Source organism: Pseudomonas sp. LBUM1647, from assembly GCF_059716175.1.
Map to the genome: position 1 here is coordinate 2,864,197 of NZ_CP166809.1, position 922,746 is coordinate 3,786,942.

The 922,746-nt window shown below is 59.1% G+C and carries 827 protein-coding genes, 4 tRNA genes and 18 pseudogenes (2 of these 849 cut by a window edge); 373 read left to right on the forward strand and 476 right to left on the reverse strand.

The window, feature by feature from the left end; translation table 11 throughout:
• Positions 1–62 carry the start of a LysR family transcriptional regulator gene (locus ACA059_RS13020; protein ID WP_497634672.1) on the reverse strand. Its footprint begins 1,147 nt before the window's first position, so 62 of the gene's 1,209 nt are visible here — the first part of the coding sequence; the start codon lies at positions 60–62; its stop codon lies beyond the left edge, outside the window.
• Between the two features lie 157 nt (positions 63–219).
• Here ACA059_RS13020 and galB point away from each other — a divergent pair, with 157 nt between their 5' ends.
• From galB to ACA059_RS13045, 5 genes are all read left to right on the forward strand, one after another.
• Positions 220–954, forward strand: coding sequence for a 4-oxalmesaconate hydratase (gene galB, locus ACA059_RS13025; protein ID WP_497634140.1), 735 nt, complete (start codon positions 220–222; stop codon positions 952–954).
• Positions 951–1,667: a 4-carboxy-4-hydroxy-2-oxoadipate aldolase/oxaloacetate decarboxylase gene (locus tag ACA059_RS13030; RefSeq protein WP_497634141.1), complete on the forward strand. Its 717-nt coding sequence runs from the start codon at positions 951–953 to the stop codon at positions 1,665–1,667. Before galB ends, ACA059_RS13030 begins: the two co-directional genes overlap by 4 nt.
• Before the next feature lie 2 nt (positions 1,668–1,669).
• Complete coding sequence (locus tag ACA059_RS13035) at positions 1,670–2,752, forward strand: 4-oxalomesaconate tautomerase (protein ID WP_497634142.1); 1,083 nt, start codon at positions 1,670–1,672, stop codon at positions 2,750–2,752.
• A 225-nt stretch (positions 2,753–2,977) separates the two neighbouring features.
• Positions 2,978–4,198: a winged helix-turn-helix domain-containing protein gene (locus ACA059_RS13040; protein ID WP_497634144.1), complete on the forward strand. Its 1,221-nt coding sequence runs from the start codon at positions 2,978–2,980 to the stop codon at positions 4,196–4,198.
• A 36-nt stretch (positions 4,199–4,234) separates the two neighbouring features.
• Entirely contained in the window at positions 4,235–4,870 is a 636-nt protein-coding gene (locus tag ACA059_RS13045) for an NHL repeat-containing protein (RefSeq protein ID WP_497634146.1), read from the forward strand.
• A 16-nt stretch (positions 4,871–4,886) separates the two neighbouring features.
• Here ACA059_RS13045 and ACA059_RS13050 read toward each other — a convergent pair whose 3' ends face one another.
• A complete protein-coding gene (locus ACA059_RS13050; protein ID WP_497634148.1) occupies positions 4,887–5,747 on the reverse strand; it encodes a CAP domain-containing protein in 861 nt (286 codons plus the stop codon).
• Between the two features lie 173 nt (positions 5,748–5,920).
• Here ACA059_RS13050 and ACA059_RS13055 point away from each other — a divergent pair, with 173 nt between their 5' ends.
• Positions 5,921–6,328, forward strand: a complete 408-nt coding sequence (locus ACA059_RS13055; protein WP_497634149.1) for a hypothetical protein — start codon at positions 5,921–5,923, stop codon at positions 6,326–6,328.
• On the opposite strand, the gene ACA059_RS13060 is transcribed toward ACA059_RS13055, so the two are convergent.
• The gene (locus ACA059_RS13060) at positions 6,276–7,166 is read right to left on the reverse strand and encodes a DMT family transporter (protein ID WP_497634150.1); all 891 of its coding nucleotides are present in this window, start codon (positions 7,164–7,166) and stop codon (positions 6,276–6,278) included. The two genes, ACA059_RS13055 and ACA059_RS13060, sit on opposite strands and share 53 nt — an antisense overlap.
• A gap of 83 nt (positions 7,167–7,249) precedes the next feature.
• Between ACA059_RS13060 and ACA059_RS13065 the strand changes: the two genes are divergently transcribed.
• From ACA059_RS13065 to ACA059_RS13075, 3 genes are all read left to right on the forward strand, one after another.
• Positions 7,250–8,581, forward strand: a complete 1,332-nt coding sequence (locus ACA059_RS13065; protein WP_497634151.1) for an aminotransferase-like domain-containing protein — start codon at positions 7,250–7,252, stop codon at positions 8,579–8,581.
• Between the two features lie 107 nt (positions 8,582–8,688).
• Positions 8,689–9,105: an organic hydroperoxide resistance protein gene (locus tag ACA059_RS13070; protein WP_282480460.1), complete on the forward strand. Its 417-nt coding sequence runs from the start codon at positions 8,689–8,691 to the stop codon at positions 9,103–9,105.
• Between the two features lie 172 nt (positions 9,106–9,277).
• Entirely contained in the window at positions 9,278–10,549 is a 1,272-nt protein-coding gene (locus ACA059_RS13075) for an epoxide hydrolase family protein (RefSeq protein WP_497634152.1), read from the forward strand.
• A 2-nt stretch (positions 10,550–10,551) separates the two neighbouring features.
• On the opposite strand, the gene ACA059_RS13080 is transcribed toward ACA059_RS13075, so the two are convergent.
• The 3 genes from ACA059_RS13080 to ACA059_RS13090 all read right to left on the reverse strand — a co-directional run bounded on the left by ACA059_RS13080 (position 10,552) and on the right by ACA059_RS13090 (position 13,331).
• Positions 10,552–11,151, reverse strand: coding sequence for an LOG family protein (locus ACA059_RS13080; RefSeq protein WP_497634153.1), 600 nt, complete (start codon positions 11,149–11,151; stop codon positions 10,552–10,554).
• 104 nt (positions 11,152–11,255) lie between these two features.
• Positions 11,256–12,674 carry a MocR-like pyridoxine biosynthesis transcription factor PdxR gene (gene pdxR / locus ACA059_RS13085; protein WP_497634154.1) on the reverse strand — a complete coding sequence of 473 codons (1,419 nt, stop codon included), beginning with the start codon at positions 12,672–12,674 and terminating at the stop codon, positions 11,256–11,258.
• A gap of 27 nt (positions 12,675–12,701) precedes the next feature.
• A complete protein-coding gene (locus ACA059_RS13090) occupies positions 12,702–13,331 on the reverse strand; it encodes an FMN-dependent NADH-azoreductase (protein WP_497634155.1) in 630 nt (209 codons plus the stop codon).
• Between the two features lie 194 nt (positions 13,332–13,525).
• Between ACA059_RS13090 and ACA059_RS13095 the strand changes: the two genes are divergently transcribed.
• The gene (locus ACA059_RS13095; RefSeq protein ID WP_497634156.1) at positions 13,526–13,981 is read left to right on the forward strand and encodes a carboxymuconolactone decarboxylase family protein; all 456 of its coding nucleotides are present in this window, start codon (positions 13,526–13,528) and stop codon (positions 13,979–13,981) included.
• 83 nt (positions 13,982–14,064) lie between these two features.
• The gene (locus tag ACA059_RS13100) at positions 14,065–14,385 is read left to right on the forward strand and encodes a DMT family transporter (protein ID WP_134097527.1); all 321 of its coding nucleotides are present in this window, start codon (positions 14,065–14,067) and stop codon (positions 14,383–14,385) included.
• A gap of 15 nt (positions 14,386–14,400) precedes the next feature.
• Here the strand turns inward: ACA059_RS13100 and ACA059_RS13105 are convergent, their stop codons facing one another.
• Positions 14,401–15,186, reverse strand: coding sequence for an alpha/beta hydrolase (locus ACA059_RS13105; protein WP_497634157.1), 786 nt, complete (start codon positions 15,184–15,186; stop codon positions 14,401–14,403).
• Positions 15,187–15,272: 86 nt separating this feature from the next.
• Here ACA059_RS13105 and ACA059_RS13110 point away from each other — a divergent pair, with 86 nt between their 5' ends.
• Together ACA059_RS13110 and ACA059_RS13115 are read left to right on the forward strand one after the other, a co-directional pair.
• The gene (locus ACA059_RS13110) at positions 15,273–16,559 is read left to right on the forward strand and encodes an NTP/NDP exchange transporter (protein ID WP_497634158.1); all 1,287 of its coding nucleotides are present in this window, start codon (positions 15,273–15,275) and stop codon (positions 16,557–16,559) included.
• Positions 16,546–17,490, forward strand: coding sequence for an aldo/keto reductase (locus ACA059_RS13115; RefSeq protein ID WP_497634159.1), 945 nt, complete (start codon positions 16,546–16,548; stop codon positions 17,488–17,490). Before ACA059_RS13110 ends, ACA059_RS13115 begins: the two co-directional genes overlap by 14 nt.
• 18 nt (positions 17,491–17,508) lie before the next feature.
• On the opposite strand, the gene ACA059_RS13120 is transcribed toward ACA059_RS13115, so the two are convergent.
• Positions 17,509–18,189: a glutathione S-transferase family protein gene (locus tag ACA059_RS13120; RefSeq protein WP_497634160.1), complete on the reverse strand. Its 681-nt coding sequence runs from the start codon at positions 18,187–18,189 to the stop codon at positions 17,509–17,511.
• A 147-nt stretch (positions 18,190–18,336) separates the two neighbouring features.
• On the opposite strand from ACA059_RS13120, the gene ACA059_RS13125 reads away from it, so the two are divergent.
• Positions 18,337–18,708 (forward strand): nuclear transport factor 2 family protein, encoded by a 372-nt coding sequence (locus ACA059_RS13125; RefSeq protein WP_497634673.1) that lies wholly within the window; start codon positions 18,337–18,339, stop codon positions 18,706–18,708.
• A gap of 45 nt (positions 18,709–18,753) precedes the next feature.
• Here the strand turns inward: ACA059_RS13125 and ACA059_RS13130 are convergent, their stop codons facing one another.
• Entirely contained in the window at positions 18,754–20,145 is a 1,392-nt protein-coding gene (locus ACA059_RS13130) for an aldehyde dehydrogenase family protein (protein WP_497634161.1), read from the reverse strand.
• 100 nt (positions 20,146–20,245) lie between these two features.
• Here ACA059_RS13130 and ptrR point away from each other — a divergent pair, with 100 nt between their 5' ends.
• Positions 20,246–21,130, forward strand: coding sequence for a putrescine utilization regulator PtrR (gene ptrR, locus ACA059_RS13135; protein ID WP_497634163.1), 885 nt, complete (start codon positions 20,246–20,248; stop codon positions 21,128–21,130).
• A gap of 35 nt (positions 21,131–21,165) precedes the next feature.
• On the opposite strand, the gene ACA059_RS13140 is transcribed toward ptrR, so the two are convergent.
• The 4 genes from ACA059_RS13140 to ACA059_RS13155 all read right to left on the reverse strand — a co-directional run bounded on the left by ACA059_RS13140 (position 21,166) and on the right by ACA059_RS13155 (position 23,281).
• Positions 21,166–21,627 (reverse strand): MarR family winged helix-turn-helix transcriptional regulator, encoded by a 462-nt coding sequence (locus ACA059_RS13140; RefSeq protein ID WP_497634164.1) that lies wholly within the window; start codon positions 21,625–21,627, stop codon positions 21,166–21,168.
• Positions 21,628–21,761: 134 nt separating this feature from the next.
• Complete coding sequence (locus tag ACA059_RS13145; protein ID WP_056745304.1) at positions 21,762–22,202, reverse strand: Ohr family peroxiredoxin; 441 nt, start codon at positions 22,200–22,202, stop codon at positions 21,762–21,764.
• A gap of 109 nt (positions 22,203–22,311) precedes the next feature.
• A complete protein-coding gene (locus ACA059_RS13150) occupies positions 22,312–22,764 on the reverse strand; it encodes an Ohr family peroxiredoxin (RefSeq protein WP_497634165.1) in 453 nt (150 codons plus the stop codon).
• A gap of 76 nt (positions 22,765–22,840) precedes the next feature.
• A complete protein-coding gene (locus tag ACA059_RS13155) occupies positions 22,841–23,281 on the reverse strand; it encodes an Ohr family peroxiredoxin (RefSeq protein ID WP_497634166.1) in 441 nt (146 codons plus the stop codon).
• A gap of 237 nt (positions 23,282–23,518) precedes the next feature.
• On the opposite strand from ACA059_RS13155, the gene ACA059_RS13160 reads away from it, so the two are divergent.
• Positions 23,519–24,526 carry an Ldh family oxidoreductase gene (locus ACA059_RS13160; protein WP_497634674.1) on the forward strand — a complete coding sequence of 336 codons (1,008 nt, stop codon included), beginning with the start codon at positions 23,519–23,521 and terminating at the stop codon, positions 24,524–24,526.
• 137 nt (positions 24,527–24,663) lie between these two features.
• On the opposite strand, the gene ACA059_RS13165 is transcribed toward ACA059_RS13160, so the two are convergent.
• The 16 genes from ACA059_RS13165 to ACA059_RS13240 form a co-directional block, all read right to left on the reverse strand.
• The gene (locus ACA059_RS13165) at positions 24,664–26,244 is read right to left on the reverse strand and encodes an aldehyde dehydrogenase (NADP(+)) (RefSeq protein ID WP_497634167.1); all 1,581 of its coding nucleotides are present in this window, start codon (positions 26,242–26,244) and stop codon (positions 24,664–24,666) included.
• 165 nt (positions 26,245–26,409) lie between these two features.
• Positions 26,410–27,807: a fosfomycin efflux MFS transporter AbaF gene (gene abaF / locus ACA059_RS13170; RefSeq protein WP_497634169.1), complete on the reverse strand. Its 1,398-nt coding sequence runs from the start codon at positions 27,805–27,807 to the stop codon at positions 26,410–26,412.
• A 71-nt stretch (positions 27,808–27,878) separates the two neighbouring features.
• Positions 27,879–28,796: a dihydrodipicolinate synthase family protein gene (locus ACA059_RS13175; RefSeq protein ID WP_237881750.1), complete on the reverse strand. Its 918-nt coding sequence runs from the start codon at positions 28,794–28,796 to the stop codon at positions 27,879–27,881.
• Between the two features lie 137 nt (positions 28,797–28,933).
• Positions 28,934–29,962: a trans-3-hydroxy-L-proline dehydratase gene (locus ACA059_RS13180; RefSeq protein ID WP_497634171.1), complete on the reverse strand. Its 1,029-nt coding sequence runs from the start codon at positions 29,960–29,962 to the stop codon at positions 28,934–28,936.
• Positions 29,963–30,096: 134 nt separating this feature from the next.
• Positions 30,097–30,819, reverse strand: a complete 723-nt coding sequence (locus ACA059_RS13185) for an amino acid ABC transporter ATP-binding protein (RefSeq protein WP_461970621.1) — start codon at positions 30,817–30,819, stop codon at positions 30,097–30,099.
• Positions 30,812–31,462, reverse strand: coding sequence for an amino acid ABC transporter permease (locus tag ACA059_RS13190; RefSeq protein ID WP_462046335.1), 651 nt, complete (start codon positions 31,460–31,462; stop codon positions 30,812–30,814). Before ACA059_RS13190 ends, ACA059_RS13185 begins: the two co-directional genes overlap by 8 nt.
• 10 nt (positions 31,463–31,472) lie before the next feature.
• Positions 31,473–32,138, reverse strand: coding sequence for an amino acid ABC transporter permease (locus ACA059_RS13195; protein ID WP_008157202.1), 666 nt, complete (start codon positions 32,136–32,138; stop codon positions 31,473–31,475).
• The gene (gene lhpI, locus ACA059_RS13200) at positions 32,131–33,909 is read right to left on the reverse strand and encodes a cis-3-hydroxy-L-proline dehydratase (protein WP_497634172.1); all 1,779 of its coding nucleotides are present in this window, start codon (positions 33,907–33,909) and stop codon (positions 32,131–32,133) included. Before lhpI ends, ACA059_RS13195 begins: the two co-directional genes overlap by 8 nt.
• Before the next feature lie 10 nt (positions 33,910–33,919).
• Positions 33,920–34,738 carry an ABC transporter substrate-binding protein gene (locus ACA059_RS13205; protein ID WP_095132633.1) on the reverse strand — a complete coding sequence of 273 codons (819 nt, stop codon included), beginning with the start codon at positions 34,736–34,738 and terminating at the stop codon, positions 33,920–33,922.
• Between the two features lie 249 nt (positions 34,739–34,987).
• On the reverse strand, positions 34,988–35,737 hold the full coding sequence (locus ACA059_RS13210; protein ID WP_497634173.1) for an AraC family transcriptional regulator: 750 nt from the start codon (positions 35,735–35,737) through the stop codon (positions 34,988–34,990).
• Between the two features lie 74 nt (positions 35,738–35,811).
• Positions 35,812–37,068: an FAD-dependent oxidoreductase gene (locus ACA059_RS13215; protein ID WP_497634174.1), complete on the reverse strand. Its 1,257-nt coding sequence runs from the start codon at positions 37,066–37,068 to the stop codon at positions 35,812–35,814.
• Entirely contained in the window at positions 37,065–37,301 is a 237-nt protein-coding gene (locus ACA059_RS13220; protein ID WP_008157207.1) for a (2Fe-2S)-binding protein, read from the reverse strand. Before ACA059_RS13220 ends, ACA059_RS13215 begins: the two co-directional genes overlap by 4 nt.
• Positions 37,294–38,409 carry an NAD(P)/FAD-dependent oxidoreductase gene (locus tag ACA059_RS13225; protein WP_497634175.1) on the reverse strand — a complete coding sequence of 372 codons (1,116 nt, stop codon included), beginning with the start codon at positions 38,407–38,409 and terminating at the stop codon, positions 37,294–37,296. The genes ACA059_RS13220 and ACA059_RS13225 overlap by 8 nt, the downstream gene beginning before the upstream one ends.
• Positions 38,406–39,338 (reverse strand): 4-hydroxyproline epimerase, encoded by a 933-nt coding sequence (locus ACA059_RS13230; protein WP_497634176.1) that lies wholly within the window; start codon positions 39,336–39,338, stop codon positions 38,406–38,408. The genes ACA059_RS13225 and ACA059_RS13230 overlap by 4 nt, the downstream gene beginning before the upstream one ends.
• A 113-nt stretch (positions 39,339–39,451) precedes the next feature.
• The gene (locus tag ACA059_RS13235) at positions 39,452–40,123 is read right to left on the reverse strand and encodes a GntR family transcriptional regulator (RefSeq protein WP_497634178.1); all 672 of its coding nucleotides are present in this window, start codon (positions 40,121–40,123) and stop codon (positions 39,452–39,454) included.
• Positions 40,124–40,231: 108 nt separating this feature from the next.
• Entirely contained in the window at positions 40,232–41,671 is a 1,440-nt protein-coding gene (locus ACA059_RS13240; protein ID WP_497634180.1) for a M15 family metallopeptidase, read from the reverse strand.
• A gap of 148 nt (positions 41,672–41,819) precedes the next feature.
• Here ACA059_RS13240 and ACA059_RS13245 point away from each other — a divergent pair, with 148 nt between their 5' ends.
• Complete coding sequence (locus ACA059_RS13245; RefSeq protein WP_497634181.1) at positions 41,820–43,721, forward strand: potassium transporter Kup; 1,902 nt, start codon at positions 41,820–41,822, stop codon at positions 43,719–43,721.
• Between the two features lie 35 nt (positions 43,722–43,756).
• Here ACA059_RS13245 and ACA059_RS13250 read toward each other — a convergent pair whose 3' ends face one another.
• The 11 genes from ACA059_RS13250 to ACA059_RS13300 all read right to left on the reverse strand — a co-directional run bounded on the left by ACA059_RS13250 (position 43,757) and on the right by ACA059_RS13300 (position 56,216).
• Positions 43,757–44,446 (reverse strand): response regulator, encoded by a 690-nt coding sequence (locus tag ACA059_RS13250; RefSeq protein ID WP_497634182.1) that lies wholly within the window; start codon positions 44,444–44,446, stop codon positions 43,757–43,759.
• Complete coding sequence (gene kdpD / locus ACA059_RS13255; RefSeq protein WP_497634183.1) at positions 44,443–47,151, reverse strand: two-component system sensor histidine kinase KdpD; 2,709 nt, start codon at positions 47,149–47,151, stop codon at positions 44,443–44,445. The genes ACA059_RS13250 and kdpD overlap by 4 nt, the downstream gene beginning before the upstream one ends.
• Positions 47,152–47,177: 26 nt before the next feature.
• On the reverse strand, positions 47,178–47,750 hold the full coding sequence (gene kdpC / locus ACA059_RS13260; RefSeq protein ID WP_497634184.1) for a potassium-transporting ATPase subunit KdpC: 573 nt from the start codon (positions 47,748–47,750) through the stop codon (positions 47,178–47,180).
• A 12-nt stretch (positions 47,751–47,762) separates the two neighbouring features.
• On the reverse strand, positions 47,763–49,841 hold the full coding sequence (gene kdpB / locus ACA059_RS13265; protein ID WP_497634185.1) for a potassium-transporting ATPase subunit KdpB: 2,079 nt from the start codon (positions 49,839–49,841) through the stop codon (positions 47,763–47,765).
• Positions 49,842–49,851: 10 nt separating this feature from the next.
• Positions 49,852–51,624, reverse strand: coding sequence for a potassium-transporting ATPase subunit KdpA (gene kdpA, locus ACA059_RS13270; RefSeq protein ID WP_497634186.1), 1,773 nt, complete (start codon positions 51,622–51,624; stop codon positions 49,852–49,854).
• Positions 51,621–51,713 (reverse strand): K(+)-transporting ATPase subunit F, encoded by a 93-nt coding sequence (kdpF, locus tag ACA059_RS13275; RefSeq protein WP_103316005.1) that lies wholly within the window; start codon positions 51,711–51,713, stop codon positions 51,621–51,623. The genes kdpA and kdpF overlap by 4 nt, the downstream gene beginning before the upstream one ends.
• A 297-nt stretch (positions 51,714–52,010) precedes the next feature.
• Complete coding sequence (locus ACA059_RS13280; protein WP_497634187.1) at positions 52,011–52,616, reverse strand: hypothetical protein; 606 nt, start codon at positions 52,614–52,616, stop codon at positions 52,011–52,013.
• A 182-nt stretch (positions 52,617–52,798) separates the two neighbouring features.
• Complete coding sequence (locus ACA059_RS13285; protein ID WP_192409656.1) at positions 52,799–52,960, reverse strand: DUF2986 domain-containing protein; 162 nt, start codon at positions 52,958–52,960, stop codon at positions 52,799–52,801.
• Between the two features lie 186 nt (positions 52,961–53,146).
• The gene (locus tag ACA059_RS13290; RefSeq protein WP_497634188.1) at positions 53,147–54,472 is read right to left on the reverse strand and encodes an epoxide hydrolase family protein; all 1,326 of its coding nucleotides are present in this window, start codon (positions 54,470–54,472) and stop codon (positions 53,147–53,149) included.
• Between the two features lie 111 nt (positions 54,473–54,583).
• Complete coding sequence (locus tag ACA059_RS13295) at positions 54,584–55,492, reverse strand: alpha/beta fold hydrolase (protein WP_497634190.1); 909 nt, start codon at positions 55,490–55,492, stop codon at positions 54,584–54,586.
• 10 nt (positions 55,493–55,502) lie between these two features.
• Positions 55,503–56,216, reverse strand: coding sequence for an SDR family oxidoreductase (locus tag ACA059_RS13300; protein WP_497634191.1), 714 nt, complete (start codon positions 56,214–56,216; stop codon positions 55,503–55,505).
• A gap of 195 nt (positions 56,217–56,411) precedes the next feature.
• On the opposite strand from ACA059_RS13300, the gene ACA059_RS13305 reads away from it, so the two are divergent.
• Positions 56,412–57,002 (forward strand): TetR/AcrR family transcriptional regulator, encoded by a 591-nt coding sequence (locus ACA059_RS13305; RefSeq protein WP_497634192.1) that lies wholly within the window; start codon positions 56,412–56,414, stop codon positions 57,000–57,002.
• Between the two features lie 234 nt (positions 57,003–57,236).
• On the opposite strand, the gene ACA059_RS13310 is transcribed toward ACA059_RS13305, so the two are convergent.
• The 4 genes from ACA059_RS13310 to ACA059_RS13325 all read right to left on the reverse strand — a co-directional run bounded on the left by ACA059_RS13310 (position 57,237) and on the right by ACA059_RS13325 (position 62,896).
• Positions 57,237–58,802: an amino acid permease gene (locus ACA059_RS13310; RefSeq protein WP_497634194.1), complete on the reverse strand. Its 1,566-nt coding sequence runs from the start codon at positions 58,800–58,802 to the stop codon at positions 57,237–57,239.
• Between the two features lie 154 nt (positions 58,803–58,956).
• Positions 58,957–60,117: an iron-containing alcohol dehydrogenase gene (locus ACA059_RS13315; RefSeq protein WP_497634196.1), complete on the reverse strand. Its 1,161-nt coding sequence runs from the start codon at positions 60,115–60,117 to the stop codon at positions 58,957–58,959.
• Between the two features lie 3 nt (positions 60,118–60,120).
• Positions 60,121–61,512, reverse strand: coding sequence for an aldehyde dehydrogenase family protein (locus tag ACA059_RS13320; RefSeq protein WP_497634197.1), 1,392 nt, complete (start codon positions 61,510–61,512; stop codon positions 60,121–60,123).
• 10 nt (positions 61,513–61,522) lie between these two features.
• Positions 61,523–62,896: a glutamine synthetase family protein gene (locus ACA059_RS13325; RefSeq protein ID WP_140681359.1), complete on the reverse strand. Its 1,374-nt coding sequence runs from the start codon at positions 62,894–62,896 to the stop codon at positions 61,523–61,525.
• A gap of 212 nt (positions 62,897–63,108) precedes the next feature.
• Here ACA059_RS13325 and ACA059_RS13330 point away from each other — a divergent pair, with 212 nt between their 5' ends.
• Positions 63,109–63,426, forward strand: a complete 318-nt coding sequence (locus tag ACA059_RS13330) for a carboxymuconolactone decarboxylase family protein (RefSeq protein ID WP_056745235.1) — start codon at positions 63,109–63,111, stop codon at positions 63,424–63,426.
• 47 nt (positions 63,427–63,473) lie between these two features.
• On the opposite strand, the gene ACA059_RS13335 is transcribed toward ACA059_RS13330, so the two are convergent.
• Positions 63,474–63,926, reverse strand: coding sequence for a hypothetical protein (locus ACA059_RS13335; protein ID WP_497634200.1), 453 nt, complete (start codon positions 63,924–63,926; stop codon positions 63,474–63,476).
• A 238-nt stretch (positions 63,927–64,164) separates the two neighbouring features.
• Between ACA059_RS13335 and ACA059_RS13340 the strand changes: the two genes are divergently transcribed.
• Positions 64,165–64,437: a DUF2790 domain-containing protein gene (locus ACA059_RS13340; protein ID WP_497634201.1), complete on the forward strand. Its 273-nt coding sequence runs from the start codon at positions 64,165–64,167 to the stop codon at positions 64,435–64,437.
• Between the two features lie 60 nt (positions 64,438–64,497).
• Here the strand turns inward: ACA059_RS13340 and ACA059_RS13345 are convergent, their stop codons facing one another.
• The 5 genes from ACA059_RS13345 to ACA059_RS13365 all read right to left on the reverse strand — a co-directional run bounded on the left by ACA059_RS13345 (position 64,498) and on the right by ACA059_RS13365 (position 70,607).
• Positions 64,498–65,436: a LysR family transcriptional regulator gene (locus tag ACA059_RS13345; RefSeq protein WP_497634203.1), complete on the reverse strand. Its 939-nt coding sequence runs from the start codon at positions 65,434–65,436 to the stop codon at positions 64,498–64,500.
• A 66-nt stretch (positions 65,437–65,502) separates the two neighbouring features.
• The gene (locus ACA059_RS13350) at positions 65,503–66,453 is read right to left on the reverse strand and encodes an aldo/keto reductase (protein ID WP_497634204.1); all 951 of its coding nucleotides are present in this window, start codon (positions 66,451–66,453) and stop codon (positions 65,503–65,505) included.
• Positions 66,454–66,476: 23 nt separating this feature from the next.
• On the reverse strand, positions 66,477–67,967 hold the full coding sequence (locus ACA059_RS13355) for an efflux transporter outer membrane subunit (RefSeq protein WP_497634205.1): 1,491 nt from the start codon (positions 67,965–67,967) through the stop codon (positions 66,477–66,479).
• 19 nt (positions 67,968–67,986) lie between these two features.
• On the reverse strand, positions 67,987–69,471 hold the full coding sequence (locus ACA059_RS13360; protein WP_497634206.1) for a DHA2 family efflux MFS transporter permease subunit: 1,485 nt from the start codon (positions 69,469–69,471) through the stop codon (positions 67,987–67,989).
• Entirely contained in the window at positions 69,471–70,607 is a 1,137-nt protein-coding gene (locus ACA059_RS13365) for an HlyD family secretion protein (RefSeq protein ID WP_497634208.1), read from the reverse strand. The genes ACA059_RS13360 and ACA059_RS13365 overlap by 1 nt, the downstream gene beginning before the upstream one ends.
• A gap of 224 nt (positions 70,608–70,831) precedes the next feature.
• Between ACA059_RS13365 and ACA059_RS13370 the strand changes: the two genes are divergently transcribed.
• Together ACA059_RS13370 and mug are read left to right on the forward strand one after the other, a co-directional pair.
• Entirely contained in the window at positions 70,832–71,458 is a 627-nt protein-coding gene (locus ACA059_RS13370) for a TetR/AcrR family transcriptional regulator (RefSeq protein WP_497634209.1), read from the forward strand.
• Positions 71,459–71,466: 8 nt separating this feature from the next.
• Positions 71,467–71,988 carry a G/U mismatch-specific DNA glycosylase gene (gene mug, locus ACA059_RS13375; RefSeq protein WP_497634211.1) on the forward strand — a complete coding sequence of 174 codons (522 nt, stop codon included), beginning with the start codon at positions 71,467–71,469 and terminating at the stop codon, positions 71,986–71,988.
• Here mug and yghX read toward each other — a convergent pair.
• Complete coding sequence (gene yghX, locus ACA059_RS13380) at positions 71,985–72,872, reverse strand: YghX family hydrolase (RefSeq protein WP_497634213.1); 888 nt, start codon at positions 72,870–72,872, stop codon at positions 71,985–71,987. The two genes, mug and yghX, sit on opposite strands and share 4 nt — an antisense overlap.
• 554 nt (positions 72,873–73,426) lie before the next feature.
• Here yghX and ACA059_RS13385 point away from each other — a divergent pair.
• The 7 genes from ACA059_RS13385 (at position 73,427) to ACA059_RS13415 (ending at position 81,934) form a co-directional block, all read left to right on the forward strand.
• Positions 73,427–74,860, forward strand: coding sequence for an NAD(P)/FAD-dependent oxidoreductase (locus tag ACA059_RS13385; RefSeq protein WP_497634215.1), 1,434 nt, complete (start codon positions 73,427–73,429; stop codon positions 74,858–74,860).
• Entirely contained in the window at positions 74,857–75,708 is an 852-nt protein-coding gene (locus ACA059_RS13390; RefSeq protein WP_497634217.1) for a HemK/PrmC family methyltransferase, read from the forward strand. Before ACA059_RS13385 ends, ACA059_RS13390 begins: the two co-directional genes overlap by 4 nt.
• A 22-nt stretch (positions 75,709–75,730) precedes the next feature.
• Positions 75,731–77,002: an aminotransferase class I/II-fold pyridoxal phosphate-dependent enzyme gene (locus ACA059_RS13395; protein WP_497634218.1), complete on the forward strand. Its 1,272-nt coding sequence runs from the start codon at positions 75,731–75,733 to the stop codon at positions 77,000–77,002.
• Positions 76,983–77,381: a chorismate mutase gene (locus ACA059_RS13400; RefSeq protein ID WP_497634220.1), complete on the forward strand. Its 399-nt coding sequence runs from the start codon at positions 76,983–76,985 to the stop codon at positions 77,379–77,381. The genes ACA059_RS13395 and ACA059_RS13400 overlap by 20 nt, the downstream gene beginning before the upstream one ends.
• Positions 77,378–79,447 (forward strand): aminodeoxychorismate synthase component I, encoded by a 2,070-nt coding sequence (gene pabB, locus ACA059_RS13405; protein WP_497634222.1) that lies wholly within the window; start codon positions 77,378–77,380, stop codon positions 79,445–79,447. The genes ACA059_RS13400 and pabB overlap by 4 nt, the downstream gene beginning before the upstream one ends.
• Positions 79,444–80,316 carry a prephenate dehydrogenase dimerization domain-containing protein gene (locus ACA059_RS13410; RefSeq protein ID WP_497634223.1) on the forward strand — a complete coding sequence of 291 codons (873 nt, stop codon included), beginning with the start codon at positions 79,444–79,446 and terminating at the stop codon, positions 80,314–80,316. The genes pabB and ACA059_RS13410 overlap by 4 nt, the downstream gene beginning before the upstream one ends.
• A 94-nt stretch (positions 80,317–80,410) precedes the next feature.
• The gene (locus ACA059_RS13415) at positions 80,411–81,934 is read left to right on the forward strand and encodes an MFS transporter (protein WP_497634225.1); all 1,524 of its coding nucleotides are present in this window, start codon (positions 80,411–80,413) and stop codon (positions 81,932–81,934) included.
• Between the two features lie 114 nt (positions 81,935–82,048).
• Here the strand turns inward: ACA059_RS13415 and ACA059_RS13420 are convergent, their stop codons facing one another.
• The 5 genes from ACA059_RS13420 to glcD are packed head-to-tail and all read right to left on the reverse strand — an operon-like array spanning position 82,049 to position 88,491.
• A complete protein-coding gene (locus ACA059_RS13420) occupies positions 82,049–84,229 on the reverse strand; it encodes a malate synthase G (RefSeq protein WP_497634227.1) in 2,181 nt (726 codons plus the stop codon).
• Positions 84,230–84,284: 55 nt separating this feature from the next.
• The gene (locus ACA059_RS13425; protein ID WP_134097463.1) at positions 84,285–84,686 is read right to left on the reverse strand and encodes a heme-binding protein; all 402 of its coding nucleotides are present in this window, start codon (positions 84,684–84,686) and stop codon (positions 84,285–84,287) included.
• Between the two features lie 20 nt (positions 84,687–84,706).
• Complete coding sequence (gene glcF, locus ACA059_RS13430; RefSeq protein ID WP_497634228.1) at positions 84,707–85,924, reverse strand: glycolate oxidase subunit GlcF; 1,218 nt, start codon at positions 85,922–85,924, stop codon at positions 84,707–84,709.
• Between the two features lie 3 nt (positions 85,925–85,927).
• Positions 85,928–86,992, reverse strand: coding sequence for a glycolate oxidase subunit GlcE (gene glcE, locus ACA059_RS13435; protein WP_497634229.1), 1,065 nt, complete (start codon positions 86,990–86,992; stop codon positions 85,928–85,930).
• Positions 86,992–88,491 carry a glycolate oxidase subunit GlcD gene (glcD, locus tag ACA059_RS13440; RefSeq protein WP_497634230.1) on the reverse strand — a complete coding sequence of 500 codons (1,500 nt, stop codon included), beginning with the start codon at positions 88,489–88,491 and terminating at the stop codon, positions 86,992–86,994. Before glcD ends, glcE begins: the two co-directional genes overlap by 1 nt.
• Before the next feature lie 234 nt (positions 88,492–88,725).
• Between glcD and glcC the strand changes: the two genes are divergently transcribed.
• From glcC to ACA059_RS13470, 6 genes are all read left to right on the forward strand, one after another.
• On the forward strand, positions 88,726–89,493 hold the full coding sequence (gene glcC / locus ACA059_RS13445; protein ID WP_497634231.1) for a transcriptional regulator GlcC: 768 nt from the start codon (positions 88,726–88,728) through the stop codon (positions 89,491–89,493).
• On the forward strand, positions 89,493–90,404 hold the full coding sequence (locus ACA059_RS13450; RefSeq protein WP_497634232.1) for a LysR family transcriptional regulator: 912 nt from the start codon (positions 89,493–89,495) through the stop codon (positions 90,402–90,404). The genes glcC and ACA059_RS13450 overlap by 1 nt, the downstream gene beginning before the upstream one ends.
• Before the next feature lie 105 nt (positions 90,405–90,509).
• Complete coding sequence (locus ACA059_RS13455; RefSeq protein WP_497634233.1) at positions 90,510–91,439, forward strand: hydroxymethylglutaryl-CoA lyase; 930 nt, start codon at positions 90,510–90,512, stop codon at positions 91,437–91,439.
• 26 nt (positions 91,440–91,465) lie between these two features.
• Entirely contained in the window at positions 91,466–92,656 is a 1,191-nt protein-coding gene (locus tag ACA059_RS13460; RefSeq protein WP_497634235.1) for a CaiB/BaiF CoA transferase family protein, read from the forward strand.
• 12 nt (positions 92,657–92,668) lie between these two features.
• Positions 92,669–93,193: a gamma carbonic anhydrase family protein gene (locus ACA059_RS13465; protein WP_497634237.1), complete on the forward strand. Its 525-nt coding sequence runs from the start codon at positions 92,669–92,671 to the stop codon at positions 93,191–93,193.
• Between the two features lie 65 nt (positions 93,194–93,258).
• Positions 93,259–94,575: an MFS transporter gene (locus tag ACA059_RS13470; RefSeq protein ID WP_497634238.1), complete on the forward strand. Its 1,317-nt coding sequence runs from the start codon at positions 93,259–93,261 to the stop codon at positions 94,573–94,575.
• Positions 94,576–94,624: 49 nt separating this feature from the next.
• Here the strand turns inward: ACA059_RS13470 and ACA059_RS13475 are convergent, their stop codons facing one another.
• Positions 94,625–96,388 (reverse strand): L-lactate permease, encoded by a 1,764-nt coding sequence (locus ACA059_RS13475; protein WP_497634240.1) that lies wholly within the window; start codon positions 96,386–96,388, stop codon positions 94,625–94,627.
• Positions 96,389–96,560: 172 nt separating this feature from the next.
• On the opposite strand from ACA059_RS13475, the gene ACA059_RS13480 reads away from it, so the two are divergent.
• The 3 genes from ACA059_RS13480 (at position 96,561) to ACA059_RS13490 (ending at position 99,301) form a co-directional block, all read left to right on the forward strand.
• Positions 96,561–96,797, forward strand: a complete 237-nt coding sequence (locus ACA059_RS13480; protein WP_497634241.1) for a hypothetical protein — start codon at positions 96,561–96,563, stop codon at positions 96,795–96,797.
• 34 nt (positions 96,798–96,831) lie between these two features.
• Positions 96,832–97,272: a DUF1801 domain-containing protein gene (locus ACA059_RS13485; protein WP_497634243.1), complete on the forward strand. Its 441-nt coding sequence runs from the start codon at positions 96,832–96,834 to the stop codon at positions 97,270–97,272.
• A 625-nt stretch (positions 97,273–97,897) separates the two neighbouring features.
• On the forward strand, positions 97,898–99,301 hold the full coding sequence (locus ACA059_RS13490) for an MFS transporter (protein ID WP_497634244.1): 1,404 nt from the start codon (positions 97,898–97,900) through the stop codon (positions 99,299–99,301).
• A gap of 135 nt (positions 99,302–99,436) precedes the next feature.
• Here ACA059_RS13490 and ACA059_RS13495 read toward each other — a convergent pair whose 3' ends face one another.
• The 8 genes from ACA059_RS13495 to ACA059_RS13530 all read right to left on the reverse strand — a co-directional run bounded on the left by ACA059_RS13495 (position 99,437) and on the right by ACA059_RS13530 (position 108,377).
• The gene (locus tag ACA059_RS13495) at positions 99,437–100,708 is read right to left on the reverse strand and encodes an OprD family porin (RefSeq protein WP_497634245.1); all 1,272 of its coding nucleotides are present in this window, start codon (positions 100,706–100,708) and stop codon (positions 99,437–99,439) included.
• A gap of 73 nt (positions 100,709–100,781) precedes the next feature.
• Complete coding sequence (gene mhpT, locus ACA059_RS13500) at positions 100,782–101,987, reverse strand: 3-(3-hydroxy-phenyl)propionate transporter MhpT (RefSeq protein ID WP_497634246.1); 1,206 nt, start codon at positions 101,985–101,987, stop codon at positions 100,782–100,784.
• An 82-nt stretch (positions 101,988–102,069) separates the two neighbouring features.
• Positions 102,070–103,089, reverse strand: coding sequence for a 4-hydroxy-2-oxovalerate aldolase (gene dmpG / locus ACA059_RS13505; RefSeq protein WP_497634247.1), 1,020 nt, complete (start codon positions 103,087–103,089; stop codon positions 102,070–102,072).
• A 10-nt stretch (positions 103,090–103,099) separates the two neighbouring features.
• Positions 103,100–104,035, reverse strand: coding sequence for an acetaldehyde dehydrogenase (acetylating) (locus ACA059_RS13510; protein ID WP_497634249.1), 936 nt, complete (start codon positions 104,033–104,035; stop codon positions 103,100–103,102).
• Positions 104,036–104,067: 32 nt separating this feature from the next.
• Positions 104,068–104,862, reverse strand: coding sequence for a 2-keto-4-pentenoate hydratase (gene mhpD, locus ACA059_RS13515; RefSeq protein ID WP_497634250.1), 795 nt, complete (start codon positions 104,860–104,862; stop codon positions 104,068–104,070).
• 14 nt (positions 104,863–104,876) lie between these two features.
• Complete coding sequence (locus ACA059_RS13520; protein WP_497634251.1) at positions 104,877–105,746, reverse strand: alpha/beta fold hydrolase; 870 nt, start codon at positions 105,744–105,746, stop codon at positions 104,877–104,879.
• A 17-nt stretch (positions 105,747–105,763) separates the two neighbouring features.
• Positions 105,764–106,717 carry a 3-carboxyethylcatechol 2,3-dioxygenase gene (gene mhpB, locus ACA059_RS13525; protein WP_497634253.1) on the reverse strand — a complete coding sequence of 318 codons (954 nt, stop codon included), beginning with the start codon at positions 106,715–106,717 and terminating at the stop codon, positions 105,764–105,766.
• A 1-nt stretch (position 106,718) separates the two neighbouring features.
• Positions 106,719–108,377, reverse strand: coding sequence for a bifunctional 3-(3-hydroxy-phenyl)propionate/3-hydroxycinnamic acid hydroxylase (locus ACA059_RS13530; protein ID WP_497634255.1), 1,659 nt, complete (start codon positions 108,375–108,377; stop codon positions 106,719–106,721).
• 134 nt (positions 108,378–108,511) lie between these two features.
• On the opposite strand from ACA059_RS13530, the gene ACA059_RS13535 reads away from it, so the two are divergent.
• Positions 108,512–109,312, forward strand: coding sequence for a DNA-binding transcriptional regulator (locus tag ACA059_RS13535; protein WP_497634256.1), 801 nt, complete (start codon positions 108,512–108,514; stop codon positions 109,310–109,312).
• A 487-nt stretch (positions 109,313–109,799) separates the two neighbouring features.
• Positions 109,800–110,240, forward strand: coding sequence for a cupin domain-containing protein (locus tag ACA059_RS13540; RefSeq protein WP_497634258.1), 441 nt, complete (start codon positions 109,800–109,802; stop codon positions 110,238–110,240).
• Between the two features lie 14 nt (positions 110,241–110,254).
• Here ACA059_RS13540 and ACA059_RS13545 read toward each other — a convergent pair whose 3' ends face one another.
• Positions 110,255–111,685: an MFS transporter gene (locus ACA059_RS13545; protein ID WP_497634260.1), complete on the reverse strand. Its 1,431-nt coding sequence runs from the start codon at positions 111,683–111,685 to the stop codon at positions 110,255–110,257.
• Between the two features lie 134 nt (positions 111,686–111,819).
• On the opposite strand from ACA059_RS13545, the gene ACA059_RS13550 reads away from it, so the two are divergent.
• The 6 genes from ACA059_RS13550 (at position 111,820) to ACA059_RS13575 (ending at position 118,860) form a co-directional block, all read left to right on the forward strand.
• A complete protein-coding gene (locus ACA059_RS13550; protein WP_497634262.1) occupies positions 111,820–112,710 on the forward strand; it encodes a LysR family transcriptional regulator in 891 nt (296 codons plus the stop codon).
• Positions 112,711–113,264: 554 nt separating this feature from the next.
• The gene (locus tag ACA059_RS13555; protein ID WP_497634263.1) at positions 113,265–114,602 is read left to right on the forward strand and encodes a TackOD1 domain-containing metal-binding protein; all 1,338 of its coding nucleotides are present in this window, start codon (positions 113,265–113,267) and stop codon (positions 114,600–114,602) included.
• An 18-nt stretch (positions 114,603–114,620) separates the two neighbouring features.
• Entirely contained in the window at positions 114,621–115,937 is a 1,317-nt protein-coding gene (locus tag ACA059_RS13560) for a glycosyltransferase family 2 protein (RefSeq protein ID WP_497634264.1), read from the forward strand.
• Position 115,938: 1 nt separating this feature from the next.
• Complete coding sequence (locus tag ACA059_RS13565; RefSeq protein ID WP_497634265.1) at positions 115,939–116,787, forward strand: hypothetical protein; 849 nt, start codon at positions 115,939–115,941, stop codon at positions 116,785–116,787.
• 6 nt (positions 116,788–116,793) lie between these two features.
• The gene (locus tag ACA059_RS13570; protein WP_497634266.1) at positions 116,794–117,909 is read left to right on the forward strand and encodes an HlyD family secretion protein; all 1,116 of its coding nucleotides are present in this window, start codon (positions 116,794–116,796) and stop codon (positions 117,907–117,909) included.
• Between the two features lie 3 nt (positions 117,910–117,912).
• A complete protein-coding gene (locus ACA059_RS13575; RefSeq protein ID WP_497634268.1) occupies positions 117,913–118,860 on the forward strand; it encodes an NAD-dependent epimerase/dehydratase family protein in 948 nt (315 codons plus the stop codon).
• Here ACA059_RS13575 and ACA059_RS13580 read toward each other — a convergent pair.
• Complete coding sequence (locus ACA059_RS13580; protein WP_497634269.1) at positions 118,832–119,092, reverse strand: hypothetical protein; 261 nt, start codon at positions 119,090–119,092, stop codon at positions 118,832–118,834. The two genes, ACA059_RS13575 and ACA059_RS13580, sit on opposite strands and share 29 nt — an antisense overlap.
• A 296-nt stretch (positions 119,093–119,388) precedes the next feature.
• Between ACA059_RS13580 and ACA059_RS13585 the strand changes: the two genes are divergently transcribed.
• Together ACA059_RS13585 and ACA059_RS13590 are read left to right on the forward strand one after the other, a co-directional pair.
• Positions 119,389–120,456, forward strand: coding sequence for a hypothetical protein (locus tag ACA059_RS13585; protein WP_497634270.1), 1,068 nt, complete (start codon positions 119,389–119,391; stop codon positions 120,454–120,456).
• A gap of 16 nt (positions 120,457–120,472) precedes the next feature.
• Positions 120,473–120,826, forward strand: a complete 354-nt coding sequence (locus ACA059_RS13590) for a DUF1428 domain-containing protein (protein WP_497634271.1) — start codon at positions 120,473–120,475, stop codon at positions 120,824–120,826.
• A 13-nt stretch (positions 120,827–120,839) separates the two neighbouring features.
• On the opposite strand, the gene ACA059_RS13595 is transcribed toward ACA059_RS13590, so the two are convergent.
• Positions 120,840–121,034 carry a hypothetical protein gene (locus ACA059_RS13595; RefSeq protein WP_497634272.1) on the reverse strand — a complete coding sequence of 65 codons (195 nt, stop codon included), beginning with the start codon at positions 121,032–121,034 and terminating at the stop codon, positions 120,840–120,842.
• Between the two features lie 60 nt (positions 121,035–121,094).
• Here ACA059_RS13595 and thpR point away from each other — a divergent pair, with 60 nt between their 5' ends.
• Positions 121,095–121,634: an RNA 2',3'-cyclic phosphodiesterase gene (gene thpR / locus ACA059_RS13600; protein WP_497634274.1), complete on the forward strand. Its 540-nt coding sequence runs from the start codon at positions 121,095–121,097 to the stop codon at positions 121,632–121,634.
• Positions 121,635–121,886: 252 nt separating this feature from the next.
• Here the strand turns inward: thpR and ACA059_RS13605 are convergent, their stop codons facing one another.
• From ACA059_RS13605 to ACA059_RS13625, 5 genes are all read right to left on the reverse strand, one after another.
• Positions 121,887–122,984 carry a polyamine ABC transporter substrate-binding protein gene (locus tag ACA059_RS13605; protein WP_497634275.1) on the reverse strand — a complete coding sequence of 366 codons (1,098 nt, stop codon included), beginning with the start codon at positions 122,982–122,984 and terminating at the stop codon, positions 121,887–121,889.
• Positions 122,985–123,295: 311 nt separating this feature from the next.
• Entirely contained in the window at positions 123,296–124,180 is an 885-nt protein-coding gene (locus tag ACA059_RS13610; protein WP_347804263.1) for an ABC transporter permease subunit, read from the reverse strand.
• Positions 124,177–125,058 carry an ABC transporter permease subunit gene (locus tag ACA059_RS13615; RefSeq protein ID WP_497634675.1) on the reverse strand — a complete coding sequence of 294 codons (882 nt, stop codon included), beginning with the start codon at positions 125,056–125,058 and terminating at the stop codon, positions 124,177–124,179. The genes ACA059_RS13610 and ACA059_RS13615 overlap by 4 nt, the downstream gene beginning before the upstream one ends.
• A 29-nt stretch (positions 125,059–125,087) precedes the next feature.
• Positions 125,088–126,230, reverse strand: a complete 1,143-nt coding sequence (gene potA, locus ACA059_RS13620) for a polyamine ABC transporter ATP-binding protein (RefSeq protein ID WP_497634277.1) — start codon at positions 126,228–126,230, stop codon at positions 125,088–125,090.
• Positions 126,231–126,630: 400 nt separating this feature from the next.
• Positions 126,631–127,392 carry a gamma-glutamyl-gamma-aminobutyrate hydrolase family protein gene (locus ACA059_RS13625; protein ID WP_497634279.1) on the reverse strand — a complete coding sequence of 254 codons (762 nt, stop codon included), beginning with the start codon at positions 127,390–127,392 and terminating at the stop codon, positions 126,631–126,633.
• Between the two features lie 280 nt (positions 127,393–127,672).
• Between ACA059_RS13625 and ACA059_RS13630 the strand changes: the two genes are divergently transcribed.
• The 5 genes from ACA059_RS13630 (at position 127,673) to ACA059_RS13650 (ending at position 133,823) form a co-directional block, all read left to right on the forward strand.
• Complete coding sequence (locus tag ACA059_RS13630) at positions 127,673–129,049, forward strand: glutamine synthetase family protein (RefSeq protein ID WP_497634281.1); 1,377 nt, start codon at positions 127,673–127,675, stop codon at positions 129,047–129,049.
• A gap of 189 nt (positions 129,050–129,238) precedes the next feature.
• On the forward strand, positions 129,239–130,729 hold the full coding sequence (locus tag ACA059_RS13635) for an aldehyde dehydrogenase (RefSeq protein ID WP_497634283.1): 1,491 nt from the start codon (positions 129,239–129,241) through the stop codon (positions 130,727–130,729).
• A gap of 52 nt (positions 130,730–130,781) precedes the next feature.
• On the forward strand, positions 130,782–132,065 hold the full coding sequence (locus ACA059_RS13640) for an NAD(P)/FAD-dependent oxidoreductase (RefSeq protein WP_497634284.1): 1,284 nt from the start codon (positions 130,782–130,784) through the stop codon (positions 132,063–132,065).
• Positions 132,066–132,492: 427 nt separating this feature from the next.
• Positions 132,493–133,041, forward strand: a complete 549-nt coding sequence (locus ACA059_RS13645; protein ID WP_007895886.1) for a cupin domain-containing protein — start codon at positions 132,493–132,495, stop codon at positions 133,039–133,041.
• A 359-nt stretch (positions 133,042–133,400) separates the two neighbouring features.
• Positions 133,401–133,823, forward strand: coding sequence for a hypothetical protein (locus tag ACA059_RS13650; RefSeq protein WP_497634285.1), 423 nt, complete (start codon positions 133,401–133,403; stop codon positions 133,821–133,823).
• Between the two features lie 18 nt (positions 133,824–133,841).
• On the opposite strand, the gene ACA059_RS13655 is transcribed toward ACA059_RS13650, so the two are convergent.
• The gene (locus ACA059_RS13655; protein ID WP_497634286.1) at positions 133,842–134,528 is read right to left on the reverse strand and encodes a DUF4225 domain-containing protein; all 687 of its coding nucleotides are present in this window, start codon (positions 134,526–134,528) and stop codon (positions 133,842–133,844) included.
• On the reverse strand, positions 134,521–135,021 hold the full coding sequence (locus ACA059_RS13660) for an Hcp family type VI secretion system effector (protein WP_497634288.1): 501 nt from the start codon (positions 135,019–135,021) through the stop codon (positions 134,521–134,523). Before ACA059_RS13660 ends, ACA059_RS13655 begins: the two co-directional genes overlap by 8 nt.
• Positions 135,022–135,516: 495 nt before the next feature.
• Here ACA059_RS13660 and ACA059_RS13665 point away from each other — a divergent pair, with 495 nt between their 5' ends.
• Positions 135,517–140,280, forward strand: a complete 4,764-nt coding sequence (locus ACA059_RS13665; protein WP_497634289.1) for a DUF3320 domain-containing protein — start codon at positions 135,517–135,519, stop codon at positions 140,278–140,280.
• A gap of 118 nt (positions 140,281–140,398) precedes the next feature.
• Here ACA059_RS13665 and ACA059_RS13670 read toward each other — a convergent pair whose 3' ends face one another.
• From ACA059_RS13670 to ACA059_RS13705, 8 genes are all read right to left on the reverse strand, one after another.
• Positions 140,399–140,692: a fructose-bisphosphate aldolase gene (locus ACA059_RS13670; protein WP_497634290.1), complete on the reverse strand. Its 294-nt coding sequence runs from the start codon at positions 140,690–140,692 to the stop codon at positions 140,399–140,401.
• Between the two features lie 569 nt (positions 140,693–141,261).
• Positions 141,262–141,480: a PLD nuclease N-terminal domain-containing protein gene (locus ACA059_RS13675; protein WP_282482392.1), complete on the reverse strand. Its 219-nt coding sequence runs from the start codon at positions 141,478–141,480 to the stop codon at positions 141,262–141,264.
• A 224-nt stretch (positions 141,481–141,704) separates the two neighbouring features.
• The gene (locus tag ACA059_RS13680; protein ID WP_497634291.1) at positions 141,705–143,120 is read right to left on the reverse strand and encodes a purine-cytosine permease family protein; all 1,416 of its coding nucleotides are present in this window, start codon (positions 143,118–143,120) and stop codon (positions 141,705–141,707) included.
• A gap of 469 nt (positions 143,121–143,589) precedes the next feature.
• Positions 143,590–144,738 (reverse strand): acetylornithine deacetylase, encoded by a 1,149-nt coding sequence (argE, locus tag ACA059_RS13685; protein WP_497634293.1) that lies wholly within the window; start codon positions 144,736–144,738, stop codon positions 143,590–143,592.
• The gene (locus ACA059_RS13690; RefSeq protein ID WP_497634294.1) at positions 144,735–145,412 is read right to left on the reverse strand and encodes a DUF1028 domain-containing protein; all 678 of its coding nucleotides are present in this window, start codon (positions 145,410–145,412) and stop codon (positions 144,735–144,737) included. Before ACA059_RS13690 ends, argE (ACA059_RS13685) begins: the two co-directional genes overlap by 4 nt.
• Before the next feature lie 166 nt (positions 145,413–145,578).
• The gene (locus ACA059_RS13695) at positions 145,579–145,995 is read right to left on the reverse strand and encodes a RidA family protein (RefSeq protein WP_497634296.1); all 417 of its coding nucleotides are present in this window, start codon (positions 145,993–145,995) and stop codon (positions 145,579–145,581) included.
• 24 nt (positions 145,996–146,019) lie between these two features.
• Complete coding sequence (locus tag ACA059_RS13700) at positions 146,020–147,330, reverse strand: flavin-containing monooxygenase (RefSeq protein ID WP_497634297.1); 1,311 nt, start codon at positions 147,328–147,330, stop codon at positions 146,020–146,022.
• Between the two features lie 160 nt (positions 147,331–147,490).
• Entirely contained in the window at positions 147,491–148,765 is a 1,275-nt protein-coding gene (locus ACA059_RS13705; protein WP_497634299.1) for a peptidase MATCAP family protein, read from the reverse strand.
• 183 nt (positions 148,766–148,948) lie between these two features.
• On the opposite strand from ACA059_RS13705, the gene ACA059_RS13710 reads away from it, so the two are divergent.
• From ACA059_RS13710 to ACA059_RS13720, 3 genes are read left to right on the forward strand one after another with little or no spacing between them, the layout of a single operon-like run.
• The gene (locus ACA059_RS13710; RefSeq protein WP_497634300.1) at positions 148,949–149,611 is read left to right on the forward strand and encodes a hypothetical protein; all 663 of its coding nucleotides are present in this window, start codon (positions 148,949–148,951) and stop codon (positions 149,609–149,611) included.
• Positions 149,612–149,653: 42 nt separating this feature from the next.
• Complete coding sequence (gene ppk2, locus ACA059_RS13715; protein ID WP_497634302.1) at positions 149,654–150,475, forward strand: polyphosphate kinase 2; 822 nt, start codon at positions 149,654–149,656, stop codon at positions 150,473–150,475.
• A gap of 49 nt (positions 150,476–150,524) precedes the next feature.
• A complete protein-coding gene (locus tag ACA059_RS13720) occupies positions 150,525–152,294 on the forward strand; it encodes a SulP family inorganic anion transporter (RefSeq protein ID WP_497634304.1) in 1,770 nt (589 codons plus the stop codon).
• Between the two features lie 16 nt (positions 152,295–152,310).
• Here the strand turns inward: ACA059_RS13720 and ACA059_RS13725 are convergent, their stop codons facing one another.
• From ACA059_RS13725 to ACA059_RS13740, 4 genes and pseudogenes are all read right to left on the reverse strand, one after another.
• On the reverse strand, positions 152,311–152,679 hold the full coding sequence (locus ACA059_RS13725; RefSeq protein ID WP_497634306.1) for a DUF5064 family protein: 369 nt from the start codon (positions 152,677–152,679) through the stop codon (positions 152,311–152,313).
• 213 nt (positions 152,680–152,892) lie between these two features.
• A pseudogene (locus ACA059_RS13730) lies at positions 152,893–153,297 on the reverse strand (DMT family transporter); the annotation flags it as partial.
• A gap of 14 nt (positions 153,298–153,311) precedes the next feature.
• Positions 153,312–154,244: a transporter gene (locus ACA059_RS13735; RefSeq protein WP_497634308.1), complete on the reverse strand. Its 933-nt coding sequence runs from the start codon at positions 154,242–154,244 to the stop codon at positions 153,312–153,314.
• Positions 154,245–154,405: 161 nt separating this feature from the next.
• Positions 154,406–154,732, reverse strand: a pseudogene (locus ACA059_RS13740) (lipid-binding SYLF domain-containing protein); the annotation flags it as partial.
• Positions 154,733–154,970: 238 nt separating this feature from the next.
• Here ACA059_RS13740 and ACA059_RS13745 point away from each other — a divergent pair.
• Complete coding sequence (locus tag ACA059_RS13745; RefSeq protein WP_497634309.1) at positions 154,971–155,903, forward strand: LysR family transcriptional regulator; 933 nt, start codon at positions 154,971–154,973, stop codon at positions 155,901–155,903.
• On the opposite strand, the gene ACA059_RS13750 is transcribed toward ACA059_RS13745, so the two are convergent.
• From ACA059_RS13750 to ACA059_RS13760, 3 genes and pseudogenes are all read right to left on the reverse strand, one after another.
• A complete protein-coding gene (locus tag ACA059_RS13750; RefSeq protein WP_497634676.1) occupies positions 155,861–156,232 on the reverse strand; it encodes a DUF485 domain-containing protein in 372 nt (123 codons plus the stop codon). The two genes, ACA059_RS13745 and ACA059_RS13750, sit on opposite strands and share 43 nt — an antisense overlap.
• 30 nt (positions 156,233–156,262) lie before the next feature.
• Positions 156,263–157,915 (reverse strand): annotated as a pseudogene (locus ACA059_RS13755) (sodium:solute symporter family transporter); the annotation flags it as partial.
• 62 nt (positions 157,916–157,977) lie between these two features.
• Positions 157,978–159,135 (reverse strand): M20 aminoacylase family protein, encoded by a 1,158-nt coding sequence (locus tag ACA059_RS13760; RefSeq protein WP_497634311.1) that lies wholly within the window; start codon positions 159,133–159,135, stop codon positions 157,978–157,980.
• Positions 159,136–159,402: 267 nt separating this feature from the next.
• Here ACA059_RS13760 and ACA059_RS13765 point away from each other — a divergent pair, with 267 nt between their 5' ends.
• Positions 159,403–159,882 carry a VOC family protein gene (locus tag ACA059_RS13765; protein ID WP_497634313.1) on the forward strand — a complete coding sequence of 160 codons (480 nt, stop codon included), beginning with the start codon at positions 159,403–159,405 and terminating at the stop codon, positions 159,880–159,882.
• 220 nt (positions 159,883–160,102) lie between these two features.
• Complete coding sequence (locus ACA059_RS13770; protein ID WP_497634314.1) at positions 160,103–160,576, forward strand: GNAT family N-acetyltransferase; 474 nt, start codon at positions 160,103–160,105, stop codon at positions 160,574–160,576.
• Positions 160,577–160,580: 4 nt separating this feature from the next.
• Here the strand turns inward: ACA059_RS13770 and ACA059_RS13775 are convergent, their stop codons facing one another.
• On the reverse strand, positions 160,581–161,006 hold the full coding sequence (locus tag ACA059_RS13775) for a hypothetical protein (protein WP_497634315.1): 426 nt from the start codon (positions 161,004–161,006) through the stop codon (positions 160,581–160,583).
• 199 nt (positions 161,007–161,205) lie between these two features.
• Between ACA059_RS13775 and ACA059_RS13780 the strand changes: the two genes are divergently transcribed.
• The 3 genes from ACA059_RS13780 to ACA059_RS13790 are packed head-to-tail and all read left to right on the forward strand — an operon-like array spanning position 161,206 to position 162,742.
• The gene (locus ACA059_RS13780) at positions 161,206–161,577 is read left to right on the forward strand and encodes a PH domain-containing protein (protein ID WP_046049313.1); all 372 of its coding nucleotides are present in this window, start codon (positions 161,206–161,208) and stop codon (positions 161,575–161,577) included.
• Between the two features lie 36 nt (positions 161,578–161,613).
• Complete coding sequence (locus ACA059_RS13785) at positions 161,614–162,279, forward strand: DUF2268 domain-containing putative Zn-dependent protease (RefSeq protein ID WP_497634317.1); 666 nt, start codon at positions 161,614–161,616, stop codon at positions 162,277–162,279.
• Positions 162,280–162,319: 40 nt separating this feature from the next.
• Positions 162,320–162,742 carry an HD domain-containing protein gene (locus ACA059_RS13790; protein WP_497634318.1) on the forward strand — a complete coding sequence of 141 codons (423 nt, stop codon included), beginning with the start codon at positions 162,320–162,322 and terminating at the stop codon, positions 162,740–162,742.
• Between the two features lie 301 nt (positions 162,743–163,043).
• On the opposite strand, the gene ACA059_RS13795 is transcribed toward ACA059_RS13790, so the two are convergent.
• From ACA059_RS13795 to ACA059_RS13805, 3 genes are all read right to left on the reverse strand, one after another.
• Positions 163,044–164,720 (reverse strand): MFS transporter, encoded by a 1,677-nt coding sequence (locus ACA059_RS13795; RefSeq protein ID WP_497634320.1) that lies wholly within the window; start codon positions 164,718–164,720, stop codon positions 163,044–163,046.
• A gap of 228 nt (positions 164,721–164,948) precedes the next feature.
• The gene (speF, locus tag ACA059_RS13800) at positions 164,949–167,132 is read right to left on the reverse strand and encodes an ornithine decarboxylase SpeF (RefSeq protein ID WP_497634321.1); all 2,184 of its coding nucleotides are present in this window, start codon (positions 167,130–167,132) and stop codon (positions 164,949–164,951) included.
• 139 nt (positions 167,133–167,271) lie between these two features.
• On the reverse strand, positions 167,272–168,159 hold the full coding sequence (locus ACA059_RS13805; RefSeq protein ID WP_497634322.1) for a serine hydrolase domain-containing protein: 888 nt from the start codon (positions 168,157–168,159) through the stop codon (positions 167,272–167,274).
• Positions 168,160–168,456: 297 nt separating this feature from the next.
• Between ACA059_RS13805 and ACA059_RS13810 the strand changes: the two genes are divergently transcribed.
• Positions 168,457–169,245 (forward strand): DeoR/GlpR family DNA-binding transcription regulator, encoded by a 789-nt coding sequence (locus ACA059_RS13810; RefSeq protein ID WP_497634323.1) that lies wholly within the window; start codon positions 168,457–168,459, stop codon positions 169,243–169,245.
• 6 nt (positions 169,246–169,251) lie between these two features.
• On the opposite strand, the pseudogene ACA059_RS13815 reads toward ACA059_RS13810, so the two are convergent.
• From ACA059_RS13815 to ACA059_RS13830, 4 genes and pseudogenes are all read right to left on the reverse strand, one after another.
• A pseudogene (locus ACA059_RS13815) lies at positions 169,252–169,356 on the reverse strand (molybdopterin synthase sulfur carrier subunit); the annotation flags it as partial.
• Positions 169,353–169,874 carry a cyclic pyranopterin monophosphate synthase MoaC gene (gene moaC, locus ACA059_RS13820; protein WP_497634325.1) on the reverse strand — a complete coding sequence of 174 codons (522 nt, stop codon included), beginning with the start codon at positions 169,872–169,874 and terminating at the stop codon, positions 169,353–169,355. The gene moaC and the pseudogene ACA059_RS13815, both read right to left, overlap by 4 nt.
• Positions 169,816–170,076: pseudogene (locus ACA059_RS13825) on the reverse strand (formate dehydrogenase accessory sulfurtransferase FdhD); the annotation flags it as partial. The gene moaC and the pseudogene ACA059_RS13825, both read right to left, overlap by 59 nt.
• A gap of 183 nt (positions 170,077–170,259) precedes the next feature.
• The gene (locus ACA059_RS13830; RefSeq protein WP_497634327.1) at positions 170,260–171,111 is read right to left on the reverse strand and encodes a CAP domain-containing protein; all 852 of its coding nucleotides are present in this window, start codon (positions 171,109–171,111) and stop codon (positions 170,260–170,262) included.
• Positions 171,112–171,286: 175 nt separating this feature from the next.
• On the opposite strand from ACA059_RS13830, the gene ACA059_RS13835 reads away from it, so the two are divergent.
• A complete protein-coding gene (locus ACA059_RS13835) occupies positions 171,287–171,907 on the forward strand; it encodes a cell wall hydrolase (protein WP_497634328.1) in 621 nt (206 codons plus the stop codon).
• A 166-nt stretch (positions 171,908–172,073) separates the two neighbouring features.
• Positions 172,074–172,874 (forward strand): GNAT family N-acetyltransferase, encoded by an 801-nt coding sequence (locus tag ACA059_RS13840; protein WP_497634329.1) that lies wholly within the window; start codon positions 172,074–172,076, stop codon positions 172,872–172,874.
• Positions 172,875–172,948: 74 nt separating this feature from the next.
• On the opposite strand, the gene ACA059_RS13845 is transcribed toward ACA059_RS13840, so the two are convergent.
• The 5 genes from ACA059_RS13845 to ACA059_RS13865 form a co-directional block, all read right to left on the reverse strand.
• Positions 172,949–174,373, reverse strand: coding sequence for a sensor domain-containing diguanylate cyclase (locus tag ACA059_RS13845; RefSeq protein WP_497634331.1), 1,425 nt, complete (start codon positions 174,371–174,373; stop codon positions 172,949–172,951).
• A 346-nt stretch (positions 174,374–174,719) separates the two neighbouring features.
• Entirely contained in the window at positions 174,720–175,298 is a 579-nt protein-coding gene (gfa, locus tag ACA059_RS13850) for an S-(hydroxymethyl)glutathione synthase (RefSeq protein WP_497634332.1), read from the reverse strand.
• Between the two features lie 682 nt (positions 175,299–175,980).
• Positions 175,981–177,114 carry an aminotransferase class V-fold PLP-dependent enzyme gene (locus ACA059_RS13855; protein WP_201117413.1) on the reverse strand — a complete coding sequence of 378 codons (1,134 nt, stop codon included), beginning with the start codon at positions 177,112–177,114 and terminating at the stop codon, positions 175,981–175,983.
• A gap of 334 nt (positions 177,115–177,448) precedes the next feature.
• Positions 177,449–177,724: a hypothetical protein gene (locus ACA059_RS13860; RefSeq protein ID WP_497634335.1), complete on the reverse strand. Its 276-nt coding sequence runs from the start codon at positions 177,722–177,724 to the stop codon at positions 177,449–177,451.
• 284 nt (positions 177,725–178,008) lie between these two features.
• The gene (locus tag ACA059_RS13865) at positions 178,009–178,932 is read right to left on the reverse strand and encodes a LysR family transcriptional regulator (protein ID WP_192409583.1); all 924 of its coding nucleotides are present in this window, start codon (positions 178,930–178,932) and stop codon (positions 178,009–178,011) included.
• Between the two features lie 137 nt (positions 178,933–179,069).
• Between ACA059_RS13865 and ACA059_RS13870 the strand changes: the two genes are divergently transcribed.
• Entirely contained in the window at positions 179,070–180,125 is a 1,056-nt protein-coding gene (locus ACA059_RS13870) for a tartrate dehydrogenase (RefSeq protein ID WP_497634336.1), read from the forward strand.
• Between the two features lie 87 nt (positions 180,126–180,212).
• The gene (locus ACA059_RS13875) at positions 180,213–181,526 is read left to right on the forward strand and encodes a dicarboxylate/amino acid:cation symporter (RefSeq protein WP_497634337.1); all 1,314 of its coding nucleotides are present in this window, start codon (positions 180,213–180,215) and stop codon (positions 181,524–181,526) included.
• Positions 181,527–181,536: 10 nt separating this feature from the next.
• Here the strand turns inward: ACA059_RS13875 and ACA059_RS13880 are convergent, their stop codons facing one another.
• Entirely contained in the window at positions 181,537–182,022 is a 486-nt protein-coding gene (locus ACA059_RS13880; RefSeq protein WP_497634338.1) for an adenosine-specific kinase, read from the reverse strand.
• Between the two features lie 254 nt (positions 182,023–182,276).
• Positions 182,277–185,765 carry a hypothetical protein gene (locus tag ACA059_RS13885; protein ID WP_497634339.1) on the reverse strand — a complete coding sequence of 1,163 codons (3,489 nt, stop codon included), beginning with the start codon at positions 185,763–185,765 and terminating at the stop codon, positions 182,277–182,279.
• 126 nt (positions 185,766–185,891) lie between these two features.
• Here ACA059_RS13885 and ACA059_RS13890 point away from each other — a divergent pair, with 126 nt between their 5' ends.
• Together ACA059_RS13890 and ACA059_RS13895 are read left to right on the forward strand one after the other, a co-directional pair.
• Positions 185,892–186,824, forward strand: coding sequence for a GlxA family transcriptional regulator (locus tag ACA059_RS13890; RefSeq protein WP_497634340.1), 933 nt, complete (start codon positions 185,892–185,894; stop codon positions 186,822–186,824).
• Positions 186,825–186,927: 103 nt separating this feature from the next.
• A complete protein-coding gene (locus tag ACA059_RS13895; protein WP_497634342.1) occupies positions 186,928–187,902 on the forward strand; it encodes a nitrilase-related carbon-nitrogen hydrolase in 975 nt (324 codons plus the stop codon).
• A gap of 51 nt (positions 187,903–187,953) precedes the next feature.
• Here ACA059_RS13895 and ACA059_RS13900 read toward each other — a convergent pair whose 3' ends face one another.
• The 5 genes from ACA059_RS13900 to ACA059_RS13920 are packed head-to-tail and all read right to left on the reverse strand — an operon-like array spanning position 187,954 to position 190,139.
• On the reverse strand, positions 187,954–188,652 hold the full coding sequence (locus ACA059_RS13900; protein ID WP_497634343.1) for a dienelactone hydrolase family protein: 699 nt from the start codon (positions 188,650–188,652) through the stop codon (positions 187,954–187,956).
• A 36-nt stretch (positions 188,653–188,688) separates the two neighbouring features.
• Positions 188,689–189,210 (reverse strand): glutathione S-transferase family protein, encoded by a 522-nt coding sequence (locus tag ACA059_RS13905; protein ID WP_497634345.1) that lies wholly within the window; start codon positions 189,208–189,210, stop codon positions 188,689–188,691.
• Between the two features lie 6 nt (positions 189,211–189,216).
• Positions 189,217–189,312, reverse strand: coding sequence for a thioredoxin domain-containing protein (locus ACA059_RS13910; RefSeq protein WP_497634346.1), 96 nt, complete (start codon positions 189,310–189,312; stop codon positions 189,217–189,219).
• Positions 189,313–189,362: 50 nt separating this feature from the next.
• Positions 189,363–189,878: an HvfX family Cu-binding RiPP maturation protein gene (locus ACA059_RS13915; RefSeq protein WP_497634347.1), complete on the reverse strand. Its 516-nt coding sequence runs from the start codon at positions 189,876–189,878 to the stop codon at positions 189,363–189,365.
• A 57-nt stretch (positions 189,879–189,935) separates the two neighbouring features.
• The gene (locus tag ACA059_RS13920) at positions 189,936–190,139 is read right to left on the reverse strand and encodes an HvfA family oxazolone/thioamide-modified RiPP metallophore (protein ID WP_059405530.1); all 204 of its coding nucleotides are present in this window, start codon (positions 190,137–190,139) and stop codon (positions 189,936–189,938) included.
• A 456-nt stretch (positions 190,140–190,595) separates the two neighbouring features.
• Between ACA059_RS13920 and glsB the strand changes: the two genes are divergently transcribed.
• Complete coding sequence (gene glsB / locus ACA059_RS13925; RefSeq protein ID WP_497634349.1) at positions 190,596–191,504, forward strand: glutaminase B; 909 nt, start codon at positions 190,596–190,598, stop codon at positions 191,502–191,504.
• 1 nt (position 191,505) lies between these two features.
• Here the strand turns inward: glsB and ACA059_RS13930 are convergent, their stop codons facing one another.
• Positions 191,506–192,297, reverse strand: a complete 792-nt coding sequence (locus ACA059_RS13930) for an N-acetylmuramidase domain-containing protein (RefSeq protein WP_497634350.1) — start codon at positions 192,295–192,297, stop codon at positions 191,506–191,508.
• A gap of 166 nt (positions 192,298–192,463) precedes the next feature.
• Between ACA059_RS13930 and ACA059_RS13935 the strand changes: the two genes are divergently transcribed.
• Both ACA059_RS13935 and ACA059_RS13940 read left to right on the forward strand, forming a co-directional pair.
• Complete coding sequence (locus ACA059_RS13935) at positions 192,464–193,966, forward strand: aldehyde dehydrogenase family protein (RefSeq protein ID WP_497634352.1); 1,503 nt, start codon at positions 192,464–192,466, stop codon at positions 193,964–193,966.
• Positions 193,967–194,135: 169 nt separating this feature from the next.
• Positions 194,136–194,486, forward strand: a complete 351-nt coding sequence (locus tag ACA059_RS13940) for a BON domain-containing protein (protein ID WP_497634354.1) — start codon at positions 194,136–194,138, stop codon at positions 194,484–194,486.
• 80 nt (positions 194,487–194,566) lie between these two features.
• Here the strand turns inward: ACA059_RS13940 and ACA059_RS13945 are convergent, their stop codons facing one another.
• Both ACA059_RS13945 and cynS read right to left on the reverse strand, forming a co-directional pair.
• Positions 194,567–195,229 (reverse strand): carbonic anhydrase, encoded by a 663-nt coding sequence (locus ACA059_RS13945; RefSeq protein ID WP_497634355.1) that lies wholly within the window; start codon positions 195,227–195,229, stop codon positions 194,567–194,569.
• Between the two features lie 237 nt (positions 195,230–195,466).
• Positions 195,467–195,934, reverse strand: a complete 468-nt coding sequence (cynS, locus tag ACA059_RS13950) for a cyanase (RefSeq protein ID WP_497634357.1) — start codon at positions 195,932–195,934, stop codon at positions 195,467–195,469.
• Between the two features lie 124 nt (positions 195,935–196,058).
• Here cynS and cynR point away from each other — a divergent pair, with 124 nt between their 5' ends.
• Positions 196,059–196,964 (forward strand): transcriptional regulator CynR, encoded by a 906-nt coding sequence (gene cynR / locus ACA059_RS13955; protein WP_497634359.1) that lies wholly within the window; start codon positions 196,059–196,061, stop codon positions 196,962–196,964.
• Here cynR and ACA059_RS13960 read toward each other — a convergent pair.
• The 7 genes from ACA059_RS13960 to ACA059_RS13990 form a co-directional block, all read right to left on the reverse strand.
• Positions 196,950–197,252, reverse strand: a complete 303-nt coding sequence (locus ACA059_RS13960; protein WP_497634361.1) for a hypothetical protein — start codon at positions 197,250–197,252, stop codon at positions 196,950–196,952. The two genes, cynR and ACA059_RS13960, sit on opposite strands and share 15 nt — an antisense overlap.
• A gap of 136 nt (positions 197,253–197,388) precedes the next feature.
• Complete coding sequence (locus tag ACA059_RS13965; RefSeq protein ID WP_497634362.1) at positions 197,389–197,718, reverse strand: hypothetical protein; 330 nt, start codon at positions 197,716–197,718, stop codon at positions 197,389–197,391.
• A gap of 520 nt (positions 197,719–198,238) precedes the next feature.
• Positions 198,239–198,742 carry a GNAT family N-acetyltransferase gene (locus tag ACA059_RS13970; protein ID WP_497634363.1) on the reverse strand — a complete coding sequence of 168 codons (504 nt, stop codon included), beginning with the start codon at positions 198,740–198,742 and terminating at the stop codon, positions 198,239–198,241.
• 45 nt (positions 198,743–198,787) lie between these two features.
• The gene (locus ACA059_RS13975) at positions 198,788–199,420 is read right to left on the reverse strand and encodes a glutathione S-transferase family protein (RefSeq protein ID WP_497634365.1); all 633 of its coding nucleotides are present in this window, start codon (positions 199,418–199,420) and stop codon (positions 198,788–198,790) included.
• A 78-nt stretch (positions 199,421–199,498) separates the two neighbouring features.
• Positions 199,499–201,448 (reverse strand): DNA topoisomerase III, encoded by a 1,950-nt coding sequence (locus tag ACA059_RS13980; RefSeq protein ID WP_497634367.1) that lies wholly within the window; start codon positions 201,446–201,448, stop codon positions 199,499–199,501.
• A gap of 118 nt (positions 201,449–201,566) precedes the next feature.
• The gene (locus ACA059_RS13985) at positions 201,567–203,798 is read right to left on the reverse strand and encodes a C1 family peptidase (RefSeq protein ID WP_497634369.1); all 2,232 of its coding nucleotides are present in this window, start codon (positions 203,796–203,798) and stop codon (positions 201,567–201,569) included.
• Between the two features lie 129 nt (positions 203,799–203,927).
• Positions 203,928–204,155, reverse strand: coding sequence for a hypothetical protein (locus ACA059_RS13990; protein ID WP_497634371.1), 228 nt, complete (start codon positions 204,153–204,155; stop codon positions 203,928–203,930).
• Positions 204,156–204,374: 219 nt separating this feature from the next.
• On the opposite strand from ACA059_RS13990, the gene ACA059_RS13995 reads away from it, so the two are divergent.
• A complete protein-coding gene (locus ACA059_RS13995) occupies positions 204,375–204,743 on the forward strand; it encodes a DUF427 domain-containing protein (RefSeq protein ID WP_111452527.1) in 369 nt (122 codons plus the stop codon).
• 780 nt (positions 204,744–205,523) lie between these two features.
• Here the strand turns inward: ACA059_RS13995 and lldD are convergent.
• From lldD to ACA059_RS14010, 3 genes are all read right to left on the reverse strand, one after another.
• Complete coding sequence (gene lldD / locus ACA059_RS14000; RefSeq protein ID WP_497634372.1) at positions 205,524–206,666, reverse strand: FMN-dependent L-lactate dehydrogenase LldD; 1,143 nt, start codon at positions 206,664–206,666, stop codon at positions 205,524–205,526.
• A gap of 197 nt (positions 206,667–206,863) precedes the next feature.
• Entirely contained in the window at positions 206,864–208,486 is a 1,623-nt protein-coding gene (locus ACA059_RS14005) for an MFS transporter (RefSeq protein WP_497634374.1), read from the reverse strand.
• Between the two features lie 193 nt (positions 208,487–208,679).
• The gene (locus ACA059_RS14010) at positions 208,680–210,326 is read right to left on the reverse strand and encodes a GMC family oxidoreductase (RefSeq protein ID WP_497634376.1); all 1,647 of its coding nucleotides are present in this window, start codon (positions 210,324–210,326) and stop codon (positions 208,680–208,682) included.
• Positions 210,327–210,446: 120 nt separating this feature from the next.
• On the opposite strand from ACA059_RS14010, the gene ACA059_RS14015 reads away from it, so the two are divergent.
• Positions 210,447–211,331: a LysR family transcriptional regulator gene (locus tag ACA059_RS14015; RefSeq protein ID WP_497634378.1), complete on the forward strand. Its 885-nt coding sequence runs from the start codon at positions 210,447–210,449 to the stop codon at positions 211,329–211,331.
• Positions 211,332–211,349: 18 nt separating this feature from the next.
• Here the strand turns inward: ACA059_RS14015 and ACA059_RS14020 are convergent, their stop codons facing one another.
• Complete coding sequence (locus ACA059_RS14020; RefSeq protein ID WP_497634380.1) at positions 211,350–211,754, reverse strand: carbohydrate-binding module family 20 domain-containing protein; 405 nt, start codon at positions 211,752–211,754, stop codon at positions 211,350–211,352.
• Positions 211,755–211,981: 227 nt separating this feature from the next.
• Between ACA059_RS14020 and ACA059_RS14025 the strand changes: the two genes are divergently transcribed.
• A complete protein-coding gene (locus ACA059_RS14025) occupies positions 211,982–212,197 on the forward strand; it encodes a DUF4287 domain-containing protein (protein WP_497634381.1) in 216 nt (71 codons plus the stop codon).
• 90 nt (positions 212,198–212,287) lie between these two features.
• Here the strand turns inward: ACA059_RS14025 and ACA059_RS14030 are convergent, their stop codons facing one another.
• The 9 genes from ACA059_RS14030 to ACA059_RS14070 form a co-directional block, all read right to left on the reverse strand.
• Positions 212,288–213,706: an ATP-binding protein gene (locus tag ACA059_RS14030; RefSeq protein WP_497634382.1), complete on the reverse strand. Its 1,419-nt coding sequence runs from the start codon at positions 213,704–213,706 to the stop codon at positions 212,288–212,290.
• Positions 213,703–214,365 carry a response regulator gene (locus tag ACA059_RS14035; RefSeq protein WP_497634383.1) on the reverse strand — a complete coding sequence of 221 codons (663 nt, stop codon included), beginning with the start codon at positions 214,363–214,365 and terminating at the stop codon, positions 213,703–213,705. Before ACA059_RS14035 ends, ACA059_RS14030 begins: the two co-directional genes overlap by 4 nt.
• Before the next feature lie 11 nt (positions 214,366–214,376).
• Positions 214,377–215,021 (reverse strand): tetratricopeptide repeat protein, encoded by a 645-nt coding sequence (locus tag ACA059_RS14040; RefSeq protein ID WP_497634384.1) that lies wholly within the window; start codon positions 215,019–215,021, stop codon positions 214,377–214,379.
• The gene (locus ACA059_RS14045; RefSeq protein ID WP_497634385.1) at positions 215,018–215,827 is read right to left on the reverse strand and encodes an SDR family oxidoreductase; all 810 of its coding nucleotides are present in this window, start codon (positions 215,825–215,827) and stop codon (positions 215,018–215,020) included. The genes ACA059_RS14040 and ACA059_RS14045 overlap by 4 nt, the downstream gene beginning before the upstream one ends.
• Positions 215,814–216,488, reverse strand: a complete 675-nt coding sequence (locus tag ACA059_RS14050) for an iron-containing redox enzyme family protein (protein WP_497634386.1) — start codon at positions 216,486–216,488, stop codon at positions 215,814–215,816. The genes ACA059_RS14045 and ACA059_RS14050 overlap by 14 nt, the downstream gene beginning before the upstream one ends.
• Positions 216,485–217,966, reverse strand: coding sequence for an AMP-binding protein (locus tag ACA059_RS14055; protein ID WP_497634387.1), 1,482 nt, complete (start codon positions 217,964–217,966; stop codon positions 216,485–216,487). The genes ACA059_RS14050 and ACA059_RS14055 overlap by 4 nt, the downstream gene beginning before the upstream one ends.
• Entirely contained in the window at positions 217,956–218,633 is a 678-nt protein-coding gene (locus tag ACA059_RS14060; protein WP_497634388.1) for a thermostable hemolysin, read from the reverse strand. The genes ACA059_RS14055 and ACA059_RS14060 overlap by 11 nt, the downstream gene beginning before the upstream one ends.
• A 110-nt stretch (positions 218,634–218,743) precedes the next feature.
• Complete coding sequence (locus ACA059_RS14065; RefSeq protein WP_497634389.1) at positions 218,744–219,850, reverse strand: DNA alkylation repair protein; 1,107 nt, start codon at positions 219,848–219,850, stop codon at positions 218,744–218,746.
• Between the two features lie 85 nt (positions 219,851–219,935).
• Positions 219,936–221,744: a monovalent cation:proton antiporter-2 (CPA2) family protein gene (locus tag ACA059_RS14070; protein ID WP_497634390.1), complete on the reverse strand. Its 1,809-nt coding sequence runs from the start codon at positions 221,742–221,744 to the stop codon at positions 219,936–219,938.
• 156 nt (positions 221,745–221,900) lie between these two features.
• Between ACA059_RS14070 and ACA059_RS14075 the strand changes: the two genes are divergently transcribed.
• Positions 221,901–222,209 (forward strand): RcnB family protein, encoded by a 309-nt coding sequence (locus tag ACA059_RS14075; protein WP_497634391.1) that lies wholly within the window; start codon positions 221,901–221,903, stop codon positions 222,207–222,209.
• 12 nt (positions 222,210–222,221) lie between these two features.
• On the opposite strand, the gene ACA059_RS14080 is transcribed toward ACA059_RS14075, so the two are convergent.
• From ACA059_RS14080 to ACA059_RS14090, 3 genes are all read right to left on the reverse strand, one after another.
• Positions 222,222–223,295 carry a diguanylate cyclase domain-containing protein gene (locus tag ACA059_RS14080; protein WP_497634392.1) on the reverse strand — a complete coding sequence of 358 codons (1,074 nt, stop codon included), beginning with the start codon at positions 223,293–223,295 and terminating at the stop codon, positions 222,222–222,224.
• A gap of 103 nt (positions 223,296–223,398) precedes the next feature.
• Positions 223,399–223,722, reverse strand: coding sequence for a protealysin inhibitor emfourin (locus tag ACA059_RS14085; RefSeq protein ID WP_461960151.1), 324 nt, complete (start codon positions 223,720–223,722; stop codon positions 223,399–223,401).
• Entirely contained in the window at positions 223,719–224,783 is a 1,065-nt protein-coding gene (locus ACA059_RS14090) for a M4 family metallopeptidase (RefSeq protein WP_497634393.1), read from the reverse strand. Before ACA059_RS14090 ends, ACA059_RS14085 begins: the two co-directional genes overlap by 4 nt.
• A gap of 146 nt (positions 224,784–224,929) precedes the next feature.
• Here ACA059_RS14090 and ACA059_RS14095 point away from each other — a divergent pair, with 146 nt between their 5' ends.
• A complete protein-coding gene (locus ACA059_RS14095; RefSeq protein WP_497634394.1) occupies positions 224,930–225,268 on the forward strand; it encodes an FKBP-type peptidyl-prolyl cis-trans isomerase in 339 nt (112 codons plus the stop codon).
• A 3-nt stretch (positions 225,269–225,271) separates the two neighbouring features.
• On the opposite strand, the gene ACA059_RS14100 is transcribed toward ACA059_RS14095, so the two are convergent.
• Positions 225,272–226,303, reverse strand: a complete 1,032-nt coding sequence (locus ACA059_RS14100; RefSeq protein WP_497634395.1) for a D-cysteine desulfhydrase family protein — start codon at positions 226,301–226,303, stop codon at positions 225,272–225,274.
• 140 nt (positions 226,304–226,443) lie between these two features.
• Here ACA059_RS14100 and ACA059_RS14105 point away from each other — a divergent pair, with 140 nt between their 5' ends.
• The gene (locus ACA059_RS14105; RefSeq protein WP_497634396.1) at positions 226,444–227,325 is read left to right on the forward strand and encodes a LysR substrate-binding domain-containing protein; all 882 of its coding nucleotides are present in this window, start codon (positions 226,444–226,446) and stop codon (positions 227,323–227,325) included.
• A 17-nt stretch (positions 227,326–227,342) separates the two neighbouring features.
• On the opposite strand, the gene ACA059_RS14110 is transcribed toward ACA059_RS14105, so the two are convergent.
• Entirely contained in the window at positions 227,343–228,497 is a 1,155-nt protein-coding gene (locus ACA059_RS14110; RefSeq protein WP_497634397.1) for a cytochrome P450, read from the reverse strand.
• Positions 228,498–228,579: 82 nt separating this feature from the next.
• Between ACA059_RS14110 and ACA059_RS14115 the strand changes: the two genes are divergently transcribed.
• Positions 228,580–229,344, forward strand: a complete 765-nt coding sequence (locus ACA059_RS14115) for an ArsR/SmtB family transcription factor (protein WP_497634398.1) — start codon at positions 228,580–228,582, stop codon at positions 229,342–229,344.
• Here ACA059_RS14115 and ACA059_RS14120 read toward each other — a convergent pair.
• The gene (locus tag ACA059_RS14120) at positions 229,341–229,949 is read right to left on the reverse strand and encodes a LysE family translocator (RefSeq protein WP_008149720.1); all 609 of its coding nucleotides are present in this window, start codon (positions 229,947–229,949) and stop codon (positions 229,341–229,343) included. The two genes, ACA059_RS14115 and ACA059_RS14120, sit on opposite strands and share 4 nt — an antisense overlap.
• Positions 229,950–230,054: 105 nt before the next feature.
• Between ACA059_RS14120 and ACA059_RS14125 the strand changes: the two genes are divergently transcribed.
• The gene (locus tag ACA059_RS14125) at positions 230,055–230,960 is read left to right on the forward strand and encodes a LysR substrate-binding domain-containing protein (protein WP_497634399.1); all 906 of its coding nucleotides are present in this window, start codon (positions 230,055–230,057) and stop codon (positions 230,958–230,960) included.
• 167 nt (positions 230,961–231,127) lie between these two features.
• On the forward strand, positions 231,128–232,120 hold the full coding sequence (locus ACA059_RS14130; RefSeq protein WP_497634400.1) for a WaaS/CpsH family glycosyltransferase: 993 nt from the start codon (positions 231,128–231,130) through the stop codon (positions 232,118–232,120).
• A gap of 72 nt (positions 232,121–232,192) precedes the next feature.
• Here ACA059_RS14130 and ACA059_RS14135 read toward each other — a convergent pair whose 3' ends face one another.
• The 5 genes from ACA059_RS14135 to ACA059_RS14155 all read right to left on the reverse strand — a co-directional run bounded on the left by ACA059_RS14135 (position 232,193) and on the right by ACA059_RS14155 (position 238,356).
• Entirely contained in the window at positions 232,193–233,212 is a 1,020-nt protein-coding gene (locus tag ACA059_RS14135) for a branched-chain amino acid aminotransferase (RefSeq protein ID WP_076031364.1), read from the reverse strand.
• A gap of 190 nt (positions 233,213–233,402) precedes the next feature.
• Positions 233,403–234,785 carry a dihydrolipoyl dehydrogenase gene (gene lpdA, locus ACA059_RS14140; protein ID WP_497634401.1) on the reverse strand — a complete coding sequence of 461 codons (1,383 nt, stop codon included), beginning with the start codon at positions 234,783–234,785 and terminating at the stop codon, positions 233,403–233,405.
• 3 nt (positions 234,786–234,788) lie between these two features.
• Positions 234,789–236,060 carry a dihydrolipoamide acetyltransferase family protein gene (locus tag ACA059_RS14145; protein ID WP_497634402.1) on the reverse strand — a complete coding sequence of 424 codons (1,272 nt, stop codon included), beginning with the start codon at positions 236,058–236,060 and terminating at the stop codon, positions 234,789–234,791.
• Complete coding sequence (locus tag ACA059_RS14150; RefSeq protein ID WP_033054499.1) at positions 236,061–237,119, reverse strand: alpha-ketoacid dehydrogenase subunit beta; 1,059 nt, start codon at positions 237,117–237,119, stop codon at positions 236,061–236,063.
• 1 nt (position 237,120) lies between these two features.
• Positions 237,121–238,356, reverse strand: coding sequence for a 3-methyl-2-oxobutanoate dehydrogenase (2-methylpropanoyl-transferring) subunit alpha (locus ACA059_RS14155; RefSeq protein WP_497634403.1), 1,236 nt, complete (start codon positions 238,354–238,356; stop codon positions 237,121–237,123).
• A 185-nt stretch (positions 238,357–238,541) separates the two neighbouring features.
• Between ACA059_RS14155 and bkdR the strand changes: the two genes are divergently transcribed.
• The gene (gene bkdR, locus ACA059_RS14160) at positions 238,542–239,027 is read left to right on the forward strand and encodes a Bkd operon transcriptional regulator BkdR (RefSeq protein ID WP_008149727.1); all 486 of its coding nucleotides are present in this window, start codon (positions 238,542–238,544) and stop codon (positions 239,025–239,027) included.
• A 115-nt stretch (positions 239,028–239,142) separates the two neighbouring features.
• Here bkdR and ACA059_RS14165 read toward each other — a convergent pair whose 3' ends face one another.
• On the reverse strand, positions 239,143–240,006 hold the full coding sequence (locus tag ACA059_RS14165) for an MBL fold metallo-hydrolase (RefSeq protein WP_497634404.1): 864 nt from the start codon (positions 240,004–240,006) through the stop codon (positions 239,143–239,145).
• Between the two features lie 159 nt (positions 240,007–240,165).
• Between ACA059_RS14165 and ACA059_RS14170 the strand changes: the two genes are divergently transcribed.
• The 4 genes from ACA059_RS14170 (at position 240,166) to nahK (ending at position 246,348) form a co-directional block, all read left to right on the forward strand.
• Positions 240,166–240,972 carry a sulfite exporter TauE/SafE family protein gene (locus ACA059_RS14170; protein WP_497634405.1) on the forward strand — a complete coding sequence of 269 codons (807 nt, stop codon included), beginning with the start codon at positions 240,166–240,168 and terminating at the stop codon, positions 240,970–240,972.
• Positions 240,973–241,181: 209 nt separating this feature from the next.
• Complete coding sequence (locus ACA059_RS14175) at positions 241,182–242,366, forward strand: porin (RefSeq protein ID WP_497634406.1); 1,185 nt, start codon at positions 241,182–241,184, stop codon at positions 242,364–242,366.
• Positions 242,367–242,618: 252 nt separating this feature from the next.
• Positions 242,619–243,782, forward strand: coding sequence for a nitric oxide-sensing protein NosP (nosP, locus tag ACA059_RS14180; RefSeq protein ID WP_497634407.1), 1,164 nt, complete (start codon positions 242,619–242,621; stop codon positions 243,780–243,782).
• Positions 243,751–246,348 carry a hybrid sensor histidine kinase/response regulator NahK/ErcS' gene (gene nahK, locus ACA059_RS14185; RefSeq protein ID WP_497634677.1) on the forward strand — a complete coding sequence of 866 codons (2,598 nt, stop codon included), beginning with the start codon at positions 243,751–243,753 and terminating at the stop codon, positions 246,346–246,348. Before nosP ends, nahK begins: the two co-directional genes overlap by 32 nt.
• Before the next feature lie 151 nt (positions 246,349–246,499).
• On the opposite strand, the gene ACA059_RS14190 is transcribed toward nahK, so the two are convergent.
• The 6 genes from ACA059_RS14190 to ACA059_RS14215 all read right to left on the reverse strand — a co-directional run bounded on the left by ACA059_RS14190 (position 246,500) and on the right by ACA059_RS14215 (position 251,703).
• Positions 246,500–247,162 carry a response regulator transcription factor gene (locus ACA059_RS14190; protein ID WP_282479029.1) on the reverse strand — a complete coding sequence of 221 codons (663 nt, stop codon included), beginning with the start codon at positions 247,160–247,162 and terminating at the stop codon, positions 246,500–246,502.
• 56 nt (positions 247,163–247,218) lie between these two features.
• Positions 247,219–247,776 (reverse strand): PQQ-dependent catabolism-associated CXXCW motif protein, encoded by a 558-nt coding sequence (locus ACA059_RS14195; protein WP_497634408.1) that lies wholly within the window; start codon positions 247,774–247,776, stop codon positions 247,219–247,221.
• A 226-nt stretch (positions 247,777–248,002) separates the two neighbouring features.
• Entirely contained in the window at positions 248,003–248,794 is a 792-nt protein-coding gene (locus ACA059_RS14200; protein ID WP_497634409.1) for an ABC transporter permease, read from the reverse strand.
• A complete protein-coding gene (locus ACA059_RS14205; protein WP_033054523.1) occupies positions 248,791–249,522 on the reverse strand; it encodes an ABC transporter ATP-binding protein in 732 nt (243 codons plus the stop codon). The genes ACA059_RS14200 and ACA059_RS14205 overlap by 4 nt, the downstream gene beginning before the upstream one ends.
• Positions 249,519–250,478, reverse strand: coding sequence for a YVTN family beta-propeller repeat protein (locus ACA059_RS14210; protein WP_497634410.1), 960 nt, complete (start codon positions 250,476–250,478; stop codon positions 249,519–249,521). The genes ACA059_RS14205 and ACA059_RS14210 overlap by 4 nt, the downstream gene beginning before the upstream one ends.
• A gap of 40 nt (positions 250,479–250,518) precedes the next feature.
• Positions 250,519–251,703 carry an ABC transporter substrate-binding protein gene (locus tag ACA059_RS14215; protein WP_497634411.1) on the reverse strand — a complete coding sequence of 395 codons (1,185 nt, stop codon included), beginning with the start codon at positions 251,701–251,703 and terminating at the stop codon, positions 250,519–250,521.
• Positions 251,704–251,861: 158 nt separating this feature from the next.
• On the opposite strand from ACA059_RS14215, the gene ACA059_RS14220 reads away from it, so the two are divergent.
• From ACA059_RS14220 to ACA059_RS14230, 3 genes are read left to right on the forward strand one after another with little or no spacing between them, the layout of a single operon-like run.
• A complete protein-coding gene (locus ACA059_RS14220; RefSeq protein WP_497634412.1) occupies positions 251,862–251,984 on the forward strand; it encodes a hypothetical protein in 123 nt (40 codons plus the stop codon).
• A 2-nt stretch (positions 251,985–251,986) separates the two neighbouring features.
• Positions 251,987–253,249, forward strand: coding sequence for a HAMP domain-containing sensor histidine kinase (locus tag ACA059_RS14225; protein WP_497634413.1), 1,263 nt, complete (start codon positions 251,987–251,989; stop codon positions 253,247–253,249).
• Complete coding sequence (locus ACA059_RS14230) at positions 253,246–253,884, forward strand: response regulator transcription factor (protein WP_497634414.1); 639 nt, start codon at positions 253,246–253,248, stop codon at positions 253,882–253,884. Before ACA059_RS14225 ends, ACA059_RS14230 begins: the two co-directional genes overlap by 4 nt.
• 198 nt (positions 253,885–254,082) lie before the next feature.
• On the opposite strand, the gene ACA059_RS14235 is transcribed toward ACA059_RS14230, so the two are convergent.
• Together ACA059_RS14235 and exaA are read right to left on the reverse strand one after the other, a co-directional pair.
• Positions 254,083–254,733 (reverse strand): pentapeptide repeat-containing protein, encoded by a 651-nt coding sequence (locus ACA059_RS14235; protein ID WP_497634415.1) that lies wholly within the window; start codon positions 254,731–254,733, stop codon positions 254,083–254,085.
• 248 nt (positions 254,734–254,981) lie between these two features.
• Complete coding sequence (exaA, locus tag ACA059_RS14240) at positions 254,982–256,874, reverse strand: quinoprotein ethanol dehydrogenase (RefSeq protein ID WP_497634416.1); 1,893 nt, start codon at positions 256,872–256,874, stop codon at positions 254,982–254,984.
• A gap of 254 nt (positions 256,875–257,128) precedes the next feature.
• Between exaA and pedF the strand changes: the two genes are divergently transcribed.
• The 13 genes from pedF to ACA059_RS14305 all read left to right on the forward strand — a co-directional run bounded on the left by pedF (position 257,129) and on the right by ACA059_RS14305 (position 270,752).
• On the forward strand, positions 257,129–257,590 hold the full coding sequence (gene pedF, locus ACA059_RS14245; protein WP_497634417.1) for a cytochrome c-550 PedF: 462 nt from the start codon (positions 257,129–257,131) through the stop codon (positions 257,588–257,590).
• Positions 257,591–257,593: 3 nt separating this feature from the next.
• The gene (locus ACA059_RS14250; protein ID WP_497634418.1) at positions 257,594–258,469 is read left to right on the forward strand and encodes a substrate-binding periplasmic protein; all 876 of its coding nucleotides are present in this window, start codon (positions 257,594–257,596) and stop codon (positions 258,467–258,469) included.
• Entirely contained in the window at positions 258,469–259,230 is a 762-nt protein-coding gene (locus ACA059_RS14255) for a quinoprotein dehydrogenase-associated SoxYZ-like carrier (RefSeq protein ID WP_497634419.1), read from the forward strand. Before ACA059_RS14250 ends, ACA059_RS14255 begins: the two co-directional genes overlap by 1 nt.
• Before the next feature lie 16 nt (positions 259,231–259,246).
• On the forward strand, positions 259,247–260,185 hold the full coding sequence (locus ACA059_RS14260) for a quinoprotein relay system zinc metallohydrolase 1 (protein ID WP_497634420.1): 939 nt from the start codon (positions 259,247–259,249) through the stop codon (positions 260,183–260,185).
• Between the two features lie 268 nt (positions 260,186–260,453).
• Positions 260,454–262,229, forward strand: a complete 1,776-nt coding sequence (locus ACA059_RS14265; protein ID WP_497634421.1) for a PQQ-dependent methanol/ethanol family dehydrogenase — start codon at positions 260,454–260,456, stop codon at positions 262,227–262,229.
• 263 nt (positions 262,230–262,492) lie between these two features.
• Positions 262,493–264,013: an acetaldehyde dehydrogenase ExaC gene (gene exaC / locus ACA059_RS14270; protein WP_095128184.1), complete on the forward strand. Its 1,521-nt coding sequence runs from the start codon at positions 262,493–262,495 to the stop codon at positions 264,011–264,013.
• 292 nt (positions 264,014–264,305) lie between these two features.
• Positions 264,306–264,377: a pyrroloquinoline quinone precursor peptide PqqA gene (gene pqqA, locus ACA059_RS14275; protein ID WP_003253598.1), complete on the forward strand. Its 72-nt coding sequence runs from the start codon at positions 264,306–264,308 to the stop codon at positions 264,375–264,377.
• 55 nt (positions 264,378–264,432) lie between these two features.
• Positions 264,433–265,347, forward strand: coding sequence for a pyrroloquinoline quinone biosynthesis protein PqqB (gene pqqB, locus ACA059_RS14280; RefSeq protein ID WP_497634422.1), 915 nt, complete (start codon positions 264,433–264,435; stop codon positions 265,345–265,347).
• Positions 265,348–265,502: 155 nt separating this feature from the next.
• Positions 265,503–266,255 (forward strand): pyrroloquinoline-quinone synthase PqqC, encoded by a 753-nt coding sequence (pqqC, locus tag ACA059_RS14285; RefSeq protein WP_497634423.1) that lies wholly within the window; start codon positions 265,503–265,505, stop codon positions 266,253–266,255.
• Positions 266,252–266,524: a pyrroloquinoline quinone biosynthesis peptide chaperone PqqD gene (pqqD, locus tag ACA059_RS14290; RefSeq protein WP_497634424.1), complete on the forward strand. Its 273-nt coding sequence runs from the start codon at positions 266,252–266,254 to the stop codon at positions 266,522–266,524. Before pqqC ends, pqqD begins: the two co-directional genes overlap by 4 nt.
• Positions 266,502–267,644: a pyrroloquinoline quinone biosynthesis protein PqqE gene (gene pqqE, locus ACA059_RS14295; protein WP_497634425.1), complete on the forward strand. Its 1,143-nt coding sequence runs from the start codon at positions 266,502–266,504 to the stop codon at positions 267,642–267,644. The genes pqqD and pqqE overlap by 23 nt, the downstream gene beginning before the upstream one ends.
• Before the next feature lie 233 nt (positions 267,645–267,877).
• Positions 267,878–269,041 carry an alcohol dehydrogenase-like regulatory protein ErcA gene (gene ercA, locus ACA059_RS14300; protein ID WP_283184275.1) on the forward strand — a complete coding sequence of 388 codons (1,164 nt, stop codon included), beginning with the start codon at positions 267,878–267,880 and terminating at the stop codon, positions 269,039–269,041.
• Complete coding sequence (locus ACA059_RS14305) at positions 269,025–270,752, forward strand: hybrid sensor histidine kinase/response regulator (protein ID WP_497634426.1); 1,728 nt, start codon at positions 269,025–269,027, stop codon at positions 270,750–270,752. Before ercA ends, ACA059_RS14305 begins: the two co-directional genes overlap by 17 nt.
• Here ACA059_RS14305 and ACA059_RS14310 read toward each other — a convergent pair.
• The 6 genes from ACA059_RS14310 to copC form a co-directional block, all read right to left on the reverse strand.
• Complete coding sequence (locus tag ACA059_RS14310) at positions 270,737–271,606, reverse strand: aldose 1-epimerase (protein WP_497634427.1); 870 nt, start codon at positions 271,604–271,606, stop codon at positions 270,737–270,739. The genes ACA059_RS14305 and ACA059_RS14310 overlap by 16 nt on opposite strands.
• A gap of 135 nt (positions 271,607–271,741) precedes the next feature.
• On the reverse strand, positions 271,742–272,632 hold the full coding sequence (locus tag ACA059_RS14315; protein WP_497634428.1) for an SMP-30/gluconolactonase/LRE family protein: 891 nt from the start codon (positions 272,630–272,632) through the stop codon (positions 271,742–271,744).
• A gap of 53 nt (positions 272,633–272,685) precedes the next feature.
• Positions 272,686–273,510 carry an NAD-dependent epimerase/dehydratase family protein gene (locus ACA059_RS14320; protein ID WP_497634429.1) on the reverse strand — a complete coding sequence of 275 codons (825 nt, stop codon included), beginning with the start codon at positions 273,508–273,510 and terminating at the stop codon, positions 272,686–272,688.
• 290 nt (positions 273,511–273,800) lie between these two features.
• Positions 273,801–275,099, reverse strand: a complete 1,299-nt coding sequence (locus tag ACA059_RS14325; protein WP_497634430.1) for an OprD family porin — start codon at positions 275,097–275,099, stop codon at positions 273,801–273,803.
• Between the two features lie 230 nt (positions 275,100–275,329).
• A complete protein-coding gene (gene copD / locus ACA059_RS14330) occupies positions 275,330–276,190 on the reverse strand; it encodes a copper homeostasis membrane protein CopD (RefSeq protein WP_497634431.1) in 861 nt (286 codons plus the stop codon).
• 3 nt (positions 276,191–276,193) lie between these two features.
• Complete coding sequence (gene copC / locus ACA059_RS14335; RefSeq protein ID WP_497634432.1) at positions 276,194–276,559, reverse strand: copper homeostasis periplasmic binding protein CopC; 366 nt, start codon at positions 276,557–276,559, stop codon at positions 276,194–276,196.
• Between the two features lie 140 nt (positions 276,560–276,699).
• On the opposite strand from copC, the gene ACA059_RS14340 reads away from it, so the two are divergent.
• Complete coding sequence (locus ACA059_RS14340; RefSeq protein ID WP_008149783.1) at positions 276,700–277,320, forward strand: TetR/AcrR family transcriptional regulator; 621 nt, start codon at positions 276,700–276,702, stop codon at positions 277,318–277,320.
• A gap of 108 nt (positions 277,321–277,428) precedes the next feature.
• On the opposite strand, the gene preA is transcribed toward ACA059_RS14340, so the two are convergent.
• From preA to hydA, 3 genes are all read right to left on the reverse strand, one after another.
• A complete protein-coding gene (gene preA, locus ACA059_RS14345; protein ID WP_140679155.1) occupies positions 277,429–278,703 on the reverse strand; it encodes an NAD-dependent dihydropyrimidine dehydrogenase subunit PreA in 1,275 nt (424 codons plus the stop codon).
• Positions 278,704–280,071, reverse strand: coding sequence for an NAD(P)-dependent oxidoreductase (locus ACA059_RS14350; RefSeq protein ID WP_497634433.1), 1,368 nt, complete (start codon positions 280,069–280,071; stop codon positions 278,704–278,706).
• Positions 280,072–280,226: 155 nt separating this feature from the next.
• The gene (gene hydA, locus ACA059_RS14355; RefSeq protein WP_497634434.1) at positions 280,227–281,666 is read right to left on the reverse strand and encodes a dihydropyrimidinase; all 1,440 of its coding nucleotides are present in this window, start codon (positions 281,664–281,666) and stop codon (positions 280,227–280,229) included.
• A gap of 551 nt (positions 281,667–282,217) precedes the next feature.
• On the opposite strand from hydA, the gene ACA059_RS14360 reads away from it, so the two are divergent.
• The 4 genes from ACA059_RS14360 to sigJ all read left to right on the forward strand — a co-directional run bounded on the left by ACA059_RS14360 (position 282,218) and on the right by sigJ (position 286,619).
• Positions 282,218–283,702, forward strand: a complete 1,485-nt coding sequence (locus ACA059_RS14360) for an NCS1 family nucleobase:cation symporter-1 (protein WP_497634435.1) — start codon at positions 282,218–282,220, stop codon at positions 283,700–283,702.
• 142 nt (positions 283,703–283,844) lie between these two features.
• A complete protein-coding gene (locus tag ACA059_RS14365) occupies positions 283,845–285,128 on the forward strand; it encodes a Zn-dependent hydrolase (RefSeq protein WP_497634436.1) in 1,284 nt (427 codons plus the stop codon).
• 159 nt (positions 285,129–285,287) lie between these two features.
• Positions 285,288–285,722, forward strand: a complete 435-nt coding sequence (locus ACA059_RS14370; RefSeq protein WP_497634437.1) for a carboxymuconolactone decarboxylase family protein — start codon at positions 285,288–285,290, stop codon at positions 285,720–285,722.
• A gap of 3 nt (positions 285,723–285,725) precedes the next feature.
• Positions 285,726–286,619 carry an RNA polymerase sigma factor SigJ gene (sigJ, locus tag ACA059_RS14375; protein WP_497634438.1) on the forward strand — a complete coding sequence of 298 codons (894 nt, stop codon included), beginning with the start codon at positions 285,726–285,728 and terminating at the stop codon, positions 286,617–286,619.
• Between the two features lie 117 nt (positions 286,620–286,736).
• Here sigJ and ACA059_RS14380 read toward each other — a convergent pair whose 3' ends face one another.
• Entirely contained in the window at positions 286,737–287,195 is a 459-nt protein-coding gene (locus ACA059_RS14380) for an REP-associated tyrosine transposase (RefSeq protein ID WP_497634439.1), read from the reverse strand.
• A gap of 372 nt (positions 287,196–287,567) precedes the next feature.
• Between ACA059_RS14380 and ACA059_RS14385 the strand changes: the two genes are divergently transcribed.
• Together ACA059_RS14385 and ACA059_RS14390 are read left to right on the forward strand one after the other, a co-directional pair.
• The gene (locus ACA059_RS14385) at positions 287,568–289,064 is read left to right on the forward strand and encodes a PAS domain S-box protein (protein WP_497634440.1); all 1,497 of its coding nucleotides are present in this window, start codon (positions 287,568–287,570) and stop codon (positions 289,062–289,064) included.
• A gap of 130 nt (positions 289,065–289,194) precedes the next feature.
• Positions 289,195–289,443 carry a DUF1652 domain-containing protein gene (locus tag ACA059_RS14390; protein WP_497634441.1) on the forward strand — a complete coding sequence of 83 codons (249 nt, stop codon included), beginning with the start codon at positions 289,195–289,197 and terminating at the stop codon, positions 289,441–289,443.
• Between the two features lie 415 nt (positions 289,444–289,858).
• Here ACA059_RS14390 and ACA059_RS14395 read toward each other — a convergent pair whose 3' ends face one another.
• From ACA059_RS14395 to ACA059_RS14425, 7 genes are all read right to left on the reverse strand, one after another.
• Positions 289,859–290,974: a Gfo/Idh/MocA family protein gene (locus ACA059_RS14395; protein ID WP_497634442.1), complete on the reverse strand. Its 1,116-nt coding sequence runs from the start codon at positions 290,972–290,974 to the stop codon at positions 289,859–289,861.
• 182 nt (positions 290,975–291,156) lie between these two features.
• Positions 291,157–291,924 (reverse strand): SDR family oxidoreductase, encoded by a 768-nt coding sequence (locus ACA059_RS14400; protein WP_008149805.1) that lies wholly within the window; start codon positions 291,922–291,924, stop codon positions 291,157–291,159.
• Between the two features lie 48 nt (positions 291,925–291,972).
• Entirely contained in the window at positions 291,973–293,040 is a 1,068-nt protein-coding gene (locus ACA059_RS14405; RefSeq protein WP_095128210.1) for a phosphotransferase family protein, read from the reverse strand.
• Between the two features lie 144 nt (positions 293,041–293,184).
• Positions 293,185–294,144: a 2-hydroxyacid dehydrogenase gene (locus ACA059_RS14410; RefSeq protein ID WP_497634443.1), complete on the reverse strand. Its 960-nt coding sequence runs from the start codon at positions 294,142–294,144 to the stop codon at positions 293,185–293,187.
• Positions 294,145–294,304: 160 nt separating this feature from the next.
• On the reverse strand, positions 294,305–294,823 hold the full coding sequence (locus ACA059_RS14415; RefSeq protein ID WP_497634444.1) for a cysteine hydrolase family protein: 519 nt from the start codon (positions 294,821–294,823) through the stop codon (positions 294,305–294,307).
• A gap of 188 nt (positions 294,824–295,011) precedes the next feature.
• Positions 295,012–295,629 (reverse strand): TetR/AcrR family transcriptional regulator, encoded by a 618-nt coding sequence (locus tag ACA059_RS14420; protein WP_497634445.1) that lies wholly within the window; start codon positions 295,627–295,629, stop codon positions 295,012–295,014.
• Positions 295,630–295,660: 31 nt separating this feature from the next.
• On the reverse strand, positions 295,661–296,044 hold the full coding sequence (locus tag ACA059_RS14425; protein WP_497634446.1) for a tautomerase family protein: 384 nt from the start codon (positions 296,042–296,044) through the stop codon (positions 295,661–295,663).
• Positions 296,045–296,313: 269 nt separating this feature from the next.
• On the opposite strand from ACA059_RS14425, the gene ACA059_RS14430 reads away from it, so the two are divergent.
• Together ACA059_RS14430 and ACA059_RS14435 are read left to right on the forward strand one after the other, a co-directional pair.
• Complete coding sequence (locus tag ACA059_RS14430; protein WP_497634447.1) at positions 296,314–297,594, forward strand: serine/threonine transporter; 1,281 nt, start codon at positions 296,314–296,316, stop codon at positions 297,592–297,594.
• Between the two features lie 191 nt (positions 297,595–297,785).
• Positions 297,786–299,447, forward strand: a complete 1,662-nt coding sequence (locus tag ACA059_RS14435; protein WP_497634448.1) for a SulP family inorganic anion transporter — start codon at positions 297,786–297,788, stop codon at positions 299,445–299,447.
• Between the two features lie 171 nt (positions 299,448–299,618).
• Here ACA059_RS14435 and acnB read toward each other — a convergent pair whose 3' ends face one another.
• The gene (gene acnB, locus ACA059_RS14440; protein ID WP_497634678.1) at positions 299,619–302,228 is read right to left on the reverse strand and encodes a bifunctional aconitate hydratase 2/2-methylisocitrate dehydratase; all 2,610 of its coding nucleotides are present in this window, start codon (positions 302,226–302,228) and stop codon (positions 299,619–299,621) included.
• A gap of 408 nt (positions 302,229–302,636) precedes the next feature.
• Between acnB and ACA059_RS14445 the strand changes: the two genes are divergently transcribed.
• Complete coding sequence (locus ACA059_RS14445) at positions 302,637–303,107, forward strand: DUF1289 domain-containing protein (protein WP_123364374.1); 471 nt, start codon at positions 302,637–302,639, stop codon at positions 303,105–303,107.
• Positions 303,108–303,203: 96 nt separating this feature from the next.
• Here the strand turns inward: ACA059_RS14445 and uspL are convergent, their stop codons facing one another.
• Entirely contained in the window at positions 303,204–304,067 is an 864-nt protein-coding gene (gene uspL, locus ACA059_RS14450; protein ID WP_056741759.1) for a universal stress protein UspL, read from the reverse strand.
• A gap of 160 nt (positions 304,068–304,227) precedes the next feature.
• On the opposite strand from uspL, the gene ACA059_RS14455 reads away from it, so the two are divergent.
• The 3 genes from ACA059_RS14455 (at position 304,228) to ACA059_RS14465 (ending at position 306,986) form a co-directional block, all read left to right on the forward strand.
• Entirely contained in the window at positions 304,228–304,836 is a 609-nt protein-coding gene (locus ACA059_RS14455; RefSeq protein ID WP_497634449.1) for a MiaE family protein, read from the forward strand.
• 155 nt (positions 304,837–304,991) lie between these two features.
• Positions 304,992–305,699: a winged helix-turn-helix domain-containing protein gene (locus tag ACA059_RS14460; protein ID WP_497634679.1), complete on the forward strand. Its 708-nt coding sequence runs from the start codon at positions 304,992–304,994 to the stop codon at positions 305,697–305,699.
• Positions 305,700–306,986, forward strand: a complete 1,287-nt coding sequence (locus ACA059_RS14465; RefSeq protein WP_497634450.1) for an ATP-binding protein — start codon at positions 305,700–305,702, stop codon at positions 306,984–306,986.
• A gap of 79 nt (positions 306,987–307,065) precedes the next feature.
• Here the strand turns inward: ACA059_RS14465 and ACA059_RS14470 are convergent.
• The 3 genes and pseudogenes from ACA059_RS14470 to ACA059_RS14480 all read right to left on the reverse strand — a co-directional run bounded on the left by ACA059_RS14470 (position 307,066) and on the right by ACA059_RS14480 (position 308,894).
• Positions 307,066–307,854, reverse strand: a pseudogene (locus ACA059_RS14470) (MipA/OmpV family protein).
• 100 nt (positions 307,855–307,954) lie between these two features.
• Positions 307,955–308,443, reverse strand: a complete 489-nt coding sequence (locus ACA059_RS14475) for a GFA family protein (protein ID WP_497634451.1) — start codon at positions 308,441–308,443, stop codon at positions 307,955–307,957.
• 46 nt (positions 308,444–308,489) lie between these two features.
• Positions 308,490–308,894: a PaaI family thioesterase gene (locus ACA059_RS14480; RefSeq protein WP_497634452.1), complete on the reverse strand. Its 405-nt coding sequence runs from the start codon at positions 308,892–308,894 to the stop codon at positions 308,490–308,492.
• A gap of 267 nt (positions 308,895–309,161) precedes the next feature.
• Here ACA059_RS14480 and ACA059_RS14485 point away from each other — a divergent pair, with 267 nt between their 5' ends.
• From ACA059_RS14485 to ACA059_RS14495, 3 genes are all read left to right on the forward strand, one after another.
• Positions 309,162–310,046, forward strand: coding sequence for a LysR substrate-binding domain-containing protein (locus tag ACA059_RS14485; RefSeq protein WP_497634453.1), 885 nt, complete (start codon positions 309,162–309,164; stop codon positions 310,044–310,046).
• A gap of 100 nt (positions 310,047–310,146) precedes the next feature.
• Positions 310,147–311,271 (forward strand): agmatine deiminase, encoded by a 1,125-nt coding sequence (aguA, locus tag ACA059_RS14490; protein ID WP_497634454.1) that lies wholly within the window; start codon positions 310,147–310,149, stop codon positions 311,269–311,271.
• 2 nt (positions 311,272–311,273) lie between these two features.
• Positions 311,274–312,371 (forward strand): extracellular solute-binding protein, encoded by a 1,098-nt coding sequence (locus ACA059_RS14495; protein ID WP_497634455.1) that lies wholly within the window; start codon positions 311,274–311,276, stop codon positions 312,369–312,371.
• Between the two features lie 140 nt (positions 312,372–312,511).
• Here the strand turns inward: ACA059_RS14495 and ACA059_RS14500 are convergent, their stop codons facing one another.
• The 5 genes from ACA059_RS14500 to ACA059_RS14520 all read right to left on the reverse strand — a co-directional run bounded on the left by ACA059_RS14500 (position 312,512) and on the right by ACA059_RS14520 (position 316,886).
• Positions 312,512–313,129 (reverse strand): DNA-3-methyladenine glycosylase family protein, encoded by a 618-nt coding sequence (locus tag ACA059_RS14500; protein ID WP_497634456.1) that lies wholly within the window; start codon positions 313,127–313,129, stop codon positions 312,512–312,514.
• Between the two features lie 4 nt (positions 313,130–313,133).
• Positions 313,134–313,946: an isocitrate lyase/PEP mutase family protein gene (locus ACA059_RS14505; protein WP_497634457.1), complete on the reverse strand. Its 813-nt coding sequence runs from the start codon at positions 313,944–313,946 to the stop codon at positions 313,134–313,136.
• A 42-nt stretch (positions 313,947–313,988) separates the two neighbouring features.
• Positions 313,989–315,071 (reverse strand): bifunctional transcriptional activator/DNA repair enzyme AdaA, encoded by a 1,083-nt coding sequence (locus ACA059_RS14510; protein WP_497634458.1) that lies wholly within the window; start codon positions 315,069–315,071, stop codon positions 313,989–313,991.
• Positions 315,072–315,151: 80 nt separating this feature from the next.
• The gene (locus ACA059_RS14515; protein ID WP_497634459.1) at positions 315,152–316,192 is read right to left on the reverse strand and encodes a DMT family transporter; all 1,041 of its coding nucleotides are present in this window, start codon (positions 316,190–316,192) and stop codon (positions 315,152–315,154) included.
• 73 nt (positions 316,193–316,265) lie between these two features.
• Positions 316,266–316,886 (reverse strand): LysE family translocator, encoded by a 621-nt coding sequence (locus ACA059_RS14520; protein WP_497634460.1) that lies wholly within the window; start codon positions 316,884–316,886, stop codon positions 316,266–316,268.
• 170 nt (positions 316,887–317,056) lie between these two features.
• Between ACA059_RS14520 and ACA059_RS14525 the strand changes: the two genes are divergently transcribed.
• The gene (locus tag ACA059_RS14525; protein ID WP_497634461.1) at positions 317,057–317,644 is read left to right on the forward strand and encodes a LysE family translocator; all 588 of its coding nucleotides are present in this window, start codon (positions 317,057–317,059) and stop codon (positions 317,642–317,644) included.
• A gap of 57 nt (positions 317,645–317,701) precedes the next feature.
• Here ACA059_RS14525 and ACA059_RS14530 read toward each other — a convergent pair whose 3' ends face one another.
• The 3 genes from ACA059_RS14530 to ACA059_RS14540 all read right to left on the reverse strand — a co-directional run bounded on the left by ACA059_RS14530 (position 317,702) and on the right by ACA059_RS14540 (position 322,978).
• On the reverse strand, positions 317,702–321,370 hold the full coding sequence (locus ACA059_RS14530; RefSeq protein WP_497634462.1) for a hypothetical protein: 3,669 nt from the start codon (positions 321,368–321,370) through the stop codon (positions 317,702–317,704).
• Positions 321,371–321,605: 235 nt separating this feature from the next.
• A complete protein-coding gene (locus tag ACA059_RS14535; protein WP_497634463.1) occupies positions 321,606–322,439 on the reverse strand; it encodes an AraC family ligand binding domain-containing protein in 834 nt (277 codons plus the stop codon).
• Between the two features lie 35 nt (positions 322,440–322,474).
• On the reverse strand, positions 322,475–322,978 hold the full coding sequence (locus ACA059_RS14540) for a VOC family protein (RefSeq protein WP_497634464.1): 504 nt from the start codon (positions 322,976–322,978) through the stop codon (positions 322,475–322,477).
• Positions 322,979–323,160: 182 nt separating this feature from the next.
• Between ACA059_RS14540 and ACA059_RS14545 the strand changes: the two genes are divergently transcribed.
• Both ACA059_RS14545 and ACA059_RS14550 read left to right on the forward strand, forming a co-directional pair.
• Positions 323,161–324,540 carry an XAC2610-related protein gene (locus tag ACA059_RS14545; RefSeq protein ID WP_497634465.1) on the forward strand — a complete coding sequence of 460 codons (1,380 nt, stop codon included), beginning with the start codon at positions 323,161–323,163 and terminating at the stop codon, positions 324,538–324,540.
• A gap of 159 nt (positions 324,541–324,699) precedes the next feature.
• The gene (locus ACA059_RS14550) at positions 324,700–324,948 is read left to right on the forward strand and encodes a transmembrane sensor/regulator PpyR (RefSeq protein WP_497634466.1); all 249 of its coding nucleotides are present in this window, start codon (positions 324,700–324,702) and stop codon (positions 324,946–324,948) included.
• Positions 324,949–324,957: 9 nt separating this feature from the next.
• On the opposite strand, the gene ACA059_RS14555 is transcribed toward ACA059_RS14550, so the two are convergent.
• Positions 324,958–325,878 carry a LysR family transcriptional regulator gene (locus ACA059_RS14555; protein ID WP_497634467.1) on the reverse strand — a complete coding sequence of 307 codons (921 nt, stop codon included), beginning with the start codon at positions 325,876–325,878 and terminating at the stop codon, positions 324,958–324,960.
• 114 nt (positions 325,879–325,992) lie between these two features.
• Here ACA059_RS14555 and ACA059_RS14560 point away from each other — a divergent pair, with 114 nt between their 5' ends.
• From ACA059_RS14560 to ACA059_RS14580, 5 genes are all read left to right on the forward strand, one after another.
• Complete coding sequence (locus ACA059_RS14560; protein ID WP_497634468.1) at positions 325,993–326,838, forward strand: oxidoreductase; 846 nt, start codon at positions 325,993–325,995, stop codon at positions 326,836–326,838.
• Between the two features lie 367 nt (positions 326,839–327,205).
• A complete protein-coding gene (locus ACA059_RS14565) occupies positions 327,206–327,661 on the forward strand; it encodes a (2Fe-2S)-binding protein (RefSeq protein WP_497634469.1) in 456 nt (151 codons plus the stop codon).
• A 25-nt stretch (positions 327,662–327,686) separates the two neighbouring features.
• Positions 327,687–329,876 (forward strand): xanthine dehydrogenase family protein molybdopterin-binding subunit, encoded by a 2,190-nt coding sequence (locus tag ACA059_RS14570; RefSeq protein ID WP_497634470.1) that lies wholly within the window; start codon positions 327,687–327,689, stop codon positions 329,874–329,876.
• Position 329,877: 1 nt separating this feature from the next.
• A complete protein-coding gene (locus tag ACA059_RS14575; protein WP_497634471.1) occupies positions 329,878–330,456 on the forward strand; it encodes a hypothetical protein in 579 nt (192 codons plus the stop codon).
• 74 nt (positions 330,457–330,530) lie between these two features.
• Positions 330,531–331,130 (forward strand): GGDEF domain-containing protein, encoded by a 600-nt coding sequence (locus ACA059_RS14580; RefSeq protein WP_497634472.1) that lies wholly within the window; start codon positions 330,531–330,533, stop codon positions 331,128–331,130.
• Here ACA059_RS14580 and ACA059_RS14585 read toward each other — a convergent pair.
• Positions 331,099–331,524: a VOC family protein gene (locus ACA059_RS14585; RefSeq protein ID WP_497634473.1), complete on the reverse strand. Its 426-nt coding sequence runs from the start codon at positions 331,522–331,524 to the stop codon at positions 331,099–331,101. The two genes, ACA059_RS14580 and ACA059_RS14585, sit on opposite strands and share 32 nt — an antisense overlap.
• A gap of 111 nt (positions 331,525–331,635) precedes the next feature.
• Here ACA059_RS14585 and ACA059_RS14590 point away from each other — a divergent pair, with 111 nt between their 5' ends.
• Positions 331,636–332,499 (forward strand): LysR family transcriptional regulator, encoded by an 864-nt coding sequence (locus ACA059_RS14590; protein WP_497634474.1) that lies wholly within the window; start codon positions 331,636–331,638, stop codon positions 332,497–332,499.
• Between the two features lie 183 nt (positions 332,500–332,682).
• Here the strand turns inward: ACA059_RS14590 and fabI are convergent, their stop codons facing one another.
• The 8 genes from fabI to gloB all read right to left on the reverse strand — a co-directional run bounded on the left by fabI (position 332,683) and on the right by gloB (position 343,521).
• Positions 332,683–333,477 carry an enoyl-ACP reductase FabI gene (gene fabI, locus ACA059_RS14595; RefSeq protein ID WP_008152082.1) on the reverse strand — a complete coding sequence of 265 codons (795 nt, stop codon included), beginning with the start codon at positions 333,475–333,477 and terminating at the stop codon, positions 332,683–332,685.
• A gap of 21 nt (positions 333,478–333,498) precedes the next feature.
• Positions 333,499–335,109 (reverse strand): ABC transporter ATP-binding protein, encoded by a 1,611-nt coding sequence (locus ACA059_RS14600; protein ID WP_497634475.1) that lies wholly within the window; start codon positions 335,107–335,109, stop codon positions 333,499–333,501.
• Position 335,110: 1 nt separating this feature from the next.
• Entirely contained in the window at positions 335,111–336,130 is a 1,020-nt protein-coding gene (locus tag ACA059_RS14605) for an ABC transporter permease (RefSeq protein WP_095128240.1), read from the reverse strand.
• Between the two features lies 1 nt (position 336,131).
• Complete coding sequence (locus ACA059_RS14610) at positions 336,132–337,205, reverse strand: microcin C ABC transporter permease YejB (RefSeq protein ID WP_056741785.1); 1,074 nt, start codon at positions 337,203–337,205, stop codon at positions 336,132–336,134.
• Between the two features lie 4 nt (positions 337,206–337,209).
• Entirely contained in the window at positions 337,210–339,051 is a 1,842-nt protein-coding gene (locus tag ACA059_RS14615) for an extracellular solute-binding protein (protein ID WP_497634476.1), read from the reverse strand.
• Positions 339,048–340,880: an extracellular solute-binding protein gene (locus tag ACA059_RS14620; RefSeq protein WP_497634477.1), complete on the reverse strand. Its 1,833-nt coding sequence runs from the start codon at positions 340,878–340,880 to the stop codon at positions 339,048–339,050. The genes ACA059_RS14615 and ACA059_RS14620 overlap by 4 nt, the downstream gene beginning before the upstream one ends.
• 319 nt (positions 340,881–341,199) lie before the next feature.
• On the reverse strand, positions 341,200–342,654 hold the full coding sequence (locus ACA059_RS14625; RefSeq protein WP_497634478.1) for a transglycosylase SLT domain-containing protein: 1,455 nt from the start codon (positions 342,652–342,654) through the stop codon (positions 341,200–341,202).
• 99 nt (positions 342,655–342,753) lie between these two features.
• Positions 342,754–343,521 (reverse strand): hydroxyacylglutathione hydrolase, encoded by a 768-nt coding sequence (gloB, locus tag ACA059_RS14630; RefSeq protein WP_497634479.1) that lies wholly within the window; start codon positions 343,519–343,521, stop codon positions 342,754–342,756.
• 65 nt (positions 343,522–343,586) lie between these two features.
• On the opposite strand from gloB, the gene ACA059_RS14635 reads away from it, so the two are divergent.
• The 5 genes from ACA059_RS14635 to ACA059_RS14655 all read left to right on the forward strand — a co-directional run bounded on the left by ACA059_RS14635 (position 343,587) and on the right by ACA059_RS14655 (position 349,059).
• Entirely contained in the window at positions 343,587–344,345 is a 759-nt protein-coding gene (locus tag ACA059_RS14635) for a methyltransferase domain-containing protein (RefSeq protein WP_008152097.1), read from the forward strand.
• Between the two features lie 92 nt (positions 344,346–344,437).
• Positions 344,438–344,890: a ribonuclease HI gene (gene rnhA / locus ACA059_RS14640; protein WP_008152099.1), complete on the forward strand. Its 453-nt coding sequence runs from the start codon at positions 344,438–344,440 to the stop codon at positions 344,888–344,890.
• A gap of 231 nt (positions 344,891–345,121) precedes the next feature.
• Positions 345,122–345,880, forward strand: coding sequence for a DNA polymerase III subunit epsilon (gene dnaQ, locus ACA059_RS14645; RefSeq protein ID WP_347805460.1), 759 nt, complete (start codon positions 345,122–345,124; stop codon positions 345,878–345,880).
• 294 nt (positions 345,881–346,174) lie between these two features.
• Positions 346,175–348,430 carry an Orn/Lys/Arg family decarboxylase gene (locus ACA059_RS14650; protein WP_497634480.1) on the forward strand — a complete coding sequence of 752 codons (2,256 nt, stop codon included), beginning with the start codon at positions 346,175–346,177 and terminating at the stop codon, positions 348,428–348,430.
• 14 nt (positions 348,431–348,444) lie between these two features.
• Entirely contained in the window at positions 348,445–349,059 is a 615-nt protein-coding gene (locus ACA059_RS14655; protein WP_497634481.1) for a GNAT family N-acetyltransferase, read from the forward strand.
• Here ACA059_RS14655 and ACA059_RS14660 read toward each other — a convergent pair.
• Positions 349,025–349,918, reverse strand: coding sequence for a LysR family transcriptional regulator (locus ACA059_RS14660; protein WP_497634482.1), 894 nt, complete (start codon positions 349,916–349,918; stop codon positions 349,025–349,027). The genes ACA059_RS14655 and ACA059_RS14660 overlap by 35 nt on opposite strands.
• An 88-nt stretch (positions 349,919–350,006) precedes the next feature.
• Positions 350,007–350,267, reverse strand: a complete 261-nt coding sequence (locus ACA059_RS14665; RefSeq protein WP_046048837.1) for a hypothetical protein — start codon at positions 350,265–350,267, stop codon at positions 350,007–350,009.
• Positions 350,268–350,443: 176 nt separating this feature from the next.
• On the opposite strand from ACA059_RS14665, the gene ACA059_RS14670 reads away from it, so the two are divergent.
• Together ACA059_RS14670 and ACA059_RS14675 are read left to right on the forward strand one after the other, a co-directional pair.
• Positions 350,444–351,004 carry an NADPH-dependent FMN reductase gene (locus ACA059_RS14670; protein WP_458511601.1) on the forward strand — a complete coding sequence of 187 codons (561 nt, stop codon included), beginning with the start codon at positions 350,444–350,446 and terminating at the stop codon, positions 351,002–351,004.
• A 366-nt stretch (positions 351,005–351,370) separates the two neighbouring features.
• The gene (locus ACA059_RS14675; RefSeq protein WP_497634483.1) at positions 351,371–352,654 is read left to right on the forward strand and encodes an arsenic transporter; all 1,284 of its coding nucleotides are present in this window, start codon (positions 351,371–351,373) and stop codon (positions 352,652–352,654) included.
• 113 nt (positions 352,655–352,767) lie between these two features.
• Here the strand turns inward: ACA059_RS14675 and ACA059_RS14680 are convergent, their stop codons facing one another.
• The gene (locus ACA059_RS14680; protein ID WP_497634484.1) at positions 352,768–353,718 is read right to left on the reverse strand and encodes a DUF1853 family protein; all 951 of its coding nucleotides are present in this window, start codon (positions 353,716–353,718) and stop codon (positions 352,768–352,770) included.
• Between the two features lie 112 nt (positions 353,719–353,830).
• Between ACA059_RS14680 and ACA059_RS14685 the strand changes: the two genes are divergently transcribed.
• The 8 genes from ACA059_RS14685 (at position 353,831) to ACA059_RS14720 (ending at position 364,230) form a co-directional block, all read left to right on the forward strand.
• Positions 353,831–354,721, forward strand: coding sequence for an NAD(+) kinase (locus ACA059_RS14685; RefSeq protein WP_030130396.1), 891 nt, complete (start codon positions 353,831–353,833; stop codon positions 354,719–354,721).
• The gene (locus ACA059_RS14690; RefSeq protein ID WP_497634680.1) at positions 354,718–355,692 is read left to right on the forward strand and encodes a metallophosphoesterase; all 975 of its coding nucleotides are present in this window, start codon (positions 354,718–354,720) and stop codon (positions 355,690–355,692) included. Before ACA059_RS14685 ends, ACA059_RS14690 begins: the two co-directional genes overlap by 4 nt.
• Positions 355,689–356,564, forward strand: coding sequence for a rhomboid family intramembrane serine protease (locus ACA059_RS14695; protein ID WP_497634485.1), 876 nt, complete (start codon positions 355,689–355,691; stop codon positions 356,562–356,564). The genes ACA059_RS14690 and ACA059_RS14695 overlap by 4 nt, the downstream gene beginning before the upstream one ends.
• Positions 356,565–356,593: 29 nt before the next feature.
• Complete coding sequence (locus ACA059_RS14700; protein ID WP_008152127.1) at positions 356,594–356,854, forward strand: YeaC family protein; 261 nt, start codon at positions 356,594–356,596, stop codon at positions 356,852–356,854.
• On the forward strand, positions 356,851–357,681 hold the full coding sequence (locus ACA059_RS14705; protein WP_033054639.1) for a DUF2797 domain-containing protein: 831 nt from the start codon (positions 356,851–356,853) through the stop codon (positions 357,679–357,681). The genes ACA059_RS14700 and ACA059_RS14705 overlap by 4 nt, the downstream gene beginning before the upstream one ends.
• A gap of 10 nt (positions 357,682–357,691) precedes the next feature.
• The gene (gene pepN / locus ACA059_RS14710; RefSeq protein ID WP_497634486.1) at positions 357,692–360,349 is read left to right on the forward strand and encodes an aminopeptidase N; all 2,658 of its coding nucleotides are present in this window, start codon (positions 357,692–357,694) and stop codon (positions 360,347–360,349) included.
• 400 nt (positions 360,350–360,749) lie between these two features.
• Positions 360,750–361,817, forward strand: coding sequence for a WD40/YVTN/BNR-like repeat-containing protein (locus tag ACA059_RS14715; protein WP_497634487.1), 1,068 nt, complete (start codon positions 360,750–360,752; stop codon positions 361,815–361,817).
• Between the two features lie 28 nt (positions 361,818–361,845).
• Positions 361,846–364,230 (forward strand): efflux RND transporter permease subunit, encoded by a 2,385-nt coding sequence (locus ACA059_RS14720; protein WP_129444548.1) that lies wholly within the window; start codon positions 361,846–361,848, stop codon positions 364,228–364,230.
• Positions 364,231–364,398: 168 nt separating this feature from the next.
• Here the strand turns inward: ACA059_RS14720 and ACA059_RS14725 are convergent, their stop codons facing one another.
• Together ACA059_RS14725 and ACA059_RS14730 are read right to left on the reverse strand one after the other, a co-directional pair.
• Entirely contained in the window at positions 364,399–365,118 is a 720-nt protein-coding gene (locus tag ACA059_RS14725) for a FadR/GntR family transcriptional regulator (protein WP_497634488.1), read from the reverse strand.
• 179 nt (positions 365,119–365,297) lie between these two features.
• Complete coding sequence (locus ACA059_RS14730) at positions 365,298–367,034, reverse strand: IlvD/Edd family dehydratase (RefSeq protein WP_008157040.1); 1,737 nt, start codon at positions 367,032–367,034, stop codon at positions 365,298–365,300.
• Positions 367,035–367,227: 193 nt separating this feature from the next.
• Here ACA059_RS14730 and ACA059_RS14735 point away from each other — a divergent pair, with 193 nt between their 5' ends.
• From ACA059_RS14735 to ACA059_RS14775, 9 genes are all read left to right on the forward strand, one after another.
• A complete protein-coding gene (locus ACA059_RS14735) occupies positions 367,228–368,550 on the forward strand; it encodes an MFS transporter (protein ID WP_497634489.1) in 1,323 nt (440 codons plus the stop codon).
• Positions 368,551–368,703: 153 nt separating this feature from the next.
• Positions 368,704–369,696 (forward strand): AraD1 family protein, encoded by a 993-nt coding sequence (gene araD1, locus ACA059_RS14740; protein ID WP_497634490.1) that lies wholly within the window; start codon positions 368,704–368,706, stop codon positions 369,694–369,696.
• A 10-nt stretch (positions 369,697–369,706) separates the two neighbouring features.
• Positions 369,707–371,287, forward strand: a complete 1,581-nt coding sequence (locus tag ACA059_RS14745) for an aldehyde dehydrogenase (NADP(+)) (protein WP_497634491.1) — start codon at positions 369,707–369,709, stop codon at positions 371,285–371,287.
• Between the two features lie 163 nt (positions 371,288–371,450).
• Entirely contained in the window at positions 371,451–371,747 is a 297-nt protein-coding gene (locus ACA059_RS14750; protein ID WP_497634492.1) for a DUF5629 family protein, read from the forward strand.
• Complete coding sequence (locus ACA059_RS14755; RefSeq protein WP_497634681.1) at positions 371,740–372,909, forward strand: lactonase family protein; 1,170 nt, start codon at positions 371,740–371,742, stop codon at positions 372,907–372,909. Before ACA059_RS14750 ends, ACA059_RS14755 begins: the two co-directional genes overlap by 8 nt.
• 155 nt (positions 372,910–373,064) lie before the next feature.
• Entirely contained in the window at positions 373,065–373,244 is a 180-nt protein-coding gene (locus ACA059_RS14760; protein WP_008030101.1) for a hypothetical protein, read from the forward strand.
• Between the two features lie 208 nt (positions 373,245–373,452).
• Positions 373,453–373,578 carry a hypothetical protein gene (locus ACA059_RS14765; RefSeq protein ID WP_255141673.1) on the forward strand — a complete coding sequence of 42 codons (126 nt, stop codon included), beginning with the start codon at positions 373,453–373,455 and terminating at the stop codon, positions 373,576–373,578.
• Between the two features lie 115 nt (positions 373,579–373,693).
• The gene (locus tag ACA059_RS14770) at positions 373,694–373,906 is read left to right on the forward strand and encodes a hypothetical protein (protein ID WP_497634493.1); all 213 of its coding nucleotides are present in this window, start codon (positions 373,694–373,696) and stop codon (positions 373,904–373,906) included.
• Positions 373,903–374,160: a hypothetical protein gene (locus tag ACA059_RS14775; protein WP_497634494.1), complete on the forward strand. Its 258-nt coding sequence runs from the start codon at positions 373,903–373,905 to the stop codon at positions 374,158–374,160. The genes ACA059_RS14770 and ACA059_RS14775 overlap by 4 nt, the downstream gene beginning before the upstream one ends.
• Positions 374,161–374,328: 168 nt before the next feature.
• Here ACA059_RS14775 and ACA059_RS14780 read toward each other — a convergent pair whose 3' ends face one another.
• The 10 genes from ACA059_RS14780 to ACA059_RS14825 all read right to left on the reverse strand — a co-directional run bounded on the left by ACA059_RS14780 (position 374,329) and on the right by ACA059_RS14825 (position 387,502).
• Positions 374,329–374,925, reverse strand: coding sequence for a glutathione S-transferase (locus ACA059_RS14780; RefSeq protein ID WP_497634495.1), 597 nt, complete (start codon positions 374,923–374,925; stop codon positions 374,329–374,331).
• Complete coding sequence (locus ACA059_RS14785) at positions 374,922–378,563, reverse strand: AAA family ATPase (RefSeq protein ID WP_497634496.1); 3,642 nt, start codon at positions 378,561–378,563, stop codon at positions 374,922–374,924. Before ACA059_RS14785 ends, ACA059_RS14780 begins: the two co-directional genes overlap by 4 nt.
• A complete protein-coding gene (locus ACA059_RS14790) occupies positions 378,560–379,804 on the reverse strand; it encodes an exonuclease SbcCD subunit D C-terminal domain-containing protein (protein ID WP_497634497.1) in 1,245 nt (414 codons plus the stop codon). The genes ACA059_RS14785 and ACA059_RS14790 overlap by 4 nt, the downstream gene beginning before the upstream one ends.
• 257 nt (positions 379,805–380,061) lie before the next feature.
• Positions 380,062–381,702, reverse strand: a complete 1,641-nt coding sequence (locus ACA059_RS14795) for a BatD family protein (RefSeq protein ID WP_497634498.1) — start codon at positions 381,700–381,702, stop codon at positions 380,062–380,064.
• Positions 381,699–383,438, reverse strand: coding sequence for a tetratricopeptide repeat protein (locus ACA059_RS14800; RefSeq protein ID WP_497634499.1), 1,740 nt, complete (start codon positions 383,436–383,438; stop codon positions 381,699–381,701). The genes ACA059_RS14795 and ACA059_RS14800 overlap by 4 nt, the downstream gene beginning before the upstream one ends.
• Positions 383,435–384,511, reverse strand: a complete 1,077-nt coding sequence (locus ACA059_RS14805) for a vWA domain-containing protein (protein ID WP_497634500.1) — start codon at positions 384,509–384,511, stop codon at positions 383,435–383,437. Before ACA059_RS14805 ends, ACA059_RS14800 begins: the two co-directional genes overlap by 4 nt.
• Complete coding sequence (locus tag ACA059_RS14810; RefSeq protein WP_497634501.1) at positions 384,504–384,998, reverse strand: DUF4381 domain-containing protein; 495 nt, start codon at positions 384,996–384,998, stop codon at positions 384,504–384,506. The genes ACA059_RS14805 and ACA059_RS14810 overlap by 8 nt, the downstream gene beginning before the upstream one ends.
• Positions 384,995–385,939, reverse strand: a complete 945-nt coding sequence (locus ACA059_RS14815) for a DUF58 domain-containing protein (RefSeq protein ID WP_497634502.1) — start codon at positions 385,937–385,939, stop codon at positions 384,995–384,997. Before ACA059_RS14815 ends, ACA059_RS14810 begins: the two co-directional genes overlap by 4 nt.
• A 5-nt stretch (positions 385,940–385,944) precedes the next feature.
• Positions 385,945–386,904: an AAA family ATPase gene (locus ACA059_RS14820; protein WP_497634503.1), complete on the reverse strand. Its 960-nt coding sequence runs from the start codon at positions 386,902–386,904 to the stop codon at positions 385,945–385,947.
• Positions 386,905–387,145: 241 nt separating this feature from the next.
• Positions 387,146–387,502: a hypothetical protein gene (locus tag ACA059_RS14825; RefSeq protein WP_497634504.1), complete on the reverse strand. Its 357-nt coding sequence runs from the start codon at positions 387,500–387,502 to the stop codon at positions 387,146–387,148.
• A gap of 503 nt (positions 387,503–388,005) precedes the next feature.
• Here ACA059_RS14825 and ACA059_RS14830 point away from each other — a divergent pair.
• The gene (locus tag ACA059_RS14830) at positions 388,006–392,913 is read left to right on the forward strand and encodes an NAD-glutamate dehydrogenase (protein ID WP_497634505.1); all 4,908 of its coding nucleotides are present in this window, start codon (positions 388,006–388,008) and stop codon (positions 392,911–392,913) included.
• Positions 392,914–393,101: 188 nt separating this feature from the next.
• Here the strand turns inward: ACA059_RS14830 and ACA059_RS14835 are convergent, their stop codons facing one another.
• The 4 genes from ACA059_RS14835 to pdxR (ACA059_RS14850) all read right to left on the reverse strand — a co-directional run bounded on the left by ACA059_RS14835 (position 393,102) and on the right by pdxR (ACA059_RS14850) (position 396,491).
• Positions 393,102–393,812, reverse strand: coding sequence for an ATPase (locus ACA059_RS14835; protein WP_497634506.1), 711 nt, complete (start codon positions 393,810–393,812; stop codon positions 393,102–393,104).
• 228 nt (positions 393,813–394,040) lie between these two features.
• Positions 394,041–394,451 (reverse strand): cupin domain-containing protein, encoded by a 411-nt coding sequence (locus tag ACA059_RS14840; RefSeq protein WP_497634507.1) that lies wholly within the window; start codon positions 394,449–394,451, stop codon positions 394,041–394,043.
• A 189-nt stretch (positions 394,452–394,640) separates the two neighbouring features.
• Complete coding sequence (locus ACA059_RS14845; protein ID WP_033054681.1) at positions 394,641–394,934, reverse strand: putative quinol monooxygenase; 294 nt, start codon at positions 394,932–394,934, stop codon at positions 394,641–394,643.
• A gap of 123 nt (positions 394,935–395,057) precedes the next feature.
• Positions 395,058–396,491, reverse strand: coding sequence for a MocR-like pyridoxine biosynthesis transcription factor PdxR (gene pdxR / locus ACA059_RS14850; RefSeq protein ID WP_497634508.1), 1,434 nt, complete (start codon positions 396,489–396,491; stop codon positions 395,058–395,060).
• A 207-nt stretch (positions 396,492–396,698) separates the two neighbouring features.
• On the opposite strand from pdxR (ACA059_RS14850), the gene ACA059_RS14855 reads away from it, so the two are divergent.
• The 3 genes from ACA059_RS14855 (at position 396,699) to ACA059_RS14865 (ending at position 398,903) form a co-directional block, all read left to right on the forward strand.
• On the forward strand, positions 396,699–397,139 hold the full coding sequence (locus ACA059_RS14855) for a carboxymuconolactone decarboxylase family protein (RefSeq protein WP_497634509.1): 441 nt from the start codon (positions 396,699–396,701) through the stop codon (positions 397,137–397,139).
• A gap of 87 nt (positions 397,140–397,226) precedes the next feature.
• On the forward strand, positions 397,227–398,207 hold the full coding sequence (locus ACA059_RS14860; protein ID WP_497634510.1) for a LysR substrate-binding domain-containing protein: 981 nt from the start codon (positions 397,227–397,229) through the stop codon (positions 398,205–398,207).
• A gap of 174 nt (positions 398,208–398,381) precedes the next feature.
• The gene (locus ACA059_RS14865; RefSeq protein ID WP_497634511.1) at positions 398,382–398,903 is read left to right on the forward strand and encodes a GNAT family N-acetyltransferase; all 522 of its coding nucleotides are present in this window, start codon (positions 398,382–398,384) and stop codon (positions 398,901–398,903) included.
• A 1-nt stretch (position 398,904) separates the two neighbouring features.
• Here the strand turns inward: ACA059_RS14865 and ACA059_RS14870 are convergent, their stop codons facing one another.
• Positions 398,905–399,597 (reverse strand): aspartate/glutamate racemase family protein, encoded by a 693-nt coding sequence (locus ACA059_RS14870; RefSeq protein ID WP_497634512.1) that lies wholly within the window; start codon positions 399,595–399,597, stop codon positions 398,905–398,907.
• Between the two features lie 93 nt (positions 399,598–399,690).
• On the opposite strand from ACA059_RS14870, the gene ACA059_RS14875 reads away from it, so the two are divergent.
• Together ACA059_RS14875 and ACA059_RS14880 are read left to right on the forward strand one after the other, a co-directional pair.
• Positions 399,691–400,467, forward strand: a complete 777-nt coding sequence (locus tag ACA059_RS14875) for a helix-turn-helix domain-containing protein (protein WP_497634513.1) — start codon at positions 399,691–399,693, stop codon at positions 400,465–400,467.
• Between the two features lie 69 nt (positions 400,468–400,536).
• Positions 400,537–401,031, forward strand: a complete 495-nt coding sequence (locus ACA059_RS14880) for a hypothetical protein (protein WP_497634514.1) — start codon at positions 400,537–400,539, stop codon at positions 401,029–401,031.
• Positions 401,032–401,196: 165 nt separating this feature from the next.
• Here ACA059_RS14880 and ACA059_RS14885 read toward each other — a convergent pair whose 3' ends face one another.
• Both ACA059_RS14885 and ccoN read right to left on the reverse strand, forming a co-directional pair.
• The gene (locus ACA059_RS14885; protein WP_497634515.1) at positions 401,197–401,418 is read right to left on the reverse strand and encodes a cbb3-type cytochrome c oxidase subunit 3; all 222 of its coding nucleotides are present in this window, start codon (positions 401,416–401,418) and stop codon (positions 401,197–401,199) included.
• A 15-nt stretch (positions 401,419–401,433) separates the two neighbouring features.
• Positions 401,434–402,861: a cytochrome-c oxidase, cbb3-type subunit I gene (gene ccoN, locus ACA059_RS14890; RefSeq protein WP_497634516.1), complete on the reverse strand. Its 1,428-nt coding sequence runs from the start codon at positions 402,859–402,861 to the stop codon at positions 401,434–401,436.
• A gap of 459 nt (positions 402,862–403,320) precedes the next feature.
• On the opposite strand from ccoN, the gene nirA reads away from it, so the two are divergent.
• The 3 genes from nirA (at position 403,321) to ACA059_RS14905 (ending at position 406,628) form a co-directional block, all read left to right on the forward strand.
• A complete protein-coding gene (gene nirA / locus ACA059_RS14895) occupies positions 403,321–404,994 on the forward strand; it encodes a nitrite reductase NirA (RefSeq protein WP_497634517.1) in 1,674 nt (557 codons plus the stop codon).
• Positions 404,991–405,470 (forward strand): DUF934 domain-containing protein, encoded by a 480-nt coding sequence (locus tag ACA059_RS14900; protein ID WP_497634518.1) that lies wholly within the window; start codon positions 404,991–404,993, stop codon positions 405,468–405,470. The genes nirA and ACA059_RS14900 overlap by 4 nt, the downstream gene beginning before the upstream one ends.
• Positions 405,471–405,659: 189 nt before the next feature.
• Positions 405,660–406,628, forward strand: a complete 969-nt coding sequence (locus tag ACA059_RS14905) for a hypothetical protein (protein ID WP_497634519.1) — start codon at positions 405,660–405,662, stop codon at positions 406,626–406,628.
• An 85-nt stretch (positions 406,629–406,713) separates the two neighbouring features.
• Here the strand turns inward: ACA059_RS14905 and ACA059_RS14910 are convergent, their stop codons facing one another.
• Complete coding sequence (locus ACA059_RS14910; protein ID WP_497634520.1) at positions 406,714–409,065, reverse strand: tetratricopeptide repeat protein; 2,352 nt, start codon at positions 409,063–409,065, stop codon at positions 406,714–406,716.
• A gap of 214 nt (positions 409,066–409,279) precedes the next feature.
• Between ACA059_RS14910 and ACA059_RS14915 the strand changes: the two genes are divergently transcribed.
• Complete coding sequence (locus tag ACA059_RS14915) at positions 409,280–409,906, forward strand: DUF3313 domain-containing protein (RefSeq protein ID WP_497634521.1); 627 nt, start codon at positions 409,280–409,282, stop codon at positions 409,904–409,906.
• 172 nt (positions 409,907–410,078) lie between these two features.
• Here the strand turns inward: ACA059_RS14915 and ACA059_RS14920 are convergent.
• A pseudogene (locus tag ACA059_RS14920) lies at positions 410,079–410,279 on the reverse strand (IS110 family transposase); the annotation flags it as partial.
• A 19-nt stretch (positions 410,280–410,298) separates the two neighbouring features.
• Here ACA059_RS14920 and ACA059_RS14925 point away from each other — a divergent pair.
• A complete protein-coding gene (locus ACA059_RS14925; protein WP_497634760.1) occupies positions 410,299–410,526 on the forward strand; it encodes a hypothetical protein in 228 nt (75 codons plus the stop codon).
• A gap of 192 nt (positions 410,527–410,718) precedes the next feature.
• On the opposite strand, the gene ACA059_RS14930 is transcribed toward ACA059_RS14925, so the two are convergent.
• Together ACA059_RS14930 and ACA059_RS14935 are read right to left on the reverse strand one after the other, a co-directional pair.
• Positions 410,719–411,747, reverse strand: coding sequence for an HAD family hydrolase (locus ACA059_RS14930; RefSeq protein WP_497634522.1), 1,029 nt, complete (start codon positions 411,745–411,747; stop codon positions 410,719–410,721).
• Positions 411,748–411,872: 125 nt separating this feature from the next.
• Positions 411,873–412,265, reverse strand: a pseudogene (locus ACA059_RS14935) (DUF1254 domain-containing protein); the annotation flags it as partial.
• Between the two features lie 420 nt (positions 412,266–412,685).
• Between ACA059_RS14935 and ACA059_RS14940 the strand changes: the two are divergent.
• The 3 genes from ACA059_RS14940 (at position 412,686) to ACA059_RS14950 (ending at position 417,191) form a co-directional block, all read left to right on the forward strand.
• A complete protein-coding gene (locus ACA059_RS14940; protein WP_497634523.1) occupies positions 412,686–415,271 on the forward strand; it encodes a pyocin-S2/colicin E7-DNase domain-containing protein in 2,586 nt (861 codons plus the stop codon).
• Positions 415,272–415,273: 2 nt separating this feature from the next.
• On the forward strand, positions 415,274–415,549 hold the full coding sequence (locus tag ACA059_RS14945) for a bacteriocin immunity protein (protein ID WP_497634682.1): 276 nt from the start codon (positions 415,274–415,276) through the stop codon (positions 415,547–415,549).
• 97 nt (positions 415,550–415,646) lie between these two features.
• Positions 415,647–417,191: an S-type pyocin domain-containing protein gene (locus tag ACA059_RS14950; RefSeq protein WP_497634524.1), complete on the forward strand. Its 1,545-nt coding sequence runs from the start codon at positions 415,647–415,649 to the stop codon at positions 417,189–417,191.
• A gap of 78 nt (positions 417,192–417,269) precedes the next feature.
• Here ACA059_RS14950 and ACA059_RS14955 read toward each other — a convergent pair whose 3' ends face one another.
• Positions 417,270–417,695, reverse strand: a complete 426-nt coding sequence (locus ACA059_RS14955; protein ID WP_497634525.1) for a YciI family protein — start codon at positions 417,693–417,695, stop codon at positions 417,270–417,272.
• 117 nt (positions 417,696–417,812) lie between these two features.
• Here ACA059_RS14955 and ACA059_RS14960 point away from each other — a divergent pair.
• The 8 genes and pseudogenes from ACA059_RS14960 to ACA059_RS14995 form a co-directional block, all read left to right on the forward strand.
• A pseudogene (locus ACA059_RS14960) lies at positions 417,813–417,905 on the forward strand (polyketide cyclase); the annotation flags it as partial.
• Positions 417,906–418,150: 245 nt separating this feature from the next.
• A complete protein-coding gene (gene tpx / locus ACA059_RS14965; RefSeq protein ID WP_008150862.1) occupies positions 418,151–418,651 on the forward strand; it encodes a thiol peroxidase in 501 nt (166 codons plus the stop codon).
• Between the two features lie 177 nt (positions 418,652–418,828).
• Positions 418,829–420,145 (forward strand): MdtA/MuxA family multidrug efflux RND transporter periplasmic adaptor subunit, encoded by a 1,317-nt coding sequence (locus tag ACA059_RS14970; protein ID WP_497634526.1) that lies wholly within the window; start codon positions 418,829–418,831, stop codon positions 420,143–420,145.
• Positions 420,142–423,246, forward strand: a complete 3,105-nt coding sequence (locus ACA059_RS14975; protein WP_497634527.1) for an MdtB/MuxB family multidrug efflux RND transporter permease subunit — start codon at positions 420,142–420,144, stop codon at positions 423,244–423,246. The genes ACA059_RS14970 and ACA059_RS14975 overlap by 4 nt, the downstream gene beginning before the upstream one ends.
• Positions 423,243–426,350, forward strand: coding sequence for an efflux RND transporter permease subunit (locus ACA059_RS14980; RefSeq protein WP_497634528.1), 3,108 nt, complete (start codon positions 423,243–423,245; stop codon positions 426,348–426,350). The genes ACA059_RS14975 and ACA059_RS14980 overlap by 4 nt, the downstream gene beginning before the upstream one ends.
• On the forward strand, positions 426,347–427,828 hold the full coding sequence (locus ACA059_RS14985; protein ID WP_497634529.1) for an efflux transporter outer membrane subunit: 1,482 nt from the start codon (positions 426,347–426,349) through the stop codon (positions 427,826–427,828). Before ACA059_RS14980 ends, ACA059_RS14985 begins: the two co-directional genes overlap by 4 nt.
• 314 nt (positions 427,829–428,142) lie before the next feature.
• Positions 428,143–430,224, forward strand: a complete 2,082-nt coding sequence (locus ACA059_RS14990; RefSeq protein ID WP_497634530.1) for a bifunctional diguanylate cyclase/phosphodiesterase — start codon at positions 428,143–428,145, stop codon at positions 430,222–430,224.
• Positions 430,225–430,317: 93 nt separating this feature from the next.
• Complete coding sequence (locus ACA059_RS14995) at positions 430,318–431,064, forward strand: SDR family oxidoreductase (protein WP_497634531.1); 747 nt, start codon at positions 430,318–430,320, stop codon at positions 431,062–431,064.
• Between the two features lie 146 nt (positions 431,065–431,210).
• Here the strand turns inward: ACA059_RS14995 and ACA059_RS15000 are convergent, their stop codons facing one another.
• From ACA059_RS15000 to ACA059_RS15015, 4 genes are all read right to left on the reverse strand, one after another.
• Positions 431,211–431,639, reverse strand: coding sequence for a hypothetical protein (locus tag ACA059_RS15000; protein ID WP_497634532.1), 429 nt, complete (start codon positions 431,637–431,639; stop codon positions 431,211–431,213).
• A 292-nt stretch (positions 431,640–431,931) separates the two neighbouring features.
• Positions 431,932–433,341, reverse strand: coding sequence for a GntR family transcriptional regulator MpaR (mapR, locus tag ACA059_RS15005; RefSeq protein WP_497634533.1), 1,410 nt, complete (start codon positions 433,339–433,341; stop codon positions 431,932–431,934).
• 148 nt (positions 433,342–433,489) lie between these two features.
• Complete coding sequence (gene ccoG, locus ACA059_RS15010; RefSeq protein WP_497634534.1) at positions 433,490–434,935, reverse strand: cytochrome c oxidase accessory protein CcoG; 1,446 nt, start codon at positions 434,933–434,935, stop codon at positions 433,490–433,492.
• 195 nt (positions 434,936–435,130) lie between these two features.
• On the reverse strand, positions 435,131–435,364 hold the full coding sequence (locus ACA059_RS15015) for a DUF3203 family protein (RefSeq protein ID WP_347804659.1): 234 nt from the start codon (positions 435,362–435,364) through the stop codon (positions 435,131–435,133).
• A 137-nt stretch (positions 435,365–435,501) separates the two neighbouring features.
• Between ACA059_RS15015 and ACA059_RS15020 the strand changes: the two genes are divergently transcribed.
• Positions 435,502–435,999 (forward strand): MgtC/SapB family protein, encoded by a 498-nt coding sequence (locus tag ACA059_RS15020; RefSeq protein ID WP_497634535.1) that lies wholly within the window; start codon positions 435,502–435,504, stop codon positions 435,997–435,999.
• Positions 436,000–436,068: 69 nt separating this feature from the next.
• Here the strand turns inward: ACA059_RS15020 and ACA059_RS15025 are convergent, their stop codons facing one another.
• The gene (locus ACA059_RS15025; RefSeq protein WP_497634536.1) at positions 436,069–436,233 is read right to left on the reverse strand and encodes a hypothetical protein; all 165 of its coding nucleotides are present in this window, start codon (positions 436,231–436,233) and stop codon (positions 436,069–436,071) included.
• 229 nt (positions 436,234–436,462) lie between these two features.
• Here ACA059_RS15025 and ACA059_RS15030 point away from each other — a divergent pair, with 229 nt between their 5' ends.
• From ACA059_RS15030 to glgB, 3 genes are all read left to right on the forward strand, one after another.
• Positions 436,463–438,460 carry an alpha-1,4-glucan--maltose-1-phosphate maltosyltransferase gene (locus tag ACA059_RS15030; protein ID WP_497634537.1) on the forward strand — a complete coding sequence of 666 codons (1,998 nt, stop codon included), beginning with the start codon at positions 436,463–436,465 and terminating at the stop codon, positions 438,458–438,460.
• Positions 438,461–438,731: 271 nt separating this feature from the next.
• Positions 438,732–442,073 carry a maltose alpha-D-glucosyltransferase gene (gene treS, locus ACA059_RS15035; RefSeq protein ID WP_497634538.1) on the forward strand — a complete coding sequence of 1,114 codons (3,342 nt, stop codon included), beginning with the start codon at positions 438,732–438,734 and terminating at the stop codon, positions 442,071–442,073.
• Between the two features lie 2 nt (positions 442,074–442,075).
• Complete coding sequence (gene glgB / locus ACA059_RS15040; RefSeq protein ID WP_497634539.1) at positions 442,076–444,307, forward strand: 1,4-alpha-glucan branching protein GlgB; 2,232 nt, start codon at positions 442,076–442,078, stop codon at positions 444,305–444,307.
• An 89-nt stretch (positions 444,308–444,396) separates the two neighbouring features.
• Here glgB and ACA059_RS15045 read toward each other — a convergent pair whose 3' ends face one another.
• The 14 genes from ACA059_RS15045 to glgA all read right to left on the reverse strand — a co-directional run bounded on the left by ACA059_RS15045 (position 444,397) and on the right by glgA (position 464,361).
• Positions 444,397–445,470 carry an autotransporter domain-containing protein gene (locus ACA059_RS15045; protein WP_497634540.1) on the reverse strand — a complete coding sequence of 358 codons (1,074 nt, stop codon included), beginning with the start codon at positions 445,468–445,470 and terminating at the stop codon, positions 444,397–444,399.
• A 326-nt stretch (positions 445,471–445,796) separates the two neighbouring features.
• On the reverse strand, positions 445,797–448,364 hold the full coding sequence (locus ACA059_RS15050) for an autotransporter family protein (protein ID WP_497634541.1): 2,568 nt from the start codon (positions 448,362–448,364) through the stop codon (positions 445,797–445,799).
• A gap of 284 nt (positions 448,365–448,648) precedes the next feature.
• Positions 448,649–449,449 carry an endonuclease/exonuclease/phosphatase family protein gene (locus ACA059_RS15055; RefSeq protein WP_497634542.1) on the reverse strand — a complete coding sequence of 267 codons (801 nt, stop codon included), beginning with the start codon at positions 449,447–449,449 and terminating at the stop codon, positions 448,649–448,651.
• 170 nt (positions 449,450–449,619) lie between these two features.
• Positions 449,620–450,378: a PIG-L deacetylase family protein gene (locus ACA059_RS15060; RefSeq protein WP_497634543.1), complete on the reverse strand. Its 759-nt coding sequence runs from the start codon at positions 450,376–450,378 to the stop codon at positions 449,620–449,622.
• Between the two features lie 120 nt (positions 450,379–450,498).
• Positions 450,499–451,158 carry a glycosyltransferase family 2 protein gene (locus ACA059_RS15065; RefSeq protein ID WP_497634544.1) on the reverse strand — a complete coding sequence of 220 codons (660 nt, stop codon included), beginning with the start codon at positions 451,156–451,158 and terminating at the stop codon, positions 450,499–450,501.
• Positions 451,155–451,754, reverse strand: coding sequence for an SAM-dependent methyltransferase (locus ACA059_RS15070; protein WP_497634545.1), 600 nt, complete (start codon positions 451,752–451,754; stop codon positions 451,155–451,157). Before ACA059_RS15070 ends, ACA059_RS15065 begins: the two co-directional genes overlap by 4 nt.
• Complete coding sequence (locus ACA059_RS15075; RefSeq protein ID WP_497634546.1) at positions 451,751–452,509, reverse strand: PIG-L deacetylase family protein; 759 nt, start codon at positions 452,507–452,509, stop codon at positions 451,751–451,753. Before ACA059_RS15075 ends, ACA059_RS15070 begins: the two co-directional genes overlap by 4 nt.
• A complete protein-coding gene (locus ACA059_RS15080; protein WP_497634547.1) occupies positions 452,506–453,495 on the reverse strand; it encodes an acyl-CoA dehydrogenase family protein in 990 nt (329 codons plus the stop codon). Before ACA059_RS15080 ends, ACA059_RS15075 begins: the two co-directional genes overlap by 4 nt.
• 1 nt (position 453,496) lies before the next feature.
• Positions 453,497–455,656, reverse strand: coding sequence for a glycogen debranching protein GlgX (glgX, locus tag ACA059_RS15085; RefSeq protein WP_497634548.1), 2,160 nt, complete (start codon positions 455,654–455,656; stop codon positions 453,497–453,499).
• A 114-nt stretch (positions 455,657–455,770) separates the two neighbouring features.
• On the reverse strand, positions 455,771–456,088 hold the full coding sequence (locus tag ACA059_RS15090) for a DUF2934 domain-containing protein (protein WP_497634549.1): 318 nt from the start codon (positions 456,086–456,088) through the stop codon (positions 455,771–455,773).
• 21 nt (positions 456,089–456,109) lie between these two features.
• Entirely contained in the window at positions 456,110–458,893 is a 2,784-nt protein-coding gene (locus ACA059_RS15095) for a malto-oligosyltrehalose synthase (protein ID WP_497634550.1), read from the reverse strand.
• Positions 458,890–460,968 carry a 4-alpha-glucanotransferase gene (gene malQ, locus ACA059_RS15100; RefSeq protein ID WP_497634551.1) on the reverse strand — a complete coding sequence of 693 codons (2,079 nt, stop codon included), beginning with the start codon at positions 460,966–460,968 and terminating at the stop codon, positions 458,890–458,892. Before malQ ends, ACA059_RS15095 begins: the two co-directional genes overlap by 4 nt.
• Positions 460,965–462,761 carry a malto-oligosyltrehalose trehalohydrolase gene (gene treZ, locus ACA059_RS15105; protein ID WP_497634552.1) on the reverse strand — a complete coding sequence of 599 codons (1,797 nt, stop codon included), beginning with the start codon at positions 462,759–462,761 and terminating at the stop codon, positions 460,965–460,967. Before treZ ends, malQ begins: the two co-directional genes overlap by 4 nt.
• A 13-nt stretch (positions 462,762–462,774) precedes the next feature.
• On the reverse strand, positions 462,775–464,361 hold the full coding sequence (gene glgA / locus ACA059_RS15110; protein ID WP_497634553.1) for a glycogen synthase GlgA: 1,587 nt from the start codon (positions 464,359–464,361) through the stop codon (positions 462,775–462,777).
• A gap of 562 nt (positions 464,362–464,923) precedes the next feature.
• Here glgA and ACA059_RS15115 point away from each other — a divergent pair.
• Together ACA059_RS15115 and nudC are read left to right on the forward strand one after the other, a co-directional pair.
• The gene (locus ACA059_RS15115; RefSeq protein ID WP_497634554.1) at positions 464,924–465,736 is read left to right on the forward strand and encodes a crotonase/enoyl-CoA hydratase family protein; all 813 of its coding nucleotides are present in this window, start codon (positions 464,924–464,926) and stop codon (positions 465,734–465,736) included.
• Between the two features lie 6 nt (positions 465,737–465,742).
• The gene (gene nudC / locus ACA059_RS15120; RefSeq protein WP_497634555.1) at positions 465,743–466,573 is read left to right on the forward strand and encodes an NAD(+) diphosphatase; all 831 of its coding nucleotides are present in this window, start codon (positions 465,743–465,745) and stop codon (positions 466,571–466,573) included.
• Here nudC and ACA059_RS15125 read toward each other — a convergent pair.
• Together ACA059_RS15125 and ACA059_RS15130 are read right to left on the reverse strand one after the other, a co-directional pair.
• Positions 466,541–467,320 (reverse strand): TSUP family transporter, encoded by a 780-nt coding sequence (locus ACA059_RS15125; protein ID WP_497634556.1) that lies wholly within the window; start codon positions 467,318–467,320, stop codon positions 466,541–466,543. The two genes, nudC and ACA059_RS15125, sit on opposite strands and share 33 nt — an antisense overlap.
• 212 nt (positions 467,321–467,532) lie before the next feature.
• Positions 467,533–468,777 (reverse strand): acyl-CoA dehydrogenase family protein, encoded by a 1,245-nt coding sequence (locus tag ACA059_RS15130; RefSeq protein WP_497634557.1) that lies wholly within the window; start codon positions 468,775–468,777, stop codon positions 467,533–467,535.
• A gap of 347 nt (positions 468,778–469,124) precedes the next feature.
• On the opposite strand from ACA059_RS15130, the gene sfnG reads away from it, so the two are divergent.
• Positions 469,125–470,219 (forward strand): dimethylsulfone monooxygenase SfnG, encoded by a 1,095-nt coding sequence (sfnG, locus tag ACA059_RS15135; RefSeq protein WP_497634558.1) that lies wholly within the window; start codon positions 469,125–469,127, stop codon positions 470,217–470,219.
• A gap of 123 nt (positions 470,220–470,342) precedes the next feature.
• Here sfnG and ACA059_RS15140 read toward each other — a convergent pair whose 3' ends face one another.
• Complete coding sequence (locus ACA059_RS15140) at positions 470,343–470,819, reverse strand: nuclear transport factor 2 family protein (RefSeq protein WP_010460010.1); 477 nt, start codon at positions 470,817–470,819, stop codon at positions 470,343–470,345.
• 56 nt (positions 470,820–470,875) lie between these two features.
• A complete protein-coding gene (locus ACA059_RS15145) occupies positions 470,876–471,439 on the reverse strand; it encodes a TetR/AcrR family transcriptional regulator (RefSeq protein ID WP_008152706.1) in 564 nt (187 codons plus the stop codon).
• Between the two features lie 216 nt (positions 471,440–471,655).
• Between ACA059_RS15145 and pssA the strand changes: the two genes are divergently transcribed.
• The gene (gene pssA / locus ACA059_RS15150) at positions 471,656–472,999 is read left to right on the forward strand and encodes a CDP-diacylglycerol--serine O-phosphatidyltransferase (protein ID WP_497634559.1); all 1,344 of its coding nucleotides are present in this window, start codon (positions 471,656–471,658) and stop codon (positions 472,997–472,999) included.
• A gap of 138 nt (positions 473,000–473,137) precedes the next feature.
• On the opposite strand, the gene efeO (ACA059_RS15155) is transcribed toward pssA, so the two are convergent.
• Genes efeO (ACA059_RS15155) through efeU form a run of 4 tightly spaced genes read right to left on the reverse strand, consistent with a single transcriptional unit; the run spans position 473,138 to position 477,362 of the window.
• The gene (gene efeO / locus ACA059_RS15155; RefSeq protein ID WP_497634560.1) at positions 473,138–473,962 is read right to left on the reverse strand and encodes an iron uptake system protein EfeO; all 825 of its coding nucleotides are present in this window, start codon (positions 473,960–473,962) and stop codon (positions 473,138–473,140) included.
• A 25-nt stretch (positions 473,963–473,987) separates the two neighbouring features.
• Positions 473,988–475,298 carry an iron uptake transporter deferrochelatase/peroxidase subunit gene (gene efeB, locus ACA059_RS15160; protein WP_497634561.1) on the reverse strand — a complete coding sequence of 437 codons (1,311 nt, stop codon included), beginning with the start codon at positions 475,296–475,298 and terminating at the stop codon, positions 473,988–473,990.
• Positions 475,299–475,314: 16 nt separating this feature from the next.
• Complete coding sequence (gene efeO, locus ACA059_RS15165; protein ID WP_497634562.1) at positions 475,315–476,514, reverse strand: iron uptake system protein EfeO; 1,200 nt, start codon at positions 476,512–476,514, stop codon at positions 475,315–475,317.
• 8 nt (positions 476,515–476,522) lie between these two features.
• On the reverse strand, positions 476,523–477,362 hold the full coding sequence (efeU, locus tag ACA059_RS15170; protein WP_497634563.1) for an iron uptake transporter permease EfeU: 840 nt from the start codon (positions 477,360–477,362) through the stop codon (positions 476,523–476,525).
• 342 nt (positions 477,363–477,704) lie between these two features.
• Between efeU and ACA059_RS15175 the strand changes: the two genes are divergently transcribed.
• The 6 genes from ACA059_RS15175 (at position 477,705) to ACA059_RS15200 (ending at position 484,665) form a co-directional block, all read left to right on the forward strand.
• A complete protein-coding gene (locus ACA059_RS15175) occupies positions 477,705–478,721 on the forward strand; it encodes an AraC family transcriptional regulator (RefSeq protein WP_497634683.1) in 1,017 nt (338 codons plus the stop codon).
• Between the two features lie 247 nt (positions 478,722–478,968).
• Positions 478,969–480,633 (forward strand): AMP-binding protein, encoded by a 1,665-nt coding sequence (locus tag ACA059_RS15180; RefSeq protein WP_497634564.1) that lies wholly within the window; start codon positions 478,969–478,971, stop codon positions 480,631–480,633.
• Between the two features lie 16 nt (positions 480,634–480,649).
• Positions 480,650–481,411 carry an SDR family NAD(P)-dependent oxidoreductase gene (locus ACA059_RS15185; RefSeq protein ID WP_497634565.1) on the forward strand — a complete coding sequence of 254 codons (762 nt, stop codon included), beginning with the start codon at positions 480,650–480,652 and terminating at the stop codon, positions 481,409–481,411.
• A gap of 12 nt (positions 481,412–481,423) precedes the next feature.
• The gene (locus tag ACA059_RS15190) at positions 481,424–482,617 is read left to right on the forward strand and encodes an acetyl-CoA C-acyltransferase (protein ID WP_497634566.1); all 1,194 of its coding nucleotides are present in this window, start codon (positions 481,424–481,426) and stop codon (positions 482,615–482,617) included.
• Between the two features lie 133 nt (positions 482,618–482,750).
• Positions 482,751–483,878: an acyl-CoA dehydrogenase gene (locus tag ACA059_RS15195; protein ID WP_140678919.1), complete on the forward strand. Its 1,128-nt coding sequence runs from the start codon at positions 482,751–482,753 to the stop codon at positions 483,876–483,878.
• Positions 483,879–483,891: 13 nt separating this feature from the next.
• Positions 483,892–484,665, forward strand: a complete 774-nt coding sequence (locus ACA059_RS15200) for an enoyl-CoA hydratase (protein ID WP_497634567.1) — start codon at positions 483,892–483,894, stop codon at positions 484,663–484,665.
• 233 nt (positions 484,666–484,898) lie between these two features.
• Here ACA059_RS15200 and ACA059_RS15205 read toward each other — a convergent pair whose 3' ends face one another.
• Both ACA059_RS15205 and ACA059_RS15210 read right to left on the reverse strand, forming a co-directional pair.
• A complete protein-coding gene (locus tag ACA059_RS15205; RefSeq protein WP_129443945.1) occupies positions 484,899–486,050 on the reverse strand; it encodes an acyl-CoA dehydrogenase family protein in 1,152 nt (383 codons plus the stop codon).
• Positions 486,051–486,053: 3 nt separating this feature from the next.
• Positions 486,054–487,160 carry an enoyl-CoA hydratase/isomerase family protein gene (locus ACA059_RS15210; RefSeq protein WP_497634568.1) on the reverse strand — a complete coding sequence of 369 codons (1,107 nt, stop codon included), beginning with the start codon at positions 487,158–487,160 and terminating at the stop codon, positions 486,054–486,056.
• Between the two features lie 541 nt (positions 487,161–487,701).
• Between ACA059_RS15210 and ACA059_RS15215 the strand changes: the two genes are divergently transcribed.
• The 7 genes from ACA059_RS15215 (at position 487,702) to astA (ending at position 493,526) form a co-directional block, all read left to right on the forward strand.
• The gene (locus ACA059_RS15215) at positions 487,702–488,484 is read left to right on the forward strand and encodes a transporter substrate-binding domain-containing protein (RefSeq protein WP_046053556.1); all 783 of its coding nucleotides are present in this window, start codon (positions 487,702–487,704) and stop codon (positions 488,482–488,484) included.
• Positions 488,485–488,560: 76 nt separating this feature from the next.
• Positions 488,561–489,286 carry an ABC transporter permease gene (locus ACA059_RS15220; protein ID WP_033054762.1) on the forward strand — a complete coding sequence of 242 codons (726 nt, stop codon included), beginning with the start codon at positions 488,561–488,563 and terminating at the stop codon, positions 489,284–489,286.
• The gene (locus ACA059_RS15225) at positions 489,283–489,993 is read left to right on the forward strand and encodes an ABC transporter permease (RefSeq protein ID WP_497634569.1); all 711 of its coding nucleotides are present in this window, start codon (positions 489,283–489,285) and stop codon (positions 489,991–489,993) included. Before ACA059_RS15220 ends, ACA059_RS15225 begins: the two co-directional genes overlap by 4 nt.
• 56 nt (positions 489,994–490,049) lie before the next feature.
• Positions 490,050–490,811 (forward strand): ABC transporter ATP-binding protein, encoded by a 762-nt coding sequence (locus tag ACA059_RS15230; protein WP_497634570.1) that lies wholly within the window; start codon positions 490,050–490,052, stop codon positions 490,809–490,811.
• A 12-nt stretch (positions 490,812–490,823) separates the two neighbouring features.
• Positions 490,824–491,303, forward strand: coding sequence for an Lrp/AsnC family transcriptional regulator (locus ACA059_RS15235; protein WP_007974731.1), 480 nt, complete (start codon positions 490,824–490,826; stop codon positions 491,301–491,303).
• A gap of 253 nt (positions 491,304–491,556) precedes the next feature.
• On the forward strand, positions 491,557–492,495 hold the full coding sequence (gene ctlX / locus ACA059_RS15240; protein WP_497634571.1) for a citrulline utilization hydrolase CtlX: 939 nt from the start codon (positions 491,557–491,559) through the stop codon (positions 492,493–492,495).
• Positions 492,492–493,526, forward strand: a complete 1,035-nt coding sequence (astA, locus tag ACA059_RS15245; protein WP_497634572.1) for an arginine N-succinyltransferase — start codon at positions 492,492–492,494, stop codon at positions 493,524–493,526. The genes ctlX and astA overlap by 4 nt, the downstream gene beginning before the upstream one ends.
• 102 nt (positions 493,527–493,628) lie before the next feature.
• Here astA and ACA059_RS15250 read toward each other — a convergent pair whose 3' ends face one another.
• From ACA059_RS15250 to argH, 9 genes are all read right to left on the reverse strand, one after another.
• On the reverse strand, positions 493,629–494,336 hold the full coding sequence (locus ACA059_RS15250) for an HPP family protein (RefSeq protein ID WP_497634573.1): 708 nt from the start codon (positions 494,334–494,336) through the stop codon (positions 493,629–493,631).
• A gap of 158 nt (positions 494,337–494,494) precedes the next feature.
• Positions 494,495–495,673, reverse strand: a complete 1,179-nt coding sequence (locus ACA059_RS15255; RefSeq protein WP_497634574.1) for an MFS transporter — start codon at positions 495,671–495,673, stop codon at positions 494,495–494,497.
• Between the two features lie 225 nt (positions 495,674–495,898).
• Positions 495,899–497,263 (reverse strand): MmgE/PrpD family protein, encoded by a 1,365-nt coding sequence (locus ACA059_RS15260; RefSeq protein ID WP_497634575.1) that lies wholly within the window; start codon positions 497,261–497,263, stop codon positions 495,899–495,901.
• Positions 497,260–498,147, reverse strand: a complete 888-nt coding sequence (locus ACA059_RS15265) for a polysaccharide deacetylase family protein (RefSeq protein WP_497634576.1) — start codon at positions 498,145–498,147, stop codon at positions 497,260–497,262. Before ACA059_RS15265 ends, ACA059_RS15260 begins: the two co-directional genes overlap by 4 nt.
• Positions 498,140–498,988: a polysaccharide deacetylase family protein gene (locus ACA059_RS15270; RefSeq protein WP_497634577.1), complete on the reverse strand. Its 849-nt coding sequence runs from the start codon at positions 498,986–498,988 to the stop codon at positions 498,140–498,142. Before ACA059_RS15270 ends, ACA059_RS15265 begins: the two co-directional genes overlap by 8 nt.
• A 261-nt stretch (positions 498,989–499,249) precedes the next feature.
• A complete protein-coding gene (locus ACA059_RS15275; protein ID WP_497634578.1) occupies positions 499,250–500,074 on the reverse strand; it encodes an ABC transporter substrate-binding protein in 825 nt (274 codons plus the stop codon).
• A gap of 38 nt (positions 500,075–500,112) precedes the next feature.
• Positions 500,113–500,877: an amino acid ABC transporter ATP-binding protein gene (locus ACA059_RS15280; RefSeq protein ID WP_497634579.1), complete on the reverse strand. Its 765-nt coding sequence runs from the start codon at positions 500,875–500,877 to the stop codon at positions 500,113–500,115.
• A 10-nt stretch (positions 500,878–500,887) separates the two neighbouring features.
• On the reverse strand, positions 500,888–501,766 hold the full coding sequence (locus tag ACA059_RS15285; protein WP_056745976.1) for an amino acid ABC transporter permease: 879 nt from the start codon (positions 501,764–501,766) through the stop codon (positions 500,888–500,890).
• A 148-nt stretch (positions 501,767–501,914) separates the two neighbouring features.
• Positions 501,915–503,342 (reverse strand): argininosuccinate lyase, encoded by a 1,428-nt coding sequence (gene argH, locus ACA059_RS15290; RefSeq protein WP_497634580.1) that lies wholly within the window; start codon positions 503,340–503,342, stop codon positions 501,915–501,917.
• 322 nt (positions 503,343–503,664) lie between these two features.
• Between argH and ACA059_RS15295 the strand changes: the two genes are divergently transcribed.
• Entirely contained in the window at positions 503,665–504,630 is a 966-nt protein-coding gene (locus tag ACA059_RS15295; RefSeq protein ID WP_497634581.1) for a LysR family transcriptional regulator, read from the forward strand.
• Here the strand turns inward: ACA059_RS15295 and ACA059_RS15300 are convergent.
• The 10 genes from ACA059_RS15300 to arnB all read right to left on the reverse strand — a co-directional run bounded on the left by ACA059_RS15300 (position 504,581) and on the right by arnB (position 515,692).
• Positions 504,581–505,141, reverse strand: coding sequence for a GNAT family N-acetyltransferase (locus tag ACA059_RS15300; RefSeq protein WP_497634582.1), 561 nt, complete (start codon positions 505,139–505,141; stop codon positions 504,581–504,583). The genes ACA059_RS15295 and ACA059_RS15300 overlap by 50 nt on opposite strands.
• Before the next feature lie 143 nt (positions 505,142–505,284).
• Positions 505,285–506,874 (reverse strand): ArnT family glycosyltransferase, encoded by a 1,590-nt coding sequence (locus ACA059_RS15305; protein WP_497634583.1) that lies wholly within the window; start codon positions 506,872–506,874, stop codon positions 505,285–505,287.
• 5 nt (positions 506,875–506,879) lie between these two features.
• Complete coding sequence (locus ACA059_RS15310; RefSeq protein WP_497634584.1) at positions 506,880–508,259, reverse strand: UDP-glucose dehydrogenase family protein; 1,380 nt, start codon at positions 508,257–508,259, stop codon at positions 506,880–506,882.
• Complete coding sequence (gene arnF, locus ACA059_RS15315) at positions 508,256–508,657, reverse strand: 4-amino-4-deoxy-L-arabinose-phosphoundecaprenol flippase subunit ArnF (protein WP_497634585.1); 402 nt, start codon at positions 508,655–508,657, stop codon at positions 508,256–508,258. The genes ACA059_RS15310 and arnF overlap by 4 nt, the downstream gene beginning before the upstream one ends.
• Positions 508,654–508,998 carry a 4-amino-4-deoxy-L-arabinose-phosphoundecaprenol flippase subunit ArnE gene (gene arnE, locus ACA059_RS15320; protein ID WP_497634586.1) on the reverse strand — a complete coding sequence of 115 codons (345 nt, stop codon included), beginning with the start codon at positions 508,996–508,998 and terminating at the stop codon, positions 508,654–508,656. The genes arnF and arnE overlap by 4 nt, the downstream gene beginning before the upstream one ends.
• Positions 508,995–510,644: a lipid IV(A) 4-amino-4-deoxy-L-arabinosyltransferase gene (arnT, locus tag ACA059_RS15325; RefSeq protein WP_497634587.1), complete on the reverse strand. Its 1,650-nt coding sequence runs from the start codon at positions 510,642–510,644 to the stop codon at positions 508,995–508,997. The genes arnE and arnT overlap by 4 nt, the downstream gene beginning before the upstream one ends.
• Complete coding sequence (arnD, locus tag ACA059_RS15330; RefSeq protein ID WP_497634684.1) at positions 510,641–511,525, reverse strand: 4-deoxy-4-formamido-L-arabinose-phosphoundecaprenol deformylase; 885 nt, start codon at positions 511,523–511,525, stop codon at positions 510,641–510,643. Before arnD ends, arnT begins: the two co-directional genes overlap by 4 nt.
• Positions 511,525–513,531: a bifunctional UDP-4-amino-4-deoxy-L-arabinose formyltransferase/UDP-glucuronic acid oxidase ArnA gene (gene arnA / locus ACA059_RS15335; RefSeq protein WP_497634588.1), complete on the reverse strand. Its 2,007-nt coding sequence runs from the start codon at positions 513,529–513,531 to the stop codon at positions 511,525–511,527. The genes arnD and arnA overlap by 1 nt, the downstream gene beginning before the upstream one ends.
• A complete protein-coding gene (gene arnC / locus ACA059_RS15340) occupies positions 513,528–514,547 on the reverse strand; it encodes an undecaprenyl-phosphate 4-deoxy-4-formamido-L-arabinose transferase (protein WP_497634589.1) in 1,020 nt (339 codons plus the stop codon). The genes arnA and arnC overlap by 4 nt, the downstream gene beginning before the upstream one ends.
• Positions 514,544–515,692 (reverse strand): UDP-4-amino-4-deoxy-L-arabinose aminotransferase, encoded by a 1,149-nt coding sequence (gene arnB, locus ACA059_RS15345; RefSeq protein WP_497634590.1) that lies wholly within the window; start codon positions 515,690–515,692, stop codon positions 514,544–514,546. Before arnB ends, arnC begins: the two co-directional genes overlap by 4 nt.
• A gap of 386 nt (positions 515,693–516,078) precedes the next feature.
• Between arnB and ACA059_RS15350 the strand changes: the two genes are divergently transcribed.
• The gene (locus tag ACA059_RS15350; RefSeq protein WP_497634591.1) at positions 516,079–517,017 is read left to right on the forward strand and encodes a site-specific integrase; all 939 of its coding nucleotides are present in this window, start codon (positions 516,079–516,081) and stop codon (positions 517,015–517,017) included.
• A 10-nt stretch (positions 517,018–517,027) separates the two neighbouring features.
• Here the strand turns inward: ACA059_RS15350 and ACA059_RS15355 are convergent, their stop codons facing one another.
• The 10 genes from ACA059_RS15355 to ACA059_RS15400 form a co-directional block, all read right to left on the reverse strand.
• On the reverse strand, positions 517,028–518,098 hold the full coding sequence (locus ACA059_RS15355; protein ID WP_497634592.1) for an ABC transporter ATP-binding protein: 1,071 nt from the start codon (positions 518,096–518,098) through the stop codon (positions 517,028–517,030).
• Positions 518,095–519,693 (reverse strand): ABC transporter permease, encoded by a 1,599-nt coding sequence (locus ACA059_RS15360; protein ID WP_497634593.1) that lies wholly within the window; start codon positions 519,691–519,693, stop codon positions 518,095–518,097. Before ACA059_RS15360 ends, ACA059_RS15355 begins: the two co-directional genes overlap by 4 nt.
• Before the next feature lie 3 nt (positions 519,694–519,696).
• Entirely contained in the window at positions 519,697–520,710 is a 1,014-nt protein-coding gene (locus ACA059_RS15365; RefSeq protein ID WP_497634594.1) for an iron ABC transporter substrate-binding protein, read from the reverse strand.
• A gap of 322 nt (positions 520,711–521,032) precedes the next feature.
• Positions 521,033–521,590, reverse strand: coding sequence for a PqiC family protein (locus ACA059_RS15370; RefSeq protein WP_497634595.1), 558 nt, complete (start codon positions 521,588–521,590; stop codon positions 521,033–521,035).
• 17 nt (positions 521,591–521,607) lie between these two features.
• On the reverse strand, positions 521,608–523,263 hold the full coding sequence (locus ACA059_RS15375) for a PqiB family protein (protein WP_497634596.1): 1,656 nt from the start codon (positions 523,261–523,263) through the stop codon (positions 521,608–521,610).
• Positions 523,244–523,900 (reverse strand): paraquat-inducible protein A, encoded by a 657-nt coding sequence (locus ACA059_RS15380; protein WP_123364063.1) that lies wholly within the window; start codon positions 523,898–523,900, stop codon positions 523,244–523,246. The genes ACA059_RS15375 and ACA059_RS15380 overlap by 20 nt, the downstream gene beginning before the upstream one ends.
• On the reverse strand, positions 523,897–524,493 hold the full coding sequence (locus ACA059_RS15385; protein ID WP_497634597.1) for a paraquat-inducible protein A: 597 nt from the start codon (positions 524,491–524,493) through the stop codon (positions 523,897–523,899). Before ACA059_RS15385 ends, ACA059_RS15380 begins: the two co-directional genes overlap by 4 nt.
• Positions 524,494–524,719: 226 nt before the next feature.
• The gene (locus tag ACA059_RS15390; RefSeq protein ID WP_497634598.1) at positions 524,720–526,021 is read right to left on the reverse strand and encodes an NAD(P)/FAD-dependent oxidoreductase; all 1,302 of its coding nucleotides are present in this window, start codon (positions 526,019–526,021) and stop codon (positions 524,720–524,722) included.
• Positions 526,018–527,106 carry a polyamine ABC transporter substrate-binding protein gene (locus ACA059_RS15395; RefSeq protein WP_497634599.1) on the reverse strand — a complete coding sequence of 363 codons (1,089 nt, stop codon included), beginning with the start codon at positions 527,104–527,106 and terminating at the stop codon, positions 526,018–526,020. The genes ACA059_RS15390 and ACA059_RS15395 overlap by 4 nt, the downstream gene beginning before the upstream one ends.
• 171 nt (positions 527,107–527,277) lie before the next feature.
• Positions 527,278–528,636 (reverse strand): glutamine synthetase family protein, encoded by a 1,359-nt coding sequence (locus ACA059_RS15400; RefSeq protein WP_282378368.1) that lies wholly within the window; start codon positions 528,634–528,636, stop codon positions 527,278–527,280.
• A gap of 161 nt (positions 528,637–528,797) precedes the next feature.
• Between ACA059_RS15400 and ACA059_RS15405 the strand changes: the two genes are divergently transcribed.
• On the forward strand, positions 528,798–529,721 hold the full coding sequence (locus ACA059_RS15405) for a helix-turn-helix domain-containing protein (protein WP_497634600.1): 924 nt from the start codon (positions 528,798–528,800) through the stop codon (positions 529,719–529,721).
• Between the two features lie 12 nt (positions 529,722–529,733).
• Here the strand turns inward: ACA059_RS15405 and ACA059_RS15410 are convergent, their stop codons facing one another.
• From ACA059_RS15410 to ACA059_RS15440, 7 genes are all read right to left on the reverse strand, one after another.
• Entirely contained in the window at positions 529,734–530,654 is a 921-nt protein-coding gene (locus tag ACA059_RS15410; protein ID WP_134421518.1) for a MurR/RpiR family transcriptional regulator, read from the reverse strand.
• Between the two features lie 312 nt (positions 530,655–530,966).
• Entirely contained in the window at positions 530,967–531,731 is a 765-nt protein-coding gene (locus ACA059_RS15415) for an ABC transporter ATP-binding protein (RefSeq protein WP_497634601.1), read from the reverse strand.
• 18 nt (positions 531,732–531,749) lie between these two features.
• Positions 531,750–532,862: a succinylglutamate desuccinylase/aspartoacylase family protein gene (locus ACA059_RS15420; RefSeq protein WP_497634602.1), complete on the reverse strand. Its 1,113-nt coding sequence runs from the start codon at positions 532,860–532,862 to the stop codon at positions 531,750–531,752.
• Between the two features lie 9 nt (positions 532,863–532,871).
• A complete protein-coding gene (locus tag ACA059_RS15425) occupies positions 532,872–533,570 on the reverse strand; it encodes an ABC transporter permease (protein ID WP_056746042.1) in 699 nt (232 codons plus the stop codon).
• A 14-nt stretch (positions 533,571–533,584) separates the two neighbouring features.
• Positions 533,585–534,274: an ABC transporter permease gene (locus ACA059_RS15430; protein WP_123364053.1), complete on the reverse strand. Its 690-nt coding sequence runs from the start codon at positions 534,272–534,274 to the stop codon at positions 533,585–533,587.
• 90 nt (positions 534,275–534,364) lie between these two features.
• Complete coding sequence (locus ACA059_RS15435) at positions 534,365–535,141, reverse strand: ABC transporter substrate-binding protein (protein WP_497634603.1); 777 nt, start codon at positions 535,139–535,141, stop codon at positions 534,365–534,367.
• A 167-nt stretch (positions 535,142–535,308) separates the two neighbouring features.
• Complete coding sequence (locus tag ACA059_RS15440) at positions 535,309–537,696, reverse strand: DUF3772 domain-containing protein (RefSeq protein ID WP_497634604.1); 2,388 nt, start codon at positions 537,694–537,696, stop codon at positions 535,309–535,311.
• 227 nt (positions 537,697–537,923) lie between these two features.
• On the opposite strand from ACA059_RS15440, the gene ACA059_RS15445 reads away from it, so the two are divergent.
• Positions 537,924–538,379: a hypothetical protein gene (locus ACA059_RS15445; protein ID WP_497634605.1), complete on the forward strand. Its 456-nt coding sequence runs from the start codon at positions 537,924–537,926 to the stop codon at positions 538,377–538,379.
• On the opposite strand, the gene ACA059_RS15450 is transcribed toward ACA059_RS15445, so the two are convergent.
• From ACA059_RS15450 to ACA059_RS15460, 3 genes are read right to left on the reverse strand one after another with little or no spacing between them, the layout of a single operon-like run.
• Positions 538,364–539,389, reverse strand: coding sequence for a DUF2955 domain-containing protein (locus ACA059_RS15450; RefSeq protein WP_497634685.1), 1,026 nt, complete (start codon positions 539,387–539,389; stop codon positions 538,364–538,366). The two genes, ACA059_RS15445 and ACA059_RS15450, sit on opposite strands and share 16 nt — an antisense overlap.
• A 4-nt stretch (positions 539,390–539,393) precedes the next feature.
• Entirely contained in the window at positions 539,394–540,533 is a 1,140-nt protein-coding gene (locus ACA059_RS15455; RefSeq protein ID WP_497634606.1) for an HlyD family secretion protein, read from the reverse strand.
• Entirely contained in the window at positions 540,530–542,083 is a 1,554-nt protein-coding gene (locus tag ACA059_RS15460; protein ID WP_497634607.1) for an efflux transporter outer membrane subunit, read from the reverse strand. The genes ACA059_RS15455 and ACA059_RS15460 overlap by 4 nt, the downstream gene beginning before the upstream one ends.
• A 119-nt stretch (positions 542,084–542,202) precedes the next feature.
• On the opposite strand from ACA059_RS15460, the gene ACA059_RS15465 reads away from it, so the two are divergent.
• Together ACA059_RS15465 and ACA059_RS15470 are read left to right on the forward strand one after the other, a co-directional pair.
• On the forward strand, positions 542,203–542,727 hold the full coding sequence (locus tag ACA059_RS15465; protein ID WP_497634608.1) for a transporter suffix domain-containing protein: 525 nt from the start codon (positions 542,203–542,205) through the stop codon (positions 542,725–542,727).
• A gap of 164 nt (positions 542,728–542,891) precedes the next feature.
• Positions 542,892–543,432: pseudogene (locus ACA059_RS15470) on the forward strand (cupin domain-containing protein).
• Positions 543,433–543,666: 234 nt separating this feature from the next.
• Here ACA059_RS15470 and ACA059_RS15475 read toward each other — a convergent pair.
• On the reverse strand, positions 543,667–544,344 hold the full coding sequence (locus ACA059_RS15475; RefSeq protein WP_497634609.1) for a dTMP kinase: 678 nt from the start codon (positions 544,342–544,344) through the stop codon (positions 543,667–543,669).
• A gap of 276 nt (positions 544,345–544,620) precedes the next feature.
• Positions 544,621–545,658, reverse strand: coding sequence for a GGDEF domain-containing protein (locus ACA059_RS15480; RefSeq protein ID WP_497634610.1), 1,038 nt, complete (start codon positions 545,656–545,658; stop codon positions 544,621–544,623).
• Between the two features lie 529 nt (positions 545,659–546,187).
• Between ACA059_RS15480 and ACA059_RS15485 the strand changes: the two genes are divergently transcribed.
• On the forward strand, positions 546,188–546,496 hold the full coding sequence (locus ACA059_RS15485) for a hypothetical protein (protein WP_497634611.1): 309 nt from the start codon (positions 546,188–546,190) through the stop codon (positions 546,494–546,496).
• Between the two features lie 36 nt (positions 546,497–546,532).
• Here ACA059_RS15485 and ACA059_RS15490 read toward each other — a convergent pair.
• Positions 546,533–546,694, reverse strand: a pseudogene (locus ACA059_RS15490) (LysE family translocator); the annotation flags it as partial.
• The gene (locus ACA059_RS15495; protein WP_134100720.1) at positions 546,695–546,910 is read right to left on the reverse strand and encodes a hypothetical protein; all 216 of its coding nucleotides are present in this window, start codon (positions 546,908–546,910) and stop codon (positions 546,695–546,697) included.
• Between the two features lie 565 nt (positions 546,911–547,475).
• Here ACA059_RS15495 and ACA059_RS15500 point away from each other — a divergent pair.
• On the forward strand, positions 547,476–552,302 hold the full coding sequence (locus ACA059_RS15500; RefSeq protein WP_497634612.1) for a M10 family metallopeptidase C-terminal domain-containing protein: 4,827 nt from the start codon (positions 547,476–547,478) through the stop codon (positions 552,300–552,302).
• Between the two features lie 213 nt (positions 552,303–552,515).
• Here ACA059_RS15500 and ACA059_RS15505 read toward each other — a convergent pair whose 3' ends face one another.
• From ACA059_RS15505 to ACA059_RS15540, 8 genes are all read right to left on the reverse strand, one after another.
• A complete protein-coding gene (locus ACA059_RS15505) occupies positions 552,516–553,868 on the reverse strand; it encodes an HlyD family type I secretion periplasmic adaptor subunit (protein ID WP_201181273.1) in 1,353 nt (450 codons plus the stop codon).
• The gene (locus tag ACA059_RS15510) at positions 553,861–555,582 is read right to left on the reverse strand and encodes a type I secretion system permease/ATPase (protein WP_497634613.1); all 1,722 of its coding nucleotides are present in this window, start codon (positions 555,580–555,582) and stop codon (positions 553,861–553,863) included. The genes ACA059_RS15505 and ACA059_RS15510 overlap by 8 nt, the downstream gene beginning before the upstream one ends.
• A 333-nt stretch (positions 555,583–555,915) precedes the next feature.
• The gene (locus tag ACA059_RS15515) at positions 555,916–557,160 is read right to left on the reverse strand and encodes a saccharopine dehydrogenase family protein (protein WP_140894002.1); all 1,245 of its coding nucleotides are present in this window, start codon (positions 557,158–557,160) and stop codon (positions 555,916–555,918) included.
• 27 nt (positions 557,161–557,187) lie between these two features.
• Positions 557,188–558,285, reverse strand: coding sequence for a carboxynorspermidine decarboxylase (locus tag ACA059_RS15520; RefSeq protein WP_140682909.1), 1,098 nt, complete (start codon positions 558,283–558,285; stop codon positions 557,188–557,190).
• A gap of 133 nt (positions 558,286–558,418) precedes the next feature.
• Positions 558,419–558,832 carry an arsenate reductase ArsC gene (locus tag ACA059_RS15525; RefSeq protein WP_497629961.1) on the reverse strand — a complete coding sequence of 138 codons (414 nt, stop codon included), beginning with the start codon at positions 558,830–558,832 and terminating at the stop codon, positions 558,419–558,421.
• A 63-nt stretch (positions 558,833–558,895) separates the two neighbouring features.
• Complete coding sequence (locus ACA059_RS15530; RefSeq protein ID WP_497629962.1) at positions 558,896–559,669, reverse strand: ParA family protein; 774 nt, start codon at positions 559,667–559,669, stop codon at positions 558,896–558,898.
• 126 nt (positions 559,670–559,795) lie between these two features.
• Complete coding sequence (locus ACA059_RS15535; protein WP_497629963.1) at positions 559,796–560,731, reverse strand: Ppx/GppA phosphatase family protein; 936 nt, start codon at positions 560,729–560,731, stop codon at positions 559,796–559,798.
• A gap of 191 nt (positions 560,732–560,922) precedes the next feature.
• Entirely contained in the window at positions 560,923–561,795 is an 873-nt protein-coding gene (locus ACA059_RS15540; protein WP_497629964.1) for a CHAD domain-containing protein, read from the reverse strand.
• 133 nt (positions 561,796–561,928) lie between these two features.
• Between ACA059_RS15540 and ACA059_RS15545 the strand changes: the two genes are divergently transcribed.
• Positions 561,929–562,750, forward strand: a complete 822-nt coding sequence (locus ACA059_RS15545; protein WP_497629965.1) for a DeoR/GlpR family DNA-binding transcription regulator — start codon at positions 561,929–561,931, stop codon at positions 562,748–562,750.
• Between the two features lie 51 nt (positions 562,751–562,801).
• Here ACA059_RS15545 and otnI read toward each other — a convergent pair whose 3' ends face one another.
• The 5 genes from otnI to ltnD all read right to left on the reverse strand — a co-directional run bounded on the left by otnI (position 562,802) and on the right by ltnD (position 568,116).
• Positions 562,802–563,584 (reverse strand): 2-oxo-tetronate isomerase, encoded by a 783-nt coding sequence (otnI, locus tag ACA059_RS15550; RefSeq protein WP_497629966.1) that lies wholly within the window; start codon positions 563,582–563,584, stop codon positions 562,802–562,804.
• 21 nt (positions 563,585–563,605) lie between these two features.
• On the reverse strand, positions 563,606–565,066 hold the full coding sequence (locus ACA059_RS15555; RefSeq protein WP_497629967.1) for a GntT/GntP/DsdX family permease: 1,461 nt from the start codon (positions 565,064–565,066) through the stop codon (positions 563,606–563,608).
• A gap of 189 nt (positions 565,067–565,255) precedes the next feature.
• Positions 565,256–565,894: a 3-oxo-tetronate 4-phosphate decarboxylase gene (gene otnC, locus ACA059_RS15560; protein ID WP_497629968.1), complete on the reverse strand. Its 639-nt coding sequence runs from the start codon at positions 565,892–565,894 to the stop codon at positions 565,256–565,258.
• On the reverse strand, positions 565,891–567,183 hold the full coding sequence (gene otnK / locus ACA059_RS15565) for a 3-oxo-tetronate kinase (RefSeq protein ID WP_497629969.1): 1,293 nt from the start codon (positions 567,181–567,183) through the stop codon (positions 565,891–565,893). Before otnK ends, otnC begins: the two co-directional genes overlap by 4 nt.
• A 27-nt stretch (positions 567,184–567,210) precedes the next feature.
• Entirely contained in the window at positions 567,211–568,116 is a 906-nt protein-coding gene (gene ltnD / locus ACA059_RS15570; RefSeq protein ID WP_095132767.1) for an L-threonate dehydrogenase, read from the reverse strand.
• Positions 568,117–568,629: 513 nt separating this feature from the next.
• Between ltnD and ACA059_RS15575 the strand changes: the two genes are divergently transcribed.
• Positions 568,630–569,277 carry an MliC family protein gene (locus tag ACA059_RS15575; RefSeq protein WP_497629970.1) on the forward strand — a complete coding sequence of 216 codons (648 nt, stop codon included), beginning with the start codon at positions 568,630–568,632 and terminating at the stop codon, positions 569,275–569,277.
• A gap of 260 nt (positions 569,278–569,537) precedes the next feature.
• On the opposite strand, the gene ACA059_RS15580 is transcribed toward ACA059_RS15575, so the two are convergent.
• The 6 genes from ACA059_RS15580 to ACA059_RS15605 form a co-directional block, all read right to left on the reverse strand.
• Entirely contained in the window at positions 569,538–570,722 is a 1,185-nt protein-coding gene (locus tag ACA059_RS15580) for a patatin-like phospholipase family protein (protein ID WP_497629971.1), read from the reverse strand.
• A gap of 100 nt (positions 570,723–570,822) precedes the next feature.
• Positions 570,823–571,287 (reverse strand): MaoC family dehydratase, encoded by a 465-nt coding sequence (locus ACA059_RS15585; RefSeq protein WP_462000845.1) that lies wholly within the window; start codon positions 571,285–571,287, stop codon positions 570,823–570,825.
• 12 nt (positions 571,288–571,299) lie between these two features.
• A complete protein-coding gene (locus ACA059_RS15590) occupies positions 571,300–571,839 on the reverse strand; it encodes a hypothetical protein (protein WP_497629972.1) in 540 nt (179 codons plus the stop codon).
• 66 nt (positions 571,840–571,905) lie between these two features.
• Positions 571,906–573,006 carry an AI-2E family transporter gene (locus ACA059_RS15595; protein ID WP_497629973.1) on the reverse strand — a complete coding sequence of 367 codons (1,101 nt, stop codon included), beginning with the start codon at positions 573,004–573,006 and terminating at the stop codon, positions 571,906–571,908.
• A gap of 336 nt (positions 573,007–573,342) precedes the next feature.
• Positions 573,343–573,978: a response regulator transcription factor gene (locus tag ACA059_RS15600; RefSeq protein WP_497629974.1), complete on the reverse strand. Its 636-nt coding sequence runs from the start codon at positions 573,976–573,978 to the stop codon at positions 573,343–573,345.
• Positions 573,979–573,982: 4 nt separating this feature from the next.
• Entirely contained in the window at positions 573,983–576,259 is a 2,277-nt protein-coding gene (locus ACA059_RS15605) for a PAS domain-containing sensor histidine kinase (RefSeq protein WP_497629975.1), read from the reverse strand.
• A gap of 229 nt (positions 576,260–576,488) precedes the next feature.
• Here ACA059_RS15605 and ACA059_RS15610 point away from each other — a divergent pair, with 229 nt between their 5' ends.
• The 6 genes from ACA059_RS15610 to phaR all read left to right on the forward strand — a co-directional run bounded on the left by ACA059_RS15610 (position 576,489) and on the right by phaR (position 584,159).
• Complete coding sequence (locus ACA059_RS15610) at positions 576,489–578,111, forward strand: acyl-CoA synthetase (protein WP_497629976.1); 1,623 nt, start codon at positions 576,489–576,491, stop codon at positions 578,109–578,111.
• Between the two features lie 123 nt (positions 578,112–578,234).
• A complete protein-coding gene (locus tag ACA059_RS15615; protein WP_008146418.1) occupies positions 578,235–578,561 on the forward strand; it encodes a DUF485 domain-containing protein in 327 nt (108 codons plus the stop codon).
• Entirely contained in the window at positions 578,561–580,231 is a 1,671-nt protein-coding gene (locus ACA059_RS15620; protein ID WP_497629977.1) for a cation acetate symporter, read from the forward strand. The genes ACA059_RS15615 and ACA059_RS15620 overlap by 1 nt, the downstream gene beginning before the upstream one ends.
• A 65-nt stretch (positions 580,232–580,296) precedes the next feature.
• A complete protein-coding gene (locus ACA059_RS15625; RefSeq protein WP_497629978.1) occupies positions 580,297–582,069 on the forward strand; it encodes an acyl-CoA dehydrogenase C-terminal domain-containing protein in 1,773 nt (590 codons plus the stop codon).
• Between the two features lie 127 nt (positions 582,070–582,196).
• A complete protein-coding gene (locus tag ACA059_RS15630; RefSeq protein WP_497629979.1) occupies positions 582,197–583,465 on the forward strand; it encodes an OprD family porin in 1,269 nt (422 codons plus the stop codon).
• A 145-nt stretch (positions 583,466–583,610) separates the two neighbouring features.
• Positions 583,611–584,159 carry a polyhydroxyalkanoate synthesis repressor PhaR gene (phaR, locus tag ACA059_RS15635; RefSeq protein WP_347805055.1) on the forward strand — a complete coding sequence of 183 codons (549 nt, stop codon included), beginning with the start codon at positions 583,611–583,613 and terminating at the stop codon, positions 584,157–584,159.
• A 35-nt stretch (positions 584,160–584,194) separates the two neighbouring features.
• Here the strand turns inward: phaR and phaP are convergent, their stop codons facing one another.
• Positions 584,195–584,764 (reverse strand): TIGR01841 family phasin, encoded by a 570-nt coding sequence (gene phaP, locus ACA059_RS15640; RefSeq protein ID WP_056742252.1) that lies wholly within the window; start codon positions 584,762–584,764, stop codon positions 584,195–584,197.
• A gap of 254 nt (positions 584,765–585,018) precedes the next feature.
• Between phaP and ACA059_RS15645 the strand changes: the two genes are divergently transcribed.
• Positions 585,019–587,487 (forward strand): DUF3141 domain-containing protein, encoded by a 2,469-nt coding sequence (locus ACA059_RS15645; RefSeq protein WP_497629980.1) that lies wholly within the window; start codon positions 585,019–585,021, stop codon positions 587,485–587,487.
• Positions 587,488–587,671: 184 nt separating this feature from the next.
• On the opposite strand, the gene ACA059_RS15650 is transcribed toward ACA059_RS15645, so the two are convergent.
• On the reverse strand, positions 587,672–588,709 hold the full coding sequence (locus ACA059_RS15650; protein ID WP_497629981.1) for an AraC family transcriptional regulator: 1,038 nt from the start codon (positions 588,707–588,709) through the stop codon (positions 587,672–587,674).
• Positions 588,710–589,070: 361 nt separating this feature from the next.
• Between ACA059_RS15650 and phbB the strand changes: the two genes are divergently transcribed.
• The 3 genes from phbB (at position 589,071) to phaC (ending at position 592,854) form a co-directional block, all read left to right on the forward strand.
• Positions 589,071–589,817, forward strand: a complete 747-nt coding sequence (gene phbB / locus ACA059_RS15655) for an acetoacetyl-CoA reductase (RefSeq protein WP_497629982.1) — start codon at positions 589,071–589,073, stop codon at positions 589,815–589,817.
• Positions 589,818–589,874: 57 nt separating this feature from the next.
• On the forward strand, positions 589,875–591,053 hold the full coding sequence (locus ACA059_RS15660) for an acetyl-CoA C-acetyltransferase (protein WP_497629983.1): 1,179 nt from the start codon (positions 589,875–589,877) through the stop codon (positions 591,051–591,053).
• A gap of 97 nt (positions 591,054–591,150) precedes the next feature.
• Positions 591,151–592,854, forward strand: coding sequence for a class I poly(R)-hydroxyalkanoic acid synthase (phaC, locus tag ACA059_RS15665; protein WP_497629984.1), 1,704 nt, complete (start codon positions 591,151–591,153; stop codon positions 592,852–592,854).
• Between the two features lie 249 nt (positions 592,855–593,103).
• Here phaC and ACA059_RS15670 read toward each other — a convergent pair.
• The 7 genes from ACA059_RS15670 to fdnG form a co-directional block, all read right to left on the reverse strand.
• Positions 593,104–593,199 (reverse strand) — tRNA-Sec (locus ACA059_RS15670).
• A 6-nt stretch (positions 593,200–593,205) separates the two neighbouring features.
• Complete coding sequence (selB, locus tag ACA059_RS15675) at positions 593,206–595,113, reverse strand: selenocysteine-specific translation elongation factor (RefSeq protein WP_497629985.1); 1,908 nt, start codon at positions 595,111–595,113, stop codon at positions 593,206–593,208.
• The gene (gene selA, locus ACA059_RS15680; RefSeq protein WP_497629986.1) at positions 595,110–596,534 is read right to left on the reverse strand and encodes an L-seryl-tRNA(Sec) selenium transferase; all 1,425 of its coding nucleotides are present in this window, start codon (positions 596,532–596,534) and stop codon (positions 595,110–595,112) included. The genes selB and selA overlap by 4 nt, the downstream gene beginning before the upstream one ends.
• A gap of 63 nt (positions 596,535–596,597) precedes the next feature.
• The gene (gene fdhE / locus ACA059_RS15685) at positions 596,598–597,524 is read right to left on the reverse strand and encodes a formate dehydrogenase accessory protein FdhE (RefSeq protein WP_497629987.1); all 927 of its coding nucleotides are present in this window, start codon (positions 597,522–597,524) and stop codon (positions 596,598–596,600) included.
• 4 nt (positions 597,525–597,528) lie between these two features.
• Positions 597,529–598,182, reverse strand: coding sequence for a formate dehydrogenase subunit gamma (locus ACA059_RS15690; RefSeq protein WP_497629988.1), 654 nt, complete (start codon positions 598,180–598,182; stop codon positions 597,529–597,531).
• Positions 598,179–599,114 (reverse strand): formate dehydrogenase subunit beta, encoded by a 936-nt coding sequence (gene fdxH / locus ACA059_RS15695; RefSeq protein ID WP_497629989.1) that lies wholly within the window; start codon positions 599,112–599,114, stop codon positions 598,179–598,181. Before fdxH ends, ACA059_RS15690 begins: the two co-directional genes overlap by 4 nt.
• The gene (gene fdnG / locus ACA059_RS15700) at positions 599,115–602,180 is read right to left on the reverse strand and encodes a formate dehydrogenase-N subunit alpha (RefSeq protein WP_497629990.1); all 3,066 of its coding nucleotides are present in this window, start codon (positions 602,178–602,180) and stop codon (positions 599,115–599,117) included.
• Positions 602,181–602,567: 387 nt separating this feature from the next.
• Here fdnG and ACA059_RS15705 point away from each other — a divergent pair, with 387 nt between their 5' ends.
• From ACA059_RS15705 to ACA059_RS15725, 5 genes are all read left to right on the forward strand, one after another.
• Positions 602,568–603,722, forward strand: coding sequence for a MalY/PatB family protein (locus ACA059_RS15705; protein ID WP_497629991.1), 1,155 nt, complete (start codon positions 602,568–602,570; stop codon positions 603,720–603,722).
• A gap of 260 nt (positions 603,723–603,982) precedes the next feature.
• Positions 603,983–604,840 (forward strand): SDR family oxidoreductase, encoded by an 858-nt coding sequence (locus ACA059_RS15710; protein WP_497629993.1) that lies wholly within the window; start codon positions 603,983–603,985, stop codon positions 604,838–604,840.
• Positions 604,841–605,084: 244 nt separating this feature from the next.
• A complete protein-coding gene (locus tag ACA059_RS15715; protein WP_497629994.1) occupies positions 605,085–607,943 on the forward strand; it encodes an Ig-like domain-containing protein in 2,859 nt (952 codons plus the stop codon).
• A 771-nt stretch (positions 607,944–608,714) separates the two neighbouring features.
• Entirely contained in the window at positions 608,715–609,428 is a 714-nt protein-coding gene (locus tag ACA059_RS15720; protein ID WP_497629995.1) for a transposase, read from the forward strand.
• 147 nt (positions 609,429–609,575) lie between these two features.
• Positions 609,576–610,007: an SDR family oxidoreductase gene (locus ACA059_RS15725; RefSeq protein WP_497629996.1), complete on the forward strand. Its 432-nt coding sequence runs from the start codon at positions 609,576–609,578 to the stop codon at positions 610,005–610,007.
• Between the two features lie 364 nt (positions 610,008–610,371).
• Here ACA059_RS15725 and ACA059_RS15730 read toward each other — a convergent pair whose 3' ends face one another.
• The 5 genes from ACA059_RS15730 to ACA059_RS15750 form a co-directional block, all read right to left on the reverse strand.
• Positions 610,372–611,475: an alpha/beta hydrolase fold domain-containing protein gene (locus tag ACA059_RS15730; RefSeq protein WP_497629997.1), complete on the reverse strand. Its 1,104-nt coding sequence runs from the start codon at positions 611,473–611,475 to the stop codon at positions 610,372–610,374.
• Positions 611,476–611,514: 39 nt separating this feature from the next.
• The gene (locus tag ACA059_RS15735) at positions 611,515–611,916 is read right to left on the reverse strand and encodes a nuclear transport factor 2 family protein (RefSeq protein ID WP_497629998.1); all 402 of its coding nucleotides are present in this window, start codon (positions 611,914–611,916) and stop codon (positions 611,515–611,517) included.
• A 115-nt stretch (positions 611,917–612,031) separates the two neighbouring features.
• Positions 612,032–612,481 (reverse strand): DUF421 domain-containing protein, encoded by a 450-nt coding sequence (locus tag ACA059_RS15740; RefSeq protein WP_347805072.1) that lies wholly within the window; start codon positions 612,479–612,481, stop codon positions 612,032–612,034.
• A 7-nt stretch (positions 612,482–612,488) separates the two neighbouring features.
• Positions 612,489–613,007: a hypothetical protein gene (locus ACA059_RS15745; RefSeq protein ID WP_497629999.1), complete on the reverse strand. Its 519-nt coding sequence runs from the start codon at positions 613,005–613,007 to the stop codon at positions 612,489–612,491.
• Positions 612,997–613,518: a CinA family protein gene (locus ACA059_RS15750; protein ID WP_497630000.1), complete on the reverse strand. Its 522-nt coding sequence runs from the start codon at positions 613,516–613,518 to the stop codon at positions 612,997–612,999. The genes ACA059_RS15745 and ACA059_RS15750 overlap by 11 nt, the downstream gene beginning before the upstream one ends.
• 133 nt (positions 613,519–613,651) lie before the next feature.
• Between ACA059_RS15750 and ACA059_RS15755 the strand changes: the two are divergent.
• The 4 genes and pseudogenes from ACA059_RS15755 to ACA059_RS15770 all read left to right on the forward strand — a co-directional run.
• A pseudogene (locus ACA059_RS15755) lies at positions 613,652–613,835 on the forward strand (hypothetical protein); the annotation flags it as partial.
• 46 nt (positions 613,836–613,881) lie between these two features.
• A complete protein-coding gene (locus ACA059_RS15760) occupies positions 613,882–615,225 on the forward strand; it encodes a cation:proton antiporter (protein ID WP_497630001.1) in 1,344 nt (447 codons plus the stop codon).
• A gap of 117 nt (positions 615,226–615,342) precedes the next feature.
• Entirely contained in the window at positions 615,343–615,708 is a 366-nt protein-coding gene (locus ACA059_RS15765; protein ID WP_497630002.1) for a hypothetical protein, read from the forward strand.
• Between the two features lie 255 nt (positions 615,709–615,963).
• The gene (locus ACA059_RS15770; protein ID WP_046055244.1) at positions 615,964–616,440 is read left to right on the forward strand and encodes a PA2171 family ribosome-binding persister protein; all 477 of its coding nucleotides are present in this window, start codon (positions 615,964–615,966) and stop codon (positions 616,438–616,440) included.
• A 58-nt stretch (positions 616,441–616,498) separates the two neighbouring features.
• On the opposite strand, the gene ACA059_RS15775 is transcribed toward ACA059_RS15770, so the two are convergent.
• Complete coding sequence (locus tag ACA059_RS15775; RefSeq protein WP_497630003.1) at positions 616,499–617,035, reverse strand: hypothetical protein; 537 nt, start codon at positions 617,033–617,035, stop codon at positions 616,499–616,501.
• A gap of 79 nt (positions 617,036–617,114) precedes the next feature.
• Between ACA059_RS15775 and ACA059_RS15780 the strand changes: the two genes are divergently transcribed.
• A complete protein-coding gene (locus tag ACA059_RS15780) occupies positions 617,115–617,360 on the forward strand; it encodes a hypothetical protein (protein ID WP_497630004.1) in 246 nt (81 codons plus the stop codon).
• Positions 617,361–617,370: 10 nt separating this feature from the next.
• Here ACA059_RS15780 and ACA059_RS15785 read toward each other — a convergent pair whose 3' ends face one another.
• The 4 genes from ACA059_RS15785 to ACA059_RS15800 form a co-directional block, all read right to left on the reverse strand.
• Entirely contained in the window at positions 617,371–619,290 is a 1,920-nt protein-coding gene (locus tag ACA059_RS15785; RefSeq protein ID WP_497630006.1) for a hybrid sensor histidine kinase/response regulator, read from the reverse strand.
• 85 nt (positions 619,291–619,375) lie between these two features.
• Positions 619,376–620,284 carry a zeta toxin family protein gene (locus ACA059_RS15790; protein ID WP_497630007.1) on the reverse strand — a complete coding sequence of 303 codons (909 nt, stop codon included), beginning with the start codon at positions 620,282–620,284 and terminating at the stop codon, positions 619,376–619,378.
• Positions 620,285–620,411: 127 nt separating this feature from the next.
• Positions 620,412–622,691: an ATP-dependent DNA helicase gene (locus ACA059_RS15795; protein WP_497630008.1), complete on the reverse strand. Its 2,280-nt coding sequence runs from the start codon at positions 622,689–622,691 to the stop codon at positions 620,412–620,414.
• Positions 622,688–624,355, reverse strand: coding sequence for a VRR-NUC domain-containing protein (locus ACA059_RS15800; RefSeq protein ID WP_497634686.1), 1,668 nt, complete (start codon positions 624,353–624,355; stop codon positions 622,688–622,690). Before ACA059_RS15800 ends, ACA059_RS15795 begins: the two co-directional genes overlap by 4 nt.
• 207 nt (positions 624,356–624,562) lie before the next feature.
• Here ACA059_RS15800 and ACA059_RS15805 point away from each other — a divergent pair, with 207 nt between their 5' ends.
• Positions 624,563–624,787 carry a YgdI/YgdR family lipoprotein gene (locus ACA059_RS15805; RefSeq protein ID WP_046055248.1) on the forward strand — a complete coding sequence of 75 codons (225 nt, stop codon included), beginning with the start codon at positions 624,563–624,565 and terminating at the stop codon, positions 624,785–624,787.
• Between the two features lie 100 nt (positions 624,788–624,887).
• Here the strand turns inward: ACA059_RS15805 and ACA059_RS15810 are convergent, their stop codons facing one another.
• From ACA059_RS15810 to ACA059_RS15870, 13 genes are all read right to left on the reverse strand, one after another.
• Positions 624,888–626,741 carry a polyurethane esterase gene (locus ACA059_RS15810; protein ID WP_497630009.1) on the reverse strand — a complete coding sequence of 618 codons (1,854 nt, stop codon included), beginning with the start codon at positions 626,739–626,741 and terminating at the stop codon, positions 624,888–624,890.
• A gap of 184 nt (positions 626,742–626,925) precedes the next feature.
• The gene (locus ACA059_RS15815) at positions 626,926–629,970 is read right to left on the reverse strand and encodes an autotransporter domain-containing protein (protein WP_497630010.1); all 3,045 of its coding nucleotides are present in this window, start codon (positions 629,968–629,970) and stop codon (positions 626,926–626,928) included.
• Between the two features lie 258 nt (positions 629,971–630,228).
• The gene (eprS, locus tag ACA059_RS15820) at positions 630,229–633,186 is read right to left on the reverse strand and encodes an autotransporter serine peptidase EprS (RefSeq protein ID WP_497634687.1); all 2,958 of its coding nucleotides are present in this window, start codon (positions 633,184–633,186) and stop codon (positions 630,229–630,231) included.
• Between the two features lie 142 nt (positions 633,187–633,328).
• The gene (locus ACA059_RS15825; protein ID WP_497630011.1) at positions 633,329–634,702 is read right to left on the reverse strand and encodes a TolC family outer membrane protein; all 1,374 of its coding nucleotides are present in this window, start codon (positions 634,700–634,702) and stop codon (positions 633,329–633,331) included.
• 2 nt (positions 634,703–634,704) lie between these two features.
• The gene (locus ACA059_RS15830) at positions 634,705–636,039 is read right to left on the reverse strand and encodes an HlyD family type I secretion periplasmic adaptor subunit (RefSeq protein WP_497630012.1); all 1,335 of its coding nucleotides are present in this window, start codon (positions 636,037–636,039) and stop codon (positions 634,705–634,707) included.
• Positions 636,036–637,811, reverse strand: coding sequence for a type I secretion system permease/ATPase (locus ACA059_RS15835; protein ID WP_497630013.1), 1,776 nt, complete (start codon positions 637,809–637,811; stop codon positions 636,036–636,038). The genes ACA059_RS15830 and ACA059_RS15835 overlap by 4 nt, the downstream gene beginning before the upstream one ends.
• 187 nt (positions 637,812–637,998) lie before the next feature.
• Positions 637,999–638,424 (reverse strand): AprI/Inh family metalloprotease inhibitor, encoded by a 426-nt coding sequence (locus ACA059_RS15840; protein WP_497630014.1) that lies wholly within the window; start codon positions 638,422–638,424, stop codon positions 637,999–638,001.
• 67 nt (positions 638,425–638,491) lie between these two features.
• The gene (locus tag ACA059_RS15845) at positions 638,492–639,949 is read right to left on the reverse strand and encodes a serralysin family metalloprotease (RefSeq protein ID WP_497630015.1); all 1,458 of its coding nucleotides are present in this window, start codon (positions 639,947–639,949) and stop codon (positions 638,492–638,494) included.
• Between the two features lie 476 nt (positions 639,950–640,425).
• Complete coding sequence (locus ACA059_RS15850; protein WP_497630016.1) at positions 640,426–640,884, reverse strand: REP-associated tyrosine transposase; 459 nt, start codon at positions 640,882–640,884, stop codon at positions 640,426–640,428.
• A 92-nt stretch (positions 640,885–640,976) separates the two neighbouring features.
• Entirely contained in the window at positions 640,977–642,062 is a 1,086-nt protein-coding gene (locus ACA059_RS15855; RefSeq protein ID WP_497630017.1) for a polyamine ABC transporter substrate-binding protein, read from the reverse strand.
• A 47-nt stretch (positions 642,063–642,109) separates the two neighbouring features.
• Positions 642,110–642,451: a cupin domain-containing protein gene (locus ACA059_RS15860; protein ID WP_056743722.1), complete on the reverse strand. Its 342-nt coding sequence runs from the start codon at positions 642,449–642,451 to the stop codon at positions 642,110–642,112.
• A gap of 42 nt (positions 642,452–642,493) precedes the next feature.
• On the reverse strand, positions 642,494–643,897 hold the full coding sequence (locus ACA059_RS15865) for an NAD(P)/FAD-dependent oxidoreductase (protein ID WP_497630018.1): 1,404 nt from the start codon (positions 643,895–643,897) through the stop codon (positions 642,494–642,496).
• Positions 643,898–643,947: 50 nt separating this feature from the next.
• Positions 643,948–644,763, reverse strand: coding sequence for a helix-turn-helix domain-containing protein (locus ACA059_RS15870; protein WP_497630019.1), 816 nt, complete (start codon positions 644,761–644,763; stop codon positions 643,948–643,950).
• 263 nt (positions 644,764–645,026) lie between these two features.
• Here ACA059_RS15870 and ACA059_RS15875 point away from each other — a divergent pair, with 263 nt between their 5' ends.
• Entirely contained in the window at positions 645,027–645,299 is a 273-nt protein-coding gene (locus tag ACA059_RS15875; protein WP_008156356.1) for a DUF1652 domain-containing protein, read from the forward strand.
• Positions 645,300–645,365: 66 nt separating this feature from the next.
• On the opposite strand, the gene ACA059_RS15880 is transcribed toward ACA059_RS15875, so the two are convergent.
• Positions 645,366–647,840, reverse strand: a complete 2,475-nt coding sequence (locus ACA059_RS15880; protein WP_497630020.1) for a UvrD-helicase domain-containing protein — start codon at positions 647,838–647,840, stop codon at positions 645,366–645,368.
• A 280-nt stretch (positions 647,841–648,120) separates the two neighbouring features.
• Here ACA059_RS15880 and ACA059_RS15885 point away from each other — a divergent pair, with 280 nt between their 5' ends.
• Positions 648,121–648,816 carry a pirin family protein gene (locus tag ACA059_RS15885; protein WP_056743751.1) on the forward strand — a complete coding sequence of 232 codons (696 nt, stop codon included), beginning with the start codon at positions 648,121–648,123 and terminating at the stop codon, positions 648,814–648,816.
• 63 nt (positions 648,817–648,879) lie between these two features.
• Here ACA059_RS15885 and pgm read toward each other — a convergent pair whose 3' ends face one another.
• From pgm to ACA059_RS15905, 4 genes are all read right to left on the reverse strand, one after another.
• On the reverse strand, positions 648,880–650,526 hold the full coding sequence (pgm, locus tag ACA059_RS15890; RefSeq protein ID WP_497630021.1) for a phosphoglucomutase (alpha-D-glucose-1,6-bisphosphate-dependent): 1,647 nt from the start codon (positions 650,524–650,526) through the stop codon (positions 648,880–648,882).
• 111 nt (positions 650,527–650,637) lie between these two features.
• Positions 650,638–652,038: an aminotransferase-like domain-containing protein gene (locus ACA059_RS15895; RefSeq protein WP_497630022.1), complete on the reverse strand. Its 1,401-nt coding sequence runs from the start codon at positions 652,036–652,038 to the stop codon at positions 650,638–650,640.
• Positions 652,039–652,105: 67 nt separating this feature from the next.
• The gene (locus ACA059_RS15900; RefSeq protein WP_497630023.1) at positions 652,106–653,596 is read right to left on the reverse strand and encodes a hypothetical protein; all 1,491 of its coding nucleotides are present in this window, start codon (positions 653,594–653,596) and stop codon (positions 652,106–652,108) included.
• 577 nt (positions 653,597–654,173) lie between these two features.
• Complete coding sequence (locus ACA059_RS15905; RefSeq protein WP_497265530.1) at positions 654,174–655,196, reverse strand: zinc-dependent alcohol dehydrogenase family protein; 1,023 nt, start codon at positions 655,194–655,196, stop codon at positions 654,174–654,176.
• A gap of 267 nt (positions 655,197–655,463) precedes the next feature.
• On the opposite strand from ACA059_RS15905, the gene ACA059_RS15910 reads away from it, so the two are divergent.
• The 4 genes from ACA059_RS15910 to ACA059_RS15925 all read left to right on the forward strand — a co-directional run bounded on the left by ACA059_RS15910 (position 655,464) and on the right by ACA059_RS15925 (position 662,568).
• Positions 655,464–656,381, forward strand: a complete 918-nt coding sequence (locus ACA059_RS15910; protein ID WP_008156370.1) for a LysR family transcriptional regulator — start codon at positions 655,464–655,466, stop codon at positions 656,379–656,381.
• A gap of 320 nt (positions 656,382–656,701) precedes the next feature.
• Positions 656,702–657,955 carry a multidrug efflux RND transporter periplasmic adaptor subunit MexE gene (mexE, locus tag ACA059_RS15915; protein ID WP_008156373.1) on the forward strand — a complete coding sequence of 418 codons (1,254 nt, stop codon included), beginning with the start codon at positions 656,702–656,704 and terminating at the stop codon, positions 657,953–657,955.
• Between the two features lie 12 nt (positions 657,956–657,967).
• The gene (locus tag ACA059_RS15920; RefSeq protein WP_201181429.1) at positions 657,968–661,150 is read left to right on the forward strand and encodes an efflux RND transporter permease subunit; all 3,183 of its coding nucleotides are present in this window, start codon (positions 657,968–657,970) and stop codon (positions 661,148–661,150) included.
• Positions 661,147–662,568 (forward strand): efflux transporter outer membrane subunit, encoded by a 1,422-nt coding sequence (locus tag ACA059_RS15925; protein ID WP_140683934.1) that lies wholly within the window; start codon positions 661,147–661,149, stop codon positions 662,566–662,568. Before ACA059_RS15920 ends, ACA059_RS15925 begins: the two co-directional genes overlap by 4 nt.
• 95 nt (positions 662,569–662,663) lie before the next feature.
• On the opposite strand, the gene ACA059_RS15930 is transcribed toward ACA059_RS15925, so the two are convergent.
• From ACA059_RS15930 to ACA059_RS15940, 3 genes are read right to left on the reverse strand one after another with little or no spacing between them, the layout of a single operon-like run.
• Positions 662,664–663,641, reverse strand: a complete 978-nt coding sequence (locus tag ACA059_RS15930; RefSeq protein WP_497630024.1) for an HlyD family secretion protein — start codon at positions 663,639–663,641, stop codon at positions 662,664–662,666.
• A gap of 4 nt (positions 663,642–663,645) precedes the next feature.
• Complete coding sequence (locus ACA059_RS15935; protein WP_008156381.1) at positions 663,646–663,846, reverse strand: DUF1656 domain-containing protein; 201 nt, start codon at positions 663,844–663,846, stop codon at positions 663,646–663,648.
• Positions 663,836–665,983: an FUSC family protein gene (locus ACA059_RS15940; RefSeq protein ID WP_497630025.1), complete on the reverse strand. Its 2,148-nt coding sequence runs from the start codon at positions 665,981–665,983 to the stop codon at positions 663,836–663,838. Before ACA059_RS15940 ends, ACA059_RS15935 begins: the two co-directional genes overlap by 11 nt.
• Positions 665,984–666,187: 204 nt before the next feature.
• Between ACA059_RS15940 and ACA059_RS15945 the strand changes: the two genes are divergently transcribed.
• The 3 genes from ACA059_RS15945 to ACA059_RS15955 all read left to right on the forward strand — a co-directional run bounded on the left by ACA059_RS15945 (position 666,188) and on the right by ACA059_RS15955 (position 670,529).
• Complete coding sequence (locus ACA059_RS15945; protein WP_497630026.1) at positions 666,188–667,243, forward strand: tetratricopeptide repeat protein; 1,056 nt, start codon at positions 666,188–666,190, stop codon at positions 667,241–667,243.
• A 116-nt stretch (positions 667,244–667,359) separates the two neighbouring features.
• Positions 667,360–668,862, forward strand: a complete 1,503-nt coding sequence (locus ACA059_RS15950; RefSeq protein ID WP_497630027.1) for an ATPase domain-containing protein — start codon at positions 667,360–667,362, stop codon at positions 668,860–668,862.
• A gap of 14 nt (positions 668,863–668,876) precedes the next feature.
• On the forward strand, positions 668,877–670,529 hold the full coding sequence (locus tag ACA059_RS15955; protein ID WP_497634688.1) for an ATP-binding protein: 1,653 nt from the start codon (positions 668,877–668,879) through the stop codon (positions 670,527–670,529).
• 105 nt (positions 670,530–670,634) lie between these two features.
• Here the strand turns inward: ACA059_RS15955 and ACA059_RS15960 are convergent, their stop codons facing one another.
• The 5 genes from ACA059_RS15960 to ACA059_RS15980 all read right to left on the reverse strand — a co-directional run bounded on the left by ACA059_RS15960 (position 670,635) and on the right by ACA059_RS15980 (position 677,179).
• The gene (locus ACA059_RS15960) at positions 670,635–671,012 is read right to left on the reverse strand and encodes a response regulator (protein WP_008146959.1); all 378 of its coding nucleotides are present in this window, start codon (positions 671,010–671,012) and stop codon (positions 670,635–670,637) included.
• Between the two features lie 77 nt (positions 671,013–671,089).
• Positions 671,090–672,271: a hybrid sensor histidine kinase/response regulator gene (locus tag ACA059_RS15965; RefSeq protein ID WP_497630028.1), complete on the reverse strand. Its 1,182-nt coding sequence runs from the start codon at positions 672,269–672,271 to the stop codon at positions 671,090–671,092.
• Positions 672,265–672,858 (reverse strand): chemotaxis protein CheB, encoded by a 594-nt coding sequence (locus ACA059_RS15970; protein ID WP_497630029.1) that lies wholly within the window; start codon positions 672,856–672,858, stop codon positions 672,265–672,267. The genes ACA059_RS15965 and ACA059_RS15970 overlap by 7 nt, the downstream gene beginning before the upstream one ends.
• Positions 672,855–673,688: a CheR family methyltransferase gene (locus ACA059_RS15975; protein ID WP_497630030.1), complete on the reverse strand. Its 834-nt coding sequence runs from the start codon at positions 673,686–673,688 to the stop codon at positions 672,855–672,857. The genes ACA059_RS15970 and ACA059_RS15975 overlap by 4 nt, the downstream gene beginning before the upstream one ends.
• Positions 673,688–677,179: a response regulator gene (locus tag ACA059_RS15980; RefSeq protein ID WP_497630031.1), complete on the reverse strand. Its 3,492-nt coding sequence runs from the start codon at positions 677,177–677,179 to the stop codon at positions 673,688–673,690. The genes ACA059_RS15975 and ACA059_RS15980 overlap by 1 nt, the downstream gene beginning before the upstream one ends.
• A 261-nt stretch (positions 677,180–677,440) precedes the next feature.
• On the opposite strand from ACA059_RS15980, the gene ACA059_RS15985 reads away from it, so the two are divergent.
• From ACA059_RS15985 to ACA059_RS16045, 13 genes are all read left to right on the forward strand, one after another.
• Entirely contained in the window at positions 677,441–677,800 is a 360-nt protein-coding gene (locus tag ACA059_RS15985) for a response regulator (RefSeq protein WP_497630032.1), read from the forward strand.
• A gap of 158 nt (positions 677,801–677,958) precedes the next feature.
• Positions 677,959–679,464: a PhoPQ-activated protein PqaA family protein gene (locus tag ACA059_RS15990; RefSeq protein ID WP_497630033.1), complete on the forward strand. Its 1,506-nt coding sequence runs from the start codon at positions 677,959–677,961 to the stop codon at positions 679,462–679,464.
• Between the two features lie 168 nt (positions 679,465–679,632).
• Positions 679,633–680,982 carry a glycosyltransferase gene (locus ACA059_RS15995; RefSeq protein WP_497630034.1) on the forward strand — a complete coding sequence of 450 codons (1,350 nt, stop codon included), beginning with the start codon at positions 679,633–679,635 and terminating at the stop codon, positions 680,980–680,982.
• Positions 680,983–681,077: 95 nt separating this feature from the next.
• A complete protein-coding gene (locus tag ACA059_RS16000; RefSeq protein ID WP_497630035.1) occupies positions 681,078–681,941 on the forward strand; it encodes a phosphatidylinositol-specific phospholipase C domain-containing protein in 864 nt (287 codons plus the stop codon).
• A gap of 191 nt (positions 681,942–682,132) precedes the next feature.
• Complete coding sequence (locus ACA059_RS16005) at positions 682,133–683,014, forward strand: phosphatidylinositol-specific phospholipase C domain-containing protein (protein WP_497630036.1); 882 nt, start codon at positions 682,133–682,135, stop codon at positions 683,012–683,014.
• A 79-nt stretch (positions 683,015–683,093) separates the two neighbouring features.
• Positions 683,094–683,999, forward strand: a complete 906-nt coding sequence (locus ACA059_RS16010) for an AraC family transcriptional regulator (protein WP_497630037.1) — start codon at positions 683,094–683,096, stop codon at positions 683,997–683,999.
• A 320-nt stretch (positions 684,000–684,319) separates the two neighbouring features.
• Complete coding sequence (locus ACA059_RS16015) at positions 684,320–685,630, forward strand: ABC transporter substrate-binding protein (protein WP_095129876.1); 1,311 nt, start codon at positions 684,320–684,322, stop codon at positions 685,628–685,630.
• A 151-nt stretch (positions 685,631–685,781) separates the two neighbouring features.
• Positions 685,782–686,708 (forward strand): carbohydrate ABC transporter permease, encoded by a 927-nt coding sequence (locus ACA059_RS16020; protein WP_046055095.1) that lies wholly within the window; start codon positions 685,782–685,784, stop codon positions 686,706–686,708.
• A gap of 10 nt (positions 686,709–686,718) precedes the next feature.
• Positions 686,719–687,549: a carbohydrate ABC transporter permease gene (locus ACA059_RS16025; RefSeq protein WP_046047128.1), complete on the forward strand. Its 831-nt coding sequence runs from the start codon at positions 686,719–686,721 to the stop codon at positions 687,547–687,549.
• A gap of 130 nt (positions 687,550–687,679) precedes the next feature.
• Positions 687,680–688,783: an ABC transporter ATP-binding protein gene (locus ACA059_RS16030; RefSeq protein WP_497630038.1), complete on the forward strand. Its 1,104-nt coding sequence runs from the start codon at positions 687,680–687,682 to the stop codon at positions 688,781–688,783.
• Positions 688,784–688,798: 15 nt separating this feature from the next.
• Positions 688,799–690,271, forward strand: coding sequence for a mannitol dehydrogenase family protein (locus ACA059_RS16035; RefSeq protein WP_497630039.1), 1,473 nt, complete (start codon positions 688,799–688,801; stop codon positions 690,269–690,271).
• A 184-nt stretch (positions 690,272–690,455) separates the two neighbouring features.
• Positions 690,456–691,952, forward strand: a complete 1,497-nt coding sequence (xylB, locus tag ACA059_RS16040) for a xylulokinase (RefSeq protein ID WP_497630040.1) — start codon at positions 690,456–690,458, stop codon at positions 691,950–691,952.
• Positions 691,953–691,965: 13 nt separating this feature from the next.
• Positions 691,966–692,910, forward strand: coding sequence for a carbohydrate kinase family protein (locus ACA059_RS16045; protein WP_497630041.1), 945 nt, complete (start codon positions 691,966–691,968; stop codon positions 692,908–692,910).
• Positions 692,911–693,018: 108 nt separating this feature from the next.
• Here the strand turns inward: ACA059_RS16045 and ACA059_RS16050 are convergent, their stop codons facing one another.
• On the reverse strand, positions 693,019–694,320 hold the full coding sequence (locus ACA059_RS16050) for an OprD family porin (RefSeq protein WP_497630042.1): 1,302 nt from the start codon (positions 694,318–694,320) through the stop codon (positions 693,019–693,021).
• A gap of 241 nt (positions 694,321–694,561) precedes the next feature.
• Here ACA059_RS16050 and ACA059_RS16055 point away from each other — a divergent pair, with 241 nt between their 5' ends.
• The 6 genes from ACA059_RS16055 to ACA059_RS16080 all read left to right on the forward strand — a co-directional run bounded on the left by ACA059_RS16055 (position 694,562) and on the right by ACA059_RS16080 (position 702,848).
• A complete protein-coding gene (locus ACA059_RS16055; RefSeq protein ID WP_497630043.1) occupies positions 694,562–696,616 on the forward strand; it encodes a type VI secretion system Vgr family protein in 2,055 nt (684 codons plus the stop codon).
• A complete protein-coding gene (locus tag ACA059_RS16060; protein WP_497630044.1) occupies positions 696,607–697,470 on the forward strand; it encodes a DUF4123 domain-containing protein in 864 nt (287 codons plus the stop codon). Before ACA059_RS16055 ends, ACA059_RS16060 begins: the two co-directional genes overlap by 10 nt.
• 36 nt (positions 697,471–697,506) lie before the next feature.
• Complete coding sequence (locus tag ACA059_RS16065) at positions 697,507–700,746, forward strand: hypothetical protein (protein WP_497630045.1); 3,240 nt, start codon at positions 697,507–697,509, stop codon at positions 700,744–700,746.
• A gap of 16 nt (positions 700,747–700,762) precedes the next feature.
• A complete protein-coding gene (locus ACA059_RS16070) occupies positions 700,763–701,743 on the forward strand; it encodes a tetratricopeptide repeat protein (protein WP_497630046.1) in 981 nt (326 codons plus the stop codon).
• A 272-nt stretch (positions 701,744–702,015) separates the two neighbouring features.
• Positions 702,016–702,498: a DUF3304 domain-containing protein gene (locus ACA059_RS16075; RefSeq protein ID WP_497630047.1), complete on the forward strand. Its 483-nt coding sequence runs from the start codon at positions 702,016–702,018 to the stop codon at positions 702,496–702,498.
• On the forward strand, positions 702,495–702,848 hold the full coding sequence (locus tag ACA059_RS16080) for a hypothetical protein (RefSeq protein ID WP_497630048.1): 354 nt from the start codon (positions 702,495–702,497) through the stop codon (positions 702,846–702,848). The genes ACA059_RS16075 and ACA059_RS16080 overlap by 4 nt, the downstream gene beginning before the upstream one ends.
• Positions 702,849–702,913: 65 nt before the next feature.
• Here ACA059_RS16080 and ACA059_RS16085 read toward each other — a convergent pair whose 3' ends face one another.
• Positions 702,914–703,210, reverse strand: a complete 297-nt coding sequence (locus ACA059_RS16085; RefSeq protein WP_497630049.1) for a hypothetical protein — start codon at positions 703,208–703,210, stop codon at positions 702,914–702,916.
• A gap of 505 nt (positions 703,211–703,715) precedes the next feature.
• Here ACA059_RS16085 and ACA059_RS16090 point away from each other — a divergent pair.
• Both ACA059_RS16090 and ACA059_RS16095 read left to right on the forward strand, forming a co-directional pair.
• Positions 703,716–703,985, forward strand: a complete 270-nt coding sequence (locus ACA059_RS16090; RefSeq protein ID WP_497630050.1) for a DUF2790 domain-containing protein — start codon at positions 703,716–703,718, stop codon at positions 703,983–703,985.
• A gap of 92 nt (positions 703,986–704,077) precedes the next feature.
• A complete protein-coding gene (locus tag ACA059_RS16095; protein WP_497630051.1) occupies positions 704,078–704,473 on the forward strand; it encodes a hypothetical protein in 396 nt (131 codons plus the stop codon).
• Here the strand turns inward: ACA059_RS16095 and ACA059_RS16100 are convergent.
• Entirely contained in the window at positions 704,470–704,739 is a 270-nt protein-coding gene (locus tag ACA059_RS16100) for a DUF1652 domain-containing protein (protein ID WP_134419986.1), read from the reverse strand. The two genes, ACA059_RS16095 and ACA059_RS16100, sit on opposite strands and share 4 nt — an antisense overlap.
• A gap of 305 nt (positions 704,740–705,044) precedes the next feature.
• On the opposite strand from ACA059_RS16100, the gene eco reads away from it, so the two are divergent.
• Together eco and ACA059_RS16110 are read left to right on the forward strand one after the other, a co-directional pair.
• Positions 705,045–705,527 (forward strand): serine protease inhibitor ecotin, encoded by a 483-nt coding sequence (eco, locus tag ACA059_RS16105; protein ID WP_497630052.1) that lies wholly within the window; start codon positions 705,045–705,047, stop codon positions 705,525–705,527.
• Between the two features lie 29 nt (positions 705,528–705,556).
• Entirely contained in the window at positions 705,557–705,862 is a 306-nt protein-coding gene (locus ACA059_RS16110) for an NIPSNAP family protein (protein ID WP_033055038.1), read from the forward strand.
• 24 nt (positions 705,863–705,886) lie between these two features.
• Here the strand turns inward: ACA059_RS16110 and ilvA are convergent.
• Positions 705,887–706,879, reverse strand: a pseudogene (gene ilvA, locus ACA059_RS16115) (threonine ammonia-lyase, biosynthetic); the annotation flags it as partial.
• A gap of 353 nt (positions 706,880–707,232) precedes the next feature.
• Here ilvA and ACA059_RS16120 point away from each other — a divergent pair.
• Positions 707,233–707,568 (forward strand): DUF2834 domain-containing protein, encoded by a 336-nt coding sequence (locus ACA059_RS16120; protein ID WP_497630053.1) that lies wholly within the window; start codon positions 707,233–707,235, stop codon positions 707,566–707,568.
• Between the two features lie 142 nt (positions 707,569–707,710).
• Here ACA059_RS16120 and ACA059_RS16125 read toward each other — a convergent pair whose 3' ends face one another.
• The gene (locus ACA059_RS16125; protein ID WP_497630054.1) at positions 707,711–708,634 is read right to left on the reverse strand and encodes a magnesium transporter CorA family protein; all 924 of its coding nucleotides are present in this window, start codon (positions 708,632–708,634) and stop codon (positions 707,711–707,713) included.
• Between the two features lie 7 nt (positions 708,635–708,641).
• Positions 708,642–710,216 carry a RimK family ATP-grasp domain-containing protein gene (locus ACA059_RS16130; protein WP_497630055.1) on the reverse strand — a complete coding sequence of 525 codons (1,575 nt, stop codon included), beginning with the start codon at positions 710,214–710,216 and terminating at the stop codon, positions 708,642–708,644.
• Positions 710,217–710,308: 92 nt separating this feature from the next.
• Between ACA059_RS16130 and rimI the strand changes: the two genes are divergently transcribed.
• Entirely contained in the window at positions 710,309–711,406 is a 1,098-nt protein-coding gene (gene rimI / locus ACA059_RS16135; protein WP_497630056.1) for a ribosomal protein S18-alanine N-acetyltransferase, read from the forward strand.
• A gap of 51 nt (positions 711,407–711,457) precedes the next feature.
• Here the strand turns inward: rimI and ACA059_RS16140 are convergent, their stop codons facing one another.
• Positions 711,458–712,609 (reverse strand): PQQ-dependent sugar dehydrogenase, encoded by a 1,152-nt coding sequence (locus ACA059_RS16140; RefSeq protein WP_497630057.1) that lies wholly within the window; start codon positions 712,607–712,609, stop codon positions 711,458–711,460.
• A gap of 51 nt (positions 712,610–712,660) precedes the next feature.
• Positions 712,661–713,017 carry a hypothetical protein gene (locus tag ACA059_RS16145; protein WP_497630058.1) on the reverse strand — a complete coding sequence of 119 codons (357 nt, stop codon included), beginning with the start codon at positions 713,015–713,017 and terminating at the stop codon, positions 712,661–712,663.
• Between the two features lie 203 nt (positions 713,018–713,220).
• On the opposite strand from ACA059_RS16145, the gene ku reads away from it, so the two are divergent.
• Positions 713,221–714,081 carry a non-homologous end joining protein Ku gene (gene ku, locus ACA059_RS16150; RefSeq protein ID WP_497630059.1) on the forward strand — a complete coding sequence of 287 codons (861 nt, stop codon included), beginning with the start codon at positions 713,221–713,223 and terminating at the stop codon, positions 714,079–714,081.
• Between the two features lie 76 nt (positions 714,082–714,157).
• Here ku and lpxO read toward each other — a convergent pair whose 3' ends face one another.
• On the reverse strand, positions 714,158–715,057 hold the full coding sequence (lpxO, locus tag ACA059_RS16155; protein ID WP_497630060.1) for a lipid A hydroxylase LpxO: 900 nt from the start codon (positions 715,055–715,057) through the stop codon (positions 714,158–714,160).
• A 496-nt stretch (positions 715,058–715,553) separates the two neighbouring features.
• On the opposite strand from lpxO, the gene ACA059_RS16160 reads away from it, so the two are divergent.
• Positions 715,554–717,143 carry an ABC-F family ATPase gene (locus ACA059_RS16160; RefSeq protein WP_149419747.1) on the forward strand — a complete coding sequence of 530 codons (1,590 nt, stop codon included), beginning with the start codon at positions 715,554–715,556 and terminating at the stop codon, positions 717,141–717,143.
• A gap of 218 nt (positions 717,144–717,361) precedes the next feature.
• Positions 717,362–718,549 carry an MFS transporter gene (locus ACA059_RS16165; RefSeq protein ID WP_134420008.1) on the forward strand — a complete coding sequence of 396 codons (1,188 nt, stop codon included), beginning with the start codon at positions 717,362–717,364 and terminating at the stop codon, positions 718,547–718,549.
• Between the two features lie 37 nt (positions 718,550–718,586).
• Here ACA059_RS16165 and ACA059_RS16170 read toward each other — a convergent pair whose 3' ends face one another.
• On the reverse strand, positions 718,587–719,624 hold the full coding sequence (locus ACA059_RS16170; protein WP_497630061.1) for an alpha/beta hydrolase family protein: 1,038 nt from the start codon (positions 719,622–719,624) through the stop codon (positions 718,587–718,589).
• A gap of 178 nt (positions 719,625–719,802) precedes the next feature.
• Complete coding sequence (locus ACA059_RS16175) at positions 719,803–720,414, reverse strand: FMN-dependent NADH-azoreductase (RefSeq protein WP_056740026.1); 612 nt, start codon at positions 720,412–720,414, stop codon at positions 719,803–719,805.
• 129 nt (positions 720,415–720,543) lie between these two features.
• Between ACA059_RS16175 and ACA059_RS16180 the strand changes: the two genes are divergently transcribed.
• Together ACA059_RS16180 and ACA059_RS16185 are read left to right on the forward strand one after the other, a co-directional pair.
• Positions 720,544–721,452, forward strand: coding sequence for a LysR substrate-binding domain-containing protein (locus ACA059_RS16180; RefSeq protein ID WP_282479168.1), 909 nt, complete (start codon positions 720,544–720,546; stop codon positions 721,450–721,452).
• Complete coding sequence (locus ACA059_RS16185; RefSeq protein ID WP_415769175.1) at positions 721,449–721,808, forward strand: MmcQ/YjbR family DNA-binding protein; 360 nt, start codon at positions 721,449–721,451, stop codon at positions 721,806–721,808. Before ACA059_RS16180 ends, ACA059_RS16185 begins: the two co-directional genes overlap by 4 nt.
• Here ACA059_RS16185 and ACA059_RS16190 read toward each other — a convergent pair.
• Both ACA059_RS16190 and ACA059_RS16195 read right to left on the reverse strand, forming a co-directional pair.
• Entirely contained in the window at positions 721,805–722,233 is a 429-nt protein-coding gene (locus ACA059_RS16190) for a DUF1294 domain-containing protein (RefSeq protein WP_497630062.1), read from the reverse strand. The two genes, ACA059_RS16185 and ACA059_RS16190, sit on opposite strands and share 4 nt — an antisense overlap.
• Positions 722,230–723,060, reverse strand: a complete 831-nt coding sequence (locus ACA059_RS16195; protein WP_497630063.1) for an undecaprenyl-diphosphate phosphatase — start codon at positions 723,058–723,060, stop codon at positions 722,230–722,232. The genes ACA059_RS16190 and ACA059_RS16195 overlap by 4 nt, the downstream gene beginning before the upstream one ends.
• Positions 723,061–723,354: 294 nt before the next feature.
• On the opposite strand from ACA059_RS16195, the gene ACA059_RS16200 reads away from it, so the two are divergent.
• The 9 genes from ACA059_RS16200 (at position 723,355) to fapF (ending at position 732,069) form a co-directional block, all read left to right on the forward strand.
• On the forward strand, positions 723,355–724,989 hold the full coding sequence (locus ACA059_RS16200; RefSeq protein WP_497630064.1) for a methyl-accepting chemotaxis protein: 1,635 nt from the start codon (positions 723,355–723,357) through the stop codon (positions 724,987–724,989).
• 237 nt (positions 724,990–725,226) lie between these two features.
• A complete protein-coding gene (pnuC, locus tag ACA059_RS16205) occupies positions 725,227–725,790 on the forward strand; it encodes a nicotinamide riboside transporter PnuC (RefSeq protein ID WP_497630065.1) in 564 nt (187 codons plus the stop codon).
• The gene (locus ACA059_RS16210) at positions 725,787–726,311 is read left to right on the forward strand and encodes an AAA family ATPase (RefSeq protein WP_497634689.1); all 525 of its coding nucleotides are present in this window, start codon (positions 725,787–725,789) and stop codon (positions 726,309–726,311) included. The genes pnuC and ACA059_RS16210 overlap by 4 nt, the downstream gene beginning before the upstream one ends.
• 333 nt (positions 726,312–726,644) lie before the next feature.
• Positions 726,645–727,082 (forward strand): functional amyloid chaperone FapA, encoded by a 438-nt coding sequence (gene fapA / locus ACA059_RS16215; RefSeq protein WP_497630066.1) that lies wholly within the window; start codon positions 726,645–726,647, stop codon positions 727,080–727,082.
• Position 727,083: 1 nt separating this feature from the next.
• Positions 727,084–727,656 (forward strand): fibril amyloid subunit FapB, encoded by a 573-nt coding sequence (fapB, locus tag ACA059_RS16220; protein WP_497630067.1) that lies wholly within the window; start codon positions 727,084–727,086, stop codon positions 727,654–727,656.
• Positions 727,657–727,707: 51 nt separating this feature from the next.
• Positions 727,708–729,225: an amyloid-like fimbrin subunit FapC gene (fapC, locus tag ACA059_RS16225; protein WP_497630068.1), complete on the forward strand. Its 1,518-nt coding sequence runs from the start codon at positions 727,708–727,710 to the stop codon at positions 729,223–729,225.
• Positions 729,226–729,288: 63 nt separating this feature from the next.
• Positions 729,289–729,969, forward strand: a complete 681-nt coding sequence (fapD, locus tag ACA059_RS16230; protein ID WP_497630069.1) for a fibril amyloid maturation endopeptidase FapD — start codon at positions 729,289–729,291, stop codon at positions 729,967–729,969.
• A 34-nt stretch (positions 729,970–730,003) separates the two neighbouring features.
• Entirely contained in the window at positions 730,004–730,744 is a 741-nt protein-coding gene (gene fapE / locus ACA059_RS16235; RefSeq protein WP_497630070.1) for a fibril amyloid subunit FapE, read from the forward strand.
• Between the two features lie 44 nt (positions 730,745–730,788).
• Positions 730,789–732,069: a fibril amyloid transporter FapF gene (gene fapF, locus ACA059_RS16240; protein WP_497630071.1), complete on the forward strand. Its 1,281-nt coding sequence runs from the start codon at positions 730,789–730,791 to the stop codon at positions 732,067–732,069.
• Positions 732,070–732,165: 96 nt separating this feature from the next.
• Here the strand turns inward: fapF and ACA059_RS16245 are convergent, their stop codons facing one another.
• On the reverse strand, positions 732,166–733,491 hold the full coding sequence (locus tag ACA059_RS16245) for a sigma-54 dependent transcriptional regulator (RefSeq protein WP_123365003.1): 1,326 nt from the start codon (positions 733,489–733,491) through the stop codon (positions 732,166–732,168).
• A 342-nt stretch (positions 733,492–733,833) separates the two neighbouring features.
• Here ACA059_RS16245 and ACA059_RS16250 point away from each other — a divergent pair, with 342 nt between their 5' ends.
• The 3 genes from ACA059_RS16250 (at position 733,834) to nhaB (ending at position 737,213) form a co-directional block, all read left to right on the forward strand.
• Positions 733,834–734,103 carry a hypothetical protein gene (locus ACA059_RS16250; RefSeq protein WP_008149930.1) on the forward strand — a complete coding sequence of 90 codons (270 nt, stop codon included), beginning with the start codon at positions 733,834–733,836 and terminating at the stop codon, positions 734,101–734,103.
• Positions 734,104–734,342: 239 nt separating this feature from the next.
• A complete protein-coding gene (locus tag ACA059_RS16255) occupies positions 734,343–735,632 on the forward strand; it encodes an NHL repeat-containing protein (protein ID WP_497630072.1) in 1,290 nt (429 codons plus the stop codon).
• A gap of 78 nt (positions 735,633–735,710) precedes the next feature.
• On the forward strand, positions 735,711–737,213 hold the full coding sequence (nhaB, locus tag ACA059_RS16260; protein WP_497630073.1) for a sodium/proton antiporter NhaB: 1,503 nt from the start codon (positions 735,711–735,713) through the stop codon (positions 737,211–737,213).
• A gap of 119 nt (positions 737,214–737,332) precedes the next feature.
• On the opposite strand, the gene ACA059_RS16265 is transcribed toward nhaB, so the two are convergent.
• Genes ACA059_RS16265 through gnd form a run of 3 tightly spaced genes read right to left on the reverse strand, consistent with a single transcriptional unit; the run spans position 737,333 to position 740,651 of the window.
• On the reverse strand, positions 737,333–738,154 hold the full coding sequence (locus tag ACA059_RS16265) for an HAD family hydrolase (RefSeq protein ID WP_497630074.1): 822 nt from the start codon (positions 738,152–738,154) through the stop codon (positions 737,333–737,335).
• Positions 738,151–739,674 (reverse strand): glucose-6-phosphate dehydrogenase, encoded by a 1,524-nt coding sequence (gene zwf / locus ACA059_RS16270; protein WP_497630075.1) that lies wholly within the window; start codon positions 739,672–739,674, stop codon positions 738,151–738,153. Before zwf ends, ACA059_RS16265 begins: the two co-directional genes overlap by 4 nt.
• The gene (gene gnd / locus ACA059_RS16275) at positions 739,671–740,651 is read right to left on the reverse strand and encodes a phosphogluconate dehydrogenase (NAD(+)-dependent, decarboxylating) (protein WP_497630076.1); all 981 of its coding nucleotides are present in this window, start codon (positions 740,649–740,651) and stop codon (positions 739,671–739,673) included. Before gnd ends, zwf begins: the two co-directional genes overlap by 4 nt.
• Before the next feature lie 272 nt (positions 740,652–740,923).
• Between gnd and ACA059_RS16280 the strand changes: the two genes are divergently transcribed.
• The 4 genes from ACA059_RS16280 (at position 740,924) to ACA059_RS16295 (ending at position 745,761) form a co-directional block, all read left to right on the forward strand.
• On the forward strand, positions 740,924–741,106 hold the full coding sequence (locus ACA059_RS16280; protein ID WP_033055075.1) for a DUF6026 family protein: 183 nt from the start codon (positions 740,924–740,926) through the stop codon (positions 741,104–741,106).
• A gap of 199 nt (positions 741,107–741,305) precedes the next feature.
• Positions 741,306–743,051: a phosphoethanolamine transferase CptA gene (locus ACA059_RS16285; protein ID WP_497630077.1), complete on the forward strand. Its 1,746-nt coding sequence runs from the start codon at positions 741,306–741,308 to the stop codon at positions 743,049–743,051.
• Between the two features lie 169 nt (positions 743,052–743,220).
• Positions 743,221–745,458: a TonB-dependent siderophore receptor gene (locus tag ACA059_RS16290; RefSeq protein WP_497630078.1), complete on the forward strand. Its 2,238-nt coding sequence runs from the start codon at positions 743,221–743,223 to the stop codon at positions 745,456–745,458.
• Between the two features lie 96 nt (positions 745,459–745,554).
• Positions 745,555–745,761, forward strand: a complete 207-nt coding sequence (locus ACA059_RS16295; RefSeq protein WP_497630079.1) for a hypothetical protein — start codon at positions 745,555–745,557, stop codon at positions 745,759–745,761.
• A gap of 48 nt (positions 745,762–745,809) precedes the next feature.
• Here the strand turns inward: ACA059_RS16295 and ACA059_RS16300 are convergent, their stop codons facing one another.
• The 5 genes from ACA059_RS16300 to ACA059_RS16320 form a co-directional block, all read right to left on the reverse strand.
• Positions 745,810–746,301, reverse strand: coding sequence for a GNAT family N-acetyltransferase (locus ACA059_RS16300; protein ID WP_282479147.1), 492 nt, complete (start codon positions 746,299–746,301; stop codon positions 745,810–745,812).
• A gap of 113 nt (positions 746,302–746,414) precedes the next feature.
• Positions 746,415–746,996 (reverse strand): DinB family protein, encoded by a 582-nt coding sequence (locus tag ACA059_RS16305; protein WP_497630080.1) that lies wholly within the window; start codon positions 746,994–746,996, stop codon positions 746,415–746,417.
• A gap of 16 nt (positions 746,997–747,012) precedes the next feature.
• The gene (zapE, locus tag ACA059_RS16310) at positions 747,013–748,131 is read right to left on the reverse strand and encodes a cell division protein ZapE (RefSeq protein WP_497630081.1); all 1,119 of its coding nucleotides are present in this window, start codon (positions 748,129–748,131) and stop codon (positions 747,013–747,015) included.
• 26 nt (positions 748,132–748,157) lie between these two features.
• On the reverse strand, positions 748,158–748,499 hold the full coding sequence (locus ACA059_RS16315; RefSeq protein WP_497630082.1) for a nuclear transport factor 2 family protein: 342 nt from the start codon (positions 748,497–748,499) through the stop codon (positions 748,158–748,160).
• Positions 748,500–748,551: 52 nt separating this feature from the next.
• A complete protein-coding gene (locus ACA059_RS16320; protein ID WP_497630083.1) occupies positions 748,552–749,268 on the reverse strand; it encodes a helix-turn-helix transcriptional regulator in 717 nt (238 codons plus the stop codon).
• A gap of 203 nt (positions 749,269–749,471) precedes the next feature.
• Here ACA059_RS16320 and ACA059_RS16325 point away from each other — a divergent pair, with 203 nt between their 5' ends.
• On the forward strand, positions 749,472–750,524 hold the full coding sequence (locus ACA059_RS16325) for an aldo/keto reductase (RefSeq protein WP_497630084.1): 1,053 nt from the start codon (positions 749,472–749,474) through the stop codon (positions 750,522–750,524).
• A 130-nt stretch (positions 750,525–750,654) separates the two neighbouring features.
• On the opposite strand, the gene speB is transcribed toward ACA059_RS16325, so the two are convergent.
• Positions 750,655–751,614: an agmatinase gene (gene speB, locus ACA059_RS16330; protein ID WP_497630085.1), complete on the reverse strand. Its 960-nt coding sequence runs from the start codon at positions 751,612–751,614 to the stop codon at positions 750,655–750,657.
• Between the two features lie 13 nt (positions 751,615–751,627).
• Complete coding sequence (locus tag ACA059_RS16335; protein ID WP_497630086.1) at positions 751,628–752,719, reverse strand: polyamine ABC transporter substrate-binding protein; 1,092 nt, start codon at positions 752,717–752,719, stop codon at positions 751,628–751,630.
• Positions 752,720–752,821: 102 nt separating this feature from the next.
• Here ACA059_RS16335 and ACA059_RS16340 point away from each other — a divergent pair, with 102 nt between their 5' ends.
• From ACA059_RS16340 to ACA059_RS16350, 3 genes are all read left to right on the forward strand, one after another.
• A complete protein-coding gene (locus ACA059_RS16340) occupies positions 752,822–753,715 on the forward strand; it encodes a LysR family transcriptional regulator (protein WP_497630087.1) in 894 nt (297 codons plus the stop codon).
• A 236-nt stretch (positions 753,716–753,951) separates the two neighbouring features.
• Positions 753,952–755,424: a nucleobase:cation symporter-2 family protein gene (locus tag ACA059_RS16345; RefSeq protein ID WP_497630088.1), complete on the forward strand. Its 1,473-nt coding sequence runs from the start codon at positions 753,952–753,954 to the stop codon at positions 755,422–755,424.
• A 57-nt stretch (positions 755,425–755,481) separates the two neighbouring features.
• Positions 755,482–755,955, forward strand: coding sequence for an LEA/WHy family protein (locus tag ACA059_RS16350; RefSeq protein WP_497630089.1), 474 nt, complete (start codon positions 755,482–755,484; stop codon positions 755,953–755,955).
• Positions 755,956–756,121: 166 nt separating this feature from the next.
• On the opposite strand, the gene ACA059_RS16355 is transcribed toward ACA059_RS16350, so the two are convergent.
• Complete coding sequence (locus ACA059_RS16355) at positions 756,122–757,045, reverse strand: carbon-nitrogen hydrolase family protein (RefSeq protein ID WP_497630090.1); 924 nt, start codon at positions 757,043–757,045, stop codon at positions 756,122–756,124.
• A gap of 85 nt (positions 757,046–757,130) precedes the next feature.
• Here ACA059_RS16355 and ACA059_RS16360 point away from each other — a divergent pair, with 85 nt between their 5' ends.
• Positions 757,131–758,045: a LysR family transcriptional regulator gene (locus ACA059_RS16360; protein ID WP_497630091.1), complete on the forward strand. Its 915-nt coding sequence runs from the start codon at positions 757,131–757,133 to the stop codon at positions 758,043–758,045.
• 118 nt (positions 758,046–758,163) lie between these two features.
• On the opposite strand, the gene ACA059_RS16365 is transcribed toward ACA059_RS16360, so the two are convergent.
• Positions 758,164–758,415 carry a hypothetical protein gene (locus ACA059_RS16365; RefSeq protein WP_010460650.1) on the reverse strand — a complete coding sequence of 84 codons (252 nt, stop codon included), beginning with the start codon at positions 758,413–758,415 and terminating at the stop codon, positions 758,164–758,166.
• 165 nt (positions 758,416–758,580) lie between these two features.
• Here ACA059_RS16365 and ACA059_RS16370 point away from each other — a divergent pair, with 165 nt between their 5' ends.
• On the forward strand, positions 758,581–758,898 hold the full coding sequence (locus ACA059_RS16370; RefSeq protein ID WP_497630092.1) for an ElaB/YgaM/YqjD family protein: 318 nt from the start codon (positions 758,581–758,583) through the stop codon (positions 758,896–758,898).
• A gap of 94 nt (positions 758,899–758,992) precedes the next feature.
• Here the strand turns inward: ACA059_RS16370 and ACA059_RS16375 are convergent, their stop codons facing one another.
• Positions 758,993–760,033 (reverse strand): Ldh family oxidoreductase, encoded by a 1,041-nt coding sequence (locus tag ACA059_RS16375; RefSeq protein ID WP_497630093.1) that lies wholly within the window; start codon positions 760,031–760,033, stop codon positions 758,993–758,995.
• Between the two features lie 232 nt (positions 760,034–760,265).
• Between ACA059_RS16375 and ACA059_RS16380 the strand changes: the two genes are divergently transcribed.
• Complete coding sequence (locus ACA059_RS16380; protein ID WP_497630094.1) at positions 760,266–765,089, forward strand: dermonecrotic toxin domain-containing protein; 4,824 nt, start codon at positions 760,266–760,268, stop codon at positions 765,087–765,089.
• Between the two features lie 98 nt (positions 765,090–765,187).
• Positions 765,188–766,192: a FecR family protein gene (locus ACA059_RS16385; RefSeq protein WP_497630095.1), complete on the forward strand. Its 1,005-nt coding sequence runs from the start codon at positions 765,188–765,190 to the stop codon at positions 766,190–766,192.
• Between the two features lie 57 nt (positions 766,193–766,249).
• Here the strand turns inward: ACA059_RS16385 and pvdQ are convergent, their stop codons facing one another.
• Positions 766,250–768,595, reverse strand: coding sequence for a bifunctional acylase PvdQ (pvdQ, locus tag ACA059_RS16390; RefSeq protein WP_497630096.1), 2,346 nt, complete (start codon positions 768,593–768,595; stop codon positions 766,250–766,252).
• 244 nt (positions 768,596–768,839) lie between these two features.
• On the opposite strand from pvdQ, the gene ACA059_RS16395 reads away from it, so the two are divergent.
• Positions 768,840–769,211, forward strand: a complete 372-nt coding sequence (locus ACA059_RS16395) for a fe2+ zn2+ uptake regulation protein (protein ID WP_497630097.1) — start codon at positions 768,840–768,842, stop codon at positions 769,209–769,211.
• 19 nt (positions 769,212–769,230) lie between these two features.
• Here the strand turns inward: ACA059_RS16395 and ACA059_RS16400 are convergent, their stop codons facing one another.
• Complete coding sequence (locus tag ACA059_RS16400; RefSeq protein WP_123364971.1) at positions 769,231–769,419, reverse strand: hypothetical protein; 189 nt, start codon at positions 769,417–769,419, stop codon at positions 769,231–769,233.
• Between the two features lie 157 nt (positions 769,420–769,576).
• On the opposite strand from ACA059_RS16400, the gene ACA059_RS16405 reads away from it, so the two are divergent.
• The 6 genes from ACA059_RS16405 to ACA059_RS16430 all read left to right on the forward strand — a co-directional run bounded on the left by ACA059_RS16405 (position 769,577) and on the right by ACA059_RS16430 (position 777,093).
• Positions 769,577–769,714 (forward strand): hypothetical protein, encoded by a 138-nt coding sequence (locus tag ACA059_RS16405; protein ID WP_008155215.1) that lies wholly within the window; start codon positions 769,577–769,579, stop codon positions 769,712–769,714.
• A 275-nt stretch (positions 769,715–769,989) separates the two neighbouring features.
• On the forward strand, positions 769,990–771,231 hold the full coding sequence (locus ACA059_RS16410; protein ID WP_497630098.1) for an MFS transporter: 1,242 nt from the start codon (positions 769,990–769,992) through the stop codon (positions 771,229–771,231).
• 21 nt (positions 771,232–771,252) lie between these two features.
• Entirely contained in the window at positions 771,253–772,383 is a 1,131-nt protein-coding gene (locus ACA059_RS16415; protein ID WP_497630099.1) for a LuxE/PaaK family acyltransferase, read from the forward strand.
• A gap of 1 nt (position 772,384) precedes the next feature.
• The gene (locus ACA059_RS16420; protein ID WP_497630100.1) at positions 772,385–774,787 is read left to right on the forward strand and encodes an aldehyde dehydrogenase family protein; all 2,403 of its coding nucleotides are present in this window, start codon (positions 772,385–772,387) and stop codon (positions 774,785–774,787) included.
• A gap of 63 nt (positions 774,788–774,850) precedes the next feature.
• Positions 774,851–776,140 (forward strand): phenylacetate--CoA ligase family protein, encoded by a 1,290-nt coding sequence (locus ACA059_RS16425; protein ID WP_497630101.1) that lies wholly within the window; start codon positions 774,851–774,853, stop codon positions 776,138–776,140.
• Positions 776,140–777,093 carry a GNAT family N-acetyltransferase gene (locus ACA059_RS16430; protein ID WP_497630102.1) on the forward strand — a complete coding sequence of 318 codons (954 nt, stop codon included), beginning with the start codon at positions 776,140–776,142 and terminating at the stop codon, positions 777,091–777,093. Before ACA059_RS16425 ends, ACA059_RS16430 begins: the two co-directional genes overlap by 1 nt.
• On the opposite strand, the gene ACA059_RS16435 is transcribed toward ACA059_RS16430, so the two are convergent.
• The gene (locus tag ACA059_RS16435; protein WP_497630103.1) at positions 777,082–778,008 is read right to left on the reverse strand and encodes a LysR family transcriptional regulator; all 927 of its coding nucleotides are present in this window, start codon (positions 778,006–778,008) and stop codon (positions 777,082–777,084) included. The two genes, ACA059_RS16430 and ACA059_RS16435, sit on opposite strands and share 12 nt — an antisense overlap.
• Positions 778,009–778,126: 118 nt before the next feature.
• Between ACA059_RS16435 and ACA059_RS16440 the strand changes: the two genes are divergently transcribed.
• Complete coding sequence (locus tag ACA059_RS16440) at positions 778,127–779,122, forward strand: aldo/keto reductase (protein WP_497630104.1); 996 nt, start codon at positions 778,127–778,129, stop codon at positions 779,120–779,122.
• Positions 779,123–779,168: 46 nt separating this feature from the next.
• Here ACA059_RS16440 and ACA059_RS16445 read toward each other — a convergent pair whose 3' ends face one another.
• Complete coding sequence (locus ACA059_RS16445) at positions 779,169–779,699, reverse strand: hypothetical protein (protein ID WP_497630105.1); 531 nt, start codon at positions 779,697–779,699, stop codon at positions 779,169–779,171.
• Positions 779,700–780,114: 415 nt separating this feature from the next.
• Here ACA059_RS16445 and ACA059_RS16450 point away from each other — a divergent pair, with 415 nt between their 5' ends.
• From ACA059_RS16450 to ACA059_RS16470, 5 genes are all read left to right on the forward strand, one after another.
• A complete protein-coding gene (locus ACA059_RS16450; RefSeq protein ID WP_497630106.1) occupies positions 780,115–782,106 on the forward strand; it encodes a methyl-accepting chemotaxis protein in 1,992 nt (663 codons plus the stop codon).
• A gap of 241 nt (positions 782,107–782,347) precedes the next feature.
• Positions 782,348–782,794, forward strand: coding sequence for a DUF411 domain-containing protein (locus tag ACA059_RS16455; protein ID WP_008155198.1), 447 nt, complete (start codon positions 782,348–782,350; stop codon positions 782,792–782,794).
• On the forward strand, positions 782,794–783,228 hold the full coding sequence (locus ACA059_RS16460) for a YqaA family protein (RefSeq protein WP_497630107.1): 435 nt from the start codon (positions 782,794–782,796) through the stop codon (positions 783,226–783,228). Before ACA059_RS16455 ends, ACA059_RS16460 begins: the two co-directional genes overlap by 1 nt.
• An 85-nt stretch (positions 783,229–783,313) precedes the next feature.
• On the forward strand, positions 783,314–784,339 hold the full coding sequence (locus ACA059_RS16465) for an alpha/beta fold hydrolase (RefSeq protein ID WP_497630108.1): 1,026 nt from the start codon (positions 783,314–783,316) through the stop codon (positions 784,337–784,339).
• Between the two features lie 13 nt (positions 784,340–784,352).
• The gene (locus tag ACA059_RS16470) at positions 784,353–785,306 is read left to right on the forward strand and encodes a D-2-hydroxyacid dehydrogenase family protein (RefSeq protein ID WP_497630109.1); all 954 of its coding nucleotides are present in this window, start codon (positions 784,353–784,355) and stop codon (positions 785,304–785,306) included.
• On the opposite strand, the gene ACA059_RS16475 is transcribed toward ACA059_RS16470, so the two are convergent.
• The gene (locus tag ACA059_RS16475) at positions 785,303–786,076 is read right to left on the reverse strand and encodes a class I SAM-dependent methyltransferase (protein WP_497630110.1); all 774 of its coding nucleotides are present in this window, start codon (positions 786,074–786,076) and stop codon (positions 785,303–785,305) included. The genes ACA059_RS16470 and ACA059_RS16475 overlap by 4 nt on opposite strands.
• 195 nt (positions 786,077–786,271) lie before the next feature.
• Here ACA059_RS16475 and ACA059_RS16480 point away from each other — a divergent pair, with 195 nt between their 5' ends.
• From ACA059_RS16480 to pncA, 4 genes are read left to right on the forward strand one after another with little or no spacing between them, the layout of a single operon-like run.
• On the forward strand, positions 786,272–786,808 hold the full coding sequence (locus ACA059_RS16480; RefSeq protein WP_497630111.1) for a tetratricopeptide repeat protein: 537 nt from the start codon (positions 786,272–786,274) through the stop codon (positions 786,806–786,808).
• Positions 786,809–786,862: 54 nt separating this feature from the next.
• The gene (locus tag ACA059_RS16485; protein ID WP_497634690.1) at positions 786,863–787,360 is read left to right on the forward strand and encodes an RNA polymerase sigma factor; all 498 of its coding nucleotides are present in this window, start codon (positions 786,863–786,865) and stop codon (positions 787,358–787,360) included.
• Positions 787,357–788,133 carry an anti-sigma factor family protein gene (locus tag ACA059_RS16490; RefSeq protein WP_497630112.1) on the forward strand — a complete coding sequence of 259 codons (777 nt, stop codon included), beginning with the start codon at positions 787,357–787,359 and terminating at the stop codon, positions 788,131–788,133. The genes ACA059_RS16485 and ACA059_RS16490 overlap by 4 nt, the downstream gene beginning before the upstream one ends.
• A gap of 50 nt (positions 788,134–788,183) precedes the next feature.
• Positions 788,184–788,813 (forward strand): bifunctional nicotinamidase/pyrazinamidase, encoded by a 630-nt coding sequence (pncA, locus tag ACA059_RS16495; RefSeq protein ID WP_497630113.1) that lies wholly within the window; start codon positions 788,184–788,186, stop codon positions 788,811–788,813.
• Between the two features lie 224 nt (positions 788,814–789,037).
• On the opposite strand, the gene ACA059_RS16500 is transcribed toward pncA, so the two are convergent.
• The 3 genes from ACA059_RS16500 to ACA059_RS16510 form a co-directional block, all read right to left on the reverse strand.
• Positions 789,038–791,314 (reverse strand): hypothetical protein, encoded by a 2,277-nt coding sequence (locus ACA059_RS16500; protein ID WP_497630114.1) that lies wholly within the window; start codon positions 791,312–791,314, stop codon positions 789,038–789,040.
• Positions 791,315–791,479: 165 nt separating this feature from the next.
• Positions 791,480–792,781, reverse strand: a complete 1,302-nt coding sequence (locus ACA059_RS16505) for an ATP-binding protein (protein WP_497630115.1) — start codon at positions 792,779–792,781, stop codon at positions 791,480–791,482.
• Positions 792,782–792,785: 4 nt separating this feature from the next.
• Positions 792,786–793,487 carry a response regulator gene (locus ACA059_RS16510; RefSeq protein WP_008155184.1) on the reverse strand — a complete coding sequence of 234 codons (702 nt, stop codon included), beginning with the start codon at positions 793,485–793,487 and terminating at the stop codon, positions 792,786–792,788.
• A gap of 267 nt (positions 793,488–793,754) precedes the next feature.
• On the opposite strand from ACA059_RS16510, the gene ACA059_RS16515 reads away from it, so the two are divergent.
• From ACA059_RS16515 to ACA059_RS16535, 5 genes are all read left to right on the forward strand, one after another.
• The gene (locus ACA059_RS16515; RefSeq protein WP_497630116.1) at positions 793,755–794,912 is read left to right on the forward strand and encodes an efflux RND transporter periplasmic adaptor subunit; all 1,158 of its coding nucleotides are present in this window, start codon (positions 793,755–793,757) and stop codon (positions 794,910–794,912) included.
• Between the two features lie 15 nt (positions 794,913–794,927).
• Positions 794,928–798,026 (forward strand): multidrug efflux RND transporter permease subunit, encoded by a 3,099-nt coding sequence (locus ACA059_RS16520; protein WP_497630117.1) that lies wholly within the window; start codon positions 794,928–794,930, stop codon positions 798,024–798,026.
• 163 nt (positions 798,027–798,189) lie between these two features.
• Entirely contained in the window at positions 798,190–798,831 is a 642-nt protein-coding gene (locus ACA059_RS16525) for a DUF1345 domain-containing protein (protein WP_497630118.1), read from the forward strand.
• 76 nt (positions 798,832–798,907) lie between these two features.
• Positions 798,908–799,747, forward strand: coding sequence for an AraC family ligand binding domain-containing protein (locus tag ACA059_RS16530; protein WP_497630119.1), 840 nt, complete (start codon positions 798,908–798,910; stop codon positions 799,745–799,747).
• A gap of 51 nt (positions 799,748–799,798) precedes the next feature.
• Entirely contained in the window at positions 799,799–800,407 is a 609-nt protein-coding gene (locus ACA059_RS16535; RefSeq protein WP_497630120.1) for a LysE family translocator, read from the forward strand.
• A gap of 86 nt (positions 800,408–800,493) precedes the next feature.
• Here the strand turns inward: ACA059_RS16535 and ACA059_RS16540 are convergent.
• Together ACA059_RS16540 and ACA059_RS16545 are read right to left on the reverse strand one after the other, a co-directional pair.
• Positions 800,494–803,171: pseudogene (locus ACA059_RS16540) on the reverse strand (autotransporter outer membrane beta-barrel domain-containing protein).
• Between the two features lie 297 nt (positions 803,172–803,468).
• Positions 803,469–806,333, reverse strand: coding sequence for a hypothetical protein (locus ACA059_RS16545; RefSeq protein WP_497630121.1), 2,865 nt, complete (start codon positions 806,331–806,333; stop codon positions 803,469–803,471).
• A 196-nt stretch (positions 806,334–806,529) separates the two neighbouring features.
• Between ACA059_RS16545 and ACA059_RS16550 the strand changes: the two genes are divergently transcribed.
• The 5 genes from ACA059_RS16550 (at position 806,530) to ACA059_RS16570 (ending at position 811,883) form a co-directional block, all read left to right on the forward strand.
• Positions 806,530–807,555 (forward strand): LacI family DNA-binding transcriptional regulator, encoded by a 1,026-nt coding sequence (locus tag ACA059_RS16550; protein ID WP_497630122.1) that lies wholly within the window; start codon positions 806,530–806,532, stop codon positions 807,553–807,555.
• A 172-nt stretch (positions 807,556–807,727) separates the two neighbouring features.
• Positions 807,728–808,510 carry a sugar phosphate isomerase/epimerase family protein gene (locus ACA059_RS16555; RefSeq protein WP_497630123.1) on the forward strand — a complete coding sequence of 261 codons (783 nt, stop codon included), beginning with the start codon at positions 807,728–807,730 and terminating at the stop codon, positions 808,508–808,510.
• Positions 808,503–809,477, forward strand: coding sequence for a sugar kinase (locus tag ACA059_RS16560; RefSeq protein WP_497630124.1), 975 nt, complete (start codon positions 808,503–808,505; stop codon positions 809,475–809,477). Before ACA059_RS16555 ends, ACA059_RS16560 begins: the two co-directional genes overlap by 8 nt.
• A 108-nt stretch (positions 809,478–809,585) precedes the next feature.
• Positions 809,586–810,884 carry an MFS transporter gene (locus ACA059_RS16565; RefSeq protein WP_415769250.1) on the forward strand — a complete coding sequence of 433 codons (1,299 nt, stop codon included), beginning with the start codon at positions 809,586–809,588 and terminating at the stop codon, positions 810,882–810,884.
• 21 nt (positions 810,885–810,905) lie between these two features.
• On the forward strand, positions 810,906–811,883 hold the full coding sequence (locus tag ACA059_RS16570) for a 2-hydroxyacid dehydrogenase (protein ID WP_497634691.1): 978 nt from the start codon (positions 810,906–810,908) through the stop codon (positions 811,881–811,883).
• A gap of 99 nt (positions 811,884–811,982) precedes the next feature.
• On the opposite strand, the gene ACA059_RS16575 is transcribed toward ACA059_RS16570, so the two are convergent.
• The 4 genes from ACA059_RS16575 to ACA059_RS16590 all read right to left on the reverse strand — a co-directional run bounded on the left by ACA059_RS16575 (position 811,983) and on the right by ACA059_RS16590 (position 817,704).
• The gene (locus ACA059_RS16575; RefSeq protein WP_497630125.1) at positions 811,983–813,170 is read right to left on the reverse strand and encodes a pyridoxal phosphate-dependent aminotransferase; all 1,188 of its coding nucleotides are present in this window, start codon (positions 813,168–813,170) and stop codon (positions 811,983–811,985) included.
• 41 nt (positions 813,171–813,211) lie between these two features.
• Positions 813,212–814,837 carry a methyl-accepting chemotaxis protein gene (locus ACA059_RS16580; protein WP_497630126.1) on the reverse strand — a complete coding sequence of 542 codons (1,626 nt, stop codon included), beginning with the start codon at positions 814,835–814,837 and terminating at the stop codon, positions 813,212–813,214.
• Between the two features lie 373 nt (positions 814,838–815,210).
• Entirely contained in the window at positions 815,211–816,353 is a 1,143-nt protein-coding gene (locus tag ACA059_RS16585) for a glycerate kinase (protein WP_497630127.1), read from the reverse strand.
• Positions 816,354–816,591: 238 nt separating this feature from the next.
• Entirely contained in the window at positions 816,592–817,704 is a 1,113-nt protein-coding gene (locus tag ACA059_RS16590; protein ID WP_497630128.1) for a sugar diacid recognition domain-containing protein, read from the reverse strand.
• Positions 817,705–817,873: 169 nt separating this feature from the next.
• Between ACA059_RS16590 and ACA059_RS16595 the strand changes: the two genes are divergently transcribed.
• The 3 genes from ACA059_RS16595 (at position 817,874) to rarD (ending at position 821,429) form a co-directional block, all read left to right on the forward strand.
• Positions 817,874–819,184, forward strand: a complete 1,311-nt coding sequence (locus tag ACA059_RS16595; protein WP_497630129.1) for an MFS transporter — start codon at positions 817,874–817,876, stop codon at positions 819,182–819,184.
• 197 nt (positions 819,185–819,381) lie between these two features.
• Positions 819,382–820,389, forward strand: a complete 1,008-nt coding sequence (locus ACA059_RS16600) for an aldo/keto reductase (RefSeq protein WP_497630130.1) — start codon at positions 819,382–819,384, stop codon at positions 820,387–820,389.
• A 152-nt stretch (positions 820,390–820,541) separates the two neighbouring features.
• A complete protein-coding gene (rarD, locus tag ACA059_RS16605; protein ID WP_497630131.1) occupies positions 820,542–821,429 on the forward strand; it encodes an EamA family transporter RarD in 888 nt (295 codons plus the stop codon).
• Between the two features lie 64 nt (positions 821,430–821,493).
• On the opposite strand, the gene hppD is transcribed toward rarD, so the two are convergent.
• Both hppD and ACA059_RS16615 read right to left on the reverse strand, forming a co-directional pair.
• Positions 821,494–822,570: a 4-hydroxyphenylpyruvate dioxygenase gene (gene hppD, locus ACA059_RS16610; RefSeq protein WP_046047435.1), complete on the reverse strand. Its 1,077-nt coding sequence runs from the start codon at positions 822,568–822,570 to the stop codon at positions 821,494–821,496.
• Between the two features lie 252 nt (positions 822,571–822,822).
• The gene (locus tag ACA059_RS16615) at positions 822,823–823,767 is read right to left on the reverse strand and encodes a DMT family transporter (protein WP_497630132.1); all 945 of its coding nucleotides are present in this window, start codon (positions 823,765–823,767) and stop codon (positions 822,823–822,825) included.
• Between the two features lie 79 nt (positions 823,768–823,846).
• Between ACA059_RS16615 and ACA059_RS16620 the strand changes: the two genes are divergently transcribed.
• From ACA059_RS16620 to ACA059_RS16630, 3 genes and pseudogenes are all read left to right on the forward strand, one after another.
• Positions 823,847–824,719, forward strand: coding sequence for a LysR family transcriptional regulator (locus ACA059_RS16620; protein WP_497630133.1), 873 nt, complete (start codon positions 823,847–823,849; stop codon positions 824,717–824,719).
• A gap of 22 nt (positions 824,720–824,741) precedes the next feature.
• A pseudogene (locus ACA059_RS16625) lies at positions 824,742–825,144 on the forward strand (EAL domain-containing protein); the annotation flags it as partial.
• Positions 825,145–825,377: 233 nt separating this feature from the next.
• Positions 825,378–825,743: a histone-like nucleoid-structuring protein, MvaT/MvaU family gene (locus ACA059_RS16630; RefSeq protein ID WP_497630134.1), complete on the forward strand. Its 366-nt coding sequence runs from the start codon at positions 825,378–825,380 to the stop codon at positions 825,741–825,743.
• Between the two features lie 173 nt (positions 825,744–825,916).
• Here the strand turns inward: ACA059_RS16630 and ACA059_RS16635 are convergent, their stop codons facing one another.
• Positions 825,917–826,441 carry a DUF4946 domain-containing protein gene (locus tag ACA059_RS16635; protein ID WP_123364936.1) on the reverse strand — a complete coding sequence of 175 codons (525 nt, stop codon included), beginning with the start codon at positions 826,439–826,441 and terminating at the stop codon, positions 825,917–825,919.
• Positions 826,442–826,586: 145 nt separating this feature from the next.
• Here ACA059_RS16635 and gloA point away from each other — a divergent pair, with 145 nt between their 5' ends.
• Positions 826,587–827,108 carry a lactoylglutathione lyase gene (gene gloA / locus ACA059_RS16640; RefSeq protein ID WP_033055156.1) on the forward strand — a complete coding sequence of 174 codons (522 nt, stop codon included), beginning with the start codon at positions 826,587–826,589 and terminating at the stop codon, positions 827,106–827,108.
• A gap of 146 nt (positions 827,109–827,254) precedes the next feature.
• Here gloA and ahpF read toward each other — a convergent pair whose 3' ends face one another.
• The 3 genes from ahpF to ACA059_RS16655 form a co-directional block, all read right to left on the reverse strand.
• The gene (gene ahpF, locus ACA059_RS16645; protein ID WP_497630135.1) at positions 827,255–828,817 is read right to left on the reverse strand and encodes an alkyl hydroperoxide reductase subunit F; all 1,563 of its coding nucleotides are present in this window, start codon (positions 828,815–828,817) and stop codon (positions 827,255–827,257) included.
• A gap of 124 nt (positions 828,818–828,941) precedes the next feature.
• Positions 828,942–829,505 (reverse strand): alkyl hydroperoxide reductase subunit C, encoded by a 564-nt coding sequence (ahpC, locus tag ACA059_RS16650; protein ID WP_007975937.1) that lies wholly within the window; start codon positions 829,503–829,505, stop codon positions 828,942–828,944.
• A 145-nt stretch (positions 829,506–829,650) separates the two neighbouring features.
• Positions 829,651–830,595, reverse strand: a complete 945-nt coding sequence (locus ACA059_RS16655) for a site-specific integrase (RefSeq protein ID WP_497630136.1) — start codon at positions 830,593–830,595, stop codon at positions 829,651–829,653.
• Positions 830,596–830,773: 178 nt separating this feature from the next.
• Here ACA059_RS16655 and ACA059_RS16660 point away from each other — a divergent pair, with 178 nt between their 5' ends.
• Complete coding sequence (locus ACA059_RS16660) at positions 830,774–831,793, forward strand: DNA-binding protein (protein WP_497630137.1); 1,020 nt, start codon at positions 830,774–830,776, stop codon at positions 831,791–831,793.
• On the opposite strand, the gene gorA is transcribed toward ACA059_RS16660, so the two are convergent.
• The gene (gene gorA / locus ACA059_RS16665; RefSeq protein ID WP_111450115.1) at positions 831,790–833,148 is read right to left on the reverse strand and encodes a glutathione-disulfide reductase; all 1,359 of its coding nucleotides are present in this window, start codon (positions 833,146–833,148) and stop codon (positions 831,790–831,792) included. The two genes, ACA059_RS16660 and gorA, sit on opposite strands and share 4 nt — an antisense overlap.
• Positions 833,149–833,280: 132 nt before the next feature.
• Positions 833,281–834,120, reverse strand: coding sequence for a UTP--glucose-1-phosphate uridylyltransferase GalU (gene galU / locus ACA059_RS16670; protein ID WP_497630138.1), 840 nt, complete (start codon positions 834,118–834,120; stop codon positions 833,281–833,283).
• A gap of 266 nt (positions 834,121–834,386) precedes the next feature.
• Between galU and ACA059_RS16675 the strand changes: the two genes are divergently transcribed.
• Together ACA059_RS16675 and ACA059_RS16680 are read left to right on the forward strand one after the other, a co-directional pair.
• Positions 834,387–834,575, forward strand: coding sequence for a hypothetical protein (locus tag ACA059_RS16675; protein ID WP_033055162.1), 189 nt, complete (start codon positions 834,387–834,389; stop codon positions 834,573–834,575).
• Positions 834,576–834,714: 139 nt separating this feature from the next.
• Positions 834,715–834,996: a hypothetical protein gene (locus tag ACA059_RS16680; RefSeq protein ID WP_123365041.1), complete on the forward strand. Its 282-nt coding sequence runs from the start codon at positions 834,715–834,717 to the stop codon at positions 834,994–834,996.
• 11 nt (positions 834,997–835,007) lie between these two features.
• Here ACA059_RS16680 and ACA059_RS16685 read toward each other — a convergent pair whose 3' ends face one another.
• Together ACA059_RS16685 and ACA059_RS16690 are read right to left on the reverse strand one after the other, a co-directional pair.
• On the reverse strand, positions 835,008–835,238 hold the full coding sequence (locus ACA059_RS16685) for a hypothetical protein (protein WP_008155098.1): 231 nt from the start codon (positions 835,236–835,238) through the stop codon (positions 835,008–835,010).
• A gap of 72 nt (positions 835,239–835,310) precedes the next feature.
• A complete protein-coding gene (locus ACA059_RS16690) occupies positions 835,311–835,667 on the reverse strand; it encodes a hypothetical protein (protein ID WP_497630139.1) in 357 nt (118 codons plus the stop codon).
• A 212-nt stretch (positions 835,668–835,879) separates the two neighbouring features.
• Between ACA059_RS16690 and ACA059_RS16695 the strand changes: the two genes are divergently transcribed.
• From ACA059_RS16695 to ada, 6 genes are all read left to right on the forward strand, one after another.
• Positions 835,880–836,182 (forward strand): DUF1883 domain-containing protein, encoded by a 303-nt coding sequence (locus ACA059_RS16695; protein WP_024164534.1) that lies wholly within the window; start codon positions 835,880–835,882, stop codon positions 836,180–836,182.
• A gap of 29 nt (positions 836,183–836,211) precedes the next feature.
• A complete protein-coding gene (locus ACA059_RS16700; RefSeq protein WP_497630140.1) occupies positions 836,212–836,388 on the forward strand; it encodes a hypothetical protein in 177 nt (58 codons plus the stop codon).
• A gap of 126 nt (positions 836,389–836,514) precedes the next feature.
• Positions 836,515–837,021, forward strand: a complete 507-nt coding sequence (locus ACA059_RS16705) for a methylated-DNA--[protein]-cysteine S-methyltransferase (RefSeq protein ID WP_497630141.1) — start codon at positions 836,515–836,517, stop codon at positions 837,019–837,021.
• Positions 837,018–837,722 carry a 2OG-Fe(II) oxygenase gene (locus ACA059_RS16710; RefSeq protein WP_497630142.1) on the forward strand — a complete coding sequence of 235 codons (705 nt, stop codon included), beginning with the start codon at positions 837,018–837,020 and terminating at the stop codon, positions 837,720–837,722. Before ACA059_RS16705 ends, ACA059_RS16710 begins: the two co-directional genes overlap by 4 nt.
• A 4-nt stretch (positions 837,723–837,726) precedes the next feature.
• On the forward strand, positions 837,727–838,392 hold the full coding sequence (gene alkB / locus ACA059_RS16715) for a DNA oxidative demethylase AlkB (protein ID WP_497630143.1): 666 nt from the start codon (positions 837,727–837,729) through the stop codon (positions 838,390–838,392).
• Between the two features lie 85 nt (positions 838,393–838,477).
• Positions 838,478–839,551: a bifunctional DNA-binding transcriptional regulator/O6-methylguanine-DNA methyltransferase Ada gene (gene ada / locus ACA059_RS16720; protein WP_497630144.1), complete on the forward strand. Its 1,074-nt coding sequence runs from the start codon at positions 838,478–838,480 to the stop codon at positions 839,549–839,551.
• Here the strand turns inward: ada and ACA059_RS16725 are convergent.
• Together ACA059_RS16725 and acuI are read right to left on the reverse strand one after the other, a co-directional pair.
• Positions 839,515–840,003, reverse strand: a complete 489-nt coding sequence (locus ACA059_RS16725; protein ID WP_497630145.1) for a GyrI-like domain-containing protein — start codon at positions 840,001–840,003, stop codon at positions 839,515–839,517. The two genes, ada and ACA059_RS16725, sit on opposite strands and share 37 nt — an antisense overlap.
• Before the next feature lie 52 nt (positions 840,004–840,055).
• The gene (acuI, locus tag ACA059_RS16730) at positions 840,056–841,039 is read right to left on the reverse strand and encodes an acrylyl-CoA reductase (NADPH) (protein WP_497630146.1); all 984 of its coding nucleotides are present in this window, start codon (positions 841,037–841,039) and stop codon (positions 840,056–840,058) included.
• A 189-nt stretch (positions 841,040–841,228) separates the two neighbouring features.
• Between acuI and ACA059_RS16735 the strand changes: the two genes are divergently transcribed.
• The 8 genes from ACA059_RS16735 to ACA059_RS16770 all read left to right on the forward strand — a co-directional run bounded on the left by ACA059_RS16735 (position 841,229) and on the right by ACA059_RS16770 (position 847,355).
• Positions 841,229–842,293: an NAD(P)H-dependent flavin oxidoreductase gene (locus ACA059_RS16735; RefSeq protein ID WP_497630147.1), complete on the forward strand. Its 1,065-nt coding sequence runs from the start codon at positions 841,229–841,231 to the stop codon at positions 842,291–842,293.
• 169 nt (positions 842,294–842,462) lie between these two features.
• Positions 842,463–843,230 carry a molybdate ABC transporter substrate-binding protein gene (gene modA / locus ACA059_RS16740; protein WP_497630148.1) on the forward strand — a complete coding sequence of 256 codons (768 nt, stop codon included), beginning with the start codon at positions 842,463–842,465 and terminating at the stop codon, positions 843,228–843,230.
• Positions 843,231–843,911 (forward strand): molybdate ABC transporter permease subunit, encoded by a 681-nt coding sequence (modB, locus tag ACA059_RS16745; RefSeq protein ID WP_497630149.1) that lies wholly within the window; start codon positions 843,231–843,233, stop codon positions 843,909–843,911.
• A 3-nt stretch (positions 843,912–843,914) separates the two neighbouring features.
• A complete protein-coding gene (modC, locus tag ACA059_RS16750; RefSeq protein WP_497630150.1) occupies positions 843,915–844,994 on the forward strand; it encodes a molybdenum ABC transporter ATP-binding protein in 1,080 nt (359 codons plus the stop codon).
• Between the two features lie 75 nt (positions 844,995–845,069).
• Positions 845,070–846,110 carry a DNA topoisomerase IB gene (locus ACA059_RS16755; RefSeq protein WP_497630151.1) on the forward strand — a complete coding sequence of 347 codons (1,041 nt, stop codon included), beginning with the start codon at positions 845,070–845,072 and terminating at the stop codon, positions 846,108–846,110.
• A gap of 73 nt (positions 846,111–846,183) precedes the next feature.
• A complete protein-coding gene (locus ACA059_RS16760; protein WP_149629810.1) occupies positions 846,184–846,405 on the forward strand; it encodes a hypothetical protein in 222 nt (73 codons plus the stop codon).
• Positions 846,406–846,530: 125 nt separating this feature from the next.
• Positions 846,531–846,761, forward strand: a complete 231-nt coding sequence (locus ACA059_RS16765) for a hypothetical protein (RefSeq protein ID WP_010460746.1) — start codon at positions 846,531–846,533, stop codon at positions 846,759–846,761.
• Between the two features lie 309 nt (positions 846,762–847,070).
• The gene (locus ACA059_RS16770; RefSeq protein WP_046047412.1) at positions 847,071–847,355 is read left to right on the forward strand and encodes a hypothetical protein; all 285 of its coding nucleotides are present in this window, start codon (positions 847,071–847,073) and stop codon (positions 847,353–847,355) included.
• Here the strand turns inward: ACA059_RS16770 and ACA059_RS16775 are convergent.
• Both ACA059_RS16775 and ACA059_RS16780 read right to left on the reverse strand, forming a co-directional pair.
• Positions 847,352–847,615 (reverse strand): annotated as a pseudogene (locus tag ACA059_RS16775) (TetR/AcrR family transcriptional regulator); the annotation flags it as partial. The gene ACA059_RS16770 and the pseudogene ACA059_RS16775 sit on opposite strands and share 4 nt — an antisense overlap.
• 238 nt (positions 847,616–847,853) lie before the next feature.
• Entirely contained in the window at positions 847,854–848,249 is a 396-nt protein-coding gene (locus ACA059_RS16780) for a hypothetical protein (protein WP_497630152.1), read from the reverse strand.
• A 226-nt stretch (positions 848,250–848,475) separates the two neighbouring features.
• On the opposite strand from ACA059_RS16780, the gene ACA059_RS16785 reads away from it, so the two are divergent.
• Entirely contained in the window at positions 848,476–848,685 is a 210-nt protein-coding gene (locus ACA059_RS16785; protein ID WP_497630153.1) for a hypothetical protein, read from the forward strand.
• 105 nt (positions 848,686–848,790) lie between these two features.
• On the opposite strand, the gene ACA059_RS16790 is transcribed toward ACA059_RS16785, so the two are convergent.
• The 3 genes from ACA059_RS16790 to ACA059_RS16800 all read right to left on the reverse strand — a co-directional run bounded on the left by ACA059_RS16790 (position 848,791) and on the right by ACA059_RS16800 (position 850,472).
• Positions 848,791–849,006 carry a hypothetical protein gene (locus tag ACA059_RS16790; protein WP_497630154.1) on the reverse strand — a complete coding sequence of 72 codons (216 nt, stop codon included), beginning with the start codon at positions 849,004–849,006 and terminating at the stop codon, positions 848,791–848,793.
• 82 nt (positions 849,007–849,088) lie between these two features.
• A tRNA-OTHER gene (locus tag ACA059_RS16795) sits at positions 849,089–849,192 on the reverse strand.
• 458 nt (positions 849,193–849,650) lie between these two features.
• A complete protein-coding gene (locus ACA059_RS16800; protein WP_497630155.1) occupies positions 849,651–850,472 on the reverse strand; it encodes a MinD/ParA family protein in 822 nt (273 codons plus the stop codon).
• Between the two features lie 160 nt (positions 850,473–850,632).
• Between ACA059_RS16800 and ACA059_RS16805 the strand changes: the two genes are divergently transcribed.
• A complete protein-coding gene (locus ACA059_RS16805) occupies positions 850,633–850,842 on the forward strand; it encodes a hypothetical protein (RefSeq protein WP_497630156.1) in 210 nt (69 codons plus the stop codon).
• A gap of 41 nt (positions 850,843–850,883) precedes the next feature.
• Here the strand turns inward: ACA059_RS16805 and ACA059_RS16810 are convergent, their stop codons facing one another.
• The gene (locus ACA059_RS16810) at positions 850,884–851,120 is read right to left on the reverse strand and encodes a hypothetical protein (protein ID WP_497630157.1); all 237 of its coding nucleotides are present in this window, start codon (positions 851,118–851,120) and stop codon (positions 850,884–850,886) included.
• 184 nt (positions 851,121–851,304) lie between these two features.
• On the opposite strand from ACA059_RS16810, the gene ACA059_RS16815 reads away from it, so the two are divergent.
• From ACA059_RS16815 to ACA059_RS16825, 3 genes are all read left to right on the forward strand, one after another.
• A complete protein-coding gene (locus ACA059_RS16815; RefSeq protein WP_497630158.1) occupies positions 851,305–852,033 on the forward strand; it encodes a hypothetical protein in 729 nt (242 codons plus the stop codon).
• A 23-nt stretch (positions 852,034–852,056) separates the two neighbouring features.
• Positions 852,057–852,749 carry an SOS response-associated peptidase gene (locus ACA059_RS16820; RefSeq protein ID WP_497630159.1) on the forward strand — a complete coding sequence of 231 codons (693 nt, stop codon included), beginning with the start codon at positions 852,057–852,059 and terminating at the stop codon, positions 852,747–852,749.
• A gap of 139 nt (positions 852,750–852,888) precedes the next feature.
• The gene (locus ACA059_RS16825) at positions 852,889–853,152 is read left to right on the forward strand and encodes a hypothetical protein (RefSeq protein WP_497630160.1); all 264 of its coding nucleotides are present in this window, start codon (positions 852,889–852,891) and stop codon (positions 853,150–853,152) included.
• A gap of 22 nt (positions 853,153–853,174) precedes the next feature.
• Here ACA059_RS16825 and ACA059_RS16830 read toward each other — a convergent pair whose 3' ends face one another.
• Positions 853,175–853,600 carry a cell wall hydrolase gene (locus tag ACA059_RS16830; protein ID WP_497630161.1) on the reverse strand — a complete coding sequence of 142 codons (426 nt, stop codon included), beginning with the start codon at positions 853,598–853,600 and terminating at the stop codon, positions 853,175–853,177.
• Between the two features lie 79 nt (positions 853,601–853,679).
• Between ACA059_RS16830 and ACA059_RS16835 the strand changes: the two genes are divergently transcribed.
• Together ACA059_RS16835 and ACA059_RS16840 are read left to right on the forward strand one after the other, a co-directional pair.
• On the forward strand, positions 853,680–853,898 hold the full coding sequence (locus tag ACA059_RS16835; RefSeq protein WP_497630162.1) for a hypothetical protein: 219 nt from the start codon (positions 853,680–853,682) through the stop codon (positions 853,896–853,898).
• A 266-nt stretch (positions 853,899–854,164) separates the two neighbouring features.
• On the forward strand, positions 854,165–855,316 hold the full coding sequence (locus ACA059_RS16840) for an acyltransferase family protein (RefSeq protein WP_497630163.1): 1,152 nt from the start codon (positions 854,165–854,167) through the stop codon (positions 855,314–855,316).
• 374 nt (positions 855,317–855,690) lie between these two features.
• Here the strand turns inward: ACA059_RS16840 and ACA059_RS16845 are convergent, their stop codons facing one another.
• From ACA059_RS16845 to ACA059_RS16950, 22 genes are all read right to left on the reverse strand, one after another.
• Positions 855,691–856,029: a hypothetical protein gene (locus tag ACA059_RS16845; protein WP_497630164.1), complete on the reverse strand. Its 339-nt coding sequence runs from the start codon at positions 856,027–856,029 to the stop codon at positions 855,691–855,693.
• 3 nt (positions 856,030–856,032) lie between these two features.
• Positions 856,033–857,187, reverse strand: coding sequence for a hypothetical protein (locus ACA059_RS16850; protein WP_497630165.1), 1,155 nt, complete (start codon positions 857,185–857,187; stop codon positions 856,033–856,035).
• A gap of 63 nt (positions 857,188–857,250) precedes the next feature.
• Positions 857,251–857,976 (reverse strand): hypothetical protein, encoded by a 726-nt coding sequence (locus ACA059_RS16855; protein WP_497630166.1) that lies wholly within the window; start codon positions 857,974–857,976, stop codon positions 857,251–857,253.
• 9 nt (positions 857,977–857,985) lie between these two features.
• A complete protein-coding gene (locus ACA059_RS16860) occupies positions 857,986–858,282 on the reverse strand; it encodes a hypothetical protein (RefSeq protein ID WP_497630167.1) in 297 nt (98 codons plus the stop codon).
• Complete coding sequence (locus ACA059_RS16865) at positions 858,282–861,896, reverse strand: TipJ family phage tail tip protein (RefSeq protein ID WP_497630168.1); 3,615 nt, start codon at positions 861,894–861,896, stop codon at positions 858,282–858,284. The genes ACA059_RS16860 and ACA059_RS16865 overlap by 1 nt, the downstream gene beginning before the upstream one ends.
• 59 nt (positions 861,897–861,955) lie before the next feature.
• Positions 861,956–862,567, reverse strand: a complete 612-nt coding sequence (locus ACA059_RS16870; RefSeq protein ID WP_497630169.1) for a tail assembly protein — start codon at positions 862,565–862,567, stop codon at positions 861,956–861,958.
• A gap of 55 nt (positions 862,568–862,622) precedes the next feature.
• The gene (locus tag ACA059_RS16875) at positions 862,623–862,973 is read right to left on the reverse strand and encodes a hypothetical protein (RefSeq protein ID WP_497630170.1); all 351 of its coding nucleotides are present in this window, start codon (positions 862,971–862,973) and stop codon (positions 862,623–862,625) included.
• A gap of 33 nt (positions 862,974–863,006) precedes the next feature.
• Positions 863,007–863,762, reverse strand: coding sequence for a C40 family peptidase (locus tag ACA059_RS16880; protein WP_497630171.1), 756 nt, complete (start codon positions 863,760–863,762; stop codon positions 863,007–863,009).
• Positions 863,763–863,764: 2 nt separating this feature from the next.
• The gene (locus tag ACA059_RS16885) at positions 863,765–864,517 is read right to left on the reverse strand and encodes a phage minor tail protein L (protein WP_497630172.1); all 753 of its coding nucleotides are present in this window, start codon (positions 864,515–864,517) and stop codon (positions 863,765–863,767) included.
• An 11-nt stretch (positions 864,518–864,528) separates the two neighbouring features.
• Positions 864,529–864,870: a phage tail protein gene (locus ACA059_RS16890; protein WP_497630173.1), complete on the reverse strand. Its 342-nt coding sequence runs from the start codon at positions 864,868–864,870 to the stop codon at positions 864,529–864,531.
• Between the two features lie 3 nt (positions 864,871–864,873).
• On the reverse strand, positions 864,874–867,888 hold the full coding sequence (locus ACA059_RS16895; RefSeq protein ID WP_497630174.1) for a phage tail tape measure protein: 3,015 nt from the start codon (positions 867,886–867,888) through the stop codon (positions 864,874–864,876).
• A 27-nt stretch (positions 867,889–867,915) separates the two neighbouring features.
• On the reverse strand, positions 867,916–868,188 hold the full coding sequence (locus ACA059_RS16900) for a DUF1799 domain-containing protein (protein WP_497630175.1): 273 nt from the start codon (positions 868,186–868,188) through the stop codon (positions 867,916–867,918).
• 47 nt (positions 868,189–868,235) lie between these two features.
• Positions 868,236–868,619 (reverse strand): phage tail assembly chaperone, encoded by a 384-nt coding sequence (locus ACA059_RS16905; RefSeq protein WP_497630176.1) that lies wholly within the window; start codon positions 868,617–868,619, stop codon positions 868,236–868,238.
• Between the two features lie 9 nt (positions 868,620–868,628).
• Positions 868,629–869,276 (reverse strand): phage tail protein, encoded by a 648-nt coding sequence (locus tag ACA059_RS16910; protein WP_497630177.1) that lies wholly within the window; start codon positions 869,274–869,276, stop codon positions 868,629–868,631.
• A 70-nt stretch (positions 869,277–869,346) separates the two neighbouring features.
• On the reverse strand, positions 869,347–869,763 hold the full coding sequence (locus ACA059_RS16915; protein WP_497630178.1) for a phage tail terminator-like protein: 417 nt from the start codon (positions 869,761–869,763) through the stop codon (positions 869,347–869,349).
• Positions 869,760–870,356 (reverse strand): hypothetical protein, encoded by a 597-nt coding sequence (locus tag ACA059_RS16920; protein ID WP_497630179.1) that lies wholly within the window; start codon positions 870,354–870,356, stop codon positions 869,760–869,762. Before ACA059_RS16920 ends, ACA059_RS16915 begins: the two co-directional genes overlap by 4 nt.
• On the reverse strand, positions 870,353–870,721 hold the full coding sequence (locus ACA059_RS16925; protein ID WP_497630180.1) for a hypothetical protein: 369 nt from the start codon (positions 870,719–870,721) through the stop codon (positions 870,353–870,355). Before ACA059_RS16925 ends, ACA059_RS16920 begins: the two co-directional genes overlap by 4 nt.
• Before the next feature lie 45 nt (positions 870,722–870,766).
• Entirely contained in the window at positions 870,767–870,964 is a 198-nt protein-coding gene (locus ACA059_RS16930) for a hypothetical protein (RefSeq protein ID WP_497630181.1), read from the reverse strand.
• Between the two features lie 34 nt (positions 870,965–870,998).
• On the reverse strand, positions 870,999–871,499 hold the full coding sequence (locus ACA059_RS16935) for a DnaT-like ssDNA-binding protein (RefSeq protein ID WP_497630182.1): 501 nt from the start codon (positions 871,497–871,499) through the stop codon (positions 870,999–871,001).
• Positions 871,500–871,502: 3 nt separating this feature from the next.
• Positions 871,503–871,718, reverse strand: a complete 216-nt coding sequence (locus tag ACA059_RS16940; protein ID WP_046047652.1) for a hypothetical protein — start codon at positions 871,716–871,718, stop codon at positions 871,503–871,505.
• A 53-nt stretch (positions 871,719–871,771) separates the two neighbouring features.
• Positions 871,772–872,740 carry a major capsid protein gene (locus tag ACA059_RS16945; RefSeq protein ID WP_497630183.1) on the reverse strand — a complete coding sequence of 323 codons (969 nt, stop codon included), beginning with the start codon at positions 872,738–872,740 and terminating at the stop codon, positions 871,772–871,774.
• A gap of 11 nt (positions 872,741–872,751) precedes the next feature.
• Positions 872,752–873,459: a hypothetical protein gene (locus tag ACA059_RS16950; RefSeq protein WP_497630184.1), complete on the reverse strand. Its 708-nt coding sequence runs from the start codon at positions 873,457–873,459 to the stop codon at positions 872,752–872,754.
• Positions 873,460–873,549: 90 nt separating this feature from the next.
• Here ACA059_RS16950 and ACA059_RS16955 point away from each other — a divergent pair, with 90 nt between their 5' ends.
• Positions 873,550–874,071 (forward strand): hypothetical protein, encoded by a 522-nt coding sequence (locus ACA059_RS16955; protein ID WP_497630185.1) that lies wholly within the window; start codon positions 873,550–873,552, stop codon positions 874,069–874,071.
• 2 nt (positions 874,072–874,073) lie between these two features.
• Here the strand turns inward: ACA059_RS16955 and ACA059_RS16960 are convergent, their stop codons facing one another.
• From ACA059_RS16960 to ACA059_RS17035, 16 genes are all read right to left on the reverse strand, one after another.
• The gene (locus ACA059_RS16960; protein WP_497630186.1) at positions 874,074–875,159 is read right to left on the reverse strand and encodes a minor capsid protein; all 1,086 of its coding nucleotides are present in this window, start codon (positions 875,157–875,159) and stop codon (positions 874,074–874,076) included.
• Positions 875,134–876,594 carry a DUF4055 domain-containing protein gene (locus ACA059_RS16965; protein ID WP_497630187.1) on the reverse strand — a complete coding sequence of 487 codons (1,461 nt, stop codon included), beginning with the start codon at positions 876,592–876,594 and terminating at the stop codon, positions 875,134–875,136. The genes ACA059_RS16960 and ACA059_RS16965 overlap by 26 nt, the downstream gene beginning before the upstream one ends.
• Positions 876,594–878,081 (reverse strand): terminase, encoded by a 1,488-nt coding sequence (locus ACA059_RS16970; RefSeq protein ID WP_497630188.1) that lies wholly within the window; start codon positions 878,079–878,081, stop codon positions 876,594–876,596. Before ACA059_RS16970 ends, ACA059_RS16965 begins: the two co-directional genes overlap by 1 nt.
• Before the next feature lies 1 nt (position 878,082).
• Positions 878,083–878,691 carry a hypothetical protein gene (locus ACA059_RS16975; RefSeq protein WP_497630189.1) on the reverse strand — a complete coding sequence of 203 codons (609 nt, stop codon included), beginning with the start codon at positions 878,689–878,691 and terminating at the stop codon, positions 878,083–878,085.
• 411 nt (positions 878,692–879,102) lie between these two features.
• Positions 879,103–879,600, reverse strand: coding sequence for a DUF2514 family protein (locus ACA059_RS16980; protein ID WP_497630190.1), 498 nt, complete (start codon positions 879,598–879,600; stop codon positions 879,103–879,105).
• A complete protein-coding gene (locus ACA059_RS16985) occupies positions 879,597–879,941 on the reverse strand; it encodes a hypothetical protein (protein WP_497630191.1) in 345 nt (114 codons plus the stop codon). Before ACA059_RS16985 ends, ACA059_RS16980 begins: the two co-directional genes overlap by 4 nt.
• Complete coding sequence (locus tag ACA059_RS16990; protein WP_008075793.1) at positions 879,938–880,270, reverse strand: hypothetical protein; 333 nt, start codon at positions 880,268–880,270, stop codon at positions 879,938–879,940. The genes ACA059_RS16985 and ACA059_RS16990 overlap by 4 nt, the downstream gene beginning before the upstream one ends.
• A 386-nt stretch (positions 880,271–880,656) precedes the next feature.
• Positions 880,657–880,866, reverse strand: coding sequence for a hypothetical protein (locus ACA059_RS16995; protein WP_497630192.1), 210 nt, complete (start codon positions 880,864–880,866; stop codon positions 880,657–880,659).
• A gap of 315 nt (positions 880,867–881,181) precedes the next feature.
• The gene (locus ACA059_RS17000; protein WP_497630193.1) at positions 881,182–881,523 is read right to left on the reverse strand and encodes a hypothetical protein; all 342 of its coding nucleotides are present in this window, start codon (positions 881,521–881,523) and stop codon (positions 881,182–881,184) included.
• 157 nt (positions 881,524–881,680) lie between these two features.
• Entirely contained in the window at positions 881,681–882,358 is a 678-nt protein-coding gene (locus ACA059_RS17005; RefSeq protein WP_497630194.1) for a bacteriophage antitermination protein Q, read from the reverse strand.
• Entirely contained in the window at positions 882,355–882,930 is a 576-nt protein-coding gene (locus ACA059_RS17010) for a recombination protein NinG (protein WP_497630195.1), read from the reverse strand. Before ACA059_RS17010 ends, ACA059_RS17005 begins: the two co-directional genes overlap by 4 nt.
• A complete protein-coding gene (locus tag ACA059_RS17015; RefSeq protein ID WP_497630196.1) occupies positions 882,927–883,397 on the reverse strand; it encodes a hypothetical protein in 471 nt (156 codons plus the stop codon). Before ACA059_RS17015 ends, ACA059_RS17010 begins: the two co-directional genes overlap by 4 nt.
• 91 nt (positions 883,398–883,488) lie before the next feature.
• On the reverse strand, positions 883,489–884,295 hold the full coding sequence (locus ACA059_RS17020; RefSeq protein WP_497630197.1) for an ATP-binding protein: 807 nt from the start codon (positions 884,293–884,295) through the stop codon (positions 883,489–883,491).
• Entirely contained in the window at positions 884,285–885,148 is an 864-nt protein-coding gene (locus ACA059_RS17025) for a replication protein (protein WP_497630198.1), read from the reverse strand. Before ACA059_RS17025 ends, ACA059_RS17020 begins: the two co-directional genes overlap by 11 nt.
• A 168-nt stretch (positions 885,149–885,316) precedes the next feature.
• The gene (locus tag ACA059_RS17030) at positions 885,317–885,820 is read right to left on the reverse strand and encodes a YmfL family putative regulatory protein (protein WP_497630199.1); all 504 of its coding nucleotides are present in this window, start codon (positions 885,818–885,820) and stop codon (positions 885,317–885,319) included.
• A gap of 587 nt (positions 885,821–886,407) precedes the next feature.
• Positions 886,408–886,623 (reverse strand): transcriptional regulator, encoded by a 216-nt coding sequence (locus ACA059_RS17035; RefSeq protein WP_149629759.1) that lies wholly within the window; start codon positions 886,621–886,623, stop codon positions 886,408–886,410.
• Positions 886,624–886,675: 52 nt separating this feature from the next.
• Here ACA059_RS17035 and ACA059_RS17040 point away from each other — a divergent pair, with 52 nt between their 5' ends.
• From ACA059_RS17040 to ACA059_RS17110, 15 genes and pseudogenes are all read left to right on the forward strand, one after another.
• Positions 886,676–887,368, forward strand: coding sequence for a LexA family protein (locus ACA059_RS17040; RefSeq protein WP_497630200.1), 693 nt, complete (start codon positions 886,676–886,678; stop codon positions 887,366–887,368).
• Between the two features lie 20 nt (positions 887,369–887,388).
• Positions 887,389–887,622, forward strand: coding sequence for a hypothetical protein (locus ACA059_RS17045; protein WP_497630201.1), 234 nt, complete (start codon positions 887,389–887,391; stop codon positions 887,620–887,622).
• Positions 887,623–887,629: 7 nt separating this feature from the next.
• Complete coding sequence (locus ACA059_RS17050; protein WP_497630202.1) at positions 887,630–887,857, forward strand: hypothetical protein; 228 nt, start codon at positions 887,630–887,632, stop codon at positions 887,855–887,857.
• A gap of 43 nt (positions 887,858–887,900) precedes the next feature.
• Positions 887,901–888,692: a hypothetical protein gene (locus ACA059_RS17055; RefSeq protein WP_497630203.1), complete on the forward strand. Its 792-nt coding sequence runs from the start codon at positions 887,901–887,903 to the stop codon at positions 888,690–888,692.
• Between the two features lie 204 nt (positions 888,693–888,896).
• Positions 888,897–889,115, forward strand: a pseudogene (locus ACA059_RS17060) (hypothetical protein).
• Positions 889,116–889,293: 178 nt separating this feature from the next.
• The gene (locus tag ACA059_RS17065) at positions 889,294–889,545 is read left to right on the forward strand and encodes a DUF1654 domain-containing protein (protein ID WP_497630204.1); all 252 of its coding nucleotides are present in this window, start codon (positions 889,294–889,296) and stop codon (positions 889,543–889,545) included.
• Between the two features lie 990 nt (positions 889,546–890,535).
• Positions 890,536–890,784: a hypothetical protein gene (locus tag ACA059_RS17070; RefSeq protein ID WP_497630205.1), complete on the forward strand. Its 249-nt coding sequence runs from the start codon at positions 890,536–890,538 to the stop codon at positions 890,782–890,784.
• Positions 890,781–891,014, forward strand: a complete 234-nt coding sequence (locus tag ACA059_RS17075) for a hypothetical protein (protein ID WP_497630206.1) — start codon at positions 890,781–890,783, stop codon at positions 891,012–891,014. Before ACA059_RS17070 ends, ACA059_RS17075 begins: the two co-directional genes overlap by 4 nt.
• Complete coding sequence (locus ACA059_RS17080) at positions 891,011–891,205, forward strand: hypothetical protein (RefSeq protein WP_497630207.1); 195 nt, start codon at positions 891,011–891,013, stop codon at positions 891,203–891,205. Before ACA059_RS17075 ends, ACA059_RS17080 begins: the two co-directional genes overlap by 4 nt.
• The gene (locus ACA059_RS17085) at positions 891,202–891,444 is read left to right on the forward strand and encodes a hypothetical protein (protein WP_497630208.1); all 243 of its coding nucleotides are present in this window, start codon (positions 891,202–891,204) and stop codon (positions 891,442–891,444) included. The genes ACA059_RS17080 and ACA059_RS17085 overlap by 4 nt, the downstream gene beginning before the upstream one ends.
• 157 nt (positions 891,445–891,601) lie before the next feature.
• Positions 891,602–892,354 carry a recombinase RecT gene (locus ACA059_RS17090; protein ID WP_497630209.1) on the forward strand — a complete coding sequence of 251 codons (753 nt, stop codon included), beginning with the start codon at positions 891,602–891,604 and terminating at the stop codon, positions 892,352–892,354.
• A pseudogene (locus ACA059_RS17095) lies at positions 892,351–894,008 on the forward strand (YqaJ viral recombinase family protein). The gene ACA059_RS17090 and the pseudogene ACA059_RS17095 overlap by 4 nt, the downstream one beginning before the upstream one ends.
• Positions 894,005–894,247, forward strand: coding sequence for a hypothetical protein (locus tag ACA059_RS17100; protein ID WP_497630210.1), 243 nt, complete (start codon positions 894,005–894,007; stop codon positions 894,245–894,247). Before ACA059_RS17095 ends, ACA059_RS17100 begins: the two are co-directional and overlap by 4 nt.
• A complete protein-coding gene (locus tag ACA059_RS17105; RefSeq protein WP_134420190.1) occupies positions 894,244–894,705 on the forward strand; it encodes a hypothetical protein in 462 nt (153 codons plus the stop codon). Before ACA059_RS17100 ends, ACA059_RS17105 begins: the two co-directional genes overlap by 4 nt.
• A 75-nt stretch (positions 894,706–894,780) precedes the next feature.
• Positions 894,781–895,143 (forward strand): hypothetical protein, encoded by a 363-nt coding sequence (locus ACA059_RS17110; RefSeq protein WP_497630211.1) that lies wholly within the window; start codon positions 894,781–894,783, stop codon positions 895,141–895,143.
• Here the strand turns inward: ACA059_RS17110 and ACA059_RS17115 are convergent.
• Positions 895,123–895,545, reverse strand: coding sequence for a hypothetical protein (locus ACA059_RS17115; protein WP_497630212.1), 423 nt, complete (start codon positions 895,543–895,545; stop codon positions 895,123–895,125). The genes ACA059_RS17110 and ACA059_RS17115 overlap by 21 nt on opposite strands.
• A 111-nt stretch (positions 895,546–895,656) precedes the next feature.
• Between ACA059_RS17115 and ACA059_RS17120 the strand changes: the two genes are divergently transcribed.
• Complete coding sequence (locus tag ACA059_RS17120; protein ID WP_497630213.1) at positions 895,657–896,253, forward strand: hypothetical protein; 597 nt, start codon at positions 895,657–895,659, stop codon at positions 896,251–896,253.
• Between the two features lie 32 nt (positions 896,254–896,285).
• On the opposite strand, the gene ACA059_RS17125 is transcribed toward ACA059_RS17120, so the two are convergent.
• A complete protein-coding gene (locus ACA059_RS17125) occupies positions 896,286–896,555 on the reverse strand; it encodes a hypothetical protein (protein WP_497630214.1) in 270 nt (89 codons plus the stop codon).
• 100 nt (positions 896,556–896,655) lie between these two features.
• Here ACA059_RS17125 and ACA059_RS17130 point away from each other — a divergent pair, with 100 nt between their 5' ends.
• Both ACA059_RS17130 and ACA059_RS17135 read left to right on the forward strand, forming a co-directional pair.
• On the forward strand, positions 896,656–896,964 hold the full coding sequence (locus tag ACA059_RS17130) for a hypothetical protein (RefSeq protein ID WP_497630215.1): 309 nt from the start codon (positions 896,656–896,658) through the stop codon (positions 896,962–896,964).
• A gap of 4 nt (positions 896,965–896,968) precedes the next feature.
• Positions 896,969–897,346, forward strand: a complete 378-nt coding sequence (locus tag ACA059_RS17135; RefSeq protein ID WP_497630216.1) for a hypothetical protein — start codon at positions 896,969–896,971, stop codon at positions 897,344–897,346.
• 49 nt (positions 897,347–897,395) lie between these two features.
• Here ACA059_RS17135 and ACA059_RS17140 read toward each other — a convergent pair whose 3' ends face one another.
• Positions 897,396–897,788, reverse strand: a complete 393-nt coding sequence (locus ACA059_RS17140) for a hypothetical protein (RefSeq protein ID WP_497630217.1) — start codon at positions 897,786–897,788, stop codon at positions 897,396–897,398.
• A gap of 58 nt (positions 897,789–897,846) precedes the next feature.
• Between ACA059_RS17140 and ACA059_RS17145 the strand changes: the two genes are divergently transcribed.
• On the forward strand, positions 897,847–899,649 hold the full coding sequence (locus tag ACA059_RS17145) for a DNA cytosine methyltransferase (RefSeq protein WP_497630218.1): 1,803 nt from the start codon (positions 897,847–897,849) through the stop codon (positions 899,647–899,649).
• A 112-nt stretch (positions 899,650–899,761) separates the two neighbouring features.
• Here ACA059_RS17145 and ACA059_RS17150 read toward each other — a convergent pair whose 3' ends face one another.
• Complete coding sequence (locus ACA059_RS17150; RefSeq protein WP_497630219.1) at positions 899,762–900,424, reverse strand: hypothetical protein; 663 nt, start codon at positions 900,422–900,424, stop codon at positions 899,762–899,764.
• Between the two features lie 64 nt (positions 900,425–900,488).
• On the opposite strand from ACA059_RS17150, the gene ACA059_RS17155 reads away from it, so the two are divergent.
• Complete coding sequence (locus tag ACA059_RS17155; RefSeq protein ID WP_497630220.1) at positions 900,489–900,989, forward strand: hypothetical protein; 501 nt, start codon at positions 900,489–900,491, stop codon at positions 900,987–900,989.
• 646 nt (positions 900,990–901,635) lie between these two features.
• On the opposite strand, the gene ACA059_RS17160 is transcribed toward ACA059_RS17155, so the two are convergent.
• Entirely contained in the window at positions 901,636–901,959 is a 324-nt protein-coding gene (locus ACA059_RS17160; protein WP_497630221.1) for a hypothetical protein, read from the reverse strand.
• Between the two features lie 10 nt (positions 901,960–901,969).
• Here ACA059_RS17160 and ACA059_RS17165 point away from each other — a divergent pair, with 10 nt between their 5' ends.
• Both ACA059_RS17165 and ACA059_RS17170 read left to right on the forward strand, forming a co-directional pair.
• Complete coding sequence (locus ACA059_RS17165; protein WP_461986692.1) at positions 901,970–902,176, forward strand: DUF4224 domain-containing protein; 207 nt, start codon at positions 901,970–901,972, stop codon at positions 902,174–902,176.
• A gap of 1 nt (position 902,177) precedes the next feature.
• On the forward strand, positions 902,178–903,209 hold the full coding sequence (locus ACA059_RS17170) for a tyrosine-type recombinase/integrase (RefSeq protein WP_497630222.1): 1,032 nt from the start codon (positions 902,178–902,180) through the stop codon (positions 903,207–903,209).
• An 82-nt stretch (positions 903,210–903,291) separates the two neighbouring features.
• On the opposite strand, the gene ACA059_RS17175 is transcribed toward ACA059_RS17170, so the two are convergent.
• From ACA059_RS17175 to gabT, 12 genes are all read right to left on the reverse strand, one after another.
• Positions 903,292–903,378: transfer RNA gene (locus ACA059_RS17175), tRNA-Leu, on the reverse strand.
• A 195-nt stretch (positions 903,379–903,573) separates the two neighbouring features.
• A tRNA-Cys gene (locus tag ACA059_RS17180) sits at positions 903,574–903,647 on the reverse strand.
• Between the two features lie 338 nt (positions 903,648–903,985).
• Positions 903,986–904,429, reverse strand: coding sequence for a CopD family copper resistance protein (locus ACA059_RS17185; RefSeq protein WP_497630223.1), 444 nt, complete (start codon positions 904,427–904,429; stop codon positions 903,986–903,988).
• 690 nt (positions 904,430–905,119) lie between these two features.
• Positions 905,120–905,560 carry a CBS domain-containing protein gene (locus tag ACA059_RS17190; RefSeq protein ID WP_129444742.1) on the reverse strand — a complete coding sequence of 147 codons (441 nt, stop codon included), beginning with the start codon at positions 905,558–905,560 and terminating at the stop codon, positions 905,120–905,122.
• A 40-nt stretch (positions 905,561–905,600) separates the two neighbouring features.
• Entirely contained in the window at positions 905,601–905,978 is a 378-nt protein-coding gene (gene nirD, locus ACA059_RS17195) for a nitrite reductase small subunit NirD (protein WP_497630224.1), read from the reverse strand.
• On the reverse strand, positions 905,978–908,539 hold the full coding sequence (gene nirB, locus ACA059_RS17200) for a nitrite reductase large subunit NirB (protein ID WP_497630225.1): 2,562 nt from the start codon (positions 908,537–908,539) through the stop codon (positions 905,978–905,980). The genes nirD and nirB overlap by 1 nt, the downstream gene beginning before the upstream one ends.
• Before the next feature lie 360 nt (positions 908,540–908,899).
• Positions 908,900–910,243, reverse strand: coding sequence for an OprD family porin (locus ACA059_RS17205; RefSeq protein ID WP_497630226.1), 1,344 nt, complete (start codon positions 910,241–910,243; stop codon positions 908,900–908,902).
• Positions 910,244–910,309: 66 nt separating this feature from the next.
• On the reverse strand, positions 910,310–911,515 hold the full coding sequence (locus ACA059_RS17210; protein WP_497630227.1) for an acetyltransferase domain-containing protein: 1,206 nt from the start codon (positions 911,513–911,515) through the stop codon (positions 910,310–910,312).
• Positions 911,516–911,543: 28 nt separating this feature from the next.
• Positions 911,544–912,314, reverse strand: a complete 771-nt coding sequence (locus ACA059_RS17215) for a DUF4198 domain-containing protein (protein WP_497630228.1) — start codon at positions 912,312–912,314, stop codon at positions 911,544–911,546.
• Between the two features lie 400 nt (positions 912,315–912,714).
• Positions 912,715–913,203, reverse strand: coding sequence for an Lrp/AsnC family transcriptional regulator (locus ACA059_RS17220; RefSeq protein WP_008055821.1), 489 nt, complete (start codon positions 913,201–913,203; stop codon positions 912,715–912,717).
• Between the two features lie 45 nt (positions 913,204–913,248).
• Positions 913,249–913,905 carry an HAD family hydrolase gene (locus ACA059_RS17225; RefSeq protein ID WP_497630229.1) on the reverse strand — a complete coding sequence of 219 codons (657 nt, stop codon included), beginning with the start codon at positions 913,903–913,905 and terminating at the stop codon, positions 913,249–913,251.
• Positions 913,906–914,000: 95 nt separating this feature from the next.
• Positions 914,001–915,293 carry a 4-aminobutyrate--2-oxoglutarate transaminase gene (gene gabT / locus ACA059_RS17230; protein WP_497630230.1) on the reverse strand — a complete coding sequence of 431 codons (1,293 nt, stop codon included), beginning with the start codon at positions 915,291–915,293 and terminating at the stop codon, positions 914,001–914,003.
• A gap of 272 nt (positions 915,294–915,565) precedes the next feature.
• Here gabT and ACA059_RS17235 point away from each other — a divergent pair, with 272 nt between their 5' ends.
• Positions 915,566–916,492, forward strand: a complete 927-nt coding sequence (locus ACA059_RS17235) for a 2-hydroxyacid dehydrogenase (protein ID WP_497630231.1) — start codon at positions 915,566–915,568, stop codon at positions 916,490–916,492.
• Between the two features lie 224 nt (positions 916,493–916,716).
• Here ACA059_RS17235 and ACA059_RS17240 read toward each other — a convergent pair whose 3' ends face one another.
• From ACA059_RS17240 to ACA059_RS17260, 5 genes are all read right to left on the reverse strand, one after another.
• Positions 916,717–917,796: a tartrate dehydrogenase gene (locus ACA059_RS17240; RefSeq protein ID WP_497630232.1), complete on the reverse strand. Its 1,080-nt coding sequence runs from the start codon at positions 917,794–917,796 to the stop codon at positions 916,717–916,719.
• Between the two features lie 25 nt (positions 917,797–917,821).
• The gene (locus tag ACA059_RS17245) at positions 917,822–919,279 is read right to left on the reverse strand and encodes an NAD-dependent succinate-semialdehyde dehydrogenase (RefSeq protein ID WP_497630233.1); all 1,458 of its coding nucleotides are present in this window, start codon (positions 919,277–919,279) and stop codon (positions 917,822–917,824) included.
• Positions 919,280–919,516: 237 nt separating this feature from the next.
• Entirely contained in the window at positions 919,517–920,674 is a 1,158-nt protein-coding gene (gene argE, locus ACA059_RS17250; RefSeq protein ID WP_497630234.1) for an acetylornithine deacetylase, read from the reverse strand.
• A complete protein-coding gene (locus ACA059_RS17255; RefSeq protein ID WP_497630235.1) occupies positions 920,671–921,825 on the reverse strand; it encodes an NAD(P)/FAD-dependent oxidoreductase in 1,155 nt (384 codons plus the stop codon). The genes argE (ACA059_RS17250) and ACA059_RS17255 overlap by 4 nt, the downstream gene beginning before the upstream one ends.
• A protein-coding gene (locus tag ACA059_RS17260; RefSeq protein ID WP_497630236.1) for an FAD/NAD(P)-dependent oxidoreductase crosses the window boundary here: on the reverse strand, positions 921,822–922,746 show its 3' portion. It continues 467 nt past the right edge of the window; 925 of the gene's 1,392 nt are visible here — the last part of the coding sequence; its start codon lies off the right edge, out of view; its stop codon occupies positions 921,822–921,824. The genes ACA059_RS17255 and ACA059_RS17260 overlap by 4 nt, the downstream gene beginning before the upstream one ends.

Below are 922,746 nucleotides of genomic sequence, written 5' to 3' on the forward strand. Positions count from 1 at the left end.
TGATCGGCCACCCGGACGAAGGCCCGTACGTGCATCAGGCTGGGAAGTTCACTGGGTTCCATGGGGCTCATGCTCTGAAGGTCCGCGTATGAGCCGGACTATGCCGTTGCCCTGATAGGGTGGCAATAAAAAAAACGCATACCTCGAACACTCGAACGCATTACTCCGCTGGCGGGTCGCAGTGCGATGCTCTTTCGAAACGCAGGAGGAGTACCCGCAATGATCGAGTCACCGAAAAACGCGCTGGTCGTCAGCGCACACTCTGCCGATTTCGTCTGGCGTGCGGGCGGTGCCATCGCGCTGCATGCGCAGCAGGGATACGCCGTGCACATCGTCTGTCTGTCCTTCGGCGAGCGTGGCGAGTCCGCCAAGCTGTGGCGCAAGGGCGACATGAGCGAACAGAAAGTCAAAGCCGCACGCCGCGAAGAAGCCCAGGCCGCCGCCGATATTTTGGGCGCCAGCGTCGAGTTCTTCGACATCGGCGACTACCCGATGCGCGCCGATAAAGAAACGCTGTTCCGCCTGGCCGATGTGTTTCGCAAGGTCCAGCCGGAATTCGTCCTCAGCCACTCGCTGAAAGACCCCTACAACTACGATCACCCACTGGCCATGAACCTGACGCAAGAGGCACGCATCATCGCCCAGGCCGAGGGCTACAAACCGGGCGAGAAGATCGTCGGCGCACCGCCGGTGTACAGCTTCGAACCGCACCAGCCCGAGCAATGCGAATGGCGCCCCGACATTTTTTTGGACATCACCGAAGTCTGGGACAAAAAGTACGCTGCCATCCAGTGCATGGCCGGTCAGGAACATCTCTGGGAGTACTACACCCGCGTCGCCCTGCAACGCGGCGTGCAAGCCAAACGCAACGTCGGCATCACCTCCGGCCGCAACATCGTTTATGCCGAGGGCTACCAGAGCATCTTCCCGCGCGTGACGGAGAATCTGGCATGAGCGAACTGATCGGAAAAACCGGCATCGTGGTCCGTAACATCGACAGGGCCGAGGCTGCGCTTGTCGATGAGCTGAGTCGCTACGGTGTCGCCACCATTCATGAGTCGCAGGGGCGCAAAGGGCTGCTGGCATCGTCGATCAGGCCGATTCAACAGGGGACCGTGATCAGTGGTTCGGCGGTCACGGTGCTGGTAGCACCCGGCGATAACTGGATGTTCCATGTGGCCGTCGAGCAATGTCGCCCGGGGGATATCCTGGTGGTTGCCCCGAGCTCGCCGTGTACCGATGGCTACTTCGGCGACCTGCTGGCGACCTCGCTCAAGGCGCACGGTGTGCGCGCATTGGTGATCGACGCCGGCGTGCGGGACACCCACACGCTGCGTGAAATGGGCTTCCCGGTCTGGTCCCGCGCCATCAGTGCCCAGGGCACGATCAAAGAGACACTGGGCTCGGTCAACCTTCCCATCGTTTGCGCCGGTCAGTTGGTTCACCCGGGCGATGTCGTTGTCGCCGATGACGATGGTGTGGTCATCGTGCGTCGCGACGAAGTCCCGCAAGTCGTCGAAGCCAGCCGCGCACGCGCCGATCTGGAAGAGCAGAAAGCCCTGCGCCTGGCCAAGGGTGAGTTGGGGCTCGACATCTACAACATGCGTTTGCGTCTGGCCGAAAAGGGTTTGCGCTACGTCGACAGTCTCGACGACCTCGGAGACTGAACATGGGACAGACACGCATTCCCTGCCTGCTGATGCGCGGGGGGACGTCGAAAGCGGCTTACTTCCTGGCCAGCGATTTGCCGGAACAACCGGTGCTGCGCGACCGTGTGTTGCTGGCGGTGATGGGGTCGCCGGACGGTCGTCAGATCGATGGCATCGGTGGTGGCGACTCGCTGACCAGCAAGGTGGCAATCATCAAGCCGTCCACCCGTGCCGAGGCCGATGTCGATTACCTGTTCGCGCAAGTGCTGGTCGAGGAACCTCGTGTCGATTACGGCCAGAACTGCGGCAACATCCTCGCCGGCGTCGGGCCGTTCGCCATCGAACGTGGGCTGGTGAAGGTCACAGGCGCCATCACCCCGGTGCGGATCTTCATGGAGAACACCGGGCAGATAGCAGTGGCGCATGTGCCCACGCCCAATGGTTTAGTCAGCTATTCAGGTGGGGCGCGGATCGATGGAGCGCCAGGTTATGCCGCACCGTTGATCGTCGAGTTCGAGGATGTCGCCGGCTCCAGTTGCGGAGCGCTGCTGCCGACCGGCAATGTTGTGGATGTGTTCGACGGTGTCGACGTCACCTGCATCGATAACGGCATGCCGGTGGTGCTGATCCGCGCTGAAGATTTGGGTTGCAGCGGTTATGAGCGCCCTGAACAACTGGATGCCGACACGAAACTGAAAGCCCGGCTCGAATCGATCCGCTTGCAGGCCGGACCGCAGATGAGTCTGGGTGACGTGAGCCGGCGCAATGTTCCAAAAATGTGCCTGGTTGCACCCGCCCAAGCGGGCGGGGCGCTGAGCACCCGCACCTTCATTCCTCATCGTTGCCACACCAGCATCGGCGTGTTCGGGGCGGTCAGTGTTGCGGCTGGCTGCTTGATCAAGGGGAGTGTGGCGGCGGGTCTGGCCAGGGTCGATGCGGGGGAAGTGAAGCGGCTCTCGGTCGAGCACCCTACGGGGGAGTTCACCGTGGAGCTGCGCCTGCAGGACGGGCAGTTGGCGGGTTGCGGGTTGATGCGCACCGCGCGGCTGCTGTTCGAGGGTGTCGTGTGCATCCCCGACAGCCTCTGGTCCGCTAATCCTTAACGCGATCTGTAGCAGCTGGCGAAGGCTGCGTCCGGCTGCGCAGCAGTCGTAAACCCGGCTTGCAAGGTCTTCCTGAAACACCGCGAGTTCCGATTTTACGACTGCTTCGCAGCCGGACGCAGGCTTCGGCAGCTGCTACAAGGGGAGCCTTCGTGATAGGTCATCGTGAGATAGACTCAACAGCGAACATCCGACAGTGGGAGTGACAGCTGTGGCGGAACTCAGATGGACTCGCTGATCACAGCCGCAGCGCAGGCGCTGGCGGCGGGTGATCCGCTCGGCGCGCTGAACCGGGTCGCGTTGCGCGACGATGCGCCGGCGCTGGCGTTGCGTGGTATTGCGATGGCGCAACTCGGCGATCTGGTGCGAGCCAAGGCGCTGGTGCAGAGGGCGGCGCGGGCCTTCGGGCCGAAGGAGGCCTTGGCTCGGGCGCGGTGCGTAGTCGCCGAGGCCGAGATCGCGCTGGCCTCCCGGGAGTTGGGCTGGCCGGTGAAGGCACTTGAGTCAGCGCGAGTGACGCTTGAGACGCACGGCGATCGAGTGAACGCCGCTCATGCGCGGTATTTGCAGATTCGGCGTTTGCTGCTGATCGGGCATCTCGAGGAGGCCGACGTACTGCTCGCCGAGCTTGACCCCGCCCCATTACCGCCAGCATTGCGCGCCGCCCACGAACTGGTCGTGGCGGGGATCGCGATGCGACGACTCGAGACGAACAAGGCGCGGTCTGCACTCACAAGAGCCGAGCACGCCGCGCGCGACGCCGATATTCCTGCGCTGACGGCCGAGGTGGAAAACGCTGCCCTTGCCCTGAACACGCCCGTCGCGCGTTTGATTGCCCATGGCGAAGAACGGCCTCTGTTGCTGGATGAGGTTGAAGCGTTGCTTGCGTCCACGTCGCTGGTCGTGGACGCCTGTCGCTACGTGGTGCGTGGCACCGGCATGTCGGTGTCCCTCGCCACACGCCCGGTCTTGTTCGCCCTCGCACGGGCACTGGCCGAAGCGTGGCCGGCCGACGTGTCGAGGGAAACGCTGATTACCCGGGCCTTTCGTTTGAAGCACGCCGATGAGTCACTTCGTGCGCGGTTGCGAGTCGAAGTCGGGCGGTTGCGTGCGGCGCTGAAACCCTTGGCCGGCGTGACTGCAACTAAACGCGGGTTTGCGCTGGTGTCGCTGGTTGCCTCCGACGTTGTGGTGCTGGCGCAACACGTCGAAGAGAAGCACGGGTCGGTGTTCGCTTTCCTCGTCGACGGTGAATCGTGGTCGAGCTCGGCCCTGGCACTGGCCCTCGGTGCCAGCCAGCGCACGGTGCAACGGGCACTCGACGAACTGACCCGCGCGGGCAAGGTGCAGTCGTTCGGTCGCGGCCGGGCACGTCGCTGGATGACCCCGCCGGTGCCGGGTTTCGCGACGACCTTGTTACTCCCGGTGCCGCTGCCGGGTGACTAGGATGAACGCCACCCACCCGTAACGAGGAATGCCAACATGAAACAGTCAGCAGCCAAAATCCTTCGTGAATATGGACCCTTTGCCGGTGTCGACAAGGTGCATGGCGTCACCTGGGACGGCCGGCACGTGTGGTTTGCCACCGGCGATAAACTCAACGTCCTGGACCCTGAAAGTGGCAAGACACTGCGTTCAATCGATGTCGCCGCCCATGCCGGCACCGCCTTCGACGGCCAGCACCTGTTCCAGATCGCCGAGGACCGCATCCAGAAAATTGACCCGCAGACCGGCCGTGTACTCGCGACTATTCCGGCGCCTGGCGACAGTGACTCAGGGCTGACGTGGGCGGAAGGGACGCTGTGGGTCGGCGAGTATCGGGATCGCAAGATTCATCAGATCGATCCCGAGACCGGCGCGATTCTGCGCACCCTTGAATCCAACCGTTTCGTCACCGGGGTGACCTGGGTCGAGGGGCAGCTTTGGCATGGCACCTGGGAAGAAGACGAGAGTGAGTTACGCCATATCGATTCGACCACCGGCGAGGTGTTGGAGAGCGTGAAGCTGCCGGTCGGCGTCGGGGTGTCGGGGCTTGAATCGGACGGCGGCGATCAGTTTTTCTGCGGCGGCGGCGGCGGCGGCAGTGGGAAGGTGAGGGCGGTGCGGCGCCCCAAATGAGGCGCCGCTCAATCACTCACGGCGCGCCAAACAACATCGTCCAATAAACGCCTTCATCGCTACGCGCGTCCGCCGCATAGGCTGCGCCCATCTGGGTAAACATCGGGTTCATCAGGTTGGCGCAATGCCCGGGGCTGGCCAGCCAGCCCGACATTGCCTTGCTCGGTGAACCCTGGCCGGCAGCGATGTTCTCGCCGATCTGCCGGCCACGGAAACCAGCGGCCCTGGCCCTGTCCGCGGGCATGTCACCGTCGGGGTCCTGGTGGGCGAAGTAGTTGCCGTAGGCCATCGCTTTACTGTGCCCTTGCGCCGCTGCGCCCAGGGCTGCGTTCCAGGCCAATGGCCGTGCGGCGGCGAAGCGCTGACGACCGCAAAGGCGCGGCTTTGAGCGTGCCGCATTGACCTGTGCCAGTAACGCTTTACTGACGACTCGCGAATCACCCACGCGACTGTCCAGCACGGGCTGCGCCAGCACCACTTGCCACTCACTCCGGGCGCTACTGACACCAATGTCGGCATATTGGGTATCGAGCAACGCCGCGCAGTAATCGCTCTGGAGCATGTCGAAGGCCTCATCGGCATCCTGCGCACCGACCACGCGAATCGTGCGCACTGTCACCGCCTGATAGCCAGACGCTTTCAATCGATCCCGCACACCGCCGCCATAGCCGATCGGCAAGGCCAGGTTGGACTTCAACGCCAGCGGCGATATTGCTCGACCCGCGCGCCCCGAGCAGCGATCGGGGTGAGCGCGGTAGTCGTTGATGGCTTCCACCAACTGCCTTTCGGCACCGGCGTGGGCGGGGTTGGCGAACAGGGAAAACAGAGGAATGAAACAGAGCGAGGCAACGCGAAAGGACAGGAGGGTTTGGCGCATGGATGGACAGCTCTGAGCGGGCAAGTGGGATTCACGGCTCGGCTATGACTGGCGCTTCAACACAAGGTTCACGGGCGAAATAGACATATTTGCGCTGGGCGCAGTGCGTCTCCCAAAGAGGACATGGAGGTGTCGTATGATGGCTCCTTTTTACCCGTCACAAGGACCCACCCATGCCGCTAAGCAAACGCGATCAGGCGCACATCGACCGTCGCCTGGTGGCCACCCTGACCGAGGCGTGTGAGACGGCCAAAGTGGACATCGTCGGGTTCTGCTGGCTGACCCACGAGATCGATTACGACCTGTTTCCCTCCAGTCTGCGGGTCATCTGGGTCTTCGATACGCAGGCCAGTAAAGATCAGGCGCTGGCCACTGGGCAGGGCGAGCGCATGGTCGAGTTGACGGCCATTGCGTTAAGCGAAGCGGACGTTCTCGTCAGCCCGGTATCGGCCCATGTGCAGTACGATTCTGAAGAAGAATGTCAGCGCGCCAATGGCGGAAACTGGCAACAACGCTTGTCGCGTCCGCTCATTTCGAAAACTTTCTCGCCCCGGCCACGCAAAGGATCACCGCGACGGTAACCCCCAGCATGCCGATGCTCACGTGTTCGTGAAGCAGCGTGGCCGCTAGCGCCAAACCAAAAAACGGCTGCAGCAGTTGCAGCTGGCCGACGGCGGCAATCCCCCCTTGGGCCAGCCCGCGGTACCAGAATACGAAACCGATCAGCATGCTGAAGATCGATACGTAAGCCAGGCTGAGCCACGCGGATGTAGAGATTCCCGAGAACGAAGCCGGGGCCAGAAACCAGGTCAGCGGGACCATGACGGGCAGCGACAGCAGCAATGCCCAAGAGATCACCTGCCAGCCTCCCAGTGTTCTTGAAAGCTTTGCGCCTTCGGCATAACCCAGCCCGCAGGCGAGGATGGCCAGCAGCATGAGCATGTCGCCGGTCGGCGAAGCGGTCAGGCCTTGCGCGACGGCAAATCCCACGACCAAAGCGCTGCCCAACACCGAGAAGAACCAGAACACCGGCCGGGGACGCTCCCCGCCGCGCAACACGCCGAACACCGCAGTGGCGAGCGGCAACAGGCCAACGAAGACGATGGAATGCGCCGATGTCACGTACTGAAGCGCCAGCGCCGTCAGCAGCGGAAACCCTACTACAACGCCCATTGCCACGATCGCCAAGGGCATAAGCTGACGTTGGGCGGGCCGTTTTTCTTTAAACAGCACAAGCATGCAAAGCGCCAGAAGCCCGGCGATCGCCGCTCGGGCAACGGTCAGAAAAACCGGGTCGAACTCCAGCACGGCCAACCGTGTGGCCGGCAGCGAGCCGCTGAAAATCAGCACCCCGATAAACCCGTTGAGCCATCCGCTCGCGGTCTTTTCCGTCATTGGGTTTTGCAGGGTCCGTTCCATTTGAGGGCACTCTGAATTTGCAGAGTTCCATCGTATGATCGAAGATCACTACAATCAAAAAATCGTCATGGATACATCTCGACATGCCTCGTTCACGGTACAAGTCATTAGTGGATGCTTTGGCGGCTGACATCCGGTCAGGCCGATTGTTGCCAGGCACGCGCTTGCCGACGCATCGCCAACTGGCGGCGACAGAAGGGCTGGCGCTGGTGACCGCCAGTCGGGTCTACGCAGAGCTCGAAGCCATGGGGCTGGTCAGCGGCGAGACGGGGCGAGGCACGTTCGTGCGGGAGACGTCGTTGCCGCCGGGCTTGGGTATCGACCAGAAAAACGTTGCCGTGGGAATGACCGACCTCAACTTCAATTATCCCTCGCTGCCAGGGCAGGCAGAACTCTTGCGAAATGCGCTGCGCCAACTCGCGTCGGGCGGTGATCTGGAGTCCCTGTTGCGCTACCAGCCACACGCCGGGCGTCTGCATGAGCGCGCCTCGGTGTCGCGCCATTTGCTCGCCCGAGGGCTGACGGTGGATGCCGAGCAAGTGTTAATGGTCAGTGGTGCCCAGCATGGGCTGGCCGTGACGATGATGGCGCTGCTGCAACCCGGTGATGTGATTGCAGCGGATGCGCTGACCTATTCAGGATTCATCGTACTGGCCGAAGCCTTGCACCTTGAAATCGTGCCCATTCCCGTGACCGAACAGGGACCTGATCTGGAGGCGCTAGACCGTCTGTGCCGGAGTCGCCGCGTGCGGGCGGTGTACACGATGCCGACGCTGCACAATCCGCTGGGATGGGTGATGAGTGCCGATCAACGCGAGTCGATGGTGACGATTGCGCGCAGGCATGACTTGCTCATCATCGAGGACGCCGCGTATGCCTTCCTTGCCGAGGATCCGCCTGCACCGTTGGCGCAACTCGCCCCCGAGCGGACCGTTTACGTTTCAGGGCTCTCCAAGAGTGTGGCCACTGGGCTGCGCGTAGGTTTCGTCGCCGCCCCGGCTGAAAAAGTGCCCGCGCTGGAGCGAACGATCAGGGCGACCACCTGGAATACCCCCGGCGTGCTGACGGCGATCGCGAGCACGTGGCTCGACGATGGCACGGTCATGCAGTTGGAAGCTGAAAAACGCCAGGATGCGCAGGCGAGGCAAACCATGGCCGCGGAAGTGCTGGCGGGCCTTCCGTGTATTCGCCACCCGTCGTCCTATTTTCTTTGGCTGCCTTTGTCTGAGGACGCAAGAGCCGACCAGGTCGCCGCGGCGCTGCTGCGTGAAAAAGTCGCGGTTTCAACCGCTGAGCCTTTTGCCACTTCTGCTCATGTACCGCATGCGATTCGCTTGGCGCTGGGGTCGGCAGAGATGGGCGCACTTCGAGAGGCGCTTGAAAAAGTTAAGTGGGTGATTGGTGCTTACACATAGCCCGAAGTCGCCCACCGCCGTCTATATTGAAAGGTCCAAGAAGGACTGGTCGATACGCTCACGGAGGGCAATCTTTTTCATCCAGCATTTTCAATCAGGAGATCATCATGACCCAGATCGAAAAAGTACTGTACACCGCCAAAGTCCACACCACCGGTGGACGGGACGGCGCCTCACGCAGTGATGATGGACGTCTCGAAGTCAAGCTTTCGTCCCCTGGCACCAAGGGCGACGGCACCAATCCGGAGCAGTTGTTCGCCACGGGTTGGTCAGCCTGCTTCATCGGTGCGATGCAGGTCGCTGCCGGCAAAATGAAGGTCACGCTCCCGCCTGACCTGGCCATTGACGCCGAAGTTGACCTGGGCACCAACACAGGCGGTTACCTCCTGCAGGCGCGCCTCAACATCAGCCTGCCAGGGATGGATCGCGAAACGGCCCGGGCGCTGGTGGATGAAGGGCACAAGCTGTGTCCGTATTCCAAAGCCACGCGGGGCAACATCAACGTCGAAATCAACCTGGTCTGAGCCGGACCTGTTACGCACATCGGCAAGTCATCGCAAGGGTGAAGCTTGGCGTTTCGCCCTTGCGATATGGCTCACGTGCCCAATGTCTTCTCTGACTGGCTGGTAAAGCGTCTTCGGTGACCGATAAGCGCAAACTCATCACTCATCGTGACCCTCAACTGAGGTAATGAAGATGAAGCCCCTATTCGCGGTTGCTATCGCCACCCTCGCGCTTTGCGTCTCGGCCCTCGCCAACGCCGCTCCTGCTGCCGATCCTCAGGCCATTCAACCCTTCCACGTCAATGTTGCGGACAAGGAACTCACCGATCTGCGCAACCGTATCGCGGCGACTCGCTGGCCGGACAAAGAGACGGTTTCCGATCGATCACAGGGCGTACAGCTGGAACAACTGCAGGCGCTGGTTCGCTACTGGGGCACGGACTACGACTGGCGCAAGGCCGAGGCGCAGCTCAGTACTCTGGCGCAGTACGTGACCACCCTCGACGGGGTCGATATCCACTTTATCTGGGTGCGTTCCCCCCACCCGAACGCTTTGCCGATGATCATGACCCACGGGTGGCCTGGCTCCGTGTTCGAGTTCATCAAAGTCGTCGGTCCGCTCACCGATCCGCCCGCGCACGGGGGCAATGCGGCAGATGCCTTCGATGTGGTGATTCCGTCCATTCCTGGCTACGGTTTCTCTGGCAAGCCGACTGGTATCGGTTGGGATCCGGACCACATCGCGCGGGTCTGGGTGCAGCTGATGCAGCGCCTCGAGTACACCCACTACGTCGCCCAGGGTGGCGACTGGGGCGCGCCCATTACCAGCGCGATGGCGCGCCAGGCACCGGCTGGGTTGCGCGGCATTCACCTTAACCTGCCAGCCACGATACCGGCGGAGGCGAGCGCGGCGCTCGCTGTCGGCGGACCGGCGCCAGCGGGATTTTCCGAAGAGGAGCGCGCGACCTATGACGCCGTCGCCACGCTCGTCAAACAGGGGAACCTGGCGTACAGCACGATGATGGCCGCGCGACCGCAGATGATCGGTTACGGCGCGACGGATTCACCGGCCTTCCTCGCTGCGCTCATGCTCGTGCATCCAGGCTTTGCCCGGTGGACATACGGCGCCGACCCCCAACAGTCGCCGACGAAGGATGAAGTGCTGGACGACATCACGCTCTACTGGCTGACGAATAGCGCCGCCTCGGCAGCAAGGCTCTACTGGGAGAACATGGGGCGAAGTCCTCTGTCTTCGGCCGCACAGAAGACCACCGAGATTTCGCTGCCGGTGGCCGTCACCGTGTTTCCAGAGGATGTCTACTGCCCGCCAGAGTCGTGGGCCCGGCGCGCCTATAGCAACCTGATCTACTTCCACCAGGCCGATAAGGGCGGCCACTTCGCGGCTTGGGAACAACCACAACTTTTTACCGAGGAACTTCGCACGGCGTTCCGATCGCTGCGCTAAGTTCAAACAACCTTGGGGCCGATCCATTTTGTGACGGTGGGGGCTTGCCACTGCTCCAGCGCATCAATCAGCGCCGACGGATCGGTGTGGAAGATCAGCATTTCGCTGTGTTCGGTTTTCATGAAACCTTCGTTCACGGCATGGTTGAGCAGGCTGCGAACCGGATTGAAAAAATCGCCGATGTTCAGGCAGGCGACGCCTTTGTGGTGTTCGCCCAGTTGCGTCAGGGTCGCCACTTCAAACAGCTCTTCAAATGTCCCCAGGCCGCCAGGCAGTGCAATGAACGCATCGGCGCATTCACTCATGCGAGTCTTTCGGCTGCGCATGTCTGGGGTCACTTCATGCCGGGTCAGTCCGCCATGAAGATGCCCGAGGTCGAACAGCAGGTGGGTAATGATGCCGATGACTTCACCACCTTCGGCGAGCACCGCATCGGCCATGACGCCCATCAGGCCCTTATCGGTGCCGCCATAGACCAGGCGTATTCCGCGTTTTGCGATTTCCCGACCGAGGGCTTGGGCACCGTCGACATACTCGGGGTTGAAGCCGAAGTTGGAGCCAGAGAACACAGCCAGGCTACGAAGTGGAGGAGGCGTGGGCATCGGATTATTCCCGGTGGAAGGTCAGCCCCCATGATGCTTACACCTGGAGCCGCGAAGAAGATCCAAGAATGGGCTGATGGACTGGGCCATGACCCTCGATGCTTTTACATCAACTCCAGAATGCGTTTCCCAAGCTGTTCGGCGGCGTCCTGCGAGTCGATGTTGGCGAACCCGAGCAGCAGCGCAGAGTCGGTCTGGCCACGGATACTCCAATCGGTCAGTGCTTCTGCATAAATGCCTGCGTGTTGCAGCCGCTCGACCAGCGACTTATCGGATTGCTGGTCCGTCAGACGAAGGATCAGGTGCATCCCGCCCGGTTGGGCATCAATGCGAATGTGATCGCCCAAGGCTTTCTTGAGCCCCCTCGCGGTTGCCTCCCGGCGTTCGCCGTAGAGTTTTCGCATGCGCTGGATGTGGCGAGCAAAATGACCCTCGGTCAAGAACGTCGCGACGATGGCTTGGGTGAGTTCCGGGCAACCGCCGAGGAAGGTCTGGCTGACGTGTTCGAATCGTTCGACTTGCGCTGACGGCACTACCAGGTACGCAAGCCGGATGCCGGGAAACAGCACCTTGCTGAAGGTCCCGGAGTAGAGCACCCGACCCTCGCGATCCAGGCTCTTGAGCGCGGGCAGCGGGCGGCTGATGTAACGGTACTCGCCGTCGTAATCGTCTTCGACAATCCAGGCTTGCTGTTGGCTCGCCCACTCAAGGAGCGCCAGACGTCGCGGCAGCGACAACGACACGCACAACGGGCTCTGATGGGCCGGTGTGACGACCGCCGCACGCGCGCCGGGCGAGCTGTTCACACCTTGTGCGACCAGCATGCCGTCCTGATCGACCGGGACGGGGGCAACGTCCATCTGAAGGTGTTCCAGCAACTGGCGGGTGGGCAGGTATCCGGGGTCTTCAACCAGCACGCGATCTCCCGGTTTCAGCAGCGCATAAGCGATCAACGCCAGGGTATTTCGATAGCCCGAAGTGATGAACACTTGAGCGGGCGAGCAGGTAATTCCTCGTGCAACCTGCAGGTAGGTGGCAATCGCGGTGCGCAACGACTCCAGCCCATATACAGACGGATTGGCCATGTCCGGGATCCGCGTGGCACGCACGCAGCGTGCGCCGATTTGCGACCAGATTTTCCTGGGAAAGGCGTCCAGTGCCGGCAGGGCCATTTGAAAGGGCAGGACCGCTGCCTTTTGCCTGATGGAAGCGCTTCCTGCTGAACCGAAGGGCCGCTCGGTGGCGGCAGAGGACGCTCGGACGTTGATACCCGGCGCCACGACCGTGCCGGCCTGACCACGCGACTGGATGTACCCCTCGGCGGTCAGGAGTGAATACGCGGTATCGATGGTGCCTCTGGCCAGTCCAAGTTCTTTTGCCAGTGCCCGGGCCGCAGGAATCCGCTCTCCCGGTGTGAGCACGCCGTCAGTGATCGCGCCGCGGAATCGCCAGTAGATTTGCCGGTAAATCGGTTCCGTGGAGGTTGGATCGAGGGGTGAAAAGTTATTGATCTGATTGGCCATTAGCCTCGCCCGTGCATGCCTTCGCGCTCAGTCTGCACCAAAAGCGCTGCCGGCATTCGTTAGAAAAAACTCGTGCAGCGCCTGGTCTGTCTTGCTCCGGGCCTGCGCTACCGCCTCCGGGCCAAAGGCGGTTCCTTCAACGGTGAAAAACGTCAGGTCATGCAGCCCGATCATGCCCAGCACGGCTTTCAGATACGGCGTCAGAAAGTCTGGCTGACGTGGGTGCTCCCCGGAAAATCTTCCACCCGATGACACGGCGACAAAGACGGGGCGGTCGCGCAGCAGGCTGGTTTTGCCTTCTGCGCCGACATTGAAGGTGCGACGAACGCGAGCGATATGATCGATCCAGACCTTCAGTGCAGCCGGTACGGTGAAGTTATGCATGGGCGTTCCAATCACCACGACATCGGCACTTTCCAGTTCTTCAATCAGCGCTTCCGAGCGGGCGATAGAACCTTCTTGGGAAACGTCTGCGGACGACTGTTGGGAAGTCGCGTAAGGCTCATCCACCTGCGATAGCGCGTCACCCGCCACCACTCGGTTTATGACAGTCGCCGTTGGATCGTTATTCAGTAAACACCCAATAATGTTTTTAGAAAGTCTGGAGCTCTCGGAAGCGTGCCCGCGAGGACTGCAAGTCACGTGGAGGATTTTCATGATTCACCCGTTTCTGAAATGGCGTGGTTGAGGGGAATCATTCTAGGAAGCCTACGACCCAGGCCAAAGGTCCATGAATGGTGTTTGTCACTGGGCCATCATGGCCCAGAACACAAGACCGATCATGGACCTTATCAAATAGGCCAAGCCGCAGCACGATGGAGTCCTTCAACCCACCACTACAAGGATTCATCATGAGCAATCGTCTCGACTACGCCAAAGCTTCACCCGAAGGTTACAAGGCTTTTGGTGGGGTCTACGTCTACGTTCAAAACAGCGGTCTCTCACACGAGCTGATCGATCTTGTCTACCTTCGGGTGTCGCAAATCAATGGCTGTGCTTACTGCATCGATATGCATTCTCGCGACTTGGTGAAACTCGGCGTGACCGTCGAAAAGCTCGTATTAGTGCCCGTGTGGCGCGATGCCGGTGAGGTGTTCAGTACCCGTGAGCGCATCGCACTCAATTGGGCGGAAACGGTCACTCGCGTCGCTGAAACGGGGGTTCCCGATGCGGACTATCAAGCCGCTGCTGCCGAGTTCAGCGATAAAGAACTGGCGGATCTCACTTATGCGATCGGATTGATGAACGCCTTCAATCGACTCGGCGTTACATTCCGCTCGATCCCTGCGGCGGCCGGCAACGCTTGAAGTACCCCATCAATCGCTAGAACGCTCTCTCCCAGTCTCGCCAGGCCGTAACGCTTGGCGAGTCAACCAACGGAACGATCACTATGGCCTGGGCACTGCTTGGCATCGCTGGCATCCTCGAAATCGCATTCGCCTTCTACATGAAGGGCTCTGACGGTTTCACGCGATTAACCCCTGGACTCTTGGCGGCCGCCACTGGCTTGTCGAGTGTCTTTCTGCTTTCACTTTCGCTGCGAACACTGCCCGTGGGGACGGCCTACGCGGTCTGGACCGGTATCGGCGCGGCGGGCACCGCTATTCTGGGCATGGTGCTGCTGGGCGACGCCACGACGGCGCTGCGGATAGTGTGCATCGTGCTTATTTTGGCCGGTGTCATTGGCCTGCGGTTGGTCTCGGGAAACTGAGGGCAGGCGTTTCACTTACAAACCATCGCCCAACACCTTGAGGTACTCGGGGCTCTCGGATATCGAGTTGTGCCCCGTACCCGGAATGACCTTCAGCGACGCCACTCCCTTGGCGAAATGCGTATAGAGCCGCTCTGTGCTGGAGCGCGGTATCACTTCGTCGTGCTCAGCCGCGATCAACAGCGTCGGCACCGTGATGTGGGCGGCGTACTTCCAGGATTCAAAGGTGTCCTTGAGCAACCACTTCACCGGGAAAATGGGGAACTGCCGGGCGGCGAGTTCTTCAACACTGTTGTAGGGCGTGATCAGCACCAGACCCGCCGCCGGGCGTTGGCTGGCGAGGCGCACGGCGACGCCCGAGCCCAGGCTGCGACCGACCACCGTAATGTGTGGATGGGTGGCGTAGACCAGGTCAAACAAGGTCATGGCGTCGCGCGAGATCATCTCCTCGGAGGGCGACCCGGAACTGCCGCCGTAGCCTCTGTAGTGCAGCAAGTAGACGGCGTGATCGGCAAAGGCTTCGGAAAACGAAGGCAGGCTCCGGGAGACGTCCTCGGCATTTCCACCGAAATAGATCAACGCGTTCGGCCCCTCGTGCGGCCTGACAGACACCAGCACCTGCGCGTCGTCGACTGACAGCGTGTGCAGCGTTGCCGAGGTGCCAGCGCGGGGTTGCGGGAAGTAGATGAGGGCACGCTGAAACACGAACAGCGCAGCGCAGAGCGCCAGATACACAACGGCGACGATGACGACGATTGACACCAGGATTCGTGGCATTCGGCTAACTTTAGTGGGCGGCATTGACGGCTCTGGCCTGAAGACGGCTATCGCTTGATTGCTGTCAGAGTGTAGTAGACCGATAGCGCGACGCACCGGGAGGTGCACCCATGCCCATCGCTGTGAAATGGCTCAACGTTCTGCCGTCGGAAAGAGCGGCGCTGAGGCTGGGTTTCGCCTTCCATTTCTGCGTGCTGGCCAGCTATTACCTGGTTCGACCGCTGCGCGATGCCTTGGGCCTTGAAGGCGGCGCCGACAAATTGCAGTGGCTGTTCACGGCTACCTTCGTGGTGATGCTGTTGATGGTGCCGCTGTTTGGTGCGCTGGTGTCGCGGTTGCCGGCCACCCGTTTCGTGCCGTTGATCTATCGCGTGATCGCCGTGTCGATGCTGGTGTTTGGTGTGTTGATCGCCAATCACGTTGCACCGGTGGCGGTAGGCCGGGTGTTTTTCGTCTGGATCAGCATCTACAACCTGTTCATCGTCTCCATCTTCTGGAGCGTGCTGGTGGACCGTTTTTCCAGCGAACAAGGGCGGCGGCTGTTCGGTTTCGTCGCGGCCGGCGGAACGCTGGGCACGTTCATCGGGCCTTTGTTGGCCGCGACCATGGCCACCCGGTTTGGCCCGGTGGCGTTGACCATCGCCGCGGCGGTGCTGCTGGAAGTTGCGGTGCGCTGCTATCGGGCGCTGCTGTCCCGTACCGAATCGCAATCCGGCCGTCGGTCGCTGGATGACCGGCGCATGGGCGGCAGCATGCTCGCCGGCATCACCCTGATTCTGCGCTCGCCGTATCTGTTGGGACTGGTGCTGTTCATGCTGTTGCACACCAGCGCGGCGACCTTGTTGTATTTCGAACAGGGACGAATTGTCGCTGGTAGCTATGCTGATGTGACCAGCCGGACGCAATTCTTCGCCGTCGTCGATTTGATTGTGTCAGCGCTGACCTTGGTCTTTCAGTTGGTGTTGACGGCGCCGTTGATCCGTTTGATTGGCATCGGCGGGGCGCTGGCGGCCTTGCCGTTGGCGACGATCGTGGCGTTCGCCGCCATGGCCCTGGCGCCCGTGCCGGCAACCGTCGCGCTGGCGCAGGGGCTGCGCCGTGCGGTCGAGTTCGCCATCGTGCGTCCGGCGCGGGAAGTGCTGTGGACCGTGGTCAGCCGGGAAGAAAAGTACAAGGCCAAGAATGTGATCGAAACCCTGGTGTATCGCGGTGGAGATGCCGCCAGCGGCTGGCTGTCCGCCGGGCTGACGGCGCTGGGAGCGGGTTTCGGTCTGGTGGCGCTGGTGATCGTGCCGTTTGCCGGGCTGTGGGGCGGGTTGTGCCTGTGGCTGGCCAGGCAGCAGGCGCAACGGGCTGACCGCAAAAATGTGGAAGGACAATTCCATGAGCCACACTGATGGGTACACGCGTCGAAAAATACTCACACTGGCGGCCGGTGCTTCGGCGGTTTTCACCTTCGATCCGGCTTTTGCAGCATCCACGCCGTCGAGCGAAACAGGAGGCAAGAACATGCTGACCCGGGCCATTCCATCCAGCGCCGAACTCTTACCGATCGTTGGGCTGGGCACGTATCGCGGCTTTGATGTCGAGCCTTCAAGTGCCGCCTACAAGCAGCTGCCAGCCGTCCTCAGTGCGTTGTTCGAGAAGGGCGGGAAGGTGATCGACAGTTCGCCGATGTACGGTCGCGCCGAACAGACGGCCGGTGAATTACTGTCGATTCATGAGCCGCGCTCGCCGGCCTTTCTGGCCACCAAGGTATGGACCCGTGGCCGCGAAGAAGGCATCGCGCAGATGGAACAGTCCTTCAAACTGTTGCAGACCGACCGGATCGACCTGATGCAGATTCACAACCTGCTGGACTGGAAAACCCATTTGCCCACGCTGCGCAAATGGAAGGAAGAAGGGCGCATTCGTTACATCGGCATCACCCATTACACAGCGTCGGCGTATGACGAGGTGGAAGCGGTACTCAAGGCCGAGCCGTTGGACTTTTTGCAGATCAACTATGCCCTGGACGATCGCGGCGTCGAGAAACGCATCCTGCCGCTCTGTCGCGAGCGAGGCGTGGCGGTGATCTGCAATCGGCCATTCGGTGGCGGTGATTTGCTCGCCCGCTTGAAGGGCAAGCCGCTACCGGGATGGGCCGCGCAAGTGGGGATCAACAGTTGGCCGCAACTGGCGCTCAAGTTCCTGCTGACGCATTCGGCGGTGACCTGCGTCATCCCCGGCACCGGCAACCCGCGTTACATGGCGGAAAATGCTGGTGCCGGTTTCGGTCCGATGCTGACGGGGGCGCAGCGCGAGCAGTTGATCGACGTGGTGGGATAGGCGAGCTTTCGAGGCCTGTCAGGTGTTGTCCGGCGCCTGGCGAAATCGCTCCGGGATGGCCTCTTCAAATGGATAAAACGAAAACCAGGGCCTGGCTTCGTCGATGACCCGTTGGACGGACGGTCTGCTCATCAGCCTGTCGAAATAGGCTTTCAAGTGACCGTAGTCGTCGGGGAACGGCTCGAGGGTGCTGGCATAGAAAAGTGCCGGGGCCGCGGCGCAATCGGCCAGGCTGAAATCTGCACTGGCCAACCAGATTCTGGAGGCCAACTGGCGGTCGAGCATGCCGTACGTCGTCCGTAGTGTGGAACGTTCTCTGGTCAAATCGCCGTGAGCGTCGCGCAGGCGATCAAACACAATCTGTTGCAGTGGCGCCTGGAGATAGTGGTCGCAGATACGGTCCCACAGACGCACCTCCAGCGCGGTGTCCCAATCGTTGGGAACGAGTGGATGTGCACCCGGATAAAATCGGTCCAGGTATTCGATGATGATCGTGGTCTCCGCCACGTTGCGCTGGCGAGCGTGGTCGCGGATGACCGGGAATTTGCCGAGCGGCCACAGCGCTTGCAGCTCTGCCCGGTCTGCATCGTTGGCGAGATCGATGATCCGCTTTTCGAATTCGGTAGCGTTTTCGTAGAGCGCAATAAGCACTTTGTGGCAGAACGACGACAGCGGATGGTAGTAAAGCGTCAGCGACATTTCTCAGCTCCTCGAAAGGCAGGTGACCCCCATCATCATAGTCGCCGTCCGGGACGGTTAAGCGCGCGGTGCTAGACTTTCAGGGTGGGATGGATGATCGAACAACCTGATCCGGCGGCGCGAGAACGAGAACGCTGGAGGTATGACATGACGACTCAATCGCTGGCTAAAGAACACATCAACGTGGTGGTCCGCAATTATGTAGAAGGCATGGTGTTCGCCGATGAAGCCTTGCTGCGACAGGCCTTTCATCCTTCTTGCCGCATCATTGGGCATTACGAAGAAAAGCTTGAATGGGCATCTCTGGAGGAATTTATCAGCGCGATCAAGGCCGAGGGGCCGGCAGCCAAAGAGGTCAAACCGTTTTGGGAAGTGCTCAGCATCGATGTCACGGGTGATGCCGCCGCGGTAAAAGTCACTGATGATTATCTCGGCATGCGATTTACCGATTATCTGTCGCTACTGAACATCAATTACCGCTGGATGATTGTGAACAAGCTGTATTACCTGAACGAATAGCGCGTGAGCCCGGGAGCCAAAAAGCTCTCGGGCATCGTTATGCTATCAGCGCCGATCCAGCCACACCGTCTGGGCATTGCAGAATTCGCGCACGCCGAAATGCGACAGCTCACGGCCAAAGCCGCTTTTCTTCACGCCGCCGAAGGTGACACGTGGGTCGGAGGCGCAATAACCATTGATGAACACACCACCGGTTTCCAGTTCACCAGCCATCTGCTCGGCAAGCTCGACGTTGCGTGTGTAAATGGTTGAGGCGAGGCCGAACTCACTGTCATTCGCTAGTGCCAGAGCATGGGCGGCATCTCGTGCGGTGATGATCGAGGCCACCGGGCCAAACAGTTCCTGTTTGAACGAGGTCATCTGGTCGGTGACATCACCGAAGACCGTGGGCTCGTAAAAGTTGCCGGGGCCTTCAGCCTTCTTGCCGCCCATCAACAACGTCGCGCCTTCTTCCAGGGTGTCGCGCACCTGTTGATCCAGTTCATCACGCAGATCAAAGCGGGCCATGGGGCCGATGTAGGTGTCGGAGGCCAGTGGATCGCCGACCACCAGTTTTTGCGTGGCTTCGACGAACTTGCGCGTGAATTCCTCGACGATGCCTTGCTCGACGATCAAGCGTTTGGCCGCCGCGCAAACTTGCCCGGTGTTCTGATAACGGCCAATCACGGCGGCTTTGACCGCTTCGTCGAGGTCGGCATCGTTAAGGACGATGAATGGATCGGAGCCGCCCAGTTCCAGTACACACTTCTTCAACGCCGCGCCGGCCTGCGCGCCAATGGCCATACCGGCTCGCACGCTGCCGGTGAGGGTCACTGCCGCGATGCGGGGATCGGCGATCGCGGTGGAGACGCCGTCCGGCGTGACATTGATCACCTCGAAGACACCTTCGGGGAAATCGGCTTGCTTGAAGGCTTCGCGCAACAGATAAGCGCTGCCCATCACGTTGGGCGCATGTTTGAGCACGTAGGTGTTGCCGGCGATCAACGCTGGGACGGCGCCGCGCAGGACCTGCCAGATCGGGAAGTTCCACGGCATCACCGCGAGAATCGAGCCGAGCGGGCGGTATTCAATGCGCGCTTTTCCACCTTCAACCAGCGTCGGTTCAGCGCTCAACATCGCCGGGCCGTGCTCGGCGTACCACTCGCAGAGTTGCGCGCACTTTTCGATTTCGCCGCGCGCCTGAGTGATCGGCTTGCCCATTTCCAGGGTGATCATGTTCGCCATCGCGGCGGCGTTGTCGCGCAATGCCTGCGCCAGGGCGATCAACAATTGCGAGCGTTGATCAACCGGTTTGCTGCGCCAGGCGCGGAACCCGGCAGCGGCGCGGGACAGGGCGGCGTCCAGTGCCGATGCGGATTCGAAAGGGTAGTGGCCGATCTGCTCGCCGTTGGCGGGGTTGATCGAAATGGCATGGGTGAGGCTGGAAACTTGGGTCATGGCACCGTCCTGCGAGGTGGGGATGCGCTCAGGTTACGGTGGCGTTTGTTTTCTGGAAACTGAATAATACTGAGCATATCGTTCACGTTTGGAGAATGACTTGGATCTGGTTCAGCTGGAAATTTTCAAAGCCGTCGCCGAGCACGGCAGCATCAGCGCGGCGGCTCAGCACATCCATCGGGTACCTTCCAACCTGACGACGCGGATCAAGCAGCTGGAGCTGGATCTGGGCGTGGACCTGTTTATCCGCGAGAAGAGCCGCCTGCGCCTGTCGCCGGCCGGCTGGAGTTTCCTCGACTATGCCCGGCGCATTCTCGATCTGGTTCAGGAAGCTCGCGCCACCGTGGCGGGCGAAGAACCGCAGGGATCGTTTCCCTTGGGATCACTGGAGAGCACTGCTGCGGTGCGTATCCCCGAGCTGTTGGCCGCGTATAACCAGAAGCACGCCAAGGTCGAGCTGGACCTGTCCACCGGACCTTCGGGGACGATGATCGACGGGGTGTTGTCGGGACGATTGGCGGCAGCGTTTGTTGATGGACCGGTGCTGCACCCGGCAATGGAAGGCGTGCCGGCGTTTGAGGAAGAGATGGTGGTGATCGCACCGCTCAACCATTCCCCTATCCATCGCGCGCGGGATGTTAATGGCGAAAACATCTATGCCTTCCGTTCCAATTGTTCCTACCGCCACCACTTCGAAAGCTGGTTCGCCAAGGACGCGGCGGTGCCCGGCAAGATTTTCGAAATGGAGTCCTATCACGGCATGCTGGCGTGCGTCAGCGCCGGTGCAGGCCTGGCGCTGATGCCCCGCAGCATGCTCAACAGCATGCCCGGATGCACCACCGTGAGCGTCTGGCCGTTATCGGAATCGTTCCGCTATTTGCGCACCTGGCTGGTGTGGCGCCGGGGCACGGTGTCGCAAAGTCTGACCATGTTTGTGCGCTTGCTGGAGGAGCGCGGGGTGGTGCGGGATGAGGTGGTGCGCTAGTTCGCGCACGAAAATGTCCAGTTCGACTGGCCGGCTCATTCCCCGGCTTTTGTCGACTTGATCAGATTGCCGCGCAACTTCACGATCGCCTTCTGCAGGATCGTGAACTCGTCGAGCGTCAGGCCCGTCGCGTCGGCGAGGCCCATTTCCGGTTGGCCTTCGCGCAGCTGTCGACCGTTCTTCGTCAGGCTGATCCGTACCTGGCGCTCGTCCTCGGGATCGCGCTGCCTTTGCAAAAAGCCCATCGCTTCCAGTTTCTTCAGGATCGGGGTCAGGGTGTTCGATTCGAGAAACAGCTTCTCGCCCAGACTGCCGACGGTCTGATTGTCTTCCTCCCACAGCGCGACGATGGTGATGTATTGCGTATAGGTCAGCCCAAGCTGCTCGAGTATCGGTTTGTAAGCCTTACCGAAGGCCAGATTGGTGGAATAGACCGCAAAACACAGGAAGTCGGAGAGCTTCAGGTTGTCGGGGGCGGCGTTGTCGGTTGATTTCATGTGCATCCTCGTTGGCCAAAGACGGATGGCTCGCAAAAAAGTGAAATATACCTCGTATGCGATTGTGTCGGAACGACTCTAACTGACGGTGGCGACCGGTTCGACGGCGAAAGTCGAACCGGTCGTACGGTGCATCACGCTGTCAGGGCGTTGATGACCACGTCGATATTGCCGCGCGTCGCCTTCGAGTACGGGCAGATTTGGTCTGCAGCGTGCGCCAGCTCCGTCGCGACGTCTTGCGTCAAGCCTGGCACGCGAAGAGTCAGCCGGGCCTGGAGGAAGTAGGCCGGACCGGTCTGGCCCAGATCGACCTCAATATCAATGGCCAGATTGGGCGGCAGCGTCACCTTCATATTTTTCGCCGCCAGCTCGACGGCAGCGGTGTAGCAGGCCGACCATGCGCCGGCGAAAAACTGCTCTGCTGTTGGGTGCGGCACAATGGCTGCGAACTCGTGTGCCAGTCTAGGGTTTCCAGGCGACGAGAGCTGGATGGAGAGGCCGCGGGAAGAGTTGTCACCGTCGCTGAATGTCGTGTGGGTTTTGCCTGTGGCCAGGACTTTTTCGATCTTGTTCATGGTTGAGTCCTCAACGTTTTGCTGGGTTTGTGATTCGTATGCGCTTAAAGCGCATACGATATATATGGCGTATCGACCATGCCGATCGATAGCAACGCCGCGCGGTGCGTCAAGCCGTGAGGACGTTCAGGGCCACGTCAATGTTACCCCGCGTCGCTTTGGAGTACGGGCAGATTTGATCGGCGGTGTGCGCCAGTGTCGTCGCGATGTCGTGGGACAAACCCGGTACGCGTAGGGTCAATCGAGCCTGAAGGAAATAGGCCGGACCGGTTTGACCCAGATCGACTTCGATGTCGACGGACAGATCAGACGGCAGCACCACGTTCATCTCACCGGCTACCAGCCCGACGGCGGCGGTGTAGCAGGCTGACCAGGCGCCGGCGAACAATTGCTCGGCAGTCGGGTGCGGCTGGGTGGCGGCGAACACGTGGGCGGGCTTGGCGATGCCGGGCGTCGACAGGGTGATGTCGAGGCTGCCGTCATGGCCGCGCGAGGTAGTGCCAGCGTTGCTGACGGTGGTGTGGGTTTTGCCGGTGGCCAGTACTTTTTCGATCTTGCTCATGATGATTTCCTAAGTTTCTATTGTTTTCGTATGCGCTTATATCGCATACGATATATTTAATGGATTAAAACGATCTTCACGCCGTCAGGACGTTCACCGCCACGTCGATGTTGCCCAGCGTCGCTTTCGAGTACGGGCAGAGTTCGTGTGCGGCGTGCGCCAGTGCGGTTGCGACGTCGTGTGCCACGCCCGGCAAGCGGACAAAGAAGCGAGCCTGAAGGAAGTAAGCCTGACCGGTCTGGCCCAGATCGACCTCGATGTCGACAGACACATCGGCCGGCAACACCACTTTTTTCGCCTTGGCTATGTGTTCGATGGCGGAGATGTAGCAGGCCGACCATGCACCGGCGAACAGTTGTTCGGCGGTCGGGTGCGCTTGGGTTGCTGCGAAAACGTGAGCCGGTTTCGCGCTACCTGGCGACGACAGCTCGATGTCGAGGTTGCCGTGGGCACGGGTCGCGTCGCTGAACGTGGTGTGGGTCTTGCCGGTAACCAGTACTTTTTCGATCTTGCTCATGGAATGAATCCTCAACGTTTCAATAGGGGGGGATTAAGTGTCGTATACGTTTGTATCGTATGCGATGTAAATAATAGTCGCGCAGAGCTCAATCGGTGTCAAGGGGTGGCGTGAGGTCCAGCCGACGAATGGTCGGGTTGCCGGGATATGCCGAATTCGTCGCCGACCGGGCCTAAAGCGATCAAGCCGTGGCGTCTGGAATGGGCCAGTCTGGGCGGTCTGTCCAAGGAGTTGATGATGAAACGACTGTCTCTGGCCGAAGCTCGCGAGCTGGCCGAATCGATCTTGCTGCACAACGGTTTCAACCTTGCCCACACTCAGGCGGTGGCCGACACGGTGATTGCCGGCGAGCGCGATGGCTGCGCCTCCCACGGTTTGTATCGGGTATTGGGGTGCGTGAATTCGCTCAGGGCCGGCAAGGTGGTGGCCGATGCCGAGCCACGGGTGATCGATCAGGCACCTTCGGTCGTACGGGTTGATGCGGCGGGTGGTTTCTCCCAGTTGGCGTTCCAGGCGGGTCTGCCATTGCTGGAGGAGAAAACCCGGGCAAACGGGATTGCAGTTTTAGCGATCAATCGCTGTGTGCATTTTTCCGCCCTGTGGGTCGAGATCGAGCAATTGACCGCTGCCGGCCTAGTGGCGCTGGCGTGTAATCCCAGCCATGCCTGGGTCGCGCCGGCGGGGGGCAGTCAGCCGGTGTTCGGGACTAATCCCATCGCATTCGGCTGGCCGCGTTCGGGCAAGGATCCGTTTGTGTTCGACTTTGCCACCAGTGCGATTGCCCGTGGCGAGATCGAGTTGCATCGACGCGCCGGCAAAGCGATTCCCGAAGGCTGGGGTGTGGACGCTGAAGGGCAGCCAAGCACCGATGCGAACGTGGTACTCGATGCCGGCGCGATGCTGACGTTCGGTGGGCACAAGGGCTCGGCGCTGGCCGCCATGGTGGAGTTGATCGCCGGGCCGTTGATTGGTGACCTGACCAGTGCCGAATCGCTGGCGTACGACGCGGGCAGCAAGTCGTCGCCGTACCATGGCGAACTGATCATTGCCCTCGATCCGCGACGCTTTCTCGGCGAGGCCACCGAGCAGCATCTGGCCCGTGCCGAAGTGATGTTCCAGAGCATACAAGGGCAGGGCGCCCGCTTGCCGTCGCAACGGCGTTACGAGGCGCGAGCACGCAGTTTGGTGGAGGGCGTGCAGATTCCCGAAGCCTTGTACAACGACTTGAAGGCACTGCTGGGCTGAGTGAAAGCCGGACCTGTGGGAGCGAGCTTGCTCCGGGCGGCGTTCCGACGATGAGGCCATCAGATTCAACATCTTCGTTGACTGACATGCCGCCATCGCGAGCAAGCTCGCTCCCACAGTAGGTTGCTGAGTGTTTTTTACAGCGGTTGGCGATGGCTGTTGCCGTCGACCAGACGGGCGATGCCCAGCGGATTGGCGTTTTTCAGCGCCTCGGGCAAGAGCGCATCCGGGCAGTTCTGGTAGCACACCGGACGCAGGAAACGCTCGATGGCCAGGCTGCCGACCGAGGTGCCACGGGCATCGGAGGTGGCCGGGTAGGGCCCGCCATGCACCATCGCATCACAGACTTCGACACCGGTCGGGTAGCCGTTGAACAGTACCCGCCCGACTTTTTGTTCGAGCAGCGGCAGCAGTTCGCTATGGGTTTGCAGGTCTCCGGCTTCGGCAATCAGGGTTGCCGTAAGTTGACCGTGCAAACTCTGCAACGCCCGTTGCAGTTCTGCCTTGTCGGCCACTTCCACCAACACGGTAGTCGGGCCGAACACTTCTTCCTGCAGCAGCGGGTCGCCGTTGAGCAGCAGGCTGACGTCGGCCTTGAACAGCTGCGGCTGGGCCTGCTTGCCCTGTTGTTCGCGGCCAGCCAGGTGGGTGATGTGCGGATGCGCGCGCAGCGCCTGCACGCCCTTGGCGTAGCTGGTTAACGTGCCGGTGTTGAGCATGGTTTGCCCCGGCTGGTCGGCCATGACCGCGCTGAGCGATTCAACAAATGCGCTGAACTCGGGGGAGCGAATGCCAATCACCAATCCGGGGTTGGTGCAGAATTGGCCACAGCCGAGCACCACGGACGCGGCAAGTTCGCTGGCGATTTTCTCGCCCCTCAGTTGCAGGGCTTCGGGCAGTACCAGCACCGGATTGATGCTGCTCATTTCAGCGAACACCGGAATCGGCTGAGGCCGTGCGGCGGCCATGTCGCAGAGGGCGCGACCGCCCTTGAGCGAGCCGGTAAAACCCACTGCCTGGATCGCCGGATGCTTGACCAGTGCTTCGCCGACACCCGCGCCGTAGATCATGTTGAACACACCGTTGGGCATGCCGGTTTGCTCGGCGGCGCGGATGATTGCATCGGCCACGAGTTCGGCAGTCGCCATATGCCCGCTGTGGGCTTTGAACACCACCGGGCAACCGGCGGCCAGGGCGGCAGCGGTGTCGCCGCCGGCGGTGGAGAACGCCAGCGGGAAATTGCTCGCACCGAACACCGCGACCGGGCCGACGCCGATCCGGTACTGGCGCAGATCCACACGTGGCAGCGGCTGACGGTCGGGCAAGGCCCGGTCGATGCGCGCGCCATAGAAATCGCCACGGCGCAGGACCTGAGCGAACAGCCGCATCTGGCCGCTGGTGCGACCGCGCTCACCCTGAATGCGCCCGGTCGGCAGCGCCGTCTCGCGGGTGACCAGGGCAACGAACTCGTCGTCCAGCGCCTCCAGTTGCACGGCGATGGCCTCGAGAAACTCAGCACGTCGGTTCGCCGGCAAGTTGCGGAAAACCGGGTAGGCGGCAGCCGCTGCCTGGGCGGCGGCGTCAACTTCCTCAATGGTGGCTTGCATGAACGCGTAGGGCAGCGCTTCACCGGTGCTGGCGTCATGGCTTTGCACGGTGATGTTGCCGCCGGCACTGCGCGCACCGCCGATGTAGTTGTGGCCGATGATGTGGGGCATGAATAACTCCTGTCGGAAAAGGGGCTCAGGCAAGTCTTTTTCTGTTTGCCAGATCGCCAAGATCGCAGCCTGCGGCAGCTCCTACACAAGCTGTGTACACCCAATAACTCGTGGATATACGCGATCCCTGTAGGAGCTGCCGAAGGCTGCGATCTTGTGGCGGCTTCAAGCCAACGAATCGCCCCGGCGAGGGATGGCGGTTTCGGTGTTATCCAGAGCGGCGATGCGCGCGGCGGATTCGCTATCCACCACGTGCAGCGACTTACCACGGGTTTCTCGAGTCAAACCGACGGCGACAATAGAGATCAGCGCGGCGCCGACCAGGTACCAGGCGATCGGTGTCGAGCTGTGGTACTTGTTGAGCAAGGTGAGGGCAATCAGCGGCGCCAACGAGCCGGCGAAGATCGGTGCCACCTGATAGCACAGGGACAACGCGGTGTAGCGCACGTGGGTCGGGAACATTTCGGCCATCAGCGCCGAGTAGGGCGCGTAGGTCATCGACTCGATCGCCAGGCCCAGGGTAATTGCCCCGATGATCAGCCAGTTGTTGCCGGTGTCCATCATCGGGAAGCCGATGAATCCCCAGAACGCGGTGAGGATTGCGCCAGTCAGGTACACCGGTTTGCGCCCGACCAGGTCGGACAGATAGCCCATCAGCGGGATCATGAAGAAATGCAGCAGGTGCGCGCCGAACATCAGAAACAGAATCTCTGAAGTGTCCTTGTGCACGACCAGTTTCAGGTAGGTAATCGAGAAGGTCACGACGGTGTAGTAGAGGATGTTCTCGGCAAACCGTGCGCCGATACCGACCAGCACCGCACGCCAGTGATGACGCAGCACTTCGACCACACCTAGCTGTTGTTGCTTGTTTTGCGCCTGACGGGCCTGGGCTTCCTTGAAGATCGGCGCGTCATCGACGCTGGTGCGAATCCAGTAGCCGATCAGCACCACCACCGCCGAGAACCAGAACGCCACACGCCAGCCCCAGGCGAGGAATTGCTCCTCCGACAGGTTCGACGACAACAGCAGCAACGCGACGGTCGCCACCAGGTTACCGGCCGGCACGCCGGCTTGCGGCCAGCTGGCCCAGAAGCCTCGGCGATTGTCCGGGCAGTGTTCGGACACCAGCAGAATCGCACCGCCCCATTCACCACCGAAGGCGAAACCCTGGATCAGCCGCAGCAGCACCAGTAGCACGGGCGCGGCGTAGCCGATCTGGTCGAAACCGGGCAGGCAACCCATCAGGAACGTGGTGATGCCGACCACCACCAGGCTCAATTGCAGCAGGCGTTTGCGGCCGAACTTGTCACCGTAGTGACCGAACACTAGGCCACCCAACGGACGGGCAAGAAAGCCGACCGCGTACAGGGCGAAGGCGGCGAGGATGCCATCGATCGGGCTGTCGGTCTGGCGGAAGAACAGCTGGCCGAAGACCAGTGCCGAAGCAGTGCCGTAGAGGAAGAATTCATACCATTCGGCGACGGTGCCGGCCATGGCGGCGGCCACGACACGTTTGAGTCCCGAGGGTGTGGTTGCGCGGGCGGTGCTGTGAGGATTGGGCATGCTGACGTTTCCTGTAGAGGCGCAAAGACAGGCAGCCGGGCCGGGTCCTCAAGGACCCGCCCGGCAATCACTCAGAGACCGACGTCCGGCAGTTCCGGACGATTGGCGAGGGCCTTGGCCATGATCTGCTCGACGAAAACCCGATCGGCTTCCGGCAGGGCCAGGCGTGGCGGACGGGTCAGGGCGCTGCCGCGACCGGCGATGGCTTCGCATAGCTTGATGCACTGCACCAGGTCGGCACGGGCGTCGAGGTGCAGGATCGGCATCAGCCATTCGTAGATCGGCATGGCTTCGGCGAAGCGACCGGCCTTGGCCAGGCGGAAGATGGTTTCGCCTTCTTTCGGGAACACGTTGGACATGCCCGAGACCCAGCCTTCGGCACCCACCGCGATGCTTTCCAGCACCACGTCATCAAGGCCGGCGAACAGCACAAAACGATCGCCGACTTCATTGCGCACGTCGATGAAACGACGGGTGTCGCCGGAGGAGTCCTTGAAGCACACCACGTTGTCGCAGTCGGCCAGGGAAATCAGGATGTCCGGGGTCACGTCGTTTTTGTAGATCGGCGGGTTGTTGTAAACCATCAGCGGTACGTCGGCATTCTTCGCCACGTAGCGGTAGTGCTCGGCGGTCTCGAACGGCTTGGAGCCGTAGACCAGCGCCGGCATCAGCATGACCCCGTCGACACCGACCCGGCGCACGGCATTGGCGACCTTGGCCGCTTGCACGCTGGTGAATTCGGCCACACCACAAATGACCGGCACGCGACCACGGGAAGCGTCGACCGCGACTTCGGTCACGGCGATTTTTTCTTCGGCGGACAGCGAGGTGTTTTCCCCCACCGAACCGCACACCACCAGGCCTGACACGCCGTCACGGATCACGTTGGAAATCACCTGGTGGGTTTTTTCCAGGTTGATGGAGAAGTCGTCGTTGAATTGAGTGGTCACCGCGGGGAAGACGCCACTCCAGTTAATGCGCTTGCTCATTGTTGCCTCCGGTTCGTTAATTGTATTTCGTATACGATATTGTAAGTGAAAAGACTCGGCCAGTGCTTTTTTCAGTTACGAGGGGTTTTTTGCTAGCCGTTGGTCAGAGTTTTGGGTGAGGGCTTGTAAGGCTGTGCTCAGCCCCCAGGCCAGGTGTCAGACAGTCGATAGCCTTGTGGCCACGGATCACTCGGATCGAGCAGCAATTGGTGGGTGCCGGTAATCCAGGCCCGGCCGGAAATGCACGGGTAGATCGCCGGGCGTCCAGCCACCTCTGTCAGCGAATCGATGCGGCAATGGAACTCGGAACCGATGATCGAACGGCCGATAAAACGCTCGCCGACCTGCATCAAACCCTTGGCCTGCAGCACCGCCATGCGTGCCGAGCAGCCGGTGCCGGTGGGCGAACGGTCGATCTTGCCGGGCTGAATCACCACCGCATTGGCGCCGGTGGCGATGCAATTTTCATAGGCGAGGGGAGCCGCAATCTGGCAGAAGGAAATGTGCGACCACTCGGGGTTCAGCGGATGGACAAAGCCCAGTTGCTCATTGGCCGCACGGGTAATTTTCAGCCCGACCTCGACCAGCGCGGCCGCTTCATCAGGACGAATGGAAAAGCCCAGTCGCTTGGCATCGGCGATCACAAAACTGTCGCCGCCGTACGCGGTGTCGACCTGCAACGAGCCGACGCCTTCGACTTCGATCCAGGCGTCGAGGCGGTCAGCGAAGGAGGGCACGTTCTTGATTTCCACCCGTTCGACCTTGCCGTCACGGCAGTCGGCCACCGCTTCGATCAGCCCGCCTGGGGCTTCGAGCACCAGTCGGGTTTGCGGTTCGGTCATCGGCAGGATGCCGCTGTCGAGCAACACGGTGGCCACGCACAGCGAGTTGGAGCCGGACATCGGCGGGGTGTCGGCCGGCTCCATGATGATCCAGGCCATCTGCGCCCGAGGATCCTTGGCCGGCACCAGCAGGTTGACGTGGCGGAACACGCCGCCGCGCGGTTCGTTGAGGACGAAGTTGCGCAGGGTTTGGTCCTTGGCAATCCAGCGCGACTGTTCCCACACGGTGGCCCCGGGCGGTGGCGCGACGCCGCCGACGATCACGTCGCCGACTTCGCCTTCGGCGTGGCAGCTGACCACGTGAATCACTTTCGATGAACGCATTGTCTGCTCCTTGTTTTGTCTGTTAGGGCCTCATCGCGAGCAGGCTCGCTCCCACAGGGTTTGGGGCTGTACATAAATTCCGGGCCGGACCCAAGCCAATGTGGGAGCGAGCCTGCTCGCGATGAGGCCATCTGTTACTTCACCGATTTCAGAAAGGCCGCGGTTTCCGCGTGCACCGGGTTGCCGATGACCTGATCAGGCGAGCCGATTTCATGCACCAAACCATTGCGAAAGAACGCCACGCGGTCGGACACATCGCGGGCGAAGCGGATTTCGTGGGTCACCAGGACCATGGTCATACCGTCTTCGGCGAGCATGCGCATGGTGTCCAGCACCTCGCCCACCAGCTGCGGATCGAGGGCCGAAGTGGCTTCGTCGAACAGCATGTAGTCCGGCGACATGGCCAGGGCGCGGGCGATCGCCATGCGCTGTTGCTGGCCGCCGGAGAGCTTGCCGGGAAAGGCCTTGAGCTTGTCGCCCAGACCGACGTGGGTCAGTTGTTTCACCGCCAGTTCCTCGGCGTCGCACTTGCTCTTGCCCAGCACTTTGCGTGGCGCCAGCATCACGTTTTCCAGCACGGTCAGGTGCGGGAACGCATTCCATTGCTGGAACACGATGCCTATCTTTTGCCGCAGACGGTTGAGGTCCGTGGCGCTGTGATGGACCTCGACACCGTCGACGCGGATGTTGCCTTTCTGGATTGGCTCCAGGCCGTTGATGCACATCAGTAGGGTCGATTTTCCCGAGCCGGAGCCGCCGATGATCGACACCACCTCGCCCTTGCTCACCGTCAGATTGACGCCCTTGACCACTTCGAGGTCGCCGAAGGATTTGTGTACGTTGTCGATCTCAATCATTTTCTTGCCACCTTCTTTCCAGACGAGCGCCGAGGCGTGCGACCACCAGGCTCATGACGTAGTAGATGAGGCCCGCGATGCACAGCACCAGCAGTGGTTCCTGAATGCGGGTCACGATGGTTTGCGAAGCGCGCAGCAGTTCGACGATGCCGATCCACATCACCAGCGCGGTGTCTTTCATCACGCTGAGTACCAGGTTTAGCCAACCGGGAAAGGCTACCCGCGTGGCCATCGGCAGGACGATCCAGCGCAGGTCTTGCAGGAAACTCAGACCCAGCGAACGACTGGCCCGACGCAGGGTGAACGGCACCGAAAGCACTCCACTGCGCACGATCTCGGTGAAGTACGCGGCGGCGTAGACCCCAAGCACAATGCAGCCAACGCTAAAGGCGCTGATGTTCAAACCGACGATGCTCTTGAGCGAGTTGAACAAGACAAACTGGATCAGCAGCGGCACGCTGCGAAACACGTCCAGCACCCAGGCCAGTGGCAGGCTGGCACGCGGCAACAGCGCCCGCAGCAAGCCAAACAGCAGCCCGGCGAAGGAGCCGAGGATGATCGACCAGAACGTGAGTTTCAGAGTGACCCAGGCGCCATCAAGCAAGAACAGCAGGTCATTCCAGGAAAAACTGGTGGTCAACATGGTCACCTCCTCAGTAACGGAACAGCCGCCAGGCCATCAGCCGGGCGACGGCGACGATTGCCTTGGCAATCAGGTAATACAACGCCGCGGCGATGGCGAAGTATTCGAAGGTGCGGAACGTCTTGACGTTGTAATCCTGGGTCACGCCGGTCAGATCATTGTTCAGCCCGACGATCACCCCCAGCGACGTCATCAATACCGCCCAGACCATCTGGTTACTCAACGGGTAGAACACGATCCGCAATAGCTGCGGAACGATGATCATCCGGTAGGCCTGGAAGGCACTCATGCCCAGCGAACGCGCGGCGCGCACTTGTGTGCCGGGCACAGCCTTGAGGCCGCCGCGAAAGTTTTCCGCCAGGTAACCAGCGTTGTTGAAGGTGATCCCGGCCAGCAGTGCGAACCATGAGCTGACATGCAAATCGAGTGAGCCGAGGCCGAAGTAGAGGACATAGATCTGGAACAGCGACGGGGTATTGCGGGCGATCGACACCCAGCCATTGCCAATGCCGCGCAACAACGGCTGTTTGGTTTCGCGCATCACCGTCAGGGCCAGGGCGATCAACACGCCGAAAATCATCGACAGTGCAGCGGTCTCGAAGGTGACCCAGGCGCCGGCGAGCATGTCCGGCAGGGCGCGCAGGGTCGCGCGCCATTGGAAGGTGTAATCAAACATGCGCGTGGCTCTCCAGAGAGGCGGCCGATTGCAGCCAGGCCGGCAAACGACCGCTGGCGGTGGCGCTGCAAGCGGCGTCGACACATTCGGCGAGGTTGGCGAAGTGCACCTTGCGGCCCACCAGGCCGGGTGCGTAATGGGCGTACTTGCCCGAGTTGGTCATCAAGGTTTTGGCGGCCAGCGGGATCACCGGTTCGCCGAGCATGCACCAGCAGGTGTCGGTGACCAGGGTCGCGCCGAAGGCTTCGATCACCGCGATATGTCCAGCCTCGCGGGCCTGTTCCAGCACCGCACGACCGCAGGTGATGGCGAGCACCACCTCGGGGTGTTTGTGCCGACCCCGACACAGCCGCGCCAGATGCGCGAATTCGCTGAGGGAGAAATGCGGGTTGCCCAGCGAGACCACATCCACCCGGTTGTCGCGGGCACTATTGAGTTCGCGCCAGCTGAGCAGCAAATCCTTCAGGCGGATTTTTTCCACCGGCACATGGGCATCCGCCTCCAGCACCCGCGTCGGGTCGAGTGCTTCCGGGGTCACCCCGGCGATATGAAACAGCGGCGCGGCGGAGGTGGTGGCGAAAGCGGCGCCGAAGGCTTTCAAATCGTCCAGGCTCGGCTTGCTGTGTTCCAGCCCCAACACCAGCGGAATCCGACTGCCGGCCAGGGCACCGATGTGGTAACCGAGCAGGGGGTAGAAGGCATCATCCAACTCACCCAAGACCGGTAATTCGATTTGCAGGCGAGCCTTGCGTTGGGCGTCCAGATGGCAGCCAATCAACGGCGCGCGGCCGGTCAGGGCGATGCAGATATCCAGGTAGTCGGGGTATTTCAGGGTGCGTGCGCCGAGCACGCTGTTGGCATAAACCACGGCGTTGGATTCGGCCCAGACGATTTGCTCGCCGGCCTTCGGCGCGCTGTCGAGCAAGTAGGGTGCGCAGGTGAAACTGAGCTGCGCGCCCATCGCCATATAGGCATCGCCCAAGGCACTGGCCGGTACGCCGAGTGCCGGATCAATGCCCAACTCGCGCCAACGGCGTTGGTCGACAGAAATGGAATTGAGGGTGGTCGGCACCCGCACGTTTGCTCCCCACTGCACTAACTGCTCAGCAAAGCGCAGGCTCGCAGGTCCGGTATAAATGCAGCCGTCGATGTGTGCCTGGGTGACGTCCACCAAGTGGCGGGCGCCTTGCAGTTCAGCCATGCGCAGGACGATCTGCATGGCCACTTGGGCAGCCTTGCCATGCTCGCCGTCGAGCAACGCCTGATCGTGTTCGGTGAGTTCGATAGCGGTGCTTTTTGCTGCTGTCTGCAACGGACTGTCGAGTGCCTGCCAGGCATCGCCCGGCAGGTGTTCGAACACGGTCACCGTTGAGGCTTCGACCCGAGCAAAGGCTTTGCCGCGCAAGGCGGCGAAGGCCTCCCGGCCGATGCACAGCACCGGCAGGGAACGCTCGAAAATGGTCTGTGCCACGAGCACGCCCAGGGTCAGGATCTCATCGGGTTCAGCCAGCACCAGTGCGGCCGGCGCATGACCGTTGCTGATCAGTTCCATCAGCACGCTGCTGCCGGTGCACGAGCCGCGGCCACTGGGAATGGCCAGCACCCGGCCGGCCAGGTAGTCGCCGCTCAGCGGGTGGTGACGGTCAATGACCTCGCCGCTGTACGGGTCGACCCCGCCCCAGAAACTCAGACCGACATCGGCAAACAGCAGGGCGCCTTGTGCGGCGCCGGCGACCAGGCTGCGACCGGTCAGAGAAGTGGGCCTAGGCATGCCGGACACCTCAGTAATAGACCTTGGGCACGGTCAGGTCGGTGGGTGAAATCTCGGTGCCGACCCATTTGGTGAACAGCTCGTTGTATCGGCCGCTGCGCACCTGCTGATTGACGAACAGATTGAGGTAGTTGAGCAGGCCATACTCGTTACGCTTGGCGCCCAGGGACACGTAGTCGATGGTGTACGGCGCGTTACCGGCGATTTTCAGGTTCTTGTATTTGCCCGACTTGATCGTGGCGGCGGCCACGGTGTTGGTGACCACAGTGGCGTCGATGTGGCCCTGGGCGACCGCCAGCAGCGTGTCGTTCTGCGACTGATAGGCGCGGAAGGTGCCGGTGCCCCAGCTCTTCACGTCTTTTTCCAGAGCGATGGCTTCATAGGTGCCGCTGGTGTTGCCCAAGGCTTTGCCTTTGATATCGGCGAAGCTGTTGATGCCGGTGTTGTCGCGAGTCAGCACCACCATCTGGAAGGCGAAGTACGGCACGGTGAGGCCGACGGTCTTGGCCCGTTCGAGGGTGTCGGACGTGGAGGCAACTATCACGTCCGCACGCCCGGAGACCAGCGCCGGGATTCGATCGGGGAAGGGCGTTTCAACCACTTCCGCGTCGACCCCGAGAATTTTCGCCAGGTCGCGGCAGTAGTCCACGTCGAAACCGGCCGGGTTGTTGCCTTCATCGCGAAAACCCATGGGCGGGAAGTCCAGGGTCACGGCGCAGCGCAGCTTGCCCGAACCGATAATGTCGTCGAGCTTGTCGGCCTGGGCGGTGGCGATGAAGGACGTACTGAGAACAGCGCTGAGGGCTACGGCAAATGCGGGGTTTTTCATAGAGGCCTCGTTGTCGGAAAGTGCTGTTGGATATCGTATTGTGAATTTCGTATACGATATTTGATTAGCAATGAGCGTGCCTGTTTCCGAACCGAGGCGAGAATTAATCGCCAAGCCTTGAGCTAAAGGTCTTACAAGATTGTGGGAGCGCGGCGTAGGAGAAGAACGCCTCGGTAGCTGTATCAGGCGGTGTTACAGAAGGGAGCAGTGGGAACGCCGGGCGCCCCTTAAAGGAACACTCGCCCGGGCTCAGCGACGGCTTTCGCGATACTGACTCGGCGCCAGGCTGGTCAAGGCGCGGAACTGCCGGCTGAAGGCACTGTGATCGGTGTAACCGCAGCGCAGGGCGATCTCGGTAATGGGCAGGTCGGTGTGCAGCAACAGTCGGGAGCCTTCTTCCAGGCGCGCCTTGTGAATCATCTGCCGTGGGGTGAGCTGGAACACCCGTTTGCAATGGCGCTCCAGTTGCGCCACGGAAAACCCGGCGATCGCGGTCAGTTCGGCGAGGCTGATAGGGCGGGCGAAATGGCTGCGGATATGCGCGTCCACCGCCGCGAGTTTCTGGAACGCCGGATGGCTGGACTGTGGCGCTTGCAGGTCGCGGGAGATGCCGGCCAGGCCGACGATCCGACCTTGCAGGTCGCGCAGCGCGAGTTTGTGGGTCAGGCACCAGACCGGCTGGTTGCCGTAATACAGGTGCAGTTCGAGTTGGTCGGCCAGTTCGCGGCCGGTGGACAGCACCCGCCGATCCTGCTCGGTGTACAGCGGGCCGAAGCGCTCGGGAAAGACCATGTCGGCGGTGCGCCCGAGCAGCTCGTCACTGTGTTTGAAGCCACAGCGCCGGGCGAGGGTCTGGTTGACGAAGGCGTAGCGGGCCTCGCTGTCCTTGATGAAAAACACCACGTCCGACAGGGTGTCGAGCAGCGCCGAAATCGGCTGCAGACTGCTCAGCAGGGTGGGCAGGTCGCAGGGTTTGAAGGTAGTGAGCGAGGCATACATGGCGCTGGGCGTCTGGAGGCAATGCCCGGGATCATAAAGACTCGGCGACGGACCCGAAAGCCCCGGGCCGGCATTCACGCCGGTGGGGTGTCGTCCAGGCACAGCAAGGTCTCGATCCGTGCCGGACTGAACGGTGGCCGTGGCGCCGAAGGTTGCCAGCCGAACAGGTGCTGCAACGCGCCGCCACACACCCGGCCCTGGCAAGCGCCCATGCCGCAGCGGCTGGCCAGTTTGGCCTCGCGCCAGTCTGTGTGCCCGGCAAGCACCCCGTAAGGCACGTCTTCGCAACGGCACACCAGCGTGTCTGGTTGCGCCAGCGACTTGAGTTGCGGATCGAGGGTGAATGCTTTGTTGAGGGCGTTGGCGAAACCCTGCCAGCGCGCACGACGCGGCCACAATGCACGGGCTGAATCAACGTCACCGACCGCGGCGTGGCCAGCGATGGCGCCTTCGACCAACGCCAGTTCACTGCCACCGAAACCGGTGCATTCACCTGCCGCATAGTGATCGGCGCGGCGAGTGGTCTGCCAGGCATCGACGGCAATCGACTGGCCATCGAGCTCACAGCCCAGGGCTTGGCCGAGTTGGGTGTTGGGTATCAGACCGAAGCCACAGGCCAGGCGATCACATTCCAGTTCGACGATTTTCCCTTGCTGTTGCAGGCGCACACCTTCCAGTCGCTCACTGCCCAGGGCGGCCAGTACATGGGTTCCGGTACGGTAATGGCGGTCGAACAACGTGACCGACTGCATCAGCTTGTTGGGCCAGCGTGGCAGTTGCGCGGCGAAACCGGCGACGGCGGCCGCACAGGCCTGCTCGGCGATGCGCAGCACCCGGGCGCCGTTGTGTTTTGCGGTGGCGGCGCTGGCCAGCAATAACGGTCCGCTGCCGGCAATCACAATGCGTTCGTCCTGCACCGGCAGCCCGCCCTTGATCAATGCCTGGAGGCCGCCCGCGCCAGTCACGCCGGGCAGCGTCCAGCCGGGGAAGGGCAGCAGCAACTCGCGGGCGCCGGTACACAGAATCAGTTTGTCGTAGCCGATCACCCAGCCTCGATCGGCGTCTTCGACCAGCAGTTGTTTCGGCCCGGCGCAGGCGATCACCCGAGTGCTGGAGTGCCGGTGGATGTTGCTGCACGCCTCGAGTTGCTCGCGCATCTGACGCGCCGGGTTCGGCAGATTGGCCTGAGGTCCGTCACGCCAGATTTGCCCGCCCGGCAGCGGGTTGTCATCGAGCAGGACGATGCGCGCGCCGCTTGGCGCTGCGGCGAGCGCGGCGGCCATGCCGGCGGGACCGGCACCGATGATCAGCAGGTCGGCGTATTCGCTCATGCTTGAGTCTCCACGTGCATGCCGTCACGGCACAGCGTTTGGCAGGCCAGGCGTCGTCGACCGTCGATGGTCACCCGGCATTCCTGGCAAATGCCCATGCCGCATAGCGGGGCGCGGCGTTGGCCACTGACCGAGGTGCGAGTGCAGCCGTCGCCGCTCAGGGCCAGTGCAGCCGCGACGCTGGTGCCTTCGGCAACCCGCAGGGCCCGTCCGTCCAGCATCAATTCAGGCATAAACGGGCTCTCCGAGAAAACGTTGCGGTAGATACGGTTGCGCGGCCAGTGGCGGCGTTTCGTCGAACAGCTGCGCGACCAGCAGGTCGGCGGTGCCGGGGGCGGTCGTCACGCCGAGGCCCTCGTGACCGACCGCCAGCCATAAGCCTTTGCGTTGCGGGTGCTGACCCACCAGCGGTAAACCGTCGGGGCTGGCAGCGCGAAAACCGGTCCAGGCGCGGATACCGTTGAGCTGAGCCAGGCCCGGCATGTAGTCGGTGGCACGCCGGAGCATTTTCGCCAGCATCCAACCCTCGACTTGCGGGTTGGTGGTGCCGAATTGTCGCGAGGCGCCTATGAACAGTTGGCCGGTTGGCCGGGGCTGAATATTGCACGCCGTCGAGGGACCGCTGGCGTTGTGGGCACTGGTGACGTAACCGAGTTCCACCAGGGTGTGAGTGACCTTGCCGGGGTAGCGGTCGGTGATCAGCAAGTGGCCTTTCTTCGGCTCGATCGGCAACTCGGGGCAAAGCGCGTTGGCCTGGATGCCGTTGGCCAGAATCACCGCTTCGGCGCTCAGCCAGTGGCCGTCGTCGAGTCGCACGCGGTTGCCGTCGATTTCGCTGACCCGCGCCCGGCGTTGACTGATGTTCGGTGTGTCGAGCATCCAATTGGCGGTCGCCGGGGCATAAAGAATGCCGTCGCCATTAATCAGCAGTCCGCCTTCCAGGCCCTCGCGCAATTCGGGTTCGCGTTGGTGCAAGGCATTGCTGGAGATCAATTCGCAGGTCACGCCCTGGGCCTGCAAGTTCAGGTATTTACTGTGGGCGACGGCCATTTCTTCGGCATTGGCGGCCAGCCAGAGGGTGCCATTGCAACGGTAGGCGCAGCCGTCGGGCAGGGCCGGCGCGAGTTCGCGCCAGCGTTGCAGGGAATATTGACTGAGGGCCAGTTCGGCCGGGTTGTCGTCGAGGACCAGCAAGTGGCCCATGCCCGCCGCCGTAGCGCCGGGCAGGCCGGCGTCCAGCACCAGCACGCGCAAGCCGCGCCCCGCCAGCGCCTGGGCACAAGCGGCGCCGATGATGCCGGCGCCGATCACGATCACATCGGCCACCCGGCCCTCGTTCACGGGCGAATGCCCCAGGCGAACGGGTCGTCCTGCTCGATGATCAGGCTGGCTTCGGCGCTGATAAAGGCGCGGCCGCGAATGGTCGGCACAATGCGCTCGCCCTGAAGTTCGTAGGAACCCTCGAACTCGCTGCCGATGACGCTGGCCTGACGCCAGATCTGTCCCGGCTGCAACTTGTCGTCGGCCGCCAGGCACGCCAGTTTGGCACTGGTGCCGGTGCCACACGGAGAGCGGTCGTAGGCCTTGCCGGGGCAGAGGACGAAGTTGCGGCTGTCGGCTTGCTCGTCATCGGCGAACAGCTCGACATGGTCGATCAAGCCGCCGTCTTCGCCGCGAATACCCTGTGCCTCCAGCGCTTGCTGCACGGCGAAGGTGTAGGCGGTCAGCGTATCGAGGTTATCGCCGGCAATGCGCAGGCCATGTTCGGCAATCAGGAAGAACCAGTTCCCACCCCAGGCAACATCGCCGGTCACTTGACCGATACCCGGCACCTGCAGCGACAGCGCTTTGCGATAACGGTAGGCCGGCACGTTGCGCACGCTGACCGAATAGTCTTCGTGCAGCGTCGCCTGCACCGTGCCCACCGGGGTTTCGATGCTGTGCACCCCAGGGCCGATTTTGCCCAGATGCGCTAGCGAGGCCACGAGGCCGATGGTGCCGTGGCCACACATGCCGAGGTAACCGCTGTTGTTGAAGAAAATCACGCCGGCACAGGCGCTCGGGTCTACCGGCTCACAGAGCAAGGCGCCGACCAGCACGTCACTGCCCCGTGGTTCCAGCACGCAGGCAGCGCGCCAATGATCATGCTGTTCGGCCAGCCGCTGTCGACGTTCGGCCATGCTGCCACTGCCCAGGTCAGGAAAACCGGCGGTCACCAGGCGGGTCGGTTCGCCGCCGGTGTGGGAGTCGATCACGGTGATGCGTTTCATGGGATGGCACGTCCGTTCAGATGAGTGAACGAAAGAGTGGCCTGTGAGGGGGCTTTCCGGCTTGATGGTTTTATCCAGTGCCGATGACGAAATCGGCACAGTGCGGCGAGGGGTCAGTGGCTGTGAGGCAGGTGCTCGAACAGGGTCTTGCAGACGCCGGCAATGTGCTCGTCAAGCAACTTCACCGCTAGGTCCACGTCACCGGCGCGGCAGGCCGCAAGGATTTCCCGGTGTTCGTGATCGGCGCGTTCCTTGCCGGCCGACAGGCTCATCTGCATGCGCAGGTAGCGCTCAAGCTTGTCGTTGACCGAGCGGATCAGGCCGACCAGAAACGGTCGTTGCGCCGGTTCGTAAAGACAAGAGTGCAGTTCCCAGTTGAGCTCGGCCCAGCGCCCCACGTCATCTTCGCCGATGAACTCCTGGCAGATACGTTCGGCGCGCGCGAAGGTGTCTTCGGTCATGTTCGGAATGGCCAGGCGCAGCACCTTGTCTTCGAGCAGCATGCGCACTTCGAACATCTGCGCCAGTTCTGCATCGGAAACCCGGGTGACCATCGCCCCGCGATTGCGCTGAAACATCACCAGGCCTTCAGCCTCCAGGCGCTTGAGGGCTTCGCGCACCGGAATCTTGCTGACGTTGAACTGGCGGGCAATGTCGTCCTGGCGAATCGGCTCGTCCTCGGCGAAATGCCCGGCGACGATGGCGTCACGCAGATGACGGGTGATGATTTCCGAGGTCGAAGGCGAATTGCCAAGGTCGGGAGCGTTGAGTTTTGTCAGGGCCACGGTCGTGATCGTTAGGATTGAATTGCAGATAGGGTATACGAATTTGCACTGAGTGTTCCTGCGGCAATGGCCAGGACTTCCAGACACCGTCTGCCAATGCTGACGCGATCAACGTTCGGGCAGGTTCCAGCGTTCGCGCAAGTGCTCATATTCCGCCTCAGGCATTTGAACCAGCAGCGGGGACTGGCGAGGATCCAGCCAATCGAACAAGCGAGAAATATCCGCTTGATCCATGGCGGTGCAACCCAGCGTCGGCGAGGTGGCGCCCCGCCAGATGTGGAAGAAAATGCACGAGCCCGAGGCGGGGGATGCCAGCGTATTGTGCTCGATGAAAATGCCTTTTCGATACATGTCGTCATCGCGACGCATACGTTCGGAGCTGTTCCAGTCTTTCGAAACAGTCGCTCCGTCGACCAGCTCGTTATAGCGTGCTGAGTGGCTGTCATCCACGCATTCGATGGTCGGGGTGAGCGCCAGGTAAGGCAGTTTGGTGTCGGCCGTACGGTCGTAGCCAAACGCCGTCCCCAGTTTGAACACCCCGGCAGGCGCCTTTCCATCGCCTTCACGTTTGACTGGACCTTCGCGTTGCTCAACGCTGCTCAGGCCCTTGCCCCACGCCAGCCCGCTCTTCCCGACCACCACCGGAAACGATCCTTCGTATTTACGAAAGGTGTTGCCCTGCCGTTCATAGCGCTGGGCCGTGCCCTGGATGTCAGTCCAGTTTTTTGTGGTGACCACAATCAGCTGATTGGCGGTGTCGAGAACATCGCGTGGACCCAGCGGCGTGACGGGGAAGTCCATGACGTTCTTCGGAGAACCTTCCCCGCTGTAGGTGAAGTGCCACCATTCCTTCGAGTACCCGGTAAACCCTTCTTTCTCCATGGCCCTGCTGAGCTTCTGGCGATTGACCCTGGCGGCAGCGCTGATCGTCGGGTTGTCGGTATGCGCTCGCTCATCGAAACAATCGAAACCGGTGCCCATGTCGAGCGCGCCGTCGCGCCAACGCTGGCCATAGGGGGCCGTGCAATCGACTTGCCCGGCTGAAGGTGTCCAGGTATCGGCGGGCAGGGCATCCGGGCCGGTCAGTGTCAGATCCACGGTTGAGCCTTTGGAGTGGTTCGACACCCGGGCCACGTAACCCAGGCGCCAGAAGTCCTGCTTGTCCACACGCGGATAGAACTCGGCCTTGCGCGGGTCACCCGGCACCAAAGCGAAGCGCCCCATATCGGCAACGGCACGGCTCGGTCGATAACAGTCAAACACCTTCAAACCGTAGCCCTGCGCCCGCAATGCTGTTTGTACCCGGGCGAGGGCCTTGGCGGCGTCCAGCGATAACAGGCACTGTGGCGCGGCGTAACCGTCGAGTGGGTGCCCGGTGAAGTTGTGAGCGCTGGCATAGCGAATGTCTTGCTCGATGCCCGGATCAATCGCACGCAGATACACCATGTTCTCGGGTCGTGTCTCTGCACCGGCCGTGCAGGGCACGACAATGCTCAGGCACAGGATCCATCGCAACCAAGGCCGCGAGAGCCTGTTTTGCTGATCCATTGCGCAACGATGGTGGTTTGATCTGCCCGTCAGGGTTTTGGACGATCGAATGTTCAAGGCTCGCCTCTCGTATGATTTTTTACGCTTTCTTTACAGTGTTCATTTTCGTCCGACACGATACTGGCCGCGTTTTTTCAGAGAGTCTACCGTGAGCGAAACAACGACCGTTGCACATGAAAATTCGCAAGCCAAAACGTCAGGTGCAGGCTTGCTCGTCGCCGCTGTCGGCGTGGTTTACGGGGACATCGGCACCAGCCCCCTCTATACGCTGAAAGAAGTTTTTTCCGGCCACTACGGCGTTCAGGTAAATCACGACGGAGTGCTGGGCATTCTGTCGTTGATCTTCTGGTCACTGATCTGGGTGGTCTCGATCAAGTACGTGCTGTTCATCCTTCGCGCCAACAACCAGGGCGAAGGCGGCATTATGGCGTTGACGGCATTGGCCCGCCGCGCGGCAGCACCTTATCCGCACATGAGCAAGGTACTGGTTCTGCTCGGCCTGTTCGGTGCAGCACTTTTTTACGGGGACAGCATGATCACCCCGGCTATTTCGGTGCTCTCCGCGGTTGAAGGACTTCAGCTGGCCTTTGACGGGATAGAGCACTGGGTTGTGCCCTTGTCAGTGATCGTGCTGGTGGCGCTGTTCTTGATACAGAAACACGGCACGGCTCGCATCGGTATCCTGTTTGGCCCAGTGATGGTGCTGTGGTTTGTAGTGTTAGGTGCGCTGGGGATCTATGGCATTTTGCAGCGCCCGGAAGTATTGCAAGCGCTCAACCCATACTGGGGAGCACATTTTTTTATCGCTCATCCGGGGATCGGTGTGGCCATCCTGGGTGCTGTCGTATTGTCATTGACCGGTGCTGAAGCGCTGTATGCGGACATGGGCCACTTTGGCCGCAAACCGATTTCTCGTGCCTGGTTCATTCTCGTGTTGCCCGGTTTGGTGCTCAACTACTTTGGCCAAGGCGCCTTGATCCTTGGAAACCCGGAGACTGTGCGCAATCCGTTCTATTTGCTGGCGCCTGAGTGGGCACTGTTACCAATGGTCGCGCTCTCCACACTGGCTACGATCATCGCTTCTCAAGCCGTGATTTCCGGTGCTTTCTCCCTGACTCGCCAGGCCATCCAGCTAGGTTACGTCCCACGCATGTTTATCCAGCACACCTCCAGCCAAGAGCAGGGACAGATCTACATCGGCACGGTTAACTGGGCGTTGATGGTCGGTGTCGTGTTGTTGGTGATTGGTTTCGAGTCGTCCAGTGCTTTGGCCGCAGCTTATGGCGTCGCGGTGACGGGGACCATGCTGATCACAACAATCCTGTCCTCGGCTGTCGTCCTGCTCCTGTGGAAAACGCCGCGCTGGTTGGCCATCCCGATGCTGCTCGGATTTTTGCTGGTAGACGGTCTGTATTTCGCGGCCAACGCGCCGAAGATTTTTCAGGGGGGGGCGTTCCCGGTGATTGCCGGCATTGGCCTGTTCATTTTGATGACGACCTGGAAGCGGGGCAGGAGGATTATTGTTGAGCGGCTGGATGAAACCGCGCTTCCTCTACCGCTCTTCATCGGCAGCATCCGTACGCAGCCTCCCCATCGCGTACAAGGCACGGCGGTGTTTCTGACGGCCAGGGCCGATGCTGTTCCTCATGCACTGCTGCACAACCTGCTGCATAACCAGGTTTTGCATGAGCAAGTCGTGTTGCTCACGGTAGTGTCTGAAGACAGCCCTCGCGTGAGTGCCGACAGACGATTTGAGGTTGAAGCCTATGGTGAAGGCTTCTTCCGGGTCAGTCTGCACTTTGGTTTTATCGAGGAGCCGGATGTCCCTCTGGCCTTGAGTCTCTGTCACTTGGCTGAGCTGGATTTCAGTCCTATGCGCACCACCTATTTCCTCAGCCGAGAGACGGTCATTGCGACCAAACGTATCGGTATGGCTCGTTGGCGAGAGAACCTGTTCGCCTTTTTGCTCAAGAACGCCAACAGCAATCTGAAGTACTTCAAGTTGCCACTGAACAGGGTGATAGAGCTGGGCACACAGGTCGAGATGTAGCGATAAACGAAGCTGCTGACTCCAGCACCATAGGCTCAAGGAATAAAGCGGTAGCCAACCCCCGTTTCAGTCACCAGATGACGTGGTTGGGAAGGGTCCGCTTCTACTTTTTTGCGCAATCCGCCCATGAAGACTCGAAGGTAAGGGGTATCAGTGGTGTGCGACGGACCCCATACGGCCTTGAGCAGTTGCAAGTGCGTCAGGACCCGATTTGGATTTGAGCAGAGATGAACCAGCAAGCGGTATTCCAGCGGTGTCAAATGCAAGGGGACGCCGGAACGCTCCACGACGCGTCGTTCTACATCGATTCTCACGTCATCGAAGCACAGTACCGAGTTGTTTTCGGCCTCTTTCGCCTGCCTGCGTAACAGCGCGCGCACGCGGGCGAGCAGTTCGCCAGTGCCAAAGGGCTTCACCAGATAGTCGTCGGCACCGGTGTCCAGTGCCAGGATTTTGTCTGACTCTGCGCCACGTGCAGACAACACAATAATGGGCACCGGCGACCAGCTCCTGACGTCCCGGATCAGGTCAATGCCGTCCCCGTCGGGCAGTCCCAGGTCGAGCACGATCAGATCGGGCCGGCGCGTGCCCGCGTCGATGAGGCCCCGGTGAAAGGTATCGGCTTCGTGAACTTCCAGGCCTTCGGCTTGCAAAGCCATCCGCACGAAGCGGCGTATTTCCTTCTCATCTTCAATGATCAGGACGTGGGGCACTGATTCGGTCATGGTGAATCCTCGTCAGTCTGCTGCTCAATGGGTTCGATGGGCTCGATGATCGGAGGGGTTTCACGGGGCAGACGTAACATGAAGCAAGCACCGCCCTCTGGCCGGGTGACACCCAAAATGGTTCCTCCATGAACCTGGGCAATGGCCCGGCAGATGGCCAGGCCCAGCCCGACGCCGGGTATCGAGCTTTCCTTCTTGCCACGCATGAATTTGCTGAAGATCGCCTCTTCGTGACCGTGGGGTAACCCCGGTCCTTCGTCGGCGACCCACAACTCGATGTTGTCAGGCGTGGCCCTGGCCCCCAGGCGGATGGTGGTGCCTTGGGGCGTGTACTTGACGGCGTTCTCGATCAGGTTGATGAGGACGCGTTCGATCAGCACCGCGTCGATGTGTACGGGCGGTAAATCATCGTCCAGAGCGACTTGCACCAAACGCTTGCCCAGAATCGGCTGGATGGCTCGCAGGGCACTGCCCACCACGTCTTCGATGGGTTGCCACTGCCGATTCACCACCACTTTGCCGGATTCGAGGCGCGCCATGTCCAGCAGGTTATTGACCAGCGTATTCATGCGCAGCGCCGATTCACCCACCGCCGTGGCAATTTCGGCGGCTTCGCCGGTCAGGGGTGGCTTGGTCAGTTTGAGCGCTTCGGCAAGCCCTACCATGACCGACAGCGGGGTTCGCAGGTCGTGGGAGATGGCCGACAGCAGCGAGTTGCGCAACCGTTCGGACTCCATTTGAACCGTCGTGTCCTGGGCCACGTTGATGTAGTGAATCCGTTCGAGCGAGATGGCCAGCAATGAAGCACAGGTGTCGAGCAGACGTCGTTGTTCCGGGACCACCAGCCGGGTGGTGTCTCGCGGTTGCACCGCCAAAATCCCGCGCACCCGCATCGGCGCCGACAAGGGCAGGTAAAGCGTTGAGCTTGAGGGCAGGGTGTCGGTGCCGTAGCCAGCCGGTTCGGTTTTGTCGAACGACCATTGGGCAATGGCAATGTCCACTTGCGGTGCATCTCCCGTCACCATCGGGGCTTGCAGCTTATTGTTATCGTCTGCCACTAGCAGCGCCGACCTTGCACCAAACTCGGCGGACAGAAACCGTGCGCTGATGTCCGCCACCTGTTCGGTCAACAGCGCCGCGGACAGAAGGCGAGACATGTCGTACAGCGCCCGCATGCGGTCTTCGCGCCGTTGCGCTACCCGTGCCTGGTAGGTCAGGCCGGCCGTCATTTGCCCGATGACCAGAGCGACCACGAGCATGACGCTGAAGGTCACCAAGTATTGGGCATCGGCGAAGGCGAACGAAAAACGCGGCGATACAAAGAAGAAGTCAAAGGCACCCACTGACACAAAGGCTGCCAGGACGGCTGGGCCTCGGCCAAAGCGAACCGCCACGGCGACCACCACCAGCAAGAAGATCATGACGATGTTGGCCAGTTCCAGTACGTGCGCCATGGGCATGACCGCCAGGGTCGTCACCGCACAGAGCGCCACGCTCCAGACATAGGATCGCCACACGATCGGGTTCTCGCTCGTGGCAGGCGCCGCCTCGTTCCGGGGCCGTTGATTAGCCGGGAGCGAGACTTGAATCACGTCAAGGTCGACGCCCAGCGCACCAATCCGGTCGGCAAGCTCGCGCCGCCAGAAGCGACGCCGCGGACGTTCGTCACGGCCCAGCACGACTTTTGAAAGGTTGTACTGCCGAGCATACTTGACCAATGCTTCGGCAATGTCCTGACCGGCCAGCGTCGAGATCTGCGCGCCCATGTCCTGGGCCAGTTTCAGGGTCGCCAGAACGCGACGGCGCTTGGCTTCTGGCAGACGCTGCAAGGCTGGAGTTTCGACATACACGGCGTGCCAGGGCACATTGAGCTGAGCGGCCAGACGGACCGTCGAACGTACGGTTTTTTCGGCCTGCTCATGGGGGCCGATGCAGGCGAGCAGAGAGTCGCGAGTCCCCCAGACCGGTTTGACCGCACCGCTTTGGCGGTACTGCAACATGTCGCTGTCGACACGGTCGGCGGTGCGGCGCAGCGCCAGTTCGCGCAGGGCAATCAAGTTGCCTTTGCGAAAGAAATTCTGCACCGCGCGCTCGGCCTGTTGCGCCAGATAGACCTTGCCTTCCTTCAAGCGCTGCAGCAGGTCGTCGGGAGGCAAGTCAACAATGACCACCTCGTCGGCCGTGTCGAACACATGGTCGGGCACGGTCTCCCAGACGCGAATGCCGGTGATGCCACCGACAATGTCGTTCAGGCTCTCCAGGTGCTGGACGTTCATGGTCGACCAGACATCGATACCGGCGCTGAGTAGTTCTTCCACGTCCTGCCAGCGCTTTGGGTGCCGGGAGCCTATAGCGTTGGAGTGAGCCAGTTCGTCAATCAGAATCAAGCCCGGTTGACACGCGAGTGCGGCGTCGAGGTCGAACTCGGTCAGTGTGCGGTTCTTGTCGACGACCTGCTTGAGCGGCAGTGTTTCCAGGCCTGCGGTCAGCGCCAGGGTTTCAGCGCGGCCATGGGTCTCGACCACGCCGATCAGCACGTTTATGTCCTGCAGTTTCGCGGTATGAGCGGCTGCCAGCATCGCGTAGGTCTTGCCGACCCCCGCGCTGGCGCCGAAAAAAATCTTCAGCCGGCCACGTTTGGCCTGCGCTTCTTCTTCGCGAATCTGGGCCAGTAGCTGGTCCGGGTCAGGACGTTGTTCGGCCATCAGGCTCACCGTGTGTGAGTTGGCGCTCAATGGGCGGCGTCGAGTGCCAGGTTCAGGGCCAGGACGTTGACCCGGGGTTCGCCGAGGAACCCGAGCAGCATGCTTTCAGAATGCTCGCTGATCAGTTGGCGGACCTGCTCGACGGGCAGCTTGCGCACCCGCGAAACCCGGTTTGCCTGGTACAGCGCCGCCGCGATGCTGATATGCGGATCAAGACCACTGGCGGAACTGTAGACCAGGTCGGCGGGCACCGTCGCGGTGTTGCCAGGATCGGCCGCGTGCAAGGCGTCGATCCGGGCCTTGATTGCATCCGCCAGCGCCGGGTTCAGCGGGCCCTGGTTCGACCCTGCCGAGGCCTGCGGGTTATAGGGCATGGGACTGGTGGCGGAAGGGCGGCTCCAGAAGTATTTCGGATCACTGAAGCCTTGACCGATCAGCAGGGAACCGACGATTTTGCCGTCTCTTTCGATCAGGCTGCCCGCGGCCTGACGGGGGAAAACCAGGCCGGCGATCCCGGTGGTGAGCAGCGGATAGGCGAGGCCCGTGAGCAGTGAAAATACAATCAGCAGGGTCAACGCCGGACGCAGCAGAATTGCCATGACAGTGCTCCCTCAAGTCAGACCGACAGCGAATAACGCCATGTCGATTACCTTGATGCCAATGAATGGAACGATGACCCCACCCAGCCCGTAGATCAACAGGTTGCGCCGCAGCAGCAGGGCAGCACCGACCGGGCGGTACTTCACGCCTTTAAGCGCCAGGGGAATCAGGAAAATGATAATCAGCGCATTGAAAATCACCGCCGACAGCACCGCCGAGTTCGGGCTCGTCAGCCCCATGATGTTGAGCGCCGCGAGTTGCGGGTAGGTGGTGACAAACGCGGCCGGCACGATCGCGAAATATTTGGCGATGTCGTTGGCAATCGAGAAGGTGGTCAGCGAGCCTCGGGTCATCAGCATCTGTTTGCCGGTTTCCACCACCTCGATCAACTTCGTCGGGTTGCTGTCCAGATCCACCATGTTGCCGGCTTCCTTGGCGGCCTGCGTCCCCGAGTTCATCGCCACGGCGACATCGGCCTGAGCCAGTGCCGGGGCGTCGTTGGTGCCGTCGCCGGTCATGGCCACCAGCCGGCCTTCGGCCTGGTAGCGGCGGATCAGTTCCAGCTTCTGTTCGGGTGTCGCCTCGGCCAGAAAGTCATCGACCCCGGCTTCGGCGGCAATGGCGGCAGCAGTGACCCGGTTGTCGCCCGTCACCATGACCGTCTTGATGCCCATGCGGCGCAGTTCGACGAAACGTTCCTTGATGCCACCTTTTACGATGTCCTTGAGTTCGATGACGCCCAGCACCTTGACCCCGTCGGCGACGACCAGCGGTGTGCTGCCCCGGCGCGCCACCTCCTCAATGCTGGTTTGCACCGCCTCGGGAAAGCTGCCGCCCAGACCTTGAACATGCTTGAGGATCGCTTCGCCGGCGCCCTTGCGTATTTGCCGGTCGCCCAGGTTGACACCGCTCATGCGCGTTTGCGCCGAAAAGTGCACGAAGTGGGCGTCGAGTGCGCCGATTTCTCGTTCCCGCAGATTGAAACGCTGTTTGGCCAGGACCACGATGCTGCGCCCTTCGGGCGTTTCGTCGGCCAGAGACGCCAGCTGCGCCACATCCGCCAGTTCAGCCTCTTTGATGCCAGGCGCCGGTAAGAATGCGGAGGCATGACGATTGCCCAGCGTGATCGTCCCGGTTTTATCGAGCAGCAGAACGTCCACGTCACCGGCGGCTTCCACGGCTCGGCCGGACGTGGCGATCACGTTGGCCTCCATCATGCGACTCATGCCGGCCACGCCGACGGCCGACAGCAAGCCGGCAATGGTCGTGGGGATCAGGCACACCAACAACGAGATGAGGACAGTGATCGAGACGGGCGCTCCGGATTTGGCCACGGCGACCCCGAACAGCGAGAAGGGCAGGAGCGTCACCGTCACGCCCAGGAACACGATCGTCAGCGCGACCAATAAAATCGACAAGGCGATTTCATTCGGGGTCTTTTGCCGCTTCGCGTTCTCGACCATGGCAATCATGCGGTCGACGAAGGTTTCGCCGGGGTTGGTGGTCACGCGCACGACAATCCAGTCCGAGAGCACCCGGGTACCGCCGGTCACGGCCGAGAAGTCGCCGCCAGCTTCGCGAATCACCGGGGCCGACTCGCCGGTGATGGCGGACTCATCCACCGAGGCGGCGCCTTCGATCACTTCGCCGTCGGCGGGGATGACCGAGTCCCCAAGGTCGCCGGCTTCGACCACCACCACGTCGCCTTTGCACAGGTCGCTCGACTGAGCCAACTGCCACTCGGCGCCGTAGTGCGGTTCGCGCAGTTTCTTGGCCCAGGTTTCCTTTTTCAGAGTGCGCAGGGAAGCCGCCTGGGCCTTGCTGCGGCCTTCGGCCAGTGCCTCGGCAAAGTTGGCGAACAGGAGGGTGAACCAAAGCCACAAGCTGATCGCAAGGATAAACCCGGTGGCGGCTTCCCCCTTGCCACTCAGCGCCTGGCCCCATAGGGCAGTGGTGATGATCGCGCCGATGTAGACGACGAACATCACCGGGTTTCGCCACTGGATCCTGGGACTGAGTTTGCGCACTGACTCGACCATGGCTGGTGTGATCAGTTTCGGGTCGAACAAGGAGAACGCTTTGCGAGTCATGTTCGTGATCTCACTTGATCATCAGGAAGTGTTCGACGACGGGCCCCAGCGCGAGCGCGGGGACATAGTTCAGCAAGCCGACCAGCAACACCGTACCGATCAGCAGCACCACGAACAGCATTCCGTGGGTGGGCATCGTGCCGCCGGTTACCGCCAGGCGTTTCTTCGCAGCCAGGCTGCCGGCGACGGCGAGCACCGGCACGATCACGCCGAAGCGGCCAAACCAGGCGACGATCGCCAGCATCGTGTTGTAGAACGGGGTGTTGGCCGACAGACCGGCGAATGCGCTGCCGTTGTTATTGGCGGCCGAGGTGAGGGCGTAGAGGATTTCCGAAAACCCATGGGCACCCGGGTTGGCAATCCCCAGCCTGCCGGCCTCGGCCATGACACCAATAGCGGTACCGAACAGCACCAGCAACGGCGTCATCAGAATCGCAATGGCGACCATTTTCATCTCGTAGGCTTCGATCTTCTTGCCCAGGTATTCCGGTGTCCGCCCGATCATCAGGCCGGCGATAAACACCGCAAGAATGGCGAATACCAGCATGCCGTACAGACCTGAACCCGTGCCGCCGAACACCACTTCACCCAGTTGCATGAGGATCAGCGGCACCGCACCGCCCAAGGGTGTGAACGAGTCATGCATCGCGTTGACCGCACCGCATGAAGCCGCCGTGGTCACGGCCGCGAACAGGCTCGAAGCGCTGATGCCGAAGCGCACCTCCTTGCCTTCCATGTTGCCCGACGCGGTATCGACGCCCAGTGCTGAAAACTGCGGGTTGCCCAGTTGTTCGTAATGGGTGACGGCAACCACGGCGATCACGAAAATGATCGTCATCGCCGCCAACAGCGCCCAGCCTTGTCGGATGTCACCGACGATGTGCCCGAAGACGAAACACAGCGCGGTCGGGATGAGGAAGATCGCAATCAACTGAAAGAAATTGGTGACGGCGGTGGGGTTTTCGTAGGGATGGGCCGAATTGGCATTGAAGAAACCACCGCCATTGGTGCCCAGCATCTTGATCGCTTCTTGCGAGGCGACAGGGCCCATGGCAATGGTTTGTGTTTGCGTGCTGCTGGCCACGGTCGCCGGATTGCCCTGGGCATCGAGCGTCGGCTGGCCGGCATCATTGAGCACCGGGGCCTGATATTGCATGACTTCCAGGGTGGTGACTGCCTGATACGGGGCAAGATTCTGGATCACACCCTGGCTGACGAAGAACAGCGCGAAAATCAGCGACAGCGGCAGCAACACCCACAGCGTGATGCGGGTGAGGTCGGTCCAGGCATTGCCGATGCTGGTCGCACTGTGGCGGGCGAACCCGCGAATCAGGGCAACGGCCACCACAATGCCGGTGGCGGCAGACAGGAAGTTCTGCACCGTCAGCGCAAGCATCTGGGTGAGGTAGCTCATCGTCGACTCACCGCTATAGGCTTGCCAGTTGGTATTGGTGACGAAACTGGCGGCGGTGTTGAACGAAGAGTCGGGCGTCACCGCGCCAAACCCTTGCGGGTTGAACGGCAGAACACCTTGCAACCGTTGCAGCGCGTAGACGACCAGCAATCCCAGCGCGTTGAACAGGATCAGTGCGAGGGCGTATTGCAGCCACCCCATCTGCGTTTCTGGCTTTACCCCAGCGAGGCGATATAGCGGCGACTCGAGGCGCGAGCCGAAGGCAAACCGACCCTCCATCACAGTGGTCAGCCAATGGCCAAGTGGCCAGGCCAACAGAGCCAGCACCAGCAGAAAGGCCCCGAGGAGGACCCAGGCTTGAGTCGTCATAGGAAGTCCTCCGGAAACAGCAGCGCGGCGACCAGGTAAACCAGCAACCCGGCCGCAATGATGCCGCCGAACAGATAGAAACCGGTCATGGCCGTCTCCTGTCGAGCGCCGCACAGCCGCGCGCCATGCCGACCAGGCTGATGAACAACAGGGCACCGAGTACCAAAAAGATGAAGTCCATGGCATTTCCTCCCGCGATGAGGAAAGCCTAAATGGACGCCTGGTAAGTTGGTAAAAGGATTGGGGGCAAGCGCATAAAGATCTTGTAAAGGTGCTGCTCAAGTACGGCTGGCGTCGAACGATGGTCTTGAAGTCAGGCACCAAACGCCCGGTCAACCCCTTCAGTCCGATGTTGCGTTGTGCTTCGAGCCACTTATCGAGGCTGATTATTTTCTGGGGAGCGATGCGATCATTTGATCAAAGGCCGTTACCGAATATCTTCCATCAAGGTTTTCTACGGTGGGAATTTTTGAAGGAAACCCGAATCGCACTCTGCCGGGAAGCACTTCATCCATAGCCGAGTACCAGGTCAGCAGAGCTTGTTGGAGGCGCACGTGTAGCTCGAATCTACTCCGTCGGCGGGTGGTGTCTGCTTTGGCTCGTTCGCGCGCGAGCTGAGGATCGATGCGACCAACAATGTAACAGTCAGCAAAGCCAATACGTCCTTGTGCGATCGTTTCTCTTGTGGCGTCCAACTCTATTCGCCAGTCGTGTTCGCTCGCCTCGCCGATCTGCCAAAGGCTCCAAATGTAGTGGAGCTTGAGAGGGTCACTGTCACACAAAGCCCACGAAGAACTGTCTTCCATGGCTAGAGCCGTTTGCCAGCGATCCACGTTTCGCTCTGCCCAAAAAGTTGCCGCTCCGACTGGATCCTTTATCCGATCCGGCTCGTTTTCAAAACGGCCGTTTTCAGGAATGACATGTTGCCCTCCATGCTTGGCGCACCAAGTGGTTTTCCCGCTGGCGCTGATACCCTCAACAACCAAAATCATCGTTCGCCCTTAAAGCTGGAGTTCTGAAGGTGATGCGCAATGCGGCTGGCTGGCATCAAAAAGCGTTTATGTCGTGTTCTGTGCTCACCCGCTAACCGACACGCAGCGTGCCGTTGTTCGCGCTTACTAAGTCGACTGTGTATGGCTTTTTATAAATTCCGCTGGTGTTTAAGCTAAATAGATCAGCTCTCAGGGGAAATGATCGAGTCTGGACCAGGTTCAGCCGCTAGCTTCAATCGGTCAGCTTTACTAATGTATTTAGACTTACTGGCCGGTGCCAATTTGGCACTGGCCTTTTTTGCGTGAGCCTTTAATAACTGTTGTATTTTTTTACGACGATTCATTTTTTCTACTCGACTTGTAAGTCTTGAATGATGGCAGAGGTTTGCGCACGAAGCCCAGGGAGTGAGATAGGGCTTCGGTTACGACTGCAGACGAACAGAAGGTATGGTAAGCGTGAATCGGGGGCAGTGGCTAGGTTGTTGCGGCCTGCCCATCAGGACAATGGGCAGGTCAACGCAACGTAATACTTAGCGCAAGGTGCGGAAGGCTGCGCGCAGTTCCTTGGCGAACAACTCGGGTTGTTCCCATGCCGCGAAATGCCCGCCCTTATCCACTTCGTTGAAATAGATCAGGTTGGGATAGGCGCGCTCGGTCCAGGTTTTCGGCGCCTGGTAGATTTCGCCCGGAAACACAGTCACGGCGACAGGGATCTTGATATCCCGGGTCTTTTGTTCCACTGCATTGAAGTTGTTAGTGTTGTTTTCCCAATACAGGCGAGCAGACGAGATGGCGCTGTTGGTCAGCCAATAGAGCGAAATACCGTCGAGCATCTCGTCCTTTGTCAGGGAATTTTCCGCGTCGCCGCCGCTGTAGGTCCACTGGTTGAATTTATCGAACATCCACGCGGCCAGACCCGCAGGTGAATCCGACAAGCCGTAGCCGACGGTTTGTGGCCGGGTGCTCATCATGGCGCCGTAAGCCGCATTTTTGCTGAAGAAGGTTTTCAGCGACTCATAGGCCGCTGTCTCCTTGGCCGACAGACCGGCGGGAGACGGGGTGCCGTCGTTGATGGCCTTGGCGACATCGGCAGGCACGGTGGCCGGCATGTTCACGTGGATACCCAGCAAGCCGGGCGGTGCCTGGCGTCCCATGGCGTCGGCAATCACCGATCCCCAGTCACCACCTTGCGACACGTAGCGCTTATAGCCCAAGCGCTTGATCAACACATCCCACGCCACGCCGATGCGGTCAGGACCCCAGCCGCCGTCGGTGGGTCTCTGCGAGAAACCGTAGCCGGGCATCGAGGGAATGATCACGTCAAAGGCATCTTCGGCACGACCGCCGTACGCAGTCGGGTCGGTCAGCGGGCCGATGGCTTTGGTCAGTTCCAGAATCGAACCGGGCCAGCCGTGAGTGAGCAGCAGCGGCAGGGCGTTGGGATGTTTCGATTTGACGTGGATGAACTGGATGTCGAGGCCGTCGATGTTGGTCACGAACATCGGCAAGGCATTGAGTTGGGATTCAACCTTGCGCCAGTCATATTGCGTGCCCCAGTAACCGACGAGGGCTTGCAGCTTGGCCAGTTGCACGCCTTGAGATTGATCGTCGACCGTTTCGCGGTCGGGCCAACGGGTCGCCAGTACGCGTTTGCGCAGATCGGCTACCGCGTCTTCAGGGATGTTGACCTTGAAAGGGCGAATTGCGCTGTCCTTCTCGATGGTGGCGGCGGCCTCCGGCGTTGTACTGGCCCGGGCGTAAGAGAGCGAGACGAGGGCGACCAGTGCGAGGGCACCAGCGGTTGCTGAAACAGCTAACAGGCAGCGCCGGAACGCTGCAAACGATAGTGCTGACATGGTCGTACTCCAGGGGAATTGGGGCGATAAAAATCGACGACGGACTACATTTAATTTCCGTACCGCGACGGTGTGTCGCTCAAAGGGTTTTCGAAAGCGATGGGCTCCGACCTAGTTCAGGAAGGCATTGGCTTGCAGCACGAAATCGTTGGCGTATTGGAACAATGCACCGTGTCCCGAGTTTGGATAGATGAGCAACTTGGCGTTCGGAATATGCTGTTGCAGCGTGTACGAGTTCTCGGTGGGCACCATCACGTCCTTGCTGCCGTTGACCACCAGGGTTGGCTGGGTAATCTTGCTCAATTGCGAAAAAGTGCCGTCACCGGACATGCTCCATTTTCCCAGCGCCGCCCCTTGGGCCGCGATGACCTTCATCGAACTGAGCTTGTCGAGGCCTTCGGTGCGCTGGTGGCGCCTTTCCCAGAATTCCCGGGCCGCCTGCTGGCTTGACGGCGTCGGATCGAAGAACAGGTAAGCGGTCTCTTCCTGCGTGGCGATCGATTCGCGCAACGCGATCCCGGGAACCCGTGGATCATGTCCCGAGACCCCGCCGCGCGGCGACGTTCCCGCCAGGATCAGCCGGCGCACCAGTTGCGGATGACGCAATGCAACTTCCTGCGCCACCATGCCGCCGATTGAAAAGCCAAGTACGTCGACCTGCGTCAACCCGCGGGCACGGGCAAATGCGGCAACGTGGTCGGCCATGGCTTCGAACGAATCGGGTGTTTCGCCGCTGCTAAGGCCCACGCCGGCATTGTCGAACAGGTAGACCGGCCGCTGCTGTGCCAGGCCATCGGTCACTGCCGGGTCCCAGTAATCCATGTTGCCGCGAAAGTGCTGGAGCAAGATGACCGGAACGCCCGTCTGCGCGCCGAAGTGGCGATAGGCATAACGCACGCCGTCAGCTTCGACGAATTGATTGGGTGCGCTGTTATGCGTGGCCGCCGGCGCCGCGATGGCACCGCTGACTGCGATGGCAAAGAATGCAGCTCCGAGGGCTAGCCGTTGGAAGAGGTGCATGGTGTGCTCCTCACGCGACGGTTTCGGGATTCAGATAAGCCGCTTGCTCAGTAGACAGGCTGGCTTTGATGGCGCGTGTCCCTTTGTCTGCGAGCACTTCTTTCAAACCCGCTTCCACGCCGTCTAGCGACTGGATCACGACTTCGGATGGCTGGACTTTTGGCACGTCAAAACCGTGGGTCAGATCGGTGTCGATGAAGCCCACGTGCAGGCCTTGCACGCTGGTGCCCTGGCCGTGGAGTTCGATCCGCAGCGAGTTGGTGAAGCTCCACGCTGCCGCTTTCGATGCCGCATAAGCGGACAGGAAGGGCGCAGCGACCCAGGTCGCATCCGACAGTACGTTGACGATCGCGCCGCCGCCGTTGGCTTTAAGCACAGGGGCGAAGGCAAGGCTGACGTGCATCACGCCGTAGTAATTGGTTTCGAAGATTTCGCGAGCGGCTTCCACCAGGCCAGGGTCAAGCATGGATGGCAGCAGGCGGGCAATGCCTGCATTGTTGACCAGCAGCGTCACGTCACCCGCTTGGGCCACCGCCGCGGCAACCGATGCCGGGTCGCTGACGTCAAGGCGAATGGCGATCACACCCGGGATGTCGACGCCTTCGGGATTGCGCACCCCGGCATACACCTTGCTCGCGCCGCGGGCCACGAGTTCTTTTGCGAACGCCAGGCCGAGACCACGGTTGGCGCCGGTAACGAAGGCAACGGAATTTTTTATTTTCATGATGGTGTGCTCTGGTTGGATGAGCGGCTTTCGCCCTGTAAGATTGCGCTCGCAATCATTGAATCAATAATGGTGGTCGCATTTATTAAAGTCAAGACAAATATTACTGACGTAATAAAGCCTTGTAGGCACGGGGTTGTCGTTCATTGTGAGTGCAATCATAATGTGCGAGAGTGAACGCAGAGGAGCCTCATTATGAAAATCTCGAAAGAAAAATCAGAAGCCAACCGCGCCGCACTGCTGGAGACGGCGAGCCGCCTGTTTCGACAGAAAGGGATCGACGGGGTGGGCGTTGCAGAAATCAGCAAGTCGGCTGGTTTGACCCACGGCGCGCTGTACGCACATTTCCCATCCAAGGAAGCGCTGGCGGCCGAGGCGCTGGCGTGGAGCCTGGAGCAGGGGAATGCCAAGCTCTACACGGGCACGGTCGATGGCGAGCCGGACCTGGAGCGCTTCCTGTCCGACTACCTATCCGTCGACAAGCGCGACGACTACGCCGAGCACTGCGCAATGGCCGCGTCCGCCAGCGAAATCGGCCGCCAGGATATTGCGATCAGCACAACGTTTACCGAAGGTTACATGGTGCTGGTGCGGGCGTTTGAGCGCAGGGTCGCCGCCAACAATCCTGGCGTCGACGCGCTTGGCACCGCCATGGGCATCGTTGCGGCAATGGTGGGCGCCCTCTCGGTTGCGCGCGCCACGGCGAAGGCCAGGCCGGAGGTGTCGGCCCAGGTGCTGCGGGGCGTGCGCCACATGATCGATGCTGCGCTGGGCAAACCGGTCTAGCTGGAGCATTCCGAGACATCGAAGAAATTCAGATGACTGCGGTGTATTGATTACTGTGGGGGATCAAATTGATCCGACTTGGTAGGTGTTGCCTTAAAAGATCGCAGCCTTCGGCAGCTCCTACAGGGGATCGTGTAAACCTGTAGGAGCTGCCGAAGGCTGCGATCTTTTGGGGCCGCTGCGCTGCCCAGCGGGAGCAAGCTCCCTCGCCACAGGTTACTCATCTTTTAGCGATCAACTTCCAGCCCGTTTATTCAATGCCTCTTCAGCCGCCGCAATTTCGGCCTGACGCTTGACGATCATGTCGCCAATCGGCGGACCCTGGAAGCGGCGGGCTTCAAAACCGAACCAGACGATGGCCGTCAGCACCAGAAACCCAATGGTGATGTACAGCGCCCATTCGTTCGGTGGCTGGATGCCGATGACGAAAATAATCACCATCGAGAGGATCGAGAGGAGGGCGAACACCGAGTACCAGAAACGTCCCATGTTCCACGGCCCCATGGTTGGCCACTTCGACGTCCCGAAGGTAAACAGGCCCAGGATGATGGGAATGATGAAGGAGAAGAACAGGAAGATCACCGTGCAGGACACCACGATGGTATAGACCGGTGTTTCGCCGACCGAGATCACCGACGATCCCCAGACGAACAACACCGCGAGGGTGGCACCGGTCCAGATCGCTGCCACCGGGCTGCGAAGGGTCGGCGAGACCGAGGCCAGTGTCTTGGAGAAGGGCAGGCCGCCGTCACGGGAGAACGCGAAGATCATGCGTGAGACCGAGGTCACGGTCGCCAACCCGCAAAGAAATTGCGAGATGAAAATCGCCACGTAAAGCGCCAACTTCACAGTCGGATTGACCTGGGTGTCCATGGCCCAGAAAAACACGGTCCAGCCATGCTTCGCCGCCTCGTCCATGCTTGGCAGCATCAGCACAAACGAACTGAGCATGACCCAACCGAACAGCAGCGACCAGACCACCGACATGACCATGCCGCGAGGCACCGACATGGCCGCATTCCGGGTCTCTTCCGAGGTATGCGCAGAGGCGTCATAGCCCGTGATGGTATAGATCGGCAAGAGCAGGCCGAGCATGAAAATCCAGCCGTTCGACACCTGTGGCCAAACGCTGCCACCAGCCTCGCCGGAATAGTTGCTGAAGGTCCATAACCGGGCGAACTCATAACTGGGTGCAGAGATCAGGCAGACGATGGTCAGCGCGAGCGCCGTGGCGAAGATCAGATAGCCCGAGAAGTCGGTGAGCTTCGCGGTCAGGCCGATACCCAGGTGGTTACACAAGGCCTGGAGACCGGTCAGGATCGCCAGGAAAATCACACGGGTCGTGGTGGTGTCTTCCATTCCCAAGGCCGGCCCGAAGGCGCCGAAAAAGAAGTAATAGGTGCCGACGTTGATCGCGCCGAGCACGGTGACCAGCCCGAGCAAGTTGAACCACGCGGTCAGCCATCCGGTGAAGCGGTTACCGAGAATCGAACCCCAGTGATAGAGGCCGCCAGCGGTGGGGTAGGCCGAGGAAATCTGCGCCATGGCCATGGCGAAAACCCCGGAGATCAGGCAACCGATCGGCCAGCCGATGCCAATTGACGCACCACCCGCACCCGAGGTGCCCTGAGCGAGTGAGTTGATACCACCCGAGAGGATGCAGATGATCGAAAAGGAAATGGCGAAGTTGGAGAAAACGCCCATGCGTCGCGACAGCTGCTGGGCATAGCCCATGCTGTGCAGCACCTTGACGTCATCGTCTTGCGGCGCGCTCGTGCCGGGCTGACTTGCTGGATTCATGTTGTGTGCCCCTTAGGTTTTGATACGCATCCATCCGGGTTTTACGTGCCCGGATGGGCTGGCCTTCAACCCCTTGTCGTACTGCTCCTGTTTCTAACGGATAAACCCCGTCCATGCTGCGCGTTCGCACCTTGGCCATGGACAGGCAACTGCTCTACAGACGGCCGTGGTACGCCGCTTCGAAAATTTCTGCCGCGCCATTTCGGGTCAATGGCAGCGGGTTGCCGCCGGCGCAAGGGTCGACAATCGCCATGTCCGCGATCAGGTCGGCCTGCCGGTCATCCACCCCCAGCTCAACCAGCGTATGGGGCACGCCGATGTCCTTGCGCAACTTGAGGACGAAGGCCAGAAAACTGTCGAAACCGGGCGAGGGTAGACGCAAATAAGCGGCGAGGCGGGTGATGCGTTCCTCGATGGCCGGGCGATTGAATTTCAGGACATAGGGCATGAACGTGGCATTGGTCATGCCGTGATGGGTGTCGTACAGGGCGCCCACCGGATGTGAGAGGGCGTGCATCCCGCCCAGACCTTTCTGGAAAGCGGTAGCGCCCATCGCAGCCGCCGCGAGCATTTCCGCTCGCGCCTCCAGGTCCGAGGGTGTGTGTACGGCTCGCACCAAGGCATTGGCGACCAGGCGCATGCCTTCCACCGCAATACCTTCGGCCATGGGGTGAAAGCCGGGGGCGCAATAGGATTCCAGACAATGCGCAAACGCATCCATGCCGGTGCCAGCGGTGACCTTGGCTGGCATGCCAACGGTGAGGGCCGGGTCGCTGATGACTACGCGCGGCATCATTTTCGGGTGGAAGATGATGCGTTTGGTGTGCGTGCGCTCATCGATGATCACCGCGGCACGGCCCACCTCGGAGCCGGTACCCGCCGTGGTCGGCACCGCAATGATTGGGGCGATACTGCCTTCGTCGGCGCGGGTCCAGTAGTCGCCGATGTCTTCGAAATCCCACACCGGTCGGGTTTGGCCGCTCATGAAGGCGATGAGCTTGCCCATGTCCAGGCCACTGCCACCGCCGAAGGCGACCACGCCATCGTGTTTGCCAGCGCGCCAGGCGTCGAGCCCGCCCGCCAGGTTGGCTTCGACCGGATTGGGTTTAAGGTCGCAAAACAGCGCGACGCCAAGGCCGGCGGCGCGCAAGGCGTCTACTGCTGAGGCGGTGATCGGGGCTCGCGCCAGGCCACTGTCGGTGACCAGCAACGGTCGCTGGATTCCTTGGCTGCGGCAGATCTCGGCGAGCTCGGCGATGCGGCCAACACCGAAGCGGATGCTTGTGGGGTAGTTCCAGTTCGCGGTCAGGCTCATGGCTCAGATCTCGTGGCGCAAATGGAAGGATTTCGCTCGGGTCAGATGTTCATAACCCAGGCGCGACAGCGTGACGCCGCGCCCGCTGTTCTTCACTCCGGTCCAGGCCAGGGCCGGGTCCAGGTAATCGCAGCGGTTCATGAACACGGTGCCGGTGTCGATCTCGTTGCCCAGGCGTTCGGCGGCGGCAAGGTCTTGCGTCCAGATGGACGCGCTGAGCCCGAACTCACTGTCGTTCATCAAGGCAATGGCTTCGTCGTCGCTGGCCACCGGCATGATGCCGACCACGGGACCAAAGCTTTCCTCGCGCATCACCGACATTTGATGGGTGACGTCGACTAATACTTGCGGCGCGAGGTAGGCGCTGCCCGGTGCGTCGGCAGGAAATTCCTTTGGATCGATCAGCGCCCGAGCGCCTTGGGACAGAGCATCGGCGATCTGACCACGAACGAAATCAGCGGCAGTCGGTGTCACCAGCGGACCGAGCGTGGTGGCTTCGTCCAGTGGGTTGCCCAGCACGTATTGGCGGGTCAAAGAAACGAAGCGCTCGACAAAGGCCGGGTAAATTTTGCTATCGACATAGATTCGCTCGACGGCGCAACAGCTTTGCCCGGAGTTGAAGAAGCTGCCGTCCACCAGGTTTTCCACCGCATGTTCGAGGTTGGCGTCTGCCCGGACGTAGGCCGGGTCTTTGCCGCCGAGCTCCAGGCCCACGCCGAGGAAACCTCCGACGGCCGCGTGTTCCATGGATTTACCGGCTTCGACCGAGCCGGTGAAGTTCACTTGCTGCACGCGTCCAGAGGCAATGATCGCTCCGGTATAAACATGACTGAGCAGCAGGTTCTGGAACAGCCCTTCGGGCAGATGGGCGCGGCGAAAGGCCTCGGCGAAACGTTCACCCACCAGCAACGTTTGCGACGCGTGTTTGAGGATGACGCTGTTGCCCGCCATCAGCGCCGGAATGATCGTGTTGACTGCCGTCAGATAGGGGTAATTCCACGGGGCGACTACCAGCACCGTACCCAACGGTTCACGTTTGATATGGCGTCGAAAGCCGGCGACAGGTGTCGGTTCAATCGCTGCCAATGCGTCAGGCGCAATGGCAATCATATGCCGGGCACGTTCTTCGAAACCGCGCAGTTCGCCAGCACCAAAGCGCACCGGGCGGCCCATCTGCCAGGCCAGTTCCGGCACGATGTCGGCCTTCATGGCCAACATCGCGTCCACTGCGGCGCTGCAAAAAGCGGCGCGTTCGCTCAGTGGCCGGCGTTTCCATTGCGTCTGGGCAGCTTCGGCCGCTGCCAGAGCCTGGTCGATTTGCTCCGCATCGGCGCAGCGGCGTTCGGCATAGACCCGGCCATCAACTGGGGAGATGAGTTGAATCGTTGAAGTCATGATGGAAGTCTCAATAGCGCTCAAACCCGCGCTGCAGTTCCCAGTCGGTGATCCGCCGGTCGTACTCTTTCTGCTCCCATTCGGCAGTGTGCACGTAGTGGTCGATCACTTCATCGCCGAACGCCTCGCGCAACATGGTCGAGCCCTGGAGTGCGGCGCAGGCTTCGCGCAGGGTCTTCGATACTTCAGGCAAGTGTTCGTCGACGTAGGCATCGCCCTCGAAGGGCGGCGCGAGGCTGAGCTTCTCGTCGATACCGGCCAGTCCCGCAGCGATCAAGGCGGCGAAGGCCAGATAAGGGTTGAGGTCGGCACCGCCAATGCGACATTCGATGCGGATGGCTTTGCTGCCTTCTGCGCACAAACGGAAACCTGCGGTGCGATTGTCCCGACTCCACACCGCCCTGGTCGGGGCAAAGGTGCCGGCCTGAAAGCGCTTGTACGAATTGATGTAGGGCGCGAGAAAACAGGTGATGTCGTTGGCATATTTAAGCTGCCCGGCCACCCAGGAGCGCATCAGTTTCGACATGCCAAACTCGGCCTTGGTGTCGAAGAACAGCGGCTTTTTACCGTTCTTGTCCCACAGCGAATTGTGGATGTGGCTGCTGGAACCGGCGGCGTCATAACGCCACTTGGCCATGAACGTGATCGCCTTGCCCTGCAGTTGCGCGATCTCTTTGCAGGCGTGCTTGATGATGACGTGGTGGTCGGCCATGGTCAGCGCATCGGCGTAACGGATGTTAATCTCTTCCTGGCCCGGCCCCCATTCACCCTTGGAATTTTCCACGGGAATGCCGCTGGCCTGCAGATGTTTTCGAATCGCCCGCAGCACCGGCTCTTCGCGGGTGGTCTGCAGGATGTTGTAGTCCTCGATGTAGTGACCGGCCGTCTTCGGCTTGTGGTAGTTGCGCTCGTGGATGGCCTCGTAGCTCTCGTCGAACAGATAGAACTCCAGTTCCGAGGCGAACATGCCGGTGTAGCCGCGCTCGCGCAGTCGCTCGACCTGCTTTTTCAGGATCGCCCGCGGGCTGTGCGGCAGGTCGCGCCGATGGTGATGATCGAGCACATCGCAGAGCACCAGCGCCGTGCACTCAAGCCAGGGCACCCGTCGCAACGTGGCCATGTCGGGCTTGAGCACAAAGTCGCCATAGCCTTTGCTCCAGCTGGCCGCGGCGTAACCCGGCACCGGCTCCATGTCGATGTCGTCGGCCAGCAGGTAATTGCAGCAGTGGGTTTCTTCATGGCCGCTGTCGATGAAAAACTCGACCTGGAATCGCTTGCCGACCAGTCGGCCTTGCATGTCGACCATGCAGACAAGAACGGTATCGATCTCGCCGGAGGCGGCGGCACGCTTGAGTTGATCAAAACTGAGGAGGGGCTCGGTCATCACGTAGTCCTGCGTGAATTGTTTGGGCCTGTCTGAAATAGCTGTTGCAGACGCTCTCCAGAAAAAACCAAAACCTGCAGACGCGAGCATCGTGTGCAATAAGCTGCTGTAAGCGTAGCCTACTGCTGCAGTGTGCAAGTTTCGGAAATCGCAGCCTGATGACTCAGGCGCAAAGGCGAGAACTGATCGCCCTCCAACGCGAGGAAACAAACATGGCAAAGAAGAAAGCGCACAACACCTACCAACGTCTCGAACAGCAGTACCCGGATTACTTGGCCGCAGTGGAAGCCTTGGGTACGGCGGTGCGTCACACCGGCCCACTGGAAGAGATCGTTGTCCAACTGATCCAGCTCGGTGCCGCGGCGGCCATCCGTTCTGAGGGCGCGGTGCACAGTCATACCCGACGGGCACTGGAGGCGGGTGCTACACCAGAGCAGATCCGTCACACGCTGATCTCACTGACCAGCACGATCGGTTTTCCCACCGTCGTTGCGGCCATCAGCTGGGCGGATGATGTGATTGAGACATAAACGAGCTTGATCCAGCGCCGAAGCATCGTGGCGCCGATACGCCGAGGCTATTTCCCCGAGCCGTTCTGCCTGATATCTCCGCAAAAAATATCGACGTTGCCACTGTCCGGTGCACTTCGAACGACGATGGAGTACTCACCGGAAAGAAGGACCGGCAATGCGACAGGTGCGCTTCTTGAGAAAGCCCAGCCGCGTATGGCCTGGCGTTCGGTGGTGACATGATCATTCATTGCATAAGCGACTGGCCCGGGTTGCTGGCAGCTGCCTTTATTGATGAAGGTGAAGAGGCGCAAGGGCAGAGACGCTCCGCTTGGAGCACCACTGATGAAGAAACTGAATCCGGTTTCTTTGCCCCAGTCGGCCAACGTTACATTGCCGATCTGACCGGTGTTCTGCCGGGTGGCATCCAAAGGAACGCTCACGCCATGGTTTGATGAAGTGGTACAGCCGAAAAGGCTTGCGGTGACCATTAGCGCTGCAAGTGAGTTTCTGCGCTTCATTGCCAACCTCCTGTGGTTAAGAACTGCAATGGGAGATTAGCGGGTATAGCTCATTAATCGTCTTCCTGGTGTTGCCTGTGCGAAATCCTCCATTCATGCGGAATCTGGCAACAGTGTTTGTCCAGTGGGCTGCTGTTTGAGGGAGGGGTAAACACCTAGCATCGTCTCTACCCAGTGAGCAAGCAGAGTCAGTGTCAACCCGCTCACGAGGTTAACTTTTGACGATACGGTGAATACGATGAAAATCTCAAAACTTGCGATGTTTCTTGCGCTTGGCGTTTTAGGTACACAGGCATTTGCAGGCGAAAGCCATTCAACTGCCGCGGACAGCAAGTTGCCTGTTGAAACGTACACTTACGATACGAAGCTGGATATCCAGAAAGTCATTACGGTGACAGATATTCCTGACCTGTGCGGGCCAGTCCCGGCGCAAATGACGTATGAAGACTCTCACGGTCAACGGCATGTCCTGCAGTATCAAGTCATGGGCACTGGCTGTTCAAATGGTTGAGTCGTGTGTGGAAGATGGAGGGTCGACACTCCATACCTGCAGCACTCATTTCAAATGTTGTTATCGTTTCCTGGTTGAGCCTGTGATTGTTTCATCGGATGCCAACAAGCCTGGAATATAACTTTTAAGAAACTCCACCCATGTCTTGATCTTTGCATCCACGAATTTTCGTGATGGGTAGATTGCAAATAAATTCAACTCTTCAAGATGATACTCGGGTAGTACCCGCACTAACGTACCCGCCCTGAGACCGTCGACTGCCGAAGCAATCGGCTGAATGCCGATGCCCATCCCGATTGTAATAGCGATGGTCATGCCATCGGCGGTGTTGATGTGCAAGGGAGACAACGGGATGTTGACGGTTTCCATGCCTTCGGGTCCCTCAAATGCCCAGTTTTCAGCCGGCATGACGGTATTCACAATTCTCAGACAATCATGTGAGCAAAGTGCACTCGGGGATCCCGGGTGTCCGCGTTTCTTCAGGTACGCAGGCGAGGCGCAGAGGATGCTGTACGTCATGCCGAGCCGCTGAGCGACAAACCCTGAATCGGGTAAATCCCGCGCTAAAACAATCGACATGTCATAGCCTTCTTCCAGCAAGTCAGGGAGCCGGTTGGTCAGGGTCAAATCAAACATCACCGAGGGATGAGTCTCTCTATAGTGGGCGATGGCATCGATCACGTAATGATTGCCAATGGCTGACATCGCGTGAATTTTCAGCCGGCCAACGGGGAGGGTGTGAGCTGTGCCTGCTTCTTCGTCTGCTTCACGCACCTCTTCAAGAATTTTCTCGCAGCGTTGCAAGTAGCGCAGACCGGCTTCGGTCAGCGCCAGGCGTCGGGTTGTCCGGTTAATCAGGCGAGTTTGAAGCCTGGTCTCCAGGCTGGAGACCGCTTTGGAAACGTTGGTTGTTGTGGTGTCCAACACCTCAGCCGCCGCCGTAAAGCTGCCGCTCTGAGCGACCGCCACAAAAAAACGCATGGTTTGGAAAACGTCCATCGTTTCCACCTCAGGGGTATGGATAAAAAGGGCGGCCCCGCAAAAAGACCGCCCCCTCGTGGTGTATTACTTTTTCTGCGGAATAAATCCAGGTACACCCGTTTCCACTACTGAATTGAAGCGTACCCGGGTCGTAATATCTTCCTGGATTTCACGCATGGCCCTGTGCGGCAGGGTAGAAATATCAATGTTTTCCTGAATATGGCTCGGCGTCGCAGACGTGGTCAGGAAAGCGACTCCCCGCTGGACCGACCAGGCCAATGCCACTTGAGCCGGGGTCTTCTGCACGCGCTTGGCGATCCCTGTAATCACCGAGTCTTCCAATACGTTCGGCTCCATGCCATGGCCGAGTGGCGCAAATGCAAGAACGATAATTCCGTGCTGCTGACAATATTCAAGCAGTTCCCATTCAGGCAGATAAGGGTGGGACTCGACCTGCACGACGGCGGGTTTTATCCGGGCCACTGCCACGATCTCTTGTAAACGCTCCAACGTGATATCAGACAAGCCGATGGACTTGCAGCGGCCTTCATCCACCAGACGCTCAAGTGCCCCCCAAGTCTCTATTAACGTCACGCTTGAATCGTAGATAACTCGACCGTGCTCGTCTCTTGGGTCCTGATCATCACCGGGCTGAAAGGCAAACGGCGTATGAATCAGATAGCAATCGATGTAATCAACTTGAAGCCGTCGGCAACTCGCCTCGAAAGCAGGTTCGACGCGTTCGGGACGATGGTTGGTGTTCCACAGTTTCGTGGTGATGAACACGTCCTCGCGCCGAACCTTACCCGTCTCAATCACTTCCTGTAGGGCAACGCCGACCCTCTCTTCATTTCGATAACGCTCCGCACAATCGAAATGGCGAAATCCTGCTTGCAGCGCGTCCTTGACCGCTTGTGTTGTCACGGAGAGATCCCGAAACAACGTGCCAAAGCCAACGGCCGGCATCTCACCGGATCCGTGTATCAGAGGGAATCGGGTATCGCGAAGTGCATCGTGAAAGGATTCGTATGGCATATCTTTGACTCCAATATCTGGCTCTATTGATAGGAAGGTTTCTGGTCTTCGCGACTGGCCACTCGTTGCTCAAACACACCGACGGAATTACCGCCGAGTGCCACGTACAAGCGCACCGTGTCGAGGTACTGCGCGGTCTTCACTCTGATTTGACCCAGTAACGCTTGCTCATAAGCACGTTCCGCCTCCAGCACCTGGAGAATGCTGTTCTCGCCTTGCGCGTAGGCTTGTTGATTCAACCGAAAGCTCGTTTCCGCCGCTCGCAACGCATCCTCCTGCGCCAGGTTTTCCTCGGCGTCATGATTGATCGCCTGCAGCGTGTCAGCGACCTGACCGAACGAATTTATGACGGTCTGCTGGTAGCCGGCGAGGGTTCCCTTGTAGCCGTCGACGGCGGCCTGACGTTCAGCTTTGAGCGTTCCGCCATTGAAGATGGGCGCTGTGAGCCCGGCAGCGAAGCCCCACAGTGCGGCGCCGCCATTGCCTGAAGCCGCCTGTGCGAACGACGCGGACAGCTCGACATGGGGATAAAGGTTGGCTGTCGCCACGCCAACCGCGGCGCTGGCCATGTGCAGTTCTGCCTCTGCTTGCCGTACATCCGGCCGATCGTGGGCCATTTCGGAGGGCAGACTGACGGGCACGTTTGCCGGCAAGGCAAACTCGGCGAGCGTGAAGTCAGGTGCGATCCAGTCAGCCGGGCCTTTGCCCGTCAGAATCGACAGCGCGTGGCGTGCCGAGTCGCGCTGCTGGGCGAGGGGCGGCAACAGCGTGCGGTCCTGAGCGAGCCGCGTCTCGGCCAGCGAAACATCGATCTGCGTGGTGCTGCCATTGGCGTGCGCCATGCGCACCAGTTCGAGGTTCTTTGCGTCATTGGCGAGCAGCTTCTCGACCGCTTCCATCTGCGCGTTGGCCGAGGCCAGCAACAACGCCTGGCTTGCAACATCGCCCGTCAGGGTCAGGTACGCCGCTTCGTAGCGATGCTTCTGCAGATCGGTAAACGCTTGCTGTTGTTCGACCTGGCGCTTGTTACCGCCGAAAACGTCAAGGTCGAAGCCAACCCGTGGCCCGATTGCATAGAAATTGGAGATGGAAGGCTCTTTCGCGTTGTGCACCCGTTGGCGGCCAGCCTGGGCGCCAAAGTCGACCTGCGGATACAGCGCTCCTTCCGCCGCAGCGACGAAGGAAGCCGCTTGCCGGATCGTCGCGTCTGCCGCTACGAGCTCAAGATTGCCGTCAATAGCGCGACGTACAAGCTTGTCGAGCTTCGGCGAACGAAACGCAGACCACCAGTCACCGTTGACCTTCTTGCCCAGGTCAATGTGCTGTTCACCGGGCTTGTTGCCGCCTTGGCCGAGACGCTGCTCAGCCTGTTGATCGTAGTGCTGCGACAGGCTCGGTGGCGGCATTTGATAGTCAGGGCCGACGGTACAGGCGGTCAGGAATGCAAGCGCCGACACCGCACCGAACGTGGTTTTGAACATCTGTCTGTTGATGAAGCGTGCATGGGATTTCATTTGGCAAACTCCACGAAAACTAGTTGGTCGGAACGGGCTTGCGAAGAAAGACAACCAGTGGGCTGACCACCAGCATCGCGAACATCAAAATCTTGAACTGGTCGATCACCGCGATAAAAGCTGCCTGGCCGGTGATCATTTCGTTGAGCCCCGCCAGTGCTTGCAGGGACGTCGGCGCGGAGTGCGCAGCGGCGCGATACGGCGTCAGGTTGCTGACCAGCGCCATGTGCATCGCCTGCGTGTTGTTGAAGAAGAACAGCTGCACAATCGCAACGCCCAGGGTGCTTCCGTACACCCGTGACAGATTGAACAGACCGGTGCCTTCCGGACGTAACGTCGGATCGAGCGTGCTGAACGCGACCTTGGTCAGCGACGGCATCAAGATGCCGATGCCAATCCCCTGGATCGCACCCGCCACCGCCACGGGCGACCAGTCCATCAACGGCGAATAGCCGAGCATCAGCCAGTTGGCATAAATCACCACGGCGACGCCTGCCGCCACGAACAGACGACGGTCGAAACGCTCGGGAACGCGGCCCATCAGCAGGAACGCACCTACAAGCCCGATACCTCTCGGTATCGTCAAGGAGCCCGTGGTGTCAGGCGGGTAGCCGAGAATCTCGTCCAGCATCGGCGAGGTCAGCGCCATGGTCGACAACAGCACGAAACCCACGGCGAAAAAGATGACCGTCGAGAGCACGAAGTTGCGGTCGTTGAACAAGCGCTTGTTGAGGAAATGCACCTTCGTGGTCAGCACATGCACAGCGAACAGGTAGAGCCCCAGTGCACAGCCTATTGCTTCCAGCCAGATCTCGGTCGAGGAAAACCAGTCCAGGCGTTCACCACGGTCGAGCAACATTTGCAGGCTGATCAAACCCAGCGTGAAGCTGCCGAAGCCAAAGAAGTCGAACGACGGACGTTTCTCGGCCTTTTTCTCGGCCAGCAAAAGCGCCATCACCAGGAAGATAAACGCCGACAGCGGAAGGCTGATGTAGAAGATCGGGCGCCATCCGAAATGTTCGCCGAGCCAACCGCCGATGCTCGGGCCGCTGACGATGCCGAAGAGCACGATGGCCGTCCAGGTCGCGCCAAATTTCGCGCGCTTCTCGAGTGGCAATTTCTCCAGCGAAATCGCCATCGACAGCGGTGCCAGCACGCCACTCGCCAGGCCTTGAACAATGCGCGCGCCAACGAATTCCAGCGGCGTCGTTGCCTGCGTCGCGAGCAGCAAGCCAAGGGCGAAGAAGGCCAGCGCGGTTTGGTAAACCCGCTTCAAGCCATAGCGCCCGGCGAGCCATTGCGCAATCGGCATACTGATGGCGCTCGCCGCGAGGTACGACGTGAATATCCAGCCAGCCTGGTCGTCGGTCATCGACAGGCTGCCCTGAATCAACCTGAGAACCGCATTCGGCAAAGGCAGGTTCGCCGACTGCATATAGGTGGCGAGCAACGCGGCGAACCTTAATGTCCCCGCACCTTGAGGTCCCGCAAGTTTGGCGTTCATCAGAAGTTACCTGCGGTTAACAGGGCTTTGAGCGGATGCCACCAAGGCGTGCGATACCCGGTATCGACGTTGACCGTGGCGCTGGTGCCCGAGAAAAGGGGCAGGGCAGGGTCCATCTCATCGAGTTCGAGTCGGACCGGTACCCGCTGCACAACCTTGACCCAGTTACCGGTCGCATTTTCCGGCGGCAGCAGGGCGAAGTCCGATCCGGCACCCGGGCTCATGCTGGTCACGTGGGCCTTGAATATGTGATCAGGATAGGTATCGATACTGATGGTCGCTTCCTGGCCTGGACGCATGTGGGTCACGTCGGTTTCGCGGAAGTTGGCCTCAACCCAGATCTCGCGATCGGACAGCAGCGCAAACGCTGGCGCGCCGTTGTTCACATAGTTGCCAACCTGCAAATCGTCGACCTTGGCCACGATGCCATCGTCGGGCGCATACACCGTCGCGTACGAGAGATACAGCTGCGCCTCGTCGAGCTGAGCCTTGGCCTCGCGAACTGACGGGTGACTATCGGCTTCGATGTTTGGATTACCGTTCAAGGCCACGACCGTGCTGGCGATCTGTTGTTCGACCGACGCGATTCGTTGCCGGGCAACTTTAAGGTCTGTGTCGGCGCGTTCGTAAATTGCGCGCGAGACGAACTCGGTCGCGACCAGCGCCTTCTTGCGGGCAAATTCCCGCTGGTCGAAATCGGCAGACTCTTTGGCCGATTGCAGTTCGGCTTGCTGCTGGCGGTAGCTGGCCTTGAGTCCATCGATTCGCAACCGCGCGACGCTTAACTGCGCTTGTGCACGGTCAACGGCGATCTGGAGCGGTTTCGGGTCGATCCGAAACAGAATCTGGCCCTTGTGAACAGGCTGATTGTCCTCGACGGCGATCTCGACAACTTGCCCGGAAATGCGCGCGTTGATCGATGCCTTCGCCACTCGGGCGTAAGCGTTATCGGTCGAAACAAAGGGCTCGCCTGCCACATAGTGGGCGTATCCAACCGCAGCGAAGAGGACAGGGAAACCCACCATCAGCCATGGCCGTAATTTCTCTTTCAACGGCTTCTTGTTGGGCAAGTCAGCCTGGTTCGGCCCTGGATGCTCGAAGGTCTGTGTTGCTGAGATGTCGAACTGTTTGGTCATGATCGAATACACCTATAACCGGGAAATAGGGCTAACACCCACAAAAACAGCCATATCGTGTGCGGCCAGGAGGATCGCTCCACCGCATCAATTTCGTCGCCGCAACACCCAGTTCGAGCTCCGCTACAACAAACCTCAAAGCTAAGGAATTTCTGGTTCCTTAATTTTGTGCGATGGTGTAAGAATATCCCCGACCCCATCCATCTTCAAGGATTTTGTACAACATGGCACAAAAAAAGATTTCAGAGGGCAAAGGCCGCGGTCGCCCTCGCGCGTATGACCCGCAAACAGCACTGCTGCAGGCGCTTGATGTTTTTTGGAGTACCGGATATTCCGGCGCTTCTCTCGATAGCATCGCCACCGCGGCCGGCATGAATCGCCCAAGCCTCTATGCGGCGTTCGGTGACAAGCACGCGCTCTATATCAAAGCGCTTGAGCAGTATTGGGAGTTTGCCGCTGCCGCCATGCAGGAGGCGCTGACGGACAACGAACTGACCTTGAGCCAGGCGTTGATGCGGTTTTATGAGGGGCAGTTGTCGATCTACTTCTCGGGTGACGGACAGCCGCGTGGGTGCTTTGCGATTGGCACAGCGACGACCGAAGCCGTCGAGGATTCTGAAATACGAGACGTGCTTTCGGACCGGCTCAGCAGGCTCGATGCCGATCTCGAAACGCGTCTGCGAACGGCCATCGGTTCCGGCGAGTTGAAAAGCGATGTCGACCCGGCGGCCCTTGCCGTCCTCGCGTCATCCCTGCTGCATAGCATTTCCATACGTGCGCGGGCGGGCAAATCCCGCGCTGAACTGACCGAGCTTGCGCGCAGTGCGGTCAACGTGATTTGCGGTGGGTGAGGTTTACGGTGAGTGAAGGACTCGACGATATTCTTGCCGAACAGCTAGCCGTGATTTTTTGTGGCATCAACCCAGGCGTGACTGCCGCTGCCCAAGGCCATCATTTTGCGGGCAGGGGCAATCGCTTCTGGCGCACGCTCCATCTCGCCGGGTTTACGCCTGATGAGGTGCGCCCGGAAAACGATCGGACGATTTTGCAGTATCAGTGCGGATTAACGGCCGTGGTTGAACGGCCGACGGCGCGAGCGGATCAGCTGTCTGTACATGAATTCATCGCTGCCGCTGCGGACTTTGAACAAAAGATCGCGCGCTATGCGCCACGCTTTGTGGCGTTTCTCGGTAAAGCGGCGTATTGCGCGCTATCCGGCCAACGAGACATTGCGTGGGGGCGCCAGTCGAAGACCTTTGGCAATGCCTCGGTATGGATCCTGCCCAATCCCAGTGGTCGAAATCGTGCGTTCACGCTTGATCAGCTGGTGGGCGCATACCGCCAACTCTATTTAGCAACAGGCGAGCAACTTCACCATTAAGCCAGGTACCGCCGAAACCACCCCAGCGTCCGGTCCCAGGCCAGCTTGGCCGCGGCCTCGTCGTATCGAGGCGTGGAGTCGTTATGGAAACCATGGTTGGCGCCGGGGTAGATGTACGCCTCATACGTCTTGCCCGCAGCTTTCAGTGCCTTCTCATAGGCGGGCCAGCCTTCGTTGATGCGCGTATCCAATTCGCCGTAGTGAAGCATCACCGGCGCCTTGATTCGGGCGACATCCTTGGACTCTGGCTGCCGGCCATAAAAGGACACGGCGGCCCCCAGTTCCGGGTAGGCGACGGCCGCCGCATTGACGACGCCACCGCCGTAACAGAACCCGGTGATCCCGACTTTTCCGCTGCTCGCGTCATGCTTCATCAGCCACTCGATGGCGGCGAAAAAGTCATTCATGAGCTTTTCCGGGTCGACGGTCGCCTGCAGCTCGCGGCCTTTGTCATCGTTGCCAGGATAGCCGCCCACCGACGTCAGGCCATCAGGGGCGAGGGCGATGAAGCCTGCCTTGGCCACACGCCGCGCGACGTCTTCGATGTACGGGTTGAGCCCGCGATTTTCATGCACGACCACCACCGCCGGCACCTTGCCGGTGGCTTTCGCCGGGCGTACCAGATAGCCACGGACCTGCCCGTTGCCCTTGGGGGATGGATAGGTGATGTACTCGGCAACAATGTCCGGATCGGTAAATTCAACCTGCTCGGCGAGCGCATAATTCGGACTCAGGGCCGCAAGGAGCGCGCTGGCCGTCAACCCCCCTAAGGTGAACAACGCCGCTCGATCCAGAAACTCTCGCCGGTTGATCTTGCCGTGGGCGTAGTAGTCGTACAGTTCGAGCAGTTCCGGAGCGAAGTCTTTCGCAGTGAGACGGGTCATCTGTGCGCTTCCTCTTGGGCGGGTCGATTGCTCTGTCGGTTGGACAGGGTGAGCGATACCTAACGAGCGTAGCCGCTCACAAAAAAAAGAGGCCTCGAAGACTGGGTGAAAACGCGGAGAGGGTGATTCAAGCAAACGCCCGAGATAGTTTGGGGCGCTTGCTTTTGGGTTAGGACGCGGCTGCCTGGAAATTAATGCTATCGATCGCTACAGCTCACCTGCGGCCAAGCTCTAATCGTCAGGCGGGTAGTTAAGTTTTCACACAATCCGTGGTTGTCTATTTTTTTGAAGTATTTGTTTTTACTAATTATGCAGCTCTTAGTAAGTTTTCATAGGTTGCTGTTTTTTAAAAGTCAGCAGGGCAGTCTGTGGCTTTAAGCGCGGAGGTTCAGATTTTTAGCTCTATTTGAATATGTGTAGAATTATTTCAAAGATACAATATGAAACAAATAGTCGGTTGAATCGCAATGTAACGAAATTATAGAAGTGTTCCTGTTTTCCAACGAGAAAAGTTGATTTTTCTTACGTCGCGGGTAATCGTCTGAGGTCAAAACATGGAGTTCGACGTCATTGTCGTAGGTGCAGGAGCTGTTGGTGGGTCAATCGCGTATGAGTTGTCCACGCGTGGTTTAAATGTCTGCCGAGTTGGTGAGACTGATCGTACAAATGCAGCGTCAAGGGCTGCAGGCGCGATGAATGGATGTTTCGGGGAGGTAACAAGCGGCCTACTGGCAAGTGATTTTGGTCGATTGAAATTAGATATGGACCGACAAGCTCAACATCTGTGGTCAAGTTGGGCGGAGCGCTTGGCGATATCTTCAGGTGATTCCAGTTCGTTGTTTACCGCGATTGGGACCCATGTGCTGCTCAACACCGCCGGCATGGATGAGGTGGACAGCGTTAACTACGACACCATCGAGAGAACCCTTCGTGAGTATGGTGAGCCCTTCGAAATTGTTGATCCACGCAAAATGGAGTGGCTGAAACCTAACCATCTGGTTCGCCCTTTGCGTGGGCTGTACATACCAAACGAGCACTCCGTGAATTCTCATCTTTTGCTGGAGAAACTGGATGCTGCATTTGCCTCCGAGGGCGGCACTCTAAAAAATGAGAACGCCCAACGCGTGCTGGTTGAGGGTGGGGTAGTCACCGGCATTGAGTTATGCAATGGAGAGGTTCTATGGGCTAAAAAAGTTGTGATTGCGGCAGGCGTTCAATCTTTAGACCTGCTTAGTGATTTCGACGAGCTCGTAAAGAAAATTCCACCGTTGTTCAGTGGATATGGCGTTTCAATTCTCGTGAAAATGCCAGAAGGGGTTGAATTGCCGAGTTCTGTCATACGGACGCCAAATCGTGCTTTTGCGTGCGGCTTGCACTGTGTCCCTCGTGGGGACGGCGTCCTGTATCTGGGAGCCACTAATATAATTTCCGAGCAGCCTAAACAGCAGGCTCTCATATCGGATGTACAGTTTTTGCTTGACTGTGCTGTTGATCAGTTGAACCTGGACCTTCACGGCGCTGAAATCATTTCCATACAGGTTGGCAACAGACCAATTCCGGCAGATGGTTTTCCATTGATTGGCGAGTGCGGCATCGAAGGTCTTTGGCTTGCAACAGGCACCTACCGAGACGGCCTGCACCAATCACCATTGTTGGCGCGGTATATAGCTAATTGCTTGACCGATATAGAGACTCCCGATCTGGATCTCAGCCCTTTCAAACCTGTACGTGCTCCGTTATCTGGGTTTGCCCGCGAGAATACGGTCAGGGAAACGGTACAGCAGATGTTTGCCACAGGGTATGAGTATCGTTGGGATATAAAACCTTACTGGTTTCCTTTGCTGGATGAAGGGCTGTCGCGCAATTACGAACAACTTATAAATAACTTGCACCCGTCATTTACGCCTCCGCCGGAGTTGGTCGCATTCTCCTATCTGTATGAGTCAATTTTGAAAAGACTTTCGCAGTATTACAAGGAGTGGTCATGAGTCTTACGGATCGTGAGTATCTTGCTATTAGTCAAGCGCGGGCCATGTTGCAAGCGTCTGGTGTCTGGGACTTGGAAGCCGATTTGAGTTGTCTTATAGATCGCTATATCGAACGGCTGGATAAAAGCCGTGCGCTCAATGAGTTTATGTTAGCGGTTAAAGAGCGCTGTAACCGAATTCCTCTCGGGCATATTGTTGGCATGGTGGAGTTTGACGAAATGCCGCTGGTGGTCGGTAGCGGCGTGTTTATCCCCCGCCCTCACAGCCAAATCATTCACAAGTGGCTGGAGACCAGTGCTGCGCTGCGACCGGGAGCAAGTGTTCTCGATTTGTGTGCCGGAAGCGGCGCGATTGGCTTGGCGATCGCACGGCGCAGACCGGATCTGAAAGTGACATGTGTGGAGTTTGATGAGATAGCGATGCAGTACCTCAAACGCAACATCGATCGACTGGCCTGCAAAGGGGGGCAGGTCAATCACTTGCAGGCAGACATTCGCGACAAACAGGCATTTACGCGATTCACAGACCAGGTGGGTTTGATTGTCGCTAATCCTCCGTACGTCCCACAGTCCCAAGAGTTGTTGCCTGAGTGGAGCGATCACCATCCACGGGAGTCGGTCTATTCCGGGGTCGATGGTCTTGAACTGATACGGCAAATCATCTCGCTCGCGAACCAGTTACTTAGTCGTGAAGGTTGGCTAGTCATTGAACATGGCGAGGAACAGGCCAGAGCGGTGCGTGAACTGTTCAAACAGAATCAGCTGACAAATACGCAAACTGTAATCGATAAGGAAGCGTCTGACGCCTCGGGCAGCTCAGTAATGACCATCGGATGTAAATCACATTGATTTTCAGAAAGGAGCTTTAGCTATGGATGTGCAAACCAAACAAGACTGGATGAGCATTCGTCGCGGCAACACCACTGGTGCACTGGCGAAGGCTTATGAGGAAGGTCTTACAGGTTTTACCGTTGCGAGTCGTGTGGGTAAGCACATTACCTTGCAGGACGGAGGTACATTCACAGAGTTTGTTTCCTGTTCGTACTTGGGCTTGGAAACCCACTCTGCATTGATCGATGCCGCACACCAGGCTATGGAAACTTCCGGACTGCACCTGTCGTCTTCTCGAAGTGCAATGCGCCCAAGTTACCTACCTCAACTGGAAGAGTTGCTTGCTCAGATTTACAGAGGTTGCGGCGTTGCGGTGTTTACTTCTACCAGCAGTGTCCATTTAGGTGTTTTACCGTTGCTGGGGAGTGGTTCGTTGAGTGGGTATCCGGTCAAAAAACGAATCCACTGGCTGATGGACAAAACCGCCCATGCTTCAATGCAGGTACTTAGGGGGATTTTGGAGCAGTTCGGACCTGTTTCTAGAGTTGAGTCCACCAGCCAGGAATCAATGACCACAGCGCTGAAAATTTGCACCGACAAAGGTGAAACTCCTGTGCTCTTGATCGATGGAATCGGTTCGATGAGTGGTCTTGTACCCATCGCCGAGCTCTCTCGGCAGCTAGAGTCGGCACAGGGATACCTTTACGTAGACGATGCTCATGGTATTTCGATCGTCGGACGTCATGGTGCGGGATATGCCTTTTCAGCGGTTGATCACTCATTACCTGCAAATATTATTCTGGCAGGGTCTCTCTCCAAGGCATTTGGTGGCGCGGGTGGTTTTGTCGTGGTTTCAGATCCACGGGATGTTGAAGTTATCCGAACCCTGGCCAATCCGCTGATATTTGGTCATTCCATTATGGTGCCCATGTTGGCGGCGAATGTTGCCTCGGCAAAAATCCATCTCAGTGAAGAGATCGATTTGCTGCAACGGCGACTTTGGGAAAATGTCGCCCTTTTAGATTCCCTCACCGACAACCAGTTGCTCAATGCAGGTATCCAGTCACCTGTCAGAGGAGCCTTCTTTGAAACAGAGGAGGCCGGCTTACAGGCTGCGAGAACCCTGCGTGACCAAGGCATGCTGCTCTTTCCGGTGTTTTACCCAATCATTGCCAAAGGCAAAGCGATGCTGCGTTTTGCAATTTCAGCAGACCACAGTGGCAAAGACATTAAGTTATTGGGGGCTGCTCTAGGGGTGATGACGAGCAAGGGGTTATGGACGCCGGCTATCAATGAGCGCGATCACGCCTGACTGGCGACTCTCTTCCAGAAATTGGCTAACGGAGATGCAAAAGATGAAACAACAGGGACAGTTATCACAGACAGGCACGTCTAACATTTTGCAGCCGCAGCGGGAGCGGCTTGACTCGATAAATTTGCAAGTCGTCGACCTGCTTTCTGAGCGAATGAAAGTGTGCATGGACATTGCCGAACTCAAAGCCGTCCATGGTATTGCGATGATGCAGCCCGGACGAATTTCCTACGTGCTCGATATGATTAAGACTAGATCGGTGGCGGTAGGATTGAGGCCGGAATACACCGAGTCGATATTCAAACTGATTATAGAAGAGACGTGTATTCAGGAAGACGTCCTGATCAATCAGTGTCTGGCCCCGGGGCGACCCTCATGAAAATATTGCTGATTGATAACTTTGATTCCTTCACCCAAAACATCGCTCAGTATTTATATGAGGTGACAGGTATTTGCGCGGACGTAGTCAAAAATACCCTTCCGTACAATGAATTGGGCATAGAAAAATATGACGCTGTAGTGCTGTCGCCCGGCCCAGGGCACCCCGGACAGGAGGGAGATTTCGGAGTGTGCGGTGACGTCATTCTCCGTTCTCCTGTCCCGTTGCTTGGTATTTGTCTAGGACATCAAGGCATCGCTCAATTTCTTGGGGGGACGGTGGGATACGCTCCCAACCCTGTGCATGGCTACCGCAGTCGGATTACTCATTCAGGCAAAGGGCTCTTTCGAGATCTGCCGGAACAGTTCGAAGTGGTCAGATACCATTCGTTGATGTGTACAAGCCTACCAGCAGAGCTCCAATGTACGGCCTGGACGTCTGAAGGTGTGGTCATGGCAATCGAACATATCACCAGACCGGTTTGGGGTGTCCAGTTCCACCCCGAATCCATCGATTCAGAATATGGCCATGCGTTATTGAGCAACTTCGTACGCATGGCGCTTGAACATAACGTCAGTGCTAGAGCTCACTTAGAGTCCGATACGGAATGTACGTCATCAAAAGATGCATACGTCGCAGTAGGGGGGATGCTGAACATGCAGCTTACCTACCGCGAGTTTTCCGAATGCACGGATCCACCATCAGTATTTTCAACGCTCTATGCAGATGATCGTTATGCTTTTTGGCTAGACTGCGAGAAGTCGGAAAGACCTAATGCCCGCTACTCGATCATGGGTAGTGGAGAGGCGCAAGGAGCGATCAGGCTTGAGTACGATGTCAACGATGAGTGCCTGAAACTTGAGGGCCCCAAGGGCAAAAAAAGCATCAAAGGAGACTTTTTTACACTGATTGCACAAGTCTTCGAAGCTGTGCAGGTGGCAACCCCTCAGTACTTGCCGTTTGTTTTCAAGGGCGGTTTTGTTGGCTACCTCGGTTACGAATTGAAAGCACTGGCGGGTGGACGCAAAATTTACCGTTCGATTTATCCGGATGCTTCATTCATGTTTGCGCCGCATTTCTTTGTCTTTGATCATCATGAAGACAAGGCCTATGAATGCCTGATGACTGCGACTGGCGATGCTGTGGAGTGGCCACCCTTACCTGATTTTCTCCATCGTAATGATGCGCCAGTTGGTCATTGCAGTTCGTTTATTCCAGGTGCCGTAGATCAGCTGAAGCTCTCGCTTGAGGACGGGCCAGATGAGTACATCAGTAAGATCAATCAATCTCTCCAGTACATCACCGATGGGGAGTCGTACGAGATCTGCCTGACCAATAGGGCAAAAATGGCGTACAGCGGTGCGCCTTTGAGTGCTTATTGGCGAATGCGCCAGGCCAGCCCCGTACCCTACGGTGCCTATCTCTCGTTTGCAGGATTTTCAGTATTAAGCGCTTCGCCCGAAACCTTTCTCAGAATCGATGACAGTGGATTGATCGAGTCCAGACCGATCAAGGGAACCAGGCCACGTAGTGAACAATTCGTAGAGGACCAAATACTGCGAGATGAACTACGTAACTCGGCCAAGGACAGAGCAGAGAACCTAATGATTGTCGATTTGGTGCGCTATGATTTGAATCAAGTGTGCCGTCCAGGGAGCGTTCATGTTCCTGAGATTTTCTCAGTGGAAAGCTTTTCCTCGGTCCACCAACTTGTCTCAACAGTTCGTGGGCACCTTCGCTCGGATATTTCAACGATCGAAGCTATTCGAGCCTGCTTTCCAGGTGGCTCAATGACGGGAGCTCCGAAGAAACGCACGATGGAAATTATTGACGTATTGGAGTCCTCTGCCCGTGGTGTCTACTCAGGCGCATTAGGATGGTTATCTTTCAGTGGTGGAGCGGAGCTGAGTATTGTCATCCGAACAGCAGTGCTCCAGGGTAACGAGGCGAAATTTGGAATTGGTGGCGCGATTGTTGCGCACTCCGATCCACTGCAAGAGCTTGAAGAAACTTTGGTCAAGGCTAGCGTGCCTTTTTACAGTTTTGTCGCAGGGAGCGAATCATGATGAGCGACACGGTTGTCGTGTTGGGGGGAGCGGGTTTGGTTGGCTCATTGATCAGCCGCATTCTTATGCAATATGGATACGATGTCCGGGTGGTGGATCGCAGGCCTTCCGAACAGGAAAGTGACTTCTATGAAGTCGATGTCACAAGTCCGTTCAGCAACACCGGGCACATCTTTCAAGGGGCAGTGGCAGTAGTCTTTGCGTTGCCCGAAAACGTCGCTATCCGGGCAATACCTTGGGTTGTTGGCTCCGTTTCGAACGATGTTGTATTCATACCGACTTGTTCTGTTCAGGAGCCTTTTTACAGAGCATTGAAGAATGCTTCGTCCCAGCAGCCTTTCGTCGGCGTCAATCCGATGTTTTCACCCAAGCTCTCCGTTCAGGGACGCACCGTCGCAGTTTGTCTGGAAGATGGCGACTCGCCTTTGACTTTCATCGAACAGCACCTGATGGGGGCTGGGATGAAGATAAAGCGAATGACGCCGGTGGCCCATGATGAGCTCATGGCGCTATGCCAGGCGCTGCCCCATGCCGCAATTCTCGGGTTCGGTTTGGCGTTGGCAAAGTCTTCACTTGATCTGGAAAGCGCTCTTGAAGTGATGCCACCACCGATGCGGACAATGATGGCGTTGTTGTCCCGGGTTCTGGTCAATCCGCCTGAAGTCTATTGGGACATACAACTAGAAAATGACCAGGCCAACCACCAGCGCGCCGCGCTGGCGGAAGGGATGGAACGCTTGATGGATAATGTCTCTAATCAGGATTTTGACGAGTTCAGACGTGACTTACAGGGCGTTTCAAATGCTTTGGGGAGTCGTTTGAACTCGGGGGCCGTTGATTGTCAGCACGTTTTTTCATTACTGAACTGACCGAGTCCTCGCCATGGAAGTGCGCTGGGTTCGTTTCACGGGTGCATTGCGAAATCTCCCGTGAATACTTTGAGGAAGATAAGGAGCTTGGCTGATGTCGTTAATAAGTGAGACAACGCAACACAGAGCAAAACGATGGTCAGCCCTAAGCGTGCTGATGCTGCCAGTACTACTGGTGACCGTAGACAATACGGTGCTTGGATTCGCGTTACCAAAGATTGCCGAGGCCCTGAGTCCGAGCGCTAGTCAGCAGTTATGGATGATTGATGCCTATTCGCTGGTATTGGCGGGATTACTGGTGTCGATGGGTAGTCTGGGCGATCGAATCGGTCATCGAAAGTTGTTACTGGCTGGGTCTTTGGGTTTTGTCGTTGTGTCGGTGTTGACCGCCTATTCCCAAACGGCCATGCAACTGATTGCCGGTCGAGCTTGCATGGGGATTTTCGGTGCGATGTTGATGCCCTCAACGTTGGCATTGATACGTTCGGTGTTTGTGGATCGAGAGGAACGGAGAATAGCTGTCGCGATCTGGGCAACAACGCTGACGGTAGGATCAGCACTCGGTCCTTTGGTCGGTGGGGTTTTGCTGGAGTTTTTCAGCTGGGGGGCGATTTTCCTATTGGCGATACCCGTATTGGTGCCGTTGTTGGTATTGGGACCGGTGTTGTTGCCCGAGTCCGAGAAAGACTGTTCAGGGTCATTGGATCCGCTAAGCATCCTGCAATCGATGGTTGCCCTTAGTGCCATCGTTTATGGCATTAAACACAGCGCCAGTAATGGTCTCGACGGGATGGCGCTGACAGCATTTGTAATCGGCACGGTTGCTGGGTGGATGTTTGTGCATCGGCAGTTACGTCTGCCTGTGCCGCTGATGGATCTGAGTCTGTTCCGAAGTGGCACCTTTAGCGGCTCCGTACTCATCAATCTGATGAGCCTCGCGTTCCTCGTCGGCTTTGTGTTCTTCACCACTCAGTTCTTACAGATCGTTCTTCAGATGTCACCGTTGAATGCCAGCTTTGCGTTAGTACCTGGTCAGATCATGGCGATCGTAGTGGGAATGGCAGTCGTGCCTGTAGCGCGGCGAGTACAGGTGCATGTACTGATACCGATTCTGATGGCGTTTGCCGGGGCGGCGTTTTTGTTGGTCGCCACCATCGGCAGCAGTCTGATCGTTCTGGTGGTGGCTTTTGCCTTGCTGAACATTGGCGTGGGCGCGATCGCGACGGTATCCAACGATGTGATTTTGTCGGCTGCACCGCCGGAAAAGGCGGGTGCGGCGTCGGCCATTAGTGAAACGGCCTATGAAGTGGGTGTGGTTTTGGGGACGACGGTGCTCGGTGGTCTCGTCACTGCCTACTATCGCGGTGCATTGCAGCTGCCGGGCTTTTTGAGCGAGGTGCAGACGATGCTGGCGAGTGAGACGCTATCGGGTGCTAATCATGTAGCGGTGCAGTTGTCGCAAGATCAAGCACAAGCGCTGATGACGCAGGCGGGAAGTGCATTCGAGGGTGGAATTAATCTGGTTTCGTGGGTGACGTTCGGCTTGGCACTCATGGCGATTTTAATTGCCTGGCGCGCTCTGCGGATACCGAAGACGAAGCTTGCTGAAGGGCAGTGATCGAAAACGAACGTCGGGCCGTTTACCACACGGCCCGACTGTTTCAGTGCTCGCAGTTACCGAACAGATTCCTGGTTTTCACCCAGTCTGCTCAGCCTCTGTTGCTCCCTCTATTTACGCCCTCGACTGCTTGTACGCGCGCCGGAATTTATGCAGCAGCGGTTCGGTATAGCCATTGGGTTGTGCACATCCCTCGAACACCAGTGCGCAGGCCGCTTGAAACGCAACCGACTGCTCGAAGTCCGGCGCCATTGGCGTGTAGATCGGATCGGCAGCGTTTTGCTCATCGACGACCCGCGCCATGCGCTGCAATATCTCGACGGTCTGGTCCTTGGTGATCACTCCGTGTCGCAGCCAGTTGGCCATGTGCTGGCTGGAAATGCGCAAGGTCGCGCGATCTTCCATCAACCCCACGTTATGGATGTCGGGCACCTTCGAGCAGCCGATGCCTTGTTCAACCCAGCGCACCACATACCCCAGCAAACCTTGCGCGTTGTTTTCGACTTCCTGCCGAATCTCATCGGCCGACCAGGATGGGGCGGTGACGACCGGCACGCTGAGCAAGCCGTCCAGAAGTGCCGGGCTGGCGCCACCGAAGTCCGTTGTTTCAAGGGACTTCTGCACCGAGCGCACGTTGACCTTATGGTAATGCAGCGCGTGCAAGGTGGCGGCGGTCGGAGAGGGCACCCACGCGGTATTCGCGCCCGCTTTCGGGTGGGCGATTTTTTGTTTGAGCATATCGGCCATCCGGTCCGGCATGGCCCACATGCCTTTGCCGATCTGCGCCCGCCCACGCAATCCACAGTCCAGACCGACGAGCACGTTGTTGCGCTCGTAGGCCTCGATCCACGAGGTGTTTTTCATGTCGCCCTTGCGCAACATCGCGCCCGCTTCCATGGCGGTGTGCATCTCGTCACCGGTGCGATCCAGAAAACCGGTGTTGATGAACGCGACCCGTGAGGAAGCTGCTGCGATGCAGGCCTTGAGGTTGACGCTGGTGCGCCGCTCCTCGTCCATGATGCCCATTTTCAGGGTATGGCGTTCGAGCTGGAGCAGCTCTTCGATGCGGCTGAACAACTGCTCGGCGAAGGCCACTTCGGCGGGGCCGTGCATTTTCGGTTTGACGATGTAGACGCTACCGGTGCGGGAATTGCCGCGGCGTTGCAGGTCATGCAGGGCAATCAGGCTGGTGATGACGCCGTCGAGAATGCCCTCCGGGATTTCCAGTCCGCCCTTGTCGAGAATCGCCGGGCTGGTCATCAGGTGTCCGACGTTGCGGATGAACAGCAACGACCGCCCGTGCAGCGACAGTGAGCGGCCATCGGCGGCAGTGTACTCGCGGTCCGGGTTCAGCCGTCGTGTGATGGTTTTACCGTTTTTCTCCAGGTCCTCTTTCAGGTCGCCCTTCATCAAACCCAGCCAGTTGCGGTACACCTGCACCTTGTCCTCGGCGTCTACCGCCGCCACCGAGTCTTCACAATCAATGATGGTCGAGAGGGCTGCTTCAATCAGCAGGTCCTTGACCCCAGCGGCGTCAGCCTGACCGATCACGCTCTGGCGATCGATCTGAATCTCTACGTGCAGATCGTTGTTTTTCAGCAGGATGGCCGTGGGGTCGGTGAGCGAACCTTGGTAGCCGATGTACTGCGCGGTGTTCGATAAACCGGTTTGGCTGCCGTCATTCAAAGTGGCTTCCAGTGTGCCGTTGTCGATCCGGTAGCGTGACGCCGCTGCATGGGAGCCGTTGATCAAGGGGAATGCCTGATCCAGAAACGCCCGTGCAAAAGCGATGACTTTCTCCCCGCGCAAGGGATTGTAAGTCCGGCCCGGTTCGGCACCGCCATCATCGGAAATCACATCGGTACCGTACAGCGCGTCGTACAGCGATCCCCAGCGCGCATTCGCGGCATTCAGCGCATAACGCGCGTTGACGGCCGGGACGACCAGTTGTGGTCCGGCCTGCACACTGATCTCTGTATCGACGTTGGCGGTGCTGACCTTGACGTCTGCGGGTTGCGGTTGCAGGTAACCAATACCGCTCAGAAAGCTGCGATAAGCCGGCATGTCCGTCACCGGTCCCGGATGGGCGCGGTGCCAGGTGTCCAGTTCGGTTTGCAGGCGATCACGCTCAGCCAGCAGCGCGCGGTTGATAGGTGCCAGTTCATGCACCAGTGCGGCGAAACCACTCCAGAACGCTTGAGGGTCCAGGCCGGTTCCCGGCAGCACGTCCAGATCAACGAAACGTTGCAAGACAGGCGCGACCGTGAGGCCTTGGCAGTTCACGAAATCGGTCACTTTTTGCATCTCCATCACACAGTGTTATCGAGCGCTAAATCGCGCCCGGCTCAATTCAGTTCAGGCATTGCGCCCCGGCCTTGGCCACCTGCGCGTCCTGCTCGGCTTTGACACCGGAGACCCCGACCGCGCCAATCACCTGGCCGTCGACGATGATGGGCACGCCGCCTTCAAGCGAGGTCAATAGTGGCGCGGACAAAAAGGCGTGGCGCCCGCCATTGACCATCTCTTCATAACCTTTGGATTCACGCCGACCGAGGGCCGAGGTGCGGGCCTTTTCGGTGGCGATGTAGGCGCCAATCGGAGCGCAACCGTCGAGGCGTTCAAGGGCCAGAGGATGGCCGCCGTCATCGACAACCACGATGGTCACGGCCCATTGGTTGTTCTGTGCTTCGGTGCGTGCAGCCGCGAGGATTTGGCTGACTTCGGTCTGGCTCAGTACGGCTTTGCTTTTCATGGGGATTCTCCAGTGTTCGGTTAGGGCAAGGCGGCTTCGACCAGTTCGATCCAGTGCCTGACAGGGGTTCGGCCCGCACCGTCGAGGTGGGACTGACAGCCGATATTGGCCGTGACAATGACTTCGGGATGTCCGCTTTCCAGCGCATTGAGCTTGTTGTCGCGCAGTTGCCGGGACAGTTCGGGTTGGGTCAGCGAATAGGTGCCCGCCGAGCCGCAACACAGGTGACCGTCGGCAACCGGCGTGAGGTTGAAGCCCAGACTCGTCAGAATCGCTTCCACCGCACCCCCCAGTTTCTGCGCGTGCTGCAAGGTGCAGGGGCAATGAAAGGCCAGGCGCTGGTCGCTGTGGATGCCGAGCTTTTCCAGCGGCTCATCGCGCAGCACTTCGACCAGATCCTTTGCGAGCGCACTGACCTTTTTCGCCTTCTCGGCATAGGCCGGGTCGGTGCTGAGCAGGTGACCATAATCTTTGATGAAGGCACCGCAACCGCTGGCGGTTTGCACGATGGCCTCAGCGCCGTTTTCAATGCTCGGCCACCACGCATCGATATTGCGGCGGGCGCGATCCAGGCCGGCCGCCTGAGCGTCGAGGTGATAATCCACGGCGCCGCAACAGCCCGCCTCGCGGGTCGGTGTGACGCTGATCCCCAATCGATCCAGCACTCGGGCGGCAGCCGCGTTGGTATTGGGTGACAGGCTCGGTTGCACGCAGCCTTCGAGCATCAGCACCTGCCGGGCGTGGCGAGTGACCGGGCGCGGCTTGGCCGGATAGACGCGGCGAGGCAACTTTATCTGCAAGGTGTTGGGCAACAACGCCCGGAACATCTGGCCGCTGCTGACCAGCCCTTTGAACAGCGCCGGATTGGGTACGACGCTGCGCAATCCCTCGCGCAACAAGCGCTGACCAAGTGGGCGCGGCACCGCCGCATCGACCACCGCCCGGCCGATGTCCAGCAAGTTGTGATAGTCGACGCCGGAAGGGCAGGTGGTTTCGCAGTTACGGCAGGACAGGCAGCGATCCAGGTGTTGCTGGGTCTTTTGCGTAACTTCGTTGCCTTCCAGAACCTGCTTGATCAGGTAGATGCGGCCCCGCGGTCCATCCAGTTCATCGCCCAGCAATTGATAGGTCGGGCACGTGGCATTGCAGAAACCGCAGTGCACGCAGGTGCGCAGGATGCTTTCGGCTTCTTCGGCGCGGGGCAGCTGGCGGGCTTGTTCGCTCAAGGTGGTCTGCATGGGTCAAAGCTCCGCGTACAGGCGTCCGGGGTTGAAGATGCCCCGGGGATCGAGTTGTTGCTTCAAGTTCCGGTGGTAGCGCATCAATGCGGCAGGCAACGGTTGAAACGGACTGTCGATCAGGCCATGGCTGTAGCAGGTCACATGCCCGCCGACTTCTTCCACGATCGAGCGAATGAACGCTGCCTCCGCGTCGGATTTGAGCCAGCGCTGTGCACCGCCCCAATCGAGCAACTGACGGCCAGGCAGGGAAAGCCGAGGCGTGTTGTGAGGAACGGACAGGCGCCAAAGTGCCTGGTCCTCATCGAAGAAGCTCAATCGATGTTCGTTGAGATCCTCCCAGTACGAGGCGTCGAGCAACTCTCCGCCCAATCGGTCATGTGCCGCCGCCACCGAGCCTTCGCCACCCTCAAGCCGCAGGTGCAGGCGCTGCCCATCGTGGCACGCAGCGCTGATCGGTAGCGGCTGTTGCCCCCATTCTGCGAGGCGCAGCAAGGCGCGATCGCTGTCCATGTCCAGGCTGATGCTCAAGCATTGACGCGGCTTGGGCAGGACCTTGAGCGAGACTTCGGTCACCACACCCAGCGAGCCATAACTGCCGGCCATCAAGCGCGACAGGTCGTAGCCAGCGACGTTTTTCATGACTTCGCCGCCAAAGCGCAAATGCTTGCCGTGGCCGGTGATGACCCGTGTCCCGAGGACGAAGTCCCTGACGGACCCGGACCAGGGACGCCGTGGTCCCGACAGCCCGCTGGCGATCATGCCGCCGACCGTCGCGCCGTCGCCGAAGGAGGGCGGTTCGCAAGGCAACATCTGCTGCGCCGCGTCCAGCACTTCAGCCAGTTCTGCCAACGGGGTGCCGCAGCGGACGGTGATCACCAGCTCGGTCGGGTCGTAGCTGACGATGCCTCGGTGGCTGCGCGTGTCGAGCACTTCGCCCGCCGCGATGCGCCCTAGAAACGCCTTGCTGTTGGAGCCTTGAATGCGTAATGGCGTGGCGTTTTGCAGCGCCTGGTTGACCTGCTCCAGCAGCGAGGCGCTGTCGTCGATATCGTGTTCGCTGCGCATCAGAAACGCTCCAGTTCAGGGAAGGGCATCTGACCCATGTGAACGTGCATGGCGCCGAACTCGGCGCAGCGGTGCAGCGTCGGAATGTTCTTGCCGGGGTTGAGCAAGCCACTCGGATCGAAGGCGGCTTTGACGGCATGGAACACGGTCAACTCATCGCTATTGAACTGCGCACACATCTGATTGATTTTCTCCCGGCCCACGCCGTGTTCACCGGTAATGCTGCCGCCGACCTTCACGCATAATTCGAGGATCTTGCCGCCCAGGGCTTCGGCGCGATCGAGTTCGCCCGGTTGGTTGGCATCGAACAGAATCAGCGGGTGCATGTTGCCGTCACCGGCGTGGAAAACATTGGCCACCCGCAGGTCGTACTCAGCCGACAATGTGGCGATCGCGTGCAGCACGCCGGGCAACTCGCGGCGCGGAATTGTCCCGTCCATGCAGTAATAATCCGGTGAGAGACGGCCCACCGCCGGAAAGGCATTCTTGCGTCCGGCCCAGAAGCGCACGCGTTCGGCTTCATCGCGGGCCTGGCGCACTTCGGTGGCGCCGGCCTGTTCCAGCACCTGGCGCACGCGGTCGCAGTCATCATGAACGTCGGCTTCAACGCCATCGAGCTCGCACAGCAGAATGGCTTCGGCATCGACCGGATAGCCGGCGTGGATAAAGTCTTCGGCGGCGCGAATGGCCAGGTTGTCCATCATCTCCAGGCCGCCGGGGATGATGCCGGCGGCAATAATGTCACCCACCGCGCGGCCAGCCTTCTCGACGGAATCGAACGCCGCCAGCAGCACTTTGGCGGTCTGGGGTTTGGGCAGCAGTTTGACCGTGACCTCGGTGATGACACCGAGCATGCCTTCGGAACCGGTGAACAACGCCAGCAGATCGAAGCCCGGAGAGTCGAGCGCTTGCGAGCCCAGGGTCAGGTGTTCGCCGTCGACGGTGAGGATGTCGACCTTGAGCAGGTTATGCACGGTCAGCCCGTACTTCAGGCAATGCACGCCACCGGCGTTTTCCGCCACATTACCGCCGATAGAACAGGCGATCTGCGAGGAAGGGTCCGGCGCGTAATACAAACCAAACGGCGCTGCAGCCTGGGAAATCGCCAGGTTACGCACCCCAGGCTGAACTCGGGCCGTGCGGGCGGCGGGGTCTATGTGCAGAATGCTGTTGAAGCGCGCCATCACCAGCAGCACGCCTTTTTCCAGCGGCAATGCACCGCCGGACAAACCCGTGCCGGCACCTCGGGCGACCACCGCGACCTGCCGTTCATGGCAGAGCCGAAGCACGCCTTGCACCTCGTCGATGTGGCGCGGCAGCACCACCAGCATGGGCGTTGTGCGGTAAGCAGAAAGTCCGTCGCATTCGTACGGTTTGAGCTCTTCCTGTTGATGCAGAACTTCCAGATCCGGCCACTGTGTTTGCAGGGCCTGTAGCAAGGCAGCTCTGTCGACATCAGGCAGGACGCCGTCGACGCGCTCATCGTAAAGAATGTTCATAGTCGGTTGACGACCCTCAGTTGTTTTTATAGGAGGTCTGTGTCCGTTTACCACTGACTTGCATCATTGGCCTGAGGCGTTCTACTGTCTATGTGTTGTTTGGCTGGTCGAACCAGTTTTTTAATCGATTGGTTTTTATTTTTTCAAAAAAATGTTTTTAAAACATGAGCTTATGTTTGTGCTTGAACATTTGTGTTTTTGGCAGTGAGACTGGTCATACCAGTTGGAGAGTCGATGGAAAGGGCAGAAACGAGCCGTAATCCACAAGTCGCAGACGTGGTCTGTGAACGCATCGAACGGTTGATCGTGGACGGGGTGCTCAAGACCGGGCAGCTGTTGCCCTCGGAGCGTCGTCTGACCGAAAAGCTTGGCGTTTCCCGCACGGCACTTCGCGAGGGCCTCAAGCTGTTGCGCGCTCGCGGGATTATCAAGACAGAGCAGGGCAAAGGTTCATTTGTTGCCGATCTTTCGGGACACGGTGCCGCGTCACCGCTGATGCACTTGTTCAGCTCACAACCCCGCACGCTTTACGATTTGTTCGAAGTCCGCAGCCTGCTCGAAGGCGAGTCCGCACGTCTGGCGGCGTTGCGCGGAACCGACGCCGACTTCGTCCTCATCACCCGCAGCTACGAGGCGTTGCTCAATGCCCACAGCCGTTCGCTGGAGGCGTCCGAACACGCCCGGCTCGATCATGCGTTTCACCTGGCGATTTGCGAGGCCTCGCACAACCCGGTGCTGGTGCAGACCTTGCGCTCGCTGACGGACTTGCTGCTGAACACGGTGTTTGCCTCGGTCAACAACCTTTATCACCGCGAACCTCAAAAACGTCAGATCGACCGTCATCATGCGCGGCTCTACAACGCCGTCACCGGCCGTATGCCGGAACAGGCGCGCAAGGCGGCCATCGCGCACATCCAGAGCATTTGCGAGAACCTCAAGGAAATCGAAAGTGAGGAACAGCGTTTGGTTCGGGCAACGCTGCGACTTGAGGGGTGGGCTTAATGCCGCATCTGGATCAGTTCTCCTTGCACCTGTTCATTCTGGTCTGCGACGAAGGCACCATCGCACGGGCCAGCGAGCGGGCATTCATCGCGCCATCGGCGGTCAGCAAACGGATCTCCGACATTGAGGTGCGCTTCGGTACGCCGTTGCTCAAACGCAGCAAACGCGGGGTCGAGCCCACGCCGGCGGGGCAGGCTTTGCTGCGGCATGCCCGGTCACTGACCCGTGCAATGGAAAGGCTCGACAGTGAGCTCAGCGAATACGCGGAGGGTGCTCGTGGGCATGTCCGGATATTGGCGAACGTCTCCTCAATCATGGAGTTTTTGCCGGAAGAACTGTCCGATTTCATGTTGGCCAACCCGAGAATCCAGGCCGACATCGAAGAGCGTTACAGCCCCGATGTGGTCCGTGGGGTGGCCGAAGGAAATGCCGACCTGGGCATTTGCAGGCGGTCGATGGCCGTGGGCGATCTGGAGTTTCTGCCTTACCGCCAGGACCATCTGGCCGTCGTGGTGGGTGCGCATCATCCCTTGGCCGATCGCACCAGCCTTGCGTTCGAAGAGACGTTGGATTTTGATCACTTGGGATTGTCGGCCTTCGCCACGCTCAATACCTTCATGCGCGAAGATGCGGAAAAGCACGGCCGGGAGCTGCGTTTCCGCTCCTATGTATCGTCATTCGATGCCGCGTTCCGGTTGGTGCAGTTCGGGCTGGGACTGGCGGTGTTCCCGCTGGAAGCCGTGGCGCGCTACAGGCAACTGTTCGACCTGCGCATCATCCCCCTGACCGACGATTGGGCGCTGGGCGAGTTTGTGATCTGCGTGCGGGATCGTGATGCACTGTCGCTTTCAGCCCGTCGGCTGCTGGATCACCTGCTGTTACGGGCACCGCCACGACAAACCATGACCTGAATCCATCCATCGCGGTTGACGATGGATCAGGCCGTGAATCACGTCTTTTCGGCGCCTTGGTGTCTCTCTAGTCTGAGCCTGTGCTTCAGCCTGTGAGAGAACTTCATGACAACAATAACGATCAACGAAGTCGGCATGCGCGATGGATTGCAGAGTCTTCACGCCATCATGCCGACCGCCGCCAAACGCCAATGGATCGATGCCGCCTATGCGGCTGGCGTACGCCATATGGAAGTTGCATCCTTTGTTCCCGCCAAACTGCTGCCGCAAATGGCCGATGCCAAAGAAGTCGTGGCCCACGCCTTGAGTTACCCGGATCTGATTGTCTCTGTACTCGCACCGAACCTGCGCGGCTGTCGGGATGCGCTTGAATCCGGCGCCCACCGGATCATTGCGCCGGTTTCCGTCAGCGCGGCCCATAGCCTGGCCAATGTGCGTCGCACGCCCCTGGAAATGGTCGAGGAGCTGGCGCGGATGTGCCAACTGCGGACCGAAATGGGTTTGCACAACGTTCAAGTAATCGCCGGGATGTCCGTTGCGTTTGGCTGCACCCGCCAGGGCGATGTGCCGTTGAGCGACCTGTGCGAATTGACCGGCCACGTGCTTGAGGCCGGTTGCGATCTGGTTTCGCTCGGCGACACCACGGGTTATGCCAATCCCGGTCAGGTGGCGACCACGTTGCAGGCGGTTCGAGCCATCGCCGGTGAAAAACTCAGGGCTGCGCATTTTCATGACACCCGTGGTCTGGCGCTGGCCAACAGTCTGGTGGCCGTGCAGCAAGGCATCACCGAACTCGATTCGTCCCTCGCCGGGCTGGGTGGTTGCCCGTTCGCACCGGGCGCGTCCGGCAACACCGTGACGGAAGACCTGGTGTTTATGCTGCAAAGCATGGGCCACGACACTGGCATCGATCTGGCCGCACTGATCGAGTCACGGGATGTGCTGCATGCCGCGTTGCCAGACGAAACCCTTTACGGCTGCATTGCCCGCGCCGGTCTGCCACTCAATTACACGCCAGCCGCCAGCCGCGCTTGAGCCCTGTTCGATCGAGGAAACCACTCATGTCCAGACTTCCAATGGACGGCATTCGTGTCGTCGAAATTTCACACATGGTGATGGGGCCGACCTGCGGGATGATCCTCGGTGACCTCGGTGCCGAAGTCATCAAGATCGAGCCGACCCGCGGCGATGGAACGCGGCGTCTGCTGGGGGCCGGTGCCGGATTTTTTCGCACCTTCAACCGCAACAAGCAGTGCATCGCCATCGACGTCAACACCCCGCAAGGGCGCGACGCCGTGCTGGAACTCATCGACACCGCCGACGTGTTCATCGAGAACTTCAAACCCGGGCGCATGCAGGAACTCGGCTTCGGTTACGCAGCGATGCGTGAGCGTAATCCGCGCATCATTTATGCCTCGCACAAAGGCTTTCTGAACGGTCCGTATGACAATCGCCTGGCCCTGGATGAAGTGGTGCAGATGATGGCAGGCCTGGCCTACATGACCGGCCCCGTCGGCAGACCGTTGCGGGCCGGCAGTTCCGTGAACGACATCATGGGCGGGATGTTCGGCGCTATCGGCGTGCTTGCCGCGCTGAATGACCGGCACACCACCGGTATCGGCCGTGAAGTGCAAAGCGCGCTTTACGAAAACTGCGTATTGCTCGCAGCCCAACACATGCAGCAGTACGCCGTGACCGGCCAGGCCGCCGCGCCGATGCCCAACCGTATCAGCGCCTGGGCGATCTACGACGTGTTCGAGTTCGCCAACGGTGAGCAGATGTTCGTGGCGGCCACCGGCGAAGGGCAGTGGAATGCCTTATGCCAGTTGCTCGGTCAGACCGCGTTGCTCGATGACCAGAGCCTTGCCACCAATAACGATCGCGTGTTGCAGCGACCGCGGTTGCTGGCTCACCTGGCCGAAGTCTTTGCCACGATGGATGCTCAGGCGCTGGCTCTGGAGTTGGAGGCTCACAGCATTCCCTTTGCGCCGATCCGTCGTCCGGAGGAGTTGTTCGAAGATCCTCATCTGCTGCAAAGCGGCGGCCTGGCGAATCTCGAGCTCGAAGACGGATCGTTCACCGCCATGCCATTGCTGCCGCTGTCTCTGGATGGCGAACGTCTGCAACCGCGTCAATCGATTCCGCGCATCGGCGAGCATACGCACAAGGTCATGCGTGAACTCGGCTACAGCGACGAGCACATCGCCGAACTGTGTGCAGCCGGTGTGCTTAAAACCGACGCTCAAGCCTGAGGAGGCGCTGCCATGGCTATCTATCAATACGACACGCTGATCCCCGTCATCCACGCTGAAACATTCGTCGCCGAAGACGCCACTGTCATCGGTAATGTCACGCTGGAGCAGGGCGTCAGTGTCTGGCCCCAGGCTGTTCTGCGCGGTGACAACGAGCCCATTCGAATCGGTCAGCACAGCAACGTACAGGAAGGCGCGGTCTTGCATGCAGACCCCGGATTTGCGCTGACGGTGGGCAATGGCGTCACCATTGGCCACCAGGCCATGTTGCATGGCTGCACCATCGGTGATGGTGCGCTGATCGGGATTCAGGCGGTGGTACTCAATGGCGCGGTTATCGGCAAGAACTGCCTGGTCGGTGCCGGCGCGATTGTCACTGAAGGCAAGGTGTTCCCGGATAACTCCCTGATTTTGGGAGCACCGGCCAAAGTGGTGCGAGAGCTGACGCCTGAAGCCATCGCCGGCCTGCAGCGTAGCGCCCAGGACTATGTCGCCAAGGGCCAGGCTTACAAGGACAAACTGATTCGAATCAGCTAAACCCGTTGAGCAAGGTCCTGAAGGACGTTGCCTCTCTCCAATAATTACAACAATGGAGAAACATCATGGTTGCCATGACTGGCGAAATTGCACTGGCGCGCAATGAAGAAACGATCAATGAGCTGCTGCTCTATCGGCGCGTGGCCTGGCGCATCATGCCGCTGGCCATTATCTGCTTTCTGTTCTCTTATTTTGACCGGATCAATATCAGCTTCGCCAAGACCCAGATGCAGCATGAACTGGGCTTGACCGATGCAGCGTATGGTCTGGCCGCGAGCATGTTCTTCATTGGCTACGTGCTGTTCGAAGTGCCCAGCAGCCTGGGCCTCAAGCGCTACGGTGCCCCGGCCTGGATCTGCCGGATCATGGTGTCGTGGGGACTGGCCACCGCCGCAATGATGTTTGCCTACACCCAATACACGCTCTACTTTTTGCGTTTTCTGATTGGGGTAATGGAAGCCGGTTTTGGTCCGGCGATTCTGTTCTATCTGGCGTGCTGGTTCCCGAAAAAGCACTTGGCAAAGATGAACGGCCTCTGGTTCCTGTCGGTCCCTTTGGCGGGGGCATTGGGCGGGCCGGCTGCGGGGATTTTGTTGGGTACGATGGATGGCGTGCTTGGCCTGGCGGGTTGGCACTGGCTGTTCCTGATGTCGGGTTTACCGTGTGTGGTGCTGGGGGCGCTGGTGTTGTGGAAACTCGATCGTGACATCGAGTCGGCCAAGTGGCTGACAAGGGGAGAGAAAGATCTTCTCGCCGCCAATCTGGCGCATGACAAAGCCAGGCAAAAGCCGGTACTGGGGTCGCTGTGGCGAGTGTTACTGACGCGGGAAGTCGCGATCATGGCGTTCATCTACTTCGTGATCAAGACAGCTTCTTATGGTCTTAATTTCTGGATGCCGCACTTGATCAAGTCGTCCGGGGTGCAAAGCGTTTTTTGGATCGGCATGCTGTCATCCCTGCCTTACATCGTTGCGTGCATCGGCATGATCTGGCTGACACGACTCTCGGACCGCACCGGTGAGCGCAAGAAATACCTGGTGATGTGTCTGTTGCTGGCGGCCGTGGGTTACTTGCTGGCCTGCCTGTTTTCCGATTCGTCCTGGGCCATGATGGCTGCCTTGGTCCTGGCCACGGCGGGCACGTTCATCGCCATTCCAATCTTCTGGACGATTCCGCAATCGACCTTCTCAGGGCTGGCGATTGCCAGTGGAACCGCAGCCATCAACTCCATCGGCCAGCTCAGCGGCATGGTCGCTCCGGTGATGGTGGGCAAAATCAACGATGTCTCCGGCACCAGTTACATGGGCATGCTGTCCATCGCGCCGATGATCCTGATCGCGTGTTTTGTGGTCATGCGTTACGTCAAGAATCCCAAGCCTTGACCCCTGCGATACACCAGGGGCCAAGACTTGAGAAAGGCGGGCTAATCGATCAATGCCCGCCCACCACCATATGACTGAACGGCGCCACATACGCCTGCAACGTCACCAAACCACCGACCAGAATGGCCAGGATGATCGAGTGGAAAAACACATAACGCAGGATTTCCCCTTCATGCCCGTACCAACGGGTGGCGGTGGAAGCCACCACGATTGACTGGGCGTCGACCATCTTGCCCATGACCCCGCCAGAGCTGTTGGCGGCAGCCATCAACACCGGGCTGATCCCCAACTGTTCGGCGGTCACCCGTTGCAAGCCGCCGAACAGCACGTTGGACGCCGTGTCCGAGCCGGTCAACGCCACGCCGAGCCAGCCGAGCAGGGTGCCGAACATGGGGTAGAAGATGCCAGTCGCGGCGAAGGCCAGGCCCATGGTGGCGTCCAGGCCTGAATAGCGGGTGAGGAAGCCCAGGGCGAGCATCGCGACGATGGTGATCAGCGAGTAACGCACGACCCAGATCGTTCGTACGTACTGTTTGATCAATTGCGGGATGGAATAACCCATCAGCAGCCCGCCGAGGATCGCCGCCAGCAGGATGCCGCTACCGGTGCTGGTGAGCCAGGTGAACTTGTAGACCGCGTCCTCGGTTTTAGGCGCGGGCACCACGGGCGGGACCTTCTCGATCTGCTGGTGGATCGTGGTGAAAGTCACGACCGGAGCGAAGATCGGGTTCGCTTCGCGCAGCGGTTTGCCCTGGGGGTCGAGCTTGGCAGAATTGGTGGCCGGATCAATCGCCGGGCGGGTATCGAACATGTTTTTGAAGCCCTGGGTGCCCCAGGCGAACACGAACACGGTGAGGATGATCCACGGCATCCACGCGCGCATCACCGCAGGCTTGGCATCACTGGCAAAGGTCGCGCTGGCGACGGGTTTTTCGTCATGCTCTTCGGCAATTTTGGAGTTGTCGACGCGCCCGGTCAGCGCGGCGGAGGTATGCACGGTGGCCGGCTTCCAGACCCTGAGGAAACCAGTAAGGCAGGCCATGGAAATCAGCGCGGCGATCACGTCCACCAGCATCGGCCCGTGGTAGTTGGACACCAGGAACTGCGGCACGGCGAAACTGACCCCGGCCACCAGAATCGCCGGCCAGATTTCCAGCATCTTGCGCCATCCGGCGAAGGCCCAGATCAACCAGAACGGCACGATCACCGAGAAGAACGGCAATTGCCGGCCGACCATCATCGACAGTTCCATTTCATCCAGCCCGGTCACCTTGGCCAGGGTGATGATCGGCGTCCCCAGCGCGCCGAACGCCACAGGCGCGGTGTTAGCGATCAACGCCAGGCCAGACGCGGCCAGAGGCGAGAAGCCCAACCCGATCAGAATCGCCCCGGTCACCGCCACCGGCGTACCGAAACCAGCGGCCCCTTCGAAGAAAGCACCGAAGCAGAAAGCAATCAGCAGCAATTGCAGGCGTCGATCGTCGGTGATGCGCGCCAGGGAATCCTGCAGCACTTTGAACGAGCCGTTCTCGGTGGTCAGCCGATGCAGGAAGATGATGTTGAGCACAATCCAGCCAATGGGCAGCAAGCCGTTGGCGGCGCCGTACAGTGCGGCCGAACCGGCCATGTTCGCCGGCATGCCGAAGGCGAAGATCGCGATCACCAGCGCAGACGCCAGGGCCATCAATGCTGCCAGATGTGCCTTGATATGGAAAAACGCCAGGGCTGCCAGCATCACCACGACCGGCACTGCTGCCATGAGGGTTGAAAGTATCGGGTTGCCGAACGGATCGTAGATTTGCTGCCAGACCATGTTCCACCTCTGCTTTTTATTGTTGGGAGTGCAGACCCCGTGGGGGCGGTGGCTTCTAGTATAGGTGGCATTACGCCGCTGTCCTGGCAGGCCTTTCAGTGGGCCGCACTGAGCTAACATGGCCAATGGGTAAACGCGCTATTCGGCCTTCAACGATGAGAGGAATGCAGCCATGACTGAACGCCATATGCACCACAAGGAAACGCTGTCGAACGGATGCAAGATCGAGGTCAAAGCCGAGATATTGAGGGACGGCTCGCTGAAGATGTTCATCGGTGTTTACCGGCCGGACGGCACGGTCATCGAGGAAGACAACAAGCCATCCCCGCATCTGCTGGACATGGAAGACGCCTTTGACTGGGGAATCAAAAACGCAAGGGACATCGGAAACGGTCAAAGAACCCTGTAAGCCCAGGCTTTTCATGAAAAAGGCGACAACCACCATGAAGAAAGAGCAGGTCGGTGCAAAGGAAGAAGAGGGAGGAGCTTCGGCCTCTCAGCTGATAGACGCGAGAATCAAGGAACTGGGAGATTGGCGGGGCGAGACGCTCGCTCGGGTCCGAACGCTCATCCGGCAGGCCGACCCTGACGTGGTCGAGGAATGGAAGTGGCGGGGGGTTCCAGTGTGGTCGCACGCCGGAATCATCTGCACCGGCGAGACATACAAGCAGGTCGTGAAGATGACGTTTGCCAAGGGCGCCTCGCTGGAAGATCCTTCAGGCCTCTTCAACGCCAGTCTTGAAGGCAATACCCGACGTGCCATTGATTTGCATGAGGGTGACAAGCTTGATGAGACAGCCTTGAAGGCGCTCATTCTCGCCGCCGTGGCGCTCAACACATCGGCACGAGCGGCCGCTCGCACCAAACCGGCTGCGAAATCCTGATTCGTCTTCTCCGACCTGGCAGTCGAAAACCACTCTGACGAGATGACTGCTATCGATGTCTCTTGTCATGAGCTTTGAAGTGCGTTGTCGTACAACAATGTTTGAACTTAAAAACCTCCATATCCTGCTGGCTACACCCGATAAATCCAAACGCTAAGTGGCTCACAGACTAAGTCCTCTGGACGTAATCGGAATACTGGCGGGTAACCTTTGTCGAGACGAACGGCTGTTTTTTCAGATTGACAGCCAGGTAGTGAACTCGATATAAAAGGCGCGGTTGTACGACGACAGACGATTATCGACTGTTAAACACTAAAAATAAAAACGAGTGTCGGCCCCATCATGAATTCAACCCACCTGCGCATTCCCCTGCATGCCGCTTCTTACGGTTCGACCTTGACTGCTTGCCCATTCCTACAGTCAGGCCTGTCGCATACGACTGTCCCACCAAACGCCCGATAGCTCTTGCCAAATGTCCAACTCCAGCCGCTGAGCATGGAGTACCCATTTTCGAGCCCGCAATACAGTGGCGTGGACCCATCGCGTTTTGGCGATGCTCTACGACACACTTGATCTCGCTTGAAACCGAGAGATCATCACCATAATCCAACAATAAAGTGATGCCATGAATCTGAACGAGCCCATCAATCCGCAACGAATCGGCCAGGCCGTCGGCAAGTACCGCTGGACGATTTGCGCACTGTTGTTTTTTGCCACCACCGTCAATTACCTGGATCGCCAGGTACTGAGTCTGTTGGCGCCGGATCTGTCGACGCAATTTGGCTGGAGTAACACCGATTACGCGAACATCGCCTCTGTCTTTCAGTTTGTGTACGCGATTTCCATGCTGTTCGCCGGCCGCTTCGTTGACAAGATCGGCACCAAGACCGCCTATGTGGTAGCGATCGGCATCTGGTCGACCGGCGCGATCATGCACGCCTTTGCGGTGCCGATGGGCGAGGGGATCGGCGCCGTGAGCAGCGCGTTCGGCCTTGCTGCCATCCCGGTCTCGATCGCAGGTTTCATGGTGGCGCGGGCCGTGCTGGCGATAGGCGAGGCGGGTAACTTCCCGATCGCGATCAAGGCTACCGCCGAATACTTCCCGAAAAAAGAACGCTCCTTTGCCACCGGTATTTTCAACTCCGGTGCCAACGTGGGCGCGGTCCTGGCGCCGATCTGCGTGCCGCTGATTGCCGGCCTCTGGGGCTGGGAAGCGGCTTTCATCGTGATCGGTGCGTTGGGCTTCGTTTGGGTAGCGGTATGGATTGCGCTGTACGAAAAACCGGAGCAGCAAAAACGTCTGTCGGTGCAAGAGCTGGCCTACATCCGCAGCGATCAGGGCGCGCAAGCACTCACCGAAACAGACTCGGGTGCGGCTGCCAAAAAAGTATCGTGGTTCAAGCTGCTGACCTACCGCCAGACCTGGGCCTTTGCCTTCGGCAAATTCATGACCGATGGCGTGTGGTGGTTCTTCCTGTTCTGGCTTCCGACCTATCTGTCAGCGCAATACGGCATGAAGGGCCAGGCCATCGTGTTGCCGCTGGCCGTGTTGTACAGCATGACCATGGTGGGCAGCATCGGCGGCGGCTGGTTCCCCAGCTATTTCATGTCACGCGGCGACGCGCCGTATGACGGCCGTATGAAAGCCATGCTGGTGATCGCCTTCTTCCCGCTGCTGGTGTTGTTGGCACAGCCCTTCGGTTACATCAGTTTCTGGGTGCCGGTGCTGCTGATCGGTGTGGGCGCCTCCGCGCACCAGGCGTGGTCGTGCAATATCTTCACCACCGTGTCTGACATGTTTCCGCAAAAATCCATCGCTTCGGTGGTCGGTATTGGTGGTTTGGCAGGCGGCTTGGGCGGCGTAGTCATGACCAAGACCGGCGGTTGGGTGATCGACCATTACAAACTGATTGGCGATATTCATACCGGCTACATGATCATGTTTGCCATCTGTGCGGTGGCCTACCTGGTGGCGTGGAGCGTGATGAAGACGCTGGTACCACGCCATAAGGAAATCACCGATCTGTAAAACGGTTGGCACGACCCAGTGAGCTGAAAAACGGGGGTACACGACGACTATTTTCGGCGTGTCCCCCCCTTTAGTTTCATCCAGCATCGACCCTGGCTGGAACATTTCCTGGGTCACTGATGATGGGCCAAGCGCTCACCATAACTTCCACGTGTAATCGACATTCACCCGCAGCTCATTGTCATCCCGATGGCTGGCCTGGGCGCTGAAGTCGTTGCGGTACCAGGCGTTGCGCAACCGTAGCGCCAAGCCTTTCAGTTGGCCGCTCTGCAGCACGTAGGACACCTCGATATCCTTTTCGCTCTCGGTCAGGTTGGAGCCTCCCAGCTTGGCCAGTTCGATATTGTCGCCACTCACGTAGCGCAGCATGCCATTGAGTCCAGGCACGCCAAGGCCTGCAAAATTGTAGTCATACCGTACCTGCCAACTGCGCTCTTTGGGGTTGAGAAACTCAGAGCTCAGAGTGCCTTCGGTGATCACTAACGGTTCGGTGCCGAACAGGTAGGGCATGGCTGTCTTGCCAGTCAGTTGCATGTAGCCGGCACCGAATTTGTGGGCGCCCAAGGCATACGTCAGCATCAGTGCCGCATTGCGGTTGTCCACCGCGCCGGCTTTGGCCGCGCCATCCTCGCCGGTGACGAACAGACGGAAATCGCTTTTCAGGCTGCCGGGGCCGAGAGGGCGATTGTCGACAAAACCGTAGAAGTCCTTGCGGTACAGGTCAGCGAGTTCTGCGTGGTAGTACTTCAGCGTCAATTGCGGCGACCAGGCATAGTCGCCGCCGACGAAAGAAAAACGGTCTGACTCGGCGGCGCCATTGAAGCGTCCGTTAGGTGAACCGACCGACATTTTCTGGTAATCGGTGGAGTCGCGCAGGTTGATGCGATCCAGCCAGCCAACGTGCAGGGTCAGGTTGTCGATTTCCTGGGACTTGAGGTACGCGCCGCGAAAGGTCTGTGGCAGCAGGCGGGTAGGGCTGGCGAAAGCGATCGGCAGAAACGTGCTGATGGTGCCCAATTGCAGCTCGCTTTTCGATGCCCTGACCTTGGCCGTCAGACCCAGCTCCGAGTATTCATCGGCCGGCTCACGGGTGGTGGCGCTGTACGGCAGCAGGCCGGTACCGGTGCGAGCGCGTGAAGAATCCAGGCGCACACCCAGCAAGCCTTGGGCGTCGAGGCCGAACCCCACAGGCCCTTGCGTATAACCTGAACGCACGTTGAGGATGAAACCCTGGGCCCACTCGCGGGCGGCGGCCTGAGGGGTTGCGTTCACGTAGTTTCGATCGAAGTAAAAGTTGCGCATCGTCAGATCGGCGTGGCTGTCATCGACAAAACCGCTGGCACACGCCTGGCCAAAAGATAAAACGCAGGTGCAGGCGCTGAGCGCCCGAAGAGAAGTCTTGAGCATGCCGGTGTTCACTTTTATTGTTGTTGGGGGTGAACCCGCACCGTTTCCGGCACGGGGTGTTACGCGGGAGTTGTCAGTCAGGCTGAGAGCCGTTGCGGCGCACTGACAGGTAAAACATCGCTACTGCGGCGATGACGATTCCCGGCGCCGAAGCCAGCATCACCCCGGCCGTGCCGGTGCCCAAGGCGAGCATCTTGCCGGCCACCAGCGGGCCGCTCATTGCGCCGAGTCTGCCGATGGCCACCGCGCTGCCCACGCCCGTGGCGCGCACAGACGGGCGATAGAAATGCGGTGCCAAGGCATACAGCACGCATTGCCCGCCGGTGGCGAAAAAGCCCGCAACGAAACCGGCCGCCAGCATGCTTTCCAGGTGGCTGGCCATACCCAGAGCGGTCAGCGAAGCGAGAATGCCGATGTAGATCAGTGCGGACAGGGCCCAGGCCGGCAGTCGGTCCATCACCCAGCCCAGCAGCAAGGTACCGACCGCAGCGCCAAGCTGTAGAGCAAACATCACCCAACTAGCCTGGCGGCCGCTGAAACCCTGGCCGACCAACAAGCTGGGCAGCCAGTTGATCAAGATGTACACGACCATGAGCGTAAAGAAATAACTCACCCAGATCATTGCGGTCGGCAGGGCCGCGCCCTCGCGGAACAGGCCCCGGACCACGCCGATGGGTGCGGCGTCCTGGACGCTGCGAAACTGCGCCGATTCCGGTAGATAAAGCCCCAGCAGAGGCACGATCAACAGCGGTACCAGGCCACCGACGTAGAACACCACCTGCCAGCCACCGGCCAATTGAGCGATGCCAATGCTGGCCGCCATCGCAGCACCCAGCGGCACGCCGCAATACATCAGGCTCACGGCCATGCCACGCAGACGCGGACCAGCCACTTCACTGGTCAGCGCGATCAGGTTGGGCAAGGCGGCGCCCAAACCCACGCCCGTGAGGCAACGGGCAACCAGCAAGCTGTTGAAGTCCCAGGCCATGGCCGTGACCAGCGAGAACAGTCCGAACAGCGCCACCGACGCCATCAGCACGCGCTTGCGACCTATTCGGTCAGCCAGCAGGCCGCCCACGAACGCACCGGGCAGCAGGCCGAAAATTCCGGCACTGAAGACCCAGCCCATGTGTAATTTATCCAGTTCGAAAGCGGCCGCCATGCCTTGGGCAGCGATCCCGGAGGCCTGTAGGTCAAGGCCCTCCATCAGGGCCACGAGGAAACACAGACCGATGGTCCGCGTCATGTGTAGCGGTGTTGTCAGTTTTAGCGCAGTCATGGGTAGTACCCGTTTTATTGTTGTATGGGTAAAACAGGGCCGACTGACCGCTGCGTGGGCGGTCAGCCGGTGTGGTGCTCGGTCAGCGTTTGAGCAGATCCAGCGCGACGTCGACGATCATGTCTTCCTGACCGCCCACCATGCGCCGCTTGCCCAGCTCGACGAGGATGTCGAGGGTCTTGAGGCCGTACTTGGTCGCAGCGATTTCGGCGTGGCGCAGGAAGCTTGAGTAGACGCCGGCATAACCCAGTGCGAGCGTCTCGCGGTCGACTCGCACCGGACGGTCCTGCAGCGGACGCACGATGTCATCGGCGGCGTCCATCAGCGTGTAAAGGTCGGTACCGTGGTTCCAGCCCAGACGCTCGGCCGCGGCGATGAATACTTCCAGCGGCGCGTTGCCTGCACCGGCCCCCATTCCCGCGAGGCTGGCGTCGATGCGGTCGCAACCCTCTTCGACGGCGGTGATGGAGTTGGCCACCCCCAGGCTCAGGTTGTGGTGAGCGTGCATGCCGGTTTCGGTTTCAGGCTTGAGCACCGCCTTGAACGCACGGAAGCGCTCGCGCACATCCTGCATGTTCATCGCCCCGCCGGAGTCGGCCATGTACACGCACGTCGCGCCGTAGCTTTCCATCAGCTTGGCCTGCGCGGCCAGCTGCTCGGCCGGGATCATGTGGCTCATCATCAGGAAGCCGACGGTGTCCATACCCAGCTCGCGGGCATATTCGATGTGCTGTTTCGAGACATCCGCTTCGGTGCAATGGGTGGCGATGCGCACCACCCGTGCTCCGGCGTTATAGGCCGCTTTCAAGTCATGCACCGTGCCGATGCCAGGCAACAACAAGGTGGTGATTTTGGCGTGACTGATGACATCGGCCGCGGCCTCGATCCACTCCAGATCGGTGTGCGAAGCGAAGCCATAGTTGAAGCTCGAGCCTTGCAGGCCATCGCCATGGGCGACTTCGATCGAGTCGACCTTGGCCTTGTCCAGGGCGCGGGCAATGTCCTGCACGTTTTGCAGCGAATACTGATGGCGAACGGCATGGCTGCCGTCGCGCAAGGTCACGTCGGAGATGTAGAGTTTTTTGCCAGGATTAAAGGTCATGTCGGTCTCCTCAGGCGTTCAGCATCGACTGCGCCATGCGCTCGGCGGTGGCCAAGGCAGCGGAGGTCATGATGTCGAGATTACCGGCATAGGCCGGCAGGTAATGGGCGGCGCCTTCAACCTCGAGGAACACCGAGGTCTTGAGCCCGGAGAATGTGCCCAGACCGGGGATGTGCAACGGTGCCTCTTCGGGAATGACGTCGAACTGCACGTGTTGTTTCAGGCGATAACCCGGCACATAGGCCTGTACGGCTACGGCCATCTCGAGAATGGACGCCTCGACCTCAGCCTGATCGGCTGCCTCGGACAACACAAACACCGTGTCGCGCATCATCAGCGGCGGCTCGGCCGGGTTCATCACGATGATCGCCTTGCCCTTGGCCGCACCGCCGATCACTTCGATGGCCTTGGAGGTGGTTTCGGTGAATTCGTCAATGTTGGCGCGGGTGCCGGGGCCGGCCGATTTGCTGGCGATCGAGGCGACGATTTCGGCGTAGTGCACCTTGGCGACGCGCGACACGGCGGCAACCATCGGAATGGTTGCCTGGCCACCGCAAGTGACCATGTTGACGTTGAGCTGGTCGAGGTTCTGCTCCAGATTGACCACCGGCACGCAGTACGGGCCGATGGCCGCGGGCGTCAGGTCAATCAGGCGGATGCCGGGTTTGATCGAGCGCAGGAACGCATCGTTCTTCACATGTGCACCAGCACTGGTGGCATCGAACACGAAGTCGATGTCCTTGAAGACGTCCATGCGAGTCAGGCCTTCGACGCCTTCATGGGTCACGGCTACCCCCATGCGTTCGGCGCGGGCCAGGCCGTCGGAAGCCGGGTCGATACCGACCATGACCGCCATTTGCAGATGCTTGGCGTTGCGCAGGATCTTGATCATCAGGTCGGTGCCGATATTGCCGGATCCAACGATGGCGACTTTGAGTTTGTTCATTGTTGTTGCCTCATTTGCACGCAAGTCGCCGATCACTCGGCGGTGAACCCAATACCAACCCGACCAATGCCTTCGATCTCGGCCTGGAAACGATCACCGGCAGCGACCGGCACCATTGGCCCGAGTGCCCCGGTGAGAATGATGTCGCCCGCACGCAGCGGATCGCCCAAGCGAGCCATGGTGCAAGCCAGCCAGACGGCCGCATTGAGTGGATGACCGAGGCATTCGGCGCCACTGCCGCTGGAGACCTCTTCACCATTGCGGGTCATGCGCATGCTGGCCTGGCGCAGGTCGAGCCCATCGATACGTCGAGCCGGGCCACCCAATACGAAGCAACCACTGGAGGCGTTGTCCGCCACGGTATCGACAAAGCGGATGTTCCAGCCCTGGACCCGACTGCCCACGATTTCCAGTGCCGGGACGACCCAGCCGGTGGCCGCCATCACGTCGGCAAAAGTGGTGTCGGCGCGGGGCAGATCGCGTTCGAGGATCAAGGCTATTTCCGCCTCGATCTTCGGTTGCAGTACGCGACCTACGGGCACGCTTTCGTTGTCGCCGTAGCACATGTCGGCGAACAAGGTGCCGAAGTCCGGCTGGTCGACGCCCAGTTGCGCCTGAACCTTGGGGTTGGTCAGGCCGATTTTGCGTCCGACCACACGACGGCCGTTGGCCACGGCGTGAGCGACGTTGATCCGCTGGACGGCGTAAGCGGCTTCGGCGTTGTCTTCGCCAATCTGTTCGCGCAGAGGGGCGATGGCTTCGCCATCGGCCTCGGCATGGCGCAGGTCAGCGGCCAGTCGTTCCAGCGTGTGTTGAGTCAGGGTCATGTCAGCCTCGGTGATCAGTGGGTCAGGAAGTCCAGGACCATGCGGTTGAAGGTCTCGGCGTGTTCCCACTGGGCCCAGTGGCCGCAGCGATTGAACACATGCAGTTGTGCATGGGGCAGGCCAGCCAGCAGGCGCAGGCCGGTGTCCATGGGCACGAAGCGGTCTTCGCGGCCCCAGACAAGCAACGTCTGGGCGCTGATTTCGTGCAGGCGGTGGCTGAAGTCCGGGAATTGCTTGGGATTGAGGGTGCTGCTCTTGACGAAGTTTTCCAGGTGATCGCGGCGCGCGAGGATGTTGTCCAGGCGGGTCTGGAACAGTTCGTCGGTCAAGCTGCTGGCGTCGAAGACGAAGACGTTCATCATCTTCTTCAGGTTCTCGATGGTCGGTTCGCGGTACAGCGCGCCGATCAGCTTGATGCCTTCGGTGGGTTGCGGCACGAAGGCGCTTGGGCCGCCAGTGCCGCCGCCCATCAGTACCAGTTTGCCGATGCGCTCTGGGTTTTCCAGGGCGAAAGCGACGGTGCTATGGGCACCCATCGAGTTACCAACGATGTGCACACTGTTCAGGTCCAACACATCGAGCAGCCCCTTGAGTGCTCGTGCGTTGAGGTCTGAGCGCGAGCCGTCGCAAACAACCGGGTCGCTTTTACTCCAGCCAGGGCAATCCATCAGAATCACTCGGTAACCGGCGGCCACCAACGGTTCGATGTTGCGATGGAAGTTGGCCCAACCGCTGGCGCCGGGTCCGGAACCGTGGAGCATGACCACGGTTTCGGCTCCCTGACCCACGTCGTTGTAATGCAGTCGCAGCTTCAACTCGCCTTCGCTGATGTCGACAAAACGGCTGGTAGAGGCTTCGGTGAAAGCTGGCGCAGTGGCAGTCATGGCAGTGTTCCTCGGATTCAGTGGTTGTTGTTCAGCGGCTGGGCGCCAAGGGCGGCGAAGCCTGCGATCCATTCGGGAATCGGACGGTAGTAGCGCCCTTCGGTCTGATAAGGGCCGAAGGCGAGAAGGGCAGCGAAGGCGGCGACCCAGGTTTTCACTTCGTGAGTGGACTTGCCGGCCAGTGCCGACAGTTCGTCATTGCCCAGGGCATCGAGGTCGCTCAGGCGGCCCTGTTCGAGGGTGTCGAGAAACTGCTGATCCCATGCGGGATTAAGCGGATGCAGGCTGTTTGGGTCTTCAACGAAATCCCGGGCGGCCTGGATGACGCGTTCCTGGCGTGCCTGTCGCTCATCAGCTGGTAATTGGCGACCGCTGCCCATCAGTCGATCGGCCATGCGCGCATCTACCCTGGCCAGTTCCGGCACCGGAGGTTGATGGGACAGCCCCCCGGAAGCCAGGAACAGCACGCGCTTGTTCAGCGACTGCGCCCACTGGCCAATCGCTTCACCGAGCAGGCGGGCACGCTTGAAGCCGGGCAGGGGCACGGCGACAGAATTGATAAACACCGGAATCACCGGGCAGCCTTGTAAACCGCCCAACAACAGCTCCAGCGGTTGGGCGAACGCGTGGTCGACCTGCATGCGATAGGAAACGGCAGCGTCGACACCGGCATCCAGGACAGCCTGGGCGCAGGATTCGGCCAGCGCTTTGGGCACGTCCAAAGGGCCGGCGGCGGTATCGAAATCACCGATGGCGTGAGCGGCCATGCCGATGCAGAAGGCCGGCATCACGTCGTAGAAAAAACCGTTGTAGTGGTCAGGGCCGAAGAGCACGATCAGCTCCGGCTCGAAGCGGGCGATACGCTCACGGGCCTCGGCGATCATGCCATCGACCTCGGCCAGCACGTCGGGCGTCGGATCGACGTAGCCCACCAATGGCGTGTGGGAAAGGCAATGCAGATAGGCGCTCATGTCAGGCCACCTTGCTGGCAGGGATCGCCACTTCGGGTTGCGGCAGCGCCTTGAGCGCCAGGGCCAAATCATCACAGGCCTGGCCGACGGTTTGCGGAATGGCCAGGCCGGCAAGGAAGCGATCCGGACGCACCAGAGCGATAGAGGCCGAGCCGCGGGCGAACCATTCCTTGAGGCGGCCGGTGCTGTCACCGATGCGGATCACACTTTGGCTGACGTCACTGGGGGCTTTGAGCTGGACGTCCGGCAGTACCTGGATAAAACGCGTGCCGAGTGCTTGCCATTGATCGATCTGTGCAGCCGTCAGGCCCCAGGTCGGGTCGCAGCCCCAGGCGATAATCGCGAAGTTCTCGCCGATCACCTCATCCAGCAACACGGTTTTGCCAGCTTCGGTCAGTACCTGGGGCTGAATGAACATCTTGCCCACGGGTGAGCCTTTTTCGCTGGGTACGATCAAGGCGCCCTGGGCGTATTGCGGCATTGGCTTGAAGCGCATTTCCACGAAGTAGCGTTTGACGGGCGGCACATAGTTGAGCAGCCACGACACACCGTCACGCAAAGTGCCTTGCCAGCGTTTGGGCGGTGCCAACACGTGGCCTGCCAGCACCGAAAGGTCGATCATCGCCTTGGCGTGGTCGCGGCGTTCTTGTTCATAGCTGTCGAGCAGGCTGTCGGCGGCCAGGCCTTTGATCACCAGTGATAGTTTCCAGGCCAGGTTGGAAGCGTCGCGCATGCCGCTGTTGTAACCCTGTCCCTGCCATACCGGCATGATGTGTGCGGCATCGCCGGCCAGCAGCACCCGGCCCTCACGGAACCGACCGGCCAGGCGAGCGTTGTGGGTATAGACGCGGCTGCGGATCAATTCGATGCGATCCGGATTTGGCAGCACCTTGGCCAGCAGCTTGCGCATGTTCTCGGGTTTGCTCAGTTCGGCTTCGGTCTCGCCAGGCATGACCATGAATTCGAAACGGCGAACAGCGTGGGGCAGGGCGGCGGAAACGTAAGGGCGCACAGGATCGCAGCACAGGTAAACATGGGGCGTGCTCAGTGGGTCGTTGGCGATGTCGACGACGATCCACTGATTAGGCGCGGTCTTGCCCTCGAAACTGATGTTCAGGTTGCGTCGCACCAGGCTGTTGCCGCCGTCGCAACCGATCAGATAACGGGCCTGAAGACGTTCGCCGCGACCGTTCTGATCCTTGAGGTTCAGCACCACGGCGCTGTCACTTTGTTCGAAGCCTTCGAGCTCACGGCCGAACAGCACCTTGACGTTGTCAAAACGCTGCAGGCCTTCGAACAGTACGCGATCGGCCAAGGGCTGGATGAAGGCGTTGCGGCGCGACCAGCCGAACTCATCGGTCTTGGGCTGTATATCGGCAAAGCAGCGACCCTTGGGGGTCAGGAAACGCATGGCGTGCCAGGGTGTGGTGTGCGGCAGCACATTGTCGGCCAGACCGACGGCCTGGAAAGTACGCAGGCTTTCGTCGTCCAGACCGATGGCGCGAGGGTAGTCGATCAGGCTGTCGAGCTTTTCCACCAAGGTGACGTTCACACCACATTGGCCCAGGTAATTGGCGATCATCAAGCCGACAGGGCCGGCACCAACGATGGCGACGTCGGTGGTCAGGTCCAATGTGGAAGGAGTGGGTGCAGAACTCATGGTCATCTCCGTACAGCGCTTTTGGATTTCTTGTTGGGCGCAGTATGGAAATCACAAGGCTGGTCGACAACGACAACCCTTGTTAGTGTGCACTGAGTGCACATGATTGATTTAAAACAATAAAGGAACCAGCCATGAGCGAGACCGAATACAAAGCCGTGCGTGGCCTGATGCGCGGTCTGGCACTGATCAATGGCTTGAACCGCTTCGACGGCGGCGCCAGCACCGCGCAACTGGCTGAGCAGAGCGGGCTGCATCGCACCACCGTGCGCAGGCTGTTGGAGACCTTGCAGGCTGAAGGTTATGTACGGCGAAGCGAGTCGGATGACAGCTATCGATTGACGTTGAAAGTTCGCGAACTCAGTGAAGGTTTTCGCGATGAGCAATGGATCTCCTCAATCGCCGCCCCCTTGCTCGGCGAGTTGCTGCAGGAAGTCGTCTGGCCCACCGACCTGTGCACGCTGGACGGTGACGCCATGGTGATTCGCGAGACCACCCATCGTTTCAGTCGCCTGTCTTTTCACCGTTCCATGGTCGGTCGGCGTCTGCCCTTGCTGATGACCGCGACCGGGCGCGCGTACTTTGCGTATTGCCGACCCGCAGAGCGAGAAGAGCTGATTGAGTTGATGATCAGTCGGGAAGATGCGCAATCGGCACTGGCTGCCGACCGCCGATTTGTAGACCGGTTGGTGGAGCACACGCTCAGCAAGGGGTATGGCGAAAATAATGCCCATTGGGGCGAGGAACGCAAAATTGCCGCCATTGCGATCCCGGTGATGCACGCGGACAAGGTGATGGGCTGCCTGAATCTGGTCTACATCGCCAAGGCTATGCCCGTTGAGGAAGCCGCTCGCCGCTACTTGCCAGCGATGCGAGGCATAGTGGAAAAGATCCAGGCTCAACTGGGTAGTTTTGAGGTGCGTCACTGGCGATAGCATTTTTCCCTCCTGCCACGCTTGCTGAAGGACAAAATCGTTCTAAAAAGCCCGCCTTGCGCTTTGGAGTTTGTACTACTCTTGAAGTTGTAGGTGAAGACGCAGACTGATGCGCAAGCGGATGGCAAGGAAACGTGGGGCGCGTTCCGAAGGGTACACGGTTAGAAAGATCTCCGCGCTGAGATCCAGCCCTTATGCCGTGTGAAGCAGGACAGCACAAAACTGTTCTGTGGGAGGCCTGATAAACCTTGTAAGCCGGAGACCAGCGCCGGCCACCTACTCGATTTACAAAGCCCGCCTTGTGCGGGCTTTTTCGTGTCCGCGGGATCCGTTTGTATCGGAACGTATCCAGCGCGCCTGCAGCTACCTTCGCATACAAAACCAAGGCATTGGCGACACTTGCGCGATACACGGCGGCCTCCAAATAGAGCCACCGCATCCGCGGCAAGCTCCGCGCGCATTCCCGCGCACTGATTGGAGAAATGCCATGTCCCGTTTCAACCACCGTATTTCCGCTGGCATGCTCGGCGTCGCCGTTGCCGCGGCACTCACCGCCTTCGCGGGCCTCGCTCAAGCTCAAGAGGCGCCTCCAGCAAAAAGCTGGCAGGCGGGTCTTCACCGCACCGATCTGCTGCGCAAGGACCTCGACGTCGCCGGTCGTGAAGTGATCCAGGTTCTCGTTGATTTCGAGCCGGGTGTGGTGTCCCCCAAGCATTCGCATCCCGGGGTGGAAGTGGCCCACGTCATTGAAGGCACGTTTGAATATCAACTCGAGGGTCAGCCTCCTATAACGCTCAAGGCTGGCGATTCCTTGTACATTCCCGCAGGCACTGCGCACGTCGCGAAGAATATCGGCGCGAACAAAGCGTCTGAGCTGGCGACGTACATTGTGAAGAAAGACACGCCGCTGGTAGTGCTGGAAAAGTAAAACGACCTGTCGGCTTACCGGCGATCACGACGCACTGCCAACGCGCGGCTTCCCAACGCGATGGCCAGTGCGACAGCGATCAGCACCAGCGCCACGGCGAAGGTGATCCGCAGACCGCTGGCAACCGCTTCGGGCCGCGCCGTTGCAAGGTCGGCAGCGGCCGACGCGAGCGCGAACACCGCGCCCAAGGCGGATGCCCCCGTGATGAGCCCCAGATTGCGCGACAGGTTGAGCATGCCGGAGATGACGCCTCGCTGGTCCGGCTGAACATCCGCCATGACCGCCGTGTTGTTGGCTGTCTGGAACAGGGCATAGCCGATGGTCATCACAACCATGGGCCCGATGTAGCCGCCGATGCCGAACGTCTCCGGCAATACCGACAGCGTAAGGCACCCGGTCGCCATTGCCACGAGCCCGGCGAGGGTCATGCGTTGGGCGCCAAAGCGGTCGGCAATACGGCCAGCGGGCACACCCGTCAGTGCCGCGACAAACGGCCCGACCGACAAGACCAGTCCAACCAGAACGGCATCGAGCCCCAGCCCATGCGCGAGGTAGAAGGGGCCGACCACGAGTGTCGCCATCATCACTGTCGCGACGAGCAGGCTCATGGCGAGGCTGCCACTGAGCACGGGATCGCGGAACACCGCCAATCGAATCAACGGTGAGGTGACACGAGCCTCGGTGAACACAAAGAGGCCGACGCCGACGCCCGCCGCCAACAGCAAGGCGATGTTGATCGGCCCGAAGCTGCCTCGCTCAAGGGTCATGGCCAGCGCATAAGCGGCGAGCGTCAACGCCAGCAGCAGCGTGCCCAGCGGGTCGAAGCCGGCACGATCGGTCTTGGGCTTCTGGCGATCGGCGGGCAAGTAGCGATGCGCGAGCACTAACGTCAGCAAGCCCAGCGGGACGGTGATGAGGAAGATCGACTGCCAGCCAAACCCGCCAATCAGCAGGCCACCGAGCGACGGCCCCATCGCGGTGCCAATCGCCGACATCGTCCCGAGCAAGCCCATGGCGCTGCCGGTTTTTGCCTTTGTCACCGTCTCGCCGACAAAGGCCATGGTCAGCGCCATCATGATTGCTGCACCGATTCCCTGCAGCGCCCGGGCGCCAATCAGCAGCCAGAGCGTGGGCGCAAAGCCGCACAGGGCCGACGCCAGGGTGAACACGCCTATGCCGGCCAAGAGCAGCCGTCGACGGCCAGTCATATCACCGAGCCGACCGACGCTGACAATCAGGGTGGTGATGGCCAGAAGGTAGGCGAGGACGATCCACTGCACGTGCTGGAAGGAGGCGTTGAACACCTGCGCCAGGGTCGGCAAACCCACATTGGCGATGCTGGTGCCGAGTGAGGACAGCAGCATCGACAGTGAAAGACTTGCCAGCGCCCACCGAACCGACGGTGTCTGTTGCGCACGCTCTGCGACTGCACTGATTGATTTCATGCTGTTCCTCTTTTCTGGCCACTCCCGAAGCGGAGCTATCAGAAAGCTACGCCCCGGCCTAACATGGCGGAAGGCGCACCGTTTGCACTTGATACGTGCGTTCAACGCCATATCACTCTGCCACGGGGCGCCGTATGTCCACTCCCGATTTCAACTTGCTGATCACTCTTGATGTGCTGCTCGCCGAAGGGAGCGTGGCACGCGCCGCCAAACGCTTGCGCCTGAGCCCGTCGGCGATGAGCCGGGCACTGGCGCGATTGCGTGAAACCACCGGCGATCCGCTGTTGGTCAGGGCCGGGCGCGGTCTGGTTGCCACTCCGCGAGCGCTCGAACTGCGCGAGCGGGTCAGTCAACTGGTGCAGGACGCCGAAGCGGTCCTTCGGCCTGCCGAGCAACCTGACCTGAGCCAGCTGAGCCGCACGTTCACGCTGCGCACCAGTGAAGGCTTTGTCGAGAATTTTGGCGCGCAGCTGATTGCCCGCGTCGCCGAGCAAGCCCCTGGCGTACGGCTGCGCTTCATGCACAAACCCGACAAAGACAGCACGTCACTGCGCGACGGGACGGTCGATCTGGAAACAGGTGTGGTGGGGAAGGCCACTGGGCCGGAGTTGCGTACCCAGGGCTTGTTCCGGGACCGTTTGGTTGGCGTCGTGCGAATGGGGCATCCGCTGAGCGAAGGCGAGATGACCCCCGCGCGTTATGCGGCAGGCAACCACATCAGCGTCTCTCGGCGGGGGCTCGACAAGGGACCCATTGATGAAGCCCTTGAGCTCCAGGAACTGGAGCGGCACATAGCAACAATCGTTGCAGGCTTCTCCACTGCGCTGGCGCTCGCCCGGGCCACTGATCTGATCGCCAGCGTTCCCGAACGCCACACCGCCAGCCTGCGCACCGGCATGCACAGCTTTGCACTGCCGTTGTCTCTGCCGGCGTTCACCGTCGCCATGCTCTGGCATCCGCGGCTGGATGCCGATCCTGTGCATCGCTGGTTGCGGGGTTGCCTTCGGGATGTTTGTTCTGAGTAAAAAATTGTCAGATTTGATCTAATGTTCATTATTGAAAATATGATGTTTCACTTGTGTAATTAGTGCTTGATTACTTTGGTTCTATTGGGTGGTTTTTTTGATATAAAAATACATTGAACTTGTTAATAGAAGTGCGCTATGGGTGGTGGTGCGAAACTATTGCGCAAGCCTTGTCGTAAATGGGAATTAAATACTAATACTATTAAATGGCGCAATGCTATCAATGGTGGCAATTAAATAGTAGTGAGCGTAGTTGTAATGTTTTAATGACTTTGTTTATATAAGACATTGAAAAATAAATAATTATATTTTTATGTTGGTCAAGTGTTTTAGCGAGCCGCCGCGCGGTAGGCAAGGAGGGATCCAATTAAGGGTGATGGCGAAATATTGGCAGTCAATATATCAAAAAATAACTTCATAATAATACTGACGTTTTTCTGATGCGGTGCTAGTGTTTCTAACTCCTTTTAACCGTACTTGTCTGTCTGCAGAGGCCATGCGTCATGCCGACTCCAACTCCACGGATTGCGATACTGGGTAATAGAGTTCCAAGCTTGAATCTTCCGGAGCTTGAGCACTTCGCCGATCTGGGCAGCTTGTTGGCTGCACCCGCATTTGATGTGGTGCTGCTGGACCTGCCAGCGGTTTATTCCGGGCGGGTGCTTCGAAAGTTGCGCACCCTTCACCCTTATCGCTACAGCCTCATTTACTGTTGCCGTGATCAGAACGGCTGGTGTGAAGCCTTGGGTGATGGCGCGTGCCCTGTCGAATCCAGCGAAATAAGAACCCTTTGGGGGGTGTGGCAAGAACGCTACCGGTTGTTCAAACGGGGTTCTGCCCCCGAGCGTTTTGAAAGTCGGGTGCTTTCATGGTTGTGGTTGCGCGACAACGCCCACATCTATGCCCTTAGAGACCCGGAGGTGCCTCAGCATTATCGCTATCCGTTGCTGGATGCCCTGGCTGACAACGAGCAGATCAACTCGTTTGTCTGGCTCAGTTTGATGGTGCAACAGGACTGGCTGGAGGAGGGGGTTCTGGTCGATCGCGTTCGCCTGTGTTCGGAGTGTGGCTCGGGGCGGCTCAATTACATTGATGTGTGTGCCGAATGTCAGGCCCTGGACATTTCACGGCAGCCTTCATTGCACTGCTTTACCTGTGGGCATGTAGGGCCACAGGAATCCTTTCTCAAAGACGGGGTGTTGTTGTGCCCCAACTGCTTGAACCGGTTGCGCCATATCGGCAGTGATTACGACCGCCCAATGGAAAACTATCGCTGTCGGTCATGCCAGGCGTTTTTTGTCGATGCCGACGTGCAGGCGCGCTGCCTGGATTGCGGCCTGTCGCACACGCCTGACAAGTTGCGAGTACGCGAGGTCAGAGATTTCCGCCTGGCCGAGGCCGGCCGTTTCCGCTGCCGCCAGGAGTTCAGCGATCAAACGGTCCATCACTTCGGTCGACTCAATCTGTTAGGCGGCAAGGATTTCTATGACCTGCTGACCTGGCAGATGCAGGTCGTACGCCGCTACCAGTCGCCTGCCTTCTCACTGCTCGGTCTGCGCTTCGTCAACCTGGCCGGTACGTTGACTCGCCTGGGTGAACACCACGGCCATGCCTTCATCGATAGCGTGGCTGATCGGTTGAAGGAAACCGTCAGGGAAACAGACCGCTGCTCTCGAAGCACGGAAGAGTACTTCTGGATCATGCTTCCTCATACCGATGGCAAGGGCCTGGAAACCGTCAAGCAACGCTTGAGCCGGGTCGCCGAGTTGTTTTCAGCACCGGAGGTCAGTGACATTTCCCTGCGTGTCGTCAGCATCACGGCGCCCCACGATCTTCTCGAACAAGAAGATGGCGAACTACTACTGGCCCGTCTGGCCAGTGAGTTGGCGTGACCCGCCATGAGCCCTTTAATGGAGCAACTCCTCAACGCACTCAGCGGGCTCATGGGGCCGGATGGATTGAGCCGATTGTTTTTCATGCTGTTCCCCGCGTTTCTGATCTTTGAATTACCCCTGATGATCATGGTGATGCTGGGTGTATTGCGCTGGTTCACACGTCGGCGCACCCGTGTGCCGAAGATCAGTGTCTATCGGCCCAAGGTCTCTTGCATCATTACCTGCTACAGCGAAGGGATGGATGTTCAGACCACGCTGTTAAGCCTGTGCGAGCAGACGTACCCCGGCCACATCGAGATGATTCCGGTGGTGGACGGGGCCACGGTGAACCAACCGACGCTCAGCGCCGTGCGCAGTTTTAACGTGGATCCGCAGTTGTACCCCAGGCGTCATTTGCGCCCGATCGCCAAATGGCAGAGGGGCGGGCGGGTGTCGTCGTTGAACGCCGGCCTGTCGCTTGCCAGCGGTGAAATCGTGATGGCGCTTGATGGTGACACGTCCTTCGACAACAACATGGTCAGCTCCATCGTGCGCCATTTCGAGGACCCGTCGGTGCCTGCGGTCGCCGGTAGCCTGCGAGTGCGCAATGTCTGGGCTTCCTGGGTGACCGCCATGCAGGCGCTGGAATACCTGTTATCCATCCACATGTCGAAAATCGGTCTGGCCGAATGGAACCTGGTCAATAACGTCTCGGGGGCGTTCGGGGCATTCCGCCGCAGCTTTCTGGTGAAAATCGGTGGCTGGAACACGCACACCGCGGAGGATCTGGACCTGACGTTGCGCATCAAAAGTTACTTCAAGCGACACGACTTGAGGATTCCCTTCGAGCCGGAAGCGATTGGACACACCGATGCACCGTCGACGCTCAGTCAGTTTCTGATGCAGCGCTTGCGCTGGGATGGCGACCTGTTTTTTCTGTACATCAGAAAGCATAACCACAACATCAACCCCAGCTTGTTGGGCTGGCCGACCTTTCTGATGATCCTGCTCAGCGGCTTCTTTTTTCAGCTGGTGCTGCCGTTCCTGATCTTCAGCTACACCTTGCTGGCGTTATTTGTTCTGCCGGGCAAGACGCTGTTGTTTCTGTTTGTACTGATCTATGCGCTGTACCTGACGATCACCGCGCTGTTGTTCGGCGCCATGTTGTTGATGGTGTCCGACCGACCTGGAAAGGACATGACCCTGGGGTTGTTGGTGCCTTTCTTTCCGCTGTTCATGCTACTCCTGCGGTGCTGGAGCGCAGTGGCCATGCTCAACGAGATCTTTCGCCGAGGCCACGAAGAAAGCTCGATGGCGCCGTGGTGGGTGCTTAAACGAGCCACGAGGTTTTGATATGCGATCGATACTTCTGCTGCTGACGCTGTCGTTGCCCCCCATGATACTGGCCGCACAACCACTGCTGGCTCAAGCGGTGGGGGCGCCGTCGAGCCAATGGTCCCAGGCCAGTTATGTCTGGGACAGCGAAGCGTTGCTCGATCCCGATCAACGTAAGGCGGAGCTCGAGCAACTGCGTAAAGCCGGGATGGACAAGATCTACCTTGGCCTCAAGTCCGCCCAGTTGAAAGACCTTGCCACGACGCGCCAACGGCTGGAGCAATTGCTGCGGGACGCGGCCGGCAAGGGGGTGCAAGTCAGCCTGTTGCTCGGCGATCCGGCCTGGATCGAGCCGCAGGAACGCCATCAGCTCACCGACTTACTGGCGAAGCTGAAGGGGCTTTCATTCACCAGCCTGCACCTGGACCTGGAACTCGAACAACTGGGCGTGCCGGTCCCGGATCAGCGCTTGAAGGACTTGCTCGATACCTTGCGCGCAGCCTCCGCAGCCAGCCCATGGCCGGTAGAAATCTCCAGCCATCATCGTTGGTTTGCAGAGGCAAAACCCGGAAAAACCTGCCTGCCGTGCGCGCTTCCCGACGCGGGCGTGCGTCAGGTCAGCCTGATGATCTACACCCGCAACCCGAAAAACAGCGCACGAATGGCAGAGCAGATCGCCCAACGCTGGCCCGATCTGCAGTTTCGCCTGGCGCAAAGCACGGAGCCGCAACTGGATGCCACAGAATCCTGGGCCGGCGCGTCGCCTGAGCAGTTGCAGCACCAGACCAGTGTCTGGCGCGAACAGCTGCAACCACGGGGAATTGCCGGCATTGACTGGCAAGCCTGGCGAGACTTTCCAAAACGGTGAGCCGTCATGAAGATTCGATTCGACAGTCGCAAAGAACTGAACCCCACCCAGGAACAGGGTTTGACTGTGCTCTACGCGCCGGGCAAACGCATGGCGTTTCGCGTGCGTTGGTATTTGATCCTGTTCCTGGTCGCGAGTCCCTTGATCTGGCTGGGAGGGAAGCTGGCTTACGGCATGTTGATGATCGACGCACCGGCGCAATTGCGCCTGCCGATTCTTGAGGTGCGCGCGCGGGATGCCGGTCGGGTCGATCAGCTGTTCGTCATGGCCGGGGAGCAGGTCCAGATCGATCAGCCATTGGTCAGTCTCGACAATCCCGAATGGCGTGCGCGGCTCTCGCAGCTCGCCGCGATGCCGACCAAAACGGTGCCCGCCACCAACATCAAACTGGACGCGAGGGAGCGTCAGTTGCTCAGGACCCGAGTGAGCAGGACGGAGGAGCGCGTGCAGGTGCTTGAAGACCTCGTCACATCAGGCGCCGTCTCTCGTGGAGAAGTGCTGGCCGCCCAGTCCGAACTCGACGCTTTTAAAGCAGACCTGTTGGCGTTCGAGCGCCGCGAACAACTGGCTCGTCAGTCGCCGTTGAGCGTTGAGCGCGAGATTATTCAACAGGCCGCCGAGCAACAGTGGTTGAAGACGCGCCTCGCCGCATTGTCGGTCAAGGCTACGCAGAGCGGTCGAATTGCGGAGGTGTTGGTCACGCCCGGCGAAAACGTCGGTGCGGGTACGTTGTTGATGCGCCTTGAGCGGCTGGAAGAGCCTCTGCTGTGGATTTATCTGGAACCGCTGAACATCAGCTACGCCGCGATTGGCCAGCCGCTGCGCGTTCGCATGCCCGATGGCGAGTGGTTGGCGGCCCATGTTGTCCAGGCCGTCGACAGCGCCGGTCGCACGCCGACCGTGTTGCGTGGGCCGTTCGCTGCCAGCGAGATGGGTTTGCAGGTCGCCGCCCGGTTTGATCGCCCCCTGTCGCCGCGCTGGAGAATCGATCAATTGCCTTTGAATGTTCGCTTTCCGACCGACTGGCAACAAATGCTCAGTGACAGCCGTGAACTCATCGAGCAATTAGGCGACTTCATTGCAATGGATCGAACACCCACCACTGCACCGGGGAGTAAATAAATCATGACTGCTGATCGAATTCTTGTGACGGGCGGTGCCGGTTTTATCGGTTCGCACCTGGTCGAAGCACTGCTTGAAAGCGGTTTTAGCGTTCGGGTTCTGGACGATCTTTCCAGTGGGAAATTGTCGAACTTGCCGATTGATCGCTGCCATTTGACCCTGGTGGTGGGGGATGTCGCCGACGCGCCGACGGTGGAGCGGGCGATGAAAGATTGCAGCGCGGTGGTGCATCTGGCGGCAGTGGCCTCGGTGCAGGCGTCGGTCGATGATCCGGTCGCGACTCACCAAAGCAATTTCGTCGGTACGCTGAATATCTGCGAAGCCATGCGCCAGGCAGGCGTAAGACGAGTGGTTTACGCGTCCAGTGCGGCGATCTATGGCAACAATGGCGAGGGCATGGCGATTACCGAGGACACGCCCAAGAATCCGCTGACACCGTATGCCGCCGACAAGCTGGCCAGCGAACACTTCCTTGATTTCTATCGCCGCCAACACGGTCTCGAACCGGTCATTCTGCGGTTTTTCAATATTTACGGACCCCGTCAGGACCCTTCATCGCCTTATTCCGGCGTCATCAGCATTTTCAGCGAGAGGGCGCAAAAAAAACTCCCCATCACGGTTTACGGTGATGGAGAGCAAACAAGGGATTTTGTTTACGTCGATGACCTCGTAAAGGTCCTGGTACAGGCGGTCGGTGAGTCAGAGCCGATTATCGAACCGGTCAATGTCGGGTTTAACCGATCCACCAGCGTTAACGAACTGGTGGCGACGTTAAGCGAACTCCTGGGACGACCCGTGACGTTGAACCACGACGCGCCGCGTTCCGGTGACATCAAACATTCGCGCGCCGACAACAGTCGCCTGCTTGAGCGTTTTTCCTTGACCTCACCGACCTGTTTTGTCGAGGGCCTGGGGCAGCTGCTCAGAAGTATTGATTCCGGGGGGCGGTAGCGGTGAGCTCAGTCGCCAGCAGGTGCTCCTCCAGCACATCGCTCAGGAACCGGAACTGATCATTGAGCCCGATCACTTCATTGTTGAAATGATTGGCGGCGGACGGCATCAGCAGCGCCTCGAAGTTTTTGTCGAACACCAGTTCGAACGTTTTGCGGGAAACGAATGATTGGGAATAGTAGTTATTGCCGAACACCGCAAAGCTCACGGCCAGGGTCACGGAGTGAATCATGACGAGCGCTCCTCGGACAGGACGTACCAGGAAAAAACGCTCAGTGTGACGGCCGTCAGGGCCAGGCAGGTCAGGAGATGGATAATCATGATTCGCCCCTCCGATGCGGGGTTTTGCGTTGGGTTAAGGCCGATCCTACGCTGACGGTTTTTGAGCGGAAGGCATTCGCGGCGATGGTGAATATCGACATAAGTGATGGTGGGATCATCGCGGACTGTTCCGGCCCCAGGGTGGGCAGCCACCTATACTCAGGCATATAGCCCTTGATCTGATTTCAACCCGAGAGAACCGCGATCTTGAACCTGCGTTCGCTGATCGTCGCCGTGTTGGTGGTGCTGGCGGGATGCGCCACGCCCGCGCGTGCGCCAGTGGAAGTGGTGCCGGTGATTGTTTCCCAGAGCACCTGGCAGATGGTGGATCAGGAGATTGTCGCGGCGTCGCAATCGGCCACCGAGCAGACCAAAATCTACGCGCGCGGTGCCATGGACTACTGGCGAACGCGGGTTTACCAACTGACCGAAGAGAACTTCATTCCCTGGTTCAGTAGTTACTGGACCCAGGAATGGCTGTCGATGAAGGTCAGCTGGTACACGCTCAGCGCCAAGGGCGAGCAGGATGCCTCGGCCAAGCACCTGGCGGCCTATCTGCTGGAGCAATACCAACAGCGCGTGCTGGCGCCGGTAGCGGTGGAAATCGATCCCGACGCGATTCTCGGCCTGGCAACGGCGTTCTACGTGGACATTCTTCAGGAAGAACTGCAGAAAATCTCCCAGCGCCACGGTGTGCCGATGGCTCAGCTTAACGGGCGGATCCAGAAAATCCCCGCCATCGCCCTCGGGCCACCGCCTGCCCGCGACGCCTCGCTTTATCAGGTCGTGCACACCCAGCCTCTGAATACGTTGCCGGCCTATGCGGCACTGATCGAGAAAATCCACAAGGCAGGTGGCGACAAGGGCGTTGATTCGACAGACACCGCCATGGCGCCGGTGGCCAAGCGCGCCAGCCAACGGATGGAAGCCGAAATGGTCCCGCGAGGTGCGGCCAGTGCAGTGGCCGCTGCAGCGGGCAAATTGGCTGGGGGCTTGATTTCCGTGGGTGTGGCGGGGATTCGCGCGATTATCCAGGCCAATGATCGGCCTGACAGCGAGGCACTGATTCGCAGCAGTCTGGGTAACACGTTCGACAAGGCCTGGCTGAAGCTGGTGCAAAACCCGACCACCGGTGTGATGGCCGGTACGTTCTACATGGCGGCGCAGATCGAGGGCAATCTGGCGGGGAGCGCCGAAGTACCGTCGGTCAGTTCGGGCAGCGGATCTGTCGATTGGGGGCCGACGGAATCGACTAACCAGCAGAACGCCCCATAACCCAAGGAGAACGACCATGTCCTACGTTGATGGCTTCATCGCAGCGGTACCCACCACCAACCGCGAAAAATTCAAGAAGCACGCCGAAACCGCCGCTGTCATTTTCAAGGAAAGCGGCGCCCTCAGCGTCGCCGAATGCTGGGGCGACGACGTCCCTGACGGCAAAGTGACCTCGTTTCCAATGGCGGTAAAACTCAAGGAAGACGAAACCGTGGTGTTTTCCTGGATCATCTGGCCCGACAAGACCACCCGCGATGCAGGCATGGAAAAACTCATGAACGATCCGCGCATGCAACCGGACGTCAACCCGATGCCGTTCGATGGTCAGCGGTTGATCTTTGGCGGTTTCGAAATGATCGTCAAAGCCTGAGCCAACGGCAGGATCACTCCGACGCCGGGGTGATCCTGCAACTCTTGCGATTACGAATCTCGCTGTCCGTCGGCCGCTCTTTGACGAACTCGAAGCGTGGCTCACCTTCGTTGTAATGAACCAGCCAGCCCCATTCCAGCTCAGCCTCATTCTGACCGGGTTTCGGTGGCACGGCCCACCATGGTTCCTTGCTGATGATCTCGCGCATGGCCCCCTCCAGTTGAATCGTTTGCATGAACTATAACTTGGATGTCAGGAGGTGCCAGATATGAGCGACGAATCCCATGAGCCGTTAAAACGACTGTTTTTTGCCCTGAACTGCGCACCCGAGCAACGTCGGGCCATTGCCCAATGGCGCAGCGCACTTGAGCTCAGGAGCGGACGCCCGGTGCCGGTGGAGAACTTTCATCTGACGTTGATGTTTTTGGGTGCTGTTGGCGTGGCGCAGATTGGCGATATCTGCACGGCCGCTGCCAGTATTCGAACGCCGGGTGTGCCATTGAGGGTTGCGCTTGATCGGCTGGATGTCTGGCGCAGGGCAGGGGTGTTGGTGCTCGCGCCGGAGCAGGCATCACCGGAGTTGCTGCGGCTGGTTTATGCGCTTGAGCAGGCAATGCTGCCGTTCGGGTTTGAGGATTCTCCCAAGGAATTCCGTCCACATCTGACGCTGATGCGTGATTACCGAGTGCCGGTGCCAGAGTCCGCGACGCCGCCCGAGTTCTATCTGCGGGCCGATCACTTCACCCTGTTCGAGTCCCATAAGGGCCGCTACCGAGCGCTGGCCGAATGGCCGCTCGTTCCATCATAAAAAAAGGCGCCCGAGGAGGGCGCCCAAATTCACCTTAACCGAGGAAGCCAGGTGAGGCCGTTCTGCAGAGAGGAGTGCAGCGGTGGTAAGGCGCTGCGTGAACGGAAATCAGAATTTAGGGTGTCTACAACCCCTGTAGGAGCTGTCGAGTGCAACGAGGTTGCGATCTTTTGATCTTGATCCGGAAAAACAAGATCAAAAGATCGCAGCCTCGTTGCACTCGACAGCTCCTACAGAAGAGGATTTTCGTGGTTACTTACCGAGCTTCACCCGCGTCCAGCCCCGGGTCATCACCCGCTGAACGCCGATCGGCATATCGGGAATGGCATACAGCGTCGCCATCACAGCCTGCGACGGATACGACCCCGGATCATCCCGAATCGCTTCATCCACCAACGGCGTGGCCGCCGCGTTGGCGTTGCTGTAGCCGATGTTGTTGGTGATCTCGGCGATGATGTCCGGGCGCATCAGGAAGTTCATGAACAGGTAGGCGTTTTCAACGTTCGCGGCGTCCCGAGGAATCGCGACCATGTCGTAGAAACTGCCCGCGCCTTCCTTGGGAATGCTGTAGTCGACCTTCACCTTATCGCCAGCTTCTTGGGCGCGCGCCTTGGCTTGCAGCACGTCGCCGGAGTAACCGACCGCCACGCAGATGTTGCCGTTGGCCAGGTCCGAGATGTATTTCGACGAATGGAAGTACGCCACCGACGGCCGAATCTTCATGAACAGCGCTTCAGCTTCAGCGATCTGCTCCTTGTCCTGAGAATTCACCGGGTAACCCAGATAGTGCAGGGCGGCCGGGAGCATCTCGGTCGGCGAATCAAGGAAACTGATGCCGCACGCTTTCAGCTTCGCGGCGTTTTCCGGTTTGAACAGCAAGTCCCAGGAGTTGGTCGGGGCGTTGCTGCCGAGCACTTCCTTGACCTTGTCCGGGTTGAAGCCGATGCCGATCGAGCCCCACATGTACGGGAAGGCGTGACCGTTATCCGGGTCGCTGGCGGCAGCGTTTTTCAGCAGCACCGGATTGAGGTTTTTCCAGTTCGGCAGCTTCGACTTGTCCAGTTCCTGATAGACGCCCGCCTTGATCTGCTTGGCCAGGAAACTGTTGGACGGCACGACGATGTCGTAGCCGGATTTGCCGGCGAGCAGCCGGGCCTCAAGGGTTTCATTGCTGTCGAACACATCGTAGGTCACGCGGATACCGGTCTCGTCTTCGAACTTTTTGACGGTGTCCGGGGCGATGTAATCCGACCAGTTGTAGACGCGCAGTACCTTGTCATTGGCCTGGGCGCCGGTGGCAATCGCGCCCAATAAGGACAGTGTCAGCAGAGTCCTGCCAAACATTTTCATCGGTACAACTCCAATTCTCTTTTTATTCAAAATCACACAGCAAAAATGCAGTGAACACAAAACCTGTGCAGTAAACACAAAACCTGTGGAGTAAACACAGAACATGTGGAGTAAACCCAAAACCTGTGGCGAGGGGATTTATCCCCGTTCGGCTGCGCAGCAGTCGTAAAACCATTGAATGCGGTGTACCTGATACACCGCGGTTGCAGGTTTTGGGGCCGCTTCGCAGCCCAACGGGGATAAATCCCCTCACCACAGGTTTTGTATTCACTGCACAGGTATTGTGTTTACCCAACTGAACAGCATTGACACTAGGCCGTCGCTTCTACCATTTGCTTTTTAGGTTGCTGCCAGGATTCGCTGGCGGTCTGGTCCATGGCTTCCTGGATCGCACGTTTGCGGGTCGCTTCGGCGCGGCGGCTGAAGTACCAGACCATGAAGGTCACGATCGATACGGCGAGCAGAATCAGGCTGGCCACGGCATTGATCTCAGGCTTCACGCCCAGACGCACCGCCGAGAACACTTCCATCGGCAGGGTCGTGGAACCCGGGCCGGACACGAAACTCGCCAGTACCAGGTCATCCAGCGACAGGGCAAATGACATCATGCCGCCGGCCGCCAGTGACGGCGCGATCATCGGAATGGTGATCAGGAAAAACACCTTGAACGGCTTCGCCCCGAGGTCCATGGCGGCTTCTTCGATGGACAGGTCCAGCTCCCGCAAACGCGCCGAGACCACCACCGCCACATACGCCGCACAGAACGTGGTGTGGGCGATCCAGATGGTGACGATGCCACGTTCCTGCGGCCAGCCAATCAACTGCGCCATCGCCACGAACAGCAGCAACAGCGACAGACCGGTGATCACTTCCGGCATCACCAGCGGCGCCGTCACCAAACCACCGAACAACGTGCGGCCCTTGAAGCGCGTGACGCGAGTCAGCACGAATGCGGCCAACGTCCCCAACGCTACGGCAGCAATCGCGGTGTAGCAGGCGATTTCCAGCGAGCGCACCACCGAACCCATCAGTTGCGAGTTATCGAGCAGGCCGGCGTACCACTTGAACGACCAGCCGCCCCATACGGTCACCAGTTTCGAGGCGTTGAACGAGTAGATCACCAGAATCAACATCGGCAGGTAGATAAACGACAGGCCGAAAATCAGCATGAACTTTGAAAATCCGAAGCGTTTCATCCCCGTGCCTCCATCTCTTTGGCCTGGCTGCGGTTGAACAGCAGAATCGGCACAATCAGGATCAACAGCATCACCACTGCCAGGGCAGACGCCACCGGCCAGTCGCGGTTATTGAAGAACTCTTGCCACAGCACGCGACCGATCATCAGGGTCTCCGGGCCGCCCAACAGCTCCGGAATCACGAACTCACCAACCACCGGAATGAACACCAGCATGCAACCGGCAATGATTCCGTTCTTGGCCAGCGGCACGGTAATTTTCCAGAAGTTGTTGAAGTTGCTCGAACCCAGGTCCGAACCCGCTTCCAGCAGGCTTTGATCGTGTTTGACCAGGTTGGCGTACAGCGGCAGCACCATGAATGGCAGATACGCATACACCACGCCGATATACACAGCGGTGTTGGTGTTGAGGATCTCGATCGGGTGCGATGTCAGCCCGGTCCACATCAGGAAGCCGTTGAGCAAACCGTTGTTGCTGAGGATGCCCATCCACGCGTAGACGCGGATCAGGATCGCCGTCCAGGTCGGCATCATGATCAGCAGCAGCAAGACGTTTTGCGATTCCTTGCTGGCCTTGGTGATCGCGTAGGCCATCGGGAAACCGATCGCCAGGCACATCAGCGTGCTTAAAAACGCGACCTTCAACGAGCCGAAGTAGGCCGAGATATACAACTCATCTTCGGTCAGCAGCGAGTAGTTGCCGATGTTCAGCAACAGCTGAAATTTCTGCTCGGCGAAGGTGTAGATCTCTGAGTAAGGAGGAATGGCCAGCGCCGCTTCCGAGAAGCTGATCTTCATCACCAGGAAGAACGGCAGCATGAAGAACAGGAATAGCCACAGGAAAGGAATCCCGATGACGAGCTTTCGACCACTCGGCATCAGCCGCATAAACTGCTGATTGAGTGTTTTCATGAGCGCAGTACCACGCCGCTGTCGTCTTCCCACCACACGTAGACTTGATCGTCCCAGGTCGGTCGCGCGCCACGGCGTTCGGCGTTGGCCATGAACGACTGCACGACCTTGCCGCCAGGCAGTTCCACGTAAAACACCGAGTGACCGCCGAGGTAGGCGATGTCATGCACCTTGCCGCTGGACCAGTTGTAGCGGGTATCCGGTTTGGTGGTGCTGACCAGCAGTTTTTCCGGGCGGATGGCGTAGGTGATCGACTTGTCCTGCACCGAGGTGCTGACGCCGTGGCCGACGTAAATCTTCTGCTCCAGGTCCGGGCTGTGAATGATCGCGTGACCTTCAAGGTCTTCCACAACCGTACCGTCGAAGGCGTTCACATTGCCGATGAACTCGCAGACCATGCGGCTGACCGGCGCCTCATAAATGTCCACCGGGCTGCCAATCTGCGCGATCCAGCCCAGGTGCATGATCGCAATGCGTTGGGCCATGGTCATGGCCTCTTCCTGATCGTGGGTCACCATCACGCAGGTGACGCCGACGCGCTCGATGATCTCAACCAATTCCAGTTGCATCTGCGAGCGCAGCTTTTTATCCAGCGCGCCCATCGGTTCATCGAGCAGCAACAGCTTCGGACGTTTGGCCAGGGAGCGAGCCAAGGCCACACGCTGACGCTGACCGCCGGACAGTTGATGCGGTTTGCGCTTGGCGTATTGGGTCATGTGCACCAGTCGCAGCATCTCTTCAACGCGGGCGTCGATTTCGCTGGAGGACAGGCGATCCTGCTTCAAGCCGAAGGCGATGTTCTGCGCCACCGTCATGTGCGGGAACAGCGCGTAGGACTGGAACATCATGTTGATCGGCCGTTCGTACGGCGGCATGTCGGTGATGTCGACACCGTCGAGCAGAATCCGCCCTTCGGTCGGGCGCTCGAAGCCTGCGAGCATGCGCAGCAGGGTCGATTTACCGGAACCGGAACCGCCGAGCAGGGCGAAGATTTCCCCTTGATGGATCTCAAGCGAGACATCGTCCACCGCGGTGGTTTCGTCGAATTTCTTGGTGACGCGGTCGACTTTCACCAGCACCTTTTTCGGTGACTGGTGACCTTCAAGAGCCTTCCTGTAGATGCTGGAGGCGTTTGCCATGTGAAACTCCCAACAGGTTTCAGTCGTCGGGCCAACGCGGCCTGACTTAATAGTTGATTGCAAGCCTGGGCTGTACGACGCCAGTCAATTCAACGGTGATCCCCTGTGGGAGCGAACTGTGGCGAGGGGATTTATCCCCGTTGGGTGGCGCAGCCGCCCCAAAATCTTGGGCCTGCTTCGCAGTCCAGCGGGGATAAATCCCCTCGCCACAGCCCGCTCCCACCCTGGGATTTGCGTTTGACTCACTGGCATCGCCCGGCCTGGGCTTATTCGGCGCCGCCGTCCTGGCTGCCTGGTGGTACTTGTTGTTATCGCGTTTGTTGTTGTCGTGAGGGACTGGCGCGCAAAGGCACGCCCGCCAGCCTCACGGGGGCAGTAAATTGATTAATCGAGTGTTAAGTCAGCGCTTATTACGTAACGCCGCCCGTCGCCGGCACGCGTCGCCAAACGCCTGGAAAATACTCAAGTAGGGCGGATTCGAAAGCACCTGCCATTCCGGGTGCCATTGCACGCCAACGGCGAAGGTCGGGCTGTGCTCCACCGAGATCGCCTCGATCAAACCGTCCGGCGCAATCGCTTCGGCACGCAGGCCGGGCGCCAGTCGGTCGATGCCTTGGCTGTGAATCGAATTGACCTGGAACACCTGCGGCAAATCCAGCGCCTCGAACACGCCACCCCGTTGCACGTTGACCGCATGAGCCGGTGCGTACTGCACCGCCAGGTCCGGATGATTCGCTTCCCGGTGATCCAGCATTCCGGGGAGTTCGTGGACCTTCTGATGCAGGCTGCCCCCAAACGCCACGTTCATTTCCTGAAAGCCCCGGCAGATGCCGAGCACCGGAACGCCCGCCGCAATGGCCGCACGCAATAAGGGGAGGGTGGTGGCGTCCCGCGCCGGATCGTGATCCGTGCCGGGGGCGCTGTCGGGGCCTTGATAGTGGAAAGGTTCCACATTCGAGGGTGAGCCGGTCAGCAGCAGACCATCGAGCTGCGCGAGCAGGTCATCGATTTCGGTCTGATCGCCTAAGGAAGGAATGACAACCGGCAGCCCCAAAGCCGCGACGCTGACAGCACGCAAGTACTTGTCGCCGCTGACATGGTAGGGGTGCAGGCCAATCTGTTTGACGCACGCAGTAACGCCGATCAATGGCTTGAGTGCCATTTTTATCACCTCGAAGTTTCACACTTGAACGAGCTTTTCCGGAGCTTAGCCTTGTTGATTTTAATTAACAACTCTCATGTAAAAAATTCTAAACGCCGCACGTCCGATCTTCAGGGTTTACACGGTGCGCAAGACTGATCTGGCACTCTCGTGCCCCAAAAAGGCCAGAAAATAAAGGTTGAAAGGCCAAGTGTTCGCTATTGACTTCACTTTGCCGTTCGGGTTGACTGGGCTCGCAACAAGGTAGTGAACATAATAATTAACAGCTAATAGGTGCATCATGTCGGTCCCTCTGCGTACCGTTCAACTCAACGAAGCAAACGCATTCCTTAAGAAATATCCTGAGGTTTTGTACGTCGACCTTCTGATTGCGGATATGAACGGTGTGGTGCGCGGCAAGCGCATCGAGCGCACCAGTCTTCATAAGGTTTACGAAAAAGGCATTAACCTCCCGGCGTCGCTGTTTGCTCTGGACATCAACGGCTCTACGGTGGAAAGCACCGGCCTGGGTCTGGACATCGGCGACTCAGACCGAATCTGCTTCCCCATCCCTGATACGCTCAGCATCGAGCCCTGGCAGAAGCGCCCGACCGCGCAACTGTTAATGACCATGCACGAACTCGAAGGCCAGCCGTTCTTCGCTGACCCTCGTGAAGTGCTGCGTCAAGTCGTGAGCAAGTTCGATGCAATGGGCCTGACCATTTGCGCCGCGTTCGAACTCGAGTTCTACCTGATCGACCAGGACAACGTGAACGGTCGTCCGCAATCGCCACGCTCGCCGGTCTCCGGCAAACGTCCTATGTCGACTCAGGTGTATTTGATCGATGACCTCGACGAATACGTCGATTGCCTGCAAGACATCCTCGAAGGCGCGAAAGAGCAGGGCATTCCTGCCGACGCCATCGTCAAGGAAAGCGCCCCGGCGCAGTTCGAAGTGAACCTGCACCACGTCAACGACCCGATCAAGGCCTGCGACTACGCGGTGTTGCTCAAGCGTCTGGTGAAGAACATCGCCTACGACCACGAGATGGACACCACGTTTATGGCCAAGCCGTATCCGGGCCAGGCGGGCAATGGTTTGCACGTGCACATTTCGATTCTCGACAAAGAAGGCAACAACATCTTTGCCAGCGAGGATCCCGAGCAGAACGCCGCACTGCGTCACGCGATCGGCGGTGTGCTCGAGACCCTGCCGGCGCAGATGGCGTTCCTGTGCCCGAACGTCAACTCGTACCGTCGTTTCGGCGCGCAGTTCTATGTACCGAACTCGCCGAGCTGGGGCATCGACAACCGTACCGTGGCGGTACGTGTGCCGACCGGTTCGCCGGATTCCGTGCGCATCGAACACCGCGTAGCGGGCGCCGACGCTAACCCGTACTTGCTGATGGCGTCGGTCCTGGCCGGTATTCACCACGGCCTGGCCAACGAAATCGAGCCGGGCGCACCGGTCGAAGGCAACAGCTACGAGCAGAACGAGCAGAGCCTGCCGAACAACCTGCGTGATGCACTGCGCGAACTGGACGACAGCGAAGTCATGGCCCGTTACATCGACCCGATGTACATCGACGTGTTCGTGGCGTGCAAGGAAAGCGAGCTGGCCGAGTTCGAAAACTCCATCTCGGACCTTGAGTACAACTGGTACTTGCACACGGTTTGATGGGTATCGACACATCTTTGATGACGGGTGATTAACCCTGTAGGAGCTGCCGAAGGCTGCGATCTTTTGATCTTGATCTTCGGCAGCTTCATGGACGTCAAAAAACAAGATCAAAAGATCGCAGCCTTCGGCAGCTCCTACAGGGCGCCAGGCTGACGATCAATTATTCCTCTGCGTCGAGTCACAACCATGACAAACACTCGCAGCGACTGGGAGCAACGCTTCCAGTCCTTAACACTCGAAGGCCGCGCATTCATCGACGGCCAATACTGCCCGGCACTCAGCGGCGACACCTTTGAATGCATGAGCCCGGTCGACGGTCGCTTCCTGGCCAGCGTCGCCAGCACCGACGAAGCCGATGCCAATGCGGCAGTCGCCGTCGCGCGCCGCACCTTTGAATCCGGCATCTGGGCGCGGTTGGCACCCGCAGAGCGCAAGCGCATTTTGATTCGCTTTGCGGACTTGATCCTGGCCAACCAAGAAGAGCTGGCGTTGCTCGAAACCCTCGACATGGGCAAACCGATCAGCGACTCGATGAACATCGACATCCCGGCGACCGCCAACGCGATCCGCTGGAGCGCCGAAGCCATCGACAAGATCTACGATGAAGTCGCCGCCACACCCCACGACCAACTCGGCCTCATCACTCGCGAACCTGCCGGTGTTGTCGCCGCCATCGTGCCGTGGAACTTCCCGCTGATCATGGCCAGCTGGAAGTTCGCCCCAGCCCTCGCGGCCGGCAACTCGTTCATCCTCAAGCCTTCGGAAAAATCGCCACTGACCGCCATCCGCATCGCCCAACTGGCGCTGGATGCCGGCATCCCGAAAGGCGTGTTCAACGTCCTGCCGGGCTACGGTCACACCGTCGGCAAGGCGCTGGCGTTGCACATGGACGTCGACGTGCTGGCCTTCACCGGCTCGACCGCGATTGCCAAGCAACTGCTGATCTATTCCGGGCAAAGCAACATGAAACGCGTCTGGCTCGAAGCAGGGGGGAAGAGCCCGAACGTGGTGTTCGCCGACGCGCCGGATTTGCGCGCGGCAGCACAAGCGGCGGCCGGTGCCATTGCCTTCAACCAGGGCGAAGTCTGCACCGCCGGTTCGCGCTTGCTGGTGGAGCGTTCGATTCGCGAGCAGTTCATCCCACTGCTGGTGGAAGCGCTGCAAGCCTGGAAACCGGGGCACGCCCTCGATCCAGAAACCACCGTCGGCGCGGTCGTCGATCAGCGTCAACTGGACAACGTGCTGCGCTACATCCAGGTCGGCAAAGACCAGGGCGCGCAACTGATCGCCGGCGGCAGCCGCACCCTCGAAGCCACCGGTGGCCTGTACGTGGAACCGGCGATTTTCGACGGCGTGACCAACGCCATGACCATCGCCCGGGAAGAAATCTTCGGCCCGGTGCTGTCGCTGATCACCTTCGACACCGAGGAAGAAGCGCTGGCCATCGCCAACGACAGCATCTTCGGCCTGGCGGCAGGCGTGTGGACCAGCAATCTGAGCAAGGCCCACACCTTCGCTCGTGGCTTGCGCGCCGGCAGCGTCTGGGTCAACCAGTACGACGGCGGCGACATGACCGCGCCGTTCGGCGGGTACAAGCAGTCGGGTAACGGTCGGGACAAATCGCTGCACGCGTTCGACAAATACACCGAACTCAAAGCGACCTGGATCAAGCTCTAACACCTTTACAACGGCGGCCGCCGGCACATGCCAGCGGCCATCGGAGAAACCTATGAAACAGACACATGTAAACAGCTACTACGCCGCCACCCGCAACTTCACCGGCGACTTCCCGGTGCTTGAAGAACTGGTGGAATGCGACGTCTGCGTGATCGGAGCCGGCTACACCGGTTTGTCCTCGGCCCTGTTCCTCGCCGAAGCCGGCTACAGCGTGACCGTGCTCGAAGCCGCCAAAGTCGGTTTCGGCGCCAGCGGTCGCAACGGCGGCCAACTGGTCAACTCCTACAGCCGCGACGTCGATGTCATCGAAGAACGCTACGGCGACAAAACCGCTGAAGTTCTCGGCAGCATGATTTTCGAAGGCGCCGACATCATCCGTCAGCGTATACAACACTACGACATCCAGTGCGACTACCGTCCTGGCGGCATCTTCGCTGCGCTGAACAAAAAGCAACTCAAAGGCCTGGCCGAGCAGAAAAGCAGCTGGGAACGCTACGGCAACAAGAACCTGAAAATGCTCGACGCGGCGGACATCAAGCGCGAAGTGGGTTGCGACAACTACGTCGGCGGCCTGCTCGACATGCAGGGCGGCCACATCCACCCGCTGAACCTGGCCCTCGGCGAAGCCTCGGCCATCATCGGCCTGGGCGGCAAAATCTACGAACAGTCGGCGGCGGTGGAAATCACCTACGGCGAACCGATCACCGTGCGCACCGCCAAAGGCGTGGTCCGCGCCAAGTACCTGCTGATTGCCGGCAACGCCTACCTGCCGCAAGACCTCGACAACCGCGTCACGCGCAAAAGCATGCCCTGCGGCTCGCAAATCGTCGTCACCGAACCGTTGTCCGAAAAGGTTGCCCGCAGCCTGATCAAAAACAACTACTGCGTCGAAGACTGCAACTACCTGCTCGACTACTACCGCCTCACCGCCGACAACCGCTTGCTGTACGGCGGCGGCGTGGTCTACGGCGCCCGCGAACCAGACGACATCGAGCAACTGATCAAGCCGAAAATCCTCAAAACCTTCCCTCAACTCAAGGACGTGAAAATCGACTACCGCTGGACCGGCAACTTCCTGCTGACCATGTCACGCATGCCGCAATTCGGCCGCATCGAGAAAAACGCCTACTACATGCAAGGCTACAGCGGCCACGGCGTCACCTGCTCGCACCTGGCCGGCAAACTGATCTCGGAAATGATCCGCGGCGACGCCGAACGCTTCGATGCTTTCGCATCGTTGCCGCACATGCCCATGATCGGCGGCCGAACCTTCCAGGCCCCACTCACCGCCATGGGCGCCGCGTATTACGCGTTGCGTGACCGATTCGGCATCTAAGCGACACAATCCCTGTGGGAGCGATTTTGCTCGCGATGACGGCGGCACAGTCAACATTGATGTCGCCTGACACACCGCCATCGCGAGCAAGCTCACCCCCACAGAGATCCATGGCATACACAAAATCTGTGACCAACCAGAACCAAACTGTGGGAGCGAGCCTGCTCGCGATGAGGCCATACCAATCACTATCAATCCCAACTGACACACAGTAATCGCACCTGCATTTCTCATGGCCAAACCACCCGACTTCAGGTCAAAACAACCTTTTTACCCAACCATTTATCGAACCTGCTGAGCAACACCACCAAACGTGATTTAATACCCGCCTTTCAAATTTCCGGGACAGGGAAGCGGTATCTTCGCGGCCAAAAGTCGCCCGCCATCCACCCCCATAACCCTTAAGTATTCTTCGCATAAGGCTGTCATGGACACGGGCTCACGACTCAAATTAGTACGCGAAAGCTACAAACTGTCCCAGCGCGAGCTGGCCCGGCGTAGCGGCGTCACCAATGCCACCATCTCCCTGATCGAACAAAATCGCGTCAGTCCCTCCGTCAGCTCCCTGAAAAAACTGCTCGAAGGCATCCCCATGTCCTTGGCGGACTTCTTTACCTTTGATCAGCCGCCGCGTGAGCACCAATACGTGTTCCGCGCCAATGAACAGCCGGATCTCGGGCGGCATGGGCTGCGGTTGCTGCTGATTGGCGCTTCGGTGCCGAGTCGGCAGATGCGGCTGTTGCGCGAGCAGTACGCGCCTGGGGCGAGCTCGGGGGAAGAGCCGATTGTGCACTCGGAAGGGGAGGAGTGCGGGTTGGTTACTCGGGGGACGGTTGAGTTGACGGTTGATGGGCAGATCAGTGTGTTGAATGCCGGGGATGGGTATTACTTTCCGACGACGCTGCCGCATCGGTTTCGGAATATTGGGGCGGATGAGGCGGAGATTATTAGTGCGAATACGCCGGCTAACTTCTGATAGCGATGAACTCTGGCATCGTTCCAACTTGATTTTCCTCGAATGATAAAAGTCCGATTCCCGTTCAGGTTTCGGACTTTTTATTTTTGCGACGCTCTAAAAACATCTTTATTACTCAGCTAAATCTGCAAGCTTCCCATTCTGAAGACCCTCTATAGGCTGGTTTTTTGGTGAGTTGCTTCTGGATCGTTGGGAAAAATACGTAAGATAAAAAGAAATGGCGTGTAGGGCTCTTCGGATCGTCGCTCGTTTAGGGTGTTTGTTAGAGTGAGCAATAGTAATGACATGGTTATAATTTTGGATGCATGCGCTGATTGTATCGAAGCTCAAAAACTATCAGACTGTCTGAGGGGGTAATAATGCGATTGCGGGTTTTCTTTACCGTTTTAATTTCGGATTTACTAGCTGTTATGCTTTCGATGTTTTATGCGGCATTACTTACGTGGTTAATAGACAGAGTGGTCCCTTTAAGCGGGGTTTATTATTGGTTGGTGCTAGGTGTTTTTTTTATTTTTTTGTTGTTTGTTAACTTTTATTACTGTTCTCCTAGTTATATTGATGTTTCACTTGGGCGGGATCTTAATCCCGAAAGAGACTCTGCTTGGGTTGCGTATTTTGGCGCTTTTATCGGTTCTTTGTTCTGGGCGGCCGTTATCGTTCTACAAATTGATCAAGCATTTTCGCTGCAAGGCAATCTTTCGTTTGTCGTTAGTGCGGCCATTTTTATGTTGGTTTTTGCCTGCTTATGCATTTATATAATGAGACTGCGTCGAAGGAAGTGATGTGCTTGATGATGTGGTTCATTCTAAAGCTGTTTCTTCTGCTATGTTTTTTATTGTGATTGTATCGATCAATGCTTCAAAGGCCAGTGCCAGTTTTCCCATTTGTCTGTACGCTCGTTCATAGTTGATAGGGTCTTTCCTGAAAAGTTCAAGCGTATCAGTTTTACGCACTAAACTCATTACGCCGAAAGCTGATAATCCTAAGTCCACAGAGTAATAGATAGTGTTTCCGGTTTTAGTGTTTTTGGCTAGATGTTGATATGTTCTTCTAACTGGCCCTACTGTGCCGGGTGCGTCAGGTCCGTTGTATATATTTCCTGCGCTTTCATAAATATTATTAGCGCCATGCGCAATGTAGGTTAACCCACTGGCTAATTTAATACCTCTTGAGTTTCCGAGTGATGAAGCTCCGGTTTGAACTTGAATGGCTCCCGCTAAAATACCAACGCCATTTTGAGTGTAAAACAGTGCTTTTGACGATAACTCGGCATACTCCTCTCTGATCTCTTGCAAACCCTGTCGCGCGCTGATCAAGCCTTCATCAACCGCTTGGATAATCTCGTTAGCATAAGATGAAATGATCGAGCTGAATTGAAGCTGCAAAAAACTATCGTACAGCTGCGTAGCACCGATAGTGCACCCGAACGCCACAAGATCGGACGCAGCTTTAGTCACGTCGTGAATGTCACAGGAATCATCATTCATCCTCAATCCCCCACGTACTGTAAGCACACGTTCCCGCCTGAACGTGCGTCCAAGTGATATCGCGATATCGGATGGATACCATCTCTTGAGATTCTGCGTCATTCATATATATGGCATGAGGAACCTGAAGGTTGATATGCGCGATTTTCGCCCCTGTGAGTTGTATTTTATAGTATTTATCTTGGCCGCCCGCCGGGGATGTTCTATAGAAAAAGATAGTGCACTCAATTTCTTCCCTTTCATGGAGCGCACTAGCCAATAATGGTGAAGATTTATCGATATTCTTCGTAATCATGATAGGCAGATGTTTGCCGCGACCACCTGAAACTCCACCGTCATTGCCCGTAATCATGTTGTGCGAATACGCCAAAATCATGATCTCGTCTTTATGAGCGATTTGACATTTATTCCCTATAGATTCCACGCCGGAGCACCCGGCGGAAATTAAACCCTGGCGTTTGCCGGTGATTCTCATGTATCCGTGATTAGCCATGCGGGGTACATCCTGTCTTCTGATTGCTTCATTTCGAGCGTATCAGACGCACTATCGACAGCATTTCGATGTGGCAAATTTTTCAATTAAGTTAAGACTCGTCTTACAGCTCATGAAGAAATTAGTGATGGAAGAAACCTACAGGCGCAATTTTTTACCTTTGATCAGCTCCTGCGTGAAAATCAATATGCTTTCCGAGCATTAGCAGCCCAATGCTGACGTCGTGGGCTGTGATTGCTGCATGAGAGTAAACGCTGGACGAGTCGGAGGAGGTGCCGTTTATGCTTGCGGGTGGGGCACGGCGAGGTTTCGTTTGACGTAATTGGAGGGCATTTTTTCCTTCAGCATTTGTGGGCTTATCGAAAAATAGCTGCATTGGCACATTAGTTCGTTGTGACGGTGATGATCGTCGTTCATGATCAATCTTTTTCCGTGGACCCACGGAAACCCATTTCCCATCGTTTTCAGCCCCGATCACGTTTCAAGAGAGACCTCATGAGTTCAGGGATTAGTCAAAAGCTGCAGGGTAGCCGCAAGGAACTGCTCGATATCGGCCTTCGCAACACCATGCTGAACTTCCGCGCGTCAGCCAAGACGTTGGCTGTGGTGGATGAGCTTTCAGAGTCAGTGTTCCACCTGCTTTATCGGCAGGAGAAGACCATGAGCTTTTCGCCAATGGCACGCCAGAAGTTGGCGGCTTTAGCGAAAACCAGTCAGATCGAGGGGGAAGACGCTCAGGACGCTGCGACTGATGAGTTGCTGTTGCATGAACTCGACGGCTTGGGCGAGTCGGGTTTTGTCGACGATGAGCTGGACGAGTCTGGTCGAGCGCGTCGGCATACGGATACTCGCCTGCAGACAGCAATTGATGAGGAGCGCCTTTTCCTGCAGCTGTTGAGGATTCACAGTGAGGCACGAGCCTTTATCGAGGAGCAAGGCGTTAACACCCTGTTTCTGGCACTGGGCTTCCTTCATTGGTACGAAGCGGACAGCTCAGAGAACCTTCGCAAGGCTCCCCTAATGTTATTGCCGGTGACCCTTGAACGCAGCGGCGCAAAGGATGCCTTCAAGCTGAAGTATTCCGGTGATGAGTTAATGCCTAACTTGTCTTTGATCGCCAAGCTCAAGACCGATTTCGGTCTCGACCTTGCGGCCTGTGAGTTCAGTGAGGACCGCTTCGATGCTACGGAGGGTAGTCTTGACAGCTTTTATGCCGAAGTTACGGACCTGATAAGCAAGCAACCCCGCTGGAAGGTTTCAACCAACGAGGCTGCCCTCGGATTCTTTTCCTTCGGTAAGTTCCTGATGTTCAAGGACCTGGACCCGAAGAGTTGGCCGCAAGACCAGCAGCCTGACGCCCACCCAGTAATCAACCGGCTCCTGGGTCCGGGGTTCGGTGACCATCATCCCGCCTATGCCGAAGATGTGAATATCGACTCGGTGCTCCAACCTGGGGAAGTGCGATTCGTCAAAGATGCAGACAGTAGCCAGACTGAAGCGATTCTCGAAGTGCGAGAGGGCGCCAATCTGGTTATCCAGGGGCCACCGGGTACCGGTAAGTCGCAGACCATCACGAACATCATCGCGGAACTGATTGCCCAGAAAAAAACCGTGTTGTTCGTGGCCGAAAAAATGGCCGCACTTGAAGTGGTTAAACGTCGACTCGATGAATGTCACTTGGGCGATGCAGTACTTGAGTTGCACAGCCATAAGTCGACTAAAACGTCGGTGCTCAAAGAACTCGGACGTACGCTTGAACAAGGCCGGCCACTGACCAAGGTGGGCGAGGATGATTTGGCCAACCTGGCGGAACTGCAAGGCAATTTGAACCGTTATTGCTCCGCAGTGAGTGCGCCTGTGGGTGCCAGCGGCATGGACTTTGTCGAGGTGCTGGGGCGATACCTCAAACTCAAGCGCAGCTACGGTGTGTTGCCTACGATTGCTTTCGCGCCAATGGCGTCATGGACTCAGGCTGATCAGCTGAAGCGCCGCGAACTGGTCGAAGAATTAACACTTCATCTCAAGGAAATGGGCCGCCCGGACCAAAATCCGTTCTGGGGAAGCAAACGAACTTTTTTCTCTCCCATTGAACAGAACAATGCGCACGATGCGTTACAACAAGCAAGTTCGCACTTAGCCGCTTTGGACGCTGCCGCCAAGGCGCTGTCGATTCGACTGATGCTGACTCAGCCCGCCACTCTCGCGGACGTTGCTGTCATCTGCCGCGCCGCAAGGCGGGCGGCCGAAGCGCCTCGTTTGCAAGGTGTAGAGCTGAGTACGGGAGACTGGCAGCTGCGCCGCGATGCCATTCGTGAATTGCTTGATGCTGGCCAGCGCATGAGCATGTGCAAAGCCAACCATGGCGCTCAGTTGATCGAGGCCGCGTGGGAGCAGGATCTGTTGGAAGTTCGGCAGAACCTGCTGGCCTACGGTGACAAATGGTGGAAGGTATTTTCGGGGCGCTATCGTGCGGCCAAAGCTCGTTTGCAAGGGCTTGCACAGGGTGCGCTGCCTGGCAGCAATGCCGAACAACTTAGTTTGGTCGATTCGGTTCTGACCTATCAACAAAGCCAGAAGGTTTATAACCAGCACGAGGGGCTGGGCAGTGCCCTATTCGGTGCTCAATGGCAGCGTCAGCAGTCCGACTGGGCGGTACTCGAGCGCGTTAGTGCCTGGGTTGTCCAGCTCTACGAAGACCTCGGTAATGGCCATGTACCACAAGGAATCATTGCGTTTCTCGCCGGGCACACGGACGCTAGTGGGCTTGGGGAAACGGTCAGTGACATCGAGGAGCACCTCGCTGGCTTTGATCAGGCATTGCTAGCTGGGCTGGAAGTCATCGGCATGCACGATGACAACGCCCAAACGCTGCGCAACTTGGATCTGTCTGCCTTGGGCACACGCTTGCAGCTGTGGCAGGCCAGCCTGAGCGCGCTTTACCAAATGGCTCGGCTCAATGTGCTGTCGGGCGAAATGCATCAGGCCCAACTGGACGAGTTGTTGAACATCGCCCTGCGCAGTGACACGCCCGATCAGATACCCGCCATCCTAGACTTTTCCTGGTATTCGGGGCTTGTGCAAAAGGCCTATGCCGAAAAACCAGCACTACAGCAATTTGACCGCATCAAACACGAACATCAGATCGCCAGGTTCAAAGCACTTGATGCTGCTTCGTTGAATCATGCTCAAACATATTTGGCGCGTCAGGTATGGGAGCACATGCCCAATGTGAACCAACCGGGTGAAATGGCAACGCTGCGTGCAGAGCTGAATAAGAAGCGCCGGCACATTCCGATACGCCAGCTGATCGACAAGGCTGGTCGCGCGATTCAGCAAATCAAGCCGGTATTCATGATGAGCCCTATGTCAATCGCCAACTTTTTGCCTCCAGGCAAGCTGGCATTTGACGTGGTGGTGTTCGACGAAGCTTCTCAAGTCAAGGCTGTCGATGCGTTTGGCGCGATATTGCGCGGCAAACAAGTGGTGGTAGTGGGTGACACTCGGCAGATGCCACCTAGCGATTTGTTCAGCCGCGACATCGCGCCTGATGACGAGAACGACGCCACCGCAGATATCGAAAGCATCCTCAGTCTGTTCAAGGCGGCGGGTAGCCAGGAACGCTACCTGCGCTGGCACTACCGCAGCCGGCACGAATCACTTATCGCTGTCTCCAACGTCGAGTTCTACGACAGCAAGCTGGTGGTATTTCCCTCGGCTGGCCAGCATCTCCATGCCAAGGGTGTGAGCTTCGATTATCTGCCCCACGCACTGTATGACCGTGGTCGCACTCGAACCAACAAGGATGAAGCCAAAGCGGTCGCCCATGCGGTGATGAAACATGCGTTAGAGACGCCGGAACTTTCCTTGGGGGTAGCCGCTTTTAGTGTCCCTCAGCGGGATTTGATCAACGTTGAGGTCGAGTTATTGCGGCGTAAGACACCTCAGGCCGAAGAGTTTTTCACCGCACAGGGCAGCGAGCCGTTCTTCGTAAAAAACCTTGAGAACATTCAAGGAGATGAGCGCGACGTGATCTTCATCAGCATTAGTTATGGCCGAAATGAATCCGGCCGTATCGCCCGTGAATTTGGTCCGCTCAATAAAGATGGCGGGCATCGTCGGCTTAACGTTTTGATCACGCGGGCCAAACTGGCGATGCGGGTATTTTGTAACTTCCGTGGTGATGAGCTGGACATTGATGCCACAGCCAAGCACGGCGTACGGGCCTTGAAAAACTTCCTTAAGTACGCGGAAACGGGTGAACTTGAAGTGGCCAAGGAAACCGGCAAAGCTACGGACTCGCCCTTTGAGGACGAGGTTATCCGGGCCTTGCGTGATCTTGACTACCAGGTAGAGCCGCAAGTCGGCACCGCTGGTTACTTCATTGACCTCGCAGTGAGAGACCCCGAATTCCCAGGCCGTTACGTGCTGGCCGTTGAATGCGATGGCGCCGCCTATCACAGCTCGCGCTCTGCGCGTGATCGCGATCGGTTGCGTCAAGGTGTGCTTGAGGGCCTGGGATGGAATTTCCATCGTATCTGGAGTACCGATTGGTTCCGTAATCCCAAGCAAGAAATTAGCCGCACAGTGGCAGCGATCGAGGCGGCGCGCGAACGCATAGCCAACCGTCGTAACGTCCCGGTTGCAGAGACTTTGATCGAGCCCCTGCATGAAATCCTCCGTGATGAAAGTGTTGATGAAGTCGAGCCGGTCGCCAGTCCGCGTTATGAGAAAGCGCGGCTCGCTGCAGTAACCAACCAAGTGGAACTGCATCAACATCAACCTGAACATCTGCTGCAACTGATCCGAACAGTTGTTGATGTTGAATCTCCAGTGCATTCGGTCGAGGTTACTCGACGTCTCATGGATGCATTCGGGGTGACGCGGCAAGGTTCAAGAATCACCGCCGCTGTTGAGCATGCGATTGGTATGGGCGTTAAACAGAGGCACTTCTTGCGTCGTGGCGAGTTTCTTCACTTGACCGAAGGTCGCCCCGTTGTCATCCGCAGCCGAGCACATTGGGAGTCCACCGAGCGCAAGTTGGAGTGGGTCGCACCTGAAGAGCTCGACCAGGCCCTGATAGAAATCATCATCTCGGGATTTTCCATGAGTCATGACGATTCGATCTCTGGAGCTTTGAGATTACTGGGCTTTGGTCGTTCCACTGCCAAAGTGACAGCGCTACTGGAAGAGAGAATCAAGCAATTAATCAGTGATAGGCGGTTGGAGTTGAGAGAGGGTCGATTGGTGGCGTGCGTCTGATGAGAAATGCTGTTGCGACGGGGCGAGCACTGAAAAATGGACAGGATGGCTTGAATAATCTTTTTTTAAAGAGCGCTCCTGAGTAACTCTGAGCAAACGGAAGTAATAAAAAACCTGGTCACTTCCCCTTGGGCACATCAAACCCTCGCTGCTCAATAACCCGAAACACATCGCTTACATCCTGGACCATGATCCGGGCGATGTTGGTGACGGTGTTGATGTCGTTTTCGGCGTAGTCGGGGAGGCTCTTGCAGGCCATGAGGTGTAGATATTTGAGGACGGCGTTGAGGCGTTCGCTGACGCAGTTGTGGAGTTCGCGTAGTGGGGCGTCGCTGTCGATGAGGAGGACGGGGTAGTCGGTGGCGAATTGGGACATGGGGGTGAAGCGGCGAGGCGGGAGCGGAGCTTTCATGGTGTAAATCCTCACAAGAGAAGAATTGCCACCTTTTCTGCTGCGAAACACATTGGGTGGCAGCTGTGTGCGGGTTCGCAGACCGGGGGATTTACACCAGTTCCGGCAGACCCGTAAGTCTCCCGCACACAACCGCCATAAAACACGATGCAGTCGAAGTCGGCTGCATCATGCCTGACAGTGCTTTGGTGTCAATCTCGAGGGCTGCGAAACCCTATCGCTAACTGCGGTCAGCGACGGGTCGAATATAGGCGGCCATTTTGATGCTCACAACCGGGCTGTAGGACGGTTGGGCGCTTGTTGTGACAAGGCTGAATGCCACTGTTTTCGGGCTTGTCGCGGTGATTCGGGCCGTGTGGAGTGCCTTGGGAAATGGGGTGCAGGTTTTGGGGCCGCTTCGCGACCCAACGGGGATAAATCCCCTCGCCACAAAGGGTAAATTCCTACACGATTTTCGGACGTCAGGTTTATGAAAATCGACTGCTCAGAAACGACAAAGCCCCGAATCTTCGGGGCTTTGTTCTTTGAGATTGTGCAGTTCCAAAATTCTTACCGCACAGCATCCAACGTCATTGTCTGGCCTGCGGTGAATGCGGGTTGGGATCGGTGTGTTTCGGTCCTGCCAGTGCCCACGCTATCAGCCCGAATAGCGGTACAAACACGATTACCACCATCCATACGAGTTTGTTGCTGGATTTGCCTTCGGCTTTTCGCACTTTGTTGATTGCCCATAACTCGACCAGCACAAGTATTGCGGCGAGTACGATCCAGATGGTTTCGGTTTGCATTGGTCACCTCCTGATAGTCATTCAGTTAGGTGAGCGGTGATGGGCGGGGTTCATTAAATTTCGGGGTTTCTTGCGAGCTTAAGATCAAAAGATCGCAGCCTCGTTTCACTCGACAGCTCCTACAAGGGTGATGGCGATGGCAAGGGTGGCTTGCTGGCGATGGCGTTTTTGAGGACGTCTTCGCCGGCAAGCCTGGCTCCTACAGGGTTTGTGGTGCGCTTCGGTTATAGGCTGTTGGCGAGTTTTCCGGTTGAGAGGCGACGCTTGTAGGCGGTGTCGCGGTTGGCTAGCCAGTAGTAGAGCGGGGAGGTGATCAGCAGGCCTACCAGCCAGGACAAGTCTGCCCCATTGATGTGCTCCGAAATCGGCCCGACATACAGCGGCGTGTTCATAAACGGAATCTGCACCACAATCCCGATTGCATAAGCCAACAGCGCCTGCGGGTTGTACCGGCCATAAATCCCGCCATCGACTTTGAAGATCGAACCGATGTCGTACTGACCTTTGTGAATGGCGTAAAAGTCGATCAGGTTGATCGCGGTCCACGGCACCAGCACCACGAGCAGCACCAGCACCATGTCGACGAAGTGGCCGATGAAGTTGGCGGAGGCGCCGACGGCGGCGAAGCAGCAGGCGGCGAGGACGATGATTGAGAGGACGGCGCGGCTTTTGGCGGTCGGGATCCAGCGGTAGGCGAAGGTTTGGATCAGGGTGATCAGCGACAGTACGGCGCCGTAGAGGTTGAGGGCGTTGTGGCTGATGACGCTGAGCAGGAACAGCACGAGCATCAACGGGCCGATGGAGCCGGTGGCGAGTTTGACGGCGTCCATGGTGTCCATGCCCACGGGTGTGGCGAGGACGGCGACGGCGCCGAAGATGAACGAGAGGCTGGAGCCGAGCACGGTGCCCAGGTAAGTGGTCCAGAATGTTGCGGCTACAGGCACGTTGGCCGGCAGGTAACGCGAGTAGTCGGAGACGTAGGGCGCGAAGGCGATCTGCCAGAGGGCGGCGAGGGAGACGGTGGCGAGCCAGCCGGAGATGTTGAAGCTGCCGCGGGTGAGGAAGTCGGCGGTCTGCACGTGGGTGAAGATGTAGCCGAAGCCCAGCACGATACCGGCGCCGAGTACCCAGGTGCCGATGCGGTTGAGCACGTGGATGAAGCGGTAGCCGATGATGCCGATGATGCCCGAACCAAGGGCGCCGATGACGATGCCGACCGGCACCGGCACGCTGTCGATCACGCCGTGCAGGGATTTGCCGGCGAGGACGATGTTGGAGGCGAAGAAGCCGATGTACATGATGCCGGCGATCAGCACCACCAACAGTGCGCCGAGCGAGCCGAACTGGGCGCGGCTCTGGATCATTTGCGGAATGCCCATCTGCGGACCTTGCGCCGAGTGCAGCGCCATCAGCACGCCGCCGACCAGATGGCCAACGAGGATGGCGACGATGCCCCACACCAGGTTCAGGTGGAACATTTGCACGCCGAGGGCGCCGGTGACGATGGGCAACGGCGCGATATTGCCGCCGAACCAGAGGGTGAACAGGTCTCTGGTTTTTCCGTGGCGATCTTCGGGCGGCACGTAGCCGATGGTGTGTTTTTCGATGAGCGGGGCGGAGGTTGTTGCTGCGGTAACCATGACGGACTCCAAGGCAAAAGTGAGTACGTGGACGTACTTCGGTGAGCGCCGCGCGGGGGCGACGCTTTTCTTGTTGGAGTTGATGATGTGCGGTGGGGAGTGAGAGATAAATTAGTAGTTTTGTTGGTATAGACGTTAAAAAAACTAGGTCGGTGGGTAGCCGAAAAACCTGTGGGAGCGAGCTTGCTCGCGATAGCGGTAGGGCAGTCAAAATTGATTTGTCTGACAGAGCGCCATCGCGAGCAAGCTCGCTCCCACAGGGGTTTTGGGGTGTTCGAATTCCTTCGCGATTCAGGTCTTGCAGGAGAGTTAAAACACCACGCAACGTGTAGCAGCTGGCGAAGCCTGCGTTCGGCTGCGAAGCAGTCGCAACATCCGACGACTCGGTACCTCAGGAAAACCGTGGACGCAGGGTTTACGACTGCTGCGCAGCCGAATGCAGGCTTCGCCAGCTGCTATAGGGATTGGGTTAACAGATCGATTGCAGCATTCGTTGCAGCATGGCGTCGCAGGCGGTGAGTTGTTCGAGGCTGACGAATTCGTCGGGTTTATGGCCTTGATCCATGCTGCCGGGGCCGCACACCACTGTGGGAATTCCTGCAGCGTCGAATAGACCGCCCTCGGTTCCGAAGGCGACGGTGCCAAATTCTCGAGAGCCTGAGAATGCAGCAATCAACTCAGCCGCTTCACTCTGCGCATCGGTCGCCAATCCGGGATACGCCGACAACTCGCTGAAGCGAATTTCGCTCTGTTCACTCACAGCACGCATGCGCGGCAAGACCTGCTGTTCGGCATAGGCCTTCAGCTCCTGCGCAACCTCACTCGGATCATGTGAGGGCAGGGCGCGGATTTCGAAGTCGAAACGGCAATCGGCGGGGACGATGTTCAAGGCCTTGCCGCCGGAAATGACGCCGGTTTGCACCGTACTGAAGGGCGGATCGAAACGCGTGTCGTGATGCTCGGGCGTTTTGAGCCGGTTGCCAATCCGCCCCAGTTCACCGATCAGTTCGGCGGCGAATTCAATCGCATTGACCCCAAGCGGCGCGTACGCCGAATGGCACGCTTCACCGTGAATATCACAGCGCATCGCCAGCTTGCCTTTATGGCCGAGCACCGGTTTCAGCTCGGTCGGCTCGCCAATGATGCAGAGCATCGGTTTGACCGGGCGCTTTTCCAATTCCGACAGCAACGAACGCACACCAAGGCAGCCGACTTCCTCATCATAGGAAAGCGCGATGTGCACCGGCAGCCGCAGCGTGGCTTTCACCAGCGACGGGACCAGGGCGAGCACGCAGGCGATGTAGCCTTTCATGTCCGCGGTGCCGCGACCGTACAACTTGCCGTCGCGCTCGGTGAGTTCGAACGGCGCAACGGTCCACGGCTGGCCGTCGACGGGCACCACGTCGGTGTGCCCCGACAGCACGATGCCCGGCCGGTTCGTCGGGCCAATGGTTGCGAACAAATTGGCCTTGCTGCGTGGCTCGTTGTAGACCAGCTCGCAAGGCACATCGAAGTGGGCGAGGTAGTCGCGGACGAACTCGATGAGATGCAGGTTTGATTCGCGGCTCGTGGTGTCGAACGCCACCAACGTTTTCAGCAAATCGCGGCTGTTGCTCATCGGTCGTCTCCGGCGACACCGTAGCCAGGGGATTTGTCGGGGGCCAGGGCGCGGTCGATGTAGTCCTGAACCTGTGGGCGATAGGCGTCCCAGAGTTTCTCAAGCTGACCGATTGGGTCGTGATCCGCCCAATCCACCCGCAGGTTGATGATCGGCCAGGTCAACTCGCCGACGACCACCACCGCCGCCGAATGCACCGGCCCGGCTTCGCCACCCGCCGCGATGGCCGCTTTCATGGCCGCGAGCAAGCGGTCGGTCAGTTGGCCTTCGCCATGCTCGAACGCCTCGACCATGGCCTCGATCACTGATCGGTCCGCCAGCATGTTGCCGGCAGCGACGCATTGATCGCCGGACACGGCGTTGTGGTTGCCCAGGGTTTGCGAGCCGCTGAAATGCGCGGTGCGGCCGAGATGGTCGATTGCTGTGATCTGCCGGTATTGGCTGTAGCCGTTGCGGGTCAGGACTTTGTCCAGTGCCTCGGCCGGTGTAAGGCCTTGTTCCATGAGGGCAAGGACTTCGGGGCCGAGGGAGGGCAGGGTGATGTTTTGTGTGGAGACGGCGCCGACGCCCGGCAGCAGCCAGGGGCAGCGTGCGCCGACGGCGATGCTTGAGGAACTGATCGCAATGCCGAACTGACCGGTTTCGGGGCAACGTGCTGCGATGGAGAAGGTCATGGTTTTTGCTCCTTGTTTTGCCTTGGCGAAGTGGGTGTCTGGGCGGGCGCCTTCGCGAGCAGGCTCGCTCCCACATTTGATCTGTGTCGCTTACACATTTTGTGTTCGCTGAAGATCCCCTGTGGGAGCGAGCCTGCTCGCGAAGGCCGCGACTCGGTCTACTTCCTTACTCAGGAATCACCGCAATCACATCAATCTCCATCAACCACTGCGGCTGCCCCAGCGCCGACACCACCAATCCGGTCGAGATCGGAAACACCCCTTTGAGCCACTTGCCCACTTCCTGATACACCGGCTCGCGATACCGCGGATCGATCAGGTAGGTGGTGGTTTTCACGATGTGGCTGAGGTCGCTGCCGGACTCTTCCAGCAACTGTTTGACGTTGCGCATGGCTTGCTCGGTTTGCGCTCGCGGATCACCGAGGCCCACCAGGTTGCCTTCGAAGTCAGTGCCGACCTGACCGCGAACATACACGGTGTTGCCGGCCCGGACGGCCTGGCACAGATCGTTGTCCAGGCTCTGGTTCGGGTAGGTTTCTTTGGTGTTGAACATGCGAATGCGGGTATGGGTTGGCGTGGACATTTGAAGCTCCTAAAGAAAAATGGCTCAAGCGCTGACGGTTGCTTTATGGGCGGCCGGGACAGATTCAGCCTCGCGTTGCGCGGCGTCGTGGTAGTCGAGGTATGAACGTTGGATGGCGATGTGGTCTGCCACGTACTTGGCGTCATGCCAAACGCCCCAGATGAACGAAGACCCGCGACGGGACTGCCACGGCAGGCCGAGGAAATACACGCCTGGCTCGCTCGACACGCCGCGCTGATGCTGTGGCTTGCCGTTGGCGTCGAAGGCATCAACCTTGAGCCAGCTGTAATCCGTGGCAAAACCGGTGGCCCAGATGATCGAGGTCACGCCGGCCTTCACCAGGTCGAGCTCAAGAATTGGGTTAGTCACGCATTCCGGATCGGAAAAGGTAATACGGGCTTCAGGCTCTTCCGGCAGGTCCAGACCGTTGCGCTCGATGTAGGCGTCAGCCGCGTTGAGCAGCGCCAGATAGTTCTCATCGCCGCGCGCCAGGTTGTCGGCAAGGTTCGGTTGAAAAGTCGCTACGCCGCCGTTGAACGATTGGGTCAAACCCACCAGCGTCATGCCGCGATGGGCCAATCCACGGAAGTCCACGGTGCGGCCGCCATGCGCGCCACTCACCGCGATGGTGACGTGTTCCCGGCCGGGTTTCATGGCCGCCTGATCCCATTCGCCCAGCACACCCAACCACCAGCAGAAATCGCGGTTGCGATAGGCGCGAGGAGGGCGGTCGTGTGCGCCGACCGAGAGGTAAACCTTCTTGCCGGCCCGCTGCAATTCATCGGCGATTTGCACGCCCGACGAACCGGCGCCGACGACCAGAACAGCCCCTTCAGGCAGTTGCGCCGGGTTGCGGTACTCGGCCGAGTGGATCTGCAGAAATTGTTCATCTTTCGGTGCGATCGGCGGGATAACCGGACGCTGGAAAGGCCCGGTGGCAGCCACCACGCGGTTGGCCTCGATCACGCCCTCGGAGGTTTCAATGGTGAAGCCCGGGCGACCGACATTGCGTTCAACCTTCAGCACATCCACGCCAGTGCGGATCGGGGCGTTGAATTTCTTGGCGTAGGCTTCGAAGTAGTCGGCGACCCGCTCTTTCGGGACAAAGTCGTCGGGGCTGAGGTCGTCGAAATCGAGACCGGGAAAACGGTCGTGCCAGGCCGGACCGTTGGCCACCAGGGAATCCCAGCGACCAGTGCGCCAGCGTTCGGCGATACGGTTGCGCTCCAGCACCAGGTGCGGCACGCCGAGTTTGCTCAAGTGTTCACTCATGGCCACGCCAGCCTGACCGGCGCCAACAATCAGCGTATCTGTTTTTATTTTTTCAGTGGTCATCTCTATACCCTTCGAAGTTGGATTTAGGTCGGTAACGGCCTGCCATTTCTTGGGGTCAAGACTAGGGATCACCCTGGTATCGGTAAAATATTATTAAGCTGGCATTTGAGTATAAATAACTGATGCAGAGCGTTTGGTTCGGAGGCTCACCCTTTAAACGCTAGGCGCTGGCATCGGCTTCATGCTCGTCGGCGAAGGCCATGAGCACCTCCAGATCGAGTACATCCAGCTTGATTCGGGAGATAAAAGCGGAGAACGCCAGGTTGGCGGCGAGCAGACGCAGATCGGAGGCCCAGGCCGGGACGTGGACTGGCCCCTGGAGCCAGCCGGACTCGAAGAGCGGGGCCAGGCGGACGGTATCCCCCAGGCTGAGGCGCCCGGCGAACAAATGGCCCACCAGTTCCGGCCGGTTGTCGCGGATCGCGATGCGCAACAGGGTATGCACGCCGAGCAAACCGGTCAGGTAGGCGGCGTCCTTGGTGAACGCCGAGCCGCCGCGCAGGTCGGCGCCACGGAACACCCGCTGGGTCGAGCGGAAGGATTCTTCCTGTGACTGACCGGCGGCGAGAAAACCTTCGAATACCTGGATGAAATCGGCGCCATCCAGCGCCTGCTGGACCGCGAGCACGCGCAGGGCGAGGCGGCGCAGGCGGTTGATGTCCATGCTACCGGTGAACAGCTCGGCCAGGGTGGCGATGCCCTCTTGGGTCTGGGTCGTGCGTGGCGCCCCCAGGCCCAGGCTTTTGAGGTTGGGTTGCAGCGCGCCGTTTTGTGCCGTGGCGACATGCACGAAGGCCTCATGCTGCAACAGCTGGTTCTTGTCCAGTTCCGAGAACAGCGCACTGGCACGCAGGCGGATGCGACTGGCCCCGGCGATGGCCTTGGCGGCCAGGGTCGGATCGAGCACGACGGTGATCCGGCCGGGGCCGAAGAAACGGTCGAGTTCCGGCTGCATCCAGGCGGCGAAGACATCGGCTGGGATTTCTGCCGGGCACGGTGGAATTCGCGCACCGCCCAGAAGGGCGTCGGTGGTCTTGAGGAAGAATTGGGCCGCGTCCAGCATGCTCAGTTTCAGGCGTGTGTAGTAGAAGTCCGGCCGCCGGTACAGCGCTGACGAATACTGAGTAAAGGCGGGTGTGCCGATGGCACCGAGCATGTGCCCTGCCGTGGCATAGCTGCGCGCCGTCATGGCGAGGTGGCGCCCGGCCGGATGGCCCTCATCGCAGCGGCCAATAAAGGCTTCGAGGGCGGCGATGTCGGCGCTGTGGTCGCGCGGGCGCAGCTCGACCTTGGGCAGTTCTGCCTGCCCGGCGCGCCAACGTGTCAGGAATGCTTCTTCGACCCCATCCGGCCAGGCCAGGGCATCCAGCACGCGGATCTTGCGGGCCAGACCGGGCAGGGCGGCATCGAGTTCGGAGAGGGACGCGGCGCTCACAGAGATCTCCTTGGGAAACAAGGTTCAATCGCAAAAGTTTAGTCGTTGTCGTTGCATTGCGTGGTGAGAGGTCAAGTCTGAACTAAGCTTTTCGATGTGCTGGCGGATGCCGGGTCTTGGCCATCCTGGCACGGCTGAAAACCAGGACCACGCTGACACAGCTGCCGTGGCGAGGATGAGCGCATGCAAAGCACTGGAGAGCAAAAGCGGGCCCGTGTACTTGATCCGGTCGATCGTGTCACGGAGGTCATCTTCGGCCTGCTCATGGCAATGACCTTCACTGGGACGATCAGCGTGGCCACGTCTGGCCAGGAGGCGGAACGGACGATGATGATCGCCGCGCTGGGTTGCAACCTCGCCTGGGGACTCGCGGACGCCGTGATGTATTTGCTGCGAACCCTGATCGAGCGGACACGCAACCGTACGCTTCGCACCAACCTGCGCGATGCGACCGATGTAGCTGCCGGGCAAGCGCTCATTGCTGAGGCGTTACCCCCGCGTCTCGCAGCAGCGGCCGGCCCTGAAGAGCTGGAATCGTTGCGTCGCCGCCTGGTCGAGTATTCATCCATGCCGGTACAGCCGCGCCTCGGTTGGGATGATTTCAGGGGCGCGATCGGCGTTTTCCTGTTGGTGGTGTTGTCGACATTCCCGCTTGTCGTGCCGTTTCTGTTGCTCGACCAGACGGCGCTCGCCGTGCGCGTGTCTAACCTGGTCGGACTCGGGGTGCTGTTCATCGCTGGTTGGATACTCTCGAAGTACGCCGGCGCAAAACCGTGGCAAGGCGGTCTTGCGATGGCAGTCACCGGCGCTGTTCTAATCACCGCGATCATCGCGCTCGGTGGATGAGCAGATTGCAACCCTACGCTGTTTATTGGTGAGGTCTCGATCATGGCAAAGGACAAGAAGAAAGCCCCTAAGCGTAATGCTGCTGAAAACCTGAAGCTGAAGAACAAGGATTATCTGGATCAACTGCGCGGCCTGCACGTTGAACTGGTCAAGTTACAGGAGTGGGTTAAAGCCAAGGGCATCAAGCTCTGCATCGTCTTCGAGGGGCGCGATGGCGCTGGCAAGGGCGGGACGATCAAGGCGATCACCGAGCGCGTCAGCCCGCGTGTCTTTCGGGTGGTGGCGCTGACGGCGCCGAGTGATCGAGAGAAAAGCCAGATGTATGTCCAGCGTTACCTGCCGTACCTTCCCGCGGCTGGCGAAGTGGTGATCTTCGATCGCAGTTGGTACAACCGGGCGGGCGTCGAGCGGGTGATGGGGTTCTGCACCAAAGAGCAGGTGGCCAATTTCCTGAAGACAACGCCTCTGGTGGAGCGTGCAATCGTCGACTCGGGCGTGATCCTGCTCAAGTATTGGCTGGAAGTCAGCGAAGACGAGCAGACCCGCCGGCTTCAGGAGCGCATCAAGGATGGGCGCAAAATCTGGAAACTGACCCCCATGGATCTCAAGTCATACAGCCGCTGGTATGACTATTCACGTGCGCGTGACGACATGTTCAAGGCAACCGACACCGATCATGCCCCATGGCTGGTGGCCAACTCGAACGACAAGCGGCGGGCGCGCCTTAACATCATCACCGATTTGCTCAGCCGTATCCCATACAAGGATGTCGCACGCGAGGAGGTGATATTGCCCAAACGGCAGAAGCCAGGCGGCTATCGCGACCCGGATTATCCGCACCGGCGAGTGCCCGAAAAATTCTGACGGACACGTTTAAGCGTATCTGCGCTGTACACCTAAAGGCCACAGTTCTATGAGCGATTCGGACTCTTCGCCTCCCGTCCCGGAACCGGGCCGGATTGCACGCCGGGATACCGGCGACGAAACCGGCTGGAGCCGTTGGCTTCCTGGACTTCGCACGTTGCGCGGGTACCAGGTTGCCTGGTTGCGTCACGACATCATGGCCGGGCTGGTGCTCACCACGATGTTGGTGCCCGTCGGCATCGCCTACGCCGTGGCATCGGGCGTACCCGGCATCTATGGCCTCTACGCGACCATCGTTCCGCTACTCGCTTACGCATTGTTCGGGCCTAGCCGGATTCTGGTGCTGGGCCCGGATTCCTCACTGGCCGCCGTTATCCTGGCTGTGGTCCTGCCCCTGTCGGGCGGCGACCCGCATCGCGCCGTCGCCCTGGCGGGCATGATGGCGATCGTTTCAGGCACCGTGTGCATCTTGGCGGGCATCATGCGTTTGGGCTTCATTACGGAGTTGCTTTCCAAACCGATCCGCTACGGCTACATGAACGGCATCGCGCTGACCGTATTGATCAGCCAACTGCCCAAGTTTTTCGGTTTTTCGATTGAGTCCGACGGCCCGCTGAGAAACCTATGGGCTATCGCCACCGCGGTGATGGAAGGAAAGACCAACTGGACCGCGTTCATGATCGGCGCAGCCACCTTGGTCGTGATCCTGCTGCTTAAGGACTTCAAACGCGTGCCAAGCATTTTGATCGCAGTGGCAGGTGCGACCATCGCCGTCGGTGTGCTGGACCTTGGCACGCGTGCGGGTGTGTCGGTCCTCGGTGCTCTTCCACAAGGTTTACCTGCGTTCGCCATCCCTTGGATCACCCGCGCCGATATTGTCCCTGTGCTCATTGGCGGTTGCGCCGTCGCCCTGGTGTCGTTCGCCGACACCAGCGTGCTCTCGCGTGTCTATGCCGCGCGGACCCGTACCTATGTCGATCCGAACCAGGAGATGGCAGGGCTGGGTTTTGCCAATCTGGCGGCTGGGTTTTTCCAGGGCTTTCCAATCAGTAGCAGTTCTTCACGTACCCCCGTGGCCGAAGCCGCAGGCGCCAAAACCCAGTTGACCGGCGTTGTCGGCGCGTTGGCCGTTGCCCTGCTGCTGATGGTGGCGCCGAACCTGTTGCAGAGTTTACCCAGCAGCGCACTGGCAGCGGTCGTGATCGCGTCGGCCATCGGCCTGATTGAAGTCGCCGACCTGCGACGCATTTATCGCATCCAGCGCTGGGAGTTCTGGTTGTCGATCGTCTGCACCGTCGGCGTGGCCGTATTCGGTGCGATCGAGGGCATCGGGCTGGCCATCGTGATCGCCGTCATCGAATTTCTGTGGGGTGGCTGGCGGCCGTATTCCGCGGTGCTGGGGCAAGCCAAGGGGGTCAAGGGCTACCACGACATCCAGCGCTATCCCGACGCGAGCCTTATCCCCGGCCTGGTGCTGTTTCGCTGGGATGCGCCGTTGTTTTTCGCCAACGCCGAACTGTTCAATGACCGAGTGCTTGCCGCAGTGGCGGCATCGCCTACGCCCGTGCGCTGGTTGGTCGTTGCGGCGGAACCGGTCACCAGTGTGGACGTGACCTCTGCCGACGTGTTGGCTGAACTGGACGACACCTTGCACGCGGCGGGCATCAAGTTGTGCGTGGCCGAGATGAAGGACCCGGTCAAGGACAAACTGAAGCGATTCGGGCTTTTCGCACGGCTTGGCGAAACGGCGTTCTTTCCAACCATCGACGATGCCGTCGACAGCTACCTCGTGATCCATCCGGTGGATGGGGCGCGCTGAGTGGCATTGGCGTCACTCAGCGACGGTCTTTCTCAGCGTTATCCAGATTGACTGGATCGCCCGGTTGGACGCCGAGTTTGTCGCGAATATCCTCGAACATCGCGTCGTATTCCTTGTGCCCGCGCATAATGAGACTGGCATTGGCGGGCACTCCATGCTTGGCCGCAGCCTTTGCCACGCGGCTGGCAAAGTTGAAGGCCGTGTCGCGGTGCATATCGAATTCTTCAGTGAAGCTTTTACCTGAGACCTCTCCGTCCATCTTGAAGTGCATCAGCATGCCTTCCTTGGGGTCGCGGCGAACTTCATAGAAGACATCAATGTTGTATTCCGGGACTCCGGGAGTGCCAGGAGCATAAGTACGGTTTAGGTGACCGGGCTTGAACATGGGTGGCTCCTTTTCGGGTGGGTGGCTACCTTCTTGGCATCGGCTGGATTCGAGGATTCCAATCCATGTAAATCGCATTAATGGAGCGTGTTTCATAGCGTGGTGCTATCAATTTGTAGCCGCGCAAATCTCCCTTAGAGCTTAGGTGATCGCTCGGCGTTTTCTACCTTCAAGGTGCACGAAAGGTTTTGACAGCACGTCCGGCCGACGTATCTACGGGATTGAAAAGGCGTTCTTGTTGGATATCGATTCACTGGAAGCCAGGATGATACGAACAGCCATAACCACACCTACGAGAACGGCAGCAAGACCTGACGCTTCCAGAGGTGTTGGCAGCCGGCTATGAAACAACAAGCCGAGTAGTGTGGCGAACAGCGATTCAAGCGATATCAGTTGCCCGCAAAGCACCATGGGAAGACGACGGGACGCTGCGTTCCACGCCCAGGCCCCGACGAGTGAAGACATCAGCGCAATAACGAGGCCCCAGACGTACAAATGTCCTGCAAGGGAAACACCGAAACCAAGGGTTGGCAGCTTGAGAAGGTCGAGCGCCTGCACAACCGGTAGCAAGCACAAGGTGCCCATTCCGGCGCCCGCCATCATGAGGCCGGATGTAGCGTAAATCCTGAGTTTCAAAGCCCTCCGCCGAAGCGATACTGCCAGATGATGCCAATGGCATCGTATTCACTGCCCGTGCGGGTATGCCCGCCTTTACTCGCATTCAACTTTAGCGAATGGTTCCGGTTCAACGGTAGCGTGAGGGTGCATCCGTAGCGTGAGTTTTCCTGAAAATCGTGGTTGCCGACCCCATCGATTGAGCTACTCCCGCCAGCGAAGTAGGTCGTATCCAGCGCAGCCCAAACACCGTTGCTAAAGGCATAGATAAGATGCCCCTGTACCTGGTAAATCGGGTTCTGGGAAAGTTCATGGTCGCCGAGGAACTCGTCATTGTCGGTGTAAAAGGTTCCCGCGCCGGATAATTCCAGGGTCACTGGCCCCAGACGCTTGGAAATCCCCAGTTCGGGTTTGAATGACCAGCGGTTGTTGCCGAGATTTACCACCTTGCTAGCGTCGTATTGGCCGAGGGGCGCCGTGATCGCCAGGCTGGCGCCGATAATCACATCCTGTTGATAGCTGGGGAATTCAGCCAGGGACAGCGCCGGGGCGCCATATAAATTGACCGAAAACCGGAATCTTGGATCGATCAACCCAGTCACGTTACGCTCCTTGGGTTCACCGGCGAACAGAGCAGAGCCCGTCAATCTTGCCTCAGGCACGATGATGTCGAACTTTCCGGACCGGCCCCAGACGTCCAGAGATCTGGCAAAGGCAAACACGACAGTCTTTATGTTGAGCTTGGCATCCTGGAGCGGGATTGAGGGGTTGGCGGTCACACTGCCATGGAGATCGCTGTAGCCCATGAGCAGGAAATTGATCCCGACCGGCGTATTGGCGTAGGACCTGGGTTCGAGATCCTCTGCGACTGCACCGGGGGCTACGAGGATGAGCGAAGCGGATGCGAACCGAACAAGCCTGACGACGCAGAGTTTGTGTTTCATCCACATTCGCTCGCTTCCTGTGAGGACCCAGAGTTCTCTGTATTGTTGTAGCGCATCTGCATTCGTTTGGCACTTACAGGTGCCACCAGCACTTCACACTGGCCTGGGAACAGAGGAACGATTCCGGCGAGGGAGATCTCGGTCGATGCCCAACCAAACGGCCGGTTTTAGCGTTTGATCAGAGAAATTTTCGTACCTTCGATGCTGACCCCAGCCATTAACCCTTGCTGGTCGAAGATGAACGCGTACGCGTCGTCTTTCAGCGTCGAGCTGGACAGGCTCTTCGCAATCCCTTCATCAACTACAACAACCGTTGGTCCTACACCGATTTCCCAACCCTTGGTTTCAGTGACATATTTCAACGCTTTGTCGGTCATCAGAAAAACCACATAGCCATACGACTGGGCGCCTGCCTGTAGCCCCCACGACCCGCTGACGGAGTTGTAATAATCTTCTACTTTCGTGCCCTTCATTAATACGCCTTCGCCATAGGCCGGGTTCGTCTTCAGAGGTTGTTTTTGGCCGGACAGCGACGGTCTGAGCCAGGCCGTCGCAGAACTGAACCAGACCTCTGTCTGTTCAGCCATCTCCAGGGCATCATCAACCTCAATACCTAGGTACCTGACGGTGCTTTCAAGTTTCGCCCTGCTCAGATCGATATGGACGCAGGTGGGCTTTTGTAGGATTGTCCTGGGCTATGTCTAATAGATTCGACCGCCAAGAAAGAGAAAAATGGATACCCGGAAACTGCGTCACGTTCTAGGGCTGGTAGAGCACCTGACATTCACCCGAGCCAGTATCGAGGTCAACCTGAGTCAGCCGGCCCTGTCTCGGAGCATTCAGTCGATCGAAGCCGAACTTGGGGTTCGGTTGTTCGATCGTGGGCCAACAGGCGTTGAGCTGACACCCTACGGCAAGGTGTTTACTGAGCGGGCGCGCAAGGTGCTGGCCGAACTCAATGAGTTGCGCCGGGACATCGAGTTGGTGCGGCGTGGCGAGTATGGCGAGATTGCCCTGGGTTTCGGGCCGACGGCGGCCGCATTGCTCAAGGTGCCGTTGCTGGAGCATTTTGCCGTGAATGCACCGCAGGTACGGCTGACCGTTAAGGGCGGTACCTATGAAGAGTTGTTGAGGTTGCTGCTAGAGGAGAAGGTCGACATTTTTTTCGGCGATGTGGCGTTGCTGTCCTATCGTCAGGATTTGCAGGTTGATACGTTGCCGTGTTGGCGCAGCGGTTTCTTTTGTGCCGCCAGTCATCCTCTGGCGCAAAGAAGCCTGGTCTCCCCGGCCGAGTTGTTGAATTACCCCGTGGGCTGCATCAATTTGTCAGCCTGGGCCATGGCTGATCTGGATATGTATTTCGAGGGCTCTATCGAGGCAGCCATTCATTTTCAGACTGATGTGCTGGCGGATCTGGAGGCTTTGGCTCTGGCCGGGAACACAGTGATCTTTGGCAGCCGTCCGGCTTTTTGGCAGGCGTTGGGCAGCGGTCGGTTGCAGGAAGTCGCCTTGAGTCCGCCGCTGCAACGAAGCGCGCGTTTCGGCTCGGTCAGTCTTGCGGGACGCACTCTGGCCCCCTCGGTGAAGGGGGCCAAGGTGTTGGCCCATAAAATATTTTCAGGTTACGCCGAACTGCTGGCCGTGGCGCCCGCAGTTGACGATTGATCAACCTGGGGCCGGGTGCCATCAGCGTCGGCCGAGTGCTGCATTTCACGCAACAGCGGATCGATGTAGCGGTTGGCGTACCAGGTGTAGAAGCCGGTGACAGCGACACAGAACCAGAACAGGCCAATTCCCGCCACGATGCCGGTGGTCAGCCGCGACTCTGTTGACAGCGGCAGGGTCAACCAGTGGGGGTCAAATGCCACCAACAGGATAAAGCCGAAGTAGGCGCTCAGAGTCAACAGGGTCAGTCCCAGGCTTAACCTGAGGCGGACCTTTTTCAGGTTGGCCAGAAGCGCGTCGCTGTCTGGGGCAATGAGTCGGGTTGACATGGTAGATACCTCCTTGCAGTTGGGGGGGTAGTGAGCTACTGCATTGCTGGCGTTGATACCGGTCAGTGAGCGGTAATGCTGGGCATCGAACCTGGCGCGCTCGGCTTGGGCCGATGGGCTGCGGTCGGTGACCGAGGCGACCCAAGCGGCGAAAAAGGCCAGGCTCATGGAGAACAGCGCCGGGTTGGAATAGGGGAAAATTGCCGTATCGTGCCCCAGCACACCGACCCAGATTGTCGGCCCCAGTATCAACAGGCCCACTGAGGTGACGAGCCCGCACAGGCAGGCGGCGACCACTCCGCGGGTGGTCAGGCCGCGCCAGAAGATCGACAGGATCAGCATCGGAAAGTTGGTACTTGCGGCAATCGCGAACACCAGGCCGGCGAGGAAGCTGATGTTCAGGTTCTGCACCAGTTGCGAGAGCAGCAGGGCGACGACGATCAGGATGACGCTGGCACTGCGGAAAATTTTCAGCTCCCGTTGGGGATCGTTTTTTTGCTGGTTGAACAGGTGGGTGTAGATATCATGGCTGACCGCCGAAGCACCGGAGATGGTCAGGCCGGCGACTACCGCGAGGATGGTGGCGAAGGCCACGGCGGACATTACCCCCAGGAACAGTTCGCCGCCAAAGAACGTGCCCAGGTGCATGGCCGCCATATTGTTACCACCGATAAGGACCTGGCTGTCGGCGTCGAGAAACGCGGGGTTGCCTATGACGAAGATCGCCGCCCCCGCGCCGATCACCACCAGCAAGGTGTAGAAGTAGGCAATGATGCAGGTGGCGTAGAAGGCCGATTGGCGGGCGGCGGCGCCGTTCTTGACGGTGAAGAAGCGGATCAGGATGTGGGGCAGGCCGACCATGCCGAAGATCAGTGAGACCCCCAGGGAAATGGCATCTACCGGGTCGGCGATCAGCTTGCTGGGGGCCAGCACGGCCAGGCCCTGGGGATAGGCATGGACCACTCTGTCGAGCAACTGGTTGCCACTGAAACCCACACTTTTTAGCACCATGAAACACAGGAAGCTGCCGATCGCCAGAATCAACAGGGCCTTGATGATTTGCACCCAGGTGGTGGCCAGCATGCCCCCGACAAGCACATAAAACAGCACCAGAAGGCCGACCATACCCACCGAGAACAGGTAGGGGGTACCGAACAACAGTTGGATCAGTTTGCCGGCACCGACCATCTGCACCACCAGGTAGAACAGCACGATGACCAGGGAGTTGGCGGCGGTCAGCAGGTGCACCGGGCGCTTTTGCAGGCGGAACGAGACCACGTCCGACAACGTGTAATGGCCAAGATTGCGCAAGGGTTCGGCCACCAGGAACAGCAGGATCGGCCAACCGACCAGGGTGCCGACCCCATAGATCAGGCTGTCATAGCCGTATAGGGCCTGCATGGCCACAGCGCCGAGAAAGGTCGAGGCCGACATATAGTCGCCAGCCAAGGCGAAGCCGTTTTGCAAGGGGGTGATGCCGCCGCCAGCGTTGTAGTAGTCAGCGGCGCTGCCGTTACGACGGCTGGCCCAGCGGGTGATGCCGAGGGTCAGTGTAATCAGCAGGAAAAAGGGCACCAGCGTATGCCAGTTGGCGGTGTAACTACTGCCAGTAGCCGCACTGGCGGGGTTCGAAAGCAGCAAGAGCAGTGGTGAAAGACAAGCAGGCAGAGTTCTGGGTGTCATGCCGGGCTCCAGGCTATTGAGTTGTTGTTGTTGTTGTTGTTGTTGTTGTTGTTGTTGTTGCGTCAGGCGCCGAGTCGCAAGCGCACCAATTGCTCGAACATGGCGACGCCGATGCTCGCCACATCATCATTGAAGTCATAGTGTGGGTGGTGACACATGTGGCCGTCCTGCCCCAGCAGGAAATGGCAACCGGGACGTTCCTGGAGAAACACCGCGACATCATCGCCCGCCATGATCGGGGCAACGTTGTCGATCAGATTGTGGGCCCCGACCACGCTGTGCGCGGCGCTCATCACGTACCCGGTATGATCCGCACTGTTGACCACCGGCGGAGTGCTGTTGGACAGCGTCATATCGATTTGACACTGATAACTCAGTGCCAGTCCCTGGCAGACCTCGCGCATGCGCTCAATGACCTGCTGACGAACGCGGGTAGACAGGGTGCGCACGGTGCCATCGAGCAGGGCGAACTCCGGGATGACGTTATTGGTCTCTCCCGCCTGGAAGCGGCAGACACTAATGACTGAGCTTTCCACCGGATCGACGTTGCGACTGACGATGCTTTGCAGGGCACCCACCAGGTTCGAGCCGATGACGATCGGGTCGACGCTCAGGTGCGGCATACCCCCGTGGCTGCCCACGCCAGTGATGCGGATCGAGAAAAAGTCCACCGAGGCCATGAGGCCACCGGTTCGTACGCCGATGGTGCCCGCAGGCAGGGCAGGGTGGTTGTGCAGGGAATAGACTTCGTCGAAGGGAAAGCGTTGCAGCAAGCCATCCTCAAGCATGGCCAGACTGCCTTGGATAATCTCCTCGGCGGGTTGGAAAATCAGCACCACTTTGCCGCGAAAATTCCGCTTCTCGGCCAGGAGACGGGCCGTGCCCAGCAGGATGGCGGTATGACCATCGTGACCGCAGCCATGGAATATCCCCTGATGCTGGGAGCGATAGGAGGGCTGACCTTCCTCAACGATGGGCAACGCATCCATGTCGGCGCGAAAGGCGATACTCGGCCCAGGGCCAAGGCTGCCGTGGATCACCCCAACGACGCCAGTCTGGCCGATACCGGTATGGGTTTCGATATCCCATGAGCGCAGATGTGTTGCGACGAAGTTGGCGGTCCTGTGTTCCTTGAAGGCAATTTCCGGCTGGCTGTGAATCTGTTGGCGCCAGACGCGCATATCGGTGGCCAGGGCTTGGATTTCAGGGCAAATAGTCATATCAATGGATCCTTGGACTTGGAGGCTGAGAGTAGAGCTGGCCAACTCTTGCCCGGCATCATGCCGCACCGTAAATGCCTTGGACCAATGCAAACTTCAGGCGTAGCTATGCGTACTTTGCATAGCCGATTCCTGTAGTCATCGGCGGTTCAGCTATCTGGGGACGATCGCACAAGCGCACCACCCCAGGGTGACGCCAGGTGCCAAAGTAGTCCCGCTGCCTGCGCTGCTAGAATGCACGTACATTCTCAATTTTGGAGAACCAAGATGATCAGCAAAAACACGATTTGCCTCTGGTACGACGGCACCGCGTCGGACGCTGCGACGTTCTACGCCGAGACGTTTCCCGACAGCGCCGTGGGAGCTGTCCTACGCGCGCCTGGCGACTATCCGGCGGGCAAGCAGGGCGATGTCCTGACGGTCGAGTTCACGGTGATGGGCATCCCTTGCCTCGGATTGAACGGGGGCTCGGCGATCAAGCACAACGAGGCTTTTTCGTTCCAGGTGGCGACCGACGACCAAGCCGAAACGGACCGCTTGTGGAACGCGATTGTCGGAAATGGCGGCCAGGAAAATGTATGCGGCTGGTGCCAGGACAAGTGGGGAGTGTCATGGCAGATCACCCCGCGCGTTCTGACCGCCGCGATAACCAATCCTGATCAAGCAGCGGCCAAGCGCGCGTTCGACGCCATGATGGAGATGGGAAAGATCGACATCGCTGCGATTGAAGCGGCTGTTAAGGGTTAACCAACGCTGCTTGGGGCCGGGCGATTGACAAGCCACTTCTCCAACAACACTATCTGCCCATGACCTACACACCCCGCACGTACATGATGTATTCCTCCATGACCGCTTCCGGCGGGCCATGAGGTCATGCGTGCTTAGAACCTGACGTATTCACCAAGGCCCCGCCAGAAATGGACGGGGCTTTTTAGTTTCCGTCCGCCGATGGCTAACGGAGATTGAAATGTTAGAGATCAAACGAGCCAATCACGGCGATTGCCGGGCGGCATTCGACATTCGCCGTCAAGCGATACGGCATCAATGCATCGGCGCCTATACCCCGCAGCAAATGGACGCCTGGACGGCAGGGGCCGCTGAGGACGGATATTGCGACCTGATGGAAAAACACTTTTATCTGGGGTGTATTCAAGGAGAACCTGTGGCGACAGGCATGCTTGATCTGGAGAGGCGTGAAATCGGCGCGATCTTTGTCCTGCCTGGCTTTATGCAGCGGGGCATTGGCAAGCGCATTCTGGACTACCTTGAGTGCCTGGCGCGGGATCTGGGGCTGGAGGACGTTAATCTGGACGCTACGTTGAACGCCGCTCACTTCTACCGGCAATGCGGTTTCGTCGGTGAGCAGACGGCTATCTACCATTCGCCCTCCGGTCTGCAACTCGCTTGCATTCCGATGGTGAAGAGGCTTTTGCGTTATTGAGCGGTTACTGCGTTTTCCAGTGACCACCACCTGACTCGCAATCAATTTTCGCCTGACTCAAATGCTCAGCGCCGTAGTAATACGTAGTGACCTGAGCCTTGTCCGGAATATTCAGCGACGTGCTGTTCTTGTCCTTACTGGTGGAATGAGGATTGGCCAGCGATTCTTGCGTCAACGTGGCGATGCAAGTGGCCTGAGAATGATCGGCGCACTGTTCGACTTTTTTCTTGGTGGTGGTCAGCATTTCCTTGCTTTCGTTGCTGCAGGACCAATCGATGGCGTTCACTGGCATGCCTTCGTACTCGTAGCAACTATGCGTTTCGACCACCGGAACGGAAGGGCTTTGGGAGCGGGTCAGCACGTCACAGCCTTCAGCCATGACCAGAGTGGGACTCAGGCTGGCAAGCAGAAACAGCAGTCTACTGTTCATCGGGATTTCCTCTCCAATGGCGCCTTGTTTGATCAAAGATCAGCGCTGATAGGGTTTCGAAAGCGCGATGAGGTGCGGGGTTCCATTGGTTTTTTAGATCCGCTGCGGGAGGGGGCGCAAAAAGTGCAGGCCCGATGATATGCTCGCCGCGCCACGCGCTGGCAATCCAGGGAACACTCTTTAAGGAAGGGGATGGCGGATGATCGATTTCAACAACAAAGGCTTTTTCAAACTCAAGCAAAACAACGAGTACGCGGAGCGAGTCACCGCGCTGCTGCTGGACGGCGAGCAGGTCATTGATGCCTATAAATCAATGCGCGACGGCGTGGTGTTTACCAACAAACGAATCATCGCGGTGAACGTGCAAGGCATCACCGGCAGCAAAAAAGACTTCACTTCGTTGCCTTACAAAAACATCGTCGCTTACTCCGTGGAAACCTCGGGCACCTTCGACCTGGACTCTGAGCTGGAAATCTACTTCTCGGCGCTGGGCAGAGTGAAGTTTGAATTCACCGGAAGGACGTCGATGGTCGAGATTTCCAAACTCATCTCACAGCATCTGTTGGGCTGAGTTTTCAGGTTTCGTGACAGTTTTTCAGAGGTAACAATGGACGCATGGACACTGCATTGGCTGGAAGCCTCGGCGAGCCTTGCCGACCTTCGCTCCGATTTGACCGGCGAATTTGATGCTGCTTACAAGACGATCTCCCGTTTGATTCCGCCTCCGCGACTTGATGTGTTGATCCAGCGGCTCCCTGGCGAGACCATTCCTGAAATGGGCCTCGTGGGGCGAGCTTATCGAAGCTCAATGTTCACGATGACCATCGACCCGGACAACCCGAATTTGTTGCCCAGCCTGCGCACGGGCACGCTGCATCGACAAATCGTCCATGAGGTTCATCATTGCTTGCGCATGGCGGGGCCTGGCTACGGTTGGACCTTAGGTGAAGCTTTGGTCAGCGAGGGACTTGCCGGACAGTTTGTCCGACATTTGCTCGGCAACGACCCAGAGCCTTGGGAGTGTGCCGTTACCGACGCTGACCTGCTTCGCTCACCGGTCGACCTGAAGACCCTTGAGTCCACGCACTACAATCACAGCGAGTGGTTTTTCGGATTGGGTGCTCACCCGAAATGGCTTGGTTATACGCTCGGTTATCAGATGGTTGGGCGCTGGCTTGCGTCAGTGGGCGAAATCGATGCTGCAAGCTGGATCAACGTGCCTGCTCAAGATATTGTCGCCTCAGCGCTTGAGGAAGGCATTGTGGTGCTCTGACCCAACGACCGTTAAGGCATTCAAGCCTGGGAGCTGCGAGATGACTCAAACACTGGAACGCGCCATTGCCATCGCCGCCGCTGCGCATGAGGGGCAGGTCGACAAGGGCGGAAACCCTTACATCCTGCATCCGTTGAAAGTCATGTTGCGGGTCACGACGCTGGAAGAGCGCATCGTCGCGGTGCTGCATGACGTGGTCGAGGACTGCGGCATCAGCCTTGATGACCTGCGCAAGGAAGGCTTCAGCGAAGCCGTTCTGACCGCCATCGAGTCGGTCACTAAAGTGCCGGGTGAGTCCTATGAAGCCTTCGTCGAACGCGCGGCGCAGAACCCGATAGGCCGGGTGGTGAAACTGGCGGATCTGGAAGAGAACAGCGACTTGTCGCGGATCGCGCAGCCGTCGTGGGAAGACCTGGAGCGCGTTGAAAAATATCGTCGGGCGATTGGCGTGTTGCGTTCCTGACGAGCCGAACAAATAGATCAATTGCGCCCCGCACCGGGTAGCAGCTGGCGGAGCCTGCGTTCGGCTGCGGAGCAGTCGTGATGTCAGGCAACGCGATGATTCAGGAAAACCGTGTGCACAGGTTTTACGACTGCTCCGCAGCCGAACGCAGGCTTCGCCAGCTGCTACACAGTACGAGTTGCATTACTGCGCAATAACATCAGTGCGCGGGGAAGGAACCCCGAAGCAATGTGGATGAGCGTAGACCGTTTGATCGTCTCTGGATTGCCCTCTCCCACACGGGAGAGGGCAGGTGCCAAGCTTAGGTGTGATGAATTTCCCGATCCTTGGTTTCCGGCAGGAAGAACGTGCCAAGAATCGCCGTCATCACGGCGATGACGATGGGGTACCACAGCCCGTAATAGATATCACCCGTGGCCGCGACCATGGCAAACGCTACCGTGGGCAGAAAGCCGCCGAACCAGCCGTTGCCGATGTGGTAGGGCAGCGACATCGAGGTGTAGCGGATGCGCGCCGGGAACAGTTCCACCAGCCAGGCGGCGATCGGGCCGTAGACCATGGTCACGTAGATCACCAGGATGGTCAGGAGCAGCAGCACCATCGGGTAGTTGGTCTTGGCCGGGTCGGCCTTCTCGGGGTAGCCGGCGTCCTTGAGCGCGGTGCCAAGGGTGGCGGCGAAGGCGTCGTTCTTGGCCTTGAAGTCGGCAGCCGGCATGCCGGTGCCCTCGAAGCTCTGGATCACCTTGTCGCCGATGCGGACCTGCGCGACGGTGCCCGGTTCGGCCTTCTCGTTCTTGTAGGGTATGGCTCTCTTCGCCAGCACGGTCTTGGCGAGGTCGCAGGAGCTGGTGAATTTGGCCTTGCCCACCGGGTCGAACTGGAACGAGCACTGGCCGGGGTCGGCGACGACAGTGACCGGGTTCTTCTCCTGCGCGATGAACACGTCGGGGTTACCGTATTGGGTCAACGCATGGAAGATCGGGAAGTAGGTCGCTGCTGCAAGGATGCAGCCGGCCATGATGATGCCCTTGCGGCCGATACGGTCGGACAGACTGCCGAATATGACGAAGAACGGCGTGCCGATCAGCAGGGAGCCGGCAATCAGCAAGTTGGCGGTCTGCGGGTCGATCTTCAGCGTTTGCAGCAGGAAGAACAGCGCATAGAACTGCCCGGTGTACCAGACGACGGCCTGGCCGGCAGTGCCGCCGAGCAGGGCCATGATCACGATTTTGAGGTTGTCCCAGCGGGCGAAGGATTCGGTCAGCGGCGCCTTGGAGGACTTGCCTTCGGCTTTCATCTTCAAGAACACCGGCGACTCGCTGAGTTGCAAGCGGATGTACACCGAGACGATCAGCAGCAGGATCGACAGCAGGAACGGAATCCGCCAGCCCCAGGCCTCGAAAGCTTCGGTGCCGAGGACCGTGCGGCAGGCGAGGATCACCAGCAGCGAGAGGAACAGCCCAAGGGTTGCAGTGGTTTGAATCCACGAGGTGAAGTAGCCGCGTTTGCCTTTAGGCGCATGTTCCGCCACGTAGGTCGCCGCGCCGCCGTACTCACCGCCCAGGGCCAGGCCTTGTAGCAGGCGCAAGGTGATCAGGATGATCGGCGCCGCCACGCCGATGGTCGCGTAGCCGGGCAAAAAACCCACGACGGCGGTGGAGATACCCATGATCACAATGGTGATGAGGAAGGTGTGCTTGCGCCCGATCATGTCACCCAGTCGGCCGAACACGATGGCGCCGAAGGGGCGTACCGCGAAGCCCGCGGCGAACGCGAGCAGGGCGAAGATGAAGGACGTTGTTTCATTGACGCCGGCGAAGAAGTGCTTCGCAATAATCGCGGCGAGGGAGCCGTAAAGGTAGAAGTCGTACCACTCGAACACGGTGCCCAGGGACGAGGCGAAAATGACCTTGCGTTCCTCCTTGGTGACCCCGTGGTGGGGCGCGCTGCCCGTGGATGTGTTGTCGATTGCGGCCATGAGTCTTCTCCGTCTTGCTTTTGTTGTAGGCCGGAGTACCTCACTACCTTTTTGCCGCACCCAGGCCCTGGGGCTGATGTCGTCGGATGACGAATTGCGCGAAGTCTGCGAACAGGCTGACGGCCTCGCATCGCTGCAAGGTTTCTTGAAGCATAATCACGTTCCGCCAGATATCCACTCGCCATGACGCTCAACCCCAGGCTGACACGCCGCTGGAGGCGTGAAGACTCAAGTCTTGATCACGTACCCATAGGCTCGAATGCGACCCCCTTCCTGTTTCAAGTACACGCCCTGCAGTTCCGGCGTGAAGCCAGGCAGTGAGTTGATACCTTCCTCCAGCGCCAGGAAGTATTTGAGCACCGCACCGCCCCATATTTCCCCGGGCACCACGCAGAGCACGCCGGGAGGATAGGGAAGGGCACCTTCGGCAGCGATGCGACCCTCCGCGTCGGCCAGCGCCACCAGTTCGACGTTGCCACGGATGAATTCGAACTGTGCTGCCTGCGGGTTCATGGCTTTTTTCGGGAAGTGTTCCTTGCGGAACATTGCCTTCTGCAATTGCTGGACATTGTGGGTGCGGTAGAGGTCGTGCATCTCCTGGCAGAGTTGGCGAATGGTGTAGTTGCGATAACGCTCCTCGTGCTGCGCATAGATGGCCGGCAGCACCCGGCTCATCGGCGCGTCATCACTGATGAAGCGTTCAAAGCGCGCGATCTGTGCGGCGAGATGAGTCATCTTCGCCCAGTCTTCGGCCGGGGTGAGCAGGAACAGAATCGAGTTCAGGTCGCACTTTTCCGGAACGATGCCATTCTCGCGCAGGAAGTTGGCGAGGATGCCGGCATGGATGCCAAAGTCGGTGTAACTGCCATCGACCGGGTCGATGCCGGGTGTTGTGAACAGCAACTTGCAGGGGTCGATGAAGTATTGCTTGTCGGCGTAACCGCTGAAGGCATGCCAGCGATCCTTCGGATGGAATTCGAAAAACCGGATGTCGTTGGCGATGTCTTCAGTCGGATGGTCCTGCCAGGGGCGACCGTCAATGGTGTCCGGCACGAAGGGGCGGACCATGGTGCACGCTTCCAGAATCAACTTGCGCGCGTCAATACCGAACTTCACGCAGTCTTCCCACAGGCGCAGGCCACTGCGGCCGGAATGGATGCGCGCATTCACATCCAGTGAGGCGAACAGTGGATAAAACGGGCTGGTAGAGGCCTGGGCCATGAAGGCGTTGTTCAGCCGTGCATGGTTGCAATAGCGGGCCTGCCCCTTGATGTGGCGATCCTTCTTGTGGATCTGCGACGCCTGGGAAAACCCCGCCTGCTGCTTGTGCACCGATTGAGTGACAAAGATGCCGGGGTCGTTTTCATGCAGATCCAGCAGCAGCGGCGAGCAATCCTTCATCATCGGGATGAACTGTTCGTAGCCCACCCACGCCGAGTCAAACAGGATGTAGTCGCACAGTTTGCCGATGCGATCGACGACTTGTCTGGCGTTGTAGATGGTGCCGTCATAGGTGCCCAGCTGAATGATCGCCAGACGAAACGGCCGTGGCAGTTGGGCCTTGTCCGGTGCGACTTCGCTGATGAGTTCGCGCAGGTAATTTTCTTCGAAACAATGGGCGTCAATACCGCCGATGAACCCATAGGGGTTGCGCGCGGTTTCCAGGTAAACCGGGGTCGCCCCTGCCTGGATCAACGCACCTTGATGATTGGATTTGTGGTTATTGCGGTCGAACAGCACCAGATCGCCAGGCGTGAGCAACGCGTTGGTGACCACCTTGTTGGAGGCCGATGTGCCGTTGAGTACGAAGTATGTCTTGTCGGCGTTGAACACCTGCGCCGCGTGTTTTTGCGCCAGAAGTGCCGGGCCTTCGTGGATCAGTAAATCGCCGAGCTTGACGTCGGCGTTGCACATGTCGGCGCGAAACAGGGTCTCGCCGAAGAAGTCGAAGAACTGCCGGCCAGCCGGGTGTTTGCGGAAAAACTGGCCGCCCTGGTGACCCGGGCAGGCGAACGTAGCGTTGGCCGATTCGGTGTAATGCTTGAGCGCATCGAAGAACGGCGGCAGGAGACTTTCTTCATAGGCTTTTGCCGCGGTCTCCAATTGGTTGCCATGGTATTCGGCGTTGTTACGCGAGGGGTCAAAAATGCCATTCACCTGAAGCAGAACATCTTGCAGGTGCTTGTAGACGTCCCGGGCGCGGTTGCCGGAACCGGGAGAGGCGACGAGGAAAATGGGGATATCGAAACCGGTACGCTGCAGGGCGTCCAGGGCGCCCGCCATCACATCCTCCACAGAGAACACCGCCACCGCGACATCGGTGTAGTCGGTTTGATTGAGCGCAATCACTTCTCGGGAGGTCTGGAAACAATCGAACGCGGAATCACTGGCGGCTATTTTCAGGGCTTTCATGCGGGGCGAATCTCCTAGCGGACAGTCACTTGTCGGCTTTTTTTCAAGAGATCAATTTAGCGAGGGAGCCTTCAAGGTTCCCTGATCCAAATCATGTAGCCACTGGTTATAGACCATGTTGGGAGAGGTTATGGCGTTTCTACCGGCTGTTCCCCAAGACTGCCGACAGGCGCTCGACCACCTCTGCTTCGGCAACCCCTTCGTTGCCGCCTTCATGAAAGACCGCGCAACTCGCCGCGTTTTCGCCATCAACGCAGCGATAGACTGCCACTACACTGCCCGGACCGGCGCCGGTGTGTCCGCTCAAAGTAAGGCCGCCTGCCACCGCGCCCTGCATCAGTCCGAGGCCGTAACCCGCAGACATCCATGGGCGACCGGGAATCGGGCCGCCGAGTATGCGTGCCGTTTGCATCGCTTGCAGCAGCGGGTTTGGCAGAAGGTTGCCGGCCAGCAGACCGTCCAGACAAAGGGCGGCTTCCTCAAGTGGGCCAACCAGCAAGCCGTGATAGACCCAACCAGGGTCGTAGGATGGCGCGCTCCCCATGTTCACGCCCTCTAGATCGGCTCGCGTTTTGGCGAGGCGTACGCGGGTTAAACCGAGGGGGGCGAACACACGCTCCGTGAGCGCTGCTTCAAGCGTGCACCCCGTCACGCGTTCAATCAGTCGCACGACAAACAGATAGCCGACGTTTGAATAGCGCCAACCGTCCCCGGGTGCGTAGCGCAACCGGCTGGCATCAAGGCGTTGCAGCATGTCATCGGCCGACCAGGGCGTCTCATGGCGGGTCACGGCGTTGTGGTAGTCGGCGAGTTCGCCATAATCCGCCAGCCCTGCCTCATGCCGCAACAGCTGGCGCAGCGTGAAGGGGCCTTCAGCAACGGCCTCGTCCAGGTTGATCAACCCGTCACGCACCAGTGACAGCGCGGCAGCAGCGAGCACGGTTTTGGTAAAGCTCCACCAGGGCACCGTTGTATCCGGCGTTTCAGGCGTGACGAGAGCGCCGTTCGATACAAGGGAAAACAGCATGTGTTGACTCTGGCTGGAGGAGGGAGCGAATGGCCCTTGGTTTCTGCTGATCAGGCGTGGCCCAACGCAATCGCGAACGAGACCACGATCATGCAGGCAAAGGCAAAGTTTAGATTCATGAAGTTTTCATCCAAAACATTTGTGATGGCGCCATCTTGAACAAGTCACAAACAAATAAAAAATTCGGCTTCATGATTTGAATCATCGAAACAATTGATAGCCGGCTGGTTTGTGTTTATCCCGCAATGTGGCTAGTCTCGCACAAACACGCAATTACACGCAAAAGCGGGCAAAAACATGCACGACTCACACTCAGCCGCCGAACTTCCTCATCTGCGCCGGCAAAAAATCCTGTTGATCCTCGAACGTGACGGCAAGGTCATGGCGGGCGAGCTGAGCCAGCATTTCGCGGTGTCCGAAGACACCATTCGCCGTGATCTGGCGGAGCTGGCCAGCGCCGGGCTGGTGCAGCGGGTGCACGGCGGGGCGCTGCCGCGGCCCAAGGACACCGGCAAGGATTTTTTCACCCGCGTCAATGAAACCGATGAGGTGAAAACCCACCTGGCGCAACTCGCCGCTCGCCAGGTACAGGACGGCCAGATTGTGATTTTCGATTCGGGGAGCACGACGCTGCAGATCGCCCGATCGCTGCCTTCGGACATTGCCATTACGGCCGTCACCGCCTCGCCGATGATCGCAATCACCCTGGCCAAATACAAAGGCATCACGGTGATTCTGGCCGGCGGGCATCTCAATCCCACGACCCTATCGGCCAGCGGACAGGAAACCCTGCGGCTGATCGAGGGCATCAAGGCTGATCTGCTGTTCACCGGCGTCTGCGCGATTCACCCGGAAGTCGGCATCAGCTCCCTGCATTTCGACGAGGTGCCGGTCAAACAGGCAATGCTCGCCAGCGCCTCCCGTGTCGTTGCCGTCACCACCGCCGACAAACTGGGAGCGGTGGAGCCGTTCGTGGTCGCGCCGTGTCAGCGCATTCACACCCTGATCACCGAGCGTCATGTGGCGTCGGGCAATGTCGAGGACTATCAGAAGCTCGGGATTGAAGTGGTGCAGGTGGAGGCGTGAAGCCCGTTGGCGGACGTCGTCGATGCTTTTGAGGGTTGCCGTCAATGGCAGCTTTTCACCGCCAAGGTTCAGCTGCTCGCGATAGCGAGCGAAGTAACTGATCAGAATCATTGTGCGTCCTCCCACTGGAATTTCCCCGACCGGCCACCGTGTTTGCTGAGCAGACGGATCTCGCCGATGACCATGCCGCGATCCACCGCTTTGCACATGTCGTAAAGGGTCAGCGCCGTCACACTGACGGCGGTCAGTGCTTCCAGTTCGACGCCGGTCTGCCCCTCGAGGCGGCACGTACCGACGCTCTTTACGCTGTCGGGCGCACAGGCTTTGAGCTCGACATGAATCGAACTGAGTAGCAAGGCGTGGCAGAGGGGAATCAGCTCGTGGGTCTTTTTTGCCGCCATGATGCCGGCGATCCGGGCGACGGCGAACACATCGCCTTTGGGGTGGCCGTCGTTCTGAATCAGCTTCAAGGTCTCGGGGCGCATGCGCACCCAGGCATGTGCCTGGGCTTCACGCTGGGTCGAAGTTTTTTCACCCACATCGACCATGTTCGCGCGGCCCTGACTGTCGAGGTGGAAGCGCGGCAGGGGCCAGAATGTCCAGTTGCGGCAGCGCCTGCTCCAGCGCATCCACGCCGCACAAGCCGCAACCGCGAGTGCTGGCCATTTGCCGGCGATGATTTTTCAGTGCCCAGAAAGCGCGGCTGGAAATCTGCACATCCGCCTGACAGGCCTGGTCGAAATGCGAGAGACGGACATCGTAGATTTCGCTGAGGTCTTGGACGATGTCGTTACTGACGCTGAACCCCCGAATGAAATCTTCCAGACCTGGTTGCTGGTCAAGACCGAGGGCATGCTGGAATCGCGGATGCGGATGCGGATGCGGGTGTCGTGGCGGGGACATTGCGATTGTTGATGCATGCGGCCGGGATGAGTACCCACTGACGATCGCCGCAAAAAGAATCCCGGAGCCCCATGACAGGGCTCCGGGTTTTTTCTATCGGTCGTCCCGAACTCACTGCGCCCCGAACATCGCTGTCCAGTAAATCCCCGGATCACTCTTTGGATCAACGGCATATGCCGCGCCCAACTCCCGGTACTGTGGGTTCATCAGGTTCGCGCAGTGACCGGCGCTGGACACCCAGCCATCGACCACCTTGCGCACGGTGTCTTGGCCGGCAGCGATGTTCTCGCCGACCTGCCCGCCACTGTAGCCTGCCAGCTCAGCCCGATCACCCGGCATGCGGCCATCGCGGTCCTTGTGATCGAAGTAATTGTTGTTGGCCATTGACCGGGCGTGCTCCTCGGCCGCCGTCGCCAGCGTGGCGTTCCAGGCCAGTGGCGTGGTGGCGGCAAAGGATTGCGTGCCGCATTGGCGCGGCTGGCTGCGTACGATGTTGAGCTCGGCCAGCAGCTTCTGGCCTTCCGCCTGCCAGTCGCCCAGGCGAGCGCTCAACAGTGGACGCGCCAGCACGATGCGCCACTCCCGGTCTTGGCGGCTGACGCCGATATCGACGAATTGCGGGTCCAGCACGATCTGGCAAAAACTTTCCTGAATGGCTTTCATCGCCGACGGCGCATCGCGCGGCCCGGACAGGCTGATCGCCTGTACATTCTTCATCGGATAACCCGCGCTGGCCATTGCCTGCTGCAGATTGCCGACGCTGTTGGCATTCAACGCCAGCCGTGGGTCGCCGGCCAGCGGTGGCAGTTCCTGCGAGACCTGACCTGCGCAGCGCTGCACCTGGCTGCGGTAGAGGTTGATCGAATCAATCAGTTGTTTCTCGTCGGCCGCCAACGCATTCACGGCGAACAACATCCCCAGTGACAACGTGGCAAGACGCATAGCAGATGATTTGAAGCGCATGGAAATCCCCTTGAGCTGACTGCGCCCATGATGCGCGATTTCACCCCCGCGAGCGCAATGACTTTTCACGCCCCAAGACAGTTTTTTTGTCCGTCTGTTGGAATGATTTTTGGCAACTACAATCAAGCAAAGTCGCCAGTGCGGCGTGCTCCCGGTTCCGTCAGAAGGGTCGATCATGCGAGTTATCTGGATAGCCACCTGCTTGGCAATAACCCTTCTCGCCGGCCACGTCATCGCGTCTGAGCAGGAGCAAAAAAAGGAAGTGGCTGAAGACAAGGCTGAGGTCCTTGAGCAGAAAGCCGCGGAGAAGGGCACCGATGTGCCGGTGCCCAGGTCCGAAGCCATCACCACCTCTGAAGTTCAGGCAGTCGATCCTGTCGGTGCGTCGCCGCTGGACGATGCAATCACCTGTCTGGCCCGCTCCATCTATTGGGAAGCCAAAGGCAAATCGTCCGCCGACATGGAAGCCGTCGCCAGCGTCGTCATGAACCGCCTGGGCCATGAGGGCTTTCCGGACACGGTATGCGCCGTGGTCAAGCAGGGTTCTGAAACCAAAAATTGTCAGTTTTCGTGGTGGTGTGATGGACGCTCGGATCAGGTCCAGGAAGAAACCCAATACGCAATTGCCAAGGAAATCGCGCGCAAGGCGCTCAACAAGCAACTCAACGACCGAACTCACGGCGCGATGTATTTCCACGACAGGAAGGTGAAACCCGCTTGGGCCAGGAAATACATCAAGACCACCGAGACCTCGATGTTTCTTTTTTACAAGCCGCGTGGTGGGTCGGCGAAGTAGGGATGTTCGCCGATCGCTCCTCGCCGACTCCGGCCATCCGCGACCAGCTGCAATCGACCCAAAGTTGACGGTGAAGCAGAGCCAGCTACTGGTACGTACTTGGACGCAAGCGTATTGTTCGATGCGCTTTACCTCCCTTGGAAATCTTCAAAAAAGGACGACTTACATGGATGTTGAACTGGCACATCAGATTGAGGCCGCAGAAAGCGAGTATTTGCGTTCGCGTGTTCAGAACTTGGCAGGGGTAAGCGGAAATCCTTATGGCGCACGTGTTTTTTCCAACGGAGACTTTCCGTGTTTTCAGGTGAACGCATCACCTAGCCCAATGTTCAACCGCATCTACGGCGACAGCGCCCGTGATCCCCAGGCAGTGTTGAAGTTGCTCAAAGATTCAGCGGAACATTCGGCCGTAACTCCCCTTATCGGGAAACCTTCCGCGGTGGGGCAGTACTCACTTGTGGGCGAAGCGCAGCTTGAGCGTTTGAGGGGCTGGACTCACTTGCAATTCGCGTGTGCCATCGAGAAGGTGGTCTTGAGTCGCCACTCATTCGAAATCGAGGAAGTCACGTCGAAAACTCTTGCTCAGTTCGCAGATGTGCATGCGGGCGGTTTTCATACCAAACCAGAGTACCGATTGCTGAATCAAGCATCCTTCGCAGAGCAGGCGTCGAGCGGACGTCTGAAAATCTGCGTCCTGAAAGCTGATGGGAAAGTCGTGGCAGGAGCCTCAATGTATTTGGCCAGTAATGGCATTGCCTACCTTGGAACGGCTGCCACACGAAAGGATGCCCGGGGCCTTGGCTACCATGGAGCACTGATATCTCATCGAATTGAGCAAGCGAAGAAGCATGGCTGCCACTTGATCGCCGCGACCGCGCTGGCCAGCTCCCAAAGTCGCCGAAATCTGCAACGTGCCGGGTTGACGACATCTCATGCCCAAGCACTGTACCGCCTCGCAGATAACTAAGATAAACGGCTGAACACGATCAGCCGGTTGCTGCCTGTTGCGATGGGTAAAGCCGGGTATCGGTGCCGACGCTTTCACAGAGATTGGAGGCTGGCTTCGATGGTCGTGACCACACGGTTACGGCCTTCGTGTTTAGCGTGATACAGGCGTTGATCGGCTGTACGCAGAATGGCCTCGATGGTGTCGCCGTCGCGGCCGGATTGCGATACGCCGATGCTCACGGTGACCACGGTTAACCGCTGCAGGCCATGAAAAGAATTATTTGCAACGGTGCTTCGCAGACGCTCAGCAATTACGTGCGCGCCTTCAAGTGAAGTCTGAGGTAGCAGAATCATGAATTCTTCCCCGCCTACTCGGGCTACGCCGTCATACGGCCGGATCGAATCGAGGCATTTATCCACGAAATCCTTCAGGATGTCATCGCCAACCTGATGCCCGAAGCGATCGTTGATGGACTTGAAATTATCCAGATCGAGTGCCAACACAGAGAACGGCTCACCGCCGCGCTTGGTCCGGCCCATTTCGACTTCGACGCGCTCCATGAACCGACGCCGATTATCAGCACCAGTCAGTGGATCGGTCGCCGCAAGGTGCCCGAGTTCTTGATTGGTGCGCTGGAGTTCCTGCAGGGCGCTCTCGGTATACGCCATCGCTTCGGCAAGCCGCACCATCAACTCCTCTTGGCTGTAAATCTTCGAGAACGACCGGGTGGTGAGGAACGCTTGTACGACCCCATAGCTCAACATGAAGAATCCACCGGCGAAGATCGCATGAGCGAGCCACCACATGTGGTTCCACGGACGTGCAAGGATGAAGGCAAGCGATGACAGCGCGAACGCGGTGACCGAGATGACAAAAATCATCATCAGCGGCGAACGGATACGGCGCAGCAGGAGTATTGCCACGGTCAATGCGGAAAGAATGAGGGCACCGCCTTCCATCGAGAGGCGCACCGCGAGGTTGCTGGCGATCGGCGAATTCGCGACGTACGCCACTGCCACATCAACCAGCAGGAACAGTCCTATCCAGGTCAACCACGGGCGGGCCTTCATTCGTTGGTCCGCGGCATCAGGTGGGCGGTGGTACGACAGCATTCCGACTAACAGCAGAATCGACATGACCAGTCGAGAGGCCGGTCCATAAAGCAGGAAGAGCCAGATATTGTGGTGTGCAAGCCCGGTGAACGCACCATGCAACGCGTAGATCAGTACAAAACCGAGAAAACCAAGCGTCATCCATCGCAGCAGCGGATCTCCCGATGACTGATAGCAGCGCCACGTGACGTAAGTCACAAACAAGCCCGCCAAGGTGGCTGCCGTGATCGCAACTATATGGAAGAGGTGGTTCTCGAATATAAGAGTGGGGTCTTGAAAGACGTATAAGTAGCCAATCAGATAGGCCGGAACAAACGCAAATCCTGCGAGCAGCAAATAGGCGTAAACCTTGACCATCAGGCGGACGGCTTCAGGTGGCTCGCCGGTGGCGATGAGATTGCTCATGGTTCCCTCCAGGTTTAAATCTATTTAGCCAACACCGGTCCGGTGTTGGCTCCAAAGCCGCCTGCATGCCAACGGTCCCGCGCCTCATTACGCAGATAGGGGATGGACCGATCTATGGCAATTCAATATTAGACTCCTTCCCGATTTCTGCTGCGCAAGCAGGTAAAAATGTTCACGGGAACGCCATTAATCGATCAGGAATGTCTCATTGTTCTCATCGGCGATTTTCGGTCAGTCGTGAGAGGCAGAAATTGGCCGTTATCTGCCTGATGTAGGTTGCAGTGAGCCATAGCGAAAAGGTGAATCGGAGCCGCGGTCCGGAAAAGAAACCGCGGCGACCGATCAATCAGGCGGCGGGGAGTAGGCCTTTCTGTTTGGCGACATGAGTCGCCAGTGCGTCCATCAAGTCCGGGGACAGGCAGTCATAGGGTTCCAGGCCGATCGAGCGCAGGCGCTCGCGGATAGCCTTCATTTGCGCTGGCGGTGTGCCGGTTTCGATGATGGAGGACACGAACGCCGCGAATCCCGGCGCAGCCCATCCGCTCTGTGGCGAAAGCTCGGTGTGGACGAAGTCCAGGCCATAAAACGCATGGTCCTTGTTCTCGATGCGCCCAAAGAGATGGGCGTGACACTGCTTGCAGGCGTGGCGCTGGATGGTCGCGGTTTCGTCGACAATCGCCAGTTTTTCGCCGTGGGCAATGACGCTGACCTTATCTCGAGGCACCACGGCGATGACGGCGAATGTCGCGTTTTGTGGTTTCCAGCATTTGCTGCAGCCACACGCGTGGTTATGCAGCGTTTGTGCGTCGATCTTGACCTCGACCTTGTCGGTCGCACACAGGCATTGCAGGGTGCCGCCCGCGAAATTCGCGGCGGCGGGTTGGATACCATTGTCCAGTGCAGGGTGAAGTTGCAAGGTGCTCATGCTGGCGTCTCCGTTTCAGGGTGGCAGACAAAAGTGCCTGGGCCGTGCCCCAGACCGGTAGTTCATCGGCACTCGATGACGGCGCGGATCGATTTGCCTTCATGCATCAGATTGAACCGCGGCGGATTTCGAAAAGGACACAGTGCATAAACGAGTGACCTCCTTCGGTGCGACCGGTCGGTTACCCAGATCAAGAATAGTCTGCGATGACGCCTCGAGCGCGGCTCGGGCCAGCGCACGGGCGAGTGTGTTGAATTCAGAACGCTGGCGTGACCCAGGCGCGTTACCCCACTTGACGCATCAATGGTCACGCAGCGGATCGTTTGTAGGGGCCGGACATGAGAAGGCAAAGCGACACGGTTTGTGCACATATTACGGAGTAATCAGCAGCGTGTTCATGGTCTGCTCTTGGCCGATTCAGCCTGTCGCCACAGTCAGCTTTGGGTCGATCCAAGTCATACAGCCGCCAATCATCCGCCCCGTGAAAGGCTTCGTTGGAAACCTTTCTGATAGCGCTGAAGGGCGCACGTGTCAGTAAAACGCGTGCATGGGCTTTCCCTTATGGTTCTAACATGACGTCCGGGCGACCAGCGTCATATTCGTCGAAGATCAGCGCCATGGGCCGGCAGTGTGCCTTCCCAGAATTCACAAGTTCGGTATGTGCTGCGGGCAAGATGAGGGCTTAGTTAACCATCACCTCGTCCAGTGCCTGCTCGAGGGTGCTGACCGTGCGCTCGATATTGTGCAGCTTTTCGAGTCCGAACAGACCGATGCGGAAGGTCTGGAAGTCGGCCGGCTCGTCGCATTGCAACGGCACTCCGGCGGCGATCTGTAGACCGTGGTTTGCAAATTTCTTACCGCTCTTGATGTCGGCATCATCGGTGTAGCTCACCACTACGCCAGGGGCCTGAAAGCCGGCTGCGGCCACGCTTTTGATGCCTTTGCCGGTCAACATTGCGCGCACCCGATCGCCCAGAGCCTGTTGTTCGCCGCGGACCTTGTCGAAACCGTAGGCTTGCGTCTCTTTCATCACTTCGTTAAATCGCGCGAGGGAATCGCTGGGCATGGTCGCATGGTAGGCATGTCCGCCCTGTTCGTAGGCCTGCATGATCTGAAGCCACTTTTTCAGGTCGCAGGCGAAGCTGCTGCTATGCGTCTGTTCGATGCGCTCGAGGGCCAAAGAACTGAGCATCACCAGGGCGCAGCAAGGGGAGGCGCTCCAGCCTTTTTGCGGTGCGCTGATCAGCAGGTCGACTGCGCATTTCTGCATATCAACCCAAAGCGTGCCTGAGGCGATGCAGTCCAGCACGAACAGGCCACCCACCGCATGCACGGCGTCGCCGACGGCCCGCAGGTACTCGTCGGGCAGGATAATCCCTGATGAGGTTTCAACGTGGGGGGCGAAGACAATCTGCGGCTTCTGCGCCTGAATGGCTGCCAGCACTTCGTCCAGAGGGGGTGGGGCGTAGGCAGCCTGGCGACCAGTATCGACCGGTCGGGCTTTCAGCACCGTGGTGGCCGCCGGGATGTTGCCCATCTCAAGGATCTGGCTCCAGCGATAACTGAACCAGCCGTTGCGTATCACCAGGCATTGCTGGTCGGTGGCAAACTGTCGCGCCACCGCTTCCATGCCGAATGTGCCGCTGCCCGGGACCACCGCAACAGCCTGGGCGTTGTAGACCTGTTTCAGGGTCCTGGAAATGTTCTTCATCACGCCTTGAAATGACTGCGACATGTGGTTGAGCGAGCGGTCGGTGTAGACCACTGAGTACTCGACCAGCCCCTCGGGATCGATACTGGGATATAGCTTTGACATGGGGTGACTCCTTTGGCAGAGATCTCAGTGGTATCGACCCTGCCCTAAGCCTTGGCAAATGACAAGATTGCTCGGGATTGATTTGCGACTTCTGTCGAGCGGCTGGCATCATCAGGTCGATTACTGGACGTAGCAATGCTCGCAGGTGGCTGCTGAGTGGTGGGAGGGTGGGCCTTAAAGGTTCCTACCTCCTTACGTTCGGTCGATAACGACCAGTTACGAAGGGCGGCAGCCGGCCAAAACCGGACTGTCACGAACGGCGGCAATCGACCGAAGTTATGTGAAACGCACTTAATAAGTCAAAAGCTGAGTCTGCTGGACCACAACACTTGTTTTATTTCAGTTCCGTTCTTATTTCGGTTCCGGGCACGAAAAATTTGCTGGGATCATCGACCTTCTTCAGGTCAACCAAGGCTCGGCAAATGCAATGCGAGAATTGTTTCTGCAACGCTTCGGGGTCTTTCCATGCCGTTTGCGATAGCTGCGATTGTTGTCCCTCGGACGATTTATAGCAGACACAATTATCAAGCCGGGTGATGCCGTTATCATTTGTGCTCTGACAAGCAGTGGTAAGCAAAGAGATCGCGATGAGCATTACGAAGCGTTTCATTGGCTCCCCTCCGAGGCTGTTGTGAAGCGCTAACTCTAAATAGACCGCAGTGGGGTGATAGCGCCTCCGCGGGGCTGGTGGATAGCACTCCCTGTTCTCGCGCTTGCCTTCTGATCAGACAGGATGTTGTAACGGCATGGTGACCGCTGAAGGCGGTTATACGCCATGGACGCAAAGCCCAATCTGCTCAATAAGCCCGACATTAGAAGAGAGCTTAGCTCTCATTTTCCAACGCTCCATCCACTGGCTGCTTTGAGTCGTGAGTTGACGCCCGCCAACCCTGTTCATTCGCGCGTAGATTCCGGTTCTTCCAGGTGATCGATGTGCTTGAAGCGCTCGACCAGGAAATCGATCAGGCTGCGTACGCGCGCCGACAGGTGCAACTGTTGCGGATACACGGCGTAGACATCGGCGCGGGTGGGGGTCTGATCCTCCAGCACCAGGCGCAAGCGGCCACTGCGCACGTAACGGGCGATGTCCCATTCGGCCCGCAGCAGAATGCCGTAACCTTCCAGCGCCCAGTTCAGGGCCACTTCACCGTCGTTGCAGCCCAACGCTCCGCGCACTTTGATGTTTTGCGTGCGCCCACCGTTGGTGAAACTCCACACGCCATAGGGCGTTTCGTTTTGCCGCAGGAAGATGCAGTTGTGTTGCTGTAAATCCGCCAGGCGTTGGGGCACGCCATGCTGTTCCAGGTACAGCGGCGAGGCGCATAACAGACGGCGATTGGACGCGATCTTTCGGGCATGGAAGGCGGCGTCCGGCAGCGTGCCGAAACGAATACCCAAGTCAAACCCGTGAGTCGTCAGGTCGAGCGGGTGGTCGCTGATTTCCAGCTGGATTTCCACCTCCGGGTACTGCGCGAAGAACGCGCCCAGGGCAGGGCCGATATAGCGCCGACCGAACCCCAGCGAGGCGTTGACGCGAATCAGACCTTTAGGCGTCGCCCGACTGCTGCTGATCAGCTGCTCGACCTCATCGATCTGCGTCAGGATGCGCGCGGCATGGGAAAAATACAGTTCACCTTCCGAGGTCAGGCTCATCGAGCGCGTGGTGCGGTTGACCAGGCGGATGCCCAGCCGTGCTTCCAGCGCGGTCAGGCGTTTGCTCACCGCCGGCGGTGTGACGCCCAACTCGCGAGCCGTCGCCGCCAGGCTGCCTTTGTTGGCCAGCAGGTAGAAAAAAGACAAATCCAGGGTTTGGCTCATTGGTAACTCAAATTCATCTATGTAGTGATTTGGAGTAACTCACGCTCATTTGTTCACTACATATACTCCGCTCACACCCTGATTGAACACCCCCGTTCGACAGGCAAAACAAGAACGTGACGAGAGTGGAGTCAACAATGAGCGCATACAAAATTGCTGCGGTTCCAGGTGATGGTATCGGTGTGGAAGTGATCGCCGCGGGCGTCGAGGTGCTGCAAGCCTTATCGAAGAAATCCGGCTTCGAACTGGATTTCAAACACTTCGACTGGAACTCGGATAACTACCTTAAAAATGGCTACTACATCCCGGAAGGTGGCCTGGAAGAGCTGGAAACCTTCGACGCCATTTTCTTCGGCGCTGTCGGTGCGCTCAACGTACCGGATCACATTTCGCTGTGGGGCCTGCGTCTGCCGATCTGCCAGGGCTTCGACCAGTACGCCAACGTGCGTCCGGCTCGCGTACTGCCAGGGGTTAAAAGCCCGCTGCTCAATGGTGATCAAATCGACTGGGTCGTGGTGCGTGAAAACTCCGAGGGCGAGTACTCCGGCAACGGCGGTCGTGTCCACCGGGGCCTGCCCGAAGAAGTCGCCACCGAAGTGTCGGTGTTCACCCGTGCCGGGGTAGAGCGCATTCACCGTTTCGCCTTCGAACTGGCGCAAAGCCGTCCGCGCAAACACCTGACCATGGTCACTAAATCCAACGCCCAGCGACATGGCATGGTGTTGTGGGACGAGATCTTCTACGAAGTCGCCAAGGACTTTCCGGACGTCAGGATCGACAAAGAACTGGTCGACGCCGTGACCACGCGCATGGTGCTCAAACCGTCGACGCTGGACGTGATCGTCGCCACCAACCTGCACGCCGACATCCTGTCCGATCTGGCCGCCGCGTTGTCCGGCAGCCTGGGCATCGCGCCGACCGCCAACCTGAACCCCTCGCGCAAATTCCCCTCGATGTTCGAACCGATCCACGGCTCGGCCTTCGACATCACCGGCAAGGGTGTTGCCAACCCGATTGCGACGTTCTGGACGGCGGCGATGATGCTCGAACACCTGGGTGAAGCGGCTGCGGCGAAGCACCTGATGTCGGCCATCGAGGCGGTGACCGAGAGCGGTCTGCATACCCCGGATCTGGGCGGTACGGCCACCACCCGCCAGATCACGGATGCGGTCATCGAGTTGATCAAACGCTGATTCAAACTGCGGCACAACGCCAAGGGGCTGATCACCGATCAGACCCCTTGGCATTTCCTGACAACAATAAAAAATCAGGGCCCTGTCATGAAAAGAATATTCGGCAAACTTTACGTACAAGTGCTCATCGCCGTGATCCTCGGCGCCATCGTCGGGGTATTGGTGCCCGAAACCGGAACAGCGCTCAAACTCTTGGGCGACGCGTTCATCAAACTGATCAAAATGCTCCTCGCCCCGGTGATCTTCCTGACGGTGGTTACGGGCATTGCACGCATGGAGAACATGAAAGAGCTGGGGCGCGTCGGCTTCCGTGCACTGATCTATTTCGAAGTGGTGTCCACCCTGGCGCTGGTCGTCGGCCTGGTGGTTGTCGATGTGTTCAAACCCGGCGCCGGCATGAACATCGATGTCGCCACGCTGGATACGTCCAGCCTGGCCACCTACACCAGCGCCGTGAAGCATGCCTCGTTCATGGACTTTGTGATGAACATCATCCCCGACACCATCGTGGATGCCTTCGCCAAGGGCAACGTGCTGCAAATATTGCTGTTCTCCATTCTGTTGGGCATTGCCCTGGCGCATGTCGGACCTCGTGCCAAGGTGTTCGTCGACACGCTGGACAGCCTGATGCAGGGCATGTTTCGCATCGTCAACATGGTCATGCGCCTGGCACCCATCGGCGCCTTCGGAGCGATTGCCTTCACCATCGGCAAATACGGCTTTGGCTCGCTGTTCTCACTCGGCAAGTTGATGGCCTGTGTCTACCTGACCTGTGCTGTGTTCGTGATTTTTGTACTGGGCCCAATCTGCCGCTACAGCGGATTCAGCCTGTGGAAGTTTTTGAAATTCATCAAGGAAGAACTGTTCACCGTCCTGGGCACCAGTTCTTCGGAATCGGTGCTGCCGCAGATGCTTTCCAAGATGGAAAAGGCTGGTGTCTCCAAACCCGTCGCGGGCCTGATCATCCCCTCGGGCTTGACCTTCAACCCGGATGGGCAGGCGATCTACTACACCATCGCCGCCATCTTCATCGCGCAGGCCACGAACACACCGCTGACCCTGACGGATCAGTTGATCGTCCTGGCCGTGCTGATGTTTACCTCCAAGGGCTCTGCCGGTGTCACCGGCTCGGGATTCATCATTCTGGCAGCGACGCTATCGTCCCTTGGCACCATTCCGGTGGCGGGCATGGTGCTGCTGTTGGGCGTCGACCGGTTCATGTCGGAAGCGCGTGCGATCACCAACACCATCGGCAATGGCGTCGGGACAATGGCCATTGCAAAATGGGTCGGGGCTCTGGACACCGTGAAAATGCACAAGGCGTTGAATGGTGAGGTCGAAGGGGAGAAGCCCGCGACGGCTCAGGCAGAGGTTATCGCTGCTCATTCAGCGCCTGCTTAACGGCAGGCGCTCAAAGTTTGTAGCCGATCTGCCGCAACAGGTTCTTGCGCCATAGGATGTCGGCCTCGCCTTCAATGCCACGGGCACAGAAGCCATCCACCACGCCCAGGATCGCTCGCCCTTGATCTGTCTCAGCGAGAATCACTTCAGTCGGATTGGCCGTTGCACAAAAAATGCGGCACACCTCTGGAACCATTTTGACGGCGTTCAACACGTTTACGGGATAGAAGCCGTCGTCGAGGAAAATGATGAAGCTATGGCCAGCACCGATGGCTTGGGCATTGCTCCGGGCCAGTTCGATCATGGCGGTATCGGTGCCAGACCAGCGCACCAGGCATTTGCCGGAAGCTTCGCAAAAGGCCACGCCAAAGCGGATACCTGGCACGGCATTGACCAACGCTTCGTGGATGTCCTCGACGGACTTGATGAAGTGGGTCTGACCCAAAATGAAGTTGGTCGCTTCCGGCTTGTCGATTTTCAACGTGATGAGTTGCATCTCGAACGCCTCCTTTCACGATGACTGATAACACGTTAAGCATAGCTACTCATAAAACGTAGATCTTGAGCCTGGTGGTCACCCTGTGGCGAGGGGGCTTGTCGGAACGCCGCATCGCCCCGTTCGGCTGCGCAGCAGCCGTAAATCCGGACAGCTCGATTTGTCTGAACGAACACTGGGGGCCGCTTCGCGACCCAACGGGGGCAAGCCCCCTCGCCACAGGTTTGTGTTCGTCGCCGCTTTACCCGTTGCTGCTAGAACTTCGCATAGTTCAACGCATCGACAAAGGCCGAGCCTCCGATGCCAGTCAGTGACAGCAGCAGCGCCCGGATCAGCGGGTCTTCAGCGTAGCGTGAGAACGCGCCGGTGCTGAGCGTCGCGACCCGCTCGCGGATCATCTTGAACTTGCCGTAGCAGGGCGTCGTTTCAGGTGTTTGCAGCAGGTAGGCGTCAAGTCGTTGCAGTGCAAGCGTGCGGGATTTTTCTGCGGCACGGCGCAGCGATAGCGCTGAGACCAGCAGTACCAGCGCCGTCAGCAGGTAGGAAATGACCAGGCTGGGCGGTGTCGGCCAGTTATCGAACAGGCTGCTGCGCGATGCGAACAGGATCAACATGACCACCGTCGGCGCATAGATCAGACGGTTTACGGCCGAGGTGCGCTTGGCGATCAGTTGCAAATCCATCCACTCGTCGATGCACGGGTGCCGGAGCATGCCAAAGGTCTTCTTGTGCTCCATCTGCAAGCTGCCTGGCCAGATCGCATGATGTTCGCTGAGATGGCGGATGAATCGCGTCAGCAGCAGGTTGGCATCCATGACCCAGAACACCAGCACCTGGAAAACCAGCGCGGGGATCAGCCAACTCATCATCCACCACATCGATGCGCCGCGTACGGGCATGCCCTCCATGGGCCAGATGACAAACAACACACTGGTGACCACGACGTAAACCCACGTGGCGAGCATGGCCCGCAGCATTCGGGCGCCGAAGGAGCCGCAGACGCAGTGCTCACCCCAGAAGCGTGCAATGACGATCATCTTGCGCCCGTCCGTGCAAGCGGCCTGTGCCGGTGCACAGGACTTTGACCATTCGTCGCTGGCGGTCAGCAACGGGAAGAAAATCTTCAGCAGGCAGTGCCCCAGTTCGTTGCACCAGCGACGCAATGTCCAGCCTTTGCCCCGGCGAATCAAGCGTCGAACCTGTCCCCACAAGGTCATCTCGTATTTGCGCATGTGCAGGCGTAAATGGTACGCGGCTTCGATCTCGGTCCGGTTGATGCGCAGGTTGCGCCAGCCCCATGCCAGTGCCGAAAGGGAGATCAGCACGGCCAGCAATCGCAGTGCGACGGTGGGCCAGGCACTGATGCCTTCAAACAGGAACATCGGCTCACCCAGTCCGTTGTCCGTCAATGTGCTGCGCATCTGGTACGCCAACATCAGCGCGAGGATGAACATGACGAGAGGGACAACGATGTACCACGCCCGGGAGTCGTATAAGCCCGTACCCATGCTGTCTGTCGAGTCCTTGGCCATCGCCAGTTGCCTCGCGGAGCGCCGGGTCAGGTTCGAGGAAATGATCCCCAGCAATATCAGCACGAACGTGAACCAGAGAAACTCCGCATGCCAGAACCGCGTGGCGATGAATGCGCAGGCCGCCGCCACCATAAACAGCGTCATCGGCACGCCGCGAACCCAGGTTAACCGTGCGTCATGCTCATCTTTCGGGCCCTCGATCCGCCACCAGACAATGAACCCGCCGAGTATCAGCAGGGTGACGGTCAGTGGCCCGGCCCAGAAGAATGACTGGGCTTGCTTGAAGCGGTCGCGAATTGATTTGGAGGGTTCAGGGTAGGGCGGTGGTGAGGGATCTTGGAGGCAGCGCAGCGCCATGAGGTCGTGCGGACGTACGCCTCGATCGGACTGCGATTGGGTCGGTGCCTCGCAGCTTGCCGGGCGTGACGCGGTCAGCCGGCTCGCCAGGGGAATGAAGCCGCTGATCCCCACTTCATAGATGCCCGGCGAGAGCAGCTCCGATTTGGAATAGTCGAATTTTGCGCGTTTGGCGTCGAAGGATTGCGGCGCCAGCGCCGCCAGCACCGAGATGAACACCGCGCTTTGCAAGCTGTCGCGAAACGGCGGCACGTCTTGCTGCAGGGCGCGGGTCAGGGTGAGTCCATAGGGGGCGGCGAGTATCAGGTTGCGCGTGGTTTGCGCCTGGCCCCGTTGCAACATGCGGGCATCGAGGTCGGTGGAAAAGTACAGTTTGTACGGCATTCGACTCTTCAGCGCTTGCAGCACCAAGAGCTTGTCGTAGGCATCGACGCCCAGTACTCCAATCGCGCCAATGCCACTTTCGCCGTTGCGTCGATAGGCCGCATCCTCGCTGGCGATATGGTCGGCGAGGCGCCGCAGGTAGTCGAGCTGGGAGTTGCCGTCGGATTTCTCCAGCGGACTGAGATCAAGTTGGGTGGGGTCTTTGTTTTTACCGGGATCGGTACTGGCGCTTTTGTCGTTGCTCGCGGGCTCTTCCGGGAGGCGTCCGTCCAGGCCGCGTAGATAGCTGAAGCGCAAAATCCACTGATCGACCACATCCCTATGGTTTTTTTCGTCGCTGCCCAGGCGGGCATCCCTGGCCACCTGTGACTTGAAGCTTTCGATCAGTGCGCGGCTGTAGAAACTGTCCCACTCGGAAATCAAGGCGATACGGTGACCGCTGCGGCGAAGATCTCGGGTGCACGGTGAGCCGATCCGTCGCAGCTTGTCTTCGCTGCAACGCACCCCCGTGGCCGGGTCCACGCGGCGCAACTTCAGCTCTTCCAGCATCAATTGCGTCATGGTGCCGTCGTCGCTGACGGTGCGCAGCAACTTCATGGGTTGCCTGTTCGCCAGCGGTGGCGACAGCTTTTGGTACCCGCGATCCAGCGTCTCGTTATCGGCCGTGGCCAGCGGTGAGTAGATTTCTACATTCGGTGTGGCTTTGCCGATGTCCTGGTCCTGGAACATGTCGCGCAGGACGGTTGAGGTAGAAGGGCCGATGACCTTCAGGACAGCCGTGTCGGATGGCTCGGAACACGGTTTTGGAGCGCACGCCAACGCCATTTTGTTTTTCAGGGTCTCGCGTAGCGTTTCGAGCATCTGCAGCGGCGTTGAGCCGAGTGCGTCCTGTTTGAACCAGAACACAATAGTTCGGTCAGGCGGTGGTGGCGACCCTTCCAGGGCCGTCGGCGGATCGAAGGGATTGGAGACGAACACTTCATAGGGCGCGTCGACGAAAGCGGTTTTCTGCGGGGTATCCAGCGACAGGTTGGCGGCGAGTCTCAAGCAATGGATGTACTGTTCCTGGTCCGGCACGCGGTGGGAATTCTTGAACCCTGCCAGCAGCGCATAACGAATGCGCCGGCGCCGTTCGACTTCATCGGCATAAGGGCCGCCTTCGACCAGCGCCACCATGATGTCGGGCGCCGGATTTTCGCCGGACAGGGGAGAAATATCCGGGCTGCAAACATGCTCGGCATCCGGGTTCTTGCTGTCCGTGAGCTTCTTGCGATAACGCTCGACCGCGTCGAAAGGGTCTTGCCATAACCGGGCTTCGATGGGCAGTTGCGCCTGGAACTGTGCACCGATCGGCCGCGGTTCAAGGAACGGTTCGCGGTTGAGGGCGAACATCGATACCACCAGACTCAGGATGACCGCACTGCCTGGCAGCCAGAAGGCCAGGTTAGTGCCAGAACCCTTGTTGTCCATGGCCTGTGCCTCTTGTTCTCGGCCAACTGATTACAGTTATGTATAGACCCAATAACAGGGTTCAGCGCAAAGTCAGTGGCGGTAACATCCGTCATGCCACCTTTAAGGTCAAAAGAACCCGCCACTATGTACACAATCGGACTCATCGTTTACCCCGGGTTTCAGGTGCTGGGCCTGGCCATGTGCGCCACGTTCGAGTTGGCCAACATGGCCACCGACGAACCGGCGTACCACATTGCCTTGCTGTCCGAGCGCGGCGGTACGGTGCAGACCTCCGCCGGGTTTGGCGTGGAAACCACGGCGTTCGACCAGCGCTCGTTCGACACGTTGCTGGTGATGGGCGACAACCTGATCCGTCCGGTATCACCGGGCATGGTGGCGTTTTTACGCAACGCCAGCCGGACCACCCGGCGTCTGGGCTCGATTTGCACCGGCGCTATTGCGCTGGCCGAGGCCGGTTTGCTTGATGGCCGGCGCGCGACCACGCACTGGTGCCATGCCCCGGCGCTGCAGAAGGCGTACCCGAAGGTGAAGGTCGAGGAAGACCGGATCTTCATCAATGACGGCAACATCTGGACGGCTGCGGGCATGAGCGCTTGTGTCGATTTGGCACTGGCCCTGGTTGAAAGCGACCTGGGCGCGGAAGTGGCGCGGCGGGTAGCCCGGCAATTGGTGGTGTACCACCGGCGCGCGGGAGGACAGTCGCAGTTTTCGGTGATGCTCGAACTGGAGCCCAAGACCGATCGCATCCAGGCCGCGTTGGCCTATGCCAAGCAGAACCTGAAGTCCGCGCTGTCGGTCGAGGAGCTGGCCAGCGCCGCCAACCTCAGCCCTCGGCAGTTCAGTCGCGTGTTCCATGCCGAAACCGGCCAATCACCGGCCAAGGCCATCGAAAACCTGCGGGTGGAAGCGGCGCGTCTGATGATGGAAACCGGTCGGCACCCCATCGACGTGGTGGCGACCGATACCGGTTTTGGCGATCGAGAGCGGATGCGTCGGGCGTTTATCCGTGCATTTGGCCAGCCACCGCAGGTCATTCAACGCGCCAATCGTGGCTAACGTTCGTGATGTCCTAAAAGGTGGTGTATTCGACATTTCAGTCTAAATATTATTGGCGTAATTTTTATCTCGTTGAAGCCCATTTCTTACTGAGATCACCGCCATGACCCTCGTAAAAGCCGCCGCCGTCCAAATCAGTCCCGTTCTTTACAGCCGTGAAGGCACCGTCGACAAAGTGGTGCAGAAGATTCTCGAACTCGGTGAGCAAGGCGTGGAGTTCGCCGTGTTCCCGGAAACCATCGTGCCTTACTACCCGTACTTCTCGTTCGTTCAGTCGCCCTTCGAAATGGGCGCCGAGCACCTCAAACTGCTGGATCAGGCCGTGACTGTGCCGTCGTCCACCACGGATGCCATCGGCGCCGCCGCCAGACAGGCCGGCATGGTGGTGTCCATCGGTGTCAATGAACGTGACGGCGGTACGCTGTACAACGCGCAGTTGTTGTTCGATGCCGACGGCACCCTGATTCAGCATCGCCGCAAGATTTCCCCGACTTATCACGAACGCATGATCTGGGGCATGGGCGACGGCTCAGGCCTGCGCGCCACCGACAGCGCGGTAGGGCGCATCGGCCAATTGGCTTGCTGGGAACATTACAACCCGCTGGCCCGTTACGCCTTGATGGCCGACGGCGAACAGATTCACGCGTCGATGTACCCGGGGTCGTTTGCCGGCCCGCTGTTTACCTCACAAATGGAAGTCAGCATCCGCCAACACGCGCTGGAATCGGCGTGCTTCGTGGTCAACTCCACCGCTTGGCTGAACCCTGAACAACAGGCGCAAATCATGGCCGACACCGGTTGCCCCATCGGCCCGATTTTCGGTGGTTGCTTTACCGCGATCATCAGCCCGGATGGCGTGGTGCTGGGCTCGCTGACTGAAGGCGAAGGCGAGGTGATCGTCGACCTCGATATGGGCTTGATCGACAAACGCAAACGCATGATGGATTCGCGCGGCCACTACAGCCGTCCGGAACTGCTGAGCCTGCTGATCGACCGCACACCGACGAGCCATGTGCATGAACGCAGTGCACATCCGAAGTTGGCGGTGACCGATACCGTGGAGGAAATCAGTCGTTAAACGGCAGACACAAAAAGGGGACTTTGGAAGTCCCCTTTTGCTCGTCTGGCCTTACAGTTCCTGACCCAAAAAGATCAACGTATTGCCATGGGCCTCAGCTGCTGCGCGTTGGTTGTAGCTGTCGCGATGCGAGCAGTTGAAGCCATGTTCGGCCTCCGGATACACGACAATTTCCACGTTATCGTTGGTATCGAAACGCTCGGCGATTTTCTCCACAGCATCCAGTGGGATGTGGCTGTCCTGTTCACCGAAGTGCATCAGCAGCGGCACTTCGATTTCATCGGCCCGGTCCAGCTGATTCTGGATTCCGCCGCCGTAATAGGCGATGGCCACGTCCACCAGCCCATTGGCGGCGGTGTGGTACGAGAGCAAACCACCGAAGCAGTAACCAATCGAGGCGATCCCGCCGTCCAGGCCCGGCTGGGCTTTCAAGGCGTCAATGGCCAGTTCGATGTCGGCCTGTGCCTTGCCGACGTCAGTGGCGTTCATCAGCTCGACGGCGCGTTTCCAGCCGGCCTCGTCGTAGGTCAGTTCGATGCGGTGGCCGCTGCGCCAGAACAGGTCCGGTGCAATCACCAGGTAACCGTCGGCAGCGTATTGTTCGGCGACCGAGCGGATATGTTCATTCACGCCGAAGATTTCCTGGATCAGCACGATCCCCGGGCCTTTGCGGGTGTGCGGAATCGCTAGGTAAGCGCCGAATTTACCGTCGGCGCTGTCGATCTCGATCCATTGGGTGGTCACGCTCATGGTGGCTCCTGTCTACACAAGTGAGTGGGGTGAAGCTTATTTCGGCTGCGTGGCCTTGAAGCTTGGCAGAGACTGCATACGTTTCCACCATCCGTCGAAACCGTCCACCGAAAACACCTGCGGTGCATCCGGGGTCATGGCGATGTAGGCGCAGCCCGGTGCCAGGTAAAAGTCGCCGATGCTGGGTTCAAGACCTGCGATATAGGGATCGGTGCCTTTTATTTTCATCAGCTCGCGCAGTACCCGTTTCGAGTTCTCGATCCCTTTGCGTCGCGAATCTTCATTCTGCCCGCCAATGAAGTCAGGAAAAAGATGGTAGCCGAACACTTGCACAAGGTTGCCGTAGCCATAGGAATCATAAATGCCCTGGGCCATGTGGGTGCGCGCGCGGTCGTGGGCGTTGTCAGGGGTGATTGACGGACCTGGCAGCACTTCGTCCAGATAGGCCACGATCGCGCCGGTTTCGATCACCCGGAACCCGTCATGGTCAATGACGGGCACCTTGCCGAAAGGGTGACGCACCAAATGCTCTGGCAGGTGCGGCTCGCCTTTGATCACGTTGACCTACACCTGGTCGAAGTCCGCGTCTTTTTCCGCCAGCAGCATCTTCACGGTGCGCACATAAGTACTGCCGTCAAAACCGTAAAGGGTGAGACTCATGACGATTGCTCCACTATTGAACCGAAGGACGTTATCGAGTCCCTGGCGCTTCAGCGGTTATCGCGACGCCAGAAGACTCGAGCCAGCAGCGCATCGAGGCTGAGCTTGCCGGCACCCGAGAGCAACAGCGGCATAAAGGCCGCGAGGTAGATCAGCGGCAGTTTGAAGTTGCCGTGACCCTTGTTGCTGATGGCGTAACCCTGGGCAAGCTCACTCAATGTAGACCAATCGGCCGGCCAGTGAACGGCGGCGGTCGCGACGACCGTGACCACGATCAAAATGATCGCCGAGATCCGCGTTCCCAGGCCGACCAGTATGGCCAGGGCGCAGATCAGTTCGGCCCACATCGACAGTTCCCAGTTCAGCGAGGCTGGCACGTGGTTGAAGGGGAACGGGAAGCTGTCCTGAATATCGGCGAACCAGTTTTCGCCATTGAATTTTTCCAGTCCTGATTCGAAGAAATCCCAGGCGAGGAACACCCGCAGAGTCAGCGGCGCGATCCAGCTGCCGGCACGGTCGAGGTTCAGGTGCAGGCCTTTCACGGCCGATGAGAGTGAGGTGGTCATGGGCTTGATCTCCGTTCAGTCAGGGAGGTGGGGCAACGCAGTGCCCCACGCAAAGGGTTACTCACCGGCGCCGCATTTGCCTTCGCCACATTTACCTTCCGCCGGTTTTTCTGCCGTGTCGGCCTGGACCTGGCTGTAGCCGTGGGCCAGTTGCTTCATGCTGAATGCTTCGGACTCGGAGGCCGAAGCCACATTGGACAGGGCCAGGCCGCCAGCGATGATCAGGCCGAGGGTCAAGGAAGAAGTCGAGAGCTTGAACATGGTGATACTCCGTAGCATTGAGTGAGTTGAGCGCTTTGATCGGCGTGGCCAATCGACAGGCACAGTTCATCAAGCAGGTGTATCTGCGATGTGTCTTTGGTGTGGGGTTTTAGGGGCGGGGTGTGTCGGGAGGGGCGCTGTACACACTGTGATACGTAACCCCTGAAATTGCTCAGCTAGAACGCAACCCTGTAGCAGCTGTCGAGCCCCGGCGAGGCTGCGTTCGGCTGCGAAGCAGTCGTAAACCCTGTGCACGCGATTTACATGGACTACCGAGCCGCTTGGTTTCACGACTGCTGCGTCCGAACGCGGCCCGAGCCGAACGCAGCCTCGCTGGGGCTCGACAGCTGCTACAGGTAGCCAGTGTCTCGGTACAAAACTGTGATCCGGCCACGACCAACGGCGTCTAGCGTCTGTGTCCCCGCAATCCCATGGGGCGAGACTTCGGAACCCGGCATGCAAGCGCTGTTGAACGAGATCCTTGACGCAGTACGTCCCCTGATCGGCCAGGGCAAGGTGGCTGACTACATTCCCGCCCTCGGTACGGTGCCGGCCGATCAGTTGGGCATCGCGGTGTATGGCAATGACGGCGAACTGTATTGCGCCGGCGATGCCCATACGCTGTTCTCGGTGCAGAGCATTTCCAAGGTGTTCAGCCTGGTGCAGGCCATCGAGCACTCCGGCGAAGCCATTTGGACGCGCCTGGGTCACGAGCCTTCCGGCCAACCGTTCAATTCGCTGGTGCAACTGGAATTCGAGCGCGGACGCCCGCGCAATCCCTTTATCAATGCCGGTGCGCTGGTGATCTGCGACATCAACCAGTCACGCTTTGCCGCGCCGGCACTGTCGATGCGCGACTTTGTCCGTCGGCTGTCCGGCAACCCGCAAGTGATGGTGGACGGCAAGGTCGCCGAGTCCGAATACCAGCATCGCGCGCGCAATGCTGCGATGGCTTATCTGATGCAGTCGTTCGGCAATTTTCACAACGACGTCGAAGCGGTGCTGCGCAGTTACTTCAGCCATTGCGCGCTGCGTATGAGCTGTGTGGATCTGGCGCGGGCGTTCTGTTTTCTGGCCAACGACGGTTTCTGCAAGCACAGCGGCGAAAAGATCCTCACCGCCCGCCAGACCCAGCAAGTCAACTCGATCATGGCCACCAGCGGCCTCTACGATGAAGCCGGCAACTTTGCCTATCGCGTCGGTTTGCCCGGCAAGAGCGGCGTGGGCGGGGGGATTGTCGCGGTGGTGCCGGGGCAGTTCACGGTGTGTGTCTGGTCACCGGAGTTGAACACCGCCGGCAACTCCCTCGCGGGCATGGCCGCGCTGGAGTTGCTGAGTCAGCGGATTGGCTGGTCGGTGTTCTAGGTCAGCGCGGCAACGCTTCGACCCGGCTGCGCAAACACGCCAGCGTTTCATCGTCCAGCACCGTGGTGATGTCCAGGTGCTCTTTTGCCTGAAAGAGGTTCATCGCATCCCGGGTCTGTTTGCCGACGATGCCGTCGACGGGGCCGGGATGCCAGCCCAGGTACGTCAAGTAGGTTTGCGCCATACGGATTCTCAGGTCCGGCGTCCCTCCATAGGAGAACTTCTGATACGCCGCGCTGAGCCGCACGTCGTAGTTGTTGATCGCATAGTTGGGGCCGTTGTAGCGGCGTGCAAAGTTGGCCCAGTCCTTGGCCCGTAATGCCGCGACTGACCCGCCTTCGATCAACGTGCCAACGGTGCACAGCAGTTGTTGGTTTTCGGACTCGACCATCCGCTTGATCATCGTCTCGACATCCGCCGAATTTGTCTGCGCAAAATTGAACCCCATGATCTGCCCCAGCCCCCACGATGTACTTTGCAAGGCTGCGTTCCTGTTCAGGCCGACGGCCAGGTTCAGGCGGTCATATTGATGCGGCCCCGATGCGCCATAGTTGCCGGGGGTTTTGCTGCTGATATCCGGGTGTTGCGCATCAAATTTCTGGTGGGTCAGCCGACTGAATACGTGGCGCTCGTAAAGGATTTTCGGGCGGCGATCGGGATAGAACCCATTGCCGGAGGTTTCTACTGCCAAAACAGCCCAGAGTTGCGCGGCACTGACTTTGGCAAGGTCCAGCGCAGCCGCCAGACCTTCATCGTCAAGGGCCGCTCCATGGCTTGTGAATTCATCGCTCATGACGGCCTCCTTGGAAAACAGGAAACGCTGATGTACCTCTTTCAGCGTAGGAGGGCCGGGTGCAGGGCCGCCGGGTTTTCGATCACCGGTCAGGTCTGCGGTTAATGACGCTCCAGGGATTTTCCTATACATTTTCCGGCCGCCCACTGCATGGTGAAACCGCTTCATGTCTCTTGCGCTCGAACGTCTAGTCGCTGGCACGCCAATCCCTTTCGCCGGGAATCGTGTCTCTGTGGTCAGCCCCGAATTGGCCGCGCGCTTTCAGCCCGGGGACCATTTGCTGGTGGAGCAGGTCAGCGGCGAATTGTTGCTGATTCCGGTGGCTGACCAGCAAGCGGCGGCCATTGCAATCGAGCGTGCCGAAGCGGCGTTCAGCGCAATGTCCGCGGTCTCCGATCAAGCCATCAGCGAGTTCTTTGATCGCTTCGCCCAACGCCTGGAAGACCCTGCCTGCTGGGCTTTGATCGAAGCCGCCAACCGGGCCGACATCGAGCGGGCCAAGGCCCGTGGGCGTTCCACCACGCGGCTTCTGGCGGATGAACGCATGCGCCGCGACATGATCGCCGGCCTCAGGGCCTGGCGCGATGCGTCGGCCACGCGCGGCAAAGTGGTCAGTTGCATCGAGCATGACGGCTGGAAAGTCGAGCAAGTAGTCTCGCCGCTGGGCATCGTCGCTTTCGTCTTCGAAGGTCGACCGAACGTCTTCGCCGACGCCGCCGGTGTGTTGCGCACGGGTAACACGGCGGTGCTGCGCATTGGCAGCGATGCGTTGGGCACGGCGCAAGCCATCGTCACCCACGCGCTGAATCCGGCACTGAGCGACGCCGGGTTGCCGAGCGGCGCGGTGTCGCTGGTGGAAAGCGTCAATCATGCCGCCGGTTGGGCGATGTTCGCCGACCGGCGCCTGTCGCTGGCGGTGGCCCGTGGTTCGGGTCGTGCGGTCAGTCAACTGGGCAGCATCGCCCAACAAGCCGGCACGGCCGTCAGCCTGCACGGCACCGGTGGCGCCTGGCTGATCGCCGACAAGGACGCCGATACCCAGCGCTTTGCCGCGGTGGTGCGCAACTCGCTGGATCGCAAAGTCTGCAACACGATGAACGTCTGCCTGATTCACCGTGACCGTGTCGCGCAATTGCTGCCGCTGTTCCTCGACGCGCTGCAACAGGCCGGCACCGTACGCGGACAGGGCTGCAAATTGCACATCGTCGAAGGTAGCGAGCCGTACTTGCCGACCGATTGGCAGACCGCAAGCGTTGAGGTGTACCGCGCCGATGGCTATCAAACCGAAGCGTTGGCCGAACCGCTGCCCGAGGATCAGTTGGGCCGCGAGTGGGAATGGGAAGAAACCCCGGAAGTCAGCCTGAAGATTGTCGATGACCTGGACAGCGCCATCGCGTTGTTCAATCGCTATAGCCCGCAGTTCACCGTGTCGCTGATCAGTGAAGATGCCGCGGCTCAGGAACGCTTCTACAACGCGGTCAACGCACCCTTTGTCGGTAACGGGATTACCCGCTGGGTCGACGGACAGTACGCGCTGAACAAGCCGGAACTGGGTCTTTCGAACTGGGAAAGCGGTCGCCTGTTTGCTCGCAGTGCGATTCTCTCGGGAGATGGGGTGTTCACGATCCGCAGTCGCATGACCCAGACGGATCTGTCGGTCAAACGCTGATCCAGCACCACGACCCCAGTCAACGGCCGCACTATACTTAATGTGCGTCCGTATGGGCGCGGCGAGCACTCCAAAATGAATCAGATGTCCATAACGCTCGCCTGAGAGTCAGAAGGCTGCACAGCCAATGGATGGGCAGTGCATCTGATGACGGAGAGAGGGTTACACCATGAAACTTCATTCCTTTCAACAATACTCTCATGATCTGGAAAGGGGCGTTCACGACACGTGGATTACCGCGAGGGTGAAGTCAGCCCTGGCAATGGCTGAACCAAGCCTTGGCCTGCAAATCCATGTCAAAACCCACGGGGGCACGGTGGCATTGAGCGGTCGTGTCAACACCCATAAACAGTGTGAGCAGGCTGTTGCTCTGACCCGTTCGGTTCAGGGGGTCGTCGACATCGATGCCAAAGACTTGCTGACTCACGTGTTCACGCCCGGCAGTATTCCAGAACCCCCCAACGCCGAAGAGAGCGCTGAAATTCGGCCACAATCTTCAGCAAAGATGGACGATAAATAACCCAGTCGATCGTGTCAGTGCAGCGCTCCCGTGAGCCGGGAGCGCTGCGTCGATCGTCTATCTGCCAATGGATACACGCTTCAGGCTGCTGCTTCTATGGCTCGGGCTTGAAGGGCGCAGGTATCCGGATACTCGGCGAGCGCGACAAAACGGTGGCTGTTGGCATCCAGGGCGTCGACCGAACCGGTCTCGATGTCGTAGACCCAACCATGCAGATTCAACAGGCCTTTCTCCTGAGCCAGGCGCACGCTCGGATGCGTCTGGATATTGGCCAGTTGCGCAATGACATTCTCCCGCACCATTGAACTCACCTTCGCCGCTTCACTGGCGTGAGGGCGGGATTCGTTAATGACTTTCGCTGACTCGGCGTGTTGCAACCAGCCGCTGACGGCGGGCAGGTGGTCCATGCATGTGCACTTGGCGACGGCGGTCATGGCGCCGCAGTCCGAGTGCCCGCAGATCACAATATCGGTGACGCCGAGCACCGCGACCGCATATTCGACCGTGGCCGACACACCGCCGGGGTGAGGGCTGTAGGAGGGCACGATGTTGCCGGCATTGCGGATCACAAACAGTTCACCGGGTTCTTGTTGGGTCAACAGTTCTGGCACGACACGGCTGTCGGAACAGGTGATGAACAGTGTGCCCGGATTCTGGGTGGTAGCCAGGTGTTTGAACAGGTCGGTGCGTTGCGGAAAGGCGTCTTTCTGGAACTTCAAAAAACCTTCGATGAGCGCTTTCATGGCGATGTCCTCATACGTGAATCAAATGATTATTTTGTAGCAGCTGCCGAGCCTGCGAGGCTGTGGCGAGGGGATTTATCCCCGTTCGGCGGCGAAGCCGTCGTAATCCATTGGATGCGGAGTGGTTGGAAAAACAGGGGCCGCTTCGCAGCCCAACGGGGATAAATCCCCTCGCCACAGCCTCGCAGGCTCGGCAGCTGCTACGGATATAGCGTCGTGGTGCGGGCCGGTATCCACTTAGAAAGGACGCAGCGGCAGGAATTTGCCGTCGAGAGTGATCACCGCGCGGGAGCCGCCTTCCGGGTCTTCGACTTTCTTCATATCGAGCTTAAAGTTGATCGCACTGATGATGCCGTCGCCGAATTGCTCATGAACCAGGGCTTTCAAGGTGGTGCCGTAAATCTGGATCATTTCGTAGAAGCGGTAGATGGTCGGGTCGGTCGGGACACCCGAGAGGCTGCCGCGTAGCGGGATGACCTGCAGGCGGGCCACGGTGTCGGCGTCCAGGTCCAGTTTTTCGCCAATCACTTTGGCGGCGCTTTCCGGCAGCGGGTGCTGACCGAGCAGGGCGGCAGTGACGTAGGCCAGACCGAGGCCGGTGCCGTCGGTCAGGTCCTGCCAGGACAGGCTTTTGCGCGCTTTTGCATCGAGGATCGACGTGGTCAGGGCCAGGCTTGGGTCGTTGTAAGCGTGGGACTGTTGCATGGTGTTTCTCCTGTCGGGAGTGATGTTGCTTGGGTGTGGAGCAATCTTCTGCTGATCGATCCATAGCGTCCAAGACCGATATACAATGCGGCGCATAAGCACAGCCTATAGATGGTGATTCCCCATGCTGCTCCGACATTTGCGCTATTTGCTGGCGGTCGCCGATCACGGCGGTTTCACTCGCGCCGCCGAGGCGCTTCACGTCTCGCAGCCGACCCTGTCCCAACAGATCCGGCAACTGGAAGAAACCCTGGGCGTGAGCCTGTTCGACCGAACCTCGCGCACGGTGAAACCCACCGATGCGGGAGAGGCCTACATCGAATGTGCTCGTCGGGTGCTGGTGGAACTGGAGGCCGGCAAACGTGCGCTGCATGACGTAAAGGACTTGTCCCGCGGCACCTTGCGGCTGGCCATGACCCCAACGTTCATGGCGTACCTGGTGGGGCCGTTGGTGCGCGATTACGTGGCGCGGTATCCGAACATCCATCTACAGATTTTCGAGCTGTCGATGGATGACATCGAGGCCGGGCTGGTGGATGACTCACTGGACATCGCCATCGCGTTTACCCAGGTCAGAAATGCCGACATCGAGTCTATCCCGGCGTTTACCGAGACGTTGGGCGTCATGGTGGGGCGCGATCACCCGTTATACGAAAGCCAGGTCGCGTTGTCCGCGCAAGAGGTCGCGCAATTGGAATTTGCGCTACTGGCCCCCGACTTCGTTACCCGCACCCGCATTGATGAGTACTTTGCCCAGGAGCAGATCACGCCGAAGGTGGTGATCGAGGTCAACTCGGTGAGCACCTTGCTGGAAGTCATTCGGCACACCGCCATCGCCACCATCCTTCCGGAGCCCATTGCTACCGAGGGTCGGGCGTTGCGCAAGATCCCGTTGTTGGGGGAGGCACCCAAACGAGGGGCCGCGCTGCTTCGACGCAAAAACAACTATCACAGCGCCGCGTCGGTGGCTTTTATGGAACTGGTGTTGGGTGCAGCTGCAGGTGAGTCGACGACCTCAGTCCTCTATTAATTGGCACACCCCATTGGGTGCCTTGCCAGTGGAGGACACCGTGACCGAGTCGTCATCGGAGAGGAGGATCGAGATGACGACGCCCGAACCCCTGGCTTCGAAACGGCGATCGTCAATGGCTTTGGTCTCGGCTTCCTTGCTGTTGATCAACACCGGTCCGTCCTGATCCGCGTGGACGATGATTTTGCCTGGGCAGTCCGCATCGAATAACGGAACGCCGATGATGCTGTTTGCATGGGCAGCACTGGCCATTACGAGTAACAGCAAGCCTGTCAGTTGTATGTTCATCACAAACCTCCAATGATCCAGTGCACACGGTTAACGATAGCGTTGTTTGGTGAGCACGAGACAAACAAAAAGGCCCCGCTCGATGTGACGAGCGGGGCCTTTTTGATGGGGGGTGGAATGAAACCCCTGGGAGGTATCAGGAGAACCGGTCAATCACCCGAACTTCGTTCTGGTTCTGCATCGAGGCCCATGCCTGTTTCAGCGTTTGCAGAACATTACCGATGAAGTTCTTGTCAGCCGCGGCTTTCTTGCCGACATAGCCTTGGCCGCGACGGTACATCTTCAGTCGGGCGAGCAGGTTCTGGTTGTTCTTGTCGAACTCCGCTTCATGGGCGTGAGGCGACAGGCAGTCGATCTGCACCTGGCCCGACTTGCTGATCCACAGAATATGGCTGTCATGGCTGTCTTTCTGCGCAGCGAACAGATGAGCCAGTTCATCGATAGTAGGTTGATTGTTCAGATTCATAATAAGCCCCTTGACCATTTGGTGATCTTTCAAAGTTGATTCGCTAATACAGGTAGCCCATCGGTTAGTTGATCCCTGGCACCGAAACCAGGACGTCAGCGGTCGGCCGCCAAATTGACGGGGTCCCGCGTCTGTTGCATGTAGTCGTGTTGAATAACTGCTACGCAATAGCGTCACAACGAGGAGAAGCGGCGAAAACCTTCTGGCCACTGCCGACATTTTCAGGGTCGGCCACAAGCTTCATGAGGATTGATCGCCAGCGCTTCTCGTCCTTGTACTGGACGTTCAGGCCAGGTCAGCTTCTTCAATCTGCCTTGTGGGCAGCGTGTATCCGGGAAAAACAGCTCGGCGGTCAGACGAGCTTGCTCAAACGTGTTGCCTGTTCTCCCGATCGGGGAGACGTCTGCATCATGCAAGGGCAAATCGGAGGCGTCAACGGTTTTGTAGTGATTATTTTTGGTCACTACATATTGTCGGACAAAGTCGTTTGGAATTAAAAAGTGGAATTGGAAAGCGCCAGTCAGGACGATGGCAACGATGTCTGGAATCGGTAAACGGTGCAGGGATAACCGTCTACCGGCAGCTGATGCAGGGTGAACTCGCCATGGGTGAGATCAGCCAAGACCCGGGCCCAGAACCGCTGCGCAGGCTGATTCACGTCGAGGTGGAAAATTTGCCATTGACCGGGGAGCCGGCTCAAGAGGGTGGAAACGACAAACTTCGCGACGCCTTGGCCACGAAAGCGTCGACTGACAAAGAAGTAGCCGATGTTGTACTCGGCGCCGTGAAGATGGGTTTCGTCATCCACCGTCACGAAGCCGGCCAATTCTGCGTCGACCTTGATCAGAAACGGCCTGGTTGCGGGGTTGCGCCAGTAACCCGGTTTGGGCTGAGCGTTGAAGAAGCCATGCTCACCGAGCTTCAGCGGCAACCACTCGCTGAAGTCATACAGGTAGAACTGCATCAGGTTTTCAATCGTTTCCAGTTCGTCGCGTTGGGCGGCGTGCAGTTCGATCAAGGGCATGCGGATTGGCTCCTGATGCGCGGGCCATCCTTGGCCCAAGTGCGATCACTCAGTGGGGGCGAAATCGTATTTCCCACCTTTTTTCAGTGCGGCTTGATAGGCCGGGCGAGCCTGAAAGCGATCAATCCAGGCCGCTATATGAGGATAGTTGCCGAGCTTGCCTTGGGCTCTGGCGATCTCGCCGATAAAACTCATCTGGATGTCGGCGGCGCTGAATTCATTGCCCAGCAGGTAATCGGACTGGCTCAGAGCTGTGTCGAGGTAGCTCAGGTAGTTGGCCACCTCCGAATTGATCCGCGGATGCAACGGCGTGCCGGCTTCACCGAGCCGTCTCACGTACAGGTTCAACATCAGCGGCAACATCGCCGAGCCTTCGGCGAAATGCAGCCACTGCACGTATTCGTCATAGGCGGGGGTGGATGGATCGGGTTGCAGGCGACCGTCGCCATGGCGGCGAATCAGGTAGTCGATGATCGCCGAAGACTCGATCAGTTTTTGCGCGCCGTCTTCGATGACCGGTGATTTACCCAGGGCATTGATCGCTTTCAATTCCGGCGGTGCCAGGTTGGTCTTCGGGTCGCGCTGATAGCATTTCAGCTCGTAAGGGATGGCCAGTTCTTCCAGCAACCAGAGAATCCGCTGGGAGCGGGAGTTGTTCAGGTGATGCACGATAATCATGGTCGATGCCTTATCAGAAAATGGGGCTGTTGCTGGGCTTGAAGAACACTAGACCCTTTTGGCTCGCCCGAAGTGCCCTCAAGCCTTGCTCGCCGGTTTTGCCGCGCGTTTGGTGCCCGTCGAGGGCTTGCGTTTGGCGGGCTTGCGTTTGTTTTTCCACGGTGTGGCACCGCGCCCGGCGGGGCTTGCCGGTCCGCTGATGGTCAGGCTCAGGCCGGCGCAACGGGCGACCTGTTTGCTCATCCATGCGGCCTGCTTGGTGACGAACTCTTCCAGACTCATCTCGCCGCTCTGCACCATGTCCAGCGCCTGCTCCCAGATTGCCGTGGTCCCGGGGTCGGCGATGGCACGCGGCACGGCATCGATCAGGCTGAACGCGGCCGGGGTGGCGGCCAGGGCCTTGCCGTTCTTGATCAGATAACCACGGTCGAGCAGGCCCTGGATGATCGAGGCGCGGGTCGCTTCAGTGCCGATGCCGGTGGTGTCCTTGAGTTTCTGCTTGAGCAGAGGATCTTCCACCAGTTTGGCGACGTTCTTCATCGCCTTGATCAGATCGCCTTCGGTGAACGGTTTGGGCGGTTGCGTCCAGAGGTCCTTGAGCTTCACGTCGGCCACCGCGCAGTCACGTCCTTCGGCCAATGCCGGCAGCGTTTGCGGCGCCGGTGCTTCGCGGCCCTTGGCTGGGGCGAGGGCCTCGGGCAGGGCGCGCTTCCAGCCGGGCTCGACGATCTGCTTGCCAACAGCACGCAAGGCTTCACCGGCGCAGTTGAAGTCGGCCTGGGTCCGGTCGTATTCATGGTTGGGCAGAAACTGCGCCAGATAACGTGCGCGGATCAGTGTGTAGACCGCCCGCTGCTTGCCCACCAGCCGCTCGAGGTTCTTCGCCGCAGCGGTGGGGATGATGCCGTGGTGAGCGCTGACCTTGGCGTCGTTCCAGGCCCGTGAGCGGCGCTGAGGCTCCAGGAAATCGTTCAAGGGGTTCAGTGCCGGATCAGCCTGCCTCAGCGCGGCCAGAATGCCCGGTGCTTCGCTGTGCTGACTCACGGGCAGATACCCGCAGTCGCTGCGTGGATAGGTGATGACCTTGTGGGTTTCGTACAGGGCCTGGGCGATGTCGAGGGTTTCCTGGGCGCCGAGCCCGAGCTTCTTCGAGCAGACTTCCTGCAAGGTGCCCAGATCGAAGGGCAGGGGTGCCACTTCGCGCATCCGCTCGGTGCGCAGTTTGATCACCCGGGCACTCGCCGCACTGCCAATTGCCGCCGCTGCATTTTGCGCCAACGCCTGATTCAGGCAGCGATCCTGATCGTCGCAAACCTCGGAGGCAGCACGCCACTGGGCGGTGAACGCGGTGCCGTCGTGCAGTAGTTGCACATCGATGGCCCAATAGGCGACCGGCACGAAATCGGCGATGCTGCGGTCGCGATCCACCACCAGGCGCAGGGTCGGCGTTTGCACCCGACCGACCGGCAATACGCCCTGATAACCGGACTGGCGCCCCAACAGCGTGAACAGCCGACTCATGTTCATCCCGATCAACCAGTCGGCCCGGGAACGCCCGAGTGCCGAATGGTAAAGGCTAAAGGTCTCGGCCCCGGGCTTCAGGGCTGCCAACGCCTTGCGGATCGACGCATCGTCCAGCGCCGACAGCCATAGCCGCTGGATCGGCCCCCGATACCGGCAATGCTCCACCAGTTCCCTGGCGATCATCTCGCCCTCACGGTCGGCGTCGGTGGCGATCACCAGTTCGCTGGCCTCGCCAAGCAGCCGTTTGACCGCTTTGTACTGGCTGGCCGTGCGCGGTTTGACGGTCATCTTCCACTTCTCTGGAATGATCGGCAGATCCGCCAGCACCCAGCGCTTGTAGCGCGCGTCATAGGCGTCCGGCGGCGCGGTTTCCAGCAGATGGCCGATGCACCAGGTCACCGTGACGTCCGTTCCCAGCCAGCAGCCGTCGCCACGACGCCTGGCGCCGAGGACGGCCGCAATGTCTTTGGCCTGGGAAGGTTTTTCACAGAGGTACAGCCGCATAACCACCATCGCTCATCAACTGTCGAGAGGCGGACAGAATGGCGGCTGATGAGCGATGGGGCAATCTTTATCTGTATGGATGTACAGTCGGTGCGTTGCGATTCATTGCACAGGCTCCTCAGTAGTTCAGATTAACCACCGGTTGGTCCAGCTTCGCCCCGGGCTCTCGCCTGAGAAGGGTCAGCAACGCTGCGGTAATGACGTTCACATCATTGTCGAAGCCTCCGTGGGAAGTATCCTTTTTGGTGCCCGCGCCGTAGTTCATTTTTGGATCGTTGAAGATATGCAGGGTTTGCGCGAATGCTTCCGGAAGCCCGCGACCCGTCGCGGCAAACCCGGTCGGAATGGTTTTCCCAAAGTAAAACTGGTTCCACTGTTCGGTCATGTTTTTGGCGGCGATGTTCCACTCCGCCAGATCGGGATTGCTGAAGTCCTGGCACTGCTTGTCCAGGCTTTTGGCCATGCCCAGCAGCGGCATGCGTTGCAGTTCTTCATAGGCACGGGAAACGAGGTACAGCAGGGATTTGTGGTACACGCCGATGACGTTGTCATCCTGTTCACGACTGTCGGACATGAGGTGAATGTGGAAATCTTTGCGCTTGAGGCCTCCACCTTCGATGACTTTGCGGTAGGTCTGGTTGGCGAAATCGAGGGTGCAGGCCGGGGCCATCAGCGTCGACGTTTCGGTGGGCAAACCCCTGGCCCACAGCAGTTGAATCAAGTGGCCATTGATCAGAGAGCCCGCGGAATGGCCGATCAGGTGCAGCTCGACGTTCTTCTTGCCCATGTCGGCGACCAGGTTTTTCAGCGACTCCGCCATTTCCACCAGGCCGCGCGGGGTAAAGCCGACCACTGCGGCGGCTTCGGCGTTCTGTTTCATCTGACTCCACTGGTCGCCGCCGGGTTTTTTGGTCGCCAGTTCCAGCGTGCGATCAAAGCCTTCCACGGCTTTGTCCTTGATGGCCTTCAATGCATCGCTGATGCTGCCGGCTTCGGGAAATAGTCCAGGCAGGGTGTCCTGGACGATATCCGCCAGCGTCTCGAGGGCCCCGGTGCGCCAGGTGACAAACAGCGGATAGATGCCGTTTTCAAGGAAGTAGGGCGCCATCGCACAGATTCGATTGATGGAATCCTGCTCGGAATTGAGCCCGCCGTGGGCAATGACGGCGATACGCAGCACAGGGGGTTTGTTTGCGGCCGGCAGCTTGTCGTACCAGGCGCGAGGCGCCTCGTAGACGATGCGCTTGACGCCCGCCCGGACGTTTTCCACATCGGTAAGGCGAGGGCCGATGCTGCCATTGTTTTCCATCACGATGGTCAGGCCATAAGCCTGATCCTTGGTCAACAGCGGCGGCCCTTTGCGATCGGGCTCGCAGGCGCTGGCCGTGAACAGGGAAAACCCTTCGCGCTTGGCGCTTGAGCTCGACAGCGCGCTACGAAACGGTGATTGAGCACCGTTGCGGGAGCCTGAAGGGCGTGCGTTTTTCGATAGCGCGCCGCGTTCGATCGGCACCCCGAGGGCCACGGTCCAGGCGTCGGTGCCATTGGCCAGCCAGTCCTCGAACGTCAGGATGGCGAAGCCGGAAAATCCCCAGTCGGTTGACCAGGAATTCTGCACGATGAACCCCTGACTGGTGTACCCGATCAAGGCAAAGGCGTGACCGCCCTCACTGGCTGCCGGCCATTTGATGACGGGCAGCTGAGACATGCTCTGGAACTCCACCGCCGGCTGTTTTTTGCCTTTGGGCCGCATCAGTGCCCAGCCCTGATGCACATTGGCAGAGACGAAAAGCGCGCCGGCCTCATACAGCGCCGCCATCATGGCGGTGACATCGTCCTTCTCGACGCGGTAGTAAACCCCCAGCGGCCGCGTCATGGCGTCCATCGCCCAACTCTCCGCCGGTGCTTCAAAGGCCGGAACCGATCCGTCCGGCTTGACGGTATAGGGCCACAGTTCCTGCGCGCAGACGCCGTGTTTGTGCCAACCCTTCAACGCGCCACGACAACTGGAACCCACATAATCCTCGCCTGGCCATTCATCATAGAGTTTGGCCAGATGATAAAGCTGGCGCGGACTCGTTTTGGTGGAGGCCCTGTCTCGCCGCCACAACAGAAAATTGACCACCGCCGCCAGTCCGAACCCGGTGCACGCGCCTTCGCTGCCCTGGTAGAGCACCATGTTTTTGTCCAGGTAGCCCGAGAGTTCGGAGGCAATGTCCTTGTCGGCGGGCCAGGAGGGCGGCAGTGACTGGACGCGAGGGGTAAAAATGCGGTCGCGCAGATCAAGGCGATCCGGACGAGCGTCGAGGGTGATGATCTTTTGATCGAGCGAAAACTGTGTGGCGGGCATGGTGAGGCCCTCAGGTTTCTGAGACTCAAATCCCCACGCCATGCCACGACTGCCTGTCTGAGCAGTAGGGAGGTCAACGGTCCTATTGATCGTAGACGATGTTTCACCGACTTCGAGTGTTTGCCCTGCTTAAAGCGGCATTTCGCTCTTGATCCAGTCCAGAATCGAACCGTGACGCGGCACCCAGCCCAGTTCCGCACGTGCACGCTTGGCGATCACCCGGCTGTTGGTACCGAAGGTGTAATGCACGTGCATCGGGTCCCAGTGCTGTTCTGCTTCTTCCACCGACCACGACTGGACCGGGCCCAGCTCCAAGAATTCCGGGTTATCGGCTCGGCCGCTGGGTACTTTCCGCATGCTCACCGCCGCGTACCTCGCCCGCATGGGCACGCCGCAATCGCCTGAAGATCGCGCTCACACCGGGCCGCGGCCGGCGAGGGGGCTCGTCGGAACGCCGCATCGTCCCGTTCGGCTGCGAAGCCGTCGTGAGTGCAAAATCTGGGTTATACCTGAAAGTCGTGGTCTCAGGTTTTGGGGCTGCAGCGCAGCCCATCAGCATCATGAGGAACGTATTTCATGAAAAGCACCGGTCCTAGTCCTGTCATCACCATCGCAGAGCAGCCGGGCTGCCTGCTTGTAAAGTTTCACGGTATCCAGGTGGCCGCGTCCGCACGGGCGCTGGTGTTGCTTGAGGCCAACTATCCTCCGGTGTATTACGTACCGCGGGAGGATATCGATGAAAAGTACTTTGCCCGCACCGATCACACGAGTTATTGCCCCTACAAAGGCGATGCCAGCTATTTCAGTCTGCAAGTCCCGGGACATGAGGGCGCTAACGCGGTGTGGAGCTATGAAGACCCCAAAGTGTCGGTAGAGCAGATTCGCGGGTACATGGCGTTTTATCCCGATCAAGTCACGTTTGAGGTGCTCAAAGACGTTGAGTGAGGGGCGCTTTCCAGGCACACATGTGTAGCGAGAGGGCGGTGGATCAAGGGCCGACCTGTGTTTTGTTTTTTGTGTGCATATCCGTTTCTGCGGTAACGGCGGCTATTGGTTCCGCCCTTACGGCGGGTCACTTGGAAGAGCCCCAAGTAACCAAGGGCTCTTGCCCCGTTCGTTCGGTGCCTCGCTGTGGCTCGGCATGCCCTCGCTCCGGTCCTGCTCCGTGGGCCCGCCGCCATCGGCCATCCATGGCCGGGGGCGGCTAACCCGGCATCCATGCCGGGTTGCCCACTGCGCAGAACCGGAACGAAGTCTCTCGAGGGGGCGGTGCATCAAGATCAAAAGCTGCAGGCGAGCTAACGCTCGGCCTGTTGAGTGGTGAAGAGCGAAAGTTGGACGCCGATCTGCTTTATGTGGGAGCGGGCTTGCTCGCGAAGCTATTGATCTTGCCGTTGCTGTTGCTGTTGCCGTTGCTTTGGCTTTTGATTTTGATCTGTTGCCCCTTTCCCAGAGGCCGAACGCAGGCGTTGCGCAGGGGGCACCGCGGCAGGGATGCCGCGGTAGCCGCCCCCGGCCATGGATGGCCGATGGCGGCGGGCCCCCGGAGCAATGCCGGAGTGAGGGCATGCCGAGCCTAGGCGAGGCACCGAATGGCGGGGCAGAAGCGCTTTGGTTACTTTCCGCCGGGCCGCGCAGGCTTTTCGAAAGTGACTCGCTGTAAAAGCGAAACCGCCAGCCGCCATCACCGCAGAAACGGATATGTACCCCAACCTTGCGCTCAACTCATCGAACAGCATCCACCAGCGTGGATTCATCAATCTGGCTAATCGAGGTCACCCCGGTCAAGGTCATGGCGACGCGCATTTCCTTGGCGAAGATATCGAGCATATTCTCCACCCCGCGTTGACCATCGGCGGCCAATGCATAGGCCATGGAACGCCCCAGCAATACGCCTTTTGCGCCTAGCGCCAACATCCGTACGACATCAAGTCCCGAGCGGATTCCCGAGTCGACCAGCACCGTCAAATCATTACCGATGGCTTGCATGATGGGCGGCAATGCCCGGGTGGTGGAGAGCACGCCGTCCAACTGTCTCCCACCGTGGTTCGACACGACAATGCCATCCGCGCCAAAGCTGACCGCGTCCCGGGCATCCTGAGGATCGAGAATGCCTTTGATGATCATCGGGCCTTTCCAGAACTCACGAATCCACTCCAGATCGCTCCAGCTGATTGAAGGGTCGAAGTTATTGGCCAACCAGCCCATGTAGTCTTCGAGGGTGACGGCTTTGCCAAGGTACTTCGAGATATTGCCCAGGTCGTGTGGACGCCCCATGAGGCCGACGTTGAATGCCCAGTCGGGTTTGGTCATGGCCTGAAGCATTCGCCGCGATGATGCAAAAGGGCCTGACATGCCCGAGTGTGCGTCCCTGTATCGGGCGCCGGGCGTGGGCATGTCCACGGTAAACACCAGGTTTTTCACACCGGCGGCCTTCGCCCGCTCCAGTGCATTTTTCATGAAGCCTCTGTCCTTCAACACATACAGCTGAAACCAGATGGACTGCTGGCTTTGTGCCGAGACCTCTTCGATCGAGCACACCGAAACCGTCGACAGGCACAGTGGAATGCCTTTATTTTCCGCCGCTTTAACCGCCTGCACTTCACCACGGCGGGCGAACATGCCCGTCAGGCCGACCGGCGCCAATATGATCGGCATGGAAAGTGGTTGATCGAAGAGGGTGGTTTCAAGGCTCAGGGTTTCGACGTTTTTCAGAATGCGCTGACGCAGGCTGATGCCGGTCAGATCAGCGCTATTGGCCCTCAGCGTATGCTCTGCATAAGCCCCGCCATCAATGTAATCAAACAGAAAACGCGGGAGTTTGCGACGTGCTGCCTCGCGATAGTCAGATGCGGATGAAATGATCATGGTGCCTCGGTCTGTGGAATGGCGGGGCTGCCGATGTCGTTGAGCTTACCTGTGGCGAGGGGATTTATCCCCGTTGGCCTGCGCAGCAGGCCTAAACCAGCCGCCTCGGTGTGTCAGAACAATCGAGTCGGCTAGATCGGGGTCGCTTCGCGACCCAACGGGGATAAATCCCCTCGCCACAGGGGATGGTGGTGAGCTCAGTTGGTATCCAGGTCCACGTTCTTGGTCTCACGCAAACAGATCATCCCGACGACAAGGCTCACCCCGGTAATCACCACCGGGTACCACAGCCCGTAGAAGATGTCCCCGGTGTACACCACCAAGGCAAACGACACCGTTGGCAGGAAACCGCCGAACCAGCCATTACCGATGTGGTACGGCAGGGACATCGAGGTGTAGCGGATGCGGGTCGGGAACAGTTCGACCATCAGCGCTGCCAGCGGGCCGTAGCACATGGCGCTGATGATGATCAGCGCCACCATCAACGCCACGATCATGGACTTGTTGACCTGCTGCGTATCGGCTTGTGACGGATACCCCGCCAGGGTCACGGCGCCACGCAGGGCCGCTTCATCGTAGCCTTCGAGTTTCACTTCACCAACGCTGACCTGCACGGCGCTGCCGGCCGGTGCCGCTTCGCTGTTGTAGGGAAGGCCCTGTTTCACCAGGAAGGTTTTGACCTTGTCGCAAGGGCTATCAAATTTCGCCTTGCCCACCGGGTCGAACTGGAAGGTGCAGGTGGCCGGGTCCGCCAGCACGGTGATCGGTGCCTGACGGCTGGCCTGGTCAATGGCCGGGTTGGCGTAGTGGGCGATGGACTTGAAGATCGGGAAGTACAGTGCAGTCGCCAGCAGCAGGCCGATCATCAGCACCGGTTTGCGCCCGACTTTGTCCGATAGCCAGCCGAAGAAAATGAAGAACGGTGCGCCGATGATCACGCTGACGATCAGCAGGCTGTTGGCCAGGGCCGGGTCCATTTTCAGGAACTGGGTGAGGAAGAACAGCACGTAGAACTGCGCCGCGTAGAAGGTCACGGCTTGCCCGGCATTGATGCTGAACAGGGCGATCAGTACGACTTTCAGGTTTTCCCATTTGCCGAAGGAATCGCGCAGTGGCGACTTGCAGAGTTTGCCTTCCTCTTTCATTTTCACGAACGCCGGCGACTCGTGCAGGCTCATGCGAATCCAGGTCGAGATGCCCAGCAGAATGATCGAAAACAGGAACGGAATCCGCCAGCCCCAGACTTCGAACTGGTCACCGGTGAAGTAGCGGCAACCGAGCACCACCAGCAGCGACAGCAGCAAGCCGAGGGTTGCGGTGGACTGAATCCAGCTGGTGTGGAAACCGCGTTTACCCATCGGTGCGTGTTCGGCCACGTAGGTGGCAGCGCCGCCGTATTCACCGCCCAGAGCCAGGCCCTGAAGCATGCGCAGCAACACGAGGATGATCGGCGCGGCAATGCCGATGCTCGAGTAGGTTGGCAGCAGTCCGACGCAGAAGGTCGCCAGGCCCATGAGAATGATGGTCGCAAGGAAGGTGTATTTACGCCCGATCATGTCCCCCAGCCGGCCGAACACCAAGGCGCCGAACGGCCGCACGATGAAGCCGGCAGCGAAGGCCATCAGCGCAAAAATGAACGCCGTGGTGTCGTTGACCCCGGCGAAAAACTGTTTGCTGATCACCGCCGCGAGGGCGCCATAGAGGAAAAAGTCGTACCACTCGAAGACCGTCCCGAGCGACGAGGCGAAGATGACTTTCTGGGTTTCCTTGCCGGTGCCCGCGCTGCGCACGGCTTCCAGAGGCTGAGCATGTTCTGACATATCGGTATCCCTCACAGTGATTGTTTTTTTTGTTCCACTGTCGGCGCCGGCCTTATGGGCTGGCGCCGCTATTGTCGATGTATCGGTGTACTCGTTCCCTGTAGGAGCTGGCGAAGCCTGCGATCCGTTGATCTTCAAGCGTGTTCAAATACGTCAAAAGATCGCAGGCTGCGCCAGCTCCTACAGGTGTTATTCAGGCGTTGGTGGTCAGTTCCTTCTGCTCGGTGATGCTCCTTGTGCTGGGGCTGAGGATCAGTTGCGCGGCTTTTTCGGCAATCATCAGCGTAGGCGAACAGGTGTTGCCCGAGGTGATGCGCGGCATGATCGAGGCGTCAGCGATGCGCAGGCCCGGGATGCCATGGACTTTGAGTTGCGCATCAACCACCGCGTCCGCGTCATTGCCCATGCGGCAGGTGCCGACCGGATGGAAGATGGTGGTGCCGATGCGGGCGGCGGCTTCGTGCAATTGTTCTTCGCTCTGCAAGCTGTCGCCGGGCAAGTACTCGACCGGTTTGAACGCTTGCAGGGCCGGTGCGGCGACGATGCGGCGGGTCAGGCGAATGGCATCCGCTGCCACCCGCAAGTCCTCCGGATGGCTCAAGTAATTGGGCTGAATCAGCGGTGCTTCCTGCGGATCGGTGGAGCGAATCTCGACGCGACCACGGCTTTGCGGGCGCAGATCGCACACCGACGCCGTGAAGGCGGGGAACGCATGCAACGGCTCGCCAAAACGCTCCAGCGACAGCGGTTGAACGTGGTACTCGAGATTCGCCGACGTCTGCTCCGGTCCCGAACGGGCGAAGGCCCCGAGTTGGCTCGGTGCCATGGACAGCGGACCGCTGCGGTCATACAGGTAACGCAGGCCCATGCCCATCTTGCCCCACAGGCTGCCGGCAATTTGATTCAGGGTGCGGGCGTTTTCCAGTTTGTAGATCAGGCGCAGTTGCAGGTGATCCTGCAGATTGCCACCCACGCCGGGCAGTTCATGGGCAACGCCAATCCCCAGTTTTTGCAGCAGTGGGCGAGGGCCGATGCCGGAACGTTGCAGGATGCTCGGTGAGCCAACGGAACCGGCGCACAGCACGATTTCTTTGCGCGCCTTGAAGGTTCTCGCCTGACCCTGCCAACGCGCACTGACCGCTGACGCACGGCCGTTTTCCAGCAGCACGCGGTCGACTTCAACGTCGGTCAGCACGGTGAGATTGGGCCGATGGCGGATCGGTTTGAGAAACGCCTTGGCGGCGTTCCAGCGAATACCGGCCTTCTGGTTGACCTGGAAGTAGCCGCAGCCTTCGTTGTCGCCCTGGTTGAAGTCATCAATGCTGGCGATGCCGCTTTGCTCGGCGGCGCTGCGGAAGGCATCGAGAATCGGCCATGACAGCCGCTGACGTTCGATCCGCCATTCCCCGGCGGCGCCGTGAAACTCCGAGTCGCCAGCAAAATGGTTTTCGCTCCTTTTGAACAATGGCAGGACGTCTTGCCAGCTCCAGCCGGGATTGCCCTGGGCCGCCCAGCCGTCGTAGTCGCCGGCCTGGCCGCGCATGTAGATCATGCCGTTGATCGAGGAACAGCCGCCGAGTACCTTGCCACGCGGGTAACTCAGGGCGCGGCCTTGCAGGCCGGGTTGCGCTTCGGTCTTGAAGCACCAGTCGGTGCGCGGGTTGCCGATGCAGAACAGGTAACCCACGGGGATGTGAATCCACGCATAGTTGTCGCGGCCGCCGGCTTCGAGCAGCAGCACGCGGTTCTGCGGGTCGGCGGACAATCGATTGGCCAGCAAACAACCGGCCGGGCCGGCCCCGACCACGATGTAGTCGTATTCATCCAGGGAAGTCTGCATCCGTGACCTCAACTTGTTGTTCTTGTTGTCGGTCATCCTAGTTGTTAGCTTTCGTCAAAAGAATGTTAGTTTTTGCGCAGCCGCTGTGCGTTTTTAAACACCTCGCTTCAAGGATGACTCATGTTCGACTGGAATGACCTGCGGTTTTTTCTCGAGTTGCAGCGCAGCGGGCGTTTGCTCACCGCTGCCCGTCGTTTGAATACCACCCACGCCACCGTGGCCCGGCACATCGAGGCCATCGAAAAGAGCCTCGGCACCGCGCTGTTTGTTCAGCATGCGCAGGGTTATGAGCTGACGCCGGCGGGCGAAGCGTTGCTCAAACATGCCGAAGCGATGGAAAACGTCGCGTTGCTGGCGCAGGAAGAAATTACTCAGTCGAGTGCACCGTTAGGCAAGATCCGTGTCGGGGTGACGGAGGGGTTGGGCATCATGTTCCTCGCCAGCCGCATGAACGGCCTGTTCGAACGTTATCCGGGGCTCGAAGTGGAACTGGTGGCGGTGCCGCGTTTCGTCAGCATCCTCAATCGTGAGGCCGAGATCAGCATCCACCTGGAGCGCCCGGCCGCCGACATGCTGGTCACGCGAAAACTGACTGACTATCGATTGGCGCTGTACGCCAGCCAGGAGTATCTCGACCGTTCGCCACCGCTGCGCAGCCGCGAAGACCTCGGTCGCCACGCCTGGATCGGTTACGTCGATGACTTGCTGTTCAGCCAGGAACTGATGTTCCTCAACAGCTTCTGTCGCAATCCGCAGGTGGTCTTCCACAGCACCAGCGTCATCGCCCAGCAACAAGCCGCGCGCTCAGGTCTGGGGATCGCCGTGTTGCCGTGCTACATGGCCTGCGCCGATCCCGGCCTGGTGCCGTTGCTGCCGGATGAAAGTATTCAGCGCAGTTACTGGATCAGCACGCGGCGGGAGCTGCACAAATCGGTGCGGTTGCGGGTGTTGTGGGATTACGTGGTGGAGTTGTGTGAGCGCGAGCAGGCGTTGTTGCTGGGATAACAAATGTTCACTCACGCCTCAGAACGTGCCGATACTCTTTGTGCGGAAAACCAACTTCACCGTGTTGTTGGGACCGGGCTGCCACTTCACGTCGGTCGGGTCGTTCTCTTTGCGCACGATACACTTCCATTCCTCATTTTTGCCGTCGTCCGTGCCAGGGAAAAGTACCTTGCCGGTCCATGTAGCGTTGTTAGGAGCGGGTTTAGGGTCGAGCTTTACGGCCTTGGCCGGATCCCAATTCCCTAACTCCGGATGGTTGCCGACCACATACACGCTGTAGCCCGGTACCGTGTTGCCGTTATAGCATTGAAATTCCACTTCGTCTTTTAAGGGCACCCACGTGACACCCAGGGCATCGCGGAACACGGGCAGCATTGCCAACAAGCAAACGCCCAGCGGCAATAGGTAACGATTGCGAGACATGATGAACACCTCAATTCATTCCAGTGGGCGCAGCTTAGCCCCGGCGAAACTGAAAGTGACCTGTTAGAAATGACAGTTCTTTAGAGCGCTTCGCGATAGGTTCAATCGTTGCTTATTAACTGCGAGCTTGTTTGCGCTGGACTGTGCAGCCGTCCTTGCCTTCAATTCGAGGGATGAAGACAAGGAGCGTCCACCGACACTCCGCCGCGAACAAGGGAGCTAGCAGCATGACCGAAGATACAAAAGTGAAAGGCCCAGCGTCGTACTTCCCGTCAATCGAGAAAAAATATGGGCAGCCAATCAGTCACTGGCTGGACCTGCTCGGAACAGTGAGCGCAAAGAAGCACATGGAAATGGTGGCGTGGCTGAAGACTGAACACGGTATGGGGCATGGCCATGCGAATGCTTTGGTTGCGCATTATTTAGCGAGCGCTAAAGCGTGAGCCAGCTGTAAACGGCTTGCCGCGTGGCATGGCAGTGAAAGGGATGCTGGATGTGCGGCCGTTTTCGCGGGCAAGCCCGCTTGTGATCACTCAAGCATTCGGCGGCAACTCGCGCGTGGTGCGCTGTAAAGGCGTGCGGGAGCGGTCGTCCGGAATCGACAGGGTCGCCCGCAACCCGCCCACCGGACGATTGACCAACGTGATTCGTCCACCCAGCCGAGTCGCAATGGTATTGACGATTGTCAGCCCCAACCCCGCCCCCTGGACGTTACCGCGACTGTAAAAACGTTCGAACAACCGGCCGCGTTCCGCTTCGTCGATGCCCGGCCCCTGATCCTCGACACTCAGTGAATAGAACCCGTCAGCCTGATCCAGCTGCACGGTGATGACGCCGTGCTCGGGGGAAAAGTTTGCCGCGTTGCTGATCAGGTTGTTGAGGGCGATGTCGATGGCGGCGGCGTCGGCGGCCACCTTCAGGGGCCGGTCGGTGACGTCGAAGGCCAGTTCAAGGTTCTTGCTCAGTAACCAGGGCGTGAGCTGAACCAGGCTGTCGCGTACGGTTTCAGTCAGGTCAATGGTGTGCAGCACCGGTGTCACGGCTTTGGGTTCAAGGCGAGCCATGGTCAGCAATTGGTTGACCAAACGGCTGGTTCGGTCCACGCCCGAAATCAGAAATGCCAGGGATTCCCGGCGCTCCTGTTCGGTGCCGGCCTCCAGCAGGTTTTGCGCATGCACCCGCAGCACCGCCAGGGGCGTGCGCATTTCATGGGCGGCGTCGGCGATGAAGCGCCGCTCGCGGCCGAGCACTTCCTGAATCTGCGCGAGCATGCGATTGAGCGCCGCTTGCATCGGTTCGAGCTCGCTGGGCAGCGGGGTCAGTTGCAGCGGTTCCAGAGAACCGCTGTGCCGTGCCCGCAGCGTCGCCGCCATATCGGCCAGGGGCTTGAGGCCCCAGCCAATGGCCAGCCAGACCATCGCCACCAGGATCAGGCTGCCCAGCACATTGGGCCACAGGGTATGGCGCAGGATCCGGTCTACCAGGTCCGAACGCACATCGTCGCGTTCGCCCACCCAGATCCGTAAATCCGTTTGTTTGTCTTCCAGCATGAACGCGCGCCAGTGGCGGTGGTTCAGATCCACCACATCGCTGAAACCCGATTTTGAAGGGGGCCCGGTGAAGGAGGGCGCGCTGGCGGTGTGCACCAGCACTTCGCCCTGACGATTCCAGACCTGAAAGGCAATCTTGCTTTCATAAGGATGGCCATCGACCCTGGGCACCGCTTCGCCCAGGGCCTTGTTGAACGCCTGATACAGCTCGGCGTGTTCCTTGCTGGCCAGCGGCATGCGCATCACACCCTGCAGCAGCCGGGCGTTCTGCGCCAGTTGAGCGTCATAGACTTCGGCAATTTCGTGGTTGCTGTCGTTCCAGTTGAACACGCTGATCACCGCCAGACCGGCGAGCATCAGGCCGATGATCAGCGTCAGGGTGCGGCGCCGAATGGACGTCATCGACGCTCCTCCACCAGATAACCGACACCACGAATGGTACGGATCAGGTCGGTGGAGAACTTCTTGCGCAGGTGATGTATATGCACTTCCAAGGTGTTGCTTTCGGCTTCCTCGTTCCAGCCGTAAAGCAACTGCATCAAGTGATCGCGGGTCATGACCCGGCCCGGTGGCGAGAGTAATTCGTGGAGTAGCTGATATTCCTTGGGTGTCAGCGCGACTGGTTCGCCGAGATAGCTGACTTGCTGGGTGCCAGGGTTGAGGCTGATGCCAGCGTGTTCGATCAGCATCTGCGCGCGGCCGGCACTGCGCCGCAGCAAGGCCCGCAGACGCGCCTTGAGTTCGGCCAGATCAAAAGGCTTGATCAGGTAATCGTCGGCCCCGGCATCCAGCCCGGCGATACGGTCTTCGGTGGCGTCCCGCGCGGTGAGGATCAGCACGGGCAGGTTGGAGCCGCTGTCACGCAGGCGGCGCAGCACTTCCAGCCCGTCCATGCGCGGCAGGCCGAGGTCGAGCACCGCCAGATCAAAGTTTTCGCTGAGCAACGAATGCAAGGCACTGCTGCCGTCCTGCAACCAGTCAACGGTATAACCTTCGCGGCCAAGGGCCTGATGGATGCCTTCGCCCAGGGCCACGTCATCCTCGATCAGTAATAAGCGCACACGGACTCCTGTCAGTCGATTTTCTTGTTTACGTCCACCAGTAACGCTTCGATCTCTTTGCGCCGCCCGGCGTCAGCGGTTTGCCGGCCTGGCCGTGGGTCTGCCTGCAGGGCTTTTTGCAGCGCGCCCCGGGCTTCGCTGTAGCGTTTTTGACGGTAGAGGTGATCACCCCAGAAGTACAGACTATCGATGCCGTTCGGGTTGAGTTGCAAGGCCTGCTTGAGCAACTGTTCGGCCTTGTCGGCGTCGCCGAAACCGATGGGCCAGCCCGGTACACGGTCGTACAGCGCGCCGAGGCTGGTGTAGGCCGAGCCTTGCAGGGCTTTTGGGTCAAGGGCCAGGGCTTTCTCCAGATCGACTTTCGCATCCTTGACCTTGCTCAGCGCACCGAGCCCGCCCTGGGCTCCGGCCCAACTGCTGGTGACGATACCGGACCAGATCCAGGCTTCGGCCACCGATTGGCGTTCGTGAGTGAACGCCGAGGCCTGGACGGCGAGTTTTTCAAACGCTGCAGTGCGTTGATCCGCGGGCACCTCGTATTGAATGTGCGCCCAGCTTTGCTGGATGCCATTGAGACGTTGTTGATCGGCGGCGTCCAGCGCCCAGACGCTTTGGCTCAAGGCACCCACCAGCAAACACGCGCAGAGTTTTTTCATGGTTTGAGTTTCTCGTTATCAGGCTTCTGACTCAGGCGACGGATCAGTGGCAACTGCTTGCGCAGGCCGCGATCCACCAGGTTTGGCAACAGACTGTTCAGGCGTACGAAAAAGCGTTCCGGCCAGCCCAGGTACAAGTCGCGGCGGTCACCGGCAATGGCGTGCATCACCGCCGAGGCGACTTTTTGCGGGTCGTCGACATTGGATTTGAGTGCGTCATTCAAGGCCTGCGCCGCCGGGCTGTTCATGCTGGTGCGGGTGGCACGGGGCGCGACGTACAAAACGCCGACGCGGGTGTCGGCCAGTTCCCGGCGCAGGGCTTCGGAAAAACCCCGCAGGGCAAACTTGGTGGCGCAATAGCTGGCGTAACCGGGGTAGCCGATGGAGCCGTAGGTCGAGCCGACGTTCACCACCATCGCGCTTTCAGCTTGCTTGAGCAGCGGCAGCAATAGCTTGGTCAGGCAGATCGGCACGCTGATGTTCACCGCCAGCATGGCGTTGATGTCGCTGTCATCGAGCTGTTCAAGCATGGCGAAGTGATTGACCCCGGCGGCGTTGATCAGCAGGTTGATACCGCCGATGGATTCCGCGGCGGCCAGTACTTTGCGGCGGTCGGCGAGAAACGTCAGGTCGGCGCCGACCCAGCACAATTGCTGCGGATAGCGTTCGAGTAAAGGCTCCAACGGTTCCCGATGCCGAGCCACCGCCAATACCCGGGCGCCACTGGCGCACAGGGCGGTAGTGATCGCCAGACCGATGCCGCCGCTGGCGCCGGTCAACACCACGCGGGCCTCAGACAGGCGCATGCGGGTTCTCCCCGTCGCGCGGCAAGCCGCGGAACATGTCGGTGTACAGCGTGTAAACCACCTTGGAGGCGTGAATCACAGCGGCCTGGTCGGCCGGATCATCGAGGGTGTTCATCAAGCGGCGATAGGTCTGCATGTGCTCGATATCCAGCGAACCATGGGAGCTGAGGTAACTGAATGCGCTTTGCGGCAGGTCCAGGCGTTCGCGAATGCTGTCGGCGGCATGGGTGGCCAGGGCGATGCTGGTGCCTTCCAGCACGTTGACCATGCCGAACAGGCCGACCGGATTGTCCCGGGCTATCAGGTCGTAGAGGAAGCTGACCATCAATTCGATCGGCAAGGACGGACGACCGTCGCGCACCGCGTCCTTGTCGCCACCGCAGGCGTCGATGTCGTCGAGGACCCATTGTTCGTGGCCGTATTCGTCCTCGATGTACTCGCACACCGCTTTACGCAGCCATTCCAGGCGCGACGACAAACGGGCACCGCACGCCATCATCAGCGGCACGGTGTGGCGCACGTGGTAATAGGCTTGCGCCAGGAAGGCCCGGTAGCTTTCCAGGCTGACCCTGCCCTCGAGAGCATCACGAATGATCGGCAAATTGAACAGTTCATGGCGTTCCTGGTGGGTAGCTTCTTGCAGCGTGTCGAAAAAACTCATGATGCGGATTCCTCGGAAAAGACAGCTTCAGTCAGTTGCGCCCGGTAACGCTCGACGATGGCGTCCCGGCGTGGTCGGCCATTGGCGGTCAGCAGGCCATTGGGGGGGGTGAACGGTTGAGCTAGACGGGTCCAGTGATGGACCTGGGCGTAATCGGGCAAGGCCTCGTTGGCGTGCGCCACGGCGGCGGCCAGTTCTTCGTCGGTGCAATCCGGACGATGGGGCCAGAGCAGCGCGTGGTTGCTCGGCATCGCTTCGCCGTAGACGAAGGCTTGGGCGATATGGCGGCGTTGGGTTAATTCAGCCTCGACCCATTCCGGGTTCACATTGCGGCCGTAACTGGTGACGAATTGGTGTTTCTTGCGCCCCTTGAGGTAGAGAAAGCCCTCGGGGTCGAACTCGCCAAGATCGCCGCTGGGCCACCACTCATCGGTGTGCGGCGCCTCGCCCAGGTAACCGAGCAAGGTCGCCCCCTTGATCAGCACTTCGCCGTCGTCGGCCAGGCGAATGTCCACGTGGGGCAGGGGCCGGCCGACACTTCCAGGGCGGCGCGCTTCTGGCCGATTGAGGCACACCACCGACGCGCACTCCGACAGTCCGTAGCCTTCGTAAACCGGTAGACCGATCCGTTGCGCGCGATGCAGCAATTCCTCGCTAACCCGTGCACCACCCACCGCGGCAAAACGCAACGAGTGGGGGCTGAAGGCTTTTTGCTCGGCGGCGTTGACCAGCAGCAGCAGTAATTGCGGCACGAGGATCAGGCTCTCCGGCGCACGGATGGCCAGGCAACCTAGTAGCCGAGGCACATCCACACCGTTAGCACCCTGAATACCCAGGGTTTTCTGGCTGGGCAGGCTCAGCGTTGCGCCAGCGTACAGCGCCGCATAGCAGCCGATATTTTCCAGCAGGATCGCCAGCGGCAGAAGAGCGAGGTGATGCTGTGGATCGGTGGGCTTGCTGGCCTGATCCAGTTCGCGGGCGACCCGCAGAATGCTCTCGGCACTCAGGCACACGCCTTTGGGTGTGCCGGTGGTGCCCGAGGTGAAGGTCAGTTTGGCGGTGCCTTCGGGCATCCGGTTCGGGCCGCTGAAAGTGCGGCGCCAGAACTCGCCGGTTTTCTCATAGCCGGCCGTTTGCAGTTCGCCTTCCAGGGCTGGCTCGGCAATCACCAGGGCGGCCTGGCTTTGTTTCAGGCAATGTTTGCGTTGAGCCGGGCTGAAGAAAGGTGGCAACGTCAGGCAGGTCAGGCCTTCGAACAGCACGGCCAGGTCCCAGAGCATGGCTTCGACGCCGTTGTCCAGGGCCAGTGCAACCACCTTGACGTTTTCATCGCGCAGACGCTGCTGGCGATACACCACTTCAGCGTACAGCGTGGCGTAATCCAGTTTCAGGTGATCGCCCCACACGGCAATGGCATTGGTCTTGCGTTCGGCATGGCTGCGCAGGGTCTGTTTGAAACGCTCGGTTTCAGGCGACATGGCTGGATTCCTCGATGGACGATGGCAACCCCAGGCGATTGAACATCCCGATGTTGCGCAAATGGATGAAGCCGGCGCGGATGTTGCCAACGTGCACCCAGGGTTTGCTCTCGTAGTAACTGCCCCAGCTGTGGCGGTCGTCGCCCAGCCGCTGCGGATCGGCGGCGCAAAGGGTCACGGGTTTCAACCCCAGACGGTGAAAGCTATTCACCAGGCCGATGTTGCCGGTGAACGCCACCCATTCCAGGCCACCCATGGCCAGCAGGTAAGTGATGGCGATGATGCTCATTCGCGCACTGCCGGTGTCGCTGGCGGCCAGGTTGCCCACTTCGACAATGCCCCCGCGGTCTACTGCACAATCGGCAGCGGCACTGATCAGTGGATCGATCGGTTCGTCCAGGTAACGTTCCAGAAACAGCGGTTCGCTACTCGCCAGACGCACGCCGGCCACTGCACACAGTTCACCTGACGCGTTGTTCATGCCAAACAGCTCCGGCATGAAATGACGGATGTCGGCCCCGTGGGCCTTACGGAAACGTTGCTGGATAAAGGCTTCGAAGACGGGGCGCAGGAGCTCGTCCGGCAGGGCTCTGGCCAGACTCATCTGCGGGGTTTCGGCTTGGCCGAAATGCAGGGGCAGAGGGATGTTCCAGTCGAAATCGGGCATTGGAATACGCCTCCCTGGGTAAGTGTGGGAGGAGTATCGGAGGCATTTCTTAACGGAGTCTGAAGGTGGACAAAAGATCGGTTGGTGCTGTCTTCAGACCGGCAATACGGTCAATCAGCGTCAGCGATAATCTCGAACCCGGTGCTGGCCAGGCGCTCACCGTTCACCAGAATGTGCATGGCGTGCTCGCCTGCGTAATGGCGGCGGGTGGTGAGTTCCTTGATGTGCTGACCCCGCGCGATGGTCTCGGTCGCCTTGCCGGGAAGCGTCAGCGCCTTGAGCTTGAACACCTTCGCCGACGTGCTGCCGTTGGCTTTCACGTAATCGATCGCGTAGTCGATCACCAGTCGCTGACTGTCCTGGACCGTGGATTTCACGGCGAAGGACAGGGTGATTTTTTCACCCAGACGAATCACCGCCGGTTCCACCTTCACATCGATGATCTCGACCTCAGGCTTGCCGCCCGCGCCAATGATCGCCAATGCGCGTTGGTTGCCCTGTTTGATCAGGCTGCGCAGGGCGTGTTTGGCGATCCACGCGGTGTGTTTGTTGTCCTGCGACCAGCCTTCGATCAAGTCCAGCACCCATTCGGGATGATCCTTGGTGATGTCGTTGAGGTGGTTGGCCACGGACTTGCGCACGTAGAGGCTGTTGTCGGCCTTGAGGTTATCGAGGATCGCGGCCGCCAATGTCGGGTCAGCCTGTATCTGCTCCAGTCGAAACGACCATGGCAGGCGCGGTCGGCTGCCTTCGCTGGCCAGGCGGCGGACGTGTTCGTTTTCGTCCAGGGACCACTCGTGCATGACCGCCAGTGAGCGTTCGATATCGCTTCGCAAGAAATAGCGGATCGCGAATTCAGAGGAGCCGAACGCAGTGAAGTACTTGAGGGCGTCCATGGATTGTTCGAAGGCATGTCCGCCGTACATCGCGATGTAATGCGGTAATGAAATGCTGACGAAGCCGCTGTTCAGCCGCGGAGCGAGGGCGCGCAGCACTTCAAGCGTTTCTTCATAGCTCAATGGCAGGACCGCGTGCAGGCACTCGCTGACTCGGGCCATGCGCTGCATGATCGATAAATCATCAAGCCCGTCGTTGGCCAGTTTCAGGAAGGCCTTGGCGTTGAACGCTGGGTAGACGGCGGTCATCTCGGTGGCGATGTGCTTGAGGCGGTCGGCGTTGAAGATTTCCTTGAGGGCGGGGGAGGGTTGGTCAGTCATGGTGAACTCCTTGGAAATTCTGTTTTGCCTGAAATACCGCGTTATCGTTCTTCGCGAGCAAGTCGAAGAGGCCCTCACAGTCGCCTCAACGCTTGCCCGCTTCCTCTTCCAGTTGATCCGACTCAAACAATCTCGCCAGTTCCGCCCGGGCTTCCTGCGCCGTCTGCAATACCTTCGCCGCATCGTCATAAATCGCATGCTGGGCCTCCAGCACCTGCTCGTCGTGATGCTTGAAGCGCTTGATCCGCGCATCGGCCTGGGCCTGGGTCAGCCCCAGGCCGACCAGCGTGCGCCGGCTCATTTCCAGACTCGAATAATAGGTTTCCCGAATGGCCTCGGCGCCAAGGTCCACCAGGCGATGCACATGCTGACGGTTACGGGCCCGGGCGATGATTTTGATGTGCGGATAGAGTTTGTGCACCAGCTCGGCAGTCTTGATGTTGGTGCCTGGGTCGTCGGTGGCGATGACAAAGTATTCCGCCTGCTCGACCTTGGCCGCACTGAGGATCTCCGGGCGCATCGGATCGCCGTAGAACACCGGCACACCGCCGAAGCTGCGCGACAGTTCGATGGTTTCCACCGAGGTGTCGAGGGCGACGAACTTGATGTTCTGCGCGCGCAAAATCCGCGCAACGATCTGCCCCATACGGCCCATGCCGGCGATCACCACGCGTGGCGTGTCGGTATCGATCTCGCGGAATTTTTCCGGCACCACCACCGGTTGCACCCTGGGGCTGACCAGTCGCGCGCACAACAGCAACAGCAGCGGCGTCACCGCCATGGACAGGGTGATGGTCAGCACCAGCAAGTCGTATAGGCGTGGCTCGAACAATCCCTGGTCGCGGCCGATCTTGAACACCACAAACGCAAATTCACCACCGGCCGCGAGCACGATGCCGAGGCGAATCGCACTGACCTTGCCCAGACCACCCGCCAGCCGACCGACAACAAACAGCAGCGGCAGTTTGATTGCGATTAGCAACAAGGTCAGGCCCAGCACCGTGATCGGCGCGCTCAGGAGCAGACTCAGATTGGCGCCCATGCCGACACTGATGAAAAACAGCCCCAGCAGCAATCCCTTGAACGGTTCGATTTGCGCTTCCAGTTCGTGACGGTATTCGGAATCCGCCAGCAGCAACCCGGCGAGGAACGCCCCCAGCGCCATGGACACGCCGACCAGGTCCATCAGCCACGCCGTGCCGATCACCACCAGCAACGCAGTGGCGGTCGAGACTTCCGGCAAACCGGTCTTGGCCACCACCCGGAACACTGGGCGCAGCAGATACCGCCCACCGATCACCACCACCGCGATGCTGCCCAGCACGCGCAAGCCGTGATTGAGGCCTTCGCCAGCGCTGCTGGTGTGATCGCCGCCCGCCAGCAACGGCACCATGGCGATCAACGGGATAGCGGCGATGTCCTGGAACAACAGAATCGCGAATGCCAAGCGCCCGTGGGGACTGGTCAGCTCCTTGCGCTCGGCCAGGCTTTGCAAACCGAACGCCGTGGACGACAGCGCCAGGCCCAAGCCCAGCACGATCGCGCTGTTCAACGGTTGGCCGAACACGAACAACGCCAGCACACCAATCACCGAGCCCGTCAGCAGTACCTGCGCCAAGCCGACGCCGAACACCGATTTGCGCATCACCCACAAACGTCGTGGCGACAGCTCAAGACCAATGATGAACAGCAGCAACACCACCCCGAGTTCGGAAATGTGGCTGACGCTTTGCGGATTGCCAATCAAGCCCAGCACCGACGGCCCGATGATCACCCCTGCAAACAGATAACCCAGCACCGCCCCCAATTGCAGGCGCTTGGCCAAGGGAACGGTGAGCACGGCCGCGAACAGAAACACGACAGCGGCTTGCAACAGGTTGCCTTCATGGGGCATGGCTTACTCCAGAAATCGGTACGGCGGGGGCGCTCAGGATAAAGGCTTGAGAAGCATGCGTCAGCCAATCCAATCGCAATCATCGCAGCAATAAGGAATGATTCAGCGCCAGCGCAGTCGGATTTCAGGTACCAAGACATTAATGGAGGTTCACCGATGAACAGCAAGACCCTTATCGCCAGCCTCGCCCTTGTCGCAGGCATTGCCGGTATCAGCCCGATCGTTCAAGCGGATGACCCACCGCAAAAAACCGTCCAGCCCGGGGTTAACAACACCCGCGAACTGGTGGTCGGTGACCGCGCCCCTGACGTTTACCAACGCAGCGAAAAAGCCCTGGTCAACTGGAAGCAGAAAGGCCTAAAAGCGCCGAAGGGCCAGGCGCAGTGGGTGCAGATCAACGACAAGTACATGATGGTGATGATCACAAATGGGACGATTGTGGATATCACGCCAGTGGAGCGTTAAACCGTCGAAGGGCTATTCGCTGTGAGCACGCACGGGGCTTTCAGTGCCCAACCGATACTGATTATTCCCACTGCGTTTAGCTTCATACATCGCCAAATCCGCAATATGAATCAACCGGTCCATGCTCGGCGCATGGTCCGGGAACACCGCGACCCCCAGGCTGGTGCCGATGTGGCGTAGATCATTACCGATGGTCACCGGTGGCGATAGTTCGACGAAGATTTTCTGGCAGATGTTGCGGGCTTCGTCTTGCAGGCTGTTGCCCTGGGACAGGCCTTGAAGGATGACCACAAACTCGTCGCCACCGATCCGGGCGACGGTATCGGTTGAACGCAGAATTTTCTTCAGTCGGGTGGCGGTGGTGATCAGTACCCGGTCGCCGGCGGCATGGCCGTAATGGTCGTTGATTGCCTTGAAACCATTGAGGTCGACAAACACCAGCGCAACCCTCGTGGCGCTGATGCGCGCCTGTTCCAGCGCTTCGGACAGACGCTCCTCGAGCACCAGACGATTGGGCAGACCGGTCAGCGGGTCGAAGTGGGCCAGGTGTTGCAGGTAGCTGGCGGAGGCTTTTTCCTCGGTGATATCGCGTACCACGCCCATCATCTTGATCGTTGCATCCTGGTCGTTCTTGACCACATTGCCGGTTTCCCGAAGCCAGCGGATCGTGCCGTCGGGCCAGACCACCCGATATTCCTCGTCATGGTTGTCGCCGGTTTTCAGGCAACGCAATTCCCCGGCCCGGACCTTGGCCCGGTCGTCCGGGTGAACACATGAGCAAAACAGCGCGTAGGAGGGCGTTACTTCGTCGATCTTGAAGCCAAACATGCCGTAGATCGCGTCCGACCAGTAGAGCTTGTCGGTGTCGACATCCCAATCCCACGTGCCGATACGGGCGAAGTACTGGCTGCGCTTGAAGCGTTCGGCGTCACCGTCCTGGCGGATGTTTTGTCCGTCAGTCAGGCTGGTGATCAGCACGCGATACTCGGCCAGCTGCTTTTGTAGCGAGCGCTCGCGATAGATCAACGCGACGATCAGGGCTAGCACCACTGAGCCGAGGGCGGCGCTGGTCCATTCCACATTCATTCAGGTTTCGCCATCGTGGCGTATCAGCCGTATCGGGAGAGATGTGCCTATGTTAGTTCACACGGCCCTCGATCATCAGCCTCTATTACGAGGGGCGCCACACTTATAGCAGTTCACCTTTGTCCCACAGATGCACCAATTCCCCAGGCGCCTGATCTTCAGGCACCTTCATCACCATCCGGTCGTCCTGTTCGCCGCTGCGGTAGCGCACTTCGATTTGATAGAAGCGCTGATCGCCCCGACCGGCGGATGAACTCGTCATAAGCAGGCAACCCTCGAGCAACGAACAAATGCGGGTGCGTTGGTCGGCATTGCATTGGGCGAATTCGATCTCTCGGGGGCGGGTCAAGCTGTGGATCGCCGCCACGCCGCCCTGGCGGGAGACACAGACCACCGCGTTATCGTCCAGAGTTGGCAAGGTTTTCATTGTTCCTCCAGCGTCAGGTCGACGCCCACTTCAGACCAGCCGTGTCGCACCGCCTCGACTGCCGTTGCACCAAATCCTTGCTGGGCATGCTCGACAGTCAATTGCGCGAAGGCACTGAATGTCGCTTCGCTACTCAGGCGTTTGTCGCACAGCGTGTCGTACCAGATGCGGCCGGTTCTTTCCCAGGCAAAGCCGCCCAGCGCCATTGCGGCCAGATAAAACGCCCGATTGGGGATGCCCGAATTGATGTGCACACCGCCATTGTCTTCCTGGGTGATGACGAACTTGCGCATGTGATCCGGTTGCGGGTCCTTGCCAAGCAACGGGTCGTCATAGGCCGTGCCCGGATGGGCCATCGAGCGTAAACCGATACCTTTGATGCGCGGTGCCAGCAAGTCGGCGCCGATCAACCAGTCAGCCTGTTCGGCGGTCTGGCCCAATACATGTTGTTTGATCAGTACCCCGAAAACGTCCGATATCGATTCATTCAATGCCCCGGACTGGCTGGCATAGACCAGACCGGCTTCGCTTTCGATCACGCCGTGTGTCAACTCGTGGCCGATCACATCCAGAGAGCGGGTGAAGCGCTCGAAGATTTCGCCATCGCCGTCGCCGAACACCATTTGCGCGCCGTTCCAGAACGCGTTCTCGTAATCCTGGCCGTAATGCACGCTGCCGATCAGGGCAAAACCCTTGTTGTCGATGGAGTCCCGACCCAACACCTTCCAGAAGAAATCATAGCTGGCACCCATTGCGTCGTAGGCCTCGTCGACCGCCGGATCGCCGGTTGCCGCCTGGCCTTCAAGCCGCACAGGCATACCCGGCAGAAGCATTTTGCCTTGCGCGTCGTGAATGCTGCGCTGCGCCAGGCCGGGTTGGCCGGGCTGCGGCAGGATCGCTTTGGCGGGTGGTCGCGATGGCGGGCCGGGATTGTGCCGCAGACGGCGGACATGGATCAGCGTGGTCTGAGCGCTGGAGCGCTGACGGTCGGAACCGTGGGCGATGATTCGGTTGAGGATGTAGGGCGGGATGAAACTGTACAGCGGTGATGAGTCGGTCATCAGAGCATCCTTTCCTGAATACGAAGTCGTTATTCATGTGAGCCGGATGACGGTCTTTCGGTTCCGTGGATTGCCTTGCGCGCCGGTTTCTGCGAAAACCTCCGTCCGCGCCCCAATCACTGGGCGACAGTGAACGAGTAGGAACCATGAACGACGAGTTGCAAATCATTGACCTTGAGCCGGGCGACGGCAAAGCCGCCGTCAAAGGCGCGCTGATTACCACCCAATACCGCGGCTGGCTGGAAGACGGGACTGAATTCGATTCTTCCTACAGCCGGGGTAAACCTTTCCAGTGCGTGATTGGTACGGGCCGGGTGATCAAGGGTTGGGATCAGGGGATTATGGGCATGCAGGTCGGCGGCAAGCGCAAGTTGCTGGTGCCGGCGCATCTGGCCTACGGTGAACGGACCATGGGCAAGATCACGCCGAACTCGAACCTGGTTTTCGAGATTGAATTGCTGGAAGTGCTGACGCGCGATGATTGATCGCTAAGACTGAAAGGTTTCCCGGTAGGCATAAAGACCCGGTGTTCCGCCGGTCATCACGAACAGCACGTTGTCCCCGGAGCGGTAGCGTCCTTGTCTAAGATCGGCCAACAGCCCGGCAAATGCTTTGCCGGAGTACACCGGGTCGATCAACAGGCCTTCGGCGCGAGCCATCAGGCGCACTGCTTCCTGCATGGCTGGCGTTGGCAGACCGTAACCGTCGCCCAACTGACTGCCGTCGATGGCGATCTCTTCAGCCTGCACGATGGCGCTACTGCCCAACAACGCCAGTGCGTCCTGGGTCAATTGCCGGGTTCTGGCCGCTGAAGTCTCTCGATCGGATAAAACCGAATAGGATTTAACGATCGAGGTGCCTCGGCCCAGCAACTGGAAGCCCGCCGCGAGCCCGGCGTGGGTGCCGGCGCTGCCGTTGGGCACCACGACTTGATTGAAGGTGAGGCCGAGTTCCGCCTCCTGCTGCGCGATCTCCGCCGCGCAGCGCGCATAACCGAGACTGCCCAGAGGCGTTGAGCCACCGGTGGGAATCACCAGCACGTTGCGCCCTGAGTCCCGAAGTTGTGTGGCCCGTGTTTCGGCCACGGCGAGTGAGTCGCTGCCCCCGGCAAGCACCTGTAGCTGTGCGCCGAACAACTGGTCGAGCAGAACGTTGCCGTTGAGTTCGTAATCTACATCGGTTTTGGGTACCGCGCGGGTCAGGATCAGTTCACAGGCAAGGCCCAGGCGAGCACAGACAGCAGCGGTCAGGCGCGCGTGGTTGGACTGAATGCCGCCCACGGTGATCACCGTGTCGACTTCGGCCGCCAGCGCTGCGCCGATATGGAATTCGAGTTTGCGCAGTTTGTTACCGCCACCGCCAATCAGCATATGATCGTCGCGCTTGAGAAACAGGCCGATTCCCTGCGACTTCAATCCCAGCAGTGTTTCGAGGCGTTCGGCGCGCTGAATGGGCGTGGGGCCTTGCAGGAGCTCTGCCCGCGCAAAAGAACTCAGTGACGTGTCCAGTAGGGTTTGCATCAATGGAGCCTCGTTGTTCACATTTAATAATGTGACTCTATGGAGAACGCCCTTCGTGATAAACGCATTGCCGGTTATTACTCCTTTAACCTGATGTACTTAATCAAGCGTTCCGTTTCCTCCCTTCACAAGGCATGGTCATGAGCAAACTCAGGCAAATGGAAGTTTTCGTCGCCGTGGTCGAGGCGGGCAGCTTCGCCGATGCGGCCAGTGACATCGGGATGTCGGCGGTCATGGTTGGACGGCATATCCAGAGCCTGGAGAAAACCCTCAACACCCAGCTCATTCAACGCACCACCCGGCGGCAATCCATCACCGGGGAAGGGCGGTTGTTTTATGAAGAAGCCAAGCGGGCACTGGAGCAGGTGAAGTACGCGTTCAGCCGGGTGGAGGCGTCGAGCCCGGAGCCCAGCGGCCTGTTGCGAATCACCGCACCGATGACCCTCGGCGTGTCATTGGTCGGTCCTCTGGTGTCGGAGTTCATGCAATGTTATCCGCAGATTCAGGTCGAGCTGATTCTGAGCAACGAAGTGGTGGACCTGTACGAGACGTCATTCGATCTGGCGTTCAGGATCTCCGAACTGATCGGCGTGAACTTGCTGGCCAAGCCATTGCCACCGTATCGAATGGTGATCTGTGCATCGCCCCGGTATCTGGAAAAATGGCAGGAGCCCCAATCCCCCGAAGACCTGCACCGACACAGAATCCTCACCCACACGTCCTGGAACAATCGTTTTGCCTGGCCTTTGAAAAACGGCACCAGCGAGGTTCCCTGGCCTGAAGGGGCTGTGTTGAAAAGCAATGACGGCCAAGTGCTGCTGCAGGCGGCCGTGGCCGGAGAGGGGATTTTGATGCAGCCCGATTTCCTGGTGTCGGCTGCCTTGGCCAAAGGCGAACTCGTGCGGATCCTGGACGCCTATGCGCCGCCGCCCAAGCCGGTACAGATGGTGTATCCACGCTCGCGTAAATCACTGCCCAAGTTGAAAGCATTTATCGATTTTGTTGCGCAGCGACTGGCGTGACCTGTGTGCGACACCCATCAACTGTGGGAGCGAGCTTGCTCGCGATGAACGATGACGCGGTCGCTGAATAGCGGAATGCGGCCGTTGAGGGAAGGGCGGTAGTGCCATTCCAATTGGTCTAGCGCGGGTTTCATTGCCAGAATCTCCCTCAACGTGGCGCTGGCAATACTCAACGCCAACAACTGCCCCGGACATTGATGCCGCCCCGCACCAAAGGTGAAGCTGCGCCGGTCTGGACGATCCAGAAGAAAGACGTCGGGATGGTCATTGAGCTGTGGATCGCGATTGGCCGAGGCCAGCAGCACCAGAATCACGTCGCCGGGGTTCAGGCTTACCCCCTCGATTTCACAAGGCACAGCGACAAACCGGCGGGTGTTCTGCACCGACGGATCGAAGCGTTGAGCTTCAGCGATCAAGTCGTCCACGGGTGTCGATTCGCTGTGCAACGACGGGTTTTGAATCAACGCCAACAGCGCATTGCCGATCAGCCCTGCGGTGACTTCATAGGTCTGGGAGAACAGCCCGATCAGGTTGGCGATCAACATTTCAGCGTCGCCAGAGGTTGCCGCGAAGCGCTGGCGGATCCCGGCGAGCAGGGCGCTCTGATTGCTCGGGTCATCCAGCAGCTCAACGAAATAGCCGCTCAATTGTTCCGCCGCAACGTGCGCCGCCTCCAGTTGCGCTTGATCGCTCAGGGGCGACAGGCACGCGACGAAGTCCGCCGTCAGCTCGCTGATAGCCCGGCCCTGAGCCGGAGAGAAGCCCAGCAATGCAGCCACCACGCAAACCGGCCCGCGGAACATCGCCTTGTACAACCCATCGACGCCGGGAGTGATCAGACGCGCACCGACCAGCGCATTGACTTCAGCGACATCAATCAACGCCAGCTCCGGTTGAATCGCCGACCTCGGGCAACGCTGCCGTTCGCCCTCATTCATCCGCATCAACTGACCAAAGACCTTGCCGGCCATCCCGCCAACAATCGCCTTGGGCACCGGCTCGTATGACGGCCGGACATGACAGTCAGGATGCGCCAGCACGGCCGCAACGGCTCGGGCGCTACTCGCAATCCACACTTTCAGTCCTTGATGAAAAACCAGCCCGCCCTCCGCGCGCAGTTGCGCGTAATAGGGATAAGGATCGGCATGAGTCGCAGCGATGATCGGGTCCATGGGTCGCAGCCTTGTTCGTGGTTGGAAAAGTGTTGCTACTATCTCCAGTCCGAAAGGGCCTTGATTCGTCCGGGAACGAAATATGAACGTAGAACAGCACGACATCGGCGTTTCTCACGTGGCCGCGGCCATCGCGGAACCGGCCCGGACGAAAATCCTCTGTTCGCTGATGGACGGCCACGCCCGCACCAGCACTGAGTTGGCGGCGATTGCCGAAGTCAGCGCCTCCACCGCCAGCGCGCACTTGGCCAAGCTCAAAGAGCTGGCGTTGGTGCGTTTGCATGTTCAGGGCCGCCATCGCTATTACAGCCTGGCGGACAGCCGCGTCGCCCAAGCGCTGGAAGCGTTGATGGTGATCGGCCAGAACGCTGCGCCGACCTTCAATTCGCGCACCCCGGATCGCCTGCAATTCGCCCGCACTTGCTACGACCACATGGCCGGCACGTTGGCGGTGCTGCTGCATGACAGGATGATCGAAGCGGGGTGGCTGCTGGAAACCGATGAACAGGTCTATCAGCTGAGTGACAGCGGTGAGGCGTTGTTTGAAGGGTTGGGTATCGAGGTCAAGGACTTGAGTACGCTGCGCCGCCGCTTCGCCTGCCCATGCCTGGACTGGAGCATGCGTCGGCCGCATCTGGGCGGTTCGTTGGGGGCGGCGTTGTTGCAAACGGCGATCAAGCGCAAATGGGTGACTCAGGGCCTGGACAGCCGCGCGCTGGCGTTGACGGCGACGGGGCGAAAGGAACTCAGCAGCCGGTTTGCCGTTGAACTGCCGGTTCAGGTATCAACAACACAACCCGCTTCCACCGAGACCAGACGCCGAGCGATCGCCAGTTCTGCGCCTTAGCGACTGGCCGAGGCCATGAGTACGCCAAAACCGGCGAAGGTCACGCCTGAGACTTTCGCCGCCAGCCAGGATCCCTTCGGGCTGGACAACCAGCCTTTGGCGGCATTGGCGAGCAAGGCATAGCTGCCATGCACGAGGATCACCAGTACGCCGTAGGAGGCGACCAGTTTGAAAAACTGGGTGGAGAAGTGCGCTGAGGTGTCGATGAATTGCGGGAACACCGCCAGAAAGAAAAACACTGCCTTGGGGTTCAAAAACTGGATCGAAGCCGCTTCAAGGAAGCGGTAGCCCGGGCTTGAGGGGCGCGTTTCAAGCAGCGTGTTGAAACCAGCCGAGCGCCAGCTTTTGTAACCCAGGTACAACAAATAGGCGGCCCCTGCGTATTTCAACGCGGTAAAGGCGTTGGCGGAGGTGCTGAGGATCAGGCCAACACTGGTGGCGCTGATCGCAGCGACGATAAACGCTCCCGACGCGATCCCCAGAATGCCCGGCACTGCCCCGGTCCAGCCGTGGCGCACCGCGTTGGACAGGGTCAGGACCACGCCTGGCCCTGGGCTCAAAATGGTCAGGGTGGCAAACAGTAGAAAGAGTCCATAGCTGTTCATGTCTTGCTCCGTCAGGTGACGCTGGCTGTGTGCGAGCAGATTGGCGTGACGACGTGGGCGTGACAAACGCTTTAATTGCGGTGCATATGTGACTAAATTAGACGCATGACAAATCCACTACCGCCGCTTAATGCTGTTCGCGCCTTCGCCGTTGCTGCTCGTCATCAGAGTTTCAGCCTGGCGGCCGAAGAGCTGCATGTCAGTCACAGTGCCGTCAGCCGGCACATCAAATTGCTTGAGGAGCACCTGGGTGTGCTGCTGTTCGAGCGGCGTGTCCGTCAATCGGTACTGACGCCGGCCGGTCAGCGTTTTTATGAGCAGGTCAGCGCCGGGCTGGCGCAGATCGCCAACGCCGCCGCTGCGCTCAAGCAACATGCCTCGCTGCCGACCGTGAAGATCAATGTCCGTCCATCCTTTGCGATGCTTTGGCTAGCACCCAGACTGGAGGATTTCATTGCGCAGCACCCGGACATCAAACCGCAAGTGATTACCCAAACCCAGGCACCGGATCATGCACGCGACGGGTTCGACATCGTCATTCGCCGTGGTCGTGACGACTGGGCGCCGGCGATTGAGGCGCGAGCGCTTTTCGAAGACGAACTGTTGCTGGTCGCGGCACCTTCGCTGATCGAACGCCTGGCGCTTCAAGACCTGACATCCCTGAGCCGGCACACGTTACTGACCGCCAAGGCGCGTCGCGAAGATTGGCACAACTGGGCACTGCATTTTGGTCAAGGCCAGTCAGCCACTCAGGTCACCCGGCAGTTTGACCACATGCACCTGGTGCTTGAGGCCGCCGTGGAAGGACAGGGCATTGCCTTGTGCCCGACCTCTTTGCTGGGCACCCACCTCTCGAGTGGTCGCCTGATTTGCCCGTTGCCCGAGTTGCGGATGCCGTTGCCGCGTTATTACTACGGTGTTGCGCCGGACGTGACGGTGCAGACACGGGTGTTTGTGGAGTGGTTGTTTGCCCGCATTGCTCAGGATGAGCACACACCTGCAGGTTCTTGATGTTATCGAGCAAGGCGGATTTCACCCATTGGAGAGTGTTGTGTCAAACTCCTTGCTGAATGGCCATATGCTATGCAGGTTCGGTGGGCCAATTTCAGGAGCTAGGGATATCAGCTTTTATATCGGTCATTACGTGTTTGATTTTTTAAATATCCTGACTTCGTTAGATGGCCAGCAATTTAACACCTGAGAAATATGATATGAGAGTGTTTTTTTTAGGGTGGAAAGCTCGATATGAGCAGATTATGATCGATGGTCTTGCTGAAAAGCATGATGTTCATAAATTCCACATCCCGGCTTACGCCAAAAGAATCAACCGTACTTTAAGATCGCTTCAAAAAAAAATCCCGCTAACTATGTCAACGTCGTGGCTCGGGAAGTTGGTCAATGCGAGTAAATCCATAAGTGCTAAGGACATACTGATTTGTAATGAGGGGCAAGCTAAACGCGGATTGAATCCTAGTGTTATCAGCACTTTCAAAGGCGTAAGGGTCCTTCTGATCAGAGATCTGGTGGATGCGGCCTTTGTATATGAAATGAGAAAGCTTTTCGACAGAATCTACAGCTTCGACCCGGAGCAGTGCCGTTTATTTGGTATCGACTACCTGGAACAGTTCTTTCCTTTCAATGCGGAAGCAGCAAGAAAGCTGAATGCAAAAAGGCTGGAGCCTACCCGCCGTATCACTTGTTTTTTTCTTGGCAGGGATAAAGGTCGCGCTCACCTGATAGACAGTATTGCTAATGATCTTGAGAGCTTGGGCTGCAGCATTAAATTTCAGATCGTGAAGGATGAGTCATCCATCTCACTATCGAAATATCATACTGATTCAATATTGCCGTATGAGGAAAACCTTCAGAAGGTAATTGATGCTGACGTGTTAATAGAGATCAACCAACCAGGGCAATCTGGCCTCACGCTTCGAACGCTAGAGGCTGCATTTTTTGACAAAAAACTAATTACTACCAACAAAGCCGTCAAGGATTTGTACTTTTATGATCCTAGTCGCTTCTATATTTTTGAAGAATTTGACAAGGAGGCTATTTCTCGGTTTTTGGCTTCACCCTCAAAGCCGATTGACGTGGAAGCCCTGAAAAAACATTGCCCAGAAACCATGCTTGAACGCATACAAGAACTGCAAGATTCCAGCAAGTGCAATTAACGCAATAAAAAACCCACCCATCGCCAAAGCGATGGATGGGTTATGTGCCGCTTAGGCTCAGGCCCCGTCAAATCAAACCTTGACGATCCAACCCGCTGGCGCCTCGATATCGCCGGTCTGCACACCGGTCAGCTCTTTGTAGAGCTTCTGAGTGACCGGGCCGACTTCGGTTTCGCTGTGGAACACGTGCAGTTTGTCGTTGTAGCTGATGCCGCCGATCGGGGTGATCACCGCGGCAGTACCGCAAGCACCGGCTTCCTTGAAGTCGGACAGCTTGTCGATGAACACGTCGCCTTCGACCACTTCCAGGCCCAGACGCGATTTTGCCAGCTCGATCAACGACAGACGGGTGATGCCCGGCAGTACCGACGGCGAGTTCGGGGTTACGAACTTGTTGTCGTGGGTGATCCCGAAGAAGTTGGCCGAGCCGACTTCTTCGATTTTCGTGTGGGTCATCGGGTCCAGGTAGATGCAGTCGGCAAAGTGCGCCTTCTTGGCTTGGGAGCCGGGCATCAGGCTAGCGGCGTAGTTGCCACCGACCTTGGCCGCACCGGTGCCTTGTGGGGCGGCGCGGTCGTAGCTGGAGATCAGGAAGTTGTGCGGGGTCAGGCCGCCCTTGAAGTAGGCACCGACCGGAATGGCGAAGATCGAGAAGATGAACTCGGGGGCGGTACGCACGCCGATGTTGTCACCCACGCCGATCACGAACGGACGCAGGTACAGCGCGCCGCCGGTGCCGTAAGGCGGGATGAAACGCTCGTTGGCGCGGACCACTTCCTTGCAGGCTTCGACGAATTGTTCGGTGGACACCTGTGGCATCAGCAGGCGTGCGCAGCTGCGTTGCATGCGTGCGGCGTTCTGATCCGGGCGGAACAGATTGATCGAACCGTCCTTGCAACGATAGGCCTTCAAGCCCTCGAAGCATTGCTGGCCATAGTGAAGGGCAGTGGAACCTTCGCTGATGTGCAGCACATTGTCTTCGGTCAGGGTGCCTTTGTCCCACTCGCCATTACGCCAGTGCGACAGATAGCGCTTGTCTGTCTTGATGTAGTCAAAACCCAACTTGTCCCAATTGATGCTTTCGTTACCCATGACACCCTCTATCACTTAACAACCGCCGAAACGGTTCAAGGCTTCTGACGTTTTTCTGGATGGGGACAACAATACTTCATTCCGGGCCTGTTTCGCAGCCCGCAATTCGATCTCTGCGACCATCGATGCTCCCCGATGTAGCAGCTGCCTCGCGGTGCTCGACAGCTGCTACAGGGTTTTGCGTTCGTCGTTACAGGTGCAGCGCGTGGCCAAGGGCTCGCAGCGCCGCTTCCTGTACTGCTTCGCCGAGCGTCGGATGCGCGTGGATGGTGCCGGCAATGTCTTCCAGCCGTGCGCCCATTTCCAGGCTCTGACCGAACGCCGTCGACAATTCCGACACGCCCACACCGACCGCCTGCCAGCCGACAATCACATGATTGTCACGCCGCGCCACGACCCGCACGAAACCGCTTTTCGATTCCAACGTCATCGCCCGACCATTGGCGGCAAACGGGAAGCTGGAAACGATGCAGTCCAGACCCGCAGCCTTGACGTCGTCCGGGGTCTTGCCGACCACCACCAGTTCCGGGTCGGTAAAGCACACCGCGGCGATGGCGGTCGGGTTGAACTCACGGGATTTACCGCTGATCAGTTCGGCAACCATCTCGCCCTGGGCCATGGCCCGGTGCGCGAGCATCGGTTCACCGCTCACGTCGCCAATGGCATACACGTTGCGCATGCTGGTCTGGCAGCGGTTGTCGATCTTGATCGCCGAGCCGTTCATGTCCAGGTTCAAACCTTCGAGGTTCCAACCTTGAGTGTTCGGTTTGCGGCCAACGGCCACCAGTACCTGATCGGTTTCCAGGTTCAGGGTGTCGCCATTCGGGTCGAGAACTTGCAGTGTATTGCTAGCAGAATCAAAGCCTTGGACGCTGTGCTTCAAGTAAAGCTTCATGCCAAGTTTTTTCAGTTCGTCATGCACAGGCTGTGTGAGTTCGGCGTCGTAGGCCGGCAGGATGCGATCCTGGGCCTCGACCACACTGACCTCGGCACCGAGCTTGCGATAGGCAATTCCCAGCTCCAGACCGATGTAACCGCCACCGACCACGATCAGCCGTTTCGGCACGGACGTCGGCGCCAGGGCCTCGGTGGAGGAGATGATCGGCCCACCAATAGGCAGCATCGGCAGGTTCACGCTTTTCGAACCGGTAGCCAGCACTAGGTGCTCGCACTGAATGCGCGTGTCGCCGACTTCTACGGTTTTACCGTCGATTACTTTCGCAAACCCTTGAATTACCTGGATTTTGTGCTTCTTCATCAGCGCCGAAACGCCGGTGGTCAGACGATCGACGATACCGTCCTTCCACTCGACGCTCTTGCTGATGTCGAGGGTAGGCGCCGAAACGCTGATGCCCAGAGCTGAATGCTGGCTGTGGTGCTGCGTCTGGTGGAACTGCTCCGCGACGTGGATCAACGCCTTCGATGGAATGCAACCGATATTCAGGCACGTACCGCCCAGGGATTCGCCTTCCACCAGAATGGTCGAGATGCCCAGTTGACCGGCACGGATCGCCGTCACATAACCGCCAGGGCCGCCGCCGATGATCAGCAGCGTGGTGTTCAAATTCTGCATGCCTTACTCCACAAACAGGGTAGCGGGTTGTTCGAGCAAGCCACGAATGGCCTGGATGAATTGCGCCGCGTCCATGCCATCGACCACGCGGTGATCGAAGGAGCTGGAGAGGTTCATCATCTTGCGAATCACGATCTGGCCTCTGACGACCATCGGGCGTTCGACGATTTTGTTGACGCCGACGATCGCCACTTCCGGCAGGTTCAGCACCGGGGTGCTGACGATGCCGCCCAAGGCGCCGAGGCTGGTCAGGGTGATGGTCGAACCGGACAATTCATCGCGGCTGGCCTTGCCATTGCGGGCAGCGGTAGCGAGGCGAGAAATTTCCTGAGCGCTGTCCCACAAGCTGCGGGTTTCGGCGTGACGGACCACCGGCACCATCAAACCGATGTCGGCTTGGGTGGCGATGCCTACGTGCACGGCGCCGAGGCGGGTGATGACCTGGGCTTCGTCGTCGTAACGGGCGTTGATTTGCGGGAAGTCGCGCAGGGCAACAACCAGAGCGCGGACCAGGAACGGCAGCAAGGTCAGCTTGCCGCGGTTCGCGCCGTGTTTTTCGTTCAGATGAGCGCGCAGTTCTTCCACGGCGGTGACGTCGATTTCCTCGACGTAACTGAAGTGAGCGGCGCGCTGAGTGGCGTCCTGCATGCGCTGGGCGATCTTGCGGCGCATGCCGATGACCGGGATTTGTTCTTCGTCGTTACGCTGGGCGTAAGCGGCGGCAATGGTCGATTGCGGCTGCTGACCCTGGGCCAGGTAGGCATCGAGGTCTTCGTGCAGCACTCGACCGACAGGGCCGGTGCCACGCACCAGACGCAACTGGATACCGAGGTCCAGCGCATGTTTGCGTACAGCCGGGGAGGCCAGAGGACGCTCATCCGCTTCGCGAGCAACCATTGGGCCTTGGCAAACGGCAGCTCGCGGCGCCGCAGGAGCGACCGGTTTGCTTTCAACAGCGGCTGCAACTTTCGGTGCCGCAACCGGCGCTTCTTTAACGGGTGCAGGCTGAGCCGACTCTTTAACGTTGCCCGCGCCTTCGACTTCAATGCTGATCAGGATGCTGCCAACCGCCATGACTTCGCCGGGCACACCGCCCAGCGCAATCACCTTGCCGTTCACTGGCGACGGGATGTCGACCATCGCCTTGTCAGTCATGACATCGGCGAGTACCTGATCTTCGACGACCATGTCGCCGACTTTGACGTGCCATACCGACAATTCAACTTCTGCAATGCCTTCACCAATGTCCGGCATTTTAATAACGTGCGTGCCCATTCAGACCTCCATAACCCGATGCAAAGCCGCGCCCACTCGGGACGGACCAGGGAAATACGCCCACTCTTGTGCGTGCGGGTAGGGAGTGTCCCAACCGGTGACGCGCTCGATAGGCGCTTCCAGGTAGTGGAAGCAGTGCTCTTGCACCAGGGCGACCAGTTCGGCGCCGAAACCGCAGGTGCGGGTCGCTTCGTGAACGATCACGCAACGGCCGGTTTTCTTCACCGACTTGACGATGGTGTCCAGGTCCAGCGGCCACAGGCTGCGCAGGTCGATGACTTCGGCGTCGATACCGGTTTCTTCAGCCGCCACTTGCGACACGTAAACGGTGGTGCCGTAAGTCAGGATGGTCACGTCCTTGCCCGGACGGGTGATCGCGGCGACGTCCAGTGGCACGGTGTAGTAACCGTCCGGCACTTGCGCGGCCGGGTGTTTCGACCACGGGGTCACCGGACGTTCGTGGTGACCGTCGAACGGGCCGTTGTACAGGCGTTTTGGCTCGAGGAAGATCACCGGGTCATCGTTTTCGATGGAGGCGATCAACAAGCCTTTGGCGTCGTAAGGGTTGGACGGCATGACCGTGCGCAAACCGCAGACCTGAGTGAACATCGCTTCGATGCTCTGGCTGTGCGTCTGGCCGCCATAGATGCCGCCACCGCAAGGCATGCGCAGGGTCATCGGCGCGGTGAACTCGCCAGCCGAGCGATAACGCAGGCGGGCGGCTTCGGAAATGATCTGGTCCGACGCCGGATACACGTAATCGGCGAACTGGATCTCGGCCACCGGCCGCAGACCGTAGGCGCCCATGCCGACGGCGACGCCGACGATGCCGCTTTCGGAAATCGGCGCGTCGAACACCCGGGAGGTGCCGTACTTGTTCTGCAGGCCTTCGGTGCAACGGAACACGCCGCCGAAGTAGCCGACGTCCTGGCCGAACACCACGACGTTGTCGTCACGCTCAAGCATCACATCCATGGCCGAGCGCAGGGCCTGGATCATGGTCATGGTGGTCGTGGTCATGGCGGTTTCCAACTCGATTTTGTTGTTGTGATCGTTCATGTCAGATCCCCAACTCTTGACGCTGGCGCTTCAAGTGCTCCGGCATCTCTTTGTAGACGTCTTCGAACATGGTCGCGGCGCTCGGAATCTGGCCGCCGGCGAGGGTGCCGTACTGTTCGGCTTCTTTTTGCGCGGCGATCACTTCGGCTTCGAGTTCGGCGCTGACGGCGACGTGTTCCTCTTCCGACCACTGACCGATTTTCACCAGGTGCTGCTTCAGGCGCGCAATCGGGTCGCCCAACGGGAAGTAGCTCCAGTCGTCGGCAGGACGGTATTTGGACGGATCATCAGAAGTGGAGTGTGGACCGGCGCGGTAGGTGACCCATTCGATCATGGTTGGGCCGAGGTTGCGGCGGGCGCGTTCGGCGGCCCAGGCAGAGGCAGCGTAGACCGCGACGAAATCGTTGCCATCGACCCGTAGGGAGGCAATGCCGCAACCGACACCACGACCGGCAAAGGTAGTGGCTTCACCACCGGCAATCGCCTGGAACGTGGAGATCGCCCACTGGTTGTTGACCACGTTGAGGATCACTGGCGCACGGTAAACGTGGGCGAAGGTGAGGGCGGTGTGGAAGTCGGATTCAGCGGTAGCGCCGTCGCCGATCCAGGCCGAGGCGATTTTGGTGTCGCCCTTGATCGCCGAGGCCATGCCCCAGCCCACGCCCTGTACGAACTGGGTGGCGAGGTTGCCGGAAATGGTGAAGAAACCGAAGTCTTTGACTGAATACATGATCGGCAGCTGACGGCCCTTGAGCGGATCACGCTCGTTGGACAGCAGTTGGCAGATCAGGTCCACCAGCGGCACGTCTCGCGCCATCAGAATGCTTTGCTGGCGGTACGTCGGGAAGCACATGTCATCGACGTTCAGTGCCAGGGCCTGGCCGCTGCCGATGGCTTCTTCGCCAAGGCTCTGCATGTAGAACGACATTTTTTTCTGGCGCTGGGCGACCACCATGCGGTTGTCATAGATCCGCGTCTTGAGCATGGCGCGCATGCCTTTACGCAGGATCGCGGCGGGTACGCCTTCAGCCCATGGACCGAGGGCATTGCCCTGGTCGTCGAGCACGCGAATCAGGCCTTTGGCCAGGTCGGCGGTGTCGGCCGGTTCAACGTCAATTGGGGGTTTGCGCACCGTACCGGCGTCGGTCAGACGCAGGTAGGAGAAGTCGGTTTTGCAGCCAGGACGGCCCGATGGTTCGGGAACGTGCAGTTGCAGCGGTTCGTACGCTTGGTTCATGGCTTCTACGCTCGATCTTGTGAATTTCTTGTAGTGAGCTGACCGTCATTCTTCGATAAAAGAATTCTTGTCCTACAACAATCATAGGCCGGGCCAAGAAGAATATTTCTCTCTGTTTCGTTGCGTTGGCGATCATTTGAGGATAAAAAATCTGTATAAACATAAAAAACAGGTGGTTTTGTCTCATGCGCAAACTGGACCGTACCGATATCGGCATTTTGAACAGCCTTCAGGAGAACGCGCGCATCACCAACGCCGACCTCGCACGCTCGGTGAACCTGTCGCCAACCCCGTGCTTCAACCGGGTCAAGGCGATGGAAGAATTGGGCCTGATTCGTGAGCAGGTGACCCTGCTGGATGCCGACCTGCTGGGGCTGCACGTGAATGTGTTCATTCACGTCAGCCTGGAAAAACAAGTGGAGGAGGCGTTGCAGCATTTCGAGGAGGCGATCTCGGATCGTCCGGAAGTGATGGAGTGCTATTTGATGGCCGGCGACCCGGACTATTTGATCCGGGTGCTGGTGCCGACCATTCAGTCGCTGGAGCGCTTCATGATGGACTTTTTGACCAAGGTGCCCGGCGTGGCGAATATCCGTTCGAGCTTTGCGCTCAAGCAGGTGCGCTATAAAACCGCGCTGCCGTTGCCGGCGAATGGGTTGACCTTGGCCTGACGGCAAGATCAAAAGATCGCAGGCTTCGCCAGCTCCTACAGGGTTTGGACCATCCGCAAGATCACGGTCGTACCCGGTCAATGTAGGAGCTGCCGCAGGCTGCGATCTTTTGATCTTAAAGTTTGTTTAGCGGGATTTTCAGGTAAGTGACGCCATTGCCCTCGGCCGGCGGCAAATTCCCCGCTCGTACATTCACCTGAATCGCCGGCAGCAACAGCGTCGGCATACCCAACCCCGCATCGCGCTGGGTGCGCATGGCAACGAAGGCGGCCTCGTCAATGCCGTCATGGATGTGAATGTTGCTTTTGCGCTGCTCGCCCACCGTGCTCATGCACTGCGGTTCACGACCCTCAGGCGGGTAATCGTGGCAGACATAAAGTCGAACGCTGGCAGGGAAGGCCAGCAGTTTGCGAATCGAGGCGAACATCTGGTTGGCGTTACCGCCGGGGAAGTCGCAGCGCGCCGTGCCCACGTCCGGCATGAACAATGTATCGCCCACCAGAATCACATCGCTGTCGATCAGAAAGGCCATGTCCGCTGGCGTGTGGCCGGGAACATGCAGGGCCGTGGCCTTGAGGTTGCCGATCCGGAACGATTCGTCCGGCGCGAACAGATGATCGAACTGCGAACCGTCACTGCGAAATTCCGGCTCAAGGTTGAACAGGGTCTTGAACACGCCCTGAACCTTGCTGATCGACTGACCAATCGCAATCTTCCCGCCCAGTTCCCGACGCAAATAAGGCGCGGCGGACAGGTGATCGGCATGGGCGTGGGTTTCCAGCAGCCATTGCACCTGCAGCTGATGTTGGCGAACGAAGGCGATGATCTTGTCGGCCTGGGTGGTGGCGGTTCGCCCGGCGGCGGGGTCGTAGTCGAGCACCGGGTCGACAATTGCGCATTGGCCGCCATCGTTTTCATAGATCACGTAGCTGAAGGTCGACGAGGCAGGGTCTAAAAAAGCTTCAATCAAGGCGGGCATGGTGGCCGTTTCTTTCTGGACAAGCCATGAGGGTAGTTTCATTTTCCCTGCGCTGACCAGCCCGCATTAATTCAATTAATGAAAAAAGCTGCACGGGCTCTATCCTGTCAGTCATCGATACCGGGCGCTCCCGGCTTTTTTGCAGATCACGAGAGTTTTATGTTGCTGGCGAGTTTTTTTGGCGTGGTGATGGGGTTGGTACTCGGTTTGACCGGAGCCGGTGGCGGCATTCTTGCGGTGCCGGCGCTGGTGTTGGGGTTGGGCTTGACCATGACGCAAGCCGCGCCGGTCGCACTGTTCGCGGTGGGCAGTGCGGCGGCTGTCGGCGCCATTGACGGGTTGCGCCATGGCTTGGTGCGCTACCGCGCAGCGTTGCTGATCGCCCTGCTGGGGGCGATTTTTTCGCCGGTCGGCATCTACTTCGCCCATCAGTTGCCGGAAAAAATCCTGATGATTCTGTTCAGCCTGCTGATGGTCATGGTGGCCTGGCGGATGCTGCGCCGTGAGCGCCAGGAGGAGGGACCGAGCGACCACGGCCACGCCAACTGGGGCCAGAAGAACTGCATGCTCGATCAGCAGACCGGGCGCTTTTCCTGGACCGCCAAGTGCACCGCGACCCTCGCGGCACTGGGCGCGGTGACCGGGGTGGTCTCCGGGCTGCTCGGGGTGGGCGGCGGCTTCCTGATCGTCCCGGCGTTCAAGCAGCTGACGGATGTGCAGATGCGCGGAATCGTCGCCACGTCGTTGATGGTGATCAGCCTGATTTCCGCCATCGGCGTGATCGGCGCGTTTCAGGCCGGGGTGAGAATCGATGGTTTGGGCGTGGCGTTTATCGCCGCGAGCATCGTCGGCATGATCATTGGCCGAAGACTTTGCGCGCGAGTACCGGCCCGGGGATTGCAGATCGGCTTCGCCAGCATCTGTGTCGTGGTCGCCGCTTACATGCTGTTTAGAGCGGGCGTCTAGCACGTACCGGTTCCTGTGGACGCCAGTCCGTTCCACAGGCGTACACCCTAAGTTCCGGGCCTCGTCGACGGACGGTCTTACACCGAACTTGCCGCGCATGACCTGCCACTCCAAAGCACTTCAAAACCGCCTCCAAGGCAGCGTATGACGCCGCCGGTCAGCTTTCGATAATCGCCTCCGACATCCAGTCCCCCGCTGCGGAGCGCGTCATGCACAACAATAAGAACATCAAGCATCGTTTCTTGCCTGCCTTCATCGCCAGCCTGTCGACCCTCGGTTTGAGCTCGATGGCCGAGGCCGAGATCATGCTGTACGACAAGGACCAGACCACGTTTTCCACCGACGGCTACATCAACGCCTTCTATGTGAACAGCGATGTGGACCGCGCCGGCGACCAATTCGACCGGAAACAGGCGCGGGTCAAAATGGGTTTTCTGCCCAACTACCTGGGCTTCAACATGAGCAAGCAGGTCGATGACCTCAAGCTCGGCGCCCGGTCCTCCTTCTGGGTGACCATCAACGACAGCGAAACCAACGGCACCGACACCGCCATCGACGTGCGGCAGTTCTACGGCACCGTGGCCAATCCGGAGTGGGGCGAAGTGTTGATCGGCAAGGACTTCGGCCTGTTCGCCCGTTCCAACATCCTGCTGGATGAAATGCTCGCCGGTTACGGCCAGGTCAGCGATTCCCTGGGACTGGTGGACGGTGGCGGGGTGTCGTTCGGCAACATCGGCACGGGTTATCCGTACCCGTTCCCGACGTCGCAGATTACCTATCGCACGCCGGTGATGGAGGGACTGCGGGTGGCCGTGGGGATCATGGACCCGGTGGACACCAACGACAGCAGTCCATTGGGCAAGGCCTACCAGGAGAACCCGCGTACCGAGAGCGAGATCACCTATCAGTTCGACCTCGCCGGGGCGAAGATTTACAGCTGGGTCAACGGCAGCTACCAGACGTCGGACAATACCGATTCCACCGTCGAGTCCGTCACCTCCAAAGGCGTCGGCTATGGCGTGCAGGCGAAAATGGGCGGTTTGTCCCTCACCGGCTCCGGTTTCCAGGCCAAGGGTATCAACCCGTTCTTCACCAACAACGCCGGGGAACCGACCCTGCGCAACGTCGACAGTGACGGTTACCTGCTGCAGGGCTCCTACAAGCTCGGCAAGAACCGACTGGCCTTGTCTTACGGCAAGACCAACGACGATGGCAACGGCGTGGTCGGCAGCGGTGCGGACTACGAAACACGCGGCGTTGCGCTGTTCCATGACGTCAACGACAACCTCAAGCTGGTGGCCGAGTACAACCAGTTCGCAATCAACGGCCACGACACCAGCGACCAGAACGAAGACACCGACACCTTTGCGGTGGGGGCGGTGCTGACCTGGTAACCGCTGACATAAATCCCTGTGGCGAGGGGACTTGTCCCCGTTGGGTCGCGAAGCGGCCCCCTTCGGTTGCGCATCGACCGCAGGGGCCTGCTGCGCAGTCCAACGGGGACAAGTCCCCTCGCCACAAGGGGTCGAACGTCACAATTGTACTCATCCCATCGAAGTGGCTACCCGCTACCCAAGTAGCATACGTCGCAGCTCACAGGCTTCGTACACTCATGCCTCATACATGCGCACCTGCGGGAGGCGACGATGCAGCAGGTCCAGAGTGAAGGTGTGGTCAGTGCAATGTCCCAGGCCACCGATGCCCAACAGGTGGCCCAAGAGCTGGCGCGACAACTGTTGCACCCGCACTTGGGCTTCGTGCTGTTCTTCTGTTCCGCCGAGTACGACCTGCAGGCGCTGGGCCAGGCCTTGCAACAAAGCTTCGGTGGCATACGCCTGGTGGGTTGCACCAGCGCCGGGGAAATCACGCCCTTGGGCTACGGTCGCAACTGTGTGACGGCGGTGGGCTTCGACCATCGGCATTTCTCCATCGACGCCGAACTGATCTCCGAGATGGAGCGTTTCAGCCTGATCGACGCCCAGCAAATGGTCGAGCGACTGGTCAGTGGCTGTCGCAGCAACACCCAGGCGCCGATCAAGGGCAACAGCTTTGCGCTGACCCTGCTCGATGGGTTGTCCAGTCGAGAAGAAATGGTCCTCGCGGCCCTGAGCGCGGCGTTGGGCGATATCCCGCATTTCGGCGGTTCGGCCGGCGACGACAATTACCTGACCCACACCCACGTCTATTTTAATGGCGAGTTCCACAGCGGCGCGGCGGTGGTGGTGCTGGTCAATACCTGGCTCGACTTCGAAGTCTTCACCACTCACCACATCCTGCCGAGGGCTGAAAAACTGGTGGTCACCGGGGCTGACAGCGCCTCGCGCCGGGTCTTCGAACTCAACGCCGAACCCGCCGCCGAGGAGTACGCCCGGCACATCGGTGTGCCGGTGGCGGAGCTCGATCATCGGATCTTCGCCGCGCACCCGTTGGCCGTGCGGATCAACGATCAGTATTACGTGCGGGCGATCCAGCAGGTTCATCCGGACCTGAGCCTGAGTTTCTACTGCGCGGTGGAAAACGGCATCGTCCTCACCGTCATGACGCCCGGCCCGATGCTGCCGAATCTGCAAACCCTGTTCGAAGGCTTGCAGGAGCGCCTCGGCGACCTGTTGCTGACCATCGGCTGCGACTGCTTTCTCAGGCGTCTGGAACTGGAAGACGGCGGCAGTCTGGAGCAGATCGGAACGTTTTTGCGTGACCAACGGGTGATGGGCTTCAACACCTACGGAGAACAGTTCAATGGCATGCACATCAACCAGACCTTCACCGGGGTTGCCATTGCCCGAGGCCGGTCCCCTGGACACCGCTGAGCTCCAGGCGCAGATCGCCAGCCTGCAGCGTGACAACCACAAACTGCAGCGCATCAATGGCGCGCTGATCGAGCGGATCGAGTCCGGAATCACCCGCGGCAATGACCCCTACGCGGCGTTCCAGCATTCGGTGGTACTGGCCGAACAGGTGCGTGAGCGCACCGACGCCTTGAACCAGGCCATGGCTGAACTCAAGTCGGGCAATCACTTGCTCAGCGAAGCGCGCCTGCGGGCGGAAACCGCGCATCAGCATTTGATCGATGCCATCGAGAGCATTTCCGATGCGTTTGTGCTGTTCGATGCGGACCAGCGAATCGTCTTGTTCAATAGCCGTTTCAAGGCGTTCTGGGGCAACAGTCGGGTGCGGATCAACGCCGGCATGCGCCTGGCCGAGGTCAAGCGACTGATGTCCGCCACCGGGCTGTTCACTGAAGAGCCGCGCGGGCATGCCGACGAAAGCCTGCTCTATCGCCTGCAGGACGGTCGCTGGTTACAAGTCAGCGAAAGGCCGACTCAGGAAGGCGGGCGGGTGATCCTGTTCACCGACATTACCGACGTCAAACTCAGCGAAACCGTGCGCCGCGAGCAGGCGGTGGCGCAGAAATCCCATCTGTTGCAACGGGCGGTCGACAACCTGTCCCAAGGCGTGGCCATGGTCAACGCCGAGGGCATTCTGGAGTTGTGGAACCGGCGTTTCCTCGAACTCAGCGGCCTGGCCCCGGTGGCGGCTCATCGTCCGTTTTCCGAAGTGATCGCCGACAGCGAGTTGAACCTGCTGACCCCGGCCAGTCGGGATCTAAACGGGCGGCACGTGCAGGAATGCGAGCAGCGCCTCTACGATGGCCGGGTGCTGGAAATCCGCACCCATCCGTTGCCCACCGGCGGCTTTGTCAACACCTTCACCGACATCACCGAACGCTACCAACACGCCGAAGCGCTGAGCGAAAGCGAGCGCTGGATTCGTTTGATCACCGACCATGTGCCAGCGCTGATTGCCTACCTGAATGCCGACCTGGTCTACGAGTTCACCAACAAGGTGTATGAAGAATGGTACTGCTGGCCTCGGGGCGTGATGCTTGGGCAGAGCCTGCGCGAAGTCCACAGCGAACAGCATTATCAGCGCCTGGAAGCCTACGTGGCCCGGGCCCTGGCCGGTGAGAGCGTGACGTTCGAGGTCGCTGAAACCAACATCAACAACCAGGAGCGCTACATGCTGCGCTCCTACGTACCCAATCGCCTGGCCACCGGGGAAGTGGTGGGGATTTTCGTGCTGATCCGCGACATCACCGAACGCCGCCGCACCGCCGAAGCGCTACACCAGGCCTATCAGAATCTTGAGTTGCGGGTGCGCGAACGCACGTCGGAACTGACCACCCTGAACGACCAATTACTGCGTGAGATCGATGAGCGTCGGCGGGCGGAATCTCGCCTGCGTGAAGCCAAACTCGAAGCCGAACAGGCCAACCTGTCGAAGACCAAGTTTCTCGCTGCCGTCAGTCATGACCTGCTGCAACCGCTCAACGCCGCGCGGCTGTTTACCAGTGCTTTGCTCGAACGGCGGGAGCCGGTGGCCAATGCGATTTTGGTACGCAATGTCAGCAACTCCCTGGAAGACGTGGAGAACCTGCTGGGTACGCTGGTGGACATTTCCAAACTGGATGCCGGGGTGATCAAGGCCGACATTGCGCCGTTTGCCCTGAGCGAATTGCTGGAGAACCTTGCGGCCGAGTACACCCAGGTGGCTCGCAGCGAAGGTCTGGAACTGCATTTCATTCCCTGTTCGGCACTGGTGCGCAGCGACATTCAGTTGCTGGCGCGGATCCTTCGAAATCTGTTGAGCAACGCCATTCGCTACACCTACAGCGGTCGTGTGGTGCTCGGTTGCCGGCGTCATCACCAGCGCCTGTCGATCGAGGTCTGGGACAGCGGCATGGGCATTGCCGAAAACCGCCTCGAGGAGATTTTTCAGGAGTTCAAACGCGGTGACGTGCAGCGTCCGGATCAGGATCGCGGGTTAGGTCTGGGCCTGGCGATCGTCGAAAAAATCGCCGGGATTCTCGGTCACCGCATTCATGTGCGTTCGTGGCCGGGCAAGGGCTCGATGTTCTCGGTCGAAGTGCCTTTGAGCGCTACGGCGCCCAAGGCGCTGCCGAGTTTGCTGATGAGTGAGCCGATGCTTGAACGTCTGCGTGGGGCGCGGGTGTGGGTGCTGGACAACGACGCGGCCATTTGCGCCGGCATGCGCACGTTACTCGAAGGGTGGGGGTGTCTGGTGGTCACGGCACTGTCGGAGCAGGACCTGGCGCGGCAAGTGGACAACTATCACGAAGAAGCCGATTTGCTGATCGCCGACTATCACTTGAATGACGATCAGAACGGCGTCGATGCCGTGGCCCGGATTAACGCACGTCGCGGCTCGGCGATTCCGGCAATGATGATCACCGCCAACTACAGCAACGAACTCAAACAGCAGATCCGCGAACTGGGCCATACCCTGATGCACAAACCGGTGCGGCCGATGAAGCTCAAGACGGCGATGAGTCACTTGCTCGGCCCATCCCGATAGCCCCGCCGGACACCACACCTGTGGCGAGGGGGCTTGCCCCCGTTGGGCTGCGAAGCAGCCCCCTACTAAATTTAGATAAACCGAGTCGCCAGAATTTACGACTGCTTCGCAGCCGAACGGGGGCAAGCCCCCTCGCCACAGGGGCGCATTTTCAACGCCGTAAGTAAGACCCGAAATCAATATCCCCGGCACTCAAAATCGCCTGCACCCGGTTGTGCACGTTGAGTTTGCGCAGGATTGCCGAGACGTGGGCCTTGACTGTGGTTTCGGCAATTTCCAGGGTGTAGGCGATCTGTTTGTTCGACTCGCCCTTGGTCATGCGTTCGAGCACCAGCAACTGCTTGCGGGTCAAGGCCTGGAGCAGTTCCGGCGGAAAGCTCGGGGCATCGTTCATGCGCCTTGTACCGCATTTTTGCGTGCGGATGATGTCCGGTGGCAAGTAGACATTGCCGTTGAGGATCTGCTGGATGGCCTCGGTCATTTGCACCCGTGGCGAGGATTTGGTGATGAAACCCACCGCGCCATAGGTGATGGCTTGCAGTACGACTTGTTTGTCCTGTTCGGCCGAGACGATCACCACCGGAATGGTCGGCGCCTCGTTGCGCAGGTTGATCAGGCCATTGAGGCCGTGCATGCCGGGCATGTTCAGGTCGAGCAGGATCAGGTCCAGGTCGTCGTGTTCCTGCGTCAGCAGCAGAGCGCTGTCCAGGTCGGCGGTTTCCATCACCTCGCTGCCCGGAAAACCATCGCTGATGACGTTATGAATGGCTTCGCGAAACAGCGGGTGATCGTCGGCAATCAGAATTTTGTACATAGCCTTTCACCTCATTATTTTGATTAGGGTGTGGCAACAACTCGCACACGTAACGGTCAGGGGAAGGGCTCGGGCTGGGCCGGCGTTACGGGCAGGTTGGCGGCCTGCCAGGCGTCCAGGCCGTCGCGATACCAATACAGCGTCTTATAGCCCATGGCGGCGGCGCGCTTCACGGCGTTCCAGCTCAGCCAGCAATCGGCGCGGCAGTAGAATACCAGCGGTTGCGCGAGATCACCTGCGGTCAATGTGTTCAGCTTACGCGCAAAATAGTCCTGCCAGTCGGGCGTCAGGTCACCGTCGCCGGTATTGGCCAGCCAATGGCTGCCGGGAAGGTTTTCGTGGGGCTGGTCCTCGATGAAACGTCCTTGCAACCACTGGCGGCGGTAGACGTCGATCAGCACCGGACGCGGCGTCTGGGTCAGCAGGATTTGCAGGGCCGCGGTATCGATGATGCCGGCGCCCTGTATTTGATTCGGGGTCGGGCTGCGGTACAGACCGATGCGATAGCCGTCGGTGGAGAACAGCGGTGTTTCGGCCTGCGCGACGCCGAGCAACAGGCTCAGCGATAGCGCAGCGAGAGACGGGCGCAGCAGACGACGTCGGGCACGCGGCATGGGGTTCAATCCTTATAGTTATGAACCTATTACATGCCAGTCTCGGTGCGATTGGAATGCGACGATAGACAGGGAAACCGGTACTAAAGTAGTAATTTTCACGCTGTTCAACTCAAATCCCCTGTGGGAGCGAGCTTGCTCGCGATAGCGGTGTGTCAGCCGACATCAATGTTGGGTGTGATGCCCTCATCGCGAGCAAGCTCGCTCCCACAGGGGATTTGTGGTGTTAGTTGGTTTTGCGCAGGGCGGCGTGTTGCGGGTTGAAGGTGAGTACGGCGAGCAGGGCGAATACCAGCGTCAGCCCCACGCACACCGCCAGCGCCAACGGATTGAGGCGTTCATACAAGGCAAACCGCACCAGTTCCACCGCATGGGTGAACGGGTTCAACGCGCACAACCAGTACAGCCACTCGCTGGACTCGCGCATCTTCCACAGCGGATACAGCGCTGATGACAGGAAAAACAGCGGGAAAATCACGAAGTTCATCACCCCGGCAAAGTTCTCCAGCTGACGGATCGCGTTGGACAACAACAAGCCCAGCGCGCTGAGCATCAACGCCACCAGCAGCAACGCCGGTAACGCGATCAACAGCCCCATGGCCGGTGGTTGCACGCCGTACACCCAGGCAATCGCCAGAAAGGCGTACACCTGCAACAGCGAGATCAACGAGGTGGCCAACAATTTGCTGCACAGTAGGAAAGTGCGGGGCAGGGGGCTGGTCAGCAGCACGCGCATGCTGCCCATTTCGCGGTCGTAGACCATCGACAGCGAACCTTGCATGCCGTTGAACAGCAGGATCATGCAGGCCAGCCCGGGGATGATGTAGACCTCGTAGGGAATGTAGGTGTCATAGGGCTCGATGATCGCGATCCCGAGTGCCGCGCGAAAACCGGCGGCGAACACCAGCAGCCACAGCAACGGCCGTACCAGCGCACTGAGAAACCGCGTGCGCTGCAACACAAAACGCAGCCATTCACGCAGCACGATGCCGCTGAAACATTGCCAGTAGGCATTCATTGGGCGGCTCCTGAAGTCGTCAGTCGAGTGAAGGCCGAACCCAGGTCACCACCGTGCTCCAGGCTCAGGGCGTCGGCTTGTCCGCTGGCGACCAGCCGGCCCTGATGCAGGATCAACAAGTCGTCGCTCGGCTGCACTTCATCCAGCAAATGGGTGGTCCAGAGCACGCTGATGTTCTGCTCGCGGCACAGGCTGCGGATGTGTTGATTGAGCGCCAGCCGACTGGCCGGGTCGAGGCCGACGCTGGCCTCGTCGAGCAGCAGCAGGCGCGGCTCATGCAGCAAGGCGCGGGCGATTTCCACCCGGCGACGGTGGCCGCCATTGAGTTCGCGGACCCGTTCGCGACGGCGTTCGGTCAAGGCTTGGCGGGCCAGTTCGGCGTCGACCCGAAGGCCGGTCTGACGTCGCGACATCCCATGCAGCGCGGCGTGATAACGCAGGTTTTGCTCGACACTGAGGTCCAGGTCCAACGTGCTTTGCTGAAACACCACACCTAATTGCTTGAGCGCCGGGCGCGCCGCGTTGCGCAACGAACAGCCGCCGACGCGGATGTCACCGCGCTGCAAATCGTAGAGTCGAGTGAGCAGGGCAATCAGCGTCGATTTGCCCGCGCCGTTCGGCCCCAGCAGTGCCGCGAAACGGCCAGGCGCCAGGCTGAAACTCACCTGACGCAATGCCTCTTTCGCACCATAAGCGAAACTCAGCTCGCTGACTTCCAGTGCGTTCATGGGGTCACCACCACGCCCCACGGATAACGCCCGACCTTGATCGACTTGGTGACCTTGAGGCTGTCGACATCGATCACCGACACGTCGCCGCTGACGCCGTTGGTAGCCAGCAATTGCTTTTGATCCGGGGTAAACGACATCTGCCAGACACGTCGTCCGACCAGCAGGTAATCAAGAATTTCGAAGGTCTTGGCGTCGATCACCGCCACATGATTGGCCGGGCCGAGGGCGACGAAACCGTACTTGCCGTCGGCGCTGAGCTTGATGCCCACCGGCTGGACTTTGTCCGGGTGCACGCCCTTGATCTGGAAGGTCAGGGTCTTGAGGACCTTGCGGGTGGCGACGTCGAGAATGGTCACGGTGCCGCCGATTTCCGCCGAGGCCCAGAGTTTGGAGCCATCCGGCGTGAACTCGACGAAGCGCGGTCGCTGATCCACCAGGGTGCTATCGGCGAGGGTCTGAGTGCTGGTGTCGATCCAGTGCAGCATGTTCGTGGTTTCGCTGGTGTTCACCGCCCACTTGCCGTCGGGGCTGACGGCCATGCCTTCGGGTTCGACGCCGACGTTGATCTGGCTCAGCACCTTGGAGGTTTCGGTGTCGATCACCGTCACCAGCGCATCGTCTTCGTTGGAAACGTACAGCCAGCGATTATTCGGGTGCAGGGCGAATTGTTCAGGGTCCTTGCCCGAGGGCAGTTCCTTGATGATTTTGCGCGTGGCCACGTCCATCACCTGGACCCGGTCCGAGTCGCTGGCGCAGATGTACAGCAGCTTGTTGTCGTGGGACAACAGCAGACCGCGGGGGCGCTGGCCGACGGGCAGGGTGTCGGTGACTTGCAGGGTCTGAAGGTCGATCAGGCTCAGGCTGTTGTCCTTTTCGTTGGAGACCCAGGCGGTGCTGGCAGCGGCGTGCCCGGCGGCAAGCAGCAGGGCGCAAGAGAGCAGGGTGCGGCGCATGGTGGATTCCTTTTTGTTGTAGTTCTTGTGGAAAGTTGGATTAGGGAAAGCGGCAGCTGACCTCAGGCTTGTCGTAGCCGAGGCTGTCCATCTCGTTGAAGGGGTGCAGGAAGCCGTCTTGCGGCGACGTGCTGACCAACGCCCGGGGCTGCACGATGGGAATGGGTTGGCGCAACTGGCCGTTCCACGGCCGATAACTGAGCTTGCGACCCTTGAAACCGTCCAGCGGCAATTGATCGCTGATCTCAAGCGTACGGATCGCCACCGGATCGACCTGGCGCAGTTTGCTCACGGCACTGGCGATGCTGCGCACGGCGATCCAGGCCGCAAAATCGCGGTCATTCATCCAGCGCCCGGTCAGGGCTTCGAAACGTTTCTGCAACTGGGCGGCGCCGTAGGTTTCCACGGTTTTATGCCAGCCCACCGGGGTCAGACCCTGAGTGCCGGCGACCGGCCGTGGGTACCAGGTCTGGTAGGGCACGTATTCGCCGAAATCACCGCGTTCATCCGCCACCAGCACCACGTCGTACTCGGCGGTCTGGGTGAACAGCGGCATGTCGGCCTGGGCGCTGCGGCGCTGATCGTTGTCGAAACTCCAGGTTTTTTCCGCGACCAGTTTCAGGCCGAAGCGTTTGGCGGCGCGGCGCAGGGCGGCGGCATAGGCTTGATCGTCCGGGGTCGGGCCGACGATCAGCAGCGCCCGTTGCCATTTGCGCACCACCAGAAATTGCGCCAGCGCATCGGCGAGCATCGCCCGACTCGGCAGGCTGTGCAGCACGTTCGGCAGGCAGTCGGTGGTGCGCAGGCTGTCGTCGGGGCTGCCGGCGTTGAACAGCAAGCTGTCGGGCAGCACGGCGCTGAGTTGGCGCAGACTGGCGGCTGGTGCGTTGACGACAAACAGGCGCAGACCTTGTTCATGTTGAGCCTTGGCCGCTTCGACCAAGGCATCCGGATTGTCGACGTTGGCGCTGACCAGGTTGTAGCTCTGGTTGAGGAAACGCCCGGTGCTGTTGCTGTCAGTGATCGCCAGTTCGGCGCCCCGCAGCCCGGCATCGACCGGCTCGGGAATGACGTTCGACAGCAACGGGCCCGGGTCGGGGCGATAGCCCAGGTAGCCGATCTGCACCTGCAACGGCACGTCGGCAGCCTGGCTCTGGGTCGCCAGCCCGGCGGCGCAGGCAATCGCCAACAGGTAGATCAGGGCGTAAGGGGCAAGCTGGCGCATAAGGCACTCCATTACAGGTAGCGCCAGCATAGGAACGCTGTGAGGCAGAAGGAAATATGCAGAAAGTACCTGTGAGCCAGTACCAAGGTAGTAACTCGCTCGGGGCGGCGCGGTTTTAGCATGGGCAATAACGGCCATCACTCTGGAGGCGATCGATCATGCGAATTCTCAAAGCGCTGCTTCTGCCGTTGCTGCTGATCCTGACCCTGATCGGCGTCGACAAGCTCCACGGCTCGCGTCCCGTGCCATTGCTGGTCTTGCCCATAACACCGGGGCGCTAGGCGTGTCGGCCCTGTGGCGGATCAACCTCTGGGTCTGCGGATTTTTCGCCCTGGTCACCTTGGCGTGCATGGGGTTGCTGGTGCATCAGGCGCTGGCGGACGTGGAGCGTGAGCTGCAATCCGCCGAAGCGGTGGTCGAGTACCTCAGCGAAACCGCCGAGCGTGACCCCGCCAGCCTGCAACCGCGGCTGACGGGCAGCTTGCGCCATGTACGGGTGCGTTGGCTGGAACGCGGCGAGGAGGCACGGCTGCCGGTACAGGACGGGCTTGATGCCTGGCTCGGGCGTTTGCTATTTGCCGAGGAGCGGCACAGCGTCCGGGTGCTGGATTTGCAGGATGGCCGGCGGGTCCAGATCGCGGTTGACCCGCGGGATGAAATCGACGAAGTCTGGGATTCCCTGCGACAGCTGCTGAGCCTGTGCGGCCTGGCGTTGTTGCTGAGCCTGTTGACCATCCGCTGGGCCGTGCGCCGGGGCATGGGCCTGCTCGATGAATTGCTGCGCGCGTTGCAACAGGTCTCCAGTGGGCAGCTGAATGTTCGATTGCGCGCAGAAGGCGTGCCGGAGGCGCGGCAACTGGCGGTGCACTTCAATCAGATGACTGCTGCGCTGGAGCAGGCTTGTGCCGACAAGACCCAACTGACTCAGACGTTATTGGCGGTGCAGGAGCAGGAACGCACCCATCTGGCGCAGACCCTGCACGACGACCTCGGCCAATACCTGGCGGGCATTCGCGCCCAGGCCTGTCTGTTGCGGCTGGTGGCCGATCAACCCGTGGTGGTGGAACGTACGGTGCGCGAGTTGGAACACAACTGCGAGCATCTGCAACAGGGCTTCCGGGCGCTGGTCCACGACCTCTATCCGGTGGTGTTGCAACACCTGCCGCTGGCCGAAGCCTTCGGTTTGCTGGTGGAGCAATGGCAGGGCCGGCAAGGCATCAATTGCCAGTTACGGGTCAGCGCGCAGTTGCCATCGTTGTCCGTGCCGAACAAAACCCATCTCTATCGCTTGTTACAGGAAGCGTTGACCAACGTCGCCCGGCACGCCGAGGCCAGCCAGGTGCGGGTTCGCCTGCAACATCACGGCGGGCGTCTGCGCTTGCTGATTCGCGATAACGGACGTGGCGCGCAACAGCCGCAACGGCCGGGTGTCGGTTTGTATTCGATGGTTGAACGCGCGCGCAGCCTGGGCGGCGAGTTGCGGATCATCAGTCACCCCGGCGCCGGTTGGGCGCTGACGTTGAGCATGCCTTTGGAGGCGTCATGAATATTCTGTTGGTCGATGACCATGCGGTGGTCCGTCAGGGCTACGCCAGTCTGTTGCGGGCGCTGTTGCCGGCGATGGAGGTGCGTGAAGCGACGACTGGCGAGGAGGCGCTGACGCGGGTACAAGAAGCCGTACCGAATCTGGTGATCATGGATTTTGGTCTACCGGGGATCAGCGGTCTGGAAACCACCCGCCGATTGCGTCAGCGCTTGCCGCAATTGCGCGTGCTGTTTTTCAGCATGCACGATGAACTGCCGTTGGTGCGCCAGGCACTGGACGCAGGGGCTTCGGGCTACCTGACCAAAAGCTCGGCACCCGAAGTGCTGATCGAGGCCGTACAGCGCATCCTCGCTGGTCATGTGTACATCGAACAGCCCCTGGCCATCCAACTGGCGTGCCATCCGCAACAGGACGCCAGTGATCCGCGTTTGCAGAGCATGACCCAGCGCGAGCTGGAGATTTTCGTGATGCTCGCCAAGGGCACTCCGGCGCGGTTGATCGCCGAGCAGCTGAGTATCAGCAGCAAGACCGTCTCCAATCACCTGACCTTGCTCAAGAGCAAATTGCAGGTCACGTCCCACACTGAGCTGGTGCATTTGGGGATTGATATGGGGGTGGTGCGGGTGGCGAACTGACTCAATCCACCGCAGGACCCTGTAGGAGCTGTCGAGTGAAACGAGGCTGCGATCTTTTGATCTTGATCTGCTGCCCTTTTCCCAGAGGCCGAACGTACGCATTGCTTAGGTCTGGCACAGCAACGCAAAGATCAAAAGATCGCAGCCTCGTTTCACTCGACAGCTCCTACAGGGTTATGTGCCAGCCGGTAAGGTGAGTCACTTATCCCAGGTCGTCGGGCAGCCCGTGCAGCCCTCCATATTCGCATCCTGAAAATTCGCATAATGCTGCCGCGCACCGCTGAGGTTCGCCTGTTCCAGGTTGCTTTCCCCAAACTTGGCCTCCTGCAGATTGGCATCACTGAGGTTGGCACCCTTGAGATCCGCCTTACTCAACCAGGTCATCTCCAGATCCGCAGCCCGCAGATTGGCGTTGTGCAATTTCGCCCCGGAGAGGCGGGCGAATTGCAGGTAGGCGCCACTGAGGTTGGCATCCTGGAATTGCGCACCCTGAGCAAACAGGCCCCAACCCTGAATCGCCATCAGCGTTGCCCCTGTGAAGTCGGCCAGGCGCAGGTTGCTTTGTTGCAGGCTGGCGCGGGTCAGGTTGGCGCCTTGTAGTTGGGCCTTTTCCAGGTTGGCGAGGTCGAGTCGGGCGTGGCGCAGGTCGGCATCGCGCAGGTCGGCGCCGCTAAGGTTCATGCTGCGCAAGTCCTGATTGCTCAGGTTGGCGCCCTTGAGGTTAGCGCCGGGGCATTGGCTGTGTTCGGCGAGGGTGCAGCCGTTGATGATTAGCGGGGTGTCTTCGCCGTCGTCGGTGGCAAAAACCGGAAGGGCAGTCAGCAATAGCAATAGAGGCAGGTAATTCATGGCAGGTCCTCGGAGTGTGGAGGGCGGCTGGATACACACAAAATCTGTGGCTAGTGGGTTCCTGTGGCGAGGAGGCTTTTGTGGCGAGGGGGTTTACCCCCGTTCGGCTGCGAAGCAGTCGTTAATCCAGGCAACTCGGTATCCCTGGAAAATGCAGGGGGCCGCTTCGCGACCCAACGGGGGTAAACCCCCTCGCCACAAAAGCCCCATCACCCCAGGAACCCACTCACAACAGGAGGTAAGGCGGATTACTTCTGCGCAGTCTTGTTATCCCAGCTCGGGATCTTGAACACCCAGAACGATCCGCCCTGAGCCACCGGTTTGGTCAGCTCGGCCATGTCGCCGCCCCACAACGGCACCGCGCCGCCATAACCGACGGTCACGCCGACGTACTGCTCGCCATCCTGTTCCCAGGTGATCGGCGGCGAGACGATGCCGCTGCCGGTCTGGAACTTCCACAGCTCCTCGCCAGTTTTCGCGTCGAAGGCCTTGAAGAAACCGTCGCCAGTACCGGTGAACACCAGGTTGCCCTTGGTTGCCAGCACGCCGGCCCAGAGTGGCAGTGCTTCTTTGTGCTCCCAGACCACTTTGCCGGTGGTCGGGTTCATGGCGCGCAGGGTGCCGACGTGATCGTCGTACATGCGCTTGATGCGGAAACCCATGCCCAGATAGGCCGAGCCTTTCTTGTAGTTGACCTCTTCGGTCCAGTATTCCTCCTTCCACTGGTTGCCCGGAATGTAGAACAACCCGGTGTCCTGGCTGTAGGCCATCGGGTTCCAGTTTTTGCCGCCGAGGAACGGAGGCGAGACTTCCACTGACTTGCCCTTGGTCTCACCCGGCAACGGTTTGGCCGGACGCTGACCCGGATTTTCCACTGGTTTGCCGGTCTTGAGGTCGATGTGGCTGGCCCAGCTGATGTTGTCCACGAACGGAAACGCGTTCTGCAATTTGCCGTTGTTGCGATCGACCACGTAGAAGAACCCGTTACGGTCCGCGTGGCCGGTGGCCTTGATCGTTTTGCCGTCCTTGTCCTTGTAGTCGAACAGCACCAGCTCGTTGTTGCCGGAGAAATCCCAGGCATCGTTCGGGGTGTGCTGGTAGAACCATTTCACCTCGCCAGTGCTCGGATCGACGCCGACCTGGCCCGAGGTGTAGAGGCTGTTGTAATCGTGAGGATTGCCGTCCTTGGAAGTGCGGGCCCAGGTATTCCACGGGCCGGGATTGCCGGCGCCGACGATGATGGTGTTGGTTTCTGGATCGAAACTGGCGCTCTGCCAAGGCGCGCCGCCGCCGTGACTCCAGGCTTCGACCTTGCCGGTTTCGGTGGTCGGATCATCCGGCCAGGACGGCGCCTTGACGTCACCGGTCGTGGTGCTGTCCTTGCCGTTCAAGCGGCCCATGTGGCCCTCGACGAAAGGACGCATCCAGACTTCTTCACCGGTGTCCGGATCGCGGGCGAAGAGCTGTCCGACCACGCCAAACTCATCACCGGAGCTGCCGTGAATCAGCAGCACCTTGCCGGTTGTCTTGTCTTTGATCAGCACCGGGGCGCCGGTCATGGTGTAGCCGGCGGCGTGGTCGCCGAACTTCTTGTTCCAGACCACTTTGCCGGTGTTCTTGTCGAGGGCGATCAGCCGCGCATCGAGGGTGCCGAAGTAGATTTTGTCGCCAAAGATCGCAGCACCGCGATTGACCACGTCGCAGCACGGACGAATGTTGTCCGGCAGGCGATGGTTGTAGGTCCACAGGCGCTTGCCGGTCTTGGCGTCCAGGGCAAAGACCCGCGAATAGGAACCGGTGACGTACACCACGCCGTCGCTGACGATGGCCTGGGATTCCTGGCCACGCTGCTTTTCATCGCCGAACGAGTAGGACCAGGCCGGGGTCAGCTTGAATACGTTTTTGTCGTTGACCTGGGCCAACGGGCTCCAGCGTTGCGCGTTCGTGCCCATGCCGTATTGCAGCACGTCCTTGGTGGTCAGGTGATCGTTGGCTATATCTTCCCAACTGACGTTGCGGGTGGGAGTGGTCGGTGCCGTCGCGCCGTAGCTGACAGCACTCAGGGACAGGCTGCCCACCAGCAGAAAAGCCTGCACGGCGATAGACAGAGGGGAAAGGGCGGGTAGCGATCTTATTGTCATGGTTGCAGTTCCCAGTGGAGGTTTTGGCCTGCACAGAGTGGTGCGCCCGGCGGGTTGGCGGATACGGAAAAAGTCCCGCTGTTGCCGGGAATACTTCCCGTACGGCACCTGATTTAGGTGTGCGCCACAAGCCCTACTACCAAGGAACTAGACGGCGGCCACCAAAGCAGCATGGGGCTTGCGCGAAGCCCTTCCTAAGATGGGTGCCATAGCCTCTGCCAAGAGGTTTTGCGTGCAATCAAGAGGGCATAACAATGACAACAAAACGCAACGCCTTACTCGTTGCCGGTCTGCTGGCCGGCTTTATCAGTGCAGGTTCTGTCTGGGCCCATGGCAACGTGGTGCCGCAAGCGGTGGAAACCCCGGGCCTGACCCCAATCAAGGACGCCGGCGTGCCGGTGGATGCCGATGGCTGGGCGGCGGTGAACCCCTATCGCACCTCGCCGCAACACGATAAAGCGGTGGAAATCGGCTCTTCGGCCTACAACCAGAACTGCGCGGCCTGCCATGGCCTGGAAGCCAAATCCGGCGGCATCGCCCCCGATTTGCGCATGCTCGATGTCGCTGATGCCGGAGATGAATGGTTCGTCGAACGCGTGCGCCACGGTGCCGTGCGTGACGGCCGGGTCTATATGCCGAAGATGGCCGACTACCTGAGCCAGGAAGCCTTGTGGGCGGTACGCACCTATCTGGACAGCGTTCACGTCGAGGAGTAACCCATGCGCCTGCTCACTGTGTTGATCAGCGCTGTGTTGCTCTGCTGCCAGGCCGTGCAGGCGCAGGTCCGTACCTATGACGAAATGATCGCCGCCGGGGAGCTGAAAGTGGCGGTCTACAAGGACTTCGCCCCCTACAGTTTTGAAGACGCCGGCCAGGCCCGTGGCGTTGATGTCGAACTCGCCGAGGCATTGGCCAAGGCCCTCGGCGTGCGCCTGACGTTGATGTGGGCGCCCGCCGGCGAGAAGCTCGATGACGACCTGCGCGATTACATCTGGCGTGCCAGTCAGTTGCACGATCTGCAACTGGCCGACCTGATGATGCGCGTGCCGTACGACCGCGATTACGCGCAGAAACGCAATGAACTGGGTGAGCTGGAAAACGGCCATGTGGTGATGTTCGGGCCATACCAGAACGAACAATGGCAGGTCGCCTATGACCGCCGTCGGCTGGACAAGGTCGGTAGCGTCGCCGTGTTCGAGCATCACCCGATCGGCGTCGAAGTCGACAGCGTGCCGTCGTTCTACCTGACCTCGGTATTCAACGGCATGCTTGCCGGCAAAACCCATCACTATCCCGGCGTACCCCAGGCATTTGCCGCCATGAAGGCCGGTGAAGTCGATGCGGTCATGGCCATGCGCGGCGAAATCGACTGGCAAGTGCATGAAGCGGCTGATCCGCAAGTGGCGCTGGCGGAAAACGCCTACCCGAACATGGGCAAGCAGCTGTGGGAGATCGGCATGGCGGTGCACGAAAGCAACCGTCAACTGGCCTATGCCGTGGAAGAGGCATTGGAAACCTTGATCCGCGAGGGTTCGGTCAAAACGATTTATGGCCATTACGGTCTGCGCTATGACGTGCCCGAGATGTATCAATAGTGAACTGGCGAGCGGGTTGTCTGTTGGCCTGTTGGTTACCCATCGCCGCGCACGCCGTGGACATCGACCCGGGCAAAGACCCGGTGCCCTCGGTGATGTGGGCCTTCTATCACAAGCAAATGCTCGGCGATGCGCCGTTCGTGTTCGACGAGCGGGTCAAACTGCTGGCGCCGCCGTTTGCCGAAGACGCCCGGCAGGTGCCGCTGGAAATCGATGCGCGAGCGTTCAAGGGCGAAGTGGTGAAAATCCTCGCCTGGGCCGAACTCAACCCCTTGCCAAAAATTGTCGATTTCCAGCCGTTGGACCGCGTGCTGCCGTGGCTGTCGATCCGCATCCGTATCGAACAGGCCACGCCGTTGCGCGCGGCGGTACTGACCCGCGATGGGGTCTGGCATGTCGGCTCGACCCTGATCGATGCGGCCGGCGGTGGTTGCACGGCGCCGAGTGTGGCGCGCACTCAGCCGGGCTGGGAAGACCACATCGGCGAAGTGCTGGGCGGTCGTTATCCCCGTGGCGAATTCAGCCGCGTGCGCTTGCAGGTGGCGCACCCGATGGACAACGGCATGGTCAGCGGCATTCCGGAATTCTTCATCAACCATGCCGAACTGCGGGATCAGAACGATCAGCTGCTGGCCCGTCTGGAGCTGTTTCCCGCCGTCAGCGAAAACCCCAACCTGACCTTCGACATCGAAGGGGCAGGGCAGACGCGCCTGATGCTGCGCGACAACAGCGGCAATCAATTCGATGCGGCCATACCCTGACCCAAAGGAGCGCGTGATGCGCTGGATGCTGCTGTTGTTGATAAGCCTGAGCCTGCCGGCCCTGGCCGACCTCGAATACTCAATCAAGCCCCGACAGATCGCCGAGGACACCTGGCTGCTGGAAGGCAGCACCGACAATTTTGCCAAGGCCAATGGCGGCAACATCGTCAACACCGCGTTCATCGTCACCGAGCAGGGTGTGGTGGTGATCGACACCGGGCCCTCGAAACGCTACGGCGAAGCGATGCGCAAGGCGATTGCCTCGATCACCGACAAACCGGTGATCGAGGTGCTGCTGACCCATCATCATCCTGATCATGTGCTCGGCAACCAGGCCTTTAGTGACGTGCCGATTGGTGCGTTGGCCGGTACCACCGAGCTGTTGCATCAGCAGGGCGATGCGATGGCCGAGAACATGTATCGACTGGTGGGTGACTGGATGCGCGGCACTGAAGTGGTGTTGCCGACCGAGGCGCTGACGCCCGGCGTGCGAAGTTTTGGGGATCACGATCTACGTCTGCTGGGCCTGGGTGGTCACACTGGCGCGGATCTGGCTATTCTCGACCAGAAAACCGGCGTGTTGTTTGCCGGGGATCTGGTGTTTTACCAACGGGCGCTGACCACGCCCAACAGTCCGGGGCTGGCGGTGTGGCTGGCGGACATTGCGACCCTTCAAGGCTTGCCGTGGACGCTGATCGTCCCCGGCCATGGGCCGGTGGCCAGTGATCAACTGCCCTTCGAGCAAATGCGTGACTACCTGACCTGGCTCGACCAGTTGATGCGCGATGGCGCCGCCAATGGAAGTGATATGGCCGAGATGATCCGCAGTCCCATGCCTGAGCGTTTCGCCGGGATCACTCTGAGTCGTTACGAGTTGATCCGCAGCGTCAGCCATCTGTATCCGCGTTACGAGCGCGCACAAATGACCCGCGTCGATTCCGCCGCGGGAAGATGAGCACAGATCCCCTGTGGGAGCGAGCTTGCTCGCGATGAGGCCCTCACATTCAACATATGTCACCTGACCCACCGCCATCGCGAGCAAGCTCGCTCCCACAGGGGGCAGTGGCGATCAACGAATTCGGTGGTCACCTCATCCGACCCGGTACTAAGGAACTAGCAATCTCAGCACTGCGGGCAATTGTTCCAAGGGCGGCGGCGCCCAAGAATCTGCACCAGACCGGGAAAATTTCCCGGGTATAACAAAAACTGCAGAGGTAGCCGTCATGACCCAACCCGCACGTCGCCAACCCTTCGTCTTGAGTGTGCTGCTCAGTGCCATGCTGTTGTCTGGCTCGGCATTGGCCGGCGTCACTGACCAAGACATCCTCCAGGACCCCAAGAACCCGGAGCAGATCGTCACCAACGGTCTGGGCGTCCAGGGTCAACGCTACAGTCCGCTGGATACGCTCAACGTCAACAACGTGAAGGACTTGCGGCCGGTCTGGGCATTCTCCTTCGGGGGTGAAAAACAACGCGGTCAGCAAGCGCAGCCGATGATCAAGGACGGTGTGATGTACATGACCGGTTCCTACTCGCGAGTGTTTGCGGTGGATGCACGTACCGGCAAGAAGCTCTGGCAATACGATGCGCGCCTGCCCGATGACATCCGTCCGTGCTGCGACGTGATCAACCGTGGTGTCGCGCTGTACGGCGACCTGGTGTTTTTCGGCACCCTCGATGCCAAGCTTGTGGCCTTGAACAAAGACACCGGCAAGGTCGTCTGGAGCAAGAAAGTCGCTGACCACAAGGAAGGTTATTCCATCAGTGCCGCGCCGTTGGTGATCAACGGCAAACTGATCACCGGTGTCGCCGGCGGCGAGTTCGGGGTGGTTGGCAAAATCGAAGCCTACGACCCGAAAAACGGTAACTTGTTGTGGACCCGTCCCACCGTTGAAGGCCACATGGGCTTCGTCTACAAGGACGGCAAAGCGGTAGAGAACGGCATCTCCGGCGGTGAAGCCGGCAAGACCTGGCCCGGCGATCTCTGGAAAACCGGCGGCGCCGCCCCTTGGCTTGGCGGTTACTACGATCCGGAAACCAATCTGCTGCTGTTCGGCACCGGCAACCCGGCGCCGTGGAACTCGCACCTGCGTCCTGGCGACAACCTCTATTCGTCTTCGCGCCTGGCGCTCAATCCGGACGACGGCACCATCAAATGGCACTTCCAGAGCACGCCTCACGACGGCTGGGACTATGACGGCGTAAACGAGCTGGTCTCGTTCAACTACACCGAAGGTGGCAAAGAGATCAAAGCCGCCGCGACCGCTGACCGTAACGGCTTTTTCTACGTGCTGGATCGCACCAACGGCAAGTTCATTCGCGGCTTCCCGTTCGTGGACAAAATCACCTGGGCCACCGGCCTGGATAAAGAGGGCCGGCCGATCTACAACGACGCCAGCCGCCCAGGCGCGCCAGGCACCGAAGCCAAAGGCAGTTCGGTGTTCGTAGCCCCAGCGTTCCTCGGCGCGAAAAACTGGATGCCGATGGCCTACAACAAGGACACCGGACTGTTCTATGTGCCGTCTAACGAATGGGGCATGGACATCTGGAACGAAGGCATCGCCTACAAGAAAGGCGCGGCGTTCCTGGGTGCCGGTTTCACCATCAAGCCATTGAATGAAGACTACATCGGCGTGTTGCGTGCCATCGACCCGAAAACCGGCAAGGAAGTGTGGCGCCACAAGAACTACGCGCCGCTGTGGGGCGGCGTGCTGACCACCAAGGGCAACCTGGTGTTCACCGGTACGCCGGAAGGTTTCCTGCAGGCGTTCAATGCCAAGACCGGCGAGAAAGTTTGGGAATTCCAGACCGGCTCCGGTGTACTCGGCTCGCCTGTGACCTGGGAAATGGACGGCGAACAGTACGTCTCGGTCCTCTCCGGTTGGGGCGGTGCTGTTCCGCTGTGGGGTGGCGAAGTGGCCAAGCGCATCAAGGACTTCAACCAGGGCGGCATGCTCTGGACGTTCAAGCTGCCGAAAGAGCTGGTCGCCAAGCATTAACTCAAAATCCACCGCATAACCCTGTGGGAGTGAGCCTGCTCGCGATAGCGGTCTGACAGTTAACATCATTGTTGAATGTACTGGCCCCATCGCGAGCAGGCCCGCTCCCACAGGGAGATTTGCCACAGGTAGATGTGGGCAAATCTACTACCAAATAACGAGAGTCCTCCTGCCAACGGCGCATTCGTCTGACGCGCAGGGCTCTCTACTATTGGTTCATCGCCTGTTTACCCGACAGGCATCGACCCAGACAGAGGCCCACCATGATCTACGCACAACCTGGTACACCTGGCGCCGTCGTTACGTTTAAACCGCGCTACGGCAATTTCATCGGCGGCGAGTTCGTCGCCCCGGTCAATGGTGAGTACTTCACCAACTCTTCGCCGGTCACCGGTGAAGTCATCGCCGAATTCCCTCGTTCCAGCGCCGCTGACATCGAAAAAGCCCTCGACGCAGCGCATGCCGCGGCTGACGCCTGGGGCAAGACCTCGGCGCAGGACCGCTCGCTGGTGCTGCTGAAAATCGCCGACCGCATCGAGCAGAACCTGGAAATCCTCGCCGTCACCGAAACCTGGGACAACGGCAAAGCCGTGCGCGAAACCCTCAACGCCGACGTGCCGCTGGCCGCCGACCATTTCCGTTACTTCGCTGGTTGCATCCGCGCTCAAGAGGGCGGTGCTGCCGAGATCAACGAACTGACCACCGCCTATCACTTCCACGAGCCATTGGGCGTGGTCGGACAGATCATTCCGTGGAACTTCCCGCTGCTGATGGCCGCCTGGAAACTCGCCCCGGCCCTCGCTGCCGGCAACTGCGTGGTACTCAAACCCGCCGAGCAGACGCCGCTGTCGATCATGGTCTTCGCTGAGCTGATCGCCGATTTGCTGCCACCCGGCGTGCTGAACATCGTTCAGGGTTTCGGTCGCGAAGCCGGTGAGGCGCTGGCCACCAGCAAGCGCATCGCCAAGATCGCCTTCACCGGTTCCACCCCGATTGGCGCGCACATCATGAAATGCGCGGCCGAGAACATCATTCCAAGCACCGTTGAACTGGGCGGCAAGTCGCCGAACATTTTTTTCGAAGACATCATGCAAGCCGAGCCGCAGTTCATCGAGAAGGCCGCCGAAGGTTTGGTGCTGGCGTTCTTCAACCAGGGCGAAGTCTGCACCTGTCCATCGCGAGCGCTGGTGCAGGAGTCGATCTACGACGACTTCATGAAAGTGGTGATGAAGAAGATCGTCAAAATCAAGCGCGGCAACCCGCTGGACACCGAAACCATGGTCGGCGCCCAGGCGTCCGAGCAGCAATACGACAAGATCCTCTCGTACCTGAAAATTGCCCAGGAAGAGGGCGCCGAGTTGCTCACCGGCGGCGCGGCCGAGCGTCTTGAAGGCGACTTGTCGACGGGTTATTACATCCAGCCGACCCTGCTCAAGGGCCACAACAAAATGCGCGTGTTCCAGGAAGAAATCTTCGGCCCGGTGGTGGGTATCACCACCTTCAAGGACGAAGCCGAAGCCCTGGCGATTGCCAACGACAGCGAGTTCGGCCTCGGCGCCGGGCTGTGGACCCGCGACATCAACCGCGCCTACCGCATGGGTCGGGCGATCAAGGCCGGGCGTGTCTGGACCAACTGCTATCACCTGTACCCGGCACACGCCGCGTTCGGTGGCTACAAGAAATCCGGTGTCGGCCGTGAAAACCACAAGATGATGCTCGACCACTATCAGCAGACCAAAAACCTGCTGGTGAGCTACGACATCAATCCGATGGGGTTCTTCTAACCTCCGCAAGCACACGGAAGAACCTGTGGGAGCGAGCCTTTGTGGCGAGGGGGCTTGCCCCCGTTGGACTGCGCAGCTGTCCCATTTTTTGGGGCCGCTCCGCGACCCAACGGGGGCAAGCCCCCTCGCCACAAAGGCTCGCTCCCACATTGGTTTTGGGTGTGCTGAAAATCTGGCGACACCCCCTACCAATGCACGCCGCCACCTCGTTCGAAAGTAGCATTCGGGTGCCTGGCGCCCCGTGCATTAATGGCTTTACCGGAATCGTCCGGCACAAGAAGAGGATTGACCCATGTGGACTAAACCCGCGTTTACCGATCTGCGCATTGGCTTCGAAGTGACGATGTATTTCGCCAACCGCTGATTGTTCACCCGGCCAGCCGATGCGTTGGCCGGGCCTGCCTTCTGGAGCATTGCCCATGCACATTCGCGTTCTCGGATCCGCCGCTGGCGGTGGTTTTCCGCAATGGAATTGCAACTGCCGCCAGTGCGCTGCGATGCGCAATGGCAGCCTGCGGGCCCAACGGCGCACCCAGTCCTCGATTGCCCTGAGCGACAACGGTGTGGATTGGGTGCTGTGCAATGCTTCACCGGACATTCGCGCGCAACTCGAGAGTTTCGTGCCGCTGCAACCGGCGCGCCGGGTACGTGATACCGCGATTGCCGGCGTCGTCCTGCTGGACAGCCAGATCGACCATTGCACCGGCCTGTTGAGCCTTCGCGAAGGTTGCCCGCATTCGGTCTGGTGCACCGAACGGGTTCATGAAGACCTGAGCAGTGGTTTCCCGTTGTTCACCATGCTCAAACACTGGAACGGCGGGTTGCAGTGGCAACCGGTCGGGCTCGACCGCGAGCCCTTCAGCATCCCGGCTTGCGCGCACCTGCGATTTCGCGCGATCCCCTTGGTCAGCAACGCACCGCCGTACTCGCCCAATCGCGGCAATCCGCAGCCGGGCGACACCATCGGCTTGTTTATCGAAGACCGCCGCAGCGGCGCTTCGCTGTTCTACGCGCCGGGCCTGGGACAGGTCGACGACGAGGTTCTGAGCTGGATGCAGCGTGCCGATTGCCTGTTGCTGGACGGCACCTTGTGGCGCGACGACGAGATGCGAGTCTGCGAAGTCGGCCAGAACCTGGGCAGTGAAATGGGTCACCTGTCGCAAAGCGGCCCTGGCGGCCTGCTCGAGATCCTTGAAGGCTTCACCCGCCAGCGCAAGGTGCTGATCCACATCAACAACACCAACCCGATCCTCGATGAAGACTCGGCCGAGCGGGCGTTGCTGGAGCGGCGCGGGATTGAAGTGGCCTATGACGGCATGAGTATTGAGTTGTAGCGGATGCCCCCTTCGCGAGCAGGCTCGCTCCCACAGTTGATCGGTGTGAACACAGATTTTGTGTACACCACAATCCCAATGTGGGAGCGAGCCTGCTCGCGAAGGGGCCAGACTAGACACCGCAGAATCGAACGGTTATTCCCCGGAGAACCGCAATGACCAACACTGCAATGACCCCCACCGAATTCGAAGCGGCCCTGCGCGCCAAAGGCGCCTACTACCACATCCACCATCCATTCCACCAAGCCATGTATGCCGGGCGCGCAACCCGCGAGCAGATTCAAGGCTGGGTCGCCAATCGCTTCTACTACCAGGTCAACATCCCCCTGAAGGACGCCGCGATTCTCGCCAACTGCCCGGACCGCGACGTGCGCCGGGAATGGCTGCAACGGATACTCGATCACGACGGGGCACCCGGCAGCGAAGGCGGGATCGAAGCCTGGCTGCGTCTGGGCGAAGCGGTGGGGCTGGATCGCGAGCAAATCCTCTCGCAGGAATTGGTGCTGCCCGGTGTCCGTTTCGCCGTGGACGCCTACGTCAATTTCGCCCGTCGCGCCTGTTGGCAGGAAGCCGCCAGCAGTTCGCTGACCGAGCTGTTTGCGCCACAGATCCACCAATCCCGGCTCGATGCCTGGCCGGCCCATTACCCGTGGATCGACGCCGGAGGTTACGACTATTTCCGTACTCGCCTGAGTCAGGCACGACGGGATGTCGAGCATGGCTTGCGCATCACCCTGGCGCACTACGTCACGGTCGAAGGCCAGCAACGCATGCTGGAAATCCTCCAGTTCAAGCTCGACGTGCTGTGGAGCATGCTTGACGCCATGAGCATGGCCTACGAGCTGGAGCGCCCGCCGTATCACACCGTCACAACCGAGAACGTCTGGCACCGGGGGATCGCCCTGTGAGCCCGTTCAACCGCGAGCAATCACCGTCGCTGCGCCGGGGTTTTCGCCTGCAATGGGAACCCCGTCAGGACTGTCACGTGCTGCTGTACCCCGAAGGCATGATCAAACTTAACGACAGTGCCGGGCAGATCCTCGATCTGGTGGACGGCCGGCGCAGCGTCGCGGCGATCATTGAACTGCTGTCCACGAGTTTCCCCGGCGTACCGGGGATCGACGAAGATGTGCTGGCGTTTCTGGAGGTGGCCCATGCTCAATTCTGGATCGAGTGACTCGCGCCCGGGGCCACCGCTGTGGCTGTTGGCGGAGTTGACCTATCGTTGCCCGCTGCAATGCCCGTATTGCTCCAACCCGCTGGACTTTGCCCAATCAGGCGAAGAGTTGAGCACCGAAGAATGGATCCGGGTGTTCCGCGAAGCCCGGGAGATGGGCGCCGCGCAGCTGGGTTTTTCCGGCGGTGAACCGTTGGTTCGCCCGGACCTGGCCGAACTGATCAAGGCCGCCCGGGACATGGGTTACTACACCAACCTGATCACCTCGGGCATCGGCCTGACCGAGCAGAAAGTGCGCGATTTCAAGGTCGCGGGGCTGGACCATATCCAGATCAGCTTCCAGGCCGCCGACGAAGCGGTGAACAACATGCTCGCCGGTTCGCGCAAGGCCTTCGCCCAGAAACTCGCGATGGCCCGTGCGGTGAAGGCCCAGGGCTACCCGATGGTGCTGAACTTCGTCACCCATCGGCACAACATCGACCAGATCGCGCAGATCATCGACTTGTGCCTGGAGCTGGAAGCAGATTTCGTCGAATTGGCGACGTGCCAGTTCTACGGCTGGGCCGAGCTCAACCGCGTCGGCCTGTTACCCACGCGCGAACAATTGCAGCGTGCCGAGCGCATCACCAACGAGTATCGCGAGCGTCTTGAAGCGCAGGGCCACCCGTGCAAGCTGATCTTCGTCACCCCGGATTACTACGAAGAACGCCCCAAGACCTGCATGAACGGCTGGGCCAATCTGTTTCTCGACATCACCCCCGACGGCACCGCGTTGCCTTGCCACAGCGCTCGACAGTTGCCGGTGCAGTTTCCCAATGTGCGCGAGCACAGTATCGAGCACATCTGGACTGATTCTTTCGGTTTCAATCGCTTTCGTGGCGATGACTGGATGAAAGAGCCGTGCCGCTCCTGCGATGAAAAGCACAAGGATCTGGGCGGCTGCCGCTGCCAGACATTCATGCTGACCGGCGACGCCGCCAACGCGGACCCGGTGTGCAGCAAATCCCCGCACCACGGTGTGATTCTCAAGGCTCGCGAGGAAGCCGACGCACCGGGGCTAGGCATGGAACACCTGACGTTGCGTAACGAGAAGGCTTCGCGATTGATCTATCGCGGATAAATCGGGCGACACAAATCCCCTGTGGGAGCGGGCTTGCTCGCGAAAGCGGTGGGTCAGTCGACATCAATGTTGAATGTAATGCCACCTTCGCGAGCAAGCCCGCTCCCACAGGGGATCTCCGGTGAGTTCAGAGTCTGAGTACACCAGCCTGCTACCCATTGGTCTGATTGCATTCACAGCCGGATGCTTTAGTGTGGACGTTACCTTCCAAAACAATAAAAACAGGCTTTCCAATGAGCCAGAGTCTCAGCCAGCTGCGTAAATTCGTTTCGCCTGAAATCATCTTTGGTGCCGGCTGCCGGCACAACGTCGGCAATTGCGCCAAAACCTTTGGTGCCCGCAAGGTGCTGCTGGTCAGCGATCCCGGGGTGATTGCTGCCGGTTGGGTCGCCGATGTCGAGGCCAGTCTGCAAGCCCAGGGCATCGAGTACTTCCTGTACAGCGCGGTCTCGCCCAATCCTCGGGTCGAAGAAGTGATGCTCGGCGCCGATCTGTACCGGGAAAATCATTGCGATGTAATCGTTGCCGTCGGTGGCGGTAGCCCGATGGATTGCGGCAAAGGCATCGGCATTGTCGTCGCCCATGGGCGCAGCATCCTTGAATTCGAAGGCGTGGACACCATCCGTGTCCCGAGCCCGCCGCTGATCCTGATTCCGACCACCGCCGGGACCTCGGCCGATGTCTCGCAGTTCGTGATCATTTCCAACCAGCAAGAACGCATGAAGTTTTCCATCGTCAGTAAGGCGGTGGTCCCGGACGTGTCCCTGATCGACCCGGAAACCACGTTGAGCATGGACCCGTTCCTGTCGGCCTGTACCGGCATCGATGCGTTGGTGCATGCCATCGAAGCGTTTGTTTCCACCGGTCACGGACCGTTGACCGACCCCCATGCGCTGGAGGCGATGCGCCTGATCAACGGCAACCTGGTGCAGATGATCGCCAACCCGAACGACATCGCCCTGCGCGAGAAAATCATGCTCGGCAGCATGCAGGCCGGTCTGGCGTTCTCCAACGCGATCCTTGGCGCGGTGCATGCCATGTCTCACAGCCTCGGTGGCTTTCTCGACTTGCCTCATGGGCTGTGCAACGCGGTGCTGGTGGAACACGTGGTGGCGTTCAACTACAGCTCGGCGCCCGAGCGCTTCAAGGTGATCGCCGAGACCTTTGGCATCGATTGCCGGGGCCTCAATCACCGGCAGATTTGCGGGCGTCTGGTCGAACATCTGATCGCTCTGAAACACGCCATCGGCTTCCACGAAACCCTCGGATTGCACGGGGTCAGCACTGCGGACATTCCGTTCCTGTCGCAACACGCCATGCACGACCCGTGCATCCTGACCAACCCGCGCGAGTCCAGTCAGCGTGATGTCGAGGTCGTCTATGGCGAAGCCCTCTGACGAACAGCAACGGGCACTGGCGGGGTTACTGGGATTAGGCCGCCACTCGGCGCGCAAGAGTCATTACCCGGAACTGGCCGCGCGCCTCGACGAGCTGGAAGCCGAGCGCAATCGCTATAAATGGCTGTTCGAAAACGCGGTCCACGGGATCTTTCAGGCCAGCCTCCTGGAAGGCATGCGTGCCGCCAACCCGGCACTGGCGCGGATGCTCGGTTACGACAGTCCCCAGGAGGTGCTGTTTTCCTTGGCGGATCTGGCGAGCAACCTGTTTATCGGTGGTGCACAGGAGCTGGAGAATATCGGCGAAATCCTCAGGCACCAGGGCAGCCTGCACGGCTATGAAACCCAATTGCGGCGCAAGGACGGCAGCAGCCTCGACGTGCTGATGAACCTGTTGCTCAAGCCCGATCAGGAAGGGCTGGTGGAAGGGTTTGTCGCCGACATCACCGAACGCAAACTCGCCCAGCAGCGCCTGCAGCAACTCAACGACGAACTGGAGCAGCGGGTCAACGCGCGCACCGACGAGCTGCTGGATGCCAACCGCAACCTGCAACAGCAGATCACCCAGCGTAAACAGATCGCCCAAGCCTTGCGCGATGCCCGAGACGCCGCCGAGGCCGCCAATCGCAGCAAGGACAAATACCTAGCAGCCGCCAGTCATGACCTGCTGCAACCGCTCAATGCCGCGCGTTTGCTGATCTCGACACTGCGCGAACGCAAGCTGCCCGACGTCGAACAGGTGCTGGTTGAGCGTACGCATCAGGCGCTGGAAGGGGCGGAGGATTTGCTCACCGATTTGCTGGATATTTCACGGCTCGATCAGGCGGCGGTCAAACCGGACATTGCGCTGTACCGCCTCGACGAATTGCTCGCGCCGCTGGTGTCGGAGTTCCAGTCAGTGGCCCAAGCTGAAGGGTTGAACCTGCGGGTGCACATGGGCGATTACGCCATCAGCACCGACTTGCGCCTGATGACGCGGATTCTGCGCAACTTCCTCAGCAACGCCTGCCGCTACACCGACGAGGGCAGCATCCTGCTGGGTGCCAGACGCCGGGGTGAAATGCTGCGCCTGGAAGTCTGGGACACCGGGCGCGGGATCGCGGCGGACCGACTGGATTCGATCTTCCTCGAGTTCAACCAACTGGACGTCGGCCGCGCCGCCGACCGCAAGGGTGTGGGCCTGGGGCTGGCCATCGTTGAGCGCATCGCCAAGATCCTCGGCTATAAGGTCGGGGTTCATTCGATACCGGGGCGCGGTTCGATGTTCAGCATCGACGTGCCGATTTCCCATGAGGTTCCGTTGCCGATCAGCCTGGCGGCACCACAACCCGGCGCCGGCAATCCATTGCCGGGCCGGCGTTTGCTGGTGCTGGACAACGAAGTGAGCATCCTCGAAAGCATGAGCGCGCTGCTCGGGCAGTGGGGCTGCGAGGTGGTCACGGCCACTGATGAATTCTCCGCACTGGCAGCCCTGGAGGGGCGACCACCGGAACTGATTCTGGCGGACTACCACCTCGATCACGGGGTGGTGGGCTGTGATGTGGTCAGGCATTTGCGCGAGCATTACCACCAGGTGATTCCGGCGGTCATCATCACTGCAGACCGCACGGATCAATGTCGGCGCTCATTGCAGCGACTCGACGCACCGCTGCTGAACAAACCGGTGAAACCCGGCAAGTTGCGCGCGGTGTTGAGTCAGTTGCTGGGGTAGCGATAGTGCAGGCTGAAACCGAGCTCGGCTGACTCGCCTTGCTCAAGCAAACGCAACCCCGGTCGACCGGGCAGGTGATGCGCGTTGACCGGGTGGCTCACTGGTTCGATACAGAAAAAATCCAGGCCCACCGGGCAGTAGAGCAGGAAGTAGTCGCTGCCGGTGGCCCGGCATTCCAGCTCATAGCCCAACGCTGGCTGGCGGATCAGGCAGTGGCCGTCCCATTCGCAGAAGCCGTTGTCGACCAATGTGTCGGGCAGCGCCTTGAGCGACTGGAAATCCCATTCGGCTGGCAATGCACTGAGGTGTGTCGGCAGTTTTGTCCCGTCACACAACCAGACGTGCCGGGCTTGCGCCTGCAACTGGGTGCCCGTGGTACGCGGAAAGTAGGGATGCAAACCGAGCCCATGCCAGGCAGGGCTTTGGGCCAGATGGGTGACCTTAAGATCAATGCTCAGCTTGCCTTCGCTCAGATGGAATCGTTGCCGGGCGCGATAGGCGAAAGGCGTGGTGCTGTCGAGTTGCAGGACGACTTCATCGCGCGTCTGCGAAACCACCTGCCACGGCTGTTGCCAGGCGCTGCCGTGAATCGGCAGGGGATCGGTGAGGCTGTTGGGTGTCAGGGCCAGCCAGCCCTCGGGGCATTCAAAGCCGCCTTCGGCAATGCGGTTTGACCACGGTGCCAAGGGAAAGCAGCCGAGCTTGCCGGGCAGACCGGTGTTCAGCGCGTGGGCATCGCTGTGGCGCAACAGCGGCAGACCCGTGCCGCGCACGCTCCAGTTGACGATGCTGCCACCGAGTTGCGGGGCGAGGGTGAGGTGGGTCAGTTCGTCTTCGAGTTCGAGGAGTGTCATGGATTTTCGTCTTGCGTTGAAAGGTTGAAAAGATCGCAGCCTTCGGCAGCTCCTACATTCGGACGGCGTACGCCCTGTAGGAGCTGCCGAAGGCTGCGATCTTTTAAGGGGGCACAACACCTGATGCGAAGGCGATCAAAAACCCTTGAACAACGGCTCCGGCAAACCTTTCACCCCGGGATTGAGGGCGAACACACCGCCGGCCAGTGACTGTTCGTCATAGTCGTCGCCGGGGCGGATCGAGGTCACGAACAGGGTGTCCAGGCGACTGCCACCGAAAGCGCACATGCTCGGTTTTTTTACCGGTACGGCGAGGGAACGGTCCAGTCGGCCGTCGGGCGTGAAACGGTGAATCAGCCCGGCGTCATTGGCGCAGATCCAGTAGCAGCCTTCAGCATCGACCGCTGCGCCGTCGGGACGACCAGGGAACTGATGCATGTCGACGAACAGCCGCCGGTTGGACGGCGTGCCGCTGTCGGTGTCGTAATCAAACGCCCAGACTTGCTGGACCAGAGGATGAGAGTCAGACAAGTACATCGTTCGCCCATCGGGGCTGAAACCCAAACCGTTGGGCACGATAAACCCGCTGAGTTGCGCCTCGAGTGGCCCGCGTTGCTCGGCGCTGTAGCGATACAGCGTGCCTTCGGCAGCGTTGGCGCCCATGTTGAGCACCATGCTGCCGGCCCAGAAACGCCCCTGACGATCGCAGCGACCATCGTTCAGGCGCATATCGGTGCGCGCGTGTTCGACCGGCGCCAGGAGGTTGCTGTCGAGGCTGCCATCGTTATGCGGGTGCAGATGAAAGAACCCGCTTTCCATCCCGGCAACCCAGCCGCCGTTGCTGTGACGTGCAATGCAGGCGAGCATTTCCGGCGCCGTCCAGGCATGGACATGGCCGGTTTCGGCGCTCCAGCGCTGGAGTCCACCGGCAGGAATATCCACCCAATACAGGGCGTTTTCCTCGGGGACCCAGACCGGGCATTCCCCGACCGCGTTACGGGCATCGACGATCAATTCGGCTTGCATGACAACTCATTCCCTCGGGTTTTTGTTGTTGGGATCAAGTGAGGTACGCGGGTTCAGTCGCCGAACGGGCCGGACGCGACAAATGCACCACCTTGATAGACCCGTGCCGGGTCATCAGCGGCCGGCATCGGTTGGGCTTCGACTTTTTCCCGGAACACTTCGGAGCTGTCCTGAGGTTCATAACCCAGGGAGGTGGCGAAACGGTTGTCCCACCAGACGTTCTTGTTGTCGGACATGCCGTAGACCACGGTGTGGCCGACATTGGGGGCGTACAGCGCGCATTCGAGCAATTGAGTCAGGTCGCCGAAGCTCAACCAGGTGCTCATCATTCGGCGGTTCAGCGGTTCCGCGAACGAGGAGCCGATGCGCACGCTGACGGTCTCGATGCCGTAGCGATCGAAGTAGAAACTGGCCATGTCTTCGCCGTAGGACTTGGACAAGCCGTAGTAGCTGTCCGGGCGGCGAGGGGAGTGGGCGTCGATGACTTCATCCTGCTTATAGAAGCCAATCACGTGGTTGGAACTGGCGAAAATCACCCGCTTCACACCATGGCGGCGAGCGGCTTCGTAGATGTGGAACACGCCGCAGATGTTGGCGCCGAGGATCTCTTCGAACGAGTGCTCCGTCGACACGCCACCAAAGTGCAGAATCGCGTCCACGCCTTCAACCAACTGATGGACTGCTTGCTTGTCTGCCAGGTCGCAAGGCACGACTTCTTCACGGTCATCGATGGCCGGGGCGAGGTCGGCGATGTCCGACAGGCGAATCACATTGGCGTAGGGCCGCAGGCTTTCGCGCAGGACTTTGCCGAGGCCACCGGCGGCACCGGTCAGGAGGAGACGATTGAAAGGAGCGCGGGCTTGAGTAGTGATGGTCATGGAAGTCCCTGAACAAGCAGTCATTGTTATTGAATTTGTTGTAGGTTGTCGTACGACTAGGTCGAAGTATCGTTAGGGTCTCAGGTCGTTGTCAACGCGTCATCGGTTGAAATTGACGGAGGGTCATCCCTTACCTCATGCACGCACTAACCTGTGGCGAGGGGGTTTACCCCCGTTCGGCTGCGTAGCAGTCGTGTGGAATGGAATCAGATTCTGGGGCTGCTGCACAGCCCAACGGGGGTAAACCCCCTCGCCACAGTGTTTGTGTCAGCTTGCAAAAGTTGTTCGCATTAAAGCAACGAGATCGGGTAGTTGATGATAATGCGGTTTTCGTCGAATTCGTTGGTGCTGAAGTCCTTGCGGATCGACGCGTTACGCCATTTGACGTTGAGGTTCTTCAGCGCGCCGCTCTGCACGGTGTAAGCCAGTTCTGACTCGCGGCCCCATTCCTTGCCGTCGGTGATGGTGCCTGTGTGCACGTTATCGCCGCTGATGTAGCGGTTCATCATCGTCAGGCCGGGAATGCCGAGCGCCACAAAATTGTAGTCGTGGCGCAGCTGCCAGGATCTTTCCTTGGCGTTGTCGTAGCTGGAGTTGTAGCTGTCGTTGGCCAGGGTGCCGCCGCTGGTGCCGTTGACCCGCATCCAGACATCGTCGCCGGTGAGTTTTTGCAGGCCGACAAAGAAGGTGCTGCCGCCGTATTTGGCCGAGAGCATGGCGAACGCGGTTTTGTTGTCGAGGTCGCCGGCGAGTGCGCTGCCGTCTTCCTTGCCGATGAAGTAGCCAAGGTTGGCGCCAAGGGTCCAGTCGCCGATGGGCTGGCTGTGGCTCAGGTTGAAATACTGCTGCTGATAGATGTCGCTGAGTTGCGCGTACCAGACACCGACCTGGGTGCGCTTCTCGTTGAACGCATATTCACCGCCGCCAAAGTTGAAACGGTCCGAGGTGAAGGCAGCCGATTTGCCGTTCATGAACATGTCTTCCATGCTCGCATCGTTGCGCGGGCTGTTGGCGCGGAACTGGCCGCCGTAGAGCGTCAGGCCACTGATCTCGGTGGACGTCACCTGACCACCGCGGAAGGTTTGCGGCAGCGAGCGGCCGTCGTCGGAGCGCAGGATCGGCAACACCGGCATCCATTCGCCGACCTTCAATTCGGTTTTCGAGACTTTCCCTTTCAGCGCCACACCCAGGCGCCCGAAATTGTCGGCAGGGCGGCCGTCGTCATGAATCGGCAGCAACGAGGTGCCGCCCGTGCCTTTGCCACCGTCGAGCTTTTCCGAGTACAGGCCCAGCACATCCATGCCGAAACCGACGGGGCCCTGGGTGAATCCGGATTTGGCGTCGAGGATGAAGCTTTGCGTCCACTCTTCAGCCTTGCCCTGCGGGTAGGCCGGGTTCGTGAAGTTGCGGTTGATGTAGAAGTTGCGCAAGTTCAGCGTGGCTTTGGCGTCATCGACGAAACTTTCGGCATGACTGGTCATGGGCAGGGCGAGGGCCAGGCTGCTGCAACCGATCAGGCTCAGGGTATGACGGAGTGCGAAGGTTGGGCGAGGGGTGCAGACGGAGGAATTGCGGACGAGCTTGCTCACAGTGACGCTCCCGTGTTTCTTGTTGTTTTTATTTTTTGTTATACGTCGTCGTACAACATCGGGGCGGATTATTTGCAAGTGTTACGGGGAATGTCAATCAGAAGTTGTACGATGACTTGTCGCGATTTTGTAGTATGTCGCAGAACTCCTGTGGGAGCGGGCTTGCTCGCGAAGGCGGCGTCACATTCAACACATTGGCTGACTGACACACCGCTTTCGGGATTGGCGTTTTAGCCGGTGATCATCGGCGGCATCGTGCCGAGTAAAGAAACGGCAGCCACCGCTCCCATTCCCAGCAACCATTCGAAGATGACGCTGCTTTTCAGAGCAGTCGGACGCTGCTCGCAGTCGTTGATCCGCAGCCGATTGAACAACGCCAGACCCAGCATCGCGGCGACCAGCACAACCTTGATCAACAGAATCAGCGCAAACCCGGACAGCAGCGGCGTCGGCCAGAACTGCCCGGTGAGTACCCGCACGTTGATCAAACCGGTCATCACCAACCCCGCCACCAATACGTAACCAACGCCGCTGAAGCGTTGCAAAGTCGCTTTGATGGAATGCTCTGTCGGCTGCCGCAGGATCATCACCAACAACATCAAGCCGCCGAGCCAGGCGCCGACGCAGGTCAGGTGAATGATTTGATTGAGGATCAGCAATTGGCCGTTGAGGCCGTCGAGCATGGCCCCGTGGCCGACCGGGGCGAGGGTGGCCAGCAGCAGGCTGGCGAGGCCGATTCGCAGGGGCAGGTTTGCACGCAAGGGCGTCATCAGCAGCACTACCAACAACGCATTGAGCAGCAAGTGCCAGCGCCAGACCTGCCCGAAAAACGTCTTGCCCAGCACCAGTTGCAGGGTCGACGGATCGAATGCCGCGTCCCACGAACCGGCCATGCTGGCGGTGATCAGCAGCAACCAGCTAACGCCAGTGACCAACGCCACCGCCGCCAGCCAGCGGCTTGTCTTCGTCAGTCGCTGATCCAGATGTCCAGCGTCGCCATTGATCAGCAGAGGCCTGAACACCCAGGCCCCGAACAGCATCAGTACAACGGTGAAATGCAGAAAGCGGCACAGCACCATCGCGCTCGTCATGAATTACTGGCCAACCTTGAAGCTATAAGCGCCTTCGCTTTTGTGGGTATCGACCGACACCGCGTGCCATTCGACTTTGTAGGCACCCGCTGCCAACGGTGCGGCCGGGGTGACGATCAAGGTTTTCTTGTCGCTGCCTTCGGTGGCGAGGCTTTTCACCGGTACGGGGACGCCGTCCTTGCTGATCGTGACCTTGGAAAAGGTTGCTTCAACGCCTTCGGAAAAAATCAGGCGCAGTTCCGACGGCGCGCTCACCGTGCTGTCGGCGGCCGGGGTCTGGCTTTTCAGATGGGCGTGGGCAAACACCGACGAAGCGGCGAACAGCGAGCCGAGCAGGGCGGCAGTGGTCAGGGTTTTCTTGAGCAGCATCGTGGAATTCCTCTGAGGCGGGTTCGAAGAGGCGGTCAGTTTACCTGCGAGACGCTGGGTGTACGAAGTTTCGTTTTCCCTTGTCGCCGCGAGGTAGAGCGGATGCTAGTCTTGACCAACGCTGTTGTCAGGGAGCCCTCATGGGCAATCACAAGATCGAGATTCGCCGCAGTAACGTCGAGAAAATTCTGTTGGGGGCCGAAAAGGTTTTCGCCGAAAAAGGTTTCGGCGGCACCGCCATGGCCGACATCGCCGCTGAAGTGCAACTGCCGCGTTCCAACCTGCATTACTACTTCAGCACCAAGAGTGAGCTGTACAGCGCGGTGCTGTTGGGTTTGCTGGAAGTGTGGAAACAGGATGCCCTGTGCTTCGAGATGTTCGACGACCCGCGCGTGGTGCTCAGCAGCTACATCCGCGCCAAGATGAACCACTCCCGCAGCCGGCCTTACGGCTCCAAAGTCTGGGCCAACGAAATCATCCACGGCGCGCCGACCCTGGGTGAGAAGCTGGACGTCAGTCTGTACGACTGGGCCAAGATGAAAGAAGCGAAAATTCGCCAGTGGGTGGACGACAAACGCATCCTGCCGGTGGAACCTTCGAGCCTGCTGTACATGATCTGGGCGTCGACCCAGCACTACGCCGACTTTGATCATCAGGTGAATATTCTGAATGACCACCAGCCGTTGTCGGACATGCAATTTGAGCGGGCGGTGCAGACGGTGACGAGTGTGATCTTGCGGGGGATTGGGTTGGAGCCGTGAATCAAGAGATCGCAGCCTCGTTTCACTCGACAGCTCCTACAAGGGAATGCGTAACCCTGTAGGAGCTGTCGAGTGAAACGAGGCTGCGATCTCTTGATCTTGAAACACTCAAACCGCTACATGGTACGGATTCCTCGGATCATGATTCCAATCCAGAAACGGCTTCCCGTTCTCCATCGGCACCATCTCAATACAATCCTGCACCGGACACGTGATCTGACACAGATTGCACCCCACGCACTCATCATCAATCACTTCATATTTATGCGTCCCATCCGCCTGCTTAAGGCTGGCAACCGCCTGGTGCGAAGTGTCTTCGCAAGCAATATGGCAACGACCGCAACCAATGCAGGCCTCCTGGTCAATCCTGGCAATCACCTGATAGTTGATGTCCAGGTACTTCCAGTCCGTGGTGTTGCCCACCGCACGCCCGGAAAACTCTGACACGCTGGCGTAGCCCTGACTGTCCATCCAGCGCGATAAACCGTCCTTCATCTCCTCGACAATCCGGAAGCCATGCAGCATTGCCGCCGTGCACACCTGCACCGAGCCGCTGCCCAGTGCAATGAATTCCGCCGCGTCGCGCCAGCTGCTGATGCCGCCAATGCCCGAGATCGGCAGACCTTGCGTCTGTGGGTCGCGGGCGATTTCGGCGACCATGTTCAGCGCAATTGGCTTCACCGCCGAACCGCAATAACCACCATGAGTGCTTTGGCTACCCACGGCAGGATTGGCGACCATGCGCTCCAGGTTGACGCTGGTGATCGAGTTGATCGTGTTGATCAGCGACACCGCATCCGCACCACCACGATGAGCTGCGCGGGCGGCGACGCGAATGTCGGTGATGTTCGGCGTGAGCTTGACGATCACCGGCAGCGAGCAGTACGTCTTGCACCAACGGGTGACCTGCTCGACATACTCCGGCACCTGGCCGACTGCCGCGCCCATGCCGCGCTCCGGCATCCCGTGCGGGCAACCGAAGTTCAGTTCGATGCCGTCGGCGCCGGTGGCTTCCACCAGCGGCAGGATGAATTTCCAGGATTCTTCGACGCAGGGCACCATCAGCGACACGATTAGCGCACGGTCCGGCCAGTCTTTTTTGACCTGAGTGATTTCCCGCAGGTTGATTTCCAGCGAGCGATCGGTGATCAGCTCGATGTTGTTGAAGCCCACCACTTCGCGGTTGGCACCGAAGTGCGCTGAATAGCGCGACGACACGTTGACCGCCGCCGGGTCCTCACCCAGGGTTTTCCAGACCACGCCACCCCAGCCGGCCTCGAAGGCTCGAACCACGTTGTAGGCCTTGTCGGTCGGTGGCGCGGAGGCCAGCCAGAACGGGTTGGGGGCTTTGATGCCGGCGAAGACAATCGAGAGATCGGCCATTTACGCAGCCTCCACGTTGAGCATGAGTTGGGCGTTGATGGCCTCGGCAGCCCGTTTGCCGTGCTGCACAGCCTGCACGGTGAGGTCCTGATCGAGACTGGTGCAGTCGCCGCCGGCGTACACGCCGGGGATGCTGGTGCGCAGGTTTTCGTCCACTTGAATCCGCTCGCCCTGACGCTTGAGCTCGCGGGCCAGCGGATCGGCGAGGGCGCTGGCGTCGAAGGCCTGGCCGATGGCTTTGAAGATCGCATCAGCGGCCAGTTCGAAGGTTTCGCCGGTGGTTTGCAGGCGACCGTCTACCAAATGGGTGCGGGCGAAGCGCATGCCACGCACGTTGCCTTGATCATCGAGTAGCACTTCTTCAGGTTGAGCCCAAGTCAACAGCCGCACCTGATTGGCCTTGGCGATGTCCTGTTCGTGACCTGTCGCGCCCATTTCCTCGACACCGCGGCGGTACACCAGATTGACGTCGCGGGCTCCGAGGCGAGCCATTTGCACGGCCATGTCGATGGCGGTGTTGCCGGCTCCCAGCACGATGCAATGATCAGCCAGTGGTAGTTGAGTCAGGTCATCGGCCTGACGCAGTTCGCGGATGTAGTCGGTGGCGGCGAGCAGGCCGGGCGCCTCTTCGTGGGCCAGACCCAGTTGTTTGCTGGCGTTCAAGCCAAGGCCAAGGAACACCGCATCGAATTGCTGATGCAGTTCGCTTAAGGTCAGGTTCTCTCCAAGTTTTTGCCCGTGGCGGATTTCAATACCGCCAATCTGCAACAGAAAATCCAGTTCCTTCTGCGCGTAGTCGTCCACCAGTTTGTACTTGGCGATCCCGTATTCGTTGAGGCCGCCAGCCTTTTCCCGCGCCTCGAAAATCACCACGTCATGACCGTGCATGGCACTGCGGTGAGCACAGGACAACCCGGCCGGACCGGCGCCGACCACGGCGATGCGCTTGCCGGTTGATGCAGCACGTTGGAAGGGGTGTTCGCTGAAGTGTGCGTTGTCGACGGCGTAACGCTGCAGCAGGCCGATCAGCACCGGTGCGCATTCATGGTCGTTGTTGCGCACGCAGGCTTGCTGGCAAAGCACTTCCGTCGGGCACACCCGGGCGCAACTGCCGCCGAGGATGTTCGCCGAGAGGATTTTCTGCGCGGCGCCCTGAACGTTTTCCTGATGGATATTGCGGATGAACGACGGAATATCGATCTCGCTCGGACAGGCATTCACGCAGGGCGCGTCGTAGCAGTACAGGCAACGCGAGGCTTCCAGATGGGCCTGGCGGTCGTTGAGCGGTGGCGCCAGATCGGTGAAATGGCCGGCGAGGGCGGCCGCATTCTCATAGGGATGCGGGAGGTGGTTCAGAGTCTTGATCACGGTGTTGGCCTCACGGTTATTTGAGGTGCTGCCTCTGATGGGCATTGGATTTTTTTGTTGTCTGGGCCGGCCCCATCGCGAGCAAGCTCGCTCCCACAGGGGAATGCATTCCAAATGTGGGAGCGAGCTTGCTCGCGATAGGCCGAAGGCCGCTTTCAGCGTTTCACAGCTGTCGGCCTGTTCATCTCAGCCCGCTTACTCAGCAAATCAAACACCGCCGGATACGCCGGCCGCTCGACATACCGCCCGGCACCACGCTCGGCGCGCAAATCACCATCGGCCCACACCACCCGGCCCTGGCTGACGGTGTGGCTCGGAACACCGCGTACGGTCTTGCCTTCGAAGATGTTGAAGTCCACTTGCTGATGGTGAGTCTTCGCCGAAATCGTCCGCGTACCTTCCGGATCCCACAGCACCAGATCCGCATCCGCACCCACACGAATCGCGCCTTTGCGCGGGTAGAGGTTGAAGATTTTCGCGGTGTTGGTGGAGGTGAGCGCCACGAAGTGCTGCATCGACAAACGCCCGGTGTTCACCCCTTCATCCCAGAGCACCGCCATGCGGTCTTCGATACCGGCCGTGCCATTGGGGATCTTGCTGAAGTCGTCACGGCCAGCCGCTTTTTGCTCAGCGCAGAAGCAGCAATGGTCGGTGGCGGTGGTGTGCAGGTTGCCCGATTGCAGACCGTGCCAAAGCGCCTCTTGATGGCCGCGAGGACGGAAGGGTGGGCTCATCACGTAACCGGCGGCGGTCTGCCAATCCGGGTGTTGGTAGACGCTGTCGTCCAGCAGCAGATGCCCGGCCAGGACCTCGCCGTAGACTTGTTGACCCTTGCTGCGGGCATAGGTGATTTCGTCTAGGGCTTCCTTGGTCGAGACATGCACCAGGTACAGCGGCGTGCCCAGGGTTTCGGCGATGCGGATCGCCCGACTGGCCGCTTCACCTTCAACCTGCGAAGGACGCGACAACGGATGCGCTTCCGGGCCGGTCATGCCCTGGGCCATCAACTTGCGTTGCAGGTGATAGACCAACTCACCGTTTTCCGCATGCACGGTCGGCACCGCGCCCAACTCCAGGCAGCGCTCGAAACTCGCCACCAGGGTGTCGTCGGCAGCCATGATCGCGTTCTTGTAGGCCATGAAGTGCTTGAAGCTGTTGACCCCGTGGTGGCTGACCAGCTCGGCCATTTCCTCGCGGACCTGTTCGCTCCACCAAGTGATCGCAACGTGGAAACCGTAATCCGACGCCGACTTCTCGGCCCAGCCGCGCCACTGATGAAAGGCTTCCATCAAGGACTGCTGCGGATTGGGAATCACAAAGTCGATGATCGACGTCGTGCCACCGGCAAGTCCCGCTGCGGTGCCGCTGAAGAAGTCTTCACTGGCCACCGTGCCCATGAAGGGCAGTTGCATGTGCGTGTGCGGGTCGATGCCGCCGGGCATCAGGTATTGGCCGCTGCCGTCGAGCACTTCGGCACCCGCCGGAACATCAAGATTTTCGCCGATGGCTTTGATCACGCCGTCGGCGCAATAGACGTCGGCGCGATAACTTTCATCATGGGTAATAACGGTGGCGCCACGGATCAACAGAGACATTCCGAGTTCCTCGCAGGCAATGACCGACTTGTGCCGGTTCTAAATGTTTTATATGAAGCCGACGCAAACAGGTGTATTCCTGTCAGCGCTGTCAGGAATAAAAGCTAGTCTGAGTTTGAGGATTGAGCAAGAATATTTTTTATAAGCTTATATCTGTTTTAACTTATTGATAATTAACGATTAAGTTTTGAAATCACCAAAATGGTGAGGCCTCTCACCATTTTGACGCACTTGACAGGTTCTAAAAATAGACGAGATTTCTTATGTGAAATCAGCCGCTTGAGGATGGTCTATGGTTGATGCGCAACGTTTAAAAAAAGTGGTATGCACCAGATTGAGTCCTGACGGTTCGGACAACTTGCCTGGCATTTGGCCTGAGTGAACAAGCAAGTAACCGATGACTCATCGGCTATATAAATAAAACTGATAAACATCAGTTGGTTACAAGGTTTTTATGGAACTGCCCGATGCGCAAACGGGGTAACCGGCACGTTAATTGATGCCGCCAGCCCCTGATGAGCAACAATAATCAAAAGAACAGTGGAGCGGCCATGCAACAGATCAGATCGCAAGTGACCGAGCGCGACGGCTTGTTTGAGCTCGAAGCCGGCAGTGACGTCCTCGACAGCCCCCGTTACAACCACGACATGGCACCGACCAAGGTGCACGAACGAACCTGGAACAAATGGCACATCACCGCGTTATGGATCGGCATGGCGGTCTGCGTGCCGACCTATACCCTCGGTGGGGTGCTCACTGCCTACTTCGGCCTGAGTGTCGGCGAGGCGCTGCTGGCCATTCTGTTTGCCAACATCATCGTACTGATCCCGTTGACCCTGAACGCCTTTCCCGGCACCAAGTACGGCATTCCGTTTCCGGTGCTGCTGCGTTCGTCCTTCGGCATCCTCGGCTCCAACATTCCGTGCCTGATCCGGGCGCTGGTGGCGTGTGGCTGGTTCGGCATTCAGACGATGTTCGGCGGACTGGCCATTCACCTGTTTCTGGGCTCGGTTTTCGACGGTTGGAAATCCCTCGGCGGTACCGGTGAAGTGATCGGGTTCATGGTGTTCTGGGCCTTGAACCTGTGGGTGGTGATTCGCGGTGCGGACTCGATCAAATGGCTGGAAACCCTCTCGGCGCCGTTGTTGATATTGGTGGGTGTGGGCCTGTTGGTATGGGCAATGCCGAACGTGTCGATGACCGAGTTGCTGGCGATCCCGGCCAAGCGTCCGGAAGGCGCGAGCGTGGTCAGTTACTTTGCCGCCGGGCTGACCGCCATGGTTGGGTTCTGGGCCACCTTGTCCCTGAACATTCCGGATTTCAGCCGCTATGCGAAAAGCCAGAAGGATCAGATCGTCGGGCAGATTATCGGCTTGCCCCTGACCATGTTTCTGTTCGCCTCCCTCGGCGTGGTGATGACGGCCGCCTCGGTAAAACTGGTGGGCGTCACCGTCTCCGATCCGGTCACCTTGATCGGCCATATCCAGAGCCCGGTCTGGGTCGCACTGGCCATGGCCCTAATCATCATCGCCACGCTGTCGACCAATACCGCGGCCAACATCGTTTCACCGACCAACGATTTCCAGAACGTCGCGCCCAAGTTCATCAACCGCACCAAAGCGGTGATGCTCACTGGCCTGGTCGGCTTGGCGCTGATGGCCCATGAGCTGTTGAAGAAGCTCGGTTTGATCGTCTCGGATTTAAGCCTGGAAACGGTGTATTCCAACTGGTTGCTGGGCTATTCGAGCCTGTTGGGCCCGATCGCCGGGATCATGGTGGTGGACTATTTCCTGATCAAGAAACAGCAACTGGACCTAGCCGGCCTCTATCGCGATGACGTTTACCCGGCGTGGAACTGGTTCGGGTTTATCGCGTTCGGCGTGCCGGTGGCGCTGACGCTGCTGTCGCTCGGCAGCGATGCATTCAGCTGGTTCTACGACTATGGCTGGTTCACTGGCTCTATGTTGGGCGGGCTGATTTATTACGGGTTGTGCTCGATGCGGCCCAGCCCGTCAATCGCGAAATCTGCGGTGTGACGGATGGCCTCATCGCGAGCAGGCTCGCTCCCACATTTGGAATGCATTACCCCAGTGGGAGCGAGCCTGCTCGCGAAGACGGCCGCCAAGACACCCAAGAAATGCCTGAAGAAATCCATAAGAACTGCCTGAGGAGATCATCATGAACGCTGCCGTAGACGTTCTGCAGTCCAACCATCAGCACATCAATCGCGACCGCTTGTGGCAGTCGCTCATGGACCTGGCCAAGCTCGGCGCCACGGTCAAGGGCGGCGTCTGTCGCCTGGCCCTGACCGACCTCGACCGCCAGGCCCGGGACATTTTCGTGAACTGGTGCGAGGAGGCCGGTTGCACCGTCAGCATCGACGCCGTCGGCAACATCTTCGCCCGTCGTCCGGGCCGCAACCCGAACCTGCCACCGGTGATGACCGGCAGCCACATCGACACCCAACCCACCGGCGGCAAGTTCGACGGCTGCTTCGGCGTATTGGCCGGCGTCGAAGTGCTGCGCACCCTCAATGACCTGGGCGTGGAAACCGAAGCGCCGCTGGAAGTCGTGGTCTGGACCAACGAAGAAGGCTCACGCTTCGCCCCCTGCATGATGGGCTCCGGTGTATTCGCAGAAAAATTCACCCTTGAAGAAACCCTGGCCAAAGTCGATGCCGAGGGCGTCACGGTCGGTGAAGCCTTGAACGCCATTGGCTATGCTGGCGAGCGCAAGGTCAGCGGCCATGCCGTCGGCGCCTATTTCGAGGCCCATATCGAACAAGGCCCGATCCTCGAAGACGAACACAAAACCATCGGCGTGGTGATGGGCGCCCTCGGCCAGAAATGGTTCGACCTGAAACTGCGCGGCGTCGAAGCCCATGCCGGCCCGACGCCGATGCACCTGCGCAAGGACGCTTTGGTCGGCGCCTCGGTGATCGTCGGTGCAGTCAACCGCGCCGCCCTCGGCCATCAACCCCACGCCTGCGGCACCGTCGGCTGCCTGCAAGCCTATCCCGGCTCACGCAACGTCATCCCCGGCGAAGTGCGCATGACCCTGGACTTCCGTCATCTGGAACCGGCGCGCCTGGACTCGATGATCGCCGAAGTCCGCGAAGTCATCGAAACCACCTGCGAGGAACACGGCCTGACCTTTGAACTGACACCCACTGCGGATTTCCCACCGCTGTACTTCGACAAAGGCTGCGTCGAAGCGGTACGCGCCGCCGCCCAAGGCTTGGGCCTGTCGCACATGGACATCGTCAGCGGAGCAGGGCACGACGCAATCTTCCTCGCTGAACTCGGCCCGGCCGGGATGATCTTCGTACCGTGCGAAGGCGGCATCAGCCACAACGAAATCGAAAACGCCGCGCCGGATGACCTGGCGGCCGGGTGTGCGGTGTTGTTGCGGGCGATGCTGGCGGCGTCGGCGGCCATCGCGGATGGACAATTGGCGGCCTGAAGATCAAAAGATCGCAGGCTGCGCCAGCTCCTACACGGGAATGCGTACCCCTGTAGGAGCTGGCGCAGCCTGCGATCTTTTGATGTTGTTCTTCATGTGTCACAAACCATGGTGCTGGATCGTCATCCTGTTGAATCCCCCAAACAGTGGAGCAACACGATGTCGTCCAACACCCAGCCGGTCAACCTGCTGCAATCGATTCCTCAGGTGTTCGAAAGCCTGACCCAGGTCCACGTCACCCTCGACAGCCACGACCTGGACCCGACCCTCAAACACCTGCTGCACCTGCGTGCGTCGCAGATCAACCAATGCGGCTTCTGCGTGAAGATGCACACCCGCGAAGCCCGTGAAGCCAATGAAACCAACGAGCGGCTGGACCGCCTGATCGTCTGGCGCCACGTCAGCGATTTCAGCGCATCCGAACGCGCCGCCCTGGCCTGGACCGAAGCCATCACCGTACTCGATGAAAAGACCGACTACGCCCGCCTGCGCGGTGACTTGCGCGAGCACTTCAATGACGCGCAAATCGGTGCCTTGACGGCCGAGATCGGCATGATCAACCTGTGGAACCGTTTGCAGGTGTCGAGGCACTGATTGATGAACTCCGCTGAAAACGCCGCCGCTGTGTTCGAGCAGCGCCGGCCCTTTTTGCTCGGTCTGGCGTATCGCATCCTCGGCTCCCGCGCCGAAGCCGAGGATGTCGTGCAAGAGCTGTTCATCAAATGGCTGGAGGCCGACCGCGCCGCCATTGCCACGCCGGCCGCCTGGCTGACCACGGCGTGCACCCGGCACTGCATCGATTTGCTGCGCTCGGCTCACAAGTCGCGGGTTGATTACGTCGGCACCTGGCTGCCGGAACCGATTCACACTACCCACCAGGATTCACCCGAACACAGGCATGAACTGGCCTCGTCGCTGTCCACCGCGTTCCTGTTATTGCTGGAGCGGCTAACCCCCAAGGAGCGTGCGGCGTACCTGCTCTACGAAATTTTCGACATGGATTATGCGCAAGTCGCGGATGCGGTCGGGGTTCAAGAGGCTGCCTGCCGCAAACTGGTGTCCCGGGCCAAGGCCAGCCTGGGCAGCGGACAAACGCGCTTTCAGCCGGAACCGGCGCGTCAGGACCAATTGCTCAGCGCCTTCCATCGCGCCATCGCCAGCGGCTCGACCGCTTCCTTGACCGCAATGCTGAGCGAAGACGTCGAACTCTGCGCCGACAGCGGCGGCAAGGCCTCGGCGATCCGCGAAACGTTGTCTGGCATTTCCAGCGTGCTGGATTTCATTGGCCAGTCGTTGCACGTCTATTGGCAGACTTGCGAATGGCTGCCCAGCGAAATCAATGGGGCACAAGGCGTGATCATCAAGGCGGACGGGGTCATCACTGCATCTATGACGTTTGGGTTCGACGAAGCGGGGCGGGTGAGCCGGATTTTTATCATGCGTAACCCGGAGAAGTTGGCGGGGTTGGATGCATCGTTGCAAGTGCAATAGTCAAAAGATCGCAGCCTGCGGCAGCTCCTACATTGATCGCGTACATCCGTGGAATTTGCAGGTGTACGCAACCTCTGTAGGAGCTGCCGCAGGCTGCGATCTTTTGATCTTTACCTTTCAAAGCCAAATGGCATCCCACAACGGATAATCCCCCACCCGTTTCACCAACCCCGCACGCAACGGATTCATGACGATGTAACGTGCGGCATCCTTCAAGTCTTCATCACGACGTAATGCCCGGTCGTAATACCCCCGTTGCCATAATCGGCCCTGTTTCTGCCGCGCAATATTGATCGAACGGCTGCTTCTGGATTTGATACGGCACATCAGCTCGGCCAAAGTACCGTTGTGCAGTTCCAGCAACCAATGCAGATGGTCTGGCATCACCACCCAGGCCAATGACGTGACGGCCGAGGTTTCATCGGCACAACGCAACTGATCAACCACTAGCCTGCCCAATCGCCAATCTGCGAACACCGACTCTCGCTGATGAGCGACAGCAGTCAGCAGATAAATACGACCAGATTCCGAAAAGCGGGCTTTGCGAAGACGACATCCATTTGCTGCGACAGGCATTCCTTGCCCTCCTTGAAATTTGTTGGCAAACGAACGTTAGCTGATGGTGTTTCTGTTGTTGGCCAAAGCATTTTCGTAATATTTCAAGTGCGCCGAAAAGATCGCAGCCTGCGGCAGCTCCTACATTGATCGCGTACATCCGTGGAGTTTGCAGGTGTACGCAACCCTCTGTAGGAGCTGCCGAAGGTTCGGGCCGCGTTCGGACGATCTTTTGATCTTCAGCCACTCAACTGACGTCGAAAATCAAAAGATCGCAGCATTCGGCAGCTCCTACACCCGTGTTCCCAGGCATATCTGCACGATCATGAATGCACGCGGTCGTAATCTTCACAGGGCTGCGCATGAATGCGCCGCCGCACGCGTGGAGATCCAATGAGCCAGGACGTCCTGACCACCGAAACTAATCGCCGTCAGTTGCAGCAGATCATCGCGGGCCTGTCCGATGGGGTGATTCTTCTGGAACTCGACCAGACCCTTCTCTGGGCCAATGACGCCGCGTTGGCCATGCACGGCGTCGGGCAACTCAGCGAGCTGGGGGCGAATGCCAGGGAGTACGCCAAGCGCTTCGCCTTGCGTTATCGCAATAATCATCCGGTTCAGGTCGACAATTATCCGATCAGCCGCGTCGCCCGAGGCGAAACCTTCAGCGATGTGTTGGTTGAGGTGACGCCGGCGGACGACGAAGAGCGCACCTGGGTCCACAGTGTGCGCAGCATGGTATTGGCCGACAGCGCTGGCGAGCCGGAGTCGCTGGTGTTGATCATGAACGATGTCACGGAGTGGGCCAGCGCCGAGCAGCGTTTCGAAAAAACCTTCAATGCCAACCCGGCCCCAGCGGTGATCTGTCGCCTCAGTGATTTGCGCTACATCAAAGTCAACCCGGGCTTCCTGGAGATGACCGGCTATGCCCGTGATCAGGTGATCGGCCGTTCGACCTATGAACTGGACGTGCTGGAGGGCGCCGAAAACAAAGACCTGGCCAAGCAGCGGTTGCGCGAAGGGGCGACCATTCCGCAAATGCAGGCTCAGCTGCAGTTACCCGAGGGCGGCAGCAAACAGGTGATCGTCGCCGGCCAGCCCCTTGAGCTGAACGAGGAAGCCTGCATGCTGTTTTCCTTCGTCGACATCGAGCCTCGGCATAAGGCCGAAGTCGCCCTGCGCCAGAGCGAGGAACGTTTCGCCAAGGCTTTTCGACTGACCCCGGTGCCGATCCTGGTGTGCAACGCCATCGATGAGGTGGTGATGGACGTCAATGAAGCCTTCCTCGATACGCTCGCGTATCCCAGTGAGGAAGTGCTCGGCAAGACCCTCGCAGAGATCGACTTCATCCATGACAAGGGCGCACGTACACGGCTGTTCACAACCCTGGAGAAAATCGGAAGCCTGGATCGCATCGATGTCAGCGTCCGTAAGAAAGACACCGGGCTGATCGATTGCGCGGTCTCGGCCGACACCGTGAACATTCAAGACAGTCCCTGCTACCTGCTGGTGTTTATGGACATCACCGAGCGTAAACGCACGGAGCTGGAGTTGGTGTCGGCGATCGAAGAGGTGATGAAAGACGCCTCCTGGTTCAGCCGTACGCTCATTGAGAAGCTCGCTAACGTGAAAAACGTCAACTCGCCGCAGTTGCCTAGCGTGTCTTTCACCGACCTGACCGCCCGCGAGCGCGATGTGCTTGGCCTGATCTGCGAAGGCCTGGCCGACAAGGAAATCGCCGCGCGGCTCAAGCTCGCACCCAACACGGTGCGCAACCATGTATCGACGGTGTATTCCAAGCTTGATGTTCACAGTCGTAGCGAGGCGATTGTCTGGGCTCGCGAGCGCGGTTTGTTCTCCAGCGAGTGGCGGCCCAAGGCCCAGCGTTAGGTGCAAATGCACTACTCGAGGAGGTGCAAATTAATGTTCTGGCCGGGCGCGGCAGTTCTTAGGCTGTAAGGGTGCGATACAGGTTTTCGGGTATCGCGTCCCTTTCAAAAACAGCGACAGGAACCGCGGGATGATTTATGTGGCGCAATTGCGTATGCAACTGGAGCGGAGCTTTTCGCCGTTGGCCTGTGACTGCACTGTTACGGGTGATCATTCACTGACGGTGAAGCTCTATCATCCGGTGTCGGGGCGGGTGGATCTGGTGGTCAGTGGGTTGAGCGTGGCCAACCTCAGAACGCCGGAGGCGGTGGCAGCGTTGATCGAAGAGCTGCGTTATGAACTTGAGAGCAACACGTTGCATAGTCGCGAGACGTCCTAGGAACTGTCGGGTTTTGCCGGTGGTCGTACAAAGAATACGAGAGTATTTTTTCTGTGACCGGTCCGCGGGTTCGCGGTGAAGCAGTTGGGTCGCGGAAATATGTCGATCACTTACCGCGGGTCAACCTATGAAAAGTCTTGGGAAACGCATTTTTACACCACTGTCGTTCGCACTCTGGATAGCGATTCTGGGTGGTTGTGCCAGTCCTCCACCGCCACCTCCCGCCGCGCCGCCTCCACCGCCTGTGCGCACCTGTCAGACCACTGAAAACACCGATGTGCAAGGCGACATGCGGGCTGAAGGGCAGGTGACCCGGGAAACGACGCTTACTCGTTGCGTCACTCAGTAAGCGTCCATCTGCTCACGTTGAACCGCCAGTGGCGCTGTGCTGCTGGCGGGTATCCGCGCGTTTCGCTCAGACTTCTTCGATCCTGACCCAACGCGACTCCTGCGCTGCCAACCGGATCGCCGTCGCCAGGCGTTCGATTTCCCACGCCTGCTCGAAATCTGTTCCACCCTGAGATAAGCCTGCCAGCGCCATCACCAGATCATGGACTTCCAGCGTCTTGAGTTCGTTGTAGCCGAGCTGATGCCCTGCCGCCGGACTGAACGCCGCATAACCCGGCAGATTTGGCCCTGCCAGCAAGCGCTGGAAACCGTCCTGACCGGCACGAAACAGACGCAGTTCATTCAGGCGTTCCTGATCAAACATCAAAGTCCCTCGGGTGCCGCTGATTTCAAAGCTCAGGTGATTCTTGTAGCCGAGCTTGAGCCAACTGCTGCTGAACGTGCCCCGGGCGCCATTCGCAAACCGCAACAAGGCGTGGAACTGATCATCGACCGCGATACTGCGTTGTTCCGGGCTGCCAGCCGTGGCGGGTCGTTGCCGGTGCACGGTCTGGGTGTCGGCGCTCACTGCCTCGACATCGCCCACCAGATAACGGGCCATGGCCAACAAGTGACTGCCCAGATCGGCCAGTGCGCCACCGGCATGATCGGCATCGCAACGCCAGGACCAGGGTGACGCGGGATCGGCCATGAAGTCTTCGCTGAATTCACCCTGGAAACTGATGATCTGGCCCAAGTCGCCGTTTTCAATCAGCTGCCGGGCGAGCGCGATCATCGGGTTGTGCTGATAGTTGTAACCCACCCGCGTCACCACGCCTGCCGCTTTGGCCGCCAGACGCATGGCGTCGGCCTGTTCCAGATTCACTGCCAACGGCTTTTCGCAATACACCGGTTTGCCGGCGGCGAGGGCGGCCATGGCCATGGGGTAATGCAGGTGATTGGGCGTGGTGATGGCGATCAGATTGACCTTGGGGTCATCGATCAGTTGCTGCCAGTCGCTATGAGCGGTGTCGAAACCCCAGGCATCGGCGCAGTGGCGGGCACGCTGCGGATCGGCGTCGGCCAGGGCGGCGAGTTTGAGCTTGAGGGGCAGTTCGAAAACCGCACTGACATTGCGAAACGCCAAGGCATGGGCGCGACCCATGAAACCTGTGCCGATGAGTCCGATACCGAGTTCGCGCATAGCCGGGGTCCTTTTGGATTTTGTTTTCAGGAGGGCTATTAATGGAATAAATATTCCTTATATGCAAATGATGGAATTAAAATTCTTTCGCGTGTTCGTCCCACGCTCTGCGTGGGAACGATCAATGAGGGCAAAAAAGAAGGCAGCCGTAAGGCTGCCTTTTGTTCATCCGGAAGAGCAGATCAGGACAAGAACCCACCATCCACATTCAACGAAACCCCAGTGGTGTAACTCGACGCATCACTCGCCAGATACAACACCGCTCCCGCCATTTCACTCGGATCCGCCACACGCTTGAGCGGAATCTGTTGCAATGCGGTGTTCAAAATAGCCTCGTTTTTCACCAGCGCCGAAGCGAATTTGGTGTCGGTCAGGCCCGGCAGCAGCGCATTGCAGCGAATGCCGAACTGCGCGCATTCCTTGGCGAACACTTTGGTCATGTTGATGACCGCCGCTTTGGTCACCGAGTAGATGCCCTGGAAGATCCCCGGCGAGATGCCGTTGATCGAGGCGACGTTGATGATGCTGCCTCCGCCGTTTTCACGCATCAGCTTGCCGGCTTCCACCGACATGAAGAAGTAGCCGCGGATGTTCACGTCGACGGTTTTCTGGAAGGCGCTGAGGTCGGTGTCCAGTACGTTGCAGAACTGCGGGTTGGTCGCGGCGTTGTTGACCAGGATGTCCAGGCGCCCGAACTGTTCGCGGATGCCGGCGAAGACCTGGCTGATCTGTTCCATTTCACCGATATGGCAAGCCACGGCAGTGGCTTTGCCGCCGGCGGCGATGATCGCGTCAGCAACGTGCTGGCAGCCGTCGAGTTTGCGGCTCGAGACGATGACGTGGGCGCCTTGCTGGGCCAGCAGTTTGGCGATGGCTTCACCGATACCACGGCTGGCGCCAGACACGAATGCGATTTTGCCGTCGAGGTCGAACAACTGAGTCTTGGACATGGTTTTTCCTTGTTATTGGGGCCAGGGAATGTAATCAGAGCCGGGCGATCAGAGGCTGGATTTCGAAATGACTTGCAGGCTCATCTGCTCCAGCAGTTTGTTCATGTGAATGAACTGCGCGAAGCGTTTGTCCTGGGTCTGACCATGGAAGAAGCGGTAGTAGATCTGCTGCACGATGCCGGCCAGGCGGAACAGGCCGTAGGTGTAGTAGAAGTCGAAATTGTCGATCTGGATGCCTGAACGCTCGGCGTAGTAATCGACGAACTCACGGCGGGTCAGCATGCCCGGGGCGTGGCTCGGTTGGCGGCGCATCAATTGCACCGGTGCCGGGTCGTCGGCTTCGATCCAGTAGGCGAGGGTGTTGCCCAGGTCCATCAGCGGGTCGCCGAGGGTGGTCAGTTCCCAGTCGAGCACGCCGATGATGTCCATCGGGTTGTTCGGGTCGAGGATCACGTTGTCGAAGCGGTAATCGTTATGGACGATGCTGGAGGTCGGGTGATCGGCCGGCATCTTGTCGTTGAGCCAGGCTTTGACCGCCTCCCACTTTGGCGCGTCCGGCGTCAGGGCTTTCTCGTAGCGATCGCTCCAGCCTTTGATCTGCCGCGCGACATAACCTTCGGGTTTGCCGAGGTCGCCCAGGCCATAGGCGTTGTAGTCGACCCGGTGCAGTTCTACGAACTTGTCGATGAAGCTCTTGCACAACGTTTCGGTTTTCGCCGAATCCAGACCCAGTTCCGGCGGCAGTTCGGAGCGCAGGATGATCCCCTTGACCCGTTCCATCACATAGAACTCGGCGCCGATTACCGATTCGTCAGTGCAGTGCACGTAGGCTTTGGGGCAGTACGGAAAACCATCACGAAGCTGATTGAGGATGCGAAATTCGCGGCCCATGTCGTGAGCGGACTTGGCCTTGTGGCCAAAGGGCGGGCGACGCAGCACGAACTCCTGTTCGGGGTATTCCAGCAAGTAGGTGAGGTTCGACGCACCGCCCGGAAACTGGCTGATCTGCGGCAAACCACTCAGGCCCGGAATGTGGGCCTTGAGGTACGGATCGATCAGGCTGGCATCGAGTTCTTCGCCGGTGCGGATACGTGTGGACTGGTCAGTAAGCGCCATGCTTATCCCTTCTGCTTATTCTGGAGGCCTGAGACTATTGGCTAATCTAATGCGCACGCCCGACACCCACAACCACGAACGGCCCTTATAGGTGAGCGTGTTGCCGGGCAATCATTGTTTTTGATACACCTGTTTGAATGGTGGTCAGAGCATGCTCATCGATGATGGCAGGGCAATCGGGGTCAATACCGGATTGCCGGTGAAGAACGCCACCAGATTGCGCCCTACCAGCTCCACGGTGCCTTGAGTGGCTTCCGGGGACAAACCAGCGACATGCGGGGTGAGGATCACATTGGCCAACGCCTTGAAGGCATTGGGTACCTGGGGTTCTGCGTCGAAGACATCCAGCGCAGCGCCGGCAATCCTGCGCTGCTCAAGCGCGCTGATCAGGTCGGCGGTGACGATCACACTGGCTCGGGCGATGTTGACGATGAACCCCTGGGGGCCCAAGGCGTCGAGTACTTGTCGGTTGATCAGGTGTTTGGTGCCCAGGCCGCCGGGGGTGGCGACGACCAAAAAGTCTGATTCCCGTGCCAACTCGGTGGGCGTCGAGCGGAAGCTGTACGGCACATCGCTGCGATGCTGGCGGTTGTGGTAACTGACTGTCATGTCGAAGCCGTGGGCGGCGCGTTTGGCGATGGCCATTCCGACCGCACCGAGCCCCAGGATGCCCAGATGCTTGCCGGCCAGGGAAGGGCGCATGATTTTCGGCCACTCACCCCGGCGCACGGCGGCGTCGCAACGGGGAATGTCACGCACCAGCGACAGCAGCATCGCCATGGCATGGTCGGCGACTGAAGAGGCATTGACTCCGGCGCCATTGGTGACCGTTATGCCCCGGTTGGCGGCGGCTTGCAGGTCGACGTGTTCGTAGCCGGCGCCGATCACGCAGATAATCTTGAGATTGGGCAGGGCGGCGATTTCGTCGGCATACAGGCCCAATGGGCCGCGGGTCAGCACTGCATCGATCTGTGCGCCATGGCGTGTAATGGCATCGGCGCGCTCGGCAGGCGTGGGAGCCAGAATCAGGTGAAAACCCTGATGTTCGAGAATCGGCAGATAATCATTGATGGTTTCAACCAGTACCAGAACGGTTGCGGGCATGCTGGGCTCCTGTGGGCATCGGAAAGTCGGGGCTCGAAAGTTGCTTCAGAACGTTGCTTCAGAACGTTGCTTCAAATTGCTGATTCCGCAACGGTTTGGCATTTACCAAAGATAGCAGGCTTGTGGCCTTCGACCTCAGTGTAGGAGCGTTCCGTAGCGCTTACATATCCACGGTGTTCAACACCTTTGCGAAGGCACCGTTTAACGTCGCGTTATGGTGTTCGATGATCGACCGGGCCGGCAGCGCCGGTGTGTCCATGCAGGTATGCGCATCGGCCACGAGTATGGGTTTGAACCCCAACTCGGCCGCCGCCCGGCAGGTGCTGTCGATGCAATATTGGGTTTTCATGCCGGCGATGAACACCTCATTGATGCCGCTAGCCCGCAGTTGCTCTGCCAGCGCGGTGGCGTAAAAGGCGTTGGGTCTGGTTTTGTCGAACAGGATGTCGGTGCTGGCATCCAGATCCAGGGCGGGCAGCAACTGCCAGAGAGGGCTGCCGACTTCAATGGGCGAACCTTGAGGGCCGGTATGGCGTACCGCGAAGATCGGCACGTCGCGCTCCCTGGCCTGACGAATGAGTTGCTGGATGTTCGCCAGTACCCGTTCACCGTCGTAGGGTTTTTCCGGGCCGTGGAACAGACCGACCTGCATATCGATGATCAACAGCGCTGATGACATGGGTGTTTCTCCTTGAGTGTCGTACGAAAAGTGCCGAACGGACGGGAGAAACGACAAGGCCCCGTCCATTGCTGGCGGGGCCTTGGGTTCACTGCGCTGTGTTTATCTCAGCCAGCCACCGCACGACCCGCCGTTAGCGGTCGTGGTGGTGCGGGTGAGGTTCAGCACAGGAATATTCATGAAGCTGATCATGCTATCGGCGTCGCGGGTGTGTCAACGGCCGTGTCCGAGGTGAGAAATGTCCGGGCTGCGTCGAGAATTTCATCGGACAAGGCGTCACCCCGGGTTGCACGGGCCAGGGTCAGGGCGCCGACCATCAGCGAATAGTCCACCAACGCTTTTTGCCGATTGGTTTCGGGCTGATCTGCGCCCATCAGCGGTGCCAGCATCTGCAGCAATGCCTCCAGCCCTTGGGTGTAGGTCTGGTGCAAACCGCTTTCTGCGGTTTCATGACACATGTCGCCGGCAAACGCGGTCACCGGGCAGCTTTCGCCCGGATTATCGCGATTGGTCGCGGACAAATAGGGCGCGATGATGCTCTCGCGGGCCGAGAGGCTGTCGTCGTTAGCCTCTATTTTCTGCTTCCAGCGTTCCATCGATTGGGTGAACGCCCGGCTGCACGCCTCTTGCGCCAGCGCTTCCTTGGATTCGAAGTGACCATAGAACCCTCCGTGGGTGAGGCCGGCCGCGCCCATCACATCGACGACACTGATCCCGTGCAGGCCACGTTCGCGAAACAGCCGAGTGGCGGCCTCGACGATGATCTCGCGGTTGAGTTCGGCTTGTTTGCGGGAGACTCGGGGCATTGGCGGCTCACAGGTATATAAAAGGTAGAAATCAGCTGGCGTACTGAGCTATGCCATTGCCAAACGACCAGTTCTCTTTCTTGACCTCCACCAGATTGATGAATACATCTTCCAGGCGCACCGCCAGTTCCGCGTTAAGGCTCTCGGCGATGGTTTTGTAGAGGAGTTTTTTCTGCTCGATGGTGCGACCTTCGCTCAGGGTGATCTGAATGATCACCAGATTGTCGCTGCGATTGATGCCCAGGTAGCCGGGATCAAAGATGAAATGCTGTTCATCGTGCTCGGCAAGAATCTGGAAGTTATCGTTCTCCGGCACGCCAATGGCGCTGTGCATGGCGGCGTAGATCAATTGCCCGACACGTTTGGCATAAGTCGGGTCTTGATGCTTCTTGATGTCAACGCGAACGAGTGGCATGAGAGGGCTCCGAAATTAGGGTTGCCGGTCAGCAGTCGGGATCGAAATTACATGACGGCAATCCTTTATTGAATAGATTTTTTAAAACATCTATTTAATAAAGGATGCCAATAGATCTGATCCGCACAACCACTCCTCAGCTAAGTCTTTGCTTCTGCTCATTAATCCCGGACAATCGCGCCCCTGTTTCGGCCAGGGCGCTGCCTGTCGGATTTTTCTGACTCGTCCTGACCGGGTAGCAACTGACCGGAATGCGGAGATCCCACCGGATGAATGATCAGGCCAATAGCGTCGACGAACGCTATGTATCGGCGGCACCAGCGACGCTTGAGAGCTGGAATCGCCATGACACCACCTGGATGCTGGGCCTGTTTGGCACGGCCATCGGGGCTGGCACGTTGTTTTTGCCGATCAACGCGGGTCTGGGCGGCTTTTGGCCGTTGCTGGTCCTGGCGGTGTTGGCGTTCCCCATGACGTTTTACGCACACCGTGGCCTGACACGTTTTGTGTTGTCCGGACGCGAAGGCGCGGACATCACTGAAGTCGTGGAAGAGCACTTCGGGATCAAGGCTGGCGCGTTGATCACCTTGCTGTACTTCTTCGCGATCTTCCCGATCCTGTTGATCTACAGCGTGGCCCTGACCAACACCGTGGGCAGTTTCCTCGAGCATCAACTGCACATCATGCCGCCACCGCGCGCCGTGCTGTCGCTCGTGCTTATCCTCGGCCTGTTGGCGGTGGTACGTTGCGGCGAACAGGTGATCATCAAGGCCATGAGCCTGATGGTTTATCCGTTCATTGTTGCGCTGCTGTTCCTCGCGGTGTTCCTGATTCCTCACTGGAACGGCGGCATTCTCGCCACCGCGTCGACGCTGCCAGAACCGTCGGCACTGCTGCACACGCTGTGGCTGGCGATTCCGGTGATGGTGTTCTCGTTCAACCATTCACCGATCATCTCGGCGTTCGCGGTGGACCAGAAGCGTCGTTATGGCGATCACGCCGAAGAGCGTAGCTCGCAGATCCTGTCCCGCGCCCACGCCTTGATGGTGGTGATGGTGCTGTTCTTCGTGTTCAGTTGCGTGCTGACACTGTCGCCCGCGCAATTGGCTGAAGCCAAGGCGCAGAACCTGTCGATCCTGTCGTACCTGGCCAACCACTTCAGCAACCCGACCATCGCTTTCGCGGCGCCGTTGATTGCGTTCGTGGCCATTTCCAAGTCGTTCCTGGGTCACTACATCGGCGCCAGCGAAGGTCTTAAAGGTCTGATTGTGAAGAGTGGCAAGCGCCCGGCACCGAAGACCCTGGATCGCATGACTGCCGCCTTCATGCTGGTGGTCTGCTGGATCGTTGCCACGCTCAACCCGAGCATTCTCGGGATGATCGAAACCTTGGGTGGCCCGATCATCGCCGCGATCCTGTTCCTGATGCCGATGTACGCGATTCGCAAGGTCCCGGCCATGGCGCGTTATCGCGGTCAGGCTTCCAACGTCTTCGTGACGGCGGTGGGCCTGGTGGCGATTTCGGCGTTGATCTATTCGTTGACGGCCTGACCGATCAGGCATAAAAAAACGCCGCTTATCTCACGATGGGCGGCGTTTTTTATTGCGTTGAAAATGCTCAACACCTGACCCAGAGCCGACATTCCGTGCGCTTAGCGATTAAGCTTGAGGTTGCATAAACGCGTCATAGAGCGTTGCCGAGGACTTTTCCCGGCCAGTCTATCTTTCTCTGGAGACGCTTCATGGCTCGTGCCCACGGCGCATCGGCGCAACCCCAAACCGATAGGCCAAACCGTTGGCTGGACGTATTGGCCGGGCTGTCGATTGCCGGTTTGTTGTTACCCGAGGCGGTCGCCTATTCCAGCATTGCCGCGTTGCCGCCACAGGCGGGTGTCATTGCGTTATTTGCCGGTCTGCTGTGCTACGGGCTGTTCGGCACCAGTCGCTTTGCCATCGTTTCTGCGACGTCGTCTTCGGCGGCGGTACTGGCCGCCGCCACAGCCACGTTGGCCAATGGTGACTCGGGCCTGCGCATGACGCTGGCGATCGGCCTGGTGCTGGTGACGGGTGGGTTTTTTCTGCTGGCAGGATTGTTCAAACTCGGCAGCGTGACGTCTTTTATTGCCAAACCGGTGCTGCGAGGCTTTGCCTTCGGTCTGGCAGTGACGATCATCCTCAAGCAGGTGGCGAGCATCGTCGATGTGCACTTGAGCAATGGCAATCTGATCCGTTTCGTACCGCAACTGCTTGAGCAATTACCGCAGTGGAACCGGGTCGGCGCGCTCGTGGCGGCGGTGTCCTTGCTGGTGCTGTGGCTGTGCGCGCGGGTCAGGCGTTTGCCGGGAGGTTTGCTGGTGGTGGCGCTTGGCATCGCGGCCGGTCAATGGCTGAACTTGCCCGCTTATGGGGTGAAACTGATTGGTGTGATCGACCTGAGCCTGGAAGTGCCTCGTCTTCCCGTGTTGCCGTTTGCCGACTGGCTGCGCCTGGGCGAACTGGCGTTTGCCATGGTGATGATTCTGTATGCCGAATCTTACGGATCGATCACCTCGTTTGCGCTCAAGCACGGCGACCGGGTGTCCTCGAACCGCGATCTGTTGGCGCTCGGAGCAGCCAATTTACTGTCGGGCCTGTTCCATGGCATGCCGGCAGGCGCCGGTTACTCTGCGACGTCGGCCAATGAGGCGGCGGGTGCCGGCTCGCGTCTGGCGGGCGCGGTAGCGGCGGGGGTGGTGTTGCTCATCGTCTTGACGGTGTTGCCCTGGATTGCCCTGACCCCCGAGCCGGTGTTGGCGGCCATTGTCATTCATGCATTGGCGCGTGGCTTGAGCCTGCAGCCCTTGGGCCGATATTTCGTCTGGCGTCGCGATCGTCTGCTGGTGATTTGCGCGGTGGCGGCGGTGCTGGTGCTGGGGGTACTGGACGGTCTGTTGGTGGCGGTGGTGATCAGTGTGGTGCTGATGTTGAAACAGATGTCGTCGGCGGATATTCAGGTGCTAGGGCAAATGGGCGGTGGTCATGAATTTGTCGATGTGCAACGCCATCCCCAGGCCAGTGAGATTCCCGGTGTGCTGATCGTCAGGCCGAGCGAGGCGCTGTTTTTTGCAAACGTGGAGCGCATTCTGGGCGGTGCATTGCGCCTGGCCCGGCATGCATCGCCACCGATTCATACGATCATTCTCAGTCTGGAGGAGTCTCCCAACCTCGATGGCACCAGCATCGAGGCGCTGGAAGCGTTTTTTATGCAAGTGCGAGCCGAGGACAAGCTGCTGATTCTGGCGCGGCTCAAGCACGAGGCCAAGGCGGTTCTCGCACAGTTACCGGCGCAGGAGCTGGAGCAGGTGAGTCTTAGCGGTTTGAGCGTTGACGGGGCGGTGCAACAAGCCCTCAAACCATCCACATAACCTGTGGGAGCGAGCTTGCTCGCGATGGCGGTGTGTCAGTCAACATTGATATTGAATGTACTACCGCCATCGCGAGCAAGCTCGCTCCCACAGGGGGTCGTGCAAACCTTGCAGGCATAAAAAAACGCCGCTCATCTCACGATGGGCGGCGTTTTTTATTGCGTTGCAGCGTTAGGCTTGAACGACCGGGATGTTGGCGTTCGCAGCAGCTTCACGGAACTCGGCGATCTGGTCGAAGGACAGGTAGCGGTAAACATCGGCCGCCATGCTGTCGATCTTGCCAGCGTATTCCATGTACTCCTCGACGGTCGGCAGGCGACCCAGGATGGAAGCAACAGACGCCAGCTCGGCCGAAGCCAGGTAGACGTTCGCGCCGTCACCCAGACGGTTCGGGAAGTTACGGGTCGACGTCGACACAACAGTCGAGTTCGGCTCTACACGTGCCTGGTTACCCATGCACAGCGAGCAACCTGGCATTTCCATGCGAGCGCCGGCCTTGCCGTAGATGCCGTAGTAGCCTTCTTCGGTCAACTGGTGAGCGTCCATTTTGGTCGGCGGCGACAGCCACAGACGGGTTGGAAGCTGACCTTTGACCTGTTCCAGCAACTTGCCGGCAGCGCGGAAGTGGCCAATGTTGGTCATGCACGAACCGATGAACACTTCGTCGATCTTCTCGCCAGCCACGCTGGACAGCAGACGGGCGTCGTCCGGATCGTTTGGCGCGCAGAGCACAGGCTCTTTGATGTCGGCCAGGTCGATTTCGATGATTTCAGCGTATTCGGCGTCAGCATCGGCAACCATCAACTCAGGGTTGGCGATCCAGGCTTCCATCGCTTGAGCACGACGTTCCAGGGTACGCGCATCGCCGTAGCCTTCGCCGATCATCCAGCGCAGCAGGGTGACGTTGGAGCTCAGGTACTCGGTGATCGACTCTTTCGACAGCTTGATGGTGCAACCGGCAGCCGAACGTTCGGCCGAGGCGTCGGACAGCTCGAACGCTTGCTCGATGCTCAGGTTGTCCAGGCCTTCGATTTCCAGGATGCGGCCGGAGAAGGCGTTCTTCTTGCCTTTCTTCTCGACGGTCAGCAGGCCAGCCTGAATCGCGAAGTAAGGAATGGCGTGAACCAGGTCACGCAGGGTGACGCCCGGTTGCATTTTGCCTTTGAAGCGCACCAGGATCGATTCCGGCATGTCCAGCGGCATAACGCCAGTGGCTGCGGCAAACGCTACCAGACCGGAACCGGCCGGGAACGAAATGCCCATCGGGAAACGGGTGTGGGAGTCACCACCGGTACCGACGGTGTCCGGCAGCAGCATACGGTTCAGCCAGCTGTGGATGATGCCGTCGCCCGGACGCAGGGAAACGCCGCCGCGGGTCATGATGAAGTCTGGCAGGGTGTGGTGGGTGGTCACGTCGATCGGCTTAGGGTAAGCCGCGGTGTGGCAGAAGGACTGCATCACCAGATCGGTCGAGAAGCCCAGGCACGCCAGGTCTTTCAGTTCGTCACGGGTCATAGGACCGGTGGTGTCCTGAGAACCCACGGTGGTCATTTTCGGTTCGCAGTAAGTACCTGGACGAACGCCTTTGCCTTCTGGCAGGCCGCAAGCTTTGCCGACCATTTTCTGCGCCAGGGTGAAGCCCTTGCCGGTGTCGACAGGTGCTTCAGGCAGTTTGAACAGGTCGGTAGGGCCCAGGCCCAATTCGGCACGGGCCTTGTCGGTCAGGCCGCGGCCGATGATCAGCGGGATACGGCCGCCAGCACGAACTTCGTCCAACAGCACCGGGGTCTTCATTTCGAAGGTGGTCAGGACTTCGTCAGTGCCGTGTTTGCAGACTTTGCCAGCATGCGGGTACAGGTCGATCACGTCGCCCATGTGCATGTTGGTGACGTCGAATTCGATTGGCAGTGCGCCAGCATCTTCCATGGTGTTGTAGAAGATCGGAGCGATTTTGCTGCCGAAGCAGAAACCACCGGCACGCTTGTTCGGCACGTTAGGAACGTCGTCGCCGAAGAACCACAGCACCGAGTTGGTCGCCGATTTACGCGAAGAACCGGTACCGACCACGTCACCGACGTAGGCGATCGGGAAGCCTTGACCGCGCATTTCTTCGATCTGCTTCATCGGACCGGTGACGCCCTGGACGTCAGGCACGATGCCTTCACGGGCCATTTTCAGCATGGCGAGGGCGTGCAGCGGGATGTCCGGACGGGACCAGGCGTCCGGAGCAGGGGACAGGTCGTCGGTGTTGGTTTCGCCGGTGACCTTGAACACGCGCAGGCTGATCTTGTCGGCCAGGACAGGGCGGTTTTTGAACCACTCGCCGTCAGCCCAGGATTGCAGCACGCCTTTAGCGTGAACGTTGCCGTTCTTGGCTTTTTCAGCGACGTCGTGGAAAGCGTCGAACATCAGCAGGGTGTGCTTGAGTTCTTCGGCAGCGACTGGCGCCAGTTCGGCGTCGTCCAGCAGATTGACCAGAGTCACGATGTTGTAGCCGCCCTGCATGGTGCCGAGCAGTTCAACAGCGCGTTTCTTGTCGATCAGAGGGGATTTTGCTTCGCCTTTAGCGAGGGCAGACAGGAAACCGGCCTTTACATAGGCTGCTTCGTCCACACCTGGCGGAATGCGATTGGTGATCAGGTCAACGAGGAAAGCTTCTTCGCCAGCCGGGGGATTCTTCAGCAGCTCGACCAGGCCTGCAGTTTGTTCGGCGTTTAGCGGCTGGGGAACGATACCCAGTGCTGCACGCTCTTCGATATGTTTGCGGTAGGCTTCAAGCACAGTTATTACCCTCATCAGTGGTCCCAAATGGGTGTCCGGGACGCTCATCCCGAAATTGCCGTACTCATGCGCTGCATGGCGTTTTGGGCCACTTAGCCAGAATTACCGACAATTCCTTACAGAAGCTGCTTTCAAAGTTTTACGCCTGCAGAACGGGGAGCTGATGAGGGTTGGCGTTGGGCTTTTCCCCGCTGGAAAAACCCTTCGCCAACACCGCTCTGAAGGAACGACTGTGCTCGTGACGCTTTGAAAACAGCTTCTAACGGACATTGGCGCCTTAAAAGGCTGGCTGATTCTACGGCAAAAAAAAATTAAAGGTAAGTTAGGCCCTCAAGATTGAGGGGTGATGAATGTTAGACAAAGGGCTAACATGCCGACCTGTTCTGCTTTCCCGTGCTCTCCCAACCTATGCCCAATCAGACCATCAAGACCCCCTGCGTCGGCCTCTGCTCCACTGTTTACGGTGATTTGGTGTGCCGTGGCTGCAAGCGTTTCCACCATGAAGTGATCAACTGGAATGGTTACAACGAGGAGGAAAAGCGCGCGGTGTGGCTGCGTCTTGAGCTGCTGCTGTCCCAGGTGATGGCCAGCAAGCTGGAGATTTTCGATCCCCAGCGCCTGCGTCTGCAGCTGGAGCAGCGCAAGATCCGCTTTGTGCCGCATCAGTCGGAATATTGCTGGGCGTATCAGTTGATCGCCCGGGGGGCGCGGGTCATCAACAACCTGGAAGCCTACGGGATGGTGCTGATGCCGGAGTTTCGCGACTGGAACCTGCCGGAACTGCGGGATGCCATTGATCGGGAGTTCTTTTTACTCTCCGAGGCGCATTACCAGCGCTACATCGCGCCGGGCTTCCTCAAGGACGCCTTTGGCGGCTGATTTTTAAAGTCAAAAGATCGCAGGCTTCGCCAGCTCCTACTGGGTATTGAGTTCAACCTGTAGGAGCTGGCGAAGCCTGCGATCTTTTGATCTTCTCTAATGCTGGGTCACGATCTCTTCCAGATGGTCCATGATCGTATCCGGCTTCAGCACCAGCACATCGCTCTCCACCGCATCCAGCACCACCTCCGCCGTATTCCCGATCAACGCCCCTGACAACCCGGACCGAGCCACGGTACCGATTACCGTCACGGCCGCCTGCAGCTTGTGGACCATGAACGGAATCAACACATCCGCCGGTCCTTCCTCGATATGCAGGTGCTCGTCATCAATGTCGAACTCGGCCTGAAACGATTTGCACTGTTCGCGATAGCGCGCCTCGATGGTTTCGCTGAGCTGCAACGTCGGGTCGGCCGCCGACAACATCGGTGACGGATGGGCACTGACCACGTGCAAATGGGCCTTGGCCAGGCTGGCAATGTCGTAACCGTGATCGACAATACAAGAGTGCAAGGTGCGGTGTTCGCCATCGGTATTACCGACGTCAATCGCCGCGAGAATGACCCCACCGGTCCAGGGCTTCGACGTTTTGACCAGCAGCACCGGCGTCGGGCAGTAACGCAGCAGCTTCCAGTCCGCCGGGGTCAGCAGGGCTTTTTTCAGCGGACTGTCGGGGTAATGCTGTTTGACCACCAGGCCGCAGCCTTCAGCTTGCTGCACATCGACGATGGTTTCGTGCAGGCTTTCGTTCCAGGCCTGCTCAGTGGTGACGCTGTAGCCGTCCTCGATCAGCGCGGCCTTGAGCACACCCAACATGCCGCTGTGGTCATGCTTGCGGTCGCAGACCAGCAGATGCAGATGAGCCTGGGTCACGCCGGCAATCAGTTTGGCCCGTTTGAGCGCCAGGCTTTCCGAGTGTTCAGGCTCGAGGACCACCAGAATGCTGCGAATGGCTTGCATGATCGGGATCTCCATGAAGTAAAAAATACTGCGTTGGACAACTATAGTTGCTGGCTGGCCATTCGGGACTTGATGTATATCAACGGTCGCGACTGGTGGTCTGCCGGCAGGCCGGTATAATCGGCGCCCTTCGATTTTGAACCTCTTATCCGTGAGCCCCATGATCCTTCCCGAAATTCACGAGTTCCTCGGCTGCCGCACCCCCGATGGCTGGGTTCAGGCCGCGCTGGCTGATCAGGACACCCTGCTGATCGATCACAAAAACTGTGAATTCAAGGCCGCCAGTACCGCGTTGAGCCTGATCGCCAAGTATCACTCCCACGTCGATCTGATCAACCTGATGTCGCGTCTGGCTCGGGAAGAGCTGGTGCACCACGAACAGGTCATGCGCCTGATGAAAAAGCGCAAGATCGAGCTGCGTCAGCTGTCTGCCGGGCGCTACGCTTCGGGCCTGCGCAAAGTGGTGCGCAGCCACGAGCCGGTCAAACTGGTGGACACCCTGGTGGTCGGCGCCTTTATCGAAGCCCGCAGCTGCGAGCGTTTCGAGGCGCTGGTGCCGCATCTGGACGAAGAGCTGGGCAAGTTCTACTTCGGCCTGCTGAAGAGCGAGGCCCGGCATTTCCAGGGTTACCTGAAACTGGCCTACCAGTACGGTGACGCCAAGGACATCGCCCAGGTGATCGACAAGGTTCGCGCCGCTGAGCAAGAGTTGATCGAGTCGCCAGACGTGGAATTTCGTTTCCACAGCGGTGTGCCAGCCGCGGCCTGACGCTTTCGACCGAAAATGTAAAAAACTCTTAAAAGAATGAAACATCTCCGAAAACCGACCCCCGAGGCCGGTTTTTGCTACCTGCGATAACCGTCCGGTCACCAATTGGCGCCATAATGCCGGCCACTTCACACAAGGGTTGGCAGACGGTCGTTATGGATAGCCTGGGTTTTGGCAAAGTACTGCTGGTGGAAGACGACGAAAAGCTCGCCGGGCTGATCGCGTATTTCCTGTCGCAACATGGCTTTGAGGTCCGGCAGGTGCACCGCGGCGACCTCGCATTGGCCGCGTTCCTCGAATTCAAACCGAAAGTCGTCGTGCTCGACCTGATGCTGCCGGGCCAGAGCGGCCTGCACGTGTGCCGCGAGATCCGCGGCGTGTCCGACACGCCGATCGTCATTCTTACCGCCAAGGAAGACGACCTTGATCACATCCTCGGGCTGGAGTCCGGCGCTGATGACTACGTGATCAAACCGATCAAACCGCCGGTTCTGCTGGCCCGGTTGCGCGCCTTGCAACGTCGCCAGACGCCGGACAGCAGCGTGTGCAGCGCTCTGGAATTCGGCCATCTGAGCATCGACCGCAGCTGCCGGGAAGTGCGGCTGGCGGGTGAGGGCATCGAACTCACTACCATGGAGTTCGAACTGCTGTGGTTGCTGGCCAGCGCCGCCGGCAAGATTCTGTCCCGTGACGACATCCTCAACCGTATGCGTGGCATTGCGTTCGACGGTCTTAACCGCAGCGTTGACGTCTACATCAGCAAGCTCCGAGGCAAGCTCAAGGACAATCCGCGCGAACCGGTGTGTATCAAGACCGTGTGGGGCAAGGGTTACCTGTTCAATCCGTTTGCGTGGGAGTTGTAAATGCTGCGGTTATTTTTGGGGTTGTTTCTGGTGATGACGGTGGGCCTGGTTCTGGGGCTGCAAACCGTCGAGCGCACGTTTGATGCGCTGCTCGACGGTCAGATGCAGAGCTACAACCGAGAGGCGGTGCGTGGCCAGGCCTGGTCGCTGGCCGAGCAGTTGCGCGGTCTTGACGGTTCGGCCCGGGAGCGACAACTGGAAGCGGTGCGCCCCCACTACGGCTTGGGCTTGACCCTGGTCGAGACCGATCAATTGTCCCTGACCGAGCAGGAGAAAGCCGAGTTGGCCCAGGGCCTGCTGGTGATTCGCGACAAATACACGCAGTTCATCTCGCGCATTGACGACGGTTCGCAACTGCTCAGCATCAAGCTGCCGGCCGAACCGAGCCTGATGCCGTTCTACATTGCCGCGGCCTATCTGATGATCGCGGTGATGATCGGTTTCGTGTTGCTTTTCTGGGTGCGCCCGCATTGGCGAGACCTGGAGAAACTGCGCCTGGCGGCCGAGCGTTTTGGTGATAACGACCTGTCGTCGAGGATCCAGCTGTCCAAGCGCTCGAACATCCGCGACCTGGCCGAACACTTCAACCTGATGGCGGCGCGCATCGAAGGCCTGATTGCCAATCAGCGCGAGCTGACCAACGCGGTGTCCCATGAGCTGCGCACGCCGATTGCCCGGCTGTCGTTCGAGCTTGACCAGCTCAAGCAGCAGCCCGATCCGGCCCAGAACCGTGAACTGATTGCCGACATGTACGCCGACCTCGGCGAACTGGAGGAGATGGTGTCCGAACTGCTCACCTATGCCAGCCTCGAGCGCGGCGCCACGGTGATCACACGGGAAAACATTAAGGCCAGCAGTTGGCTCGACAGCGTGGTCGGCAGCGTCGCGCTGGAAGCTGAAGCCGCCGGCGTGCAATTGCTGATTGTCGAGTGTCAGGTCGATGAGGTCCGCATCGAACCGCGCTTCATGGCTCGGGCGGTGATCAACCTGCTGCGCAATGCCATTCGTTATGCCGATGAGCGGGTGGAAGTGTCGTTGGTGCGCAACGGTGATCACTACGAAGTGCGGGTCAACGACGACGGGCCCGGCGTGCCGGTGGACGGGCGGGAGAAAATCTTCGAACCGTTCTCGCGCCTGGACGCCAGCCGCGACCGCCGCACAGGCGGCTTCGGCCTGGGTCTGGCGCTGGTGCGGCGGGTGTCGCAATCCCATGGCGGGCAAGTGGAAGTGGCGGACTCGCCGTGGGGCGGGGCGTCATTTCGCATGACCTGGGCGCACCAGGATTAGATCAAAAGATCGCAGCCTTCGGCAGCTCCTACATTGGCATGTCGTACACCCTGTAGGAGCTGCCGAAGGCTGCGATCTTTTAAAAGGTGTACACAATCTGCCCAGCCAATGATGTCTGCATCCGACTCTCGACAATCGGACTGTCCGCCGCATCGTTCGCCAGATATTGCACAGCCAGCACCGTCGAAACACTTAACGAGTCATTGATCGGCACTGTCCAGGTCAAATCCGCCCCGCGACTCACCAGCCCGCCATGCGTGTCATAAGCCCTGAACCGACTGCGCGACGCTTGGGCATCGCTGACGCCGTACTAGGTGCGCACGTAATTGCTGTCACCAAACTGGCTATTGAGGCTGCCTACGACCTTGCCATAGTCACCCTCATAAAACGGCGCGCTGATGCTCAGTTTCAAGCGGTTCCAGGCCGATCCGGTGTCGTGATCGTCATCGTCTTTTTCCAAGGCATGCTCAAAGCTCGCACCGAGGATAATCGGCCCCATGTGATAGCTGCCGTCGAACCCCAGCGCCGGGCGCGACTTGATCGAGCCCATGCCGTTCAGCTCATCCGAACCTTTGAACCCGGTCTTGCGATCCTTGCGCACATCACTGGCGCCGATGTACACGCTGAGGCCGAAATCGTCCTCGTCAAACGCCCACCCCAGACCCTTTTCAGTGTCCAGAAAGAATCCGTAAGGGCTGACGATTTCACCGCCCAGCAGCGGCGCCACCACGCGTTCGTCACTGCCGCTGTAACGGGGCACGCTGGCTGCACCGGCCCGCAAGGTGTAGCGCCAGTCTTCAGCGCGCAAAGAGTCAGTGGGAATGAGCAGGCAAAGCGAAGTCAACGACAGAGATAGCGAGCGAAACATGGGAGCACCCGTGGGAGTTTGGATGCGCCCATGCTAGGCGGCTGCCGGCCAGCAATCTTTGACAGCTTTGTCGGGAAACTGTCAAAGACTGTGAACCGGCTTAGCGGCTCAAACCCAAGCGCTCATGCCACTCGGCGATGGATTCTTCGGGATAGACGTCGAACTGCTTGTCCTTGGGGCGCACTTCGACTTCCACCCACGGCGCCCTGGAATCGAGCAGCAAGTGCGTGTGTTCCGGCGGTACCGGCAGCGGGGTGTCGATGGCAGAGGCAAACGGGTGAATCAGCTCCGGCCATTCCGGGCTGAACAGCCACAAGCCTGAACCACAGACAGAACAGAAATGCCGCTCGGCTGTGCTGCTGTGGGCGCGTTTATCGCCTTCGTCCTTGAGTCGTGCGTGATAAATCGCGATGTGCTTGCGCCCTCGCACTTTCAGGCTGTTGGCATCACCAGCAATATTGATCGCATACCCGCCACCGCCCTGAGTCTTGCGGCAGATCGAGCAGTAGCAACGCTGATACGGGTAGGGGTGGGCGCTGGTCAAACTGAACGACACCGCGCCGCAATGGCAGGAACCTTCGAGCTGCATGGGAACCTCCGACAGGTCTGGAACTTACCCAAGACAGCCTAGACCTTCAGCGCCCCTCGACCGGTACGAGAATCGCATCGCCGGTCGCCACCAATTTCAGCTGATCGCCGGTTTGCGCGAACAACTCGGCGCGGGTGAACACTTGCTTCTTGCCAGCCTTCACCACGCGACCCCGAGCGATGAACACTTCGCCGATGGCGGGTGCCAGGCAGTTCACTGAAAAATGTGAAGCCAGCACGTTGCCGGCGACCGTTCCGGCTGCGAATCCGCAGGCTGTGTCGAGCAGCGCGCCGATCAGCCCGGCGTGCAGGAAACCTGCGTACTGCGCCATATCGCTTTCGCGAAAAGCCATCGTGAGCTCGGCTTCGCCGCTCTCGGCGCGAGTGACTTCGAAACCGGCCCAGCGGTTGAAGGCTGAGGTTGAGTTGATCTGTTTGAGTGCGTTGAGCATGGCGAATCCCTCCGATTGAGAGATTCAACATGCGCCGGGTTTGGGGGGAAGTCATGGTGGATAAGGGAGGGTGATTGGGCGTTGGATTTGTGGTGAATGTGCTGGCCTCTTCGCGAGCAAGCCCGCTCCCACATTCGACCGCATTCATCCGGGAGAACTCGGTTAAATGTGGGAGCGGGCTTGCTCGCGAAGAACGATAACGCGGTCCCGCTGGACGCCCACCCGTGGCCGGGGCAGCATGGGCGCCTTCCTATTGGAGCCTTTGCCATGCGACGACTGCCTTCTCTGGCAGCACTCAGAACCTTCGAATGCGCCGCCCGCCACGCCCATTTCGGCCGGGCGGCGGCGGAGTTGTGCGTCACCGACAGCGCGGTCAGCCATCAGATTCGCCAGCTCGAAGAACAATTGGGCGTGACGCTGTTCATCCGTGAAGGCCGGCAGATTCGCCCGACGATGGCCGCCGGGCGCCTGATGCAAAGTTTGCAGCAGGCCTTCGAACTGATCGGCGATGCCTGTGATGAACTGCGTGACCCGTCATCGCTGGCGGTGTTGCGCCTGGCAGTCACAGCCGAGCTGGCGCAAAAGTGGTTGATGAGTCGCCTGACGGATTTTTACGCGCGCTATCCGCACATCACCTTGCACCTCTACGAGCAACCGATCGACGCCACCGCGCCAGGGGAAGACATCGACCTGGCGATCACTTACGGCACCGGCCCGGTGGACAGCAGCGCGTACTTTGTCCGGCCCTTGCCGGCGTTGCAGTTCTTCCCGGTGTGCAGCCCCGGACTGTTCAACCAGGGCACGTTGAAAACCCCGAAGGATCTGGCGCGTCACTGCCTGCTGCACGACGATCAGGACGGCAAGACCTGGACCGCCTGGCTCACCAGCCATGCCGGCGATCAGCGTCCGCAACGGCAGCTGTATTTCGCTCACGCGGGTTTGGCGCTGGAAGCGGCGGCCCAAGGCCAGGGTGTGGCCATGGGCGATAACTTGACCGCGCAGGAGGATTTGCTCAGCGGTCGTCTGGTCCGGCCGTTCACCTCCAGCATGACTGCACTCGGCCAATATGCGCTGGTGTGTGAGCGGGTGAGGCTGGAGCGCCCGGCAGTGGCGCAGATGCTGGAATGGTTCAACGATCAGCTGATCGATTGATGAGTTGAATTCAAGTATTCCGAAATAATCATCGTTGGCGGGGAGGGCGCTGGCGACCGTAGCCTGTGGTCATTCCAATCCCCGCTGATGAGGTTTGACCATGGCACGTTTGCTCGACTCCACCCCCAAACTCGATGGTTTCCGTTTGCCCGGCGAGTTCGAAACCAAGTCCGGTTGCTGGCTCGGCTGGCCGGAGCGCACCGACGTCTGGCGCAATGGCGCCAAGCCTGCGCAGAAAGTCTGGGTGCAGATCGTCACCGCCATCTCCCGGAGCGAACCGGTCACCGTGTGCGCCTCCGCCGCGCAGTTCGCCACCGCTCGCCGCCAGTTGCCGCCTCAAGTGCGGGTGGTGGAAATGACCTGCAACGACACCTGGTTCCGTGACAGTGGCCCATGCTTTGTGGTCAATGACGACAGCGGTGAGGTGCGCGGCGTGGACTTCGAGTTCAACGCATACGGCGGCCTCGACGGCGGCTTGTACTACCCGTGGGACAAGGACGACCAGATCGCCAGTAAAATCCTCGAAATCGAACGGTTCGACCGCTACCGTGCACCGCTGATTGCTGAACTGGGCGGTATCCAGAGCGACGGCCAGGGCAGCATTCTCACCACCGAGCAATGCCTGCTCAACCGCAACCGTAACCAGCACCTGGGCAAGGACGAGGTCACCCGGCGATTGACCGATTACCTCGGCGCCGAGCAAATCATCTGGCTGCCACGTGGCTGCAAATTCGACGAAACCGACGGCCATGTCGACGATCTCGCGTGCTTCGTGCGCCCCGGTGAAGTGGTGTTGCAATGGACCGATAATCGCGATGACCCGCAATGGGAAATCTACCAGGAGGCCTACGACATCCTGCGCAGCACCCGCGACAGCCGTGGCCGTGAACTGAAAGTGCACAAGTTGCCACAACCGGACGTGCTGGAATGGACTGCTGAAGAAGCCGAAGGTCTGGATCAGCAAGACAGCACCCACACCCGTCAGGCCGGGACGAAAATCTGCGCGTCGTACATCAACTACTACGCTGGCAATTCCTCGATCGTCGTGCCGCTGTTTGGCGATCGCAACGATCAGGCCGCACAGGCGACCCTCGCCGAACTGTTCCCGCAACACAAAATCGTCGGTATCGAAAACTCCCGGGAAATCCTCCTCGGCGGCGGTAACGTCGCGTGCATCACCATGCCGCAGTACGCAGGCAGTGCCTGCAACAAAAAGGGAGTTTGAAAATGGGCCTGCACAAACTGACTCAAGCATTACTGCTGGTGCTCGCACCCCTGTGTGTGCAGGCCGCCGACACCGCCAAACCGGTGGTCAATCTGTACATCTGGGGCGAGTACCTGGCCCCGGACACCCTGACCAATTTCGAGAAGAAAACCGGCATCCACGTGGTGGCTGATCATTTCGACTCCCTGGAAACCGTAGAGACCAAACTGCTCACCGGCCGTAGCGGCTATGACCTGGTGCTGACCGCTGGCCAGCATTTGTCCCGGGCGATTCAGAGCGGTGCGATTCAAACCCTGAACCCGCAACAGCTGCCGCATTTTGCTGGCGTGGGTGACGAGTTCCGCCAGCACATGGCGGTGTTCGATCCGGGCAATCGCTACGCCGGGATCTACGCCTGGGGCACCACCGGCGTCGGCTATCAGGAAGAGGCAATCAAGAAGCGCCTGCACGACGCGCCACGGGACAGTTGGGCGATGCTGTTCGACCCGGAGGTGGTGTCGAAATTTGCCGATTGCGGGGTGAGTTTGCTCAACGATCCCAACGAGGTTTTCGCCGCGGTCATGAAGTACATGGGCCTGGACATCAACCGTCAGAACCTCGATGACCTGAAGCGGGCCGAACAGCAACTGGCGAAAATCCGGCCCTACATCCGCTACTTCGACAATGACCTGAACATCAGCGACCTCGCCAATGGCAACACCTGCGTCGCGATGTCGTGGAACGGCAATGTGGCCATCGCCGCCGGACAGGCCGAGGCTGCGAACAAGCCGTTCAAGCTGAGTTATCGGATACCGAAGGAGGGCACGTTGATTTGGTTCGACGCGATGGTCATTCCCAAGGATGCGCCGCACCCGCAAGCGGGACTGGCGTTGATGGATTATCTGATGACGCCGGAGGTGATCGCGCCGATCACTGACACCATCCACTACGCCAACGCGATTACGGCGGCGGACGGCTTGATTGATCCGGCGATTCGCAATGATCCGGGGACGTATCCGTCGGCTGAGGTGAGGGCTTCGTTGTACAGCAAGAATGACAATGGCAAGGCGTTTAACCGGGCTTTGATTCGGGCGTTCAGTCGGTTGAAGTCGGGACTATGACTGGCCTGGGATGATGTGCTGAATGTGCTGACGCCTTCGCGAGCAAGTCGAATCGTCGCACCGCCGCTCCCACATTGGATTTGTGAACTCCCGGAATCCCCTGTGGGAGCGGGCTTGCTCGCGAAGAACGATAACGCGGTCTACTTGCCGGTCATCCGCCACAAATACCAGGCGGCCACTGTCCGGTACGGACTCCACGCCAACCCGATCTCAATCATCTGCTTGCGATTGGGCTGCACCTCCAGCCCCTTCATCCGCCGATATCCCTCACGCACCCCGAAATCATCGGCGGGCAAGATGTCCGGCCGCTCCAGGCTGTAGATCAACAACATCTCAACCGTCCAGCGCCCAACCCCACGCAAGGTAATCAACCGCTCGATCAGCGCCTCATCCTCCATGGCCAGTGCCGTGGCGTAATCCGGCACCACACCGTCCAGCGCCGCTTGGGCAATGCCCTGAATGGTCGCGATCTTGCTGGCGGAAAAGCCGCAACTGCGCAGTTGATCGAACCCGGTCGCGACAATCTGTTCAGGCCTCGGGAACGCGCCCGTCCCAAACAATGCCAGCAGCCGACCGACAATCGCATCCCCGGCCTTCGCATGCAGTTGCTGGTAGGCAATCGCCCGCACCAGCGACTCATAAGGATCGCGAGCCGCATGGGGCTGATGCAGGCAAGGGCCGATGGCGGCGATGTGGCGGCGCCAGTCCTCATCGATGGACGATAGAAACTCGGTGGCGGGCAGATAGGCGTCGGGCATGGGGTCAAGCTTTCCCGGACGGCGCCAACAGGGCGTTCACTTCGCCATAGGTGAAGGCCTTCAGCTCACGGCTGTCGAGTGTCCCTGTTTCCAGAAAGCTCTTGGCCAGCGCGCTCATGGCGCCATACAGAAACTCGGCGATGCGTGAACCCGCGCTCAAACGGCGTACGCCGAGGGCTTTTAGCTCTTCAGGCGATGGCAAGCCGGGGAGCCCGAGCACGTTCAACGGCAGCGGGGTGCCCTGGCACAGTGCAGCGATTTCGTACTCGGCGGTGACCCCGGCAGCAAACAACCCATCGGCACCGGCGGCTTGATACAACGCGGCGCGCTTGAGCGTCTCTGCCACGCGATCTTCGGCGGGGACCAGGCTCTTGAGGTACACATCGGTCCGGGCGTTGATGAATAGTTTCACGCCGCGACGTTCGGCCACCTGACGAGCGATTTCGATCTTGCGCACCAACAGCTCGGGCGGGGAAACACCGTCCTCGATGTTGATCCCCACCGCGCCGGCCGCGATGACGGCATCAATCACTTGGGCAACCCGCGTCAGGTCATCGGAATAACCGGCCTCGATGTCCACGGTCAGCGGCACCGAGATCACCCTGGCGATGGACTCGACCGTTGATATCAGGCGCTCAAGGGGCAGGGCGTTGCCATCCGGATAACCGTGAGCCCATGCCACCGCCGCGCTGCTGGTGGCAACGGCCTTGCTGCCCAGTTGCTCCACGATTCGCGCCCCGGCGGCATCGGCGACGTTGGTGAGAATCAGCAGGCCGTCCTGGTGCAACTGGTGAAATTGGTTTTCGAGCGTGTCCATCGAATGTCCTTCCTTATGACTTTTTGAGAAACCTGCAAGTAATCAGAATGCGAGTTGTTGCGTGATCTGAACCGCCGCTTTTTCCAGCCTGAGCAAGAACGCCTTGCGCGGTTGTCCTCCACCATAGCCGGTCAGCGAGCCGTCCGCGCCGATCACTCGGTGACAGGGCACAACAATTGAAAGACGGTTATGCCCGTTGGCCAGGCCCACGGCGCGACTGGCGCCGGGCTTGCCCAATAACGCCGCAATGGCGCCGTAGGTGCTGGTCTGGCCGTACGGGATCTTCGCCAGTTCGGCCCAGACCTGTCGGGCGAAATCGCTGCCAGGCAAGTGTAGTGGAACGTTGAAGTCAGTGAGTTTGCCGGCGAAATACTGCGTCAGTTCGGCTTCAATCTGCTGCAAATGCGCGTTATGTCCTGGCGCGACGGCATAGCCGTATCGATTCTGCAATTCTTCGACTTCCTTGGTCAGCGCTGGCCGATCAAGAAACTCCAGCAGCACCAGCCCGCGTCGTTCAGCCATGGCAATCATCGGCCCCAGCGGTGTGGTCAGGCGAGTGAACAGCAGTGGCTCGCTGTGGGCGGCGCGGCCGGGCGTGATGTTGAAGGACTTTTGAAACGCATCGCGAAACCCGCTCAAGGATTCGTAGCCCGAATCGAACGCCGCGTTGTCGATGGAATCGCCCTGTTTGATCCCGCCCAACGCCATGCCGAGGCGTCGGGTGCGCAACCAGGCGTGAAAGGTCATGCCGAAATGCTGCTTGAACCAGCGGCGCAGTTTCAGCGGTTCGATGCCCTCGGCCAGCAGATGGGCATCGGTCCAGCGCTGCTCGGAGTCGGCGTCCACCGATTTGAGCAGCTTCTGCACCCAGTCCGGTGCGATGGCCGCCGCGTCCAGCGGTTTGCAGCGCAGACAGGCGCGATAGCCCGCGGACATGCACTCATCGGCATGGGCGAAGAACTCGACGTTCTCCGGTTTCGGCTTGCGCGCCGTGCAACTGGGGCGACAGAAGATGCCGGTGGTTTTGACCGCGGTAAAGAACACCCCCTCGTAGGCGGTGTCTCGTTCGAGCATGGCGCGAACCATCTCGGCGTGGGGCGGAAGCAAAGCGTTTTGTAGGTTCATGAGGTGAGCATAAGACGCGTCGTCCAGCGCCTCCACCGGAAAATCGACAGAGAATTCCAGTCATTCGTCATGAAGACTGCCTAATGCCTATGTCGGTGATGGATGTCCGGAAAATGTGGATGACTGTGGCGCAGCGGTGTGTGTTCATGCTCGTGACTGTGGGGCTCGGTTCCGTCCCACTGAAACGAATGTTCATGTTGATGATGCTCGTCATGCACGTGGCGATGAGCATGCTTGAGTGCATCGTGTTGATGCTCATGGGCATGATTTTCCTTGAGGTGAATCCAGACCCCAAGGCCCATCAACAGCGAAGCGGCCCAAAACGTCAGCGTGACGGGTTCATCCAGCAGCAGGATGGCGATTGCCGCGCCGAGGAAAGGTGCGGTGGAAAAGTAGGCGCCGGTACGCGCAGTGCCCAGGCCTCGGAGTGCCAGAACGAACAACACCAGGCTGATGCCATACCCCAGGAAACCAACGATCAACGTAGGCCCCAGCACCGTCATGTGTGGCAGTGTTGCGCCGAGCAACAGCGCCAGAGCACAGTTCACCGACCCGGCGACCAACCCCTTGATGCCGGCAATAAACAGCGCATCCGAGGCCGACACCTTGCGCGTCAGGTTGTTATCGATCGCCCAGCAGACGCAGGCCAGCGCTACCGCCAACGGTCCTATCCAGCCCTGTGACTGCGCCGGGTTCTGGGGCCAGGCCAGTAGCAAGCCACCCGCGACGATGGCCAGCATTCCGGCAACGATGCGCCGGTCAGCGTTCTCCTTGAATACCATCCAGGCCAGGACGGCGGTCAATACCGATTCGAGGTTGAGCATCAGCGAGGCCGTGGCACCGGAGGTCAGGGTCAAACCGAACATCAGCGCCACCGGCCCGAGCACGCCGCCAAACGCGATGGCACCGATCAGCCAGGGCCACTCTGACGATTTCAGGCCGCTGGACTGCCAGCCCCGGTCGCGCAAAAGTCTGACGAGCGTCAGGCCCAGACCGCTGCCCAGATACAACAACCCGGCCAAAAGGATCGGCGAAAGGCTCAGGCCCAGCAACTTGGCCAATGGCGTACTCGCGCCAAAAAGAGCGGCAGCGCCAAGGGCGTAGACAACGTTCAGGTTCATTCAAGGCTCGTCGGGTATTGAGACGTGATCAAACGCAGTTTGAACCTGCGTTGCATCCCGTCAATCCATAACTTCAGGCCCGCCGCGCCATCAGCAACACCGAAGCCGCCGCTGACAACAATCCCGCGCAGCAACGATTGAATATCCGCTTGCCCCGGGGTTCGGCGAACCAGCGGCGCATGTGCAGGCCCATGTAGGCGTAGGCACCGATGGCGATCCATTCCAGCACCAGGAACAACGCGCCCAACACGGCGAATTGCGGCGATACGGCTTGGGTCGAGTCGACGAACTGGGGCAGGAACGCGGTGAAGATCAGGATCGCTTTCGGATTACCGGCCGCCACCAGGAACTCCTGCCGCGCCAACGCCAGCATCCCCACCGGCGCACCCGCCACCACGTTTTCCGCCCCGGGATCGGCGCGCCACAATTGCCAGGCAAGGTAAAGCAGATACGCCGCCCCCAGAATCTTGATCCCGTAGAACAACAATTCCGACGTTTGCAGCACCACCGCCAGCCCCGCCGACGCGAGGGCGATCATGCCGGCGAACGCGAGCAGTCGACCGATCCCGGCGACACAGGCGGAGCGATAGCCGTAGCGGGTCGAATTGCTGACCGACAACAGGTTGTTCGGCCCGGGCGCCATGTTCAGGGCGAAGCAGGCCGGAAGAAACAGGGTGAGGGTGGCGAGGTCCATGGCGGGGCTCCAAAAGCAGGAGCGGTATTTTTATCACAGGCCTGGGGTGGCTTGACCCATACAGTGGTGGACGTCGGTCGCGGTACAGCTGAGGGGTGTTTTGTTCAATACAGCCGTCAGGTCGCACTTTACCTTGGGGCCTCGTTCAACTGAATTGAAGAAGGTCTGTGATGAGTCTGATTATCTCGATGGCGGTGTTTGCACTGGTGGCCTCGATAACGCCAGGGCCGGTGAATATCGTGGCGTTGAGTTCCGGCGCGCAGTTTGGTTTTCGCGCCAGTCAACGGCATGTGGCCGGGGCGACGCTGGGTTTCGTCGTGTTGTTGGTGTTGATGGGATTAGGCCTGCATGAGGTGTTGCAGCGATGGCCAGCGCTGACGCAGGTGGTGCAATGGGCGGGTGTGGCGTTCCTGTTGTACATGGCCTTCAAGTTGGCGGCCGACAAGGGGCATCTGGATGCGAAGGAGTCAGGTCGGGCGCCGTCGATGCTGTATGGCGCGGTCATGCAATGGCTCAACCCGAAAGCCTGGCTGGCCTGCGTAGCCGGCATGGGCGCTTTTGTGGCGGATGGCGAGGCGCGGCTGGTCTGGCAGTTTGCAGCGGTGTATCTGGTGGTTTGCTACGTGTCGGTCGGCTGTTGGGTCTACGCCGGGACGTTTTTGCGCGGGTATTTGAGCAACCCGGCCGGCATGCGCCTGTTCAATCGGAGCATGGCGTTGTTGCTGGCGGGGAGTGCGGTGTATTTGTTGTTAGGCTGAATGTCGCAGAACAAATCCGGCCCCGCAAAAGCGGGGCGCGAACTCAGGTATCAAGCGTCAACGGATACCGCTGAGCAAATCGACCACCTCTCGTGGTAAGGGTGTAAATCGCCCGCCCCGCAGTTGGCTGATGGCGTACAGCGCACTGGCGGTTCGACCGTTGCCGTCGCCAAACGCCTGGAATCCGATAACGGTCGCAAGCAGATGTTTGTCGATGTATTGATGGGCGATATCCAGCGTTTTCAAATGCTGTTCCATCAAGGCATAACCGGCGATGCTGCCGGTATATTTGGTTGCTTGGCCAGCGTCGCGCACTTTGCCCGCGACCGCAGGCGCAAGCAGGTCGTGTATTTGCGTAATGACGTCTGGATCAGTCAAGGATTTGCTGTTGCCCGCATACTCACGCAGTACCGAGACGAAGTTGTCGACGTCATTGGCTTGGGAGGATGCTCCGTTCACCATCCAGGCCCCGGCTCTCTGTATCGGGTCGGTAAAGCCCTTAGGATTGAAGGCTGCCTCTGCTAATACGGCGTTGTAAGGCGGCTGGCCCAGATCCAGTTGCAACAGGTTTTGTTGATGGTTCCGGAGATAGATAGCTTTTTTGGCTTCAATCTCGGCAACGTTGGCCAACGAGTCGAAATAATCTTGTGCTGTGAGACGTTTATTGGTGTAGCTGGTGGGGTGCGTGGTCATGAAGGTGGTTAATAAATCTTCCAACGCCTTTTGGCCAATCAGCGAGCTCAGTTGTTGTGCTTGCTTGCTTTGAAGCGCCGCATCTCTGGCGGCGCTATTGAACAGGTGCTGCAACTCGGCAGGGTCGGCACCCTTTAACAGGGAAATATTCTTGTCGCTCAGGCGCACCAGCACCTCTTCGAATGTGGTGATGCCGTCACTCTTGAACAACGCCCGCGCATGGGACACGGTGTCCAGCGACATGCGGATCCCCGCGGCTGCACCGGTGTGGTCGAGGGCGCGCAGCAGGTTGTAGGAATGGGCGCCTGTCAGGCGATACAGCTGCACCCTGACGATATGCGCCGCAGCGGCAGTATGGCCGGCGAGTTTTATCGCGCCTCTGCCAATCAGTTTTACACCGCCCTTGATAAGGGTCGGTATTCCGTCCAGCGGGTTCAACAGGGAAACGACGGTGCGCGTGCCAATCCGGGACGCGGACAACAATTTTGTGGCCAATGACGCGCTCTTTCCAACGGCCTTGCCCACTTGTGCCGGCACGCTGGCAAAGACAAAGGCAACAGCCGCCGCGTCCATCACGCAACTGGCGATCGCGTCCCGCTGCCTGGCCGGAACACCGGAAGACAAACCCTCGATGCATTCCTTGAACGGAATGATCAAATTCAACAGCGTATTAAAGATGACATCGAACTTTTCCGCCGCCAGTTCCTGTTCCGTGCTGTCACGGCCCATGTCCGCCAGTTCACTTTCGGTCAGGAAGGGATGCTGCTCAGCGATCAGGTTGCTGATGGCTTTTATGCGCTCGGCGTTGAAGTAAGCCAACGGTTTACTGGAGTGGGTCGGGTGCGACGCACTGTCGAATTCACCTATCTTGCGCACGAATACCGAAGACTTCGTATCACTGCGGGGCGCAGCGTTTTTAAAGTAGGCCTCCAGATCCAGTGGCGCATCCAGAAGGGCGTTGTCTTTGACAAAGTTGGCCCGTGTGCCGTCCTGTTCATAACTAAACAGGTATTGACCGACTCTCTCCCTGAGTTCCGGCGTGCTCCGGCATTCAGAGCGCAACGGAAACAGCTCGAAGCAGCGAACCAGCGTGCCTTGATATTCCGCACAAATAATCACGCCGTACCGGCCCGTTCGCTCCCGTGTCGCCTCGGGTATTGAACTTGCGTTAAAAGTGTGTCTGTAGGCTTCTATGCGGTAGATAGCCAATCGCCCATGTTCGATAAATCTTCTGTTGGATTCCTCCAACTGTGAAAACACATAGCGAATCGTGGTCGACAGGCCGGATATCAGATCGTTGTAGTGATTGTGCACGGCTGTTTCATATAGGTCGGCAACCGGGTACAGCGCCTTGAGCCTGGGAAACTCCTGATAAATATTGCGGCCCCTGGTACGCCCCCAGTCTTGCGTGTGAAGTTGGTCGCTCATGTACAAGTCCAACACTGACACTTTGCGTCCGCTACCACCACCGGAGCCCCGGTGTTTGACCAGCCGTTCATGAGGGTCGCAGGCCGGTACGTTCGATGTCAGCTCTTTCAATGCGAGGGCTTTGCGTCGGGGAATTGGCTTGTTGATCGCGTTAAGCGCGGTAGACAGCGTCTCGACATACTCGTTATAGGCCTTGATGCCTTTATTGATCGTTTCGAGGCTCAGGTTGCCGTCCGCGTCGCGTTGGATCAGTCCATTCATCAATGCCCACGTAACAACCGGGTCAATCCCCGCGATAGCGTGCAAATCGTTGAGTTGCGGGGTGAGCCCCGAGATCGGGCTAAAGCCCAGCAAGTGTTCATAGGTCATGCGCCGGGAGCAGCCGGGAACAATGCTTTCGGCCAGGCCCACGGCTTGGCAGAGGATGACCCAGCCCGGGGTTCCGACCTTCAACGACGCGGGTAGTTCGCGCACCAGATACTCCGGTGCCATACCCGCCAATGCCAGTTCGGCCACCAGGGGGGCGATGAGTTTATCGAGCTTGAAGCGCTGAATCAGATGCGCTTCCAGGTCGTTGCGGACATCGGAAGGCCGGCGCTGAACCTGGGCTGAGGAGTAAAGGTTGAACCCTGCAAACGTCGTGTTGGCCGTGTCTACCTCGGGATCGAGGTCCAGCAGCATGGCGGCGATCAGCAACTGATCGACAAATTGTTTCGACGCCTTGGGGCCTGACTCGTCGGTGAACCAACCCAGCGCATCAATGTAGTTTTGCCCGGTTTCATCCAGCAGGCGCGCGTCGCTGATCAGCCGTTGCAAGCGGTACTCGAGGCCCTGCGGCTGCTTGTCCGATCCTGCGTTTTCCATCACCAGCGATGCGCCAAAGTATTCGGCCAACGGCATTTCGTTGCCGGTCAGTTGCGCGGTGATGTCGCGAATAATCGCGCGTTTACTCTTGGTTAACTCGAAGGGCGAATCCTCTGGAGCGTCCAGCAGCTCCCAGTAGTTACCCGTGTCCGGCACGTCCGGAATAACGGCAAAGTTGAGCAGGTCAATCAGCGCTTTGGTACTTTCTTCATTGGTGGGCAGTGGCAAGTTGTGAAAACGCAGCCATTGGCCAACGGCAATTCGATTATTGGAAGATATGGAGCCGCCCGTCAGCCTGGCCATCTTTACCATTAACGCCAGATTCTGTTTGAACTCGGCAACGTCGGTAATATGAGAGGTGATGTCGACGCGCGCGAAGAAACGGTTGGTAACATATTCAGCTACATCGCCAGGGCGGCCGAAAGTGCTGATGTCTTCCCGGACGTAATAGAGACGGCCTTCTTGGTCAACATGGAAACTGGCGTGTTCGCTGATAAATTGTTCGGCGCGGATGTTCATGAAGTCGGGCTGTCGAATCATTCGCGACAAAAGAAAGGCGCTGCTGTGATGAACTTCATGGAAGGCGGAGTTGGGCACGCAGGAAACGGCCAGTCGATCCCACGGCCACGCCAAGGTCTGGTGAAATAACTCATCCCCCATGGCGTTGGTGAGCGCTTCGGTAATCGCCATTCGTTGGCGTTCATCGCCGGAAGTCAGGTTGGCCTGTTCTTGCAATTGCATGATTTAAGTTCCATCTTCGAGTGAGTGAGTAAGTTTCCTGGTTGGCGGGAACTTGCCCATTACGCTAATTGAACTGATGCACGTTGTTGTTTTAGCTATATGTCCATATATGTATAAAACAGACGTGGGGTGGGCAGGGTGTCGGGTGGCGCGCCAAATACCTTAGTGGGACGATGTGTTGCGGTATGTATATGAGAAAGTTTGCCGTAGGTTCTTTTGTTGATGACGGCTGATGTCAACTCCGATATTGCCCAGGCGTTGCCGCCAAATGCTGTTTAAATACCCGTTGAAAGTGCGCCTGATCGGCAAACCCGGCTTCAAGTGCCACATCGGCAATCAATTTGCCGCTACGCAACCGCTCCCGGGCGAACTGGATACGCCGGTTGACCAGAAAGGCGTGGGGCGTCATGCCGTAATGCTGCTTGAACGCGCGGATCAGGTAGGACGGCGATAGCTGAGCTGCCTCGCAAATGTCTTCGAGCTTGAGCATGTGCGTGCAGTTGTCGCGGATGTAATCGGCCGCCCGTTCCAGTTTGAAATTGGGCTCGCGCAGCGGTTGATCGATCGGGTTGAGCCGCTGCTGCACATCGGTGAAAAACTCCACCGCGGCGCTGTGTTTGCGCAGGATGTCATGCTGATCATCGACCAACACTTCATACAAACCCTTGAGCCCGGCAAACAGATCGGCGTCGTGCAAGTGAGTGATGGAAAAGCGCCGAAACGCCTGGTCCTGGCCAAACCCCAACTGATGCTGCAAATCGGTCAGCCAGGGTGTCTCGACGTACAGCATCAGGTACGACCACGGCTGGTCATCGATGGGATTGCAGGCGTGGACATCACCGGGATTCATCAGCACCACGGTGCCGGCACTGACCTGAAATTCCGATTGCTCGTGGAGGTAGGTACTACGCCCGGCTGTGATCGCACCGATGGAAAAGTGCTCGTGGGAATGCCGGGTGTAGCAGACCTCGCGGCCGTCGGCGATGGAGCGGGCTTCGATGAAGGGCAGGGCGTCGTCGCGCCAGAAGCGCGGGGCTTTGTCAGCGTCTTTGGCAACGGCGGGCTTCATGGTCAGCGTCCTCGGCAGGTCAGCGTCGAAGTGTATTAGCTCTCACCGTCAAAGGCTCGTTGCAGCGCAGAGATATCGAGTTTTTTCATCTGCAACATCGCTGTCATGGCGCGTTGGGATTTTGCCGTATCAGGGTCTTTCATCATGTCCATCAGGGCCACCGGGACGATCTGCCAGGACACGCCGAATTTGTCCTTGAGCCAGCCGCATTGCTGAGCCTCGACGGGCCCGCCCGCGGACAGGCGCCCCCAGAAGTGGTCGACTTCTTCCTGAGTATGGCAATTGACCTGAAACGAAACCGCTTCATTGAACGTGAAAATGGGGCCGCCGTTGAGGCCGGTAAAACTCTGTCCGTCCAGTTCGAAACTGACCGTCATCACCGAGCCTTCGGGCCTGCCGTGGATCTCCTGACCGGCCTTGCCGTAGTGAGTGATGGCGCTGATTTTCGAATGATCGAAGATCGCACAGTAGAACTTCGCGGCCTCCTCGGCTTGGTCGTCGAACCACAGGCAGGGCGTGAGTTTTTGAACACGGTGCATGGTGTAGCTCCTCTACGGATTACTCAGGCTGGACTTTCAGCGTAGTCAGCGTCGGGTCGTCTGGCCGTACCGTAGATCGACAAGTTGAAAGAGTTTCCTTTGGCGACGGAATCAACAATGTCGGCCCGACCCGATAGCCGCTAGACTTGCCGACTTGGTTTGCCGCAAGGACGCTTTGCATCATGGTCGCCCCTCGTTTATTGGCTGTTTCCTGTTTCCTGTTTCCTGTTTCCTGTCTGCTGGTTGCCGCTGCCGTAAGCGCCGAACCGCAGACGTATCACCTCACGGACCCTGCGCAGAAATACGTCATCGACGTGCTGTTTGCACAGCCGCCCACCCAGACTTTCGACGGCGCCCCTGCGCTGATTACGTTGCGCGAAAGGGCCGGCGGGCAGGTGCTGCAGCGCATCGAGTCAGCCGAAGCGTTCGCCCTGTTCAAGCCAGGCCGCAAAGCTTCGGAGTTCGACCGCAACCTGGCGTACGCCGATCAAAGTCTGCTGTTGTTCGGCGATTTCAATTTCGACGGGCAACAAGATCTTGCCGTACGCAATGGCAATGAAGCGGGCTATGGCGGTCCTTCCTACGATATCTATCTGTTCGATCCCGAGAGCCCGACGCTCGTGTTGAGCACGCCTTTTTCCGCACTGACCCGTGACGAAAATCTGGGCATGTTCGACATCGACCCGGTCACCAAAAGCCTGCATACCCAGTCCAAAAGCGGCTGCTGCTGGCGCCAGAGCGCGAGCTGGCAAATACAGGACAGCCGTCCAGTGAAGGTGGCCGAGAAAATAGAGGTGGTGCAAAAGCCGTCGGAAGCCAACCCGTTCATGCCGTCTGGCTATGTGGACGTTACTGATCGTGAACTGAAGTCCGGCCAGTGGACGGAGCGTCGTCGCCTTGAGGGTCCCGTCGGTGAAGCGCCTGTCATGTTACGCGGCACCCTCGATGACAAGATCCCCGTTGAACTGTGGTGGCAACGTCAGGGTGATGTCTACGTCGGGGAAGTTCGCTACAGCAAGACCGGCAGCGGTCAACCGATCCGGCTGGTGGGCAATACCTACGAGGATGGCGGTGTTGTTCTGCGTGAACTGGACGACGACGGTCAGATGATCGGCAACTGGTTCGTCGAAGGTACGCCGAACGAGCAGGGCAGCCAGACCGGCACGTGGATCAACGGGTCCCGTAAATTAAGCATCAATGTGAGGCCCACTGCGTTCAAGGTTGCCGCGCAAAAACTTGAGCGGGTAGCAGATAGTCAGCGAGAAGGGCACTATCTAGTGAGTAATTTCCAGGATCGGCGAGTCGGCGAGTTGACCCTCAAAGTATTGCCGGGGATCGATAACGGCCCCGAGATGGCGGACATCAATCTGAGCATTTTTCAGCTCAAGGATCCACCTGTTGAAGTCCATCATCAGTACCCATTGCTCGCCGGCAACCTTGTCATCGCCCTGGACCCCCAGGGCGATCCGCTGTTTCGCCTGCAGTTGCTCAACGGCGCCGCAGAAGTGACCGGTTTTGGTGAGTATCAGAAGTACAGCGCAGCTTACGTCAAACAACCCTGATGTAGTCGTAATGACTGTTTGTAGTGTCGATATGACTACTTTTGAAAGTAGTCATATCGACTTGTATGAATTCAACAGATTGATCTTTATGGGGTTTTAATCTGGCACGCGACTTGATACATCCAACGTACAACTGATCTCATTCAGGAGTACGGAAAAATGTTCGAGTTCTTCAGCAATCCTCAGAATGTTCTGCACCTGTCGAGCCGGGTACTCGGCGCCGGTCTCGCGCTGCTTATGGCGGGTATCTATGGCGCTTATCTCCACGACGGTCATTTGCCGATCGTGGTGCTGGTGTCGATGCATGCGATGACCATCATCGGGCCGACCTTGCTCAAAATCGGCTATGTGATGCGGCTTTTGGCGCAGCATCGGCTGGGTAAAAACCTGGTCGGCGCTGTGGCCTGACGCGACGGTTCAGCGACGGCCCAGGCCTCCTTTTTCAGCGATCCACCGGGTGGCCAAATCAATAAAGGCTCGCAATTTCGGTTGAGTCTGGGTGCGGCTGGGGAAGTACAGGTACAACGCCGAGCTGAGTGGCACAAAGGGCTGCAACACCCGCTCCAGGCGTCCATCCGCCAACTCGTCGGCAATCTCCAGATCACAGGCATAGGCCAGGCCTGAACCGCTGCGTGCGGCCGCCACCAACAGCCCGCGGTCATTGACGATCACGCCGCCCTCGACGCCCACGGTGAAGTCCCGACCCTCGCGGCGAAACTCCCAGCGATGCGCGCTGCCGGAGGTCGAGAAGCGAAAGCCGACGCATTCATGTCGGGTCAGGTCTTCCGGGATGGCCGGTTTGCCAGCCTTGGCGAAGTACGCCGGGGAGCCCACCACCGACCATTGAAGGTCAGGTGTCAGGCGCACCGCGATCATGTCTTTTTCAATCGACTCTCCCAGGCGAATCCCGGCATCGAAGCCGCCAGCCATCAGGTCGACTGTGGCGTCGTCCAGGGAAATATCGAGAGTGACTTGCGGGTAGGCCTCGCGGAACAGCGGAATCAGCGGCTCCATCAACAAGGCCCCGGACAATCGCGGTGCCGTGAGTCGCAGCGTGCCCATGGGCTGATCGCGGAAACCGCTGAGCACCGCCAGCGCTTCATCGATTTCACTGGCCGCCGGACGCAAGCGGGCAAACAGACTGGCGCCGGCTTCGGTCAGCGCCACTCGGCGCGTGGTGCGCTGAAACAGCAGCACTCCGGTGCGTCGTTCCAAGAGCTTGATCGCATGGCTGACAGCGGTGGGCGTAACGGCTAGCCGAGTCGCGGCCAGGGTGAAGCTTTTGTGCTCGGCGACGGCGAGAAACTCGGTCAAACCGTCGAAAGGGTCGTGATTCATATCGGCGCCATTATGAAAGAGCGTTTCATAGTGCTTGTAACACGAGGGTATTTTTCCGACCAATGTTCCTGCGTACCTTGTGCTTACCCCAACTGCCTACAAGGATTCGCGATCATGACCACTTCCCAAAACTTCAAACGTGTCTGGCTCATCACCGGTGCCTCTCGCGGTATCGGCGCCAAGATCGCTGCCGCCGCGCTGGCCAATGGCGACGCCGTGGTCGCCACCGCCCGTGACGCCAGCAGCATCATCCAGCGTTTTGGCGAGCAGCCGGGTTTGCTGGCAGCCACCCTTGATGTGACCAACGAAGCCCAGGGCGTTGCGGTTGCCAAGTCGGCCATCGACCACTTCGGGCGCATCGACGTGCTGGTCAACAATGCCGGCTTCGGCGTGCTCGGCGCGGTGGAAGAAGCGAGCGCCGATGAAGTGCGCCGGGTGTACGAAACCAACGTCTTCGGCTTGCTGAATGTCACGCGCGCCGTCCTGCCGCACATGCGCGCGGCTCGCCGTGGACATGTGATCAATCTCTCATCGGTGGGCGGCTACAGGTCGGGGCCGGGCTTTGGCGTCTACTGCTCGACCAAATTTGCCGTCGAAGGCTTGAGCGAGGCGCTGCACGCCGAGTTGGCACCGCTGGGTATCAACGTGACCATTGTCGAGCCGGGTTACTTCCGCACCGAATTCCTCGAAGGCAATTCGCTGGTTGAATCCCCGGCTTCGATTGCCGACTACGACACCACAGCGGGCGAGGTGCGCAAAATCGCCAAGGCTGTAACCCTGAATCAGCCTGGCGATCCGGACAAGCTCGCCCAAGCCATGATCACCCTGGTGGAAGCGGAAAAGGCCCCGCTGCGCTTACCGCTGGGCAGCGACTGTGTCGCGGCGATCGAAGCCAAAAACACCTTCGTCACCGATGAGTTGCAGACGTGGCGTGAGCTCTCGGTGTCCACTGACTTCTAAGCACCCAACCGCAGGAAAAAGGCCGCCTCAATCGGCTAATGCTGTTCACTTAGGCGTGGGCCCAACATTTGTGGCGAGGGGATTTATCCCCGTTCGGCTGCGAAGCAGTCGTAAATCCGCGAGACTCAGTCTGCTTGAATGGACGCTGGGGGCCGCTTCGCGACCCAACGGGGATAAATCCCCTCGCCACAGGTTTCTTGCTCGCCTGAAGATTGTCTTATGTGAACAACATTAGCCCCAATGGACGGCCTTTGTTTGACCGGTGGTCGATGAACCCGTCTCGCCCGGTAATTTGCGCTTAGCTGTAGGGATAATCCGAGGTTCCCGAGAGCCCCTTCAGAACACCGTGAGTCTGAGGAAATTCGCAATGCTGACCCTCAACATCAATGGCAAGGACCAGGCGCTGGATGTCCCCGCAGACATGCCGCTCCTGTGGGTCCTGCGCAATGTCGCGCACCTGACCGGCACCAAATTCGGTTGCGGCATCGCCCAGTGCGGCGCTTGTACCGTGCACGTCGACGGTACGCCACTGCGTTCCTGCATCACGCCCGCCACAGCCGTGGCCCATGGGCAGAAAATTCTCACCATCGAAGGCCTGTCTACCGACGGTTCGCACCCGGTGCAACAATCCTGGGCCGAACTCGATGTGGTCCAGTGCGGTTACTGCCAGTCCGGGCAGATCATGTCGGCCGCCGCGTTGCTGGCGAAAATTCCCAAGCCCACCGACAGCGACATCGATCAGGCGCTGTCCGGCAACATCTGCCGCTGCGGCACCTATCCACGGATCCGTGCAGCGGTCAAACGCGCCGCCGAAATCGGTTGATGCCACGTTGACGGGAGCCGGAACAATGGACAGCCTCAATCCTCTGTCACGCCGCGGTTTCCTCAAGGGCAGCGCAGTGCTGGGCGGTGGTCTGGTGGTGGCGTTTGTCATCCCCGGTGGTCATCGCTTTGCCATGGGCGCCGAGAATCAAGGCAATGTCTTCGCGCCCAATGCGTTTTTACGGATCGGCAATGACAACAGCGTCACCATACTGCTCGGCCATTCGGAAATGGGCCAGGGCATCTGGACCGGCCTGACCATGTTGATCGCTGAAGAACTGGACGCCGATTGGTCGAAGATCCGTGTCGAACATGCACCGGCTTCGGCCGCCGAGTATGGCCTGGCTGGGGCCGAGTCTGGCCTGGCCGGGTTTGGCGGGATGCAAATTACCGGCGGGTCCACCTCGACCTGGATGGAGTTCGACCGCTACCGGCAGGCCGGTGCAGCGGCGCGTTTGATGTTGATCGACGCGGCGGCCAAACGCTTCAACGTCGCGCCCTCCGGGATTCGCACTGAATCGGGTGTGGTGATTGCCGGTGATCAAAGTGCCACCTATGGCGAACTGGCCGATGACGCCGGCAAGCTGCCGGTGCCGGATCCGGCGTCGATCAAGCTCAAGGAGTCCAAGGACTGGAAAATCATCGGCAAACCGACCAAGCGCCTGGACACCCCGGAGAAAATCACCGGCCGCGCCAAGTTCGGCATGGACGTGCAATTCGACGGTCTGATGACTGCCATGGTCGCGCGCTCGCCGGTGTTCGGTGGCAGCGTCAAATCCTTCGAAGGCGCCGACGCGCTGGCGATCCCGGGCGTGCACAAAGTGGTGCAGGTGCCCACCGGGGTGGCGGTGATTGCCGATCATTACTGGGCAGCGAAGCTGGGGCGCGATGCGTTGAAGATTGATTGGGACCTGGGGCCGAACACCGGGCTCGACAGTCAGACACTGCTGGAAAGCTTCCGCAAACTCGCCGCCACCCCTGGCGCTTCGGCCAGTCAGGCCGGTGATGTCGCGGCGGGTCTGGGTAAAGCAGCGAAGACCATCGACGTCGAGTACAGCGTGCCATACCTGGCCCACGCGCCGATGGAGCCGCTCAACTGCACAGTGAAAATCACCCAGGACAAATGCGAAATCTGGACCGGCACCCAGTTCCAGACGCTGGATCAAATGGTCGCCGGGAAAATCACCGGGCTCAAACCCGAGCAGGTGGAGATTCATACCGAGTTTCTCGGCGGCGGTTTCGGTCGCCGGGCCAATCCGACCTCGGACTTTGTCGCTGAAGCCGTGGAAGTCGCCAAGGCAGCGGGCGCGCCGGTAAAAACCGTCTGGTCCCGGGAGGACGACATTCGCGGCGGCTACTACCGCTCCGCGTTCCTCCATCAGGCCCGCATCGGCCTCGATGCCGGCGGCCTGCCGATCGCCTGGAAGCATGTGATGGTCGGGCAGTCGATCATGGCGGGCACGTCATTCGAGGCGACCATGGTCAAGAATGGCATCGACAAGACGTCTGTCGAAGGGGTCGCCGACAGTCCGTACCTTGAGGGGTTGGCGAATCACCAGGTTGATCTGCATTCGCCGCAAACCGGCATCCGCGTGCTCTGGCTACGTTCGGTAGGGCACAGCCACACCGCGTTCGTGATGGAGTCGCTGATCGACGAACTGGCAGAGGCGGCCGGCCAGGATCCGGTCGAATACCGGCGAACTTTGCTCAAGGACCAGCCACGGCATCTTGGCGTGCTGAACCTGGCCGTCGAAAAAGCCAACTGGAAGGCGCCACTGCCAGACGGCCATGCGTTGGGTGTCGCGGTGCATAAGTCCTTCGGCAGTTACGTCGCCCAGGTGGCCGAGGTGTCCGAGGACAATTTGGCGATCCGCGTACACCGGGTGGTGTGCGCAGTGGATTGCGGCATTGCGGTTAACCCGATGAGTATCGCCGCGCAAATGGAATCGGCCATCACCTTCGGCCTCGGATTTACCTTGCACAGCAAATTGACCTTCAAGAACGGGCAAGTGGTGCAATCCAATTACCACGACTATCAAGTGCTGCGGCTCAACGAAATGCCGGTGGTCGAGGTGCATATCGTGCCCAGCAGCGACAAGCCCGGCGGCATCGGCGAGGCCGGTGTGCCGCCCACGGCGCCGGCAGTGGCCAACGCGGTGTTCGCCCTGACCGGCCAGCGCTTGCGGGAACTGCCGCTGCAACTGTCGGGGGTGTGAGATGAAAAGACATCTGATTCTTGGCGCGGTGGTGTTGATCGGCCTGGTCGGCTACGCCGAGGACCTGTTTGCTGACGATAAGGAAGCCATCAAGGCGTTCGATACCGTGCAAAAGGTCTTTCAGAGCCCGCGCTGTCAGAACTGCCATATCCCCGGCGATTCGCCATTGCAGTTCGACGCCGGGATTCCTCACGCAATGAACGTCGTGCGGGGCATGGACGGCAAGGGCGCGGCGGGTTTGCCCTGCGCTACCTGCCACGCCGAGAGTAATCCGCCGGCCAGTTACGGCGCTCACGCACCGCCGGGGGCGCCGCACTGGGGCCTGCCGCCAGCCGCGCACAAAATGGCCTGGATCGGTCTGCCGGCCGACCAGTTGTGCGCAATGATCAAGGACCGTTCCAGCAACGGTGACCGCGATTTTGCCGCGTTGATCAAGCATGTCAGCGACGACAAACTGGTGCTTTGGGGCTGGAATCCAGGTCAGGGAAGGGCGCCGGTGCCGGTGCCGCACGACATTTTCGTCACCCAGTTCAAGCGCTGGGCAGACGCTGGAGGGCCGTGTCCGGTACTGGGTAGTTGACCGGCGGTCCGTTAACAGGGAGTCAAACCGGGTGTGGACGACTCTAAGAAATATACCCGCCCATGGAGTGATAAATGCTGATCCCAGGCAAACCGGTAAAACCAGGCGCGTGCGCAGACCCGTTGCGCACGCCATTGCAGGAGCGCGAACTGCTGCGTGACCTGGCCCGCAAGGCCGAGGAGGAGCTGATGGGCGTGCAGATGGCGAGCATGGACGAGTTGACGCTGCTCTCCAACCGACACGGTTTTACAGCGCTGGCCCAACAAGGGCTGGATGTCTGCCAGCAGCTGAAAAAGCCAGCGACGCTGTTGCTCTTCAATATTGATGACTTCAAACACATCAACTATCTCTATGGCCGTGCCGAGGGCGACAACGCCCTGAAAACCTTCGCTGATGTGCTGCGAATTGCCTTTCGCGAGAGCGATGTGATCGGCCGGTTGGGCAGCGACAAATTCGTCGCGTTGCTGACCGGATCAAGCGTTGTGGAGATTCCCGCGATCAGGGCGCGACTCGAAGAAATACTCGAAGAGCGCAATGCCACGGTGCATCGCGGTTATGACATCCGCTTCAGCATCGGACAACTCGAGTGCAACCCTCAACTTCCCGGCTCGATCGAGGAGCTGCTGACACAGGCTGATGCGTTCACTTGGCAAACAACTGAGCCACATCCTTGAATGCCTTGAACTCAAGCGCGTTGCCGCAAGGGTCGAAGAGAAACATCGTCGCTTGCTCGCCCACCAATCCCTGAAAGCGAATGCCCGGTTCGATCACGAATCGGGTATCGAGGGATTTCAACCGTTCGGCCAGCGCTTCCCATTCCGCCATACCCAACACCACGCCGAAATGCGGCACTGGCACGTCATGACCGTCGACAGCATTGGTGTGCGCGGCTTCTTGAGAGGCGTTTTTCGGCGCCAGGTGAATGACCAGTTGATGGCCGAAAAAATTGAAATCGACCCAATGATCGCTTGAGCGACCTTCTTCCAGGCCGAACACTTCGCCATAAAAATTCCGCGCGGCAGTCAGGTCGTAAACCGGGATGGCCAAGTGAAAAGGGGAGAGTTGCATCGGATGTGCCTCGGCTGTATGGATTCAGATTGAGTTTAGTCCTGTGCTTTTTGATTAAAAGACGATAATTTTTGCATCGAACTCAAATTATTTCGATCAATCGAGAACGCCATGCTGCGGGAACTGAAAACCTTCATTGCCGTAACGCGCTACGGCACTTTTGCCGCGGCCGGGATGCACATCGGCTTGACCCAGTCGGCCGTCAGCGCGCAGATCCGCAATCTGGAACAGGCCCTGGGTATTCGTTTGTTCGACCGCACCGGACGTCAGGCGCTGCTCAATGCGGCGGGCCAGCGGGCATTGCCGATGGCCAGGGAAATGCTGGAGACCTTCAGCCGCATGGCGGTCAGCGATGATGTCAGTGAGTATCGCGGTGAGTTGAAAATAGGCGCGGTGGCCACGGCCCAGACCGGGCTGCTACCCCAGGCGTTGCTGCGACTGAGGCAACAGGCGCCGTTGCTCGAGCCGAAACTGGTGCCCGGCGTGTCGCTTAACCTGTTGAGCCAGGTGGACACCGGTGAGGTGGATCTGGCGATCCTCATCAAACCGCCGTTCGAGTTACCCAAAGAACTGTCAGCGCAGGTCATCCGCAAGGAGCCGTTTGTATTGATCGTGCCAGCGGACCTTGAAGGCGATGAGCCGTTGCAGATCCTCGCGAGCCATCCGCATGTGCGTTACGACCGCAATTCGTTCGGTGGAAGATTGGTGACGCGGTTTTTGCGCGAGCAGCAGATTGATGTGCAGGTGGCTTTGGAGCTGGATGAGCTGGAAGCCATCGTGAAGATGGTTGAATGCGGGTTGGGAGTGTCGCTGCTACCCGAGGCCGGGCTCTGGCTTGAGCATGGGGCGAAGGTTCGGATCATCCCGTTGGGAGCGTTGACGTTCTACCGCGAGATCGTCCTGTTGCAGCGCTATAGCCAGCGCACACAGCCGATCCAGCAGCTGTTTTCCAGCTGCCTGACACACAGTGCCTAAAACACCAAACCCCTGTGGGAGCGAGCTTGCTCGCGATAGCGGACTGACATTCAAAATTGATGTCGACTGACAATCCGCCATCGCGAGCAAGCTCGCTCCCACAGGGGGCTGCATCAGGCCTCAAATCGCAGGCATAAAAAAACCCGCCTATCGAGGCGGGTTTTTTAGTTGGCTGACCGAAGATTACTCTTCAAGGCTGCCCATGGCCGTGGTGTTGAAGCCACCGTCCACGTACATGATTTCGCCGCTGATGCCGGACGCCAGGTCCGAGCACAGGAAGGCGCCGGCGTTGCCGACTTCGTCGATGGTGACGTTACGACGCAGCGGGGTTTGCGCTTCGTTGGCGGCCAGCATCTTGCGGAAGTTCTTGATGCCGGAAGCGGCGAGGGTGCGGATCGGGCCAGCCGATACGCAGTTGACGCGGGTGCCGTCCGGGCCCAGGGAGCCGGCCAGGTAACGAACGCCAGCTTCCAGGGAAGCCTTGGCCATGCCCATCACGTTGTAGTTCGGCATGGTGCGCTCGGCGCCCAGGTACGACAGGGTCAGCAGGCTGCCGTTGCGGCCTTTCATCATTTCGCGACCGGCTTTGGCCAGGGCCACGAAGCTGTAGGCGCTGATGTCGTGAGCGATGCGGAAACCTTCACGGGTGGTGGCTTCGGTGAAGTCGCCATCCAGTTGGTCGCCCGGGGCGAAGCCGACGGAGTGCACGATGCAGTCCAGGCCGTCCCACTTCTTGCCCAACTCAACGAAGACCTTGGCGATTTCTTCATCGCTGGCCACGTCGCACGGGAAGCACAGATCAGGGTTGGAACCCCAGCTTTGTGCGAACTCTTCGACACGACCCTTGAGTTTGTCGTTCTGATAAGTGAAGGCAAGCTCAGCGCCCTCGCGATGCATGGCGGCAGCGATGCCGGATGCGATGGACAGCTTGCTGGCGACACCGACGATCAGTACGCGCTTACCGGCGAGAAAACCCATGTGTTGCTCCTCTCTTTCAGGTTATTGCGCAGTGGCTGGGGCCAGGAAAGCGGCTTCCAGCAACTGCTGTGTATACGGATGTTTGGGGGCCGCAAAAATACTTTGCGCGTCTCCCTGTTCGACCACTTGGCCTTGCTTGACCACCATCAGCTGGTGGCTCAGCGCTTTGACGACAGCCAGGTCATGGCTGATAAACAGATACGTCAGGTTGTACTTGGTTTGCAGTGAACGCAAAAGCTCCACCACTTGGCGTTGCACTGTCCGGTCGAGGGCCGATGTCGGCTCGTCCAGCAGAATCAACGCCGGTTTTAGCACTAATGCCCGGGCAATGGCGATTCTCTGCCGTTGCCCACCGGAAAATTCGTGGGGGTAGCGGTTCCGGGTTTCCGGGTCCAGCCCTACCTCCTTGAGTGCCGCAATAATCGCTTGTTCCTGTTCCGCCTCGGTGCCCATCTTGTGGATCCGCAGGCCTTCGCCGACGATCTGGCTCACGCTCATCCGTGGACTCAGGCTGCCGAACGGGTCCTGAAACACCACCTGCATTTCCCGGCGCAACGGCCGAACTTCGTGCTGCGTCAGGCAGTCTAGCTGCTTGCCCTCAAAACGGATGCCGCCTTTGCTGCCGATCAGCCGCAAAATCGCCAAACCCAGTGTCGACTTGCCCGAACCGCTTTCTCCCACAATCCCCAGGGTCTGGCCCTGAGGCAGGCTGAAATTGATTCCGTCCACCGCTTTGATGTGGTCGACGGTCTTTTTCAGAAAGCCTTTCTTGATCGGGAACCAGACTTTCAGGTCCTCGACTTGCAGCAAGGGCGGGCCGATAACGTTAGTTGCCGGCTTGCCGCTGGGCTCCGCTGCCAGCAGTTCCCGAGTGTACGGATGCTGCGGTGCGCGGAACAACTCTTCGCACGATGCCTGTTCGACGATGCAACCGCGCTGCATGACACATACGCGATGCGCAATTCTTCGCACAAGGTTCAAATCGTGACTGATCAGTAGCAGCGCCATGCCCAATCGGGCCTGTAATTCCTTGAGCAATTCGAGGATTTTCAGCTGAACGGTTACGTCCAGCGCGGTGGTTGGCTCGTCGGCGATCAGCAGTTCCGGCTCGTTGGCCAGGGCCATGGCAATCATCACCCGCTGCCGCTGGCCGCCAGACAATTCATGGGGCAGCGCTTTTAGGCGCTTCTCGGGCTCCGGGATGCCGACCATTTCCAGCAGCTCCAGGGTTCGCTTGGTCGCCACTTTACCGATCAGGCCCTTGTGGGTGCTCAACACCTCGTTGATCTGTTTCTCGATCGAGTGCAGCGGATTGAGCGAGGTCATCGGCTCCTGGAAGATCATCGCGATCCGGTTGCCGCGGATGTGGCGGATGGTTTTCTCTTTCAGGCTCAGCAGGTTTTGCCCGGAGTACTCGATGGTCCCGGACGGATGCCGGGCGAGCGGGTAGGGCAGCAGCCGCAGGATCGAGTGGGCGGTCACCGATTTGCCGGAGCCACTTTCGCCCACCAGCGCCAGGGTTTCGCCGCGCTTGATATCGAAGCTCACGCCTTCGACCACCCGTTGAACGCGCTCGCCGACGACAAATTCGACGGCCAGGTCGCGCACTTCGATCAGATTGTCCTGATTCATTTCACTTCCTCGGGTCGAAGGCATCGCGAGCGGACTCGCCGATGAACACCAGTAAACTCAACATCAACGCCAGCACGGCAAACGCGCTCATGCCGAGCCACGGCGCTTGCAGGTTGGATTTGCCCTGGGCCACCAGCTCACCGAGGGACGGCGCGCCAGGCGGCAAACCGAAACCGAGGAAATCCAGGGCGGTCAGGGTGCCGATGGCGCCGGTCAGGATGAACGGCATGAAGGTCATGGTCGAGACCATGGCGTTGGGCAGGATGTGGCGGAACATGATCGCACCATTCTGCATGCCCAGCGCCCGCGCCGCGCGAACGTACTCCAGATTACGCCCTCGCAGGAATTCGGCGCGGACCACGTCCACCAGGCTCATCCACGAGAACAGCAGCATGATCCCCAGCAACCACCAGAAGTTCGGCTGGACGAAGCTGGCGAGAATGATCAGCAGGTACAGCACCGGCAGCCCGGACCAGATCTCCAGAAAGCGCTGCCCGGCCAAATCCACCCAGCCGCCGTAGAAACCCTGCAAGGCCCCGGCAATCACGCCGATGATCGAGCTGAGAATGGTCAGCGTCAGGGCGAACAGCACCGAAATCCGGAAGCCATAAATCACCCGCGCCAGCACATCGCGACCCTGATCGTCAGTGCCCAGCAGGTTGTCGGTGGAGGGCGGTGCTGGGGCCGGGACTTTCAGGTCGTAGTTGATGCTCTGGTAACTGTAGGGGATCGGCGCCCACAGGACCCAGGCGTCTTTTTCCTTGAGCAATTCGCGGATGTACGGGCTCTTGTAGTTGGCTTCCAGCGGGAATTCACCGCCGAAGGTGGTTTCCGGGTAACGCTTGAGCGCCGGGAAGTACCAACCGTTGTCGTAGTGCACCACCAGCGGTTTGTCGTTGGCGATCAGCTCGGCGCCGAGACTCAGGCCGAACAGCAGCAGAAACAGCCACAGCGACCACCAGCCACGCTTGTTGGCCTTGAACAGTTCGAAACGTCGGCGATTGAGAGGGGACAGATTCATCTCAATGCTCCCGGCTTTCGAAGTCGATACGCGGATCGACAAAGGTGTACGTGAGGTCGCCGATCAGTTTCACCACCAGCCCCAGCAGGGTGAAGATGAACAGCGTGCCAAAAACCACCGGGTAATCGCGGTTGATCGCGGCCTCAAAACTCATCAGCCCGAGGCCGTCGAGGGAAAAGATCACCTCCACCAGCAACGAGCCAGTGAAGAAGATGCCAATAAACGCCGACGGGAACCCCGCGATGACCAACAGCATGGCGTTGCGGAACACATGACCGTAGAGCACGCGGTGATTGGTCAGGCCCTTGGCCTTGGCGGTGACCACGTACTGCTTGTTGATTTCGTCGAGGAAGCTGTTCTTGGTCAGCAGGGTCATGGTCGCGAAGTTGCCGATCACCAGCGCCGTCACCGGCAATGCCAGGTGCCAGAAGTAATCGAGAACCTTGCCGCCCATGCTCAACTCATCGAAGTTGTTGGAGGTCAGCCCTCTGAGCGGGAACCAGTCGAAATAGCTGCCGCCGGCGAACACCACGATCAGCAGGATGGCGAACAGGAACGCCGGTATCGCGTAACCGACGATGATCGCCGAACTGGTCCAGACGTCGAAGTGGCTGCCGTGTCGCGTCGCCTTGGCGATCCCCAGCGGGATCGACACCAGGTACATGATCAGCGTGCTCCACAGCCCGAGGGAGATCGACACCGGCATCTTTTCCTTGATCAGGTCGATGACCTTGGCGTCGCGGAAGAAGCTGTCGCCGAAATCCAGGGTGGCGTAGTTCTTGATCATGATCCACAAACGTTCCGGCGCCGATTTATCGAAGCCGTACATGTGTTCGATTTCTTTCACCAGCGCCGGGTCCAGACCCTGGGCACCGCGATAGGCCGAGCCGGCCACCGAGACTTCGGCACCGCCGCCGGCGATGCGGCTGGTGGCGCCTTCGAAGCCTTCGAGCTTGGCGATCATCTGCTCCACCGGCCCGCCGGGGGCGGCCTGGATGATCACGAAGTTGATCAGCAAAATGCCGAGCAAGGTCGGGATGATCAGCAGCAGTCGCCGAAAAATATACGCCAGCATCTGATTACTCCGTGCCCGCAGGGTCGGCTTGCAGTTTGGTTTCGACTTCTATGGCCGGTGTAGCGTCTGGCTTGACCCACCAGGTGTTAATGCCGATGTCGTACTTGGGTGAGATTTTCGGGTGACCGATGTGGTTCCAGTACGCCACGCGCCAGGTCTTGATGTGCCAGTTGGGGATCACGTAATAGCCCCATTGCAGCACGCGGTCCAGCGCGCGTGCATGGGCCACTAGACTTTTGCGCGAATCGGCGTTGATCAGTTGCTCGACCAACTGGTCCACCACCGGGTCTTTCAGGCCCATGGAGTTGCGGCTGCCGGGTTTGTCGGCGGCGGCGGACATCCAGAACTCGCGTTGCTCGTTGCCCGGCGAGTTGGACTGAGGGAAGCTGCCGACGATCATGTCGAAGTCCCGTGAACGCACGCGGTTGATGTACTGCGAGACGTCGACCCGGCGGATCACCAGGTCAATCCCCAAGTCGCTCATGTTGCGCTTGAACGGCAGCAGCACCCGCTCAAATTCGGTCTGGGCCAACAGGAACTCGATGGTCACCGGTTTGCCATTGGCGTCGACCATCTTGTCATCGACGATCCGCCAGCCCGCCTCTTGCAGCAATTGATAGGCTTTGCGCTGCTGGGCGCGGATCATGCCGCTGGCGTCGGTCACCGGGTTCTGGAACGCCTCGCTGAACACCTGCTCGGGAATCTTGCCGCGGAACGGGTCGAGAATCGCCAATTGATCGGCGTCCGGCAGGCCGCTGGCAGCCATTTCTGAATTCTCGAAATAACTGCGGGTGCGCGCGTAGGCGCCGTTGAACAGTTGTTTGTTGGTCCATTCGAAATCCAGCAACAGGGTCAGGGCCTGGCGCACGCGCACATCCTGGAACAGCGGGCGGCGCAGGTTGAATACAAAGCCTTGCATGCCAGTGGGGTTGCCGTTGGGGATCTGTTCCTTGATCAACCGGCCCTCGGTGACGGCCGGAATGTTGTAGGCGTTGGCCCAGTTCTTTGCGGCCATTTCGAGCCAGTAATCGAACTGCCCGGCCTTGAGCGCTTCCAGGGCCACGGTGTTGTCGCGGTAGTAGTCGGTGGTCATCACGTCGAAGTTGTAGAACCCGCGGTTGGCCGGCAGGTCCTTGCCCCAGTAATCCTTGACCCGCTCATAGCGCACCGACCGCCCGGCCTTGACTTCGCTGACCTTGTACGGGCCGCTGCCCAACGGCATTTCCAGGTTGCCCTTGGTGAAATCGCGCGTCGCCCACCAATGCTTGGGCAGCACCGGCAACTGGCCGAGGATCAGCGGCAGCTCACGGTTGTTGTTGTGTTTGAACTTGAACAGCACCGTCAGCGGATCTTCAGCGACCACTTCCTCGACATCGCTGTAGTAACCGCGGAAAAGCGGCGCGCCGTCCTTGATCAGGGTCTGGAAGCTGAACACCACGTCCTCGGCGCGCATCGGATGCCCGTCGTGGAAGCGAGCTTCGGGGCGCAGGTAGAAACGCACCCAGCTGTTGTCCGGGGCTTTTTCGATCTTGCCGGCGACCAGGCCGTACTCGGTGAACGGTTCATCCAGACCCTGTTTGGCCAGGGTGTCGTAGATCATGCTGATGTCGTCGGCCGCGACACCCTTGTTGATGAAGGGATTGAGGCTGTCAAAGCCGCCAAAACCGGCCTGACGGAAGATCCCGCCCTTGGGCGCGTCGGGGTTCACGTAATCGAAATGTTTGAAATCGGCCGGGTATTTCGGTGGCTCGTTGTACAGGGTCAGGGCATGTTGCGGGGCGGCACAGGCCAGCCCGGCGAACAACAGACCGCTGGCCTGCAAGAGCAGGGTGCGTATGGGTTTCATCGATCTTTCTCCGAAGATTTCAGCCACCATGCGCTCAGGCCCAACGTGTAGGGCGGCGTGGTGACGAAGGCGAACCGGTTGCGGTAGGCCAGGCGGTGATAATTGAGGTACCAATTGGGAATGATGTAGTGCTGCCACAGCAACACCCGGTCCAGGGCCTTGCCGGCCGCGACCTGCTCATCGCGGGTTTGGGCTGCGAGCAATTGTTCGAGTAAATGGTCGACTACCGGATTGGCAATACCGGCGTAGTTTTTGCTGCCCTTGACCCCGACCTGGCTGGAATGGAAGTACTGCCATTGTTCCAGGCCCGGACTGAGCGTCTGGTTGAGGGTCATGAGGATCATGTCGAAATCGAACTGATCGAGGCGTTGCTTGTACTGGGCGCGATCGACCGTGCGCAGCCGGGCGTCAATGCCGATGCTGGCGAGGTTCTCGACGTAAGGCTGAAGGATGCGTTCCAGGTTCGGGTTGACCAGCAGAATCTCCAACCGCAACGTTTGCCCGGCAGCGTTCTGTGCGTGTTGGCCATTGAGCTTCCAGCCGGCCTCGGCAAGCAGGCCCAGGGCCTTGCGCATGGTTTCTCGGGGGATGCCGCGCCCTTGGGTCTGCGGCAGGCTGAACGGCTCGGTGAAGAGCTTGGCGGGCAACTGCTCGCGATACGGCGTGAGCATCAGCCATTCATGGCCGACCGGAAGGCCAGTCGCGGAGAACTCGCTGTTGGGGTAGTAGCTCATGGCGCGTTTATAGGCGCCGCTGAACAGCGTGCGGTTGGTCCACTCGAAGTCGAACATCAGGCCCAGCGCTTCTCGGACTTTGGTCTCGGAGAAGGCCGGGCGCCGGGAGTTCATGAACAGACCCTGGCTCTGGGTCGGGATCTGATGCGGGATTTGCGCCTTGATGACGTCGCCGCGTCGCACCGCCGGGAAGTTGTAGCCGTTTTCCCAGTTCTTCGCCTGGTGCTCGATATAGATATCGAATTCGCCGGCCTTGAAGGCCTCGAACGCGACGTCGCTGTCGCGGTAGAACTCGACTTCCATGCGATCGAAGTTGTATTTGCCGCGATTGACCGGCAGGTCCTTGCCCCAGTAGTCCTTGACCCGTTCGAAAATGATCCGCCGTCCTGGCTCTACCGAGGTGATGCGATACGGCCCGCTACCCAGTGGTGGTTCGAAGGTGGTGGCCTTGAAGTCACGACCTTTCCAGTAATGCTGGGGCAGCACCGGCAATTCGCCCAGGCGCAGGATCAGCAACGGATTGCCCGCGCGCTTGAACACGAAACGAATGCGCTGCGGGTTGAGGATGTCGACCCGCGACACTTCCTGAAGGTTGGTGCGGTATTGCGGATGGCCTTCCTTGAGCAGCAAGCGGTAGGAAAACGCCACGTCATAGGCTGTAATCGGCGTGCCATCGTGGAAACGCGCTTCGGGACGCAGGTTGAATACCACCCAGCTGCGATCCTCGCTGTATTCCACTGATTGTGCGATCAGGCCATAGCTTGAGGTCGGTTCGTCGCCGGACGGCGCGTACTGGCCGGTGCCGACCATCAGCGGTTCATTGAGTTCGTTGATGCCGTATTGCAGGAAGTTCGGTGTGGAAACCGGGCTTGAACCCTTGAAGGTATAGGGGTTGAGCGTATCGAAGGTGCCAAACGCCATCACCCGCAACGTACCGCCCTTGGGCGCTTGCGGGTTGACCCAGTCGAAGTGGGTAAATCTGGCCGGGTACTTGAGCGTGCCGAACTGCGCATAACCATGGCTTTCGCTGATCGTCGCGCTTGCGGGGGAGCTCAAGGCCAGGCTGATCAGGAGCAGGAGGAGGGGACGCTTCAAGTCAGGGATCCGATCCAGGCGGCTTGGGCTTTGTGGCCCGTACAGTAACAGCTTGTATCGACAGGAAAAAGACGGGGCCTTAACGCGCCGTTAATTGCGCAGCACACCCCTGTAGCAGCTGGTGAAGTGTGGCGAGGGGATTTATCCCCGCTGGGCTGCGAAGCGGCCCCAGCAGTTCATTCGCAACACGCACTTACAGGATTGACGACTGCTGCGCAGCCGAACGGGGATAAATTCCCTCGCCACACTTCGCCAACTGATACAGGGGTTTGGGTAAATCCTTGGGCCAAAAAAAAGCCCCTGAAGTCAGGGGCTCATTTTAGCGTGGCGAAGCCACCGTCAGCATTTGGCCAGGCTTCAGCGCCTGGCCAACACGCGGGTTCCAGCGCTTGAGGTGCTGCATTTCAACGTTGAAACGCTTGGCCACCATGTACAGCGAATCGCCTTGCTTGACCTTGTATTGGGTCTGCGGCTTCTGTTTGTCAGCTTTACTGTTTGCTTTGCTGTTCGCCGCCACGACGGTGTTGACCCGACCGCTGCTGCGCTTGGCGGTGTCCTGCATGACCAGCGTCTGGCCGACCTTGAGATTCTTGCCGGTCATCTTGTTCCAGCGTTGCAGGTCCTTGACGTCGACCTTGTTGGCCTTGGCGATGGCGGCCAGGTTGTCGCCGCGTTTAACGCGGTAAGCGCGTTTGAGACTGGCGAGTTCGGAGTCGTCCGAGCCTTCGAATACCGGCTTGAGCGGCTTCTTGCTGATCAACTCTTCAGGACGCATGGTCGACAGGCTGGCGGTCAGCAGCTGAGCCTTGGACGTTGGCACCAGCAAATGCTGCGGGCCATCGATGGTGGTGCGCTGCTTGAAGGCCGGGTTGAGCTGGAACAGTTCGTCTTCGTCGATGTTAGCCACCGCGGCGACCTTGGACAGGTCCATGCGCTGGTTGATTTCGACGACCTGGAAGTAAGGTTCGTTGGCGATCGGGTTCAGGTTCACGCCGTAGGCTTCAGGTGCCAGCACCACTTGCGACAGGGCCAGCAGCTTCGGCACGTAGGCCTGGGTTTCGGCCGGCAGCGGCAGGTTCCAGTAATCGGTCGGCAAGCCGAGCTTTTCGTTGCGCTCGATGGCCCGGCTGACCGTGCCTTCGCCGGCGTTGTACGCCGCCAGGGCCAGCAGCCAGTCGCCGTTGAACATGTCGTGCAGGCGGGTCAGGTAATCCATGGCCGCGGTGGTCGAGGCGGTGATATCGCGACGGCCATCATAGAAACGGGTTTGACGCAGGTTGAAGTAACGCCCGGTGGAAGGGATGAATTGCCACAAGCCAACCGCGTCGGCCCGGGAATAGGCCATCGGGTTGTAGGCGCTTTCAATCACCGGCAGCAGCGCCAGTTCCAGGGGCATGTTGCGTTCTTCAAGGCGTTCGACGATGTAGTGAATGTAGAGGCTGCCGCGTTCGCCGGCGTTTTCGAGAAAGGACGGGTTGCTGGCGAACCACAGGCGCTGTTGCTCGATGCGCGGGTTGACGCCCAGGTTGTCCTGCAACTGGAAGCCCTGGCGCATGCGCTCCCAGACATCTTGTGGAATTTGTGGAGTCGGTTTTTCGCTGAGCCAGATTGGCTTCTGTTTGGCTCGGGCGGCGATATTCGGAGTGTGTGTCGCTTCGGTCTGCGGCACATGGCTTGAGCAGCCCGCCAGAGTGGCGGACACAGCCACCGCGATGGCTTGAGCCAAGCGGGTCAATGCGTCTGAATTGATGGCTTTACGAATAGATGACGACATTGGCTGGAAGTAAGTTCCGGGCAAAAATGTCGGGCGATTCTAGAAAGCGTACCCCTTGCGGTCAACCATTCAGAATTTTTGTACCAACGGGATGGCTACTTAGAACTTATCTTTCCAAGCACGCAGAGCAGCAAAGACCGCACTCGGAGCCCGGTTTTGGGTTCCATTCCGTTCGTCCATTTTTTCTTTAACGGATGTTTCGTCGACACGCAAAAACGGGTTGGTAAGCTTTTCAAGCGCCAGAGTAGAGGGCAGCGTCATGATTCCGGCTTCACGTTGTGCGGTGACTTTTTCCAGACGTGCGGCAGTGTCCGGATTGCCCGGTTCGACCGCTGCGGCAAACTTCAGGTTGCTCAAGGTGTATTCGTGAGTGCAGTAGACCAGCGTATCTTCAGGCAGCGCGGCGAGGCGGGTCAGTGAGGTATGCATTTGCTCCGGCGTGCCTTCAAACAAGCGCCCGCAACCGGCGGCAAATAGCGTGTCACCGCAGAACAGCAAACCGTGATGGTAATAGGCGATATGCCCCAGTGTGTGGCCGGGGACGGCAAAGACATCGAAGTCCCAGCCCAGCACGCTGACGCGGTCGTTGTCCTTGAGCGCCACGTCCCGGAGCGGGATGGTTTCGCTGGCCGGACCGTAGACTGTCGCGTCTGTCGCTTTTTTCAGCTGCTCGACGCCGCCGACGTGGTCATGATGATGGTGAGTGATCAAAATATCACTCAACACCCAACCCGGATGCGCGGCGAGCCAGGCCTGCACCGGCGCGGCATCGCCCGGATCAACCACCGCGCAGCGCTGGGTGCGGTGGTCTTGTAATAACCAGATGTAGTTGTCGGTGAAGGCGGGCAGGGCACTGATCTGTATCATCGTCGGATTCGCCAAGCGGAAAACAATGGCGCATCTTAGAACTTCCTGGCGCGTTGGAGAATGCAATGACCGATAAAGCGTTCGCTCAGGCTGATCCTGAATGGCTGACATTGATCAGCGCGGCCCGTGAATGGCTGTCCGGCCCCATAGGGCAATTTCTGCTGGACGAAGAACGTCGCATGCTCGAAGACGAGTTGGGACGGTTCTTCGGTGGCTACCTGGTGCATTACGGCCCGTCGGCCCAAACGCCGCCGTCGGCGCCGCAAGTCCAGCGCAATGTGCGGCTCGGCGCGCCGTTGCCGGGTGTCGAGATCGTCTGCGAGGAGCAGGCGTGGCCTTTGAGCGAGCATGCCGCCGATGTGGTGGTGTTGCAGCATGGGCTGGATTTCTGCCTGTCGCCCCACGGTTTGTTGCGTGAAGCGGCGAGCAGCGTGCGGCCCGGCGGGCATCTGCTGATCGTCGGGATCAACCCCTGGAGCACCTGGGGTTTGCGTCACGTTTTCGCTCACGACGCCTTGCGTAAAGCTCGCTGCATCTCCCCGTCGCGAGTCGGTGACTGGCTGAACCTGCTGGGCTTCGCACTGGAGAAACGCCGCTTCGGGTGCTATCGTCCGCCGCTTGCGTCACCCGCCTGGCAGGCTCGTCTGGCCGGTTGGGAGCGCAAGGCCGGTGACTGGCAACTGTCGGGTGGCGGCTTCTATTTATTGGTTGCGCGCAAGATCGTGGTGGGCCTGCGGCCCGTCCGTCAGGAGCGGCGCGAACCGATGGGCAAGCTAATTCCATTGCCGATGGCCAAGGTCAATCGTCGCCGCATCGATCCGTAATACACTTTTTATTTTCCCGGCCGGGTTTGCCCCGGCCTCGGGCATTGTCGATCAGCGATCGGCGAGCCACCGCATTTTCTGGATAGATTGGCATGAGCGATAGCGTAGAACTCTTCACCGACGGCGCCTGTAAAGGCAACCCTGGCCCTGGCGGCTGGGGCGCTTTGCTGGTGTGCAAGGGCATTGAAAAAGAACTGTGGGGCGGCGAAGCCAACACCACCAACAACCGCATGGAGCTGATGGGCGCGATCCGTGGTCTTGAAGAACTCAAGCGCTCCTGCGACGTGCTGCTGGTCACCGACTCGCAGTATGTGATGAAAGGCATCAACGAGTGGATGGATAACTGGAAGAAGCGCGGCTGGAAAACCGCTGCGAAAGAACCGGTGAAGAACGCTGATCTGTGGAAGTTGCTGGATGAGCAGGTCAATCGCCACAACGTCACCTGGAAATGGGTGCGCGGGCACATCGGTCACCATGGCAACGAACGCGCCGACCAGTTGGCCAACCGTGGTGTGGATGAAGTGCGCGGTTACAAACAGGCCTGACTGCTGAATCCCCTGTAGGGCTGTGTAGGAACTGTAGGAGCTGTCGAGTGCAACGAGGCTGCGAACTTTTGACTTTGTTTTTTAAAGACAAGATCAAAAGATCGCAGCCTCGTTGCACTCGACAGCTCCTACAGGGGCCGTGTTCACGGCATCAAGACGCCAGTCACCTGGCGGCGCGGCGTGTTAACATCGCCGCTTTTGCACGAATGACCCGTTGAGAGCTGAGCACTGATGGCCACCAGATCCGTTGTACTCGATACCGAAACCACCGGCATGCCGGTGACCGACGGCCACCGGATTATCGAAATCGGTTGTGTCGAGTTGATCGGTCGGCGCCTGACGGGCCGGCATTTCCACGTTTACCTGCAACCGGACCGCGAGAGTGATGAAGGCGCCATTGGCGTCCACGGCATCACCAACGAATTTTTGGTCGGCAAGCCGCGCTTCACTGAAGTGGCCGATGAATTCTTTGAATTCATCAAGGGTGCGCAGCTGATCATCCATAACGCGGCGTTCGACGTTGGCTTCATCAACAACGAATTCGCCCTGATGGGCCAGCACGATCGTGCGGACATCACGCAGCACTGCTCGATCCTCGACACCCTGATGATGGCCCGGGAACGTCACCCGGGGCAGCGCAACAGCCTCGACGCCTTGTGCAAACGCTATGGCGTCGACAACTCCGGTCGTGAACTGCACGGCGCCTTGCTTGACTCCGAGATCCTCGCCGACGTTTACCTGACCATGACGGGCGGCCAGACCAGCCTGTCCCTGGCTGGTAATGCTTCCGACGGCAACGGTTCCGGGGAAGGTGCGGACAATTCCGCCACCGAGATCCGCCGTCTGCCGGTCGATCGTCAGCCGACGCGTATCATCCGTGCCAGCGAAGATGACCTGGCCCAACACGTGGCACGCCTGGAAGCCATCGCCAAATCTGCTGGCGCCCCGTCGCTCTGGCAGCAACTGGCCGAGGCCAAGGCTCAGGCGTGACCTGTCAGATGTCGTATGCTTTTGTGGCGAGGGGACTTGTCCCCGTTCGGTTGCGAAGCAGCCGTCAATCCTGCCGCGACGGTATGTCTGGAAGAATGCAAGGGGTCGCTTCGCGGCCCAACGGGGACAAGTCCCCTTGCCACATGTATTCACCGCCAGCATTGAGGTTGATGGCCACATGATGGTGCATCCGCTGGCCCATTTCAGGGCATCGACGCTCGCTACATCCGCTTCAACCCTCTACCCTGAGGTGATTGGCGGACCATGGTCTGCCGCCTCAGGACACTGAGCCCCATGTATAAAGATTTGAAATTCCCGGTCCTGATCGTCCATCGCGACATCAAGGCCGACACCGTCGCCGGTGATCGCGTGCGTGGCATCGCCCGGGAGCTGGAGCAGGAAGGCTTCAGCATTGTCTCGGCGGTGGATTACACCGAAGGGCGTCTGGTCGCTTCGACACATCACGGTCTTTCCTGCATGTTGATTGCGGCTGAAGACGCCAGCACACACTCTCATTTGTTACACAATATGGCTGAGCTGATCGGCCTGGCGCGGGTGCGTGCGCCCGACTTGCCGATCTTCGCGCTGGGTGAGCAGGTGACCTTGGAGAACGCTCCGGCCGACGCCATGGCCGAACTCAATCAGCTGCGCGGGATTCTTTATCTGTTCGAAGACACCGTGCCTTTTCTGGCTCGGCAGGTCGCTCGAGCGGCGCGCAAATACCTGGATGGTCTGCTGCCTCCGTTTTTCAAAGCGCTGGTGCAGCACACGGCTGACTCCAATTACTCCTGGCACACGCCCGGCCATGGCGGCGGCGTGGCGTACCACAAGAGCCCGGTGGGTCAGGCGTTTCACCAGTTCTTCGGGGAAAATACCCTGCGCTCGGATTTGTCGGTGTCGGTGCCGGAACTCGGTTCTTTGCTCGATCACACTGGTCCGCTGGCAGAAGCCGAGGCCCGTGCTGCCCGCAATTTCGGCGCCGATCACACCTTCTTCGTGATCAATGGCACCTCGACCGCCAACAAAATCGTCTGGCATTCGATGGTCGCTCGCGATGACTTGGTGTTGGTGGATCGCAACTGCCACAAGTCGATATTGCACTCGATCATCATGACCGGCGCCATTCCGCTGTACCTGTGCCCCGAGCGCAATGAGCTGGGGATCATCGGCCCGATTCCATTGAGCGAATTCAGCCGCGAATCGATTCAGGCCAAGATCGACGCCAGCCCACTGACCAAGGGCCGAGCGGCCAAGGTCAAGTTGGCGGTGGTGACCAATTCGACGTACGACGGCCTCTGCTACAACGCTGAGCTGATCAAGCAGCAGTTGGGTAACAGCGTCGAGGTCTTGCACTTCGATGAAGCCTGGTACGCCTACGCGGCGTTTCACGAGTTCTTCGCCGGACGTTACGGCATGGGCACTTCCCGCAGTGAAGACGGCCCGCTGGTGTTCACCACCCATTCCACCCACAAACTGCTGGCGGCGTTCAGCCAGGCGTCGATGATTCACGTCCAGGACGGCGGCGCGCGGCAACTGGATCGGGATCGCTTCAATGAAGCGTTCATGATGCACATCTCTACCTCGCCGCAGTACAGCATCATCGCTTCGCTGGATGTGGCGTCGGCCATGATGGAAGGCCCGGCCGGGCGATCGCTGTTGCAGGAAATGTTTGACGAGGCGCTGAGTTTTCGCCGGGCGCTGGCCAATTTGCGCCAGCACATCGCCGCTGACGATTGGTGGTTTTCCATCTGGCAACCGCCGTCGGTGGAAGGCATCGACCGAGTTGTCACCAAGGACTGGCTGCTGCAACCCGACGCCGACTGGCACGGCTTTGGCGGTGTGACCGACGACTACGTGCTGCTCGACCCGATCAAGGTCACGTTGGTGATGCCGGGCCTGACGGCAGGTGGCGCCCTCAGCGAGCGCGGGATTCCGGCGGCGGTGGTCAGCAAATTCCTTTGGGAGCGGGGACTAGTCGTTGAAAAGACCGGGCTGTATTCATTCCTGGTGCTGTTCTCCATGGGCATCACCAAGGGCAAATGGAGCACGCTGCTGACCGAGTTGCTGGAGTTCAAGCGCAGCTACGATGCCAACGTCAGCCTCGCGACGTGCCTACCGTGCGTGGCACAAGAGAATGTCACGCGCTATCAGGGTATGGGGTTGCGCGATCTGTGCGATCAATTGCACGCCTGCTACCGCAGCAATGCCACGGCCAAACACCTCAAGCGCATGTACACCGTGCTGCCGGAAATCGCCATGAAGCCGTCTGACGCCTATGATCAATTAGTGCGTGGCGAGGTTGAAGCGGTGTCGATCGATGCTTTGGATGGGCGGATCGCCGCTGTCATGCTGGTGCCGTACCCGCCGGGGATTCCGTTGATCATGCCCGGCGAGCGCTTTACCGAGTCGACCCGCTCGATCATCGATTACCTGGCATTTGCGCGCACGTTCGATAGCAGTTTTCCGGGGTTTGTCGCTGATGTGCACGGATTGCAGCACGAAGACGAGGGCAATGGACGGCATTACACCGTTGATTGCATCAAGGAATGAGGACCTTTCCCAGTATGCAACCGATCATGAATCCGAAATACCCAGGGCTGTCGGTGCGTGTTGCCGACGATGGTTTTGCGGCCTATATCTGGGGTAGCGATTTCAGTTTTGAAGTCGCCGCCTATGGCACCGCCGAAATCGGTAAACCGGTGGAGCAGTGGCCGGTGACGCCGATCACGCCCTATCGCAAGTGCTACGGCATTGATCCCGAGGAGTTCAGCAGTTTCCGCGATGCCGCTGACAGCGCGATTTTCATGGCTTATCTCGATGATGAGGCCGTGGGTCACTTGGTGGTCAGCACCAACTGGAACGGCTTTGCCCATATCGACGAGTTGGCGGTGCATGCGCCGGCGCGTCGTCATGGCGTGGCTAAGGCGTTGCTGGATGTGGCGCAGTTCTGGAGTCGCAAAAAGAAACTGCCGGGCATCATGCTCGAAACCCAGAACAACAACCTGGGGGCCTGCCGGCTCTATGAGCGCAGCGGTTACGTCATGGGCGGAATCGACCATCTGCGCTACCGCGGGATCGATCCGAACACCGCCGAAGTGGCGCTGTTCTGGTATCGATTGTTCGATAACCCGCTGGAAACCCCGCTTAGTTCGCCAACATCGCCACGGCTTGTTCCGTGATAATGCCCAGCAATGCCTGAACCGCCGGTGATGGCTCGCCGTTCTTGAGGGTCAAGGCATAAAGGCTGATCGGCACGGCCGGCGCCAGCGGGCAGGCATCCAGCCCGGCCGATTTGGCCCCGAGGGCGGTGAACGGGTCGACGATGGCCAGGCCTTCACCGGCCTCGACCATGCTGCGCATCATCTGGTGAGTCTGTACCCGGGTTTGAATGACCGGGGCAGGGCGCAGGGCATGCAGCTTGTTTTCCAGCGCCGGGCTCAGCGGATCATGACCTTCCAGGCCAACGATCGATTGACCCGCCAGGTCCTGCAGCGAGATGTACTTTTGTTTGGGTTGCAACCAGCCGTGGGGTGCCAGCAGCTGAAGTTTGCCTTGGGCGATCACCTGGCAATGAATGTCGGCGTGATCGGGATCATGCAGGCTCAAGCCCAGATCGCTTTCGCGCAGCAGCAGGCTTCTGACGATTTCGCGGGTAGGTTGACTCAGAAGGGTGCAAGGCGCGTCAGGAAGGCGCCGGCGCAGGGCGGCAATGCTCTGTGGCAATAGCTGCTGTGCCAGGGGCGGTGTGCAGATAATCCGCAGGGGAGGCGCCTGATATTGCTTGAGGCTGTTGGCCAGCCGCTGAACCGGCTCGAGCGCTTCATAGACGTGGGCAATCTGGACCTGCAACTCCCGCGCCTCGCGCGTGGCCTGCAAGCGTCCACGCACGCTGGAAAACAGCATGAAACCCAACTGATCCTCGGCGTCGCGCAGAATCCCTTCGACTTCGGCCACAGGCAACTGCAGCCATTCGGCGGCGGTGCCCAGGTGCCCGGTCTGCAGAAGCGCCTGGATCACTTCGATATGACGTAAACGCATGCGTGAAGTCCATGTTCAGCAGGTGAGGGAGTCAGTGGCTGAATCCTAACTCAAGTGCGCGCATATGACTTCTGCTCATAACACGGGGTTATGAAGCGACGTTGGTTTCCGGCCGGCTGCCGACATAGGTGTCGGGCTCGCGCACGATAGTGACGTCCGATTGCACCAGCAAAAACTGGTTGTCATCGAGCTTTTTAACGCGATCGCCAATGGCCAGCTTATAAGTGGTGACAGGCACCGAGCCAGTGAGACCGTCTGCCGACGGGGTGGATTCCTGGAACTCATGCACGGAATAAACGCGGCCTTCCGCGTCTCTTGCATGGAACTGACCGACGAGTACTGCTGCCATCTGCTTAGAACCTCTGGGGATAAATCACTCAATTTGCGGCTCTGTAGACCGTGGTTGGGCGAGGTAAGTTTTCCTACAGGAAAAAAATAGTCAGGGGCGGCGTTTTTCAGTCGCCCACTGGTTGAATCGTCATCTATAACTACAAGCTCTTTCCATCGGACAGTTGAGAATCTTCCATGAGCAACGTCTATACGATCGCTGTACTGGTCGGCAGCTTGAGAAAGGAATCGATCAATCGCAAGGTGGCGCTGGCCCTGGCCGAGCTGGCGCCTGCCAATCTCAAACTGGTTATCGTCGAAATCGGCGATCTGCCGCTCTACAACGAGGACATCGATGGTGCTTCACCGCCGGCAGCCTACAGCACTTTCCGGCAACAAGTGAGCTCATCCGACGCGGTGCTGTTCGTGACCCCCGAATACAACCGTTCGGTGCCTGCGCCGATGAAGAACGCGATCGATGTGGGTTCGCGTCCCTATGGCAAGAGTGCCTGGAGCGGAAAACCTGGAGCGGTGATCAGTGCTTCGCCGGGCGCTATCGGTGGTTTTGGCGCCAACCATCACCTGCGCCAGTCCATGGTGTTTCTGGATGTGCCGTGCATGCAGCAACCGGAAGCCTATCTGAGCGGTGCTGGTTCAGCGTTCGACGAGGCGGGTAACCTGTCCGAGTCGCTAAAACCGTTTTTGCAAAAATTCATCAATGCTTATGGTCTTTGGGTCGAACAACACAAGAAGGTGTGACAAATCCGGTGTAGGAGAAAGCATTGCACCTACAGGGCTCGGCTACAAATCATTGCTTAGGCTATAGCCCACCGATCTGTCGTAGCAGCTGCCGAGCCCGCGAGGCTGTGGCGAGGGGATTTATCCCCGTTCGGCGGCGAAGCCGTCGTAATCCATTGGACGCGGTGTGGCTGGAAAAAAAGGCCGCTTCGCAGCCCAACGGGGCGGTGCGACGTTTCGCTAAATCCCCTCGCCACGGCCTCGCGCTGCTCGGCAGCTGCTACATCGATCCCGGTGCGTTTAGGAGCAGGGGAGCAAGTTTGGGCTTTACTCCGCCCGTGTGTTGCGGCTGAATCGCGGTTTGTTTTTCCGACAAGGCTGCACTCCATGCTGATCGCATCGTTGATTTTCCTGCTGACCATCACCTTGGTGATCTGGCAGCCAAAAGGCCTTGGCGTCGGCTGGAGTGCGGTATTCGGCGCGGTACTTGCGCTGATTTTCGGGGTCGTTCACCTGAGCGACATCCCGCTGGTGTGGCAGATTATCTGGAACGCCACCGGGACCTTTGTCGCGCTGATTGTCATCAGTCTGCTGCTGGACGAGGCGGGGTTCTTCGCCTGGGCGGCGTTGCATGTGGCCCGTTGGGGGCGGGGCAGCGGACGTAAGCTGTTTGCTTATATGGTGCTGCTCGGTGCGTTGGTGTCGGCGTTGTTCGCCAACGACGGGGCAGCGCTGATTCTCACACCTATCGTGATTTCCATGCTGCTGGCGTTGCGCTTTTCCCCGGCGGCGACCCTGGCGTTCGTCATGGGCGCCGGTTTCATCGCTGATACGGCGAGTCTTCCGTTGGTAGTGTCGAACCTGGTGAACATCGTTTCCGCTGACTTCTTCAACATCAGTTTCAACCGTTACGCGGCGGTGATGATCCCGGTCAACCTGGTAAGTGTCGCGGCGACCCTGGCGATGCTGATGTGGTTTTTCCGTCGTGACATTCCCAAGGATTACGACCCCGAGCAACTGGCGCATCCGGCTTCTGCGATCCACGACAACGCCACGTTTTATGCCGGTTGGGCCGTGTTGGTGATTCTGCTGCTCGGCTGCTTTGCGCTGGAACCGCTGGGGATTCCGATCAGTGCCATCTCTGCGGTGTGCGCGGCGTTGCTGCTGGCCATTGCCGCCCGTGGTCACAAGATTTCCACCCGCAAAGTCATCAAAGAAGCGCCCTGGCATATCGTGATTTTCTCGCTGGGCATGTACCTGGTGGTGTATGGCCTGCGCAACGCGGGGCTCACGGGGTATCTGGCCGGATGGCTGGATGGTTTTGCCGGCTACGGCGTGTGGGGCGCGGCCATGGGCACGGGCGTGCTGACGGCGCTGCTGTCGTCGATGATGAACAATCTGCCGACGGTGCTGATCGGTTTGCTATCAATCGATGCCAGCCAGGCGACCGGGGTGGTGAAGGAGGCGATGATCTACGCCAACGTCATCGGCAGCGACTTGGGGCCGAAGATTACGCCAATCGGCAGCCTGGCAACGTTGCTGTGGTTGCATGTGCTGGAGCGCAAGAGCATTCGGATCGGCTGGGGATATTACTTCAAGGTCGGGATTGTGCTGACGGTGCCTGTTTTGTTGGTGACGTTGGCGGCGCTGGCTTTGCGGTTATCGGTATAGACCGCGGCGGCCCCTTCGCGAGCAGGCTCGCTCCCACAGGGATCTTCGGCATAAGGAGATCAAATGTGGGAGCGAGCCTGCTCGCGAAGAGGCCATTGCAGTCACCATAAATCTCAGCCACTGCCAGGAACGTTAGGCCAAAGATCAGCCACCAGAAACAGCCGCTCGGCTTCTTCCCAATCGCCTTGGGTGTTTTCTGTGAGTCGCACCAGCAACTGCGCCGTGGCCAGTGGCTCTAGATCGCTGAGCCAGGCATTCAGCTGTTCAGTGCTCCAGGTCTGCTCCACCGGATAGTGCGCCGGTGCCAGCCAGGCATGGCGGGGCAGGGGTTGCCAGCGACCGAATGGGCGTTGCACGACAAAGTCTGCCCAGTCCTTCTGGTGCAGCCAGCTACCGCGTAAATGCTGGGGATGTGCGCCATTCGGTGGCTCGGCCGGTCCCGGCCACGGATACAGCAAATAACCGCCCAGCCACAAATGCGCGCTGAACTGCTGGATATCCAGCGCCGCCAATACTTCGCGGCTCTCCGGGCGCGCCGAAATCGGCAACTGATGCTGAGTCAGATGGGCCAGTTTGCGGTCCAGCCGATCGTGGCAACCGGGGCCGAGCCACTGCGCCGCGTCGTGTCCGTCGCCATTTTGCGGGCCAAGGTAAAGTTTGATCGCCAGTTCCAGATGATGCACACCGTCACGATCACGCAGCAGCATGTCCAGCTCGCCCAGCGTGTGGCCTTCGCGGCGGATCGGCATGTTGGCGGCAATCAGGTCGATACCCGGCGCGTGCCGCACGGCGTATTGCCAGAGGCGTTCGTAGTACAAGCCCAATCGCCGGGTTCGGGCCTGCGCCAGCCAGTGCAGCAAGTCATAACTGTCGTGATCGAGTTGCTGTAGCCACCGTTCCAACTGCTCCGGCGCTTGTACCCAGTCACTGCCGGTCAGCGGGTGACGCTGCGGCCACGTCGTGACGCCAAGCATCGGCGGCGCGAGGATGACCCAGGCCAGGTCGCGCACTTCGGGGTGGCGCAACTGGTGGGGTAACTGCAGCAAATCGGGAAATAGGATCATCTTGCGAGCATAGCCTCAATCGTGAGTACACCGTTGTGGCTGAAAGGATTTTGTCTATCCTGCGCTTTCGCCCATAATCGTGTTTTTCGCCGCCGTAGACCTTAGGGGCCCCATGGAGCAATTTCGTAATATCGGCATCATCGGTCGCCTGGGCAGTTCTCAGGTGCTGGATACCGTTCGCCGACTGAAACGGTTTCTGCTCGATCGTCACCTGCACGTGATCCTCGAAGACACCATCGCCGAAGTGTTGCCGGGTCACGGCCTGCAAACGTCGTCGCGCAAGATGCTCGGCGAAGTATGTGACATGGTGATTGTGGTCGGCGGTGACGGCAGCTTGCTCGGTGCTGCACGTGCTTTGGCCAAGCACAATATTCCAGTGCTTGGCATCAACCGTGGCAGCCTGGGCTTCCTTACCGATATTCGCCCCGATGAGCTGGAAGTCAAAGTCGCCGAAGTGCTCGACGGCCACTATCTGGTGGAAAACCGCTTCCTGCTGCAAGCCGAAGTCCGCCGCCACGCCGAGGCCATTGGTCAGGGCGACGCGCTGAACGACGTGGTGCTGCACCCCGGCAAGTCGACGCGGATGATCGAGTTCGAACTGTACATCGACGGCCAGTTCGTCTGCAGCCAGAAGGCCGATGGCCTGATCGTCGCCACGCCCACCGGTTCGACGGCCTACGCGCTGTCGGCGGGCGGGCCGATCATGCATCCCAAGCTCGACGCTATTGTGATTGTGCCGATGTACCCCCATACCTTGTCGGGCAGGCCGATTGTGGTCGATGGCAACAGTGAGCTGAAAATCGTCGTGTCCAAAGATATGCAGATTTACCCGCAAGTCTCCTGTGACGGGCAGAACCATTTCACCTGCGCGCCGGGTGACACCATCACTATCAGCAAGAAAGCCCAGAAGCTGCGGCTGATTCACCCGCTCGACCACAACTACTATGAAGTCTGCCGGACCAAACTCGGCTGGGGCAGCAAGTTGGGTGGTGGAGGCGACTGATGCTCGATCCCGCGCGAAGCTACGACCTGATCGGTGACGTGCACGGTTGCGCTCTGACCCTTGAGCACTTGCTCGACCGGCTCGGTTATCAAAAACACGGTGGCGTCTGGCGGCATCCGTCGCGTATGGCGGTGTTCGTCGGCGACATCATCGACCGTGGCCCACGGATTCGCGAAGCGCTGCACATCGTTCACGACATGGTCGAAGCCGGCCAGGCGCTGTGCATCATGGGTAATCATGAATTCAACGCCCTCGGCTGGAGCACGCCGGCGCCTCCGGGCAGCGGCAAGCAGTTTGTGCGTGAACACACCCCGCGCCATGCCCGTTTGCTGAACGAAACCTTGACCCAGTTCGAAGACCATCCGGCGGACTGGCATGACTTCCTGCAATGGTTCTATGAGATGCCATTGTTCGTCGATGCCGGGCGATTCCGGGTGGTGCATGCCTGCTGGGATGCGGGCCTGATCGAACCATTGCGCGCGCTATTCCCCAACGGTTGCGTCGATGAACATTTCCTCCAGGCCTCGGCCGTACCAGGCAGTTTCGCCTGCACCGTGTTCGACCGCCTGTTGCGCGGCACCGACATGCGCTTGCCTCATGGTTTGACCATGACCAGCGGTGATGGCCTGACGCGTTCGTTCTTCCGCACCAAGTTCTGGGAAGACGACCCGCAAACCTACGGAGACATTGTGTTCCAGCCCGACGCCTTGCCCGAACCCGTGGCCCAGACACCCCTGTCGTCTACCGAAAAAAACACCTTGTTGCGCTATGGCGTCGATGAGCCATTGTTGTTCGTGGGCCATTACTGGCGCAGCGGCAAACCGGTGCCGATCCGGCCGAACCTGGCCTGTCTGGATTACAGCGCGGTGCTCTACGGGAAGCTGGTCGCCTACCGTCTGGACCAGGAAACCCGCCTCGACCCGCATAAATTTGTCTGGGTCGATGTCGAGCGGCCGGAGGTGCTGCGATGAGTGCTGTTGCCGTTTTACGGCTGCCGCTGGCGGTGGACTTGAGCGGGTTCGTCAAACTGTTGCAGCGCATGCAGGTGCCGCATCGGGTCAGCGAAGAGGCGGGTGAGCAGGTGCTGTGGGTGCCGGCCAACATCAGCGAAGACGTGCGCTCGTTGTACGAACGCTACCCGGCCGGTGATCCCGATCAACAGCTGGACATCCCGGTGGCGAAAACCATCAAGCGCCCAAGTTTCGCCGAGCAACTGCGCCACGCCAAGGCGACAGCGTTCGTGTTGCTGCTGAGCCTGCTTGTCGGCGCGGTGACGCTGCTGGGCGAAAACCTCGACACGATGCGCTGGCTGACCTTCCTCGATTTCCGCATTGTCGGCGAGTACATCCACTTCGTGCCCTTGGCTGACAGCCTGGCGGCGGGGCAGTGGTGGCGTCTGGTGACACCGATGCTGATCCACTTCGGCATCCTGCACCTGGCCATGAACGGCATGTGGTATTGGGAACTGGGGCGACGCATCGAGTCGCGTCAGGGCAGCATCAACCTGATCGGCCTGACCTTGCTCTTCAGTCTGGTGTCCAACTATGCCCAGTATTATTTCAGTGGCCCGACCCTGTTTGGCGGGTTGTCCGGCGTGCTCTACGGCCTGCTCGGCCATTGCTGGATTTTCCAGATATTGTCGCCGAACCGTGCTTATCGCCTGCCGCGCGGCGTGCTGGTGATGATGCTGGTGTGGCTATTGCTGTGCCTGTCCGGGCTGGTCTCGATGATCGGCTTCGGTGAAATTGCCAATGCGGCCCACGTCGGCGGGTTGCTCGTCGGATGCTTGACCGGTTTGTTGGGTGGTTTGTACAACCGCCGTAAACTGGCCGCCATAAATTAGTTATGTGAATAAAGAGCGCGGAGCCCTTGATGTCCTCTTTTAACGAAATGATCAACAACATCACCCCTGATATCTACCAGAGCCTGAAACTGGCGGTGGAAATCGGTAAATGGTCCGACGGTGGCAAACTCACCGCCGAACAACGCGAACTGTCGCTGCAAGCGATGATCGCCTGGGAAATCCAGAACCTGCCCGAAGACCAGCGCACCGGTTACATGGGCGTGCAGGAGTGCGGCTCCAAGTCAATCGAAGTGCCGAATATCCTGTTCAAATCGGATGCCGTCCATTGATCGAGATTGGCCGCGGTGCAATCAGCAAAATGTCGGCGCGCCTTGACGGGCCGAACGTGCAGTACGCGTTTCGTCTGGACGACGTCGAGGTGCCGGTCAATCCTTTGATCGGGACCACGGTGCGCCTGGAGTACCTGGGGGCGATTCATTGCTCCCATTGCGGACGCAAGACCAAAACCAGTTTCAGCCAGGGTTACTGCTACCCATGTATGACCAAACTGGCCCAATGCGATATCTGCATCATGAGCCCGGAGCGTTGCCACTATGACGCTGGCACCTGCCGTGAGCCAGAGTGGGGCGAGAAGTTCTGCATGACGGATCACATTGTGTATCTGTCCAACTCCTCGGGGGTGAAGGTCGGGATTACCCGCGCCACCCAGCTGCCGACCCGTTGGATCGATCAGGGCGCCCGTCAGGCCTTGCCAATCATGCGTGTCTCGACCCGTCAGCAGTCGGGCTTCGTCGAAGACCTGTTCCGCAGTCAGGTGGCGGACAAGACCAACTGGCGTGCTTTACTTAAGGGCGATGCGGTGTCGGTCGACCTGGCGCAGGTTCGTGATCAGCTGTTCGACAGTTGCGCCGAAGGATTGCAAGGTTTGCAGGAACGATTCGGCCTACAGGCGATCCAGACTATTGCCGATGTAGAAACGCTCGAAATCCGCTATCCGGTCGAGCAATACCCGGCCAAAATCGTCAGCTTCAACCTGGACAAGAATCCGATCGCCGAAGGCACACTGTTGGGAATCAAGGGCCAGTACCTGATTTTCGACACCGGCGTAATCAATATTCGTAAATACACGGCCTACCAGCTCGCCGTGCATCAGTAAGGACTCCAGCATGCGCACCGAACAACCGAAGATGATCTACCTGAAGGACTATCAGGCGCCCGAGTACCTGATCGACGAGACGCACCTGACCTTCGAGTTGTACGAGGACCACAGCCTGGTCCATGCGCAACTGGTGATGCGCCGCAATCCCGAGCGTGGCCCGGGCCTGCCGCCGCTGGTGCTGGATGGCCAGCAGCTTGAATTGCTGTCGGTGACCCTGGCTGATCGCGAGTTGAGCGACGCGGACTACCAACTGACCGAGAATCACCTGACCCTGCACCCGACCAGCACCACCTTCACGGTCGACACCAGCGTCAAGATCCACCCGGAAACCAACACCGCGCTGGAAGGCCTGTACAAATCCGGCACGATGTTCTGCACCCAGTGCGAGGCCGAAGGGTTCCGCAAGATCACCTATTACCTCGACCGCCCGGACGTGATGAGCACGTTCACCACCACGGTGGTCGCCGAACAGCACAGCTATCCGGTGCTGCTGTCCAACGGCAACCCGATTGCCAGCGGTCCGGGCGAAGACGGCCGGCACTGGGCGACCTGGGAAGATCCGTTCAAGAAACCTGCCTACCTGTTCGCGCTGGTGGCCGGTGATTTGTGGTGCGTCGAAGACACCTTCACCACCATGACCGATCGCGCTGTGGCGCTGCGCATTTATGTCGAGCCGGAAAACATCGACAAGTGCCAGCACGCCATGAACAGCCTGAAGAAGTCCATGCGCTGGGACGAAGAGGTGTACGGTCGCGAGTACGACCTGGACATCTTCATGATCGTCGCGGTCAACGACTTCAACATGGGCGCCATGGAGAACAAGGGCCTCAACATCTTCAACTCCAGCGCCGTGCTCGCCCGCGCTGAAACCGCGACCGACGCCGCGCACCAGCGGGTCGAGGCGATTGTTGCCCACGAGTACTTCCACAACTGGTCGGGCAACCGCGTGACCTGCCGCGACTGGTTTCAGTTGTCGCTGAAGGAAGGCTTCACCGTGTTCCGCGATTCGGGCTTCTCCGCCGACATGAACTCGGCCACGGTCAAGCGCATCCAGGACGTGGCGTACCTGCGCACCCACCAGTTCGCCGAAGATGCCGGCCCCATGGCTCACGCCGTGCGCCCGGACAGCTTCATCGAGATTTCCAACTTCTACACCCTGACCGTGTACGAAAAGGGTTCGGAAGTGGTCGGCATGATCCATACCTTGCTCGGCGCTGAAGGCTTCCGCAAAGGCAGCGACCTGTATTTCGAACGCCATGACGGCCAGGCCGTGACTTGCGACGACTTCATCAAGGCCATGGAAGACGCCAACGGTGTCGACCTGACCCAGTTCAAGCGCTGGTACAGCCAGGCCGGCACACCGCGTTTGGCGGTCAGCGAGTCCTACGACGCGGCGGCGAAAACCTACAGCCTGACGTTCCGCCAGAGCTGCCCGGCAACCCCGGACAAGGTTGAGAAGTTGCCGTTCGTGATCCCGGTCGAATTGGGCCTGCTGGACGCCAAAGGCGCGGCCATTGCGTTGCGTCTTTCCGGTGAAGCCAGCGCTCAGGGCACCTCACGGGTCATTTCGGTGACCGAGGCCGAGCAGACGTTCACCTTCATCGACATCGCGGAACAGCCATTGCCTTCGTTGCTGCGTGGCTTCTCGGCGCCGGTGAAACTGAGCTTCCCGTACAACCGCGATCAGTTGATGTTCCTGATGCAGCACGACAGCGACGGCTTCAACCGCTGGGATGCGGGTCAGCAATTGTCGGTTCAGGTGCTGCAAGAGCTGATTGCTCAGCAGCAAAAGGGCGAGAAACTGGTGCTGGATCAGCGTCTGATTTCTGCCTTGCGCACCGTGTTGTCTGACGAGACGCTGGATCAGGCGATGGTCGCCGAAATGCTCTCGCTGCCGGGCGAGGCGTATCTGACCGAGATTAGCGAAGTGGCTGACGTTGACGCCATTCACATCGCACGCGAGTTTGCTCGTAAACAATTGGCAGAAGGATTGTTTGAGGCGTTGTGGCTGCGTTATCAGGCTAATCGCGATCTCTCGAAGCACACCCCGTATGTGGCTGAGGCCGAACACTTTGCTCGTCGCGCATTGCAGAACATTGCGCTGTCGTACCTGATGCTCATCGGTAAACCGGAAGTGTTGGCGGCGACGCTTGAGCAGTTCGAGACCAGCGACAACATGACTGAGCGCCTGACGGCGTTGGCGGTGTTGGTGAATTCGCCGTTCGAAGAAGAGAAGGCCACGGCACTGGCGAGTTTTGCCGAGCACTTCAAGGACAACCCGCTGGTCATGGATCAGTGGTTCAGCGTCCAGGCGGGCAGCGTGTTGCCCGGTGGTCTGGAGCGGGTCAAGGGGTTGATGCAGCATCCGGCGTTCAATATCAAGAACCCGAACAAGGTGCGCGCACTGGTCGGCGCGTTCGCCGGGCAGAACCTGATCAATTTCCATGCGGCCGATGGTTCGGGTTATCGGTTCCTGGCGGATCTGGTGATCGAGCTGAACGGGTTCAACCCGCAGATCGCTTCTCGGCAGTTGGCGCCACTGACTCGCTGGCGCAAATACGACGATGCGCGTCAGGCGTTGATGAAAGGTGAGCTGGAGCGGATTCGCGCTTCGGGTCAGTTGTCGAGTGATGTGTTTGAAGTGGTCAGCAAAAGCCTGGCTTGATATTGACACTGCGGTCTGCCTGGCAGACCGCAGCGCTCCTTTCGCGAGCAAGCCCGCTCCCACATTCGACCGCATTCTTCTGGTAGAACCCGGTTAAATGTGGGAGCGGGCTTGCTCGCGAAGACGTCAGAGCAGACACCACGGCTTTCCCCACTTGATTCATCCATCACCCCTCCGAATGCCTCCCCATTCACCCACACCCGTTATCCCCCCAGTTAACAAAACATAACGTGGCGTCGATTGTCAGACCTTTCCAAACCCCGATAGGATAAGCCAGCTTCCGAAGGGGCTCTAGATTGCGTATTTCAGGACTATGCTCCAGAAAAGGCAATCCCAAAGAGCAGTCCTTACGGCGCCCTGGAAGGTTGAACGGCCTAACAATAATAATGGGGGAAGGTCTATGAGTGAGCCTGTCATGGGTGTGGGTATCTGCCGCCCGCCGGCATTACGCAAATTCGCGTTGCTGGCTACAGCGCTCTCGCTGTTGGGCTGTGCCGTGCTGTCGGCACCTGTGCTGGCCGCTGCTGCGCCAGCATCCGACATTGTTTATTCCGTTGAATCTGCCAAAGCCAGCAAAAGCCTGATGCTCGACGTCGTGCACGCCGGCAAGCGTCTGGTGGCGGTCGGTGATCGCGGGCACATTTTGTATTCAGATGACCAGGGCGCGACCTGGACCCAAGCCAAGGTGCCGACGCGGCAACTGCTGACGTCGGTGTTTTTCGTCGACGACAAGCACGGTTGGGCCGTCGGCCATGATGCGCAGATCCTCGCCAGCGAGGACGGCGGCGTCACCTGGACCAAGCAATTCGAAGATCTGAAACGTGAATCGCCGCTGCTCGACGTCTGGTTCCAGGACGTCAATAGCGGCTTTGCCGTAGGCGCTTACGGCGCGTTGCTGGCCACCACCGACAGCGGCAAGAACTGGGAAGATGTCAGCGATCGCCTCGACAACGAAGACCAGTACCACCTCAACGCCATCGCCGCGGTCAAGGATTCCGGTCTGTTCATCGTCGGCGAGCAGGGCAGCATGTTCCGCTCCGCCGATTGGGGCCAGACCTGGGAGAAGCTTGAAGGTCCCTATGAGGGCTCACTGTTTGGCGTGATCGGCACCGCTCAAGCCAATACGCTGCTGGCCTACGGGCTGCGGGGCAATCTGTTTCGCTCCACCGATTTCGGTACGACCTGGGAGCCGGTTGAGCTCAAGGCCGCTCGCGGTGCGCTGGAATTCGGTCTGTCCGGCGCGACGCTGCTCGACGACGGTTCCATCGTGATCGTCGGCAACGGTGGCTCGGTGATCCGCAGCGACGACAACGGCGAAACCTTCAGCGTGTTCAACCGTCCGGATCGCATTTCCGTTTCGGCAGTCACCGCAGCAGGCAACGGCAATCTGATTCTGGCAGGACAAGGCGGCGTTCGCGTCACTTCGCCAACCGGCGCAGAGAATGGAAAAAATGGGTCGTCCAAATGAGCCGGGCAAATAATAAGAAGGCGGGTCTATGACATCCTTGAGCACTCATCATCATGACAAGGCGACGTTTCTCGAACGCCTGATTTTCAACAACCGCCCGGCAGTGATCGTCATCTGCCTGCTGGTCAGTATTTTCCTGTTCTGGCAGGCGACGCTGATCCGGCCGTCCACCAGTTTCGAAAAAATGATCCCGCTCGAGCATCCGTTCATTCAAAAGATGATGGAGCATCGCAACGATCTGGCGAACCTGGGCAACACGGTGCGCATCTCGGTGGAAGCCACTGATGGCGACATCTTCTCCAAGGAGTACATGGAGACTCTGCGTCAGATCAATGACGAGGTGTTCTACATTTCCGGTGTTGACCGTTCCGGCCTCAAGTCGCTGTGGAGCCCGAGCGTACGCTGGACCGAAGTGACAGAGGAGGGCTTCGCCGGTGGTGAAGTGATTCCGCAGAGCTACAACGGCTCCCAGCAAAGCCTCGACCTGTTGCGCAACAACGTGCTCAAGTCCGGTCAGGTCGGGCGTCTGGTGGCCAACGACTTCAAGTCGAGCATTGTCGATATCCCGCTGCTGGAGTCCTACCCGGACCCGCAGGACCAAGGCAAGTTGCTGGCGCTGGACTATCGCAAGTTCTCTCACGAACTCGAAGACAAGATCCGCAACAAATTCGAAGCCCAGAACCCCAACGTGCAGATCCACATCGTCGGTTTCGCCAAGAAAGTCGGCGACCTGATCGATGGGCTGGTCATGGTGGTGATGTTCTTCGGCGTCGCCTTCATCATCACGTTGATCCTGCTCTACTGGTTCACCAACTGCATGCGCAGCACCGTGGCGGTGTTGAGCACCACGTTGGTGGCGGTGGTCTGGCAGCTGGGCTTGATGCACTTCTTTGGCTTCGGGCTCGATCCCTACTCGATGCTGGTGCCGTTCCTGATCTTCGCCATCGGTATTTCCCACGGTGTGCAGAAGATCAACGGTATTGCCTTGCAGTCCAGCGAGGCAGACAACGCCTTGACTGCGGCGCGGCGCACGTTCCGTCAGCTGTTCCTGCCAGGGATGATTGCGATCCTGGCGGATGCGGTGGGTTTCATCACGCTGCTGATCATCGACATCGGCGTAATTCGTGAACTGGCCATCGGCGCGTCCATCGGCGTGGCGGTGATCGTGTTCACCAACCTGATCCTGCTGCCGGTGGCGATTTCCTACGTTGGTATCAGCAAACGCGCCGTTGAACGCAGCAAGAAAGACGCGCACCGCGAACACCCGTTCTGGCGTCTGCTGTCTAACTTTGCCAGCCCGAAAGTGGCGCCGGTGTCCATTGTGCTCGCCTTGCTGGCCTTCGGCGGCGGCCTCTGGTACAGCCAGAACCTGAAAATCGGTGACCTGGATCAGGGCGCTCCGGAACTGCGTCCGGACTCGCGCTACAACAAGGACAACAACTTCATCATCAGCAATTACTCCACCAGTTCCGATGTGTTGGTGGTGATGGTCAAGACCAAGTCTGAAGGGTGCTCGCGCTACGAAGCCATGGCGCCGATCGACGAGCTGATGTGGAAGATGCAGAACACCGAGGGCGTGCAGTCGGCGATCTCGCTGGTGACCGTATCCAAGCAGATGATCAAGGGCATGAACGAAGGCAACCTGAAATGGGAAACCCTGTCGCGTAACCCGGACGTGCTGAACAACTCGATCGCTCGGGCTGATGGTCTGTACAACAACAGTTGCTCCCTGGCGCCGGTGCTGGTGTTCCTCAACGATCACAAGGCCGCCACGCTGGATCGCGCCGTGCATGCGGTGCAAGACTTCGCCAAGGAGAACAACAAGGAAGGTCTGGAATTCATCCTTGCCGCCGGTAACGCCGGGATCGAGGCCGCCACCAACGAGGTGATCAAGGAGTCCGAGCTGACCATCCTGATCCTGGTGTACATCTGCGTGGCGACCATGTGCATGATCACCTTCCGTTCATGGGCGGCGACGTTGTGTATCGTGCTGCCGCTGGTCCTGACTTCGGTACTCGGTAACGCCCTCATGGCCTTCATGGGCATCGGCGTGAAAGTCGCAACCCTACCGGTTGTGGCGCTCGGGGTGGGGATTGGCGTGGATTACGGCATCTACATCTACAGCCGTCTGGAAAGCTTCCTGCGTGCCGGTCTGCCGTTGCAAGAGGCGTACTACCAGACGCTGAAGTCCACCGGTAAAGCCGTGCTGTTCACCGGCCTGTGCCTGGCGATCGGCGTGTGCACCTGGATCTTCTCTGCCATCAAGTTCCAGGCCGACATGGGCCTGATGCTGACTTTCATGCTGCTGTGGAACATGTTCGGTGCGCTGTGGCTGCTGCCGGCGCTGGCGCGTTTCCTGATCAAACCGGAGAAACTGGCGGGGCAGAAGGGCAATTCGTTGTTTGCTCACTGATCCCAGGCTGAAATAGAAAAGCCGCAACCCAGGTTGCGGCTTTTTTATTCGAAGATCAAAAGATCGCAGGCTTCGCCAGCTCCTACAGGGACCGCGTGCACCGTTGAATTGCGGGTGTACTCGGGCAACGTAGGAGCTGGCGAAGCCTGCGATCTTTTGACTTTGCTTTTATGAAAGGTCGGTACCCAGCACCGCATTCAACGCACTGCGCGCATCATCCAACTGCACCAACGTCGCATGCCGCGCACCCAGCGCATCCCGGTTCTCGATCGCCGTCAGAATCGCCTTGTGCCGGGGCAATGCCAGTTCATGCAGGTTCGGTCGCTGGTTGGAATGCTTCAAGGCTTCGGCAATCGCCACCGACAGCATGTTGCACAGGTTGGCCAGCAAGTCGTTATGGGTCGCATCGGCGATCCGGCTATGGAAATCCAGGTCCGGTTGCAAGAGCGCGTCGGGGGTCGGTGCGGCTTCCATACGTTGGTAGGCTTCACCGATGGAGGCGATGTCATCGTCCGTGGCGAACTGCGCAGCGAGGGCGGCTGCAGCGGGTTCGATGATGCTGCGCACGCTGGTCAGCAAATCGAAGAATTCATTTTGCGGGCTGCTTTGCATCAGCCAATGCAGCACATCGGGATCGAGCATGTGCCATTCCTTGCGCTGCTTGACCACCGTGCCCACTCGCGGACGGGAATACACCAGACCCTTGGCGACCAAAACCCGGGTGGCTTCGCGCAGGACTGGCCGGCTGACCGCGTACTCCTCGCACAACAGGGCTTCGGCGGGCAGTTTGTCACACGGCTTGAAGCGTCCGGAAACGATCTGCATGCCCAGTTCCTGGACGATGCGCGAGTGCATGCTTTTGCGGTCGGAGGGTTTGCGGTAATCCATGGGGAACGGCGCGATCCTGTGCGATGGGGTGCCGCGCATGATAACAGGCGCGAGCGGCGGGCGATCCAGCCCTTGAAAAGATCGCAGGCTGCGCCAGCTCCTACACCGACCGAGTACGTCGAAAATTCCCCGTCGTACCGGACCCCGTAGGAGTTGCCGAAGGCTGCGATCTTTTGCTTTTAATGGGAATGGCGCGGTACTTCAGAACCGCGGCAACCCACCAGGAAGTCGAAATCGCAACCCTGATCCGCCTGTAACACATGATCAATGTACAGCTGACGATAGCCACCCACGATCAATTGCTGTGGTGGCTGCAGATCAGCCATGCGCGCCGCCAGTTCGGCGTCGGGAATGTCCAGGTGCAGACGACCGTTGGCGCAGTCGAGTTCGATCCAGTCACCTTCCTTCACGGTCGCCAAAGGTCCGCCAGCGGCCGCTTCCGGAGCCACGTGCAGAACGACAGTGCCGTACGCCGTGCCGCTCATGCGCGCATCGGAAATACGCACCATGTCCGTCACGCCCTGAGCCAGCAACTTGGCCGGCAAGCCCATGTTGCCGACTTCGGCCATGCCCGGATAACCCTTCGGACCGCAGTTTTTCATCACCAGAATCGAGTTGGCATCCACCTCCAGCTCCGGATCGTTGATCCGCGCCTTGTACATGTCGAAGTTCTCGAACACCACCGCACGCCCGCGATGTTGCATCAGTTCGGCGCTGGCGGCTGAAGGCTTGAGCACCGCACCCAGTGGTGCGAGGTTGCCGCGCAACACACAAATGCCGCCGTCGGCACGGATCGGGTTGTCGAGGGTGCGGATCACTTCGTCCTGACCATAGATCGGCGCATCTTTGGTGTTCTCGCCGAGGGTCTTGCCGTTGACGGTCAGTGCATTCGGATGCGGAATCAGGTTGGCTTCACCCAGACGACGCAGCACCGCTGGCAGGCCACCTGCATAGTAGAACTCTTCCATCAGGAAACGCCCGGACGGTTGCAGGTCGACGATGGTCGGCATGCCGCGACCGATGCGGGTCCAGTCATCCAGGTCCAGCTCGACACCGATGCGCCCGGCAATGGCTTTCAAATGGATCACGGCGTTGGTCGAACCACCGATGGCAGCGTTCACGCGAATGGCGTTTTCGAAGGCTTCTTTGGTGAGGATTTTCGACAGCTTCAAGTCTTCGCGAACCATCTCCACCGCGCGCATGCCGGACATGTGCGCCAGCACATACCGACGCGCATCGACGGCAGGAATCGCCGCGTTGTGGGGCAGGGAAGTGCCCAGTGCTTCAGCCATGCAGGCCATGGTCGACGCGGTGCCCATGGTGTTGCACGTACCGGCCGAGCGGGACATGCCACCCTCGGCCGCGAGGAAATCGTCGATGGTGATGGTACCGGCTTTCACCTGCTCACTGAGCTGCCAGACCACGGTGCCCGAACCAATGTCCTGGCCCTTGTGCTTGCCATTGAGCATTGGCCCGCCGGTGACGACGATCGCCGGCACGTCGCAACTGGCCGCGCCCATCAACAACGCCGGGGTGGTTTTGTCGCAGCCGGTCAGCAGCACAACACCGTCAATCGGGTTGCCGCGAATTGCTTCTTCGACGTCCATGCTCGCCAGGTTGCGGGTGAGCATGGCGGTCGGACGCAGGTTCGACTCGCCGTTGGAGAACACCGGGAATTCCACGGGAAAGCCCCCAGCCTCGATCACCCCACGTTTGACGTGCTCCGCAATCTGGCGGAAATGCGCGTTGCACGGGGTCAGTTCCGACCAGGTGTTGCAGATGCCGATGATCGGCTTGCCGTGGAACTGGTGGTCGGCGATGCCCTGATTCTTCATCCAGCTGCGGTACATGAAGCCGTTCTTGTCGGCAGTGCCAAACCATTGGGCGGAGCGCAGGGTGGGTTTCTTATCAGACATGATCGGCTCTCTTATTGTATGACTATATTGTTCGTGATGAGGCGTAACATAAACGCAAATCCGCCTGTTTGGAAGTATTGTTGCGTAAATAGTATTACTATATAGTCCGTATCAACGGAGGGATTGCCCTGGCGGTTTTCCGCGAGAGGCGTCCCCCGAGGTTCTATAACAACAACAATTGGAGACCGATCTCATGAGCCAGGAACTGCGGCTTATTCGTCGCATCACGCTGAAACTGATTCCCTTCCTGATCCTGCTGTACCTGATCGCCTATGTGGATCGCTCCGCCGTAGGCTTCGCCAAATTGCACATGGGCGCCGACCTCGGCATCGGTGACGCCGCTTACGGGCTGGGTGCCGGGCTGTTTTTCATTGGCTATTTCCTGCTGGAAATCCCCAGCAACCTGATGCTCGAACGCTTTGGCGCGCGACGCTGGTTTGCGCGAATCATGGTCACCTGGGGCGCCATCACCATCGGTATGGCCTTCGTCCAGGGGCCGCACAGTTTCTATGTGATGCGCTTTCTGCTCGGCGCGGCGGAAGCCGGGTTCTTCCCAGGCGTTCTCTACTACATCACCCAGTGGTTCCCGGTGCGCCATCGCGGCAAGATCCTCGGGTTGTTCATCCTTTCCCAACCCATCGCCATGTTGATCACCGGCCCGGTGTCCGGCGGTCTGCTCGGCATGGACGGCATTCTTGGCCTGCACGGCTGGCAGTGGCTGTTCATCGTCATCGGCGCTCCGGCGATCCTGTTGACCTGGCCGGTGCTGCGTTACTTGCCGGACGGTCCGAAGCAAGTGAAATGGATGGACCAGGCCGAAAAGGACTGGCTGACCGGCGAACTGAAAAAGGATCTTGAGGAATACGGCCAGACCCGCCACGGCAATCCGTTGCACGCCCTCAAGGACAAACGCGTGTTGCTGCTGGCGCTGTTCTATCTTCCGGTGACCCTGAGCATCTACGGCCTGGGCTTGTGGTTGCCGACCCTGATCAAGCAGTTCGGTGGCACGGATCTTGTCACTGGTTTCGTGTCGTCGGTGCCGTACATCTTCGGGATCATCGGTTTGCTGATCATTCCGCGCAGTTCCGACCGCTTGAATGATCGCTACGGCCACCTGGCAGTGCTTTACGTGTTGGGTGCCATCGGCCTGTTCCTCAGCGCCTGGCTGACAGTCCCGGTGCTGCAACTGGCGGCGTTGTGCCTGGTGGCCTTCGCGCTGTTTTCCTGCACCGCGGTGTTCTGGACCTTGCCGGGCCGCTTCTTTGCCGGCGCCAGTGCGGCGGCCGGAATCGCCTTGATCAACTCCGTGGGCAACCTTGGCGGCTACATCGGCCCGTTCGTGATCGGCGCGCTGAAGGAATACACCGGCAACCTGGCCTCGGGCCTGTATTTCCTTTCGGGTGTGATGGTGTTCGGGTTGGTGTTGACCGGTGTGGTCTATCGCCTGTTGGAACGCAAGCACGTACTGCCGGCCGACCAGTTCGCTGCCAGCGCCCGTGGCGCTACCCGCACCTGACACACATTTTGTGATGCCCACCCTCCCTGTGGGAGCGAGCTTGCTCGCGATGAGGCCGGCACATCCAACATTAATGTTGCCTGTCAGTCTGCTATCGCGAGCAAGCTCGCTCCCACAGGGACCGGTGGTGTTTTGAATAACAGGAGAAAAATCATGCATTTAGTTCAGTTCGAATTGAGTAACGGCGAGCGCCGGGTGGGCGTGGTCGAGGACGGTCTGGTGCGCGAAGTGCAGGACGCGCGCACGGTTCGCGACCTGGCGTTGGCCGCGATCGAGGCCGGCGTCAATCTTGAGCAGCAGGTGAAAACCCTGGGCCTGGGCATCAGCCATGACTATGCAGAACTGTTGGCCAAGCTGCGTATCCTGCCGCCGTTGGATCACCCGGACCCGGCGCACATGCTGGTCAGCGGTACGGGCCTGACCCATTTGGGCAGCGCGTCGGCACGGGACAAGATGCATCAGCAAGTCGGTGACGAAGCGGCGATGACCGACACCATGCGCATCTTCAAATGGGGCGTGGAGGGCGGCAAACCGACGGCGGGGCAGGCCGGTGTACAACCGGAATGGTTTTACAAGGGCGACGGCAGCATCGTCGTACGTCCCGGCCAACCGTTTCCGCTGCCACCGTTCGCCGAAGACGCGGGGGAGGAACCGGAGCTCAGCGGGCTCTACGTCATCGGTCTAGACGGCAAACCGTATCGACTCGGTTTTGCCGTGGGCAACGAGTTCTCCGATCACGTAATGGAACGCAAAAATTACCTGTACCTGGCCCATTCCAAACTGCGCAGTTGCAGTTATGGCCCGGAACTTCGGGTCGGTGAACTGCCGGAGCATCTGGCAGGCACCAGCCGCATCCTGCGTGACGGTGAAGTGCTGTGGCAGAACGAGTTTCTCAGTGGCGAGGCCAACATGTGCCACAGCCTGGAAAACCTCGAGTACCACCATTTCAAGTACAGCCAGTTCCTGCGTCCGGGCGATGTGCACATTCACTTCTTCGGCACCGCGACCCTGTCCTTTGCCGACGGCATTCGCACCCAGCCGGGTGACGTGTTCGAGATCAGCCAGGCCGAGTTCGGTGCACCGTTGATCAACGGGATTGCACCGGTTGAAGCAGCGTTCGAGGCCGGCACCGTTGGCACCCTTTAAGGAGATAGGCATGACCCAGATTCTTGGTCACAACTACATCGGCGGTCAGCGCAGTGCTGCCGGCGAAATCGTCGTCAAAAGCGTTGATGCCAACACGGGCGAAAACCTGCCTTACAGTTTCCACCAGGCCACCCTTGAAGAAGTCGACGCCGCCGCCAAGGCTGCCGCCGCGGCTCATCCGACGTATCGGAGCCTGAGCGCCGAACGTCGGGCGCAATTTCTCGACGCGATTGCCGACGAACTGGACGCGCTGGGCGATGACTTTGTTGCGCTGGTCTGCCGCGAAACCGCGCTGCCCACCGCACGGATTCAAGGCGAGCGCGGTCGCACCAGCGGTCAGATGCGCCTGTTCGCCAAAGTGATGCGTCGCGGTGATTTCTACGGTGCGCGGATTGATCGGGCATTGCCCGAGCGCAAACCGTTGCCGCGTCCGGACTTGCGTCAGTACCGCATCGGCCTCGGGCCGGTCGCGGTGTTTGGCGCCAGTAACTTTCCGTTGGCATTCTCCACGGCAGGCGGTGACACCGCGTCGGCGTTGGCCGCCGGTTGCCCGGTGGTGTTCAAGGCTCACAGCGGTCATATGGCCACAGCCGAACTCGTGGCCGACGCGATCATCCGCGCCGCAGAAAAAACCGGCATGCCGGCTGGCGTGTTCAACATGATCTACGGCGGTGGGGTTGGCGAAGCGCTGGTCAAGCATCCGGCGATTCAGGCGGTAGGCTTTACCGGTTCGTTGAAGGGCGGTCGTGCGTTGTGTGACATGGCCGCTGCACGGGCGCAGCCCATTCCGGTGTTCGCCGAGATGTCGAGCATCAACCCGGTGATCGTGTTGCCGCAGGCGCTGCAAGTTCGCGCCGAATCGGTCGCTCGCGACCTGACCGCTTCGGTGGTTCAGGGCTGCGGTCAGTTCTGCACCAATCCCGGTTTGGTGATCGGTATTCGTTCACCGCAATTCAGTGCGTTTGTGCAGCAGGTCGCCGGGCTGATGGGCGATCAACCGGCGCAAACCATGCTCAATGCCGGAACCTTGAGCAGCTATGGCAAAGGCCTGCAAAAACTCCTCGCTCACCCCGGCATCGAGCATCTGGCCGGCAGTCCGCAACAAGGCAATCAGGCGCAACCGCAGCTGTTCAAGGCCGATGTCAGCCTGTTGATCAATGGCGATGACGTGCTACAGGAAGAAGTGTTCGGCCCGACCACAGTGTTCGTCGAGGTCGCCGATCAGGCGCAACTCAGCGCCGCGTTGAACGGCCTGCACGGGCAACTGACGGCGACGATCATTGGCGAGCCGGCAGACTTCGAGCAGTTCGCTGAGCTGACGCCGTTGCTGGAACAGAAGGTCGGACGGATCCTGCTCAACGGCTATCCGACCGGCGTGGAAGTCTGCGATTCGATGGTCCATGGCGGGCCGTATCCGGCAACTTCCGATGCGCGCGGCACGTCGGTCGGCACCTTGGCCATCGACCGTTTCCTGCGCCCGGTGTGCTTCCAGAACTACCCCGACAGCCTGCTACCGGATGCCTTGAAGAATGGCAATCCGCTGCGTATTCAGCGATTAGTGGACGGCCAACCGTCCCGCGAAGCCCTCTAACGGCGAGCACAATCCCCTGTGGGAGAGAGCTTGCTCGCGATGAGTCCCTGTCAATCACATCAATGTTGAATGACACACCGCCATCGCGAGCAAGCTCGCTCCCACATTGGACTGGGGCGCAATGAGCTATCATTGCGTCTTTCCCATTCAAAGATTGACTGCCATGACTGCCCCAACCGACACCTTGCTCTCCACCCTCGAACACTGCGATATGGTGGAAATCGACGGGCTGCACGCCTTCGAATTCTCCCTCGATGAAGACGATAACCTGCACATCGAATGCTTGGACGGTCGTGTGTCCAAGCACTGGGAGTTCACCCCGGCCGAAGTCGAGGCCGCGACCTTCGATCCAACCCTGCAAAGCTGGCTGATCACCGGCAGTTCCGGTGAGCACCGGTTAGTGTGCATGGCCGCGTTCCGCGGTGATGACGACGAGGAAGAAGCGAATGAGGATGCGTAAGCTCTGGCCACTGTTGATGGCCGGCAGCGTCGGCGCGATGGGTTTTCAGGTTGCGTCGGCCGACGACTATCAGTTGCTGGTCGGTTCCTATACAGCGGGTCAGAGCCAGGGGATTTATCGCCTGAACTTCGACGCCGCCACCGGGCAGATCGACGCCAAACCGCTGCAAGTGGTCAAAAGCGAAAACCCATCCTGGCTGACTCTGTCCAAGGATCAGCGTCACCTGTTCGTGGTCAACGAAAACGGCCCGGGACAGACTGATCCGGTAGGGCGCGTCAGCAGTTATGCGATCGATCCCAAAACCCATGAACTGAGCCTGATCAATCAGGTGCAAAGCCTGGGCAACGAGCCGACTCATTCGAGCCTCGGCTTTGAAGCCAGTCACCTGTTTGTCAGCAACTATTCGGTGGCTGAAGATCCGGGCGGCACGCTGGCAGTATTGCCGGTGGGCGCCGATGGCATGCTCAAACCCGTGGTGCAGATGAGCAGCCATCCATCAAGCCGGGTCAATCCCGAGCGGCAGATGTCGGCGCACGTGCATTCAACGGTTTCGTCGCCGGACGGCCAGTATGTGTTCTCCAATGACTTGGGCGCCGACAAGATCTTTGCCTACCGCTTCGACCCCAAGGCCAACCCGGAGCTGCCCTTGACCGCCGCTACACCGGCGTCATTCCAGTTGCCACCCGGCAGCGGTCCGCGTCATCTGCTGTTCAGCGCCGATGGCAAGCACGCGTGGCTGACCATGGAAATGAGCGCGCAGGTTGCGGTGTTCGATTACAAGGACGGCAAACTTGAGCAAACGCAGATGGTCGAGTTGGCGACGGGTCAACCCGTTTCAGACAAGGCAGCCGCTGCGCTTCACGCGTCGCGCGATGGCAAGTTCCTCTACGTCAGCAACCGTGGCACCGCCAATCAGCTGCTGGTGTTTTCCATCGATCCTGCGACCGGGCACCTCAAGGAACTGCAGCGCCGTTCCGTTGAGGGTGATCACCCGCGTGAGTTCAGCCTCGATCCGAGCGGCAAGTTCTTGTTGATCGCGAATCAGAAAAGCAACCAGATTGTCGTCGTCGAGCGCGATTCAAAGACAGGCCTGCTGGGTAAAACCGTGCAAAAACTGCCGATGGATGCCCCGAGCGACCTCAAGTTCATGGTGCGTCAATAGGCCGCAGGCCCCGGTTGATGGGGCCTGCATCCTTCTATTAATGACGCTGATATCTGCTAATGCTACAAAAGATTTCAAGGCGCCAACCTCGAAGGTTAAGTTTGCTTCACGGCCCCACCGGGCAAGCAAGCCAACTGAATCCGAGGAACACCGCCATGAACTTCAATCTCTTCTCCGTAATCGCCGCTTCCGCTATCTCTGCCACCGTTGCGTTGCCAGCCAGCGCCAACGTTGAAATCAGCGACAAAAAATCCCACGCCCAAAGCTACACCCAGAAATACCTGCAACAGAGTGCCAACTTTTACGCGGCTCTGGATCACAAGACCCAAGCCTGAAATTGGAACCCTGCACCCTTTATGCAGGAGCGAAGTCACTTGCGCCGATCGAGCTGAAAAGCTTCGAGAGACCTGAGTGATGTCGCTCCTGCATAACGCGTTTACGACAGCATCATATTGCTATCAATGTATTCCTTGATATCACATAGCCATAAGTTTAAATTTGACGCTGATTTTTTGACTCCTTCTCATGATAAGGATCGACAGCATGGCAATGCGTCTGGCCGTGGTTCTTCTGTTTCTCTATTCCACCCCCATTCTTTCGGCTGCCCAGCCCGTTCCAGACGAGCCGGATGCGGCACGCGAACGCTTGATGAGTTTTATTGAAGACTGAGATAGTTTGGCTTAATGATTAACGAAGCTGATGGTTACTATGGATAACCCTGAGTGGTTACCACCGCTTTTTTGATCGACTCTGTGGGCATCCAAACATGCCTGCGGAGAACATCATGGCCAGCGCAATCATCACTTCTGCCAAATACGGCGCCTACCTGGCTATCGGTCTTTACGTGGCCATGGTGCTGGTTTTCAGCCTCTCGCCTCAATCGCAACAGACCCTCGATGCGCCGATTCAAGTCGCTCATCCCGGCATCCAGTTTGAATACCGTTCGCAAAACGCGATGGTCGATCAGGCTGAACTCGCAGGAGTCGCCGGGGCATGAAAGGGCACAGACTTTGGGTCATCGCCTTCCTGGCATTCATGACCAATGGATCTTCCTTGCTGGGGATCGGACAGGGCTCGGCGGGGTCGGTGGCGCGGACTATCGAAGCCAATCACAACCTTGCTCGTAACATTGAAACCGCGAAAGCCCTGGGGCTGCTGGCCGGCAATCCGCCGATCAAACGCCAAGGCAGTTTTTTCGGGCCGTTCCAGGTGGATTGCTCGGCGCTGGAGATGTGTGAAGTGTTGGCGTGAGTCGCCAGTCAATGCGGTCAATTGTGGCGAGGGGATTTATCCCCGTTCGGCTGCGAAGCAGTCGTAAGTCGGCGAGACTCAGTCTACTTGAATGGACGCTGGGGGCCGCTTCGCGACCCAACGGGGATAAATCCCCTCGCCACAGGTTTTTTGCCCCTTTAGGATCGGTTACTTCTTCATGATTGATGTGAACAGGACTGATTCCAAAAACCGCTGCAACCAGGCCTGCAAACGGTGATAGGGCGACTGCCCAAACCACTCGCGATCCACATGGGCGAATTGCCGCACGAACGGCATCAGCGCCACATCCGCCAGACTCGGATGCTCGGCCAACAAGTAGTCGCGTCCCACCAGCAACTCATCGAGCCTGCGCAAAAACACCTCGCCCTCGGCTCGATAAACCGTCATCGGCTGCTCGGGGTATCGCTCGGCGTACTTGTAGCGATTCAGGTGCACCTTGAACACCTGATCGTTTTCTTCGATCAGCCCAGCGATGAGTTGCTGCCCGACAGGATCATCCTTGAGCAACCAATCCTGTGGATCGCTCTGCGCCAACGCCCAGTGCATGATCGCTAGGCTTTCATCGATCACCTGACCGTCGACGCTCAGCACCGGCACCGTGCCTTTGCTCGACAGCGCCAGCATTTCGGCAGGTTTGGCCTTCAGGCTGACCTCGACAATATTCACCGCAACGCCGGAGTAGCGCAGGGCCATGCGCGCCCGCATCGCGTAGGGGCAGCGGCGGAAGGAATACAGCGTATTCATTTCACCTCCAGCGTGCTCAGGCCGTTGCCCTGACGGCGGACCTGAATCTGCACCGGAATCCGTTCATGCATTTCCTGCACGTGTGAAATCACCGCGACTTTTCGTCCCTGCGCTTGCAAGCCGTCGAGAGCATCCATGGCCAGTTGCAGGGATTCCGGATCGAGGCTGCCGAAGCCTTCGTCGATGAACAACGATTCGATTTTCAGCGTGCTCGATGCCATCGATGCCAAGCCCAAGGCCAGAGCCAGCGACACCAGGAACGTCTCGCCGCCGGACAACGAATGCACCGAACGCAGTTCATCACCCATCTCGGTGTCCATCACCAACAACCCGAGCATGCTGCCGCCACGTTTGAGGCGATAGCGCCGCACCAGTTGCCGTAACTGAACGTTGGCGTGATGCACCAGCAGGTCGAGGTTGTAGGCCTGGGCGATCTTGCGGAAGGTGTCGCCCGTGGCCGAACCAATCAGTGCATTCAAACGTGCCCAGCGCTGGTATTCGGTGTAAGCGTCGGCGATCTGCTGCGCGAGGGCCTGATTGGCGTTTTGCCGGCGCTGATCCTCGGCCTGTTCGGCGCGCAGTTCGGCGCAACGGTGTTCGCTGGCGGTGAACAGGTTTTGCAGCTCGGCAAGCGCCGTCGCCAGCTGTTCGAAGTCGAGATTGCCGTTGTGCTGTGCTTGATGATTGAGCAGACGCTGATCGCGTTCCTGCAACAGGACCTTGGTTTGTTCGATGGCTTTTTCGCTTTGCTGCAATTGCTGACGCAGTTCGCTGACCTGCTGGTCGTCGACACTCAGCAGATCTTCCAGGCCACCGTCATCCAGTTCCGGATGCAATGCGCGCCAGTCGGCAATCTTGCCGCTCAGCTCGCGATCTTCGGTGTCCAGTGCCTGCGAGCGTTCCTGCTGGGCCTTGAGTTCGGCACTCAGCTGCACCAGCCGCGTACGCACGGTTTGCAGTTCCTGATTGGCCGTCGCTTCGGCATTGCGCGCCTGTTCGACGGCTTGATCCAATTGCTGCTGCCACTGCTCGGCGCTGGCGTGTTTGCCGAGCAATTGCGTGAGTTTTTGCTGGCAGGCCTGTTGCTGGTTGGCGAGGGCGGTGAACTGCTGGCGGGCCGTTTCCAACTGCTGGAGGCGAGTGAGTTGGCGGTCCTGTTCTTTCTCCAGCGTCTGCTGCCGTTGTTGCTGTTCGCTGAGTTCATCGCGTTGCTGATCGAGTTGTTCCAGACGCTGGGTGATCTGCCGGTCCAGTTGCATGAAGGTCGTGGCCGGTTCGTTGCGCAGCGCTTGCAGCGTGTCGGCCGGGAGCAGGCTGCTGAACGCCGTCAACTCCTCGTCCAGACGCTGGCGATCACTGCTCAACTCCCGTTGCTGGTTGGCCAGGTGCTGGGTAGCTTGCTGGCTCGCCGCTTCAGCGCTACGCAGTTGCTGTTGAAGGCGCGCGGCGTCCTGTTGCAGGGTGAGCAGGGCGGTCTGCCGTTGTTCGTCCTGAGTGATGCTTTGGTTCAACTGGTTGTTTTGCTGCACCAGCCAGACATCGCGTTTGAGCGCATCCTGCGTGAGCAGCTGCGCAGACAACGGATGTGCTTCAAGGCTCGGCGCCAGGCTCTGTTGCTGAGTCGCGAGGTGTTCTTGTTGTTGCAGCAACTCCTTTTGCTGCGCAATCACACCGCCCACTTCAGCGCGCAGTTCAGTGAGTTTTTCTTTCAGCAGGTCGACGGCTTTCTGAGCACTGGCCTGTTCGCTTTCATCATGCCGGCCAAGGCTCTGCAGCAGGGCTTCGGGCTGATGATAAGGATGGTCGGGGCTGCCACAGACTGGGCACGGCTGATCGTCCTGCAACTGCTCGCGCAGTTCTTCGACGGTGGCGCTGCGGGCCAGGCGCTGGCGTTCCAGCAATTCGCGGGTGACGCTCAGGGTCTGTTCTGCGACGACCAATTCGTTCTTGGCTTTTACACCGTCCTGGGTCAGACGTTCTCGTTCTTGCTGAGCGGTCAGCTGGCGCTGCTGGAGTTCGGACGCGCGTTTGTCCAGTTCCTGCTGACTGGCCCACAGGCGCGTCAACTCTTCAAAGGCCCGCTGCTGCTTGCGGTTGTCTTGCAACAAACTACCGAGAATCTGGATCTGCTCGGCCACCGCTTCCGGTTCGGCGCCGGCCTCCTTGTACAGCACTTCAAGGCTCTGGCGCTGAGTGGACAGATCCTCGGCAGCGCGAGCGGCGCTCTGTTCCAGGGCGGCCAGTTCAGCCTGGCCCTTGTTCAGGCGATTGCCGATCAGCATCAGCTGTTGCAGGCGATCACGGTAGGCGTTCCAGGCATCGCTCAACGGCGCTAGAGGGGTGCTTTGCTCAAGCTCCCCGGCAATCCGCTGCAAACGTTCGGCGACCTGTTTCTGTTGGTCGAGCAAGCCTTGGATCGTGTTTTGGCCCTGAGTGCAGGCCAGTTCCGCCTGCTGCTTGAGGTCGGCACTGAGACTGGCGTCCTTGACCAGGCGAGCGAGGGTGCTTTGCTCTTCGAAGGCCTGACGCAACAGTGGAGCGCTGGTGGTGTGTTGGCCTTGGGCTTCGCCCCGTGCGGTCTGCGCAGCGCTCAGGCTGTGTTCGAGTTGCGTCTGGCGCTCGTTCAGTTTGGTTTGCTGTTGGGTATGTTGCTGAATCAGCGCGGCCAGCGGGGTGAGCTGGGCAGTGAGTTCTGTCTTGCGGGCGAACTGGTGCCGTTGCGGGGCCAGTTGCTCCAGGCGAGTCAGCTTCAAACGTTCGCCGGCCAGAACTTCCCAACGCTGCTGGGCCGATTGCAACTGCTCGGTGGCGCTCTGCTGCTCGTCCTGCAATTGATGCAGGTCCTTGAGCCAGGTGTGTTGCAGATCTAATTGCTTGAGCTGCGCTTGCTGGGTCTTGAGTTGTTGCTGAGCTTCGCTGAAGCGTTCATCGAGTTCTGCCCGGGCTTCCGGCGACAGCGGCGTCACGCCGGTGGCCTGGTCCTGCAGCAGCTTGTGGGTTTCGCGAGCCTCTTTGGTTTTGTCGAACGCCCGGCGACCGAGGCGCGTATAGAGCGCGGTGTCGGTGAGTTTTTCCAGCAGTTCGCTACGTTCGTTGTCGTTAGCCTTGAGAAAAGCACTGAATTCACTCTGGGCCAGCAGCACCGCGCGGGTGAATTGCTCAAAGTTCAGGCCCAGTACGGATTCGAGATGGATTTTGAATTCAACTTTCTGACTGGTCAGCAGTTGATCCAGATCGATGTCGCGCAAACTCTGACGGCTGGCTTGCAGCTTGCCGCCGGCCTTCTCGCGGGCGCGATTAGCTTCCCAGCGAGCGCGGTAGCGACGGCCATCGATGCCAACGAAATCTACTTCGGCATAACCTTCACCGGTGCCGCGACGCAGCAGCGTGCGGGGGTCGCCAGTGCTGATCTCGCCGTCGGCGTCTGGCGCTTTGGCAGACACCTGAGCATTGCTAAGCCGAGGCACAGCACCGAACAGCGCCAGGCACAAGGCGTCGAGCAAGGTGCTTTTACCGGCGCCGGTCGGCCCGGTGATCGCGAACAGACCGGCGCTGGCCAGCGGCTCAGCGGTAAAGTCGATTTCAAAGGGCCCGGCCAGTGAGGCGAGGTTTTTCAGGCGGATCGCGAGGATCTTCATAGTTGTTCGCTCTCCATCTGCACGTCTTGCAACAGCTCGGCGAAGTCCTTGAGGGTTTGCTCGTCGACCTCGCTGCCGTAGTTGTCCTGCCAGGCGCGGCTGAACAGTTCCTGAGGCGAGAGCTGGTCGAGTTCAATCAAGGTCGTGCCGTCATCGACGCCATCGCGGCTGCCGTTGCCGACGTATTCAGCGGCGATTCGCACCAGACGCACGGCTTTGCCTTGCAGGGCGGTTTCCACTTGATAACGCAAGTCGGGTTGCGGCTCATCGAGGCGCACCCGAACTTCCAGCCACGGCTGGCGCTGGATATCGGCCAGCAGGTCGATGTTCGGCAGGTCGGCCAGTTGCAGCAGGATTTCCGCCAGTGGCGCGGGACCGATGCGTTGCAGATTCACAGCCCGGGGGATCAGTTTGGGTTCGACGCTGACCAGGGTTTCGCCGTCGAGTTTGATGTCGAGAATCTGGTGCTGATAGCCAATCTCGGAGAACGACAGCGGAATTGGCGAGCCGCTGTAGCGGATACGCTCTTCACCATTGACCTTCTGCGGCTTGTGCAAATGACCGAGGGCGACGTAACTGATGCTCGGCCCGAACAGGCTGGCGGGCAGCGCTTCGGCGTTACCGATGATCAGGCTGCGCTCGGAGTCTTCCGACACCGAACCGCCGGCCATGTGCGCGTGGCTGATAGCGATCAGCGCCTGGCCCCGCTTGCGTTTGGCATTAGCCGCTTCGATCAGCCATTCGTGAACCTGACCGATACCGCGCAGGTAGTTGTCGCCCAAGTGCGCGCCGGTCACTTCTGCCGGTCGCAGGAACGGCAGCGCCAGGCACCAGGCGACGGTTTTGCCTTTGGCATCCGGCAATGGCAGCAGCAGGCGCTCGGCGTCGAGTTGACCATCATCCAGCCACAGCACACGGCCCAAAGCGTGGGTGCGCAAACGGCGCATCAACGGCGCGGGCAGTTCGATGCGAGAGCCGGAATCGTGGTTGCCGGCGATCATCACGATGGTCAGCTTCGGCTGTTGTTCATGGGCGCTGACGATGAAATCGTAGAGACGTTCCTGGGCTTTGACCGGTGGGTTGACCGTGTCGAAGATATCGCCGGCGATCAGCAGCACGTCTGGCTGGTCCAGCTTTAGCTGACGCAACAGCCATTCGAGAAAGCAGGCGTGTTCGAAATCGCGTTCCTGGCCGTGCAGGTTCTGCCCGAGGTGCCAGTCGGAGGTATGAAACAGACGCAAGGTGAACTCCGTAGGAAATAAGGTGATGGCCGCGAGGAAAATGATGGCGGCTAAAGGGGAGGGAGTTTACTGGCAAACACGCTGGATGTGGCCAACGCCACAACCTGTAGCAGCTGGCGAAGCCTGCGTCCGGCTGCGCAGCAGTCGTAAAATCAACAGATGCGGTGTATCAGACAAGCCATGCAAGCTGGTTCTACGACTGCTGCGCAGTCGGACGCAGGCTTCGCCAGCTGCTACATGGAGTGCGGCGACAGTGGTTATTTGGGGTAGAGCGGCGGCAGTCCACTGTCGCCCACCGGGTCCTGAACCCGCTCGGCAATCGGAATCGCCTTGATCGCCCGCCACAGATCTTCACCTTGCCAATGCTGGCCGGTTTCGCTGTAGAGCGCGCCGTTCAAGCCGTCGAGGGCGTCGGACAACGGCACAAAGCGCGCCGCCATATCGGCCAGGGTTTCCGGTTGTTGCCGGGCCCAGGCGTCGAGGGCCTGGCGGGTGGCGTGGGAGTCGTTGGCCTGACAGGCGCGCTTGAGATCGTCGAGCACGGTGCGCGGGCTTGGGCCGGTCTGCGCCGCACGCAGGATCGCCGGTTGCCAGCGGGCGCGCCACCAGAGACCGAAGCCCAGCAGGGTGGTGCAGGCCAGGACCAGGGTGCTGAGTTTCCACCACCAGAGGGCTTCATTGTCGGCCGCGGAAAAGACTTTAGGGGTACCGGCCGGGGTGTCGACCATCAGGCTCGGATTGTTTGCCACTGGCAGGGTTCGGGCCGGCAGGCTGCTGTGATCCAGGTGGTCCTCGAAGGTGTTCCACCAGATCACTTCAACCGCTGGCAACTCGATTGCGCCGGCACGCGTTGGCACCAGGGCTTCACGGTCTTCGCGACTGCCGATCAGGCCTCGTTCGCTGTTCTGGTTGCCCAGCACCGGTTGATCCGGGTAGCGCCGCAAGCCGTTGACGTCGGTGGCGGGCAGCGGTGGCAATTGCGAACTGTCCAGGCCTTCAGCCTTTACCGTCAGGCTGCGGGTCAACGAATCACCCACCTGCGCATGATCCGGTTCCGGGTTCCAGCTTTCGCTCAGGCTGAGGCTACGGGCCGGCAGCCATGGCATGTCGGCCGGGTAGGTGATGGGTTTGGCTTTGACCGTCAGCAGAATCTCGGCGGAGCTGACCCGCATCAGTTTGCCGGATTTCGGTGCCTGCGTGGCGGCGTCCTGGGCGGGTTGTGCGTCCACGAGTGCGGCATTGAATATCTGCGGCGGAATGATCAACTCACCGCTGTGTTGCGGGTAGATCGCGTAGCGCATCTCGATCACGCCGTGGCGCAGGCCATTGATGTCTTTCTCGTAGGTGCGCGCCTCGCCCAGTTGCTCGATGCGCACATCGGGGATCTGCAAAGGGGGCAGGCTGCTGTCGTCGTACAGCGACACCGAATGGTAGATGCGTAAGGTCAGGATCGCCTGGGCCTGCACGTACACGCTGTTTTGATCGAGGCTGGCGTCGATGAACACCGGGGCCCGTTTGGTCGGGCTGTCCTGGGTTTCGGTTTCGACCACTTGCACGGTGATTGGCTGGCTCTGCACGTCACCCAGTTGCAGTGACGGAATCACCACGCTGCCGTTCTGCCGAGGCAGCAGGGTGATGATCCAGCGGGTGGTCGCACGGTTGTCGCCGTTCAGGGTGGTCAACTGGTTGACCTGGCGGGTGCCGCGCACTTCGAACAGCGGCTCCAGCGGTGTCAGATCAGGCTTGCCGAACTGCGTCACGTCGTTGGATTCCAGGGTCAGTTCAATCGTCTCGCCGCTGTTCAGGCGACTGCGATCCACACTGGCGACCAGCCCCGCAGCCTGGGCCTGAACAGTCCAGATCAGCAGTGCGAGCAAGAAAGTGGTGAAGCGGGTCATCGAGTTTTTCCCTGATCCTGATGTTGTTGCTGTTCGTACCAGAATTTGCGTCTGAGCAATTCACCCGGATCATCCGGGATCTTGCGCAGCCATTGCTCCAGCGCCTGGCGCCGTTCACCATCGATGCTGTCGCTGGCCGGACGCATCGGTGGTCGGGTGCTGTCTTCATCCCCCAGTTCGCTGCCCGGGACTTCATTGGTGCCGGGTTTCGATGGCGTTTTGCTCTGTTGGTCGGAGTCCGTCGTGGTTTGTTGGCTGTCGGTTTTCGGTTCGCCATTATCCGACGGTTGCGTGGCCGCGCCCGGCGGCGGTTCTTGCGTGGGGGGCTCGGTCTCGTTGCCGGCGTTTTTGTCCGGTGCAACGGGCGGTGGAGTGTTTTTCTGCTTGAGCAGACTTTCCACCAGCGCTTTGTTGGTCAGGGCCGGACGCAAATCCGGTTGACGCTCCAGCGCCTGTTCGTAGGCATCCAGCGCGGCTTCCAGCTCGCCGCTTTTGGCCAGGGCGTTGCCACGATTGTAGTGGGCGTGGGCGTCGCTGCCTTCGGCGAACCGCTGGGCGGCGCCGCTGTAGTCGCCTGCCTCGTAGAGCGCCACACCTTGCCATTGTCGATCTTCGAAATGCTGCGCAGCCTCGGCCGGGCGCTTCTGCTTGAGCAAGATCAGACCCTGTTGGTCGGGTCGCAGCCACAAATCGTTGAAGTCGAAGGCATAACTCGGTTGAGGCAGCAAAAACAGCAGTGGCAAGCAGAACAGCCAGCCGCGACGACCGGCGCACGCCGCCAGCAGCAACAATGGCAACAACAGCCAGTAACCCTGATCGGCCCACGTATCGAGGCGCAGGGTCTGGCCGTCGTTGCGTAGCGTGCGTGGTTCGTCGAGCAAGCCGAGGCCGCGCAAGTCGGCATCGTCCAGGCGCGCGTGGCGATAGCGTCCGTCCAGGTCGTTTACAAAGGCTTTCAGGCTTGGTTCGTCCAGATGTGGCACCAGAATCGCGCCCTGGTCGTCCTTCAGAAAACTGCCGTCCTCCTGGGTGATCGGCGCGCCTTCGGCAGTGCCGATACCGAGCATCAGAAATTGTGTCGACTTGCCGTCCAGCACCTGCTCAATCCCCTGGCGCTCCAGTTCGGTCAAGGTCGAACCGATCAGCAGGATCCGCCCGTCGCCGAGGGCGCCCTGATCCAGCAGGGCAAGGGCCTTGGTCACCGCCAGATCGGCGCGATGTCCTATTTGGGGCATCAGCGAAGGCTTGAGGGCATCCAATAGATTGCGGCTGGTCGACAGGTCATCCGAAAGGGGCACCAGCGTGTGAGCGCTGCCGGAGTAGACGACAATCGCAGTCTGGGCGTCGCTGCGGTTCTCCAGCAGGTCGAACAGCTTGCGCCGGGCCTGTTCCAGCCGGTTGGGTGGTACGTCGGTGGCGAGCATTTCCGGGGTCAGCTCAAGGACCACGACCAGCGGGTCGGCGGGTTTCTGGCTGGCTTGCTCGACACGTTCCCAGCTCGGCCCGAGCAGCGCCAGAACGGTCAGCACCCAGGCACATCCAAGGATGACCCACGGCAATTTACTGTCGCGACCGTTGCCACCACTGAGCAACGCTGCATGGAAGGCCGGTGGCAGAATCATTTGCCAGCGCCCGGCGCGTTTCTGCCGATGCCAGAGTTGCCAGAGCAACCAACCGAGCAATGGCAACAACAGCAACCACCAGGGGCGGAACAAGTACGGCCAGAGTGCACTCATCGGCGCCTCCGCAGACGCAGGCGTTTAAGCCGCTGGCGCCAGTCGGGCAGTTGAGTTTGCAGAAGATCCTTGGTGAACAGTCGCCGCAACGGGTTGTCCGGCCAGCGTTCGCGAACCACCAACAGCATGCTCAATAGCAATCCCATTGCCAAAGGCCAGTGGTACAACGCCTGCGCCGGGCGGGCCTGAGTTGGCTGCTGGGTCACCGGTTCCAGTTTGTCGAGGGTGTTCTTGATCGCTTGCAGCTCCTTGTCATCATGGGCGCGAAAATACTGGCCGCCCGTGGCTTCGGCGATCGCCATCAAGGAGGGTTCATCGAGGTCGAGGCTCGGGTTGACCCCCAGGAAACCCAAAGTGCCGCTTTGCTCCGGATCGGCGCCGATACCGATCGGGTAGATTTTCACGCCTTCGCTGGCTGCCAGCCGCGCAGCCGTGAGCGGGTCGATTTGGCCACCGTTGTTGGCGCCGTCAGTGACCAGAATCAGTACGCGACTTTGTGCCGGGCGTTGGCGCAGGCGTTTGAGGGCCAGGCCAATGGCATCGCCGATGGCGGTGTTCTTGCCGGCGATGCCGATCCGCGCTTCGTCGAGCCACACGCGCACCGTGTGCCGGTCGAACGTCAGCGGTGCTTGCAGATACGCCTGGCTGCCGAACAGGATCAGGCCGACGCGATCGCCGTCGCGACTCTCAAGGAAGTCACCGAGCAAGTGCTGAACCAGTGTGAGTCGACTGACGTCTTCGTCCTGCCATTGCATGTCGGGGTAATCCATCGAGCCAGACACGTCGACCGCTACCAGCAGATCGCGACCGCTGGCGGCGATGGGCAGCGGTTCGCCGAGCCATTGCGGGCGCGCCGCCGCGATCAGTAACAACAGCCACAGCAGAATGAACGGTGCCTGTTGGCGCCAGGCCGGCAGGTTGGCCCGGGCGCGGCGGCGGGCCAGGCCTTCGAGGTCGCCGAGGAAGCTGACTTTGAGTGCCGGTTCGCCACTGTCGGCGGCAGGCAGCACGACGCGCATCAGCCAGGGCAGCGGCAGCAGGGCAAAGATCCACGGCCAGGCGAACTCAAACATGTTTACGAATCCAGGTGTCGACAGCCTGCGTCAGGCCGGCGATGGCCTTGTCGTCGAGTTTGCATTCGGGTTTGTAGGCGCCTTCGACCAGCACCATCCAGCGGGTCAGGCCGGCGGCCGGGCAGCGATTGTCGAGGAATGCCAGCCATTTGCGTCCATTGAGGGTATGGCTCTGGCTGTAGGGGTAGTGGTTGCGGCACAGGCGTTTGAGCAAACCGTTGAGTTGCTGCAACCAGGCACCGGCCGGAGCGCCGTCGTAGGGTTTGGGCATCCGCGCGAGTTCTGCCAGCGCGGCAAGGCGCACCGGGTCCAGCGGTTGTTCGGCGCGCACGATCGGGCGTTTGTTCGCAAAGAAGTGCCTTGCCTTCCACAGACTGAAACCGATGAGCGGCAGTAACAACAGCAACAGCCACCAGCCCGGTGCCGGTGGCCAGAATTCGATCGGTGGCGGGGAGATCAGTGGTTGCAATTGATCGAGGCTGCTCATCGGCCTTTCCCCGGTTTCTGCGGGTTCAGGTACTCGCGCAATTGTTCAACCATCTCGCTCTGGGTGCTCAGGGGCATCAGCAATACCCGCAGCTTTTGCGCCAGCAATTCCCAGTGAGCGATGCGCGCTTCGGCCTGGGCGCGATAGGTCTGGCGCAGCTCGAAATTCAGGGTGTCGAGTTCCAGTTGCGCACCGCGTTCCGCGAAGCGTAAAAGCCCGGCGGCGGGCAGGGCGTGATCCAGCGGATCGGATACCGGCAGCAGCAACAGATCGCAATGCCGTGACAACAGGCTCAGCTGTTGTTCGGCGCCCTCGGTCAGGGTGCGTTCGTCGCAGATCACGATCACCAGGCTGCCGGGACGCAGTACTTCCCGGGCGCGACGCAGGGCAATGTTGAAGGCGTCCCGGTCCGGCTCGCTTTCCGTGTGCAGCGACTGATTGACCCGCACCAGACGGTTGAGCAATTGCAGCAGGCTCTGTTTGCTGCGTCGTGGCTTGATTTCATAGTGCTCGTTGTTGCCGAACACCAGTCCGCCGACCCGATCGTTATGACCCAGTGCGGCCCAGCCGATCAGGCTCGCGGCCTGGGCGGCGAGCACCGATTTGAACATCAGCCCCGAGCCGAAAAACAGCCGGCGACTTTGCTCGACCATGATGAAAATCGGCCGCTCGCGCTCTTCATGGAACAGCTTGGTGTGGGGTTCCTGGGTGCGGGCGGTGACGCGCCAGTCAATGCTTCGCACGTCATCGCCGGCCTGATAGACCCGCACCTGATCGAAATCCACCCCGCGCCCGCGCAGTTTGGAGTGGTGCAATCCGATCAGCGGGCTGCGCTGGCTCGGTGTGGAGAACAGTTGTACTTCACGCACGCGATGGCGCATCTCGATCAGCTCGGCGAGGCTGACACGGATGCCCGGCTCGGGCGGCAGGATGACGTTCATCGGGGTCAAGCGACGGCTACGACGTCGAGAATCCGCTGGACCACCCGGTCCTGGTCGATGCCCGCGGCTTCGGCTTCAAAGGAAAGAATGATGCGATGACGCAGCACATCGAACAGCACGGCTTGAATGTCTTCCGGGCTGACGAAGTCGCGACCGGCCAGCCAGGCGTGGGCCCGGGCGCAACGGTCGAGGGCAATCGAGCCGCGTGGGCTGGCGCCATAGGCGATCCACTCGGCCATCTCCAGGTCGAACTTGGCCGGGGTGCGTGTGGCCATGACCAGTTGCACCAGGTATTCCTCCACGGCGTCGGCCATGTACAAACCGAGGATTTCCTTGCGCGCGGCAAAAATCGCCTGCTGGCTGACTCGGCGCTCGGGCTTGGTTTCGCCATTCAACGCTTCGCCACGGGCCTGTTGCAGGATCCGTCGTTCGACGGCGGCGTCCGGGAAGCCGATTTTCACGTGCATCAGGAAGCGGTCGAGCTGCGCTTCGGGCAATGGATAGGTGCCTTCCTGCTCGATCGGGTTTTGCGTGGCCATCACCAAAAACAGCGGCGACAGCTCGTACGTGCTGCGTCCGACGCTGACCTGGCGCTCGCCCATGGCTTCGAGCAGGGCCGACTGAACCTTGGCCGGGGCGCGGTTGATTTCGTCCGCCAGCACCAGGTTGTGGAAGATCGGGCCTTGCTGGAACACGAAACTGCCGGTTTCCGGGCGATAGATTTCCGTACCAGTGATGTCGGCCGGCAACAGGTCGGGGGTGAACTGGATGCGATGGAACTGTGCTTCGATGCCTTCGGCAAGTTCTTTGATGGCCTTGGTCTTGGCCAGGCCCGGAGCACCCTCGACCAGCATGTGGCCGTCGGCGAGCAAGGCGATGAGCAAGCGCTCGATGAGTTTTTCCTGGCCGAGAATCTGCGTTGAAAGAAAGGTTCGCAGCGCTAGCAGCGCTTCACGATGTTCCATCGATGACTGTTCCTGGAAAGGGTGACCGAAGACGTTCGAATAACGCCAGGGCTGGGGGCGTTACTTTAATCTATCGCGGGGGGCGGCGACTAACGGCATTTTGTAGAAATGTGCAAGGTGTGGGGAAGATCAAAAGATCGCAGCCTTCGGCAGCTCCTACGGGATCCGTGTCATCAGTAACAATTGCGTCGAACCCGGTCAATGTAGGAGCTGGCGAAGCCTGCGATCTTTTAGCGATCTATCAGGTCAACTGGCTTATGTAGGTACCAGTGCCTTTAAGAATGTTCTGCAGCGTTTCTTCCACTTCAGCCAAATCCGCCGCATCAGTGCTGTGAATGATTTCCAGCGAATCATCACCATTGAGCGCATCGGCGTCAGCGGCGGCGATTTCGATCAGCAGGCGGGTAGGGCTGAGGGTGACTTTCACGCCGTCCAGCGTCGAAGGCTCGCCGTCGAGGGTGATGTCCAGCGCGTCCTCGTCCGGGTAGCGGGTCATCAGGAACATATCGCCCTGATCGCTGTGGCAGCAGAGCATGGCCATGTTGTCTTCTTCGTCGTCGCACGGGTTGACGATCAAGAGGGCGGTGGTCATTTGCATGGGAAATTCCTGGCTCGACGAGCGTTGTGAAGACGAACAAAGGGCGATTCTGCCAGCAGACGGGAATTTCTGCTCGCCTGAGTGTCAGAGGATGTGTCGTGAACATCTGGGGTGTTGCTGGTCATTTCTGGTACGGATGTGCCGCAAAACCGGGCTTAAACCCCCCGTTTTGCCGTGCGGCTGCTAGTGTTGTTCGATGCACAAGGCGCAAGCTGCGTACCGATGACCGAATATGTCGCAGCGCTGCAAGCACGGGCCTTGCCGCACTGGTTAAGCTGCGCAACGGATGAGCACCTGTAAAGGCATTGCGCTGCACCTTGCCCAGTCGTTTTTGCAGATGCCCATTCATGGAAGGTGAATGTGACCTGAGTGTCTCGTCCAGCTTCACCCACCTGTCATCCTGTTTCCTCTGCCCGAGAATCAGGAACAGGGTGACGGATTGCCCCGAAAGGGGTTTGCACGCGACGCTTCCATCAATAACAAGCCCAAGCGGAGTACCACAGATGGCGTTCTTCACCGCAGCCAGCAAAGCCGACTTCCAGCACCAACTGCAAGCGGCACTGGCCCAGCACATCAGTGAACAGGCACTGCCACAAGTGGCGCTGTTCGCGGAACAATTTTTCGGCATCATTTCCCTGGACGAGCTGACCCAGCGTCGGTTGTCCGACCTCGCCGGCTGCACCCTTTCTGCGTGGCGCCTGCTTGAGCGCTTCGATCACGCGCAACCGCAAGTGCGCGTCTACAACCCCGATTACGAACGCCACGGCTGGCAGTCGACCCACACCGCGGTCGAAGTGCTGCACCACGACCTGCCATTTCTGGTGGACTCGGTACGCACCGAGCTGAACCGTCGCGGTTACAGCATCCACACCCTGCAAACCACTGTGCTGAGCGTGCGTCGCGGCAGCAAGGGCGAGCTGCTGGAAATCCTGCCGAAAGGCACCCAGGGCGACGACGTTCTGCAAGAGTCGTTGATGTACCTGGAAATCGACCGTTGCGCCAACTCGGCCGAACTAAATGTCCTGAGCAAGGAACTGGAACAGGTTCTCGGTGAAGTCCGCGTTGCGGTCGCCGATTTCGAACCGATGAAAGCCAAGGTCCAGGAAATCCTTACCGGCCTGGACAACAGCCAGTTCGCTGTCGATTCTGAAGAAAAAGCCGAAATCAAAAGCTTCCTGGAATGGCTGGTGGGCAACCACTTCACCTTCCTGGGCTATGAAGAGTTCGTGGTTCGCGATGAAGCCGATGGCGGCCACATCGTCTACGACCAGGATTCCTTCCTCGGCCTGACCAAACTGCTGCGCACCGGCCTGACCTACGATGACCTGCGCATCGAAGACTACGCCGTGAACTACCTGCGCGAACCGACCCTGCTGTCGTTCGCCAAGGCGGCGCACCCAAGCCGTGTGCACCGTCCGGCTTACCCGGATTACGTGTCGATCCGTGAAATCGACGCCGACGGCAACGTCATCAAGGAATGCCGTTTCATGGGCCTGTACACCTCCTCGGTGTATGGCGAGAGCGTGCGGGTCATCCCGTACATCCGCCGCAAGGTCGAAGAAATCGAACGCCGTTCCGGCTTCCAGGCCAAGGCTCACTTGGGCAAGGAACTGGCGCAGGTGGTTGAAGTGCTGCCGCGCGACGACCTGTTCCAGACCCCGGTCGACGAACTGTTTACCACCGTGATGTCGATCGTGCAGATCCAGGAACGCAACAAGATTCGCGTGTTCCTGCGCAAAGACCCGTATGGTCGTTTCTGCTACTGCCTGGCCTATGTGCCGCGCGACATCTACTCCACCGAAGTGCGCCAGAAGATCCAGCAAGTGCTGATGGATCGCCTGAAAGCCTCGGACTGCGAGTTCTGGACCTTCTTCTCCGAGTCCGTGCTGGCCCGCGTGCAACTGATTCTGCGTGTCGATCCGAAAAACCGTCTGGACATCGACCCGCAGCAGCTGGAAAACGAAGTGATCCAGGCTTGCCGCAGCTGGCAGGACGACTACTCGGCCCTGACCGTCGAAACCTTCGGCGAAGCCCACGGCACCAACGTGCTGGCTGACTTCCCGAAAGGCTTCCCGGCCGGTTACCGCGAGCGTTTCGCCGCGCATTCGGCTGTGGTCGACATGCAGCACCTGCTGAGCCTGAAAGAATCCAATCCGCTGGTGATGAGCTTCTATCAGCCACTGGGTCAGGTCTCCGGTCAGCGCGAGCTGCACTGCAAGCTGTATCACGCCGATACGCCGCTGGCGCTGTCCGACGTGTTGCCGATCCTGGAAAACCTTGGTCTGCGCGTGCTGGGCGAGTTCCCGTATCGCCTGCGTCACAACAATGGCCGCGAGTTCTGGATTCACGATTTCGCGTTCACCGCCGCTGAAGGCCTGGAACTCGACATCCAGCAACTCAACGACACCTTGCAGGACGCGTTCGTCCACATCGTGCGCGGGGATGCCGAGAACGATGCGTTCAACCGTCTGGTGCTGACCGCCGGCCTGCCATGGCGCGATGTCGCGCTGCTGCGTGCCTACGCCCGTTACATGAAGCAGATTCGCCTGGGCTTCGACCTGGGTTACATCGCCAGCACCCTGAACAACCACACCGACATCGCTCGCGAGTTGACCCGGTTGTTCAAAACCCGTTTCTACCTGGCCCGCAAGCTCGGTACTGACGATCTGGAAGACAAGCAGCAACGTCTGGAACACGCGATTCTGAGCGCACTGGACGACGTCCAGGTGTTGAACGAAGACCGCATCCTGCGTCGCTACCTGGACCTGATCAAGGCCACGCTGCGGACCAACTTCTACCAGACCGACGCCAACGGTCAGAACAAGTCCTACTTCAGCTTCAAGTTCAACCCGCACCAGATTCCAGAGCTGCCGAAGCCAGTACCGAAGTTCGAAATCTTCGTTTATTCGCCTCGCGTCGAAGGCGTGCACCTGCGCTTCGGTAACGTTGCTCGTGGCGGTCTGCGCTGGTCCGACCGTGAAGAAGACTACCGCACCGAAGTCCTGGGCCTGGTAAAAGCCCAGCAAGTGAAGAACTCGGTCATCGTGCCGGTTGGCGCGAAGGGCGGCTTCCTGCCGCGTCGCCTGCCACTGGGTGGCGGCCGAGACGAGATCGCGGCCGAGGGCATCGCCTGCTACCGCATCTTCATCTCGGGCCTGTTGGACATCACCGACAACCTGAAAGACGGCGCGCTGGTACCGCCGGCCAACGTCGTGCGTCATGACGACGATGACCCGTACCTGGTGGTGGCAGCGGACAAGGGCACTGCAACCTTCTCCGACATCGCCAACGGTATCGCCATCGACTACGGCTTCTGGCTCGGCGATGCGTTCGCATCGGGCGGCTCGGCCGGTTACGACCACAAGAAAATGGGCATCACCGCCAAGGGCGCGTGGGTTGGCGTTCAACGTCACTTCCGCGAACGCGGCATCAATGTCCAGGAAGACAACATCACTGTGGTCGGCGTCGGCGACATGGCCGGTGACGTGTTCGGTAACGGCTTGTTGATGTCCGACAAGCTGCAACTGGTCGCAGCGTTCAACCACCTGCACATCTTCATCGACCCGAACCCGGAGCCGGCCAACAGCTTCGCCGAGCGTCAGCGCCTGTTCGACCTGCCGCGTTCGGCCTGGTCGGATTACGACACCAGCATCATGTCCGAAGGCGGCGGGATCTTCTCCCGTAGCGCGAAAAGCATCGCGATTTCCCCGCAGATGAAAGAGCGCTTCGACATTCAGGCTGACAAGCTGACCCCGACCGAACTGCTGAACGCCTTGCTCAAGGCACCGGTGGATCTGTTGTGGAACGGCGGTATCGGTACGTACGTCAAAGCCAGCAGCGAAAGCCACGCCGATGTCGGCGACAAGGCCAACGATGCACTGCGCGTGAACGGCAACGAACTGCGCTGCAAAGTCGTGGGCGAGGGCGGTAACCTCGGTATGACCCAGCTGGGTCGTGTCGAATTCGGCCTCAATGGCGGCGGTTCCAACACCGACTTCATCGACAACGCTGGTGGTGTGGACTGCTCCGACCACGAAGTAAACATCAAGATCCTGCTGAACGAAGTGGTTCATGCCGGTGACATGACCGACAAGCAACGTAACCAGTTGCTGGCGAGCATGACCGACGAAGTCGGCAACCTGGTTTTGGGCAACAACTACAAGCAGACTCAGGCACTGTCCCTGGCGGCACGCCGAGCCTTCGTGCGGATTGCCGAATACAAGCGTCTGATGAACGATCTGGAAGGCCGCGGCAAGCTGGATCGCGCCATCGAGTTCCTGCCATCTGAAGAAGCGATCAACGAGCGCCTCGCGGAAGGCCATGGCCTGACCCGTGCAGAGCTGTCGGTGCTGATCTCCTACAGCAAGATCGACCTCAAGGAAGCGCTGCTCAATTCTCAGGTGCCGGACGACGATTACCTGACGCGCGACATGGAAACCGCTTTCCCGCCGACCCTGGTGAGCAAGTTCTCCGACGCCATGCGCCGTCACCGTCTGAAGCGCGAAATCGTCAGCACCCAGATCGCCAACGATCTGGTCAACCACATGGGCATCACCTTCGTTCAACGACTCAAAGAGTCGACCGGCATGAGCCCGGCGAACGTGGCCGGTGCTTACGTGATCGTGCGTGACATCTTCCATCTCCCGCACTGGTTCCGTCAGATTGAAGCCCTGGATTACCAGGTTTCCGCTGACGTACAACTGGAGCTGATGGACGAGCTGATGCGTCTGGGCCGTCGCGCTACGCGCTGGTTCCTGCGCAGCCGTCGCAACGAGCAGAATGCTGCCCGTGACGTCGCGCACTTCGGTCCACATTTGGCAGCGCTGGGCCTCAAGCTCGACGAACTGCTGGAAGGCCCGACCCGCGAAGGCTGGCAGACCCGCTATCAGGCTTACGTCGCGGCTGGCGTTCCTGAGTTGCTGGCGCGCATGGTTGCAGGCACCACTCACCTGTACACCCTGCTGCCGATCATCGAAGCGTCCGACGTGACCGGTCAGAACGCAGCCGACGTGGCGAAGGCTTACTTCGCCGTGGGCAGCGCGCTGGACATCACCTGGTACCTGCAACAGATCAGCGCTCTGCCGGTTGAAAACAACTGGCAGGCCCTGGCCCGTGAAGCGTTCCGCGATGACGTCGACTGGCAACAACGTGCGATCACCATCTCCGTCCTGCAACAGGGCGACGGCACCCAGGACGTGGAAACCCGTCTGGAACTGTGGATGGAAGCGCACGAAGGCATGATCGAACGCTGGCGCGCCATGCTGGTAGAAATCCGTGCCGCCAGCGGCACTGATTACGCCATGTATGCGGTGGCCAACCGTGAGTTGCTGGATCTGGCGTTGAGCGGTCAAGCGGTGGTGCCTACTACTGCCGCTGTCACTGCCAGCGCTGAGTTGGAGCCAGCTGCCTGATCAGGCGCTGAATGAAGAAGCCCCGCAATGAGAGTTGCGGGGCTTTTTTTTGTCTGATGTTTTTGTGGCGTTTGGTCGGGCCCCATCGCGAGCAAGCTCGGCTCCCACAGGTTTTGTGTCGTGTGCATGTTATGTATCCAACACCACCTCTGTGGGAGCCGAGCTTGCTCGCGATGGGGCCATTCGCCTTAATACAACTTCTGACCTGTTGTGTTATCGATCATCGACACTTTATCTGTCGGTCTGGTCAATAAATTGCTGAGCGACTGGTCAAACTTTTGCAAGGCCCTGACTTGCACATTCTGTTGTTCGTTTATATCGGCAACTATCTCTTCGCTGCGTTTATAGTCCGCCCATACCGGACTCGGTTCTTTAGCGTCATGACCTTGCGCAGTGCCGATGTAGTTGAAGTGGGTATCGTAGAACGCTGCGCTGACATTCGCGCTGATATCCGAACTGCGAGATGTCATCAATTGACTGCGGGTGTCGACGACGGCGACCACGTCCGGTTTAGCGGCCCTGAGGCTTTGCATGTCCGGGTACACCGTCACCGAGCCAAACTGACGTTGCAAGGACGCTTTGACCCAGTCCACTGCCAGGTCCGGTTTTGAGGTGGCAACGTAGGCATCGTGAATCGACTGCACCAACAGGCTCTGGCCGAAACCGGTGCCGGCGTTGGCCTGGTAATCCTGAAGGTAGGCGCGGTTGGTCTGCGTGTTGCGGCTGTAGACGATGCCCAGGGAAACGTTGCTGCCATTGGTGACATGCGTGGCGCTGCTGCGGCCCACCGGCTCGGTGAAGACGCCGTCGAGCGAAGAAACAGCCTTCGGTGCCGTGGGTATTGAACAACCCGTTAAAAGAACCGTCATCGACAAAGTACTGACAAGTGCAAGTTTCATGGTGTTTCTCCAGTGAAACAACTTGAGTCGGAAAGTTAATAGGCCGGACGTGGTCGGCGGTAATTCCAGACTAAACCTGTCGTTGCTGAATGAAACAGCCAATCTCTGCACTTATCAGGCAGCCAATAGTTTTGTTTGGTTTAAAAGGTCCCGGTTAATTGCGCCGGGAAATAAAAAGGCCCGAATGCTTAACTCGGGCCTGTTTATTTATGGTTGGCGCAACAGCTATCAGTTTTCCAAAGGGGTCAATACTTTTTCGTCGGGCGCTAACACCATAAACACCAACAGCTTGGCGGGTTTGGTGGTGCTGGCATTTTTCGAGACCAAATGCTCCGAACCGGCGGGTTCGTACCAGTATTCACCGGCCTTGTAAGTGATCGCCTTTTCACCTTTGACCTGGGAAATGATTTCTCCCGAAATAACATAAGCCATGGCCGTGCCCTCGTGCTTGTGGGCGATGGACGATTGGCCGGGTTTGTAATCGACTTCGATCATCAACGCTTTTTTGCCCGGCACGTTTTGCAGCATTTCGTCCTGCAGAATGGTGACTTTTTCCGAAGGGTCGTGGGCGAATGCCGCGGCGGAAAAGGTCAGGGCCAGGGCGGCGAGGGGCGCAGCACAGTAGCGGAAGGCGTTCATGGGTTATCACCTGCTGTGGTTAGTGTCAGGGACCACAGTAAGTCTCGGCCAAGGCCAATCAAACAGCCAATTTTCGTGAAGGCGAGGGGACCAATCATGCGTGTTGAAAAAACAAGATCGCCGCCTACAGCCACTTCTGCAGGGGTACCCATTGCCCTGTAGGAGTGGCCGAAGACGGCGACCTAATTTTTAAACGATAGGAAAGCTGTTGAAGTCGACGCTGTTGGCCAGGCGGCTGTCGATCAGGCCGATAAAGCCTTGTACTTCAGGGCAGTTGAAATGCATTTGCATGGCCGCTTCCGATTGCCAGCGGGCGCTGACAGTCCAGCGGTTGTCGTCCTCGGGGCAGCGGTCGACCATATAGGAATCGCAGCCCGGTAGTTCGCGCAGGGTGTCGACAATTTTTTGCAGTTGCTTGCCCAGTTCGTCCGAGCAGCCGGCGGCGGCCTGCACCTTAACGGTATTGATCACTTCGTTGGACATTGCTCACACTCCTGAATCAGGCCGGACGAATCCTGCTCATTGAGGGATAACGCTTATGCAGGATAGGCCTGCATCCCCGGACCACCAATTGCCAATCGCGGGATAAAAACGCAGACCAATCTGTCAGGCGACCTGCTGCAAAATGTCCCGCAGGCGGTCCAGGGCGATGTCGATGTCCAGGGTTTCAATGACGCCAAAACCCAGGAAAAGCCCGGCCTGCGGCGCTTGCTGATAGAAAAAGCTGTCGATGGGATACACCCCGACTTCGACTTTTTTGGCCAGTTCGATCACCAATGGAATATCGATAGGCACTTTGCACATAACCACCAGGTGGAACCCGGCGGTGGTCGGGACCGCCTCGAGCCATGGTGACAGATCGCCGGCCATGCGCTCGAGGATCCGCTCACGACGCCCGGCATAGATCGTATGGCAGCGCCGAATGTGCTTGAGCAGACAGCCTTCGGCGATGAACTTGGCCAGCGCCCATTGGGGTAGGGTGGAGGTGTGCAGGTCGGTGAGCTGCTTGGCGCGAATGACCGCGTCGAGAATCGCCGGCGGCAGGATCGCATAACCCAGGCGCAGCTCCGGTAGCAGGGTTTTCGAAAAGGTCCCGACGTAGGCGACGATGCCGCGTTCGTCCATGCTTTGCAGCGAGTCGGTGGGCCGGCCTTCGTAGCGGAATTCGCTGTCGTAGTCGTCCTCGATGATGATCGCGCCCAACTCATGGGCCCGCTCCAGCAGCGCCACCCGGCGCGCCTGGCTCATCGGCATGCCGAGCGGGAACTGGTGGGACGGGGTGACGTAGATCAGCCGGGTGCCAAGGGGGATCTTGTCCACCTGAATGCCTTCGGCATCCACCGGGACGCCGATCACCGTGGCCCCGTGGGTACCGAACAACAGGCGTGCGGGCGGGTAACCGGGGTCTTCCATGGCGACAATGCTGCCGGGGCGCGTGAGCACCCGGGAGATCAGGTCCAACGCCTGTTGCGCGCCGTTGCACACCACCACGTCTTCGTCCTGGCAATTGACCCCGCGGGAAAACGCGATGTGCCGGGCGATCGCATTACGCAGCGCCGGCAAGCCTTCAGGCAGGCTGTAGAAACCCTTGGAAGCGGCGATCTGGCGCAAGGCGTGAGCGGTGCAGCGCCGCCAGTCATCCTGGGGGAACTGGCCCTTGCTGGTGGCGCCGCCGATGAAGTCGTAGCGCAACGAGCCTTCCAGCGTCGGATGGCGCAGGAACACCGGCAGGTTGCGCCAAGACTCGATGACCTCGGCACTGGCCAACTCCGAATGGCTTTGCTTGCGGGTGATTTTCGCCGGTCGGGCGTTGACGTAGGTGCCTTTGCCGATGACCCCGGTGAGGAAGTTTTCGTAGGTCAGTTGCGTGTAGGTGTCAGAAATGGTCTTGCGCGAAATGCCCAGTTGTTCAGCGAGTAAACGACTGGGCGGTAGCTGCGTCCCGGCTGCCAGACGGCCGGATTCGATGGCGCTGCGCAGTTGGTTGTACAACTGGCCTGCCAGGTCCTTGCGGCCGTTGATGACAACGTGAAGTTCCATACCGGCGAAGCTCCTGGGGCGATTGATGCGCGTGTGCGTCGGGCCAGATTACCCGCATGAGCGCCTGCGCAAAAGTTGCGTGGGCGAAAAACCTCCGATTGGTCTGGTGCCCGAGTGGTCCACGGGTATTTCGCAGAATTGGATCTGTAACGCCTGCGTATCAGCGCCTACCTTGGGGGGCACACATTCGGTCCACGAGGTCACTCCATGAACGCCCGCCTGGATTACTACAGCGCTTCGCCCAAGGCGATGAAAGCGATGATTGCCATGGAGGCCTTGACCAGCAACCTCAGCATCGAGCCGGCCTTGCTGCACTTGATCAAAATCCGAGCCTCGCAACTCAACGGCTGCGCCTTCTGCACTGACATGCACTCGGTGGATGCCCGGCGCCTCGGCGAGACCGACCGTCGTTTGTATTCGATCGTGGTCTGGCGCGACAGCGGCTTCTTCAATGCGCGAGAACGCGCGGCGCTGGCCTGGACCGAAGCCGTCACCTTGCTCTCTGAAAGCCATGTGCCGGACGACGTTTACACTCAGGCCCGGGAGCAATTTAGCGAAGGCGAGATGGTCGACCTGACCATCGCCGTCACCACGATCAACAGCTGGAATCGCCTGGCAGTGAGTTTTCGGCAAACCCCTGGAGGCTGAATCGATTTTCCGCCCCGAGTGTCACGTCAGGTTCATAAACGCTGCGCAGGATGAGGTTTTCAAGGACAGTTCGACAGGGAGTCAGCGATGCGATTCATGGAAACCACAGAGCGTCAGCGAGTTGCCGAGTACCGCTCGCCCGTAGAGAAAACCTTATCCTGGCGCACTCTGGCGGCAGGGATCGATCCGGTGCTGGCGCAGTCTTTTCGGGTCAGTGCCCGTTGCGGCTGTTTCATGCAGGCGGCCCGCAGTCTCAACATCAAGGCCACCCAGCTGCGCAAACAATTGGCGCAGCTTGAAGCGCAACTGCGGTGTTCGCTGTTCAGCCATTCAGAGAATGGCGTTGCCCTCAGTCGTGACGGATTGCAGCTGCAATCACAGTTGATTGCCCTGGCCCATGAACGCGACTTGCCGGTGATCGAACAGCCGTTGATTCGCTTGGCCGTCGCCGAATCGATCCTGCATGACATTCTCGGTCGCGATCTGGTTGCCTTGTTGCGGCGCAACGCCAGCGTGCGCCTGGACATCATCACCCTGGACAGCGAACTCTCCCTGCAAGCGGTCAGTGCCGATGTGGTGCTGTGGCTGGCCGGCACCGGTTCACCGCTGCCGGGCCCGAGTTTTGCGGTCAGCGAGCCCCGGCGTCTGGCACGGCTCGACTACCTGCCCCATATTGCCAAACGTTACTCACGGGTCGCGTCCCGCCCTGACAGCCTCGATGACCTGACGGATTTCCTGCTGGTGCAATGGCAGCATGACCGGCAGGTCGACTGTTTCCGGCCGTGGAATACCCTCGTGGACCAGCGCCTGGCCGGGGTGGTGCAGTTGCATTCCTATGAGCTGATGCTGGAGATGATCCGTTGCAGCGCCTGCATTGGCCTGCTGCCCAGATACATCAGCCGCTTCGACCGCGGCCTGATTGAATTGCCGGGGCTGTTCAGTCAACCGATGCAGCGTCAGGTGTGGATGGCGGTCAATGCCGAGTCCGAGGGTTCAGCGCAGGTGCAGATGATCGTTGAGCTGATACAGAACACGTTCACTGAGCGCCGAGAGTGGTTCGAAGGCTGAACACTGTCCAAAATGTGGGAGCGAGCTTGCTCGCGATGGGGCCATCACATTCAACATTGATGTCGACTGTCCGGCCGCTATCGCGAGCAAGCTCGCTCCCACATGGGTTCTCGCCATATCGGAAGTAGGCGGTATAGAGTGGGCGGCCATGTCTGTATCAAGGATGAATCACCCATGCCCGCCACTGACGCTGTCATCTCCCTCGAACGTTTCAACGAATCCCACATCGATGGCATTACCGCGCTCTACAACGACCCGGCCATTACCCGTCAGGTGCTGCAAATGCCATTTCAGTCCACCGATGTCTGGCGCAAACGCCTGGCGCCCGACAACGAGCGTGTGGTGCAGCTGGTGGCGCTGCATCAAGGAACGGTCATCGGCAATATTGGCCTGGAGCAGTTTTCACGGATCCGCCGCAGCCATGCCGGCAATCTCGGCATGGGCGTCGCGGTGGCCTGGCAGGGCAAGGGCGTTGGCTCGAAACTGCTGACGGCGGCGCTGGACATCGCTGACAACTGGATGAACCTGCAACGGCTCGAGCTTTCTGTCTACGCCGACAATGAAGCCGCCATCGCGCTGTATCGCAAGTTCGGCTTCGACACCGAAGGGCTGTTTCGCGACTACGCCGTGCGTGATGGCGTGCTGGTGGATGCCTTGAGCATGGCGCGTCTGCGTCGCACGCCCAAGGCCGATTGAATCACTCGCCCAACGCGAACGCCACCGCCGCCTGCGCATGCAGTTCGGTGGTGTCGAGCAAGGGCAGGGCGCTGTGCTCGGGTTTGATCAGCAGGCCGATTTCCGTGCAACCGAGGATGATGGCCTGGGCGCCACGTTGGGTCAGTGATTCGATGACTTGCTGATACACCTTGCGCGACGCCTCGCTGATCACTCCGACGCACAACTCGTCATAGATGATCCGGTGGACGGCCTGACGTTCATCGGCCTCCGGCACCAGCACGGTCAGCCCCATTGAGGTCAGGCGTTCCTTGAGGAAATCCTGCTCCATGGTGAACGCTGTGCCGAGCAGTCCAACCTTCAGCGCACCTGTATCGACGGCCGCCTGACCAGCCGGATCGGCGATGTGCAGGAATGGAATGTCGATCGCTGCCTGAATCTGCCCGGCCACTTTGTGCATTGTGTTGGTGCACAGCACCACGCAATCGGCACCGCCAGCCTGCAACCGCTGCGCCGCATCCACTAGAATCGCCGCCGCATCGTCCCAGCGCCCGGCGTGCTGGGCCTGTTCGACAGGGCCAAAGTCGACGCTGTACATTAGCAATTTCGCCGAACGCAACGGCCCGAGCCGGTCGCGCACCTGCTGGTTGATGAGACGGTAATACTCGGCGCTGGACTCCCAGCTCATGCCGCCGATAAGGCCGATGGTACGCATAGCGTGCTCCTGTTGATGGCAACCCTTTGTTCGAGCATGCCCTTATTTGAGAGTACCCGTGGCTCTTCATCTCGATCTATCAGGAAATTTCACATGCCAATGGTGCTGAGCCAGGAGCTGCTGGGCGGCAGACTCTGCTTGCAGCTTTTGCCCCGTGCGGCTTACAGCGCGCGTGACCCTGTGCAGTGGCAAACCCTTGGGGTGACGCTGGAACGTCAACACGGCGTGCACGCCATCGATTCGGATCACCGGGTGGATTTCGATACCTTGCCTGGCGTACTGGCTTACACCCCGGTCGGCGTGGAAGTGTTTTCCGAATCGGCCAGCGGTGGCGAATACCTGCTGATGCGTCTGGACGAGCCGTTGGCCCATCAGCATTTACCCGCGGTTGACCACCGTGTGCAGTCTTCAGGTAATCGCCGCGCGCTGATGCTGGGGCGGGAATTGCGGCGTCTGTTGCTCGCTCCGCAACCGGACAGGTTGGCGCTTGAGCAAAGGGCGGTGGAGTTCCTTGGTTTGATGAACCCGAAGGCCAATACCGCGCAACGTGCCACGCCCAGGGTTTTCGCCCAAGTGCTGGATCAGATCGCCGAGCAGTTCCACGAGCCCCTGACCCTTGAACAATTGGCCGCCACCTACGGGCAAAACGAGCTGCGCTTTCTGCGCGAATTCACCCGGACCATCGGCCTGACACCCCACGCTTACCTCGTTGAAGTGAGGCTTCAGGCGGCACGCAGGATGATCGAACACACTGACCTGTCCCTGGCCGACATTGCCCTGGACGCCGGCTTCGCCCATCAGTCCCACATGGGCAGTGCCTTTCGCAAATACCTGGCCATGACCCCCAGCCAATACCGTTCACGCTTTTAGTCGTACGCCGGCAGCGCGCATCTGCCATGCTCAAAGTCCGCAGCACCGCTTCAACAAAGGAACACCGCAATGGACGACGTACAGCAACTGGGTGAGATGCTTCGCCATTACGCAGAAAGCGAAGCGCACAAGAAGCAACTGTTCGAGTCGCAATCGGCCGTGTGGGCGACGCGCATTGGTGAACTGTTCGATCAGATCCAGCAATGGCTGGAACCGGTCCAGGCGCCGAATCTGCTGGAGGTGAGCCGCGAGTCCTATGTCGCCTCGGGGCCGAGCGTTCCGGTCGAAACGTCGACCTTCAAGACCGAGAAGCTGTCCATTGTGATCGCCGGTAAACCGGTGGAGTTTGTGCCGGATGTGATGGGCGTCGGTGGTCAGATTTCACTGGCCGTGATGGGCCTGACGGCAGCGCGCTATGGCAGCATTTCGCTGGTGTGCCTGCCGCCGTCCAGTAGCTGGCAATGGCGCAAGACCAATGGCTTGAAAGACCCGGATACCTTTGCCTTTGATGCGAACTTTCTGGCGCAGCAGTTGCAGAGCGTGATTCCCCGCGAACGCGGTTGATCTCTCAGCAGTAACACAGAACCTTGTGGGAGCGGGCCTTTGTGGCGAGGGGGCTTGCCCCCGTTGGGTCGCGAAGCGGCCCCGAAAAAAGGGACTGCTGCGCAGTCCAACGGGGGCAAGCCCCCTCGCCACAGGGCCCGCTCCCACATTTGAATTTGCGATGTGTCAGATTTCCAGGTTTCCCCAGCCTGGTTTTGCTTCTTCCGGGACCACGGCCTTCACCGTTTTTCCGGTCGCCAGCTCCACCCGCCGCGCCACCTCAGGGTCATCCGCAAACGGAATCAGACTCGCATCTTCCAGACTCTCGGCTGTCTGGTGTTTCAGGCAGTATTCAACCGCCAGCCAAAGCCCCGTCACGCCCAGCACATTCAGTACGACCTCAATCATCTCAAGCTCCCTACCTCAGGCAATCTGCGCTTCGCGGTGGGCCATTTCGACGTCCGCAACCCGCACCGTGCGCCAGACGTTGTAAGCCATCAGCAACATGCCGCTGAGGAAGAACACACCGCCGGTGAAGCGCACCACGAACCCTGGATGGCTGGCCTGCAAGGCTTCGACGAAGGAGTAGGTCAGCGTGCCGTCATCGTTGATCGCACGCCACATCAAGCCCTGGGTGATGCCGTTGACCCACATCGAGGCGATGTACAGCACGGTGCCGATGGTCGCTAGCCAGAAGTGCAGGTTGATCAGTGGTGTGCTGTACATCTGATCGCGACCGAAGACTTTCGGGATCATGTGGTACAGCGAGCCGAAGGTGATCATTGCCACCCAACCGAGGGCGCCAGCGTGGACGTGGCCGATGGTCCAGTCGGTGTAGTGGGAGAGGGCGTTGACCGTCTTGATCGCCATCATCGGTCCTTCGAAGGTCGACATCCCGTAGAAGGCCAGGGACAGCACCAAAAAGCGTAGGATCGGGTCGGTGCGCAATTTATGCCAAGCACCCGACAGGGTCATCATGCCGTTGATCATCCCGCCCCAGCTCGGCGCCAGCAGGATCAACGACATCGCCATGCCGAGTGACTGCGCCCAGTCCGGCAGTGCGGTGTAGTGCAAGTGGTGCGGGCCGGCCCAGATGTACAGCGTGATCAACGCCCAGAAGTGCACGATCGACAACCGATAGGAATACACCGGCCGTCCGACCTGTTTCGGCACGAAGTAATACATCATCCCGAGGAACCCGGTGGTCAGGAAGAAACCCACTGCGTTGTGCCCGTACCACCACTGCACCATGGCGTCGGTCGCCCCGGAATACACCGGATAGGACTTGAACCAGTCCACCGGAATCGCCAGGTGATTGACCACGTGCAACATGGCGATCACCACGATGAACGCGCCGAAGAACCAGTTGCCGACGTAGATGTGTTTGGTCTTGCGTTGCACCACGGTGGTGAAAAACACGATGGCGTAAGCGACCCAGACCACCGTCATCCATACCGCGCCGGAGAATTCGATCTCGGCGTATTCCTTGGTGGTGGTGTAGCCCAGCGGCAGGGTGATCAGCATCACCACGATCACCGACTGCCAGCCCCAAAAAGTGAATGCCGCGAGCTTGTCCGAAAACAGCCGCACCTGGCAGGTACGCTGCACCGCGTAGTAACTGGCGGCGAATTGCGCGCTGCCGGCAAAGCCGAAAATCACCAGGCTGGTGTGCAGCGGGCGCAAGCGGCCGAAGGTGGTCCATGGCAGGTCGAGGTTCACCTGCGGCCACACCAGTTGCGAGGCGATCCACACCCCCATCGCCATCCCCACGACACCCCATACCACGGTTGCCACGACGAATTGGCGGACGACCTTGTAGTTATAGGCCTGTCCGATTGTTGCTGTGCTCATGGTCAAAGCTTCCACGGTTGCAAAGTCTTGCCAGGCCACCCGGACTGGCATGTTGCCCACTGTAGAAACCCCACCGGAAACAAAACAGACTCAGAAAAACCGAGTTTATGCGGAGCAGATAAAGCGAATGCCTGCGGTGATCAGCCGCAGTCTGATACGGTTTTTTAGCATTCAGGTGAATCTGTAACGTGCTGCGCCGCAGGTCCATAGTCGCCTCAAGAAAACGGGCCATAGAGCTTCAAGCTCACTGAAATCCCTGTGGGAGCGAGCTGTGGCGAGGGGATTTATCCCCGTTGGGTCGCGAAGCGGCCCCGCGTCCGTTCAGACAGACCGGTTTGTCTGGATTGACGACTGCTTCGCAGCCGAACGGGGCGGTGCGACGTTTCGCTAAATCCCCTCGCCACAGTTCGCTCCCACAAAGGTTGTGCAGAGCCCGATCAATCCTGATGAGGTAGCCACATGTATCAGTACGATGACTATGACCGGGCCCTGGTCTTTGAGCGGGTCGCGCAGTTTCGCGATCAGGTCGAACGCTTCATGGCGGATGAGTTGAGCGAAGAAGAATTCCTGCCGCTGCGTTTGCAAAACGGTCTGTACATGCAAAAACACGCCTACATGCTGCGCGTGGCGATTCCTTACGGCACGTTAAGTGCGCCACAGATGCGCACGCTGGCGAGCATCGCCCGGGATTACGACCGTGGCTACGGCCACTTCACCACCCGCCAGAACATGCAGTTCAACTGGATCGAACTGGCCCAGGTGCCAGACATCCTCGAACGTCTGGCGCAAGTGGAAATGCACGCGATCCAGACCTCCGGCAACTGCGTGCGCAACATCACCACCGAAGCTTTTGCCGGGGTGGCGGCGGATGAAATGATCGACCCGCGGCCGCTGGCGGAAATCCTCCGGCAGTGGTCGACCATCAACCCGGAATTCCTGTTCCTGCCGCGCAAGTTCAAGATCGCGATCTGCTCGGCGGAACAGGACCGGGCGGCGATCATGATGCATGACATCGGCCTCTATCTTTACCCAGGACCCGACGGGCAGAGGCTGCTGCGGGTCATCGTCGGCGGTGGGTTGGGGCGCACGCCGATCCTCGGTTTGCAGATCCGCGAGGGGTTGCCGTGGCAGCACCTGCTGTCCTACGTCGAGGCGGTGCTGCGGGTCTATAACCGACATGGCCGGCGGGACAACAAGTACAAGGCGCGAATCAAGATCCTGGTCAAGGCGCTGGGCATCGAAGTCTTTGCCCGGGAAGTGGAGGAGGAGTGGCAGTACCTCAAGGACGGCCCGGCGCAGTTGACCGACGTCGAGTATGAGCGCGTGGCCAGTGCCTTTGTGCCACCGGACTACCGTGCTCTGGCGGACACCGATCTCGACTTCGGCACACGCCTGTCCGAAAACCCGGCCTTCGCCCGTTGGGTGTTGCGCAACGTTCAGCCGCACAAAGTGCCAGGCTACGCCAGCGTGGTGCTGTCGACCAAACCGGGCATTGCCTCGCCGCCGGGGGATGTCACCGCCGAGCAAATGCAGGCGGTGGCCGACTGGTCCGAGCAGTTCGGTTTTGGCGAAATTCGCATCGCTCATGAACAGAACATTGTGTTGCCCGACGTGCCCAAGGCTGATCTCTACACGCTCTGGAGCCGGGCCTGCGAACAAGGCCTGGGCTGCGCCAACATCGGTTTGCTGACCGACATCATCGCCTGCCCCGGCGGCGACTTCTGCGCACTGGCCAATGCCAAGTCGATCCCCATCGCACAAGCCATTCAGGCACGCTTCGAAGACCTCGACTATCTGCATGACCTGGGCGACATCAGCCTGAACATCTCCGGCTGCATGAACGCTTGCGGCCACCACCACATCGGCAACATCGGCATTCTGGGGGTCGATAAGAACGGCAGCGAGTGGTACCAGATCACCCTCGGCGGTGCTCAGGGCAAGAACAGCGCATTGGGCAAAGTCATCGGCCCGTCCTTCAGCGCCGCCGAAGTGCCCGGAGTGATCGAGCAGATCATCGCCACGTTCGTCAATTACCGCGAGAGCGAGGAAGTGTTCGTCGACACCTTGCAGCGCATCGGTCTGGAACCGTTCAAAGAGCAGGTCTATCCGAAGCTGCTGGAGGTGTCGGCATGAACAATTTGCTGCGACTGGAGGAGGGTATGGCGCGGATTGTCGCTGATGATCCCTGGACGCTGGTCAGGGATGTCAACGATGAATGGCCGGCGGGTGCAGTGATTCTGCCGTTGGCCCGTTGGCTTGAAGGTCCACCGCAAAAGGGCGTGTGGTTGGGGCCGGACGATGAGGTGGAAAGCCTCAAGCCGTGGTTTTCACACCTGCCGCTGATCGCCCTCGACTTCCCGAGCTTCCGTGATGGTCGCGGTTACAGTCAGGCGTACTTGCTGCGCACTCGATTGGGCTGGACGGGCGAGTTGCGTGCGGTCGGCGATGTACTGCGCGATCAACTCAGCCACATGCGTCAATGCGGGTTCGACAGCTTCGCGGTGCGCGAAGACAAATCCGCCGAAGATGCGCTCAAGGGGCTGGCCGGGATGAGTGTGCTGTATGGGCGTTCGGTGATTGAGCCGCGACCGTTGTTCAGGCGGCGGTAAAAAAACGGGAAGATCAAAAGATCGCAGCCTGCGGCAGCTCCTACACGCGATTGCGTATATCTGAAACATTGCGTGTGTACGCAGTCGATGTATGAGCTGCCGCAGGCTGCGATCTTTTTGCTTTGGACAGTGATGGCACTTTGGTAGAGTCCGCACCTCATAAGGAAGTCGTACCGAAAGGAGTCTGGTTTGAGTGTGGGCAAGAAAATTTTAGGGTTAACCGCGTTTCTGCTGATGTTGACCCTGTGGGGCGGTTACTTTTATGTGTTCCAGGAGAACCGCGGCGGTCAGTTGGGTGGTGCGTTCGACAGTTACGCCTGGTGCGGCACGCCACCGGCCGCCGATGCGCTGTCGCTGGGCAAAGATCAACTGACGCTGCGCATCACCAACAACCTGCGTGGCGAGTTCCTGCTTAGCGGCGCGGTGATTGTTTCCGAGCGCACTTTCAATCGCTATGACCTGGGCCGTAACGAGCTGCGCCTGCGCCTGGAACCGCTGCAATGGTCCTACGGCGCCACGCCGATTTTCCTCGAACAGGTCAAAATCAAACCCCTGAGCCGTAACCTCGCCTCAGACAACAAAAGTGCCTACGCGGAGCTCGAGCCACGACCGATCGGCGTACAGGGACGCGCCACCGAGTTCCCCTTCGACACCTACCGCTACGGCTACAAACCGGTGCTGTATTACCTCAAGGGCAATGAGCGTATCGACGTGCGCTTTCGCCACATCACCACGGTGATGGAGATGTCGAACACCTTTACGCCCATTCAGAAGTACAACCGGGCCGAGTACATCAATGAGAAAAACTCGTTGGTGCGCGACGAGGATTACAAGCCTTACGCCGCCAACGAATGTGCATTCAGCGTCGAGCGCAAGGGTTCGTTCAAGGTGATCGTCTTGCTGTTGCTGCTGGTGATTTGCCTGCCGCTGATGCACGTGTTTTATCGCGACGAGCCGGGCATTGATTTTCTCGCCACGCTGGTGAGTATCGGGGCGATCCGGGTGTTTCTGGTGGGGCCGTTGAATGACTTCCAGTTGTACAACATCGACTTCCTGTTCGGCGCGGCGATTTTGCTGGTGGGGACGGTGTCGTTGATCAAGGCGATGCGGGCGAATAGTCGGCGGGAGTTGGCGCTCAAAAGCGGTTCGTCCTGGTGATTCCACCGTCTATGTAGCAGCTGCGTTGTGGCGAGGGGATAAATCCCCTCGCCACAACGCAGCTGCTACAGACATGGCGCAAGGCTTACTTCAACGCAGGATCCCCCATGTTCATTTTCTTCCAGCCCTGCAACAGCACCTGTGCCTTCGGTTCCTGCCCGTTATCCAGGTAGTACTGGATCAACGACAACCGAGCATTGCGATTGGCCGGTTGCACTTTCAACAATCGCTCCAGCTCTTGGCAGGCCTCATCGACCTTGCCGCTATCGTGCAACGCCACCGCCAACACGTAACCGTACTGAGCGTTCTGAGGCTCCAGTTGCGCGGCCTTGCGCAGGGCCGGCATGGCCTGGGCGGATTTGCCCGCGCGCACCAGGGACAGGCCTTGAGTGTGTTGCAGCAAGGCGGAATCCGGATGTTCTTTCAGGCTCTGCTCCAGCAGCGTCTGAGCTTCCTGACTGCGTCCGTTCGCCTCCAGCCATTGCACCAGCGTCACCAGCGCCGGGTAGAAATCCGGATCGCGCTTGAGGGCCATGCGCAGCAACGTTTCGACTTCGCCGCTACGACCGCTGGCTTGATAGAGCATGGCCAGGTTGAGGTTGGCTTCAGCGCGTTCGGCCAGGTTCTTCTGGACCGCCTCGTACTCGGCGATGGCTGCATTCCAGTTGTCTTGGGCGCTGCCCAATCCATTACGGGCCACGCTCAGCAGATCCCGGGCCGCGACAATCCGCACAGCCTTCACCGGATCAGACAGCAATGGCGTCAGCAACGACGCGCGCTCCGGTGGCGGCAAGAACGCGCTGATCGCCCGGACGGCGCTTTCACGCACTTGTGGGGCCGGGTTGTTCAAGTCCTTGGTGGCGAGTTTCAACGCCTGTTCGCTTGGGTACAGCGGCAACTCGGCGAGTAGGGTCGCGCGCTGAATCGCTGGCAAATTGCTGCGTTGAAGCTGCTCGTACAAGGCTTGTGCCGCGCCGGGCTGACCGTTGCGAATCAGCCACAGGCTTTCGTCGTAACGCGGTGCCTGCGCGGTGGTGCTGTTCCAGAGCTTGAATTGCTCCGTGACCTTGTCGCCAGCCTTGCCCTGGTGGCAAGACAGACAAGCGTCCGGCGTGCCGAGTTTTTTCGCCCGCTCAGGGTTGGGAATGCTGAAACTGTGGTCATGCCTGAAGTCATTGCCCATGTAGAACTTGCCGGGCATGTGGCAATCCACGCACTGCGAACCCGGTTGGCCCATGGTGTGGCGGGTGTGCTCGATGGAATCGTAGTTCTTCGCTTGCAGCCCTTTGCCATCGACGCCTTCCACCGAGGTCTTGCCCGCGGTGTTGTGGCATTGCAGGCAGACACCGTTGCCCGGTGCCTTGAGCTCGGTGCTGTGCGGGTTGTGGCAGTTGCTGCAGCGCACGCCCTTGTCGAACATTTTGCTCTGGGCGAAGGAGCCGTGTTCGAACACTTCGTCCTTGATCTTGCCGTCCAGCGCGTACAACTCGCGGGTCAGGGTGCTCGGCAGGTAGTCATCCATCAGGCGCTTGCCGGCGGTGAAGCCGTCGCCCAATGGCGCGCGGCGCGAGTGGCAGCGGGCACAGGTTTCGATTTCGACAGTGGCGTTCTTGTCCTTCAGGTCGACGGCAAAACCGGCATGGACCAGGTCACCTTTTTTTGCTGTCCATTCCAGGTGATTGGAGGCCGGGCCGTGGCAAGCCTGACAGCCGACACCGAGGCTGTTCCAATGACTGTCGAAGGTGTTTTTCGCGGCATCGAAATTGCGCTTGTAACCGGTGGTGTGGCACTCGACGCACATGAAGTTGGCGTTCTGGCTCGGCTTGCTCCAGTGCAACGGGTCTTTGAAGTTCACACCCTGACCCGGATAGAGGTGAAACCAGCGGTGCTTCTCGGTATCCCAGGCCACGCCGAGGGCTTGCAACCGACCTTCGCCGACCTCGATCAGGTATTGCTGCAACGGCGCGATACCGAAGGTGTAGGCGACCTTGAAGTCGGCATTCTTGCCGTCAATGCCGGGGGTGTTGACCCAGAACCCGCCGTCTTTGCGCGAGAAACGGGTGGTTTCTTTTTCCGCTTTGAAGGTGACGTTATTGAAGTCGCCCAGCATCGTTTCGGCGTTGGCTTCCTGCATTGCCAATTGGTGATGGGAGCCTTGCCAGTCCTTGACCTGCTCGCTGTGGCAGCCTTGGCATTGTTGCTCATCGACCATCGTTGCCGGCGCCACGGCGACCGGTTGCGGTTTGGCCGGCTGAACGACCGGAGTGCTGACAGGCGCATAAGTCACGGGCACCGGTTTGCTGCTGAACAGAAACCAGCCGATGCCCGCGATGGCCAATAGCAAGACACCGAGGGTGACGGGAAACAGGTAACGGTTAATCAGGGTTTGTGGCGAATCAGGGTTTGGCTGTACCGCTTTATTTTTATGTTTCGGCATTGCGACTTCCATAGTCCGGGTGCGTTTGCCGTCAGGCGTGCGTTCAAGCTCGATGCAGCTTTGCCGGATGGTCGGCGTCTGTCAAATGACGGTTGTGATCCTCGGTGCAGCGTTCGATGAGTATTGTGATTTTTGAAAACAAACTGCGCTGCATTGGCCATACCTGTAACACCCTTACTCGTACGGTTGTCGACTGACTTACAGGAGTTACAGCATGAAGCTTGCGTTAATGATGAGCACCCTGTGCGTGGCCTCGATCGGAGTGGTGGGTTGCTCCAGTAAAGTGGTGGAGCCGGGTCTGTATTCGGGTTTTCTCAAGGACTACAGCCAGCTCAAGGAAGCCAAGTCGCCCTCGGGTGCCACGGTGATGCGCTGGGTAGATCCCAAGCTCGATATCAATAAGTACACCAGTGTCTATATCGAACCGACCCAGCTCTATCCCAAACCTCAACCGACCGTGAAAATCCCTCAGGCCACCCTGAACGGAATCACCAGTTACTACGATCAAGCGCTCAAGCGTGAAGTGGGTAAATCCCTGCCGTTGGCTGCGGGCCCTGGCCCGGGTGTGATCGTGGTGCGCGCCACCATCACCGCCGTGAGCAGCAAGACCGAAGGCTTGAAGCCTTATGAAGTGATCCCTATCGCCCTGGTGGCAGCGGCGGTGAGCACGGCCAGTGGCATTCGCGATCAGGAAACCGACCTGGCCACTGAAGCGGTGTTTCTCGATGGCGCCAACAATCATGTTTTGGCGCAGGTCGTGCGCAAGGGCACGGGCAAACCATTGGAAAACGAATCTGTTTTTGATGCGTGTATGGCTTGCTTTCATCTATCCGGCGTCTGAGTGGGGTTGTGGCCCCGCGCCTCGATGAGAATCGATGCCCGACGATCCTGATTACTCGAACGGCCTTTCAGCCGTGTGGGAGCTCAGGGTTGTCGTCAGGCCGGTTGGCCGTTCACGTCATCTGTTATCCAGCATCGCAAACCAGGTGGGTGGTGCTTGGGTGACAGCAGGGTCAGGCGTTCATCGCGCTTGGCCCTGCATCGAATCCGGTGTGGTGCGCGGCAATCGCCCAGGCGATCCTCGCCAGCTTATTGGCCAGCGCGCAGACCACATGGTTGGAGTGATGGCGGGCCAATAGCTGCCGGACCCAGTCCGCCAGCCAGCCTTTCTGTCGGTCCAGCTGCATCACGTAAACACGGGCACACTGGATGAGGCGCGATGAGCTTGGGCATATGTCCCAGCTTTGCGACTTCCTGCGCCATGAAGTGGGCTCCGCCACAGGCTTCCATCACGACGGTGCAGGGTTCGAGGTTCGCCAGGTGTTGGGTAAGCGCCACTCGAGTAAACTTTTTGCGGTAGAGCTCATGACCACGATCATCTTGGACATGCAGATGAAAGGAGTGTTTTCCCAAGTCGATGGCGGCAATAGCTACTTTGTTCATGGCAACAGTCTCCGATGAGCCCCCTGCGAAAGCTTAGTGGGCGATCACAGGGGGCGTCGGGGGTAGCCATTTCATTATTGGATCTTGACCGACGGCGCCACCAGGGCGAGTTTCGGTAGCCACTTGCGTATGCGAGTCATCAGACTTGCTCCTTTCTCGCTGGCGTCGCGTGGTGCGACAAACGTTTTTGCGGTCCTGCGTTACGCTTTTTTATTGCACTAGCTCGGGAGCGGCGGCATCGAAGGGATAGATCCGGCGCCATTCGGCGGCCATATCCACGACAGTCCAGCCACGGTTTTTTGCTTCGTCCAGGGCCTTGTCCAGACGACCGATATCTGATTTTCGGTCATAGGCCCATTCACGTTTAGCGTCGGTGTGATGCACCAGCCCCATGAATCGTTTGCCTGTGCCGGCGGCGGTCCATTGCAGCATTTGCAGGTCGCCGTCGGAATTGCCGAACGCGAGGATCGGGCGCCGGCCAATGACCGCGTCGATGCTTTCCGGTTTGCCCGGGCCGTCATCGTTGTGGGCCAGTTTGGCGGTGCGCAGGATCGACGGTTGGCCGTCCTTGAGCTGGTAGGCGGTGACAAACGTGGTGCCGATCACTTGCTCCGGCGGGATGCCGTAGACCTTCTCGGCGAAGGCGCGCATGAACGCGGAGTCGCCGCCGGAGACGATGTAGGTTTTGAAATTCTGGCTACGCAGGTAATCGAGCATTTCCAGCATCGGCTGGAAGATCATCTCGGTGTAGGGCTTGCCGGTTTTTGGATGGCGCGCCTGGGTCAGCCAGGTTTTGGCGTAGTCGTCGAAGGCTTCGGTGGTCATGCCGGTGTGGGTCGCGCCGAAGATCTTCATAAAACCTTCCATACCCGAGTCGGCGAGGGCCTTGTGATCGTTTTCCAGCACAGCTTTGAACGGCTGGGTGGTTTTCCATTCCGGGTGTTGCGGTGCGGTGCGCTTGACCTCTTCCATCGCAAACAGAAATTCGAAGTACATCGGCTGCTCGCTCCACAGCGTGCCGTCGTTGTCGAACACGGCGATTCGATCGGCGGGTTTGACGAAGTCCTTGCTGCTTTGATCGGTCACCGTCTGGACAAACTCGATGATGTTCTTTTTCGCCGGGCCGTCGTTCCATGAGGGGAGGGGTTCGGCAGCCTGAGCCAACAGTGGCAGACTCAGGGCCAGGGTCAGCAGCAGCTTCAGCCCGTAACGTTGGCGGAGCGATATCGGGTTCGTCATGGGAATGCCTTCTCGTTAACTGGATTGAGAGGTCGTAGCGCGGGAGCGGCTGAAACTTTGCTGCGTTCGGCCTGACTATGCAGCGTAGCCAAGGATTGCTTGAGGTGGCGCAGCGCGTGATCTTCGGTCGGGCCGGGTGGCAGTTCGATCACCAGCGGACCAGTTTCATTCAGGTCGACGAAGCCGAGGATGTACGGTGTGGTGGCGTTGGCGGTGATCACGCCCAGTTTCTCTTCGTAACTGTTGAGCACCATCAGGTCGCCGCTGTGAGCGCTGAGCTTGTCGCGGAATTCTTCCTGCCAATGCGCGTAGGACTCCAGGGGCAAGGCCCACAGATAACTCTGGGTCGCTTGTTGGAAATCCAGTCCGGCGTAGAGCCTGGCAATCGATTCATGGGCCGGCAGTTCGCCTTCCATTGCGATCTTGCCGATCCGCGTATCCAGCTCCTGGGCGCCGACCCCGCAACTGACGAACATCGTCATCAGGCTGAAACCGGCTGCGCGAATTGCACCATGCATATGAAAGTCCTTATTTACCAAACGTGACGTTGATCCCGGCGAACAGCGTGAACTGCGGCAGGCCATCAGCCGGTGCTGACGACCGGGAACTTCTCGGCCGTTACTGCGAAATCTCTTTCCTATTAAGCCTGTAGGACACGTCTGTTGAAGCTAGCAGCGAACGCCGGGTTCGCCAGTCGAAGGGCAGCTTCTTTGATTATTTTGTACACGCTTGTGGGGATTTATGTGTACTAAAAAGTTAATACGAAACAGGAGGTTGAGATCGATGGACTGTTGATGTGGTGAGGGAGCTTCTCGGAGCGCCGCATCGCCCCGTTAGATGGCGAAGCCACTCGATATAAATCCACTTCATATAACTATGTACCGCACCTGACCACCGCCCCATCGACATGCTGTGCCCTACAGACAAGGAGTGACTGTATGGCACAAAACACATTCAACGATGGATCATCAGGGAGCGTTGTCATCAGGTCGGGACCGCCCGCTTCGGGTGGTGGTTCGGGCGGCGGTTTCGGTGGCGGCGGTGGGGTTTCAGGCGGCTTTGGTAAAACCAGCAAGGGAAAGCGAAAAGCCCGAAAGCGAGCCATAGAGGCTGATCGTAAGGCAAAGGAACAAGCGAGCGCGCAAGCAGCGGCTCAGGCGCAAGCCGCTGCTGCACAAGCACAGGCCGCCGCTGCACAAGCGCAGGAACAGGCCCGTGTGCAGGCACGGCATCAACAACTCGTGGGGCTGGCGCAGCGTCATTCCGCCGTAAGAGTCGAGGTAGACCAACGTTTTGCAGCCCGGGCCGCGCAACTTGCGCCAACCCTGGAACAAGAAGTTCTGGCAGCGGGACGACCGCCCAGTAGCCACTCGAGCGAGCGCCGGCAGCTTTACACCATCACCAAAGACAAAAGCGAAATCGACGGGCTGATCGCCCGTAAAATCGCTGAGCTCAATGGCAAAAACGCGGTTGCTCGATCATTCGATGGGCACGATCCGCTCACCCGCACGTTGCACGATTACCAGGTCCGACTGGAGCAATTCGGCGAGGCGCTCGTTCACGGCCACCAGACCTGGGAAAACGCCTACAACGCTGCCCATGAGGCTCGACTGTTATCGGCACAGATAAACGCTCTCACGGGTAGATCCATTGCGCTGGCCGAGCACCACGCCGAGCAGACCATTGTCTGGCGTAAGCGGGAGGCCGTCTGGGAGGCACAGCGGCAGTTCGTCGAGCAGCGCGAAGCGCGAGTTCGGTTCAAGCAGCAAGTCGATGAAGATGCGCGGGTTGAACGGGTCAGGCAGGCCAACACGCTGACGGCGCCGGTAACTTCGGTGGCCGCTGGCGGCGGAATGTTTTTGACTCGAGAAAGTGTGTTGGTTGCGCAAGACGTCGCCGCTGCACTTGAAAGGGCTGTCCTGGCTGCCATCGACACCCTCATCGATGCCGGGCGCATCGTAGTCAGGACGGGGCCAGTATTTGTCACTGCAATGGTTTATTCGCCAACCCTTGGCAATGGCGAGTTGACTACGGAACAGCGCAGGCGTTTGTTGCAGGGTATTGGCGTTCCAGCCCAAGCGCTGGGCTTTACTGACAGTCGGGCGCTGCAGTCAATCGCAGATGTGGGCGGTTCAGCGGAGGTGGCGTACCGGCTCAAACCCGAAGCCGTGCCGGAAGGCGCCGCGATTATCGTCACTAACACCGGTGGTGAGGTAGACGCTCGTGTACCGGTTATCAATGCCGTACTTGACCCGCTGACCGGTGTCTACAGCGCCGAGGTCCCGGGTTCACCGCCAAGACTCCTGCAGTTCACACCCGAATCCATACCTCAAGTCGCCACTTCCGGTCAGGCCGGTCTGGCGGTGATGACACCGCAGATCCAGGACATCCCGGCAGGTGTCGACTTGCGCATTCAGGATTGCATCGTTTGCGTGCCGGGCCTGCCGCCGATCTACATGTCGTTCAACCTGCGGCCCTTGGGCTCAGGCATCGTCACCGGGACCGGTCAACCTGCTACGTATGATTGGTGGAAAGCCACAAGCCAGGCCCAGGGTGCGGCCATTCCTGTGCAGATCGGCGACCAATTTCGCGGTCGGGAAATCCCGTCGTTCAGCGCCTTCGATGAAGCGCTGTGGCGAACGGTTGGTGAACACCCGACGCTTGTCGCCGAATTCGATGAAGTGAACAAAAAGCGCATCGAACAAGGCTTCGCGCCCTACGCGCCGAAAAACACTTGGGTCGGTGAACGGCGTGAATTCGAGCTGCGTTATCAGGAGCGGGCAGAACTCGGCGCGAACCCCTTTAACCTCGACAAAATAAGCATCACCACACCGCAAAGCACCCAGGGGAGGCTGGGCATCACTCCAGCGGTTCTACCCTGGCCGATTCGCCCCGTGGGTGGCGGTACCTGGACCCCTTTGGTTCCACCAGGCACCGAACATCTCGGGCCAACGACCTCGCCGATCACACCGCCGATTCCAGCGGTTTATCCCGGCGCACCGGTCATCCCGGTCCTACCGCAAAACGAGACGTTTCCGGCTGTTGACGAAGGGCAGATTGGTGCCAGTATTCCTGGGTATCCGGCGGATATGGAGCTGCCTTCGTCGGATGTTCTGTTTCTAGATCGGCGGGATGATCCGGGGACTGCGACAGGGTGGGGATCTCATGCCTCGGAGGTTTGGTTAGGGGATGACGCGAGGGGAGAGGGAGCACCGATTCCTTGGTACATTGCGGATCAATTGCGGTGGAAGGAGTTCAGGAATTTCCATGGCTTCAGGCGGGCGTTTTGGAAGGCTGTTGCGGCGGATGCAGAATTGCAGGTCCAATTTACGCCTATCGATTTGCACTTGATGAAAATGGGTAAGGCTCCTTACGCGTCGGCAGAAGATAGAAATGGAGGCCGAATTAAATTCGAAATTCATCATCTCGTAGAAGTTGCGCAAGGGGGGGCAGTTTACGATATGGAAAATTTGGTGGTGATGACACCTAGACGGCATATTAATTTTCATGGAAAAGGAAGTTGATGATGATTTTTAAAGAGAAACTTCAGGACTACACCGAATCCGAGTTTTTAGAATTTCTGCGCGGTCTTTATGAAGAAAGAGATGATTTGTCCGCTGACGCATTTGATGACTTCATAGTTAAGGGGGTACAGCATTTTGAGTTAGTGACTGAACACCCAGATCGATCTGACGTGATTTTTCATCCTAAGGAAGGGTGTGAAAGTACACCGCAAGACGTGCTGAGGGTTATTAAAGAATGGCGCGCAGCCAATAACAAACCTGGCTTCAAACCCGAGTGACTTGCCACCCATGACTAACTGGCACCTGCTCATAAGGAAATGAGCAGGTGCCATTCTCTTCGGAAGTTTGCAAAAAAGACAAAAGGAAGAACCAAAGATGGAACTTAAAGCAACTCTCAAGGATTACACCGAACCGGAATTCCAGGCGTTGTTAAACAGAATCTGGGCTGTCGATCTGCCGAAACAGGACCACGACCGATTGATCAATCATTTCGACCAGATCGTTGGACACCCCAAAGGCGCAGACTTGTTGTTCTATCCCGCAGAGGATGATTACAACGGCACCAGCACGGGCTCGGTTATGTATTACGTCAAAGACTGGCACCACAAACGGGGAATGCCCGCATTCAAGGGTGAGGGCATTCCCGTTCGGGCACCCGTTGCCGCATGGCCGTCCACGCCGATGACTTTTGCGCAGGTGGCGCAACTGCGAATAGCTCAAAGTCTGGCCGAGGTACAAAAAGTCGCCGTAGACGTCGCGGTTTCGAAGCAGGTTTTAGAACCGGCCTTCGGTCTTTTCGAGCGACGTATCAGGCATCTGCGTAGTCAACAAAGCGCTGATGTAGACATCCGTGGGCGTGAGGCGGACATCCGTAGTCTCGAAACTGCTGAATTTGAATCGCGTCTGGCGGTCAGGCGTTACGAGTTCTGGGAAATGGGGCTCAGATTCAAAAGAGAAGCTGCCCAGCGCGATCTGACTTACGGCCGCGCCGAGCAAGCACAGTGGCAAAACATCCTCCAGCAGGTAACCGCCACTGAGGCGCACTATTTGGCGACGTTGAGCGCCATCAAGCAGCGTCTGCAAGGCCTGCAAGTCGAGGCCGACGCGTTACTGATCAACGCGCAAAGGCAACTGGTTCGCCAACGCCGTCTGGAGGGTGTTGGGCCAACCCAGGCTCCGGGCCTTCTTACAGCGCCCCTTGGTTTTGTTAATTCGCGTCCCAGTGTTTTGCTCAATGGTGCTTTGTCGCAGCCATTGGAAACTCATCGGGTCGCCCTGCAAAAAGCCATACGCTCGGCCGTTGCGGAATTTACGTGGCAGACGACTTCCGCAACCGGTAGCCATTTGGGGCAGTACGCAGCGATCCTGCAGTTTGATTTTTCCAGTCGTGCGGAAACCGAGGTCTATGGGCTGAGCATTCCCCTTGTCGAATTGCTGCCGATTGAGGGGCAGGACTGGCAAAGATTGGCCATGACTCGGGCCGAAGTCGACATTCCTTTTAGAGTCAGCAGCGGTTCTTGCTCCGTACCCGCGGGCACCCTGATGAGAGGTCTCAGAGAAATAACGATGTTGCTACAGGTCGTTCTCACACCCACCAATGGCAACGTGTTGCCATCAACTGTCCGAGTACGTGCTGCCGTTTGGGATGAGCATCTGCACGCGTTCCGTTTCACCGCCGACGGAGTGGCACCGGTAACGATCAACTGGATTGCGCCAGGCACCCTTGAAAACATTCCTGACCTGGCGCCAGCGCCCGAATACAGGTTGGGATTCCTGCGATCTCCGTCCGCGCCACTATTGGAGCCGCTCAGCGATATCAAAGCGATTCAGTTCAATGACTATGTTGTGGTCTTCCCGCCTGAGTCAGGTCTGGACCCGCTTTACGTCATGTTCAGGGATCGGCGTGAGTACCCGGTTTAGCGGGTGAGCGCCAAGCGTAAGATCACGTCCGTCGATAACAAGAAAATATCCAGGACGTGATCGCGGCTGCGCTGCTATTCAGCGTTTCTTCACCTGCGCACGCAGTCGTTCTTCATGCTCCCGCAGCTCCGGTGTGAACTCGTCCCCGAAATCCTCCGCCTCGTACACCTGGCGAATCTCGATCTCGGCGTCGGTGCCTGGCATCGGGTTGGGGCAGCGCTTGACCCACTCAATCGCCTCCTGTTTCGACTTCACCTGCCATATCCAGTAGCCGGCGATCAGCTCCTTGGTTTCGGCGAACGGGCCGTCGATCACCGTGCGCTGGTCACCCGAGAAACGCACACGGGCGCCTTTGCTGCTGGGTTGCAGGCCATCGCACTCGATGAGGATGCCGGCTTTGACCAGTTCCTCGTTGTAGTTGCCCATCGCGGTCATCAGTTCCTCGCTGGGCATCACGCCGGCCTCGGAATCCTGGCTGGCTTTCACAATGATCATGAATCGCATGGTCTTATCTCCGCTGGATGTGAGTGACTCACTGACTAGTCGAATGGCCATCGTCTGAATCGACAGCGCTTCTTACGGAAGACCATTGATTGAGCAGATTTTTTTTCGGAATTAATCATCGACGAAATGATCAAGGGGCCGCTGGCTGCCTTTCGTCATGAACACCGGGTAGCGGCCGGCGAGGGCGGTACGCTGTACACCGACCCTGTGGGAGCGAGCTTGCTCGCGATAGCGGTATAACATTCAACATATGGGGTGACTGCCAGTCCGCCATCGTCGGATCGCCGCCCGGAGCAAGCTCGCTCCCACAGGTTTAGTGTTGATTGTCAGAGTTGTATCCAATTCAGGGGGCGACACTTCACAATTTGTATCTGGGCATAGGTCGTCGGGCCATTTCGTGGTTAACTTCGGCCTCTTCAAAATTCTCTACAACAACGTTCAGAAGGACTCCGTTCATGGCTCAAGTCACTCTTAAAGGCTCCCCGGTTCAAGTCAACGGTCAACTGCCACAAGCCGGTTCCAAGGCGCCAGCCTTTTCCCTGGTTGCCGGCAATCTGTCCGACGTGACCCTGGCGAGCTTCGCCGGCAAGCGCAAAGTGCTGAACATTTTCCCAAGCGTTGATACCCCGACCTGCGCGACTTCGGTTCGCAAGTTCAACGCTCAGGCCAGTGATGTCGCCAACACTGTCGTGCTGTGCATCTCCGCTGACCTGCCGTTCGCTCAAGCGCGTTTCTGCGGCGCCGAAGGCCTGGAAAACGTACAGAACCTGTCGACCCTGCGCGGTGCCGAGTTCATCGAGAACTACGGCGTTGCCATCGCTGACGGCCCGCTCAAAGGCCTGACTGCCCGTGCCGTCGTGGTTCTGGACGAAAACGACAACGTTCTGCACAGCGAACTGGTCAAGGAAATCGCTGAAGAACCTAACTACGAAGCGGCACTTGCTGTTCTGAAGTAAGAGTCGTTTTACAATTGTTAACGGCCTGGCCCTGTCCAGGCCGTTTTCATTTGTGCTTCAGTGTCTTAGAGAAATCTCCTGTTACGTAAGCCGAAGGTAAATTGCCGGTAAAGCCGCTTTGCTTAATGCCCGCCAGTGCTTATCGTTCAGCCTCCTGTAAAGAAGCCCACGCGCCCAATGGTTGATCATTCCATGCAATCCTCCGTTTCCCGTAGTCCCCGTCGCTGGCTGTTTGGCCTGCTTGTCCTGTTGGTCATCGCTGGCCTGTGCTGGAAATTCTGGCCCGCCGGCTCTGCCCAAAAAGAGGGCGCAGGGCAAAAAGCCGTTGCCGGGCATACCGGCAGGTCGGGGGGGATGCGTCCGGGTTTCGGCGGGGCGACCGGACCTGTTCCAGTGCGTGTCGCGCCGGCGGTCAAGGGCGACTTCCCGCTGTACTACAAGGCGCTGGGCACCGTGACGGCGCTGAACACCATTAATGTGCGCAGCCGCGTCGGTGGTGAGCTGATGAAGATCTCATTCGAGGAAGGGCAGATGGTCAAGGCTGGCGATCTGCTGGCTGAAATCGACCCGCGTCCTTACCAGAACGCCTTGCTTCAGGCCGAGGGCACGTTGCTGCAGAACCAGGCACAACTGAAAAACGCCCAGGTCGATGTGGAACGCTATCGCGGCCTGTATCGCGAAGACAGTATCGCCAAGCAGACCCTGGACACCGCCGAAGCGCTGGTGGGCCAGTATCAGGGCACGGTCAAAACCAATCAGGCGGCGGTCAACGACGCCAAGCTCAATCTGGAATTCACCAAGATCCGTGCTCCGATTGCCGGGCGTGTGGGCTTGCGTCAGCTGGATGTCGGCAACCTGGTGGCAGCCAACGACACCACCGCGCTGGTGATCATCACCCAGACCCAACCGATCAGCGTTGCCTTCACCTTGCCGGAAAACAGCCTCGACGTTGTACTGGCGCGCTACCGCACCGGCGCCAAGTTGCCGGCTGAAGCCTGGGACCGTGGCGACACCAAGTTGCAGGCCACTGGCGTCTTGCAGAGCCTGGACAACCAGATCGACGTCACCACCGGCACCCTCAAATTCAAGGCTCGCTACGAGAACCGTGATCAGGCGCTGTTCCCTAATCAGTTCGTCAACGTCCATCTGCTGGCCGACACCCTCAAAGACGTGGTGCTCGCGCCTTCGGCAGCGATTCAGTTCGGCACCAACGGCACGTTTGTCTACGCCCTGGACGGCGACAAGAAAGTCGCGATTCGTCAGTTGAAAGTCGGCGCCAGTGACGGTGAAAACACCGTGATTACTGAAGGCCTGGCCCCTGGGGATCGCGTGGTCCTTGAAGGCACCGACCGCTTGAAGGAAGGCAGCGAAGTGGAAGTGGTCAACGACACCAAGGATGTACCGACCACCCCGACCGGGCACCTGCAAGGCAAATCGGCCACCACCGCGCCTGACGCGACGACCACCGACAAGGCGAAAAAGGGCGGCGCATGAACATCTCGCGGCTGTTCATCCTTCGCCCGGTCGCCACGACCCTGAGCATGCTGGCCATTATCCTGGCTGGCGTGATCGCCTATCGGCTGTTGCCGGTGTCGGCATTGCCTCAGGTCGATTACCCGACCATCCGCGTCATGACGCTGTATCCCGGCGCCAGCCCGGATGTCATGACCAGCGCCGTGACCGCGCCCCTTGAGCGTCAATTCGGGCAGATGCCCGGCCTGACCCAGATGGCTTCGACCAGTTCCGGCGGTGCTTCGGTGCTGACCCTGCGTTTCAGCCTCGACATCAACATGGACGTCGCCGAGCAGCAGGTGCAGGCGGCGATCAACGCTGCGACCAATTTGCTGCCCAAGGACCTGCCGGCGCCGCCGGTGTACAACAAGGTCAACCCGGCGGACACCCCGGTGCTGACCCTGGCCATCACCTCCAAGACCATGCTGCTGCCCAAGCTCAATGATTTGGTCGACACGCGCATGGCACAGAAAATTGCCCAGATCAGCGGCGTCGGCATGGTCAGCATTGCCGGCGGCCAGCGTCAGGCCGTGCGGATCAAGGTCAACCCCGAGGCGCTGGCGGCCAATGGCTTGAACCTGTCTGACGTACGTACCTTGATCGGTGCGTCCAACGTCAACCAGCCAAAGGGCAACTTCGACGGCCCGACCCGGGTGTCGATGCTCGATGCAAACGATCAACTGACCTCGCCCAAGGACTACGCCAACCTGATTCTCGCCTACGCCAACGGCGCGCCGTTGCGGCTCAAGGACGTGGCAGAGATCGTCGATGGCGCGGAAAACGAACGTCTGGCGGCGTGGGCCAACGAAAATCAGGCCGTGCTGCTGAATATCCAGCGTCAGCCTGGCGCCAACGTCATCGAAGTGGTTGACCGGATCAAAGCCCTGCTGCCGAGCATCACCGACAACCTGCCGGCCGGTCTCGAAGTCACCGTGCTGACTGACCGCACCCAGACCATCCGCGCCTCGGTCACCGACGTGCAGCACGAATTGTTGATCGCCATTGCGCTGGTCGTGATGGTGACCTTCCTGTTCCTGCGTCGGGCCAGCGCCACGATCATTCCGTCGGTCGCGGTCCCACTGTCGCTGATCGGCACCTTCGGCGTGATGTACCTCGCGGGTTTCTCGGTCAACAACCTGACTCTGATGGCACTGACCATCGCCACCGGTTTTGTGGTGGACGATGCGATCGTCATGCTGGAGAACATTTCCCGATTTATCGAAGAGGGCGACAGTCCCCTGAATGCGGCGCTCAAGGGCGCCAAGCAGATCGGCTTCACCCTGATCTCCCTGACCCTGTCGCTGATTGCAGTACTGATCCCGTTGCTGTTCATGGCCGACGTGGTGGGGCGGCTGTTCCGTGAATTTGCGATCACTCTGGCGGTGGCGATCCTGATTTCCCTTGTCGTCTCCCTGACCCTGACGCCAATGATGTGCGCGCGGCTGCTCAAGCGTGAACCCAAGGAAGAAGAACAGGGCCGTTTCTACCGGGCCAGCGGCGCCACAATTGATTGGATGATCGCGGCTTACGGGCGCAAGTTAAAGTGGGTTCTCAAGCATCAACCGCTGACCCTGCTGGTGGCGATCGGCACGCTGGCGTTGACCGTATTCCTTTACATGGTGGTGCCCAAGGGTTTCTTCCCGGTGCAGGACACCGGGGTGATCCAAGGGATTTCCGAGGCGCCGCAGTCGATTTCCTTCGCCGCCATGAGTGAACGTCAGCAGGAACTGGCCAAAGTGATCCTGGCGGATCCGGCGGTGGAGAGCTTGTCGTCCTACATCGGCGTCGACGGTGACAACTCGACGCTGAACAGCGGTCGTCTGCTGATCAACCTCAAATCCCACAGCAATCGCGATCTGAGCGCCACCGAAGTGATTGCACGTCTGCAACCGGAACTGGACAAGCTCACCGGCATCCGCCTGTTCATGCAACCGGTGCAGGACCTGACCATCGAAGACCGCGTCAGCCGGACTCAATATCAGTTCAGCATGTCGTCGCCGGACTCGGAGTTGCTGAGTCTGTGGAGCGGTCGTCTGGTGGACGCACTGGCCCAACGGCCGGAGCTGACCGACGTTGCCAGCGATTTGCAGGACAAGGGCTTGCAGGTCTATCTGGTGATTGACCGCGATGCGGCGTCGCGGGTCGGTGTGTCAGTGTCGAACATCACCGATGCGCTGTACGACGCCTTCGGTCAGCGACAGATTTCCACCATCTACACCCAGGCCAGCCAGTACCGCGTGGTGCTGCAATCGCAGTCCGACGAGAAGATCGGTCCGGAGGCGCTGAATCAGATTCACGTGAAAACCACCGACGGCGGGCAAGTGCGCCTGTCCAGTCTGGCGCACATCGAGGAGCGTCAGGCCCAACTGGCGATCACTCACATCGGTCAGTTCCCTGCAGTGATGATGTCCTTCAACCTCGCGCCCGGTGTGGCGCTGGGGCATGCGGTGGAGATCATCGACCAGGTGCAGAAAGACATCGGCATGCCGATTGGCGTGCAGACCCAGTTCCAGGGCGCGGCCGAGGCATTCCAGGCCTCGCTGTCGAGCACCCTGCTGCTGATCCTGGCGGCGGTGGTCACCATGTACATCGTGCTCGGCGTGCTCTACGAGAGCTACATCCACCCGATCACCATTCTCTCGACCTTGCCCTCGGCGGCGGTCGGTGCCTTGCTGGCGTTGCTGTTGAGTGGGAATGATCTGGGCATGATCGCGATCATCGGCATCATTTTGTTGATCGGTATCGTGAAAAAGAACGCGATCATGATGATCGACTTCGCCCTCGACGCTGAACGCAATCAGGGCATGGACCCGGAAACGGCGATCTATCAGGCGGCGCTGCTGCGTTTCCGGCCGATTCTGATGACTACACTGGCCGCGTTGTTCGGCGCGGTGCCACTGATGCTGGCGACCGGTTCAGGTGCGGAATTGCGTCAACCGTTGGGTCTGGTGATGGTGGGTGGCTTGTTGGTGAGTCAGGTGCTGACGCTGTTTACCACTCCGGTCATCTATCTGTATTTCGACCGCCTCGGTCGGCGCTGGGGTCGCAAGCCTGAAGCCGTGGAAGCGGCAGAACAGCCATGAACCTGTCCGGACCTTTCATCAAACGCCCGGTCGCTACGATGTTGCTGAGCCTGGCGATCCTGCTGCTGGGCGGCGTGAGCTTCGGCCTGTTGCCGGTGGCGCCGTTGCCGCAGATGGACTTTCCGGTGATTGTGGTTCAGGCGAGTCTGCCCGGTGCGAGCCCGGAGGTCATGGCCTCGACTGTGGCCACGCCGCTTGAGCGTTCCTTCGGCGCCATTGCCGGGGTCAACACCATGAGCAGCCGCTCCAGTCAGGGCTCGACCCGGGTGATTTTGCAGTTCGACCTGGACCGCGACATCAACGGCGCGGCGCGGGAAGTGCAGGCGGCAATCAACGCTTCGCGCAACCTGCTGCCGAGCGGGATGCGCAGCATGCCGACCTACAAGAAGGTCAACCCGTCTCAGGCGCCGATCATGGTGCTGTCGCTGACCTCCGACGTGCTGGAAAAGGGCCAGCTCTACGATTTGGCCTCGACGATTCTGTCCCAGAGCCTGTCTCAGGTGCAGGGCGTGGGTGAAGTGCAGATCGGCGGCAGTTCTTTGCCGGCGGTGCGCATCGAGCTCGAACCGCAGGCGCTCAACCAGTACGGTGTGGCGCTGGACGATGTGCGTAACACCATCGCCAACGCCAACGTGCGTCGTCCCAAGGGCTCGGTCGAAGATGGCCAGCGGTTGTGGCAGGTTCAGGCCAACGATCAACTCGAGAAAGCCAAGGATTACGAGTCGCTGATCATTCACTACGCGGACGGCGCGGCCCTGCGCCTGAAGGACGTGGCCAAGGTCAGCGACGGCGTCGAAGACCGCTACAACAGCGGCTTCTTCAACAACGACGCGGCGGTACTGTTGGTGATCAACCGCCAGGCCGGCGCCAACATCATCGAGACGGTCAACGAAATCAAGGCTCAACTGCCGGCGTTGCAGGCCGTGTTGCCGGCCAGCGTGAAGCTGAACGTGGCGATGGACCGGTCGCCGGTGATCAAGGCGACCTTGCACGAAGCGGAAATGACCCTGCTGATTGCCGTGGCGCTGGTGATTCTGGTGGTGTTCCTGTTCCTCGGTAACTTCCGCGCCTCGTTGATTCCGACCCTCGCGGTGCCTGTGTCGCTGGTCGGCACCTTTGCGGTGATGTACCTCTACGGATTCTCCCTGAACAACCTGTCGCTGATGGCGCTGATTCTGGCCACCGGCCTGGTGGTGGACGATGCCATTGTGGTGCTGGAGAACATTTCGCGGCACATCGACAAAGGCGTACCGCCGATGAAGGCCGCGTACCTCGGGGCGCAGGAAGTCGGCTTCACCTTGCTGTCGATGAACGTCTCGCTGGTGGCGGTGTTCCTGTCGATCCTGTTCATGGGCGGGATTGTCGAAAGCCTGTTTCGAGAGTTTTCCATTACGTTGGCGGCGTCCATCGTGGTGTCGCTGGTGGTTTCCTTGACGCTGACTCCGATGCTCTGCGCCCGCTGGCTCAAGCCGCATACGCCGGGCGAGGAAAACCGTTTGCAGCGCTGGAGTCAGCGCGCCAACGAGTGGATGGTCGGCAAATACGCCACAAGCCTTGACTGGGTGCTGCGTCACCGCCGGTTGACCTTGCTTAGCCTTTTCGTGACAGTCGGCGTTAACATTGCGTTGTATGTCGTTGTTCCTAAAACATTTATGCCTCAACAGGACACGGGGCAGCTGATCGGTTTCGTGCGCGGCGACGACGGGCTGTCATTCAGCGTGATGCAGCCGAAAATGGAAACCTTCCGCCGTGCCGTGCTCAAGGATGACGCGGTGCAAAGCGTCGCCGGCTTCATTGGCGGCACCAACGGCACCAACAACGCCTTCATGCTGGTGCGGCTGAAACCGATCAAGGAGCGAAATATTTCTGCGCAAAAGGTCATCGAACGCCTTCGCAAGGAAATGCCCAAGGTCGCCGGTGCGCAACTGATGCTGATGGCCGATCAGGACCTGCAGTTTGGTGGCGGTCGTGAACAGACCACGTCCCAGTATTCCTACATCCTGCAAAGCGCCGATCTTGGCGAGTTGCGCGAGTGGTATCCGAAAGTCGTTACCGCACTCAAGGCGTTGCCGGAGCTGACAGCGATTGACGCCCGTGAAGGGCGCGGCGCCCAACAGGTGACCCTGATCGTCGACCGTGATCAGGCCAAACGCCTGGGCGTCGACATGGACATGGTCACCGCGGTGCTGAACAACGCCTACAGCCAGCGGCAGATTTCGACGATTTACGACAGCCTTAACCAGTATCAGGTGGTCATGGAGGTCAATCCGAAATATGCCCAGGACCCGATCACCCTCAAACAGGTTCAGGTGATCACCGCTGACGGTGCGCGGATTCCGCTCTCGACCATCGCTCATTACGAAAACAGCCTGGAAGACGACCGCGTCAGCCACGAAGGCCAGTTCGCCTCCGAGAGCATTTCCTTCGACATGGCCGAAGGCGTGACGGTGGAGCAGGGCACGGCAGCCATTGAGCGGGCCATTGCCAGACTGGGTATGCCGGAAGACGTGATCGTGAAAATGGCAGGCACCGCCGACGCCTTTGCCGCGACCCAGCAGAGCCAGCCGTGGATGATTCTCGGGGCGCTGGTGGCGGTGTATCTGGTGCTCGGTGTGCTGTATGAAAGCTACATCCATCCGCTGACCATTCTCTCGACCTTGCCGTCGGCCGGGGTCGGCGCGTTGCTGTCGATTTATGCGCTGGGCGGTGAGTTCAGTCTGATCTCGTTGCTCGGGCTGTTCCTGCTGATCGGCGTGGTGAAGAAAAACGCCATTCTGATGATCGACCTGGCCTTGCAGCTGGAACGGCATCAGGGCATGGCGCCGCTGGAATCGATTCGCAGCGCTTGCTTGCAACGTCTGCGGCCGATTCTGATGACCACCCTGGCGGCGATCCTCGGCGCGTTGCCGTTGCTGCTGAGCCGCGCCGAAGGTGCGGAAATGCGTCAGCCATTGGGCCTGACCATCATTGGCGGGCTGATCTTCAGCCAGGTGCTGACCCTTTACACCACCCCAGTGGTTTACCTCTATCTCGACAAACTGCGCCATCGCTTCAACCACTGGCGTGGGGTACGTACCGATGCTGCTCTGGAAACTCCGCTATGACTGACCGTTCGCTTATCACTCTGGCTGCACCGCTGGTAACGGCCCGAGGCTCGCGTTTGTTGAGCCTGGCGCTGTGCGTGGCGATGCTCAGCGCCTGCGCCATCGGCCCGGATTACCAGCGCCCGCAAGCGGCTGCGCCGGCGCAATATAAGGAAGCGGCAGGCTGGCGTCAGGCCAATCCCAGCGATTCCCTGGCCCGAGGCGCCTGGTGGGAGTTGTATGGCGATCAGCAGCTCAATGGCCTGATCGAACAACTCAACAGTTCCAACCAGACTGTCGCGCAATCCGAAGCCCAGTACCGTCAGGCCCAGGCCTTGGTGCGCAGTGCCCGTGGCGCGTTTTTCCCCACCGTGGACCTGACCGTCGGGAAAAACCGCTCCAGCCAGGGCACCGGCAGCAGCAGTTCGAGCCTGACCAGTTCTTCCAGCGGGATTCGCGACACTTACACCGCACAGGCCGGAGTCAGTTGGGAGGCCGACGTTTGGGGGAAACTGCGCCGAGGCCTTGAAGCCGACACCGCCAACGCCGAGGCGAGTTTTGCCGATCTGGCGGCGATGCGCTTGAGCCAGCAGTCGGAACTGGTGCAGAACTATCTGCAACTGCGCGTGATCGACGAGCAGAAACGCCTGCTGGAAGCGACGGTCGAGGCCTATCAGCGCTCGCTGAAAATGACCGAAAACCAGTATCGCGCCGGTGTCTCCGGCAAGGATGCTGTGGCGCAGGCCCAGACTCAGCTCAAAAGCACCCAGGCTGACATGGTTGATTTGATCTGGCAGCGTGCTCAATTCGAGAACGCCATTGCCGTACTGATCGGGCTACCGCCGGCCGAGTTCAACCTGGCTGAAACCAAAAACATCCCAGCGTTGCCCGAGATACCGCTGAGCCTGCCTTCGCAATTGCTCGAGCGCCGCCCGGACATCGCCTCCGCTGAACGCTCGGTGATGGCCGCCAATGCCAACATCGGCGTGGCCAAGGCGGCCTATTACCCGGACTTCACCCTGAGTCTGAACGGTGGTTACAGCAGCAGCACCTCTTCGAACTGGATCAGCGTGCCGAACCGCTTCTGGTCGGTCGGACCGCAATTGGCCATGACCTTGTTCGACGGCGGTCAGCGCTCAGCGGAAGTTGACCGCAGCGAAGCGGCCTACGACGAAACAGTGGCCAAGTACCGCCAGACCGTGCTCGATGGCTTCCGCGAAGTGGAAAACTATCTGGTGCAGCTCAAGGTTCTGGAAGACGAAGCGGGCGTGCGCCAGGAAGCACTGAACGCGGCGCGTGAGTCTTTGCGTCTGACCGAGAACCAGTACAAGGCCGGGGTGATCGCTTATCTCGATGTGGTGGTCGTTCAGGCCACAGCGTTGAACAATGAACGCAGCGTGCTGAGCCTGTTGCAGAGCCGGTTGATTGCCAGCGTGCAGTTAATTGCTGCATTGGGTGGTGGCTGGGATGGGGCGTTGCAAGTGAGTGAAAAAGAGTAGCGCCCACTTCTCTGACGACAACTCGATGTGGCGAGGGGATTTATCCCCGTTCGGCTGCGAAGCAGTCGTAATCCATTGGACGCGGTGTGGCTGGAAAAACAGGGGCCGCTTCGCAGCCCAACGGGGATAAATCCCCTCGCCACAACGCAACTGCTACTGCCGGACGCGGCCGTCGCGAGGTGTCAAACAAGTGTTTCATCGGCTTGATGGCCTTTTGCTTATTTTGTCAGTGCGTTCTTTTGCGCAATCAGTACAATCGCCCAATTTGCCCCCCGAGAATGGAAGCAGTACGGAGGGCTGTCGCGAGTAGTCTCATGCTTATCGGTAGCTATTCCCCCACGCTGGTTATCATCTCGCTTTTTGTGGCGATTCTCGCCTCCTATACCGCGCTCGACCTGACCGAACGCATCGCCACGGCCAAGGGCCGGGCCGTGCATCTATGGACGGCGGGCGGCGCCTTTGCCATGGGGGTTGGCGTGTGGTCGATGCATTTCATCGGCATGCTCGCGTTCAAATTGCCCATCGACCTCGGTTACGACGTCGGCATTACGTTGCTGTCACTGCTGATTGGCATCCTGTCCTGCGGCTTTGCCCTGTGGCTGGTCAGCCAGCCAAAATTGCCAGCCTGGCAATTGGCATTCGGCGCGCTGGTCATGGGCAGCGGGATCAGCGCCATGCACTACACCGGCATGGCTGCCATGCGAATGCAGCCGGGTATCGATTACGATCCGACGCTGTTCGGCGCCTCGCTGCTGATCGCCGTGGTCGCCTCGGGCGCCGCGTTGTGGATCGCTTTCCGCCTGCGCCAACACACACCTTATGTCGGCCTGATCCGTGGCGGTGCGGCGGTGATCATGGGCCTCGCGATCGTCGGCATGCACTACACCGGCATGGCAGCGGCGCGTTTCCCGGATGGCAGCTTCTGTGGCGCGGCCGTCAGCGGCCTGAACGGCAAGGGCCTGGACAATCTGGTGCTGATCACTACCCTGGCAGTGTTGAGCCTTGCCTTGTTGACCTCGATCCTCGATGCGCGCCTTGAGGCCCGCACCGCAGGACTTGCCCACTCATTGACCAAGGCCAACCGCGAACTGACCCAACTGGCCCTGCATGACACCCTGACCGGCCTGCCGAATCGCGTGTTGCTGGCTGATCGCATCGATCAGGCGATGTCGATGGTGCAGGAGCAGGGCGGTTGTTTCGCGTTGATGTTCATCGATCTGGACGGTTTCAAACCGGTCAACGATGCCTTTGGGCACCATATGGGCGATCTGTTGTTGCGTGAGGTCGGCTTGCGCCTGCGCGAGGATTTGCGCAGCCAGGACACCCTGGCACGGATCGGCGGTGATGAGTTCGTATTACTGGTGCAACTCGGCGAGCAGAATGACGCATTGAACCTGGCGGCCCGTCAGGTCGGGCTGATCGGGCGTTCGTTCCGGGTCGGCGAACATGACTTGCAGATTTCCGCCAGCGTCGGCATCGCGATCTATCCGGGCAACGGTGAAACCGCCGAGGAATTGCTGATGAACTCTGACGCGGCGATGTACCACGCCAAGGGCGCCGGCAAAAACGGCTACAGCTTCTTCGATGCCTCGATGAACAGCAACGCGCGCAAACAGCTGCAGTTATTGCAGGACTTGCGTATCGCCATTGATCAGCAGCAATTCAGTCTCTATTACCAACCCAAGTTCGATGCCAACAATGGTCGACCGGTCGGCGCCGAGGCGTTGCTGCGCTGGGTGCACCCGACCCAGGGCATGTTGCTCCCGGACAAGTTCATCGAACTGGCGGAAAAAACCGGGCTGATCATTCCGATTGGCGAGTGGGTGCTCAACGAAGCCTGCCGTCAGATGCGCGAGTGGTACGTACTCGGGTACACCGACTGGCGCATCGCGGTGAACCTTTCAGCCTTGCAGTTCTGCCACGTGGGTCTGGTCCAGAGCGTCGCCAAAGCCTTGGCCACTCACCATTTGCCGGCCAACAGCCTGACCCTCGAGATCACAGAAACCACCGCCATGAGCGATGCCGATGCGAGCATGACGGTGCTTCAGGAACTGTCGACAATGGGTGTCGATCTGTCGATCGACGACTTTGGCACCGGCTATTCGAGCTTGATGTACCTCAAGCGCTTACCCGCCAACGAACTTAAGATCGATCGTGGTTTTGTCCGCGACCTGGAGCGTGACAGCGATGACGCCGCCATCGTTTCCGCCATCGTCGCCCTCGGCCAGGCACTGGGGTTGCGGATCGTCGCCGAAGGGGTGGAAACCAACTCGCAGCAAGACTTCCTGACGCAACTCGGGTGTGATTCGCTTCAGGGTTATCTGCTCGGGCACCCGCTGCCGGCCGAACGTTTCATGGTAGATATTCTGCGTGCAGAGCAATTGGCGGTGAGTTGAGAACACTGTGATTGATGTGAGCCCATGCAAAAGCCAGCGATGACGGTTATTCTTGGCCCCGACTGCTAACGCTTGGAATGGGGGAAATTTCGCATGGACAAAGTCATCGTCATCACTGGCGGCAGCCGCGGTATCGGCGCCGCCACAGCCCTGTTGGCCGCCGAACAAGGCTATCGGATCTGCATCAACTACCTGGCCGACGAATCCGCTGCGCAAACTGTGCTGGAACAAGTCCGCGCCCTCGGCGCCCAAGCCATCGCGGTGCGCGCTGACGTCAGCATCGAAGATGAAGTGATCGCGCTGTTCCACCGCGTGGACACTGAGTTGGGCCGGGTCACGGCACTGGTGAATAACGCCGGCACCGTCGGGCATAAGTCCCGAGTCGATGAAATGTCCGAATTCCGTATTCTCAAAATCCTCAGAACCAACGTCCTGGCGCCGATCCTCTGCGCCAAACACGCGATCCTGCGCATGTCGCCCAAGCATGGCGGGCAGGGTGGCAGCATCGTTAACGTGTCCTCGGTGGCCTCACGCCTGGGCGCGCCCAGTGAATACGTCGACTACGCCGCCTCCAAAGGTGCGCTCGATACCTTCACCATCGGCCTGTCCAAAGAAGTGGCTGGCGAAGGCATCCGCGTCAACGCCGTGCGCCCTGGTTACATCTACACCGATTTCCATGCGTTGAGCGGTGACCCGGATCGGGTCAGCAAGCTGGAGTCGGCGATTCCGATGGCTCGGGGCGGGCGTCCGGAAGAAGTGGCTGAGGCGATTGTGTGGTTGCTGTCGGACAAGGCGTCTTATGCGACCGGGACGTTTATAGACCTCGGTGGTGGACGATAACAGCGTCGCCCGCAACAACTTGCGAGCCATTGTCGAGTAGTAGTTTGTTGGGTTATTTTTCGAGCGTAGTAAAATAGCCAATTCAAGTGATTTCGCAGACTTTCTGAGAGATCACTTGTTGGCTTTGGTTTTATTGATTTTGTAAGTTATTTTTCTGTTATTGAAATGTCGTCGTAATGAATATACTGGGACGGAGTGAGATTACCTTCGACCTCTGCGGAAATATAAAAGTGTTTACCTAATAAATAGGTGCGTGAATATTCGGCTTCGATTTCATGCCATTTGCCATCAACTTTTGGCGGCGGAAGGGACAAGGTTTCGCCAAAGCCAACCAGGAGCTCTTTGATCTTGACTCCTTCACTGATGCGCATCCGAAATTTTACAGTTGCCTTTTCCGGGAATTCTTCGAAGGCTTTCTGTATCGAGTAGGGTTGGTTACCATCAAACCAAGCGAAGGTGAAGTAAGCGTTCCCTTCTTCTTTTTCAGTTCTGTGTGTGCCACTTATGGCGCGCCATCCATTAAAATTGCCATTCTCAAAGTCAGAAAAGTCATTAAGTTTTTGTTGGGTGATCATCTTGAGTATCCTCGCTATCCCGTAACTATTGGTGGCTGTTTTTTGAGCGGTTAGTTTGTGCTCGAATAGAAATCTAAGTTATTTTCTGGATGAGCGTCTACTGTCAAAAGTATCAGGTTTTACGCATTTTAATGACCGCCGGTCGGACGACCGTCATTGTGAGCTGAGGTGGCTGGTGCCCGTCAATCTGCACAATTAACTCAAACGTTTTCTGTTCTGAGCGGTGGCCCATCGAGTTTGTACCCGCCATACAGAGTGAGTACAGAGTTGCACAAAGAGCGATAGATGAGTGTTAGAACGACCGCACAATCCGGCCCAACGTCTCCATCGCCTTCTCGGCTATCTCATCCCAGGGGCTGCCGTAGTTCAGCCGAATACAATTCCTGAAGCGCTGGGTCGGTGAAAAGATCGGCCCGGGCGCAATGCTGATCCCTTGCGCCAACGCCATCTGAAACAACTTCAGCGAATCCATCTGCGGTGGCAATTCCAGCCACAGGAAGTAACCGCCGGCCGGTTGACTGACGCGGGTTTGCGCCGGGAAGTAGCGCGCGATAGCGGCGAGCATGGCGCTTTGCTGTTCTTCAAGGGCGTAGCGCAGTTTTCGCAGGTGCCGGTCGTAGCCGCCGTGTTGCAGGTAATCGGCAATGGCCGCCTGGGCCGGCATCGACGCGCACAGCGACGTCATGAGTTTCAGCCGTTCGATCTTCTGCGCATAGCGCCCGGCGGCGACCCAACCGATGCGGTAGCCGGGGGCCAGGCTTTTGGCGAACGAACCGCAATGCATCACCAGCCCTTCGGTATCAAAAGCCTTGGCCGGTTTCGGCGCCTGTTGGCCGTAATAGAGTTCGGCGTAGACGTCGTCTTCGATCAGCGGCACCTGATGGCTGCGCAATAGCTCAACCAGTTCCTGTTTCTTCGCCTCGGGCATCGTCGCGCCCATCGGGTTCTGGAAGCTGGTCATGCACCAGACAGCCTTGATCGGGTGCCGTGCCAGGGTTTGCGCAAGTACGCCAAGGTCGATGCCATCGCGCGGATGCACAGGGATTTCCACGGCTTTGAGCTTCAGCCGCTCCAGGATTTGCAGGCAGGCGTAGAACGCCGGGGCTTCGATGGCCACCAGATCGCCGGGCTCGGTGACCGCTTGCAAGCACAGGTTCAGCGCTTCCAGCGCGCCGTTGGTAATCAGCAGTTCTTCCATGGGCAGCATCAGTCCGCCGACCATGTAGCGCAGGGCGATTTGACGACGCAATTGTGGGTTGCCCGGCGACATGTCGGTGACGACCATGCGCGGGTCCATCTCTCGGGCAGCGCTGGCCAGAGAGCGGGACAACCGTTGCAGCGGGAACAGGGTCGGGCTGGGGAAGGCCGAGCCGAAGGGCACGGTGTTCGGGTCCTTGATCGAATCGAGGACCGAGAACACCAGTTCGCTGACGTCGACTTCGGTGGACTCATTGACCTGACTGCTGATCACCGGCTCCGAGAACGGGCTCGGCGCGTGTGCGTTGACGAAGTAGCCGGAACGCGGGCGAGCGCGGATCAGGCCGCGGCGTTCGAGCAGGTAGTAGGCCTGGAACACCGTGGACGGGCTGACCCCGTAAGTCTGGCTGGCGTAGCGCACCGACGGCACGCGCTGGCCGGGGCCGAGAACGCCGGAGCGGATCAGTTCAGCGATGTCATCGGCGAATTTTTCGTAGCGTTTCATCGAGTGCCTGGATGGGTGTCATTCATTGAAAAAATGGGTGGCAGTCAGGTCGCCAAAGATCGCAGCCTTCGGCAGCTCCTACAATGGATCGGCGTATACCCGTAGGAGCTGCCGAAGGCTGCGATCTTTGGCTTTGCATCTTAAAGGCTCAACGATTCATCGGCGCAACAAACCGGCTCTTCGCCACGCTATAAATCTCAGGCTCATCGCTGTCGACAATCTTGAAGCTGATCGTCTGCGAACTGCTGCTCGGTCGTTCCGTGGTCATCGCCACCGACACCGGCACATCCACAATCTCGCCCGGTGCCAGGCTCAGTTCAGTCTTGCCTTGCAGCAGGAAGCCTTCGCCATCGACCAGGGTCAGACGGTAATCCTGACGTTGCTGGGTCTTGTTGATGACTTTCAGGCTGTAGATGTTTTCGATCTGCCCCTGACTGTTCTCGCGGAACAGGCCACGGTCCTTGCTCACGTCCAGCGACACCATTGGCCGCTCCACCAGCGCCAGGGCAAGCGCACCGATCATCACCAGCAGGACCGCGGTGTAGCCGATCAAACGCGGCCGCAACAAATGAGTCTTGCCACCTTGCAATTGATGCTCCGAGGTGTAGCTGATCAGCCCGCGGGCGTAGCCCATTTTGTCCATGATCGAATCACAGGCGTCGATACACGCGGCGCAGCCGATGCATTCCATCTGCAAGCCGTCGCGGATGTCGATGCCGGTCGGGCAGACTTGCACGCACACCTGGCAGTCGATGCAATCACCGAGGCCGACTTCTGCCGGTGCCACGTCACGTTTGCGCGGGCCACGGTTTTCGCCACGGGCCACGTCGTAGGAGATGGTCAGGGTGTCTTTGTCGAACATCACGCTCTGGAACCGTGCGTACGGACACATGTGCATGCACACCGCTTCACGCAACCAACCGGCGTTGATGTAAGTCGCGCCGGTAAAGAACAGCACCCAGAACAGGCTGACGCCGCCCATCTGCAAGGTCAGCAGTTCTTCGGCCAGCGGCCGGATCGGGGTGAAATAGCCGACAAAGGTCAGGCCGGTCAACAGGCTGATGGCCAGCCACAAGGTGTGCTTGGCCGAGCGGCGGAACAGTTTGTTCAGGCCCCAGGGGGCGGCTTGCAGCTTGATCCGCTGGTTGCGTTCGCCTTCGGTGAGCTTCTCGCACCACATGAAGATCCAGGTCCAGGAGCTCTGTGGGCAGGTGTAACCGCACCAGACTCGCCCGGCGAACACGGTGATCGCAAACAGGCCGAACGCGGCAATGATCAGCAGCGCGGACAGCAGGATGAAATCCTGCGGCCAGAAGGTCGCACCGAAGATGTGGAATTTGCTTTCGGAAAGGTCCCAGAGCACAGCCTGGCGGCCGCCCCAGTTCAACCACACCGTGCCGAAGAACAGCAAAAACAGAAACCCCGCGCCGCTCATGCGCAGGGTGCGGAATAAACCGGTGAAGCTGCGGGTGTGGATCAGGTTGTCGCTGGACTTGGCCTTCATCTTTGGACGCGAAGGCTCATAGCTCTGCACTGAAGGGTTCTGTATTAAAGGGGCGGTTTCTACGGTTCGGACGGGGATTCTATCGCTCATGGTCTTTCGCTCATCAGCCTCCATCAGGCCTGAGCACTATGAGCGGCGATCTGTTTGCATAACAGACTCACCTATTGCAATAAAAAGCGGATCAGATGGGCATTGATCCGCTGCCTGCGACAAGTTGATGCACCCGCAGCAGCGGGACGCAGGCGCCTATATCAAGCGTCTGCGGGTGTTGTTGATCCGGGTCAGTCAAATCACCGAATCACTGTCGGTGGCCTTCAAATGCTTACGCCCGTCGACTGCGCCTGCTACGGTCAATGCGTCTGCTTCTGCTTCGGTGATGTAGACGCGCTGGCCATCGAGCTCCACCGCCGACATGGCTTTTTCCGGGTCGGTAATGATGGTGACGTCTGGACACAGACGAATTTCTTCGCCGTTTTCGGTAATGAAGAAGCAGGTCTGGTTTTCGATGCGCACAGTCATGAAGGTGTCCTTTTTTCTGTGGGTTCTAACGTGTTAGGGCACTGCCGAGGATCATCGTTCTGTGCAACCGATTAATGGTCGACGCGGTCCATCCTCAATAGAGCAACTTTCTATTCAGTCATCACAAGGACAACACCATGAACGTCTGGTGGCATGAGGTTTGGGTGACCCTGCAAGCGGAGTTCGCCGACATTGGCGACGCTTCACAACTGACGCGCATTACCGTGCGTTTGCTGATGGCTGCGGTGTTGGGCGGGATTCTCGGCTTCGAACGGGAGCACAAGGGCAAGGCCGCCGGGGTTCGCACCCACATGCTGGTGGCCCTCGGTGCCGCGCTGTTCGTGCTGGTGCCGCAAATGTCCGGCTCACAGGCCGATGCCATGAGCCGGGTGGTGCAGGGTGTGATCGCGGGGATCGGTTTTCTTGGCGCAGGGACTATTCTGAAAAACAACGAGGGCGACGAGGGACACGTCAAAGGCCTGACCACCGCCGCCGGATTGTGGATGACTGCCGCCATTGGTGTCTCGGCCGGGTTGGGGCGAGAGGCGACGGCGGTGTTCAGTACGTTGCTGGCGTTGGCTATTTTCAGTGTGATGCCGAAGATCGTAAAAATGCTTGACCGCGATCCCCCGTAGGAGCTGCCGAAGGCTGCGATCTCTTGATGTTGCTTTTCAAGATCAAAAGATCGCAGCCTTCGGCAGCTCCTACGGTGTGACAACCACCGGCGGCATCGTCTCTGGTGGGTCTTCCCGAGGTGGCGGTGTGGTGCCGGGCGGGTCTTGCTCAGGCACCGGCGTAGGCTCGGTCGGCGGAATGGTCGGGCTGTCGATGTTTGGATCAGGCGTTTCGGCAGGGATCGGAATGCTCATGGTTTTTGCCTCCAGTGGCACATGGCGTAAGTCGTGCTTAAGTGTGTTGACCACCGTGCAAAGGAATTGATTCCACCGAAGACCCAGGCAAATCCTCGTGAACTTTCCCGGTGCCTGTCGCTCGGAACCTAAGTGAGTTCATTCCGGAGCGGACGGCCCTGCGGGGTAACTATCCAGTGACAAGCCATAGACACAAGAGCGTCCATGGGGCGTAAAGGAGAGATGCTCGATGACTGCTGAAAAACCGACAGAGCTGAACTACAACCCTCATATGCCGCTGTCGCAGGCTTTACTGCTACCGCGCATCGCCATCGAAAACACCATGCCGACCCTCGATGGCGGGCAGTTCGCCGTCAAAGCCGTGGTGGGTCAGGACGTGGTGGTGACCAGCAAAGTGTTTGCCGACGGTCACGACAAGTTGGCCGTGCGCATACGCTCGCGTGCCGAGGGTGATGAGACCTGGCAAAGCGAAGTCATGACTGACCTGGGCAATAACGGTTGGCAGGGCCAGTTCCGGGTCGCGCGCCAGGGCCGCTATGTGTTTTGTATCGAAGCCTGGATCGATCAGTTCGCCAGCTTCTGTTATGAGCTGGAGAAAAAACACGCAGCCAGAGTGCCGATCAGCCTGGAACTGCAGGAAGGGCGGACTCAAGTCCAGCAAGCCGCCGAACGCACCGAAGGGCAGCTGAGTGAACAACTGGCGACGCTGCACCATGAATTGTCGGGTCTGCTCGAAATCGAGCAGGTCGAGCTGTTTCTGCACCCAAGTAGCGCCGAGCTGATGTCGCTGGCCGATCATCGGGCCTATTTGAGCATCAGCCCTGAGTACCCGCTCGACGTCGAACGGGACCTGGCGCAGTTCGCCAGTTGGTATGAATTGTTTCCGCGTTCGATCACTGACGATCCGGCCCGTCATGGCACCTTCAACGATGTGCATTCGCGGCTGCCGATGATCCAGGACATGGGCTTCGATGTGCTGTACTTCCCGCCGATCCACCCGATCGGCCGCAGTTACCGCAAAGGCCCGAACAATTCCCTGATCGCCGGGCCGGACGATCCGGGCAGTCCGTATGCCATCGGCAGCGAAGAAGGCGGGCATGAGGCGATTCATTCAGAGCTGGGCAGCCGCGAAGACTTCCGTCGACTTGTCGCGGCGGCCGCAGACCATGGACTGGAAATCGCCCTGGATTTTGCGATTCAGTGTTCCCAGGATCACCCGTGGCTGCAACAGCATCCGGGCTGGTTCAACTGGCGGCCGGACGGCACGATCAAATACGCCGAGAACCCGCCGAAAAAATACCAGGACATCGTCAACGTTGATTTCTATGCCAGCGACGCGATCCCGAGTCTGTGGGTCGAGTTGCGCGACATCGTGGTGGGTTGGGTCGAAGAGGGCGTGAAGCTGTTTCGCGTCGATAACCCTCACACCAAACCGCTGCCGTTCTGGCAATGGCTGATTGCTGATGTGCGGGCGCTGTATCCCGAGGTGATCTTCCTGGCCGAAGCCTTCACCACCCCGGCAATGATGGCGCGGTTGGGCAAGGTCGGTTACTCCCAGAGCTACACCTACTTCACTTGGCGCAACAACAAGTCCGAGCTGGCGACCTACTTCACCGAACTCAATGAGTCACCGTGGCGCGAATGCTTCCGGCCGAACTTCTTCGTGAATACCCCGGACATCAACCCGGCGTTTTTGCATGAATCCGGGCGTGCCGGATTTCTGATCCGCGCCGCGCTGGCAACCATGGGCTCCGGTCTGTGGGGCATGTATTCAGGCTTCGAACTGTGTGAAGCGGCACCGGTGCCGGGTAAGGAGGAGTACCTCAATTCCGAGAAGTATGAAATCCGCCCGCGAGACTTCAACGCGCCGGGCAACATCATTGCCGAGATCGCCCAGCTCAACCGCATCCGCCGGCAGAACCCGGCGCTGCAGACGCACTTGGGCTTGAAGGTCTACAACGCCTGGAACGACAACATTCTGTATTTCGGCAAACGCAGCGCGGATGGCAGCAATTTCATTCTGGTGGCCGTCAGCCTTGATCCGCTTAACGTCCAGGAAGGGAATTTCGAATTGCCGCTGTGGGAAATGGGCTTGCCCGACGACGCCAGCACCCAGGGCGAAGACTTGATGAGCGGTCATCGCTGGACCTGGCACGGCAAGTACCAATTCATGCGGATCGACCCGGCGCATCAACCGTTCGGGATCTGGCGGATCACAACCTCCTGACTGTGTGGTGAGGGGGCTTCTGTGGTGAGAGGGCTTCGTGGTGTGGGGATTTTTGTGGCGAGGGGATTTATCCCCGTTGGGCCGCGAAGCGGCCCCCAGATAAACCAGATAAACCAGATAAACCAGACAACCCATTCCTCCCGTCAGATTTGGATTCACAGTATTTACGACTGCTTCGCAGCCGCACGGGGATAAATCCCCTCGCCACAAAAGCCCAATTCCAAAGCTACTGGCTCTGCGGTGGTTATTTCGAATTCAACAGGAGTTTCAAATGGCGAAGAAACCCAAGGCTGCCACCTTTATCAAGGACCCGCTCTGGTACAAGGATGCGGTCATCTACCAAGTTCACGTTAAGTCTTTTTTCGACTCCAACAATGACGGGATCGGCGACTTTCCCGGTCTTATCGCCAAACTCGATTACATTGCCGATCTGGGCGTCAACACCATTTGGCTGTTGCCGTTCTATCCCTCGCCACGGCGCGATGACGGCTACGACATTGCCGAATACCGTGGCGTGCATTCCGACTACGGCACCATGGCCGATGCCAAGCGGTTCATCTCGGAAGCCCACAAACGTGGCCTGCGGGTGATTACCGAGCTCGTCATCAACCACACCTCGGACCAGCACGCCTGGTTCCAGCGTGCGCGCAAAGCCAAGAAAGGTTCGGCAGCGCGGGACTTCTACGTCTGGTCCGATGACGATCAAAAATACGATGGCACTCGTATCATCTTTCTCGACACCGAAAAATCCAACTGGACCTGGGACCCGGTAGCCGGCCAGTACTTCTGGCATCGCTTCTATTCCCACCAGCCAGACCTGAATTTCGATAACCCGCAAGTCATGAAAGCCGTGCTGTCGGTGATGCGCTACTGGCTGGACATGGGCATCGACGGTCTGCGTCTGGACGCGATTCCGTACCTGATCGAACGCGATGGCACCAACAACGAAAACCTGCCCGAGACCCACGACGTCCTCAAGCAGATCCGTGCCGAAATCGACGCCAACTATCCGGACCGCATGCTGCTGGCCGAGGCCAACCAATGGCCGGAAGACACGCAGCTGTACTTCGGTGACACCGATAAAAAAGGCCTGAACGGCGACGAATGCCACATGGCGTTCCACTTCCCGCTGATGCCGCGCATGTACATGGCGCTGGCCCAGGAGGACCGTTTCCCGATCACCGACATTCTGCGTCAGACCCCGGAGATCCCGGCTAACTGTCAGTGGGCGATTTTCCTGCGCAACCACGATGAGCTGACCCTGGAAATGGTCACCGACAAGGAGCGCGACTATCTATGGAATTATTACGCGGCCGACCGTCGGGCGCGGATCAACCTTGGCATTCGCCGCCGCTTGGCGCCGTTGATGGAGCGCGACCGTCGTCGTGTGGAGTTGCTGAACAGTTTGCTGCTGTCGATGCCCGGCACGCCGACCCTGTATTACGGCGATGAAATCGGCATGGGTGACAACATCTACCTCGGCGATCGTGACGGCGTGCGCACGCCAATGCAGTGGTCGATTGACCGTAACGGCGGTTTCTCCCGCGCCGACCCGGCGAGCCTGGTGCTGCCACCGATCATGGACCCGCAATACGGTTACCTGTCGGTCAACGTTGAAACCCAGGCCGGCGACCCGCATTCGCTACTGAACTGGACCCGGCGCATGCTCGCCGTGCGCAAGCAGTCCAAGGCCTTCGGTCGCGGCACACTGAAAATGCTCTCGCCGAGCAACCGACGGATCCTGGCCTACACCCGGGAATTCACCGGACCGGACGGCAAGCACGAAATCATCTTGTGTGTGGCCAACGTGTCCCGCAGCGCGCAAGCGGCGGAACTGGACCTGTCAGCCTACGTCGGCATGGTGCCGGTGGAGATGCTCGGCGGTAACGCCTTCCCGCCTATTGGTCAGTTGAATTTCCTGCTGACCCTGGCGCCTTACGGCTTCTATTGGTTCGTATTGGCGGCGGAAAACCAGATGCCGAGCTGGCACGTGGAACCGGCGCAGAGCCTGCCGGACTTCACCACGCTGGTGCTGAAGAAACGCATGGAGGAACTGCTCGAAGCGCCGTCCCGCGGCACGCTGGAGCAGGGCATTTTGCCGAGCTGGCTACAGAATCGCCGCTGGTTTGCCGGCAAAGACGCAGCCATCGAACAGGTCAACATCGCTTACGGTGTACGCTTCGGCGATCCGCTGCACCCCGTGTTGTTGAGTGAAATCGACGTCACCAGTGGCGGCCAGACCAGCCGCTATCAGTTGCCGTTCGGTTTTATCTCCGAAGATCAGGTGGGTGCCGCGTTGCCTCAGCAACTGGCCTTGTCTCGGGTTCGGCGCGTGCGTCAGGTCGGTTTGATCACCGACGCTTTTAGCCTCGAAACCTTTGTGCATGCGGTTTTGCAGGGCATACAAAGCAATATCGTATTGCCATCCAGCGCGGGCGAGATCCATTTCGAGCCGACGGCGGAACTGGCGAATCTCGGCCTGAGCGGGGAATCGGAAGTGCGTTACCTGTCCGCCGAACAGTCCAACAGTTCGGTGGTGATCGGCAACAGCCTGGTGCTCAAACTGATCCGCAAGGTCGCGTCTGGCGTGCACCCGGAACTGGAAATGAGCGCGTTCCTGACTCACGCCGGTTTCCGCAATATTTCGCCGCTGCTGGGTTCAGTGGTTCGCCGTGATCCGGCGGGCGAGGACAACCTGCTGATGATTGCCCAAGGCTATTTGAGCAATCAGGGCGACGCCTGGGAATGGACCCAGAACAACCTCGAACGGGCGCTGCGCGACGAGCTGGCCGACGCCATGTCCGAGCAGGAGCAACACTACAACGCCTTGGGCGAACTGAGAGACTTCGCCGGCATGCTCGGTCAGCGTCTCGGTGAAATGCATCAGCTGCTGGCGGCGCCCAGCGTCAACTCTGACTTCGCTCCGCAGGTCACCACCCAGAAAGATGCCCTGGCCTCGGCCAAGGACGTGGCGGCGCAACTGGAGCACGCGCTGAAGTTACTCAAACAGCATCAAAGCGAATTGAACCCGGCAGACAAAGCTTTGGTCACTCGTTTACTGGACAACAAAAAAGCCATTCTCAGCCATGTTCAGGAGCTGGGCAAAAAAGCCGTTGGTGGTCTACGCATTCGCGTCCACGGCGACTTGCACCTGGGCCAGGTGCTGGTGATCAAGGGCGACGCCTACCTGATCGACTTCGAAGGCGAGCCGGCGCGACCGCTGCATGAGCGACGGGGCAAACACAGCCCGTACAAAGATGTCAGTGGCGTATTGCGCTCCTTTGACTACGCTGCGGCGATGGCGATTAATGTGCACAACGTCGACAACACGGCCGATGCCCAAGCCGCTCGTCAACGTGTCGCTGATCGCTATTTAAATGAAGCAAGACAAGCATTTGTCGACGCTTATCGGCTGGCGGCAGCTAGTCTTGCTCATGCATGGCAAGATCCGGAAGGCGAGGACGCCGCATTGGCGTTGTTCGGCCTGGAGAAGGCAGCGTATGAAGTGGCCTATGAGGCAGAGAATCGCCCCACATGGTTGCCCGTGCCGTTGCACGGTTTATATGGACTATTGAGTGGGCTTAAACCCTTTTCCGATCTTGGTGGAGAGTAGTCATGAGTTTCTCGAACAAGGAACAGGGTCACGCTAAAGAAGCGTTGTTGCCCAGATCGCGGGACATCGACGCGCTGGTACGCGCCGAACATCACGACCCCTTTGCAATTCTCGGCCCCCACGGCGATGGTGCCGGCGGGCAATTCATTCGGGCCTATTTGCCGGACGCCTTGAGCGTGCAGGTACTGGCCAAGGACTCCGGGGAGGAACTCGGCAACCTTGAGGCCACCCAGACGCCGGGCCTGTACGTCGGGCATTTCGATCGGGCGCAGCCGTATCTGCTGCGAACCCGGTGGGCCGGCGGCGAACAGGTTTCAGAAGACCCTTACAGCTTTGGCCCGTTACTCGGCGAGATGGACTTGTACCTGTTCGCCGAAGGCAATCACCGCGATCTCAGCGCTTGCCTGGGCGCGCAGCTGAAAACGGTCGACGGTGTCGATGGCGTGCGTTTCGCCGTGTGGGCACCGAACGCCAAAAGGGTGTCGGTGGTGGGTGACTTCAACAACTGGGACGGTCGTCGGCACCCGATGCGCCTGCGTCATCCTACCGGCGTATGGGAAATTTTCGTCCCGCGCATGCAAGCGGGGGAAACGTACAAATACGAAATCCTCGGCACCCACGGCATTCTGCCGCTCAAGGCCGACCCGATGGCGCTGGCCACCTCGCTGCCACCGGACACCGCGTCAAAAGTCGCTTCGCCGCTGAACATCGATTGGCAGGATCAGGAGTGGATGCAATCCCGGGGCGACCGTCATCGGGTGAGTGCGCCGCTGTCGATCTACGAATTGCATGCCGGGTCCTGGCAATGTGAGTTGGACGATTTGGGCGAAGTTGCGCGCCTGTACACCTGGCATGAGTTGGCCGAGCGGCTGATTCCTTACGTGAAGGATCTGGGTTTTACCCACATCGAGCTGATGCCGATCATGGAACACCCGTTCGGTGGCTCATGGGGCTATCAGTTGCTGTCGCAATTCGCCCCGAGCGCCCGCTACGGTACGCCGGATGACTTCGCCGCGTTCATCAATGCCTGCCACCAGGCTGACATCGGCGTGATCCTCGACTGGGTGCCAGCGCATTTTCCGACCGATACCCACGGTCTGGCGCAGTTCGACGGCACCGCACTGTACGAATACGGCAACCCGCAGGAAGGCTTCCATCAGGACTGGGACACGCTGATCTACAACCTGGGTCGCACCGAAGTACACGGCTACATGCTGGCCTCGGCGTTGCACTGGCTCAAACATTTCCACGTCGACGGCCTGCGGGTCGATGCCGTGGCTTCGATGCTGTATCGCGATTACTCGCGCAAGGCCGGCGAATGGGTGCCAAATCGTCACGGCGGTCGGGAGAACCTCGAAGCCATCGACTTCCTGCGCCATCTCAATGACGTGGTCGACCTCGAAGCCCCTGGCGCGTTGGTGATCGCCGAAGAATCCACCGCGTGGCCGGGTGTCAGCCAGGGCACGCAACAGGGCGGACTGGGCTTCGACTACAAGTGGAACATGGGCTGGATGCACGATTCGCTGCACTACATCCAGCAGGACCCGGTGTACCGCGCTCATCATCACAACGAACTGAGTTTCGGTCTGGTGTATGCCTGGTCCGAGCGATTTATCCTGCCGATCTCCCACGACGAGGTGGTACACGGCAAGCACTCGCTGATCGACAAGATGCCCGGCGACCGCTGGCAGAAATTCGCCAACCTGCGCGCCTACCTCAGTTTCATGTGGGCGCATCCGGGCAAGAAGCTGTTGTTCATGGGCTGCGAGTTTGGTCAGTGGCGTGAGTGGAACCATGATCAGCAACTCGACTGGTATTTGCTGCAGTACTCGGAACACAAAGGTGTGCAGAAACTCGTCGGCGATCTTAATCGGCTGTATCGCGAAGAACCGGCACTGCATGATCAGGACGACGCGCCGCAAGGCTTCCAGTGGTTGATCGGTGATGATGCAATCAACAGCGTTTACGCCTTCATGCGCTGGAGCAGGGATGGGCGGCCGGTGTTGGTGGTGGCTAACTTCACGCCGGTGCCGCGTGAGGGTTATCGCGTCGGCGTACCGTTTGCCGGTCGTTGGACCGAGGTGATCAACAGCGATGCGGCCACTTACGCCGGTTCGAACTATGGCAACAGCGGCGGGGCGTTTACCGAGGATGAGCCGAGCCATGGCCAGGCACTCTCGTTGGTATTGAACCTGCCGCCGCTGGCGGTGTTGATGCTGCGTCCGGAGGGTTGATCCGAAAAGATCGCAGCCTGCGGCAGCTCCTACGTTGGGTCGGTGTACCTCCTGTAGGAGCTGGCGAAGCCTGCGATCTTTTGATCTTTCTACCAACGCATCCGCACACCCAAACTCCCAATCAACCCGTTCAAATCATTGTCATCCACATCACTGCTGTAGTCGGCGCTGACGTAAAAACTCACGGCAGGCGTCACTCTGGCCACCAACCCCAAACCCACTTCGACGGTCGATGAATAGCGGCTGCTGCTGATTTTCTCGACCTGATCGAGGTTCACCGTATTGCCGGTGTACACCGTGTGCCACACGTTGGTTCGCACATAGGGTTCGACCCCCAGCCCGTTGATGTCGTAACTACCTTTCAACCGCGCACCGACCCGGCCGCTCCAGGACGTCAGGTCGCTGGACGAGGCATTGCCGGAGCCGGCATACGGGGTGTCCAGGGTAATGCGTTGATTGATCAACTGCGCCTGGGGTTCGACTACCCAGTTATCGCTCAGACCAATGGGGAAACCACCTTCCACCGACAGCGTCACCGCGCTGCCCTCGGTCGCCAGTCGGGCGCCCTGGTCATTGCGGGTATAACCGTTGACCCGGCCGCCGCTGGCCGTCAAATCCACGTGCCAGCCTTGGGGCCCGGTCAGGCTCCAGTAGGCGCCGAGGCTCTGGCCTTCGAGGTTGAGGGTGTCGTGGCTGGGGTCAGCAAGGGCGGGACCGGTCAGCAGCCCGCTGCTGTTACCTTGCAACTGAGTGATGCCGCCAACCAGTCCGACCCGCTGGGTATGACCGCTACCGCTTTGCAGAGTCAGGATCGCCGGACCTTTGAATTCGCTACTGCCAGGGATAGCAAATCCCTGAGCCAGAACATCGGTTTGCGCCTGCCGCGAGGCCTGTCCATACACCTGATCCCAGGCCGAAGGCGCAGCGTCCTCGATGGTCAGGCGCGAACTTCGTGTATCGGAGGCGGCGCTGAAGCGGCCGGGGTAGGGGGCGGTGATCGTGACGGCGGGTAAGGTCATGACGGGAACATCCTGACGGTACCAAGGCGTGGTTTCATCCTCTGCCGGCCCTGCCTGTACTTCCATGGACGAGCACAGAAGGAGTGAACTCGAGACAGTGCAAAAAGTAACTTTGATCTCATGTTGGGTGAATGAAGTTTTCATGGAGGTCTACCTTGCTATCGCATGCGGTATCTCGCTCTGGCGTCTCTCTCCTACCCGAATGAGGGGCGACCGAATGTAGTGGGGCAAGCCTCTGGCCGCCCGATTTTGCGGGAGTCTGGGGGGGTTGCCCCGGGTGATATTTCCGGGGGTAGTAACGTGTAGCTAAGAAGACCCTTGATATCGCGTCAAGAAAATGGCCGATAAATGGTATGTGTATTTTAGGACTCGCAAGTGACTGATTTTCGCAGCACATCTAAGTTCTTGTTTGTTCGAAAAATCGTCAAAAAATCCGCGTGCCAGAGCGTTTTTGATAGTGGGCTACCGGTCTACCAACTCACCCTGACACCGACATTTGCGGCCGTTCCGCGCAGCTGATTGCTGTCGATATTGCTGGTGTAGTCGACTCCGCCATACACGCTCACGGTTTTCGCGAGGCTAAGCACAACGCCGACACCGAGATCGGCCGATGACGATTTTTGCTCGGTATCGATCCGGTCCGCGCCGTCGAAGGTTACCGAGTCGGTACCGGAAAGGGTGTGCCACAGATTGGCTCGTATATAAGGTTCCAGTGGTCGTCCACTGACTTGGTAGCGGCCTTTGAGTCGAGCGCCGAGGCGACCGGTCCAGGCACCGTCGGAGTCGAATGAGACGTGGGAAATACCGTCGTCCTGGCTGTCCAGCGAGACTTTTTGATGGATGACCTGCGCCTGGGGTTCAACCACCCAGTTACCCGTCACTTGAATCGGATAGCCGGCTTCCGCCGAAACAGTCAAGGCGTGGCCTCGGTTATCCAGTTTGAGGCCGCGTTCGGAGTGGCTGTCACCGTCGAGCCGGGTGCCCATGATGACGGTGTCGACGTACCAGCCCTTGGGATCGGTCAACGTCCAGTACACGCCATAACTGTCGCCTTCAAGTTTCACTTTGCCAGCGCGCTTGCCTTCAAATCCTTGATTGAAACCGTCGACATCACCCTGCAAACGCGTATGCCCGACAAAAAAACCAGTGCGCTGGGTCTGTCCATTGGAAGTCTGTGAGCTGTACACATCGTTACCCACCTGGAAACCGCTGAGCGAACCGTCGAGCCTTGGCGTTACGGTGCCGGCCCAGGTCTGATCGACGTTCCTGCCGTAGACCCGGCCCCAGCCAGCGCCAAAGGCCCCGGTTTCGTTGAGCAGGCGCTGATCGCCTTGGCGATCATGGAAAGTGCCGAGTGCATTCAGGGTCAGTTGCGCGGCAGCGGGTGGCAGTACCGACCAGGTCGGAACCTCGGGGCGGTACAGCGGAATCGGTGACGCGCCCGGTACGGCTGCCGGTAAAACCGGTAGCGGTGGACTGCCGGCGGGAGCGAGTGCGGCCACCGGCGTTGCGACGACCGGGACGACAATCGGTGGCAGGGCTGGATCCGGGTTTGGGAGGGTGACGGTCGCGGGGGCCACAACGGCAGAGCGCAAATACCAACTGTTTTCGCTGCCTGCGTTAACGCCACCCTTGAACAGGTAGTAATCGAAGGCACCCGCAGATACCGGACCTTTGAGCGCAAACGCATCGGGGGTGCTGACAGCAGTGCCTTGAGCCTGCACCAACTCAATACCGTTCTGCTGCGTCAACCCGCCGGTTCCGCCCAGATTGGTGACCGTGATCAATGTGCTGCCGGTCAATGTCCCATCGTTCACCACCAGTTTGTCGCTGGGGGAGTTGTCGTGTCCCACCACGCTTTGCAACAGCAACTGGCCGCCGTTGCCCGCGTAATTGCCTTGCACGGTCAGGGTGTCATTGGTGCGGGTATTACCGCTGCTGAGGTCGATCCGCCCGGCGTTGTTCAAGGTTGCATGCTGGCCGGCGGTGAATGGCGTGATGCTGCCCTGGGTTGACGTCAGCGTGCTGCTGCCATCGATATTGAATACGCCGGTGCCGCTGGCACTGTCGCCCACTACAAAATTGCCGGCCAGATCGAACTGCGAACCGTTGTTCAGGTTGACCGTTTCCCAGTTGATGTACCGGGCAGCGCCCTCTGAGGTGGTGTGGTCGAAGGTCAGCAGGTCTGTGCCGTTTCCACCGTCGATGCTCGGGGTGAGGGCGAGGGTGCTTTCGCCGAGATTTCCCAAGGTAGCACTGTCGTTGCCGGCGCCCATGAGGATGGCCGAGCGGATGATACCGCCACCGTTCCACACCAACGTGTCGTTGCCGGCGCTGGCGCGGACCTCGCCGACGATCTCGCCACCCGTCACCGTGATGCTGTCGTTGCCGCCGCTGACACTGACGTTGCCGCCAATTCGCCCGGCGGACACGATGATGGTATCGGTGCCGAAACCGGTCACCAGGTTGCCGAGGATCTGCCCGCCGGACATGTCGAAAGTATTGTCGTCGAGTTTCATGTCGACGCGACCGATCGTGCCACCCGTCATCTGCGCAAAGTCGCCATCTTCAAAGCCACCGACAATCGTGCCGCCGGTCATCAGGAATTGGTCGAAACCATCGCCCTGCGCCAGGGACTGAATACGCCCGCCATTCATGATGAAGGTGTCGATACCGCTGTGCTGGTGGACTTCGCCGGTAATCTGCCCGTTGTCGATTTGCAGAATATTGGCGCCGTCGCCCTGATCGAGTACGCCTGCGATGGTGCCCGAATCCATGAGCACCCGGTCGACACCCGCGCCGAAGATTACGTCGCCATTGATGGTGCCGGTGCCATTGACGGGAAAGGTCAGGGTGTTGTTGCCCGACAAGTCGGTCAGCGGACCACTGCTGGCGCTGTCGCACACGTAGTTGTCGTTGCCGGTAGTAGGTGTGAGCGTACAGGCCGCCTGGGCGGTCTGGGACCAGCCTATCCATAGCCAGAGAGAAACGGCGCAGGCTGAGTAACGGTACTTGGGCAGTTCTGTCGAAAATATCATGCTCGTCTCCACGCATCGATTGGCGCCCGATCCCTTCACTCGTCATGAGTGAAAAAGTTTCAGACGTCCTTGGCAGCGCGAATTGCGAGACGACATCGGTAATACCGGTACCCGAATTGGAAAACCTTCGGCAACGTTGGCTGCTACGGTTGTATGTCCGTACATGCAACAGGTACGAACACGCGCACCGTAACAACAGATTTTGAAGGCGGCTACTGTCACAAATAACAGGTAGGGCAACTAATTTCCTTTCCGGGCATGGCATTTACAGAGATTTGGCTATTTCAAAGATGCACCTCCACCGCCAACGGCAAGTGATCCGACAAATGCGTCCAGGGCTTGTGCCCCAGTATTTGCGGCTCATGACTGCTGGCATTGCGCAGGTAGATCCGGTCCAGGCGTAGCAGCGGAAAGCGTGCCGGATAGGTTTTCGCCGGGCGACCGTGGTGGCGCTCGAAGGCTTCATGCAAGTAGTCGCGTCGGGCGAGGGCGGTGTTGCCTTGCAGCTGCCAGTCATTGAAGTCGCCAGCGATAATCACCGGCGCATCGACGGGTAACGATTCGAGCAGTAGGCAGAGAAGCTGGAGCTGCAGTTGGCGATGGCTTTCCAACAGACTCAAGTGAACGCAGATCGCATGGACTTCGGCGTGGCCCGGGACGTCCAGTACGCAATGCAGCAAGCCACGACGTTCGGGGCCGGTGATCGATACGTCGAGGTTGCGGTGTTCGCGGATCGGGTATTTCGATAACAGGGCATTGCCGTGGTGACCGTTGGGGTAGACCGCGTTACGACCGTAGGCGAAGTCGCTCCACATGCTGTCGGCCAGGAACTCGTATTGTGAGGTCTGCGGCCAATCGTTGTAGCGAGTGGAATGGCGGTCGTGTTCACCGACGACTTCCTGCAGGAACACCAGGTCCGCCGATGTACTGCGTACCGCTTCACGCAGTTCCGGGAGAATGAAACGTCGGTTGAATGCGGTAAAGCCCTTGTGGGTGTTGACCGTCAATACTCTCAGTCGATGAATCGCCGGGGGCGTGTTCAATGGAGATGATTCGACGGGCTGCCACTTGGAATCACTGGTCACGTTCACTCCTCTGAATCAGGACTGGTTATGTATGCGACTGATGCAGCGGCGGGCAGTTCAGTGGGATTTGCGCTAGGTCTATGTGAAGCAAAAAGATCGCAGCCTCCGGCAGCTCCTACATGTCGCGCGCACACCTGTAGGAGCTGCCGGAGGCTGCGATCTTTTGATCTTCAGACGAAGACAATTTCGTAGGGCAACCGTATCCGCTCCAGAAGCACCGGCGGCAGCAGCGGGGCGAGGCCGATGGCCGGCTCGCCGTCGAGCTGGCTGGCATAGGCGTGGGTGGCGTGGCTTTTGCGCGCGACGGTCCAGGTGTCCAGACGAACCTTGCGCGCGCGATGCCACGGGATGAGTCCTCGATCACGCGTTGGCCGGTGCCAGGCCCAGACCGGTACTTCGTTGAACGCCGCCCCGACCATGGTCGCGGCCTTGACGCTAGCCCGGCCGACGGCGTCATGGTCGACAATGCCATCCTCGCGCCAGGTGCTGAACACCACATCCCCGGGGCGTAAATAACGGGCAATGAATTGAGTCATCTGAAATTCCCGTTCGGCCAGGGCGTTGTCGGTGAAGCCGCCACGAATCCATTTGAGGCTGTGCATCGGCAGCCCGAGCCGGCGCAAGGCTTCGAGGCTTTCCTGGGGGCGGAACACGCTCAAGCGTTTCTCCGACCACTGTTGCGAGCCCGGATGGCTGGCGCTGCCGTCGGTAATCGAGATCAATTGCAGGGGATGACCCAAGGCGCTGAGCAACTGCAACAGGCCGCCGCAGGTCACGACTTCATCGCCAGGGTGTGGGGCAATCACTACAGCGCGTGCGCCGGCGGGGACCAGGGTCTGAGTGCTGATGACAGGAATGTTGTCCAGTTGCGGGGCGCTGTTCCAGATTTGTACTGGCGGGATGCTTTCACTGATGGAGACCGATTTCATGGCTACGTCCTTGTTCTCGTTGATAGCAATGTGCAGCGCTCCAAACCCTGGATTGCCGCGAGCAGAGTATTGCTCATGTCACGCTATTCGTCGCCTCGATGTTCAATCCGGTACGTTTTTTTATCCGACCTGCACCATGTCCCGCAAAAAATCACCAAATCCCCCCCGTGCGCGGCTGTCCAGTCGAGCACTGGTGAGCACCTGCGGACGTTGGCTCCAGGCAATATTCGCCCCGCAGCGTTCCAGTTGCCGCACCAGTTGTACATCTTCGTCGCAGGCCAGCGGCTCGAAACCACCGGCACGCCGGTAAGCTTCAGCGCTGATTCCCAGATTGGCACCGTGGATATGCCGATGACCTTCACGGGCCTGGTAATGCTGGTGATAGCGAATTTGCGCCGACTCATCAAATGACGCGTGCCACGCATCCACCGTGACCGTGCCGCAGACCGCGTCGGCACCGAGGTCCAGTTGCGCCACCAGCCAGTCCTTGGCGACCCGGCTGTCGGCGTCGGAGCAGGAAATCCAGCGCACCCCCCGATCCAGTAGAAACCGTGCACCCGCGGCGCGCGCCTGGCCGACGTTACGCGCCTCGATCGCCAGGCTGTGCACTGGGTAACTGTCAACAATCTCTGAGGATCGGTCAGTGCAACTGTCGAGCACCACCAGCACCAGGACCGTTTCACCCTCCAGCCGTTCATGGCACGCGGCGCGCAGGGCGGCCCGTATGCACTGCTCGATCAACTCTTCTTCGTTATGCGCCGGGATCAAAATGCCAATCATCGCAAGCCCTCCAGCGCGGCCACGGAGCGCGGTTCACGGCTCCAGAGTTCCAACAGGAAATCGGCCTCCTGATGGAGGACCAGGCGCGGCAAGTGCAACTGTTCGTGAAGCAGGTCATGCACCTGTCGGGCGTTCAGCGGGCAGCCATCGATCGGTGGGCGCCAGTGGCAGGCCAGGAGCTGGCCGTCGGCAGTCAGTGACCGGGCGGCGTGTCCGATCAGGTGCTTGAGGTCTTCGGCATCCAGGTAATAGCCGACTTCGCTGAGCACGATCAGGTCAAACTGCTCGTTCGGCCAATCCTTCGGCAGGCGGCTTTGGCGGACTTCGGCATGGTCGAACAGACTCAGGCGAGTACGCGCCAGTGCCACGGCGGTGGCAGCCGTATCGCAACACAACAGGCGATCGCAGCGAGTGGCCAGATCAGCGCTCAGTTCCCCGTTGGCGCAACCGGGTTCGAAGATCGCGCGGTAGTGCGGTCGGGGCAGCGCGGCCAGCGTTATGGCGCGTTTGCGCTGTTCGTACCAGCGCTGACGGAACGCCCAGGGATCATCGTTGCCGGCGAACAAACCGTCGAAATAGCGATCCTCGATGCTCATACAAACACCACTTCAAACGGTTGCAGTAACCGGTCCAGCACATACGGTGCCAGCACCGGTGGCAAGCCGATTTTCGGGTCGCCCTCCAGTTGGCTAGCGAAGGCATGAATGGCGTGACGTTTGCGCGCCACCAGCGCCGGGGCCAACATAATCTTTCGTGCCCGGTGCCAAGGCACAAAACTGTCTTCAGGGGTTGCCCAGTGCCAGGTCCAGACGGGCAGCTCATGCAGCGCAGCACCCACCCGTTTTGCCGCTTCGGCACTGGCACGCCCCACGGCCTCGTGATCGCAATGGCCGTCTTCACGCCACGTGGTAAAGACCACGTCGTTGGGCCGCAGATGACGTTCGATGAACTCGCACAACTCGCCTTCCCGTGCCGCCACCTGACTGTCGGCGAAACCACCGCGCAGCCATTTCAGGCTGTGCAATGGCAGGCCGAGACGGCGCAAGGCCTGGGCCGATTCCTGCGGGCGGACTGCGCTCAGGCGTTCCACCGGCCAGCGCTTGGAGCCGGGATGGCTGGCACTGCCATCAGTGACTGAGATCAGTTGCAGCGGCCGGCCGGCCGCAGCGAGCAATTGCAGGAAGCCACCGCAACCCAGCACTTCGTCATCCGGATGGGGGGCGATGATCACGGCGCGCGAGCCTTCCGGCACCAGCGTCAGGATGTCGGTCACTGGCAACTGCGCCAGATGGCTTGAGGTTTGCCATAAATGCAGAGGCGTTCCCTGGCCGACTATTGGATTGGTTTTCATAACGCCCATGTCCCCGAAAGTGCTTTCTGCCCAAGCACTGCAAGATCCCGTTCGGCGTGGCTTTGACGCAGGAATACCGGCAGGTCGGCGATCAGTCGGGCGAACTGTCGATCCTTGCAATAGGGGCCGGCACCGAGTGCGTGGCCGACATGCCGGATAACCTGTTCGGCGGCGTGTTCAACCACCGCGCGGGCGCGCCGGGCCAGCAGTTCGGTGTCGTCCAGCGGAGCGGCGTCGATCATCAATGCGCTGACGCGCAATACTTCGGCGGCAGCATGCAGCGCACTGTCGACCGCGCCCAGGTGGGCGAGGGCGTGGGGTTCTTCACGTTGAGCGCAATGGCTGCGCAGGCGTTCGGCGATGCTCTGTGCCGCGCCGTACCAGCAAGCGGCAATGCCGATTCCGCCTTGCCAGAAGCCGGGACGTTGCAGGTAATCGCCGGGGTTGCCAATGGCTTGTGCTTCGGCGCCTTCGAACAGCACCTCGACGCTGCCGGTGGTACCCATTCCGACGGCTTGCCAGCCCTGATCCGTAACGGTCACGCCGGGTTGATCCAGCGCCACCGCAACCAATTGCTGCCGGTCGTGATGATCCCATGCCGTGAGCAACGCGTGACTCAACACCGAAGCACCTGAACACCAGGCCTTGCGCCCATTCAACACAACCATCTGACCTTGTGGCCTGACTTGCACGCGCGCTTGCGGTGGTTCTGCGGCCCACATGCCCCACGTGCTGGAAGGCGTCGGTGAACCACCGAGTTGCTGGATGATCGCCAAGGCATCGGTATGGCCCTCGTACAACTTGCACAACCCCAGATCATGCCCGCCGACCTCGGCCAGACGCTGAAACCGCTCCAGTGTCTGGCCACCGCCAGGCAGTGGAAGCTGGTCCAGACCCGCCTCAACCAGCGCCCGCAGGCACCGGCCTAACGCCTGAGTGCCGGCGTAATCCGCGGGCTGACGCTGGAGAAATCCCTGAAGGTCCATTTCACTCTTCTTCCTCACGCTGCAATTCGAACAGCAGCAGCGAACGGCCCGTGACCGAATATTCGTGATCGAACTCGAAGCGTTCCTGACCCCGAATCGACGGTTGATTGGTGTCGATCATGCAGGTCCAGAAACCGCCGTCGGGCACTTCCGGAAGCAGGAAATTGACGATGTCGTGATGCGCGTTGACCACCAACAGCAGGGTGGCGTCAGCACCTTTGCGACGAATACCGGTTTCCTGGGCGCGGCCATCCATCAGCATGCCGAGGCAGCGACCATGGCCTTCCTCCCATTGTTCGGTGGACATTTCGCTGCCATCCGGTGCGAGCCAGGTGACGTCCTTGACGCCGATGTCCTCGTTGTAATTGCCCACCAGGAAGCGGCCACGACGCAGGATCGGGTAGGTCAGGCGCAACTTGATCAGGCGTTTAACGAACTTGAGCAGGGCCTTGCCGTCTTCGCTCAGGTCCCAATTGACCCAACCGATCTCGCTGTCCTGGCAATAGGCGTTGTTGTTGCCTTCCTGGGTGCGGGCGAATTCGTCGCCGGCCACCAGCATCGGCGTGCCTTGGGACAGCAGCAGCGTGGCAAAGAAATTGCGCATCTGCCGCTGACGCAGCTCATTGATCTCGGGATCGTCGGTCGGGCCTTCGACGCCGTGGTTCCAGGACAGGTTGTTGTTGCTGCCGTCCTGATTGTTCTCGTCGTTGGCTTCGTTGTGTTTGTCGTTGTACGACACCAGGTCGTTCAGGGTGAAACCGTCGTGGGCGGTGACGAAGTTCACCGAGGCATACGGCCGCCGGCCACGCTGATTGAACATCTCGCCGGAAGCGGTCATGCGACTGGCGAAGTCCGCCAGTTGGCCATCGTCACCTTTCCAGAACGCACGCACGGTGTCGCGGAACTTGTCATTCCACTCGACCCAGCCGGGCGGAAAGTTACCGACTTGATAGCCACCGGGGCCGCAATCCCAGGCTTCAGCAATCATCTTCACCTGGCGCAGCACCGGGTCCTGACGGCAGGCCACAAGGAAGCTGTGACGTTCGTCGAAGCCATCGTGGTAGCGCCCGAGAATGGTTGCCAGGTCGAAGCGAAAACCGTCGACGTGCATTTCCGAAGCCCAATAGCGCAAGGAGTCGGTGACCATTTGCAGCACGCACGGGTGACTCAGGTCCAGCGTGTTGCCGGTGCCGGAATCGTTGATGTAGAAGCGCTTGTCTTCGGGCATCAAGCGGTAGTAGGAGGCGTTGTCGATGCCGCGCATGGACAGGGTCGGGCCTTGTTCATTGCCCTCGGCGGTGTGGTTGTAGACCACGTCGAGGATCACTTCAAGATTGGCTTCGTGCAGGTGCGCGACCATCTCCTTGAACTCGTCGATCTTGCCGCTGGCCAGGTAGCGCGGGTCGGGGGCGAAGAACGCGATGCTGTTGTAGCCCCAGTAATTGGTCATGCCTTTGTGCAACAGATGCTGGTCGTTGACGAAGGCATGGATCGGCAGCAATTCCACCGTCGACACGCCGAGCTTGCGGATGTGTTCCAGCACGTCATCGACCATCAACCCGGCGAAGGTGCCACGCAGGTTCTCGGAGACGGAAGGGTGGCGCATGCTGATGCCGCGCACGTGAGTTTCATAAATGATCGTCTTGTCCCACGGCACGCTGACCCGATGGTCGCGGCCCCAGGTGTGAGCCGGGTCGATCACCTTGCACTTGGGTACAAACGGGGCGCTGTCGCGCTCATCGAAACTGAGGTCGGCGTCGGGGTGGCCGATGGTGTAGCCGAACAGGGCTTCGGACCATTTCAACTGGCCGACCAATTGCTTGGCGTAGGGGTCGATCAGCAGTTTGTTGGGGTTGAAGCGATGACCGTTCGCCGGGTCGTACGGGCCGTAGACACGGTAGCCGTAGATCATCCCCGGATGCGCGTCGGGCAGGTAGCCGTGGTAGATCTCGTCGGTGTATTCCGGCAGTTCGATGCGTTCCAGTTCGACCTCGCCGGCATCATCGAAGATGCACAGCTCGACCTTGGTGGCATTGGCGGAAAACAAGGCGAAGTTGACCCCCAGGCCATCCCAGGTCGCGCCCAGCGGGAAGGGCAAGCCTTCACGGATTCGCGAGGCCTCGACCTGAGGTTCTGGCGCGGCTTTCTTCGGACTGGTCATAGGTGCTCCTGCAAAGGGGGGACAGTTCTTGGCTCTGGTTTTTTTTGAGGGCGAGCGAGCCCTCGGTGGCGAGAAGGCTCGCCACGAGGTCAATCAGGACACAGGTGAGAGGCGTCAGACAGCGGGCGGTTTACGCGCTGCTCGGGGCTTCTTCTCGTTGGTTTTTTCGCCCGGCGGGATGACCTTGGAGGCAGCGGCGGGCTTGGCTTTGGTTTTTGGCTCCGCTGCCTTGCCATTGGGTTTGCTGGCAGGGGCCTTGGTGCCGGTGGTTTTGCTGCCAGCGGCTTTTGGCGATTTGCTCGGTGCCAGGGCTTCGGCTTCAGCCAGTTTGCGAGCCATCTCCCAGTGGCGGGCTTCCTGACCCTCGGGTTTTCCTTCCGATTCCCAGATCTGATAAGCGAATTCGCGGATGCGTTTATCGTTAGTGCTCATCGCAATGCTCCTGAACTGAACTCAAGGGGTAGTTTGGATAAAAACATTGATTGGGAAATCCCCTAGCGCGGCGCTGATGTTCAGCTCCCTTTGGGGTGTGACTGCTGTGCGTGAAAAAAGTCCCTTCAAATGTGCATCAGGGTGGGTGAACGGTAATTTGACCCGTGTATCGCCCCACAGCGGCGCTTCAATCCGTGGCTCGGCACTGTTTTTCAGCAATTCGGCGCAGCGTATCGGCACGATCACGATGGCGCGTTTTCCTTCCAGCGCGCGAGCAAATGCGAGCACCCGGTGAGCCTGGCTGCCGACGACTTCAAGGGCTTGATACGTCCCTCGCCGAAACAGCTCGGTGTGCTCGAGCCGCAGGTTCAACACATGAGCGATCAGCGCTTGTTTAATGCGCCCGTCACGCCAGTTAGCCAACAATTCGGGCAGTTCCAATGGCGTCTGCATCGAATGCTGACGGCTGGCGTAATCCACCGGCCGGCGGTTGTCTGGATCGACCAGCGAGAAGTCCCAGTACTCGTTGCCCTGATAGAGGTCCGGTACCCCCGGCACGGTCATGCGCAGCAAGGTTTGCGCCAATCCATTGAGTGCGCCGGGGACGGCGATGCTCTTGGCTGCTTTGCCGAGGGCCGCACGTAACAGCTCACCTTCGGGGCTCAGAAGCAGACGTTGCAGGAATTGCTGAACCGCTTGTTCGTAAGCCTCGTTCGGCGCGCTCCAGCTGCTTTGCAACTTGGCTTCGCGCAAGGCTTTCTGTTGCCACTGCCACACCCGTTGAGTGTAGTTCTCCAGCGCTGCTTGATCGTCACTGCGCAAATCGAGCGGCCAGCTGCCCAGGATCGCTTGATAGAGGATCAACTCATCGCCCGTCGTCGGCATCAGGTCATCGTTGCGCAAGGGCCGGGCGAGGGCTTGCCAGAGCGGTACTTGCTCGGCGTACCAGGCACTGCGCTCGCTCAACACCGCCAAGCGCGCGCGGGTGTCTTCGCCGCGCTTATGGTCGTGGGTCGCGGTGGCCAGCAAATTATCGGGGAATGCTTCGAGGCGATGGGTGCAAGCTGCATGGAAATCGGCCACCGGCGCGCTGAACTGCTCGGTACTGAAGCCCACGTCATTGCGCGACAGCAACGTCGCTGAACGATAGAACGCGGTGTCTTCCACCGCCTTCGCAGCCGCCGGCGACGTCAGTTGCTGAAAACGCACACAGGCATGCTTGAGCATCTTGCGCGGCCGGCCCAACGGGCGTTTGCGCCACGGCTCCCCCCCCAGCCAACTGGCCAGGCAATCGAGCACCGGCCAGTCGGCCTCGCCGAGGGTTTGCCTGGCACCATCCATGGCTTGCTGGAAAAACACATCGTCTTCAGCCGACCGCCCACGGGGACTGATGTAGGTGCGGTACACCGGGAAATGCACGATCAGTTCCTGCAACGCCCGACGAATCGCGCCCAGGGTCAGGTCGCGGGTCATCAGGTCATCCCGGGCCACTTGCAACAGGGCCTGGGCGACGCTTTCGAAGTCTCCGGCGAGGGAACCGTTGAGGATCTGCTGACGGGCCAGTTGCGCTTCCTGACGGAAATCGGCGGGCCGTTCGCTGTAGCGATTCCACAGTTCGCCCAAGGTGTCGGCGCCTTCGGGTGCGTGTTGCAGCAGCGACAACTGATTCATGAACTCGTAACCCGTGGTGCCATCCACCGACCAGTCACGGTGCAGGGTTTCACCTTCGCCGAGGATCTTCTCGACGTAGATCGGCAGGTGCCGATCCGGTGACAGGCTGTCGACCCGCCGCCGCAATTTGCGGCAGTAACCCCGAGGGTCGGCGAGGCCGTCGATGTGGTCGATGCGCAGACCGTCAACCAGGCCTTCGGCAACCAGCTCGAAGATTTTCGCGTGGGTGGCTTCGAACACGGCGGGGCGTTCAACCCGCAAGCCACCCAGTTCGTTGATATCGAAAAAACGCCGCCAGTTGATGTCATCTGCCGCCGTGCGCCAACTGGCCAGGCGATAGCTTTGGTGTTCAAGCAACTGGTGCAGGCGCTGGAAACCTTCGGCGGTGAGCGAGTCGTAAGCGCTGAGGTTTTGCTGGATGGCCTGCAGAATCGCCGGGTCGCTTGCCAGTTCACGCAACTCTCTTTTCAGCGGCATCGCCAGACTATGGGCGTCGGTCTGGTAGCTCAAGGTGCTGAAGCGGTCTGCCAGCGACTTGAGCGATTCGGCGCTCAGTGGGTCATCGGTTCTGAGCAGTTCGCCGTAATTCGTCGGGCAGATCGGGAAGTGATGCTCATAGTGCTCGACATAAAACGAGCCCTTCTGCGCATCGAAGCGCAAGGGCAGGGTGCCATCCTGCAAAGCGATGCCGTAGTCGCTGCCGAGGAAGGGCAGCAGTAACTGGCCTTCCATCAACGGGTCGGGCGAATGCCACTGAATATCGAAGAACTCGCCGTAAGGGCTCAGGCGTCCCCATTCCAGCAAATCCTGCCACCAGGGATTATCGCCACCGCCGACGGCCATGTGGTTGGAGACGATGTCGAGGATCAGCCCCATGTGCTGCTCGCGCAATGCGCTGACCAAACGCCGCAGTGCCGCTTCGCCGCCCAGTTCCGGGTTGACCGTGGTCGGGTCCACGACGTCGTAGCCATGCATGGAACCGGCGCGGGCGCTCAGCAGGGGTGACGCATAGACATGGCTGATGCCGAGGCTGGCGAAGTACGGCACCAGGGGCACCGCATCGTCCAGCGTGAAGTCTTTATGGAACTGCAGCCGCAGGGTTGCCCGCAGCGGTTGGATAAGCGTTTGCTTCATTGGTCACGCTCGGCCGCCTGAAGCCGCGCACAGGCGAGCAGTTCCAGGCGCCGGGCGGCGTCCGGGTCATCGAGCAAGGCTTCACTGTCGCCGGGCAAGCGTCGGGACCAGTTGGGGTGCGTGTCGGTGGTGCCGGGCAAGTTGGCCTGCTGTTCAATGCCCAAGGCATCTTCCAGCGGCAGTAACACCAGCGGCGCACGGGTATGACCGAGGAAACGTATCGCGGCGTCGAGCACCTGATCGGTTTCATGGGACTCTTCGCGAAAGTTCTGCGGGTCCTCGCTCAACACCCGACGCAGGCCTTCACGCTCGCGTTCACGGTGGTGGCGCCATTCGATTTCACCGGGGGCATCGACCAGGCCCAGTCGGGCGTTCCAGTCGATGTCGTGGCCATGCCACCAGCCGTTGAGCGTCGGCAGGTCATGGGTGCTGGTGGTGGCGAGGGCGTTGTCCGGCCAGTCGAGAATGGTTTTGAAGTGCGCGTTGTCCTGTTCGAACAGCAGCACGCGCATGCCGAGGATCGAGCGGGCGATAAGCTTTTCTCGCAGACCGTCAGCCACGGTGCCGAGGTCTTCACCGAGGACGATAGCCTGATGCCGATGGGACTCGAGGGTCAATAAACGCAGCAGGTCGTCCACCGGGTAATAGAGGTAGGCGCCGTCAGCGGGTGAGGCGCCATTGGGGATCACCCACAGCCGTTGCAGTCCCATGACGTGATCGATGCGCAGGCCACCGGCGTGAGCAAAATTGGCGCGAAGCATTTCGATGAAGGCACGAAAGCCATTGCGCACCAGACCTTCGGGCGAGAACGCGGAAATCCCCCAGCCCTGACCGGTGCGGTTAAGGATGTCGGGTGGTGCACCCACGGTCAGCGAGGCGAGCAATTCGTCCTGACGACTCCAGGCCTGACTGCCACCGCCATCGGCACCCACCGCCAGATCGGCGATCAGGCCAATGCTCATGCCGGCGCTGCGGGCGGCGGTTTGTGCGCGTTCCAGGCATCGCGTGATCAGCCATTGGCAGAAGGCAAAGAAGCCGATGCGTCCGGCGTTCTCTTCGGCGAATTCGGCCAGGGCCGCGCTACGCGGGTTTTGCCATTGCTCGGGCCAATGCCGCCAGTCGAGACTTTCACCCTTGGCGGCGAGGGCTTCTTGAATGGCTTCAAAGCGGCAGTGGTTTTCCAGGGCTTCACCAGCGGCGTGGCGGAAGCTGCTGAAGTCGGCATGCAACGGGTGTTCGCCCTGCACAAAGCCTTCGTACAACGCCTGCAACAGACGATGTTTGGCTTCGGCCGCCACCGGCCAATCAATCAACGGCAAGGCTTCGAGGTGCTTGAGTTCTGCCGCCAGACCGGTTGCATCAATCGCGGTCCGCAACGCTCGATCACCCAGGATGGCGCCCGGTGCGGCGTACAGGCTGTTGAGAAACAAACGGCTGGACGGCGAATAAGGGCTGTAACGCTGGGTGTCGCTGCCGAACATCGCATGCAGCGGACTGATCGCCAATGCTTCGGCCCCGCGTTCGCCGGCCACCCGAGCCAGGTCTTCCAGCGCCTGGGTATCGCCGAAACCGCCATCGCCTGGACGACGCAGCGAGTACAACTGCACGCTCAGGCCCCAGGCACGGGGGATCGGACTGTCGACGGCATCGCCGACGCTGTAGCAGCGCGTCGGTGCCACGGCCAAGGTAAATTCCTGTCCGTCGATGCTGACGTGCTGATAACCGACCGGGATCAGGCCGGGCAGTATCGCCTCGGCATCCAGTTTCAGGTTGAGTCGCGAGCCATCTTCAAGGTGGATCTCGCACGGTGTTTCGGGCTCAAAGTAATGCGCCAGGCTGAGGCCGACACCGAAGTCTGCGGTCAGCAGCGGCGGCAGGTGTCGGGTCTGCTGCACCTGCTGCAGTTCCAGCAGGCTGGCGTCGATTTCCTGGGCGCTGCCGGCCGGGTGGCCGAGTCCGGTGAGGACGTTGCGTAGCACTGATGGAGCGACTTTCTGTGGGCGGCCGTTGGCGTCGATCCAGTCGACTGCCAGGCCTGCTCGGCTGGCCAGTATTTCCAGTTGCGCATCGCTCATTGGCGCTCTCCATCCGGGGTTAGCAAAGGGGCTGCGGCCGTGAGGCTGACTAGCGCGCAATACGGGGCAAGCGTGCCCTGATCCAACAGACCGGCTGACTGTGGCGGGTATTCGAACAACAACGAAGCGTCGGCCTGTGGGGAGTGGACCACAGGCGTGTCGCTGAGGTTCAGGTCAATGCACAGCTGGCTGCCATCGCCCAGTCGCCAGCGCGCCGTTACTGCGCCTGCTCCCAGCACGTCCGCGCCCAATGCTTGAGCACCGGGCAGGCGGGGAATGATCTGCTGATGGCGGATCTGCAACAGTTGGCGATACAGGTCGTGCATGGCGGATGGTCGGGTTGATGTCAGCTCGGGGCGTGAAGCCTCGAAGGTTTGGCGCGCGTTGGGGTCGGGAATCTGCTCGCGTTTGTGCGGATCAGCAAACGCGCTGAAGGCGGCAAACTCGTTACGTCGTCCCTCGCGGACCAACTCCGCGAGTTCACCGTGATGGCTGGTGAAGAACAGGAACGGTTGCTCGGCGGCGAACTCGTCGCCCATGAACATCAGCGGAATCATCGGTGACAACAGCAGTAATGCGGTGGCTGCCGTGAGCGCATCGGGGTTGGCCAGTTGATGCAGCCGTTCGCCCAAGGCGCGGTTGCCGATCTGGTCGTGGTTTTGCAGAAACAGCACGAAAGCACTGGGCGGCAAATGACCGCTGGGCTCGCCACGGGTTGTACCGTGACGGGTCACGTGGCCTTGAAACACGAAGCCCTGGCTCAGGCAGCGCGCCAGTTGTTCAGTGGGGTTTTGCGCATAGTCGGCGTAATAGGCGTCGGTTTCGCCGGTCAGCAGTACGTGCAAGGCATTGTGGCCGTCGTCGTTCCACTGCGCGTCGTAGCCTTCTTCCAGCAGACTGGCCTGGTTGTGTTCGTTTTCAACGGTCAGCCACACATGCCTGGCTGGATCGGTTTGCTGGCGAACTTTTTGCGCCAGTTCCCGAAGAAAGTCCGGATCTTCGATGGCGTGCACCGCGTCCAGACGCAAACCATCGAAGCGGTACTCCAGCAACCACATCAACGCATTGTCGATGAAGAAGTCCCGCACCTCGCGCCGCCGGAAGTCGATGGCCGCACCCCACGGGGTGTGCTTGTCCTCGCGGAAAAAGCCTTTGGCGTAGCGATGCAGGTAATTGCCGTCCGGGCCGAAGTGGTTGTAGACCACGTCGAGAATCACCGCCAGGCCATGGCCGTGGGCGGTGTCGATCAGGTGTTTGAGTTGTTCGGGAGTGCCATAGGAAGCTTGGGGCGCGTAGGGCAAAACCCCGTCGTAACCCCAATTGCGATCACCGGGGAACTGCGCCAGGGGCATCAGTTCGATCGCGCTGATGCCCAGCTCCACGAGGCGCGCCAGGTGCTGCTCGACTTCGCTGAAGCCGCCGAGCGCACCGACGTGCAATTCGTAGATCACCGCCTCATTCCACCGCCGCCCGCGCCAGGCGCTGTGTTGCCATTGATACGCGAGTGGATCGACCACCACGCTGTGGCGGTCGATATCACCGGCCTGCGCGCGGGAGGCCGGGTCGGGCACCTCCAGCTCACCGTCAATGTTGTAGCGGTAACGCGTGCCGGCGGGGCAGCGGGTGTTGATCACGAACCAGCCATCTGCCTGGGGCAGGAGTGGCAAGGACTGTCCATCTTCCAGTTCGACACTGACGTAAAACGCATCTGGCGCCCACAAGGCAAAACGCGTGTGCTCTGCGTCCAGCATGATTGCGCCGTGGGGCCAGGTCTCAAGGGTCCGTAACGGCATCTTTGAAAACCTCTTAATGTTTGCCCGATTTACCCAGTGCCTTGGTCACCAGTTTTTCGTAGAGTTCGGCGTATGGTTCGACCGCCTTGCACCAGTTGAAAGGCGCGGCCATGGCCCGGCAGCGCATGGCATTGAGCAGGTCGGGGAAGGCAAAAACCTTGAAGGCCCGGCTCAGGGCTTCCTGGTAACTTTCGGCCGTGGATTCGTCGAACAGGAAACCGGTCACGCCGTTTTCAATGGTGTCGGCCAAACCGCCGGTGTTGCGTGCCACCGGCAACGAACCGAAGCGCTGGGCGTACATCTGGCTCAGCCCGCAAGGCTCGTAACGCGAAGGCATCAGCAGGAAATCACTGCCGGCGAACATGCGACGGGCGTCGGTTTCGTTGAAACCGATACGCACGCCGATCTGGCCTGGAAAACGCAGGGCCAGCTCACGCATGGCTTGTTCTTCTTCCGGCTCGCCACGACCGATGATCGCGATCTGCCCGCCAGATTTGACGATGTACTCGGAGACGGCTTCCGTCAGGTCCAGGCCTTTCTGATAGACCAGTCGCGAAACCACGGCGAACAGCGGACCTTCGGAATCTTCCAGGCCGAACAGGTCACGGACGTGGGCGGCGTTGACCGCTTTGCCTTCCCAATCGCCAATTTTGAAGGGGCAGAACAGGTGCGGGTCGGTGGCCGCGTCCCAGCTTTCATCGATGCCATTGGGAATACCGCTGAGCAGACCTTGCTGGGTCTTGGCGGCGAGAAAACCGTCGAGGCCGCAGCCGAAGGCCGGGGTGGTGATTTCCTGGGCATAGGTGGCGCTGACGGTGGTGATGTGGCTCGAATAAGCCATGCCGGCCTTGAGGAACGACATCTTGCCGTAGAACTCCATGCCTTCCTGTTGCAAGGCATGCAGGGGGATACCCAATTCCGGGCACGAGCCAAGACTGGTCACGCCCTGGTAGGCGAGGTTATGAATGGTGAACAGCGTCGGGGTGCGCTGTCCACGCCAGTGCATGTAAGCGGGGGCCAGACCTGCCGGCCAGTCATGGGCGTGCACCAGGTCCGGGCACCAGTGAATTTGTGCGAGGTTGGCGGCAATATCGGCGGCTGCCAGGCCCAGACGGGCGAAACGGATGTGGTTGTCCGGCCAGTCGCGGCCATTGTTGGCACCGTAAGGTGAACCCTCGCGCTCGTAGAGCTCGGGGCAGATCAACACGTAAATGACCAGACCGTCGGGCATGTCCATGCGCCCGATCTTGCAGGGAGGCAACGCGGCGTGACCACCGAGCTCGCCAATAATATGAATCGGGTTTTCGCTGTGCAGCACTTGCGGGTAACCGGGGATCAACACTCGCACATCGTGCAGGTGAGCCATGGCTCGCGGCAGCGCTGCGGAAACGTCGCCCAGACCACCGGTTTTCACCAGATCGGCGATCTCCGAGGTGACGAACAGCACTTTCTTCTTGTTAGGGTTCTGGCTGGCCACCGGTGTCAGCGTCTTGGTGCCTGGTACGCTGATCGATTGGTGACTGGGGGCGCTCACAGCGCTCGTTTCGCCGACCTGCTGATGAGCACGTTCTCCCTGAATATCTAAAGCCGCACTGATCATATGAATCTCCCGTGTTGTTGATCTAATTCTTAGGTCTGGCACAAACGGTGTTTCGTGGCCAATTCCTGTGGCCGGGCGCAAACGCGCTACGCATCGGTGAGCAAGCGCTGCCAATACGATGAAGCAGAATGGCTATAGAGATCGTTGCAAGGATTGCACCAGTCGCAACGCACCTCCCTTTAACCTGACCCGTCACGACCGGCAAAAGTTTCGACTTTCTTTCCGCTTTGTGACCGACCGGTTTCGACCCGCGGAACTGAGTCTAGGCCAGAACTTAGAGCGGGGGAGGCCAGATGGCAAAATTGTTCGACAATCGGTTTAAAGAGGTACGGACTTACCGCTTGGAGGGAGAAACGCACCGACGAAGGGCATGTTTTTTTACCGTTTTGCCTCAAAAAAAAGTCGAGATGTCACATGAATGTGCGAAGCGTGGCAATGCTCATGCACCGTTGTGGTGCGCGGCGGCCAGTCCCGTCTTTGGCCGAACCGCTGCCTTACAGCCGGCCATGTTGCCTTGTTATAGTCCGGACCTCATTTTCTGCCCGGTAAAAGGATCACTGCCATGTCTCAGTACACTGCGTTCACCGTCGAACTGGCCGATAAAATCGCCCATGTGCAGATCAACCGGCCGGAAAAAATCAATTCGATGAATGCCGCGTTCTGGAGCGAGATCATCGAGATTTTCCAGTGGGTCGACGACACCGACGAAGTCCGGGTGGTGGTGCTCAGTGGTGCGGGCAAGCATTTTTCGTCTGGCATCGACCTAATGATGCTGGCCGGCGTGGCCAGTGAACTGGGCAAGGACGTGGGGCGTAACGCGCGCCTGCTGCGCCGCAAGATCCTCGCCCTGCAAGCGTCTTTCAATGCCGTCGACAATTGCCGCAAGCCGGTATTGGCGGCGGTTCAGGGGTATTGCCTGGGTGGCGCCATCGATCTTATTGCGGCCTGCGACATGCGTTATGCCGCCGAAGACGCGCAATTCTCGATCAAGGAAATCGACATCGGCATGGCCGCCGACGTTGGCACCTTGCAACGCTTGCCGCGGATCATCGGTGACGGCATGCTGCGTGAACTGGCTTACACTGGTCGCACTTTCGGTGCCGAAGAAGCGCGTGGCATGGGCCTGGTCAATCGCGTTTACAGCGACACGGCCAGCCTGCTCGACGCTGTCATGGGCATAGCCCGCGAGATCGCCAGCAAGTCACCGATTGCGATCACCGGCACCAAAGAGATGATCAGCTACATGCGCGACCATCGCATCGACGACGGCCTCGAATACGTCGCCACCTGGAACGCCGCCATGCTGCAATCCACTGATCTGCGTGTGGCCATGGCCGCCCATATGAGCAAACAGAAACCCGAATTTCTGGATTGATTAAAAATGACTTCACGCTGGACCACCGCAGTACTGGACACCGACCAACCCGGCGGTTGGGCCGTGGCCCGCAGCCCCGAAGGCTTTCTGTTCGATGACAATGGCGCGCTGTTCCCGCGCGAATGGCTCAAGCGGCAGGACCTGTCGATCCTCGCCGAACATGGCATCGGTCACCTGGACGGCGAACCGGTCTATTTATTGGAGCTGCGCAGTCACAGCGACGTGCCGGGCTGCAACTGGAAAGGCCTGCGGGCGTTCATGCTCGAAGGCGACCATACGGTTTACAAGGTGCTCGGTTATGCCGCGCAAATCGGCACCTGGGCCCGCGAACACCGCTTTTGCGGTAACTGCGGGCAGGCGATGACCCAAGTGACCCGGGAACGGGCGATGTATTGCGAGCCGTGTGATTTACGCAGCTACCCGCGCATTTCGCCGAGCATGATTGTGCTGGTGACCCGGGGCGATGAAGTCCTGCTGGCCCGTTCGCCACGCTTTGTCAGCGGGGTCTACAGCACGTTGGCGGGGTTTGCCGAACCGGGCGAATCGGCCGAAGACTGCCTGATTCGCGAAGTCCGTGAAGAAGTGCAGATCGAGGTCAAGAACATCCAGTACATGGGCAGCCAGTGCTGGCCGTTCCCGCATTCGATGATGTTGGGTTTCCATGCCGAATACGCCGGCGGCGAAATCGTGTGTCAGGAAGACGAGATCGAAGACGCCCAGTGGTTCAACGTTCATGAGCTGCCGCCGTTGCCGGCGTCACGCTCGATTGCCCGTTACCTGATCGACGTCTATGTAGCGCGGCGCTTAGGCCACGCTGAACCAGTGTTGCCAGGCTAACCGCACGGTCAAGCCCAGTACCACGGTGATGAACACCGGGCGAATGAACTTCGCACCGCCGCTGATGGCGGTGCGAGCCCCGAAGAACGCCCCGACCATCACCGACAGGCCCATGCTCAGGCCGATGATCCAGTCCACCTGCCCGGAAAACACGAACACCGACAGTGCCGCAATGTTGCTGACGAAGTTCATGCTGCGCGCCACGCCGCTGGCCTTCACCAGATCGATGGGGTACATCAGCATCGTGCTGACAGTCCAGAACGCACCCGTGCCGGGACCGGCCACGCCGTCGTAAAAACCCAGGCCGAAGCCTTGGGTCGATTGCCACTTTTTCTTGATCGGTGCGTCGCTGTCCAGCGGCGCTTTCGGCGTGCCGCCAAACAACAGATAGACGCCGCAGCCGAAAACGATCACTGGGAGCATCTTGTTCAGCCATTCCGCCGGCAGGTAGTGAGCGACCACGGCACCGGTCAATGCGCCGGCCAGCGTGCCGACAATGGCGTGCATCCACTGCCTTGGATGGAACAGCTTGCGTCGGTAGAAGGTGAAGCTGGCGGTGGCCGAGCCGAACGTCGAACTGAGTTTGTTGGTGCCCAGCACCAGATGCGGCGGCAGGCCTGCGGTCAGCAGCGCCGGGGTGGTCAACAGACCACCACCGCCGGCAATGGCGTCGATGAAACCGGCAATGAAAGCGACGAGGGCCAAAATGGCCAGGGTGGTGAGGTCAACACTGAGTTCGAAAGGCATGGAATCGGCTTATTCGGCGGGGTGCAGGACAGGGCTGCGGGGAAGGGCCGATATCTTACCTATAACCGTTCTTGCGGGCGACCTGTCAAGCGCTATCCATTTTTCGACAGGCAACCCTGTAGGAGCTGCCGCAGGCTGCGATCTTTTGATCTTAAAAAGGCAAAGTCAAAAGATCGCAGCCTGCGGCAGCTCCTACGTTGGTGTTATGTGTGTCAGTCAGATTTGCGCTCAGGCCCATTCCCGATCTGCCACACAAACGGTGGCTCGGTCCCGTTGATCGTCCAATCCCCGACAATCCGCGCCTTGTAGATCACCGGATTGTGCGACGACACGGTCCGCGCATTGCGCCAGTGCCGGTCCAGCGATTTACCCACCCGAGTATCCGAAGCCCCCAGTGCATTGAACAGCTCTGTGGTCGCTCGCTGGATCAGCTCCGACACCACCACCTGAGCCTTGGCCGATTCGATTTCCGCCGCGACATTCGCTTCTTGTTCCAAGGCTTCATCACCTGAGAATCGTGCCAGATAAGCCCGCTGCGCCTGTTGTGCAGCCCTCAAGGCGCTGGCCTCGGCGGCATATACCAGTGCCGCGATTTCACCGACCACTTGCTGCACCTGCGAATCCTGGCTGACATGCTGCGCATTGCCATGGCTGTAGATGCGTTTGCGTTCACGCACCTGATGAGCCACATCGCGCAACGCCGCACGACCGATCCCGGCCAGGGTCGCCAGCAGCACCAACTGATAAAACGCGGTCTGGTATTTGAAACGGGTGGCGAAATCGATGATGTTCTCAGCCTCCACATCGGCATCGATAAACCGTGAGGTGCCACTGCCGGTGGTGCGCTGGCCGAAGCCGTCCCAGTCGTCGCTCTGCACGATGCCAGGTTGGCGGGTTCGGACGGCGGCTATCACGTCGCCGCCGGTGTCGCTGCGTTGCGCGTACACATCGATCCAGTCGGAAAACAGGCTGCCGGTGCTGTAGAACTTCTCGCCGTTGAGCTTCCATTGATCGCCGTGAGGCGAGACTTTGGTGATGACATCGCCAATGGCGACGCTGCCAATCTCGGTCCAGGCATTGCCGGCGATGTCACCGTCTACGAAGCGTTTGAACCACAGATCCCGCGCCGGCCCGGGCGCCGAGTTCAAGCGATCCTCGGCAAAGGCGAAGTGCCCGCGCAAGGCCTGAGGCACGTTGGAATCGGCTTCGGCCAATTCGATCAGCAGCTCAAACAGTTGTGGCAGGGACGCGCCGCCGCCGCCGTATTCGACCGGCACCCGCACCGCGCCAAACCCGGCATCCTTGAGCCACTGAATCGGTTCGTACGGAAGGCTGCGGGACTGTTCGCGCTCAACGGCACCGGCGGCGATGCGTTGGAAAATCGGCCGGAACCTTGCGGCCAGCGCTTCATAGTCGGTGCCAATGGACAGCGGATTGATTACCTGGTGTTCGGTCATGAGGGCGCTCCTTGAATCGGCAGTAGAAAGTGTTGCGTCTGCCAGGGGCAATTGCATGGTCCATGCCGAAGCTCGCGGGCCAGGATTTACTGGAGGAATTGGATGTCGGCACGCAGTGAATTGTTGCTGTACCAACAGTGCATCAGCAAATTGCCTCAGGCACACCCACTCTGTGGCGAGGGGGCTTGCCCCCGTTGGACTGCGCAGCAGTCCCATTTTTTGGGGCCGCTTCGCGACCCAACGGGGGCAAGCCCCCTCGCCACAGGGTTCGCCCACCCCATGATTTCAGCGCTGGCACGGTTGCTGCTCTTGCCTTAGGACATCCCTAAAATCTCGAGGACATGCCAATGAGTCAGCAAGCCGTCAAATTTGCCTACTGGGTGCCGAACGTCAGCGGCGGGCTGGTGGTCAGCAAGATCGAGCAACGCACCCACTGGGGTATCGACTACAACCGCAAACTGGCGCAACTGGCCGAGGAGGCGGGGTTTGAATACGCCCTGACGCAGATCCGCTTCACCGCCGGTTACGGCGCCGAGTACCAGCACGAATCCGTCGCCTTCAGCCATGCGTTGCTGGCCGCCACGACCAAACTGAAAGTGATCGCCGCAATCCTGCCCGGCCCTTGGCAACCGGCGCTGGCGGCCAAGCAACTGGCAACCATCGACCAGCTGACTAACGGCCGGGTGGCGGTGAACATTGTCAGTGGCTGGTTCAAGGGTGAATTCCAGGCGATTGGCGAACACTGGCTGGAACACGACGAGCGTTATCGCCGCTCCGAAGAATTCATCCGCTCGCTGAAGGGCATCTGGAGCCAGGACAACTTCACCTTTCGTGGTGACTTCTACCGCTTCGACAACTACAGCCTCAAACCCAAACCGCTGGGTCAGCCGGAAATCTTCCAGGGTGGCAGTTCCCGCGCGGCTCGGGACATGGCCGCACGGGTTTCGGACTGGTATTTCACCAACGGCAACACCCCGGAAGGCATCAAGGCCCAGGTCGACGACATTCGCGCAAAAGCGGCGGTGAACAATCATTCGGTGAAAGTCGGCGTGAACGCGTTTGTCATTGCCCGCGACACCGAAGAAGAAGCGCGAGCCGTGCTGGCGCAAATCATCGATCAGGCGGACCCCGAGGCGGTGAATGCGTTTGGCGATGCCGCGAAGCAGGCGGGCAGGGCGTCACCTGAGGGTGAGGGCAACTGGGCCAAGTCGACGTTCGAGGATCTGGTGCAGTACAACGACGGTTTCAAGACCAACCTGATCGGTACGCCGCAGCAGATTGCCGAGCGGATCGTCGCGTTGAAAGCGGTGGGCGTGGATCTGGTGTTGGCGGGGTTTCTGCACTTTCAGGAGGAGGTGGAGTATTTCGGTCAGCGGGTATTGCCGTTGGTGCGTGAGCTGGAAGCCAAGTCGCAGGTCACGCACACCGCTGCAGTAGCCTGATTTCCTCGGTCCCTGTAGGAGCTGCCGAAGGCTGCGATCTTTTGATTTTGCTTTTTAAGGGCAAGTTCAAAAGATCGCAGCCTTCGGCAGCTCCTACAGGGGGAAATCATTTCAAGTCAGAAGTTACAGGCCCAGGTCGGACAAGCTTGGATGGTCGTCAGGCCGACGACCCAGCGGCCAATGGAACTTGCGGTCGCTTTCCTTGATTGGCATGTCGTTGATGCAGGCAAACCGATTGGCCATCAAACCGTTCTCGTCGAACTCCCAGTTTTCGTTGCCGTACGAGCGGAACCAGTTGCCCGAGTCGTCGTGCCATTCGTAGGCATAACGCACGGCGATGCGGTTGCCGGTAAAGGCCCAAAGTTCTTTGATCAGGCGGTAATCCAGTTCCTTGGCCCATTTGCGCGTCAGGAAACCTTTGGCTTCTTCGCGGTTGTAGGCGAACTCGGCGCGGTTACGCCATTTGGTGTCCAGGGTGTAGGCCAGCGACACCCGTTCCGGGTCGCGGGAGTTCCAGCCATCTTCGGCCAGGCGTACTTTTTCGATGGCCGATTCACGGGTGAATGGCGGCAATGGCGGACGAACTTCGGCATTAGACATTCATAGTCTCCCTATCAAAGTAAAGTTCTAGCAAGTTGTCGGGCTTGGTTAAAGTGTTACAGGTCCAATAACTTTCGCGCCATGCATTGCGCATTATCGGCGGCACTGTGATCACCCATGACAAGCGCCACGGTAATGGCGCCGTCGATCAGGATCAGCAGCTGTTTGGCCAGCGTCTCCGGGTCTGTGGCGCCATGTTCGGTGCAGAGCTCGCGCACGTAGTCGAGCAGCTTCTGTTTATGGTCTTTGGCAACCAGGCGAACCGGGTCTTGCGGGTCGCCGGTTTCGCCGCTGGTATTGATGAATGCACAGCCACGGAAACCTTCGGAGGCGAACCAGGCCTTGAGTACGGTAAACAGGTTGAGCAGCCGGTCGGCCGGCGTTTCAGCCTGGTCGACTTCGCTTCTGTACCAGTGCATCCAGCGCACATCACGGCGTTGCAGGGCCGCGACGGTGAGCTCCTCCTTGTTGGCGAAGTAGCGGTAAATACTCTTTCTGGAGACGCCGGCGGTTTTCACCAGAAGATCCATCCCGGTGGCAGCGATGCCACTTTTGTAGATCAACTTTTCGGTGACATCCAGAATGATGTCGCGTGTGTCGTTGCTGGTTATTTCGTTCATGTGGCGAACAGTAGAACGATCGTTCTCCTTGGTCAAGCAGATATTTTTGTCGGCTGAAAAATCGCATTCGCGAGCAGGCTCGCTCCCACAGGGGAATGCATTTCAATGTGGGAGCGAGCCTGCTCGCGAAGGGGCCTTTACAGACACTCACAAGACCCAAGGCAATCCATGGTGTAAGCTCTCGGGTTCTCCGGATTCGACCTTTTTGCGAGCCCTATGCCGTCGCTTTTCAAACGCTCTCTGCTGCCCAAACTGCGCAGTTTTCCGCTGACCGCCGATGCCGTCACCATCCTTTCTGGCGCTGCCGAGTTTCGCCGGTGCCTGCTGGAAAAGATCGCCAGCGCCACCCAGCGCATTTATATCGTCGCGCTCTATCTGCAACAGGATGAAGCCGGCCAGGAAATTCTCGATGCCTTGCACGCGGCCAAACTGGCGCGTCCGGAACTGGACGTGGTGGTGGTCGTTGACTGGCTGCGCGCCCAGCGCGGTTTGATCGGCGCCGGCAAGCAGCCGGGCAACTCGGCCTGGTACCAGGAAACCACCCGGACTCATGCCAGTGAAGTGCCGGTGTATGGCGTTCCCGTGCAGACCCGAGAACTGTTCGGCGTGCTGCATTTGAAAGGCTTCGTGATCGACGATTGCGTGATCTACAGCGGCGCGAGTCTGAACAACGTCTATCTGCACAAATTCGACAAATACCGCTACGACCGTTATCACGTGCTGCAGAACAGCGCTCTGGCCGATTCGATGCAGCAACTGATTCAGCACGGTCTGATCGCTTCCAAAGCGGTGCATCGTCTCGATTTGCCGAACCTGCCGACCACCCGCAGCCTGCGCAACGACATCGGCGACCTGCGCAGCCGCCTCAAGCACGCGGCGTACGACACCACGACAGGTACCACGGAAAAGGGTGGTTTGTCGGTCAGCCCATTGCTCGGTGTCGGCAAGAACAATCCGTTGAACCGAGTGATTTGCGAGTTGATCGCCAGCGCTCAACATCAACTGACCATCTGCACGCCATACTTCAACTTGCCGCTGGCCGTGATCCGGGAGATCAACCGGGCACTGGCGCGGGGCGTGAAGATCGACATCGTTGTCGGCGACAAGACGGCCAACGACTTCTACATCCCACCGAGCGAGCCGTTCAAGGTGATCTCGGCGCTGCCGTACCTTTACGAGATTAGCCTGCGGCGTTTCGCCAAGCGTCATCATCGCAGCGTCGACAGCGGCCAGTTGAACCTGCACCTGTGGCGTGACGGCGACAACACCTATCACCTCAAGGGCATGTGGATCGATCAGCGCTACACCTTGCTGACCGGCAACAACCTCAACCCGCGGGCGTTCCGACTCGATCTGGAAAATGCCTTGCTGATTGATGATCCAAAAGGTGAGTTGCTGGAGCCGCGTCGTAAAGAGCTGGCGGAGATTTTTGAGAACACCCGCCGCATCGAGCGTTATCAGGAGCTGGAAACGCTGCTGGAATACCCGGCGGGGGTGGCCAAGTTTCTCAAGCGCGTGAGTCGGGTGCGGATTGAGCGGTTGCTCTATCGGATTCTGTGAGCATGATGGGGTAGGTGTGTCGCCCTCCAAAATGCCTTCGCGAGCAAGCTCGCTCCCACAGGGGGGTTGTGTCGATCACAAATCCAATGTGGGAGCGAGCTTGCTCGCGATAGGGCCCGCTCAGACGCTACAAAAAACTCAGTTCAACCCCAACTTCCCACGCAACGTCGACAAATCCTCAGCCAGTGTATTCACCGGCCCGACCAGCAACTTACGGTCGTTTTCCTTTACCTTGTCATACGTCTCGAAACCACCGTCTTTGGTTTTGTACTTGGCCAGCGTCTTGTTTACCGTCGCGAAGTTCTTGTCGACTTTGGCAATGAAGGCCGCGTCCTGCTTTTCGATCTGCGGACGGAACAAATCGACGATTTTCTTCGCGCCGTCGATGTTGCCCTGGAAGTCATAAAGGTCGGTGTGGCTGTAGCGATCTTCTTCACCGGAGATCTTGGTCGCAGCGACTTCTTCAAGCAGAGCCGCTGCGCCGCCCACCACTTTTTCCGGCGGGAAGGTCAGGCCGGCGACGCGGGTTTGCAGGTCTTTCACGTCTTTGTTCAAGCCATCGGCCAGTTCGCCAAGGCCCTTTGTGCTGTTTTCCGAGAACAGCGTGTATTCGATGCGGTGGAAACCGGTGAAGTCGGAGGCGCCCACGCCTTTTTCGTGGTCATCGACGCGAGAGTCGATGGATGCATCCAGGTCACTGAACAATTCGGCAATTGGCTCGATCGATTCGTAGTAGACGCGGGTCGGGGCGTAGAGCTTTTTGGCGGTGGCCAGATCGCCTTTTTTCACGGCGTCGGTGAATTGTTGGGTGTGGCTGGCCAGCTCATCGAGCTGTTCAGTCACGTAAATCTTGTAATCCGAGATCGGCCCCACCAACTCCAGCGGTGCCGTCGCCGCGAAAGCCGAAAGTGGGGTGTTGAGCAAACCAAGGGTCAGCAGTAACGCGAGGGGCGACTTTTTCATGGGACGGTTCCGTGGTGGGGGTTGGTTAGGCGGTTGCTTTTGGTTGAAGAGCTGGTTGCGTGGCGTCAAGCAGCGTGCGACCGATGAAGTCCTTGTCATCCGTTGCGCCTGGCAGGGTGAAGAAATACCCGCCGCCGACCGGTTTGAGGTATTCCTCGAGCGGCTCGCCGTTGAGTCGGGTTTGCACGGTGATGAAGCCTTTTTGCAGGTCCGCCTGATAGCAGATGAACAGCAGCCCCATGTCCAACTGACCGTTCTTGTTCACGCCGTTGGAGTAGTTGAACGGCCGGCGCAGGATTAGGTTGGCCTGTGTCGCGGTGGTGCGTGGGTTGGCCAGGCGGATATGCGCGTCGAGCTTGGTCAACTTGCCTTCAGGGTCCTTGGAATAGTCCGGGATCTGGGTTTCATGCTCGCCACCCATCGGCGCGCCGGTGCTCTTGGCCCGGCCGAGAATGCTTTCCTGTTCCTGCAGCGGCGTGCGGTCCCAGCGCTCGACGAAGTTGCGGATAATCCGCACGGCCTGATAGCTGCCATTGGCCGCCCAGGCCGGTTCGTCACTGCCGGGTTGGACCCAGACGATGCTGTTCATGGTCGTGGCATCGTTGGAATCGGGGTTAGCCGAGCCGTCGCGAAAACCGAGAAAGTTGCGTGCACTTTGCGCGGGCACACCGGGTTTGACCGGGGCCTGGGGCGGCACGCTGCCTTCCTGTTTCCAGCGCACCAGGAGCAAGTCCGGCAGGTTTTTCACGATGTCACGCAGGGCGTGGATGTTGGTGTCGGTGGTGTTGGAGCAGAACTGCACACTGAGATCACCGTGGCAGCAATCGGCTTCCAGTGCATCGTTGGGAAAACCTACCATGCGGATCAGCCGCTTGGGTTTGGCGGCGGCCAGGCCGAAGCGTTCATCGAACAGCGACTCGCCCACCGACACGGTGATGGTCAGGTTGTCTGGCGTCACCACCGGACCAAGAATCCCCGAATCCACCGGCGGCAGTTTCGGATCGACCTGTGTGACCGGGCCGCCCTTCATCAGGAAGGCGATGCGCTCGTTGAGGGTGCGAAACAAGCGCTCCAGGTCTTCGCGGTCGCTGGCCAATACATCAAACGACACCAACATGCCGCAGGCCGGGCGTGGGGTGACGATGCCGGTCTGGTGCTTGCCGTGGAACGCGTGGCGGTCTTCAGTCTTGTCGCTGCTCGGCGCTTCGGTGACTTGCGCCGGGCTGGCGGCCATCGCCGGGCAACTGAGTGCGGTGCCGGCCAATGCCACGCCGGCGGCGCCCATGCCCATCAAGACCCGGCGACGCTGGAGGTTGAATTGCTCTGAATCGTTCATCGGTTTGTTCTTCTGCTTACAGGCCGGAAAGGCCAAGGGCGGGATCGATTCCATCGAGTGCGTCGGCCAGAACCTTGGCCTTGTCGGCGATCTGTTTGCGCTGCTCGGCACTGACGCTGTCGTAGCTCGCATAGCCTTCATTGACCTTGAAGCCGTTGAGCTCGGCGTCGAGGGCAGTGACGGCGCTGTCGATCTTCGGCAGCAGCTCGCCAGCTGTTTTGGTCAGTAACGGACGCAACAGGTCGACGACTTTGCGGGTGGCGTCGAGGTTGGCGGCAAACCCGTTCAGGTCGGTGTGGCTGTAGCGTTCTTCTTCACCGCTGCTGGCACGTACGTCGGCCATGTTGTTGAGGTTTCGCACCAGAATGCTCACCAGTTGCTCGGGCGGCAGCGACTGGGCCAGCAGTTGCTGTTTGAGCGTGGTGACGTCGGCGATCAGACGCTGGGCGACGGGCATCAGACCGTCGAGGGTGCGTTGCTGGAACAGTGCGTATTCGATCCGGTGGAAACCGGCGAAGCCTGGATCCTGCTCGCGTTTCTCAAAGTAATCGGCGCGGGCGTTGATCGTGTTGTGCAGCTCCGCCAGACGCTGGGCAGCCGCGGCGATCCGTTGATAGGCCGTTCGGGCCGGCACATACAGCGCCTGTGCCTGGGCAAGGTCGCCGGCTGCGATGGCTTGCTCAAGCGCGGTGACGGCTTTGATCAGCGCAGTGCTTTGGCTGCTCAGGTAGACGCGGAATTCCGACAACGGCCCGATGAACGCGACCATCGACGGTTTGGCCTTGGCGGCGGCATCCGAAGCAGCCGTCGGGCTGACGTGCAGGGTGCCGCGTGGATTGCTTAACAGCCCGCACGTGATCGTATAGTCACCGGGCAACAGGTTGGCATTGATTACCTGGCTCAGGCCGGGCGCGATGTTTTCCCGTTCTTCGACCACCAGCACACCGTCGAGGATTTCCCATTCAACGGCCCGATCCGAGCGATTGACGATGCGGAAACTCGCGCGACCGGCCGGGACGCTCAGTGCATTCGGCTCGCAGCTGTGCGGGTGGATGGTCACCAGCACTTCGTCATGGTTGGCCTGACGCTTGGCGGCGGCCATTTTCGAGGCGTAGTAGAACAGACCACCGGCGGCGATCATCACGATCACCGAACCGGCCACCGCCCAACGCAAGGCACGGGGAGGGGAGGCCTGGGGAGAGGCTTGATTTGGCATGGGTGCCCTTACTGACTGGAAACGGAAGAAGGTTGTTTAGCCGGTGCCGGGGCCGGGAGAAAAAACAACACCAGCGCCACCACCAGATAAATCAGATACGCCCCGAGAGTGCTGAAGGTCGGCGCATCCTGGTAACCGAACATCCCGGCCAGCACCGCGCCGAGCGGGCCGTCCATCGGCAGCGTCGAGCTGAAGTCGAAGAGCACGGTTTGCAGGTGATTCCAGACCCCGGCTTCATACAGCGCTTGCACCGAGTTGGCCAGTATTCCGGCAGCCACCACCAGAATGAACAACCCGGTCCAGCGGAAGAACGCGCCGAGGTTCAAGCGCATGCTGCCGGTGTAGATCAGGAAACCGACGATGATCGCCAGGATCAGGCCGAGCAGGGCACCAATCGGTGCTGCCGGGCCTTCGCTCTGCTGGAACACCGCGAGCAGGAAGAACACCGTTTCCAGACCTTCCCGGGCGACGGCGAAGAACACCATGGCGATCAGCGCCGTGACCTGGTGTCTGGAACCGGTCAGCGCGTGATCGAGAGAAGCGTGCAGCGAATGTTTGATTGAACGCGCGACTTTGCGCATCCAGAACACCATGGAACTGAGAATGCCCACGGCCACCAGCCCGACCACCCCTTCAAACAGTTCCTGTTGTTTCTGCGGGAACTCGGCACTGACCAGTTCCAGGCCTCCGCCCACCAGCAGGGCCAGGGCCGCGGCGAGGAAAACGCCGATCCACACTGCAGGCATCCACTGGCCGCGGCCGGTCTGCTTGAGGTAGCTGGCGATGATGCCAACGATCAGCGCGGCTTCAATGCCTTCGCGCAACATGATCAGAAAAGGAACGAGCATTCAGCACCGGGGTGTCATTAGATAGGGTGCTAATTTGTAACATAATGACACTCATTCCCAAATGGCATCCATTGGCATTTAGCTGAACCTAACCTGAACAACCCTGAAGATCACCCGTATCCCTGTGGGAGCGAGCCTGTGTGGTGAGGGGATTTATCCCCGTTGGGCTGCGAAGCGGCCCCGGAATCGAAAACCGCGGTGTGTCAGGTACACCGCACACGATGGTTATACGACTGCTTCGCAGCCGAACGGGGATAAATCCCCTCGCCACACAAGCCCGCTCCCACAGGGTTCTGCGCTAAGATGCCGGCACTCAAACAAGAACAAGGCTTGCCTCGCTCAATGTCGGAAAAAGACACCATCTCCATTCAACTGGTGCGTGAAGCACTGTTGCAAAGTTGCGCCCCCGGAGCGCCCACCGATGAGGTATTGAACAAGGTCGGCATCGATCCGGCATTGCTCGACAGCAGCGATGCACGCGTCCCGGCCACAGCTTATGCGCGTCTGTGGCGTTTACTGGCACGACGTGGGGACGATGAATTTTTTGGCATGGACCCGCGCAAACTCAAATCCGGCAGCCTGGAGTTTCTCTGTCGCTGCTCTATGGTCCAGCCGAGCCTGGCCGCCGGCCTGACCTCGGGTTTGAGCTTTTTGTCGTTGATGCTCGAACACCTGCCCGCGCAACTGGTTCGACAGCAAAGCCTGGCGGAAATCGTCCTGCTAGAAGACGACCAGGACCCGCGCCGAGCCTTCACGTATTTCACATACTGGATGATCGTTCACGGCGTCGCCTGTTGGCTGGCGGGGCGGCGGATTCCGATCCTGGCCATCGAGTTGCGCTGCCCGGCACCGGACTTCTGCGATGACTATCAGGTGATGTTCTCCGAGAACCTGCGTTTCGACCGGCCGCGCACGCGGATGATTTTCTCCGCCGAGTGCCTGGACTTGCCGATCAAGCGCAGCCCGGAAGAACTCAAGCGTTTCCTGGCCCATGCGCCGGCCAATATTCTGGTCAAGTACCGGGACCCGGAGAGCCTGGCCAGCCGGATCAAGCACGATTTGCGGCAACTGCCCGCCGAACACTGGCCGGAAACCGAACCCCTGGCGCAACAGCTGTGCATGTCGGCGTCCACCCTGCGTCGACGCCTGGCTGAAGAGGGCCAGACTTACCAGGGGCTCAAGGACAGCGTGCGCAAGGAGCTGGCGATTGTTTGGCTGGCCGAGCCTGCCATCAGCTTCGCCGAGATCGCCGCGCGGCTGGGGTTTGCCGATACCAGCTCGTTCTACAAGGCGTTTCGCAAGTGGTCCGGGTCAAATCCGGGGCATTACCGCAGTTTGATCCTCAACGAAGCGAGTTGATCCGGATTTCGTGTTGATTGGTTTGGCGCCTTCGCGAGCAAGCCCGCTCCCACTTGGAATGCGTTCCCCTGTGGGAGCGAGCCTGCTCGCGAAGAGGCCCTGGCAGGCGCCGCATCTCTCCAATCTTGGCCAAACCAGTCACGCAACTTGATAGCTTTGACCATTGTCCCGCGCCCCGCGCAGAGCGAGTATTTCCCTGTTAATTACGGTTCCCCCAACCTAATAAAAATACAGAGGGATTCTGGCAATGCGCGATTATTTTTCTGCTACATCACAGTTCAATTATCAGCACACCGTCGACGCCGCACTCGAGGGCGATTTGACTGCCCTCAACGCCTGTGTCGAGTGTTGCGACCGGCATGCCTTGCCGGGGCGCATCGCGCTGTTCTGGGAAGGCCGCGATGGCGCCAGCGCGACCTACACCTTCAGCGACTTGCAGGACAAAGCCGCGCGTTTAGCCAATTTCCTGCTGGCCCAAGGCGTGAAAAAAGGCGACAAGGTTGCCGGTCTCCTGCCACGTAACATCGAATTGCTGATCACCGTATTCGCCACCTGGCGCATCGGCGCGGTCTACCAGCCGCTGTTCACGGCCTTCGGCCCGAAAGCCATCGAACACCGCCTCAGCTGCTCGGGGGCCAAAGTGGTGGTCACCGACTCGGGCAATCGCTCCAAACTCTCTGAAATCGCCGACTGCCCGACCATCGTCACCGTCGCCGGTCCCAAAGGCCAAGGCATCGTGCGGGGCGATTACAGCTTCTGGGCCGAACTGGCGAATTATTCTCCTGTGTGTGAACCCGTCCTGTTGACCGGCGAAGACCCGTTTCTGCTGATGTTCACCTCGGGCACCACCGGTCCGTCGAAAACGCTGTCCGTTCCGCTCAAGGCCATCGTCGCCTTCCAGAGCTACACCCGTGACGCCGTGGACTTGCGCCCTGAAGACGCCTTCTGGAACGTCGCCGATCCGGGTTGGGCCTACGGCATCTATTTCGGCGTTACCGGGCCAATGGCCATGGGGCATCCAATCACCTTTTACGATGGCCCGTTCACCCTCGAAAGCACCTGCCGGGTGATCAACAAATACGGGATCACCAACCTCACCGGCTCGCCGACGGCCTATCGCCTGTTGATCGCGGGTGGCGACGAGTTCGCCCGCTCGATCAAGGGCAAGCTGCGCATCGTCAGCAGCGCCGGCGAGCCGCTGAACCCGGAAGTGATTCGCTGGTTCGCCGACAACCTCGGCGTGGTCATCCACGACCACTATGGCCAGACCGAACTCGGCATGGTGCTGTGCAACCACCATGGCCTGGAGCATCCGATCCACATGGGTGCCGCCGGTTTCGCCTCGCCCGGCCACCGCATCGTGGTGCTGGATGACGAGTACAAAGAACTCGGCGTCGGTCAGCCGGGCATTCTGGCCATCGATCGCACCCAATCGCCGATGTGCTGGTTCGCCGGTTACGAAGGCGCACCGACCAAGGCCTTCGTCGGCAACTATTACCTGAGCGGCGACACCGTCGAGTGGAACCCGGACGGCAGCATCAGCTTCGTTGGTCGCAGCGACGACGTGATCACCACCTCCGGTTATCGCGTCGGTCCGTTCGACGTGGAAAGCGCGTTGATCGAACACCCGGCCGTGGTCGAAGCGGCCGTGGTCGGCAAACCCGATCCGGAGCGCACTGAACTGGTCAAAGCCTTTGTCGTGCTCAGCGCGCAGTACCGCGCTGCACCGGAACTGGCCGAAGAATTGCGCCAACACGTGCGCAAACGACTGGCCGCGCACTCGTACCCCCGTGAAATCGAATTTGTCAGCGAATTGCCGAAAACCCCTAGCGGCAAATTGCAGCGCTTTATCTTGCGCAACCAGGAAATCGCCAAGGCTCAAGAGGCCGTCGCGAAGAACGTTTCAGCTTGAATCCAAGGAAACAATGATGCAGATCGAAAACAAGGTTTTTCTCGTCACCGGCGGTGCGTCCGGCCTCGGTGCGGCCACCGCTGAAATGCTGGTCGCGGCCGGTGCCAAAGTCATGCTGGTGGACATGAATGCCGAAGCCGTTACGGCCCAGGCTGAACGTCTCGGCGCGCAAAGCGTGGTGGCGGATATCAGCAACGAAGCCGCGGCCGAAGCCGCTGTGCAGGCGACGGTCAAAGCCTTCGGTGGCCTGAATGGTCTGGTCAACTGCGCCGGTATCGTGCGCGGTGAGAAGATCCTCGGCAAGAACGGCCCACACCTGTTGGCCAATTTCAGCCAGGTGATCAACGTCAACCTGATCGGCAGTTTCAACATGCTGCGCTTGGCCGCTGCGGCGATTGCCGAAACCGAAGCGGATGCTGACGGCGAGCGCGGCGTGATCATCAACACCGCCTCGGCGGCCGCGTACGACGGCCAGATCGGTCAGACCGCGTATGCCGCGTCCAAAGGCGCGATCGTCAGCCTGACGTTGCCCGCCGCTCGTGAACTGGCGCGCTTCGGCATCCGTGTGATGACCATCGCCCCGGGCATTTTCGAAACCCCGATGATGGCTGGCATGACCCCGGAAGTCCGCGCGTCCCTGGCGGCCGGCGTGCCGTTTCCGCCGCGTCTTGGCAAACCAGGCGAGTATGCCGGGCTGGTCAGGCATATCATTGAAAACAGCATGCTCAATGGCGAGGTGATCCGTCTCGACGGCGCCTTGCGCATGGCCGCCAAGTAAGGAGGATTTGTCATGACTATTTCCAACGATCCCATTGTTATCGTCAGCGCCGTCCGCACCCCGATGGGTGGTTTCCAGGGCGAACTGAAAAGCCTGACCGCACCGCAACTCGGTGCTGCGGCGATTCGCGCTGCCGTCGAACGCGCCGGTGTGGCGCCAGACTCGGTTGAAGAAGTGCTGTTCGGTTGCGTCCTGTCCGCCGGCCTCGGCCAAGCCCCTGCACGTCAAGCCGCATTGGGCGCCGGGCTGGATAAATCGACCCGTTGCACCACGCTGAACAAAATGTGCGGTTCGGGCATGGAAGCGGCCATTCTGGCCCACGACATGCTGGTGGCCGGCAGCGCCGACGTGGTTGTCGCCGGCGGTATGGAAAGCATGTCCAATGCGCCGTACCTGCTGGACCGCGCCCGCAGCGGTTACCGCATGGGCCACGGCCGGGTGCTCGATTCCATGTTCCTTGACGGCCTGGAAGACGCCTACGACAAGGGCCGCCTGATGGGCACCTTCGCCGAAGATTGCGCGGAAACCAACGGTTTCACCCGTGAAGCTCAGGACGCCTTTGCCATTACCTCGACCACCCGCGCACAGCAGGCGATCAAGGACGGCAGCTTCAAAGACGAGATCGTGCCGCTCACCGTGACCGTCGGCAAAGAGCAAGTGCTGATCAGCAACGACGAACAGCCACCGAAAGCCAAACTGGACAAGATCGCTTCCTTGAAACCGGCGTTCCGCGACGGCGGCACGGTGACGGCGGCGAACTCCAGCTCCATTTCCGATGGCGCTGCGGCACTGGTGTTGATGCGCCGTTCCGAAGCTGAAAAGCGCGGCCTGAAACCGCTGGCGGTGATTCACGGCCACGCGGCGTTTGCCGACACACCAGGCCTGTTCCCGGTGGCACCGGTGGGCGCGATCGAGAAACTGATGAAGAAAACCGGCTGGTCTCTGGACGAAGTCGATCTGGTCGAAGTCAACGAAGCCTTCGCCGTGGTCAGTCTGGTGACCATGACCAAACTGGAAATCCCCCACGAGAAAGTCAACGTTCACGGCGGCGCTTGCGCTCTCGGCCACCCGATCGGTGCGTCTGGCGCGCGGATCCTTGTGACCTTGCTCTCCGCCCTGCGCCAGAAAGGCCTGAAACGCGGCGTTGCAGCGATCTGCATCGGCGGCGGCGAAGCCACGGCCATGGCCGTTGAATGCCTGTATTAAGGTCCGCATGGTTTCTGTAGGAGCTGTCGAGTGAAACGAGGCTGCGATCTTTTGATCGTTAAGATCAAGATCAAGATCAAAAGATCGCAGGCTTCGCCAGCTCCTACGGGGCAATTTATTTTAAGGATTTGGCATGATTCCCAATGACGAACAACTTCAGATCAGCGACGCGGCCCGGCAGTTTGCCCAGGAACGGCTGAAACCGTTCGCCGCCGAGTGGGATCGCGAGCATCGCTTCCCCAAGGAAGCCATCGGCGAGATGGCCGAACTGGGCTTCTTCGGCATGTTGGTGCCGGAAGAGTGGGGCGGTTGCGACACCGGTTACTTGGCCTACGCCATGGCCCTGGAAGAAATTGCGGCCGGCGACGGCGCTTGCTCGACCATCATGAGCGTGCACAACTCGGTGGGTTGCGTACCGATCCTCAAGTACGGCAACGACGACCAGAAAGAACGCTTCCTCAAACCTTTGGCCAGCGGCTCGATGCTGGGGGCTTTTGCCCTCACCGAACCGCAGGCCGGCTCCGACGCCAGCGGCTTGAAAACCCGTGCCCGTCTGGAAGGCGATCACTACGTGTTGAACGGCTGCAAGCAGTTCATTACCTCCGGGCAGAACGCCGGGGTAGTGATTGTGTTCGCCGTGACTGATCCGAGTGCCGGCAAGCGGGGCATCACGGCGCTGATCGTGCCCACCGATTCGCCGGGCTACAAAGTCGCACGGGTCGAAGACAAGCTTGGCCAGCACGCCTCCGACACCTGCCAGATCCTGTTCGAAGACGTGAAGGTGCCGGTGGCCAACCGGTTGGGCGAGGAGGGCGAAGGTTATCGAATCGCCTTGGCCAACCTCGAAGGCGGCCGTGTCGGCATCGCTTCGCAATCGGTCGGCATGGCCCGTGCTGCGTTCGAAGCGGCCCGGGATTATGCCCGCGAGCGTGAAAGCTTCGGCAAGCCGATCATCGAGCATCAAGCGGTCGCGTTCCGCCTGGCGGACATGGCAACCCAAATCGCCGTCGCCCGGCAGATGGTGCATTACGCGGCGGCGTTAAGAGACAGCGGCAAACCGGCCTTGGTCGAAGCGTCCATGGCCAAGCTGTTCGCCTCGGAAATGGCTGAGAAGGTGTGCTCCGCAGCATTGCAAACCCTCGGCGGTTACGGTTACTTGAACGATTTCCCGCTGGAGCGGATCTACCGCGACGTGCGGGTCTGCCAGATCTACGAAGGCACCAGCGATATTCAGCGCATGGTTATTTCGCGCAATCTTTAAGAAGGAGTCATTTGTGAGTTACGAAACGATTTTGCTGGAAACCCACGGTCGTGTGGGCCTGATCACCCTGAACCGCCCGCAAGCGCTGAATGCGTTGAACGCGCAAATTGTCAGCGAGCTGAACCAGGCCCTCGATAGCCTGGAAGCCGATTCGAACATCGGCTGCATCGTGCTGACCGGCTCGAAAAAAGCCTTCGCCGCCGGCGCTGACATCAAGGAAATGGCTGAGCTGACCTACCCGCAGATTTACCTCGACGACTTGTTCAGCGACAGCGATCGGGTGGCTAACCGCCGCAAGCCGATCATTGCCGCCGTCAACGGTTTCGCCTTGGGCGGTGGTTGTGAGCTGGCGCTGATGTGCGACTTCATCCTGGCCGGCGACAACGCCAAGTTCGGTCAGCCGGAAATCAACCTCGGCGTACTGCCGGGCATGGGCGGCACCCAGCGCCTGACCCGCGCGGTGGGCAAGGCCAAGGCCATGGAAATGTGCCTCAGCGGTCGCTTGATCGATGCGGTGGAAGCGGAGCGTTGCGGGATTGTCGCGCGGATTGTTCCGGCCGATGAGTTGCTGGAAGAAGCGTTGAAAGTCGCCGCGCTGATTGCCAAGAAGTCGCTGCCGATTGCAATGATGATCAAGGAAAGCGTCAACCGCGCGTTTGAAGTGAGCCTGTCGGAAGGTGTGCGCTTTGAGCGTCGGGTGTTCCATGCGGCGTTTGCGACGCAGGATCAGAAGGAAGGGATGGCGGCGTTTATTGCCAAGCGTGAGGCTGAGTTCAAGGGTAAGTGATGGTAGTGGGGTAGATTCAAAATCCACCCCTCACCCCAGCCCTCTCCCCAAGGGGGAGAGGGGGAAAGGGAGCCGATCTTCATGCTCTTCAAACCTGAGTTCGACTAGGTATTGCAGGTCGCAGAATTTCTACAAAACAACTCGGTCAGTCCCCTCGCCCCTCTGGGGCGGTCCGACGCTTCGGGAGGGTTAGGGTGAGGGGTGGATTTCAAGACCACCCCCAATTTCAGACATCACACCAAATAATGCTTCAACTCCCGAGCAATCACCATCCGCTGTATCTCGCTCGACCCTTCATAAATCTGCGTAATCCGCGCATCCCGGTAGTAACGCTCCACCGGGTAATCCTCCAGATACCCATACCCGCCATGAATCTGCATCGCCGACGAACACACTTTCTCGGCCATTTCGGATGCAAACAACTTCGCCTGTGAAGCCTCCGACAGACATGGCTTACCGGCGCTGCGCAACCGCGCGGCATGCAGGATCAGCAGTCGTGCCGCGTTCAACCGGGTGTGCATGTCGGCCAGCATGTTGGCGATGCTCTGGTGCTCGATGATCGGTTTGTTGAACTGCACCCGATCCCGCGAATAGGCCAGCGCCGCTTCAAATGCCGCGCGGGCAATGCCCAACGCCTGCGCCGCAATGCCGATGCGGCCGCCTTCAAGGTTCGACAGGGCAATCGCCAGTCCTTTGCCGCGCTCACCCAACAAGTTGGCTTCGGGGATCGTGCAGTTGCTCAGGGTCACCGCGCAGGTATCGGACGCGCGAATACCCATCTTGTGTTCGGTGCGATCAACGATGAAACCCGCTGTATCGGTCGGCACCAGGAACGCCGAGATGCCGCGCTTGCCCAGGTCCGGATCGGTCACCGCAAACACGATGGCCAGTTTCGCCCGTTTGCCGTTGCTGACGAATTGCTTGGCGCCGTTGATCACCCACTGGCCGTCGCGCAGTTCGGCGCGGGTGCGCAGGTTGTGGGCTTCGGAACCGGCCTGGGGTTCGGTCAGGCAGAAGCAGCCGATGGCCTGACCGCTGGCCAGATCCGGCAGCCAGGTCTGTTTCTGTTCTTCAGTGCCGTAGTTGAGGACCGGACCGCAGCCCACGGAGTTGTGAATGCTCATCAGCGCGCCAGTGGCGCCGTCGCCAGCCGAAATCTCTTCCACGGCCAAGGCGTAGGCAACGTAGTCGACATAGGTGCCGCCCCATTCCTCAGGCACCACCATGCCCAGCAGACCCAGTTCACCCATCTTCGCCACCAGACCGTCATCGATCCAGCCAGCCTTTTCCCAGGCCTGGGCGTGGGGCGCGATTTCGCCGCGGGCAAAGTCCCGGGCCATGTCGCGGATCATGACTTGCTCTTCGCTCAATTCGATATCGTGCATGGCTCAGCTCCCGCTTTGGTCAAAACCCGTGAAGAAACTCGCGACGTGCTCGGCGTCCAGCGCCTGCAAGGTTGGCGGGTTCCAGCGCGGGTTCTTGTCTTTGTCGATCAGCAAGGCGCGCACGCCTTCGATCAGGTCGCCGCGCTCGAACCACTGACGGTCCAGGTGCAGCTCAAGGGCGAAGCAGTCTTCCAGACTCAAGTGCCGACCACGACGGAGCATTTCCAGGGTCACGCCCATGGCCAGCGGTGAACGGCTTTCCAGCAGGCCGGCGGTGGTCGTGGCCCACTCGTGGCTGTCGGCGACCGTTACTTCACGCAGTTGCTCAACAATACTCGGCACATCGGGCAGGGCGAAGAAGTGATCGATGGCCGGGCGCAACGCCGCCAAAGGTGGTGCCGGCAGTTGTTGCACGGCGAGTTTCGCCAGCAGACCTTGAAGGTCCTTCAACGGTGTTTCGTGCCATTCGAGCTGATCGAGTTGCTCGTCGAGGGTGCCCAGCCTGTCGCTTTCCAGGTACCAGTCGGCCAGGCCGCAATAGAGCGCATCGGCTGCGCGGATCTGCACGCCGCTGACGCCGAGGTAAATCCCCAGTTCACCGGGAACGCGTGGCAGGAAATGGCTGCCACCGACATCCGGGAAATAACCGATCGCCACTTCCGGCATCGCCAGACGGCTTTTCTCGGTGACCACCCGCAGGTCGGCGCCTTGTACCAGGCCCATGCCGCCGCCCAGGACAAAACCGTCCATCAGGGCGAGTACAGGTTTGCGGTAATGGTGAATCGCGAGGTCGAGGGCGTATTCCTCGACGAAGAAATCTTCGTGCAGCGTGTCGCCGTTTTTGAAGCTGTCATACAGCGAACGGATGTCACCGCCGGCACAGAACGCCTTCTCGCCAGCACCGCGCAAGACCACCGCGTGTACGTGCGGATCCAGCGCCCAGGCGTCGAGCTGACGCTGCAGATTGCGCACCATGTCCAGGGTGATGGCGTTGAGGCCGACGGGGCGATTGAGGGTCAGGTGACCGATGTGGTTGCGAACCTCGGCCAGCACTTCGTTTTGCGTGGCATCCATGGACGAAGTCCCCTTCGATGAAACCTGAGCAGTCATCACTAACTCCCTGCTTTTATTGTTCTTTATAGAGAAGCTCGCGCGCGAGCGATGCTGGATCGTAACAGTGCAAATTTGTGATGTACAACCGGCATATGTGCAGGACTCGTGTGCATTTTTACCTTAAGGCAAGATCAAAAGATCGCAGCCTTCGGCAGCTCCTACGCAATCAGTGTTCATCCGCAATATCGCGGTGAGACACGGCTCTGTAGGAGCTGCCGAAGGCTGCGATCTCTTGATCTTGGGCAGCCGACGACAGAATCGGCTGTGAAAGCCCCTCGTTCAGCGCAGTTGAGCTGTCTAGACGGGGGCTTACGACACCTGCACCGGCCTGGCAATTGGCATTCTGACGGTCCATTTCAAGCGCTTGCGACGATGCGCCTGGAACGGACTGCACTCCGACGACTGGCTCGGGCCGGTCGAAAACAACAACAAATACGGCTGCGGTGAATTCCGCATCGACTCTCTGCCCCTGTCAAAAAGTGTGGTTAGGCGCAGGCGTCAGACCGCGATAAATCCAAATAATCCGGGACTCAAGAAGATGATCAACATCAAATGGCTGACCTTGCCGGCAATCGCATTGCTGTGCTGCACCACCGGCGCCAGTGCCAAGGAATGGAAAGAGCTACGATTCGGCGTCAACCCGAGCTACCCGCCTTTTGAATCCACCACCGCCGATGGCGGCGTGCAGGGCTTTGGCGTGGATTTGGGCAACGCGATCTGCGCCGAATTGAAGTTGAAATGCGTGTGGGTCAGCAATGACTTCGACGGGCTGATTCCGGCGCTCAAGGCGGGCAAGTTCGATGCCATCGAATCGTCGATGACGGTGACCGATGCGCGTAAAAAGCAGATCGACTTCACTGATCGCCTGTACGCCGGGCCGACCGCCATCGTCACCCGCAAGGATTCCGGGCTGTTGCCCACCGCTGAGTCGCTGCAGGGCAAGACCATCGGTTACATGCAGGGCACGATTCAGGAAACCTACGCCAAGGCCAAACTGGCACCCGGCGGCGTGAAACTGCGTGCCTATCAGAATCAGGATCAGGTCTACGCCGACCTGGTATTTGGCCGTCTCGACGCCTCCATCCAGGACAAGATGCAGGCGCAAATGAGCTTTTTGACCTCCCCTCAAGGGGCTGACTTCAAGAACAGTGAAGGCATCAGCGACCCGTTGGTCCCATCCGACATCGCCATCGGCGTGCGCAAGGACAACGAAGAACTCAAAGGCATGCTCAATGCCGCCATCAAGGCCCTGCATGACAAGGGTATCTACGCGCAGATCCAGCAGAAACACTTCGGCGATCTGGACCTCTACAACTACTGATCCTCGCGCCCCGAAGGCTGCGTCCTGGTAACAGGCGCAGCGCTTGCGCGCGGGCGCCTCAAGACAGGTGACTGACGTGAACTCCTTCCTGAATCTGATCGGGGTCGATCTCTCGGCCCTGCAAGGCTATGGCCCTTTGTTGCTGCACGGCACCTGGGTCACTCTGAAATTGTCAGCGCTCTCGCTGCTGGTGAGCATGGCGCTGGGCTTGCTCGGGGCGGCAGCGAAACTGTCGCCGCTGAAGCTGTTGAACCTGCCGGCGACCTTCTACACAACGCTGATCCGCGGTGTGCCGGATCTGGTGTTGATGCTGCTGATTTTCTACAGCTTGCAAGGCTGGCTGAGTAGCCTGACCGAGGCCATGGACTGGCCCTACATGGAAATCGACCCGTTCGTGGCCGGTGTCATTACCCTCGGTTTTATCTACGGCGCGTATTTCACCGAGACCTTTCGCGGGGCGATTTTGAGCGTGCCGCGCGGCCAACAGGAAGCCGCCGCGTGCTTTGGCCTGAACCGCTGGCAGCGGTTTCGCTTCGTGGTGTTCCCGCAAATGATGCGTTTCGCCTTGCCGAGCCTGGGCAATAACTGGCTGGTACTGCTCAAGGCCACGGCGCTGGTGTCGATCATCGGTTTGTCGGACCTGGTCAAGGTTGCGCAAGAAGCCGGCAAAAGCACCTTCAATATGCTCGATTTCCTGCTGCTGGCAGCGGCGTTGTATTTGCTGATCACCAGCGCTTCGAACTACGTGTTGCGCGTGCTGGAACGGCGCTATAACCAGGGTGTGCGGGGGATGGCACGATGATCGAGTTGATTGCCGAATACTGGAAACCTTTTCTGTTCAGCGACGGCTACAGCCTCACCGGGTTGGCGATGACGTTGTGGCTGCTGGTGGCGAGCATTGTGATGGGGTTCTTCCTGTCGTTGCCTTTGGCGATCATGCGCACCTCGCGCTGGGGATTGCTGCGCTGGCCGGTTCAGCTGTTCACTTATGTGTTTCGCGGTACGCCGCTGTATATCCAGTTGCTGATTTGCTACAGCGGGATCTACGGCATCGCCGTGGTGCGCTCGCAACCGCTGCTCGAAGCATTTTTCCGCGATGCGATGAATTGCACCTTGCTCGCGTTCACGCTCAACACTTGCGCTTACACCGTGGAAATCTTCGCCGGGGCGATTCGCAGCATTCCCTACGGTGAAATCGAGGCCGCCCACGCGTATGGCTTGAGCGGTTGGCGCCTGTACCTGCGGCTGATTCTGCCTTCGGCGTTACGCCGGGCACTGCCGTATTACAGCAACGAAGTGATCCTGATGTTGCACGCGACTTCAGTGGCGTTCACCGCCACCATTCCGGACATCCTCAAAGTCGCCCGGGACGCCAATGCCGCGACCTTCATGACCTTCCAGGCCTTCGGTATTGCCGGCCTGCTGTACCTCGCGCTGTCGTTCGGCCTGGTCGCAGCCTTCCGGTTGGCAGAGAAGCGCTGGCTGAGTTTTCTCGGCCCGACTCACTGAATCCCATTTTCTATCCAGAGCGGTGCCGCCAGGCGCGCCGCTCCAGGAGTGCTGACATGTACAAACTCACGGTTGAAAATCTGTATAAACGTTTTGGTGACAACGAAGTGCTCAAGGGCGTCTCGTTGAATGCACGGGCAGGCGATGTAGTCAGCATGATCGGTGCAAGCGGTTCGGGTAAAAGCACGATGCTGCGCTGCATCAACTTTCTGGAGCGCGCGGACGAAGGCGCCATTGAGCTGGACGGCGAGCGCGTCATCAGGCGCCCGGGTGCCGGTGGCATGCGCGTCGCTCATCCGGCGCAATTGCAGCGTTTGCGCACGCGCCTGGCGATGGTGTTCCAGCATTTCAATTTGTGGAGCCATCTGACGGTGCTGGAGAACATCGTGCTGGCGCCGTGCCGGGTGCTGGGGATCAGCCGCAAAGCCGCGGAAAAAAGTGCGCGGGCCTATCTGGACAAGGTCGGTCTGCCGCAACGAGTGGCCGATCAATACCCGGCGTTTCTGTCCGGTGGGCAGCAACAGCGGGTGGCAATCGCGCGTGCCCTGGCAGTGGAACCGGAGATTCTGTTGTTCGACGAGCCGACTTCGGCACTCGATCCGGAATTGGTGGGTGAGGTGCTGAAGGTCATTCAGGCGCTGGCCGAAGAAGGCCGTACCATGTTGATGGTGACCCACGAAATGGGGTTTGCCCGGCAGGTTTCCAGCCAGGTGTTGTTCTTGCATCAGGGAAAGGTCGAGGAGCAGGGTGATGCAACGATCCTCGACCAACCAAAAAGTGAACGTTTGCAGCAATTTCTATCGGGTCGTTTGAAGTGAGGCAAGACGTACATGGCGGATATCCGCGATCTGTCGATCGTGCTTGATCGTATCGATCAGGCAATCATCGAAGTGTTGCGCCACGAAGGGCGCATCACTTATCAAAAGCTTTCCGAACGCGTACACCTCACGCCCAGGCCGTGCCTGGAACGGGTGCGCAAGCTCGAACAGCTCGGGGTCATTCGTGGGTATGGCGCGATTCTCGATGAAAAGAAGCTGACACCAGGCTTGTCGTTGCTGGTGCTGGTTGCGTTGTCGAACCAGAGTGGGCGGGCGGCGCAAAAGGCATTCGAAGCCAAGGTCCGCGCCTGCCCGCAGGTGCTGGAATGTCGGTTGATCAGCGGTGCGTTCGACTACAGCTTGCGCATGCGTTGCCGGGACATGGAGCATTACCGGGTGCTGACCGAAGTCTGGTTCGATGACCCGGATTTGCACATCGACAAGTTGGTCAGCCATCCGGAATTGGCGATGGTCAAGACCACAATGGAATAGGCTTCGAACGCTGTACAACCTGTGGGAGCGAGCTTGCTCGCGATAGCGGTTTTACATTCAACATCAATGTTGACTGACCTGCCGCTATCGCGAGCAAGCTCGCTCCCACATTGGATTTGTGGTGTTCGCCGAATCGGCTGAGCGATTCAGAATCTTCAGCCGTTTCCATCACAACCACCCCCCTTATCAACCGGGTTTTCCCGGCGCCGAAACAGACAATGAGTACCTCTTAACCCTCATTGAATCTGTGCCCATGCAAACCACCAATACCGTTTTGATGATTCGCCCGACACGTTTCTCCTTCAATCAGGACACGGCGGCGAACAACCGTTTCCAGCAGCCGGCCGCCATCAGCGAAGACGTTCAGCAAAAGGCCCTGCAAGAGTTCGATGGCTACGTTGCCGCGCTGCGTCACCACGGTGTCGAGGTCATGGTGCACAACGACCGCGAAGCACCGCACACCCCGGATTCGATCTTCCCCAACAACTGGTGGAGCAGCCATCCCGACGGCACATTGGTGCTGTACCCGATGCAGGGCCACAACCGGCGTCTGGAGCGGGACAAAGGCGTGCTCGACTGGCTGCGGGACGAGTACCGGGTGGAACAGTTGCTGGACCTTTCCAGCCTCGAACAGCAGGAAGTGTTCCTCGAAGGCACCGGCAGCATGGTTCTGGATCGTCAGCAGCGGATTTGCTACGCCGGTTATTCCACCCGCACCCATGCCCGTGCCTTGGACCAGGTGGTCAGTCATTTGGGATACGAGCTGTGCGCCTTCAATGCAGTGGACCGCCAGGGCGTCGCGATTTACCACACCAACGTGATGATGAGTGTCGGCACGCGCCTGGCGGTGGCTTGCCTGGCGTCGGTCACTCAGCCGGCCGAACGCCTGGCCCTGCGTAAACGCCTGGAAGACAGCGGAAAGCAGGTGATTGCCTTGAACTGGGCGCAACTGGAGTCTTTCGCCGGCAACATGCTGGAAGTCCGCAACGCTGCGGGCGAACCCTTGCTGGTGATGTCTCGCACGGCCTGGGAATCGCTGGATGCCGCTCAGCGCCGTTTGATCGAAGCCCACACCACGCCACTCCCCGTCAACATCGACACCATCGAGCGCATCGGCGGCGGCAGCGCGCGCTGCATGCTGGCCGAGGTCTTTCTGTCCAAACATCAGGTTACCCAGGAGCAAGTGCGATGATCGTTCGTCCAGCCACACCGGCAGACCTGCCGGCACTGTTAGCCCTGGCCCATAGCGCCGGAACCGGTTTGACCACCTTGCCGGCCGACGCGGGGCGTCTGCGTCAGCGTCTGGAATGGGCGGCGATAACCTTCGCCGGCGAGGCCGAACGCGCCGACGCCGATTACCTGTTTGTGCTCGAGAATGACCAGCATGAAGCCATCGGCATTTGCGCACTGGCCGGTGCCGTCGGCTTGCGCGAGCCCTGGTACAACTATCGACTGGGCCTGTTTGTCGCGGCTTCGAAAAACCTCGGGATCAATCAGCAGCTACCAACATTGTTCCTCGGTAACGACATGACCGGCCATTCGGAACTGTGTTCGCTGTTTCTGCATGCCGATCACCGCAGCGGTCTGAACGGGCGTTTGCTGTCCAAGGCGCGGTTCCTGTTTCTGGCGGAATTTCGGCAGCATTTCGGCGATAAGGTCATCGCCGAAATGCGCGGCTACTCGGACGAAGAGGGCGTTTCACCGTTCTGGGAAGGTCTGGGGCGGCACTTCTTCAAGATGGATTTTGCCGATGCCGACTACCTGACCGGCCTGGGTAACAAGACGTTCATCGCCGAGCTGATGCCCAAGTTTCCGCTGCCGACCTGCCTGTTGCCTGAAGCCGCGCGAACAGTCATCGGTCGCGTTCACCCCAACACCGAACCGGCGCTGGGCATGCTCAAGGCTGAAGGATTCGAACACCGCGATTACATCGACATCTTCGACGGCGGCCCGCTGATCGAATGCGCCACCGGCGACATCCGTGCGGTGCGTGACAGTCAGGTGCTGCAACTGAGCATCGGCACACCGGGTGAGCAGGCGGCGACATACCTGATTCATAACCGTCAATTTGCCGAGTGCCGGATTACCGCGGCACCGGCGCGGGTAGCTGCCGGGACGTTGATAGTCGATGCACAAACTGCGAAGACCCTGGGGTTAAGTGCCGGTTCATCGGTGCGGGCGGTGAGTCTGGCGGTGCCTGCACGGCAATTGTCTGCGGCCTGATAAATCCTATGAAGGAAGCTTGCCATAACGCGATCCGCAGCTGCCTTGTGGCGAGGGGATAAATCCCCTCGCCACAAGGCAGCTACAAGGACCGTGGTGCTGTCAGGCCCTTCTGCTCAGGACTTCACCAATACTGCGCCGTTTGGCATGCAACTCACTGGCATGGATCAGCTGTTCGAGGTCTTCGGGGGTGACGTCGAAGAAGGCTTCCATGTCCGCCAGGGCCAGTTTCAGGTCCTGGGCGGTGATCGCCTGGCTGTCGGTGGGCGGGTGGTCGGCGGGCACCTTGGACACCGGTTCGCTGGCGCGTTTTGGGTAACGAATGCGCGTCAGGTTGTTGTAGGCCAGGGCGCTGAGCAGCATGGCCAATGCGCCAAGCATCACTGGGCCGAGCGCTTTCCAGTCCAGGGCAATGGTCGCCGGATCTGCCAACACCAACAGCAACGCCAAGGCCCCGGCCGGTGGGTGCAGGCAACGCAGCCAGCACATCAGAATCAGCGCCATGCCGGCCGCCAGGCAAGCGCTGCCAAGGGTTCGTCCGAGCACGTGAGCGACCAGCAGCGAAACCACCCCGGCGCTGAGGTAGCCGCCAAGAATCGACCAGGGCTGGGCGAGGGCGCCGGAGGATACTGCGAACAGCAACACGGCCGATGCACCCAGCGGACCGATCAGGTGCTGCGCCACTGGCATGCCGAATACCAGGCTGCAGAGCCAGACGCTGAACATCGTGCCCAAGGACATGCCGATGGCGGCGCGGCTCCATTCGGAGGGGCGGGTGTTGATGGCGGCGGGAAACCAGCGAGCAAACATGAGGCAGACGATCCGTTGAAAAAACCGAGGCAAAAAAAAGGCTTAGCTGGGATACCCAGAAAGCCCTTGAAGTTGTTCCAACTATTGGGGGAGGAACGGGCACAGTGTGCCGTTGATTCCTGATGCTGACAAATTCATATTAATGCAGTTTCAGTGCATTAATTTTGCTGTAATGCCACCCGACGACCACTCATGAAACACAGAAAACCGCCCATGGCGGTCAGTGCGCTCAGGGCATAAAACATCGTTGGTGCGGGGGTGTGCATCAGCAGGTAACCGCAAATCACCGGGCTCAGGGCACCGCCGAGGGCCGCGAGGTTTTGCGCACCGTAATAGCTGCCGCGCAGCTCTTCCGGCGCCAGGGTGTCGACGAAGAGGAATTCAGCGGGGTAAATGATCATTTCACCGAGGGTGAAGATGAACATTGCCACGCACCACGACACCAGGCTGTCGGCCAGGCTGAAGCCGATCAAACCGACGATGAACAGGCTGGTACCGCCCGCGATCCAGTAACGCAATTGCTCGCGTTTGAGGAAACGGCCGATCTGGTATTGCAGCAGGATCACGCTGATCGCATTGCAGGCGAGCAGGGCAGCCATGGTTTCCAGGGCCCGTTTGGAGTCGTGGGTCACCAGCAGGTATTGCGACAGGTACAGGGTGAAACGGCCGTGGACCACGGTACTGAGCAGGCAGCCGCAGGTGAACATGATCAACGTGCGGTCGTTTTTCAGGGTGACCAGCGTCTTGAGAAAACTCGTGGGCTGGCCAATCGCGGGTGCCTGGGCCGAGTCCTTCGGAATCCCGATCATCAGGAAAATACTGAAGAACGCGATGCCGCCGGCTATCAGGAACGGTGCAATCGGGTACACGCCGGCAATCACCACACCCAGCATCGGGCCGGTGGCGTAACCGATGTTGGTCAAGGTGTAGCGCAGGGAAAACGCCTTGGCGCGCTGGCCCATGGGCAGGTTTTCACTGAGGATCGCCTTCGAGCCGATCAGGAACAGCGCCGAGGCGGTTTCGGTGATCACCAGGGTGGCGGTGGTCAGGTAGAGGTTGTCGGCGAAAGTCAGCAGCACGAAGCCGATGGCGCTGGAGAGCATCGCGAGGATCAACAGCCGGCGCTTCTCGAGGCGGTCGATGATGTAACCGCCGTAGAGCGCGAGCAGGGTGGCGATGAACACCGCAATGCCCAGCAGCAAGCCAACGTCCTGTTGGTTGAGGCCGAGTTTGTTGCTCAGGAACAACGTGAGCAACGGGCTGGTGATGGCGCGGCTGACGACGATGGTCAGCGAAACGATCATCAACCGGCGGATAACGAGTGAGTAAGTGGCCACGGTGGTGCGGATGTCCTTATTTTGGTGTTTGGCTTGGGATCCACCCCTCACCCTAACCCTCTCCCCAGAGGGTAGAGGGGACTGACCGAGGTGTTTGGTCGACATATTGCGACCTGCAACATCGAGTCGAACTCAGATTTTGAAAGGCATGAAAATCTGCTCCCTTTCCCCCTCTCCCCTATGGGGCGGTCCGACGTTTCGGGAGGGCTGGGGTGAGGGGTGGCTTTAGTGATCAACCTCATTCCTCAGCCATACATTTAATCCATCAACCGACCCCAACTCTTCAACCCGCCACAACTGCTCAAGCAGTTCTTGCGCCTGCCCCCGCGGCATCACCCGCACCGCCAAACTGAAAAACTTCTCCTCCAGCGCCGCATCACTCAACGGATTGCCCGGCGCACCCAGCGGCGGGTCGACACAAAGGCTCGCCTGCCGACCGTCCACGGTCCGCACGCTGACGACGGGCTCGCCATCCTCTGACAGTTGCGGATCCACTTCAAGACGGATGCGCGACATCCAGTGAGCAATCCGCGGATCGCTCCGTTGTTCATCGTCATAAGCCTGTAACCGGCAATGACCCTGCACCAGCCGGGCCGCGAGGGCATACGGCAAGCTCATCTGCGCCGCCGCCAGCGTACCGACGTCGCGCCCGCCGCACATGTCCTGCAGAAACCCGCACAACGACACCTGAACATCCTCGACCTGATCCGCGTTGACGTGCAGCTGATCCAGCAACAGACCCAGCGCATCGATGGCCGAATGTGTTCCTCGGCATGCGGCATAAGGCTTGATCGAACAGCGAGCGAGTTTCCATACAACGCCCAGGTCGGCATCCAGCGCGTCAGGTTGTGAACTCTCACCGGCCAGGGTTTTCAGAAACCCGCCCCAGACATCATCGAACAACTTCGTCGGCCCGGTGATGCCTTGTTGGGCAAATCGCGCCGCCAGCAATCCACCTTCGGCGGCACGACCACTGTGAAGTTTTTTGCTTTGCGAACCGTCGTGGATAAACGCCCACAACCCCCCACTGAAACTGCCGGCAATGCCCAGCGCCGAGACGGTTTGCCCGATATCCAGTCCGAGAATCCGCGCACTGGCCGCCGCCGCACCGAACACGCCGCAGGTGGCGGTGGAATGCCAGCCGGCGCCGTTGTGGGTTGAATAGCTGCCGCAGGCTTCGAGCACCCGGCGGCCGATTTCGTAGCCGATCACCACGGCCGTGATCAACTCCCGGCCATTCACCGGTTTTCCAGACATCGACACTGCCGCCATGACCGCCGGCAGCACCACTGCGCCGGAATGGTCGCAGCCACCGGTGTCGTCCAGTTCCAGGGCATGGGCGGCAACACCATTGAGCATGGCGGCCTGAGCCGCGCCGGTGCGCTGATCGGTGCCCCAGATCAGCGTGCTCCCGGTTTCACCGTCGAAGACCTGCCGTGCCTGCTTTGCTACATCGCTACCAGCCCCGGCCAGGGTCGCGCCGAAGGTGTCGAGTATGTGCCGCTTGGCTTGGGCCACCAGCGCTGGCGGCAAGTCTTCGAATCGGGTGTCGACGCAAAACTGCGCCAGTCGCTGCATCCGCTCACTCATACGATGTAATCCCGGTAATGTCGCTCATACACGGCCGCCGGATGATCCTCGGTCACCGGCAGCGCCGATTCAGCCCACCATTGAGCAACCTCGGCGCCCGTGGCAATCCACACGTCATCGTGCTGTTGAATCCCCTCAAGCAACTCGCGCAACACGCCAATCCGCCCGGGCGTAGCAATGATCTCCGGGTGCAGTCGCAGCACATAACACAAGCCAAACCGGTGAAACCCGGCGAAGTCCATTTGCAGGTTGCCCAGGGTGTGGCTGTAAGAGGCGATCCGCGATTGCGCCGGCGGCACGGCCGGGCTGAGGTTGAAAGCGAAGTAGGGTTCGTCTTCCAGTTCGTAGTGCAATGGCAACTCGATGACTTCGGGCGCCGTCGGGTGAACAAATGGCAAATCATCACCGCGCCAGGATGAGGACCAGCGAATGCCGTGATTCTTTAACGCCTCGATGAAACCCGGCGCGCCGTTGCCGGCCGGGATGCGAAAGCCTGTTGGACGCTGGCCCGTCAGCGCGGTCAACGCCTCACAGCCTTTGGCAATCTCGGCGCTTTGCTCGGCTAGGCTCAGGTTGTCGTAGTGCTGATGGCGATAACCGGCGCAGGCAATCTCATGTCCACCGGCCTGGATTGCCCGAATGTGCCCGGGGTTTTCCTCGGCGACGATACCGGGCACAAACCAGCTGCTGGAAACCCCCAGTTCTTCGAACAAACCGAGCAAACGGTCGACGCCGCGCTGGGTGCCATAGCGCCAGACCGACAGCGTCTTGTCGCGCCCGGCGACCTCCGGGGCCTGGGTGAGGATGCCGTGGATGTCGTTGTAATCGACGGTCAACACCACGGCGCAGCGGTAGCCTTTGGGCCAGGCAGTTAAATCAGCCATGGTGATGCTCCTTCAGCCACCACTGGGCGACATCGCGGCACGTGGCGAACCACACGTCATCGCGCTGGCGCATGTGTTCGAAGAGTTTTTCCAGCAGCAGGATGCGTCCCGGTTTGCCGGTGATCTTGGGGTGGAACAGGGTGGTCAGGCACAACCCTTCGTTCATGGCGCCGTCGTACTCGCGGCACCAGTTATCGAGGGTCAGCGCGTAGCTGGCGGTGCGGTCCAGCCCGGAAGGGAAGTCCGGCGCACGGGTGTAGGCGAGGGAGGCGTAGTCGTCCATTTCCCAGCGACCGGGGATTTCCACCAGCGGTGCGTCGTGGCCCGGCACTTTTACCAGGTACGGCCGGTCATCACCGCGCATGCTGCTGGAGTAGGTCACCCCGGCTTCCACCAGCATCGCCGGGGTTTCGGCCCGCCAGTCGCCGGACGGGGTGCGAAACCCTTCGGCGCGGATGTTCAGGTGTTTCCAGAACACCTCGCGGGATTTCTTCATCACGTCCTTTTGCTGTTCCAGCGTCAGGGCGTAAAAGGATTCGTGTTTGTAGCCGTGGTAGGCCACCTCATGCCCGCGCTCGACAATCGCCTGGCACTGTTTCGGCCAGTTCTCCACGACCCAGGCCGGGACGAAGAACGTCGTCGGGATCTGGAACTCATCGAGCACATCGAGGATTCGTGGCAGGGCGCGGTAAGGGCCGTAACCGCCGAAACCGAAGTACTCAGGCTTGCGCCAGATCGAGCCGTTGAGCATGGCGTCGCCGGTCGGGCCGTCGAGGTCGAAGGCCAGGGCCAGGCAGGCTTTGTGCTGGTCGGGCCAGGTGGGTTGGGGTGAGGAGGACATGGGTGTGGCGCTCCGGTTGTTGATCGTTGGTGCGGTCAAAATCGACCCTTCACCCCAACCCTCCCGAAACGTCGGACCGCCCCAGAGGGGCGAGGGAGCTGACCGAGGTGATCTCTCGAGTTACTGCGACCTGAAATATTGAGTCGAGCTCAGGTTCTGAAAAACATGAAGATCAGCTCCCTTTCCCCCTTTCCCCCTCTCCCCCCTGGGGCGGTCCGACGTTTCGGGAGGGTTGGGGTGAGGGGTCGATTTAGAACCAAATTATTTGCCGGCGTTAATGGTCACAGTCTTGATCGCACCCAACTCCAGATCCCATTTCTTCAGGATCGCCTGATAGCTGCCGTCATCCACCATGCTCTGCAACGCGACCTTCACCGCCTCACTCAGCTCAGGCTTTTTCTTGCTCACACCCAGCCCGGTGAACTGCTTGGAGATTGGCAGGCCCACGGTTTTGTACATGTCCTTTTCCTGAGTCTTCAGGTAGGACAAGGTCTCGCTGCCCTGCATGGCCGCGTCGATACGGCTCTGGCGCAGTTGCGCGCGGGCGTCCGCCGAGCCTTCGGTACCGATCACGTTGATCGCAGGCTTGCCGGCGGCTTCGCAGTTGGCCTTGCTCCACTCGGCGATTTCCGCCGGGAAGGTGGTGCGGCGGCTGGTGCCGACTTTCTTGCCACACAAATCAATGATCTCGTTGAAATCCTTGTTCTTCTGCAAGGTGTAGAACTGCGGACCGCTGGTGAAGTAGTCAACGAAGGTCACGCTGGCCTGACGTTCGGCGGTGTCGGTCATGCCCGACATCACCATGTCCACGCGGTCGGTGGTCAGAGCATTGATCATTTGCTCGAAGCCGGTTTCCTGCCATTTGATCTTCACGCCCAGACGTTCGGCGAGGGCATTGCCCAGGTCGTAGTCGAGCCCGGTGAGGGTGTTGGTGGCCGGGTCCTTGAAGTCCATCGGCGGGTAGTTCGGCATGATCGCTACCACGACCTCGCCTTTTTCCTTGATGCTGGCCGGTAGCTCGGCGGCCCAGGTGAAGCCAGAAGCCATAACGCTTGCGAGTACTGCGGGGATAACGAAGTTCTTCATGGTCGTTCTCTTATGAGTGTTGTTACGCCAGCCGGCGCTTAGGTTCGAACGGCAGAAATGAAGCTTTGGGTGCGCGGGTTTTGCGGACTTATTAGTATTTCTTCGGGGCTTCCAGCCTCCACGATCTGCCCGCCGTCCATGAACACCATGCGGTTGGAAACTTCGCGGGCGAAGCCCAGTTCATGGGTGACGACGATCATGGTCATGCCGGTTTGCGCGAGGTCGCGCATCACCGACAGCACCTCACCGACCAGTTCCGGGTCGAGTGCCGAAGTGGGTTCATCGAACAGCATCAGCTTGGGCCGCATGGCCAGTGCACGGGCAATGGCGACGCGTTGTTGCTGACCGCCCGAGAGCTCAATCGGGTAGCTGTTGCGCTTGTCGGCCAGGCCGACGCGAGCGAGCAATTCCACGGCTTCTTCGTGCGCCTCTTTGGGCGAACGCTTGAGCACCTGGCACGGCCCTTCGATGATGTTTTGCAGCACAGTCATGTGCGGGAACAGGTTGAACCGCTGGAACACCATGCCGGTGGACAGGCGTTGACGGGCGATCTGCGACTCGTTGAGTTCGTGCAGTTTGTTGCCGACGATCCGGTAACCCACCAGTTCGCCGTCGACCCACAGGCCGCCCTTGTCGATCTTTTCCAGCTGGTTGATGCAACGCAGCAAGGTGCTTTTGCCGGAGCCGGACGGGCCGATGATGCACAGCACTTCGCCTTGCTCGACTTCGATGTCGATGTCCTTGAGCGCGTGGAAATGGTCGTAGTACTTGTTCAGGCTCACGGCCTTGACGATGCTTCTCATGTGGGGCTCCTCAAGAACGCTTGCCGGCGCCGCGAGCGAAACGACGCTCCAGACGACTTTGACCGAAGGACAGGACGGTGACGGTGGCCAGGTACCAGATACCGGCGACGATCAAAAGCTCCATGACCCGGGCGTTGGCGTAGTAGATGTTCTGGGCGTTGTAGAGCAGTTCCGAGTACTGGATGACGCTCGCCAGCGAGGTCATTTTCACCATGCCGATGAACTCGTTACCGACCGGCGGAATGATCACTCGCATGGCTTGCGGCAGGATGATCCGGCGCAGCGCTTGAAGGCGCGGCATGCCGATCGACTTGGCGGCTTCGTACTGGCCGGTGTCCACCGACAGCAGGCCGGCACGCACCACTTCGGCGGTGTAGGCGCCCTGGTTGATGCTCAAACCGAGGAGGGCGGCCACGAAGGGCGTCATCAGGCTCACGGTGTCCATTTCGAACAGGCCGGGGATGCCGATGGTGGGGAAGATCAGCGCCAGGTTGAACCACAACAGCAGTTGCAGAATCAGTGGCGTACCGCGAAACAACCAGGTGTAGGTCACCGCCACGTAGCGCAGGATCGGGTTGGCCGACATGCGCATGATCGCCGTGATCACCCCGAAAACAATGCCCAGCGCCATGGCCAGCACCGCCATGACGATGGTGTTGAGCAAGCCCCACATGATCGCCTGGGAAGTGAGGAACTGGCCGATGTAGGACCACTCGATCTTGCCTTCGGCGAAGGCCCGCACCAGTCCGAGAATCGCAATGACGATGACGGTGGCGAAGAAGATCCGCCCGTAATAACGCCGTGGCACATGGTGGTACTGGGTGATATCGAACTGGTTTTCCGCCAGTTTTCGCTCCGACTGGAGTCGTTCTGCCTGAGTCTGGCTCATGTTGCTTCTCCGTACGCTGGTGTTTCAGGTCACACACAATCCCTGTGGGAGTGAGCCTGCTCGCGATGGCGGCGGGTCAGGCACAGGGGTGTTGAATGTCATACCGCTATCGCGAGCAGGCTCGCTCCCACAGGTTTTGTGTACTGCTTCAGAGCCGGAAACCCTGATAGTTCTCGGTCCATTGCTGCTGCGCGGCGAGGGCCGTTTTCAAGCGGCCGATCTGCTCGCGCACCTGTTGCGGCGCGGTGCCGCCCCAGCCACTGCGGGCGGCGATGGCGGCTTCGAGGGTCAGGCTCTCGCGCACTTCCGCGGTCAGGCGCGGGTCAATCTCGGCCAACAGCGCCGGGGAGGCTTCCCACAATTCGATGTCGTGTTTCTCGCAGGCCTGGACCAGCGCGCCGGTAATTTCGTGGGCTTCCTTGAACGGCACGCCGCGCATGGCCAGCCAGTCGGCGACTTCGGTGGCGAGGGTGAAACCCAGTGGCGCCTGACGACGCAACTCTTCGACGTTGACCTTCATGGTCGCGACCATCCCGGCCATGGCGGGCAGCACCAGCAGCAGGGTATCGACGCTGTCGAGCACGCCGTTTTTGTCTTCGCTCAAGTCGCGGTTGTACGACAGCGGCAGGGATTTGAGCGTGGAGAGCAGACCGGTCAGGTTGCCGATCAGGCGGCCCGCCTTGCCGCGCGCCAGTTCAGCGATGTCCGGGTTTTTCTTCTGCGGCATGATCGAGCTGCCGGTGGCGTAGGCGTCGTCCAGCGCGACCCAGCGAAATTGCCGCGACGACCACAGGCAGAACTCTTCGGCGAGGCGGGAAATGTTGATCCCGAGCATGCTGGCAATGAACAGGAATTCGGCAACGTGATCGCGGCTGGCCACGGCGTCGATGGAGTTTTCACACACGCCGCTGTAACCCATTTCCTTGGCCGACTGCTGAGGCAGGCGCGCAATGGCGGAACCAGCCATAGCCGCAGCACCCAGTGGCGACAGCGAAGTGCGATTGTCCCAGTCCACCAGACGTTGCACGTCACGCAGCATGGATTGGGCGTGGGCCAGCAGGTGATGGGCGAAAACGATCGGCTGGGCTTGCTGCAGGTGAGTGAAGCCCGGGCAGATGCTTTCGATGTGTTGCTCGGCTTGATCCACCAGTGCTTGTTGCAGGGCCAGGACTTCAACGGCCAGGGTGCGGACGTGATCACGCAGGAACAGGCGCAGGTCGTTGGCAGTCTGGTCGTTGCGCGAACGGCCGGCGCGCAGCTTGCCGCCGAGGGCGCCGAGGCGTTCGGTCAGCAGGCGTTCGATAAAGGTGTGGACGTCTTCGTCGTCCAGGGTCGGTGCGATGCTGCCGGCGCGGAAGTCATCGCCGATGCGCTCAAGAGCGTCGAGCATGGTTTGGGTTTCTTGCTCGCTCAACAACCCGGCGCGCTGCAATTCACGGGCATGCGCCTTGGAACCAGCGAGGTCGTACGGGGTGAGGCGAAAGTAGCGCTCGGGGCAACGGGACAAGGCCGCCAGGGCTTCGGACGGGCCGCTTTTGAAGCGTGCACCCCAGAGACGGTCGGTGGTTTGAGACATTGTTGTTTTCCTCGTCGGTAAAGCGAACTGAAATCGGTGTGCCGTCAGATCGAAGCGATATTTCATGTAGGAGCTGCCGAAGGCTGCGATCTTTTGATCTTGGTTGACCCATAAAAGATCAAGATCAAAAGATCGCAGCCTTCGGCAGCTCCTACGTCGAAGTGTCAGCTTTTAATAGTTCGAAATCAGTGAGTTGGCACTGATGTGCGGGATTTATTAGCGGTTGCCAAGCCTGGTTTTCTGTGTTCATTATTATTTACCAGCACTATTTTTGTTGTTGGACACAGGTTGTTGAATAGGGCGCCAGAGGTAAATAGGCATTATGGAAACCCCACTTTCCAATTCCGGAAACCCGCCGCTGAAAACGGGCCATCGGGCACCGCTGACCCTCAGCGGTCTGGACTTCAAACTGCTCAAAGTGTTCAAGGCCGTGGTCGAGGCCGGCGGCTTCAGTGCCGCCCAGAACGAGCTGAATGTGGGACTGGCAGCCATCAGCAAACAGATCTCCGACCTGGAGATCCGCATCGGCATGCGCCTGTGCACCCGAGGTCGCGAGGGTTTTCACCTGACCGAAGAGGGCCGTCTGGTGTATCAGGCGTCCATTGATTTATTTGCCTCGGTCGACAACTTTCGTGATCGCCTTAGTTCAGCGCAAAACGAACTGATCGGTGACCTTGGTGTGGGGGTTATTGATAATACGATTTCCGACGATAATTCGCCGTTAGTTGCTGCGCTTAGAATAATTAATGAGACGTCGCCTAAAGTCAGGTTCCAACTTCAAGCCTCACAGCTGGATGAAGTGGAGAGAGGTGTGGTAGAGGGACGGCTAGTAGCGGGGATCGTACCGGTTTATCAGAAGCGCGAAGAGTTTGATTACTACGCGCTTTATGAAGAACGCTCCGAAGTTTATTGCGCAGTCGGTCATCCGTTATTCACGGTGCCGGACGCAGAAGTCGGCAGTCATGTGCTCAAGGATTACGAGTGCATCAACCACCGCTATGCGATCCATCGCGACAAACTGAATTTTGCCCACTACGACAGCTTTTCCGCCTCGGCCACCCAGGTGGAAGCGGTGGCGCTGCTGATCAAGACCGGGCGTTTCGTGGGTTTTCTGCCACAGCATTACGCTGCATCGATGGTCGCTCAGGGACAATTTCGCGCGGTGCGCCCGGACCTGATCAACATCGTCACGCCGTTCAATCTGATCCTTCGTCACAACACTGTGCGCAGTCCGTTGGTCAAGGCCTTTGCCCAGGCGTTGGGGGTTGATTTGAAGGCGCCGCTCTAAGGCGCAAACGCATCGCACAACGCCGTTCACCGGGTAAGCCGTGGGCGACTTCGTCGTTTAATACAGTCGCTAATCGCGGACCCAATTGTGCCGGGCTCAATGTTTCAAAGCCCAGGCGCTGATAAAACGGTTCATTCCACGGCAAGTCGCGGAACGTGGTCAGCGTCAGACCATAGAGTTCTCGATACCGGGCATGCGCAACCGCGGTTAACAGTAACTTTCGACCTGCGCCCCGGCCCTGGAAGTGTTGTCCGACGGACAGTTCCTGAATATGCAGTTCGTTGTCGACTTCCCCCGCGCTGAGAAACCCCATAAGTACGCCATCGGCCGATTGCGCAACCCAAACCTGCTCCGTCTCGATTGCCCGGCGATGTTGTTCTGCATCGGTCACCTGCGCATCGGCAAGCCACGCCAGCGAAGGGTCGCAGCGAAACAACTCGGCCGCCGAACGTTCGATGGCGGGGAGGGCAGCTGCGTCGATAGATCGGGCACGGCGCAAGGTAATGATCATGTTAATCACGGTTCATGTAGGAGCTGCCGAAGGTTCGGGCCGCGTTCGGACGATCTTTTGATTTTGATCTTCAATAATAGCTGAGGCGCTAAAAGAATAAGATCAAAAGATCGTCCGAACGCGGCCCGAACCTTCGGCAGCTCCTACAGGGGATTGAGGTGCAGCAGGACGTAATCGTTCTTGTCGAAACGGCCGCTCAAAACGGGCGGAAACGCACCCAACGGCGTGCCTTGGAGGGCGCGGTAGTCGTTTTCATCCATCATCAGCCAATGAGGCCCCTGAAGGTTTTCCAGATCTTGGGTTGATTCAGTGAAAACCGGCTGTAAGTCCTGCTCAATGTTGACCATGAACTTGATCGCCTTCGCGTCTTTACCCATGGCGTGCAGCACCAGCGGCGCCGGGTCTTTCTGGACAAGTGCGAATGCCGCGCGGCTGAAGGCCCGGGTATCGTAGAGGCGACGTTCGACGGTTTCGAACACCACGATGTACACCGACCACAACGCCAACACCGCGCAACAGGCCAACGTCAGCGCCCGCCATCGGGGTCTGAAAAGCACCGCCAGGGCAACGACTTGCAGCACGCCGAGGATAATCAGAATCGCAGTCAGCGCCGGCATTTGCTCGGAAAAACGTCGGTGAGCGACCATCAATCCAACGACCAATAGAGCCGGGATCAACAACCACACCCCTTGCATCAACCCCCGCAACCACTCGAATACCCGACCTTGCGCCACCTGAAACGGATACGCCGCAATGATCGCCGCCATAGGCAACATCGGCAGCAGGTAGCGGGCCTTTTTGGCCTGGGGGATCGAGAGCCCGACCATCACGATCAAGGCGGCCGCCGTGCAGTACTGCAACAGGCGCAATGCGGGACTGGCCTGTCGCGGATTTGTCAGCCAGACGGCGGCCAGCACCAGCAACGCCAACGGATACGCGAGCGCATAGTTGCCCAGCGAACGGGTGAAGTAATACAGCGAACCGCTGACGCCTTCGCTACCGTCCAGGCGCCCCATGATCTGCATGCGCACCACATCGTGCATGAACTCCGGGCCGCCAATGGTTTCCGCCAGCCACAGCAGCACGCCAACGCACACGGCCAGCAGCACTGACGCCACCAGGCCAAAACCAAAAAAATGCTGCCATTGTCGATTGAGCAAAAAATAGCTGCACAGCATGCCCGTGGGAATCACCAGCCCGATCGGCCCGCGAATCCCGAAGCCCAGCAGCAACAAGGCAAAGATCAGCCACCACCGGCGCTTTGCGGCGAAATAATCGGCGGCATAGCCGAGGTAGAACACCGCAAATGCCACCGCCGCGAGCATCAAATCCAGGGACACCGCGCGGGTTTCGGTGACAAAGGTGTTGGTCAGCAGCATCAGTGCGATGCTCAGCAACGCCCAGCGCTGGGAGTAGGGCGCCAGCAGTCGGTACATCAACGTGACGATCACTGCCCCGGCAATGGCGCTCGGCAACCAGGCAGTCAAACTGTTGACCTGCCCGAACGGCAGCGACAGCGCCCAGATGAACAACGTCGTCAGCGCCGAATAATCCGCATACGGCTGGCCATAGGTGGTCGGAAAAAATGTCGGCCCGTGGCGCAGCATTTCCTGAGCGAACAGCACAAAGCGCGAATCGAAGCCGATCACCGCCTGCTGATACACCCCGGCGCTGAACAACAGCAGCGCCGACAGCCCTAGCCCTTGGGACTGGCGGCGGATAGCGGGTGACATCGCACTCAAGCGACGACCGAAGCAGCGGGCCACTGCTGATGCGGAATCGGCAAGTTGCGCGACTCACCACGGCCCATCGGGAAATACATGAAACCGGCGCGGGCCAGTCGATCGGCGTCGTACAGGTTGCGTCCGTCGAAGATCACCGGTGCGTTGAGCCGCTGCTGGATCAGGCTGAAATCCGGGGCCTTGAACTGCTGCCATTCGGTGCAGATGATCAACGCGTCAGCGCCGGACAATACCGATTCTGGTGTGCCCATCAGCATCAATCGGGATTCATCGGGATACAGCTGCTGGGTTTCCTGCATGGCTTCCGGGTCGAACGCGCGGACATTGGCCCCGGCAGCCCACAGCGATTCCAGCAGCACCCGGCTCGGTGCATCGCGCATGTCGTCGGTGTTCGGTTTGAACGCCAGCCCCCACACGGCAAAGGTCCTGCCGCGCAAATCGCCCTTGTAGAACGCGTTGATGCGCTCGAACAGCTTGTGCTTCTGACGCTGGTTGATCGCTTCCACCGCTTGCAGCAAATCGCTGGAGCAATGCGCCTCTTCGGCGCTGTGGATCAGCGCGCGCATGTCCTTGGGAAAGCACGAGCCGCCATAACCGCAACCGGGGTAGATGAAGTGGTAACCAATGCGCGAATCGGCGCCGATGCCCAGGCGCACCGATTCGATGTCGGCGCCCAGGTGTTCGGCCAGTTCGGCGATCTGGTTGATGAAGCTGATCTTGGTCGCCAGCATGCAGTTGGCGGCGTATTTGGTCAGCTCGGCGCTGCGCAGGTCCATGAACATGATCCGGTCATGATTGCGGTTGAAGGGCGCGTAGAGGTCGCGCATCACGTCACGCACCTCATCGCGTTCGCAGCCGATGACGATCCGGTCCGGGCGCCGGCAATCGGCCACGGCAGAGCCTTCTTTCAAAAACTCCGGGTTGGAGACGATATCGAACTGCAGCAGCCGACCGACCTTGATCAGGCACTTGTCGATATGCGCGCGCAAGGTGTCACCCGTGCCCACCGGCACCGTGGATTTCTCCACCAGAATCACCGGTTGTTCACGATGACGTGCCACAGCTTCGCCCACCGACAGCACATAACGCAGATCCGCCGAACCATCGTCCCGGGATGGCGTACCGACGGCGATAAACAACACCTGGCCATGCTGCACCGCAAACTTCTCGTCAGTGGTGAATTGTAGACGATTGGCCTCCAGGCTTTCGCGCACCAGGCTGGCCAGCCCCGGTTCGAAAATGCTCACGTGGCCCTGTTGCAGCAGTTCGACTTTCCTCTCGTCAATGTCCATGCAGACCACGTCGTGGCCGACTTCAGCCAGGACGGCCGCTTGCACCAGGCCAACGTAACCGCTACCAAATACACTGATTTTCATGGGGCACTCCTGAGTTCGGACGCGAGAGCAGGGCGAGAATTGATGGTGATGACGCCAAGGATGACCAGGGCCACCCCAAGACTTTTTGAAAGGCTGAAGGCTTCGTTAAACAGCGGCAGGCTGGCGGCCAGCAGGTACACCAGCGCGTAGCTGATGCTTAGCAGCGAATAGGCCCGGCCCAGCGGTAAATCCCGCAGGGCAGCGAGCCAGCAAAGCATCGACAGGGCGTAGGCCAGAATCGCCGCCAGCACCACGGCGACAGCGCTCAAATCAACGCTGGCGGTGAACCAGTATTCAGGTGTTGGCAGGCGACTCATGCTCCAGCGCATGCCCAGTTGCGCGGCACTGACCAGCAACACGCTGCCCAGCGCGAAGGTGATTCCGCGACGCAGGTTCATGTCTGTTGCCCCAGCAGCACCACGCCACCGATCACCAGTGCCACACCCAACCAGTGGCGACGATCGATGGTTTCGTGGAAAACGAAGCGGGCGACCAGGGTGATCAGTACGAAATTGAGGCTCAGCATCGGGTAGGCGATGCCGACTTCAAGGCGCTGCAACACCAGCAGCCACACCAGCAAGCCCAATCCCAGAGAAGCGAGGGCCAGCCACAACCACGGCGAGCGCAGTTTCTCGGTCCAGAGCGACGCCTTGTCGCGCCAGCTCTCGACGGCGTACTTCTGGGCGATCTGGCCCAGGCAGGTCAGCAGGCAGGCGGCCAAGAGCAGTAACAGGCTCATGACGCCTCCTGAGGAAAAATCAGAATCACAATGTTGCCTTGTTCATAGCGCTTGCCATCCTTGGGCAGCCGTTCGATTTCCTGCAGCTCCTCGTCACCCTTGACCCGCATGACCACGCCGACCGAGCCGCTCTGGCGGGCGTTGCGCATCCATGCTTGAACCTGGTTCGGGTGGACTCGCTGCTGTGCGCCGTCAGGATAGGCGAGGCCATATTTCAATTCGCCTATCGTGTTGTACAACGCCACGTCCGGGCGTTTCAGACGCCAGGCCAGGGCCCCGGCGGCGCCGAGGTCATTGCTCAGCAACTGGTCGGTCTGGCCGAGTTCCTGGGCATGCTCGAGGATGAATTGGTCGGGCATCTTGTTGGCGACCACCGAATCGGGCAGCCCGGCCGGCAACAAGGCGATCAGCAGCAGACTGCCGAAGGCTGGCGCCGCCCAGCATTGCAAGGGTCTGAAGGCTTGCAGCAGGTTGGCCATGATCCAGCCGGTCAGGCCGATGAACACCAGCACCAGGTTGTGCAGTTCATGGTTGTAGAGCGGCTTTTTCAGTTGCAGGTAGACCAGGGCCAGCAGGGTTGTCAGGCCCAGAATCAGGTTCAGCAGACCATTGATGCCCAGTGCCCGGCCTTGCTCCAGCTTCAAACGATCCGCCAGTGCATGGCCCAGCAGCAACGCCAGCGGTAGCAGGCACGGCAGGATGTAGCTGGGCAATTTGCCTTTGCTCAGGCTGAAAAACAGTAACGGCATCAACAGCCACAGCAACAGGAAACCGATACTGGCCTGGCGTCGTGTTTGCCACGCCTGCTTCAGCGCTGGAGGCAACATCGCCACCCACGGCAGACTGAACGCCACCAGCAACGGCAAATAGAACCACCACGGCGCATCATGCTGGGCATCGTCGCCGGCGAAGCGGCGAATGTGTTCATGCCAGAAGAAGAACCGCCAGTAATCGGGCTCCTGCGCGTGCACCGCCAACACCCACGGCAGGCTGACAGCAATGGCCACGACAATCGCCAGCGGGCCGTAGATCAGCAGTTCTCGCCAGCGCTTTTGCCAGATCATCCAGGGCAGGGCGATCAGCACCGGCAGCAGCCAGGCGAGGAAACCCTTGGTCATGAACCCCATGCCGCAGGCCAGGCCCAACACCGCCCAACCGATCAGGCGCTGGCCACGACTGACGCTGTCCAGGGCAAACCACAAGGCAACCAGACTCAAATTGACCCAGAAGGTGAATTGCGGATCGAGGTTGGCATAGCCCGCGGCGCCAGCGATGACGGTGAAACTCATGTACAGCAGCGCGCAGGCAAAGCTTTTGCGCGGCTCGTTCCAGAGCCGGCGGGCGATCAGGTAGCACAACAACACGCTAAGCCCGGTGCTCAGGGCCGACGCGATACGGACACCGAACAGGTTGTCGCCAAACAGCGCCTGGCCGATGGCGATCATCCAGTACCCGGCCACCGGTTTTTCGAAATAGCGCAGGCTCATGAAATGCGGCGACACCCAGTTGCCGCTCAGGAGCATGTCCTGGCTGATCTGGGCGTAGCGGGTTTCGTCGGGAATCCATAAGCCATGGCTGCCCAGCGGCAGCAGATACGCCAGAGCGAAGATGGCCAGCAACAACGGCAATGCCCAGCGCTTGCTCATACGCCTTGCACTCCCAACCAGCCTTCGCGTCCTTCGAGGGTGCCGCGCAGCACCCGGCCGGCCGGTAAGGTATCGGGAGCCTCGGGCAGCAGATCGCCCAAGGGTTGAAAATGGATGTCTCGCTGGCGCGCATCGGCCAGCAGGTTGCGGAAATCGTTGGCCATCAGAATCCCTTCTACTTCGGCATGGATCGTGTAGACGTTGAGTTTTTCGGGGCTGAAGCGATCAAGAATGAAGGCGTTGAAATCCTTGGCCGCCACGCTGGGGCCGACCACCTCATCGAACGTCGGCAGGTCCACGGGAATCTGCGGCGCACCCAAACCACCATCGGCCAATCTCGGCTGGAACAGGCTCTGGCCCCGGCAATCGCTGTTGTAGCGAAAGCTGAACGCTTGCTTGGCCTCGATCACGCGCGCGTCCGCCCGCCACCCGGCAGATGCCGAGCACTCGACGTTTTGCCCGAGGATGTCGCCGAGGGTGTCCACGCCCCGGCGAAGGTGCTCGATCAGTTGCTTGTCGCTCCAGCGCCCGGCATTGGCCTGCCAGCCATGGTGATCCCAGGCGTGCAGGCCGACTTCATGTCCGGCTGCCACGGTTTGACGCATCAAATGCCCAAGATCACGGCCGATCGGTTTGCCGGGCCACGCGGTGCCGGCCAGCAAGATGTCCCAGCCGTACAGGCCGGCCGCGTTGGAACGGAGCATTTTCCAGAGAAATTGCGGACGGATCAGGCGCCATAAGTGACGCCCCATGTTGTCCGGCCCGACGCTGAAGAAAAATGTCGCCTTGACCTGCGCTTCATCGAGAATTTCCAGCAGCCGCGGTACCCCCTCACGGGTGCCTCGATACGTGTCGACATCAATCCGCAGACCTGCCCGCATCAGCATGATTCTTCTGTAGAGTGCTCCGCGATTTCGAGCATGGCCTCGCGCAAGAAGAAATCCAGCGTATTGCCGATGGTCTCGCTCATTTCAACCGTTGGGGTCCAGTCCAGCAGACGTTTGGCGTTGGCGATGCTTGGTTTGCGGTGGGACACGTCCTGATAACCGGTGCCGTAGAACGCTTTGCTTTCGACATCGCGGAACCCGGCGAACGGCGGGAAGTTGTCGCGCAACGGGTGCGCTTCGAACTGACGCAACAGCTCCTCACCCAACTGGCGGATGCTGGCTTCGTTGTCCGGGTTGCCGATGTTGATGATCTGGCCGTTGCAGGCGTCGTTCTCGTTGTCGATGATCCGCGCCAGGGCTTCTACGCCGTCGGCAATGTCGGTGAAGCAGCGTTTTTGCTCACCGCCATCGAACAGGCGAATCGGTGTGCCTTCCACCAGGTTGAGGATCAGTTGGGTGATCGCGCGGGAACTGCCGATACGCGCCGAGTCCAGGCGGTCGAGGCGTGGGCCCATCCAGTTGAAGGGACGGAACAACGTGAAGTTCAGGCCTTTCTGGCCGTAGGCCCAGATCACCCGGTCGAGCAATTGCTTGGAGATCGAGTAGATCCAGCGCTGCTTGTTGATCGGCCCAACGATGAGGTTGGAGGTGTCTTCGTCGAAGTTCTGGTCCTGGCACATGCCATAGACTTCCGAGGTCGACGGGAAGATCACGCGTTTGTTGTATTTGACGCAGTAGCGAACCAGTTTCAGGTTCTCTTCGAAGTCCAGCTCGAACACCCGCAGCGGGTTGCGGGTGTATTCGATCGGCGTGGCGATCGCCACCAGTGGCAGGATCACGTCGCACTTCTTGATGTGGTATTCGATCCACTCGGAGTGGATGCTGATGTCGCCTTCGACGAAGTGGAAGTTAGGGTGACTGCGCAGACGCTCGATCGCATCCGAACCAATGTCCAGGCCATACACCTCGTACTTGTCGTCGCGCAGCAGGCGCTCGGACAGGTGATTGCCGATGAAGCCGTTGACGCCGAGGATCAGCACGCGCGTGCGACGCGGGGCGCGACCGGACTCGGCGCCACGCAGTACGGAGCCATCCACCAGTCCCAGTTCGTTGGCCAGTTGCGGGCCGCTCAGGTACAAGCCGTTGTCGTTGCGCTGGCCGGCGGTGATCACCAGGGAATCTTCGCCGCAAGCGATACGCAGTGGGTCGACGCTGATGACCCGGCCCGGCGCCTGGCCTTCATTGCCCTTGGCGACTTCTGCGCTCCAGACAATCAGCTTGTGTTCGCCCACGGCGCAAAAGGCGCCCGGATAAGGTTGGGTTACCGCGCGAACCAGATTGAACAATACTTCAGCTGGTTTGTGCCAAACCAGTTTGCCGTCGGCTGGCGTGCGACGGCCAAACACCGTGGCTTGGGATTCGTCCTGGGCGGTTTCGTTGACTTTGCCGACGAGCAACGCTGGCAGCGTGTCGCGCAGCAGGTCGGTGGTGGCCACGCGCAATTTACCGTGCAGACTTAATGCGGTGTCGCTGCGCTCAATCGCAACCGTTTTCTGGGCGAGGATTGCACCGGCATCCGCCCGTTTGACCATGCGGTGCAGGGTCACGCCGGTTTCGGTTTCGCCGTTGACCAGCACCCAGTTGGCCGGCGCGCGCCCACGGTAGCGTGGCAGCAACGAACCGTGCAGGTTGAAGGCGCCTTTGCTGGCGGTGGCCAGCAGCGGTTCGCTCAGCAGGTGGCGGTAGTAGAACGAGAACAGGTAATCGGGGTTGAGCTTGCTGATGCGCTCGATCCACAACGGGTGGTTGGCATCTTCCGGAGCGTGCACCGGTATGCCCTTGCGTGCGCACAGTTGTGCAACGGAGCTGTAGAACGCGTTTTCCTTCGGATCATCGGCGTGGGTAAACACAGCGGCAATTTCAAAGCCCGAGCTGAGCAGGGTTTCGATGCCGGCACAGCCGATATCGTGATAGGCGAAGACAACTGCTTTTGCGCTCATGAGAGAACCTGATCGGAAGAGGTGGAAGTGAGGCCGTCAACGGTGACAACGGGAGCCGGGGCAGCAGGTTGGCTACGCAGAACCTTTTCGATAAAGAACCGGGGGCGGGCGCGGACGTCGCTATACATGCGGCCCAGGTATTCGCCCAACAGGCCCATGCCGATAAATTGGCCGCCGGTGAAGACGAACAGCACAGCGAACAATACGAACGTGCCGTCGCCCGCCCAACTGGCGCCGAAAGCCAGGCGCAACACGATCAGCGCCGTGGCGAACAGCACACCGAGCGCTGCCATGCCGAAGCCGACAATGCTCAACAAGCGCAAAGGCGTGGTGGTCATGCAGGTGACCAGGTCGAACATCAGATTGACCAGGCGCATGGGGCTGTACTTGGATTCACCGTGTTCACGCTCGGCATGCAGCACAACAATTTCCGTGGTGTGCCGGGCGAAGCTATTGGCGAGGATCGGGATAAAGGTGCTGCGTTCGCGGCAGGCGAGCATGGCGTCGACGATGGTTCGCCGGTAAGCGCGGAGCATGCAGCCGTAGTCGGTCATGGCGACGCCGGTGGAGCGCTGCACGGCCAGGTTGATCAGCTTCGACGGCCAGCGACGCAGCGCCGAGTCCTGACGATTGCTACGCACGGTGGCGACCACGTCATAACCCAGCTCGGCCTGAGCCACTAACCGCGGGATCTCCTCGGGCGGGTTTTGCAGGTCCGCGTCGAGGGTAATAATCACATCACCTTTGCACTGCTCGAAACCGGCCATGATTGCCGCGTGCTGGCCGTAGTTGCGGTTGAGAATGACCGCCACCACCGGGCTGCATTCACGATGGGCGGCGTCTTCGAGGATCTGCGCCGAGTCATCGCGGCTGCCGTCATCGACCAACACAATCTCGTAGTCATGGTGCAATTGCTGGCACGCCGCTTCGGTGCGCCGGAGCAATTCCGGCAGGCTGTCTTGCTCGTTGTAGACGGGGATGACGATCGACACGCAACGGATCGGGTAAGGTTTCACAGGCTTGAGTCCATAACGTTTTCAATGGCACCGACCACACGATCGACGTCATCGAGGGTCATGTCGGGGAACAACGGAATCGAGCACAGCCGTGCCGAGTTCCATTCGGTGTTGGGCAGATAGATGTTGGGGAAGCGTTGGCGGTAGTAGGTGTGGAGGTGAGTGGCAATGAAGTGAATGCCGGTGCCGATGTTCTGCGCTTGCAGGGCCTTCATGAATGCTTCACGGTCCAGCCCGCAGCGCTCGGTGTCGATCCGCAGGATGAACAGGTGCCAAGCGTGCCGCTGCGGGTACGCCGGAATCGCCAACGGCTGCACCTTTGATCCTTCGAGGCGTTGCAGGTAGGCTCCGGCCAGTTCGGTACGCTTGGCGTTGATCTGGTCAAGGCGCTCCAGTTGCACCAGGGCGATGGCGGCGTTGATGTCGGCCAGGTTGTATTTGAACCCCGGCTCCATCACCTGAGCCTGGGGTTTACGGCCGTGCGTCATGCGGTCATAGGCGTCGACGCCAAGACCATGAAACTTGAGCATGCGCACCCGACTGGCCAGGGCTTCGTCATCGCTGACGAACATGGCGCCCTCGGCGCAGGTCATGTTCTTGATCGCGTGGAAGGAGAAGATCGCCGTGCCTTTCGCGCCGACATGACGACCTTTGTAGAAGGTGCCTGCGGCGTGAGCGGCATCTTCGATGACCGGGATGCCATGTTTATCGGCCAACGCATAAAGCGGATCGAGATCGAACGCGGCACCGGCGTAATGCACCGGAATGATGGCTTTGGTGCGCGGCGTGATCGCCGCTTCAATGCTCGCCAGGTCACTCATCAGTGTGTCGCGATCAACGTCGACGAACACCGGTGTCGCGCCCAACAGGCAAATCATGTTGGCAGTGGACACCCAAGTCTGCGACGGCGTAATGACTTCATCGCCCGGACCAATTCCCAATGCCAGTAACGTGATGTGCATCCCGCCGGTGGCCGAGGACAGTGCCACGGCATGGCGACATCCCACGTAGTTGGCGAATTGCTCTTCCAGTTCCTGATTTTTCGGCCCGGTAGTGATCCAGCCCGAGCGCAATACTTGCTCTACGGCGGCAATTTCTTCATCGCCGATACTGGGGCGGGAGAAGGGGAGAAAAGCCTGAGTCATGGGTACCTCGGGGCTGAAAAGTGAGTAGCCGAAGAGGCTAAAATATTGGATCCAATATTAGCGTAGACGATAAAACGAAAGCTGCATCAATCAGTTACTTCAAATGCATGAGAAAGCACATCAGTTGACTTTTGCTGCCATGGGCGGCAGGTTGGGACCAAGAGCAGGGTCACCCCGGATTCATTGAGGTTATTCCCGATTTTGTGAAAGGAACATGAAAACCCGGTCGGCGAATCGTTTATCTGAAAGTCATACAGCCACTGTTCAGACTTCTGCCGTTCATCGAGTTTTTTAGTAGAAAGTCCTGCAGAAGTGTCCCGCTTTATATGAAGGATGTTTCAATCCTTAGTTGTTAATGAACTGTTTCCACATTAAGGCCGTTTCGTTTGATTGACTTACCCGCTACCGACTCAATCCCTTCAAAGACCAATCCGCTGACCCTGTACCTGGCGCGTCTGGCACCGTCCAGCCAACTGACCATGCGTTATGTGTTACAGGACGCCGCTGACCGGTTGGGCTTCGAAGACATGAACGTCGAGGAGATTCCCTGGCACAACCTGCAACCGGAAGATGTCATCGCGCTGGTGGCCACTTTGCGCACCGACGGCTACGCGCCGAATACCTCTTCGCTGTACGTCAACGCGGTGCGTGGAGTGATGAACGAAGCGTGGCGCATGAGCCTGATCAGTCAGGAGCACTTGCTGAAAATGCGTTCGGTCAAAGGAATTGCCGGCACGCGGTTGTCCCAAGGGCGCAACCTCAGGCGCACGCTGATCCAGGAATTGATGGCGGTCTGCGCCGCCGATCCACGGCCACAAGGGTTGAGGGATGCGGCGATCATCGGGATTTTGTATGGCTCGGGCATGCGCAAATCAGAATCGGTGAACCTGGACCTGAACCAGGTCGATTTCGTCGAGCGCAGCCTTCGTGTGACCGCCAAGGGCAATAAGCAATTGATCAAGTACGCACCGGCCTGGGCGTTCGCCAAACTCAATGACTGGCTGGAACTGCGGCGCTCGTTACTGAAGGAGGGTGAAGTGGACGATTCGTTCCTGTTCAACCGCATCCGCCGCGGTAGTCACATCACCCGCGAGCGCATCACCAAACATGCGATCTATTACATCGCCCGACAGCGGGGCGCGCAGGTCGGGGTGAAAATCATGCCGCATGATTTTCGACGTTCGTTCATTACCCGAGTGATTGAGGAGTACGACTTGTCGATCGCCCAGAAACTCGCCCATCACAGCAACATCCAGACCACGGCCAACTACGATGTGCGCGATGACAACGAACGGCGTCGGGCCGTGGACCGGTTCGATCTTTGATGGATAGGGTTCAAGTTTCGCTCAGTACGTGGGCATGGCCGATTGTCGAGACGTGAACCGCGCTGCCGGCGGGTGGCGCATACAGGCCTGAGCTGCGCACCATTAATGATCGACCAGGCTGTTGCCCGGAAGCCAACGCTTCCAATTCCACCGTCAACGTGCAGGTATTGCCGCTGAAATCCCGCTCGGTCACGACGGCACGACACCCGGCGGCCTTGGTCGTGCTGGGCTGGATGCTGACGAGTTGCAGTTGTTCGGGACGCAGCATGATCTGCGCCGATTTGTTGTTCCGGTGGTTGTTCACCGGTATCCGACCGAGATCGCAATGGGCCCAACCGGCTTCGATTCTGGCGGGCATGACCACGGCATCCCCCAGAAACAACGCGGTTTGTTCATCCTCGGGGTAGCGGTAAAGGTCCAGCGGATGGCCCGACTGCACCAGCCGGCCGTCGCGCATCACCGCTAGCTGATCGGCAAACGACAACGCTTCACTCTGGTCATGGGTGACCAGAATGGTGGTCACGCCGGCGTCTGTCAGTAGCCGCGCGACCATTTTGCGCATGGCGCCCCGAAGTCCGGTGTCGAGGGCCGAAAACGGCTCGTCCAGCAACATCAAGCGCGGCTGTTGCGCCAATGCCCGCGCCAATGCCACGCGTTGTTGCTGGCCGCCGGACAGTTCATGGGGCCAACGGTTGGCCATGTTTGCATCCAGCGCCACGCTGTCCATCAACTCTGCGACGCGCTCCTGTTTTGCACCGCCCTTGATCGAAAGCCCGAAACCGATGTTCGCGGCCACGGTCATGTGCGGAAACAGGGCGCCGTCCTGGGGAACATAGCCAATCAAACGCTGATGCGCCGGGACTTCGTGGGTGTTGTCGACGAGCGTTTGGCCATTGAGTGAAAGACGGCCCGTATCCGGGAATTCGAAGCCGGCGATCATCCGCAACAACGTGGTTTTTCCTGAGCCGGACGGGCCGACGATGACCGTTCGGCTGCCCGTTGGCACCGACAGGTTGATGCTCTCCAGCGCTTGATAGGAGCCGTAGGACTTGGAAATGGAATGGAGTTCAAGAGCGTTCATCGGCCAGCCGTTCGTTTGGATTGGTGATAAAGAAGTCCGGTCAAAGGAAGCGACAGCAGGATCATCAGCAGGGCGTAGGGCGCCGCTGCGGCGTAATCGATTTCGCTGGTCATGGCCCAGAATCCGGTGGCCAGGGTTCGCGTGCCGTTGGGGGCGAGCAGCAGGGTGGCGGTCAACTCATTGGTGATCGCCAGAAACACCAGTGCGGCGCCAGCGGCAGCGCCGGGCGCGGCCAGGCGCAGGGTGATCAGCCACAATGCCCGGGCGGGGGAGTGCCCGAGGCTGCGGGCCATGTTTTCCAGCTCCACCGGCGCCTGGGCGATACCGGCGCGCAAACTCACCAGGGCGCGGGGCAAAAACATCAGCAGGTACGCCAGCAACACCGTGATGGTTGTCTGGTAAATCGGCCGGGCGAAATGGATGGTGACGGTCACCAATGCCAGGGCCACGACGATCCCGGGCAACGAACTGGTGATGTAGTTGCAGCTTTCCAGTACACGTTGCAACCGGCCCGGAGAGCGAATCGACAGCCAAGCAATCGGGATCGCGGCGCAGGTCGTAAGGGCGGCACCCGCAAGGCCGAGCAGCAGCGTCTGTTCCAGCGCCGGCAGAAGCTCGTCCATCTGCCAGACCTGCGTGCCGCCGGCTATCAGCCAGCTACCTAACGTCACGAGTGGCACGCCCAGCGCCAGCGCGCAGGTCGCGATCTGTACGGTCAGGGCGACGAGGGTGGTTCCGGATTTCAGGCGTATTACCCGCTGCTCACGAGCGCTTCCCGATCCGACCCGGGCGTAACGCGCCGTGCCGCGAGCGGCCGATTCTGCGGTCAACATCACCAGGCAACACAGGGCAAGCACGCTGGCCAACATGTGGGCGGCGGGGCCGTTGAAGGTGGACTTGAACTGATCGAAGATGGCCGTGGTGAAGGTGTCGAAACGGATCATCGCGTACAGGCCATATTCGGCCAGCAGGTGCAGGCCCACCAGCAATGCGCCGCCACAGATGGCCAGGCGCAGTTGCGGCAGCACCACGCGAAAAAATATCGCCCAGGGTTTTAGCCCCAACGATTCGGCAACGTCTTCGATGGCCGGATCGAGCCGGCGCAACGTCGCAGCAATCGGCAGGTACAGGAATGGGAAGTAGGCGATGACCGAGACCAGAACCCCGGCAAACAGCCCGTGAATCGGCGGGACCAGACTGACCCACGCATAGCTGTGAACGAACGCCGGCACCGCCAGCGGCGCAGTTGCCAGCAACGACCACCAGCGTCGACCCGGCAGGTTGGTGCGTTCTGTCAGCCAGGCCAGAGACAGGCCCAACATGACGCTTAACGGAATCGTGATCACCACCAGTAAAACGGTGTTGATCAATAATTCAGCCACTCGCGGCCGGAACACCAGCGGCACAAGGGTCGCCCAGCCCGTCTGAAACGATACGCCGATGACGAAGGCAATCGGCAGCAACGACAGCAGCGACACCAGCACCGACAAACCGATCACCCACGCGCCACCACGCCCCGCGAAGATACCGCGGGATCGTCGTCGTAAATTCGCGGGTATCGTGTCAGCGACACCCGCCGGCAAGGTTTCAGGCATCAATTAAAGCAGTCCGGCCTGAGTCATCAGCTCCACGGCTTTTTTGCTGTCGAGTTTTGAAGCATCGACTGTCGGCGCGTCGAGTTGCTGCAAAGGCACCAGTTTTGGGTTGGATTCAGCGTTCTTGCCCACCGCGTATTCGAACGATTTGCCGGTTTTGAGGATGGCCTGGCCATCTTTGCCGGTAATCCATTTGAGGAACGCCTGGGCTTGTTCCTTGTGTTTGCTGGACGCGAGAACGCCGCCACCGGAGACACTGACAAACGCGCCCGGATCCTTGTGCTTGAAGTAGTGCAGGGCAGTGTTCTTGCTGTTCTCGCCGGTCTTGGCCTGGTCCCCGAAGCTGTAATAGTGGTAGATCACGCCGCTGTCGATCTGCCCGGCGTTGACCGCTTTAAGCACGGCGCTGTTGCCCCGGTACGCGGTAAAGTTGGTTTTCATCCCTTTGAGCCACTCCAGGGTGGCGGCTTCGCCTTTGAGTTCCAGCACGGCGGCGACGATGGCCTGGAAGTCGGCACCGGCCGGCGACGCGCCCCAACGACCTTTCCAGATCGGGCCGGCGAGGTCCATCAGCGACTTGGGCAGCTCGGCTTCGGGCAGTTTGCTCGGGTTATAGACAAACACCGTGGAACGCGCGGCGATCCCCACCCATTTGCCATGGGCAGGGCGGTAAGCATTGCCGACCTGTTCCAGGGTGGCCGGCGCAACCGGCGCAAACAGCCCCGCGTTGTCGACCAGCACCATGGCCGGGGAGTTTTCGGTGAGGAACACGTCCGCCGGAGAGGCAGCGCCTTCCTGCACGATCTGATTGCCCATCTCGGTGTCGTCGCCATTGCGCACGGTGACCTTGATGCCGGTTTCCTTGGTAAAGCCCTCGATCCAGGATTTGGTCAGGCTTTCGTGCTGTGCGTTGTAGACCACGATGCCATCCGTATCGGCTGCATACACATGGCCGGCGCTCAGCAGAGCCGTCACCAGCAGAGCTTTTTTAAGGAAAGACGGGATGTGAGAGATCATGCAGTGACAGCTCCTGTTTTTTTAGAATCGTGCACGAAGATTCGACAGAATCGACGGGAAGGGTCGTCGATCAGTGTAGATCAATACGAATCATTTGCATGTTTAAGGCGCGGCAAATGTAAAGTGCCAAATGAGAAAAAAGCGTCAAAATTTCAGTAACAACGCATCACCTGTAGCAGCTGGCGAAGCCTGCGTTCGGCTGCGCAGCAGTCGTGAAATCAGACAATGCGGTTATTCAGTTAAACCGCGAGCTCAGGTTTGACGACTGCTGCGCAGCCGAACGTAGGCTTCGCCAGCTGCTACGGATCGCGTTATGGCTTAATTAAGCCGATGGACACCCTTTTTGTGTTCCGCCAGCGGCCTGGCTGATAAGCGCGGCAAGACGTTTGACGTTGTTTTGCTGAGCCGCTACCAGTTCATCGATGGACGGCCCTGAAGGTGTTTGCAGCGTGCTGCGGCAAGTGACCAGTACGTTCTCGCTTTCACCGAGATTGCGCAGGCGCCATTTGACGTCAATCAACCCGTATTGTCCGGGAATCGAGTCAAAGCGCTGCACGTCCAGGCGCACCGACATTTTGCGCTGGGGATTGCTGTTGACCAGTTGATCGACCAGGGCACTGCGCAATTCATCCGACAGGCTCGCGCCCCACCACTCGGTTTCGAGGATCGCCAGGCCACTGTTGCCCTGGCGAATAACGATCTGCGGGCGGTCGACCTGGGGAGGGACGCTGAGGCCCTCGATCTGGATTTCCGCACCGCTGTTGCGCGCAGCAAGGCCCGGTTGAGCCGGAATCAGGGTGTGAAACTGAATCGGATCACTGCGGCAAGCGGCGAGTAGCAACAATGCAGTGACCAAGCTGATCTTCAGCGGATAAACCATGAGTGATGCTCCTGTGGTCATTTGCGCGGCGGCCCCTGCAGGTCCATCGGCGCAGCATTGTCGGGACGACCGCGAATCAGCGATTCCGGATGCCGTCCCAGGTAATCCGAGAGTTCACGCAAGGAGCGCGACATGCGCCCGAGTTCGTCGAGGGTCTGACCTAATTGTTCGCGTTGCGGCGAGTCTTCGGCCAAGGTCGAACTGGCCGATTGCAGCGTCTTGCTGACGTCCGCCAGGGTGGTCTGCACGCCGGGTAGGGTCTTGGCGTTGAACTGTGCGAGGCCTTTGCGCAGTTCGACGAGGTTGCTGTCCAGGTTACCGGCGATGCGCTCGATTGGCAGTTGGTTGATCTTGTTGACCATGCCCTCCAGTTTTTCCTGCAATTGTTCGAGGCTGCCTGGAACGGTTGGGATAGAGACTGGACGGGCGGTCGGATCGAATACGACTTTCTCCGCTTTGGGGTAGAAGTCGAGCGCAATGTAGAGCTGACCGGTCAACAGATTGCCGCTCCGGGCCTGGGCCCGCAGACCGTTTTCGATGAAGCTGCCGATCAGGCGTACGCCAGCGGCTTCGTCGTTGGGGTCATGCTTCAAGACCTCGAGCATTTTGATGTGTGCCTGGCCGAGGCGTTGCGGATAGATCAGGATGCCGACATTGACCGGGAAACTGCGCTTTTTCGCGTCGAAATCCAGATTGACCGACACGACTCTGCCGAACTCGATGCCAAGGAATTCCACCGGCGCGCCGACCCTGAGCCCGCGCAAGGCCTGATCGAAACGCAAACTCAAGAATTGCCCCTTGCCGCTGGGCGGGGCGAGGGCGGTTAGCTGGTCTTCGAACAGGTCGAAGGCTTTGTCCTCGGCGGCCAGTTGATCGTTAGGGCTGTATTCCGGAGCGCGGAAGGCGATGCCGCCCACCAGGATGGAGGACAGCGACTCGGTTTTCACCGAAAAGCCGTTGGCGCCGACGTTCAGGTCGATGCCGCTGGCGTTCCAGAACCGGGTGTTTTCAGTGACGTAGGCATCGTTGGGCGCGTGGATGAACACTTCGATGTTGACCCCTTTACCGTCGGCGTCCAGGGCATAAGCCACCACTTGCCCCACCGGAATTTTGCGGTAGTAAACCGGAGAGCCAATGTCCAGCGAACCGAGATCCTGGGTGCGCAGGGTGAAGCGCTTGCCCGGCTCGCCATAGGTAATCGGCGGCGGGTTTTCCAGGCCGGTAAAGTTCTTGGAGCGAGCATTGGCCTGGCCGATGTCGGCGCCAATGTAGTCCCCGGACAGCAGGGTATCGATCCCCGACACCCCGCCAGCGCCAATGCGCGGACGCACGACCCAGAATTGCGAGTCTTTGCGGGTGAAGCTTTCCGCCTGTTTGTCTAGTTTGATCGTGGCGTTGACGCTTTTCTGGTCATTGCTCAGTTTCACCTCCGAGACATGCCCGATCACCACGTTGCGGTATTTGACTTCGGTCTTGTTGGCCGTCAGGCCGCTACCGGTCTTGAACGTGACGGTGATGGTCGGACCTTCCTGCATCATGGTGTGCACGACCAGGGAAATCCCCACCAGCACCGCGACAATCGGCACGATCCATACCAGCGAAACGCTGAAACGGCGGGTTTTGACAGGGGCCTGCCCAGGGGCTTGCGGCCCGTCAGTGGCTTGCGACTTCATCCATGACCTCCTCGTTTGGGTTATCCCGCTCTTCTTTATCCCAGATCAGGCGTGGGTCGAAACTCATTGCCGACAGCATGGTGAACACCACCACCAGACCAAAGAACAGAATGCCCGGGCGCGGTTCGATATCGGCCAGGGCTTGAAACTTCACCAGAGAAGCCACCAGGGCGACCACGATCACATCGAGCATCGACCAGTAACCGATGAGCTCGACGAAACGGTACAGCGTTGACCGCTGCTTACTCGCCCATTGGCTGTCGCGCTGAACGGTCACCAGTAACAGCGTCAGGGCGACAAACTTGATGCCCGGCACCGCGATGCTGGCGATGAAAATAATCAGCGCAATGTCCCAGGCGCCGTGCTGCCAGAACTCCAGTACACCGCTCATGATCGTGCTATCGGCGCCGTTGCCGACCATCTTGGTGTTCATCACTGGCAGCAGATTAGCCGGAACGTAAAACGCCAGGGCAGTGAACATGTAGGCCCAGGTCCGGGCCAGTGAGTTGGTTTTGCGCCGATGCAGTGGCGCGCCGCACCGTGTGCATTCGTGAGGTTCATCGGTCATGTCACAGGCCAGGCCGCAGCTATGACACAGGCACAGGTTGAGTTCACTCGCCACCGGGGGCCTGTTCATAAGATGTCCCATAGATCACGGATGTCGCGCCCTGCGATGCGGATCATCATCAGACTGAGAATGGCCAGGGCAAACAGGCCGATGCCAGGCAGCACATCCAGCAATCCGGCGAGTTTGATGACCGCGACCATCGCCCCCAGCAGACAGACCTCCAGCATGCTCCAGGGCCTGAGGGTTTCCAGCCAGCGCATGCAGAACCTGAAGCCGGGCGAGCGCTGGTGGGCGAGGGCGAAGCACAAGACCCAGATAAGCAACAACAACTGGAAAATCGGCGCGATGATCATCGAGATCGCCGCCACCATGGCGATGAAAGTGATCGGCCCCAGACTCAGGGCCAGCACCGAGTCCCAGAGTGTTGCGCTGTTTTTAAGGCCTTTGAGGCTGATGCTCATGACGGGATAGAAGTTGGCGAAAATCCACAGCATCAACGCGGTGAAGGTCAACGCCAGACGTTGTTCCACCGACAGGCCGTTATAGCGCTGAAGCACGCCGCCGCAGCGCGTACAGAGGGTTTTTTGATGTTTGGCGAGCGTGACTTTTTCATACACGCAGTCGCAGTGCTCGCAGATGATCAGTGGGTCAGTCGTAGCCATAGGCTGCACTCGCCAGGACGCAGGGAAGTCAGAGCACTCCCTCAATATAGAAGCGCCTAGCGATTGAGCAAATTAAAAGGCTGTTCAATGAGATGCGGGTGGGCGATATCTCCCCTGTAGGAGCTGCCGAAGGCTGCGATCTTTAGATCTTCAAGATCCAGATCAAAAGATCGCAGCCTTCGGCAGCTCCTACAGGGGAATGGCGTTTAACCGAGGGTGGGGGCCTTCAGCCGAGCAGTTCGCGCAGGCGATACCAGAACATGCCGAGGGCCAGCAGTGGAGAACGCAGCATCGGCCCACCGGGAAAGGTCATGTGCGGCACCGCGCTGAACACGTCAAAGCCTCGACTGTGTCCGACGTGGATCGCTTCACCCAACAGTTTTGCGCACCAGTGGGTCACGTTCAGGCCATGACCGGAGTAACCCTGAGCGTAAAACACGTTCGGATGCTGACTCAAGCGCCCGACCTGTGGGAAGCGATTGGCGGAGATGCCAATCTTGCCGCCCCATTGATAGTCGATGCGCACGTTGGCCAGTTGCGGGAAGACCTTGAGCATTTGCGGGCGCATGTAAGCTTCGATGTCCGCCGGATCACGCCCGGAATAATGACAGGCGCCGCCGAACAGCAAACGTCGATCTGCCGAGAGCCGGTAGTAATCCAGGCCGACTTTCTGGTCGCAGAGCGCCAGGTTATGCGGGATCAATTGCGCTGCAACGTCGGGCGCCAATGGCTCGGTGGCGATGATGTAGCTGCCCGCCGGGAGGACCTTGCCGCTCAGTTTCGGTTCGAGCTCTTCCAGGTGAGCGTTGCACGCCAGCACCAGACTGCCGGCGCGCACCGTGCCGCCGGCACAGCGAACCTGCACCGTGCTGCCATGGATCAACTCCAGCACCGGGCTCTGCTCGAAGATCCGTACCCCGAGAGATTCGGCTAGCCGCGCTTCGCCAAGGACCAGATTGAGCGGGTGCAAGTGACCCGAGCCCATATCGACGAGCCCACCGGCATACACGCCTGAGTTCACCACCTGCTGACGGATCTGCTCCGGTCCGACCAGGCGTGTTTCATGGGCGTAACCGGATTCGGTCAGACCTTCTTGCTCGGCCTTCATTGCAGTGAACTGTGCCGACGTGTTGGCCAGTTCACAGAACCCCCAGCGCAAGTCGCAATCAATCCCGTGTTCACGAATGCGGTTGCCCACAAGCGCTACCGATTCGACGCCCGCACGCTCAAGGTAGCGCACGCCTTCTTCACCGACATGACGGGCAAAACCACTGACGTCATGGCCGATACCGCGGATCAACTGACCACCGTTGCGTCCGCTGGCGCCCCAGCCAATTCGCCGCCCCTCCAGCAGAATCACCGAGAGCCCGCGCTGCGCCAGTTCGATCGCCGTGTTAACGCCGGTAAAGCCACCGCCGATCACACAGACATCGGCTTCAAGATCCGCGGCCAGTGTAGGGTAGGGCGCCATTCCATTGGCTGACGCCGCGTAATAGGAGCGAGCATGTTCGTTGCTGTACTGGTTCATTGGTTGGACTTCACTTTGCTCCAGGAGCGGGTCATCAAACGCATGATTGCCTGGGGCGGGGTGGTCGAAATGTAGAGCTTGTCGAGGACTGCCTGAGGCGGATAAACCTCAGGATTGTTGACCAGTTCAGGGTCCATGTCTTGCTTGGACGCCGGGTTCGGGTTGGCGTAACCGACCGACGCACTGACCTTGGCAATCACTTGCGGGTCCAGCAAGTAGTTGATGAAAGCATGCGCCTCTTTCTGGTTGCTGGCGTCTGCGGGAACCGCCAACAGGTCGAACCACAAGTTACTGCCTTCCTTGGGAATCGCATAGGCGATGTTCACGCCGTTCTTGGCTTCCTTGGCCCGGTTCGCGGCCTGGAACACGTCACCCGAGTAACCGAAAGCTACGCAGATGTCGCCGTTGGCCAGGTCCGAAACGTACTTGGAGGAGTGGAAATAGGTGATGTAAGGCCGGATGGTCAACAGCTTGGCTTCGGCTTTCTTGAAGTCTTCAGGGTTTTCGCTGCGCGGGTCCATGCCCATGTAATTGAGAACGGCCGGGAACACTTCATCGGCCGAATCCATCATCGACACGCCGCACTGGCTGAGTTTCTTCAGGTTCTCCGGTTCGAAAAACACGGCCCAGGAATCGATGCGGTCAATGCCCAGCACTTGCTTGACCTTGTCGACGTTGTAGCCGATGCCGTTGGTGCCCCACAGGTACGGAACCGAGTGTTCGTTGCCCGGATCGTTTTTCTCCAGCAGCGCCAGCAGTTTCGGGTCGAGGTTCTTGAAGTTGGGCAGCTGCGAACGATCGAGCTTCAGGAACGCGCCGGCTTTCACCTGGCGAGCGAGGAAGTGGTTGGACGGCACCACCACGTCATACCCGGTGCGGCCGGCGAGCAATTTGCCCTCCAGGGTTTCGTTGGAATCGAACACGTCGTAGATCACCTTGATCCCGCTTTTCGCCTGGAAGTCGACGAGGGTGGTCTCGCCGATGTAATCGGTCCAGTTGTAGACGCTGACGGTTGGCTGAGCCTGCGCAACGGCGCTGAACAACACGGCCAGCGCGACCGGCACCACGGATTTCAATAGACGCATATCGACACCTCTTCGAATTTTTGGATTTATCAGGCGTTGGCATTCTCCTTGTGGGAGCGGGCTTGCTCGCGAAAGCGGTCTATCAGTCAACGGTGATGTTGAATGTGCCGGCCTCTTCGCGAGCAAGCCCGCTCCCACAGGAGAATGTGATCTCATGTGGGAGCTGGTCTTTTAGACGCTGAGCAGCAGGAACTCACGCTCCCAGGAGCTGATCACCCGTTTGAAGTTCTCGTGTTCCGCTCGCTTGACCGCGACATATCCGCGGACGAATTTGCTACCCAGATAACGCCCGATGGTTTCGCATTCTTCCATCTGCGTCAGGGCGTCTTCGATGGTGATCGGCAGGCGCAGGTTGCGACGTTCGTAGGCACGACCTTGCACCGCAGCACTCGGTTCGATGCGTTCGACCATCCCCAGATACCCGCACAACAGGCTTGCTGCGATCGCCAGATAAGGGTTGGCATCGGCGCCCGGCAAACGGTTTTCCACGCGCATCGCGTCCGGCGTTGAGGTCGGCACACGCAGGCCCACGGTGCGGTTTTCTTCGCCCCATTCGACGTTCACCGGCGCCGAAGTGTCCGGCAGGAAGCGGCGGAACGAATTGACGTTCGGCGCAAACATCGGCAGCACTTTTGGGATGTATTTTTGCAGGCCGCCGATGTGGTGCAGGAACAGCTCGCTCATCTGCCCGTCGGCATCGGCAAAGATCGGCTGACCAGTGGCGATGTCCACCACGCTTTGGTGGATATGCATGGCGCTGCCGGGTTCATCGCCAATCGGTTTGGCCATGAAAGTCGCGGTGACGTTGTGCTTGAGCGCCGCTTCGCGCAGGGTGCGCTTGAACACGGTGATCTGGTCGGCCAGATCCAGTGCGTCGCCATGACGGAAGTTGATTTCCATCTGCGCCGGGCCGTCTTCGTGAATCAAGGTGTCGAGGTCCAGACCTTGAAGCTCGCACCAGTCGTACACGTCTTCAAACAGCGGATCGAATTCGTTGGCAGCGTCAATGGAAAACGACTGACGACCACTTTCTGCACGGCCCGAACGCCCCAGCGGTGCCTTGAGCGGCAAGTCCGGGTCTTCGCAGCGCTGGGTCAGGTAGAACTCCATTTCCGGCGCGACAATCGGCCGCCAGCCTTTGTCGGTGTACAACTGCAGGACCTTTTTCAGCACGTTGCGCGGTGACAGCTCGATCGGGTTGCCGAACTTGTCGAAGGTGTCGTGAATCACGATAGCGGTGGGCTCGATGGCCCATGGGATCACGTACACCGCGTCAGAGACGGGCTTGCACACCATGTCGATGTCGGCCGGGTCGAGCAGGTCGTAGTAGATGTCGTCGTCGACAAAGTCCCCGGTTACCGTTTGCAAAAGCACACTTTCCGGCAGGCGCATGCCTCGCTCATGCAGGAACTTGTTGGTGGGTGCGATTTTGCCGCGTGCAATGCCGGTCAAGTCGCTGACCACACACTCGACTTCGGTAATCTTGTGATCTTTCAGCCACGTGAGCAGCTGATCGAAAGGGACATTCATAAAGACCTCGTTATTGGTTTTATTAACGCCGGGGAGGCTGGTTTCATCCACCACACACTTCCCCTGTGGCGCGTTGACGACTATCTTGGGCGAGCCTTGACGTTCCATCTATCCACTTTCAGCAGCACCAAAACGCACCAAACGAGTGCGTAAGGTCACCCATGACAACGTGCAACCCCCTGCAAGTCCAAGCGTTCAACACCGCCGATGTAGCCGAGCAAATCCGCGCCACACCGGGTTGGGTGCAGCATTACCAGCAAATGTCACCGGGGCATTTCGCCGGGCGCGTGCGCTACCTGGACCTGCAAGGCGTGGAGATTTACGAGGAACAGATGAACACGCGGGTCGAGCAGAATTTCAGCGCGCCCGAAGGTGCGCTGGCGTTCTGTTTCGATCGAAGCGACAACGCGCTGTACGTGTTGAATGGCGAAAGCCGCAACATCTGGATCACCCCGGAGAACTACCAGGAAATCGCTGTGGTGTTCGGTCCGGAGTTCGTGCAGCGTCACGGTTTGAACGTGGCCAGGCTCGAAGGCCTGTTCATGGCGCCACTGAACTCGGGACAGAACGCATTGTTCAGTCGCTGGCTCAGCGGGACGTTGACCCGACTGGCGCAGACGCTCGATCCGCCGAGCAAGGAGGCGTTGACCCAACAGTTGCTGGAAGACTGCCTGTACATCCTCGACAACGCGTGTGTTTGCCTTGATCGCGGAGGTTTACAGCGCCGCGCCGAAGAGCGATCGGTGATGAAACGCATCGGTGAGTGGGCGGCTGATGCCCCGGAAGACACCCTGAATCTGCTGGAGCTTTCGCAGGTCGCCGGGGTTTCGCTGCGGCAGCTTCAGCATGCATTCAAGGCTTATACCGGGATGACCCCGACCCATTGGCTGCGCTTGCGCCGACTTAACAGCGCACGCCGCGAATTGCTCAGTCGCACAGCGATGGACACCACCGTTGCCGAAGTGGCGATGCACTGGTCGTTCTGGCATTTAGGCCGATTTTCAAGCAGTTATCGCGCGTTGTTCAACGAACTTCCCAGTCAGACGCTCGCCCGCAAACCCTGTGGCGCACCAGGTCACGGGTAAGCCGGGGATACGTCAGCGCGGTTTTGTGGCTTTCGCCGATTTGCTGTTGCCTGGCATGTGCAGGTAAGCCATCACGCTTTCGGTCAGCTCGGTCGCCAGTTTGACGGCTTCCTTGTTGCGCGCCATCACGCCCGCCACCAAGCCTTCGATCAAGGCGAGCACCGCGATGTTGGAACTGGTCAAAACCGGGTGGTCGGCGGGAGCAAACAGCACATGTTCGGCAATGCTGGTGAGCGGCGAAGCCGGTGAATCGGTGATTGCCAGCACCGAGGCTCCCCGCTCATTGGCGAAACGGGCGAGTTGCAGGGTGTCGAGGGAGTAGCGCGGCAGGGAGATCGCCAGCAACACATCCTGATCGGTAATCGCGGCCAGACGGTAAGCGGCGTTTTCGTTGCCGCCTTCCATGCTGATGGCGGTGGCGTCCGCGCAGAAAGGCATCAGGGTCGAGGCGGCGAGGCCGGCGAAGTAGACGCTGTTGCCAAAGCCCAGGATGTAGATTTTGCGCGCGGTGGTCAGGCGCGTGACGAAGGCTTCAAAGGTGTCTGCGTGGTTGTTGGTCGCCGCCGTCGCGAGGTTGCTGCTGGCGCTCTGGATTTGCTCATGCAGGCCAAACGCGCCGCCAGGACGATGTGCCAGTTCGTTGCGCAGTTTGTCGACCGGCGACACCATTTGCTGCAACGTCGCGACGAGTTCGGCTTTCATGCCGGTGTAGCCACCCAGGTTCAGGGCCTTGGCCAAACGGTTGACCGCGGCTGGCGAGGTGGATGTTTCGTGAGCCATCTCCTCGATGGTCAGCGTCGCAGCCCTCAGCGGGTGACGCAGGATAAAGTCCGCCACCTTGCGCAGTGACGGCTGCAAATCGCCAACGATCTCCGCCAGTTTGCGCATAACCGGTGCGGCATAGACCGTGGTGTTTTTCGATGGGGTCGGCATATCCGGCTCAACATTTCCTGAGGGTTGATAAAGCTGGCGGGAGTGTATCCGAAGCCGACCCTCGGTGTGCAGCGCTTGGCCAAGGGTCGGTGATCGGGCCGGTCGGGCAATGCCAGTCAGTTAGCCGCAACGCATTCCGTAGCAGCTGGCGAAGCCTGCGTTCGGCTGCGCAGCAGTCGTAAAACCTGACCGCGAGGTAGTCCTGAAGAACCGCATTGCCTGATTTCACGACTGCTGCGCAGCCGGACGGGGATAAATCCCCTCGCCACAACGCAGCTGCTACACGGACTGCGTTACGGCCGGCTGGGCGGGTTATTTCAAGCTCCCGGCAAGAAACTGCTGGAGGCGTTCGGATTGCGGGTTGACCAGCACTTCGCGCGGGTCGCCACGCTCTTCGACCTGCCCCTTGTGCAGGAACACCAGTTGATTGGAGACCTCGCGGGCAAAGCCCATTTCGTGGGTCACGACCACCATGGTGCGGCCTTCGAGGGCGAGGTCCTGCATGACTTTCAGCACTTCGCCGACCAGCTCGGGGTCGAGTGCCGAGGTCGGCTCATCGAACAGCATCACTTCCGGTTCCATGGCCAGCGCCCGGGCAATCGCCACACGCTGCTGCTCGCCGCCTGACATATGGGCCGGCCAGGCGTCCATGCGGTGCGCCACGCCGACTTTGTTCAGGTAGTGCTCGGCCTTTTCCCGGGCTTCTTTCTTGCTTAGGCCAAGCACATGCACCGGGGCTTCCATGACGTTTTCAAGGGCGCTCATGTGCGACCACAGGTTGAAGTGCTGAAACACCATCGACAGCCGCGAACGCATGCGTTGTAGCTGCTTGGGTTCGGCGGCCTTGAGCCCGCCGAGTTTGTTGGTCACCAGTTTCAATTGTTCGCCATTGAGCACGATGTTGCCGGCGTTGGGCTGCTCCAGCAGGTTGATGCAACGCAGGAAAGTGCTTTTGCCCGAGCCGCTGGAGCCGATGAGGCTGATCACATCACCGGCCTTCGCCTCCAGGGACACGCCCTTGAGCACGTGGTGGCTGCCGTAGCTTTTGTGTAGATCCTGAACTTCAAGTTTGTACATGGTTTTTATTCTCTGGAATCAGTCGCTGAGCAAGCGACCCTGGCGAATAAGGCGGGTGCCGGCGACTTTGGCCAGCCACAAACCGGGCTGGGCAAAGCGCAGGCGTTCTCGGGCATAGAGGATGCCGTCGGTGCTGGCGCGCACGATACTGTGGCGATCGGTCAGCGGATCCAGCACTTCGAACAGCGGATCGCCAACCCTGAGCCGGGCACCCAGCGGTTGCAGAAAGCTCACCACCCCCGGGTGCGGCGCATAGGCGTACTGCGCGCCGGCGAACGGCGTCGCTTCACAGCAGGTCGTTGGCGCTGCTGGCCAGTCACCGCTGATCAGGCCTTGTTCGGCGAGATAGCCAAGAATGGCTTCGGCGCTATCGACACATGGCTCGCGTTCGGTGTCGGCCATGCCGCGCAACTCGATGGTGGTGGCCACACAGGCCAGCGGAATATCGGCTTCAGGAAAGCGCTCGGCCAACCGCAACCAAGGGATTGCACAGGCCTCATCGAAGGCACTACCGCCCGCACCCTCGGCCAGCAGCGCGGCGCCGGCACCGAGTCGAGCGGCCAACGAACGCAATCGCGGCCAGTTTTGCGGCATGGCGTAAAGCAGCATGATCGACTCGAAATCGCAATGCAGGTCCAGCACCACATCGGCGTCACAGGCATGTTGCAGCAACAGGCGGCGCAAGCCATCGAGTTCTGACGTCGGTGGTGGCATGTCGGTAAGGACATCGCTCATGGCGCGGCGGATCAACGCAATGTTGGCGTCGGCATCGTCTCCCAGTTTTCCTTCCAGCAGCGCCGCCACGGCTTCAGCCAGCTCCGGGAAATCCCGATTGAAATTCTTTCCGCTGGAGAACTCGAAGCGCCCCTGATGGGTGGCCTGGAACATCTGGGCGATGCCAATCGGATTGGCCATCGGCACTAACTCGATCACTCCCTTCAGGCGACCTTGTTCTTCCAGCACCCGCAGACGTCGTTTGAGTTCAACCGCCACGCGCATCCCCGGCAACTCGTCGGCGTGCAGGGACGCCTGAATGTAGGCCTTGCGCGGCCCGCTGCCAAAACGAAACAGCGACAGTTTCCGTTCAGTGCCCGAAGCACTCCACGGCAACAGGTATTCAATGTGCTCCATAACAGCTCCTTAGTGCTTGCGCGGTGCCAAGTACGCCAGCCAGCGACGCTCGGCCAGCTTGAACAGGCGAACCAGGATGAAGGTCAGGGCCAGGTAGATCAGGCCGGCAGTGATGAACGCCTCGAACGGCAGATAGAACCGCGCACTGACCGTACGCGCGGCGCCGGTGATGTCCACCAACGTGACAATCGAGGCCAGGCTGGTGGTTTGCAGCATCATCAGCACTTCGTTGCTGTACTGCGGCAACGCCCGGCGCAAGGCTGACGGCAGCAGAATGCGGCGGTACAGGGTAAAGCGCGACATGCCCATGGCTTTGGCGGCTTCAATCTCGCCATGAGCCGTGGCCTTCAAACTGCCGGCCAGCAGTTCCGCGCTATAGGCACTGGTATTGATCGCAAACGCCAGGCAGGCGCAAAAGGTTGCGCTGGATAGGTATGGCCAAAGCGCGCTTTCACGGACCGCCGCGAACTGCGCCAGGCCGTAATAGATCAGGAACAATTGCACCAGCATCGGTGTGCCGCGAATCACGTAGGTGTAGAGCCACGCCGGGAAGTTGATCAGGGGCGATCGGGACACCCGCATCAATGCCAACGGAATCGCCAGCACCAGGCCGAAGGCCAGGGAAATCAGCAGGACTTTGAGGGTTAACAAGGCGCCATTGAAATACAGCGGCAGGTTTTCCCAGATCAGGTTGTAGTCGAGAATCATGGGGTTGCTCCCAATCACAATTCGGCGGCTTTGATGCCGACCGAGTAGTGTTTTTCCAGGTAACGCAGCACCAGCAATGACACGCTGGTCAGCATCAGATAAAGCGCCGCCACCGCGAGGAAAAACGTAAACGGCTCATGGGTGGCGTCCGCTGCGTTCTTGGCTTTGAACATCATGTCCTGCAAGCCGATCACTGAGATCAGCGCGGTGGATTTGGTCAGCACCAACCAGTTGTTGGTAAACCCGGGAATGGCGAAACGAATCATCTGCGGCACCAGAATCCGCCAGAACACCTGGCCGCCACTCATGCCATACGCCGCGCCGGCCTCGGCCTGACCTTTAGGGATCGCCATAAACGCGCCGCGAAAGGTTTCCGAGAGATAGGCGCCAAAAATGAAGCCCATGGTGCAGACGCCGGCGATAAAGGGATTGATGTCGATGTAGCGGGTGTAACCGAGCGCCAGGGCGATGCGGTTCACCAGATCCTGGCCGCCGTAGAAGATCAGCAGGATCAACACCAGGTCAGGAATACCGCGAATCAGGGTGGTGTACCCTTCGCCCAGCATCGCCAGCCATTTGAGCGGCGACAAACGAAAAGCCGCGCCGATCAGACCCAAAGCAATCGCCATGCTCATGGAGGTCAGGGCCAGGTTAATGGTCAGCCAGGCGCCATCGAGAATGCTCGATCCGTAGCCGTGAAGCATGATGAAGTTCCTCAAACGAGTGCCAAAAGGCGCGCGAGACAAGCCCAAAGCGCCCGCAAGAGGCCGGCGCCACAGGGTTTCAGGTAAGGTTTATTCGCCGTAGATATCGAACGCGAAGTACTTGGCCATCACTTGTTGGTACTTGCCATTGGCGCGTAGGGCGTCAATCGCTGCACTCAGGCGTGCAACGTTCACGCTGTCGCCTTTACGCACCGCGATCCCGGCGCCTCGGCCGAAATATTTCGGATCGCTGATGTCCGGTCCAACCAGCGCGAAACCTTTGCCTGCCGGCGTTTTGATGAAGCTCTCATCGGTGTTGACGATGTCGGCGAGCGTGGCGTCCAGTCGACCCGACGCCAGATCGAGGAAGGCTTCATTTTGTGAGCCGTAGCGCACCACTTCGACCCCGGATTTTTCAAGCTGCTCGGTAGCAAAACGGTCGTAGGTCGATGAGCGTTGCACCCCGACCTTCTTGCCCTTGAGATCAACCAGCGGGTCGTTGATCACATTACCGGCCTTCATCGCGAACTTGCCTGGCGTGTGGTAGTACTTTTTACTGAAGTCGACCGACTTCATACGGTCTTCAGTGATTGACATCGACGACAGCACGGCATCGATCTTGCGCACTTTCAGCGACGGGATCATGCCGTCGAATTCCTGGATGACCCACTCGCATTTGACCTTCATTTCTTCGCACAGGGCGTTGCCGATGTCGTAATCGAAACCACTGACGTTGCCCTCCGGCGTCTTGAAAGAGAAGGGCGGGTAGGCGGCTTCGATACCGATACGCAGGCTGTCTTCGTCGGCGTGTGCCAGCAAGCTTGCGGCGCACAGTGCCAGAGCACCTAGAAGTTTTGTCTTGTTCATATTGTTGACTCCTTCAGTCCTGATGATTTTGCGTGGATATAAATGACATGTTTTATTTCATAATGCAACGTTATGAAAATAAACATGTCACTCGAGGGCGCGCAAATTCACAGCGATCTGGTGTGATCACGAGCACGTTCAGGCGCCGGGCAGGCTATTGATGGGGATTACGCGGGAGGGACCGGCTTGGCCAATTCGATGCCGGCCGCACTCAATCGCTTCAGGATCTCAAAGAGCAGATCGCTCTTGGTCGTGCTGACAATCCTTGGGCTGCTGACATAGCCGGTGATGGTTAGGGTGATGCCTTCAGGACTCAGGTTGCTGAAGCGGACAACGGGGGAGGGTTTGTCGAGGATGGTTTCATGTTCGCAATAGGTGGTGTACAGCAGGGTTTTGACTTGTTCGGGGTCGATATCCAGAGGGAACACCAGTTCGAGTGTGGCCACCCCTTGGGCGCTGCCGCCCATGGTCACATTGCGCAGGTTCTGGGAAATAAGCTGCGAGTTGGGCACGATCACGATCGAGCGATCACTGAGCTGTATCTCGGTGGCCCTGACATTGATTCGCCGGATATCGCCTTCGACCCCGCTGATGCTGATCAAGTCGCCGACTTTGACCGGACGCTCAGTGAGCAGGATTATCCCGGATACGAAGTTCTTGACGATCTCCTGCAGGCCGAAGCCGATCCCCACGGACAACGCACTGACGATCCAGGCCAGATTCGTCCATTTGACGCCCAATGAAGACAACGCCAGCAGAATGACCAGTACGTACCCGATATTACTGAACAGGGTGCTCAGCGACGCTCCCATGCCGGGGTCCATATCGGTTTTCGGCAGGAACTCGTTATCCAGCCATCTGCGCAGCGATCGAATCAGGTAAATACCGATCAACAGCGCGAGGACCGCATTCAACAGATTGCCCGGAATGATGTTCAGCTTGCGCAGGCCATCGCCGCCGAGGATTGCTGAAACCCTGTCAGTCAGTTGGCCAAAGGTCGCTCCAATCCCCCCCACAAACGTTGTGATCACGGCAATTAACAGTAAGGCCGCTCGGCCAATACCCGACACAACAACCTCGATTTGTTCAAGCCGTACGTCGCCGATACCCAACAGCTGTTTGATCGTTTTGCCGCTTGGGTGCTTTGGCGAAAACAGGTAATCACACGAGTCCCTGAACAACTGCGTCAGCAAATAGAAGCTGGCAAGAACGATATAGAGCCAGACAATTTCGTAAGTGATGAATCGGGCCAGGGAGATGTAACCGATCAGCAGACCAAAAATCGAGATCAACATGGCGATGCTGACGCCGGTATAAATCAGGCCCGCCAGTGTAGTACCTAACTCAGGGACTTCCCCGGCAATGACCATCGCTCGGCGGGTTTTACTGACGCGTAGCAACAACGCTCCAATAATCACGATGACGACTAATGACACGACGCCCCGGCTGAAGAGAACCACCTGCGAACTCATACCCGTCGCATTGGTGACTTGTACCAGCGAGATGAGTATCAACATTGATCCGGCCAGCAGCGCCGGAAAAGGGCTTATCGAAAGTGCCACTTCATCGGCTATGCCAGGCAACCGCCATGAGGGATTGCGTTTAGACAGCAGGGCCCGACTCAAACCGATAATCAGGGCGCAGGCATAAGCGACTTTCTCGACATCGTCGAAGTAACCTTCCAGGGGCTGAGGCAATGGTTGAAGCCGGGTAGTCGCCGCGGAGATGAGCTGTATTGCACAACCTGCGCTCAACATCGTGGCAACTACCGTCGCTATCGCCAATGAGCTTCTGCGCAGTCGACCTTCCGGTAATCGATGGATGCAGATCCATGTCAAGCCACGCTCAGCCAGTCGTCGCCCCGGCGACCAGAAGGCCAGGGCCAGCAATAACAACGTGACGGTTACGGCACGCCGGCCGGGTTGCCAGACGGACTGAATGACACTGTTGGACTGGTCGATCAAAACCCTCAGACGGTTTTTATCCTCCTCCAATGGAGAAAACAGCGGTGACCAGAACCGGGGGTTGAGGAGACTGGCGGTGCGCTGGGCCAGTTCGGTTTCCAGTTGAGTGCGCCGAATGCTGGCGATCTGGGTGATGAGGTTAGTAGCGCCTTCCTTGATGGCCTGCAGTATTTTGAGTTCGCCATCCACCTTGTCTTTTTGTTCGGTGAGATAAGTCCTCTGCTTTACGAGATCAGCCTTTTCCATAGCAAGGCTGTTAGGGGATGCAGTCCCGAGCACACTGAGTTGCCCTTGCAATTGCGCCTGCTCGGGAAGTAACGCCGCCGCCAACTTGTCCACATCACTGAAGAGCAACTGAACGTTGTCCTGAAAGCCTATCAACTGGGTGTAGTTACTGGTCAGCGACACCTGCTGTTTAAGGTTGTCCAGCCTTAATTGCAGTGCTTCCAGATCGCTCTTTGACACAGTAGCGGTAACGCCGGCCTCAGCGTTGCTTGACGTGTTGGGTAGTTCATCCGCCGACAGTTCGCCGATGTTCGCCCCCATCAGCGCGAACACAACGAATATGAGTAATTTCAATGCAGGACGCATTGGCATGCCTCCAGCGGCTTTAGCCATTCAGGTTAGGTCATGGCGTGTGCAGGCGCGAAAAATAGTTCCGCACGCTGACCACGAATAGGGAAGGGGGGAGGGTGAGAAGGGGTGATCTACAATCTTTTATGTTGAACCACGCTCAGGATCACGAGGTGTGACGTATTGAGCGGTCTGTCTACCGACCCAGTGTGCTTGCAGAGTGCCGGGCCCTGTCGGAGGTCATCATGAAAAAGTTTTCATCCATTAGCCTGTGTATCGCACTGTCGGTTTCCTGGACCCAGGGCTGGGCCGAAACGGTGGTGCCGATGAAAGGGCAGAGTTCGCAACAAACCCAAGTGGACATCACCGATTGCCACAACATCGCGGCCAGTCAGAGCGCCTCGACTGCACCGCCTCCTAGCGGTGGAAGGCTGAAGGGGGCCGCGGCGGGCGCTGCCGCCGGTGCGGCGGGGGCCCAGGTGCGGGGACGTCAGCATGACGAGTTTTATGATCAGGTCGATGATGACCGCAAGCAGGACTATCGCCAGAATCGCGCCAAAGAAACTGCCGTGGCAGGCGCGGTCGTCGGAGGCTCGCGTCAACGTCAGGAACGCCGGGCGCAAGAGAAAACCAGTGCTTCGACCAGTTCTACCGCCTATACCAGCTGCCTGCAGGGTAAGGGGTATCAGGTCAACCCTTGAGCACTTTCCTGCCGTTGATCGAGCAGATGGACCATCAGGCAGGCATACAGCGTCACGAGGATGAACAAGCCCATGCGGATGGCGAACGCTGTGTAAACGTCCTTGCCTGCTGCGCTGTCCTGTACCGACTGACCCAACAGGATGATCAGCGTAATCAGGGTATTGAGCCAAAACCCCGGGGTAAACCGGGTCGGGCTCAGGGCATACAGCTTGCGCGCCAGCACCAGGCCGAACAGCAGCATCCACAGAAAGAACATCCACAGATGCACAAACAGACTGAGGGCGCTCCAGAAGAGGATCGCCAACAGGCCTGCGAGTAACGTCGAGCCGAGCAGTTCGCGACCGGCGATGCGGGCGTTTGTCGTGGAGCTTTGCTGACCCAGGCCGACAGCCTTCAGGATGATCGGCAGATAACCGGCCGGGTCGATCAGCGCCAGCAGGAAGGTCGGCAGCACGATCAGGGTTGCACGCAGCGCAACCCGACTGGCTTCCTCGGCCGGCAGGGGTGGGGGAGCCGGCGGGGAAGGGGCATTGGGTGGATCCGGGAATAGCCCATGACTGAATGCCACGACGACAACGGCGAGCAGCAAACCCTTGACCAGTGCGCCGATGACCATCGCCGCCAGATCGAATTCGGCGATACCGGCCGAGGAAATCATGGTCAGGCCAATCACCAGAAAGGTCATGATCAAGGTGTTGCCGCCGCGCAGGCCAAAGCGGAAGGCCAGGAACAGACCGACGCTGATCAATAGCACGCCGCTGACGGGGTAATAACGCAGGACCGGGATCAATAGCAGGCCGATGCCGGTGGTCAACATGGCAGCCAGTGCTAGAACGAGTCCGGCCTTGAACGGCAGTGGGCGATTGACCGAGGCCAGCAACAGCAGGCAAAGCACCGGCGCCATAAAAGGAATCGGCAAACCCAGGCCAAAACTGGCGGTGAGGCACAACGCCGTGCCGGTGGCCAGGCGCAGTGCGCGTTGATCCCGCGGCGTGCGCCGAGTAGACATACCCTTAATAGGCATAGCTCAGCCAGCTCATGAACCCCACAAACAGGCGGCCGAGTGGGTTCAGCGGATTGCCCTCAGTGGGGAAGGCCATGACTTCGGCCTGCCCACCGGCACGGATCCCCCGACTGTCACGCAACGTGTTCAATGAGTCTGGCGAAAACTCGATAATGACCGGAAAACGCTGGGCCGGACGCAACCAATCGCGACTGTTCTGCACGCTGGGCAAGGTGCCAGGCGCGGGTGTCTGCCCCACGCTGACGCCGTAACCGACGCTGCGCACGCGGCCCTCGAAAACCTCGCCCGGCAGAGCATCCAGAACAATCGAAACCGGTGTGTCGAGCTTCACCAGACCGAGGTTGTTCTCGGTCATGTCCGCGCTGATCCACACATCATGAATGGCGATCAGGGTCATGACCGGGCTGCCGGCAGCAGCGAATTGCCCCGCGTCAGTTCGCAGATCCGTAACCAGTCCGGCCGAGCGAGCGCGAATCTGCGTGTTGGACAGATCCAGTTCGGCTTTGGACAACGCCGTGGCGGCACTGCGCAGCAAGGCGTTGTCTTCCTCGCTACCACCTTCCTGCTCGCGCGCGCGCTGCACTTCGGCCCGGGCAGCCGCCACTTGGCTGACCGCCTGTTCGCGGTTGGCGCGAGACACTTCGAGCAGGCGTACGGAAATGGTGCCGGGGTCTTCGCGATACAAACCCTCAAGACGCTGATTGTCCTGGCGCGCCTTGAGCTCATTGGCCTGGGCGGCCCGCAAGTTGGCTTGCGCCGAGGCTATGCCGGCGGTGCTCGCACCGATCTGTCGGCGGGTCGATTCGAGGTCGGCACGTGCACGGTCGACGGCAATCTGGTACGGCTGCGGGTCCACCTCGAAAAGAACTTCGCCAGCCTTGACGTCCTGGTTGTTGCGCACGTTCACCCGGGTCACGCGGCCCGCCACTTCCGAGGCGACCGGAATCACAAAGGCACCCACCCGGGCCTGTTGTGTATAGGGTGTGAAACGATCCGCCAGCAGGTACCAAGTCAGACTCAGGAGGATCAGTAGGAGGACCCACTTGATGCCTTTTTTCGCCGGGTCGGTAGCCGGCGCTGATGCCTGGGCGACTGGAGGCTCGGACGAGGAAGGGGTGGTTTCACTCATTGGTCTTTTACCTTGTAAGACATTGGAATGGCAGGCTGTGCAGGGGTGGGCTCTTTCAGCAGATCGCCCCAGTCGGTGCGTTTTTCCATTTGCTGGCGGGTGGCTGGATCAACTTTCGGCTGGGCGCTGTACCAGCCACCGCCCACGGCTTTGTACAAGGCAATGACATTACTGACGGCATTGCTGCGGGCGACCAGATAATTGTCCTGTTGTTCGAGCAAGGCACGCTGCGCATCCAGCACCCGCTGGAAGTCCGAATAACCTTCGCGATATTGCGCGCTGGCCAGTACCAGCGAACGCTTGGCGGCTACTTCGGCCTCGCGCAGGATGCGTTCGCGCTCCAGGGATTTGATCAGGCCATAGGCTGCATCGTCCGCCTCGCGTGCCGCCTGGCGAACCTTGTCGCGGTAGGCCTCGATCAGCTGCTGCAACCGCGCATCCTGCACGCGCACGTTGTTGCTGATCTGGCCGTGATCAAACAGATTCCAGCGCAGACTGGGGCCGCCGATCAAATCCAGATTACGGGGTGTGCCACTGAGTGTGTCGGTGGACCAGACGATGCTGCCCAGCAAGGTCAGCGACGGATAGAAATCGCTCTCGGCCACACCGATCAGCGCTGACTGGGCGGCGACATTAAGCTCGGCGGCGCGCACGTCGGGCCGACGCAGCAGCAGGTTGGCCGGTACATCTTGCAACACGGCACGGTCGACCAGCGGGATCAATCCCTCGTTCTCGAGCAGTTGCGGCAGTGCGCCGGGCGGCTGACCAATCAGCACCGCCAACGCATTGCGGGTTCGTTGCAACTGGTCTTCGAAGTTGGGGATGGTGCTCAACGTGCCCAGGTACTGGGTTCTGGCTTGTTGCAGGTCGAGTTCGGCAGTTTGGCCACTGTTGAAGAGCTTTTCGGTGATCTCGAAGTTGCGCTTTTGCTGTTTGGCGTTTTCCCGGGCGACACGCAAACGGGCTTCGGTGGTGCGCAGCGAAAAATAGGTATCGGCCACTTGCGCGCGCAGCAGTACGAGCACGTCTTCATAGTTGGCCTGGGCGGCGAAGTAGCTGGCATCGGACGACTCGATGGCGCGGCTGAAGCGGCCCCAGAAGTCCAGTTCCCAACCCACATCGAACCCCGCGCTGTGTTGCCAGAAATGGCTGTCCTGTGGGTTGATCCCGCCGGATTGCCTGCGATTAAAGTAAAGGCTGTCGACACTGGCTTGTTGCAATTGCGGGTAAAGACCACTTTGAGCAATGCCGAGTTGGGCGCGGGCTTCCATGACGCGCAAGCCGGCGATTTTGAGGCTGGAGTTGCGTGCATCCGACTCGGCAATCAAATGATTGAGGACCGGATCGGCGAAAACTTGCCACCACTGACGAATGTCCGGGTGCAGGCTGCGTTGGCTGGATTGCTCGAGGGCAGGGGTGCTCCAGTGTTTGACCCATTCTTCGCTGGGCGGCTGGAAGTCCGGCCCAAGTCGTACGCAGCCATTGAGGCCGAGTACGCCAAGCAGCACGAGCTGTCCTGGCCACTTCAGCAGGGTTGTACCTGGATGCATTACGCATTTCCCGACCAACAAAGATCACTGGAGCATAGCCGTCCAAATGGGCATACGGCTGCTACGCTTTTTTAAGCGCCATCAAATCTACTGTGATCTGTTAGAAAGGTACGACGATTATGAATAACACCCCAGGTGTTGTTGAACCCCATTCAGCCGGTTGGCGCTTTAAGTTGGGAATAGTCATTATCTGCTTGATGCTGGGCTCCTGGCTGTTGGTGCCTCTCGCAGCGGCAGCCGATGTGCCGGGTTCAAAGATCGCGGCACTGACTGGCGTGCTGTTCATCAGCAACAAAGTCCTGTTGATCATCGTTATTGCGGTGATGGGAAAAGCCGGATTCCAACAGTTAAAACGCAGCCTGTTCGGATATGTGTCCTCACTTGCACCTAGCACGGAAGTCGAAGTGGGCCCATTGCGTCACAGAATTGGCATCGTGATGTTCTTTGTGCCGCTGATTTCCTCCTTTCTTGAACCCTACATCGACAGCATTTGGCCAGGACTCAGACCCAACCTCTGGCAAGTTCAAGCGCTGGGTGACCTCATGCTGATCGGTAGCTTTTTTGTATTGGGGGGGAATTTCTGGGAGAAAGTGCGCGCCTTGTTTATCCGCACCGCTCGTGTCGCAAACACAAGTGCGGCGTGAATAACAATAGTGGGCGAGGGTAGTGAGTACTCGTGTGCTCAAGCTCTAATGGCTAGCTCTACTAAAGAGCTATTTAGCATAGTTATTATCAATTGCTAGAACATCCACAATAGAGCTGGTGTATTGGTGGCGCGCTATTTCAAAGGCTGGAGGGCTCAAACACCATGACTACCGACACCTTTGATAAACACATTCCCAGCGCTGAGGCTGTAATCGCAGCACTGAACCTGGAACCCCATATGGAAGGCGGTTTCTACCGCAGAACCTTTCAAACCGATCACCACGCGATGGTCGAGACCGCTGGGGGCCGGCGTTACCTGATGACATCCATTTACTACTTGCTGACCAAGGATTCGCCGATAGGTCATTTTCATCTGAACCAATCGGACATCGTGCAGATGCAATTCAGTACAGCCTGATTTTCCGGACGGCACATTAAAAACGGTTGTGATGGGCAGCGATGTAATCGCCGGACAATGTCTGCTGTTACATGTACCGGGTGGCGGCTGGAAAGCTTCGCAGCTTACAAATGGATTGGCGGGATACGGTCTGATCAGTGAAGCGGTTTCACCAGGGTTTGATTTTGCAGATATGGAGTTGGGCAGTCAGCAAAAGCTTAGCGAGCAATTTCCCGAAGAGGTGATTTTGATCGCTGCCAAATCTGCGTGCAACCGGGCTAATCTCGAAACATCTCGTTACGTGTAATGTATATTATGTTAAACGATGTGTCAGGACGGAACTTCTACCAAAGGTTCTTTCAAGCTACCAATCCCGATCCCTGTTCGAGCCAACCCAATACCCCGGCTCCAGCAATCGACGCTCGAAACGTCTGATCATGTAAGACCCACCCCGGGCAGCTTCGCTCAGAGTTCGTTGACAGGCACCCAGACCAAGCGTCAGCCGGTTACTGCTGCGGCGACAAATCCCCCTTCGATCCTGCTAACGATCTGTATCTACGGCTATCTCAACCGCATCAAGGCCGGCGCAGCGAACTTCGCCTACGGGGCATCGAAGGACTCTATAGATCTCAGAAATCACCTGCATCGTTGCGTCTTCGATCGTTCCTTCATTACGGCATAAAATCCAGCCGTGATCTGCAATCGCTCGCTCGAACGCCTTGGTACAAGCGACATGTTCTTCCAGCTTATGGATCACAGTACTGCTCAGCCCACGCCGTCGTGCCGCTGCCCTCGCCCATGAAATATCAGGGGCGGTGACCACCCCGACATGCAGGTCTGGCACTCGCACGTTTCGATCAATGTTCAACTGTAGAATCTCTGCAAACGGGACTATCCGGCGAAACGCGGCATCAGACGGGTACCAGCGATCGATCAAGATGATGCTGCCTGGTGGCTGTTTAGCCAGCACGTGCTGGGAAATCCAGGTACGGCTATCAGCAAAGCGCTCACAAACCTCCAACTCCAAATCCCGGGTGGGATCTCTGACGAGTTTGTTAACGAGGGCCATTGTTTCACCCCTATAGGGATCGCTTTTTTTCTCGCAAAGTCGGATCACCTTTTTGTTGTCTGCCCTCAGTACTTTCGTAACGGCCTCCAACAGTGTGGTTTTGCCGGCTCCCTTGGGCCCATCTAGAGAAACAAACAGCGAATGATTCATTCTTCAAACAACGATTGATATACGTTTTTTTGCCCGGCTCGTTCGCTGGAACCGCTTGGCGCGACTACGCAAATCGAGTGGAGGGACCTTATGAACAGACCTAGATGAACACTTTAACCGGGTTTCTGGCTAACGGGTCTCAAAATCCAGGGTTACAGCCGCTTATGAACATCGGTCATCGCCCATAAATGTGTCAGCGCGGAACTTTTATTAACTGTTCAATACCTCAATCCTGTGTCGACTTTTTCATAAACCGGTGACGTCCGAACGCCAGTTTCAGTTCACTCGGTTGCGCCCGCTGCGCTTGGCTAGATAGAGCGCATCATCGGCACGAGTCAGAAGGCTTTCCACATCGTCACCCGCTTTGGCGAGTGCGACACCAAGCGACGCAGTTACAGTGTCTAGCACCTCATCCGTGCCACGAACCTTGATCCGCAGCGCCTGAATTTTCAGGCGCAGTTGCTCAGCAAAAGTATGAGCACTGGTGAGATCAAAACACTCGTGCAGGACTACACAGAACTCTTCACCACCATAGCGTGCCGCCAGGGCCTGAGGCGGGATTGAGTTCCGTAACACCTGACCAACGTGCTCAAGTACGCGGTCACCCAAAGGATGGCCATACCGGTCATTGAACTGCTTGAAATGATCGATATCCAACATGACCAATGCCACCCCATGAGGAGAGTTGATCAACGCATGCTCCAGCAAGCGAGTGAAGGTAGCTCGGTTCAACACCTTAGTCAGCCCATCCAAAGATGCAGCCAGTTGGGCTCGCTCGAGCTTTTCTCTCAGACTCTTAATTTCATTTTGCGCTGAGTGCAGCTGGGAGAGGAAAAGCTCTTGCTGATTCTGCATGACCTGGGTGCTCTGTTGCAGCTCGCTCAGAATGGCGGGCAACCTGTGGTCGACTGGCTCCGCGAGCATTTCCATGCAATGGCCAAGACTGGTTTGAAAGTTGGCACTGCCATTCACGCTGCGCGAGACATTACGCTCCATGTCGTCAACCAGATTGATCGCTTGTTGTTGCCCTGCGCGCGCTTCCTCCAATTCGTCACGAATGATGTAGTCGCGAAAAAGCTTCGTAGCGGATTCTGGAGGGAAACAGTCGAAGTCTTTGACCACCCTGTCCAGATGGCGATTAAGCTCTGGCTCCTGACCTTTGCTGTAGGTGTACCAGAGAGCATAGTGCACGGGATTTGGTGGAATGTTGTGACGCACCATCAGTGGTACGGCCTGCTTCAGCAGAGCCGCCGCCTCGCGGGAGTCCTCTGGATACAGCGTTAGGGCAGTCGCACGCGTCTCTGATTGGCTCATAACGTCACTGTGGTTGGTTTTTATTGGCATATATGAAGTCGGGGGCAGCATATCCTTACGTACACCAAGCAGCCATACATAAGTCCATGAGCAAGACGTCTAGCGAGGCGACTGCGAGCGCGGACTATCCATCACCGTTAAGCCTCATAGTCGTAAACTCGCGGTCAAGGAGATAAGGCGTTTAATCACCTTTATCACATTGCCATTCTTACGTTCTAGCCGATCCAGCCATCGATACCCACGTAGAGGCCAACACCAATGATCAGCGCGCTGGAAATCGAAAAGGGATCGTAGCTTTGTACTCCCTCACTACCTGCGTTTCTGTCGATTACGGAATCATCTCAGGCATGTACCCAATTTGACACGATCGCCGTGTTGGAAGAAATTGATGATCCGCCACCTCTCTTCGACCTGAAATCTTTTGGCTGTATCTGCAGCCCAATTCTCGATGCGATCGATTGGATTTTCCCCAACCGGCAACTGACCAAGCCGATTACAGGGTGCCTGGTTTCCTAATAGGAGTGACAAATTGCTGACTCGTCCCGACAAAGACGCGCTACGTGCGATGCTGGAATCGCAAGTTCAAGAAAAGCTACAGCATGACCCTGACGCGGTAACGACTTATGCAGCACAGCCTGAACCCGAACGAAAGCCATACACCAGTAAGCCCACGGTTCAGGACAAGGCATTTCACAGGGAGCTCGATCAGATGCGTGCGGATGCTGAAGCCGGAGTGATACATAAATCAGTGCGCCCAATGGACGATGGTGAGTCTAGCCTTGCGCTCGATGATTACCCTGGCTTGAAAGAGGCAGGCTCTGCATCAAATCAGTGGTGATGTTTTGGCGGTAATCGGTACCTAGCCGCCCTCCTCTTATGCAGCCTGTCGACGCATGGTCAGGATGGCTGCTCCGAAGCAGATGAACGTCGACCCAACTACCCGGCTGACCCGCCGGGATAGCTCGGGGCGGGCCAATACGCCCTTGGCTCAAGAGACCAATGCGGCATACAGACTAAGAGACGTCACCGAGACCGATCACGCGAGCTTTATGGCTCCGCCCTGGATATCGTCACGCGCCATTCGTAAGTCAATAGCGTCCTGGTTGAGTCGGTGAATCATGTTGAGCAGCCGTTGGCGTAGCACTTCGTCTTGGAGCTGCTCTACTGCGCGCATCATATCGAGCGCCGCTACCTCATTGTTAGTGGCGACGGAGTCGAGTAGTTTGCGCATGCTTCTTGATGGTCGATTCATCTCCAACTCTCTGGATTTCAGTGACGCGAATCATATGGCCAGAATGTTTCGTAAGTATTTCAGCTGCACAAACTGGCTGGGATTTCCAGGAGCTTCCACCCACGTCTGACTAAAGTAATTTGGCTGACTCCCGTCAAGGTATGTCGCCATGTTATCGACTCTAGAACTACGCCACCTCGTAGAATAAGCCCGGAATCAGGCTCGGGCTGAGAGAGCTATTAGCCTGGACGCTAATACCCTATTCCCCCGCGTACGCTCTCCACTTTCCGGGCATAACGTTTGGACGCCTCAGTCACCAGACGCTTTCGCCCGTCGCGATCAATGCAACCTAGTTTTAGGTACACCTCTGCCCCGCTCCGACTGCGGCATCGCTCGCTAACTGGGCGAGCGTCAACAGAACGTTATCCTCTCTAAATCCCTCACAACCACTGATCAGTTAGTTCGGTTTTTTGACACTTCCCCGATATGTGGTCACAACTGTTGCGCTCCGTTAGGTCATAACACGGTAGCCGCCGATGGAATATTGGCATCTACCGAGGTTTTAGCCTGATACGGAGATAAACTCATGATTTTCGACGTACAAAATTTTGGCGCCAAAGGAGATGGCATCACAGACGACACGGCGGCGATACAAAGTGCGATTGATGCAGCGGCCGCTGCAGGCGGGGGGCAGGTGTATATGCCGACCGGCACTTATATCGTTTCGGGAGGTGAGGAACCCTCCGACGGCTGCCTGATGCTCAAGAGCAACGTCTATCTGTACGGCGACGGCATGGGCGAAACCACCGTCAAGGTGGCTGACGACTCCGACACCAAGATCACCGGTGTCATCCGCTCGGCCTATGGCGAAGAAACCCACGACTTTGGCGTCAGCAACCTCACCATCGACGGCAACCGTGACAACACCACGGGCAAGATCGACGGTTGGTTCAACGGCTACATTCCCGGCGAAGAAGGCTACGACTCCAACGTCACCCTCGACAGCGTCGAGATTAAGGATTGCTCCGGGTACGGTTTCGACCCCCACGAGCAGACCGTCAACATGGTCATCAAGAACAGCGTGTCCCACGGCAATGGCCTGGACGGCTTCGTTGCTGACTTCCTCAGCGACAGCACCTTCGAAAACAACGTCGCCTACGACAATGACCGCCACGGTTTCAACGTCGTTACCAGCACCCACGACTTCACGCTCACCAATAACGTCGCCTACAACAACGGCGGCAATGGCATCGTGGTGCAGCGCGGCAGCGAGAACATCCCCTCCCCCAGCAACATCACCATCACCGGTGGCGAGGTGTACGGCAACGGTGCCGAAGGGGTGCTGATCAAACTGTCCAGCGACGTGACCGTCAGCGGCGTCGATATCCACGACAACACCAGCGCCGGGATCCGCATCTACGGCAGCAACCACGTCGAGATCATCGACAACACGCTTAACAATAACTCCCTGGGCAACCCCGTACCGGAAATCATCATCCAGTCCTACGACGATACCCAGGGCGTGTCCGGCAAGTACTTCAACGGCAGCGACAACACGATCCAGGGCAACATCATCAGCGGCAGCAACCTGTCGACCTACGGTGTTGCAGAGCGCAATGAAGACGGCACCGATCGCAACGCCATTATTGGCAACACCATCAGTCACACCAGCAAGGGCGCCACACTGGTCTATGGTGACGGCAGCTACGTCAGCGCCACGGAGCCGATGACCACCGTGCAAGGTACGGCTGGCAACGACACCCTGCTGGGCAGCGCCGCCAGCGAGATTTTCTATGGTGGAGCCGGCAATGACACCATCAATGGCGGGGCCGGTGGCGACATTCTGGTGGGTGGTGCAGGCATCGACAAACTCACCGGCGGTACCGGTGCCGATACGTTCCGTTTCGTCGCTCAGTCCGACAGTTACCGCAACGCAACCACAAGCTTCGATGACACCATCACCGACTTCGACGTCACCCAGGACAAGATCGACCTCGCCGGCCTCGGCTTCACGGGCCTGGGCAATGGCCGTGGCGGCACCCTGCAGGTCAGCTACAGCGCCACCAACGACCGCACCTACATCAAGGACTACGATGCCGACGCCAGCGGCAATCGCTTCGAGTTGATTCTCTCGGGCAACCTGGCCAGTACCCTGACCGCTAGCAATTTCATCTTCAATCGTGTGGTCACCGGCACCAGCGGCAGCGATTCACTGTTGGGTAGTGATTCGGCCGACACCCTGCTCGGCCTGGCGGGTAACGACAGCCTCAGTGGCGGCGCGGGCGACGACAAGCTCGACGGCGGTGCCGGCATGGACACCCTCACAGGCGGTGCCGGAGCGGACATCTTTGTGTTCTCCAATCGCCTGGACAGTTACCGCAACTACAACACCGGCGGTGCCAACCTTGGCGACCTGATCACCGACTTCGATACCACCGCCGACAAAATCGACCTCTCGGCCATGGGTTTCACCGGCCTGGGGGATGGCAAGAACAACACCGTGTACGTGGTGCTCAACAGTGCCGGTACCAAGACTTACATCAAGTCCCTGACCGCCGACGCCAATGGCAACCGGTTCGAAGTGGTGCTGGACGGCAATTACCTCAACACGCTGACCAGCGCCAATTTCGTCTTTGCCGCTTCGCCAACGGTCAACCATGCGCCGGTGGTGGCAACGGCGTTGCTGGACCAGAACGCGACCGAAAACACCCCGTTCAACTACGCGGTTCCGGTCACCAGCTTCACTGATCCGGATAACGACAGCCTCAGCTACACCGCGACCCTGGCCGATGGCAGCGCCCTGCCCGCTTGGCTGAGTTTCAATGCCACTAACCTGACCTTCACCGGCACGCCGACCAGCACCGCGTCCGGCAATTACAACGTGCTGGTCAAGGCCACCGATCCTTCAGGTGCGTCAGTCAGCGACAGCTTCGCCCTGGCGGTGGCCGATGCGCCCGCCAACACCATCACCGGCACCAACAACGCCGAAACCCTCAACGGCACGGCGGGCGCAGACCTGATCCTCGGCCTCGGTGGCAACGACACAATCAAGGCCAGCACTGGCGCGGACACCGTCGACGGCGGCGCCGGACGCGATTCGCTGTACGGCGGCGACGGTGCCGACACCTTCCGCTACACCAACGTACTCGACAGCTACCGCGACTACGACACCGGCGGTGTCACGGCCACCGACACGATTTATGACTTCACCGTGGGCGTCGACAAGATCGATGTTTCGGGCTTGGGCTTTGTCGGGCTCGGCGATGGCAGCAATGGCACGTTGTACATGACCCTCAACGCGGCCGGCGACAAGACCTACGTCAAATCCGCCGAGGCCGACGCCGATGGCAATCGTTTTGAAATCGCCCTCAACGGCAACTACCTCAACACCCTGACCGCCAGCGATTTCGTGTTCGGCGAGCGCGCCCAGCAGGACATCCTCTACGTGCCCACCCTTGGCCAATCCAATGCGCGCCTGCTGCGCATGACGGAGGACGACAATCAGTCCGGCACCTCGATGCTGGTCAACGACCTGGACCGCTACACCCCCTATGACGTGCGCAGCCAGTTCACCGATGCCGATGGCAACGGCATCGACATCGCGGTGGGTGGCAGCACGGTCACCGGCCTGTCGACGCTCAGCACCGAGGAACTCAAGTTGTGCTGGTGGCTGACCGACACCAACCAACCCGGGGCTGCGCTGTTGCGCGCCGTGACGCTGCTGCGGGACCAGCTCACCGAACTGCAATCCATCAATAACGTCACCATGGGCATCATTTGGGGCCAGGGCGAGGAAGCCGCCCAGGAGATCGCCCGCGCCACGGACAAACCAGCGGCAGCAGCGGCCTACAAGGCTGCGACCCTGAAGGTGTTTGATTACCTGCATGCCCAACTCGGCAACTTCAGCGTGTACATGATGGAAACCGGTCACTACGAGCAGGACGCGGCGCGTGCCCGTGGTTATCCGGAAGACAAGATTGCCTCCATCGTCGAGGGGGTTGGCTATGTCCGCGCCGCCCAGGAAGCCATCGCCGCCGAGCGCGCCGACGTCAAGCTGGCGGTGGACTACACCGACCTCCCCTTGCGCCACGAAGTCGATCCGCAGGCGTATCCCGACGACGTCTGGCACCTGCATGAGGAGTCGGCGGAGATCGTCGGCCAGCGCCTGGCCGATTACATTGCCAGTGACCTTGGCTTCCAGGGCAACCCCAACGACAACAACAGCGTGCAGGACATTTTCGACAACGCTCAGAACATGATTTCCGGTACCGACCAGGCGGATACCCTGGTGGGCACTTTGGGCAACGACACACTGGATGGTCACCTGGGCGCCGACACCATGACCGGTGGCGATGGCAACGACATCTATGTGGTCGATAACGCGTCCGACCGCGTGGTGGAAACCAACACCTCGACCTCGCAGATCGATACGGTGCAGGCCTCGGTCAGCTGGACCCTGGGCACCAATCTCGAGAACCTGGTGCTCACCGGCGTGTCGGGCATCAACGGCACCGGCAATGAGCGGCACAACTTCATCACCGGCAATGCCGCCAATAACGTGCTCAATGGTGCCGCAGGGGGCGACAGCATGAGCGGCGGCGATGGCAACGACACCTACTATGTCGACAACGCCGACGACATCGTGATCGAGATCAACAGCAATGCGGCGCCTGGAGGGATCGACAGTGTGCACAGCAACCTGGCGGCTTATACCCTCAGCAACAACGTCGAGCATCTGTATATCGATAGCACTGGCGCCGCCAATGGCACGGGCAACGCGCTGGACAACACGCTGTTTGCCGGAGCCGGCAACAACGTGCTGGACGGGCGCGATGGCAATGACACGGTGTCTTTTGAACGCGCCCTGTCCGGGGTTACCGTAAACCTCTCGACGTCCGCACAACAAAACACCGTGGGTTCCGGGCTCGACACCTTGAAATTCTTCGAAAACCTGACGGGAAGCGCCTACGCCGACAGTCTGTCGGGCAACAGCGCCGCGAACATTCTGAACGGTGGTGCGGGCAACGATACGCTGGTGGGCGGTTCGGGCGATGACCGGCTTATCGGCGGTGCAGGCACCGACAACCTAACCGGCGGCACTGGCGCGGATACCTACGCGTTTGGTGCGTTGTCGGACATGGGCGTCGGGGCTTTGCGCGATGTGATCAGCGGTTTCAAGACCACCGAGGGTGATCATCTGGATCTTACCGGCCTGGACGCCAACCCGCTGACCGCCACCGTTGACGCCTTCACGTTCATCGGCAGCAACGCCTTCGACCCCGCCGTTGCCACCGGCCAACTGCGCTTTGCCGATGGCATTCTCTACGGCAGTGTCAACGCCGACGCCACCCCCGAGTTCGAATTCGAAATGGTGGGCGTCAAGGAGCTGCACGCCAGCGACTTTACAGCCTGACGTCTTATGGGAGCGAGCTTGCTCGCTCCCATAAGGGATTTGCAGTGCCCGAAAAACCAAAGACCACCACAGACCCAATGTGGCGAGGGGATTTATCCCCGTTGGGGTGCGAAGCAGCCCTGACATCTGCCGTCGCGGTGTGTCCGGCTGACTTCAATTGGCTTCTTTGGCGCCGCTACGCAGCGCAACGGGGATAAATCCCCTCGCCACGGCTCACTCCTCTTTGAAGGCCGCAAGCAAGCGTTCACGCAAAGGTTTCATCAGGTAATTCATCAAGGTGCGTTCCCCTGTCACCACCGTGACATCGGCGAGCATGCCGGGGCGCACAAGCAGGCCGGCAGCCTGCAGCGAAGCGACGGTGTCGGCGGGAATTTCGACCTTGGCGGAAAAGTACGGTTGGTGCGTCTGTTCATTGATCAACTGATCCGCCGACACCGTAGTCACCGTGCCGGTGACCGTCGGCGTATCTACCCGTTGCAGCGCGGTGAAATGCACATGCACCGGCAGACCCGGGCGCAACTTATTGGCCATCAGCGGCTCGAAACGCGCGGTGATCGCCATCGGCGCATCCAGCGGCACCACCTGCATCAGGGTTTGGCCGGCCTGCGCAACGCCCCCGACCGTATGAAGGCTCACGTCCATGATCTGCCCGGACACCGGCGCACGGATCGCACCGTTGTCGACTTCAAACTGCAAGGCACGAATCTGATCGGCATAACCTGCCGCCTCGGCAGAGACCTCGCTGAGCTGGGTTTCGGCGTCGCGGCGAAATTCCTGCTGCGCCTGCAAGGCCTTGAGCCGGCTTTCGTTGATCGCCTGGCGGGTCCTGCCGACATCGCCCACCCCGGAGGCAATCTGCCCGGCCAATTGGGCTGCGTTGCGCTCGGCCTCGAAGAGTTTGTTGCGCGGAACGTAGCCTTCACGGGCCAAATCACGCAGGCCTTCGAGTTCTTGTTGCTGAAAACGCATCTGCGCGTCGTAGTTGCGTTTGACGCCTTGGTAACCAAGCAATTGCTGCTGCAACGCCGCGGCTTCGTGTTCGATGATCTGCAAGCGGCTGCCCAGCTCTGCGCGGCGAGTCAGAAACAACTGGCTCTGCAAGGCCATGGCCGCTTTTACCCGCGGCTCGTCGGCATGTTCCAGCAGATCAGCAGGCCATTGGATCTCGGCTGAACCCAGGCGCTCGGCAATCAATCGCGCTTCGACGCTGCGATCGTTGAGCAACTTCCCCAGGGTCACGTCCAGTTGCGACTGCGCCTGCACCGTATTGAGCTGCACCAGCAACTGCCCCTGAGTGACGCGGTCGCCATCGCTGACCAACAGCTTTTCCACCACCCCACCGACCAACGACTGCACAGCCTTGCGTTCGCCCGCCACCACCACGGTGCCGCTGCCCACGACACCCTGGTCGAGCGGCGCCAGGCAGGCCCAGAGCAGGAAGCCGCCCAGCGTCAGGACCAGGAAACCCACACCATAGCGTGCCGCCCCCCCGGCGTCGGTACTGGCGCAGGGTAACGTTGTGGCGCCGCGCACGCTCAGCCGCTGCTCAGGGGTCAGATCATGCATCTTCGCCAGCCCCCCTGACCGCGGCCGGTCTAGGCCCCGGCATCAATGCCTTGAGCACCCGATCCCGTGGACCGAATGCTTGTTGAGTGCCGTCCTTGAGCACCAGGATGTAATCGACCACCGCCAGCACATTAGGTCGGTGGGTAATCAGCACCACGGTGCTGCCAGCAGCCTTGAGCGCACTGATGGCCTGGACCAGCGCCAGCTCTCCGGCTTCATCGAGGTTGGAGTTGGGCTCATCGAGCACAATCAGCGACGGGCGCCCATAGAGCGCGCGAGCCAGGCCGAGGCGTTGCTTTTGTCCGCCGGACAAGCCAAGCCCGCCGGGGCCCAGCGGCGTGTCGTAACCCTTGGGGAACCTCAGGATTATCTCGTGAATGCCGGCGTGACGCCCGGCGGCGATGATCTTGTCGGCGTCCTGCGCGCCGAAGCGGGCAATGTTGTCGGCCACACTGCCGTCGAACAGCTCGATGTCCTGCGGCAGGTATCCAAGGTGCGGGCCCAGGGCGTAGTGGGACCACTGACTGATCTCGGCGTCGTCCAGGCGCACCGACCCGCCCATCGCCGGCCATACCCCGACCATCGCCCTGGCCAGTGTTGATTTACCACTGGCGCTAGGGCCGACGACGGCGAGCACTTCACCTTTGGCCAGGCTGAAATTGATGCCACGCAGGATCGGTTGCGAGGCGCCGGGAGGGCCGACATACAACTGCTCCAGACGAACTGCGCCGGTGGGGGGTGGCAAAGGCATGCGCAGGCGCTCGCGCGGATGCTGGGCAAGCAGTTGGCTCAGGCGCTGGTAGCTCTGGCGGCCGGAGTTGAATTGCTTCCAAGAGCCAATGGCGATTTCCACGGGCGCCAGGGCACGCCCCAGCAGCAGCGACATCGCAATCATCATGCCCGCCGACAATTGGCCTTCAAGCACCAGCAACGCCCCCAGGCCCAGGGCCAGAGACTGTCCGGAGATGCGCACGAAACGGGTCATCGAAGTGATACGCGCGCCGCGGTCGCTGGCATGGGCCTGGGCGGCAATGATGCGTTGCTGCAGCAGGCTCCAACGCTGGCGTAAAGGCCCGAGCATGCCCAGGGCCTGGATGACTTCGGCGTTGTGCAACGTGCTGTTTACAAAGATCGACGACTGCACGCCCAGGCGATTGGCTTCGCCCAAGCGCGTGCGAGTCGCCAACTCGCCCCACAGCGCCAGGCCGATCAGCACCAAGGCCAGAACCAGCGTCAGCACGCCGAACCAGGGATGAAAGATGAACGCCACCAGCAGGAAGATTGGCAACCACGGCGCATCGAGCAAGGCGATCAGGCCCTGGCCCGTGATCAACTGCCGCAGCGTCGCCAGATCGGTGAGCACCTGCGCCGGGTTGGCGTTGTGCTCGCGCAGGCTGCGGGCGAAGGCAGCGTCGAAAATCCGCTCGCCCAAGGCATCGTCCAGCCCCGCGCTCATGCGAATCATCACCTCGCCGCGTACCCACTCGATCAGGGCGCTGAACATGAACAGTCCCAAGGCGATCAAGGTGAGCATGAACAAGGTGGCTTCGTTGCGGCTGGTGAGGACCCGGTCGTACACCTGCATCATGTAGAGCGACGGCACCAGCACCAGCAGGTTGATCACCCCACTGAACAGCGCCAGCGACCAGAACACCCGGCGATAGCTTAATAAAGCGGCATCAATGTCATGACGCGGATCGAGAAGCAAACCCATAGAGTGTCGCCCGCAAAAGGAAAAGTCGGTCCAAGACGCAGTCCATCGCGAGTTTTTTGCCCTAAGGCATTGGAGAAAACACTAAACGCAGCCTGATGTGCCACTATCAGCGACGATCCTCGTTGCGCTACAGCGCGCCAATTACTGACCACGCAACCACGGGTTAGTGCCGGTTCGACGGGCTGGGTTTCCATGTGGGTGACGGGCGGGAATGTTGCATTCCCCACTGTCGTCCAAAGTGACGAGCCAATACGCACAAACAAAAACGCCGCTCAAAGAGCGGCGTTTTTGCGTATGGAGCGGGAAACCCGGTTCAACTGTATGTTGCGAGCCTCAAGCGTTGCAGCTCCACGGACGGTCTCCATTCTCATCCTTGATGCGGGTCGGCAGGCCCATCACATCCAGCGCCTTGAGGAACGGCTCAGCCGCAAGCTCCTCGACGTTGGCCATGCGCTGCACGTCCCACTCGCCGCGGGCGACCAGCAAGGCGGCGGCCACGGGCGGCACGCCTGCGGTATAGGAAATGCCCTGGCTGTCAGTTTCCGCGTAAGCGTCTTCATGATCAGCCACGTTGTAGATGAACACCTCGCGCGGCTGGCCATCCTTGGTGCCCTTGACCAGATCGCCGATGCAGGTCTTGCCGGTGTAGCCAGGCGCCAGCGAGCTCGGATCAGGCAGCACGGCCTTGACCACCTTCAGCGGCACGACTTCCAGGCCCTCGGCGGTCTTGACCGGTTGCTCGGAGAGCAGGCCGAGGTTCCTGAGCACGGTGAACACATTGATGTAGTGCTCGCCGAAGCTCATCCAGAAACGCACGTTGGGCACGTCGAGGTTCTTCGACAGCGAGTGCACTTCATCGTGGCCGGTCAGGTACAGGTTCTGCGCGCCTACGACCGGCAGGTCGTCGGTGCGTTTGACTTCGAACATCGTGTTGCTGGTCCACTGACTGTTCTGCCAGCTCCACACTTGTCCGGTGAATTCGCGGAAGTTGATTTCCGGGTCGAAATTGGTGGCGAAATACTTGCCGTGGGAACCGGCGTTGACGTCGAGAATGTCGATCGAATCAATGCGGTCGAAATACTGTTGTTGCGCCAGTGCTGCATAGGCGTTGACCACACCCGGGTCGAAGCCCACGCCGAGAATGGCGGTAATGTTCTTCTCTTTGCACTCTTCGAGGTGGTTCCACTCGTAGTTGCCATACCAGGGCGGCGTCTCGCAGATTTTGCCCGGTTCTTCGTGAATGGCGGTGTCCAGATAGGCCACGCCGGTATCGATGCAGGCGCGCAGCACCGACATGTTGAGGAAGGCGGAACCGACGTTGATGACGATCTGCGATCCGGTTTCGCGGATCAGCGCCTTGGTCGCTTCCACATCCAGGGCGTTCAGCGAGAAGGCCTGGATTTCGGCGGGCACTTTGAGGCTGCCCTTGGCCTTGACGCTGTCGATGATGGCCTGGCACTTGGAGATGTTGCGCGACGCGATAGCAATACGACCGAGTTCATCGTTGTGCTGCGCGCACTTGTGGGCCACCACCTTGGCGACACCTCCTGCACCAATGATAAGCACGTTCTTCTTCAATTTTTCTCTCTCTCCTTCTCTGCCAGCTTACGAAAGGCTGGACATGTAGTCGTTGTAACCAAACTCACGAACCACCTCGACGGTACCGTCGAGTTGTTTCACTACGATGGACGGCATTTTCAGGCCGTTGAACCAGTTCTTCTTGACCATGGTGTAACCCGCTGCGTCGATGAACGACAGCCGATCACCGATGGCCAGCGGACGATCAAATTGATACTCACCGAAAATGTCTCCGGCCAGGCAGGATTTGCCGCACACCATGTACGTGTGCTCACCCTCGCTGGGCGCCAGCTTGGCATTCAGGCGATAGATCAGCAGATCGAGCATGTGGGCTTCGATCGAGCTGTCCACCACCGCCAGGTGCTTGCCGTTGTAGAGGGTGTCGAGCACGGTGACTTCCAGCGAAGCGCTCTGAGTGATGGCGGCTTCGCCCGGCTCCAGGTAAACCTGAACGCCGTATTTTTGCGAGAAGGTTTTGAGGCGTGCGCAGAACTCGTCCAGCGCGTAGCCTTCGCCAGTGAAATGGATACCGCCACCGAGGCTGACCCACTCGACCTTGTGCAGCAGGTCGCCGAAGCGTTCTTCGATGGTGCACAGCATCTGGTCGAACAGGCCGAAATCACCGTTCTCGCAGTTGTTGTGGAACATGAAGCCAGAGATCTGTTCGATGACCTGCTCGATCTTCACCGGGTCCCACTCGCCCAGACGGCTGAACGGCCGTGCAGGGTCGGCCAGCAGATAATCCGAGCTGCTCACCTGCGGATTGACCCGCAGACCGCGCACTTTGCCTGCTGAAGCCTCGGTGTAGCGCTGCAACTGGCCAATGGAGTTGAAGATGATCTTGTCGCAGTTCTCGAGCATCTCCTCGATCTCGTCGTCGGCCCAGGCCACGCTGTAGGCGTGGGTTTCGCCAGCGAACTTCTGCCGACCGAGCTTGAGCTCGTAGAGCGACGACGACGTGGTGCCGTCCATGTATTGCTGCATCAGGTCGAACACCGACCAAGTGGCGAAGCACTTGAGTGCCAGCAGGGCCTTGGCCCCGGACTGTTCGCGCACATAGGCGATCTTCTGCATGTTCGCCAGCAGCTTTTGTTTATCGATGAGGTAGTACGGCGTTTTGATCATTTCGAGGCGCCTCCGGCAAGGCCAGCCAAAAAAGGATGCGCATTGTGCCTTCACTCGCTACAGATCGAAAGAGCAGGAAGCCCTCTCCACGCGAATCGTGGCTCAATTTAAGTCCCAGGCACCTCGAAAAGTTTCACTGCCTGGTCTTCACGGTGACAAACATTTTAATGCGGTCGTGAATTTCCTGGAGAGCATGACGAAAAGGTTCATGTCTCTCGCTGGTCGTAGGGTCTTCAAAACTCCACACGATCACTTCGCCCGAGGATGGCATCCGAGCGGCCTCTTCGGACGATTTATCGCACAGAGTGATGACATAATCGAACGGCTGCCCCTCAAGCTCATCGATGGCTTTACTACGCAGTCCCGTGCGGTCTACACCAATATGATCGAGAGATTCCAAGGTGCGTGGGTCGATCTCACTGGCCTCGAGGCCAGCGCTGCAGGGTTCGAAGTGTACCGAGTCAGTGTGTCGCAGCAGTGCTTCTGCCATGAGTGAACGAACGTCATTTTTTGCGCAAACGAACAGCACTCGAAATTTTTCAGCCATGACTCTCTCCCCCAATCCCAGTCTGTTGAACCAGTAATCTTAGTCGACGGGTAGCCGCCCCGTTCAGGCCTGGCTTTCAAGCAAGTTGAACAGCTCCACGAATTGCCGGGTCAGCTTGTGTTGCGGTTCCAGATAGATCAGTGGCTTGCTGGCCTGGTGTGACTCACGCATCTTCACCGAACTCATCAGATACGCAGACAACACCGGCATGTTCTCGGCAATCAGCTCGTCGAGCAGTCGTTGCGGCAGTGCGTTGCGAGCCTGGAATTGGTTAACGACGATGCCCTCAACCTCCAGCCTCTCGTTATGATCACTTTTGATCTCCTCGATTTCTCTCAGCACACCGTAAATCGCCTGGCGAGAAAAGCTGTCGCAATCGAAAGGGATCAAACAGCGGTCAGCGGCAATCAGCGCCGAGACGCTGTAAAAATTCAGACCGGGCGGCGTATCCATATAGATCCGCTCATAGTCTTCATCGAGCCTGTCCAGCAGCTTGCTGAGTTTCTGGATTTTGTAGCGTGTCTCGAGCTTGGATTGCAGATCACTCAGCTCCGACGAGGCAGCGATCAAATGCAAGTTGTCGAAGCGGGTTTCATGGATATTGGCTTGAGCCTTCTTTGAGGCCGGGCCTGGGAACAGTGTCTGTTTGAAGAAGTCGGCGATCCCCAGGGGAATATCTTCGCCGCTGAGTCCGGTCAAATAGTGAGTAGCATTGGCTTGGGCATCCAGATCAATCAGCAAGGTGCGATAGCCCTCAAAGGCACTGATGGCCGCGAGGTTACACGCGATACTGGATTTCCCGACGCCCCCTTTTTGATTAAAAACCACACGTCTCATGAAATGTCCGAAAAATTAGCATAGGTGGACATCATGTCTTTCCCTGAGTTTTATAGCTTCAAGCACTGTAAAAGCTGTAACGATTCAACGTAAAGGTCCTTGCTCCGCAAAGTTGCTATGGGTTGATCAGTGATTACACATCAGACCATGAAGAACGCCGAACCTCAAACCAGGCTCGGAAGGCGTCATATGCGAGACACCAAACACCTTGAATGCCGCCAGCATGAGCACCAGACCTCCAGGCAAGATGCTCTGGCGATGGCTTTGCAAGCCCGCCAGCCGAAGCTGTTTGACATGTCCCACTTCAAGCAGGCGCAACGACAAGCGCAACAAGCCGCTGTAGGTGATGCCGCTTTCGCCAAAGTCGTTCAACCCGTTGGCCTTGAGAACTTTGGCCAGCATCCGTGCGGTGCCTGAAGAACCTATCACCTGCTGCCAACCCAACGCGCGATAACGACGCGCCACCTTTTCAAAGTGCAATGTGGCTACTCGCTCAGCCTCCAGGAGTGCCTGAGCCGTAATACAGCCGCCCTGAAAGTAACGCGCGCCGAAGGTGCCGCTGCCAATCGCAATACTTTCGGTCAACAAGGGCTGAGCGCCCTGCCCCAGAATCAGTTCAGTGGAGCCGCCACCGATATCCACGACCAGTCGCCTGCTCTGTGTACCCGGCACCGTATGAGCAACACCGGCGTACACCAGTCGGGCCTCTTCATGCCCAGAGATGACGTCAATCCGGAAACCCAGGTGCCGCTCCGCGCTGGCCAAAAACAGTTGAGCATTGTCGGCTTCGCGCACTGCACTGGTCGCTACCGCCCGCACACGTCCGGCCTCAAAACCGCGTAACTTTTTACCAAATCGTGCGAGCGCTTGCCATCCCCGATCCAACGCCAACTCGTCCAGTGCCCCGCCTTGAGACCCTTCCGCCAAACGGACAGGTTCACGCAAGGTTTTCACTTCCTGGATCACAAACCCCTGACGCTGTCTGACTGACTGGCCGATCATCATGCGAAACGCATTAGAACCAAGGTCAATGGCTGCAAATAGAGAGGCGTCTCCTTTCATGGGGGGATTCCTTGCAAGCTGAGCGCACTAGGCGGTTTGCGAGGATCTTGCCATGGGGTCGATGACGCTAAGATGACACCCTTAACCTTTACGAATAAGCAGACACCAGGATCGCGGGGCTTGAGGATGTGATCTTCAAAGGACGCAAAAAATATGTCATCGCGCTGTAACCTTCGACAGCAATACTCAGGCTATACAACGCGTGCTCGTTCTTGTGCTGCCACTTTAGGCGGCTTTTTTTTGCCTGATGATTTTGGCAGCAGTTTTGCCAACCCTACCAATTGGGTCTCGGCTTTTTCGAGAGCGGTCGCTGCGCAGCTCTGCCATATCTTTTCCAGCGGGCGCAGGTCGGATTCGTTCAGCGCCTTTTGGCACCACTGATAATGGTCATGCCATGAACCCAAAGCCGATTGCAGTGCCTTGAGAGAACTCGCCGCTTTACGCGAGAGAGGTGAAAGCTTGGGAAAAGCTTCCGTGAGGTAGCGCGTGCGCTTGACCAGGATTCTCAGCTCGTGCCGATCAAATTCAGTGTCATCCACGGCAGCATGCAGTCGATCAATCTGCTTTTTCAGTGCTTTTTCGATTTGAGGCTGTATGTGTTTTAGCCCGCCATTGACTTCCACTGATCGAAAGATGGAAGGCCATTCATCCAATTGAATGAACAAGTTCTTGAGGACTGGGCTTTTTAGAATCCTGGAGTAGTTAGACGTCAAGCGCGCTTTTCTGAGCTGAACCTGGGCAGGAAAACCCCTGCCCTCCAGTTCCTGAATCATCACCTCCAGATCCCGAGCGGGTGTAGTCAGCCTTCCCACTTCAGCTGCCGCGATGTTCAGAGTTGCCACCTCGGTCATGGAGCGCATCGGTCGGAGCAAACTCCTGATACGCCTCACGGCGATCCTGAGATCGTGCAACGCTTCGCTATCAGTCCGTGCCTCCAGCCGAGCACGGGCGTGATACAGAGCAACCTGAAGGGCCAGTATCTCAGCCACGAACTTGTCGACGAATGCCATTCGGTCATCTCGTTGAAACGGAATTGACACGAGCTTAGCAGAAGCATCGATCATCAATATTGACTCTCCTTGAGAGCTAACCGCGGCCGGTCATTGTCCCCAGGCTCCGTCACATCGCCGCGCTACTGATCCCGCCACAGATTCGCTACTATGTTTGACCGTCAGCTTTCCTTAATCTGGAGCCCGAATGCCTAATCAAAAGGACATCGCCGCCGAAAGCGGCGCACCGATGATTCCTGAACAGCGCCGTGAATTGATGCTGCGACAGTTGCGCAAGCATCAGGTGCTGAGCGTTCATCAGTTGATGGAAATGTTCGACTGTTCGCACATGACCATACGTCGCGATATCGCGCTGCTGGAGCAGGAAGGTCGTGCTTACTCGGTAACGGGTGGGGTGCGGATCGCCAGCCAGCTCCATAGTGAGCCCAGCCATCAGCTCAAGGCGGTGGTCGAGTTGCCACAGAAGCAATCCATGGCCAAGCTCGCCGCCCGGCTACTGCATGCCGATATGACGATCTACCTGGATGCGGGAACCAGCACGCTGGAAATCGTCCCTTACATCAAGGCGCTGTCCGGCATGACCGTGGTGACCAATGACTTCGGCATTGTCCAGGCGCTGATCGAAGCCCCCCATGTCACGGTGATTCATACCGGCGGGCAGCTGGATCACTCCAATCAATCGTGCGTGGGCGGCCTGGCGGTTGCCACCCTGCGCCAGGTCGTCACCGACATCGCGTTCATATCGACCAGCTCATGGGATTTGCGTCGCGGCCTCACCACGCCTTCGGCGCTGAAGGTGGAGGTGAAACAAGCCGCGATGCAATCGGCCTCGCAAGTGGTGCTGGTGGCCAGCAGTTCGAAATACGGCACATTCAGCATGTACAAGATTACCGGGCTCGAGCAGTTCGACATTATCCTCAGCGACGATGCATTGACCCCGGCCGCGGCTGATGGCATTCGCAAACAGGGAGTCGAACTGTTGCTGCCGTCTGACAATACCCCGGCCTGAAACAACGGGCTCTTGCCTCCAGCAGAGCCCGCCGCCCCTTCTCTGTTGCGCTTAGCGCGCCTTCCAGTCCCGCAACCATTGCAAGCCGGCAGACGTGTTGCCACGCGGCCGATATTCGCACCCTACCCAGCCGTCATAACCCAACTGGTCGATCAACTCGAACAGATAGGGATAGTTGACTTCTCCCAGGTCCGGTTCATGCCGGTCCGGCACGCCAGCGATCTGGATATGGCCGATTCCATCGAAGTCCCGACGCAGTTTGGTGGCTAGGTCGCCTTCAACGATTTGGCAGTGATAACAGTCGAACTGAACCTTCAGGTTACGGGCGCCCACTTCCTTGCAGATAGCCTGGGCCTGGTCCTGGCGGTTGAGGAAAAAGCCCGGCATGTCTCGTGTATTGATCGGTTCCAGCAGCACCGTGATACCGACCTTGGCCGCCCGGGCGGAGGAATAGGCGAGGTTCTCCAGGTACACGCCGTGATGCCGTGGGCGATCGCTTTCCGACGGCAACAGCCCAGCCATCACATGGATACGCGAATTGCCCAACACGCTGGCGTATTCCAGGGCGCGATCAAAACCGCTACGAAATTCACTCTCACGGCCCGGCAACGACACCGTGCCCCGCTCGCCCGCCGCCCAATCACCGGGCGGCGCGTTGAACAGTGCCTGCACCAGGCCGTTGTCGCTCAAGCGTTGCTTGAGTTCTTCAGCGCTGTAGTCGTAGGGGAACAGATACTCCACCGCTTCGAAACCATCGGCAGCCGCGGCGGCGAAGCGATCCAGAAACGCATGTTCCGGGTAGAGCATGCTGAGGTTGGCAGCAAAACGAGGCATGGTAGCTCCTGAAATTAAGAGTCAGACAAAGGGCCAGATCAGCAGGGTAATACAGAAACCCAAGGTGCCGAGCAGCGTGGTCAATACCGTCCAGGTGCGCAAGCCGTCGGCCACGTTCAGTCCGGACAACTTGGTGAAGATCCAGTAACCGGCGTCATTGATATGGGACATGGCCAACCCGCCACCACCCATGGCCAGGCACAGCAGCGCCATGTGATTCGCAGTGAGATCGAGGGTCGCAATCAGCGGACTGATGATGCCGGCAGTGGTCACCAGCGCCACTGTCGTCGAGCCCTGCACCGCGCGCAACAGCATGGTCAGCAGAAAGCCCAGCGCCAGCACCGGCAGACCGGTAGTGCGCAGCATATCGGAGACCACGGCGCCGATTCCGGTATCCACCAGCACCTTGCCAAACACCCCGCCGGCACCGGCAATCAGGATCACCATGGCCACACCGGGCAAGGCCGAGCCGATCACATCAGACACCTGAGTACGGCTCCAGCCCCGACGCGAACCCAGCAACCAGGCACACAGCAACGTGTCGATCAGCAGCGCCACCAACGGCGCGCCGAGCACGGTCATGATGCCGCGCAGGGTCGATTCGGCAGGCAGCAACGAGGTGGACAGCGTCCCCAGCAGAATCAGAATGATGGGGAGCAGGATCAGGCTGACGATCAAACCAAAACCCGGTGGCGGAGCCGGCGGCAACTTGGAAACGATGCTGCTGGTGGACTCTTCCAGGCCCATGTGCGACACGGCCACAGCCGCTCGCTCAGTGCTCTTGTCGTTGCCATTGGACCAGGCGGCCAGATCTTCGTTGGTGACATGCGGGCCATAGACCTCGGCACGAATATCGTCGGTCATCGGGTACACCCGACGGGTCATGCGCCCGGCCACGCGGTAGCCGACATAGCAAAGGAACGCAGTGATCGGCAGACCGAACATAAGCACCCGACCCAGGTCCGCGCCCAATTGACTGGCAGCGGCCACGGCGCCCGGGTGTGGCGGTAGAAAGGCATGTACGGTCAACAAGGCCGCGCACATCGGCAGTGCGAAGACCAACAACGGCTTACGCGCACTGCGTGCAATACCATAAGCCAGCGGCATCAGGATGATCACGCCGACCTCGAAGAACACCGGCACCCCGACCATGAACCCGGCAATCGTCAGCGCCAGCGGTGTACGCCGGTTGCCGAAACGAGTAATCAGGGTCTTGGCCAGCGCCTCGGCACCGCCGGAGAGTTCGATGATCCGCCCGATCATCGCGCCCAGGGCAATGATGATCGCGATATGACCCAGGGTCTTGCCCATGCCGCCTTCGATGGTCGCCACCAGATCGGCCGGTTTCACCCCGGCCACCAGCGCCACCAGAATGCTCACCAGCATCAACGCTACGAAGGGCTGAAACTTGTACTTGAGCACCAGGAACAACAACAGCGCGATGCCCACGCCTGCGGTAATCATCAGGATTAACGGGCTCATTTCAGAACCCCTCCACGCCGGGTAAACGAAACGGTTCTGCCACTGAATCTGAAAATGCCGCAGTGAAGGTGAGTCATGCTTGGATTTCCTGTTGTTATTGTTTTTTCAGGCAAGCCGGGTCCGTCGAGAGTCGCTGCGCGTCTCATGTACAGGGCCTGCTGTATCGATTTGTCGTGTTAAGCCAACGCTTTACCAGGTTGCGCCGAAGGTCTCTCGCAACTCGTCCAAAGCCGCCTGGTCGAGAGGCTCCGGTTTGGGGTGGCTCATCAGCCAGAGCCGCGCAGTTTCCTCAAGCTCCTCCAAGGCGTAACTGGCCCTGGATACCGAACTTTCCCAGACCACCGGGCCAAGCCGTTCGAGCATCACGCCGCGAACGCTATTAGCCAGCTGCGCGACTTGCTCGGCAACCTTCGGCGAACCGGGTCTCTGGTAGCCAATCAACGGGATATGCCCGACTTTCATGACCTGATACGGCGTCAGCGGCGGCAGGATGTTGTCCGCCTGCCAGACACCGGCCAACGTCAACGCCACCAGATGGGTGGAATGGGTATGCACCACGCCGCCGACACTCGGGTTGCGGTCGTAGACTTGGCGGTGCAGCGCCAAGGTCTTTGAAGGCTTGTCACCGGACACCCATTCGCCCGCCAGGTTGACCTTGGCGATGGTCGCCGGATCGAGGCGCCCGAGGCAGACATCGGTCGGCGTGATCAACCAACCGTCGTCCAGGCGCGCGCTGATATTGCCGGCGCTGCCGACGGTGTAACCGCGTTGGTAAAGGCTATGGCCAACCTCGCAGATTTCTTCACGCAGGGCGCTTTCGTTACTCATTGCGCACCTCCCGCGAGTTGGTTCAAGGCTTTGCTGAAGAAGTCACGACTACCGAAGTTGCCCGATTTGAGTGCCAGCGCCAACGGTTCGTCAGTACTGCTGACGGTCGCCGGCACACCCGGATCAATCTGCGCGCCGATCTGCAGCAGCTGTACGCCCAACGCCTGAACCACAGCGCCCGACGTTTCTCCGCCGGCAATCACGAAGCGGCGCACACCGCTCTGGCGCAGACCTTGGGCAATTTCGCCAAAGGCGTTTTCCACCAGACTGCCAGCCTGCTCGACACCCAGTTGCTGTTGCACCGACTTGACCTCATCCGGTGAGCTGGTGGCGTAGATCAATACGGTTTGTTCGTTATCACGGGCGAAGGTCAAGGCTTGCGCCACCACCGGTTCACCCGCAGCCAAGGCCAACGGATCAATCCGCAAGGCGGGCCGCCCGGCTTCGAGCCAGGCCGCCACTTGTCCATTGGTGGCGATCGAAGCACTGCCGGCCAACACCACTTCCCCGCCGAATACCGCGGGGAGTTTCGAGGCATCGAGGTCGCGCAGCTTGCCGGCGCGACGGAAATTTTCCGGTAAACCCAGGGCCAGCCCCGAACCACCCGTCAACAACGGCAGATCGGCACAGGCGGCACCGAGGGTGTACAGATCGCTGTCCGACAAGGCATCAGCGATGGCCATGCCGACACCTTCAGCCCTCAGCTCTGCGATCCGCGCACGCACCGACTCAGTGCCGCGGGCAATGGTGTCGTAGCGCAACAGGCCGACATTCAGACGGGTCTGCGATTGCAGCACCCGAACCAGGTTGGCATCAGTCATCGGCGTCAGCGGGTGATGCTGCATGCCCGACTCGCTGAGCAGTTGATCCTGCACAAACAAGTGGCCGCGAAAGATTGTCCGGCCATTTTCTGGGAACGCCGGACAGGCCAGGGTGAAGTCGCTACCCAGTGCGGCCAGCAGCGCTTCGCTGACCTGGCCGATGTTGCCGGCCGCGGTGGAGTCGAACGTCGAGCAGTATTTGAAGAAGATCTGCTCGCAGCCTTGTTCGCGCAGCCAGGCCAGTGCGGCGAGGGACTGTTCGACCGCGTCGGCGACAGGAATGGTGCGCGACTTCAGGGCAATGACGATCGCATCGGCATCAAGCCCGGCGGCTACGTCTGCGCTCGGGATACCGATGCTTTGCACGGTACGCATTCCGCCGCGCACCAGCATGTTGGCAAGGTCCGTGGCACCGGTGAAATCGTCGGCGATGCAGCCCAGCAGCGGGCGTGCGGTGGAGGTAGTCATGGGGTGTTCCTCAAACGGGCTCGGGCTTCAAACGGACTGGGGCTTGGCAGTCGGCAATTCGATGCCCGGGAAAATCTTGATCACCGCCGAGTCGTCTTCACGACCGAAACCGGCACTGGACGCTTGCATGAACATCTGGTGAGCGGTGGCCGACAGCGGCAGTGGGAATTTGCTGGCCCGGGCGGTATCCAGCACCAGGCCCAGGTCCTTGACGAAAATATCCACCGCGGACAACGGCGTGTAGTCAGCCTTGAGAATGTGCGGTACGCGGTTTTCGAACATCCAGGAATTACCGGCGCTATGGGTGATCACCTCATAGAGCGCATCGGCATCGACCCCTTCACGCAGGCCCAGCGCCATGGCTTCAGCAGAGGCGGCAATATGCACCCCGGCGAGGAGTTGGTTGATGATCTTGACCTTCGACCCCAGGCCATGAACGTCACCCAGGCGATAAACCTTGCCGGCCATGCCCGCCAGGATTGACTCAGCCTTGGTATAGGCGTCGGCCGGCCCCGAAGTCATCATGGTCATCTCGCCAGCGGCGGCCTTGGCGGCACCGCCTGAAATCGGTGCATCCAGATACAGCAGGCCCAACGCGGCCAGGCGCTGGCCCAGATCCACCGCGTAAGTCGGGGCTACAGTGGCGCAGCCGATCACCAGACTGCCCGGCCGCAGTGCGGCCACGGCACCACCCTCACCAAACAGTACGGTTTCGGTCTGCTCGGCGTTGACCACCACGGTCACTATCACGTCGCACTCAGCGGCCATGTGCGACGGCGAAGAGCAAGCCACACCGCCCTCCCCGGCAAACTGTTCAGTCACCGCAGCCCGCACATCACAGGCATGCACATTGAAACCGCTGCGCAACAACGAGCGAGCAATGCCCAGGCCCATCGCGCCCAGACCGACAACACCGACATTCTTGTTATTCATGGGGTACTCCAGAGGAAAGCAGCGACTAGACGGTGGTCGCGTTGTAAATAGAGGTGTTCTCAGGTTGTCATACCGGCCGAGGAAGATCATCTACCAATGATCAGATTATGTGAAGTATTTTTTATTTATAACATTTTTTAACATGCCCTGCGGATCCTCGGTAATCCCATACGTGATCTGTAGCAGCTGTCGAGCTTGCGAGGCTGCGTCCGGCTGCGTCCGGCTGCGCAGCAGTCGTAAACCCTGAGCGTGCGGTTTTCCTGATACACCGCATTGCCTGATTTCACGACTGCTGCGCAGCCGGACGCAGCCTCGCAAGCTCGACAGCTGCTACAGAGCCGAGCGCAGGCTTCGACAGCTGCTACAAGGCATGCGTTTCTGCGCCCGACGGTGTGGCAAGTTTTGAGCACTGACTTACACTGCGATACACCCAATGCGAACGAATCAATGTTCAACAGATCGATAGGTTCCATGGCAATCCGGGGATCACGTAATGATCTGGGTGAAGCCAACATGAAAACGGTCACGACCCTTTTCACCTGTCTGCTCGCTGCCAGCGTTTGCGCGGCGACGAGCACCTGCGCAAATGCTGCGTCGTTCAAGACCAGCTTCGACTGCGCCACGGCAAGGGCATCCGTCGAAAAGCTTATCTGTCGCGATTCGCAGCTGGCACAGATGGATATCGAATTGACGCGTCTTTATCGCCTGGCGCTCACAGATGAACGTTCAGTACCGCGGCCAGACAAGATCTTGATCGACCAGCAGTTCTGGATCGACTCCCGTAATCAGTGTGCGTCCACGCCTGAGCCCAAGGCGTGCACGATCCGAAGTTATGCCGAGCGCGCGCACCAGCTACGCCAAGGCTCGGCCATTGTGAGAACCAAGGATCCAGACAGGCTTACTGAAGGCCCCCTGGCTTTTCGTTGTACTGGGTTTAACGCACTGATTGCCGCCACCTTCTTTAATACGCAGCCGGGTGTCGTGTACCTGAAATGGGCGAACACCTCGATCACCCTGAGCCAGGTGCCGAGTGATTCGGGAACCCAATACATTGGCAAGGATTCCCAGGGGAACTACCGCTTCTGGCAAGACGGCAACGGGGTCATTTTCCAGAAGCCAGGCTCAGGGGCAATGAGTTGTACGGCCGAGCCGGTCAGCTGATTTCTCTGGGGCAAGTCCGGAAAATCAAGCGCCGCTATTCCGATATTTCAGCCGCGACACTTTTGTAGCGTGGCGAGGGGATTTATCCCCGTTCGGCTGCGAAGCAGTCGTAATCCATTGGACGCGGTGTGACTGGAAAAAAAGGGGCCGCTTCGCAGCCTAACGGGGATAAATCCCCTCGCCACAGCCTCGCAGGCTCGGCTGCTACAGATCGCGTTACGGCTTAACTGACTGGCATTAGGCAGAGCGCCGGCCCTCTCTCACGTACTCGGCGATTTATGCCACGGATAGCCTTTCGCACTGAGTTCAAAGGCGTATTCGAATAAGCGCTTCATGTACTCGCCATCGAATTTTTGAAGGCGAGAAACGTGAAAATCGGAGCCGATGTACGCCAGATTGAAGTCCGCGCCATCCTGCTGTGCAATTCGGTAAATTCGATCCAGATCGCTGATCCCCTGAGTCTGGATCAATGCGCTGATGGCGCGTCCGCCGATGCTCAAGGTGCGGCGCTTGGTTCCAGACCACTGCAGCTCCAGTTTGCCGTTGCGAATGACATAGAAATGCCGCTCATCACGCAAACGCGCCCCGGTCACGCGGTTCAGCGCCATCACGGTGCCGGGTGGGTAAAGGAACACCTGAGTCAGGACGCCTCCGTCCACGTGCATTTCCTGAAACTGTTGACCGTCAACCTCCACGTCGATCATGACGGGTGAGACGGCGCCGGGAATACTCATCGACGCGATCATGATGTTGCGAAACAGGTCGAGCGCGCCCGGTGCCTGGCTGGAGGCAATAGCGCCCATGTTCCAGGTGACCGGGCGTCCTGAATCAAGGTCGGTGGTACCGATCATCAGCAGTCGTCCTTTGGCGTATTCCGACGCGATCGCCGCAAGGACCTCGGCAGTGATGTGCTGTGCAATCAGCCGCGACAGTGGCTTGCTATGCGCCATACCATCGCTGGCAAGACGGGTCAGCATGTTGCGCGGATGGAAAATGTCTTTTGGACCGACTGCATTGCAGATACCCAGAATGACACCGTCGTACTGGGGCCCCAGGTAGGCGAACGGGGCGACCAGGGCGCCAGCGCTAATGCCGGTGACGACTTTGAACACAGGTCGAGTCCCATGCAGGGTCCATCCCGCAATGATGCCCCCCGCGAATGTGCCTGCATCACCGCCCCCCGAAACGGCCAGCATGCTTGCCAGCGGCAGGGTGTCGTTGGGCAGCCCTGCGCTGGTGAGCGCCTCGGCTTCTCGAAGGTTGGCCTGACTCACATCCCGAATGAACGGCGTCAGATCTTGATCCAGCCAGTAGCGGGCATCTGGAATGCCAGGGATGAGCGCTTTTTCCGTTAACGTTGGCGGCACCGCATCTCGGCGTTGCAGGCACGCTTGACGCAACATGTTCAGCGTTGAGGCGCTAGGCCTGAGCAGGAATGTTTTCAAAACGCCTCCTCCGACCCCTGCAATCGACAAAGAACGCGCTCAATGCAACGGCAAGACGCCTTGCCGATCACGCACGCTCCACACACCCATGACTACTTTCTCAATCAGGCGCCGGTCTTCTGAAGACCAGCAGTTTGCCGGTGGCTCGCTGCACGACCTTGTCATTCTGATTGAGTGTTTCCATGAACAAGGTCACCACGCCCCGGTCCGGCTTGGAGCTGGACGGCTCGATAGCCTGCACGGTGCATTGCAGACGCAACAGATCGTCCGGGTAGGTCGGCGTCGGCCAGCTCAACTCGATACCCAAGCCAATGATCCCGTCTGCCAATGGCACGCTTTCCACCAGCAGCTTCATGGTCAGGGCTGCGGTGTTCCAGCCACTGGCCGCCAGACCACGGAACAGGCTCAGCTCGGCGAGTTCAGGGTCGAGGTGAAATGGTTGCGGGTCGAACTCCTGGGCAAAGGCCAGCATTGACGCTCGATGGACACGTAGGCTGTCGCTTTCGAACTGCTGACCCAGGCTCAGGTCATCGAGGTAGAGTTTTTCCCAGGAATGGATGGTCATGATTCAACCCCTCTAGGCGTAGCTGATGTCGCTGAGGTCGATAGCCACCAACAAGGCATCCTTGTCCGGTTGCCCGTCCGCGCCGCGCCGATAGGCTCGCCGTTTTCCCTCTTGCCAGGGCTCGACTTCCTCGGTCAGGACACCCGGCGAGGTGAACAGGAAAGGCATGGTCAGGTAGGACCAGAGCGCGTAACCGTTGAAGTACGCCCGGTGCAATGGATCCCAAGGGGTTGTTTCCCGGTGACTGCGAAAGGATTCCCGGGGCGCTGATCGCTCGGCAATCACCTTGCCCTCGGTGGTTTCGATGGCGATGCGGTCCGGCGTGTAGGCCGTCCGTTGATCAGGCCCACCGAATGGCAACACCGAAGCTCGCTGTTCATGCAGCCAAACGGTCATCTGACGGGGAGCGCTGTCCTGCGTCAGCCCTTTCATGCCCCACAGCGAGCCGCCGGTCACGAGCGTGGCGCGAACTTTACTGAAGTGGTTCCAGCGTTCCAGACCACCATGGGCGATCAGCACCTGGTCCAGCAGTTGATGTTTCTGTGCAGTCATGGCGGCAGCCCTGCTCGTCAGGGCGAATGGCCTGAACACCTTTCATGCTAGCGCAAGCCCGGGCAGTCATAACGTCCGCGGGACGTCCGGTCTGTTCTGCGGCTGATCCTCCACCCATTGCCAGAACAACTGATAGCCGACCGCAAGCACCACCGGGCCGATGAACAGACCGAGGATGCCGCTGGTGACCATGCCACCCAGTGCACCGATCAGCACCACCGGCATCGGCACATCGACACCGCGCCCCAGCAGCAAGGGCTTGAGTACGTTATCCACCAGGCCGGCAACGAACACATAAATGGCGAAGATGATGGTCGCCGTGCTGGCCCCTTCGGTGGCGAACACAAAAGCAATCACGGGCAGCGTAATCAGCGTCGCCGGCAATTGCATGATGCCGAGCAACAATACCGCCAAGGCAAGCAGCCCGGCACCGGGGACGCCCATGAGCACGAATCCGATGCCCACCAGCAGCATCTGGATGAAAGCGATGCCGACCACCCCCAGCGCGACCGCACGGATCGTTGCGGTGCACAGTTCGGCGATTTTCGGCCCCTTGCCCGGATCGCTGACGCGTGAAGCGATCTGTACCGCACTGCGCCTGCCGCTCTCGCCATAGGCCATGAAAATGCCGGCGATGATCAATGCAAAGATAAAGGTGAGGAACCCCATGCCGACGCCAGCCAGTTTGCCCAGGAAACTCATGCTGAAATGTTTTATCTCTGGCAGGTACTTCGCTGCCAGGTCGGGAAGATCGGTTGAGGCCTGCAGCCATAAAGCAGAGAGACGCTTGCCCACTAACGGCCAGTCAGCGACTGAGTCAGCGGGTGGCGGAATATGGAAGCTGCCGTCCTTGACGGTGGTCATGGCGTGCTCGACCGAATCGGCAATCGAGGTGACCAACAGATAGATCGGCACCATGAGCACAACGATAGCAATCAGCACAATCAGCGTCGCAATGTGGCCGTCTTTCTGACCCAGCGACCCCTTGAGCCGCTCTTGCAATGGATAAAGTGTGATCGCCAGGATCAGCGACCACAGCATGAGGTCGCGGAACGGGCTGAAGATCTCAAAGCAGAACAGCACGAGTACGGCAATCAACCCGGCACGGATCAAAACATCGAGCAGACTGCGAGTGAACGCCTTCTCGGAGCTGGATGTGGGCACCATTGCTGCCTCCTTGCAGATCGCTGCAGAGGAATGGGATCGGTTAGCCCAGCATAGACGTTCAGTTGGATAAGTGAGTGGATGGGTTGAAAGCGAAGCGTTGATTGGGTGATTCTGGATTTTGTGTCTGGCTCAGGATCCACCCCTCACCCTAACCCTCTCCCCAGAGGGTAGAGGGGACTGACCGAGTTGTTCTTAGAGTTACATCGACCTGAAATATCAAGGTGAACGCAGGCTTTGAAAAGCGTGGAGATCGGCTCCCTTTCCCCCTCTCCCCACTGGGGAGAGGGCTGGGGTGAGGGGTGGATTCATCTGATACCCCTCCTACCCTTGCGCAACTCACCGCAGCTTCAGCGGATCAACCAGTTCAGCAGCGATCGCCATCCCCACCAAATCCGGCAAGGTATTGGCCTGCATGCGTTTCATCACCCGCGAGCGATACAGATCGACGGTTTTTGCGCTCACGCCCAGTTGCTCAGCGATCTCACGGGTGGTGTAACCCTGAACCAGCGGCAGCAAGACATCGCGCTCCCGTGGGGTCAGTGTCAGCAAACGTGCCTGCAAGGCTTCATGACCCTGATTGCCCGTGCGGTTTGCCGCGCAGTTGCTGAGCGCCTGTTGCACGCTGTCCAGCAGCAATTGCTCGTTATAGGGCTTCTCGATGAAGTCATGGGCGCCCGCCTTGAAGGCGCGAACCACGATCGGCACATCCGCGTGCCCGCTGACGAAGATGATCGGCAAGTTCAGCTCACGTGTGCGCATTTCTTCCTGCACGTTCAAACCGCCCATGCCGGGCATGCGAACATCGAGCAGCACGCAGGCATCGAGCGTGGCATCACAAGCACTGAGAAACTCCACGCCACTGGTAAATGGCAAGGCCTTGAGCCCTACCGATTCCAATAACCAGACCGTTGAGTCGAGCATGCCTTGATCGTCGTCGACCACATACACCACGTGCTCCGTCACACCTGCCATTACGTTATTCCTGTTGTTGTTTTGTTGGGCCGGCCAGCGGCAAACGGCAGCACATCAGCAGCCCGACAGGTTGGCGTCGGGCCTGCAATTCGCCACCGAAGCCTTCGATGATGCTGCGGCTCATGGACAAGCCAAGTCCCAGGCCATCGGCCTTGCTGGTATAGAACGGGGTAAATATCTGCTCCAGTTCGGGCTCGCTGACGCCCGGTCCCTGGTCTTGCACACTGATTTCCACGGTTGCACCACCGCCCTGCCCCGCAGCCATCACAATCAGTGACGGCTGCCCCGGATGTTGTTCGCGGTTGGCATCGATGGCATTGCGCAACAGATTGAGCAGCACCTGCTCCAGCAGTACCCGGTCGGCATAAATCGGCGGCAGATTATCCGGTAGGCGATCCTCGATTGTCACTTGGCAATTGCTCGCTTCCCAGGCACACAAACGCACGGCCTCGCGGGCGACGTCGGTGAAATTCAGGGCTTGCATCCGGCGTTGTCCCTTGCGCAGAAACGCGCGCAAACGTCTGATCACTTCTGAAGCATGCGTGGCGTGATGGGTAATGCGCTCCAGCCCTTGCGCTACTCGGGCGGCGGCCTGGGGATTGGAATCCAGCGTCTGTAAATAGCGCTGGCTGGCATTGGCGTAATTGACCACCGCCGCCAACGGTTGGTTGATTTCGTGAGCGATGCCCGAGGCCAACTCACCCAGGGTGACCAACCGCGCGGTGTGCGCCAATTCATCCTGATGGCGGCGCTGTTGCACCTCACGCAGCTCTCGCTCGGTCATGTCCCGCGCCACCAAGGAGTAATAGCGCTCGCCGCCGGCCGAACGGTGCGCCAGCAGCACCAGCGACACCGGCACGGAAGTACCGCCTCCCGGTGGCTGCAACCGCGCATCGGTGCTCCAGACACCGTCGCGCTCGGCGCTGCTCCAGCCATCACGCTGCAGACGTGCCAGGTCAGCGCTGGCGAACAATTGCGCCAGGGCTGGCATCGGTTGTTGCTCGTCGATCCCGAGAATGCGCCGCGCCGCTGGATTGAGGTAAGTGACTTGCCCCTCGGGGTCGATGAACAACACCGGATCGGTGTTGGCTTCCACGACCTCCGCCAGGCGCCGCTTGTTCTCTTCGGCTTGCACCCGGGCGGTAATGTCCCGGGACACGCTGACCACTTCGACCACCGTCCCGGTGTAGGTCTCACGAATCGCCCGGCTCGCGGTTTCAAACCACAGGTAATGCCCGTCTCGATGACGAATGCGATACGTCATTGTGTGATAACCGTCCTGCTCCAGGGCATCCCGCGCGCGCTGCACCAGGCTGGCCAGGTCCTGACCATGGAACAAGCCCTGGGCCATTTGCCCGCGCAACTCCTCCGGCCAGTAGCCGAGCAATGTCCAGGACGCGGGCGAGGCATCGAGAAAGCGCCCGTCGGGTGTATGCCTGGAAATCAGGTCGGTGGTGTTTTCGATGATCAGCCGGTACAACCGCCGTGCCGTGGCCGCTTCACGCTCGGCCAGCACTTGTGCCGTGGCATCGCGGCAACGGGCGAGCACGCGGTTGTCCTGGGGATCGGGGATAAACGTCCAGATCAGAATCTGCGCTTGGAATTGGGCTTCGACCCCTTCGATGGCGCGTTGCTGGTCGAGGCAGGCACGGACCAGCACCCGGTGATTCACCGGCAAAAAGCCCAGCACATCGGTCAGCGGCTTTTCGGCGAGCAGTGCCAACAGCGCGGCATTGAATTCCAGCGGCCGGCCCTGCGCATCGAGCAACAGACTCGGTTGCGGATCGTGACCCAACAGCGGCGAGCCCCGCAGCATGCCGTTGACGCTGCTCAGCAAGGTCGTCAGCAAGTCTTGCACCCAACCCAGCCAATCAAGGCTCACGCCCTCGCACACTTCCACCAGCAACAACCCCGGCTGCCCCGGTTGCAAGGCCAGATCAAACACCTGGCCATGGCTGATAGCCGCCCGGCGCAGTCGCCCGGCCAACCAGCAATCGAGTTGACGTACTTGAGCCAGGTCCAGCCGCCCCGCCTCGACCAGCCGATCAAACAGCCGCTGATCGCTGGCCAGCGAAGGGTCGCCCAGCCCCGGCGGAAAATGCTGGGCGGCGCCCTCGTGGCTGTAAATCCGCGCATTGGCTTGCCAACTCAGATAAACCGCCCGGCGCACCTCGGGGCAATCCTGCAGCGCACGGCACAACGCATCGGCCCGGGCGGCCAGAGACACACCCTCGCGCTGCAGGCGCAACCAGCTGTGCAATCGAACGGGGGTCAGGGTCATCACAGGTCCGCTTCGTTGGGGAAGCCAAGGATATACCGGCCTTGGCGGTGTGACTGTATTCATTTAGACCTGGCAGAATCAAATATAGTACATATCCTATATGACGTAGGTTGTACTTCCATATCTGTAGCTGAATGTTATATAAAGCAGACCTGACATAAAAGGGGACCCAGCGGCTACGCTGCAAGGTCACCCATAGAGCTAACAATCAGCCACCGAGTACCCGTACATGTCGATTTATGAACAAGGGCTAAGCCCTGCGGCTGTCAATCATATTGCCTTGTCTCCGCTCAGCTTCATCGAGCGTACCGCCAGCGTTTATCCAGACTACCCCGCCGTCATCCATGGCTCTATCCGCCGCACTTGGGCGCAGACCTACACCCGTTGCCGGCGCCTGGCTTCGGCACTGGCCGGTCGCGGCATCGGCAAGAACGACACGGTGGCGGTGATGCTGCCCAACATTCCCGAGATGCTTGAAGTGCATTTCGGCGTGCCGATGATTGGTGCCGTGCTCAACCCGCTCAACGTGCGTCTGGATGCCGAAGCCATTGCGTTCATGCTGCAGCATGGCGAAGCCAAGGTGCTGATTACCGACCGCGAGTTCCATGATGTGATTCACGCGGCGATCGGCATGCTGGATCACCCGCCACTGGTCATCGACGTCAATGACCCGGAATACGGCGAAGGCCAGGCGGTCAGCGATCTGGACTATGAAGCGCTGCTGGCCGAAGGCGATCCGGCCTACGCCTGGCAATGGCCGACGAACGAATGGGACGCCATTTCGCTGAATTACACCTCAGGCACCACCGGCAACCCGAAAGGTGTGGTCTATCACCATCGCGGTGCGTACCTGAACTCGTTGGGCAACCAGATGACCTGGGCCATGGGCAACCATCCGGTCTACCTCTGGACCCTGCCGATGTTCCATTGCAACGGTTGGTGCTACCCGTGGATCATCACCGCCATGGCCGGTGTGCATGTGTTTCTGCGCCGGGTCGATCCACAGAAAATCCTCACGCTGATCCGCGAACATCAGGTCACCCATCTGTGCGCTGCGCCGATCGTGCTCAATGCCTTGGTCAACATGCCGGAATCGGCGAAAGCGGCGATCGATCACCCGGTCAACGCCATGGTCGCCGGCGCCGCACCGCCGGCCAAAGTGATCGGTGCCGTGGAAGAAATGGGCATCAAGGTCACCCACGTGTATGGCCTGACCGAAACCTATGGTCCGGTGACGCTCTGCGCCTGGCATGCCGAATGGGATGAGTTGCCGCTGGACGAACGGGCGCAAATAAAATCCCGCCAGGGCGTGCGCTACCCGACGCTCGAAGGCGTGATGGTCGGCGACTCGAAGACGCTGGAGCCGACCCCGCGAGATGGTCAAACCATCGGTGAGATCTTCATGCGCGGCAACACCGTGATGAAGGGCTACCTGAAGAACCCGACCGCGACGGCTGAAGCGTTCGAAGGCGGCTGGTTCCACACCGGCGACCTGGCGGTGTGTCATCCGAACGGTTACGTCGAGATCAAGGACCGACTCAAGGACATCATCATTTCCGGCGGCGAGAACATTTCCACCATCGAACTGGAAGGTGTGCTCTATCGCCATCCAGCCGTCATGGAAGCGGCCGTCGTCGCTCGTCCCGATGAGAAGTGGGGCGAAACGCCCTGCGCCTTTATCACATTGAAGGCTGATCACCAGGACGTTCGCGAGGCCGACATCATCAGTTTCTGCCGCGAACACCTGGCCGGCTTCAAAGTCCCGCGCACGGTGGTTTTCACCCTGCTGCCGAAGACTTCAACCGGCAAGATCCAGAAGTACGTTCTGCGCGACAGGGCCAAGGCGCTCTAACCCGAACCAACGTTGTACCCGCCAGGCGGCAGGTGTTTTTACCTGCCGCCTCGGGCTCGTGCAGGCCGGATTCGGCCCCGCCCTGCCCCAAACACTGATAACAAAAACAAGGTGGAGCCACCCATGATCGACATCCATTCAACCGATACCCAACGCTGTGAACGCATTCGGTCCAACCCGAAATTCCTTCAATTGGTGAGCAGCCGTTCGCGCCTGGCCTGGTCGCTGAGTGCTGCCGTGCTTGGCACTTACTACGCGTTCATGCTGGTGGTGGCGTTTGCCCCGCAGTGGCTGCATGCGCCGCTCGCCGAGCATCGGATGTTGACCCTGGGCATGCCGGTTGGCGCGGCGATCATCATTTTTTCCTGGCTATTGACCGGTTGGTACGTCTACAGCGCCAACACGCGTTTCGATGCACTGGGCGCCGCCATTCTCGAGGAGAGCAAGTGATGACTCTGCTGCGTAAACTTCTCCTCGTCGCTGCCGGGCTCTTGCCGGCCTCCGTTGTACTGGCTGCGCCCGCGCTGGGTGCGGTGGAAAAACAACCACTCAACCTGCATGCGATCGGCATGTTCTTCGTCTTCGTGCTGGGCACGCTGGCCATCACCTGGTGGGCCGCACGGCAAACCAAATCCACTTCTGACTTCTACACCGCGGGCGGTGGCATCACCGGGTTCCAGAACGGTCTGGCGATTGCCGGCGACTACATGTCCGCCGCCACGCTGTTGGGGTTGTCCAGCCTGGTGTTCGCCAAGGGTTATGACGGCTTCATCTATACCATCGGCTTCTTCGTCGGCTGGCCGATCATCACCTTCCTGATGGCCGAGCGTCTGCGCAACCTGGGGCGCTACACCTTTGCCGACATCGTGTCCTATCGACTGGACCAGAACAAAGTGCGGATCTTCGCCGCGTTTGGTTCATTGACGGTGGTGTGCTGCTACCTGATCGTGCAGATGGTCGGTGCCGGTCAATTAATCAAGTTGCTGTTCGGTCTCGACTACCCGGTAGCCGTGGTGATCGTCGGTGCACTGATGCTGGTGTACGTGATCTTCGGCGGCATGATCGCCACTACCTGGGTGCAAATCATCAAGGCCGTTTTGCTGCTTGCTGGCGGCACGACCCTGGCGTTCATGGCCATGTCGCAATTCGGCTTCAGCTACGAAACCCTGGCCACCAAAGCCGTCGAAGCCCATGCCAGTGGCTGGAACATCATGGGCCCCGGCTCAATGCTCGCCGACCCGATCAACACCGCTTCGATGTCGCTGGGCCTGGTGTTCGGGATTGCCGGTCTGCCGCACATCCTGATGCGCTTCTTCACCGTGCCTAACGCCAAGGAAGCGCGTAAGTCGGTGTTCTACGCCACCGGTTTCATCGGCTTCTTCTTCCTTGTTGTCTGCACCCTGGGCTTTGCCGCGATGGTGATCATCGGCACCGACCCGCAGTACTACGTTAATGGTGAAGTCGGCGGAGCCTTGATTGGTGGCGGCAACATGGTCGCCATGCACCTGGCCAAAGCGGTCGGTGGCAACCTGTTCTTCGGTTTCCTCTCGGCCGTGGCCTTTGCCACCATTCTTGCGGTGGTCTCCGGGCTGGCCCTGGCCGGTGCCTCGGCGATATCCCACGATCTCTACGCCACGGTGTTCAAGAAAGGCAAAGCCAGCCAGAAACAGGAAATGCGCGTGACCCGCATGGCCACCGTGGGCCTGGGCATCATCGCGATTCTGCTGGGCATTCTGTTCGAGAAGATGAACGTCGCGTTCCTGGTGGGCCTGACCTTCGGCATCGCCGCATCGACCAACTTCCCGGTGCTGATCATGGCCATGTACTGGAAAGGCCTGACCACCAAAGGCGCGATCATCGGTGGTTTCGCCGGCCTGATCTGTGCGCTGGTCCTGGTGATCCTCTCGCCAGCCGTCTGGGTCACCGTGCTCGGCCATGCTCACGCGATCTTCCCGTACGACCACCCGGCGCTGTTCTCCATGCCGCTGGCGTTCCTGGTGATCGTCGTGGTGTCGAAACTCGACCGCAGCGTGCGGGCCGACAAGGAGCGTGACGCTTACGCCGACCAGTTCGTTCGCGCCCAGACCGGCCTCGGTGCCGCCAGCGCTTCCGCTCATTGATTGAAAGGGCACGGCCTGCTTCAAGCGGCGCCGTGCCCATCGCACAACCTTTTGAGGTTCACGTTATGCCCGAATTCAACGCCCCGCTGCGCGACATGCGCTTTGTGCTGCATGAAGTGTTCGATGCCCCGGCCCTGTGGGCACGCCTGCCAGCCCTGGCCGACAGTGTCGACGCCGCCACCGCTGACGCCATTCTTGAGGAGGCGGCCAAAGTCACCTCGCACCTGATTGCGCCATTGAATCGCAGCGGCGACGAGGAAGGCGCCCAGTGGGTCGATGGCCAGGTCAGCACGCCAATCGGTTTCAAACAGGCTTATGCCACCTACATCGAAGGCGGCTGGGTGGGTCTTTCCGGTAACGCCGATTTCGGCGGCATGGGCATGCCGAAGATGCTCGCCGTGCAGTTCGAAGAAATGCTCTACGGCGCCAATTCCAGCTTCGCGCTGTATTCGGCGTTGAGTTCCGGTGCCTGTCTGGCGCTGGATGCCCACGCCAGCGACACCCTGAAAAACCTCTACCTGCCGCCGATGTACGAAGGCCGCTGGGCCGGTTCCATGTGCCTGACCGAAGCCCACGCCGGCACCGATCTGGGGATTATCCGCACCCGCGCCGAACCACAGGCCGACGGCAGTTTCAGCATCACCGGCAGCAAGATCTTCATCACCGGTGGCGATCAGGACCTGACCGAAAACATTGTCCATCTGGTGCTGGCCAAACTGCCGGACGCACCGGCGGGACCGAAAGGCATCTCACTGTTCGTCGTGCCCAAAGTGCTGGTCAATGCCGACGTTTCCCTCGGCGATGCCAACGCGGTGAGTTGCGGATCGATCGAACACAAGATGGGCATCAAGGCCTCGGCCACCTGCGTGATGAACTTCGACGGCGCCAGCGGCTGGCTGGTCGGTGAAGCCAACAAAGGCCTGGCGGCGATGTTCACCATGATGAACTACGAGCGCTTGTCCATCGGCATTCAGGGCATTGGCTGCGCCGAAGCGTCCTATCAAAGCGCCGTCGCCTATGCACGTGAACGTGTGCAGAGCCGCGCGCCGACCGGTGCCATTGCTCCGGACAAAGTGGCTGATCCGATCATCGTCCACCCCGATGTGCGCCGCATGCTGCTCAGCATGAAAGCCATGACCGAGGGCGGCCGTGCGTTCGCCAGTTATGTCGGGCAGCAACTGGACCTGGCGAAGTTTTCCGATGACGCCAAGGAACGCGACAGCGCGCAAACCCTGGTCGCGCTGCTGACGCCGGTGGCCAAGGCTTTTTTCACCGACACCGGCCTGGAAAGCTGCATCAACGGCCAGCAAGTGTTCGGCGGCCATGGCTACATCCGCGAATGGGGCCAGGAACAATTGGTCCGTGACGTGCGCATCGCGCAGATCTACGAAGGCACCAACGGCATTCAGGCCCTGGACTTGCTCGGACGTAAAGTGCTCGCCGACAAGGGCTTCGCGCTGCGCCAGTTCACCGGTGAGATCCGTCATTTCGCCCATCAGCCGGACGCGCCCTACTCCGCTCAACTGTTCGATGCCGTGCAGCGTCTGGAAGACCTGAGCGACTGGCTGCAGGATCAGGCCGCGACCAACCGCAACGAAGTCGGCGCCGCGTCGGTGGAGTATTTGCACCTGTTCGGTTACGTCGCCTACGCCTGGCTTTGGGCGCGCATGGCACAGGTTGCCAAGCAAAAGCTGCACGAAGACGAAGGGTTTTATGGCGCGAAGATCGCCACCGCCGACTTCTATATCCACCGCTTGCTGCCGCGCATTTTGAGTCTGGAGCAATCCATCCGCGCGGGCAGCGCCTCCTTGTTTGGCCTGAGCGCCGAACAGTTCTAACGATTGAACCGCACGCGGCGCCACGCTCCTATCTTTGGGCGTTCGCGTTTTTTATCGATAAGCCCTCGCCCACCTGGCGAGGGCCGCGGGACCTGTCTTTCCATAATAAAAACAAAGGGGCTTCACCATGGACCGCAACACCCGCACCCTCGCTACCCGACTGTTGCTGGCCGGCGGCGTCATCAGCCTCTCGGCCCCCGCCGCTGCGGACTTTGTCAAAGACAGCAAGGCCAGCCTTGAGCTGCGCAACTTCTATTTCAACCGTGACTATCGCCAGGACAACGCCGCCCAATCCAAACAAGAGGAATGGGCCCAGGGTTTCCTGCTGCGCTATGAATCGGGATTCACCGAAGGTTTGATCGGCGTGGGGTTCGATGCGATTGGCCTGGTCGGCGTCAAGCTCGATTCCAGCCCTGATCGCGCAGGCTCCGGCCTGCTCAAACGCCATAGCGACACAAGCAAAGGTGCGCAGGACGAGTACGGCGAACTGGGCCTGACCGCCAAAGTGCGTGCTTCGAAAAGCACATTGAAACTCGGCACGCTACTGCCGAAACTGCCGACGGTACTGGCCAACGATTCACGGCTGTTGCCACAAACCTTCAAGGGCGGCCAGTTGACGTCGCTGGAACTCGAAGGCCTGACCGTGGATGCCGGGCGACTGACGCAGGTCAATCAGCGCGACTCCTCGGACTACGAGGACATGGGCATCACCCGAACCGGCGCCAAGGGCATCACCACACGTCATGTCGATAGCGACAGCTTCGATTTCGCCAGCCTTAACTACAAATGGACCAGCAACCTCGCCACCGGCTACAGCTACGGTCACCTCGACAACTTCTACAGCCAGCACCTGGTCAACCTGACCTACGTGTTGCCAGTCACAACCGGCCAGTCGCTGAAGACGGATCTGCGCTTCGCCCGCTCCACGGACGATGGCGGCAGTAATGTCGATAACAATGCCATTGGCGCGATGTTCACCTACAACTTCGGCGGGCATGCGTTGGGCCTGGGCTATCAAGGCATGAGCGGCGACACCGGCTACGCCTACGTCAACGGCACCGATGCCTTCCTGGTGAACTTCGTGCAGATCGGCGACTTCGCCAGCAAAGACGAAAAGTCCTGGCAGGCGCGCTACGACTACAACTTTGCAGCCATTGGCGTTCCGGGCCTGACCTTCATGACCCGCTACCTCACCGGCGACAATATCGATTTGGGCGGCAACCGCCCGGAAGGCAAGGAATGGGAACGTGATACCGACATTGGTTATGTCGTGCAGAGCGGGCCGCTGAAGAATGTCGGCGTGAAATGGCGTAACGCGACGGTTCGCTCGACCAACTTCGGCAGCGACCTGGATGAAAATCGCCTGATCGTCAGTTACACCCTGCCGATCTGGTAAGTAGATCAAGAGATCGCAGCCTGCGGCAGCTCCTACGGGGTACGCATTCCTTCTGTAGGAGCTGCCGAAGGCTGCGATCTTTTGATTCTGCCCTTAGCCCCTCCCTCCCAACACCAAACCGCTTCAGTGGCCGGAGTAGGTTAAGATGCCTGCAAACCAGGCCCGCCGCGAGACGCCCCGCATGACTGATACCACCCCCCGCCTGATCAAGAAGTACCCCAACCGCCGACTGTATGACACCCACACCAGCAGTCATTTGACGCTGGCGGACATACGCCAGTTGGTGGTCGACAAAATTGCCTTTCAGGTGGTCGATGCCAAGAGCGGCGAGGATCTGACCCGCAGCATCCTGCTGCAAGTGATTCTGGAAGCCGAAAGCGGCGGTGAGCCCATCTTCACCAGCGAAATGCTGATGGGGATTATCCAGTTCTACGGCCCTTATCAGGGCGTTCTCGGCAGCTATCTGGACAAGAGCATTCAGACCGTGATCGACATCCAGTCCCAGACCGGCGCACAGTCGTCCGAGGCCTGGAGCGACTTCATGCATCAGCAAGCCCCGGTCATGCAGGACCTGATGCGCCAATATGTCGACCAGTCGAAGGCGTTGTATCTCAATACCCAGAACCTGTTTGGCATGTTTAGCGGTAAACCCGGCACCGATAACGGGCCGAAAAAAAATGGCGATGGGGAATGAACCCATCGCCATTTGTGCCGCTTGCTTGACGTGACTTACTTGTTACCGCTGGTAGCCTTGGCGCTTGCTTCTGGAGCAGCTTTGGTAGCCGCGGCAGTTGCTGCGTCGAAACTGCTCTGAGCCACATCGGCAGCCTGTTTTACGGCTTTCTGTGCGCTTTCGAACACAGTACCGGCATTCGCCAGGCTCGACTTGAACGCTGCCACAACAGGCTCGGAGCCGGCTGGTGCATTCTTGCTGATGGCTTCAACGAACTCTTGCACCTGTTGGGTGCCTGCTTCGACCTGACCCGAGGTCAGTTTGGCGATGTCCGACTGAGTACCGACGATCAGTGCTTGAACCTGACGGTTGAATTCGGCCAGACGTTCGGTCTGTGCACTCGGCTGGGTGAAAGAAGCCTGCAGCTCGGCGAAACCTTGTGGATCGCGGACGGCCAGCAGCTTGCGAACACCTTCGAAGTGCTCTTCGGTGGAGTCGCGCAGTGCCTTGAACTGCAACTGGCTGAGCTGTTCAACGCTGGCGAAGACTTTGCCGCTGATTTGCTGCAAAAGATCGAGGTTGGCTTTCTGAGCGGTTTGCAGTTTTTCCGAATTGAAAAAAGACATGCTTGAATCTCCTGGTACTGGAAGGCCCTGATGGACCTGAGGACGCGATAGCGATCCGGCCAGTCATCGCGTTAGCCTTGATATTGCAGTGCACAAAACCATTTGGCAACGTCTATTTTTGTGCGCTGCAAAATAACCTTTGCTAAAGCCCTCCTTATTCGCTGTAAACTCCTGCTCATCGAACGGCCAGGCTAGCCCTCTTAAACTAAAGGGTCTGATAGGCCGGTTCCCATGTACAGCGTCAGGAGATCACGATGGCTCAGGAATTAAATATTGCGCTGCAAGATGAAGAGTTCTCCGAACCCGCCGGCTTGTTCGAACACCTGAATCATCTGCAACGCCTCAATACCCGTAACGTCCTCGACGCCGTGCAGAAGCGCCAGGCAAAAACCTTCGCGCCTTTAAGCCTTGGGCAACTCCGACAGCCAACACCTGCTGACTGGCAGGAATACTTCACGGACCTCGGCCAACGCAGCGTGTTGTTCTGGGATACCTTGCGTCAGCGCGGCGACAACACCCTGGCCCACGAACGTGCCGGGTATCCGCTGCTGCTCAAGTTCAATCATGAAACGCTGGTCGCCGGTGAAGACCTGCCCCGCCCGGTCAACTATTCGTTGTTGCAAGTCCTCGGCGGTCCGGGGCAACAAATCGACAGTAAAAAACAGCCGGTGATCATCATTGACCCCCGCGGCGGTCACGGCTCGGGAATCGGCGGGTTCAAACAGGATTCGGTCATCGGCGAAAGCCTGAGAGCCGGCCACCCCACCTACTTCATCTCCTTCAGTCATTCGCCCCGCCCGGGGCAAACCCTTGCCGATATCACAGAAGCCCAGGCGCGGTTCATCGAAGTCGTCAGCGCCCGACATCCCGACAGCACCAAACCCGTGGTAATCGGCAACTGCCAGGCGGGCTGGGCGTTAATGGGGCTCGCGGCCACCCGTCCGGAGCTACCGGGGCTGATCATCGTCAACGGTGCGCCGTTGTCGTACTGGGCCGGCATCAATGGCCGCAATCCGATGCGCTACACCGGCGGTTTGCTGGGCGGTGGCTGGATGGCGCGCCTCGGTAGCGACCTCGGCAATGACCGTTTCGACGGCACCTGGCTGGTCAGCAATTTCGAAAACCTGGACCCGGCCAACACCTGGTGGGGCAAGTACTACCACCTGTTCAGTGAAGTCGACAGCGAGGCCGCACGCTTTCTGGATTTCGAACGCTGGTGGGGCAGCCCGACCCTGCTCAATGGCGAAGAGATCGAGATGATTGTCGACGACCTGTTCATCGGCAATCGGCTGTCCGGTGGCCTGGGGCGCAAGAGCAGCGGGCTTGACCTCAAATTGATCGAAGTGCCGGTGGTGGTGTTCTGCTCGTATGGTGACAACATCACCTCCCCGCAGCAGGCACTGGACTGGATCACCGACGTCTATCCCAGCGATCTCGCGTTGCAAAATGCCGGACGCACCATCGTTTACCTGCGGCACGCGAGCATCGGTCACCTGGGCATCTTTGTGTCCGGCGAAGTGGCGCGGCGCGAACACCGTGAGTTGCTCGGTGCGGTCGATGCGATCAATGCGCTGTCAGCCGGGCTGTATGAAATGCTGATCGAAGACCTGCCGGAGAATTCGGCGACGCCGTATGCCGTGCGTTTCGAACGCCGGCGTATCGCCGACATCCATGGCCAGGTGCAGCCGCCTCGTGATGACGACCGCGAATTTGCGCTGGTCCAGCGCGCGTCCGATATCAACAACAGTGTGTACGACGAATTCATACGCCCGTGGTTGCGCCAGCTGATCAACGAACCGAGCGCCGAAATGCTGCGCCGGGCGCACCCTTTCCATCAGCAACAAGTGGCCTGGAGCAGTTTGAACCCGGCGCTGTGGTGGCTGGCAGGCAGTGCCGCTCAAGTGAGCAAGGATCGTCACCCCGCTAGCCAGAACAACCCGTTGCTGGTCTGGCAGGAACTGTTTTCCAACCAGGTGCAGGACGCCTTGAACGGCTATCGGGATCTGCGCGATGCGGCTCAGGAAATGTGTTTCTACGGCGTGTATGGCGTACTCAACAGCCTCACCGGCAATGCACCCGGGCGAAATCTTCAGGAACATGCCGAGCAGCACGACAAGGTTTTGATCGAGCGCTTGCAGGATGCCCTGCCCCTTGGCGGCCTGATGGAAGCCTTGATACGGATCCTGTTCCTGCTGGGCCGCGACAGCGACGAGCCGGGCAAGGAAAGCGTCGAAAAATTGATCCTGCAACTGCAAGTGCTGCTCCAGGACTACAGTGCCGAGCCGCTTGATTTGCGCGAAACCCTGCGCCTGCAAAAACTGCTGGTCGCCACCCATCCGCAAGAAAGCCTGCACAGCCTGCCCTTGATGCTTCCCGAGGTCGAAGAACGCCAGCAAGTGCTCGCGGCCGTCGCCAACTTGCTACCGGAACTGCTGACCAGCGGCGCAGACAACCTCTTCTGGCGTGAGCTGCACACGCTGCTTGACGTGCCGCTGCCAGGTTTCAGCCTGACTCAACCACCCGGTGAAGCCGATGCCATCGAAGAGAAAGTCCCGGCGGTAACCCCAGAGCCGATCAAGCCGCAAACTCCGGTCGTCGTGCGAGAGTCCGTCAAACAAAAGGCCGCGGTGGTCGTCGCTGAGCCGATTGCCCCGGTAGCGCCGACAAAAACGCGCAAACCCGCCAAGGGCAAAAAAGGCGCGAAGAAACCTTCTGCACCCTGATGAGCAACCTGTGTGGCGAGGGGATTTATCGAAACGTCGCACCGCCCCGTTCGGCTGCGAAGCAGTCGTAAAACCATTGTGTGCGGTGTACCTGATACACCGCGGTTTCCGATTTCGGGGCCGCTTCGCAGCCCAACGGGGCGGTGCGACGTTTCGATAAATCCCCTCGCCACACAGGACCGCGTCAGACCGACGCGGCTTCCTTGATTTCAAACGATTCATCGGCCCGATACTGGCCGGGCGTCATGCCAAACCAGCGGCTGCAGGCTTTGTTGAAACTGCTGTGATCATGAAAACCAAGGAGATACGCGACATGCTTCATGTTGAAGTGAGAATGGCGCAGGTAGAAATCGGCCAATTGCCGGCGCACATCGTTCTGCACGTCCTTGAATTGCGTCCCTTCCTTTTCCAGCGCGCGTTGTAGCGTGCGCTTGCTGATGTTCAATGCCGCCGCGATCGACTCCATGTCGCACTGTCCATGATCCTGACTCAAACGCTCGGTAATCAGCGCGCGAATTCTGCTGACAATGCAAAAACCAAACAGCAGGTCCAGTTGCGCCTCGGCAAAACTGTCATGCAGCACCGCCAACGCTTCATTGGCCATGTTCAACGGACGCATCAGTTCCTGACCGTCAAACACAATGCTGTCGTAAGGCGCGTCGAAATGCAGGTCGCAGCCAAACAGCCGACGATGCTCGGAGGTGTCTTCAGGTTCGGGATAGGTGAATCCCACGCTCAAGGGTTGCGGTGAGTTGCCGCCCGCCAGCTTACGGCAGAAGCCCAGTAATGAAGCCAGCCCTGCGTCGGTGTATTGGCGAGGTTTGACCGAACCCTGTTGTTGATGATCGAGCCCGGAAAGTCGGTAATTCTGCTGTTCCGATGTAAAGAAAAGGCTGAACCCGGTGCCGATCAACGGACTGAAACGGACCAGTCGTTCAAGGGCTTTTTTCAGATTCAGGCTGGACATCATGGTGTAGCCGACGATCTGAAAGCTGCCGGGGTGGAAACTTCCATAGGCCCTTAAGCCAATGTCCGGATCCCCCGAGGCCTGAGCGGCCAGATCCCATAGTCGATAGATAGCCCTTCGCTCGCAAAACGCTCCTGGTTCGTTCGCGAGATTAATGTCTAGTCCAGCCTCCCGACACAGACTGGCAACATCCAGTCCTTGAGCCGAGAGCGTATTTACCAGCACGCTGGCATAGCCTGAACTCATTCTATACATGGCGTCCTCAATGACCTGTGGAACCGAACATCCTGTCCGGAGCCATGACTGATCTACGGTACAGCAAATAGTAACTGGCGTTTTAAATTGAACTATTGATCCCAGTATAGGTACTCCTGACTTTTAACCACTATTTCAGACCAGTCGTCGCCTTGTAGCAGCTGCCGAGCCCGCGAGGCTGTGGTGAGGGGGCTCGGCAGCTGCTACAGATGAGCGTCGAGGCGACGACAGAAAGTTCAGTTTCATTTCGTGCATGGCACCGTTGGACACCAGACCGTCACCTCTCAACACTTCCGCACACCCCGCCAATGCCGAACAATCGCCCATCTTGCAGCGCAAAACACAAAAAGGTAGAGAGCTTATGAAGTCGCTTGGTCGTATTGCGTTGGTCACAGGTGGTATGGGTGGGATTGGCACTGCGATTAGCCAGCGCCTGTACAAGGAGGGATTCAAGGTCATCGTGGGCTGCAGCTCTGACTCCGCCCGCAAGAATGAGTGGATTGCCGGTCAACTGGCGGCGGGTTATCAATTCGAATGCATCTATGGCGACATCACCGATTGGGAATCAACGCGCAAAGCGTTCGAGATGGCACGTGAGCAATTCGGCCCGATCGATGTATTGGTCAACAACGCCGGCATCACGCGTGATGCGTCCTTTCGCAAGCTGACGCCCGAAGACTGGAACGCGGTCATCGGCACCAACCTGAGCGGCCTGTTCAACACCACCAAACAGGTGATTGAAGGGATGTTGGCCAAGGGTTGGGGACGGGTCATCAACATCTCCTCGATCAACGGTCAGCGCGGCCAGTTCGGCCAGACCAACTACAGCGCGGCCAAGGCCGGCATCCATGGCTTCACCATGGCACTGGCGCGGGAAGTGTCCGGCAAGGGCGTAACCGTCAACACCGTTTCCCCAGGCTACATCCAGACCAGCATGACCGCGGCCATCCGCCCGGACATTCTCGACACCATGATCGCGGCCACACCGGTCGGGCGTCTCGGCCAACCTGAAGAAATCGCTTCCATCGTGGCCTGGCTGGCTTCCGATGAATCAGCCTATAGCACCGGGGCCGACTTCTCGGTCAACGGCGGCATGAACATGCAATAGACCTGTCAGGGCATGGATGCCCTGCTTTCGCTCGACAAAATCTTAATGAGGTCACGCATGAACGAAGTCGTAATCGTTGCCGCTACTCGTACCGCCATTGGCAGTTTTCAAGGTGCCTTGTCCGCGATTCCAGCCACCGAGCTGGGCGCGGCGGTCATTCGCCGTTTGCTGGAAGAGACCGGTCTGGACGGCTCGCAGATCGATGAAGTGATCCTCGGCCAAGTACTCACCGCAGGCTCGGGGCAAAACCCGGCACGCCAGACGGCAATCAAGGCCGGCCTGCCCCATACCACCCCTGCCCTGACCCTGAACAAGGTCTGCGGCTCGGGCCTCAAGGCTGTCCAGCTGGCGGTCCAGGCCATCCGTTGCGGCGACGCCGAACTCATCATTGCCGGCGGTCAGGAAAACATGAGCCTGGCGCCATATGTGCTGCCCAAGGCCCGCACCGGTTTGCGTCTGGGTCATGCACAACTGCAAGACAGCGTGATTCAGGACGGTTTGTGGGACGCCTTCAACGACTACCACATGGGCATCACCGCCGAGAATCTGGCGAGTAAGTACGAACTGAGTCGCGAAGACCAGGATGCTTTCGCCGCGGCCTCGCAACAGAAAGCCGCTGCGGCCATCGAAGCGGGCTACTTCAAGCGCGAAATCACCCCGATCCTGATTCCTCAGCGCAAGGGTGAGCCGCTGGTCTTCGACACCGATGAACAGCCGCGTCCGGACAGCACACTGCAGGCGCTGGGCAACCTCAAACCCGCGTTCCAGAAAAACGGCAGCGTGACCGCCGGTAACTCGTCGACCCTCAACGACGGTGCCGCCGTACTGATGCTGGCCAGCGCCGCCAAGGCCCTGGCCCTCGGTTTGCCGGTTCTGGCACGCATCAAGGCTTACGCCAGCGCTGGCGTGGACCCGTCGATCATGGGCATCGGCCCGGTACCGGCCACCCGTTTGGCATTGACCAAAGCCGGCTGGAGCCTGGACGACCTCGACCTGATCGAAGCCAATGAAGCGTTCGCCGCGCAATCACTGGCAGTCGGCAAAGAACTGGGTTGGGACACCAGCAAAGTCAACGTCAACGGCGGCGCGATTGCCCTGGGTCATCCGATCGGTGCATCGGGTGCGCGGATTCTGGTGTCGCTGTTGCACGAGCTGATTCGTCGCGATGGCAAAAAAGGTTTGGCTACGTTGTGCATCGGTGGCGGCCAAGGCGTCAGCCTGGTCATCGAGCGCTAGAAACACAGGAGTGTTTGCTTAAGTTGCTGACGCGGCGCCGAAGTCCGGCGCCGCGGTTTTTTTTCTGCCCGGTTTACGTAAGTGGGCAAGGAGTTCCATGGACAATAACGCGCATACCTTCAACACCTTCTGGTCAGGCCAGGTTCCGTTCATTGCCTCCTTTGCAGTGCAACAACTACGACTCTGGGTCAGTAGCAATCCGTGGTTTACCGGCCAGGAATACAACGAGTGGTTTGACCTGCCGCGCGGCACCCTGGACAGCCTTCAATCGGATTACCAACAGCAATGGGGCGAACTCGGCCAGCAACTGCTGACCGGTCGCCCATTCAGCTTTGACGATCGACGTTTTTCCAGCGGCAACTGGAGCCAGCCACTGTTCGGCTCGCTCGCCGCGTTTTACCTGCTCAACGCAGGGTTTCTGCTGAAGCTGCTGGACAAGTTGGCGATCCCCGACAAAAAGCCGCGTCAGCGCCTGCTCTATCTGGTGGAACAAGCCATCGCCGCCGGCGCGCCGAGTAACTTTCTGGCCAGTAACCCCGATGCACTGCAACGGGTCGTCGATACCCAGGGAAGCAGCCTCCTCACCGGCCTGTTGCACCTGGCCAGCGACCTGCAAGAAGGCAAGATGCGCCAGTGCGACGCCGGCGCCTTCAAAGTCGGTGTTGACCTCGCCAACACCCCGGGCGAAGTGGTGTTCGAGAACGAACTTTTCCAGCTGATTCAGTATTACCCGCAAAGCGAAACCCAGTACCGGCGCCCGGTGTTTGTCGTGCCGCCGTCCATCAACAAGTACTACATTCTCGACCTGCGCCCGGACAATTCGATGGTTGCCCACCTGTTGAAACAAGGGCACCCAGTGTTTCTGATGTCGTGGCGTAACTTCGACCAGGAACACGCTGGCACCACCTGGGATGACCTGATCGAAACCGGCATCATCAAAGGCCTGCAAGTGACCCGTGAAATCAGCGGCGAGCAGCGGCCCAATTGCGTCGGCTTCTGCATCGGCGGCACCTTGTTGAGTTCGGCGCTAGCGGTCCTGGCGGCGCGTGGTGACCGCGAGATTGGCAGCGTGAGCCTGTTGACCACCTTCCTCGACTACCTCGATACCGGCCCCATCGACATCTTCGTCGACGAACAATTGGTGGCCTACCGCGAGCGCACCATCGGCGGCCTGGATGGCCCCATCGGCCTGTTCAAGGGCGAGGACATGGGCAATACCTTCTCGCTGCTGCGCCCCAACGACTTGTGGTGGAACTACAACGTCGACAAATACCTCAAGGGCCAGAAACCGATCCCCCTTGACCTGCTGTTCTGGAACAACGACAGCACCAACCTCCCCGGCCCGATGTATTGCTGGTATCTGCGCCACACCTATCTGCAGAACGACCTGAAATCCGGTGAGCTGGACTGTTGCGGGGTCAAGCTGGACCTGCGCGCCATCGATGCTCCGGCGTACATTCTCGCTACCCATGACGATCACATCGTGCCGTGGAGAAGCGCTTACGCCAGCACCGAGTTGCTCTCCGGGACCAAGCGTTTTGTGCTGGGCGCATCAGGGCATATCGCCGGGGTGATCAACCCGCCAGCCAAGGAAAAACGCCACTACTGGACCAACAACCGGGTCACCAAAAACCCGGAAACCTGGTTCAAGAACGCCCAGCAACATTCCGGTAGCTGGTGGAATGACTGGTTCGTCTGGCTGGCTGAACAGTCTGGCGAACGCCAGCCCTCGGTGCTGCATACCGGTAACGCCCAATACCCCGCCATTGAGTCGGCGCCGGGGCGTTACGTGATGCAGTGATCGACAACCCCGCGCGAAAAACGCGGGTGCTGTGGTAGTCCCTGTTGCAGCTGTCGAGCTTGCGAGGCTGCGTTCGGCTGCGAAGCAGTCGTAAGGTCAGAAAATGCGGTGAGTCAGACTTACCGCGTACTTAGGGTTTACGACTGCTGCGCAGCCGAACGGGGATAAATCCCCTCGCCACGGTGGATCTGTGACTACTCGGATGGGGCGAGTCGATCCAGTGCTCGGTTCAGCCAGCATGATTGAAAATGGCGGAAGGCAGCCGGAGTCGAACCTGCCCGGGAACGGATGCCGTCCCCAACCGGGTTTGAAGCCCGGCCGCGCCACCGGGCGCGATTGCCTTCCTTGAAGTCAGTGGTCGGTGCGTTGGGCCAAGGCATTGTCGAGGCGGATATGGCGCTTGTCGCCAAACCGTCGCGTCAGGCCGATCCGGTCGAAGTATTCGAGAATCTGGATGCTGCGCTTGCGACCCAGGCCCACCGCATCACGAAACGCCGTGACCTGAATCACCGGGTTTTGCGCGGCCAGTTGCACAAGCATAGCCGCCAATCGGCGGATCATCGTGTCGGTGTAGAACAGGTCACGGACGACTTGATGCACCAATCCCAGCCTCGCCATTTTGCACAGCAGCAAGCGCACGGCCGCCTCGTCATGGCCAAGGTCGCGCACCCACGGCGGATCAAATCCAGCCTGTTCGAACAACGGTTGCAAGTGTTGCCACAGGGCTTCGTCGTCTTCGCTCAAACGCACCTGATGATCGGGCAAATGCAGCCATGGTCCGCTGGTGGCGATGGCACCGCTGGCGAGTAATTCGTCGAGCAGACTGATGAACGTCGGACGGTCCAGCGCTGTGCCAGTGAACCGCCGCAGGCGATCCCGGTCCGGGCCCATTTGATCCGGTTCCAGTTGATGAAAACGTGCGAGGTGTTCCAGCAATGGCGCTTTCAGCGCTTCCCAGCGGGCCGCACTGAACAGCAATGGACCTTGGCGGGTGTCGATCAGGCGCACGTCATCGGGCAAAACCCACGTGTTGCGGGGGCGGTTGAACTGACGCTCCAGACGCTGGGGATCGAGCCCGGTGTCGCTGTTGGCCAGTAACGCCGGCAGGCTGTCTTCCAACTCATTGCGTGTGGCGAGGGCGTGTAGCTGCGCCAACCGTTCGGGACTGCGGCGTTGTCGGGTCGGTGCAAACGGGTCGAGCACCCGCGCGCCACCGAGGGTGCGTTGGGCGCTCTGGTCACGCAGGATCAAGGGATCGCCCTTCACCGCCTGCACCGGCGCATTCAGCAGCAGTTGCGCGAACATCCGCTCACCCGGCGTCAGGCTGGAGCCTTCCAGCAATGCCACCCGCCCGGTCACGTCCTGAGTCCCCATGTGAATGTGCACAGGTTGAAAGTGCTCGAAGGCTTTGGGTTCGCTGGCTAACAATTGCAGGTCGATATCCACTCGCTGGGTCGGCGCGTACAGCCACTCGGCCAACAACCAGTGCCCGCGATGAATCTGCTCCAGGGCCAATCGTTCGGCACTCAGGTTCAACGCCACTCGCTGTCCGGCCATTGCGACTTCGGCGGCCCGATTCTGCGCATGCAGGCCGCGCACACGCACGGGTTTGCCCTGCGGGCCGAGCATCAGCGTATCGCCCACCGCCACCAGACCGGACAACGCAGTGCCGGTCACCACGATGCCGACGCCGGCCACGCTGAAGGCACGATCAATCGCCAGGCGAAAACCGCCGGTGGTGCTGCGTTGAAGGACTTCACGTTGCGCCGCGAGCAAGGCCTGTCGCAGCGTCTCGACGCCCTCCCCGGTCACACTCGACAGCGCAATCTGCGGCGCGTTGGCATAGGGTCCCGGGGCCAGCAATGTCTGGATCTGCTCGCGAACGGCTTGCACTCTGGACGGTTCGACCCGGTCGCATTTGCTGATCGCCACCAGCGCCCGAGGGATTCCCAGCAGTTCAACGATGGCCAGGTGTTCGCGGGTCTGCGGCATGACGCCATCGTCGGCCGCGACCACCAGCAACACCAGATCAATGCCCTGAGCCCCAGCCAACATGTTGTGGGTGAAGCGCTCATGGCCGGGCACATCGATAAAACCGGTCAGGGGCGCTTGCGGTTCCAGCGCCGCGTAAAGGTAGCCGAGGTCGATGGTCATGCCGCGTTCACGCTCTTCCCGGCGACGGTCGCCGGCCTGGCCGGTCAGGGCCTGGAGCAAGGCTGTCTTGCCGTGGTCGATGTGCCCTGCGGTGCCAACGATCACTCTGCGGCTCCTGCAATTTGATCGAGTTGCGCCAGCCACGCCGGCTCATCGTCCAATTGCCGCAGATCCAGCCACAACGCATCGTCATCAATGCGCCCGAGCACCGGAATCGGCAACGCACGCAGGGCCGATTCCAGACCGTGCAGCTGCCGTCCGCGAAGACGTTTGGACGCATGCGGTCGCAGGCATAAAGCCGCACTTGGCAATCGCGCCACCGGTTGGCTGCCGCTGCCGATCATGCCCAGCGCCGGTATTGCGCTGACGCTCCAGCCATCGCCCAAGACTTTGGCCAGCGAAGGTTGCAAGCGCTCAGCCTGGGCCAGGATATCCGTCTGGGGTCGGGTGAGCAGGCGCAAACTCGGCAGCCGCTCGGCCAGCCGATCAGGATCGCGGTACAAGCCCAACACCGCTTCGAGGGCGGCCAGGGTCAGTTTGTCGACCCGCAAGGCGCGCTTGAGTGGATTCTTCTTGATCTTCGCGATCAGGTCTTTGCGGCCGACAATCAACCCGGCCTGGGGGCCACCCAGTAACTTGTCGCCACTGAAGGTGACGATGTCTGCGCCATCGATCAGCGCCTGGCGCACCGTCGGCTCGGCGGGCAAGCCCCAACGCGTCAGGTCCAGCAGGCTGCCGCTGCCGAGGTCTTCAAGCAATGGCAAACCGTGTTTATGCGCGAGTAGTGCCAACTCGGCGGTCGGCACCCGAGCGGTGAAGCCTTCGATGTTGTAGTTGCTCGCATGGACGCGCATCACCAAACCGCTACGGGGGCCGATGGCCCCCTCGTAATCGCGGGCATGGGTGCGATTGGTGGTGCCGACTTCGTGGAGCCTGACCCCGGCTCTCGCCATGATGTCGGGAATGCGGAAGGCGCCACCGATTTCGATCAATTCGCCCCGGGAAATGATGCCTTCCTTGCGTGCGCCCAGGCTGTTGAGCGTCAGCAACACCGCCGCGGCGTTGTTGTTGACCACCGTCACCGCCTCGGCGCCGGTCAGCTCGCGGATCAGGCCTTCGATCAGGTCATCACGGTCGCCGCGCTTGCCGCTGTGCAGGTCGAATTCCAGGTTAAGCGGATAACGGGCCGCCATCTGCACCGCTTCGATCGCTTCCTCCGGCAACAACGCTCGCCCCAGATTGGTGTGCAGCACCGTACCGGTGAGATTGAACACCCGGCGCACGTTGCTGCGATGCTGAGTGGCCAAGCGTTCACCCGCCCTGCCGGCTAACGCTTCGGGTGCGATTTCAATGGCGTCGAGTTGCCCTGAAAGGACCGGTTCACGCAAATCATCGAGCAATTGCCGCAGGCTGGCCAGCAGCGCATCACGCCCGTAACGCTCGGCCAATGGTTGGCAGGCGGGATGGCGCAGCAAACTGTCGATGGAGGGCAGCCGCAGGGTTGGGCTGGCGGATCTGGAAGACATCAGGCGCTCCCGCAAACGTTGACCGTCGCGCCTGAGTGTAGCCGCTCAGCTCAAAGGGATAGCTCAGTCACCACCGGGTGCCAGCAGAAGATTAGGCGCCGGACGCTGGTAGCCTTCCTGCTCCAGGCGCATGTCCAGCAGCAGGCTGGTCAGGTCCGTCGAGAGCGCTTCGGCCTCGGCGTCGTTTTCCAGGTAAAGCAGTTTCAGGTAGCTGCGGCAGCCGGGGCAGACCTCCGCGCGTATGGGTGCCTGATTGGCGGCATGGCGGTCGTCATCGAGGCTGACGTATTCAAGGCCTTTGCTTTGTTCGCAATACACGCATTTGACCCGCACCACATGCCATTCGCAGGCACACAACGAGCAGACCAGATAGCGCAAGCCATTGTATTTGCCGCGATGGCGAATCACGCCGGCCATGGCCGGCGAGCCACAGGCCGGGCACTGACTCAGACTGTCGCCGGGCTTCAGCGCAAGGTCCGGCGTGCTCAGCAACCAATGACTCCAGGCCACCTGCAACGCCGCGCCGAGAAACGGCACCACGGCGGCGGGCAACAAGGCGAACTGGCCGCTAACCAGCGCAATCGCCCAGGCCTTGAGTTGCCCGGCATTGGCACTGCCCAAGGTCGCCACGGCTTTTTCCACGGCAGGTCGCGGCGGTGGCTGGTAACGCTGCAACAGGGCTTCGAGGTACGGCAGCCAGTTGTCCTCGCGCACCAGACTGTCGGCGGCGAACGGTGGCAAGCCGTGTTGCTGGCACACCCGCAGGCGCTCGGCATCGGGCATCGCGGTGACGGGCGGATCGTCCATCAGACACTGCTGCACGTGGCACAGGCCCGTCACCAGCCGCAGGTAATCGGCCAGTGGATGCCCGTCGACCAGACGCTCCAGGCGCACTGCACGCAAGGTGAAAAGGTTTTTTGGTGGCAGGTAGAGAAACGGTGGAGAGCTCGCCGCCGCTTCGATCTCACCGGGCTCAAGAATCGTTGCCAAGGGGTTATCCTTTTTTGCTGATCGGCCGGTCGGGGTGCTCGTCGCGGGTCACTTCGCGGTACCACAGTTCATGGTGTTTCCTCGCCCAGGCGCGGCTGACCCAGCCATGCAGCATGGCGTTGACCGAGCCCTTGATCCAGATGCCGGCATAAATGTGCACGATGATGCTCAGCACCAGGATCAAACCCGCCACCGTATGCAGCAGCATGGCCCAGCGAATCGTGGTGATGCCGAAGTACGCGCTGAAGTACGCCCGCCAGATCACCAGCCCGCTGAACAGCAAGACCAGCATGCAGAACAGCAAGGTCCAGAACAGCAGCTTCTGTCCAGGGTTGTACTTGCCGATGGGCGGCACGCCCTCCTCCTCGTTCTTGATCACCCGCCCGACTCGCCTCAGCCACAAGCGGTCATTGGTGATAAAAAAGTTCGCCCGAAAGAATTGAATCACCAATCCCAGGAACAGCACGAACATCACCACGCCCATGAACGGATGCAGGATGCGCGTCCACGGCCCACCGCCAAACAGATTGCTGAGCCAGAACAGTGCCGGATGAAACAATGCCAGCCCCGATAGCGCCGCCGTGAAGAAAAAGATCGCCACCAGCCAGTGATTGGTGCGCTGGTTCGAGGTGTAGCGCAGGATCTGTCTGCGGATCATGGTCTGTCCTCCCCGCGCGGATCAAAGGTGTGTACCGACGGATCGACTTCATGCACTGCAGGATCGACAGTGGTCGGGAGTTCATCCTCCTCGACCAGTTGCGGCCCGACCCGCACGTAGTGGAAGAATCCGGCCAGCACCGCCAAACCCATGGCCAGCAATCCCAAGGGTTTGCTCACGCCTTTCCACAGGTCCACCAGCGGACTGATGGTCGGAGCGCTCGGCAGGCCGGCATACAACTTCGGCGTATCGGCGTGGTGCAACACGTACATCACGTGGGTGCCGCCGACACCTTCGGGGTCATACAGGCCAGCGTTGTCGAAGCCACGACTTTTGAGGTCGACGATGCGCTCCGCCGCATGTTCCTTCATGTCGTCCTTGGTGCCGAACACAATGGCGCCCGTCGGGCAGGTTTTGACGCAGGCCGGCTCCAGCCCCACCGCCACCCGGTCCGAGCACAACGTGCATTTGTAGGCCTTGTGATCCTTTTGCGAGATCCGCGGGATATTGAACGGGCAACCGGTGATGCAATACCCGCAACCGATGCAATGGTCCTGGTCGAAATCGACGATGCCATTGGCATGCTTGATGATCGCCCCCGGACTCGGGCACGCCGCCAGGCAACCGGGCTCGGCGCAGTGCATGCAGCCGTCCTTGCGGATCAGCCATTCCAGGTTGCCGGCATCGGTTTCATGCTCGGTGAAGCGCATCAGGGTCCAGGTTTCTGCGCTGAGGTCTTGAGGATTGTCATAGGTGCCGAGGTTGTGGCCGACCTCGTCGCGCAGCTCGTTCCATTCCGAGCAGGCGACCTGGCAAGCCTTGCAGCCAATGCACTTAGTGGTATCGATCAACTTGGCCACTTCCTCTTGATTGCGTACCGAGGACGGGACGGTCGTGGTGGCTGAACGGGCGATGATGTCTTGGCTGGCCATTTAGACTTTCTCCACGTTGACCAGGAATGACTTGGATTCCGGGGTCTGGGTGTTGCCATCGCCGAGGAACGGCACCAGGGTGTTGGTCAGGTAACCGTGGCGCGTGAGGCCGGTAAAACCCCAGTGCAGCGGGATACCGATCTGGTGCACCACCTGATTGTTGACCTGCAGCGGACGAATCCGCTTGGTCACCACCGCCACTGCTTCTATGTGCCCGCGCTTGCAACTGACACGGACCCGGTCGCCGGCCACGATGCCTTTCTCCTTGGCGAGCACTTCACCGATCTCGACGAACTGCTCGGGTTGGGAAATCGCGTTGAGCTTGCAATGCTTGCTCCAGAAGTGGAAATGCTCGGTCAGCCGATAGCTGGTCGCGGCATATGGATAGTCCTTGGCCACGCCTAAGGAATCCCAGACCGAATCGAAGATCCGCGCCGCCGGGTTGCTGGTGGCCTTCTTGTTTTCCGGGTGCAGCGGGTTGATGCCGATCGGCGTTTCGAACGGTTCATAGTGCTCGGGGAAAGGGCCTTCGTTCATCTTGTCGACCGCGAAGAACCGCGCCACGCCTTCGGGGTTCATGATGAACGGATTCATCCCGGCTTCCGGCGGCGAGTCGGCCTTGAAGTCCGGCACATCGGTGCCGCCCCAGACTTTGCCGTTCCACCACACCAAGCGTTTTTTCTCGTCCCACGGCTTGCCTTGTGGGTCGCACGAAGCGCGGTTGTAGAGAATCCGTCGGTTCGCCGGCCAGGCCCAGGCCCAGCCTTGATGTTGCTTCATACCGTACGGATCGCTGTTGTCACGCCGGGCCATCTGGTTGCCCGCCTCGGTCCAGCTGCCGCAGAAAATCCAGCAACCGGAAGCCGTACTGCCGTCGTCCTTGAGCTGGCCGAAACCGGCCAGTTGCGCGTTGCCCTTGATCGCCGCGCCGGTAGCGTCGGTGAAGTCGGCGGTGGCATAGCCGTTGATTTCCTTGGCCAGCTCCTCCGGCGAGGGCTCATCGGCGATCTTGTACGGCCAGGACAGTTTGAGAATCGGCTCGGCATAAGCGCCGCCGCTGGCCTGGTAACGCTGACGCAGACGGATAAACAGCTCGCTCATGATCCGCACATCAGTGCGCGCTTCGCCAGGGCCGTCGGCGCCTTTCCAGTGCCATTGCAGCCAGCGGCTGCTGTTGACCAGCGAGCCGTCTTCTTCGGCGAAACAGGTGGTGGGCAGGCGAATCACTTCGGTCTGGATGCCGGCGGTTTCAACGTCGTTATACGGCCCGACATTGCGCCAGAACTCCGAGGTTTCGGTGGACAGCGGGTCCATCACCACCAGCCACTTCAACTTGGCCAGCGCCGCCATCACCCGGTTTTTGTCAGGCAACGCGGCGATGGGGTTGAAGCCCTGGCACATGTAGCCATTGACCTTGCCCTGACCCATCAGGTCGAACACTTTGAGGATGTCGTAGTTGGGAATGTCCAGTTTCGGCAAATAGTCGTAAGCCCAGTTGTTCTCGACCGTGGCGTTGTCGCGGTACCAGGCTTTCATCAGGCTGACGTGGAATTTGCTGTAGTTCTGCCAGTAGGACAACTGCCCCGGACGCAACGGCATTTGCGTGCGCTTGGTGATGTAGGCGGTGTAATCCTGCTCGGCGTCGCCCGGCAGCGTCAGGTAACCCGGCAGCGAGTTGGACAAGAGGCCCAAGTCGGTCAGCCCCTGAATGTTGGAGTGCCCGCGCAAGGCATTGACGCCCCCGCCCGGCATGCCGACGTTGCCCAGCAGCAATTGCACCATGGCCGCGCTGCGAATGATCTGCGAACCGATCGAGTGCTGCGTCCAGCCCAGCGCGTAGAGAATCGTCATGGTCTTGCCCGGTTGCGAGCAAGTGGCGATCTCTTCCCAGATCTTCTGCATGGCATCCACCGGCATGCCGCAAATCTGGCTCGCCAGTTCGATGTTGTAGCGGCTGTAATGCTGCTTCATCAATTGATAGACGCAGTGCGGGTCTTGCAGGGTCGGGTCGACCTTGACGAAGCCGTCATCACCGAGTTCATAACCCCAGCCGGACTTGTCCGTGTAGCTGCGTTTGGCCGCGTCGTAGCCGCTGAAGATTCCGTCCTCGAAGCCATAACCGGCTTTGACGATGAACGACACGTCGGTGTAATTGCGCACGTACTCGTGCTGGATTTTGTCCTCAGTCAGCAGGTAGTTGATCAGCCCGCCCATGAAAGCGATGTCGGTGCCGGTGCGAATCGGCGCGTAATAGTCGGCCACCGAGGCGGTCCGGGTAAAACGCGGATCGACCACGATCAAGCGAGCCTTGTTGTGCGCCTTGGCTTCGGTCACCCATTTGAAGCCGCACGGGTGCGCTTCTGCTGCGTTGCCGCCCATCACCAGGATCAGATTCGCGTTACCGATATCGGTCCAGGTATTGGTCATGGCACCACGGCCGTACGTCGGGGCAAGACTTGCCACCGTCGGGCCGTGTCAGACACGCGCTTGGTTATCGAACGCCAGCATGCCGAGGCTGCGAATGACCTTGTGGGTGATGTAGCCCGCTTCGTTGGACGCCGCCGAGGCCGCGAGGAACCCGGTGGTCAGCCAGCGGTTCACCGTTTGGCCCTTTTCATTCTTCTCGATGAAGTTGGCGTCGCGGTCGGCCTTCATCAGGTCGGCGACGCGATCCAGTGCTTCATCCCAGGAGATATGCGTCCACTCGGTGGTGCCGGGTTTACGCACCTGTGGGTATTGCAGTCGGCCGGGGCTGTGAATGAAGTCCAGCAGGCCGGCGCCTTTGGGGCACAGGGTGCCGCGGTTGACCGGGTGGTCGGCATCGCCTTCGATGTGGATGATGTTTTGCGCGACGTTCTTGGCAGCATCGCCCTGGCTGTACATGATCACGCCGCAGCCGACCGAGCAGTACGGGCAGGTGTTGCGGGTTTCATGGGTGTGGGCAAGCTTGAAGTGACGCACTTGCTCGGCGAAGGCAGTCGCGGGGGCCATGCCCAGCGCGCCGAGGCTCGAGCCTGCAAGGCCGATACCAGCGACCTTGAAGAACTGACGACGGTTGAGGTCCATCGTGCACTCCTGTCAGGTGGAGACCCGGTATTTTTGCCGGGTTTTTCTGGGCAATCATGGTTGCGGCAGTCTGGCTGCCGACACTTGAAACTGTAGACAATGTTAGAACTGACTGTGTGAAAACCGACCATCGGGCAATACCGGGGCGTCAGCCATCACACACAACCTGTGGGAGCGAGCCTGTGTGGCGAGGGGATTTATCCCCGTTCGGCTGCGAAGCAGTCGTAAAACCATCGTGTGCGGTGTACTTGGCACACCGCGGTTTCGATTTCGGGGCCGCTTCGCAGCCCAACGGGGATAAATCCCCTCGCCACACAGGCTCGCTCCCACAGGGGCTTGGCGTTTATCATTGCCCCACGTTCAACCACGCTTTTTATGAGACTGAGCATGACTTTCGATTTTGATCAGGTGTTCGACCGCCACAACACCGGCAGTACCAAATGGAGCCGTTACCCGGCCGACGTGTTGCCGATGTGGGTGGCCGACATGGACTTCTCCGCACCGCCGGTGATCCTCCAGGCCCTGCAAAAGCGTCTGGAACACCCGATGCTCGGCTACAGCGTGGCCCAGGATGACTTGCGCGATGCCATCGTCGCCGACCTCTGGAACAAGTACGCCTGGCGCGTATTGCCTGATGAATTGATTTTCCTGCCAGGCGTGGAGTCGGGTTTCAACATGGCGCTGAATGCGCTGGTCCAGCCGCAGCAGAACGTTGTGGTCCAGGTTCCGAACTACCCGCCGCTGCGTCATGCGCCGGGTCACTGGGGTTTGAACAAGGTTGAACTCGAATTCGACGCGTTGGCGGACGGCACATACGCCACGCCACTCGATGCCCTGAATCAGGCGCTGTCCGGTGGCGGTGCGCTGCTGCTGAGCAACCCGCACAACCCGGTGGGCAAAGTCTTCCCTCGAGAAGAACTGCAAGCGGTCGCCGACATCTGCCTGGAGCAGGACGCCTGGATCATTTCTGACGAGATACATGCCGAGCTGTGTTTCGACGGGCGCGTGCACATTCCAACGGCTTCCCTGAGCCCGGAAATCGCCAAGCGCACCATCACGCTGATGTCGGCGAGCAAGGCCTACAACATTGCCGGTCTGAAAACCTCGTTCATGATTATTCAGGACTCGGCGTTGCGTGCGCGGGTCAACCACGCCCGCTGCGGCATGGTCGACAGCGTCAACCCGTTGGGCATGGAAGCGACGCGCGTCGCCTACAGCGAAGGCGGCCCTTGGCTGGCCGGGTTGAAGGCGTATCTGCAAAGCAATCGGGATTATCTGGTGGAAGCAGTCAACACGCGACTGCCGGGTGTGACCATGAATATCCCGCAAGGCACCTATCTGGCGTGGCTCGATTGCTCGGCGCTGGGACTGGATAACCCTCAGCAGTTCTTCCTTGAGCAAGCCAAGGTCGGGTTGAGCCCTGGTGTGGATTTCGGCGATGACAGCAAACAGTTCGTGCGCCTGAATTTCGGCTGCCCACGGGCATTGCTGGAAGAAGGCATTGCGCGGATGGAGCGCAGTTTGCTCAATCACAACGCCTGACAAAACCTCACCAACACCACAAATCCCTGTGGGAGTGGCGGTGCGGCGATCCGACTTGCCCGCGAAGAGGCCGTCACATTCAACATCAATGGTGACTGACACACCGCCTTCGCGGGCAAGTCGGATCGCCGCACCGCCGCTCCCACAGGGTAATCTGTTTGGTTTGAGAGATTCGACAGCCTCTGAAATCCAACCGAACTCAAGGCAAAACACCAGGGTCAACCCTTTGACTCTTCTGCCTTGCGAACGGAGATTTCCCAATGACTGCCTATCCCAAACCACCCTTCCCGAAACAGGCCCAGCCCGTCCCCGGCTCCCAAAAGAAAATGGACCCGTACCCCGACTGTGGCGAACAAAGCTACAAGGGCTCAGGCCGACTGGACGGCAAGATCGCCCTGATCACCGGCGCCGACAGTGGCATCGGTCGCGCCGTGGCGATCGCCTTCGCCCGTGAAGGCGCGGATGTCGCCGTCGCCTACCTCAATGAACATGAAGACGCACAGGAAACCGCACGCTGGGTTGAACAGGCCGGCCGGCAGTGCCTGTTGCTGCCCGGTGACCTCGCACAGAAAGCACACTGCCAAGCCCTCGTGGACAAAACGGTCGAACGCTTCGGCCGGATCGATGTGCTGGTCAACAACGCCGCGTTCCAGATGACCCACGAACACTTCGAGGACATCCCGGACGAAGAATGGGTGATGACCTTCGACGTCAACATCACCGCCATTTTCAGGCTCTGTCAGGCCGCGTTGAAGCACATGAAACCCGGCAGTTCGATCATCAACACCAGCTCGGTCAATTCAGACATGCCCAAACCCACCCTCCTGCCTTACGCCACGACCAAGGGTGCGATAGCCAACTTCACCGCTGGCCTGGGGCAAATGCTGGGGCCGAAAAACATTCGGGTGAACTGCGTGGCACCGGGGCCGATCTGGACGCCGCTGATTGTCTCGACCATGCCCGATGAAGAAGTGCAGAACTTTGGTGGGCAGACGCCGCTCGGCCGGCCGGGTCAACCGGTGGAAGTGGCGCCGATTTATGTGTTGCTGGCCTCGGATGAGGCCAGTTACATCACGGGTCAGCGGTATGGAATTACCGGCGGTAAGCCGATGCTTTGAGCCGGGCCTGCAGCCGCTGCCGAAGGCTGCATTCGGCAGCGGCTCGAGAGAACCAGCAAGGCTCACTCACAGCGTTGACGCCGATTTTTGTCGTTTAAAGCACCACGCTTCCTATCGACCTAAAATCGACCGTCCGTCTGAATTCACCCTCTACCTGTCAAATATGACAGTAGTCAGCCTTCTCCTCCCGGTGTTTGATGTTCCGACGCGGACGCTCCCGGCGTCATGACCTCGGAGGTACCTCATGGCAAATGCTCAAGACAATCCCGGTGTGTTAGTGCTTTACCCTCTGCGCTTTATCAGCGCCAATTACCCGGTGATCAGTGCCCCTCTGCCGCCCGCCAACGTGCCGGTCGGGGGACTGGCCCATTCCGCGTTCATCCAGGTGCTCAGGCGTGACGGCAGCCGGGAGGGGGCGACCGAGGTACAGGTCGATCCCCCGAGCGGCGGGGAATATCAGTCCATCGCGCTGTACATGACAACCCTCGATGATCCGCGACCGCTGCTGATCGAGCGAAAACCCGTTGCCCCCGACGCCCAAGACAAACCCACCGTGTTCAATGTGTTCCAGTCGTTGTTTGTCGAGCGCGTGAACATTTTTTTCTATGTGGTCAAGCGCAACAGCGGCAATGACGAGCCCTCAAGGGAGTCGTGGGCGCTGTACCATCACGAGCTCCCTGGCGGCAATGATGTCCCGGGCACCGGGGCTCATCCCTATCTGATGCTCAGCCTGCCACCTGAACTGGGTAACCCTCCGCGGATCGGCAAAGAGGAGGCGGCCAAGGGCGTCCCCCTGACCGTGTCTTATCCCCACGGCCAGCCTTACGACACCATCCTGCTGATGCTCAACGGCAAGCGTTTTCCGTTCACCCTGCAACCGGGCGAGGAGAACCAACCGCATGTGATTCTCCTGACCCGGGAGCTGTTTGAGCAGGCCGGTAACAACCCCGCCTTCGAGATCCGCTACACCGTGATCTCTCAGGTGAACAACCCGACGCATAAAAGGCGCGAATCGCGCGTCATCGTGGCTGACGTTGACCTGGCGCATACGACGCTCGACGCCCCGATCCTGCGTGAAGATCTCGATGACAGCGAAGATGACCCCGGCCTCATTGATCGCAACAAGCTCAAGGGCGGGCCTTTGTGGGTGGTTGTCCTGCCACGCGCACCGACCTATCAGGCAGGGGACACCGTCCAGGCGATCTATCGCTCGACCCCGCCCGACCTCGCGTTCCCGACGCAAGGCATCGTCGAAAAGGATGGGTTCGGCCAGTTCAAACCCTGCCTTATGCCAGTCCCCAATGACCGGGTCATTAGCGGTAGCCAGGTGCGGGTGGCTTTTGAGCTGGTGCGCAATGGCCAGGTGGTGGGACGTTCGAAAGAGGCGATGGCGCAGGTGGGGACGGCCCTGAACCTGCCCGCACCGAGTGTGAAAGAAGCCGTCGGCAACAACCTGAACCCGATTGCCGCCAAGGACACCCTGACCGTGGTCGTGCCGCAAGGCGGGCTACAACCCACCGACCTGTTGAGCGTCACCTGGACCGGTACCGCCGGCGCCGGCTCGCACCCCACCACCCCGGCCCCGATCAGCAGCATCGGTCTTGAGATCCCGATCCCGGTGTCGGTGATTGCCTTTAACCTCGGCAAGCCAGTCACGGTCACCTACACCGTGACCCGGGGGACGAGTACGCCGCAAGACTCACTGCCCTTCACCCTGAACGTGCTGACCCTGCCGATCAGTGCGCTGCCGAAGCCCAAGATCCTGCAAGCCGACAACGACGGTGACGGCCCGGGGCTGAACCTGACCAACCTGACCGCCGGTGCGACGATCCGTCTTCCGAGCTGGCCGCACATCGCCGCGGGCCAAAAGGTGTGGTTAAGCCTCAAAGGTAAAAAGGCCAATGGCGATGCGCATGATCGCGTGGTGTTCACCCAACCTTCATCGGCAGGCGTTGGCCCCTCGTGGGTGACCACCGGCTATTACGATGCCTCCGCACCTTACAGCTACCTCAAGGACCTGGGGGATGCTTCGACCCTGACGGTGGAGTTCAAGGCTTCGCTGAACCAGGGCCAGACCGCGGGTGATGCTGTCAGCTTCCCGGTGCGTACCTATACCGTCAGAGCGGTGGCCTTGATTGCACCGACCATCGACTCGGCGAAAGATTCCAAAGGGGTTGATATTCCGCAGGGCGGCATCACGGTTGATACCTCGGTGACCCTGACCGGTACCGCCAGCAAAGGTCTGAAGGTCGAAGTATTCGACGGCACCGTCCCCAAAGGCCAGCCGACGGCTGACCCGACCACCGGGATCTGGACGCTGACTGTCTCGGCCCTGAGCGTGGCGGCTCATAGTTTCACCGTCAAAGCGTTGTATGGCAGTGGCGCCGTGTCAGCGGCGCGGACTTTTACCGTCACGTCAGTCGTGGCGCCCACTATCAGCTCGGTGAAAGGCTCCCCAAGCGGGGTCGAAATTCCTAATGGCACCCCTACCGTGGAAACCGCGGTCACCCTGACCGGTAGCGCCAGCAAAGGGCAGAAGGTCGATGTGCTCGACGGCGCCCTCTCCAAAGGCCAGCCGACGGCTGACCCGACCACCGGGATCTGGACGCTGCTCGTCTCGGGCCTGAGCGTGACGGCTCACAGCTTCACCGCCAAAGCCCTGTATGGCGCGGGCCAGACATCAGCACCCCGGTCGTTCACGGTGATAAAGGTGATGTTTGATGAGTTTATTAAATTTGATAACTACAATTTGAATGGATGGAACTTGCTTCATGCAGATATTGTATTTGAAGGTGCGGAATTTTTCGCCAAAGCGCGTCCTCATCAGAGTTCGGCGATAAATATGTACAAAAATCTCAATATGCCTGCAGGCACGTACGAGCTTAGTTTCATTTATAAAAGTGCTGTGGCTGCAAAAGCCAATTTACGCGATAGTGAAAGCCAATTTTATTACATCGATAACGATCTCGCAGCAACTAATGTATGGAAGGCGGAAAAGGCGGTTTTTTATGCTCCTCAAAAATTAACATTGGTCTTTTTTATTATAAATTTTGCAACTGCAAATTTGATGCTGGATAATCTCCGTATAAGGCAGCTATCTTGATCTTAAAATTAGCTTTAGGTTACTTACCACCAAGAGCGGAATTCAGGAGTGGACGATGATAACCAAGAAACAAAGATTAACAGTGTTTCAGATTACGTAACTGGAAAAGAGGATGCCACCCAGCGCTAGATAATCACGATCGCTGAGAAAGCGACTGACTAGTCAGGTCGAGTTAAAAAGCACATCAAAATAAAACACGGCCTTCGCTGGCCGTTAATGAGATGGTCGCACCACACCCTGCGAGGATTACGCTTTCGCAGGGTGTTTGTTCCCAGGGAAAATCGGGGGCAGTCTAAGTTTTCTCCGATTTTGACTAGGCTTCAAGTGCCATGAATTAGCAAAGCACAAGAAGTCGAAAGAATGCAGCGTATTGAGTTTCGAAAAGTACAAAAAGGTGACAGATCTAATTATGATCGAGTGAACACGCCAGCGGAATAACGAGGGTATAATCCCAAAATAGCCCACCGCGTTCAGCGCTCCGCGCAAGACACTGCGCGACCAAATTCAGCAGCCGCAAATCTGGGGACAGACGAAATCCGGGGACAGACCACGATATTAATTGTGGTCTGTCGCTTCATGCGCGGAAGGCGCAGCAGGTATCAACCCAAAAAAACGGGCGCCCCCTGAGGTCGCCCGTTTTTGTTTATGACGCCATCTGCGCCCGCAACCGTCGCCCAACCACGTCCATCAAATCGAGGAAAATCCGGGGACACGTTTTCTCCGATTTTGGCTAGGCTTCAAGTGCCATGAACTGGAAAAAGGAATTTCCATATGCCGCGTAGAGCTCGTTTAGTGATGCCAGGAATCCCTCTGCATCTGATTCAGCGAGGGAATAACCGCTCGGCCTGTTTCTACTCGCAAGAGGATTACCTCTTTTACCTGGTGCACTTGGCCGAGCAGGCAAGAAAGCAGGCCTGTGAGATCCATGCGTGGTGCCTGATGACCAACCATGTCCATCTGCTATTGACGCCAAGTCATCCTGCAGGAGCAAGCTTGCTGATGAAGGGGCTTGGTCAACGCTATGTCCAATACGTCAATCGCACCTATCAGAGAACCGGAACCCTGTGGGAAGGCCGTTTCCGTTCCTGCCTGGTGCAGGAGGACAGTTACGTATTAGCCTGCTATCGCTATATCGAGATGAACCCGGTCAGGGCGGGGATCGTGGAGCATCCAGCCGAGTATCGTTGGACGAGTTATCGAGCTAATGCGCAGGGAGAAGAGTCAAGGTTTATCACACCTCATGCGCAATACAACGCGTTGGGTGAGGCGGCGTTACCGCGGACGACGTCGTATCGAGAGCTTTTCAAAAGTCAACTCGATCCAGGTTTGGTGGATCAGATCCGATCGTCTACTAACGGTAATTACATACTTGGTGAATCCAGATTTGAGTCGGAGGTTGAAGGTGCGCTGGGGCGACGGGTAAGAAGAGGCAAGCCGGGACGGCCGAAGAAAGCGACTGATTTCGACGTTGAGTCTTTGCTTTAGAAAACGTGGTCCCCAGGTTCTCCGGCTAATGGGTGTCCCTGGATTTTCTCTGAGGAATGCGGGCGCAGATGGCGTGATCAACCAAAACGGGCGACCTCAGGGGGGCGCCCGTTTTTTTTGGGTTGATACCTGCTGCGCCTTCGGGGCATGAAGCGACAGACCACGATTAGTATCGTGGTCTGTCCCGGGATTTCTCCCTGTCAGGCCGCGTTGAAGCACATGAAACCCGGCAGTTCGATCATCAACACCAGCTCGGTCAATTCAGACATGCCCAAACCCACCCTCCTGCCTTACGCCACGACCAAGGGTGCGATAGCCAACTTCACCGCTGGCCTGGGGCAAATGCTGGGGCCGAAAAACATTCGGGTGAACTGCGTGGCACCGGGGCCGATCTGGACGCCGCTGATTGTTTCGACCATGCCCGATGAAGAAGTGCAGAACTTTGGTAGGCAAACGCCGCTCGGACGGCCGGGTCAACCGGTGGAAGTGGCGCCGATTTATGTGTTGCTGGCCTCGGATGAGGCCAGTTACATCACCGGCCAGCGCTATGGAATTACCGGCGGTAAGCCGATGCTTTGAGCCGGGCCTGCAGCCGCTGCCGAAGGTTGCATTCGGCAGCGGCTCGAGAGAACCAGCAAGGCTCACTCACAGCGTTGACGCCGATTTTTGTCGTTTAAAGCACCACGCTTCCTATCGACCTAAAATCGACCGTCCGTCTGAATTCACCCTCTACCTGTCAAATATGACAGTAGTCAGCCTTCTCCTCCCGGTGTTTGATGTTCCGACGCGGACGCTACCTGCGTCATGACCTCGGAGGTTCCTTATGGCGAATGATCAAGACAATCCCGGTGTGTTAGTGCTTTACCCTCTGCGCTTTATCAGCGCCAATTACCCGGTGATCAGTGACCCTCTACCTCCCGCCAACGTGCCGGCCGGGGGATGGCTATAGGCTGCTGGCAAAGTCATGGATGTCGCGGACGGCGCTGTGGTGGAGTTCCGGCAGAGCGGCCTCGAAGATGATGTCGCCGTCGTGGACGATGCCGTTAACGGTGCGGCTGATCACACTAACGCCGGCGCGAGCGAGCTTGCGAGCGTAGGCAAGTCCTTCGTCGCGCACGGAGTCAAGTTCGTTGGTGGCGATCACATGCGGCGGGAGGCCTGACACGTCTTCTTCGGTGGCGTGGTAAGGCCAGGCCAAGGGATTGCGGCGGTTGGCGCGGTCAGGGTCGTAAAGGCTGGCCAGAACCCGGCTGGTGGCAAGGCTGGTGAAGTACTGGTCGTTCTCCAGCAAGGATGGCAGCTCGCGAGCCTGGTCCTCCACGCTCCAGTCGTAGGCGCCGGAGATGTGCGGCGCGAGTGCATACACCCCGTCAATCAGGGTAAGTTGGCCATCTTGCTTGGCCTTGAGGGCTGTGGCGAGGGCGAGGTTGCCACCGCCTGAATCGCCGACGACGACGATCTTGCTCAGGCCGAGTTTACTGCGGTGGGTGTCGGTCCACTGCAGAGCACTGAAGCTGTCGTTGAGGCCGGCGGGAAAGGGGTTGGGGCCGAGCTTTCCCGCGCCGTTGCGAAAGTCGACACCGACCACGATCATGCCAGTGGCGGCCAACTGGTCGGCCCAGCGCAGGTGGAGCGGATTGTTCATACTCAGTAGAACCATTCCACCGGAGTGCAGGTAGACGATGCCAGGCATGGGCCCCTCCGACTGGGCAGGGCGGTGCATATAAAGCTTGATCGTGTTGCCGTCGATGCCGGTAATCGTCTCGACAGTGCGCGTCACACCGGTAATGGGTGGCAGGCCGGCGGTGACCGCGTCGTAGAGCTGCTCAAAACCCCCTTCAGCCTCGGCCCCCCACTCAAGTAGGGCCGACCTCGGGTCGGCGGCGGTGACCGACGGTGGAGCAGCGTGCTTGTCCATACCGAATGCGGCCATGGCCGCGACCAGACGGGCGTCGCTTCGCGGATCGGAGCCGAAGTCGGTGGCGGGATCGCCGAGACGACCGGGCAACGAAGGCTGAACCAGGGTCCGATCATGCTCTGTTGTCATGAATTTTCCTCATCTGGCACGGATGTGTTGGGCGTCGACTCAGCCGCGTCCGAGCGCGCGGGCGATGAGGAGGGTGTCGGCAGTCTGCTGGAGCCGAACAAGCTGGCCATCACGCAGGGTGAAAATATGCACGAACCGAGAAGTGAGTTCGTTGCTGCCGTCCTTGGTTACGCCGTGGTAGCGACCCAGTGCGATGACGTGGTCTCCAACCTCGAAGAACTCGTCACCCTCGGCCCAGAACTCTGTGAAGTCGCCAAAGAAGGAGAAAAAGTCATTGATGATGCTGTCGAAGCCGATGTGGACGCCGCCCTTCGGGAAGCCGGCGGCAATGTCCCACACAGCATCCTGCGCAATAACCGCACGGATGACATCCATATCACCCTTGGCGTTGTACATACGCTGGACGACGTCGATCTGCGGGGAGCTGGCGGTGCTGCTCATAATGTTTCCTCTTCTGTAGTGCGGTCTGTAGTCAGGACAAGCCTAGTGCATTTATGAAGCGCCCGAAGTGGGTCGTTCGTTCCGTGCTTGGCACCCTCAATCAATAGGGTGCTGCTCACGCCCGCTCTTGAGCAATCACCGATATCTTGCCGTTGCGCTCCAGGATCGCGAACTTGATTTGATCAAGGGTCTCGATGCCCTGACTCGAGCGTGCGGCCTCCATGATGTCGGCCTCGATCAATCGCGCGTGGCGCAGGCGTTTGTGCAGCACCTTGCCGTTCTCGACGATGATCGTCGGCCCGCCATCGATCAACTGCGATATCCATTGCGAGCGCTGTTTGAGCAGCGACAGGCCGACGTCGATGACAATCAGCGTGACGATCACCAACATCGAGTTGGTCAGGGAAAAGTCATCGCCCAGCAACGCCTGTTGCGTGGCTTCGCCGATGATCATCAACAGCAAAAAATCGAATGTCGTCAACTCGGCCAAAGAGCGTCGGCCGGCAATCCTGAACAGCACCATCAGCGCCAGATACATCGCGGCCGCGCGTAATACCGAGTCCATAGGTCACCTAAGGGAAAATGAATTGATCCAGGTTCACGGGCATGGCGCCGGGCGATGCGATGCGGCTGCGAAACAGTCCCAGCCCATCGCCGCGCAACGTCAGATAAAGGTTTGCCTGACCCTGAGCGTCGGTTTGCACCCACAACTTCATGCCCTGCCCGGCACTGATGGCGCGCAGGGGTTGCGGTTGCAGGGTTTCGATGTTGAAACCGTCCAGCAGCGCCCCGGACAGTTCCAGTTCAACCGTGGCATTGGGTGCACCGCTCACGCTGATCTGCATCGGGTTGGACGATCCGTGGCGGTGGAACATCTCGTATTGCACCCGGACCTTGCCATCGTCGCCGTGAACGTCCCGGGTACTCAGCGGCCCGCGTGAAAACAGGCCGAGCAGCGCCAGCAACACCATCAGCACCAGGATGTACCAGCCCCAACGCTCGAATCGCCAGACCTTGACCTGATGCGCCATGTCTTCGCGCACGGGATAGTCGCGGCTGTGGTAGTCGGAATGGCCGGATTCATCGTTCATCGCGTGCGCCCTGCCCTTGCTCACCGGCCAATGCCCGTTGATGGAAATGCGGCAGCAACTTCAACGCGTGCTCCGCGGCCAACAACTGAACCTCACTACGTGTGCCGGAAAACCGCAGTTGTCGGCTGAAGACACATCGCCCCTGCCCGGTCTGATAGGCCCAGGCGAAACAAATGGTGCCGGCCGGAATGCCATCGACGTCTTCCGGGCCGAGGATGCCGGTGGTCGCCAAGGCGACATTGGCCGTGCTGTCGCGCAGCGCACCCAACGCCATTTCCCGAGCGACTTCACAACTGGTCAGGTTGAACGTTTTGATCGTATCGGAGCTGACGTTGAGCAAGCGCTGCTTCGCCTCGGGGGAATAAACCACATAGCCGCTTTCGATCAGCTCCCCGCTGTGCGGGACTTCAGCCAGCAGCGTGACGATTTTTCCGGCCGTGCAAGACTCTGCGGTGGTCAACAGCAAGTCGTTTTCACGCAAATACTCGACCACGGATTGGCTGATGCTCATGGCAAATCATCCAGACAGAGAGCTGCTCGGTTGACCTTCGCCGTCTCCAAACATTCCCTCTATCGGAACACGCTCGGCTCAGGGGATAAAAAAGTGAACCCCTGTCAAAACTCACCCCTCCATACGTTTAGGGCCGACCGTCAATCAATGCATCGGTTATGCCTACACCGTGACGCCGTTTTTCCTCGCTGGTATTGCCGGTCTGTACCCAAGCCGGCTGGTTGGCGATCCTGGTGCTGGTCACCATCCTGATCTCAATGATCCTGCTATGGTTCAACGTACTGACGCCTGAATACCTGCGCGCGACCGTCGGTTGATCGCCAGAGGCCCTACATCGTGGCACGCACCCGACGAGTACCGAGCATGAGTTTCATTTTGTGGGTGGCGGTGCTGGGGGCCGTGCTGCTGACGCTGGCATTGACGTCGTCGTACCTGCGATGGATGCCGGTGACCACGTCGGCGGTGTGCCTGGTGTTGGGTGTGGCCATTGGGCCTGTGGGGCTCGGGCTGTTGAAACTGGACACCGATGATGCGTCCACCTGGATGGAGCACCTGACGGAAGTCGCAGTACTGTTTTCGTTGTTTGTCTGCGGTTTGAAGTTGCGCTTGCCGTTCAAGGATAAAAACTGGCGCATTGCCTACGGCCTGGCCGGCCCGGTCATGGTGTTGACCATTGCCGGCGTCAGCCTGTTGTTGCATTACGGTTTCGAATTGTCTTGGGGCGCGTCCGTGTTGATCGGCTCGATTCTGGCCCCCACCGACCCGGTGCTCGCCGCCCTGGTACAAGTCAACGACGCCCGGGATGACGACAGTGTGCGCTTCGGGCTGTCGGGTGAGGCCGGGCTCAATGACGGGATCGCCTTTCCGTTTGTCATCCTCGGCCTGCTCCTGGTGCAGCACGACGGCAACCCCGGCTGGCTGAGCGATTGGGTGCTACGCAGTCTGTTGTGGGCAGTCCCGGCCGGTTTGCTCACTGGCTACTGGATGGGACGCGGTATTGGCCGCCTGACCTTGTTGATGCGAATCCAGAATGACGACAGCACCCTTTCCCCGAATGATTATCTTGCCCTCGCCTTGATTGCCCTGGCGTATGTCGGGGCCGAGTCGATTCATGGTTACGGCTTTCTGTCGGTGTTTGCCGCCGGTCTGGGTTTGCGCCACGAAGAAGTCAAATCCACGGGTGACGACGAACTTCCCGCCGAGCATCTGGTTCAGCCTGTTGTGGGCCATCAGAACGTCGAGCCGCAAGACGCCGTTCATGGCGATACCGAGAACCTTCAAGACACCCAGGTCGCGGCGGGAATCATGATGGGCGACATGCTCGCTTTCGGCGGCCTGGTGGAACGGGCCATGGAAGTGTTTCTGGTGACGCTGCTCGGCGTGGTGCTGATGGCGCACTGGGATTGGCGTGCGTTGCCGATCGCAGGCGTATTGTTTTGCCTGATTCGACCGCTGAGCGTCGTCGCCATGCCCTGGGGTGGTTTGCTCAACGGTCGCCAGCGAATGTTGATTGGCTGGTTCGGCATACGCGGCATCGGCAGTCTGTATTACCTGTTTTATGCCCTGAACCACGGGCTGGGCGCGTCGATCTCAACACTCTGTATTGATCTGACCTTGTCCGTGGTCGCGCTCAGCATCCTCATCCACGGGATCAGTACTCAACCGATCCTGGCTCGATATGAACGGCAAAAAAGACAGGATGTTTGATTTTATGTCTGTGCGTTCAGGGTCGGAATTATCGAATTTTCACGTTCATAAATTTGAAATTCTTCGCGACCCGGCCAGTCACAACTCTAATCCCGCCCGGCTTTTGCACGGCGGGACATGCCAGGTTCGGTTCCCCTGCGGCGTCGATACCTATCAACAGGAACCTCGAGAAAATCAGGTGCTGGTCATGATTCACTATTCCACCTCCGAAGAAATCAAAGCCTGCCGGCCTTCGCCCTGGAACGTAATCGTCAGTTGTTTGAAGAGGCCCAGGCGCTGAGCCGTAGCGCCTTTGCGTTACTCGAGGATAGCGGCATGGATGTGGAACTGTTTGATCGCTATCAGGCCCTGCGCAGAAAGGCCGACTTGAAGTTCGAGGAAGCGATCGAGCACTTGCAGCTGCTCAACGAAGACTTCCCGCCTGTCTCGATGTCCACGCAAAACGCTCATCGTTTGCTCCAGCAGCCCGAATCCAGAGGCTGAACTTGAAAAGCCCGGCGCAGTCGCCGGGCTTTTTATTGTCTGGAATATCAATGCTCCACTGCGAACTGCATGAGTCCATTTCCGGACTCATGCAGGCTGCATGACCGCAGTTCGCCATCAGTCACTTCAACTTATTGTTTTATAAACAAGTTATTGCACCGGCAAACCGGCACGACAAATGCTCAAGGACAATGAGCGACTTTCGGCCTTGAGACCGTTCGCGCTCACCCCCTGACTTGTTGGAGAGACTCGACCATGAACGCCATAGACCTGTTGAAAGCAGACCATGAACGCGTAAAAGGCATCCTGACCCAATTAAGTGAATCCACCGAACGTGGTGTTAAAAAGCGCGGCGAGTTGCTGGCCAAGCTGGAAATGGAGATCGCCATCCATACCCGTCTCGAAGAAGAAGTCTTGTACCCGGCGTATAAAAAGGCTGGAGGCAAAGAGCAGGACGTCATGTATTACGAAGCCAAGGAAGAACATCGCACCGTTGATTCGCTGGTGCTGCCAGACCTGAAAGTTACCGACCCGTCCACTCCGGAATTTGCCGGTCGCGTGAAAGTGGTCAAGGAACTGCTGGAACACCACATCGAAGAAGAGGAAACGGAAATGTTTCCTCAGGCCAAAAAGTTGCTGGGTAAAGCCACCCTGGAGGAATTGGGCGCACAGATGGAAAGCTTGAAAGCCCAATACAAGAAAGAAATGAGCGCAGCCAATCTGGCGGCTTGATGCAAGTGGCGAGACAGCAAGAGGCCCGGCATATGCCGGGCCTTTTTTGTTGTTCGGTTCACGCGCCGGGGTTGGTCACCTGGATGTAAAACGCGTAGCTGCCCAGCAGCATCCAGAAGGTGGCGAAAATCCACGGCGTACGCACCGAAAACAACAACGACTTGCGATACCCCTTATGGGACGATTCCATCTCACTGAACAGCGGCGACTCATCGTAAGCGAGGCCCATCAAGGGTTCGCTGCGCAGCAACTCACTCTGCTTGAAATGCCAATGGTCGATGATGTCGTAGGCCGCGCGAATCCCCGGCCAGGCGTTGAGTGAACTAAGCAGCCCCAGCAGTGCCAAAAACGGTGGCACCACCAGCGTGAAGAGTTTTCCCCATTCGGGGTTGAGGTTGGACATGCAGGACGCAAAAGCAATCACTAAGAACGATTGCGCCGCCAGGTAGGCATCAGTGCGATTGGCCAGAATGCTGGTTTCGTACTGGATTTCCCGGCGGTAGAAATCCAGGCGCTCCTTGGGTGAACCGAACATCTTGGCGTTGCGTTCGGTCAGGGTTTCTTCGGCTGGGGCTTCGGTCAGTATTCTTGGCACAGGAATTACACACAGGTTGGAAAACGTTTAGAAGAAACGTCTGCCGACAAGTTCAGCTGGAATGACAATGGAGCCTGCAATGGACGATCTTGATTGGGTGCAATGGCCGGCGATGCTGGTCACGGTGCTGGCGGCGTGGTTGATCGGTTCGCAAAGCCCCAGGCGCAGGGTATCGGGCTTCGTCTGTTTTATCGTCAGCAATGTTTTATGGGTGACGTGGGGTTACCACACCCAGGCCTATGCACTGATCGTGTTGCAGTTTTGCCTGTGCGCCATGAACGTGCGTGGTTTCAAGAAGAACGCGGGATCAGCGGCCGAACATTGAGCTCGCTTTGTCATTTCATGGTCGTGGCGATGATTTCCACCAGATTGAGTTGGGTAAAAGGTTTGGACAGGCGCGGAAGTCTGGTTGCGAAACCTTCCAGGCGCTCGGCGTAACCGGTGGCAAGGATGATCGGCAGGCTCGGTTTGATGATCCGGATAGCCTGCGCCAGTTGCGCGCCATTCATCTGTGGCATGGCCATGTCGGTGATGACCAGATCAATCGCTGATTCAGTGTCGAATACTTTCAGCGCTTGCGCCCCGGACGTCGCACTGATCACCCGATGCCCCAGGTCTTCGAGTAACAGGCAGGTACTGGTCAACACGAGGCTGTCATCATCCACGACCAGCACGCATAGACGGTGCACCGGCGGTGCGGCCTCCTCGATAACAGGCCTGGCAACCGAACCGGTCGTGGCGATGGGTATCCACAGTTCGGCGATGGTGCCTATGTCCTTCTGACTCTTGAGGACGAATCGTCCGCCCAATTGCTCGATGTAACCATGCACCATCGAAAGTCCCAGCCCCGTGCCTTTGCCAACGCCTTTTGTGGTGAAGAACGGGTCCATTGCCGAACCGAGCGTGGTTTCATCCATACCCTCCCCCGTATCGCTGACACTCAGGCACACATACCGGCCTGACAGCAGGGATAACTGCGGTTGATCCCAGGTTTCTTCGGTCTTGGCACTGATGACGATTTTCCCGCCATGGGGCATTGCGTCACGGGCGTTGGTCACCAGGTTCAATACCGCCAGTTCAAGCTGATTGACGTCGGCCAGGACTGGGTCGAGCGCTTGCGGAAAATGGGTTTCGAGTACCACCGAAGGCCCGAGCGAGCTGCGCAACAGCCCGATGATCCCTTGCACCAGCGCAGGTATTTCGACGGGTTCGGCTTTGAGCTCCTGACGTCTGGCAAAAGCCAGCATGCGTTGGGTCAGAGAGACGCCGCGCAAGGCTCCCTGAGTGGCGTTGTCCACCAATCGGGTGATTCTCGGATCGTCCCCCACGCGTTTGCGGACGATTTCCAGATTGCCGAGGATGACGGTCAGCAAATTGTTGAAGTCGTGGGCAACGCCGCCGCTGAGTTGGCCGATGGCCTGCATCTTCTGCGCCTGAAACAGCGCTTCGCGGGTTTGCTCCAGCGCCTGCTGGGCTTGTGTGGCTTCGGTGATATCACGGGTGATCTTGGCAAAACCGAGCAAGGTGCCGGTTTCGCCCCAAATCGGGTCGACCACGACATTGGCCAGGAACCGCGTACCGTCCTTACGCACGCGCCAGCCTTTGTTTTCGAATCGCCCGTCACGTAGCGCGATGTCCAGGGTCCGTTGTGGTTCGCCGGCCTCGCGGTCTTCCGGGGTGTAGAACATCGAAAAGTGCTTGCCGATGACTTCTTCGGGCAAATAACCCTTGATGCGTTGAGCCCCGGGATTCCAGTTAGTCACGCGGCCATCCGGGGCGAGCATGTAGATGGCGTAGTCAGTGACGCTTTGAACCAGCAGGCGGAACTGTTGTTCGCTTTGCTTGAGGACTTCTTCGGCCATCTTTCGGTCGGTCAGGTCGCGGGTAATCTTGGCAAACCCGAGCAACTTGCCCGACGGATCGAGAATGGGATCGATCACTACGTGGGACCAGAAGTGCGTACCGTCCTTGCGCACCCGCCAGCCTTCTCCCTCGAAACGCCCTTCCCGAATCGCCGTGTCCAGCGCTCGCTGGGGCAAACCGGCAAGGCGGTCCGCTTCGGTATAGAAACGCGAAAAGTGCTGGCCGAGTATTTCGGCTTCTTCATACCCCTTGAAACGCTTGGCGCCAGCGTTCCAGCTGGCAATGGTTCCATCGGGATCAATCATGTAGATCGCGTAATCAACGACAGCATCGATCAACAACCGAAAACGGCTGTCCTCGATGGCGCTGGCTTTGGTCCGATCCTCGTTCATTGATCCCTCTTGGTATGACCGTTTTTTGAAGTATGCGACAAACCACGAAATTGGAAAGCCAGATAAACGACTCTCTTCGTACGTGTTATCGATTCACGTGTTTGACAATGTAGGCGTACAGATCGTTGTAGACGAATTTCGGAACATGCGAAGCATGAGTCGCCATCTTGAGCAGTGCCAGATGACACTCTTTGACGACTTCGTCGCGATCGCTCGCCGCGAAGACGTGGTTGTCGATAATGCTGGAATAGACGCTGTACGCAAAATCCACCTTGGTTGTCGTTGTGGTGATGGAACCGTCGGCACCTTTGGAGTAGGTACTTTGGGCAATCAAGGTGCGCTCGTTCAACACGCCGAACCCGCGTTCGTACACATTGACTTGCGAGCCGCTGACCGCTTTTGCAACCGTCTCGAAGGCCACGATGATCGCAGGCGCATAACTCATGCTGGCATCCAGCGTCGATACCGTGAGAAACCGTTCCATTTCCTGGCCTTCAAGGCTTTTGAGCGCGCGTTTAATGCTCGACACATGAGCAAACTCTTGAGTGCAACCCACGATGTGAGTCTCGAATTGATAGCCGGCGGCGGCGGCCGAAGTCGCAAAAGCAACGAAATCGATACTGTCGAAAGCACATTCCATGATGATGTTGAATTTACCGGTGAAGGCCTGCGTAAAGATCTTCGTACTGACTTCACGAACAAATGCCTCGGTATGCTCATACGCGTGCAAGAGGCCGAGTTTGATCATCTCCGTGTATTGAGGGTGTTTTTTGCGGTAGTCAGGCAGGTACAGCCGAACATAATTGTCGTAGCGTTTTGAAGGCAGCAGGTTCTTTTCCAGCAGATAGGTTTTGCCTGACCCTTGCAGCCCGGCAACGACCAGTATTTTTGGGGTTGCCTCGGCCTTGATGCCGCTGAACAGCGTTGCTTTTATTTCATCGAACGCGGCGGTGACGTGCTCAGGGGTGTACGTATAGTGCGGTGCTACTGACATACCTTGATTTCCTTATCAAAGATTGGCTTGAAAGTGATGACGGGTTCTTTGAATAAAGACGGCATTCGCTGATTGTTCAAATGGCCGTGTCTTTCAATATATGTCGATGTTTTTAAAGTAAAAAATCCTACTCGACTGAGTGAAAAAGCCTCGGAGCAATCGACCACCAGCGCGGCAGTAACTGCTTGACCTTGCTGTCGCCAAACCGGTCATCGATCAACATCACCACCCCTTGATCCTGCTGGGTTCGGATCACCCTCCCCGCCGCCTGCACCACTTTCTGCACACCGGGAAACAGGTAGGTGTAGTCATAACCGGCACCGAAAATCGCCGCCATGCGCCGTTTCAACTGCTCGTTGACCGGGTTGAGTTGCGCCAGTCCGAGGGTGGCGATAAACGCTCCGATCAGTCGCGCGCCCGGCAAGTCGATGCCTTCGCCAAAAGCCCCGCCCAACACCGCGAAACCGACGCCCTGACTCTCGGCGGTGAACTGGTCGAGGAAGTCCTGACGTTGCCCTTCCCCCATGCCCCGGGACTGCGACCACAGATTGATGTGTGGATGTTTCTCGGCCAGCAACTGCGCCACTTGCTGCAAATAATCGAAGCTGCTGAAAAACGCCAGGTAGTTGCCGGGACGTTGGCTGAACTGCCGGGCAATCAGCTCGACGATCGGTGCAAGGGAAGACTGGCGATGGACGAATCGCGTGGAGATCTGGCTGACGATGTGCACGTGCAGCTGATCGGCGTGAAATGGCGATTCAACGTCTATCCACACCGTGTTCGCCGGCGTGCCCAGCAGGTCGGCATAGTAGTGGCGAGGGCTCAGGGTCGCGGAAAACAGCACGGTGCTGCGTGCAGCCGTCAAGCGCGGGCGGATGAAGCCGGCGGGCACCACGTTGCGCAGGCACAGCTGCGACAGGTTGCGTTGGCGGTCGAGGTCGCGCTTGCTGATGTCGAACAGGAACTGTTCATCAAAGAGCTCGGCCACGCGGCAAAACTGCAGCATGTCGAAATAGAAGTTCTGTAACGCGCCGTCCAGGCCTTGAGGATGGTCGTTCAGGTAGTCGCCGATGCTCGCGCTGCACGATGACAACGCCTGGAGCAGTTTTTCCGGCGCCTTGTCATAGGCCTGATAGGCGCCGAGTTGCAGGTTATGCAGGGCATTCCACTCACGGTTGACCCGTTGCAAGGGTTTTTTCAACGCCTCGGGCGCGGTTTTTCGTACACCGTTGAGGGTCGCTTGGTCGAGGCTGGCGCTGTACATCTGCCGGCCACGCTCCACCAGGTTGTGCGCTTCGTCCACCAGCACCGCGACTTTCCAGTTATTGGCCTGGGCCAGCCCGAACAGCAGCGCGCTGAAATCGAAATAGTAGTTGTAATCGGCAACCACCACGTCTGCCCAGCGGGCCATTTCCTGGCTCAGGTAATAGGGACAGACGTCGTGTTGCAGGGCAACCTCGCGCAAAGCGTTCTGGTTCAGCAGGGACAATTTGCTGGCCGCCTGCCGAGCGGCGGGCAGACGATCATAAAACCCCTGGGCCAGCGGGCAGGATTCGCCGTGACAGGCTTTGTCCGGATGTTCGCAAGCCTTGTCCCGGGCGATCATTTCGAGCACCCGCAAGGGTGGCCCGTCGGCGCTGTCGAGGATCACTTGTGCGGCGTCCAGCGCCAGTTTGCGCCCCGGGGTCTTCGCCGTGAGGAAGAACACCTTGTCCAGTTGCTGCGGCGCCAGGGCCTTGAGCATCGGGAACAGCGTGCCGACCGTCTTGCCGATCCCCGTGGGCGCTTGGGCCATCAAGCAACGACCGGTGCTGACGGCCTTGAACACCGACTCCGCCAGATGACGTTGCCCCGGTCGAAAGTCGGCATGGGGAAACGCCAGTTGTTGCGCCGCCCGATTACGCCCTTCGCGGTGGGCCATTTCCTGTTCGGCCCATTGCAGGAACAAGGCGCAATGTTGTTCGAAGAACAGCCGCAGTTGCGCGGCGCTGAAAGCCTCGACCAGGCAGGTTTCCTTTTCGCTGACGATGTCGAAGTACACCAGGGCCAGATTGATCTGCTCCAGCTGCAGTTTCTGGCACATCAACCAGCCGTAAATCTTCGCCTGCGCCCAGTGCAGTTGACGGTGGTTGGCCGGTTGTTTGCTCAAGTCGCCGCGATAGGTTTTGACTTCTTCCAGGCAATTTTGCCCGGGGTCGTAGCCGTCGGCTCGGCCCTTTACCTTCAACGTTTGATACAGACCTTCAAGCGCGACTTCACTCTGGTAGCCCTCGCTGCGCCGGGACGCCACCGTACGGTGCCCGACAATCCCTTCCAGCGCCGTCGGCGAAGGCGTAAAACGCAGGTCGAGGTCACCGACCTTGGCGGTGAATTCACACAGCGCCCGCACCGCGATGCTGTAACTCAAGCGCCCTGCTCCGCCCATTGCACGTAGCAGACGGCAATCGGCATCTGGTGCTCATGGCAGAACTCGAGCCAGCGCACTTGATTGTCTTGCAGGCGATCACCGGGACCTTTGACTTCGATCATCCGGTAGGTTTTGTCCTGCGGCCAAAACTGGATCAGGTCCGGCATGCCGGCGCGATTGGCCTTGATGTCCAACAGCAGTCGATTGAACCAGTGCTTGAGGTGTTCGGCCGGCAGGCAATCGAGTGCCTGATCGAGCAATTCTTCGCTCAGCACACCCCAGAACACGAAGGGCGACTGCACGCCCCACTTGCTGGCATAGCGTTCACGAATCGTCTGGCGGTAACGCCCGTCATCGAGTTCAGCCAGGCAGCTGTGGAACAGCTCCGCACGGCGCGCGTGAAAGTCCTCATTGAGCAAATCCACCGGTCCACGCTGGAACGGGTGGAAAAACGCCCCCGGCAACGGCGCGAAAATCGCCGGCCAGCACAGCAGTCCGAACAACGAGTTGATCAGGCTGTTTTCGACGTAATGCACCGGTGCCGAATCTTCCGCCAAATGTGCCTGAACGTGAGACTCCACCGACAACGCCGGGTCGGTTCTGGGCAGTTGCAGGTCCAGGCGCAGCATTTCTCGTGGGGACGAGCGCTTTATCACCGGCCCACCCAACTTGCGCCGCAGCCTGGGCAGCACGCGCAGCAACTGTTGCTGCTCGGCGGCACTTTCCGGCGAATGCTCCACCGCGACGGCCAGGTCCATGGCCAGCTGATATTCACCGCAGCGCTCCAACACGCGAATCAACCGCAGGCGCGCGCCGGGATACGCACACTCGCGGTAGATCGTCAGTGCGGTAGAGAAATCCGCCAGGCGCTCGCAGTGCTGACCGATCTGGAACAACAGTTTGCCCCGACGTCTTTGCAGCCAGGGATTGCTCAGCGCCAGCCCTTTTATCTGCTCGACAATGTCTTCTACTGCTTCGCCGACCTCGAAATGCTGCTGACACTCATGAAGGAAGAGACAGGCATCCACGTCGTCACGGCTGCGCAGGCCTCGGGAGTCGGCGCAGAACTCGACTTTTTCATAGGTAAAGATGCCCAGGTCAGCCAGCACGAACTCGGACCAATCCTGGTAAAGATTGCCGAAAAACATCAAGCGCAGCCGATCGCACAGGCCCATGATGGTCAGGCTGAACAATCGGTCATCCAGCGACGGGCACCACTGGCCGAAACTTTTGGCCTGGGGAAACTGTTCGCTCAGTGCGGGCAGCCAATCGGTCTTTTTTCCCTTGGGTTGATCGATGGTGGCGCCAAAACACTGGAGAATTTCCGCCTTGAGCAACACCTCGAACAGCGCTTCGATCGGCAGCGGCGATTGCTCATCGATCCAGCCCAGCGCCAGCAGTGGGCCGGCGGCGATGGCGATGTCGCCGATTTCGACGTAATGCAGCTTGCTCGCCCGGAAGTGATTCCCCTTGCGCGTCACCATCCTGACCAGCAGCGCCCTGGATTCACGGGGCAACCGCTTGAACTCGCGGATGAAGTGTTGCTCTTCGACACTCAACACATCGGCATAGCGATGCTCAAGCCAATCAAGCACTTGCATGAAGTTGTTCAAGTAATAGAACGGATCGTCGAGAGGATTTGCAGTCACAGGAAAAAAGGCCATGGCGAGGGAGTACTGGTTATGCATACAGATACCAGCTACGCCCTGCCCGGTGCAAACGGAAAAGGATAAGCGGCGGCGTTAATCGGTATTTTTTCGAGTGTCTATGAACTTTCTGCCGATCCATCGCACCAACCGCGTTAGAGGTACAGTGACGATTGATTTCGTTCGTGGCAGTCGCGCTGTTTTTTTGAAGGATGAGAGGTGGTTATGAATATCAAGACTCTGGGCTTGCCCCTGGCGGTAGCGGCCTTTTTGGCCCTGGCCGGTTGCTCGACGCCAACGGTTGTGACGCTGCAGAACGGCACCCAGTATTTGACCAAGGACATGCCGAAAACCAAGACCAAGGACGGCTTCTTTGAGTTCGAAGATATTTCCGGGGCGAAAGTGAAGGTCAAGGCCGATGAAGTGACCACGATTCGACAGGAAGACTGAACAGCAAAATCAAAAGATCGCAGGCTGCGCCAGCTCCTACACCCACGACCGGCGTAGGAGCTGGCGCAGCCTGCGATCTTTTGCTGGTGTGGCAGCAAACTTAGGCGATTACGATTCCCCCGCCCGACAAGCTATCCAGCCCAACCCCGACCAACGTCACCGAATCCCCCCCAAACGTCAGCACCGTGTCGTGCCCCACCGCCGTGGCATGCGCCCGATAGTCGTCGTTCGGCGTCACGCCCTGAACCCCGAGAAACACCAGTTTGTCGCTGGCCTGGTAGCCAACCACCCGGTCCTGACCAAACGCGCCGCTAAACAGGAACGTATCGATCCCGCCCCCCGACTCGAACAAGTCATTGCTCGCCCCGCCGACAAACACGTCGTTACCCTTGCTGCCGATCAAATGGTCGTTGCCGTCCAGTCCAAACAACCAATCGCCGCCAGCGTGAGCCTTGAGCGTATCGGCACCGGCGCCGCCCTTTACCGTTGACGCGTACTGAGTCAGGTTATTGCCTGTTTTGAGGCCATCGGCAGTGACGCTGTGGGTCACGTCATCCTTGAACAGCCCCCACAGAAACCCCGGCTCCTTGGTCACAATGCTGCCGATGTCGCGGGTCATGCTGATGCCGCCATTGGCGTCGCGGATGTACAGGTTGCCGGCGCCGTCATTGGCGAAGTCGAGATTTTTCACCGACTGCTGCACGTCCAGCACGTTGTTGCCCTTGCCGCCCAACAGGATGTTGTAACCACCACCGTCGCGGAAGGTATCGCTGCCATCGCGGCCTTCCAGATAGTCGTTGCCCCGGCCACCCTGGATCAGATCGTTGCCGTCACTGCCGATGATGAAGGTGCTGCCCTTGTGGGTTTCAGCGTTGCGATTCAGATCCTGAACCCAAGTGTTGGCGCGCGCCGGGTCCGAGAGATTGGCAACGATGATCGTCGAGTCTTTGCTGGTGAGGTCGTAGAACTTCGACTCGATCACCCGGTTCATGCCGTCGCCATAGGCGGTGGGCAAGTGCGAGATCCAGGTCGGGATGTTGAGGATGGAAAACGGCAGCACGTTCCACGCTGTCGAAGCGTAGTGGTCATTGAAGCTGACGATGTTATCGGTCGCCGAGACCTTGGCGGCATCGTGCACGCCCACCGACGACAGGTTGAACGATGAACCGTCGAGGGCGCGGTACACCGGGTCGTTTTCGTAACCGACGTTCAGCACTTTGTCGGTGCTGCTTTGGGTCGGCGAGGCGTAGGCGATGTAGTTGGAATCCTGGTAGAACCCGGCCCACTTGTCGTTGCTCAAATCCGCCAGGCTATTGACCGCCAACCCGCCGAGGCTGTGACCGCTGACCAGCACGTCCTTGCCCGACAGGCCATTGGCCCTGGCAAATGCCGCCAAGTCGTTGAGCAGGTCGCCGAACGCTTCGCCGACGTAGTTTTTCGCATAATCCTTTGGCCCCAACGCCGCCAGCAGATCATTGATCACATCGCCGATGGAGTCGTTGATCTGGCTTTCTCGTGGGCCGCTGGTGCCGCGAAAGGCGATACCGATTTCGCTGAGATGACCCTGCGCGTCGTACTTGCCGAGGATTTCCACCTGAGCGCTGGTGTACCCGGCCTTTTCGCCGAAGAACGTTCCGCGTGCATCGACCTTGCCGTCATAGCCCAGTTGCGTGGCGGTGATCGGCGTCCAGCCGGCTTTCTGCACCGCGTCCAGTGCGGCTTTTTCCGAATCGGGGTTCCATGGGATTCCGGGAATGACGCCCTGGGAGTCGGTGCCACCGATCAGTGCGGCCACCAATGTTGCCGGCAAGCCAAGGCCGAAGCCGTTGTGCTGATAGCCGGTGGCAAAGCCGTTATCCAGGTTGTGGTAGGAATACAGCGTGATCGCCATCGCGTCGGTAAATAACGCTTTGGAATCTGCTGTACCGAAGTTTTTGTAGTCGTACACACCCATTGGTATTGCCTCTCTTTTTGTTGGAATTGTCAGAGATAGCTCACAACCAGGACGCCTCACTCACGAGGCGCCCCGGAGCATTTAATGCATGCAGCCTTAGGCAAACGTAATGCCTGAAGCCGACAGGTTATCCAGTCCGGCGCCCAATCGGGCGTCGGCAATGACTTGCTTCCTTTGCGTCAAATCAGAACTGCCAATCGAGCGTCAGACCCACACCGTGGTCTTTCTCGTTGGAGCCAAGCAGTCCGTTGTAATCCAGGCTCAAACGAACGTCCTGCGCCACCGCCAAACCGGCCCGCGCACCAATGACGGCGGCGTTACGGTCCAGGGAAACGCTCTGCACGCTGAACGCGGTGTTGCCGTTGGCGAAGGCCAGGTGATCTTCGGAACGGGTGTTGCTCAGGTTGTGCTGCCAGCCCAGCGTGCCGGACAGTTCCAGCTGCTTGTCCGACAGGGCAATCGCTTTGCTCGCCCGCAGGCCGAGGGTCGAGAGCACGGCGTCGCGGTTGTCTTCGCCACCCTTGAGCGCCGCGGCATCACCTTTCTCGGTGAAGCTGTCGCTGTTCAGGTGCACGTAAGCCAGGTTGGCGAACGGTTCCAGTGCCAGCGGTTGCAGGTCCAGGCGATAGGCCGCTTCGGTAAACAGTTGTGCGGTTGTCGCATCGCGTTTGGATTTCTGTTTACCGCTGACGTCGCCGAATTGCAGATCACGTTTCACGTCGATGCGGTGCCAGCTGTAAGCGCCACCGACACTCAGACGCAGTGCATCGATTTCATGGCCCAGATAGGCGCCCAAGTGGTAGCTGTCAACGGAGGCTGAGGAATGCGTGCCATCGCCCATGCTCAACGAACTGTCGCTGTAACCGGTCACGAAACCCAGCCGCGTATCTTCAGTGATCAGACCGTCGACACCGGCCAGCAAGCCGCCGATGGAGCTGTTGGAACTGGCGTTGTCATGCCCGCCATCGCTCTTGCCCCAGGCCCCGAGGACTTTGACCCAGGCGTTGCTACGGTCATCGGTGGGTGCCGCGGCATTGAACAGATCACGCTCGCGCAGGCGTTCGCCGACGGCATCGCGCAGGTAACGGCTGTCGTTGATCAGCAGCGTGCCGATCGCCGGGTGAATCTCACCGGACAGTTGCTGGAAGGCTTGTTGCGCGACGGCGGCGGTCGGCGAAAGCAGCAAGGTTTCATAGAGCGGATTGCCGGCGCCCAGTTGCTCGGCGGCCGCGGCAACGGCGCGTTGATTCGGGGTTTGGCCGACGCTTGCGAAGGACGCTGCGTTGCGCTCTACCGCCAGTTGGATGCCATTGGCCGAGTAGCCGAGTGTGCCTCCGATGAACAGATAATCCGGTAGCACGGCGCCGAAACGCCCTTCGATCCCGCCGGCCGCTTGCAGAATGTTGTATTGATTGCCGAGCAGGGATTTCACTTCGCTGGTGGTCAGCAATGTCGGGCTGTTTTCCAGGGACAGGCTGACGGTAGCGCCGTCGATCACGGCTCTACCGCCCGCCACGATCTGATCGCTGCTGGTTGGCGACAATTCCACGGCATAGGTCGAGCCGGGCTCGAAGGTGACGTCGCCCGCCACTTGCAAGGTGCCGATGGAGTTGCCTGGCGCTACGGTGCCACCGCTTTTCGCGGTCAATGCGCCGATGCGGCCATTACCGCCGAGGATCCCGTTGTCGTTGACGGTGACCGCAGAGAGCAGCGAGCCGTTGATTGCCAATCGGCCCTGATTGACCAGCGTCGGGCCAGCGTAGGTGTTGGCGCCGGTCAGCACCAACGTGCCGATGCCCTGCTTGGTCAGGCCACCATGGCCGGAAATGTCGTTACGCCACGTGTCGAGGCCGCAATGCACGTCATTGCACACGCGTTCGGTCGGTTTGCCCGCGTCGATGATCGCGCCGATCCCCGGCAAGTCCGCCACAAACTGACTCGAACCGTAGGCACCCTGGATGCGGAACTCCTCGGGAATGTCTTGCTCGGTGACCAACATCGCCGGGCCATCGATACCTTTGCGCAGGTTGATCATGCCCCAGCCGTACAGCGAATCGACACCCGGCGCACCGAGGTCGGTGGCCGTGGTGCGCAACACGCTGGCGACCTGGGCGCCGGTCATGTACGGGAAGCGTTCCATCAGCACGGCCATGGAACCGGCGACATGCGGCGCCGCCATCGAGGTGCCGTTGTAGTTGGCGTAGCCGGTGGTCAGGTTGTCGGCGTTGGTACCGCTGATGATCGAGCTGTAGATCTTGCTGCCCGGTGCGGACACGCAAAAGCTTGCGGTGTAGCCGCAACGTGATGAGAAGGTGCTGATGTTGTAGAGGTCCGGGCTGTTGAGGTCCGGGTTTTTCTGCAACGCCGCCACGGTCACCCAGTTCGGCGCGATGTCCGGGACGAAATAGCCCAGGCCTGCGATGGCGTCCGGGTTGTTGAGGTTGTAGTCGTTGCCGGCCGCGAAGATCGTCACGATACCGCTGCGGGCCGCCGCGATGGCGCCGTCGTAGGCTCCGCCCGGTTTGGTCCCGAGCAACGGACGGATCTCGTTGAACTGCAATTGCGCGTCTTGCACGGTGAAATGCGGGTAGGCGGGGTTACGTCCGCCGAGGTCGAAGCGATCGGTGATGCCGATGCCCCAACTGTTGTTGATGATCCGCGCGCCGCTGGCGATCAAGGCATCCCAACCGGCCTTGTAGACCGCACCGTCGTTGCCGCGAATGATGCCGTCCTCCGGGCCCGGATCTCCGTTGTCCGCACTGATGATCTGCGCGCCAAACGCCACGCCATGCATCGGGCCGCCATCGCGACTGCCGGCAGCGATCCCGCCAACGTGGGTGCCGTGGGCACCCAGCTTTCCGTCCGAACCGATCGAGGGTGAACCGTCGTAGCGAAACGCATCGCCGGCTTTGACCGGGATGTACGGGTCGGTGTATTCGCGGATGCCGCTGGTGACCAGGGTGATCACTTTGTTCGGGCCGGAGAATTCTGGATGCGCGGCGTAGACCGGTTGGTCGAAGATCCCCAGCTTCACGCCTTTGCCGGTGTAACCGGCGGCGTAGGCTTCTTGTGCGTTGACCGCTCCCAGCCCCCAATCGGCATTGAATTCAGTGCTGCGCCAACTGTTGGGATCGCCTGCTCTACCGTTTTCCACGTAAGGCGCCGCTTGCGCGGTACCGAGGGTGGCCAATGCGCAGAGCAAGGCAAGGTTGTTGTGCTTGTTATTCATCCAGTTACCGTCCTTAGTTGTGTTGCCAAAATCCCTGTGCCTTGAAAAGCACCCATTTCTATTTGTGAAGCACGCCCCCTGTAGCAGCTGACGCAGCTGTTGCGAGGGGATTTATCCCGTTCGGCGGCGAAGCCGTCGTAATTCATTGGACGCGGTGTGGCTGGAAAAACAGGGGCCGCTTCGCAGCCCGACGGGGCGGTGCGACGTTTCGATAAATCCCCTCGCCACAGCTGCGCCAGCTGCTACAAGGGTTCTGCGTTAAAACTGCCAATTGAGGCTCAGCCCTACGCCGTGGCTTTTCTCGCGGCTGGCCAGTTGGCCGGTGTAATCGAGGTTCAAGCGGATGTCCCGGCTCAGGGCCAGGCTGGCATGGGCGCCCACCAGCGCCGCATCACGCACCATTGGCGAACTATCCACGGAAAATGCTGTGCTGCCGCCGGCAAACGCCAGGTGCTCTTCAGAATCGGTATGGCTCAGGTTGTGCTGCCAGCCGAGGCTGCCGCTCAGGTCCAACTTCTGCTGGCCGGACAGGTTCACGGTTTTCAATGCGCGCACGCCCAACGTGCTGAGCACCGCGTCACGCGTGTCGCCATTGCTTTTCAGTGCGGCGGCGTCACCTTTCTCGCTGAAACCTTCGGTGTCGAGGTGCACGTAAGCCAGATTCGCGAAGGGTTCGAGCGCCAGAGGCTGCAGGTTCAGGCGATACGCCGCTTCACCGAACACTTGGGTGGTCCCGGCATCGACCTTGGCTTTCTGTTTGGCGCTGACGTCGCCGTATTGCAGGTCACGTTTGACGTCGGCCCGATGCCAGCTGTAGGCACCGCCGGCACTCAGACGCCAGGCACCCAACTCGCGGCCGGCATAAGCACCCAGGTGATAGCTGTCGACCTTGGCCGATGAGTGAGTGCCGGAGCCCATGTTCACCGAGCTGTCGCTATAGCCGGTGACCAGACCGATCCGGGTTTGCTCATCCAGCGCCCCGTCGACACCGGCGAGCAAGCCGCCAATCGAGGTGGTGTAACCGGCGGTGTCATGGCGCTCATCGGTCTTGCCCCAAGCGCCCAGCGCCTTGATCCAGCCATTGCTTTGAGTGCCTTGGGCGTCAACCAGTCGCTCGCCAACTGCATCACGCAGGTAGCGGCTGTCGTTGATCAGTACCGAACCCAACGCCGGATAGATTTCCCCGGACAACTGCTGAAACGCCTGTTGGGCGGACGTCGCGGTGGGCGACAGCAGCAGGCTTTCGTAAACCGGATTGCCCGCCCCTAGCCCTTCCACGGCGAAGGCTACGGCGCGCTGGTTCGGCGTTTGGCCGACGCTGGCGAAGGTTGTGTCGTTGCGCTCGACACTCAATTGAATACCGGTGGCGGAGTAATCTAGGCTGCCACCGATAAACAGGTAGTTGGGCAGCACCGCGCCGAACTGACCTTGAACGCCGCCGGCCGCTTGCAGGATGTTGTACTGATGACCGAGCAGGCTTTGCACTTGTTGAGTGCTGAGCAAGGTCGGGCTGTTTTCCAGTGACAGGCTGACGGTCGCGCCACTGACCGTGGCCGTGCCGCCCGCGACGATCCGGTCACTCTCGGTCGGCGACAGCTCCACCGCGTAGGTCGAACCCGGCGCAAACGTGACGTCGCCGCTGACCTGCAAGGTGCCAATGGAATTGCCGGGCGCAACCGTAGCGCCGCGGTTGGCGATCAGTGCGCCGACGCGTCCCGACCCACCCAGCGTGCCGCTGTCATTGACGGTTACTTGCGATGCCAGCGAACCGTTGATCGACAGCAGACCGCCATTCACCGTGGTCGGCCCGCGCCAGGTATTGTCGCCGGTCAGCATCAGGCGTCCGGCACCGGACTTGATCAGGCTGCCTTCGTAGACTCGAGTGGCGGCGGCGAGATCGCGTGCCATGCCCACCGCATAGTCGGTCTGATCCTGCTGGCTGGCACCGACCGGTACACCGTTCTCCCAACCTTTGGTCCTCAGTGTCTGTTGCCAGGCACTGTGTTCCGCTGCGTCTTCGCTCTGACGCTGAATCAGCGCCTTGTCGGTGATGTTGTTGCTCCAGACATCGCTCTGCCCTGCCCCCAGATTGGCGTCGAAACGTCCGAGTAATTGCCCCGGCCCGCGCATCGCCCGTTCGAGGTTGGCGACGCCCCAGCCGACGCGGGTGTTCGGCGCCTCGGTGATCGAACCGTCGAGTTGGGTGGCCGTGGTCAGCAGGGTTTCCAGCGCCTGCTGGTTGTTCATGTACGGATAGCGTTCCATCACCAGCGCCAAGGCACCGGTGGCATGCGGCGCGGACATGGAGGTGCCGGACTTGATCGCATAGCCTGCGCCGGGAATGGTGCTGTCGATCTTCGCGCCGGGGGTGGTGATGCACCAATACTTGGCGATCCCGCACTGGTTGTATTTCTGTTGGTTGCCTTGATCCAGCCCCGACACTGCCAGCCAGTGGCCTTCCAGGTCCGGCTCAAAATACGGCAAGGCAGAACGCACGCTGGCGTTGGGGTAACCGCTGTTACCGGCGCTGAACACGTTGATCACGCCGCGCCGGGAAACGTCTGCGGCCTCATCGAGCCAGGTGCCTTTGTTCCAGTGCTGGGCGTAGGCCGCATGCAGATCGTCGAGGGTCCGATAGCTGACGTCCGGTGGCTGACTGCCCCAGCTGTTGTTGATCGCTCGCACACCGGCATCCGCCAACGCGTTATAGACCGCTTTGAAGTAGCGTGGATCAGGATTGGGGCCGAACAGGAAGCTGTCGTTCTTGTTGGTGTTGCCGACGTAGACCTGCGCGTTGTAGGCCACGCCGTGCATACCCGAGCCATCGCGGGAAGCGCCGATGGTGCCGGCGACGTGCGTGCCATGGGAGTCGTTGTTGGCGTTGAGTGTGCCGTCGACATTGAACGACGAACCATCGACGTAACTGCCGCTGGCTGTCACCGCGTGGTAACGGTCGGTAGCGAATTCGGGATGGGCAGCATCGAAGCCTGAATCGAGCTCGCCGATTTTCACGCCTTTGCCAGTGATGCCGGCGGCATAGGCTTGATCGGCTTGCATACGGGCAAGTCCCCAGTCGCGCTGGAACTCCGCCGAGCGCCAACTGGCGGCATCACCGGGCACGCCGGTTTCCAGGTAAGCGGCTTGCACCGAGCCGGGCATTGCTGACACCAGGAGTAATAGCGTGCCGACCGACATCGGCTTGATCTGTACGTCCATGTTCATGACTTCTCGCTTTTTTTGTTTTTTGTAGGAGCTGTCGAGTGAAACGAGGCTGCGATCTTTTTGCGTTCTTGAGAGCGTTGAAGATCAAAAGATCGCAGCCTCGTTTCACTCGACAGCTCCTACAGGGGGGGGGCATCTATTGCGTTCTTGGGCCTTGGCCGAACGCCTCGTCCACCTTGGCCAAATCCTGCTCATTCAACGTCCCGGCGTAGTAATGCAACTTGGTCCAGGCCATCAAGTAGTCGTAGCGTGCCTGTGCCAGATCGCGGCGGGTGGTAAATAGTTGTTGTTCTGCGTTCAATGCGTCGAGGTTGACGCGCTCACCGCCCAAAATGCTTTGCTTGGTCGAAACCACCAGCGCTTCGGCAGACTTCAGGGCTTTCTGATAAGCCCGCAACTTGTTCACGCCCGACAGGCAGGCGCTGAACTGGCGACGCAGTTCAATCAACGTTTCCCGGGTCTTGCCGTCCAGTTCGTACTCGGCCTGCTCCATGGTGCGACTGGCCTGGCGAGTCGATGCGGATACCCCGCCGCCCGCATACAGCGGCACGTTGACTTCAATCCCGATGGTGTTGGTGTCGTAACGCTGGTTGTAGGTGTTGCCGCTTTCCGACTCGTTCTGGCGCACCGAGGCGTAGGCACTGACTTTAGGCAGGTGTCCGGCGCGGTTGCGTTCGACTTCATAACGCGCGACTTCCACGGCATGGCGCTGCGAAGCCAGATTCGGGTTGTTGGCCACGGCCATCTCGTGCCAGGTATCGAAGTTGGCCGGCTGCAGGGTGAACGTCTGGAAACTCTGATCCAGCGGCGCCAAATCCCCGATGTTGATCGCCGGCACGCCAATCAGCGCGCCCAGCTCTCGTAACGACGCGTCCTGCTCATCACGGGCTTCGATTTCCTCGGCCGTGGCCAGTTCATAGCGGGACTCGGCCTCAAGGATGTCGGTACGCGTGCCCTCGCCCTGACGGAACATGTGTTCGTTCTGCTGGAACTGTTGCTCGAAAGCCTTTTTCTTGGCTTGCGCGATGTCGATCTGATCCTGAGCGAACAGCGCCTGGGTGTAATTCTCCAGCACCCGAACGAGCAATTCCTGGCTCTTGCCGCGAAAGGCTTCGTCGGCAAACAGCGATTGCGCCACGCCTTTGCGGTACGACGCGTAAGCCTCGTAGTCGAGCAGCGGTTGTTGCAGGGTCAGGGTCGAGCCGTAGCTGCTGTAGTTGCTGTAGTTGCGGTCATCGGTGCGGTTTTGTCCCCGCTCATTGAGGGCGGTGGCCTTGGAGGAGTTGCGCCCCTTGTTGTAGTTGTAACCAATCCTGGGCAACAGCCCGGCGCGGCCAATGACGCGGTTTTCAAGGCCGGCATCGCGTTCCTTGATGGCGCCGAGAAACACCGGATCATTGCGCAATGCTTGTTCGTAGATGTCGAACGGTCCCATCGCCAGCACACTGTTGCAGGTCAGCAACGCCAGGGTCGCTGCGAGCATGGAAAGCTTATTCATACAGCGGAACATCCTTATTCCTCAGTCAACGCGGAACCTGCCCGGTCGAGCAGCGGTTTGAACAAATAGTTGAGGAGTGAACGTTCACCAGTGCGCACGAACATTTCCGCCGGCATGCCAGGCTTGATCACCAGGCCGTTGAGTTTTTCCATGGCCTGATCGCTGACGCTGCTGCGCAGTACGTAATAGGGCGCACCGGTTTTCTCGTCGATCATCTGGTCGGCGGAGATCAGGCTGACTTCGCCGGGCACGCGCGGCGTGCGGCTCTGGTTGAATGCCGTGAACAAGATGTCCACCGGCAAGTGCGTGCCGACCTTGTCGACCAGGTTGACCGGCAGGTGCCCTTCCACCTCCAGACTCGTCCCCTGAGGCACGATCTCCAGCAGGGTTTCGCCCTGACGCACCACCGCGCCCACGGTGTGAACCCCGAGGTTGACCGCAATGCCATCGGCCGTGGCGATGATCTCGCTGTGTTGCAAATCGAACCCGGCGGAGGTCAGTTGCTCTTCCAGCGTCACGCTTTTCAATTGCGCATCGGCAAGCTGGGTACGGACTTCTTTCTGGTATTCCTCGATGTGCTGTTGCAGTTTCAGCCGCGATTCGAGGATGCCCTGCTCCACACGGCCGCTGTCGCCGGTGTTTTCTGCCAGTTGTTGCTGAACCTGCGACAGCTGACGCTGGTACTCCATCAACCGATTGCGCGGGATGTAGCCGTTATCCGCCAAGGGCTGAAGGTTGCTCAGCTGTTGTTGCAGAGAGCTGGCCTGGGCAGTCAAGTCCGTGCGGGCGCGGCGCATGCCGGCCAGTTGCGCGCTGGCGCCTTCGATGCTGGCGCGCAAGGCAGCCTGTTCGCGGGAAAACGCTTCACGGCGGCTGCTGAACAACTGCCGTTGACCTTCCAGCACCAAGGCCAGACGCGGGTCAGGATTGTTGCTCAGTTCAGCGGGGAAACTCACCTGTTTGAGGTTGTCCCGTTCACTCTGCCACCGCGCCAGACTGGCCCAGGCCATGCGGTATTGCGCTTGCAGCGATTGCACGTCAGCGGCGACTTGCGTCTGGTCGAGCTGGAACAATGGCTGGCCCTGCTTCACCACTTGACCCTCGCGCACCAGAATCTGGCTGACCACCCCACTGCTCATCGATTGCACGGCTTTGCGCTTGCCCGACACCACAACCGTGCCTTGCACGGGAATGCCTTGGTCAAGAGGCGCGAGACTGGCCCAGGTGAAGAAACTGCCGGCGCCGACGATCGCCAGAACCCAGCCCATGCGGACGAAGAAACGCGCGTCGCGCTCAGGGCGTTCTGCGATGTAGTCGTGTTCCATGGTGGCTTCGCTGATGTTGCTCATACACCCGAATTCCTTGTCGAGGGCTGATACTGCCGGCTCATGCTGAGCCCGCCCGGTGCTTGCGCGGTTTTCTCCCGCTGCTGTTCCTGATTGGCTGCGAGTGCCTTGAGTACATCCTGGCTGGCACCGAAGGCTTGCAAGCGTCCTTCGTTGAGCACCAGCAACTTGTCGGCCTGGGCCAGCGCCGAGGAACGGTGGGTGACCAGAATCACGCTGGTGCCTTGGGCTTTCATTTGCACAATCGCGCTGGCCAGTGCCGCTTCGCCCACGGTGTCGAGGTTGGAATTCGGTTCATCCAGCACCACCAGGCGCGGGTTGCCATACAACGCGCGCGCCAGGGCCACGCGCTGCTTCTGCCCCCCAGACAAGCCGCTGCCGTCCTCGCCGAGCACGGTGTCGTAGCCTTGCGGCATGCGCAGAATCAGTTCGTGAACACCGGCCTGTTGCGCGGCTTCAACGACTTTTTGCGGGTCCGCCTCGCTGAACCGGGCGATGTTTTCGGCGATGCTGCCGCTGAACAGCTCGATGTCTTGCGGCAGATAACCGATGTAGGGACCGAGATCGTCGCGGTTCCAGCGATGAATGTCCGCGCCGTCGAGCCGCACCGTACCGCCCAGCGTCGGCCAGACGCCGACCAGCACCCGGGCCAGGGTCGATTTGCCGGAACCGGATGCGCCGAGCACCCCCAGCACTTCTCCCGCGCCGAGGCTGAAATTGATTAAATGCAGCGTGGCGGCCCGTTGCCCCGGCGGCGCGGCGCTGACCTGCTCGAACGCGATCTGGCCTTTCGGCGCCGGCAGCGCCATGGCCTCGTCACTCGGTGGAAAGGCTTGCAGCAACGAATCAAGACGACGGTAAGCGAGCTTGGCGCCGCTCCACTGTTTCCATACGGCGATCAACTGATCGATGGGGCTCAGGACGCGCCCCATCAGAATGGAACCGGCGATCATCATCCCGGCCGTCATATCACCCTTGATCACCAGCAATGCACCCAGACCCAACACCAACGATTGCAGGCACAGACGCAGGGTTTTGCTCAGGGAGCTGATGACGGCACCGGTGTCGCTGGCCTGATTTTGCAGACCGAGAAAACGCGAGTGCACCTGGAACCAGCGTTTACGCAATGCGCCGAGCATGCCCATGGCCTGAATGGTTTCGGCATTGTGCAGGTGACTGGTGGCCAGTTGGCTGGATTTCTGGGAAAACCCTGCGGCTTCGCCCAGGGGCTTTTTGGTCATTGTCTCGTTGAGGCAAGCAAGGCCGATCAACAGCACCGTGCCCACCGTCGCAAACACGCCGAGCCAGACATTGAACAGGTAGATCACGAACAGATAGACCGGAAACCACGGCGCATCGAAGAAGGCAAACAGCGCAGGACCGGTGACGAATTGGCGAATTTGCGTCAGGTCCCCCAAGGCTTGCCCGGCGTTGCCCTCGCCCCGAAACAGGTTGCGCTCGAATGCGGCCTGATAAACCCGCAGGTTGAAGCGGCGCTCCAGTTGGCTGCCGATGCGGATAACGATGAAGCTACGCACGATCTCAAGCAAACCGATGAAGGCAAAGAACCCGACCACCATCAACGACAGCATCGCCAGGGTGGTTTCGTTTTGCGAAGACAGCACGCGATCGTAGACCTGAAGCATGTAAATCGACGGGACCAGCATCAGCACGTTAATTAACGCGGTAAAACAACCGACGCTGATCAGGATGCTCTTGTAGTCGCCCAGCGCTTTGAATAATGGTGCGGTGGCCGGGCTCTTTGCCATCTTCATGGGTTATTCCTGAGGTGTTATTCCTCGCCTTAGCGGGCGAAGTTTCCATTAACTGTCCGCGCAGGGGCGGATATAGGCTTTGTGGTAGCACTTACAAACTAATAACAACTTTTCGTGGGCGACAGAGCGCTTCGATTAGTTGTGCTGTGCTTATGCCGGTAATGACCAACGTTATATTCGAGTCGTGTTATTGCACCTGGCGCACAAGTGTTATGACCAGATCGGATTTCAATGTGGCTTTATGCGATCCGTCGCGTTGGCGGCTGAGAAATAGAATCTTCGAACCTTCTTTGCCGGTGATCGCCAGGCCATCCGGCTCAGGGAACCAGCCGATCGCAGATTCGCCGTCCAGCCAGGCGCTGAGACAATCAGCGCCCTCACCCAGCGTCTGTTTCGGTTGAAAGTCGATGACGCAGACGTTGGACGGTTTGTCCTGCAACGCCTGGGACTCTGGTGAGTCATCTTTGGCGATCAGGGTCGCCTGCCATTTTCCGGCCAGTTCCGAGGGGTCTGCTAATTTCAGGCTGCTCGCCATGGCTAAATCTCCAAAAAACATCATGAACGTCGCCAATAGCCACGCGGTTGCTCTGTAAGTGAAGCCGTTATGGATCATAAGGCGCTTTACTCATTTCAAGGGGCAGAGAGCAGCGCGTCTGCGCCGCCCTCCTTTTCACCTCACATTACGCAGCGATGTCGGAGACAGCCGCCTGGCCCACGGTGCTGACCAGGAAATCAGCCACGCCATGCCCGGAGAAGTCCACCGACAACAGACTGTTGCCGCCCGAAGAGGTCAGCACAGCATCGCCTGCCGCACCGGTGAACGAGTTCACGAAATGCAGGCCCGCGCCGTTGGTGATACCGGTCAGGTCGATCTTGTCCAGACCGCTGACAAAATCGAGGATCTGGTCGATTGCACCGGGTTTGGAATCGCTGCTGGCGGCGAACACGAAGGTATCCGAACCGGCTCCACCCCACAGTTTGTCCGCGCCGCCCGCGCCGAAAAGGATGTCGTTGCCGGCACCGCCCTTCAGTTCGTTGGACACGCTGTTGCCGATCAGCAGGTCGCTGCCCGAACCGCCGATAGCGTTCTCGACGGTGACGCCCTTGGCGATGGACACGTTACCCACCAGGCCGCCAACGTCGGAGAACGAGGCCTCATTGAGGTTGATCTTCTGGTTTTGGGTAAAACCGGAGAAGTCCAGTGTGTCCTTGCCGCCCGCATCCCAAACCGAAAACACAACCTTGTCCGACGACGAAGTCGCGCTCAGGAAGTCGCGCCCGGCGTTGGAGTTGAAGCCGTAAGTGGTGTCGCCGGTACGGGTGCTGGTGTTGGCGCCGTAGAGCTTTTGGATGGCCGCGATATCGTCCATCAGCGGACCGGACGAATAGGCTTCGACGCCGCCCTTGCTGAAGTTCTGGCTGGTATTGCTTTCACTCCAGTAGCTCATGACGCTGTAGCCGCGGGTGTCTTGCCCGTAGGACGCGTCGTTGTAGGTCGGAGCGCCCTCGCCGGCGTTGTAGTCGCCAGGGTGGGCCAGGCCCAGGGTGTGACCGATTTCGTGGGTAAGGGTTTGCCGGCCATAATTATTCAGGTCCGGCGTCTTGTTTGGCGTGTAGCTGCTGTTGGTCAGGTACCAGGAAGTACCGTCGTAACCCGCGCCCGTGCCAGGCAGATAGGCAAAAGCCGCCGCACCATCCTGGCCGCCACTGTAGTTGCCGAAGGTCATGTGACCGTCGCCGCCCGTAGTCTTGTCAGTGAAGGTGACATTGGCCACGTCGGCCCAGGATTGCATGGCCAGCACGGCCTGGCCTTTCTGCTGAGCGCTGAACTGGCTGAACCCGGTGATCCCATGTTTGTTCATGGTGCTCGACGACGCCGAGGTCAGGAACGTGTAGGTGAGTTCGATTTTGCCGCTGCCGTCCTTGTCCTGGTAGGCAGCGCCATCGCGCAGCAATTGGGTCGCTGCCTGGTCGACGGAGAAGGAGGGTTTGCCATTGACCGTGAGGTTACCGCCCCGATCATACTGATGGCTGAAGCTATTGATCTGGTTGAACGCAGAACTGGATGCAGCCAATGCTTGCAGTGGCTGGAACGCCTGTTCGGCGGTATCAATAGCGTTGTCTTTTACTTTCGACATAAACACACTTCCTTGTTTAGCTATGGAACAGTTTTTGTCAGACAGCGACAATCTCTGGCGAGATCGTCCTATCACTCGCCCAATGAAGGCGAAAGAAAACTGACACAATTCGAAATCAAACGTCTACATTTTTTTTGACGTCAAATTGAGTTGTTCCTGCAAGTACCCGGAAACAATGCCTGTGCTGTCGAAATATTGTTTGTTAGATGGCAGTTTGCGCAAATCGTCTGACGATTGGATATTTAATTATTAAATAGAGGTAAGTTGTTTTTTGTCGATGGGGTCTCACTTTGAGTGAGTTATTAATATGAGTGCCGGCGTATTGATATCAGTTGGAGATTTGTTGAACTTTAGATTTTTACGACTGCTGCGCAGCCGAACGCAGCCTTCGGCAGCTGCTACAAGGATTGCGGTGTATGCGAAACCTGTAGCAGCTGGCGTAGCCTGCGTTCGGCTGCGCAGCAGTCGTCAGATACTCACAACCAACACGCATCCCAAAGTGGGTAGTCATGAACCCGTGTCACCAGTCCTGCTCGTATGGGGTTGGCCACGACATATCGAGCAAGATCTTTCACATCCTCCTCTCGCCGAACCGCACGATCGTGGTAACCCTTCTGCCACAACCGCCCTCGCCGTCCTAATGCTTGATTAACCGCCAAGCTACTCCGGGATTTTACGCGGCACATAAGCTCGGCCAGCGTCTTGTCGTGCAACTGCACCAGGCAGTGCATATGATCCGGCATCACAACCCACGTCAAAAAATCCGCCCAACCCTCCTCCTGCGCCTGACGCAACTCCTGAACGACCAACCTCCCCAGTCGCCAATCAACAAAAAACGGCTGTCGCTGATCAACGACAACCGTTAGCAAGTAAATGCGTCCTGACTCAGAAAAGCGACCAACGCGTAGCTGACCCGCATTTGTACGACCAAGCATTCCATTGCCTCTTGATCCATCGATAGGAGGCCAGGAATCTACAGCGTTACCTGCCAGCCCGACTGGCCGCAATGACTACAAGATATGCAGCCTTAGCTCCCTGTCCGAATCTTGTTCCAGACCCGCGTGCGCACTCGGTCAATGTTCAGCGGCATTGCCTCCAGCGCAAACAATTTCCCCATCATGTCCGGGCTCGGATAGACCTTGGTGTCATTCTTGATCGCCGGGTCGATCAGACTGTCGGCCTGCTCGTTACCGTTGGCGTAGTGCACGTAGTTGCTGATGCTGGCCATGACGTCCGGGCGCAGCAGGTAGTTCATGAAGGCGTAACCGGCTTTTTCGTCCGGGGCGTCGACCGGCATGGCGACCATGTCGAACCAAATGGCGGCGCCTTCCTTGGGAATCGCATAGCCGATGTCGATGCCGTTCTTGGCTTCTTTCGCGCGGTTTTCGGCTTGCAGAATGTCGCCGGAGAAGCCAACGGCCACGCAGATGTCGCCATTGGCCAGGTCGCTGGTGTACTTGGACGAGTGGAAATAGCTGACATACGGGCGGACTTTCATCAGCAGCGCTTCTGCCTTTTTGTAGTCTTCCGTGTTTTTGCTGTGATGCGGCAGGCCCAGGTAATTCAGTGCCGCCGGCAACAGTTCGGGGCCGTTGTCGAGGATGGCCACGCCGCACTTCTGCAGCTTTTGCATGTTTTCGGGTTTGAAAATCAGGTCCCAGGAATCCACTGGCGCGTCATCACCCAACACGGCCTTGACCTTGGCGATGTTGTAACCGATGCCGGTGCTGCCCCAGAGGTACGGGAAGCCGTGTTCGTTGCCCGGATCGTTGGTTTGCAAGGCCTTGAGCAGCGCCGGGTTGAGATTTTTCCAGTTCGGCAGTTGGCTCTTGTCGAGTTTCTTCAGCGCCACGCCTTGAATCTGCCGCGCCATGAAGTGGTTTGACGGGAAGACCACATCGTAGCCGGATTTGCCGGTCATCAATTTGCCGTCGAGGGTTTCATTGCTGTCGAAGACGTCGTAGCTGAACGCGATGCCGGTTTCTTTCTGGAAATTTTTGGTGGTGTCCGGGGCGATGTATTCCGACCAGTTGTAGATCTTGACGGTCTCGGCCGCGTGGCCGAGGGTCGCGAAGAGGGCAAGGGGAGCCAGAGTCAGTGTCTTTCGGATCATGAGTCGATTCCTGATGGGTTTGTTGTTGTTGGCAGGCAATCAGAGGATCAAAAAATCAAAACGTAGGTCTTGCGCACGGTTTCCTGGATATCCCAGATACCGAGGCTGTTGGCTGGCAACATCAGTGCATCGCCGGCTTCTATGTGCAGGGTTTCACCGTCATCCGGGGTAAACGTGCAGCGCCCCTGGATGAAGTGACAGAACTCCTGGGCGACGATCTGCCGCCGCCAGCGGCCGGGCGTGCATTCCCAGACGCCGGTTTCGACGCCATCGTCGCGTTCAACGCTGGTGGTCGAGGCCACCGCCACAGGCATGCCCAGTGGTACGGCGACCGGATTCGACTCTTCCAGTTTCAGGGTTGCGGTGTTCTTGAACTGCGTGATGCTCATGGGAGTACCTGTCGATTGAGCCTATAGATGAAGAGCGCGCGTTTACTGCATGAAACCTTCCATGAAGCCGGCAATACCGGTGGCCAGTTTGCGACGCCATGGTGCAGTGGCCGGGTTGGCCAGGGTCTGGTCTTCATGGGCGAAGCTGCGGATGATCGCGTTGTAACCAAGCCAGCGGCAGGGCTCGGGCTCCCAGGCCCGGAGCGCGTCGAGCCCTCCCTGGATGACCCACGGTTGGCGAACCAGCTCGGTGTCGCGCTGCAGAATCAGGTCGGCCAGGGTCCGGCCACCCAGGTTGCTGGCACCGACGCCCTCCCCGCCATAGCCACCCGACAAGGCGATGCCGCTGGCCTGATCGCACAGCATGTGCGGCTTGAAACGCCGGGACATCCCCAGATTGCCGCCCCAGGCATGGGTAATCCGCACGTTCTTGAGCTGCGGGAAGAGTTCGCCAAACAGATAACGTCGCAGCTCCACTTCGCTGGTCGTCAAGTCGAAGTCATGGCGCAACTTGGCAGCAAACTGATAACCGCCCCGCGCGCCGAACACCAACCGGTTGTCAGCCGTGCGCTGACCGTAAGTGACCTGGCGACTGTTTTCGCTGAAGGCCTGGCCGCGACTCAGGCCGATTTCATCCCACGTGGCAGCGGATAGCGGCTCGGTGGCCACGATCAAGCTTTGCACCGGCAGCTGATAACGCCCCAAAGGTGGCAAGGTGACCGAGTAACCTTCGACCGCCGGCACGATCCAACGGCTGCGAACCGAGGCTTTCACCGTGCGCAGGCCACCCGATTGCCATTGGGTGACCGGGCTGTTCTCGTAAATCCTGACGCCCATTTTCTCCACTGTCCGAGCCAGACCTCGCACCAACTTTGCCGGGTGAATGGTCGCGACGTGCGGTGCATAGATACCGCCATAAGGTTTGGCGACTCTGATCTGTTGCGCCAACTGCTCGGGGCTGAGCCAGCGGTAATCGCTTTCGGTCAATCCCTGGCTATAGAGGGTGTCGAGATAGTGCCGAAGGCTGGCTTCCTGTTCCGGATAGCGTGCAGCGCAATACAGCGCCCCGCCTTTGCGGTAATCGCAGTTGATGTCTTCACGTTCAAGGACCATCCCGACTTCATCCGGAATGCCGTGCAGCAAATCGAAAGAAGCCCGGCGCTGTTCGGGCGACAAGTCGGCGAGCAGGCGGTCTTCGCCCAGCACATTGCCCATCAGCCAGCCGCCGTTACGCCCCGAGGCGCCAAAACCGGCGGTTTGCGCTTCAACGATGGCAATATTTAGGTCAGGCGCCAGGCGCTTGAGGTAGTACGCCGTCCAGAGCCCGGTGTACCCCGCGCCAATGATGGCGACGTCGACGTCCAGATCCTGTTCCAGCGCCGGGCGCGCGAGTAACGGCTCGTCGAGTTGATCCATCCACAAACTGATAGTGCGCCACGCCGACATGCAAGACTCCGCCACTCAAACTTCGATGGCGTCGATCCTAGTGTGTGGACTTAGAGGCTGTCTTGCGCGCGTGCACGCAAAGAAATTTGTTTTACGTAGGCCTTGGGCGACTGGCCGGTGTGCTGACGGAAGCAGCTATAAAACGCCGACAGCGAATTGAACCCGGCGGCAAACGCCAGTTCGTCGACACGCAGTGGCGGCGTGGCGTTATCCAGTGTCGCGAGCAAATGCTGCAGCCGCGCCTGGTTGACGTATCGATAGAAGCTCTGGCCAAGCACCTGATTCAGCAGGTAGGAAATCTGATTGCGGCTGTACCCGCACTCCTTCGCCACCCGTTGCAGGTCCAGTTCGGGATCGAGATAAGGTTGTTGGCGCTGAAAATATTGCTGCAAGTCGTCAGCCATGAAACTCAGCTGGCGTGCAGACAGCCCGAGCCGACTGGCCGCCGGGCGTTGGCTGCTGGCGACTTTGCTGACGGGCTGTTCATGTACCAGCGAGGCATATTCGTTGACCCGCCAGATCAGCCCGTCACGGACGGTAATCGCCTCGCTAGCCCGGAACGACACCAGGCCTTCACCGCCGCGAAGGGTTATACGGTACTGAATGAACGCCGTGTTGCCGTCCAGACGAATACGGTCCGAGTGTTCCAGGGCTTCATCGGGATCTCGGGGCATGCTGCTGCGCACGTATTCACGTAATTCGGACAGCCCCATCACACGGTTCTGGAAAAAATCGCTGTACTGAATCCCCGGGTGATAGAGCGCCATCACCCCGTCCAGGTCCCGGTGTTTCCAGCGCAAGTGATAACGCATCACCGTGTCGCCAGTGGCCTGGGTTTGCAGCGGACCATCATCATCGGCGCGCATAAAGGACTCGACGAGAAAACGCTGAGCTTGCCGAAGTTCGGCTTCAGCTTCAATGGCCAACGAGTGGTCGCCAATTGCCGGAAAGCCACCGTTTCCGTGACCTGCATCAAAAAAACTGAACCAATCGCTAAATGACCTGAAAAATCCACATTAATTTCACATCTGGATGCTACTTTTAAAGGCAGTCACCGGTTGAGCCATTGAAGGTTCTTCCCTCCTAACATGAGCTAAAGGAAGCGCTCGATGAATAAGGCGGGCTACAGATGAATAAAGGGTTCAGTAAAGTCACCTTTCCAAACGCCTGCCAGCTGATGCGCTGGCATTTTCATCCCATGGGTTTCGAGGCGAGCATGGATGCGCCGGGCAGCATGATTGCCCGTCTATTTGACCGTGCCAGTGGCGAGACCATGATCGCCATCGCCGGCATTCCTTGCGCGACGGTAATGAATGCTGCGGATGTAGAACGAATAATCGAAGCGGTGGAAGACGAGCTTGAGGCTTTCATTCCGCCCGCCGCCCTCAGGAGCTATGCCTGAAGGCTGAACACTCAACAACAAGCCCACGTTAAGTGGGCTTTTTTGTGCGCGACGATCTTTTACGGTTCACGCCGATGTCTTGCCCAGTCGGTGATCGGCAAAGAACACTTTGCCTTTGCCGATCCGATCGGAAGCTTTAGGCATGTTGACTGCCTGGGTGTCTTGCCCATCGACATACCAATAGCAATGACTCACCGCCCGAGTGATGCCGACGTAAGCCAGTCGTAGGATCTCGTCTTTCTGTGCGCTGTCATACGCTTCGCTGTCGCCTGTCTTGCCAAGACCCGCCATGCGGTAGACCTGGTTCTTGTACGGGGAACTGGTCAGGTGCTGACAATCACCCAGCAGGAACACGGCGTCAGCCTGAAGTCCCTTGGCGCTGTGATAAGTCAGCTGCTTCAGCCGCCGCGCTTCGTACGGCAAGCTAGAATCCACATTAACTACAGACTGAATATGCTCTTCTATCAATAACTTATCGCTGCTTTTTCGATAAAGCATCAAGATTGAATCGCCCTTTCTGTAATGTTCCATCAGGCGTTTGGCCATGCCTTGATCGTCGCGATCGAGAACGTTAACCGGCAGCAATGCCTTCGGCTCGCCACTGGCCTTGGCCTTCTTGCCAGCGATCGCCGGCGCCGCACGAACGATATGTTCGGCGGCATCGATGATGTGTTGATGGCTGCGATAGTTGTCGCTCAGCATCACCTTGGTCGTGCTCGGCGAAGGGAATTCCTTGTTGAATTCCATGAAATACGTCGGCGAACTGCCCCGCCAGCCATAAATGGACTGCCAGTCATCGCCAACACAGAGCAAAGAGGAACGTTGTGCGCCGCGTCCCACGTGCATGGCCGGGCCCCGACTGCGGATTTCCGTCAGGCTCGCACGGATCCAGGAAACGATCTGTGGCGATACGTCCTGAAATTCGTCGATCATCAAGTGCGACATCGGCCTGAGCAGCTCATCGCTCAGCAGTTTCAGGTTTTCCGGCGAATGTTCGCTGAACAAGGCGAACATCCGGTTGTAGGTCATCACCGGTGACTTCTGATCGAGCAGGTGATCTTCCAGCGCTCGCCAGTACAGGCTCATGGCCTCGAAGAAAAACCGGTCGGGGTCGTCCTTTGCAAAACTCATCTGGCCCACGGCATTGGGTACATCCAGGCCAAGATTCTCGATAAATCCGGCGGCAGCGACAAAACAGTCCAGTAACGGCGCAGAGCTGAGCTCGCCCTTGACCTTGTAATCAAAGCCCGGCCCGGCACTGGCATCGCCTCCAAGGGACGCCAATACACGCTTTGATGATTCGTAACTATCCAGCCATATCAACGGCTTACGACAGAAAGCTTGAAACAGGGTGCGCTTGACAGCCCATTCCGCGCGCACGCTCAATTTGGCATTCGGGCGGCTGACCTGCGGGTTTTCCCGGAGATCGAACCCCAGCACCACCCAAGCGTCCAGGCTCGGAATATAGCCATGACAATGAAATGTTGAGCCGTTGATATCGAACGTCTGGCGCTTCGGCTCAATGCCTTTAATTGGCCAGGCACCCGCGCGAAACCACAAATCTTCGATAGCGTCGCAGAGTTCTTCATCACGCTTGGCGGCCAGTTCGGTCACGGCCATGCGCTTTTGCACGTCCGGGTGATCGCGCTCCAGTTCCTTGAGTTGCAGCGCGTGACGGGACAATGGCTTGATCAATTCGCGAAAGCGCTCATTGCGAGTGTGCAGGCTGTGATAGCAAGCGTTGAGTTGCTGGCGCTGGGCGTCGTTGATGCGCAGGTCGAAAGGATTGCTGTCGACCTCCTCATCGCCGTTTTGCGCACGGTGGCTGAGGTTTTCGAAGGCTTGCAGCCGCTCGAAGCCCGGCAGACTGCGAACCATCGGCAGGATTCGCGAATGGAAGGTGCGCACCAGATCACGCGCCTCTTTGAAACTGAGCGACCGGCCCCAGAGTGCAAACAGCTCGATCAGTTTGTTGATGAAATCTTTGCGCGACTCACGGGTAAAGGTCACTACCGTCATCGAACTCAGCTCGAACCCCAGATAATGGGTCAGGAGCAAAATACGCAACACCAACGTGGTCGACTTGCCCGCACCCGCGCCGGCAATCACCGAGGTCGAAGGCGTGTCGCTGAAGATCATTTTCCACTGCGCGGTGCTGGGCTGGGCGTGCGGCGGCAGCAGTCGAACGACATCCGTCTTCATGCGCTTCTTCAACTCAGCGCTCAACGGCAGACGCCAATCGTCGAACAGATTCTCGTCAACGTTGGGCGGCCGGTGTTCGGTGGAGCGCGAGTCGCGGATCAGCAATACCTGCCGGCCTTCCTCCAACCCTTCAAGTTTGCCTTCCTTATAGCCGTAATCCACCCCGGCACTGTGCCCACTGCGAAAGCCGTCGGCCTGGCCATGCAACCAGGACGCACGGTGCTGTGCGCGCAGACGCGTCAGGCCGTGACCAAAGAACCGGGCGGCCAGACGCTTGAGCAGCGGCATCTCGGCCAGGGGACGAAGTTCAGGAGGAAGATCGGGGGTGTGTTGCGGCACGCGGGCTGACTCCAGGGTGTGAGGCTGTTGAGGGCTATGGTGTCTGCATTTGCCGTTCAGTTCTAGTGAAATGCTTACAGGTCATTGGCTTATGCGATGAAGTGAAGGTTGGGTGAGAATCTTTCGAGGTTATTTGATATCAAATTATTCGATTGTATTGAGGCATTTTTTACGCTTTTTATCGATCAGTGCCTGATAGATGATGCTCGCCATCAACCACCGGTTCGCGTTTCGTGGCTCAGGCGCTCTGCCCCATGACGAACCTTTTCAGGAGACGATCATGCTTGAACTCAGACCCTTCAAATCCCTGGGCGGCGCTAACCATGGCTGGTTGGATGCTCATCACCACTTTTCGTTCGCCGAATACCATGACCCAAAACGCATGAACTGGGGCAACCTGCGGGTGTGGAACGACGACGTGATTGCCTCTGGCACCGGGTTCCCGAAGCACCCGCACCGGGACATGGAAATCATCACTTATGTCCGTGAAGGCGCAATCACTCACGAAGACAACCTGGGCAACAAGGGTCGTACCGAAGCTGGCGACGTTCAGGTCATGAGCGCCGGCACCGGGATCGCCCACAGTGAATACAACCTGGAAGCGACCGAGACCAGGATCTTCCAGATCTGGATCATCCCGAACGAATCCGGTTTGGCACCGTCCTGGGGCGCCAAGCCTTTTCCAAAAGGCCAGCGCGAAGGTTTCGTAACGCTGGCGAGCGGTAAGGCCGGCGACGATCAAAGCCTGCGGATTCGAGCCGATGCGCGATTGGTGGCCGCGAACCTGAAGGCCGGTGAATCCGCCGAGTATCGCCTGGACAATGGCCGTCGCGCCTACCTGGTACCGGCCACCGGCGTCATTGAAGTCAATGGCTTGCGTGCACAAGCTCGAGACGGTATTGCGGTTGCCGATGAGCAGGTGTTGCGGGTGACCGCCATCGAAGACAGTGAAATCGTCCTGGTGGATCTGGCTTGATCGGGTAAACGCGGGACAAAAAAAGGGGCGACCGTCATGGTCGCCCCTTTTTACATTCCGGTGTTACTTCGCAGAGATCGCGCCGTCCACCAGTGTTTGCGCTTCTGCCACCAATTGCTTGAGGTGGTCGTCACTGACGAAGCTTTCAGCGTAAATCTTGTAGATGTCTTCAGTGCCCGACGGACGCGCCGCGAACCAGCCGTTCTCGGTCATGACTTTCAGACCGCCGATCGCCTGGTCGTTACCCGGTGCATGACTGAGGATGCTCTGGATCGCTTCGCCTGCCAGTTGGGTCGAGGTGACCTGGTCCGGCGACAATTTGCTCAGCAGTGCCTTCTGCTCAGGGTTGGCCTTGGCATCGACGCGCACCGAGAACGGTTCGCCCAGCTCATCGGTCAAGGCGCGATAGGCCTGACTTGGGTCGCGGCCGGTGCGGGCGGTCATTTCTGCGGCCAGCAGTGCCGGGATCAAGCCGTCCTTGTCGGTGCACCAGACGCTGCCATCCTTGCGCAGGAACGAAGCACCGGCACTTTCTTCGCCGCCAAAGCCCAGAGAGCCGTCGAACAGGCCGTCAGCAAACCACTTGAAGCCGACCGGCACTTCGTACAGGCGACGACCCAAACGTTTTGCCACGCGATCGATCAAGCCACTACTGACCACGGTTTTACCCACGGCCGCATCGGCGCGCCATTGCGGACGGTTCTGGAACAGATAGTCGATCGTTACGGCGAGGTAGTTGTTCGGCGCGAGCAAACCACCGGACGGGGTCACGATGCCATGGCGATCGTGGTCCGGGTCGCACGCGAATGCTACGTCGAAACGCTCTTTCAGACCGATAAGGCCCTGCATGGCGTGAGTGGACGATGGGTCCATGCGGATTTGGCCATCCCAGTCGACGGTCATGAAGCGGAAGGTCGGATCGACCTGTTTGTTGACCACTTCCAGATCCAGACGGTAATGCTCGGCAATCGCCGACCAGTAGCGCACCCCTGCTCCGCCCAGCGGATCGACACCCAGATGCAGCTTGGCATCACGGATGGCGTCGAAGTCGATCACGTTAACCAGGTCGGCGACGTAGGTATTGAGGTAATCGTGACGATGGGTCGTGCTGGCCTTCAGCGCCTGCTCGTAGCTGATGCGCTTGACGCCGGCGAGCTTGTTGCTCAGCAGTTCGTTGGCCTTGGCTTCGATCCACTTGGTGATGTGGGTATCGGCCGGACCACCGTTGGTAGGGTTGTATTTGTAGCCACCGCTTTGCGGCGGGTTATGGGACGGCGTGATGACGATGCCGTCCGCCAGACCCGACGTACGCCCGCGGTTGTAGCAGAGAATGGCGTGGGAAATGGCCGGTGTCGGGGTGTATTCGTCACCTTCGGCGATCATTACCGTGACGCCGTTGGCGGCCAGCACTTCAAGGGCACTGGCGCCGGCCGGGGTGGACAGCGCGTGGGTGTCGATGCCGACGAACAGCGGGCCGTCAATGCCTTGGGCTTCGCGGTACAGGCAGATTGCCTGGCTGATCGCCAAAACGTGCCATTCGTTGAAACTCAAGTCGAACGAGCTGCCTCGGTGCCCGGACGTGCCAAAAGCTACGCGCTGGGTCGAAATGGCGGCATCGGGCTGACCGGTGTAATAGGCCGTTACCAGTCGCGGGATGTCGACCAACAGTTCTACCGGTGCCGGTTTGCCCGCAAAAGGACTGAGTGTCATGCAAAACCTCTGAAGTCGAGTGGTTCAGGAATAGGAACGCAGTTTACTGGCAGTTTGACCGCAACGCGATGGGATCGATCCATGAGTGTCACGCAGGGTGTGTGACCCCGTTCAATCGATCGACTCCAGACGCAAGGCGTCCCCTAACAAGCCCATTGCCGCGGCAAGGTCGTGATCACCGCCGAAGGTGTGACTCAGGCGCAAGTGTTGCGCATGCAAGCCCTGGAGACTGAACAGCTCTCCCGGTGCGATCACCACCTGGTGCTTGAGCAGGCGTTGGAACACCCGACGTACATCGACCTCGCGCAGCGAACGAACCCAGATGGTTGCACCTCCCTGGGGTTCGACAAAGTGCACGGCATCTCCCAGACGCTCCTGCAGCAGCTGCGTCATCTGCACCTTGCGGTCCTTGAGCATCCGCCGTAATACCTGAAGGTGCTGATCGACACGTCCGTTGCCGTACAAGCGAGCGATGGCTTTCTGGCGAATCGGTGACAAGCGGAACGAACGCAGCAGAAAGTACCGTTGCAGTTCAGCACTGAAGTGCCGCGACAGCAGATAGCCGTATGGCGCCTCCGGTCCGATGATTTTCTCGAAGGTGGAAAACACGATCAGCCGATCAGGGTCCAGCAAGTCACGAAACCGCTGGCCGTCCGGTTCGAATCCGAGTTCGCCGTAACAGTCGTTTTCCAACACCCAACTGCCATGTCGCTCCAGCAACTGCGCGACGACTTGTCGGTTTTCGTCGGGTGCCAGGCTGCCTCGCGGCATGTTCAGCCCGGATGAAACCATCACCAGCCGCACCGGCTCGGTCTCCAGCAGCTCCTTGAGCCATTCGACGTCCAGGCCACCGCTGGATTGCACCGCCAGCTCGATCACTCGAACCTGCGCAGCCTGGAGCAACCGCAGAATCGCCCAGTCGCACGGCGACTCGACCAGCACCGTGGCGTCCTTGAGATTCAACACAGCGATCAGTATTTCCAGCACGCCACGCAGGTCGGCGCCAATATAGACATCGTCGGCATGCCAGCAGCGCAGCGGCGAGGTGGTGTAGCGCGCTGCCAGGGCAATGCGCAACTCCAGCTCGCCGCAAGGTTGCGATGTCGGTTGCGGCTGACGCGGATACTGGCGCAGCAGTTCTCGTTCCAGCAGTAACAACGGACTGTCTAGGGGTTGCAACAACGCCGGTTCATCGGCGCTCAAGACCAGCATTCCGGGACGTCTGGCGTTGACATAAACGGTTTCGAGCAGGTCATTGCCACTGCTGAGCGTGCTGATGGAGGACACCGGTAACGCGTAATATCCGGACTTGGCCACTGAATAAACGCGCCCTTCCTTCTCCAGAAGCGAATAAGCGTACTGAATGGTCGAGATCGACACGCTCAGACGCTCCGCCAACTGTCGCAACGAAGGCAGACGGACTCGCGTGTCACTGACCGGTTCGTTGATCAGGTTAGTCAGATATCGATACACCGCCTGATACGCGAAGTCAGTTTCTCGTGGCCCTTTCATGGGCGAGGGCCGAATGCCGTGTGAACGTCATCATGCATCGTCAAGAAATCTGTCAAGCCACGCACTTTCAGCGCCCCGCTGACCATTCATCCGCCACCGCCGTGTCGTCATCATAGTCGGCTGCTTCGGCTTGCAAACCCGCGCCGCCGAGTTCCGGGGCGCCTGCTCTACCCTCATCTGCAAACACCGGACCCATGCGGTAAAGCTTGCCGATCAAGCTGACAGGCAACCCACTGACGTCGGTCATCCATTGCAGAACCTGCTCCGGCACCGGATTGCCCTGCATTGCCCGGTGCAAATCAGGCATCGCCACGAGCATGCCGGGGTGGCACTGACGCAGAAAACGCTCAAGCGCCGCGCCATTCTCGACGAAAGGTGAAAAGAGCAGGCACACCAGTTGAGCCTCGCTCAGGCCAAGGTTTTTTTGAGCCTCGGCCGCTGCCAGCACGCGCTGCTCGACCAACGTTGCCGGATTGCCAAACGCCTCTACCGCTTGTTCGCACAACCGCTCCGGCAGTTGTTTGCGCCGCATCATCACCAATGCCCGTTGCAGGTATTCGGCGACACCCGTCTCGTAGCCGCGGTCGTGCATGAAGCACGACTGCAAACCCCGCATGTGTGCAGAGATAGAAAGGCTGACGTACTCGTTGTCGCTGAGCTGAGCCGCCAGTTCGTCAGGTTGAAAACCGAGAAACTCTGTGAGCAGCGGCCAACGCTCTTCCAGGTTGCTGACCAGCATGTCGTGAATGTCGATGTACGTGGCGCGACGACAGGCCTCAAATCGTTCGGCCGGACGCCACGCAACCTGGCCATGCTCAGCATAAAAATCACAGTAGCAGTCGCTGCCCAGTTCATCGAGCAACGCGAAAAGCTCCTCGTAGCCGGTTTCGTGGTGATTCGAGGTCTTGAGCCCGGCCTTGGCGGCAGCACGTTTCAACCCGGCGAGAAACTGCTTCTGCTGACGAGGTGAGTCACTGCTGATCAATGCATCGACACCGCTGTCCCATCGAGCTATTTGCCCATAGAACTCGCCGGTGGCCAGATACCCGTCGTCCCACAGATCAAGCGGCCCGCTCCAGGCGCGACGATGGCCAACCATCAAAAGATTGAGCCGATTCGATTCACGGCCGCCTTCGGAAATCGGCGTCAGGTGGTTGAACGGCAGGACTTCCCGGTTATCAACCATCAACACTTCGACCCGAGGATCGTCGTAGAGGAACAAGGCGCTGTAGCTGCGATGGATGTTTTCCAGGGCCACAGGGCTTGCGTCGTTCAAGCGCAAGGATGCCACTCGCAACTGGAATGTCGCTGGCGCCCGGCCGGCGATACTCAGTTGTGCGGCGCGCAGCAACGCCAGGGTGTAACAACTGTCGCGGGACCCGGATTGAATCGCCAAGACCTTGTAATCGCCAATACGCTCCATGCCCCCGGCGGCCACCACCAGTCGCTGAATCATCAGCTGCAATGCCGTGCGTTCGGCGCGCGAGAAGAAACTCAGCAATCGCTGCAGCACTTGCTGATAGACATAGTTCATCGCTTGGTCATGGATATTGGTCATCTTTATTTACCTGATGCTTGTAAGTTCGATATCGCGCCAACAACGACACGCATTGCGCAATGGGTTGCTTGCCACGATTGAAGTACTGGACGTTATTGCCAAATGCTAGCACTTAAGCTTTTAGTAATTATTTGAAATAACTGGAAGTCTCCCCTGCTCCCGCCAGAGACAGGTGGCCGCTAACCCCCGCAGAGCCGCCCTCTTGCGACTGCGGGCGGCATCCTAGGAAATGTCCGACAGCGTCCCACAGACAATTAGCACAAGAAATAGAGAAAGAAGTCACCCATGTTTTTTTGGCAACTGCGCTACAACGAACTATTGGTCGGATATGTATTAACAGTGTGTATTGAAAAGTATCAAGCCGATACCCAGCCATGACTCATTCCTTGAGATGAAAGTAATCATTCAATTATCAAGGCTTATATGATGATTAGAAGATACAGATTGAGAGCAAAAACCAGTTCAGTTGCTGAACTGACCCATTGACGGGGCAATGGGACGTCTCATTTTGGCAGGTGCTGAAAACAGAAGAGTCCGTGGGGGCACGGACTCTTGCGGAGGGGCTTACATGAAGGGCTTATGCAGGTTCGACCTGGAGGGCGACCCGTTCGCGGCATGGGCATTCGTCCATGTAGCGGTGTGCTTCGACAAACTCGGCAAACGGGAAGACCCGAGTCTTGAGCGGCAGCAGAACGCGATCGGCAGTCAACTGGTTGATGTCGCGCAAGGCGCGCTGCAGCGCAACCTGGTCCTGGATGATGCCCAGTTCCGGCTTGCCGGTGAAGTTGCCGATGCAGTGCACAAAGAACTGGATGTTCTTCTGGAACGCTGCGCAGGCCGGGAATGGTGTCTGGTTGCCACCTTGCAGGCCGTACAGCACCAGGCTGCCGCGAGGTGCAAGCACATCGCCAAGCAACGACATCTGTGGACCGCCGAGACCGTCGAACACAACGTCCACGCCACGGTTGTCGGTGATCTTGTTGATCTGCATCAGCAGATCCTGTTCTTCGGTGACGATGACTTTCTCGGCACCCAGGGACAGCAGATACTCACGCTCTTCCGCTGTCTTGGTCGCGGCAATGACCCGGATACCCAGAGCCTTGCCCAGCTGTACAAAGGACGGACCGGCACAGTGACTGGCGTCAGTCACCAGAGCGAACTGCCCGGGTTTGACCCGTGCCAGATCGACATAAGCGAAGTAAGCGATCAGCAGCGGCGTGTAATGCACGCTGGCTTCGATCGGGCTGAGCACGTCCGGGTAACGGGTGAGTGCCGAGCGCGGCAGAACGATCTGCTCGCCGTAGACCGGATAATCGTTGGGGCTTTCAGCCGGGAAGCTGGCGACCTTGTCGCCGACTGCCAGATCATCGACGCCCTCGCCAACCGCCGTCACGACGCCGGACATTTCATGGCCAAGGCCTGAAGGCAGACGAGCGTGGGACGAGGCCAGGTTCTGGCGCCAGAGAATGTCGTACCAGCTGATGCCAATCGCCTCGACGCGCACCTGCACTTCGCCCGGCGCAGGGAGAGCGGCCGCATGCTCTTCGCATTTGAGCACCTCGGCTGGACCAAACTTGTGAAAACGGATCGTGCGGGACATCGCAAACCTCGTCAAAGAAACCTCTAATGCCCTGAACTCTATCTGGGCTTTCTACCCAAGACTATCAGTGGCTATTAATAGTCGACATGCCTGTCATTGATTCCGCAGCGCCGGCGACATCATCAAATGCCGTGAAACCGAAGCAGCCATTTCAGGAAAACTGAATTACTCGGTGCAGAGTAGCAGCCTTTCCCCTTAATATTCATGCCGGCCATTGTTCTCATATGGCCGCTCTCGTCAAGCTTGATGACTCTGCCAGGACTCCAGATGAATCGTAATGACCTGCGTCGTGTCGACCTGAACCTGTTGATCGTTTTCGAAACATTGATGCACGAACGCAGTGTGACCCGCGCTGCGGAGAAACTGTTCCTCGGCCAGCCGGCCATCAGTGCGGCGCTCTCGCGCCTGCGCGGGCTGTTCGATGATCCGTTGTTCGTGCGTACCGGCCGCAGCATGGAACCGTCCGCCCGGGCGGTGGAAATCTTCGCCCTGCTCTCGCCTGCACTGGATTCGATTTCCACCGCGGTCAGTCGTGCGGCGGAATTCGATCCCGCCACCAGCACTGCAGTGTTTCGCATCGGTCTGTCGGACGATGTAGAGTTCGCGCTGCTGCCGATGCTGCTCAAGCGCCTGCGCGCCGAATCACCGGGGATCGTGCTGGTGGTGCGTCGGGCCAACTACATCCTGATGCCGAGCCTGCTGGCGTCGGGCGAAATTTCCATCGGCGTCAGCTACACCGCCGACCTGCCGGCCAACGCCAAGCGCAAAGTACTGCGCCGCAGCATGCCAAAGCTGTTGCGGGCCGACACGGTGCCAGGGCCGTTGAGCCTGGATGATTTCTGTGCACGGCCTCATGCGCTGGTGTCGTTCGCCGGTGACCTGAGCGGCTTTATAGATGAAGAACTGGAAAAGCTCGGGCGCAAACGGCACGTGGTGCTCGCGGTGCCGCAGTTCAACGGGCTCAGCACGCTTATCAGCGGCACCGATATTGTCGCTACCGTGCCGGATTACACGGCTGAAGCGTTGACGGCGGCCGGCGGTGTGCGGGCTGAAGATCCGCCGTTGCCAGTGCGCAGTTTTGAATTGCACATGGCCTGGCGCGGGTCGCAGGATAATGATCCGGGCGAGCGTTGGCTGCGGTCGAGGATTCAGATGTTCTTTGGTGATCCGGATAGTTTGGCCTGATCCTGATTGTGTATGAGGGCTGATGGCCTCTTCGCGGGCAAGCCCGCTCCCACAGGGATTTGTGAACACCACAGATTCAATGTGGGAGCGGGCTTGCTCGCGATGGCAGCGACTCGATCTAACGCCTTATCTTTGCATTCCCCGCAACACAGAATTGTCATCAATCTAATTGATAGCCGCCTAACGAAAGGTGCACGCTAGAGGGCTTGGCTGGCGCTTATATCATTCCGAATGATAGTTACCTTTGCCTCATTCGATTCGTGCGATACATCCTCGCCGAGCATCATCCGTCCATTCTCAATACATTGGCGGATGCATCCATGGAACAATCACTCAAACATTTGCGCTTCCCGTTGGCCCTGTTGGCCGTACTGGTGATGAGCGCCTGCGGCAAGACTCCGGACACGGCCGCCACTATGCCCGCAGCCAAGGTCAGTGTGGCCAAGGTGCTGGAACAACCGGTCAATGAATGGGACGAATTCACCGGCCGCCTCGAGGCGCCGGAAACCGTAGAAATTCGTCCACGGGTCTCTGGTCAGATCGATGAAGTGGCCTTCACTGAAGGCGCTTTGGTCAAGAAAGGCGACCTGTTGTTCCAGATCGACCCGCGTCCATTCCAGGCCGAGGTCCGCCGCCTCGAAGCCCTGGTTGCCCAGTCCCGCGCCAACGCCACCCGCAGCGAAAACGAATCCCAGCGTGGCGAACGTCTGCGCACCAGCAACGCGATCTCCGCCGAGCTGGCCGATTCGCGCACCAGCGCTGCTCAAGAAGCCCGCGCCGCCGTCGGTGCCCTCCAGGCGCAACTGGACCTGGCCAAACTGAACCTGAGCTTCACCCGTGTTACCGCGCCGATCAGTGGTCGCGTCAGCCGCGCGGAAATCACCGCCGGCAACCTGGTGACCGCCGATACCACCGCGCTGACCAGTGTGGTGTCCACCGACAAGGTCTACGCCTACTTCGACGCTGACGAGCGTGTGTTCCTCAAATACACCCAGCTCGCTCGCCAGGGCAAACGCGGTGCTACCACGCCGGTTTACCTCGGCCTTTCCAACGAAGACGGCAACCCACACCAGGGCGTGATGAACTTCGTCGATAACCAGGTCAACCCGAAAACCGGCACCATCCGCGGTCGTGCCGTGTTCGACAACAGCGACGGCGCCTACACCCCAGGCCTGTATGCCCGTCTGAAACTGGTCGGTAGCGGCACCTATTCCGCCGTGCTGATCAACGACGAAGCGGTCGGTACCGATCTGGGTAAAAAGTTCGTGCTGGTGATGGATGCCGACAACAAGACGGTGTATCGCTCGGTCGAGCTGGGTCCGAAGATCGAAGGCTTGCGCATCGTGCGCAGCGGCCTGAACAAGGACGACACCGTCATCGTCAAGGGTCTGCAACGAGTTCGCCCTGGTTCGCCGGTCACGCCAGAAGTGATCCCGATGGCCAGTGAACAAACCCTCGCGGCACTCGCACAACAACGACAAGCGCTGGAAGCCAGCAACCTGCCCCAAGTCGCACCTGCCAAGGTCGCGCCGGGTTCGGTTGTGAAACTGGCTGCTGCGACACCACGCGGTTAAGGGATCTCTACGATGAATTTTTCCCAATTCTTCATTTCACGGCCGATCTTTGCAGCGGTACTTTCGCTGCTGATCCTGATCGCCGGTGCCATCTCGCTGTTCCAGTTGCCAATCAGCGAATACCCGGAAGTGGTGCCGCCGACCGTTGTGGTTCGTGCGAACTTCCCGGGTGCCAACCCTAAAGTCATCGGTGAAACCGTGGCCGCTCCACTGGAGCAAGCCATCACCGGCGTCGAGAACATGCTGTACATGTCCTCGCAATCCACCGCTGACGGCAAGATTACCCTGACCATCACCTTCGCCCTGGGCACCGACCTGGACAACGCACAGGTGCAGGTTCAGAACCGTGTGACCCGGACCGAGCCGAAACTTCCAGAAGAAGTGACGCGCATCGGTATCACCGTGGACAAGGCTTCGCCCGACCTGACCATGGTTGTGCACTTGACCTCGCCGGACAAACGCTACGACATGCTCTACCTGTCCAACTACGCCTTGCTCAACATCAAGGATGAGCTGGCGCGTCTGGGTGGTGTCGGTGACGTGCAACTGTTCGGTATGGGCGATTACTCGCTGCGGGTGTGGCTCGATCCGAACAAGACCGCTTCGCGTAACCTGACCGCCACCGACGTCGTGACCGCAATCCGTGAACAGAACCGTCAAGTGGCTGCCGGTGCGTTGGGGGCGCCGCCTGCGCCGAATGCCACTGCCTTCCAGCTGTCGGTCAACACGCAAGGTCGTTTGGTTTCTGAAGAAGAGTTCGAGAACATCATCATTCGCTCCGGCGAGAACGGTGAAATCACTCGCCTGAAAGACATCGCTCGCATTGAGTTGGGTTCCAGCCAATATGCGTTGCGTTCGCTGCTGAACAACCAACCGGCGGTGGCGATCCCGATCTTCCAGCGCCCTGGTTCCAACGCGATCGAAATCTCCAACGAAGTGCGCGACAAGATGGCGGAGCTGAAAAAGAGCTTCCCCGAAGGCATGGACTTCAGCATCGTCTATGACCCGACAATCTTCGTGCGCGGCTCCATCGAGGCGGTGGTTCACACCCTCTTCGAAGCGCTGATCCTCGTTGTATTGGTGGTGATCCTGTTCCTGCAAACCTGGCGCGCCTCGATCATTCCGTTGGTGGCGGTGCCGGTTTCGCTGATCGGTACGTTTGCCGTGATGCACCTGTTCGGCTTCTCGCTGAACGCCCTGTCACTGTTCGGCCTGGTGTTGGCCATCGGTATCGTGGTGGACGACGCCATCGTGGTGGTGGAGAACGTCGAGCGAAACATTGGACTGGGATTAACGCCGGTCGAAGCAACCAAACGTGCGATGCGTGAAGTGACCGGCCCGATCATCGCGACGGCGCTGGTGCTGTGTGCGGTGTTTATCCCGGCGGCCTTCATCTCCGGGTTGACCGGGCAGTTCTACAAGCAGTTCGCCCTGACCATTGCGATCTCGACCGTGATCTCGGCGTTCAACTCGCTGACCCTGTCGCCTGCGCTGGCTGCTGTGTTGCTCAAAAGCCATGACGCACCGAAGGACCGTTTCTCCAAGGTCCTCGACAAGATTTTCGGTGGCTGGTTGTTCCGTCCGTTCAACCGATTCTTTGACAAGGCCAGCCACGGTTATGTCGGCACGGTAGGCCGGGTTATCCGCAGCAGCGGTATCGCCCTGCTGCTGTATGCAGGCCTGATGGTGCTGACCTTCTTCGGTTTCGCCAACACCCCGACCGGTTTCGTCCCCGGCCAGGACAAGCAATACCTGGTGGCGTTCGCCCAATTGCCGGATGCCTCGAGCCTGGACCGTACCGAAGACGTGATCAAACGCATGTCCGACCTGGCCCTGAAACAGCCAGGCGTGGAAAGTGCGGTGGCCTTCCCTGGCCTGTCGATCAACGGCTTCACCAACAGCCCTAACGCCGGCATCGTGTTCGTGACCCTGAAACCGTTCGACGAGCGTAAAGACCCGAGCATGTCCGCCGGTGCGATTGCCGGTGCGTTGAACGGCCAGTTCGCCGGGATTCAGGAAGCCTACATGGCGATCTTCCCGCCGCCGCCGGTACAAGGCCTGGGCACCATCGGTGGTTTCCGCCTGCAGATCGAAGACCGGGGCAACCTGGGTTATGACGAGCTGTACAAAGAAACCATGAACATCATCAACAAAAGTCACAACGTGCCAGAACTGGCCGCCCTGTTCACCAGCTACACCGTGAACGTGCCACAGGTCGATGCGGCTATCGACCGCGAAAAAGCCAAGACCCACGGTGTGGCCGTCAGCGACATCTTCGACACCCTGCAGATTTACCTGGGTTCGCTGTATGCCAACGACTTCAACCGCTTCGGTCGCACCTACCAGGTCAACGTTCAGGCTGAACAGCAGTTCCGTCTCGAACCGGACCAGATCGGTCAGCTGAAAGTGCGTAACAACAAAGGCGAGATGATCCCGCTGGCGACCTTCATCAAGGTCAGCGACACCTCGGGCCCGGACCGCGTGATGCACTACAACGGCTTCATCACCGCTGAAATCAACGGTGCGGCAGCCCCCGGCTACAGCTCCGGCCAGGCCGAAAAAGCCATCGAGAAACTGCTCAAGGAAGAACTTCCGAACGGCATGACCTACGAATGGACCGACCTGACCTACCAGCAGATTCTGTCCGGTAACACCGCACTGTTTGTGTTCCCGCTCTGCGTACTGCTGGCGTTCCTGGTACTCGCGGCTCAATACGAAAGCTGGAGCCTGCCACTGGCGGTGATCCTGATCGTACCGATGACCCTGCTGTCGGCCATTACCGGTGTGATTGCTTCGGGAGGCGACAACAACATCTTCACCCAGATCGGCTTGATCGTACTGGTGGGACTTGCCTGTAAGAACGCGATTCTGATCGTCGAGTTCGCCAAGGACAAACAGCAGGACGAAGGCCTCAGCCCGCTCGCCGCGGTACTGGAAGCCTGCCGCCTGCGTCTGCGTCCGATCCTGATGACCTCCTTCGCGTTCATCATGGGTGTTGTGCCTCTGGTGTTCTCCAGCGGTGCCGGTGCCGAAATGCGTCATGCCATGGGTGTGGCGGTGTTCTCGGGGATGCTCGGGGTGACCTTCTTCGGTCTGTTGCTGACACCAGTGTTCTACGTACTGATTCGTAACTTTGTGGAGCGCGGTGAAAAGCGCAAAGCGGCCAAGGCCCTGAAACTGGAGGCGCAACAATGAGCCTGAAAGCCTTCCTGCCGAGCCTTCTGGTACTGGCCCTGAGTGCCTGTGCCGTCGGCCCGGACTACAAGACCCCAGCCACTGAGCCGGCCAACATCACGACCGCCACCGATGGCAGCGCCGGTCAGAAGAACTACGACCGCTCGCGTTTCGAAGGCATCTGGTGGCAGCAGTTCGAAGATCCGACCCTCAACCAGTTGGTGACTCAATCGCTGCAAGGCAACCGTGATTTGCGCGTAGCCTTCGCTCGCTGGAAAGCGGCCCGGGCAATTCGCGATGACGTCAGCAATGACGCCATGCCAACCATCACCAGCCGGGCCAGCAGTGACCTGGCCAAGGGTCAGATCCCGGGCCAGACCACCAAGCGGGTCAATAGCGAACGCTACGACCTGGGCCTGGACATGGCGTGGGAGATAGACCTGTTTGGGCGTATCCAGCGCAACCTGGAATCCGCCGACGCCGAACAGCAAGCGCTCGAAGCCGATCTGTACCAACTGCAAGTCTCGATGATTGCCGAACTGGTGGACGCCTACGGCCAACTGCGCGGTGCGCAGCTGCGGGAAAAGATCGCCCTGGCCAACCTGAACAACCAGCAGGAATCGAGCAAGATCACCGTCAGCCTGCGTGATGCCGGTGTCGGCGATCAGCTCGATGTGGTCCGCGCCGATGCACGACTGGCGTCCGTCGAGGCCAGTGTGCCGCAACTGCAGGCTGAACAGGTTCGGCAAAAGAACCGGATCGCCACCCTGTTGGGTGAACGTCCGGATAAGCTGACCGTCGACCTGAGTCCAAAAGACTTGCCGGCGATCGCCAAGGCCCTGCCGATCGGTGATCCGGGTGAACTGCTGCAACGTCGCCCGGACATTCTCAGCGCCGAGCGCAAACTGGCCTCCGCCACCGCCCGTATCGGCGTGGCCAAGGCTGATTTGTTCCCACGGGTCAGCCTCAGCGGTTTCCTTGGCTTCACCGCCGGGCGCGGTTCGCAAATCGGTTCCTCGGCGGCCAACGCCTGGGCACTGGGCCCAAGCATTACCTGGGCGGCGTTCGACCTTGGCAGCGTGCGCGCCCGTCTACGTGGCGCCGATGCTGATGCCGAAGGCGCCCTGGCGACCTACGAGCAGCAAGTACTGTTGGCGCTGGAAGAATCGGAAAACGCCTTTAGCGACTATGGCAAACGTCAACAGCGCTTGATCTCGCTGATTCGTCAGAGTGAATCCAGCCGCGCCGCGGCTGACCTGGCCGAAATTCGCTACCGCGAAGGCACGGCGGACTTCCTCGTCCTGCTCGACGCCCAGCGTGAGCGCCTGGCAGCGGAAGACACCCAGGCCCAGGCCGAAGTCGATCTGTATCGCGGCATTGTCGCGATTTACAAAGCGCTGGGCGGTGGCTGGCAACCAGAGACGGTCGCCAGCAAGTAATGTTTTAACGAGCTCCTTTGGTTGGCCGCAACCAACCAATTCCTTTGCCCCGCGCCTCATTCGGTCGCGGGGCTTTTTTTTTGCCAATCCCGAATTCAACGCATATCCCTGTGGGTTGTGCTGCTATCCCGGTTTTCCAGGACCGTCACGGTGGCCGTAGTCCCGGCACGCAGTCGGTTTTTGGCCGCGTAATCGGCGTCGATCTGTATCCGCACCGGTACCCGTTGCGCCAATTTGACCCAAGTGTAACTGGGGTTGATGTTGGCCAGCAGGCGACCACCAGGCAGGTTCTCCCGGTCGGAAATGGCGAAGGCAATGCTTTGCACAGTGCCGCCGAAAGTTTCGCCGCTCATCAATTCGATCCTGACCCGGTCACCCTCCTCGATTCGCGGCAGCTTGGTTTCTTCAAAGTAGCCGCTGACATAAAACGAGTCGCTATCCACCAACGCCAACAGCGCGCCACCGGCCGCGGCATAGTCACCCTGACGGGTCAGCAGGTTGGTGACGTAACCCGTCACGGGCGCTTCGACCCGGGTGCGCTGCAAGTCCAGTTCGGCCTGGGTCAATGCGGCGATGGCCAATTGCACGTTGGCCTGGGCCAAACCGAGGTTGGCCTGGTTGCGCAGCAACTCGGCCTGCGCCACCGCCACTTCCGTGCTGGACTTTTCCCATTCTTCGCCAGAAATGGCGAACCGCTGCTTGAGCGTGCGCCGTCGGCGCTCTTCACTCTGACGCTGGCGGAGCAACGCTTCACTGGCGACAATCGTTGCCTCGGACTGGCCAAGGGTGGCTTTCGCCACTTCCACCGAACGCTTGGCATGCTCAACCGCCAGGACATAGCGCGCCGGGTCGATCTCCAGCAGCAACTGGCCTTTCTCCACATGCTGGTTGTCCTGCACGCCCAGGCCAACGATGCGCCCCGAGACATCGGCGGACAAGGTCACCACATCGGCACGCACCCGTGCATCCCGGGTCCAGGGGGCGCGGGTGTAATGTTCCCAGGCAAACCAGCCGAGAACAAAAGCCAGCAATACCACCGCCACCGTTGCGAGTCGGGCAAGGATCTTCTTCAAAGCATCAGGCTCCCATCACCAGAATCAGCGTTGCGCAAACGCAGGCGTACAACGCGCCTTCGAACAAGGCTTCATGCCAGACGAACCGCAACACACCAATGCGGCGCAAGATCCAGTCCAGCAACAGGTAAATCGGTAGCGCCAGCAGTAACGCCTGGGCAATCGGCGGCAAGTAGACGCCACCCAATTCAAAATCAATGGGCAAGGGCCGGCACTCCTTCCGTTTCTGCGGGTTGAAAGTATTTGCGATGTCGCTCCAGAAACGACACCACGATCAACAACGCCACGCGCATCCTGAACACCGACCACAGGTGTTCATGAACGTCTAAATGCAAGTCGTCCATTTCATCGCCCAAGACGCGCAGGTTTCCGAGCAGTTGCTCAAGGCCAATTCCGGGCCGCCCGGCGATCAATCGTCCCGTCTCACGGACGGCATCCAGCAAGCGGTTTTGTTGTTGAGTACTGAGCAAGGTGTTGCTTTGCCCCTGTTGCCTGAGTTGATTCAACGCCACACCCAGTGCCATGCACCCAAGGCTGACTTCGAACAGCTCGCTGGATTGCTTGTCGTTGGTGGCCGGCAACAGTCCCAACATCATGGTCAGGCGATCGACCATGCGGCTTTCAAACGCAAATTGCTGCTCATCGGTGGCCGGCGTCTTCAATAATGCGTAGACCTGCTCACAATTCTCATTGAACAGTCGGCGCATCCGCAAATCGGGCCTGAACGGGAAGATCAAGGCGTAGACACTGAGCGCCAACGCGGCTGCGCAGATATACGATCCGGCAAACTCGAACCACTGAATGGCGCTGTTTTGGCCTATTTCCGTGTTTTGCGGTCCCAGCAGCAGAATGGTCGTCAGTCCAAGACCAATGCCTGTGCCCGTGGTTGGCGGACTGGACAGCCCCACCGCGACCGCATACAACAAGGGGGTGAGCAACAAGGCGAGTAACTCGAAGTCACTGATCATCGGTATCAGCAAGAACAGATACAGCGCCGACACCACCAAGGCCAGCCCCAGCCCCCTGGCAAAGCTTTGGCTGGCCAGCAACGGTCGTGGAAACGTCGCCATCAGCGAACAGAGAATCCCCACCACGATCATCCCGCCTCGAGCCCCGTCCCAAGCGGTCTCGATCCAGATCAGACCGGCCACCAGCAACGCGGTAAATGCGCGGATCGCGTTCATTGCCGCCAACGTGAAGTCCAGATGAAGTGGATTGTCCTGGCCGCGGAACATGCTACTGGCCGCACGCCCGTCCTGGATTGCGTCGCTCAGTTCGAGAATCTGGCCGAGCTGCTCCAGCATCCGCGCCTGTTCCCAGCGCAGTGCCCAGGCCAGTGAACGCAGGGTGGCCGGCATCGTCTCGGTGAGTTGTTCGGCCTTGTAGGCCTGGTCATCGAAACGCTGTTGCAGTGCCGAGAAACGCTGCCGGGCCTTGGTCGACAACGAGCGCCCTTGCAGGGCCAATTCATCGAGAAAGACCAGTTCTTCGGTGCGTAAGCGCTGTATCTCCTCCGGCAAGGCGCCTTTCCAGCGCTCGGCAAGCAGCTCGCGCTGGTGACGCAAAGCCGTCAGCCGCGACGTCAACAACACCAGCTGATTACCCAGCAACTGCACCAGTTCATTGGCGCTGCGCAACCGTGGTGCATCGAAATACAAATGCCGACGTACCCCCTCCAGGGCGCTGATCGCGCCGAGCAGCTGCATCTGCCGTCGATGGAAATCGGCTTCGCTTTCCTCGGTTCGAATGACCGCTGCGGCGTGGGTCGCAAGCAGCTTGATGACCTGATCGATCTTGGCGAAGTAATCCCGGGAAACCGCTTCCGGTCGCGCGGTGAGCAGGCTGACCACACACACGCAAGCCACCGCCAAAAGCGTCTCGGTCACGCGAGTGACGGCCAGCAGGAACGTGCCGTCCTGATCGGGCAGTGCCAGCAGCGCCACAACCACTGCCGTATACCCGCTCAGAACAAACGCCTGGGAACTGGTGTAGCGCAACAAGGTGCCGCCGGCGGTACACAGCGCCAGCCACAAAGCCAGGGTGAGGATGAAAGGCAGGGGCGCCTGGGGAAAGATCGCCATGATCAACACCGCCACGACCGCCCCGAGCGTGGTGCCGATGACCTGGCCGAAACTCCGGGCCAGGGCCATGCCGCCCAATGGCTGGCTGACGATGACCACCGCCATGATCGACCACTTGGGTTGCTCAAGGTCGAACAGGAACGCCAGATACAACGTCAGCAGCCCGGCCACGATGGTCCGCAGGGCGAACAACGCCACTCCGGGCCCGGGGTTGAGTATCGCTTTGAAGTACTGAAGCAGCGGTTGCATGGGAGCGCTCATCGAGTCATCTCCAGCAAGCGTAGTCACTGCCAAGACGCCTCGATGGGTTTCAATGTCGACGCAACCTGTAGGCATAATCATTGAAAGGCCAGACTGCCTTGAATCGACTGACTCACGTAATGAACCAAGTCTGGGTTTGACTCACAGCCTTGCCTGACCGAAGCTGGCACCTTTGCAACAGCTTGCCAGCTCCCGGATTCCTGCATGCCCCAGTCCCGCCGCTACTTGCTCATCAGCCTCTGCGTCCTGTTTGCCATCGGCGTTGCCTGGTTTTTCCTGCGCAGCACAACCCCCGCTTTGCCGGAGGCGATCAAGCGTGGCTACAGCGAGGCGCTGAACCAGGCTCGCGCAGGGCAACCGGGCGCAGCGCGGGTCCTCTACCAGCAACTGGGCCGCTCTGATATATCGGCCAAACGCCGCGTCTGGTTGCATGCCGAACTGCCCAACTACCCCAGCTCCGTGGCCCTGAAACTGGCGGATGCGGACTTGCAGCATGAATCGCCGGACGTGCGCATCGCGGCGATCAAAAGCATCAACGGTCTGGTGCCCAGCGGCCAGCGCAGCCTGCTGCTGGGCCCGCTGCTCGATGACAGCGAACAGCGCGTCCGCTATGCCGCCGTGAACGCCTTGCTGGGGCTATCGCCGGACGATCTCGGTTTGTACTTCGGGCCGCTGGAGCAAGCCATCGATGCCTGGGAACAGGACCTGAAGAGTCAACCGGAAAGCGCCGACAACCAATATCAACTGGCTCGGCTGCATCTGCACAATGCCGAATTGAAAGAGGCGCAGCAGGCACTGCAGAACACCTTGCGTCTTGCGCCCGGCAACCTGCCCGCGCTGGTGATGCAAATCGACGTGCTGGATCGCCTGGGCCAAAACGATGCTGCCCGGCAGCTGTTGGCCAAACAGCTAAAGGCTCAGCCCGACTCGGCCTACCTGCAACATGCCCTGGGGCTTTGGCTGCTGCATCACGGGCAAAGTGAGTTCGCCCTCCTCGGCCTTTCCAAAGCCGTGGAGCTGGAGCCGGACAACAAGGATTACCGCTACGACCTGGCCACCACGCTTCACGATGAACAGGAGCTGGAAGCGGCGCAGAAGCAGTTGCAGGAGATCGTCCAGCGCCACCCGGCCGACCGGAGAGCCCGGGTATTGTTGATCAACTACTGGAAAGAAAGCGGACAGTTGCAGAACGTACAGATTCTGCTGGCGCAACTTGAACAACTCAATCCCGACGACCCCGCTTTGCAGCAAGGGCTCTAACAACAGCAAAAATTTCGTTGAACTCGTCGTCTCGGCCAAGGGTCAAGAGAACAGGCAGTCCATTCAGGCACTTACGGCCTGCTGCCTCGTTTCCCCTAGTCATGAGAGGGCATTTTTTGTCTACATCTAACGAGTTGATCAGTGCAAAAGCCGCCACCGGCATCGAAGGTCTGGATGACATCCTGGCCGGTGGTTTGTCCCGCGGGCATGTGTTTTTACTGGAGGGTGAGCCCGGAACCGGCAAAACCACCGTCGCTTTGCATTTCCTGTTGGCCGGTGCCCGAGCCGGCGAACGCTCGTTGTACATCACCCTGTCCGAGACCGAACGCGAATTGCGCCAAGGGGCCTTGTCCCATGGTTGGAAGCTGGATGAAAACATCCACATCTTCGAGCTGACGCCCCCGGAAAGCCTGCTCAATGCCGAGCATCAGCAGAGCTTGTTGTATTCCTCGGACCTTGAACTGGGCGAAGCCACCAAGCAGATTTTCGAAGTGGTCGAACGTGTCAAGCCGACCCGCGTGGTGCTCGACAGTCTTTCCGAGATCCGTCTGCTGGCCCAAAGCTCATTGCGCTACCGTCGCCAGATCCTCGCGATCAAACACTACTTTGTGCGCTATGACGCCACAGTGGTGTTGCTGGACGACCTGACCACCGAATCCCTCGACAAAACCGTGCACAGTGTGGCCCACGGCGTCATTCGCCTTGAGGAACTGACCCCCAATTATGGCGCCGAGCGTCGGCGGATCCGTGTGGTGAAATACCGTGGCCAGAAGTACCGAGGCGGGTTTCACGACTTCACCATCATGGGCGATGGCGTGCATGTGTTCCCGCGTCTGGTGGCCGCCGAGCATCGCGGTCGCTATATCCGCCAGCAGTTGACCAGTGGCATCAAGGCAATGGATGCCTTGCTCGGTGGCGGAATCGAAACCGGTTCCAGCACGTTGATCCTTGGCCCGGCCGGTACCGGCAAATCCCTGATCTCGATGATCTTCGCCGCTGCCGCCGTGGCCCGTGGCGAAAAAGCTGCGCTGTTCATTTTCGATGAAGAGCTCGGGTTGCTGTTCGAGCGCATGAAGAACATCGGCATCGACCTCCAGGCGCTACAAGACACTGGCAACCTGCTGATCGAGCAAGTCGACGCGGCTGAGTTGTCCCCCGGAGAGTTTTCCTACCGGGTTCGTCGCTGCGTCGATGAGGGCAACATCAAGACCGTAGTGATCGACAGCATCAATGGCTATCAGGCGGCAATGCCAGAGGAAAACGCGCTGGTACTGCACATGCACGAGTTGCTGCTGTACCTCAATCGCCAGGGCGCCGCGACCTTCATGACCGTCGCCCAGCACGGACTGGTCGGTGACATGCAGGCTCCCGTCGACATCACCTATCTGGCCGATACGGTCATCCTGCTGCGCTACTTCGAGGCATTGGGCAAGGTTCGCCGGGCAATCTCGATCATCAAGAAACGCACGGGCAGCCATGAGTCAACCATTCGGGAATACCGAATCAGCGCTCAGGGCATGACCATTGGTGAACCGCTGGATGCATTTCAGGGTGTATTGCGCGGTGTCCCAACCTATCTGGGTGCCAGCAACCCCTTGCTTGAGGAACAAAGCCCGTGATTGCCCGGGAAGCGATGTCCGAGCGCGCGATCATTCTCGCGCCGTTGGGTCGTGACAGCCAGATTGCGCTGATGATGCTCAATGAAGCGGGTTACGACGGGGTGATTACGCGGGATCTGGTGGCGTTGTGCAGTGAACTGGAGCAAGGGGCAGGATTGCTGCTGATCTCTTCCGAGGCCTTGTTGGGCGGTGACCTTGAACCGCTCCTAGGCCGAATCGAGCAACAACCGGCCTGGTCCGACCTTCCGATTGTATTGATGACCTACCATGGCGGCCCGGAACAAAACCCGGCGTCGCGCTACGGCCCACAGTTGGGGAACGTGACCTTTCTTGAGCGCCCTTTTCACCCGGTCACGTTGATCAGCCTGGTGACCACCGCGTTGCGCGGACGTCGACGACAGTACGAAGCCAGGGACCGGCTGATCGATCTGAGTCAAAGCGAACTGCGGTTGCAAAACACCCTCGAAACCCTCGAACAGCAGGTCGAGGAACGCACCGCCCAGCTACGACACAATGAAGAAGCCCTGCGCCAATCGCAGAAGATGGAAGCGGTCGGCCAGCTCACCGGCGGTATCGCCCACGACTTCAACAACATGCTGACCGGCATCATCGGCAGCCTGGAGCTGCTGCGCCGACGTCTGGCCCGTGGGCGCACCGACGATCTGGACAGTCTTATCGACCTGGGCGTGACCTCAGCCAACCGCGCGGCAGGCCTGACCCACCGTCTGCTGGCGTTCTCCCGGCGTCAGTCGCTGGACTCCAAACCCGTGGAGATGAACACTCTGGTGGTCTCCATGGGCGAATTGCTTCAGCGCAGCATCAACGAAACCATTCAGTTGGACATACAGCTGAACGAGCAACTCTGGGTGGCCGAGGCCGATCCCAATCAACTGGAAAGCGCCCTGCTCAATCTGGTGATCAATGCTCGGGATGCGATGCCCGATGGCGGCAAACTGGTGGTGAAGACCAGCAATCAGCATCTGGACATTGGCTACACCGAGGCCCAGAGCAACCTTCAACCGGGTGATTACGTGGTGCTGAGCGTCACGGACACCGGCTGTGGCATGCCGCAAAGCACCGTCAACCGAGCCTTTGACCCGTTCTTTACCACCAAGCCGATCGGCCAGGGCACAGGCCTTGGACTGTCGATGATTTATGGTTTCAGCAAACAATCGCGCGGCCACGTCGCCATTCACAGTGAAGTGGGCGAAGGCACCACGGTGAGTCTGTTCCTCCCGCGATTCGGCGGTGACGTGCCTCAGGACAGCCCGGTGGACATCCAGCACGCTCCGTTCGCACAGAATGGCGAAACGGTGCTGATCGTCGAAGACGATCCGGCGGTGCGGGTGTTGGTCAGTACGGTGTTGAGTGATCTGGGCTATGCCTTCATCGAGGCTGGCGATGCCGACAGCGCGGTGCCGATTCTCGACTCCGGGCAGCGTATCGATCTGTTGATCAGCGACGTTGGATTGCCCGGCATGAATGGCCGGCAACTGGCTGAAATTGGCCGGCAATACCGGCCGGATCTGAAGGTATTGTTCATCACCGGCTACGCTGAGCACGCGGCGGTGCGCGGTGGCTTCCTTGATCCTGGCATGCAGATGATCACCAAGCCGTTCACCTTCGACCTGTTGACGGCGAAGGTGCGGGAGATGATCCGGATCTGAAGATCACTTGTGTAGGAGCTGCCGAAGGCTGCGATCTTTTGATCTTGCTTTTATAAGATCAAAAGATCGCAGCCTTCGGCAGCTCCTACGATAGTACGCGGGATATCAGGAGAGCATTTCCTGCATAAGTTCTTGCAGTACATCCAGATCAAACGGCTTGGCCAGGATCGGTGCTTTACGAGTGATCGGGCTGTCCGTCTCGCGGATCTCCTGCGGATAACCGCTGATAAAGATCACCTTGAGTTCCGGTCGCAGCTTCACGGCAGGTTCAGCAATCTGGACGCCAGAGATTCCGCCCGGCAGGCGGAAATCGGTGATCATCATGTCCAGGTGCGGTTTGCTCGACAGAATTTCGAAGGCCTGCTCGCCGTTTTCGGCCTGCAGTACCCGGTAGCCCTCACCCGACAGATAGGCCGACAGCACCATCAAAATCGAGGGGTCATCTTCGACGATCAATACGACGTCTTGTGCATCTTCACTCATGGGAAGCCTTTGTTCGGTCAATAGCTGCTGATACGACCGTGGGGTCGATCAGAGGTTGCGTTTATCTGGCTGTTTTCCTACAGCGGCAGACAAACGCGAAACAAGGCGCCTTCGCCAATCCGGCTTTCGACGGTAATGGAACCGCCATGGGCGGCCACAATCTGCTCGGAAATAAACAAGCCCAAGCCCAACCCCGCGACCGCGTGTTTGACCGTGACGCGTTCGAACTGCTGGAAAATACGCTTTTGGTTCTCTTCGCCGATGCCGATCCCAAGATCGCGCACTTCCACCCGAGCCTGACCGTTCTCACTGTACACCTTAACGGTGATCGGACTCTTGGCGCCGTAGCGTAAAGCATTGGTCAGCAGGTTGGAGATCACCTGTTCAATGCGAAATTCGTCCCAGCTGCCCACCACCGGTTGCCCGGCCTCCAGGGTGACCGAGGACTCGGCAGCATCGACCTGCGGTGCAAAGTTCTGCAACAAGCCGCGAACCAGCGCCGACAGATCGAAACGCGTCGGTCGGATCGACAACTTGCCGGTACGAATGCGCGACACATCGAGCATGTCTTCGATCAGTCGGATCAGGCTTTTGATCTGCCGCTCGTCGCGGTCGACCATCGCGTGCATCTTGTCCAGGGTGAACGCCGCGGCGTTATCCCGGGCCAAGTGCATCTTGCGCAACTGGGTTTCGAGGATCAGGCCATTGAGCGGCGTGCGGACTTCGTGGGCAACGATGGACATGAAGTCATCGCGCATGCGCACCGCTTGCTCCAGTTCCAGCTGAGTACTCTGTAACTGCTTGAGCAGCGCTTCCTGCTCGCGGCGGCTTTGCTCCAGCTCCTCGACCTGCTGTTTCATCGCCTTGCTTTGGCGAAACAGTTCGACGAACACGTTGACCTTGCTCTTGACCGCGTGGATATCCAGCGGTTTGTAGAGGAAATCCACGGCGCCGCTTTCGTAGCCCTTGAACGCGTAGTTCAGCTCACGACCGGCCGCACTGACGAACACGATCGGGATGTTCTTGGTCTTTTCCGTGCCGCGCATCAGTTCGGCCAATTCGAAGCCGTTCATGCCGGGCATCTGCACGTCGAGAATGGCCATGGCGAATTCGTGTTGCAGTAACAGCGACAAGGCTTCGTCGGCGGACAAAGCTTTATAGACGATACGGTCTTCGCGCCTGATCAACGCTTCGAGCGCCAACAAGTTCTCCGGCAGATCGTCGACGATCAGCAATTTGGCCTGGATAGTACTTAGCATGCGATTCGTTCCAGCTCGACAAGCAAACGGCCAATGCCGCGTATAGGGAGAATGTGGTCCGGCTGGTGTATATCAAGCGCAGCCTGGGGCATGGTCGAGACCTGGGCTTCATCCGGGTCCTGCACGATGGTCATGCCGCCACGACGCTTCACCTGGGCCAGGCCGCGGGCACCATCCTGGTTGGCACCGGTCAGCAACACGGCGGCCAGAGCCGGACCATAGGCATCGGCCGCGGACTCGAACAGAAAATCGATGGCGGGTCTCGAATAGTGCACGCGGGGTTCCAGGCTCAAGGAAAAACTGCGGTCTTGCTCCACCGACAAGTGATAACCGGGCGCTGCGAAATACAGAGTTCCGGCTTCGACCCGCGTCTTGTCATGGGCTTCCAGAACAGGCATGGACACGCGCCGTGCGAATACTTCAGCCAGTTGACTGCGACGCTCGTCGGGCAGGTGCAACACCACAATAATCGGCAGGACAAAGCCCTCGCGCAGTGGACTGAGAATGTTCAGCAACGCCTCTACTCCACCGGCCGAGGCGCCGATCACAATCGCTTCTATAGAAGGCAAACCCGCTGCTTTGTTCATGATTTGCGGTAGATCCGTTCTTGTTTGACCAAGGGCTCGAACTGTTTGCCGAAGGCCGAGAAATCCAGGGTTTCCTTGCTGCCCAGCACTAAAAATCCACGGTGACAAAGCGACTCGTGAAACAAGCCAAATGCACGATCCTGAAGTTTTTTGTTGAAATAAATCAAAACATTACGACACGAAATTAATTGAGTTTCTGAAAAGACACTGTCAGTCGCCAGGCTGTGATCGGCAAAGGTCACGTTCTCACACAGCGTCTTGTCGAAAATGGCGTAACCGTAGGCCGCCGTGTAGTAGTCGGCGAACGAACGCTGGCCACCTGCCTGCTGGTAGTTATGAGTGTAGGCGCGGACATTCTCCATGGAGAAAATCCCTTGCTTGGCCTTGTCCAGCGAGCGCGGATTGATGTCGGTGGCGTAGATGATGGTGCGATCGAGCAAGCCTTCTTCGCGCAGCAGAATGGCCATCGAATAGACCTCTTCCCCCGTGCTGCAACCAGCGATCCAGATTTTGATCGAGGGGTAAGTCTTGAGCAGCGGCACCACTTCCTTGCGGATCGCCAGGAAATGCGAAGGGTCACGGAACATTTCGCTGACCGGAATCGTCAGCAGTTGCAGCAACTGCATGAACGCCGTCGGGTCGTGCAGGACCTTTTCCTGCAACGCTGAAATGGTCGTGCACTCGAACTGGCTCAACGCGTGATTGACCCGGCGCTTGATCGAAGCGCCGGAGTAGTCGCGAAAGTCATAGCTGTATTTGAGGTAGATCGCCTCGATCAACAGGCGAATTTCGATTTCGCTATTTCGCTCCACTGAAAAATTGCGTTCCACTAAATGCGTTCCATTTTTGGTAACCACACGCGAATCAGCGAGAACAGGCGATCCAGGTCAATGGGCTTGGCCAGGTAATCATTGGAGCCCGCTTGCAAGCAGCGCTCCTGATCGTCCTTCATGGCCTTGGCCGTCACCGCAATGATCGGCAGCTTGCGCCAGCGCGGGTCCTTGCGGATCTCGATGGTGGCTTCGTAACCATCCATCTCCGGCATCATCACGTCCATCAACACCAGGTCGATGTCCTCGACTTCATTCAGTCTTTCAATCGCTTCACGGCCGTTCCGGCCGATGACCACGACTGCACCCTTTTGCTCCAGGGCACTGGTGAGGGCGAAGATATTGCGTACATCGTCGTCCACCAGCAGCACCTTGCGACCCTCGAAGACCTTGTCGCGGCTGCGCGCGGTCTTGAGCATCCTTTGCCGTTCATGGGACAACCTGGATTCGACTTTGTGCAGAAAGAGTGTGACCTCATCGAGCAAACGCTCAGGCGAGCGCGCGCCCTTGATGATGATCGAGCGCGAATACTTGCGCAGCTCGGCCTCTTCGTCCCGGGTCAGGTTGCGCCCGGTGTAGACGATCACAGGCGGGAACGAGCAGATATCTTCCGTGGACATGCGCTTGAGCAGGTCGTTGCCAAGCATGTCCGGCAGCTTCAGGTCGATGATCATGCAATCAAAAATCGTCGTGCGCAGCAGGTCCAGCGCATCTTGTGCCAGGCCAACGGCAGTGATCTCGATGTCATCGTCGCCGATCAGTCGGGCAATGCTGTCGCGCTGCAGATCATCGTCTTCGACCAGCAGGACGCGTTTGACCTTCTGGGTCAGCTTGGCTTCAAGGCGGGCAAACACGTCCTTGAGTTCTTCGCGGGTAGTCGGCTTGACCGCGTAACCAATGGCGCCCATGTGCATCGCGGCTTCGACCCGGTCTTCCACGGAAATCACATGCACCGGAATGTGCCGGGTTTCAGCGTGTTCCTTCAGGCGTTGCAACACTGTCAGCCCGGAATGATCCGGCAAGCGCATGTCCAGCAAAATGGCGTCCGGGATGAACTCTTTGGCCAGCTCGTAACCTTCATCCGCCCCGTGCGCTACCAGGCACTGATACCCAAGCTCATGCGCCAGGTCGTAAAGGATATTGGCAAAGTTCGGCTCGTCTTCCACCACCAGAATGCAACGAGTGGTGAATGGCGTCTTGGTGCGATCGTCGTCGAAGCGCGGGATATCGACTTCGGCAATCAGGGGCACCAGCGCAGCAGTCGTCACTCGCGGCGTAAGGGCAACCGGTGTAGCTCTCATCGGTTCGACAAGCTCTTCGCCCGGTTCAACGTATTGCTGCGGCAAAACCAGCGTAAACACACTGCCCTGCCCCGGCTCGCTGGTGACACTGATGGAACCGCCGAGCAAGGCGGCCAGGTCACGGGAAATCGACAAGCCCAGGCCGGTGCCGCCGTAACGGCGATTGGTGGTGCCATCGGCCTGGCGGAATGCTTCGAAAATGCTGTCCTGCTGATCCGCGGCAATGCCAATCCCCGAATCGCGAATGATAAAGGCGATACCGTCGCCTGACTGGCTGGCGACCGTCAGGCTGACCGTGCCTCTTTCGGTGAATTTCACCGCGTTGGACAGCAGGTTCTTGATGACCTGCTCCAGCCTCTGGCGGTCGGTAAAGATCATCATCGGCGCACCGGCCTGCATTTCGACCTGGAAATCCAGTTTCTTGTCTGCAGCCAATGGCTGGAACATCCCGCGCAAGCCATCCACCAGACGGGCGACGCTGGTGTTCTCCGGTCGTATTTCAAGCTTGCCGGCCTCGACCTTGGAAATGTCGAGAATGTCGTTGATCAAGTTGAGCAAATCATTGCCGGCGGAGTAAATCGACTCGGCAAACTTGACCTGCTCGGCGCTGAGGTTTTCCTGGGGGTTTTCCGCCAGCAACTTGGCCAGGATCAACGAGCTGTTCAGCGGCGTGCGCAACTCGTGGGACATGTTGGCGAGGAATTCAGACTTGTACTTGCTCGAGCGCTGCAACTCTTCGGCGCGTTCTTCGAGCTGGGTCTGGGCCTGATTGAGCTCGGTGTTCTTCAGGTCCATAGCGTCGCGCTGGTCGGCCAGAATCTCTGCTTGCTCGGCGAGTTGCTCATTGGTTTGTTCAAGCTCGACCTGCTGGGTCTCCAGATGCGCCTGGGACTCCTTGAGAATCCGCGACTGTTCTTCCAGCTCTTCGTTGGCGGTCTTGAGTTCTTCCTGCTGGACTTGCAGTTCTTCATTGAGCTGCTGGGTTTCGGCCAGCACTTCCTGCAAGCGCTGGCGATAGCGAGCGGCCTCGATGGACGTGCCGATGTTGCCGGCAATCAGTTCAAGCAATTCGACATCACGGTCCGTCAGCGGGCGCAGGAAGCCCAGTTCGATCACACCGTTGACCCGATCGTCGTCACTGGTTGGCACGACCAGCACGCTATGCGGCAGGCCTTCGCCCAGACCGGAGCTGACCTTGAAGTAATCGCTCGGTACGTCCTCAAGACGAATCAAGCGAGCCTGGTTCGCTACCTGGCCGACAATGCCTTCATCGCTGTAAATCTGCTGTTCGCGCGCTTCCTGCTCGCGGGAGAAACCGTAAGACGCAATGCGCTTGAGACCACCATGGTCTTCGCGGACATAAATGGCTGCTACGGCGGAGCCCAGGTACTGCGCACAGAACTGCAGAATGTTGCGGCCCAGCAGATTAAGCGACAGTTGCCCCAGCACTTGTTCGGCCAGTTCGGTCTGGCCATTGCGCAGCCAGGCCTGCTGTTCCAGACGCTGGGCGCTGGCCTGTTGCGCGGCGAGGTTGGCGCTGTAACTTTGTGAAAGGTTGAGCAAATCCCGACGGCCAATGTAGGCCAGCAATGCGCTGATCCCGGCGATGAACAACAGATAAAGGCTGATGCTCCAGATCGTGGTGCGGCGCACTTCCTCGTTGCGCGTGGTGCGCAACTGTTGCTCCATGTCGATCACGTCTTCGAATTGCTTGCGGATCTCATCGGTCAGCCGCTTGCCGCGCCCGGCCTTGACTACGCTGCGGTAATCGCCGCTGGCGCGCTGCAAATCGATCATTGTCTGCGCGTAAGTGGCCCACTCATTCTGCAAGGCCTGGAGCCGGTGCAGACGGTCGGACTGCACCGGGTTGTCCGCGGTCAGTTCGAGCAAGGTATTGAGGGCGACAGCGATTCGCGGCTTGGCCGTTTCGTAGGGTTCAAGGAAGTGCTCGTCGCCAGTGAGCAGGAAGCCGCGCATACCGGTTTCCAGATCGACGGTCAGCTTGACCGCTTCATTGGCGTTATTGATCACCCGGTCGGTGTGCTCGACCCACTGGATCACCGACAGCAGGTAAGTGATCAGCGAAACAAAGAACACTGCACTGAGCACGCCGACACCCAACGGCAGGCTGACATTGCGGCTCAGGAGTTTACGAAATCGTTGCTCATCAACCGAAGACGCGGATGTCATGGGGGAAACCTTGTCGAGCTGTTGAAAACCAAGGAGTTTGCCCCAAAAGCGCCGGATTGATCCAATTTTCTGACACCTTTTCGCGCAAAATCCTACATTCCACTGCTACACCGTAAAGGAGCGGTTATCCTTGCCAGCACTTGTGCGGCTATTCTTTTTTCTACCGCGTGGGAACTTGTCGGGTTCCGTCACTTACTCAAGCAAGAGCCCGGCGATTTCGATCGACCGACAACCGCGAATTCAACCTCTGAGACCCCCCCTATGTCCGCCACCGCGTCCATCATCCTTGTAGTCGAAGACGACGCCATCGTGCGCATGCTGATTGTCGATGTGCTGGAGGAACTCGAGTTCAAGGTGCTCGAGGCCGATGGCAGCGAACAGGCGCTGGAGTTTCTCAACGATGAAGATCAGTACATCGATTTGATGATGACAGACGTTGGTTTGCCGGTGATGGACGGCCGTGAACTGGCCACACAGGCCCGGATGCTGCGCCCTGAGTTGCCGATCCTGTTTGCCAGCGGCTATGCCGAAAGCATTGATGTGCCCGAAGGTATGCACGTGATTGGTAAACCGTTTTCCATTGATCAGTTACGCGACAAAGTCAAAGGCATGCTGGCCTGAGACTGGGCATCTTGGACCCACCACTCTTCTGCATAAACCGACGTAAGGCTGCATTTTTCGGCGTTTTTGGGCTCTGACCTGTCAAGTTTGACAGTAGAAAAGGCCGCCCGCCTGGCGTTTGATTGGACCGGTGATCCCACTCATAAGGAACCGAGTCCATGCCGAGTCGAACCGAACGCCACGCACGTTATTTGAAAATCAGCGGATTATTGCTGATGCTCATCGCCGGATATGGTTGCCAGTCAGCCTCTTCCGACAATCCCCAGCACTGCTTTGAACAGAGCGGACAGGCGTTCAGCGAAGTATTGAGCTGCTATCGCAAAGCCGAAGCGACGCAACCGCTGCGCTACACCAGTAAGGGACAAGAGCAACAGCCCGGCGTCAACATCCGGCGCTTCGAGCTGACGTCACAGTCCTGGGGCCAGGGCGGGCAAGTCGCCCCGGCAGACTGGGCCCATGGAGTCGACCTGTACATTCCCGACAACGTCAAGGGGACGCGCGCCGTGCTGGTCGCCAACGACGGCGTCAACAATCCTTTGCCCGGTGAGTATCCGGGAGCACCCAACAACTTTTCGCAGCAAACACTGCTCAATATTGCCCGGCAAACCGGCTTGATCGTAGTGGCTGTCAGCAATGCCCCTAACCAGTATTTGACCTACAGCGATGACGGCGTGCCGCGCACAGAAGATGGCAGCGTTGCCCACAGCTGGAAACTCTTCATGCAGGCCCCGGAACAACAGCCCTTTATGTCGCTGCATGTGCCGATGATGGAGGCGCTGGTCAAGGCCATGGACCTGGCGCAAAAAGAAACGCAGCCAGGCCAGGTGGTGAGTTTTCTTGCCACCGGCGCGTCGAAACGCGGTTGGGCGGTATGGCTGTCCGCCCTTGCGGACTCACGCGTCGATAGCATCGTGCCGTTTGTCATCGACGTCTTGAACACGGACAAAGTGTTCGACCAGACGTTTCTGGCCTACGGCGGTAACTGGCCACTGGCGTACATCGACTACTACATGCAAGGTGTGATCGCCCAACGCAAGACCGAGCCGTTCAAGAAGCTGATGCAGGTCGAAGATCCGATGACCTATCGGAATCTGTCCGGCTACACCGACCGCTTGAAGATCCCGAAATACATCGTCAACGCCAGTGGCGATGACTTCTTCATCCCGGATGCTTCACGCCAGTATTTTCCGGACCTGCCGGGTAACAATACACTTCGGGTCATTCCCAATTCCGCCCACGATGTGCGGGCGTTTGTTGAAGCGAACCTGATTCCTTATATCAAGCGGCGGCAGACCGGCAATACCGCACCGAGGTTAAAGGCACAGGAACAGCGCCTGGACGCCACATCGACCAAGTTGCACCTGACCTTGTCCGAAATGCCGATCAGGACGACTCAGTGGACAGCGCTCAACCCAAAGGCCCGGGACTTCCGGTACAACTGCGGCGTGCGCTACACCGCAAAACCATTGCCGGTCGCAATGGACGTCCAGGCGACTCTCCGTGCTCCCAAGGTGGGTTGGGCCGCAGAATTCTTCGAAGCTGAGTACGCGGACGGCGTTGTCGAAACGACGATGGTCAAGGTTCTTCCTGATACGTATCCGAATCAGGCGCCACCCGCCGATGAGGCGTTTTGCAGAACGCTACCCGCCACCCTGGGTCAGTAAATCAAGACACGACAATCTCAACCCTTTTGCTCTATGGGGTTGTCGTGTTTCCTTGATTGTTCTCGGTCATCCATTTTCTTGCGCCTGACGCCGGAGCGTTCAGCTCAAGGCCACGCTTGCTGTGGTTTAATTGCGCCCCTACCCGATTGCCCGTATCAAGGAATACCGATGACCCAGCCCCGCGCAACCAAAGTCCTGGTCATTGGTTACGTCTGGCCCGAGCCCCGCTCTTCGGCGGCCGGCGGGCACATGATGCAAATTCTCGAGACCTTCTTGCAGCAAGGCTGGGACATTACGTTCAGTAGCCCGGCCGGCACCGGTGAACACCGGGCAGACCTGACGGTGCTGGGCATTCGCGAAGTTCCGATCGAATTGAACAACAGCAGTTTCGACACGTTCATCAGCGAACTGGCCCCGGATATCGTTCTGTTCGATCAGTTCATGATGGAAGAACAGTTCGGCTGGCGAGTTGAGAAGCACTGCCCCGATGCCTTGCGCGTGCTTGAGACCTCCGACCTGCAAAGCCTGCGAGATGCCCGCCATCAACGCCTCAAGGAGCGTTTGAAGGCCAGTGACGACGCCAACGACTTCAATGAACTGTTCGCGCCGGCGTTACGTGAAGAGTTTGAGCTCATGGCCGAGACCGATCTGGCCAAACGGGAAATCGCAGCGATTTATCGTTGCGACTTGAATCTGATGGTTTCCGAAGTAGAGATCGAGTTGCTGGTCGAGCAATTCAAGCTGCCGCGTCACTTGCTGCACTGGTGCCCGCTGATGGTCGATCTACCGAGCGTGCCACCGGTTTCTTTTGAAGACCGCGCGCACTTTCTCAGCATCGGCAACTTCCGTCATGCGCCCAACTGGGATGCGGTGCTCTGGATGAAAACCACTATCTGGCCGCTGATTCGCGAACAACTGCCAAAGGCTCAATTGCACATTTACGGTGCTTACACACCGCCCAAAGCGACTGCGTTGCACAACCCCGGCCAGGGTTTTCATGTAATGAACTGGGCGGAAGATGCGCTAAAAGTTATGTCAGGCGCGCGGATATGCCTGGCCCCCCTACGCTTCGGTGCCGGCATCAAAGGCAAGATTGTCGACGCCATGTTATGTGGCACGCCCACGATCACAACGCCCATAGGCGCCGAAGCTATGCATGGCGAACATCTCTGGCCGGGTGCTGTGACCCGAACAGCACAGGCGTTCGCCGATTGCGCGGTTCAGCTGTACAAGGACGAGGCTCTGTGGATGGACGCCCAAACCCAAGGGAAGATATTGCTGGCCGATCGTTATCGACAATCGGAACATGGTCCGGCGCTGATCGAAAAGTTGTTGTATTGCCAACAACACTTGGCACAACTTAGAAGCGATAACTTTACGGGAAGCATGTTGCGTCATCACCATCACAAAAGTACGCAATACATGGCACAATGGATTGAGGCAAAGAATCGAAATCCGCTACAGCACTTACTCCAACAACAAACATCTTGCATTATCACTGTTATTGACCAAGCTTAATACCATCTCTATAAATACCCAGCCGAACTTTAACTTGATAAGTTAAGTTCGGCGCAACTACCAACTCCTAATAAATCAATGCAAGGATGCATTAAATGGACAACTTTGTTCAGAATAATTACACACTCAACAACTGGATGACCGCTACTCCGGCAATTGATACATTGTCGCTCTGTGAATTGACGCTGCCAGGCACCCATAACGCGGGCAGCGACTGGAAAGCATCCTGGCCGCTGATTCCAGGCGCCCACTGGCTCGCCTGTCAGCACCAATCGTTTTATGCTCAGCTGCGCCACGGCTCTCGAGCACTCGATATCCGTTTAATGTACGACGCCAAGGCGCCGGGGGTCGGGAAATTCTGCATTCATCACAACGGTTACCGCAATGGTCGTACCTTGGGGCACCTTGTAACCGATGTGGAAAAATTTCTTCAGGAGAACCCCAACGAATTCATCATCCTGGACTTGCATGAACTGAAGCGGGATCAGTTTGATTTCGCTTACTTCAACAGCATGATGATGCTCTTTCTCGGCCATCGCATAATCCCCACCAAAAACCGGTCTCTGAGTCTTCGTCAACTCAAACAAATCAGCTCTCTACAAAGAATTTTAGTCGCCGCCCCATGGCACAGCGCTCTTGATCGAAATGTATTTCACGAGCAGATCGAGCACAAATGGTCTGGCAGCGGTATCACCAGTGCCGCTGACTTGCAAAAGCACATTATTAATGTGCTAAAGAACCCACCAGGCACATGGGCACCCTGGTCGCTTTCCGCCACCAGTTACAGCGCCCTCGGTGGCCCCGTGGATATTCATGACGAGCTTAATTCCTGGTTCGATCCGAAGAAAAGCGACTGGGCATTGAAATGCAATATCATCAATGTCGACTTTATTGAAGAGTCCAACATTGTCTCTTATTGCCGAACTGTAAACCTTACGAAAGCGAGCAATCGAAATTAACAATATTCGCGCTATCAAATAGCTATTCTTGTGTAAGTGTTTCCGACGCTGGCAATACTGCCATGCACCTCTATGCTGGGTCATGAAAGCCTTTTGTCTCAGGCGAGTGATACGGATGTGGCACCCAGCCACATCCGACACATGAACTTCTTCTCCCCACGGATGGGGCGAATCAACGACAAGGAACTGTCATGACCCGTAATACAGCAACCACGCTCGACAAACAGAAATGGATGAGCAACGTATTGGATATCGGCCAGTTGAAGCTGACTGATATTGTCTGGCCCGGCACGCACAACGCCGGCATGGACAAAAAAGCGCCCAACTACGAAGTGATGGTCGGCAACTGGACGACGTGCCAGAACGACTCATTTGCCTGGCAACTGGCCAAGGGCGCACGGGCGTTCGATATCCGGCTTGGCTGTACCGCCGGCCCGGTAGTACCGGTGTTCTACTTCCATCACAACGGCTATCAATCCCACCGCATTATTGATGAACTGATCGACGCGGTGACGACATTCCTCGACCGAAACCCGGACGAATTCATCGTCCTCGACTTCCACCAGTTAGGGGATGCGGCGAAGCCTTTCGACTACCAACAACTCAATGATCTTCTGATGCGCCGCCTGGGCTCGCGCTTGATCCGTCCTTCGGACGTGCTCAGTACCGTGGAACAGCTCAAGCGCGCCAGTTCGCAGCGCCGCATTGTCATGGCAGCACAGGCGAAGCCCGGGCTGGACAGTGAGTATTTCTGGCCGCAAATACCTCACAAGTGGAACGGCAAGGTATTCACCGACACCAGCGATCTGCAATCGCATATTGAGACCACCCTTGTAGGGGCGCCTTACGATACATTTCTCTGGTCTTTGCCGGCGACGTGCTATTCGCTGCTGGGTGGCCCGCAGCACATCAAAAATCAGATCAACGACTGGTTCCACACCACCCGCGACTGGGTCACCCGTTGCAGCATCATCAGCACCGATTTTTTTGACGAGGCGGATATTGTCCGCTACTGCTGGAGCGCCACCAGCATGAAAGCGGTTTACGGAGACAGGTTGCATGGACCCGCATAAGCGAAAGCCATGGCAGGCTGGCACAGCAGGCGCCAAAAGAGGCATGATCCGATAGCGATAACAAGAAAAGCGCCCCGACATGACCCGAACAGCCCGTGTGACAGACCCCTCCTACGAACTGATGGACGACCATAACGGGTTGTCCATCATCTATCGTCAGCACGGTTTTCCCTGCCCGTTGGTGCGCTGGCATTTTCACAAGGAATACGAACTGCACCTGATCGTCGCCAGCTCCGGCAAAGTATTCATCGGTGACTACATCGGTAACTTCTATCCGGAATCGCTGTTCCTCACCGGCCCCAACCTGCCCCACAACTGGATCAGCCAGGTGGCCGAAGACGAAGTGGTGCCCAAGCGCGACATGCTGGTCAACTTCACGGACGAGTTGTTCGACAGCGGCCACTTGGTGTTTGCCGAGCTCAAGTCGCTGGTGCCGCTGTTGGAGCGCGCCCAGTACGGCATCGAGTTTCGCTGCAAGCGCACCATTCGCCAGGCCATGACTTTGATGCAGCGCATCGCCGACACCAAAGGCGTGACGCGCCTCGGGCACTTTTTCATTCTGCTGGAGTTACTGGCGGCCTCTGACGACTATCAGCTGCTGTCCGGGGCCACGACACCGCAATTGGCCGATGAGCACAATATCGATCGCACCAACCGGGCGGTGGATTACATCTTCGCGCATTACGCTCGGGAACTGCCGCTGGAGGAAGTCGCCGAGCACCTGGGCATGAAGCCGACTTATTTCAGTCGAGTGTTCAAGCAAGCCACTGGCCGGTGTTTCATCGAGTTCGTCAATCGACTGCGCATCAGCAAATCCTGTGAGCTGTTGGCCGACGGTGACAAACCGGTGACCGACGTGTGTTTCGAATCGGGCTTCAACAATATTTCCAATTTCAATCGGCGTTTTCAGCAACTCAAGGGCATGACGCCGTCCCATTACCGGCGGTTGGCCGTGCAACGGTTGACTGAGCAAAATCTCGGGTAAAGAAAGATCAAAAGATCGCAGGCTTCGCCAGCTCCTACAGGGGATTGCATTCCAATGTAGGCGCTGGCGAAGCCTGCGATCTTTTGATCTTGGGGCCCGAAAACCTGTACAAAATCAATACAGATCAACGGCAAAAAAACCGTTCCCTGCACCTCTCCCGCCAAACCTCAGTGCAAAATAGTATCGATTCAAGTGCGATGGATGATTTGTCACGTCATCAATTGAAGGCTGTAATCAGTGCACATTCTTCCTGCCGTCGGAAGACACAAAAACAATAACTGTCCTTCTGTAACCCACCGGGTGCAGAAAAGGAGTGCACGATGCAACCTTCTGTAAAAGCTCTGCTTGCCCTCACCTGCATGACCCTCAGCAGCGTCAGCCTCGGCGCCCAGACCCTGACCATCGCCACCGTCAACAACAGCGACATGATCCGCATGCAAAAACTCTCGAAAACCTTCGAGGCCGAGCACCCGGACATCAAGCTGAATTGGGTGGTGCTGGAAGAAAATGTCCTGCGCCAACGCCTGACCACCGACATCGCCACTCAGGGCGGACAGTTTGATGTACTGACCATTGGCATGTATGAAGCCGCACTCTGGGGTGCCAAGGGTTGGCTGGAGCCGATGAAGGATTTGCCGGCCAGCTACGCCCTCGACGATGTGTTCCCATCGGTGCGTGAAGGCCTGTCGGTCAAGGGTTCGCTGTATGCCTTGCCCTTCTACGCTGAAAGCTCCATCACCTATTACCGCACCGATCTGTTCAAGGAAGCCGGGCTGACCATGCCCGAGCATCCGACCTGGACCCAGATCAGCGAATTCGCCAGCAAACTCACCAATAAGGATAAAGAACAGTACGGCATTTGCCTGCGCGGCAAGGCCGGCTGGGGCGAGAACATGGCGCTGATCACCACCGTCGCCAATGCCTATGGTGCGCGCTGGTTCGATGAGCAGTGGAAGCCGGAATTCACCGGCCCCGAGTGGAAAAACGCGCTGAACTTCTACGTCGACACCATGAAAAAATCCGGCCCGCCGGGTGCGTCGAGCAACGGTTTCAACGAAAACCTCGCGCTGTTCAACAGCGGCAAATGCGCCATCTGGGTGGATGCCAGCGTCGCCGGCTCCTTCGTCACCGATAAGACCCAAAGCAAGGTCAGCGACCACGTCGGCTTCACCTACGCACCGCACGAGACCACCGACAAGGGCTCGGCCTGGTTGTATTCCTGGGCGCTGGCAATTCCGACCAGTTCCAAGGCCAAGGACGCGGCGAAAACCTTCAGCGCCTGGGCCACTTCCAAGGAATATGGCGCTTTGGTTGCCGAGAAAGACGGCATTGCCAATGTACCGCCAGGTACTCGCGCTTCGACGTATAGCGATGAGTACATGAAGGCTGCGCCTTTCGCCAAGGTGACCCTTGAATCGCTGAAAGCCGCGGACCCGAGCAAGCCGACCCTCAAGCCCGTGCCGTATATCGGCATCCAGTTGGTGACCATTCCTGAATTCCAGGCCGTGGGCACCCAGGTCGGCAAATTGTTCTCGGCAGCGCTGATCGGCCAGACCACGGTCGACCAGGCCCTGACCGCTGCCCAGTCAACCACCGAACGTGAAATGAAGCGCGCCGGTTACCCCAAGTAACCCGCAATCTGCTCCCGCCTTCTGTGGGAGCGAGCTTGCTCGCGATGACGGTCTCCCATTCAGCATTACGGGCGACTGATACACCGCCATCGCGAGCAAGCTCGCTCCCACATTAGATCTTCATAGGTCTGCATGAATCGGTTCTATCGCCATGAATATTTCAACTGCCAAAGCTCACATGGACATTCCCCAACCGGTGCGTAAAAGCCGGTTGGCCAACCCCGGCTGGTTCCTGGTCAGCCCCTCGGTGGCGTTGTTGCTGCTGTGGATGATCGTGCCGCTGGGCATGACCGTTTACTTCTCGCTGATCCGCTACAACCTGCTCTACCCCGGCGAGAACGAGTTCGTCGGACTTGAGAACTTCAGCTATTTCCTCAGCGACTCGGGGTTCCTGCCCGGCGCCACCAACACCTTGTTGCTGGTCGGCAGCGTGCTGCTGATCAGCGTGGTGTTCGGCGTGTTGATCAGTGCGCTGCTGGAGGCCAGTGAGTTTCTCGGTCGCGGCATCGTACGGGTGATGCTGATCTCGCCGTTTTTCATCATGCCCACCGTCGGTGCGCTGATCTGGAAGAACCTGATTTTCCATCCGGTGTCGGGGATTCTCGCCTACGTCTGGAAGCTGTTCGGCGCGCAGCCGGTTGACTGGCTGGCGCACTACCCGCTGCTGTCGATCATCATCATCGTGTCCTGGCAATGGCTGCCGTTCGCGATCCTGATCCTGATGACCGCCATGCAGTCCCTCGACCAGGAACAGAAAGAAGCCGCACGCCTCGACGGTGCCGGGCCGATAGCGATCTTCTGGCACCTGACCTTGCCGCACCTGGCCCGCCCGATTGCGGTGGTGGTGATGATCGAAACCATCTTCCTGCTCTCGGTGTTCGCCGAAATCTTCACCACCACCAACGGTGGCCCCGGCTACGCCTCGACCAACCTCGCCTACCTGATCTACAACCAGGCGCTGGTGCAGTTCGACGTCGGCATGGCGTCCGCCGGTGGCTTGATCGCGGTGGTGATCGCCAACATCGCGGCCATCGTGCTGGTGCGGATGATCGGCAAAAACCTGACAGACAAAGCCTGAGGCCTGCGCCATGACCCTTCAACAATCCCGCCGTCTGCAAAGCCTGCTGCTCGGCACCCTGGCCTGGGCCATCGCGATCCTGATCTTCTTCCCGATCTTCTGGATGGTGATGACCAGTTTCAAAACCGAAATCGATGCGTTCGCCACGCCGCCGCAGTTCATCTTCACGCCGACGCTGGAGAACTACCTGCACATCAACGAGCGCAGCGATTACTTCAGCTTCGCCTGGAACTCGGTGGTGATTTCCTTCAGCGCCACCGCTCTGTGCCTACTGATCGCGGTGCCGGCGGCGTACTCGATGGCGTTCTACGAAACCCAACGCACCAAAGGCACGCTGCTGTGGATGCTCTCCACCAAGATGCTGCCACCGGTGGGCGTGCTGATGCCGATCTACCTGCTGGCCAAGAGCTTCGGCCTGCTCGATACGCGCATCGCCCTGATCGTGATCTACACGCTGATCAACCTGCCGATCGTGGTCTGGATGATTTACACCTACTTCAAGGACATCCCCAAGGACATCCTCGAAGCCGCGCGCCTCGACGGTGCCACGCTGTGGCAGGAAATGGTCCGGGTGCTGCTGCCGATCGCCAAGGGCGGCCTGGCGTCTACGGTGCTGCTGTCGCTGATCCTGTGCTGGAACGAGGCGTTCTGGTCCTTGAACCTGACTTCGTCGAAAGCCGCGCCGTTGACCGCATTGATCGCCTCCTACTCAAGTCCCGAAGGTCTGTTCTGGGCCAAGTTGTCGGCGGTGTCGACGCTGGCCTGCGCGCCGATCCTGATCTTCGGCTGGATCAGCCAGAAACAATTGGTCCGCGGCCTGTCGTTCGGCGCCGTGAAATGAATCAAAAGCAAAAGATCGCAGCCTGCGGCAGCTCCTACAGGAGCACCGCATCGGCCGGACGTTCCGTGTAGGAGCTGCCGCAGGCTGCGATCTTTTGATCTTAAAAAACAACAATCGGAGGAGCGCCACCATGGCCAACCTGAAAATCAAGAATCTGCAAAAAGGCTTCGAAGGCTTTTCCATCATCAAAGGCATCGACCTGGAAGTGAACGACCGCGAGTTCGTAGTGTTCGTCGGTCCATCGGGCTGCGGCAAATCCACGTTGCTGCGGCTGATTGCCGGCCTGGAAGAAGTCAGCGGCGGCACCATCGAGCTCGACGGCCGCGACATCACCGAAGTCAGCCCGGCCAAACGCGACCTGGCGATGGTGTTCCAGACCTACGCCCTGTACCCACACATGAGCGTGCGCAAAAACATGTCGTTTGCCCTCGACCTGGCTGGCGTACCGAAAGCCGAAGTCGAGAAGAAAGTCGGCGAAGCCGCACGCATCCTCGAACTCGGGCCGATGCTCGAACGTAAACCGAAACAGTTGTCCGGCGGTCAGCGTCAGCGCGTGGCCATCGGCCGCGCCATCGTGCGCAATCCGAAGATCTTCCTGTTCGACGAACCACTGTCCAACCTCGACGCCGCCCTGCGCGTACAGATGCGACTGGAACTGCTGCGCCTGCACAAAGAACTCAAAGCCACGATGATCTACGTGACCCACGACCAGGTCGAAGCCATGACCATGGCCGACAAGGTTGTCGTACTCAATGGCGGCAAAGTCGAACAAGTCGGCTCGCCACTGGACCTGTATCACCAGCCGGCCAACCTGTTTGTCGCCGGGTTCCTTGGCACGCCGAAAATGGGTTTCCTCAAGGGCAAAGTCACCCGCGTCGAAAGCCAGAACTGCGAAGTGCTGCTGGACGCCGGCACCCGCATCACGTTGCCGCTTAGCGACGCCAACCTGAGCGTCGGTGGCGCGGTCACCCTGGGCATTCGCCCGGAGCATCTGAATCTCGCGCAAACCGGCGACTGCACCTTGCAGGTCACGGCCGACGTCAGCGAACGCCTGGGTAGCGACACTTTCTGCCACGTGGTGACCTCGTCCGGTGAAGCGCTGACCATGCGTGTTCGCGGCGACCTGGCCAGCCGTTATGGCGAGTCGCTGAGCCTGCATCTGGACGCCGAACACTGCCATTTATTCGATGCCGACGGTGTGGCGCTGACCCGCCCACTACGCGCTGCGGCCTGATTTCGAGACCTTGTGATGAAACTCAATAAACAGAACCTCAACCGCCTCGCCCCTGAGGTGCTCCTGCCCGCCTACGCCCTGAGCGACACCCGCCAAGGCATCGCGCACATCGGCGTCGGCGGTTTCCACCGGGCGCATCAGGCGTATTACACCGATGCGTTGATGAATACCGGCGAAGACCTGGACTGGGCGATTTGCGGTGTCGGCCTGCGCGCCGAAGACCGCCGCGCCCGGGACGATCTCAAAGAGCAGGATTACCTGTTCACCCTGTTCGAGCTGGGCGATACCGACGACACCGAAGTCCGGGTCATCGGCGCGATTCGCGACATGCTGCTGGCCGAAGACGGTGCGCAAGCGCTGATCGACAAACTCGCCAGCCCCGAGATCCGTATCGTTTCGCTGACCATTACCGAAGGCGGCTACTGCATCGACGACAGCACCGGCGAGTTCATGGCCCAGCTGCCGCAAATCCAGCACGACCTGGCACACCCGAACGCACCGAAAACCGTGTTCGGTTTCCTCTGCGCCGCGCTGGCCAAACGCCGCGCAAACGGCACGCCTGCCTTCACCTTGATGTCCTGCGATAACCTGCCGCACAACGGCGCGGTCACCCGCAAAGCGTTACTGGCATTCGCCGCCCTGCGCGATGCCGAGCTAGGGGACTGGATCGCCACCAACGTGAGTTTCCCCAATGCGATGGTCGACCGCATCACACCGATGACCAGCACCGAACACAAGCTGCAACTGCACGATAAACACGCTATCGACGATGCCTGGCCGGTGGTCTGCGAACCGTTTGTGCAGTGGGTGCTGGAAGACAAGTTCGTCAACGGTCGTCCGGCCTGGGAAAAGGTCGGCGTGCAGTTCACTGACGACGTCACGCCTTATGAAGAGATGAAGATCAAACTGCTCAACGGCAGTCACCTTGCACTCACTTATCTGGGTTTTTTGAAGGGTTACCGCTTCGTTCACGAAACCATGAACGACCCGCTGTTCGTGCGCTACATGCGTGCCTACATGGACCTGGACGTGACCCCACAACTGTCACCCGTACCGGGAATTGACCTGACCGAATACAAAAACACCCTGGAGGCGCGCTTCTCCAACCAGGCGATTGCCGATCAGCTGGAGCGCGTGTGTTCGGACGGTTCGTCGAAGTTTCCGAAGTTCACTGTGCCGACGATCAATCGCTTGATTGCTGATGGGCAGGAGACCAAACGGGCTGCATTGGTGGTGGCAGCTTGGGCGTTGTATTTGAAGGGCGTGGACGAGAATGGGGATACCTACAGCATTCCTGATCCGCGGGCGGCGTTTTGTCAGGCGCTGGTGGCGGATGATGCGTTGATCACGCAGCGGTTGCTGGCGGTTGAGGAGATTTTTGGTACGGCGATTCCGCATTCGCCTGAGTTTGTGGCAGCGTTTGAGTGGTGCTGTAACAGCTTGCGGGATGTCGGCGTGACAACAACCCTTGAGCGGGTATTGGCGTAATTCCTGAGGCGAAGCTGCTATCGCCATCGCGGGCAAGCCCGCTCCCACAGGGATCAATGTCGTTCACAAATCTGTGCGCCACCACTGACCACTGTGGGAGCGGGCTTGCCCGCGATGGCGGACTGACAGACAACCTATATGTTGAATGTGCACTAAAACAGACCTGACGATCCAAGGATCTTCCATGGCAAACCAACAACTATTCCTCGGCATCGACTGCGGCACCCAAGGCACCAAAGCCATCATCCTCGATGCCGTCAGCGGTCAGGTGCTGGGCCAGGGCGCCGCAGCCCACACCTTGATCAGCGGCGCCAACGGTCGCCGCGAGCAAGACACCGCTCAATGGCTGGAAGCCTTCGCGCTTGCCACCCGCCGTGCATTGGTCGCGGCGAAGGTCGACGGCCAGGACATCCTCGGCATCGGCGTTTCCGGCCAGCAACACGGGCTGGTGCTGCTCGACGATCAGGGCCAGGTGCTGCGTCCGGCCAAACTCTGGTGCGACACCGAATCCACCCCGGAAAACGACCGTCTGCTTGCCCATCTGGGTGGCGAAAAAGGCTCCCTGGAACGCCTCGGCGTTGTGATCGCGCCGGGCTACACCGTCTCCAAACTGCTCTGGACCAAAGAACAACATCCACAGATTTTCGCTCGCATCGCGCGCATCCTGCTGCCCCATGACTACCTCAACTATTGGCTCACCGGCCGCAGTTGCAGCGAGTATGGCGACGCCTCGGGCACCGGCTATTTCAATGTGCGCACCCGCCAGTGGGATTTGCAGCTGCTGCGTGACATCGATCCCACCGGGCGACTGCAAGCCGCGCTGCCGGAGCTGATCGACGCCCATCAAGCCGTCGGCACGATCCTGCCGAGCATCGCCGAACATCTGGGCATCAACCCGCAGGCGCTGGTCTCCAGCGGCGGTGGCGACAACATGATGGGCGCCATCGGCACCGGCAATATCAAGCCCGGCGCTATCACCATGAGTCTCGGCTCATCGGGGACGGTGTACGCCTATGCCGACCAGCCGAAAGTCAGTCCGGACGCTTGCGTCGCAACGTTCTGCTCCTCCAGTGGTGGCTGGCTGCCGCTGATCTGCACCATGAACCTGACCAACGCGACCGGGGTGATTCGCGAGCTGTTCGAGCTGGATATTGAACAGTTCAACAACCTCGTCGCGCAAGCACCCATCGGTGCCGAAGGCGTGTGCATGCTGCCGTTCCTCAACGGCGAGCGCGTCCCCGCCCTGCCCCATGCCACCGGCAGCCTGTTGGGGTTGACGATGACCAACCTGACCCAGGCCAACCTGTGCCGCGCGGTGGTCGAAGGCACGACCTTCGGTTTGCGTTATGGGCTGGACCTGCTGCGCCAGAATGGCTTACAAAGCCGCAGCATCTGCCTGATCGGCGGCGGCTCGAAAAGCCCGATGTGGCGGCAGATCGTCGCTGACATCATGAACACCCCAGTCATCTGTACCGAACAAAGCGAAGCCGCGGCCCTTGGCGCCGCGATTCAGGCGGCGTGGTGCAAGTCCTGGGAAAACGGGCATGAAGACAGCCTGGCGGATCTTTGCGAGCGTTGCGTGAAGCTCGATCCGGCCAGCGAAACCTTGCCGATCGCAGACAATGTGGCGGCCTGTCAGCAAGCCTACGAACGCTATCAACAGCATGTCGCAACCCTTTAAAGAGTGAATAACTATGTACCTGGTGTGTGGCGAAGCGCTGTTCGATTTCTTCAGTGAAGATGACGCCAGCGGCCTGGCTTCAAAAGTGAATTTCAAGGCGATTGCCGGCGGCTCGCCGTTCAACGTGGCGGTGGGTTTGCGTCGTTTGGGGGTGGATGCTGCGTTGTTTGCCGGCCTGTCCACTGACTATCTCGGTCGACGCTTGCAGCAGGTGCTGCAGGATGAAGGCGTGCGCCCGGATTACCTGGTGGATTTCGCTGCGCCTACCACCCTGGCGATGGTGGCCGTCGGTGCCAATGGTTCGCCGCATTACAGCTTCCGGGGCGAAGGCTGCGCGGATCGTCAGCTGAAACTGGAGCATCTGCCGGAACTGGGACCTGAAGTGCGCGGCTTGCACATCGGCTCGTTCTCGCTGGTGGTGCAACCGATTGCCGACACGCTGTTGGCACTGGTTCGCCGGGAAAGCGGCCAGCGTTTGATCAGCCTTGATCCGAACGTGCGGCTCAATCCTGAACCGAATATCGACCTGTGGCGTACGCGGATTGCCATCTTGGTTGAGCTGGCCGACCTGATCAAAGTCAGCGATGAAGATTTGAGCCTGTTGTACCCCGAGCAGGATCCGCAACGGGTAATTGAAGGCTGGCTGCAGCATCGCTGTCAGTTGGTGTTTCTGACCCGGGGTGGCGAGGGGGCGACGGTGTTCAGCCGTATGCATGGCTCCTGGTCGGTACCGGCGAGTTCAGTGAAAATCGCCGACACCGTGGGCGCTGGCGATACGTTCCAGGCGGCGTTGATTACCTGGCTGACCGAGCAGCAGCTGGATTCAGTTGAGGGCGTGCAATCGCTCGGCCGCGAGCAGATCGACGGGATGTTGAGGTTTGCGGTGCAAGCTGCGGCGCTGACGTGCAGCAAGACCGGGCCGGATCTGCCATATCGCCAACAGCTGGAAATGCGCTGAATGTGATGGCCTCTTCGCGAGCAAGCTCGCTCCCACATTGGATCACGGTCGAATGTGGGAGCGAGCTTGCTCGCGATGGCGGTGTAACTCACACCGCCAGCCTCACTGTTACAACACCGAAAAGTTGTAACTAACAATCAACCGGGTCTCATCCACATCCCGGGCAAACTTCTCGTAGTTCGTCCGGTACGTCGCATTACGCAATCGAAGACTGACATCTTTGAACGTCCCGCTCTGCACCACGTACTTGAGCTCGCTGTCGCGCTCCCACTCCTTCCCTTCCTGATCACTGCCCAGCACCTTGATGTGGTCGCCGTTTACATAACGGGTCAAGAAGCTAAGGCCATTGATGCCAATCGCCTTGAAGTCATAGTCATAACGCAACTGCCATGAACGTTCCTGCGCAGCGGCGAAGTCGTTGACCTGTACATAGTTGACCAGGTACGGATTGGTCCCATCCAGATACGGCATCGAATTGTCGCCGTTCATGCGCTGCCAACCGGCACTGAAAGTGTGACCGCTGATGGCGTAAGCGAGCATGCCGCTCAGGGCGCGGTTGTCGATGGAACCTGCACGAGCGGCGCCGCTGTCGGCACTCTTGAGCAGTCGAAGGTCAGCCTTGAGCACGCCGTCGCCCAACGGCTGGTTGGCCAGCAACCCTACGAAGTGCTGACGGTAGATGTCTTCCAGCTCGGCGTAGTGATACTGACCGGTCAGACGCTCGTTGATCTTGTAGTCGAAACCGTACATGTCGAAATGATCGGCGGTGACGTTGCAGGCATAACGCTTGTTCTTGCAGTGCACGCGGATGTCCTGGGAATCGGTGGAATCCCGGGCGGTGTACTTGTCCAGCCGCGCCGCCATAAAGGTCAGGTCCTTGACCTCTTTGGAGGTGAGCATTGCGCCGTTGAACATCGTCGGCAGCAAACGACCATCGTTGTACTTGAGCAGCGGCACGTCGGGCAGCAGTGCGCCGTACTTCAATACACTTTGCGAGAATCGCACTTTGGCGGTCAGGCCCAGTTTCGCGTACTCGTCTTTCGACCCGCGCGGATCCTGCCCCGTGGACGGCAGCAAACCACTGTTGCTGCTGTCGGCGCTGGAGTCGAGCTTAAGTCCCAGCATGCCCAAGGCATCGATACCGAAACCGACGGTGCCTTCGGTGTAACCCGATTGCAGATTGAGAATAAAACCTTGAGCCGACTCTTCACGCTTCGAAGCGCCCTGCTCGGTGGACGTGTGCCCATCCCGGAAGTCGCGATTGAAATACACCGTGCGCGATTCGAGTTTCGCCGTGGTGTCGTCGATAAAACCGCTCGCGAAAGCCGACCCGGTAAAACCGGCGCACAGGACTAAAGCGCCGAAGCCGAGTGACTGGCGCGCGGTGATGAGAGTAAAGGGGGGACGCATGAAAAAAAGCTCCAACAGTGCAGCGTTTGCGCAAAGCGCAATAAGCCAGAAAATAGCCTTCGCCCCGGACAAGTAACTTGCCAGGATGAAGTGGATACACAGAAGTGAGCGGCGATGATGGCAGATGGCTGTTACCGGCTACAGACGACTTTAGTCGGTAAATGACTATTCGTTTCCTTGAACGAGGCGCTTTAATCCTGCACCATCCGCCCCAGCTTATTCAAAGGACGGAATTAAAGGCATGCTGGACGCGAACGCAACCCATATTTCCCTGACGCTGGAAGGCGTTTCCGTTGACCTTCAGGTACTCAGCTTCGTCGGTCGCGAAACCCTCAACCAGCCGTTCTGCTTCGACATCGAACTGGTCAGCGCGCGCCCCGACCTGAAACTCGAAGAGTTGCTGCACAAGCCCGGCTGCCTGACCTTCGGCGCCACCGGCAAAGGCATCATCCACGGTCTGGTGTACCGCATCGAGCAAGGTGATTCCGGCAAAAGCCTGACCCGTTACAGCCTCAGCCTGGTGCCGCAACTCGCCTACCTGCGCCACAACCATGACCAGCAGATTTTCCAGCATTTAAGTGTGCCGAAGATCATCGCTCAGGTCCTCGAAGCGCGCGGCATCCTGGCCGACGCCTACAGCTTCCAGCTCGGCGCGATCTACCCGGAACGCGATTACTGCGTGCAGTACGACGAGTCCGACCTGCATTTCATCCAGCGCCTGTGCGAAGAAGAAGGCATTCACTTCCACTTCCAGCACTCGTCCAGCGGTCACAAACTGGTGTTCGGCGATGACCAGACAGTGTTCCGCAAACTCGCGCCCGTGGCCTATCAGCAAGACTCCGGCATGGCCGCCGAGAAACCGGTGATCAAGCGCTTCAACCTGCGCCTGGAAACCCGCACCACCCGCGTCAGCCGCCGCGACTACGACTTCGAGAAACCGCGGATCCTTCCCGAAGGCGCCGCCAAAAGCGAATTCGCCCCGGACCTGGAAGACTACGACTACCCCGGCCGCTTCACCGACCGCGAACGCGGCAAACAACTGGCAACCCGCGCCCTGGAACGCCATCGCAGCGACTACAAACTTGCCGAAGGCAAAGGCGACGAGCCAACCCTGGTCAGCGGCCACTTCATGGCCCTGAGCGAACACCCGCGCGCCGAGTGGAACGACCTCTGGCTGCTGCTGGAAGTGGTGCACGAAGGCAAACAGCCGCAAGTGCTCGGCGCAAACGTCACCAGCGACGTCACCCAGAACAAAGACGATTTCCACCAGGGCTACCGCAACCGCTTCCTCGCCACCCCGTGGGACGCCCACTTCCGCCCTGCCCTCGAACACCCGAAACCCAAAGTCCTCGGCAGCCAGACCGCCATCGTCACCGGCCCCAAGGGCGAAGAAATCCACTGCGATGAATACGGTCGCGTCAAAGTCCAGTTCCACTGGGACCGCGAAGGCCAGGCCGACGACAACACCAGCTGCTGGCTGCGCGTCGCCACCGGCTGGGCCGGCAGTGCCTACGGCGGCATCGCCATCCCGCGCATCGGCATGGAAGTGCTGGTGTCATTTATGGAAGGCGACCCGGACCAACCGCTGATCACCGGTTGCCTGTACCACAAGGAAAACGTCGTCCCCTACGACCTGCCGGCGAACAAGACCCGCAGCACCTTCAAGACCCTGAGTTCTCCGGGCGGTAATGGTTACAACGAGTTTCGGATTGAAGACAAGAAAGGCGCAGAACAGATCTACCTGCATGCCCAGCGCGATTGGGATGAAAACATTGAGCATGATCAGAAGATCCGCATCGGCAACGAGCGACACGACACCGTCGAGGCCAATGTTTTCAGCGAGTTCAAGGTTGAAGAACATCGGATTACCCATCTGGATCGCAAGACTGAGACCCGGGCAGATGATCACCTGACGGTTGCCGTTACTCAGCATGTGAAGGTGGGGACGGCGCAGTTTGTCGAGGCGGGTCAGGAGATTCACTACAACGCCGGGGAAAAGGTTGTGGTTGAGGGTGGCATGGAGCTGACGGCCAAGGCTGGCGGGAGCTTTGTGAAGATAGATGCCGGGGGCGTGACGATCAGTGGCGCGCAGGTGAAGGTTAACTCGGGCGGTGGACCAGGTTCGGGGACGCCTGCTGCGCCGTTGTTGCCGGGGCCGATGAAGGTGGCGGATGCGGATAAGGCCGGCAAAGTCCCGATACCACTGCCAAAACGCCTGAACGAGTCCGGCATCACTCCGTTGTGCGGAAAACAGAGCAACGGCGCCTGCAGCCGTAAGGATTGCACATGCATGTAAAAGCGTTGAACGCCCTCCTCGCCGAACCCCGCCATTCGTTCGAGCAACTGCCGAGAGAACCGTCGAGCCAGACGCTGTGCTTCATCATCGACCGCACCCGCCAGCCTGAGGCCATGAGCCGCCTCTACCGTGTCGGCGAACCGATGAACTCCCAAGGCTTGTTCATCGGCACCGATTTCGCCGAGATCGCCGCTGACGGCCCCTTGTGGCTCAACGCGCCATGGGGCAGCCGCCTGGCCGCCGAAGCCGCAAAGCTATGTGAAGAAAACTTTTCCGGCATCGCCCTGACCACTGACGACCCGGTCAAGGCTTTGGCACATGCACGCTGGCTGTTACGCGCCAATGACGGCTCCGGCGGCCAAAGCCTGCTGAGCTATCACAAGCCAAGCCTGTGGGCCGCACTGGCCTACACCGCCAGCGAAACCTCGCACCAGCTCTTCGGTCCGTGGCATCACGTCTACACCCCTGCGCCGACCCATTTCGGTGCTGGCAACGGTAATTGGTTGAGCTGGCGCCCAGTCTCGGAACTCGAATGGCTGGGCGACGTCTCAGCGTTCAACATCCCGGACGATGCACCAAAGGTTCAAGAGCGATTGGGTTGGGTCTACTGGGTCGATGAGCAATACGCCGCATTTGGCGAGCCGACTGACGAAGAGCTGCCCAATATCGCGGAAAACCTTGATGTGCTGGTCAATCACAACATCTACGAAGGCCGGCATTTGCTCAAACTGGCCCACATCGCCAATGGCCCGCTGCTCGAAACACAGCCCCAGGCCATGGCCATCCTGCAATCCAGGGAAGAGTCGTTCATCAAGGTTGAACAGCTGAAGCAACTCGCTACCAGCGCCGCCTGATGAACCCGTCCGCGTAACGAATGAATGGAAGCATTTATGGAATCCAATACCAGCGCTGTACCTACTGCACCAACAGCCGAAGAAACCTGTGCGAAGCCGCCACGGGATCTGGGTGAACAGCCCAATGCACCTGATGAAACACCCGGCTCTCATGACAAAGTAAAAACGCCGTGTTCAACAACCTACGGCAGCGCGATTTACGACACCGAAAACGAATCGTTCTGGCTACTGCCGGAACGCACGACTTCGGCGCTTAAAGAAGCGGCCAATGACCTGGATCAAAAAGTAAGTTCAAGCAAGCCTGCCGAGGAACGCAAAAAAGGCCTCTACAGCACAGGATTGCTTGAATACTTCCTCGAACCCAAATTGGGCAACTTTCTCGCGGGCGAAGAGCAAGCGCGAATGCTCGAGATTGAAGCGCAATACCCAAGCATCAGTGATCTGGATGCCACGTTGCTGGAGGCGCAGCAACAGAGAAAGGCTGCAACGCCACCGGCTCCGGCTCCCTCGACGCCTCTAACCCGACTTGAACAAGATGACATCAAAAAGTCCGAGTGGATGGCAGCGCAACAAGACGCAACGCGGGTACACGGCGTTCATGCTGAATGGCAAAAGTTAAAGCGCACCGCCATCGTCGCCGCTAAAGAAAAGGGTTACGCCTACGAAAGTGGAAGTCTGTACTCCCCTGAAGCCATTGCAGCGCGCGAGGGCGTTCAGAAATACCTCAAAGCTCGAGAAACCTTACTCAAAGAAAAAGACCTGGCGACATTAGGCTCGGCTGAACTCGCGCCGCTGCTGGCTGAAGACAAAAAGCGACTAGACGAGGTCGCGACTTGCGGGGCGAATAACCAACTCCCTCTTTGTACATACGTACGCGATCAGGAAGCACAGCGTTTAAAAAGAAAAGCGATCTATGTTGCTTACCTTGAGTCCATTACCAGTGTTGCTCAATACGGAATTGCCTTACCCGAATTCGCCCTGATTCCCGCGAGCGGTGCTTCGGTCGAAGGTGGCGTCGACCTGTTCAAGCAATACTTGGCGCTTGAGAAAAAGCAGACAGAGGTCAACGAACGCCTTAGCAAAAAATATAAAGGCTGGATCGAAGCAAGCGGCCGACAGGCCAAAGCGCCGGCCAACCTTGTTTCCCTCGAGCGCGCCGAATGGGACCGTCTGCAGGCAGATAAAGAAAAGTTACGACTGCAAGCTGAGAAAAACATGGAAACCGCACCTGTTCGCCGGCATCTGTTGTGGGAGCCCGAGCAGTTCCAGGCCAAGCCGATGGACCGGCTGGTCAAGGATGGTTTTCCGCTTCATGAAATGAGCATGCTCGATGACCTCAAGAAACCGTTGACTTACCTGAGCATGTATTCGCTTCCAAGACTTCAAGCCACCGTCAAGAACGACTGGAAAAAGGTCGGCGCCAAAGTCAAAGACTTAACCAAGCGCCCAGGCAACAGCACTGGCAAAGCCGCCACCGACAGTGAATTGAATTTGTTCGGCCAATGGCTCGAACAGGAAGGCGCTCTGCGGATCAAGGACCAGGAAAGCGACTGGTTTTCCCCCGAAGGCTGGTTCGAGATCGAAAAGTTTTACACCTTTCTGCAAACCAAGAATTACAAAGTCTCTGCCCTTGATAGTGCCAGCAGCCGCAAGGAATGGGGAGTACGCCTGCAACAGGTGTTGTTCAAAGACAACGTGCGCAAGACCTTTCGCATTTTTGATATCAGCCCCCAAGCGCAACTGGTTCGCTGCCTGACGTCGTCATCCACTGAGATCATTCACGGGTCAACAAAAGTCGAAGGCCCCGCTTTTAGCCTAGCGGAAGGATTTAAAGCCTCGGCCAAAGCGTCATTCGGCGTCGACCTCGCCCGTGGTGAAGTCGAGCTGTTTAAAGTCGATCTGCCTGAACGCAGCAAAGCCAAAGAAATCACGTTTACCTATCTAGACGGCAATAGCGTCCAGCAAACACTCAATCTGGGCCGGTTTTCGTTGTATCTCGGCGCCAAGGCCTGGGGCTATGCCGGCGCCTCGCTGCTGCTTTCCTCCGAGATAGCGCTGGACGTTGGCAACGCGGGATTCCATTTGGCTCCGCCAGAACCTGTGGTACGGACCGGAGACAAACGCGATTTCGTCCACACCGAAACCAGCGATCAAATCAAGGGAGTCAATAAAAACCTGCAAGTGCAGAATGGAGGCAAAGCCGCCTTCAATTTATTCGCCGGTTTGCAATCGGGAATCATGGTGACCGGCGCCTTGAACTGGGCCCCCCCTTCCGAAGTCGCCATGCTACAACGGACACCTACATCGGGGTCCAAAGACTCGATGAAGACCAACGAATGGTTCAGCCTCGCTCGTTTGACCGCCGAGCTAAATGTGGCCGCAGGTTTGGGGGCAAAGGGCGAAGCGAGTATTTCGTTGTATGACGGCCGGTTGATTTTGGTACTGAAGGCTTCGTTGGTAGCCGGCCCCGGTGTGGGTGGGGCATTCAAGTTTGAAGTGGGTTACGACGCAGTTACAGAGTTGATCAACTTGTTCCGTCGAGAGCTTTATAAAAACAAGCAAAATCCTTTCTTTGCCATCGATAAAAATACAAACGATTACATGTCCAAGCTAAATGCCTTGGCCATTTGCGGCTTTGATATGCCTATGGTCTATATCATGGGAGTGGATGCAGTCATGGCCCTTTATGAAAGTTTGACCGCTACCGGCAAGGGAGGGCCGATTGCAGATACTATTATTTATTATGGGAACCAAGCAGAAATGGAGGAATGGTGTGTTAACGCGATTCCGGGTGCTTTGGGACCGCTATTAATGACATTAATTAGTCCTGCAGACGAGTTCAGCATTAGCAGTACCAATTCATCGGGCGATACAGCGAAAGCAGAACGCAAATACGACAAAAGCCAAGCGCACCTGATTCAACAAAAAGCTATTGAGCGTATTCTTAGATGGATATTAGATAACGCAAAAAAACAGAATACCGTCGATAAAGCCCAGAGCCAGTTCGAGGAGATCTGCATGCGCATGAATCGCTTTGGATTAAAGCCAGTAAATGAACGGCAATTTTATTGTGAAAATCGACTGGCGCTTGATAACTTTATGTCAGATGCAGTTCTAAGACTTGCCGATCCAGAAAACGACAAAATGCGTACTCGATATGCTCAACATGTGAAATTATTAGGCGCAAATAGTGACAATTACTGCCAACGCAGCCAATTTTATGGCCGAACATATATACCCGCAGGCAAAGCCAAGTACATTGCTCCAGACCAGTAGAAACTGAGGACAACACATGCGCCAAAAACTCACATTCGTTACTGTAATTTTTTCCCTGCTTTTTTCTTGCCAATTACTTGCAAAGCCTACGGCTGAATTGAATGCAGCCAAGCAAACAGGAATAGCTCTTTACAATCAGTACAAGATGGCGCCTGCAATACAGTATTTGACGATAGCCGCAAAAAATGGGGATGCGGAATCCCAGTACTATTTAGCTGAATCAATTAGAAATACAAAACGCTACATGACCGAGGATGCGCAAAAGTGGTACGAGGAATCAGCAAACCAAAATAACGTTTATGCGATGATACAGCTCGGACGAAGTGGTGATAATCTCTGCGTCAACATGGGCAACTGCCCTAAAAGTAAAAAAACACCGGCGCAATGGTTGAAAGGTGCGCTAGATTTGACGAAACCTGTTGCTGAAAGTGGTGATCCCGAAGCGATGTACTTAATGTATGAACTAACGCTTGAGGAGGAATGGCTTGAGAAATCTGCAAATTCTGGATATGCATTAGCTCAATACTGGATGGCAATTGGAACTAGACAAGGAGACGGTTTCTTCTTGCCGTGGAAGCGGCATGAGGCAATCGGAAACTGGCTGAAACTATCTGCAGAAGGAGGATACCCCCCTGCAATGATGGAATACGCTGCGTTTATTTATGAAGATCAAGGTGATTTAACAGTTGCTCGCCATTGGATTGTCGAAGCAGCTAAAAAGGGGTACAAGTCAGGCGTCAGCAGTTACGGCGCATATTCGGCCCACTCACCATCGCTTTATGACTTCCCATTAGATAGGGTTAAAGGTTATGCGTTGACCTCGCTACTATCTGAGCTTGACGGTGGCGGAGATGTACAGGTTTACGTAAATGAAACCCTTCCGGAAATTGCCGAAAAGATGACACCGGAACAAATTTCAGAAGCTAACGAATTTGCAAAAAACTGGAAAGCGACTCATCCACCCCTGTCGTTTTTTCCGGAAAAGTTGAGCCGTTAATATTGATTAAGAACTGGCCACAGTGGCCGCAGGCGAAAGACCTTGTTCGCGACGAGAAGCTGCCAACGGGGATCGCGATGAGGCAGCTTTCGGAATGAGCATTACGCTTGACTCACCTGCGCAACGCCGTTGGTGTCGTCGCAGTCTTGTCATTGGTTTTTTAGTTCTTCTACTTCCTACTATTGGCTTCTATCTTTATGGAGTACTGCGTACACCTGGTGCCGCGTTGATCTCGCATAACTGCACAGACAGACCAATAGGAACTTCTCCGCATGAGCCTGACAATGAATACGTCTCGGCAACGTCGATGGAACCGGCGCATCCTGATCATTACCGTTCTGATTCTGCTGGCACCTGCCTTGAGTTTTTATCTTTACAAACTATTCCGCACGCCAGGTGCAGCATTAATGTCCCACAACTATACGGATCGACCCGTTTTTAGTTACTGGGTCAATGATAACTGGGGTGGAAACGGCGGCGTCACCTGCTGTTGGCATTTGGATGGATCAGTCGCGAAGGTGGTCTGGATCCTCGATATGACACGTAAACAGCAGTTAGAGGGAGCGGTAGAAGAGCGTCATGAAATAACGGTCCCCATGCCTCCGCGCAAATCGGGCGACGATACGTTGCATGTGTATTTTTTTCCCGATAATCGTATCGAGTTGATATGGGCCTCAACGATGCTGAGTCCGTTGCACTACCCGAACGGAGTTCCCGCCGGTGACAATATTAATGAACAACGAAGTCGTCTATGAGTAGTCCGGCCAATCTCGACAACGCCCAAGCAATCAGCGCTCGCTCAAGTGCAGCAGCCGGAACCAAAAATACTGCGGCGCTACCCTGCAACGCGTCATTGCATATTGGTTTCTTTTTCGATGGTTTTAGCCGCAACCTCGAGGATGACTTACGAGAGGATCGGCTGTGCAATGTGGGTCGATTATTTTTGACCCACCCTTATGACCAAACAACTCCTCCTACCGTGATGAGTCAGATGCCGCAAACTCAAACCACCATCAAGTACTTCCTGGTGCGAGAGTTCGACAGCCCCGATCTCACCAAAACCAAAGGTATGGCTCCGGATTACCTGGAGCAGATCAAAGGCTGACTCTGCACAGTTCACTAACAAGCCAGGCGCCCACAAGCGCCTGGCTTGTTTGTGAAAGTGTGGCGTCAGACCGGCGCCTTCCACCCCATCATCTGCTGCTGCGCAACCAGCAGCAAATCGCACCCATCTTGCGTTAGCAGATAAAGCGCGTGGGTAATGTGCGGAATATCTTGAACATCACCGTTCTTGAAGCATTGGCAATGGAGCGTTTCAAGTAACTGGCTGGCGGCTCGGACACGCTGTAAAGCGGCTTCGAGGATGTCTTGGGGATTGGCCTCTGTATCGATGACCATTGGGTTTGAGTCGGTAACGCTGCTTTTGATTGAACGATAACGATCAGGAAATGGATTTAGCGTTGGCATAGTGATTACTCGATGATTAGTGAATAACCGCCAGCATCGTGACCAAACGATGGGAGGCGGACTGTGTACAGGCTTGGTCAACCGATACCATCAAATCGGCTCGCCCGAAGGCGTCCAGCACACAGCCGCCATTGCAACGCATTACGAGGACATAGATGTCCGCAGCGCGAATGATGGCACAGATATGTGTGATGGCATCAGGTGACCAAACCTGCTCGCTGATTTTGCAGCGAGGCCAAACAGTAAACGCTGGTACCTTGCCGGCGAAAGACGACAAAGAGTCCGAGCGTGTAGGAACTCGCCGAAGCTCCCTCAGTTTTTACCCACATGAAACCTCTGTCAGAAACCTCCTCACGACAGGCGGCATTCAGTCGGGTTAACCATCGCTTAACCCCGCGGTCCAAAACTTTACTGGACCGCACGCCCTCAGAGTTCTCTGACGCCCAGTGCGGCAGGTTCGACGCCAATACGTCGAGCTGACTTCCCCCCGCATCGGAGATCGTCCATGAACACGCACGCATTGCTTTTGACCACCGCCCTCGCCTGCACCGCGTTTGCCGGTCTGGCCCAGGCCAATGACACTTCGAGTTCCCAGGCGGTGCCGTACCACTACGGTATGCCGCTTCACGTGGGCAAGGTCATTACCTTGACCGAACCGTCGACGCTGGACTGCAAAGTGGTCACAGCCGACATGAAGTACATCGATAGCACCTCGGGCAAGCCTGCGGAAATCTCCTATCGGAAGCTTTCTGACGCTTGCAGTTATCAGAACTGACGGAAAGGTCTGATTCAATACTTTGCGGTATTCCTGTGAGGGGTTCTGGCGCTATGCTCAGCGCCTCCCCTCCACTGCCGCAAGGATTCGCCATGCAGTTATCGTTTCGTGCCTTGTCGACTTTTACCGCCGCGCTGTGTTTTCTGTTGGCCCTGGTCTGGGGTTTGATGCCCGACTGGTTGCTGTCAATCTGGAGCATCGAATACTCGTTGGCGGTGGGCGTTGTCGCGCGACGCAGTGCAATGCTGTTCGGGGCATTGGGCGTGATGTTTTATCTGGTTCGAAACGAGTCGCCTTCGATCACCCGCCATGCGCTGAGCAATGGTTTCATGGTCGGCTGCTGGGGGCTGGCAGCACTGGGCTTCGGCGAATGGCTCAATGGCCATGCCGGTCCGGGCATTTTGCTGGCGGTGGTGGTCGAATTGGCGCTCGGTCTGGCATTTCTCCAGACCAAGCGCGTGTCGATGGAACTCGAAACCGTGGGTTAAAGCGCTTTTCTGTCTGGATGCAGAGTCTGGGCAATGGTTTGGTGCTGCATGTCAGAGCGCAGTCCAGCTATCAGGTCATTGATTTCTCGACAACCATTTAGCTGTTTGGCATTTATTCCTGTCTTCATTAGATCGAGATGATCGGTTTCACGATCGGAATACACCTTAACGGTCATCGACAGGTCCGGCGACAGCGTGCATTGACAACGTTTCGGCAAAAAACTGCTTTCAATGATATTGCGAAGTTCCAAGGCAGAAAGAAACATGGCGACCCTCTCCTTAATGTGAGACTGCCAATCAACGATCGATACTGACTCAATGAAATCCCCGGTCAGCTTAAGACCAGCTACAGCATAAAACATGCCTAGGATTTCGCCCTGCAGCTCATCGGTAAATCAACGATTTAGCGAAACCGCGCGTAAATAGCTCATGCAATATGCAAGAAAGGCATTGTGGTGCCCCTGCAATTTGCATACATCCAGCGACAAGTTTGCATTGGCCGACGACGCCAGTAAGAATGCGGCCAATCAAATCAGTATCCACTGACCCCGCTCGCACGCAAGGAGGCATCATGGGTTCTTTGACCTATATCACTACCGTCGGGCTGATTTTTGCCGGGCTGTCGACCATCGCTCACGCCGCGAAACTCGAGGAGGTTGCGCCGTTCCCCAAAGCTGAGAGCGGTTTCACCCGCCTGGTCATTCACCTTGCCCCACAGGCTCAGGAAGACAGTTTCCAGGTCGAAATCCTGGCCGGCAAAACCCTGACCGTTGACTGCAATCGCCAACGTCTGGGCGGCATTCTCGAGGAGAAAAACCTCGAAGGCTGGGGCTACCCGTTCTACCGACTGGAAAAAGTCATCGGCCCAATGAGTACGCTGATGGCCTGCCCGGACGGCGAAAGTAAAAAGGACTTTGTGCCGGTGGTCGGTGACGGTTTCATGCTGCGCTACAACAGCAAACTGCCGATCGTGCTCTACGTGCCCAAAGACGTCGAAGTCCGCTACCGGATCTGGTCGGCGTCGAGCAAGGTCGAGAAAGCCGTCCAGGAATAACCGTTCTATCCCGTTACAGGAGCGCCATTTTGATTACCTGCCACGTCAAATATGTGATCGATCCGTATCAACTCAGCGAATTCGAAGCCTACGCCAAGGCCTGGCTCGGCATCGTCGAGCGTCTGGGCGGTACGCACCACGGGTACTTCCTGCCTTCCGAGGGCGCGAGCAATATCGCCTACTGCCTGTTCAGCTTTCCTTCGCTGGCGGACTACGAAAGCTACCGGCATATCGCGATGACTGACGCCGAAAGCACCGCGCTCGTAGCTTCGCTGGTCGAGAAGAAGTTTATCGTCAGTTATGAGCGGACCTTCCTGCGCCCGCTGCTGGCCTGACACCGCTCACGCCGGGGCGCCGCTCAATGCGGCGCGTTCGGCCACATGGCGCAAACTGTCGAAATTGATATTGGCACCTGAGTCGATCGCCACCAGTATCTGACCACGGGCACCGGTCTGCGCCACGTATTTCTTGATTCCGGCCACGGCCAAGGCACCGGAAGGTTCGGTGATCGAGCGGGTATCGTCGTAGATATTCTTGATGGCGGCGCAGAGTTCGTCGTTGCTGACCGTCAACACCTCATCGACACAGAACCGGCAGACTTCGAAACCATAAGCACCGATCTGTGCGACGGCCACACCGTCGGCGAAAGTGCCTACGGTTGGCAGGACAACTCGCTCGCCGGCCTGTAATGCCGCATATAAACAGGCGGAATGCTCCGACTCGACGCCGATGATGCGGACTTCTGGTCGCAGGTATTTGACGTACGCCGCGATGCCGGCGATCAAGCCACCGCCGCCCACCGGGACAAAGATCGCGTCCAGTGGACCTTGATGCTGACGCAGGATTTCCATGGCGACGGTGCCCTGCCCCGCGATCACGTCTGGATCGTCGAACGGCGAGACAAAGGTGCGACCGGTTTGCCGCGCCAGGTTCAATGCATATTCCAGCGCAAACGGAAAACTCTCACCGTGCAGCACGGCATCGGCGCCCCGACTGCGAACACCGAGCACCTTCAGTTCCGGCGTCGTACGCGGCATGACGATGGTCGCCGCAATTCCCAGTTCACGGGCCGCTAATGCCACGCCTTGAGCATGATTACCGGCGGAAGCAGTGATTACCCCGCGAGCCTTTTGCTCATCGCTCAGTTGCACCAGTTTGTTATAGGCACCGCGAATCTTGAAGGAAAAGGTCGGTTGCAGGTCTTCGCGTTTGAGCAGGACTTGATTGCCGAGCGCCTCGGACAACGCTGGCGCCGGTTGCAGCGGCGTACGCACCGCGAGTTCGTACACGGGCGCAGCGAGGATCTTTTTCACGTAGTGCTCAAGCAAGGTCTGCTGGGCGGGGATGCTCATGGTTGTCTCCTGTCGTACACCGACTGCGTAGGAGCTGCCGAAGGCTGCGATCTTTTACTTTTGCTTTTAAAAGCAAGATCAAAGATCGCAGCCTTCGGCAGCTCCTACGCCGGTCGGCGTTGGTTCAAGACCCAGGAGGCAGAAAGTAAAAACCCGCCTCTAGGGCGGGTTGGGTGCTGCAGTCGTGAGCTAGCCCGCCAAATAAGGAATGGCGGTAATAATGCTTGGCTGGCAGCGCAATACAGTGGAAGTCATGCCCGGAAATTAGCCGGGCGCTGATGGCAAGTCAATGGCCAATTTTCCTCGGCCTCTGTAGGCTGGCGACTCTGCTCATTGTCCCAAGGAAGGAAACCATGAAGTCTGTCGCCCTGCCCCTCATCGCCCTGATCGCGTTCGCCGGCTACACCGTTTCGGTGATGCTGCAGGCCGAACAGTCATTGATCGACTTCGGCATCAGCCTGATGTCGCGCCCCGACACGGCGCAGGTGGTGATTGATTTGTACCTGCTGGCGACGCTTGCGGGCATCTGGATGTACCGGGATGCGCGTAAGCGCGGATGGTCGGGGTTGGCGGTGATTCCGTATCTTTTGCTTACTGCGATTTTCGTGTCGGTTGGGCCGTTGTTGTATTTGGTGGTTCGGGGGCTGCAAAGCCGTAAAGATTCTGTCGATGCAAGCCAAGGAGTTTGATCTCGGAACTATTGTGATTTTGAGATTGCCTTCGCGAGCAAGCCCGCTCCCACACTGGATCTGTGGCGTTCACAAGACCCCTGTGGGAGCGGCGGTGCGACGATTCGACTTGCTCGCGAAGGCGGCCTGACAACCCACAAAGTTACTTAGCCAAGCGCCTCAGCCCAAGCACCATCACCCCCGCACCTAACGCCATCGCGGTCAGAAACAGCGGATACGAAACCCACCACGGCACGCCCGCCGTCATCATGCTGAACTCGGACATGCCGCCGATACTTGCAATCAGGTTCAGCGGCAGAAACACCACATTGATCAACGTCAGTTTGCGCAGCAGGTTGTTCATGCTGTTGTTCATCAGGTTGCCCCGGGCGTCGATCAGCCCGGAGAACACCGTGGAGTAAATTTCCGCCTGTTTGTAGCACTGGTTGTTTTCGATGATCAGGTCGTCGATCAGGCCAATGGCTTCGGCGCTGAAATGTTCCTTTGCCGCGTGATTGCGCAACCGGGTCAGGACTGCGCCGTTGCTGTGAATCGCATTGATGTAATAGATCAGGCTTTCGCTGAGGTTGAACATCTGGATCAGGTGCTGGTTCTGCATCGACGCGTTGAATTTCTGCTGCAACTCCCGGGCAACCAGCTTGATCACCTTCAAGTGGCCCAAATAGTGATGGATGTTGTTGAACAGCAGGTCGAGCAACACATCCAGCGGCGTGTTCAGAGGTTGGCGCATGCCGAGGCCGCTGAGCGGCGAGTCGTCGGTGGCGATCACCAGCAAACGATGCTCGGAAAACAGCAAACCGCAGGACGACACTTCGAAGGCCAGGCTGCCGGCGCCGGAATAGTTTTCCGGGCGTTTCCAGATCAGGAACAGGTTGTCGGGGTGAAACTCGATGCGTGACACCTCGTCGGGGTCCAGGGCCGAGGCCAGGGCGTGTTCATCAACTTTGAAATGGCTGTGCAGCAGATCCCGTTCGGCCGCATCGGGATTGCTGAACAACATCACTTCGGCGTCCAGCCGTTCGACCGCTTGCAGGGCGCCGTGGCTCAGTTGAAAACTCTTGATCATCCGCCGATCACCAGGCCTGGCCGCGGCGCTTGAGTTCCAGGCGACGAACGAACTCTTCCAGCACCAGTGAATACAGATCGTCCTGCAAGTAAGCGTCTTCGATGCCGGCGTCCATGTTGGGATTGTCGTTGACCTCAATCACGACCACTTTGTCGCCGGACTGCTTGAGGTCGACACCGTAGAGGCCATCGCCGATCAGGTTCGCGGTCTTCACCGCCAGCTCCACCACCGCCCGCGGGGCTTCGTGAACCGCCAGCGTACGGCATTCGCCGTTGATGTCCTGGCCCTTGGCCTTGTGGTTGTAGATCTGCCAATGGCCCTTGGACATGAAGTACTGGCAGGCAAAGATGGGTTTGCGGTTGAGCACGCCGATGCGCCAGTCGTATTCGGTGTAGAAGAATTCCTGAGCCAGCAACAACACCGAATGCTCGAACAGTTCGGCCGTGGCTTCGAGCAAGGCTTGCTGGCTTTCGACCTTGATCACGCCCCGAGAGAAACAACCGTCGGGGATCTTCAGCACCAACGGGAAACCGAGGCGCTCGCCCACTCGTTCGAAGTCTTCCGGTCGCTCTTTGTAGAGAATCTCGGTGGCGGGCATGCCCAGTTGATGACTCTTGAGCAGATCGGTCAGGTACACCTTGTTGGTGCAACGCAGAATCGACGCCGGGTCGTCCATCACCACCAGCCCTTCGCTCTCGGCTTTCTTGGCAAAGCGGTAGGTATGGTTGTCGACGCTTGTCGTCTCGCGGATCAGCAGCCCGTCGTATTCGGCAATACGTGCGTAGTCCTTGCGCTCGATCAGCTCGACGTCGATGCCCAACGTCTTGCCAACCCTGACGAAGTTGTCCAGCGCCTTGGCATTCGACGGCGGCAACGCTTCCTGGGGATCGTGCAGGATGGCCAGGTCATAACGGGCCAACCGCCGGGAACGCGGCACGCGCCAGATCTTGCGACTGAAACTGTCGAGTGAGTGGGCGAACTGGTCTTCCTGATCTTCGCGCAACTTATGTAAGGCGCCGGACTTTATGCCTTCAATGTGCCATCCGTTAGTTCGACGAAACTCAACTAACAATATCGGACAGGGAAAGACTTCAAACAACTGTCGCGCCAGATCCTGCAACGGCTCGATATGAGTCTTGCCAAAGTACAGTGTCAGGGTAAAGCCTTCGGTATCGCTGTAAAGATGATGACTGAGGGCTTTTTCCAGGGTTTTATCCAGATCATCCAGGGCCAGACCGTACAAGGACTTTCGAGTCAGCTCGCTGATGGTCCGCACCGACGGAATCACCTTGTGCCCACGGGCCTCGGCCAGCAGCGAACAGTAGTAACCGTGCCCCAGGTACTTGTAGCTGCGGCACAGGTTGATCACCTGCACCCGCTTGCCCTGCTCGTTGGCACGGGGTTTCTCGAGGTATTCCTGGGCGCTGACGATGTCTTCACTGGGGAAGTAGGAGGTCCAGTCTTCCTTGCGTTCGACGATGATAATCAACTGACTGGAAGTTCTAACACTGTCATTTAAATAAGTTGCTGCCGGCAAAGTTTGCTCGGATACTTCGCGCCAATGACCCTGTACCGCTGACATAGTGATTGATCCGTTGGAGAACAAGACCTTTCCTATTAAGCACGAACTTTTTAGAAAGTCCCGTTTCGTTACGCAACTTTTACGGTGGTCATATGAATCTGGTTTTTCGCTTGGCGGTCATTGAAGACTTACCGGCATTGCTGGAACTCGAACAACACTGTTTCACCACGGATCGGCTTAACCGTCGCAGTTTTCAATGGATGATCACGCGGGCCCACGGGCAACTGTTGGTGGCCCAGCGTGGCGAGCACCTGGTCGGTTACGCCGTGGTGCTGTTTCACCGGGGTACTTCGCTGGCGCGACTTTACTCGATTGCGATCGCCACCGACGCGCGCGGCAGCGGCCTGGGCAAGCAATTGCTCCAACGTATCGAGGCCTGCGCCCTTGAACACGACTGCGCCTATCTTCGGTTGGAAGTACGCATCGACAACCCGGCAGCCATTGCGCTGTATGAGCGCAATGGTTACCGACGCTTTGCACTGATTCACGACTATTACCAGGACCATGCCGACGCGCTGCGGCTGGAGAAGCGCATCCTCCAGCACCGCGACTCGCGCAACATCAAGGTGCCCTGGTATCCGCAGACCACCGATTTCACCTGCGGCCCGGCCTGCCTGCTGATGGCCATGGGCGCGCTGCAAGCGGATCGTGTGCTGGAGCGTCGCGAAGAACTGCAGATCTGGCGCGAAGCGACCACCGTGTTCATGACCTCCGGCCATGGTGGCTGCAGCCCTCAAGGCCTGGCGCTGGCGGCATGGCGGCGAGAGTTTCGGGTGCGTCTGCAACTGAGCATGGCCGGGCCACTGTTTCTCGATGGCGTACGCGATGTGCATAAAAAAGAGGTAATGCGGTTAGTGCACGAAGAGTTCACCACGCAGCTACAAGAGACTGATGTGGAGCGAGTGATCGGCGGACCACTGAACCTTCCACGGTTACTGGATGATGGCGGACAACCGCTGGTGCTCATCAGCAGCTATCGACTGACCCGTTCCAAATCGCCGCATTGGGTGATCGTCACCGATTGCGATGACGAGTTCGTCTATCTGCATGACCCGGATGTCGATCACAGCCAGCATCGCCAACCCATGGACTGCCAGCATTTGCCGGTAAGTCATGGGGAGTTCGAAAAAATGTGCAGCTTTGGGCGCGGCAAGTTGCGAGCAGCGGTGATCCTGTACGCCCGATCATGAACCTCGCAACCCCTGTAGCAGCTGGCAAAGCCTGCTGCTACAGGGGATGAGTTACTTCAGTCCGATCTTGTACAGGGTCCCATCGTCCTCATCGGTCAGCACATACAAATACCCATCCGGGCCTTGCCGCACATCACGAATGCGTTTGTTGAGTTCGCCCAGCAATCGCTCTTCGTGAACGACCTTGTCGCCATCGAACTGCAAGCGGATCAACTCCTGGCTCACTAACGCGCCGATAAACACGTTGTGCTGCCAGGCCTTGAAGCGGTCAGCGTCGTAGAACGCCATGCCGCTGAGGCCGGGGGATTTTTCCCAGACGTGGTGCGGGGCGACGGTGCCTTCGGCGGTCTTGCCCTTGGCTTCCGGAATCGGCCGGCCGGAATAGTTGATGCCATGGGTTGCCATCGGCCAGCCGTAGTTCTTGCCACGCTCGATGATGTTGATTTCATCGCCTCCCTGGGGGCCGTGTTCGTTTTCCCAAAGGGTGCCAGTCCACGGATTGAGCGCCGCACCTTGCGGATTGCGCTGGCCGTAGGACCAGATTTCCGGACGTACGCCGGCCTGACCGACAAAGGGGTTGTCATCCGGCACCTTGCCGTCCGGGTAGATCCGCACGACCTTGCCTTGCAGCTTGTCGAGGTCCTGAGCAGTCGGCCGGTCGTTGTTCTCGCCAAGGGTGATGAACAGATAGCCGTCGCGATCGAACACCAGGCGCGAACCAAAGTGGTTACCGAGCGAAAGCTTGGGTTCCTGGCGGAAGATCACTTTGAAATCCTTGATGGCCGTCAGGTCGTCAGACAAACGTCCGCGACCGACCGCCGTCCCGGCCTTGTCGCCCTCACCGCCACCTTCGGCATAAGACAGATAGACCGTGCGGTCTTGCTTGAAGTCGGGCGACAACGCTACATCCAGCAAGCCGCCCTGCCCCTTGGCCCAAACCTTTGGCACGCCACTGAGCGGTGCGGAAAGTTTACCGTCGGCGCTGACCACACGCAGGTTGCCGGGCCTTTCGGTCACCAGCATCCCTTGGCGATCGGGAAGAAACGCCAAGGCCCAGGGATGTTCGAGCCCTTTGGTCACTGTCGTCACCTCAAGGGTGCCCTGTTCGCTTTTCAAATTCTGGGTCGGCGCCGCGAAAACGGGCGCCGTGGCGGTGATCAGTGCGCTGGCACACAGTGTGGCCAGAAGGGGTTTACGCAACATGCACGATTCCTTTTGTCGTTCGAATGGCTGGCAAGAACGCTGTTGTGCCGTTCAACGGTTGCTGGTGTCTGCGTCTCGATGAGGTGGATTGGGAATGAATTTCGGTGGGGTGGCGGGAGGCGAGCGATCCTGGGGATAGCGGTTACCGATGCCTCCATTATCAAGCGTCGGAGGGCGCGGCACGGGCACTGTGTTCGGCCCACGAATCGCCGGCGCGCTGGGTTGTGTGCCTTGCATGCTGTTGGGGTTGGCCCGGCGAATCGGGCTGTTGTAAGGATTGCTGGTTTGGCCCGTCGGGCTCTGGGCCAACAGCAATGAAGAAGGTGGCGATGCGGTGTCAGCCTGGGCCAGATGGCTCAGCACGCCACTCAACGCCAACGCGGTGCAGCCGAGCACAAATCTGTTCATGGGGAGCCTCTCGACATCAGCGTGGATAGGAACTTCGATATCACGCTACGCCCGGGGTTCGGATTTGTTAACTAAAACCTCCCCGGCAAGATGTAACACGAAGTTGAGTACGCCGTTGATCTCCCGCAGGACCGGGCCGCAAGCCACTGAAACTTTTGCGCCAGGCCACAGGTCACCTGAACATCACTCGCGAGTAGACGACCATGGCACGGGCAATCTGGAAAGGCGCGATCAGTTTCGGTCTGGTGCACATCCCTGTGGCGCTGGTCTCGGCGACGTCCTCGCAAGGAGTTGATTTTGACTGGCTCGACAGTCGCAGCATGGACCCGGTGGGCTACAAGCGAGTCAACAAGGTCACCGGCAAGGAAGTCACCAAGGAACACATCGTCAAAGGTGTGCAATACGAAAAGGGTCGGTATGTGGTCCTCAGCGAAGAGGAAATCAAGTCGGCGCACCCGTTGTCGACTCAGACTATCGACATCTTTTCCTTTGTCGACAGCGAGCAGATCCCTCTGCAAAACATCGACACGCCCTATTACCTGGCACCGGACAAACGCGGTGGCAAGGTCTATGCGCTGTTGCGCGAAACGCTGAGCAAAACCAACAAAGTCGCCCTGGCCCACGTTGTTTTGCATACCCGTCAGCATCTGGCGGCGCTGATGCCGCTGGAATCGGCGATGGTGCTGGTGATGCTGCGCTGGCCTGCCGAAGTGAGAAGTCTGGACACCCTCGAACTGGGCAGTGAAGTCACTAAGCCCGAACTGGCCAAGGGCGAACTCGACATGGCCAAACGACTGGTTCAGGACATGAGCGCAGACTGGAAACCCGAGGATTATCGCGACAGTTTTGAAGACAAGATCATGGCATTGGTCGAGAAAAAGGCTAATGAAGGCAAGATCGAGGATGTCGAAACGGCGACTGGCGAAGAGGAACGTAAAACCGCTGATGTTATTGATTTGACCGAGCTGCTTAAACGCAGCCTCGGCGGCAAGAGTGCCGGTAAAACCAAACCGGCGACCAAACCCACCGCGCAGAAAAAAGCCACGAAGACTTCTCGTGGCTGATTGAAGGTTGTGCAATGAATATTTTGGCCCCATCGCGAGCTTGCTCGCGATGGCATCTTCCGACGTAACGCAAAACTCAGATCAAGACGAAAATCGCCAACAAGCCACCAAAAATCGCCCATTTCTCCAGGTAATAGAGCTTGCGGTTGCGCTTCTTCAGCGCTTTGCCGCGCAGGCGAATCTTGTAGATCTTGGCGAACAAGCGGTTGATACCGCCGGTATTGTCTCCCGCATCGTTCGGTGCGCCCGCCGCCGACATCACATAACGGCTGAACCAGCCATTGAACGCCGCCGCCCAGCGATACTTCATCGGCCGCTCCACGTCGCAGAACAGAATGATGCGGTTCTGCCCGGTGGTGTTTTCGGCGTAATGAATGAAGGTCTCGTCGAACATGACCGCTTCACCGTCGCGCCAGTGGTAGTTCTCGCCATCGACGTTGATGTAACAACCGGCATCGTTCGGAGTTTCCAGGCCCAGGTGATAGCGATAGGAACCGGCATACGGATCGCGGTGACGGACCAGTTTCGAACCCGGTGGCAGCTCCGCGAACATCGCAGCCTTGATCGAGCCGATGCTTTGCACCAGTTCGGTGGTGCGCGGGCAGAGTTTCATGGCCGAGGGATGGCTGTCGCCGTACCACTTCAGGTAGAAACGCTTCCAGCCCGTCTTGAAGAACGAGTTGAAGCCGACGTCGTCGTATTGATTCGAGCGCTTGATTTCCCCGGCCTTGAGCAGGTTCTGGCCTTCGGTACGAATTTCTTCCCAGTGGTCCTGCAACGGACTCAGATCAGGAAAGTCGGCCGGGTTGAGATAAGGCTTGTTGGGGATTTTCGAGAACAGATAAAGGAAGCAGTTGATCGGCGCCAGAAACGTCGAGTGGTCGCTCAGTTGGCGGCCCAGCTTGTGGCGCACGCGTCCGCGCAAGTGGACGTACGCAATGGATACAACGTAAATAGCGGCAATGATCAATTTCACAAAAATCGTCACACGTCAGAAGTGAACAAACTGCGTCCCTTGCCGGCCAATCGGCCCGAGGGTCTTGTGCAGCGTCTGAATACTAAACAGCGGTCCCGAATGGCGCGTCCTTGAGCCTCTGCCGCCTGTCGGCATCAGGTGATAGATGGCATTTTAGCCACAGTTTGTAACCAATAGTTAACCTTCAGATGTGAAAATCTGTCCACTGATGCTGCCAAAGTGGCCGTGCGGCCTTAACGCCCTATCGTTTAAAGAGCCAGACCAGTACAATCGCCGCCAAACATTACGCGCCCCCCTTGGTTGATGACGGGAATGAACCCCGTCTCAGCGCACTTCGACTCGGGCCAAGCGCTCCATATGCTGCTGTCCACTTATTGCCAGATGGACCTTCCGCTTCTGACCGGGATGCATTTCCTATGGTTCGAATACCGGAAACGGGTACTGAATCGGTACTGCCGCAACCCTAGCTACTCTGAATGCTTCGCAGGAAAAACCTTTGATCTCTACAGCTAACATCACGATGCAGTTCGGCGCCAAGCCGCTATTCGAAAACGTTTCGGTCAAATTCGCCGCGGGCAACCGCTACGGCCTGATCGGCGCCAACGGTTGCGGCAAGTCGACTTTCATGAAAATCCTCGGCGACGACCTCGAGCCGTCCGGCGGCCAGGTCATGCTCGAGCCGAACGTGCGTCTGGGTAAATTGCGCCAGGACCAGTTCGCCTACGAAGAATTCACCGTGATCGATACCGTGATCATGGGCCACGAAGAGCTGTGGAAGGTCAAGGCCGAGCGCGATCGTATCTACTCGCTGCCGGAAATGACCGAAGAAGACGGCATGGCCGTTGCGGAACTGGAAACCGAATTCGCCGAAATGGACGGCTACACCGCCGAATCCCGTGCCGGCGAACTGTTGCTGGGCCTGGGTATCGGCATCGAGCAGCACTTCGGCCCGATGAGCGAAGTTTCCCCAGGCTGGAAACTGCGCGTGTTGCTGGCTCAGGCGCTGTTCTCCGATCCTGAAGTGCTGTTGCTCGACGAACCGACCAACCACCTGGACATCAACACCATCCGCTGGCTGGAAAACATTCTGACCCAGCGCTCCAGCCTGATGATCATCATCTCTCACGACCGTCACTTCCTGAACAGCGTGTGCACCCACATGGCTGACCTGGATTACGGCGAGTTGCGCCTGTTCCCGGGCAACTACGACGAGTACATGACCGTGGCAACCCAGTCCCGCGAGCAACTGCTGTCGGACAACGCCAAGAAGAAAGCACAGATCTCCGAACTGCAATCGTTCGTCAGCCGCTTCTCGGCCAACGCCTCGAAAGCCAAGCAGGCTACTTCCCGTGCGAAGGCGATCGACAAGATCCAACTGGCCGAAGTCAAGCCTTCGAGCCGTGTGAGCCCGTTCATCCGTTTCGAACAAACCAAGAAGCTGCACCGTCAGGCGGTCATCGTCGAGCGCATGGCCAAAGGCTTCGATGGCAAGACACTGTTCAAGGACTTCAGCTTCCAGGTTGAAGCTGGGGAGCGCGTGGCGATCATCGGCCCGAACGGTATCGGTAAAACCACCCTGCTGCGCACCCTGGTCAACGAACTGACCCCGGATGCCGGTACCGTGAAGTGGACCGACGCCGCGGAACTGGGCTACTACGCCCAGGACCACGCGCACGACTTCGAAGACGACTGCAACCTGTTCGACTGGATGGGCCAATGGACTCAGGGCGGCGAGCAGATCGTTCGCGGCACCCTCGGCCGGATGTTGTTCTCCAACGATGAGATCCTCAAGTCGGTCAAGGTCATCTCCGGTGGCGAGCAAGGTCGCATGCTGTTCGGCAAGCTGATCCTGCAAAAGCCGAACGTGCTGATCATGGACGAACCGACCAACCACTTGGACATGGAATCCATCGAGGCGCTGAACCTGGCGCTGGAGAACTACCCGGGCACGCTGATCTTCGTCAGCCACGACCGTGAGTTCGTATCGTCCCTGGCCACCCGTATCATCGAGTTGAGCGCCAGCGGCGTAATCGACTTCAGCGGTACTTATGATGACTACCTGCGTAGTCAGGGCGTTGTGTTCTAAGCACCGGCTGAAAATGGAAAGCCCTGTCCTTGTGACGGGGCTTTTTATTGCCTGAAGATCAAAAGATCGCAGCCTTCAGCAGCTCCTACATTGGAATGCGTCCCCTGTAGGAGCTGCCGAAGGCTGCGATCTTTTGATCTTATCGTTAGCCTGCTTCCTTTTATTCTCAGCCCGCGCCATGATGCTGTTCTCCTACCGCCGCCCGCGAACGAGCCCTCATGTCTGTGCAGCAATTGCCACCGCAAAGCTCCATGGCGATCACCCTGCAGATCGTCTCCATCGTTTTTTATACCTTTATTGCCTTCCTCTGCATCGGCCTGCCGATTGCTGTGTTGCCGGGGTATGTCCATGAGCAGCTGGGTTTCAGCGCGATCATCGCGGGGCTGACCATTGGCTCGCAGTACCTGGCCACCCTGCTCAGCCGCCCGATGGCCGGGCGCCTGTCGGACAGCATCGGCACCAAGCGGGCGATTGTTTACGGGTTATCGGGGATTGTGTTGAGCGGCGTGCTGACGTTGATTTCAACGCTGCTGCAAAGTTTTCCATTGCTGAGCCTGTTGATCCTGATCGCTGGCCGCTTGTTGCTGGGGATTGCCCAGGGATTGATCGGGGTCGGCACCATCAGTTGGTGCATGGGTCAGGTGGGCGCGGAACATACCGCCCGATCGATCTCCTGGAACGGCATCGCCTCCTACGGCGCCATCGCCATTGGTGCGCCGCTGGGCGTGGTGATGGTCGGCGAACTGGGGTTCGCCAGTCTTGGGATCGCGCTGTCGGTGCTGGCGCTGGCGGCGTTGTTGCTGATCCGAAACAAACCCTCGGTGCCGGTGATTCGCGGCGAGCGCCTGCCGTTCTGGGCGGTGTTCGGGCGCATTGCGCCGTTCGGCGCGAGCCTGAGCCTCGCCTCCATCGGTTATGGCACGCTGACCACCTTTATTACCCTGTACTACGTCAGCCGTGGCTGGGCCGGCGCGGCTTACTGCCTGACGGTGTTTGGCGTGTGCTTCATTCTGGCGCGACTGTTGTTCATCTCCAGCATCAGCCGTTTCGGTGGATTCACCTCGGCCATTGCCTGCATGAGCATTGAAACGGTGGGCCTGGTGTTGCTATGGCTCGCGCCTTCGACCGGTTATGCGCTGATCGGCGCAGGCCTGACCGGGTTCGGTCTGTCGCTGGTGTATCCGGCGCTGGGGGTCGAAGCAATCAAGCAAGTGCCCAACTCCAGTCGCGGGGCGGGATTGAGTGCTTACGCGGTGTTTTTCGATCTGGCGCTGGCGATTGCCGGGCCGTTGATGGGCGCAGTGGCGCTAAACCTGGGGTACACGTGGATTTTCTTCAGCGCGGCGTTGTTGTCGGTGACTGGCCTCGGTTTAACCCTGTTACTGAAACGCCGCGCCATGGCCTGACACTGCAATCCACTGTGGGAGCAAGCCCGCTCCCACATTATTGATCCGCCGTCTGCATTCCGGCCCGGGTCGGCTTGCCAAGCGCATGAGAGAAGAAACGCCCGGCTTCGGACACCATGGTGCGATGGATGTCTTTGCGGTCGACACCATCGGCATCGGTACACAGCGCCGGCATGGCGATGATCTGCTCTTCATTGCAAGGCGCCATGAACACAAAGTGCCCTGCCCCGGCCAGCAACTTGAAGTCCGGTGCGATCGGCAGTTTGCGCGCCAGGGCGGCGGCATTCTTGTCGAACGCCACCAGTTTGTCGCCGTCGCCGCTGTAGAGCAGCACCGGAACATGCACGTCGGCCAGGGTATGGCGGCCAAACTTCAGGCTCAGCGGCGCCATGAGCAGCAAGGCGCGAACCCGAGGGTCAGCCACCGGTTGCAAGTCATCACGGTCAGCAATCAATTCGCCTTGGGTGTTGCAGGCATCGCGGTCGTCCGGGCGTTCCTGACAATAGCGGCGCAGACGGTCCAGGTCTGGTGTCGCGCCGGACAGAATCAGCGCCGTCTCCCCACCCGCCGAATAACCGATCACACCGACTTGATCGGCATTGACGAAGGGCGCGAGCATTCGATCGCCCAGCGTCGCGGTAATGGCTTCGGAAATCTGGATGGGCCGACCGTAAAGGTTACTCAACGTACCGAGGCGGCTGTGGTCCTTGGAGTTGTCACCGGGATGGATCACCGCCACCACCACAAACCCTTTGCGTGCCAGCGACGTGGCGAGATCGTTTAAAGCCAGCGGTGTTCCGGTGTTGCCGTGGGACAGCATCAGCATCGGAAAACGACCGATGGCGACTGGGGTGTCTTCGCCCGCTTCGACCGTGTAGCCCTCGAGGATGCTGGAGTGCTCTTTGTCACTGGAGGGATAGAAGGCGATGGCGCGCATCGGCTGCAAGTCCAGAGGGTCGAGAAAACTCATCTCATGGAAGCCGACGCTCCAGTGAGGATGCGGCGCAGGCGCGGCGTGCACTGAGTTCAGGCTGCTGAGCAGGCAAATCAGTAAGGTTGCACAAAGACGCACCATGGGAGGCTCCACCTGGCTAATGACCGGGGACGTTAACCCTCGACTGCATAACTCGGGCCACTTTTTAATGAAATCCGAAACAGCCAGAAACAAAAAACTCCGTATCTGGCACTTGCGTGATCAGAATACAGAGTTTTTTGGGTATTACCCGAGCTGTTTGATTTTCTTTACACACGCCTTACGCGGCGGCGAACAACTGCTCGCTGATTTGCGTGTGAGCGTCGCTCATGGCTTTGGTGCGGACTTCGTCACCGTAGGCAAGACCATGGGCACGGACGAACTCGAGGTCAGTGATACCGATGAAGCCGAACAGCACCTTCAAGTACTCTTCGTGAGCAACGCCAGTCGCCTGACCCGCATGCAGACCGCCGGAAGTCGATACGATGACGACTTTCTTGCCACCGCACAGGCCTTCAGGACCGGCTTCGGTGTAACGGAAGGTCTGACCGGCAACGGCGATGCGGTCGATCCAGGCCTTGAGTTGGGTCGGGATGGTGAAGTTGTACATCGGAGCTGCAATCACCACGGCATCGGCGGCGAGGAATTCGGCCAGGGTGGTGGCACTCAGCTCGGCTTCGTGTTGCTGCGCGGCGTTACGCAGTTCAGCGGTGGTGCCGGCGGCAACCAGGGTGGTGGCGGAAAAATGGCTGATGGCATCGGCGGCCAGGTCGCGGTAGGTCACCACGGCAGTTGGCTCGGCGGTTTGCCAGGCTTTAACGACTTCGCTGCTCAGCTGACGGGAAGCCGAGTTGTCACCAAGAATGCTCGAATCGATATGCAGCAGTTTCATGTGGGATCTCCAGGTGAGGATCGCTACAAGGCGATCTGATGGGGAGAATCCTACAGGCGAAACCAATAGCTGATTAGACGGCAACAATGCGATAGTTCGTCCTACAGATAGAACAATCGAGCTCCCACCATGCAAGACCTCAATGATCTCTACTACTTCGCCAAGGTGGTTGAAGCCGGTGGCTTCGCCGCGGCCGGGCGTTTGCTCGGAATTCCCAAGTCGCGGTTGTCGCGGCGCATCGCCGAGCTGGAAGAGCGTCTCGGCGCGCGCCTGCTGCAACGCACCACCCGACAACTGAAGCTGACCGCCGTGGGTGAACGTTACCTGCGGCACTGTCAGGCAATGCTGCTGGAAGCCGAAATGGCCGACGAAGCCGTGGCCAGTATGTCCAGCGAACCTCGCGGGCGTTTGCGGGTATCCTGCCCCGTCGGGTTGGCCCACGAAATTCTGCCGACAGTGATCAGCGATTTCCTTGAGAAGTATCCTCAGGTTCAACTGGAGGTCATGTTGCTCAACCGTCGCGTCGACCTGGTGACCGAGGGCGTCGATGTGGCGCTGCGGGTGCGTGAGTTGGGCGATGAGGATCCGCTGCTGGTCACCCGACGTTTGCGCCAGGCGCAGATGGCGATGGTCGCCAGCCCCGGTTTTTTGCACGGACGTGAAATCAACCACCCCGAAGACTTGAAAAATCTGCCCGTGCTCGGTGCCCTGGAAGCCGACCGCCTGGTGCATATCCGCATGCTCGACCAACAGGGTAAAAGCTGCGATCTCACCCTCGAAGCGCGATTGGGCATCGATGACTTTATCGTGCGCAAGGCCTGCACCCTTGCCGGCCAGGGTTTTACCATGCTGCCGATGATGTATTGCGAGCAGGAACTGGAAAACGGCTCGCTGGTGCAGTTGCTGCCCGACTGGTCGTTGCCTGGCGGCTGGCTGCAAGCGGTCTACCCTCATCGGCGCGGGGTGATGCCGGCCGTACGCGCCTGGCTCGACCATTTGATCGAATCATTCAATGCCTGTGGGGACCGACTGATATGAAGGCTGGACGTATGAGCGAAGAGGATGTCGCGCAATTCTGTCTCGCGCTACCGGGTGCGCGGGAAGACTACAAGTGGGGTGGCGTACGGGTGTTTTCGATTGCAGGGAACAAGATGTTTGCCTTGCAGAATCTGCGGGGCGAGTCCCTGGCCTTCAAGGTCGACAAGGATTTGTTTCTCGGCCATTGCGACCGCCCGGGAATCCGCCCGGCGCCGTATCTGGCGCGGGCTCAGTGGATCATCATGGAAACGCCCTACCCGTTGGGCACTGAAGAGTTGCAAGGCTTGTTGCAGCGTTCCCATCAATTGGTGGTGAGCAAGTTGCCCAAGCGCACCCAGGTCGGACTGCTGCTTTAAAACAGCGCCAGCAGATTTGCACCCAGAAATAATTGATCGATCCAGAACACCTGGTGCAGCAACACAATCATCCAGAACAACAGCTGAAACGACACTTTGCGCGTCTTGTGCCGAAACAACTGCTGCGCCAGTAAGGCGCCCGGCCAGCCCCCGGCGAGTTCCACCGCATGCAACACGTTCTCCGGTGTGCGCCAATGGTCGGCGCGAGCCTTGCGCTTGTCGCCCCAGTACAGCAAGAACGCCAGCAGGCTGACGACCCCGTACGCCGCCAGGGGCATCACCGAAACCCCGCGCAGCCACAACGACATCGAGCCGCACAGCGGCAGCGCGCACAGGACCGCAAACACCAACAATTTCAGCTGAAGATTGCGAATCTCTCCTGCGGGTTTGCGTCCGGGGTTGTTGCGCGCGCTGGCGTCACTCATGGCTTGACCGCGGTCCAGTCGACCCAACCGAACTGCCAGGTGGCCAGAATGACCAGGCCGAACGCGATGCGATACCAGGCAAACGCCGCATAGCTGTGGCTGCCGATGAACACGAGCAAGGCTCTGACGGCAATCATCGCGAAGATGAACGCCGTGACGAAACCGATCGCGAACACCGGAAAATCCGACGGGACGAACAGGTTGCGGTATTTGTAGCCCGAGTAAACCGCCGCAGCGACCATGGTCGGCATCGCCAGAAAGAACGAGAACTCGGTAGCGGTCTTGCGCGACAGCCCGAACAACAAGCCACCAATGATCGTCGAGCCGGAGCGTGACGTCCCGGGAATCATCGCCAGGCACTGGGCGAAGCCGACTTTCAGGGCGTCTTTCCACGTGATGTCATCAACGGTTTCGGCATGCACTTCATGCTGACGCTTTTCGGCCCACAACATGACGATCCCGCCTACCACCAACGCCGCTGCGACGGTGATCGGGTTGAACAGGTATTCGTGGATCAAATCGGAAAAAATCACCCCCAGTACCACGGCCGGCATGAAAGCAATCAACAGGTTTGCGGTAAAGCGGCGAGCGCTCGGCTGGGTCGGCAAACCGATGACCACGTCGAAGATCTTGCGGCGAAACTCCCACACCACCGCCAGAATCGCCCCCAGCTGAATAATGATGTTGAAAGCAATCGCCCGCTCGCCACCAAAGTTGAGCAAGTCCGCCACAATGATCTGGTGCCCGGTACTGGAAATCGGCAAAAACTCCGTCAGCCCTTCTACAACCCCAAGAATCAATGCCGAAAAGGCAGTCCAAAGATCCATCAATCCCCCAAGAAGCGATGCGCCATGGCATGCCCCGTTAATATTTTTTCAGAACGTTTACTGCGATCAGCCTAGCTGAAGTCCCGCGCGCACAGGATCCAGACGGAACCATAAAAATTCCGTGAAAAATCAACTTGGATTCAGGTTTTTCCGTGCGGGGCCGAAATCCTATCAGACAAGTCTGATTAACGCTGCCGCGTTATTGGACTTGGGTCGGATATGACCGATTGGCAAAGTGTGGTTGGATGCTGGCGATCATTTATTACAAGAAAAAGAACTCGGAGTGACAGCGTTATGAACAGCTTGCGCAGTATGTCGATCAGCCGACGTTTGTGGCTCATCTTGATCGTGGCCGTCCTGATGCTAATGACGTTGGGCGTCTTGATGCTCAAGCAGATTCACGATGACCTGTACCACGCCAAGGCCCAGAAAACCCAGCATGTGGTGCAAACCGCCAGTGGCATTCTGACCTATTACCACGACCTCGAAACCGCCGGCACCCTCACCCGCGATGCTGCGCAGAAGCAGGCTCTGAGCGCCGTTCGCGGTCTGCGCTATGACCAGAACGACTACTTCTGGATCAATGACCTGACGCCGGTGATGATCATGCACCCGGCCAACCCGAAACTCGATGGCCAGAACCTCTCGGCGATTCGCGACCCGGACGGTTTTGCCCTGTTTAACGAAATGGTCGCCGTCGCCAAAACCAAGGGTGCCGGCACCGTCGAATATCGCTGGCCTAAACCGGGCGCCAGCGCACCGGTAGAAAAAACCTCCTACGTCAAACTCTTCGAACCCTGGGGCTGGGTAATCGGTTCGGGCGTGTATATCGATGACATGCAGGCCGAGTTCTATGGCCAAGTCTGGAAGGCCTCGTTCGTGGGGCTGGTGATTGCCATGATCATGGCGTTGCTGGTCATCCTGATTGCCCGCAGCATCGTTCGTCCACTGCAGGAAACCGTGAACGCCATGGCCAAAATCGCCAGCGGCGAGAGCGACCTGACCCGCAGCCTCGACACCCATGGCCAGGATGAAGTCACGCAACTGGCACGCCACTTCAACGCCTTCACCGCCAAGCTGCGACTGGTGATCAAAGAACTGCAAGTGTCCGCCAGTGCCCTGGGCCAGTCTTCCAGCGAACTGGGCAACGACGCTGCCCAGGCCCAGCAACGTAGTCAGCAACAGTCCCAGCAAATGGAACTGGTGGCCACAGCAATCAATGAAGTGACGTATGGCGTACACGACGTCGCGAAAAACGCCGAGCACGCCGCCAGCGAAATGCGCGATGCCGAGTCTCAGGCGCAGCAAGGCCAGGTCAACATCGATAGCAGCCTGCAACAGATCGACAAGCTGTCGTCGACCATCGATCAGGCGGTGGAAGTGATTCGTACCCTGGCCGCCGAAAGCACGCAGATCGGCAGCGTTCTCGAAGTGATCCGTTCCATCGCCGAGCAAACCAACCTGCTGGCCCTCAACGCAGCCATCGAAGCCGCCCGGGCCGGCGAGCAAGGTCGCGGTTTTGCGGTGGTGGCCGATGAAGTGCGACTGCTGGCCCAGCGTACCCAGAAGTCCACGGCCGAGATCCAGTCGATGATCGAACGCCTGCAAAGCCATTCCGAAGCGGCGGTCAAAGTGATCGGCGACAGCAGCCGTGCATCGCAGTTGACCATCGAGCAGGCCGGCCTGGCCGGTGCAAGCCTGAATGCCATTGCCCAGGCGCTGCGCAACCTCAACGGGTTGAACGCCTCCATCGCCAGCGCGACCTTGCAACAGGCGCATGTGGTCGAGGACATCAACCAGAACGTCACCCAGGCGGCCGGTTTGTCCCACAGCACGGCGCTGGCGGCCGAACAGTCGAGCGTGGCCAGCGTTCATCTGAAGGAATTGAGTGAGCAGTTGAACGGTCTGATCAAGCAGTTCCGGGTGTAACACCTGCCCCTGTAGCAGCTGCCCTGTGGCGAGGGGATTTATCCCCGTTCGGCGGCGAAGCCGTCGTAACCCATTGGACGTGGTGTGGCTGGAAAAAAAGGGGCCGCTTCGCAGCCCAACGGGGATAAATCCCCTCGCCACATCGGCAGCTGCTACACAGGACAGCGCACGCCGGTTCTACTTGGCAGCGCCTGCCGTTACAATCCGTACCCTCTTCGATTTCCCCAAGGAACCTCCATGTCCGGGCTTGAACTGTTTGCCGCCGCCCTCGGTGTCATTGCCGTCTGGTTGACGGTCAAACAGAACCCTTGGTGCTGGCCAATCGGCCTGGTCATGGTGCTGCTTTATAGCTGGATCTTTTTTGAGGTGAAGCTCTACTCAGACATGCTGCTGCAGGTGATCTACGCCGCGTTGCAGCTCTATGGCTGGTGGCAGTGGACACGTGCGGGGGACGCGCACCAGGGTCGGCACGTCAGTCAACTCGACGGTAAATCGGTCGCTTTCGGCCTGGTCATTGGCGCGGTCGGCAGTCTGTTGCTGGGGGCGGCCATGGCCCATTGGACCGACGCCGCGCAGCCTTGGCTCGATGCTGCGCTGACGGGCTTCAGCCTGGTGGCGCAATTATGGATGGCGCAAAAACGCGTGCAGTGCTGGCCGCTATGGATCGTCCTGGACTGTATTTTCGTCGGCCTGTTCTTGTACAAGGGAATGTACCTGACTGCGGCCCTGTATGGTCTGTTCACCCTGCTGGCCATTCAAGGCTGGCGCACATGGCGCAGCGATCCGCTGCTGTGCCCATGAAGGTGCTGGTGCTGGCAGGTCCGGAATCCAGCGGCAAAAGCTGGCTTTCGAGTGAGATTCACGCCAATTTTGGCGGCATATTGGTCGATGAGTACGTTCGGCGCTTCATCGAAAGCGAAGCCCGCGAAACCTGCTACGATGACATTTCATCCATAGCACATGGCCAGCTGAGATGGGAAGATGAAGCACGCGCCAGACAACCATCCCTGTTGATTCTCGATACACACCTATTAAGCAATATCCTTTGGAGTCGAACTTTGTTTGGCGCTTGCCCGGCGTGGATCGAGCAAGCATTGCTGGCACGGCACTACGACCTGCATTTGCTGCTGAGCCCTGAAACCGTGGCTTGGCATGACGACGGGCAGCGTTGCCAACCGCAACTGGCAGAACGCCAGGCGTTTTTCCAGGCCAGCCGCCAATGGCTTGACCTGCACCACCAGCCTTGCCAGGTGCTGCAAGGTGATTGGCAACAACGCAAGGACGCGGCATTCGAGGCGGTGACGCGCTTGCTCAAGGCCTGACAGGGGTATCCCGCCCCTGTCACAGATGTCCATTCCTGAAACACCCATCCCTGCGCAAACCCGCGAGCCAGAGCGGCCCGAGCGTTCCTGCAAGAAAATGTTAAGCCACTGATACAACCAGCCTTCAGCGCCCTTTAGCGAGCAATGCCGCCAGCATGAACGGCACTTTTGCGTGGCTCTGTCTCAGTGGCGTTACAAAATTCTTTTGACAACCTCAACAATTAAAGCCAACCAACTGTTTTTAAAAGAAAAACGAAAACCGGCACACCTTCTGCTCTCTTCCTCGCAACGCTGATAAGGGCCAGCGTTCCACTTACAGAAGGAATTGCCGCCGTGGGGAAACTTGAAAACAACATCTATACCCTCCTGCTGATCGGATGCGCACTGGGCTCAAGTGTCTGCCTGCCTGTACAAGCTGACAACGGCATCATCATTATCAAACGTGATGTCCAACCACGCATGGCAACGCGTGCGCCGATAATTCCCGACCCTAGCCCCACGACCGCCAATGCCAACCCGTCCAAACACATCCTCAGTCAAACGAACGAATTGAGCGACGGCGACTTTGCCGGTGTCGCCAGTGGTGCAGGCATCTCCCGCCTGGTCACTCAAAACACCAACAACCTGGGCGGCAATATCGGCAACCAGACCCAGCTTTCCAACCTCCCCGCGGGACGTTCGGGAAATGCCGGCAACGGTATTGCCAACATGGTCAATTCAAGCGTCCAGCAAGGCCTGGGTGCTCTGAAAGTCATAACGGGAGACCGTTAAGATGAATCGTACGCTGCTGATTCTCGCCATGTTTTGCAGTGCATCGACCTTTGCCCAATCTCCCGTCATCAATAACGCCGAAATCGACGGCTCGGGCACGCAGTACCAGGGCAACCTCGCGGTCAACCAGGCCGCGGGCGATCTGCAGCAGCAGGCTAACGCCCGGGCCATCGCCGTTGGCCATGGAGCCAGCGCGACCACACAAATTCGCCAACGGCTGCGTACGGTGGTCGACCCCAGAATCGATGCCCATTCCAGCATTCAAGGCGACTCCTTCAGCCACGGCAACGGCGTACTGGGCGTCAACCAAAGCGCGGGCGCCAGCAACCAGCAAGCCAATGCCCTGCGGATAAGCATCAGCACACAGCCGCAAAGCATCGACGACAGCGTCCTCAGGCAACAGAACGTGGCGCTGATCACTAACTCCGATCCAACTGACTCTGCACCAGGCTATCGCCAGGTCGCTACCAGCGATCAGGCCTTCACCGGTAGCCGTGGGGTGATCCAGTTGAATCAGAGCGCCGGGGTGGGAAACCGAACGGCCAATACCCTGAGCGTACGGGTCACGGATTGACCCAAACAGGTAGGTACAACACTTAACCTAAAATAAGTACGGAGAACCACCATGAAACCTTCGATGGCAATAAAACCTCTGGTTTTTGCAATCGCTGCGGTCTTGGCTGTTGCTGCACAAGCTGGACAGAACGATCGGCGTGGTCACCATAATGGTGGTCACAACAATAACCACACTCCTCCTCCAACTTGGATCCAAACCGACGCGACTGCCAATGCGAACGACAGGCAGAGCAGCACCGGCAACCGCATCCTCAACGAAGGGACTCAGAACTCAGCCGAGATGAGCAGCTCTGGCGGAGGCTCGAGCGGCAACGTCGGCATCAACGTGGCAGCAGGCGCCGGCAACCAACAAGACAACGCGGCCGCCATCGCAAACGCTGGCTCCACCTCCAGTCTCGATAACAGCTTCGTGTTCGGCAATGCCGACGCCAGCGCTCGAGTCACGCAATACAGCAACAACAACAAGGTCTACAACTACGGCGTCACAAACTCTGCCGTGATGAGCGGATCGGCTGATGGCAGCAACGGCAACATGGGTATCAACATTGCTGGCGGCGACCTGAACCAACAGAAAAACACCATGGCAATTGCCAACTCCAACTCCCCGTTGGGTAACGCAAACGCCACCGCCTCTGCCAATCAAAGCGGTCCTGGCCTGACAGTGAATAACAACGCTGATCGGACCTACCGCGTGGATACGATTACCGTTACCAACACGGCCAGCGGTAGTTTCTCCAAAGATAAGTCGTTCGAGGCTAGCGGCAGTCAAAGCGCTTCTTCGAGCTGGGCCGCGGCCGGGGCCAAGAGCTCTGAATCTAGCGGTTCCCTCAGCATTGATGTAAGCGGTTCCAAAAGCAGCAATGCAAGCGGTTCCAACAGCAGTTCTGCGAGCGGTTCTAACAGCAGTGCTGCGAGCGGTACCAACAGCAGTACTGCAAGCGGTTCCAACAGCAGCAGTGCAAGCGGTTCTTCGAGTGCATCCTTGAACGCTTCCTTGGGCGCTACTCTGGACGCTGCTGCGGCGACTTCCAGTTCCACTACCTTCAATAATGGCAATGGCGATCGCACCCGCAGCAGGAGTTCCGACGCATCGCTTACCGCATCGCTTGACGCAACGCTTGACGTATCGGTAGACAGATCGTTCGACAGATCGCGCGATTCCTCGTTCGACAGATCTCGCGACTCCTCGTTCGACAGAACTCGCGACTCCTCGTACGACAAGTCTCACGAATCGTCGTACGACAAATCGCGCGATTCCTCGTTCGAAAAATCGTTCGACTCCTCGTTCGAAAAATCGAACGCCTCCTCGTTCGAAAAATCGGGCTCGAAATCGTCCGAATCTGAGTACGCAAAAGCGAAAAGCTACAGTGAAAGCAGCTCATATGATTTGAGCAACACCTACTCCTATCAAGTGCTGACTCCAACTGGCTGGGCAAACCCTGTGACCAACACTGCAACCCTGAGCGGTTCGGTGAATGGCGGCAGTGGCAACCTGGGCGTCAACGTGGCTGCCGGTGTGGGTAACCAACAAAGCAACTCGCTGTCCATTGCCAACCAGTCGTTCTAACTGCTGTCTCTGGAGGCCCCCTTATGGGGGCCTTTTTTCAACACAACCAGAAGGCATCCCACTATGCGCATTATCGCCTTGGCATTTTTGCTTTGCGTGGCCAGTGTGATCGAGGCTGCACAAATACCGCTTGCCGTCCTGCCGGGCGGCGCGGTGGTGTTCAAGCCGATCCAAAGCGTGCGTGAGCGCAAGTTTGCCGACCTGGTCCAACAGAAAACCGATTTCAGTTGCGGCGCAGCGGCGCTGGCGACGATATTGCGCCAGGCCTATTGGCTGGACGTGAACGAAGAACAAATCATCGAAGGCATGCTGTCACACTCCGATCAGGATCTTGTCCGCGTCCAGGGCTTTTCCATGCTCGACATGAAGCGCTACGTGGAAAGTATCGGCATGCGGGCCCGTGGTTACCGGGTAGCGCCCGAAACGTTGAGCGAGATCAGAATTCCGGTTGTGGTGCTCATGGATATCCGTGGCTACAAACATTTTGTGGTCATGCAAAGAGTTCAAAAGGGCTGGGTATATATCGGAGATCCGGTACTCGGTCATAAACGTTACAAAGTCGAAGACTTTGTAAAAGGCTGGAACGGCATCATCTTTGCCGTCATCGGCCAGGGCTACGACAAAACCAATGCGTTGCTCGACCCACCCCTGCCACTGACCGCCAAGAACCGCATCAACACCTTCAGCCCGGTGCAAGACGCAGAGTTGATGGATTTCGGATTCATCCAAAGCGACTTCTTCTAATAACAAGGGAGCACGACGCTCCGGGAGCATTCCAATGAAGACTCCAATCTGGCTGGCCGTGGTTTGCCTGGCCGCCAGCCTGCCGACCCAAGCACAGACGCTCAAACCCATTGAACTGAACGATCAGGAATTGGCAACCCTGCGAGGCCGCTATGTCATGCCGGGACGGATCGTCAGTTTCGGCATTGTCATGACCAGCACTTGGCAAAATGCCAACGGTGAAGTGATCGGGGCAACTTCCTCGATGCAAATTCAACAATCGACCATCAAGCCACAGTTCTATGTATCGATGATCGACGAAAAAGGTAATGGTTCGGCGAGTTCGCAAGGCACCGGTACCGTCACTGGCGGCGGCGGCCTCAACAGCGCCGAAGGCGTCACTCAAGTCGTGCGTGCTGCCGGCGACCATAACACTGCCTACAACAACGTTGATATCAACGTCACAAAGGCTAACCAAGCGCCAGCAACGCAACAGCAGGGCCAGGCACTGGCCGCAGGCTCGACGTTGGTCGGCACCAATGGCGCGGGCTCGCTGAGCATTTCCTCGACCGGTACGGGTGTGCAACTCAACATCGTGGCCAACAACAACCAGGGCAGTACCGTACAACGCCTGGCCCAGGGTGGGCTGATGCAGAACACCACTTTGCTCGGCGGTGGCAACCAGGTCCGCAACCTCACGTCCCTCAATGTCGTGCTGCGTGACAACGTGGCGACAGCCGGGTCGCTGAACGGCAACCTGGACCAGCTCAAAGGTCTTCGCACTCAAGGATTCTGATCTACGCTCAGTCTCATCATGAAGTCAGAAGGGACGGCTAACCCATGCACCGATCGTTAACGTTCAGAGCTATCGTTTGTTTGAGTAGCCTGGCCCCGGCGACACTGCTGTACGCAGCACCGGACCCCCAGGTCGAGATACTAAAACAAGAACTCATGGAGTTGAAACAGCGTTACGAAGCACAACAGAACGCGCTGATGGTACTCGAGCAACGCGTTCGCCAAGTCGAAGAAACACCTGCAACACCGGCTCCCAAACGCCTGACCAAATCCCCTGCCGAAACGACCAAGGGTGGCCAGACGGTGGCCGCCGGTGCGCCGGGAACCACAGGCAGTTCATACGGCCAATCGCTCAAGGATGATTCGGAGCCTGCGCAAAGCGTTTCCAACCTGTATGACGAAGCCAGCGGCTTCTTCGGTGGCGGCAGGTTCAGCTTCGAAACCGGCATGACCTACACGCACTACGATACCCGTGCGCTGACGCTCAATGGCTTTTTGGCGCTGGACTCGATTTTTCTCGGCAGCATCGATATCGACCGTATCAAGGCGGATAACTGGACCCTGGACCTGACCGCCCGCTACAACACGGGACAACGCTGGCAGTTCGACATTAACGTCCCCGTGGTTTATCGCGAATCAACGTATTCCTCCGGTGGCGCCGGTGGCGCTGGCCCAGTGACGTCGGACGCAACCGTTACCCGCGACCCGACCATCGGCGATGTGAACGTTGGCGTTGCTTACAAGTTTCTGGATGAGTCGGCCAACCTGCCCGATGCGGTCGTTACACTGCGCGTCAAGGCGCCGACCGGTAAGGATCCATACGGCATTAAGCTGGTCCAAGAGCCGAACAACGATAACCTCGCGATACCCGAGGACTTGCCTACTGGCAACGGTGTCTGGTCGATCACCCCGGGTATCTCCCTGGTCAAGACCTTCGACCCGGCCGTGCTGTTCGGCAGCCTGGCCTACACCTACAACATTGAAGACTCTTTCAGCGACATCAGCCCTCAGGTCAACTCCAAGGTGCCCGGTGACGTGAAACTGGGCAATTCCTGGCAGGTCGGCGCCGGCATTGCTTTCGCCTTGAACGAGAAGATGAGTATGTCGTTCTCGTTCACCGACCAGTTCGCCAGCAAGAGCAAGATCAAGCCGGACGGTGGTGATTGGCAATCGATTACCAACAGCGATTACAACTCGGCCAACTTCAACATCGGCATGACCCTGGCAGCAACCGATAACCTGACGATCGTTCCCAACCTGTCCATCGGTCTGACCGACGACTCGCCAGACTTTTCCTTCAGCCTGAAATTCCCGTACTACTTCTAATCCGGCCCCCACAAAAAACCCGCTTTTTCGGCGGGTTTTTTACTGTTGATAGCTCCAGGTTTTCAGAGCTTTTCCTTGCAGCTAACAACATGCAGCTCAACGTATCTGATGCTTGTGCAACAAACGGTAGAAGGTTGGCCTGGATATCCCCAGCACCTTGGCGGCGATGCTCAAATTATCGCTGTGGCGGTTAAGTACATCGCACAAGGCCTGGCGCTCTGCCCGGTGCTTGTAGTTTTCCAGCGTGCCCATCGGCGCGGCAACGGCCTGCTGGCTGATCAGCCCCAGGTCTCGCGCTTCGATCTGCCGGCCTTCGGCCAGTACCAACCCGCGACGTACCCGGTTGGCCAGCTCGCGCACATTGCCCGGCCAGTCATGCTTGCCCATGGCAATCAAGGCGTCTTCACTGAAACTGCGCGGACGGCGGCCGGTTTCATGGCTGTAGAAATGGGAAAAGTGGTTCGCCAGCATCGACAGATCGCCATTGCGCTCACGCAAGGGCGCGGTCGCGACCTGCAACACGTTCAGGCGGTAATACAGATCTTCGCGAAAGCGTTTCTTCTCGATCGCTGCCTCAAGATCGACATGGGTCGCGGCCAACACCCGCACATCCACGGGAATCGGCTGACTGCCGCCCACCCGCTCGATGTGCTTTTCCTGGAGGAAACGCAACAGGTTTGCCTGCAGCTCCAGGGGCAGATCACCGATTTCGTCGAGAAACAGCGTGCCGCCGTTAGCCGCTTCGATCCGCCCGACTTTGCGTTGATGGGCGCCAGTAAAGGCCCCCTTCTCGTGGCCAAACAGTTCGGACTGGATCAAGTGTTCGGGAATTGCGCCGCAATTGATCGCGACAAAGGGTTTGCTGTGACGTTGGGATTGTCGATGGAGCGTGCGGGCGACCAGTTCTTTACCGGTACCGCTTTCACCACGGATCAATACCGGAGACTCGGTGGGCGCCAGCTTGCTCAGCAACTTGCGCAGTTCGCGAATGGGTTTGCTGTCGCCAAGCAGCTCGTGTTCAGGTTGATCAATGTGAACCGTGCCCTGCCCACGCAAGCGTGCCATCCCGAATGCCCGGCCCAGCGTCACCTGAACCCGGGACACATCGAATGGCAAGGTATGGAAATCGAAAAACCATTCGCAGACAAAGTCCCCGACATTCTGCAATCGCAGGACTTCCTGGTTGAGTACGGCGATCCACTCGGTACCGCTACGGCTGATCAGCTCTTTGACGGCTTCCGGGCGTTCGAGGTGAAAAGGCTGCAAACGCAACAGGCCGACATCGCAGGTTTTGTCGGCAACGTTTTCCAGGGTGCAGCTGTCAACGTCCCAACCCACAGAGCGCAAAACCGGCAGCAGACGATGACAGTCGTCGCAAGGATCCACTACTAACAGACGTCGTAAGGCAGGCGCTTCGATCATGGCTGTTCCTTGGCGCCAAATTTATGAAATATTATTAAAAACAGTCGTTTGGCGGACCTGGCTGTAACGTTAGCAATAATTTGACGTGACCTTGTACCGTTTGACTATAGAGCGGTTGCGTTATTAGTTATAAGAAGCGACTTAGTTAGTTGCCTAACGAGTTCTTCCTTTCATTCAGCTTTCAAACCCTGTCCAAACCTTGAGCCAATGAAAGAAAGTTGATATTTCTTTTAATTGTATGTGACCCGCCCCCCGGTTGCGGGCATCAGTACAAGTAACCAGCCGAACGGTAAGCCCAACCGACGGCACATCACTTGATTGGGCATACAGAGAGAAAAACCCATGAACGCCCCGCTCCGCATCAACGAAGCTCTTTTGATTGCCGACCGCGCATTCCAACCGTTCCAATGCGTGGCCTGGGCCCCACAAGACGGCAATGGCGAACTCAGCCTGACCGTTATCGATCGCACCAACACCCGTAGCATCGGCCGTAAGCAGATCCCAAGCAGTGCCTATACCGATCCTGCGCAACTTGAATGCCTGCTTGAAGCGGCACGCGCGGAATTGAGCGAGGAAGGTTACAAACTCCAATCGTGGTCGATGCCACACTAAGCGTTTTGCGGGTTACCAAACGGTAACCCGCGCCCTCCCCCGATTAGTATTCGAACTTGCACGCGTCCAATTACTTGGCAGGCTTGTCAGTGGTTCGAAAAGACACTGTTCTGGCACACAGCGACCCTCCACCTGTTAGTTATGACAGTTGTGCATCCAGGCGTTCAGGGATTGAATGTTTCCTTATACAGTCGCCACCCAAACTCCCGGTTCAGGACGACTCGCAAGGAGCTGCGTGCATGTCAATCCAGACCGCGTTTGCATTACCGGCAACCCTGAACAACGCCGGCAAACTTGATACAACCTTTGCCTCGTCTGGCAAAACCCAGGTGTATTTCGCTGGCAGCCTCTCAAGCATGGCCAACGGGGTCGCGATTGATTCACGTGGCAGGCTGTTAGTCGCAGCGAAGGTAGGAACGCCAGGCGGTAGCCGCTTCGGCGTGGCACGCTTGCTCGAGGACGGCTCGGCGGATCTGGCATTCGGCAATCAAGGCAGCGTCATCGGGCAATTTCAACACGGCTTCGAGGCCATGGCCGGCAAAGTCCACGTACTGCCCGATGGGCACATTCTGGTAGCCGGCCTGCACTATGAAAATGCTCACCGGACACTGCCCGCCCTCGCCCTGTTTGATCAGCATGGTCGGCCGGCTCAATGGTTTGGCGACAATGGCCGCTGCGTCGTGCGTCTTCCGGGCGATCTTTCCCAAGGCGTGCGTGACACCTGGCTACCCCCCGGCGTACCGGGCGCAGAAGCCTGTGATGTCTGCGTGCAGGAGGATGGTCGAATCCTGCTGCAGGCCAATCATCACTTCGAACTGTCTGATCATGTCGGCATGCTGATACGCCTCAACATCGACGGCTCGCTGGACGACACCTTCAACGGTCGTGGCTTCGTGATTGTCAGGCACTTGTTGATGAACACCTGGCTCAGCAGCCTGATGGTGCAACGAGACGGCCGGATCCTGGTGGGCGGGTCGATCAACTTTCCTGAAGAAGGTCTGCTGGCCCGCTATCACACCGACGGCAGGCTCGACGATTGTTTCGCCGTGGATGGTTTCATGACCTTCAGGGCACGAGGGTATAGCGCTCAGGTCACCCAGATAGTCCAACAGGAAAATGGCGATCTGCGGTGTTTTGGCAGCAGCCGCGACCCGATGCATTGCCTGGCACTGAAAGTACACAGCAATGGCCGCCCGGACATTCATTGCAATGGAGGCCAGGCCCAACTGCTGGAAATCGGTCACAGTGGTTGCCAGTGGACCGACGCAAAGGCACTGCCGGACGGCTGCGTGGTGACGGTCGGAGCCACGATCGGCGGTGTCGAGGCGGATTTCATTCTGGCGCGGCATCTGCCCGACGGGCAACTCGATCGCAGCTTCGGCAATGGCGCCGGCTGGGTTCGCACCCGCCTTGGCCGCAGCCTGGATACCGCGACTTCAGTGGTCATGCAGGCCAATGGAAACATCGTCGTCGCAGGCTATTCACTGGACGGCAACTATCGAGCGATCGTCGCACGCTATCTGGGGTAAGCCTGCACAGTTTTCCTACACTTGATCTTCCCTTCCGCTTACGGCAAGTTGCGCGCTTCTTAATACAAGGAGTAGCCGATGCCCGGTTCAATGGCTCAGGCGTTCACGCACAATTTTCTCGGGCATTCACCCCGCTGGTACAAGGCAAGCATTGTCGGTTTCCTGATTCTCAACGCATTGGTGTTGTGGACCGTCGGCCCCGTGGTGGCCGGTTGGCTGCTGGTGCTGGAATTCATCTTCACCCTGGCCATGGCGCTCAAGTGTTATCCGTTGATGCCCGGCGGCCTGCTGTTGATCGAAGCGCTGTTGCTGAAAATGACTACGCCCCAGGCACTCTACGACGAGCTGGTGCACAACTTCCCGGTGATCCTGCTGCTGATGTTCATGGTGGCCGGTATCTACTTCATGAAAGACCTGCTGCTGTTTCTGTTCTCACGGCTGCTGCTCGGGATTCGCTCCAAGGCGCTGCTGGCGTTAATGTTCTGCTTCCTGTCGGCGTTTCTGTCGGCGTTTCTCGATGCCTTGACCGTGACCGCCGTGATCATCAGTGCAGCCGTCGGGTTTTACTCGGTGTATCACCGCGTCGCCTCCGGCAACGATCCGCGTCAGGACAGCGAGTTTGGCGATGACCAGCACCTGCCCACCCTCCATCACGCCGACCTCGAACAATTCCGCGCCTTTCTGCGCAGTCTGCTGATGCACGGTGCCGTGGGTACCGCACTGGGCGGTGTTTGCACATTGGTCGGTGAACCGCAGAACCTGCTGATCGGCCACGAGATGGGCTGGCACTTCTCTGAGTTCTTTCTGAAAGTCGCCCCGGTTTCATTGCCGGTCTTGGTGGCAGGCCTGGTGACCTGCGTCCTGCTGGAGAAGCTTCGTTGGTTCGGTTACGGCACGCTGTTACCGGACAACGTGCGTGCGGTTCTGGCCAATTACGCTGCAGAAGACAATGCCGAACGCACCTCGCGCCAACGTGCAGCGCTCATCGTGCAGGGATTGGCAGCGCTGATTCTGATTGCGGGGTTGGCGTTCCATATTGCTGAGGTCGGCCTGATCGGCTTGATGGTGATCGTGCTGATCACCGCATTCACTGGCATCACCGACGAGCACCGTATTGGCAACGCGTTCAAGGACGCCATGCCGTTCACAGCGCTGCTGGTGGTGTTTTTCGCGGTGGTGGCGGTGATTCACGATCAGCAACTGTTCACGCCTTTGATCCAGTGGGTGCTGGCGCTGCCAGCGCATCAACAACCGGGCATGCTGTTTATTGCCAACGGTTTGCTGTCGGCCATCAGCGATAACGTGTTCGTCGCGACCATTTACATCACCGAAGTCAAACAGGCCTTCATCTCTGGCCACATGAGCCGTGAGCATTTCGAGACGCTGGCGATTGCGATCAACACCGGCACCAACCTACCGAGCGTGGCGACGCCCAATGGTCAGGCTGCGTTTCTGTTCCTGCTGACCTCGGCGATTGCACCGCTGATACGACTGTCGTACGGGCGGATGGTGTGGATGGCGTTGCCGTACACCGTGGTGATGGGGGTTCTTGGCTGGTATGCAGTGAGTTTCTGGCTGTAACACCAATCAACCTGTAGGAGCTGTCGAGTGCAACGAGGCTGCGATCTTTTGATGTTGCTTTTACAAGCGAAGATCAAAAGATCGCAGCCTCGTTGCACTCGACAGCTCCTACAGGGGTTTCAGCGTTTCAGGATGTAGCGCTCGATTGCCTGGGCTGCACCGTCCTCGGTATTGGCGCCCGTCACCACGTCCGCCTGACGCTTCACCGCCTCTTCCGCCTGTCCCATGGCGATCGACAAGCCTGCGCGGTGAAACATCGCCGGGTCGTTGCCGCCATCGCCCAGCGCCGCGGTCTGCTCCAGCGGTACACCGAGGAACTCGGCCAGTGTCGCCAGCGCTGCCCCCTTGTTGGCTTGCATCGCGGTCACGTCCAGATAAATCGGCTGTGAACGGGAGACCTGTGCCTGGCCTTCCACTTTGGGCAGCAGGAGCGCTTCCAGCTCAATCAACAACTGCGTGTTGTTGCTGGTGGCGACGATCTTGTCGATGCGTTCCAGATACGGCTCAAAACTCTCGACCACGACTGGCGGATAACCCAGGCCGTGCTGTTCACGAGGCACCATTGGGCCGTTCGGGTCTTTCAGCAACCAGTCGCCACCACTGAACACCCAGATTTCGATGTCCGGCCGGTCGGCAAACAGCGCCAATGCCGTCAGCGCCGCCGTCGCCGGCAAGTAATGTGCGACCAGCAAACTGCCATCCGGGTTGACGATAGTGCCGCCATTGAAGGCTGCCGTTGGCAGGTCGACGCCCAAGGCTTCAATCTGCTGCAACATGGCTTTGGGTGGACGGCCGGTGGCCAGGCTGAACAACACGCCCGCCTCGCGCAAGGAACGGACCGCTGAGAGGGTGCGTTGGCTGAGGCTGTGATCGGGCAGTAGCAAGGTGCCGTCCATGTCGCTGAGCAGAAAACGGATGGGTTGTGGCGTTGTATCACTCATCCGAGGCCGTGCCAGACGCGACCGTCGCGGGTCAGCAGATCTTCTGCAGCCTGCGGGCCGTCTTCGCCAGCGGCATAGCTCTGCACGCTCGCGTCCTGCTGCCAGGCATCAAGGAAAGGCTGCACGGCGCGCCAGCCGTTCTCGATGTTGTCGGCGCGCTGGAACAGCGTCTGATCGCCGGTCAGGCAATCGTAGATCAGGGTTTCATAGCCGGTGGACGGCTGCATTTCAAAGAAATCCTTGTAGGCAAAGCCCAGTTCGATATTGGCCATTTTCAAGGCCGGGCCGGGCCGTTTGGCCAGCAGGTCGAACCACATGCCTTCGTTGGGTTGAATCTGGATTCGCAGATAGGTCGGCTGCAACTCATCGACCTCGGTATCGCGGAACTGCGCATACGGCGCCGGTTTGAAGCAGATGACAATCTCGGTGTCGCGCACGCTCATGCGCTTGCCGGTGCGCAGGTAAAACGGCACGCCGACCCAGCGCCAGTTGTCGATCATGACTTTCAGCGCGACGTAGGTTTCGGTGTTGCTGTCGGGCGCCACGTTGTTTTCCTGGCGATAACCCGGCAACTCTTTGCCGTCGACTTCACCAGCCGCGTATTGGCCGCGTACTGAATTGGCCAGCGCTTCCTCGACTGTCCAGGGGCGAATCGCACCGACCACCTTGGCTTTCTCGCCGCGTACCGCATCGGCGCCAAAGGCGGCCGGCGGCTCCATCGCAACCATCGCCAGCAATTGGAACAGGTGATTGGGCACCATGTCCCGCAGGGCGCCGGTGTGTTCATAAAAACTGCCACGGGTTTCCACGCCGACGGTTTCGGCGGCGGTGATTTGTACGTGGTCGATGTAGTGATTGTTCCAGAACGCTTCGAACAGGCTGTTGGAAAACCGGCTGATCAAAATGTTCTGCACGGTTTCCTTGCCCAGATAGTGATCGATCCGGTAGATCTGGTTTTCCGTCATCACTTTGAGCAAGCAAGCGTTCAAGGCTTCGGCAGTATGCAGATCGGAACCGAAGGGTTTTTCGATCACCACCCTTCTGAACGCTTCTGGCGACTCTTGCAGCAAGCCGGCGGCGCCGAGACGACGCACCACTTCGCTGAAGAAACGTGGCGCGGTGGCCAGGTAGAAGACGGCGTTGCCAGTGCCGCTGGCGGCGATTTTCGCCGCCAGGGCTTGATAGGTGCTGTCGTCCAGGAAGTCGCCCTGGACGTAGCTGATGCCTTTGGCCAACTTGGCCCACAAGTCCGGGTCAAGGGCTTGATCGCCCTTGCCGACCTTGGCGGCCACTTCGGCCCGAATGAAGTCTTCGAGTTTTTTCGCAAAGGCTTCGTCGGTAATGGCGTTGTGGTCAACGCCGATGATCCGCAGTCCATCCCCAAGCAGACCGTCACGACTCAGGTTGTACAGCGCCGGCATCAGCAGACGCTTGACCAGATCTCCATGGGCACCGAATAGAAACAGCGTGGTCGGTGGTGCGGGTTCTGCCTTGGATTTATTGCGGATCAAGCGAGTCATTTTTTCGCAGTCTCCACATGGCCGCCGAAGCCGAAGCGCTGGGCCGAGAGAATCTTGTCGCCAAAGGTGCCTTGCCCGCGCGAACGGTAGCGGGAGAACAGCGAGTTCGACAGCACCGGTACAGGCACCGATTGCTCCATGGCGGCTTCGATGGTCCAGCGACCTTCACCACTGTCAGCCACTTCACCTGTGTAACCGTCGAGTTTCGGATCGCTGGCCAGCGCGTCGGCGGTCAGGTCGAGCAACCAGGACGACACCACGCTGCCGCGACGCCAGACTTCGGCGATGTCGGCTACGTTCAGGTCGAAACGCTGGTCTTCCGGCAAGTTGGTACTGGCCTTGGTCTTGAGGATGTCGAAGCCTTCGGCGAAGGCCTGCATCATTCCGTATTCGATGCCGTTGTGGATCATTTTCACGAAATGGCCCGAACCGGCCGGGCCTGCGTGGATGTAACCGCGCTCGGCACGATCGTCTTCGGACTTGCGGTCCTTGGTCCGAGGAATGTCGCCCAGGCCCGGTGCAAGGCTCTCGAACAGCGGATCAAGGCGTTTAACCACCTCGGCTTCGCCGCCGATCATCATGCAGTAGCCCCGCTCCAGGCCCCAGACGCCGCCGGAGGTGCCGACGTCGACGTAGTGCAGGCCTTTTTCCGAGAGGGTTTTCGCCCGGCGGATGTCGTCCTTATAGAAGGTGTTGCCGCCGTCGATGATGGTATCGCCAGCTTCGAGCAAGGTGCTCAGGGTGTCGATGGTGTCTTCGGTCGGTGCGCCGGCCGGCAGCATGACCCACACCGCACGTGGCTTGGCCAGGCCAGCGACCAGCGCCAGCAGGTCGATGACGCCAGAGGCGCCTTCTGCGGCCAGGGTGTCGACAAAGGCGGTATTGCGGTCGTAAACAACGGTGGTATGCCCGTTGAGCATCAGGCGCCGCGCAATATTGCCGCCCATGCGGCCCAGTCCAATAATCCCGAGTTGCATGTGCTGATGCTCCCTACTACAAATAATGTGTGTCAAAGGTTTATAGCCCAACGCGACTCATTCGACTTAGTCCAGCGTCGGGGCACATAGTTTCCGGGCATTGTGCCCGATCCAGATTGATAACGTCGGTAATCGCGCCGAAGACACAACGACCATGAAAAATAAAAAAGTTCCCTTCCGGGACAAAAGAAATCAAAATCAGCGCCGATAGTAAGTCAGCACCCGATTTCGGGGCAGGTTTACAGTTGAGGCAGCCATTTGCGAGGTGAGCAATGGGCACAGTACACGCAGCACGGCCAGCACAAACCCTTTACGTCACGATCCGTCGCGATGAATTACGCCAGTTGAAAGACGAGCGCGACCAGTTGAAGCAGGAGCTCGCGCAATTGCGCTTGTTGACACAAAGCAATCAGGCCCAGCCTTTGCCCGTCACCCACCGTGTGCCTCACGCCTGATCCCCTCGCTTGATTCGGAAGCAGCCCACTGCTGTTTCCGACCTGCCATCCCGCCTTTGACAAACCCGGCAACTCACGAAGTTTTCACATCCGATTGTTGATACTCCGGCGCCTTATGGCCGTTCGGTATCCGCGCGGCGCCCGTTCGTCGGTGACATTGATGCCCCGGCGGGGAAGTGATTATTGGCTGGAGCGCTGAATGGCTTTGTTTAAACGCAGCAGTACGTCTGCGAAAGGTTTCGACTGGACAGGATTTCTCTGGCTGTTCCTGTTCTTCTGGTATTTTTCCGGCATTACCCAACTGCTGATCCAACTGACAGGCACCTCCGGTTTTACCGGGTTCCGCCAGGCCTTTGTGATGAGCGCCATCTGGCTTGCGCCGATGCTGCTGTTCCCCAAACAAACACGTGTCATGGCTGCACTGATCGGTGTGGTGCTGTGGGCCTGCTCAATGGCCAGCCTGGGTTACTTCTTCATCTATCAGCAGGAGTTTTCCCAAAGCGTCATCTTCATTATGTTCGAGTCGAACATCTCCGAAGCCGGCGAGTACATGACACAGTACTTTGCCTGGTGGATGGTGGCGGCATTCCTCGCTCACACCGCTTTCGCTTACTTCCTCTGGACTCGCTTGCGCCCGGTGTACATGCCTCGTGGCCGGGCGCTGGTGGCTGCAACGGCGATTGTGGTCGCCGTCGTCGGTTACCCACTGATCAAGCAAACCGCGCGCACCGGCAGTCTTGCCGGCGGTTTCGAGAAATTCGAATCCCGCATCGAGCCCGCGGTGCCTTGGCAGATGGCCGTAGCCTATCATCGCTACCTCGATACCCTGGCCGGTATGCAAGACATGCTCAATAGCGCCAGCAAGATCCCTCCCCTGCACAATCTCAAAGATTCGGCGGCCAATCAGCCGGCAACCCTGGTGCTGGTGATCGGTGAGTCCACCAACCGTCAGCGCATGAGCCTGTACGGCTACCCTCGGGAAACCACCCCGGAGCTCGACAAGCTCAAGGATCAACTGGCGGTCTTCGATAACGTCATCACTCCGCGCCCTTACACCATCGAGGCGTTGCAGCAGGTTCTGACCTTCGCCGACGAAGAAAACCCGGACCTGTATCTGTCGACTCCGTCGCTGGTCAGCATGATGAAACAGGCAGGCTACAAGACCTTCTGGATCACCAACCAGCAGACCATGACCAAGCGCAACACCATGCTGACGACCTTCTCCGAGCAGGCTGACGAGCAGGTGTACCTGAACAACAACCGCAACCAGAATGCCGCCCAGTACGATGGCGACGTGATCGAGCCGTTCAACAAGGCCTTGGCAGACGCTGCGCCGCGCAAGCTGATCGTCGTGCATTTGCTTGGCACGCACATGAGCTACCAATACCGTTATCCGTCGTCCTTCGATAAGTTCAAGGACCGCAAAGGCGTTCCGGACGGTGTGCGCGATGATCAGGTGCCAACGTACAACAGCTATGACAACGCGGTCCTGTACAACGACTTCGTGGTCTCGAGCCTGATCAAGGACTACGCCAAGTCTGATCCGAACGGGTTCCTGATGTACCTCTCCGACCACGGTGAAGACGTTTTCGACTCGCCTGGCCACAGCACCCTTGGGCGCAACGAAAGCAAACCGACGGCGCCGATGTACACCATTCCGTTCATGGCCTGGGCCTCGCCGAAATGGCGCGAAAACCATGACTGGAGCTTTGCCGGTGATCTGGGGCGGCCTTACAGCAGCTCGCACCTGATCCATACCTGGGCTGATCTGGCGGGTCTGAGCTTCGATGAACTGGATCGCAGCAAGAGCCTGGTCAGCGACAGTTTCAAGCCACGGCCATTGATGATCGGCAATCCTTATGAGCGCGAGCAAAAGGCATTGATCGACTTCAGCCTGATGAAACCCAAGGCGCTGCCAGGCGCCCCGGAAGTCGTTCAGAAGTAATCCTTTCAGGGGCCGGTTCCGGCCCCTTTTTCACTGCGCCAATGGCGCGATTGCGTTGTCCAAAACATTTACAAATAACAATAATTCTCGTTAATCGCTAAATCCCTTCTTCCCTCTTCGTCTTTGAACAAACGGAATTTTTTCCCTCGAAGACAAGGAGTCGGCTGCGATGTTCGCGCCTATCACCCGTTCCATGACCTTTACCCTGGGCCTGTGCAGTGCCGCCCTGTGCCCCGATCTACTGGCCGAAACCAGCCCTGATCAAGAACCCGGCCGCACCCTCGAACTGGGCGCCACCAATGTGACCGCCCAAGGTTTGGGCAGTACCACCGAAAACACCGAGTCGTACACCACCGGTGCCATGAGTACCGCCACGCGCTTGAACCTGTCGATCAAGGAAACGCCGCAATCGGTGTCCGTGGTCACGCGCCAGCAAATGGACGATTTCAAACTCGGTACGCTTTCCGAAGCCATGGGCCAGACCACCGGCGTGGTGGTTCAGCACAACGATTCGGATCGGGTCAGTTATTCGTCCCGGGGTTACACGATCAGAAATTTCCAGGTCGATGGCATGCTGAACACCTTCAGCTACATGAAGTCCGACTCGGACACCATCATCTACGACCGCATCGAAGTGGTTCGTGGCGCGACCGGCCTGACCACGGGCGCGGGCGATCCTTCGGCCACCATCAACATGGTGCGCAAACGGCCAACGGCGCAGTGGGAAGTCCAGACCGGTGTCAGCGGTGGTAGTTATGACGACTACTACAGCTATCTGGATGTCGGAGGTCCATTGGCTTTCGACGGACGCTTGCGCGGACGCAGCGTGCTGGCCTATCGCGACAGCCATTCGTACAGGGACAAATATCAGCAGCAACGGGAAGTCGGCTACGGGATTCTTGAAGCCGATTTGACCGATGACACCGTATTGGCCGTGGGTTACGACTATCAGAACAAACACGTCCAGGGCTCCTCCTATGGCACCACGCCCTATTGGAACTCTGACGGAGGCAAAGCGAACCTGGGACGCTCCACCAACATGGCCACGTCCTGGAGTTCCTGGCCGTTAAAGGACAAGACAGCGTTCGCCACTCTGGACCAACAACTGGGCGCCGGCTGGCACTTCAAAGCGGCCTACACGCACCGCGAAAGCGATACGGACGGCAAGTTGTATTACGGCGGTGGCGGCTTCCCGAATGAGGACCGCAGTGGCATGAGCGCCTACTTGGGCCACATGCTCGGGACGCAGAAAATGAAGGCTTACGACTTTAACGTGGCGGGCTCCTACTCGCTGTTCGGGCGGGAACACGAAATGATGTTCGGGTATGGCGAAGCCGAACGCAGTGAAGAAAGCCCCTATCTGGTTGAGGGCGCGCAGCCGTCGGGTTACTTGAACATCCCCGACTGGAAGTACATGGGCGGCATCGCCAAGTATTCCGACACCGTCACCCACCTTTCAGGTTCAAAAAACAATACCCGCCAGAAGGCTGGCTATCTGGCCACTCGCCTGAGCGTGACGGATGACCTGCACGCTGTGCTCGGCAGTCGTTATGGCAGTTGGAAAGCGTCGAGCAGGACCAACAGCTACGACGACAACCTGCAGCTGAGCAGCGTCGATGCTACCCGCCAGCAACACAACGACATCTGGACGCCTTACGCCGGCCTGCTTTACGACCTCACGCCCGAATACACCGTGTATGTCAGCTATACCGACATTTTCAATCCGCAGTCCAACCGCGACAGCAATCGCAAATACCTCGAGCCGGTGGTGGGCAGCAACTATGAACTGGGACTCAAGGGCAGCCTGCTTGAAGAACGTCTGAACCTCGCCACCGCGCTGTTCTGGAGCAAACAGGACAACGTTGCCGAACGCGACGATTCGGTGCCACCGGACCCGGTGACCGGTGAGGAGTTCTTCAAATCAGGCGGTAAAGGCAACAAGGTTCAGGGCTTCGAAGCCGAGGTCTCGGGCGAGGTCATGGCCGGCTGGAACATGACGGCCGGTTACACCTATACCCACTCCGCCAATGGCGAGAAGAAACGCGCCAATACCAACCAGCCGCTGAATATGTTCCGGCTCTCCACGGCCTATCACCTGCCCGGCGACTGGCAGGCACTCACCGTGGGTGGCGCGGTGAACTGGCAGAGCGACGTCTTTGGCAACTCCAAACGCCCGGTCGGGCGCAACGCCGATGGCACGCTGATCACCGAAAGCGCGAAGATCCGGCAGGAGGCCTACACCGTGGTCAAACTGATGTCACGTTATGAGTTCGACAAGCACCTGTCCGCCTCGCTGAACGTCGATAACCTGTTCGACAAGAAGTATTACGACAACGTCGGGTTCTATAACGGTGTGTTCTGGGGTGACCCGCGCACGGTGACCCTGAGCCTGGACTGGAAGCTCTAGGCGCAGGTAATTCCCATTTAACGGAATCGGCGGATAATGTCCCTTCGACATTGCTTCATGGACGAAAGGACCCGACAACTCGTAGTGGGGCACACCATGAAACGTACAACCATGATCCTCGCCGGCCTGATGATGTTCAGTTCAACAGCTGCATTTGCCGAAGGTGGCGCTGAACGCATGCGGTATTACTTTGAGAGCCTGCGGCTCAGCCAAGAGGCGAATCAAAGTAACGCCAGCAACACCACTGAAATCAGAGTTCCTGACGATCAAACCGCGCAAGTGACAGAGCACTACAAACCGTAACGACAAAGGGCGTCCTGATGGACGCCCTTTTTCTTTGCTCGTAATACCTTAAAGCGCCTTGGTCCAGAACAGCATCCGACCGTGCGCCGGGTCGAACATGCCTGCGGCAAAACCAAACTTGCCATAGGAAGCCTGGGCGACAGCATTACCTTCCAGCACCTCCAGTGTGATTTTGCAGCAGCCGCGCTGGCGGGCGATGTCCTCGACCTTTTGCAGCATCTTCTGGCTCAACCCCAAGCCGCGAAACTTCTTCACCACCATCACATCGTGCACGTTGACCAACGGTCGACAGGCGAAGGTCGAAAAACCTTCAAAGCAATTGACCAGCCCGGCCGGCTCGCCACCGACGAAGGCCAGAACGCTGAAAGCGTGGGGACGTTTGGCCAGTTCCGCCGGCAGTTGCTTCAACAAGTCGGCGGGCAACGAGTGGCCGCCGCCCATCGGGTCTTCGGCGTAAGCATTCAGCACCAGCCCAATAGCCTCGGCATGCACCGAATTGGTGTAACTGGCCTGAAGCACAAGAATTTCTGCGGATTCCATTTCCACCCTCGTTCACACATTAAGTTGCCCCAGTGCATCTCGCACTGAAGGGCCGACCGACAATATCGCGGGCACAGCCGTGTCGACAACCCGATCCTGCTGTAATTTTTCGCTCAAGCGCCCCAGATCAGCGCCTCGGTCCACCCCAGCTCGGCAAAATCCTCAGCCCTCAAGCCTGACTCCCCGGCACAGAAAAACTCGTCCAGTTGCGGCGGTTTGACCGAGGTACCACTGAGCATGGCGTGAACCTGCCCGCGATGATGAATCTGGTGCTCGAACAGATGGGAGAGCATGCGTACGCGGCTCTCATGTTGCGGCGTGTCCCGGGCGATGGTCACGATCTTGCCGAGGTCGGCGTCGCGCATTTGCTCGCAATAGGCGATCAGTCGAAGGTCCACCAGCGCTTGTTCGCGCTTGAGGTCTACTGCGTGCGTAAACGGCTCGTCCTGATTGAAAAACACATAGCATTCAGGATGCGGGTCATCGCCGCGCAACTCCCGCTCCAGTGCATCCAGGTAAAACCAGTCGCAGGTCAGGATGTGATTGAGGGTGGCGCGCAGACTTGGAAAGAAACTGACCCGCGGTGCCGCCAGATCGGCCGGGCTCAACTGGCTCCAGGCCTTGGCGAGTCGATGATTGGCCCAGGCGTTTTGATAGGCCATGGTCAGCAAATGGTGCGACAAAGGCTGATTCATGTTCGCGGCTCCTTGTTCAAGCTTCGGCGAAACGTTGCAGCTGCATTTCCTGTAAACGGCTGAGTGTGCGGCGGAACGGAAACTCCAGATAACCTTCGGTGTACAACGATTCCATGGGCACCTGCGCTTCGAGGCACAGCGACACCTTGCGGTCGTAGCACTCGTCCACCAGGGCGATGAAACGCCGTACACCGTCGTCATGCACCGACAATTGCGGCAACTCGCGATCGCCCGCCACCACCCGTTCGACGCCGTCTTCAGTGCCTCGGGCGATGCGCCCTTCGCGCTTTTGCGCGCTGAGGTTGGGCACGTCACTCAACAGAATAGCGCTGAAGGTGTCGCACAGGGCGATGAAATCCATGGCGGCAAAAGGCTGTTCACAGAGGTCGGCGTAACGAGTCCAGAGTACGGTTGGACTGGCCTGCACGACATTGAGTGAGCGGTAGCCCACCTTGATCGGGTCACTGGACACCGACTGGCCGAAGGTCAATGCCTCGAACACTTCCCCCAGAGCGCTGGGTTGTCCCGGTGCCGCCACCCAGTAACGTTGCAAACCTTTGCCTGGGTGCAGGCGATGATCTTCGCCGCCATCCACCGCAATCACCTGCATGTGCTGCTTGATGGCTTCGATGGCAGGCACGAACCGGTCGCGGTTGAAGCCATCAGCGTACAGCTGATCCGGAGGCTGATTGGAGGTGCAGACCACCACCACGCCCTGCTCGAACATCACCTGAAATAAACGCCCGAGAATGATGGCGTCGCCAATGTCGTTGACGAACAGTTCGTCAAAGCACAGGACCCGCACTTCCTCGCTCAGTTCGCGAGCCAGCGCCTTCAACGGGTCGGCGGTGCCGGTCAGCTGAAACGAACGCTGATGCACCCAGCCCATAAAGTGGTGAAAGTGTTGGCGGCGGGCCGGGACCTTCAGGCTTTGGTAAAACTGGTCCATCAACCAGGTCTTGCCGCGCCCGACCGGGCCCCAGAGGTACACGCCAGTGATCGGCGTGCGCCCTTCATGCAGCGCTTCGTAGCATTTCTGTAGCGCCCACACGGCATGTTCCTGGGCTTCGTCCTGGACGAAGCCCTTCTGTTCGATGGCGTGTTGCCAGGCGCTTAAGGGGGAGTCGACATTCATGCGCGGCAGTATGCCACGTGGTCTGGTTAGAGCGAGATGTCTAGCCGGGCGATCTTGCCCTGTTCATTCAGGCGAAACATGTAGCGCAATTCCAGAGGGCTGCCGGGAAACGTTCCGGAGATCAGGTTATGCACCAGCACCTTGCCGGTGCGCAATTGCACGTCGAGCACTTCGACCCGTGGCTGGTAACGCTGGGCGGTGTCTTGCATCCATTGCGCGATGGCCTGGGTGCCGACCTGGTGCTGGCCTTCATCGAACACGTTGGCATCCTCAGCGAAAAAACTGGCGACCCGCGAGGTGTCGCGGGCATTGGCGGCAGCAATGTAGGCGACGATGGCGGGTGCCAGTGAAGAGGCGGGAGTGGACATGGTTACGGCTCCTTGTTTGTTGATTCTGGAGCCATGCTAAAACAAGCCTGTGTCAGTTCTTGTCAGGAGTGAAACGCCCGGATTCATCCAGTTGCATCTGCTTGCGCCAGGTGCGCAGCAGGTCGCTGCGTCGCCCCGGATAACGCTCGCCCTGCTCGCTGGCGGCCGAGATCCGGTCGGTGCGAAAGGTGCGATAGGCGCTGCGCAATTCACACCAGGCGACGATGATTCTCACCTCGTTCAGAAACCCAAGGGCCAGCGGCCAGATCAGCCGCTGGCTCGGCACCTGATGGGCGTCCGCATAATCAATGTGCAGCTTGGCCTGATCGCGGATGGCCTGGCGAAACACATTCAGTGGCACGGCGTTGGGCGCAAAACCATAACCGGGAGGCCCCGGCAACACCGTCGGGTTGCGTAATGCGTCCAGCGCTTCAGGCGCCAATACCGCCGCAATCTTGGCCAGCGCATCCGCCGCAGCCTTGCTCAACACCTCATCCCCGCGTTGATCCACATAGCGCAACCCCAGCACGATGGCTTCGGTTTCATCGGCGTTGAGCATCAACGGCGGCAGAAACAAACCGCTGCGCAGCACGTAACCGATCCCCGCTTCGCCGTAGATTGGCGCGCCAAGCGCGGTGAGCTCAGCGATGTCGCGGTATAGCGTGCGCTCGGAAATATCCAGTTCGCCGGCAAGCGTCGCCGCGGTCACCGGACGACTTTTGCCGCGCAGCACTTGCAACAAGGTCAATAAACGAGTGGTACGCGACACGATCGGCAGGCTCTGTCCGTAAAGTTGTCGGAGCTTAGCAGACGACCCTGTCAGAAAGTGGCAGTAGCAATGAGGCCGCTGGTCGCCCCTTCTCGTGTGAATGGAAAAGGACCTTGACGCCCCATATTACTCACATCATATTAAATACATGTTGTTAGACATCTATATATAACCCCAACGTCTTTCCCTTCAGGAGTCATCCCATGCACTACAAAGTCTTCGGCCGCAAAACCGGCTTGCGGGTCTCGGAACTGGCGCTGGGCGCCGGTAACTTCGGCACCGGCTGGGGCCATGGCGCCGAGCGCGACGAAGCCAAACGCATCTTTGATGGCTACCTGGAGGCCGGCGGCAATTTCATCGACACCGCCAACGGCTATCAGGCAGGCCAGTCGGAAGCCATGCTCGGCGAGTTCATCGCAGCGGAACGGGATCGCTTGGTCATCGCCACCAAATACACCCTGGGGACAACGCCGGCTGCGGGCATTTCCCACACCGGCAACAATCGCAAGAACATGGTGCGTGCCGTGGAAGAAAGCCTGAAACGACTCAACACCGACCACATCGACCTGTTCTGGGCCCACATGAGCGATGGCGTGACGCCGATGGAAGAGATCCTGCGCGGTTTCGACGATCTGGTGCGCGCCGGCAAAATTCATTACGCCGGGTTGTCGAACTTCCCGGCGTGGCGCATCGCTCGGGCCGATTTGCTGGCTGAGGTTCGTGGTTTCTCACCGATTGCGGCGATTCAGGTGGAATACAGCCTCGCCGAACGCACCGCCGAACGTGAACAGCTCCCGATGGCCGAAGCCTTGGGCCTGGCCGCTACATTATGGTCGCCGTTGGGTGGCGGGTTCCTCACCGGCAAGTACCGCACCAACGATGGCGACAACCGCGCCGCCAAACTCGGCATGCTGATCCACGCCGAGAAAAGCGCCCGTGAAACCGCCCTGCTCGACACCTTGCTGGCCGTCGCCGCAGAACTGGGCGCCAGCCCGACGCACGTGGCCATTGCCTGGCTGCGGGAAAAAGCCAAGCGTTCGACCACGGCACTGATTCCGATTCTCGGCTCACGCACACGTGAGCAACTGGATGCGACCTTGGGGGCGTTGAATGTGCAATTGAGTGCTGATCAACTGTCGCGGCTTGATGGGGTCAGCGTTGTGGCGATGGGCGTGCCCCATGAATCTATTGCCGGTTCGACGGCGCGATTTACCGGGGCTGAAACCCTGGATCTTCCAATCATTCCAGTGGCCTGACACAGATCGAAATGTGGGAGCGGCGGTGCGGCGATCCGACTTGCTCGCGAAAGCGGACTGACATTCAGCTTAAATGTTGAATGTTATGTCCCCTTCGCGAGCAAGCCCGCTCCCACATTTTTCTTGTGTGTTACCGGTCGACCTTATGTTTAGCCGCATACAAACACAGCATTTCCATCGCCAACGTCGCCGCCGCCAGTGAGGTAATGTCCGCACTGTCGTAGGCCGGCGCCACTTCCACGACGTCCATTCCCACCAGATTAATCCCCCGCAAGCCGCCCAGGATTTCCAGCGCCTGCACCGTGCTCAGGCCACCGCACACCGGCGTTCCGGTGCCCGGAGCAAAGGCCGGATCGAGGCAGTCGATGTCAAACGTAAGGTACACAGGGTTATCACCAACCCGCGCCCGAATGGCCTCGACGATCGCATCAACGCCACGTCGATGCACTTGCCGCGCATCCAGCACCTGAAAGCCCTGATGATCGTCATTGGTGGTGCGCAACCCAATCTGTACCGAACGCGACGGATCCACCAACCCTTCCTTGGCCGCGTGCCAGAACATCGTGCCGTGATCGACGCGCTTGCCATCTTCGTCCGGCCAGGTGTCGCTGTGGGCGTCGAAGTGGATCAACGACAGCGGACCATGTTTACGCGCATGGGCCTTGAGCAGCGGATACGTGATGAAGTGATCCCCGCCGAACGTCAGCATCGCGCTACCGGCGTTGAGAATGTGTTCGGCATGGGCTTCGATGCTTTCCGGCACCGACTGCGGTGTGCCGTAATCGAAGTCGCAATCGCCGTAGTCGATGACCGCCAGATGGTCGAACGGATCGAAGGCCCACGGCCAGTGGCGTTCCCAGGCAATCCCGGTGGACGCGGCACGAATGCCCCGTGGTCCAAATCGCGCACCGGGGCGGTTGCTGGTGGCGGTGTCGAACGGGACACCGCTGACCGCTACGTCGACGCCGCGCAAGTCGCGACTGTAGCGACGACGCATGAAACTGGTGATACCGGCGTAGGTACTTTCGGCGGCGGTGCCGTAGAGGCTGTCGCGGGTCATGGCCTGATCGTTTTGCATCGGGACGTCCATCTCAGGTTCCTTATTATTGGCGGCTACGGAAAGTGGTCCACAAGCGAGTGCGTTGACGCATGTCCTTGAGGCTCATGCTGCGATCGGCGTACAGCAGACCGCGAACGTCGGCGGGAGGGTAAATGTCCGGATCGGTACGCACGGCCTCATCCACCAGCGGCGTTGCTGCCTGATTGGCCGTGGCAAAGAACAGTGTGTTGGTCAGCGCCGCGACGGACTCCGGACGCAACATGAATTCAATGAACTGGCGTGCGGCTTCGGGATGAGGCGCGTCCTTGGGGATCGCCAGGTTGTCCTGCCACACGATCGTGCCTTCCTTAGGAATCCGGTAGGCGATTTCATGGGGTTTGTTGGCCTTGCGCGCCTGATCGGCGGCCATGCTCGCGTCACCGTTATAGGCCAGGGCCAGACAGACGCTGCCGTTGGCCAGATCGTTGATCTGCCGTCCGCTGGCGACGTACAACACGTTAGGCTGCAACTGATGCAGCAACGCTTGCGCCGCGTCCAGGTCGTTCTTGTCCGTGCTGTAGGGATCTTTACCCAGATAGTGCAACGCCAGACCGATCACCTCCTGCGGCGAGTCAATGATCGCGATCCCGCAGTCCTTCAGTTTGCTGGCGTACTCCGGTTTAAACAGCAGGTCCAGGCTGTTGAGCGGCACGTTCGGCAACCGTTTCTGCACCGCTTCGACATTCATCCCAAGCCCAAGCGTGCCCCAGGTATAGGGCACACCGTAGAGATTGCCCGGGTCGACGGCGGCGAGTTTTTCCAACAGATCCGGATCAAGGTTGGCGTAGCCCTTCAGGCCTTCGTGAGGAATGGCCTTCAGCGCACCGGCCGCCAACCCGCGTGCAAGAACACTGGACGACGGCACCACCACGTCATAACCGCTGCCACCGGTGAGCAGTTTGGTTTCGAGCACTTCCGGCGCATCGAACGTGTCGTAACGCACGTGGATGCCGGTTTCCTGCTCGAACCGCTGCAAGGTTTCCGGCGCCACGTAATCGGCCCAACTGTAGAGATTGACGACTTTTTCCTCGGCCTGAGCCGATACGGCCATGGCGAGGACCAGCGCGGGGAAACACAGCTTGAACATGGGAGCCATGACGGAACACCTGACCAGAGGAAGTGGATGCAGCATGCGTCGTCGTATACATTGGAAAAATACCAAGTTAGTTATCCTGACTTTATCCAGGAGTAATGTTTGATGCTCGGCCAACTCCATGATCTCGATCTGCAACTGCTGCGCCTGTTCGTCAACGTGGTGGAGTGCGGCGGCTTCAGCGCGGCTCAAGGTGAGCTGGGCTTGAGCCAGTCGAGCATCAGCCAGCAAATGGCCAAACTGGAAACCCGACTCGGCTATCGCCTGTGCAGTCGTGGTAAGGGTGGTTTCAAGATCACACCCAAGGGCGAGCAACTGCTCAGTGCGACTCGCAGCCTGTTCGAGTCCATCGAAGCCTTCCGCCATCAATCCAATGGTGTTGCCGGACGCTTGATCGGCGAAGTTCGACTGGGGCTGTCCGAAGCACTCGATCAATCCGTGTTGCAACGGGTGGCCGATGCAATCCGGCGCTTTCGTGAACGGGACGAATCGGTACGCATCGAATTGATCAGCGCCATGCCCGGCGAAATGGAACGGTTGCTGCTGCAACAACGACTGGACCTAGCGATCGGCTATTTCTCACAAGTGCAAAGTGCTTTTGACTACCGCGAACTGTTTACCGAAACCCAGCACTTGTATTGCGCCTCTGGCCATCCGCTGTTCACCCATGATGCGCCTGACGATCAAGCGCTACAGGCTTGCGATCGGGTCGATCATCCTTACCGCTTCCTGCGCAGCGACGAGCCCTTCCAGGGGAAGATGTGTTCGGCGCGCTCAGAGCAAGTCGAAGGCACCCTCGCCTTCATTCTTTCCGGCAAGCATGTCGGTTATTTGCCCAGCCACTTTGCCCGTAGCTGGGAGGACAAAGGATTGCTGCGGGCTGTGCGCCGTGCCGATATGAGTTTCGACGTGGCGTTCCATCTGGCCCGCCATCGCGCCCAGGTGCCGGGGGATGCGCAAAAGGCCTTTGAAGAGGATTTGCTCACCGCGTTTGTCTGAAGCCCCAGAACAGTTTTTGTGGCGAGGGGGCTCGTCGGAACGCCGCACCGCCCCGTTCGACTGCGAAGCAGTCGCAAGATCAGCTGAAAAGTTTTGCCTGAAGGAATGCCGGGGGCAAGCCCCCTCGCCACAGGTTCCGTGTACACCGCAGTTGTATCGTTTGCCCTTGATGCCCGCTGCTGGCATCCTGCGCCTCCATTTTTTGACCCGGCCCGCCTTCTGGCATGCACACCACCATGACCGCCTCTGAAAAAGCCCCTGCCCCGCGCAATAACGACCTGATTTACGGCCTCGACGATCGCCCGCATCTGACCGCCACCGTCTTCGCCGCCCTGCAACACGTGCTCGCCAGTTTCGTCGGCATTATCACCCCGACCCTGATCATGGGGGGCGCTCTCGGCCTGCAAAGCGAAGTACCGTACCTGATCAGCATGGCGCTGTTCGTCTCGGGACTGGGCACGTTTGTTCAGGCACGACGTTTCGGCCCGATCGGTTCCGGCCTGCTGTGTCTGCAAGGCACCAGCTTCTCATTCATCAGCGTGATTCTCAGTGCCGGTTTCATGGTCAAGGCCCGGGGTGGCGGCACCGATGAGATCCTGTCGACGATCTTCGGTGTGTGCTTTTTCGCCGCCTTCATCGAAGTGGTGTTGAGCCAGTTCATCGGCAAATTGCGGATGCTGATCACCCCGGTGGTGACCGGCACGATCATCACGCTGATGGGCCTGTCGCTGATCAAAGTCGCCATGACCGACATCGCCGGCGGCTTCGGTGCGGCGGACCTCGGCGCGGCCAGTCACCTGGCCCTGGCGGCCCTGGTGCTCGGAACGATTGTGGTGTTGAACCGCGTCGATGTGCCGTTCCTGCGCCTCGGTGCGATCGTCATCGGCCTGACCCTCGGCTATCTCGTGGCCTGGCTGATGGGTGACGTCAATTTCGCCAGCCTGCCCGACGTACCGCTGATGAGCGTACCGGTGCCGTTCAAGTACGGTTTTAACTTCGATTGGGTGGCGTTTGTACCGGTGGCGGTAATTTTCCTGGTGTCGCCGCTGGAAGCCGCCGGTGACTTGACCGCCAACTCGATGATTTCCCGGCAGCCAGTCAAAGGCCCGATCTACATTCGCCGGATCAAGTCAGGGCTGCTCGCCGACGGCCTCAATTCGGCCATGGCCGCCGTGTTCAACAGCATGCCGATGGTGACCTTCGCCCAGAACAACGGCGTGATTCAGCTCACCGGCGTGGCCAGCCGCTACGTGGCGTTCTTCATTGCCGGTTTGTTGGTGGTGCTGGGGTTGTTCCCGATGATCGGCGCGGTGCTGCAACTGATGCCCAAACCGGTACTCGGTGGCGCTGAACTGGTGATGTTCGGCACCGTCGCCGTCGCTGGGATCAAGATCCTCGCCGAAGCCGGCCTGCATCGGCGCAACATGCTGATCGTGTCGATTTCGCTCGGCATGGGCCTGGGTGTCGCGGCGGTTCCGGAAGTGCTGCGCGAGTTGCCGAAGGCGCTGCACAACATCTTCGAATCGCCGATCACCGTCGGCGCGTTGTGCGCTATCGTGCTGAATATCTTCCTGCCCGAAGAGTTCATTGAACTGGAAGAAGACGATTTCGATCCGGAAGCCTCGATCCTGCGAGTCATGGAAAACCCGGATGTCCCGGCCAAGGGTGAACCCGTCTCGCCTGCCGCTGTCGCACCCTTGAACCGCTAGAAAATGCTCGAGGCCGAGCCACTGGCGGTTCGGCCTTTTCTTTAAGAGAGCATGTCCATGCGCAGTGTCCACGCCATTATTCTTTCCCTTCTTTTACTTTCCCTGAGCGCCTGTGCCCTGTTTCCCAATCGCGACCCGTTAAACATCAACGTCGTTGGCATCGAGCCGCTGCAAAGCCAGGACATGGAAGTACGCTTTGCCGTGAAAATACGCGTGCAAAATCCCAACGAGACCACCATCAATTACAACGGCGTCGCCCTCGACCTGGAAGTCAACGGCCAGCCACTCGCCTCTGGCGTCAGCGGTCAATCGGGCTCGATTGCACGCTTTTCCGAAACCGTGCTGACCGTGCCGGTGAGTGTTTCGGCGTTCTCCGTGTTGCGCCAGACCCTGGGCCTGAGCAAAACCCAAACACTCGACAACCTGCCCTACGTCCTGCGCGGCAAACTCGCGGGCGGCTTGTTCGGCACGATGCGTTTCGTGGACAGTGGCAAACTCAGCCTGCCAACATCGACGACCGGCACCTGGTAAGGGCAAGCCCTCTCCTACAAGGAACCGGTCACTCACCTCGTGCACGACACCCATCAAATGTGGGAGCGAGCCGGCTCCGGGCGGCGTTCCGACGAAAGCGGTCTACCAGTCGACATCGATGCTGAATGTGCCGGCCTCTTCGCGAGCAGGCTCGCTCCCACAGTAGTTATGTATTGAAACGCACGCCAGGCTTGGCCCGCTCATCCACCGTCAACTCAAACACGTCCGGGCGCGCGTAGTGCCCCACCACGTCGTAGTCGTAACGGGCGCGGACCAAGTCATCGGTGTCGATTTCTGCGGTGAGCAAACCGGAGCTGTCACGCAGCGGCCCTGCCAGAATGTCGCCCATCGGCCCGACGATCACGCTGCCACCGGCAATCAACGGCCGGTCCGCCGGCCAGTTGGCGATCTCCACGCCCAAGGCGTGCGGTGAATCCTGAACCTGACAGGCGCTGACCACAAAACAGCGTCCTTCGTGGGCGATATGGCGCATGCTGACCTGCCACATTTCCCGCTCGTCCACCGTTGGCGCGCACCAAACCTCCACGCCTTTGGCGTACATCGCGGTGCGCAGCAGCGGCATCATGTTTTCCCAACACACCACCGCGCCGATCCGCCCGACCTGACTGTCGATCACCGGCAACGTCGAGCCATCGCCTTTGCCCCAGATCAACCGCTCGGTGCCGGTAGGCATCAGTTTGCGGTGCTTGGCGACCAGCCCGGCCTGCGGATCGAAATACAACGCGGTGCAGTACAACGTGCTGCCGGCGCGTTCAATGACACCGATCACCAGGTTGGCGCCGGTGCGCGCTGACAACCCGGCCAACGCTTCGGTTTCCACGCCGGGCACGTCGATCGCATTGGCGAAATACCGGGCAAAGGCTTCACGCCCTTCCGGCAGTCGATAACCCAGCTGAGTGCCAAAGCCTTCGCCTTTGGGGTAACCGCCGAGCAACGCTTCCGGCATGACCACCAGCGCAGCGCCGGATTCGATAATGGCGTTTTCCCAAGAAAGGATCTGTTCCAGGGTCTCGGCCTTGCCACCGGGCAAGGCGCCGATTTGCAGTGCGGCAACGATTGACTTGGGCATCGCAGTAACTCCGAAAGCAATGAGGTGTTGCTCATTCTCCGGCGCCACGGGATCATGAATAAAGCCCCGTTTACTGCTAAATGATATGAACCAAATGAATATCGCCACCGTTGATCTCAACCTGCTGAAAGTCTTCGAAGCGCTCCACGAGGAGTCCAGCGCCAGCCGGGCCGCGTTGCGTCTGGGCGTGACGCAATCGGCGGTCAGCGCGGCACTGCGAAGGCTTCGCGAGGTGTATGGCGATCAGTTATTCGTGCGCACCGGCCGCGGACTCGCGCCCACGCTCAAGGCCAACCAGTTGAAACCGGTGATTAGCGATGCCCTGAACAAATGCCGGCAGAGCCTGGCGATGGTCGATCCGGCCGCCCACCATTACGACGGGCGCTCGGTGACCGTGGGTATGTCCGATGATTTCGAAATCGCTTATGGGCGCCGCTTGATCGAGGAAATCGCCCGCGTCGCGCCGAAGCTGCGGCTGATTTTCCGTCAGACCCACAGTCAGATCGTCGCGCAAGCGTTGATGGAACGCAGCATTGATCTGGCGATCACCGCCGGTGGGTTTGCCGAGCGCTTGCTCAGCCGTCAGGTACTGGGAGAAGGCGGCTATCTGTGCCTGGCGGACCCGCTCAGCCTGGCCGAGGGACAGCAGACCCTCAGCCTTGATGAGTTCGTCGCCCGCGAGCACATTCTGGTGTCGTCGGGCGGCTTTATCGGGATCACCGATGAGGGGCTGGCGGCGCTGGGGTTGACTCGGCGGGTATGCGCTTCGACCACACACTTTGCCGCGTTGCCGCACTTGCTTAAGGGCAGTCAGGCCGTGGCGACCATCCCGGCCCATGCGGCCCAAAGTATTGCGGCGCTCAGCGGCCTGGCGCTGCTGCCCTGCCCTCTGGCGTTGCCGCGTTACCCGATCGAACTGGGCTGGCGCACCAGTACGCAGTTCGATCCGGTGGTGTTGAAAGTACGGGAAGCGATTGTCGCGAGTTTTGTGAGCGCGTAGGAGCTGCCGCAGGCTGCGATCTTTTGATCTTCGGCAATGTCGCAATTGCCAAACAGAGCAAAATCAAAAGATCGCAGCCTGCGGCAGCTCCTACGCGGGATTAGTGTCAGGTAGAAATTTATTTAGCAGCCATCAGGCGATTGACTTCACTGCGTACCATGTTCGCGAATTCCGGGGGCGACATAGCGTCAAGTTCAGCACGGACCCACTCGGCCCATTTGCCTTTGCGCTTGGCGCGTTCACCGAACAACCGCGCGGCTTCGCCCTTGGACTTGCCCAGGTTGCTTTGCCATAGATCGAACAGACGGGATTTCTCATCTTCCAGCGCAGCGCGCTCGGCAAGGGGTTTGTCGGCCAGATTGAAGCTCATGGGAGTTACCTGCTGCGTAAAATAGGCGACATCTTACACTGTAGGAAGAAATGTCCGACTCAGGATTTTTCGTCAGGGTTGGGTCAATGCGAAAATCCACTGCAACTTTTTCGCTGACGGCAGACTCCATTGTTCACTGTCCATTTATCTGCAAGGAGTACCTCAATGGCCCGGAAAACCGCTGCACAACTCGCCGAAGATCAAATCAAGGATCAGGCCTTCAGCGAACTTCAGGCTCTGATCGAAGAATCGGAAAAACTGCTGAAAAGCAGCGCCTCACTGGTGGGTGAGGAAGCGGACACACTTCGTGGGCAAATCGCTCAGAAACTTCAGCAGGCTCGGGACTCCGTCACCAGCGTTCGTGACCGGACCAAACCTGCGGTCGAAGCCACTGAAACCTACATCGGTGGTCATCCGTGGCAAACCGTGGCGATCTCTGCCGGTTTCGGCCTGGTGGTCGGGTTGTTGCTGGGGCGGCGTTAAGCGACCCCGTTTTAATCAGTACCCAGCAAAAAGGCGAGCACGCAGCTCGCCTTTTTCATGCCCGGCTTTTATGCAGACTGAGAGTATGCAGGACTCAGAGCCCGGCCAATGCCCGCAAACTCGCCAACGTCTGCGCGTCGAGCGGGATGCCATCGGTGCTGGCCTTGGCCCGCTGTTGGTGACGTCGGTCCCCCGGCAAACGCTTGAGCCCTACCCCGTGCATCTGCCGGACCAGTTCCTGACTGCGCTCGGCAAAATTCTGCCCGGCCGCCTTGCTCGGGTCGATCACGATCAACAGTTGGCCAGTCCACGGCGTCTTGGCCCCCGGATGGTTCGACCAATCGAACTCGAAGGAAAAATTGCCGCCGGTCAACGCCGCCGCCAACAGCTCGACCATCATCGACAGCGCCGAGCCTTTATGCCCGCCAAACGGCAGCAACGCGCCGCCCTCAAGAATCGCTTTCGGGTCCTGGGTCGGCTGGCCGAGACCGTCCACCCCCATGCCTGGCGGCAAACGCTCGCCCTTGCGCGCGGCGATCTGCACATCGCCATGGGCAATGGCGCTGGTCGCCAGGTCGAAGACAATCGGATCGCCGTCAGCCCGAGGAGCGGCGAAAGCAATCGGGTTGGTCCCGAACAGCGGACGATCGGCACCGTGCGGCACCACGCAGGTCATGCTGTTGACCACACTCAGCGCCACCAACCCTTCATAGGCGAAAGGCTCGACATCCGGCCACAAGGCTGCGAAATGGTGGGAGTTACGAATCGCCAGCACCGCAATGCCGGCACTGCGGGCTTTTTCCACCAACAAACCGCGTGCTGCGGCGAGGGCCGGTTGGGCGAAACCATTACCGGCGTCGACCCGGACAAAGCCCGAAGCCACGTCCTCGACCACCGGCACGGCCTGGCCATTGACCCAGCCGCTCTGGAGCGTCGACACGTAACCGGGAATGCGGAACACGCCATGGCTATGGGCGCCATCGCGTTCGGCGCCGGCGCAATTGAGGGCCAGTGTTCTGGCGACATCGGCGGAGGTGCCATGGCGCTGAAAAATCTGCTCAAGCAAAAGAACGAGCGCGTCGAAATCGAGCGTTTGAGTGTTCGAACTGACGGCCATTTCGGGTGTTGCGGTCATCTGAAGCTCCAGTTTTATTATTGGGTACGGGCAACAGGGTGAAGCGAGGTTGCAGGGCAACCCAAAACAGTTGTCGATTAAGCGCTGTTCTACCGGCGTCCTGTCAAGTCTCGACAGCCTGTTCGGATCAAGCAATATGTACCGCACCCGAGCCTGCCACTGGCCGTACTGTTTTTTCCTCAATCCAAACACCGGCGATTACCCGCCGGTTGCAACACATCGAGGAAAAACCATGTCTGCTCCCCCACTGCCGTATTTTTTCGACGAGGCAGAACTTGCTTCCAAAGCCAAACAGCCCGATGAACGCGAAAAGGAACTGTCCTTCACGCTTGATGACCTGAAGTGGTTGCAGGTTGTTTATCTGGCGACACATGAAATCCGTATCGCCAATAGCAAGCCCATGCACGTCGATCAGCTGCTTTTAAGCGTGCCTGATGCACCCGATATCCCCCTGGCCGGCGCTTTTGCCATGAGCCGGCCCAACGATGGAGAAGTCACGCTCTACACACCGTGGAAAGGCCTGATCAAATTCGCGGACATGGAGGACCTCAAAAGCAGACTCAAGGAATGGTTGGCACAGCCCACTGGGAAGCGTGAGTTATTGCGCTTTCTCTCCATCGAACAACGCAGCGCTTTACCCGCCGCCACTGCGCCAGACATTGCCACGCAAATAATCGAAGGTGCGGTGTTCCAGGACCAGGCGCTTACACTCGAGCGCAATCAGGCTCAGAACATCACGTCAATGATGGGCGAGCTGGTCAAGCTGCCAACGCTGCAATCAATGCTGGACGAGACCCTCAAGAACGCGTTGAACAAACCGTTCCCCAAACTGGACCAGCGCCTTACTCGACTGAAGAGCTTTGTCAGGACGATTTCAGCCTCCGACGGCAGCGATTACCAGCATGCGCTTTCCTCGCATTCACTGAGCGATGCCCTGTTGCATTACTACCTGACCAACGAGTGGCCGACTGGCGATTCCAGAGTGTTTTCCAATCCCCAACACAGTGTGAGCAGCGACGCCGATAACCAGGCCTGGGAAAGCGCACTCAAAGAGATCGCGCAAAGTTTTACCCCTCACTTGCAGAGCCTGCTCAAGACGTTCTGGAACACACCGATGAGCAACGGGCAGTCACGCAGGGAGTTATTTGCCGAGGGTTTGCGCGATACCTTTCACGTGAAACTTTTGCTTCAGCGTCAGCAAAGTGTTCTAACGACGCAGGAATACCTGCGACTGATGAATGTCAGCCTCGAACCTGAAACCGTCGATCCTCTTCGCATCGAAAAAGTGCGTATCACCGCCCCCTTCAAGCATTACGCGCAGCTGGCCTCGACCTTGATGATCGGCAGCCGCGAAACCCTGGGCTTTCTGTACACCCAGTCCAGAGGCATCGAGGCAACGAGCGACCTGCCCGCGGTCCGGGAAATCGTCCTGGAGATGATGAAAAGCGAAGGCCACGAAGACACGCTGCTCAACTTCATGTCTTTGGACGAACGCTGCACGTTTCTTTCATTGGAGCCGGATGAGCGCGTCATTGTCGGTGAACCGATCATCAGCCCGGTGTTTGAACAATTGATGGACGACATCCTTGGCAAACAACGGGAGAACCTGTCCCACGCGCTGAGCCGTTACCGTGAAAGCGAAGGTACACAGGATCCCCATGCCTTACTCGACAAAGCACTGGATGTCCGGGGACTGATCGACGATCGACTGCTGGCAGCCGATGCCGAAGGACGCTGGAGTACACACGCCGACCAGCGCCGGAGCGCGCAACCGGCCACCGTTCGTGCCGAGTCGGCCAAAGAGCAACTGGCCCGACTCTCCTCCGTTAAGGTGGCGCTCGACCAACTCCTCGAAAACCACCCGGTCATTCCCACAACAACCCGCACGACTACCGAGGCGCAGCGCATCGTCGATTCGTCGCTCGGGAGCTTGCAATCGAGTTTCACTCACACCCTGTCAACGGCATTGCGCAGTGAATTGAAGCTGCACACCGTTATGCGCACCTTGGGTGCGACGGAACAGGCGATTATCAAAACCGTGCTTGATACCCCGGTACGCTTGCAGCGAGCTGCATTGAACGGCTTTTTGCCGGACGTATTTTCCTTGGCGTTGAAGGCAAGCGAAGCCACGGACCCGTTGAAACTGGCCAGTTGTTTTGTGCTGACTGAACGTGGAGGCCTAGACCCGAAGCATTCGGGCAAGGCGATCTTGTGGACGCCGGCGTCGGGATTTGAAGCCTTCAGGGCATTGACTCCGTTGCTGACCGAGCTGGATCGACGCCTCAAGGACGCCGATGATCGCACCACCCTTCTGGAGAACCTTGGACGTAGCGAGAGAGTGGCTGGGCAGACTTACACCCTGGCGCCGCCGCAGCGAATAGATGAGCATTTTCTCGATCACGTGCAAAAGCCCTATGTCCAGCTGGACCAAGCGTGCGTCACCCGTGCGCTGGCCACGAAGCTTCCCGCAACGACCCTGGCCAGTCTTCTGAAGCTGGTGGCGCTGCGTCAACCGATGACGGGGTTAGACCGTGCGGCGGACATTGCCCAATCCCTGACGACCCAGCAAAAACTGCCGGCATGGCTGGCCAAGGCGTCCATTCAAGACCAGATACTGCATGGGGAGTTGCTTCAGCAATACCTCAACAACGTTACCGACGATCAGGACTACCTCACCGGCATACGCTCCCTGGCGCGCACGGCGCACCATGAACTTAAAAAACAGCTCAAGGCTGACACCTTCAACATCGATCCGGACAAAATCCAGATACAGATCGAAAGACGTTCGAGGTCTGCCGCCAGCACCCAGACCCTGACCGACTTTGCACTGACCCATTTCAAGGATCTGGACAAAACCCATTTCAAACTGGTGTCGCTTGATAACACCGAGATTCCCGAGGACATGGACCAAAGCTACATCAGAGACCTGATACGAAACTTGAAGCTGGGTGAACATCAACAAAAAACATTGAACGAAGCCTTTGCAGACACCCAGGCAAACGCAGCGAACCGCAGGAAGCGGTTTTACACGCAATTACCCTGGCAGCTGATGCATTACGCCCACACGGAAAAACTGCAGGAGCGCCTGAGCGAGACGGGGTTTGATCTGATACGCCAAGTCATGGACATGCCTGATGCTATCGCCCGCGCGGCAGTCGACGGCGCCCACGCGATCATCCGCCCACTTGAGCTCCTGGGCATCAAGAGTGAACAGGCGCTCAAAGTGCCAGGCGTCTATCTGATCGGCTCATCAGCCGATAGCACCGCGCCACAGGTCCTTGTCGCGCCTCACAGCCCTCGGCACGGAGTGAAAGAATATAAGAATGAAACACAACTGCTGACAGAACTGAAGACTCGCGGCGGGCTACTCGACTGGGTACTCATGAACCTCCCGCAGCCTGATCGGATACTGCTTGAGTACAGGATGGCGACCTCCAGTAACCGCCTCCCCGAAGTGACGCTGGCGTCCAATCCGATCAAGGGGAATCTGTTCAAACAATTGTTCAACGACAACGTCGAGTTATTAGTCCGATTGCTCGGTTGTCAGACCGATGACAACAAGCAGGGTGAATGGGCAACCATCAAGCATGTGCTGGGTGAAGATTTGCAGGAGGCATTTACGTTCTTGACGGGCAAGCTTGCCTACCCGATCACGGTGTGGCGCAGTTATCGCGACATCAAGCAATCGGCCGAAGACCTTCAGATGCACAAATGGGGGCCCGCGATAAAAGAGTTCATCAGCGGCATTGCACAACTCGCCACGTTGCGACAATCGCTGGAAGCTCAAGCGAAGCCATCTTCTACGCCAAGTGCACCTGCGCCAGAAACGCCCGATACCCGGTTCAAATGGCAGAACGTTGCCATTACAGCCCCCGAACGTACGCAGTTGAAGCGTCATGAAAGCATCGACGTCGATCTGAATTCGCTCACATTAAACTCGAGGCTTGGGCTCTATACCCATCCGACGACAAAAAAAACCTACGCACCGGTTGAAGGAAAGGTATATCCGGTCCAAAAGCGTGGCACACGCTGGCGCATCGCCGACACAAAAATTCGTGGTCCTCGGCTGAGTCAGAACGTGTCGAAACAATGGGTTCTGGATAGGCAAACGCCAGCGCCCCGTTTCAGCATCGGCAATCGGTTGCGCACCGCATATTCGGTTTGGGAGGGCATGAACGTCGATGCCAGTGGAATGCCCGAAATCCGTCGACTGTTTCCGCAAAAGGCTCGTCAGATTGACGAAGCGCTGGACCTGGCAACCACCTATGCCTGGAACTGCTTTCAAAACCTGCAATTGTTGAAGTCTTCCGACAAAACGGTTACCCCCGTGCATCAACTCATCATGGATTTTATTGATGTACCGCAAGTGCAGTCCGCGCATGTGGAGCAGCTTGAAAAAGTCTTTGGCGACGTTTTTTCGGCCTTGTTGGACCCCTCACTCAGAAAGCCGAAGACCAGTCGTTTTGTAATCGGCAGGGCGGTCAGTGGCGCGGCAACTACATTCGGCTTCACCGTTCCAAAGGATGCAAAGCAGAAAATTTATCTGGCAGAAAAATTCTTCGACACCGGTTTCGACACATACCGCCCACATCTTACCGACCCTGCCTTCCCTATCAACACGCATGCCCGAGCAGTCACCCTTATTCATGAGCTTTCCCACCTCGTCTGCAACACCGAAGACATTGCTTACCTCGATTCCGGCAGACCATTTTCCCATCTGTTTGAAACGACCAGCGCAACCGCCAGTGACCTCAAGAACGCGTTGACCACGCTTCAGGACACCGCACTCTCGATCAAGACCCCCCTGACTCAGCTGTTCATGACCGAGGATCCTGATACCGGTGTGTGGGAGGATCCGGGCAGCACTTCTTATGAAAATACTGATCGGGTAAAAGCGCATATATTGACCTTGACCGGCGGAGAAAACCTGAGCGGCGCCCGCAAAACCTTCAAGAAAAATCCACTGATCAGACTCAAGGTGCAACTCGGCAACGCCGACAGCGTTGCATGGCTCATCAGCCATATGGGGCGCCAACTGCACACCAGCACTCCATGAATCAGAAAAATAAATTCCCATTTGATGGGTAATTGCCATGACGGTTGTTCTCGCAGACTTCCTCACAAGGTTAGAATGCAGGAAATCAGGATGAGTCAATGACCGACAACCCTCTCTCGCAAGCCGAATACGACGCTGTCACCGATGCCGCTGCGCATTGGTGCATGCGTCTGCACGCCATCGATTGCACTGCTGAAGAGCGGCTGGCGTTCGAGCAATGGCATGACGCTCATCCGCTTCACGCGTTCGAGTACGAGGCCATGCTGGAGATCTGGGATGTCGCGGGCGACCTGCCACGTCCAGAAACCGTGGTGGTCCCGATGGTCCGCGCCAAACCTGCTACGCCTTGGCGCACCTTCGGTATCGCCGCCGCGGTTTGCGCCATGGCGTTGCCACTGGCGGCCTATAGCGGCTGGAACCTGGGCTGGCTACCCAACTCCTACCAACATTTCGAGGCGAACGACAATGTCCGCCAGGTCACCCTGAGCGATGGCAGTCAGGTAGAACTGAACCTGGGCAGTGAGCTGACGTTCAGCAACTACAAGGATCAACGTCGGATTACGTTGAAAAAAGGCGAAGCCTTCTTTAGCGTCAGCCATGACACTCGACACCCCTTCATTGTCAAAGCGGCCGAAGGCAGGATTCGAGTCACCGGAACCAAATTCAACGTCTGGATGTATGAAGATCAGGTACGCGTGAACCTGATAGAAGGTTCGGTGCTGGTGAGCAGTAATGACGCCGTTGCGGGTGACGGTTTGCGCCTCGAGCCAGCGATGCAGGCGAGCTATAGACGCGGCGACTTCACTCCCCGGATCAGTCAGACCTACGACAATGACAACTCACTGGCGTGGCGCAGCGGAAAACTGGTGCTCGATGATCTGGCGCTGACCGACGCATTGCCATTGATCAATCGCTACTTGAACAAACCGGTGATGGTAGCCGACAACAGTACCGGCTCGATTCGTATCGGCGGCATCTACAACATCAAAGAGCTCAACAACCTGGTGGCTTCCCTGCCCAAGGTATTACCGGTCTACCTGACCCGCAACAAAGATGGCAATCCGGTCCTCAACTCCATTCCGCAACAAGCCCCAAAAAGCTGAAGGCCGCGACCCTTTACGGGGTGCGGCCTTCATTTCCTGGTTCAAGCATCTTCAGCGTTACTGTGCGGCCATCTTCCCGGCTTTTTCATCCTGCTCGCGGATCGTCCGAACCTGGTACTGCGGATCGGACGTGATCTGCTGTTCGGTGAACGGCAACACACTCAACTGCTTCCTGGAAAATGCCACGGTCTGATCTCTGGAGTACTTGGAGGCCGGATCACTGGATAGCGAGAACGCCAGCAGGCCCTGGGCCTGCGGTCCCTTGTCATCGAAAGTCACCACCTGCAAATAGCTGGTACCGCTGACGACTTCGAGTTTACCGTCGGTTCTCGACACGCTCTGAATGGCGTTATAAACCCCCAGAGTGCCAGGTCCACCGTGAATCGGCGTCTGCTGGCCGCCGCTGCTGACCACCTGGATATCACCCCAGCGACTGTCAGCCTTGAGCCCCATCTTGTTCACCTGATCTACCGACGCCAGCATCGATTCGCGAATCGCCTTGGCGACTTCCGGGCGATCCACCGCCAAGCCACGGGGGGTGTGTTGCGGGTCTTTCGGATCGAACGCCACACGCCAGAGGTCAGGCGTTTGCTGTAGCGACTCCATGACCTTCTGGAAATGCACAAACCCTAGACCACTGTCCAGATTCGCTCTGCGATCCCAAGCCTTGAGGCTGGCACACAGCGGCGTGAGCGCCGGCGCATCGGCACCCAGGTCCGCCGCACAGAACTGCAGAAGATCCGGCATCACTTGAGCTGCCTGATACACCTGGTCGTCCATCACCATGTGTTGCAGATCCGCCGCTGCTATTGGGCCGGTCTTGTTCAGCGTGCTCAGGCGATCCAGTGCAAAGCGTGAGCGCAGACCCAATGGCTGGCCGTCCTGGCTGATCAGTGGCGAAAAACCGGTGAGCGGTTGCGCCGGGTTGGCCATCCAGGCCGAATCGTTGGAGTGCTGCACAAAATCCTTGCGCAACAGCTGCGGCAGCTTGTCTGCCGCAAAAATGCCTTTTTGTGCAGCCGTCGGGTCGATGTCCCATGCACACGCGCTGTTGGAACCGTCGAGGACGATCATCTGCAACCCGGCCCGCGGATCACTGCATTTGGCCAGTTTGTCGGCACTGACATTCGGCACGACCGAGAGGTTCATGTACAGCGTCTGCCCCTGATCATCCGTCGCCAGGGTGTTGACCCACGGGATCCCCTGGATCTTGTGCACCGAGGCCTGCAAGTCCTTGAGGCTGACCGCGCGGTTCATTGCATACCATTGCTGCAAGACCCGATCGTTATCCAGATTGGCGTCGCGCAAGCTGTAGGCGAACTGGTTGTCCCAGTCGAGCTTTCCGGGCCATTGCACGATCGGACCGAACTGCGAACTGTAGACCACATGAGAAACCGGTCTGGTCTGGCCATCCGGTTGCTTCACGTTCACGGTCAGGGTCTGTTTCTTCATCGGCAATGACTTGCCGTCGAGCAGATAACGGGTCGAATCCTTGGGATCGAGTTGCAGGCGATACAAGGTGAAATGCTTGGACGAGTCCACGGTGTGGGTCCACGCCAGGTGCTGGTTGAAACCGATGTTGATCATCGGCAGCCCCGGCAACGCCGCGCCCATGACGTCCAGTTTGCCGGGAATGGTCAGGTGCATTTGATAGAAACGCATCCCGCCGACCCAAGGGAAATGCGGATTGGCCAGCAACATTCCGCGGCCGTTGAAAGAACGTTCACTGCCGACCGCCACGGCATTGCTGCCGCGATCCAGGGCAAAACGCTGCATGCGCGAGGCAGCCACCTGGAACGTCGCCGGTTCACCCGCCACATCAGCCACGGCTTTAGGTGGCGTCGCGCCGGCCAAGGCTTCGGCAAACTGCCCTACTCCGCCTTCGACCAGCAGGCGCCGCGTCAACTTGACCAGATCCTGGGCGGTAATCTCGCGCACCCAGTCGCCCTGACACTGCTGCGGCAAACCCTGCACCCGACGCTCTGTCAGCGAACGGTTATAGCCCGCCACATACCCTTCAATGAGATCGCGCACTGGCGGGGTTTGCGCCTGCCAGAAACCCTCGACGGCCTGTGGCGTGTTCAGCCAATTGAAAAACAGATCGCTGACCAGGTTTTCGCGTTCTTCGACCGTGAACTGATCCGGGCCGAAATAGCGTGAACGTTCGCCGTTCACGGTGGTGATCTCATTGGCCAGCAGGCACAGGTTGTCCTGAGCGTAGGCGTAACCAATGCCATAACCGAGCCCGCGCTCGTTGTCGGCACGGATATGCGGCACACCGAAACTGGTCCGGCGAATGTCGGCGCTCGCCTGCTCCGGCTGACTGCGTGCGTTTGCCGCAAGACTCAAGCCTACCAACACGCCTGCAAGGCTCAACCGGGTTAACTGCCTGGAAATAATCACGCTCGCTCCTGATCGAAAAGACAAACACCCTGCGTCATACACGCACTGCGCCTTCCCCTAGGAACGAAAGAAATGACAAAAATTTAGGCCGTGAAAGGCGCTTTTCACGGGTATCTCACAGGCCGCTGACGTGACGGCGACAAAATTTCTACATTCGGGGCTTCATTATTTGCCCTGCTCGTACGTCTTATTGAGTGAGAGCACCCATCACATTTCCTGGCCGGCTCGGAAAAGGAGTTTTAGCATGTACAACTCGCAACTGCCAACGGACGGTAGCAATGCGCCAAAGGGCTCTGCCATGGGCTCCGGTGTTTTCAGTCAACGGGGCGAGCGCAATGGCAACGAGCGGATCAGGCTGCTGCTCAAAAGCTTTGGTCTGCGAACCAGTCTGATCCGCCTCAAAGTCATCGACGCCTTGCTGACCGCCGCCGAAAGCGACCGTAGCCTTGGCGTGCGCGGCGTGCACAGCCACTTGCTGGACCTGGATATTCCCCTGTCCTTTCTCAGTGTGCGGGAAGTGTTGAAACGCTTGTGCAGCGAAGGCGTGATCACGCTCAATGCGGACAAAAGCTACAGCCTGCATCCGCACGCTGCAGCCATGCTCCATCGCGAGTGATCCGCTCAAGGTGCGTCGTTCAGGGTTTGACCTTGCGACGCATCACGCCATTGATCACCACCACGACCACCGCCACGCCGATGGCGATGTACTGAAACAGCTTCTCGCTGATGACGCCTGCGTTTTGCAGATACGAAAGGCCGAACATGATCCCCAACACCACGAGGGAGATCAGAATCGAGTATTTCAAACGTTGCGACTGAGTCATTGCGAGTTCCTGAACCTGAAAAATGTATCCGTTTTGTATCAGAACGCATGCCAAGCCCCTACCTTTCTCCGGGGATACGGCGCTACAAACGGGGTCTCATGTTACAGCCGATGAAGAGATTTGGCTTCATAGCGGCGATAACCATGAGGATTTTGAAATGTTCCGTCGAATCACACTGCTGATTCCCCTGCTCGCTCTCCTGACACTGAGCGGCTGCATCGTTTTCCCCCACGGCGGCTGGCACGGCGGTCACCATTACGACCGTGGCGGGCCGGGTTATTACCAGCATCGATAATGATTGGTTGTGTCAAAAAGCGTGAATAATTGAACATTCATTCGTAAGACAAATACCCCACCCAAAAACTTCTGAACAAATGCCCGCCCTGTCGCGGGCATTTTTCGTACATGCATATTCACTTCTTATTTCCTTCCCTGTGCACATCGAAACATAGCGATAACCATTGAAGCTTTCGGTCTCAATCGTCCATTTGAGCTATTCATATTCGATGATTACTCTCGGTGCATCGCAATAAACCCGCTATTAAATTTTGAGCAAAGAACAGGGATGCCATGCACAAGCCTTTAATCAATATCAGCCCCCACCATTTGTTTGGCTTTTGCCTTGCAGTAACTTTTTTCGAACTGCTGACCTATATGGCCAGCGACATGATTATGCCGGCCATGTTGACCGTCACCCGACAACTGGATGCCAGCCCCGACCATGTCCCCTACGCCTTCAATCTTTATCTGGCCGGCGGCATGCTTCTGCAATGGCTGATTGGCCCGCTGTCTGATCATTTCGGTCGCCGCCGGATGTTGCTCATCGGCTGTGCGGTATTCGCCCTGGCCTGTGCCGCAGCGTTCAACGTGCAAAGCATTTATGCGTTCAACGGCTTGCGACTGATTCAGGGCATGGGGTTGGGGTTTGTCATCGCGGTCAGCTACCCGGCCCTGCAAGAAGTTTTCTGCGAAGCCGACGCGGTCAAAATCATGGCGTTGTTGGGGAACGTTGCGCTGCTCTCCCCGCTTCTGGGACCGCTGCTCGGCAGTCTGCTGCTGGAATGGTTGTCCTGGCGGGAATTGTTTTTACTGCTGGGTCTCGGCGGCGTGATGGTCTGGCTCGGGCTTTACCTGTTCATGCCGGAAACCGTGGGCACCCTGCGCCACGACGGTCAGCGACTGGAAGCAGTGCGTTTTGAATGGCATGGCACCCTGCGCCGCTATGTCGCGTTGCTGACCAACCCGCAATTCCTTTGCGCCGCAGTCGCGCTGGGCGTGATGAGCCTGCCCTTGATTGCCTGGATCGGGTTGGCGCCGCTCTTGCTGATCCACAACCAGGGGCTTTCAACTCTGCACTATGGCCTGTGGCAAATCCCGGTGTTTGCGGCCGTCATTCTCGGCAATCTGATCCTCAACCGACTGATTGCCAACATTGAACTGCCACAACTGATTCGATATGCGCTTTGGCCGTTTTGCGGCGGACTCATCGCGCTAGTCGCCGTCAGCTTCTACGGTGCTTCGACAGTCGTGCTGATCAGCTGCCTGGCGCTTTACGCCGTTGGGCTTGGCATGAGCAATGCTGCGCTGTACCGGCTTGCGCTGTTCGCCAGCGACGACAGCAAAGGCCTGGTCTCGGCCATGATCGGCATGATATCGATCGCCGTCATGGGTGGCGGCGGCTCGCTTATTGCGGCCGCCGGTGCAGGTGACAGCCACGAGTCCTTCGCCCTGATGGCGGGTCTTGCGGGGCTTCTGTGCCTGGCGCCCCTAAGCCTGTTTCTGCGGCGTTCTCACATAGCGCTTGCCGTCTGACACCACACAGTAGGTCTTTTGATGATCCATTTACCTCATACCGATGCGCTCTGCGCGTTAACGCAACCCTATTGCCTGGATTCCGTACCCGAGGGTCTGTTCGACCGGGCGATGGGGGAAATCAGCCTGTTTCATTGTCACCACACGCCTGGCTACGAACGCTGGCTAAACGCCAACGGGCTCGATGCAAAGGACCTGGAGACACTGGATGTCTGGTCAAGACTGCCGCCGATCTTCGCCAACTATTTCAAACGTCACTTGTTGTTCGGTCCCACCGGCGAAGGCGCGCTGGAGCTGACCTCATCCGGCACCAGCGGCCAGAAGAGTCGCATGCGCTATGACCCTCGCAGCATGGCGGCGGCCCAAGGCATGGTGAGCCACATTTTCCGGCACTACGGCTGGGATACTCCGCAAAGCCCCTGCAATTATTTGCTCCTGAGCTACGAGCCCGAGGCGGCCATCACCTTGGGCACCGCTTACACCGACCAGTTTCTCTGCAGCTATGCGCCCGTCAATCGGGTCGTCTACGGATTGTGCCGGACGGGTAAAGGTCACGAGTTCGACCTGTTTGGCGTGATTCGCGCCTTACAGGAGTTTGCCGACGAGGGATTGCCCGTGCGGATTCTCGGATTTCCTGCGTTTCTTTCGCATGCGCTACAGCACATGGAAAACACCTGTGTACCGAATCTCGAGCTACCCGCTCAGTCATTGGTGTTTTTGGGGGGCGGCTGGAAAACCCAGGCAGCACAAGAGATTCCCCTGCTTGAACTGTATGCCCGAATCAACCGGCAATTAGGTATCGACCTGTCCCGCTGTCGGGATGGTTACGGTGCCGTCGAGCATGCCGTGCCCTATATCCAATGTGCCCACCATCATTTTCATGCACCCATTTACTCGAAGGTTTTCGTGCGCAACCCATCCGATTTCACGGTCCAGCCATACGGCCAGCGCGGCTTGCTGGAATTCGTCTCCCCGTACATTTCGTCAAGCCCTGCTCACGCTGTGGTCATGGGCGATCTGGCGACATTACACCCTGGCGCCAGTTGCGGATGTGGCCTGACGACTGATTGGTTCGAGCTGCACGGACGTGCCGGCACCACCGCCAGTCGCAGCTGCGCCATGGCGGCCTCAGAACTGCTCGGAGGGGTTTGATATGTACCTCATCAATGGCCAACTGCGTGACGACGTTACCCCGGAAAGCGCCCTCGACCGTCTTCAAAAACAATTGCCCAGGTTGCTTGCTGCACCGATCGACAGTGAGACCGTCATCGAAACCGCGGCTCGTTTCGCCACGCAACTACAGACTCGCAGCCTGAACCTGCCTCTGGACGACGATCAATGTCAGGGGCTGATCGAGTTCTGCCAGCGCAGCAACCTGAGCACGAAGCTTGAGCGGGAACTGGGTTCGCAACCCTGCTCGCTGAGGCGTATCGACTACCAGCAGCCACACTTTGAAAGTTGGCACCCCTTGGGGCTGGTGGTGCATGTGACGCCGGGCAATGCGCCGATGCTGGCGTTCTGCGCGGTTCTCGAAAGCCTGCTGGCCGGCAACATTAACTGGTTACGCCCCAGCGCCAGCGATGCGGGTTTGACTGCGCAATTGCTGGCTGCCTTTGTGCAGTGCGACACCCGTGGCAGGCTTGCCGAATTCGTCGCGGTGCTGCCCGTTGGTACTTCCCGTGTAGCCGATCTCTGCGCTCAGGCCGATGGCGTGTCAGCCTGGGGCGGCGAAAAGGCGCTCAAGGCGATTCGTCAGCAGATCCCCACCGGGTGTCGCTGGATCGATTGGGGGCACAGGATCAGTTTCGCTTATCTGTCGCCTGACGCGGCCACACCTTCGGCGCTGGATGCGTTGGTGGATGAGGTGTGCAGTCTGGATCAGCAAGCTTGTTCCAGTCCGCAATGGGTACTGGTGGACAGCAACGACCCGGCCATCCTGCAAAACCTGGGCGAGCGTTTGAGCGATGCCTTCAAACGTCGCGCGTCGCACTGGCCGGCGCTGGTGCCCACGGACCAGGAAGCGTGCGAGATCACCACCCGCACGGCCATGGCGCAACTGGATTATTGTTTTGCGAACCAGACCGGCCAGGTCTGGTCCGGCCACGGATGGAGGATCATCTGGGAGCACCATCAAACGCTCGCACCGTCGCCGCTGTTTCGTACGGTGCTGCTCAAGCCCGTGCCGCAACACTTGATCGCCGAGACGCTGTTGCCCTGGCGCACCGTCCTGCAAAGCTGCGCGCTGATTTGCTCTGCGGCAGAAACACCGGGCCTTGCTCGAGCGCTGGTCAACGCCGGCGTCACCCGTATTGCAGCGTGTGGCGGGATTCATGACGGCTACGCCGGTGAGCCCCATGATGGCGTTTACGCGCTGACGCGTCTGAGTCGCCGCCTCTCGGTGAGTCTGGCACCAGAGGTGCTGACGGGCCGTGCAACGCTCGACCCGGTCCCGCCCGCTCCTGACACCGCCCATGCGCCGATCATGGACAAACACACCTTCACGACCCAGCCGATGGGCGCCGCGGCGCAATTGTATTTTCGCTCAGGAGGGAGCAGCGGCACTCCGGCCCTCGCCGGTTTCAGCTATCGCGACTTCCAACGGCAGATGCGCGCAGCGGCCGACGGCCTGTTCGCCGCCGGGCTCGATCCGTCACAGGACCGGGTCATGAATCTGTTTTACGGCGGCAGCCTATACGGAGGTTTCCTCAGTTTTACCAAAATACTGGAACAGATGGGCGTCACCCATTTCCCCATGGGTGCGCCCCAGGACGATGACTTCAGCGAAATCGCCCAACTGATCGTTGACCAGCGTGTCACCGTGCTGATTGGCATGCCGAGCACCTTGCATCGTCTGTTCTTCAACGAGCAGGCCCGGCTCCGCACGTACGCTGGTATTGGCAAAGTGTTCCTCGGCGGCGAGCATCCGGGCCAAACCAGCCTGAGCCTCATGGAAAGCTGCGGAGTCTCGATGATCCGCTCGGCGATCTATGGCTCCGTCGACGCAGGTCCCTTGGGGCATGCGTGCGCAGCCACCGCGAACGGGGTGTTTCACTTGATGTGCGATACCCAGCATCTGGAAATCGTGCAGATCGAACAGGATGTACCGGTTCAGGCCAATGAGATCGGTCGCCTGCTGTTTACTTCACGAGCGCGGCAAGGCCAAACCGTGCGCCGATATGACGTGGGCGACACCGGTCGCTGGATACCTGGAGCCTGTCCGTGCGGGCTGGACTCACCCCGATTCGAACTGCTCCAGCGCCACGGAAAACTGGTGCGAATGGGCACGGAGTTCATTTCGCCTTCGGCTCTGCAGGATAGCGTCGGCGCGCCCATTCAGATTGTTCTGGACCACGCCCTTGATGGCGTCGAGCGGCTGACAGTTCTTACGGATGCAGACGCTGATCAGGTTCGCAAAGCATTGCTGAACCATGCAGCGCTGGCCAATGCCGTAAACGCCAACCTGTTAACTGTCGAAGTTCAAGTGTGCATGGAGCAAACGTTCACTCGAAACAAACACAGCGGCAAAACACCCTTGGTTATTGATAAAAGAAAATAAAAAACATCGCCTACTAACTTGTCTTTAACCACCAAAGACGCCTGATATAAAAAAGAGAATCCAGTGAAATCAACTTATTCGCTCAAACAACTGCTGCCTTATATACGGCAACATTCAAACTTCTACCGCCAGCAACTGGAACACTTACCGCCGCAGGGTATTACGTTACAAGATCTACCGCTGACCAATGCGGCGGACTATTGGGCTGACAGCCATGACTTGAGTCATTGGCCGGTCCTGACCGCAAAGGTCGACGATGCGCTGGTGTTTAAAACCGGCGGATCGACCAGCCAGGGCAAACTGACGGTGTACACCTATAACGAATGGCAAGAACTCGTCAGTACGTTTGGAGAAAGTTTCTCCTCTCAGCTGAACGACGGCGACCGTGTCGCCAATCTGTTTTTTTCCGGTGATCTTTACGCCAGTTTTCTGTTCATCCACGACTCCCTGGCACATGTCAGGCGATCCATCTGCGAATTTCCGTTTACCGGGCAAGTCGAACTGGACGTGCTGGCCGATGCGATTGATCAGCATCGGATCAACGTGCTGGTCGGAGTCCCGGCACAGCTGCTGCGACTCGCTGCCTACCTGAACCAGCATCGGCGAGTACTGCGCGGGGTTGATACGTTGCTGTATGGCGGCGAAAGCCTGTTTGCCCCGCAGGTGGCAATCCTCACCGACGTGTTTCCCAACGTGCGCATTGCTTCCATTGGCTACGCCAGTGTAGACGCCGGCCTTATCGGGGCCAGCGGTCGCGACTGCGCCTTGGGCGAGCATCGGGTGTTTGAACCACAAACCTTGCTGGAGATCGTCGATGAACTCACCGGTGAAGTCATCGAAGAATGCGATCGCACCGGATTATTGGTGGTGACCAATCTGACTCGCCGGCTCATGCCACTGCTGCGTTATCCGGTGGGCGACCGCGCGTGCTGGCGCGAACCCGGCTCAACCCCGAAGCGCAAATTCGCCCTCAAGGGACGTAGCGTGCACAGCCAGCGAGTGCGAGTCGGGGTGCTGTCGCTGCTGATCGATGACATCCAGCAGATCGTCCAACGCATTGCCCACAACGACCAATGGCAATTGCTGATCGAACATGACGGATACAAAGATATTTTGAGTGTGAAGTGGGTTCCCTCAGCGCTATCAATGGCCACCGTACCGGTGTGCCGAGCGTTGTACGAGGCGCTGGCTGAACACTATCCCGCCATCGAGGAACTGAGCCGCGAGGGTCTGTTGGAGTTGCGAGTGTTGTCCTGTGCGGTTACCGCATTGAAGCTTCACCCACGCTCCGGCAAACAACTGCGGGTCCTGGACTTGCGCGTGTATGACGCACCGTCGCCGGAGCCCGCATGATGCCGCATTTGATTTTTCGACCCTATCGGCCATCCGACGCACGTGCCGTGAGCCAGTTGTTTCGCGAGGTCTATGGCGATCATTACGTTCAGCCGGATGTTTACTTGCCGAATATGATCAATCAGCACAATGCCGAGGGGCGCTGGAAGTCGATGCTGGCGGTGGACGACGTACGCGTTCTAGGGCATGCCGCGTTGTGCCATGACACACCTGCGGACACCACCGAGCTGGCCCTCAGTGTGGTGCATCCCGCCGCGCAGGGGCAGAGTATCGCGACCCGTCTGGGACGGGAGTTGCTGTCGCGGTCAGGTTCCATGGGGTTCAAGAGCGTCTCGATCAAACAAGTGACACACCATCCCTACACGCAACGCATGGCAGCAAACATCGGCTTCCACAGCACGGGTTTGCTTCCTGACTACGTCCCTTCGCCCTTCGCTGAGCCGCTGCCGGAAACCATCGTGATGGGTTGTCATGTAGTCGAAGGACATACGCGTCCACTCCCCGACATCTCATGGCCTGACAGCTGCCGGGAGTTTATGCAGCACCTGTGTTCCGTGTTCGGGACTCATCCGGACACGACGCCGTTGTCTTCTCTGCCCTTGCAACTCAAGCAACACCATAAAAGATTCGACATGGTCATTCAGCGTTTGACCAAACGTCTGCTTGACCAGATCCGGCAACTGCCCAGGCACTGGCTGATCTCCGCCAAACTCGAACTGTCACGGCACTTTGCCCAGGACTTGCGCAATCTGGCGGCCCTTGGCTTCACCTTTACCGGGCTGATGCCTACATCAAACTCCAATGGGTGGTTCGCACTGTTTCATCGAGGGGCGCAGTCTCGACACCTCAACCTGCACTGCCCGCACATGCAACGCTTGCATGACGATTTACAGCAAAACGCCAACACGCAGCGTAGCGCCGAAGCGCTGAACAGAGCCCGCTCAGCCGCGTGAGTCTTTTCGATAAAAGTCATTGCCCGGCTTCCCGCAAAGCTCCACCAGCCAGTCGACAAACACCCTCACCCGCCGGGACAACTGACGGTGTGGCGGGTAGAGCGCCGTCAGCGGCATCCCCGGTGTCGGCACCGTCCTGAGGACTTCACACAAACGGCCTTCGCTCAGTTGGCGGGCGACGTGGTAATACGGGGTCTGGACCAGACCATATCCCGCCTCACAAGCGGCCAGGTAACCATCGGCGCTGTTGACCGAGACTTGCTTGGGTAGATTTACGGCCTGAACCTGATCATTGACCATGAATTCCAGCCCATAACGCTTGCCATTGCTGCTGGAGAAGTACTCCACCATCAGATGGCCTTCAAGGTCAGCCAGACATTGAGGCGTTCCGAATCGCTTCAAGTAGTCGGGGCTGGCACACGTGACCTGGTCCAGCATGACCAACGGCCGCGCCACCAGTGAATCGTCCAGTGAGTCGCCGCCCCGCAGCACGCAATCGACGCCTTCGCGTATCAGGTCGACAGGCCGGTCATTCAAGCCGATTTCCAGCTCGATCAAGGGATATCGAGCAGTAAATTGCGGTAATGCCGGGATCACCATCAAGCGTCCCACGCCCGCCGGCATGTCCACGCGCAACAGCCCCTTGGGGTTGTTACGCGCAGCGCTGAACACCGCTTCGGTTTCCTCCAGGTCCGCCAGCAACCGTACGCAACGAGGGTAATAGGCCGCACCGTCGAGCGTCAGGCTGATCTGCCGCGTCGTGCGTTGCAGCAGCTGCACACCGAGATGCGCCTCCAGCTGCTTGATCAGAATGGTCACTGAGGCCCGGGGCAATTGCAGGCTATCCGCCGCCTTGGCAAAGCCGCCCAGTTCGACGATTCGAGTGAACACGCGCATGGCGTTAAAACGGTCCATTGCTTTTGCTTACCGGCTGATTATTTAGAAATTACGAACAGTGATAGCAGTTTTAGCCGGTTTATCTTGTTTCTGTCGAGGTCAACAATAGACAACACATTCACAGGGAGCTGATTTCATGCAAACACGTCAACTGGGCAAAAACGGTCCACCAGTGAGCGCGATTGGTCTGGGCTGCATGGGCATGACCGATTTCTACACGACCGGCGTGGACATCCGCGAAGCCACGGCCACTCTGCACCGCGCGCTGGAGTTGGGGATCAACCTGCTCGACACCGCTGACATGTATGGTCCGCACACCAACGAAGCACTGATCGGCAAAGCCATCAACGGCAAACGCGACCAAGTGTTTCTGGCCAGCAAATTCGGCATCGTCCGCGACCCGGGCAATCCGGTTGCGCGGGGCGTGAACGGTCGACCGGACTATATTCGCGCCTCTATCGACGGCACCCTCAAGCGCCTCGGTGTCGAGACCCTGGACTTGTACTACCAGCACCGCATCGACCCGCAGGTGGCCATCGAGGAAACCGTCGGCGCCATGGCCGACCTAGTGAAAGCCGGCAAGGTGCGTTACCTGGGTTTGAGCGAGGCCTCGGTCGCAACGCTTGAGCGGGCACACAAGGTTCATCCGATCAGTGCGCTGCAGAGCGAGTATTCGTTGTGGAGTCGTGATCAGGAGGAAAACGGTTGTCTGGCCGCGTGTCAGCGCCTGGGAGTTGCCTTCGTCCCTTACAGCCCTTTGGGCCGTGGCTTTCTCACCGGAGCGCTGAAAAGTCCTGATGATTTCGCGGCAGACGACTACCGGCGCTTCAGCCCGCGTTTTCAAGGCGAGAATTTCGCCAAAAACCTGTTGTTGGTGCAGCAAGTGCAGGACCTGGCCACAGAAAAAGGCGTGACCGCAGGCCAACTGGCGCTCGCATGGGTACTGGCTCAGGGTGATTACGTGATCCCGATTCCGGGAACCAAACAGCGTAAATACCTGGAAGAAAATGTGGCCGCGCTGGATGTGAAGCTCAGCGGCGAAGACTTGCAAGTGCTGGAAGCGATATTCCCGGCCAATGCCACGGCTGGCTTACGTTACCCGGAGGAAGTCATGAAGTTGCTTGACCGGTAGCCGACACCTGGCCCACTCGACGATTTGAGTGGGCCAGGACAACCCGTCACGCCTTCGAGCTGACGCCCTTGTCGGTCGGCACTGATGTGCCATTACCCTTGCCGTAAGCTTGTAAATTCTGCAGTACGTAGATCGCCTTCTTGTATTCCGGGATCAGGCCCGCGGCGTACTTGTCACCCTTGACACTGTTGTTCTGGATGGTGTCCAGTTGGGTGGCGAAATACTCCAGTGCGTTGAATTTCGCCTCAGGGTCTTTCTGTACTCCGAACCGGTCAAACTTGTCACCGGCGTTGATTAGCGTCATCGACGTAATATCAGAAGCCAGGCCTTTGGCTTTCAAGAAGGCACTGAGATTGCCCAGTTGTTTGGGGGTGACGTTTTCCGGGTCGAAGCCTTTGATGTTTCTGTGCAGTTTCGGCTCATCCATCAACTTAGTGTTGAGCACGCTGGGATCGCTTCCCACCAATGCCAGCATCTGCTGGACCCTGGCGCTGTGCGTCACAGGCTTTCCGGCGCCCGTGTCCTTGACCAGCAAACCTGCCTTGGCCGTCCAGGCCCCGGTATAGCCGATAGTCATGACCGAACTCCCGACTGCGCTACCTGATGCAGACGTCCGTGTGAGGCGACCATAAAAAGTTCCTTGTTTAATCTGGTTTAGAGCGCGCGAGCATCAGCCTGGCCACTAGCCACACCACCAATAATTTCCGACTTTTTACAATTCTCGTGCATTTACGATACAACCGCGCAAGCGCCCTGTTTCATTGGCCTATACATAAAATTGGAAAGTGGTATGGGCAACTAAACAGATACTACGTACGCGTTGGTTAGTCAGTTTGTATCAACTACGACACCTTTCATTGCGCACCGTCCGTCACCTCACGGCGTTCTTGCACGATCGTACTTAAAGCTCGGCATCCCGATGCCGTAGCCCTTGGAAGCGCCGATTTCATACCGATAATCACAACAAGAACGCTGCTCTAAGGACCGGTCCCATGCCCGCATTCCGTACCATTCAGGCTCGTTACACGCTGTTTCTGGTCCTGTTCATCCTGCTGTTGTCCGTGCTGACAGTGGTCGGCATCAGCCAATTGGTCGCACCGAAGCTGCGTCACACCGAAGAACAAGTGGCCCTCAACCGAATCGCCGAAGTCGCCGAGCAAATCCAGGGCGAACTGAACAAGGTTCAGGCGCAACAGCGAAGCATCACCCAGACCATTCCCCTGCTCGACAGTGCCGCCATCGACACCGTCCTGCCGGGCCTGGTCGACCAGTACGGCGAGCTGAAAGTCTTCGGCGGCGGGATCTGGCCGCTGCCCGGTCAGCGCGAAGCCGGGCGCAACAAGTTCAGCACGTTCTGGCACCGGGATGCCTCGGGCAAACTGGCCGTTAACACCTTCTGGAACAGCGACGCCGCACCCAACTATTACGACCAGACCTGGTACAAAGGCGGCATGCAAACCCCGCGCGGCCAATGCGCGTGGGCGGCAGCCTATAAAGATGACGCCAGCGCCGAGCCACGCACCAACTGCGCCATGGCCATCCAGAAGAATGGCGCGGCCTACGGCGTGTCGACCATCGACGTGACCTTGGGCTTTTTCAATGACCTGGTGGCACGCAAGGAGAAAGACCTCGGCGCCGAAATGCTGATCGTCGAAGCCGACGGCAAGATAATCAGCAACAGCTCGCGCATCAGCGGACCGATCGTACTGAAGAACATCAGTGAGCTGGCCGGCAACTCGCCATTCGCTACCCAGGTGAAGGCCGGCTTGCAAAACCGTGACCAGTCGCAGCGGGTCGAGTTCGACAACAACGGCGAAGCCAACACCTTCTTCATGCGCCCGATCGAAGGCACACCCTGGTTCCTCGCCACCGCCCTGCCGACCAAGCTGATCACCGCCCAGCGCGACGACGTGCTCAGCACCCTGAGCCTGCTGCAAATCCCGATGGTGATCCTGCTGGTGTTGCTACAGATCTATGCGATTCGCCAACTGGTCCAGCGCATGAAAGCCTTGAAGGCCAACATCGACGCGCTGTCGGCCGGTGATGCCGACCTGACCAAACGCATTACCATTCGCGCCGAAGACGAACTGGGCGCCATCGGCCACTCGGTCAACGCCTTCATCGCCTACTTGCAGAACATGATCGGCGAAGTCACCCAGGCCACCGGCGCCATGGCCTCCAGCCTGGATAACCTGCAACGCACCTCCGCCCACACCAGCCAGATTCTGGTGCGTCACGCCTCGGAAACCGATCAGACCGTCACCGCCATCACCGAGATGAGTTCGACCGCCGAAAGCGTCGCGCAAAACGCCGCCGAAACCGCTGCCTTCACCCAACGCGCCAACGAAAACGCCGACCGTTCGCGGGTCGTGGTGGGCGAAGCGTCCAGCAGCGTGATTGCGTTGATCGACGAAGTGGCCAGCGCCACCCATAAAGTCGAAAGCATGCAACAGGACGCTCAACGCATCACCGAGATTCTCGGGGTCATCGGCGCTATTGCCGGGCAAACCAACCTGTTGGCCCTAAACGCCGCCATCGAAGCCGCCCGCGCCGGCGAGCAGGGCCGCGGTTTTGCGGTAGTCGCCGATGAAGTCCGCGCCCTCGCCGCCCGCACTCAGGCCAGTACGTCGCAAATCAATGAAATGCTCACCCGCCTGACGCAGGGTGTGAGTTCGTCGGTAACCGCCATGGAAAACACCCAGACCAGCTGCCAGTCGGCCGCTGATGCCACGGCACGGGTCAACACCGGTCTGGATGAAATGGCCGGCAACGTCAGCCACATCAACAGCCTTAGCACCCAGATCGCCACGGCCGCCGAGCAGCAAAGCGCGGTGACCGAAGAGATCAACCGCAGCATGGTGCAAATCCGCCACATGGTCGACGAACTGGTGAAAAGCGGTCAGGCCAGCGAGCTCAATACCCAACAACTGCTGGAAGCCAACAGTCGCGTGAGCGCGATCATGGGGCGGTTCAGGGTTCGTTAACCGCTGTTGAGTTACACACAATCCCTGTGGCGAGGGGGTTTACCCCCGCTCGGCTGCGCAGCAGTCGTAGATTTTATGGGGCCGCTTCGCAGCCGAACGGGGCGGTGCGGCGTTCCGATAAACCCCCTCGCCACAAATGATTTTGCGTCAGCCGTATTACTTCGAAACAATCTCCTGCCTCGATGCTGGCTAAAATGGTCAGAATGCATTTTTTTGGCCGCAATTCGAAACGAGATTCCCCATGCGAACCCACCTGCGTCTGGTCGCCCTGAGCGCCCTGTTCATTTCCTCCCTGGCCCAGGCCGCCGACCTGATCCCGATCGAGGTTCACCGCGATGCCAATTGCGGTTGCTGCAAAAAATGGATCAGCCACCTGGAGGCCAACGGCTTCAAAGTCGACGATCACGTCGAAGCTAATATGAGTGAATTCAAGCAACAGCACGGCGTGCCTCCGCGTCTGGCGTCGTGCCATACCGGCTTGATCAACGGCAAATTCGTTGAAGGTCATGTCCCCGCCGATCAGGTGCTGGCCTTGAGCAAGCGCGACGATCTGTTGGGCGTTGCCGCCCCCGGCATGCCCATGGGTTCACCCGGCATGGAAATGGACGGCATGAGCGATGCGTATCAAGTGATCGGTCTGAAAAAAGACGGCACTGACGTGGTGGTGGCGGACTACCCCGCTCATTGATGTTCGGTGCGTACATCGGGCTGTTCTTCGCCGCATTCGGTGCGGCAACCTTGCTGCCCTTGCAGTCCGAAGCGGTGCTGGTGGGGCTGTTGCTCAGCGGCAAATACTGGCTCTGGTCGCTGCTCGCCGTGGCGACATTGGGCAATGTTCTGGGGTCACTGCTGAACTGGTGGCTAGGGCGCGGTATCGAGCGGTTTCGTGATCGGCGCTGGTTTCCGGTCAGCCCGCGCCATCTGGAAAAAGCCCGAGTCCATTATCAGCGCTACGGTCATTGGTCGTTGCTGCTGAGCTGGGTGCCTGTGATCGGTGATCCGCTGACCCTGGTCGCCGGCGTGATGCGCGAGCCGTTGGGGCGATTCCTGCTGATCGTGACCCTCGCCAAAGGCGCCCGTTATGGTGTGTTGACCATGGCCACATTGGGCTGGATGGGTTGAACGATCATCCATGGCGATTGCCTGTGTTTAATGTCGCCCTAATCATGCCGATCCAGCATCGGCCGATTTCCAATGGAGTTCACCCATGTCCCTCACCCGCTCCCGCTGGCTGCCCGGCCTGCTGCTGACCGCTGCCCTGCCCGTCATCGCTCACGCCGAAGGCCCGGAATATGGCCCGGAGCTGCAAGGTTTCGAGTATCCCTACACGGTCAAGCATTTTGCCTTTGAGTCCCAGGGCAAATCCCTGCAAATGGGTTACATGGATGTCGCCGCTCACGGCAAGGCCAATGGACGCAGCGTGGTGCTGATGCACGGCAAGAATTTCTGCGGGGCAACCTGGGACAGTTCGATCAAGGCCCTGAGTGAGGCCGGTTACCGGGTCATCGCCCCGGATCAGATCGGTTTCTGCACCTCCAGTAAACCGGACAACTATCAGTACACCTTCCAGCAACTAGCGGCCAACACCCAGCAACTGCTCAAGGCCCTCGGCATCCAGAAGGCCAGTTTGCTCGGGCATTCCACCGGCGGCATGCTCGCCACTCGCTATGCGCTGCAATACCCCGATCAAGTCGAACAACTGGCACTGGTCAATCCCATCGGACTGGAAGACTGGAAAGCCCTCGGCGTTCCCTATCGCACGGTTGATCAATGGTACGAACGCGAGCTGAAACTCACCGCCGATGGCATCCGCACCTATGAACGCAACACCTATTACGGCGGCCGCTGGAAGCCGGAATTCGATCGCTGGGTAGACATGCTCGCCGGGCTGAACAAAGGACCAGGGCATACACAGGTGGCGTGGAATTCGGCGCTGATCTACGACATGATCTTCACCCAACCGGTGTACTACGAGTTCAAGGACCTGAAGATGCCGACCCTGCTGCTGATCGGTACATCCGACACCACCGCCATCGGCAGCGACATCGCACCGCCCGAGGTCAAGGCGAAAATCGGTCATTACGATGTACTCGGCAAACAAGTGGCGAAACTGATACCCCAATCGACGCTGGTTGAATTCCACGGCATGGGCCACGCGCCGCAAATGGAAGAACCGGCGCAATTCCACCAGGCGCTGCTCGCCTGGCTGAACAACACCAACCCCGTTCATTGATGAGGTAAGGCTGATGGCAGTGCAGATTGCGGTGATTGATGACTGGCAGGACGTGGCCCGTGGCGTGGTGGATTGGTCGGTGCTGGACGACATCGGTGAAGTGAGTTTCATCCATGACTACCCTGCCGACAACGACACCCTGGCGGCACGGTTGGCCGAGTTCGAAGTGATCTGCGTGATGCGCGAGCGCACCCGGTTCGATGAGGACCTGCTGCGGCGCTTGCCGAAACTCAAGCTGCTGGCCACCGGCAGCATGCGCAACGCCGCCCTGGACCTGAAAGCCGCTGCTGCGCTGGGTATCCAGATCTGTGGCACCGACAGTTACAAGCACGCCGCACCGGAACTGACCTGGGCGCTGATCATGGCGGCGACCCGCAACCTGGTGGTCGAAGCCAACGCCCTGCGCGCCGGTTTATGGCAGCAAAGCCTGGGTGGCGACCTGCACGGCAAGACCCTGGCGATCCTGGGTCTGGGCAGCATTGGCACTCGCGTTGCCCAGTTCGGTCAGGTGTTCGGCATGCGGGTGATTGCCTGGAGCGAGAACCTGACCGCCGAACGCGCAGCCGAAGTCGGCGTGACCTATGTCAGCAAACAGGAACTGTTCGAACAGGCCGATGTGCTGTCGGTCCATCTGGTGCTCAGCGATCGTAGCCGTGGCTTGGTGGACGCGCAGGCGCTGGACTGGATGAAACCCTCGGCGCTGCTGGTCAACACGGCCCGTGGTCCGATTGTCGATGAGTCCGCGTTGATCAAGGCGTTGCAGAAACGGCGACTGGCAGGCGCTGCGCTGGACGTCTTCGAGCAGGAACCCTTGCCGCCTCATCATCCGTTCAGAACCCTGGACAATGTGCTGGCCACGCCCCACGTCGGGTATGTCAGCCAACAGAACTATCACCAATTCTTTTCGCAGATGATTGAGGACATTCAAGCCTGGTCTGCGGGAGAACCGATTCGGTTATTGGGCTAACCGCCCTTCACCGCCACAAACGCCGCCGTCTCATAGGGCACCGTCACCACGTCTCTGCCACGCAGGTCAGGCTCCGCCGCAATCAGCGCCCTGATCTGTTCATCCACTTTCGCCCGCTCCACCGCCGGTAATGCGGCAACAAAACTGGTAGAACGCACGCGGTTGAAAATCACATCCTCAGGCGAACCCTTGTGGCCATGACTGAAACGCTGTTCTGCAAGCGGTCCAAACGCCACATGCGGAAACGCCTGCCGCCAGGCCCCGGTGTAATAGCGCGGCGTATCGCCCTCCAGCGCATTGACGATCGCATCCAGTTTCGGCACCCAGCTCACCCGGGAATCGCGCAGGTTCCACACCAGCCCCAACTTGCCGCCGGGTTTGAGTACACGGGCAATTTCGGTCAGCGCTTCGGTGCTGGCAAACCAGTGAAAGGCCTGGGCGCAGATCACCACGTCCACCGACGCATCCGGCAGCGGCAGGTCCATGGCGGTGCCGCTGACGGCCAGCACTTCGGGGAAGGCTTCGGACAATTTCTCGAGCATCTGCGCCACCGGCTCCACCGCAATCACTTGCGCACCGGTCGCCACCAGCCGACCGGTGAACTTGCCAGTGCCGGCGCCCAGATCAACCACGGCTTTGTTCGCGTTCAAACCAAGGGTGCCCGTCAGCCAATCGGCCACTTGCGGCGGATAATCCGGACGCCCGCGAACGTAGGTATCAGCGCCGGTTTTATAGCCGGCGGCCGCCGAGTGATGGACCTGATCTTTCATGGCAGTGCTCCAGATCGACAACGAATGCTGTCGAGCATAGCGCCTCGATTTGAGCTTTCCTTGCACAGACCGCCAGAAAGAAATGAATAATTGTTCACCCTGTGGTGTTCACCTTTCATCGCCCCTGAGAACTGCCCATGAACAACCAACTTTTTTGGTTGGAACTGAAACGAATTAACCTGTGGAGCATTGCCAATGAACACCCGTTTCGCTGTGTTAACCGTCCAGTTGCTACTGGCAGTCGCATTGTCCAGCTCGCTTGCATTCGCCAATGGCGACGACGAAGAAGAGCCGGCCAAACCCAACTGCCCCAAAGGCCAGGTCTGGGACAGCAAGCAGCAGAAGTGCCTCAAGCAAACCAGCAGCCTGGTCCCGGACGCCGACCGCACCGATTACGCCTATCGCCTCGCGAAGGACGGTCGTTATGAGGAAGCGTTGGCCCTGCTCGACACCCTCAAACAGCCAAACACCGCCAAGGCCTTGAACTATCGCGGCTACGCTACGCGTAAACTGGGGCGCACCGACGAAGGCATCAGCTATTACCTGCAATCGGTGAAACTTGACCCACACTACGCGCAAGTTCGCGAATACCTCGGCGAAGCGTATGTGATCAAAGGTCGGCTAGACCTCGCTCAGGAACAGTTGCAACAGATCAAATCCATCTGCGGCAGCACCACCTGCGAGGCATACCAGGACCTGGCCGAAGCCATCAACGATTCATCGAAAACCTGACACACCGAGCAGACGGAGGTCGCCATCGCCAGCGATCAGGCAATACGGGCAGAACTGGGCCAGCACCTGGCGCGTTTATGGCGCTACGGCCTGCTGTTGTCCCGGCAACGGCATGTCGCCGAAGACCTGGTGCAGGCGACCTGCGTGCGGGCACTCGAGCGAGCCGGGCAGTTTGTCCCGGGCACCCGCATGGACCGCTGGCTGCTGAGTATTCTGCATTCGATCTGGCTCAACGAAGTTCGCTCCCGAAGAGTGCGTCATGGACAGGGGCTGGTGGATGCCGACAACGCTTTGTCGTTCGATGGTGAACACGCGGCGCAAACCCATGTCCTCGCGGCTCAGGTGATCAGGCGTGTGGATGCCCTGCCCGAAACCCAGCGCGAAACGGTGTTTCTCGCCTATGTCGAAGGTTTGTCCTACCGCGAAGTGGCCGACGTGCTGGACGTGCCCATCGGAACCGTCATGAGTCGCCTGGCCGCTGCACGCGCGAAACTGGCCGAGTACCCGCCATTGCACACCGTGCCGAACCCTTCCACTGGAGAACGTCGATGAACGATCACGCACGCCCGACGGTACCCTCGGATGAGCAACTGGTGGCCTACCTCGACGACCAGCTCGACAGCGAACAGCGCAAACGCATCGACGCGGCCATCCTTGAAGACCCAACGCTCAACCTGCGCCTGCAATGGCTGGCCCGCAGCAGCCTGCCGTTCAAGGAGGCCTACGACGAGTTGGGCCGACAGGCGCCCGTGGACCGCTTGCAATCGATGCTCGACACCTTGCCTTCACCTGAACGCCCGGCCATGAATCGGCGCTGGTTTCTCGCGGCGGCCGCCGGGCTAGTGGTGAGTGGCGTGGTGGCGGACCGGCTGTTCATTGGTTGGCAGTTGAGCCAGAGAAAGGAAAACTGGCGCGGGCTGGTGGCCGAATACATGTCGCTTTACGTGCCGCAAACCCTGGACCACTTGGTCACTGACGAAGCCGCTCAGCGGGCGCAACTGCGGACCATCGATGCACGTCTGGGCCTGAACCTTGTGCCGGCGCAACTGGCCCTGCCACGCTCCGAGTTCAAGCGCGCGCAAATCCTCGAGTACGACGGCGTCGCCATTGCCCAAATCACCTACCTGGACCCGGCGCACGGACCCATGGCGCTGTGCATCACCCGCTCCAACAGCGGCAGTCGGCATTTCGCCCAGGAGCGCCGGTACGGGATGAACATTGTCTATTGGGCTGACATGCAACATGCCTGGATGTTGATCGGGCATAACCCGGTGGCGGATCTGGAGGACATGGCGAAATTGTTGAGAGGCCGGCTGAGCGCTTGATCTCATTTGTCACTATGCTGGGTGTCTCAATTCCAAGGAGGAACCTTCCCATGCCGATTTCTTCACGCACAGCCTTGCTGGTCATCGACGTACAGAACGACTTCATCCCCGGCGGCCAGTTAGCAGTACCCGAAGGTGACCTGATCGTGCCATTGATCAATCGCCTCGGCAGTCAGTTCACCCAAGTCATCATCGCCCAGGACTGGCACCCGGCCGGACACGCATCGTTCGCCTCCAGCCACCCGGGCCGTGCGCCTTACGACGTGATTCAACTGCCGTACGGCGAGCAGACACTCTGGCCGGAGCACTGTGTGCGAGACACACCCGGTGCCCAGTTGCACAAGGATCTGGACTTGCCCCACGCCCAATTGATCATCCGCAAGGGCTGCAACCCGGACATCGACAGTTACTCGGCGTTTCTGGAGGCGGACCGAACGACCACCACAGGCTTGGCCGGGTACTTGAAAGAGCGCGGTATCGACACGGTTTATCTGGTTGGGCTGGCACTCGATTTCTGCGTGATGTTTTCTGCGCTGGATGCTCGGGCGGCAGGGTTTAACGCGTTTGTGGTGATGGATGCGTGTCGGGCGATTGATCTGGAAGGCTCACTGGCCGCGGCGATCGATCGGATGCAGGGAGCTGGGGTTGGGTTGATTCCATCAACCGAATTACTCGCCTGACACGTCACAGGTGTAGCAGCTGCCGAGCCTGCGAGGCTGCGTTCGAGGACGCAGTCCTCGCAAGTCCGACGGACGCGGTTTTCCTGAAACAACCGGTTGCCTGGTTTTACGAGTGCTGCGCACTCGAACGCAGCCTCGCAGGCTCGGCAGCTGCTACGAGAGAATGCAGACGCTAACTGACCGGTAAATAAATCCGTCCCGTTATTTGCTCATTCCCGATACAGTCAACGACTCAAAACAAATGAAAAGTTATCTAACAAAAACCAGTCGTTACTTGAGCTTTGGATCTCTATTCGAACAATGCCTGGCTCAGAAAAAACAATTTCATCGGCACCTTGCCCGTTCACAAGCAAAGATCGCTGCCCTAATAGGCCGTTTACCCCATAGAAATATGCGACATTCGTGGTGACATCCGTCGCGCCGTACCAGAACGAGACTTCAAGGCATGGATTCTTCAGGGCCAATGCAATGCGTTGTGTCCCCGAATTTGTATAACCTATATGCAAAGCTTGACGTTCTATTTTCCCCGGGATGGTGATGAACCCATCCGAAACAGAGCTAATCCCCGCCCGCCCGTTCCCCGATACAAACCCAATCGTCATAGTTGAGGTTTCAATCACTTGACCTGAAACTATAATTTTCATTAATTGATCAAAGTTTTCAGTGAGAATCGTAGGTGAAACTCTTACATTCAATTCACGCATTGGAAACAGAACCGGCCTTACCTCATCAGTTTTCTGACCTAGCAGAACACTCAAACTCACCTTTAACGTGCTGTCATTCTTCAATCCCTGCAGTTTCCCCCGCGGCACCGGCACACTCAGCCCCGAGTTCATCTCCGCCGCCGTCACTTTATGTGCTTCCAGCAGTGGAATCACATACTCAGCGCCCCCGCTATCGATCCCTACACACTTCAGTTCAACGTCTTGCCCAACCCGAATCCCCAACCAAGGCAACACTTTCACCTCGGCATCACCCTCAAACTTACTCAAATCCAACACCTTGTCATCCGGCACCTGAGGCACCTTCGGCGTTGGCAGTCTCGAATCCCCATCGGCAATTTTCTGCACCGTCAGCAATGTCGGTTTCGAGCGGGTCTTGATGCCGTTTCGCGTCAGTTCCCACGGCAAGCGGATCACCGTGCCGTGTCGGGCAACCAGGTCTTCAATCGTCAGCGTGTTATTGACCCGTTTATTGGCATTGAATACCTTGGCGGTAAATGTCGGCAGGCCGTTTTCCGTCACGGGGCGGGCAAAGAGTTGGCATAGGTCGCCCGTCTGCGCTTGGGCAAATTCGACGCGCGCGATTTGGCCAGCCAAACTGGCGAGCGGATCAACCACCAGTCCCGGTACACCAACAACCGTGACCAGCGGCAGATCGATCAGCGCCTCACCAATCACATCGACCCGAGTCGTGAAGGACCGGCCTACCTCTTTGCCCGCGCGCAGCAGCTTATATTTGAAGGTGGCTGAACCACCCACCGCGGCCACGAAGTGAGCGTGGGGCACCGACAGTTTGTAAATGAACGGCGCTTTTTCCACGGTCGTTGTCAGGATCAGCACCTCGGTCAAACCCGTCGCTGACGTGAACGTGCAGGTCAGCTCGATAACGTCTTTGCGCTGCCAGGACCGTTGCGCATGCACTTGGGCAATCGCCGGTCTTCCTGCAAGTTTGCCCAGATCGATACTGTCCGGATCGTCCGAGACATCCTCCGGGTCTTCGCTTACCAGCGGTGGTTCCAGCCAGATGCCGTTCAGGCTGACGAACAGTTCGAGGGCTGCCGACCAGAGCGCGTCCAGATCAACGCTGTTACCAATCCAGTCCCACACGGTATAGACCAGAGCGCATTTCGCGGTATCACCGACCTCTTTGAACACCGCTTCCTCGATCCGTACCTGAATGGGGTCGCCGGATCTCGCCTCACCCTCGGTGACTACATGGTCGATCGTTTCGCCCCCGCACCTCACGCGAATCTTGTCGAACGCTCTCGTCAAAGGATAAGACGCGGTACAAATCACCCCTTGCCGGGCTTGTTCAGGGTCTACCCCGTCGTCCAGCACGTTGGGCGGTAATACATTGATCGCCAGTTCCGAGTGCCACTCGTGGTTACCTTCAAGGTCCTTGAGCCCTGGGCGCTGCTTGTGGAACCACGCCCGCAACGTCGTCGAAGAGTCGATATTCTCCGAGCCGCGCCGGACGGTGTAGTGGAGGGTATTGAGTCCGTCGAGCAGCGCTTTTACGGGCAGGTATAGGGTAAACAGCTTGTCCGTCGTGGACTTGACGATAGCCACATCCACCACAACGCCATTGAGGTAAAGATCGATGCTGTCTTCGGCCAATTGTTCCAGATAAGCATCGACCAGTACTTTTACCCCTTGACCGGGATAGAGGTAGGTCAACGCCAGTGGAATCCCGCCGTGAGCGTTGATTGCGCCAGGCACAACATCTTTCCAGCCTGGAATTCGTGGCGCGTATAGCGTCAGTACGGACATCTCGGTCATGGAAGCGCTCCCTGTCATTGGCAGCGTTCCGGGGATGGAAAAGGTGGAAGGCTGTGGAGGCTATGGAACATCCATGGCGCACTGTCTGGCTACTGTCAAATGTGACAGGTCAGGCTGAAAACAGCCCGATAATCACTACCGTCCGTCGATTCGGGCGCTCTCGATTCAAGCCGTAGCCGGCAACCACAAACGGAACCGTGCCCCACCCAGCGGCGATGCTTCAACGGTGAGCGTGCCGCCCTGAGCTTCCAACGCCCGACGACTGATGGCCAACCCCAGACCGAACCCGCCAGTGGCCCGGTCCCGACTGCGATCCAGCCGATAAAACGGTTCGAAAATCCGCTCCCGCTCCTCATCCGGAATACCGATCCCATCGTCGTCCACCCAGATTTCAGCCCCCTTGGCACACACCCGCACACCAATCTGAATGCGTTTTTCGCAGTAGCGCATCGCATTGCGCAGCAGGTTCTGAATAGCGCGGGCAGTCAACCTTGGGTCGAGGGCGAAGCGTTCAAGTTGTCCATGCAGGAGCACATCGATAACGATGTCCGGGGATTCCAGTTCTTCGTCGACGCTGCCCAGGATGCTGTCGATAAACTCATCCAGCGACACCTCGACCCGCTCCGGCAGCCGCGCCGGGTTTTGCAGACGGCTGTAGGACAACAGTTCCAGTACCAGCTCATCGAGTTCGCGAATGTGCGCGACCAGACCTTGCAGACGCTCGCGACTGGCGGCGGGTAAATCGTCGGACAGAGCCAGCGCCAGACCGAAATCCAGTCGTGTCAGGGGCGTGCGCAGTTCGTGAGAGACGGCATTGAGCAGGTCCCGCTGCTGGTTGAGCAGGTTCTCGATATCGCCAGCCATGGTGTCGAAGACGTTGGCCAGGCTACCGATGTTGGAGCTTTTGGAAATCTGTGTGCGCTCGCTCAAGTGGCCCTTGCCGAAACGTTCAGCCGTACCTTTGAGGCGTTCCAGGTCGCGCCAGTGCGGGCGCAGCCACAGCAACAGGCAGGCGAGCATGGTCGCGCCGATCAGCACGTTGATGCTCCAGTACAACAGGCTGACGTCCATCGGGTCCGGCGGCACGACCATCTCCACCACCGTCCGCTCGTTCAGCGGCGACACTGCCAGGGTGCGCCAGCCCCAGTCGCCAATGCGCACGACGTTCTCGCCACGCTGCAAACGCTTGCGCTCATCAGGGGTGAAATCGGCATCGTCGTTACCGGTCAGGACGATGTGCAGCGGCTGGAATTCCTTGTCCATCTCCGCGGCCAATGCCGGCCACTGCTCCGGGGGCACGGCGTGAAACTGTTTGACGATGAGGGTTTGCAGCCCGCGCGAGTAATCGAGGTTGTAGGTGACAAAGCGCTCCTGGAAGACCTTGATCACCACGTCAGGCACCAGATAGATCGCCGCACTGTACGAAACGATGGTCACCAGATACAGGCGAAACAGGATTCTGAACATCGACTCAGCATTCCCACTCGGAACGGCTGAACAGGTAACCCTTGCCCCACACGGTCTTGATCTTGCGCGCCTCGCCGGCGTGGTCGTCGAACTTGCGCCGCAGCTTGGAAATCGCCACGTCCACCGAGCGGTCGGTACCATTGAACTCGATGCCGCGCAGGCGCTGCAGAATCTGGTCACGACTGAGCACTTCACCGGCATGCCGAGCAAGCACCACCAGCAGGTTGTATTCACCGCTGGACAGCTCGACCAATTGCTCGCGCCAGGTCACGGTGCGCTCGGACAGGTCGATGCACAGATTGCCCATCAGAATGCGGTCGTTGGCCGTCTGCGGTTCAGTCAGGCTGCTGCGCCGCAGCAACGTCCGCACCCGGGCCAGCAACACCCGCGGTTCGCAGGGTTTGGTGACGTAGTCGTCGGCGCCCATTTCCAGGCCCAGCACCTGATCGTGACTGTCGTCGCGGGCGGTGAGCATCAGGATCGGCAACGTGGCCGAATCGGCGCGCAGCAAGCGACAGACTTGCAGGCCATCGAGCCCGGGCAGCATCAGGTCGAGGATCACCAGGTCCGGCGGATTGACCCGCGCACGTTCGCGCACATGGTCACCACGACTGATCACGCTGACGCTATAGCCGTTGCGTTCCAGGTAACTGGCAATCAGTTCGGAGAGCGCGGTGTCGTCTTCGACCAGGAGGATGTTAGGCATGGGTGTTTCCAGAAGGTGCAGTGGCGATGCTTAGGGCCTCTTCGCGAGCAAGCCCGCTCCCACAGGGGAACGCATTTCAAAATGTGGGAGCGGGCTTGCTCGCGAAGGCGGCCTGACAGACGCAAAAAGTTTCAAGCGGCCAAGGATATACGCCCTCACCCATGCCTGAGTAAAACCCTTACACAATTTCACACAGCGCCTACAAAGCTTCACCGCTACCCTCGTCGCCTCCCCGTAGGATGCGGGGGGTCATTATTGGGGTATTACATGTCAAAGAATCTGCTTGCCAGGCTCAGCCTGATTGCACTGGCGGTGACGCTGAGCGCTTGTGACAAGGCCTCGACGGCCGAAGAACAGGCGCCTCTGGCCACGGTTCGCATCGAAACCATCCAAGCCGGCCCCCTGTCGATCACCAGTGAACTGAGCGGGCGGATTGCCGCGCCACGCATTGCCGAAGTCCGCGCCCGGGTTGCCGGGGTGGTGTTGCAACGGGCGTTCCGTGAAGGCAGTGATGTGAAAAAAGGCGAAGTGCTGTTCCGTATCGACCCGGCGCCGTTCAAGGCAGACCTGGACAGCGCTGAAGCAGCGCTGCGCAAGGCTGAAGCCAATGCATTCCAGGCGCGCCTGCAAGAGCAGCGTTATGCGCAGTTGATCGAAGGCAATGCCATCAGCGGCCAGGATTATGACAACGCCCGGGCCAGTGCCCGGCAAACGGCTGCCGACGTCGCCGCGAACAAAGCCGCCGTGGAACGGGCGAAACTCAACCTGGGTTACGCCACGGTCACGGCGCCGATCTCCGGGCGCATCGGCCGCGCGTTGGTGACCGAAGGCGCACTGGTCGGGCAGAACGAAACCACACCGCTGGCATTGATCCAGCAACTGAACCCCATCCATGCCGACCTCACCCAATCGACCCGCGAACTCAACGACCTGCGCCGGGCGTTCCGTTCCGGCCAGTTGCAGCAGGTCGGTCAGGACCAGGCCAAAGCCACGCTGATCCAGGACGACGGCAGTCTCTATCCGTTGCCGGGCAAGTTGCTGTTCGCCGACATCACCGTCGACCCCGGCACCGGTCAGATCATTCTGCGCAGCGAATTCCCCAACCCGGACCTCGACTTGCTGCCGGGCAGCTTCGTGCGCGTACGTCTGGAGCAAGCGGTCAATCAGCAAGGCATCAGCGTGCCGCAACGGGCCATTCAGCGTGACAGTGCCGGCATCGCCCAAGTGCTGTTGCTCGACGCCGAACAGCGGGTCGGCCAGCAACCGGTAGAACTGGGCGCCGTGCAGAACGATCGCTGGATCGTCACCGGCGGCCTCAAGCCCGGTGATCGAATCGTCACCGAAGGCCTGCAACACGCCCGTCCCGGCGAAAAAGTGCAGATCGACGACACCCCTCTTCCACTTGCCCAGGCTTCTGGTCAGTAAGCAGGACGCTTCTTTATGCCGCAGTTCTTTATCGATCGCCCGGTGTTCGCCTGGGTGGTTGCCCTGTTCATCCTGTTGGCCGGCGCCTTGGCCATTCCACAGTTGCCGGTGGCGCAATACCCCAACGTCGCGCCGCCGAAAGTCGAAATCTACGCCGTGTACCCCGGTGCTTCGGCGCAAACCGTGGACGAAAGCGTGGTCAGCCTGATCGAGGAAGAACTCAACGGCGCGGACCATCTGCTGTATTTCGAATCCCAGAGCAGCCTCGGCAGCGCCACCATCACCGCGACGTTCCAGCCGGGCACCGATCCGGAAATGGCCCAGGTCGATGTGCAAAACCGCCTGAAAGTGGTCGAGTCGCGCCTGCCTCAAGCGGTGACGCAACAGGGTTTGCAGGTGGAGAAAGTCTCCGCCGGTTTCCTGCTGCTGATCACTCTCACCTCCAGCGACGGCAAGCTCGACGACGTGGCGCTCAGCGATTACCTGGCGCGCAACGTGATGAACGAGATCAAGCGCCTGGACGGCGTCGGCAAGGCGCAGCTGTACGGTGCCGAACGGGCGATGCGGATCTGGATCGACCCGCAGAAGCTGATCGGTTTCAACCTGACCCCGGCCGACGTCAACGCCGCCATCGTCGCGCAGAACGCACAAGTGTCGGCCGGCAGCATCGGCGATTTGCCGACCCGCACCACCCAGGAAATCACCGCGACCATTCTGGTCAAAGGCCAGTTGTCGACGCCGGAAGAATTCGCCGACATTGTCCTGAAAGCCAATCCCGATGGCTCCACCGTGCGCATCGGCGATGTAGCGCGCGTCGAGATCGGCAGTCAGGAATATCAGTTCTCTACGCGCCTCAACGGCAAACCGTCGACCGCCGTCAGCGTGCAGTTGGCACCGGGCGCCAATGCCTTGAGCACTGCTACGTTAGTGCGGGCGAAGATGGACGAACTGGCGCGCTACTTCCCGGCGGGCGTGGAATACAAGATCCCGTACGACACCTCGCCCTTCGTCAAAGTCTCGATCACCAAGGTGGTTTACACCCTTGGCGAGGCGATGTTGCTGGTGTTCGCGGTGATGTTCCTGTTCCTGCAAAACATCCGCTACACGCTGATCCCAACGCTGGTAGTGCCGGTGGCGCTGATGGGCACCTTTGCGACCATGCTGGCGCTGGGGTTCTCGATCAATGTGCTGACCATGTTCGGCATGGTGCTGGCCATCGGTATCCTGGTGGATGACGCGATTGTGGTGGTGGAAAACGTCGAGCGGATCATGGCCACCGAGGGCCTGTCGCCCAAAGAGGCAACGCGCAAGGCGATGAAGCAGATCACCGGGGCGATCATCGGTATCACGCTGGTGCTGGTCGCGGTGTTCATTCCGATGGCGTTCATGCAGGGGTCGGTCGGGGTGATTTATCGGCAGTTCTCTTTGTCGATGGCGACTTCGATTCTGTTCTCGGCGTTCCTCGCCCTGACCTTGACCCCGGCGCTGTGCGCAACGTTGCTCAAGCCGATTGCCAAGGGCGAGCATCACGAGAAGCGCGGGTTCTTCGGCTGGTTCAACCGGCGTTTCGAGCAACTGACCGAGCGTTATCAGGGCTGGGTCGCCTATGCGCTGAAACGCACGGGACGTTACCTGCTGATCTATGGCGTGCTGCTGATCGGATTGGGCGTGTGCTTCAGTCGACTGCCCTCCTCGTTCCTGCCGGTGGAAGATCAGGGTTACACCATCACCGACATTCAACTGCCGCCGGGTGCAAGCAAGAACCGCACGGTGCAGGTGGTCGAGCAGATCGAAGCCCATAACGCTACGGAGCCGGGTGTTGGCGACAGCACGGTGATTCTCGGTTTCAGCTTCTCTGGTAGCGGGCAGAACGCCGCGCTGACGTTTACCACGCTCAAAGACTGGTCTGATCGGGGCAGCGACGACTCGGCCAGTTCCATTGCCGACCGCGCCAACATCGCGCTGAGCCAGATCAAGGAAGCCGTGGCGTTTTCGATACTGCCGCCGCCGGTTGACGGCCTGGGCACCTCCAGCGGTTTCGAGTTCCGCTTGCAGGATCGTGGCGGCCTCGGCCATGCCACGCTGATGCAGGCGCGCAGAGAATTGCTCGCTGCCGCCGAGAAAAGTCCGATCTTGATGAACGTGCGCGAAAGCGCCCTGGCCGAAGCGCCGCAGGTGCAATTGGAAGTCGACCGCAAACAGGCCAACGCGCTGGGTGTTTCCTTTGCCGACATTGGCAATGTGCTGTCCACTGCCGTCGGTTCGGCCTACATCAACGACTTCCCCAATCAGGGGCGGATGCAGCGTGTGGTGGTGCAGGCTGAAGGCGATCAGCGCAGTCAGGTCGCCGATCTGCTGAAGATTCACGTGCGCAACAGCGCCGGGAAAATGGTGCCGTTGTCGGCCTTCGTCCAGGCCAAGTGGACCCAGGGCCCGGCGCAGTTGACCCGTTACAACGGCTACCCGGCGATCAGTATTTCCGGTGAACCGTCGCCCGGTTACAGCACCGGCGAAGCCATGGCGGAAATCGAACGACTGGTTGCACTTGGCCCGGCGGGATTGGGGCAGGAATGGACCGGGTTATCTTTGCAGGAGCGGTTATCCGGCAGTCAGGCTCCGATCCTGCTCGGTTTGTCGTTGCTGATCGTGTTTCTTTGTCTGGCCGCGTTGTATGAGAGCTGGTCGATTCCGACCTCGGTGCTGCTGGTGGTGCCGCTCGGCGTACTCGGCGCGGTACTGGCCGTGACCTTGCGCGGGATGCCCAATGACGTGTTCTTCAAGGTCGGGTTGATCACCATCATCGGGCTGTCGGCGAAGAACGCGATCCTGATCATCGAGTTCGCCAAGAGCCTGTACGACGAAGGCCATGACCTGATCGACGCCACCCTGCAAGCCGCGCGCCTGCGACTGCGGCCGATTGTGATGACGTCGCTGGCGTTCATTCTTGGTGTGGTGCCGCTGGCGATTGCCACCGGGGCCAGTTCGGCGAGCCAGCAAGCTATCGGCACCGGGGTGATTGGCGGGATGATCACCGCGACGCTGGCGGTGGTGTTTGTGCCGGTGTTTTTTGTGGTGGTGATGAAGCTTGTGCGCAAACGCCATAAGACAATCTAACCCACACAACCAGTCCCCTGTAGGAGCTGCCGAAGGCTGCGATCTTTTGATCTTGACCTTCGACAGTATTCCTTGACTTCAAAAGATCGCAGCCTTCGGCAGCTCCTACAAAAGCGCGTTTACCTGGGCTATGGTGGGGAGACTTCTGTTTCTGTGAGTTCACATGCCCTTCCTCGCCCGCACCCACCCTCGCCTCTCCTCCGCCGCCGCGCTTGGCATTGCCGTGGGTATTCTGGCGCCGGCCGACTCGATCATCAGCAAAATCCTCTTCGGCTGGAATGCCTGCGTCTGGACTTACCTGGTCCTGATGCTCTGGCTCACCGCGCGCGCCAAAGCGCCGGATGTGAAACGCATTGCCGAGGTCGAAGACGAAAACGCCGGGCTGGTGCTGTTTGTTGTATGCATCGCCGCGGTGGCGAGCCTGGCGACCATCGCCTTTGAACTGGCCGGCAGCAGGGACCTGGAAACGACCCGCAAGCTGTTGCACTACGGCTTTACTGCATTGACCGTGATCGGTTCATGGCTGCTGATCGGGGTGATTTTCAGCGTGCACTACGCCCGTCTGTTCTACACCTGGGGCGGCAAAGACCCCGCACTGCGTTTTGCTGAAGGTCTGACAACCCCCAATTACTGGGACTTCCTGTATTTCTCTTTCACCATCAGCGCGGCGGTCCAGACGTCCGATGTTGGCGTGGCGACTCGGGATTTGCGCAAGATTGTCCTGGCGCAGACGCTGATCGGCTTTCTGTTCAACACGGCCATTCTCGGGTTCTCGATCAACATCGCGGCGGGACTGTTCAACTAATCCCTGCACAAACGTTCTAGTCATCATGCTCGGCGCAGGCGTTAAATAAGTCGGCTATCCGTCTCACAGGTGCAGCATGACGACTCACAACTGGATCGACCTGGCCCAGGACGCCGACACCGGCATCGAGACCCTGCGCGCGCATTTCGAAGGCCATGCCTACGACCCGCACTGGCATGACAGCTATCTGGTGGGTGTGACCGAACAAGGGGTTCAGCAGTTTCACTGTCGGCGAGCAAAGCACCAAAGCACGCCGGGCAAGGTGTTTCTGCTCGAGCCGGGTGACATCCACGACGGTGAAGCGCCAACCGAAGACGGTTTCACCTACCGCATGCTGTACCTCGACCCGCAGTGGCTGAAACGTGAACTCAGTGCAGTCTTCGAAAATGCCCCCGACAACAGTCAATTGAGTTTCGCCAACACCCTGGCCAGCGACTCGCGACTGGCCCACGCCACCAGTCTGGCGTTTCAAACCCTGCATCACGGTGAGCTGAAGATCGTCCGCCAGACCGCCCTCGACGGTTTGCTCGAACGCCTGACCAGTCACCTGCACTGGCGCGCCCGCTATGGCGAGGATCCGCGCCTGCCGCTGGTGGCGCAGAAGGCTCGGGAGTACCTGCATGCCAACGCTCAATACGACATCGGCCTCGACCAACTGGCCGCCGTCACCGGAGTTGATCGCTTCCGCCTGACCCGCGCCTTCAAGGCCGCTTATGGCATGGCACCCCACGCCTACCTTGTGCAATTGCGCCTGGCGACCGCCCGGCGAATGCTGGCCCGTGGCGAGCAACCGGCGACGGTGGCGATGGAACTGGGGTTTGCCGATCAGAGTCACCTGGGCCGCTGGTTTGTGCGGGCATATGGCTTAACTCCGGCGCTGTATCGCAAGCGCTGCTCAAATCTTCCAGACGCATGACCCGGACTTTGTGAGCATCGGCTCCTGAGATCATTCACGGAGTCCGCTGCCATGTTGTCCACCTTTCCCACGCTGCTGCCATTTTTGCTGTTCGCTTTCGTCGCCTCCATTACGCCGGGGCCGACAAACATATTGGTGCTGAGTAACAGTGCGAGGTACGGTTTCAAAGCCGCATTGCCGATCATCTTCGGAGCCTGCGCGAGTGCGGCATTGATTGTGTTGTTAGTAGGCAGCGGTGTTGGTCAGTCGCTTGCCGGACTACCAGGGGTGCAATCGCTGATGCAATGGAGCGGAATCGCTTGGCTTAGTTACTTGGCCTGGCAAATTTTCCATACACCGGTCACGACCTTCGATGTTGATAAAGGACACCAGCAAAGGTTTGGATTATGGGCGGCCGCTGGCTTACAACTGGTCAATCCCAAGACCTGGATGATGGCATTTGCCGTGGTCGGTGTATTTGCCGGATCCGGCGATAATCGACAGTTTCAAACTGTCTACCTGTCGCTGGCATTTTTCCTGGTCTCGCTGCCGTGTCTGGGTGTTTGGGCATTGCTGGGAAAGGGAGCAACCAGATGGTTTGGCTCGGCAAAAGCCATCCAGCGTTTTAATCAGGCAATGGCACTGCTGCTACTGGGTTCTACCTGGCTCACGTTGACTTGACGCACTGCGTCAGCACAACAGGTACAAAAATGCCCCGAAGCATTCGGGGCATTTTTTTGTTGAATGACCGCAAGACACTCCCTCTATTAGAAGAAGTAACTCAGCCTCAAGCTACCGCTCCAATCCTGACTGACCGTTGTACCTTTGCTGCCACCCACCTGGCCGGAAACCTGCCAGTTGCGTTGCGCCGGTGTCCACTTCAAGCCGGCGCCATATTCGATAGAGCTGCTGGCGCGATCATCATCGAAGCTCTCGTCGTTGATCTTGACCTCGTTGGTTTTCACAAACTCATGATTGACCGCTGTGGACAGGCTCGGCTCTAGAAGGCTGCCGTTGTCGAGGGTGATGACACGCCCACCACGAACACCCACCTTGCCTTGAAAGGAACGCATGGTATCGGCTTTGACTTCGAGACCATTGTCGAGCCTGTAGCTCTCGCTTTGGATGACCCCCGTCGAGACCTGTACTTGAGGCTCGACAAAATAATCATCCTTGAGACGGATATGCTTGCCTACGGCCACCGATCCACTGGCACCCAAGGCCTTGTAATCACCCTTGGCCCGAGTGCCATCACTCATGGTGACCTTGGCCTTGTTATCGAACTGGTTGATCTTGGCCATGACATTGACGAATACACCGCTTTCAACATCGAACGTGCTGCCGTAAACACCGGCATTCAGGCTGTCGACGGTGGCGCTGGAGCCGTATTTGAGATCCATTTTGGTATGGCTTGTTCCGACAAATCCGCCCAGCACCCACGACCTGCCAACAAGATCCACTGTTGTGTCGGCACCACCAGTAATTCCGGTCTGATTCTGGGTGTAGCCATCACCATAGGCGTTACCAACGTTGTACTGGTTGCCATAAGTGCGAACCCAGACACTGTTGCTGAGGTTTTTCACCGAGCTGTCGTTCATCGAGCGCATCGATGCTTGCGGTCGGACGCTCAGGCTCCGGTCCCCCAATTGGTCGCTAAGCATGGCCCCTTCAGCATTCAGCACACTGCGCGCACTCCCGGCCAGGGCCAACGCAGTATTACTTGAGGTACTGACCGTTTCCTTATCTGGATTCAGGTACAAACCCTGACCTTCCTTGGCCAATCGGTACACAAACGTACCTGCGTCCACGGTTTCACGACCGCCCAGCGAGAAGCTCGCGTCGCCAGCGGCGATATTACCGACCTTCACCGCTTCAGCCGTGACAGGTGTCGTACCGGTAGCGCTGATCTGCAGTTGATGTTGCCCGTCGCGTTGCCGGTGACGTTCAGGAAGTCGGTGTCACCGTTGCCCAGATCGCTGCCCATCACAAACGTACCCTTACCGGAAAGATCACCCACGTTCAGTTGCTGGAACTGCTCGTTGGTACCCATGCGAACCACGCCATCATTCAGGGCAAGACGTTGCACGTTACTGTCGCCGGTCATCACCCACTGCGCTGCGTTGTTAATATTGAGGTTTCCGGAATTGTTGATCTGGCCGGTCAGTACCGAACCGTTGTCCAGCAGCACGCTGCCATTGGCATCCGTGTTGACGTCCCCGGTCATGCTGCTCGCATTGTTCAGCGACAGGCTGGCGACATGTTCAACATTGCCGTTGATCGTAGAGCCGTTGTTCAGGTTGACCGTGGCACCCGTGCCTGCAACTGCCAGCACATTGCCGTTCAGTACGCTGCGGGAATCGAGATTTACCCGCGAGCTGCCATTGGTATCCGTGTTGACGTCCCCGGTCATGCTGCTCGCATTGTTCAGCGACAGGCTGGCGACATTTTCGACATTGCCGTTGATCGTAGAGCCGTTGTTCAGGTCGACCGTGGCACCCGTGCCTGCAACTGCCAGCACATTGCCGTTCAATACGCTGCGGGAGTCGAGATTTACCCGCGTAACGTTTTGAAAATTGCCTTCGATGGACGCTGCGTTTTGCATCGACAGCGCGACGGTACTGCCGGTGTCGACAATCACATTACCCTTCAAGGCACTGGCGTCGACGGTAAGATTGGCAGTAGAACGATTTGTCGCCTGCAACAACGTACCGTTGCCGCCAATCAGTTCAGTGCCGCCGAGAACATTGATGTTGGCGACTGCTCCCGCAGCCCCGGACGAACCCAGCACGATTGCCGAACCCGTACCACCCCTGACGCTTGTATTGTTGAGCGTTACGGTGCTGGCGTTGATACCGACGGAGTCGGTCACGATTTGCAGGCCATCCTGCTCTCCGGAAATGGTGCTGCCCGTCGCTGAAAGCGTTGAGCCGCCCAATTGCACACCGTAACTGGTCGTACCGGTGCCACGGATAGTCGACTTTTCGACGTTCAACACCGCGAAACCAACTGCATTCGCGCCCCCGGGAAGGCCGGTGATAGTGCTTCCACCCTTGACCGTCGCACTCGAGGAGGCGGGTGTGTTGATATTGCGGCCCAATAGAAGACCAAAACTGTTCGAACTGGTGATGGTCGTCTTGTTGTCGATCGTGGCGCTGCTGTCGATCAGTTGTATCGCCCCCCTACCGGCCGCGCTGTTAACGTTGGCCCCTGAAAGGTTAAGCACGGAAGTGTCAGCATTGATTCGCTGGCTCTGGCCACCGTTGAAAACGACATTGGCATTTTGTGAACTGATCGTCAGCGCATCAGCATTGTTGATGGTCAGTGTTCCCCGTTGGGATACCGCCCATGCTTCCGGTGCGGGTGGATTCGTGACCACTGCACTTTCGCCTGGCAAAAGTGTTCGACTGTAGGCCTCGGGAGAGGCAGCGAGTGCAGCCGCGAGCATTAATCCTCTAATAGCGTTAGGGTGTTTTGAAATCGAAAACAAAGGCATAGGAAATTCCTCAAACCTGCACAATTACTGAAGCTGTTCTTTCGGCAGCGTTGAAAACACCCACCCAAAAAACGTTCGACAGCCTAATGAGAAACGCGAAAGTCTGATGTAGGAAAAGTCCTTATTGCTTAGAGAATTATCCTTCAGGGACGTGTTTATTATCCGCTCCTGCATCTTCTCAGCCGGAAAAAAATCGCGAGAGAGACAATCAAGTCTCCCTCGTGACACAGATCAAACTAATGCAAATTTTTAAGGTGCGGGAGCCGCAGTCCGATCGCAATATTCGAAACTATTACTGATAGTATCCAACTGTTTGACAATCGGCACAGACGTTTGCTCGCCATTAATATCAGTTGTATACCAGTACTTCCCATAAGCAACCGCTCCTCGTACCGGTTGCGCTGCTTTGAATTCCGTAGCACTACCCACTGGCGCTACGTCAGCCGTACCGGCGGCCTTGATGACATAAGCTGCCGAAGCCGTCGTCCCCAGAATTAAATCAGTACCCGCCACATTTCTGTGGGCCTCAAAATGCACTGTGATGTTTTTACCCGGCGGAAGAAGCGGATCCTTTGGAATAAGCAAGCCCAGTACATAACCGCTAGTGGGGCTGGTCATCGCAAAACATTCGATGTAATCACGATTTGCAGGATTACGGATTCTGATCGTGGGCAGAGGTAAATTGATCGGAATACCGCCCACCCGGACCGGTTGGGGCCTAGACTTCATGACGTTCTTGTCGATGCCTGACTTCTGGATCGTCCAGTGAGCTTGAACTTCCGGAGTGGGGAGTCTGGAGATAATGTCTGCCGTAATATCAACTTCAAACTCATTTACATCTACAAACGGTACGAAGTCGTTCACAAACTGATTATTAAGGTAGCACTTGACCGTCTGATCCGGAGTAATATCCGGATCCGAGATTCCAAGCGTCACTTTAAATTTACCCGCCTTGTCGCGATCGCCGGGCAACAAGCTGTTCGGTGTGAGGGAAGCACCGGTGACAACAGGTAACTGGAGAACCGAGTTCGTAAGATCCGGAAGATCTGGATTCACTGGACCTGCGTAATCGAATGCCAGCGAGAAGGTGACAGCTGGTGAAGGAACATTTGGGATCATCCCGGTTCGAACTATTTCATATCGGATTGAGGCGTCCTTGGGTTCATCGGATCCGTCAAATATCTTGGCAAGATCAGCGTAAGGAAGATTAAAAGTCAAATTGGCGTTGGTCCAGGGTTGTGGGCCAAGTTCAACAAAAATATTCGCGTCGGCGGGATCTTCAATAATTAGAAGAATTTGATCACCCGGCTCCGCGTGTTCGATATACGCGTTTTCGACGATGGCATTAATCCCACCGGCAATATCGTCCAGATAAAGCGGCGTGCTGTAACCCGGATCAGTTTTGGGCACCAGAGGCGCTTTTTTCGCCAACGGACGTTGCGCAAGCGCCAGGGTCAGAACGGCAGACGGCGCGGCTTCCAGGCTGTCGTTACCGGGAAGGTCTGTCCACTGATACAAAATATTGATCCGCCCGTTCGGAAATTGGCGTAATGCAGTATTTGGGATCGAAAACGCACCGGTAGAAAGGACTGCAGCGTTAAACACCTCCACTCTCTGCGTGCCGGCCTGAAGCCAGACGCGGAGATTATCGTCAAGACGGCGCAGCGCATAACCAACATTCACCGTAAAGTTTAAGTTTTCGTTCGCGGCTGAAGCCATCCATGCTTCGTTGACTGTTCGTTGCGCATCTGCGGGTTGATTGACAAAAACAGGGGCTGGCGTCGGTCTTGCTTCGCCTCTGGGATTCTTCGTTTTAAAAGGCGCAGTGGTGTCGATTACAAACTCCACGGTATTGGACGGATCCTCGTTACCGCCACCGCCTTTATAGAGTCTGATCATAACCTCATAAGTTGTAGGAGCCGCGGGGGTAGGCATTTCTGGAAACAGGCGTGCGGGCAAAGGCAATGGAATGGTGCCCACAGGCCTTTGACTAATTGGTCCAAGTTCAATCGTCTGGTCATATGGAGTTAGAGCCTGACCTTTTACCCCATAGTAAACATCCAGATTATCACCATCGAGTTCATCTACAGTCCGAGTAAAGTTTATGGTCAGACTTCCGGAATCCAGTACACTTTTTGCGATAAAACCTTCCGCCAGTGTATCTACCGAGATATCCGAGAAAGGCCCAGCGCCTGCCACAGCAATGGACTCGGCTCTTTGAACTTTCGGTACAAATTTCAGTGTCATCTTCGTCTCTCCTTGTATACTCAGGCCAGAAGGGCCACTTTCGCCGGGTGTTACTCTGTCTATTTTCACCAAACCTTTTTTTGACACACCGATCAGCCGCCCACTTCCAAACAACTGCCAATAGACGAGGGCCGAGTCGTTATCAAAAAGAGGTTTAATTTGAGGATCAAATGGGACGACTTGTTCATATCCCTTATCAATATCCTGCTGTTGTAATCTCTTATCAAAAGCGCCATACGTATTCGTCACAGGCGGACCACTTCCATTCAAACTTAAATAACCTTGCCAATGTACTTTGACGATATCGCCAGGTGCTGCAATGCCCGTTGTAGCGGGTATCGCAACGGTTGCGCCGGATGCCAGTGGAGGAAACGTTTTGTTGTTCAGATACCCCCAAATCGTGGCATGGGGAAATGTCGGTTCCTCCAGAACGAGAGGTAGAGTGTGATCAATAGTCAATTTTCTTTCTGGCGAAGGGTCGGGGATACCGCCCGAACCTTTCCAGACTTTATAAGATAAAAATACAATGCCATCGGTTGCCAAATGCTGGGGCGTCAGTCTGAAATATAAAAAGTCTGGTTGTGGCGGGCTGAAGAACTCCGTGTAAAGCCTTTGCTCAACTCCGCTTCGAAATATTGATATCCAAAGTTCATCATTGTCCAGGGGACTGGGCCAGTAAGGAATGACAATGCGCGTTCCATTGCGCAAGATATCGAGGGGAACATATCCCTCCATATCACTATCATCGATACCTTCCACTGAAAGTGGAGCCGCCAATATGCCTGCGTCTGACTCTGATAACTTCGCCGTCATCGCTTTTACCCGTTTGATGGTAGAATCACTGCGCGTAACTTTCGTGTCGCTCATGGAAGAATTAAGCGCTTATCCATCGCACTTGCCTACTGTCATATCTGACAGGTAAGCCAACCGTTCGTCGGGAAACTAGCCGTTGCACAAGTTCGTCGGCGATGAACGCGGCTTGACGAATAGGCAGGGATTAGTGTTTCCTGAAACCGGTTTCACGAATACAAAAAAGCCAATCCAACAACAAAAAGCTACCGCCATGAACGACTTCTCCGCCGCCCAGCGCAGCCGCGTCACCATGCTCGACGTCGCCGAACACGCCGGCGTTTCCAAAGCCAGCGTCTCGCGCTTCATCGGCGACGACCGCGCCCTGCTCTCCGATGCCACTGCCTTGCGCATCGAGCAGGCGATTGCCGAACTGGGTTATCGCCCTAACCAGATGGCCCGCGGTCTGAAGCGCGGGCGCACTCGCCTGATCGGCATGCTGGTGGCCGATATCCGTAACCCTTATTCGATTGCCGTGATGCACGGGGTGGAAACCGCCTGCCGTCAGCACGGCTACAGCCTGGTGGTGTGCAACACCGATCGCGATGACGAGCAGGAACGCCAGCACCTGGCCCTGCTGCGCTCCTACAACATCGAAGGCTTGATCGTGAACACCCTCGGCCATCACCGCGACGAATTACGTGAATTGCATCGGGAAATGCCGCTGGTGCTGGTGGATCGCAAGGTCGAGCAGCTGGAGAGTGATCTGGTCGGGCTGGACAATCCGGCAGCGGTCGAACTCGCCCTCGCGCACCTTGAAGAACGCGGCTATCGCGATGTGCTGTTGGTGACCGAGCCGTTTGACGGCACCAGTTCACGGATCGAGCGGGTCAGCAGTTTCAAGGCGCAGATCGAACAACGTCCGTCCCTGCGCGGCACCCTTGTCGAAACCGGCAGTGAACTCACCGTACAGCTGAAAACCTTCCTCGAAACGCCAGGCCCCGGCCCGAAAGCGCTGTTCTGCGCCAACGGAATCGCCGCGCTGGCCAGCACCCATTCGTTGCGTGAACTGAAGTGCAATCTGTTCGAGGACGTCGGTCTGATCGCCCTCGATGATCTGGATTGGTATCCGCTGGTGGGCAGCGGCATCACCGCCCTCGCCCAACCGACGGCCGAGATTGGTGCCAGTGCGTTTGAGTGTTTGCTCAAGCGTTTGCGCGGTGATGTCGGGCCGGTGCGGACCCTGGATTTTTCGGCGCGGTTGATTGTGCGGGGGTCGACCCTTGGAGATTGTCGGTGACTGGACTGGCCCCTTCGCGAGCAAGCCCGCTCCCACAAGTGCACCGCGTTCCAAGGTGGGAGCGGGCTTGCTCCGGGCGGCGATCCGACGAAGAGGCCCTCAAGAACACCGCACCACCCAGACAGCCATTTTTTTTGAACAAAAATGAAACCGGTTTCAGAGGTATACAACAATGAATAAACCACCTGTCTCCATCAGCCTGTCGAGCTACGGCGCCGACCTTGTTCGCGAACGCGGCCAGGGATCGTTTATCGACGTGTTGGCCGCCGCGGGCGCCACGCGCATCGAATGGCGCGAAGAACTGCTGACCGTCGAAGACCCCGCGCAACTGGCCGATGCCACGCAGGCGCAAGGCCTCGAAAGTGTGTATTCCTCGCCGATGGAATTGTGGCTGGCTGGTCAGTCCAAACCTAATCCCGAACTGATCTCTGCGTTACAGCGCGCCCAGGCATTCGGTGCCAAATGGCTGAAAGTGTCCCTGGGTTATTTCACCGACAACAGCGACCTCCAGACCTTGTCCCGCGTACTGGGCAAAAGTGCGGTGCAGTTGCTGGTGGAAAACGATCAAACCTTGCACGGCGGCCGCATCGAACCGTTCCAGCGCTTTTTCACTGAAATCGAGCAACACAACCTGCCAGTCAAAATGACCTTCGATATCGGTAACTGGCATTGGCAAGACCAGTCCGCCGCCAGCGCCGCGCGGTTGCTCGGTCGCCACGTCGGCTATGTGCACTGCAAAGCCGTGACGCGCCGGGCCGACGGCAAACTGGTCGCCATACCGCCGGCCGCCAGTGACCTGCATCTGTGGGAACAACTGCTGCGGCACATGGCCCAAGGCGTCATGCGGGCGGCGGAATATCCGCTGCAAGGCGACGACCTGGTGCAGTTGACCACCGAGCATGTCGCCACCCTCGCCCGCCTCGGTCAAACCCGGTTGGAGAGCGCTCATGTCTGAGATCGATATTCTGTCGTTCGGCGAAACCATGGCGATGTTCGTCGCCGAACAGAACGGCGACCTGGCCGATGTCGGCCACTTCCACAAACGCATTGCCGGCGCTGACAGCAATGTCGCCATTGGCTTGTCGCGGTTGGGTTTCAACGTCACTTGGCTAAGCCGGGTCGGCGCCGATTCTCTGGGCCGGTTCGTCATCGACACCCTGGAAAAAGAAGGCCTGGATTGCAGTAACGTCGCCATCGACACGGCGCACCCGACTGGTTTTCAGCTCAAGTCGCGCACCGACGATGGCAGCGATCCGGTGGTCGAGTATTTCCGCCGTGGGTCGGCGGCGAGTCATCTGTCGCGGCAGTCGATCGCGCCTGAGTTACTGAACGCCCGGCACTTGCACGCCACCGGCATTCCCCCGGCACTGTCCGAAACGGCTCGGGAAATGTCTTTCGAATTGATGACCCGCATGCGCGATGCCGGGCGCAGCGTGTCCTTCGACCCGAACCTGCGCCCGAGCCTGTGGGCCAGCGAGCAACAGATGATTAGCGAGATCAACCGTCTCGCCGCCCTCGCCCATTGGGTGCTGCCGGGGTTGAGCGAAGGCCGCTTGCTGACCGGTTTCGAAGACCCGGCCGACATCGCGGCGTTCTACCTCGATCAAGGCGCCGAAGCCGTGGCGATCAAACTTGGCCCGCACGGTGCGTATTACCGCACCCATCTGGACCAGGGTTTCGTGGCGGGCGTGCCCGTGGAAACGGTGGTCGACACCGTCGGTGCCGGCGATGGATTTGCCGTCGGCATGATCAGCGCCCTGCTGGAAAACCACAGCTTTGCCGACGCGGTAAAGCGTGCCAACTGGATTGGCAGCCGCGCGGTGCAGAGCCGTGGGGATATGGAGGGGTTGCCTAATCGACTTGAGATGTCTGCCGAGTTCAAGGCCGTCAATCGCGAGCAAGCTGTGCTCCTACAGGACTAGCGCAATCCCTGTAGGAGCAAGGCTTGCCCGCGATGACGCCCGCACAGTCACTGAAGATTTAACCCGTTACCTGCTGCGACAAAAACAACAAGCTCAGGAGCACCAACCATGAAAACCGCAACACTCGCCGCCCGCCGCTGGTGGTACATCATGCCCATCGTGTTCATCACCTACAGCCTGGCGTACCTGGACCGCGCCAACTACGGGTTCGCCGCCGCCTCCGGGATGGCCGCCGACCTGATGATCACGCCGGGCCTGTCGTCGATGCTCGGCGCACTGTTCTTCCTTGGCTACTTCTTCTTCCAGGTACCGGGCGCGATCTACGCCCAGAAGCACAGCGTCAAGAAACTGATTTTCGTCAGCCTGATTCTCTGGGGTGGCCTGGCCACGTTGACCGGGATCGTCTCCAACGCCTACTGGCTGATCGTGATTCGCTTCATGCTCGGCGTGGTCGAAGCCGCGGTGATGCCGGCGATGCTGGTGTACCTGTGCCACTGGTTCACCCGTGCCGAACGCTCGCGCGCCAACACCTTCCTGATCCTCGGCAACCCGGTGACCATGCTCTGGATGTCAGTGGTGTCGGGCTATCTGGTACAGCATTTCAGCTGGCGCTGGATGTTCATCATCGAAGGTCTGCCAGCGGTGCTCTGGGCGTTTATCTGGTGGCGTCTGGCCGATGATCGTCCCGCTCAAGCCAAATGGCTGAGCGATCAAGAGAAGCAGGATCTGCAAAGCGCACTGGCGGCCGAACAGGTCGGTATCAAAGCGGTGAAGAACTACGCCGAAGCCTTCCGCTCGCCGAAAGTGATCATCCTGGCCCTGCAGTTTTTCTGCTGGAGCATTGGCGTTTACGGCTTCGTGCTGTGGCTGCCGTCAATCCTCAAGGCCGGTGCGCAGATGGACATGATCGAAGCCGGCTGGCTCTCCTCGCTGCCGTATCTGGCGGCGGTGATCGGCATGCTGCTGGTGTCCTGGGGCTCGGACAAATTGCAGAAGCGCAAACGCTTTGTCTGGCCGCCACTGCTGATCGCCTCGATAGCGTTTTACGGTTCCTACGCCCTGGGCGCTGAACACTTCTGGTGGTCCTACACCTTGCTGGTGATCGCTGGCGCCTGCATGTACGCACCTTACGGACCGTTTTTCGCCATCGTCCCGGAAATCCTGCCGGCCAACGTCGCGGGTGGCGCCATGGCGCTGATCAACAGCATGGGTGCGCTCGGCTCGTTTGGCGGTTCGTATCTGGTGGGCTACTTGAACAGCTCCACCGGCTCGCCGGGTGCTTCTTATCTGTTGATGAGCGGCGCGTTGATGCTCTCGGTGGTGCTGACGATTTTCCTCAAGCCCGGCGCCAGTGACCGGGTCGTGGCCAAGGCCGTTGTGCAACGGTCGACGGCCGCTCATTCCTGAATTGAAGTTGAGATGACGATGATGAAAAAGCAGGTTGTGCTGTACAAGAAACTCTCGCCGCTGCTGATGGCTCGCCTGCATGAGCAGACCGAGGTGACGCTGATCGACAACCTCAATGCCGACGGCCTGGCAACGCTGCGCGAGGCCCTGCCCCGCGCCCACGGGTTGCTCGGTGCGAGTCTGAAACTGGATGCCGGATTATTGGATCTGGCACCTGATCTGGAAGCCATCGCCAGCGTGTCCGTGGGGGTCGACAACTACGACATCGACTACCTGACCGAACGACGGATCCTGCTCAGCAACACCCCGGACGTGCTCACCGAAACCACGGCCGACACCGGTTTCGCGCTGATCCTGGCAACCGCCCGGCGCGTGGTGGAACTGGCGAACATGGTTCGCGCCGGTCAGTGGAAGCGCAATGTCGGCCCGGCGCAATTCGGTACTGATGTGCACGGTAAAACCCTGGGCATCATTGGCATGGGGCGGATCGGCGAGGCTCTGGCCCAGCGTGGGCATTTCGGGTTTGGCATGCCGGTTATCTACCACAGCCACTCGCCGAAACCGGCGGTGGAACAGCGATTCGACGCGCAATACCGAAGCTTGCCGCAGCTGTTGCAGCAGGCGGATTTCGTTTGCCTGACCTTGCCGCTGACGGCTGAAACCGAAGGACTGATCGGGGCCGAGCAGTTTGCCCTGATGCGCCCCGAGAGCATCTTCATCAACATTTCACGGGGCAAGGTGGTGGACGAGGTGGCGCTGATCCAGGCCTTGCGTGAGGGGCAGATTCGCGCGGCAGGGCTGGATGTGTTCGAACGCGAACCGCTGAACACTGACTCGCCGCTGTTGCAGCTGAACAACGTGGTGGCGACGCCGCACATTGGCTCGGCGACGCATGAAACGCGGGAGGCGATGGCCACGTGTGCGGTGGATAATCTGCTGGCGGCGCTGGCGGGTGAGCGGCCGGCGAATCTGGTGAACACACAAGCGTGGAAAGGCTGAAATCAAAAGATCGCAGCCTGCGGCAGCTCCTACGCCGACCGCAGTGCTGCACAAATCCCTGTAGGAGCTGCCGAAGGCTGCGATCTTTTGCTGTGGCGATCAGGCCCGACGAGCCTCCAGAAGGTCCGCCGCACACAACGCAATCCGCTGGCACGCATCCGCCAGCTTCAGCTGATCCACCACCAACCCCAGTCGAATATGCCCTGCCGCGCTCGGGCCGAACGCTTCACCCGCCAGCACCGACACGCCGTAACCTTCCAGCAGCCGCTCGGCAAAACTCTGGGCACACAACCCGGTCTGGCGTACATCGATCATCACGAACATCCCGCCATCAGGCCGGATCGGCCGGATGCCCGGGCAATCACTCAGGCTCGCGCACACCAGGTCACGACGCTGGCGATACTCCTCGCGCATCAACGCCACTTCCGGCAGATCCTCATCCAGCGCCAATTGCGCGGCGTTCTGAATGAAATCCGGAATGCCAAACAGCATGCACAACGACAGGTGCACCAAGTGTTCGGCCAACGGTTTCGGCCCGATCACCCAACCCACGCGCCAACCGCTCATGGCGTGGGATTTGGACAGGCTATTGATGGTCGCGGTGCGCTCGGCCATGCCCGGCAGGCTCGCCGGGCTGATGTGCTCGCCTTCATACAACAGATCGCTGTAGACCTCGTCGCTGATCAGCCACAAGTCGTGACGAATACACAGTGATGCCAGTTCCTGCCAGACCATCAGCGGCAAACTGGCGCCGGAAGGATTGTTCGGACTGTTGAGCACGATGGCGCGGGTTTTAGGCGTGATCAGTGCCGCGACATCCGCCGGATCGACCCGAAAGCCGTTCTCGGGGCGCACCGCCACCGGCACCACTTTGGCTGCGCAGGCACCGAACACGCCTTCATAGGTCACGTACATCGGCTCGGCGACGATCACTTCATCGCCCGGATCGAGCAGGCATTGCGCGACCGAATACACCGCACATTGCGCGCCCGGCAGCACGATCACATGATCGGCATCCACCGCTTGACCACTGCGACGTCGATGGCGGTTGGCAATGCTATTGCGCAACCCCCGACTGCCACGTACTGACGGGTAATGGGTGTCACCGGCCAACAAGCTATCGATGCACGCCTGAACGATGGGCTGCGGCGTATCGAAGTCGGGATCGCCGATCGATAGCAGCAGCACATCAACGCCCTGCTCAAGTAATTCCAGTGCTCGGTCATGAATCTGCCAGGCCGCTGCGCCGTCACCGGCAATTCGTTTGGTCAAGGCTGAATAGCGCATGTATTTCTCCAGTCGCGCGGGTTCCAAGCCTCAACCCTATCTCAAATCACGAAACGCGCCACCATGGCATTTAAATCCACAGCCAGGCGCGACAGTTCGTGAGTGGCGGCGCTGGTCTGATTGGCACCGGCGGCGGACTGGGTGGCCAGGTCGCGGATGTTCACCAGGTTGCGGTCAACTTCGCGAGACACTTGAGCCTGTTCTTCCGAAGCGCTGGCGATCACCAGATTGCGCTCGTTGATCAATTGGATCGACTGAGTGATCTGCTCCAGCGCAACGCCGGCGGCGCGGGCCATTTCCAGGGTGCTTTGGGTGCGTTGGTTGCTTTGCTGCATCGAGGAGACCGCTTGGCCGGTGCCGTTCTGAATGCCGGCGACCATTTTTTCGATTTCCTGGGTCGATTGCGCCGTGCGATGGGCCAGCGCCCGGACCTCGTCCGCCACCACCGCAAAACCGCGCCCGGCTTCACCGGCACGGGCGGCTTCGATCGCGGCGTTCAGCGCCAGCAGGTTGGTCTGTTCGGCGATGGCGCGGATTACGTCCAGCACCTTGCCGATGTCGCGCCCCTGAGCGGCCAGGCCTTCGATCATCACCGAGGTGTTTTGCACATCGTGGGTCATGGTCTGGATCGCGCCGACAGTTTCCACCACTCGGTCACGACCTTCGCGGGCGGCCTGGGTCGACTGGTTCGAGGCTTCGGACGTCGACACCGCGTTGCGCGCCACTTCTTCCACGGCGGCGGTCATTTCGTTGACCGCGGTGGCGGCCTGTTCGATTTCGTTGGTCTGCTGTTGCAGACCGCGGGACGCTTCTTGGGTGACCGTGCTGAGTTCTTCAGCGGCAGCGCCGAGTTGGGTGGCGGAACCGGCGATCTGTTCGATGGTTTTGCGCAGGCTGGCCTGCATCGCGGACAAGGCACCGAGCAAGCGGGCCGGTTCGTCTTTGCCATCGACCTCGATGACGTTAGTCAGGTTGCCGCCGGCAATGGTTTGCGCCGCCTGCAGCGCACGATTCAGCGGTGTGACGATGCTGCGGGTCAGCAGCCAGGCCAGCAGCACGGTCATCAGCGCCGCAATCACCGCCACCACGATGATGCCGGTAATCGCGCTGCGGTACTGCTCGCCCGCTGCGACCGATGCGGTTTTCGCATCGGAATTATTCAGCGCTACCAGTTTGTTCAGTTGCTCGCCCATCTGGTCCGTACCTTCCTTGATCCGGGTGTTGATCAGCGTGCGCATCTCATCGAGCTTGTTCTGCCGCGACAGCTCCAGCATCTGGTTCTGGGCTTGCAGGTAGCTGTCCAGCGTTGCCGTGAACGTCTTGTACAGTGCGGCCTCTTCCGGGGTGGCCGACAACGCTGCATAACTGGATTGTGCGCTGCGAACCTTGTCGACCAGCACGCCGATACGCGTCTGGGCTTCCTGCAACGCGGCCGGATCACGGTTGACCAGCACCCGGAAAGAGAGAATGCGCAGACGCAGGACGTTTTCCGTCAGGTTGCCGAGAAACCCGACGCTGGGCAGCTGCGTGGTTTCCATGTCGATGGAAGCCTGGTGGATGGTCGTCATGCGGTTCACGGCAAACACACCCAGCACGATGACGAGCAAGGCTATGAAGGCAAACCCCAGGAAAGCTCGAGGCGCGATATTCAGATTACGCAGTGACATAGGATGATTCTCGGGTGATGGGGCTACGAGCATCCTTGCGTGATCGCTGAATGGCGGGCGGTGGCGCACGCGTTTTCAGTTTGGCGCCACTGTTGGAGTAGGTTTGTGTGGGCCTATTGGCTGTATCGGCCGGGGATGAGGTTTTTTGCGGGGATTGGAGAAATAAATTTCAGGAGGTTGCGGGTGTTTCAGCGGTGAAACACTCTAGCTCCATGTAGCAGCTGCGTTGTGGTGAGGGGATTTATCCCCGTTCGGCGGCGAAGCCGTCGTAATCCATTGGACGCGGTGTGGCTGGAAAAAAAGGGGCCGCTTCGCAGCCCAACGGGGATAAATCCCCTCGCCACAACGCAGCTGCTACAGGATCGCGGGGGCTTCAGGTTTTGCGAGCGGCCACTCGCCAAACCCGCGCAACATCACTCGCCCGCTCCCGCAACAACCGCGGTGCCTCGGCACACGCCTGCTCCAGCGTCATCGGCCCACTGGCCAAGGCAAACGCGGCATCGATGCCATGTTCGTACAGTGCTTGATAACCCTCACCCAGTGTCCCGGCGATGACGATCACCGGCACGCCGTGTTGCCGAGCAATACGCGCCACACCAAACGGCGTCTTGCCACGCAGGGTCTGAGCATCGAAACGACCTTCACCGGTGATCACCAGGTCGGCGCCCTTGACCGCATCGTCCAGGCCAACCAGTTCGGCGACCACTTCGACGCCAGCCTTGAACTGCGCCCCCAGAAACGCTTTGGCGGCAAACCCCAGGCCGCCTGCCGCACCACTGCCCGGTTCGTCACGTACGTCTTTGTTCAGGACCTGAGCGCACCGTTCGGCAAAGTGCCCGAGCGCGCGATCCAGTTGTTGGACTTGCTCGGGTGATGCCCCTTTTTGCGGGCCGAAAATCGCTGAGGCACCGTGAGGGCCGCACAGTGGATTATTGACGTCGGCGGCGATGTCGAATTGCACCTCGGCCAGGCGCGGGTCGATTTCACTCATGTCGATTCGCGCTAATTGTGCGAGGGCCAAACCGCCCGGTGCCAGTATTTGGCCCTGGGCGTCCAGCAGTTTTACGCCCAAGGCTTGCATCGCACCCGCCCCGCCGTCGTTGGTGGCGCTGCCGCCAATCGCCAGAATCACCCGTTGCGCCCCGGCATCTAGCGCCGCGCGGATCAACTCGCCGGTGCCGAAAGTACTGCTGATGCAGGCGTCACGCTTGCCCGGCGGAACCAGTTGCAGGCCACTGGCCTCGGCCATTTCGATGATCGCGGTGTGGCTCTGGGGCAGCCAGCCCCAAGCGGCCTCAACCGTTGCGCCGAGCGGCCCACGGACTTGGGTGCGGTGCAGTTCGCCCTCGCACGCCGCCAGAATCGACTCGACGGTCCCCTCCCCGCCGTCCGCCATCGGGCATTTGACCAGGAGCGCATCGGGCCAAACCTGCGCCAACCCCAGAGCAATGGCATCAGCCACACCCTGGGCACTCAGGCTGTCCTTGAACGAATCGGGGGCGATGACGATTTTCATGCGAATTCTCCAGTTCCAATGCGTTCCATGCTGCCAGCAGGCAAGAACAATAACGCCGGTCCGCTGCACAAGCGGCCATGACGATTATTGTTCATTTCCACAAAACCCTTCTCCATTCACATCGATCAATGTAGGAGCTGCCGCAGGCTGCGATCTTTTGATCTTGCTCTTTTCGGGGTCGCTGAAAATCAAGATCAAAAGATCGCAGCCTGCGGCAGCTCCTACGGGATCGTGTGTATCAGTCAGTCTGGGGAAGGAGCTGGACGCCGAGATAAAGCGCCAGCATCCCGTCGAGTCTTAGCGGATCAACACCACTGAGTTCGGCAATCCGCTCCATCCGGTAACGCAAACTGTTGCGGTGGATGCCCAGCGCATCGGCACAGGCCTGACTCTGACCATCGTGATCGCACCAGCTGCGCAAAGTCGCCAGCAGTTGGCCGTTGCCATCCTTGGCGATGACTTTGCGCAGCGGTTTGAGCAACTCGTCTAGCGCGTCGTCGTTGCGGTGCCGCCAGAGCATCACCGGCAACCGATAACGGTTGAGCGTCAGTAAACGGGAGTGCGGCAACACATCTCGCCCATAGGCCAGCAAGTCGCCGACGCGGCGGTAGCAGCCGCGCAATCCCGACAGCCCATCGGCCTGCCCACCCACGGCAATGCGCAAAATGTTCCAGCCGAGGCCGTCGAGTTTTTCCAGCAGCCGATCATTCTCGATCGCCTGCGCCGCCGGTCGGCACCAGAGCAACGATGACTTGGCCGAACTCACGCACCAACTGTCCGGGTAGCGCGAAGTCAACCAGGCGCTGAGCGCCTCGACGGTTTGCCCCGGACCGTGTTCCATCCCTAACTCGAACAGGTACGGCACCCGCGTCATCTGCGGCTTGAGCCCAAGTTGTTGCGCTTCATCGATCAACCGCGGCGAATCCCCGGCCTCGCTGAGCAGCAATGCCAGCAGATCGTCGCAACGCTGGCGCCGCCATTGCTGTTCGGCCTGCTGATTGCGCTGGCCGACCAGCATCTCGGCGGTCATCCGCACCAGTTCGGCATACGTGCGCAATTGCTCGGGTTCACCGGTGATACCCAGCACGCCAATCAAACGCTGATCGAGCAACAGCGGCAGGTTGATGCCCGGCTGCACGCCTTTCAAATGAATCGCGGTCTGGGCGTCGATCTCCACCACTCGCCCGTTGGCCAGCACCAGTTGCGCGCCTTCATGCCGGGTGTTGACCCGCTCCGGTTCGCCGCTGCCGAGAATCAGGCCCTGGCTGTCCATGACGTTGACGTTGTACGGCAGGATGGCCATCGCCCGGTCGACGATGTCCTGGGCCAGGTCGTGATCGAGTTCGAACATAGCGGGGATCCTTGAAAGCGTGATGGAGCGGATTGTTCACCCGCACAGGCCTTGGTTGCAAACCCTGTGCTCAGGCACAAAGACAATGACCCAAGCGGTGGTCGAGACTCACCGGGCGGTCAACGTTACCCTTGCATCGCAAAAAATCATAATAAAGAGAGAGTCCGCCATGTCACAGAGCGCCGCCGCTACCCAGGCCATCGTTGACGAAAAAAACGCCGTCTACAAACGCATTACCCTGCGTTTGATTCCCTTCATCTTCATCTGCTACCTGTTCAACTACCTCGACCGGGTGAACGTTGGATTTGCCAAGCTGCAGATGCTCGACGCGCTGAAATTCAGCGAAACCGTGTACGGCCTCGGGGCCGGGATCTTCTTTATCGGCTACGTGTTGTGCGGCGTACCCAGCAACCTGGCCCTGACCAAATTCGGCCCGCGCCGCTGGATCGCGCTGATGATGATCGTCTGGGGCTCGCTCTCGACCTGCTTGCTGTTCGTCACCACAACGACCGAGTTCTACACCTTGCGCCTGTTCACCGGCGCGGCTGAAGCCGGGTTCTTCCCGGGCGTGGTGCTCTACCTTTCGCAATGGTTCCCGACCTTCCGCCGTGGCCGCATCATGGCGTTGTTCATGTCGGCGATCCCGGTGTCCGGCCTGCTCGGCAGCCCATTTTCCGGCTGGATTCTCAATCACTTTGGCGCAGGCCAGGCGGGTTTGGCCGGCTGGCAGTGGATGTTCCTGCTGCAAGGCATTCCGACCGTGATCCTCGGCGCCCTCGCCTACTTCCTGCTCAGCGACAGTTACGCCAACGCCAAATGGCTCACGCCGTTCGAGCGCTCGGTGCTGGAAGCCGACCACGCTGAAGACTTGGCCAACAAACCGAAAACCAGCACCGACTCGCTGCTGGCCGTGTTCAAGAACCCGGCGATCTGGGCGTTTGGTCTGATCTACTTCTGCATCCAGAGCGGCGTCTACGCGATCAACTTCTGGCTACCGTCGATCATCAAAAACCTGGGCTTCAGCGATAACCTGGTGATCGGCTGGCTCAGTGCGATTCCGTACCTGCTGGCGGCGCTGTTCATGCTGATGGTCGGCCGCTCGGCGGACCTGCGCAAAGAACGCCGCTGGCACCTGGTGGTGCCGATGCTGATGGGCGCGGTCGGTTTGCTGATCGCTGTGAACTTTGCGACTACGCCGGCCATTGCCATCCTCGGCCTGACCATCGCCACCATGGGCGCCCTCACCGGTTTGCCGATGTTCTGGCCGGTGCCGACCGCGCTGCTCAGTGCGGGTGCGGCGGCAGGTGGTTTGGCGTTGATCAACTCCATGGGACAGATGGCCGGGTTCCTGAGTCCGTATCTGGTGGGTTGGGTCAAGGACAGCACCGGGTCGACCGATGTCGCGCTTTACCTGCTGGCGGGCGTGATTGTTTGCGGGAGTTTGTTGGCGCTGCGTATGACCCGTACGCTTCGCGTCTGATCACGGCGGATCTCCTGTGGGAGCGGGCTTGCTCGCGAAGACGGAGTGTCAGTCAACATTTTTTCGGCTGACACACCGCTTTCGCGAGCAAGCTCGCTCCCACATTAGATCTGAGGGTGTTTGAGATTTGCGTTTGCTCTGGGCAGTCGTTCTGGTATTTGATTGAGCCTTTCTCCCACCGGTAAAAGGATTTCGTCATGAGCTATCGCACGCTGGGTCATTCGGGTTTGCAGGTATCCACCCTGACCCTGGGCACCATGATGTTCGGCGAACAGACCAGCACCGAAGATTCCCTGCGGATCATCGACAAGGCCTGGGACCAGGGCATCAATTTCATCGACACCGCGGACGTTTACACCAACGGCCGCTCCGAAGAGATCGTCGGCGAAGCGATCGCCGGTAACCGCCACGAATGGGTGCTGGCGACCAAGGTCGGTTTCGGCCCGGTGGACGGCGTTCCGAACCGCAGCGGTCTGAGCCGCAAGCACCTGTTCAATGGCATCGACGCCAGCCTGACGCGCCTGGGCACCGATTATCTCGACATCTATTACCTGCACCGCGAAGACCACAACACGCCGCTGGAAGTCACGGTGTCGGCCATCGGCGATTTGATCCGCCAGGGCAAGATTCGCTATTGGGGTTTGTCGAACTACCGTGGCTGGCGCATCGCCGAGGTGATTCGTGTGGCCGATCAACTGGGCGTCGACCGGCCGGTGATCAGTCAGCCGCTGTACAACATCGTCAACCGTCAGGTGGAAACCGAGCAGATCACCGCCGCGCAAAACTATGGCCTGGGCGTGGTGCCTTACAGTCCGCTGGCTCGTGGTGTGCTCAGCGGTAAATACGCGCCGGACGTGAAGCCGGATGCCAGCAGCCGCGCCGGCCGTGCGGACAAACGCATTCTGGAAACCGAATGGCGCGTCGAATCCCTGCGCATTGCTCAGCAGATCCAGCAGTACACCCAGGGTCGCGGCGTGGGCATCGTGGAATTCGCCATCGCCTGGGTGCTGAACAACAGCGCCGTCACCTCGGCCATCGTTGGGCCCCGGACTGAAGAACAATGGGATGCCTACACTAAGGCTCAGACGGTGAAGATTACGGCTGAGGATGAGGCGTTCATTGATTCGCTGGTTGTGCCTGGGCATGCGTCGACGCCGGGGTTTAATGATGTGAGCCACTTTGTGTCGGGACGCAAACCGCGCTAACTGCAAAAGATCGCAGGCTTCGCCAGCTTCTACCTGGATCGAGTACCCCAGTAGGAGCTGCCGAAGGCTGCGATCTTTTATCTGGCGACACATTCTCCGGCCGAACCACGTATCCTCTGCGCCCGTTTCACGTTCAACTTCGCGAGGACAGTTTGTCTAAAGGTATCGCTCTATCGGTTTCAGCCTCGGTGCTGTTTGCCGTCATGTATTACTACACCTCGCTGCTCACGCCTTTGAGCGGCGTAGAAATCTTCGGCTGGCGGATGCTGCTGACCCTTCCATGCATGACCGTGTTCATGGTGGTCTCCGGTGAATGGAAACGCGTGGTCGCCCTTTTTCGGCGGCTGGTTGGCCAACCAAAACTGCTCGCCGGCCTGATCGTTTCCGCGACGCTGCTTGGCCTGCAACTCTGGCTGTTCATGTGGGCACCGCTCAACGGCTATAGCCTCGACGTGTCTCTGGGCTACTTCCTGTTGCCGCTGTCGATGGTGCTGACCGGGCGGTTCGCCTATGGCGAGCGACTGTCTTACCTGCAAAAGGTTGCCGTGTTTTTTGCTTCCCTCGGCGTGCTCAACGAGCTGTATCAGGTCGGCGGTTTTTCCTGGGCGACCTTGCTGGTCGTCATCGGTTATCCGCTCTACTTCATCCTGCGCAAACGACTGGCGACCGACAACCTCGGCGGTTTGTGGATGGACATGGCGTTGATGTTGCCCGTGGCGTTCTGGTTCGTTCAGGGCGGTGAACAGGGTTTCGCCGTGTTCGATCAACACCCGTGGCTGTCGCTGCTGATCCCGTTGCTCGGCGTCATCAGTGCATCGGCGCTGGTGGTTTACATCATCGCCAGCCGACTGCTGCCATTCAGCCTGTTCGGGTTGTTGAGTTACGTCGAGCCGGTGCTGTTGCTCGGCGTCGCGTTGCTGCTGGGGGAAAGCATCAAGGCCGGTGAATGGCTGACGTACATCCCAATTTGGTTGGCTGTTGTGGTGTTGGTGTTCGAAGGGTTCAAACATCTGGTCCGGCATCGACGGAAATCGATGTAGGACCGGCACGAAAAAGCCCGGCCAGCATTGCTGCTGACCGGGCTTTTTTTACATCTGAAACGGCTTAGTCGGTGGAGAGCACACCACGACGAACCTGGTCGCGCTCGATGGATTCGAACAACGCCTTGAAGTTACCTTCGCCGAAACCATCGTCGCCTTTACGCTGGATGAATTCGAAGAACACCGGGCCCATCAGGGTTTCCGAGAAGATCTGCAACAGCAGACGCTTGTCGCCCGACTCGGACGAACCATCCAGCAGAATGCCGCGCGATTGCAGTTGATCAACCGGCTCACCGTGGTTCGGCAAACGGCCTTCGAGCATTTCGTAGTAGGTTTCCGGCGGTGCGGTCATGAAGCGCATGCCGATGCTTTTCAGGTGATCCCAGGTCTTGATCAGGTCATCGGTCAGGAAGGCAACGTGTTGAATGCCCTCGCCGTTGAACTGCATCAGGAACTCTTCGATCTGCCCGGCGCCCTTGGACGATTCTTCGTTCAGCGGGATTTTGATCATGCCGTCCGGCGCGGTCATGGCCTTGGAGGTCAGACCGGTGTATTCGCCCTTGATGTCGAAGTAACGGATCTCGCGGAAGTTGAACAGCTTCTCGTAGAAGTTGGCCCAGTAGGCCATGCGACCGCGATACACGTTGTGGGTCAGGTGGTCGATGATCTTCAGGCCAGCCCCGACCGGGTTGCGGTCAACGCCTTCGATGAACACGAAGTCGATGTCGTAGATCGAGCTGCCTTCACCGAAACGGTCGATCAGGTACAGCGGCGCGCCGCCGATGCCCTTGATCGCGGGCAGGTTCAGTTCCATCGGGCCGGTTTCGATGTGAATCGGCTGAGCGCCCAGTTCCTGAGCCCGGGCAAACGCCTGCTGGGCATTCTTGACACGGAACGCCATGCCGCACACCGACGGACCGTGCTCGGCCGCGAAGTACGAAGCGACGCTGTGGGGTTCGTTATTGAGGATCAGGTTGATCTGGCCCTGGCGATACAGGTGCACGTCTTTGGAACGGTGGGTCGCGACCTTGGTGAAGCCCATGATCTCGAAGATCGGCTCCAGTGTGTTCGGGGTCGGCGATGCGAATTCGATGAATTCAAAGCCCATCAGGCCCATTGGGTTTTCGTATAAATCTGCCATGGTTGGCGCCTCATCATTTTCTTGTCAATTAACGGATCGTTAGTTGCTAGCAATGCTGAGACCGGCGGGTGGCGCGCAGGAGATGCCCCGCACGCTGCGGGCGAGGAAGTCACCGTAGATCAATTGAAACCCAAAACTCTTCATTGTCGACCCAAGGCTCTTGCGGGCGAGGCTTCTGCTGCCAGAAGACGATTATTCTTATATGCGTAACCCGATTCTACACAGCGTAAATAGGTTTGTCCGCCTTCTGTATCAAATCCCCTTTTTCCCTGCTCGCGCAAGGGGTTTGTTGCACAGGAAAATCCCCGCGAGGATCAGCCCTCCTCCCAGGCACATCGCCAGGGTCAAATGCTCGCCTAACAGCAGCGCACCGAGGATCACCGCGGTCAGCGGGTTCAGGGCGATGAACACGCCTGAACGCGTCGCGCCGATTTTGCGAATGCCGTCGTAATAGCCGATATAGGCCAGCGCCGAACCCAATACGCCCAGGTACATCAGGCTCATCCATTGCTTTGGTCCGAGGCTGGCGAGTGCAGTAACACTCAACTCACCGCGAACAGCACTGGTCAACCACAGCATCAGCGTGCCCAACAGAATCGAGTACGTCACCGTTTGCACCGGGCCCAGGGTTTGATTCAGATCTTTGGAGAACAGCGAATAAACGCCCCAGCCAAGCACACAGCCGAAGATCAACAGATCGCCGATCCACGCATCGGCGTTGCCGGCCAACAACTGCGGGTTGCGACTGACGATCACCAGGCTCGCGCCGGCAATACAGATCGCGATCCCGAAAACCTTTGCTCGACTCAAGCGCTCCTTGAAAAACAGCCATGACGCCAGCCCGATCACGGCCGGGTTCAACGCCACGATTAATGACGCCCGTGAGGCATTGATGTAGTGCAGGCCATAAAAGAAGCACAGGTTGTAGAAAAAGATCCCGAAAAAACCCAGCAGCGCCAATTGCAGCCATTGCCGGGGACTGGGCCTTGTGAGAGGCACGCGGGCCAGCAGCAGAAACACCAGCAACGCCACACTGGCCAGCAAGAATCGCAGGCTGGCGGCAAACAAGGGGCTGAGGCTGTCGGCCAGAAACCGCCCGGCGACGAAGGTGCCGCCCCAGATCATGGTGACTGCCGCCAGTTTCAGATAAACCGGCACGTCCGAAGGGTTGGACAGGCTCTGCTCATAGGTCGTCATAGGTTTCCAGAACGAGAAATCGGGGGAGATGGCGTATCATTCGGCTAATACCTTCTCATCGTAAAATGAGTAAACACTCATGACCCTTACCCAACTTGAGATCTTTTCTCTGGTCGCCGAGCTTCACGGCTTTACCGCGGCAGCCAATCGCTTGGGGATTTCCCAATCCGCGGTCTCTCATGCCCTCAAGTCGCTGGAACAGGAATTGGGCGTCGAGTTGCTGCGCCGGCATCAGTCTCGGGTCGAGCTCAGCGACATCGGCCAGCAGCTTTTACTGCGCGCCCGAGCGATGCTGGGCCTGGCCAACACCTTGCGCCAGGAAGCGGCCGATGCTCGCGGAATGAAACGCGGCACATTGCGCATCGGCTCGTTCGGCCCGACCTCCTCGATCAAACTGCTGCCGCTGATCCTGCAGCACTACCGCGCGGCTCACCCGGGCATCGAGGTCCACATTGACGAAGGCCCGGACCGGCAGGTGATCCAGTGGCTGGAGGAACGGCGTATCGATGTCGGCTTCGTGGTGTTGCCGGAGGAGCGGTTCGACACCTTTGCGCTGATCGAAGACCAAATGGTCGCGCTGCTGCCCGTCGATCATCCGCTGGCCCGTCGCGACAGCCTGAGCTTGAGCGATTTGTGCAACGACCCGTTTGTGTTGACTGAGGCCGGCTCGTCGGAGCTGGTGTCGCGATTGTTCAGCGCCGCCCGGCTAACTCCGAACATCCGTTATCGCTGCTCGCAACTACTGAGCACGCTGGACACCGTTGGCCGAGGCGATGCGCTGACGGTCGTCGCCGAAAGCTCATTGCCCGATGATCGCGACAGTCGCTACGTGAAAAAACCGCTGTCGCCACCGGTCACCCGTCAGGTTGGTCTGGCGGTGCTCGACCAGCGCCAGTCATCCCCTGCGGCGCTGGCTTTTATCAAACTGTCCGAGCGCCTGAATTACCGTTGAGCGGCGCATGCGTCGAGGGCGTGCCGTCAGCCTGGTGCTGGAACTCACCGAGCGCGAACTCATCGAACCCACGGCCATCACCCACCACTGTTCGAGCAGCTTCACGCGCTGGGCGTGATGATCGCGATCGATGACTTCGGCACTGGTCACTCAAGCCTGGGTTACCTGCGTCAGTTCAATGTGGACTTTCTGAAAATCGACCAGAGTTTTGTCGCCATGATCGGCATTGACGCCCTCTCGCGGCATATTCTGGACACCATCATCGAACTCTCGGCCAAGCTCGATCTGGGCATCGTCGCCGAAGGCGTGGAACCACGGAGCAAAGTGATTATCTGACCGCCCACGGCGTGAACTTCTTGCAAGGTTATCTGTTCGGCCGGCCGATGCCCGGCGCGGACTTCATTAACGCATTAAGTCACCATTAACTAGCGACGCTAAGCGACGAGACAAGGAAATCGCGCACCAATTTGAATCAAAAGACTACTGTTGTTACATGAAGAAAAAGACAGGATTTACTCTTGGCCAATTAACTACTACAATTTTTCATGCCTGCGCTAGATTGGCAGGTGAGCCATTATCACCGAGTCGCTTCAAGGCTCTTGGCTTATAGCTTTGTTTGCGGTTGGTATCAGCCAAACACACTATTGGAGTAAAGATATTGTCCAGACTCGCTGAATTTCGTGCAGCTGAAAAGGCCCTTCAAGAGCAGCTCAAGCAGCTGGAAAACCTGAAGAATGATGCCGGGCTCAAGAAAGAAATCGAATTCGAAGAAAAGCTCCAGGGGCTGATGAAAACCTACGGCAAGAGCCTGCGCGACATCATCGCCATTCTCGATCCGAACCCGGCAAAATCCGGTCTGCAACAGGCAACAGCGCCTAAAACCCGCCGCGCTCGCGTGGTCAAGGTTTATCAGAACCCGCACACCGGTGAACTGATTGAAACCAAGGGTGGCAACCACCGCGGCCTGAAAGCCTGGAAGGAACAATACGGTGCAGCTACCGTTGATTCCTGGCTGCGTGGCTAAGCACTCGCGGTGACAAAAAAGCCCTGCCAATGCAGGGCTTTTTCATGGACGCCTTCTAAATGCAACGATTGGCGTCGATCAACTCGCTACTTGTTGAATAACTTTGTGCTTAATCCCTTGGGTATCTAAAAATTTCCGAATGCGCTGAAACCGGCAGCCATTGAAATCTTTAACTAAAGTTTCAAGCTGTTACGGGCTGCCTCTATTTCATCCTGACTTGCCTTATAAACCTCTGCCTGCCCCGCGTAGGAAAGAACATAGGCCTTATCGCCATCCACGGCGGCAACCAATGTTTGAGAGAGCACATGCCTTCCGTTCTGCGTGATCGTGCAGGTAGTTTCCAGCGCTGATAAGCGGCTCAAGGTCGTCGGGTGAATCTTGTTGCAGACACTTTGATAACCGCCTTGAAAAAAGTCCTTCTGCACCGACTTGCGCATCTCCAACAACACGCCTTGCAGATTCACCTGATGACCACTTTCCACCTGAGTCATGGTCAACTCCATCACCATCACTGGCGTGCCGCCCTGATCGTTTTTCACCGCACGCTGGCGGGACACCTGGGTATTGGCGTCGTCTTGCGGGACGGCTTCGACCTCCCAGCCGCTGGGCCAGGTCATGATTGGCTCGTCTGCGTGAGCGCTGTTAACACCTGAAAGCACGCAGATCAGGACGAACATCGATTTACAGAAACGAATCATTGCAATGAACACTCACGGATTGAACCGTAAAGTCTGAGCCTCGCCCGTCTGTCAGGCAATAGCCGACTGTTTTGGTTTGGTGATGTCAGAGCCCTTGCGTATCATTGTCGCCATTCGTTAGCCCCACTTATTTTCCGGAGGGCCCATGAGCCTGCACGAATTGAACACCTTCCCAGGCGTGACTGCCCAACCTGACACCGCCACCCAGAAGTTCGTCTTCAACCACACCATGCTGCGGGTCAAGGACATCACCAAGTCCCTGGATTTCTACACGCGCATTTTGGGTTTCTCGCTGGTGGAAAAACGCGACTTCCCGGAAGCCGAGTTCAGCCTTTACTTCCTGGCGCTGGTCGATAAAAACCAGATCCCGGCCGACGCTGCTGCCCGCACTGAATGGATGAAGTCGATCCCCGGCATTCTCGAACTGACCCACAACCACGGCACCGAGAACGACGCGGATTTCGCTTACCACAACGGCAACACCGACCCGCGTGGCTTCGGTCACATCTGCATCTCGGTGCCGGATATCGTCGCTGCGTGCGAGCGCTTCGAAGCGCTGGGCTGCGACTTCCAGAAGCGCCTGAATGACGGCCGTATGAAGAGCCTGGCCTTTATCAAAGACCCGGATGCGTACTGGGTTGAGATCATTCAACCCGCACCGATGTAATCAAAATCAAAAGATCGCAGGCTTCGCCAGCTCCTACAGGTATACACAGAACCCTGTAGGAGCTGGCGAAGGCTGCGATCTTTTGAGTCACACACAAAAAACCCCATGATCGCTCATGGGGTTTTTGTGTTTTCAGCGTCGGGTTTTTATGCCGGAGCCGAGGTGCGGATCAAGTGATCGAATGCGCTCAGGGAGGCTTTGGCGCCCTCGCCCACCGCAATCACGATCTGCTTGTACGGCACGGTGGTCACGTCACCGGCTGCGAACACACCCGGCATCGACGTTTCACCGCGGGCATCGACGATAATCTCGCCGCGAGGCGACAACTCGATGGTGCCTTTGAGCCAATCGGTGTTGGGCAGCAAACCGATCTGCACGAAGATCCCTTCCAGCTCGACGGTACGCAACTCCTCCGACTGACGATCCTTGTAGCGCAGGCCGTTGACCTTCTGACCGTCGCCCAACACTTCAGTGGTTTGCGCACTGGTGATGACAGTGACGTTCGGCAGGCTGTGCAACTTGCGCTGCAAGACCGCATCGGCGCGCAGCTGCACGTCGAACTCCAGCAGTGTTACGTGGGACACGATGCCCGCCAGGTCGATGGCCGCTTCGACGCCGGAGTTACCGCCGCCAATCACCGCCACGCGCTTGCCTTTGAACAGCGGACCGTCACAGTGCGGGCAATACGCCACGCCTTTGTTGCGGTATTGCTGCTCACCCGGGACGTTCATTTCGCGCCACCGCGCACCGGTCGCCAGGATTACGGTCTTGGCTTTCAGGGTCGCGCCGCTGGCGAAGTGGACTTCGTGCAACTCGCCGTTCTTGCCCGGCACCAACTTGTCGGCGCGTTGCAGGTTCATGATGTCGACGTCGTATTGCTTAACGTGCTCTTCCAGCGCCACGGCCAGTTTCGGCCCTTCGGTTTCCTGCACGGAGATGAAGTTCTCGATGGCCATGGTGTCGAGCACCTGCCCACCAAAACGTTCAGCCGCCACACCGGTACGAATGCCTTTACGGGCAGCATAGATCGCGGCCGAAGCACCGGCCGGGCCACCGCCGACGACCAATACGTCAAAGGCTTCTTTGGCGCTGATCTTCTCGGCCTGACGCTCGATACCGCTGGTGTCGATTTTGGCGAGGATCTCTTCCAGGCCCATACGGCCCTGACCGAAGTTCACGCCGTTCAGGTAAATGCTTGGCACGGCCATGATCTGACGGTCATCGACTTCGGCCTGGAACAGCGCGCCGTCAATGGCGACGTGGCGGATGCTCGGGTTAAGCACGGCCATCAGGTTCAATGCCTGGACCACGTCCGGGCAGTTCTGGCAGGACAGCGAGAAGTAAGTCTCGAAGCTGAACTCGCCTTTGAGCGAACGGATCTGTTCGATCACTTCAACGCTGGCCTTCGAAGGGTGACCGCCGACTTGCAGCAAGGCCAGCACCAGCGAAGTAAATTCGTGGCCCATCGGGATGCCGGCGAAACGCAGGCTGATATCGGCACCCGGGCGGTTGATCGAGAACGAAGGTTTACGTACATCGTCACCGTTGTCGAGCAAGATAATTTGGGTAGAAAGACTGGCAACGTCTTTGAGTAATGCGAGCATTTCCTGGGATTTCGCACCGTCGTTGAGGGATGCAATGATCTCGATCGGCTGGGTGACCCGTTCCAGGTATGACTTCAACTGGGCTTTAAGATTGGCGTCCAACATACGGGCGATTTCCTTTTTCAAAAGACATAAAAAAACGCCCGAGCGAATCTCGCCCGGGCGTTTTTGAGGGCGGTTGCAGCTTACTTAGGTGCGGAAACCCGCCCTGATGATGCGATCCACAGACTTAGATCTTGCCGACCAGGTCCAGGGACGGAGCCAGAGTGGCCTCGCCTTCTTTCCACTTGGCTGGGCAAACCTGGCCTGGGTGAGCAGCGACGTACTGAGCAGCCTTGATTTTGCGCAGCAGCTCGGAAGCGTCACGGCCAACGCCGCCATCGTTCAGTTCAACGATTTTGATCTGGCCTTCTGGGTTGATCACGAAGGTGCCACGGTCAGCCAGACCTGCTTCTTCGATCAGCACGTCGAAGTTGCGGGAGATGGCGTGGGTCGGGTCGCCGATCATGGTGTACTGGATTTTGCCGATGGCTGGCGAAGTGTTGTGCCAGGCAGCGTGGGCAAAGTGGGTATCGGTGGAAACGCTGTAGATCTCGACGCCCAGTTTCTGGAACGCGTCGTAGTTGTCAGCCAGGTCTTCCAGTTCGGTCGGGCAAACGAAGGTGAAGTCGGCAGGGTAGAAGAACACGACAGACCATTTGCCTTTCAGGTCAGCGTCCGACACTTTTACGAAGTCGCCATTTTTGAAGGCGTCAGCTTTGAACGGTTTAACTTGGCTGTTGATGATAGGCATCGATGACTCTCCGTCAGGGTTGAAAAGTTTGGTTGAGAAGTTGATGGAGTGAATCCTACCGACTCGATTGCCGGATGGCTCATTGGCAAAGCTCATGCTGCTCATTGGTTTTCGCTATTAGCCGAACGTATTAATAGAAGAAAACTTACTTAGCAGCGCCAATGGTTTTTTCCGCGAGCGGTGTCATCCCGAGAAACGGGCTGGCTTCAACATAGCGCATGGCGGACTTCATATCCTTCCAGCCCACGTAACTCATCAACGACTTCAAGTCCCACCCGCTCTGATGGGCCCAGGTGGCAAAGCCGCGCCGCAACGAGTGACTGGTGTAGTGCTCGGCCGGGATGCCGGCGCGCTCCAACGCCTGGCGCAGTAACGGGATCACGCTGTTGGCGTGCAGCCCCTCCTCGCTCAGATGGCCCCAACGGTCGATGCCTCGGAACACCGGTCCACGGACCAGCGCGGCTTCGGTGATCCAGTCGATGTACGCCTGCACCGGGCACAGGCGCTGCAACGCTGGCGTCTGGTAAGTCTTGCCGAGGTTTTCGCGGTCACTCTTGGTTCGCGGCAAATAGAGCGTGATGCCTGAGCCGGCAGCCGCTTGCACGTGCTCGATCTTTAACCGGCACAACTCATCGCTACGAAAACCGCGCCAGAAGCCCAGCAGGATCAGCGCCCTGTCGCGTCTGGCCCGCAACAGAGCCGGTTGATCGTGTTCAGCTTTTGCGGTTTGCGCTTCTTGCTCCAACCAGGCAATCACATGCTCCAGATGTTGAAGCTGTAAAGGCTCGGCCTGTTTTTCTTGAGCCGGGTGTAGCGCGCGAATGCCCTTGAAGACCTTGCGCACCACCGGCGCCTTGGTGGGGTCAGTAAAACCCTGACTGTTGTGCCATTGCGCCAGCGCTGACAAACGCAACTTCAAGGTATTGATCGACAGCACACCCGCATGAGCGACGAGGTAGCGCGCCACGCTGTCGCTGGTCGCCGGCAGGAAGCCGCCCCAACTGACTTCGAAATGCTCGATAGCCGCTCGGTAGCTGCGACGAGTGTTGTCGCGGGTGGCGGCCTGCAGGTAACGATCCAGCTCAGTCATGGGCTCAACTCTCTAAAACGTACCGCTTTGGCGGGTGAAAACGCGCCACAGGGCTCATCACACGGGGTAATACCAGTATATCCCGTATGAATACCTATCGTATTTTAAGTTTTTCGTTAGCGTGGTACATTGTGTACTCAAGTGGCATGTACCACAGTACGAAATCGTAGGAGAACTCATGGCTCGTGGCGGCGTTAATAAAGCAGTGGTGCAAGCGGCACGTTTGGCAATTCTCGCCCGAGGCGAAAACCCCAGCATTGATGCGGTACGGATCGAGATGGGCAACACGGGCTCGAAAACCACTATCCACCGCTATTTGAAGGAACTGGATGACGGCAGCGAGCGCATCGAAACGCCTTCTGAGCCCATTGATGATGAGCTGGCAGGCTTGGTTTCACGCCTGGCGCAACGCCTCAAGGAACAGGCGCAAGAACCCATCGATCAGGCATGCGCGCAGTTCGACCAGCAGCGAAAAGAGTTGGAAATACAGCTGAAGGAAGCCCAACAAGCCAACACGCAATTGCAGCAGCAGTACGAGATTCAAAGCCTGGCTCTGACTCAAGAGTCCGAGGCTCTGCAAGAAACCCGCGCCATGCTGCAGACCGAGCAAACCCGCAACGCCGGACTAAACCAGGCGCTGGCCGATTTCGAATTACGCTTGCAAGACAAGGATGAGCAGATCCGCTCACTGGAAGAAAAGCACCTGCACGCTCGCGATGCCCTGGAACATTATCGCAACGCTGTCAAAGAACAGCGTGAGCAGGAGCAACGTCGCCATGAAAGCCAGGTGCAGCAGATTCAGATGGAGTTGCGCCAGGCCCAGCAAAGCGCATTGGTGCGCCAGGATGAGATCACGCAACTGCACCGCGACAACGAGCGCTTGTTGACGGAGAACCGTGGCACCCTGAGAGAGTTGAGCCTGCTGCAGGATCAACTCAAGCAAACCAACGTTCGACAGGATCAGCTACTGGAACAGGTGAACCGTATCGACAGCGAACGCACCCTCCTCCAGGAACGCTTACGCACTGCCCTTCTGGAAAATCAGTCGCTGAAACAGAGTGTCGACGAGCAGTCGCAGATAAACAAAGTATTGGAAATTGAGTTGCTCAAGACTCAGGCGAACCTCGATGAGAGCGTGCGCCTGGCGGCCGTCATTGCGACAGCACCAGACGCATCAGAACCCCAAAAGGACGATTAACCCGCGACCGGCGTACGCATGGTGACGAACTCTTCGGCGGCAGTTGGGTGCACGCCGATGGTTTCATCGAAATCGCGCTTGGTGGCACCCGCTTTCAAGGCGATCGCCAAGCCCTGAACAATTTCTCCAGCCTCCGGACCGACCATGTGACAGCCCAGAACCTTGTCGGTCTTGGCGTCCACCACCAGTTTCATCAGGGTGCGCTCCTGGCATTCGGTCAGGGTCAGCTTCATTGGGCGGAAGCGGCTTTCGAAGATCACCACATCGTGACCGGCCTCCCGGGCCTCTTCCTCGGTGAAACCGACCGTGCCGATGTTCGGCAAACTAAACACCGCGGTCGGGATCATCTTGTAATCAACCGGGCGATATTGCTCAGGTTTGAACAAACGTCGCGCCACGGCCATGCCTTCCGCCAACGCCACCGGCGTCAGCTGAACCCGACCGATCACATCGCCAAGCGCCAGGATCGACGGCTCAGCCGTCTGATACTGCTCGTCGACCTCGACGAAACCTTTCTTGTCGAGTTTGACCCCGGTGTTTTCCAGCCCAAGATTGTCGAGCATCGGACGTCGACCGGTGGCGTAGAACACACAATCCGCTTCCAGCTCACGGCCGTCCTTGAGGGTCACCTTCAGGCTGCCATCCGACTGCTTGTCGATACGTTCGATGTCGGCGTTGAACTGCAGGTCCATGCCTCGCTTGGTCAGCTCTTCCTGCAGGTGTTTGCGCACCGCACCGTCGAAGCCGCGCAGGAACAGTTCACCGCGATACAACAACGTGGTGTCGGCGCCCAGACCGTGGAAGATCCCGGCGAATTCGACGGCGATGTACCCACCGCCTACGACCAGAACGCGCTTGGGCAGCTCTTTGAGGAAAAACGCCTGGTTGGAACTGATTGCGTGCTCGTGCCCCGGAATCTCCGGAATCTGCGGCCATCCACCGGTAGCAATCAGGATGTTTTTGGCGGTGTAACGCTCGCCATTGATCTCGACCTGGTGCGGATCAACGATTTTGGCGTGGCCTTCATGCAAGGTCACACCACTGTTCACCAGCAGATTGCGATAAATACCGTTCAGGCGATTGATCTCGCGATCCTTGTTGGCGATCAGCGTCGCCCAATCGAACTTCGCTTCGCCCGGCGTCCAGCCAAAACCCGAAGACTGCTCGAAGTCTTCGGCGAAGTGCGCACCGTAGACCAGCAGCTTCTTCGGTACGCAGCCGACATTCACACAAGTGCCACCCAGGTAGCGGCTCTCGGCCACCGCCACTTTCGCGCCAAAACCGGCAGCAAAACGCGCAGCCCGCACACCGCCGGAACCGGCGCCAATCACATAAAGGTCAAAATCGTAGGCCATTTTTTCAATCTCCTCGGCAGTCCACAAGCATACCCGCAGACGTCCGCTGGGCAAGCGCTGCAAACGATATGGGGACGGAAAATGAAAAAGCCACCCGAAGGTGGCTTTTCAATACAAGTGGGTCAAGCGCTATCAATAAGCCTTGCCAGTCTTGTAGAAGTTCTCGAAGCAGAAGTTGGTGGCCTCGATGTAGCCTTCAGCGCCACCGCAGTCAAAACGCTGGCCCTTGAACTTGTAGGCAATCACGCAACCGTTTTTCGCCTGCTTCATCAGGGCGTCGGTGATTTGAATCTCGCCGCCTTTGCCTGGCTCGGTTTGTTTGATCAGCTCGAAAATATCCGGCGTCAGGATGTAACGACCGATGATCGCCAGGTTCGACGGTGCGTCTTCCGGGGCTGGTTTTTCGACCATGTTGCGAACGCGGTACAAATCATCAGCGATCAGCTCGCCGGAGATCACGCCGTATTTGTTGGTTTCCAGCGGATCCACTTCCTGGATCGCAACGATGGTGCAGCGATACTGCTCGTACAGCTTGACCATCTGAGTCAGGACGCCGTCGCCTTCGAGGTTGACGCACAAGTCGTCCGCCAGCACTACCGCGAACGGTTCGTCACCGATCAGCGGGCGGCCAGTCAGAATGGCGTGGCCCAGGCCTTTCATTTCGGTTTGGCGAGTGTAAGAGAACGAGCACTCGTCCAACAGTTTACGGATGCCGACCAGGTATTTTTCCTTGTCGGTGCCCTTGATCTGGTTTTCCAGCTCGTAGCTGATGTCGAAGTGGTCTTCCAGAGCGCGTTTGCCGCGACCGGTAACGATGGAAATTTCGGTCAACCCAGCGTCCAGTGCTTCTTCGACGCCGTACTGGATCAGTGGCTTGTTTACCACCGGCAGCATTTCTTTGGGCATGGCTTTAGTCGCTGGCAGGAAGCGAGTACCGTAACCGGCTGCTGGGAACAAGCATTTCTTGATCATAAAAGTCCTTGATAGGGCTGTGTGTACGAGTTTCGGCGCAGTCTAATCAGGCGGCGTGCACCTTACAATGCCCCGCACTGGCTAACCGATGCCATCATAGAGAAATATTCTCGCGGATAGTTCCCGAGTTAGCTCCGCAGCTTTTATAGATAGCACAGACCAGCAGATCTGCACGGCCGCGAATCGCACCACCCTACACCATCAGCACCCGTTGAGTGCATTTGGCGCTATCATTGCGCGATTGAACCAGCCAACGAGGCAGATAGATGTCGGTAGCAAAAAGTGTCAACGGGTTCCTGATCAATCAGGCGAAAGACGGCCAGTGGTGGGTAGACAGTGCCAGCGGCGAGAATATTGCCGGGCCTTTCCCGACCGAGGCGTTGGCAATTGAAGTAGCATCCGTATTGGAGCTCGAACACCCAGCCCCGAAGCGTCGCGGCAAGGACAAGTCCTGAGAAGCACCCGACTCGACCCAAGCCCTGCCTTGCGCAGGGCTTTTTTGTGATTGCCTGCAACCAAGTGGCCATTCGCTATAACCTTTTGATGCCAGCGCTGTCACAGGCTCAGCCCCTTCATCCTGACGACGACAACGACATGAATAAATTTTTGCCCCTGATCGCGGCACTGGCCCTGAGCGGCTGCGCCACTTCGGAAACGACCTACCTGAACAACGGCGAACAAGGCCTGGCCATCGACTGCTCCGGGGAAGCCAATTCCTGGGCGACCTGCTACGAAAAAGCCGATGCCTCTTGCGCCGGCACCGGCTATCGGATCGTCGGTACCGACGGAACACCTTCGACCAAGGAAAGCGACAAGACGCTGGGTGTCGACGTCGGCAACTACAAGAACCGCAACGTCGTGGTGGTCTGCAAGTAAGGCGCCCTGCCCTACATGTGAATTTCGGCGAACTTGATCCCGAGACCGCGCACCGTCTCGATTAATTCATCAAGGCTACTGAAGGATTCGACTTCATCGTTTTCATCCACCAGAAAATAACTGCGCCCGGCGCTTTTCTTGAAAAACACGATCCATTCGCCCGGATTCGCCGGATTCTGAATCACGTGGGTGGCAGAGATGTGACCCTCTGCATGGCGCTCCCGTACCTGCTCTCGCTTCATGCTCGACTCCAGAAATGACAATGCCGCCAAAGCGCTGCTTTGGCGGCATCGGTGCTGACGGGCGACAGTCTATCAGCCGGAAATGCACGCCGTAGCGGCATTGCGTACATCCATGGGGCGCAACGGCACATTGGAAATGCGCTCATGCAACTTGATGCTGCTGCCAGTGGACCGATCTTCGATATCAAATACCGCGGCCGGCCCCGAGGAGAACTTCTGCGGCACGATGACTCGCATACCGTCCTTGTGCGGCTCGACTTGCAGGGCTCCCCGGCTGCTGGCCAGTTTCTCGGTCAGGCATTGCGCGTACTCATGAGGCTTCTTGCCTGAAATCACGCTCATGGTCGGCAGCGACTCATTGATCTCCGAGACACTCGCACAACCACTCATCGCTATCGCCATAGGCAGGAACAGCACACCCCACTTCATACAACACCTCCGATAAAGACACTCCGACAGTACAAATGCTGTTTTTCTCCGAGGCTTGCTGCGTTTATCGCTCATAGAATTCCGTATAACTGTTTTTAATTGTCAAAGCAGACCTCGACGACCGGATAATAACCTGTTCGGGCTGATAAACTGCGCCAATCGCACATGCTATCGTTTTGATTTTGTAGAAAAAGCCCTTCTGGAGGCGCCTCATGAAATTTATCCACCAGCGCGAGCACCTCAACGAAGACGACATCGTCGTCATTCAATGCTCCCAAACATGCAATATCCGCTTGATGAACGACGCCAACTTCCGCAGCTTCAAGAATGGCGGCCGCCACACTTACCACGGTGGTGCATTCGACACCTTCCCGGCCCGGATTACTGCGCCGAGCACCGGTTTCTGGAACATCACCATCGACACGGTCAACCGCCGGCCGATCAGCGTAACTCGCAAACCGACCCTGACTCACACCATCAAGATCATCCGCCGCTCCAGCACGAAACTGAGCTGAGTGACACCCAAACACGAAGACAAGAAGGTATGACCGTGGCCCAAACGACCAAGTACGTCATCAAATACAAACTCAATGGTGAGCGTCGCTTCGAATTTGCCCAGCTTGAAAACGGCACCGAAGAAGAAGCCAAGGTCGCGCTGGATGCGCTTCATGGTTCGAGCGAAGACGTCATCAGCGACATAAGCGTCAGCAAAGCGTTGTAACGGGATCCGGAGCGACAACATGGACGTCTGCTCCTGCCTCTGGAATTCAACCGCAAGCGCCGGAGTGTTCGTTCCATCCCCGCTCCCTAGACTGGCCACCTCAACCTTTGGTTAAGGAGTCAGAACATGTCTACTTCCTCGATTCGCTTCATCAGCGGCACTTCCAGCCTTGGCGTCTTGCTGCTGGCGTTCAGCGCCGAGGGTCTGTGCGCGCTGCTGATCGGTGATGATCTGGCAACGCTGGAGCGCGATCTTTCGCGACGCTTCCCCGGCCAACAAGCACCGCAGCGCGATGAGGGATTGATGCCTGCGCTGGAGCAAACCCTGCGCCACCTCGAAGACCCGCGCACCACCCTGGATTTTCCGCTGGATCTGACAGGCAGCGTTTTTCAACGGCGAGTCTGGGATGCCCTGCGGCAAATACCGCTGGGTGAAACCGCCAGCTATCTGGATATCGCGCGACAACTGGGGCAACCCACGGCTTTTCGGGCGGTGGCCAATGCCTGCGGAGCGAACCCGCTGGCGGTGATCGTGCCGTGCCATCGAGTGCTGCGTCAGGATGGCAGCCTCGGCGGCTACCGTTGGGGACTGGAACGCAAACGGCAACTGCTGGATCGTGAGGCGCAGCGATGAGCGAGCGTTCTTTCGATGGACTGGACTGGGAAGCGCTGACAGAGCAACTCGATCAGGATGGCTGCGCGATCATCAGGTCGCTTTTAAGCCACAAGACGTGCGATGAAATCAGCGCTTTGTATGCCCGCCCCGAACCGTTTCGCTCGCAAGTGGTCATGGCTCGTCACGGCTTTGGCCGTGGCGAGTACAAATACTTCAGGTACCCGTTGCCGGATGTCGTCGCCCATTTGCGCAGGTCTCTCTACCCTCGACTGGTGCCGATAGCCAATCGCTGGTACGAGCACATGGACCTGCCGACCCGCTTCCCTGAAACGCACGAAGCGTTCCTCGAACGCTGCCATGCCGCCGGTCAGGAACGCCCGACGCCGTTGTTGCTGCACTATGGACCGCAGGACTACAACTGCTTGCATCAGGACCTGTACGGCGAACACGTCTTCCCGCTGCAAGTGGCGATTTTGCTGTCAGAGCCGGACGAAGACTTCACGGGCGGCGAGTTCGTGCTGACCGAACAGCGCCCACGGATGCAATCGCGCCCCCAGGTCATTGGCCTCAAGAAAGGTGACGGGCTGATCTTTGCCGTCAACCAACGACCGGTCAAAGGCGTTCGTGGCTATTACCGAGTCACCCTGCGCCACGGCGTGAGTCGCCTGCACAGTGGAAAACGACATACCCTTGGAATCATCTTTCACGACGCGTTATGACCCCATGAACCCAATCACCTTCGACTTGTTTGCCGACGCGGAACCCGAGCAGCAACCCAAGCTCGATCGTATCGGCGAACAGTCCTGCGTCCTCAGAGGCTTTGCCCTGCCCTGGCTGGATCAGTTGCTGCCCGCACTGGACGCAGTTCTGGCGGCGGCACCGTTTCGACAGATGATCACGCCCGGAGGCTTTACCATGTCGGTCGCCTTGAGCAGTTGCGGCGCGCTGGGCTGGACCACCGACCGCAGCGGTTATCGCTATACCCGCCATGATCCGCTGACCGGAAAACCCTGGCCGAAAATGCCCGAGGTGTTTCTCGAATTGGCACAAGCGGCGGCGCGGGAAGCGGGGTTTGCGGATTTCATGCCTGATTCCTGCCTGATCAACCGTTATGTTCCCGGGGCCAAGATGTCGTTGCACCAGGATAAAGACGAATTTTCCTACGCAGCGCCCATCGTTTCAGTGTCTCTGGGATTGCCGGCGATATTCCTGTTCGGCGGTTTCGAACGCAGCGATAAAAGCCAACGAGTGCCGCTGTTCCATGGCGACATCGTGGTCTGGGGTGGCGTGGATCGTTTGCGTTATCACGGAGTCTTGCCGATCAAGGACGGCCAACACCCGCGACTGGGCGAACAACGGATCAACTTCACCTTTCGTACCGCCGGATGAAGCCTTCGAATTCGACCGCAAGACCCGGGGTGCAGCGACCCCGTCGGCTGGTTAATCTGCATGAAACAGGTCAGGACATGAAGCCATGACAAGCCATTCGACAAAAATTGCCACCGAGAACGATCCTCGCTGGGCCGCCGTCGTCGCGCGTGATCCCCGGGCAGACGGACAGTTTGTGTATGCGGTGAAAACCACCGGCGTTTACTGCCGCCCCAGCAGCCTGGCACGTTTGCCGAAACCGCAGAACATCGAGTTCTTCGACACGGCCGAGCAGGCCCAGGCGGCGGGTTATCGCCCCAGCAAACGAGCCGCGAAAGATCAAAGCGACATCGCCGCGCAACATGCTGCGACCGTGGCCGCTGCATGCCGCCAGATCGAAACCGCGGAAAATCTGCCTGTACTGAGCGAACTGGCCTCTGCTGCGGGCCTCAGTAGCTTTCACTTCCATCGGGTGTTCAAAGCGGTTACCGGTCTGACGCCCAAGGGTTACGCCGCGGCCCATCGTTCACGCAGGGTCCGTGAGCGCCTCGCGGACGGAGACTCGGTGACTGACGCGCTGTATGACGCCGGCTTCAATTCCAACAGCCGCTTCTATGAAGCCGCCGATCAGCTATTGGGCATGAAACCCGGTGATTACCGCGCCGCCGGTCAGAACAACGACATTCGTTTTGCGGTCGGCCAGTGTTCCCTGGGAGCGATTCTGGTGGCGCAGAGTGAACGGGGTGTTTGCGCGATCCTGCTGGGTGATAATCCGCACCAACTGGTCTGCGATCTGCAGGACAAATTTCGGCGTGCCAATCTGATTGGCGCCGACCAAGCGTTCGAGCAACTGATCGCCAAGGTTGTTGGTTTTATCGAAGCACCGGCCCTGGGCCTGGATTTGCCGCTGGATGTTCGTGGCACCGCTTTTCAAGAACGGGTCTGGCAAGCCCTGCGGGAGATTCCCGTCGGTTGCACCGCCAGCTACGCCGATATCGCTCAACGAATCGGCGCGCCAAAAGCGATGCGCGCCGTGGCTCAAGCCTGCGGCGCGAACAACCTGGCGGTGGCGATTCCGTGCCACCGCGTGGTGCGCAGCGACGGCAACCTGTCGGGCTATCGCTGGGGTGTGGAGCGCAAGCGTCAGTTGCTTGAGCGCGAAAACCCGTCTGAGTCCTGAATGCCGATATAGACCGACACTGAATCCGGGCTGGTATAGACCTCGAAGTCTGTGGCGAACGCGCGGCAAACCTGCGGGTTGTCCTTAAAGTAGGCCCAGATCAGCCCCCACGTCTGAATGACGCTGTCCGGCATCGCCCCTTTGGCGCTGAACACCAGGTATTCGCCTCCTTCCACCTGAATCTGCGCAAAGTCCTCGGAGGACGCGGTGACCGCCACCCCCGCGGTCACATCGAAGTGGCCCGAAGCGTCGGACTCATAGTTGGAATAGACACCGTACACAAAGGAATCCGGCTGTTTGTGGGCGATCTTGTCGAAAATCCCCTCAACGAAGAATTGTTCCCACATAGGGCCGATGCGCGCAGTGTCTGGCTGCTGCTCTGCGGCATTGCAGGTGCGCACTTGGAGGCCCGAGACGCTAAAGGGCCGCACTTCACGCTGTTTTACATCCATGGTCAATATCCCTTGTCTCTGTCGTTTGTCTGTTTGATTGACGGTGAGATGGTCACCGATTGACGTCGACCACCACCCGACCACGCAATTGACCAGCGAGCAAACGCGGTGCGGCCTCGATCGTTTCACTCAAACCGATTTCATGGCTGATCAGGGGCAACAGAGCGAAATCCAGATCCTTGGCCAGACGATTCCAGGCCAGTATCCGCTTGGCTTTGGGCTGAGTCACGCTGTTGATCCCGGCCAGGGTCACGCCGCGCAAAATGAACGGTGCGACTGAAGCCGGGAAATCCATGCCTTGCGCCAGGCCACACGCGGCGACAGTGCCGTTGGCCTTCGTGCTGGCACAGGCGTTGGCCAGGGTGTGACTGCCGACCGAGTCGATGACCGCCGCCCAGCGCTCCTTGGTCAAGGGCTTGCCCGGCTCGGACAACGTGGCGCGGTCGATGATTTCGCTGGCGCCCAGTTGCTTGAGGTAATCGTGCTCGGAGGTTCGGCCGGTGGACGCGACCACCCGATAGCCGAGCTTGCTCAGCAATGCGATGGCGAAACTGCCTACGCCGCCATTGGCGCCGGTGACCAATACTTCGCCCTGATCGGGCGTCACTCCATTATGTTCCAGCGCCAGGATGCTCAGCATCGCCGTGTAACCCGCCGTGCCGATGGCCATCGCTTGCGCCGCGGTGAATGCCTTGGGTAGCGGAATCAACCAGTCACCGTTCAAGCGAGCCTTCTGCGCCAATCCGCCCCAATGTCCTTCGCCTACACCCCAGCCATTGAGTACGACCTGATCACCGACTTTGTAGTCCGGATGCCCACTGACTTCGACAGTGCCTGCCAGATCAATACCCGGCACCATCGGGAATTTTCGCACCACCGGGCTGCTGCCGGTGATCGCCAGGCCATCCTTGAAGTTCAGCGTGCTGTACGCCACACGCACTGTCACATCGCCCTCGGGCAGTTGATCGTCATTGATCTCTTGCAGTGTGGCCCGGTAACCGCTGTCGTCTTTGTCGATCAAAATGCCTTGGAACATTGCTGCCTCCAGATGGAATCACTCAGTTGTGGTGCAGTTGAAATAACACATAGCAACATTTCACCGTACTCGACTTTAAGCCAAGAGTGGCACACGAACTGAAAACTCGACTGGCCTTGTATCCGTCATTGCTGATACAAAAACGGTCCTACCGTCCCTGCCCTGTTATGACGTCGGAGAACCCTTCAAATGAGCAAATGGCCAGACACCCGCATTCTTGACCTGCTTGGCATTGAGCTGCCGATCATCCAGGCGCCCATGGCCGGCGCGACCGGTACGGCCATGGTTATTGCAGCCAGTAACGCCGGCGGCCTGGGCTCGATGCCCGCCGCCATGTTGAGCATCGATCAGTTACGCGAGGAGCTGAAAACGATTCGCCAACACACTCAGCGCCCGATCAACGTCAACTACTTCTGCCATCAGCCACCCGCCGCCGATGAGCAACGCGCTCGAGACTGGAAGAATCTGCTGGAGCCCTACTACCGGGAACTTGGCGTGGACTTCGACGCGCCGACGCCAGTGTCCAATCGAGCACCGTTCGATAACGCGGCCTGCGAAGTGATCGAAGAGTTTCGCCCCGAAGTCGTGAGTTTCCACTTCGGCCTGCCGGAAAAATCCCTGCTGGACCGCGTGAAAGCCACTGGAGCGAAAGTGCTCTCCTCGGCCACCACGGTCGAAGAGGCCATCTGGCTCGAACAGCAGGGTTGTGACGCGATCATCGCCATGGGGTACGAAGCCGGCGGCCATCGGGGCATGTTTCTCAGTGATGATTTGAGCAGCCAGGTGGGCCTCTTTGCGCTGGTGCCGCAGATCGTCGATGCGGTGAAAGTACCGGTGATTGCTGCCGGCGGGATTGCCGACGCACGAGGCGTCGCGGCGGCTTTCCTGTTGGGGGCTTCGGCGGTGCAAGTGGGCACGGCGTACTTGTTCACGCCAGAGGCCAAGGTCAGCGCGTCTCATCACAAGGCGTTGCGCACGGCCAAGGAAAGTGAAACAGCAGTCACTAACATTTTCACAGGACGCCCGGCGCGCGGCATTCTCAATCGTGTGATGCGCGAACTCGGGCCGATGAGCGCCAAAGCACCGGCCTTCCCGCTGGCAGGTGGTGCGCTGATGCCATTGCGGGCCAAGGGAGAAGCGGATTTCAGCAATCTCTGGGCGGGGCAAGCATTCACGCTGGGCGTTGAAATGACCACGGCTGAACTGACCCGGAAGTTGGCTGAGGAAGGATTGGCGAAATTGCTTCGTCGGTAACGCACTCACCTGTAGCAGCTGCCGAAGGCTGCGTTCGGCAGCTACTACAGGGTTATGCGTGGTCTCAACAACGCGCATCCAACACGTTCCGTTTGCAGGCAATTCGCTATATATTCCGCTATATAGCGCTTTAACCCCTCGCAGCACTTGCCTACAACGGAGCCGTTTCATGACCATTCGTGCCTCACGTTTTGCCCCCACCTGCCTGGCAACCCTGCTCGCAGTGTTCGCTTTCGGGTCCGCACAGGCGGACGAAGTCCAGGTTGCCGTCGCCGCCAACTTCACTGCACCGATTCAGGCGATCGCCGCCGATTTCGAAAAAGACACCGGGCATAAACTGGTCACCTCCTTTGGTGCCACCGGCCAGTTCTATACCCAGATCAAGAACGGCGCACCGTTCGAAGTGTTCCTCTCGGCGGACGACACCACCCCGCAAAAACTCGAAACCGAAGGCGACACGGTCAAGGGCTCACGCTTCACCTATGCCGTCGGCACCCTGGCGCTGTGGTCGGCCAAGGAAGGTTATGTCGATGCCAAGGGCGAAGTGCTGAAAAAGAACGAATACCAGCACCTGTCCATCGCCAACCCAAAAGCGGCGCCTTACGGTCTGGCCGCCACTCAGGTGCTGACCAAGCTGGGCCTGACCGACAAGGTCAAAGCCAAGATCGTTGAAGGCCAGAACATCACCCAGGCCTACCAATTCGTCTCCACCGGCAATGCCGAACTCGGTTTTGTGGCCTTGTCGCAGATTTACAAAGACGGCAAAGTCACCGGCGGCTCGGCCTGGATCGTTCCGGCCAACATGCATGAGCCGATCAAACAAGATGCGGTGATCCTCAACAAAGGCAAGGACAACCCAGCCGCCAAGGCGCTGGTTGAGTACCTCAAAGGCCCGAAAGCCGCCACAATCATCAAATCCTACGGTTACCAACTCTAAATGACACTATCGAGTGCCGACTTTTCTGCCATCTGGCTAACCCTGAAACTGGCGTCGCTGACGACGGTTATCCTGCTGGTTATCGGCACTCCGATTGCGTTATGGCTGTCGCGCACCCGCTCGTGGTTGCGCGGCCCGGTCGGGGCGATCGTCGCCCTGCCACTGGTGCTGCCGCCGACGGTGATTGGCTTTTACCTGTTGCTGGCGCTCGGCCCCAACGGGTTTGTTGGCCACTTCACCCAGTCACTCGGCCTCGGTACCCTCACGTTCAGTTTTGCAGGGCTGGTGATCGGCTCGGTGCTCTACTCGATGCCGTTCGTGGTCCAGCCACTGCAAAACGCTTTTTCTGCCATCGGCACTCGCCCCCTGGAAGTGGCCGCGACCTTACGCGCCAATCCCTGGGACACGTTTTTCAGCGTGATCCTGCCGCTGGCCCGCCCCGGTTTCATCACCGCTGCCATTCTCGGTTTTGCCCACACCGTCGGTGAGTTCGGCGTGGTGCTGATGATCGGCGGCAATATTCCCGACAAAACCCGCGTGGTCTCGGTGCAGATCTACGATCACGTCGAAGCTATGGAATACGCCCAGGCCCATTGGCTGGCCGGGGCGATGCTGGTGTTCTCCTTTGTTGTGTTGCTGGCGCTCTACTCCAGCCGTAAAACCAAAGCGGGCTGGAGCTGATCGATGATTCATACGCGTCTGAAACTGAAATATTCAGGGTTCGCCCTGGAGGTGGATCTGCAATTGCCCGGCCGTGGAGTCACTGCACTTTATGGTCATTCCGGTTCGGGCAAGACCACCTGCCTGCGCTGCATTGCTGGCCTGGAGAAGGCCGAGCAGGGTTTCATCCAGGTCAACGATGAAGTCTGGCAGGACAGCGACAAGAAGATTTTCGTGCCGCCACACAAACGTGCGCTGGGTTACGTCTTCCAGGAAGCCAGCCTGTTTCCCCATCTGTCGGTGCTGGCCAATCTGGAGTTCGGTCTCAAGCGTATTCCTCGCCAACAGCGCCGGGTCGACATGGCACACGCGACTGAACTGCTCGGGATCGGCCATCTGCTGGATCGTCATCCGCAGCACCTTTCCGGCGGAGAACGGCAACGGGTCGGCATCGCCCGCGCCTTGCTTACCAGTCCGAAACTGTTGCTGATGGACGAGCCGCTGGCGGCGTTGGATAGCCAACGCAAAAACGAAATCCTGCCTTACCTGCAACGACTGCATGATGAGCTGGACATCCCTGTGCTCTACGTCAGCCACTCACAGGATGAGGTCGCGCGGCTGGCCGACCACATCGTCTTGCTGAGTGAAGGCAAGGCGCTGGCCAGCGGCGCTATTGGCGAGACGCTGGCCCGGCTCGACCTGCCCTTGGCGCTGGGCGACGACGCCGGCGTGGTGATCGAGGGGCACGTCAGTGCCTATGACCCCGACTATCAGTTGCTGACCCTGCAACTGCCGAACACGACCCTGAACATTCGGGTGGCTCACTCACCGATGCCCCTGGGTCAGGCGCTGCGCTGCAAGGTTCAGGCGCGGGATGTCAGCTTGAGCCTGCAAAGCGTCGAGCACAGCAGCATCCTCAATCGCCTGCCGGTCACCGTGATCAGTGAAGTGGGCGCGGACAACGCCGCCCACGTGCTGATCCGTCTGGACGCTGGCGGCACACCGCTGCTGGCGCGAATCACCCGCTACTCCCGGGACCAATTGGGCGTGCACCCCGGCCAGCAACTCTGGGCACAGATCAAGGCGGTAGCGGTGCTGGCGTAAATCCGCTGGCACGACTGCAACGGCGTGCGGTCAATGGCTGTAACGGCCCCTGATCCCTCGCCAAGGACTACCGCCATGCCCGATATCGCGCTGCCCGATGTGCTGCCTTCCGACCTGCATTACGTCGATGACACCCAGCCCGGCATCACCCGCAAGAAACTGCGCGGCAAGTTCTGCTACTTCGACCCTGCGGGTCAGCGCATCACCGATCAAGACGAGAACAAACGCATCAACGCCCTCGCCGTACCCCCGGCCTACACCGATGTGTGGATCTGCGCCGACCCGCGCGGCCATCTGCAAGCTACCGGTCGTGATGCCCGAGGTCGCAAGCAATACCGATATCACCCACGCTGGCGAGAAGTACGTGATGCCGACAAGTACTCACGCTTGCGGGACTTTGGGTTGGCGCTGCCGAAACTGCGCAAACAGCTTGAAGCACTGCTGGCGGCTCCCGGCTTCAGTCGCGACAAAGTCATGGCCACGGTCATCACCTTGCTCGACGCGACGCTGATCCGGGTCGGCAACACCCAGTACGCTCGGGACAATCGCTCCTATGGCCTGACCACCCTGCGCAACCGTCACGTCGAGGTCAACGGCAGTGCGATCCTGTTCCAGTTCCGCGGCAAGAGCGGCGTCGAGCACCAGATCACGGTGAAAGACCGACGCCTGGCGCGGATCATCAAACGTTGCCTGGAAATTCCCGGGCAAAACCTGTTTCAGTACCTGGATGAAAACGGTGAGCGACACACCGTCAGTTCCTCCGACGTCAACGCCTACCTGCAAACACTCACCGGTGCCGACTTCACTGCCAAGGATTACCGAACCTGGGCCGGCAGCGCATTGGCGTTGGCGGTTTTGCGGGAACTGCAGTGGGAGCCCGAGTCGGATGCGAAGCGGCATATGGTGGAGATGGTCAAGAACGTCGCCAAACAACTGGGCAACACCCCGGCCGTCTGCCGCAAGTGCTACATCCACCCGGCGGTGCTCGAAGGTTTTCTTTTGGGTGCGTTGGCTGAGCTGCCCAGACCGCGAGCCCGCAAAGGGCTCAGGGCAGAGGAAGTCGGGCTGGCGGTGTTTTTGGAGATGAGGGTCGCAATAGCTGAGGCGGCGAACTGACCTGTCTATTTTTTTGCATGATCGCCAATGGCTTCTATAGTTGATGTGAACCTGAATTAGCTGCGGTGACGCCATGGAAGACATTTTCGTTGTAAAGCGATGCAACAAGATCATCATCCATGGTCGCCGGGCCGGAGAACCCGATCATCCACCACCCGACGCCGCCGTCTGGTATCGCATCGCCGATACTCGAACCCGCGGCTTCATCGGTGACGGTTTCGATCGTGAAGAAGACGCCCGGCGTGAATGCTGGCAGCTCAATGCCAGGTCGCAAGTGACGGCCCGACAAGGCTAAGGTCACCTGCCTTTTAGGGGTCTATACTGAAAAAGCTGAAGGAACAGTGACCCCATCGGCAGAAAGCTCGCTCCCCGCGGGCTTTTTGCTGCCAATTACAGGTTTCTTGAACGGAGGTGTTTGCCATGTCCGAAAAAGAGTCCATCACCACCCTGCTCACCCTGCTCGACTCCCGTCAGGCTCGCCTGGCAGCGGCATGCAAGGAAATCGCCGACTGGGTCGATCATCAAGGCGGGCACCCGACGGCCCTCAGAATCCGTGATCGGCTGAACGACATCGAGAAGGACGCGCCACTGATTCGCAATACGCTGTCTTCGCTCAAACCTGTCGACCCGCCCCTGCCGCGGTTCAGATGATTCGATCTGGACATCCTCAAGGACACGGCCTGATCCAGGACGCATGAACGGCGACCTTATCGTCACCGGGTGCGTCCTTGCCTGAGCGCTTCCTGCTGCATCCCCAACCCAGCCTGACGCTGGGCTTTTTTATTACTGCTCAGTCTATTTCACACTGTGTTCACAACTCACGCCCTACAGTGACCGGACTCCTTTGAAGAATCCCCCCTGGCCCGCCCGCATGCGGGTCTTTTTTTGCCCATTACGTCAGCAACGAACGTCGCCGTACGCTTGAGGTCAAACGATCACACGTCACCAAGGAGGCGTCTGATGGTTACTCACTTCAAAGTCGGCGGGCATCTGGCCTGCGGTCACAAAGGCAGCAAGCTCGTTTCAACCAGCGAACTTACCCGGGTGAAATGCAGAAGCTGCCGCAACACCGACGCGTTCAAGGATGCGCGCAAAGACCAGCGCAACGCTGCACGCCGCGCCGCACGCAAGGCCAAAGTTACGCACACCGCCAATGACTGGCGCGCGGCCTGGGTCGAACGGCTCACTGCCATGGAAGGACTGCAACGATTGCCTCGTGGTTTCACCGGTCAGCCTTTCGTTTAGCTGACAGCATCGGCGGCTGAATCGAATTCACTCGATCCGGCCGCTGGCGCCATGATTTCCAGCAACGACATGCGCTTGAAGGCTTCGACCAGACCACGCCCCTCCTCGGGTGCACAGGTGATGACCAGCCGCATGGTCGCCTCCCCCAAATGCCAGATCAGAAACGCAGATTCCCGAACCCGCAACGCATCGCTGCCGGGGAATACCCGAGGCATCGCGTCGACCAACAACCCGCCCGCAATACGACTCTCCTTTCGCTCCTACCGCTCTCGACTGAGTTGTTGCGTGGCGACGCCACATCAGGCGGTCAAAAGCGGTGCCAGCAACCTTCATCGACGCAAAAGACATCGCCGAGATCGCGGTCGGGCCGGCGCGGGATTTTTCCGACTATGTTCGGCGCACGGCTGCTTCGGGCGCCTGGGCATATGAGGGATGAAATCGAAGCAGCGTGCGCTTTCGATTGAGATAAACGGTGTACGTTAGTTGGATGATACTTAACTAATGCACACTGAATTTATTGTTAGTTGTCTTTGTATTTTGGTCTACAAGCCAAACTGAAGCCCCATCACTGTGCACGGTATTGCATTCCTTTCCATATTCTTTATAGGTGACGCAGATCACGTCACCTGCCACAGTCCAATTACCTTTAACCTCTGGATAATTAGCGATTTTAATTAACGCTGCTCCGCCAGGACTCAATGTTTCCGAGAACGGCTCGCCTTTGGCGGTTTTGCTTTTGAGCTCACGACCAATCAACACCTGGTGAATTTCATCCCCGCTTAATTGCTTCGCCCCAGCAGGTGCTGGGGTATGGGCATCGTTTGGAATCTGAGGTCCGGAAGAACATCCAGAGAGAAAGAACGCTACAGCAATGGCAGTCAATAACTTACTCATCACTTCCACCTCTTACAATTTTTTGTATTCAGACACCGTAACTTTTAAGACTAGATAATTCCAAACTGATCCATATATTTTTTGACGATAGGATCAATAGCGGCGTCAGCGAGGTGTGCACCATTGCCATGCAATTTTTTGGCGGCAAACAGATTCCTCGACTAGGGTTCTATCGAATCAAAATTGCGCCGACGGTGTTGGCGGGCACTCATCAAGGAGGGGACAGATGACATCAATTCGTAAGACCGAGCAAACCTATCGCACCTGGTCCAGCCCAATCTTGCTTGAACTCAAGGAGAGAGAGCACCAGCTGGACGCTGAAGCCCGCCAAGCCCTTCAAAATGTCTTGGTCGAGAGAAGGCTTGTTGATACCGGCAACCCTTCTGGCGAAGATCGACGCGGCGCTAATCCTGGGGCTGGCGGCCGGGGTCAATAACTGCCTCGGGCTAAAAAACCGCAGGCCAGAAACAAACAAGGGTTTGCATCAGCTTTCGCTCGCAAACCCTTGGTTTCAGATGGCACCACAACGACAAACGCCGGATCAGTTGTCGGATGAGGACTTGGACGAACGATAAAAGAACCATAAACGATTGACCAGGATGAAGAACACTACCGGGCCAGCCATAACCGCCAGTCCTTCAAAGAAGCCTTCAACGACCCCGCAATTCTCAAGCCTTGCCCCGACCATGATGGATAAGAAGGTCACAACAACCAGCCAAATCGCAGCTTTACCTCGGATGATGAAAGAGTCCTTCATAGCGTTGTCTCAAATCCTTTTGAATCACCAAAAACAAACAAGGGTTTGCATTAGCTTTCGCCCGCAAACCCTTGATTTAAGATGGTGCCCGAAGCCGGAATCGAACCGGCACGCCCTTACGAGCGGGGGATTTTAAGTCCCTAGGGAAAATCAATCAGGCTGCGCCTTTCAATAGGTTTTCCGGGCCGCAATTAGGCTCGGAAGGATGCCATGCAGCCCAATGTTTCCGCATACCTGCAAAAGATTGCGGTCCGGAAAAACCTCTGATTTAAGTTCATAAATAAGCGCTCAGCGTGAGGTGAGAAAAACCAAAGGTATGCCGATTCTGCATATCTCTAAGCGCGCATGTGATTGCACTAGTCCCCTACACCTCATGCACGCAGTACCCCTGTAGGACCTTGTGAAATGGCCGTTTTTACTGGCGCTCGCTGCAATCGAATGCCCACAAGTGCTTACAGGTGCGCGAGAGAGTCACGCAAAAGTCACGCACCCATCTCAGGCATCCTGCCGGCCGCTTATGCAAACGGAAGCTCGCGGACTCCAAAGGAGGTTTTGCGCAAGCCGACCCAAAAAAAGTGCCTCCAGGCTTGCTAGGCATAAGCGGACACCACAATCGCACCACTCTTACGGCCGGGAGAGAAATGTCACCCTCTCGAATTATGGACGAGTCGGTCAACGAAGAACTCCAAATGCCCTCTGGGGGTAGCCAGCAAAGGCCAGGCGTCGACCTTTAAAGCGATCTCCTGAAATGCTTGGGCGCACTTGGAGCGCGGAAAGTGTTCGTAGACTGCTCGCTGCTTCTGCACTGCCCTACGCGCACATACATCGTACGGAACCGCTCCCACATACCGCAGGGTTACGTCCAGGAAGAGATCGGTGACTTTGGCCAATTTAGCGAACAGCGCGCGACCTTCATTCGGGCTCTGCACCATATTGACCAGCACCCGGAAACGGTCCATTCCGTAATCACGATTAAGCAGTTTGATCAGTGCGTAGGCATCGGTGATCGAGGTCGGTTCGTCGCAGACCACCAGTAAGACTTCGTGGGCCGCCCGGACGAGACTGACCACCGACGAGCCAATGCCCGCAGCTGTGTCAATCACCAGCACATCGAGACTGTCACCGATTTCACTGAAGGCCTGGATCAGGCCTGCGTGCTGAGTCGGAGACAAATGCATCATGCTCCGGATGCCTGAAGTCGCGGGGACGATTCGTATCCCGCCCGGACCGCGCAAAAGTACATCGGATAGCTCACAGCGACCTTCGATTAAATCGGCAAGCGTGTACTGCGGGGAAAGCCCCAACAGGACATCGATATTCGCCAAGCCAAGATCGCCATCAAGCAATACGACTCGCTTTCCAAACTTCGCCAGCGCCAATGAAAGATTCACCGCCACAGTCGTCTTGCCGACGCCGCCCTTTCCGCCGGTCACGGCGATAACTTGTACAGAACGCACACCATCCATGTTATTGATTACCTTCCATGTGCATCGCGTGCGAGTAGTCGCTAACTATTCCTAGATGCGCAATGGTAGCTGAAAAGTGCAGACACATGGCCACTACATGGCAATCACGCGAACCAGAACTGCCACTGCTGCAATGCCCTCATCCGCCGAGTAATCGCCTATGCCCCATTCAGACCTGCTCCCCTCGCTGTTGTACAAGATCAACGAAAACCAACTCGCCCTCGAAGCCGCCATCATGGAGCTTTCCAATTGGGTTGAGGCCCGCGGTTCAGCTGACGTCGCCGACAATGTGCGCGGAGCCCTGGACGCCATCGATAAGAACGAGGAGTTCATCAAGCTAACGCTTGCGGTGCTGATGACGCCGGAGTGACCGTTACCGGCTGTGGATTCAACCGGTCGCTGCATCTGGCATCAACTGGGCTGACCGACGACCCTAATCTGCGTCAGCCCTACCAGCTCAGCCTGCTCTAAAATCTCCTGCGGCGTCGCGTCCGCGGTTGGCATGATCAGGCTGTTCTCTCCATCCCCAAAATGCAGCTGTAGCAGGTGCATTGCCGCTTCATGGACGGGCAGCTGAGGCTGCTTTAATTCGAACATGTATGTGCGGGGCTCGCCGTTGAACAGGTATTCCAAGGTGAAGTTGCGCATGGTGAAATCCTCATAATGGGAGAAGTACAGCTAACTATCCTGACTTAATAGTCAGTTTTTAGTTCAAGTGTTCCACCGACCGTACATCTCTCATAACCTACGGTCCGTCGCCTCACCCTCGCCACAATAGTCACGTCTCGATTACTGTACGTACAACCAGTATTTGTACAGCGAATCCGTCCCCATGAATTTCGACCAGGCTAAAGCGCTGAGACTTCAGCAGTGGCGCTCGACCCTCGACGACCACGACTTTCGAATGCAGAACCCCGAGGCCCACCGACAGACCCTTCACGAAATGAGCTCTGCCCTTGTTACCGAGGGATTGATCGATGAACTCCAGCAGTTCGACCTGAACGAGATGGCGAACGCTGCCTACTGGCACGCCGTGGAGGAATTGCAGACCGCTTCGGGCCGCTACTGCGGCGCCTCTGCCTACGACGTCATGCGACACGAAAGCACCGAGTTGTTCGGCAAGATTGGGCGCTCGATTTTCTATGCCGCGACCACGCTGGCCGAGGGTGCGCGATCCTCCTACGACGGGAAGATTTACCGCGATGCCACTGGAGCGAACCTTGTGTTCAACCCGTCCGGAGTAGTTGCGAGAATTACCGGGCTTACCTTGACCCTGCCGGATGCGCAGCAGTACGACCTCATAGAAACTGGAAGAACAGTCGAGGGCGTCACCTACGAGCCGATCGAGGATCCGGACCTCTACCGCGCATTGGTGGATGCCGCCCAAGTTGCTAAAGAGGGCTGTGATCTACGTGCTTTCGAAAGAGTGCGGCCGCGTCTCGATCTGGCCAGGTTCCGCGCCTGCCCCGCTTGCCTTGATCGTTTTGACCGGCGTGAAGATTGCCCGACTTGCGCTGGTAGAGGGTTTGTAACGAAGCCGGCGGACACTGGTCTACCCTGAATGTACAGCCGGAGGGTTCAACCATGTGCGGACGCCTTTCACAGTACCGGGGCATTCACGACTTCGTCGCGGCGCTCAGCATTCCAAACGCACTGATCAACTATGCCGGCGACCAGCCTTTCGAGCGCTATAACGCCGCTCCGACCACTCAGCTTGCCCTCTTTCACCAAGAAGGTCAGTTTTTACGCGCCGATATGGTTCGTTGGGGATGGCGCCCGCACTGGGCAAAAGACCGTGCTGCGCCGATCAATGCCCGAGTCGAGAAAGTTGCCCACGGCCCATTCTTCCGCGCTATCTGGCCGCACCGGGCAATTATTGCCATCGACAACTGGTTTGAGTGGGTGGATGAAGGCGGCCCAAAGAAACAGCCCTACCTGATTCGCCATCGTGACAGATCGCCAATCCTCTGCGCCGCAATCGGTCAATACCCCAACGCCGAGCATGGCCCAGGCGAACACGATGGGTTTGTCATCATCACCGCCGACAGCGCCGGCGGCATGGTGGACATTCATGATCGTCGGCCGGTGGTGTTGTCGCCGGAACTGGCCCGTGAATGGCTGGATCCGGCCAAGCCGAAAGAGCGCGCCGAGCAAATGGTGCTTCTCGAGGGAGAGCCTACCGAGGCCTTCGAGTGGTTCAAAGTTGACAACGCTGTGGGCAACGTACGGAATCAGGGACGGGAGCTCATCACTCCCTTGAACGATAACGCAGGCTGATCGAACAATCGGCTAAGCGATCGGACTCGATTTCGCACCATTCATCGATAAAACTCAATAATCGAAAGTGCCTGCCGATAGTCACAACAATGCCCCAGCATCAGGGGATTTTAGAACGTGTAGTAGCGAGTTCAGGCTTATGAAAGACATCTATCTACTGATCGAGCATGGTATGGATCAGGGCGAAGTTTACGTACTTGGTTGGTTCGATGATGAGAAAAGGGCCATGGAAGTGGCCGAGGAGAAAGAGTGGGAGGTATACCGCGCCAGCTTGAAAGCTGAGCATCCCTGGTCAAATCACAAACCGTTGTCGCCAGACCAAACTAAATATCGTCGCTTCTGGATCAAAGAGATTTCCAAATTTGATCACGTCCCCGTTCCCAGGTCCTCGGCAGTTCATTGACCCGGGAGGGCACTGGCGGCGTTCACGGCACATCCTTGAAGAAGACGTGGTGGCCGAGCTTCAGCGTCTGCTTGGCCTTCGCCGCCCAGTCCGGGGCCTTCGGCATAGTGGTCGCGTAGTAGTGCGTAGCGCCGCCGGTGGGATCTGACACCTTGCCGGCCATTACCTGGTCGGCGGCAATCTGCGCCTGAGCAAACTCGCGGAACGGGATCGACTTCGCGCCACTCAAGTAAGCAAAGTTCGGGTCGCTCCTGTTCCAGCAGCTGAACTGGTACGGCTTCTGGCAGACGCCGGCGTAACCCTCTCCCCACCACGACTTATCCTTGCGGTCATTCACACGGTTGCGGATCGTCCAGGCTACGGCGATCTGGCCGGCAAGGGCCTCACCGCGGGCCTCACCCCACAGTGTGCGCGCGAGGATGTCGCGGTCCTTCTCGTATGCGGTCATAACTTTTCTCCAGGCAAAAAATACCCGCACTAGGCGGGACTCAATGGTTAAGCTATGCACTCCACGCATGGAGGCATTTATGAAGTACACAACGATTCTTTTAATTGCCGCTTTGCTCGGCGGCTGCTCCTCATACAGTGAGCGCGGTACCGGTGAAGGCGGAAGGGAATTCAACAACAAGGGCTATACCGTCCGCTGTGATGCGACACCGGCCAATCAGCCAGGCTGCTACACACCTCCGCCGTCGTGGTCTTGGTGGCCTTCAAACAACATAAAATTTAAATTGGGTGCGAACTGAAATCAGCTTCTCATTCGGGATATAGCAGACACCCAAATAGATAGCCTGCTATCTTTATTTTATATTCCCTCTCGTTGAGATGCTCAGAACGAAAAGCCCTGACGTAAAAATACCCGCTTGATGTCTGGTATTTGGAGGAAGGGCTTGTTCTGCTAAACGCGTCCCTACTCTATGAGCGATGGGAAGCCTCTTGTGACGGCAGCACAATCTAGTAGAATCCGCGCTTATCGGCCTGTAAATACAGGGCCGAATCAAAAAATTTTCAGTTGGAGCCTTATGAATTGATAAATAAAAGTACTGCTGCGAAACTTGACTGGATCCAAGCGTTAAGGGGGATTGCAGCACTTTTGGTTGTGTTGTGTCATGCACGCCAGTATCTATCGCAGCAAACTTACACGCCATGGATAGAAAGCCTACTTTTGCCTGGCGCAATGGGTGTAGATTTATTTTTTATCATTAGTGGATTCATAATGATCTACTCCACTAGAAATTCTGATGGAAGTACGACATATGCATTGAATTTTGCCATAAAACGATTTTGCCGAATCTGGCCGGTATATGCAGCTGCTACCATTATATACATAGTTTCAACCAATCAATTAACAGCCTTTATTAATGGCACAGCCAGCATAGCGTCTTTTTTCAAAAGTATATTTTTTATTCCCGTAAATGGCCTGCGGGCATTATTTTTTGAGCCCATCCTTCCGCTAGGTTGGACGTTAGATTTCGAGATGTATTTTTATGCAATTTTTGCTGTCGCCCTACTTTTTGGCCGATTCAGACTATTAGCACTTTCCATATGGATAGCATGTACCGTCATCATCCTGCCTGCCATGACTCATGGCTTCTCCATAGATCCATTGATCAGTTATGAATTCCAGGCTCATTACTTGAACTTAATTGCCAGCCCCATAATACTCGAGTTCTTAGCAGGGGCACTTATTGCAAAACTATATTTGGCAACGTGGACTACCATAAAAAGCAAAATAGTGGCGTGGAACTTAGTTGCATCCAGCGTATGCTTTATGATCTGGTATAACTATTCAATATTAGGAGTGTTGCACGGACCGGCGCAGTGGGGAGCGTCATTGTCGCTAATGGTCTTAGCAATGGCCATTGCAAGCAAAACAGTAACCATTCACGCCCCCAAATTCTTGGTATGGATTGGCGAGATTTCTTTTTCTCTTTATCTTACTCATCTAAGCACAAGGGTTCTGCTGGATAATGTGGTACTGCCTCTTGGAGGGAGCGCCATGATGTCCTCATGGTCATATATACTTCTGACCACTGTCATCTCGATAGCTGTAGCAGGGGTTGTACATAAATATTTAGAGATAGGACTATCAGAGATCATAAGAGAAAAAATTGTAGCGTGCATCAGCAGACTTCAACATTCTCGCCAACCGGTAACGATCTGATGGGGCATTGAGTCACGAGTGTGTGCGCCTTAAAATGAACAGCTGCCCTGAGGCGGCTGTAATATTTGGCTGAGTTTCAGGCGGGGTCGACTGGCCACACCGGAGAGGCAAGCGCCAAGTCCTGCCTGAATGGTATTTATGAAGCTGGGACTGTGGACACACACCCTAGGCCACCTTGGCCGCCGGGAGCCGTCATCAATGCACCGAAACTTGGTGCCGCCAGTATATGCTCCGGTTACCACTGATCGCATTGGAACGGAATGGCAATGGCGACAATGAACAGGTCGAGCAGGTCCAGGATCACACCGGAGGCCAGCAGGCTCCAGGCAGAAAAAAGCCCGCAAGAGGCGGGCATTGGGACTGAGCTATCGGGACTACTCGGGGCGGACAGGTCGATACTCGGGCTCGGGATAATTCTCAGCCCCCTCGAACCAGGCGCGTACCTGGATCCGGTAATCTCGCCATTGCTTCGTTGTACCAGGCAAGGCAGTGGGATCTTCGTCTTCAATAGCGGATAATTGATTTGCTATGAAGTCCATTTCTCTCGACTGCCACTCGATCTCAGCTGTGGTTTTGTCCATCAATAAAAGCCTTGCATCAACGGCCTCGTATGCCCATTGCGGAACGTCTTCATAGAGCGTCTCCCCATCAACCAAGGGCATGCTGTCATCCACGGCTCGATAGGAGCCGTTTACCATCACTGCGTAAGGCATAAGTTACCTCTCAAGGATGTACCCCAGAACCCGGGCGGTGAAACCAGTAACCGGGGTGGTGCCGTCGTAGGAGTAATAGAACTGCTGCGCCGAATCGAGCAGCACGTCGCTTTCAAAGGCATTGCTTTGCAACACAAAGCTCCTGGAGTTAGCGCTGGTGGCGCCGATCAGCGAGTTACCGATTCGCACAAGCGGGCCTGAACTCGGCTCGCGGTTATAAAGGAGGCATCGAGCATGACTGGCTGTCGGGGGAACTACTGCTGAACAGTTCACACCGGTTGCCGTTGTTGCTGTACCAAGCGCCAAAACTTGCAGCGGCGCGCTCACCGTTGTCGCCTGGTAGTCCACGCGGCTCCCGGTCATTGTGAAATTGACACAGTCCGTCGCTGACGATGCCAGGATGCTGCCGATGTACCTGCGACTGTTATCACCCTGCTTCATGTAGGCGGGATATGCATATGCAACTGGCGGCCCGTTGGGGGCAATAACGAACTCAATCGCCGGTACGGCGCTGGCTCCGCTCGGATAGAGGTAGATGTGGTAAAGGAATCCCGCCAACATGTTCGTCGGCAGCGTCGCAACGATCTGCGCAGAAACATGCAAGACCCTTCCCAATGAAGGAATGTAGGCGGCCCCCGTATCAATTGCGATCTTTCCAGCAGACTGCCGACCAATCTTTAAGCCGGAAAGGAAATATAGAAGGCTCCCATTACCCCCCATGCTTGCCGCCAGCTGTGTCGTCAGGCCGGTGATCGAAGTGATATCGCTGTTCGCTCCAGACTTCGCCAGAGCGTTCAGATCAGCACCGCCAGTACCGCCTTTTGTGACTGGCAAAATATCGTAGTTGCCCGTGGTCCCGAGTGCGGCCAGCTTTATCCCCCACTGAAGATTGATGTTGTTGAACGCATCCGCCAGCGCCTTGGGATATCCCTGCACGGGCATGATGGCGTAAGCCACGCCGCTAGCGGTCGGGCCTTTGTAGGCGGGAATAATTGAGATCACCGTCGCGCTTGCGACGTTGCCAATCTCGTAATTGATACCGTCCGGGCCAACGAATGCGTCACCAATCCTTGAGTTCGCTGCAAAGTCTGCGTTCGTACCGACGACGGTGGTTGATCCATTGGTAACGGCAACCGTTCCACCTCTAAGCCAAGGCATAGTGCTTCCTTAATTTGGTCAATAAAAAACCCGCACTTGGCGGGCTATTGGTACGCGGCTTAATCAGAGCGGGCGCATCGGTCTGGCGGCAAAAGTGGTCCTACCGCTCTTGGCTGTGCCACCCTCCGAACTCACCAGAGCTCCCACATACCCATTCAGGGTTGCGCGCACTCCAGCGTGAAAACCGCAAGGCGTATCGAGAATGGTGTTGCCGTTGTTGATCTTTCCACCGAGCAAAGTTGAGGCGAGAAAGTAATCCTCGTAAGCGCCCGTCCATGGCATCTGATAACCAGACCAATACACACCGGACTGCTCTTGGCCGCGATTGTCGAGTGACCAGCCTTCATTGATGGGCAAGCCGGTCATCACCAGCAAGTTGTCCGCCCCGACAAAAATCTGTTCGTTGGCTGCATTGCGCAGCCGCAGATCGTACTGGTTGGGTGGCGACGTAGAGCGGAAGGTCGCCACCAGCCATTTGCCGCTGCAGTCGGAACTGTTGAACGGCGGCATTAGTTGCAACTTGAAGTAGAACCCCGTCCAGTTGCCCGGGCCGCCCGTATGCATCAGCGTGTGGTACATGCCCTGGTTGGTTGGATTGAGGAATACGTGCGGGGCCTCGGTTGTTGTTATGGGTACAGGGTAAGTGATCACGGCCTGGGTAATCGTTGTGGGCGCGCCCGGGGGCTTGCCTATGGTGTAACTACCGGATGCCGCGACGTTTAGGACTCTGTTTTCGCTGTCGATCTGAGAGAAGTTCTGACCGTTGCGCGATCTGAATCCGTAGTCCATGCCATCCTCCTATTGGTAGGTCAGAATAAAAACGTTGAGCACCACCCCCTGCCCTCGCCTCACCCTAAGCTGGCCTGTCGACCAGAATACCGCAGGCAATGAGACGGACTCACTGGCTTGAGTTTGAAGTGTGGCGCAGACGAATGACTGAGCCGTAATTTCCGGCATGCTGATGAAACTGGTGAAGTCGCTGGTGATGGGCGGCACGGTGACCTGCTTTGTCACAATCGACCGAACCGTCATGGTTGAAGTATCGAGGGTCAAAGTGCCCGCTGCGTTTTTCGTTCTAGCGCCGTAGTAGTCCATTACGTCATCTTCCCGAGTGCGGCACGCTCGATATAGTTCAGGTCGTAAACGTAGATCCCGTTATTGTTCAACAGCGTGTAACCGCTGTCAGATTGACCGCGCACCGTGAGCGTCCCTGCCGGGATGTTGATTTCCAGTAGCGGAAGCCCCTGCGAGTTCAGCGCCGCAGACCGCAATGTCATGCCGAGAACCAGCTCCTTGATGAAAGCCTGACTAATGATCGCCGTGTTCATAAACACTTGGCCGCCCTGCACCACAAACGGCGCAATCATCTGGCCGCTGACCTCATCAAGGATCGCGAAGCGTTGGGCGAATGCGAGGATCTGCGACTCTTGCTGCTCACCTTCAACGCCTATGGCGAGGCCCGCCATCACAGTTCGACCGCCTACAGTGGTAGACGTCTTGATGGTGGTAAGCGCCGACACCTTGCCGTTAAGACCTGAGATGGCCGTGGTGGCAGTTTCCGCTTTGGCAGTCGCACCGTTGGCCGTTGCGGTCACGCTTTCAATCTTCTGCGCCGTGGCTTCCTTGTCCGTGGCAACGGCCGACTCAAGCGTGGTGAGATTGGCGGCGTTCTTCCCAACTGCTGCGTCAATGGAGGTGAAGCGCGTGGCCGAGGCAAACTTCTCCTCCGCGATCACTTTGTCACTCTGAACAATGCTCGCCGTATTGTTCCAGCCCTTCAGCGCATCGTTCAGTGCTCCCGTGCCGTCGTCATCCCGTGATGCCGCCTGCAGGACTTGAACGGTTGCAGCCTGAGCCGTGACCTTGCCGTCAATGGTGTCAATCTGCGTAGTGTGCTGCTGGATCTGCAAGGCCATCGCATTGGTGGTTTCGGCAATGGTGCCCATGTCGTACCAGAAGGCCGCATTCGGCGGCGCAGTGCCGGCCGGTACAGCCTTGGTCGCCGAGAACAGCCGCCCATCCAAACGTACCACCTCACCCTTCACATAAGGTTTCAGCGGGTCGTAGACCATAGCATCCGTGATTTCGCTGATCAGCTCTTCCAGCTGCTGCTTGGCGACCTCTATCCGGTCATTAACCGAGCCTTCCCCGTCACCAGAGATCTTGCCGATCTCCTCCAGCAGCTGCTGGCCCAAGGCCGAAGCTTGGATCTTTCCGAGAAAGTACTGCTCGTACTCCGACTGATCGATGCTCACTTGCCCGTTGACGCCATTGACGGCCGGGAACCACGGCCCGACGTTGCCGGTGCGATCCACCAAACGCGCCCAGAAAAACAGGCTGGTACCCGGCACCAAGTTCTGCATCTCGTGGTTCGCCTGCGGGTAGGCGAAATCGGCCAGCTTCACGGCGGCGGCCAAGTCGTTGGCCTTGTTGTTCCAGATCTCCGTGCGCTGCGTGTCTTCCGCACCCGGCGGAAACCCCCACTCGAGGCCGATGCCGTAGACCTTGCTGGTAGTAGTTAGGAACGACACGGCCGGCGGCAAACCCTCCTTGCCCTTCAGGTTGGTCGGCATCGAACTGCGCCAAATCGACGAAATGTCGAAAGAGCTGACCGCGCGAACACGGGCCAAATAAGCCCCAGCGTAGATCCCGACCACATCGACGCCAGTTGCTCCAGTGCGCGGCAGCTTGATCCAATTGCCGCTGTCCTTGCGCCATTCGACGTCGTAGCCGACTGCGCCAGCAACCGCCGGCCAAGTGATAGTCATGGTGGCCACGGCAATGCCCTGGGACACAACCGAGTTTGATGTGACGGTAACGCTGGCCGGCGCCGGAACGACGGTGATCGGAATCACGCTGATCGGTCGCTCTTCCAGGCGTGCGCCAGTGTCGATATGAGCGAACTTGCTCGGGTCGTACTGGACGGCCGAGATCTCGAACACGCCAGCCTCTGGTCGAGATACGGAGGTCACGCGATACAACGGCACGGCCAGGTCGTCCGCATCGAGCGCCCAGACAAGTTCCGCCTCGGGCGAGACCGAATAAGCAGTGGTGACCGTTACTGCGCGGCCGGCAACGGACTGAACGGTGCGCCCCTCACACTTGCCATTGGGAAGGTTCAGGATCAGCCGATCGCCGGTCTTGGCCTGGGTATCACGATCCAAAGTGACGACGCGGCCAGCCGCAGCCGAAATGCGCCCACCGATCGCTCGGCCAGCCAGAAGCTCGTCAGCAATAGGAATGACGTAGCCAGGCAATGGAATTCGACCATCGAGACCGACCCGGAACGTGACGGCGCGGTCCTTGGAGTTGGTCAGCAACGCCCACTTGCCTCGGCGCTGTGCTTCTGACTCTCGGGTGCAACCTATCGCGCTGATCTCCAGCACATTATCGCCATAGCGCCGCTGCAGCTTCGCATCGGTGACGGCGGAAACGTCGGTGTCGTAATTGTTCGACGGGTTGTCATAGCTGATCAGTGCGCGGCTGTATCGGGTTCGCTCCGACGCGCTCGAGTATGTGAATGGCTGCCGACCTTCTGTGATGACGTTCGCACGGGTGTATGCAAAGTCGAAGTCCGTTGCGCGCGGCATATCTGAAAGCGTGAAGACTTGGCCCTGCGCCCAGTAGGTCATCCCGCGATAAATCGTCGAGATATCGCGCAGCAGTGACCAGGCGTCAGCCTTGCCCTGAAGGTTTAGATTGCAGATAAAGCGCGGCTCTTGGCCGCCTTTACCATCCGGCACCAGCTGATCGCAGTACTGGGCGATCCGGTACAGCTCCCACTTGTCGACCTGCCATGGCTTGATCCGGCGACCCAAGCCGAAACGATCATTAACGGTGATGCCGTAGGTGACCCACGCCGGGTTATCGGTCCAGGCTGCTTTGAAAGTGCCGTCCCAGATCCCGGTATAGCTTCGAGTTTCCGGACTGTAGTTGCTCGGCACCTGCCACTTGCGCGCAGGGCAGTCGACCGTTACGGCCGGAATACTGCGGAACTGCTCGGCCGAAAATTCGATGTAGAGCAGCGCGGTGTTCGGGTAGCGCAGCTTCGCGTCGATGACTTCCGTGAAGCCAGCGATCTGCATCGTATCGGCGATTTTGTTGTTGTTCTGGTTCGGGGTTATGCGGGTGATGCGCAACAACCACCCGCTTGTCGCCGCCGGCAGATCAATCCGTCGAGTGCGTTCGTAGGTGGTAGTGGTTTTGCCGTCGACAGCTTCGCTCAGCGCCTGCTGATAGGCGCCGCCGTCGGTTGCGACTTCGACCTTGTACTCAATTCTGTAGCCGTTGATGTTGTTTTCAGCATCTACAGATTGAAGAGCTGCCCACGCAAATCGCAGGCGCACCGCTGACAGTTCTGTGTTGCTGATCGCGCGTACCCAAGGCGTGTCGCTGCGCAACTCAATGCCAAGGGTGGTTTCGTTCTCTACCGATGGGATGCCCTGAATATAGCTTTGCTCGACGGAACCGTTGCGGTACTCCCACTTCACGTTCGGGAAGTTCATGTTGCCTTGAGGATCTTGCAGCGGGGTGTTGTCGAGGTAGATGTCCTGTGCTGTCGGGTTGCCGGCGAACTCGCCCTCACCCATGGCAATCAGTATCTTGGCCACGGCCACCGAGCGCAGGCTGTCCGGCGCTTCGGTCGGGGTCTTGGGCTTATCCGATCCGCCCTTGGCGCCGAAAACGTCCAGTTGCTGTGCTGCGCCCATACGTTTCTCCAGGCAATAAAAAACCGCCTCATGGGCGGTTGTGGTGGTCGTTGGTCGGGCTACATCTGGTCTTCGGCATAAATTGCAGCGCTGATGATCGCCCCGCCCCACCGACGCTTGCCGACACAAAGCGGTACCGGGTTGCCGGAAGCCGTGGTGTTTTTGGCGCTGCCGAACGCGTAGCCGGGAGTGTTCTCTGGGGCCGCGCTGGTTTTCAGCCCCTTCGCAGCGGGGCTGAGCATCTGAATGACACCGCCGATAGCCATAGACGCACCCATCGTGATCAAGGCTGACCCGAACGGTGCGCCAGCGCCGAATGTGCCCCCTGTAATGACCAGGCCTACGACAATCAGAACCGCGCCGATAATCGTCTGAAGCCCGCCAGCCTTCTTGCTTCCGGTGATGATCGGAGCGATGCGGATATCTCCATCTCCGCCGAAGCCCAGTTCATCCTCCCCAATATTGGTTTTCCCGCGGAACACCGCAAACTCCATCCCGCGAGATTTGGCACTGGAAAGGAACCGTTCAAAGCCAGGTATTTGGACGCACAGAGCCTTGATAGCTTCAGCCGGCGAACGGACAGAGAGTCGAAAGGACCGTCCGAACTGCCGGAGCTGTCCGTACAGAAGGATGGTGGTCATGGGCTGGTAGTTGATCGCCAACGCGGACATGCTTTTCTCCAGGCAACAAAAAACCCGCCGAAGCGGGCCTTGAGATTGATATCTATCACAGACAGTTTTGCAAAGCGGCCACGCGCTTGGCGGAAATCCAGTTGTTCAGAACGGCATAATATTTCGCAACCGATCCCGATGCTCCTGGTTGAATGTCGACGAAGTATTCGGAGCCTGCAGTGAATACGGTGTAGCCGCTGTCACGCCCTGGCTGTAGCGAAGCCTCAGGTGTCACGCCGAACAGGGGCTGATTCTGCCACTCATATTGGACGCACTGGGCGACAGCCTTATCGGACTTTTTTGAGTACAGTATTTTATCTGGGCCCGCCTGTCTCGCCTCGTTCATCGTCGGCGCCATACATCCCGCCAACAGCATTGCTGCGAACGCTCCTACGAATAATCTCATGCAGGTCACTCCTGTGGGAAAGACCGCACGATATCACCGAGCATCACGATGACGCAGCACCAGGCGGGCGCGCTGTAACCACGGGCCACCGAAGACGATGATCTCGCTCGGCCGGCCGTACAAGTGGTGCAGCAGGAACGGGCCTGGGCCGTAGGTTGCCGAATCCTCATTTGGCAGTGTCGGATCATTGCCTAGAAATATCCCGGCATGGTTCGGGTAAACCGTCCGCCCCACTTCCATCACGACCATGTCGCCACGCTGCGGCTGGTCGACCTTATAGAAGCCAGCAGCCTCGTAGTTAGCCTCGTAGAGACTTGCGTTGTCGGTGCTTTCCCACCAGCCATCAGCGCGCTTAAAGGCTTCGAACTCCAGGCCCCACTCGCGCTTGTACCAGTCGGCGCAGACCTGCCAGCAGTCCCAGGCACCGTGCACAAACGGCCGCTTCAACAGCGGAACATCACCCGTCGGCATCACGGTGCGCAGGTCACCCTCGGGCCAGCTGAGGATATGCCAAGGCATCGCGGTTACCTCGCACATGGCGAGGTCGCGCGGCGAAGGTCGGCTGGTGGCGTCCGGATGCGAATGAACGATGCCGATCATTTCGCCTGTGTCCTCCGCCGCGGCGTATTCCTCCGGATCAATCCGAAACTCTTCGCTCGGATCAGTCGAGATATTGCGGCACGGGTAATACTGCTGCTTTCGCCCGATGGCCAGCAGCAGCCCGCAGCACTCTTTCGGGTACTCGGCAGCGGCGTGCGCCTCGATTGATTTAAGAATGTGCTTGCGCATGGTCAACTCCGGGCAATCAGGGAAACCGCAGGGAAGCCGCCGTGATTGAGTTCGTTGTTCTCGCCGAAACGCAATTTGCAGGACTTGAGTCCGCCTTTGCATTCATCCTTCGCGGGGTCGTCAGTGGGGTTGTCATCGTCATCAAACATCGCACCGCCCGTGTACTGGCAGTCCGGCCCCCGGTAGCCACCAGTCATCGCCCAATGACAAAACGTTGTCATCTGGCGCCCCGGCAAACCGTGGTTATCAATCTCGCCTGGCGATGAAAGCTCCCACTGAATGAACTCGCCGTCTTCACCGGTCTTCTGGTCGATGAACCAGATCTCCAGCGCTTCTTGCGTCGGATCGGCAGTCGGATTGCCCTCGGGAAAGTTCGCTGCGTCCAGGTACTTGACCATGGTCTCGCGAACCGTTAGCTGAAACTTCAGCAGGTCATCAAAGGCTAGGCATAGCGCTGTAATGCGCCCATTGACGTTACCCGCCATGAACACTGGGCGAGTCGCGCTGCCGTTGCTGTCGGCACCGATGCCTTCAATCTGCACCGGCCACGCTGCATATTCATTGCCTTGCCACCAGATCGACTTCGCAGGCAGTTCCTCAGCGGAGCCTTCATAGGCCAGCAGTTCTTCAGGCGTGTGCGGGACCGCGTGAGAATGGAAGCGCAGGTAGTCCGCTCCGTACTCAGTGCCGTCGATTTCGAACAGCCGAATTTCGCCACCGGGCTCCAGTTTCTGGATGTCCGTGATCAACGCCATACGGCTTTACCTCAAGGGTGGAAGGTTTGTTCGAAGGTGGCGGTCAGCGTGTAAACCGATCCGCCCTTGTGTGATGGCTGGTAACCGCCGGGGCATTTATAGAGACCAAGCTCACCGAGAGGCGGCGTCCACAGGAACGCTTTCGCGCCCTTATGGCGATCGAGGAAGGCGATAATTTCCTTGATCCGCTCTGCACTGCCGGTGTGGCTGACGGGCCAAGATTGCACTTTGTTGTTTATCCCATCAGAGACCGACTGTTCGTAGCCATCGCCAAATTGCTTGGACCGGGTGCGCTGCTTGATATCGCCAGTTGCACCCTTTTCGATTTGCCAGGTGAATCTCTCAATTGTCATGAATCACCCCGTGATGGCTCTGTTGATTTTTCCACCCCGGCGCAGGTCGACGCTCACCAGCTTCTGGTAACGCTGATCAACGAAGTCGGCCAAGTCCTTGCCGAACTGCTGATAAGCAGGATCGTCAGTCGTGGAGCTGGTCGTACCATCGCTGGCAATCGACACTTGCACGCTAATGGCTGTGTCTCCAGAGCCGCCAAGCGCCCGAACCCCGAGCTGTCCACCTGCGGTACGTGTCAGCGGCATGATCGCTTCTGGCCCAGCCTCGCCCATCAGCCCTGCACCCTTGGCAAACGGGAAGATGGTCGGGGAGCTGACTACGCTGTTCGAGTAGGCACTCAAGCCGGGAGTGTCGAAGGCATTGCCCTTGGCGCTTGCTACTGGCGTGAAGCCCGACAGGTCGCCTGAGTATCCGGCCTGGGTCGATCCGGCTGAGCCCGTGCCGCCACCGGCGTACGAGGCTGCTGCGGAAGTGGCCAGACCGAATAGCCCGCTGAGTGCCGCAGAACTTGCCTGCCGAGTAGCAATGCGCGCCATGTCGGCCAGAATCGACTTCGCGAAATCGGCAAATGAAAGCTTCCCGGTCATGGCGAAGTTAACTATCGCGTCTTCCATCGAGCTGAAGGCGTTGCTGAACAAGCTTTTTGTCTGCCCGGCAACGTCCCGTGCCGACTCTAGGTAGTTCTGCCACGCCGACGATGCGCCCGCGCTCCAGTCACCCTGGGCGGCAGTCATCTCGTCATAGTTGGATTGCACGGTGTCATGCAGATCCTGCTGGGTGGTTTTAAGTGCGGCCAGCTTTTTGGTGTACTCGTCGAGGCTCATGCCCCGCGAGCCATCACCGTACTGATTGGCCAGTTCAAGGCTCTGCTGGTTGAAGCGATCATCGATGCCGTTCTGTTGATCCGTCAGGCCCCGTTGTCTGTCACCCTGACCAAGACCGGAAGCCGCTCGCAGCCCTTGCTGCCGAAGTGTCTCGACCTGTTGCTGCAGGGCGCTGGTGTACGTGCTGACCGCCAGAGTCTGCTTGCGCAGGCGCCCTTCTTCGTTGGTGGCGATGATCGACAGTTCGCTGTCGCTATCCTGCTGCGCCTTGACCATGGCGCTGCGGGCATCGGCGATCTTCTGATCGATCTGGATGACCTGCGCCGCGGTTGTGCCCTTTTTGGCCTTGGCCGCTTCGAGCGCTTCTATTTCCGACTGATAGCTGTGAGCAACTTCTTCGGACTGCTGCTTCAGCAGACTGATACGTTGCTCGGTGTAGCTGGCTTGGCTGATCACGCCGGCGCGCTGCGACGCCTCCAACTCCTTGTCGGCGTTTTTGTAGTAGGCCAGGGTCTCAGCCAAGGCGTTCTTCGCGTTGTTGAATCCTGTGGTGTCGACGCTGCCGGCGGGAGCCTTGGAGTCTTTGAACTGATCGTTGATGTTCGCAATGTTCTTATCGATGGCCGCCTGGTTCAGCCGGGGATCCGTCGGAGCGACCTTGCGAATGTCGTCGAGCTGTTTCTTGTATTCCTTGATTGCCTCGGCACGCTTTTGCTCATTGCTCAACGAAGACTTGGTCAGTGCGTCAATTTTTCCCGCGGCAACGACTGCATCACCCTGAGCCTTCGCCTGCTCACCTTCCCACTTGGCAGTATCGGCTTGAGCTGATTTTTCATCTTCCAGCATGTTCAGGCGGTCGCGCCTGAACTCGATCAGCGCATCCTTGGACTTCTGGCTTTGAAACAAGCCATCCATATTTTCAGCATCGCGGAGATCGTTCTGCGCGGTCTCAATTTCCGCATTAATGTCACGTCGGCCGATGTTCTTCAGGTTGTCCGCGGCCCGGGCGACAGCGTTGTAGCCCTTTTCCCAAAAGCTCAGGTTTTCGAGAATCTTCGGCGTGCGCTCGTTGATGGCGTCGGCGTATTGCTCGGTCGCCAGCTTCACGGCGCCCGCGTGGTCGCCCTGCTTCTCCAGCGCGGCGATCTGCGAATAAACCGAGGCCGTCAGGTAGTGATACTGCTCATTCAGCGCGGCCGACGCTTTGACCGGGTCGTCGGCCAGCTTGGAGAACTCGGCGACCGTCTCGCTCACTGCCTTGCCGGTGGCTTCCTGCATCGACACGGCGGCTTGAGTTATCCCGGCGAAGCTCTCGCCAGCGATCTTCCCGCTGCCAGCCAACAGAGCCAGGACCTCGGCAGCCTGGCCGGTGGTGCCGACAGTGGCGCTCACCTGGCGCGCCATGTCGCCCAGTTGCCCGGCGCTCACACCGGCGTAGTTGCCGGTGAGAATCAGCGATTTGTTGTAACTGTCCTGCTCTTCGCTCCCCTTATAAAACGCGTATGCGAGTCCGCCCACGGCTGCGGTGGCCAACGCGAGCGGCGCGAGGATGGCGAGTAATCCCGCAGCACCCGCGCCAGCGCCGGCCCCAAGCTGAGCCACGGCACGCACACCGCTACCCCAGTCGCCCGAAGACAGCGCATTGCCGAGCTGTACGACGTTTTCCTGCGCCTGACGGGTGCCGAGCTTCAGCCGGTCAAATCCAGTAGCAGTTTTCTCCAGCGCCGCATAGTTGCCGTCGATCTTGCCCAGGGCCGAGTTGTACTGGTCCTGGCTGATCCGGCCGGCATCGAGGTGCTTGCCCAACTGCTCGACTTGAGTGTCGAGCTTGCCCATGGCCGCACGAGCAGGGTCAATTGCGCCGAGCAGGCTGTTCAGGGCCTTCTGCTCATCCAGTGTCGACTTGGCCAGGGCCACCTGCTGCTTATCGAGCTGCGCGGTGATCTTGGTGAATTCGGCCTCGCCATAAGCGCCGGTCTTGGTCAGTTTCGCCAGACTCTCCCGCTGCCTGGACAGTTCCTGCGTGGTGGTCGCACCTTTCGACAGCGACTTCTCCAGCGCTTCCATCTCTTTCATCAGGCCAACGGCGGACTGCTCTGCCCGCTCGCCGGACTTGGTCAGCTTGTCGAGATCGGTCGCAGCCTGGGCAGCATCAGCGGAGTCGACCTTGATGCCGAGTTCTGCAATGTTCATCGACTCACCTTGAATAAGTGCCCGTCTTCACGGGCTGTTGTCGCGGGCTTCAGCCATAACCGCGATGGCTTCCGATTCCATTACGCGGATGTCCTGGAACACGCTTGGGCGATCCTTCGCTGGAATGCCGACGAGCTTCATCACGTCGGGCAGGACGCCGTAATCGAGTCCGGTTGCGCCGCATGCGCCCGTGCGCCACTGAGTCCACATCGAGTCCATGACAAGGAACGACCTCCAGTTGTCCGGCCAAACCTCGAAGGTTTCGTCGTAGTCCTCTGGCGAGAAGCCGAACATTGCCATCTGTTCAGCGGAACCATCAGACTCATAGAGCGCCCGGGCAGCGGCGGTCAGTTTCCCAGGCGGGCCTTGCCGAAGGCTTCGCTGTAGGCCTTCACCACAACATCCGAAACACCAACGCAGCTCGTCACCAGGGCAGTAATCGACTCATCATTGAGCTTGTCGTCGAAACCCCAAGACACGACCAGGTCCTTGATCTGATCGACCCCCTGCTCGACCTCGGCGGCAGTCACATCTACGAGGGTCGGCTCCGTGCCTTTGAAGCGTTCGCCGATGGCTTCCGCTTTTGCCTTCCAGGAATCGAACAGTTCAGCCAGCGCCGTGCGGTCGCGATATTTGAAGGTGAACGGCACCATTGCTGGTTTGCCGCCCACCTGTGGGATGGCCACATCGACGGTGAACGTCGGCTTCGGCGCGATGGAAAACTTTGCCATGGGAACCCCTTAGGCGTTGTAGCGAGTTGGGCGGGAGGCGAACGACAGCGTGATGGTCCGCGTCATGATGTTGTTGCGACTCAGCGTCGGGGTCGCGGTGATCGACACGTACGCGTAGTAGTAAATGGTTGCGCCGCCCGGGAGGTTTGCACGCACCAGGCGCGGTTCTTTGTCTTCGTCGGCAGCCTCGACCAGAGCCACATAGGCTTGAGCCGGATCATCAGCAACCGGCAGCGTCATGCTGCTGGCCGACTTGGTGGTGGGCAGTTGACGGTCATCATCGTCTTCGAGGAAGCCGTACGTGAGGAATTGCTGTTCGCCGCCGTTGGCAGCTGGCTCAGTGATTTGCGCGATCTGCGTCCAACCAGAAGCTGCCCGGACAGTGCCTGCACCGGAGCCAGCCGGGTAACTCTTCACGCTGGTGGTATCCACTCCTTCAGCCGCGAAGTCGCCCACATCGGAATCAATCACTCGCGCTGGACGGCCGTTCAGCTTCGCCCACGCAGAATCAATGACGATCACGTCGCCGTTGGCCAAGCCGTGCGCGGCAGCGGTCAGCACTGCGGGCTTGGCGTTGCTGATAGCAGTGAACGCTTTGGCAGTGCTCAGGATGGCCGCGATCTCGAACGTAGTGCCGTTGGGAATCTTGACGCTCATGGGTTTTCCTCTTTGCTGAAATGACAGAACCCGCTCGATGGCGGGTTCTGGGTTTGCCCAACGGGCTAATTCAGTTGGTGTCGGCTCGGTACAAGAACGAAACCGGCACTGTATAGGTGGTGTCGTCTGGAATGCCGGGGCCGGGATCAACCGGTGTCATCGTCACGACGGTCAGCGCACCCTTGGTGTTCCGCTCGTACAGCGGGAACAGCGCGGCGATCTGGTCGGCCAGCGCGCCGGCCGCACCGCGGTACTTGCCCGAAGGCGTCACGATGCTGACCTGGAACACTCCGGTGTACAGCTTGTGGTCGCCGCCGAGGGTGTTGCTCGCGGTGTCGGCCGGCAGCGTGAACGCCTTCAGGTAGGTGACGCCGTCCACTGGCATGTAGGCCTCGTTCTCGACGACGACCTTCAGCGGTACCGGTAGAGCTTTCGCCCAGTTGATCAACTTGGCCTCGTAGATCGAAGCGATGAGGTTATGGCTCATACCTGGTTGTTCCTGATGGCCTCCTGCACGATCTGCTGGAAGCGGGCCACGGTGATGCGGACCATGCCACCCGGCGCTTGGGTCGAATGTCCGAATTCGAGCGGTATGGCGTACGGCAGGTTGTTGATCAGGTAGGCAGTCTGTCCGGCGGTGAAGTCGCTGACAGCCGAAACCAATGCGGCGATGGTTGCTTGCCCGCCTGGATCAACCTCGTCAAAGGTCACGTTCTCCACTACATCGATCGAGAGGTGCCAATTCGCTCGGAACCGCCCGCCGACGTAGCCTTGTGGCGCAACGATATCCATGCCGTCGTTCAGCTTGCGACCCGGCTTGAGGCGACCCGCTTTCGTCAGATTGGCCGGATCGCTTCGTAGAGCACTGTTGTGCTCGTCGACGGCTTTGTTGTACTGGCTTGCTACCGCGTTCTGCGCCCAAACTTCAGGGTTACCGACAGGCGATATTTTGATGACGCTGGTACCGACTTCAATGATGATCTCTCGCAGACTCGCGTCGATGGCTTCCGTGGCCTTAGCCGCGAACTCGGCCAGGCTGAGCGCAAAGCTGCCGGACTGTCCAGAGCCCGCCCGGCTCATGATCTCACCTGCAGCTCATATAAAATTGGTGTGCCGGCCGGGTTGATCTCTTTCAGCGGCGGGACGATTGACCAGGTGCGGCCTTGAACGACGACCTTGTTCAGAAGGCTGGGTGCCCACTCAAGCCCCTGAGCGGCGATCTTGAGTTTCTTGTCGCCCTGCTTGATAAGGCTGTTGGCTTGAAACTCTTGGCCGCTGTAGTCGAGCAGTATTCCTTGGGCGGTCTGCTCGGTGATGGTGTCAGGGCCTGCGGTGCCGGTTTCGGGGTCGTATTCGCCGGGTTTGATGTCACGGATAGGCACGTCCTGGCCGAACTCTCTGATCATCTCCAGAGCCATCACGGCCATTTCGTCGTAAAAGGCCATGGTGGCTCCAGATGTGAAAAGCCCAGCGCGACGGCTGGGCTTTTTTTATGTTTCGCTTTCGTCCCAAAGTTGAGACAGCTTACTTCTTCGGCGAAGCAACATCGCGTCCGCATAATGGGCTGCCTCATCTGCGAGGACAGCCCCATCGGTTGGTTCTCTCGAAGCGATAGCAGTGATTGCTGCAGCCGCATACAAATCCCACGCTTCAAGTTCCTTTTCTGTATAGCTTTTTCTGTCAGCCATTTGGAGCTCCATTGAATGAACCCCAAAGCTACCACTATGCGCGAACTGCAAACAGACCGCGACGTTGCAGGTAGTCAGCAAACTGCGTTGCGCTCGGCCTATCCGGTGCCGCCGGTAACAGCCGGCCGCTGGTGTTGGTGATCGTCGCGTACTCGCGAGTTACCGCGCCTTCAACGCGCTCTAACGTCACGGCGCCCTTTCGCTTGTCGATCGGGTCGATATCGTCGGTGTGGATCTCAGCGGCCAAGGCCATCTGCCCGTACTGGATTCGCGCCGGCAGGTAGTTGTCGGGCTTGATTTGGTAGTCCAGTTCAACCCCTCGGCGCGGCCAGGCCAGAGCCTGATCGCTATCCGTCTTGCGCCCCTTCCAGGTCATGCCATCCATCGCCAAGGCGGACCGGCGAAGCAGTGCTTCTTGCGCAGCAACGTCCGTAGGGATGGTCACGCCAAACTTGCCGGCGTACATGACCAGGTCCGCGGCGCTCGCGTAGCTTTCGGCGTCTGGCTTACCGGTGCCGTCCTCGATGATGAGCATGGGTCAGTCCTTGGGTTTGTTCAGGTCGGCGCCTGCCTTCGCAGGTGCGGCGCGGTACTCAGCCTTCAGCGTAGCCTTCGGCGGCTTCTCGACTTCGCCGCCACGGTCTTCCGTGACATTGGCATCGATGATGATCAGGCCTTCCTTTTTGGCGATTGCCTTCACATCATCTTCGTAGCGGTGAAACGGGCCCGGCAGATACCAGATGTTATCAGTCATCACTGTCACTCCGCTGCGCCAGGGCATTATTCCCCGGCACAGTCATCAGATGGTTACTTGGAGGCGTCGCCGATCAGAGCAACACCGGCGGTGTCCTTGATGCTGGCTGCGGTTTTGTCCCAGTTGGTGCCGGTGGCGAGCGCGGCGCTGGATGGCGACTTGCCGCCGTTCGCGACATCCCAGGTGTAACCCTTGATGCCGAGGCCGAAGGTGTAGTCCACCTGGATGGTCGTGGTGATGCGCTCGTTACCGTTGTTGGTCTGCACGTTCGAGATGATGTCTCGATTGTCGTGCACCAGCGCCGCGCCAGCGGCCAGACCCAAGATGATCTCCTTGTTCGGCGTGCCGGCTTGAGCGAGAGCCGGTGCATCGGTGACGATCGAGGTCTTGCCGAGGATGTCGACGACGCGAACGTTGCCGGCCTGGAACAGGTTGTTCGGGTTGGCAAGGCCCTGGCCGACCAGCTTGTGCCAGGTGGTGCCCTGCATGACTTGAGCAACCAGGTTCTGGCTGGCGTCGCCGAACTTTGCATGCGCGCTGTTCAGGCCGGACTGGGAGATACCAAGAGTGGCCGATACATCGTTCACCGCACCTGACTGCGCAGTGATGGCCGCCACCAGCGCAGCGATGGCGGTGTTCAGCTGATCTTTCAGCAGCACTTCGGCGAATGCGCGGCTCGCGACTTCGACACCCTGAGCAGTCGGACGCTGCAGCCAGGTCATCTGCGACGGCTCGTAGCGGATAGGACCGAAACCACCCGCCACTTTCACGGTGGTGTCTTGCAGCTCAGTCAGGTCGACCGGCGTCACGACAGAGTTTGCACCGTAGCGGTTCACGCGACGCTGAGCTGCGCCGAGGTTCTGGAAGAACGACTCTTGCAGGAAGTCACCGGTGAAGCCGTTAGGCGACAGCACGATCGCGCCATTGCTGGCAGCGTTGAACGCCTCGAGCATTTGATCCAGCGTCTCGAGAGTCGCCGGCATGATGTAGTCGTTGAAAACCTGCATTTGAGACAGGGACATGAATTATTTCCTTACTTGAGAGGGAGATCAGAGAACCGGCTAGCGATCGCTGCCTGTCGTTCTTCCTTGGTGCCGCCGATATTGCCTTTTGCGGCCCCGCCGCCACCTCCAGCACCCCCGGCCCCGCCGCCAGATGCCTTACTACCCGCGATCAACGGCGCGAACGCCGTGTCGTTTGCGAATTCTGCTTTCAGCTCATCCAGCGTTGCCGCCGAGAGCTTGCCCTGCTGGTCGAGTACGACCACAACAGGCTTCCCATCGCGCTGCTCTACGCTCAAACGGCGTTCGATGTGCGGCAACAGGGCTTTGGCGCTGCCCGGGATTGCCAGGGCAGACGCGATGTCAGTAGCGGTACGGCCGACAGTCAGATCCCGGATCTGAGTACTCAGCGTTCCACGCTCCTGTTCCAGCATGCCGTTCAGCTCGGCTTCGCGGCGGGTGAATTTTTCAGTCCAAGAACGTTCGAGCTCTTCGACGTTGCCGGACTTGCGAGCAAGTTCTTCGCGCTCAAGGCGAGCAGCCTCTTCGGCTTCGCGCGCCTTCTTCTCGGCAGCTTTTTTCTCGCCGAGCAGCTCGTCGACCTTGGCCTTGAGGCCGGATACGTCTTCGGGTTGTGGCAGGCCTTCAACGCCGAGTACGAACTTGCCGTCCTTCTCGGTGTAAAGAGCGCGCACGGATTCATCGACACCTTCAAGGCTGTCCAGTTGGAATTTCAGCATTTGTTGTCTCCCAGAGACGTAAGGGCAGGCCCTGCCTACCGATGGAAAAGAAGTTAAAGTCCAGGTCCACTAACTGGAGGGAAAGAACACGTGGAAAAGAATGCTGCTGAAGCTCCGGATAACCGCAAAAAAAACGGCTATTCCGCAAGCGCCATTTCATTGTTTATCGCCATCATCACTGCTCTAGGCGTATTTCTCGGCGCCGGTGTTGGTGCATATGCGACAGTTGTGTCGGCTCAAAAAAACAGAGAAGAGAGCTGCCTAAAACGAGTCGATGATCGGGAAATGCTGACTCGAAAAAGGGCTGAAGTCCTATTGGGCAGCATGGGAAGCTTCCTAGGTTCTATTGCCTCACCCGGAGGCATCCCCAGAGAGCCTGGCAGGCTCGTCATGCAGTCAGCATTCGAGCTAACCGCGTACGCACCTCTAGAGTTGAACGTGGTAGCGCTGAAAATAAGCACATCGGTTTACTTGGGTCTCACGGCCCACACGCAGGAGCAGCAGGAAACCGCCATTCAGGCCGCGAGCGAGTCGTTCAAAGGGTGGAACGACAACTACATAAAGCTCATGACGTCATTCGATACCGAGCGGAAGAAATGTGCGCAACAGTGATCTCATAGCCGAGCACGCTCGAAGGCCAGAGGCTCAAGAGCCTTCATCTGAACGAGGGTCAACGGCTTAAAATTGCGATCAAGCTGCAGCTCTGAGAATCGTTCGATACTCAGGCCGCCTTCGCGGAGAAGCTTGGCGCGGACCGGGCCAATGGCCTTGTCCTGAAACGCCGCCGGCTGCTGCTTGAGCCAGTCGTAATAGCTGAGATCTGCCCTAACCTGCTGGGCGCCGCCGCCACCGATGGATGCGCGTGTGGCGTCCTTGGCGAACAGAGCGCTGAAGCGAGTCACTGCCACCACCGTAGAGCGACAGTTGATGTGGATCGGTGGCCGCGGCCCCTCGGTGAGCTTGAAACGCTGCTTGTCGAGAGATCGGCACTGACTGGTGGTCTTTGTATCCAGTGTGCTGACCCACTCCACCGCCAGCACGACATCGGAGTTCTCTTTCAGCGTCTCCATGCGCGCTTGGGTGGCGACGTGCTGCACGGCCGTTCGCACCACGGCGCCGGCGTTTCGGCTGGTCGTGGCCAGGATGCCGTCGTTGTACTGAAGCGCCTTGGTCCCGCGAATGTTCTTGATGATCTGGAAGTTGGTCTGGCCTTCGAAGAAGCCCTGCCGGATCGCGCCAGTGAGGCGTTGTCGCTCGGTGGTGGTGAAGCCATCAATGAACGTCTTAAGCAGCTTGCCGCCGTCAGCACCTCGCACGCTGAGCGGGTTGCCGAGGATGGCCGCCCTGATTGCGGCAGCACCTGGCACCGCCGCATCGAACGAGACGCCCACCGGTGCCGCCCGGGTCAGGCTGGTCGCTTCGAACTCGGCCTCGTAGTTCGCAATGTCGATCAGGTCGAGGTTCAGCTTGTCGCTGTAGCGGTTGAAGATGCCCAGCAGCAGGCTATCGACCTCGCTCAGCAGGCGCTCCAGTCGAGCAACGGTGTAATCCGTCAGGTCGGTCCGGGTCAGCCGCTCGCGAATCGAGCGGTCGATCTCCTTGAGGAAAGGCCCGAACTTCGCGACCTCCCCCGACTTCAGTTGCTCGAGGAAAACAGCGTGACGAATCGTGGCATCAAGGATCGCTTGGTTTGCCGCCATTCGGGATTACCTCATCGTCATCTAGGTCGATCACCGGATTCTCTGTTTCCAGTTCGTCGCGGATCTGGTCGTCTGTCTTCTCGGGATCGATAACCCCGCGATCGCGCAGGTACTGCCAGAAATCGCCCGCCGGCAGCTTGCCGCCCTGCACTGCGTTGAACAGTGCGGAAAGGATCGTCGCGTCCAGGGTGATCTGACTGAAGTCCTGATTGAGCTTGTAGAGGGTTTCGCCAGTGGCGTTCACGAACTCGGCCATCCAGACCAAGCATTGGCTGTAGGCCTCACTGACGTTGCTCACCACCAGAGAAAGGACGCTGTGTTCGGCGGCGCTGTCGTTGTCAGCCTGTGTCGCGGTCTTCACAGCGCTACCCCGCTCAATGAGTCGAGCACCGAGCGACACCATGTCCTCTTTCTTGGCGTCCATGGCCTCTTTGACGAGGGTGTTCGGCTCAGGCTGAGCAAAGCCGCACGATCCATTGGCCGGCAGCGTTAGCGGAGCTCGCGAGCCAACGTAAATGCCGTTCGCTTCAAGGTGATCGCGCCATGCCTCATCGAGTCCGGAAATCCAGAACTGAGGCTGGCCAGAAAACCACACCGAGTCTTCATAATCCGCGCTGTTGCAGTAATGACCGATGTTGAGCACGGCCATGTCATACAAGGGCGAGTCGTCAATGCTGGTGTCGTTGTTCTCGCTGCCGAGGAACTGGAACGGGATCAGCTTCCAAGGATGACCGAGGCCATTCAGCGGAGTGAAAGGCGCGACGACCATCGTTGTTTCGCTGCTGCTCTCTTCCCAAACTTCCTGCGTGTAGATGCCGGCCTCATCGAGGCGAAGCACGCGGTATTGCACAACCTTTTCACTGCCGAAACCGTCGTCAGTATCTTTGTCAGCCTCTTCGCGCAGGACAACCAGGCTCAGCAGATGCTGCCCACCGACCTTGCGAGTCTTCCAGTTCCTGATGGCTTCGGCCGGGTAGCTGGCAACACTCGCCCGGGCCCGGCCCGCTTGTTCGTCAGCCTTGCTTACGGTACCGGCTTCGACGGCAGCGTAATCCACCAGCAGACCGTGGCGGCCGACTTCGAGCAGATGCCCAATGACCGATTGCGACTGCTGATAGACGCTCACGCCCTGCCCGTCGATGTCCTTCGACACGTAGTCGAGAGCGCCGGGGACAGTCAGCGTTGGCCAGGTACGAAACACTGCACCCACCAGACTGTGTTTAGTCCGGCCGGTCGCGTTGTAGAAAACGGCCCGTTGCTTGTAGCCCTTGTAGCGATCCCTGTTCTCGACGCTGGTGTCATGTTCATTTGGCTTCGGCAGATAAACATCGCCTCGGGCCTTGACCGTTTCGGAGCCTTTGCACACGTCGCGCACCAGCCGCCAACGGGACTGTGCCGCGTCGTATTCCGGGCGGGTGTAGGTGACGTCTGCCATTAGCGTGCGAATCCCATTTTGATTGATTTGACCGGCTTCCTTGCGCTCTTGGCGACAGCGAAGTACCGGAATCCGTCGGAGCCGTGAGACGTCCAGTCGTGAAGCGGTTTGTCTTTCCAGCAACCGCGCTTGTCGTCCCACTCCTTGCGGTAGTTCTCAAGGCAGGCGATTCCTTCCTCGCATTTGGATTCATCGAAGGCGCACTTGGGCAGGATCTCGCGAGCCTGTTCAATGCCGTCGTTGATACCGAGCTTGGGAACTACCTGGAACGTCATGCAGTACTTCTGTCCGTCGATCTCGTAGCCCTCTCGGGCCAGCTCTCGACGGGTCTTGGCATCGCTGCCGAACTCGCGGTTATCGATGTCATGCGGCCCCCAGTGCTCTGAATACGTGTAGCCACGATCCTTCAATACCTTCATGTAGTGGCGCAGCCCTTCGCCCGAGTTCTCGTAGTAATCGATGATGTGATATTCCTCGCCGACCTGACGCACGAACCAGATGGCCGTGGAATCGCCGACGCCGATATCCCAGAAAGTCATCACCGGCAAATGGCTGTTGTTCGGCAGCACACCGACACGCTGATTGGCGTAAAGCTTGGTGAACTGCTGGGCGTAGTAAGCACCCTCGATCGACTGCTGGAAGGCTTCGGCCGGCAGAGACGGGTATTCCCGCTTCATGTCGTCGCCGAGTGTCTTCTCCTTGGCGGCGTACCAGGCGCGCTGACCGTCGTTCGTGATGATCCTGTGCTTGGCGTGCAGTTCATTGAAGTAATCAGTCAGGCGTTGCGGGATAACCACATCGCGGGGATCAAGCCAGTAGGACTTGTTCTTCCACCAACTGAAGAAGAAGAACTTCCAGTCCAGCAGGCCCAGGGGTACGCCAGCCAGCTGCTGCTTCTCTGCGCTCTGCGAGTAATCGAAGAAGTAGCCGGCCCGGCCTTCCGCCGTCGATTCGATCGTGACGAAACACTCAGTGGCCACAGCCTCGAAAGCACCGGTGACAATCTCGCGGGCCTTGTGCGGAAACTTAGCGCAGATCTTCCCGAACTCGGACACATGCAGGTAGCGCAGCGTGCCGCCCCGGAACGAGGTGCTGACGTAGAGCGAGCCGCCCTTGCTGAACACCAGCTCGCCAGCGGCATCGTTGCTCGCCGGGTTGGCGGCGCGGATCTCGGCCGGCAGGTTGTCGTAGGCGTACTTCACTTTCTCCCGGAACAGACGCTTGGCGTCGTTCAGGGTGTGAGCGATCAGCGCGCACTTGGCAGACTCGAACAGAGCCGCGTCGAGCTGGATGATGCAGCACTCAGTGGTGAAGCCGAGTTGCCGAGCCTTCAGGATGATGTTGCGGGTGTGCATCCCATCGAAGTACTCGATCTGCTCGTCCGTCATCCGGAAGCGAACCTGTTTACCCTTTTTGTCGGTAATAAAATAGAGATTGTTGAGCCTCCAACGCTTATCCCGGAGCAGCTTCAAGTGCTCGGGCTTCATGTCAGGCTTCCTTCGATAGATCGTCCATCAGCTTTGATAGCTCGTCGGCGTCATTGCCGCCAGATTTTGTGTCGAGGTCGTAGGCTTGGCGCTCCAGAGAGATCAGGGTCTTCAGCGTCTCGGCCATTTCCTTCATCGTCTTGGAGCGACCCGGCAGATCGATGATCTTCTGGTACAGGTCGTTTCGTTTGTCCTGCCCGTTGTCGTCTTCGGAGCGCATCAGCTCGCCCAAATCTTCGAACAGGTGGCGGTTGTCCGTCAGTCCTTCAAGCTCATCCAGCAGTTTGTTCGTGAGGCGTCGGCCGCGTGAGATATCGCCGCGGTGAGCCATGCGTATGTTCGCAATGACCTCGGCGTTTACCTCGATGATCTCTCTTTCGGTATCCGCTTGTTTGGTGGATACCGCAGTGGATACCGTCCGTTTGGATACCAGTGCGTCAGCCTTGGCCTGGATCTTCGCCTTGAGGTTTCTCTCCCAGCCATCCCGCTTGGCGCGCTTGTTGATAGCGCCGTGGGTGATGCCTTGGGTCGATGCGATTTCTCTAATGGAAAGCAACCCGGCCCGGTAGGCGCGCTCGATTGCCTCCCAATCGGGTTGCTTGGTTGTCATGTCACACCTATAAAACAAAAAGCCCCGCTTTCGCAGGGCAGTGTTCGTTGAGAAAAAACTAAATAGGAGAAGCAACCACTCCGATAGTAACGAGCTCGAAATCACCATTGTCCAGGCGATTTACACCTCGGCCGTTGGCTTGTTGGAACCTCTTGTACCCGGCGAGCCTATCGCTCCCAGATATCAGATACTCCTGAATTTCCTGAATATCGAACTCTTGGCCATCGGCCGACCTGACTCTGTGGACTTTCACCAACTTGTCTTCACGCTTTGTCATGACGCTTACCTTTCGAGGCTGTGAGCCCCAACTATAGGCGCCACCTGATCAACGAGTACGCGTCACAGCATGAAGGTTCACAACCTTCTCCAATGTCGCGACACAATTTGCTGATTCGCGAAACGTGTCGCGGACTACCTGCTTTTCTGAGCGGCCGAATATGCCGCCTCACACGCAAAGCCAGCTATTCGGCTTCGGTCAAGCGCTTCTGCCAGGCTTCCCGCTCTTTCGTCAGCGCTTCTACGCAGGTCGGCGAGCAGAACGGTAAGGTCTGCTCTTGCCTTGCTTCCGCTGGCAACCTCGGCAGTACAGGACTTTCTGGCGGCAATGAGATCGGTGATTTGCTGCTGCAGGCTGCGAGCCCGGCCATCAGCAATAGCAACGGCAGCCGTAACGTGTTCAGTCTTGGCTTTCGCATCGTCGGAGACTCGGTTGATGTCATCAGTGATTTGTCGTTGCAGGCGAAGAGTGTTGCCAAGCGACGTCACCCGGGCATTGGCCGTGTCCCGCTCAGTTGCTACGAGCTGACGATCAGCCTTCACGCTATCCAGCCGCAACGAGAGGTAGCCGATGGATGCCAGCGCAACGAGGACGACCCACAACCACGCCGGAACCATCCGCAGAAGAGTCATGGGGTCTTTCTCTCCGATGCCTTACCTACCTTGTCGCAGGTCATGCAGTGCTCACAGTTCAGCGTCCGGCAGAGCCAGGCTTTCACCGGCTGCCAGTACGTGACCATGAAGATGTGGCGGGCGCCGGCCAGGGCCAGAGACACATGCAGCGTCAAACCAGCCGTGGTCGGACCGAAGAAGATGTTCTGACTCCGAACCATCACCACGAATCCGCTGATGGCGATCGTCGAGTAAATCAGCTTGCCGAGGATACCGTCCCTGACCTTGCCGCTCAGTACACACCAGGTCGCCCACAACGAAATCAGGCCGACCGCGATGGAGTTGATCAATTCGTAGTTCATGGTGGGTTGCCTCCCCCGAACCTTTGGCGGATGAACGCCCAGAGGTCAGCGGCTTTGATGGCTCGTGTGATTGCAGCGATCAGCGATCCGCCGAAGGTGCCGAGCAAGAAGCCGATACCGGCAACGCTGCGAGGCTCGACCACACCCAAGTAGGTACTGACCAAGCCCGTAAGGTAATGAGCGCAGGCAGCACCCGAGAAGATGAAGATCACCCAGGCCTTTCGGTCGACCAGGTCGTCCCGGTGCCACCAGCTCGCAGCGATGGCCCCGAGCAGTCCGGCTGTAAACCATGTATCCAACCTGTCGAGCAGGCGGTAGAGAAGCTCCATGCGCTCGACTCCGTGGTGGGCATGATTGAATAAAAAAACCCGCGCAGTGGCGGGCATATGGCACCGTGCTATCGTCATAACCCCTACAGCAAAGACGATGGACCGCACCATGGGAAATTTCGTGATTACGTTCAGATTCAAATCGGACGCGACTTACCAGAGTCGATACGACTCCTTCGTGAAGAAAGTTCACGAAATTGCCAGCACTCATCCGTGGGCCGAAACGTCTTCGTTTTATGCTCTCGAAGCGAACGAAACCGCGGAAAGCTTGTGTAGCAGGCTGTACTTGGAGACTGAGTTCGACTCAACCAAAGATCTTCTGCTTGTCGTAGACACGAAGAGACAGACCAAAGCTACAAAAGGCGAAATCCAGTTCCCGACACTTCTCAAGACTGGGTTAGGTTTCTAGCAGTTAGGCCCGCTTCAATTTCAGAAACGCGCGCCTCGTATCGGACGAGAGTTTCCCGATTGTGGCGCAGCGCTTCTGACAGCTGACTTTCTTTCGCGGCGGCCTCTTCATACTTCTGAGAAACTTCCGCCAGTTTCAATTCCTGCGCGATGACAGACTCCACAGCTTGGCGGTACTCGCTTTTCATTTTGACCTCCAGAACGAAAAAGCCCCAGCAGATGCTGAGGCTCGAAATAGGTGCGAGGGCCTTTCCCCTCCTGTCTGCCGAAGACCTTCTCTGCGTCGACGCCCTTTTGCATCGATCTCGCAGTCCAGTCTCACGCCACCCTGGAGCATGTACGGCCAAGGTGCGCGGGCTGCCGGTGTTTTCTCGTAGCACTGCACTACCGGCTTATCAGTGTCCAGGCCTTCCCGAAGGCTGCCCTGGATGCAGTGGATTTGAGGCATAAAAAAGCCCCGCACAAGGCGAGGCTTTTTCGCGTAATTTTGGCGCAACTTTAGATCAGTAGTGCGGATCGAACTTACTGGAAAGCACCCATCCAATAATCGCGCCAATCACCGTCCAGATGATGTCTGCCAGGAAAAGCGCCTTTTGCGAAGGTGCTTTTATAGCTTGATCAAAAAGCAGCTCCGGCATATCAGATGTGAAAAGGGCGTGGTAGCCATGCGGAAAGAACGCCCAGAACACTAGCAGAACTAGCAAAGCCGCAATCCACTTACCATCAGAGTATTTACGTTTGTATCCTGCCAACAATGCATAGGTTAGGACGCCAGCAATGATCGCAGTCATTGGGAACTGCGCACCAAGCGCGCTGATTTGCTCAGCAATACCACTAAAACTCATAAAGCCCCTCTATTTCTAACAATGGAAATAGAGGCTAATACTTTTTCACTGGCACAAAAAAGCCCGGCAGAAGTCGGGCTTTCTTTAACTCTGTGCGTGTTGCGTGAATTGCGCACCATGGGAAAAGTACGCGCAATTCCCCGTCATGTCAATATGATTATGCTGCCTCTTCTTCTTTTTCCGAGTGAATGACCTGCCATACCGGTTGTTGTGCCTGAATATCCACTTCCTTGATGACTTCTTTCAGGGATCCCCATAGGTCGAGCCAATCGCGCGTCCAGTTCTTCGGATCAATCGTCACGCCGAAGAAGGCCTTCATCTCGGCGGCGACCCGAGCCGGCCCCCATTCTGCCGCCCCGACGATCTCCCCCTTGTACGATTGCAGCGCCAAGGTCACCAGGTACTGCGCCTTCACGCGCTTGGCTGAAGTGAGGTCTGGCAACTTGGCGTGAGCGGTGATCAGCAGCACAGCATTCATGACGTGACGCATGGTCAGCGCCGGGTGGTACAGGTAGTGGCCGAACTGCTGAACCTGGAACGGCAGCGTGTCGATGGCGCGCAGGACCTTGCCGATCGTGGCTAGGTGCGCTGCGCGGGCGGTGGACCGGCCAATCGGTGTGCGGCGCGTCTCGCTGATGCTGATCTTCTGCCGAACGACCTGAATGCGTTCTTCCTTGTCGTCGCCCAGGGCGGCAAACACGGCCTCATGGCGGCGCATCCGGTTGCCGGCCTTCACCGGTGCCGATTCAGCCTTGTCGATTGCCACGGCGCTGATCGACGCGTTCGATTCGTGCTGCGACTCAGTCCATACCTGTCTAGCATTGATCAGCTTCATGCTGCTTCCCTCTTCAGTTCTCTTGTCTTTGCCCGGTAGTCGGCGGTCATCGCCTTCAGCTCTTCGACGGTGTACTTCTTCGGATCATGCGGGCCTTCCAGCCAGTCGACGGCCTCGGCACCGATCCGCTTAACCAGTGCGATGCGGTAATTCACGATGTTCCCGGACAGTTGGGTGTTGCACGGCGAGCACTGGCGATGGCAGTTCAGCGGCTCGAAGCGCAGCGCAGGGTTGCTGCCGACGGTGCGGTAATGCCCTGCGTCGTACTTGCCCTGGTGGTGCCGGCCGCAACTGATGCAAGGCAACTCGGCATCCCGTTCACGCACCCAGGCGTTGAAGGCGATCTGCGTGTCCTTGAGGTGATCCGCCCGGCTCTTCAGCTTCTCCTTGCGGACCTTGATCTCTTTACGCTCGATCTGGGCCAGCGACTTACGCGCCTTCTCTCGATTCACGTCCTTGATGGCCAGACCACACTTGGGACCGCACACGGCCTGACCCAGTCGCTGCGGCGGGAAGCTAATGCCGCACGCCGGGTTCTTGCACTTCTTCAGCTTGGGTTGTTTGGCGATCATGCGGCTTCCTTGCTGAGCAAATCGGTGAACACCACGCCTTGGCCGGTGAAGAATCCGGCGATTCGGTCGGTGTACTGGATACCCTGGGCGCGGTTGAACAGACTGGTAACGGGAAAGCCGTCAGGGCCGAACAACTTGCATTCACCCATCATGGCCAGCTTCTCCTCGTAGGGCAGATGGCGCATGACGCGGTACCACGCCGCCTGAAACCCTGAGTCCTCGTTCAGCAGGATCTGCACCCCGAAGTGCAGCTTGCAGTAGCGTCGGGCATCGGCCGCGTCGCCGATCTGAGTCATCTCGGCGATGCGCTTGTAAAGTCCAAACCACAATGAGTTCTGGTCGAGGGTGCGGTCCTTGCCCGGGCGCAGGGAAACCACGACGAACTTCTTGTCGCGGTACATCGTGGTCAGGCTGGTGATTGCCTCAGTGAGCTTGGCCTGGCTGTTTACGCTGATCTTGTCGCTCATGCCGTCACCGCCATTGTGATCAGGACGCAGAACACGCCGATGGCAAAGCCGGCAAAGGTGCAGGCCAGTGTCGTTGTGGATTTAGGGATCATCAGAAACCCTCCTTGCCGCGCTGAGATTCCCACTCGAACGGAATGACGATCACCCCGCCCTCCCGCAGACGATCCGCACACCGCTCGCCGATCGCGGCCGGCAATGCCTTGGCATCCAGGTTGGAAACGATCACCGTCGGGCGCTGCTCCTCGTAACGGCCGTTGATGATTGCGAATAGCGTGGTCAGCTCGAAGTCACTGGGCTTTTCCTTGCTGACACCGATCTCGTCGAGGATCAGGAGTGATGGGCTGATGAGGCTCGACAGGATTTGGCTTTCGCTCTGCTCGCTGGTCCGGTCGTAGGTAGCGCGGATGGCTTGCAAGACTGAGCCGACAGTGCGGTACACGGCGGTGGCGCTCGATCGGGCCATGATCTCGTTGGCGATCGCCACAGACAGGTGCGTCTTGCCAGTGCCAGGCTTGCCCAGCAGCAACAGGCAACGGCCCGACTCGGCGATCTGCGAGAACTCGCCGGCGTATCGACGGCAAGTGTTCAACGCCTTGTGCTGCTCGGCGGTGGTGGCCACGTAGCCCTCAAAGGTCTTGCAGGCGAAGCGCTTCGGAATCAGCGCTGAACCAAGCTTGCGCTCCATGGCCATGCGGAGCATCAGCGCCTTGCTCTGGCGCTCGGACTCATCCGTCGCGTCCTGGGTAATGCGGGAACACTCGGGGCAACCGGTCTTCAGCTCGCGGCCGATGACCGAAAAAATCTTCTGCTCGAACTCACCGTGGGTGTCACAGTCGGCGGGCTGGATGCGAGTTCCTGGCGGGAACTCAGGGGTTGTCGGAACAGGCTCAGAACGCATAGCTACCGTCCTCCCGCTGGATCAGTCCGTCGGTGTAGTTGCGATCAGCGAAGCCAGTGTGACGGGACTGAGCGACCGGTGCCAGGGTCGACTCGGCCACGCGCTTGATCACCCAGGACGCTTTGAAACCCTGCCACCCAGAAGTCAGCGCCTCGGTGATCGCGTCGGCGGCGGTGATCCCGGCTTCGACGCACTTGGCCAGCTCAGCGTTGACGGTTGACCAGACGGTGGCGGTGACGGCGGCGCGCTTGGCCTTGCGTTGGGTTAGCCAGTCGGCCAGCAGTTGCTCAGGGACGTTGTGCGGGTTGTCGGCCAGCAGCTGAGTCATGCCGAACGGAGCCTTGCGATCAGGCTTCGGTTGTTCCGGTTGCTCTTGGGGCGGATTAATCTCTTCCGCAGGAAGAGTTAATAGGGGTTCTTTCTTTGTATAAAGAAGGCAAGTTGCCGTTTTGGTCTCACTCACATCAGGTCTCAGTGAGACGATTTGGGCTGAGTGAGACGTTTTGGTCTCAGTGAGATTGGCAGGTTTTTCCTCGTAGAAGGACCACTCGCGAATAGGGGAAATCCCGATATCACCTCGGCTTCCCCCTACCCGGAAAATGATTCGACGCTCAAGGAGATGACTGATCGCTTTCGACGTGACGTCTCGGCGCATGTTGGTCTGCTTGCCGATATCGTCGGCGGTCAGGCGCTTGGTTTCGAGTTGATAGCCGATGGTCTGCCGTGCAATGGCCATGAGAACGCGCAGTTCGCGCGCTGGCAGGTCAACCGTAGCCAAAGCCTCCATCAGGCTGTTGTCCATACGGGTGAATCCCCTGCTGCTGTTCAGCTGGATGATGTTGTCGGGGGTCATTGCTTGACTCCCTGAGAACGAGATTTGAGGCGCGACACGTTTTGTGAATTATGAAAACGTGTCGCGACATTGGAGGGGGTATTGATTTGTGGTTGGGTCTGCATATACTGGCTCCATTTCGTTGTACAAAGAGCCGGGTCACTACCCCGGCTTTTTATTGCCTGGGATTTAGGATTTCACCTTGTGTAACTCGATCACTGCCGCCACAGCCTCGAGGCTGGCCGACAGGTATTTTGTGTGTAGTGCGCGAATCTTCTTGGCTTCTGCGGCGTCGATCTCGCCGTCCTCCAATGCCATCGCGACCATGTGATCAAGCTCGCCACGCTGAGAAGACGCGGCCAGTGCGCGCTGGTACAGATCGACGTTGTCGAGTTGCTCAGCCTTTGGAATTCGAACGAACACACCGCCATACATTGAGCAGATGTAGTCCGGAAGATGTGCAGTCTTCGCCTCTGTCTCTATGGCGCAAACCTCGCCATCGCTCAGCGGCTTCATGCCGGCCGATTCATAGATTCGATTTTCGAACCGCTTGAAATTTTCTTCGCCGATGAAAGCGGCGGCGCATTCACGTCCGCCAGGGAATGCCTTGACGGCCGCGACAACTACTTGTTTGCGTGTATCTAGAGTTTTGCCGCTCATCGTCTGGTTTTCCCTTTGCGCGAAACTGTTCATGATTCGTTCATCAACTGATCAGGGACGTATCCATGACCTTCTCTACTTCCAGTCCCGAATCAGGGACCAGCGCCAATCTTGAAAGCTGGTACCGACCCACCCTTCCCGTTATGCGGTCCCTAATAAGGGCTGTGAATCACCGCTTTGGCGGGAAGGCAACCACGTTGCTTTCGGGTGGTGCGCTGTCGCAGATCGCTTTCTTGAGTCCTGGCATTGCCAGTCGCAAAAGCTCGGAGGCCAAGGCATCCGGGGTGACTCCGATCTCCGACGCCCATCGCGCCAGTTCTTCTGTTGCGCCCTTCCTGAGTTCCACTACTGCACTGGGCATGAATCCCCCTCTATGGCCTTCTCAGGCTCGTCTTTTCTCCAGCTCAAACGGCAGCTCTCCGAGCGTTCGCTTGACCTCAAGCGCGGCCTCGATGATTTCTCGGCTGAGCACGCTGTGTTGCAGCTTCATGTCGCGGGCACGTCCTTCAGTTCCTGAAAGACTTCGTCATCGAGGCGCACCTTCACCTGGTGCTCGTGCCGGTGCGCTTTATCGTCGTAGGCCATAGGTTCACTTCCGCTTTCGGTGTGACAGGGCTGGGTTAGGCGGCTGATTTACGAGCTGGCTGATGGCGAGAACAGAGTTCGCGAGCGGTGATTTCACCGCCTGTAAGCTCCTCTGCCTTGAATGCCTTCTCTGCGCTCATCAAGTAAATGCCAGACACCCAGTACGAAACCGCAGCCTGAGATACGCCGAGAGCCAGAGCTGTTTTGGTTTGCCCGCCGAAGTGGTCGACGAGCCTTTCGATGGGGGTCATTTGAGATCCCTCCTGATAAGCCTGCTTATATCCTAAGTAGAAGGACACTTATTTGCAAGCCGATAAGGGAACTTATAAATTCCAGCGGATGAGCACACTCGCCGAAAGAATCAAATCCGCACGAATTCACGCCAAGCTGACGCAGAAGGCTCTCGCTCTTAAGGCTGGGGTTGAGCAGCCGGTGATCTCGCAGTTGGAAACTGGAAAGAACTTACAAAGCGCGCACCTGCCGAAAATTGCGCATGCGTGCGGCGTGAGCGCCATCTGGCTATCTGAGAATATTGGTCAGATGATCAATTCAGTGGCGACCGACTCAAACGTCGGCGATGCGCGTCAGCAGGTCGAGTCCTACCGTTACCCGGTAATCAGCTGGGTCGCTGCCGGCGCCTGGGCAGAGGCGGTTGAGCCCTACCCTGCCGGATTCTCCGATCGATACGAGTTTTCAGAGTACGACTCGAAGGGTGCTGCGTTTTGGCTGGAGGTCAAAGGCGATTCGATGACTTCTCCGGTCGGTCAAAGCATCACTGAGGGGACATTGATTCTTGTCGATACCGAAGCTGAGGCTGCTCCCGGCAAGTTGGTGATCGCTAAGCTGCCAGATAGCAATGAGGCGACTTTCAAGAAGCTGGTCAATGACGGCGGCAAACTGTTCCTCAAGCCACTGAACCCAGCCTGGAGAATCGAGCCGTTCACTGAGGACTGTCGAATCGTCGGTGTTGTTGTGCGGGCGCTTCAGAAGTTTTAGATGGCAGAGGGAGTTTGATCATGGGGCTCAGTAAACCAGAGCAAGACCTGAAGCGCGACCTCCAGGGTGTCGCCTCTGATTTGAAGTGGTCAGCGGTGGAGCTAAAGCGTATTGCTGAGCGACTCAGCCTGGCGGGCAATGAGATCGATGCCCAGGCCATCCATCACCTGATCACTATTTTCAAGGCTGGCGAAGCAAGACTTAATGCTCGATCGGTGGAAATATCCGCCAAAAATCCTGAATCGATAGCCTGAGGTCAACATGGCCCTCACCAAGCCCAACCAAGAGCTGCGCCGCGAACTCAAGGCTCTAGGGCTTGTTATCGAGCAAGCCCCAGACGAAGTACTCAGAATCACCAAGGACTGCCGGGATGTCGATCCGATAGCCGTCCTGAAGCTGATTGCGAAACTCTATGAGGATGCGGACCGGATTGCGGCGCTGGCGGACGAGGTCCGGGATGGCGGGATTGTGCGGGGGAAGGCTGAGTAACTACAAATGGCGCGTCAGGGATTCTTAATCAGTGGAGAGAAACATGGATGTACAACCTGATCTCCTGCGATATGAGATCAAAAATCAGAAGCCAGTCTCAGCTGAGATCTATTCCGCCGGCCTGATGGCAATGGCTGATGAATACGAGCAGTTCATGGCGCTCTATCAGTCGAAAGCCGAGCGCGGAACATGCAAGCTGGCGGTTAGCTCTGTCCGTGACGGAAGTATTATTTCTGATCTCATGCCGATCTTTGCTGGCACGATTCCTTTGCTGGATGGGATCAAGGGCGTTTCAGATTTCGCTGCCTACCTAAAAGCACTAATCGACTGGATGATCTCCAGCGGAGTGAGACCAGCTGTTGCCGACGAGCAAAAAACACTGAAGAATATCTCCAATATCGTGAAGCCAACGGTTCATGATAATGGAGCGCAAATGAACATTGGGACCATTTCAGGCGGAACCTTCAATATCAATATATCGCTCAATGAGTCCCAAGCGCGTGGCGTTTTGGGGTTTGCCAAGAGCAGGCTTGGTGAAATAAAAGAGGTTCTTCCTGGCCAGCCAATTGAAGCTGTTCTTTTCTACTGGGATAGAGCCAGCAAAAAGCTGAGTGGAAATTCCGGTGACAAGGGGCGAATCGACGATCTTGCGGATTATGCTGTTAGCGTCAGGTTCGCAGATGAGAGCATCAAACAGAAAATGGCGCTAGATACAGAGTTCCTGTTCAAAAAAGCTTATCTTGTCGACGTTATCGTCCAAACAATTCATGGTGGTCGCGTTGCTTTATACACCATCAGTCGCTTAATCGACGTTATCGATGCGCCTGAAGAATAGAGATCTATCCTCCCCGATTTTATAGCCCGGCCCAGCGCCGGGCTTTTTCATCCTGCCCTGTCACGTCTTCGTCACACCTACCAAGCACAATGCGAACAGCCAAAGGGATTTGGCCCCATCTACAGAGAGCCCGGCCTAGCACCGGGCTTTTTCGTTCCTCCCTCCCCTGCTACGCTCTCAGTTCTATCGAACGGATTCGAAGCCATGCCCTCCCCCGAATACTCTCTCCCCGATGTTCTTGAACACCTGCATCACAACCAACTCGCCATTAAGGCTGCGCTGATGGTGCTGACCTTATTGGTTGAGAGCTAAGGCCATGCCGAGACTGGCGACAACGTCCGCGGCGCGCTGAACGCCATCGGCGAGTACACAGGGCACATCAAACAAGGCCTGGCCAGGCTAAAGACTCAAGGGCCGGATTGATCGCAGCACCCTCCTCCAGATATGCGCAACAAAATAGTGCCCGCCACGCGGGCTTTTTTGTGCCAGGAGAAAAGGTGCTTGCAAGCCCCTGCTGCCGAAACAGATAGGTCAATGTCTCTTGCCAAAATATGGCAGGAACAATACTGTATATACATACAGCTTTAGCAAGGAGCTTTCCATGTCAAAAATCGCGTCACCCGTTTCGCAAGCCAGAGACTCATATGAATTGGTTGGCCGGCGCATCCAGCGTTTGATAGCTGCGCCTGGCGTCCAAAAGGTCCAGGCCATCACTGTCACCCGGCTTGAAGCAGAACCCGCCGAAGCATGGCAGCAAGTCCTTCAAGAGATTGAGGAGACCAGCGGGATACGCATGGAGCGTCTTGAGAGCGGCGCGGTAAGGATTGGGTGGCGAGAGTACTGCGAAGCCTGAATTAGCCCGCCATTGAGCGGGCTTTTTATCGCCTGAATAAAAATATATAAGCAAGCTTATTGACGACAAGAATAAGCATGCTTATATTCACTCCATCGAAACCCAGTCCCCACATCGGGACCGTAAGTCGAGACAGCAAAGCAACACGCATCACCCGCTCTTTAGCTCCACTGCTTCACCTTGCCGGATCACCACCGGCCCAGATTCAAAGGCAGCGATGAACCGGCCTCAACGGTTCAGAGGGTTGGCAACTGACCCGGGCGTGCAGCGTAAAACGCCAAGAACAGTTATCCAGCGGGAGAACAAGCCGAAAGGCCCGCGGCTGGAAGAACAATTTGGAATAGGCCAGTGATCGACGCCAGCAGCGGATCACGGCGGAAAGTTTCACTGATGCACCTGGTGACGGGTGCATTGGGAAAACAACCGGGGAGACGGTAATGGGAAATAACGAGCTAAAGGATGCGGAGGCAACTCTGAAGCGCCTTGCGGCAGAGTTGAACAAATCTGTCCGGGAATGTGCAGGTCACGGAATGGCCGTAGATATGGAGGTAACCAGTTGCTCCATCATTGGTTGCGTCCGGGTGCCGTCAGTGTTGCTGAGCTGCACGATCGCCATCCGGAATCTCGACTGAACAACCAGCGCCACGTCAGCCTGACGAAAACTGCCCGATCCTCTCTATGAGAGCGCATCGGTCTGCACTCAGCGTTACTGCCATAACGTGGCTGGCAGGCCGCCCATAAGAAGCTTGGGTTGAGTGCAGACCGATGCGGACGAAACTGCGGCCTATAACCGCCCACCTGCATCACCATCGTCCAGTTGGCCAGGTCGTTTATCGCGACGTCAACGCTGGAGCCGGACAGCGTAACCGGCAACCACTTCTATTCCGGCACCACTCGCATGCACTCCCCTCCGCGCCCAACGGCAACCAGCGGAACGGATGAGTGCAGCCGAGTTTTGTTGGATCAACACCCGCCACTCTGGAGGCGACCATGGCAACCAGCTATGCAGACAGTGCGCAGGCCCGGGAGTGGGACAGGCGCTACGACGACTACGGTCGACCGAAGAAAGCCAACCCCGACGAGTTCCACAACTACGAAGCTGTGGCCTTGTTGCGCTCCCAAGCGCTGGCCGAGCGCGCAGATCGTGAGTTGGAAGATCGTAAAAGTCTCAAACGGCGCATTGGCCTGGCCATGGCTCAAATGGAAGAAGTCTGTCCGCCAAAAGGAGGCGCCGCGTGAACATTGAACAACGCGACCATCAGACGGCAGTCACCTGGATCGAAGGCGAGATCAACAACATGATCCGCGATTTGGGCAAACCAAACGCCAGTTCAGCTGCGACATCAGTAATCACGCTGGCATACCTGCTGCGCGTGATCGACGACGCCGAGCAGCGCCACTACCGGGCCCGCATCGATCAGATTTACTCCTCCTACAACGAGTCGAACAAGCAGGGAGCAGCAGCATGACGACCCCACCGGTTAAATCACTGATCGACGAGCAGCTCGACGAGATCGAATCGAAGCTGGTCCTGCTGGGTTTCGGCCTACCGTTCAACGAGGTGATTGGCAGGTCTCGCGAAGCCCTGGTCGCCAGCCTACCGCGCCGTCTGGCGGCAACCATGAAAGGCGGCCGGATCGCGGTGAGGGTTCGGCCATGACCATGATTTGCAATAACTGCAACAGGCTCGGCATCCACTGGGTTGGGCCATACGGAAATCTGACCGGCACCAAATGCCCGCACTGTAACGGCACGAACTGCCAGCGCGATGTGCAGCCAGAAGCTGCCGACGAAGAAGAGGTCGACGAAGAGGTTGAGTGTGGGTGCGGACGCAAGTCCGGGCCGCCGAACTTCGATGACGGCCGCTACTACTGCGGCAGTCAATGGTGCATGCCATGACCTCCTACCAGCGCGCAAAGCGCTTTTGGTTCTGGCGCGGCTCAGCCGTTGCCCTGCTCTTCTTCACTGCCTGGATGCTGGCAAGCGCCTACTCCGGCCAGCTCACCCAATAACCCACACCTTCAAACGCTGCGTGCATCGCGGCAAGGATTCTGTCGTGTCCGAATTAACCACAAAACAAAGTTTCAGTCTGACGCCGTCGTCGCTTACCGAGGCAATGGCTTTCGCCGACATCCTGGCCAAGTCGACCATCGTGCCGAAAGAGTTTCTCGGCAACCCGGGCAACATCTTGGTCGCCATCCAGTGGGGGCTTGAGCTGGGCCTGCAACCGCTGCAAGCGATGCAGAACATCGCGGTCATCAACGGACGGCCAGCGCTTTGGGGTGACGCAGTGATTGCCCTGGTACGCGGCTCCCCTCTTTGCGAGTACGTCTACGAGAGCGACGACGGCCACACGGCAACCTGCCGAGTGAAGCGCCGCGGCGAAGACGAGCAGGCCCGCACCTTCGACATGGAAGATGCAAAAACGGCAGGCCTGATGGGCAAACAAGGCCCTTGGACACAGCACCCGAAACGCATGCGCCAGATGCGCGCCCGGGCCTTCGCCTTGCGTGACGTTTTCCCTGACGTACTGCGCGGCATGCCAGTGGCCGAAGAGCTGCAGGACATGCCGAAGGAGCGGGAGAACGGCCAGCAGCTCGCCAGCGTAGCCAAGATCGCGGCACCGACTGAGCTTGAGGCATACCCAGATGAAAAGCTGGCCGAGAACCTTCCGAAATGGCGCAAGGCAATCGAGGGCGGCAAGTCCCCTGAGCAAGTGATCGCCACCGTCAGTAGCAAATACACGCTGACAGCCGAACAGATTGATTCCATCAACCAGCTGAAACCACTCGAAGGTGAAGCAGCATGAAAATTCATAACGTTGCCCAAGGCTCCGCCGAGTGGCATGCACTGCGCGCCAAGCACTTCACCGCATCCGAAGCGCCGGCAATGAAAGGCGCGTCGAAATACCAGACCCGCACCGAACTGCTCGCGATGAAGAAGACCGGCATCGTCGCTGACGTCACCCCGTCGCAGCAGTACATCTTCGACAAGGGTCACGCCACCGAAGCATCGGCCCGTCCTCTGGTTGAAGCGATGATCGGCGAAGAGCTGTATCCGGTTGTTGGCACACTGGGCAACCTGCTGGCCTCAATGGACGGTGCGACGATGCTCGGCGAGACATTGTTCGAACATAAGCTCTGGAACGAATCACTGGTCGCCCAGGTGAAGGCCGAAGACCTCGCCCCCCATTACTACTGGCAGCTTGAGCAGCAACTTCTGGTGAGTGGCGCCGAGCGCGTGATCTTCGTTTGCTCGGACGGAACCGCCGAGAACTTCGTCAGCATGGAGTATCGCCCGGTCGCCGGCCGCGCCGAGCAGTTAGTCGAAGGCTGGAAACAGTTCGAGGCTGATCTGGCGAACTTCGAGATGGCCGACGCTCCCTCGATTGTCGTCGGCAAGGCGCCTGACGAATTGCCAGCGCTGCGCATTGAACTGACGGGCATGGTTACCGCCAGCAACCTCAAAGTGTTCGAGCAATCAGCGCTGGCGGTCATCGACTCGGTAAAGACCACCCTGACAACCGACCAAGACTTCGCAGATGCAAAGAAGGCCGTGAAGTGGTGCGGTGATGTTGAGGAAGCGGTCGCGGCGGCGAAAAAGCAGGCGCTGTCCCAAACCCAGACCATCGACGAACTGTTCTCGTCGCTGGATCGTGTCTCCGCGCATGCCCGCGAAACTCGCCTGAAAGTCGACAAGCTGGTGAAGGCGCAGGAACTGCTGGTCAAAACGAACATCAAGCAGAAGGCCGAACAAGCCCTGCTCGATCACATCGCCGCGATCAACAAGACGCTGGGCAAAGTGGTTCTGCCGGCGGTGACCGCGGACTTCGCGGGCGCCATGAAGAACAAGCGCACCATCGCCAGCCTTCAGGATGCCGTGGATACCGAGCTGGCCCGAGCGAAGATCGACGCCAGCCAGGCGGCTGACTGCATTCGTCTGAACCTGACCAGCTTGGCCGAGCTCGCCGCCGACCATGCCTTCCTGTTCAGCGACATTCAGCAGTTGGTAACGAAGGCCAATGACGACCTGGTGACGTTGATCAAATTTCGGATCTCGGAACATGAGAAAGCCGAGGAAGAGAAAGCCGAAGCCACTCGTAAGCGGATTCGTGAGGAGGAGCTGCAGCGGATCGCCGAAGAGGACAAGGCGAAGCAGGCCGCCACGGTTGTTGTTGAGCCTCCACCGGTTGTGCATCCGCACCTACTGTGACACCGGCGCCAGTAAGAGCTGCCGGCGCGGTTCAACAGGCTGTATCCAAACCGGTGACAGCACCAGCCACCCATCCTGTGAATTTGCAGGCTGAAGTCTTCGATCTGGAAGCTCTGATCAAGGCCGTGACATACGGTCAGGCCCCGATATCGATGCTGGCGGTCAACTGGGAAGCGCTCGATTCGCTTGTCGCCGACCAAGGTTCCAAGTTCAGCATGGCCGGCGTGAGACTGGTAAAGGTAGCCGCATGATCAGCAACCTCAAATCAGACATCGAGTTCCGGCGCGAGAAAGCGCTGGAGCTTTCAAGTCAGGTCCATCAACACCTGGCCGCTGGCGGAAAGTTCACAATCGGAGAAAGTCCGGCGATCAATCCGGAGCCTGCAAAGCGCCCTGAAACGATAGACCCCAGGACGATCCTCAGACGCAAACCCAAGCCACTGACCAGGGGTGAGCGACTGGCACTTCGCAAAATGGCGGACTCACTATGAGTAAACGCAAACCTCACAACCTCAAGGCCCGCATCGACCGATCGTGTCGTTCGCTGCTGGCCACCAACCACGTCGCAGTGGTGAACATCGACCCCAGCGGTCATCAGGGCATGATCAATTACAAGTCGCTGAAGAACATCGCTCCCGGGAAGATTGGCCAGGCGGTGTGTGGCATCCCCCACCGCTGGACGATCTACCTCAGCGCTCTTTGCATTGATGCCCGCGGCGACCGGTACAGCAAGTCGATAGAGGTGGCGCCAGACGGCGTTTACCTCTCCGACCACCTGGAGGACGTAATCGAGCACTGCTACAAGAAGCTGCGCGACTCAGCCAATCAAAGCCAGATGGTGGCTTCTGGTTGGATCGCAATTCCGGAGTCCTTGTCGCTCGACGAAGCTCATGCAGCGCGGATTTTTGAAGCGGTCGGGGCCTGGAATCAGGTCAAGGTAGCAGCGTGAGACGTTTCCGCATCCAACAACGTAAACGACAAACCTGGCTGGCGTTGCCGGCCAGTGGCATAGAAGAAGTTGGCCATGGCCGAGGAACAGCAGCAGCCGACGGCGGAAGCCTTGAAGCAGCGCCGCAAGCGCGAGAAGGAAGCAGAGAAGAACGCTGCATTGGGCGTCGAGAAATTTACGGTTGAAGTCGCCGGCGTGTTTAAGCCTGACCTCAAGCGGGTCATGGCCGCTCACGGCATCAACAACCAGCAGGACATTCACCAGCGGCTGTTGATCAACCTCATCGCCGCCGACTTCGAAACCCAGGCCAAGATGCTCCGTTGTGTCACGACACCTTATGAGATTAGCGAAAAGGTGTCGCGAATGTTCCGAGCTGAAAGCTTGAAGGAATTACAACGCGATCCTGGGGATGAAACATCACCCGGCGTTATCATTTAGACAAAGATAACTTCTAACCTCGTAATACTCTTTAATAAATTTCAGAGTCAGTTCCGCCTCGGAAAAAAGGGTATTAACTCGATTATTCAGAATCTTAGAAGTTTGTTCAAGATATCTCCAATGAGCCAAAGAACGCTTTAATATTCTGACAGTAACAGGGTAATACTCAGGAAAGTTTCTGAGCTCATACACAACAGCAATCTGCCTGTCGATAAATGGAGCATCCCCTTGAGGACTTATATTCAAGTCCTCTAGCAATCTATGATAACGATCATACTGCCTCCCTTTTTCTTCAGCACGCCTTACAGTTATGTAATTATAAAAAGCAATAAGAGCAATCAGTACCGATATCAGAACGGCTAAAGTGCCGTTATATTTTTGAAAAAAATCTACTACATCCACCTGAAACTCCTTGAGCCGGCTCCGTGCCGGTAACCGCTCGCATCAAACACCATTACCTACCAAATTGCCACTATCCGGTCACGGAGGGCGGCGCCTGAATGGAGATTCACCGTGGACAAGAACACGAAGATCCTGATTCCGGAAATCACCGGCGAGTGGACTGAACGCTTGCAATCTGGCAACACCAACATCTGGAATCACGCACTGCACGGCAAGCCGCACCGCAACGGACTTCCCGAAGTTAGGCTGGATCCGCCTGAGGTCGGGCTATACGCCGAACGGATCGACAATGTCTGGTATTGGGTGTCTGGCTGCGCTCAATGCAACGGCGCCGGTGAACGCTGGAGCTACATCGTTTGCGACAAGCACGACGCTTGCCGGCTGTGCAGCACTCACCGATCGAAGCTCACCGAAACACCATGGGGCCACCCGGACGGCTTTACCTGCAAGCCCTGCCAAGACGCCGAAGATGCGAATGCCAAAGCCGAGGCGCTGGCAAAGGTCGCCGAGAGCGACTACGACGAGTGGGACTATTGCGGTCAGGACGAATGCAAATGCCCGCACTGCGCCACGGCCATCCACCTTGAGTCGGAGGACTACGGCGACAAGAGCATGGACTGCGATACATGCGGCGGACAATTCGAATTGACCACCGAGTATTCAGTAACGTTTACCACCAAGGTAATCGGCGAGCGCATTACCGCCTGACCCACTCTCACCTATTGCGCTGAGCTTGATGCTTATTTCGGCCGGGTTCCGCGAGCTAGCCATTCACCATGACCGATACCTTGCTGGATCGCCTGATAGTCAGAATCGTCCGAGATATCGAAAACATGCTCCGAGTGTTTCGTTCCGCTGGGATGAAACAGCTGGGTCAACATTATGCCTTCATGCCTGCTCTGACGTCTGACCCTAACCGTGATGACAAAGCCACGCTCAGCATGGTGCTTCTGGCATACATCCGCAGGATCTTCGCCCCAAAGCTCCGACTGCCAATATTTGTTCGACATATCCGCTCCTTGATCCGGCTCCATGCCGGGCCATCAAGCAATAGCCCACAAACTCAAATCACGCCAGCCGGCGAGGCAGGCGTCTGCCTGGAGATTGCCCATGAGCATTCCCGCAAATGCGTTAAGCGACGAAGAGTGCCTGCACTACGCCGCGCTTGATCCGGCGGCCGCCGCCGAACTGACCCGTCGGCTCACCGCGCAGAGCATCGACCCGAGCGCGGAGCGCGAAGAGTTGCGCGAAGACATTCGCCGCCTGGAAAGTGCCCACGAAGAATCCGAAGAGGAAGCGGACAGTCTGCGCGACTACATGGAAACCGCCTGCGTGTGGATTCGTCGCGCAATGGACCCGGACGACCGGGAGCTTTCACCGAACGAGTTGCTGCAAAAAGCCCTCGACTGCCTGGAGTGATGCCATGAGCACATTTGCCGTATTCGGAATGAGTGAGAACTGGGCTCGCGAAGAGGCCAAAGAGCACACCAATACCTACAAGATGGACGGCGGAAAGATGGTTGAGTTGACCATCCCTGAATGGGAGCAGGCAGTGGAGGATGCGGTGGCAAGAATCATGGCCAGCAAAAAGTGCGTTCGGCTGTCTCCGATGTTCGATGCCCCCCAGTACGCGCAACAGTTCATGGAGATGGCGAGAGCGAGCATCGTTTGCCGTGATCTAAAGATCAGGACCAAAGCGGTGCTCGTCGATGCCAAGAAAAAGCCGATCTTGAATGCAAAAACAGGTGTGCCAAAGGTCGGGTTTGCTGACTGGGCTCCCGAAAAGTCTTACGCCGCCTAATTCTCCTCCTTTCAATCACTCACTCTCGAATCACGCCAGCCGGCGAGGATCAGTTGAGGTCGAGGATGAGCAGCAGTCGCAAAGCCTCTTCAATCGATTCAATGCTGATTGCCCAGTGCTCCGCGTCTTTGTGTGACTTGTCGGTAAAGTTTTCTGGGAAAAGGGCCTTTATTGCCTCTATCTGAGGTCGATACCGGTCAACAACTGGCGGCCGCCAATGAAAGAGCAGCTTCTTGCGTGACGGCATGATCGAAAAGCACCACGCATCACCCTGGCTGACAGCAACAGAGCGTACCTTTCCCTGCATGGCCGTCCCGCAGTTGACACTTTTCAGGCAGGTGAAAGTACCAACCAGTAGTGCGAAAGCCTCCCTGGCGCCGCCATCCTGGATGTACTCGTAAAACTCAGCGATTCGCTCCGAATCCTCTGCACCTTTCAGCATTACGAATCCTCCACCTTAACCACAAAACACTGTAGCCGTTTGGCGACGAGGCATCTCTATGTCCGCACAACAGAAACCCCAGTTCATCCATGGCCAGCCAAGCATGGGCCTGCCGTTCGAAAAAGAACTGGTGGTTGACCTGTTCGCCGGTGGCGGTGGCGCCAGCACCGGCATCGCCCGGGCGTATCGGGAGCCGGACGTGGCGGTAAATCACAACCCGATCGCCCTGGCCGTGCACCGCGCCAACCACCCGCAGACAGCGCATTACGTTGCCGATGTATATGAGGTGGATCCTCGGGAAGCAACCGGCGGCCAGCCAGTTGCAATCATTTGGGCGTCCCCTGACTGCCGTCACCACAGCAAGGCGAAAGGCGGTGCGCCGCGTGACCGAGGTGTTCGCGGACTGGCATGGGTGGTGATTCGTTGGCTATTCATCACCAAATCGCGGCTGCTCTTCTTGGAGAACGTCGAGGAGTTCTGCGACTGGGGACCGATCGACGAAGAGGGCCAGCCAATCAAGGCCGAGCGCGGGCGTACCTTCAAGGCGTTCATTGCTGCAATCAGCGTGGGGCTTCCCGTCGATCACCCGGACATGCCGGAGATCATGCAGGCCATCGGGGAGTTCGTGCCGATGGAAGCACTGGTGCGTGGCCTTGGCTACAACGTCGAATGGCGCGAGCGCATCGCCGCCAACGCCGGAACACCGACCATCCGCAAGCGCCTGTATCTGGTGGCACGAAGCGACGGCAAGCCGATCGTCTGGCCAGCGCCGAAGCGCCACAAGGTGCCAACCGCCAAACAGCAACCTTGGCGCACTGCCGCCGAGTGCATCGATTGGAGCAACCTCGGTCGCACCATATTCCGCGATAAGCCAATGGCAGAGAACACCATGCGCCGCGTAGCCAAGGGCTGCTGGCGTCACGTGCTGACCAGCGCGAAGCCTTTCATTGTCCCAATGCGCGGCACCTCGGAATCACACACCAGCACTCACGGTGTTGACGAAGCGCTGTCGACGATCAGCGCCGGCGGCACACAGCACGCTCTGGTCCAGCCGGTGGCGGCACCATTCCTCACCGAGTGCGCCAACGGCTCAGCGCAGCGCAACTTCAGCGCGGTCGAGCCGCTGCGCACACAAGTCGCCCAGGTCAAGGGCGGGCACTTCGCGCTGGCCGCGGCGAACATGGTGACGCTGCGAAAAGGCTCTGTCGGCGCCGACGTCGACAACCCACTCGGTGTGGTCGCTACCACCACCGGGCACCATGCTGTATCGGCTGCATTCTTCGAACAGGCGAACGGCGGGTACTACAAAGGCGACGGCCGATCGGCCTATGACCCGATTTCAACCATATGCCAGTCCGGCGCCAATCAGCGGCTGGCCAGCGCCTACCTGGTGAAGTACTACGGCAACGAGAAGGACGGCATTTCGCTCACTGAGCCGATGCACACTCTGCCCACGAAGGACCGTGTCGCCCTGGTCGAGGTTGTACAGGTACCGGACGCCCTAACTCCGGAACAGATGCAAGGCGCCCGGCGCTGTGCCGCTTTCATGCACGAATACCTGCCGGAGCATTTTAAAGACCCCGCCGAAATGGTGATGGTTGGCGGCTATGTCCTGGTGGATATCACCCTGCGCATGCTGCAACCGCCTGAACTGAAAGCGGCGCAGGGCTTCGACAAGGAATACATCATCGACCGCGGGCTGTTCATCGATCCGGTCACCGGTGCCGAAGAGTGGCGCGACATCAACAAGACGGACCAGGTCCGACTAATCGGCAACAGCGTTTGTCCGGATGAGGCGGAAGCACTGGTCGCCGCAAACGCAGCCGACATTATTGAGCTTTACCAATTTCTGGCTGCGTGAGGAACTAATGCACCTTCCGCGAGCAGTCCTTTGCACCGCTTCACGTACCTACCAATAACGGTTACAACTTTGAAAGGTATCTTAGCGAGTAAATTTACTGATGAGCTTTTTATCAAGTTGGCCGTGCATACTTCGCAAACAATTCATCCGCTTTTATTTGAAGTTCAGAAGCGGCCTCCATGATCGAATCACGACGACGCATACCTTTAATCATAAATTCTTCATACCGCTCAGTCGGCTCAACCAGCATGATTCCGCACTGCGATGAAAAGCTTATAACCTCGGAGTATCCACTCCTTACCTCATCGACAAATCGCCAATAATTATCAGAAATAGTGTTGAGCTCATCATCATTCAGATGATGTTGGAGCACGGTAAAGGCACCATTAATCGCATCATTGCTCTCATTCATATCTTTTCTAGAAGCGTCGGTTTCTTCATGAAACCAGTCTTCCGCTCCTTTATTGGCCCATACCTCAGGAAGTAAATTATACCCCTGTGAAACATACCAATATGAATTCAAGCAGTTCTTGCAAGCAGCATGAAAGTCACGAATAGCTTTATATTTTTCGCCATATACAAACTGGTTTCTCCAACTACCCATAGCCACGACCGCAACTGATGCTGCGATAACAGTGGCTCCGGCGCCCGCAATCTCAAATAAGTCATGGATATCTGCAACCTTAAAAAAATCAGTGCTCCCGCTCATTTTCCCCGCGATAAAACCCGAGCCAAAAAGAAAAGCGCACCCACACCAAATTATCCTGTCCTTCATGCTTCCATCCACTCGTACAAATGTGCTGATGTTACCAAGCCATCAGCAACGCCAGGGAGCCCCCATGCCAAAAGAAAACAAACCGGTCGAGCCCAGCTTTGACCTGAACACGCCAGATGGCGGACGCGGCTATATCGACAACCTGTTCAAGACCGTGCTCAAGCGTCACGACTACCGCCAGTACATCAACGAGCGGCTGGCCGGCGACTTCGCATGCACGCTGGCGCTGCACTTCGAGGACGTCAAAGCTCGCGAACAAGCCCTGCAGCTGCGCCTGAACGTAGCGGATCAGCGGATTGATGAGCATCAAGAAGAGCGGCAGAAGCTGATCGCATACGGCCGCAGCCGTGGGCTCGATGAGGCATCAACTGTCTGCACTCGCATGGCTCATGACGCCTACTTCCCGGAAGGCTCCCGCTTCAGGTATTTCACGCCGAAGGCTCAGAAAACCCTCGGCGATCTGCTGATCAAGGCTGCAAACAAGATCGCTACCCTGCCTGATGGGCCTTACGATCGCTTCAAGGCGAGCCAGCAGAAGAAAGCCGGAACATCAGCCGCTGCCTGACAGGAGTACATCTGTACGCCGAACATCTATTACTCCCTCCCCCTTCAACGTCAGCCGCTATAGCGGCACAAGAAAAACCAACTTTCAATTAAACAAACAACATCAATCACCCTTTGATACAGGTGGCGATGACTGAACAAGCCAAACACCCCAAAGAGTACTAGGCCGCTTTAAAAACATTTTATAGGTAGCCACTTCTAGTAAGAAATTGAACGCAATAAAAGATAAAAACAAACACGCTATACCGAAAGCTCTTAGATCGAACAACCACATAAAAAACACTACAGTGTACAAATTTATAGCATTGTTAAACCCATGCCTTACATACCAATCGACCGGAGCCCCCCACAACTCTACAATATCAGGATAACTATGGGATATCCCACGCTGCATTAACGCAGTGGTACCAAAATTAATTAAAAAGGTAGGTAGACAAACAGCCACAGAGAGCATTAGCAGCTTAAAAAAATCCAGCCTTTCAAAAAGAGCTGGCTCATACGCGTACCAAAACAAAAAACCCGGAACCACAAAGGAAACCAGAAAAATGGTCACGTTCGATGATATTGAGAAATTAATTTTGTCGATATGTTGTATATCCATATTCATCCCGAAATAAAATAACTGCAAGTCATGTAGACATAGTTGTCTAGCCTTTAGACGTCAGTTTAGCACTCCACCAATTCTCTCCCATGTAAATTTTAACGACCTGCCAGTGCGGTTGGCGAGAAATTCTATGCCTGCAATCAAGTGCCACCTTGGCCACGAACAAAGCATTAGCACCGATGACTGGGTGGCAACGCTGACGCTCGACCAACTCCGCTACGCCTGCACCGCCCTGGGCGACAAGATCAAAGTAGCCGAAGCCAGCTACCAGCATCACACCGGAGTTGGTGAGCCAGTTTGAATACAACACCGAGTGGTTCCCAGAAAAACCATAAACCTCCCCACCTTCTGCCGCCACGCGCGGCATGGAACAGCTCATGAGCATTCAATTTTTATCGCACCAGGAGGTTTGCGAGCTGACCGGCGCGCGGACCAAGGCAGGACAGATTCTTAACCTCAAGAAAAACGGCGTCAGGCACACCATCAAGATGAACGGGTGGCCAAGCGTAACTGTGATGGCTGTTACTGCCGTCGGTATGTTCGAGCCAGAAAAAACCGCATGGAAATCACGCAAGGCAAGCTGAAATGGGAAGACGACCAAGTAAACCCGGCTCTATAGCCAGGCTGCGAGAGCGCAAGAAAGCCAGTGGCCGGGTTTTCTACTACTACGACACTGGCGGAAAGGACCGCAAAGAGATTCCGCTGGGCAGCGACTATGGCCTGGCGATCATGGAGTACGCAAAGTTTGAGCGTGATCGGACCGCGACCGACCTGGTCTCCAAGGTGATCACCTTCCGATACGTCGCCGAAAAGTACATGGTCGACATCGTTCCCACCAAGGGCAAAGCCACCCAGCTAGACAACAAACGGGAAATGAAGAACCTGATTGCGTTCTTCGATGATCCGCCGGCGCCTCTGGAAACGATCGAGCCGCTACATGTTCGCCAGTACCTCACCTGGCGTAAGGCGGCGCCGGTCCGAGCAAATCGAGAAAAGGCGCTGCTCAGCGCAATATGGAACTACGCCAGGGACAAGGGTTACACGTCTCTGGCCAACCCATGCGCTGGCATCAAGGGCAACAAGGAAACCGGCCGAGACACCTACGTTGAGGACGAGCTATTCAAACGGGTGCATGACAAGGCGGACGCAGGACTCCGTGACGCAATGGACCTTGCCTATCTGACGGGTCAACGGGTGACCGACACTCGACTGATGGACGAACGGGATGTCCGTGGCGGCCAAATTTGGGTGCTTCAGGGAAAAACAAAGGCCAAGCGGCGAATCGAGGTTACCGGTGAACTCAAGGTTTTAATTGATCGAATCATGTCCAGAAAGTCCGGGCACAAGGTCCGCTCGACGCGGCTAATCGTGTCAGAAGATGGCGCACCGATGACGGTGGCGATGTTGCGCAGGCGTTTTGACATGGCCAGGGAGGCCGCGGGAGTATCCAAGCCGGAGTTTCAGTTGCGTGATTTGCGCGCAAAGGCCGGTACGGACAAAGCAGAATCCAGTGGCGACATCATGCAGGCCAAGGATCAACTTGGGCATACTACCGTTGTTATGACGGAGCAGTACATCCGCAACCGTAAGGGCAAGAAAGTCTCACCAACTAAGTGAATTGCGGACCAACTCTAAAATAGCGGACCAGAAACAAACAAGGGTTTGCATCAGCTTTCGCCCGCAAACCCTTGATTTTAGATGGTGCCCGAAGCCGGAATCGAACCGGCACGCCCTTACGAGCGGGGGATTTTAAGTCCCATGCGTCTACCAGTTTCGCCATTCGGGCGGTAGCGCGGTGAAGCCGTCTGAAGACTGTCAAATAACGATCTGGCAATTCTGACGCCTGTGCAGCAGAGGGGGAAATATATACATCCCGCTCCGGCGAAGCAAGTTCGCGACTGCCCTTTTCAAGACTAAATCTTGCAAGACAGCGCAAATAAAAAAGCTCCGTAAATCATAGATCTACGGAGCTCGTTTAAAGTGGAGGCCGAGGTCGGAATCGAACCGGCGTAGGTGGATTTGCAATCCACTGCATAACCATTTTGCTACTCGGCCTCAAGCATCAGATGTCATGTAGCACAACATCAAACGCGTACAAACTTGGAATCAGATACGTGATCTAACTCCTTGAAAACATTGAGCTTTTTCAGCGATCAGTGCTTTCGATGGCGTGAATTATGTACTGATTTCCCGAGGCTGGCAACCCCTTGATTTCAAAAAAAAATCCGTCAGGTGGTTTCTATGTTTCTACGGGGTTGCTCAGCCCTCCCGGCCGGGATCGTCCATTATGTGTTCTGCCACGATCAACGGTTCAATGCCCCAGTCCCCATGCAAATACCAATCGTCCCCGATTATTTCGCCCGGATGCATCCAGTGTCTGCACCAGCCTCCGATTACCACGTTAGGTAAAACATGCCCTTGGCCAGCAGCACGATAACGACCATGTGGCAGAACAGGCTGCCATGGATGAAGTGCAGGTATCGCGGGCTCATTCGGCCGCTTTTGAACAAAAACATGGCACCCAGGAAATGCAGCAGCACGCTCACGGCTACCGCGATTTTCAACGCCAGCAATGTGCCGAACGATGAGGCCAGTGGTGAGGCAAGGGCTGGCAAGTAACGCAACCAGACCATGCCCAGTCCCGCACCGAACAACACCAGCAGCACCCACGGCATCAGCGAGCGGGCCCGGCGACCGATACCCTGCTCCACCAGCAGCATGACCCTGGCGGGTAACTGTTTGCGGATGCTTTCCAGGAATAGAACTTCGAAGAACACCGTGCCGATGAAGACCAGCGCGGCAAACAGGTGCAAGGTCAGAATCAGCGGATAGATCATGGAGTTTTCGCCTTGAGTCAACGCAACCCGCGCCACGGCGAACAGGGGGTGAGCGCACTGGCTGTCGGTCTCTGGAGATTACAGAGCCCGCATGGTTATGCGGTTGATACCGATCAAGAAAGCCGTAAAACCGCCTGGCTCGTGTGCATATCCGTTTCTGCGGTCACGGCGGCTATCGGTGCTGGAAAACCAGCACCGTCTATGACGAAAAGGCCTTCAAGCACACGCATTCCCCCTGTGGGAGCGGGCTTGCTCGCGAAAGCGGTGGGTCAGGCAACATTGATATCGACTGACACGACGCCTTCGCGACGATGCGGCGCCCCGACAAGCCCGCTCCCACATTTGGATTTTTGCCAGGTGCGGGTTGGGTGTACGCCGCCGATGATCTGCTGGAGCGGACTCGAAGGATAGGCCGGCCGGTGGGCCGCCTCGCTTTTTGATTTTGATCTTGATCTGCCCCGTCGGAAGGCCGAGCGCAGGTTCTGCGCAGTGGGCACCGCGGCAAGGATGCCGCGGTAGCCGCCCCCGGCCATGGATGGCCGATGGCGGCGGGCCCACGGAGCAGGACCGGAGCGAGGGCATGCCGAGCCTGGGCGAGGCACCGTACGTCAGGGCGGAACCCTAAGTCGCCATCACCGCAGAAACGGATATGCCCCCCAACCTTAAATGAACAGCGTAGCGCCGACCCATTCAGTGCCCGCGAATGTAATGCTCCAGCTGCCGAATCAAATCCGCCTGCTCAACGATAGCTTCCTTGACCAGATCCCCAATCGATAACAGCCCAATCAGCTCACCGCCGTCCACCACCGGCAGATGACGCAGATGGCTGTCGGTCATGACCGCCATGCAACGCTCAATGCTCTGCTGACTGTCGGCGGTCACCACGGGCGCACTCATGATGTCGCGCACCGGCGTACCGACCGAAGAGCGCCCCTGCAAAACGACCTTGCGCGCATAGTCGCGCTCACTGATCACGCCGACCACCTGCCCGGCCTCGATCACCGGAAGCGCGCCCACATTCTTTTCGGCCATGATCCTCAGGGCTTCAAGCACCATTTCATCGGGCGCGATGCTATGCACCTGGCGGTTTTGCACGACCTTGAGTTTCAGCAATTGTGCGGCTGTTTTCATCAGTGCCTCCGATACCGTTGCGCGATCCTGTTGACCACCTTCAAGCCACCCCGACTTGCACCGCGCCGGCGTTCAAGCGCACAGGCCAGACACGCAGACGCTGTTGCGGGTACTCCAGGCAGCTGCCGTCCTCAAGACGGAAATGCTGTTTGTAGATCGGCGATGCAACCACCAGATCCCCCTTGATGCTGCCCACCAACCCGCGACCGATCACATTCGCCCCGGATTGCGGGTCATGGTTGTCGATAGCGTAAAGGGTCTTGCCGTGGACATTCGGCAGGTAGAACAGCGCCACTTGCGCGCCATCGAGCCAGACGACAACGCCGGAGTTGCTGACCAGGTCCTGTTGCTCGCACACCGTTTGCCAGGCCTCGGTGTTTTCCAGGGAATCGATGCGTTGGGTATTGGACTGGCTCATCAGGCAATCTCCTCGATAACAGGGATAAGGTTGAGTTCGGCGGCCATGATCGGGCGCCGCTGGCCGCGCTCCTGGACAAAGTGGATGTCCGGGTCCGGGCGTTTATCGTTGACGAAGGTACGGAAGCGTTTGAGTTTTTCCGGGTCTTTGAGGGCGTTGGCCCACTCGCATTCATAGCGGTTGACCACCAACTGCATCTGCGATTCGAGCTCTTCACCCAGCCCGAGGCTGTCGTTGATGATCACATCCTTGAGGAACTCGAGGCCGCCCTCCAGGCTTTCGCGCCAGACCGAGGTGCGCTGCAATTTGTCGGCGGTGCGGATGTAGAACATCAGGAAGCGGTCGATGTAGCGGATCAGGGTCGCATCGTCGAGGTCGGTGGCGAACAGCTCGGCATGGCGCGGGCGCATGCCGCCGTTGCCAGCGATGTAAAGGTTCCAACCTTTCTCGGTGGCGATCACGCCAACGTCTTTGCTCTGGGCCTCGGCGCATTCCCGGGTGCAACCGGACACCGCGAATTTGAGCTTGTGCGGCGAGCGCAGGCCCTTGTAGCGGTCCTCGATGGTCAGGGCCATTTGCACGCTGTCTTGCACGCCATAACGGCACCAGGTGCTGCCGACACACGACTTCACGGTGCGGGTCGACTTGCCGTAGGCATGCCCGGTTTCGAAACCGGCTTCAATCAGCTCGGCCCAGATGTCCGGCAATTCATGCAACTGCGCGCCGAACAGGTCGATCCGCTGGCCGCCGGTGATTTTGGTGTAGAGGTCGTATTTCTTCGCCACCACACCGATCGCGATCAGTTTGTCGGCGGTGATCTCGCCACCGGGGATGCGTGGCACCACCGAATAGGTGCCGTTTTTCTGCATGTTGGCCATGAACGTGTCGTTGGTGTCCTGCAGCGGCACCAGTGAGGCGTCCATGATCGGCTGGTTCCAGCACGACGCGAGGATCGAGCCCACCGCCGGTTTGCACACGTCGCAACCGGTGTGGCCACGACCATGCTTGGCCAGCAGTTCTTCGAAGGTGATCACCCCTTCTACCCGCACCAGCGCATAAAGCTCTTGGCGGGTATAGGCGAAGTGCTCGCACAGGCTCTTGTCGACACTGACGCCACGGGCGATCAACTCATGCTCGAAAACCTGCTTGAGCAGCCCGGCACAACCGCCGCAACCGGTGCAGGCTTTGGTCTGCGACTTGAGCAGGCCGAGGTCGGTGCAGCCACCGTCGATGGCCGAGCAAATGGAACCCTTGGTGACGTTGTGGCACGAGCACACCGTGGCCGATTCGGGCAAGGCGCCCGGGCCCAGGGTCGGCGCGCCTTCGGACGACGGCAGAATCAGGCTGGCGGGTTCCGCCGGCAGCGCAATCGCGTTCTGCATGTATTGCAGCAGCGTGTCGTAGTAGCTGTTGTCACCGACCAGCACCGCACCGAGTACGTGCTTGCCGGTCGCGTCCACCACCAGGCGTCGATAGCTGGCCGTGGTTTCGTCGATGAACTGATAACTGCGCACACCCGGCGTGCTGCCGTGGGCGTCGCCGATGGAGCCGACATCGACGCCCAGCAGTTTGAGTTTGGTCGACATGTCCGCGCCCATGAACGGCTCGGCGGTTTCGTTGCACAGCAGTGCGGCAACACCGCGCGCCATTTGGTAGCCCGGGGCGACCAGGCCAAAAATGCTGCCGTTCCACGCGGCACACTCGCCGATGGCGTAGATGTTCGGATCGCTGCTCTGGCATTGATCGTCAATCACCACACCGCCGCGCGGGCCGACTTCCAGCGAGCATTGACGGGCCAGTGCGTCTTGCGCACGGATACCGGCGGAGAACACGATCAGGTCGGTTTCAAGGAATTCGTCATTGGCGAAATTCATCCGGTAGCGGTATTCCTCGCCTGCGCTGATCGATTGCGTGCCGCGCGACAGGTGCACACCGACGCCGAGTCGTTCGATCTGCGCCTTGAGCGCCAGGCCACCGTATTCGTCCAGCTGCACCGGCATCAGGCGCGGGGCGAATTCCACCACATGAGCTTCCAGTCCCAGGGTTTTCAGCGCGTTGGCGGCTTCCAGGCCCAGCAAGCCACCGCCGACCACCACACCGCGTCGGGCATTGCTTGCCGCGGCACGGATGGCGTCGAGGTCTTCAAGGGTGCGATACACCAGGCGCGAATCGCCCTCGGCGCCTTCAATTGGCGGCACAAACGGATAGGACCCGGTGGCCAGCACCAATTTGTCGTAGGAGACACAGCCTTGCGCGGTGATCACCTGGCGACGGGCACGGTCGATTTCCAGGACCGGCACCCCCAGATGTAACGTGACACCCGGGGTCTGGTACAGCGAAGCTTCACCGAGGGCCAGCGACTCGGCATCCCGCCCGGAGAAATACTCGGAAAGGTGCACGCGGTCGTAGGCACGCATCGGCTCCTCGCTGAACACGTGCAGCCGATAGTGATCAAGGGCACCGCGTTCGATCAGCTGTTCGACACAATGATGTCCGACCATGCCATTGCCGATCACGATCAGCGTTTGCAGCTTGTTCAAAGTGGCAACATTGGAATTCATAAGAGACACCCGTCGATAGCTGTTCAAAAAGCAAAAAAAAACGCCTGAAACCTTGCGGTTCCAGGCGTCTTTGCCTGTTCATTTACGGTGCCAGGTCAGGCATCTATGCCGGATCCACCGCTGTTGCCCGCGACCTGTTCGGCCAATCGATCGTCGTTGACCGAGGGGGCTGCCCACTCGACTGCGTTCACAGTGGGTCTGAACAGTGTCTTGCAGACTTTGTGCCAGTCGGCCATTGGAGTCCTTGCGCCAGTAAACGTTGACCACGGGCGCCCATCAAGGCCCGATGTTTGCCTTCGCATAGTGCAGCGCAGGGGCGCGCGGCCTCATAAAAGTGCACAAAGGCGATCCCGTTCCGGATCAGAATTTGCCACCCAGCGGGTATTCGATCGCCAGGCGGATCTGATTGGCGTCCAGCTCCGCTTGCGCCGCATTCCCGCGATGAACCGCATGGCGGAGGCTGAACGCGAGGTTTTTCGCGACGCCCGACTGCACCACGTATTTGGCTTGCAGATCACGCTCCCAGTGCTTGCCGCCCTGCCCGTAACCCAGCCACTTGTAACCACCGTTCGGGTCCATGTGAGTGCCGTCGATGCCGCTGCCGCGCACGTACAGTGCGCCGAAGGACAGGCCGGGAATGCCGTAACCGGCCATGTTCAGATCGTAGCGCGCTTGCCAGGAAGCTTCCCGGGGCGCGTTGAAATCGGACAGCGCCACGGCGTTGCTCAGGTAGATCGCGCCACGGGTCACGTAATCGAAAGGCGTGTCGCCATCGACCTTTTGATAGCCCAGGCCGAAGCTGTGGGCCCCGAGCTTGTAGGTCGACAGCAAACTCCAGGTGGTGTTGTCGATGCGGCCGGACAAGGCTTTGCCGGTGTCCTGGGTTCGGTACAGATTGAGATCAAAGATCAGGTCCTGGCCTTCCGCCAACGGCTGGGTGTAGACCGCGCCCAGGTAATGCTGTCGCCAAGTGTCGGCGTAGTCCGCGCTGAACAGGCTGGCGTTGAGCCCTTTGACCGCCGTGTTGCGCACCCCCACCAGGTCGAAGCTGTCGCCCTGTTTGCCGTTGGAGTAATTGACCACAAACCCTTGGTCATGACTGGTGGCATTGCGGTCGGTGCTTTCGTTGAAATGTCCGCCATACAGGGTGGTGGCGGGGAGCTCTCGACTGGTCAGCAGCCAGCCGGTGGCGGTCTCCGGCAGCAAGCGGCTGTCGGATGAACCGAACACCGGCGTTTTCACCCGTTGCTCGCCGTAACGCAATTCCGTCGAAGAAAAACGCAGTTTGGCCACCGCGCCGCCACGGCTGAACTCATCCTTGGGGTGCCCGTCATTGTCCACGCCCAACACCCGCGCCTTGCCGGCCCGCCCGCCGCCGCTGTCCAGTTGCCAGCCGGAATAGACATGGGCGTCCAGGCCCAGCCCCACGGTGCCGGCGGTGTAGCCGGACATGAAATCGGCCATCAGGCCGTACGCCCACTCCTCGGCCAGGTCACTGCGTTCGGCGCGGGGCTTGAAGGCATTGCGCGCGCCATTGCTCAGTGAGCCGTGTTCATAGTCGCGACGGTCGTAGAGGCTGCGGTTGAGCAGGCTCCATTGGCTGTCCTCGATAAAGCCTTTTGCGGTGTCTTGCTCTGAAGCCAGGGCGAGCAGGGACTGCCCGCCCAATGCCAATAGCAGGGTGTGCGTCGATAGGGTTTTCACAGTGCAACTCCACAGAATTCGGGGTCTGCAAGGTGTCCCGCCGAACGGGGGACACCCTTGGGCACGTCAGAGGTATTTGAGGATCGCGATATCGCGACGGCGCTGTTTGAGGTTGGCGAACCAGCGCGTCGGGAAGAACAGCAACACCCCGAGGATCACACTCCACAGCCACACAGTGGGCAGGTTGTCGAAGCCATAGTAGGCCCCCTGATTGGCGCCCCAGATCGCGACTGCCACCAGGTACATGGCCTTGAGTACGTACAAGTGCAGCAAATAGAAGAACATCGGTGCCCCGCCGTAAATCGCCAGGGTCGCGGTGGACCAGCGATCCTGCAGCTTCTCGAACAGCGCCAGCAACATCAGCGAAAGGCCAATCGTCGGCATCAGGAACATCAGCGAGGGCGGGTACTTCTTGGCGCTCATAAAGCTCATGAAGGTGCGCAGCGAATCACCGGTTTGCACCCAGGGTTTCTCGCCATAGACGTTCAAGTAGCGGATGAACACGAACGCCACCAGCAGGCCCGCGCCCAGTTTAAGCAGGCGGGAAATCCGCTCGGCCGGGTCCATGTCCTTGCCGAACCACGGCCCGATCCCCCACCCCAGCAGGATCACGCCAATCCAGGGCAATACCGGGTACGTGGTGCGGGCCCGGGTGAACTCGGTGATGTCGATGAACACCCGCTGATGCAGGATCGACCACGGCACGAAGAACGGCGACTCCGGCCCCACGGTCACGCCATCGAGCAGGTTGTGCCCGGCGACAATGGCCACGCCGAGCACGATCAACCAACTGCGTTTGAAGTGCAGCAACCCGGCGAGCACGATCATGCAGATACCGATACACCAGATCACCTGCAGCCACAGGGTCTTGGGCGGGAACTCGGCGTTCCAGGCAAAGCACACGAAGGTGACTTCGAGAAACACCAGGAACAACCCGCGCTTGAGCAGGAACACCGAGGTTTCTTTCGCCGTGTGTTTCTGGCTGTAGAGCCAGGCCGACAAACCGGTGAGGAAGATGAACGCCGGCGCGCAGATCTCGCTGAGCATGCGGGTGAAGTACAGGTCCGGCGTGACGCTCAACGCATCGATCGGGTCGGTGACCTGACGGTGCAGCAGAAAGGTTTCCCGCACATGGTCGATCAGCATCAACAGCATGACGAAACCGCGCAGGGCGTCGATCGCCAGCATGCGGGTGTTGGCCTTGACGGCACTGGTTGCAAGCGCAGGGGAAGCGGTTGTCGCCTGCCCTGCCAATCCTGAAGATTGGGTCATATCAGTCACTCATGTAGTGGTCGAGGGATCAGGCTTGTTTCTTCAGCCTGACGACTTCCGATGCCGGCAGCTGCGATGGCGCTCGCGGCAACGGCGTCTGGCCCTGTGATCGATAGAACGACAGTGTCGAACTGAAGCTCTTTATATCGAACGGTTCGGCCTTGCCTTGAGGACTGATGCGTTCGCCGGGCGTGCGGTCCTTGTATTCGACGGCTACCACGTAGGTGCCCTGCCACGGCAGCTCGAAGCTGACTTTGCCTGCGGCATCGGTGCGCCGGGTGAACACTTCACCGGAGCCGGTTTCCAGCACCACGTCTTGGTCGGGCAACGGTTTGGACGCATAGAACACCTGGAACTGCGCCTTGCTTGCATCAGCGACGCCGGTGGGCACGATGTCCAGGGTCAGTTCCGGGGTGCGCGCGCGCAAGTCACCGACCCAGCGGGTCGCCGGCGTCCAGTGAGTCTTCAGCGCCTTGTCCGCCTCATGAAGATCGAAGATCGGATAGTGCGGGTCCTGGGCCAGCAGCGAGTCATCGGCCCGGGTTTGATGCGCCACCGCAAAGGCCTGGCGCTGCAAGGTCAGGGTTAACGGTTGGGACTTGTTACTGATCGACCAGCCCTTGAGTTGCTGGAACCGGTCCATCCCGCCCGGCGTGACTTCCAGCATGTTCTTGTCATATTCCCCGTAGTACAACGCCAGGGGTTGCCCGGGTGGTTGTTCATACCAGATTTGATGCGCCTCGCTGCTGCTCGCCAGCAAGAAGACTCCGTAACCCAATAGTGCTTTTGCGTTGCTCATTCGCATTTTTTTACGCTCCGATTGGTGTTATTCAGCGATTTGTTGCAGCCGCCTCATCCTGTCGAACCAGCGACTTCAAAAACCGCGCCCCTCTCTCTGTACGCATTACAGCGCAGAGACTTTTGCGCTTTGCTCTGAAATCAGTGCATACGGGGCAATCGGAAACTGTTTTTGTGGCTTGAAACAGCCGTTTATGCGGCTTGCGCCAGGATGAAGCGCCTTGGGCGGTTCTAACGAACTCATGTCCAAACGCGGTGCAGGCGGCACTGCAAAACAACTGTGGGAGCGAGCTTGCTCGCGATGGTGGCGATTCAGTCGGTAAAGATTTCGACTGATCAACCGCTATCGCGAGCAAGCTCGCTCCCACAGGTAATTTGTATGGGTTTGAGAATGGAGTCTGTCAGTGACGCAGGAGCTTGCGCAGCGGCACGCCGTCCTTGAGCACCGGAGACTTGATGACGATGTAGCTGAAGTACTTGGAGATGCCGATGTTCTTGTCCAGCAGGCTTTCGATCACTTCCTGATAATGCTGGATGCTACGGGTCATGAAGCGCACCAGGTAATCGTAGCCACCGCTGATCAAATGGCATTCGAGCACTTCGTCCACCAGACGGATATTGGACTCGAACTTGGCGAAGTCTTCGCGCTTGTGGTCGCTCAAGGTGATTTCGGTAAACACCGTCACCGAATCGGTGATCTTGGCCAGGTTCAGGTGCGCCTTGTAGCTGGAAATATACCCGGCCGACTCAAGCCGTTTGACCCGTTGCAGGCAAGGACTGGCCGACAACCCTACCGCATCGGCCAGGCTGACGTTGGTCATGCGCCCGTCCTTTTGCAGCTCCACCAGGATGCTGATGTCGATTCGGTCCAGTTTGACTAACCCTTCCATTGCGTACCTCTTGACTGCCGTTTGTAAGACAATCTTCTAGCAAAATCAGCGCCGTAAAGACAGCTGATGCTGAGCCACCAGATCCGCCATGCTGTTAATGCAGTAATCCGCCGCGCACGGCGTAGGCTGTTTTGAGCGGCCGCGACAGATCAGGCACACGTCTTTGGCCGCCTGTCGATCGGCCGAAGGTCGGGTCACGTGCAGGATGCTGCCGGGTTCAAGTTCGTTGACCTTCAACCACTCTGGATCGAGTAAAGGGTCGCTGGCCAGTGAAATGAAATCGTCGGGCATGATCCCCAGTCGCTCACACAACAGCCCTCGATCCTCGGCATCCCGGTCGCCGTGCACCAGCAAGCGGTAGAACTTGCGCAGGTACAACATCGCCCCGGGCGCGTCCTCGAACAGCGACCAACCCGCCACCGAACGGGCAAAGCTCATGCCCTCCTCCCAGCTGGCTTTCAGGCCCCAGCGCTCGGCCAGCTGGCGATGGGCGAAACACAGCACGCCACTAAAGCCCAGCTCAGCGAAACGCGGATACAGCGCTCGCACCACCTCGCTGTATTCGGCCAGCACCTGTTCCTTGTCCGGATGACCGCCTCGGCTGTCCAGCAGCGGTTGCAGTGCCGTCCAGACACCCGAGTCCCGATCGACCAGGACCTCATCGCAATCGATAAGCAGTGCTCGATATTCAGTCAGCCCCATGGTGCGCAAAGCCTCCGATGATGCATTCCATCAATCCATGCTCCATAAACGCTCACGGGCGACGCCTTGTGGCACCACCCCGAGCAGGCATGAGCTCAGTTCAAGACCCGTGCCAATGCCGCTTCAAGAATCTGCAGCGCTTCATCGACCTGTTCTTCGGTGGTCACCAGCGGTGCGAGGAAGCGCAGCACGTTGCGGTACACACCGCATTTGATCACCAGCAAACCGCCGGCCCGGGCTTCATCGATCAGTCGCTGATTCAGGTCGGCGTCCGGCGTGCGAGCCGCGTCATCCTTGATCAGTTCGATCGCCAGCATGAACCCGGTGCCGCGTACGTCGCCGATTTGCCCGTGACGGGCCTGCAAACGCAGCAGTCCCTGACGCAAACGCTCGCCCAGTGCGTCGCCGCGGGCCAGCAGCTGTTCTTCCTCGAAGGCCTCGATCACCGCCAGCGCAGCGGCGCAAGACAAGGCGTTGCCACCGTAGGTGCCGCCCAGGCCACCGGGCAGCGGCGCGTCCATGATCTCGGCCTTGCCGACCACCCCGGACAACGGCAAGCCACCGGCCAGACTCTTGGCGACGGTCACCAGGTCCGGCTGAATGCCGGCGTGCTGGAAACCGAACCACTTGCCGGTACGGCCGAAACCGGTCTGGATTTCATCAAGAATCAGCACGATGCCGTGCTTTTCCGTCAGCGCGCGCAGGGCCTGGAGAAACTCCGCCGGCGCTGACAGGAAACCACCGTCGCCCTGCACCGGTTCGATGATGATCGCGGCGACACGCTCAGGGGCAACCTGGGTGGCCAGCAACTCGTCGAGGGCCTTGAGCGCCATCTCGCTGGTGACGCCGCGATAGGCATTCGGATACGGGGTGTGGAAGACCTCCGGCGCGAACGGCCCGAAGTTCTGCTTGTACGGCTGGCTCATGCCGGTCAGCGTGGTGCCGAGCAAGGTACGGCCGTGGAAACCGCCGCGAAAGGCGATCACGGCCGAGCGGTTGGTGTGAGCGCGGGCGATCTTCACCGCGTTTTCCACCGCCTCGGCACCGGAGGTAAAGAACGCCGCTTTATACGCTTCCTTGCCGCCGATCATTTCGCACAGGCGCTGGGCCAGGTCCAGATAAGGCTTATAGGCCACCACCTGGAAACAGGCGTGAGAGACCTTTTGCAATTGCCCCTGCACCGCAGCGACCACCTTCGGGTGGTTGTGACCGATGTTCAGCACACCGATGCCGCCGACAAAATCCAGGTAGCGCTTGCCGTCCACGTCCCACAACTCGGCACCTTGGGCGCGATCGATCACCAACGGGTGAGCGGTAACCAGGCCACGCGGCACGAATTGATCGCGCTGACGGAGCAAATGAGGGGTTTCGTCGACTTTGCTATTCATGGCATTTCCCATCGTGAGTCCGGCAACCGGGAGGTGGTTGCGATGGTGTTCAGGTTAAGCCTTGCGCGAAACGATCTACGCCGAACTTGGCCCCTGAGAAATTCGGATCGACTGTTTTCACCCTGCCAAACGGCAGATTCCTTTCACCCGCCGAATCTGCCGGGCCGTCGCCGATCGAACATCACGAAACCCGTTTAACCCGGCCCTTTCGACAGATCCTGCGCCGACGTTGCGCGATGATGTTCAGCACCTTCATCCATCAGGACATGCCCATGGCCCTGCTTTATAAAGCTGACCCTGTGCGCGGCGAACAGTGGAAAGCACTGTTTGCCGAACACGCCCCGGATATCGAATGGCGCGCCTGGCCGGACATCGGTGATCCCGCGGACATCGAATACCTCGCCGCGTGGCAGGCTCCCGACGATCTCGAAACGCTGCTGCCCAATCTGAAAGTGTTGTTCGCGCTGTCCGCCGGGGTCGATCAACTGGACCTCAGTCGCCTGCCGACGAGCTTGCCGGTGGTGCGCCTGCTGGACCCCGGCATCACCCGCGGCATGTGCGAATATGCCAGTTTTGCGGTGCTGAGCCTGCACCGGGACATGCTGCGTTATCGCCAGCAGCAAATGGCGCGGTGCTGGCAGGCGCACTTGCTGCATCCGGCGGCCACGCGGCGGATCGGGGTCATGGGCCTTGGCACCCAGGCTCAGCAGATTCTGGCGACGTTGCAGCCGTTGGGTTTTGCCTTGTCGGGTTGGGCGCGCAGTGCGCATCAGGTCGTTGGCGTGGAGTGCTATGCCGGTCGCGAGCAACTGCCGGCGTTTCTCAGCCAGTGCGACATTCTGTTGTGCGTGTTGCCGCTGACTGAGCAGACCCAGGGCATTCTTGATCGCGGGTTGTTCCGGCAATTGCCCCATGGCGCGGCGTTGATCAACATGGGCCGTGGCGGGCATCTGGTGGAAAGTGATCTGCTTGAGGCGCTGGACAGCGGGCAGCTCAGTGGCGCGGTGCTCGATGTGCTACAGGAAGAACCGGCGCCGGCGGATCATCCGTTTTGGGATCATCCGCAGATTCTGCTGACCCCACATATTGCGGCGATGACGCAGCCGGAGAGTGCGTTTGGGGTGTTGTTGGAGAATATTCGGCGGTATGAGCGGGGGGAGTTGATGGTGGGCCGGATAGATCGGAAGCAGGGTTATTGAAATAGTCGGTTTTGGTATTTGTGGTGGCTGCTAAAGCCACCCCTCACCCCAGCGCTCTCCCCAAAGGGGAGAGGGGAAAGGGAGCCGATCTTCATGCCGTTCAAAACCTGAGTTCGACTCGATAGTTCAGGTCGCAGAATTTCTTATAAACAACTCGGTCAGTCCCCTCGCCCCCTTGGGGAGAGGGTTAGGGTGAGGGGTCGATTTCAGATCCATCCACACACTCAAAGCCAGTCAGCAATCGCCTTCCCAACCTCCTGAGTAGAACCCTTACCACCCAGATCCGGCGTAATCGGCCCCTCCGCAATCACCCGCTCGATCGCCCGCAAAATCCCGTCATGCGCCGCGCGATAGCGCTCATCTCCATTTCCCAGGAAATCCAGCATCAACGCCCCGGACCAGATCATCGCAATCGGGTTGGCGATGTTCTTCCCGTAGATGTCCGGCGCCGAGCCGTGCACCGGCTCGAACAGCGACGGAAAGCGGCGTTCGGGATCGAGGTTGGCCGACGGCGCGATGCCGATGGTCCCGGCGCAGGCCGGCCCCAGATCGGACAGGATGTCGCCGAACAGGTTCGACGCCACAACCACATCAAACCGGTCCGGTTGCAGCACGAAACGCGCGCACAGAATGTCGATGTGCTGCTTGTCCCAGGTGATGTCCGGGTACTGCGCCGCCATCAATGCGGTGCGTTCGTCCCAGTACGGCATGCTGATGGAAATCCCGTTGGACTTGGTCGCCGCCGTCAGGCGCTTGCGGGGGCGGGTCTGGGCCAGGTCGAAGGCGAACTTGAGAATCCGGTCCACGCCGCGCCGGGTAAACACCGACTCTTGCAGCACGAATTCATGCTCGGTGCCTTCGAACATCTTGCCGCCCACCGACGAATACTCGCCCTCGGTGTTCTCGCGGATCACCACGAAATCGATGTCCCCCGGTTTGCGTCCGGCCAAGGGGCACGGCACGCCGGGGAACAGCCGCACCGGGCGAATGTTCACGTACTGGTCAAAGTCCCGACGGAACTTGAGCAGCGAGCCCCACAGGGAAATGTGGTCTGGCACCTTGTCCGGACAGCCCACCGCGCCGAAGTAGATCGCGTCGAAGCCCTTGAGCTGTTCGAACCAGTTGTCGGGCATCATTTGCCCGTGTTCCAGGTAGTAATCGCAGTGGGCCCAGTCGAGCACTTCAATGCTCAGGTCCAGCTGCCATTTCTTCGCGGCCTGCTCCAGTACTCGCAGCCCTTCCGGCAGGACTTCCTTGCCAATGCCATCGCCGGCAATCGCGGCGATTTTGAATGTCTTGCTCATCAATCTGCCTCCCCGTGTCTGTGAATTACAGCCCACCGATGTGGAAGGCTTTGACTTCAAGGTATTCGTCCAGGCCGTACTTGCTGCCTTCGCGGCCCAGGCCTGATTGTTTGATGCCGCCGAACGGGGCGACTTCCATGGAAATGATCCCGGTGTTGAGGCCGACCATGCCGAATTCCAGCGCCTCGCCGAAACGCCATGAACGACGCAAATCCTGGGTGAAATAGTAGGCACCCAAACCGTACGGCGTGGCATTGGCCAGCGCGAGGGCTTCAGCTTCATCGGTAAAGCGCATCAGCGGCGCCACCGGGCCAAAGGTTTCTTCGTTGGCCAGCAGCATGCCCGCGTGGGCCTCGCCGAGTACCGTGGGCTGCACGAACTGGCTGTCGCCCTCGGGAATACCGCCGCAGAGCAAACGTGCGCCCTGGCTCAGGGCATCGTCGATGTGCCGGGCGACTTTGCTCACCGCCGCCGGGTTGATCAGCGGGCCGATGGTGACATCAGCATCCAGGCCGTTGCCGACCTTGAGCTTACCCACCTCCTCCACCAGACGCTGGGCGAAGCGTTCATAAATACCGTCCTGCACCAGAATGCGGTTGGCGCAAACGCAGGTTTGCCCGGCGTTGCGAAACTTGCTGAGCATGATCCCGGCCACCGCCTGCTCGAGGTCAGCGTCGTCGAACACAATGAACGGCGCGTTGCCGCCCAGTTCCAGGCTCAAGCGCTTGATGTGTTCGGCGCTCTGGCGCATCAACAAGCGGCCGACGGCGGTCGAGCCGGTGAAGGAAATCTTGCGCACGCTCGGGTTGCCGGTCAGCTCTTCGCCGATGCCCGCGGGCATGCCGGTCAACACGTTGAACACCCCGGCCGGGATGCCCACGCGCTCGGCCAGTACCGCCAACGCCAAAGCTGACAACGGCGTCAGGTCCGAGGGTTTGACGATGATCGGACATCCGGCCGCCAGGGCTGGCGCGCATTTGCGAGTGATCATCGCATTGGGGAAATTCCATGGGGTGATCGCGGCGCACACACCCACCGGTTGCTTGAGCGTCAGCAGTCGGCGGTCACCGCTGGGGGCCGGCATGGTTTCGCCGTAGACCCGCCGGGCCTCCTCGGCAAACCATTTGACGAAACCGGCGCCGTAGCGAATTTCGCCTTTGGCTTCGTTCAACGGCTTGCCCTGTTCGCAGGTCATGATCTGCGCCAGGTCGTCGAGGTTGTCGATCATGGCCTGATACCAGCGCTCGAGCAGCGCCGCACGTTCCGCCGCCGGGCGTGCGCGCCAGGCCGGCCAGGCTTTTTCGGCCGCTTCGATGGCGCGACGGGTTTCCGCGCCTTGCATCGCCGGTACGCGGCCAATCAACTGTCCGTTGGCCGGATCGATGACGTCCAGGGTCGCGGCGTTGTCGGCGCCGATCCACTGCCCGTCGACATAAGCGAGTTCTGCCAGAAGGCTGGGGTCTTTCAAACGATTCTTGAGCATGGTCGAGTCCTGATCCGAGACACGCTCCAGTCTAGGGAGGTGCTGCGGGTGAGGATGCTGAAAGTGCCGATTGGGCGGTGTTGGATGCTGAAATTCGGGGTGAGACGGCAGGCTCTACTGGCAAGCAAAGTCAAAAGATCGCAGCCTTCGGCAGCTCCTACAGGTTCGATGTACACCGCCATTTTGTGGGTGAACTCAATCCATGTAGGAGCTGCCGAAGGCTGCGATCTTTTGATCTTAAACCTTCAACGAACCCAACAATCCATCCAAAAACCGCTCCCCGGCCTCCATCTGGCTGATCTCGATGAACTCGTCCGGCTTGTGCGCCTGTTCGATCGAGCCCGGTCCGCAGACCACCACCGGCACATCGAGGCGTTGCTTGAACAGCCCGCCTTCGGTGCCGAACGAGACTTTGGCGGTGCCGGTATCCGGCGCGGCGAAGTTCTTCAGGAAGCGCACCGCTTCGACGCTTGGGTGCGTATCGAGGCCGGGATAGACGTTGACGGTTTCAATGTCGATCGCGGCGACACTGGACAGTTTTTTGGCCTCACGCACGATGACTTCGGCACGCTCGCGCATCTGTTCCAGGAACTGATCCAGATCGTCCGCCGGCAAGTTGCGCACTTCAAAGTCCAGGGTGCACAGATTCGGCACAATGTTCAGCGCCTTCCCGCCGACAATCTGCCCGACATGCACGGTGCTGTAGGGCACGTCGTAGTCAGCGTCCTGAGCGCCCTGCTCTTGCAATTGCTGCTGGCTTTGACGCAGCGCGGCGATGAAATCGCAGGCCACGTGAATCGCATTGACCGAACGCGGGGCCAACGAGGAATGCGCTTCCAGGCCCCGACAGTAGGTGCGGTAAGAACCCTTGCCCTTGTGCCCCAACACAAACTGCATGTTGGTCGGCTCACCGATCAGGCACAGGAATGGCCGCACCGGTGCCAGGTGCAACACGTCCAGCAAACGGCGCACGCCGACGCAACCGGTTTCTTCGTCATGGGACAGCGCCAGTTGCAGCGGCCGGCTCAAGGGGCTGTCCGCCGCGTCGAGCATGGCGTCGATGGCCAATGCGATGAAGCCCTTCATGTCGCAACTGCCACGGCCGTAAATCCGTCCGTCCTGCACCGTTGCCTGAAAGGCCGGGAAGGTCCAGGCCTGCCCCGCCGCCGGCACCACGTCGGTATGCCCGGACAGCAGAATCCCCGGCAACTCGCGCGGGCCGGTGCTGGCGAATAGGTTGGCCTTTTTGCCGGTTTCATCCTTGACGATCAGCGACTCGATGCCTTTGGTCAGCAGCAAGTCGCGCACGTACTCGATGAGGGCCATGTTCGACTCCGACGACACGGTGTCGAAGGCCATCAGGCGTTTGAGAATATCCAGTACACGGGGTTTCATGAGGCCTTGCTCCGTTGCTCGGCTGAGAGGGCGAACCGGTTGATGGAGAACGGCTCAATCGACGTGCTGGTGCTGCCGGTGCTGATCAGTTCGGCCATCACGTCGCCGACGCCGGGACCGAGCTGGAAGCCGTGACCGCAGAAGCCGAACGCATAGAACAAGCCATCGACAGTGCCGCTGGGGCCCATCACCGGCAGGGAATCAGGCAGATAACCTTCGATGCCGCTCCAGACCCGAATGATGTTCAGGTTGCCGACACCCGGCAGCAGGCGGCGCATCTGCTCCATCTGATTGAGGATGCTGCGCGGCTCGACATAGGCCCGGCGATTGAGCATGTCCGGTTTGCTGCGGTAACCGCCGCCGATGACGATGTTGCCGCGCGGGATCTGGCGGAAATAGATCACTTCTTCGGGAATCTTGGTGTACACGCCGATCACCGTCGGCAAGGCGTAAGGCACCGGTTCGGTCACGGCCATTTGCGGGCCATGGGTGTCCAGCGGCACCGGCTCGCCGAACTGCGCCGACAGCTTCTGGCCCCAGGCGCCTGCGGTGATCAACAGCTGGGCGGCGTTGAATTGGCGGCCATCGGTGGTGGTGACGTTGAACTCGCCAGCGACCTTCTGCACTTCGGCGACTTCGGTCTGTTCTTCGATTCGCGCGCCAAGTCGTCGTGCGGCACGGGCAAACGCCGGGGCGGCCAAGCGCGGATTGGCGTGGCCGTCGTGGGGCGCGTAGGAGCCGCCCTTCACGTCGGGACCGAGAAACGGGAACCGCGCATGCAGTTCGGCGCCGCGATAGATTTTCAGATCCAGTTGCGCCGCTTCGGGCGCTGCCGCGTAGGCTTCCAGCTCAGGGATTTCGTCATCGCGGTAACACACACGCATGTGCCCGCTGGCGATGAATTCGAGGTCGTCGTCGATCAACTCCGGCAAGCGCTTCCACAGGGCCCACGAACGGTTGGCCAACGCCAGTTGCCCAAGGAATCGGCCCTGACGGCGCACGTTGCCGAAGTTCACGCCGCTGGCGTACTGACCAATCTGATCGCGCTCCAGCAGGATCACCGAATGACCGCGCTGACGCAGAAAAAACGCCGCCGCCGATCCCATCAGGCCGCCGCCGACAATCACGACATCGGCTTTATGAACCGTCATGGCGACACCTCCTCGGTGAGCATCGAAAGGGGTTTGACCGGCGCCTGACCGCGCTGCCGGCCGACCTGTTGCACGCTGACGCCCGCAGCGGCAGCAATCACCTCGGCCCCGGCCTGGGAACAATAACGGCCCTGGCAACGGCCCATGCCGACCCGGCTGAACGCCTTGGCCCGATTGACTTCGCAGGCACCTTTTTCGCTGACGGTGCGGCGCAACTCCCCGGCGCTGATCATCTCGCAGCGACAGACGATGGCGGCATCCGGCAAGGCTTTGGCTTGCGCCGACGGCCAGGGAAACGCCTGGGCCAGCCCCAGGCGAAACTGATCCATCACCGCCAGCGCGTGACGTTGTTCGTCGCGCAACCCGGCATTCAACGGTTGGTGCAGATCCTCCAACAGCGCCATGGCGACCAGCCTTCCGGCGTGTTCAGCCGCGTCCGCGCCGCGAATCTTCGAGCCGTCCCCGGCCGCGTACACGCCACTGACCGAGGTCCGGCCGTCCTCATCAACTGCCAGTAACCATTGGCTGGACGCCTCATCGAAACGCAGGCGACAACCGGCCAGGTCCGCCAATTGGGTTTCCGGGCGCAGGTGATAACCCAGGGCCACGGCATCGCAATTGACCGTCAGGGTTTCCCCGCCCGCCGTGCTGACCCGCACACCATTGACCCCGCTCGCCGCGTCGCCCAGCACTTGCAGGGGTTTGATTCCCAGATGCACCGGGATTTTCGCCTGATACAACTGCGCCAGGAGTTTCATTCCGGTGAACAGTAATCCGGGACGCGCCAGCAGTTTGGGCATGGCAAGGATACGTTTGTTCAGCGGCGAGGTATCTAGCACTGCCGCCACATTGGCGCCGGCTTTGACATATTGGCTGGCGACCAGATACAGCAACGGTCCGCTGCCCATGAACACCACGCTG

Bases quoted from the DNA above. Each gene is read 5' to 3' on its own strand.
- ACA059_RS14755 (WP_497634681.1), top strand. From the start codon at position 371,740: ATGCGTAAGCTCTGGCCACTGTTGATGGCCGGCAGCGTCGGCGCGATG.
- rnhA (WP_008152099.1), top strand. From the start codon at position 344,438: ATGAGCGATAGCGTAGAACTCTTCACCGACGGCGCCTGTAAAGGCAAC.
- ACA059_RS13385 (WP_497634215.1), top strand. From the start codon at position 73,427: ATGGAGTTCGACGTCATTGTCGTAGGTGCAGGAGCTGTTGGTGGGTCA.
- ACA059_RS17255 (WP_497630235.1), bottom strand. From the start codon at position 921,825: ATGACGGTTCATAAAGCCGATGTCGTGATTGTCGGCGGCGGCCTGATG.
- ACA059_RS14230 (WP_497634414.1), top strand. From the start codon at position 253,246: ATGAATATTCTGTTGGTCGATGACCATGCGGTGGTCCGTCAGGGCTAC.
- ACA059_RS16595 (WP_497630129.1), top strand. From the start codon at position 817,874: ATGTCACAGAGCGCCGCCGCTACCCAGGCCATCGTTGACGAAAAAAAC.
- ACA059_RS14465 (WP_497634450.1), top strand. From the start codon at position 305,700: ATGCTGCGGTTATTTTTGGGGTTGTTTCTGGTGATGACGGTGGGCCTG.
- ACA059_RS13105 (WP_497634157.1), bottom strand. From the start codon at position 15,186: ATGCCGCCCACTAAAGTTAGCCGAATGCCACGAATCCTGGTGTCAATC.
- ACA059_RS15180 (WP_497634564.1), top strand. From the start codon at position 478,969: ATGCGCGATTATTTTTCTGCTACATCACAGTTCAATTATCAGCACACC.
- gfa (WP_497634332.1), bottom strand. From the start codon at position 175,298: ATGAGCACCTTGCAACTTCACCCTGCACTGGACAATGGTATCCAACCC.
- ACA059_RS14080 (WP_497634392.1), bottom strand. From the start codon at position 223,295: ATGAATGTGGAATGGACCAGCGCCGCCCTCGGCTCAGTGGTGCTAGCC.
- ACA059_RS16865 (WP_497630168.1), bottom strand. From the start codon at position 861,896: ATGGGCGCAGCACAGCAACTGGACGTTTTCGGCGCCAAGGGCGGATCG.
- ACA059_RS16415 (WP_497630099.1), top strand. From the start codon at position 771,253: ATGATCCATTTACCTCATACCGATGCGCTCTGCGCGTTAACGCAACCC.
- ACA059_RS13540 (WP_497634258.1), top strand. From the start codon at position 109,800: ATGTCCCGTTTCAACCACCGTATTTCCGCTGGCATGCTCGGCGTCGCC.
- gloA (WP_033055156.1), top strand. From the start codon at position 826,587: ATGAGCCTGCACGAATTGAACACCTTCCCAGGCGTGACTGCCCAACCT.
- lpdA (WP_497634401.1), bottom strand. From the start codon at position 234,785: ATGCAGAATTTGAACACCACGCTGCTGATCATCGGCGGCGGCCCTGGC.
- dnaQ (WP_347805460.1), top strand. From the start codon at position 345,122: ATGGCCACCAGATCCGTTGTACTCGATACCGAAACCACCGGCATGCCG.
- ACA059_RS15835 (WP_497630013.1), bottom strand. From the start codon at position 637,811: ATGAAGATGGCAAAGAGCCCGGCCACCGCACCATTATTCAAAGCGCTG.
- ACA059_RS15025 (WP_497634536.1), bottom strand. From the start codon at position 436,233: ATGAGCATTCCGATCCCTGCCGAAACGCCTGATCCAAACATCGACAGC.
- ACA059_RS13485 (WP_497634243.1), top strand. From the start codon at position 96,832: ATGAAGAAAGAGCAGGTCGGTGCAAAGGAAGAAGAGGGAGGAGCTTCG.
- ACA059_RS16410 (WP_497630098.1), top strand. From the start codon at position 769,990: ATGCACAAGCCTTTAATCAATATCAGCCCCCACCATTTGTTTGGCTTT.
- ACA059_RS15645 (WP_497629980.1), top strand. From the start codon at position 585,019: ATGGCTCAGGAATTAAATATTGCGCTGCAAGATGAAGAGTTCTCCGAA.
- ACA059_RS13415 (WP_497634225.1), top strand. From the start codon at position 80,411: ATGTCGTTAATAAGTGAGACAACGCAACACAGAGCAAAACGATGGTCA.
- ACA059_RS14175 (WP_497634406.1), top strand. From the start codon at position 241,182: ATGCACAACAATAAGAACATCAAGCATCGTTTCTTGCCTGCCTTCATC.
- ACA059_RS13155 (WP_497634166.1), bottom strand. From the start codon at position 23,281: ATGAGCAAGATCGAAAAAGTACTGGTTACCGGCAAGACCCACACCACG.
- ACA059_RS14795 (WP_497634498.1), bottom strand. From the start codon at position 381,702: ATGACCCGCTTCACCACTTTCTTGCTCGCACTGCTGATCTGGACTGTT.
- ACA059_RS16570 (WP_497634691.1), top strand. From the start codon at position 810,906: ATGAAAAAGCAGGTTGTGCTGTACAAGAAACTCTCGCCGCTGCTGATG.
- ACA059_RS14195 (WP_497634408.1), bottom strand. From the start codon at position 247,776: ATGCCGCGTGCCCGACGTCGTCTGCTGCGCCCGTCTCTCGCTGCGCTA.
- ACA059_RS16490 (WP_497630112.1), top strand. From the start codon at position 787,357: ATGAACGATCACGCACGCCCGACGGTACCCTCGGATGAGCAACTGGTG.
- ACA059_RS15960 (WP_008146959.1), bottom strand. From the start codon at position 671,012: ATGAGTGAAGATGCACAAGACGTCGTATTGATCGTCGAAGATGACCCC.
- ACA059_RS17140 (WP_497630217.1), bottom strand. From the start codon at position 897,788: ATGCTGAAAGGTGCAGAGGATTCGGAGCGAATCGCTGAGTTTTACGAG.
- ACA059_RS13480 (WP_497634241.1), top strand. From the start codon at position 96,561: ATGACTGAACGCCATATGCACCACAAGGAAACGCTGTCGAACGGATGC.
- galU (WP_497630138.1), bottom strand. From the start codon at position 834,120: ATGATCAAGAAATGCTTGTTCCCAGCAGCCGGTTACGGTACTCGCTTC.
- ACA059_RS15745 (WP_497629999.1), bottom strand. From the start codon at position 613,007: ATGAACGATGAATCCGGCCATTCCGACTACCACAGCCGCGACTATCCC.
- ACA059_RS14805 (WP_497634500.1), bottom strand. From the start codon at position 384,511: ATGTTTGAGTTCGCCTGGCCGTGGATCTTTGCCCTGCTGCCGCTGCCC.
- ACA059_RS15395 (WP_497634599.1), bottom strand. From the start codon at position 527,106: ATGCGTCTATTGAAATCCGTGGTGCCGGTCGCGCTGGCCGTGTTGTTC.
- ACA059_RS13690 (WP_497634294.1), bottom strand. From the start codon at position 145,412: ATGACCTTCTCCATCGCAGCACGTTGCCCCGAAACCGGTCAGTTCGGC.
- ACA059_RS14985 (WP_497634529.1), top strand. From the start codon at position 426,347: ATGACTGACCGTTCGCTTATCACTCTGGCTGCACCGCTGGTAACGGCC.
- ACA059_RS14570 (WP_497634470.1), top strand. From the start codon at position 327,687: ATGGACAGCCTCAATCCTCTGTCACGCCGCGGTTTCCTCAAGGGCAGC.
- ACA059_RS13190 (WP_462046335.1), bottom strand. From the start codon at position 31,462: ATGTTGACCACCAGTTTTTCCTGGAATGACCTGCTGTTCTTGCTTGAT.
- ACA059_RS13305 (WP_497634192.1), top strand. From the start codon at position 56,412: ATGAAAATCTCGAAAGAAAAATCAGAAGCCAACCGCGCCGCACTGCTG.
- exaC (WP_095128184.1), top strand. From the start codon at position 262,493: ATGATCTACGCACAACCTGGTACACCTGGCGCCGTCGTTACGTTTAAA.
- ACA059_RS16660 (WP_497630137.1), top strand. From the start codon at position 830,774: ATGGCTCGTGGCGGCGTTAATAAAGCAGTGGTGCAAGCGGCACGTTTG.
- ACA059_RS14340 (WP_008149783.1), top strand. From the start codon at position 276,700: ATGGGCAATCACAAGATCGAGATTCGCCGCAGTAACGTCGAGAAAATT.
- ACA059_RS14715 (WP_497634487.1), top strand. From the start codon at position 360,750: ATGAGTGAGCCTGTCATGGGTGTGGGTATCTGCCGCCCGCCGGCATTA.
- ACA059_RS16140 (WP_497630057.1), bottom strand. From the start codon at position 712,609: ATGTTGCGTAAACCCCTTCTGGCCACACTGTGTGCCAGCGCACTGATC.
- ACA059_RS15465 (WP_497634608.1), top strand. From the start codon at position 542,203: ATGAATAACACCCCAGGTGTTGTTGAACCCCATTCAGCCGGTTGGCGC.
- efeU (WP_497634563.1), bottom strand. From the start codon at position 477,362: ATGCTCGTTCCTTTTCTGATCATGTTGCGCGAAGGCATTGAAGCCGCG.
- ACA059_RS14150 (WP_033054499.1), bottom strand. From the start codon at position 237,119: ATGAACGATCACAACAACAAAATCGAGTTGGAAACCGCCATGACCACG.
- ACA059_RS13460 (WP_497634235.1), top strand. From the start codon at position 91,466: ATGTCCAGACTTCCAATGGACGGCATTCGTGTCGTCGAAATTTCACAC.
- ACA059_RS13100 (WP_134097527.1), top strand. From the start codon at position 14,065: ATGGCCTGGGCACTGCTTGGCATCGCTGGCATCCTCGAAATCGCATTC.
- ACA059_RS16930 (WP_497630181.1), bottom strand. From the start codon at position 870,964: ATGGCTGACAGAAAAAGCTATACAGAAAAGGAACTTGAAGCGTGGGAT.
- ACA059_RS15725 (WP_497629996.1), top strand. From the start codon at position 609,576: ATGAAGCGACAGACCACGATTAGTATCGTGGTCTGTCCCGGGATTTCT.
- ACA059_RS15520 (WP_140682909.1), bottom strand. From the start codon at position 558,285: ATGATCAAAACGCCGTACTACCTCATCGATAAACAAAAGCTGCTGGCG.
- ACA059_RS15770 (WP_046055244.1), top strand. From the start codon at position 615,964: ATGAACGCCATAGACCTGTTGAAAGCAGACCATGAACGCGTAAAAGGC.
- ACA059_RS14455 (WP_497634449.1), top strand. From the start codon at position 304,228: ATGATCCTTCCCGAAATTCACGAGTTCCTCGGCTGCCGCACCCCCGAT.
- ACA059_RS13285 (WP_192409656.1), bottom strand. From the start codon at position 52,960: ATGAATCGTCGTAAAAAAATACAACAGTTATTAAAGGCTCACGCAAAA.
- ACA059_RS15075 (WP_497634546.1), bottom strand. From the start codon at position 452,509: ATGAAAACCAATCCAATAGTCGGCCAGGGAACGCCTCTGCATTTATGG.
- ACA059_RS17215 (WP_497630228.1), bottom strand. From the start codon at position 912,314: ATGAGCAACGCAAAAGCACTATTGGGTTACGGAGTCTTCTTGCTGGCG.
- ACA059_RS14560 (WP_497634468.1), top strand. From the start codon at position 325,993: ATGACCACTTCCCAAAACTTCAAACGTGTCTGGCTCATCACCGGTGCC.
- ACA059_RS13595 (WP_497634272.1), bottom strand. From the start codon at position 121,034: ATGCGCGAGATCATCAGCAAGGAACCATGGTGGGCCGTGCCACCGAAA.
- ACA059_RS15050 (WP_497634541.1), bottom strand. From the start codon at position 448,364: ATGATATTTTCGACAGAACTGCCCAAGTACCGTTACTCAGCCTGCGCC.
- ACA059_RS14880 (WP_497634514.1), top strand. From the start codon at position 400,537: ATGGACGACGTACAGCAACTGGGTGAGATGCTTCGCCATTACGCAGAA.
- ACA059_RS14400 (WP_008149805.1), bottom strand. From the start codon at position 291,924: ATGTCCAAGACTCAGTTGTTCGACCTCGACGGCAAAATCGCATTCGTG.
- ACA059_RS15925 (WP_140683934.1), top strand. From the start codon at position 661,147: ATGAGCCTGAAAGCCTTCCTGCCGAGCCTTCTGGTACTGGCCCTGAGT.
- ACA059_RS14405 (WP_095128210.1), bottom strand. From the start codon at position 293,040: ATGGCGCTTACTGACCAGTCCACACGTATCCGCACCGGCGAAGAACTC.
- ACA059_RS13195 (WP_008157202.1), bottom strand. From the start codon at position 32,138: ATGTTTGATTACACCTTCCAATGGCGCGCGACCCTGCGCGCCCTGCCG.
- ACA059_RS16810 (WP_497630157.1), bottom strand. From the start codon at position 851,120: ATGCGCAACTTCACCTTGGAATACCTGTTCAACGGCGAGCCCCGCACA.
- ACA059_RS15705 (WP_497629991.1), top strand. From the start codon at position 602,568: ATGACTTTCGATTTTGATCAGGTGTTCGACCGCCACAACACCGGCAGT.
- ACA059_RS14925 (WP_497634760.1), top strand. From the start codon at position 410,299: ATGTCCCAGCTTTGCGACTTCCTGCGCCATGAAGTGGGCTCCGCCACA.
- ACA059_RS15440 (WP_497634604.1), bottom strand. From the start codon at position 537,696: ATGCGTCCTGCATTGAAATTACTCATATTCGTTGTGTTCGCGCTGATG.
- ACA059_RS17015 (WP_497630196.1), bottom strand. From the start codon at position 883,397: ATGAGCGACAAGATCAGCGTAAACAGCCAGGCCAAGCTCACTGAGGCA.
- ACA059_RS13645 (WP_007895886.1), top strand. From the start codon at position 132,493: ATGGACACGGGCTCACGACTCAAATTAGTACGCGAAAGCTACAAACTG.
- ACA059_RS14095 (WP_497634394.1), top strand. From the start codon at position 224,930: ATGAACGACGAGTTGCAAATCATTGACCTTGAGCCGGGCGACGGCAAA.
- ACA059_RS14005 (WP_497634374.1), bottom strand. From the start codon at position 208,486: ATGTCAGAACATGCTCAGCCTCTGGAAGCCGTGCGCAGCGCGGGCACC.
- ACA059_RS15445 (WP_497634605.1), top strand. From the start codon at position 537,924: ATGAAAAAGTTTTCATCCATTAGCCTGTGTATCGCACTGTCGGTTTCC.
- ACA059_RS13990 (WP_497634371.1), bottom strand. From the start codon at position 204,155: ATGCGGAAAGTACCCAGCGGCCGAGCCGATAACCCGGAATTCTTGGAG.
- ACA059_RS13130 (WP_497634161.1), bottom strand. From the start codon at position 20,145: ATGACCCAAGTTTCCAGCCTCACCCATGCCATTTCGATCAACCCCGCC.
- ACA059_RS13295 (WP_497634190.1), bottom strand. From the start codon at position 55,492: ATGCACCTCTTCCAACGGCTAGCCCTCGGAGCTGCATTCTTTGCCATC.
- ACA059_RS13610 (WP_347804263.1), bottom strand. From the start codon at position 124,180: ATGAAACGCTTCGGATTTTCAAAGTTCATGCTGATTTTCGGCCTGTCG.
- ACA059_RS16675 (WP_033055162.1), top strand. From the start codon at position 834,387: ATGTCGGTAGCAAAAAGTGTCAACGGGTTCCTGATCAATCAGGCGAAA.
- ACA059_RS13890 (WP_497634340.1), top strand. From the start codon at position 185,892: ATGTACACAATCGGACTCATCGTTTACCCCGGGTTTCAGGTGCTGGGC.
- ACA059_RS15970 (WP_497630029.1), bottom strand. From the start codon at position 672,858: ATGAACAAAGCAGCGGGTTTGCCTTCTATAGAAGCGATTGTGATCGGC.
- ACA059_RS16545 (WP_497630121.1), bottom strand. From the start codon at position 806,333: ATGAGCGACACGAAAGTTACGCGCAGTGATTCTACCATCAAACGGGTA.
- ACA059_RS14870 (WP_497634512.1), bottom strand. From the start codon at position 399,597: ATGCGTACCATCGGCCTTATCGGCGGCATGAGCTGGGAGTCCAGCGCC.
- ACA059_RS14265 (WP_497634421.1), top strand. From the start codon at position 260,454: ATGACCCAACCCGCACGTCGCCAACCCTTCGTCTTGAGTGTGCTGCTC.
- ACA059_RS13490 (WP_497634244.1), top strand. From the start codon at position 97,898: ATGAATCTGAACGAGCCCATCAATCCGCAACGAATCGGCCAGGCCGTC.
- ACA059_RS14055 (WP_497634387.1), bottom strand. From the start codon at position 217,966: ATGTCGCCTGAAACCGAGCGTTTCAAACAGACCCTGCGCAGCCATGCC.
- fabI (WP_008152082.1), bottom strand. From the start codon at position 333,477: ATGGGTTTTCTCGCCGGTAAGCGCGTACTGATCGTCGGTGTCGCCAGC.
- ACA059_RS13735 (WP_497634308.1), bottom strand. From the start codon at position 154,244: ATGTGGATGAAACACAAACTCTGCGTCGTCAGGCTTGTTCGGTTCGCA.
- ACA059_RS14875 (WP_497634513.1), top strand. From the start codon at position 399,691: ATGCCAATGGTGCTGAGCCAGGAGCTGCTGGGCGGCAGACTCTGCTTG.
- pqqE (WP_497634425.1), top strand. From the start codon at position 266,502: ATGCTCAATTCTGGATCGAGTGACTCGCGCCCGGGGCCACCGCTGTGG.
- ACA059_RS15045 (WP_497634540.1), bottom strand. From the start codon at position 445,470: ATGAAAACTTCATTCACCCAACATGAGATCAAAGTTACTTTTTGCACT.
- ACA059_RS14200 (WP_497634409.1), bottom strand. From the start codon at position 248,794: ATGAATGCCTACTGGCAATGTTTCAGCGGCATCGTGCTGCGTGAATGG.
- ACA059_RS14010 (WP_497634376.1), bottom strand. From the start codon at position 210,326: ATGCAGACTTCCCTGGATGAATACGACTACATCGTGGTCGGGGCCGGC.
- ACA059_RS14820 (WP_497634503.1), bottom strand. From the start codon at position 386,904: ATGGAACATCGTGAAGCGCTGCTAGCGCTGCGAACCTTTCTTTCAACG.
- ACA059_RS13065 (WP_497634151.1), top strand. From the start codon at position 7,250: ATGCCTCGTTCACGGTACAAGTCATTAGTGGATGCTTTGGCGGCTGAC.
- ACA059_RS16285 (WP_497630077.1), top strand. From the start codon at position 741,306: ATGGCTTTGTTTAAACGCAGCAGTACGTCTGCGAAAGGTTTCGACTGG.
- ACA059_RS16295 (WP_497630079.1), top strand. From the start codon at position 745,555: ATGAAACGTACAACCATGATCCTCGCCGGCCTGATGATGTTCAGTTCA.
- alkB (WP_497630143.1), top strand. From the start codon at position 837,727: ATGAACCCAATCACCTTCGACTTGTTTGCCGACGCGGAACCCGAGCAG.
- ACA059_RS13940 (WP_497634354.1), top strand. From the start codon at position 194,136: ATGAAACTTCATTCCTTTCAACAATACTCTCATGATCTGGAAAGGGGC.
- ACA059_RS14115 (WP_497634398.1), top strand. From the start codon at position 228,580: ATGAACGTAGAACAGCACGACATCGGCGTTTCTCACGTGGCCGCGGCC.
- ACA059_RS16010 (WP_497630037.1), top strand. From the start codon at position 683,094: ATGACCCGAACAGCCCGTGTGACAGACCCCTCCTACGAACTGATGGAC.
- ACA059_RS14360 (WP_497634435.1), top strand. From the start codon at position 282,218: ATGCAACAGATCAGATCGCAAGTGACCGAGCGCGACGGCTTGTTTGAG.
- ACA059_RS13745 (WP_497634309.1), top strand. From the start codon at position 154,971: ATGGATACCCGGAAACTGCGTCACGTTCTAGGGCTGGTAGAGCACCTG.
- ACA059_RS16550 (WP_497630122.1), top strand. From the start codon at position 806,530: ATGAACGACTTCTCCGCCGCCCAGCGCAGCCGCGTCACCATGCTCGAC.
- ACA059_RS17220 (WP_008055821.1), bottom strand. From the start codon at position 913,203: ATGGAAGGGTTAGTCAAACTGGACCGAATCGACATCAGCATCCTGGTG.
- ACA059_RS13070 (WP_282480460.1), top strand. From the start codon at position 8,689: ATGACCCAGATCGAAAAAGTACTGTACACCGCCAAAGTCCACACCACC.
- ACA059_RS14885 (WP_497634515.1), bottom strand. From the start codon at position 401,418: ATGATTGAGGTCGTACTGAATGTGCTGGGCGTGACGGGGCTTTGGCTG.
- yghX (WP_497634213.1), bottom strand. From the start codon at position 72,872: ATGACCCGTCTCACTGCGAAAGACTTCGCTCCGGAACTGCTCGAACTG.
- ACA059_RS15895 (WP_497630022.1), bottom strand. From the start codon at position 652,038: ATGAAAGGGCCACGAGAAACTGACTTCGCGTATCAGGCGGTGTATCGA.
- ACA059_RS14135 (WP_076031364.1), bottom strand. From the start codon at position 233,212: ATGGGTAACGAAAGCATCAATTGGGACAAGTTGGGTTTTGACTACATC.
- ACA059_RS13145 (WP_056745304.1), bottom strand. From the start codon at position 22,202: ATGAACAAGATCGAAAAAGTCCTGGCCACAGGCAAAACCCACACGACA.
- ACA059_RS14750 (WP_497634492.1), top strand. From the start codon at position 371,451: ATGACTGCCCCAACCGACACCTTGCTCTCCACCCTCGAACACTGCGAT.
- ACA059_RS14550 (WP_497634466.1), top strand. From the start codon at position 324,700: ATGTTCGAGTTCTTCAGCAATCCTCAGAATGTTCTGCACCTGTCGAGC.
- ACA059_RS16000 (WP_497630035.1), top strand. From the start codon at position 681,078: ATGGACAACTTTGTTCAGAATAATTACACACTCAACAACTGGATGACC.
- ACA059_RS14680 (WP_497634484.1), bottom strand. From the start codon at position 353,718: ATGATCCTATTTCCCGATTTGCTGCAGTTACCCCACCAGTTGCGCCAC.
- ACA059_RS16185 (WP_415769175.1), top strand. From the start codon at position 721,449: ATGAAGGCTGGACGTATGAGCGAAGAGGATGTCGCGCAATTCTGTCTC.
- ACA059_RS16335 (WP_497630086.1), bottom strand. From the start codon at position 752,719: ATGGCTCCCATGTTCAAGCTGTGTTTCCCCGCGCTGGTCCTCGCCATG.
- ACA059_RS13575 (WP_497634268.1), top strand. From the start codon at position 117,913: ATGACTGCTGATCGAATTCTTGTGACGGGCGGTGCCGGTTTTATCGGT.
- ACA059_RS15965 (WP_497630028.1), bottom strand. From the start codon at position 672,271: ATGCTAAGTACTATCCAGGCCAAATTGCTGATCGTCGACGATCTGCCG.
- ACA059_RS14860 (WP_497634510.1), top strand. From the start codon at position 397,227: ATGCGATTCATGGAAACCACAGAGCGTCAGCGAGTTGCCGAGTACCGC.
- efeO (WP_497634562.1), bottom strand. From the start codon at position 476,514: ATGCCAAATCAAGCCTCTCCCCAGGCCTCCCCTCCCCGTGCCTTGCGT.
- ACA059_RS13360 (WP_497634206.1), bottom strand. From the start codon at position 69,471: ATGAACGCCAAACTTGCGGGACCTCAAGGTGCGGGGACATTAAGGTTC.
- glcD (WP_497634230.1), bottom strand. From the start codon at position 88,491: ATGAACATTCTTTACGATGAGCGCGTCGACGGCGTCCTGCCTGATGTC.
- ACA059_RS14815 (WP_497634502.1), bottom strand. From the start codon at position 385,939: ATGAACGTCATCCTGCCGCCCGAGCCGGGCATCCGTGTCAGCCTCGCC.
- sfnG (WP_497634558.1), top strand. From the start codon at position 469,125: ATGAGTCAGCAAGCCGTCAAATTTGCCTACTGGGTGCCGAACGTCAGC.
- ACA059_RS14075 (WP_497634391.1), top strand. From the start codon at position 221,901: ATGAACAGCAAGACCCTTATCGCCAGCCTCGCCCTTGTCGCAGGCATT.
- ACA059_RS14415 (WP_497634444.1), bottom strand. From the start codon at position 294,823: ATGTCATCAGCGCTGTTGATCATCGATATGCAGGTCGGTCTGTTCCAC.
- ACA059_RS17045 (WP_497630201.1), top strand. From the start codon at position 887,389: ATGGGGCTCAGTAAACCAGAGCAAGACCTGAAGCGCGACCTCCAGGGT.
- ACA059_RS16055 (WP_497630043.1), top strand. From the start codon at position 694,562: ATGCTGGACGCGAACGCAACCCATATTTCCCTGACGCTGGAAGGCGTT.
- ACA059_RS16385 (WP_497630095.1), top strand. From the start codon at position 765,188: ATGACCGACAACCCTCTCTCGCAAGCCGAATACGACGCTGTCACCGAT.
- ACA059_RS13780 (WP_046049313.1), top strand. From the start codon at position 161,206: ATGATCGATTTCAACAACAAAGGCTTTTTCAAACTCAAGCAAAACAAC.
- araD1 (WP_497634490.1), top strand. From the start codon at position 368,704: ATGCATTTAGTTCAGTTCGAATTGAGTAACGGCGAGCGCCGGGTGGGC.
- ACA059_RS13280 (WP_497634187.1), bottom strand. From the start codon at position 52,616: ATGATTTTGGTTGTTGAGGGTATCAGCGCCAGCGGGAAAACCACTTGG.
- ACA059_RS14030 (WP_497634382.1), bottom strand. From the start codon at position 213,706: ATGACGTCCATTCGGCGCCGCACCCTGACGCTGATCATCGGCCTGATG.
- ACA059_RS16965 (WP_497630187.1), bottom strand. From the start codon at position 876,594: ATGGCAGACGTCACCTACACCCGCCCGGAATACGACGCGGCACAGTCC.
- mhpT (WP_497634246.1), bottom strand. From the start codon at position 101,987: ATGACTGCGCTAAAACTGACAACACCGCTACACATGACGCGGACCATC.
- ACA059_RS16475 (WP_497630110.1), bottom strand. From the start codon at position 786,076: ATGAAAGATCAGGTCCATCACTCGGCGGCCGCCGGCTATAAAACCGGC.
- ACA059_RS15750 (WP_497630000.1), bottom strand. From the start codon at position 613,518: ATGAGCATCAGCCAATCCGTGGTCGAGTATTTGCGTGAAAACGACTTG.
- phaR (WP_347805055.1), top strand. From the start codon at position 583,611: ATGCCTGCAAACCAGGCCCGCCGCGAGACGCCCCGCATGACTGATACC.
- ACA059_RS15530 (WP_497629962.1), bottom strand. From the start codon at position 559,669: ATGAGACGTGTGGTTTTTAATCAAAAAGGGGGCGTCGGGAAATCCAGT.
- ACA059_RS16445 (WP_497630105.1), bottom strand. From the start codon at position 779,699: ATGACTATCGGCTATACCGGGGCCTGGACGGCCAAGGCAGGTTTGCTG.
- ACA059_RS16805 (WP_497630156.1), top strand. From the start codon at position 850,633: ATGCCCCATTCAGACCTGCTCCCCTCGCTGTTGTACAAGATCAACGAA.
- ACA059_RS15540 (WP_497629964.1), bottom strand. From the start codon at position 561,795: ATGATCGATGCTTCTGCTAAGCTCGTGTCAATTCCGTTTCAACGAGAT.
- ACA059_RS16005 (WP_497630036.1), top strand. From the start codon at position 682,133: ATGACCCGTAATACAGCAACCACGCTCGACAAACAGAAATGGATGAGC.
- ACA059_RS15995 (WP_497630034.1), top strand. From the start codon at position 679,633: ATGACCCAGCCCCGCGCAACCAAAGTCCTGGTCATTGGTTACGTCTGG.
- ACA059_RS14430 (WP_497634447.1), top strand. From the start codon at position 296,314: ATGAATGATCAGGCCAATAGCGTCGACGAACGCTATGTATCGGCGGCA.
- ACA059_RS14130 (WP_497634400.1), top strand. From the start codon at position 231,128: ATGGCCAGCAATTTAACACCTGAGAAATATGATATGAGAGTGTTTTTT.
- ACA059_RS16510 (WP_008155184.1), bottom strand. From the start codon at position 793,487: ATGCCTAACATCCTCCTGGTCGAAGACGACACCGCGCTCTCCGAACTG.
- gnd (WP_497630076.1), bottom strand. From the start codon at position 740,651: ATGCAACTCGGGATTATTGGACTGGGCCGCATGGGCGGCAATATTGCG.
- ACA059_RS15210 (WP_497634568.1), bottom strand. From the start codon at position 487,160: ATGACTGCTCAGGTTTCATCGAAGGGGACTTCGTCCATGGATGCCACG.
- ACA059_RS17085 (WP_497630208.1), top strand. From the start codon at position 891,202: ATGACCATGATTTGCAATAACTGCAACAGGCTCGGCATCCACTGGGTT.
- ACA059_RS13725 (WP_497634306.1), bottom strand. From the start codon at position 152,679: ATGTTCAAGCCCGGTCACCTAAACCGTACTTATGCTCCTGGCACTCCC.
- ACA059_RS15500 (WP_497634612.1), top strand. From the start codon at position 547,476: ATGATTTTCGACGTACAAAATTTTGGCGCCAAAGGAGATGGCATCACA.
- ACA059_RS13455 (WP_497634233.1), top strand. From the start codon at position 90,510: ATGACAACAATAACGATCAACGAAGTCGGCATGCGCGATGGATTGCAG.
- ACA059_RS16585 (WP_497630127.1), bottom strand. From the start codon at position 816,353: ATGAAAATCGTCATCGCCCCCGATTCGTTCAAGGACAGCCTGAGTGCC.
- ACA059_RS16970 (WP_497630188.1), bottom strand. From the start codon at position 878,081: ATGAAGCCCGAGCACTTGAAGCTGCTCCGGGATAAGCGTTGGAGGCTC.
- pdxR (WP_497634508.1), bottom strand. From the start codon at position 396,491: ATGGAACTTCACGTTGTCATCAACGGCCGCAAGGACCTGGCAGGCCAG.
- ACA059_RS13885 (WP_497634339.1), bottom strand. From the start codon at position 185,765: ATGGACAACAAGGGTTCTGGCACTAACCTGGCCTTCTGGCTGCCAGGC.
- ACA059_RS16975 (WP_497630189.1), bottom strand. From the start codon at position 878,691: ATGACAACCAAGCAACCCGATTGGGAGGCAATCGAGCGCGCCTACCGG.
- ACA059_RS15625 (WP_497629978.1), top strand. From the start codon at position 580,297: ATGCCCGAATTCAACGCCCCGCTGCGCGACATGCGCTTTGTGCTGCAT.
- ACA059_RS15825 (WP_497630011.1), bottom strand. From the start codon at position 634,702: ATGTTCCGCTGTATGAATAAGCTTTCCATGCTCGCAGCGACCCTGGCG.
- ACA059_RS16800 (WP_497630155.1), bottom strand. From the start codon at position 850,472: ATGGATGGTGTGCGTTCTGTACAAGTTATCGCCGTGACCGGCGGAAAG.
- ACA059_RS13365 (WP_497634208.1), bottom strand. From the start codon at position 70,607: ATGACCAAACAGTTCGACATCTCAGCAACACAGACCTTCGAGCATCCA.
- ACA059_RS17150 (WP_497630219.1), bottom strand. From the start codon at position 900,424: ATGAAGGACAGGATAATTTGGTGTGGGTGCGCTTTTCTTTTTGGCTCG.
- ACA059_RS13865 (WP_192409583.1), bottom strand. From the start codon at position 178,932: ATGAGCCAAACCCTGGATTTGTCTTTTTTCTACCTGCTGGCCAACAAA.
- ACA059_RS16590 (WP_497630128.1), bottom strand. From the start codon at position 817,704: ATGTTCGAACTCGATCACGACCTGGCCCAGGACATCGTCGACCGGGCG.
- ACA059_RS17070 (WP_497630205.1), top strand. From the start codon at position 890,536: ATGGCAACCAGCTATGCAGACAGTGCGCAGGCCCGGGAGTGGGACAGG.
- ACA059_RS17240 (WP_497630232.1), bottom strand. From the start codon at position 917,796: ATGAGCAAGACATTCAAAATCGCCGCGATTGCCGGCGATGGCATTGGC.
- argE (WP_497630234.1), bottom strand. From the start codon at position 920,674: ATGAAACCCCGTGTACTGGATATTCTCAAACGCCTGATGGCCTTCGAC.
- ACA059_RS14310 (WP_497634427.1), bottom strand. From the start codon at position 271,606: ATGACACTCCTCGAACTCGAAGACGAACTGACCCACCTCACCCTCGCC.
- thpR (WP_497634274.1), top strand. From the start codon at position 121,095: ATGAGCGACGAATCCCATGAGCCGTTAAAACGACTGTTTTTTGCCCTG.
- ACA059_RS15630 (WP_497629979.1), top strand. From the start codon at position 582,197: ATGGACCGCAACACCCGCACCCTCGCTACCCGACTGTTGCTGGCCGGC.
- ACA059_RS13510 (WP_497634249.1), bottom strand. From the start codon at position 104,035: ATGAACAAACTCAAAGTCGCCATCGTTGGATCCGGCAATATCGGCACC.
- lldD (WP_497634372.1), bottom strand. From the start codon at position 206,666: ATGATCATTTCATCCGCATCTGACTATCGCGAGGCAGCACGTCGCAAA.
- zwf (WP_497630075.1), bottom strand. From the start codon at position 739,674: ATGACTCGCTTGATCCGCAATAAATCCAAGGCAGAACCCGCACCACCG.
- ACA059_RS15145 (WP_008152706.1), bottom strand. From the start codon at position 471,439: ATGAACGAAATAACCAGCAACGACACACGCGACATCATTCTGGATGTC.
- ACA059_RS14125 (WP_497634399.1), top strand. From the start codon at position 230,055: ATGACAAATCCACTACCGCCGCTTAATGCTGTTCGCGCCTTCGCCGTT.
- ACA059_RS15885 (WP_056743751.1), top strand. From the start codon at position 648,121: ATGCTTGAACTCAGACCCTTCAAATCCCTGGGCGGCGCTAACCATGGC.
- lhpI (WP_497634172.1), bottom strand. From the start codon at position 33,909: ATGCCTAGGCCCACTTCTCTGACCGGTCGCAGCCTGGTCGCCGGCGCC.
- ACA059_RS16945 (WP_497630183.1), bottom strand. From the start codon at position 872,740: ATGTCCCTGTCTCAAATGCAGGTTTTCAACGACTACATCATGCCGGCG.
- ACA059_RS14495 (WP_497634455.1), top strand. From the start codon at position 311,274: ATGGGCCTGCACAAACTGACTCAAGCATTACTGCTGGTGCTCGCACCC.
- ACA059_RS15235 (WP_007974731.1), top strand. From the start codon at position 490,824: ATGGCGGATATCCGCGATCTGTCGATCGTGCTTGATCGTATCGATCAG.
- ACA059_RS13250 (WP_497634182.1), bottom strand. From the start codon at position 44,446: ATGACCGAATCAGTGCCCCACGTCCTGATCATTGAAGATGAGAAGGAA.
- ACA059_RS16045 (WP_497630041.1), top strand. From the start codon at position 691,966: ATGTACCTGGTGTGTGGCGAAGCGCTGTTCGATTTCTTCAGTGAAGAT.
- ercA (WP_283184275.1), top strand. From the start codon at position 267,878: ATGAGCCAGAGTCTCAGCCAGCTGCGTAAATTCGTTTCGCCTGAAATC.
- ACA059_RS15710 (WP_497629993.1), top strand. From the start codon at position 603,983: ATGACTGCCTATCCCAAACCACCCTTCCCGAAACAGGCCCAGCCCGTC.
- nosP (WP_497634407.1), top strand. From the start codon at position 242,619: ATGCAGCAGGTCCAGAGTGAAGGTGTGGTCAGTGCAATGTCCCAGGCC.
- ACA059_RS16315 (WP_497630082.1), bottom strand. From the start codon at position 748,499: ATGTCCACTCCCGCCTCTTCACTGGCACCCGCCATCGTCGCCTACATT.
- ACA059_RS14845 (WP_033054681.1), bottom strand. From the start codon at position 394,934: ATGTCCAACGAAGTGATCAATACCGTTAAGGTGCAGGCCGCCGCCGGC.
- ACA059_RS13900 (WP_497634343.1), bottom strand. From the start codon at position 188,652: ATGAGCGTGACCACCCAATGGATCGAGATCGACAGCGCCGACGGTAAA.
- ACA059_RS14120 (WP_008149720.1), bottom strand. From the start codon at position 229,949: ATGAACAGCTATGGACTCTTTCTACTGTTTGCCACCCTGACCATTTTG.
- ACA059_RS14990 (WP_497634530.1), top strand. From the start codon at position 428,143: ATGCTTATCGGTAGCTATTCCCCCACGCTGGTTATCATCTCGCTTTTT.
- ACA059_RS13980 (WP_497634367.1), bottom strand. From the start codon at position 201,448: ATGCGGCTGTACCTCTGTGAAAAACCTTCCCAGGCCAAAGACATTGCG.
- ACA059_RS13545 (WP_497634260.1), bottom strand. From the start codon at position 111,685: ATGAAATCAATCAGTGCAGTCGCAGAGCGTGCGCAACAGACACCGTCG.
- ACA059_RS16560 (WP_497630124.1), top strand. From the start codon at position 808,503: ATGTCTGAGATCGATATTCTGTCGTTCGGCGAAACCATGGCGATGTTC.
- ACA059_RS14650 (WP_497634480.1), top strand. From the start codon at position 346,175: ATGTATAAAGATTTGAAATTCCCGGTCCTGATCGTCCATCGCGACATC.
- otnI (WP_497629966.1), bottom strand. From the start codon at position 563,584: ATGCCTCGTTTTGCTGCCAACCTCAGCATGCTCTACCCGGAACATGCG.
- ACA059_RS15175 (WP_497634683.1), top strand. From the start codon at position 477,705: ATGTCGGAAAAAGACACCATCTCCATTCAACTGGTGCGTGAAGCACTG.
- pgm (WP_497630021.1), bottom strand. From the start codon at position 650,526: ATGACACTCAGTCCTTTTGCGGGCAAACCGGCACCGGTAGAACTGTTG.
- ACA059_RS15620 (WP_497629977.1), top strand. From the start codon at position 578,561: ATGACTCTGCTGCGTAAACTTCTCCTCGTCGCTGCCGGGCTCTTGCCG.
- fdxH (WP_497629989.1), bottom strand. From the start codon at position 599,114: ATGGCCAGCCAAGACATCATCGCCCGTTCAGCCACCACGACCGTCCCG.
- ACA059_RS13910 (WP_497634346.1), bottom strand. From the start codon at position 189,312: ATGAGTCTCACCCTTTACGGTTTTGACGGCAGTACTTATGTGCGCACC.
- ACA059_RS17025 (WP_497630198.1), bottom strand. From the start codon at position 885,148: ATGACCCCCGACAACATCATCCAGCTGAACAGCAGCAGGGGATTCACC.
- ACA059_RS16405 (WP_008155215.1), top strand. From the start codon at position 769,577: ATGTTCCGTCGAATCACACTGCTGATTCCCCTGCTCGCTCTCCTGACA.
- ACA059_RS14320 (WP_497634429.1), bottom strand. From the start codon at position 273,510: ATGACCATCACTACTCAAGCCCGCGCTCCTTTCAATCGTCTCCTCCTG.
- astA (WP_497634572.1), top strand. From the start codon at position 492,492: ATGATCGTTCGTCCAGCCACACCGGCAGACCTGCCGGCACTGTTAGCC.
- ACA059_RS13995 (WP_111452527.1), top strand. From the start codon at position 204,375: ATGAAAAGCACCGGTCCTAGTCCTGTCATCACCATCGCAGAGCAGCCG.
- ACA059_RS16500 (WP_497630114.1), bottom strand. From the start codon at position 791,314: ATGACCGAGATGTCCGTACTGACGCTATACGCGCCACGAATTCCAGGC.
- ACA059_RS14745 (WP_497634491.1), top strand. From the start codon at position 369,707: ATGACCCAGATTCTTGGTCACAACTACATCGGCGGTCAGCGCAGTGCT.
- ACA059_RS14050 (WP_497634386.1), bottom strand. From the start codon at position 216,488: ATGAGTTTTTTCGACACGCTGCAAGAAGCTACCCACCAGGAACGCCAT.
- ACA059_RS15215 (WP_046053556.1), top strand. From the start codon at position 487,702: ATGATCAACATCAAATGGCTGACCTTGCCGGCAATCGCATTGCTGTGC.
- ACA059_RS13465 (WP_497634237.1), top strand. From the start codon at position 92,669: ATGGCTATCTATCAATACGACACGCTGATCCCCGTCATCCACGCTGAA.
- fapB (WP_497630067.1), top strand. From the start codon at position 727,084: ATGAATCGTACGCTGCTGATTCTCGCCATGTTTTGCAGTGCATCGACC.
- nudC (WP_497634555.1), top strand. From the start codon at position 465,743: ATGACTTCACGCTGGACCACCGCAGTACTGGACACCGACCAACCCGGC.
- ACA059_RS15070 (WP_497634545.1), bottom strand. From the start codon at position 451,754: ATGAGCATCGAGGATCGCTATTTCGACGGTTTGTTCGCCGGCAACGAT.
- ACA059_RS13530 (WP_497634255.1), bottom strand. From the start codon at position 108,377: ATGAGTTCTGCACCCACTCCTTCCACATTGGACCTGACCACCGACGTC.
- ACA059_RS16835 (WP_497630162.1), top strand. From the start codon at position 853,680: ATGAAGTACACAACGATTCTTTTAATTGCCGCTTTGCTCGGCGGCTGC.
- ACA059_RS14660 (WP_497634482.1), bottom strand. From the start codon at position 349,918: ATGCGTTTACGTCATATCGAAGTGATCCAGGCGCTTCTGCAGACCGGG.
- ACA059_RS14165 (WP_497634404.1), bottom strand. From the start codon at position 240,006: ATGCCCGCCTTGATTGAAGCTTTTTTAGACCCTGCCTCGTCGACCTTC.
- ACA059_RS15535 (WP_497629963.1), bottom strand. From the start codon at position 560,731: ATGAAAGGAGACGCCTCTCTATTTGCAGCCATTGACCTTGGTTCTAAT.
- ACA059_RS15730 (WP_497629997.1), bottom strand. From the start codon at position 611,475: ATGACAACAGAGCATGATCGGACCCTGGTTCAGCCTTCGTTGCCCGGT.
- ACA059_RS14810 (WP_497634501.1), bottom strand. From the start codon at position 384,998: ATGAGCAGCCTCGATCAATTGCAACCACTGATCTCCCCGCCACCGATC.
- ACA059_RS13370 (WP_497634209.1), top strand. From the start codon at position 70,832: ATGGCACAAAAAAAGATTTCAGAGGGCAAAGGCCGCGGTCGCCCTCGC.
- ACA059_RS16920 (WP_497630179.1), bottom strand. From the start codon at position 870,356: ATGAGCCGGGCGGGCTCTGGACAGTCCGGCAGCTTTGCGCTCAGCCTG.
- ACA059_RS14840 (WP_497634507.1), bottom strand. From the start codon at position 394,451: ATGAACGCCTTCCGCTACTGTGCTGCGCCCCTCGCCGCCCTGGCCCTG.
- ACA059_RS15185 (WP_497634565.1), top strand. From the start codon at position 480,650: ATGCAGATCGAAAACAAGGTTTTTCTCGTCACCGGCGGTGCGTCCGGC.
- ACA059_RS13840 (WP_497634329.1), top strand. From the start codon at position 172,074: ATGGATGTTGAACTGGCACATCAGATTGAGGCCGCAGAAAGCGAGTAT.
- ACA059_RS15265 (WP_497634576.1), bottom strand. From the start codon at position 498,147: ATGGCTGATTTAACTGCCTGGCCCAAAGGCTACCGCTGCGCCGTGGTG.
- ACA059_RS16690 (WP_497630139.1), bottom strand. From the start codon at position 835,667: ATGAAGTGGGGTGTGCTGTTCCTGCCTATGGCGATAGCGATGAGTGGT.
- argH (WP_497634580.1), bottom strand. From the start codon at position 503,342: ATGTCTCAAACCACCGACCGTCTCTGGGGTGCACGCTTCAAAAGCGGC.
- ACA059_RS17065 (WP_497630204.1), top strand. From the start codon at position 889,294: ATGTCAAAAATCGCGTCACCCGTTTCGCAAGCCAGAGACTCATATGAA.
- ACA059_RS13425 (WP_134097463.1), bottom strand. From the start codon at position 84,686: ATGAAAAGCAAAGCCGTACTGAGCCAGACCGAAGTCAGCCAAATCCTC.
- glgB (WP_497634539.1), top strand. From the start codon at position 442,076: ATGAGTTTCTCGAACAAGGAACAGGGTCACGCTAAAGAAGCGTTGTTG.
- ACA059_RS16880 (WP_497630171.1), bottom strand. From the start codon at position 863,762: ATGCGCAAGCACATTCTTAAATCAATCGAGGCGCACGCCGCTGCCGAG.
- ACA059_RS13960 (WP_497634361.1), bottom strand. From the start codon at position 197,252: ATGAACATACAACTGACAGGCTTGCTGTTACTCGTAATGGCCAGTGCT.
- ACA059_RS16350 (WP_497630089.1), top strand. From the start codon at position 755,482: ATGCGCAGTGTCCACGCCATTATTCTTTCCCTTCTTTTACTTTCCCTG.
- ACA059_RS15260 (WP_497634575.1), bottom strand. From the start codon at position 497,263: ATGAGTGAGCGGATGCAGCGACTGGCGCAGTTTTGCGTCGACACCCGA.
- otnC (WP_497629968.1), bottom strand. From the start codon at position 565,894: ATGAGTAACGAAAGCGCCCTGCGTGAAGAAATCTGCGAGGTTGGCCAT.
- ACA059_RS14955 (WP_497634525.1), bottom strand. From the start codon at position 417,695: ATGCGATTCATGATCATTGTGAAAGCCAGCCAGGATTCCGAGGCCGGC.
- pncA (WP_497630113.1), top strand. From the start codon at position 788,184: ATGCCGATTTCTTCACGCACAGCCTTGCTGGTCATCGACGTACAGAAC.
- ACA059_RS13570 (WP_497634266.1), top strand. From the start codon at position 116,794: ATGAAGATTCGATTCGACAGTCGCAAAGAACTGAACCCCACCCAGGAA.
- ACA059_RS13330 (WP_056745235.1), top strand. From the start codon at position 63,109: ATGGCAAAGAAGAAAGCGCACAACACCTACCAACGTCTCGAACAGCAG.
- ACA059_RS16015 (WP_095129876.1), top strand. From the start codon at position 684,320: ATGCAACCTTCTGTAAAAGCTCTGCTTGCCCTCACCTGCATGACCCTC.
- ACA059_RS15875 (WP_008156356.1), top strand. From the start codon at position 645,027: ATGAATAAAGGGTTCAGTAAAGTCACCTTTCCAAACGCCTGCCAGCTG.
- ACA059_RS13580 (WP_497634269.1), bottom strand. From the start codon at position 119,092: ATGATTCACTCCGTGACCCTGGCCGTGAGCTTTGCGGTGTTCGGCAAT.
- mexE (WP_008156373.1), top strand. From the start codon at position 656,702: ATGGAACAATCACTCAAACATTTGCGCTTCCCGTTGGCCCTGTTGGCC.
- ACA059_RS14425 (WP_497634446.1), bottom strand. From the start codon at position 296,044: ATGCCACTCGTTCGCGTTGACATCAAGAAGCATCAAGACCCGACTTAT.
- ACA059_RS13165 (WP_497634167.1), bottom strand. From the start codon at position 26,244: ATGCCCCACATCATCGGCCACAACTACATCGGCGGTGCGCGCAGTGCC.
- ACA059_RS17080 (WP_497630207.1), top strand. From the start codon at position 891,011: ATGACGACCCCACCGGTTAAATCACTGATCGACGAGCAGCTCGACGAG.
- ACA059_RS16290 (WP_497630078.1), top strand. From the start codon at position 743,221: ATGTTCGCGCCTATCACCCGTTCCATGACCTTTACCCTGGGCCTGTGC.
- ACA059_RS16960 (WP_497630186.1), bottom strand. From the start codon at position 875,159: ATGGCGGCAAACCAAGCGATCCTTGATGCCACGATTCGTCACGCTGTT.
- argE (WP_497634293.1), bottom strand. From the start codon at position 144,738: ATGAGCAACAGCCGCGATTTGCTGAAAACGTTGGTGGCGTTCGACACC.
- ACA059_RS15425 (WP_056746042.1), bottom strand. From the start codon at position 533,570: ATGATTCTCGACTACAACCTGATCTGGGAAAACCTGCCGCTGTATTTC.
- efeB (WP_497634561.1), bottom strand. From the start codon at position 475,298: ATGAACGATTCAGAGCAATTCAACCTCCAGCGTCGCCGGGTCTTGATG.
- ACA059_RS16780 (WP_497630152.1), bottom strand. From the start codon at position 848,249: ATGAGTAAGTTATTGACTGCCATTGCTGTAGCGTTCTTTCTCTCTGGA.
- ACA059_RS15910 (WP_008156370.1), top strand. From the start codon at position 655,464: ATGAATCGTAATGACCTGCGTCGTGTCGACCTGAACCTGTTGATCGTT.
- ACA059_RS14785 (WP_497634496.1), bottom strand. From the start codon at position 378,563: ATGAAGATCCTCGCGATCCGCCTGAAAAACCTCGCCTCACTGGCCGGG.
- ACA059_RS17100 (WP_497630210.1), top strand. From the start codon at position 894,005: ATGATCAGCAACCTCAAATCAGACATCGAGTTCCGGCGCGAGAAAGCG.
- glcE (WP_497634229.1), bottom strand. From the start codon at position 86,992: ATGCGCAGCGAACACGATATCGACGACAGCGCCTCGCTGCTGGAGCAG.
- ACA059_RS13720 (WP_497634304.1), top strand. From the start codon at position 150,525: ATGAGCGATTCGGACTCTTCGCCTCCCGTCCCGGAACCGGGCCGGATT.
- ACA059_RS16830 (WP_497630161.1), bottom strand. From the start codon at position 853,600: ATGACCGCATACGAGAAGGACCGCGACATCCTCGCGCGCACACTGTGG.
- ACA059_RS13230 (WP_497634176.1), bottom strand. From the start codon at position 39,338: ATGAAACGCATCACCGTGATCGACTCCCACACCGGCGGCGAACCGACC.
- ACA059_RS15855 (WP_497630017.1), bottom strand. From the start codon at position 642,062: ATGATCCGAAAGACACTGACTCTGGCTCCCCTTGCCCTCTTCGCGACC.
- ACA059_RS13325 (WP_140681359.1), bottom strand. From the start codon at position 62,896: ATGACCGAGCCCCTCCTCAGTTTTGATCAACTCAAGCGTGCCGCCGCC.
- ACA059_RS15545 (WP_497629965.1), top strand. From the start codon at position 561,929: ATGCCTAATCAAAAGGACATCGCCGCCGAAAGCGGCGCACCGATGATT.
- ACA059_RS17165 (WP_461986692.1), top strand. From the start codon at position 901,970: ATGAGCATTCAATTTTTATCGCACCAGGAGGTTTGCGAGCTGACCGGC.
- ACA059_RS13215 (WP_497634174.1), bottom strand. From the start codon at position 37,068: ATGAGCGAATACGCCGACCTGCTGATCATCGGTGCCGGTCCCGCCGGC.
- ACA059_RS13470 (WP_497634238.1), top strand. From the start codon at position 93,259: ATGGTTGCCATGACTGGCGAAATTGCACTGGCGCGCAATGAAGAAACG.
- ACA059_RS13400 (WP_497634220.1), top strand. From the start codon at position 76,983: ATGAGCGCGATCACGCCTGACTGGCGACTCTCTTCCAGAAATTGGCTA.
- ACA059_RS15380 (WP_123364063.1), bottom strand. From the start codon at position 523,900: ATGAACAGGCCCCCGGTGGCGAGTGAACTCAACCTGTGCCTGTGTCAT.
- phaC (WP_497629984.1), top strand. From the start codon at position 591,151: ATGGACAATAACGCGCATACCTTCAACACCTTCTGGTCAGGCCAGGTT.
- ACA059_RS16700 (WP_497630140.1), top strand. From the start codon at position 836,212: ATGACCGTGGCCCAAACGACCAAGTACGTCATCAAATACAAACTCAAT.
- ACA059_RS14915 (WP_497634521.1), top strand. From the start codon at position 409,280: ATGAAGCTTGCGTTAATGATGAGCACCCTGTGCGTGGCCTCGATCGGA.
- kdpC (WP_497634184.1), bottom strand. From the start codon at position 47,750: ATGGCAATTCTGCTGCGTCCGGCGTTGACCCTGCTGATTGTATTTTCA.
- ACA059_RS15195 (WP_140678919.1), top strand. From the start codon at position 482,751: ATGATTCCCAATGACGAACAACTTCAGATCAGCGACGCGGCCCGGCAG.
- ku (WP_497630059.1), top strand. From the start codon at position 713,221: ATGGCACGGGCAATCTGGAAAGGCGCGATCAGTTTCGGTCTGGTGCAC.
- ACA059_RS15715 (WP_497629994.1), top strand. From the start codon at position 605,085: ATGGCAAATGCTCAAGACAATCCCGGTGTGTTAGTGCTTTACCCTCTG.
- treZ (WP_497634552.1), bottom strand. From the start codon at position 462,761: ATGCCGTTACGGACCCTTGAGACCTGGCCCCACGGCGCAATCATGCTG.
- ACA059_RS15810 (WP_497630009.1), bottom strand. From the start codon at position 626,741: ATGGGTGTGTACGACTACAAAAACTTCGGTACAGCAGATTCCAAAGCG.
- ACA059_RS13935 (WP_497634352.1), top strand. From the start codon at position 192,464: ATGTCTCTTGCGCTCGAACGTCTAGTCGCTGGCACGCCAATCCCTTTC.
- ACA059_RS13855 (WP_201117413.1), bottom strand. From the start codon at position 177,114: ATGTCAAAGCTATATCCCAGTATCGATCCCGAGGGGCTGGTCGAGTAC.
- ACA059_RS15435 (WP_497634603.1), bottom strand. From the start codon at position 535,141: ATGAACAAGACAAAACTTCTAGGTGCTCTGGCACTGTGCGCCGCAAGC.
- ACA059_RS13095 (WP_497634156.1), top strand. From the start codon at position 13,526: ATGAGCAATCGTCTCGACTACGCCAAAGCTTCACCCGAAGGTTACAAG.
- ACA059_RS16940 (WP_046047652.1), bottom strand. From the start codon at position 871,718: ATGACTGATAACATCTGGTATCTGCCGGGCCCGTTTCACCGCTACGAA.
- ACA059_RS15525 (WP_497629961.1), bottom strand. From the start codon at position 558,832: ATGGCTGAAAAATTTCGAGTGCTGTTCGTTTGCGCAAAAAATGACGTT.
- ACA059_RS15415 (WP_497634601.1), bottom strand. From the start codon at position 531,731: ATGTACAAACTTGAAGTTCAGGATCTACACAAAAGCTACGGCAGCCAC.
- arnB (WP_497634590.1), bottom strand. From the start codon at position 515,692: ATGACTCAGGCTTTTCTCCCCTTCTCCCGCCCCAGTATCGGCGATGAA.
- ACA059_RS13450 (WP_497634232.1), top strand. From the start codon at position 89,493: ATGCCGCATCTGGATCAGTTCTCCTTGCACCTGTTCATTCTGGTCTGC.
- ACA059_RS14170 (WP_497634405.1), top strand. From the start codon at position 240,166: ATGTTGCTGGCGAGTTTTTTTGGCGTGGTGATGGGGTTGGTACTCGGT.
- fapE (WP_497630070.1), top strand. From the start codon at position 730,004: ATGAAGACTCCAATCTGGCTGGCCGTGGTTTGCCTGGCCGCCAGCCTG.
- ACA059_RS14065 (WP_497634389.1), bottom strand. From the start codon at position 219,850: ATGACTGACCAACCCTCCCCCGCCCTCAAGGAAATCTTCAACGCCGAC.
- ACA059_RS13140 (WP_497634164.1), bottom strand. From the start codon at position 21,627: ATGAAATCAACCGACAACGCCGCCCCCGACAACCTGAAGCTCTCCGAC.
- ACA059_RS16300 (WP_282479147.1), bottom strand. From the start codon at position 746,301: ATGGAATCCGCAGAAATTCTTGTGCTTCAGGCCAGTTACACCAATTCG.
- kdpB (WP_497634185.1), bottom strand. From the start codon at position 49,841: ATGACTCGCAAAGCGTTCTCCTTGTTCGACCCGAAACTGATCACACCA.
- ACA059_RS13920 (WP_059405530.1), bottom strand. From the start codon at position 190,139: ATGTTCAAGCTCTCGACTTCTTCCTTGACCCTCGGCCTGATCATCGCT.
- mhpD (WP_497634250.1), bottom strand. From the start codon at position 104,862: ATGACCCTGACTCAACACACGCTGGAACGACTGGCCGCTGACCTGCGC.
- ACA059_RS16555 (WP_497630123.1), top strand. From the start codon at position 807,728: ATGAATAAACCACCTGTCTCCATCAGCCTGTCGAGCTACGGCGCCGAC.
- ACA059_RS16470 (WP_497630109.1), top strand. From the start codon at position 784,353: ATGGCAGTGCAGATTGCGGTGATTGATGACTGGCAGGACGTGGCCCGT.
- uspL (WP_056741759.1), bottom strand. From the start codon at position 304,067: ATGCAAGCCATTCGCAGCATTCTGGTGGTCCTCGAGCCTGAACACTCG.
- ACA059_RS14930 (WP_497634522.1), bottom strand. From the start codon at position 411,747: ATGACGAACCCGATATCGCTCCGCCAACGTTACGGGCTGAAGCTGCTG.
- ACA059_RS13805 (WP_497634322.1), bottom strand. From the start codon at position 168,159: ATGCTGTTTTCCCTTGTATCGAACGGCGCTCTCGTCACGCCTGAAACG.
- ACA059_RS14950 (WP_497634524.1), top strand. From the start codon at position 415,647: ATGGAACTTAAAGCAACTCTCAAGGATTACACCGAACCGGAATTCCAG.
- selA (WP_497629986.1), bottom strand. From the start codon at position 596,534: ATGTCTTCCAGATCCGCCAGCCCAACCCTGCGGCTGCCCTCCATCGAC.
- ACA059_RS16400 (WP_123364971.1), bottom strand. From the start codon at position 769,419: ATGACTCAGTCGCAACGTTTGAAATACTCGATTCTGATCTCCCTCGTG.
- ACA059_RS13160 (WP_497634674.1), top strand. From the start codon at position 23,519: ATGAAACGACTGTCTCTGGCCGAAGCTCGCGAGCTGGCCGAATCGATC.
- ACA059_RS15275 (WP_497634578.1), bottom strand. From the start codon at position 500,074: ATGAAGAACTTCGTTATCCCCGCAGTACTCGCAAGCGTTATGGCTTCT.
- ACA059_RS16680 (WP_123365041.1), top strand. From the start codon at position 834,715: ATGAATAAATTTTTGCCCCTGATCGCGGCACTGGCCCTGAGCGGCTGC.
- ACA059_RS14515 (WP_497634459.1), bottom strand. From the start codon at position 316,192: ATGAACCTGAACGTTGTCTACGCCCTTGGCGCTGCCGCTCTTTTTGGC.
- ACA059_RS13320 (WP_497634197.1), bottom strand. From the start codon at position 61,512: ATGACTTCAACGATTCAACTCATCTCCCCAGTTGATGGCCGGGTCTAT.
- nhaB (WP_497630073.1), top strand. From the start codon at position 735,711: ATGCCCGGTTCAATGGCTCAGGCGTTCACGCACAATTTTCTCGGGCAT.
- ACA059_RS14060 (WP_497634388.1), bottom strand. From the start codon at position 218,633: ATGCCCGATTTCGACTGGAACATCCCTCTGCCCCTGCATTTCGGCCAA.
- ACA059_RS16515 (WP_497630116.1), top strand. From the start codon at position 793,755: ATGTCAAAGAATCTGCTTGCCAGGCTCAGCCTGATTGCACTGGCGGTG.
- ACA059_RS16465 (WP_497630108.1), top strand. From the start codon at position 783,314: ATGTCCCTCACCCGCTCCCGCTGGCTGCCCGGCCTGCTGCTGACCGCT.
- ACA059_RS16175 (WP_056740026.1), bottom strand. From the start codon at position 720,414: ATGAAACTGCTGCATATCGATTCGAGCATTCTTGGTGACAACTCGGCT.
- ACA059_RS16345 (WP_497630088.1), top strand. From the start codon at position 753,952: ATGACCGCCTCTGAAAAAGCCCCTGCCCCGCGCAATAACGACCTGATT.
- ACA059_RS13565 (WP_497634265.1), top strand. From the start codon at position 115,939: ATGCGATCGATACTTCTGCTGCTGACGCTGTCGTTGCCCCCCATGATA.
- ACA059_RS16820 (WP_497630159.1), top strand. From the start codon at position 852,057: ATGTGCGGACGCCTTTCACAGTACCGGGGCATTCACGACTTCGTCGCG.
- ACA059_RS13045 (WP_497634146.1), top strand. From the start codon at position 4,235: ATGAAACAGTCAGCAGCCAAAATCCTTCGTGAATATGGACCCTTTGCC.
- ACA059_RS16250 (WP_008149930.1), top strand. From the start codon at position 733,834: ATGAACGCCCCGCTCCGCATCAACGAAGCTCTTTTGATTGCCGACCGC.
- ACA059_RS14015 (WP_497634378.1), top strand. From the start codon at position 210,447: ATGTTCGACTGGAATGACCTGCGGTTTTTTCTCGAGTTGCAGCGCAGC.
- glgA (WP_497634553.1), bottom strand. From the start codon at position 464,361: ATGATCAGTGCGGCTTTAGATATTCAGGGAGAACGTGCTCATCAGCAG.
- ACA059_RS13985 (WP_497634369.1), bottom strand. From the start codon at position 203,798: ATGCCCGCCACACAGTTTTCGCTCGATCAAAAGATCATCACCCTCGAC.
- ACA059_RS16095 (WP_497630051.1), top strand. From the start codon at position 704,078: ATGCAGTTATCGTTTCGTGCCTTGTCGACTTTTACCGCCGCGCTGTGT.
- ACA059_RS14395 (WP_497634442.1), bottom strand. From the start codon at position 290,974: ATGCGCGAACTCGGTATCGGACTCATCGGCACAGGTTTCATGGGTCGC.
- ACA059_RS14475 (WP_497634451.1), bottom strand. From the start codon at position 308,443: ATGCAGCTCGAAGGTTCCTGCCATTGCGGCGCGGTGTCGTTCAGTTTG.
- ACA059_RS16065 (WP_497630045.1), top strand. From the start codon at position 697,507: ATGGAATCCAATACCAGCGCTGTACCTACTGCACCAACAGCCGAAGAA.
- ACA059_RS17130 (WP_497630215.1), top strand. From the start codon at position 896,656: ATGAGCATTCCCGCAAATGCGTTAAGCGACGAAGAGTGCCTGCACTAC.
- ACA059_RS14725 (WP_497634488.1), bottom strand. From the start codon at position 365,118: ATGGATTACCGCAAACCCTCCGACCGCAAAAGCATGCACTCGCGCATC.
- ACA059_RS15945 (WP_497630026.1), top strand. From the start codon at position 666,188: ATGCCCCAGTCCCGCCGCTACTTGCTCATCAGCCTCTGCGTCCTGTTT.
- ACA059_RS16530 (WP_497630119.1), top strand. From the start codon at position 798,908: ATGACGACTCACAACTGGATCGACCTGGCCCAGGACGCCGACACCGGC.
- ACA059_RS13220 (WP_008157207.1), bottom strand. From the start codon at position 37,301: ATGCCTGAATTGATGCTGGACGGACGGGCCCTGCGGGTTGCCGAAGGC.
- mapR (WP_497634533.1), bottom strand. From the start codon at position 433,341: ATGAAACGCTACGAAAAATTCGCCGATGACATCGCTGAACTGATCCGC.
- pqqC (WP_497634423.1), top strand. From the start codon at position 265,503: ATGACCAACACTGCAATGACCCCCACCGAATTCGAAGCGGCCCTGCGC.
- glgX (WP_497634548.1), bottom strand. From the start codon at position 455,656: ATGACCAGTCCGAAGAAAGCCGCGCCAGAACCTCAGGTCGAGGCCTCG.
- ACA059_RS13030 (WP_497634141.1), top strand. From the start codon at position 951: ATGAGCGAACTGATCGGAAAAACCGGCATCGTGGTCCGTAACATCGAC.
- ACA059_RS16355 (WP_497630090.1), bottom strand. From the start codon at position 757,045: ATGCCCAAGTCAATCGTTGCCGCACTGCAAATCGGCGCCTTGCCCGGT.
- potA (WP_497634277.1), bottom strand. From the start codon at position 126,230: ATGGCAAACGCCTCCAGCATCTACAGGAAGGCTCTTGAAGGTCACCAG.
- ACA059_RS13675 (WP_282482392.1), bottom strand. From the start codon at position 141,480: ATGCAAACCGAAACCATCTGGATCGTACTCGCCGCAATACTTGTGCTG.
- nirD (WP_497630224.1), bottom strand. From the start codon at position 905,978: ATGAGCCAGTCCAATACCCAACGCATCGATTCCCTGGAAAACACCGAG.
- ACA059_RS16565 (WP_415769250.1), top strand. From the start codon at position 809,586: ATGAAAACCGCAACACTCGCCGCCCGCCGCTGGTGGTACATCATGCCC.
- gorA (WP_111450115.1), bottom strand. From the start codon at position 833,148: ATGGCCTACGATTTTGACCTTTATGTGATTGGCGCCGGTTCCGGCGGT.
- ACA059_RS15250 (WP_497634573.1), bottom strand. From the start codon at position 494,336: ATGTTTGCTCGCTGGTTTCCCGCCGCCATCAACACCCGCCCCTCCGAA.
- ACA059_RS16360 (WP_497630091.1), top strand. From the start codon at position 757,131: ATGAACCAAATGAATATCGCCACCGTTGATCTCAACCTGCTGAAAGTC.
- ACA059_RS15815 (WP_497630010.1), bottom strand. From the start codon at position 629,970: ATGAATAACAAGCACAACAACCTTGCCTTGCTCTGCGCATTGGCCACC.
- ACA059_RS16090 (WP_497630050.1), top strand. From the start codon at position 703,716: ATGAACACGCACGCATTGCTTTTGACCACCGCCCTCGCCTGCACCGCG.
- ACA059_RS13350 (WP_497634204.1), bottom strand. From the start codon at position 66,453: ATGCCATACGAATCCTTTCACGATGCACTTCGCGATACCCGATTCCCT.
- ACA059_RS15650 (WP_497629981.1), bottom strand. From the start codon at position 588,709: ATGTATAGAATGAGTTCAGGCTATGCCAGCGTGCTGGTAAATACGCTC.
- ACA059_RS15830 (WP_497630012.1), bottom strand. From the start codon at position 636,039: ATGAGCAACATCAGCGAAGCCACCATGGAACACGACTACATCGCAGAA.
- ACA059_RS14730 (WP_008157040.1), bottom strand. From the start codon at position 367,034: ATGTCTGATAAGAAACCCACCCTGCGCTCCGCCCAATGGTTTGGCACT.
- ACA059_RS16910 (WP_497630177.1), bottom strand. From the start codon at position 869,276: ATGAGCGTCAAGATTCCCAACGGCACTACGTTCGAGATCGCGGCCATC.
- ACA059_RS16815 (WP_497630158.1), top strand. From the start codon at position 851,305: ATGAATTTCGACCAGGCTAAAGCGCTGAGACTTCAGCAGTGGCGCTCG.
- hppD (WP_046047435.1), bottom strand. From the start codon at position 822,570: ATGGCAGATTTATACGAAAACCCAATGGGCCTGATGGGCTTTGAATTC.
- ACA059_RS15735 (WP_497629998.1), bottom strand. From the start codon at position 611,916: ATGAGCAGCACCGCCAGCTCCCCGCAGATCGACGTCGTCCAGCGTATG.
- ACA059_RS17035 (WP_149629759.1), bottom strand. From the start codon at position 886,623: ATGACCCCCATCGAAAGGCTCGTCGACCACTTCGGCGGGCAAACCAAA.
- ACA059_RS14940 (WP_497634523.1), top strand. From the start codon at position 412,686: ATGGCACAAAACACATTCAACGATGGATCATCAGGGAGCGTTGTCATC.
- ACA059_RS13650 (WP_497634285.1), top strand. From the start codon at position 133,401: ATGCGATTGCGGGTTTTCTTTACCGTTTTAATTTCGGATTTACTAGCT.
- ACA059_RS14500 (WP_497634456.1), bottom strand. From the start codon at position 313,129: ATGCCCGACGCCTATCTGCCCGCCACCGAGTTTCTATCGTCCATCGAT.
- ACA059_RS14970 (WP_497634526.1), top strand. From the start codon at position 418,829: ATGGTTGATCATTCCATGCAATCCTCCGTTTCCCGTAGTCCCCGTCGC.
- ACA059_RS15900 (WP_497630023.1), bottom strand. From the start codon at position 653,596: ATGACCAATATCCATGACCAAGCGATGAACTATGTCTATCAGCAAGTG.
- ltnD (WP_095132767.1), bottom strand. From the start codon at position 568,116: ATGAATAACAAGAATGTCGGTGTTGTCGGTCTGGGCGCGATGGGCCTG.
- ACA059_RS13965 (WP_497634362.1), bottom strand. From the start codon at position 197,718: ATGAATCTGAACAATCAACCTACTATCGATGAACTGGCTCATCTGTTC.
- ACA059_RS17050 (WP_497630202.1), top strand. From the start codon at position 887,630: ATGGCCCTCACCAAGCCCAACCAAGAGCTGCGCCGCGAACTCAAGGCT.
- abaF (WP_497634169.1), bottom strand. From the start codon at position 27,807: ATGCCCAATCCTCACAGCACCGCCCGCGCAACCACACCCTCGGGACTC.
- ACA059_RS15295 (WP_497634581.1), top strand. From the start codon at position 503,665: ATGGAAACCCCACTTTCCAATTCCGGAAACCCGCCGCTGAAAACGGGC.
- ACA059_RS16655 (WP_497630136.1), bottom strand. From the start codon at position 830,595: ATGACTGAGCTGGATCGTTACCTGCAGGCCGCCACCCGCGACAACACT.
- sigJ (WP_497634438.1), top strand. From the start codon at position 285,726: ATGAACTCCGCTGAAAACGCCGCCGCTGTGTTCGAGCAGCGCCGGCCC.
- ACA059_RS14835 (WP_497634506.1), bottom strand. From the start codon at position 393,812: ATGAAACTTGCACTTGTCAGTACTTTGTCGATGACGGTTCTTTTAACG.
- nirA (WP_497634517.1), top strand. From the start codon at position 403,321: ATGTATCAGTACGATGACTATGACCGGGCCCTGGTCTTTGAGCGGGTC.
- ACA059_RS13680 (WP_497634291.1), bottom strand. From the start codon at position 143,120: ATGGTTACCGCAGCAACAACCTCCGCCCCGCTCATCGAAAAACACACC.
- ACA059_RS16455 (WP_008155198.1), top strand. From the start codon at position 782,348: ATGCGAACCCACCTGCGTCTGGTCGCCCTGAGCGCCCTGTTCATTTCC.
- ACA059_RS15365 (WP_497634594.1), bottom strand. From the start codon at position 520,710: ATGATCTCTCACATCCCGTCTTTCCTTAAAAAAGCTCTGCTGGTGACG.
- ACA059_RS15370 (WP_497634595.1), bottom strand. From the start codon at position 521,590: ATGGTTTATCCGCTGAAGATCAGCTTGGTCACTGCATTGTTGCTACTC.
- ACA059_RS13550 (WP_497634262.1), top strand. From the start codon at position 111,820: ATGTCCACTCCCGATTTCAACTTGCTGATCACTCTTGATGTGCTGCTC.
- ACA059_RS14305 (WP_497634426.1), top strand. From the start codon at position 269,025: ATGGCGAAGCCCTCTGACGAACAGCAACGGGCACTGGCGGGGTTACTG.
- ACA059_RS13760 (WP_497634311.1), bottom strand. From the start codon at position 159,135: ATGACTATTTGCCCTGAAATCCAAGCCCTGGCCACCGATATGCGCGTC.
- ACA059_RS13880 (WP_497634338.1), bottom strand. From the start codon at position 182,022: ATGCAACTCATCACGTTGAAAATCGACAAGCCGGAAGCGACCAACTTC.
- fapC (WP_497630068.1), top strand. From the start codon at position 727,708: ATGAAACCTTCGATGGCAATAAAACCTCTGGTTTTTGCAATCGCTGCG.
- ACA059_RS14555 (WP_497634467.1), bottom strand. From the start codon at position 325,878: ATGAATCACGACCCTTTCGACGGTTTGACCGAGTTTCTCGCCGTCGCC.
- ACA059_RS15015 (WP_347804659.1), bottom strand. From the start codon at position 435,364: ATGACTGTGCGCATCGAAAACCAGACCTGCTTCTTCATTACCGAAAAC.
- ACA059_RS14855 (WP_497634509.1), top strand. From the start codon at position 396,699: ATGAACGCCCGCCTGGATTACTACAGCGCTTCGCCCAAGGCGATGAAA.
- ACA059_RS14800 (WP_497634499.1), bottom strand. From the start codon at position 383,438: ATGAGTGCACTCTGGCCGTACTTGTTCCGCCCCTGGTGGTTGCTGTTG.
- ACA059_RS14565 (WP_497634469.1), top strand. From the start codon at position 327,206: ATGCTGACCCTCAACATCAATGGCAAGGACCAGGCGCTGGATGTCCCC.
- ACA059_RS13655 (WP_497634286.1), bottom strand. From the start codon at position 134,528: ATGAATGATGATTCCTGTGACATTCACGACGTGACTAAAGCTGCGTCC.
- ACA059_RS16695 (WP_024164534.1), top strand. From the start codon at position 835,880: ATGAAATTTATCCACCAGCGCGAGCACCTCAACGAAGACGACATCGTC.
- ACA059_RS13340 (WP_497634201.1), top strand. From the start codon at position 64,165: ATGAAAATCTCAAAACTTGCGATGTTTCTTGCGCTTGGCGTTTTAGGT.
- pqqB (WP_497634422.1), top strand. From the start codon at position 264,433: ATGCACATTCGCGTTCTCGGATCCGCCGCTGGCGGTGGTTTTCCGCAA.
- ACA059_RS15475 (WP_497634609.1), bottom strand. From the start codon at position 544,344: ATGAATCATTCGCTGTTTGTTTCTCTAGATGGGCCCAAGGGAGCCGGC.
- ACA059_RS17145 (WP_497630218.1), top strand. From the start codon at position 897,847: ATGTCCGCACAACAGAAACCCCAGTTCATCCATGGCCAGCCAAGCATG.
- ACA059_RS13055 (WP_497634149.1), top strand. From the start codon at position 5,921: ATGCCGCTAAGCAAACGCGATCAGGCGCACATCGACCGTCGCCTGGTG.
- ACA059_RS14980 (WP_497634528.1), top strand. From the start codon at position 423,243: ATGAACCTGTCCGGACCTTTCATCAAACGCCCGGTCGCTACGATGTTG.
- ACA059_RS13390 (WP_497634217.1), top strand. From the start codon at position 74,857: ATGAGTCTTACGGATCGTGAGTATCTTGCTATTAGTCAAGCGCGGGCC.
- ACA059_RS14700 (WP_008152127.1), top strand. From the start codon at position 356,594: ATGTCCTCTTTTAACGAAATGATCAACAACATCACCCCTGATATCTAC.
- ACA059_RS16520 (WP_497630117.1), top strand. From the start codon at position 794,928: ATGCCGCAGTTCTTTATCGATCGCCCGGTGTTCGCCTGGGTGGTTGCC.
- ACA059_RS16785 (WP_497630153.1), top strand. From the start codon at position 848,476: ATGACATCAATTCGTAAGACCGAGCAAACCTATCGCACCTGGTCCAGC.
- ACA059_RS15600 (WP_497629974.1), bottom strand. From the start codon at position 573,978: ATGGCAGGTGTGACGGAGCACGTGGTGTATGTGGTCGACGACGATCAA.
- ACA059_RS14520 (WP_497634460.1), bottom strand. From the start codon at position 316,886: ATGGACCTCGCCACCCTCACCCTGTTTCTTCCGGCCTGCTTCGCCCTG.
- ACA059_RS13315 (WP_497634196.1), bottom strand. From the start codon at position 60,117: ATGAGCCTGACCGCGAACTGGAACTACCCCACAAGCATCCGCTTCGGT.
- modA (WP_497630148.1), top strand. From the start codon at position 842,463: ATGACCATTCGTGCCTCACGTTTTGCCCCCACCTGCCTGGCAACCCTG.
- ACA059_RS14190 (WP_282479029.1), bottom strand. From the start codon at position 247,162: ATGTACAAAATTCTGATTGCCGACGATCACCCGCTGTTTCGCGAAGCC.
- ACA059_RS15020 (WP_497634535.1), top strand. From the start codon at position 435,502: ATGAACGTCTGGTGGCATGAGGTTTGGGTGACCCTGCAAGCGGAGTTC.
- ACA059_RS16755 (WP_497630151.1), top strand. From the start codon at position 845,070: ATGCCCGATATCGCGCTGCCCGATGTGCTGCCTTCCGACCTGCATTAC.
- ACA059_RS16070 (WP_497630046.1), top strand. From the start codon at position 700,763: ATGCGCCAAAAACTCACATTCGTTACTGTAATTTTTTCCCTGCTTTTT.
- ACA059_RS13110 (WP_497634158.1), top strand. From the start codon at position 15,273: ATGCCCATCGCTGTGAAATGGCTCAACGTTCTGCCGTCGGAAAGAGCG.
- ACA059_RS14605 (WP_095128240.1), bottom strand. From the start codon at position 336,130: ATGAATCTGTCCCCTCTCAATCGCCGACGTTTCGAACTGTTCAAGGCC.
- ACA059_RS16825 (WP_497630160.1), top strand. From the start codon at position 852,889: ATGAAAGACATCTATCTACTGATCGAGCATGGTATGGATCAGGGCGAA.
- ACA059_RS14580 (WP_497634472.1), top strand. From the start codon at position 330,531: ATGCTGATCCCAGGCAAACCGGTAAAACCAGGCGCGTGCGCAGACCCG.
- ACA059_RS16050 (WP_497630042.1), bottom strand. From the start codon at position 694,320: ATGCGTCCCCCCTTTACTCTCATCACCGCGCGCCAGTCACTCGGCTTC.
- ACA059_RS13835 (WP_497634328.1), top strand. From the start codon at position 171,287: ATGCGAGTTATCTGGATAGCCACCTGCTTGGCAATAACCCTTCTCGCC.
- pnuC (WP_497630065.1), top strand. From the start codon at position 725,227: ATGTCCGGGCTTGAACTGTTTGCCGCCGCCCTCGGTGTCATTGCCGTC.
- ACA059_RS13150 (WP_497634165.1), bottom strand. From the start codon at position 22,764: ATGAGCAAGATCGAAAAAGTACTGGCCACCGGCAAAACCCACACCACC.
- ACA059_RS17245 (WP_497630233.1), bottom strand. From the start codon at position 919,279: ATGCTCAAGAATCGTTTGAAAGACCCCAGCCTTCTGGCAGAACTCGCT.
- ACA059_RS13765 (WP_497634313.1), top strand. From the start codon at position 159,403: ATGATCAGCAAAAACACGATTTGCCTCTGGTACGACGGCACCGCGTCG.
- fapD (WP_497630069.1), top strand. From the start codon at position 729,289: ATGCGCATTATCGCCTTGGCATTTTTGCTTTGCGTGGCCAGTGTGATC.
- cynR (WP_497634359.1), top strand. From the start codon at position 196,059: ATGCTGCTCCGACATTTGCGCTATTTGCTGGCGGTCGCCGATCACGGC.
- ACA059_RS13605 (WP_497634275.1), bottom strand. From the start codon at position 122,984: ATGAAAATGTTTGGCAGGACTCTGCTGACACTGTCCTTATTGGGCGCG.
- ACA059_RS13125 (WP_497634673.1), top strand. From the start codon at position 18,337: ATGACGACTCAATCGCTGGCTAAAGAACACATCAACGTGGTGGTCCGC.
- ACA059_RS16190 (WP_497630062.1), bottom strand. From the start codon at position 722,233: ATGAGTGACGCCAGCGCGCGCAACAACCCCGGACGCAAACCCGCAGGA.
- ACA059_RS16990 (WP_008075793.1), bottom strand. From the start codon at position 880,270: ATGGAGCTTCTCTACCGCCTGCTCGACAGGTTGGATACATGGTTTACA.
- ccoN (WP_497634516.1), bottom strand. From the start codon at position 402,861: ATGAGCACAGCAACAATCGGACAGGCCTATAACTACAAGGTCGTCCGC.
- ACA059_RS14765 (WP_255141673.1), top strand. From the start codon at position 373,453: ATGGCAATGCGTCTGGCCGTGGTTCTTCTGTTTCTCTATTCCACCCCC.
- ACA059_RS13395 (WP_497634218.1), top strand. From the start codon at position 75,731: ATGGATGTGCAAACCAAACAAGACTGGATGAGCATTCGTCGCGGCAAC.
- ACA059_RS16375 (WP_497630093.1), bottom strand. From the start codon at position 760,033: ATGACCGCAACACCCGAAATGGCCGTCAGTTCGAACACTCAAACGCTC.
- ACA059_RS13560 (WP_497634264.1), top strand. From the start codon at position 114,621: ATGGAGCAACTCCTCAACGCACTCAGCGGGCTCATGGGGCCGGATGGA.
- pabB (WP_497634222.1), top strand. From the start codon at position 77,378: ATGAAAATATTGCTGATTGATAACTTTGATTCCTTCACCCAAAACATC.
- ACA059_RS14825 (WP_497634504.1), bottom strand. From the start codon at position 387,502: ATGCAAATGACCACCGCCCTCTTGATCGTCAACCCGTGCGACGACGAA.
- ACA059_RS16020 (WP_046055095.1), top strand. From the start codon at position 685,782: ATGAATATTTCAACTGCCAAAGCTCACATGGACATTCCCCAACCGGTG.
- ACA059_RS16170 (WP_497630061.1), bottom strand. From the start codon at position 719,624: ATGGTGCGTCTTTGTGCAACCTTACTGATTTGCCTGCTCAGCAGCCTG.
- ACA059_RS13860 (WP_497634335.1), bottom strand. From the start codon at position 177,724: ATGAAACGCTTCGTAATGCTCATCGCGATCTCTTTGCTTACCACTGCT.
- ACA059_RS14900 (WP_497634518.1), top strand. From the start codon at position 404,991: ATGAACAATTTGCTGCGACTGGAGGAGGGTATGGCGCGGATTGTCGCT.
- ACA059_RS13240 (WP_497634180.1), bottom strand. From the start codon at position 41,671: ATGGATCAGCAAAACAGGCTCTCGCGGCCTTGGTTGCGATGGATCCTG.
- ACA059_RS15860 (WP_056743722.1), bottom strand. From the start codon at position 642,451: ATGAGCATCACGCAGTTCAAGAACACCGCAACCCTGAAACTGGAAGAG.
- ACA059_RS14085 (WP_461960151.1), bottom strand. From the start codon at position 223,722: ATGAAAACCTTGCCAACTCTGGACGATAACGCGGTGGTCTGTGTCTCC.
- aguA (WP_497634454.1), top strand. From the start codon at position 310,147: ATGGCACGTTTGCTCGACTCCACCCCCAAACTCGATGGTTTCCGTTTG.
- ACA059_RS14155 (WP_497634403.1), bottom strand. From the start codon at position 238,356: ATGAACCAAGCGTACGAACCGCTGCAACTGCACGTTCCCGAACCATCG.
- ACA059_RS16925 (WP_497630180.1), bottom strand. From the start codon at position 870,721: ATGGCCTTTTACGACGAAATGGCCGTGATGGCTCTGGAGATGATCAGA.
- ACA059_RS15905 (WP_497265530.1), bottom strand. From the start codon at position 655,196: ATGTCCCGCACGATCCGTTTTCACAAGTTTGGTCCAGCCGAGGTGCTC.
- ACA059_RS17005 (WP_497630194.1), bottom strand. From the start codon at position 882,358: ATGAAGCTGATCAATGCTAGACAGGTATGGACTGAGTCGCAGCACGAA.
- ACA059_RS13495 (WP_497634245.1), bottom strand. From the start codon at position 100,708: ATGCTCAAGACTTCTCTTCGGGCGCTCAGCGCCTGCACCTGCGTTTTA.
- ACA059_RS13345 (WP_497634203.1), bottom strand. From the start codon at position 65,436: ATGGACGTTTTCCAAACCATGCGTTTTTTTGTGGCGGTCGCTCAGAGC.
- ACA059_RS13770 (WP_497634314.1), top strand. From the start codon at position 160,103: ATGTTAGAGATCAAACGAGCCAATCACGGCGATTGCCGGGCGGCATTC.
- ACA059_RS16100 (WP_134419986.1), bottom strand. From the start codon at position 704,739: ATGTTTCTTTCTGCCTTGGAACTTCGCAATATCATTGAAAGCAGTTTT.
- ACA059_RS15090 (WP_497634549.1), bottom strand. From the start codon at position 456,088: ATGAGCACTAACGATAAACGCATCCGCGAATTCGCTTATCAGATCTGG.
- ACA059_RS16255 (WP_497630072.1), top strand. From the start codon at position 734,343: ATGTCAATCCAGACCGCGTTTGCATTACCGGCAACCCTGAACAACGCC.
- ACA059_RS14775 (WP_497634494.1), top strand. From the start codon at position 373,903: ATGAAAGGGCACAGACTTTGGGTCATCGCCTTCCTGGCATTCATGACC.
- ACA059_RS13120 (WP_497634160.1), bottom strand. From the start codon at position 18,189: ATGTCGCTGACGCTTTACTACCATCCGCTGTCGTCGTTCTGCCACAAA.
- ppk2 (WP_497634302.1), top strand. From the start codon at position 149,654: ATGGCAAAGGACAAGAAGAAAGCCCCTAAGCGTAATGCTGCTGAAAAC.
- ACA059_RS15865 (WP_497630018.1), bottom strand. From the start codon at position 643,897: ATGTCGGCGTGGCGCACTATCAGTTTGTGGATGGATCAACTCGACGAG.
- ACA059_RS14380 (WP_497634439.1), bottom strand. From the start codon at position 287,195: ATGCCTGTCGCAGCAAATGGATGTCGTCTTCGCAAAGCCCGCTTTTCG.
- ACA059_RS13310 (WP_497634194.1), bottom strand. From the start codon at position 58,802: ATGAATCCAGCAAGTCAGCCCGGCACGAGCGCGCCGCAAGACGATGAC.
- ACA059_RS15225 (WP_497634569.1), top strand. From the start codon at position 489,283: ATGATCGAGTTGATTGCCGAATACTGGAAACCTTTTCTGTTCAGCGAC.
- ACA059_RS15310 (WP_497634584.1), bottom strand. From the start codon at position 508,259: ATGAAAATCAGTGTATTTGGTAGCGGTTACGTTGGCCTGGTGCAAGCG.
- ACA059_RS13810 (WP_497634323.1), top strand. From the start codon at position 168,457: ATGCACGACTCACACTCAGCCGCCGAACTTCCTCATCTGCGCCGGCAA.
- ACA059_RS16430 (WP_497630102.1), top strand. From the start codon at position 776,140: ATGCCGCATTTGATTTTTCGACCCTATCGGCCATCCGACGCACGTGCC.
- ACA059_RS15555 (WP_497629967.1), bottom strand. From the start codon at position 565,066: ATGAGCCCGTTAATCCTGATGATTACCGCAGGCGTGGGCATCGCGCTG.
- ACA059_RS16685 (WP_008155098.1), bottom strand. From the start codon at position 835,238: ATGAAGCGAGAGCAGGTACGGGAGCGCCATGCAGAGGGTCACATCTCT.
- ACA059_RS16635 (WP_123364936.1), bottom strand. From the start codon at position 826,441: ATGATTCGTTTCTGTAAATCGATGTTCGTCCTGATCTGCGTGCTTTCA.
- ACA059_RS16305 (WP_497630080.1), bottom strand. From the start codon at position 746,996: ATGAATCAGCCTTTGTCGCACCATTTGCTGACCATGGCCTATCAAAAC.
- ACA059_RS16435 (WP_497630103.1), bottom strand. From the start codon at position 778,008: ATGGACCGTTTTAACGCCATGCGCGTGTTCACTCGAATCGTCGAACTG.
- ACA059_RS16370 (WP_497630092.1), top strand. From the start codon at position 758,581: ATGGCCCGGAAAACCGCTGCACAACTCGCCGAAGATCAAATCAAGGAT.
- ACA059_RS15760 (WP_497630001.1), top strand. From the start codon at position 613,882: ATGAGTTTCATTTTGTGGGTGGCGGTGCTGGGGGCCGTGCTGCTGACG.
- gabT (WP_497630230.1), bottom strand. From the start codon at position 915,293: ATGAATAGCAAAGTCGACGAAACCCCTCATTTGCTCCGTCAGCGCGAT.
- ACA059_RS16850 (WP_497630165.1), bottom strand. From the start codon at position 857,187: ATGCCTTGGCTTAGAGGTGGAACGGTTGCCGTTACCAATGGATCAACC.
- ACA059_RS16575 (WP_497630125.1), bottom strand. From the start codon at position 813,170: ATGCGCTATTCAGCCTTGACCAAACGAATTGCCGGTGACGGCGCAGCG.
- ACA059_RS16280 (WP_033055075.1), top strand. From the start codon at position 740,924: ATGGGCACAGTACACGCAGCACGGCCAGCACAAACCCTTTACGTCACG.
- ACA059_RS16580 (WP_497630126.1), bottom strand. From the start codon at position 814,837: ATGTCACTGCGTAATCTGAATATCGCGCCTCGAGCTTTCCTGGGGTTT.
- dmpG (WP_497634247.1), bottom strand. From the start codon at position 103,089: ATGACCTTTAATCCTGGCAAAAAACTCTACATCTCCGACGTGACCTTG.
- ctlX (WP_497634571.1), top strand. From the start codon at position 491,557: ATGCAAACCACCAATACCGTTTTGATGATTCGCCCGACACGTTTCTCC.
- ACA059_RS16075 (WP_497630047.1), top strand. From the start codon at position 702,016: ATGAGCCTGACAATGAATACGTCTCGGCAACGTCGATGGAACCGGCGC.
- ACA059_RS16210 (WP_497634689.1), top strand. From the start codon at position 725,787: ATGAAGGTGCTGGTGCTGGCAGGTCCGGAATCCAGCGGCAAAAGCTGG.
- ACA059_RS14110 (WP_497634397.1), bottom strand. From the start codon at position 228,497: ATGGACCCGATCATCGCTGCGACTCATGCCGATCCTTATCCCTATTAC.
- ACA059_RS15065 (WP_497634544.1), bottom strand. From the start codon at position 451,158: ATGATTGGCATTTTGATCCCGGCGCATAACGAAGAAGAGTTGATCGAG.
- efeO (WP_497634560.1), bottom strand. From the start codon at position 473,962: ATGAAAAAGTCGCCCCTCGCGTTACTGCTGACCCTTGGTTTGCTCAAC.
- ACA059_RS14535 (WP_497634463.1), bottom strand. From the start codon at position 322,439: ATGAAGCCCGCCGTTGCCAAAGACGCTGACAAAGCCCCGCGCTTCTGG.
- mhpB (WP_497634253.1), bottom strand. From the start codon at position 106,717: ATGAGCGCCTATCTGCATTGCCTTTCCCACACGCCATTGGTGGGCTAC.
- ACA059_RS14975 (WP_497634527.1), top strand. From the start codon at position 420,142: ATGAACATCTCGCGGCTGTTCATCCTTCGCCCGGTCGCCACGACCCTG.
- kdpA (WP_497634186.1), bottom strand. From the start codon at position 51,624: ATGACGACTCAAGCCTGGGTCCTCCTCGGGGCCTTTCTGCTGGTGCTG.
- ACA059_RS14250 (WP_497634418.1), top strand. From the start codon at position 257,594: ATGCGCCTGCTCACTGTGTTGATCAGCGCTGTGTTGCTCTGCTGCCAG.
- ACA059_RS13090 (WP_497634155.1), bottom strand. From the start codon at position 13,331: ATGAAAATCCTCCACGTGACTTGCAGTCCTCGCGGGCACGCTTCCGAG.
- ACA059_RS17125 (WP_497630214.1), bottom strand. From the start codon at position 896,555: ATGTCGAACAAATATTGGCAGTCGGAGCTTTGGGGCGAAGATCCTGCG.
- ACA059_RS15060 (WP_497634543.1), bottom strand. From the start codon at position 450,378: ATGAAATCGGTCTCCATCAGTGAAAGCATCCCGCCAGTACAAATCTGG.
- ACA059_RS14045 (WP_497634385.1), bottom strand. From the start codon at position 215,827: ATGCGCCTGTCTGAGGCCCGCGTGGTGTTGACCGGCGCCAGCGGCGGC.
- ACA059_RS15870 (WP_497630019.1), bottom strand. From the start codon at position 644,763: ATGCGCGCCGATGATGATGGTCCGCTGCAAACCCAGGCCACTGGCGAC.
- ACA059_RS15140 (WP_010460010.1), bottom strand. From the start codon at position 470,819: ATGTCTAATGCCGAAGTTCGTCCGCCATTGCCGCCATTCACCCGTGAA.
- ACA059_RS14020 (WP_497634380.1), bottom strand. From the start codon at position 211,754: ATGTCTCGCAATCGTTACCTATTGCCGCTGGGCGTTTGCTTGTTGGCA.
- galB (WP_497634140.1), top strand. From the start codon at position 220: ATGATCGAGTCACCGAAAAACGCGCTGGTCGTCAGCGCACACTCTGCC.
- speB (WP_497630085.1), bottom strand. From the start codon at position 751,614: ATGGACGTCCCGATGCAAAACGATCAGGCCATGACCCGCGACAGCCTC.
- ACA059_RS14720 (WP_129444548.1), top strand. From the start codon at position 361,846: ATGACATCCTTGAGCACTCATCATCATGACAAGGCGACGTTTCTCGAA.
- ACA059_RS13915 (WP_497634347.1), bottom strand. From the start codon at position 189,878: ATGACCACCTCACTCTCATCGGCCGTGAAAGGCCTGCACCTGAACCTC.
- ACA059_RS14210 (WP_497634410.1), bottom strand. From the start codon at position 250,478: ATGCGCCGCACCCTGCTCTCTTGCGCCCTGCTGCTTGCCGCCGGGCAC.
- ACA059_RS15115 (WP_497634554.1), top strand. From the start codon at position 464,924: ATGTCTCAGTACACTGCGTTCACCGTCGAACTGGCCGATAAAATCGCC.
- fapF (WP_497630071.1), top strand. From the start codon at position 730,789: ATGCACCGATCGTTAACGTTCAGAGCTATCGTTTGTTTGAGTAGCCTG.
- ACA059_RS15455 (WP_497634606.1), bottom strand. From the start codon at position 540,533: ATGAGTGAAACCACCCCTTCCTCGTCCGAGCCTCCAGTCGCCCAGGCA.
- ACA059_RS13710 (WP_497634300.1), top strand. From the start codon at position 148,949: ATGCAAAGCACTGGAGAGCAAAAGCGGGCCCGTGTACTTGATCCGGTC.
- ACA059_RS13635 (WP_497634283.1), top strand. From the start codon at position 129,239: ATGACAAACACTCGCAGCGACTGGGAGCAACGCTTCCAGTCCTTAACA.
- bkdR (WP_008149727.1), top strand. From the start codon at position 238,542: ATGCGCAAACTGGACCGTACCGATATCGGCATTTTGAACAGCCTTCAG.
- ACA059_RS14770 (WP_497634493.1), top strand. From the start codon at position 373,694: ATGGCCAGCGCAATCATCACTTCTGCCAAATACGGCGCCTACCTGGCT.
- ACA059_RS13695 (WP_497634296.1), bottom strand. From the start codon at position 145,995: ATGTCCACGCCAACCCATACCCGCATTCGCATGTTCAACACCAAAGAA.
- ACA059_RS14685 (WP_030130396.1), top strand. From the start codon at position 353,831: ATGGAGCAATTTCGTAATATCGGCATCATCGGTCGCCTGGGCAGTTCT.
- ACA059_RS15130 (WP_497634557.1), bottom strand. From the start codon at position 468,777: ATGACCGAACACCAGGTAATCAATCCGCTGTCCATTGGCACCGACTAT.
- ACA059_RS15405 (WP_497634600.1), top strand. From the start codon at position 528,798: ATGACAACGTGCAACCCCCTGCAAGTCCAAGCGTTCAACACCGCCGAT.
- ACA059_RS13670 (WP_497634290.1), bottom strand. From the start codon at position 140,692: ATGAAAGCTCCGCTCCCGCCTCGCCGCTTCACCCCCATGTCCCAATTC.
- ACA059_RS13180 (WP_497634171.1), bottom strand. From the start codon at position 29,962: ATGCGTTCATCGAAAGTGATTCACGTGGTCAGCTGCCACGCCGAAGGC.
- ACA059_RS16905 (WP_497630176.1), bottom strand. From the start codon at position 868,619: ATGGCAAAGTTTTCCATCGCGCCGAAGCCGACGTTCACCGTCGATGTG.
- ACA059_RS14910 (WP_497634520.1), bottom strand. From the start codon at position 409,065: ATGCCGAAACATAAAAATAAAGCGGTACAGCCAAACCCTGATTCGCCA.
- ACA059_RS15955 (WP_497634688.1), top strand. From the start codon at position 668,877: ATGTCCGAGCGCGCGATCATTCTCGCGCCGTTGGGTCGTGACAGCCAG.
- ACA059_RS16480 (WP_497630111.1), top strand. From the start codon at position 786,272: ATGAACACCCGTTTCGCTGTGTTAACCGTCCAGTTGCTACTGGCAGTC.
- ACA059_RS16440 (WP_497630104.1), top strand. From the start codon at position 778,127: ATGCAAACACGTCAACTGGGCAAAAACGGTCCACCAGTGAGCGCGATT.
- ACA059_RS13875 (WP_497634337.1), top strand. From the start codon at position 180,213: ATGAAAAGAATATTCGGCAAACTTTACGTACAAGTGCTCATCGCCGTG.
- ACA059_RS14610 (WP_056741785.1), bottom strand. From the start codon at position 337,205: ATGCTGGCGTATATTTTTCGGCGACTGCTGCTGATCATCCCGACCTTG.
- moaC (WP_497634325.1), bottom strand. From the start codon at position 169,874: ATGCGCTGGAGCAGGCGCTGCCGCAACTGGACATTCTGGCCCCTGCCG.
- ACA059_RS14090 (WP_497634393.1), bottom strand. From the start codon at position 224,783: ATGACCGACTCATCACCGCTGTACAGTTTCATCCCGCCCTACATCCTC.
- ACA059_RS17010 (WP_497630195.1), bottom strand. From the start codon at position 882,930: ATGATCGCCAAACAACCCAAGCTGAAGAAGTGCAAGAACCCGGCGTGC.
- ACA059_RS13210 (WP_497634173.1), bottom strand. From the start codon at position 35,737: ATGTATGCCTCGCTCACTACCTTCAAACCCTGCGACCTGCCCACCCTG.
- ACA059_RS14635 (WP_008152097.1), top strand. From the start codon at position 343,587: ATGACCGATAAAGCGTTCGCTCAGGCTGATCCTGAATGGCTGACATTG.
- ACA059_RS16890 (WP_497630173.1), bottom strand. From the start codon at position 864,870: ATGACAATTGAGAGATTCACCTGGCAAATCGAAAAGGGTGCAACTGGC.
- ACA059_RS16765 (WP_010460746.1), top strand. From the start codon at position 846,531: ATGTCCGAAAAAGAGTCCATCACCACCCTGCTCACCCTGCTCGACTCC.
- eco (WP_497630052.1), top strand. From the start codon at position 705,045: ATGGGTTCTTTGACCTATATCACTACCGTCGGGCTGATTTTTGCCGGG.
- ACA059_RS14665 (WP_046048837.1), bottom strand. From the start codon at position 350,267: ATGGCAGCAGTACTCGTCGGTCAGTTCCATGCAAGAGACGCGGAAGGC.
- ACA059_RS16460 (WP_497630107.1), top strand. From the start codon at position 782,794: ATGTTCGGTGCGTACATCGGGCTGTTCTTCGCCGCATTCGGTGCGGCA.
- ACA059_RS16145 (WP_497630058.1), bottom strand. From the start codon at position 713,017: ATGAACAGATTTGTGCTCGGCTGCACCGCGTTGGCGTTGAGTGGCGTG.
- ACA059_RS17030 (WP_497630199.1), bottom strand. From the start codon at position 885,820: ATGAACAGTTTCGCGCAAAGGGAAAACCAGACGATGAGCGGCAAAACT.
- ACA059_RS13290 (WP_497634188.1), bottom strand. From the start codon at position 54,472: ATGTCAGCACTATCGTTTGCAGCGTTCCGGCGCTGCCTGTTAGCTGTT.
- ACA059_RS15660 (WP_497629983.1), top strand. From the start codon at position 589,875: ATGAACGAAGTCGTAATCGTTGCCGCTACTCGTACCGCCATTGGCAGT.
- ACA059_RS15780 (WP_497630004.1), top strand. From the start codon at position 617,115: ATGGACGATCTTGATTGGGTGCAATGGCCGGCGATGCTGGTCACGGTG.
- ACA059_RS14830 (WP_497634505.1), top strand. From the start codon at position 388,006: ATGGCGTTCTTCACCGCAGCCAGCAAAGCCGACTTCCAGCACCAACTG.
- ACA059_RS16760 (WP_149629810.1), top strand. From the start codon at position 846,184: ATGGAAGACATTTTCGTTGTAAAGCGATGCAACAAGATCATCATCCAT.
- kdpF (WP_103316005.1), bottom strand. From the start codon at position 51,713: ATGACCGGTTTCTATCTGTTCGGCGGCATCATTGCGGCCGGGTTGCTG.
- ACA059_RS16790 (WP_497630154.1), bottom strand. From the start codon at position 849,006: ATGAAGGACTCTTTCATCATCCGAGGTAAAGCTGCGATTTGGCTGGTT.
- ACA059_RS13895 (WP_497634342.1), top strand. From the start codon at position 186,928: ATGACCCTCGTAAAAGCCGCCGCCGTCCAAATCAGTCCCGTTCTTTAC.
- ACA059_RS17055 (WP_497630203.1), top strand. From the start codon at position 887,901: ATGGATGTACAACCTGATCTCCTGCGATATGAGATCAAAAATCAGAAG.
- ACA059_RS16200 (WP_497630064.1), top strand. From the start codon at position 723,355: ATGAACAGCTTGCGCAGTATGTCGATCAGCCGACGTTTGTGGCTCATC.
- ACA059_RS16195 (WP_497630063.1), bottom strand. From the start codon at position 723,060: ATGGATCTTTGGACTGCCTTTTCGGCATTGATTCTTGGGGTTGTAGAA.
- ACA059_RS16420 (WP_497630100.1), top strand. From the start codon at position 772,385: ATGTACCTCATCAATGGCCAACTGCGTGACGACGTTACCCCGGAAAGC.
- ACA059_RS14655 (WP_497634481.1), top strand. From the start codon at position 348,445: ATGCAACCGATCATGAATCCGAAATACCCAGGGCTGTCGGTGCGTGTT.
- ACA059_RS16985 (WP_497630191.1), bottom strand. From the start codon at position 879,941: ATGAACTACGAATTGATCAACTCCATCGCGGTCGGCCTGATTTCGTTG.
- ACA059_RS15845 (WP_497630015.1), bottom strand. From the start codon at position 639,949: ATGTCGAAAGTAAAAGACAACGCTATTGATACCGCCGAACAGGCGTTC.
- hydA (WP_497634434.1), bottom strand. From the start codon at position 281,666: ATGTCTCTGTTGATCCGTGGCGCCACCGTTATTACCCATGATGAAAGT.
- ACA059_RS15590 (WP_497629972.1), bottom strand. From the start codon at position 571,839: ATGACTGCACAGAAACATCAACTGCTGGACCAGGTGCTGATCGCCCAT.
- ACA059_RS16620 (WP_497630133.1), top strand. From the start codon at position 823,847: ATGACCCTTACCCAACTTGAGATCTTTTCTCTGGTCGCCGAGCTTCAC.
- ACA059_RS14460 (WP_497634679.1), top strand. From the start codon at position 304,992: ATGGATAGCCTGGGTTTTGGCAAAGTACTGCTGGTGGAAGACGACGAA.
- ACA059_RS13830 (WP_497634327.1), bottom strand. From the start codon at position 171,111: ATGCGCTTCAAATCATCTGCTATGCGTCTTGCCACGTTGTCACTGGGG.
- ACA059_RS15300 (WP_497634582.1), bottom strand. From the start codon at position 505,141: ATGATCATTACCTTGCGCCGTGCCCGATCTATCGACGCAGCTGCCCTC.
- ACA059_RS15940 (WP_497630025.1), bottom strand. From the start codon at position 665,983: ATGAGCGCTCCCATGCAACCGCTGCTTCAGTACTTCAAAGCGATACTC.
- ACA059_RS16980 (WP_497630190.1), bottom strand. From the start codon at position 879,600: ATGACTCTTCTGCGGATGGTTCCGGCGTGGTTGTGGGTCGTCCTCGTT.
- ACA059_RS14530 (WP_497634462.1), bottom strand. From the start codon at position 321,370: ATGCAATTGCAAGAACAGGCCAACCTGACTTCCGGCGATGAACGCCAA.
- ACA059_RS13775 (WP_497634315.1), bottom strand. From the start codon at position 161,006: ATGAACAGTAGACTGCTGTTTCTGCTTGCCAGCCTGAGTCCCACTCTG.
- ACA059_RS15505 (WP_201181273.1), bottom strand. From the start codon at position 553,868: ATGCATGATCTGACCCCTGAGCAGCGGCTGAGCGTGCGCGGCGCCACA.
- ACA059_RS17190 (WP_129444742.1), bottom strand. From the start codon at position 905,560: ATGAAAACAGCCGCACAATTGCTGAAACTCAAGGTCGTGCAAAACCGC.
- ACA059_RS16380 (WP_497630094.1), top strand. From the start codon at position 760,266: ATGTCTGCTCCCCCACTGCCGTATTTTTTCGACGAGGCAGAACTTGCT.
- ACA059_RS16120 (WP_497630053.1), top strand. From the start codon at position 707,233: ATGAAGTCTGTCGCCCTGCCCCTCATCGCCCTGATCGCGTTCGCCGGC.
- ACA059_RS14505 (WP_497634457.1), bottom strand. From the start codon at position 313,946: ATGGACACGCTCGAAAACCAATTTCACCAGTTGCACCAGGACGGCCTG.
- arnD (WP_497634684.1), bottom strand. From the start codon at position 511,525: ATGCGGGCAGGTCTGCGGATTGATGTCGACACGTATCGAGGCACCCGT.
- ACA059_RS15460 (WP_497634607.1), bottom strand. From the start codon at position 542,083: ATGCATCCAGGTACAACCCTGCTGAAGTGGCCAGGACAGCTCGTGCTG.
- ACA059_RS15840 (WP_497630014.1), bottom strand. From the start codon at position 638,424: ATGATCCATAACGGCTTCACTTACAGAGCAACCGCGTGGCTATTGGCG.
- ACA059_RS13590 (WP_497634271.1), top strand. From the start codon at position 120,473: ATGTCCTACGTTGATGGCTTCATCGCAGCGGTACCCACCACCAACCGC.
- ACA059_RS13410 (WP_497634223.1), top strand. From the start codon at position 79,444: ATGATGAGCGACACGGTTGTCGTGTTGGGGGGAGCGGGTTTGGTTGGC.
- ACA059_RS13665 (WP_497634289.1), top strand. From the start codon at position 135,517: ATGAGTTCAGGGATTAGTCAAAAGCTGCAGGGTAGCCGCAAGGAACTG.
- ACA059_RS14545 (WP_497634465.1), top strand. From the start codon at position 323,161: ATGGTCGCCCCTCGTTTATTGGCTGTTTCCTGTTTCCTGTTTCCTGTT.
- tpx (WP_008150862.1), top strand. From the start codon at position 418,151: ATGGCTCAAGTCACTCTTAAAGGCTCCCCGGTTCAAGTCAACGGTCAA.
- ACA059_RS13355 (WP_497634205.1), bottom strand. From the start codon at position 67,967: ATGAAATCCCATGCACGCTTCATCAACAGACAGATGTTCAAAACCACG.
- ACA059_RS14780 (WP_497634495.1), bottom strand. From the start codon at position 374,925: ATGAATACGCTGTATTCCTTCCGCCGCTGCCCCTACGCGATGCGGGCG.
- ACA059_RS13975 (WP_497634365.1), bottom strand. From the start codon at position 199,420: ATGATTATCGTGCATCACCTGAACAACTCCCGCTCCCAGCGGATTCTC.
- ACA059_RS17020 (WP_497630197.1), bottom strand. From the start codon at position 884,295: ATGCGTTCTGAGCCTGTTCCGACAACCCCTGAGTTCCCGCCAGGAACT.
- ACA059_RS16245 (WP_123365003.1), bottom strand. From the start codon at position 733,491: ATGATCGAAGCGCCTGCCTTACGACGTCTGTTAGTAGTGGATCCTTGC.
- ACA059_RS17235 (WP_497630231.1), top strand. From the start codon at position 915,566: ATGGCCCTGCTTTATAAAGCTGACCCTGTGCGCGGCGAACAGTGGAAA.
- ACA059_RS16735 (WP_497630147.1), top strand. From the start codon at position 841,229: ATGAGCAAATGGCCAGACACCCGCATTCTTGACCTGCTTGGCATTGAG.
- ACA059_RS13660 (WP_497634288.1), bottom strand. From the start codon at position 135,021: ATGGCTAATCACGGATACATGAGAATCACCGGCAAACGCCAGGGTTTA.
- otnK (WP_497629969.1), bottom strand. From the start codon at position 567,183: ATGACTACCTCCACCGCACGCCCGCTGCTGGGCTGCATCGCCGACGAT.
- glcC (WP_497634231.1), top strand. From the start codon at position 88,726: ATGGAAAGGGCAGAAACGAGCCGTAATCCACAAGTCGCAGACGTGGTC.
- phaP (WP_056742252.1), bottom strand. From the start codon at position 584,764: ATGTCTTTTTTCAATTCGGAAAAACTGCAAACCGCTCAGAAAGCCAAC.
- ACA059_RS15800 (WP_497634686.1), bottom strand. From the start codon at position 624,355: ATGGCCTTTTTTCCTGTGACTGCAAATCCTCTCGACGATCCGTTCTAT.
- ACA059_RS14600 (WP_497634475.1), bottom strand. From the start codon at position 335,109: ATGAATCAGGACAATCTGATCGAAGTGCGCGACCTGGCCGTCGAATTT.
- arnE (WP_497634586.1), bottom strand. From the start codon at position 508,998: ATGAGCCTGTTACTGCTCTTGGCCGCCTGCCTGCTGACCTGCCTGGGC.
- ACA059_RS17185 (WP_497630223.1), bottom strand. From the start codon at position 904,429: ATGATCTATCCGCTGATTCTGACCTTGCACCTGTTTGCCGCGCTGGTC.
- modB (WP_497630149.1), top strand. From the start codon at position 843,231: ATGACACTATCGAGTGCCGACTTTTCTGCCATCTGGCTAACCCTGAAA.
- ACA059_RS15510 (WP_497634613.1), bottom strand. From the start codon at position 555,582: ATGGGTTTGCTTCTCGATCCGCGTCATGACATTGATGCCGCTTTATTA.
- ACA059_RS15495 (WP_134100720.1), bottom strand. From the start codon at position 546,910: ATGAATCGACCATCAAGAAGCATGCGCAAACTACTCGACTCCGTCGCC.
- ACA059_RS14235 (WP_497634415.1), bottom strand. From the start codon at position 254,733: ATGAATTACCTGCCTCTATTGCTATTGCTGACTGCCCTTCCGGTTTTT.
- ACA059_RS15360 (WP_497634593.1), bottom strand. From the start codon at position 519,693: ATGCCTGAAACCTTGCCGGCGGGTGTCGCTGACACGATACCCGCGAAT.
- ACA059_RS14670 (WP_458511601.1), top strand. From the start codon at position 350,444: ATGAGCAACGTCTATACGATCGCTGTACTGGTCGGCAGCTTGAGAAAG.
- ACA059_RS15720 (WP_497629995.1), top strand. From the start codon at position 608,715: ATGCCGCGTAGAGCTCGTTTAGTGATGCCAGGAATCCCTCTGCATCTG.
- ACA059_RS16615 (WP_497630132.1), bottom strand. From the start codon at position 823,767: ATGACGACCTATGAGCAGAGCCTGTCCAACCCTTCGGACGTGCCGGTT.
- pssA (WP_497634559.1), top strand. From the start codon at position 471,656: ATGCCGTCGCTTTTCAAACGCTCTCTGCTGCCCAAACTGCGCAGTTTT.
- ACA059_RS16030 (WP_497630038.1), top strand. From the start codon at position 687,680: ATGGCCAACCTGAAAATCAAGAATCTGCAAAAAGGCTTCGAAGGCTTT.
- ACA059_RS13870 (WP_497634336.1), top strand. From the start codon at position 179,070: ATGAGCGCATACAAAATTGCTGCGGTTCCAGGTGATGGTATCGGTGTG.
- ACA059_RS15205 (WP_129443945.1), bottom strand. From the start codon at position 486,050: ATGCACGATATCGAATTGAGCGAAGAGCAAGTCATGATCCGCGACATG.
- ACA059_RS13970 (WP_497634363.1), bottom strand. From the start codon at position 198,742: ATGCCCTTGATCGAACTGCACGCCGCCCAACGCGACGAACTGGAAACG.
- ACA059_RS15920 (WP_201181429.1), top strand. From the start codon at position 657,968: ATGAATTTTTCCCAATTCTTCATTTCACGGCCGATCTTTGCAGCGGTA.
- ACA059_RS14205 (WP_033054523.1), bottom strand. From the start codon at position 249,522: ATGAACGCACTGGAAGTCAGCGAGCTGAGTTTCGCTTATGGTGCGAAA.
- ACA059_RS16085 (WP_497630049.1), bottom strand. From the start codon at position 703,210: ATGCCAACGCTAAATCCATTTCCTGATCGTTATCGTTCAATCAAAAGC.
- gloB (WP_497634479.1), bottom strand. From the start codon at position 343,521: ATGATACAGATCAGTGCCCTGCCCGCCTTCACCGACAACTACATCTGG.
- ACA059_RS15000 (WP_497634532.1), bottom strand. From the start codon at position 431,639: ATGATCACCCAACAAAAACTTAATGACTTTTCTGACTTTGAGAATGGC.
- ACA059_RS14315 (WP_497634428.1), bottom strand. From the start codon at position 272,632: ATGCAAGCCGAATTGATCGTCGATGCCCGTAACGCGGTCGGGGAATGC.
- ACA059_RS13035 (WP_497634142.1), top strand. From the start codon at position 1,670: ATGGGACAGACACGCATTCCCTGCCTGCTGATGCGCGGGGGGACGTCG.
- ACA059_RS16025 (WP_046047128.1), top strand. From the start codon at position 686,719: ATGACCCTTCAACAATCCCGCCGTCTGCAAAGCCTGCTGCTCGGCACC.
- ACA059_RS13945 (WP_497634355.1), bottom strand. From the start codon at position 195,229: ATGAAAGCGCTCATCGAAGGTTTTTTGAAGTTCCAGAAAGACGCCTTT.
- ACA059_RS13075 (WP_497634152.1), top strand. From the start codon at position 9,278: ATGAAGCCCCTATTCGCGGTTGCTATCGCCACCCTCGCGCTTTGCGTC.
- malQ (WP_497634551.1), bottom strand. From the start codon at position 460,968: ATGAGCGATGCGCAACTGGAAATACTGGCCAGCCGAGCAGGCCTGGCA.
- ACA059_RS15850 (WP_497630016.1), bottom strand. From the start codon at position 640,884: ATGCTTGGTCGTACAAATGCGGGTCAGCTACGCGTTGGTCGCTTTTCT.
- ACA059_RS15785 (WP_497630006.1), bottom strand. From the start codon at position 619,290: ATGAACGAGGATCGGACCAAAGCCAGCGCCATCGAGGACAGCCGTTTT.
- ACA059_RS15610 (WP_497629976.1), top strand. From the start codon at position 576,489: ATGTCGATTTATGAACAAGGGCTAAGCCCTGCGGCTGTCAATCATATT.
- ACA059_RS13785 (WP_497634317.1), top strand. From the start codon at position 161,614: ATGGACGCATGGACACTGCATTGGCTGGAAGCCTCGGCGAGCCTTGCC.
- ACA059_RS16325 (WP_497630084.1), top strand. From the start codon at position 749,472: ATGCACTACAAAGTCTTCGGCCGCAAAACCGGCTTGCGGGTCTCGGAA.
- ACA059_RS15790 (WP_497630007.1), bottom strand. From the start codon at position 620,284: ATGTCAGTAGCACCGCACTATACGTACACCCCTGAGCACGTCACCGCC.
- ACA059_RS17135 (WP_497630216.1), top strand. From the start codon at position 896,969: ATGAGCACATTTGCCGTATTCGGAATGAGTGAGAACTGGGCTCGCGAA.
- ACA059_RS15400 (WP_282378368.1), bottom strand. From the start codon at position 528,636: ATGAATGTCCCTTTCGATCAGCTGCTCACGTGGCTGAAAGATCACAAG.
- ACA059_RS15095 (WP_497634550.1), bottom strand. From the start codon at position 458,893: ATGAAGCAAACGCTTATCCAACCGCTGCGGGCAACCCTGCGGCTGCAG.
- glsB (WP_497634349.1), top strand. From the start codon at position 190,596: ATGCAAGCGCTGTTGAACGAGATCCTTGACGCAGTACGTCCCCTGATC.
- ACA059_RS13625 (WP_497634279.1), bottom strand. From the start codon at position 127,392: ATGGCACTCAAGCCATTGATCGGCGTTACTGCGTGCGTCAAACAGATT.
- ACA059_RS13795 (WP_497634320.1), bottom strand. From the start codon at position 164,720: ATGGCCGCAATCGACAACACATCCACGGGCAGCGCGCCCCACCACGGG.
- ACA059_RS15595 (WP_497629973.1), bottom strand. From the start codon at position 573,006: ATGGTGCCCACATCCAGCTCCGAGAAGGCGTTCACTCGCAGTCTGCTC.
- ACA059_RS15480 (WP_497634610.1), bottom strand. From the start codon at position 545,658: ATGAGCCAATCAGAGACGCGTGCGACTGCCCTAACGCTGTATCCAGAG.
- ACA059_RS16860 (WP_497630167.1), bottom strand. From the start codon at position 858,282: ATGGACTACTACGGCGCTAGAACGAAAAACGCAGCGGGCACTTTGACC.
- speF (WP_497634321.1), bottom strand. From the start codon at position 167,132: ATGAAAGCCCTGAAAATAGCCGCCAGTGATTCCGCGTTCGATTGTTTC.
- ACA059_RS13615 (WP_497634675.1), bottom strand. From the start codon at position 125,058: ATGCCGAGTGGTCGAAAGCTCGTCATCGGGATTCCTTTCCTGTGGCTA.
- ahpC (WP_007975937.1), bottom strand. From the start codon at position 829,505: ATGCCTATCATCAACAGCCAAGTTAAACCGTTCAAAGCTGACGCCTTC.
- modC (WP_497630150.1), top strand. From the start codon at position 843,915: ATGATTCATACGCGTCTGAAACTGAAATATTCAGGGTTCGCCCTGGAG.
- ACA059_RS16505 (WP_497630115.1), bottom strand. From the start codon at position 792,781: ATGTTCAGAATCCTGTTTCGCCTGTATCTGGTGACCATCGTTTCGTAC.
- ACA059_RS14865 (WP_497634511.1), top strand. From the start codon at position 398,382: ATGCCCGCCACTGACGCTGTCATCTCCCTCGAACGTTTCAACGAATCC.
- ACA059_RS14585 (WP_497634473.1), bottom strand. From the start codon at position 331,524: ATGCAACTCTCCCCTTTTCACTTGGCCATCCCGGTTTACGACCTGACT.
- ACA059_RS14220 (WP_497634412.1), top strand. From the start codon at position 251,862: ATGCGAATTCTCAAAGCGCTGCTTCTGCCGTTGCTGCTGATCCTGACC.
- ACA059_RS15030 (WP_497634537.1), top strand. From the start codon at position 436,463: ATGACTGCTGAAAAACCGACAGAGCTGAACTACAACCCTCATATGCCG.
- ACA059_RS13790 (WP_497634318.1), top strand. From the start codon at position 162,320: ATGACTCAAACACTGGAACGCGCCATTGCCATCGCCGCCGCTGCGCAT.
- ACA059_RS14420 (WP_497634445.1), bottom strand. From the start codon at position 295,629: ATGCCCCGAGTCTCCCGCAAACAAGCCGAACTCAACCGCGAGATCATC.
- ACA059_RS14105 (WP_497634396.1), top strand. From the start codon at position 226,444: ATGAGCAAACTCAGGCAAATGGAAGTTTTCGTCGCCGTGGTCGAGGCG.
- ACA059_RS17110 (WP_497630211.1), top strand. From the start codon at position 894,781: ATGGCCGAGGAACAGCAGCAGCCGACGGCGGAAGCCTTGAAGCAGCGC.
- ACA059_RS13060 (WP_497634150.1), bottom strand. From the start codon at position 7,166: ATGGAACGGACCCTGCAAAACCCAATGACGGAAAAGACCGCGAGCGGA.
- ACA059_RS14485 (WP_497634453.1), top strand. From the start codon at position 309,162: ATGCGACGACTGCCTTCTCTGGCAGCACTCAGAACCTTCGAATGCGCC.
- ACA059_RS15805 (WP_046055248.1), top strand. From the start codon at position 624,563: ATGAATATCAAGACTCTGGGCTTGCCCCTGGCGGTAGCGGCCTTTTTG.
- ACA059_RS17000 (WP_497630193.1), bottom strand. From the start codon at position 881,523: ATGAGTTTTAGTGGTATTGCTGAGCAAATCAGCGCGCTTGGTGCGCAG.
- ACA059_RS14695 (WP_497634485.1), top strand. From the start codon at position 355,689: ATGAGTGCTGTTGCCGTTTTACGGCTGCCGCTGGCGGTGGACTTGAGC.
- ACA059_RS16395 (WP_497630097.1), top strand. From the start codon at position 768,840: ATGTACAACTCGCAACTGCCAACGGACGGTAGCAATGCGCCAAAGGGC.
- ACA059_RS15420 (WP_497634602.1), bottom strand. From the start codon at position 532,862: ATGGAGCACATTGAATACCTGTTGCCGTGGAGTGCTTCGGGCACTGAA.
- ACA059_RS13630 (WP_497634281.1), top strand. From the start codon at position 127,673: ATGTCGGTCCCTCTGCGTACCGTTCAACTCAACGAAGCAAACGCATTC.
- ACA059_RS14370 (WP_497634437.1), top strand. From the start codon at position 285,288: ATGTCGTCCAACACCCAGCCGGTCAACCTGCTGCAATCGATTCCTCAG.
- copD (WP_497634431.1), bottom strand. From the start codon at position 276,190: ATGACGAGCGCGATGGTGCTGTGCCGCTTTCTGCATTTCACCGTTGTA.
- arnA (WP_497634588.1), bottom strand. From the start codon at position 513,531: ATGAGCGCAAAAGCAGTTGTCTTCGCCTATCACGATATCGGCTGTGCC.
- ACA059_RS16710 (WP_497630142.1), top strand. From the start codon at position 837,018: ATGAGCGAGCGTTCTTTCGATGGACTGGACTGGGAAGCGCTGACAGAG.
- ACA059_RS13335 (WP_497634200.1), bottom strand. From the start codon at position 63,926: ATGAAGCGCAGAAACTCACTTGCAGCGCTAATGGTCACCGCAAGCCTT.
- ACA059_RS16035 (WP_497630039.1), top strand. From the start codon at position 688,799: ATGAAACTCAATAAACAGAACCTCAACCGCCTCGCCCCTGAGGTGCTC.
- ACA059_RS16725 (WP_497630145.1), bottom strand. From the start codon at position 840,003: ATGGATGTAAAACAGCGTGAAGTGCGGCCCTTTAGCGTCTCGGGCCTC.
- ACA059_RS17160 (WP_497630221.1), bottom strand. From the start codon at position 901,959: ATGCCGCGCGTGGCGGCAGAAGGTGGGGAGGTTTATGGTTTTTCTGGG.
- ACA059_RS16770 (WP_046047412.1), top strand. From the start codon at position 847,071: ATGGTTACTCACTTCAAAGTCGGCGGGCATCTGGCCTGCGGTCACAAA.
- ACA059_RS17210 (WP_497630227.1), bottom strand. From the start codon at position 911,515: ATGACCCAATCTTCAGGATTGGCAGGGCAGGCGACAACCGCTTCCCCT.
- rimI (WP_497630056.1), top strand. From the start codon at position 710,309: ATGAATCTGGTTTTTCGCTTGGCGGTCATTGAAGACTTACCGGCATTG.
- ACA059_RS15355 (WP_497634592.1), bottom strand. From the start codon at position 518,098: ATGAACGCTCTTGAACTCCATTCCATTTCCAAGTCCTACGGCTCCTAT.
- ACA059_RS15125 (WP_497634556.1), bottom strand. From the start codon at position 467,320: ATGCCTTTCGAACTCAGTGTTGACCTCACCACCCTGGCCATTTTGGCC.
- ACA059_RS16995 (WP_497630192.1), bottom strand. From the start codon at position 880,866: ATGAAAAGCGAGTACCGCCAAGCTGTGGAGTCTGTCATCGCGCAGGAA.
- ACA059_RS14760 (WP_008030101.1), top strand. From the start codon at position 373,065: ATGAACTTCAATCTCTTCTCCGTAATCGCCGCTTCCGCTATCTCTGCC.
- ACA059_RS15080 (WP_497634547.1), bottom strand. From the start codon at position 453,495: ATGGACCTTCAGGGATTTCTCCAGCGTCAGCCCGCGGATTACGCCGGC.
- ACA059_RS14945 (WP_497634682.1), top strand. From the start codon at position 415,274: ATGATTTTTAAAGAGAAACTTCAGGACTACACCGAATCCGAGTTTTTA.
- ACA059_RS14675 (WP_497634483.1), top strand. From the start codon at position 351,371: ATGCTGATCGCATCGTTGATTTTCCTGCTGACCATCACCTTGGTGATC.
- ACA059_RS15690 (WP_497629988.1), bottom strand. From the start codon at position 598,182: ATGATCCGCAGACAGATCCTGCGCTACACCTCGAACCAGCGCACCAAT.
- ACA059_RS14390 (WP_497634441.1), top strand. From the start codon at position 289,195: ATGATTTATGTGGCGCAATTGCGTATGCAACTGGAGCGGAGCTTTTCG.
- ACA059_RS14575 (WP_497634471.1), top strand. From the start codon at position 329,878: ATGAAAAGACATCTGATTCTTGGCGCGGTGGTGTTGATCGGCCTGGTC.
- ACA059_RS14995 (WP_497634531.1), top strand. From the start codon at position 430,318: ATGGACAAAGTCATCGTCATCACTGGCGGCAGCCGCGGTATCGGCGCC.
- ACA059_RS16600 (WP_497630130.1), top strand. From the start codon at position 819,382: ATGAGCTATCGCACGCTGGGTCATTCGGGTTTGCAGGTATCCACCCTG.
- ACA059_RS15450 (WP_497634685.1), bottom strand. From the start codon at position 539,389: ATGTCTACTCGGCGCACGCCGCGGGATCAACGCGCACTGCGCCTGGCC.
- ACA059_RS16935 (WP_497630182.1), bottom strand. From the start codon at position 871,499: ATGCTCATCATCGAGGACGGCACCGGTAAGCCAGACGCCGAAAGCTAC.
- ACA059_RS13700 (WP_497634297.1), bottom strand. From the start codon at position 147,330: ATGACCACTGAAAAAATAAAAACAGATACGCTGATTGTTGGCGCCGGT.
- ACA059_RS17155 (WP_497630220.1), top strand. From the start codon at position 900,489: ATGCCAAAAGAAAACAAACCGGTCGAGCCCAGCTTTGACCTGAACACG.
- ACA059_RS14025 (WP_497634381.1), top strand. From the start codon at position 211,982: ATGACCGAAGATACAAAAGTGAAAGGCCCAGCGTCGTACTTCCCGTCA.
- ACA059_RS16895 (WP_497630174.1), bottom strand. From the start codon at position 867,888: ATGAACATTGCAGAACTCGGCATCAAGGTCGACTCCGCTGATGCTGCC.
- ACA059_RS16365 (WP_010460650.1), bottom strand. From the start codon at position 758,415: ATGAGCTTCAATCTGGCCGACAAACCCCTTGCCGAGCGCGCTGCGCTG.
- preA (WP_140679155.1), bottom strand. From the start codon at position 278,703: ATGGCCGATCTCTCGATTGTCTTCGCCGGCATCAAAGCCCCCAACCCG.
- ACA059_RS13930 (WP_497634350.1), bottom strand. From the start codon at position 192,297: ATGAGCGATGAATTCACAAGCCATGGAGCGGCCCTTGACGATGAAGGT.
- ACA059_RS15575 (WP_497629970.1), top strand. From the start codon at position 568,630: ATGAAAACGGTCACGACCCTTTTCACCTGTCTGCTCGCTGCCAGCGTT.
- pdxR (WP_497634154.1), bottom strand. From the start codon at position 12,674: ATGGCCAATCAGATCAATAACTTTTCACCCCTCGATCCAACCTCCACG.
- ACA059_RS14260 (WP_497634420.1), top strand. From the start codon at position 259,247: ATGCGCTGGATGCTGCTGTTGTTGATAAGCCTGAGCCTGCCGGCCCTG.
- ACA059_RS15615 (WP_008146418.1), top strand. From the start codon at position 578,235: ATGATCGACATCCATTCAACCGATACCCAACGCTGTGAACGCATTCGG.
- ACA059_RS13050 (WP_497634148.1), bottom strand. From the start codon at position 5,747: ATGCGCCAAACCCTCCTGTCCTTTCGCGTTGCCTCGCTCTGTTTCATT.
- ACA059_RS16080 (WP_497630048.1), top strand. From the start codon at position 702,495: ATGAGTAGTCCGGCCAATCTCGACAACGCCCAAGCAATCAGCGCTCGC.
- ACA059_RS14735 (WP_497634489.1), top strand. From the start codon at position 367,228: ATGAGCCAGGAACTGCGGCTTATTCGTCGCATCACGCTGAAACTGATT.
- ACA059_RS13845 (WP_497634331.1), bottom strand. From the start codon at position 174,373: ATGAGCAATCTCATCGCCACCGGCGAGCCACCTGAAGCCGTCCGCCTG.
- copC (WP_497634432.1), bottom strand. From the start codon at position 276,559: ATGCTGCTCAAGAAAACCCTGACCACTGCCGCCCTGCTCGGCTCGCTG.
- ACA059_RS13535 (WP_497634256.1), top strand. From the start codon at position 108,512: ATGAGCGAGACCGAATACAAAGCCGTGCGTGGCCTGATGCGCGGTCTG.
- ACA059_RS16885 (WP_497630172.1), bottom strand. From the start codon at position 864,517: ATGGCGTTGATCACGGACATCCAGAAACTGGAGCCCGGTGGCGAAATT.
- ACA059_RS16900 (WP_497630175.1), bottom strand. From the start codon at position 868,188: ATGGCAATGTTCGGCTTCTCGCCAGAGGACTACGACGAAACCTTCGAG.
- ACA059_RS16875 (WP_497630170.1), bottom strand. From the start codon at position 862,973: ATGAGATTATTCGTAGGAGCGTTCGCAGCAATGCTGTTGGCGGGATGT.
- ACA059_RS14410 (WP_497634443.1), bottom strand. From the start codon at position 294,144: ATGCCCGCAACCGTTCTGGTACTGGTTGAAACCATCAATGATTATCTG.
- ACA059_RS13115 (WP_497634159.1), top strand. From the start codon at position 16,546: ATGAGCCACACTGATGGGTACACGCGTCGAAAAATACTCACACTGGCG.
- ACA059_RS15280 (WP_497634579.1), bottom strand. From the start codon at position 500,877: ATGAGAAGCATCGTCAAGGCCGTGAGCCTGAACAAGTACTACGACCAT.
- ACA059_RS15285 (WP_056745976.1), bottom strand. From the start codon at position 501,766: ATGAGCCAGACTCAGGCAGAACGACTCCAGTCGGAGCGAAAACTGGCG.
- ahpF (WP_497630135.1), bottom strand. From the start codon at position 828,817: ATGTTGGACGCCAATCTTAAAGCCCAGTTGAAGTCATACCTGGAACGG.
- glcF (WP_497634228.1), bottom strand. From the start codon at position 85,924: ATGCAGACCACCTTGAGCGAACAAGCCCGCCAGCTGCCCCGCGCCGAA.
- arnF (WP_497634585.1), bottom strand. From the start codon at position 508,657: ATGAACCTGCGTCGCGGAATCACCTTCGCGCTGGGCAGCGTGTTGCTG.
- ACA059_RS17225 (WP_497630229.1), bottom strand. From the start codon at position 913,905: ATGGGGCTGACTGAATATCGAGCACTGCTTATCGATTGCGATGAGGTC.
- ACA059_RS15430 (WP_123364053.1), bottom strand. From the start codon at position 534,274: ATGCTTCACGGCTACGGATCGAGCATTCTCGATGGCGCCTGGCTGACC.
- ACA059_RS15765 (WP_497630002.1), top strand. From the start codon at position 615,343: ATGCCAGGTTCGGTTCCCCTGCGGCGTCGATACCTATCAACAGGAACC.
- ACA059_RS16525 (WP_497630118.1), top strand. From the start codon at position 798,190: ATGCCCTTCCTCGCCCGCACCCACCCTCGCCTCTCCTCCGCCGCCGCG.
- ACA059_RS16130 (WP_497630055.1), bottom strand. From the start codon at position 710,216: ATGTCAGCGGTACAGGGTCATTGGCGCGAAGTATCCGAGCAAACTTTG.
- ACA059_RS15270 (WP_497634577.1), bottom strand. From the start codon at position 498,988: ATGTCCTCCTCACCCCAACCCACCTGGCCCGACCAGCACAAAGCCTGC.
- ACA059_RS15990 (WP_497630033.1), top strand. From the start codon at position 677,959: ATGCCGAGTCGAACCGAACGCCACGCACGTTATTTGAAAATCAGCGGA.
- zapE (WP_497630081.1), bottom strand. From the start codon at position 748,131: ATGAATGTCGACTCCCCCTTAAGCGCCTGGCAACACGCCATCGAACAG.
- ACA059_RS14510 (WP_497634458.1), bottom strand. From the start codon at position 315,071: ATGAACCTACAAAACGCTTTGCTTCCGCCCCACGCCGAGATGGTTCGC.
- ACA059_RS16165 (WP_134420008.1), top strand. From the start codon at position 717,362: ATGTCTGTGCAGCAATTGCCACCGCAAAGCTCCATGGCGATCACCCTG.
- ACA059_RS13475 (WP_497634240.1), bottom strand. From the start codon at position 96,388: ATGGTCTGGCAGCAAATCTACGATCCGTTCGGCAACCCGATACTTTCA.
- ACA059_RS14365 (WP_497634436.1), top strand. From the start codon at position 283,845: ATGAACGCTGCCGTAGACGTTCTGCAGTCCAACCATCAGCACATCAAT.
- ACA059_RS15375 (WP_497634596.1), bottom strand. From the start codon at position 523,263: ATGAAGTCGCAAGCCACTGACGGGCCGCAAGCCCCTGGGCAGGCCCCT.
- ACA059_RS14625 (WP_497634478.1), bottom strand. From the start codon at position 342,654: ATGTCGTCATCTATTCGTAAAGCCATCAATTCAGACGCATTGACCCGC.
- ACA059_RS13185 (WP_461970621.1), bottom strand. From the start codon at position 30,819: ATGATTGAGATCGACAACGTACACAAATCCTTCGGCGACCTCGAAGTG.
- ACA059_RS15605 (WP_497629975.1), bottom strand. From the start codon at position 576,259: ATGACCCTGACCCCCGTTCGATTGCACAGCTGGTTGCGCCTGCAGCGC.
- ACA059_RS14525 (WP_497634461.1), top strand. From the start codon at position 317,057: ATGAGTCTGATTATCTCGATGGCGGTGTTTGCACTGGTGGCCTCGATA.
- ACA059_RS14070 (WP_497634390.1), bottom strand. From the start codon at position 221,744: ATGCCCCATGAAGGCAACCTGTTGCAAGCCGCTGTCGTGTTTCTGTTC.
- pedF (WP_497634417.1), top strand. From the start codon at position 257,129: ATGACAACAAAACGCAACGCCTTACTCGTTGCCGGTCTGCTGGCCGGC.
- treS (WP_497634538.1), top strand. From the start codon at position 438,732: ATGGCGAAGAAACCCAAGGCTGCCACCTTTATCAAGGACCCGCTCTGG.
- ACA059_RS14445 (WP_123364374.1), top strand. From the start codon at position 302,637: ATGCCCAATCAGACCATCAAGACCCCCTGCGTCGGCCTCTGCTCCACT.
- ACA059_RS15410 (WP_134421518.1), bottom strand. From the start codon at position 530,654: ATGCCGACCCCATCGAAAAACACCACGGTCTATGCCGCACCGGTTATG.
- ACA059_RS13205 (WP_095132633.1), bottom strand. From the start codon at position 34,738: ATGAAAAACCCCGCATTTGCCGTAGCCCTCAGCGCTGTTCTCAGTACG.
- ACA059_RS13175 (WP_237881750.1), bottom strand. From the start codon at position 28,796: ATGAGCAAGCGCATTAACTGGAGTGGCGTCTTCCCCGCGGTGACCACT.
- kdpD (WP_497634183.1), bottom strand. From the start codon at position 47,151: ATGGCCGAACAACGTCCTGACCCGGACCAGCTACTGGCCCAGATTCGC.
- ACA059_RS16265 (WP_497630074.1), bottom strand. From the start codon at position 738,154: ATGAGTGATACAACGCCACAACCCATCCGTTTTCTGCTCAGCGACATG.
- ACA059_RS13080 (WP_497634153.1), bottom strand. From the start codon at position 11,151: ATGCCCACGCCTCCTCCACTTCGTAGCCTGGCTGTGTTCTCTGGCTCC.
- ACA059_RS16950 (WP_497630184.1), bottom strand. From the start codon at position 873,459: ATGCTGAAATTCCAACTGGACAGCCTTGAAGGTGTCGATGAATCCGTG.
- ACA059_RS16705 (WP_497630141.1), top strand. From the start codon at position 836,515: ATGTCTACTTCCTCGATTCGCTTCATCAGCGGCACTTCCAGCCTTGGC.
- ACA059_RS14615 (WP_497634476.1), bottom strand. From the start codon at position 339,051: ATGAAACCCATACGCACCCTGCTCTTGCAGGCCAGCGGTCTGTTGTTC.
- ACA059_RS14480 (WP_497634452.1), bottom strand. From the start codon at position 308,894: ATGCTCAACGCACTCAAACAGATCAACTCAACCTCAGCCTTCAACCGC.
- ACA059_RS14540 (WP_497634464.1), bottom strand. From the start codon at position 322,978: ATGCACCGTGTTCAAAAACTCACGCCCTGCCTGTGGTTCGACGACCAA.
- ACA059_RS15985 (WP_497630032.1), top strand. From the start codon at position 677,441: ATGTCCGCCACCGCGTCCATCATCCTTGTAGTCGAAGACGACGCCATC.
- ACA059_RS16180 (WP_282479168.1), top strand. From the start codon at position 720,544: ATGCAAGACCTCAATGATCTCTACTACTTCGCCAAGGTGGTTGAAGCC.
- ACA059_RS13520 (WP_497634251.1), bottom strand. From the start codon at position 105,746: ATGACTGCCACTGCGCCAGCTTTCACCGAAGCCTCTACCAGCCGTTTT.
- eprS (WP_497634687.1), bottom strand. From the start codon at position 633,186: ATGGACGTACAGATCAAGCCGATGTCGGTCGGCACGCTATTACTCCTG.
- nirB (WP_497630225.1), bottom strand. From the start codon at position 908,539: ATGAATTCCAATGTTGCCACTTTGAACAAGCTGCAAACGCTGATCGTG.
- ACA059_RS16845 (WP_497630164.1), bottom strand. From the start codon at position 856,029: ATGCCTTACGCAGTGATGGTAAACGGCTCCTATCGAGCCGTGGATGAC.
- ACA059_RS16450 (WP_497630106.1), top strand. From the start codon at position 780,115: ATGCCCGCATTCCGTACCATTCAGGCTCGTTACACGCTGTTTCTGGTC.
- ccoG (WP_497634534.1), bottom strand. From the start codon at position 434,935: ATGAGCGATAGAATCCCCGTCCGAACCGTAGAAACCGCCCCTTTAATA.
- ACA059_RS15230 (WP_497634570.1), top strand. From the start codon at position 490,050: ATGTACAAACTCACGGTTGAAAATCTGTATAAACGTTTTGGTGACAAC.
- ACA059_RS15740 (WP_347805072.1), bottom strand. From the start codon at position 612,481: ATGGACTCGGTATTACGCGCGGCCGCGATGTATCTGGCGCTGATGGTG.
- ACA059_RS15385 (WP_497634597.1), bottom strand. From the start codon at position 524,493: ATGGCTACGACTGACCCACTGATCATCTGCGAGCACTGCGACTGCGTG.
- ACA059_RS15190 (WP_497634566.1), top strand. From the start codon at position 481,424: ATGACTATTTCCAACGATCCCATTGTTATCGTCAGCGCCGTCCGCACC.
- ACA059_RS15390 (WP_497634598.1), bottom strand. From the start codon at position 526,021: ATGAACCAGTACAGCAACGAACATGCTCGCTCCTATTACGCGGCGTCA.
- ACA059_RS16060 (WP_497630044.1), top strand. From the start codon at position 696,607: ATGCATGTAAAAGCGTTGAACGCCCTCCTCGCCGAACCCCGCCATTCG.
- acuI (WP_497630146.1), bottom strand. From the start codon at position 841,039: ATGTTCCAAGGCATTTTGATCGACAAAGACGACAGCGGTTACCGGGCC.
- xylB (WP_497630040.1), top strand. From the start codon at position 690,456: ATGGCAAACCAACAACTATTCCTCGGCATCGACTGCGGCACCCAAGGC.
- ACA059_RS14040 (WP_497634384.1), bottom strand. From the start codon at position 215,021: ATGAAAAAACTCTGCGCGTGTTTGCTGGTGGGTGCCTTGAGCCAAAGC.
- ACA059_RS14145 (WP_497634402.1), bottom strand. From the start codon at position 236,060: ATGGGCACGCACGTTATTAAAATGCCGGACATTGGTGAAGGCATTGCA.
- exaA (WP_497634416.1), bottom strand. From the start codon at position 256,874: ATGACAATAAGATCGCTACCCGCCCTTTCCCCTCTGTCTATCGCCGTG.
- ada (WP_497630144.1), top strand. From the start codon at position 838,478: ATGACAAGCCATTCGACAAAAATTGCCACCGAGAACGATCCTCGCTGG.
- ACA059_RS16915 (WP_497630178.1), bottom strand. From the start codon at position 869,763: ATGAGCCATAACCTCATCGCTTCGATCTACGAGGCCAAGTTGATCAAC.
- ACA059_RS16340 (WP_497630087.1), top strand. From the start codon at position 752,822: ATGCTCGGCCAACTCCATGATCTCGATCTGCAACTGCTGCGCCTGTTC.
- ACA059_RS17170 (WP_497630222.1), top strand. From the start codon at position 902,178: ATGGGAAGACGACCAAGTAAACCCGGCTCTATAGCCAGGCTGCGAGAG.
- ACA059_RS14385 (WP_497634440.1), top strand. From the start codon at position 287,568: ATGAGCCAGGACGTCCTGACCACCGAAACTAATCGCCGTCAGTTGCAG.
- ACA059_RS13640 (WP_497634284.1), top strand. From the start codon at position 130,782: ATGAAACAGACACATGTAAACAGCTACTACGCCGCCACCCGCAACTTC.
- pepN (WP_497634486.1), top strand. From the start codon at position 357,692: ATGCGCACCGAACAACCGAAGATGATCTACCTGAAGGACTATCAGGCG.
- ACA059_RS13040 (WP_497634144.1), top strand. From the start codon at position 2,978: ATGGACTCGCTGATCACAGCCGCAGCGCAGGCGCTGGCGGCGGGTGAT.
- ACA059_RS15585 (WP_462000845.1), bottom strand. From the start codon at position 571,287: ATGACCATCCATTCCTGGGAAAAACTCTACCTCGATGACCTGAGCCTG.
- arnT (WP_497634587.1), bottom strand. From the start codon at position 510,644: ATGAGCAAGCGCTGGGCATTGCCGTTGTTGCTGGCCATCTTCGCTCTG.
- ACA059_RS16870 (WP_497630169.1), bottom strand. From the start codon at position 862,567: ATGTCCGCGTTGGCGATCAACTACCAGCCCATGACCACCATCCTTCTG.
- ACA059_RS15305 (WP_497634583.1), bottom strand. From the start codon at position 506,874: ATGTCACCCGCTATCCGCCGCCAGTCCCAAGGGCTAGGGCTGTCGGCG.
- ACA059_RS16855 (WP_497630166.1), bottom strand. From the start codon at position 857,976: ATGGACTACGGATTCAGATCGCGCAACGGTCAGAACTTCTCTCAGATC.
- ACA059_RS13750 (WP_497634676.1), bottom strand. From the start codon at position 156,232: ATGTCAACCCGACTCATTGCCCCAGACAGCGACGCGCTTCTGGCCAAC.
- phbB (WP_497629982.1), top strand. From the start codon at position 589,071: ATGAAGTCGCTTGGTCGTATTGCGTTGGTCACAGGTGGTATGGGTGGG.
- ACA059_RS14100 (WP_497634395.1), bottom strand. From the start codon at position 226,303: ATGCAAACCCTACTGGACACGTCACTGAGTTCTTTTGCGCGGGCAGAG.
- ACA059_RS16535 (WP_497630120.1), top strand. From the start codon at position 799,799: ATGTTGTCCACCTTTCCCACGCTGCTGCCATTTTTGCTGTTCGCTTTC.
- cynS (WP_497634357.1), bottom strand. From the start codon at position 195,934: ATGCAACAGTCCCACGCTTACAACGACCCAAGCCTGGCCCTGACCACG.
- ACA059_RS13300 (WP_497634191.1), bottom strand. From the start codon at position 56,216: ATGAAAATAAAAAATTCCGTTGCCTTCGTTACCGGCGCCAACCGTGGT.
- ACA059_RS14215 (WP_497634411.1), bottom strand. From the start codon at position 251,703: ATGCGCCAGCTTGCCCCTTACGCCCTGATCTACCTGTTGGCGATTGCC.
- ACA059_RS14435 (WP_497634448.1), top strand. From the start codon at position 297,786: ATGGCTCGTGCCCACGGCGCATCGGCGCAACCCCAAACCGATAGGCCA.
- ACA059_RS15980 (WP_497630031.1), bottom strand. From the start codon at position 677,179: ATGACATCCGCGTCTTCGGTTGATGAGCAACGATTTCGTAAACTCCTG.
- ACA059_RS17105 (WP_134420190.1), top strand. From the start codon at position 894,244: ATGAGTAAACGCAAACCTCACAACCTCAAGGCCCGCATCGACCGATCG.
- ACA059_RS16125 (WP_497630054.1), bottom strand. From the start codon at position 708,634: ATGATCAAGAGTTTTCAACTGAGCCACGGCGCCCTGCAAGCGGTCGAA.
- ACA059_RS14590 (WP_497634474.1), top strand. From the start codon at position 331,636: ATGCTGCGGGAACTGAAAACCTTCATTGCCGTAACGCGCTACGGCACT.